Source organism: Lonsdalea populi, assembly GCF_015999465.1.
GTDB lineage: Bacteria > Pseudomonadota > Gammaproteobacteria > Enterobacterales > Enterobacteriaceae > Lonsdalea > Lonsdalea populi.
On record NZ_CP065534.1, the window covers coordinates 1 to 922,746 of the forward strand.

Consider the following 922,746-nt stretch of genomic DNA (forward strand, 5'->3'; position numbering starts at 1 on the left):
GTGGAGTCCGCCGTGTCACTTTCGCTTTGGCAGCAGTGTCTTGCCCGTTTGCAGGATGAATTACCTGCCACAGAATTCAGTATGTGGATACGCCCATTGCAGGCGGAACTGAGTGACAACACTCTGGCGCTTTACGCCCCTAATCGCTTTGTGCTGGATTGGGTTCGTGACAAATACCTCAATAATATCAATGGACTGCTAAATGATTTCTGCGGTCTGGATGCTCCGCTGCTACGTTTTGAAGTGGGCAGCAAACCGGCGATGGCAACGGTCGCCCCGGCGGGCAACGCTGCCATCACCGTGATCCCTGCGGCTGCGCCGCAGGCTCGTCCGGTGTCTTCTCCGGTTCGTCCGAGCTGGGATGCGCCGTCTCTGCATGCCGAGCACACCTATCGCTCTAACGTAAATCCAAAACATACCTTCGATAATTTCGTCGAAGGTAAATCCAACCAGCTGGCGCGCGCCGCTGCGCGGCAGGTGGCGGATAATCCGGGCGGCGCCTATAACCCGCTGTTTCTGTATGGCGGCACCGGTCTGGGTAAAACACACTTATTACATGCGGTAGGCAACGGCATCATGGCCCGCAAGGCCAACGCCAAAGTGGTGTACATGCACTCAGAGCGTTTTGTGCAGGATATGGTGAAAGCCCTGCAGAACAATGCAATCGAAGAGTTCAAACGGTACTACCGCTCCGTCGATGCGTTGCTGATCGATGATATTCAGTTTTTTGCCAACAAAGAGCGTTCTCAGGAAGAGTTTTTCCACACGTTCAATGCGTTGCTGGAAGGCAATCAGCAGATTATTTTGACCTCTGACCGCTATCCGAAAGAGATCAACGGCGTGGAAGATCGCCTGAAGTCCCGCTTTGGCTGGGGGCTGACGGTCGCGATCGAACCGCCTGAGCTGGAAACCCGCGTGGCGATTCTGATGAAAAAAGCGGACGAGAACGATATCCGTCTGCCCGGCGAAGTCGCCTTTTTTATTGCCAAGCGCCTGCGTTCCAACGTGCGTGAGCTGGAAGGGGCGTTGAACCGCGTCATTGCCAATGCCAACTTCACCGGACGCTCCATCACGATTGATTTTGTACGTGAAGCGCTGCGCGACCTGCTGGCGTTGCAGGAAAAACTGGTCACCATCGACAACATTCAGAAGACCGTAGCGGAATATTATAAAATCAAAGTCGCCGATCTGTTGTCCAAACGTCGTTCGCGCTCGGTGGCTCGCCCACGTCAGATGGCGATGGCGTTGGCGAAAGAATTGACGAATCACAGCCTGCCGGAAATCGGTGATGCTTTTGGCGGTCGAGACCACACCACCGTGCTGCATGCCTGTCGAAAGATTGAGCAGCTGCGCGAGGAAAGTCACGACATTAAAGAAGATTTTTCCAATTTAATCAGAACATTATCTTCCTAATATCATGAAATTTATTATTGAACGCGAGCATCTGTTAAAACCCCTACAGCAGGTTAGCAGTCCTCTGGGGGGCCGGCCGACGTTGCCGATCCTGGGCAATTTGTTATTGCAGGTGAGTGAAGGTCGGCTGTCGCTGACCGGCACCGATCTGGAAATGGAAATGGTGGCGCACGTGGCGCTGATCCAGCCCCACGAAGCGGGCGCCACCACGGTGCCAGCGCGCAAGCTGTTCGACATCTGTCGCGGTTTGCCGGACGGCGCGGAAATCACCATCATGCTGGACGGCGATCGCATGCTGGTGCGCTCCGGGCGCAGCCGCTTTTCACTGTCCACGCTGCCGGCGGAAGACTTCCCCAATCTGGATGACTGGCAGAGCGAGGTGGAGTTTTCTCTGCCGCAGGCCACATTAAAGCGCCTGATCGAAGCGACCCAGTTCTCTATGGCGCATCAGGATGTACGTTATTACCTCAACGGCATGCTGTTCGAGACCGAAGGGGAAGAGCTGCGCACCGTGTCGACCGACGGTCACCGTCTGGCGGTCTGCTCAATGCCGGTTGGTCAGGAACTGCCGTCCCATTCGGTGATCGTCCCGCGTAAAGGCGTGATGGAGCTGGTGCGTTTGCTGGACGGCGGCGATACGCCGCTGCAACTGCAGATCGGCAGTAACAATATTCGTGCGCACGTCGGCGATTTTATCTTCACGTCTAAGCTGGTCGATGGCCGATTCCCGGATTATCGTCGCGTATTGCCGAAAAATCCTGACAAAACGCTAGAGGCCAGCTGCGACCTGCTCAAGCAGGCGTTCTCCCGCGCGGCGATTCTCTCCAACGAGAAGTTTCGCGGCGTTCGGCTGTATCTGAACAAAGATCAACTGAAAATCACCGCGAATAACCCGGAGCAGGAAGAGGCCGAGGAAATTCTGGATGTCGAGTACGGCGGCACGGAAATGGAGATTGGCTTCAACGTCAGCTACGTTCTGGATGTGCTGAATGCGCTGAAGTGCGAAGATGTCCGCATGCTGCTGATCGACTCCGTTTCCAGCGTGCAGATCGAAGATAGCGCCAGCCCGGCCGCAGCGTATGTCGTCATGCCGATGCGTTTGTAGTTGCGCGACAGGTTAGAAAACGGTCTGGTGCCGTTTTTAGATATGCCAGCATGTCGGGCGTCATACGGTTTGCGAAACGCAAACGTAGCGGGCCGACATCCGGCTCAAAGGCAGCGACGCTGAATGGTTGTAAAATGGCACTGACCCGTCTTCTCATCCGCAATTTTCGCAATATCGAATCTGCCGATCTGGCGTTGATCCCCGGTTTCAATTTTCTGGTCGGCGCCAACGGCAGCGGCAAAACCAGCGTGCTTGAAGCCATTTATACGCTGGGTCACGGCCGCGCGTTCCGCAGTATTCAGGCGGGGCGGGTGATTCGTCACGAACAGCCTGAATTCGTGCTGCACGGCAGAATTGATGGCCGTGAGCGGGAACGTTCCGTCGGACTGAGCAAGAACCGTCAGGGAGATAGCAAGGTTCGTATCGATGGCAGCGATGGTCATCGAGTCGCTGAACTGGCGCAGCTGTTGCCCATTCAGCTGATTACCCCGGAAGGATTTACCCTTCTTAACGGCGGCCCGAAGTTTCGCCGGGCCTTTCTGGACTGGGGCTGCTTTCATCACGAGCCTGGTTTTTTCCACGCCTGGAACAATCTGAAACGTCTGTTGCGTCAGCGCAATGCAGCGCTGCGCCAAACCCGTCACTATGGGCAGATGCGGGCGTGGGATCAGGAATTGGTACCGCTGGCGGAGCAGATAAGCCAATGGCGAGCGGCCTATAGCGCCGCCATTGTGGACGATATCGGAGCCACCTGCAGCCAGTTTTTACCGGAGTTTTCCCTGAGCTTTTCCTTCCAGCGCGGCTGGGATCGGGAGAGCGATTACGCAGAGCTGCTGGAGCGCCATTTCGAGCGTGACCGAATGCTGGGCTATACCGCCTTCGGCCCGCACAAGGCGGACTTCCGCATTCGTGCCGGCGGCGTCGCGGTAGAGGATATGTTGTCGCGCGGTCAGTTGAAGTTGTTGATGTGCGCCTTACGATTGGCGCAGGGGGAGTTTCTCACCCGCAACAGCGGACTCAAGTGCGTCTACCTCATCGACGACTTCGCCTCGGAGCTGGACAGCGCCCGACGACGCCTGTTGGCGGAACGGCTGAAAGCCACGCAGGCGCAGGTCTTCGTCAGCGCGATCAGCGCTGAACAGATAGGCGATATGGTCGGCGAAAATGGCAAGATGTTCAGCGTAGAACAGGGTAAAATAACCGTTCAATCACAGGACTAAAATGAGCGAGAAACGTTGATGTCGAATTCTTATGACTCCTCAAGTATCAAGGTATTAAAAGGGCTGGATGCAGTTCGTAAGCGCCCGGGTATGTATATCGGCGATACGGATGACGGAACCGGTCTGCATCATATGGTATTCGAGGTGGTGGACAACGCTATCGACGAAGCGCTCGCTGGCTACTGTAAAGACATAATCGTCACCATCCATAGCGACAACTCCGTGTCGGTGCAGGATGATGGCCGTGGGATCCCAACCGGTCTTCACGAAGAAGAAGGCGTGTCAGCCGCTGAAGTCATCATGACGGTGCTGCATGCCGGCGGTAAATTCGATGATAACTCCTACAAAGTTTCCGGCGGTTTGCACGGCGTCGGGGTTTCCGTGGTCAACGCCCTGTCGGAAAAACTTGAGCTGACCATTCGCCGCGAAGGCAAAATTCACCAGCAGACCTACAACCACGGTGTGCCGGCCGCGCCGCTGGCCGTGGCGGGCGAGGCTGAAAAAACCGGTACGACCGTCCGCTTCTGGCCGAGCACCGACACCTTCACCAACGTGCTGGAATTCGAATACGACATTCTGGCCAAGCGTCTGCGTGAGCTGTCGTTCCTGAACTCCGGCGTTTCCATCCGTCTGCGTGACGAACGTGAAAAAGATAAGTCCGACCACTTCCACTACGATGGCGGTATCAAAGCGTTTGTCGATTACCTGAACCGCAATAAAACGCCGATCCACCCGAACGTGTTCTATTTCTCCACGGTGAAAGACGATATCGGAGTGGAAGTCGCTCTGCAGTGGAACGACGGTTTCCAGGAAAACATCTACTGCTTTACCAATAACATTCCGCAGCGTGACGGCGGTACGCATCTGGCCGGCTTCCGTGCCGCCATGACCCGTACTCTGAACACCTACATGGATAAAGAAGGCTACAGCAAGAAAGCCAAAATCAGCGCGACCGGCGATGACGCGCGCGAAGGCCTGATTGCCGTGGTCTCGGTGAAAGTGCCCGATCCGAAGTTCTCTTCTCAGACCAAAGACAAGCTGGTGTCGTCGGAAGTGAAGACCGCCGTTGAGTCGCTGATGAACGAAAAACTGGTGGATTACCTGATGGAGAATCCATCAGACGCCAAAATCGTGGTCGGCAAAATCATCGACGCCGCGCGCGCGCGCGAGGCCGCTCGTCGCGCCCGCGATATGACGCGACGCAAAGGCGCGCTCGACCTGGCCGGCCTGCCGGGCAAACTGGCGGATTGTCAGGAACGCGATCCGGCGCTGTCTGAACTGTACCTGGTGGAAGGGGACTCCGCGGGCGGCTCTGCGAAGCAGGGGCGTAACCGCAGGAACCAGGCGATTCTCCCGCTGAAGGGGAAAATCCTGAACGTGGAGAAGGCGCGTTTCGACAAAATGCTGTCGTCGCAGGAAGTCGCCACGCTGATTACGGCGTTGGGTTGCGGCATCGGCCGTGACGAATACAACCCGGACAAGCTGCGCTACCACAGTATCATCATCATGACCGATGCCGACGTCGATGGTTCGCACATCCGTACGCTGCTGTTGACGTTCTTCTATCGTCAGATGCCGGAAATCATCGAACGCGGGCATGTCTACATCGCTCAGCCGCCGCTGTACAAGGTGAAGAAAGGGAAGCAGGAGCAGTACATCAAGGATGACGAAGCGATGGACCAGTACCAGATCGCGTTGGCATTAGATGGCGCGACGCTGCATACCAACGCGCATGCGCCGGCAATGGCGGGCGAGCCGCTGGAACGACTGGTCGCCGAGCATTACGCCGTGCAGAAAATGATTGGCCGTATGGAGCGCCGCTACCCGCGTCCGCTGCTGAACGCGCTGATCTACCAGCCGTCCCTGACCGAAGCCACGCTGTCTGACCGCCAGCAGGTTCAGCGCTGGATGGAGATGCTGGTGACGCTGCTGACCGGGCAGGAAAAACACGGCAGCACCTACAGCTTCGTGATCCACGATACTGAAGAAGGTCTCCACGAGCCGCAGCTGCGTGTGCGCACCCACGGTGTCGATACTGACTATCCGCTGAATACCGCGTTTGTGACGGGCAACGAATACCGCAAAATCAATCAGCTGGGCGAAAAACTGCGCGGTCTGATTGAGGAAGACGCTTTTGTCGAACGCGGCGAGCGCAAACTGCCTATCGTCAGCTTCGAGCAGGCGCTGGAGTGGCTGGTGAAAGAGTCACGCCGTGGTCTGGCGGTTCAGCGCTATAAAGGTCTGGGCGAAATGAACCCGGAACAGCTTTGGGAAACCACGATGGATCCGGAAGGCCGCCGCATGTTGCGCGTTACCGTGAAGGATGCGATTACGGCCGATGAGTTGTTCACCACGCTGATGGGGGATGCCGTCGAACCCCGTCGCGCCTTTATCGAAGAAAACGCCCTTAAGGCGGCGAACATCGATATCTGATAGCGCTCAGACGCGATTACTCTGTACACGAAAAAAGCTTCGCCCTGTGCGAAGCTTTTTTGTTGTCAGCCTGAACCCCCCTCCACCGTGGCACTTTCAAATTCTCTTTTTTGGGAAGATGAACGATTAGCCTGACAATACAATGGTCCATAACGCTTCCACGCCAGATCATTACACCTCCGGCGGCACACACCGCCCGCCAGAAGAAGACCAACCCAACCCAAGCCTAGCCCTTGCCAAGTAGGCGTTGCTGCGAGGGTTTTCCCCCGGCGGTGAAAGGGAATATTAGGAAACCAATGGGAACCCGCGCGCAGCGCCAGGGATCGCCGAGGCGTTGTCGGATCCGAAAGATCGCCGTTTAAGGCGGACTAAAGGCAAAGATGCCGCGCTCGCGGCGGGAATTTATGGATACGAACTGGCGAATACCGCAGAAATAATGCGGGACTATCCGGGATGGAGCGCGAGTGATTTCGACACCTTCAAAAAGATGATGGAAACGGTCTTTCTTCCTATTAATTTGGATTTTATCGCGCGTCATAATAATACGAAAATCGATCGCTATTGGGCCAACTGAGATTTAGCGCAGTTAAGTTCCATTATGGCCTCGGTATTCTCTTGGACAGGAAAGATCTTTACGACAGCGCCGTCGACTATTACAAAAACGGCGAGGGAAATGGCGATATTAGGAAACTTAATTGGAAACTGTATCCCGAACAGGGAATGGGACAAATACAGGTAAGCGGCAGTGATCAGGCCCACTTATAACTAGATAGCGCGCTGGCGGGCGTCATCTGCCAGATGGCCTGGAATCAGGGCGAAGATTTATTCAGTTATGACGATAACCGACTGATGAAAGGGGCGGAATACGCGGCGGCCTATAACCTCGGCAAAGAAGTACCCTATACCACGTATACGAACAGAGACGTGACCCAAACGTAAATCTCTGCCAGCGCAAGGGGCGAGATCAGAGCGATTTAGGCACTGATCTATAACCACTACATCATGCTGAAAGGCCTTAACAGCCCTAATATTACCGAGATGGCGTCCAAGATTCGGCCTGAAGGCAGTCCCTGGTCCTATGGCGCGTCGTCGGGAAGTGTTGACCAGTTGGGCTACGGCACGCTTCTGTTTTCTCTGGGAGAAGAGTAACGGCTTTCCCGCTACGCTCGCCGGAGCGCGGTTGCCGCGTCCCGACGACGATAGATTCAAGATGGCCCGCTGTGTTTCCCTATTTTTGGAAACAAAATGGAAACTATCAGGTTAGCGGTAGATAGAAGTCGAAGCGGTGGCTCTTTGTTTCCAGCATGGACTGGGCGGGAACGCCCGCGAGCGGCGGCGCGTAGTCCGGGCGTTTGACCACCACGCGCTTTTTCGCCAGTGAGCGTGCCGGGGCCAGCAACGCGTCGGCATCGTCGTCGGCGCCGACCAGCGTCTGGAATACCCGCATCTCCTTTTTTACCAGCGCGCTTTTCTGCCGGTGAGGAAACATCGGATCGAGATAGACAACGTCGGGCGGCGGCTCGATGTCTTTCAGCCTCTCGACGCTGGAAGCATGCAGCAGCGTCAGACGCGCCCGCAACCAGCCGCCGATCTCTGCATCCTGATAACCGCGCTGAAGGCCGTCGTCCAGCAGCGCCGCAACCACCGGATGACGCTCTACCATACGGACCCGACAGCCGAGCGACGCCAGCACGAACGCGTCGCGCCCCAGTCCTGCGGTAGCGTCCACCACGTCGGGCAGATAGCCCTTCTTGATGCCGACCGCCCGGGCGACCGCTTCGCCGCGTCCGCCGCCGAAACGGCGCCGGTGCGCCAGCGCGCCGCCGACGAAATCCACGCAGACGGCGCCCAGCTTCGGCTCGTCCCGCTTGCGCAGTTCCAGCCGCTCGGGCGTCAGCACCAGCGCGAGAGACTGGCCGTCGTCCGCCGTCAGCCCCCAGCGCGCGGCCAGAGCGTCGAGGGCGCCTTTATCGGCGCCCTCTTCGGTCATCAGGCCGATCTTCATCCCTTGATGCCGTAGTGTTTCAGCATGGCGTCCAGCTTCGGCTCACGGCCGCGGAAGCGTTTGAACAGCTCCATCGGCTCTTCGGAACCCCCGCGAGACAGGATGTTGTCGAGGAACGACTGGCCGGTGGTGCGGTTGAAAATACCTTCCTCTTCAAAGCGAGAGAAGGCGTCGGCCGCCAGCACGTCCGCCCACAGGTAGCTGTAATAGCCTGCCGCATAGCCGCCGGCGAAGACGTGGCTGAAGGCGTGCGGGAAACGGTTCCAGCTCGGGCTTTGCATAACGGCGACTTGAGCCTTGACGTCGGCCAGCGTCGGCAGGATCTGCGCGCCCTTCGCCGGGTCAAATTCGGTATGCAGGCGGAAGTCGAACAGGCCGAACTCCAGCTGACGCAGGATGAACAGCGCCGCCTGATAGTTCTTGGCCGCCAGCATTTTATCCAGCATTTCCTTCGGCAGCGGTTCGCCGGTTTCGTAGTGACCGGAGATAAACGCCAGCGCGTCCGGCTCCCAGCACCAGTTTTCCATAAACTGGCTCGGCAGCTCGACGGCATCCCACGGCACCCCGCTGATGCCGGAAACGCCGGCGGCGTCGACCAGCGTCAGCATGTGGTGCAGGCCGTGGCCGAATTCGTGGAACAGCGTTGTCACTTCATCATGCGTGAACAGCGCAGGTTTGCCGTTGACCGGGCGGTTGAAGTTACAGGTCAGGTAGGCGACCGGCTTCTGCAGCTCGCCGTTGGCGAGGCGCATACGGCCGACGCAGTCGTTCATCCAGGCGCCGCCGCGTTTGTTTTCGCGCGCGTACAGATCGAGGTAGAAGCTGCCGCGCGGCTCGCCGCTCTCATCGAACAGGTCGAAGAAACGGACTTCAGGGTGCCAGACATCGACGTCTTTGCGCTCTTTCGCCGTGATGCCGTAGATCCGGTTGACGACTTCGAACAGACCGTTCAGCACACGCTCTTCTGGGAAATACGGGCGCAACTGCTCGTCGCTGATGGAAAACAGGTGTTGTTTCTGCAGCTCGCTGTAGTAGCTGACGTCCCACGGGTTCAGCTCATCCACGCCATAGTGCTGCTTGGCGAAGGCGCGCAGTTCGGCCAGTTCCTGCTCGGCCTGCGGACGTGCGCGTTTAGCCAGATCGGTCAGGAATGCCAGCACCTGCTGCGGATTTTCCGCCATTTTGGTGACCAGCGATTTGTCCGCATAGCTGGGGTAGCCGAGCAACTGCGCCTGTTCGTGACGGAGCGCTATTTTCTCGGCCATTACCTCGGTATTGTCCCACTTACCGGCGTTCGGCCCCTGATCGGAGGCGCGGGTGGCATAGGCGCGGTACATCTCTTCGCGCAGCGCCGCGTTCGAGCAGTAGGTCATAACCGGCAGGTAGCTCGGCATGTCGAGCGTCAGCAGCCAGCCCTCTTGCTCTTTGGCTTCGGCCTGCGCTTTGGCGGCCGCCAGCGCGCTTTCCGGCAGACCGGACAGCGCATTGATGTCTGTTATCAGCTTGGTCCACCCCATCGTGGCGTCCAGCACGTTGTTGCTGTAGATCGAACTCAATTCCGAGAGCCGCGCGGAGATCTCGCCGTAGCGTTTCTGCTGCTCAGCGGGCAGCGCGATCCCCGACAGTTCGAAGCCGATCAGCGAATTTTCCACGGCTTTTTGCTGCGCCGTGTCCAGGGAGGTGAAATGTTCGCCGTCGCGCAGGTTGCGATAGGCGCGATACAGGCCGGGGTGCTGCCCTACCCAGGTGCCGTACTCGGACAGCAGCGGCAGGCACTGCTCGTAGGCGGCGCGAAGCTCAGGGCTATTTAGTACCGCGTTCAGATGGCCGATAGGGGAGAAGATGCGCTCCAGCCGATCGTCGCTTTCCGCCAGCGGCTGACAAAGATTTTCCCAGGTGAACGGACCTGGCTGCGCCACAACGTGCTCCACCGTTTTGCGACAGTCGTCCAGCGCGCTCTGAATGGCGGGAACGATGTCGTCGGTTTTGATTTGGGAAAACGGGGGCAGGGTGAAAGGGGTAAGTAATGGATTTGTCATGGCACGGTCCTGAATAGTGGTGATGATCGGTTCCTTGTCCCGGAGGCCGACAAGGCTGACATAACTTGCGGATTACTTTCTAAGATGGGGTCTCAGGCTATGAAAATCAATGTTCGGGCAAGAATGGCGTAGTAACCGCACCCGGCGTAGGGAAACAGTGAAGAAGATTCGTGCCGAAGGGTTAAAGGTCGGGCGGCGGCATCTCAAACTGTCAGGGGCGCATAAAACAGGATCTCGGCCAGTCCGCTGAATATCGTGGTTTTTACCTGACGATAAAACGAAATGAGGTGGAGATGTAGCGCCAAGCCCTGCCCTTGATGCTCCGAGTATTCCTTTTTAACGATTTGATTTTCCTGTCTAATTTTATTTCTTCCTATTGAAAGTCGGGTTTGTCTGCCACGCTTAATGACCAGCGCTGCCCATTTTCCACCGGTTCCGCGTCCGCAGGGGACGCTGCCGATATCGGCCTGACGACGGGAGCGGGACGCGATAATTCAGGTCTGCCGGGATATCGTGTTAAGCACGATTTCGCCGCCCTCACAGGCCGTCATGCACGTCAGACAGAGTGACAACAATGATGAATAATCCAGTCGAGCACGCCAGCGAGGCGCAGCCGGAATACGCGAACGTCAATTACACCTTCTATCCGACATTCCATCTGGCCCCGCCGGCGGGATGGATGAACGATCCCAACGGGTTTATCTACCATCGGGGCGCTACCACGCGTTCTATCAGCATTATCCCTATGAGCCGAAATGGGGACCGATGCACTGGGGACACGCCACCAGCGAGGACATGATTCGCTGGGAGCACCAACCCATCGCGCTGTTTCCCGGCGGTGGGAACGAGCCGGACCGGGACGGCTGCTTTTCCGGCTGCGCGGTGGATGATGACGGCGTACCGAGCCTGATTTATACCGGCCATGTCGTCCTTCCTCTCCGGAGGAGGAGGAGAAATTACGGCAGGTGCAGTGCCTCGCCATCAGCCACGATGGCCTGCATTTCGAAAAACAGGGCGCTATCCTCCTGCCGCCTCCCGGCATCATGCACTTTCGCGATCCCAAGGTCTGGCGCGAAGACGGCGTCTGGTGCTGGAGCGCAATTACCCTGAATATGGCCTGAGCGGCTATCGCAGCGCGCCGTTGCCGGCGCAATCGGTGTTATCGCTGCGCATATTTATTGACCGCTCCTCGATTGAAGTGTTTGTCGGAGAGGGCGAATGTTGCCTGAGTTCGCGCATTTATCCGCAGCCAGATGGGCGGGCGCTGAGACTGTTCGCCGATCATGGTCGTGCGCATCTCGCGGGGGGAGACAGCTGGTCTCTGCTGAGGGCGTAACGGCCTGAGGGGCGCCGGGCATGTGGCTCGCGCTGCGGCTCTTTCAGCTTCGGGAAAGGGAACCTGTTTTCAGGTTCCCGGCGGGTTTTCTGTGCCGGTAAATGCGTTAAGATCTCAACCAATGACCAGAACAGGGCCAATCTGTTTTATACTCCCCCGCTGCACCCCGATGTTTTTGCCGCCCTGCGGCGAGGGTGGGGGGAAAAGACGGCGCGTCGGCCCCACTCACGACTTAATCACTGGATAATCATTACCCATGCTCAGCTACCGCCACAGTTTTCACGCCGGCAACCACGCCGACGTGCTCAAGCATACCGTTCAAAGCCTGATCCTCAGCGCTCTGGCGGAGAAAGACAAACCCTTCCTGTACCTCGATACGCACGCCGGGGCGGGTCGTTACAAGCTGCAAAGCGAACACGCCGAGCGCACTGCCGAATATCAGGCGGGGATTGCCCGCATCTGGCAGCGGGACGACGTCCCTGCCGAGCTGGATGCCTACATGCAGGTGGTGCGTAACTACAACCCGCAGGGACAGCTGCGCTACTACCCGGGTTCTCCGCTGATCGCCCGCCATCTGATGCGCGATCACGACCGGCTGAACCTGAGCGAACTGCATCCGAGCGACTATCCGCTGCTGCGTCAGGAGTTCCAGCGTGATAATCGCGCCCGCGTGGTGCGTGAAGACGGCTATCAGCAGTTGAAAGCCCAGCTGCCGCCGCCGTCCCGCCGCGGACTGGTGCTGATCGACCCGCCTTATGAGTTAAAAAGCGATTATCAGGCGGTGGTGAAGGGAATTCACGAAGGTTACCGCCGCTTCGCGACCGGCGTATATGCGCTGTGGTATCCGGTCGTGTTGCGTCAGCAGATTAAACGGCTGCTGAAAGATCTGGAAGCGACCGGCATCCGCCGGATCCTGCAAATTGAGCTGGCCGTGTTGCCGGACAGCGATCGCCACGGTATGACCGCCTCGGGCATGATCGTCATTAACCCGCCGTGGAAGCTGGAAGCGCAGATGAAAAGCGTGCTGCCGTGGCTGCATCAGGTGCTGGTGCCGGAAGGCACCGGGCATACGCGCGTGGAATGGGTCGTGCCGGAGTAAACTCGGCACAGCCAATGCCCTGCACCGCAGGGCATTGGGAGCACGCTACACCTGAAACGTCGCCAGATCGGTAGCCATGTCCGTGGCCGGGAAAATCGTCCGGCACTCCGCCAGCAGCCGTTCACTGTCTTCCTGACCGTATCGCGCGCTGATATGGGTGATAATCAAACGCCCCGCCCCGGCTTCCCGCGCCAACGTCGCCGCCTGTTCCGTCGTGGAATGACCGCGCTCGCTGGCGCGATCGGCCATAGTAGCCTCTACCGTCGCTTCGTGCACCATCACATCCACCCCGGCGGCCAGCAAGCGCCCGGCTTCCGAAGGGCGGGTATCGCCGAATATCGCGAGCGTTCGGCCCGGCGTGGACGGACCGAGGTAATCGGCGCCGTTTAAGGTCCGTCCATCCTCCAGCGTGACGGACTCGCCGCGCTTCAACGACTGAAACCACGGCCCGGGGCGAATGCCCTCTTTCGTCAGTTGCGCCACGTCCAGCGCGCCGGGTTTAGGCCGCTCTTCAATGCGATACCCGACGCAGGTCAACGTGTGCGACATCGGGTAGGCCGTCACTACGCGGTGTTCGTCTTCGCAAACCGGTCCGGAGGCGACCTCGACGACCTCCATCGGATAAGTGAGGTAAGAGCCGCTCAGGCTCAGCGCATTGTCGATGAACGTTTTCAGTCCGGCGGGGCCGTAGAGCGTCAGCGGCGCCTGACAACCAGCCATGGCGCGGGAACACAGCAGGCCGGGCAGACCAAACAGATGGTCGCCATGAAGATGCGTGATGAAAATTTTCTCGATCTTGCTGGCGCTTAAACACGTATGCAGTATCTGATGCTGCGTGCCCTCACCGCAGTCGAACAGCCAGAAGGCAGGGCGCGGACCTTGCAGATCCAGCGCCAGGCTGGCCACATTGCGCGCTTTGGTCGGGATGCCCGCGCTGGTGCCTAAAAATATCAGTTCCATGGTGAAATTCTCCGATCAATTAACGGTGCTTGACGTCATCCCAGCATAAATCGAACCGCGCCAGAAACTGGCGTGGCAGTTGGTAGCACTGGCGCCCATTGCCACGGTAGACGCGAGATTTCTCCGTCGACCAGCGCGGGGGAATGCGGTCATTATCAACCAATGTCGCCATTCTGACGACGCTGGCGTGGCAACCGCATATCCACGCGTTTATTGCACCGTCGCCGGAGGCCGCGATCGTCACGTCACCACCGACGAAGGACGAACGCATCGATGCCGCGTTGGATCGCTTGCTGTTTAGAACCGTGCTGACCGGGTTTGACGTTGCGCGAGGCCCGTAAGGCGGCCTTGCCTATTTCATTGATTTCAAAAATCGCCTCAAGGCGTTTTGTATTTCTGACTACAATCACACTGCGATCTTTGCCGGAATAAGATCTCCGGCGTTACACTCTGTATAACTTTCTTTTCACACAACCTGGATCTCCCAATGACCAAACATTATGACTATCTCGCCATTGGCGGCGGCAGCGGCGGCATTGCCTCCATTAACCGTGCGGCCATGTACGGCAAGAAATGCGCGTTGATTGAAGCCAAATATCTGGGCGGGACCTGTGTGAACGTAGGCTGCGTACCGAAAAAGGTGATGTGGCATGCGGCGCAGATCGCCGAGGCTATTCACCACTACGGCCCCGACTATGGTTTTGACGTCACGGTCAACGGCTTCAACTGGGACACGCTGGTGAAAAACCGCAGTGCCTACATCGACCGTATCCATCACTCCTACGACAACGTGCTGGGTAAGAACCAGGTTGAGGTGATCCGCGGTTTCGCCCGTTTCGTGGATGCCCACACGGTGGCAGTGAACGGCGAGACGATCACCGCCGACCACATCCTGATCGCCACCGGCGGCCGCCCGACGTTGCCGGATGTCCCCGGTGCGCAATACGGCATTAGCTCCGACGGGTTCTTTGAACTGGATGCGCTGCCGCGGCGCGTCGCCGTGGTTGGCGCGGGCTACATCGCCGTAGAAATCGCCGGCGTGCTGAACGCGCTGGGCGCGGAAACCCACCTGTTCGTGCGTAAATATGCGCCGCTGCGCCAGTTCGATCCGCTGATTGTGGAAACGCTGGTGGAAGTGATGAAGGCGGAAGGGCCGTCGCTGCACACCGAGTCGACGCCTAAAGCGGTGGTGAAAAACGCCGACGGCAGCCTGACGCTGCAGCTGGAAGACGGCAAAACGCAGACGGTGGACTGCCTGGTTTGGGCGATTGGCCGTCAACCCGCCACCGATAACCTCAACCTTGAGGCGGCGGGCGTCGCGCTGGACGATCGCGGTTATGTGAAGGTCGATAAATTCCAGAATACTAACGTTCCCGGCATCTACGCCGTGGGCGACAACACGGGTGCGGTCGAGCTGACGCCGGTGGCTGTGGCGGCGGGGCGTCGTCTGTCGGAGCGCCTGTTCAACAACAAGCCGAATGAGCATCTGGACTACAGCAACATCCCCACCGTCGTCTTCAGCCATCCGCCTATCGGCACCGTGGGGATGACCGAACCGCAGGCGCGTGCGAAGTACGGTGACGAGCAGGTCAAAGTCTACCAATCCTCCTTTACCGCGATGTACACCGCCGTCACGCAGCACCGTCAGCCGTGCCGCATGAAATTAGTGTGTGTCGGTCCGGAAGAGAAAGTGGTGGGCGTTCACGGCATCGGTTTCGGCGTGGATGAAATGCTGCAGGGCTTCGCCGTCGCGGTGAAAATGGGGGCCACCAAGCAGGATTTCGACAACACCGTCGCCATCCACCCGACCGGGGCGGAAGAGTTCGTCACCATGCGTTAATCCAGCGATGCGCGGCGCGCCATATGCTGCCGCCGCGTTATCCGGCAGCCGGACGGGGCGTGTCGCGTGTCGTCTGTACCGCCGCTTCGCTCTGGCAGGGTTATCTGCCGGTTTAAGGGGGGTAAACGTCCGGGCTGAACGGCTTGCGCAGGGGATCGCTGAAGATCTGCAAATCTGCTTGCGGTGTGAGCCCCTCGGTCGGGCAACGTTGATAGGCTGTGGTGAGTTTGCGAAAGGCGTGATGATTCAGGGAATTATCAAATCAAACAACGGATTAGCGCTGTGACGGGGCAGGATGGCGATGATGCGCATCGCCTCCGTTGGTAGCAGGAGCGGTGCGGACTGAAACTGTCCACGCCGCCTGCGGTATGTTTAGTGGAACAGTGCAACCACATTGCCGAGAATAATCCCCACGATGCCGAAGTCAGCGTCGCCGAACGTGGTGGCCGCCAGTCCCAGCGACCCCATCAGCGGCAGCAGAATCGCCGGCAGGAAGGAGATCAGCAAACCTTGTACGAAGGAACCGATCACCGCGCCGCGGCGTCCGCCGGTGATGTTGCCGTAAATCCCGGCGGTCGCGCCGCAGAAGAAGTGCGGGACCAGTCCGGGGACGATCACGCTCAGGCCGAACAACGGGCAGAGGAACATGCTGATCAGGCCCGCCAGGAAGCTACACAGGAAGCCGATAATCACGGCGTTGGGGGCGAACGGGAACACGGTCGGACAGTCCAGCGCGGGCTTGGCGTCTTTCACCAGCTTGTCCGCAATGCCCTTGAACGCGGGGACGATTTCCGCAATCACCATCCGCACCCCGGCCAAAATGACGTAGACCCCGGCGGCGAAGGTGATGGACTGAATGATGGCGAAAATCAGGTAATTTTGTCCGCCGCTTACCTGACTTTCGGTGTACTCCTTACCTGCGAACAGCGCCAGCACGATGAACAGAATCATCATGGTCAGCGAAATCGCGACCGAAGAGTCGCGCAGGAAGTTCAGCGTTTTCGGGACTTTCAGCTCTTCCGTAGACGGGCTGCCTTTCCCAACCGCCTTACCCACCAGCGCCGCCAGCAGATAACCCGTGGAGCCGAAGTGGCCGATAGCCAAATCATCCGACTGGGTGATCTTACGGGTAAAGGGCTGCAGGATGGCCGGGCTGATGACCATCAGCGCGCCGAGAATGATGGCGCCCGTCGCGATCAGGCTGACGCCGCGCATGCCGCCGGTGGACAGGATCACCGCCAGCAGCGCCGCCATATACAGCGTGTGGTGGCCGGTCAGGAAGATATATTTCAGCGGCGTAATCCGCGCCAGAATAATGTTCACAATCATGCCGAAGACCATGATCATCGCGGTTTCTGTGCCGAAATTAGCCTGCGCCAGCGCTGCAACAACGTCGTTGTTGGGCACGACGCCGTGCATATTAAAGGAGTGGGTGAACAGCTGACTGAACACCGTCAGCGTGGAGGAAATGACGTTGGCCCCGGCGATCAGAATCAAAAAGCCCATGATGGTTTTCAGCGTGCCGGAAACCACCTCAGAGAAGGGTTTCTTCTGCAGCACCAGTCCCAACAGGGAAAACAGCCCAACCAGAATGGCGGGCGTACCCAGCACATCCTTCATAATAAACTGCAACATAAGCGACTCCGTTAGCGCGGCTGAGCGCGCCGTTACAGGTTGGCAGCCAGAATTTCTCTGATCTTGTTGTTATCCAACAGGTTGGTCAGGCCGAATATTTGGGCGTCGGAGCCTTGTATTTGTTCCACGATGTCCTTGGCGCCGAAAATGATGTCCGGGCGTTCCGACTTGGCGGAGGTCAGATCGGTATGGCTGACCTCGGCTTCCTTGCCTAATTCCGCCACGATTTTTTTGACGTTCATTTCGACAATAAAGCTGCTGCCGAGCCCGTTACCGCACACAATGAGGATCTTTTTCATCACTGGCCTCGTCTTAATAGTTTTCGATAATCGCCTGAATGGCGGGAAGGGAAGAAGCGGCCAGCAGCTGTTTCAGCGTCTCTTCGTCGCTGAACAGCGCCGCCAGCTCGGTAATCATCCGGATATGTTCGTCTCCCGTGAGGGCGCACAGCATAATCACGACCGTCACCGGGTCGTTTTCCTCCGACTCAAAATTCACCCCTTCGCGGATGCACAGCAGCGACAGCCCGTTTTTATTGGCACCCTGCTCGGGTCGGGCGTGGGGCAGCGCCAGTCCGGGCGCAATCACGTAGTACGGCCCCAGCGACTGATGGGTGCTGATAATCGCCTCCAGATAGTCCTGAGCGATTGCGCCGTCGGCCAGCAACGGTTCCGCCGCCAGCGTGAGGGCTTCTTGCCAGTGGGAAACACGGTCCACGATGTGGATGGTCTTGGGCGTCAGCCATGTAGCGAGCATGTTGACCTCGTTACTCTGGGAAGGTGTGCCTCAATGTAGGTGAAATATCGACCGTCTTTCTGTGATAGGTTTCGCAAAGTTAGCGCTAACATTTCCCAGCAGAGGCGAATAATGCGCGGAGTGAGACGTCGTCGACGAATGTTGGATGCCTGGCCGGTTATCTCGCCCTTAGCGGTGTTACCCTAAGACTGAGCGCATAGGGATTAGGGTTCATTCCGGCACCCAAGGGCGGCTCTCTCGGGATAGAGAGATGCAGGTCCGGATGAACACGGCGGCGAAGCGGCAACGACGGCGGACGAGAAAAGGGAGGCGGTAAGGATGAGAGAAAAGCGGCGGCGTAACACGGGGAAGAGCACGCTGGCCGATGTCGCCCGGCGGGTGGGCGTCAGCGCGATGACGGCGTCCCGGGCGCTGCGGATGCCGGAGAAAGTGTCGCCGGTGCTGCGTGAGAAGATCGCGACAGCGATGGCGGAGCTGGATTACGTGCCTAATCTGGCGGCGAGCGCGCTGGCTTCGGCCTCGTCGCAGCTGATCCTCATGGTGGTGCCTTCTTTTGCGACGCCGGGATGCGCGCAAGTGTCGGAAGCGCTGCAAGCCGTGCTGAAAGAAGCGGAGTACAGCATGATGCTGGTGGAGGCGGACCACTCCGCCAGCGGCGAGCGGCAGCTGATCGAGCGCCTGCTCGCCTATCATCCTGCCGCGATGGTGCATTTTAATTTCGACAGCACGGACGAAGGACGGCGACTGTTGATCAACTCCGGTCTGCCGGTGATGCAGGTGGGCGCGCTTCATCCGCAGCCGCTGGACGTCAGCGTCGGCGTCGACTACGCCCAGGCGGTGGCGGCGCTGGTGTATCATCTGGCGAGAAGCGGGTATCGGCATCTGGGGCTGCTGTGCAGCCAGACCAGCGGTACGATGCTCAAACAGATGATGCACGGTTGGCACAGCGCGATGCTGGCCGTCAATCATTCGCCGCATCGGGTTATCGCCACAACGGAGCCGCCAGCGTTCGCCGCCGGTCACCAGCGGCTGCCGGACATTCGTCTGACCTGGCCGGAGCTGGACGTGCTGATCTGCACCACGGATGAAGTCGCCTGCGGCGTGATCATGGCCTGCCATGCGGAAGGGGTGGATGTTCCCAGCCAGCTGGCGGTGGCCAGCCTCGGCGGCGGCGATCTTTCCGCCGTGTGTTCGCCGCCGTTAACCACGGTCGCGCTGCCCTATCGGCAGATGGGGACGCTAGCCGGTGAACAACTGTTGGTGGAGCTGCGGGGGCAGGAGGTCGAAGCGAGGCAGCCGCTTCCGGCGCCGCTGGTGGTGCGGGCTAGCACCCGCCAACGCTAGACGATGTGCCGTCTGGCATTGGCGGGCTGGGCGTCAATTAAGCGACGTTGAACTCACCGCTGCTTATCAGGAAGTCGATCAGCGCGGTCAGCTTTCTCACATCGTCGAGCGCGATGTTATGGAACAGGGCGATACGCAGTTGGTTGCGTCCCAGCGCCCGATACCCTTCGATGCCATGCACCAGCCCATGCTCGTCCAGATAGCGGGTCAACTGGTCGACGGAAATGGCGTCGGCCACGTCAATCGCCGCGACGGTGGTGGAGCGGAAGGCCGGATCTTCCACGTAAGGCGTCAGATAGTCCCTGTCGGTGGCCCACTGGTAGAGGTGCTCCGCTTTGGCGGCGGCCTGACGCTGCACTTCGGCAAACCCGAGCGCGCTCATGCGTTTCACCTGTTCGGCGAACAGGAACAGGGTGACGGTCGCCGGCGTATTGTAAGTCTGCTGTTGTTCACTGTTGTTGAGCGCAATCTGCCAGTCGGCGAAGACGGGAATATAGCGCGTCTTATCGGCGGCAATCTCCGCGATCCGCGCTTTGGCCTTCGGCGACAGGATGGCGACGAAAAGCCCGCCTTCGCTGGCGAACACTTTCTGCGGGGAGAACAGGAACACGTCGACGCGCGACAGGTCGCAGGCGATTTGACCGGCGCCGCTGGTCGCATCCACGGCCAGCAGACAATCATCGCCCACCTCGGGCAGCGTCGTGTTCATCACGCCGGTGGAGGTCTCGTTCAGCGTACAGGTCACAACGTCGGCGTCGGCGGTGCTGAATTCGCGGTGCCCTTGCCCGTAGTCCACTTCCAGGCTGGCGGCCTCAATCCACGGAATGCGCCTGGAGGCTTTAAACCATTTCCCTGAGAACTCACCGCAGACGTGGTGAACGATACGTTTTTTCACCATTCCCAGCCCGACCATATCGAACAACAGCGTCGCGCCGCCGTTGCCCAGTACGATGCTGTAGTCGTCCGGGACGGACAGCAGCGAACGCAGTCCTTCCTGAATCTCGCCGCACAGCGCGCGTACCGGCGCTTTGCGGTGGCTGGTGCCCAGCAGATGGGGACCTTTGTCCATTAGGCGGGTTAAATCATCAAGGTGGATGAGCGAGGGGCCGCAGCCGAAACGAGGATCGGCGGGGATAAGCGCCTCGGGAATGGTGAGCGTCATGCATATCTCCTTAGGGAATGAGCTGATTTTTCTTTTAGATGAAGATACTCAGGATGGGCGGAAAGCGATACGGAAATTTTATCTTGGCGCAGCGGAGTCGGACGTATCCGGCTAGATTTGTGTCAGGGGGCGAGATACCTTATACGAAACGTATTCCGCCGTGAAACCGGGGTCTGTTCGCGGATCGCGGCCAGCGTTCGAGGCTCTGCTTTACGCAGGGCGTCTCCTCTGCGGCCTAACGCCATCTCCCCGTCAGGAAAGCCCTATCCCGTTTGCGACGGAGGATGCGCAGCCGGGCAATCGGTCGGTCATTTTCCCGTTGGGATACGCAGCCATCTAATCGGAGAACATAAAATATGCACCAGCATGCATTGGTGGGTGATGTGGGTGGAACGAACGCCCGCCTGGCGCTTTGTCAGTTGGATGACGGAGCGATTTCGCGCAGCAAACAATACTCGGTCGACGACTTTCCGAGCCTGGAAGCGGTGATCAACGCTTTTTTGTCCGAACATAGCGAACTGACGATCAAAAGCGGCTGTATCGCCATTGCCTGCCCGGTGGTGGACGACTGGGTGGCGATGACCAATCACTACTGGGCGTTTTCCATTAACGAGCTGCAACAGCGGCTGGGGTTTGATCGTCTGGACGTCATCAACGACTTTACGGCGGTCAGCATGGCGATCCCGGTGCTGCGGGAGGAGGACGTGATCCAACTTGGCGGCGGTAGCGCCGAAGCGGGCAAACCCGTGGCGGTGTACGGTGCGGGAACGGGACTCGGCGTGGCCCACCTACTGCCGGTGGCGGGCAAGTGGATCAGCCTTCCCGGCGAGGGCGGCCATGTGGACTTCGCGCCTAACAGCGAGGAAGAGGACGACATCCTCTCCGTGCTGCGTCAGGAAATGGGCCATGTGTCGGCGGAGCGCGTGCTTTCCGGTCCGGGGCTGGTCAATATCTATCGCGCGGTGGTGAAGGCCGATGGCCGCATGCCGGAGGATCTGAGTCCCAAAGCGGTATCGGAACGGGCGCTGGCAGATGACTGTATCGACTGCCGTCGCGCATTATCGCTGTTCTGCGTCATGCTGGGGCGTTTCGGCGGCAATCTGGCGCTGACGATGGGCACGTTCGGGGGCGTCTATATCGCGGGCGGCATCGTGCCTCGATTTATGGCGTTCTTCCGTCACTCCGGCTTCCGGGCGGCGTTTGAGGACAAAGGGCGTTTCAAAGACTATCTCGCGCCAATCCCGGTCTTCATGATCTCTCACAAACATCCCGGCCTGCTGGGTGCCGGCGCCTATCTGCGTCAGGCGCTGGGCTATACGCTCTGAAGCTCGCTGGCGGCGATATCGGGGTCGCCCAACGTGCGGAAAGCCTCCGCCAAACGGGCGATGCCCGGCGCGATCTGCACCTCATCGATAGCGTGAAAGCCTAACCGGAAAAAGTTGTCTGGCGCATTGGAACCCAAAAAATGCGCCTGTCCCGGTTCTATCAATACCCCCCTATGCGCGGCCCGCCACGCCAGCTGATGCGTATCGACGCCCTCCGGCGCCTGTAGCCAGAACGCGTTGGCATGTTCGCTCCCCGCCATACGGCGACAGGCGGGCAGGCAATGCCCCAACGCTTCATTCAACCTGTGCCAGCGGCGCGCGGAGTCTTCGCGATAGCGGTGAAGATAGGCCTCGTAATAGCCCTGCGCCAGAAAATGGGCCATTTGATGTTGAATAGTGGTCGGCGGATGGCGATAGGACAGGCGACGCAGCGCCCGCAGTTCGTCAATCAGCTCCGCGGGGGCCACCAGATAACCCAGCCGTAAACCGGGCGACAGCGACTTGGAGAGACTGCTGACGTAAATCACCCGGTTGTGCGTGTCGCTGGCCTTCAGCGCGGCGCGCGGCTGCGGGTCGAGGTTGGTTTCCGAGTCGTAATCATCTTCGATAATGATCCGATCGTGCAGGCGCGCGTGCTCCAGCAATGCGGCACGGCGCGCGTTGCTCATGCGAATGCCGGTGGGCGCCTGATGGCTGGGCGTGACGTAAAAGTAGTCGCAGTCGGTGGAGGCGGCATTTAACCGCAGGCCTTCGTGGTCAAGGCTATGCGGCACGATCTGCGCGCCCTGAAGCGCAAAGGTGTTCACCGCTTCGCGGAAGATGGGATTTTCCACCGCCACACGCGTGCGGTGATTAAACAGCAGCTGCGACAGCAGCGAGAGCGCGTTTTGCGAACCGAGCGTGATCAGAATTTCATCGGCTTGGGCGATAATGCCGCGCTTGGGCAAAATCCGCTGTCGTACCTGCTCAATCAGCAGCGGCACGTCCTGATCGATATGGTCGTACAGCCAACGATGATCGCGATGCAGGCCGGTGATGCGACGGGTGGTTTCACGCCACTGTTCGAGCGGAAACAGCTGAGTATTCGGCTGGCCGTAAATAAACGGGAAGGGGTAGTCCATCCAGCGCGCCGGTTTCATGATGGCGAAAAAACCGCTTGGGCTGACGTTGAGCCGTTTGCTCCAGTCAGGCGAGGGCTGCGCTTCGTCAGGGGGCGTCTGTTGGAGGCGGATCTCGGCGAGCGTCTCGGGCTGGTGATAGTCCGGATGCAGAAAATAGCCGCTACGGGGACGGCTGACCAGATAGCCGTCGTTCAGCAGGCTTTCATACACCAGCGCCACGGTGTTGCGCGAAATGGCGAGCTGGTTCGATAGCTTCCGACAAGACGGCAACGCCTCTTCCGCTGGGAATACGCCCGTCAGAATGGCGTCTATTAGCTTTTCGCGCAGCTGCTCTTGCAGGCTCCGGCTGGCGACAAAATCGATGTGCAGACAGCGATCGATCATCCTGTGGTCCTCATGGGTCTGAACGGCCTCAGGGTGAGAGTAGCAATATCCATACCGAATAGCTCGCCGCGGAGCCTGCCCGGAATTAACCGATTACGACACGGCCGTGCAGCGGCTGAGGCGGACGATTGTTGTAATGATGCATGACGGCGCTAAAGCGTTGGATCTGCTGTTCGGAGACGGTTTGCGGATGTTTCAGCACTATCCAGCGCACGCCTTCGGTGCAGGGCGGGGTGGTCAGCGAGCCGCTGTAGCGGTAATAGCTCAAATTCTGCGGAAGCAGCTTACGCAGCTGAATATGGGTGGTCAGTGCGTTCTCGTGAGCAACCTCGGTCGGCATCTGCTGCCAGATTTTGTCCAGTTCCGCGTTCGGCGCGCCCAGGCGGTACATGACGGCGACCACGGCCGTTTCGCCTCGGGCGTTTTGGTGCACGAAGTGCGCTTCGAACGGAAAGGCTTTCCCCTCAATTTGATTTTCACTTGGTGAGTGAAAATGAAATTGTTGCAGGGTGAACGCTTCGCCATCGACCGTTAAGGTATCGCCTTTCTTATCTTCGACTTCAATCGTATGGCCGTTGTTAATCACGCGCAGGCTGTCTTCTTGACTGAAACGCAGCTGCAACGGCTTTTGATGCGTATGCTGAACGGCGGTGATATTGATGGGCGATTGATACATACCGTCGCCGCAGACATGGAAATCAGCACCCCAATGCGCGGGGTCGTGCTCCCCTTCATAAGACCATTGGGCGTGTTCAGCGCTGAATACCGGTGATGAACAGGCCAGAAATAAGCTGGCTGTAAATAACGGGATATATTTCATTAACAACTTTAACCTTATCATAAATCTATGGGGCTAAATTATACTGCGTTGTTAATCATGGGGTTAGCGATAAATCCATTTTGTTTTATGCCCTTAAACCAAGGGTAAACCGCTTTGCGAGAAGGGGTGATTGGGGATAGGATATTTTGTCTATTTTTAATGCTTAAATTTTATTTTTTACTAAAAGGATATGTTTTTATGAAAATAATTTCTCTGTTATTTTTTTGTTTTTTACTTCATTTAACGGTTTCTTTTTTTATATGTGTAAGACTACAGTCGGGGAATCGATAACATTTTTTACCATATGTTCCATTATAAGTTTAATATTGTATTTTTCTTCTGAAATACAGGAGTTTTCTATAGCTGGAAATATTGTAAAGCTGCGGGAAGTACGAAAGGAAGCTGACAAAGTTTTGGCTGAACTACAGGTTTCACGTCTGGCTATGTTTAAGTTCTTACTGGAAAGCTCTAAGAAATTCGGTGGTGGATTCGCAAGTATTTCTCCTAAAGATGAGAGAATAGATGATTTTTTTTATATGAAAATATTGAACAGGCTGGATTAGTCGAAGAATTAGCGGAAAAAATAGCAGGCTGTGCGGAATTACTCATGAGAGCTCAGGTTGTTAACTGTTCATCCAGTTATGCCAAAGTTGATTGTAATAAATATTATACTCCTGATGAACTTACTAATGAGGCATTGAGAAGTGAGAATATTCGGCAAGGAAACAGTCGAACAGAAGAAGAAGATCGTTTGTTGGTTCTGGAAGTAGTTTCATATTATCGTACTTTATATAATATCTTCTTAAAAGCAAAAAAATATACTATTTAATCCGTCGCAATCGATTTTTTACGGCATTTGTTCATCAGTTAGATAAATACCTAGTTTACCGAATAACGCTTCGGCCCTGGAATTAATTTATTCGTATCAATCCCCACGGCTCACCCCCTTACCACCCTTTAATGCAGCAAGGGGGAAACCCCGCCGTCAGCTGGGATCGCGGTCAATAGCGAACGCGGACCAGGTCTGACGCACCGGCATCACTTCCACACGGTTGATATTGATATGGTCCGGCAGCGTGGCGATATAGAAGATCTGCTCTGCGATATCTTCCGCCGTCAGCGGCGTGGTGCCGCGGTACAACTGGTCGGAGGCGGCCTGATCGCCCTTGGTCCTGACCAGCGTGAATTCGGTTTCGGCGATGCCGGGGGCCAGATCGGTGACGCGCACGCCGGTGCCTTGCAGATCGCAGCGCAGGTTATAGCTGAACTGTTTCACAAACGCCTTAGAGGCACCGTAGACGTGGCTGCCGGGGTACGGCCATTGTCCGGCGATGGAGCCGAGATTGATAATGCTGGCCCCTTTGCCCGTGTGAATCAGCGTCGGCAGCAGCGCGTGCGTCACGTTCACCAGCCCTTTGACGTTGGTGTCGATCATGGTGTGCCAGTCTTCCAGCGCGACCGTCTGGGAGGGCTGCGGCGCCAGCGCCAGTCCGGCGTTGTTGACCAGTGCTTTCACCGCCTTGAAGTCGTCGGGCAGGCTGTCCACGAGTGTCTGAACCGCAGCAGCGTCACGGACGTCCAGCGTGGCGATAAAGGTCGGCGTTTTTGGGGATAGTTCGTCATACAGCGCTTGCAGGCGCTCGGCCCGACGCCCGGTGAGGATCAACGACCAGCCCTGTGCGGCGAAGTGGCGGGCGGCGGCCTGCCCGAATCCGGAGGTGGCGCCGGTGATAAATACGATGTTTGGCATGAAACGTCTTCTCCCCTCAATCAATTGGTCCGTGGGCCTGTGGTGCGCTCCACGGCGAAAAAATGACTTTACGAATCCCGGCGGCGCCGTCATAGGGCCAGTTGGGAAAAAGCGATGGGACACACCTTCTGGCCCAACGATTATCCGCAACTGGCTCTATCGCATCGGCCGGATTTGTTTTTAGTCTGCCATGACAGAGTTCGATTCCGATAGCCGCCGACCGTAAGACGGTCGTTGAGGGGGACAAGAAGATGACCGCACCATCAAACGCCACGGTCCGTCAGCTCGACAGACAGTATGTTTTTCACTCCTGGTCGGCGCAGGGCGGCTTAAATCCGCTGGTCATTGCGGGCGGCGAGGGCTGCCGTCTGTGGGACTACGACGGGAAGACCTATCTCGATTTCAGCAGTCAGCTGGTGAATACCAATATCGGCGCTCAGCACCCGAAGGTCGTGGCCGCGATCAAGGCGCAGGCGGATCAGCTGACGACGATTGCGCCCGCCACGGCGAATCTGGCGCGTGGCGAAGCGGCGAAGCGCATTGTGTCGCTGGCGCCGGAGAACTTCAGCAAGGTGTTCTTCACCAACGCGGGTGCCGACGCCAACGAGAACGCCATCCGCATGGCGCGTCTGTTCACAGGAAAGGACAAGATCCTTTCCAGCTACCGCTCCTATCACGGCAACACCGGCAGCGCGATTGGCGCCACCGGCGACTGGCGTCGGTTGCCGAACGAATATTTCCGCGGCCATATCCACTTTTTCACGCCATACCTGTACCGCAGTGAGTTTCACGCCACCACCGAGGAAGAGGAGTGCCAGGCGGCGCTGCATCATCTGCGTCGGACTATCGAGTGCGAAGGCCCCGGCACCATCGCCGCTATTTTGCTGGAAACCATTCCCGGCACGGCAGGGATTTTGATGCCGCCGCCGGGCTATCTGGCGGGCGTGTCCGCGCTGGCGCGGGAATTCGGCATCCTGCTGATTATGGACGAGGTCATGGCCGGGTTCGGACGTACCGGCCGCTGGTTTACCTTCGAACACTACGGCATCACGCCGGATTTGATCACCTTCGCCAAGGGCGTGAACTCCGGCTATGTGCCCGCGGGCGGGGTCATTATTTCCGATCCGATCGCTCACTTCTTCGATGACAGGCTGTTCCCCGGCGGGCTGACCTACTCCGGGCATCCGCTGGCGATGGCGGCGATTGTCGCGACGTTAGACGCGATGGCGGAAGAGGGGATTGTCGATAACGCCGCGCAGGTGGGCGACGCCGTTCTGGCTCCGGGACTGCGTGAGTTGGCGGAAAAATACGACATCGTCGGCGAAACGCGCGGGAAAGGGGTGTTCCACGCGCTGGAATTGGTGATCGACCCGGTTGCCAAAACGCCGATGCCCGCGGACAAAATGGCCCAGCTCAAGGCTGACCTGTACGCGCGCGGTATGCTCGGTTTTCTGGCTGAAAACCGAGTACACGTTGTGCCGCCGTGCGTGGTGACGGCCGACGAGGCACGGCAGGGGCTGGCGATGATTGACGACGCGCTCGCTGCGCTTAGCGCAACGCTCGGCTGATATTTACCGCTTTTCCCGCTGCTTTGTCGCAGCGGGTATTCCTGCTTCCCGCTCCGTTTTCTCTTGCTCCATATCAACGCAAACTTGCCGCCATTTGCACCAATTTAGCCATAAATTATCGATATATTGCCGACAACGTCAGCAATCCTGCGCATTTTGTAAGGTTATCCGGCTAAGCCTGAAAATGGCACGGAAATCGCATACATCAGAATAAGAAAACCTAACCACCCGGTCAAAATTGCCAGAGGGAGAACCGCAATGAGCCAATTTATGTCCGCTGAGGAACCCTCCGTCTTGACGCTGAAAACCGCGACGGCCAGACCCGCCGTGGTGGTGCGCGACGCCAATATCATTTATCCATCGGCCGACCAGTCGGTGCATGCGCTGAAAGACATCAATCTGACCATCCGACAAGGCGAGTTCGTGTCGTTTATCGGGCCGTCCGGCTGCGGGAAAACCACGCTATTGCGTGCCATAGCCGATCTAGAGCCGCTGACCTCCGGCGAGGTGAAAGTCAACGACATGACGCCGTCCGAGGCGCGGCAGGCGGGCGCCTACGGCTACGTGTTCCAGTCGCCGGTGCTGCTGCCGTGGCGCACGGTGCTGGCGAACGTGATGCTGCCGCTGCAAATTCAGGGACGTCCGCCCGTCCAGAGCGAGGCCATCGCGCGCGAACAGCTGGCGCGGGTCGGGCTGGCGGGCTTCGAGAAGACATTTCCGTGGCAGCTGTCCGGAGGCATGCAGCAGCGCGTCTCCATCGCCCGCGCGTTGGGGTTCTCTCCGCAGATCCTGATGATGGATGAGCCGTTCGGCGCGCTGGACGAACTGACGCGCGACAACCTCAACCAGCAGCTACAGCAGCTGTGGTACGCCGAACAGCGCACGATGGTGTTCGTCACCCACTCGATCGCGGAAGCGGTCTATCTCTCTACCCGCATCGTCATCATGTCGCCGCGCCCCGGCCGTATCGTCGATGTGCTGACGTCGCCGCTGCCGCCCGAGCGAGATCTGTCGCTGCGCGACACGCCTGAATTTATTCGTCTGGCGCAAGAGGTGAGGGAAGCGTTGGTGGAGGGGCACCATGAACACTAACGCTTTGCGCCATCACGCGCTGCCGATAGCCGTGGTGTTGGTTGCTGCCGTAGCCAGCTGGTATCTGCTCGCCATCGTCCTCAATGCGCCGGGCGCGATTGAACGCACGCTGGCGCCGAAGGGCGCCTGGAGCTGGCGCGATCTGGTCGGCGTCACGCTGTCCATGCCGCGTCCGGTGCTGCCCGCGCCGGATCAAATCATCACGGATATTTGGACCAGCCTGACGCGCTGGCCGGTCACTTCGCCACGCAACCTGCTGCTGCACACCTGGGTCACGGCCAGCGCCGCGCTGACCGGCTTCGCGCTGGGGATCGTGCTGGGCATGTTGCTTGCGGTCTGTATCGTCCACTCCCGCACGCTCGATAAAGCGCTGCTGCCTTGGATTGTGGCGTCGCAGACCGTGCCGGTGCTGGCGATAGCGCCCATCGTGCTGATTATTCTGGGCAGCATGGGGATTACGGGGCTGCTGCCGAAAGCCACCATCGCCATGTATCTGTGCTTTTTCCCGGTGACGATCGCCGCCGTTCAGGGGCTGCGATCGCCGCAAAAAATGGAGATGGAGCTGGTGCGCACCTATGCCGCCAGCCGGGTCGACACCTTTTGGATGGTACGGCTGCCGTCGTCGCTGCCATACCTGTTCCCCGCTTTCCGCGTTGCGATTGCCAGCGGGCTAGTGGGCACGATGGTCGCCGAGCTGCCGACCGGCGCGCAGGCCGGACTGGGCGCGCGTTTGCTGACCGGTTCTTACTACGGCAACACCATCCAGATCTGGTCGGCGCTGGTCATGGCGTCTTTGCTGGGATTGGCGCTGACGGCGTTGGTCAGCCAGATAGAGCGTCTGGTGATGATGTCGCGCAAGGGGGGACGATGAAAGCAAAAGCGATATCAGGCGTGGTGATGCTGGTTGCCGCGCTGACGATGGTGCTGTTGGCGTTCAGTCAATGGCTGATGACCGGCGATGTCGCCGACCGCTACCTCATGCTCGGCGTGATCTTGTTCGCACTGGTTGCCGTGCTGCTGGGTTTTTCTCCTTTATCGTCGCTATGCCGTTGGCTGTTGTTGACGGTGCCCGTCGTGGGCGCGGCGGGTTGGCTGATCGTCCTCGACGGCGGCGGGGCCGCCTACTGGCTTTCGTTGACGGCGGTGGCGCTGCTGGCCTGCCTAAGTGTTCAGCGGCTGGCGGGCGTCAGCGACGTTGCCTTGCCGCCGAGTCTGGTGGCGACGCTGTTTGGCCTGTGGGTGCTCTACTTCTGGCAGCTGCTGGTGACCGTATTTGCGGTGCCGCAGGTGCTGCTGCCCACGCCGCTGAATATTGCGCGCGCGCTGTATGAGGGCGCGGAGCTGCTGGCGGGTGACGTGATGCAGACGGTGGTGAAATCGGTGCTGATTGGCTACGCGCTGGGCTGCGGACTGGGCGTCCTCGTCGCTTTGTTGATCGACCGGCTGCCGTTTTTGCAGCGCGGGCTGCTGCCGCTGGCCAATCTGACCAGCACCATCCCGCTGGTGGGCGTCGCGCCTATCGCCGTGATGTGGTTTGGATTCGACTGGCCTTCTAAGGCGGCGGTGATCGTGCTGGTCACGTTCTTCCCGGCGCTGGTCAGCACGCTGGCGGGGTTGCAGGCCAGCGGGAAAATGGAACGCGAGCTGATGTACTGCTACGCCGCCAGCCCGCGCCAGACGCTGTTCTCATTACGTTTGCCCGCCGCGCTGCCGTTCATTTTCGGCGCGCTGAAGGTGAATGCCACGCTGGCGCTGATCAGTGCGATTGTGGCGGAATTTTTCGGCTCGCCGACGGCCGGACTGGGGTTCCGCATCTCGACGGAGGCGGCGCGCATGCATATGGCGACCGTCTGGGCGGCGATTGTGGTGGCGTCGGTCGTCGGGTCGCTGGCGTATGCCCTGCTGGTCAGACTGGAGAAGCAAATTAACTTCTGGCATCCCGCTGTGCGCGGTATGTCGTAATCGCGGTGCGGCCGCGAGACGGAAGCTTTGTGTTCACTTAACGCTGAGGATACCTCTGATGATCAAACGTTCTGCTATTCGTCGTGGACTGTGGTTGACCGCCTTGTCGTTGTGCGGCTGTATGTCGGCGTATGCCGCCGAGAAAGTCACTCTGCAGCTGAAGTGGGTGCCGCAGGCGCAGTTCGCGGGCTATTACGTCGCGCAGGAGAAAGGCTACTACCAGGAGGAAGGGCTGGACGTGGTCATCAAACCCGGCGGCACGGATATCTCGCCGGTGCAGGTGATCGCCGGCAAGTCGGCGGACGTGATCGTCAACTGGATGCCGGATGCGCTGGCGGCGCGTGAAGCGGGTGTGCCGCTGGTCAACATCGCGCAGATTTTCGACCGCTCCGGCATGATGCTGACCTGCAAAAAATCGAGCGGCGTGAGTACGCCGGCCGACCTGAAGGGGAAAACGCTGGGCGTCTGGTTCGGCGGCAACGAGTACCCGTTCTTTAACTGGATGAACAAGCTGGGCTACAAGCCCGATGTGGATATCAAAGTGTTGAAGCAAGGGTTTAACGTCGATCCGCTGTTGCAAAATCAGGCGGCCTGCATTTCCGCCATGAACTATAACGAGTACGGGCAGCTGATCGACGCGGGCATGAAACCGGACGATCTGATCACGTTCCCGTATGAGGATCAGGGCGTCTCCACGCTGGAAGACGGCCTGTACGTGCTGGGACCGAGCCTCGGCGATCCGGCGTTCGTCAACAAAATGGCTAAATTCCTGAAAGCGTCGTACCGGGGCTGGAACTACGCGGTATCGCATCCGCAGGAAGCGGCGGAGATTATCGTTGAGCAGGATGCGTCGGGCGCGGCCACGGTTGAGGTGCAGCAGCGTCAGATGGAAAACGTCGCCAAGCTGATCACACATGCCAACACGCCGCAAATCGGCTACCTCGACCCGGCGGCTTATCGCCGCACGGTGGACGTGCTGCTGAACAGCGGCGGAACGCCGGTCATCAAAAAAGATCCGGGCGATGCCGCCATGAGCCACGTCGTGTGGGACGCCGCGGCGAAATAGCGAAGGTGATTCAGGATAGGCTCTCATCGCCAAGGATGGCGGTGGTTTCCGTGTATCAGTGAGAACGTGAATGATGTGGAATAGCAAAGTGTCAGACGCACAGGCCTCCCCGCTCCTGAATGGCTCGCGAACCGCTGAACGCGGCGAGGGCACGGAGAAAGGGCGTATCCGGCAGGATAATGAGGCCATCATTTTGCAGGCGGCGGAGCAGATCTTCGCGCGTTACGGCTTCAAAGGGGCCACGATGGCGCTGATTGCCGAGGCGGCCGGTTTGCCCAAGGCCAACCTGCATTACTACTTCGGCAACAAAGAAACGCTGTATTACACGGTACTGGATGACATCCTGCACGACTGGCTGGCACCGTTGGATGATTTTCAACCGCAGGCCGACCCGAAAACGGCGATTGAGCGCTACGTGATTCATAAGATGTACTTCAGTTTTGAACATCCAGAGGCGTCGCAGCTGTTCGCCAATGAAATCTTGCAGGGCGCCCCGAGGGTGCACGCGCGTTTGCAGACGGAACTGCGCCAGCTGGTGGACGAAAAATCGGCGGTGCTGGAAGGTTGGATTGCCGCAGGGCGCATGAAGCCGCTGGATACCCGGCACTTCTTTTTCTCTGTCTGGTCGATGACGCAGACCTACGCGGATTTCTCGGTGCAGATCGCCGCCGTGATGGGCGACGATGCGGGTTCTGTCGCGGCACAGCGGCGCGCCACCGATCATGTGCTGAGCTGCGTATTTCGCATTTGCGGGCTGGAGGCGTAGTACGGCCTCTCTTCCCGAAGAGGCTGTGTGGATTGAGACCAACCGCCGCTGAATACCCTGTGCAACGCGGGCCAACAAGTTGCCGCCAACCTGTCGTGATGTCCCCCGAACATCGCTTTGCGTGATAGCTCTCCCTCGTTTTTTCCTTCTTTGCATCAAAAGATCGTCCTTGATCATATTTGTAGCAAAAGTGGTGCGAACTGCACCAAATGGAGACGATCAAGCCTTCATCGTGAAAAGTGATGGACTGATAACCCCTTGTTTTACGTGGATTCACCGGTTGCCAAAAAGATGGCACATAAATCGCATCATTAGTTTACAAAACCTAACCAGTTGGTCAGATTTTATCCGCGCGCCGCGGCGCACCAGCGACGCCGCTTCGTTTTCTTAATGAGCAAGAGGCCGCCCGGCGATATCACGCGCCCGCTGAGATCATTGCACGCCCCTGTTTCCGACAGGGCTTGGACAGAGGAGTTCGACGCATGAAAAACCAGACCCCTGTGGGGGTAAACACCCCCGGTATCCGGGCTGAGCGGCTGAGGCAGGAGGAGTACGCCCGTCAGTTCAGCGACAGCGCGCCGCCGCTGACCGGCACTCAGGCCGTGATTGAGGCGGATCGCTGTTACTACTGTTTCGACGCGCCCTGTACGCGGTCGTGCCCGGCGGATATCGACGTGCCAAGCTTTATTCACCGCATTGCGCAGAACAACGTGCGCGGGGCCGCCGAGGCCATTTTGCAGGAGAACGTGCTGGGCGGCATGTGCGCCCGGGTCTGTCCGACGGAAACGCTGTGCGAGCAGGCGTGCGTGCGCAACGATCAGGACGGCAAACCGGTGAAAATCGGCCTGCTGCAACGCTTTGCGACCGACGCCTACTTCGCTAATCCGGGACGGCCGCTGTTTATGCGTGCCGCCGCCACCGGCAAAAACGTCGCGGTGGTGGGGGCGGGACCGGCGGGATTGACCGTCGCGCACCGGCTGGCGGTGAGCGGTCATAACGTGGTGATCTTCGACGCCCGCCCCAAGCCCGGCGGCCTGAACGAATACGGGCTGGCGGCGTACAAGACGACCGACGACTTCGCCCAGAAGGAGATAGCCTGGCTGCTGTCCGTCGGCGGTATTGAGCTGCGTCTCGGCCAGCGGCTGGGGCGCGACGTGACGCTGGAGCAGCTGCGGGCCGGGTTCGACGCCGTGTTCCTTGGCATGGGGCTTGCAGGCGTCAATGCGCTGGGCATTCATGAAACGCCGCTGACCGGCGTGCGGGAAGCGGTCGACTTTATCGCGGCGCTGCGTCAGGCCGCGGATCTCAGCCGGGTGCCCGTCGGCCGTAAGGTGGTGGTGATCGGCGGCGGGATGACCGCCGTCGATGCGGCGGTGCAGGCCAAAAAGCTGGGCGCGCGCGAGGTCACGCTGGTCTACCGCCGCAGCGAGGCGGAAATGAAGGCGTCGCCCCATGAACAGGCGTGGGCCAAACAGTGCGGCGTCACCCTGCGTTTCTGGTCTGCGCCCCAGGCCATTCACGGCGAAAACGGCGCGGTGACGGGTGTGTCGTTCGCCGTGATGCAGAGCGAAGACGGCAAGCTGGCCGCCAGTGGAGAAACCTACACGCTGCCCGCAGACATGGTGCTGAAAGCGATCGGTCAGACCTACGACCCGGCGCCTGTCGGTGACGCTATCCGGCTCATAGATCGGCGCATCGCGACGGACGAGGCGGGACGCACCTCCGTGCCGGGCGTCTGGGCGGGCGGTGACTGCTGCGCCGGCGGATTGGATCTGACGGTGGACGCGGTGCGGCAGGGCAAAATCGCCGCCCGCGCCATCGATTTGGCCTTAACCGTGTCGGGACGCCAGGTCGTCAACGACGCATCGATGTCTGTATTGCTGGACCGGGGGTGTGCTCATGGCTGATCTCAGTACCGAATTCCTGGGCATTAAAAGCCCGAATCCTTTCTGGCTGGCCTCCGCACCACCGACGGACAAAGAGTACAACGTAGTGCGGGCGTTCGAAGCCGGCTGGGGCGGCGTGGTGTGGAAAACGCTGGGGATTGATCCGCATGTGGTCAACGTCAGCGGCCCGCGCTACGGCACCTTGCTCGGCGCCGACCGGCGGGTGCTTGGCCTGAATAACATCGAGCTGATCACCGACCGGCCTCTACACGTCAACCTGGAGGAGATCGCCCGTGTCAAGCGCAACTGGCCGGATCGCGCCGTGATTGTGTCGATTATGGTGCCGTGCGAAGAGGAGGCCTGGAAATACATTCTGCCGCTGGTGGAGCAAACCGGCGCCGACGGCATCGAGCTGAACTTCGGCTGTCCGCACGGCATGAGCGAGCGCGGCATGGGCGCTGCGGTGGGGCAGGTGCCGGAGTATATCGAGCGGGTGACGCGCTGGTGCAAGCAGTATTGCCGCCTGCCGACCATCGTCAAATTGACGCCCAACATTACCGACATCCGCTATCCGGCCCGCGCGGCCCGTGGCGGGGGGGCCGATGCGGTATCGCTGATCAACACCATCAATTCGGTGATTGGGGTGGATCTCGACCAGATGAGCATCCATCCCAACACAGGCGGCAAGGGGTCTCACGGCGGCTATTGCGGCCCGGCGGTGAAACCTATCGCGCTCAACATGGTGGCGGAAATCGCCCGCGATCCGGACACTGTGGGATTGCCCATCTCCGGCATCGGCGGCATTTCCACCTGGCGCGACGCCGCCGAATTCATCTCGCTGGGCTGCGGCACGGTGCAGGTGTGTACGGCGGTCATGGTGCACGGTTTCCCGATTGTGCGCGACATGATCAACGGCTTAAGCAACTTTATGGACGAGAAGGGCTACCGCACGCTGGACGATTTTCGCGGACGCGCCGTGAGCAGCGTCACGGACTGGCGCTATCTCAACCTGAACCACGTCGACAAGGCGGTGATTGATCAGTCGAAGTGCATCAAATGCGGGCGCTGCCACCTGGCCTGTGAAGATACCTCTCATCAGGCCATCACCCACATGAAAGACGGCGAGCGCCATTTTGAAGTGAAAGAGGAAGACTGCGTGGGCTGCAACCTGTGCGTTTCCATCTGCCCGGTGGAAGACTGCATCACGCTGCGCAGCCTGGCGCCCGGCGAGGTGGACGAGCGGAGCGGCAACGTCGTCAGCGAAAAATACGCTAACTGGACCACGCATCCCAACAATCCGATGGCGACCGAGGCCGACGCGCGCTGAACCGCGCGCGTTTTCATCACTGACGGTGGCGGTTTCCGCAGCAAGCGGGTGCGATCACCGGCGAAAAAGAGGGAGATAACGATGAATCACACTCTGTTGATTAAAGGCGGCACCGTCGTCAATGCCGATCGCCAGTTCCGCGCCGACGTCCTGTGCGTCGACGGCGTAATTGCGGCCGTGGGCGATGCTGCCCAATTCGATGTGCCGGCGGGCGCCGAGGTGGTGGATGCCGGCGGCCTGTACGTCATGCCGGGCGGGATCGACCCGCATACGCACATGAATTTTCCGTTTATGGGCACCGTCACGGTGGACGATTTCTACAGCGGCACGGCGGCGGCGCTGGCGGGCGGTACGACGACCATCATCGACTTCGTGATCCCGAATCCCCGGCAGTCGCTGATGGAGGCGTATCACCTCTGGCGCGGCTGGGCGGAAAAGTCTGCGGCCGACTATAGCTTCCATGTGGCGATCACCTGGTGGGATGAGAGCGTGCGCCGGGATATGGGCACGCTGGTGCGGGAGGAGGGCGTAAACAGCTTCAAGCACTTCATGGCCTACAAGAACGCCATCATGTGCGACGACGAAATGCTGATGAACAGCTTCCGCCGCGCGCTGGAGCTGGGTGCGATGCCGACGGTGCACGCCGAAAACGGGGAGATGGTGTATCTGCTGCAGCAGGAGCTGCTCAGGCAGGGGATCGCCGGGCCGGAGGGACACCCGCTGTCGCGCCCGCCCGAGGTGGAAGGAGAGGCGGCCAACCGGGCCATCACCATCGCCAATGTGCTCGGCGTGCCGATTTACGTCGTGCACGTCTCCTGCCGGGAGTCGGCGGAGGTGATTGCCCGCGCCCGCGCCCGCGGCCAGCGGGTCTACGGCGAAGTGCTGGCCGGCCACCTGACCATCGACGATCGCGTGTACCGCGACCCGGATATCCGGAAAGCGGCGGCGCACGTCATGAGCCCGCCCTTCCGGGCCAAGGGCCATCAGGAGGCGCTGTGGCGCGGCCTGCAGTCCGGCCAGCTGCACACGACGGCGACCGATCACTGTACGTTCTGCGCCAGCCAGAAAGCGGCGGACGGCGGCGACTTCACCAAGATCCCCAATGGTTGCGGCGGCGTGGAGGAGCGCATGGCGGTGGTGTGGGACGGCGGCGTCAACAGCGGGCGCCTGACGCCCAGCGAATTCGTGGCCGTCACGTCGGCCAATACCGCGCGGCTGTTCAACCTCTATCCGCGCAAAGGGTGCGTGACGGTGGGCGTGGACGCCGATCTGGTGCTGTGGGATCCGAACGGCAGTCAAACGCTTTCCGCCGAAACCCATCACTCCCGCAATGACTTCAACGTATTCGAAGGCCGCACGGTGACCGGCATTCCGGTGTACACCGTCAGTCAGGGCGTGGTGGTGTGGTCGGAGGGCGATCTGCGGGCGCAGGAAGGGGCCGGTCGCTATATCAAACGTCCGGCGTTCGGTCCGGACTTCAGCGCGGCCGCCGCATGGGAAAAAGCCCGCGCGCCGCAGAGCGTTCAGCGCTAACGGCTGAACAGTGACAGTAATGCATTGACCGTGAGGAAGCGACGATGAGTAATGACATGTTAACGGTAGCGGACAACGTGACGACGGCCGACGTGCGGGTAAACGGCGAACGCCTGTGGCAGTCATTGATGGACCTGGCGCAGATCGGCGCGACGCCGAAGGGGGGCGTATGCCGCCTGACGCTGACCGACCTCGACCGGCAGGGCCGCGATCGGCTGGTGAGCTGGGGCGAGGCCGCCGGGCTGTCGGTGGAAGTGGATAAGATAGGCAACGTGTTTATGCGCCGTGCCGGGCGCAACAATGCGCTGCCGCCGATCGTGGCCGGTAGCCACATCGACACCCAGCCGACCGGCGGTAAGTTCGACGGCAACTTCGGCGTGCTGTCCGCGCTGGAGGTGATCCGCACGCTGAACGACCAGAAGATTGAAACCGAAGCCCCGGTCGAGGTGGTGTCCTGGACCAACGAAGAAGGTTCCCGTTTCGTACCGGTCATGATGGGGTCCGGGGTGTTTGCCGGCGTCTTTCCGCTGGAATACGCCTATGCCGCGACGGATGTGGACGGAAAGACGGTCAAGGATGAGCTGGAGAAAATCGGCTATGTCGGGCCGCAAACGCCGGGCGATCATCCTATTGGCGCCTACTTCGAAGCGCATATCGAGCAAGGGCCGATTCTGGAGGATCAAGATATCGAGATCGGCGTCGTGCAGGCGGTGCTGGGCATCCGCTGGTACGACTGCGTGGTGACAGGCATGGAGTCTCATGCGGGGCCGACGCCGATGGCGATGCGCAAAGATGCGCTGCAGGTTTCCACGCGCATCATGCAGGAAGTGATCAACATCGCCGATCGCTTCTCGCCGCACGGCCGCGGTACGGTTGGGATGGTGCAGGTGCATCCCAACAGCCGTAACGTGGTGCCGGGCAGCGTGAAGTTTTCCATCGACTTCCGCAATATCGACGACGCGTCGGTGGACCAGATGGATGAGGCGCTGAAAACTTATCTCAGCGGCCTGATGCAGGAAACCGGTCTGGATATTCAACTGACGCAGGTCTCGGACTACCCCGCCGCGCCGTTCCATCCGGAGTGTAAAGAGGCGGTGCGCCGCGCGGCGCAGGCGCTGGGGTATTCGCACATGGACATCGTCTCCGGCGCGGGCCACGACGCGGTTTACATGAGTATGCTGGCGCCGACGGGGATGATTTTCATCCCATGCAAGGACGGCATCAGCCACAACGAAATCGAGTATTCTTCGCCCGAACAGGTGACGGCGGGCGCCAATGTGCTATTGCATGCGGTGCTGGAAACGGCGGGCGTCGTAGGGCGCGGTTAAGCCGTTGACGATGACCGGCGGCCCCCGGCGACGTTACGGCGCCGGGCGTTACCGCGCGGCAATGCCGGGAGTGCGGGGCGAAACGCACTCGCCCGCGAACCGGATGCCGCTCCGCGGATGAGCGCCGGCGCTTATCCCACCGTTTCCTGCATGGCGCGTTCCACCTCTTCCGCCAGAATGGCAATTCCCTGCTCAATCTTCTCCGGCTCCGGCACATAGTTCATGCGCAGACACTGGTAGGCGTGCGGCCACTCCTGCGTCAGTCCGGGGAAGAAGTAGTGGCCGGGGACCATCAGCACGCCGCGCTGTTTCAACCGCTGATACAGCGACTCGGTGGTAATGGGGAGATCTTTGAACCATAGCCACAGGAAAATCGCCCCTTCCGGCTTGTGGATCAGGCAGCGCTCCTCCGGCAGATAACGGCGAATAATCTCGATGGCGTGCTGAACACGCTGCTGATAAAACGGACGCACGACGTCGTTAGACAGCCTCAGCAGGTCGCCGCGCCGGATCATTTCGTGCGCGATGGCGGGGCCGATAGAGCCGGGCGCCAGGTTGATGATGCCGTTCATATTGCTCATCGCGTCGATCACCTCTTCGGCCGCGATCACGATACCGCAGCGGGAGCCGGGCAGGCCCAGCTTGGAGAGGCTCATGCACAGAATGATATTCTGGTTCCACAGCGGCGTGGCGTCGCTGAAGATGATGCCGGGAAACGGGACGCCGTAGGCGTTGTCGATAATCAGAGGGATTTCATGCTGGCGGGCCATCGCGTCCAGCTGACGCAGTTCGTCGTCGGTCAGCACGTTGCCGGTCGGGTTGGTCGGGCGCGATACGCAGATCGCCCCGATATCGTCGGTAATATGCAGCTGTTCGAAGTCGACGTGATATTTGAACTGGCCTTCCGGCAGCAGCTCTATCTGCGGGCGCACGGAGACGAACATATCTTCGTCCAGGCCGGAATCGGCGTAGCCGATATACTCCGGCGCCAGCGGGAACATCACCTTGCTGCGGCTACCGTCGCTTTTTCGTCCGCCGAAGAGATTAAATAAGTGGAAAAACGCACTCTGACTGCCATTTGTCAGAACAATATTCTGTGGTCCTATCTCCCACCCCAATGTCTCGCGCAGCAGATCGGCCAGTGCATTCAGGAGTGTATCTTTTCCCTGTGGGCCGTCGTAGTTGCACAGCGCATCGGTCAGTTTGCCCTGTTCCAGCAGATCGCCGCACAGGGATTTAAAATAGTCATCTATGACCGGAATATGCGCGGGGTTTCCTCCGCCAAGCATGATGGTGCCGGGCGTGCGCAGCCCATTGTTCAGGTCGTCCATCAGTTGAGTAATACCGGAGCGGTGGGTGAATTTGTTGCCAAAGACGGAAAAGTTCATAGCTTGTCAATAAATGCTGAAACACGAATGAGGCCGCCACCTTACCCCGTGTGTTATCCCGGTGCAACGCGGGATGAATATCGCTTTCTTCGTTTGTTCCAGTGATATTTCTTATGGCAGCATAAAATATCGTCGCGTTTAATTTAGCTTTGTGGTCGTTCCTGAGAGTGATGCTGGAGGCTGAAACCGCGTCAGCAACGATCGGCTTCACCTCCCACTTTTAGTGCAAAAAGTTCAAAAACACTTAACAATTCTGTGACTCCTTCAGCAAAACCACACCAAAAAAACAGCATAAATACACGCAGTGATGGTAGTCACATTTTGGCCGGTTCGGCATTTGTAGTCTTCAATGGTTAGAGCTAAATCAATTCAGCCACTGAGGATGCATAGCATGAAAAAGTTATTGGCTTTGGGCGTTTCCCTGGCGTTGGTGTCCTGGCAGATTTCCGCACAAACGTTTGTGCTGACTGATGCTGAAGCGAATGTCGAAAAGGGCAACTGGAAGGTCGGTAGTGAGACGCTGAAGGTGAAGGACTCGGCTTTCAGCATTGAGCAGAAAGTGCTGCACGGCGGGCGTCAGGAGGGCAGTAAAATCATTACCATCACCAGCCCCGACGGACTGCAGATTACGCTGAGCCCGACGCGCGGCATGGATTTGCTGCATGTGACCGGCAAAAATATCCGCCTTGGGTGGGACTCGCCGGTCGATGAGGTGGTTAACCCGAATACGATTACGCTGGAAAGCCGCAATGGGCTGGGGTGGCTCGAAGGCTTCAACGAAATGATGGTGCGCTGCGGTTATGAATGGACCGGCCACCCGGTCACCAGCGACGGCATGCTTTATACCCTGCACGGCCGCGCAGGCAATACGCCCGCCTCCAAGGTGGTGGTGGATATCGACGACAAAGCGCCGCATACGATCGTAGTACGCGGCCTGCTGAAAGAAAACAGCTTCAAGAAATCCAATCTGGAGACGTGGACCGAGCTGCGTTACGTTCCCGGCAGCGAGTCGTTCACGATTCATGATGTGCTGACCAACAAGGCGGATTATCCACGCGATTACCAAATCATCTATCACAGCAACTTCGGGACGCCGATTTTGGAGCAGGGTGCTCGCTTCGTCGCGCCGGTCAAAGAGATCTCACCCTTTAATGATTATGCGAAACCTGGCCTGAAAGACTGGGAGACCTATCAGGGCCCGACTAAAAACTTCGATGAGATGGTATTTAACGTTGCGCCTTACGCGGACAAAGACGGCAAGACGCTGGCGGCGCTGGTGAACAAGGCGGGCGATAAGGGCGTTTCGATTGCGTTTGATACCCGCCAGTTGCCCGTGTTGTCCCTGTGGAAAAATACGGATACCGAAAAGCAGGGCTACGTGACGGGTATCGAACCCGGCACCAGTTATGCCTATCCGGTGACCGTCGAACGTAAAATGGGACGCGTCAAACAGTTGCAACCAGGGCAAAGCACGACCTTTGAACTGACTTATAGTCTACTGAGCAACGCGGATTCGGTGCAGAAGACGGAACAGCGGGTGAAAGAGATTCAGGGGAGCCAGTCGACGATGGTAACGGAGACGCCGATGGCGGTGGAATAATTCTTCTGCAGCCATGATTTCCTCTGACATCCCCGGTCAGCGAAAGCAGCCGGGGATGTTGACGTTCAAATCATGAGCGTGACGAAGGCGGGTTGACACAATTTTCTTTCACGTCGCCGGTCAGCGCAGCGATCAAGTTATCCACCGCACAGGCGGCCATGGCATAACGGGTTTCGTGGGTGGCGGAGCCGATATGCGGCAGCGCCACCACGTTGGGCAGCGTTAACAGCGGCGAGTCCACCGGCAGCGGTTCGGTTTCAAAGACGTCCAAGCCGGCACCCAGCAGTTGGCCGTTACGTAGCGCGTCGATTAGAGCGAGCTCATCGACGACGGGGCCGCGTCCGATGTTGATCAGGATGGCGCCAGGCTTCATTTTCTCCAGCCGTTCGCGATTGATAAGGTGGCGTGTTTCCGGGGTTAGCGGCAGCGTAATGCAGAGGAAGTCCGACTCGGTCAGCAAGGTCTCTAACTCGTCATAGTGGGCGTTGAAGCGCCGTTCGGCTTCAGGATGACGACGGCGGGCGTGATAGCGGACAGGCATGTTGAAACCAAAGTGGGCACGCTGCGCGACCGCCATACCGATGCGGCCCATGCCCAGTATGCCTATCGCTTTGTGGTGAACATCGACGCCGAACCAGTCGCTGCCGATACTGCGCCGCCACTCTCCGGCTTTGACGCGTTCTGCGGATTCGAGCGCGCGGCGGGCTGTCATCAGCATCAGCGTCATCACCGTATCCGCCACGGTATTGGTCAATACGGTAGGCGTGTGCATCAGCAGCGCATTTTTTTGATTTAGCGCGGCGACGTCGATATTGTCGTACCCGACAGAAATGGTCGAGACAGCACGCAGGCGCGGCAGGTGGGAAAGAAACGCTTGATCGATTTGTCCACCGGCCCCGATCAGCCCTTCCGCCCTAGCCAGGGACGGGTCGTTAACCGGTGGGAGGTTTTGACATTCATTGACCGTGAAGTGAGACGACAGGCGAGCGCGTAAATCTTCGGGGATGCGGCCGTACAGAATAATTTCAGGTTTCATGATTAAGCTCCGGCTATGACGGGGGATCGTCGATAAGATGGGAGAAATAACCCGCAGAAGGGTGACTGAGTCTAAAGAATACTGCAAATTAGTGAATCAAATTAAAAGAAATAGTGCCATATCATCGTTACAGCGCGCGTCATGGTTTTACAATAGATTGACCTTTTGTCCGCTTTTGTGGCCGTTACGTTTGTTAGGAGGTGGGAGAAAAGTAAGGAATACACAGCTGGCTGGATAGCTATGCTTTTGAGTTACAAAGGACTATTTAACAAGGAAAGCGTCGATGACGCTTTAGCCACCATGGATACAGGAGGAAGAAATGGACACATATTCAGCCCTGGTAGAGCGGTTGCAGCACCGTTTACAGCAGAGGGACCATACGCCTCTCTATGTCAAATTCAGTGATGCTTTGCAACAGGCCGTGCAAAATGGCGATCTTCGCGAGGGAAATTTTCTACCCAGCGAACGAGAATTTTGCCGTCTGCTGGGCATTTCCCGTATCACTGTACGCAACGCATTGAAACTACTGGAATCACGTAACGTGGTCGTGCGCACGCGAGGATACGGCACCTACATCAATTTCCAGATGGAATATCAAATCGGCAGTGCCGCCAGCTTTAGTTGCCAGGTGACGGGGAAAGGAAAAAATCCGGGCACGATGTGGCTGGAGAAAAAGGTGGTGCCGTGTAGCGAAGAGGTAGCCGAACAGTTGGCGCTACCGCCGGATACGTCGGTTTATTGCCTGCTACGCCATCGTTATATCGAAGATGAACCCGTTTCCATCGTGACATCCTATGTCCCTACCGCGTTAATAAGCGATCCGGGAGAGATTGGGGTTTCACTCTACGCCTACTTCAAATCTCAAAATATTTCGCCGCAACATACACGTAACTGGGTGACGGCCAAGGCATCGGATGAGCACTTCATGTCTGTGATGAATATCAAGGCATCAGTGCCGATGCTGGTGCTTAAACAGCAGGTGTGTGATGAGGAAGGCGTTCCCATCGAGTTTAGTATTAATTGTTGTCGTGCCGACCGATACGTTTTCGTATCGGAGCAGTAAGTTCGAACCCAACAATCTGCGTTATCGTCTCTAAGCGTTGATAGCGGGTCGGTGAGACACCGTCCCGCTATCGAATGATCGTTAAACGTCCTTCCTCTTTTCCCGCTTTAGTCGCAGCGCCAGTAATTGGCGAGCGTAGTGGCCAATGTCGCAGCGGTTGACATCGTCAAGCTGCTGACGCCACAGCGGATCGATCGCCTCCACGCCATGCAGCGCTCCGCAAATCGTGGTCGCCATCGCGCCTATCGTATCGGTATCGCCCCCCAGATTGGCGCACAGCACGGCACAACGATTGGGCTGCGTTCCCGCCAGTTCCACCATGGCGATGGCCGATGGAACGGAGTCCAGAATATCGCTGGTCGTTCCCAACAGCTGGTAAATGCGATCCATCGTACTTTCCGTACCGCCGGAGTGGCTGGCAATATCCAACGCCAATTCAATACGTGCGGCCATGGACGCGTGATAGGTCGTCACCCGCCTTTCCTGAGCCGCTCTGGCGACGGCCGGGAGCTGGTCGCGCAGCCTTTCCCAGCAGACGCCCTCCACCGCCTGAGAGACCGCCCAGCCAATGACGGTTGCACCGGCGATAGCGACATCGGATTTATGCGTCGGGCTGGAAGCGAGTTCGACATCGGTAATAAAGCGATCGAGCGAGTGTACTGGCACCACGCATCCTAACGGTGATATCCGCATCGCTGAGCCATTGGTGACGCCATTGGTGACGCCATTGTTTTCCAGATCGCGGATAGCGGCCCCATTTTTCTGCGCCGCCAGTGCGATTTTGGCGCTGGGGCCGAGCATGACTTTGCTATAGGCATCCACTCGATCAGCCCAGGCGAGAATGTGAGCGGCGATAGTATCAGGCACCACTTCACCCTGACATTCAATCAGCGCATCCGCCAGCGCCAGTGCCATGGCGGTATCGTCGGTAAACTCGCCGGCTTTGAAGTAGCGAGCGACGACATTGTCCTGCGGCCCGTCCAAAAAACGGTCTATCCAGCCAAAGTGCGCCTTGACGCGCGTGCGCGGCCAAAGTTCGGAAGGCATTCCCATAGCATCGCCCAGCATCTGGCCGTAGAGCGCTCCTGCGATGCGATATTCTTTTTCTTGCGACATGATCATTCCTCCTGCATTTCCCTGATCAAAACAGGATAGCGCCCTTCCGCAACGCGGAAAGACGCTATCTTCTGTAAAATATCTCGATGTTAGCTTACGGCAAGGTTATGTCATGGTATTACCACTTCCATTTTTGCGTTGCTTGATTTCGACCGGTTTAACGCCTTGCGCCGGTTCTTTGAATAGAGCGAGAAAGGCGATGAAGATGACGGCAATCATGACGCTGCCGAAGCCCCAGATTCCAGCCCAGTGGAACGTCAGACCCTGAACCGGTTCGGGGTAGGAAAACCATTTCTCCATCAGATGTCCCCCCAGTCGGTATCCCAGCAGACTGCCGATTCCCTGACATCCCAGCGTAATGAGCCCTTGCGCCGCCGTGCGCATGTAAACCGGGGATTTTTTATCGACGTAGATATAGGCGGTGACAAAGTAAAAGTCATAACTGACGCCGTGAAGCAGGATGCCGATAAACAGCAGAGCGTAGGCGAACAGCTGTTCGGTGCCGCCAAAAATAAAAAGCAGGTAGCGAAGCAGCGCGGTTGCTAGGCCGAGAATCAGCACGTATTTGATGCCGAAGCGCTTGATGAAGAAAGGCAGCGCCAGCATGAAAAAGATTTCTGAAAACTGTCCCAGCGTCATCCAGCCGGTGGCGTTCGACATACCGATCTCGGTGAGATAGCCGTTGGCGAAGATGTAATAAAACGATAGCGGCATGCTGAACAAGAATGAGCAAACGAAGAAGATCAGAAAGCTGCGATCTTTCAGCAATACTCGCGCATCTAATCCCAACATGACGGAAAGGCTGAGTTTACCGTGGCCTTTCGGCGGGGTGTGCGGCAGGCACAGGGCGAACAGGCCGAGTCCAGCGGAACTGGCGGCGGCAATCAGCAGCGGTATTTTGGTTGTGGCGATATCGCCATAGCCGAGCAGGGAGGGCAGAAATCCACAGGCGATGCCAGCGGCAATCCAGCCCAGGGTTCCCATGACCCGTATCCGCGGATAGTCACGCTCGACATCCGGGATGTTGGAGAACGCGATGCTGTTGGTGAGCGCGATGGTCGGCATGTAGGTCAGACAGTAGAGCAGCAACAGCGGAAAGAAGAGGGTGAAACTGGTTTGATTCGCTGCAAGGTACATCAGTCCCGCGCCGACCAGCATCAGCAGCGCCAGCACATACTGCGCCGGGAAGAAGCGGTCAGTCAGCGATCCCACCACGATGGGAGAGATGATGGCCGCGATGGCGGTGCAGGAGTAGCACCAGGCAATCTGGGTGGGGGTGAAGCCGTTATCGTTCAGAAATGGCCAGAGTGTGACGAACCAGGCGCCCCAGATGAACCATTCCATCATCATCATAAAGGAGAGCTTAACCATGGTTTTATTCATACAATATTCCCTTATTGTCGTTAACATAAAGACCCTTACACCAGCTAGCACTAAAGCAGTTCTAGGGTGTGTCCCGTGACTGTTTTTGTTGAGAACAGTATTGTTATAACTGTGCAGAACAACGCTCAGCATTGAACTAAAATGACATTTCCGAAATGATTCCTACAGCACTTTTTGATATGCAGGGAGAGTAAGGGACTTACCCTCATCTGTACATCTTCCCGTTGCCACACCCGGCGATAGCGGCGATATCACATATCGTGGCGGATAGCGGATAAATCGCCGCGTCAGCGCGATAAGCTAAACGGTGAAATGCGAGAGGCAATTCTTCCCTACAGACTCATATTATCACGGCAGTATGACAGCAAAAGAGAGCGATTTCGCCCTTATTGGACTGACCTGCTCCTTCGTTTGGCTTTACCGCTGCTGTCTCCGACGTTGCCCGCACTGAGCGGGTTAACGCTTTTTCGGGTGGCAAATACAGTCAGTCGTATGGTCGTTGACCAATCCCACCGCCTGCATAAAAGCGTAACAAATCGTCGGGCCGACGAATTTGAAGCCGCGCTTTTTGAGCGCCTTCGACAGGCTTTCCGAGGTGTCCGTCTGGGCCGGCACCTCGGCCAGCGTCGCGTAGGAGTGTGTCACAGGGCGATGGTCAACAAATGACCAGATGAAATCAGAAAAATTCTCGCCTTGCGCTTCCATATTTAAACGCGCCCGGGCGTTGGCCACGATCGCCTCGATTTTAAGACGGTTGCGGATAATGCCGCGATCTTGCATAAGTTGGGCGATCTCGTCTTCGGTCATGGCCGCAATCTTGATTGGATCGAACTGGTGAAAGCAGTGGCGATAGCGTTCGCGCTTCCTCAGCACGGTAATCCAGGAAAGCCCCGCCTGCTGTCCTTCCAGACAGAGCATTTCGAATAGCTTGTCGCTATCGGTACAGGGTTTGCCCCATTCTTCGTCATGATAGGCCAAATATAACGGGTCGGCCGTCACCCAACCGCAACGATTCATGGATAGCTCCTCGGTTAATTTTCGCCACGGGTTCATTTGCCCCTGGACCACTATGATGGACTTCTATTTGCCGCACAGTCTGCATCGTGATCCGCCGTATCTTCACACGTTGAATACTGTATGGGCAACCATGCTTTGTGGAGGGCGGTCGCAAAATAGACGGAGAAACCGCGTTAAAGTTTACCGATGATGACTATATGAATGGATTTTTGATGGCGAAATTCAATATTTGAGCGTAAATGAATGATGCATCTGCAAGGTCTGCCGACAGGGCGGGTTGACTGCGCTAAAGACCTTCTCGGGCTTTGTCGGCTGTTTGCGCCAGGTTGAATCTTAAGCGTGCAAGCATCCGTCGGTAGTTTGAAGGCAATGATGTAGCCAGCGTGAGCATGAGGCCCTTGATGAAAACGGCAATGCGTCTGGGTCTGTCACACGTTATTGAAAAAATTAGAGTTGCTGGTTGGAATATATTTTATATCAGGGGTGAAGGGATGGGTTTTGAGTGGATTATTGCTTATCTTGCGCTGGGTGCAGCCGTGGGATTTATGGCGGGATTATTAGGTATTGGCGGCGGCGGCATTATGGTGCCGATACTCACCGCCCTATTTGCCGCGCAGGGCGTACAAACCGAGCATCTGGTCCATCTGGCTTTGGGAACGTCGATGGCATCTATCGTGATTACTGCGGTTTCCAGCCTGCGCACGCATCATCAGCATCAGGCGGTGTTGTGGCCGGTCGTTTGGCGTATTACGCCGGGGATTCTGGTGGGAACCTTCAGCGCTACCTGGCTGGCCGCGTTGTTGCCGACTCAGGCGCTGGCGATCTTCTTTTCCTGCTTTATGGCCTATATCGCGTTTCAGATGGTGATGAACTTCAAGCCACAGCCGAATCGTCAACTGCCTGGCGCGTTAGGAACGTCACTGGCTGGGCTTGGCATCGGCGGTATTTCGGCGTTGGTGGCAATTGGCGGCGGTTCGCTGACTGTGCCGTTTCTGACCTGGTGCAACGTGCGTATTCAGCAGGCGATTGGTACGTCGGCGGCGGTAGGATTGCCGATAGCGCTGGCGGGTGCGTTGGGTTATATGGTCAACGGCTGGGACGCCCCCAGATTGCCGCAGTATAGTCTGGGCTACGTGTCGCTGCCCGCGGTGCTGATGATCTCGCTGGTGAGTTTTTTCACCGCCCCGGTCGGCGCGCGATTGGCGCATCGTCTGCCGGTCGCCACGCTGAGGAAAATTTTCGCGGCGCTGCTGCTGCTGTTGAGCCTGAAAATGCTGCAAACGGTGTTTTTCGGTTAACCTTCCGTTTACCGGCCCATTTCGCATTGATTGGCGGAAGAAAACGACGGCGGCGGATGCCGCAAATCCTTCCCGCAACCTTGATCGAATACGATGGGTTTCGGCCTGCATTGCCGTCGCTTTCGGGCTGGGAAACCGCGCCCCGCCCCGCGTAGTGAATTCGTCCGGATATGAACTTGTTGCCGCATTCCGGCTGTATATCTTGCACTCAGAGGGTATACTGGCGCACTCATTGTAAATCCACTTGTATCGCGTGCGAATCTAAATGCAAAAGTTTGATACCAAGACCTTCCAGGGCCTGATCCTGACGTTACAGGATTATTGGGCGCGCCAGGGCTGTACCATTGTTCAACCGTTGGACATGGAAGTTGGCGCGGGAACCTCTCATCCCATGACCTGCCTGCGGGCGCTTGGCCCAGAGCCGATCGCCGCCGCCTATGTCCAGCCGTCACGTCGTCCTACCGATGGGCGCTACGGCGAAAACCCCAACCGTCTGCAGCACTACTATCAGTTCCAGGTGATCATCAAACCTTCGCCGGACAATATTCAGGAGCTGTATCTTGGTTCGCTGAAAGCGCTGGGTCTGGATCCTACGATCCACGATATTCGCTTCGTCGAAGATAACTGGGAAAACCCGACGCTGGGCGCTTGGGGTCTGGGTTGGGAAGTGTGGCTGAACGGCATGGAAGTGACGCAGTTCACTTACTTCCAGCAGGTGGGCGGTCTGGAATGCAAACCGGTTACGGGTGAGATCACCTACGGGCTGGAGCGTCTGGCGATGTATATCCAGGGCGTGGACAGCGTTTACGATCTGGTGTGGAGCGATGGCCCTCTCGGCAAAACCACTTACGGCGACGTGTTCCATCAGAATGAAGTGGAGCAGTCGACCTACAATTTCGAACATGCCGACGTCGATTTCCTCTTTACCTGCTTCGCGCAGTATGAAAAAGAGGCTCAGGAACTGCTGGCGCTGGAAAACCCACTGCCGCTGCCTGCCTACGAACGTATTCTGAAGGCCGCCCACAGCTTCAACCTGCTGGACGCGCGCAAGGCGATTTCCGTTACCGAACGTCAGCGTTACATTTTGCGCATTCGCACGCTGACCAAAGCGGTAGCCGAAGCCTACTACGCCTCCCGCGAGGCGCTGGGCTTCCCGATGTGTAATAGAAAAGAGAGCTAACAGGCCATGACTGATAAAACTTTTTTGGTGGAAATCGGCACGGAAGAGCTGCCGCCGAAGGCTCTCCGTCAGCTCGCGCAATCTTTTGCCGCCAATTTCAGCGCGGAACTGGATGCGGCAGGCTTGACCTACCAGGCGGTGAACTGGTTCGCCGCGCCGCGTCGTCTGGCGCTCAAGGTGACGGCGCTGAGCGCCTCTCAACCGGATCGTGAAGTTGAAAAACGCGGCCCGGCCATCTCGCAGGCGTTCGACGCCAGCGGTCAGCCGACCAAGGCAGCCGAAGGATGGGCGCGCGGTTGCGGCATCACCGTCGATCAGGCCGAACGCCTGACCACCGACAAGGGCGAATGGCTGCTGTTCCGTGCGCAGGTCAAAGGCCAGGCGGCGCAAACTCTGCTGCCGGGCATGGTGAGCGTGGCGCTCAGCAAACTGCCGATCCCGAAACTGATGCGCTGGGGCAACTCAGATGTGCAGTTTGTTCGTCCGGTTCATACCGTGACCATGCTGCTGGGTGACGAGCTGATCCCCGGCACCGTGCTGGGCATCGAATCTGCTCGCACGCTGCGCGGCCACCGCTTCATGGGCGAAGCCGAATTCACCATAGATAATGCCGATCAATATCCTGAAATTTTGCTCGAACGCGGCAAAGTGGTTGCAGACTACGAAGCGCGTAAAGCGATGATCAAACGCGATGCAGAACAGGCCGCGCAGAAGATTGGCGGAAAAGCCGACCTGAGCGAAAGCCTGCTGGAAGAAGTGGCGTCTCTGGTCGAATGGCCGGTGGTGCTGACGGCGACGTTCGAAGAAAAATTCCTGGCTGTGCCTGCGGAAGCGCTGGTGTATACCATGAAAGGCGACCAGAAATATTTCCCGGTTTACGACGACGCGGGCAAGCTGCTGCCGCACTTCATCTTTGTGGCCAATATCGAGTCGAAAGATCCGCAGCAGATTATTGCGGGTAACGAAAAAGTGGTGCGTCCGCGTCTGGCGGATGCCGAATTCTTCTTCAACACCGACCGTAAAAAACGTCTTGAAGACCATCTTCCGCGTCTGGAAACCGTGCTGTTCCAGCAGCAACTGGGTTCTTTGCGCGATAAAACCGACCGTATTCAGGCACTGGCCGGATGGGTAGCAGAGCAGATTGGCGCAGACGTCAATCATGCGACGCGCGCGGGCCTGCTGTCCAAATGCGATCTGATGACCAACATGGTATTCGAATTCACCGATACCCAGGGAGTCATGGGTATGCACTATGCGCGCCATGACGGTGAAGACGAAGATGTCGCGGTCGCGTTGAACGAACAGTATCAGCCGCGATTTGCGGGTGACGATCTGCCTTCATCTCCGGTCGCCTGTGCGCTGGCCATCGCCGACAAAATGGATACGCTGGCCGGGATCTTCGGCATCGGTCAACATCCAAAGGGTGATAAAGACCCGTTCGCGCTGCGCCGCGCCGCGCTGGGCGCTCTGCGCATTATCGTAGAGAAACAGCTGCCGCTGGATCTGCAAACGCTGGCGGAAGAAGCCGTGCGCTTGTATGGCGACAAGCTGACTAACGCCAATGTGGTTGACGACGTGATTGAATTCATGTTGGGCCGCTTCCGCGCCTGGTATCAGGAAGAAGGCCACAGCGTCGATACCATTCAGGCGGTGCTGGCGCGTCGTCCGACCCGTCCGGCCGACTTTGATGCCCGCGTGAAAGCCGTCAGTCATTTCCGAACGCTGGAACAGGCGGTTGCGCTGGCGGCGGCCAACAAACGGGTATCCAACATTCTGGCGAAGTCGACGGAAAGCCTGAATCACAGCGTGCAGGCCTCGCTGTTGAAGGAAAAAGAAGAGATTCAGCTGGCGACCTACGTGACCGCATTGAACAGCAAACTGGAACCGTGGTTCGCCGAAGGACGTTATCAGGAAGCGCTGGTTGAGCTGGCGCAGCTGCGTGAGCCTGTGGATAGCTTCTTCGACAAAGTGATGGTGAACGCGCAAGAGCAGGACGTGCGGATCAACCGTCTGACGCTGCTCAACGAACTGCGTAATCTGTTCCTGAAAGTGGCTGATATTTCGGTATTGCAGTAAGGATTCGCGCTCGCTGAATCACGACAGGGCCTTAGTGGCCCTGTTTTTTTAGGTGGGTGCAGTGGAATGTGGCATGGCTGCGTTGCGGTATCTCACCGCAGCCTCTACGGGGAGAACAGCGAGATTATGCGCGCTGTTTTTCATCTTGCGAGAAAGTCGTTCGGCTATGCTTATCAGGGTAACCTTCTATGAGCAAGACGGCGAAACAAAAAACAGGAGTAGTAGACATGTTGGCGGATATCCGTTCGCGCTGGCTGATGCCGGTGATTATGGTTTTGATGACGCTGCAACTGGCGGCCTGTGGTGATAAAGACAAGGAGCAGCGTCAGGCATTCAACGCGTTTTTGCAGGGTGTGGAACAGGAACCGGGGCGTCAGCTACCGGGTCTGACGGACCAGCAAAAGCAGAGTTTCGGTCGTTATGCGCAGGATTACGCGATTCTGACGGGCTTTAGTCAGCAGTTGGATCAGGCGCTGGCGGGCAGTTTAACGCCGATGCTGGAGCAGGTCGCACGCATTCGTGTGCCGCAGGATTATCTGACAGAGCGGGAAAATCTGCGTCAAAGCATCGGCGCTTTAAATCTGCTCAGTCAGCAGACTCAGACCGCGAAAGTGCAGGCGGACAATGCCCGACACGCGCTGAAACAGCCGGAAGATGTACAAGCGGTGTATAACCGCGTGTATGAGCGAGTGGTGACGAAGCCAGCGACGGCCGTCGCTGCGGTGGTGCCGGTCAGTATCTCCTTTGCGCAGACGCTGGTGCAGGTCGGCGACTATCTGCAGACGCAGGGCGCTCAGGTGATGTTTAACGGCAATGGCGTGCAGTTCCAGACGCCGGCGCAGGTCGATCAGTACAACGGCATGATGACGCAGCTTTCTTCGCAGCAGCAGAATCTTACGACGATGTTGAAGGCACAACCGCTAATTGCAGTGCGTTAAAAGTGAATGACGGGCTGAGAGAGTTATCTCAGCCCGTCAGAGAGACACGCGCTTCCGGTATTGTCGGAGCGAGATGTTACGGGTTGTAGGTCAACTGCTCTGCGTGACCGCCGCTAAGCGCCTGCTGCCCGTTGTTCTCCCGCTCCCGTGAACTGGACAGGCGGAATACGGCAATGGCGTTGGACAACACAATCGCCTGTTCTTCCAGCGAGCTGGCGGCGGCGGTGGACTCCTGGACGAGCGCGGCATTCTGCTGTGTGGTGCTGTCCATATCCACGATGGCTTCATTAACCTGTGCGATCCCCCGGCTTTGCTCATCAGAAGCCACCGTAATTTCCCCCATGATGTCATGGATGTGCGTTACCGACGTCACGATATCGTGCATGGTTTTCCCTGCATCGTTCACCAGTCTCGCCCCGTGGCCAACCTGATTTACGGAGGTGGAGATCAGCCCTTCAATCTCTTTCGCCGCCTGAGAACTGCGTTGCGCCAGATTACGCACTTCACCGGCGACCACGGCGAATCCTCTGCCTTGTTCACCGGCGCGAGCGGCTTCGACCGCGGCGTTGAGCGCCAGAATGTTGGTCTGGAAAGCAATGCCGTTGATCACGGAAGTGATTTCAGCAATGCGTTTCGAGCTGCCTTCGATTTCAGACATGGTTTTGACCACCTCTTCCACCAGTTTTCCGCCGGACTGCGCGGTCTGGGTGGCGTCCAGCACCAGTTTGTTGGCGTGATGGGCGTTGCTGGCGTTCTGTTTCACGGTTGAAGTTAACTGCTCCATGCTGGCGGCGGTTTCTTCCACGGCGGCAGCCTGAGACTCCGTGCGGGAAGACAAATCGTCATTGCCCGCCACAATTTCGCGGGCAGCGGTATTGATCTGGCTGACGCCCAGACGGATATCGTCAATGATGTTGTGCAGATTGGCTTTCATCTTCGCCATGGCGTTGAGCAACATCCCCAGTTCGTCGCGGCGGGTGCTGACAATCGGCATGGTGAGGTCGCCGGCAGCAATGTTTTCGGCGATATCGACGGTCTGGTTCAGAGGCTGGGTAATTTGGCGAGAGATAAACAGGGCGGCGACGATACCCAGCAGCAGCGTGACCAGCGTCGTCAGGGACAACCACAGCGTGGCTTCGTTGATATCTTTCTGTGTCTCGCGGGTTTCGTTCTCCACCATGCCGGTGATCTGTGAAATCAAGGTATTGGCCTGCACGCCGAGCAGATCGACCTGTTTCAGCTCTTCCTGGTAAGCCGGAAGGTAGGCTTGCACCAGAGATTTATAGCTAGATAGTGATGTGACGATCGACGCCAGCTGTGTTTGACGGTCTGCGGGCAGCGATTGGATCAACTGGTCCAGCATCTGTTCGGTGTCTTCGACTGCGGCAATGAGCGTCTTTTCCGCATCCTGATTAAGGGATAGCAGCAGGCCGCGGCCCTGATAGCGGATGTTGGTGAGTTTCAGATCCAGATCGGCTAATTGAAGTTGTAAAGGGAAATTACCTTCATTTTTAGCCTGTTGCTCAAATGCATTTAACACCGTTTGTGTTTCAGAAATATTCCAGCTTTGTCTTATCTGATCCTTTTTACTCACAGCATCCACATAATCTTTTTGCTTTTTCTGATATTCCACTATGGCTTCAGATATTTTTCCCAAACGGTCTTCGTAATCTAAATACCAAGACTTATTTTTTGCTTCGCCGACTAAATTGACAATATTGTTAATATGTTTGCTGTTGTTTGTGATGGCATCGGGGTTGTATCCCGCACTGTATAGAACGCGATAATAGCGGGCTTGGTTGACTTCATCGTTGATTTGGGCACTGAAAGTCGCTTTATCGAAGCGATCTTTCAGCGTGACGATGTACATCATCCCAACTGCGGCTATAAGAAGGGTCAGCGCTAAAATTAGAGAGAATCCTAATCCTAACTTCCTGCCTACCTTTATATTTTCAAATTTAATCGCCATTTTACTCTTCCATTATTAATGAACTCAGTCATTAAGGGAGATCCCTAATGTGTTGACTGTCATTTGTTGCAGCCAGAAGAAAATCTCCGCCACCCTGTACAAGGTGGCGGAAAATAATCAAAGAGCGCTCGAGAAAATTATCGGCATGGTAAAGTAAAGCTTTACTGTTTACTTCGTCATAAAAGAATGTAAAGCGGAAATAAAAAACCCGGAATAAGTAAGGTTATTCCGGGTTGGAGGGGGAGCTCGCATTTAGCGGGGCAGGCTACCTATTTGGCAAATTATTTTTTTGCTTCGGCAAAGCGTTTTGCAGCTTCGTCCCAGTTGACGACACTCCAGAACGCTTTGATGTAGTCCGGGCGACGATTCTGGAATTTGAGGTAGTAGGCGTGTTCCCACACGTCCAGAGCGATGATCGGGTAGCCGGATGCGCCGGAAATCGCTTCACCCATCAGCGGGCTGTCCTGGTTAGCCGTTGAGACGACCGCCAGTTTGCCGTCGTCTTTCAGCACCAGCCAGGCCCAGCCGGAACCGAAGCGGGTTGCCGCGGCTTTCTCAAAGGTTTCTTTAAAGGCGTCAACGCTGCCGAAATCACGTTCGATGGCGGCTTTCAGATCGCCGGTCAGCGTCGTGTCCAGCTTCAGGCCTTTCCAGAACAGGCTGTGGTTGACATGGCCGCCCACGTTGTTACGCAGCGCGGTTTTCTTGTCAGCCGGAACCTGATCCAGTTTAGTGATCAGCTCTTCCGGAGACAGTTTCGCGAATTCTGGCAGAGATTCTAACGCGGCGTTGCTGTTGTTGACGTAAGTCTGGTGATGTTTGCTGTGATGGATTTCCATCGTTTGCTTGTCGAAATGCGGTTCCAGTGCGTCATAGGCATAGGGCAGGGATGGCAGTGTGTAACTCATATTTTGCATCTCCATAGTGGGCGTGCATTGATATAAATGAAGCGGCACTTGATTTGTTAGTCCCGCGTAAGCATGAGGTTCATTATAGTTAATTAAATGATATTGAAAATGGTTATTCTTGGCTTTCTGCCGATGTGTGGCAACTTTATTCCTTTTCCTACAGTCACTTATAAGATAATGGGTAGGCCTAACAACCAATCGGTCTAAGCGGCTAGTCGCGCAGACGCCGGGGATGGGTGTAGATCGTCGCACGTCCCGGACGGCAAAAACCCACCAATGTGAGCTGGCTGCGTTGCGCAACGTCGACCGCCAGCGCGGTGGCTGCGGAGACGGCGAAGAGAATTTCTACGCCGCAGAGAACGGATTTTTGCACCATCTCATAGCTGGCGCGGCTGGATACCAGCGCCGCGCCCTGCTGCCAGGGCTGACGGGCGCGCCTACCCAGCAGTTTATCCAGCGCGATGTGTCGGCCTACATCCTCGCACCCTCCCAACAGCAAACCTTCCGGCGAAATCCAGGCGGCGGCATGGGTACAGCCGGTCCGCTCTCCGACGACCTGAACATCGCGCAACTGGGTTAGTGCGGACTCAAGCCGCGACAGTGAAAACGTTTGAGTGAAGGGGAGCGGCTCTATTGGCTTGCCGATCTCCTCCAACTGCTCGACGCCGCACACGCCGCAGCCGGTGCGGCCTTCCATTGCGCGGCGTCTGGCTTTCAGCCCGGCGAAGCGACGGCTGGAAAGCTCAATCCGCACTTCGATACCGTGACAGGTAGGCACGACATCGATGCCGTAGATATCGTTCGGCGATCGAATAATGCCTTCCGACAATGAAAAACCCAGTGCGAACGCATCCAAATCTTTGGGGGAGGCCATCATCACCACATGTGAAATGCCGTTGTAGACCAAGGCGACCGGCATCTCTTCCGCCAGCCAGTCGCGGCGGGGTTCCGCCAATGCAGACTGATGCCAGATGGTGTGCTGACTGGCTCCGGTCAATGGAGCCTGCGTATTTTCGCGCTGAGAAGGGTTGTTTTTCACCGGTACTTCCTGCGGTCGTTATGTGAAGCGGTGACATCAGTATTTCACCGAGCCCGGCGGGACGCGAATGTTATCTCCCTCCGCGGGATGACGAAGACGTTCGGCGGCTTCGGACGCACTGTTTCGAATTAGGTTCCATTCGTTGCCTAAAAATGAGCGCTGAATCGAATTCCTGTCCTTTTCAGACCGGCCGTATCTATCACAATTGATTAACATCATCTAGGATGAGTCCAACGATTTTCTGTTTGGGTAAGCACACCGTTCTGCATCAGGTGGCCTGGCGGTGTTACTGCGAATACCATGCCCAGTCCGCAGCATCAGCATACAAAGGAGACAGAAATGACCTATAACACTTCCTCTAGCTCAAGCCGTGTTTCTCCCGGAGCCTACGGCTTCGATGTCAGCCTGAAAAAACGTTACGAAAACTTTATCGGCGGCGCCTGGGTTGCGCCTTCCAGCGGCGAATATTATGTCAATCTGACGCCCGTCACCGGCCAGCCGCTGTGTGAAGTCGCCAGCTCGAATACCCGCGACGTGGATTTGGCGCTGGATGCTGCGCACGAAGCCAAAGCCGGCTGGGCCGCGCTATCGGCGGCCGAGCGCGCGCAGATCCTTAACCGCATTGCCGATCGTATGGAGCAGAATATCGATCTGCTGGCGAATGCCGAAACCTGGGATAACGGCAAACCGATCCGCGAAACTCGCCATGCCGACGTTCCGCTTGGCATCGATCACTTTCGCTATTTCGCCGCCTGTATCCGGGCGCAGGAAGGCGCGATCAGCGAAATCGACCACGACACCGTGGCCTACCATTTCCACGAGCCGCTCGGCGTCGTCGGGCAGATTATTCCGTGGAACTTTCCGCTGCTGATGGCGTGCTGGAAAATGGCGCCGGCGCTGGCGGCGGGCAACTGCATCGTACTGAAGCCCGCGAAGCTGACCCCGCTCTCCGTCCTGTTGCTGATGGAGATGATTCAGGATTTGCTGCCGCCGGGCGTGATCAACGTGGTTAACGGCGCAGGCGGGCAGATCGGCGAATATCTGGCGACGTCGCCGCGGATCGCCAAGGTCGCCTTCACCGGCTCGACCGAAGTTGGCCAGCAGATCATGGGCTATGCAGCAAAGAACGTCATTCCGGTGACGTTGGAGCTGGGCGGAAAATCCCCCAATATCTTCTTTGCCGACGTCATGGACAAAGAGGACAGCTTCTTCGACAAAGTGCTGGAAGGGTTCTCTCTGTTCGCCTTCAATCAGGGCGAAGTCTGTACCTGCCCGAGCCGGGCGCTGGTGCAGGAGTCTATTTATGAGCGCTTTATGGAGCGCGCCATCAAGCGGGTGGAATCCATTCGCGTCGGCAACCCGCTGGACGCCCATACCATGATGGGCGCACAGGTGTCGTCGGGACAGCTGGACACCATCCTCAACTATATCGATATCGGTAAGAAAGAGGGCGCACAGGTGCTGACCGGCGGGCGGCGCAAGTCGCTGAACGGCGATCTGACCGAGGGCTACTATCTGGAACCGACGATTTTGCAAGGCAGCAACAACATGCGGGTATTCCAGGAGGAGATCTTCGGGCCTGTGCTGGCGGTGACGACGTTCAAAACGCTGGACGACGCATTGGAGATCGCCAACGACTCCCCCTATGGTCTGGGCGCGGGCGTATGGAGCCGTAATGCGAACATCACTTACCGCATGGGGCGCGGCATTCAGGCCGGACGCGTGTGGACCAACTGCTACCATGCCTATCCGGCGCATGCCGCGTTCGGCGGTTACAAACAGTCCGGTATCGGGCGGGAAAACCACAAAATGATGCTGGAACACTATCAGCAGACCAAATGCCTGCTGGTCAGCTACTCGGACAAACCGATGGGGCTATTCTAGGCATCACAGGGTGAGACGTTAAATAAACAGGGCTGCCTCGGCGGCCCTGATGTTTATCAGCTGGATATTTGGGCGAGCAATCGCATTGAGTTGCCGCGGGGCACCCTATAAGCTGTTTATTATTGAATCAAAATAGGGCGAGGCGCGGATGACCGACAGGATCGGCTGGGTGGACAACCTGCGGGCGATAGCGTGCCTGATGGTGGTGATGGTCCACAGTGCCGCAGGGTATGTCACCGGCGGCGGCGCGCCGGGAAAGGTCTATTGGGAGGTCGCCAATTTGCTGGATTCCGCCTCTCGCGTCTGCGTGCCGCTGTTTTTCATGATTTCGGGCTACCTGTTCTTCGGCGAGCGGCAGGCGCAGGGTAAACACTATCTGCGCATCGGCTGCTGCATTCTGTTCTACAGCCTGTTGGCGCTGGGTTATATGGCGTGGTTGACCCCCATTAATCCGTGGCTGGCGCTGAGGAACAGTCTGCAAAAACCCGTGTTCTATCACCTGTGGTTTTTCTATGCCATCACCATTATTTACCTGTTTTCTCCGCTGATTAAAGTGCGTCAGGCGTCGGGTTATGCGCTGGCGGCGGCGATCGTACTGCTGGCGGTGGTCGCCAATCCCAATATGCCCGCGCTGATGAACGGTCAGCATCAGATGCTGCCGGTGAACCTGTCTATGTTCGGCGACACCATCTATTACCTGCTGTACGCTATTACCGGCAGGATGATCGGGATGATGACGATCCCCCGCTGGACGGCGCGATCGGCGCTCGGCGTCTTCGTTTTAGGGTCTTTGCTGGTGACGCTGGGGACTCGCCATCTGACGCTTGTTAACGGCGACTTTGATCAGACCTACTATCTCTACTGCGGGCCGCTGGTGTTCTTGGCCGCTACCGGTCTGTTGGTCAGTGGAAAATACTACCTCGCGGCGCCTTTACCGGGGCTGGCGCTGATAGCGCGTCATTCGCTGGCGATTTACGGCGTTCACGCGCTGGTGATCCACTATTTGCGCACGCATCAACTGACGCTCGAAAGCTCTCCGGTGGCGGATATTTTTTACGTCTTTGCGATGGCGCTGGCGGTCGGCCTGCTGTTTTCTCTGATGCTACAGCGCTTTGACCGGCGTCGTCTGGTGAGTTAGGGCTGACGCGACTGAGCCCGACGCAGTTGACGCGCCGAGGAGAAGCCGGGCAGCAACGCCGCTTTTTCCACGCCGATTCCCTGCCTGGTGCCCTGTTCGGCGCTCAGGCCGCAGATGATCAGATGGTGAATACCTTCCCGCTGCGACTATTCATGCGGTCCTGAGACGGTCAGGGCGTTGTGAACGTGTTTGTAGATCTGTTTATCCGGCTGATGATGGGGAAAACTCTGCCGCGTGACGAAGTCTGACTCCAACGGGAAAGGGTCCTCTTTCGCCGCGTGAAACACATCCTCCAACGCGACGCCCTGCCGTTTACAGCCATCGATCAGGCGCAGCAGCGCTGCCTGAAATGGGGGGAGATCGTCTTCCTGCCAGAAAGATCAATGCAAGAAAAAACGTTGTACATCAATTACTAACCGTGCAGTGTGCGGCATGGTTAATCTCCTTATTCAGGATAGTGGCTGTCATGCGCCCAACGTCAACGCGGGAGAAGGCTAAATCCGGACAGGATAGGGTTAAATTCGAACCAGCGATAAACCGGCGCTGCTTCGCCGTGGGACGTGACGCCACGCCTGGAATGAATTTTTTGCTGAAATCCTAACGAGTCTCTTCCTGTCCGGCTGAAAAGATGTTTAAATTATAAATCATATATTCTGCATAAATATTCATTGTGGAGTACGCGAGTAAAATGCCGTCGACCGTGTGAATCGCCGCGATCTTCTTCTGCATTTTGTCCAATATAGTGCGATGTAACCTACGTAATTCGGCGTTGGAGTGGTTACACTCAATGCCATCTAACTCGAGCAGGGATTAATTGTTATGACGACGATTTTGAAGCATCTTCCGGTTGGTCAACGTATCGGCATCGCTTTCTCCGGAGGGCTGGACACCAGCGCCGCCTTGCTGTGGATGCGTAAAAAAGGCGCGGTGCCTTATGCTTACACCGCGAACCTGGGTCAGCCGGACGAAGAGGACTACGACGCGATTCCTCGTCACGCCAAGGAATACGGCGCGGAAAATGCGCGCCTGATTGATTGCCGTAAGCAGCTGGTCGCAGAAGGCATCGCCGCGATTCAGTGTGGTGCCTTTCATAACACTACCGCCGGTATGACCTACTTCAACACCACCCCGCTGGGCCGCGCAGTGACCGGCACCATGCTGGTGGCGGCGATGAAAGAAGACGGCGTGAATATCTGGGGGGATGGCAGTACCTATAAAGGCAATGACATCGAGCGTTTTTACCGTTACGGCCTGCTGACCAACGCGGAACTGCAAATCTACAAACCCTGGCTCGATACCGACTTCATCAATGAATTGGGCGGCCGTCAGGAGATGTCCGAGTTTATGGCCGAGGCGGGCTTCAGCTACAAAATGTCGGCTGAAAAGGCGTATTCCACTGACTCCAACATGCTGGGCGCGACGCATGAAGCTAAAGATCTGGAGTTCCTGAACTCCAGCCTGAAAATCGTCAATCCCATTATGGGCGTCAAGTTCTGGGACGAAAATGTCAAAGTCCCTGCGGAAGAGGTCACCATCCGCTTTGAACAAGGGCATCCGGTCGCGCTGAATGGAAAAATCTTTGCAGACGACGTCGAGCTGATGTTGGAAGCCAACCGTATCGGCGGCCGTCATGGCCTGGGCATGAGCGACCAGATTGAGAACCGTATCATCGAAGCGAAAAGCCGAGGCATCTATGAAGCGCCGGGGATGGCGCTATTGCACCTCGCCTACGAGCGTCTGGTCACTGGCATCCACAACGAAGACACCATCGAGCAGTATCATGCTCATGGCCGTCAGTTGGGCCGCCTGCTGTATCAGGGACGTTGGTTCGATCCGCAGGCATTGATGCTGCGCGATGCGCTGCAGCGTTGGGTCGCCCGTGAAATCACCGGTGAAGTCACCGTTGAACTGCGTCGCGGCAATGATTTCTCCTACCTGAACACCGTGTCCGACAATCTGACCTACAAGGCTGAGCGTCTGACTATGGAGAAAGGCGACTCTGTCTTCTCGCCGGACGACCGTATCGGTCAGCTGACCATGCGTAATTTGGATATCACCGACACGCGTGAAAAATTGTTCAGTTATATGGAAAGCGGCCTGCTGATTGCGGGCAGCGCCGGTGTGCCGCAGGTGGAAAGCGGTGAACTTCTGCAGGACAAAACCAAAAAATAATCGTCGAGCTTCCGTCTGATGCATTGAAAAAGGGCATACCTAGGTATGCCCTTTTTGTCGCTAGTGGTCGCCGCTGCCCGCCGGTTTTCATTCCCGCTGATGCTCCGTGCCATCTGATTTCCGCGCTGAACGATGTGGCGAGGGGGCGGCAATCAGGGATAAAAACGACCTCCGTTTATTGGCAAAGTATTTGTAAATATTAGGGGCTGTGTCAAACGCAGGGGAATCGCAGTGCCCTCGTTAAATGGTGCGGCACACATGATTGCGAACCTGACTCACTGCGATGCTTCCCTCGTCAATAAAATAAAAAAATCCCGTGAGGGACTTTTTTGTGTGTTCTTCGAACAAGTTCATTAATTAGACAGATTGTGGATGTTATCCAGCAATACATGACGAGAAAACAGGTGGCGCTGTTTTCCGAAAATAATATCGAAGCTCATATTGCTAATAAAACGGGGCGGCTCGCGATCGGACGAGACGGTTTTCCGATATTTCAGCGGCGGAATATTATACGTTTTCGTAAAGCAGCGGGAAAAATGAGGCAACGAAGAGAAACCACAAGCATAACAAATATCGGTCAGAGACCAGTTGGGCGAGATATGAATAATCTCTCTCGCCAGGGTGACGCGAACGCGCCAGATCCATCGCATGGGCGTAATATTATAGACTTGATTAAACAAGCGGCAGATATCGAACTTTGATTTGCCACTCACGGCTTCGAGTTGTTCCAGCGTGATGCTATCGCTGATATTCTCAATAATATAGTCGATGATCCCTACCAGACTGGTTGCTTTATTGTTATTTTCCAAAGTCTTTTTTAAGTTCGGGTGACGACGATACATGTCCTGAATAAGATTGTGGTTGAAGCTTTCATTATCCAAGGTGTGGGGGTAGGCATTATGTCGATTCATGGTGTCATCCAAAAATGTATTTACCGTGCCTGGAGCGGTTAATAAAAATGCTGAAAACGGCGTTGGTATTGGGTTGTTAATTATTGTCATTGCTGTCATTGACAGGGATACTCACGCAAATTGTGTGCCATATTTGGAATGGCCTTTTTCAGCGAGAAACGTAACGGTTTTTCCATTCAGTATTCCATTTTTGGGATGGCGACATTTCGTTATTGGGACTGTTCGTCTCGAAAATGGTCAGCGTTCTCAGCACGAGCGGGATATAAATGACAGGATCGTGTTAAAACTCCTCTTTAAACGTAATGCCGCAAAAATATCCACGCCGACCGGTCAGAAATGCATGGCGATGAGGCGTTGCTACGTATACGTTTACATCGGACGTTCGTTATTTCGACCCGATCGCTTTCAGACGTCGTGACCAACAAGGATGACAAAGTGAATAAGGTGGATAGGGAAAACGCGATAAATCGGATGGGGGAGCGGACATGAGCCAGGAAAACAGGATGGATATCTGTGGTAGCGCTGAGCATAGTGTACGAAAACTGGCGAACCCGCAGTGTATTTTGGTCCACCGGCAGACGTTGGATCGACCGGAAATTTCTGCCAAAGCGCGTTTGGCCTGCCGGATGGCGCCGCATGATACGCTCACCGCCAGCAAACTGGCCGAGGGCATTCTTCGGTGCCTGCTGGCGCCGCTGTGTCGCGCGTTGCCGCATGAGCTGACATTCGTTCGCACTCCCTTCGGCAAACCGTTCCTGCCCCAATATCCACAGTTTCATTTCAACCTGTCCCACACTCAGGCCGCTTTTGCTTTTGCCATCGCTCAGGGCGACGCCGTAGGGGTCGACGTTGAGGGAAATCGAGGGCGTGTCGAGCATAAACGCGGCGTGGCGAAACGTTTTTTCCATCCTGATGAAGCAAGTTGGCTGGATCAGTTTTGTGATGAAGAGATGTATGTACAGGCCTTCATTCGGATATGGACGCGTAAAGAAGCCTATCTGAAGGCGTTAGGACTTGGCCTGAGCAAGCCGTTGGACTCGTTCAGCTGTCTGACGCAGGAAGACGGGCGGATTCAGGTGCGGGATGGCTCTCATCCCGCAGGCGCGCAGATGGAGGAAGTCTGGTTTGAGGAAGCAAGCATGGCGCTCAGCTGCTGCATGTTGTCGTCCAATGAGACCGCGTTGAGCTGGCGGTATACCACCCTCACGGAACCGGACGCATTAATGGAGTGGCTGGGGTAATGCCGGCCTATACTTTCAGGACGGCGTGGGTTCGCGGTCTCCAGGGAATTACCCCCGGCGCATGCTCGTGCAGACGTTTCTGCAAAGTGATTGTGGTGATAATGGCGTATGTTTCCCGTCACTGACGAGAAAGAGAAGAAGGCACCCTTTGCCGATATCCCGATCCGTAAAGGGCGTCGCATCCATGGGTTTCTCCGGCGTCGCCGCGCAGTCCACCACGAGGGGTATACACGCAGAGCTTCAGCACAGAAAGAAAGCGTTTCCATTCCGATCTCCATCTCTCGTCATCCTGCTGGAGCATGAGAGTAACCGGCCTAGTCAGACCATCAACATCCTTTCTGACAACGCGACGGTCCGTCTTCATCCTTGTTCGAACGGCGCAATCCTGCGCTCTGACCGTGACGTGAATACATCCTTGTATATTTCCGCCTGCTTATGCCAGCGAAAACGCTTCCTTAAAAAGATTATGCCTGGTGACCGCGGGCATTGTTGTCTGAAATTGTGGGACAGAGTAATAATTGCAGTATGTAGGTAAACGCTGTGCATTGTGGCGCGAAATGTCGCCTGACGGCGAGTCAGAGCCATTCCGCACAATAGAAAACGGAGCAACTGTTGTATGCGGCTCCCAGCCCTACGGACAGCATGACATGCGGTTGCCCTGCGCTTCATAGCGATCGCTGAGAACGGCAATCAGGCTAATGAGGTTGACGGAATCCAGCAGACCATCAGGAGCGTACATCGGCGCGCCCTGAAATATGGCGTTGATGCGTGCATGATCGACGCCAATGGCTTTCAACAGCTCGCGTAGTAGTCAATGTGTCGTCTCGTCGCGGTGATGCCCAGATTCTGAGTGTTCCATACAAACTCTCCGACACGCTGTATTGAGCGCAGTATAACGGTCGATTAGGGGGTCACTTATTCTAAATTGTATACGCCGAGTTATGCTTTTTTGTGTACGTATACACGCTGAATATGCGTGTTTTTTTGGCTTTATGCCCGACGAAAGCGACATTTGGAATTGCCGATTGAGCGAGTGTTGGAAGAAGAAAATAAGAGGATGCCGGTGAAAGGTAAACGACACCATTAAAAAACCCGCTATACGGTCGAAGCCGGTTCAGCGGGTTTTATTTTGGTTCGAAACGCCCCGTCTTCGTTATTAAATAAGGCTCGTATCGACCTCAGGCAGAGACTCGAAACCGGGTCTGGCAAAATAATATCCCTGAGCGAAATCAATCCCGATTCCTTTAAGAAAACGATATTCCTTTTCTGTTTCAATACCTTCTCCCAGTACCTTGATATTCAACGTTTTCAACATGTTGATGCAGTGGGTGACGATAGTCTGGCGAGTCTCATCCCGATCAATATCGCGGATAAGCGCCATGTCCAGCTTGACGATATCGGTTTGAAAGTCCGCCAGCAGATTCAGCCCGGAATAACCTGAACCGAAGTCATCAATCGCCGTTTTGAAGCCCAGCTTTTTGTAGCATTCAATAATCGACTGTATGCGTTTGCTGTCTTTGGCCTGCTCATTTTCGGTGAACTCGAACATGATGTTTTTGATAGGGAACTGGTACTTTCTGGCCGCTTCCAGCGTAGAGCGGATACAACGTTCAGGACGATAAATGGCGTTGGGCAGGAAGTTGATGCTCAGCATGCCGGGCAGCTTCAGTCGGGCTGCGAGCGAGATAGCCTTGATTCGGCACAGCTGGTCGAAGCCGTAGCGCTTGTCATTGCTTATTTGCGAAATAATGCTGAAAGCAGACTCGTTATTGCAGCCTCGGACCAAGGCTTCGTAGCCGAATACGCGTTTAGTCACGCAGTCTACGATAGGCTGAAACGCCATGGTGAAGTCGAGGCCCAAATTATGACTGTCCGCGCAGTGAGCGCAGCGGGACGACATAAAAGAGGGCGATTGGAAAGTCATGGTTTAGGGATTTCCTGGATTAGGGGAAAATGGAAGCGCTCACCCGCGTGAAGCGGGACGATAAGATCGTGACGCCCTATAATAAATGTATAGCTTGTAAGCTGCTAAACTGCGTCTACCTGGCGATTTATCGGCAATATTTGTCTAAGAATTAAATGAACTTGACCGGACGATGCATAAAAATACGGAAATGGCGGGTTATCTGGATGATAAACATCGATATATCCAAAACGGTGCGGTAAAGCGCTTTACGGAGGAGGTGTGCGGGTGCGGTGAGCTGTCTCGGGGAATGATGCCCGCCCGTGGAGGAAAGCCAACGGGCGGACACCGAGAAGGTTACCAGTAGCGGGCGATTTCCTGGCGCAAGGCGTCGGCGATGACGCTTCCGTTTTCACCGGCCAACGCCCGCCCGGCGATAAACGTTTTAGCGTTAATCCCTCGGAAATGCTGCAACGCCTCAGGCACGATACCGCCGGTGATCGACACCTCAAATCCCATCTCCGACAGGGTATGCATGCGTTGGATGTCTTCGGGCGTCCAGCCGACTCCGGCCAGCTCCGCGTCTCGCGAACGGTGGTAGATCGCCTGCGTGATGCCCAGTTTTCGCCAGGCCTGCGCGTCTTCCCACGTCCAGTGGCCGTAGAGCTCCATCTGAATTTCTCTGTGGTAGTCGTCCGCGATGCTTTTACAGGCGGTGATCGTAGCGATATGGGCCGCGGCCGACACCGTGATCCAGTCCGCGCCTGCGGCAAAGGCCATTTTTGCCAGAATGGCGCCGCCGTCCGTGGTTTTCATATCGCAGACCAAAATATGGTCGGGATACTGCTGGCGCAGCGTGCGGACGGCGTTCATCCCTTCGGCGAAGGCCAGTATGGTGCCGACTTCAATGACGTCGACATACTCCGCCACGCGCGCGGCCAGATCGACGGCGGTGGGAAGGTCAGTAGAATCCAGTGCAATCTGTAATAAGGGCTGAGTCATGGTATGAGAATCCTTTTTCAGTGTTGAGACGGCGGCATGCGCCGTCCGGATCATGATGAGCGGTGAAACGGCTTATGCCGCGAGCATCATTCCATCGTGGCGTCAGTCTGACCGTAGTAAGCGTCAGCGCCGTGTTTGCGGAAATAGTGTTTGTCGGACAGAATCTGCGGGAGGCGAATCTGGTCATTCAGCCGCCGCGTCGCCAGCGCCATCGCCGCCACCTCTTCCAGCACGACGGCGTTATGCACCGCTTCCTCGGCATTCTTCCCCCAGCAGAAAGGAGCATGGCCATAGGCAACCACGCCCGGCACGGCAATGGGGTCGATGTCCCGTCGGCGAAAGGTTTCCACGATGCTCACGCCCGTGTTCTTTTCATAGTCGTCGGTGATTTCCTCTGATGTCAGCGGGCGGGAGCAGGGGATATCGCCGTAGAAATAGTCGGCGTGGGTAGTGCCCAACACGGGGATATCCATACCGGCCTGCGCCCATATCGTCGCATGACGAGAATGGGTATGGACGATACCGCCGAGACGAGGGAACGCTTGGTACAGCACCAGATGCGTGGCGGTATCGCTGGAAGGTCGAAGTCGCCCCTCGATGACGTTGCCGTCCAGATCGACGATGACGATATCGTCAGCCGTCATGGCTTCGTAGCTCACGCCCGACGGTTTGATGGCGATCAGCCCGCGTTGACGATCGATCTGCGAGACGTTGCCCCAGGTGAGGGTGACCAGCCGGTAGTGCGGAAGCTGTCGATTGGCGGCCAACACCGTTCGTTTCAGGTTGCTCAACATCTGTTATCCCTCCTCGTTGGCCGCCTGCGCGAGCGCATTGTCGATCGCGCGGTAAACCTCGTCCTTGCTGCGGCATGTGCGCAGTCTGTCGAGGTTGATGCCGGTAGGGCTGCTCTCGTCCTCCAGCGTTTGGGTGACTTCCGTCAGACCGACGATATGTTCGTCGGACGTACTGCCCGCCAGTGTGATCAGCACATCGACAGGTTCGTCCTCGCCATCGAAGATGACGGGGGTGGCCAGCGTCACCAGTGCGAAGGCCGTGCGTATGACGCCGTCTTCCGGACGTGCGTGCGGCAACGCAAGGCCGGGGGCGATGACGAAGTAGGCACCCATTTTCTCAATGCTGCGGATGATCGCGGCATGATAGCCAGGCTCAACCGCGCCGGCGGTCTCCAGCATGCCCGTGCCGATCCTAATCGCTTCCCGCCAGTCGGCCGCATGGGCCTGAAGCCGGATAGTGTCGTTGTCTATCAGTGATTGCTTGAAGTTCATGGTGTGCTCCTTTCTCGGCCGTTCCTTCAGCCGGACGCTAGCGGGAAAAATGCGTTCTGATCAGGTTGAGCAGTTCGTCGCCAAATGACTGGGGATTGAGCATGTTCTGCACGGCCAGTACGAATTTGCCCGCACCCGGCTCTATCTCTCCCGCGAGGTGGCGTGAGGCGACGATGATGTCGGTCATCGCGAGCTTCGATTTGTAGTCCGCCACCGCGCACGACTCCATCACATGCGGTATGTCCCTTTGCTCCAGGAACTTGGCGATTTTCATTTTCATCATCATGGATGACCCCTGCCCATTACCGCAGACGGTCAGAATCCGAACGGCCCGTTCCGCATTGACTGGCTCGGGTTCGGCGAGAGGCTGCGTCGCGGCCGCAGGCAGATCCGACGTCGGCGTCGTGGCATCTTCTTCCGCGCGCAAACGTCGGGCGGCGAAAAACATATAGGTGACGGCGCCGAGCAGGAGTACGCACAGAAACAGCGGCGACCAGGACAGCCCCTGCATGATGGGGGGGAACAGCAACGCCCAGTCGGCCATGCCCATCCAGCCGTTGAGCGGCGTGCCGTGGTGGGCGAACAAGGCAATCGCCCAGGCGGAGCCCAGCACTTCAATGACTCCCATCACGAAGCAGATCTTCATCACGGCTTTCCAGCCGCCGAAATGGTTGGCGAAGACGCCAATGGTGGCGTTAGAGAAGAACATGGGCACAAAGCCGGGAATGATGACGATGGGCGATTGGAAGGCGAGGAGCAACAGTAGCGCGGCGAACTGACCGGCGGCGCCCCACATAAAACCGAACACCATGGCGTTTGGCGAGTAGGCGTAGATAGCCGCGCAGTCGATGGCGAGCACTGCGTTGGGAATGACCCGCTCCGAGATGCCCTTGAACGCCTCCGAAAGTTCCGCGACGAACATGCGGACGCCGACGACGATAATCTGAATGGCTACGGCGAATTTCAGGCCGGTTTCCAGAATATAAATACTCCAGTGGGTGGAACCGGCCATCATCTGCAGGTTCTTCTGGCCGAAGGAGAGCAGGATAATGCCGAAGAACACGGTCATGACGATGGCGGTCGCGGCGATGCTGTCGTGAAAGATGTTCAGCCAGCGGGGAAGTTTAAGGTTATCGACGCTCTCTTTGGGGTCGCCCAGCCGGTGGGCGATTTTGGTCGCGATCCACGACGCCGCCTGCTGCTGATGACCGATGGAGAAGCCCGCGCCGCCGGTGACGGCCTCCGTCGGCTTGAACATGATGTTGGAAAAGATTCCCCAATACAGCGCGATGATGACGGCGGAGGCGATAATGGTTTCCCACATCGTGGCGCCCAGCACCAGATAAAACATCGCTATCAGCCCGGCCTGCTGAAACATGATGTGGCCCGTCAGCATAATCGTTCGGATACCGGTATAGCGGCGCAGCACCACCATCAGGATATTCAGGGCGAGCGCCAGTAGAACGGTGTAGCCCACCCAGGCGTAGCGATCCCCCATGACGGACATCGTCGCCATCATGGCGGTGTAGGGGTCAATCACCGAGCCGCTTAGCCCATGATATTCGGCGATCTTCTCTATCACCGGTTTGAACCCTGCGACCAGCGTATCGGCGCCCACCTGGACCAGCATGAAACCGATGATGGTTTTGAGCGTCCCTTTGAGGACCGTGGAGATATCCCGCCGCAGCAGCAGATACCCAATCAAGGTGACCAGTCCCAACAGCAGTGGCGCTTTGGTCATAACCTGGCTGTAGAAGATGTGAAAAATAGCGTATAGCGTTTCCATGATGCCGCTCCGTATCGGTGAAGGGCCATATGCCCGACGGTGATAACTCAATCCCTGTTACCTGCGTCCTTTCCTGCCAACGTGTGATTTAACTTCTCCTGCTGTTTTGTCGAATCGAGAGAAATCACGAATTTTCATTCTATGATTTTTTGTGATCTTTGGAATCATCATAAACAAGCGGCGGCGAAGATCAAGCTGTGCGTTGTGATTATCACGTCAGTTTACTTTTCTTTGTCTGCCGGCACTGAAAATGTAATACAAATAATGAGTTAATATCTTTGTTCTGTCGTTTTTTGTGAAGGAAGATTGGTTTTTGTGGTGTTAAAACCGTCAAGTCGGCTCGTCAATAGGTGCGAAAAGTAATCATTGATAATCATATTTGTGATTGATATAGTCATTTTTAATCACCGCGATCGCGTTTTTGTGATGAGCACCTGGGGCAAACGAAAAATACGGGGCGGGGGTGACAGAGTCTGCGACCCATGGAAACCGGTCGACGGCGGTTGTTGTAATCATGAAAAAGGATAAAACGATGAGCAAAGTAACTGACATTACCCGGGAGTCATGGATATTGAACACGTTCCCCGAATGGGGGACCTGGCTCAACGAAGAGATCGAGCAGGAGGAGGTCGCCGCAGGGACGTTCGCCATGTGGTGGCTGGGCTGTACCGGCATCTGGTTAAAGTCTGCGGGCAACACGCAGATCGCCATCGACTTCTGGTGCGGCACCGGCAAGAAAACCCACGCCAATCCCTACATGAAAAAGCAGCATCAGATGATGCGCATGGGCGGCGTGCGCAAGCTGCAACCCAATCTGCGTACGTCGCCGTTTGTTCTCGACCCCTTCGGTATCAAGAAGATAGATGCGGTGTTGGCGACGCACGATCACGCTGACCACATCGACATCAACGTGGCGGCGGCGGTACTGCAAAATGCGGGCGACCATGTGAAATTCATCGGCCCCGAAGCCTGTGTCGAGCTTTGGACGGGATGGGGCGTGCCGGCCGAGCGCTGCATCGTGGCGCAGGTCGGGCAGGAGATCGCGATTGGCGATATCACCATCAACGTGCTGGACGCCTTTGATCGCACCGCGCTGGTGACGCTGCCTGAGGGCGTGTCCTCCCGCGATAAAAGCATTCTGGACGGGATGGACCGGCGCGCGGTGAACTATCTGGTGAAGACCAGCGGCGGCAATGTGTATCACTCCGGCGACTCGCACTACTCCAACTATTTCGCCCGGCACGGCAACGACAATACGATCGACGTGGCGCTTCTCTCCTATGGCGAAAACCCTCGCGGCGTGACCGACAAAATGACCTCATCGGATATCCTGCGTGCCGCGGAGTCGCTGAATACGCAGGTGGTCATTCCCTTCCATCACGACATTTGGGCGAATTTCCAGAGCGACCCTGGTGAAATCGAGCTGCTATGGTACAGGAAAAAAGACCGTCTGAATTACGGCTTCCGGCCGTTCTTCTGGCAGGTGGGGGGCAAATACGTCTTCCCGACGGACAAGGCCAAAATGCATTACCAGCATCCGCGCGGGTTTGACGATATCTTCACGGATGAACCCGAGCTGCCATTCCGCTCGTTCCTCTAACGTTCTCTGGTCACGAGGTGCGCAATGTATCACCTGAATAGCGCGTTGCGGCTGGGCGTGTATGAAAAGGCCATGCCGGCGCGGTTGGATTGGGAGCACAAGATTCAGGCTGCCAAAACGCTGGGGTTCGACTTTATTGAAATGTCCGTCGATGAGTCCGACGAGCGCCTGCAACGCCTGGACTGGAGCGATGAGGAGATCTTTCGGTTGCGCCGTTTGTGCGAGCATTATGGCCTGCCGCTGCACTCTTTGTGCCTGAGCGCGCACCGCCGTTTCCCGTTTGGAGCGGCCGATCCCTCGGTGCGGGACCAGGCGGGCGTCATCATGCGCAAAGCCATCGGGCTGGCCTATAAACTGGGCGTACGCTGCATTCAGCTGGCGGGCTACGACGTGTATTACGAACCGCACAGCGAGGCCACGCATCAACGGTTTATCGACGGCATGCGCGAGAGCGCGCGTCTGGCTGAGCGGGCGGGCATCATGCTCGGCGTGGAGATTATGGATACGCCTTACCTGAATTCGTTGTGCAAGTTCGAAGTGCTCAAGAAGGCGGTGCCTTCGCCTTACTTTATGGCCTATCCCGATGTCGGCAATATCACCGGCTGGAATTACGATACCTGTACCGAGTTGCAGATGAGCGGCGAACATATTGTCCAGATCCACCTCAAAGATACGCTCCGTGTGAGCGCCGAGTCTTCGGGACAGTTCCGCGACCTGTGCATTGGGGAAGGGGTGGTGGATTTCCCCGCCATTTTTCGCACGCTGGCCGGAATGCACTATTCGGCGCCGCTGGTCATTGAAATGTGGGCGCAGGATGAGCATTGGGCCGATCATCTGCGGCAAGCCAGGGCGCGTTTGGCGACGATGGCGCAGGAGGCAGGATTGGCATTGAATTGATGAGAGGACAAGCGGGTGGGGCTGCGGCTCCGCCCGGTGCTTTGATTTTTGAAAACAGCGTTATACAATCACAAGACATCATAAATAATCATAAATCAGGCATGAAATGACAGAAACACAACGACACAGCGCCATTCTGGCTCTGCTGAATGAGAAGCGCCATCTGACCGTGGCCAGCCTGATGCAAGCGTTCTCAATTTCTCCGGCGACGGCGCGTCGCGATATCAATAAGCTGAATGAAGCCGGACAGGTGCGCAAGGTGCGCAACGGCGCGGAGGCGCTGATGCCGACCAGACGGCTATGGTCGCCGCTGGACAGTCAAAGCACCTCGACTCACGATCAAAAAGTACGCATCGCTCAGGCGGCGGCCCGGCTGGTGCAGCCGGGTGAGAGCGCGGTCATCAACTGCGGCTCGACGGCCTTTCTGCTGGGGAAGGAGATTTGCGGGCGGGACGTTCAGGTCATCACCAACTACTTTCCTCTGGCCAACTATCTGATTGAGCAAGAACACGACGGCGTCGTCATCATCGGCGGGCAGTACAACAAGAGCCAGTCCATTACCTTGGCGCCGCAGGATGAGATTTCGTCCCTGTACGCCGGACATTGGATGTTCACCAGCGGCAAAGGTCTCACGGCTGAAGGGCTGTACAAAATGGATATGCTGACGGCGATGGCGGAACAGAAAATGTTGGATCACGTCGGCAAACTGGCGGTATTGACGGACAGCAGCAAACTCGGCCAGCGCGCGGGTATGCTGTTCTGCAACGCCGAACATATCGATGTGCTTATTACTGGCAGCGATGCCAACCCGGAGGTTATCCAGCAGTTGAAGGAGAAGGGCGTCGAGGTGATGCTGGTCTAGTGCTGGGGGGGCGTCACGCCGGACTCTGCCAACTTCCCGGGTTCGCCGTCGGGCCTGATTACCCTCTGAGGCGTTTTGGGCGTTTAACCGTCAGACAGGGTTCGTCGGCGACGGCGTTGCGGCCGTGGTTCGGTGGCCGCGAACGCGTCCTGAGGTTATCGCGGGGCGGTAACCGGCTGCGCGGCTTTCTGAGGCGTGAGTATCGGATAGTCCAGTACGATGAGGTTAGCCAGAATCGGGCGGAAAATCGCTTTCAATGCATCGTGTTTTGGGTGGGGCAAATAGCGCTGGCGCGCCGTTTCGTCTTTAAACGTCATCATCACGCAGTGCGTGAAGCCCTCATTTTTCCCTTCTGGACTGTCGTTACATCCCCACTCAACGCTGACGACGCCTTCGATGTCGGCCGGCATCTGCAAAAAAGCCGATTTCACCCGCTCGATGTCGGCTTCCGCGGCCTCCTCCTTGAAGGTGATAAGTAAGATATGGCGTATCATTTATGACTCCGTTTGTGATGTCCTGCAAAGAGCATAGCCCTTTACGCGGCGACTTTCATGGCGGGCACCGCGTCTCTGAAACCCGCATGCCGGCGCTGTGTTTTTCCGTCATGCCCGGCAAAAGTCCGCCGCGCGCACTCCGCAGCCCCGAAAACACCGCCGTCTCAGCGCTCGGTGTTAGGACGATGGCTGATACGAAACGAGACCCGCTGCGGATGGTTGACCGACACCAGATATTCCACCGGCTGTTGAAAGCGGTCGGCGATCACGCCGCGATAGATCAGGGCCGGGCTGTCCGGCGGGGCGTTCAGCAGCGCCTGCTCTTCTTCATTCATGACCCCGACCCGAATGGTGCCCTCGTCGGAAACGCCGAAGAGGCGGTAGCGCTCCGCCAGCAGCCGATACAGCGACCCGCTCTCCTCCAGCATATCAGCCGTCAGATCCGGCATCAGCGCACGGGGCAGATAACTGGTTTCTAGGCAGAAAGGTTCACCGTCCGCCAGCCGCAGTCGCTTGATCATCACCACCGGGTCGCCCGTTTCAATGCTCAGTAAAGGGGCGATCCGGGGGCTGGCGACGGTATCTTGAAAATAGATTAAGCGGCTGCCGGGCACCGCGCCGTTCAGCTCGGTGATCTTGCTGATGCCCTGCTCGATAGCCTGCGTCAGCGGTCGTTCAATGGCCGTCTGAGTCAGCCAGGTGCCCTGATTGCCGCGTCTCTCCAGCAATCCGGCCTCGACCAGTTCATCGATGATTTTACGCAGCGTCATTCGGCTGATGCCGAGCAGTACGGCGAGATCGCGCTCGGCTGGGATCTGATCGCCCTCGTTGTATTCCGGCGTCTTCAATACCTTCAGCAAAGCCTGTTTAGCTTCCAGATACGCTTTACGCGGACGGCGTTTCCCTGTGTTCGTCTTGTTCATGGTCTGTTTTCTGGTCAGATTCATGCCAAAGAAAGCGTGATTTTCGCAAAGGTTTGCGCTTGTTTTATCATCACTTATGCCGTTTTTTCGCCGTATTATCCCCCCGGTCTAACCAGACCACAACACTCTAACACACTATTATAGTTGAATAATATGGATAAATTCGTTGCCCGGCGTGTGTGATCGGCGTATATCTCTGATGGTATATTTTACGGTATATTTATAGGGGTGAATGATGAAAACGCTTGCCTGGGTATCCCTGAGTCTGGTGATGGCGCTCCTCTCCGGCCCGGTTTTCGCGCTGCAACAAATTCGTTTCGGCACCGACGCCACGTTTCCGCCGTTTGAGTTCAAGGCGGCGGACGGGCGGCTGCAAGGTTTCGATATTGATTTAGGCAATGAGATCTGCGCGCGTATGAAGGCCCGATGCGTCTGGGTGGAAAGCAGCTTCGACGGCCTGATCCCTGCGCTGCATGCCCGCAAATTCGACGCAATCCTCTCTTCGCTCTCCATCACGAGTGAACGACAGAAGGCCATCAACTTTTCTCACAAATTATTCAACACGCCGGCGTATCTGGTCGCGGCGAAAGACAGCGGGCTGAAGCCGACCGCCGAGTCGCTGCGCGGTAAACGCGTCGGCGTGCAGCAAGGGTCGGTATTTGAAATCTACGGCCAAAAGCACTGGCGAGATGAGGGCGTTGAACTGGTGTCGTACCCTAGCGCCGAAGCGGTCTATGCCGACCTGGTCGTAGGACGACTGGACGCCACGCTGGATGATGCCACGGTGGTGACTGAGGCGTTGCTCAGTAAGCCAGAGGGCAAAGGGTTCAGCCTGATCGAGCCGCAGGTTAAAGACGATGCCGTTTTTGGTCCGGGCACCGGCATCGGCGTCCGCAAGCAGGATACGCCGCTGCTGCAACAGCTTAATGGTGCCATCACGGAGATCCGTCAGGACGGCACGTACGACAAGCTGGCGAAAAAATACTTCACTTTCAATGTCTATGGCGACTAATTCATGAATACAGCAGCGATGATCTCCTCCTTTATCGAACGGCGTTTCCGCCCGCAGGGAGGCCTGCGACAGGTCTTTCTGGTGGCCTGCGGCGGGTCGCTGGTGGATATGTATCCGGCGGACTATTTCCTGAACAGCGAATCTACAACGCTGCACAGTCACATGATGACCGCTAACGAATTCGTCCACGCGCCTCCGAAAAGGTTGGGCAAGCAGTCCCTGACGATCGTCTGTTCTCACGGCGGCGACACGCCGGAGTCGGTGGCTGCGGCGGAGCTGGCCCAGCGGCGCGGCAGCGTGACCGTCACGCTGACCCATAACGAGGCCGCGCGGCTGATCGACTTTTCGGACGGCAATCTGCTGTATGCCTGGGGGAATGACAGCCAGGTGGTCAATAATCCGATGGCGCTGATCCTGAGCCTGTGCGTTGAGGCGTTGCAGCAGGCCGAGGGCTTTGATGGCTACGCCGACTTTCAGGCGGGCATGGCGCAGATCGACGAGATTATCGACCAGGCGCGCGGACAGGTGCAGCCGCTGACGGCGGCGTTTACCGAACGCTATGCGAAAGAGTCGCTGTTTTACATTCTGTCCAGCGGTGCGTCTTACGGTCACGCCTACGGCTTCGCCATCTGCTCGCTGATGGAAATGCAGTGGCTGAACGCCGCTTCCATTCACAGCGGCGAATATTTCCACGGGCCGTTCGAGGTCACAGACCACAGCACGCCCTGGATCCTGATGATGAACGAGGGGCGCACCCGCCCGCTGGATGAGCGCGCGCGCGACTTCCTGCACCGCTATGCCGACAAGGTGGAAATCATTGATGCCAACGCGCTGGGGTTGGGCGTTATCCCGGCTGGCGTGGTGGAGTATTTCAATCCGATACTGTTCTATAGCGTCATGTGCGAATACCGCGCGGCGCTGGCGAAGGTGCGCCAGCATTCGCTGGAGACGCGGCGTTACATGGGTCAGGTGGATTACTGAGGTAAGGATGATGAAAGTCCTGGGACTTGGCGATAATGTCATCGATCGATATACCCATACCGGCATCGGCTATCCGGGGTGCAATGCGCTGAATTTCAGCGTCTACGCGCGCATGTTGTCGGCAGAAGCCGCTTATCTGGGCGTGTTTGGCGACGATGGTGCGGCGGAGCACATTTGCCGCGTGCTCGAACGGCGCGGCATTGGTCTCGAACACTGCCTGACGGTCTCCGGCGAAAGCGGCCACGCCAATCTTACCCTTAAGCAGGGGGAGCGCGTGTTCCTCGGCTCCAATGCGGGCGGTATCCGTCAAAGCACCTCTATGCGTTTCGTGCTGGAGCACCTCTCGTGGCTGGGCCATTTTGACCTGATCCATACCAGCACCTACAGCTATATCGACACGCAGCTGACGGATCTCGCCGGGCTGTCCGGCCGGTTGTCCTACGACTTTTCGGATGATTTTGACGCCGAACGGGCGCAGGCTCAGTGCCGCTGGCTGGATTACGCCTTTTTCTCCTGTGCGGACCGCTCGCTCGATGAAACCCGTCGGCTGCTGCTGGCGGCTCACGACGCAGGTTGCAAGTGGGGTATCGCAACGCGTGGGGCAGAGGGCGCGATACTGTACGACGGCCATCATTGGATCAGTCAGCCACCGGAGCCGATCGCCCCCGTCGATACGCTTGGCGCGGGAGACGCTTTCATCACCGCATTCCTGCTGGCCCACCTTAACGGCAAAACGCTATCTGCCAGCTTGCGTCAGGGCGCCAACTTTGCGGCGCGCATCTGCATGATTGAAGGCGCCTTCGGTGAGGGAATGCGCTATTGATGGGGATTGTGGCCCCGTTTTGGCTGCTGCTTTAGTTGAACGATGAGGCCCTGCGAAAGCCAGCCATCGTCGCCTTATCTTCCGCTCTCAGCGTGCTGCCCTCTGTGCCGCATCGCGGCTGCAAAACGTTCAGCGCAACCGGGTCGCTTGCACGTCTGATAATGGGCCTGCCTCTTTCAAGGGGTCGCATCGATATGCGGTCGGCCTCTACGTGACTGACGCGGAGAGTGCCGGAGCCGCACAGCGGAACGTCGCTACCGGTGGGACAATAAATAGTCGACACTCTGGCCTCGGTGGCCGGCACTATCGCTATAGGTCGTGGAAGGATCGGTGGCGACGCGCACATCGAACCGATTGAAAGAATCATCGTTCAACGCATGTCTGACCAAATCGTCGGAATGTAACGATGGCAGCCCGGCTTTCGCCAGTTTTCGCTGCAGCTCCTCGGAACTGAGCGGTACGACCTCTCGAAGACGCCGGGTGTCGCTTCGGTTGGCGGAGTCAGAGGCATCCCAAAGCAAATGGTTGTGTGTCGCCATCAGCTCCGTCATCGGCGCATGCGTGTCGCGTTGCATGTCGTGCAGCACCGATTGGTCCAGCGTGCATGCGCTGGGATGCGTTGGCCAGGCATCCACGACCACCGTATTGCGTTCGCCCCACGTAGGGTCGCGAGGGTCGCCCAGCATAACGAACTCGTGGCTGTTATTTTCCGGAAGCTGGAGACGTACACGGCATATGGGCTGCGACACGTTGCGTTCTTTCAACGCGGCGACGGCGACGGCGGCATGTACCGCACAGTTGCCCCCCTGGAATTTCTGCGCCCGTTTGATCTGATTTTCGATTCCGCCATGAGGAAACTTTTGGTATGCCAGATGCATTCTCGCCCAGCTCTCTCCCGATGAGGCCCGGACATCCTGCCGCTGATTTCCCGCCCCGTGCGGGAGCATATTTTTGACGACACGGTTCGCCCAGCAGGCGTCGGCCAGTGCCGACAGGGTGCCGGATTTCACTACGACATTTTTGTGCTGATAGCCCGACAACCCTAGCTGACTCGGGCTGCGGGTATCATGCACTTTATTGCCGGTATCATAATTCTCGACAATCGCGCTATACGTTGAAGCTGAAGAGGATCCGCGGAAAATGTTAAACCTAGGCATCATTGCCTCCTAAACCTGAAAATGGTGTCCCCAGCAGGAACACAACCCAGGACTATCCCTTTACTCCCTTTTGGAAACGGGTTGTAAGCCCGCGTGAGGGGGAGAACGAGTTTCTTGGGACTGACTTGCCGTGGGGAGAGACTTCCCGCAGCAGTATGAATCCGCCCGCATCAGAAAATCGTGGAACGTCTTCGCAGCATGCTCTACGGATAACTCATCTAACGGCTGACGGACGTACAGCACCATTTTTTTGCTCTGGCTGTCGTACCCCAGCGTGATAGCCGGATGACGCAGGCTGAACAGGTTCTCCGCCAATAACGTCTGAAAACCCTCAGGTGTCCGCCACGCGTGCGGGGCAATGAACGTTGCGACGATATTCAGATACCCTGGTTGGCTGCCAATCAAGTGAATATGCAGATCGTGGTCGAAGACCAACTGATAGATGTCTTCCTCTGGACGCGGCGGCGGCAGCTCGCCGGGCTGATATCTCTGGATAATGCCCCGAGAAATAACATGAAATTTTTCATTCAACATAACAAACGCTCACGTTGACGGGTTTCTGTGTGTGGTTTCAGTGGGGGAAGGGTTCCCGGGTGTTGTGATTATTTGTTTTCCATTGTCGTCGAGAAGCCGCCGCGTTCTATTTCCGTAAGCCTTCGTTCAGCGCCATCGACTCGACATGGCTAGGGCGAAACAGGCCTTCCGATGCGACTCGGGGTTATCCCAGACCACCCACGCAACTGAAAAGTGCAAAATGAAAGGGGGGAAGCCCTGAATATCAGCAAAGATTTAATAAAAATGTATTAAGACAACCGCCTGAATAAAAAACGTCAATGCTCAGATTACGTTTTATTTAATACATATATAACCAATGAATGTCACTCAGGGGATTTATAGACACAATCATCTGTAAAGCGTTAATTTTTACATCCGCCATAAAAAAACCTTAAATGATTATCTTGATCTCACTGATTTTTGTGGTGGACTCAGCGCTTTGATAGAGTAAATTTTGCTTATTGCGACATTTTCCAGAAGTAAACATAGTGTTTCTCTTTATAAGGTAAAATTAAATAACGAAAAACAGTAAAATGGGAGGTAACAATGAGTCGGAATCGAATAATAACAAAATGAAATTGAAATTTATTTCACTACCTACTTGCGAATAATCTTTAATAATGAAATTATAATCACCTATTCCAAAATATCGGATGCCTTTCTCAGTATCTATCGGTGAGGGATATTTTCTTGTTCAGGCAGGAAGCATTAGAAAACAAGAAACTGAAATGGCAAGGAAGCGCTATTTTACTTTCAGGACTTTCACCTTGGGTGATTATGATTGTTTGCGCTATTTTTATCGCAATGTTTATGATCTTCATCACCCAAGGTAATTATACGCGCCGGGCTAACGTCAGCGGCGAAATATCAACTTGGCCGCACACCGTCAGTATTGGCTCCGGCGTACAGGGATTTGTCGTAAAGCAGTTTGTATCGGAAGGGCAGCTAATAAAAAAAGGCGATGCGATTTATCAAATCGATGTCAGTAAAAGTACCGTCGACGGCGTAGTCAGCGATAATCAAAGACAAGATATTGAAAGCCAACTGGTGCGCATTGACAATATTATCTTACGGCTGGAGCAAAGCAAAAAACATACCCTGGAAATGATGGAAAAACAGAAAGTACAGTATATTAATGCATTTAAACACTCCTCCGATATTGTCCGCCAATCAGAGGAAGGCTTAAAAAAAATCAAACAGTACATGGACAGTTATCAGCAGTACCAGGCCAAAGGGTTAATCAATAAAGACCAATTAAGCAGCCAGATAGCATTGTATTATCAACAGCAAAATGACTTATTAAGCCTCAGCGGACAAAATGAACAGAATGCTTTACAGATTACCAGTCTGGAAAGCCAGATTCAGACCGAAGCAGCCGAGTTTGATAACCGGATATACCAAATGGAACTTCAGCGCTACGATCTGCGAAAGGAGCGGGTGAATACCAATGTGGGCGGAGAGATCATTATTCGTGCCTCATCGGAAGGGATAATAGATTCATTAAGCGTCACCGAAGGGCAAATGGTCAATCCTGGCGACAGCTTATTACAAATTATTCCGAGCAATATAAAAAGCTATTACTTGGTGGCTTGGGTGCCCAATGACGCAATGCCTTATGTCTCGGTTGGCGACAACGTCAATGTGCGTTACGAGGCGTTCCCCGTCGAGAAATTCGGCCAGTTTGCTGCAACGGTCACTATGGTATCGAAAACGCCGGCGTCTCCACAGGAAATGCAGACTTATCAGGGCGCGCCAAAAAGTACTCAAACGGCGTCGGTTCCCTACTATAAAGTCGTGGTCAAGCCTGAAAGAAAGACCGTCCGTTATGACGGCAAATCGCTGTCCCTTGAGAACGGTATGAAGGCGGAGATCACGCTCTTCCTGGAAAAAAGAAAAATATATCAGTGGATGCTTTCGCCATTCTACGACATGAAGCAGAGCGCAGAGGGGACGGTCAATGAATAAGGCATTATTCAAATCTATCCTCGGCAAAATGGATTTAAAGCTGTGCCGCCGAATTCCGCTGGTGCATCAGACCGAAGCATCGGAATGCGGACTGGCCTGTCTGGCGATGATCTGCGGATATCATGGAAAGAATATCGACCTGATCGCCCTGCGGCAGCGCTTCAACCTTTCCGCACGGGGCGCCACGCTGGCCGGAATCAATGACATCGCCGAGCAGTTGGATATGTCCACGCGGGCGCTGGCGCTGGATCTTGATGATATTAGCGCATTGAAAACGCCGTGCATTTTGCACTGGGACTTCAATCACTTCGTGGTACTGGTCAGCGCAGGAAATCGTCGCTTTGTGCTTCACGATCCCGCGCGCGGCCGCCGGACGGTCGGGCTTGCTGAGATGTCGCAGTATTTTACCGGCGTCGCGCTTGAGCTTTGGCCCAGCAGTCAATTTGCCGCAGAAACGGTGAAAAACAGGGTGCGTCTGGGGACGTTGATTCGCAGCATCTCCGGCATTAAAGGGGCGCTGACCAAGATTTTTTGCTTTTCGTTGGTGATTGAAACCATCAATTTGGTGGTACCGATAGGCACGCAGCTGGTGATGGACCACGCTATTCCAGCGGGCGATAAAGGTTTACTGACGTTGATATGCGCCGGTCTGCTGTTTTTTATCCTGCTGCGCACGGCGATAAGCACGATGCGGTCCTGGTCGTCGATGATCATGGAGACGCTGATCAATGTGCAGTGGCAGGCGGGCCTATTTACTCATCTGATGCACCTGCCGCTCAGCTTTTTCGAACGGCGCAGACTCGGAGATATTCAATCCCGTTTCGACTCCTTGGACAAGCTGCGCAAAACGTTTACCACCAGCCTGGTGGGGGCGATCATGGATGGCATTATGGTGGCGTGCGTCCTGGTCATGATGGTGTTGTACGGCGGTAATCTGACCTTGGTCGTGCTGGGGTTTAGCGCGGTGTACATCCTTATCCGCCTGCTCACTTACGACCGCTATCGCCAGCTGTCGGAAGAGTCATTGATTCGGGGAGCGCGAGCCGGTTCCTTTTTTATGGAAACGTTATATGGAATCGCCACCGTCAAAATGCAGGGGATGAGCAGTCGACGAAGCAGCCACTGGCTTAGTCTGGAAATCGATACCATTAACACGGGAATCAAGGTGACAAAAATGGACCTGCTTTTCGGGGGCCTGAATACCTTTATTGCCTCCTGTGACCAGGTGATGATTCTGTGGCTGGGAACGAGTCAGGTCATTGATAACCAGATGACCATCGGGATGTTCGTGGCGTTTGGCGTATTCAGGGAGCAGTTCTCCGAACGGTTGGCGTCGTTGACCAACTTCCTGCTTCAATTACGCATGATGAGCCTGCATAACGAACGTATCTCCGATATTGCCTTGCATCCGCGTGAACCCCACAAGATGGGTATTGGCAATACAGTTGAAGGGCGGCCGATTTTGCTGGAAACCCGTGATTTGAGTTATCGCTACGACAGCCAATCCAAAGCGGTATTCAGCGAACTGAGCCTTCATATCGCCCCGGGGGAAAGCGTGGCGATAACCGGGCCTTCCGGCGCGGGGAAAACAACCCTGATGAAGGTATTGTGTGGTCTGTTCGAAGCGGAGTCTGGCTGCGTGCTGGCCGACGGCGTGGACATACGCCAACTTGGCGTGAACAACTACCATAAAATGATCGGCTGCGTGATGCAGGACGATCGACTATTTTCCGGGTCGATAATGGAAAATATCTGCGGATTTGCAGAGAATATCGACGCCGAATGGATGATGGAATGCGCCAAAGCCAGTTACATTCATGACACCATCATGGAGATGCCGATGGGCTACGAGACGCTCATCGGCGAATTGGGTGAAGGACTTTCCGGGGGACAAAAACAACGCATTTTTATTGCCCGTGCGCTGTATCGCAAGCCGGGAATGCTATTCATGGATGAAGCGACCAGCGCGCTGGACAGCGAAAGCGAGGATTATGTGAGTCAGGCCATTAAACAGCTGAATATCACACGCATCATGATTGCACACCGGGAGTCGACGATTAACTCTGCAGACAGAGTCATCACGCTGCAGGCGACGCAAGCATAAATTAATAGTGATGGATCTAATTTATATTAGAAATTAAATAGAGTCATATTATTTGATTGTTAGAGCGGTCATTATTATCTCTTTGTTAAAGACATAATAAAAGAAATAAAAAATCAGATTAAAAAACTGATATGCAATAGAGAAAGAGATTAAGTCATTTATTATCTTGCTTCAATTAAGATTGTGGTATAGAAATAGATAGACGCTACAAATGGTAAAAATAAAATAAAAAACAGAAAGTAAAAGCACGGCGTTTTATGTAACTATTAACCTCGATATTTGAAAGTATTTATAATAAACAATTAATAACCGCGCGTAAGAATTAAGTGGTATCAACTTTACATTCTACTTTCGCTTGAAGTTTTGATAATTTGAATAATAGTGTATTGGTGGGTAAGAAAATCAATAGAGCCTACAAATGTGTTTATCTTAGATACTTATTTAAATTCCAAGTTTCAACCTCAGTCGTATTTTTATGGCTGATTGAAAAAGTGTTCATAACCTGTAGAAATGGGTTAAGGACAGAGTTATAGCAATATCATTTTTTCATCTTAAAGGAGATACAAAATGAAAAAGCAAAATAAAATGCGTGAGTTGAACGCTAAAGAAATGAAAGCTGTTTCTGGTAGCGGTGGTGTATCGATCGGTCTCAATATCACAATCCGTCCTTTCAAAGGTAAAAGACCTGGTCCCGGCTGAGGTCGATAACTTGGTATTCATGCTCTGCGTTAGATGACATTAAGTCAAAAGAGTCCACGAGGTTATATTGAGTTAATTCTGGGCTCATTGCCGGGCAGTGAATAACCAATATCTACAACATTGAGTTGTCTATATTGCATAAATAAACCGCCCTTTATTTCGGCCTCTTCTCACCGAAATAAGGGCGGTTTTCTTATTTTTCAGTGAAAATAATGGTTGAGATTATTCTCTCGGTTTCCAGAAAATATCTATTTTAATGGTTTTTTGAGCGTCATGTAGCTCTTGATTTAAGGTTGCTTTGAAGTTCGTGGGCGCTTTTTGTGAACTGGCAGAAGGCCTCTTCTTTAAATTCAGGCGTAAAACGTAGCGGGGTCATTCCTGTTTGTTAAAACGGAAGGCAATCCGTGTTAATCAACAGGGATTAGATCGGTAGGATTGAAGTTGTCCATCAAATCCCGTAGAGATTGTGCTAATTGGATAACGGTTTTTTCACCCGTGGCAGCTTCTACGGTTAAATTTTCCAACGCATTATCGTTATCACGTATTTTGACACCATTACGGTAGAGAAAGGTCATGGTAACGAAAAACGCGGTTCGTTTATTACCATCATTAAAGATATGACCCCGAGCGATAGCTACCCAGTAAGTGGCCGCAAGCTCAAAGATATCCGTTGTGCCTTCATAGTGTGCGCGATTCTGTACCCGATAAATGAGCGCTTCGGCCCTACCGGGATCGGTAATGCCAGCGACGCCGGGAAGCCGTTGTAATATTCGGTCATGGAAAGCGATAACTTCCTGAGCGCTAATCCATATCATCTGTTTGTCAGTGCCTCTACCGTGTGGCCATGACGTTGCATAATCTCTTCGAACTCCGCATCTAATTTAGCGTTCTGGTATGCCTCGAATTCAGTTTTGCTGATGACCACAGCTGAACTGCCATCGCGACGAGTAATTTCAACGGCTTCGCCATGAGTGGCTGCATCTAGTACTTCTGAAATGTTGGCTCTAGCCTGAGTTGAGGTGTAAGTTCGCATGATGTGTCTCCTTAAATGTACATCTCAATTGTACGCTTCATGCTGCTTTATACAATTGTTAAAATATTCGACATAAATCAATTGGTTACTTTGGTATATGGCTGTTGGTCAGGTTCCGATTTGATATACTTATAATTCCAAAGAATTCTTTTTCTGCGGCTTTGTTGAAAAAGAAAAGGGTAAAGCTTCGAATTAGAAAAACATTTTCTCTAAATAGAGGGCACTGCCTTTTGGCGGTGTATTCCGGTGGTACGCACTAGATGCTAATACCAACAAAAACGCCCTGAAAACAGGGCGTTGTGGCAGTCGGTGGAACGGGGTGGAAATTATTCGATATTCTGAATCTGTTCCCGCATCTGCTCGATCAGCACCTTAAGCTCAATGGCGGCGGCGGTGACGTCGGCGTTAATGGACTTGGAGGCCAGCGTGTTGGACTCACGGTTGAACTCTTGCATCATGAAGTCCAGACGGCGGCCGACGGCTTCCTGTTTGTTGAGGATTTTGTAGGTTTCCTTTACGTGTGCTTCCAGGCGGTCCAGCTCTTCGGCGACGTCGACGCGCTGCGCCATCAGCACCAGCTCCTGCTCCAGCCGGTTGTTTTCCAACTGCACCTGCGCGTCTTCCAGCTTGCCGACCAGCTTCTCTCGCTGCCATTGCAGGATGTTCGGCATGTGCGCGCGGACCTTGGCGACTTCGGCGGTGACGCCGGCCAGCCGCTGTTCGATTAGCGCCTTCAGCGCATTGCCTTCGCTTTCGCGGGCGGTGATGAAGTCATCCAGCGCGCCGTCCAGCGCCTGCAACAGTTCGGCGCTGATGGCGTCCAGATCCTGCTCTTCCGCCGCCATCACGCCCGGCCAGCGCAGGACATCGACCGGGTTGATTTCCCCTTCGTCGCTCTGCATCTTGACCCACTTTGCGGCTTCAACCAGCTGTTTCGCCAGTCGTTCGTTCATAATCAACGAACCTTGCGCGCGGGGATCCAGTTCAAAACGCAGGTTGCATTCAATTTTGCCGCGCGTCAGCCGGTTGCGGATACGTTCGCGCACTACCGGCTCCAGGCTACGGAAATGCTCCGGTAAACGGAAATAGGTTTCCAGATAACGTTGGTTAACGGAACGCAGCTCCCAGGCTGCGCTTCCCCACTCGCCCTTGATTTCTCGACGAGCGTAAGCGGTCATGCTACGGATCATTGATGCATACCTGTTGGAAAATGATGGGTTGATTATAGCGTCGCGGGGTACGTCCGGATAGCAAAAGCGGTCCGGCGTCCGGGCGGTCGGTTTATGGCGTCAACCTGGAGGACGAAAGGGCGGCCTCCGGCGTTTCTGCGGGAGGCGAAAACGGGGCGGGACCGCCGTCAGCGTGGAAAAAGACCAGGACGGCGCGCTGGGCTGACTGTCCTTGCGGGCCACGGGGCGGGAATCGGCGTTTGCGGGCTCCGTGCGCCGCTCAGGCCGCCTGCAGGAAAGACGCGCACTGATTGGCCAGCTCGGCGCATTTGTTTTTCAGCACCTGTTTTAGCTGCAGCGCTTCGCGCGACTGGGGGATATCCCGGCGGCTGATCATCATCACCTCGAACGGCAACGGCTGAATAATCGGGACGATTTTGAGCTGGTCGATGTAGCGGCGCGCGGTGAATAAATCCACAATGCCGGTGCCGCCGCCGGCCAGCACCATGTCGGCGATGACGGAATAGGTTTTGATGAACAAAGACGCGGCCGGCTGCAGCCCGCGGTCGTTCAGGGCGCGATGCACCACCCGGCCCAGCGGATCCTGCTGCTGCATCATCAGCAGGTTATTCCGGCACAGCCACTCCAGCGAGACGGGGCCTTGCTGCGGGCTGTCTTTGGGCAACAAGGCGACCATGGAGGACTGGCACAGCGGTTCGGTGACGAGGTCGTCCGGTACTTGCTGCCCGAAAACCAGCGCCAGATCCAACTGATCTCGTTGGATCGCCTGGCATAGCGTGCTGAAGTGCTCGGTCACCAGCTCGACGTTGACCTGCGCCGAGTGCGATTGAAACGCCACCATCGCCGGCGCGACGATCTGCTGTCCGAACGCGTGCGCGGCGCCCAGCCGTATCGTCTGACGTTGGCCTGTGCGTATCTGCTCCGTCAGCGTGTTGATGGATTGCAACTGCTGATACAGCGCCTGCACTTCTGGGATCAGGCGGTGCCCTTCGTCCGTGATCACCATGCCCTGTGCCCGGCGTTCGAACAGGGCAAAGCCCAGCTGCTGCTCGGCATGGCTCAGCACCCGGCTGACGTTTGGTTGGGAGACGTTCAGCAAACGCGCCGCGCCGCTGATGGTGCCGGCTTGAAGAATGGCCTGGAAAACTTCGATATGGCGTAGTCTCATAACCTGTGCCTTAAGTCATTTTGTCGACCGCGCGGCGACGAATATCGCAACCGGCTACGGTGAAACTCAGCATACTGACTGTTGCAAATGCAACATTTACGCCATGTCGTTATGATTTAAGGTAGTGATGAGCCAAACCCGCGCCGCGGCTATGCGCCCCAGGTGGCGGCGAGCACGCGCAGCCAATTGGCGTAACAGATTTTCTCCATTAACGCGCGGTCGTAGCCCTGTTCGGCCAGCGCCTGCACCAAAATGGGGAAACCGGCGACATCGCGCAAATCGGGCGAAACATGGGTGCCGTCGAAGTCCGAGCCGAATCCCACATTGTCTTCGCCCGCCTTCTCCAGCAGATAGTCGATGTGCCTTACGATCTCCTGCACGGTGGCGTGCGGATCCTTGCGCCCGTCCCGGCGCAGAAACGCGGTGCCGAAATTCACCCCGACGAACCCGTTGCTCTCCCGAATGGCCGCCAGCTGGCGGTCGGTGAGATTACGGGACTGGGCGCACAGCGCATGCGCATTGGAATGACTGGCGACCAGGGGAGCGCCGGAGATCTCCGCCGTCTGCCAGAACCCTTTCTCATCCATATGGGAAACGTCCACCAGAATGCGTTTGGCGTTGCAGGCCCGCACCAGTCGCAGCCCCGCCGCCGTCAGCCCGTCGCCCGTATCCGGCGAGGAGGGGAAGCGGAACGGCACGCCCTGACCGAAAAGGTTGTTGCGGCTCCACAGCGGCCCCAGACTGCGTAATCCGGCGGCGTAGAGCACGTCCAGCAGATGCAGATCGGCATCCAGCATCTCTGCACCTTCAATGTGCATCACCACCGCCAGCGCGCCCTCGGCCATGCAGCGGCGGATCTCCGCGACGCTCCGGCAGAGACGGACCCGACCCGCCGACTCAGCCTCAATCCTCAGCAGGAGAGAGAGCATCGCGAAAGCGTCTTCGCGTGCCTGCGTCATCGTCGGCGCGGCGTGCTCCCGGAACAGCGCGTCCACGGCTGGTATGGAACTTGCTTCGGGTTTGGGCGAAGGAACATAGATGGCGAACAGTCCACCCGCAAAGCCTCCCCGGCGCAGGCGAGGCAGATCGATCTGACCTTGCGACGGGCCCTGAAGAAAGGTCCGGACGGGGTTATCACTATGATGACGCCACAGGTGCGACAGCACATCGTTGTGACCGTCGAAAACAGGGATGCATTCAGTCCCGGAAAAGGCGTTATCAGACATGGGCTGGCCACCGCTACAGGAGTGGAAAATGACGTAATTTGCTCGAACAGGACGCGATTTGCGGCGTAATGGAGCAATATCCCGCCGGAATGGAAGGATCTTCCAGTGGTTCCATTAAAGCCGGCGTCCGAGTGCAGTGTCAAGTCGAGGTCTAAAAGCCATTAATTTTTTTGTCAATCAATATGTTGGGATAACTATGGTCACCAGAAGACATTTCCTTGCCGGTTGTGCGACCGTGCCGTTCGTTTCCTATCTGAATATTCATTCCGCCTTTGCCGCTACGCCGCCGACCATTCTGGTGATGGCGATGCAGCTGGACAACATGACCAGCCTTGACCCCCAGGAAAGCTTCGAGTCCGTCGGCTCGGAAATCTGCGGCAATCTCTATCAGCGTCTGGTGATGCCGAATCCGGACCAGCCGAACGAGGTCAAGGGCGAGCTGGCGACGCGCTGGGAGGTCAGCAACGGCAATAAGACCTTCACGTTCTACCTGGAGTCCGGCGCGAAATTCGCCGACGGCAGCCCGGTCACGGCGGAAGACGCCGCCTTTTCGCTGCAACGCGCGGTGAAGATGGATAAGAGCCCGGCGTTTATCATCAACCAGTTCGGTTTCACCAAAGAGAACGTCGACCAGCACATCACGTCCCCGGACGCCAAAACGCTGGTCATCAACCTTGATGAGCCGGCCTCGGAAAGTTTCCTGCTCTACTGCCTGTCCGCGCCGGTGGGCAGCGTCGTGCAGAAAAAAGCGGCGCTGGCGAACCAGCAGGGCGACGACCAGGGCAATCAGTGGCTTAAACAGCACAGCGCGGGCTCCGGCGCCTTCTCGCTCATCGCCTGGAAAGCCAGCGAGAGCGTGATCCTGTCGCAGAATCCGCATTTTCCCGCCGAGAGCGGCATCCGCCGGATCATCATTAAACACATCGTCGACCCGTCGGCCCAGTTGCTGATGCTGCGAAAAGGCGATGTGGACATCGCCCGCAACCTGACGACGGAGCAGCTGCGCCCGTTGGAGAATGACGGCGATTTCCACCTTCTGCGCAGCGACGTGTCGACCGTGATGCTGATGTCCTGCAACACCACGGTGGAGGCGCTGAAAAAGCCGCAGGTGTGGCAGGCGCTGAAGTGGGCGCTGGACTATCAGGGCATCCAACAGAACATTATTCCGCTGACTCACCGCGTACACCAAAGCTTCCTGCCCGCCGGCTTCCCGGCGGCGTTAAACGATACGCCGTTCCGGCAAGATACCGCCAAGGCCAAGGCGCTGCTGGCGGAGGCGGGGTATCCGAACGGCTTCGACATCACGCTCGACCACTATTCGGCGCAGCCGTTTCCGGATATTGCGCAGGCGGTGCAGACGCAGCTGGGCGCCGTCGGCATCCGGGTGCGGCTCATCGCATCGGAAAACCGCCAGGTGCTGACGAAGATGCGGGCGCGGCAGCATCAGCTGGCTATCACGGAGTGGGGCGCGGACTACTTCGACCCCAATTCCAACACCGAGGCGTTCTGCGTCAATACCGACAACAGCGAAAACGCGCGCAGCCGCACGCTGGCGTGGCGCTGCGGCTGGTCCGATGAGAAATTCAACCAGATGACCAAACAGGCGCTGCACGAAAGCGACCCCGCCAAACGCCTTGCGCTGTACGAAACCATTCAGCGCGAGCACCGCGAGCGCAGCCCGTTCATCCCGATGATGCAGCAGACGTTGAACATCGCGTGCCGCAAGGCGGTGAGCGGCGTGCAGATGTCGGTCCTGCGCGACAGTCCGTATGAACGGGTGAAAAAAGTTTGATGCGTGTCGCGACCCGTTTTTTCAGCACGTTGGGCAGTCTGGTGCTGACGCTGTTGGGGTTATCGGTGCTGACTTTCTGTATTGGCCGTCTAATGCCGACCGACCCGGTACTGGCGGTGGTGGGGGACAACGCGCCCCAGTCCGTGGTGGAGCGCGTGCGGCTGGAGATGGGGCTGGACCAGCCATTATGGGTGCAGTACGGCCGCTACCTGAACCAGCTGCTGCATGGCGATCTGGGACGATCGCTGCTGACCTCCAACCCGGTGACCAGCGACATCGCCCGCTATTTCCCCGCCACGCTGGAGCTGGAGACCGCCGCCATCGTCATCGCCGCGCTGGCGGGCATTCCGCTGGGCGTGTGGGCGGCGGTGCGGCAGGGCAGCTGGCTGGATCAGACCATCCGCGTGATCTGCCTGGCCGGTCACTCTCTGCCGGTGTTCGTCCTGTCGCTTTTAAGCCTGCTGATTTTTTATGCGGTGCTGGGCATCGCGCCCGGTCCGGGGCGGCAGGACATCATCTTTCAGGATATGGTGCCGCAGGTTACCGGCCTGCTGACGGTGGACTCATTGCTGGCGGGAGATACGGACGCCTTCAGGGACGCGCTGGCCCATATGGCGCAGCCGGTGCTGATCCTGGCCTACTTCAGCATGGCCTACATCAGCCGCATGACGCGCACGTTTATGCTGAACGCCCTGAACGGCGAGTTCATCGTCACCGCCCGCGCGAAAGGGCTATCTTCGGCGCGGGTGATCTGGCGGCACGCTTTCCCGACCGTGGCGGTGCAGCTGGCGACGGTACTGGCGTTGACCTACGCCGGTCTGCTGGAGGGCGCCGTCGTCACCGAAAACGTTTTTTCCTGGCCCGGACTGGGGCAGTACCTCACCACCGCGCTGCTGAACGCCGACATGAACCCGGTCGTCGGGGCTACGCTGCTGGTGGGGACGACGTATGTGCTGCTCAATCTGCTGGCTGACCTTCTCTATCGACTTTTGGATCCCCGCGTAAGATGACTTTTCCCGTCTCACGAGCCTGGTTGCTCGACGAAACGCCCGCCACGCGCCGACAGGCGGTGTGGGGACAGCGCTATCGCCTGTGGTTGGGGCTGAGCGCCAATCCGCTGGCGATGGCCGGACTGCTTGTGATCACGGCGGTACTGCTGGTATCGCTGGCCGCGCCGTTGCTCACGCCCTATCCGCCCGGATTTCAGGACCTGGCCAACCGGCTGGCGCCGCCGTCGGCCGCCCACTGGCTGGGCACGGACGAACTGGGGCGCGACGTACTTTCCCGCATCCTGTACGGCGGCCGCACCACGCTGGGCATGGTGATCGCCGTGGTGGCGATCACCGCGCCCGTCGGTCTGCTGGTCGGCTGCGTGGCCGGTTACGCCGGCGGCCTGCTGGACAAGGCGCTGATGCGCGTGACGGATATCTTCCTCTCATTTCCTCGTTTGGTGCTGGCGCTGGCCTTCGTCGCGGCGATGAGGCCGGGGGTGGAGAGCGCGATTCTGGCGATTGCCCTCACGGCCTGGCCCCCCTACGCCCGGCTGGCGCGGGCGGAAACGCTGCAGGTGCGCAACAGCGACTTCATCGCCGCCAGCCGGCTCTGCGGGGCATCGGCGCTGCGCATCATTCTGCGCCACATCATGCCGCTGTGCGTGCCCAGCCTGATCGTGCGCGTCACGCTGGACATGAGCGCCATCATCATCACGGCGGCCAGCCTCGGTTTTCTGGGCATGGGCGCGCAGCCGCCGTCGCCGGAGTGGGGCACGATGATCGCCACCGCCCGCCGTTTTCTGTTCAGCGAATGGTGGGTGCCGCTGATGCCCTGCATCGCGATATTCGTGACCTCGCTGGCCTTCAACTTTCTCGGCGACGGTCTGCGCGACGTGCTGGATCCCAAGGAGTGTTAAATGCGGGTGGAAATTGAAAATCTGCGCATCGCCTTCGCCCAGCGCGGCGAAACGGTGGAAGCGGTGCGCGGCGTCTCGCTGTCGGTCGGCAAAGAGAAATTCGCCATCGTCGGCGAAAGCGGATCCGGCAAGTCGCTGACCGCCCGCAGCCTGATGCAACTGCTGCCCGGCAATGCGCAGGTTCAGGCGGATAAACTGAGTTTCGACGGCATCGACCTGCGCGGCGCGAGCGAGAAAACGATGCGGCGGATCCGCGGCAAGCGGATGGGATTTATTTTGCAGGATCCGAAATACTCGCTGAATCCGGTGATGACCATCGGCCAGCAGATCGCCGAGTCCTGGCGCGAACACTGTGGCGGCGGCCGGCGTGCGGCGATGGCCGCGGCGGTGGAACTGCTCGAACAGGTGCGCATCCGCGATCCGCATCTGGCGGCGGCGCGCTATCCTCATGAGGTGTCCGGCGGAATGGGACAACGGGCGATGATCGCCATGATGCTGGCGCCGGACCCGGAGCTGCTGATCGCGGACGAACCCACTTCGGCGCTGGACGCCACGGTGCAGGCGGAGATCCTGCGGTTAATTGACGATTTGGTGTCCCAGCGCGGCATGGGGCTGATCCTGATCAGCCACGATCTGCCGCTGGTCTCCCATTTTTGCGATCGGGTCGCGGTCATGTACGCGGGGCGGATTGTCGAAATGCTGGCCGCCGGCGAGCTACAGCAGGCGCGGCACCCTTACACCCGTGGCCTGCTGGCTTGCCTGCCTTCGCTTAAACATCCGCGCGATCGGCTGCCGGTGTTGCAGCGCGACGCCGCCTGGAGGGACGCATGATTACGCTGGACGGATTACGGATCGCCTTCGGCGCGATCGAGGTGGTCAGGGGCGTCTCGTTCGAGGTCGCGAGCGGAGAGAGTTTCGGCATCGTCGGCGAAAGCGGCTCGGGGAAATCGACCCTCCTGCGGGCGCTGGCCGGGTTGAATGACGACTGGCAAGGCACCATGACCTTCGGCGGCATGTCGCTCTCCGCGCGACGCGGGCGACGCTTTTTCCGTCAGGTGCAGATGGTGTTTCAGGATCCCTACAGTTCGCTGCATCCCCGTCAGACGATAGACCGCATTCTGCACGAGCCGCTGTTGGTTCACCGCTTCGACCGCGCCGAGCAGCGCATCGCTCGGGCGCTGGAGGAGGTCGGTCTGCCGACGTCGGCGCGCTTTCGCTTCCCACATCAACTCTCCGGCGGACAGCGCCAACGCGTGGCGATCGCTCGGGCGCTGATCGCCGAACCCGAGGTGCTGTTGCTGGATGAGCCGACGTCGGCGCTGGATGTCTCGGTGCAGGCCGAAATCCTCAACCTGCTGACCGACCTGCGGGAAGAGCGCCGGCTGACCTACATTATGGTCAGCCACAATCTGGCGGTGGTCAGCCATCTGTGCCGGCGCGTGGGCGTGATGCAGCAGGGCGAGATGGTGGAACTGATCGGCGTCGACGACCTGCGCGCTCGGCGCATCCGGCATCCGCACACCGCGGAGCTGTACGACCTGAGTATGACGTTGGAGGAGCCGTCATGAGGTTACATTGGCAGGAGGCCGAGGCGCTGGCCCGCGAGGCGTCGCAAGGCTGGAACGAAGACGGACAGCCCGGCGGCGCGATCGTCCTGTTCGACGCCGAACGCATTCACAGCGCCTGCGCGGGCGGACTGGCCGATCTGGCGCAGCAGACCCTGTTTACGCCGGACACGGTAGTGCGTTACGCCTCGGTGACCAAGCACCTGTTCGCGGCGATGGCGACCGGCCCGGCCGCGCAGGCGCTGCGCCTCGACGATCCGCTAGCGCGGCATCTGCCCATGCTGACCGGCGCCAACGGTCAGGTCACGGTGGAGCACGCGCTGTCGATGCTGGGCGGGCTGCCGGACGTGCGGGAGACGTTCTCGCTGTTGGGCCTGTCGGTCTACAACGCGACGGCGGCGGCGGATATTCTGGCGTTTCTGGCGCGCCGGGGCGAGTTGAACTCTCCGCCGGGCGACGAGATCTTCTACTCCAACACCGGCTACCGGCTGGTGGAGGAGGCGCTGAAGACGCAGGGGATTCGCTTCGCCGATCTGCTGCATCGTCACGTCAATATTCCCCTCGGCACCCGGTTCGCCGCCCCGGAAACCTGGTTCGACATCGTCCCCGGTCTGACGCCGGGCTACTGGCCCGGTCCGGACGGCTGGCAGCTGGCCTGCGCCGGTCTGCACCTGTCCGCCTCGGGCTGCGTCGCCGGCAGCGTGCGCGAGCTGGCCGTCTGGCTGCAATCGCTGCTGAGCGATCGCGGCCCGGGGGCGGGGGTGCTGTCACGGATCGCCGCGCCGCGCCGCCTTAACGACGGTCGGGCTACCGGCTACGGTTTGGGATTGGCCCACAGCCGGCTGGGGGAGGCGCGGCTCATCGGCCACGGCGGTTCCCACGCCGGCTACAAGATCTATTTCCTGCTCGACCCGGTCAGACGGGCGGGCATGGCGGTGGTGGCGAACCGGGAAGACGTCGGCACCTATGATATCGCGCTGCGGGTGACGGCGCGTCTGCTGGGGCAGCCGTTACCCCGTCAAGGCCATGCCCTGACGCCGGGACTCTACGTGGCGGAGCAGGGCGGCGACTGGCTGGAGGTGACCGCCGGTAGCGCCTGCTGGCTGGGCGCGACGGAAACCCTCTATCGCGGCGCGACGCCCGCGGAGGCGGTCTCCCTCTCCAGCCATCTGCCGATGCGCCTGTGGCAGGAAGGGGCGGGCATTGTCGGGGAGATAGGCCATGTGTCGCGGCGATTTCTGCCGGCGCAGGCGGACGGGAGTTTGACGTTGTTGCAAGGGGGCTGGCGCTTGCCAGAGAGCCGCAGCGAGTTGGTGATTGAGGGCGATCGGCTGATGATGGGCATCGGTCCCGCCGCCATCGCCGCGCGGCTGGAGCCGCTGGGGCAAGGCCGCGCCAGGGCGATAGCGCAGGACGGCCCCTCGGAAAAACGCTTCGCCGTGCATCTGGAAGACGGCCGGCTGCGGCTGCAGCTCAATCGCAGCCGGGGAGTGTATTACCAGCGCGACCCACTGCCGCCGCAGGCGGAATGATCACGATGACGCCGGGCTGACGCGCGTCTTTCACGCTTCTAGCGATAGATATCCACCACCGGTTTCGCGCCGACGTAGCCGTAGCCGCGGTACATGCCCTCGCTGTTGAAGGTCAGGGCGATATGACCCGCGGCGTCGACGGCGATCAAACCGCCGCTGCCGCCCAGCGCGGCCACGCTCCCCATAACGACCCGCTCCGTCGCCTCCGTCAGCGTCAGCCCGGCGTATGCGATCAGCGCCGAGACGTCGTAGGCCGCTACCGTGCGCATAAATACCTCGCCGGTGCCGGTGCAGGACACCGCGACGGTCTGGTTGTTGGCGTAGCAGCCCGCGCCGATCAGCGGCGAATCGCCCACGCGGCCGACCTGTTTGTTGGTCATGCCGCCGGTCGAGGTGGCGGCCGCCAGATTGCCCGCCGCATCCAGCGCCACGGCGCCGACGGTGCCGTATTTGTGATGCGGATCGATAGGATCGCCGCCGGCGGTCTCCCCCTCGCCGTCGTGATCCAGCAGGATCCTGCCGCCGCCGGCCTGCGCCTGCAACAGCTGCTGATAGCGCTCGTCGGTAGAGAAGAAATCCGGCGGCACGATTTCCAGCCCCTGCTCGCGGGCGAAGGCCTCCGCGCCCTCGGCGGTAAACATGACGTGCGGGCTCCGCTCCAGCACCTTGCGGGCGGCCAGCACCGGGTTGCGGATATGACTGACGCCGGCGACGGCGCCGGCCTCCAACGTGCGTCCGTCCATAATGGCGGCATCCAGCTCGTGCGTGCCCGAGTGGGTAAATACCGAGCCCTTGCCGGCGTTGAACAGCGGACACTCTTCCAGCCGCCGGACGGCTTCGGTGACCGCATCCAGCGCGCCGCCGTTGTCGGCCAGCACCGCCTGTCCGGCGCGGACGATCTCCTGCAGCGCGGCGCGATAGCGCTGCTCTTTCTCACTGTTCATCGCCGTGCGGGCGATAGCGCCTGCGCCGCCGTGAATGACAATTACCGGTTTCATGATGTTCCTCGTCGGGAGCGAGAGCGCGTCGTTAGTTGTTCGCGCTCCCGGTTGGCATGTCGGCTTGACGATGGCGTCAGACCGAAGGTCGGATTCAGTTCTGGGTCGAGGCCAGATAGGAGAACGCGCACAGCAGATTGACGATCTCCGCCATGCTGGGCGCGCTGTAGCTGACGGTGATCGCATCCACCCGCTCGACGTTGGGGATCAGGCAGAACAGGTCGGCCATCACCGGTTTCGCCACCATAATCTCCAGACGATAAGGCGGATGCAGGCGCGTCGTTTGCTCCTGGTGCGCCTGCTGCACGGCGTGGGTCGCCGCCTGACGAATGACGTTGCGCGCTTCTTCCGGGCTTAGAGATTCGGCGGCGGTCTGGGAAATAGCGCGTTTCACGCAGGCGTATCCGGTCGCCGGGTAGTAGCGTTTAATCCACTGTTGCAGGATGTCGTCGCCGCTGACCAGCCAGAGCGGAGCCCCCAGCTCGGCGCCGGCCGCGGCGTAAATATCGCACTCGCCCATCACTTCGCCGTTGATTTTGACGCGGTAGAACGCCCGGCTGTTAATGGTGTGCGCCAGCACGCCGAATTCACCGGCGGCGGTGTGATAGCCGATGAACATCAGCCCGTCGAACGGCCCTTCTTGCAGACCTTCCACCATCGACAGTCCGCGCGGTTTGCCCTGCACCAGACGGGCGCGCGGGTCGATGTTGTCCGCCCGCAGGTTGGTCATGGACGCATGGCTGTCGGCGACCACGACTTCGCCGGCGCCGCCGGCGAACGCCCCTTCGATGGCGGCATTCACTTCCTGCTCCATCAGCGCGCGCGCCAGCGCATATTCCGGGTGCCCGGGGCTGCATTGTTCCGGGCGCATCACGCCGGCAACGCCCTCGATATCCGCTGAAATAAAGACTCTCATGATAATGTCCTCAATCGAAAATGTGTTGCGCCAATTTGTCCAGCACCTGGGGCAGCGCCGGGCGGAAATGGCCGCGAAAGCCGGTGACGGGCTCGGCCTGCAACAGCGCGTCCAGTACCGCATGTTCGGTGGCGTCCGCCGCCGCGCTGAGCAGCGGCTCCAGCCGTTCGTCGTCGGGCGGTTCCGGCGTCGCACGGGTAGAAAAGGCGACGGCGATATCGCCGGAACCGTGGCCCCAATAGCTGCCCAGCCGACCCAGACCCGCGCCCGCGCGTTTGGCGATGCGGCTCAGTTGGCGGGCGTCCAGCGGCGCGTTGGTCGCCATAATAATGATGATAGATCCCGCATCGCGCTGCGGCGTGAGTTCGGGCAGGAGCGGCGCGATGGCCTGCCCCATTGGAACGCCGTCGAGCGTCAGCGAGGCGAGGGTGCCGAAGTTGGCCAGCACCAGTACGCCGAGCGTCGCATCCATATCGGCGATGTGCCGCGACGCTGTGCCGATGCCGCCTTTGAGGCCGAAACAGCTCATCCCGCGCCCGGCGCCGACGCTGCCGCGCGCGAAAGCGGTCGCCGCATCATCCAGCGCTGACTGCGCCATCGCTTCGGTCACGGCCAGCGCCTGAATATCGTTCAGCCAGCCGTCGTTGCACTCCAGCGCCAGCGGATTGACGGTCGGCAGCGAACGGCCCAGCTCCGGATTGCGGCGGATGGCGTCGCGCGCCAGGGTGGTGAACAGCGTGCCGACGGCCAGCGTGTTGCTGAGCAGGATCGGAGTTTGCAGCCGTCCCAGCTCTTCTATCTGCACCAGCCCCACCGGTTTGGCGAAGCCGTTGAGCACGGCGCCGCCGCAGGGCAGGGGATAGGTGAACAGGTTGCCGCCGGGGGGGACAATCGCGGTCACCCCGGTCTGAATATCGCCCTGGGCCAACGTGGCGTGGCCGACGCGCACGCCGGGAACATCGCTGAGCGTATTGGCGGGGCCGCTGACAAACCGCGGGGTGCCCAGTTGGCGCTCATCCCGCCAGCGTTGCAGCAGCGCCCTCAGGCGCGCCTGTTGATAAACGCTCATGCTCGCCTCCTTATCGGTTCAGCTTTGGATCCAGCGTGTCTCGCAGCGCATCGCCCAGCAGGTTGAACGCCAGCACCGAGAAAAAGATGGCCAGGCCGGGAAACACGCTGACGTGCCACTGTCCTGCCATCATCATGCTGCGGCTCATGGCCAGTACGTTGCCCCACTCGGGGACATCCGGTTCCGGTCCCAGACCGATGAAGCTCAGGCTGGCGGCGGTCAGAATGCTGGTGCCGATGCGCATGGTGAAATAGACGATCACGTTGGACAGCGTGCCGGGGAGGATGTGGCGCAGCAGAATGACGCGGTCCGGCGCGCCGGCGCAGCGCACCGCTTCTACGTAGGCCGCCTGCTTGAGCGACAGCGTCGAGGCTCGCACGATGCGGGCGAACACCGGTACGCTGAACACGGCCACGGCGATAATCACATTGTTCAGCCCCGGCCCGAGGATCGCCACCACCGCGATGGCCAGCAGCATGCCGGGAAAAGCGAACAGGACGTCCGAGCCGCGCATGATCAGCATATCCACCCAGCGGCCGTAGTAGCCCGCCAGCAGGCCGAGCGCGATGCCGGCCAGCATGCCCAGCGTGACGGAGAATATGCCGATATAGAGCGAGATGCGCGCGCCGTAGATGATGCGGCTCATCACGTCTCGGCCCAGATCGTCGGTGCCCATCCAGTGGCTGGCGGAGGGCGGGGAGGACAGCGCCATCCAGTCCGACTCCAGCGGGTTGTAGGGCGCGAGCCAAGGCGCGAAAACCGCCACCAGCACCAGCAGGAGGATGAATCCGCCCGAGATCATCGCCATCGGATTGCGCCGCAGGGCTTGCCAGAAGTCGCGCCACGGCGAACGGATGGTCGCCGCGTCGAGCGGGGCGGCGGCCACGGCGGGTTCAGTGGGAAGAGTCATAGTCGTCGCTCCTAACGCAGGCGGATCGCTGGGTTGACCACCGCATACAGCAGGTCGACCAGCAGGTTAATCAGGATAAACTCGAACACGAATAGCATGACCAGCGCCTGAATCACCGGCTGATCCTGCGTCTTAATGGATTCGATCAGCAGCCAGCCGAGGCCGGGCCAGCTAAATACGCTTTCCACCACGATGGAGCCGCCGAGCAGGAACCCGAACTGCAGCCCGAGCATGGTGATGACCGGGATCAGCGCGTTGCGCATGACGTGTTTCCAGACGATCAGCCGGCTGCGCAGCCCTTTGGCTTTGGCGGTGCGCACGTAGTCTTCCTGCATCACTTCCATGAAGGCGGAACGGGTGAAGCGGGCCATGACGGCCGCCACCGACGCGCCCAGCGTCAGCGCGGGCAGAATGAGGTCGGACGGCCGGGTAAAGCCGCCGACGGAAAAAACGCCGAACGGCATGGCGACGAACTGGATCAGCAGCAGTCCGAGCCAGAAGGGAGGCATCGAAATTCCCCCCACGGCGAGGCTCATCAACGACCAGTCCTGCCAGCGGCCGCGTTTGAGCGCGGACACCACGCCGATCAGCAGGCCCAGTACGACCGACCAGGCGAACCCCGCCAGCGCCAGGTACAGCGTCGGCATGAAGCTTTTCTGAATAACGCTCAACACCGGCTGCTGGGTGCGGTAGGTCACCCCCAGATCGCCGTGCGCCAGACCGCTGAGCCAGTTGAGATACTGCTGCGGCAGGGGATCGTTAAGCCCCAGATGCTGGCGGGCGGATTCCACCGCTTCAACCGTGGCGTCGGGGCCGGCGTAGAGCCGCGCCGGGTCGCCCGGCAGCAGCTTGATAAAACCGAACACCAATAGGGAGACCACCAGCAGTACCGGGATCATTTCCAGCAAACGTCGAATAAAATAGGCAAACATGGCGCTCCCCTGTGCGATTACTTGAACTCGGCCTGGTCGAAGACCAGCGAACCGTCGGCCAGCATGTAGACGCCGGACAGGTTTTTGGCTTTACCCACCAGATTGTCCGGCGCGCCGAGGAAGACGACGGGCGCATCCTTCCAGATCAGCTTCTGCGCTTCGGCGTAGGCGGCGGCGCGTTTGCCCGCGTCTGCGGTGGCCAGACCGGCGGCGATGGCTTTATCCACGGCCGGGCTGCTGTAGTAAGCGACGTTGTAGGACGTCGGCACCCAGGATTCGGTGGCGTACAGCGGACGCAGCGCCCAGTCGGCATCGCCGGTGGACGGAGACCAGCCGTTGTAGAACAGGTCATACTCGGCTTTCTTCGGATCGGTCACGCCCCACAGTTTCTGGTTGCGCATGCCGGAATCCATCGGCGTGACGGTCACTTTGATGCCCACCTGCTCCAGCTGCTGCTTGAAGAACTGCGCGCTGCGGATGTAGTCGGTGCGGTTGGTGGTCCACAGCTTCAGCGTCAGGCCGTCGCCGTAGCCCGCTTCCTTCAGCAGCGCTTTGGCCTTGGCCGGATCATAGCTGTAGTTGGGTTCGGTCTGCGGCTGGAAGAACTGGACGTTCGGCGCCATTGGCGACTGCGCCGTGGTTCCCATGCCGGCGAAGCTGACCTTCAGCCAGATGTCGCGATTGATGGCGTAATTGAGCGCCTGGCGCACGCGGATGTCTTTCAGCACCGGGCTTTGGTTGTTCATCGCGATCCAGAACAGGTAAATACCGGCGTCGCTCTGAATAGACAGCTTGCCGTCGTTTTTCACGGTGTTCACCAGATCGGACGGCAGCGGATAGGCCACGTCGCTCTGGCCCGCCTTCAGCGAGGCCACGCGGGTGGAGTCTTCCGGCGCGGGATAGAAGGTGACGCTGTCGACCTTCGGCCAGCCCTGCTGCCAGTAGCGATCATATTTCACCAGTTTGACGTTTTTCCCCTGCTGCCATTCGGTGAACTTGAACGGGCCGGTTCCGACCGGATGCACGCGCAACTGGGCTTCGTCCGGATACTGTTTCAGCGCCGCCGGGCTATGCATGACCGCAGACGGGTGCGCCAGCGTGTTGATAAACGCGCCGAAGGATTCGTTCAGGTCGATTTTCACCTGGCTGGGAGAGAGCACCGCCACGCTTTTGATCATCTTGAACAGACTGTTGCGCTTCAGGCCTTTGCTCTGGTCGCTGAGGCGGTCCAGGTTGGCTTTGACGGCGTCGGCGTTGAACGGCGTGCCGTCCTGGAAGGTCACGCCGTCGCGCAGCGTAATGGTGAATTCGGTGGCGTTGTCGTTGCTGGTGTAGCCGGTGGCGAGTCTGGGCACCAGTTTCATCGCGCTGTCGAACTGGAACAGACGCTCGAAGATGCCGCTCTGTACGGAGTAGCTCAGCGTGTCTGAGGTATCGTGCGGATCAAGTCCGGTGATATCGGCATACATGGAAATGCGCAGATCCTGCGCCTGGACGGCGGCCGCCAGACACAGGGATAGCCCGAGCGCGACGGTGGAACGGCGAAGTAGTAGCTTCATGGTGTCTCTCCTGCGTGATGTTGTGATGTGAATAAGCATGGTTATGCGTTGCTGTCGTCGGTGCTGACCCAGTGATGCGGCGCGACCTGGCGGTATTTCGACTTCGGCACCGACTCCCCGGCTTTTCTGAGCGGGGAGGGAATTTCGCTGTCGTCCAACTGACGTTCGCTGCGGCGCCGGGGATCGGCCACCGGCACCGAGGCCAGCAGGCGGCGGGTATACGGATGCTGGGGGTTATTGAACACCGACTGCCGCGGCCCGATTTCCACAATCTTCCCGAGGTACATGACCGCCACGCGGTTGGCGATACGTTCCACCACCGCCATGTCGTGGGAGATAAAAATCCACGACACGCCGGTCTTCTGTTGTAAATCCATCATCAGGTTGACCACCTGAGCCTGAATAGACACGTCGAGTGCGGACACCGCCTCATCGGCGATAATCACTTCCGGTTTCAGCGCCATGGCGCGGGCGATGGCGATGCGCTGGCGCTGTCCGCCCGAAAATTCATGCGGGTAGCGCTGGGCGTGCTCCGGCTCCAGGCCGACGCTTTTCAGCAGTGCCTGCACCTGCGGCGTCGCCTCTTCCAGCGACTTCACCAGCCCGTGCAGCATCAGCGGTTCTGCGATCGTAAATCCGACGGTCAGGCGCGGATTGAGCGAGGCGTAGGGGTCCTGAAACACCATCTGCATCTTGCGGCGCAGCGGCTGAAACGCCTTGTCCTTAACCAGCGAGACTTCTTTGCCCTGAAACTGAATGCTTTCCGATTCGCTATCGACCAGCCGCAATAGCGCACGGCCGGTGGTGGATTTGCCGCAGCCGCTTTCGCCGACAATCGCCAGCGTTTCACCCGGCCAGACGCTGAAGTCGATCTGCTCCACCGCATGGACGTGGTGCGTGACGTGGGACAAGATGCCGGTGCGCACCGGGTAGTAAACCTTGAGACCGCGAATATCCAACAGCGGCGGCGCATCGTATCGCGCGGTGACGTGGTCGCTTTCCGGCGCGGGTTGGCTTTGGCCCAGCAGCGGGAAGCGGCGCGGCCAGCGGCTGTTTTCCATATCGCCCAGCTTGGGGACGGCGGTGAGCAGCGCCTGGGTGTAAGGGTGCTGCGGCGCGGTGAAAATGGCCTCGACCGCGCCCTCTTCGACCACTTCGCCCCGGTACATCACCACAACCCGGTCGGCGATTTCCGCGACCACGCCCATATCATGGGTGATGAACAGCACGGCCATGTCGCTCTGCTGTTGCAGGTCGCGCAGAATTTGAAGAATGCGTGCCTGGACAGTGACGTCCAGCGCCGTCGTCGGTTCATCGGCGATAAGCAGCTGCGGATCGCAGGCCAGCGCCTGCGCGATCATCACCCGCTGGCGCATGCCGCCGGACAGCGAGTGAGGGTAGCTGTTCATGACCCGGTCGACGTCGGCGATGCGCACTTTGCGCAGCAGTTCCCGCGCTTTGCCGACGGCGGCGGCCGCATCGCAGATTTGGTGGTCCAGCAGCGCTTCGGTCAACTGGTCGCCGACTTTGAGCACGGGGTTCAGGGAGGTCATCGGCTCCTGAAAAATCATCGACATTTCCCGGCCGCGCAGCTGACGGCGGGCGTCGTCCTTCATCTGCAACAGCGAGTGCTGCTCGCCGCCGCGCGTGGTGAAGCGAATGGCCCCGCGCTCAATGTGGGCGGCGCTGGCCAGCAGGCCCATCACCGTCAGCGAGGTCACGGATTTGCCCGAGCCGCTTTCGCCCACCACGGCCACCACTTCACCCTTGTTCAGCGTGAAGGAGACACCTTTCAGCGCCAGATGGTTGCCGGAGCGGCCGTTGAAGCTGACGCTCAGGTCGTTGATTTCCAATACCGGACGCGGTGCGTTGCCGGATGCTGTGGCGGCGGTGGGCGTCGTGGGCTTGATATCCGTCATCGTCACTCCGGGTTTGCGGTTATAGCCAGATGCGGCCGAGGTTGTAAGTCAGGTAAGGGGCGCTGTCCGCCGCCAGCCAGATAGGGCCGTCCAGATCGACGTGGATGGCGCTGAGCGTGAGCGGCAGCGCGGCCTCCATCGCCAGCGAGGAGCCGAGCATGCAGCCTATCATGATGCGCAGGCCGCACCGTTTGGCCTCATTGATCATCGCCAGCGCTTCGGTCAGGCCGCCGCATTTGTCGAGCTTGATGTTGATCATTTCGTAGCGATCGCGCAGCGCAGCAATGTCTCCGCCGTGATGGCAGCTTTCATCGGCGCAGATCGGAATCGCGTGGATGAAGTCCGCCAGCGCGCCGTCTTCTCCGGCGCGCAGCGGCTGTTCCACCATCGCGACACGGCAGGCGGCGAGCTGCTGAAGCAGCGGCCCCAGATCGCGCCCTCCCCAGGCTTCGTTGGCGTCGACGATCAGCGTCACGTTAGGCGCTACCTGACGAATAGCCGCCACTTTCTCCACAATCTGCTCGCCGTTTAGCTTGATTTTCAGCAGCAGCGCGCCGCGGGAGACCGCGTCAGCGGCCGCGTTGACCATATTTTCGAGCGTGTCGAGGCTCAGCGTCTCGGCGGTGATGACCGACTGCGGCGGCTGGATGGCCAGATGCTGCCACAGCGTTTGTTTATTCAGGGCCGCGTTGAGCCGCCATAGCGCACAGTCGATTGCATTGCGCGCCGCGCCCGGCGGCAGCAACGATTGCAGGTCGTTCAGTGAAACGCCGCGTTCCACGGCGCCCCGAACCGCCGTCAACTGACGAGCCACGGTCTCAGGCGTTTCCTGATAGTGGGCCGTCGGCGTGCATTCGCCGCGGCCGATAAAGCCGCGCTCTTCCAGCGTAACCCGCACCACGGTGACCGCGGTGCGGGTGCCGCGGGAGATGGCGAACGGGCGGGCCAGGGGCAATTCCACGGTTTCGATCTGCATCTGTCGCATCGGTTTACTCCTGTTCTTTCAGCAGTGCGGCGATATCCTGCATCCCGAATCGGACCGAGTCGGTGGCGGGCACGCCGAAGCGCCGGCCGATCTCCTGACAGTAGTCGCGCGCTTCCTGTTCAGTGTAGTTGGAAGTGTTGATCGCGAAACCGGCCAGCTTCACGTCCGGGCTGGTGACGCGGGCCGCGCGCAGGTTGGCGTCCACGCAGTCCTCCAGGCTGACCATCGGCTGGTGCGGCAGATGGCGCATATGGGGACGGCCCATTTCGTGGCACATGACCAGCCAGTGCGGCTGCGCGCCGTGGATCAACCCAGTGCTGACGCCTGCGTAAGAGGGGTGGAACAGGGAACCCTGTCCTTCCACGATATCCCAGTGGTCTTCGTCGTTGGCGGGGGACAGCGCTTCGGCGGCCCCGGCGATGAAATCGGCAATGACCGCGTCAATCGCGATCCCTTCGCCCGCCACCAGCACGCCGGTCTGGCCGGTGGCGCGGAAGTCCGCCTTCATGCCCAGATCGCGCATCGCCGCTTCCAGCGCCAGCGAGGAGTACATTTTGCCGACGGAGCAGTCGGTGCCGACGGTCAGCACGCGTCTGCCGCTGCGTTTTTTGCCGGAGCCGACGGACAGTTCCGGGCGCATGTGGCGGATGTCGAACAGCTGTACCTGATGCTTCTCCGCCAGTTCCCGCAGGCCCGGCACGTCGACCAGGCGCTGATGCAGGCCGTTGGCGACGTTCATGCCGGCTTCAATCGCGGCGCGCACCGTGTCCAGCCAGTGAGACGGCAGGAAGCCGCCGGCATTGGCCGTGCCGAGCACCAGCGTTTTGGCGCCGCGTTCAGCGGCGGCGGCGATATCCAGATCGTCCAGGCCCAGCGTGAGCGTGCTGCCCGGCAGGCGCAGTTGGCCGATGCACTGTTGCGGACGCCACGCGTGAATGCCGCGTGCGGTTTTGATTGCCAGAGGATCGGTCACGTCGCCGAGGAAAAGCAGGTAAGGTTGAGGGATCAGCATAATGTCGTATCTCATTGTTAATGGAATAAAGTCAGAACCTCCGGCGCTCGGGAGAGGTCGATGCGAGCCCGTCTTCATCCGGCGGGCGACCTGCGCGCCGTGTCGGCCCGACGTTGCGCTGTTGTCATCTTCCGCGTCGTTCGTGCCTGCCGGGGGCCAGTTCTCTGCCTATGACTATTTCACGATGCCTGAGTGGTGACGAATACTTGTTTGTCGGTGGGGTATAGCCTGAGGGTATAGGTGGGTTTTTATCTATTTCATTGTTTTAAATATATAAAATAAGAAATGTGGGTGCGGCTACGGTGTGTGATAAACCCGTGTTATAGGGCTAAAAGTAGGGAACACAACGCATGCCCGGCAATCAGCAAGGCAATTAAAATAAAGGTCAGCGTGAATCCGCGCATAACGATGGTGCGCGGAACGCTGTAGGTATGCGGCGCGCTCTGGATGGCGTTCAGGCGCAGCGGAACCCAGATGAAGATCGCAAGCGACGCCAGCAACAGCAGAAGACCGGCGGCCAGCAGCAGCGGTTGGGTGCTTAACGTTCCGGCCTTCAGCAACAGGGCCGTGTTGACCAGCAGCAGGATGGCGGTGCGCGACCACGCCAGCACGGTGCGTTCCGGCTGAACGCCCGGGTCGCGCGGTAACGGGGAGGAGGACACCGTCAGCGCCCTACAGTTGAACGATCAGCAGCGCCAGCGCGATGGCTACCGCGCCAAGTCCGCAGGCGAAGACGACCAACAGGGAGGTGTAAGGCAGGGGGAGGCCGTTGCGCATCGCCCGTTCGTTACCCGCCCAGCGCCGGTAGGCCATCCCCGCGATCAGCGCCGCGGCCAGAGCCAACAATACGGCAATGCCCTGTCGCACGGCAGGCGACGCCAGCGTCGTCGTAAACTGGTCGATGGCGACCGCGCCAGCCAGCAGGGCCAGCGCGGTGCGGATCCAGGCGAGAAACGTGCGTTCGTTGGCCAGAGAGAAACGGTAATCGGGCGCCGTTCCCTGCTGTTGCCAAGGGCGTTGGGTGTGAGGATCTTGGTCGGTTTGTCGCGCGTCACGCATGGCGTAAATTCACTGGCTGATGAAAAGTCTAGCTAACAGTTTACATGCCGAAAGGAGGTGGCTCCAGCCGTTCGGGACGTTGTCGCCGGCGCGCTTCGCGCCCGTTTTAATCCGCCGGGCCGGTAGGCATGGCCGGGTGAAGTCCGTATAATGCGCGCCAGTCAACATTCACCCGCCGGAGAGAAGCCATGCGCCCTACAGGCCGAAGTGCACAACAGATACGCCCGCTCACGTTAACCCGTCATTACACCAAACACGCGGAAGGTTCCGTCCTCGTCGAATTCGGCGACACCAAAGTGCTGTGTAATGCCACGGTGGAAGAAGGCGTACCGCGCTTCCTGAAAGGGCAGGGCAAGGGTTGGGTTACCGCGGAATACGGCATGCTGCCGCGTTCGACGCACACCCGTAATGCGCGCGAAGCCTCACGCGGCAAACAGGGCGGACGCACGTTGGAGATTCAGCGCCTGATCGCCCGTTCTCTGCGCGCCGCGCTCGATCTGAAAACGCTGGGGGAATATACCATCACACTCGACTGCGACGTCTTGCAGGCCGACGGCGGCACCCGCACCGCCTCCATCACCGGCGCCTGCGTGGCGCTGGCTGATGCGCTGAATGCGATGGTCGCCAACGGCAAACTCAAGAAAAACCCGCTGAAAGGCATGGTGGCCGCGGTCTCCGTCGGTATCGTCAACGGCGAAGCGCTGTGCGATCTGGAGTATGTCGAAGACTCTGCCGCAGAAACCGACATGAACGTGGTGATGACCGAAGACGGCCGCATGATTGAGGTGCAGGGCACCGCAGAGGGCGAACCGTTCAGCCATGACGAGCTGCTGGCGCTCCTGGCGCTGGCGCGAGGGGGTATCGAAACGATTATCCAGGCGCAGAAAGCGGCGCTGGTGGAATAAAGAGTTTTGAAGAAGCGGCCCGTAGGGTCGCTTTTTTTTCGTGTGAACAAAACCGCCTGCGATTGGCGTCGCGGCGTTTACGGTTTTAGCGCAGTCATGCATTGTGCGACGCTATGTGTTCATCCTTAGCATAATCGCTGTCAGCCGGCCGTACTTCAAATAGGAAAGTTTCCCTGCGGCAGCGCGTCGGGTCGTGTGGCGGGGCGCGGAAGTCAGATGCTATCGGCCAAGGGGAGCAAACGCTGAACGTTTTACCTCAGGGGATATTCCCCGGTCGTCGTCCAAAGGCCGGTTGGCTTAGAGGACGCGGTTTTCGGTTTGTCGCCGGGTATTCATCCATCATCACAGGAGAAGTTGTCATGAAAGCCTATCAACGCCAGTTTATTGAATTCGCACTCAGCAAGCAGGTATTAAAGTTCGGCGAGTTTACGCTGAAATCCGGGCGCACCAGCCCCTATTTCTTCAATGCCGGGCTGTTTAATACGGGTCGCGATCTGGCCTTGCTGGGGCGGTTTTATGCCGCGGCGCTGATGGACGTCGCTATCGAATTCGATGTGCTGTTCGGGCCAGCTTACAAGGGCATTCCCATCGCGACGACGACGGCGGTGGCGCTGGCGGAACATCACGATCGCGATATGCCCTACTGTTTTAATCGCAAGGAAGCCAAAGATCACGGCGAAGGCGGCAGGCTGGTCGGCAGTCCGTTGGCTGGGCGCATCATGCTGGTCGACGATGTCATCACGGCGGGCACGGCAATCCGCGAGTCGATGGATATTATTTCCGCGCAGGGCGCGTCGCTGGCGGGCGTACTGATTGCTTTAGACCGTCAGGAGCGAGGACGCGGCGAGCTTTCCGCCATTCAGGAAGTAGAACGAGATTACGAGTGCAAAGTGATTTCCATCATCACCCTGAAGGATCTTATCGCCTATCTGCAGGAGAAGCCGGAGATGGCGGAGCATCTGGCCGCAGTGCAGACCTATCGCGATCGTTACGGCGTTTAACCGTGTGGCAGCGCCGCCGGCGAGCGGTGCTGCCATTCATCGTCCCAGCGTTTAACTTTATGCGAGCTGGGCGGCCAGCATCGGCCAGCGAAGTTCGAATTCCTGGGTGGGGAGAAAGCGAAACTCCGAACGGGTATATCGCGACAACATGCCTTCACAAAAGGCTAATAGTTGGCTGGCGAGCAGCGTTTCGTCATTCTTGAACGGCGCTCCGCCGCGCATTTTGTGTTCCCGCAACACCTGCTTGATCTGCGATTCGATGCGGTCGAACAGTTGGTTGATCCTGCCCTGCAGGCGGTCCTGTTCGAACATCAACGCGTGGCCGGTCAGAATGCGGGTCAGACCCGGATTTTTCTCGGCGAATCCCAAAATCAGCAGCAAAATTAGACGAAGACGATTAAACGTTTCCTTTTCATCCTGCAAAATCAGGTTGATACGGGTTGTCAGGCTGTCTTCGATAAATTCGATCAGGCTGTCGAACATGCGGGTTTTACTGGGAAAGTGCCGGTAAAGCGCCGCTTCAGATACACCGACGTTTGCAGCCAGCTTCGCGGTGGTGATCCGTTGACTGCCGTCGCTGGATTGCAGCATCTGCGCCAGCGCCTGCAAGATTTCCTCGCGACGGTTCCTTTTCGTATTTTCTTTCTCTGCCATGTCTGAAAAGACCCTTGATAAAGATTCAGCTGCCCACACCAGATAGCGCCACAGTCGTGGTTACACGCTGTGGTTTATAAATTTTTTTCGAAAGAATAGATGTGGATCAGTGACGGCCCGAATGACCGAAACCTCCATCGCCCCGTTCACTGTCGGCGAATGCGTCAACCAGATTGAATTCAGCCTGAACGACTGGCACGAAGACCATTTGCGCGATGCGCTCGCCGGGTTCTATCGTAAACGGCGTCGAGCTCCGGTTCCAGACGGACACCATCAACTGGCCCTGATAGTCGGAGTCGATCAGCCCGACCAGATTGCCCAGCACCACGCCGTGCTTATGGCCCAAACCGGAACGAGGCAAAATCACCGCCGCCAGCGAAGGGTCGCCGATATGAATAGCCATACCGGTCGGCAGCAGGGTGGTTTCGCCCGCGCCAAGTTCTACGGTGCTATCCAGACAGGCTCGCAGATCCAGACCGGCGGAACCCGGCGTGGCATATGTCGGCAACGGGAATTCCTGTCCGATGCGGGGATCGATGATTTTTACGTCAATTTTTTTCGTCATATCGGCTGACAATCTCGTCAATTAGCTGTTGGCCCAGGAGACGCTTGCTGCCGAGCGGCAACTGTTTGTCTCCCTCGCGCCAGAAAAGGTGCAATGCATTGGTTTTCGCATTGAAGCCGCGGTCGGCTTGGGACACGTCGTTTGCGCAGATTAAATCCAGTTTTTTGCTGGCCAGTTTCTGCCGCGCGTATTCTTCCACATTAGTGGTTTCGGCCGCAAACCCGACAACATAAGGCCGATGCTCCTTCATCGCCGCGACGTCGGCGATGATATCCGGATTTTTGACCAGGGTGACAGTCATTTCATCACCTTGTTTTTTGATTTTTTCGCGCTCCACGTTTTTTGCCCGATAGTCCGCAACGGCGGCGCAGCCGATCACGATGTGCTGTTCGTGGGCGGCGGACACGACCGTTTCATGCATTTCCAGCGCGCTGGCGACGTTGATACGTCTTACCCCGTTGGGCGTCGGCAGATTGACCGGACCCGCTACCAGCGTAACGTCCGCGCCGCGCGCCGCGGCCGCTTCGGCAATGGCGAATCCCATCTGACCGGAGCTGTGGTTGCTGATGAAACGCACCGGGTCCAGCGCTTCTCGCGTCGGGCCTGCGGTGATCAAAACCTTCAGATGCTGTAGATCGGCGGTTTGCGCGAAAAATTGCTTCGCCTGTTCCACGATATCCAACGGGTCGAGCATTCTGCCGGGGCCGACGTCGCCACAGGCCTGGCTGCCGCTGTCCGGCCCCCAGACATGCACGCCGCGTTCGGTCAGCCGCGCGAGGTTGTCCTGCGTCGGAAGAGCGCGATACATCTGTTGATTCATCGCCGGCGCGACGGCCAGCGGCGCGGCACTGGCCAGACAGGCGGTAGTCAGCAGGTCGTTGGCCATGCCGGCCGCCAGCCGGGCGATAACGTCAGCCGATGCGGGGGCGATAATCACCAAATCCGCCCATTTTCCGAGCGCGATATGTCCCATCGCGGCTTCGGCGGCCGGATCCAGCAAGTCGTCCGCCACCGGATAGCCGGAGATGGCCTGAAGCGTGAGCGGCGTGATGAACGCTTTGGCGGCAGGCGTCATCACCACACGCACCTCTGCGCCTTCATCCCGCAGGCGGCGGACCAGATCGGGGCATTTGTAGGCGGCGATACCTCCGCTGATGCCCAGTACGATATGTTTGCCGGCGAGCGCGAGCAGACTGGAGAGTTCCGTCATCGTTTTGTCCGAGTGTAAGCTAAAGAAAGTGTCGGGCATTTTACCATAAGCGTCCGAAGGAAACGGAATCTTGTCACGGGGGACCTGTTGCAACGACAGATTGCGCGCCGCCTCGCATCTTTTCCTCCGGCCCCTCGTTCGCCCATTTTCCGCATGCCAGAATGCCTCCAAGACGCAGGGTAGGAGACACTATCATGATGTGGCTAGACGGACAGGCGCCGAGGGAAAAACTGATACGGAAAGGGGCCTGCGCATTGACGGATACAGAACTGCTCGCCATTTTTCTACGTACCGGTTTGCCGGGGACGCACGTTATGCAGCTGGCGGAAAATTTACTCAACCAGTTTGGGTCGCTGCATCAGTTGATGACGGCGGAGCAGAGCCAGTTTCGTAAGGCTCGCGGCATCGGGCCCTCCAAGTATACGCAGCTGCAGGCGGTGGGAGAGCTGTCGCGGCGGCTGTTTTCGTCCCGATTAGCACGCGAAGACGCTATGATCAGCTCGGAGGTGACGCTGCAATATTTGCAGTTACTGCTGGCGCACCGCGAACGCGAAGTTTTTTTAGTCCTTTTTCTAGACAATCAGCATCGTGTCATTCGCCATCAGGAGATGTTTGCTGGTACGATTAACTGCGTAGAGGTGCACCCGCGAGAAATTGCTCGTGAGGCGCTGAAGGCGAATGCGGCAGCGTTGATTTTGGCGCACAACCATCCGTCGGGAAAGGCAGAGCCCAGTCAGGCTGACCGCGCCATTACGGAACATATCGTCAAAGTATGCCAATTGTTGGACATCCGCGTGCTTGATCACCTGGTTATCGGGCACGGTGAGTACGCCTCTTTTGCCGAGCGCGGGTGGATTTAGGGCATATTTCGGCGATCCTGAGGGATCTTTAGCTGTTCGGGACTTGAGCGCATACGCTTCAGAGCGTATACTACGCCACCTTTGAGAATCTTGGGTGTGGCGTTAAGAGCCTATCTCAGCAGGTTTCCCCTGATGACGGAGTCTTTTCAGTGAAGTTGCTGAGATGGGCTCTAGAGCCTGACGAGGCGGCCAACACCCTATACGAAGCTCGAGCTGATTTGATTTTTGGAGAATAGACATGTCCCGAGTCTGCCAAGTTACTGGCAAGCGTCCGGTGACGGGTAACAACCGTTCCCACGCACTGAATGCGACCAAACGCCGTTTTCTGCCGAACCTGCACTCACACCGTTTCTGGGTGGAAGGCGAGAAGCGTTTTGTTACGCTGCGCGTATCTGCTAAAGGTATGCGTATTATCGATAAAAAGGGTATTGAGACGGTTCTGGCCGACTTACGTGCCCGTGGTGAGAAGTATTAAGGAACTGAATCATGGCTAAAGGTGTTCGCGAGAAGATCAAGCTGGTTTCTTCTGCTGGTACTGGTCACTACTATACCACTACGAAGAACAAGCGCACTAAGCCGGAAAAACTGGAACTGAAGAAATTCGATCCCGTTGTCCGTCAGCATGTGATCTATAAAGAAGCTAAAATCAAATAATTTTAGTGGATTATCAAAAACCCGGCTTCGGCCGGGTTTTTTTTGTGTCTGCAATTGGCGAATACGGCTGTGGTAGAGTGTTGGCCATGACTTTTCTCGGGAGGAAACATGCCTGAATTACCAGAGGTGGAAACCAGCCGCCGGGGTATCGAACCCTATCTGGCCGGACATACCATTCTGCACGCCGAAGTGCGCAATGCGCGCCTGCGCTGGCCGGTATCCCCTGAGATTATGTCGTTGAGTGGTGAACCGGTGCTCAGCGTACAGCGTCGCGCTAAATACCTGCTGATTGAGCTGACTCGCGGTTGGATTATCGTCCATCTCGGCATGTCCGGCAGTTTGCGCGTGCTGCCCGAATATGTGGAACCCGGCAAGCATGACCATGTTGATCTGGTTCTGGACAGCGGCAAGGTGCTCCGCTACACCGACCCACGCCGCTTCGGCGCCTGGCTGTGGAGTGCGGACCCGGCGACGAGTTCCGTGCTGGCGCATTTAGGACCGGAGCCGCTCAGTGATGCATTCAGCGGTGACTACCTGTTCCAGAAAGCGCGGGGCCGCCAGACGCCGATAAAGCTCTGGATCATGGATAATAAGCTGGTGGTTGGCGTGGGTAACATCTACGCCAGCGAATCCCTGTTCAGCGCGGGCATTTTGCCGGAGAGAGCCGCTGGCACGTTGAGCGAGGCTGAGTTCCACCTATTGGCGGCCACCATTAAGAAAGTGCTGCTACGCTCCATTGAACAGGGCGGAACCACGCTGCGGGACTTCCTGCAGTCGGACGGCAAACCGGGCTATTTTGCGCAGGAACTGCAGGTCTACGGGCGCAGCGGCGAGCCTTGCCGCCACTGCGGGACGTTGATTGAAAGTCTGAAGCAAGGGCAGCGCAGCACGTTCTTTTGCCGCAGCTGCCAGCGCTGACGACGCGTCAGGCCAGTTTTTTCTTCAGGGCTGCCGAGATGGGGGAAGGGAGAAACGGATCGATGTCGCCGCCGTGCCGGGCGACCTCTTTCACCAGCGTGGACGAAATAAAGGACCACTGCTCCGCCGGCATCAGGAACACGCTCTCCAGCTCGGGCATCAGGTGCGTGTTCATCTTCGCCAACTGCCACTCATACTCGAAGTCGGATACCGCCCGCAGTCCGCGCACCAAAATATTCGCCTGATGTTTCTGAGCAAAATGCGCCATCAGTTCGCTGAATCCCATCACTTCGACGTTGGTCAGATGACTGGTCACTTCGTGCGCCAGCGCGACGCGCTCTTCCAGCGTGAACAGCGTATTTTTGCTGGGGCTGGCGGCTATCGCCAGGATCAAGTGGTCGAACATCCGGGCGGCGCGGGTCAGCAGGTCGAGATGGCCATTGGTCAACGGGTCAAAGGTGCCGGGGTAAATCGCTCTAGTCGTCATGATGTTTACGCTGGTTATTCAGGGCCCATAATCCAGTATATTTATTAAACGTATACTGCGCATTGACTATCGCCAGCAGCAGCCCGCGCTTGCCGTCCAGAAAGCCCGCGCGCAGCAGCCAGGTCTTGGCGAAGGCGCCGAGCGTATGGATCAGGATGGAAAGGTAGCTGCAGCGTTTACCCGCCTGGAAACGCGACTGCGCCCAGCTGGCGGCATAATCAAACTGCTTTTGCTGAAAGGCGAAAAAATCCCGACAGGTGAGATGCTTGAGATCGCCTGCCAGCGAAACGACGCGCGCGTCGCCATAATCCAGCGACTCATGCACCTCATTATCGTTGTAGCGATAGTGGCGCGGATAAAGGCGTATCACCTCATCGGGATACCAACCGCTGTGGCGCATAAAGCGCCCTAAAAACAGATTGCGGCGGGCACAGCGATAGACCGTTTTGCCGTCGGGTGCCGCGAGCACGCGCTCAATCGCGCGTTTCAGCTCAGGCGTGACGCGCTCATCGCAGTCGATCATGAAGATATAGTCGCCGCTGGCGTAGCTTTGAGCCCGCTGACGTTGCCGACCGAAGCCCGGCCAGTCGTCATGCTCGAATACCTGTGCGCCGTACTGACGCGCGATCGCCTGCGTGTCGTCGCTGCTGCCGGAATCCAGAACGATGATCTCATCCGCCCAGGAGACAGAGGCCAGGCAGTCCGGCAGTAGTTCAGCCTCATTGCGGCTGATGAGCACGACAGACAGGCGAGGATGGATCATTATTGTCTCCGCGGAGGTAGGTAGGGTTCCAGGAGTTTTAGCAGACTTTGCAGCGCGCCCTGATTTTTATGCAGTACCTGCACCGCGTGACGCCCGTAATACTGGCGATAGTCATCGTCGGAGAGAAGATTACTGACCTGTTCGACCAATGAGGCGGTGTCCGTCACCGTGATCAGGCCGTCGGACTGCTGCAATCGGGCGCAAATATCTTTGAAGTTGAACGTATGTGGGCCCATCAGCACCGGGAGCGCATGCGCTGCGGGCTCCAGCGGGTTATGCCCGCCGCGTCCTATCAGGCTGCCGCCGACAAAGGCCAGGTCGGCGATGCCGTACAGCAGCATCAGTTCGCCCATCGTATCGCCGATGACCACCTGCGATGAGGCCGAGGGGATAGCGCCTTCGCTGCGCAGGGTATATTCGAGACCGGCCTTGCTGACGATGGTTTTGGCGTCGTTAAAACGCTCCGGATGGCGCGGCACCAGAATCAGCAGCAGGTTAGGGAAGGTCTTCAGCAGTTCGTAGTGCGCATCGACGATGATCTTTTCTTCGCCGTCGTGAGTGCTGGCTGCGATCCACACCGGGCGCTGTGAGGCCCACTGGCGGCGCAGCGTCACGGCTTTCGCCGCCAGCTCCGGCGTGACGGAGATATCGAATTTCAGGCTGCCGGTGACGTTCAGCTGTTTACGCTTAAGGCCCAGTGAAATAAACCGCTCGCCGTCTTCCGCATTCTGAACGGCGATCAGGGTGATGCGTCGCATCAGGGTACGCATCAGTTTGCCCAGCTTTTTGTAGCCGGCGGCGGAGCGTTCGGAAAGACGTGCGTTGGCGATAACCAGCGGAATATGACGCTGATGCAGGGCATCGATCATATTGGGCCAAAGCTCGGTTTCCATTACAATGACCAACCGTGGCTGAACGTGATTCAAAAAGCGCTTCATCGCGCCCGGTAAATCATAGGGCAGATAGACGTGGTACACGTCTTTGCCGAAGGCGGATTGCGCGCGTTCCGAGCCGGTCGGCGTCATCGTGGTGACGGTGATGGGCAGCGAAGGATAGCGGTAGCGTAAGGCTCTCACCAGCGGTACAGCGGCCAGTGTTTCTCCCACGGAGACGGAATGCAGCAGGATACCTTCCGGTTTTACGGTGTCTTTGTAGAAGCCATAACGTTCGCCCCAGCGTTTGCGATAGGCAGGGATTTTGCGGCCGCGGAGCCAAAGACGGATCCAGATAAAAGGCTGGATAAGGTAAAGCAGAAAGGTATACAGCAGCTGTAACATAAGTATCGATATTTAAGTCAGAGATAGCGAATTCTATATATTTATAGCCGCTAAATCTATCACTTACGATAGCGGAGACTGCGATATCCTTTTTTTTACAGGGATGTGTAATGCTCAATCAATCAATATGTTGCAACTATTGCGCCTTGTCGCCATTAGAACGTAAATCACTGTAATATCGGGACTTTATAATGCGGTGTGTCGTGAGTTTCTTCTCAAGAATGTTATGAGAAAATTATATAATTCATATAAATAAAATTTGAGAATTGCGCTACAAATTATACCTTGAATTAATAACGCCATACTGGCGTTATCGAACGTCGTCATTATTGGAAAAGGACTCAATAATAGGCGAGTATGTTCTGTGTTTAATGATTATTTTTTCAGTGTCTCCGTTTGCTATTTTAGCCAATATTCCTCGTTTTTATTTACCACCATAAAATAATGCGTCGAAAGCATTTTAGTCTTTTTCTTCCCTTAATGACTGTATTGCCGTCCTAAGAGACCCTATCAGTCTATAGGTTCTTTGACAATGAATTAGAGATAAACCTTCTTTCACTAAAATCATGTAAATAATTGAATTATAAGTATCATCATTGAGTGGTTATTGATTATAAAAAGACGTTATCATTTTAGTATGACATTGGCGTGATGCGATAATTCCTAGTCAAAATACGGGCTCTTGCTCTCAGTCGTATATTCCTGTTTTATCGATGCCGAGTCTATTTTGGCGAGAAGAATGACGCAAAAATAGAGTCTATACTGACTCCCAACATTATTTCTTATGACGGCCTATTTTCTTCCAATGAGAAAAAGAAACAAAATATCCATATTCGCCTATTTTTCTGTGAACAATTGACGATGCCAGTCCGTCGATGCGGATCCAGGAGGGCGTTATATCCCTCTCTTTCAGATAAATCCCGACATCGCCGCAGTGCATGAAAGGCGAAGCAGAACGTTAATAAACACGGGAGAGACATTTTTTCTTACGCTGCCGTTGCGACGGGACGGAAAGCCGTAAGAATGTGAGCGGCCCGTTTGGGGCCGCTTTGCCGTTATCGAGAGGGTAAGTGGGACGGTTGACGCATCCCGAGAGCGAGATAAGCCGCGCATATAGAGTCGATGCGGTAGCGCTCGAGCAGGGACTTATCAATTGCCGGAGGAGAGGCCAGCACCGACTTCAGCGTTTCCGCCAGCGAGTCGGCGGACAGCTCCGCCAGACCTTGGGCCAGCGGACCGGTCAGTATTTCTTCCGGCCCTCCTGGGCAGCGTGTGCTGACGACCGGCGTTCCACAGCTCAGCGCTTCAACCAGCACGTTGCCGAAGCCTTCGCTGTCGGAACTCAACACCAGCAGGCGGGCATGGCGGATATAAGGGTAGGGGTTGTCGCAGAACCCTTGAAAAATAACGCGATCGGCCACGCCCAACTCGACGGCCAGCTGCCGTATGCGCTGTACTTCCTCGTCCCGGCCTTTTCCCAACAAGACCAACGGCATCTCGATGCCGCTCAGCGCATAGGCACGAATCAGACGGTCGTGACGTTTGTTCGGATGGAAACGACCGACGTGCACCAGATAATCCGTCCCGGCGCGTTCGCAGGGCTGGTCAGCCAGTGCGGCAATCGCCGCAAAATCAAACGGGTTGTTGATGACCGCCGCGTTGGAAGGCCGTACCTGAAAGGCGCTTTGTAAATCCGACAGTACCGCCTGAGACACCGCAACGATATTGCGCTGCTGGTAGACCTGCTGAATTTTAACCCGTTTCAACCAACGGGAGAGGCCGGTCCGATGGCCAAGATACGAGGGAGAAAACATGCCGTGCAGGCAGAACCAGACTTTGTCGGGATTCAGCGCCCGGCTGCGAGCCACAATACGGTCGGTCTTGTGCAGGTTTGACAACACCAAATCGAACGGACCCTGCTGCGCTTGCGCACCTTGAATTGCCTTATCCAGCATCGCAGCGCGGCGGCGAAGCTCGGTGAGCTTGCGCCAGGGCGCACGGCTATGGTCGACGATCGTCTGATAATCCACGCCTTCCGGCATCGGATATTCGCAGACGTCGCGCAGCGAAAAAAGCGAAACCTGGTGCTGCCGGGCGACCAAGCCGGCCGCCAGCGTCAACACCACTTTTTCTGCGCCGCCGCCGGGCAGACCGTCGATGATCATCAAGATTCGCATGCGTCAGTCCAATAGGGTTTGATAGAGCGAGATCAGCTGCTGAGAGAGCTTCTGCGGCGATGCGTCGATAATGCGCGCGCGCGCCGCGTCGCCCATGCGGCTGCCGGGTGCGGCGGCGGGCAGCGTCATAACGGCGTCGGTCAGCGCCGGGATGTCCAGCGCGTCGCAGACGAAACCATTTTCCCCGGCCCGGATGAATTCCGATCCGCCGCAGGTCGTGGTCGTGATGACCGGCAGTCCGCAGGCCATCGCTTCCAGAATCACGTTGGGGAAAGGGTCGTAGAGCGTCGGCAGCAACAGGCCGTCGGCGGCATGATAGTAAGGCTGTGGATCTTTCTGCATACCGGTAAAGCGTACTCGCGATTTGCATCCCAGTGAGGCCGCCAGCGCCCGGTATTGACGTTCCGCTTTATCCTGCCCGACGACGATCAGGTAGCGGTCCGTCCCGGCGATGGCCCGGATGGCCGCCGCCAGCCCTTTGCGTTCGAAGCCGGATCCGACGTAAACCATCACGCAGGCGTCATGCGGCAGCGCCAGCGCGGTGCGCATTGCCCGGCGCTGCGACTCTTCTGCGGGTAAAAAGCGTGTGCTGTCGATGGCGTTGTAAATCACATGGATCTTGTCCGCGTTGAGGCCGAACTCTTCGATAATTTCCTGTTTAATCAGTTCTGCGTTGCAGATGACCGCTTTCAACTGCGGCGCCCGATACATATCGCTTTCCGCCTGCATGACATAGCGATGGAACCGGTTGGCAAAGAGTAGCGGTTTGCGCCAGGCGGGCAGCAGACGTGCGCGCTGCATTAGCCAGCGACGATGAACGCCGTCGCCGGCGCGATAAATGTCGCATCCTGCGATACGTTCGTGGCTCTGCACCAAATCGAACTGCTCTTGCTGCCACAGGGCGCGGGCGGCGTCGGCGAATCCGCGCTCACGCCCGACTCGGGTCCAGTAGCGGGGATTACACAGGTGCAAATGCCAGTTTGGCTTCTTTTCACCCTGCCACTGACGCGTAATAACGTTCAGCTGTAAATCTTGATCTTCCAGCGCCTCTAGCGCGCGGCTTACAAAGCGTTCTGCGCCGCCGTCCGGCCGATATTTTTGCCGCACGATGGCGAGGCGAAAATGACTCATGATAGTTGTCTCCGTGCCGCGGCCGTGACCGCCTCGACGGGGATCAGGTCGAGATAGCGTTGTTGTGTGCCGGTGTTGATATCATCGGGGTCGGGTAGCGTGCCGTAGTCGCCGGCCCAGATCACTTCTCCCGGCGCCTGCCAGGGACGCCAGAAGTGCAGTTTCGAAGGGCCAAATAGAGCGATGCTGGGGGTTTGCAGGGCGGCGGCCATATGCATGGGAACGGAATCAACGCCCAAAAACAGGCGGGCATGGTCGATAAGCGCCGCCAACTGGCGCAACGTCAGCTGACCGGAGAGCGAGATCACGCCGCTGGACGGGCAGCGGGCAAGAATATCGGACACCATTTTTTGCTCTTTTGCATCCGGTCCGGATGTCACGACGACGGTGTGCCCGTCCTGCCGCAGTGCGGAAATCACCGCCGCCATATTCGTTTCGCTCCAGCATTTGAACAGCCAGCGGGAGGTGGGCTGGACGACGATGTAGGGACCGTCAACCTGCTGCTGCCGCAGTTTTTCCTGACACTGCGTCCAGTCTTCGGCGGTATACCCCATCGTGACCTGCGTGCTGACGGAAGGAATGCCCAGCGGTGAGAGAATAGAGAGGTTTTGCTCCACGGTGTGTTGGTGCTCATGCTGCGCCGTGCTGACCAAATCGCTATGGCAGTATCGCCATAGCGGATGCTGACGTTTATCAAAGTCAAAACCCAGCCGAACCGGCGCGCCGGTCAGTTTCGCTATCAAGGCGCTTCGCCACTGATCGGCCAGGTTGATGACGAGATCGTAGCGCTGATGACGCAACTGGCCGATCAACTGCCACTCTTTGCTGAGCTGGGTCCGCAGCCCCTGTTTTTTCCATTGGCGATCGATGGCGAAAATACGATGGATGCGTGAATTAGCCGCCAGCATATCCTGCGTTTCAAGGTACAGCAGAACATCGATTTGGGCATTCGGATAGGTTTGACTCAGAGTGTTGATGACCGGAGTGGTTAACAGCATGTCGCCATGATGGCGAAATTTTATCAGCAGAATATGCCTGACGGCATGGGCTGTGGTGTGATTCATCAGCGGTGTTTCTCATTGCAAGCAGAAGGCGATTTTAGATGACATCGCTCTGAGTGGCTACTACTGATCCCCGACGAACTTCGTTATCCATATCCATTTAACGTGCGTAGCAACATCTTTGGTTACAATAATGACTTTTAACGGCGACGGTAGCGGCTTAGGCTTCCTACATCACCGACCTACGTCACTTTACGTCCTTAGATTATCAGGCGCCATTTCCATGTGTAAACCAGCATTTATCATCACGATCGATACGGAAGGAGACAATCTTTGGCAGAGTCATGACAGGATTACGACAAGGAATTCTCATTATTTGCCGCGGTTTCAGCAGCTTTGTGAAAAATACGGTTTCAAGCCAACCTGGTTGACAAATTACGAAATGGCTTTAGATCCCGCCTATATTGAGTTCGCCAGGGATGTTATCGCCCGAGACGAGGGAGAGGTCGGGATGCACCTGCATGCCTGGAACAATCCGCCTGAGTTCGATCTGACCGGGGATGATTGGCGCTATAAACCTTATCTGATCGAATACCCGAAGGCGTTGATGCGCCAGAAAATCGAGTACATGACGTCGTTACTTGAAGATACGTTCCAACGCAAAATCCGTAGCCATCGCTCTGGCCGCTGGGCGTTGGACGAAGACTACGTTCAACTGTTGATTGAGTACGGCTATGAGATTGACTGCTCCGTCACACCGCGCGTGAACTGGCGGTTTTCGCCGGGTGACCCGAACGGGCAAGGCGGCACAGACTACAGTCGTTTCCCGCACCATGCGTACTTCATGGATTCGAATAACATTGCTCAACCGGGTAACTCTACGTTGCTGGAAGTGCCAATGAGCATTCAGTATAAGCACAGCGGTTTCCTCAACGCGATGACCCGGATATACGATCGCCTGCGAGGAAAACAGCGCAGCGCTTCCGTGAATTGGGTGCGGCCGAAAGGCGCCAACCTGCGTCAGATGGAATCGGTGGTGGAAAAAGTGTTGGCGGAGGGCAACGACTATGTTGAGTTTATGCTCCATTCGTCGGAATTAATGCCGGGAGGCAGCCCGACATTTCCTACAGAGCAACATATAGAAACGCTATATCGTGACGTAGAGGCGTTATTCGCCTGGCTGGCAGAGAAAACAAGGGGGAAAACGTTGTCGGAATATTATCAGGGAATTAAGGCTGTTTAGATGAAAAAAGGCTGGAAATTTAAACTCGTAGATCTGTTTTTGCGTATGTATACCCGTTGCTGCGGTCGGCTTCAGCCCGCGCCTCAGCTCGTGACGGAGAGCGCGTTCTCCCACATTGTCATTTATTCTACAACCGCGCTGGGCGATTTGATGTTTAATACGCCGGCCATCCATGCGGTGCGCCAGCGCTTCCCCCAGGCGAAGATCACGCTGGTCGTGCACAAGAAGCTGGAAGCCTTCGTTGAAGGTGGAGAAGATTGGCAGCACGTCGTGTGCTGGAATACCAAAATCAAAACGGTGCCTCAGCTGGTTCGGGACATCCGGCGGTTCGGCGTGCCCGACCTGGCTATCATTCTGCATTCACACGATCCTTACGACTATCTGAGCGCGGTGATGTCAGGGGCGAAATACGTGCTGCGCGATAACTATGTCGACGGTATCACGCCGATGGATCGCTGGCTGGCGGGGTATGTCGTCGGCTTCCGCGGGCATGTGATTCAGCGCAAGCTGGCGCTGGTTTCTATGCTGGGAGCGGACGTCAGCGATATCAGTATGCGCATTCCTTTTGCGGTGCCGCCGGCCGACAGCATCGGACGCGGAACGGTGATTGGATTTCAGATGGGAGCCTCGACGTCTGAACGGTGCTGGCCGGTGGAGTATTTCGCCGCGGTGGCCGAGCATTTTCTTACCACGGACCCGACCTGCCAGATTGCACTGACGGGGTGGTCGGGCGATAGCCCGCTAGCCGAGTCGCTGCTGCGGCAGGTAAACCCGGTGTTGCATGCCCGTATCGTCAACCATATCGGTTCGTCCAGCCTGAAAGCGTTAGTAGGACTGATCAACGGTATGGATGTGTTGGTGACCGGGGACACGGGGCCTTTGCATATTGCAATCGCGCTTAGGGTACCGACGGTTAGCCTGTTTGTGACGGCGGAGCCGCACAGCACCGGCCCTTATCAGGATCCGGACCTGCATGATGTCATTTATGGGGTCACCAATAACCTCGCGATTCAGCAAGGTCATGTGATGGAGGCGATTAAGCCACAGCAGGTGATGGATAAGGTAGCGCGTCGAATTGAGCGGATAAAGGCGAAGCGGGTGGTGTGATTCGCTAAGGCAGCTTTGCTGCAACAACCTCGTTGGCCGGTGCCTTCGGGCGAGTCAAAACGCCCCTGACGAAAGTCGAGGGGCGTTATATTTAGCGGGCCAGAAAACCGAACAGGTATCTGAACCACCACATCGGTTTCCAGAGCGTATTTTTCTTGCGTGCAGGCGGCTTACGGTGGACGTTTTTCACGATGCTCCAACTGAAGTTCAGAAACATTCTGCTGTGTCCGAACTCCTCGCCGTAGGTTTCGATCTCATGTTTCTTTTTATCATCGACGGGCGTGTTGGCCGAGAGATCGCGCTCCAGCGTGTGATACGACTTATTGCGGTTTACATTTCTTTCCGAACACAGGTATTTCTTTGACAAATAACGCTGAATGGAGCCGTGGTACTTCTGGTATTTCACGAAGCGATAATCTTCCGCTCCATAGTTGCCCGCAAATTCTTCGTCGTAGCCGAAGAATCGCATGAATCGGGCGCGGGACATAAAGAACAGGTTGGAGTGGCCTTTATAGATTTTCTGCGGGTTTTCCGGTGAGTTGCGATAGAGCTTGAAGAAAGTGCGTCCCGGATTGCGCCTGTCCGACATGTAGCGCAGCGTATTCTCATGGATGATATGGTCGAGGTCGGTCATGACGATTTTATCGGACTTGGCGTACAGCGCGCCGAGGTTTCGCGCACCGGCCTGATTCCACGGAATGTTCTCGTTAATCTTGATCCAGATAAGGTTTAGGTTGAATTCGGGGATGTCGTAACTGACCGGGGAGCCGTCGTCGACGATGACGAACTGGATAACGTCCAGCAGGTCGGGGGAGTACTGCTCGTACTCGCGCAGCAGCGAGATAACGGAGTCGATATCGCTTTGGTTGCAATAAAAGTGAGTGACGTAGCTTAGTTTGATATGTGACTTATCAACCCGGTTAATTTCTCGAATATTTTCCATGTTGGCCTGTACGTAATAATAAATTATCTAACGTTATTGTATATTTGAAAACACTGCATGCAATGAAAAACAGAATATCATCATTCGTATCAATGATATTCTGCTTGCTTTCAATCGTTAGCGGTTTGTTCGGAAGCGCCGGGCTTATAGGCGATAATCCCCAAGAGTAGTCCGCTGAGGAACATATATTCTTCCATATAATGATCTAATAATATTCTGTCCACCATTGAACGGAAGAAAAAACCGCTCGAAAGGAGTAGAAGCACTACGCCTACGGTCTTATTTTCTTTAAAGAACGCATGGATTGATATTTTAAATATCATCAGGTTGTAAATAATCCACAGTAAAATCCCGATAATGCCGTATTGCAGACCATATTCCAGAATACCGCTATGGCTATGGCTAATATCGATCAGCGGATTATTGTATTTCTCATGCAATCGTTGTAAAAATGCCGTTTTGCTGGTGCCAATTCCCAACGGATATTCAACGATAAAATCCGTCGCCTGGTGGACATAGGCGATTCGACATGCGTTCGAGTGGCTGACCGGTGTACCATCCGCATGCACGGGAATGACGCGTTCCGGGCTGTTAAAAATAAAGCAAAAGCTGTTGCTGGGAGCATTCCACCCCACTTCTACATCTTCTCTGATGTTTTTCCAGCGAGGGTCTTTTTCATAGGAAAACAGGCCGACGCTTACTACGGTGCAAATAATAAGCAACGAGTAGAGGCTTAATTTCCACAGATTAATGGTGTGAATCTTTCTAATAATAAACACCAGACTGATGGATAATATTCCGAAGACCATGCCGACTGTGCCCCAGCGGGTATTTGCGAGGCCGGTCGCAATGACGTTGGAGATAATCAACGCCACGACAACGCCGGTATTCAGCATCAACAGGCGTCGGTTTTCCAATATGCGCAACAGTAAATCAGAAAAAATGATGATGCTTATCAGATTGATTTGAAAGCTAAGTTCCAGACGTGATGGGAAGATATAGGTTTCTCCCCACATGACAGCGCCGGACTTAAAGTACATATACACAATCGTCAAAATATGAAGAAAAATTGGCGCCCAAAAGCTCAAAATGATGGCGGTAATCAGTTTTTTGTAGCTCAGGTTTGGAAAATTGAACGCAATAATTGAATAAAAGATTAGGCCGTAGACAAATAGCATGAGCGGCCTCATCCATTGACTGTGCCAGGCCCTCATCGTGTCGTGCAAGTGGGGGGAAAATAAAAGCGCGCATGACAACGTTACGACGGTCATTATGCCCAATATCACCAGCACATTTTTTATCTTGCCTGTATCCAGATTTTGCAAAAAGCGTCGGTCTTTGAAAAAAAGTAGCAGGGAAAAGACGAAGGCGCCGTAAATAAGTAAATTCCGGTGGAAAGGTAAAAGTTTGCTGGGAATAGCCCAAAAAGAGCACAGCAATAACGTTATGACCAGTAAAAATAGCGCAATGGGTTTATGGCTCGATATCGACATATTTACCTTCTGGGAAGAATCTCCAGCTCCCTATTCTGCATTTTGTCTGTTTTCGTACAATCAAAGTTGAACATGACATCAAAGTATCCCCTTGATGAGGTGGAATATTCTTATTTGTCATTTTTATAGTCAGGAATCATGTTTTTAATCCAGCGGCAAGCGGGAAAAAATGTCGGCGCTGGTGATGGAACGCATCGTTTTGTCATGGGATACGACGGCGATTTGATTTTTCCCATATCCGCCGATCAATCCCGGGTCCGTCGGGCCATAGAGCGTAATATTCGGCCGATCGAGCGCCGCCGTCAGATGACTAAGCCCGGTATCCACCGAGACGACGGCCTTGGCACCAGCCAATACCGTAGAGACCTGTTCCAGATTCAGCCGCGGCAGAACATCCACGTGCGGGAAACCGTCCGCGAGCCGCAGCGCGCGCTGATACTCATGGTCTGCTCCCCACGGCAGTTTAATCCCTAGACCACTCGGTTGCATAAGTGCGATCAGTTCGCGCCAGTTTTCTTCCGGCCAGTGCTTTTCGTCGCGGGTGGTGGCGTGCAGGAAGACCAGATAATGCCCGGCGTCTTCCGGCGGTGAGGTCAAAAATTGGGCTGCAATCGCGTAATCCCCGGTTTCCGCAGGGCGGCGATAGTTCAGACTGGTTGAAAACAGTTCACGAATGCGTTCGACGGCATGCTGCTCGCGCGCCACCCGGTGGCGGTATTGATAAAACCAACTGGCCAGCGGCTCGCGGGCGCTTTTCCAGTCCAGCCCGTGCTTATTGCCGTGCGCCAGACGCGTGACTAGCAAAGCGCTTTTGATCAATCCCTGCGCGTCGATGACCGCGTCGTAACGCCGGGAACGTAGCAAACGCTTGAACGCCGAACGCTCCTGGCGAACGGCGGCGCTGAACCAGCTTTTGCGCCAGCGGCGAATCGCGACCGGGATCACCCGGTTAACGGCCGGATGCAAGCCAGGGATCTGGGCGAAACCCTCTTCGACCACCCAGTCGAATTGGATGCCGGGTACGGCGTGCATAGCATCGGTCAACGCGGGTAGGGTGTGCAGAACATCTCCCATCGAGGAGGTTTTCACGATCAGCACTCTCATGCCTGCGCTCCTCGCTCGTGCAAATGCTTTTCCAGCGTGTTCAACACCCGTTCCGGCTGAATGTCGATCAGGCTCTGATGATAACCCTGTTCCGCATCGCCTTTGCGCACGCGATGATAGCCGCTGATCAAGCGGATCACTTCCGCTTCTTTGGAAAGCGGCGGCGTAAAGTCGGGACTGCTGGGGCCGTAGAGGGCGACGAGCGGCCGATTGAGCGCGGCGGCGACATGCATGAGACCGGAGTCGTTGCTGACCACGACGCGGCAGGCGGCGAGCAGCACGACGGCCTGGTCCAGCGTGGTATCGCCCGCCAGATTGAAGCAGGACGTCTGAGCCTGTGTCGTCAGGGTGTTGCGAATATCTTCGCCCGACTGACGGTCGTTGGCTGAACCGAACAGCGCTACCTGATAGCCGCGTTCGATCAGCGCTTGAGCCAGTGCGCCATAGTGGTAATGCGGCCAGCGTTTGGCCGGCCCGAATTCCGCGCCGGGGCAGAATCCGATTAGCGGTCGGTCGCCCTGCAGACTGAACTCGGCGAGTGCCGCTGAGATTTCGGCCTCGGAGACCTGCAGCTGCGGCCACGGCAGCGGCGCAGGGAGATCGTCCGCGCTGTTCATCGCCTTCGAGTCATAGCCGAGCGCGACGTAACGTTGCACCATCAGCGGAAAGGCCGCCTTGTCCAGCACGCGAACGTCATTCAGCAATCCATAGCGCATTTCGCCGCGCCAGCCGGTGCGCTGGGGTATCTTTGCGAAAAACGGCACTAACGCGGATTTGAATGAGTTAGGCAGGACGTACGCACGGTCGTAGCGCTGAAGCCGGAGTGCGACGCCCAGACGGCGACGCTCACCCAGCTGGAGCGCGCCGTGGCCCAGCGGCATGGCCAGCGCCTCATTCACTTCCGGCATGCGCGCCAGCAGCGGACGGCACCAGGCCGGCGCCATCACGTCGATGACGGCATCCGGATGTTCGGCCTTGAGCGTGCGATAAAGACTGTGCGACATCATCATGTCGCCGACCCAGGACGGGCCGATTACCAGAATTTTCATACCGTTCGAGATCCCCTACGGTCACGCAGGATTATGCGTCGCGGTTAAGCCAGGCCATGTAGTCGGCTACGCCTTCAGCGACGGTGTGGAACGGTTTGTCATAACCGGCCGCGCGCAGTTTGGTCAGATCCGCCTGCGTGTAGGACTGATAGCGGCCCTGCAGTTTTTCCGGGAAGGGAATGTACTCAACGCTGCCGGTCTTGTGGTAATCCAGTACGGCGTCGGCGACGGCCTGGAACGACTCAGCCCGGCCGGTCCCGCAGTTGAAAATACCGGATACGCCCTGTTTCCAGAACCACAGGTTAACGGCGGCGACGTCGGCGACATAGACGAAGTCGCGCTTGAAGTTTTCGCTGCCGGAGAACAACTTCGGATTTTCGCCCTGATGGATCTGCTGGTTAAGGTGGAATGCCACGCTGGCCATGCTGCCTTTGTGACCTTCACGCGGTCCGTAGACGTTGAAATAGCGGAAGCCGCAGACCTGCGAGCCCGCGTGCGGCAGAATTTCACGCACGTACTGATCGAACAGAAATTTGGAGTAGCCGTAAACATTCAGCGGCTGTTCGAACTGACGCTCTTCCACAAAGTGGTTGCTACGCCCGCCGTAGGTGGCGGCGGAAGAGGCATACAGGAAGGGAATGCTGCGCTCCAGACAGTAATGCAGCACCTCTTTGGAGTACTGATAGTTGTTATCCATCATGTACTTCCCGTCCCACTCGGTGGTGGAAGAGCAGGCGCCCTCGTGGAAGATCGCTTCGATATCACCCAAATCGTCGCCGGCGACGATATTAGCGATGAAATCTTCTTTATCGATATAGTCGGCGATATCCAGATCCGCCAGGTTGGCGAACTTGGTGCCGTCTTTCAGGTTATCAACTACCAGAATGTCCCGGTAACCTTGGTCATTCAACGCTTTCACGATATTGCTGCCGATAAAGCCGGCGCCGCCAGTCACGATAATCATGGGAATTACCCTTGCTAAGCTGTTAGGTGAGGCACCGCGCCTCACGCTATCTATTGGGCGCTATCATAGCATTTCATTTTCCAGCGGACAGCCTGGCATTATTTTTCTGCCGGTGGCGTACTGATGAGGGGATCGCCCGTCCAGGTCTGCCAACGCTGCTTGAGGTAGACGATGGGAGCACTGCGGCCCATGTTTTCGCTAAGCTGGCTAAGCACCTGCGGTTGGGGCATCGGCGGCAAGGGGCGTTTAGCCCGACACTGCGACGGCGGACGGAACGTGTGTTTCGAGGCGGTATAGACCGGCAAAGGTCGGTACCGCTGGGGGTCCTGAGGTTCGTTCAATAGCTGGCTAGGCCGTACCAGCACGATATCGGAGGGCAGCGTGGGCAACATTTGTTGCAGTACGCGGAGGGTATTGGGGTGCGGATGGCCGATGGCGATGGCGGAGCCGTTGCGGCGGGCCAACTCAACGGCTCGGCTGAACTGTTTGCGAATGTCGGCTTCGTTCTGGCTGTCATCCAGAAAAACCCTGCGTTTGATGACTTTAACGTCGGTGCCTTCCGCCGCGCGGCTGGCTTGGCTGCTGCCTATCGTCATGCTGTCCAGAAAGTAGAGACGGTAAGCGGCCATGGCCTGCATCACTTTCTGCATGCCCGGCAGGCTGGCGGTCATGGCGCTGCCCATATGATTATTAAGCCCGACGGCATAGGGCACCTTACCGACCGCCTCACGCAGAATGCGCTGGATCTCTTCGCTGCTCATGTCCGGTCGCAGAGTGTCTCGCTCCAACGGCTGTTTGCTCATCGGAGCCATGGGCAGATGGATCAGGACTTCGCGCCCCTGCTGGTGGGCTTGCGTCGCCATTTCTCGCGCGTTCGGCGCGTTCGGCAGCACCGCGACGGAAATCGCCGTCGGCATGGCCAGGACCTGTCGTTCATTGTGGAGGCGGTAGCCGAAGTCGTCGATAACAATAGACAGTTTGCCGGCCCAGGCCGGAACAATCAGGCCACACAGGGCGATAGCCGAAATAACGCGAGAAATAAATGGACGCAAAACTACCTTCCTAACCAGGGGAGTGGGTTAACGGCCTGACCTTGACGCCGAATTTCAAAATAGAGCGCCGGCTGGCTTTGTCCGCCGCTGGTGCCGACGAGCGCGATGGCTTGTCCTGCCTTGACCTTGTCGCCGACGGACACCAATGCGCTCTGGTTATATCCATATAGGCTCATGTCGCCTTTGCCGTGCTCAATCACCACCATCAGACCGTAGCCTTGCAGCCAGTCGGCCATCAGTACGCTGCCGTCGTCGATGGCTTTGACCTCGGAGCCTTCCGGCGCGCCGATCACCAGTCCTTTCCAGCGGAGTTCGCCCTGCAATGGCTCGCCGTAACGGTGCAGGGTTTGACCGCGAATCGGCCAGTAGGCCTGTCCATCCGGTCTTCCCAGCCCGCCGGTGCGCGCCATTAGAGAACGTTCGCTGTCGGTGGGGGTGTAGCGGGTGCCGCTGCGTTTCGCCTTATCTTCTTTTTCTCTGACGCGTGCGGCCTCTCGGGCTTCTCGCTCGGCGCGCGCGCGGGCTTCGCGCTCGGCGCGGGCGATTTTATCGCGCAGACGGGCTTCGTTCTGGCGCAGTTCGGTCAATTGCTGCCGGTCTTTTTCCAGCGTGCTTTCGAGCGTGCTAAGCGTCTTCTGGCGTTCGCCCTGGGCCTGTTCCAGGGTTTTCTGCTGCTGCTGTTGTTCGCTGAGCAAACTTTGCTGACGCGCCAGCCGGTCTCCCAGCGCCTGTTTTTGCTGCGCAAGGTCGGTGCGCGTTTGCTGCAGATGGGCGATAGATTCCTGACGGGCCTGATTCAGATATCCGAAGTACGCCAGAATGCGTTCGCGACGCTGGCTTTCCTCGCCGCTCAGAATGAGTTGAATTCCGCTGTGCTGACCCTGACGGAAGGCGGCATCCAGCTGTTGTGAGAGCAGTTGCTCCTGCGCTTTCTGTCGCGACTGCAGTTTGGCGATGGAGGCGTTGAGCGCCTTGATTTCCTGCGCGAGACTCTCCAACGTGCCGCGCGTTTCCCGCAGCTGGCGGCTGGATTGTGAAATAGACTGTTCCTGGCGTTTCAACTGCTCCAGCAGAGCGCTGCGCCGCTGTTGCTGCTCCGTCACGCTCTTCTCTTTAGCGGCGATGTTCTGCTGCAGAGATTTGAGCTGTTGCTGGTTGTCGTCGGCCCCGCTGCGGAACGGCAACAGTAAAGCGCCAATGCACAATGCACTGGCGCAGTATAGTCGCCGACGTCGGCGGCCGGTTGTCCCTAATGGTACAGAAAACGCGCTTTTATTCATGATGATGGATTATTCCACGATGCTCAGCCGCTGACCAGTTGTCTCACTCAGGCTTTCTATTACTAACTGTGTGCGAGAGACACCGACGCAGGCCGGAATGAGATCAATAATAGATAAGTGGAAGACGCTCCGCATAAATGATCGCGCATGCCGCTTTTTTGCGGGTTTTTATGTCGCTACGCGCAGATTCGCTCGGCGATATTGGCTTTCAGGCTGTAATTGCCCTATCGCGCAGGTATACTCAAACGCCTCAATATTGATTGCTTAACTGATTCCGGAGTCGTTACACCTCATGCAAGACATTATGCAAGAGATCATGCCATTCGTTAGCAGACACCCGATCCTCAGCCTGGCTTGGGTTGTGTTGCTTGTTCTGGTTATCGTGCTTACGTTTAAAAGTAAGTTTTCAAAGGTGAAAGAGGTTGCTCGTACAGAAGCGATCCGACAGATCAACAAAGAAGATGCGGTTATTGTCGATCTGCGCACGCGTGAAGAGTATCGCCGTGGCCACATCGCCAGTTCCATCAACCTGTTACCCAACGATATTAAAAACGGTAGCCTGGGCGAACTGGAAAAGCACAAGGATCAGCCGGTCATCGTGGTCTGCGCTAACGGGATGTCTTCCCGTCAGCCGGCGGAGCAGCTCTTCAGCGCGGGCTTTACCCGTGTTGCGATCCTGAAAGACGGTCTTGCGGGCTGGAGCGGCGAAAACCTTCCATTGGTGCGCGGCAAGTAACCGGGACGGCCGTCCGTCGCGCCCGCGGCAATGATTGACCGGGCGCGGGGCCCTTAGCGCTGGCGTTGACTTTCCGCAGACAGGGAAGCGCGTCAGGGAAATCTAACAAAAAAGGTATTTTCAACTATGTCCGAACACAACAACGTCGAAACCTCATTCCAAATCCAGCGTATCTACACCAAAGATATCTCTTTCGAAGCGCCGAAGGCACCGCAGGTGTTTCAGCAGGAGTGGAGCCCTGAGGTCAAACTGGATCTGGATACGGCGTCTAGCCAGCTGGCCGACGACGTCTACGAGGTGGTGCTGCGCGTCACGGTGACTGCGCTGCTGGGTGAAGAAACGGCGTTCCTGTGCGAAGTTCAGCAGGCGGGTATTTTCACTGTTTCCGGTCTGGAAGGCCCGCAGTTGGCTCACTGCCTGGGCGCTTACTGCCCGAACGTACTGTTCCCGTATGCGCGCGAATGCATCACCAGTCTGGTTTCTCGCGGTACTTTCCCGCAGCTGAACCTGGCGCCGGTCAACTTTGATGCGCTGTTCATGAACTACCTGGAACAGCAAGCATCCGAAGAAGGCGCCGCCGCGCCGCAGCTGGATGCCTGATGAACATGCCTGACGCTTCCATGGCCGTTATCGGTGCCGGATCCTACGGCACTGCACTGGCGATCACACTGGCGCGCAACGGCCATAACGTTGTGCTCTGGGGGCATGACCCTGCCCACGTGCAGGCGTTGCAGGATGCCCGGTGCAATCAGGCGTTTCTACCGGACGTGCCTTTTCCGGATACGTTGCTGCTGGAGAGCGATCTGACGCGTGCCGTGGCCGCCAGCCGAAATATTCTGGTGGTTGTGCCGAGCCATGTGTTTGGCGACGTATTGCGCCAGATCAAACCGTATCTGCGTGCGGATGCGCGCATCGTTTGGGCGACCAAAGGGCTGGAAGCCGAAACCGGGCGCCTGTTGCAGGATGTGGCACGAGAAGCGTTGGGCGATGCAATACCTTTGGCGGTGCTGTCGGGACCGACGTTCGCCAAAGAGCTGGCTGCCGGTCTGCCTACCGCGATCGCACTGGCGTCGACGGACAGCCTGTTTGCCGATGATCTGCAGGAACTGCTGCACTGCGGCAAAAGTTTCCGGGTTTATCGCAATCCGGATTTCATCGGCGTGCAACTGGGCGGCGCAGTTAAAAACGTTATCGCCATCGGCGCGGGGATGTCCGACGGGATGGGCTTCGGCGCGAATGCCCGGACGGCATTGATTACCCGCGGTCTGACCGAGATGACCCGCTTGGGCGTTGCGTTGGGGGCGGATCCCTCGACGTTTATGGGAATGGCCGGATTGGGCGATTTGGTCTTGACCTGTACCGACAATCAGTCGCGTAACCGGCGTTTCGGGATGATGCTGGGGCAGGGGATGAGCGTGGATGCGGCCTGTGACCAGATTGGACAGGTTGTTGAAGGCTACCGCAACACGAAAGAAGTCATGGCCCTTTCAACGCGCCTTAACGTTGAGATGCCGATTACCGAACAGTTGTGGCAGGTGCTTTACTGCGGCAAAGATGCACGAGAGGCCGCGCTGAGCCTGCTGGGCCGGTCGCGTAAAGACGAGAGCGCCAGCTAATCCCTTTTCGAGGAGAACGATATGCGCCGTTTGACGGCGCTTATCTCGTTTTGCCCAGCGTACAGAAGACATGACTTTAGCACGCGACGGAATTCGGAGGACGGTTGTAATGTCGAATGATGAATTAGAGCTGGTCTGGAAAAACATCAAAGATGAGGCGCGCAGTCTGGCCGACTGCGAACCCATGCTGGCCAGTTTTTTTCATGCGACGTTGCTGAAACACGAGAATCTGGGCAGCGCAATGAGCTACATGCTGGCAAACAAGCTGGCCAGTTCCACCATGCCCGCCATTGCCATTCGTGAAGTGCTGGAAGAGGCCTACGGGGCCGATCCTCAGATGATTGTCTCCGCCGCGCGCGACATTCAGGCCGTCTGCCTGCGCGATCCGGCGGTGGATAAATACTCTACGCCATTGCTCTACCTGAAAGGGTTTCACGCGCTGCAGGCCTACCGCATCGGGCATTGGCTCTGGCAGCAGGATCGTCGGGCGCTGGCGGCCTACTTTCAAAATCAGATCTCCGTGTCCTTTGGGGTGGATATCCATCCTGCGGCGAGCATCGGCTGCGGCATCATGCTGGACCATGCGACCGGGATCGTCATCGGCGAGACCGCTATCGTGGAAAACGATGTGTCGATTCTTCAGTCGGTCACGCTGGGCGGAACCGGTAAAACGTCCGGCGATCGCCATCCTAAAATCCGTGAAGGGGTGATGATCGGCGCTGGCGCCAAAATTTTAGGAAATATTGAGGTAGGACGTGGAGCCAAAATCGGCGCCGGTTCCGTGGTGCTGCAACCGGTTCCTCCTCATACCACCGCCGCCGGTGTGCCGGCGCGTATCGTGGGCCGACCTGAAACAGATAAACCTTCCATGGATATGGATCAGTATTTCAACGGCGCTCACGGTTTTGAATACGGAGACGGCATTTGAGCGCCGTCGATCTTGATGCTCTCAAGCGCTCTGGAATGAGGCGCACACTCGGGCGAAACGCTTTGCGTCGTCTGTCCTTGTGGTGTGATCTTCCTGAAGAGCGACGCAATTTTTCTGCCTGAGACCATACGTATTATTTCTATTTTTCCCCATCGCCGCACCCTCTGAAAAGATACCGCCTTGACGGCGTCTACGCGCGTATTATGAGTGATTGAGAACAGGGTATGTTGTTGAAATTAGCTGTACCTTCGCGGTGTTTACCCCTTTTGACCGTACTCTCGGCGCCTGTTATGGCTTCGGAGGTCGATTCCAATCATGTTTCCGCAAATGTGAGTGAGCAGGAAACGACGGCATCGGAGACAGGGTTCTGGCAACGCGCCAAAACCACCCTGTCCACGACCTGGAACGCGTCGCAGTCCTACGACCTCTATGTGCCGGCGATTACCTGACACAACCGCTGGACTTACGATAAGGAAAATGCCGAGAGTTACAATGAGCGTCCGTGGGGCGCGGGCTTCGGCGTGTCTCGGCTGGATGAGGACGGCGACTGGCACGGCCTGTATCTGATGGCGTTCAAGGACTCATTTAACAAACGGGAGCCGATTGGGGGCTACGGCTACGAAAAACGCTGGCAGCCGATGGCAGTTCTAAGCCCTCAATGTGAAATGTGGCTGACGGTTGCGCTTTATTTGTTCGGTTGTCAACCATATTTATGAAAAATCGCGCGCTGAACTCATTTACAATAGCGGTTCCTGTTGAGTGCTATTTGAGCGAGTCACCCCGTGCCATTACTCATCGTAACGACAATTCTGTGGGCCTTTTCCTTCAGCCTGATTGGCGCATACCTGGCGGGTCACGTCGACAGCTGGTTTTCGGTGTTGATGCGCGTCGGGCTCGCCGCCCTGATCTTTCTGCCTTTCCTGCGCTGGCGGGGCTATGCGCCGCGAGCGCTGCTGCTTTATCTGCTGGTGGGCGCCTGCCAGCTGGGCATCATGTACCTGTTCGCTTTCCAGGCCTATCTCTATCTCACCGTGCCGGAGTTCCTGCTGTTTACCGTCATGACGCCGCTGTATGTGACGCTGATTTACGATCTGCTAAAGCGTGAGCCGCTGCGATGGGGCTACGCGCTCAGCGCCCTACTGGCCGTGGCGGGCGCGGCGGTGATTCGGTACGACGGCATCAGCGGACAGTTCTGGTGGGGCCTGATGCTGGTACAGGCGGCCAATATCTTCTTCGCCGTCGGACAGGTCGGGTATAAGCGGCTGATGGAGGTCTATCCCATGCCGCAGCACAGCGCATTCTCGTGGTTCTATCTGGGGGCGCTGGGCGTCTCGGTGGTGGCCTGGCTGCTGTTCGGCAACGCGCACAAGCTGCCGACCACCCCGGTGCAGTGGGGTGTACTCGTATGGCTGGGCATTGGGGCTTCCGGGATGGGTTATTTCATGTGGAACTACGGCGCGACGCAGGTGGATGCCGGAACGCTGGGCATTATGAACAACTTTCACGTTCCGGCAGGCCTGCTGGTCAATTTTGCGATTTGGCAGGAACGACCGCATTGGCCGAGCTTTTTCGTCGGCTCGGCCGTTATTCTGTCGTCGTTGTGGGTGCATCAGCGTTGGGTTGTGATGCGTCCCGCACGAACGGCAGATGCGAACAGGCGTGCTGACGCGCCGAACGAATAAAAGCATCAATCACCGGCTGACGCTGCTCGCCATCGCGCACGGCGGCGTACAGTCGGCTCCACAATCCTTTCCCCAGCGTTTTGGTGACGACCAGTCCCTGACGCTCGAAGCTTTCCACCACCCAGTGCGGCAGCGCGGCGATCCCCATATGGGCCGCCACCATTTGGATAAGCAGCAGCGTATTGTCTACACTCTTCAGCGCCGGGCTGACGCCCGCTGGCTGCAGGAAGTGACGCCAGATATCCAGGCGCTGGCGCTGCACGGGGTAGATCATCAGCGTTTCCTCACTGAGATCTTCCGGGTCGATCTGCGCTTTGGCCGCCAGCGGATGGTCGGGGGACAGCACCAGCCGGACTTCGAAGTCGAACAACGGCGAATAGTGCAGGCCGCTGCGCGGCAAAATATCCGAAGTCATCACCAGATCCAGCGTTCCTTGCTGCAGAGCGGGCTGCGGGTCGAACGTGACGCCGGACTTGAAGTCCATGGCGACCTGCGGCCAGCTCTGATGAAAATTGTCCAGCGCCGGCGTCAGCCACTGAATGCAGCTGTGGCATTCAATGGCCAGACGCAGCGTGGCCTGGTGAGGCTCGTGGCAGGCCTGCAGCGCCTGCTGGATTTGCGGCAGCACCTGCTCCGCCAACTGCAGCAGGATGTCCCCTTGCGGAGTGAATCGCAGCGGTTGGCTCTTACGGACGAATAGCCGGAATCCTAAACGTTGTTCCAGATCGCTAAATTGATGCGATAACGCGGATTGCGTTTGATGGAGCTGTGCGGCGGCGGCGGCTAACGATCCCGTATTGCGCAGCGCCAGCAGCGTCCGTAAGTGTTTAAGTTCGATCATGAGAGTCCTTCACAGTGACAGTGAATAAATTGCGCTTGTGCTGACTACACTACCTGCGGATTATGGATGTGTAAACATCTGGACGGCTAAATGGGAATTCAAGCATGGCAATTGTAAATCATACTCTCGGTTTTCCTCGCGTCGGTTTGCGTCGTGAGCTGAAAAAAGCACAGGAAAGCTATTGGGCAGGGAACATCACCCAGGAAGAACTGCTGGCCGTGGGCCGCGATCTGCGCGCCCGCCACTGGCAACAACAAAAGGATGCCGGCGTGGACCTGCTGCCGGTGGGCGATTTTGCCTGGTACGATCATGTATTAACCACCAGTCTGCTGCTCGGCAACGTGCCGGCGCGTCACCGGAACGCGAATGGTTCTGTCGATCTGGATACGCTGTTCCGCATCGGCCGTGGTCGTGCGCCAACCGGGGAACCGGCTGCTGCAGCGGAAATGACCAAGTGGTTCAATACCAACTACCACTACATGGTGCCTGAATTTACCCGGGGTCAGCGTTTCAAACTGACCTGGACGCAACTGCTGGATGAAGTCGATGAAGCGCTGGCGCTGGGTCATAAAGTCAAACCCGTCCTGTTGGGACCGGTTTCCTATCTGTGGCTGGGTAAAGTGAAAGGCGAGGCGTTTGATCGCCTGTCGCTGCTGAACGATATCCTGCCGGTATACAAGCAGGTTCTGGGCGAACTGGCGAAACGCGGCATTGAATGGGTACAAATCGACGAGCCGGCGCTGGCGCTGGAACTCGAAGACAAATGGCTGTCGGCGTTCAAACCAGCCTACGATGCGCTGCAGGGTCCGGTGAAACTGCTGCTGACCACCTATTTTGATAGCATCGGCCAGAATCTGGATACCATAAAGGCGCTGCCGGTTCAGGGGCTGCACGTTGACCTGGTGCACGGCAAAGACGACGCCGCTGCGCTGAACGCTCAGCTACCGGCGGATTGGGTGCTGTCTCTCGGCGTGATCAACGGCCGTAACGTCTGGCGTGCGGACCTCAGCGCCTGGTACGAACGTCTGCAGCCGCTGGTTGGGAAACGTGCGTTGTGGATCGGTAGCTCTTGCTCGCTTTTGCATAGCCCCATCGACCTGAGCGTAGAAACGCGTCTCGACGATGAAGTGAAAAGCTGGTTCGCCTTCGCGCTGCAAAAATGCAGTGAACTGTCACTGTTGACCACCGCGCTGAACAGCAGCGACGGTAAGCCGCTGGAAGTTTACAGCGCGCCGATCCGCGCTCGCCGCACTTCAACCCGCGTACACAATGCGGCGGTGGAAAAACGTCTGGCCGCCATTGTGGCGAAAGATAGTCAGCGTCAGCATCCTTATCCAGAGCGTGCTGAAGCCCAACGCGCCCGCTTCCGACTGCCGTCATGGCCGACGACGACCATCGGTTCATTCCCGCAAACCACCGAAATCCGCAGCCTGCGTCTGGACTTCAAACAGGGGCGCCTGGATGGTCAGCACTATCGGACGGGAATTGCCGAGCACATCAAACAGGCGATCACCGAGCAAGAGCGCCTGGATCTGGATGTTCTGGTGCACGGTGAAGCCGAGCGTAACGACATGGTCGAGTATTTCGGGGAACATTTGGACGGTTTCGTCTTTACGCAGAACGGTTGGGTACAGAGCTACGGCTCCCGCTGCGTGAAACCGCCAGTCATTATCGGTGACATCAGCCGCCCGGAACCGATCACCGTCGAGTGGGCGAAGTACGCGCAGTCCTTAACCAGCAAGCCGGTGAAAGGCATGCTGACCGGTCCTGTGACCATCCTGTGCTGGTCATTCCCGCGTGAAGACGTCAGCCGTGAAACCATCGCCAAGCAGATTGCGTTGGCGCTGCGTGACGAAGTCGAAGATTTGGAAAAAGCCGGCATCGGCATCATCCAGATCGACGAACCGGCGCTGCGCGAAGGTTTGCCGCTGCATCGCTCCGACTGGAAAGCCTATCTGGAATGGGCCGTGGAAGCGTTCCGTCTGAATGCCGCGATTGCTCAGGACGACACGCAGATCCACACCCATATGTGCTACTGCGAGTTCAACGACATCATGGATTCCATCGCTGCGCTGGATGCCGATGTGATTACCATCGAAACCTCGCGTTCCGACATGGAGCTGCTGGAGTCGTTCGAAGAGTTCGAATATCCGAACGAAATCGGCCCCGGCGTCTACGACATTCATTCGCCGAACGTCCCAAGCGTGGAATGGATTGAGGCGCTGCTGCGCAAGGCGGCGGAATACGTCCCTGCCGACCGTCTGTGGGTGAACCCGGACTGCGGTCTGAAAACCCGCGGTTGGCCGGAAACGCGTCAATCACTGGCCAACATGGTGCAGGCGGCCAAACGTCTGCGTGAAACGCAGGCCTGATAGCCGACGAGAGAGCCGTCCGTCAGTGTCCCGGTGTTTTGCCGGGACGCATCAGTCGCCAGCATGTCTCAACGGGGGAACGATCGTTTCCCCGTTTTTTTATTTCGTGTCCTGACCGTTCAGTTCGCATTTTCCCCATCCGTCCCGGCGATCTTATTTAACCATCATGTTTTTAGCGCCTGGTGCGGCGTTCAGGCGAACGCCAGGTCATCTGCCTATTTCACCGAATTCAGCCGCCGCTGTTAACACGGCGGCGTGGCGCGTGGGTCGCTATCGTGAAGGCGTTGGCTGTTCGGTGGGCTTCTTCGCTTTTGGCATGTCTTCGCTGGACAAAAGGATCTTCGCCGTCTGAAAACGCTATTGGTCAACTGAGGCGGTGGAGATAGGGGGGGAGCGTGGGTTCCGGGAGTACGGACAGGACCTTCAGCTTTTTCAGCGTTCGATTTTGAGCATTCGCCAGATGCTCATCCAGCGTCTGCGCCGCGAGGTCCCAGCGCCCTTCTAACAGTTGTTCATAGATAACCTGATGCTCATTCACCATGGCGTCATCAACGGGCAGTGAAAGTGTTTCATGGAAGATGCGCGCGATAGTCAGGGTGGAGTGACTTTGCCGAAGAATATCGACCAGCGTGCGGTTGCCCGCAAACTCGAGACTGAGCAGATGAAGATCGTCTTCAACCTGCTCAAGTTCGGCTCCCGTGCTGACCTTGCTGGTTCGAATGCGTTCAATATGCGTCAGGCTGGCTTCGATGTGTTCTGGAGGGATACGCGGCCCGGCCCGCCGCAGCGCTGTGGGTTCAAGACTGGCCCGAACTTCGTAATGCTCGCGAATTTCACGGGCGGTTAGCGGCCCGGCCAGCCATTGGGAATAGGGCTCTTTCTCGACCAGACCGCGATCGCGCAGCCGCATCAGGCTTTCGCGGATGACGTTGCGGCTAACGTGGTAAAACTCAGCTGCTCTGGCCTCGTTAAGCTGGTAATGACCAAAGACCATACAGGTGGACAGCGCTACATGCAGGTCGCTGAGCACTTTTTCACCGGTGCTGCGTGTGTCCACCAGCTCTTGCTGCTGATCAAACCCAAGCATGGTGCGGTTGAGCGGCATACGAACAGGCTCGATTTCCGGGTCTTCTGACGCCACGATGAAGCCACGGCCTTCGAAGCGACTGATCAACCCTTCTTCATGCAACAGTCCGAGAGCCCGGCGGACGGGAACACGGCTGGTACCGAACAATTCGGCTAGCGGTCCTTCCAGCATAACCAATCCGACAGGCAACGTTTTTGCTTTGATGGCCTGCTGCAATACCTGATGGATCATTTCGTAACGTGCTGTGCCGCGAATGTCCGGCTTTTTATCATCGTGTGTAGTTAACATCCTTTATGACATCGTCTCCTGCCATGCGTATGCCGTCATTATTGCACACCTCTACGGCGATGTGCGTGACTGATAGCGGTTGATGAAGAGGTTGTCTGGGCAATACAGACCCTATAATGGATGCTTTAATATTAAGATACGTTTATGGCTAACACTCATTCTGTCAGTGAGCTTTCGGGTAGAGATGTTGGTATGTGACCTTTTTTTAAGCGGCGTCGATACATCTATCTACTATTTTTGCTGTTGGCGATAACCTTTTATTTTTTGTTGTCTCAGTCGCCCATTTATCTGACGAAGAGTCATTGGTTCATTTGATATTTTCACCCGGCTGGCCTTGGCTGGTTCTCTGTGCCGGGACAGCGTTTTTTATGATTGACGACGGCCCATTCACATCGGCCGGATTAGGGAGAATAGGATGTCATTACAGGGTAAACGCATTGTTATCAGCGGCGCAGCCAGCGGTATCGGCTCCGCTATCGCTGAACTTTTCTCACACAACGGGCCGCGTCTATTGTTGTCCGATCGCGATGCGGGAGGACTGGAACACGTCGTCGAGCGCTGTCGCCAACGCGGGGTTGAATGCCATGGCAGCATTGTGGATGTCGGCACGCCGTCGGGTGCGCAGCAAAGCGTTGACGACTGCATCCGGCACTACGGCGGTATTGATGTACTGGTCAACAATGCGGGGCGGTTGACGCAGTCACTTTGTGAAGCGATTACGCTGGAGATGTGGGAGGAAATGATGGCGGTAGACCTGCGCAGCGTATTTATCTCTTCCCAGCGGGCGCTGCCGTGGATGCGGCGCCAGCGCTGGGGGCGCATCATCAACATCGCCTCTCAGCTGGGTATCAAAGGAGGGGCCGAGCTGTGCCACTATGCGGCGGCGAAAGCCGGCGTCATTGGATTCACCAAGTCGCTGGCGCTGGAGATGGCTCCGCACAACGTATTGGTCAACGCCATTGCTCCCGGCCCGATCGCGACGCCGATGATTGACGGCATCAGTAGCGACTGGAAAAAAGCCAAAGCCACGGAGCTGCCGTTAGGACGGTTTGGCAAGGCTGACGAGGTCGCACCGGCCGCGCTGCTGCTGGCCAGCGATCCTGGCGGCAACCTCTTTGTCGGTCAAACGCTGGGGCCGAATTCCGGCGATGTTATGCCATGACCCACAAAATGCCGGCGTTGGGTTTGAGCGAAGATCCTGAACGCCGCCAACTGCGGTTGGTTGACGATTGCGGTATCGTCGATTCTGGACAATGGTGACGCAATAACGTGCTCACACGCCCGCACAAATTGGCGCGAGCGCGCCAGAATTTATGGCAACACGAGGGTTCTCAGGACGGTTTAACGGTTCGCCCGTGGAGGAGATGTTGGCATGGTCCACCTCAATTAAGCTTGGAGGGTATTATTATCGTGAAAAAAATGCACCTCCCCATCGCTCTTCGGGGATCTCTTCGCTTTTCTCCCCGTCAGCACGTCGGCAAACCGCCGGTGACATGCCTGCGCCCTTGCGGCGAGGAAACATCATGAGTCGGGAGATTCGCATTTCAGGACGCGAAAGCGTCAGTAGGCGCTTTCAGACGCCATTGATCATGACAAGCGGCGGGCAATGATGAAGAGCAGCGGTGTGACCTTACGAGTACTGGGAACCTCAGTGACGCTGCTGGAGCTGCTGCGCCAGCAAGCCGAGCAGGATTTAGGCCTGCGTATCGACTATCGGGTATGCAGCGTCAAAGAAGCGCAGCGCATTGCGGTCATGCACCCTGAAAGTTACGATCTGTATGACCAATGGTTTCACAATATCGACTTTGTCTGGCCGGCGCAGGCGATCCAGCCGCTTGAGATCGCTAGGTTGCAGTATTGGGATGAAATTAACGATCTCCCCAAACGAGGCACGCTGTATCCCGGTCAAACGCTGAGCTGCGGCAGCGTACCTTCTCATCGCCTCTATGTGCAGGAGAACGGTGAGCTGGGCGCCAATCCTACCGATCGAATCAGCATGCTCCCGCTGACGCACAACACAGACAGCTTCGCGTACCAGGTTGAGCAACTGCCCGCGTCGCTAATCGGTACGGAGGAGAGCTGGGGATGGCTGGTGAATCCCGCATTCTTTGGCAAGGTCGCGTTGCAGGATGACGCTTCGATAGGCGTGTTGGACGCCGTGCTGGCGGTGCAAGCGCGTGGACTGTTCAAGTTCGGCAACGTGGGCAACCTGACGCTGGAAGAGATCGACCTGCTGACCGATATATTGGCCGGTCTGCGCAGGCAAGGGCATTTTGCCGCGCTGGGTTCTACGCATGACGAAGCCAGCAAACTCATCGGTAATCAACTGGTATGCATACAGAGCCTGTGGGCGCCGACGTACTTTCGGCATCACTTCCGCCAAAAAGGGTTCAAGCTGGCGGTGCCGAAAGAGGGCTATCGCGCCTGGTACGGCGGCCTTTCGCTATCGCGTTGTGTCAGCGGGCGTTTGAAAGAGGCTGCCTATGATTACCTGAACTGGTGGCAGTCCGGCTGGCCGGGGGCGGTCATGGCGCGACAGGGCTACTATATTTCCAATCCGCAGCGCACGCGCGCGTATCTCTCCGACGCCGAATGGGATTTCTGGTACGGCGGTAAACCCGCAGCCGAAACGCTGCCGGATACCCGCGGCAATCCATTGATTATGCCGGGCGAACTGCGCGACGGGGGGAGCTACGAGCAGCGTATAGGGCATATCGCCGTCTGGAATTCGGTGATGGATGAGCACAACTATCTCGTGCGGCGCTGGCAGGGCTTCATCCACGCCTGATCGCTGACAGACGGCGGCGATCGCCTTGCTTACGCGATGTTGGAGCAACGGTCGTGGTGCCGATACCTCGCGCTGGCTGAGCGATATCGCCGCCCTCATCGCCTTATGGAAAATTTATTCATAATAGAGTGGTATCAGGAAATGATGATCCTTTAGCGATCGGTCACGCTCACTGAGTCACCGGGCGAACGGCGCTAGGTTAGGGTGATACCCTCTGAATTTACTACACCGATGGAGAGCGATATGTCAGACGTATTTCACCTTGGATTAACAAAGGAAGATTTGCTCGGCGCCGAACTGGCGATTGTTCCGGGCGATCCGGCGCGGGTTGAGAAAATCGCCCGTCTGATGGAGAACCCGGTATTTCTGGCATCCCATCGAGAATTCACTTCCTGGCGCGCCGAACTGGCGGGACAGCCGGTGATTATCTGCTCGACCGGCATCGGCGGGCCGTCTACGTCGATTGTGGTGGAAGAGCTTGCGCAGCTGGGTGTCCGCACGTTTCTGCGCGTCGGCACGACCGGAGCGATCCAGCCTCATATCGCCGTAGGCGATGTGTTGGTGACGACGGCGGCGGTACGTCTCGATGGCGCCAGCCTGCATTTTGCGCCGATGGAATACCCGGCCGTCGCGGACTTCGCCTGCACGTCGGCGCTGGTGGAGGCGGCTCGCGCCGCCGGTCATACGCTGCACGTCGGCATCACCGCCTCTTCCGATACGTTTTATCCGGGACAGGAGCGCTACGACACCTTCTCAAGCCGGGTCGTGCGCCGTTTCCGCGGGTCGATGGAGGAGTGGCAGAGCATGGGGGTGCTGAACTATGAAATGGAGTCCGCAACGTTGCTGACGATGTGCGCCAGCCAGGGGCTGCGCGCGGGGATGGTCGCGGGCATTATTGTGAATCGCAGTAAGCAGGAGATCCCGGACGTCGCGACGATGAAGCTGGCCGAAACCGCGTCGGTGAACGTGGTGCTGGCGGCGGCGCTTACGCTGCTTTCCTGAATCCATTCATGCCAACTCATTAAAGGAATGCTATGACGTTAGCCAAGATGCTGCACCCTTCCGTCCTGCCGCTGAACGGCGGGATCAATTTTCGCGATCTAGGCGGGCTGGCTACGGCCGACGGTCGGCGAGTCCGCCCCGGCAAGCTGCTGCGTGCGGGGTCACTGAATGAACTGAACGATCGGGATCTTACGTTTCTGGCTGAGGTGCCGGTTGCGCACGTGGTTGACTATCGCGATATCTCGGAGGCCGCGCTGCGTCCTGACCGGCTATGGGAAGGTGTCAGTTATCACGCCGTCCCGGCTAATCCGCCGAGTCATGAGGTGACCGCCAATCTTGAATCGCTGGGGGCGGAGACGCTGGCCGAGCTGGATGCGCGCGCTTTCATGCTCACCGTCTACGAACGGCTGCCGTTCGAAAACAGCGCCTACCGTCATCTGGTCCAACTGTTGCAGGCGCCGGGCGAGGGCGCGCTGGTGCAGCATTGTGCGGTGGGCAAGGACCGGACCGGCGTCGGCGTCGCGCTGGTGTTATTCGCGCTGGGCGCGGATGAACAGACGGTCATGGAAGACTATCTTCTGACGGAAACCACGCTGGAGCCATTCCGCCAGCGCCTGATGGAAGAGCTGACGCCTGTGCTGGGCGAGGCGGCAATGCGGCCGTTCGCTTTCATTTTATCGGCTCGAGAGGAATTTTTGCAGACCGCGCTGCGGACGATCCGTGAGCGACACGGCTCGATAGACAACTGGTTGATGCGGGATTACGGATTGGATGCGCCAGCGCGGGAACGCCTACGAGAACGCTATCTGGATTAAGCGCGATAGCAAAAAGGCGGGCCGACCTTGCCGCACGGTGATGGGGCATGACTGGTCCGCATATAGCGATCTCGTCTGGCCGCGACAACGGCGCAGAACGCGTTGTCGCGGCCAAACGGGCTGGGTGCGTCGCCGCCGTTTGACGGACGGGCGTCAGCCAGTATTGCGCATTCCTGCGGCGACCCCGGCGACGGTGATCATCAATGCTTGCTCTACATCCGGGTCCGGCGTCTCCTGCTGGCGGCAGCGGTGCAGCAATTCGGCCTGCAGAACGTTGAGCGGGTCGGTATAGACGTTGCGCAGCGAGATGGATTCCGCGATCCAAGGCAGGTCCGCCATCAGGTGGTCGTCGTTGGAGATGGTCAACACCGCTTTGATGTCTTTTTCCAACTGTCCGCGCAGCTGACGCCCCAGCGGCCACAAATCTTCCCCCACCAGACGCTGATCGTAGTATTCCGCCAGCCACAGGTCGGTTTTAGAGAAAACCATTTCCAGCATGCCGATACGGGTGGAGAAGAACGGCCAGTCGCGGCACATCGCTTCCAGCTGCTCCTGCTTGCCGTCGTCCATCACCTTCTGCAAAGCCGCGCCCGCGCCCAGCCAGGCCGGCAGCATCAGGCGGTTCTGCGTCCACGCGAAAATCCACGGAATGGCGCGCAGGCTTTCCACCCCGCCGCTCGGACGACGTTTGGCCGGGCGCGACCCCAGCGGCAGTTTGCCCAGCTCCGGTTCCGGCGTTGCCGCGCGGAAATAGGAGACGAACTCTGGATTTTCGCGGACGTAGTAGCGGTACATATCGCAGGAGATACGTGAGAGCTCGTCCATGATGTGGTGCCACTCTTTCTTGGGCTCCGGCGGCGGCAGCAGGTTAGCTTCCAGGATTGCGGAGGTATACAGCGACAGGCTGCTGATGGTGACTTCCGGCAGACCGAACTTGAAGCGGATCATCTCGCCCTGTTCGGTGACGCGCAGACCGCCTTTCAGGCTTCCCGGCGGCTGCGACAGCAGTGCGGCATGCGCCGGGGCGCCGCCTCGGCCGATGGAGCCGCCGCGACCATGGAATAACGTCAGCGCTACGCCATATTTCTCGAAGGTTTTAATCAGCGCATCCTGCGCGCGATATTGGGCCCAGGAGGCCGCCATCACCCCCGCGTCCTTGGCCGAGTCGGAATAGCCGATCATCACCATCTGTTTGCCCTGGATCACGCCGCGATACCAGTCGATGTTGAGGAGCTGCGTCATCACGCTGTCGGCGTTGTTCAGGTCATCCAGCGTTTCAAATAGCGGAGCTACCGGCAGCGTGTAGGGGCAACCGGCTTCCTTGAGCAGCAGGTGGACGGCCAGAACGTCGGACGGCGTGCGCGCCATCGAAATGACGTAAGACGCGATGGCGTTCTGCGGGGTTTGCGCGATGACCTGGCAGGTATCCAGCACTTCCTGCGTTTCTGGACTTGGTTGCCACTGGTGCGGCAGCAGCGGACGTTTGGAATTCAGTTCGCGGATCAGGAAAGCCTGTTTGTCGGCTTCCGACCAGCTCTCATAGTCGCCCAGTCCCAGATAACGGGTGATTTCGGCGATCGCTTCGGTGTGATTGGTGCTTTCCTGACGGACGTCGATGCGGACCAGCGGCACGCCGAAGCAGTGTACGCGGCGCATGGTATCCAGCAGCTGACCGTCGGCGATAATCCCCATGCCGCAGGTGTGCAAAGAGCGGTAACAGGCGTAAAGCGGGTCCCACAGCTGCTCGTTACAGACCAGCAGGTCCTGAGGCTCGGGGGCGGATTTTCCATCAAGCTGGGTATCGAGATAGTTCAGCGTCGCGACAAGCTGAGCGCGCATTCTCTTCATCAACTGGCGGTAGGGTTCCTGAACGCTGTCGCCGCCCGCCAACTTCTGCAACTCAGGCGTACAGGCGGACATGGACAGTTCGGATACCAGTTCCTGCACATCGTTCAGGAACAGCGCCGCCGCTCTTCGGCGACCCAGCAGCAGCACGCGACGGGTGATTTTTGCCGTGACGTTAGGGTTGCCGTCACGGTCTCCCCCCATCCACGACGTAAATCGGACGGGCGTCGCCTCTACCGGCAGACGATAACCGAGCTCTTGCTCCAGTTGTTCGTCCAGTTCGCGCAGAAAGGCGGGAACGCCTTCCCACAGGCTGTTTTCGACCACGGCAAAGCCCCATTTGGCTTCATCGACCGGCGTTGGGCGCTCTTTTCGGATTTCATCCGTGTGCCAGTACTGGGCGATAAGCTGACACAGACGGCGCATGATCTGGTGGCGCTCATAATCCGCCAAATCGTCGTGGTCGAGCTGTTTCAGGCAATGATTCACCTCACCCAGCTTATGAATTAGGCTACGACGGGTAATTTCCGTGGGATGCGCGGTCAGAACCAGTTCAATAGAGAGCGATTCCACGGCCTCGCGGATCTGATTTTCGTCCAGTTTGTCGCTGTCTTTCAGGCGGCGGATAGCCAGCGCCAGCGTTTCCGGGTTACTGGCCGCTTCTCCATGCGGTGAGATGGTGTGATATTGCTCGGCGGTGTTGGTCAGGTTGAGAAACTGGCTAAAAGCGCGCGCGACGGGCAGAAGTTCCTCGTTAGAAAGGTTTTGCAGCGTATTCAGCAGCTCTTGTCGATGCTCGTTGCTGCCTGCACGAGAGGCTTTGGAAAGTTTTCGAATGGTTTCAACACGCTCTAGTATGTTTTCTCCCAATGCGTCTTTGATGGTGTTCCCAAGCAATTTGCCGAGCATACTGACGTTGCCGCGCATTGCGGAATATTGTTCATTCATATTTGTCCCGACCCGTCTCTCGTTGTCCTGTAAAAATATTACGCTTCAAAAGTGGAGTGATGATGTTGTCTGGCAATGGAGGATCGCGCCCGTCTGTAGTCAGCGCTATCTTTACAGTTGTAACCGTTTCTGTAGTGAAAAGGCAATTTGCGAAATTTAATCACATGATCGACGAGATAAGACTAGCTTATTAAGGCCAAATAAACCCAGGCAGGACAAGGGCTGACGGGATGCCCAATAACGATAAAAACGCGTGAACCAGCATGGTTTTTATGTTTTCTCGTAATTAATTGTGCCAAATTTAGTCTGTTTTGTGGTTTTTTATTTCACGTAAATCCCGTTGTGGTAGCGTCCATCACTGCTTATTTCGCGATTATTCAGAATAAATTTTTAAGCGGAGGTTGGCGGAAAGGCGTTGCAGCTTGTCCCTCTACGCCACCGGCAGTCGGGCTCGGTGGAAAAACGGGTAAGTTTTCACCGGCATGGAGGAGAACGGATCTTGCCCGTCGACGACAGGCAAGACAGAGAGCTTAGTGCTGGCAGAAACGATGAATCAGCTGTGCAATCAGCGTGCGAGTCGGCTTGATGAAAGAGGTGTCGATATATTCATCCGGCTGATGCGCCTGATTGATGGAGCCGGGGCCGAGCACCAGCGTCGGGCAGAGCTGCTGGATGAACGGCGCTTCGGTGCAGTAGTTCACCACTTCCGTCGGTTGTCCCAACAACTTTTCCACCACCTGCGCCAAAGGGCTGTCGGCGAGACACTCATAGCCGGGAATGGGCGGATGCAGCTCGTTGACGGTCAAGCGTCCCGGCCACCGGGAACTGACCGGCTCCAGCGCCTCGGTCACCAGCCCGTTGATATCGTTCAACGCCATACCGGGCAATGGGCGAATGTCCATATGCAGTTCGCAGCAGCCGCAGATGCGGTTGGCCGCGTCGCCGCCGTGAATATGCCCGAAGTTCATCGTCGGGTAGGAGATGTGGAACGCGGGGTTGTGATAGCGCTCTTGCAGGGTATTACGCAACTTCATCAGGTGGGTGATGGACTCGTGCATCAGTTCAATGGCATTGACCCCGCGCGACGGATCGCTCGAGTGGCCTGACTGGCCCTGAATACGGATTGCTTTAGACATATGGCCTTTATGCGCGCGCACCGGCTGCAGCGAGGTGGGCTCGCCGATGATGGCGCAATCCGGTCTGATGCGCGTGGACTCGGAGAAGTATTTGGCGCCCGCCATCGTGGTCTCTTCGTCGGCCGTCGCCAGAATATAAAGCGGTTTGGAGAGCGTGGCCGGATCGAGGTCGCGCAGCGTATCCAGAATGAAAGCGAAGAACCCTTTCATGTCAGCGGTACCCAGACCATAAAGCCGATTATCGTGTTCGGTCAGGGTGAAGGGATCGCGCCTCCAGCGCCCGTCGTCAAACGGTACGGTATCGGTATGGCCCGCCAGCAGCAGCCCGCCGCTGCCTTCTCCCCGGCGCGCCAGCATATTAAATTTATGATGTGTTCCGGGAACGGGCTGCACTTCGACGCGAAAGCCCAGATCGGTAAACCAGCCTGCCAACAGGTTGATTAAGGTTTCATTACTTTGGTCCAGGTCGCTATCGGCGGCGCTAATGGATGGTGTGGCGATTAATGCCCGGTACAGCTCAATAAACGGGGGTAAATTCATCTTCACTGTTGACAGCCTCTGGTTTGAATAGTATCAATATTCATGCATTTTTTGTGAATAAAAATACAGTATTGCCAGGTGAAAGAACATCACAAACTGCGGCGCGGACCGCACTTGTGCTTTTTCTGGCATCGTGGGGGGAGCGGCTTATTCCGCATCAGTCCCCGGCTCTCGTCTCACCGATCACGATATAACAAAGGTATACGGATCTCATGTTGAATACGTTGATAGTTGGTGCAAGTGGTTATACCGGCGCGGAGCTGGCACTGTACCTGAACCGTCATCCTCAGATGAACATAACCGCTTTGGCGGTTTCAGCGCAAAGTGTAGATGCGGGAAAATTACTCTCCGATCTGCATCCCCAGCTTAAAGGCGTTATCGACCTGCCTGTCCAGCCGCTCACCGACGTTGCCGACGCGGCCAAAGGCGTCGACGTGGTGTTTTTAGCCACCGACCATAAGGTGAGCCACGATCTGGCGCCGCAATTTTTGGCGGCGGGCTGCACGGTGTTTGACCTGTCCGGGGCCTTTCGCGTGCAGGACGCCGATTTTTACAGTCGCTATTACGGCTTCGACCATCAGCATGCCGACTGGCTGGCGCAGGCCGTGTACGGTCTGGCCGAGTGGCAGGCTGAAGAGATCAAACAGGCGCAGCTGATCGCCGTGCCGGGTTGCTATCCCACGGCCTCTCAGCTGGCGCTGAAGCCGCTAGTGGAAAGCCGTCTGCTGAATACCGACCAGTGGCCCGTCATCGACGCCACCAGCGGCGTTAGCGGTGCCGGACGCAAGGCCACCATGACCAACAGCTTCTGCGAGGTCAGCCTGCAGCCCTACGGCCTCTTCACCCATCGACATCAGCCCGAAATTGCCGCGCATCTGGGAATTCCGGTGATTTTTACCCCGCATCTGGGCAATTTCCCGCGCGGTATTCTGGCAACGATTACCTGCCGTCTGCGTCCCGGCGTGACCGCACAGGACGTGGCTGAAGCCTACTACAACGCCTACCACGATAAGCCGCTGGTCCGGCTCTACGCGCAAGGCGTTCCGGCGCTGAAATCCGTGGTCGGCCTGCCGTTTTGCGATATCGGTTTCTCGGTGCAGGATGAACATCTGATTGTGGTGTCCACCGAAGACAACCTGCTGAAAGGCGCGGCGGCGCAGGCAGTCCAGTGCATGAATATTCGTTTTGGTTTCCCTGAAACCCAGTCCTTACTCTGATTATTTCTGAGGCGCAAAGACCCATGAATCCGTTAATTATCAAGCTCGGTGGCGTACTGTTGGATAGTGAAGAGGCGCTGGAACGTTTGTTCGGTGCGCTGGTTGAGTATCGTCAGCAGCATCAGCGCCCTCTGGTCATCGTGCACGGCGGCGGTTGTCTGGTCGACGACCTGATGAAAAAGCTGTCGCTGCCCGTCGTGAAAAAGCAGGGTTTGCGCGTCACGCCAGCCGATCAGATCGATATCATCACCGGCGCGCTGGCGGGCTCCGCCAATAAAACGCTGTTGTCATGGGCGGTTAAGCACGACATTCAGGCCGTCGGGCTGTGTCTGGCTGACGGCGGCAGTACGGTGGTGACGCGGCTGGATGAAGCGCTGGGTCATGTCGGCAAGGCGGAAGCGGGTACTCCCGCGCTGCTGACGATGCTGCTGGGGGCCGGTTATCTGCCGGTCATCAGCTCCATCGGCATGACCGCGGAAGGTGAACTGATGAACGTCAACGCTGACCAGGCGGCGACGGCGCTGGCTCAGACGCTGGGCGCGGATCTGATTTTGCTCTCTGACGTCAGCGGCATTCTGGACGGCAAAGGTCAGCGCATCGAAGAGATGACGGCGGAGAAAGCCGAGGCGTTGATCGCCCAAGGCATCATCACCGACGGCATGGTGGTTAAGGTCAACGCCGCGCTGGACGCTGCGCGCGCGCTGGGCCGTCCCGTGGATATCGCCAGCTGGCGTCACGCCGAGCAACTGCCGGCGTTATTTAACGGCGTCTCCATCGGCACACGTATTTCGGCGTAGCATCGAGTTTATCAATACCTGATTCGCCCGCACCGGGCGAGCCAGCGTAAAACAGCGTTTCTGGCGGGCGATGGAGTGCCATCCGCTCGCCATCATTTGAATACCGGGAGTTAAAGTTATGGCTTTGTGGGGCGGACGGTTTAGTCAGGCAGCAGATCAACGTTTCAAACAGTTCAACGATTCACTGCGGTTTGATTACCGTTTGGCGGAACAGGACATCACGGGCTCCATCGGGTGGTCTAAAGCGCTGGTGACGGTCAATGTACTGAACGAACAGGAACAGCAGCAGTTGGAACAGGCGCTGACGGTTCTGTTAAAGGAAGTTCAGGCCGATCCAGAGGCTATTTTGCAAAGCGATGCCGAAGATATTCACAGTTGGGTGGAGCAGCGCCTGATTGAAAAGGTGGGCGATCTGGGCAAAAAACTGCACACCGGCCGTAGCCGTAACGATCAGGTCGCCACCGACCTGAAACTGTGGTGTAAAGCGCAAATCGGTGAACTGAGGGAAACCCTTCGGCATCTGCGCGAGGCGCTGGTGGCGACGGCGGAGGCGAATCAGGATGCGGTGATGCCCGGCTATACCCATCTCCAGCGCGCTCAGCCGGTGACGTTCGCTCACTGGTGTCTGGCCTACCACGAAATGTTGGCGCGTGACGAAAGCCGGCTGGCCGATACGCTGGCTCGTCTGGACGTCAGTCCGCTGGGCTGCGGCGCGCTGGCGGGGACGGCCTATCCCATTGACCGTGAACAGTTGGCCGGCTGGCTGGGCTTCGCCTCTGCGACTCGCAACAGCCTGGATTCGGTGTCCGACCGTGACCATGTGCTGGAGCTGTTGTCCAACGCGTCTATCGGCATGGTGCATCTGTCGCGTTTCGCTGAAGACCTGATTTTCTTCAACAGCGGGGAAGCCGCCTTCGTCGAGCTGTCTGACCGTGTGACGTCCGGTTCTTCCCTAATGCCGCAGAAGAAAAACCCGGACGCGCTGGAGCTGATCCGCGGTAAATGCGGACGCGTGCAGGGCGCGCTGGCGGGCATGATGGTCACGCTGAAAGGGCTGCCGCTGGCTTACAACAAAGACATGCAGGAAGACAAAGAAGGTCTGTTCGATGCGCTGGATACCTGGCATGACAGCCTGATAATGGCCGCGCTGGTGCTGGAAGGCATTCAGATTAAGCGTCCTCGCTGTCAGGAAGCGGCGGAGCAGGGCTATGCCAACGCCACCGAACTGGCGGACTATCTGGTGGCAAAAGGCGTGCCGTTCCGCGAAGCGCACCATATCGTGGGCGAAGCGGTGGTGGAAGCCATCCGTCAGGGAAAAGCGCTGGAAGTCCTGTCATTGGGTGAACTGAAAAAGTTCAGCGACGTCATTGAAGACGATGTATATCCGGTGCTGTCGCTACAGTCCTGTCTGGACAAGCGTGCGGCGCAAGGCGGCGTATCTCCGCAGCAGGTTGCTGCGGCTATCGCGGCAGCGAAGCAAAGCTTATCGTGATAAGTGAAGGAGGCGGGATTTTTCCGCCTCCGTTTCATTCCACTCCTGAATCCGCATCGCATTTCCTCTCTTTTTCCTGCCAAATTCCAGTAATGACCTGAATCCTTTCTGGACATCCATACAGCATGCTTTTACCTTGACGGGCAGCGGCAACAGAACCCGGAGGCGGTGTGGCAATCACCCTTTTTTACGGCATTGGCGGAGGCGTCGTCGGTCTGATGATCGGCTGGCTGGTGGCGAGCTTGTTACAACAGCAGCGTCATGCGCGCTATGAAACCGAACGGCAGTTGCAGGAGCAGTCTCTGCAGCAGGCGCATCAGGCCCTGAGCGAGAGCCGGGAGGCGCGCCAGCAGGATCAAACGCGACTGAGCGATCAAGAACGCGAGCTTCGGCTTTTGCATGGACAGCTGGCGGCAGGTCAGGAAAAACTGCTGCAAATGACGGCGCTGCGGGCAGAATGCGAGCAGCTCAATCAGGAACTGCGCGCGCTGCGAGAGGCTAACGGCGCTCAGGAAGCGGAACTGCGCGAGGTGACGATCCGGCTGGAAGAGACGCGGTTGGCGGCGGAAGAGAAGCAGCGTTTGTTGATCAACAGCGAGCAGCGCCTGTCGGCGCAGTTCGAAAATCTGGCCAACCGTATTTTCGAACAAAGCGGCCGGAAGGTCGACCAGCAGAACCAGTTAAGTTTGGACCGGCTGCTGACGCCGCTTCGGGAACAGCTCGACGGTTTTCGCCGTCAGGTACAGGACAGCTTTGGCGAGGAAGCCCGCGAGCGTCACACGCTGGCGCACGAGATCCGCAACCTCCAGCAGCTTAACGCCCGCATGGCGCAGGAAGCCGTCAATTTGACTCAGGCGCTGAAAGGCGACAACAAAACGCAGGGAAACTGGGGCGAAGTGGTCCTGAGTCGGGTGCTGGAAAGCTCCGGACTTCGGGAAGGGCACGAATATCAGACGCAGGTCAGCATACAGACCGGAAGCAACGGCAGGATGCAGCCGGATGTCATCGTCCGTTTACCGCATGGGAAAGACGTGGTGATCGACGCCAAAATGGCGCTGGTGGCGTATGAACGCTATTTCAATAGCGAAGACGACCTTGATAGGCGCGCCGCGCTCAATGAACATCTGGCTTCTATTCGCAGCCACATACGATTGCTCGGCAGCAAAGATTACCAGCAACTTCCGGGGTTGCGTTCCCTCGACTACGTGCTGATGTTTATTCCGGTGGAGCCTGCATTCCTGCTAGCTATCGACCGACAGCCGGAATTGATCACCGAGGCGCTCAAAAACAACATTATGCTGGTCAGCCCGACCACGCTGCTGGTGGCCCTTCGCACCATCAATAACCTGTGGCGCTATGAGCAGCAGAGCCGCAATGCGCAGCAAATCGCAGAGCGGGCGTCCCGCCTGTACGACAAACTGCGGTTGTTCGTCGACGATATGACCACGTTGGGACAGAATCTCGACCGGGCTCAGAGCAGCTATCATCAGGCGATGAAAAAAGTCGCGTCCGGCCGCGGAAACCTGATTGGCCAGGCGGAAGGATTTCGTGCGCTAGGCGTGGAAGTGAAGCGGCCGATTAGAACCTCGCTGATGTCGGATAGTGATGCGATGGGCGTGGCGTGTCATACCGTCGACGACGCGCCGAATGAAACTTTTCATGACGAAAAATCCGGTTAGCGCGCCTACTGCGGCGGTGTAAACTTCTCACGGGCACTAGGGGGATACGCCCGCGCATCAGCCCGCTGCGGCAAAGAAGGGCAGTGGCTTTTAAGCGGGGTCTGTTACACTCTTCGTAAGTGGGGAGACCCAGATTTTGACAATAGCAGGCGGATAACATGGCAGACGATTCGGAGAAAACAACGCACTTTGGCTATCGCACCGTGGCGAAAGACGACAAAGAGACCATGGTGGCTGACGTTTTTCATTCTGTGGCGGCAAAGTACGACTTGATGAATGACCTGATGTCTTTCGGCATCCATCGTATCTGGAAACGCTTCACCATCGAATGCAGCGGTGTACATCGCGGTCAACGCGTACTGGATTTGGCCGGCGGCACCGGCGACCTGACGGCGAAATTCTCGCGTCTGGTCGGCGAGGACGGTGAAGTGGTGCTGGCGGATATTAACGCCTCTATGCTGCAGGTGGGCCGCGAGAAGTTACGCAACAAAGGCGTCATCGGCAACGTCAGTTACGTACAGGCGAACGCGGAAGCCTTACCGTTCCCTGATAACACGTTTGATTGCATCACCATCTCTTTCGGCCTTCGCAACGTGACCGAAAAAGAGCAGGCGCTGCGCTCCATGTTTCGTGTACTAAAGCCGGGTGGTCGTCTGCTGGTGCTGGAGTTCTCCAAACCGACGACGAAAGCGTTGAGCAAAGTCTACGACCTCTACTCCTTCCACGTGCTGCCACGCATCGGCGAAATGGTGGCGCGCGACGCAGGCAGTTATCGCTATCTGGCGGAGTCCATTCGCATGCATCCGGATCAAGACACGCTGAAGTCCATGATGGCCGACGCGGGTTTCGACAACGTCAATTATTACAATCTGACCGGCGGGGTGGTTGCCCTGCATCGCGGGTTTAAATTCTGAGTCTGAATATGCCAATGCGGATAATGCCTGTGCTGACGGCTACACTGGAGACGGCGCTCAATCAGTTACTGTTTCGTGATCGGAGCATGAAGGCGGCCCGTCAGCGCCTGCACGGAAAAACGCTGCGTATCGATATCGCTGAGCTGCGGGTGCCGCTAGTGCTGATTTTCAGCGAACAGCGGCTGGACGTCGTCAGCCAGTGGGCGTCGACGCCAGACTGTCAACTGGTAACCCAACTGTCCGCGATAATTCAATTGCGCGATCGCCAGCAGATGACCGCGCTCATGCGCAGCGGCGAGCTGACATTGGAAGGCGATATTCAGGTTGCACAGCAGTTCATCGCGCTGCTCGATTTGGCAGAAATCGATCCGGCGGAGTGGCTGGCGCCTTACGTGGGAGATATCGCCGCGGAAGGGCTGAGTCAGACTGCGCATAAAATGGTCGTCGACGTCGGCGGTCTCCTCTGCCGCCAACGGCATTATCTGTCGGAAACGCTGACCGAAGAGTGGCGACTGCTTCCGGGAAAACTGGAGGCGATGTGGTTTGGGGATGAAGTCGAGGCGTTGGACCGCTCGGTAGACGCATTGTCTGAAAGACTGTCAAAACGGGAGGAAACGCGATGACGCCGGGGGAATTAATTCGCCTTTATCGCATTGTCTGGGTACTGCTGAGTTATGGACTTGACGAACTGATCCCATGCGTGCCGCTAACACTCCCCGTCCGTTTCGTGCGCCGTCTGTTGTTCTGGTTGCCTAATCGTCATCAGGCTCAGCCGTTGGGCGAACGTCTGCGTCTGGCTCTGCAAGATCTGGGGCCTGTCTGGATCAAATTCGGTCAGATGATGTCTACCCGGCGCGACCTGTTTTCACCTGCCATCGCCGATCAACTGGCAAAGCTGCAGGATCAGGTCGAGCCTTTCGACGGAGAACTGGCGCGCCGGCAAATCGAAAAGTCGATGGGCGGCAAGCTGGAAAACTGGTTCGAAGACTTCGACGCCAAACCGCTGGCTTCGGCCTCTATTGCTCAGGTTCATACGGCGAAGCTGAAATCGACGGGCAAAGATATCGTCATCAAGGTTATTCGCCCGGACATACTTCCCGTCATTCAGGCGGACATCAAGCTGATGAAACGGTTGGCCAGTTGGCTACCGTTACTGATGCCGGACGGCCGCCGCCTGCGGCCCCGTGAAGTGGTGCGTGAATATGAAAAAACGCTGCTGGACGAGTTGAACTTGCTTCGGGAAGCCGCCAACGGCATCCAGCTACGACGCAACTTCGAAAACAGCGGTCTGCTGTATGTGCCGGAAGTCTACTCGGACTATTGCACTGAACGGGTGCTGGTAATGGAGAGGATTTACGGAATTCCGGTATCGGATATAGACGCATTGAAAACGCATGGCGTGAACCTGCCGCTGCTCGCGGAACGCGGGGTTCAGGTCTTTTTCACCCAGGTTTTCCGCGACAGTTTCTTCCATGCCGACATGCATCCCGGCAACATTTTCATCAGCTACGAACACCCTGAAGATCCCCTGTATATCGGCATTGATTGCGGTATCGTCGGTTCCTTAAACAAGGAAGATAAACGCTATCTGGCGGAAAATTTTATCGCCTTCTTCAACCGCGACTATCGCCGCGTGGCCGAGCTGCATGTCGACTCCGGCTGGGTGCCCGCAGACACTAATGTCGAAGAGTTCGAATTCGCGATTCGTACCGTCTGCGAGCCCATATTCGAAAAGCCGTTAGCAGAAATTTCTTTCGGTCATGTATTATTGAACCTCTTCAACACGGCGCGCCGCTTCAATATGGAAGTCCAACCGCAGCTGGTCTTGCTGCAAAAAACGCTGCTGTACGTCGAAGGCATTGGGCGTCAGCTGTATCCGCAGTTGGATTTATGGAAAACGGCCAAGCCGTTTCTCGAAACCTGGTTGAAAGATCAGGTTGGCATACCCGCCATGGTGCGGGCTTTTAAACAAAAGGCCCCGTTTTGGGCGGAAAAGTTGCCTGAAATTCCTGAACTGCTCTATGACGGACTTCGCCAGCACAAGAAGCTGCGTGAGAGCATGGAACATTTAGCGGATGAGCTGCGTGTTCAGCGGGTGCGGCAAGGTCAGTCTCGCTATCTTCTGGGTGTCGGCGCAGCGCTGCTGGTGAGTGGTACAGTGCTGCTGGCCAGCCATATCGAAGTGAACATTGTGCCTTCGGGCATGATCGCCGCCGGGATCGTCGCCTGGATCGTGGGGTGGCGCTGTACGCGTTGAATAAGATCGTAATCAGTAGCATGATTATCGATATAAGACACGGAAATTTGATAATCCTTTTGCATAAGAGGTAGTGACATGGGCGGTATTAGTCTCTGGAATTTGTTGATCATCGCAGTCATTGTGGTGCTGCTGTTCGGGACCAACAAATTAAGAACGCTGGGTTCGGATTTGGGTGCTTCTATCAAAGGCTTCAAGAAAGCCATGAGCGATGATCACACGTCTGACTCGGATGAAAAGACGCAGCGGCAGGATGCAGATTTCAATACGAAAACCGTTGTTGAACAGCAGCCGGAAACGAAGCACGAAGAAAAGAGTCAGTCAAAAGAGCGGGTGTAATCGGTGTTTGATATCGGCTTTAGCGAATTGCTGTTGGTGATGGTTATCGGACTGGTGGTTTTAGGTCCGGAGCGTCTTCCGGTAGCGGTAAAAACGGTGGTCGGTTGGATTCGCGCTTTACGCTCTCTGGCGTCAACGGTGCAAAATGAACTGGTTCAGGAAATGAAACTGCAAGAGCTGAAGGAAAGCCTGAAGAAAGTGGAACAGGCCAGCAACCTGCAGAACCTTTCGCCTGAGCTAAAAGCGTCTATGGACGAGCTGAAGGAAGCGGCAGACTCTATGAAACGGACCTACTCGCTGGATCAACTTGATGAAGAAACGAAAGGCGGCACGCCTGGCCAGCCGTTGAGCGATCCCGAGGCTGCTCACGATGGCGTTATCGAGCACGAAACGGCGCCGGCGTCTCCCGTGACGGTAAACACCGTCGAGGCCCAGAGCCGGACCGCTGATAACAACGCTGACGAGTCCGGCAAGATGAAAACCCCATCGCCCGCCGCTACGCCTTCGTCCCCCTCTCAACCACGTGATGATCATTAATCTATGGCCGTTGATGAAACCCAGCCGCTGATCAGCCATTTAATCGAGCTTCGTAAGCGGTTGTTAAATAGTATTCTGTGTGTGTTGGCAGTCTTTGTGGTGTTGGTGTACTTCGCGAACGATATCTATCAGATCGTCTCCGCACCGTTGATAAAACAGCTGCCCGCTGGCGCCAGCATGATTGCGACCGACGTCGCCTCGCCGTTCTTTACCCCGATCAAACTGACTCTGATTGTCTCGGTGTTCGCCTCCGCGCCGCTGGTGCTGTATCAGGTCTGGGCCTTTGTCGCGCCTGCGCTGTACAAGCATGAGCGTCGTCTGATGATGCCGCTGCTGTTCTCCAGCAGCCTGCTGTTTTATCTCGGCATGGCCTTCGCTTATTTCATCGTATTTCCTCTGGCATTCAGTTTCTTCGCCCAGACGGCGCCCGCAGGCGTGATGATTGCGACCGATATCAACAATTATCTGGATTTCGTCATGGCGCTGTTTATGGCGTTTGGCGTGTCGTTCGAAGTGCCGGTGGCGATCGTGCTGCTGTGCTGGAGTGGCGTGGTGACGCCGGAAGAGCTGAAGAAAAAACGCCCTTATGTGCTGGTTGGCGCATTCGTCGTGGGCATGTTGCTGACGCCGCCGGACGTATTTTCCCAAACGCTGCTCGCGATACCGATGTATCTATTGTTTGAGATAGGCGTCTTTTTTGCCCGCTTCTACGTCGGTAAAGGTCGTCGGAATGACAAGGAAAACCCGGAAGATGCTGCGCCGTAACGGGGGCGATCGCTGAAAATCCCGGCTCCGCCGCAGCGCGGTTAAAACGTAATATCGGACACCTCTCGTCGAGAGGTGTTGTTTTTTGAGGGTCTCGTGACGCACGGGACAATGAATGTTAACCGCAGGACTAACGTCGATGTTTGATATTGGAGTTAACCTCACCAGCTCACAGTTCGACAAAGATCGCGAACAGGTGGTTCTGCGCGCCCGTGAGGCGGGCGTCACTGGTCTGCTGATCACCGGCACTAACGCCGAGGAAAGCGAACAGGCGCTGGCATTGAGCGAGGCCGTTCCCGATGAGTGCTGGTCGACGGCAGGCGTCCATCCCCATGATGCCAGTACCTGGACAGAAACGGTGGCGGAGCAAATTCACCGGCTAGGTCAGCGCGATAAGGTCGTCGCTATTGGCGAATGTGGTCTGGACTTCAACCGCAATTTTTCTTCTCCCGAACAGCAGGAACAGGCGTTTAGCGCGCAGCTGGCACTGGCTGCCGAGCTGTCTCTGCCGGTGTTTCTGCACTGCCGCGATGCGCACGAACGCTTTATGGCGCTGTTGACGCCGTGGCTGGATCAGTTGCCCGCCGCCGTTGTTCACTGTTTTACGGGAGATCGTCAGGCGTTGAATGACTGCCTGAATGCCGGACTGATGGTGGGCATCACCGGCTGGGTTTGTGATGAACGCCGGGGTCTGGCGTTGCGCAAATTGCTGCCGCACATTCCGGATGAGCGGCTGCTGCTGGAAACGGATGCGCCCTATTTGCTACCGCGGGATTTAGATCCTAAACCGACTTCCCGACGTAATGAGCCCTGTCATCTTCCCCATATTGTCCGGCAGGTCGCCGCTTGGCGCGGACAAGACGCCGTTTGGCTGGGCGCGATGACGGATGACAATGCCCGCCGGATTTTCCGGCTGGGTTCGACTGGAGAATAATTCTATGAGCACTGCTTTTCCCGGCGCATTCCCTGGACGGCGTCTGCGCCGACTGCGCCGTCATGACTTCAGCCGCCGTCTGGTGGCTGAAAATCAGGTGACGGTAAACGACCTCATTTACCCTGTGTTCGTCATGGAAGGAAAGGCGCTGCGTCAGGAGGTGCCTTCCATGCCGGGCGTTTACCGCCTGACGATCGATGAACTGGTGAAAGAAGCGGAGATTGTCGCAAAACTAGGTATTCCGGTGCTGTCGCTATTTCCCGTGATCGAAGCGGATAAGAAGTCGCTTCATGCGGAAGAGTCCTACAGCCCGAACGGGTTGGTGCAGCGTGCGGTGCGTGCGCTGAAGGCTGCGGTTCCTGAACTTGGACTGTTGACGGACGTGGCGTTGGATCCTTATACCACCCACGGTCAGGATGGGATCATCGACGACGACGGCTATGTTGTTAACGACATCACGAAAGCCATCCTGGTCCGCCAGGCGCTGTCTCACGCGGAAGCGGGAGCGGAAATCGTCGCTCCCAGCGATATGATGGACGGCCGTATCGGCGCCATTCGCAACCAGTTGGAAACGCAGGGACTGGTCAATACCCAGATCATGGCGTACTCGGCTAAGTATGCATCCTGCTTTTACGGTCCGTTCCGCGATGCGTTGGGCTCCTCCGGCAACCTGAAAGGCGGCAACAAGAAAACCTATCAGATGGATCCGGCGAACGGTGCGGAAGCGCTGCAGGAGATCGCCCAGGATCTGCAGGAGGGCGCAGATATGGTAATGGTGAAACCGGGGATGCCGTATCTGGATGTGGTCCGCCAGGTGAAAGACACCTTCGGCGTGCCGACGTTCGCCTATCAGGTTTCCGGTGAATATGCGATGCAGATGGCGGCGATTCAGAACGGCTGGTTGCAGGAACAGCCGGTGGTGATGGAGTCTCTGATGTGTTTCAAACGCGCTGGCGCGGATGGGATGTTGACCTACTTCGCTAAACGCGTGGCGCAGTGGTTGCGTGAGGAATCTCTGCAGCGCTGACGATATTAGCCGTCAGCATTTTTTGAACTGGCGGTTATCAATACTCTGCTTAACCTGTTTATTCAGCAGGTTAAGCAGCAGCATGGAACGCGCGTCGCCATCAGGCTCCGCATAGATGGCTTCCAACCCGTTGAATGTCCCTTCCGTAATCGTCACGGTGTCTCCCGGCTGAGGCGTTTCCGGGTCCGTCATTATTAACGTCGGGTTCAGTGCGAGCTCGTCGATCACCCCCTGCGGCACCGTCGCCGGCAGCGCACCGAAGCGCACGAAGTGGCTGACGCCGCGCGTCGCGCCGATCGTGGTGGTGTGAATGTCTTCGGGATCGAATGCGACAAACAGATAGTTGGGAAACAGCGGTTCGCTGACCTCGGTACGTTTTCCGCGCACCATCTTTTTAACGGCAATCATTGGGCTCAGGCAGTTGACCGTCTGACGCTCCAGATGCTCTTTTGCCCGCAACAGTTGCCCGCGCTTACAGTAAAGTAGATACCAGGATTCCATAATGTCACTAATCTTTTGCAATTTTTGGCAAGAATAACAAAAGCGGCCCGGGATAAATAGCGCCCGCAGGAAGCGACAGTTTGTAGAAGAAACTTTATAATAACTGCACCACCGGACCTCCTGATGATCAGCATGAAATACCGTGATTTACGTGAATTCCTTTCCCTTCTCGAAGACAGGGGCGAGTTGAAACGCATTACCCAGCCCATCGATCCTCATCTTGAAATGACCGAGATTGCGGATCGCACTTTGCGAGCCGAAGGTCCGGCGCTGCTGTTCGAAAACCCGATCGGCTACGACATGCCGGTCCTGTGCAACTTGTTCGGTACGCCGAAACGCGTCGCATTGGGGATGGGGCAGGACGACGTCAGCGCGCTGAGGGATGTCGGCCGACTGCTGGCATTTTTGAAAGAGCCCGAGCCGCCGCGCGGATTCCGTGACTTGATGGACAAACTTCCCCGTTTCCGTCAGGTCCTGAACATGCCGACCAAGCGCGTGTCGTCCGCCGCCTGTCAGGCGCATGTGTGGCAGGGTGAAGATGTGGACCTGACGCGAATTCCCGTGATGCACTGCTGGCCAGGCGACGCGGCGCCGCTGATCACCTGGGGACTGACGGTCACCCGAGGGCCGTTCAAAGAGCGGCAGAATCTGGGGATCTATCGCCAGCAGGTATTGGGTAAGAACACGCTGATCATGCGCTGGCTGTCTCACCGGGGCGGGGCGCTCGACTTCCAGGAGTGGTGCCAGGAACATCCCGGGGAACGCTTCCCCGTCGCGGTGGCGCTGGGCGCAGACCCGGCGACAATCCTTGGTGCGGTGACGCCGATACCGGATTCGTTATCCGAATATGCCTTTGCCGGACTGTTGCGCGGTCACAAAACCGAGGTGGTGAAATGTCTATCCTGTGATTTGGAAGTGCCAGCCAGCGCGGAAATTGTGCTGGAAGGGTATATCGAACCGGGAGAGCTGGCAGAGGAAGGTCCTTACGGCGATCACACCGGCTACTATAATGAGGTCGATAAATTCCCGGTCTTCACGGTGACGCATGTAACCCAGCGGCAGAACGCTATCTACCACTCAACTTATACGGGCCGTCCGCCGGATGAGCCGGCGGTATTGGGCGTCGCGTTGAACGAGGTTTTCGTGCCGTTGCTACAGAAACAGTTTCCGGAGATCGTCGACTTTTATCTTCCGCCGGAGGGGTGTTCTTACCGTCTGGCGGTCGTTACTATAAAGAAGCAGTACGCCGGGCACGCTAAGCGGGTGATGATGGGCGTGTGGTCGTTTCTGCGGCAGTTTATGTACACCAAATTTGTTATCGTCTGCGACGATGATATCAACGCCCGGGACTGGAAAGATGTCATTTGGGCGATCACGACGCGGATGGACCCGGCGAGAGATACGCTCTTAGTGGAAAATACGCCCATCGACTATCTCGACTTTGCTTCACCGATTTCCGGGCTTGGCTCCAAAATGGGGCTGGATGCAACCAATAAATGGCCGGGCGAGACCCAACGAGAGTGGGGCGAACCGATAACCAAAGATCCGCAGGTCGTGGCTCGCATTGATGCCATCTGGGATGAGTTAGCCATTTTCGATGACAGCGGAAAGCGGCGCTAATTGACCGTTACCGTCATTCCCATTTCGTTTTGATGACCCTACAGAGGGAGCGCATGACAACATTGAGCTGTGAAGTCACATCGGTAGAAACGATCACTGATACGGTTTACCGGGTTCGTTTATTACCTTCAGCCCCGTTTTCCTTCCGTGCCGGTCAGTACCTGATGGTAGTGATGGATGAGCGGGACAAGCGTCCGTTTTCTATCGCTTCGACGCCGATGGATACCGATTTTATCGAGCTGCATATTGGTGCGTCGGACATGAATCTTTACGCGATGGCCGTGATGGATCGCATCCTAAAAGAAGACACTCTGGAAGTGGACGTTCCCCACGGCGAGGCCTGGTTGCGTGACGACAGCGATCGTCCGTTGATTTTGGTCGCCGGCGGCACCGGTTTTTCTTATGTCCGCTCGATCCTGCTGACCGTGCTGGCCCACCAGCCCCAGCGCCCAGTCTCTATTTATTGGGGCGGGCGTGAACCTCATCACCTCTATGATTTGGGTACGTTGGAGTCGCTGGCGGAACAACATGCCAATTTGCAGGTCGTACCGGTGGTTGAACAGGCGGAAGATGGCTGGCGCGGACGCACCGGTACGGTGCTGAGCGCGGTGCTGCAAGACTTCGGCTCGTTGGCGGAGCATGATATCTACATCGCCGGCCGCTTCGAAATGGCGAAAGTTGCGCGGGAGCGCTTCTGTAATGAGCGCGGTGCGCAGCAAGAGCATCTGTTCGGAGACGCATTCTCTTTCATTTAAGCCCTTCTTTTCGCTCTTTGAGGCCCCGTATAGGACGGGGCCGTTTTGCTATTTATCTCCAGGGTGCGTGAATCGGTTCTGATTGTTCACGTTGCTTTTTGATGCTCGGCGCCATCTCTGGCCTTTCTTGTTTCCTCTGTCATTAGGGATGGATTGCGCGCAAGACAAGTCGTGGCTCCTTTGTCGTCAGGGGCGGCGACACCGATCCCCAGCGCTGTGTTAACATAAAAATACGCTGTGGTAGATGGAGATACTGATGGAATCGCTGGCCTCTTTGTATCATCAACATGTCATGACGCTGCAACAACGCACACAGGTCGCGCTTGAACGCGGCAATCTGGATGCGTTGCTGGTCCACTCTGGAGAGCTGATGACGCTGTTTCTGGATGACCACGATTATCCGTTCAAGGTGAATCCTCATTTCAAAGCCTGGCTGCCGGTGACGCAGGTGCCGAACTGTTGGCTGTGGGTTGACGGGGTGAACAAGCCGCGGTTATGGTTCCATTCTCCCGTGGATTTTTGGCACAGCGTCTCTCCGCTGCCGGATAGTTTCTGGACGAAAGAGTTCGATATCCAGGTGTTTCGAGAGGCTGACGATATTGGGCTCGCGCTGCCTGCGCCGCGTCAGAACGTGGGCTATATCGGAAGCGCCGCGAAACGCGCAGCCGATCTCGGCATAACCCCGGAGCGCATCAATCCCCAAAGCGTGTTGCATTACCTTCACTACTACCGGGCCTACAAAACGGATTATGAGCTGGCCTGTATGCGGGAAGCGCAGAAAACCGCCGTGTCGGGCCATCGCGCCGCGCTGGAAGCGTTTCAGTCCGGCATGAGCGAGTTTGATATCAACCTTGCTTACCTGACGGCGACCGGCCACCGCGATAGCGATGTGCCCTATGACAACATCGTGGCGCTGAACGAGCATGCCGCGGTGTTGCATTACACCCAACTGAAGCATCAGGTGCCGGAGGAAGTCCGCAGTTTCCTGATTGACGCAGGCGCGCAATACAACGGATATGCCGCGGATATCACCCGTAGCTACGCCGCTCAGCACGACAGCGATTTCGCCGCGCTGGTCAAAGATCTCAACCAAGAACAGCGGGCGCTGATTGATACGATGAAATCAGGCGTCCGCTATACCGAATACCATGAGCAGATGCATCGCCGGCTTGCCGGTCTGCTGAAACGCCACAAACTGGTAAGTGGCCTCAGCGAGGAGGCGATGGTCGAACAGGGGCTGACGCGGCCGTTTTTGCCGCACGGGCTCGGCCATCTTTTGGGGCTGCAGGTCCATGATGTCGGCGGTTTTATGCAAGATGATGCGGGCACCGCGCTGGCCGCGCCCGCGTGCTATCCTTATCTGCGCTGCACGCGAATCCTTGAGCCCCGGATGGTGGTGACTATCGAACCCGGCCTTTACTTCATCGATTCCCTGCTGGAGCCTTGGCGCGCTGGCGCTTTCCGTCAGCACTTCGACTGGCAGAAGATCGATGCGCTGCGCCCTGCGGGCGGTATGCGCATCGAAGATAACATCGTGATCCACGACAAGCGCATCGAAAACCTGACTCGCGCACTCAATCTGAACTGATGTCTTCTTATCCGGTTCCCGCTGAGCAGGTCAGCGTCAGCGAAGAGATTAAAAAAAGTCGTTTTATCAGCGTGATAAGCCCTGCTTGCGGCGTAAAGGCGGCAAAAGTCTTTATCAATACCCAGCGGGAGCAACATCCTGCGGCCGTTCATCACTGCTGGGCCTATGTCGCGGGCGCGCCCGCTGATTCTCAGCAACTGGGCTTTTCCGATGATGGCGAACCAGCGGGTACGGCGGGCAAACCGATTCTGGCGCAGCTCATGGGCAGCGGTATCGGCGAAGTGGCGGCCGTCGTCGTCCGCTATTACGGCGGCGTCAAGCTGGGCACCGGTGGGTTGGTAAGAGCATACGGCGGCGGTGTACAGCAGGCGCTGAAGCAAATAACACTCACACAGCGAGTGCTGCTGCAAAAGTATCAACTTCAGTGTGATTATCCCCTGCTGGCTCCCGTCGAAGTCATCGTGCGTCAGTTTGAAGGGCAGATCGTCTCTACGGAGTATGGCGCTGACGTCAGGCTCCAACTGGCGTTACCCTCAAACGCCGCCGATGAGGTCGGTCGTCGATTGCGAGATATTAGTCGCGGTGCGTTGCAATTACTGCCAATTTCACAATAATCCCAGCGCGAACTCATTGAACTTTTGTTAAGGAAGGCCCCGTAATGCACTTGCGCGCCATAACCCGCATCGTTGGCCTGCTGGTCATCCTCTTTTCAGGCACTATGTTTATCCCCGGCCTGGTAGCGCTCATTTATCGCGATGGCGCGGGTAAAGCCTTCACGCAGACGTTCATCGCCGCGTTGATTATCGGGCTGGTGCTCTGGTTCCCCAACCGCAAGCATCGACATGAGCTTAAAGCGCGAGAAGGCTTTTTGATTGTGGTGCTATTCTGGACGGTGCTAGGAAGCGTCGGGGCATTGCCTTTCCTGTTTACTGACCGGCCGAATCTAACGATAACGGATGCGGTTTTCGAGTCCTTCTCCGGCCTGACGACGACCGGTGCGACGACATTGGTCGGGTTGGATTCGATGCCTAAAGCCATCCTGTTTTACCGTCAGATGCTGCAGTGGATGGGCGGGATGGGGATTATCGTATTGGCGGTGGCCATTCTGCCTATTTTGGGCGTGGGGGGTATGCAGCTGTATCGCGCAGAGATGCCCGGCCCGCTGAAAGACAACAAAATGCGTCCTCGTATCGCGGAAACGGCGAAGATGCTGTGGATGATTTATCTGTTGCTGACGGTGCTGTGCGCGTTGTCTCTGTGGTTGGCGGGGATGCCGGTATTCGACGCCATAGGCCATAGTTTTTCGACGATCGCGATAGGGGGATTCTCTACTCATGACGCGAGTATCGGCTACTTCAACAGTCCTACCATCAATACCATCATTGCGATTTTCCTATTAATTTCGGGCTGTAACTTCGGTCTTCATTTCGCGGTGTTAAGTGGACGCAGCCTGAAGGTGTATTGGCGCGATCCGGAATTCCGCATGTTCATCTTCGTCCAGATGTTTCTGGTGGCTGTCTGTACCGCCGTACTGTGGTTCCATAATGTGTACCGCTCGGGGATTGATACGCTGAATCAGGCGTTTTTCCAGGTTGTCTCGATGGCGACTACCGCAGGGTTTACGACGGACAGCATCTCTCACTGGCCGTTATTTCTGCCGGTATTGCTCCTGTGTTCGGCCTTTATCGGTGGTTGCGCAGGTTCGACGGGCGGCGGACTTAAAGTTATCCGTATCTTGCTGTTGTTCTTACAAGGGTCGCGTGAGCTAAAGAGGCTGGTTCACCCGAATGCGGTCTATACCATCAAACTGGGACAGCGCGCGTTGCCGGAAAGAATACTGGAGGCCGTATGGGGATTCTTTTCCGCTTACGCGCTGGTATTCATCATCAGTATGTTGGCTGTTATTGCGACCGGCGTTGATGATTTCTCGGCATTTGCCGCCGTTGCAGCTACGCTAAACAATCTTGGGCCCGGTCTGGGCGTGGTGGCGGATAACTTCACCTCAATGAATGATGCTGCAAAATGGATACTCATTTTGACAATGTTGTTTGGCCGTCTTGAGGTATTCACGCTGTTGGTGCTGTTTACGCCGACCTTCTGGCGGGAATAACAAAAGAGGATTTCTTAGAATGAAAGCATTAATCCTGTTTTCCACTACCGATGGACAAACAGAAGCGATTGCAAATGTCATTGCCGATGAACTGAAAGAGACGCAGGTATGTGATGTCGTCAATATTGACGATGCTGACAAGGTCGAACTTGCTCAATACGAGAAAATCCTTTTGGGGGCATCGGTTCGGTATGGGCACTTTGCGCCGGAGCTGGGCCAGTTTATCCAGCGCAACCTGGTTTTATTGCAAAACAAGCCGAGTGCTTTCTTCTCGGTGAACCTCACGGCGCGTAAACCGGAAAAAAGCACGGTGCAAACTAATGCTTATACGCGCAAGTTTTTGCTGCGTTGTCCCTGGAAGCCCGACTTGGGGGCGGTATTCGCGGGGGCGCTGCGTTATCCCCGATATCGTTGGCTTGATCGCATCATGATTCAGCTGATTATGCGAATGACGGGCGGGGAAACGGATACGTCGCGTGAGATTGAATATACCGACTGGCATCAGGTCCGAGACTTCGCTCAGCAATTCGGGCAATTAACGCTGAAAAAAAAGGCATAATGAAGGTTATTGCAACGCATTGATGGAAAAAAACTCGCTTGAATATCTTTTTGCATTTAACGCTTGTCAGCCCGAAATAACGCCCTATAATGCGCTCCCACTGACACGGCGAAGCGGACAACGCGGCGCGGTGACAGTCGGAGAAAGACGAAGAAAGTCGTTGACTCTGAACGAGGTAAGCGTAATATACGCGGCCTCACGTTAGCCGCTTAGGCGGAAACGAAACGCTCTTTAACAATATAATCAGACAATCTGTGTGGGCACTCACAAGACACTATCGCAAAAGATACGAAAAAGTCTTGAAGAGTGAACAACAGTTAATTCATTACGAATCAACAGTAAAATTCTTTGAGCATCGCTATTAAGTTAGCAAATCAAGCTTTTAATTGAAGAGTTTGATCATGGCTCAGATTGAACGCTGGCGGCAGGCCTAACACATGCAAGTCGAGCGGCAGCGGAAGGGAGCTTGCTCCCTTGCCGGCGAGCGGCGGACGGGTGAGTAATGTCTGGGGATCTGCCCGATGGAGGGGGATAACTACTGGAAACGGTAGCTAATACCGCATAACGTCGCAAGACCAAAGTGGGGGACCTCAGGGCCTCACACCATCGGATGAACCCAGATGGGATTAGCTAGTAGGCGGGGTAAGAGCCCACCTAGGCGACGATCTCTAGCTGGTCTGAGAGGATGACCAGCCACACTGGAACTGAGACACGGTCCAGACTCCTACGGGAGGCAGCAGTGGGGAATATTGCACAATGGGGGAAACCCTGATGCAGCCATGCCGCGTGTATGAAGAAGGCCTTCGGGTTGTAAAGTACTTTCAGCGGGGAGGAAGGCAGTGAACTTAATACGTTCGCTGATTGACGTTACCCGCAGAAGAAGCACCGGCTAACTCCGTGCCAGCAGCCGCGGTAATACGGAGGGTGCAAGCGTTAATCGGAATGACTGGGCGTAAAGCGCACGCAGGCGGTTTGTTAAGTCAGATGTGAAATCCCCGAGCTTAACTTGGGAACTGCATTTGAAACTGGCAGGCTAGAGTCTTGTAGAGGGGGGTAGAATTCCAGGTGTAGCGGTGAAATGCGTAGAGATCTGGAGGAATACCGGTGGCGAAGGCGGCCCCCTGGACAAAGACTGACGCTCAGGTGCGAAAGCGTGGGGAGCAAACAGGATTAGATACCCTGGTAGTCCACGCTGTAAACGATGTCGACTTGGAGGTTGCGGTCTTGAACTGTGGCTTCCGGAGCTAACGCGTTAAGTCGACCGCCTGGGGAGTACGGCCGCAAGGTTAAAACTCAAATGAATTGACGGGGGCCCGCACAAGCGGTGGAGCATGTGGTTTAATTCGATGCAACGCGAAGAACCTTACCTACTCTTGACATCCAGAGAACTTGGCAGAGATGCCTTGGTGCCTTCGGGAGCTCTGAGACAGGTGCTGCATGGCTGTCGTCAGCTCGTGTTGTGAAATGTTGGGTTAAGTCCCGCAACGAGCGCAACCCTTATCCTTTGTTGCCAGCACGTAATGGTGGGAACTCAAAGGAGACTGCCGGTGATAAACCGGAGGAAGGTGGGGATGACGTCAAGTCATCATGGCCCTTACGAGTAGGGCTACACACGTGCTACAATGGCGCATACAAAGAGAAGCGAACTTGCGAGAGTAAGCGGACCTCATAAAGTGCGTCGTAGTCCGGATTGGAGTCTGCAACTCGACTCCATGAAGTCGGAATCGCTAGTAATCGTAGATCAGAATGCTACGGTGAATACGTTCCCGGGCCTTGTACACACCGCCCGTCACACCATGGGAGTGGGTTGCAAAAGAAGTAGGTAGCTTAACCTTCGGGAGGGCGCTTACCACTTTGTGATTCATGACTGGGGTGAAGTCGTAACAAGGTAACCGTAGGGGAACCTGCGGTTGGATCACCTCCTTACCGAAGTGAAGTGCTAGTGAAGTGCTCACACAGATTGTCTGATGAAGAAGCAAGAGCAAAAGCGCACCTGTTGATGATGAGTCTCTGACTCATGCTGATGCGGAACGATTGAGCCTGAGGGTTGAGTCGGATTTCGTGTCCCCATCGTCTAGAGGCCTAGGACACCGCCCTTTCACGGCGGTAACAGGGGTTCGAATCCCCTTGGGGACGCCATACCGATAATGAGTGAAAGGCATTATCACCTGAATATCTTAAAGATGACTTTAACGAGTCGTGTTTAAGATATTGCTCTTTAACAATCTGGAACAAGCTGAAATTTGAAACGATGCGGCTGAACATCTCTCTGCGTGCAGTATTGAGCGGTGATTTGGTTGCGTCAGAGTCTCTCAAATAATCGCAGCGTGAAGGGTGTCTTACGAGACACCTTCGGGTTGTGAGGTTAAGTGACTAAGCGTACACGGTGGATGCCTAGGCAGTCAGAGGCGATGAAGGGCGTGCTAATCTGCGAAAAGCGTCGGCAAGGTGATATGAACCGTTATACCCGACGATACCCGAATGGGGAAACCCAGTGCAATCCGTTGCACTATCATGTCATGAATACATAGTGGCATGAGGCGAACCGGGGGAACTGAAACATCTCAGTACCCCGAGGAAAAGAAATCAACCGAGATTCCCCCAGTAGCGGCGAGCGAACGGGGAGGAGCCCAGAACCTGAATCAGTTTGAGTCTTAGTGGAAGCGTCTGGAAAGTCGCACGACAGAGGGTGATAGTCCCGTACACGAAGAGGCATGAGCTGTGAGTTCGACGAGTAGGGCGGGACACGTGTTATCCTGTCTGAATATGGGGGGACCATCCTCCAAGGCTAAATACTCCTGACTGACCGATAGTGAACCAGTACCGTGAGGGAAAGGCGAAAAGAACCCCGGCGAGGGGAGTGAAATAGAACCTGAAACCGTGTACGTACAAGCAGTGGGAGCATCCTTCGGGGTGTGACTGCGTACCTTTTGTATAATGGGTCAGCGACTTATATTCTGTAGCAAGGTTAACCGCATAGGGGAGCCGCAGGGAAACCGAGTCTTAACTGGGCGTTAAGTTGCAGGGTATAGACCCGAAACCCGGTGATCTAGCCATGGGCAGGTTGAAGGTTGGGTAACACTAACTGGAGGACCGAACCGACTAATGTTGAAAAATTAGCGGATGACTTGTGGCTGGGGGTGAAAGGCCAATCAAACCGGGAGATAGCTGGTTCTCCCCGAAAGCTATTTAGGTAGCGCCTCGTGAAGTCATCTTCGGGGGTAGAGCACTGTTTCGACTAGGGGGCCATCCCGGCTTACCAACTCGATGCAAACTGCGAATACCGAAGAATGTTATCACGGGAGACACACGGCGGGTGCTAACGTCCGTCGTGAAGAGGGAAACAACCCAGACCGCCAGCTAAGGTCCCAAAGTCATGGTTAAGTGGGAAACGATGTGGGAAGGCCCAGACAGCCAGGATGTTGGCTTAGAAGCAGCCATCATTTAAAGAAAGCGTAATAGCTCACTGGTCGAGTCGGCCTGCGCGGAAGATGTAACGGGGCTAAACCATGCACCGAAGCTGCGGCAGCGACGCTTAGGCGTTGTTGGGTAGGGGAGCGTTCTGTAAGCCTGCGAAGGTGGCCTGTGAGGGCTGCTGGAGGTATCAGAAGTGCGAATGCTGACATAAGTAACGATAATGCGGGTGAAAAACCCGCACGCCGGAAGACCAAGGGTTCCTGTCCAACGTTAATCGGGGCAGGGTGAGTCGACCCCTAAGGCGAGGCCGAAAGGCGTAGTCGATGGGAAACAGGTTAATATTCCTGTACTTGGTGTTACTGCGAAGGGGGGACGGAGAAGGCTGGGTTATCCGGGCGACGGTTGTCCCGGTTTAAGCGTGTAGGTGGGTGTTTTTGGTAAATCCGGAACACCGTTAACACTGAGGCGTGACGACGAGTCACTACGGTGATGAAGTAACCGATGCCAAGCTTCCAGGAAAAGCCTCTAAGCTCCAGGTAACACGAAATCGTACCCCAAACCGACACAGGTGGTCAGGTAGAGAATACCCAGGCGCTTGAGAGAACTCGGGTGAAGGAACTAGGCAAAATGGTGCCGTAACTTCGGGAGAAGGCACGCTGGCGTTGGTGAAGGGACTGGCTCCCGGAGCTGATACCAGTCGCAGATACCAGCTGGCTGCAACTGTTTAATAAAAACACAGCACTGTGCAAACACGAAAGTGGACGTATACGGTGTGACGCCTGCCCGGTGCCGGAAGGTTAATTGATGGGGTCAGCCGCAAGGCGAAGCTCTTGATCGAAGCCCCGGTAAACGGCGGCCGTAACTATAACGGTCCTAAGGTAGCGAAATTCCTTGTCGGGTAAGTTCCGACCTGCACGAATGGCGTAATGATGGCCAGGCTGTCTCCACCCGAGACTCAGTGAAATTGAACTCGCTGTGAAGATGCAGTGTACCCGCGGCAAGACGGAAAGACCCCGTGAACCTTTACTATAGCTTGACACTGAACCTTGAGCCTTGATGTGTAGGATAGGTGGGAGGCTTTGAAGTGTGGACGCCAGTCTGCATGGAGCCGACCTTGAAATACCACCCTTTAATGTTTGATGTTCTAACGTGGGCCCCTGAACGGGGTTGCGGACAGTGTCTGGTGGGTAGTTTGACTGGGGCGGTCTCCTCCCAAAGAGTAACGGAGGAGCACGAAGGTTAGCTAATCCTGGTCGGACATCAGGAGGTTAGTGCAAAGGCATAAGCTAGCTTGACTGCGAGAGTGACGGCTCGAGCAGGTGCGAAAGCAGGTCTTAGTGATCCGGTGGTTCTGAATGGAAGGGCCATCGCTCAACGGATAAAAGGTACTCCGGGGATAACAGGCTGATACCGCCCAAGAGTTCATATCGACGGCGGTGTTTGGCACCTCGATGTCGGCTCATCACATCCTGGGGCTGAAGTAGGTCCCAAGGGTACGGCTGTTCGCCGTTTAAAGTGGTACGCGAGCTGGGTTTAGAACGTCGTGAGACAGTTCGGTCCCTATCTGCCGTGGGCGTTGGAAGATTGAGGGGGGTTGCTCCTAGTACGAGAGGACCGGAGTGAACGCACCACTGGTGTTCGGGTTGTGATGCCAATTGCATTGCCCGGTAGCTAAGTGCGGAAGAGATAACCGCTGAAAGCATCTAAGCGGGAAACTTGCCCCGAGATGAGTCTTCCCTGGGACTTCGAGTCCCCTGAAGGGCCGTTGAAGACGACGACGTAGATAGGCTGGGTGTGTAAGCGTAGCGATACGTTGAGCTAACCAGTACTAATGACCCGAGAGGCTTAACCTTACAACACCGAAGGTGTTTTAGAGAGACGAGAAGAAGTTCAGCTTGTTTGCAGATTGGTTCTGGTGGTTGCACGGAGAGCGTGTGTAACGATTGGAATGAAACAGAATTTGCCTGGCGGCGATAGCGCGGTGGTCCCACCTGACCCCATGCCGAACTCAGCAGTGAAACGCCGTAGCGCCGATGGTAGTGTGGGGTCTCCCCATGCGAGAGTAGGGAACTGCCAGGCATTAATTTAAGGTGCACAGCACCTGTTACTGGAAGGATTTTTTCCGGTAACGATACAGAATCGGTGGAGCGGTAGTTCAGTTGGTTAGAATACCTGCCTGTCACGCAGGGGGTCGCGGGTTCGAGTCCCGTCCGTTCCGCCACCCTATTTAGATTTAGGGGCGTAGTTCAATTGGTAGAGCACCGGTCTCCAAAACCGGGTGTTGGGAGTTCGAGTCTCTCCGCCCCTGCCAAGAAATAACCCTTCACGCCATGTGAAGGTTTTTTTTTTGTCTTTTTATGCCCCATTTAGTGAACAGCTCAACTCTTCAGACACATTTTCCTCTTTGCTTTAAATCGCCTTCTATTTATCCAACTCGGGTAATCGGCGGATCACAAAAACGTATTTTGTTCACCGCATTTCTGACTTCTATATCACTAAGTAGTGATGGTATCTAAAGGTGTAATCGGAACTTTCAGCAATTGCCGTATCAACGCTTGCTGATCGCTATTTTGCAGCCATACGGCATAAAAAGAGCGGCTGACTACAGGTGCGGTATCGATGATTTGCAGTTCTCGGTATTGTTCTTGCCAGTAGTTAGGTAGAAATGCACATCCTCTCAATGTCGATATCAACTGACGCGTTAGCTGGGCTGACGTGGTTGTCAGCACTGGCGTATGGTCGCTCGGAAATAATCGGTTTTCCTGTTGGTAAAAATCGGCTCCCCATTCGAGTCTGATATAGGGAAGATCTTTTTTTGCTTGCTGCCCCTTCACTGTAAAAAGTGATAACGAGAAATATCCCAGTAATTGGCTGGAAAGTTCTTCCATTTTTGGGGGTTCAGTTGTGATAAGGAGATCCAGCTGTCTCTCAAGTAGCTGTTGCACCAGAGATTGGCGTAGCGCGATTCTAGCTTCCAATTGAAGCAGTTGTCGTTGCTGATAGAGTTCGTTGAGCCATGACGTCAAATAGGCCTCCCATAGAGAAGCGGTAGCGCCGATGGAAAGAAGATTATGTTGCTGCGAACGAGCGACCTCTTTCTTTGCGATAGACCAGGTGCCAATCAGGTTTTCGGCATAGGGCAATAGCCTCTCTCCTGCTGGCGTCAGGCGGATATTATTACGATGACGAGTAAACAGATTTGCGCCGAGTTGGTTCTCAAGTTGACGGATACGAAAGCTAACTGCCGACTGTGTCAGATAGAGCGATTCCGCGGCACGACCGAAATGCCTAGTCCGGCTCACTTCCAGGAAGGTTTTCAATAAGTCGGTATCCATGACTTTCTCCAAAAAAAATTTATCGTGATGATTTAAATGTTTTGTTTTACAGCAAGTCAAGCCTATCTAATACTCCGCGCCATAAAGGGCACGACCATAAAGCATTAGGAGCGTGTAAAATGGCAGAAAGCTTCTCTACAACCAGTCGTTTTTTTGATAACAAATTCTATCCACGTGGCTTTTCTAGACACGGTGACTTTACGATTAAAGAAGCTCAACTGCTGGAGCGTCATGGCCATGCGTTGAACGAGCTTGATATCGGTAAACGTCATCCGGCTACGGATGAAGAAATCCAGTTTTTGGCCGTTTGTCACGGTGAACGTGAGCCTGAAACGGAATTGGAAAAAATCTGGGCTAAATATACGGCACGTATTCGCCGACCAAAACGTTTTCACACTTTATCGGGTGGAAAACCTCAAATGGATACGGTTGAAGAATTCACTGAAAGTGATGATTGATAAAATGGGGACCTGGTCCCCATTTTTAGCCTTTTGGCTAACATCTATTTTTCGTCAAGCCAAATTCTTATGCAGTTGAATTAATAATCGATCCATACAACGATAGCTCAACGCTTCTGCCAGATGGTTCCGGTTGATACTGACTTCCTCCGACAGGTCTGCAATGGTGCGGCTAACCTTTAAAATCCGATGCCATGCGCGTACTGAAAGCCCTAGCTTACTCATCACCTCTTCGAGATATTGCGCATCTTCAGATATCAGATGACAGTGTGTTTCAATTTCACGAGGGCTTAGGTAGGCGTTGATCTTGTCTGCGCGTTCTAATTGCCGGTGCCGGGCAGCTAACACACGGGCACGCACTGTGGCGCTATCTTCTCCCTGGCTACGCTGTTTGCGTAGAATTCCTGGAGGTAGGAGTGGCACTTCGATAGAAATATCAAACCTATCCAGAAAGGGGCCTGAGAGCCGGTTGAGATAGCGTAAAATTTGCTGTGCTGGCATGCGGTTGTGCATGCCCTGATAGTGTCCGGACGGGCTCGGATTCATCGCTGCGACCAGTTGAAATCGTGCGGGATAGCAAACCTTAGCCCTGGCTCGAGAGATCACAATTTCTCCCGATTCGAGCGGTTCGCGAAGCGAATCAAGTACGCGCCGTTCAAATTCCGGTAATTCATCAAGAAACAGAATACCGTTGTGAGCGAGAGAAATTTCCCCTGGCTTCGGTAACGAGCCACCGCCAACCAGAGCTGCTATGGACGACGTATGGTGAGGCGCGCGAAACGGCCTGCTACGCCACTTATCCGGTCCGTTATAGCAGCTCGCCAGACTATTAATCGCCGCGCTTTCCAACGCCTCTGAGTCATCGAGCGGCGGCATTAATCCAGCCAACCGACTCGCAAGCATGGTTTTTCCCGTACCCGGCGGGCCGAGAAATAGCAGGTTGTGGCCTCCAGCTGCGGCAATTTCCAGCGCCCGTTTGGCTTGCTCCTGACCTACGATATCCTGTAAATCAAGCTCGGACTCCAAATGGTGCGGTTCAGGTGGCAAAAGTCGGTTGCACGGCAGCATTACCTTGCCATGTAAAAACGTGCATACCTGCAGCAAATGATTCGCCAGCAGAGCCTCACCCTCTGGAATGAGCGCCATCTCTCGCTGATTATCTTCGGGGACGATCAAGCGTCTGCCCGCTTTCTGCGCCTCCATTGCTGCCGAGATGGTGCCGTTAACGCCGCGTAGCGCTCCTGAGAGGCCCAATTCACCCAGGAACTCATACTCGCTCAGTTTGTTACCGGGAACCTGTTCGGAAGCCGCTAAAATTGCTAAAGCGATGGGAAGATCGTAGCGTCCGCCTTCTTTGGGAAGATCCGCAGGAGCCAAATTGACGGTAATGCGTTTGGCAGGAAAGGTAAAACCGCAGTTAAGCAGGGCGCTCCTCACACGATCGCGAGCTTCCTTCACGGTGGTTTCTGGCAGGCCGACCAGCGTGAGCGCAGGTAGCCCACTGCTGATGTGTACCTCGATTGAGACCTCCGGAGCCTGCATTCCAATAGTTGCCCGGGTAAAGGCTATGGCGAGTGTCATTGTGTTTCCTCCCTTTGCGGAGGATTATGCCCGCAGTTTTTCGTGGCAAAAGAAAGTCAGAATGATTTTGCGAGGCGGTGCGAGGAAATAATTCGGGGCAGTCATATAGGTTTGGACCAACGTCTCTACGGGGTATTCAGTCCATACCAAGTGAAAAATCGAAATTGACTATTGAAGTCCTTTGTTAAATTTATTTATTGAATAATAAGAGTTTTATTTTTCTTAAGACTGAAGCGATCAAATAATTACGGAAAAAAATGTTGTCAGCCCTCGTCTGACTATGGTAACTCTGTAGTCATTCGTTCGACACTGATTAATGAATAAACCGGAAAATGAAAGCGTTTGCCCTCGTGATTAGCCTAGTCGTCATTAGCGTGGTGGTGATTATTAACCTACCGTGCGGGGCAGCACTTGGACGAAGAATGGCTTAAAAATCAAGGCCGAATTCAAGAAAACCCCCGCACCAAATGGTCGGGGGTTTTTTTATGGGGTCGGAATTCGTAACAAGGGAGCAGAGAATGTTCAATAGGATAAAATCCTGCCATACCAGAAATAAATTGGGGAAATAACTATGAATGGGGCTAAGTGGGTGGTACAAGCGTTGCGAGCGCAGGGAGTGGATAGTGTATTTGGCTATCCTGGCGGCGCAATCATGCCAGTTTATGATGCATTGTATGACGGGGGCGTTGATCACCTGCTATGCCGCCATGAGCAAGGCGCTGCGATGGCGGCAATCGGCTATGCCCGTGCAACTGGTAAAGTCGGCGTATGCATCGCCACTTCAGGACCGGGAGCAACCAATCTGATTACTGGTCTGGCGGATGCGCTGTTAGATTCTGTACCGATTGTGGCGATCACCGGTCAGGTCGGGTCTTCATTGATTGGGACCGACGCCTTCCAGGAAATAGATGTCCTCGGCCTCTCGCTGGCATGCACCAAACATAGTTTTCTTGTTGAATCCCTTGAATTTTTACCGGAAATCATGGCGGAAGCCTTTGCTATTGCTCAAAGTGGGCGTCCGGGACCGGTACTGGTCGATATCCCTAAAGATATACAGCTGGCTGAAGGCGGCGAATTTACACCTTACGTTTTCTCTCCGGCTGAGACCGCCCATCTGCCGACGCAGGCGTTGACCGATGCCAATACGTTGCTGGCTCATGCCAGACAGCCCATTCTATATATCGGTGGTGGTGTGGGAATGGCGCAGGCAGTTCCCGCTTTGCGCGATTTTCTGGACACGACGCAAATCCCCTGTGTCGCTACATTGAAAGGGCTTGGCGCGGTAGAAACGGATTATCCCTACTACCTTGGCATGATCGGAATGCACGGAACCAAAGCGGCCAATCTCATGGTGCAGCAATGTGACCTGCTCATCGCCGTGGGCGCGCGCTTTGACGATCGTGTGACCGGTAAGTTGAGTACGTTTGCCCCGAATGCCAGTGTAATCCACATGGATATCGACCCGGCTGAGCTGAACAAACTGCGTCAGGCGCACGTGGCGTTGCAGGGAGATTTAAACCAACTGCTGCCGGCATTGAAACAACCGCTGCTCATTGATGCCTGGCGTCAGCAGGCGACGTTGATGAAAGCCGAATATCCGTTGCGCTACGATCATCCGGGCGATGCCATTTATGCCCCGGCACTCCTGAAAACCTTGTCTGAACGGATGCCGGCTGACACCGTCATCACCACGGATGTAGGGCAGCATCAGATGTGGGCTGCCCAGCATATGCAGTTCAATCGTCCGGAAAATTTCATTACGTCCAGCGGCCTCGGCACGATGGGTTTTGGGGTTCCTGCTGCCGTCGGCGCTCAGGTGGCGCGGCCTGAGGATATGGTTATCTGTATCTCCGGTGACGGTTCCTTCATGATGAACATCCAGGAACTGGGCACGATCAAGCGCAAGCGCCTGCCGATGAAAATCGTGCTGTTGGATAATCAACGATTAGGCATGGTCAGGCAGTGGCAGGAGTTATTCTTCGAAGAACGCTATAGCGAAACTACGCTCACCGACAACCCCGACTTTCTGATGCTGGCCAGCGCATTCGGCATCCCCGGCCAAAGCATTACACGTAAAGACCAGGTTGCTCCCGCTTTGAACGCGCTGTTGAACAGCGACGGGCCGTACCTGTTGCATGTCTCCATCGATTCGTACGAAAACGTCTGGCCGCTGGTGCCGCCCGGTGCCGGAAATGAAACTATGTTGGAGGAGAGCGAATGAAACGCCATCAGATTTCCATTCAGGCCCGTTTTCGGCCAGAAACGCTGGAGCGTGTATTGCGCGTCGCTCGCCATCGCGGGTTTCAGGTTTCCGCCATGAATATGACGTCGCAGGACGACGGCGCACGGATAAACATCGAACTGACCGTGACGAGTCAGCGGCCGGTCGATTTACTGTCAACGCAACTAAGCAAACTGCTGGACATCTCGCGCATTGAGATCCAGTCACTGAGAGCATAATAGAACGTGCCTGAGGCACCGAGAAGGAAATTAACGATGACAAAGAAAGCTGACTATATCTGGTTCAACGGCGAAATGGTTCCTTGGGCAGATGCAAAAGTTCACGTGATGTCTCACGCCTTGCACTACGGTACTTCCGTGTTTGAAGGTGTCCGTTGCTATAACTCTCACCATGGCCCGGTCGTGTTCCGCCACCGCGAGCATATGCAGCGTTTGCATGACTCCGCCAAGATCTACCGTATGCCGCTGTCTCAGAGCGTCGACGAACTGATGGAAGCGTGCCGCGAAACGCTGCGCAAAAACAACTTATCGAGCGCTTATATCCGTCCGTTGGTGTTCGTCGGCGATGTCGGCATGGGCGTGAACCCACCAGAGGGCTATAAAACGGATGTGATCATCGCGGCTTTCCCGTGGGGAGCCTATCTGGGCGAAGAAGCGCTGGATCAGGGTATCGATGCGATGGTCTCTTCATGGAATCGCGCGGCGGCCAATACGATCCCTACTGCGGCCAAAGCAGGCGGTAACTATCTGTCTTCGCTGCTGGTAGGTAGCGAAGCCCGTCGTCATGGCTATCAGGAAGGCATTGCGCTGGATGTTCACGGTTACGTTTCCGAAGGCGCTGGCGAAAACCTATTCGAAGTGAAAAACGGCATCATCTTCACGCCGCCGTTCACCTCTTCCGCGCTGCCAGGGATTACCCGCGACGCCATCATCACGCTGGCGAAACAAAAAGGATTCGAAGTCCGCGAACAGGTGTTGTCCCGCGAATCGCTCTATCTGGCTGACGAAGTCTTCATGTCTGGCACCGCGGCGGAAATCACGCCGGTGCGCAGCGTCGACGGCATTCAGGTGGGTATCGGCAAATGCGGTCCTGTCACCAAGCAGTTGCAGCAGGCATTCTTCGGGCTGTTTACGGGTGAAACAGAAGATAAATGGGGCTGGTTGGATCCGGTTAACCGTTAATCACTTCACCCACATTCTTTTCTTACCGGCAGCGCGTTTTGCTACCGGTCATCTGTTTTAAACTGGAGTAATCAGAGTATGCCTAAGTACCGTTCAGCCACCACCACGCATGGTCGTAATATGGCTGGAGCGCGAGCCTTGTGGCGCGCCACAGGGATGACCGACGCCGATTTTGGCAAGCCTATCATTGCCGTTGTGAACTCGTTCACGCAATTCGTTCCCGGCCACGTCCATCTGCGCGATCTGGGCAAGCTGGTCGCGGAACAGATCGAAGCTTCAGGCGGCGTCGCCAAAGAGTTCAATACCATTGCGGTCGATGACGGCATCGCGATGGGTCACGGCGGTATGCTCTACTCCCTGCCTTCCCGCGAACTGATCGCGGATTCCGTGGAGTACATGGTGAACGCACACTGCGCGGACGCCATGGTCTGCATTTCCAACTGTGACAAAATCACCCCGGGAATGATGATGGCGGCTTTGCGCCTTAACATTCCGGTGATTTTCGTCTCCGGCGGTCCGATGGAAGCCGGTAAAACCAAACTGTCCGACCAGTTGATCAAGCTGGATCTGGTCGACGCCATGATTCAGGGCGCCAACCCGAAAGTCAGCGATGAAGATAGCCTGCAAATCGAGCGTTCCGCCTGCCCAACCTGCGGCTCCTGCTCCGGCATGTTTACCGCCAACTCGATGAACTGTCTGACTGAAGCGCTGGGTCTGTCGCAGCCGGGTAATGGTTCGCTGCTGGCGACGCATGCCGACCGTAAGCAGCTGTTCCTCAATGCCGGTAAGCGTATCGTCGAGCTGACCAAGCGTTACTACGAGCAGGACGACGATAGCGCGTTGCCGCGTAACATCGCCAACAAGCATGCGTTTGAAAACGCGATGACGCTGGATATCGCGATGGGCGGCTCTACCAACACCGTTCTCCATCTGCTGGCTTCTGCGCAGGAAGGCGAAGTCGATTTCACCATGGAAGACATCGATCGCCTGTCGCGTAAAGTACCTCATCTGTGCAAGGTGGCGCCCAGCACGCAGAAATACCATATGGAAGACGTTCACCGCGCGGGCGGCGTGCTGGGTATTTTGGGCGAGCTGGATCGCGCCGGTCTGCTGCATCGCGACGTGACCAACATTCTGGGTATGTCGCTGCAGGAAACGCTGGCGGCTTACGATGTCATGCAGACGCAAGATGAAAGCGTGAAGAAAATGTATGCGGCGGGCCCTGCGGGTATTCGTACCACGCAGGCTTTCTCGCAGGACTGCCGTTGGGATTCGCTGGATACCGATCGTAAAGAAGGATGTATCCGCACCAAGGAGTTCGCCTACAGTCAGGACGGTGGTCTGGCCGTACTGTACGGCAACCTGGCGGAAGACGGCTGTATCGTTAAAACGGCAGGCGTGGATAAAAACAGTCTGGTGTTTACCGGTCCGGCCAAGGTGTACGAGAGCCAGGATGATGCGGTAGAAGCCATTTTGGGCGGCAAGGTCGAAGCTGGCGATGTCGTGGTCATCCGTTACGAAGGTCCGAAAGGCGGTCCGGGGATGCAGGAAATGCTGTATCCGACCAGCTTCCTGAAGTCGATGGGACTGGGCAAGGCCTGCGCCTTGATCACCGACGGCCGTTTCTCGGGCGGAACGTCCGGTCTGTCCATCGGCCATGCTTCGCCGGAAGCGGCCAACGGCGGCCTGATCGGGCTGGTGGAAGACGGCGACACCATCGCTATCGACATTCCAAACCGGGGTATTGTTCTGGATGTCGCCGAGGGCGAGCTGGCCCAACGCCGGGAAGCGCAGCTGGCGCGTGGAGAAGCGGCCTGGACGCCGAAGAACCGCGCTCGTCAGGTTTCATTTGCATTACGCGCCTACGCCAGTCTGGCGACAAGCGCCGACAAAGGTGCCGTCCGGGATAAAAGCAAGCTGGGAGGCTAAAGCTGATGGCAGTTTCACAACCCCTTTCCGACGCCCCTTGCGGCGCGGAATATCTGCGGGCGGTTCTCCGCTCGCCGGTGTATGAAGTCGCGCAGGTCACGCCGCTGGAGCGGATGGACAAACTATCTGCCCGTTTGGGCAACGACATTCTGGTGAAGCGGGAAGATCGCCAGGCTGTTCACAGTTTCAAACTGCGCGGCGCCTACGCCATGATGGCCGGGCTGAGCGATGAACAGAAGTCCCATGGCGTGGTGACGGCTTCGGCCGGCAACCATGCTCAGGGTGTGGCGCTCTCCGCCAATCGTCTGGGCATTAAAGCGCTGATCGTCATGCCGGTCGCCACGGCGGATATCAAAGTCGATGCCGTGCGTGGTTTCGGCGGTGAAGTGCTGCTGCACGGCGCCAACTTTGATGAGGCCAAAGCCAAAGCCATCGAATTGTCAGAATGTCAGAAAATGACCTTCGTTCCTCCGTTCGATCATCCGGCCGTCATCGCCGGGCAGGGCACGCTGGCAATGGAACTGTTGCAGCAGGATGCGCATCTTGACCGGGTTTTCATCCCGGTCGGCGGCGGCGGTCTTGCGGCGGGCGTCTCGGTATTGATCAAGCAGCTGATGCCGCAAATCAAAGTCATCGGCGTTGAAGCCGAAGACTCCGCCTGCCTGCGCGCCGCGCTGGATGCGGGCGAGCCGGTGGATTTGGCTCGCGTCGGTCTGTTTGCGGAAGGCGTGGCGGTCAAACGTATCGGCAACGAGACTTTCCGCCTGTGCCGGGAGTATCTGGACGACGTCATCACGGTCGATAGCGACTCTATCTGCGCCGCCGTCAAAGACCTGTTTGAAGACGTGCGTGCGGTGGCTGAGCCATCGGGAGCTTTGGCGCTGGCCGGAATGAAGAAATATATCCAGCAGCACAACATTCATGGCGAGCGCCTGGCGCATGTTCTGTCCGGGGCCAACGTCAACTTCCACGGGTTGCGCTATGTGTCCGAACGCTGCGAGCTGGGCGAACAGCGGGAAGCGTTGATGGCGGTCACTATCCCCGAGCAGAAAGGCAGCTTCCTGAAGCTGTGCCAGCTGCTGGGCGGTCGTGCCATCACCGAATTCAACTATCGCTACTCCAGCGACGAGGACGCCTGTATCTTCATGGGTGTGCGTCTGACGCGCGGTCATGAAGAACGGCAGGAAATCCTGTCCGATCTGCAGGCGGGGGGCTATCAGGTGGTCGATCTGTCTGATGATGAAATGGCGAAGCTGCACGTGCGTTACATGGTGGGGGGGCGGCCGTCGAAGCCGCTTGAGGAAAAACTCTATAGCTTCGAATTCCCTGAATCGCCGGGCGCGTTGCTGAAATTCCTCGTTACGCTGGGAACGCACTGGAATATCTCTCTGTTCCATTATCGTAGCCACGGCATGGACTATGGTCGCGTATTGGCCGCCTTTGAACTCACCGAGCGTGATGAAGCGTTTGAGCGCCATCTGCAGGATTTGGGCTATGAGTGTCACGAAGAAACCCAAAATCCGGCGTTCCGGTTTTTTATGAAAGGCTAACGCGCGCCGCTAAGTTTTGCGTATGGGGAGACCGTCACGCGCCCGCTGGATGTTATTCAGCGGGCGCGTTATCGTTTGGGGGAAAAGCGGGTGACAGTCGCCCGTTTCGCCCGGTTTTACTAAGGTGGTCATGAGCCATGACGACAGGATTCAACGGATTTTCACAGCGGGGGCTTACCTTCTTGCAGCAGGTAAGTCAGCACAACAGCAAAGAGTGGTTCGAGGCGCATCGAGCCGACTGTGAGGCGACGCTTCTGGCGCCGTTTCGCGCGCTGGTGAATGCGCTCGGCATCACGATGCTGCAAATCGACGAACATTTTGAAACGCGCCCCACCAAAACCCTCTCGCGTATTCGTCGGGATACCCGTTTTTCGCGCGATAAATCTCGCTATCGCAGCAATATGTGGCTGACCTTCAAGCGCAGCCGTAAAAACTGGACCGATGCGCCGACCTATTTCTTCGAAATCAGGCCGGACAGCTGGCACTATGGGTTGGGCTACTACAGCGCCAGCCGACCCACGATGGAACTGTTCCGGCAGACGTTGCGTGAAGAGCCGCAACGTTTTCTCAAGGTCGCGGAATGTCTGGGAGAAGAGTTTGTGCTGGAGGGGGAACGCTACCGCAGGCCGCTCCTTAAGGACCAGCCTGCGGCGCTGGCGCACTGGTATAACCGTAAATCGCTGGCGGCGGTCGCTTCCCGTCAGGATATGTCCGCGTTATTTAGCGGCGAATTGGTGACGACGCTGGCTGAGGGATTTACCCGGCTGGAGCCGTTATATCGCTATCTGATGGACGTTGAGGTGATGAAGCGGGCCGAGCAGGCAGGTGCTTTCGACGCCTTGTCCGATCGGACTATGTCCCCACAACGGTGATCCCTACGCTGAATCGGCCACGCTATTGGTGCTCCTGCAACGTCTCCCAGAAGGCGGCAATCAGGGGCTCGCTCAGGCGCTTTTTCTGCATACAGATCCCGAGCGGGATAGGCTCCAGAATTTGCTCCTGCAAGACGAACACACGCTTGCGCACGGGTTCAGGGCTATTTTCCAGCACGACGTCGGGGACCAGCGCCACGCCACAACCCACCGCGACCATCGATACCATAGCTTCATGCCCGGAGACGGTCGCATAGATCAGCGGACTGGCGATTTTCTGATGGCGAAACCAGCGTTCGGTGAGCTTTCTGACCGGTCCGTACTGCGGCAAAATGAAGGGAACCTGCCCCCAGTCAACGTGGGGGTCCTTCATTTGGACCTGAACAGGGCAAGGCATTGTCGGGATAACCAGCGCGATGCGAATGTTGCCGATCGGGATGAACACCATGCTGGGCGGCAGCAGTTCCGGATGGCCCGCGATGCTGAGGTCGGCGACGTTCGAACGGACTTTGTCTACGGCGTCGGCGGCATCGCCCGTAGTCAGCTTGATCTCTACCAGCGGATGGCGAGCGCGGAAGCGATCAAGAATCGCGGGCAAATGACTATAGGCGCCCGTCACCGAGCAAAATACCCGCAGTTCGCCGCTGAGCGACTGGCCGTGCTGCGACATCGCCAACTGCATCTGCTGGTACTGCAACAGCGTTTGTTGGGCGAAAATTTTTAGATGCTCACCGGCATCGGTCAGCCGCACTGTGCGGTTATCCCTTAAAAAAAGGGCCTGCCCAATGTCCTCCTCCATGCGCTGTATCTGGCGTGACAGGGTCGATGGGCTGAGATGCATAGCCTTGGCGGTGTGACCGAAATGATGACTTTCCACCAGGTGCAGAAATAATTTGAGATCGCGTAAATCCATTGGATGCAGGCCTTGTTTTTATGTTGCATATTATGCAATGCGACGTTGTTAATATAACAATCACGGTGATCAATTGCTGCATAAACCCTAAAGAATACCGTCGTTGCGCTGACGGCACAGCCGACCTACGGCGAATTTACGAGTGTAATTGCTGGGAGATTTTATCCCGGACGCGGAAGTGAGGCTTAATTACGCTGGACAGAATGGACCCGAATCGCGGTGATGGCACGATCCGGACAGAGGGCGTAGTACTGAATTTACTATCATCCGGAAGACGGCAGCGAATTATTGGAAATGACCGCAGGTACGACGTGGTGAGATCTAGAACGTTAATCGATTAGCTTAATATAAATTTTGGTTTTATTTTTACCACCCGATTTTTTCCCCACAAAAATACTTTCCGTGATTTCCGATGTGTTTTTAATATGTGTTCCTCCGCACGGGATAACAATATTACCTACGCTCTAGTAATATACTTCATCCGTGGAAGTTTCAGGGATCATTGCGATTGGAAGAGCATTAGAATAAGTCATCTCAATAAGTTTTTTATTTCGGCTAACTGCTCATCGGTTATTTTATTAGTCAGGGAGTAACTGGCCCGCTCTTCATTAATAGAACATCCCTTAAGAAATATATCCACATTGTATCGGTTTAATACCGTATTGAAGGCATGAAACAAAAAATGAGACAAGGTGTGATGCTTCATTATCTTGTATCTTCGGCCCCAGTCAATTTTCATTTTTACTTTATCTCCGGAATTGAAATCTACATCGTTGCTAAATGTATGAATAATTCGCGTGTTAATTTTAACCCCGGAAACGTTAACTTTCTTATTCCTTACAGAGAATAGCTCGCCTAATTTTTTTTGAACATCGATGACGTCGTTACCATTAATACAGCCAATATCGCTCGTTTGTCCGCCCGACTCTGCATAAAATACGGTTTTATCAAATACAGCGATATTCCCTTCTGTATAAAGTACTGTCGCTTCTGTTTCGGTCATATATGGATCTTGATTATACAACCTGATTGTAGGCGGCAGGCTGGCTACGGCTCCGATATTCATCTTTAATTCTCCCTAGATATATAACTTTAATAAAAAATAAATATATAATACTATCTTTCTATTCACAAGCAGCGCTTGCAATATGAAATTAATTGAGATGAATGTTTTAGAATAATAATTCTGGTTTATTATGGGAAGGGATGCGTTTTAAATGATGTGAGCGTAGGTTGTGACGAGGTCAGCGATATTAGAAGCTACCTCTGCCGGAAGCAGGGCCTGTTCTTGGGATTATCTTCAGGAGCAAATATTATTTCTGCTCTTAAAATATTAAGGCGCTACCCAGAAGGAGCAAATATCGTGCCGTTCACCATCATTCCTATTTCTTATTTTGTCTACAAAGAAAAAATTCCGCCGGGTTTTTTCTGGGGCATTGCCATCACTCTTGTCGGTCTGGTGTTATTGATCAATGGAAAAGCATCGCCTTCCGCAAGTAGCTTTAAAGGCGACTTTCTGGCTTTTTCCATATCCATCTTTTATGCGTTGTTCCTGTCGGTGGTGTACAAGTTGAGAACGCGCGTTTCCGCTATCGATATTATGTTTTACAGCGCGTTTGGCTCAATCTTTGTGCTGTTGCCTGCGGCCTACGTCATCGAAGGTTTTCAAACGCCGACCAGTGTTGCCGACTGGTGGCCATTAATCACCTTGGCGCTGTTTTCACAGATATTCGGTCGTAGAGGATATCGAGAGACTTCTCTGCTCGGCGGCTGTGCCGCTTCGCGATGGCTACACCGTTATGATCTTTCATTGCATATTATGCAATGACGCGTTGTCAATATATCAATTTAAGCAATGCAATTCCTGTCATATGATGTGTCTATTCCGGGGCCGCCAGGCGGCAACACGAAGAAACAACGGCAACCAACACATCATTATGGAGCATCGCCACATGGCTAATTACTTCGACACCTTGAACCTGCGTCAGAAGCTGGCGCAATTGGGCAAATGTCGCTTTATGAACCGCGACGAATTTGCAGATGAAGCTAACTACCTCAAGGGTAAGAAAGTCGTGATCGTGGGATGTGGCGCTCAGGGGCTAAACCAGGGGCTAAACATGCGCGATTCCGGTCTGGATATCGCTTATGCCCTGCGTAAAGAAGCCATCGCCGAGAAGCGTGCTTCATGGCGCAAAGCGACCGAGAACGGTTTCATCGTCGGAACTTATGAAGACCTGATCCCGCAGGCGGATCTGGTGGTTAACTTGACGCCGGACAAACAGCACTCCGCCGTGGTACAGGCCGTACAGCCGCTGATGAAACAGGGCGCGGCACTGGGTTACTCTCACGGTTTCAACATCGTAGAAGTGGGCGAGCAAGTGCGTAAGGACATCACGGTCGTGATGGTCGCGCCGAAATGCCCGGGTACGGAAGTGCGTGAAGAGTACAAACGCGGTTTCGGCGTGCCGACCCTGATTGCTGTTCACCCGGAAAACGACCCGAAGGGCGAAGGCATGGCGATTGCTAAAGCCTGGGCTGCGGCGACCGGCGGTCATCGCGCGGGCGTTCTGGAGTCCTCCTTCGTGGCCGAAGTAAAATCCGACCTGATGGGCGAACAGACTATCCTGTGCGGCATGCTGCAGGCGGGTTCTCTGCTGAGCTTCGACAAACTGGTGGCTGACGGCGTTGACCCGGCTTATGCCGAAAAACTGATTCAGTACGGTTGGGAAACCATCACCGAAGCGCTCAAGCAGGGAGGTATCTCCCTGATGATGGATCGCCTGTCTAACCCGGCGAAACTGCGCGCTTACGCGCTGTCTGAACAGCTGAAAACCCTGATGGCGCCGCTGTTCCAGAAACACATGGATGACATCATCTCCGGCGCGTTTTCCCGCGGTATGATGGAAGACTGGGCCAACGGCGACGTGAAACTGCTGACCTGGCGTGAAGAGACCGGCAAAACCGCGTTCGAAACCGCACCGCAGTTTGAAGGCAAAATCATCGAGCAGGAGTACTTCGACAACGGCGTGCTGATGATCGCCATGGCGAAAGCCGGGGTTGAGCTGGCGTTCGAAACGATGGTGAGCTCCGGCATCATCGAAGAGTCCGCCTACTATGAATCCCTGCACGAACTGCCGCTGATCGCGAACACCATCGCCCGTAAGCGTCTGTACGAAATGAATGTGGTGATTTCCGATACCGCTGAATACGGCAACTACCTATTCGCCAACGCTGCAGTGCCGCTGCTGAAAGAGAAATTCATGAGCAGCCTGCAGCCGGGCGATATCGGTAAATCCGTTGCCGCAACGGCGGTGGACAACGCGCAGCTGCGTGACGTTAATGAAGCCATCCGCAACCATCCTATCGAAGTCGTCGGTAAGAAACTGCGTGGCTACATGACCGATATGAAACGCATTGCGGTTGCGGGATAATCCTGCACGTCGATAAGACGTCATTCCGGCTATAACAAAGGGCGCAACGAAAGTTGCGCCCTTTTTGATCGCGCTTATGCACAAGGGAATCACCGCGAGGACGGCCGGTGGATCACCCGCCAGCCCGGTTTACAAGATCAGCGGCGGTACAGCACTTTGATGATGTGATAGCCGAACTGAGTTTTAACCGGTCCGCAGGGCTTGAGCAGTTCGCAGGAGAAAACGGCTTTATCAAACGTCGGCACCATATCGCCCTGGCGAAATTCACCCAGGTCGCCGCCGTTGCGTTTTGACGGACAGGTTGAAAACTTTTTGGCTAACTGCTGGAAGTCTTCACCCTGTTCCAACTGGGCCAGGATGTCGTTGGCCTGCTGTTCCGTATCGACTAGAATGTGCAGCGCCGAAGCTGTTTTTGCCATGAAATATACCTTTTTTTAATCGGGGGTTGCTGGCAGGCACTGTAACCCGCGTGCAATACCAATAGCAATGCGCGGTGTCTCGCCGGCGACCACTTCCACCGATCCTGCCCCGCGACTTTTGCTACAATCGCCTTCCGTTTGAACAAAGAGCAAGATGTCCCATGCGCTTAAATCCCAGCCAACAACACGCCGTCGAGTTCGTTACCGGTCCCTGCCTGGTCCTAGCCGGCGCCGGTTCTGGTAAAACGCGCGTTATCACGCAGAAGATAGCCCATCTGATACGGGAGTGCGGCTATCAGGCGCGCAATATCGCGGCGGTGACCTTCACCAACAAGGCGGCCCGCGAGATGAAAGAGCGTGTGGCACAGACGCTGGGACGCAAGGAGAGTCGCGGCCTGATGATTGCGACCTTCCATACGCTGGGGTTGGAGATCATCAAGCGCGAATACGCCGCGCTGGAAATGAAATCCAATTTCTCCTTGTTCGACGACCAGGATCAGCTGGCGCTGCTCAAAGAGCTGACGGAAACCAGGCTGCAGAATGACAAAGAACAACTGCAACAGTTGATCTCGACGATCTCCAACTGGAAAAACGATCTGATCGAACCGTCTCAGGCCGCAGCGCTGGCGCGATCGGAGCGGGATCTTCTGTTCGCGCACTGTTATCAGCTCTACAGCGAACATTTGCGCGCCTGCAACGTGTTGGATTTCGACGATCTCATCCTGTTGCCTACGCTGTTGTTCCGGCGCGATAAACAGGCCCGCGAACGCTGGCAGCATCGCTTGCGCTATCTGCTGGTGGACGAGTATCAAGACACCAACACCAGCCAGTACGAGCTAGTTAAACAACTGGTGGGCAGCCGCGCGCGGTTTACCGTGGTCGGTGATGACGACCAGTCGATTTATTCGTGGCGCGGTGCGCGTCCACAGAACCTGGAGCTGCTGCAGCACGATTTCCCTGCGTTGCAGGTGATTAAACTGGAGCAGAATTACCGTTCGTCCGGACGCATTCTGAAAGCGGCCAATATCCTGATCGCCAACAATCCGCACGTCTTCGAGAAACGACTTTATTCGGAGCTGGCGTACGGCAACGAGCTGAAGATTATTACCGCCAATAACGAAGATCATGAAGCCGAACGCGTAGTAGGCGAGCTGATCGCGCATCACTTCATCAACAAGACCCAGTACCGCGACTACGCCATCCTTTATCGCGGTAATCATCAGTCGCGGCTGTTCGAAAAAGTGCTCATGCAGAACCGCATCCCGTACAAGATCTCCGGCGGCAGCTCATTCTTCTCACGTCCGGAAATCAAGGACCTATTGGCCTACCTGCGCGTGTTGAACAATGCTGACGACGACAGCGCATTTTTGCGCATCGTGAATACGCCGAAACGAGAAATCGGCCCGGCCACGCTGAAGAAACTGGGCGAATGGGCGAATCAGCGCAACCGTAGCCTGTTTAACGCCAGCTTCGACGTGGGGCTCTCTCAGGTGCTGACCGGCCGCGGTCTCGAATCGCTCCAGCGTTTCACGCAGTGGCTGGCTGAGATTGCGCGTCAAACGGAGCGAGAGCCTGTGGCGGCGGTGCGCGATCTGATCCACGGGTTGGATTACGAAAGTTGGCTGTATGAAACCTCCCCCAGCCAGAAAGCGGCGGAAATGCGCATGAAAAACGTCAACCAGCTGTTTACCTGGATGACGGAGATGCTGGAGGGGAGCGATCTGGACGAGCCGATGACGCTGACGCAGGTCGTCACGCGTTTCACGCTGCGCGACATGATGGAACGTAACGAAAGCGAAGAAGATCTCGACCAGGTGCAACTGATGACGCTGCATGCGTCTAAAGGGCTGGAGTTCCCCAATGTCTATCTGGTGGGGATGGAAGAAGGGTTGCTGCCGCATCAGACCAGTATCGATGAAGACAACGTCGATGAAGAGCGGCGGTTGGCCTATGTCGGCATCACCCGGGCGCAAAAGGAGCTGACCTTCACGATGTGCCGCGAGCGTCGCCAGTATGGTGAACTGATACGTCCGGAGCCGAGCCGTTTTCTGTTGGAATTGCCGCAGGATGACGTTCAGTGGGAAACGGTAAGAAAAGTGGTCAGTCCGCAGGAGCGAATGCAGAAAGGGCAAGGGCATCTGGCGAATATTCGTGCGCAGCTGGCGAAGGCCAGAGAGAAAGAGTAGTACCGCGCCCATTACCGGGGGGACGCGGCCGGAACGACCGCTGTCATCGTAGGACGTCCGTAGAAGGGCGTGGCGTCTAAAAAGAAATCCCGCCAGACGAGAGGAGTCGCCGGCGGGGATTCGCGTTCCGACGTTACTGCGTCAGCTTTTTGCCATCTAGGGTCACGTTTTTAACCGTGCCGATTTTCCACGGCGTGGTTCCGCTGAGCAGATTTGTGAAACTCACCTGGTTAAATGTGCTGTCCTGGATATCGTCAATCGAAGCGGGGGATACGCCGTCCAACGTCACATTATTGAAGTTCAACTGACTGTGCCAAATCCCTTTAGCGCTGTCGCCGACGATCTCAATCGATGGATAGGCGCCGGAAGTGCCCTGCACCGTGACGTTACTGACTGCAAAGTCGTAGAAGCGAGCGGGCGTTTTAGCTGCCGGATAATCCACGGTCGCATTAGAGTCCGAATAGCTTAGCGTGACAACCACCGCCTGTTTGACGATATCTTTCATCGCATTATTCCGGAATACCACGTTATGCGCGCCGCCGCCGATACTCGGCGCGCTTTTGGCGCGCAGGCCGACGTCGGTTTTCTGCATCACATTGTTTTCCGCGACGATATCTTGTATCCAGGCGCCGGTATGGCTGCCTGTCACAATCGCGCCATGTCCCATACGGAAATAGTTGTTGAACAACCACGCGCCTTTCATCGACTCCTGCTGGCCGGCGTTTGCGCCGGTGCCGGCGGCGAAGTTGATGCAATCATCGCCGGTATCGAACACGTTGTTGAACGCCATTACGTTCTGGCTATTACCAAACTCCACGCCGTCGGCATTGTTGGCGTCGTAGGTTTGGTGAGTCAGTCCGTTTACCACCGCATTATGGTTTTCCAGCAGCATGATGCCGTGATACGCGGGGTTACGGACGGTAAAATCCGCGAGATAGACGTTTTCCACGCCGCGCAGCGTTATCAGGCTGGAGCGGCCCTGACCGTAGGCCAGTTTGACGCCAACGCCGTTGTTGACCAGTTTATCCACCTGGTTTTTGGCTAAAATCCCATCCTGACTGACTTTACTGCTGTTGCTGGCGACGTATTGCGGCAGCCTGACGTTGGCTTCATCCGTCACCGTACCGCCGGCCGTGCGTTTCCAGCCGTTGCCGTCGATAATGCCCTGACCCACAATGCGGATGTTTTTGAACGTTCCCGGCGTACTGCTGTTTTTGTCGATGGCGTTGATTAACGATGCAGGGCGGGTGAAGGTGGAGTATGGATAGAGTTTATAGCCTTCGGGATAATCGCTGGGGTTGTCGGAACCCAGCAGCGTCGCGCCTTTGACCAGATTAAGCGTCATATCGCTTTTCAGCCACAGCGCGCCGGTTTTGAATACGCCCGCGGGAACGTCTACGCGACAACCCGGTTTACATGCATTAATGGCTTTCTGGATCGCGGCCGTATTCAGCGTCGCGCCGTCGCCTTTCGCGCCGTATTGCGTGATATCCAGCACCTGCGGCACGCTGGCAGTTTTGGCGGTGACGGTATTGCTGTCGCCGGATACCGTGCCGTCGGCATAAACGACCCGAACGGTAAACTGATATTGGGTATTCGCCTTCAGGTTATCAATTCGAGCGTTGTGTATGACGATCCGATGCTGAAAGTTGGCGGTATCGTTCTTGTAGAACGTAGAGATATAACGGCTGGCGGGAGAGCTGGCCGCGTTGTTCTTGCTAGCCAGACCGATCGGCTTTCCATCCTGGTAAATCTGATAGTCGACGATGTTGGACGTGTCTTCCGGCGCGTCCCACACCAGCACTACGCTGTGGTCATCGTAGGCCAGCGTTGGCACTCGCAGCTGTTGGGGTAGGTTGTCGGCGCCTGACGATGCACAAGTAAACAGCAGCAATGCGGCGGCCGCGCTCAGGGAATAGCGCCCGGGCAGGGAGAATCTTTTCATCCTTGATCCTTAGATTTTATATATAGGTGTGAGCCGTAATGACTATTTTCAATGAAAACATCACGTTACGGCGGCGATACGTCCTGTATCGATTCAGGGCCGGAAAACCATCGCAGATTTTGAGGTGTGAGGGAAGGTACGGGCAACAAAATGTTACCCTTTACTGACCGATCAAGCCGGACTTTCTTCAACAATGAGCGGCCAGTGAACATAGCTTTGCCAGCGACTTTCCTGCTCCAGCATTTCGGCCCGCAGCGGATACTGGGACAGCCATCCAGCAGGTAAAATGACCCGCAGCGTTTCACCTTCCGCACGGAGTCTGACGGCAGGCAGCGTATCGTCCCGGCGACGACTGGCGAAAATAATCGCCAGTCGCAGCAGACGACACAAATGCTGTGCCTGACACACCGGCAGCGCGTTTTGCTGGGCTAGTGGAATAGGATCGAGTGCATTGCATTGGTTGTGGAGCAGGGTGGCCAGAAGTTTTTTCTGAGCCGGTGTAAAACCGGGAAGATCGCTGTTGCGGATAAGATAGGCAGCGTGATGGGAAGCCTGACGGAAGTCGATACTGAGTCCGATTTCGTGAATCAGACTCGCGCTGCGCAGGAGCTCCCGACATCGATCGTCCAACTGCCAGTCCTGAACCAACTGCTGTGCGAAATTGTCCGCCAGTGCGCTGACGCGCCGCGCCTGCTCGCCATCAAGAAGATAGCGCTGTTGCAGATTATGCAAGGTGCGGGAGCGAATATCCTGCCCGATGGGCAAATGCAGCATGCCGTACACCAGCCCTTCGCGAAGCGCGCCGCCTGCCAACGTCATGGTTTGGATGCCCAGTTCGTGGAAGATGGCCAGTAGGATAGACAGACCGCTTGGGAAAACCAGCGCGCGTTCCAGCGTCAACCCGTCGATTTCGAGTTCTTCCAGCTTGCCGCACTGAATCGCACGTTGCTTAAGCTGTTGCAGCTTGTCTAACGTGATGTACTCATCCATCCCCTGAGCGACCATGATCTCCTGCAGTGCCTGTACGGTGCCGGAGGCCCCGACGCAGATCTGCCAGCCTTGCGCCAGTAGGTGGTTTTTTACCGTAAGCACCATTTCACGCGCCGCTTCTTCAGCGCGGGCAAAATTTTCCTCGCCCAGATTGCGATCCGCGAAGTAGCGTTCCAGCCAGGTTACGCAGCCCATCGGCAGGCTGAACAACTGGTTGGTTTGCGCGCCGATGCCGGTTGCCAATTCAGTGCTGCCGCCGCCGATATCGACGACCAGTCTTTGTTCTGGACCGCCGGTCGTGTGGGCTACGCCCTGATAAATCAGTCGAGCTTCTTCTTCTCCGCTGATCACCTGAACCGGCACGCCCAAAATGCGTTTCGCCTTGTCGAGGAACTCATCGGCATTGGAGGCGAGCCTGAGGGTCGCCGTCGCGACGACGCGTACCTGATCCTGTGGGATGTCCTGCAGGTGTTCCGAGAACAGTTTCAGGCACTGCCAGCCGCGCTCCATCGCTTCCTGGGACAGGAAACTTTGCTTGTCCAGTCCCGCGGCCAGTCTAACTTTGCGTTTGATGCGGGACATGGTTTGTATGCTGCCGGCGACTTCCCGGACCACCAGCATATGAAAGCTGTTGGAGCCCAAATCAATGGCGGCGTAGAGCGAAGAAGAGCTTAGCATCGACATGAGAGCGTCAATCCTGCCGTCTACGGTTGTTGTGACGAGGACTACTGCTGCGGCGCTGCGAATTCTGGCGGCGCGGACCGGAAGCAGAACGCGGACGCGTCAGGCGTTTCGGAGGCGGAAAATCACTCAGCAACGCTTCGCTGTTGTACTTGCTGACCGGAATACGGTGCCCGGTATACTCTTCAATCGCAGGCAGATTCAGCGCGTACTCTTCGCAGGCCAGGCTGATGGAACAGCCGCTTTCGCCAGCACGGCCGGTACGACCGATACGGTGAACGTAATCTTCGCAATCATCCGGCAGGTCGTAGTTGAAGACGTGCGTAACCAGCGGAATATGCAGGCCGCGCGCGGCGACATCGGTGGCAACCAGAATGTCGATATTGCCGTGGGTGAAATCTTCCAGAATGCGCAGGCGTTTTTTCTGCGGCACATCACCGGTCAGCAGTCCGACGCGGTGACCATCGGCGGCCAGATGACCCCAAACGTCTTCGCAACGGTGCTTGGTATTGGCGAAGATAATGCAACGATCCGGCCACTCTTCCTCGATGAGAGTCTGCAGCAGACGCATCTTCTCTTCGTTAGACGGATAGAACAGCTCTTCTTTGATCCGGTGACCGGTTTTCTGTTCCGGCTCCACTTCCACATATTCCGCGTTGTTCATCTGCTCGAAAGCGAGTTCGCGGACACGATAGGACAGCGTGGCGGAAAACAGCATGTTGAGACGCTGATCGGTGGCCGGCATGCGTCGGAACAGCCAACGGATATCCTTAATGAAGCCCAGATCGTACATACGATCCGCTTCATCCAGCACCACAACCTGAATCGCGCCCAGATTAACGTAGTCCTGCTTCGCATAGTCGATCAGACGACCTGTGGTGCCGATCAGAATATCGACGCCGCTCTCCAGCACTTTCAGCTGTTTGTCGTAGCCGTCGCCGCCATAGGCCAGGCCCAGTTTCAATCCGGTGGCTTTAGCCAGCGCTTCGGCGTCTGCATGGATCTGCACGGCGAGTTCACGCGTCGGCGCCATAATCAGCGCACGAGGCTGGTTGGTTTCGCGTTCAGCCGAAGTGGGATGGGAAAGCAGATAATGGAAAGTAGACGCCAGAAACGCCAGCGTCTTGCCGGTACCGGTTTGCGCCTGACCTGCGACATCACGGCCTGACAACGTCAGCGGTAATGTCAGCGCCTGAATCGGCGTGCAGTTATGAAACCCTTTACTTTCAAGCGCTTCTATAACCTGCGGGTGCAGTGCGAAGTCGGAAAACTTCTGTTCGGTTAAGTGTGTTTTGCTCATAGTATGGTAGAATATCAGCTAACTATTGCTTTACAAAAGCGTATCCAGTGAAATAAGAAATAAAGCCAACCCCGAGGTTGGTTAATGCTACACCAACTGGTTGGACATAATCCTGCGGAGTAAAACATGAGCGATAAAATTATTCACCTGACCGACGGCACTTTCGATAAAGATGTATTGCAGGCCGAGGGCGTAACGCTGGTTGATTTCTGGGCTGAATGGTGTGGTCCTTGTAAAATGATCGCTCCTATTCTGAATGAAATCTCCGAGGAATACGCGGACAGACTCACTGTAGCCAAACTCAACATTGATGAAAACCCGGCGACGGCACCTAAATACGGCATTCGCGGAATCCCGACGCTGCTGCTGTTTAAAAATGGCGAAGTGGCGGCCACGAAAGTCGGCGCATTATCCAAAGGTCAGTTGAAAGAGTTCATCGAAGCTAACCTGTAATCCGCACTGAACGGGGCGGTTCCCAGGGCGTCTTCCGGCAATGAGAATTTCTCTTACTGACCGCTGGACGCCCACAGGGAAGCATGCTAGATTCATCCTCACTGCATACCGTACTTACCTGTAGTTTGAGCTCTTCGGGCTTGAGCCTAAAGTTAGAATCTGAAGTAATATCCTGTGTCAAAATCGGAAAAAGTCATTTAAGTTAACGACGTTCTTCTCCCCCGGTTTGGCAATCTGACAGTTATAAATTAATTTGTTTTGAAGGTTTCTTCGATCTTTGCCGTATGTATGCGCAGAGTCCGCATGATTCAGTCCGGCACAAAGCTGGCGTTCGGTGATTGAAGGCCGTTATAAGAGGCACGGATGATCCTGCCATACCATTCACGTTAATAGTTCGAGATTTACCCCGAGTTTAAGAACCCACCATTATGAATCTTACCGAATTAAAGAATACGCCAGTTTCTGAGTTAATCACTCTTGGCGAAAATATGGGGCTGGAAAACCTAGCCCGTATGCGTAAACAGGACATCATTTTCGCCATACTGAAGCAGCATGCAAAGAGTGGCGAAGATATTTTCGGCGATGGTGTGCTGGAGATATTGCAGGATGGGTTTGGTTTTCTTCGTTCCGCCGACAGCTCCTACCTCGCCGGTCCTGATGACATCTACGTTTCCCCCAGCCAAATCCGTCGTTTTAATCTCCGTACTGGCGATACCATTTCCGGTAAAATTCGCCCCCCCAAAGAAGGCGAACGCTACTTCGCTCTGCTGAAAGTTAATGAAGTCAACTACGACAAACCGGAAAATGCCCGCAGTAAGATTCTGTTCGAAAACCTGACGCCACTGCATGCCAATTCGCGTCTGCGTATGGAACGCGGCAACGGTTCGACTGAAGATTTGACGGCTCGCGTGCTGGATTTGGCTTCTCCGATCGGCCGTGGTCAGCGTGGCCTGATTGTGGCGCCGCCGAAAGCGGGTAAAACCATGCTGCTGCAGAATATCGCGCAGAGCATCGCCTACAATCACCCGGACTGCGTGCTGATGGTGCTGCTGATCGACGAACGTCCGGAAGAAGTGACCGAGATGCAGCGTCTGGTGAAAGGCGAAGTTATCGCTTCCACCTTTGACGAACCGGCATCTCGCCACGTTCAGGTTGCCGAAATGGTGATTGAGAAAGCAAAACGTCTGGTTGAGCACAAGAAAGACGTCATCATTCTGCTGGACTCCATTACCCGTCTGGCTCGCGCCTACAACACGGTCGTTCCGTCCTCCGGTAAAGTGTTGACCGGTGGGGTAGACGCCAACGCCCTGCATCGTCCGAAGCGTTTCTTCGGTGCGGCACGTAACGTTGAGGAAGGCGGGAGCCTGACCATCATCGCCACCGCGCTGGTTGATACCGGTTCGAAGATGGATGAAGTGATTTACGAAGAGTTTAAAGGCACGGGTAACATGGAACTGCACCTCTCTCGTAAAATCGCAGAAAAACGCGTCTTCCCGGCCATTGACTACAACCGTTCCGGTACGCGTAAAGAAGAGCTGCTTGCCAGCTCCGAGGAACTGCAGAAAATGTGGATTCTTCGTAAGATCATCCATCCGATGGGTGAGATCGACGCCATGGAATTCCTGATCAACAAGCTGGCCATGACGAAGACCAACGATGAGTTCTTCGACATGATGAAACGTTCGTAAATTACGCTATTGGTTTGAGAAAACGCCACGCTGAGTCGTGGCGTTTTTTATTTTGCTCTATAATGCGGGCGTGGAAGAGTTTTGGCGTAATCACGTGCTGCTTAGTGCATCACCTCATGCCTTGCCCATATACCGTTTTGTCCTGTGCTCTTCATGCTTTTGTCTATGAAAAGTTAGGTAAAATAAAGCATTCATAAAACAGCCAGTTGTATTATCAAGCGCTGTAAATCGTGAACTTACTCATGATGAGTACTCAATTAGCGTCTACATTTCTGTTTTCTTTTCTTTTTCTGCTGCTGGCTCGCAAAGTAGCGAGAAAAAACGGGCTGGTTGATCGCCCTAACTTCCGCAAGCGCCATCAGGGACTGATACCCTTGGTGGGGGGGATTTCGGTTTATGCCGGGGTCTGCTTCACTTTTCTCATGACCGATGACTACATTCCCCATGCCCGCCTCTATCTGGTCTGCGCGGGCATTCTGGTCGTCGTCGGTGCGCTCGACGATCGCTTTGACATCAGCGTGCGACTACGCGCTACGGTGCAGGCGGCGGTCGCGGCGGCGATGATGGGATTTGCCGGTCTGACGCTCCAGCACCTGGGTTACATCTTCGGGGACTGGAATCTCAGTCTCGGGCCTTTCAATTATCTGCTGACGCTATTCGCCGTTTGGGCCGCGATCAATGCGTTCAATATGGTGGATGGCATCGACGGGCTGTTGGGCGGTCTATCCAGCGTGTCTTTCGGTGCGATCGGTATTCTGCTTTACCGCAGCGGCAACCATAGCCTGGCGCTGTGGAGTTTTTCGATGATTGCCGCGACCTTACCCTATATCCTCCTGAATCTCGGCGCTTTCGGCCGGCGATATAAAGTGTTTATGGGCGATGCGGGCAGCACCATGATGGGCTTTACGGCGATTTGGCTCCTGTTGCAAAGTACGCAGGGAGAAGGGCATCCCATCAATCCGGTGACGGCGCTGTGGATCATCGCCATACCGCTGATGGATATGGTGGCCATTATGTATCGCCGTTTGCGCAAAGGTATGAGTCCGTTTTCCGCGGATCGCCAGCATATCCATCATTTGATCATGCGGGCAGGCTTCACCTCTCGTCAGGCGTTTGTGCTGATTACGCTGTCAGCCGCCATGCTGGCGGCGATAGGCATGGCGGGAGAGTTTCTGCCCTTCATTCCTGAATGGCTGATGCTCGCCTTATTCCTGCTCATGTTTTCCCTCTACGGCTTCTGCCTGAAACGCGCGTGGCGGGTTGCGCGTTTTGTGAAGCGGGTAAAACGTCAGCTGCGCGAGCGGTCTTACTCACAACCACGATAAATCTGGGGATAGAATGAGTACAGAGAATCACGTTGTCCGGCACAACCCGTGGGATAATGAACTGGATATCCGCGGCTTGTTCCAGGTGCTTTGGCGAGGAAAAAGCTGGATCGCAGGTTCGGTCATGTTGTTCACCGCTCTGGCTATGCTGTATGCCTGGCTGGCGCCGCAGGAGTGGAGCGCCACGGCGATCACGGATAAACCCACCGTGAATATGCTGGGTGGGTTCTACTCGCAGCAACAGTTTCTGCGCAACCTGGATGCCAAATCTTTTGCGAACCCGCCCGCAGATCAGCTTTCCATCACGGCGGAATCCTATTCGGAGTTTGTGATGCAGGCCGCGGCATACGATACACGACGTGATTTCTGGCTACAGTCTGCCTATTATCGTGAGCGTCAGACAGGCGACGCGAGAGCGGACGCCGCGTTGCTGGACGAATTGGTCAATCAGATTCAGTTTACGCCGTATGACGAGGCTAAAAAAACCAACGATAGTGTGAAGCTGACGGCGGAAACGTCGGCTGATGCGAATGTCCTGCTGCGGCAATATGTTGCGTTCGCCAGTCAGCGTGCGGCGTCGCATCTGAACGAGGCGCTCGACGGCGCCTGGGCGGCTCGCACTGTTTTTATGCGTTCGCAGATCAAGCAGCAGGAATCCGTCGCTAAGGCGGCCTACGATCGTGAGCTGCACGTCGTCGAACTGGCCTTGCAGGCCGCTCGCCAGCAAGGGATTCGCCAGAATGCGGCGGAGACGCCCGCCAACGAGCTGCCGCCTTCTGAGCTTTTCCTGCTGGGCGTGCCGATGTTGCAAGCGCGACTGGAGCTTTTGCAGGCCGGCGGCCCGCAGTATGACAGCGATTACGATCGCAACCGGGCGCTGCTGAACACGCTGTTGGTAGGGCCAGTGGTTGAAAAACAGTTCCAGACCTACCGCTATTTGCGCACGCCGGAAGAGCCGGTCAAACGCGATAGTCCGCGTCGCCTGCTGCTGCTGATGATGTGGGGCAGCGTGGGATTGGTGATTGGCGCAGGCGTAGCGTTGGCGCGTCGCCGCTAACAGTCCTTGCCTGTGGCGGAACGCCCTATTTTATCTGACTAAAGAGCATCGAATGTGAAAGTCCTGACTGTTTTCGGCACCCGCCCAGAAGCGATTAAAATGGCGCCATTGATTCACGCGTTGGCTCAGGATGCGTTTTTTGAGTCAAGAATCTGCGTCACGGCTCAGCACCGGGAAATGCTGGATCAGGTCCTGGAACTGTTTGGTATTGAGCCCGATTTTGATCTCAATATCATGCAGCCGGGGCAGGGACTCAGCGAGATCTCCTGCCGTATTCTTTCGGGGCTTAAACCCGTTTTAGAGGATTTCCGTCCCGATTTGGTGCTGGTGCACGGCGACACCTCTACCACCCTGATGGCCAGTTTGGCCGCCTTCTACCAGCGCATTCCGGTAGGGCATGTCGAAGCGGGACTGAGAACGGGCGACATTTATGCGCCGTGGCCGGAAGAGGCGAATCGCACGCTCACCGGCCATCTGGCGCAGTATCACTTCGCGCCCACGGACACCGCCCGGCAGAACCTGCTAAAAGAAAACGTGCCTGACGCCGCCATCAAAGTGACCGGCAACACGGTGATCGACGCGTTATTCCTGGTTCGCGATCTCATTGCCCGCGATCCCAAACTGAATCAGCCGTTGCAGGCGCAGTACGCCTTTTTATCCGAACAGCGCAGAATGATTCTGGTTACGGGCCACCGCCGGGAAAGTTTCGGCGGCGGTTTCGAACGAATATGCAGCGCTCTGGCTGCCATCGCTCAACGTCATCCGGACGTCCAGATTGTGTATCCGGTGCACCTCAACCCTAACGTCAGCGAGCCGGTGAACCGCATTCTCAGCGGCATCGACAATATTTTCCTGATAGCGCCACAAAATTACCTGCCGTTTGTCTACCTGATGAACCGCGCTTATCTGATTCTGACGGATTCGGGCGGTATTCAGGAAGAAGCGCCTTCTCTCGGGAAGCCGGTTCTGGTCATGAGAGACACGACCGAACGGCCGGAGGCGCTGGCATCCGGCGTAGTGCGGCTCGTCGGCACCGATGCTACGAAGATCTTGAATAACGTCTCGGAGCTGCTGACGGATAAGTCAGCCTACCTGGCCATGAGTCAGGCGCAGAATCCTTATGGCGACGGTCACGCCAGCCAGCGTATCCTCGCGACATTAAAAGAAAATCAGGTAACATCATGAGTTTTAACATAATTTCAGTCATTGGCTTGGGGTATATCGGTTTACCCACCGCCGCGGCATTTGCATCGCGGCAGCACAAAGTGGTGGGGATTGATGTGAATCGCCGTGCCGTGGAGACCATCAATCGCGGCGAAATTCACTTTGTCGAGCCGGATCTGGAGCAGGTGGTCAGCACGGCCGTTGCCGAAGGCTATCTGCGCGCCTGTGAGCAACCGGTGCCCGCCGACGCCTTTCTAATCGCGGTGCCGACGCCGTTCAAAGGCGACCACGAGCCGGACCTGAGCTACGTTCGCGCGGCCGTCGAGTCTATCGCTCCCGTACTGGTGCCCGGCAATCTGGTCATTCTGGAGTCGACCTCTCCGGTCGGCACAACCGAACAAATGGCCGAGTGGCTGTCTGATGCGCGCCCTGATCTGACTTTCCCGCAGCAGGCTGGCGACGAGGCGCAAATTAATGTGGCCTACTGCCCGGAACGCGTTCTGCCCGGGAAAGTGATGGTGGAGCTGATCAAAAATGACCGCGTCGTAGGCGGCATGACGCCGACTTGTTCGGCGCGCGCCTGTGCACTCTACCGTCTCTTTCTGGAAGGTGAGTGTGTGGTTACTCACTCCCGCACCGCTGAAATGTGCAAGCTGACGGAAAATAGCTTCCGCGATGTGAATATCGCCTTCGCCAACGAGCTTTCGCTGATTTGCGCTGAACAGCAGATCGGCGTTTGGGAACTCATCCGATTGGCAAACCGTCACCCGCGCGTCAACATCCTGCAGCCGGGGCCGGGCGTCGGCGGTCACTGCATCGCGGTCGATCCGTGGTTTATCGTGGCGCAAAATCCTGAGCTGGCGCGGCTGATTCATATCGCCCGTCTGGTTAACGATGCTAAGCCACAGTGGGTGGTGGATCAGGTGAAAGCGGCGGTCGCCGAAGCGTTAGTGAACACTGACAAACGTCCGAGCGAGCTCCGCATCGCCTGTTTCGGGCTGGCGTTCAAACCGGATATCGACGATTTACGCGAAAGTCCGGCGCTGGACGTCGCGACCCGGATTGCCGAATGGCATGCGGGAGAAACGCTGCTCGTCGAGCCGAATATTCGGCAACTGCCTGATTCGCTGCGTGAGACGGCGACGCTAGTGGATTGCGACACGGCCTTACACAACGCCGATGTACTGGTCATGCTGGTCGATCACCGCCCGTTCCGTGCGATTGCGCCGGAACAGGTCAGCCAACGTTGGGTGGTGGATACCAAAGGCGTATGGCGCTAGCCGCCCCGACGATAACCCCCTTTGCACGCTAACAGGACGCCATTTATGCCGTTGCATGCCAATGTGGAACCTCTAAGCTGGGAAAGCACGTTCTTTCATCGCGCCAGCGGCAGGCTACTGTTTTCAGACGCCTCGCCGATGCTCAGTGCGGCGGCGTTGGCGCAGTACGATATCGTTCAGGCGAAAATCCCGGCCGGAGCGACCGCACAGGCGGATGCACTGGCTGCGTTGGGCTTCCGCCTGGCGGAAAGCGAGGTCGACCTGAGCGTGTCTTTGACCGAACGGCCGGACGTCGAGGCGTTCGACGGCGTGCGTCGGGCCGTGGAAAGTGATATCCCCATGCTGTGCGAGGCGGCTCGGACGACGTTTGCGCTGAGCCGTTTCCGCACGCCGTGGTATGCGCCGGAAGACAGCGGACGATTTTATGCCCGCTGGGTGGAGAATGCGGTGCTGGGGACGTTTGACGACGTCTGTCTTCTGCTGGAAGACGCCCACCGTCGGCCGCAAGGGTGGGTCACGTTGCGACAGTTGCCGGAGCAGGAAGCACGCATCGGTTTACTGGCGGCGTGGCCGGGACAAACCGGACGCGGCATCGGACGCCGCCTGATACAGGCGGCGGAAACGTGGTGCCGACAGCAGGACGTGCGACGTTTACGGGTCGCGACCCAACTTGGCAATATAGCGGCGCTGCGGCTTTATCTTAGCAACGGCGCGCGAATCGACAGCACAGCCCATTGGCTATACAGGTGACGATATGATCCCATTCAACGCTCCGCCCATCGTAGGTTCCGAGCTGGAATATATGCAGGCTGCGATGCGAAGCGGCAAGCTGTGCGGAGACGGCGGTTTTACCCGCCGCTGTCAGCAGTGGCTGGAGCACTATTCCGGCAGTCCCAAAGTGCTGCTGACGCCTTCCTGCACCGCCTCGCTGGAGATGGCGGCGCTGCTGCTGGATATTCAGCCCGGCGACGAAGTCATCATGCCGAGCTACACGTTCGTCTCGACCGCGAATGCTTTCGTGCTGCGCGGCGCCGTCATCGTGTATGTCGATATCCGCCCGGATACGCTGAACATCGATGAAACCAAGATAGAAGCCGCGATCACCGACCGTACCCGGGTGATCGTGCCGGTGCACTATGCGGGCGTGGCGTGTGAAATGGATGCCATTATGGCATTGGCGCAGAAACATGGGCTGCACGTGGTGGAAGATGCCGCGCAGGGCGTGATGTCCCGCTATAAGGGGCGGCCGCTGGGATCAATTGGCCACATCGGTTGCTTCAGCTTTCATGAAACCAAAAATTACACGGCGGGCGGCGAAGGTGGGGCGACGCTGATCAACGACCCGACGCTGATCGACCGTGCGGAAATCATTCGCGAAAAAGGCACCAACCGAAGCCAGTTCTTCCGCGGTCAGGTTGATAAATACACCTGGCGCGATTTGGGCTCCAGCTACCTGATGGCGGATATCCAGGCTGCCTATCTGTGGGGACAGCTGGAAGCCGCGCAGCGCATCAACAAGCGTCGACTGCGTCTGTGGGATGCCTATTATGCCGCGTTCCGTCCGCTGGAACAGGCGGGTCGGCTGGAACTGCCGACGGTCCCGGCTGACTGCGTACATAACGCCCACATGTTTTATTTACGGTTACGCGATATCGAACAGCGCAACGACTTTATCAGCTATATGAAAGAAGCCGAGATTCTGTCCGTATTTCATTACATTCCGTTGCACAGCAGCCCGGCAGGGCAGAAGTTCGGGCGTTTCTCCGGCGAAGATCGCTTCACCACGCGTGAGAGCGAGCGGCTGGTGCGCCTGCCGCTGTTTTACAACCTGCGCAACGTGAATCAGCGTACCGTCATCAGCACGGTGCTGAGCTTCTTCTCCTGATATGTCGCTCGCCAAGGCATCAGTCTGGACGGCCGCTTCGACGCTGATCAAAATCGGGGTTGGGCTGGTCGTCGTCAAGCTGCTGGCCGTCTCTTTCGGACCCGGCGGCGTAGGACTGGCGGGAAATTACCGCCAGCTAATTACCGTGCTGGGCGTGCTGGCAGGGGCTGGTATTTTTAACGGTGTTACCAAATACGTCGCGGAATACCAGCAGCGTCCGGCGGAGCTGCGGTCTCTGCTAGGCACCGCGACGACGCTGGTCACCGTGTTTTCGCTGGCGCTAGCGCTGGTGCTATGGCTGGCGGCAGTGCCGATAGCCGAAGTGTTGTTCGGCGAGACGCGCTTCGCCTCCGTCATTCGCGCGTTAGCGCTGCTTCAGGTCGGGATCGCCTATGCCAACCTGTTTTTGGCGATCCTGAAAGGGTATCGCCATGCGCGAGGCAATGCGCTGGCGATTATCGTGGGTAGTCTGATTGGGCTGGCGGCCTATCTGGCCTGTTTCTGGCTGGGCGGTTATGACGGCGCGCTGGTCGGCCTGGCACTGGTGCCTGCGCTGATCGCGGTTCCGGCGGCCTGGTGGCTCCAGCGCTCGACTCCGCTGCGCTGGCCGATGCTAAAGCCGCTCTGGGAGCGGATACTGGCGGGGCGGCTGGCGAAATTTACCCTGATGGCGTTGATGACGGCGGTGACGCTGCCGGTGGCGTATATCACCCTGCGCAATTTGCTCGCCGCGCACTATGGCTGGGAAGCGGTCGGGATCTGGCAGGGCGTCACCACGATTTCCGACGCCTATCTGCAGTTCATCACGGCGGCGTTCAGCGTCTATCTGTTGCCGACGCTGTCACGGCTGACCGAACGCCGAGATCAGGCGCGGGAAATTGTGACGTCGCTAAAGTTTGTCCTGCCCACGGTGGTGGCGGTGAGTTTCGTCGTCTGGCTGCTGCGCGATATGGCGATCTGGTTGCTGTTTTCACCTCAGTTTATAGCGATGCGCGATCTCTTTCCCTGGCAATTGGCTGGGGACGTGATGAAAGTGGGTGCTTACGTCTTTGGCTATCTGGTCATCGCGAAAGCTTCTCTGCGCTTCTATTTGCTGACCGAAATCAGCCAGTTTCTTCTGCTGATGGGATTCGCGCATTGGCTGATCCCCTTGCATGGCGCACAGGGCGCGGCACAGGCTTATATGGCAAGCTATCTGGTCTATTTCCTGCTGTGTTGCGGCATATTCATTATTTACTGTAGGCGAGTATGACCCCCTTAATTCACGTGCTGGGTGCGGATATCCCTCATCATAATCAGACGGTACTGCGTTTCTTCAACGACGTACTGGCCTCGACGCTGCCCGCTGAGCAGGTGCGGCGCTTTATGGTGGTGGCCCCGGCGGAGGCCGCATGGCTGCAAAATTTGCCGGCGCTGGCCGTCGACTGCTATCCCGATAAACGTGCGCTGGCGAAAGCGGTTGTCGCGCAGGCCAGGGCGCACCGTGATACCCGGTTCTTTTTTCACGGCCAGTTCAATCCGTGGCTGTGGCTGTGGTTGCTGACCGGCGACATTCGTCCGGCCCAGGCTTACTGGCATATTTGGGGTGCAGACCTGTATGAAACGGCAGGCGGTATGGCTGCGCGTCTGTTCTATCTGATGCGTCGCCATGCGCAGGGGCGTATCGGCCGGGTGTTCGCGACGCGCGGCGATCTGAATTTTTTTGCGCAACGACAGCCGCAGGTTCCCGCCCAACGACTTTATTTCCCCACGCGCATGGATCCGACGCTGGCCGCGCCAAACGACCTTAAAGTTCAGGCCGGGCCGATGACTATTTTGGTCGGTAATTCCGGCGATAAAACCAACCGTCATATCGAGGCGCTGCGCGCGATTCACGACCAGTTCGGTGAACGCGCGCGGGTGATTGTGCCCATGGGCTATCCTGCGAATAACGATGACTATATTGTGCAGGTCCAGCAGGTCGGCGATGCGTTGTTCGGCGTGAAACGTTTTCAACTGCTGCGCCGGCAGATGGCGTTTGACGACTATCTCGGAATGCTTCGCCGCTGCGATCTGGGCTATTTCATCTTCGATCGACAGCAGGGCATCGGTACGCTGTGCCTGCTGATCCAGTTCGGCGTGCCATTTGTGCTGAGCCGCCATAATCCGTTCTGGCAGGATCTGCAGGAGCAACATCTTCCCGTGCTGTTTTACGGCGACCCATTGAACGAGGCCGATGTACTGGAAGCGCAACGGGCGCTGGCGCGGGTCGATAAACGGCAGATCGCGTTTTTCGATCCAAACTATATTCACGGCTGGCGTCAGGCGCTGGCGGCGGGAGACCCGGTATGACCGAATGGCAGGTCAGCGGACTTCTGGGGGTTTACCTCGTTTCCGTGCTGTTCATCCTGTTTCTGACCTGGCAAGAGTTCAGACGGGTGCGTTTTAACTTTAACCTATTGTTTTCGTTATTATATCTGCTGACGTTCTATCTCGGTTTCCCGTTTACCTGCCTGTTGGCATTCCGTTTCAATGTGGCGGTGGTGCCGGCGCAGTACCTGTTAATAGCTCTGTTGTCGGCGACGGTGTTCTACGCCATTTATTATGTGACGTATAAAACCCGACTGCGCGCTTTGCCTACCGTCTCTTCCCCCCCGATGCTGAGCTTCTCCCGGGTGGAAACGCATCTGGTCTGGGGACTGCTGGCACTGGTGGCGGTCATTACCGTCGGTATCTTCTTTCTCCACAACGGCTTTTTGCTGTTTAAGCTGCGGGCCTACAACCAGATCTTTTCCAGCGATGTGTCCGGCGTCGCGCTGAAACGCTTTTTCTATCTCTTTATTCCGGCGATGCTGGTGATCTACTTCCTGCGTCAGACGCAACGCGCCTGGCTGGAATTCCTGCTGGCGACGGTGGTTTTCGGCATGTTGACCTACATGATTGTCGGCGGAACGCGTGCCAATGTCCTGATCGCCTTCTCGCTGTTTCTGTTTATCGGCATCGTGCGCGGGTGGATCTCGCTGTCGATGCTGGTCGTGGCGGGATTGATGGGAATTGTCGGGATGTTCTGGCTGGCGCTGAAGCGCTATAGCCTCGACGTCAGCGGTGCCGAGGCGATTTATACGTTTCTGTATCTGACGCGGGATACGTTTTCCCCATGGGAAAATCTGGCCCGGCTGTGGCAATTCTACGACGATATCCGTTTTCAGGGGCTGGCGCCCATCGTTCGCGATTTTTATGTTTTTATCCCCGGCTGGCTGTGGCCGGGACGGCCTTCGCTGATCCTCAACAGCGCCAACTACTTCACCTGGGAAGTGCTGAATAACCATAGCGGACTGGCGATGTCACCTACGCTTATCGGCTCGCTGCTGGTCATGGGCGGGGCGGCGTTTATTCCGCTGGGCGCCGTGGCCGTCGGGCTGATTATTAAATGGTTCGATTGGCTTTATGAGCGCGGTCGCCAAAGCCCTAATCGCTATAATGCCGCGATTTTACAGGCTTTTTGTTTTGGCGCGATATTCAACATCATCGTGTTGGTCAGAGAAGGGATGGATGCCTTTGTCTCTCGAGTGGTGTTTTTCTGTCTGGTCTTTGGCGCCTGCCTGCTGCTGGCCAAGTTATTATATTGGCTGCTGCTACAGGGCGGGGTGATCCGGCAACGCTGGCTGACTTTACCGCCGTCCGGGCCGGAACAACGCTCTGCGCCCGCGAGTCTGCGACGCGAATAATGAGGAAAACAATGGAACACAATAACGCGATCCCACAGTACCAGATTCGCGGGATCCCTCTGTACGGCTTTGAGAACATGACGCAGTGCGTGGATTATCTGCTGGACGGCGAACAGGTCAAAACCGGCACGTTGGTGGCGATTAACGCCGAAAAAGTTCTGGCGACGGAGCGGGATCCCGCGCTGAAGGCGCTGATTGACGCAGCGGAATACAAATATGCCGACGGCATCAGCATTATTCACTCCATTCGGCGGAAATATGCCGATGCCCGCGTGGAGCGTATCGCCGGGGCCGATCTTTGGGAAGCGCTGATGCAGCGGGCCGGAGAGCGTGGCACGCCGGTCTTCCTCATCGGCGGCAAGCCTGAAGTGTTGGCCCAGACGGAACGGGAGCTGCGTCGTCGCTGGCAGGTGAATATTGTCGGATCACAGGACGGCTATTTCAGCGAGCAGCAGCCGGCGCTCTTTGACCGCGTGCGCGACAGCGGCGCGCAGCTGGTGACGGTGGCGATGGGCTCTCCCAAGCAGGAACGGATTATGCAACAGTGCCGCCAGGTTTATCCTGAAGCGCTGTATATGGGCGTAGGCGGCACTTACGACGTATTTACCGGACATGTCAAACGTGCGCCAAAGCGCTGGCAGAACCTGGGGTTGGAGTGGTTATATCGACTGCTGTCTCAACCCAGCCGTATCACGCGTCAGATCAAGCTGCTGCGCTATCTGGCCTATCACCTCAGCGGACGGCTGTAGTCCGGCCTGATCCGTGCGTTTGCCCGAAATAGAACGGTGAGTTATAAGCAAGTGAATACCTTTCTTGTTTAGTTATAACTCCTTTCCCGAAGATGTTAATCCCGCCAGCATTGCTGTATCTTTTCCGGCGCCCTGTTTCGGGCGGCGTTTTTTTGCGCGAGAGGTAATATTGACCGTTGCCGGCGAAATAGAACAATTCATTAACTCGGCAGAAACAAACACAACATGGAATGAACGATAGAGGATTTATGACGAAAAAAGTCAAAGAAGATCAGCTCCACCGGGGCCTGGAGGCAAGACATATTGAGTTGATCGCGCTTGGAGGCACCATCGGCGTCGGTTTGTTCATGGGCGCCGCGAGCGCACTGAAGTGGGCAGGTCCTTCCGTCTTGCTGGCGTATATCGTGGCGGGTCTTTTTGTGTTCTTCATTATGCGTTCGATGGGCGAAATGCTGTTTCTTGAGCCGGTGGCCGGTTCGTTCGCCGTCTACGCCCATAATTACCTCAATCCCTTTTTTGGCTATCTCACCGCCTGGAGCTACTGGTTCATGTGGATGGCCGTCGGCATCTCGGAAATCACTGCGATAGGCGTCTACGTTCAGTTCTGGTTCCCCGAACTTCCCCAGTGGATACCGGCGATTGCGGCCGTGGCGCTGGTGGCCGGCGCCAACCTGGCGGCGGTGCGCCTGTACGGCGAAATCGAATTCTGGTTTGCCATGATTAAGATCACCACCATCGTCGTCATGATCGTCGTCGGCGCCGGGGTGATTTTCTTCGGCCTGGGCAACCACGGCGAAGCGACCGGCTTTGCCAACCTCACCGCGCACGGCGGATTCCTGGCCGGCGGCTGGAAAGGATTGTTATTTGCGCTGTGTCTGGTGGTCGCCTCCTATCAGGGCGTTGAGCTGGTGGGGATTACGGCAGGTGAAGCTAAAAATCCTCAGGTGACGTTGAAACGCGCTATCAACAATATCCTGTGGCGTATTCTGATCTTCTACGTGGGTGCGATTTTCGTCATCATCACCATCTTCCCGTGGAACGAAATTGGCACCTCCGGCAGCCCGTTCGTGCTGACCTTCGCCAAAATCGGCATCACGGCGGCGGCGGGCATCATCAACTTCGTCGTGCTGACCGCGGCGTTGTCCGGCTGCAACAGCGGAATGTACAGCTGTGGTCGTATGCTCTTCTCGCTGTCCAAAAACCGTCAGTTACCGGCGGCCTTGGGCAAAGTCACCGCCAGCGGCGTGCCTGCGGCAGGTGTTATGGTCTCTATTCTGTGCCTGATCGCCGGGTCAGCCCTGAACTACATCATCCCTAACCCGGAAAAAGTCTTCGTCTATGTGTATAGCGCGAGCGTTTTGCCGGGTATGGTGCCGTGGTTTGTGGTGCTGGTCAGCCAACTGCGTTTTCGTCGTAAGCACCAGGCGGCGATGGCAGGGCACCCTTTCAAGTCAGTCCTGTTCCCGTGGGTTAACTATCTGACGATGGCGTTCCTGCTCTGCGTATTGGTTGGGATGTACATCAATACAGATACCCGCCTGTCGCTGATCGTGGGGTTGATATTCCTGGCCTTCGTCAGCACGATTTATGCGGTTCTCGGCCTGGGTAAAAAGCAGGCTGAAGTGAAATAATCATCCGTAAACAGCGGGTGGGAAAGCGGTAGAGTCGATGATTTTATGGGAAATGAGCAAAGCGTAAGCAAACGCGCTCTTTCTTCGAAAAAGCACTAGACAGGCTTCTATTAAATCCGTAGTATCCCCACCCGCAACGGCGCTACGCGCCCGTAGCTCAGCTGGATAGAGCGCTGCCCTCCGGAGGCAGAGGTCTCAGGTTCGAATCCTGTCGGGCGCACCATTCGATGCATTTAATATAATTCGATGTAGTGCGGGAGCTGCGGAGGTACTTAATGACTCCGTGAGAAGTGAGTACCGGAAACGTAGTAAAGAAGTGGTAATATGGTGGCTATAGCTCAGTTGGTAGAGCCCTGGATTGTGATTCCAGTTGTCGTGGGTTCGAGTCCCATTAGCCACCCCAATTTTTAAAGTTTGTGACATGCGAAGGTGGCGGAATTGGTAGACGCGCTAGCTTCAGGTGTTAGTGTCTTAACGGACGTGAGGGTTCAAGTCCCTCTCTTCGCACCACACAAGCTCAGATGTCAGTGGCATCATGTTTTAAAGTAGTACCGCATCACCCGTCGGCGAGTAGCGCAGCTTGGTAGCGCAACTGGTTTGGGACCAGTGGGTCGGAGGTTCGAATCCTCTCTCGCCGACCACTATTCTCAAGGTATTGTTTGCAGTCTTCAAACAGGACCATAAAAAACCGTTAGTTAATGTTATCAGCGGTTTTTTTTCGCCTGTAATTTCGCATCGAGTCACATGAACCATCCGCTGCCTCCTCATTTTCATTGCTCTCCCTTCCTTACAGCCCCTCATGACGGATCTTGAACGGCTTGTCGGCAGGCGCTTTCACGTCGTGCAGACGTAAACCTTTTTCAGGACAAGGCGACACGGATACGGTTTCCGCTTTGTCCTCCTTCTGTTGGGATTGATGAAATAATCATATCGGAAACTATTATTGGATATTTGATGCCTATATATGTCCTGTAGGTTTATTCCATTTTCTTGCTTCGATAAATATTTATATTTCAGAAATGTCTTCTTATTTTATGTCGTGATAGTCTCATGTTAATAAAAGAGTTGAATGCAAAAGGTATTAGTGTCAACCTCAGCTGAAGTCAGCGACAGTCTTCCATCGGTAATAGTATTTCCTCACTCCTATTCATAACTGTAATTAATTAACAGAAGGAATTTCTCGTTGTATTAAGGAGAATAAGAATGATTTCATGTTTGACGGAAACGCGCTTTCACTTCAGTTTTTTATATGAACGAATGCGATATAGAGAAATTGTATGGGTGGTAAAGAACCAGCGTCAATTGAATAAAGAACTCCTCGATTGCGTCCATTCATCATTGTCAAAAAAAGAATTTATTAACGACAGCGATATCTGTCTGCTGGAAAAAGCCTATGGAAGGTTAAGCCCCTCAGACATTTATTTAGCCGAGCGTTATGGCGTGCCAGCACACCATATGCTCAGTGCGGAGAACATCATCGAGGCGCGCCATTTTGATGAGGCGTGTTTGCAAAAGGTTCGAGTGCGTTACGATCAGGATGACCGCAAAGGTGCCGTCGTATTTCGGGATATCATGTTAAATACGCGTTGGATGGCTTTTTTCGACAGCAAGATCGTCAGCGCGCATTCCGCCATGCTGCCCTATGCACTGGGGCAGTACGCCATCGAGCAAATCGCCGTCATGGGCGATAATCGTCAGCTTGAACAAGCGGCTGGCGCCACGTTGTATTATCTTGATGGCGTTCTCGATGAGCCGTCTCTTGTCGCACAAGAGGCGTTGCTTCACCTCTGGAATTTGCCGTCGATTTGGGCGGTCAAGGGCGAGTCTTATTTGATAGCATTCCGGCTTCTGGACGACTATCTGAATACCGACGCGGCTTTTAGTCGGCGAGATGTGATTAAACAACAAATCGCCACGGATTATCGAATATTCGCTCGTTCAACGCTTTCGGAGGATGAAAAACGTGTCGCCCAGAAAAACTTCCTGAGTATGAAAAAGGATTTCATCTAGGAATAATGCGAATAGGCTGTTATTTATTTTATTAAGGTACGGTACACCACCAGCCCCGTTATTACTCTATTTCTCCAGGATATTTATTATTACGGTATATTTGTGTGGATATAAAAATAGTATTGATTTGTGATGATTAGCGTGATGGTCATAACACTGTTTCAAATAAAGGTGAGTTATCCCACTTCTTCTTTTATTTTTACCGAGAAAGAGTGTTCAAAATTGGATGAGCCTGATGTGCTGTTAATGACCCTGTACAGGCGCGTGGAGATATAAAAAGAGTAAATTTCTTCAGCCCACGATCCCTGTTTTAAATAAGGCCGTTATCAGAAGGATGTATAGGAATGCGGGCCTTAATTGCTAATATCGCGTGATGATTTCAACAGTGCTCCGGATGCTCTAATCGGTCACGGGGAATGAGGCATACCGCTGGTTTGCTAAATGAGTGATGGAGCGAAAAGGGGATGCCGTGCAGGCATCCTCCCATCACCTAAACTGAGTCGACGGCGTTAGCGTTGGGTCGATGAGAATATAGATATTCCCGTCAGCACTCGACCGTTTTATCAGGCAGCGCAAACATCAGTATTTTCACGCAGTGTCTTGAAGCGATTCATTATTTTCAATATGAAAATAGCTTTACACCCCGCTGCCGCCAATTCAGAAAGCCGATGAAATAAATCTCCTACTTCGTCGTTCGTCAACCTTGTCAGCGGGGGCGAAGCTTGAAAGGCAATCGAGCGCTTTGGCCTGATGAGTGATACCAGCAGACAACCTACCATCACTGGCATAAAGAGACATCGTGAGTTCTTTTAACGAATGGGCAGGTCTGTAAATAATCCGACACGCTAATCGTTATTATCAGGTAAAGGACCGATTTTCAGTCATCAGAAACCTGTCGTAAGCCATTCCGCTTCTAATGAAGCTGGCTTGGCGCATCACGCCTGCCGGGGAAAGGTCGCTATTTTTTTTTCCAGACTGTGCTGTTGCCGGCAGAGGTCCGCCGCCTTTAAATCTGCAAGGAACGACTGACGCCAGTGGCTGATGTCGTTGCGCTTGATGATCGCCATCATATCGCTGTGACGGGAGATCCTCTCCGCCAGCGGCATAGTTAACGCCTGATCCAGCGCGCTGGCGACCTGATCGCGATCGTAAGGATTAACGATCAGGGCGGCCGTCAGTTCGTTGGCTGCGCCGGCAAATTTAGACAGAATCAATACGCCGGGATCGTTCGGATCCTGTGAGGCGACGTATTCCTTGGCGACCAGATTCATACCGTCGCGCAGCGGCGTCACCAGTCCTACCTCGGTATAGCGGAAGATCTTCATCAGCAGCCGGCGTTCAAAGTGCTGATTGAGGTAGTACAGCGGCGTCCAGTTCAGCGTGCCGTAACGGCTATTGATGCGCCCGGCTTCGGTTTCCAGCTGATGGCGGATATCCTGATAGGCCTGTACGTCGCCGCGCGAGGTCGGCGCGATCTGCGTATAGCGGACGTGACCGCGATGCTGCGGATAGTTTTCCAGCAACGATTCGAAGGCCAAGAAGCGTTCGGGCAGCCCCTTGGAGTAGTCCAGTCGCTCTACCGCGATGACGTTTTTTAAATTCAGCAGGCCGCGGCGGGCCTCTTCCAGCTTGGCAGGCAGCGGACCTTCCGCCATTTTGCGGATGCTTTCCGGTTCGATGCCGATAGGGTACACCTCGATGCGGAACAGGTTGCCGAACGCGCTATAGGTGCGCTCGCCGACGGTTTTCACCGGCGTCAGCAGGGACAGGCTCTCAAGAAACGCCTGCCGGTCGTGTTCAGTCTGGAATCCCAGCAGATCGTATTCGCACAGTTTTTCCAGTAACTCCTCGCAAGGCGGCAGCGCGTTGAAGATATCCGGCGCAGGAAAGGGGATATGCAGGAAAAAGCCTATTCGATTATTCAGGCCCAACTGGCGGCACGCGGCTCCGAACGGCAGAAGATGGTAGTCGTGAACCCATAGGATGTCGTCCTCTTTTACCAGCGGCTGCAGACGCTCTGCGAGCAGCGTATTGACGCGGCAATAGCCTTCCCACGCGCTGCGGTCGTAAGACACCAGGTCGAGACGGTAGTGGAAGGCGGGCCAGAGAACGGTGTTGGAGAACTGACAGTAATACTCTTCATAGTCCGCGTAGCTCAGGTTGAACGAGGCGTAGGTGATGCCGTCGTTTTTCTGTATTTGTAGCGGCAGCGGAGCGTCGCTGATATCTCCGTTCCAGCCGTACCAAAGCCCGCCGCTGCTTTTGAGCGCATCTAATATGCCGACAGCAAGACCGCCGGCGCTCTGTCTCTTGCTATCGGGGGCGGCAATTCTATTCGATATGACGACTAATCGACTCATAGCTTTAGCTCCTTACCAATGAAATTTTGTTTTCATACATGGCCTGCTGCCGTGTGAGCCAAAGATGTACCGCCGCGACGTTGGCAAGTCGATAGCGCGCTTCGCTGGGCCCTGGACCGACTTTGACGGAAATGCCGCCGAGTGCGTTGACCTGGCGGAATCCGGCTTCATCGGTGGTATCATCACCGATGAAAAGCGGCGTGCGCCCGGCGAAAGGTGGAGATTGCATAAAGCCTTTAATGGCGGCGCCCTTGTTGGCCCCGCGTGGTTTCAGCTCGACCACGCATTTGCCGGTCTGGACGGTCAGCTGCGGGTAACGCTGACATAGCGATTCCGCCAGCGCCGTGATCTCCGGCTTATAATCCGGGGCCTGACGGTAGTGCAATGCGAAGGATGCGCCTTTGTTTTCCAGTCGGCAGCCGGGGAGCGCGGCCAGCCCGGAGGTCAGCGCTTCCTGCAAGGGGCCGACGACATCGGCGGGGAGGCGCGTCTCATGGCGTTGCCCATTGATTTCGCGCCGTTCTGCGCCGTGAATCCCCGCTGCGGGTAAGATAAGTGGGGCGACCAGCGCGTCCAGCTCTGCAATCGGGCGTCCAGAGATCAACGCCAGCGCGCCATCGTTGCCGGTAAACAGGGCATGTAGCGTATTGCAAACCGCAGATGAGACGACCACCTGTTCGGGGGTGGGCTGGATCTCGGCCAGCGTACCGTCGAGATCGAAGAAAAAAGCACAAGCATCTAAGCGTAAAGGGGGTTCTGGTGCCTTGTCTGTCATCGTACCGCTCCTCCTTTTAGGAAAACGTTTGGAATCTGTTTGGCGTTACGTCAATACTGCGCCCGGTAGCTCCTTTTGCTGTTACATGAAATAAAGCAGTGCCATTAATTGTAGGCAGCGATGAATAATTCGCCAATTAAACAATGGTTTTTTATCCATGATCTGTGACGGCTTTTCAACCATGATTTTTGCATGGTTTTTGGTTTTTTTATTGATTATTAATACTTTTAACGTTTTTTTTCACCGTTCTACCTTAGTCTCATACGGTATATGTCCGGCCAATTCAGCGTGCTATATTTTTAGCCCAATGCTCTTTTTCAGAGGATTTCCGTCCTTAGTCTGGCCTGAGCAAAACCGCATTGAACCGTATGCGAAGAGTACCAATGGCTTCCCACCCGACTGATTTTCTGCTGAACGGAAACAACCTTGGCACCGCCGAAATGCGTGAGGTAAGGTCTGAATGCTATCAGCCTGAGGCCGTTGAGGGGGAAGTGGTGGCGGTGATTATCGGACCGTCCGGCTCCGGGAAGTGGCCCCAGCGCTTCGTGCGGCAGTTAACGACGATTCATGAACCGACGAATATAGATTATCTGATCGATGCTTACCTTTTGTTACTCCCGGCGTTGTCCGCCGGCGTCACCGTTAGGAGTTTCCGACTATGAGAGTGAACCCTCAGCATGAACCACTGGCGCAGTATGTTCAGGCGTTTCGCCACGATATGCACCAGTATCCCGAACTGTCTCATCAGGAGTTCGAAACCACCCGTAAAATCCGCGCCGAGCTGGAAAAAGAGGGCATTCGCATCCTCGACCTGCCGCTGAAAACCGGATTGGTGGCGGAGATTGGCCGCCCTGAGGCGGAGCCGCTGGTCGTGCTGCGCGCGGATATTGATGCCTTGCCGATTGAAGAAGAGTCCGGCGTTGCGTTTAGCTCCCATCACCAGGGCGTGATGCACGCCTGCGGGCACGATTTTCATACGTCGGCGGCGCTGGGCGCGGCGATATTGCTGAAACGGGCGGAGTCCGAGCTAAAAGGCCGGGTGCGCATTCTGTTTCAGGCGGCGGAAGAGACCGGATTAGGGGCGCCTGACGTCATCGCCGCCGGCGCGTTGGACGGAGCGACGGCGATTTTTGGGATCCACAACGATCCAACGTTGCCGGTCGGAGTGATCGGGGGTAAGGATGGCGCGCTGACCGCCGGCGTTGATCGTTTCGAAGTCAAGATCGCCGCCAAAGGATGTCATGCGGCCAAGCCGCATGAGGGCAACGATCCGATCGTCATCGTAGGACAGCTGATCGGCGCCGTGCAGACGATCGTCAGCCGTAGCGTCCCATCGGACAACAGCGCGGTAGTATCGATTACGCAGGTACATAGCGGCAGTACCTGGAACGTCATTCCCGACACGGCCTATCTGGAAGGCACGGTGCGGACCTTTAGTGCAGAAGCGCGCGGCCTGATTGAACAGCGCTTTAGGCAAATTGTTGCGGGTATTGCCAGCACGTATGGCGCGGAGATTGAGCTACTGTGGCACGCCGGGCCGCCGTCAGTCGTCAACACGCCTCACTGGGTGGCGTTCTCCCTGCAGGTCGCCAGCGATGAAGGATTCGAGGCTCGCCGTGTGGAATCCAGTCCTATTGGCGAAGACTTCTCATTTTATCAGCAGAAGCTGCCGGGCACGTTCATGATGGTCGGCTCTGGCGGACCCTATGCACTGCATCATCCTAAATTCCGGGTGGACGATCGGGCGCTGTTCCCGACGGCGCATTATCTCTACAGCGTGGCGCGCAGAAGCCTGGAGCAACTGTCGCAGGAAGCGTGATCGCTATCGCTGCAAGGCGGGTAAGGGCAGCGTTATTCGGTATTCACCGCCGTAGGTCGCGAGAATCGCCGCGCCATAAAGCCCTCATGTTGAGCCGTGAGCGGCGACCTCGGACTGTCTTCGTCAAGCGACAGTGCCAGGTGCAGACCGTCGTCAAAAGGAGACGGATAACGCATTGATGAACAAGCTTTATTTTTAATGGACGCCAGACTGTCTCTTACAGGTGACAAGCTGGCGTTTTTGCATTTTCGCCCTGCGATATTTTTAGCGGCGACGGCACGGCAGGTGCACCATGAAATCTTATTGATTTAAAAGCAATTATCTGGACTCAGGGGTTTCAGACTAATCCCTGTAGCAAGAGTGGCACGGTTGATGCAGAATCCACATCGTAGATGCTCATTCCATTTTCTATGTTTGCTTCGGCTTCATAACCCTGGGAATGACGCAGAGCCCTTATCGGTGCCTATCGTCCACCATGACATGAAAATTATTTCATGAAACGTTTCGGACATGACGTTGAGTGAGGCACCCCCCTAGTCTTCAAGACCTGATGTTTATTGACGCTTGCCGAAGTTCGGCAAGCTTTTTTTTTGCGGGTCAAATAAGGTCGGCAAGTCAGTGTGGGAGTGTTGCGGAGCGTGTTGTTGCCGGCTTGTTCAGAACGATATTCAGCCGCGTCTTTTGGGATTGAGTCGACGGGGAAAACCTTCCCGCGGTGGCGGGAAGGTGGGCATCGACGATGAGGATGGCTCAGAGCGAGTCTGCGCCTAAGGTGGGGTTCAGGCCTGCGGCGTCGGCGTGTCGTCGGCCACGGCTGCTGGCGTGGATTGTAACGACAGCAACAGACCTTCGCGACGCAGTGTGGCCGCGTCCTCGACCCTTTTCAGACGGTCGTAGACGTCGGCGCACCAGGCGTAGTCGTGGGCGTCCGGGCGCAGCGCCAGCGCGGCCTGGAATGCCTTGGCGGCCTGTTCCCATTCTCCGTGTTTCATCAACAGCTGGCCCAGCGTACTGTGCAGCAGAGGAACGTCGGCGTGCTGTTTGATCAGCTGGCGCAGAATTCTTTCCAGCTGTTCCGGATTACCGGCTTCCAGCCGCGGCATCAGCAGGATCAGTCGTTCGTCATACTGACGTTTCAGGGCCTCTACGATGGTTTGCTGCGCGGTCTGGTGGTCGTCGCATTCAATCAGATGCTCCGCCATCGCAACCTGTAGCGCCTGCTCATGCCGTACACGGCGGCTCTGATTTTTCCACCACTGTTTCAATCCTTCGCTGCCGCCTTCCGACATCGCCTGATTCATCAGGCCAAGCGTTGCCCGCTGTTGCAGGGCCGCCAGCTCGGCTTCGTCGTGCAACTGGGTTTTGCGCATGGCGGGCAGGATATCCAGCAGCGCGCTGTAAGCGTGGGTGCGCAGAAATGCCTGCTCGGCCAGCCTCAGCACTTCAGGATGGCGCGGCGCGACTTCCAGCAGACGATCCGCACCGTGGCGTGCGGCATGGTCTTCATGACGGGCCAACTGAATACGAACGCGGGTGATATCGACCGGTAGCTGGTCGGTGTCGGCGATTTCAGCGGCGCGTTCCAAATACTGCCGGGTGCGGAATTCATCGCCTCGCTGCTGTGCGGCTTCGGCGGCCAGCAGATAGTTCACCACCGGCTGATCGGCATGATCGGCGTTACGCGTCATCAGCTTCTCTACCTGGCGGTAATCGCCTTCCGCCAATTTGAGCAGCGCGGCTTTGGTCTGCTTGCGAGCCCGACTGCGTTTACGGCCAAGGAACCAGCCGCGCGTGCGTGCGCCGGTGCGGAAAACGCGTCGCAGTATCCACTCGACCAGCAGAAAGGCCAGAAGGAACAACACCAGCATGATGACCAGCCCGGTAACGCTGGTTTCCACGTTGTAGTTATCGGTCTGGATCAGCACGTAGCCCTGATGGCCGGCGACCATCGGCCCCGCGACCAGACCGGCGATCAGCACGATAAAAAGCAGAAGTACCTTAAGCATAATCACTCTCCCTGCGGCGCGGCTGACGGTTGCGCCAGCAGGTTACGAACCCGGGTCTGCATCACTTTTTCCAGCAGAGGCTGACTTTGCAGTTCGGTCGGCACGTCCATAGCGACCGACTGCTGGCTGAGTGCATCCAGCTGTTCCAGGAAGGCTTTGGTTGCCGCATCGTTGTTATCGAAGTAAGCGCGAACCCATACCGCGGCGGTTTCCAGCGACTGTCGATAGGTTTCATTCTGATGACGCGGCACCGCCTGAGCGGCAACCAGCAGGCGGGCGCGGATATTTTCGCGCAGGTAGATATCCTGGTTCGGCGCCAGCAGCGGTTCGGCGCCGCTGTCGCGACGACGGACGGTGATGAATTCCGACAGGAAGTTGTGCCAGCTTTTGCTCAGATTCTGACGCCATTCGCTCAACGAGGCGGACAGGGACGTGTCGTTCTCATCCATCGGCGCTTGGTCCAGATCGCTGTCGGCCATGCGCAGGTTGTCCACCTGATCGGCCAACTGATTTACCTTGAGAATGATGCCGTCGAAATCGACCTGATTGACGCTGGCTAACGTGCTGATGTCTTGCGTAATGGCGCGACGGAGGTCAATCAGACTCGGGTCTTTCATCTCCGCCAGGCTGGCGTCTGCGCTTTTCAGCAACGTGCCCGCGGTGGTGACGTCTTTGTCCGCCCACAGTTTGCGGCCGGCCATTTTCACCAGGAAGTCGGCTTCGGACAGCAGCCAGGTTTTGGCGTCATGATTGGAGAGCGTATCCAGCTTCTCCTGCAAATCGCCGACCTGATTGTTCAACGCGGTGAGACGTTGGTCGCTGGCGTTTTGCGTCTGGCTTTGCTGAGCCAGGGACTGCTGCCAGGTCTGCTGGGATTGCTGCTGTTGCTGTTTGAAACCGTCGAGTTGCTCCTGCAACTGCGCGACGGCCGCAGACTGTTGAGAGGTCTGCTGATGCGCGTAATAGTAAACGCCGCCGCTTAAGCCCAGCGCGATAACGATGGCTGCGGCACCGAGGATCACACCGTAACGCTGAGGTGCTGACGGTGTCGGTTCGGGTTGTGAAGAAGGGGATTCAGCCCGTTCAACAACCTCTTCGTCTGAGGCTGTGGGGGTCATGCGTTCCGTCATAACGAGACATCCTATGATCAGGTTTATTGTAGTGCGCGCAGCAGCGCATCGTTATCTGCATTATCGGCGACCAAAATGTCGCGCCAGCCAAAATCACGGGCCAGGGCAGCCAGTCGTTCGCTGACCACTACCACTCGGCAGCTCAGTAGCCACGAAGTCCGATAATAATCAGGAACTAAAGTATAGATCTGTTGCAGCATTTCTCCGCTGGTGACGATCAGCGTATCCACGCCGAGCGTTTGCCAGCGGAGCGTTTGCTCGGTGCCGTCGTAGTGGACCGGCGTCCGCTGGTAGCATTCGCAGTAGCTGACGCGCGCGCCGCGCTGGCGGAGCGTATCGGCCAGCAGCTCCCGGCCGCCGTTCCCGCGCAGCAGCAGGGCCTGCTTTCCAGTCACCTGTTGGAGCGACGGCTGTTGCAGCAGCGTTTCGCTGGTGCCGTGGCTCTCAGGATAGATGACCGGCCGACGGGTGACGGTATGCAGCGCCAACCCGGTGGTGCGGCCGACGGCATAGTAATGCAATGTAGTCGGCCAGCGTAGACCCGCCTGCGATAAGGCTGGCTGAGCAAATTTTACGGCCTGGAGAGAGAGTGCGAAGACCAAATCACCCGGCTGTAATGTATTCAGCATAGCGGGTAACTGGGGCAGTTCGCGACCCATTGTAAATTCAACCAATGGACAGTGGTAGGCCGTGAGTCCGGCCTGACAGAGACGGGAAACCAGTTGCTCGCCCGCAGGAGAAGGGCGGGTCACTAAAATCGTCATGACGACGAGGCACCGTAAACAGACTGCAAAATTTCTCCGGCGCCGCAGGCCAGCAGCTCTTCGGCCAACGCAATGCCGATGCTTTCGGCCTCAGCGCGCGGTCCGCGACGTTCGCGCAGGATGATGCGGCTGCCGTCCGGCGCGCCGACCAGCGCGCGCAGCCACAGGCTGTCACCCTCCAGCTCCGCATAGCTGCCGATCGGTACCTGACATCCGCCTTCAAGCCGTGTATTCATGGCGCGTTCCGCCATCACCCGCGTGGCGGTGTCGGTGTGATTCAGCGGGGCCAGCAGGCTTTGCGTTCGGGCGTCGTCCAGCCGGCATTCGATGCCGACCGCGCCCTGACCTACCGCCGGCAGCGAGGCTTCCGGGCTCAACGCGCAGCGCACGCGGTCTTCCATGCCCAGCCGCTTAAGGCCGGCAACGGCCAGAATGATGGCGTCATATTCGCCGTTATCCAGTTTGGACAGGCGCGTGCCGACGTTACCGCGCAGGTCGCGCACCACTAAATCCGGGCGGTTGGCGCGCAGCTGGCACTGACGGCGCAGGCTGGACGTACCGACGCATGCGCCTTCAGGCAATGCGTCCAGATCGGCGTAAAGGTTGGAGACGAACGCATCACGGGGATCGTCGCGCTCGCAGATGGTGACCAGCCCAAGTCCCGGCGGGAAGTCCACCGGGACGTCTTTCATGGAATGCACGGCGATGTCGGCGCGATGTTCAAGTAGGGCTAGCTCTAACTCTTTGACGAATAGACCTTTCCCGCCGACTTTGGCGAGCGGAGTATCCAGCAGAACGTCTCCCCGTGTTACCATCGGCACCAGCTCCACCTGTAAATCCGGGTGACAAGACTGCAGCTGTTGTTGTACATAATGGGCCTGCCATAGGGCGAGCGGGCTCTGTCGGGTGGCAATTCTGAGAATATTGTCTAACATGCTGGATACCGTTGTTATCGTTTCGTTGCATCGTACCATTGATGCTGCGCCAGTGTCAGTTGCCGGGCCGTGGCTAAACCTCAGTGGGTGACGATTGCAATGATAGCAGCCATAAATCATCAATGTTGACGGGGGTCTGAGTGAGCAACAACAGGACCGAACCCGCAGTGTAGACCGAAAATTCTGACTTTTTTTACTTTCTTTACGCCTTTTCAGCAAGGTGTTAAATTGATCACGTTTCCAGCAGTAAACTGTCCGCTATTCCTCTAAATCGCGACTCAGGACAGGTTGGAAAAACGGCTTTTTTTAGTCACTGGGATAATCAGGCGAAACGTCTTGTACCTCTACATCGAGACACTAAAGCAGAGGCTGGATGCGATTAACCAACTGCGAGTTGATCGCGCTCTGGCAGCAATGAGACCCGCTTTCCAGCAGGTTTACAGTCTCTTGCCGGTTTTACTACATCACCACCATCCTCAAATGCCGGGCTACCTTGAAGGTCAGGTCCCGCACGGCATATGCCTCTACACGCCTGATGAAAACCAGCAACGCTACTTCGATGACGCCCAGTTAATCGGCGGGATGGCGGAACCGCTGTGTGAGCAGGGTGAATTCCCCATCAACGGTATTTACTCGATGGGCAGCACTTCTTCTATTGGCCAAAGCTGCACTTCCGACCTGGACGTGTGGGTATGCCATCAATCCTGGCTCGATACCGAAGAGCGTCAGCGCTTACAGCAGAAATGCACGCTGCTGGAACAGTGGGCGGCCGGTCTGGGGGTGGACGTTAGTTTCTTCGTCATGGACGAGAACCGTTTCCGCCACAATGAGAGCGGCAGTCTGGGCGGCGAGGATTGCGGGTCGACCCAGCACATTTTGTTGCTGGATGAGTTCTACCGCACCGCCGTTTGCATGGCGGGCAAGCGCATCCTGTGGAATATGGTGCCGATAGAAGAAGAGCCGAACTACGATGAATATGTCATCAACCTCTATTCCCAGGGCGCGCTGGCGCCGAATGAGTGGCTCGATCTGGGCGGCCTCAGCACTCTGTCGGCGGAAGAGTATTTTGGCGCTAGCCTGTGGCAGCTCTATAAAAGCATCGACTCTCCCTACAAAGCGGTGCTGAAAACACTGCTGCTGGAAGCTTACTCCTGGGAGTATCCCGAGACCTGCCTGTTGTCGGCCGAAATCAAAACGCGTTTGCATAAAGGCGAAATCGTGTCGTTCGGGCTCGATCCGTACTGCATGATGCTGGAGCGCGTCACCCACTATCTCACCGCCATCGATGATATGCCGCGGCTGGACCTGGCGCGCCGCTGCTTCTATCTCAAAGTCTGCGAAAAACTGTCGACCGGCGTCGGCAAGACCGCCTGGCGAGAGCAGATCCTGACACAGCTGGTTCAGCAATGGGGCTGGGACGTCGAACGTCTGCAGATGCTGGATGACCGCGCCAACTGGAAAATCGAGCAGGTGCGCGAAGCGCATAACGAATTGCTGGATGCGATGATGCAGAGTTATCGAAATCTGATCCGCTTTGCCCGGCGCAACAACTTGAGCGTCAGCGCCAGCCCGCAGGATATCGGTGTGCTGACGCGCAAGCTGTACGCCGCTTTCGAGGCGCTGCCGGGCAAGGTAACGCTGGTGAATCCGCAGATTTCCCCTGATTTGTCCGAGCCGGACCTGACGTTCATCTATGTGCCCGCCGGGCGCGCTAATCGCAGTGGCTGGTATCTGTATAATCAGGCGCCGTCGATGGACGCGATTATCAGCCATCAGCCGCTGGAATATAACCGCTATCTGAACAAGCTGGTGGCCTGGGCTTATTTCAACGGTTTGCTGACGTCCGCTACGCAGCTGCATATCAAAGGCGGAGATCGCTGCGACTTAGCCAAGCTCAAGGAATTGGTCTCCGACGTCGCGAGCCACTTCCCGCTGCGTGTCGCGCCGCCGACACCCAAGGCGCTCTACAGTCCGTGCGAAATTCGTCATCTGGCGATTATCGTCAATCTTGAACACGATCCGACGGCGGCCTTCCGTAATCAGGTCGTGCACTTCGACTTCCGCCAACTGGACGTGTTTAGCTTCGGTCAGAAGCAGCAGTGTCTGGTCGGCAGCATCGATCTGCTGTATCGCAACTCCTGGAATGAAATCAGAACCCTGCACTTCAGCGGCGAACAGGCGGTATTGGAAGCGCTGAAAACTATTCTGGGCAAAATGCATCAGGACGCCGCGCTGCCGGAGTCGCTGGACGTCTTCTGCTACAGCCAGCATTTGCGCGGACTGATCCGCACGCGCGTGCAGCAACTGATGTCGGAGTGCATCGAGCTGCGTCTGTCCAGCACGCGGCAGGAGCCGGGGCGTTTTAAAGCGGTGAAGGTGGCGGGACAGACCTGGGGACTGTTCTTCGAACGGCTCAGCGTGTCGGTGCAGAAACAGGAGAACGCGGTAGAGTTCTACGGCGCAATTTCCAACAACAAACTGCAAGAGCTGCCTATTCAGGTGGAGACCGCCGCGCATGTTCATCTGCCGCCGGTGATAGACGGCGTCGCCAGCGAGGGGATCATTCAGTTCTTCTTCGAAAACCGGACGGATAACGAAGGGTTCAATATCTATATTCTCGATGAGACCAACCGGGTGGAAGTGTTCCATCACTGCGAAGGGAGTAAAGAGGAACTGGTGCGTGACGTCAGCCGTTTCTATTCTTCGTCTCATGATCGTTTCACCTATGGCACCAGCTCGATCAATTTCAACCTGCCACAGTTTTACCAGATCGTCCTGGTCGATGGTCGCACGAAGGTGATCCCGTTCCGCAAGAGCGACCTCTCGCCGATGTGTATGACATCGCTTCAGGACGACCCCACGCGTCTGAACCCGCGACAGTTGCAAACGCTGTGATCTGTCGCTACGGCGAAAGTCAGCTGCTGCTTTGACGCTCGTCTCCCGGCTCGTCGCCTTTCGACGGTACGCGAACTGCCTCTTTCCCACTCTCGGCTTTAGCACATGCTGTCCGCGAAGCGCCTTCGTGCATCGGTCCGATTAATCGAACTCGCCGTCGTTGATTTTCGATTCCTGTTGATTTTCATGATCCAGCTGCGATTATAGAGAGCATGAGTCTCTGAACGACAGGTTTAACGTTATGAAAACGCTATTTCGCCAGGCTGCGCTGGCGCTGGTTGCACTCGGGGTGGTCGGCTGTGGCCTGAAAGGGCCGCTGTACTTCCCGCCGGAGCATAAAAGCACGACGCCGAGCGAGTCTCAGACACAGAAAAATACGACACCGCAACCATCGGCTAACCGGCCATAACGGCAGACGATCGAACGGGATTTCCCATCTTTTAACAGGTCACGATAGCGTATTTACCGCGTCCGGTTGAGCCAGCGGAGTCAGGATAATGCAGTTCTCCAAAATGCACGGTTTGGGCAATGACTTTATGGTTGTCGATGCCGTTACGCAAAATGTCTATTTTTCGCCCGAGCTAATCCGCCGCCTGGCGGATCGCCACTGCGGCGTGGGCTTCGACCAGTTGCTGGTCGTTGAGCCGCCATACGATCCTGAGCTGGATTTCCATTACCGCATTTTTAACGCCGACGGCAGCGAGGTGGCGCAATGCGGCAACGGCGCCCGCTGCTTCGCTCGTTTCGTGCGTCTGAAAGGGCTGACGAATAAACGTCATATCAACGTGAGCACCCATAGTGGACGCATGGTGCTGTCGGTCACCGAAGATGAACGGGTCCGCGTTAATATGGGCGAGCCCAACTTCGAACCGCAGCAGATTCCGTTTCGCGCCGCAAAAGCCGAGAAAACCTACATCATGCGCGTGGCGGAACACACTGTGCTGTGCGGCGCGGTGTCGATGGGCAACCCGCACTGCGTCGTGCAGGTCGATGACGTCGATATGGCGCCGGTCGAAACGCTGGGGCCGTTGCTCGAAAGTCATGAACGTTTCCCCGAACGCGCTAACATTGGTTTTATGCAGGTTGTTAATCGCGATCTCATTCGGCTGCGGGTTTTTGAGCGCGGCGCGGGAGAAACGCAGGCCTGCGGCAGCGGCGCTTGTGGGGCCGTCGCGGTTGGGATTCAGCTAGGGCTGCTGTCGGCGGAAGTCAAAGTGCAACTGCCGGGCGGCGAGCTGGATATTCATTGGGCGGGGCCGGGAAACCCGTTGTTCATGACGGGTCCAGCCACGCATGTTTATGATGGATTCATTTATTTATGAAACGCGTCGAGGAGCAGCAGGAACAGGCCGATCGCGAAGTGGAACTGACGGACGACATGGTGCTGCAGTTCCTGCATCAAAATCCCGATTTTTTCATCCGCAATTCCCGTCACGTCGAACAAATGCGCATTCCGCACCCGGTGCGGGAGAGCGTGTCTTTGGTCGAGTGGCAGCTGTCGCGTCAGCGTACCCAAATCCAGCATTTGGAAGAGGACATTACGCTGCTGATGGAGCAGGCCGCGCAGAACGAGGCGCTGTTCAATCAGCTGTTGCAGTTACAGCTGGCCTTATCGGCGGCCGCTTCTTTGCAGGATCTGTTGGACCGTTTGCAGCGCTGGGCGCGTAAGCTGGGGCTGTCCGGTGCTACGGTGCGGCTGTTCAGCGACAAGTGGCGTATCGGCGCGCCGTCTGATTTCACCCATCTCGCGCTGAACCGCACGTTGTTCGAACCTCTGCGTATTCAGCGGTTGGGAAAACGGAATCACTACCTTGGCTCGCTTAACGGACCCGAACTACTGATGCTGTTGCCTCAGGCGCGGCAGGTGGGGTCGGTCGCGTTGTCGTTGATGGGCGAAAAGGGCGATCTGGGACTGCTGATTTTCAGCAGCCGCGATAGCCACCATTATCAGGAAGGGATGGGGACCGTACTCTTGCAGCATCTGGCGACGATTTTGCCGATGGTCCTGCAACGCTGGATCGAACGACTGTGAACGTCCCCGACTCGCCCTTGCTGACGCAGGCCGACGCCTTTTTACGCTATCTGCGCGTCGAGCGGCAGTTAAGCCCGCTGACGCAAAGCAGTTATGCGCACCAACTTCAGGCTGTTATCACTATTTTATCCGCCTCCGGCATCAGCGACTGGCGTCAGTTGGACGCCGCCGGAGTGCGTGCGGTGGTGGTGCGCAGCAAGCGCGACGGACTGCAGTCCTCCAGCCTGGCGCTGCGTCTGTCCGCACTGCGCAGTTTTCTTAACTGGATGGTGAGCTGCGGCGAGTTGAACGCCAACCCTGCCAAAGGGATTGCCACGCCGCGCGCCGGGCGTCATCTGCCGAAGAATATGGATGTGGACGAGGTCAACCGCCTGCTGGACATCGACGATAGCGATCCGCTGGCGGTGCGCGATCGGACGATGCTGGAAGTGATGTACGGCGCGGGTCTGCGTCTGGCCGAGCTGGTGGGTCTGGATTTGGGGCATATCGATCTGGACAGCGGGGAAGTCTGGGTGATGGGGAAAGGCAGCAAAGAGCGTCGTTTGCCTTTGGGCGGAACGGCGGTGACCTGGCTGCACCGCTGGCTGGCGCTGCGGGATATCTATGCGCCGGATGACGACGCGGTGTTCGTGTCCAGCCTCGGCAAACGTATCTCTATGCGCAACGTGCAGAAGCGCTTCGCCGAGTGGGGCGTAAAGCAAGGCGTGAACAGCCACATTAATCCCCATAAGCTGCGTCACTCCTTTGCGACGCATCTGCTCGAGTCGAGTGGCGACCTGCGTGCGGTTCAAGAGCTGTTGGGGCACGCCGACCTCACCACGACTCAAATTTATACGCATCTGGATTTCCAGCATCTAGCCTCGGTCTATGATGCGGCGCATCCCCGTGCCAAACGAGGCAAATCCTGATGCAGGTTTACCGTCCGCTTGGCCGTATCGAGGCCATCACTTTCGATTTGGACGACACGCTGTACGACAACTTTGAGGTCGTACGGCGCAGCTCGCGGGAAGCGCTGCAGTTCCTGCGCGGACTCCAGCCGGGTTTGAGCACGTTGACCGAGATGGAATTCGGCGCGATGCGTGACGAATTGCGCGCGCAGGAACCGGAAATTTACCACGACATGACCGAGTGGCGTCGCCGCACGGTGGTGCTGGCGCTGCGGCGTCAGGGGATGAGCGAGGCGGAGGCGGACGAGGGCGCGGAAAAAGCGATGACGCACTTCGCCTACTGGCGCAGCCGCATCAGCATTTCGCAGGAAACCCACGACACGCTCGGGGCGCTGGCCCGGCGCTGGCCGCTGGCGGCGATCACCAACGGCAACGCCGATCCTTATGCCTGCGGTCTGGGCGAGTACTTCCAGTTTGTGCTCCGCGCAGGTCCGGACGGGCGCGCCAAGCCGTGGCACGACATGTTTCATCTGGCCGCCGAACGTTTTCATTTACCGTTGCATCACCTGCTGCATGTGGGGGATGATCTCATCACCGACGTGGCCGGCGCCGTGCGCTGCGGAATGCAGTCCTGCTGGATCGGAGCGCAGGGAGCCAACCTGATGCAGCTGCGCGAAGCCCGGCTACTGCCGCATATTGCAATTGCAAGGTTGGCATCGCTGACGGCATTGCTATAATTCACGCCTTCCACTGTATGCATAAACAGAGGTGAACTGTCGCCACGTGGTGACGGGATGCCCTTTTCACGGATAACCGACGCCTATGGACGTATCTGATCTGCTCGACAGCCTGAACGATAAACAGCGCGACGCCGTCGCGGCTCCCCGCAGCAACATGCTGGTGCTGGCCGGGGCTGGCAGCGGCAAGACGCGGGTGCTGGTGCATCGTATCGCCTGGCTGATGTCGGTGGAGAATTGCTCGCCGTACTCCATCATGGCGGTGACGTTCACTAATAAAGCCGCCGCAGAGATGCGCCATCGCATCGAACAGCTAATTGGTACCAGTCAGGGCGGCATGTGGATCGGGACTTTTCACGGTCTGGCCCATCGGCTGCTGCGCGCGCATCATCTTGATGCCGGACTGCCGCAGGACTTTCAGATTTTGGACAGCGAAGACCAGCTGCGTCTGCTTAAGCGTCTGGTCAAAGCGCTCAATCTGGACGACAAACAGTGGCCGCCGCGGCAGGCGATGTGGTACATCAACGGCAAAAAAGACGAAGGCCTGCGTCCTCAGCATATCGAAAGCTACGGCAATCCGGTGGAGCAGACTTGGCTGCGCGTTTATCAGGCTTATCAGGAAGCCTGCGATCGGGCCGGGCTGGTGGATTTCGCCGAACTGCTGCTGCGCGCCCACGAACTGTGGCTGAACAAGCCGCACATTCTTCAGCACTACCGGAGTCGCTTTAACAACATTCTGGTGGACGAATTCCAGGACACCAACCGTATTCAGTATGCCTGGGTGCGTATGCTGGCGGGCGACAGCGCCCGAGTCATGATCGTGGGTGACGATGATCAATCTATCTACGGCTGGCGCGGGGCGCAGGTCGAAAACATTCAGCATTTCCTGAATGATTTCCCACAGGCTTCGACCATCCGCCTGGAGCAGAACTATCGCTCCAGCGCCAACATCCTCAACGCGGCCAATGCCCTGATCGCCCATAACGGCGATCGTCTGGGGAAAAATTTGTGGACCGACGGCGTCGAAGGCGACCCGATCTCCCTGTACTGCGCGTTCAACGAACTGGACGAAGCGCGGTTTGTCGTCAGCCGCATCAAGGCGTGGCAGGAAATGGGCGGCAGCCTGAACGAGTGCGCCATTCTCTACCGGAGCAACGCCCAATCTCGTGTGCTGGAAGAGGCGCTGCTACAGCAAAGCCTGCCCTATCGCATTTATGGCGGAATGCGCTTCTTCGAACGACAGGAAATCAAAGATGCCCTGGCCTACCTGCGGCTGATCGCCAACCGTAACGACGATGCGGCGTATGAACGCGTGGTGAATACCCCGACGCGCGGCATCGGCGACCGGACGCTGGACGTGGTGCGTCAGGCGGCGCGCGACCGTCAACTGACCCTGTGGCAGGCCACGCGCGCGTTGCTACAGGAGAAGGCGCTGGCCGGACGCGCCGCCGGTGCGTTGCAGCGTTTCCTCGAACTGGTGGACGCGCTGGCCAACGATACCGCCGAGCAGCCGCTGCACGTACAAACTGACCGCGTGATCAAAGATTCCGGCCTGTGGAGCATGTACGAACAGGAAAAAGGCGAGAAGGGCCAGACCCGCATCGAGAACCTGGAGGAACTGGTTACCGCGACGCGTCAGTACAGTTATCAGGAAGAAGATCAGGACCTGATGCCGCTGCAGGCGTTTCTGTCTCATGCGGCGCTGGAAGCGGGAGAAGGGCAGGCGGACGCCTATCAGGATGCGGTCCAGCTGATGACGCTGCACTCCGCCAAAGGGCTGGAATTTCCCCAGGTGTTCATCGTCGGGATGGAAGAGGGCATGTTTCCAAGCCAGATGTCTCTCGAAGAGGGCGGACGACTGGAGGAAGAGCGCCGACTGGCGTATGTCGGGGTGACCCGTGCGATGCGTAAACTGACGATGACCTACGCGGAAACCCGCCGTCTATACGGCAAAGAGGTGTATCACCGTCCGTCGCGTTTTATCGGTGAACTGCCGCAGGAGTGCGTGGAGGAGGTTCGACTGCGCGCCAGCGTGTCGCGGCCCGTCAACCAGCAGCGGCTGGGAACGCTCATTTCCGAGAGCGACAGCGGCTATAAGCTGGGGCAGCGCGTGCGTCATGCCAAATTCGGCGAAGGGACCATTGTGAATCTTGAAGGCGGCGGCGATCATTGCCGCGTTCAGGTCGCCTTCCCTGGTCAGGGGATAAAATGGCTGGTGGCGGCTTATGCAAAGCTGGACATCGTATAAACTGATGACTGAACAGATTGTTGCATTAATGGCCTGCGTGCGTGTTGACAGCCTTTTTCATCTCAGCGTAACATGCGCGCATCATTATTCCCGGAGGACCCGCGCCTTGGACACACCCAGTCGATACTGGCTCACCCACCTATTTCTTAGGTACAACCACTAAGGCTATCCTCCGTTGCTGATAGCCTTAGTGGTTGTCAGCGATCTCTTCATACATCGCAACGAGTCAGCACCGTCAAACGGTCTGGAATCTGATGGTGATTTTTCACCCTCTTTCTGTGTTTCAAGCGCGTATTGTCCCTGTCAGAACACCTTTAGGGAGCATGACCTATGCTGAGCGCATTCAAGCTGGAAAACAGCCGTTTAACCCGTCTGGAAATGGAAGAGAGCCAGGATCTCACCTCATCGGTATGGGTGGACTTGGTCGAGCCGGACATTATCGAGCGAGATCAGGTACAAACTCAATTGGGACAAACGCTGGCGACTCGCCCCGAACTGGAAGACATTGAAGCCTCCGCGCGTTTCTTTGAGGATGAAGACGGCCTGCATATTCACTCCTTCTTCTTTTACGAAGATGCGGAAGATCATGCGGGCAACGCCACCGTGGCGTTCACCATCCGTGACGGACGTTTGTACACCTTGCGTGAACGTGAGCTGCCGGCGTTTCGCCTGTATCGCATGCGCGCTCGCGGGCAGACGCTGATTGACGGCAATGCCTATGAGCTGTTGCTCGACCTGTTTGAAACCAAAATCGAGCAGTTGGCGGATGAAATTGAAAACATCTATAGCGATCTGGAAGCGTTGAGTCGCGTCATCATGGATGGCCGCCAGGGCGACGAGTACGACGACGCGCTGTCGACGCTGGCGGAGCTGGAAGATATCGGCTGGAAGGTGCGTTTGTGTCTGATGGATACCCAGCGAGCGCTGAACTTCCTGGTGCGCAAAGCGCGGCTGCCGAGCGGTCAACTGGAGCAGGCGCGGGAAATTCTGCGAGATATCGAATCGCTGTTGCCGCATAACGAATCGCTGTTCCAGAAAGTGAACTTTCTGATGCAGGCGGCGATGGGTTTCATCAATATCGAACAGAACCGCATCATCAAGATCTTCTCGGTGGTGTCCGTGGTGTTCCTGCCGCCGACGCTGGTGGCTTCCAGCTACGGTATGAACTTTGAATTTATGCCGGAACTGAAGTTGGCCTTTGGCTATCCGGCGGCGCTGGTGCTGATGGTATTGGCCGGTCTGGCGCCTTACCTGTACTTTAAACGCCGCAACTGGTTGTAACCCACCGCCGGACGAAAGAAAGAACAGGCCTCGTCGCTAGCGACGAGGCCTGTTCTTTACGCCGGACGTTTATGCATCTGCTTTTGCTGTGAGCGCAGCGCGTCGCCGATGAAAACCGCCAGCCCCAGCCAGATGAAAGCAAAGGTAATCCACTGATCCTGAGCAAATGGTTCGCCGTAAACCACGACGGCCAGTAAAAACATCAGCGTTGGGCCGATGTACTGGAAGAAGCCCAGCGTAGAAAGATGCAGGCGCACGGCGGCGGCGGTGAAGAACAGCAGCGGGACGGTAGTGACGATCCCGGCTGAGAGCAGCAGCAGATCCAGCGACAACGAGTTTTGCGTCAAATGGCTGGTCGGCGTATCGGCAAAGCAAAACAGATATACCAGAGCGACAGGCAGCAGCCAGAGGGTTTCGACCAGCATGCCCGTTTGTGCATCGACACCGATTTTTTTGCGCAACAGGCCATAAACGGAAAAGCTAAAGGCCAGCCACAATGCGAGAAACGGCAGGGAGCCGAATTTCCACAACTGCACCAGTACGCCGCACACCGCCAGCGCGACGGCGAGCCACTGTATGGGACGGAATCTTTCGCCGAGAAACAGAAGCCCGAGCAGCACGCTGACCAGCGGATTAATGAAATAACCCAGGCTGGCTTCCAGCATGTGGTGGTGGTTGACGGCCCAGATATAGATCAGCCAGTTGCTGCCGATGAACAGGGCGGTCACCGCCAGCATCAATAACCTTTTTGGCTGTTGCAGGAGGGCGAAGGCCTGCTTCCATTGGCGACTTGCGCTGAGCAGAATTAGGATAAAAAAGAATGACCAAATCACGCGATGTGAAACAATTTCAGAGGCGGGAACCTGTTCGATGAGTTTGAAGTAGGCCGGGGCGATACCCCAGATGATGTAAGCGCCGAGAGCGAATAGGACTCCCTGGCGAGTTTGCTGCGTTTCCATTGTTATTGCTCAGTGTAAACAGGGGGAAACGACTATTTTACTGAAAATAAATCCCGTCAACACCCGTATATTGCCGTAATTTCGGCGGTAATAGCGGTTTTCCCCAGCATGAGATGTGGCGTTGTCTGACAGGGAAACTACAGGGTTAATCCGCGCGGTGCGTCGTGAAAAAGGACGGTGAGTGGGAAATGAAAGCCGCCGCCATACAGAAAAAACCGATTCATCGCTGCCAATAACGTGACCGGTTATTTTCTGTGTACAATGCCAGCGTCAAATCAAAAAAAACCTTACGGACAGTTGGAGAAATTCGTGCATGCGTAAAAATTGGGGTGGTGTGCTGGCATTGCTGCTAACGGCGCAGGTTCAGGCGCAGGAAGCTACAGCGCAGGAAATTCATGACAAATCGGCGGTCCGCGGCAGCATTATCGCCAGCCTGCTGCAAAAACATGACAGTCCGTTCATTCTTTACCCTTATGAAAGTAACTACCTGCTTTACACCTATACCAGCAACCTCAACCGGGAAGCGATTCAGAGCTACAACTGGGGAAACAACGCTCGCAAAGACGAGGTTAACTTCCAGATTAGTTTAGGATTCCCGCTTTGGCGCGGTATTTTGGGCGACAACTCGCTGCTCGGCGCGTCTTACACCCAAGGCTCCTGGTGGCAGCTTTCCAATAAAAGCGAGTCGTCCCCGTTCCGTGAAATCAACTATGAGCCTCAGATCTTCCTGGGCTGGGCGACGGACTACAGTCTGGCGGGCTGGACCTTACGTGACGTAGAAGTGGGCTTCAACCACCAGTCGAATGGCCGTTCCGATCCCACCTCACGCAGCTGGAACCGGGCCTACGCGCGCCTGATGGCGCAGAACGGCAACTGGCAGGTGGAGCTGAAACCCTGGCTACGTTTTTCCGACAGCAAAGATGACAACCCGGATATCACCCGCTACATGGGACATTATCGCGTGCGGGTCGGCTACCTGTGGGGCGACAGCATTTTCAGCGCGGAAGGGCGTTATAACTGGAACAGCGGCTACGGCGGCGGTGAAGTCAGCTGGAGTTACCCGCTGACGGAGCATGTGCGTTTCTACACCAAAGTCTTCAGCGGCTACGGCGAATCACTGATCGACTACAACCATCGTCAGACGCGTGTCGGCGTCGGCGTGACCCTGAACGATATGTTCTGAGGCCGCTTTCGGCCGGCATTGCCGAGGGCGGTAAGTAAAAGCCTGCATACAAACGTTGCAGTTTTATCAAACGGCGCTGAAAATAGCGCCTGTTTGTTTTTATAAAAGCGGTGAAGGCGTGTCTACGGCAGAAGTATTGAATAAAGAAGCGCTGGCGACGCAGGTGTTGCGCGAAACCTTCGGGTATCAGCAGTTCCGGCCCGGTCAACAAGCGATCATCAACGCTGCCCTAAATGGGCAGGACTGCCTGGCGATCATGCCCACGGGTGGCGGCAAATCCCTGTGTTATCAAATACCCGCTCTCGTCATGGAGGGGCTGACGCTGGTGGTGTCTCCGCTGATTTCCCTGATGAAAGACCAGGTGGATCAGCTTCAGGCCTACGGCGTTTCCGCCGCCTGTCTCAACTCCACGCAAACGCGCGAGCAGCAGCATCAGGTCATGACCGGCTGCCGCAACGGCGACGTCAAACTCCTCTATATCGCCCCTGAGCGCCTGACTTCTGACAGTTTTCTCGAGCACCTGTCTTACTGGCCGCTGGCGATGATTGCCGTCGACGAAGCGCACTGTATTTCCCAATGGGGGCATGATTTCCGGCCAGAGTACCGGGCGCTGGGACAGGTGAAACAGCGTTTCCCCGGCCTGCCGGTGGTGGCGCTGACCGCCACGGCGGATGACACCACGCGTCAGGACATCGTGCGCCTGCTGGATTTGCACGATCCCCTGATTCACATCAGCAGCTTCGACCGCCCCAACATTCGCTATACGCTGGTGGAAAAATTCAAGCCGCTCGATCAGCTGTGGATGTTCGTGCAAGGCCAACGCGGTAAATGCGGCATCGTTTACTGCAATAGCCGTGCGAAGGTTGAAGACCTGTGCGCTCGCCTGCAAAATCGCGGCCTGAGCGTGGGGGCCTATCATGCGGGCCTGGAGAACGAACGCCGGGCGCAGGTGCAGGAAGCGTTTCTGCGCGACGATCTGCAGGTCGTGGTGGCTACGGTGGCATTCGGGATGGGGATCAACAAACCCAATGTTCGCTTCGTGGTGCATTTCGACATTCCGCGCAACATCGAATCTTATTATCAGGAGACCGGCCGCGCGGGGCGTGATGGCCTGCCTGCGGAAGCGGCGCTGTTTTACGATCCCGCCGATATGGCCTGGTTGCGCCGTTGTCTGGAAGAAAAACCGGCGGGTCCGCAGCTGGATATCGAGCGTCACAAGCTCAACGCCATGGGCGCGTTTGCGGAAGCGCAGACCTGTCGACGACTGGTGCTGCTCAACTACTTTGGTGAAGGGCGCCAGCAGTCGTGCGGCAACTGCGACGTCTGTCTGGACCCGCCTAAAAGCTATGACGGACTGGTCGATGCACAGAAAGCGCTTTCCTGCGTCTATCGCGTGGGGCAGCGATTCGGTATTGGTTATATCGCGGAAGTGCTGCGCGGCGCCAATAACCAGCGTATTCGCGAGTTTGGTCACGACAAGCTGCCGGTCTACGGCCTCGGCAAAGATAAAACGCAGGAACAGTGGGTGAGCGTGCTGCGCCAGCTCATTCATCTGGGGCTGCTGATGCAGAACGTGGTGCAGCACTCCGCGCTGCAACTGACCGAAGCGGCCAGACCGGTTCTGCGCGGTGACATGCCGCTGCAACTCGCCGTACCACGGTTGATCAACCTGAAACCGCGCGTCGGCCAGAAATCTTACGGCGGCAACTACGACCGCAAACTGTTCGCCAAACTGCGCAAGCTGCGTAAATCCATCGCTGATGAAAACAACATTCCGCCTTACGTGGTCTTCAGCGATGCGACGCTGCTGGAGATGGCGGAAATCCTGCCGGTCACGGCCAGCGAACTGCTGAACGTCAACGGTGTAGGTCAACGCAAACTCGAGCGTTTCGGCGTGCCGTTCATGACGCTCATCCGCGAGCATCTGGAAAACGACGAGTAGGTGGCGCGAGCCCTCGCCGCATAATGGCGACGAGACAATGACAAGGGGCGTTTCATCATGATCATGCTGTTTCTGACCGTCGCGCTGGTGCATTTCATCGCCCTGATGAGTCCTGGGCCGGACTTTTTTTTCGTTTCGCAGATTGCGGCCAGCCGCTCGCGCCGTGAAGCGATGATGGGCGTATTGGGCATCACGCTGGGCGTGGTGGTCTGGGCGTCGATAGCTTTGATGGGCCTGCATCTGCTGCTGATGGAGATGGCGTGGCTGCACCGCATCGTCACCGTCGGCGGTGGGCTTTACCTGTGCTGGATGGGATGGCAGATGTTGCGCTCCGCGCGTCAGAAAGCGCAGCAGCCCGAGGGTGCTGAGGTCAGCGTCGACTTGCCCAAGCGCGGTAAGTTCTTCATTCGTGGTTTAGTCACTAATCTGTCCAACCCCAAAGCGTTGATTTACTTCGGCAGCGTCTTCTCGTTGTTCGTCGGTGATAGCGTGGGCCCAAGCGAACGCTGGGGACTGTTTGCGCTGATTTCGCTGGAAACGCTGGCGTGGTTCACCTTGGTGGCGATGGCGTTTGCGCTGCCGGTGATGCGTCGAGGCTACCAGCGTTTGGCGAAATGGGTGGACGGCGTGGCGGGCGTGCTCTTCGCGGGATTCGGCATTCATCTTATCGTATCGCGCTAATGCGAGGTCATGGCGAACGCCTCGCCATGACCTCTGGCTCGACGCCGGATTACGCCCGACGAGCGGAGGCCAGCAGTGCTCCCACCATAATAAACATTGAACCGAAGACCCTGTTCAGTCGTTTGACCTGCCGAGGTCCCTTCAGCCATTTGGCGATGCGGGTCGCCAGCGTGGCGTAACCAATCATCACGACGATATCCACGGCGATGGTGGTGACGCCCAGTACAACATATTGCATGGACTGAGGCTGGTGCGGGATCACGAATTGCGGAAACAGCGCGGCCAGAAAAACGATGCTTTTCGGGTTGGTCAAATTGACCAGCACGGCCCGTTTGAACAGTCTGCTCCGCGGCATGGTGTTTGCCAGCGTATTCAAATCCAGACCGCCCGCGCTGCGCCACTGCTGAATGCCAAGCCAAATCAGATAGCCCGCTCCGACCCATTTAAGCACTTCAAACGCCAATGCGGACTGAGACAACAGCGCGCCCAGACCGATGCCCACCAGGACAATATGGCAGAACAGCCCGACCTGTAGGCCGGCAATCGAGGCAAAGGCTCCGCGATAACCGTGACTGATGCCGGTACTCATGGTGTTGATAGCGCCGGAACCCGGCGAAAGGCTCAGAATCAATGTGGTTACAAGATAGGTAAACCACCACTCAATGGTCATGCGTCAGTGCTCCCTGAATGTCACTTATTATGCCACAATACGCCAACGCCGATCTTTGTGCCAGAGCTCACAAAACCAGGTTTAGCCGCCATGAATAACCGCGAGAATCTGTGATGACTCAGTACCCTGAGTGTCTATTCAACCGAGAGGCGCAGTACGCTGCGTTTTCCACCGGACCTTTGCTGGACTTCTGGCGGCGGCGGGATGAGGGCGAGTTTATCGGCGTCGACTGCGTTCCCATTCGCTTTGCCCGCTTTACCTCTCCGCGTCATCATCAGGTTGTGATGCTGCTCACTGGCCGCACCGACAGCTACGTCAAATATTCTGAGGTCGCCTACGACCTGTTCCACAATGGTTATGATGTGCTGATGATGGATCATCGCGGGCAAGGGCGTTCGGGACGTTTGCTGAAAGATACGCATCGCGGTCATGTCGAAAATTTCAGTGACTATGTGGATGACGTAGCGCAGTTCTGGCAGCTGCAACTGGCGAAAAGCGGGTATCGACGGCGCTTTGCGTTGGCGCACTCAATGGGCGGCGTGATTCTGGCCGATTTTCTGGCCCGTAGGCCTGAGGCGTTCGATGCCGCCGCGCTGTGCGCCCCTATGTGCGATATCCATCTGCCGATGCCGGAATGGCTGGCCTGGCGCATTCTGGATCGCACCGAACGCCACCCGAAACTGCGTGACTACTTCGCCATTGGCGCCAACCAGTGGCGGCCATTGCCTTATGTCCTCAACGTGTTGACCCACAGCCGTGCCCGGCATCTGCGCAGTGTGCGGACCTATGCCGACGACCCGTCTTTGCGGATCGGCGGCCCCACCTATCACTGGGTGCGGGAAGCGCTGCTGGCGGGAAAGGATTTAATGTCGAGAGCGGCGAAGATAACGACGCCGCTGCTCGTGCTGCAGGCGGAGGACGACCGGGTGGTGGATAACGGCGGACAGGATGCATTCTGCAGGGCGATGGCCGTGGCCGGTCATCCGGTGGCCGGAGGAAAACCGCAAAGGATACGCGGCGCCCGACATGACATGCTGTTTGAAGAAGACACGGTGCGTGCCGACGTGTTTCGTCGGATTCTGCACCATTTTGCGCAATATCATTAAATTCTGCGGCCCGGCCGCGTTTAACCTGCGGAGGTTAGATTCCAACGTATGTACCCCATTGTCGCTTCCGATTTGGATGGCACGCTGCTGTCCCCCGCTCATACGCTTACCCCTTATGCCAGAGAAACGTTGCAGTTGCTGACGGAGCAGGGCATTCATTTTGTCTTCGCCACCGGACGGCACCATAAAGACGTTGCACAGATCCGCGACAAACTGGGGATCAGCGCATACATGATCACCTCAAACGGGGCCCGCGTGCACAACACCGACGGAGAACTGCTGGTCAGCCATAATCTGGACAGCGATATCGCGCGCGACCTGTTCGGCATTATGTACGACCGTGAGGACATCCTCACTCATATCTATCGGGGCGATGACTGGTTCATGAGCCGCTCCCGACCGGAAGAAGAGCAGTTCTTCCAGGAATCCGTTTTCAAGTATCAGCTGTTCGACCCGATGTCGCTGAACACCGACGACGTCGGGAAAATCTTTTTCACCTGCGATGAACACGAACGCCTGCTGCCATTGGAAGAGGCGCTCAACGCTCGCTGGGGTGACCGCGTCAACGTGAGCTTTTCCTCGGTGAACTGCCTGGAAGTCATGGCGGGCGGCGTATCGAAAGGACATGCGCTGGAGCAGGTGGCGAAACTCATGGGGCGCGGCGTGAAGGATTGTATCGCCTTCGGCGACGGCATGAACGACTTGGAAATGCTCTCGATGGCGGGAAAAGGCTGCATCATGGCGGCTGCTCACCAGCGCTTGAAGGACCGTTTGCCTGAGCTGGAAGTGATCGGCACCAACGCGGATGATGCGGTGCCGAACTACCTGCGTGGACTGTATGCCCCGCTGATTAATCGCTGACGGATCTGCGGTACGTCTGGACGAGTCAGAGTGTGGACTATGTCAGCAGGGTGACAAGACCAAAAAATGCTTTACAGGTGCGAATGATAATGATTATTATTGCCACGCGTTCCGGGAAAACCCCCTTGTCTCGATCTTAACGATTCAGCGAGGTTTTGCTGTGAAAGCACGACATTGCTCACATTGCTTCCAGTATTTATTTAGCCAGCTCGGGTGCTGGCTTTTTTTTGTCCGCATTATTTTAGGAATCCGGTTTCCGTAAATCCCGCTATTTTTTTGAACTGCACGGTGAGTTTTTTACGCTATCTTCCCGCCTAGCCGTCGCTAAACTGTTCAAAACGACGGAGGAAGCAACGATGATCTATTTACGTCAGGCGCAGCAGCGCGGACATGCCAATCACAGCTGGCTCGACAGCTGGCATACGTTTTCATTTGCCGATTACTACGACCCTGACTTCATGGGATTTTCCGCCCTGCGGGTGATCAACGAAGATCGCATTGAGGGGGGGCAGGGCTTCGGTATGCATCCGCACCGGGACATGGAAATTCTGATCTATGTGTTGTCCGGGACTGTTGAACATCAGGACAGCATGGGTAATCACGAACGGATCCCGGCCGGAGAGTTCCAGATTATGAGCGCGGGTACCGGTATTCGCCATTCGGAATACAATGCCAGTCCGGATGCGTTGCTGCATCTGTATCAGATCTGGATCGTCCCGGATCGTAAAGGGTTGACGCCGCGCTACGAGCAGCGCCGCTTTGACGATAAGCAGGGTAAACAGAGGGTGTTGTCGCCGGAGGGTCGCGACGGTTCTCTCAAAGTCTTTCAGGACATGTCGCTGTGGCGCTGGGCGTTGAACGCGCAGGAACAGGCGGTGCATGACATCGAGACCGGCCGCCGCGTCTGGATCCAGGTCGTGCGCGGCACGGTCACGGTGAACGGACAGCCGGCGTGCACCAGCGATGCGTTAGCGCTGTGGGACGAAAGCTCCCTCTCGATCGCCGCAGATGAAGACAGTGAAATCCTGCTGTTTGATTTACCGCCGGTGTAAGGGCAGGCGTTGGGTGCAGTGAAGCGCTTGCGGCGTGACGCACCGGACGCCGTTTAGAGAATCCAGCTAAGCCGGGGCGTCTGCACCTCCTAACGTGACGAAGCCTTTTCAGCACGCAATGACGCCCCGAGCGATGTTGCGAAACCGATCTCAGCCGTGATGAAAATCGTCGTAATCCGGTATCGGATCGATACTCGCCACCCGGTTTTTTGTTAAACTCCGACTACTTTTCCCGAGTTGGGTAGCCACGGATGATCAAGAAGAAAAGACCGGCTCTTCAGGATGTCGCAGATCGCGTCGGCGTCACGAAAATGACGGTCAGCCGCTATCTACGCAATCCCTCCCAGGTGTCCGCTGCGCTACAAAAGAAAATCGCCGCCGTACTGGATGAGCTGGGATACATTCCCAACCGCACTCCCCATATTCTGGCCAACGCCACCAGCCGCGCTATCGGCGTTCTGCTGCCATCGCTGACGAATCAGGTTTTTGCAGAAGTGCTACGCGGCATCGAGCGGGTAACGGAAGCGCGGGGTTATCAAACCATGCTGGCGCACTATGGCTATCATCCTGAAAAGGAAGAGCAGCGCTTGATGTCGCTGCTGTCTTACAACATCGACGGTTTGATACTGGCGGAACGCACCCACACGGCCCGCACCCGGCAGATGATCAACGTCTCCGGTATCCCGGTCGTGGAACTGATGGATTCCGTTTCACCCTGTCTGGATATGGCGGTAGGCTTTGATAACGTCGAAGCCTCACGACAAATGACGCGGCACATCATCGGGCGAGGACGTCGACGCGTAGTGTATCTGGGCGCGCGGCTGGACGAACGCACCCTGATGAAACGGCAGGGCTATGAGCTGGCGATGCAGGAGGCCGGTTTGCCCCCCCACAGCGTGATGAGCGAAAGCGCCTCGTCTTATACGCTGGGCGGCGAGCTGCTGCGGCGAGCGCAGATGGAATGCCCCGACATCGACAGCGTGTTCTGCACCAACGACGACCTGGCGATCGGCGCGATTTTCGAGTGCCAGCGTCAGGGATTGAGTATTCCCCGTCAGATGGCGGTTGCCGGCTTCCACGGTCACAACATCGGCCAAGCGATGGTTCCCCGCTTGACGAGCGTCCTTACCCCGCGTGAGCGCATCGGCGAAGTGGGGGCCGAAATGCTGTTGGCGCGTCTGGACGGCAAGCCGGGTACGTCGGTCCTGCATGACGAAGGATTCGAACTGCTGCCCGGAGACAGTTTGTAAATCAATCCATTTGCGGCGGCGCTTGTCTCCGGGGTGCCGGTGCGCTATTGCTTCTTTCGCTGTGACAAATGAACATTCTCCCACTGGCGGGTTCCACCGCGGCTATGTTTAGCCGCTGAACGTCCTGGCGACAAAAGAATTCGTCACTACCGAAAGCGACCTTCTCACCCGGCAATATTTGATCTTTATCCCAAACTGTAAATTAAGTGCTGCCAGTTAGTTCCCGTTCTTAACATGTTACCGGTATCATGATACCGGTAACATTACGGGCGCCGCCCGTTTTCCTGATGGTGCTTAACCCATCGCTTCAGATGTTTTATCGCTGCTGCCGTACCAGGCCATTGACGGGCCGCAGCAGAATTACCTTCGCCTTCGTTCCCCGGTGATTTCCGGGAGCGATGAGGCTCTGCCGGAGAAAGGTTATGCCATTAGTCATCGTTGCTGTCGGTGTCGCCCTACTGCTGTTGTTAATGATTCGATTGAAGCTGAATGGATTTATCGCATTGGTGCTGGTGGCGCTGACCGTCGGGATCTTGCAGGGAATGCCGGTTGATAAAGTCATCGCGTCTATCAAAAACGGGGTCGGCGGGACGTTAGGCAGTCTGGCGCTTGTGATGGGTTTCGGCGCGATGCTGGGGAAAATGCTGGCGGACTGCGGGGGGGCGCAACGAATCGCCACCACGCTGATTGACTGGTTCGGCCCCAAAAATATTCAGTGGGCCATCATGCTGACCGGTTTCACCGTTGGCTTCGCCTTGTTCTATGAAGTCGGTTTTGTCCTGCTGCTGCCGCTGATATTCACCATCGTCGCCTCCGCGCGTATTCCTTTGCTTTATGCCGGCGTGCCGATGGCCGCGGCGTTATCCGTCACCCATGGTTTTTTACCGCCGCACCCCGCCCCGACGGCGATCGCGGCGCTTTTCCAGGCGGATATGGGTAAAACGTTGTTGTACGGCACCTTGCTGGGGCTCCCCACCGCCATACTGGCCGGTCCGGTCTTCGCCCGTTTCTTGAAAAAAATCGATAAACCGGTGCCTGAAGGTCTGTACAACCCCAAACAATTTTCTGAAGACGAAATGCCGAGTTTCGGCGTCAGCGTCGGCACGGCGTTAGTGCCGGTGATTCTGATGGCGGTGAGGGCTATCGCTGAAATGGTATTGCCGCACGGACATGTGCTGCTGCCTTACGCGGAGTTCTTCGGCGACCCGGTAATGGCGACGATGATTTCGGTGCTTATCGCGATTTTTACCTTTGGCCTCAACCGCGGACGCACGATGGATGAAGTGATGGCGACCGTCTCAGACTCCATCAAAATCATCGCTATGATGCTGTTAATCCTGGGCGGCGGCGGTGCCTTTAAGCAGGTGCTGGTCGACAGTGGGGTGGATAAATATATCGCCCACATGATGGAGGGCAGCAGCCTGTCTCCGCTGTTCCTGGCCTGGTTGATTGCTGCGGCGCTGCGCATTGCGCTCGGATCGGCGACCGTGGCCGCCATAACGGCTGGCGGTATCGTCGCGCCGCTGATCGCCACAACCGGCGTCAGTCCAGAATTGATGGTGATTGCCGTGGGTTCCGGAAGCGTGATTTTCTCTCACGTCAACGATCCCGGCTTTTGGCTGTTCAAAGAGTATTTCAATCTGACGATCGGCGAGACGCTGAAATCCTGGTCGGTACTGGAAACCATCATCGCGGTCTGCGGTTTGATCGGCTGTCTGCTGATGAGCCTGGTGATCTGACGCTGGGCCTCTGCCGGGCAGGCCCCCGGCAGAAAAATCGGATTACAGCTGCAGGTAAGTGCGGATGCCGTCGAGGAACATCTGCGTAGAGAGCATCACCAGCACCAGCCCCATCAGTTTTTCCAACGCGCTGACCCCTCTATCCCCCAGCAGACGCAGGAACAGGTTGGACATCAGCAGGACCACGAAAGAGATGCTCCAGGCAATAAGCAGGGCCAGCGTCAGATGAGCCAGCTTCTGCGGATATTGATGGGAAAGCAGCATCAGCGCCGCTAATATCGACGGACCGGCGACCAGAGGGATCGCCAGCGGCACCAGAAAGGGTTCACCGCTTTCCGGCAGACCGTTGGCTTCATTTTTCGGCGAAGGGAATATCATGCGGATAGCGATCAGGAACAGGATGATCCCGCCGGAAATCGACACGGTCTCAGTACGCAGATTCAGCACCGCCAGTATTTTCTCTCCCGCGAACAGAAAAATCAGCATCACGCCCAGCGCAATCACCATTTCCCGGATCAATACGACGCGACGACGTTTGGCGGGCAGGGGTTTCAGTACCGACATAAAAATCGGCATGTTACCCAGAGGATCCATGATGAGCAGTAGTAAAACGGTGGCTGAGATCATTTCGGTCATGTGGCGGTTGACTCCTGTCGTCATGAGGCGCGAATTCGCGCTCGGTTATTAGCTGTGCTGCTGAAAAAGCCGCCGAGATTGAATAAATTAACTTGCGACTTTACGTACATTTTGTAAGGTTGAAGGCCATCACTTTAAACAATGTTACTGCCAGAAACGGCAGCCAGACTTCTTTTCGTCACCCCCAAGCAGGACAGCACACATGAAAAATGTTGGTTTTATTGGCTGGCGCGGAATGGTCGGTTCGGTGCTCATGCAACGCATGGTAGAAGAACGCGATTTCGATGCTATCCGCCCGATTTTCTTTTCCACTTCTCAGCACGGCCAGCCGGCTCCTGCATTCGGCGGGCAGCAGGGCGTATTGCAGGATGCCTACGACCTGGAGGCGCTGCGGGCGCTGGATATTATCATCACCTGTCAGGGCGGCGATTATACCAACGAAGTCTATGCGAAGCTGCGTGAAAGTGGCTGGCAAGGTTACTGGATTGATGCCGCGTCCACGCTGCGTATGAGCGATGACGCCATTATTATTCTGGACCCGGTCAACCACGCGGTCATCCAGCAGGGGCTGAATGACGGCATCAAAACGTTTGTCGGCGGTAACTGCACGGTCAGCCTGATGCTGATGTCGCTGGGCGGCCTGTTCGCCAGCGATCTGGTGGATTGGGTGTCCGTATCGACTTATCAGGCGGCGTCCGGCGGCGGCGCCCGCCACATGCGTGAACTGCTGGTACAGATGGGAATGCTGAATGCCGAAGTGGCGAACGAGCTGCAGAGTCCGGCCTCCGCCATTCTGGATATCGAACGTAAAGTGACGGCGCTGACCCGCAGCGGCACGCTGCCGACCGACAATTTCGGCGTTCCGCTGGCGGGCAGTCTGATCCCGTGGATCGACAAGCAGCTGGACAACGGCCAGAGCCGCGAAGAGTGGAAAGGGCAGGCGGAGACCAACAAGATCCTGTCGACCCGCAACGTGATCCCGGTCGACGGCCTGTGCGTGCGTGTCGGCGCGCTGCGCTGCCACAGCCAGGCATTTACCATTAAATTGAAGAAAGACGTGGCGGTGCCGGAAATCGAACAGTTGCTGGCCAGCCACAACGACTGGGTGAAAGTGGTGCCGAACGACCGCGAACTTAGCATGCGTGAACTGACGCCCGCTGCCGTGACCGGTACGTTGTCTACGCCGGTGGGTCGTCTGCGTAAGCTGAATATGGGGCCGCAATATCTGTCCGCCTTCACCGTCGGCGATCAGCTGCTGTGGGGCGCGGCGGAGCCGCTGCGTCGTATGCTGCGCATCCTGCTCTAAACGTCATCGCCCCACCCGCGCAGGCTGCGTGGCTGGGGCGTTTTCCTTCCTACCGTTTTCCTGCTTCCCGCCTGTTTTCCTTACCGCACTCGCGTTTTCGCAGGATTCTGCGGCGGGCTGTACATACGCACTAATGGTTCTGTGGTCCCGCCGTTGCGGCATGCCGCGACGGGATAGCATCCTCGGCGTGCTGCTGCGACCGCTGGCGCCTGTCGTGCTCCAACCAGGCGCTGACGCGCTGCTGCTGATTATCGTCCAGCCACATGCCGAGCTTGGTTCTGCGCCACAGCGCATCTTCCGCCGAGACAACCCACTCATGTTCGACCAGATAGCGCAATTCGGCTTCGTAGAGCATATGCCCGAAATGTTCGCCCAGGTCGCCGACGCTGTGCGCATCGCCCAAAAGCCGTTCGCTCTGGCTGCCGTAAGTGCGGCTGTAGCGTCTGGCAAGGGACTCTGGCAGGTTATAACGCTGACGCAGGCGGGAGGCGTACTCATCGCGGGAGCCCTGAATGTCGCCGCCTGGCAGCGTCGCCTGCTGCGTCCAGGCTTTGCCGGCCTGCGGATAGTATTTCGCCAGCTTGTCCAGCGCGTGTTCCGCCAGTTTACGGTACGTGGTGAGCTTACCGCCGAAGACGGAGAGCAGCGGGGCGCGCCCGTGATCGTCGTCGATTGCCAGCGTGTAATCGCGGGTAATCGCCTGGGGCGAATCGGACTCGTCGTCGCAGAGCGGCCTCACGCCGGAGTAGCTCCAGACGATGTCATCACGGGTCAGTGGTTTATTGAAGTAGCGGTTGTAGATGTCCAGCAGATAGTCGACTTCGTCGTCATTAATACTGACATGACGCGGATCGCCGTGGTACTCCATGTCGGTGGTGCCGATGATGGAGAATTCATCCATCCAGGGGATGACGAAGACGATTCGGTGATCCTGATTTTGCAGAATGTAGGCCTGCGGTTCGTTATGGACTTTCGGCACCACAATATGGCTGCCTTTGATCAGCCGGATACCGTAGGGCGAAGGCAGGGATAGCCCTTCGTCGAAGAAACTTCGAACCCAAGGTCCGGCCGCGTTCACCAGCCCTTTGGCCTGCCAGCTGTGCGTCTCGCCGGTGAGCGCATCTTCCGCCTCTACGTGCCACAGCCCGTCGATACGGCGCGCGCGCGTCACTTTGGTGCGGGTACGGACGATGCCGTTGTGGCGCTCAACTTCCTGCGCGTTCAGCACCACCAGCCGGGCATCATCAACCCAGCAGTCGGAATATTCGAAACCGCGCGTCATCTCCGGTTTCAGGGCCGACTCGGGGCCGAAACGCAGACCGCGGCTGGCCGGGAGGCTGACGCGTTTGCCCAGATGATCGTACATAAACAGCCCCGCGCGGATCATCCATGCGGGACGCAGATGAGGTTCGTGGGGCAGGCGAAAGCGCAGCGGCGATATAATATGCGGCGCCATTTTCAGCAGGACTTCGCGTTCCGATAGCGCCTCGCCGACCAGACGGAATTCGTAGTGTTCCAGATAGCGCAGGCCGCCATGAATCAGTTTTGAGCTGGCGGAAGAGGTGGCGCAAGCCAGATCCTGCGCTTCCAACAGCAGCACTGACAGGCCCCGGCCTGCCGCATCCGCAGCAATACCCGCGCCGTTAATTCCCCCGCCGATCACGATCAGGTCTTTGGTTTCCACATTCCCCTCCACCGTATTCCGCATAAAATGTTCGTTTTCGCTCACGATAGTAATCGTAAACAAACATACATGCCAAGGATTAACCAAATAAAAACATTTATACGTGACTCAGTTAACAATAATGGGGCCGTGGTGAGAGAAATTCGTTCTTCCTGCCGGCTTTTGTGGGGCTGAGCGGAGGGAGTGAGATACAATAGACACAATTTTATAACAAGCGGGCGAAGAATCATGGAGCAGTTTGAGGCGATTGATGTAGAGCAGGCCTATCAGCGTTGGCAGTCAGGGCAGGTATTGGTTGATATTCGCGACCCGCAAAGTTTCGCCGCCGCGCACGTGCCGGGAGCGGTCCATCTGACCAACGACACGCTGAACGACTTTGTCGGCGGGGCGGATGTCGAGCAGCCGGTGATGGTGTTGTGTTATCACGGCATCAGCAGTCGCAATGCCGCCCAATACCTGCTCAGCCTCGGATTTTCCTCCGTGTACAGCGTGGACGGCGGTTTTGAGGCCTGGCAACGGCGCTTCCCGGAGGAAACGTCGGCGGGCTGATGTGGATTCGTTGGGGATGGCGCTGATTTTCCCGTGCTAAATGTTTTAGAATCAAGCTCATTGAACGATATAGCGAGAAGCTCAACCACCATGATCCGGATTATCGCCTTACCCAATCCGCGCCAGGCTCAGGCGTTCGTGGATTATATGCGTACACAGCACATTCGGCTGGCGATACGCGCCAACGACGGTGAGTATGAACTGTGGCTGCAGGACGATAGCGAGCTGGCGAGGGTGGACAAAGAGCTGGAGCGCTTCATGGATGAGCCCTGGCATGCGCGTTACCAGGCGGCCAGTTGGCAAAGCGGCACCACCCGCACGGGATTGCGCTATCCTTCTTTCTCCTTTACCAACGAACTGCGTCAGCGCGCGGGACCGCTGACGTTGGCGGTACTGGTCGTCACCGTCGCCATTTATCTCCTCATGCAGTTCTATGGCATCGAACGAATGATGTTGCTGCTGTCCTACCCGGACACGGGGCAGGAGATGCTGCTGTGGCGCTGGTTCAGCCATATCCTGCTGCATTTCTCACTGCTGCATATTCTGTTTAACCTGATGTGGTGGTGGTATCTCGGCGGGCCGGTAGAAAAAACGCTCGGCACGCGCAAGCTGTTTGTGATCCTGCTGCTGTCCGCGGCGCTCAGCGGTTGGGCGCAGTCGTGGTTCAGCGGCGTCTATTTCGGCGGCCTTTCCGGCGTCGTCTATGCCCTGACGGGCTATGTCTGGCTGCGGGGGGAGCGGCAGCCTGACGGACCGTTGCATCTACCGCGCGGACTGATGGCGTTCTCCGTCCTGTGGTTGGTCGCGGGCTATTTCGATGTGTTCGGCATGTCCATCGCCAATGGCGCGCACGTTGCCGGTTTGGTGGTGGGACTGCTGATGGCATGGTGGGATACCGGGCGTCGCGTGTCGGCAGAGAAGAGGAGATAATCATGAAGCAAACGCAGCGACATGAGGCCATTATCGAACTGGTGCGTCAGCAGGGCTATGTGAGCACCGAAGCGCTGGTGGCGCATTTTTCCGTTAGCCCGCAGACCATACGCCGCGACCTTAACGACCTGGCCGAACGTCATCAAATCCATCGTCATCATGGTGGCGCGGCGCTGCCTTCCAGTTCCGTCAACGCCGAGTATCAAGACCGCAAAATGATGTGGTCGGATGAAAAGGCCCGTATCGCTGGTCAGGTCGCGAGCCTAATCCCCGACGGCGCCACCCTGTTTATTGATATCGGCACCACGCCGGAGGCGGTCGCGCATGCGTTGATGAACCACAAGGGGTTGCGCGTGGTCACCAACAATCTTAATGTGGCGACGCTGTTGAAAGGCAAAGAAGATTTCCGCCTGATTCTGGCCGGCGGCGAAGTGCGTAGCCGTGACGGCGGCATCATCGGCGAAGCGACGCTGGACTTTATTTCCCAATTCCGCCTCGACTACGGCATTCTGGGGATCAGCGGCATCGATATGGACGGCTCCCTGCTGGAGTTCGACTACCACGAGGTGCGCACCAAGCGAGCGATTATCGACAATTCCCGCTGCGTCATGCTGGTCACCGACCACTCCAAATTTGGCCGAAACGCGATGGTGAATCTCGGCAATATGGATCTCATCGATTATTTGTTTACCGATCGGCTGCCGCCCGCCGGCGTGCTGAAAATTATCGAACAATCCAAGGTGCAACTCTCGTTGTGTTAATGCGAAAGTGTTGGCTGCTCCTCTGTTTTCTTGCCGCAATGGCCGGATGCCGGAGCGCCGGCGCTTTCCGTCGGCGGTGATATAACGCGTTGATCTTGCTATGCCTATCAACGGCAATTGCATGATAATCATCGGCTAGATATAGTTCCGATAGACCCTGTTTGGATCCAGGCGTTCGATCAGGCTGCCATCTACCGCCGGTAACGTGATGCAGGAAATGTTAGCACCTCTCACTCTTACCGGCGACCATCTGGACATTGGCTCGACAGACTCCGTCGTGACCTTCGAGGTTTAGTTCGCCCTGCGGCGTCCTAAGCATTGCGAAACGACGGTGTCGCCCACTGAATCGCTCTCAGCCGTAGACTAAAGGAGTATGATCGCGACCGCCTGACGAGGGTGAAGCTCACATGGCTTGACCTCGGAGATTGCTGGCTGACCGGCTTCTCCCGGAAAGCTATCGACAATCCCGTTCTTTTATACCGTCGTACACAGCCGAGTGGACTCGCTGTACCGCAACCGGATGCGCGACTGTTGTGCCGCCAGGTGAATCGCGCTTTCTTTTATGGGAATGTTCAGGCCGATCGGACTCATGATTATCAAAACGTATGGGGCAGATGCGTTGTTAAGGAAGCAATAAACATGGCGTTAGAGGCTAATAAAACGATACCCCGGCGAATTTCCATCGCCGAGACCTACGTTGACGACACCGGTCGCCACCAGAAAATCGACAGGTCGACACAAGCGAAACTGCTGAGCCTGCTGAGCGCAGAGGGGATCAATGATCAGCCGATTCCGCCGGTGAAAGTGTGGCGTGAGGGGGAACCTGTGACGATCTGGGTACAGGGCAACGGCCACTATCGCTGGACGTTCGATTACGAGCAAGGCGGCCTGATTGAGGGCAAGATCGCGGGAGGGACATTCCTGACGCTGCCTGAGCCTTTGCCTCAGGGGTATCATCATTTGACGCTGGAACAGGACGGCCGGCGGTGGCGCTGCCAGGCGATTATCGCGCCGGTGTGTTGCTATGAGCCGGAGGCGCTCTCGCAGGGAAAACGCTGGTGGGGCGTCTCCGTACAGCTTTATACCTTGCGTTCTCAGCATAACTGGGGCATCGGCGATTTCGGCGATCTGAAAACGTTGCTTGAAGAGGTGGCGCGGCGCGGCGGCGCGTTCGTCGGACTTAACCCACTGCACGCGCTGTCCCCCTCTGAGCCGGATAACGTCAATCCTTATAGCCCTTCGTCGCGTTACTGGATCAACACCATCTATATCGACATCAATCATGTGAATGATTTCCTCCAGAGCGAGGAGGCTCAGCGGTGGTGGCGAAGCGACGAGACCCAACGTCGGTTGTCCGCCGTTCGCGCCAGCCGCTGGGTGGACTATCGATCGGTCACCGCGCTGAAACTGGATGCTTTGCGCCTGTCGTTCCAGCACTTCAACCGTCGCAGCACGCTCGATCCGCGTCAGCTTGCCTTTCAGCAGTTTATCTCCCGCGGCGGCGGCAGATTGCAGCAACAGGCGACCTACGAGGCGTTATATGCGTGGCTGGAACGTCAAGGCGACTCATTCAGCGACTGGAGCCAATGGCCTGAATGTTATCAGGATGCGCAGGGGGAAAGTGTGGTCTGCTTTCGAGAGTCTCACGCTGAAGAGATCATGTTTTATTGCTGGCTGCAGTGGCTGGCTCATGAACAACTGGCGGCCTGCTACGATCACAGCAAACAGTTGGGGATGCCGCTGGGGCTTTATCGGGAAGTGGCGGAAGGGGTGGCGTGCCGTAGCGCCGATTCCTGGCAGGAACGTCCCTTATTTTGCCACGACGCCAGTATCGGCGCCGTGCCGCAAATGCGGATGCCGCAAGGGCAGAGTGGGCCTCTGGCACCGGTCAATCCGGTTCAGCTGCAGCGCTACGGCTACCAGCCTTTCATCGATATGATCCGCAGCAATATGGCGCACACCAGCGCGGTGTGCCTCCATCATGTGGCGTCGCTGATGCGCGAGTGGTGGGTCCCGCAGGAGCGTGGGTCGGAAGACGGCGGCTTTATCTATTATCCCGTGGACGACCTGCTGGCGATCCTGGCGCTGGAAAGCCAACGTCATCGCTGTATGGTAATGGGCGATGAGCAGGGCGTTTTGCCTGAAGGGATGGTCAGCAAACTGCGCGATAGCCGCATCTACTCCTGCCGGGTGCTGTTTTTCGAACGCAACCCGCAGGGGGAGTTCTACGCGCCGCAGGACTATCCGCCGCGCTCGATGGCGACCGTGACCACGCACGATTTACCGACGCTGCGGGGCTACTGGCAGCGTATCGATCTGATGTTGGCGCACGAGTTGGGCCTGTGTTCCGGTGACGTGCTGTTGAGCCGCAGACTTGAGGCGCGTGAGCAGGCTAAACAGGCGCTGCTGGACGCATTGCATCACTATGGACATCTACCGCAGCGCGTGGGGCGCAATGCGACGCTGACGACGATGAGCGCTCAGCTAAGCCGAGGCGTACAGCGTTACCTGGCGGAAAGCGCCAGCGGCCTGCTGGGACTGCGTCTGGAAGAGTGGCTGGATATGGCGACGCCGGTCTGCGTACCGGGCGGAGAACAGCAATACCCCAACTGGCGGCGTAAGCTGAGTCGGTCACTGGATTCCATCTTCGGGGATAGCTATCTGGAACGGCTGATGCGTGATATCGATCTGCGACGAAACAGACCGCTGCCGAGCAGGAACGGCGGCGCGCCAACCGGGACATAACCTCAGGCCGTTGCCGGCCCGTTCGGGTCGGCAACCTGAAGCACAGGGAAATCAGTAGTAGGAGTGCTCGCCGGGCTGATGCTCGGTGAGATCGCGAACGCCAGCCAGTTCCGGGAACTTCTGCAGCAGCTCCTTTTCGATCCCTTCTTTCAGCGTGTAATCCACCATCGAACAGCCGTTACAACCTCCACCGAACTGTAAAATGGCATAACCGTCGTCGGTGATTTCCATCAGTGACACCTGTCCGCCGTGACCAGCCAGCTGTGGGTTGATCTGCGACTGCAACACGTACTCCACGCGCTCGACCAGCGGGGCATCGTCGTCCACTTTGCGCATCTTGGCGTTAGGCGCTTTCAGCGTGAGCTGGGAGCCCAACTGATCGGTGACGAAATCGATCTCGGCATTTTCCAGGTAAGGGGCGCTGAGTTCGTCGACGTAGGCCGACAGCTTCTCAAACTTCAGCTCGGTATCATTCGGCTCAACGGCATCGGGCGGGCAGTAAGAAACACCGCACTCAGCACTCGGAGTGCCGGGATTGATGACGAAAACACGGATCTGGGTGCCTTCCTCTTGCTTTGCCAGCAGTTTGACAAAATGCTCCTGAGCAGTGTCGGTAATATGGATCATAATATTAACTCAATAGTTGACTACGCCAGTTGGTTATAATACGCCCATCCCGCCGGTCACTACAAGGTGCGGCACAGACACCAAACCTGGATGTGCGCCGCTCCCTGCCTCATCAGCACCCGGCTAATCTCCGCCATCGTACTGCCGGTGGTGACCACATCATCCAGCACCACGACCCGTTTACCCGTCAGCGGCAGCGTACAACAAAACGCCCCGCGCAAATTGCGGCGGCGGGCCGCGGCGGTCAATAGCCTCTGCGGCGGGGTGGAGCGGATGCGGGTGAGGCCGTCCGCCGCGTAGCGACAGTGTAGCCAGCGCGCCAGCGGCGCGGCCAAGAGCGCCGTTTGATTATAGCCTCTCCGCCACTGCCGTCTCCTATGCAGCGGTACGGTCAACAGCAGGTCAGGCCGGGGAAACAGGTGATGCGGCGCGTTCAGCGCCGACTGCCGATATCGCTGGCGCCAGCACAGCCACAGCAGACGCGCCAGCGCGGGGGCGATCTCCCCCTGACCGTAAAATTTCAGCTGTTTAATCAACCCATCCAAAGGCGGCCGATAATCGGAGACGAACAGCAGGGCATGCCAGGGCGGCGGATGTTGCAGACAGCGCCCGCAGGGGAGCGATGCCGAAGCGGCGGGCAGACCGCAGCGCGGACAGCAGCAGGGCGGTGGCGGAAGACGACGCAGGCAGTGACTGCATATCCCATGATGACTATCATACAGCGGCTGCCGGCAAAGCCGGCACTGCGTCAAAAAGGTGAACATCCTGTTTTCCCTCATGATTAAAAACGACGCGACATCATTATTTTACGTTGAGAAGAAGGACAATAACGCATGGCTACGTTGCATTGGCAGACGGAAGGCGAAGGCGAACAAGACATTGTGCTGCTGCACGGATGGGGACTGAATGCTCAGGTATGGAACAGCATTATTCCGCGACTGGCACCGCATTTTCGCCTGCGCCGCGCCGACCTGCCGGGCTATGGACAAAGTCAGGGTTTTGGGCCGATGCCGCTGGCGGAGATGGCCGCCGAGGTGCTGAAACGCGCGCCTGAGAAAGCTATTTGGCTGGGCTGGTCGTTGGGCGGGCTGGTGGCGAGCCAGGTTGCGTTGACTCATCCAGCGCGGGTGACCGCGCTGGTGACGTTGTCCTCCTCTCCCTGCTTTCAGGCGCAAGAGACATGGCCGGGCATCAAACCCACCGTACTGGCGGGCTTTCAGCAGCAGTTGCAGGAAGATTTTCAGCGTACCGTAGAGCGTTTTCTGGCGCTGCAAACGCTGGGAACGGCCAGCGCTAAACAGGATGCCAGACTGCTGAAATCCGTGGTGCTGGAGCAGCCGATGCCGGCGGTGGACGTGCTGAACGGCGGGCTGGAGATATTGTCGCAAGTGGACTTGCGGGAGCCGTTGGCGTCGCTTACCGTGCCTTTCCTGCGGATCTACGGCGCGCTGGATGGCTTAGTACCCCGCGCTATCGTGCCGCTGCTAGACGAGCGATGGCCGCAGTCGACCTCGGTGATCGTTCCCAAGTCAGCGCATGCGCCGTTTATCTCGCATCCCGATAATGTGGTCGAGGCGCTGCTGGCGTTCACCACGCCACGATAAGACATCCCGTCATTCTCATTGCCAGGACGCGCGATTTTGTCCATGTGATGCCACCTGTGACGGGGTTCATCAAAATGTAAGAAATCATCATTAGCTTATGTCCAGACCATGATCAACTGCGAAGGACATAAATAGAATGAAACTCCGTTGGCTACTTCCCCTTTTGATTTCATCAGCCCTGCCCGGCTTCTCGCACGCGCAGATGATATACCCGATCGACCGCGCGACCATGCCGGCCGGCGGACGCTTCGACTTTAAGGTCGAGTTCGACGAGGTGCTGAAGCCGGAAGATATCCGTATTCAGATCAACGGCCGCGATTATCAGCAGGTGCTGGGCAAACCGGCCACGTTCGTCGAGCGCGAAGACGGCGAACCCGTCTCCACCGTGTGGGTCCGTGACGTGGCGTTGCCACAGGCAGGACGCTATAAGGTTGAAGCGCAGGCCAAAGGCAAGACCGCCCAGGTCAGTTGGGAGGTTTATCAGGCTCCACAGACGCGTAAGGCGAAAAACGTGATCCTATTCATCGGCGATGGCCTGTCGGTGGCGCATCGCACCGGGGCGCGCATTCTGTCCAAAGGGATGACGGAAGGGAAGGCCGACGGAAAACTGGCGATTGACGATCTGCAATATATGGCGTTCGCCGGCACGTCCAGTACCGACTCCATCGCGGCGGACAGCGCCAACACCATGAGCGCATACATGACTGGCCACAAGTCTGGCGTCAACGCTATCGGGGTGTACGTCAGCCGCAGTAAAAACTCGCTCGATCACCCCAAACAGGAAACGTTGGGAGAGCTGGTGACACGTTCGACCAACATGGCGCTCGGTATCGTCAGCGATGCTGAACTGGAAGACGCGACGCCGGCGGCCGTGGTGTCGCACACGCGCCGTCGCGCCGACAAGGCTGAAATCGCGTCCATGTTTTACGACGTGCAGCCGACCGTGATGCTGGGCGGCGGCTCCGCCTATTTCCTGCCGAAGAGCGCGCCGGGCTCGAAGCGCAAAGACGATATCAACTACGTCGAGAAATTCCAGCAGGCCGGTTACACGCTGGCGACCGACGCGCAGACGCTGAAGCAGAACGCCGCGACCGCCACCAAACTGTTGGGGCTGTTCCACACCGGCAACATGGATGGCGTGCTTGACCGTCGCTTCCTGAAAAACGACGTCATCAGAAAATTCCCCAACCAGCCGGACCTGACTGACATGACGCAGGCGGCGCTGGACGTGCTGTCCAAAAATAAAGACGGCTTCTTCCTGATGGTGGAGTCGGCGTTGATCGACAAGGCTTCTCACCCGCTGGACTGGGAACGCGCGTTCTATAACACCATCATGCTCGACCAGTCGGTGGCGGTGGCGAAGAAGTTTGTGGAAACCCATTCAGACACGCTGATTATCGTGACCGGCGACCACACCCACGGCATTTCGATTATCGGTACGGTGGACGACAACAAGCCGGGAACGGAGATGCGTGAAAAAGTCGGCGTATATGAAGAGGCGGGCTACCCCAACTATCAGGATGCCAACAAAGACGGCTACCCGGATGACGTCAACGTCTCCAAACGTCTGGCGGTCTTTTTCAACAACTATCCGGACTATTACGAAACCTTCCGTCCGAAGCTGGATGGTACGTTCGTCCCGTCGGTTAAAAACGATAAAGACGAGTACGTTGCCAACAAAACCTACGCCTCTGTGCCCGGCGCCGTCCTGCGCGAAGGCGTTCTGCCGCGTTCGGTGGATGCTGGCGTGCATTCCGTGGATGATATGGTGATTCAGGCCAGCGGCCCTGGCGGTGAGGCTATTCGAGGCTATATGGATAACACGCAGCTGTTCCGGGTGATCGTCGATGCGCTCGCTATTGATGCCCGCAACACCACGACGAAGTAACGTCTTATGCAGCGGTTAGTCCGTTTTGCAGCGGGGCTGATAACCCCGCTGTCCCTGCTTGTCTTCTCCCTGAGCGGCATGCAGTCCGTTCGTGCGTTCAATGCCTGGACTCTCGTCCCTCAAGCGGCATTGTCGTTCGGGGTGCCGGGCGCCGCATTTTCCAGCGACGTGAAAACGCTGGCGGGCTTTCCTTTTACAGGCTGGGCGATCCAATATCGTGATCTCCCTCTTAGTCGCGTTAGCGTTTTTTGAACGCCGCCGCCAGCGCGTCGCTCATCGCGCTGTTGCCGGCCGGTGTCCCGGCCGCACGCGGACGCGGTTTGCTGGCGGACGGTTTGCGTGGCTGCGCAGCGTCTGTACTGTTTCGACGCGCGCCGGTTTCCCCCGGCTGCTCATCCAGACGCATGGTCAGCGCGATACGTTTACGCTGCAAATCCACTTCCACCACCTTCACCTTGACGATATCGCCTGCCTTGACCACCGTATGCGGATCTTCCACATAGCGGTTCGCCAGCGAGGAGATATGCACCAGCCCATCCTGATGGACGCCGATGTCCACGAAGGCGCCGAAGTTGGTGACGTTGGTGACGGCCCCTTCCAGAATCATACCCGGCAGCAGGTCGTTCATCGTCTCCACGCCTTCGGCGAAGCTGGCGGTTTTGAACTCAGGGCGTGGATCGCGTCCCGGTTTTTCCAGCTCTTTGATGATGTCGGTCACCGTAGGAATACCAAAGCGCTCGTCGGTGAATTCGCTGGCTTTTAATGAGCGCAGCGCCGTGGCGTCGCCCATTAGCTCCTGCAGTTTCCGCTCGGTGACGGCCAGAATGCGTTCCACCACCGGATAGGTTTCCGGGTGAACCGTGGAGGCATCCAGCGGGTTGTCGCCGTGGTTGATGCGCAGGAAGCCGGCGCACTGTTCGAACGCTTTAGGGCCGAGACGGCTGACTTTCAACAGCTGCGCACGATTGAGGAAGCGGCCGTTCTCGTCGCGCCAGTTGACGATGTTCTGCGCCATCATGCGGGTCAGGCCTGCGACGCGGGTCAGCAGCGGCACGGAGGCGGTGTTCAGATCCACTCCGACGGCGTTTACGCAGTCTTCGACCACGGCATCCAGCTTTTTAGCCAGCAGCGTCTGGCTGACGTCGTGCTGGTACTGGCCGACGCCGATGGATTTCGGCTCAATCTTCACCAGCTCGGACAGTGGGTCTTGCAGTCGACGGGCGATAGAGACCGCGCCGCGCAGTGAGACATCGAGGTCAGGGAATTCCAGCGCGGCCAGCTCGGACGCGGAGTACACCGAGGCGCCCGCTTCGCTGACGATCACCTTCTGGGCCTTGATGGCCGGGAACTGCTTCTGAGTGTCGAGGAAGAAACGCTCGGTTTCGCGGGAGGCGGTGCCGTTGCCGATGGCGACCAGCTCCACCTGATGCTTCGTGCACAGTGCGGCAACGCTGGCGGCGGCTTTGGTGGCCTGACCGGTGTGCGGGTAGATGGTATCGGTCGCGACCAGTTTGCCAGTGGCGTCCACGACCGCGACTTTGACGCCGGTGCGCAGGCCGGGGTCCAGCCCCATCGTGGCGCGCATTCCGGCAGGCGCAGCCATCAGCAGATCGTTTAGGTTGCGGGCGAACACGTTGATGGCTTCATCTTCGGCTTTTTCGCGCACGCTGCTCATCAGTTCGGTTTCCAGATGCATCAGCACCTTGATGCGCCAGGTCCAGTTGACGACCGCGCGACGCCAGCCGTCGGCAGGGGCGTTGTTCAGCCGCAGACCCAAGTGGTCGATGATGATCTGCTCACAGTAGCTTTCGCGCGGCGGTTCATCGAACTGCGGATCGGCGTTGAGAGCCAGTTGCAGAATGCCTTCGTTGCGACCGCGAAACATCGCCAGCGCGCGGTGGGAAGGCACTTGCGCGATAGGCTCGTGATGATCGAAGTAGTCGCGGAACTTCGCGCCTTCTTCCTCCTTGCCTTCCGCCATGCGGGAGACCAGATGCGCGTTTTTCCACAGATAGTCGCGCACCTTCGCCAGCAGGGCGGCGTCTTCGGAGAAACGTTCCATCAGGATGTAGCGCGCGCCGTCCAGCGCGGCCTTGACGTCGGCGACGCCTTTGTCGGCGTCGATATGGGCCTCAGCGGCGCTTTCCGGCGTCTGGGACGGGTCGTTCCACAGGCTCTCCGCCAGCGGCTCAAGGCCCGCTTCGATAGCGATCTGGCCGCGCGTGCGGCGCTTGGGTTTATAGGGCAGGTAGAGATCTTCCAGCTCGGTTTTGCTGAGCGTGGTGCGAATGGACCGCGCCAAGTCGTCGGTCAGTTTTCCCTGCTCGTCGATGGATTTCAGAATAGTCTGGCGACGATCTTCCAGCTCGCGAAGATAACCCAGTCGGGCTTCCAACTGACGCAGTTGCGTATCATCCAGCCCGCCGGTCACTTCTTTACGGTAACGGGCGATGAAAGGAACGGTGTTGCCCTCGTCCAACAGTCGAACCGCGGCGCTGACCTGCTCGGTGCGTGCGTTCAGCTCCTGGGCAATGATATGGCTTAATGAGGCATTCATGAGGTTGATATCACTCGTCTTCAATTAAGGGGTGTAAAAGCTTGCGATAGTTATACGGATTGACGGCGAAAAATGCCAGCCGACGCAGACGCGGTGCGCAAGCAGGCTGTGGGGAACGGTTACCTGCATCAAAATTACGCCAGATTGTTGTGACTTAACGCCGAATTAGCGTATTAATTGAACTAGGGCAGCGATGCCGTGTTGATTTTAGACCGTCTACACCAGTACGACGGGTAAGTGCGTTCATTCGGTCGGGAGATTGAGGCATGACAGAAAAAACATCCACGCTGACGGTGGGCGGGCAGGCAGAGATTGAGCTGGATATTCGCCGCGGCGTGATGGGGAGGGCAGCGGTTGATGTCCGCCCGTTGGGAGATAAAAATCTGTGCAGTTTCGATCCTGGCTTCGCCAATACGGCGGGCTGCGAGTCCGCGATTACCTATATCGACCCCGTCGACAGCGTGCTGCTGCATCGCGGCTTCCCTGTTGAACAGCTGGCGGAACAGTGCGATTTCCTTGAGGTTTGTTTTATCCTGCTGCACGGCGAGGCCCCCTCGCGGCAGGAGTACGACGCTTTTTACGAAACCATCAACCGTCATACCCTGATCCACGAGCAAATCGCCCGTATGTGCAGCGGCTTTCGGCGGGACTCTCATCCGATGGCGCTGATGTGTGCCGTCGTCGGGGCGCTGGCGGCGTTCTATCACGATGTGCTGAATGTGGACGAACCTGAACACCGGGAACTGGCGGCCGTGCGTCTGCTCTCAAAGATGCCGACGCTGGCCGCCATGAGCTACAAGTTTTCCATCGAGCAGCCGGCGGTGTACCCGTGCAACAGGCTCTCTTACACCGCGAATTTCATGCACATGCTGTTCTCTATTCCGGCAGAGAAGTATGAAGTGAACCCGGTGCTGGAGCGAGCCATGAACCGTATTCTGATCCTGCACGCCGATCACGGGCAGTGTCCGTCGACGATGGCGGTGCGGGCGTCCGGGTCGTCCGGCGCCAACCCGTTCGCCTGTATTGCGGCGGGGCTGGCGTCCATGTGGGGGCCGCGACACGGCGGCGCGAACGAAGCCTGTATGCGGATGCTGGGCGAGATCCAAACGGTGGACCGCGTTCCGGAGTTCGTGCGCCGGGCGAAAGAGGGCCGCAGGTCAATGCAGCTGATGGGATTCGGCAATTCGGTGTATCACCACTTCGATCCCCGCGCGGCGATCCTGCGTAAAACCTGTTACGAGGTGCTCAACGAACTGGGCATGGCCGACGATCTTCTGCAGGTGGCGATGGAGCTGGAGCATGTGGCGCTGACCGACGCTTATTTCCTTGAACACCGGCTTTACCCGAGCGCCGATTTCTATACGGCGGTGATCCTTCAGGCGATGGGCCTGCCCCCCGCGATGTTCCCGGTCATTGCTGCGGTAGGGCGCACCAGCGGTTGGATTGCCCACTGGAAGGAGATGCATGAGCAGGGGCTGACCCTCTATCGTCCCCGTCAGGTGTATAACGGTCATCCGCCGCGGGACTTCCGTTCCGCCTTAAACGACTGACCGTCTGTCGCTAGCGGGCGGCTAGCGCAGCCAGTTGGTTTTCGCCAGCTCGATCACCTCATCGCCGCGCCCGCTGATGATGGCGCGCAGCATATACAGGCTGAAGCCCTTGGCCTGTTCCAGCTTGATTTCCGGCGGCATCGCCAGTTCGTCCGTGGCGGTGATGACATCCAACAGCACCGGACCGTCGTGGGCGAAAGTCTCTTCCAGCGCGGCGTTCAGCTCGGAGGCTTTCTCCACGCGGATGCCCTTAATGCCGCAGGCGTTGGCGATCTCCGCGAAGTTGGGATTGTGCAGTTCGGTGCCGTCCGTCAGGTAGCCGCCCGCTTTCATCTCCATCGCCACAAATCCCAGCACGCTGTTATTAAACACCACGATTTTCACCGGCAGGTTGAGCTGCGCGACGGACAGAAAATCGCCCATCAGCATGGTAAAACCGCCGTCGCCGCTGAACGACACCACCTGCCGGTTCCGGTCGACCGACTGCGCGCCCAGCGCCTGGGGCATCGCATTCGCCATCGACCCGTGGCTGAACGAGCCGATCAGCCGGCGTCGACCGTTCATTTTTAGATAGCGCGCGGCCCAGACGGTCGGCGTGCCTACGTCGCAGGTGAAAATGGCGTCTTCGCTGGCGTAGTGGCTGACCTGTTGGGCGAGATACTGGGGATGAATTTCCTGCTTGTCGTTTGGCGTCGCCAGATCGTCCAGCCCTTTGCGCGCGTCGGCATAGTGTTTCAACGCCTTATCGAGGAAGCGGCGGTCGCTCTTCTGATCCAACAGCGGCAGTAGCGCCGTCAGGGTCGATTTGATGTCGCCCAGCAGCGCCATGTCCACGTGGCAGTGGGAGCCGATACTGCCGGGGTTGATGTCGATCTGGATAATTTTGGCGTCCGTCGGATAGAACGCGCGGTAGGGAAACTGCGTTCCCAACAGCAACACCGTATCCGCGTTCATCATCGCGTGGTAGCCGGATGAAAAGCCGATGAGCCCGGTCATGCCGACGCTGTAGGGATTGTCGTATTCGATATACTCTTTACCTCGCAGCGCATGGACGACCGGCGCTTGTAGCGTGGCGGCGAGCTGCACCACGTCATCGTGCGCATCCGCGCAGCCGTTGCCGCACATCAGGGTGATGTTTTTGACCCCGTTCAGTAGCTCGGCCAGCTTGTGCAGCTCTCTGTCCTCCGGCAGCACGCGCGGCGCTGGAATAGGATACCAGTCCGTTGACGCGTCTTCGGGAGCAGGCTTCAGCGCGACGTCGCCGGGCAGCACAATGACCGACACGCCACGATTGAGGATCGCTTTGCGCATCGCGATAGCCAGGACTTGCGGAAGCTGTTCAGGGTTGGAAATCAGTTCGCAGTAGTGGCTGCATTCGCGGAACAGTTCCTGCGGGTGAGTTTCCTGAAAATAGTTGCTGCCGATCTCGCTGGAGGGAATGTGCGCCGCGATGGCGAGCACCGGCACATGGTTTCGGTGGCAGTCGAACAGTCCGTTAATCAGATGAAGGTTACCGGGCCCGCAAGAGCCTGCGCAGACGGCCAGTTCCCCGGTCAACTGCGCTTCAGCGCCTGCTGCGAAGGCCGCGACCTCTTCGTGACGGGTCGGCATCCATTCGAGGGTGCCCATGCGGTTCAGGCTGTCGCTCAGCCCGTTCAGAGAATCGCCGGTGACTCCCCAAATCCGTTTCACTCCGGCGTTTTCCAACGTTTTTGCTACGAAATCGGCAACGGTTCGCTTCATACTTTTTCGCTCCTTACGACGACGTGGGCATCTCTTCGATGGCGAAGTATCTGTACAAAAAAAGCGTAGTTGAATAACGCGCCGAGCGGGCGCGTCGAGGCGGTGAATAGTGTGAACTGATGTTGTGACCGTAAGCCGCACGTGCGAGAAAGTTGCAGGATGCGCCCGCAAGAAACGGGACGGAAAAGGTATCGAACCGTTCGCGTCCTGCTTTGTCTTGGTTAACCGAGGGCGTGGGCTTTGTCGTTTTCCGAGACGTCCTGGTGCGCGGGTTCCGCAGCGAACGGCGCGATATAGCGTTGGTAACGAGAGGGCTTGAGCTGCTGTAGGTCCACCAGCACCAGACCGTCGATGCAGTTGTTGAAGTCCGGGTCGGTACCGAAGTCGATGAACTGCACGCCGCCGGTTTCACACAGTTCGGAATACTGTTTGTAAAGTGTTGGGATCGCGCAGCCGAGGTTGTTGAGCATACTCTTCAGGCGCGTGAGGTCTTGTTGATAGTCTGTCCCTTCGAACTGCTTCAGCACATCCGGCAACGAGGCGGGATAAGGACGTCGCGAACGCGCCAGCGCCTGACGCGGCGGAAAATACAGCCGATAGAAGGCTACCAGTAGGTCCCGGGCGGCAATGGGCAGCGTGCCGGACAGCGATACCGGGCCGAACAGATAACGGTACTGCGGATAGCGCGCCACATAGGCGCCGATGCCCAGCCACAGATATTCCAGCCCCCGTTTGCCCCAATACTTAGGCTGAATGAAGCTGCGCCCCAGCTCAATGCCGTTGGCGAGTATTGTCTCCATCTCGCTGCCGTACTGAAACAGGCTGTGGCTGTACAGTTGATGCGGCTCCCGCTGGGCGGTGGTGGTGAAACGGTAGGCCCCCACGATATCCAGATTCTCTTCGTCCCATAACACCAGATGCAGATATTGATCGTCGAAGTGGTCCAGATCGCGCCTCTGGCCGCAGCCTTCGCCGACGGCGCGGAAGGCGATTTCCCGCAGGCGTCCCAACTCGCGCAGAATCGGCGCATAGTCTTCGTCTTTGCGCTGATAGAGATAAATCGTTTTACCGTCCGGGGTGGTGCCCAGCAGGTCGCATTCCACCAGCGCCTGTTTCAGCCGCGACCGGTCTTCCGGCAGCGCGATAGGTTTCTCTCCGGCGAAGCAGCCCGGCTTGCCCTGACCCAACCGGTAAACATGGCGGCGGAAACGGGCCGCCATATCGTTGGCCTGCCATTCTCCCTGACTCCAGGTCGCGTAAGGGATTTGTGGGCCGATGCGCAGGCTCAGCGTATTGCCGCGCTGGTGGAACATCTCCCTCACCAGCAGAAGCGTGGATAACGGGCGATAAATCAGGGAGGAGAGGTAAAACAGTCCGCTGTTGCGGCCCTTGACATGAATTGGAATAATCGGCGCCCGCGCTTTGGCCGCGATCCGGACAAACCCGCTGTGCCAGTGACCGTCGCGGATCCCGTGCAGGCTGATGCGTGATACCTCGCCGGCGGGGAACAGAATGACGGCGCCATCCTGATTGAGATGATTTTGGATGTTGGCGATTTGCCGGCGACGGGTGCGGTTGCTGAAGTTGTCGACGGGGAAGAACAGCGATTTCAGCGGTCCTAGGTAGGAAAGCAGCTGGCTGGCGACGATGCGGACATCCGGCCTCACGCTGGCGACGTGGCGCAGCAGGGCGAGTCCGTCCAGTGAGCCGATGGGATGATTTGCCACCAAAACCACCGGGCCATGGCTGGGAATATTTTCCAAATCGCCTTCGACCATTTCACAATTAAGGTCGAAATAATCCAGTATTTCTTCAACCAGATCGAGCCCCCGCAGATGGGGATGTCGTTGGGCGAACTGCTGCATTTCCTGCTCAAATAACAGCGTTCGTAATACCGCGCGTTGCCAGGTTGGCGTGTGCCTATGCGGAGCCAGATTCTGCAATAAGGTGTCTACGCTGAACATATTCAGATCTCCATGAACAACAAAGGTCACGGTAAGTGATAAAAATGACATCTATATTTCAAACTGGATTGAACCGGTGATGTTGGTGTTTCTGCGACGCGAGAGGTGTTCTTTCACCGCTGCAAAATAACGCTACCCAGCGCCGCGATGTTGAGCGTTATATTTCGCTGGAGGGGTAAAAAGAATACGTTGACGAAGTGGGAAAAATATCGTTTTTAAGCGGGGATACGGTTATTTCCCGGTGAGATAAGCGCCGTAGGGAAATACGCATTCAGGCGCTTTATCGTTGCATTGGCTATAGGGGGGGGATATTTTCACGCATCACGCCTGGCGTGAGAATGTGGGAAGCAGATGTGTGGTACGTGATAGCAGCGCTATGGGGCTGTTATACCGTAGGCGATTTTATTGATGTACCAGGTTTTTCTCCCGGTCGGTGTCGGAACGTCCGCCTTTTCGTCGACGCTTTTTTTCAGCAGCGCCCGCGCCATCGGCGCGTCGATGGAGATGTAGTCCTTGCGGCCGTATATTTCGTCCGGGCCGACAATGCGGAATAGTTTCACGTCGCCGTCTTCGTTTTCTACCTCTACCCATGCGCCGAAAAAGACTTTGCCGTCCTGCTGCGGCGAGTAATCCACCACTCGCACCACCTGCAGGCGTTTGCGCAAGTAGCGGACGCGCCGGTCGATTTCACGCAGCAGACGTTTGTTGTACTGGTAGTCGGCGTTTTCGCTACGGTCGCCCAGACTGGCGGCCCAGGCGACTTTTTCTGTGATTTCCGGTCTGCGCTCTTTCCACAGGTAATTGAGCTCCTGATGCAGGGATTCGTATCCTTCACGGGTAATAAGATCGGTTCTCATACGTCTCGGTTAAAAATCTATGTTATTAAATCTCGGTATTGCGACGAATCATCTATCAACGATAACGGAATTAATGTTGTCTATATGTCATTATCTTAGAATATGGACAAAGGAAATGTTTGATTACAACGTATTTTTATATGGTCTGTAACAATTATGATTAGAATATATACCAGAAAACATTGTCCAGTATTTAACACGTTTTGAACAAGATCAACATAGGCGTTCATCCCGTCTTTGGAGAATAAAATGCAAGAGAATTACAAAATTCTGGTCGTTGATGACGATATGCGTCTGCGTGCGTTATTGGAGCGTTATCTCACTGAACAAGGGTTTCAGGTACGCAGCGTCGCTAATGCGGAACAGATGGATCGTCTGCTGACGCGCGAGTCTTTCCATTTGATGGTGCTGGACCTGATGCTGCCGGGCGAAGACGGCCTGTCGATTTGCCGCCGCCTGCGCAGTCAGAGCAACCCGATGCCGATCATCATGGTGACCGCGAAAGGAGAAGAGGTGGATCGCATCGTCGGGCTGGAAATTGGTGCAGACGACTATATTCCGAAACCGTTCAACCCGCGTGAACTGCTGGCCCGTATTCGCGCGGTACTGCGCCGTCAGGCTAATGAACTGCCGGGCGCGCCGTCTCAGGAAGAAGCGATTGTCGCTTTCGGCAAATTCAAGCTGAATCTGGGGACGCGCGAAATGTTCCGCGACGATGAGCCAATGCCGCTCACCAGCGGCGAGTTTGCCGTCTTGAAGGCGTTGGTCAGCCATCCGCGTGAGCCTTTGTCTCGCGATAAGCTGATGAATCTGGCCCGTGGTCGCGAATACAGCGCGATGGAGCGCTCCATCGACGTACAGATTTCCCGCCTGCGACGCATGGTCGAGGAAGATCCGGCCCACCCGCGTTATATTCAGACCGTCTGGGGTCTGGGCTACGTCTTCGTCCCGGACGGCAGTAAGGCATGAGACGCTGGCGCTTTTCTCCGCGCAGCTCCTTTGCCCGCACGCTGTTGCTGATCGTCACCTTGCTGTTTGTCAGCCTGGTGACCACCTATCTGGTCGTATTGAATTTCGCGATCCTGCCGAGTTTGCAGCAGTTCAACAAGGTGCTGGCCTACGAGGTCAGGATGTTGATGACCGATAAACTGCAGTTGGAAGACGGCTCCGCGCTGGAAGTGCCGCCGGCCTTTCGGCGAGAAATCTACCGGGAGCTGGGCATTTCGCTGTATACCAATGCCGCGGCGGAAGAGAGTGGGTTGCGCTGGGCGCAGCACTATCAGTTTCTGAGCCAGCAGATGGCGCAGCAGTTGGGCGGCCCGACAGAAGTGCGGGTCGAAGTCAGTAAAAATACCCCGGTTGTGTGGCTGAAAACTTGGCTGTCTCCCGACATCTGGGTCCGCGTGCCGCTGACCGAGATTCATCAGGGCGATTTTTCGCCGCTCTTCCGTTATACCTTGGCGATTATGCTGCTGGTGATCGGCGGCGCCTGGCTGTTTATCCGCGTGCAGAATCGCCCGTTGGTGGAGCTGGAGCACGCCGCTCTGCAGGTCGGAAAAGGGATTATTCCGCCGCCGCTGCGGGAGTATGGCGCGTCCGAAGTGCGGTCGGTGACCCGTGCCTTTAACCAGATGGCGGCCGGCGTCAAGCTTCTTGCGGACGACCGCACCTTGCTGATGGCGGGCGTCAGCCACGATTTGCGAACGCCGCTCACTCGTATTCGTCTGGCGACGGAGATGATGGATAAAGAGGATGAATATCTGGCGGAGTCGATTAACAAGGATATCGAAGAGTGTAACGCCATCATTGAACAGTTCATCGACTATCTGCGTACCGGTCAGGAGATGCAGATGGAGATCGCCGACCTCAACAGTATTCTGGGCGAGGTGGTCGCTTCGGAAAGCGGCTATGAACGTCAAATAGACAGCGAGTTTTGGGAGGGTGAGCTGTTAGTCTATGCCAGCCCGCTTTCCATCAAACGCGCGGCGCTGAATCTGGTTGTCAACGCGTCTCGTTATGGCAACGGCTGGATCCGCGTCAGTAGCGGCAGCGAACTTCAGCGCGCCTGGTTCCAGGTGGAGGATGACGGCGACGGTATCGCCCCCGAAGATCTTAAATACCTGTTTCAACCGTTTGTCCGCGGTGACAGCGCGCGTAGCACCAGCGGTACCGGTCTGGGACTGGCCATCGTGCAGCGTATCATCGACGCGCATCTCGGTTCACTGGAAGTCGGCAGCAGCGAACGGGAGGGGCTGTTAATCAGAGTCTATCTGCCGCTGGCCTATGCCAGAACGACTCTCGAACCGACCGCCACGGCGGACAATTTTCCTGGCGCCTAAAGATAATCATGCCTTTCTACCGCCGGTTTCCCGACCGGCGATCTCTCAACGTATTTCCGCGTCGTCAAAGCCCGCTTCCCGGTTAAGCCGCCCGCTATCGTTGGTAGGCTTAGCGTTGGCCTGGATGACAGACGCGAAAACAGCGAGCGTTATCTCATTGCTCCTGCATCTCCTCTGCTGGCCCCATTTCCGTGACTCGAGGCCTCATTGAATCCGTCTGCACGCGTTAGCGCCGGACTCCTACTAAGTGTTCTTTTCGACGGTCATTGGATAAAAAAAATGCCTGCGGTTGCAGGCATGCGTCGTGATTGAGTTAACAACGCTTCAGATCTTCGGACCGGCGGCGACCAGCGCCGCGCCTGCCGGGGTATCGGTGTATTTGTCAAAGTTGGCGATAAAGCGTTGAGCCAGATCTTCTGCATTCGCTTCCCACTGCGCGGCGCTCTCATAGGTATCGCGCGGATCCAGAATCGACGGGTCCACACCGGCCAGCGTGGTCGGGATAGACAAATTGAAGATAGGCAGCGTTTTCGTTTCCGCTTCTTCAATGCTGCCATTCAGGATAGCGGCGATAATGCCTCGCGTATCCTTGATGGAAATACGTTTGCCGGTGCCGTTCCAACCGGTATTCACCAGGTAAGCCTGTGCACCGGAGGCCTGCATCCGTTTCACCAGCACTTCGGCATACAGCGTGGGATGCAGCGTGAGGAAGGCGGCGCCGAAGCAGGCGGAGAAGGTCGGGGTTGGCTCCGTGATGCCGCGCTCCGTTCCGGCCAGTTTGGCGGTGAAGCCGGACAGGAAGTGATACTGCGTCTGATCGGACGTCAGACGAGACACCGGCGGCAGCACGCCGAACGCGTCAGCGGTCAGGAAAATAACCTTGGTGGCATGACCCGCTTTGGAAACCGGTTTGACGATATTCAGAATGTGATCGATCGGATAGGAAACCCGGGTGTTTTCGGTTTTTGAGCCGTCGTCGAAGTCGATGCTGCCGTCCGTCCGCACGGTCACGTTTTCCAGCAGCGCGTCTCGCTTGATGGCACCGTAGATATCCGGTTCGGCTTCCTGCGAGAGCCTGATGGTTTTGGCGTAACAGCCGCCTTCGAAGTTGAAGACGCCGTCGTCGTCCCAGCCGTGTTCGTCATCGCCGATCAACTGGCGGTTAGGATCGGTGGACAGGGTGGTTTTACCCGTGCCGGAGAGGCCGAAGAAGACCGCAACGTCGCCCGCTTCGCCAACGTTGGCGGAGCAGTGCATGGAGGCAATGCCTTTCAGCGGCAGCAGGTAGTTCATGATGGCGAATAGTCCTTTCTTCATTTCGCCGCCGTACCACGTTCCGCCGATCAACTGGATACCTTCGGTGAGGTTAAAGGCGACAAAGTTCTCCGAATTCAGCCCTTGCTCCCGCCAGTGCGGGTTGGTGCACTTCGCGCCGTTCAGCACGGTAAAGTCCGGGACGAAGTCGCACAGCTCTTCCTCACTCGGACGGATAAACATGTTTTTCACGAAATGCGCCTGCCAGGCGACTTCGGTGATGAAGCGGACTTTCAGTCGGCTATCGGGGTTGGCGCCGCAGTAGGCATCGACGACAAAAAGGCGTTTCCCGGAGAGTTGCTCGCCGACCAACTGCTTCAACTGAAGCCAGACATCCTGGCTAAGCGGATGGTTGTCATTTTTGCCGGTGCCCTGATCGGCCCACCAGACGGTATCGCGCGTCACGTCATCACGGACAATGTATTTATCTTTCGGAGAGCGGCCGGTGAAAATACCGGTGTCGACGGCAACCGCACCCAGTTCAGTTTCGATGCCGCGTTCGTAACCTTCTAATGTAGGGGATGTTTCTTCTTCAAACAGTAAATCGTAACTCGGGTTATAGACGAGTTCGCGGATATCGTGAATGCCGTAAGCGGAAAACGCCTGTGACATCTGGCCGTTAATCTCCATGTGGCTACTCCTCAATGGGGGTTGTCCTACTGCCTAATAGTGTAGGGCCAGAGCTTATTTTAACTACGATAACTATCATAAAATTAAATAAATTCTTTAATAACTTTGCTTAATATTGTGACGTAAAAGTAATAAAAATGTGATATCGAGCACAGATTGCGAGGAAAGGACGCCTGACGGCGCCCTCTGGACCGATGGGATTAGTGCCGATGGGTGGGTGAGGCGGACTGACGAATTTCGCCGATGTCGGCCGCATCGAAGACATAATGGCTACCGCAATAATCGCAATGCATGTCGATGTTGCCGTCCTGCGCCAAAATATCGTCCACTTCGCTTTCTGACAACGTCAGCAGGGCGTTCTCACAGCGTTCGCGCGAGCAGTGGCAGTGGAAACTCACCGGCTGCGGCTCGTACACCGTCACCTCCTCCTGATGATACAGGCGGTACAGCACCTCATTGGCCGGCAGAGAAAATAACTCCTCGCCTTTTACGGTCATCGTCAGTTGCGAGAGATGGTCGAAGTCGTCCCGGCTGCTTTCCTGAGCCGGAAGCACCTGTAGCAGCATACCGGCGGCGCGAGGTTTGCCGTCGTGCTCGCCGGTACGGATAAACAGGCGCGTCGGCAGCTGTTCTGACTGCTGGAAGTAGTTTTCCAGGCAGGCTGCCAGGGTGTCGCCTTCAAGACCGACGACACCCTGATAGCGCTCGCCTTCGGTCGGTGTAATGGTGATCACCAGGTAGCCGTTGCCGATCATGTCGTGCAGCGTGCTTTCAGAGGCGAGGTCCCCCTGCAGACGAGCCACGCCGCGCATCTGCTGCGCGTTATTGCCGTTGATGACGGCCAGCTTCAGCGGACCATCGCCCTGTAGCTGGACCGTGATGTCGCCGCTGAATTTCAGCGTGGCGGTCAGCAGGCAGGTGGCCACCAGCAGTTCGCCGAGCAGCGTTTGCACTGGCGCCGGGTAGTCGTGATTTTCCAGCACCTGCTGGAGCGTATCGCTGACCGTGACCAGTTCACCGCGAACGGCGTGGCTTTCGAACAGGTAACGGTGCAATTGATCGTGTGTGGACATAATATTTTCTCGCGGCGACGGCAGGTTATTCCGCATCGCTGTATTTAAATTTAATCAAATCCCGGCGCTCTTTCTTATCTGGGCGACGGTCGGGGTGGGGCATGGACAGCGCGTTCATTTTTCTCGCCTGCGCCATTTTTTCCCGTTTTTCAATACTGACCTCGGTTTCCCGGTACATCGCCTGTGCCTGAGGCGCGGATCGGCGCTGTGCGCCGATCTCCAGGATCACGATGGTGCGTTCGTCGTTGCCTTGACGTAATTTGAGCTCGGCATTCAGCTCGACCAGTTTGCTGGGCTTGCTGCGCTGACCGTTGTAGTGAACCTTGCCGCCTTCGACCATATCGCGGGCGACGGCGCGGGTTTTGTAAATACGGGCCGCCCACAGCCACTTATCCAGCCGGACAGCGCTGTTATCTTCATGCTGGCTGGCTTTGCTCATAAATGCTCCTCAAAAACCAGTTGCGCCTGCGAAGGCGGGGATCAGCGTCCGGTAATCGTTGGTCGCCGGATGGCGATGGAACGTTTTTTCCTCGGGCAAACTGGAGTCCGGGTTGCTGACGCCCAGACAGTAGCCGATCCCGAACGTTTTGGCCGCATCCAAAATGGGTTCGCTGTCATCAACAAACAAGGTCCGTGCCGGGTCAAACCCAATCTGAGCCTGTACTGCCTGCCATAAACGCTGATCTTCTTTCGGAAAGCCATAAGTATGGGTGGAAAGTAATAAATCAAGGTGCTGATCGAGTCCCGTGCGTTCAATTTTGACCGACAGGCTATGCGGATGAGCGTTGGTCAGCAAAACCGTGTGGCGGCCGCTGTCTCTTAACGCTCGGAGAAAAGGCGCGGTGTCGTCCCGCAGCCGGGCGCGTGAAGCGATGTCTCGCGTCATCTGGCGTATATCGAGATCCAACTGCCGGCTCCAGTAGTCGAGGCAGTACCAGTTGAGCGTATGCTGGACGGACTGATATTCGTGCGCCATCTGCTGTTTCGCTTCTTCCAACGAGATGCCGCGCCTTTCGCTGAGCGATTGCGGCACCAGTTGCAGCCAGAAGTAGCTGTCGAAAGCGAGGTCAAGCAAGGTGCCGTCCATGTCCAGCAGCACGGTATCTATCTTGTTCCAATCGAGTTCGGAATTCATCATCACTCCGGCAAAGAGGCCATTGCCGCCGGAGGCGGTCGTCAGGCTGAGGGGGGTTCTGTACGCCAGTATACCGGTTTAAGGATAATGATTTCACGACGAACGAGAGGCGCTGCCGTGTAACGCTGGCGCAGCGGAGGTCTCCGGCGCCAGATATCTGGCGTAGTACTGTTGGATATCGGCAATGCGCTGTTTGCTGCGGCGATGTTTCATGACCAGCTGTACCACGTTGATGATGAACACGCTCGTAAACAGCAGAAGCAGTATGCTGCTGCCGAGGTAGCGCCATAGCGTGACCGCATCGGGTTCGCTATGAAGGGAAATATGGCGAGTACCGTTGGCATCCAAAGAGATCGCGGTGATCACGCCGCTGGCTTCGAATGATGTGTGCAGCAACATCGCGGACAAACGCTGCAGTTCCTGCCACTGTTCCGCCGGTCGATACTCCGTCAATGGCGTCATGGGTTCTGGATGGGTGACGAACTGGTTGCCTTCATCGCTACGGATTAGGAACCCTGCTGGCGGCGGACTGTTCAACGTATTAGTGGCGTTGCGAAGCTCCTGCAAATAAAAATAGTCCGTAGCATTGTTGACCAACGTATCGAGCGTTTCGGCACTCACGGGACGCAGGATGACGCTGGTGCCTTTCAGCGCGCCGGAGCTGGCGCGCCGGACCAACACGTTCCAGCTTTTCACGTTGCCGAGGTTAATCAGCGCGTTTTTCAAGCGCGTACAATCCTCTTCCTTTTCGCACAAATCTTCGGTTTTCAGCACGATGTCGGAAAAGTCGTTCAGCAGAATCATGCCGGACTTCTGGATCGCGCTGGCTAGCGGTGAGCTGGCCCCGTCGCCATTCGTTGGAGGATGTAGCTGATTGTTAACCGTGGCGCGCAAGGCGATGGTTTTTTCGATGATGTCGGATTCAGGCAGCGGCAGCGGGTCGGCTTTATTCCAGTAAATAGCGGAGCAGTCGAAGGGTTGGAAAGCCGACTCGCTGTGGGGCATGGGGCCATGATCGACCGGCGGTACGTAACACATGCCGGTGCCGCGCACCTGCAAAGTATCGCCCACATGGAGCGGCATCCGTTCCAGTTCGTCGACCTGTGTGACCTTAATGTTATTTGCGCCTTTGATCCAGGCGAGGCTGAGCTTGAGCGGAAGATCGAGCGGAACGTAGCTCAACAGCAGCAGCAGGCTGCACAGCGCGCCGCAGGCCAGCACTAGATTCTTGCCGCGTTTCTGCAAGGGAAACTGTTTTACCTCATTGTGCAGCGACAGATATTTTCCCTGCCGCACGACCTGCCGGTTCTGATAGATATCTACATCAGTCTTTTTCCCTAAATCGTGGCCGATATAAGGTTGCCAGTGCGGCGGATAAATCAGATCGATATTGCCGAGGGAAATATTGCCCAGACGGCTCTGGTTCGATTCGCCGAAGAGCCCCAGACACTGCGGCGTACCATTCAGACAGTGAACGTCCTGCAGCTCTTTTTCCCGGGGTGAACGAAACAACTGCCAACAGCTCCATGCGGCCAGCAGAGAGGCGGTGCCAGCTAGCCACGGCAGTACTGCCAGCGGGCTGTTGAGGCTGAAGACCAACAGAAAAAAGGCGCAGCAAAGCACGGCGGCGTCTTTAAGGCCGCGAGAACGGTGCGTAGCGTACTCTTCCCGCGTTTCCTTCCGCACGGAAAGCAGTTCGGTATGCTCGTTTTCTTCCGGGAGGATCGAGGCGTTGCCAATCGGCAGTTCGCGGTTGTTTGAGGAATCGCTGTTGTTGATATATTCCGTGATCGAGTGTCCGTTAAGAGAGATGACCAGCGGCATCGAACGTGTGGTGATCAGCTCGATCTCGTTATTCTGCGTGATGTACTGTTCCCAACTGGGAGGAAGATGAACTTCTTGTGTATCAATAAAGTATCGCCATTTATTCGGCGCGTCGGTGCTAAGCCCATAGCGAGTAATGCTGTGCGTGATGGGGTAAACGCGGTTGCTGAGCAAAGAACGCGTCAGACGCGGGGAAGACGCCGACGCGGTTAGCGGCAGCGTAGTATCAGCATCTTTCGACACCAAATAATGTTCTACAGCCTTGCGTTCCGTTGAGGTCAGCTGGCGATGTCCAGAGACGACGGGCAGGCGTTTGGCAAAAAGAAAACGACGATACATGCGATAGCCAATGAAACCCCCTACCGCAATCAGACAGGCTAACAATACAGACAATATGATGAGTATTGTACTCATATCATTACCATCCAACAGCGTCAGGTTTCCTCTGTTTTTTTCGGATACTAACAAAGATATATAGGCTATGTTGCCCCATCTAGCTTTGCTGGCTGCCTTTGCTAACTGAACTTATACATTTTTGTCTTTATCCTTGGATGCTAACAAGGCGAGACATGAACAAAAATGAGGATAATCCTATTTTTTTTCTTCGAGGTGCCGCTCTGATTTACATAAGTTAATTTAATGTATTAAGAATGTTACAATGATGTTGTTTTGGTATGATAAAATTGCAGGCAGCAACGCAATTGCCGCAAAATGCTCGTACCGATTATGCTGTAAAGCGTATCAGCATTTTTCCGACTGTGCGGTCAGCATCAGTCAATTTCCTCTGTAACCGGGGCTTATATGGATAATAATCTGCAAAAACCCAAAATTATCGGGGTTAAAACCGTAGCCCGCTCGCGTCTATTTAGTATTGAATCGGTGGATCTAGCGTTCAGCAACGGTGAGCGCCGCGTGTATGAACGGATGCGTCCTTCCGGCCGGGAAGCGGTGATGATTGTGCCGATCATCGGCGATGATTTGCTACTGATCCGCGAGTACGCGGTAGGGATTGAACAGTATGAGTTGGGCTTTCCCAAAGGGCTGATCGATGCCGGAGAAACGGTATTTGAAGCGGCTAACCGCGAATTGAAGGAAGAAGTCGGGTTTGGTGCGGAGCACTTCGAACTGCTGGCGACGTTGACGCTGGCCCCGTCCTATTTTTCCAGCCAGATGAATATCGTGATTGCCCGTGGACTTTATCCTCAACGCTTACAGGGGGATGAGCCGGAGCCGCTAATTCCGGTACATTGGCCGCAGGCGCAGATGATGTCGCTATTGCAGGCGCCGGATTTCCGTGAGGCGCGTAATGTCAGCGCGCTGTTCCTGGCGCACACGCACCTTTTCTCCCCGCCCTCTCTGAAATAGCGACACTTTCGATAGGCAGGCGCGTTGAGTTCAGCGCACCTGCCTATCGCGTAGTTAAAATAACTCCTCGGATTGACCGCTACCGGCGTCATACAGCGTCGTGCCGGAATCATGGGTCGCGTGTTCCGTCGGCTGCGTCCCGTCGATGAAGTATTCCTGACGACTATTGCCGCCCCCGTCTGACAACATGCCCGTGCTGCGATCGATGGTGACGGTAGTAATGCCCGGTGGCGGTGAGGTCTTCTGCTCCGGTACGCCGTTCAGTGCGACTTTCATGAAGCTATCCCAAGCCGGTTGCGCGCTTTTGGCGCCCCCTTCGTATCCGGATATTTGATCGCGGATCGCACCCGAAAGGGTCGAGCGTCCCAGATCGCGACGGTGATCGTCGAAGCCAATCCAGATGGACGTCACAATATTCGGTCCATAACCGGAGAACCAGGCATCCTTGGAGTTGTTGGTTGTCCCTGTTTTCCCACCGATATCATGGCGTTGCAGCACTTTTCCTGCGCGCCATCCGGTTCCCATCCAGCCCGGTTCGCCGAAGACATTACTGTTCATGGCATCCTTGATCAAGAAGGCCAGCGGCGTGCTGATGACGTGCGGCGCATACGGCTGATTAGCCTGTCGTGCCGCCTCCGGCGGAGTAATCGGGTCAGGTTGCGGCGCGGCGTTCGGCTGCGGACGCTCCTGCGACGTTGCAATATTTTCCATTGAGTCTGGAGAAAGCTCGACCGAACGTTGGGTTTCACCGTAAATGACCGGCAAATTACAGCTGTCGCAGACGATCTTCGGTGTGGCGGCGAACAGCGTATTGCCGAAATCATCGACGATCTTGCTGATGAAGTACGGGTCCACCAAATAGCCGCCGTTCGTCATCACCGAATAGCCGCGAACCACCTGTAACGGAGTGAACGCAGCCGCGCCCAGCGCCAGCGACTCAGTGTGCACGATGTTCTGCTGTGGGAAACCGAAGCGTTCCAGATAGTCGGCCGCGTAGTCCACGCCCATCGCGCGCATCGCGCGTACCATCACGACGTTTTTCGACTGTCCCAGACCCTGACGAAGCCGGATGGGGCCGTCATACTGCGGTGGGGAGTTCTTCGGGCTCCAGTCGGAACCGGCACCCGGATCCCAGCGGGTAATCGGGGCGTCGTTGAGCAGGGTGGCGAGCGTCAGCCCTTTGTCCATTGCCGCCGTGTAGAGGAACGGTTTAATGTTCGACCCGATCTGGCGTAAGGCCTGAGTGGCGCGGTTGAACTTGCTCTGGTTGAAGTCGAAGCCTCCCACCAACGCCAGCACGGCGCCGTTGTTCGGGTCCAAAGACACCATCGCGGAATTGACATCGGGCACCTGAGCCAGCCACCACACGTTGTCGACTTTACGCACCCAAATTTGCTGGCCCGCCTGCAGGACGTCCGTCACGCGTCGCGGTACGGCGCCCTGTAAATAGTCGGTTTTGAACGGACGTGCCCAGCGTACGGTTTCCAGCGGCAGGACGACTTTTTCGCCAGACGATAGCGTCGCGGAGGCCTGATCGGCGATAGCGGCTGTGACCACCGCTGGCTGCAGCGGCCCGTAGACCGGCAGTTTTTTCAGGGTTTCAATGATTTTCTTTTCGGGCCAGGCCGGCATACCGACTTTCCACAGCTCCTGGTCCGCACCGCGGTAACCGTGGCGCATATCGTAGTCGATCACGTTGTTGCGTACAGCTTCATCAGCGGCCTGCTGAAGTTTGCGGGTGATGGTGGTGTAAACCTTGTAGCCGTCGTTATAGGCGCCGTCACCATAACGTTTCACCATTACCTGACGCACCATCTCTGCCATGTAAGGCGCGGAGAAGGCGATTTCGGGAGCATGGTAGTCGGCTTCCAACTTCTCGCTTCGCGCCTGATCGTACTGGGGGCGGGTAATGAAGTTTTCATCCAGCATACGCGACAAAACAACGTTGCGGCGGGCAAGCGCGCGGTCGTATGAGTAGAGCGGGTTGAAGGTCGAAGGCGCTTTGGGCAGGCCGGCGATCATCGCCATTTCTCCCAGCGTAAGCTGATCCACCGTGCGGCCAAAGTAGACTTGAGCCGCCGCGCCGACGCCATAAGCGCGATACCCCAGATAGATCTTATTAAGATACAGCTCGAGGATTTCATCCTTCGTCATCATCTGCTCAATGCGGATGGCGAGAAAGACTTCCTTGACCTTCCGCAGCAGGGTGCGCTCAGGACTCAAGAAAAAGTTACGCGCCAATTGCTGAGTGATGGTGCTCGCGCCTTGGGATGCATGGCCGGATACCAGCGCAATCGACGCCGCGCGCAGGATGCCCTGTGGGTCGATGCCGTGGTGTTCATAGAAGCGACTGTCTTCAGTCGCGATAAAAGCGTGCACCAGCTCGGGCGGGATCTGGGATAGCTGCAATGGAATACGGCGTTTCTCGCCGAACTGAGCAATCAGCTCGCCGTCCGCACTGTATACCTGCATTGGGGTTTGCAGACGGATGTCTTTAAGTGTGGCGACATCGGGCAACTGGGGCTCAATATAGCGATAAAGGCCATAGAGCGAGGCGGCTCCCAGCAGAATGCAAGTTACTGCAAGGATGAATAGATACTTTACGAGCTTCACCTGAGATTTTCCATTCAGTAGCGGTTGAATAGTTTATAAGCAATCGGGCGCTAAGTATAAAGGTAAGCCAGCGATGAGGACACGCTCTTTTAGCTGACGATAAGGAGATTGAACATGGCTTACCACATCTGGCGGGTTGGATTGGATATACAAAATGGCGTCGTGCGCGCTCTGGCGGTGCAACGTCGCCGCGGTGGCTGGCAACTGCGCCACTGGTGGCAATTACCCTTGCCGGGCGATACGTTACGCGCGGGTAGTCTACATGATCCAGACTCACTTTGTGAGGTGCTTCATCAATGGCGGCGGGAATTACCGCGCTTCATTTCGCTGCGCATCGCGCTGCCGCCAGCGCTGATCTTTCAGCAACGGATGGCGGCTCCCGATCCGCGATTGCGCGAACCGGAACGCAGCGGATACATCGAAAAGATGGCGTCGCGCGCGCTCCCGGTGAGTCGGGAGGCGTTGGCGCTTGATTATCGCGACGACCCACACACTCCGGACACGGTGCTGGTGACGGCCGCCAGAAAGACGGCGCTGACGGCGTGGTTGTCCTGTCTGGCTAGCGCTGGTCTATATGCCGACGTGGTGGATATCAGCCCCTGCGCTCTTCGCTGCGTGGCCCGACAAGTCGGGATTTCACCCCATGCGCCGCTGTTGCACCGCTTCGAGGATAGCTGGCTGTGGATCTCGCCAGTTGGACAGGCGCTGTACTTTGGTACCTTCACTTCGCAAGACTCCGGGGAGCATGTCTCGTTGCTCGACTCCATCAGCGAGATAGACGAGCGTTTCCCGGCATCAGCGCATTATCCGGTCTACCTGAGTTCGTCGGTTTCGAATATGGATATCGGCGAGACGGAACGGCTGATTCCTTGGTCGCCGATGGCGGCGTTTAGCTATCAGCAACCGCCGTTGCCGGCGGCACCGTCGGCGTTCGCTATCGCAGCCGGATTGGCGCTGCGTCCGGAGGATGACTGATGCCGGTGACTAATCTGCTTCCCTGGCGCCGTCGTCGGCTAATGCGGCGTATTCGCCTTTGGAGCCTGTTCTTGACCGCTCAGCTTGCAATTGCGGCGTTCGTCATCACGGCAGACTACCTGACCTCTAAAAGACAGCATGCAATGCTGACGCAGCACATGACCCAGTTGCAATCGGTCAGGCAGGCGCATGAAGCGCAGTACCAACGCATCCTCCAAGCTACGCAGCAGCAGGCGGTTGAACAGGTTCAGCAAACATTAAGCGAGCAGGGGCAGCGCCACAATCGGCGCTATCAGGAATTATTGAAACACCTACCCCGTTTGATGCCGAAGGCACTGTGGCTGACGGAAATCAGCGACAGTGAACGCGGTTTGCTGCTGTCGGGCATCAGTCATCACTATCAGGCGATTGTCGATTTCTCCAGACGTCTGGCGGTTCAACCGCTGGCCGCAGTCCCCAAACTTCGGCAAACCCGTCGCCATCCAAAGGAGGCAACTTTATTGGAATTCACGCTGCAATTGGGGGACGCAAAGAGCGCTCTTGGGACGGCAGCCATTGGGAGAAGAGATAAATGATGCAGGTCTCCCCATTCGTTTGCCGGTGGTTCAGCACCCCGATGCGAACTTTGTTAACGACGCAGTGCGGACTGGTTGCGGCGCTTGCGCTGGTGGTTTGGGGCTCGGTAAACGGCGGATTACGCCAGCAAACGGCGCTATTGCAGGAACAGCGGCAAAGAGAACAGGAGTCGGTCGCAGAGTGGCAGAAAAGGCTGGCAGCGTTGCCTGCTCCGGCCGTTTCGTCACCAAGTTCAGCGACGCGGCCGTTGGCGGACAAGCGTTGGGAGTCGGGCATCGGATTACCGACCGAGGCACTGCGTGAATCCGGCGGACAGCTAATCTCCTGGTCTCCGTTGTCTCCAGACGGCAATGAAAGTGAGGAAAACGGATGGCTGCTGGTCTTTAATGCCGACTACGTGGGCATACGGCGTTTCATTACCCGGCTTAACGCTTCCACGGTCGTTCCCCGTATCGATCGACTGCTGATGACGCGGGCAGCGGAGGGCATTCGCACTGAGCTGCTGCTGCGCGCTCCCGTGCCTGAAACGGGAGGGGCGCGATGACATGGCTAGCCATTTCCAACGGAAAAATGTGCGTGGCAATCGCTTACCTGTCATTGGCGTTGGTCTCGGGAGTTGCGGTGTCTTCTAGGCTGGCGTTTGAGGAAGAAAGGGATCCGTTTCAACCGCAAACAGCGCATTGCGCCATGCCCGCTCCCACGACGCAGTGGCGGCTGCAGGGACTGGTCGGCGATATGTCGCGCTGGGTGGGGTGGGTCAAGCAGGCGGACAATGGATGGCTGAGGGTGAAGTATGACGAGGCGGTGACGCCAACCGACGGCATAATGGCTCGTCTGGATCGTGCGCATGCAACGCTGCGGCTGTCTTCTTCTCAAAGCGATTGCCCCGTTTCGGAAATTCCGCTGTCTTCGACGTTTTCTGACTGGCCACAAGGAGTCGTGCCATGATGTTTTGCCTTGCGTTACGAATGCGGAAAGCGATGTTTCGTTGCGTCCTGCTGGTCTCCCTTTGCGTGAATCAATCTGTTATCGCGCAGGATGCATTCCCGGTTTCGCTGGCCTTTGACGATGTACCAGTCGCGCGCGTGTTGCAGGCGCTGGCTGACCATCAGCGATTGAATCTTGTTGTCGCGCCCGGCGTGGAGGGAAAAATCAGCCTGCAGCTGGATAATGTTCCCTGGCAGCAGGCGTTGGATATTACGCTGAAAATGGCCGGTCTGACGCTGGAGCGGGAAGGGGATGTGCTGATGGTATATGCCCGCGGAAATCCATCGGATATACCGCAGGCCGATCCGGAATCTCAGAGTACGGAACCCCTGAAAAGTGCGTCTTTAATGTTGCAGTACGCGGAGGCGAGCGACGTAGCCGCCAGTTTACAGGGCCAACGCGGCACGTTATTGAGTGAACGTGGCCGGGTGGCGGCGGATAAACGCACCAATACGTTGCTGATAAGGGACGAACCTGCGGCAGTCACGGAGATTAAAGCCTGGATTCTCGAAATGGACAAACCATTGGCGCAGGTCCAACTGACGGCTCACATCGTGACTATAGGCAGCGAACAGTTGGAGTCGTTGGGTGTTAACTGGGGGTTGGGTGAACGCGAGGGGGCGGGTAACGTCCTCAGCGTAAACAACTTTAACATCGACATGCCGGTGACGACGCCTGCGATTAAGGCTGGTTTTCAGCTCGCCCGGTTTGATGGCCGACTGCTTGAGTTGGAATTACAGGCGCTGGAACAGGAAAATGCGGTGGAGATTATCGCCAGTCCGCGGCTGTTTACCGCGCATCGGCAGACAGCCAGCATCAAGCAGGGGACGGAGATCCCCTATCAGGTGTCGAGCGGGGCGAGCGGTTCGACGTCGATAGAGTTTAAGGAAGCGGTACTGGGCATGGAGGTCACGCCGCGGGTGCTGCCCCGAAATCGGATCAGCCTCAATTTGCTCATCAGCCAAAATATGCCGGGAAGGGCCATAAAACAGGGCGAAGGAGAGATTCTGGCGATTGATAAGCAGGAGATCCAAACGCAGGTGACGGTCACTGATGGTGAAACGATTGTTTTAGGCGGTATTTTTCAGCAGCAGAAAAATCAAGCTGAAAATCGCGTGCCCGGACTGGGTACGTTGCCGATCGTCGGCGGCTTATTTAAGAGTCGCAGTCAGCAAAACACCCGGCGTGAGCTGGTAATATTCATCACGCCGACGCTCATTCCCGACACGCCACGGAGCGAGTCATAACGCTATCGGTCACGATGAAGGAAAATTGTGCATTTTATCAATAATTCCGTTCACCGTTTGACGATGCGGCGGTTTTAGCATACAAGGATTAGCAAATTGAGTACTGAAGTGTCGTTCCATCGGCGATGTCGATAACTTACATCATCCTTATTCGGATAATGTGAAATTTTATTAGGTTGCCAAACTACCCTGAGTATTGAGATAATTTTTTGTCTGATTCTCGCACTATCGCTCATGAGGTTTCAGTTTAGGTTCCGCCGCAAGTTACATGGCGGGGCGGGTTATCATTAACGAATTTCTTAGTAATACCAAAAAAATGGCAGAGAAACGCAATATCTTTCTGGTTGGGCCTATGGGTGCCGGCAAAAGCACTATTGGCCGTCAGTTAGCTCAGCAACTCAACATGGAGTTCTTCGACTCCGATCAAGAAATTGAGCGACGTACCGGGGCTGATGTGGGCTGGGTATTTGATGTGGAAGGCGAAGAAGGTTTCCGCGAGCGCGAAGAGAAAGTCATTAATGAATTGACGGAGAAACAAGGGATTGTGCTGGCAACCGGCGGTGGTTCGGTGAAAACACGTGAAACCCGCAATCGCCTTTCTGCGCGAGGTGTTGTCGTGTATTTGGAAACCACCATCGAGAAGCAGTTAGCCCGTACTCAGCGTGATAAAAAGCGCCCGTTGTTGCAGGTTGAGGCCCCTCCGCGCGAAGTCCTGGAAGCGTTAGCGAAAGAACGTAATCCACTGTACGAAGAAATCGCAGACATTACGATTCGCACCGATGAACAAAGCGCCAAGGTAGTTGCCAACCAGATTATCAGCATGCTGGAAAACAACTGATTTTGTATAGCCGCCTGCACTCTACGGGCTTCCAACAGGTCATGGAACGCGCATGGAAAGAATTATCGTCACTCTCGGGGAACGTAGTTATCCCATTACGATAGCCGCCGGATTATTCAGCAACGCAGACTCTTTCTTGCCGTTGACGGTGGGCGATCAGGTAATGTTGGTGACCAATGACACATTGGCGCCGCTCTACCTGGACGCCGTGCGGACCGTCTTGGAAAACGCAGGGGTGCAGGTTGATCAAGTGATTCTTCCCGACGGAGAGCAGTACAAATCTCTGACGGTACTTGATCAGGTCTTCTCCGCGCTCTTGGAGAAACCTCACGGCAGGGACACCACGTTGGTGGCGCTGGGCGGTGGTGTTATCGGTGATTTAACCGGTTTCGCAGCGGCTTGCTATCAGCGCGGCGTTCGCTTCATTCAGGTTCCTACCTCTCTCTTGGCTCAGGTAGATTCATCCGTCGGCGGTAAAACCGCGGTGAATCATCCCCTAGGCAAAAACATGATTGGCGCTTTCTATCAACCGGCCTCGGTCGTGATAGATATCGACTGTCTGAAAACGTTGCCCGCCAACGAACTTTCTTCCGGTCTGGCCGAAGTCATCAAATACGGCATCGTATTCGACCATGACTTTTTTGCCTGGCTGGAAACGCATATCGACGCAGTGCGCGCGTTAGAAGATGCCCCGTTGGCGTACTGTATTCGACGCTGCTGTGAACTCAAGGCTGAAGTCGTCGCGGCCGATGAACGCGAAAACGGCCTGCGCGCTTTGCTGAATTTAGGCCACACTTACGGCCATGCGATTGAAGCGGAAATGGGCTACGGCAACTGGCTGCATGGCGAAGCGGTGGCGGCAGGTACGGTCATGGCTGCACAGGCCGCACGTCGCCTTGGCCTGCTGGGCTCGGCAGACGTTGACCGTATCAAAGCGCTGTTGACGCGAGCCGGACTGCCAATCACGGGGCCGGCTTCGATGATCCCGGAGTCGTATTTGCCGCACATGATGCGCGATAAAAAAGTATTGGGTCGTAAGCTGCGCCTGATATTGCCGACGGCTATCGGCCAGGCCGAGATACGCGGCGGCGTCACCGATGATGTGGTTCTGGCTTCCATTGCCGATTGCCTTCCCTGACATAGACTTAGTAGTAAGTCTCCCTGTGGGGGAGGTGGTTTTTATTTGTACTATGATACCTGATGATATAGCTATTCGCGGTGGCTGGATCACCACGAGCAGCTGCCGTTCAGTGGGAGGGGTATAGAGATGGGTGAGTTCAATCCGGAAGACGAGCTGAAGCCGGATACCAGCGATCGTCGGCCACAGCGCCAGCAGAAGAGAAAGCAGGGATTGACTCTGCCCAGCGTGGCGCTATCCAATCAGCATGTCATGATTGGCGTCGGCATTATCGTGCTGGTATTGCTGATTGTCGCCGTTGGCGCCGCGCTTCAGTCGCCGAGTCAGGATGCGACGGCGCCCGCCGCACCTGGCGGCAGTTCAAAAAGTATTGAGCTTTTATCGCCCTCGGCTTCACCCACCGATTCTACCGTGTCTGCTTCACCCCAGACGCCGCTTCCCGTTCAGACGCAAGCTGGCGAGCCGAAGTCTTTGAGTGCGCCGCCGGTGGCGGAAGCGCCGACTCAGGCGCCGTTGCCAGCCCAGGATAAGAATCAGCAGCGTATTGAACTGCCGGGCAATATGATGGATACGCTCTCCCAGCCGCAGCAACAGCTGCAGTTGAATGCGGTGGCGCAGAATGGCACTGGCTCAGACGTGACTTTGCCGACTTCGCCGGCCTCAGTGTCACCGGGCAGCAAAGCGCGCCCTCCGCGCGAAACCACGACGGCGCTCCGTCCCGGCATGGAAAAGTCTCGCCATTTAGACGCCAATGGTTCGTCGTACAAGGCCTCCGCTAAAAACAGCGGCGTGTCCAAAGCGCCGACTACGTCCATCGCGCCAGCGCCATCAGGCAAATCAGTTTTACCTGCCGGCGGCGCTCAAGCGAATGGTTCGATCAAAAACGCTCCGGCCAGCCACTTTACGCTTCAGCTTAGCGGTGCGTCCCGCGAGAGTTCGCTGCAGGCCTATGCCAAAACGCAGCGGCTGACGAATTACTGGGTCTATCAGACTCAAAGGGGTGGCAAACCCTGGTATGTGCTTGTGAGCGGCGTTTACGCTTCCTCGGATGAAGCCAAACGCGCCGTTGCATCACTGCCTGCCGATGTTCAGGCCAAAAAACCATGGGTTAAGCCGATCCGACAGGTGAAGCAGGACTTAAGTAAGTAACCCCAATTAGCCCTGATGTGCTGTCTGAAACAGAGTACAATCCGCGGCTCTGAAAAGTATGAGTAACTAACGACGGCATGAAGAAAAACCGCGCTTTCTTAAAATGGGCTGGTGGTAAGTATCCGCTGGTAGAAGAGATTCGCCGATATCTACCAGCGGGAGATTGCTTAATCGAACCCTTTGTGGGTGCAGGCTCGGTGTTCCTCAATACCGACTACGACAACTACATCCTGGCTGATATCAATAGCGATCTCATCAATTTGTACGATATCGTTAAAACTAATACTGAACATTTCATTCGCGATGCCCGCGAGTTATTCACACAAGAAATGAATACCTCGGACATTTTTTATCTGCTGCGCAGCGAATTTAACGCCTGTGACAACGCCTACCGACGCGCGTTGCTGTTCCTCTATCTCAACCGCCACTGTTACAACGGGTTATGCCGTTACAACATGAGCGGTGAATTCAACGTGCCGTTCGGGCGTTATAAGAAACCTTATTTTCCTGAAGATGAACTGCGCTGGTTTGCGCAAAAGGCGCAAAACGCCACGTTCGTCTGCGAGCACTACCGGGATACGCTGACCAAGGCGAAGCAGGGCTCTGTGGTGTATTGCGATCCGCCCTATGCACCGCTGTCCGCCACTGCGAATTTCACGGCGTACCACACCAATAATTTCAATCATGACGATCAGCGCGATTTGGCGCTGCTGGCACAACAGCTCTCGGCAGAAAACCAAATACCGGTTTTGATTTCCAATCACGATACGGAGCTGACACGCGAGTGGTATCAGTCGGCCTCTTCGCTGTACGTGGTCAAGGCCCGGCGGACGATTAGCCGCAATATTGCGGGCCGCAGCAAGGTGAATGAACTGCTGGCGTTGTACCGCGGCGTCGAGTTAGGGTAAAGCGATTTGGCGTGCTGACAAATGCCCTGAGTTGTCGCCAAAACAGAGGCTGTACGAGTCCATTTGGATCCGAAGTGGTCTCGGCAGTAATAGGCAGAATTGATGGTTTGGAGAAGCGAATGAAACCGTTTTTAATCGCCCCGTCTATATTGTCGGCCGACTTTGCCCGGCTGGGAGAGGACACCGCCAAAGCGCTGGCGGTGGGCGGCGATGTCGTCCACTTCGACGTCATGGATAACCATTATGTTCCCAACCTGACGATGGGACCGATGGTGCTCAAGGCGTTGCGAAATTACGGCATTACCGCCCCGATTGACGTACATCTGATGGTTAAGCCGGTCGATCGCCTGATCCCGGACTTTGCCGAGGCCGGCGCCAGTTACATCACTTTTCATCCTGAGGCCTCAGAGCACGTCGACCGATCGCTGCAACTGATTAAAGATCACGGCTGCCGCGCGGGATTGGTGCTGAACCCAGCTACGCCGTTGAGTTGTCTGGATTACGTCATGGATAAGCTGGACATCATTCTGCTGATGTCGGTCAACCCGGGCTTCGGCGGGCAGTCGTTCATCCCTTCTACGCTCACTAAACTGCGTCAGGTGCGCAAGCTCATCGACGACAGCGGATATGATATTCGTCTGGAAGTCGACGGCGGCGTCAAAGTGGACAATATCGGTGAGATTGCTGCCGCCGGAGCGGATATGTTTGTGGCGGGGTCGGCGATTTTCAACCAGCCTGACTATCAGGCGGTAATCGATAACATGCGTCAGGAATTAGCGAAGGTGTCCCATGGCTGAACTCAACGCCGTGCGCGGGCTGGCTTTCGACCTCGACGGCACGTTGATTAACAGTGCGCCGGGGCTGTCTCAGGCGCTGGACAGAGCGATGCAGACTCAGGGCCTGCCAGCGCCGGGTGAAGCGTTACTGACGACCTGGATTGGCAACGGCGCCGACAAAGTCGTCGAGAGAGCGCTGCGCTGGGCCGGCATCGACCCTTCTCCTGAGCGGATGCAGTCCGCGCGCAAACAGTTCGATATCGCTTACGCAGAAACGGTAGATGCTGGCAGCCAACTGTATCCCGGGGTCAAAGACACCCTGCACGCGCTGGCCGCTCGCAACGTGCCTATGGCCCTGGTGACGAATAAGCCGACCCCTTTCGTTGCGCCGTTGTTGCGTTCGCTCGGGATTGATTCCCACTTTACGTTAGTCCTGGGCGGAGATGATGTCCCGTGCAAAAAGCCCCATCCCGCGCCGCTCTATCTGGTATTGGGAAAGCTGGGCCTGCGTGCAAACGAGTTGCTGTTCGTCGGCGATTCGCGCAATGATATACAAGCCGCGCAGGCTGCCGGGTGCCCAAGCGTCGGCATGACCTACGGCTACAACTATGGTGAAGCGATAGCCCTGAGCCACCCGAGTGTGGTGTTGGATCGTTTTGCGGATCTCTTGTCCCTTGTCGGACCGTCCATTTCAGATAATCAGGAAGCATTAGCATGAGTAAGCCCATTGTATTTAGCGGCGCGCAGCCGTCTGGCGAGTTGACCATTGGCAACTACATGGGTGCATTACGTCAGTGGGTTCATATGCAAGATGATTACGACTGCATCTATTGCATCGTGGATCTGCATGCCATTACGGTTCGTCAGGATGCGAAACAGCTGAGAAAAGCGACGCTGGATACGCTGGCACTCTACCTGGCCTGCGGCATCGACCCGCAGAAAAGCACCATCTTCGTCCAGTCACACGTTCCGGAGCATACGCAGCTGGCCTGGGCGTTGAACTGCTACACCTATTTCGGTGAACTGAGCCGTATGACCCAGTTCAAAGACAAATCCGCCCGCTACGCGGAGAACATCAATGCCGGTCTGTTCGGTTATCCGGTGCTGATGGCGGCGGATATCCTGCTGTATCAGACGAATCAGGTGCCGGTAGGGGAAGACCAGAAACAGCATCTGGAGCTGAGCCGCGATATCGCGCAGCGCTTTAACTCGTTGTACGGCGACACCTTCAAGGTGCCGGAACCGTTTATTCCCAAGTCCGGCGCTCGCGTGATGTCTCTGCTGGAGCCGACCAAAAAAATGTCCAAGTCGGACGATAATCGCAACAACGTGATCGGTTTGCTGGAAGATCCGAAAGCCGTGATCAAAAAAATCAAACGCGCGGTGACCGACTCGGATGAGCCGCCTATGGTGCGCTATGACATCGCCAACAAACCGGGCGTGTCGAATCTGCTCGATATCCTCTCTGGCGTTACCGGGAAATCTATCCCGCAGTTGGAGCAGGAGTTTGAAGGCCAAATGTATGGTCACCTGAAAGGCGCCGTGGCGGAAGCGGTGTCCGGCATGCTGGGCGAATTGCAGGAGCGCTATCATCGCTTCCGGCATGATGAAGCTTATTTGCAACAGATGATGCGCGACGGTGCCGAGAAGGCCCGCGCTCGCGCCAGCGAGACGTTGAATAAAGTTTATGACGCCATTGGGTTCGTCGCTCGTCCATAAGCCGTAGAACGCCCGCTAGGCCGATATCCACGAGATTCGAAGACGAGCCCGACGGCTCGTCTTTTTTGTTTCAGGTCAGCGATTCTCATGTTGCCGCCGTAAACAGCGTTTTATCAGCCGCCGTACAGCGGTCGGCGCGTTTTTTCAATCCTGCGTAAAAAAAGGTAAATCGGTAGCGCGCAGGCAGACGGCTATTTACAATCGATACGATTTCTGTAGTTGGCCCCTAAAAGGAATTCTTCATGTCAAAACGTATATTGGCAACGATAGCGACCGTATTTACCTTGTCTGCGCTCTCGCCAGCATTTGCTGCAACCGCGTCAACGCATGTGTTGCTTACCACGTCGGCCGGCAATATCGAATTGGCGCTGGACGATCAAAAAGCGCCAGAGTCAGTGAAAAATTTTGTGAGTTATGTCGATAGCGGTTTCTATAACGGCACTATTTTCCACCGCGTCATCCCTGGATTCATGGCTCAGGGGGGGGGATTCACCAGCGACCTTAAACAGAAGGCGACCAACCCGCCGATCAAAAATGAAGCTGACAACGGATTGCGTAATCTGCGCGGCACCATATCGATGGCGCGTACCAGCGAGAAAGACAGTGCGACCAGCCAGTTCTTCCTCAACGTGGCGGATAACGCCTTTTTGGATCACGGTCAGCGCGATTTCGGCTATGCCGTTTTCGGGAAAGTTGTGAAGGGCATGGATGTGGCGGATAAAATTTCTCAGGTGCAGACCGAGAACGTCGGGCCTTACCAGAACGTGCCCATCCAGCCGATCGTTATCCAGTCCGCCAAGATTATCAAATAATTAGGTAGTCAGTTCAGGCGTTGTTCGTCGAGACTGTGTACAGCGTGCTCCCGGCATAGCTCGTCGGGAGAATGCCTGACTGCCCTGTCCCGTCTCAAAGCCTCTTTCTGCGCGATAGCAGGGCATTCTCCCGGTAATCGCCAGCCAGTTTCAGAGTGATGAATGTTACTGATCATAGATAACTACGACTCCTTTACCTACAACCTGTACCAGTATTTTTGCGAGCTGGGCGAGGAGGTGGTGGTCAAGCGTAATGATGGGCTGAGTCTCGACGCGATTGAGCGCCTGTCGCCGCAGCATCTGGTGATATCGCCGGGTCCTTGTACGCCGAACGAGGCGGGCATCTCGCTGCAAGCCATTTGTCATTTTGCCGGACAGTTGCCGATTCTGGGCGTCTGTCTGGGGCATCAGGCGTTGGGGCAGGCCTTCGGCGCTCAGGTTGTGCGCGCGCGCGAAGTCATGCACGGGAAGACCTCGCCTATCCGCCATCGTGACGTCGGCGTTTTCACCGGGTTGGCGCAGCCGCTGACGGTGACGCGCTATCACTCTTTAATTATTGAAAGTGCTTCTTTACCAGACTGCTTTGAAATCACCGCCTGGACAGAAAATAGCGCAGGTAAAATGGATGAAATCATGGGGATACGCCATCGCAGCCTACCGCTGGAGGGAGTACAGTTCCATCCGGAAAGTATTCTGAGCCAGCAGGGACACCAGTTGTTGCGCAATTTTCTGCACAGAAAATGAGTCCGCCGCTGATTTGCTTTCCAGATGGGTTATTGATTGCCTGAATCTGATTTTTTATGCATATTTGATGACTATATTCTCACTGAGACATGAAATCGTAAAAGCGGGGCAGCAGATGGCAACAGATAAAACCGCGGTGACGCGCGATACATACGATAAGGTAATCCTTCCTGTTTATGCGCCGGCCCAGTTTGTACCGGTAAAGGGGAAAGGTAGCCGGATATGGGACCAGCAGGGTAAGGAATATATCGATTTTTCCGGAGGTATTGCCGTTACAGCGTTGGGTCATTGCCATCCTGCGCTGGTGAATGCCCTTAAAACGCAGGGCGAAACGCTGTGGCATACCAGCAACGTTTTCACCAACGAGCCGGCGTTGCGACTGGCGAGCAAGCTGATTGCCGCAACGTTCGCCGAACGCGTGTTTTTCGCCAACTCTGGCGCGGAAGCCAACGAAGCGGCCTTCAAACTGGCGCGTCATTACGCCATCGAACGCTTCAGCCCCTATAAAACTAAGATTATCGCCTTCCATCAGGCCTTTCATGGCCGCACATTGTTTACCGTGTCGGTAGGCGGTCAGCCGAAGTACGCCGATGGATTCGGGCCGAAGCCCGCCGATATCATTCATGTGCCGTTCAACGATCTGGATGCGGTGAAGGCGGTGATCGACGATCACACTTGCGCCGTGGTGTTGGAGCCGGTGCAGGGCGAAGGCGGCGTGCTGCCAGCCACGCAGGCGTTTATCGGAGGCGTGCGGGAGCTGTGCGATCACAATCAGGCGCTGCTGGTGTTTGATGAAGTGCAGTGTGGCATGGGGCGTACCGGCGAACTGTTTACCTATATGCACTATGGCGTGACGCCTGACATTCTGACCACCGCCAAAGCGCTGGGCGGCGGATTCCCCATCAGCGCGATGCTGACCACCGAAGACGTCGCTTCTGTCATGAAGGTCGGTACTCATGGCACCACTTACGGCGGCAATCCTCTGGCCTGTGCGGTGGCGGAAGCGGCGCTGGATGTGATCAATACACCCGCAGTGCTGTCAGGCGTCTCCGCCAGGCACGATCGCTTTATTTCCGCGCTTGAAGCCATTAATGAACAGTTTGACATTTTTGACGGCATTCGCGGTATGGGCCTCTTATTAGGCGCTCAGCTGAAACCCCAATGGCATGGACGGGCGCGTGATTTCCTGACGGCCGCGGCCGAGCAAGGCGTCATGATCCTGGTTGCTGGACCGGACGTCATTCGGTTTGTGCCGTCGCTGGTGATTGAACTGGACGATATTGATGAGGGGATGGCGCTGTTTGCGAAAGCGGTCGCACAGGTGGTAAACGGCCAATAGCATTTTTAGACGAAGAGTGAACAGCGCGTTGCGCGCTGTTCACGAGTCGAGTGGTTGAGATTAACGCGTACCGAAGACCACGATGGTTTTACCGTGCGCTGAAATCAGCTCCTGATCTTCCAGCATCTTCAGAATTCGACCCACGGTTTCGCGAGAGCAGCCCACGATCTGACCGATTTCCTGACGGGTGATTTTAATCTGCATCCCGTCCGGGTGCGTCATGGCGTCAGGCTGTTTGGCGAGGTTTAGCAGCGTTTGTGCAATGCGGCCGGTAACGTCAAGAAACGCCAGGTTGCCCACTTTCTGTGAGGTGACCTGAAGGCGACGAGCGATCTGGGATGACAAACGCATCAGAATATCGGGATTGACCTGAATCAGCTGGCGGAATTTTTTATAGGAAATCTCGGCAACTTCGCAGGCGCTCTTGGCTCGCACCCATGCGCTGCGTTCCTGATCCTCTTCGAACAAGCCTAGCTCACCAATGAAATCCCCTTGATTCAGATAGGAAAGGATCATCTCTTTTCCTTCTTCATCTTTTATCAATACGGCAACGGAACCCTTTACGATGTAGTAAAGCGTTTCTGCTTTTTCACCTTGGTGAATCAGCGTACTCTTTGAGGGGTACTTGTGGATATGACAATGAGAAAGGAACCATTCAAGAGTCGGGTCTGTTTGCGGTTTGCCAAGAACCATTCGCTGTTATCCTCTGTTGTAATTCACTACGTAAATCACAGGGCTCAGAGTTCCCTGTAAGGCATGATAACTCTAGTTATAATTCAAATTCCGTTGGGCGGAAATATGTCAGGAAATTGACTGAAGCCTTTCTGTCAGGTGACTCTGCAAACTGCTGTTTTCAGCATTGCGCAGAACGCACCGGATGCTGCCTCTGTTTGTAACACAGGTTGGGAGTACTGTCTTGTGTTGTCTCGCTTCAGCATAATTACGCCTTGATACACAGGCATTTTCTGCATAAGCGCGATAAAATTTCAAAAAAAGTTGAGTGGGAGTGAAAGACTATGCAAGCGCGGGTAAAATGGGTTGAGGGGTTAACGTTTATCGGCGAATCCGCCTCCGGCCACCAGATTATTATGGATGGTAATGCGGGCGACAAAGCGCCGAGTCCGATGGAAGTGGTATTGATGTCGGCGGGGGGATGCAGCGCTATCGACGTCGTGTCTATTCTGCAAAAAGGACGTCACGATGTGGCGGATTGCGAGGTGCGCCTGACCTCCGAGCGCAGACAGGAAGCGCCCCGCCTGTTCACTGCCATCAACCTGCATTTCATCGTGACCGGTAAGGAGTTGACCGAACAGGCCGTATCGCGTGCGGTGTCCCTGTCGGCAGACAAATACTGCTCGGTGGCGCTAATGCTGGGAGCGGCGGTCAATATCACTCATAGCCACGAGGTGATAACCCTCGACTGAGCCGTATACGGCCTGCCCAGGCCGGATCCTTAGGCTCTTACTTTATCGTCTTGCCTTCCAGAAGCCGCTGCACCAGCGGCGTCATGATCAATTCCATCGCCAGTCCCATTTTGCCTCCGGGCACCACCAGCGTATTGATATGAGAAATATACGACCCTTGCAGCATGGTGAGCAGATAGGGAAAGTCGATATTCTCCAGGCGCTGGAAATGAATGACCACCAAACTTTCGTCCAACGACGGGATCGCTTTCGCAGCGAAGGGGTTGGACGTATCGACGGTCGGCACCCGCTGGAAGTTGATATGGGTGCGGGAAAACTGCGGTGTGATATAGGTGATGTAGTCTTCCATCGAGCGGACGACGGAGTCCATGACCGCATCACGCGAGTGCCCGCGTTCGTTAACGTCGCGGTACAGCTTCTGGATCCACTCGAGGTTCACGATAGGCACGACGCCGACCAGCAGGTCGACATGGCGAGCTACGTTGTGCTGCTCGGTGACGACGCCGCCGTGCAAGCCCTCATAGAACAACACATCCGTCGGATCAGGCATGGCTTCCCAGGGCGTAAATGTGCCGGGCACCTGGTTGTAGGGAATGGCTTCGTCGTAGGTATGCAGATATTTGCGGTTCTGACCGGTCCCCTGGCTGCCATAGTCGGCGAATGCCTGTTCCAGTAGGGTGAAATCGTTCGCCTCCGGGCCGAAATAACTGATGTGGCGGCCCAGATCTCGCGCTTTGCGGATGGCCATGTCCATTTCCGGACGGGTGTAGCGGTGAAAGCTGTCGCCTTCAAGTTCTGCGGCGCGGATTTTCAGCTGCTGAAAAATTTTTCGGAACGCCAGGCTGGTAGTGGTCGTGCCGGCGCCGCTTGATCCGGTCACGGCAATGATAGGGTGTTGATGCGACATAGTGCTGCCACTCCACAATAGACGGTAAAACCCAGCGGGGAACGCCGGGAATTCGACCTTCATTGTTACCCTGTTTGCGCCGATGCGCCACGCCATTTTTGCATCAACGGGCAGCGGCAATGCCGTTACAAATCGTGCCCGGTTTTGATCTGGGTGCGCGGCATGAGGTTAACCGTTTCATGCAGTTCGGACCAGACTAGCACCACCTCGCCGCTTTCCAGCTGGCGGCGGACGTCCGCCACCTTTTGTTCCAGCGTGCGCTCATGCTGGCCGTAGTCGGTGCCTTCGCGCAGGACGAAAGACTCAATCAGATTCTCCAGCGTATCCGCCGCGAGTTCTTGCCAGGGAATAATCACCTCATCGCTCCAGATGTGGGGTGAGCCAGTCGGGAATGCGCTGCTCCAGCCACAGTTTCGGTTTTAATAATGAGCCGCCCACGAAACCGACATGTCCGCCGTGTTTCGTCAACTGATACTCAATATTAGGCGGTAACGACGTGAGCGCAGGGATGACGTCCTTCGTCATGAACGGATCGTCCTTGGCGTGGACGATCAACAGCGGCGTGCGGACGTTCGGCAGCAGGGGCAGGGCGCTGCTGCGCGCATAATAGTCATTGGCGTCGGTAAAACCATGAATACGAGCGGTAATCATGTTATCGAACTCCCTCAGTCCCCGAATTTTTCTCAGTTGATGCAGGTGAACCGGTAGCGTATCCGGATAGGCCGCCAGTTTGCGGATAGCATTACGTTTCAACAGCCGCAATAGATAGTGCTGATAAAAGCGTGAGAAGCCTTTTTCGATATGGCGGCAGCAAGGCTCCAGCATCAGCGGCGCGGACACGACGGCCGCTGCGTCAAGCAACGGCTCTTCCGTCTGCTGACCGAGCAGGCAGGCCAGCATGTTGCCGCCCAGCGAGACGCCGATGGCCGCGGTAGGCGCATCGCCGTAAGTCGACTTCAGCCAGCGCAAAAAATAGCGGGCATCCTCGGTCTCTCCGGAGTGGTACATCTGGGGCGTGCGGTTGGGCGTGCCGCCGCAGCCGCGAAAATGCATGACGACGGCCAGCCAGCCCCGTTGATGGCAGGCCGCCACAAGACCGTGCGCATAGGGACTGTAGAAACTGCCTTCCAGTCCGTGGAACAAAACCACCCGCGGTTTATCGCGGGCCAGCATGGGATCTTCGCTCCAGGCCAGATCGAGAAAATCGCCGTCCGGCAGTTCAAGCGTCTGCCAGAGTGGCTTGAGCAGTGCGCGTCGCCGTAACAGACGGGGAAGCAAGGTTTGCAAATGGGGGTTGTACATACTGGCCAGGGGACGAAACATCTGGCTAGTCGTGGGATGAATATTCATAGTCAAAAGCTTGTACCGGCGACATCACGCTGCTAGGTTGAACAACTGCAAATTTCGTTTGTTAGAAGGCCTTTTCAATTACATGGCGCACTTCAATCTATTCCTTTCCATGCTTGGCTTCCTGTGGGTTGCAGCGATTACCCCAGGCCCCAATAATATGCTACTCACCGCTTCCGCTGCTAATTTTGGTTTTCTCCGCTCCATGCCGCTGATGGTCGGCATCATGATCGGGATGCAAAGTGTACTGCTGCTGGCTGCGCTGGGATTGGGAAGCCTGATTCTACTCTATCCTTCGCTTCATCTCGCGCTCAAAATTTTGGGTAGCGCCTATCTGCTGTGGCTGGCGTTCAAAATCGCCAGCGCGCGCTATGAGAAGCTCGACACGCAAACGGCGCCGCCGCGACCGATGCCTCTTTATCAGGGCGCACTGCTGCAATTTTTGAACCCGAAAGCCTGGCTGATGGCGCTGGGTGCCGTAGCCGGTTTTAGCCTCTCCCGCGGGGAATACGTGGGTTCAGTCATCGCCATCAGCATCGCCATGTTCAGCGTGAATTTGATCGCTGGGATTGTCTGGCTGGGGTTCGGCACGATGATCGGTAAAATGCTGCGCAGCCGACGAGCCTGGCGGATCTTCAACCTGTTCATGGGGCTACTGACCGCCGCCTGCGTGCTGATGATCTGGCATTGACTAAAACGTCTGGGCTGGCGATGACGCCCGCCCGGCGTTGTCAGGACTGCAACATCTGCTCAAGCTGTTCCTGCGCGTCCAGCCAACTCATTTCGGTCTCTTCCAGTTCGCCTTTGACCGCGATTTGCTCCTGCAGGCAGGTCGTCAGCTCCGCTTTGCGGCTGGCTTCGTAAATCGCCGTATCCGCCAGGCGGTTTTCCAGCTCGGCCAGTTGGGTATTCAGCTTCTCCATGTACTGCTCCAGCTTGGTGATCTGCTTACGCAGCGGCTGGGTTTGGGTGCGCAGTTCAGCCTCGCGCCGCTTCTGGTCTTTTCTGGCCTGAGCGCTATTGCCGGCGCTATCTTTCGCCGGCGTCGAGTCGCTGGCGTCCTGTTTATGGGCATCCAGCAGCCACTGTTGATAATCCTCCAGATCGCCGTCGAACGACTCAACCCGGCGGTCGTGAACCAGATACAGATCGTCCGTCGTGGAACGAATCAGATGGCGATCGTGCGAGACGACGACCAGGGCGCCTTCGAAATCGATCAAGGCTTCGGTCAGCGCCTGACGCATATCCAGGTCGAGGTGGTTAGTCGGTTCATCGAGCAGCAGCAGGTTAGGGCGCTGCCAAACGATTAGCGCCAACACCAACCGCGCTTTCTCGCCGCCCGAGAAGCATTCGGTCGGCTCTACCACCTTGTCGGCGCCGAACCCGAAGCCGCCCAGATAGTCACGTAACTGTTGTTCGGTTTCCTGTTCGGCCAACCGGGTCAGATGTTGTAACGGCGATTCATCCGCACGCAGGTACTCCAACTGATGTTGAGCGAAATAACCCAAACGGACGCCTTTCGCCAGCCCGACTTCGCCGCTTTGCGGCTGTAGCTCTCCCGCCAGCAGTTTAATCAGCGTGGACTTCCCGGCGCCGTTGTGGCCGAGCAGACCGATGCGCGAGCCGGGCACCAGATTGAGCTTGATGGATTCCAGAATCAGCTTGTCGCCGTAGCCTGCGCTCACTTTCTCCATCCGCAATAACGGATTGGGCAACGCCTGCGGCGCGCGGAAACTGAAGCGGAACGGGTTATCAACATGCGCTGGCGCAATCAGCTCCATTTTTTCCAGCATTTTGATACGGCTCTGCGCCTGCTTGGCTTTGGTTGCCTTGGCGCGGAAACGGTCAATGTAATGCTGCAAATGCGCGACGCGTTCCTGCTGATGTTCATACAGCGACTGCTGCTGAGAAAGCCGCGTTGCTCGCTGCTGTTCGAACGAGGTGTAGTTGCCGGTGTATTCGAACAGGGACTCCTGCTCGATATGCAAAATCTTGTTAATAATAGGATCAAGAAAATCCCGGTCATGAGAAATCAGCACCAGTGTGCCGGGATAGTTTTTGAGCCATTTTTCCAGCCAGATGACCGCATCGAGATCCAAATGGTTGGTCGGTTCGTCCAGCAGCAGAAGGTCGGAACGGCAAAGCAGGGCCTGCGCCAGGTTAAGACGCATACGCCAGCCGCCGGAAAAAGTGCTGACGGGCTGTTGCAGCTGTTCCTGACTGAATCCCAGCCCGTTCAGCAGGCTGGCGGCGCGGGATTGGATCGACCAGGCGAGGACCGCATCCAGCTTGCTGTGCACGAGGGCGATAGCATTGCCGTCGTTGCGTTCGTTGGCACTCGCCAGCTCGCTTTCCAACTGGCGAAATTCGCGGTCGCCGTCTATCACATACTCTATGGCAGGACGCTCCAACGCTGGCGTTTCCTGATTCACCCACGCAAGGGACCAGTGCTGAGGAAAAGTGGCATTACCGCCGTCTGCGCCAATTTCTCCTTTCAGCAGGGACAGCAGCGTCGATTTTCCGCAGCCGTTTTTACCGACCAGACCCACTTTCTGACCCGGATTGACGGCCGCCGTGGCGTTATCCAGCAGTACCCGCGTACCACGTCGAATTTGCAAAGAGGAGAAGACAATCATAAAGCGCCAAGTAATAAGAATATGTTAAATTATGGATCAAGTTTCAGGGCGTCAGCGTCCTGGCAATCCCCGCTGCGCTGCATGGTAGCGGAAAATATCGACGATGACGACGCTTTGGAGGGGAATGATGTCGCAGCCACCCAAGATTTTGCTGCTTTTTGCCCATCCGGAATTACAGGACTCGGTTGTGAATAAGCTGTTATTGCAATCCGCTCGGGGTCTGGAACATGTGACGGTACATGATTTGTACGCGCACTATCCTGATTTCTTTATTGATATCCATCATGAACAACAGTTACTGCGAGAGCATCAAATCATCGTGCTTCAACATCCCCTTTATACCTATAGCTGCCCGGCATTGATGAAAGAGTGGCTGGACCGCGTATTGAGCCGAGGCTTCGCCAACGGCGTCGGCGGCAATGCCCTATCGGGCAAATACTGGCGCAGCGTGGTGACGACCGGCGAGCCGGTATCCCGCTATACCCCGGAGGGACATCAGCACTCATTTATGGATGACGTGCTGCGACCTTTCGAGATGACGGCGACCATGTGCCATATGCGCTGGATGACGCCGCTGGTGATTTACAACGCGCGACGGATGTCGCGCGACGCATTGCGCGAACACGCCCATCACTACGGGGATTGGCTGGCGGCGCCTTTGTCCGAGGGAGGGCTCTGAGTATGGATAGCGCTGCCACCCTGAGCGCGGGTGTTCTATTTTTATTCGTCACGGTACTGGCGGTGCCTATCGCGGCGCGCCTCGGTATCGGCGCAGTATTGGGCTACTTGCTGGCCGGTATCGCCATCGGTCCCTGGGGACTGGGCTTTATTCGCGACGTTTCCGCCATTCTGCACTTCTCTGAACTGGGCGTCGTGTTCCTGATGTTCATCATCGGGCTCGAACTGAATCCTGCCAAATTGTGGAAACTGCGGCGATCTATTTTCGGTATCGGCGCGGCTCAGGTACTGCTCAGTGCCGCGCTACTGGGCGGCGTGTTGTTCATGAGCCAATTTTCCTGGCAGTCGGCCTTGATTGGCGGGATTGGGCTGGCGATGTCATCCACGGCGATGGCGCTACAGCTGATGCGTGAAAAAGGGATGAACCGCAACGAGTCCGGACAGCTCGGTTTTTCCGTTTTGTTGTTTCAGGATTTGGCGGTCATACCCGCGTTGGCGCTGATCCCTATTCTGTCCGGCGTTCAGGGGCAAATCGATGATTGGCAGATGGTGGCCATGAAGGTGTTGGCGTTCGGCGGCATGCTGATCGGCGGCCGCTATCTGGTGCGCCCGCTGTTCCGGTTTATTGCCGCTTCCGGCGTGAGCGAAGTGTTTACCGCCGCTGCGCTGCTGCTGGTACTGGGCTCCGCGCTGTTTATGGAAGCGCTGGGACTGTCGATGGCGCTCGGCACCTTTATTGCTGGCGTGCTTTTGGCGGAAAGCGAATATCGTCATGAGTTGGAAATTTCCATTGAGCCATTCAAAGGTTTGCTGCTGGGGCTGTTTTTCATCTCGGTGGGAATGGCGCTCAATCTTGGCGTGTTGTATGCCAACCTCGCCGAGGTGCTGCTCGGTGTGATGATTCTGGTGTCCGTCAAAGGCCTTATCCTCTACGTATTGGCGCGGATCTACGGACTGCGCTCATCGGAGCGGCTTCAGTTCGCCGGTGTGCTTAGCCAGGGAGGCGAGTTCGCCTTTGTGCTGTTTTCAGCTGCCGCGACTCAGCGAGTCCTGCAGGGCGATCAATTGCCGCTGCTGCTGGTCACCGTGACGCTATCGATGATGGTGACGCCGCTTTTGATGCAGCTGATCGACCGTATTCTGGCGCGCCGCTACAACGCGACGGAAGAGTCGGCGGAGAAACACTATGTGGAAGACGATGAGCCGCAGGTGATCGTGGTGGGCTTCGGGCGCTTCGGTCAGGTGATTGGCCGACTGCTGATGGCGAACAAAATGCGGATTACCGTGCTCGAGCGAGATATCAGCGCGGTCAGTCTGATGAGAAGCTACGGTTATAAGGTGTATTACGGCGATGCCACGTCGGTGGACTTGCTCCGTTCAGCGGGCGCCGAGCACGCGCGGTCGATCGTCATTACCTGCAACGACCCCGAGGATACGATGTCCATCGTGCATCTGTGCCAGCAGCATTTCCCGCACCTGGAAATACTGGCGCGCGCGCGTGGCCGTGTGGAAGCGCATGAGCTGTTGCAGTCAGGCGTCACGCAGTTTTCCCGCGAAACGTTTTCCAGTGCGTTGGAGCTGGGGCGTAAAACGCTGATCTCTCTGGGGATGCACCCTCATCAGGCTCACCGGTCGCAACAGCATTTCCGCCGTCTGGATATGCGTATGCTGCGCGAGCTGACGCCGGAACGTCAGACCGAGGGCGAGGGCGCTCAGATCTCGCGTGTGAAAGAGGCCCGGCGCGAACTGGAAGATATCTTCCAGCGCGAAATGCAGCATGAGCGTCGGCGGCTGGATGATTGGGACGAGACATAATCGCAGGCGAACTTCGCCATTACAGATTGCGACATCACAGGGTGATTGGACGGAAAAATATCATGTCGACACAACGAAAGCGGTTTATAGCCGGTGCGGTTTGCCCTCAGTGTCATACGCAGGATACCCTGACGGTCGGGGTGGAAGATGTCGAGGAAGTCGTTAACTGCGTCAAATGCGGTTATCGCCAGAGCCGGCCGGAGGCAAAGCAGCAGACGGTGGAGCGTCAGGACGGGCAGATTATCGGCATGTTTCATCCTTAATGAGCGTGGTAGCGATTTTTGATTCCATGCAGTACATGGGGGTGTTTTTCAGCTACAATTTGCGCCAAAGCGATTTCCAACGGTAGGAGATATCATGAAAGTAGCAAAAGACCTGGTGGTCAGCCTGGCCTATCAGGTACGTACAGAAGACGGTGTATTGGTTGATGAGTCTCCGGTGAGTGCACCGCTGGACTATCTGCACGGTCGCGGCTCGCTGATTTCCGGCCTGGAAAAAGCGCTGGACGGTCGTGCGGTCGGTGAACTTTTCGATATTAAAGTCGGCCCGAACGAGGCTTACGGCAACTATGACGAGAATCTGGTACAGCGCGTACCGAAAGATGTCTTCATGGGTGTGGACGAGCTGCAGGTCGGCATGCGTTTTCTGGCTGACACCGATCAGGGGCCGGTACCTGTCGAAATTACCGAAGTACAGGACGAGCACGTCGTGGTTGACGGCAACCATATGTTAGCGGGCCAGAACCTGAGCTTTAACGTCGAAGTCGTCGCCATTCGCGAAGCCACGGCGGAAGAGCTGGAGCACGGTCATGTTCATGGCGAACACGATCACAACCACGATGGTTGCTGCGGCGGTCACGGCCACGATCACGATCATGACCACGGTAAAGGCGGCTGTGGCGGTCACGGCGGATGCGGCTGCCAGCACTAAGGCCGGCTTCACCTCTAAAAAAACCGGCTCGGCGTTATGCAGGCCGGTTTTTTTACGTCTGATGTTTCAATGGCAGTAAGGCTGAGGAATCACTCTTTTCCCATCAGCATCTCGTCTTGCGGCGCATTAAAGCGTTGGGCTTTAGTGAGCAGGAAGTAGAGATAGGCTGCGGCCATCAGCGCGATGAAAAGGGTGCCGATGAGTGGGTTAAACCACAGCATCGCCAATAAACACAGGCAGGCCAGTACCAAGGCGATACCCGGTATAACCGGATAGCCGGGCGCCAGGTAGGTTCGCTCCAGCTCCGGCGCGGTGCGTCGAAGCCGGAACAGGCTCAGCATACTCATGATGTACATCACGATAGCTCCGAAGACGGCCATGGTGATCATCGCGGCGGTCAGACTCATTCCTTGCAGGTTGATCCAGCTGTCGCTGAAAATAGCGGCAATCCCGATAACGCCGCCGGTGAGGATCGCTCGATGGGGCGTTCTAAAGCGAGACAGCTTGGCCAGTCCAGTCGGCAGGTAGCCCGCTCTGGCAAGGGCGAAGAATTGCCGAGAGTAGCCGAGAATGATGCCGTGGAAGCTGGCAATCAGTCCGAACAGCCCGATCCACACTAGCATGTGCATCCACCCCGAATCGGCGCCCACTACGGCTTTCATCGCCTGCGGCAGCGGGTCGTTGATATTGGAAAGCGTCCGCCAGTCTCCCACGCCGCCCGCGAGCAGCATAACGCCCAGTGCCAAGAATACCAGCGTCATAATGCCGGTGATATAGGCCTTAGGGATAGTCCGCTTTGGATCCTTGGCTTCCTCCGCCGCCATTGCCGCGCCCTCTATCGCCAGAAAGAACCAGATGGCGAAGGGGATGGCCGCGAAGATGCCGGACAGTGCGGGCAGTCCGAAGCTGTCGCTGCCCGCCCAGCCGTTGGCGACAAAACGGCTGATGCTGAAGCCGGGGGCGACGACACCCATGAACACCAGCAGCTCGAACACCGCCAGCAGGGTGACGCAGAGTTCGAACATGGCGGCGAGTTTCACGCCCAAAATATTCAGCCCCATAAACACCAGATAGGCGCCGGTCGCGGCATAGCGTGGATCCAGATCGGGGAATTGCACGTTGAGATAAGCGCCGATCGCCATCGAGATGGCGGGGGGCGCAAAAACGAATTCAATCAGCGTCGCCATGCCGGCGATCAGTCCACCGGTTTCGCCGAAGGCGCGGCGGCTGTAGGCGAAAGGGCCACCGGCGTGAGGTATCGCGGTGGTCAGCTCGGTAAAGCTGAAGATGAAACAGGTGTACATGGCGGCGATCATAAGGGTAGTGACCAAAAAGCCGAGCGTACCTGCGACGCCCCAACCGTAGCTCCAGCCAAAATACTCGCCGGAAATGACCAGACCGACGGCGATCCCCCAAAGATGAAGGGTCCCCAGCGTGGGTTTCAACTGCATTGTCATGACATTATCCCCTCTAAAGTATGGATGAAAAACAGACCTCATTTTTGTAGGCATAACAGCGGGTTATGGAATCAAAAGGTCTTTTCTGCGGTGGGGCTGCATCATACGCTCGATGATGACGCCGTTATGGGCGCGGATACTTGACACTAACGAGGTGTTTTTTGCGCTCTGGAGTCAAAGACGGGGGAGGAAGAAGACATGTTGTCGTCTGCGGCCAACTTTTACTGTTTTTGCGTCAAGCATCGGAATGGCGGTCATTACATGCTGAAGGTCTGTAAGCCACTTCCTTTGATGAGATCTTACGATGGCAGAACAATACGATACGCTTGACGACATCACGATGAGCCTGTTGGCGGAGCGAGCGATGGGCCATTACTCTGCCGAGCTGCAGGGAACGCTGACGCTGCTGTGCCGTTCGGAAAATGCGACCTATCGACTGGATGCCGGCGGTAAACGCTACGCCATGCGCATTCACCGGCCCGGCTATCATCATCGCGATGACATCAATGGCGAACTGAGCTGGCTGGCGGCATTGCGTCAGGAAGGCATCATCGTGCCGGAACCGTTGGCGGGGCAGGATGGCGAAGCGGTGCAGACCGTGTCGCTGGGTGACGGCGTGGAACGTAATGTGGTGGTCTTTCACTGGATAGCAGGCGAGATGCCGACGACCGATGTAGACGGAGCGGCCTTTGAACAACTGGGCAGGATCACCGCCCGGCTGCATCAGCACAGCCGCTGTTGGCAGCCGCCCACCGGCTTTCGCCGCATCGTATGGGATCATGAAACGATGGTCGGAGCGGACGCACATTGGGGCAGTTGGCAGGATGCACCTTACCTTTCTCCGTCCGACCATCCGATTATCGAAGAAACGTTGAAGCGGGTGAGTGCGGTGCTGGCCGACTACGGTAAATCACCACAGCGCTATGGATTGATCCATGCGGATCTGCGTTTGACCAATCTACTGCTGTTTCGCGGGGAAACCCGGGTCATTGATTTCGACGACTGCGGTTTGGGCTGGTATTTACACGATCTCGCAGCGGCCATCAGTTTCGTGGAACATCACCCGCGAGCGCCTGAATGGGTTGAAGGTTGGTTGACGGGCTATCAACAGATTTGCCCCCTCAGCGAAGCCGACTTAGCCGTCATTCCTGCTCTAATCGCACAACGCCGCATCCAGATGACGGCCTGGATTGGTTCCCATCAGCAGACGGAACAGGCCAAAAGCATGGGCGAGCGTTGGTGCCCCGACACTATCAGATTGTGCCGACTTTATCTGGACGGAGCACTGCCGGTGGGAGCCGCCACCGCGCCTGCCTGAAAATGCTTGCACCATATCAACGCACTGCTGTATTGCGGCAGTGCCTTTTCTTCCGTGATTGCGTTAGCGTCCTCCGCCGTATCCTTCTGTCCCCCAAACATATCCCGCTGTTTTACCTGACGTCTGTCTGATGCCGTTGGCCTTCGCCCTTCGCTGGTATGGAAATTGCTTTTTCTGTTCGATTTGGCGTCTTGCACCATTGAGGAGGAAATTATGGGAACACCGTCATTTCGGCTTCCTCCGCCGACGGGGATTCCGCTTGGCCACCGAGGCGTGCTGGCAGCGGCGGCCTCGGGGTTAGGGGAATTCATTGGAGACAATGGCGGCGATGCCGATCGCATTCTTGGCATCAGCGGTATCGATCCTGAGCTGTTGGCCTGCCCGACGCTCAGCGTGGGGTTAGTCAACTACTGTCGCGTACTGGAAGAAGCCGCTCGTTATTCCGACTGCACCAATTTTGGTCTGCATTACGGCAGGCAGTTCAAGCCCCAGGCGCTCGGGTTGATAGGCTATGTTGGGCTATGCAGCGCCACCCTTGAGCAGGCATTGCATAACGTAGCCTGTGCTTTCCCGTTTCATCAGCACGATACGCTGGTTCGCCTGGTCGATAAGGGCGAGTGCTGGCGTTTCGACTATCAGGTGCGCCATGGCGCGATCTTGCACTGCCGTCAGGATGCCGAGCTGACATTAGGTATGATTCTGAACCTTGTGCGCCACGCCGCTGGCAAGCATTGGGCGCCGCGGGAGGTGCATTTCGAACACCCTCGTCCAGAACAGTGGCATGAGCACTGTAAAGTGTTTGATGCGCCGGTCTACTTCGATCAGCCGTTCAACTCGCTGTTGATTCCCAAGCGAGATTTGCTGAAAGCCATGCCGGATCACGATCCGTTGCTGCTGCTGGTGGTGCAGGATTCTCTTCGTCAGTTGAACAGCGACGTGCAGCAACAGAGCGTGGTGGATATGGCGCGCGCCCAACTGCGTCAGATGTTGTCACAGGGGGAACCTTCGCTGGACGAGGTAGCGGAAAATATCGGGTTGTCGAGCTGGTCGCTGCAGCGGAGGTTGAAGGCTGCGGGGATCAATTTCACTCAACTGGTGGAAAAAGTGCGCTGCGAAATGGCGACGCACTATTTGCAGCAGCAGCAGCTTTCAATTTCTGAAATGGCTTTTTTACTGGGGTACTCGGAGGTGAGTGCGTTTTCCCGGGCATTTCGCCGTTGGTTCGGCATCAGTCCACGACAATGGCGTAAGGCCTAGCCCGGCATTTTCTTACTGTATTCAGTAGTGCGGCGGCGGTGTTTCTTCAGACTGCGATGCAATCAAGGACGGTGCCGTCGCTTTCAGTTTATCCACCAACAGGTGCAGCTGTTCACGCACCTTGGTCATTTCCAGTTCATGCTGGACCACGGTTTGGTTCAGCTCCTCAATCGTTATTTCCTGAAATGCGATGCGGCTTTCCAGCAGTTCAAGGCGCTGTTCGAGTAATTGCTGCGACATGTGACTTCCTCCCAGACTGTCAGCGGTAGAGTTTGTCAGAAAGCGGAAACTTCTGGTAGTAAAAATGGTCGGAGTAGGGCGCAATAAGCATATAAGGGAATTTTATCGAAGATAGTGGTGTGTTCGTTGTAATGTCTCCGTGCACACAGCTATAGTAGTTTCGACTTTTTAAATGATTACCGGGATCTACCGGGTCTCGGATGCTGGAGAGATGGATGAAATCACTGTTTAAAGTAACGCTACTAGCGACCACAATGACACTGGCTTTGAATACCGGCGCAATGGCCGCGGAGCCAGTAAAAGCGTCCGATAGCAGTACGACGAGTACGACAACAGCAAAATTTAACAACGATGAACAGGCTGCGGCTTACGCGTTGGGTGCCTCTCTGGGACGCTACATGGATAATTCCCTGAAAGAGCAAGAAAAACTGGGCATCACGCTGGATAAAGAACAGCTGATCCAAGGCGTGCAGGACGCGTTTGCGGACAAGAGCAAACTGTCTGATGAAGAAATTGAGAAAACGCTGCAGTCATTTGAAGGCCGTGTAAAAGAAGCGGCCAAAACCAAAATGGAGCAAGATGCGAAAGAGAACGCGGATAAAGGTACTAAATATCGCGACACTTTCGCTAAAGAAAAAGGGGTGAAGAAAACCAACTCCGGCCTGCTTTACCAGGTAGAGAAAGAAGGAACTGGCGCAGTACCGAAAGATAGCGATACCGTGGTGGTGAACTACAAAGGTACGCTGGTTGACGGCACCGAGTTCGACAACTCCTACAAACGCGGTGAACCGCTTTCTTTCCGTCTGGACGGCGTTATTCCAGGTTGGACCGAAGGTCTTAAGCACCTGAAGAAAGGCGGTAAGATCAAAATGGTCATTCCGCCGGCACTGGCTTACGGCGAAACTGGCGTACCGGGTATTCCGGCCAACTCTACGCTGGTATTCGACGTAGAACTGCTGGATATCAGATCTGAAGCGGAAGCGAAAGCGGCTGACGCTGCAAAGGCTGAAAAACCGGCTGACGATAACGCCCAGCCAAGCGCTAAGTAAGCTCAAGCGCTTTGCCACGAAGAACCGCAGGTCATCCTGCGTTTTTTTTATGTGTGAGTGCAGCGGATTGTGGCCCTTCAGAGTCCATTCCGCGAGATCGTAACTCAAAAAGGACGATAAGCGTTTGTCGTAAATAGTGAATTTTGATAAGCAGAAGCAAACTATCATACCGCGTATGAGGTGATGTCAGGCATCGAAACAGCACGCAGAATCGCATTTTATCCTTCGTCATTAGACTGAGGCGCCGCGCTCGCCTCAACGATCTTTCTCCTTCGTGTGATAAACGCGGCAAAAACCTTTGCAGACGTTATACTGCTCCAGCGCGGTAGACAATCCCAAGCTGACCCCCCGTTCGTTAGGTCTGTCTTCGCTGGGCGAAAAATACTGATGAATGCAGGCACCACGGACGTCTCATAGCATCAGCCTTTCGGTATGACGCCGCGAATTTCAGGGACGAGAGAGAGGACTTTTGTTAGACTATCCCTCCTGTCAATACGATAAATTGAATGACATTGAAGGTGGTGTTTGCCATGCCTAGTTCGCTTCTTTCAGCAGAGTCGAATGACCTTGATTTGCTGGATGAACGTCCGTTTTCCCAAACGGATTACGAAATCCTGAAGTCGTACGAAGCCGTCGTAGATGGTTTAGCGATGCTAATCGGTGAACACTGCGAAGTCGTGCTGCATTCGCTGGAAAATTTGAAATGTTCCGCTGTACGTATCGCGAACGGCGAGCATACCGGGCGAAAGATAGGCTCTCCTATTACCGATATGGCGCTACGGATGGTGCATGATATGGCCGGTGAAGACAGCAGTGTGTCGCAGGTCTATTTCACACGCGCAAAAAGCGGTATGTTGATGAAGTCAATCATTATCGCTATTCGCAACCGTGAGCAGCGCGTCATTGGCCTGCTGTGCGTTAATATGAATCTGGACGTGCCGTTCTCGCAAATCATACAGACATTTATGCCGCCTGAAATTAAAGCGGTGGCATCTTCCGTTAACTTTGCGTCTTCGGTTGAAGATTTGGTCACGCAAACGCTAGAGTTCACCATTGAAGAGGTGAATGGCGACCGCAATGTTTCCAATAACGCCAAGAACCGACAGATTGTGCTTAACCTTTATGAAAAGGGAATTTTCGATATCAAGGACGCTATTAATCAGGTTGCCGATCGGTTGAATATCTCCAAGCACACCGTGTACCTCTATATCCGCCAGTTCAAGAGCGGTGACCTCAGCGGGCACGAGCGCTAATGTTGACATACTGTCTGCTGGTTACCGGACCGGCATACGGCACTCAGCAGTCCAGCAGCGCACTGCAGTTTGCTCAGGCGCTGTTGGCCGCAGGCTATAAACTTAAAAGCGTGTTTTTCTATCGGGAAGGCGTACTCAACGCGAACCAGTTGACCTCTCCGGCCAGCGACGAATTTGATGTCGTGCGGGCTTGGCAACAGTTGCATGATGAGCATCGGGTCGCATTGAATGTATGCGTCGCGGCTGCGCTGCGTCGCGGCGTCATCGATAGCGAGCAGGCGGCTAAGCTGAAACTGGATGGCGCGAACCTGCAGCCGGGATTCAGCCTGAGTGGTCTGGGCGCACTGGCTCAATCCGTACTGACCTGCGACCGGGTCGTGCAGTTTTAACGCGGGCTCATGCTATGAAACGTGTCGCTTTTGTATTTACCCATTCCCCCCACGGTAGCGCTTCCGGTAGAGAAGGGCTGGATGCGCTTTTGGCGATGTCGGCGTTGACGGAAGACATCGGCGTTTTTTTCGTCGCGGACGGTGTTTTCCAGCTTATGCCTAACCAGCGCCCGGATGTCGTCCTCATGCGTGACTACATCTCTACGTTCGGCGTTCTGCCATTGTACGATATCGAACGATGCTATGTGTGCCAGCAGTCTTTACGACAGCGCGGCATTCCGCAGGACACCGACTGGGTCGTGCCTGTCGAGGTGCAATCGGCGGAAATATTGTCGCAAACGCTGAAAAGTTACGATACCGTCCTCACCTTCTAGAGAGTTCGTCATGTTGCATACGCTTTCTCGCTCACCCTACCAAATTGACCTGGATGCCATGCTGCGTAGCGTCGGCCGAGATGACGCGATCCTGCTGTTTCAGGACGGAGTCACGGCGGCGTTGGCGGATGCCGCGATGTTCACGCTGATAATGGCGGTCGGCGTGCCCGTTTATGTTCTGCAAGAGGACGTCGAAGCCCGCGGATTGGCTGCTCAAATTTCGAACAAGTCAACGTTGATCGACTATAATTACTTTGTGAGACTAACGGCCCTGCATCCTGGACAGATGGCCTGGTAGTGGTATTTTTGTATATTTCTTGACTCCTTATCCGGGCAGCCCTAAAATTCTGCGTCCTTATACTTTGCCTTGCGCTAGTACGAGACGATTTATTACGTGTTTACGAAGCAAAACCCAGGAGCTTTTTGAATGGCAACAATTAACCAGCTGGTACGCAAACCGCGCTCTCTGAAAGTTGCTAAAAGCAACGTTCCAGCGCTGGAAGCATGCCCGCAGAAACGTGGTGTATGTACTCGTGTATATACCACCACCCCGAAAAAACCGAACTCCGCACTGCGTAAAGTTTGCCGTGTTCGTCTGACTAACGGTTTTGAAGTTACCTCCTACATAGGTGGTGAAGGTCACAACCTGCAGGAGCACTCCGTGATCCTGATCCGCGGCGGTCGTGTTAAAGACTTGCCGGGTGTGCGTTACCACACCGTTCGTGGCGCGCTGGACTGCTCAGGTGTTAAAGACCGTAAGCAATCCCGTTCCAAATACGGCGTGAAGAAGCCAAAGGCTTAATGGTTCTCCGTTAAGTAAGGCCAAACGTTTTAACTTTAATGTCAAACTAAACTCGTAGAGTTTTGGACAATCCTGAATTAACAACGGAGTATTTCCATGCCACGTCGTCGCGTCATTGGTCAGCGTAAAATTCTGCCGGATCCTAAGTTCGGATCTGAATTACTGGCCAAATTTGTAAATATCCTGATGGTAGATGGTAAGAAATCTACTGCGGAAGCAATCGTCTATACCGCGCTGGAGACCCTGGCTCAGCGTTCTGGTAAAGACCACCTGGTAGCCTTTGAAGTAGCTCTGGACAACGTGCGTCCGACTGTCGAAGTTAAATCTCGCCGTGTTGGTGGTTCTACTTATCAGGTACCAGTTGAAGTACGTCCGGTTCGTCGTAATGCCTTGGCAATGCGTTGGATCGTAGAAGCTGCTCGTAAACGCGGTGATAAATCCATGGCTTTGCGCCTGGCGAACGAACTTTCCGATGCAGCAGAAAATAAAGGCACTGCTGTTAAAAAACGTGAAGACGTTCACCGTATGGCTGAAGCCAACAAGGCGTTCGCTCACTACCGCTGGTAATACCGGCGTAGATGTTAATAACCCAGCGGGCGCCTCAAAGGCCAACCCGTTTGGGTTTTTACTACTTTGAACGCCCTAGGAATAGAGGAAACAAATGGCTCGTACAACACCCATTGCACGCTACCGTAATATCGGTATTAGTGCACACATCGACGCCGGTAAGACCACCACCACTGAACGTATTCTGTTCTACACAGGTGTGAACCATAAAATCGGTGAAGTTCATGACGGCGCTGCCACCATGGACTGGATGGCGCAGGAGCAGGAGCGTGGTATTACCATCACCTCCGCGGCGACGACTGCCTTCTGGTCTGGTATGGCCAAGCAGTATGAACCACATCGCATCAACATCATCGACACCCCGGGGCACGTTGACTTCACTATCGAAGTTGAACGTTCCATGCGTGTACTGGATGGCGCGGTAATGGTTTACTGTGCGGTAGGTGGTGTTCAGCCGCAGTCTGAAACCGTATGGCGTCAGGCTAACAAATATCATGTTCCGCGCATCGCGTTCGTTAACAAAATGGACCGTATGGGCGCGAACTTCCTGAAAGTGGTAGGCCAGATCAAAACCCGTCTGGGTGCGAATCCTGTTCCGCTTCAGTTGGCTATCGGTGCTGAAGAGCACTTCACAGGTGTTGTTGACCTGGTGAAAATGAAAGCCATCAACTGGAACGAAGCAGATCAGGGTGTCACCTTCACTTATGAAGAAATCCCGGCTGACATGGTAGAACTAGCTCAGGAATGGCACCAGAATCTGATCGAGTCTGCTGCTGAAGCTTCTGAAGAGCTGATGGACAAATACCTCGGCGGTGAAGAACTGACCGAAGAAGAAATCAAGAAAGCACTGCGTCAGCGCGTTCTAAATAACGAAATTATTCTGGTTACCTGTGGTTCTGCGTTCAAGAACAAAGGTGTTCAGGCAATGCTGGATGCTGTAGTTGACTACCTGCCAGCGCCAACAGAAGTTCCGCCGATCAGCGGTATTCTGGACGACGGTAAAGACACTCCGGCTGTGCGTCATTCCGATGACAAAGAACCGTTTGCTGCCTTGGCGTTCAAAATCGCTACCGACCCGTTTGTTGGTAACCTGACGTTCTTCCGCGTTTACTCCGGTGTGGTTAACTCCGGTGATACTGTGCTGAACTCTGTGAAATCAGCTCGTGAACGTTTTGGTCGCATCGTGCAGATGCACGCTAACAAGCGTGAAGAAATCAAAGAAGTTCGTGCAGGCGACATCGCCGCTGCTATCGGTCTGAAAGATGTGACTACCGGTGATACGCTGTGTGATCCTGATAACGCGATCATCCTGGAACGTATGGAGTTCCCGGAACCGGTTATTTCTATCGCTGTAGAACCGAAAACCAAAGCTGACCAGGAAAAAATGGGTCTGGCTCTGGGCCGTCTGGCGAAAGAAGACCCGTCATTCCGCGTATGGACTGACGAAGAGTCAAACCAGACCATCATCGCTGGTATGGGTGAGCTGCATCTTGAAATCATCGTTGACCGTATGCGTCGCGAATTCAACGTGGAAGCCAACATCGGTAAACCGCAGGTTGCTTACCGTGAAACCATTCGTGACACCGTTAAGGATGTTGAAGGTAAACATGCTAAACAGTCCGGTGGTCGTGGTCAGTACGGTCATGTCGTTATCGATATGATGCCGCTGGAGCCAGGTGGTGAAGGATACGAATTTGTTAACGAAATCAAAGGTGGTGTAATTCCTGGTGAATACATCCCGGCCGTTGACAAAGGTATTCAGGAACAGTTGAAAGCGGGTCCAATGGCGGGCTACCCTGTTGTGGATATCAAAGTGCGTCTGCACTTCGGTTCTTACCATGACGTCGACTCCTCTGAACTGGCCTTTAAGCTGGCTGCCTCCATCGCATTTAAAGAAGCGTTTAAACGTGCGAAGCCTGTTCTGCTTGAGCCGGTAATGAAGGTTGAAGTAGAGACGCCGGAAGACTACATGGGTGATGTGATCGGTGACCTTAACCGTCGTCGTGGCATCATCGAAGGTATGGAAGACACCGCTACCGGCAAGACTATTCGTGCCCAGGTTCCGTTGTCAGAAATGTTTGGTTATGCGACTGACCTGCGTTCGCAGACTCAGGGTCGTGCTTCTTACTCCATGGAGTTCTTGAAGTACACTGAAGCACCGAACAACGTTGCTCAGACCGTTATCGAAGCCCGTGGTAAATAATTCGGGTTTAACATATTGATCCCATGCCCTCTCCGTGCGGAGGGGGCATTCGAGTAAGGAATATCGCCGTGTCTAAAGAAAAATTTGAACGTACTAAACCGCACGTTAACGTCGGTACTATCGGCCACGTTGACCATGGTAAAACAACGCTGACCGCTGCTATCACTACCGTACTGGCTAAAACCTACGGCGGTTCTGCTCGCGCATTCGACCAGATCGATAACGCACCGGAAGAAAAAGCACGTGGTATCACCATCAACACGTCCCACGTTGAATACGATACCCCGACTCGCCACTACGCGCACGTTGACTGCCCAGGGCATGCCGACTACGTGAAAAACATGATCACCGGTGCTGCCCAGATGGACGGCGCGATCCTGGTCGTTGCAGCGACTGACGGCCCGATGCCGCAGACTCGTGAGCATATCCTGCTGGGTCGTCAGGTAGGCGTTCCGTTCATCATAGTGTTCCTGAACAAATGCGACATGGTTGATGATGAAGAGCTGCTGGAACTGGTTGAAATGGAAGTTCGTGAGCTGCTGTCTCAGTACGACTTCCCGGGCGACGATACTCCGGTAATTCGTGGTTCCGCTCTGAAAGCGCTGGAAGGCGAAGCTGAGTGGGAAGCGAAGATTGTAGAACTGGCCGAAGCACTGGACAGCTACATCCCGGAACCAGAACGTGCTATCGACAAGCCGTTCCTGCTGCCGATCGAAGACGTATTCTCTATCTCTGGCCGTGGTACTGTAGTTACCGGTCGTGTAGAGCGCGGCATCATCAAAGTGGGTGAAGAAGTTGAAATCGTGGGTATCAAAGACACGACTAAAACGACGTGCACCGGTGTTGAAATGTTCCGCAAACTGCTGGACGAAGGCCGTGCAGGTGAGAACGTTGGTGTTCTGCTGCGTGGTACTAAGCGTGACGAAGTTGAACGTGGTCAGGTACTGGCTAAACCGGGTTCAATCAAGCCGCACACCCAGTTCGAATCAGAAGTTTATATTCTGAGCAAAGACGAAGGCGGCCGTCATACTCCGTTCTTCAAAGGCTACCGTCCGCAGTTCTACTTCCGTACAACTGACGTAACGGGCACCATCGAACTGCCGGAAGGCGTAGAAATGGTCATGCCGGGCGACAACATCAAGATGGTTGTCAACCTGATTGCTCCGATTGCAATGGACGACGGTCTGCGTTTCGCCATCCGTGAAGGTGGCCGTACAGTAGGCGCAGGCGTGGTTGCTAAAGTTATCGCTTAATTGCTGATAATTTAAAGCGTATAAAAAGGCACTTCGGTGCCTTTTTTTATTACCTAAGAAAATAGGAGAATCAAAATCATTCACAATTAGAATCATGGCATCTGGTTAAAAATGAGTCACCAAGAATGTATGTTTGTTTGTGTAACGCCATCACTGATAAAGCTATCCGCCGCGTAGTCCATCAGCATCAACCCCAATCACTCCAGCATTTGAAGCAACTGATTCCCATTGGAACTGAATGCGGAAAATGTTTACGGCACACTCGTGCGATTCTCCAAGAAGAGAAAGAAAGACTTCCTGAACTATATAAAGTGGCATAGTTTGCATGGATATTTTTTGACTCTGTAACGGCGGGTTCTACACTTTGAGGAACTGGAGCGGAGGAGTCATGTCATGAAAGGTGATAAAAATGTTGTTACGCATCTAAACAAGCTGCTAGGCAATGAGCTCGTTGCAATCAATCAGTATTTCTTACACGCCCGCATGTTCAAAAATTGGGGATTCCTTCGTCTTAACGATCACGAATATCATGAATCGATAGATGAAATGAAACATGCCGATCACTATATCGAACGTATCCTTTTTCTCGAAGGCATACCTAATCTTCAAGATTTGGGTAAGCTTAATATTGGTGAAGATGTGGAAGAGGTATTACGCTCAGACCTAAATCTTGAGCTGGATGGTGCACGCGATCTACGAGAGGCTATCAATTATGCTGACTCAGTTCGCGACTATGTCAGCCGAGATTTAATGATAGCGATTCTCTCTGATGAAGAAGAGCACATAGATTGGCTTGAGACTGAGCTTGATTTGATTGGTCGGCTAGGAATACAAAACTACCTGCAGACTCAACTTAAAGAAGCTTGAGACTGAACTCTGCTACCTACCTATAAATAGCCTCAGGATCTACGTTGCACAGTTTCGGTCAAAAAAAAATCATTTCCCCCTCTCGGGTTGCTTCCTAGACAGATTTACGTATAATGCGCGGGCTTACCTGAGATGGTAAGTCCGATTCTTTATGAATTCGGAGACAGGTGTTAACGCCCGTCAAACAATACTCCCAATAGGGGGGTTATGTACCGAACGATTACACTCCCCCATCAATCGAAATGGGTGTGAGGAGTAATCATTTACGTTTATAAATAATTGGAGCTCTGGTCTCATGCAGAACCAAAGAATCCGTATCCGCCTGAAAGCGTTTGATCATCGTCTGATCGATCAATCAACTGCGGAAATCGTCGAGACTGCTAAGCGCACTGGCGCTCAAGTCCGTGGTCCGATCCCGCTGCCGACCCGCAAAGAGCGCTTTACCGTTCTGATCTCCCCGCACGTCAATAAAGATGCGCGCGATCAGTATGAAATTCGCACTCACAAGCGTCTGGTTGACATCGTTGAGCCAACCGAGAAAACCGTTGATGCTCTGATGCGTCTGGATCTGGCTGCCGGTGTAGACGTGCAGATCAGCCTGGGTTAATCAGGTCATTGAGCGATTGAGAGGTTGAAACAATGATTGGTTTAGTCGGTAAAAAAGTGGGTATGACCCGCATCTTCACTGAAGAAGGCGTTTCTATCCCTGTAACCGTAATTGAAATTGAAGCAAACCGCGTAACTCAGGTCAAAAACCTGGAAAACGACGGTTATTCTGCTGTCCAGGTGACTACCGGTGCTAAAAAAGCTAGCCGTATCACCAAACCTGAAGCAGGTCACTTCGCTAAAGCGGGCGTTGAAGCAGGTCGTACTCTGCGCGAATTCCGCCTGGCTGAAGGTGAAGAATTCACCATCGGTCAGAACATCAGCGTTGAAATTTTCGCAGACGTGAAAAAAGTTGACGTGACTGGTACATCCAAAGGTAAAGGTTTTGCCGGTACTGTTAAGCGCTGGAACTTCCGTACTCAGGATGCTACCCACGGTAACTCCTTGTCTCACCGCGTTCCGGGTTCTATCGGTCAGAACCAGACTCCGGGCAAAGTGTTCAAAGGCAAGAAAATGGCTGGCCAGATGGGTAATGAACGCGTAACCGTTCAGAGCTTGGACGTAGTACGTGTTGACGCTGAGCGCAACCTGCTGCTGGTTAAAGGTGCAGTTCCCGGTGCTACCGGTAGCGACCTGATCGTTAAACCAGCTGTGAAGGCGTAAGGGGATAGCAATGGAATTAGTATTGAAAGACGCGCAAAGCGCGCTGACTGTTTCCGAAACTACCTTCGGTCGTGATTTCAACGAAGCGCTGGTACACCAGGTTGTTGTTGCTTATGCAGCAGGTGCCCGTCAAGGTACTCGTGCTCAGAAGACCCGTGCTGAAGTAACTGGTTCCGGTAAAAAACCGTGGCGCCAGAAAGGTACCGGCCGTGCGCGTTCAGGTTCTGTAAAGAGCCCGATCTGGCGTTCCGGTGGCGTGACCTTTGCTGCCAAGCCTCAGGACCACAGTCAGAAAGTTAACAAAAAGATGTACCGTGGCGCGCTGAAAAGCATCCTGTCCGAGCTGGTACGTCAAGATCGTCTGATCGTTGTCGAGAAGTTCTCTGTTGAAGCACCGAAAACCAAGCTGTTGGCTCAGAAACTGAAAGAGCTAGCTCTGGAAGACGTGCTGATCATCACCGGTGAACTGGATGAGAATCTGTTCCTGGCCGCACGCAACCTGTACAAGGTTGACGTACGCGATGTGGCAGGTATCGACCCAGTTAGCCTGATTGCCTTCGACAAAGTGGTCATGACTGCTGATGCTGTTAAGCAAGTTGAGGAGATGCTGGCATGATTCGTGAAGAACGTCTGCTGAAAGTACTGCGCGCGCCGCACGTTTCTGAAAAAGCGTCTACTGCGATGGAAAAAACCAACACCATCGTTCTCAAAGTTGCAAAAGACGCGACTAAAGCAGAAATCAAAGCAGCAGTGCAGAAACTGTTTGAAGTCGAAGTCAATGAAGTTCGCACCCTGGTTGTTAAAGGGAAAGTGAAACGTCATGGACAGCGTATCGGTCGTCGTAGCGACTGGAAAAAAGCTTACGTCACCCTGAAAGAAGGCCAGAATCTGGACTTCATCGGCGGCGCAGAGTAAGTCGGAGGAGTAAAGAACAATGGCAATTGTTAAATGTAAACCGACATCTCCGGGTCGTCGCCACGTTGTTAAAGTGGTTAACCCTGAGCTGCACAAGGGCAAGCCGTATGCCCCGTTGCTGGAAAAAAACAGCAAAAGCGGTGGCCGTAACAACAATGGCCGCATCACTACCCGTCACATCGGTGGTGGCCACAAACAGCAGTACCGTATTGTTGACTTCAAACGCAACAAAGATGGTATCCCTGCTGTAGTTGAGCGTCTGGAGTACGATCCGAACCGTTCCGCGAACATCGCGCTGGTTCTGTACAAAGATGGCGAACGCCGTTACATCCTGGCACCTAAAGGCCTGAAAGCCGGTGATCAGATTCAGTCTGGTGTTGATGCTGCAATCAAGCCGGGTAACACCCTGCCTATGCGTAATATCCCGGTTGGTTCAACGGTTCATAACGTAGAAATGAAACCAGGTAAAGGCGGCCAACTGGCTCGCTCAGCCGGTGCCTACGTTCAGATCGTTGCCCGCGACGGTTCTTACGTCACCCTGCGTCTGCGCTCTGGTGAAATGCGTAAAGTTGAAGCTGACTGCCGCGCAACACTGGGCGAAGTCGGTAACGCTGAGCACATGCTGCGCGTTCTGGGTAAAGCTGGTGCTGCTCGCTGGCGTGGTGTTCGTCCTACCGTTCGCGGTACGGCAATGAACCCGGTCGACCACCCGCACGGTGGTGGTGAAGGTCGTAACTTTGGTAAGCACCCGGTATCCCCGTGGGGCATTCAGACCAAAGGTAAGAAGACCCGCAGCAACAAGCGTACTGATAAATTTATCGTACGTCGCCGTAGCAAATAATTTTAGAGGATAAACCATGCCACGTTCTCTCAAGAAAGGTCCATTTATAGACCTGCACTTGCTGAAGAAGGTAGAGAAAGCGGTGGAAAGCGGAGACAAGAAGCCTTTGCGCACTTGGTCCCGTCGTTCAACGATCTTTCCAAACATGATCGGTTTGACCATCGCTGTCCATAATGGTCGTCAGCACGTTCCGGTATTCATCTCTGATGAGATGGTCGGTCACAAGCTGGGTGAGTTCGCACCGACCCGTACTTATCGCGGCCATGCGGCCGATAAAAAGGCTAAAAAGCGCTAAGGTAGGAGGAAGAGATGGAAACTATCGCTAAACATCGCCACGCTCGTTCTTCTGCTCAAAAGGTACGCCTGGTGGCGGACCTGATTCGCGGTAAGAAAGTGTCGCAAGCTCTGGAAATTCTGACCTACACCAACAAGAAAGCTGCTGGTCTGGTTAAAAAAGTACTGGAGTCTGCTATTGCTAACGCAGAACACAACGATGGCGCTGACATTGATGATCTGAAAGTTGCGAAAATCTTCGTTGACGAAGGCCCAAGCATGAAGCGCATTATGCCGCGTGCCAAAGGTCGTGCGGATCGCATCCTGAAGCGTACCAGCCACATCACTGTGGTTGTGTCCGATCGCTGAGACTCTGGAGACTAGCAATGGGTCAGAAAGTACATCCTAATGGTATTCGACTGGGTATTGTCAAACCTTGGAACTCTACCTGGTATGCAAATACCAAAGAATTCGCTGACAACCTGGACAGCGATTTTAAAGTTCGCAAATACCTGACTAAGGAACTGGAGAAAGCCTCCGTTTCCCGTATCGTTATCGAACGTCCGGCCAAGAGCATTCGTGTGACTATTCACACCGCTCGTCCGGGCATCGTTATCGGTAAGAAAGGTGAAGACGTAGAAAAACTGCGTAAAGTCGTCGCGGAAATTGCTGGCGTTCCTGCGCAGATCAACATCGCTGAAGTCCGTAAGCCTGAACTGGACGCAAAACTGGTTGCTGACAGCATCACTTCTCAGCTGGAACGTCGTGTTATGTTCCGCCGTGCTATGAAGCGTGCCGTACAGAATGCCATGCGTCTGGGCGCTAAAGGGATCAAAGTTGAAGTAAGCGGCCGTCTTGGCGGCGCTGAAATCGCACGTACCGAATGGTATCGCGAAGGTCGTGTTCCGCTGCATACACTGCGTGCGGATATCGACTACAACACCTCCGAAGCGCACACCACTTACGGTGTCATCGGTGTGAAAGTGTGGATCTTCAAAGGTGAGATCCTGGGTGGTATGGCTGCCGTTGAGCAAGCAGAAAAACCGTCTGCTCAACCTAAAAAGCAGCAGCGTAAAGGCCGCAAGTAAGGAGAGTCGCTGATGTTACAACCAAAGCGTACAAAATTCCGTAAGGTGCACAAGGGCCGCAACCGTGGTCTGGCTGCTGGTACGGATGTGAGCTTCGGCACTTTCGGTCTGAAAGCTGTTGGCCGTGGTCGCCTGACCGCTCGTCAAATCGAAGCCGCGCGTCGTGCCATGACTCGTGCTGTAAAGCGTCAAGGTAAGATCTGGATCCGTGTATTCCCGGACAAACCGATCACCGAGAAACCGCTGGAAGTACGTATGGGTAAAGGTAAAGGTAACGTGGAATATTGGGTTGCCTTGATTCAGCCAGGTAAAGTCCTGTACGAAATGGACGGTGTGCCGGAAGAGTTAGCCCGTGAGGCATTCCAACTGGCAGCAGCGAAACTGCCGATCAAAACCACCTTTGTAACTAAGACGGTGATGTAATGAAAGCAAAAGAGCTGCGTGAAAAGAGCGTTGAAGAGCTGAATACTGAACTGCTTGAACTGCTGCGCGAACAATTCAATCTGCGTATGCAGGCGGCCAGTGGTCAGCTGCAACAAACTCACCTGTTAAAGCAAGTGCGTCGCAATGTCGCACGCGTTAAGACTTTACTGACTGAGAAGGCGGGTGCGTAAAATGACCGATAAAATCCGTACTCTGCAGGGTCGTGTTGTTAGTGACAAAATGCAGAAATCTGCTGTTGTTGCTATCGAACGTTTTGTGAAGCACCCGATTTATGGGAAGTTCATCAAACGTACGACCAAGCTGCACGTACACGACGAGAACAACGAATGCGGGATCGGCGACGTGGTGGAAATCCGCGAATGCCGTCCGCTGTCCAAAACCAAATCCTGGACGTTGGTTCGCGTTGTAGAGAAAGCGATTCTGTAATACAGTGAGCGTTCTCTAAAACGATAAACGGCTCAATTCTTTGAGCCGTTTATTTTTTCTACCCATAGTCAGGATGCAGTGTTATAATGCTGCGCCCTCATTTATGGGGCTTTTTTAACGGCCTATTCTAGGTCCTATAAAGTAGTAGTTGACATTAGCGGAGCACTAACATGATCCAAGAACAGACTATGCTGAACGTGGCCGACAACTCCGGCGCGCGTCGCGTAATGTGTATCAAGGTTCTAGGTGGCTCGCACCGTCGCTACGCAGGCGTCGGCGACATCATCAAGATCACCATCAAGGAAGCAATTCCTCGTGGTAAGGTGAAGAAAGGCGATGTGCTGAAGGCGGTAGTGGTGCGCACCAAGAAGGGTGTTCGTCGCCCTGACGGTTCTGTCGTTCGCTTTGATGGAAATGCTTGCGTTATTTTGAACAATAACAGCGAACAGCCCATCGGTACGCGTATTTTTGGGCCGGTGACTCGTGAACTGCGTTCTGAAAAGTTCATGAAAATTATCTCTCTGGCACCAGAAGTACTGTAAGGAGCGAAACCATGGCAGCGAAAATCCGTCGCGATGACGAAGTTATCGTGCTAACCGGCAAAGATAAAGGTAAGCGCGGTAAAGTGAAAAATGTTCTGTCTTCCAGCAAGATTGTTGTTGAAGGTATCAACCTGGTTAAAAAACATCAGAAGCCGGTTCCGGCCCTGAATCAACCGGGTGGCATCGTTGAAAAAGAAGCTGCAATTCAGGTTTCCAACGTTGCGATCTTTAATGCGGCAACTGGTAAGGCTGACCGTGTAGGCTTTAGATTTGAAGATGGAAAAAAAGTCCGTTTCTTTAAATCGAACAGCGAAACTATCAAGTAATTTGGAGTAGTACGATGGCGAAACTGCATGATTACTACAAAGACGAAGTAGTTAAAAAACTCATGACTGAGTTTAACTACAATTCTGTCATGCAAGTCCCTCGGGTCGAGAAGATCACCCTGAACATGGGTGTTGGTGAAGCGATTGCTGACAAGAAACTGCTGGATAATGCAGCAGCAGATCTGACAGCTATCTCCGGTCAAAAACCGCTGATCACCAAAGCACGCAAATCAGTTGCAGGCTTCAAAATCCGTCAGGGCTATCCGATCGGCTGTAAAGTAACTCTGCGTGGCGAACGCATGTGGGAGTTTCTTGAGCGTCTGATCACCATTGCTGTACCGCGTATCCGTGACTTCCGTGGCCTGTCCGCCAAGTCATTTGATGGCCGTGGTAACTACAGCATGGGTGTGCGTGAGCAGATCATCTTCCCGGAAATCGACTATGACAAAGTCGATCGCGTTCGTGGTTTGGATATTACCATTACCACTACTGCGAAAACCGATGATGAAGGCCGTGCTCTGCTGGCTGCCTTTAACTTCCCGTTCCGCAAGTAAGGTAGGGTTACTAATGGCTAAGCAATCCATGAAAGCACGCGAAGTCAAACGCGTGAAACTAGCTGACAAATTCTTCGCAAAACGTGTTGAACTGAAAGCTATCATCTCTGACGTGAATGCTTCCGACGAAGATCGTTGGAACGCTGTTCTGAAGCTGCAGACTCTGCCGCGTGATTCCAGCCCGTCTCGTCAGCGTAACCGCTGCCGCCAGACTGGTCGTCCGCACGCTTTCCTGCGGAAGTTCGGGTTGAGCCGTATCAAGGTCCGTGAAGCCGCCATGCGCGGTGAAATTCCGGGTCTGAAAAAGGCTAGCTGGTAATTGTCACCAATTGAATCACGGGAGTAAAGACAGATGAGCATGCAAGATCCGATCGCGGATATGCTGACCCGTATCCGTAACGGTCAAGCCGCGAACAAAGTTGCGGTCACCATGCCTTCCTCCAAGCTGAAAGTGGCAATTGCCAACGTGCTGAAGGAAGAAGGTTATATCGAAGATTTCAAAATCGAAGGCGACACCAAGCCTGCTCTTGAACTGGAACTGAAATATTTCCAGGGCAAAGCGGTGGTAGAGAGCATTCAGCGTGTTAGCCGTCCAGGTCTGCGCATCTATAAACGTAAAGATGAGCTGCCAAAAGTGATGGCTGGTTTAGGTATCGCAGTTGTTTCTACCTCTAAAGGTGTTATGACTGATCGTGCAGCTCGCCAGGCTGGTCTTGGTGGCGAGATTATCTGCTACGTAGCTTAATCGGGAGGAAAGAATGTCTCGTGTTGCAAAAGCACCCGTCGTCATTCCTGCCGGCGTAGAGGTTAAACTCAACGGTCAGGATATTTCGATTAAGGGTAAAAACGGCGAGCTGAGTCGTAAGATCCATGATGCCGTAGAAGTTAAGCAGGCTGACAATGCACTGACTTTCGCCCCGCGCGAAGGTGTTGCAAACGGCTGGGCCCAGGCTGGGACCACTCGTGCACTGTTGAACAACATGGTTATCGGTGTTACCGAAGGCTTCTCTAAGAAGCTGCAGCTGGTAGGTGTAGGTTATCGTGCCGCCGTGAAAGGCAATGTGGTGAATATGGCCCTGGGCTTTTCTCACCCTGTTGATCACGAACTGCCTGCAGGCATTAATGCCGAATGTCCGACTCAGACTGAAATCGTGCTGAAAGGCGCTGATAAGCAGTTGATCGGTCAGGTTGCTGCAGAACTGCGCGCTTACCGTCGTCCTGAGCCTTATAAAGGCAAGGGTGTCCGTTACGCCGACGAAGTCGTGCGTACCAAAGAGGCTAAGAAGAAGTAAGGTAACACTATGGATAAGAAATCAGCTCGTATCCGTCGTGCGACCCGCGCACGTCGCAAGCTCCAGGAACTGGGTGCGACACGTCTGGTGGTACATCGTACCCCGCGTCATATCTATGCGCAGGTCATCGCACCGAACGGTTCTGAAGTCCTGGTAGCCGCTTCTACTGTAGAAAAAGCTATCGCTGAACAACTGAAGTCCACCGGTAACAAAGATGCTGCCGCTGCTGTGGGTAAAACCATCGCTGAGCGCGCTCTTGAAAAAGGCATCAAAGATGTCTCTTTTGACCGTTCCGGGTTCCAATATCATGGTCGTGTCCAGGCACTGGCAGATGCTGCCCGTGAAGCTGGCCTTCAGTTCTAAGGTAGAGGTGTAAGATGGCTCACATCGAGAAACAAGCTGGCGAACTGCAGGAAAAGCTGATCGCGGTAAATCGCGTATCTAAAACTGTTAAAGGTGGTCGTATTTTCTCCTTCACAGCTCTGACTGTAGTTGGTGATGGTAACGGTCGCGTAGGTTTTGGTTACGGTAAAGCGCGTGAAGTTCCGGCAGCAATCCAGAAAGCGATGGAAAAAGCCCGTCGCAATATGATGAATGTCGCGCTGAACAACGGCACTCTGCAGCACCCTGTTAAAGGTGCGCACACAGGGTCTCGCGTGTTCATGCAGCCAGCTTCCGAAGGTACCGGTATCATTGCCGGTGGTGCAATGCGCGCCGTGCTGGAAGTCGCAGGGGTTCATAACGTACTGGCTAAAGCCTATGGTTCCACTAACCCGATCAACGTGGTTCGTGCAACTATCGATGGCTTGGCCAATATGAAGTCCCCGGATATGGTCGCTGCCAAGCGTGGTAAATCCGTTGAAGAAATTCTGGGGTAATTAACCATGGCAAAGACTATTAAGATTACTCAAACCCGTAGTGCAATCGGTCGTCTGCCGAAACATAAGGCAACACTGCTTGGCCTGGGTCTGCGCCGTATTGGCCACACCGTTGAGCGTGAAGATACGCCTGCTGTACGCGGTATGGTCAACGCGGTTTCCTACATGGTTAAAGTGGAGGAGTAACAGATGCGTTTAAATACTCTGTCTCCGGCCGAAGGTGCTAAACACGCACCGAAGCGTTTAGGTCGTGGTATCGGTTCTGGCCTGGGCAAAACCGGCGGCCGTGGTCACAAAGGTCAGAAGTCTCGTTCTGGCGGTGGCGTACGTCGTGGTTTTGAAGGTGGTCAGATGCCCCTGTACCGTCGTCTGCCGAAATTCGGCTTCACTTCTCGTAAAGCCATGGTAACAGCTGAGATCCGTCTCTCTGACCTGGCTCGCGTTGAAGGCGATGTTGTCGATCTGAATACGCTGAAAGCCGCAAATGTCATTGGCATCCAGATTGAGTTCGCGAAAGTGATTCTGTCTGGTGAAGTTGCACGCCCAGTAACGATTCGTGGTCTGCGTGTCACTAAAGGTGCTCGTGCTGCTATCGAAGCTGCTGGCGGTAAAATTGAGGAATAAGTAGCAGATGGCTAAGCAACCAGGATTAGATTTTCAAAGTGCTAAAGGCGGGGTTGGCGAGCTGAAACGCAGACTGTTGTTTGTAATCGGTGCGTTGATTGTTTTCCGTATTGGCTCTTTTATTCCCATTCCTGGTATTGATGCCACTGTGCTTGCCAAATTGCTCGAGCAACAGCGAGGCACCATCATTGAAATGTTTAACATGTTCTCTGGTGGTGCCCTCAGTCGCGCTTCTATCTTTGCTCTGGGTATTATGCCGTATATTTCGGCATCCATTATTATCCAGTTGCTGACGGTGGTTCACCCGGCGTTAGCGGAAATAAAGAAAGAAGGGGAGGCTGGGCGACGTAAAATTAGCCAGTATACCCGTTATGGTACGCTGGTCTTGGGTATTTTTCAGTCTATCGGTATTGCTACCGGTTTACCGAATATGCCTGGAATGCAAGGACTGGTTATTAATCCAGGCTTTGCTTTCTATTTTACAGCTGTTGTCAGCCTAGTTACGGGGACGATGTTCCTGATGTGGCTTGGTGAACAGATTACTGAACGTGGTATCGGTAACGGTATCTCAATCATAATCTTCGCTGGTATTGTCGCAGGACTTCCTCCTGCAATCGCGCATACCATCGAGCAAGCTCGGCAAGGCGACCTGCACTTCCTCCTGTTGCTGTTGGTTGCAGTTTTAGTGTTTGCAGTGACGTTCTTTGTTGTATTCGTCGAGCGTGGTCAACGTCGTATCGTCGTTAACTACGCGAAGCGTCAGCAGGGTCGTCGTGTTTATGCAGCACAGAGTACGCATTTGCCTCTGAAGGTGAATATGGCCGGGGTTATCCCAGCAATCTTCGCTTCCAGTATTATTCTGTTCCCAGCTACGATTGCATCTTGGTTTGGGGGCGGTACCGGTTGGAACTGGCTGACGACGATTTCGATGTATCTGCAGCCTGGACAACCGCTTTATGTGCTACTCTATGCGTCTGCAATCATCTTCTTCTGTTTCTTTTATACCGCATTGGTTTTCAATCCGCGTGAAACAGCAGATAACCTGAAGAAGTCCGGTGCATTCGTGCCAGGAATTCGGCCGGGAGAGCAAACGGCGAAATATATTGATAAGGTGATGACCCGTCTAACCCTAGTTGGTGCGATGTACATTACTTTTATCTGCCTTATCCCGGAGTTTATGCGTGATGCAATGAAAGTGCCGTTCTACTTTGGTGGTACGTCCCTGTTAATCGTTGTGGTCGTGATCATGGACTTTATGGCTCAAGTGCAAACTTTGTTGATGTCTAGTCAATATGAGTCTGCATTGAAGAAAGCAAACCTTAAAGGCTATAACCGCTAATCAAGGCAAGCTTGAGAAGTTACGGAGAGTAAAAATGAAAGTTCGTGCTTCCGTCAAGAAATTATGTCGTAACTGCAAGATCGTTAAACGTAACGGTGTCGTTCGTGTGATTTGCAGCGCCGAGCCGAAGCATAAACAGCGTCAAGGCTGATTTATCTCACATATTTTTCTTGCAAAGTTGGGTTGAGCTGGCTAGATTAGCCAGCCGATCTTTTGTATGTAACTGCAACATCATTTGAGTATCCTGAAAACGGGCTTTTCAGAATGGTGTTGCCGTATAAAATTGTAGGAGTGCATAGTGGCCCGTATAGCAGGCATTAACATTCCTGATCATAAACATACCGTTATCGCATTAACGGCGATCTACGGTGTCGGTAAAACCCGCTCGCAGGCTATCTGCGCGGCTACGGGTATTGCTGAAAATGTTAAGATCAGTGAGCTGTCTGAAGAGCAAATCGAAAAGCTACGTGACGAAGTTGCCAAGTTTGTTGTTGAAGGTGACCTGCGTCGTGAAGTTACCCTGAGCATCAAGCGTCTTATGGACCTTGGAACTTATCGTGGTTTGCGTCATCGTCGTGGTCTGCCGGTTCGCGGTCAGCGTACCAAGACCAACGCCCGTACCCGTAAGGGTCCGCGCAAACCGATCAAGAAATAATCGGGGTGATTGAATAATGGCAAAGGCACCTATTCGTGCACGTAAGCGTGTAAGAAAGCAAGTCTCTGACGGTGTGGCTCATGTCCATGCTTCCTTCAACAACACCATCGTAACTATTACCGATCGTCAGGGTAATGCGCTGGGTTGGGCAACTGCCGGTGGTTCCGGTTTCCGTGGTTCTCGTAAATCTACGCCATTCGCCGCTCAGGTGGCAGCAGAGCGCTGCGCTGAAGCTGTGAAAGAGTACGGTATCAAGAATCTGGAAGTTATGGTTAAAGGACCTGGTCCGGGCCGTGAGTCTACTATCCGCGCATTGAACGCGGCTGGTTTCCGCATCACTAATATTACTGATGTGACTCCGATCCCTCATAACGGTTGTCGTCCGCCGAAAAAGCGCCGCGTATAACGCCGCTTTTAGGATTGTTGGAGAAAGAAAATGGCAAGATATTTGGGTCCCAAGCTCAAGCTGAGCCGTCGTGAAGGCACCGACCTGTTCCTTAAGTCTGGTGTTCGTGCGATCGATTCCAAGTGTAAAATTGAACAAGCTCCTGGTCAGCACGGTGCTCGTAAACCGCGCCTGTCTGACTATGGTGTACAGTTGCGCGAAAAACAAAAAGTTCGCCGTATCTACGGTGTTCTGGAACGTCAGTTCCGTAACTATTATAAAGAAGCAGCGCGTCTGAAAGGCAATACGGGTGCAAACCTATTGCAGTTGCTGGAAGGTCGTCTGGACAACGTAGTTTACCGAATGGGCTTCGGTGCCACGCGTGCAGAAGCACGTCAGCTGGTTAGCCACAAAGCTATCATGGTAAATGGTCGCGTTGTTAATATCGCTTCTTATCAGGTATCTCCGAATGACGTAGTCAGCATCCGCGAGAAAGCTAAAAAGCAGTCTCGTGTTAAGGCCGCTCTGGAGCTGGCTGAGCAGCGTGAAAAGCCAACTTGGCTGGAAGTTGATGCTGCCAAGATGGAAGGTGTGTTCAAACGTAATCCTGAACGTACCGATCTGTCTGCGGACATTAATGAACACCTGATCGTCGAGCTTTACTCCAAGTAAGGCTTAGTACCAAAGAGAGGACACAATGCAGGGTTCTGTGACAGAGTTTCTAAAACCGCGCCTGGTTGATATCGAGCAAGTCAGTTCGACGCACGCCAAGGTGACCCTTGAGCCGTTAGAGCGAGGCTTCGGCCACACTCTCGGTAACGCACTGCGCCGTATTCTGCTTTCATCCATGCCAGGTTGCGCGGTGACCGAGGTTGAGATTGATGGTGTACTACATGAGTACAGCACCAAAGAAGGCGTACAGGAAGATATCCTGGAAATCCTGCTCAACCTGAAAGGGCTGGCGGTGAGGGTTCAAGGCAAAGATGAAGTTATTCTTACCCTGAATAAATCTGGCATTGGCCCTGTGACTGCAGCCGATATCACCCACGACGGTGATGTCGAAATCGTCAAGCCACAGCACGTAATCTGCCATCTGACCGATGAAAGCGCGTCTATTAACATGCGCATCAAAGTTCAGCGTGGACGCGGTTATGTGCCGGCATCTGCCCGTATTCATACGGAAGAAGATGAGCGCCCGATTGGTCGCCTGTTAGTCGATGCCTGCTACAGCCCGGTAGAGCGTATCGCCTACAATGTTGAAGCAGCTCGTGTTGAACAGCGCACCGATTTGGACAAGCTGGTCATCGAAATGGAAACCAATGGTACGATTGATCCTGAAGAAGCAATCCGCCGTGCGGCCACCATTCTGGCTGAACAACTGGAAGCTTTCGTTGACTTACGTGATGTACGTCAGCCGGAAGTCAAAGAAGAAAAACCAGAATTCGATCCGATCCTGCTGCGCCCTGTTGACGATCTGGAATTGACTGTCCGCTCTGCTAACTGCCTCAAGGCAGAAGCTATCCACTACATCGGTGATCTGGTACAACGTACCGAAGTTGAGCTACTCAAAACGCCTAACTTGGGTAAAAAATCTCTTACTGAGATTAAAGACGTGCTGGCTTCACGTGGTCTGTCTCTGGGCATGCGCCTGGAAAACTGGCCACCCGCAAGCATTGCTGATGAGTAACCGGATCACAGGTTAAGGTTTTACTGAGAAGGATAAGGTCATGCGCCATCGTAAGAGTGGTCGTCAACTGAACCGCAACAGCAGCCATCGTCAGGCTATGTTCCGTAACATGGCTGGTTCTTTGGTTCGTCATGAGATCATCAAGACGACCCTGCCAAAAGCGAAAGAGCTGCGTCGTGTTGTTGAACCGCTGATTACTCTTGCCAAGACCGACAGCGTTGCTAATCGTCGTCTGGCATTCGCCCGTACTCGTGATAACGAGATCGTGGCAAAACTGTTTAATGAACTGGGCCCGCGTTTCGCGAGCCGTGCCGGTGGTTACACTCGTATTCTTAAGTGTGGCTTCCGTGCAGGTGACAATGCGCCGATGGCTTACATCGAGCTCGTTGATCGCTCAGCTTCAACAGAAGAAGTTGCTACTGCAGAATAATCTGTAAGAGCATGAAAAAACCGGGGAAACCCGGTTTTTTTTCGTCTGTACCTTTTGTCACTCCCTCTCCATGATTCGTTCTATGACGCTTTAAGTTTATGATGGGCTTCTGGTAATCCGTTTACGGAGGCGATATGTTCATCATTGACGAATGTGTAAGCACACCCGTTTTAGTTCCACGCACTTTTTGAGATTTCCGGTTTTTCAGCCATCAGCCGGTATTCTTCCGGTGTCAGGTTATTCAGGGATTCATGGGGCCGCTCACTATTATATTCAGTCAACCAGCGCTCTGTGATTTCCCGTGCTTCATTCAGCGTTCTGAACAGGTAAAAATCCAGGATTTCTGTCCGGTATGTCCGGTTAAAACGTTCGATAAAGGCATTCTGTGTCGGTTTCCCCGGACTAATAAACTCCAGCATCACACCATGCTCTTCAGCCCAGTGTGCCAGCGTCAGTGAGACCAGCTCAGGCCCATTATCCATCCGCATCTTCAGCGGATATCCGCGACTGGCCACGATCCTGTCCAGCACTCTGACGACACGCTGTGCCGGAATATTCAGGTCGATTTCTATCGCCAGCGCTTCGCGATTAAAATCATCCACCACATTGAAGGTCCTGAAACGTCTGCCGCAGACCAGTGCATCATGCATAAAATCAATAGACCAGCTCTGGTTCAGCGCCTCCGGCGTTGCCAGCGGTGCCGGGTTGCGTACCGGCAGACGTTGTTTTCCCTTGCGGCGAAAATTCAGTTTTAATAGACAGTAAATTCGATGAACTCGCTTATGGTTCCAGGCGTTGCCCTGCCTGCGCAGCACCTGGAACAGCTTCTTAAAGCCATACCGTGGATAACGCTCAGCCATTTCTGTTAGCGCCTGGATCACGGGCTCATCCCGGCGGGTATCGGGCTGGTAAAAATACACCGTCCTGCTCAACGATAATGTCCTGCACGCCTGGCGTAAGCTCATCGAAAATTGCGTCGTCAGATAGCTGACAAGCTCACGCTTTATCGCTGGTTTTAAAACTTTTTTTCAATAACGTCTTTCAGTGCCCGACATTCCAGACTCAGATCGGCGAACATCTGTTTGAGACGACGGTTCTCGTCCTCAAGATCTTTGATTTTTTTGATATCAGCAGCTTCCATACCGCCATATTTCGCCTTCCAATTGTAATAGCTGGCTTCAGAAATAGTGGCCTCGCGGCAGACGTCTTTGACGGTCCGCCCGGCTTCGACGGACTTCAGGACGGCGATGATCTGGTGCTCAGTAAATCGGGCTTTACGCATGGCGATCTCCTCCAGGGGACATAATCAGTATGTCGGAAGATCTCTAAAAGTGAATGGTTTGGTTTACCGGGATGCTTACAAATGGGCTGAACGTTATATCAGCGAAGCTCAAAAAAAAGGCGCATTTGACGATCTTCCAGGCCGAGGGAAGCCACTTCATCTGGAAGACAATTCGTGTGTACCGGAGGAGTTGCGAGCGGTTTACCATGTGCTCGCAAACGCAGGTTATCTTCCCCCTGAGCTGATGGATCGCAAAGAAGCCATCACCCTTTCTGCAATGATGCAGGAGAACGCAAACGATCATCCTGATTATGAATCTATGTCCAATCGTTTAAGATTGCTCGAATTGCGCTTGCAGCAGGCAGGTATAGATACTCAGTTCTTGAGAGGAAGTTATAGTTCCGCTTTAAATGCCCGCATTGGACGGGTAGAGAGTGGTGAATGATGATATGAAAATCACTAAACGAGTCCGAGGTTCGGTATTAAAATCGCGGCGCAAGTTATTAGTGATAATTAGATTAACCAATAGGTCAGGAGACAAAGATGTCTAACTATATGCACACCAAAGGCCAGATAAAAGATAATGCGATTGAAGCTCATGCTTCATGACCCGTTATTCAGAAAGCGAGTGGAGAAAAAAGTGAAGGGTAAGGGAAGTTATCAGAGAAAATGTAAGCATAAAAATGCAGGGAAAGGTCACTGGGAGGCCAGTGGTAAAAATAAACGTATTTTACCACTGGCTTTCTGGTTTTAAGGGTAACAAACTTTCCTTTCCAAAACCCCCGGCAGAATATTTCAGCCAAACCACATCTGGTTTATTTGCTCTGCTGTTTGAGCAGATCGCGGATTTCCGTTAATAACGTTTCTTGCGCAGAGGGTTTTGGTGGAGCTGCTGGTTTCTCTTCCTCTTTGCGGCGCATCTTGTTCATTAAATTGATGGCAACAAAAATCGCAAGAGCGACGATGATGAAGTCAAAAATATTCTGGACGAAAACGCCGTAGTTCATGACTACAGCGGGAATATTGTCATGGGCCTCGCGCAGCACCAGATGGAACTGCTTGAAGTCGATCCCCCCGATCAATAAACCCAGTGGTGGCATGATGATATCAGAAACCAAAGAAGAGACAATTTTGCCAAAAGCCGCGCCAATAATGACACCGACGGCTAAATCCACTACGTTTCCACGCATCGCGAACTCGCGAAATCCTTTAAAAAAACTCATTGTGATTCTCCCAATAAAATAGTTACTTCAATCATTCTAACAAGAGCTGAAGGATTTTCCATTCACTGCCACCTGCAGATTATCCCTGCCAAATTTCATAAGAAGAAGGGACTCGGTTGAAACAAACGTTCAACGTCAGAAACGTACTTCTTGTCTGTTAAAAACATAATGACATGATCGCCTTGCTCTATCTGGGTTTTACTCGTCGCGATAATTACGTTGTCCCCTCGCACTATGGCACCAATCGTCGTACCCGGTGGGAGCTTGATGTTTTCCACGGTGCGGCCAACCACTTTCGAAGTCCCATCGTCGCCGTGTGCAATGGCTTCGATAGCTTCCGCGGCACCTCGACGTAGCGAGGAAACGCTAACAATATCAGCTTTACGAACATGCCCTAGTAACGCGGAAATGGTCGCCTGCTGAGGCGAGATCGCGACATCGATCGCACTTCCTTGCACCAGATCGACATATGCCCGACGTTGGATCAATACCATTGCCTTTTTAGCCCCAAGTCTCTTGGCGAGCATCGATGACATGATATTAGCTTCGTCATCGTTAGTGATAGCGATAAACACATCCATCTGTTCAACATGCTCTTGCGCCAGCAGTTCCTGGTCGGAAGCATCGCCGTGGAAAACAATAGTATTTTGCAAGAGCTCAGCCAGCTCTGCGGCCCGCTGCTCATTCTTTTCAATGAGTTTTACGCTGTATTCTTTTTCCAGCCTGAGTGCCAAACCAGCCCCGACATTACCTCCCCCGACAATCATGATGCGTTTGTAGGGTTTCTCCAGCCGCTGCAATTCACTCATTACTGCGCGAATATGCTGTGAGGCTGCGACAAAAAAGACTTCGTCGCCTGCTTCGATAACCGTGGAGGCTTGTGGTCTGATGGGTCTGTCATGGCGGAAAATGGCTGCGACCTGAGTATCGATGTGGGGAATATGTTCGCGCATCGATGAGATGGCACTCCCCACTAAAGGCCCGCCGTAGTAGGCGTTAACGGCGGCGATACTCACTTTCCCTTCTGCAAAGTTCACGACCTGCAGCGCGCCTGGGTATTCGATAAGCTTATAGATGTTGTCAATCACAAGCTGTTCCGGGGAGATCAAATGATCGATAGGTACGGCGTTGGACTGAAATAGCCGCTCGGATTCTCGGATATAGTCGGCAGAGCGAATACGGGCAATGCGATTGGGAGTATGGAATAGCGTGTAGGCCACCTGACACGCCACCATATTGGTCTCATCAGAGCTGGTCACGGCTACCAGCATATCGGCATCTTCCGCTCCTGCCTCACGCAAGACTCGGGGATGGGAGGCGTATCCGGTCACAACGCGTAGGTCGAATTTATCCTGCAACTGACGCAGGCGCGTCATATCGGTGTCGACAACCGTAATATCGTTGTTTTCTCCTGATAAGTTTTCCGCCAGTGTCCCGCCTACTTGCCCTGCGCCAAGAATAATAATTTTCATCGCTTTTTGCCGTGTAATATGTTGACCCGGATTGAGACAATGATAAAAAATCGTGTCAGCCTTTGGTCAGCCTAGCATAGAAGAAACCATCGCCACCTTCAGGGGTGGGGATACATTGAACTCCCGGATGTTCTAGATCGCCTGTGCCCGTCAGCGTGGCGTCCGCATGACGCGTCAGGAATGCCGTTATTTGCTGTTGGTTCTCTTCAGGTAATATCGAACAAGTCGCGTAGACCAGCGTCCCGCCGGATTTCAGGTATGGCCAGATAGCATCGAGTATCTCTGATTGCAGCGCGGACAACTCCTGAATATCGCTATCGCGGCGCAGCCATTTTATATCCTGATGACGACGAATAACCCCGGTTGCTGAACAGGGCGCATCGAGAAGAATGCGATCAAACGTTTGCCCCTCACACCAGTCGGCCGGTTGGCGACCATCTCCCTGACGAACTGTTGCTTTGAGGCGCAGTCGTTCAAGATTCTCTGTCACACGTTCGAGTCGTTTAGTGTCGACATCGACAGCCATAACCCGCGCTTCCGGCGCCGCTTCGAGTATATGCGTCGTTTTGCCCCCTGGAGCGGCGCACAAGTCCAGAATGGATTCACCGTTTTTTGGCGAAAGCCAGTGTACACAACCTTGTGCCGACGCATCCTGAACGGTCACCCAGCCATCGGAAAATCCCGGCAGCGCGGTTACCGCGCTGGGGGCCAACAGACGGACGGCATCCGGATTTTCATCATGGGCGACAGCGTTCAACCCTGTTTCAGACAGCAGCTGAAGGTATTCGTCCCGGGCATGATGAAGTCGGTTGACGCGTAGCCACATCGGTGGTTTTTGGTTATTGGCGTCGATGATGTCTTGCCATTGTGTGGGATAGGCATCCCGGATGCGCTTTAATAACCAACTGGGGTGTAAATGAGCACTTTCCAGATCAGAGGCCTGTTCTACCAGTGAATCCTGCTGACGCTGGAATTGGCGTAGGACGCCATTAATCAGACCTTTCATCTGAGGACGTTTCAGCGCAACAGCGCCGTTAACTGTTTCGGCCAGCGCGGCATGTGCCGGGATGCGGGTAAAAAGCATCTGATAGATCCCAACCATCAACAGATAATGTAACGTCCGCTGCTTGCCCACCATGGGCTTGGTCATCAACTGCTGGATGTACCACTCTAACTGTGGAAGAACGCGCAAGGTGCCGAAGCATAATTCTTGCAATAGCGCGCGATCTTTGTCGGAGATGTTCTTTTGCAAAATGGGCAAGACAGCGCTGAGAGACTGACCCTGATCCAACACCTGGCCGATGGCTTTGGCTGCAATGCTGCGTAGGTTGTAATTGTTTTTCATAAGCTAAAGCGAATATCGATCGGTGTATAGGAATAAATCGCCCGGTGAAGTAGCTACCAGGCGATGGGGATGATTTACAGCTGATTTCCCGGGGTAAACCATTCGCGGCGTGAATTTAACAGGTCTTGCGCCGACATGGGCTTTTTGCCCGCTGGCTGTAGCTGCGTGAGATTGAGAATCCCGTTTGCGGTGGCCACCTGGATACCTTGCTTATCGGTTTGCACGATAGTTCCTGGAGCCGCTGGACTGTCAGTGGCGATGACATTAGCTCGCCACACTTTCACCGGTAGATCGTCGACGGTGAAATAACTGATCGGCCAAGGATTAAATGCCCGAATACAGCGCTCCAGCTGTTCGGCTGAGAGTGACCAGTCGAGCCGGGCTTCCTCTTTACTCAGCTTTTCGGCATAGGTTGCCAGGCTTTCATCCTGCACTTCGGCATGGACCTCAGCCGTGGACAGTTTATCCAGCGTAGAAAGCAGTCCCTGTGGCCCTAACTTAGCCAACGTGGCATAAAGTGTGGCGCTGGTATCTTCCGGGAGAATAGGGCTCTCCACCTTGTGCAACATCGCCCCGGTATCGAGCCCGGCATCCATTTGCATAATGGTGACGCCCGTGTGACTGTCACCTGCCCACAGCGCGCGCTGAATGGGTGCGGCTCCACGCCAGCGCGGCAATAACGATCCATGGACGTTTATGCAGCCTAACCGCGGCATATCCAGCACAGCCTGCGGCAAGATTAATCCGTAAGCCACAACCACCATCACGTCGGCCTCAAATTCGGCAACAAGCTGCTGATGCTCTGTGGGGTGCAGCGATTTAGGTTGTCTAACTGGAATTGCGTGCTGCTCCGCCAAAACTTTTACCGGGCTTGGTGTGAGTTTGTTTCCTCTTCCTGCAGGGCGGTCTGGCTGAGTGAATACGCCGACGATCTCATGCTGTGAGGAAAGCAATGCCTCAAGGTGCTGCGCCGCAAAATCAGGGGTTCCTGAAAAAATAATCCTTAAAGACACGTGGTTTCCACCTGATAGATGATTATGCGCGACTGCTTTGTCTGGCCAGCTTTTCCAGCTTCTGCCTGATACGCTGACGTTTTAATGGGGACAGATAATCAATGAACAGCTTGCCGACAAGATGGTCCATCTCGTGTTGAATACAAATAGCTAGCAGTCCATCTGTTTCGAGCTCAAATGTTTCGCCGTCACGGTTCAGAGCACGAATTTTGATACGTTCCGCTCGTGAAACCAGAGCGCGGGTTTCAGGAATGGACAAACAGCCTTCTTCAATGCCCGTATCTCCACTTTTTTCAAGCAGTTCTGGGTTGATCAGCACTAGACGTTCGTTACGTTCTTCCGAAACATCGATCACGATGATGCGCTGGTGGATATCAACCTGTGTAGCGGCCAAGCCAATGCCTTCTTCTTCGTACATCGTGGCGAACATATCGTCCACGATACGTTGAATTTCTGCATTAACTTCTTTGACGGGCCTTGCGATTGTGCGAAGCCGCTCGTCCGGGAAATGTAATACCTGCAAGACTGACATATATTTTTAGATCTGTATCCGAGTGATGGGAGAGTTCTGATCCCTATTCTAGACATTTCCGGTTCTGATTGACAGTATTCGCCATTATTAGCACTGCAGGATGCGGAGCGGAAAATGACGGATACTGAAGTGTGGTTGCGTCTGGCGTCGGTTAGTCGATTGGGGGCCAGAAAAATCGCGCAGTTGGTGAGCCAGATAAAGGAGGCGTGCGGATTTTCGTCCGCTTTCCTACAGGGATTGGGGCTGTCAGAATCGCAGACACAGCAGTTTTATAGCTACGAGCATGCGAAGGTGGAGGCAGTCTCACGCTGGCTTGAACATCCTTCACACTCGCTCGTCTTCTTTGGCACAATGGAATATCCCTTTCTGCTCGGTAATATCAGTTCACCTCCGCCCGTGTTGTACGTCATTGGAGATACCAAGTTGCTGGGTTCACCTCAAATAGCGATGGTTGGGAGTCGAAACCATAGCGCTTATGGGGAGCTGTGGGGAAAGTTCTTCGCTCAGGAATTCAGTCTGAGCCAATTGACCATCACCAGCGGACTTGCGGTTGGCATTGATGGGATTGCTCATCAGGCCGCGTTGGATACGGGGGGGAAGACAATTGCCGTTCTGGGAAGCGGGTTGAATCACCTGTACCCGCGACGCCATCGACCGTTAGCGGATCGCATTGTCGAGCAGGGCGGAGCGCTAGTTTCTGAGTTCGCGTTGGATACCAGACCGCTACCTGTCAATTTTCCTCGCAGAAATCGCATTATCAGCGGGTTAAGTCAAGGCGTGCTGGTGGTCGAAGCTTCCAGGCGCAGCGGGTCTCTGGTTACGGCGCGTTACGCCCTTGAACAAAATAGGGAGGTATTCGCTTTGCCGGGGGCGATTGGTAACGCGATGACGGAGGGCACGCACTGGTTAATTCAGCAAGGTGCGTACCTGGTAACCCATCCTAAAGACATCATTGAACAGCTTGGCAGCGATCTTCATTGGCTAACGGACTTTCCTGACACAGATAAGGAAATTATTTGTTCTCAGGAGAGCGAAGTTGAATTGCCATTTGCTGATGTGTTGGCTAACGTAGGAGATGAGGTTACACCTGTTGACGTTGTCGCTGAACGTGCCGGCCAACCTGTACCAGAGGTAGTCAGTAAACTACTGGATCTGGAGTTAGCAGGATGGATCGCAGCTGTACCCGGCGGCTATGTCCGATTAAGGAGGGCATGCCATGTTCGACGTACTCATGTACTTGTTTGAAACTTATATTCACAATGAAACTGAAATGCGTGTCGACCAAGATACGTTGACTGATGACCTCACTCGCGCTGGTTTTGATCGCAACGATATTTACAGCGCGTTGGATTGGTTAGAAAAATTAGCGGATATCCAAGAGGGGCAGATGCCTCCTTTGGCATTGGCAAGCGATCCTCTGGCATTACGTATTTATACGGCGGAAGAAGACCAACGACTGGATGTTGAATGTCGTGGTTTTCTCCTGTTTCTCGAACAGATTCAGGTGTTGAGCCTGGAAACCCGTGAAATGGTGATTGATCGGGTGATGGCGCTTGAAACTCAAGAGTTCGATTTGGATGACCTTAAATGGGTTATTCTGATGGTGCTGTTTAATGTACCTGGCTGTGAAAATGCCTATCAGCAAATGGAAGATTTACTTTTTGAAGCCAACGAAGGTTATGTGCAGTAAGCCCCACTCACGGGGAAACAATGGTTAAGCCGACACTTTTCGCTGAGAAAAAACAGCAGTGTCCGGAATGCGGTGCTGATTTAGTTATCCGTTCCGGGCGATATGGCCCTTTTCTGGGTTGTTCACACTATCCCGAATGTGAATACATCCGCCCGCTCAAGGCGCAAGCGGATGGTCACGTTGTTAAAGTGCTGAATGGTCAGCCCTGTCCCGAATGCCAGTCAACGCTGGTATTACGCCAGGGGCGTTACGGTATGTTTATCGGGTGCTCTCACTATCCTGAATGCGGTCATATAGAAATGATCGACAGACCCGATGAAACGGCGCTGAGCTGTCCTCAATGTCTCGAGGGAAAGTTACTGCAACGTAAGTCACGTTATGGCAAAACGTTCCATTCATGTGACCGCTATCCCGAATGCCGGTTCGCCATTAATTATCAGCCGGTGGCGGGCGAATGTGAGCATTGTCACTATCTCCTATTGGTCGAGAAGAAAACGGCGCGTGGCGTAAAGCGGTTCTGCGCCAGCAAGTCATGTGGCAAACCAGTATCAATAGAGATGTCCGATAGCGATGAATAACATTATCCCCCCCGAGCAGTGGCCTCCCCTGTTGAAGAATCTAGAGGATCACAAAGTGATCGCCTATCCGACCGAAGCGGTCTTCGGTTTGGGGTGCGATCCGGATAGTGAGATCGCCGTGCAGCGGCTGTTGGATCTGAAGCGTCGTCCCTGGCAGAAGGGATTGATCCTGATCGCTGCAGAATTTCAGCAGTTGGAACCTTACGTCGATGTTTCCGCACTTTCGGAGGCGCAGTTAAGCAGTGTTTTTTCCACCTGGCCGGGGCCAGTAACTTGGGTTATGCCGACGAAACCTAGCACGCCTCAATGGCTGACCGGAGAATTTACAACGCTGGCGGTGCGACTCAGCGACCATCCTTTAGTTATTGAGCTTTGCCGTCGGTTTGGTAAACCCTTGGTTTCCACTAGCGCAAATCTGAGTGGCAAGCCACCATGCCGTACAGCAAAAGAAGTGTTCGAGCAGTTCGGAAAAGCGTTTCCCGTGTTGGAAGGTGCGATTGGTGGTCGTCAAAATCCATCAGAAATTCGCGATGCCTCAACGGGCGCAATGGTACGTTCGGGCTAATAAGGAAATGTGTCATGTCATCTGAAGTCAAAGCCTTCGTTGTGTTTGGTAATCCGATCGAGCACAGTAAATCCCCGCAGATTCACACTCTATTTGCTCATCAGACCGGAATTGCACTGTCGTATGGCCGGCTTTTGGCTCCAATTGAACAGTTTGAACAGACGTTGCAAACGTTTTTCCAGACAGGTGCTGGCGCTAATGTAACGACTCCGTTCAAGGAGCGAGCCTGCATTGCCGTGGACGTTTTGAGCGAGCGTGCAAGAGCGGCGGGCGCCGTAAATACCATCAAAAAGTTGAATGATGGCTCGTTGTACGGTGATAACACCGACGGTATTGGTCTGTTGAGCGATTTAGAGCAGAACCACTTCATCCAGCCAGATTTCCATGTGTTGCTGATTGGCGCTGGCGGCGCGGCGCGGGGCGTTATTCAGCCTCTGTTGGCCCATGGCTGCGCAATCACGGTAACCAACCGCACGCAAAGTCGAGCTGAAGCGCTGGTGGATAATTTTTGCGATAAGGAAAATATTCGGGCGGTTCCTTTGAATGCACTTACCGACGAGAGATTCGATCTTATTGTCAACGCAACATCGTCAGGTATTTCTGGCGATATCCCTGCATTACCTGAGTCGCTTGTGTGTCGCGGGGTTCACTGCTATGACATGTTTTATGCATCCGGACTGACTCCCTTTCTCAAGTGGTGTACCGGATTGGGCGTAAAAAATTTTGCGGATGGTTTAGGTATGTTGGTGTGGCAGGCTGCTCATGCTTATGAACTGTGGCATGGGGTATTGCCAGACGCAGCTGCGGTGATCAAACAAATGAAGCGAGAACTTAAGCAGTGAATCAATCTATTCAATTTCCCGATCGCGAAGAGTGGGATGAAGGCGCTCAGGCTATCCGCTTCCCCGTACAGATCAATGGATTTCAGCGTGAGTGTATTTTGCGTGCGGCGCCCATCCAGCAGAGATACGGTGGGAGTCACTACGAAGAGTAGCTATCGCTGTTCATTTTGAATCGTTGGGATTTTGAAGAGGAGTTTGAGAGCCTGATCGTCAATGAAGTCGAGGATGCCGACGGCCGATTTGTGCTCTAGGCGTCGAGGTACTCCTCTTTCCAACGCACATAGTTGCTGGCGGAATAAAGTAGCCCACCTATTTCCTCTGCAGTTAGCAGTCGTACCTTTCTGTCCGGACTCCCTAAATAAAGATAACCGCTTTCCAGCCGCTTGTCCGGAGCTACTAAACTACCCGCGCCGATCATGACGTCATCCTCGATCACAGCGCGATCAAGGATAATGGATCCCATTCCCACCAGAACTCGATTTCCGATCGTACAACCATGCAGCACGACTTTATGGCCGACGGTGACGTCTTCCCCAATTAACAATGGATTGCCGCTTTTGTTGTGGGTGGATCGATGAGTGACATGTAAAACGCTGCCGTCCTGAATATTGGTTCGAGCGCCAATAAGGATCGTGTTGACGTCCCCACGGATGGCGACGAGTGGCCATATACTGACGTCGTCCGCCAGAAAGACATCGCCGATCACGACGCTGGAGGGATCGATCATTACTCTCTCACCGACCGTAGGTGCGAGGTTTTTGAAGGGACGAAGACTGTTCGTCATAACTGTTTACCTCATAGATGACAGGTATTTTGCCGAGTAGATCTTTTAATAACCTGAACTTAAGTCAGAAAATAGCCGCAGATGCGTAAGATCTTAACGGATAGCTGAAAAAAACAGCTAACGATAAAAAAGATCTCAATAGAGGGTTGTGCAACCCGGAGAGATCCCTATAATGCGCTCCCACTGACACGGCGAAGCGGACAACGCGGCGCGGTGACAGTCGGAGAAAGACGAAGAAAGTCGTTGACTCTGAACGAGGTAAGCGTAATATACGCGGCCTCACGTTAGCCGCTTAGGCGGAAACGAAACGCTCTTTAACAATATAATCAGACAATCTGTGTGGGCACTCACAAGACACTATCGCAAAAGATACGAAAAAGTCTTGAAGAGTGAACAACAGTTAATTCATTACGAATCAACAGTAAAATTCTTTGAGCATCGCTATTAAGTTAGCAAATCAAGCTTTTAATTGAAGAGTTTGATCATGGCTCAGATTGAACGCTGGCGGCAGGCCTAACACATGCAAGTCGAGCGGCAGCGGAAGGGAGCTTGCTCCCTTGCCGGCGAGCGGCGGACGGGTGAGTAATGTCTGGGGATCTGCCCGATGGAGGGGGATAACTACTGGAAACGGTAGCTAATACCGCATAACGTCGCAAGACCAAAGTGGGGGACCTCAGGGCCTCACACCATCGGATGAACCCAGATGGGATTAGCTAGTAGGCGGGGTAAGAGCCCACCTAGGCGACGATCTCTAGCTGGTCTGAGAGGATGACCAGCCACACTGGAACTGAGACACGGTCCAGACTCCTACGGGAGGCAGCAGTGGGGAATATTGCACAATGGGGGAAACCCTGATGCAGCCATGCCGCGTGTATGAAGAAGGCCTTCGGGTTGTAAAGTACTTTCAGCGGGGAGGAAGGCAGTGAACTTAATACGTTCGCTGATTGACGTTACCCGCAGAAGAAGCACCGGCTAACTCCGTGCCAGCAGCCGCGGTAATACGGAGGGTGCAAGCGTTAATCGGAATGACTGGGCGTAAAGCGCACGCAGGCGGTTTGTTAAGTCAGATGTGAAATCCCCGAGCTTAACTTGGGAACTGCATTTGAAACTGGCAGGCTAGAGTCTTGTAGAGGGGGGTAGAATTCCAGGTGTAGCGGTGAAATGCGTAGAGATCTGGAGGAATACCGGTGGCGAAGGCGGCCCCCTGGACAAAGACTGACGCTCAGGTGCGAAAGCGTGGGGAGCAAACAGGATTAGATACCCTGGTAGTCCACGCTGTAAACGATGTCGACTTGGAGGTTGCGGTCTTGAACTGTGGCTTCCGGAGCTAACGCGTTAAGTCGACCGCCTGGGGAGTACGGCCGCAAGGTTAAAACTCAAATGAATTGACGGGGGCCCGCACAAGCGGTGGAGCATGTGGTTTAATTCGATGCAACGCGAAGAACCTTACCTACTCTTGACATCCAGAGAACTTGGCAGAGATGCCTTGGTGCCTTCGGGAGCTCTGAGACAGGTGCTGCATGGCTGTCGTCAGCTCGTGTTGTGAAATGTTGGGTTAAGTCCCGCAACGAGCGCAACCCTTATCCTTTGTTGCCAGCACGTAATGGTGGGAACTCAAAGGAGACTGCCGGTGATAAACCGGAGGAAGGTGGGGATGACGTCAAGTCATCATGGCCCTTACGAGTAGGGCTACACACGTGCTACAATGGCGCATACAAAGAGAAGCGAACTTGCGAGAGTAAGCGGACCTCATAAAGTGCGTCGTAGTCCGGATTGGAGTCTGCAACTCGACTCCATGAAGTCGGAATCGCTAGTAATCGTAGATCAGAATGCTACGGTGAATACGTTCCCGGGCCTTGTACACACCGCCCGTCACACCATGGGAGTGGGTTGCAAAAGAAGTAGGTAGCTTAACCTTCGGGAGGGCGCTTACCACTTTGTGATTCATGACTGGGGTGAAGTCGTAACAAGGTAACCGTAGGGGAACCTGCGGTTGGATCACCTCCTTACCGAAGTGAAGTGCTAGTGAAGTGCTCACACAGATTGTCTGATGAAGAAGAACGAGCAGAAATACCTTTATAGGCTTGTAGCTCAGGTGGTTAGAGCGCACCCCTGATAAGGGTGAGGTCGGTGGTTCAAGTCCACTCAGGCCTACCAAATTTTCTCTTATGCTGCGTTATGCTCAGGCTTGTTTACAAGAGTAAACGCCGCCCTCGCACGCCTTGCCTAAGAAAAAATTAACTCTTCCATGAGTGGTATCTAAAGGTAACTGTAAGTGACGTTTGGGGCTATAGCTCAGCTGGGAGAGCGCCTGCTTTGCACGCAGGAGGTCTGCGGTTCGATCCCGCATAGCTCCACCATACAAAGACTTCAGAGCGTATTGGCGACAGTATGCTGTGAAGTATTTTGCTCTTTAACAATCTGGAACAAGCTGAAATTTGAAACGATGCGGCTGAACATCTCTCTGCGTGCAGTATTGAGCGGTGATTTGGTTGCGTCAGAGTCTCTCAAATAATCGCAGCGTGAAGGGTGTCTTACGAGACACCTTCGGGTTGTGAGGTTAAGTGACTAAGCGTACACGGTGGATGCCTAGGCAGTCAGAGGCGATGAAGGGCGTGCTAATCTGCGAAAAGCGTCGGCAAGGTGATATGAACCGTTATACCCGACGATACCCGAATGGGGAAACCCAGTGCAATCCGTTGCACTATCATGTCATGAATACATAGTGGCATGAGGCGAACCGGGGGAACTGAAACATCTCAGTACCCCGAGGAAAAGAAATCAACCGAGATTCCCCCAGTAGCGGCGAGCGAACGGGGAGGAGCCCAGAACCTGAATCAGTTTGAGTCTTAGTGGAAGCGTCTGGAAAGTCGCACGACAGAGGGTGATAGTCCCGTACACGAAGAGGCATGAGCTGTGAGTTCGACGAGTAGGGCGGGACACGTGTTATCCTGTCTGAATATGGGGGGACCATCCTCCAAGGCTAAATACTCCTGACTGACCGATAGTGAACCAGTACCGTGAGGGAAAGGCGAAAAGAACCCCGGCGAGGGGAGTGAAATAGAACCTGAAACCGTGTACGTACAAGCAGTGGGAGCATCCTTCGGGGTGTGACTGCGTACCTTTTGTATAATGGGTCAGCGACTTATATTCTGTAGCAAGGTTAACCGCATAGGGGAGCCGCAGGGAAACCGAGTCTTAACTGGGCGTTAAGTTGCAGGGTATAGACCCGAAACCCGGTGATCTAGCCATGGGCAGGTTGAAGGTTGGGTAACACTAACTGGAGGACCGAACCGACTAATGTTGAAAAATTAGCGGATGACTTGTGGCTGGGGGTGAAAGGCCAATCAAACCGGGAGATAGCTGGTTCTCCCCGAAAGCTATTTAGGTAGCGCCTCGTGAAGTCATCTTCGGGGGTAGAGCACTGTTTCGACTAGGGGGCCATCCCGGCTTACCAACTCGATGCAAACTGCGAATACCGAAGAATGTTATCACGGGAGACACACGGCGGGTGCTAACGTCCGTCGTGAAGAGGGAAACAACCCAGACCGCCAGCTAAGGTCCCAAAGTCATGGTTAAGTGGGAAACGATGTGGGAAGGCCCAGACAGCCAGGATGTTGGCTTAGAAGCAGCCATCATTTAAAGAAAGCGTAATAGCTCACTGGTCGAGTCGGCCTGCGCGGAAGATGTAACGGGGCTAAACCATGCACCGAAGCTGCGGCAGCGACGCTTAGGCGTTGTTGGGTAGGGGAGCGTTCTGTAAGCCTGCGAAGGTGGCCTGTGAGGGCTGCTGGAGGTATCAGAAGTGCGAATGCTGACATAAGTAACGATAATGCGGGTGAAAAACCCGCACGCCGGAAGACCAAGGGTTCCTGTCCAACGTTAATCGGGGCAGGGTGAGTCGACCCCTAAGGCGAGGCCGAAAGGCGTAGTCGATGGGAAACAGGTTAATATTCCTGTACTTGGTGTTACTGCGAAGGGGGGACGGAGAAGGCTGGGTTATCCGGGCGACGGTTGTCCCGGTTTAAGCGTGTAGGTGGGTGTTTTTGGTAAATCCGGAACACCGTTAACACTGAGGCGTGACGACGAGTCACTACGGTGATGAAGTAACCGATGCCAAGCTTCCAGGAAAAGCCTCTAAGCTCCAGGTAACACGAAATCGTACCCCAAACCGACACAGGTGGTCAGGTAGAGAATACCCAGGCGCTTGAGAGAACTCGGGTGAAGGAACTAGGCAAAATGGTGCCGTAACTTCGGGAGAAGGCACGCTGGCGTTGGTGAAGGGACTGGCTCCCGGAGCTGATACCAGTCGCAGATACCAGCTGGCTGCAACTGTTTAATAAAAACACAGCACTGTGCAAACACGAAAGTGGACGTATACGGTGTGACGCCTGCCCGGTGCCGGAAGGTTAATTGATGGGGTCAGCCGCAAGGCGAAGCTCTTGATCGAAGCCCCGGTAAACGGCGGCCGTAACTATAACGGTCCTAAGGTAGCGAAATTCCTTGTCGGGTAAGTTCCGACCTGCACGAATGGCGTAATGATGGCCAGGCTGTCTCCACCCGAGACTCAGTGAAATTGAACTCGCTGTGAAGATGCAGTGTACCCGCGGCAAGACGGAAAGACCCCGTGAACCTTTACTATAGCTTGACACTGAACCTTGAGCCTTGATGTGTAGGATAGGTGGGAGGCTTTGAAGTGTGGACGCCAGTCTGCATGGAGCCGACCTTGAAATACCACCCTTTAATGTTTGATGTTCTAACGTGGGCCCCTGAACGGGGTTGCGGACAGTGTCTGGTGGGTAGTTTGACTGGGGCGGTCTCCTCCCAAAGAGTAACGGAGGAGCACGAAGGTTAGCTAATCCTGGTCGGACATCAGGAGGTTAGTGCAAAGGCATAAGCTAGCTTGACTGCGAGAGTGACGGCTCGAGCAGGTGCGAAAGCAGGTCTTAGTGATCCGGTGGTTCTGAATGGAAGGGCCATCGCTCAACGGATAAAAGGTACTCCGGGGATAACAGGCTGATACCGCCCAAGAGTTCATATCGACGGCGGTGTTTGGCACCTCGATGTCGGCTCATCACATCCTGGGGCTGAAGTAGGTCCCAAGGGTACGGCTGTTCGCCGTTTAAAGTGGTACGCGAGCTGGGTTTAGAACGTCGTGAGACAGTTCGGTCCCTATCTGCCGTGGGCGTTGGAAGATTGAGGGGGGTTGCTCCTAGTACGAGAGGACCGGAGTGAACGCACCACTGGTGTTCGGGTTGTGATGCCAATTGCATTGCCCGGTAGCTAAGTGCGGAAGAGATAACCGCTGAAAGCATCTAAGCGGGAAACTTGCCCCGAGATGAGTCTTCCCTGGGACTTCGAGTCCCCTGAAGGGCCGTTGAAGACGACGACGTAGATAGGCTGGGTGTGTAAGCGTAGCGATACGTTGAGCTAACCAGTACTAATGACCCGAGAGGCTTAACCTTACAACACCGAAGGTGTTTTAGAGAGACGAGAAGAAGTTCAGCTTGTTTGCAGATTGGTTCTGGTGGTTGCACGGAGAGCGTGTGTAACGATTGGAATGAAACAGAATTTGCCTGGCGGCGATAGCGCGGTGGTCCCACCTGACCCCATGCCGAACTCAGCAGTGAAACGCCGTAGCGCCGATGGTAGTGTGGGGTCTCCCCATGCGAGAGTAGGGAACTGCCAGGCATTAATTTAAGTAGAGACCCTCAGCGAGAGCTGGGGGTTTTTGCGTTGGGGCGGTGAAAACGGCCGGCAAATCACTCAGAGCCTGCGGCCCACGCCAGACCAGACTATGTCCCCCCTAAAATGCTGAGGCTGTTGCACCTGAGAGCACGGTCGCCCATGATTTCGCGTCAGCGTGAAACTCCCGACTCTTTTTCTCTCCTTGGCTTTCTGCGCTTTCGCTGAGCCTGACCCTGTATTTATCCTATCGCTCTGAGCGACGCGACAAACGGCGACACGCCCATCCTGTGATAACCCGTGATATTCCATGGGGAGTAGTGTGAAGAGCCCGCGAGGGAGGCGATCATTATCCGGCAGGTAAACCGGGAGATTCACTATTCCTAAAAGGCATGTGCTCATCCTCTTTTGAGTGAAAGATTTTCAACTGCGCCCGTTCACTATCGACATCAATCGGGAAAATCGCTATCTTTGGCTGTCTGGAAGTCTAAGCGTATAAACGTATGTAGTGAGGTTATAAGGTTATGCCAATCCGGGTCCCCGATGAATTGCCCGCAGTGAACTTTTTGCGCAAAGAAAACGTGTTTGTGATGACATCGTCTCGTGCGAAAACTCAGGAAATTCGTCCGCTTAAAGTATTGGTTCTTAACCTGATGCCCAAAAAAATCGAGACTGAGAATCAGTTTCTACGGTTGCTATCGAATTCTCCACTGCAGATCGATATTCAACTGTTAAGAATTGATAGCCGCGAGTCCAAGAACACGCCGATCGAGCATCTCAACAATTTCTACTGCAACTTTGAAGATATTGAAAATGAAAACTTTGATGGGCTGATTGTGACTGGAGCCCCATTAGGATTAGTCGATTTCTGTGATGTGGTTTACTGGCCGCAAATTTCACGGGTTGTGAGTTGGGCTAAAGAGCATGTAACTTCAACATTATTTGTGTGCTGGGCCGTACAGGCCGCATTGAACGTCCTTTATGGCATCCCAAAACTGACGCGTGACGTTAAGCTATCTGGCGTTTATGAGCATCATACCTTTCAGCCACATGCGTTGATGACGCGCGGTTTTGATGAAACGTTCCTGGCACCTCATTCACGCTATGCAGATTTTCCACTTGACGTCATTCGCGGACACACCGACCTGGATATTTTGGCGGGTTCAGATGAAGTCGGCGCTTATCTGGTCGCGAGTAAAGATAAACGTCTGGCGTTTGTCACTGGTCATCCGGAATACGATGCGCTGACGCTGGGCAGTGAATATTTTCGCGATATCGAAGCAGGGTTGGATACCGTCATTCCTGTGAACTACTTCCCAGATAACAACCCTGAAAGAGCGCCTAAAGCGAGCTGGCGCAGTCACGGGCATCTCTTATTTTCAAACTGGCTAAACTATTATGTCTATCAGATCACGCCTTTCGATTTGCGTAATATGAATCCTACATTGGATTGATAGCCTTTATTTAGGCTCCCGCGGGTGCCTTTATGTTGACATTATTCTTTCTACTGAATACCCCTTATTTTTATGATGATTTATTTCAGCTTTTATGCCCCAAAATATTGTCCCTGTAGCGTTCTCAACGGCATGAATCACATGCTTAAGCGTTTTGTATGGATAAGAGACCTCATTATTTATTACGCAACACTACCTGCCTGATAGGTTTAAATACCAGAAGAAGAAAAAATGCTGTTATATAGCAGGCAGATGAAAGGCTCTGGACTAATGGTTAGATAATAGGTTTTGCTGAAAACGATGTGAGGAAGAATGGGGTCAACAAAAGCTCCGCTGAAATAAAAACAGGGGCGCGAGACCCCTGTCAAAATTTAACATCGTCTGTTATTAATACAACCCGATCACCTTCCACCACATCAAGCCGGCAGACATAAATATCGCCTGGTTTATCAGACTGATAATGAATCCTGTGCGCCACCAGACCCCGGTGGGCACATATCCTGCGCCGAACAGAATGGGACCACGGGCATGGGTGTACTGGGTGAGAGAACAATACAGGCTGCTGGTAAACGCCAGCATCAGCGCCATCGGTACTGCGGGGATATTTAGGTTAATGCCCACGCCTAGGAATACGGCGTAAAGGGCTGCAATTTGCGCATTGCCACTGGCAAAGAAGTAGTGGGTATAGAAGTAGGCAGCATTGAGTAGCAGAAGTACCAATACCCAACTGGTTCCCTGCATCATATGGCCGATGCTGTTGCCGATGAGATCGCCAAACCAAGTCGTGAAGCCCAGATTCTTGAGCTGGTTCGCCATCATTAACAGCGCCGCAAACCAAATCAGCGTATCCCAGGCGCCTTTCTCGCTTTTGATATCATCCCAGCTCAATACGCCAGTCAGCAGCAAGAAAGAGAGGCCGACAAAGGAGGCGGTTGTCGCATCTACGCCCAGTTTGTCGCCGAAAATCCACAGTACCAGCAGAATCAATACGGTGGCAGCCATCAGCCACTCCCCGCGGCTCATGCTTCCCATCTTTTTCAGTTCGGCGACGGCGAGCTTAGGGGCATCAGGCGTATGACGAATTTCTGGTTTTACCAACCAGTATACGCACAGCGGAATAATTAGCAGAGAGATTAGGCAGGGCACTACCGCTGCGACGAACCAACTGCCCCAGGTGATCGTGACGCCGGCGTTGGCCGCCAGTTTTATCGCCAACAGGTTGCCGGTGTAAGCCGTCATAAACATCGCTGCGGTGATATCGTTGACGTTACCGATACAGGTGACCAGGAAAGTACCGATCTTACTGCGGGAAGCATCATCCGGTTTGGAGTCGAAGCTGCGTGCCAGCGAGTCGGCGATGGGATAGATAACGCCGCCGCAGCGGGCCGTGTTGCTCGGCATCGCCGGGGACAGAACCAGGTCGGCAAAGGCCAGCCCGTAAGCCAGGCCCAGCGTGCGTTTGCCCAGTAGACGGATCATTTGGAGCGCAATACGCCGCCCCAATCCGGTTTTGATAAATCCCCTGGCAATCATGAAAGCAACGACGATCAGCCAAATCAACGAACTGTTGAGATCGCTCAGCGCCGTCTGGATGGATGCGCTAGGCGTTTTGTCGCCCGCCGCATAGGTTAAGGCGAATAGCGTAATGCTGATGATACCAATCGCCCCAATCGGCAATACATTTGCCACGATACAGACAATCGTTGCGACGAAAATAACGGCTGAATGCCAGGCTGCGGGAGTCAAGCCGGTGGGCGGAGTGAGGTGCCAGAAGAAAGTTGCAATAATGACGATGACTACTAAAGGAAGCCAATTCAGGCCATAAGACGTTTTGGTCTTCATCCGTTTTCCTTACAAAGGTCTGAAGATATTGCGCGCGTGTAGCCCTAATATCGGTTAGGGAGTGAACTAAGAATAACGCTAATGAATCGCTGGGAAAGTGAAAATATGCCACTTATTGACGTAAGGCGTTTTTAAAGTATTTATTTTAGAGGCTTCATTGACGAAACGGCAATGAAGGAAAATAGACGATGGCCGGAATGCAATAACCGGCCATCGGGCGCGAGGAAGGGGTTATTCGAATAGATTGTAATGCAGAGTTTGCACGACCTGTTCGGCCGCGCTGGACGGCACCAGGAAGCACAGATTATGGCTACTGGCGCCATAACAGATCAGGCGAATATTAAAGGGTTCCAGTACGCCAAATACCTCTTTGCCCACGCCGCAAGCCTGAGAAAGTTTATTGCCGATCAGGGCGACCAACGACATATCTTCTTCCACTTCGACCCGACACAGCGAAGACAGCTCCGTCAGCATGGCGCTGGACAGTAAGCCGTCGCCGGTAGACGTTGACCCTGTCGTATCGAGCGTGAGCGCGACGTTCACTTCGGACGTGGTAATCAGATCTACGGAAATATTGTGACGCGCCAATATGCTGAAAACTTCCGCGAGAAAACCACGCGCATGCAGCATGTTCAGGCTATGCAGCGTCAGCAGGGTCTGCTTGCGACGCAGAGCCAGAGCGCGAAACAGCGGGGGATGCTTGGTTTTGTTGCAGACCAGCGTCCCCCCCGCGGCAGGATTTTTGCTGGAACCGACAAAGACCGGTATATCGCGGCGTACAGCGGGCAGAAGCGTGGCGGGATGCAGCACTTTAGCGCCAAAGGTCGCCATTTCCGCGGCTTCCTCAAACGTAATCTGATCGATACGTTTGGCGGTGGGCACCACGCGCGGGTCGGTTGTATAAATGCCGGGAACGTCCGTCCAGATATCAATCCGGCTGACGTTGAGGGCTTCGCCCAGCAGTGCGGCCGTATAGTCGCTGCCGCCTCGTCCCAACGTGGTCGTGCGTCCTTTGGCCTCGCTACCGATAAAGCCTTGAGTGATGACGAGGCTATCTTCCAGACGAGGCAACAATTGCTCACGGGTCAATTCTCCCAGCGCTTCGCAGTCAGGCTCGGCGCGTCCGAAGCGATCGTTGGTGCGCATGATTTTACGCACGTCGAACCATTCCGCCACGACACTGCGTTCCCGTAAAATTTCGACGAATAGCAGCGAGGACATCAGCTCGCCGTGGCTCACCAGTTCGTCGGTCAGTGCGGTGGAGGTGGCTAACGCTGCCGCTTCCGATAACCGGGTGATGTTGTCCAGCATTCGGTTGATCTCTTCACGGATGACTTCCGGCTGAGTCAGGCGATCAACGATGGCGTATTGAATCTGGCGGATTTTAGTCAGGTATAGTTCGCGTTCTTCTAACGGCACGCCTTCCGCCAGCGCGACCAGTAAATTGGTGACGCCGGCGGAAGCCGACAGCACCACGACGCGGACCTGCGGATTGGATAGCACCACGTCGGCGCTATGGTTCATCGCGTCGAAATCGGCGACGCTGGTGCCGCCGAATTTAGCAATAATCAACGCGTTTTGTTGTTGAGCAGACATTTCTAAAACCTCGTGTCAGGAGACAGCATCGCTAGGGGTGAGCCGTCCATCGTTAAGCCTGTGCACAAGGGAAGAGCGATAAGCAGGGAGCAGACGTAGAAAAAAGCTACGATACACCCAGAAGCGCTCCACCTTGCTGAACATCCTGCCGAGCAGGATAAGCCGGTGACAACCCAAGGGATTCAGCCCCTGTGGTCGATGACATCAATGCCGGCATTGATCTCACCTCGGCGACGCTCCCCCTCGGGTATCTTCTTCGGAAAACGGCTCCTCCGACACCTTACCTGGGCGACGCACCTCTTCTGGCTTGCGAACCTAATGGCATCGCAAGTAGGCCATTACAAATAACGGGTTACGCGACGGCTGTCAATGACTCGCGGGGTTCCCTGCGGGGCATTTCGCAAGAAAAGGGATCTCAAGCCAGTCGTTAAGGGATACAATCTCTTGATTACTGACCATTCATTCTTACTTAGACAAAGAGTACCGTTATGAAAAATATCAATCCAACGCAGACGGCCGCCTGGCAAGCTCTGCAGCAGCATTTTGCTGTGATGAAGGACGTTAAAATCAGCGATCTGTTTGCCCAGGATGATGCCCGCTTCGAGCGGTTTTCCGCGACCTTTGACGATCTGATGCTGGTGGACTATTCAAAAAACCGTGTCACGGATGAGACGCTGGGAAAATTGCAGGCTTTGGCGCGCGAGACCGATTTGGCTGGCGCAATTTCGTCCATGTTCTCCGGTGAAAAGATTAACCGTACTGAAGACCGCGCGGTCCTGCACGTTGCCTTGCGTAACCGCAGCAATACGCCGATCGTGGTCGATGGCAAAGACGTGATGCCGGAAGTGAATGCCGTGCTACAGAAAATGAAGCAGTTCAGCGGACGCGTTATCGGCGGCGACTGGAAAGGGTATACCGGTAAAACCATCACCGACGTGGTGAACATTGGTATTGGCGGTTCTGACCTGGGTCCATTCATGGTGACGGAAGCGCTCAAGCCTTATAAAAATCACCTCAACATGCACTTTGTCTCCAACGTTGACGGTACGCACATCGCGGAAACGCTGAAAACGCTGAACCCGGAAACCACTTTGTTCCTCGTCGCGTCTAAAACGTTCACTACCCAGGAAACCATGACTAACGCCCACAGCGCGCGTGACTGGTTTCTGGAAGCGGCGGGTGACGAGAAGTTTGTCGCCAAGCACTTTGCCGCGCTGTCCACCAATGGCAAGGCCGTGGGCGAGTTCGGGATTGATACCGATAACATGTTTGAGTTCTGGGACTGGGTGGGGGGACGTTACTCTCTGTGGTCCGCCATCGGTATGTCTATCGTACTGTCCATCGGCTACGACAACTTCGAACAGCTGTTAAGCGGCGCTCACGCGATGGACAAGCACTTCGCGTCAACGCCTATCGAACAGAACCTGCCGGTATTGCTGGCGCTTATCGGCATCTGGTACAACAATTTCTTCGGCGCGGAAACAGAAGCGATTCTGCCATACGACCAGTATATGCACCGTTTTGCCGCCTACTTCCAGCAGGGCAACATGGAGTCCAACGGTAAGTACGTTGACCGCAACGGCACGCCGGTAGAATACCAGACGGGCCCGATCATCTGGGGTGAACCGGGAACCAACGGCCAGCACGCGTTTTATCAGCTGATTCATCAGGGAACTAAACTGGTGCCTTGCGATTTCATTGCGCCCGCCGTCAGCCATAACCCGCTGAGCGACCATCACAGCAAATTACTGTCCAACTTCTTCGCACAGACAGAAGCGCTGGCCTTTGGGAAATCCCGTGAAACTGTCGACGCAGAATTCGCCGCCGCCGATAAAAAACCGCAGGATGTGGAACACGTCGCGCCGTTTAAAGTGTTTGAGGGTAACCGCCCGACCAACTCTATCCTGCTGCGTGAAATCACGCCGTATAGTCTGGGTGCACTGATTGCGCTGTACGAGCACAAGATCTTCACGCAAGGCGCGATCCTGAACATCTTTACGTTCGACCAATGGGGGGTTGAATTGGGTAAACAGCTGGCCAACCGCATCCTGCCGGAACTGCTGGATGATGCTGCGGTGAGCAGTCACGACAGCTCCACCAACGGCCTGATCAACAACTTCAAAAAGTGGCGTCAGGCATAATCATCCATGCTGCTCGCGCGGCCTGTTGCACTGGTTGTGCGAGCAGAAAGCGATAGATGGGCGGGCCCGGTCTTTCTGAATTTCTCCCGATTGTGGGAAGAAGGTCGACACGCTCGTTGTCGTGACATCGTGGTAACTGCTTCCGAAACAATGACCGTCAGACCGCGATCTTAATCATCTCGGAGGGAACATGCGGATTCGTATTCTTATGGCAGCAGCAGGCGTTTTGCTGGCGGCCGGATGTAGCTCGACTCATTCGCTTAGCCCGGCTGGGCAGGCGGTGCGTTTTACGGATAGCTTGCCGGGCGTGGAATGTCAGCGGCTCGGCGCTGTGGCCGGTACTCAATCCAACTGGTTGTCCGGCAACGGTGATGCAGGCAGCTCGATGCGGGGCGCGGCTAACGATCTGCGTAATAAGGCCGCTGAGATGGGTGGGAATGTTATTTTTGGCGCGACGTCGCCGAGTGAGACGTTCCTATCCAGCTTCGCTCCGTTGGATAGCAAGATACAGGGTGACGTGTATAAATGTCGTTAACGCTCGCGATGTAATGAAAAGGGCCGACGAGCGTTTTCGTCGGCCTTTGTTTTATCCAGCGACTGTTTTATCCGGCGACGTCGTCCTGGCTTTGCCGCATACCGAGATCCAGTGGCGTCTTGCTGGCTTCACCGCCTATCTCCCGCGCCAGACGGGGCACCAGATACCCTGATACCAACGTCATCAGCGTTTTTACAATGTCTCTTGCCTCATTATCCGGCACCAGAAAATGCGCGGCTCCCTGTACTTTGTCCAGGACATGCAGGTAATACGGCAGGATCCCCGCGTCGAACAGCGCGTTGCTTAGCGCCGCGAGCGTCGTGGCATCATCGTTTATACCGCGTAGCAGTACGCTCTGATTTAGCAGCGTCACCCCCGCAAAGCGTAATCTCGCCATACTTTGTGCTACGTCAGTGCCGATTTCATTCGCGTGATTAATATGCGTGACGAGCACCACACACAGTCTGGATTGCTTCAGGCGCTGGCACAGCGCGTCCGTGATCCTTGCCGGGATCACTACCGGTAGTCGGCTATGGATGCGCAGGCGTTGAAGATGGGGAATGCTTTCCAATTCGGCGATAAGCCAGTCCAGCTCGTGATCTTTCGCCATCAGCGGATCGCCGCCGGAAAAAATGAGCTCATCCAGTTCAGGATGCTGGCGGATATAGTCCATCGCCTGCCGCCAGTTGGGTTTATTCCCCTGATTGTCCTGATACGGAAAGTGGCGACGGAAGCAATAACGGCAGTTGACGGCGCATCCGCCTTTGACCAGCAGCAGCGCACGATTACGGTATTTGTGCAGCAGGCCGGGAACGACGCTGTCTTGCTCTTCCAATGGATCGTGGCTGAATCCGGGCGTCTCAATAAATTCCTGCGGCGCGGTGACCACCTGCAACAGCAGCGGATCGAGAGGATCGCCCGGCTGCATTCGTGCGGCGAATGCGCGTGGTACGCGCAGGGGGAAAAGCCTGCGGGCATCACGCCCTTTTGTCAGCTGAGGGTGCTCTTTTAGCGAGAGAAACTGGAGTAATTCGTCCGGATCGGTAATAACGTCGGCGAGTTGCTGTAACCAATCTTCTCCAGACAGCGTATTTCGGGTTATAATGTGTGCCATTTTTTGGCTAAGTTACCAGTAATAAGAGGACCAACATGGCGTCTTATAGTACCAATGAATTCCGTTCCGGTCTTAAAATCATGCAGGACGGTGAGCCGTGTGCGATCATTGAAAATGAATTTGTTAAACCGGGCAAAGGCCAGGCGTTTAACCGCGTCAGAATCCGTAAGTTGATTTCCGGCAAAGTGCTGGAAAAAACCTTCAAATCCGGTGATTCCGTTGAAGCGGCGGACGTCATGGATATGAACCTGACTTACCTGTACAACGACGGCGAGTTCTGGCATTTCATGAACAATGAAACGTTTGAACAGCTGGCTGCCGACGTGAAAGCCGTTGGCGACAACGCCAAATGGCTGGTTGAACAGGCAGAATGCGTACTGACGCTGTGGGACGGTGCTCCGATCGCCGTAACGCCGCCGAACTTCGTTGAACTGGAAATTACCGATACCGATCCGGGCCTGAAAGGCGATACGGCCGGAACGGGCGGTAAACCTGCCACGCTGACGACGGGCGCCGTGGTTAAGGTTCCGCTGTTCGTACAAATCGGCGAAGTGATTAAAGTGGATACTCGCTCCGGCGAATACGTATCCCGCGTAAAATAATCTCTCCGCATGATACCGCTGCTATCTCGCAGCGGTGTTATCCACACCGTTTCTCACGCTGTGCGTGTCACGTCAATGTGTCGTTCCCGCAACATCGTTATCCGACTGATTAACCCAAATAAGCTGTTCCGTGTCAAAACCATAGCGTCTGGCGGTCGTCAGCAGCTGTTGTATCACCGTGTCGTCCAGCGTCGGCGTGCGGGATAAGATCCATAGATAATTGCGGCTGGGCCCGCAAATCATGGCATAGCGATAGGCATCGTCCAGCGCAATCACATTATAGCTACCGTAGAATGGCCCAAAGAAAGAGACTTTCAGCGATGCCGTCTCGGGATCGCCAATCAGGTATCCTTTCCCCATACTCTCTTTCCAGCGCTGCTGCAGCGCATTAAAGCCGCGATTGGTCACGGTAATACCGCCGTCCTCGCGCGGATGATAGGTCGCCGTCACGCGATCCAGCCCGCGTTCGAAGCGGTGGTTGAGACGGGCAATTTCGTACCAGGTGCCGAGATAGCGGTGTATATCGAAGTTTTTCACCACCTCGACATTCTCCGGCGGCGTTGTACTGCAGGCGGAGGAGAGCAGTGACGTGATTGCCGCCACCAGCGTTTTCCATCTTTTCATCGGTTTTTATCCTCCTGGGATAGACAATAGCTGAAGAGTGATGCCGTTAAGGGTAGGAAGCGTTTGGCGGACTGGCAATGAAAAACGGCCTGCATAGGCAGACCGTTGATTTTGGCGCGGGGTTTTAGAGCGTGACAAGCCCAATGATGGTGACCACCGTCAGAATGGCAGCGAGTCCGTAAAAGACCCATTTCCCTGCCGGCACGTGAATTTTAAAGTCGTGCATGGCGTGGTGAATGCGGTGGAGGCCACACCAGAGCGGTAGCACGATCATCAGCAGCAGGAACACCCGACCGATGAGGCTATGGCTAAATGCGGCAATACGGTCGTAGGACAGCGCCTCTGGGAACAGCCCCATCGGCAGCAGAATACCGACCAGCAGGACGATCACCGGCCCGAAAATGGCGCTCCACATGCCACCGGCACCGAACAGCCCCCAGAAAGGCGGTTCATCAGAACGTTTTGGCGTTTGATTAATCACGTTATTTCTCCTGATCAGTACAGCAAGGCGATAGCCAGTATCGCCAGCGTGACTACCACGGTCACAATCCACAGCGCTTTAACGATCGGCTCCGGACCCATCTTTTCATCTTTAATCACGATGATGGTGGCTTTCGGCGCCAGATCGAACCAGGTCTTGGTCTGAAGAGCCGCGGCCAGCAGCGCGATGATATTGATGAACAGCACGATGGGGTTTTGCAGGAAGCCGACAAAGCCCGCCCAGCCTTCCGCGCCGTGTTTCAGCGCGAAAACGCCGTACAGCAGCACGATACTGAACCATACTGCCGGAACAGCCGTCCCTTCGCGCAGCATATAGAAGCGGTAATATCCCAGCTTCTGCCACCAGGTCGGCGTCATGCCACGGACATACGCTTTACGTTTGGTTATCATTGTTTGCCTCCCTCTCTTATTGTGGTTTCAGCATGGCGATCATGAAGTCTTTGGCGCTCTCGACTTTGCTCTGCTGGATGGCAGCGGCGGGATCTACGTGCTTCGGACACACTTCAGAGCAGTAACCGACAAACGTACAGGACCACACGCCGTTATCGCCGTTCAACTGAGGCATACGCGCTTTCTTGCCGTGATCGCGGTTGTCCAGATTGTAGCGGTGCGCCAGCGTAATGGCGGCCGGGCCGATGAACTCCGGGTTAAGACCAAACTGAGGACAGGCCGCGTAGCACAACCCGCAGTTGATGCAGCCGGAGAACTGGTGGTACTTCGCCATTTGCGCCGGCGTCTGCTGGTTGGGACCGTCTTCCGGTTTTCGGTCATTGCCGAGAATGTACGGCTTGATGGCTTCGAGACTCTCGATGAAGTGAGTCATATCGACCACCAAATCGCGCTCGATAGGGAAGTTACCCAGCGCTTCCACCTTCATGCCGTCGGTATAGTCGCGGAGGAAGATTTTGCAGGCCAGCTTCGGCACGTTGTTGACCATCATGCCGCAGGAGCCGCAGATCGCCATACGGCAGGACCAGCGGTAAGACAGGTCCGGCGCCAGGTTATCCTTGATATAACCCAGCGCATCAAGCAAGGAGGTCTGCTTGTTGTACGGCACTTCATAGGTTTCGAAGTGCGGCGCACTATCCTGCTCTGGGTTGTAGCGCATGACTTCCATTTTCAGGGTTTGCATCTCAGCCATTCGCTTGCTCCTTCTTACTTTTCTCCTGAGCATCGGCTTCACCGCCGTAAACGCGTTTCGCCGGCGGCAGCTTGGTGATCTTCACATCGCTGTACTCAAGACGTGGAGCGCCGTCCTGGCTATGGAACGCCAGTGTATGCTTCAGGTAATTGACGTCGTCGCGTTCGGTGCAGCCTTCATCAAGACGCTGGTGGGCGCCGCGGGATTCCTTACGGTTAATCGCGGAGTGCGCCATGCATTCCGCTACATCCAGTCCGTGGCCGAGCTCGATGGTGTACAGCAGGTCGGTATTAAACACGCAGGAGTGGTCGCTGATTTTGACGCGTTTGAAACGTTCTTTCAGTTCGGCCAGCTTATCGACGGTTTTTTGCATCAGGTCGGTGGTGCGATAGATTCCGCAGCCTTCTTCCATCGTCATCCCCATCTCATCACGGATTTTCGACCAGCTTTCCGTGCCTTCCTGATTCATCAGGTTATGCAGTTTCTTCTCGACGTCGCGTGCCTGCGCATCCAGTGCGCTGGTATTGGCGGGCGTCGCTTCCTGAGAACGTTGTATGGCGTGTTCTCCCGCCAAACGGCCGAAGACCACCAGCTCTGCGAGGGAGTTGGAGCCCAGACGGTTGGCACCGTGCAGGCCGACGGAGGAGCATTCGCCGGCGGCGAACAGGCCTTTGATGCGCGTTTCACACTGCTGATCGGTTTCGATGCCGCCCATGGTGTAATGTGCGGTAGGACGGATGGGAATCGGTTCCTTGACGGGATCGACGCCAACGTAGGCTTTGGCCAGTTCGCAGATGAACGGCAGGCGCTCTTTCAGCTTCTTCTCGCCCAGGTGACGCAGGTCGAGGTAGACCACGTCGCCCAGAGGCGTAGAGATGGTGCGGCCAGCGCGCCACTCATGCCAGAATGCCTGAGACACCTTGTCGCGCGGCCCCAGCTCCATGTATTTGTTTTTCGGCTCACCCAGCGGCGTTTCAGGCCCCATGCCGTAATCCTGCAGATAGCGGTAGCCATCTTTGTTGACCATGATGCCGCCTTCGCCGCGGCAGCCTTCGGTCATCAGGATGCCGGAGCCGGGCAGGCCGGTCGGGTGATACTGCACGAACTCCATATCGCGCAGCGGCACGCCGTGGCGGAACGCCATTCCCATGCCGTCGCCGGTGACGATGCCGCCGTTGGTGTTGTAACGGTACACACGTCCAGCGCCGCCTGTCGCCATGATGACGGCATTGGCGCGAATCTGCACCAGCTTGCCTTCCATCATGTTGATGGCGACAACGCCGCGAGCGTGGCCTTCATCAACCAGAATATCCAGCACGAAGTGTTCGTCGAAACGCTGAATTTGCGGGTATTTCAGCGAAGTCTGGAACAGGGTGTGCAGCATGTGGAAACCGGTTTTGTCCGCAGCAAACCAGGTGCGTTCAATCTTCATACCACCGAAACGGCGCACGTTGACCGAACCATCCGGTTTACGACTCCACGGGCAACCCCACTGTTCCATCTGGATCATTTCACGGGGGCATTCGTGAACAAACTGGTCGACGACATCCTGTTCACAGAGCCAGTCGCCGCCGGCGACGGTATCTTGGAAATGGAAGTCAAAGCTATCGTGATCCTGAGTGACCGCTGCCGATCCTCCTTCTGCGGCCACGGTATGGCTCCGCATTGGGTAGACTTTAGAGATCAGCGCAATCTTCAGTTGGGGATTAGCTTCGGCTGCAGCAATTGCTGCGCGTAAGCCAGCGCCCCCGGCCCCGATAATGGCCAAGTCGGCATTAAAGGTCTGCACTGCATTCCTCCAGTTACATAAGTTAAATAAGATAAAATAAGAAAATAATGCGTAATGCGAAAATTGGTTTTATTTCTGCCCATTTTTCAATGAGTTGGGAGGGGCAGAGAAAAAGTCTGACGGCGGTGGATCACCGTTAAATCACTCTTTTTTGTGTGGAAATGATTATAGCTATTTAAAGGTAGCTGAAATTTGATGTGATCCAGCATTTTGTTGTTTTTTAACCAGCGGAGAGGAATAGTTCGTAAAACGTGATCGAAAATGCAATTAAAGTAAAAACAGCACTTTTATTGCTTTAATAAATACCTATCCCTACCGATAAAAACGTCTTCAACTGCATATAATTTGTTTGGTCTGACTGATGCGGGTAGACTGCACCCCCTCTTTGACTTTGGAGTAGACCACCATGAGCGAAACGGCAAGTTGGCAACCCAGTGCCCCAATTGCCAATCTGTTGAAGCGGGCGGAGATCATCAACGAAATCCGACGCTTCTTCTTCGATCGCGGCGTGCTAGAGGTGGAAACCCCCGCCATGAGTCAGGCTACGGTCACAGACGTTCATCTGGTTCCCTTCGACACCCAGTATGTCGGGCCGGGTGCTGCGGACGGCCTGAAACTCTATCTGATGACCAGCCCGGAATACCACATGAAACGCCTGCTGGCGGCGGGCAGCGGCCCGATTTATCAGCTGGGTCGCAGCTTCCGTAACGAAGAATCCGGGCGTTTTCACAATCCTGAATTTACGATGCTGGAGTGGTATCGCCCTCACTATGATATGTACCGCCTGATGAATGAGGTGGACGATCTGCTGCAACAGGTGCTGGAGTGCGAAAGCGCGGAAATGCTCACCTATCAGCAGGCTTTCCAGCGTCATCTGGACGTCGATCCGCTCTCTGCCGACAAAGCTCAGCTGCGTGAAGTCGCCGAAACGCTGGGCGTGGGTGACGTCGCTCATCAGGAAGAGGATCGCGATACGCTGCTGCAACTGCTGTTCGCGGTGGGCGTTGAGGTCAATATCGGGCGCGACAAACCGGCCTTCGTCTACCATTTCCCGGCTACGCAGGCGTCTCTGTCTGAAATCAGCACGGAAGACCACCGGGTCGCAGAGCGGTTTGAGGTCTACTTCAAAGGCATCGAGCTGGCGAACGGTTTCCGTGAACTGACCGACAGCGCTGAGCAGCGTCAGCGTTTCGAGCAGGACAACCGCAAACGCGCCGCGCACGGCCTGCCGGTTCAGCTGATAGATGAAAACCTGCTGGATGCGTTGACCGCGGGTATCCCGGATTGCGCCGGCGTAGCACTAGGTATTGACCGCCTAATTATGCTGGCGTTGAAGGCAGAGTCCATCAGCGAAGTGATGGCTTTCCCGGTCGATCGTGCCTAAAACGCAAGCGAGTTAGCGCAAGGCCCAATAAAAACCCGGTGAGGCGTGAAGCCTGCACCGGATTTTTTTATGCACGTCTAACAGGTCGGTGACCCGACACGGGACGGGCGACTAGAGCGCGCCGTCGGTGCGCGTGGCGGAACCGGCGTTACGGCCGTCAATCTGTACGGAGTCCATCCGTACCTGGAACGGCGGGAACGGCATCACCAGATCGTGCTGGCGGTAGCCGTCCAGAATTCGCTGATGAAGCTCATGGCGAAGCGGCATACGGTGCCCCATCTCAGCGGCAAAGATACGCAATTCAAACAGCTGAATCCCCTGACGTAAATCAACGAGGAAGACCTCCGGCGGCGGGTTGTCCAGCACCAGCGAGCAGCGTTTGACGGCATTCAGCAGCAAGTTGGTCACCTCTTCCGTATTGGCATCCGCCGGGGCCGGAATGGTCAGCACCACGCGCGTCACGGAGTCAGACAGCGACCAGTTGATGAACTGTTCGGTGATGAAGGCCTTGTTGGGAACGATGATCTCCTTGCGGTCCCAGTCCGAGATCGTTGTGGCGCGGGTGTTGATACGCATAATACTTCCGGTCAGATCGCGGATCGTCACCGTATCGCCAATACGTATCGGTTTCTCAAACAAAATAATCAGGCCGGAGATAAAGTTGGCGAAGATCTCCTGCAAGCCGAAGCCCAATCCTACCCCCAGGGCGGCGACCAGCCACTGGAACTTGGACCACTCGAGGCCGAGCATAGAGAAGCCGAACATTCCGCCGATCAACAGCAGCACATATTTACTGACGGTGGTGATGGCGTAGCCGGAGCCGGGCGACAGCTCGACGTGCTGCAATAACACCAGCTCCAGCAGCGCAGGCAGATTGCGCATCAGCTGAGTCGTAATAAAGAAGATCAGAATGGCGATCAGCACCGCGCTCAGCGTGATGGGCTGGATAGTCTCGGTTCCGTTTATCGTGCTGGTGGCGTCCCACAGACTGATGTTCTCCAGGAAGGAGAATGCCGAATGTATTTCCGACCACAGCGCCAGCACGGAAACCAATGCAATCAGCGTCAGCACCGAACGCACCAGTTGCAGGGATTTTGCGCTGATGGCGTCCAGATCGACCACCGGCTCTTCAACCACTTCACTGCTGGCTTCATGACTCTGCTGAGTCAACTCCTCCTCGCCGCGCGCCCGGATCGCCAGTATTTCGGCCCGGCGCTGCTTGGCGCGATCGAACGCGATGCGTCGGCGTTGAATCAGCATCCAGCGGCGAATGATGTGATAAATCACCAGCAGGAAGAACCAAATCGCGACTGACTTTTCCAGTCGGGCCAGCAGCGCCTGTGATGTGGCCAGATAACCAAAGCAGGAAGCCAGCACGGCGATCAACGGCATACAGAGCAGTAGATTCCACATGGCGCGGTTCACCGGGTTTTCTCCAGAACCTTCCTTATTCAGATACAGCGGTATTCCTGCACGTTTCAGGCTGGTGGTGACCAGACTGAGCGCCAGGCACAGTAGAATGAAACAGAGGCGTCCCAGCGTGCTGGAAAATTGACGATCGTTGAGATTATCAAAGGTAATCAGCGCCATAATCAAGGGGACGATCAGCCAGATGGAAAGCCGATAGTAGCGCATCGCGCGTTCCACCCGCTTTGGCGACCAGCCGAAATGCACGATGAACAGACCCTGACGGTGCGCAAACGAGGCGCTGATCATCACGGCCCACATCAACGGCACGGTGGCGGTGACGCTATCGCCGATGGCGACGGCGACCGGATAAGGCCACGCATTTTGCAGACCGTAGCCCAGCGCCGCCCACAGGATCGGCAGCGGAATGGCGACCATCACCGACCAGAATACGGTGCGTAGCGTCAACATGAAGTGGTCGAGCGTGACTTTGCCTACGCGTCCGCTGGCGCGTTCCATAAACGCATGGTAGTGACGTCGCGAACTGATGCTGAGCGCGACCAGCATCAGCGCGCCAATCAACGGCAGCAGCGTACTCCAACTGGTGACCATCATCACCATGGCGCTGCTGAGCTGCGTCAGCGTATCCAAAGACAGCAGGCGTGAGAGATCCTGCACCAACTGAAGCGGGTAAGAGAGCGTCAGCGGGTCGACGTCCGCCACCCAGAACAGGTAGCGATGGGCAGCCTCGCGGATCTCAATCAGGGCGTCTTCGAGCTGATTGCTGGCGACCTTAAGCTTGGTCAGCTCCAGAATCTGAGTGTCACAGCCTGAAATCAACGAAGTCAGCAGCTCGCGCTGAGTGCGTAGCTGGTCGTTGAATATTTTCTGCTGAGAGGCGGTGAGCGGAGAGCCGTCATCCTGCTGCGCCTGCTCGCTTTTCGGCAGCTTAGAGAACATATCCTCGTACTGCAGGCGCTGCACCCGCAGCTGGGTCATATCACCATCAAGCAGTTGGGGCTTCGGCATTTCCGGCAGTCGGGCGACCTGCGCCCGCAGCGTTTCGCCCAGCGCAGTAGACGAACCGAGCCACTGGGCCTGTTCGCGCAGCGTACTCAGCGCCTGACGCACCTGTAACGTTTGCGACGTGGCCTGACGTTGCTGCGAGGCGATTAAGTCCATGCGTTGCGCCTGCTGATTCAGCGCCACGGACAATTCACGGTTCACCTGCAACTGGCTGGCGATGGCCGAAGGCAAGTTGCCGCTTTGCTCCGCCAGCAGTTCGGTACGTTCCAGCGCCTGTTCGGCTTCGCGCTGGCGCATACCGTTAAGCGTGCTGCGCAGGGTTTGCAACTGCTCGTCCAGGCGGTCTCGCTGTTTTTTGAAGAGTTCCGCCCGCAGGCGGGAAAGTTCCTGACGATTGCTGGCGGACAGCTGTGCCAGCTCCAGTTCATCGACCCGGCTTTTACTTAGCGCGGCTTCCGCCTGCAACGAAGCAAGCTGCGCTCGCGCCAGCGGCGTGGTGGCAGTGCCCTGCGTTTGGATCCGGCGTTCGACGTCGTTGAGCGCGCGACTGGCTTCCGACTGTTGCTGCGGCAACTGCGCCAGCGAGTCGCTGATTTCCCGCAGGCGATCCTGCTCCATCTGCTGCTGGCGGGATTGTTCCAGCAGTTGGCTACTGGTTTGAACGATCTGCTGTTCGAGTTCGTTAACGGAAAGGTTATGGACGGCGGGCGTCGATTTGGCGTTTTCCGCCGCCAGCTCCTGACGCAGCCCGCGCGTGAGGCGCGGAAAATCTTCGATCACGCGCTGATACTGATCCACCCGTTCGAGAGCGCCTTTGCGCTCATCCAGCATGCGCAGCGCGGATTGCAGCTCTTTGACGATATCTGCTTGATTCGGCTGTGACTTATTCGCTTCCGCCTGCTGTAAATCCTGCCGCAGCTGGGCCTCGCTGGGAAGCTGGGCGGCCAGCGCCGGGGCGGACAGCAGGCATCCCAGCAGAAAGATCAGTATCAGACGCACACTAACTTACCTCTGTAATATCGCGGTTTGAGGCGTATTTCCCGCTGTCGCGGAGACGACGGCGTCCTCGCTTATCGCTTCCGCGAGAGGTTCGCCCATCCGGGTGACGCTTTGGCTGGACAGATTGGTCATCAGCTGCACTGTGCCGGCGGCAAACAGGTTGATAACGGTAGAGCCCAGTTTGAACTGCCCCATTTCTTCGCCTTTATCCAGCGTGATGGCGCCCGTTTCTCCCGCGGCAGGGTAGGTCCAGCGTTTGACGATGCCTTCACGCGGCGGCGTCACGGTGCCGGCCCACACGGTTTCAATACTGCCGACGATGGTCGCCCCCACCAGAATCTGCGCCATCGGGCCAAATTCAGTATCGAACAGGCAGATCACGCGTTCGTTACGGGCGAACAGGTTGGGCACGTTGGCTGCGGTCAGCGGATTAACCGAGAACAGGTCGCCCGGCACGTAAATCATCTCGCGCAACGTTCCGTCGCAAGGCATGTGTACGCGGTGGTAATCCTTGGGCGACAGGTAGGTGGTGACGAACAGACCATCACGGAAGTGGTCCGCCATAATGTAGTTGCCCGCCAGCAGCGCTTCCAATGAATAGGTGTGATGCTTTGCCTGCAATAGCGTGTCGTTTTCGATCGCCCCTAACTGAGAGATCGCGCCGTCGGCGGGTTGCACTAGACGGTGATCGTGCGGATCGACCGGGCGAACGCCGGGACGCAGGGGGCGCGTAAAGAATTCGTTGAACGTCGGATACGCTGCGGTATCCGGCTGCTGGGCTTCCTGCATGTTGACGCGATAAACGCGAACGAACAGGTCGATCACCAGCTTGGTGAGCGCGCCTCCCCGTCGTTCGGCTCCCCAGCCTGCGAGCCGGGTCAGCCAGATTTTCGGCAACAGATATTGTAAAGCGATCTTGATTCTATCCAGCACAGTGAGCCTCTTGGGTTTAGTGATGCGCTAATACTAAAAGCGGCGCATTGTAGCGATGGTGACAATAAATGTCAGTTATCCGAATCGGAAAAGGATTTACGCGTTTTTACCTGAGACAGGCTTTCGAGGATGCGATGGTAGTTTTCAAAACGCTCTGCGGCGATTTCTCCACGCTCCAGCGCGGCCCGTATGGCGCAGCCTGGGTCGGTGCCATGTTTGCAATCGCGGAATTTACAGCTGCCCAGATAGTCGCGGAACTCGATGAAACCCTGCGTGACCTGCTCGGGCTCAAGATGCCATAGCCCGAATTCGCGCACGCCGGGTGAGTCGATCACATCGCCGCCATGCGGGAAGTGGTACAGGCGGGCTGCGGTCGTCGTGTGTTGCCCCAGTCCGGAGTTATCGGACACATCGTTGACCAGGATTTTGCCTTCTTCAGGATAGAGCAGGGCGTTGAGCAGGCTGGATTTGCCGACGCCGGACTGACCGGCAAAGATGCTAATGCGGTTGGTCAATTCGGTTTCCAGCTCCGTCATGCCGTCGCCGATTTTGCTGGAGACCATCAGTACTCGGTAATGCAATGCTCGGTAGATATCCATGACTTCGTCGACGAACTGGCGTGATGCTTCATCCAGCAGATCGATCTTGTTCAGGACGATGAGTGGTTCAACTTCCAGCATTTCGCAGGCCACCAAATAACGGTCGATGATATTGATCGACAGTTCAGGGAGGATGGCGGAGACAATCACGATCTGATTGATGTTGGCGGCGATAGGTTTGACGCCGTCGTAAAAGTCCGGACGCGTCAGTACGGACTCGCGAGGATGTACCGCTTCAACGATGCCGCTGATGCCGGCCAGCGTTTCATTACCGGGTCGCCAGACTACCTTGTCGCCGGTGACCAGCGATTTGATGGTACGACGAATATTACAGCGACGTTGCGTACCGTCGGTGGCCTCCACGTCGGCATGCATGCCGAAGCGGCTAATGATGGTGCCTTCCTGAGCGTCGCCCAATTGGTTGTCATCCCACTCGATTTTGCTGTCTGCATGCTTAAGGCGGCGCTGATGATTCGCGCTGACCCGACGTTGCTGACCTTTTGACAGTTTCTTTTTGCTCACTCAACCTCTCTAGATTCGTGGTTATCGCTCATGACATGAGATATGCCTATAATACACCCTATTTGACTTTAATTAACCGATGCTGAGCGTGTCTGCGAAGCTACGCCAGCTGCGGGTGAAAAGCCTTACAGGAATAGCGATAAAATGGTAAACGAAAATAATCTGATCTGGATCGATCTGGAAATGACGGGACTCGATCCGGAACGCGATCGCATCATCGAAATCGCGACGCTGGTGACCGATGCCCATCTGAACGTACTGGCGGAAGGCCCCACGCTGGCGGTCCATCAGCCGGACAGCCAGCTTGCCCTGATGGATGAATGGAATGTGCGGACGCACACCGGCAGCGGTCTGATCGACCGCGTGAAGGCGAGCACGTATGACGAGAACGCCGCCGCGCAGGCGACGATCGCGTTTCTGCGCCAGTGGGTGCCGGAAGGCAGGTCGCCGATCTGTGGCAATAGCGTAGGTCAGGATCGCCGTTTTCTGTTTCGCTACATGCCGGAGCTGGAATCCTATTTCCATTACCGCTATTTGGATGTCAGTACGTTGAAAGAGCTGGCGCGCCGTTGGAAACCGGAAATTCTGACCGGTTTCAAAAAACAGAATACCCATCAGGCGCTGGACGATATTCGTGAGTCCGTCGCCGAACTGGCTTACTACCGCGAGCATTTTATCCAGCTGTAATGAGCGCGAGCGGAGAACGCAGCGTGAGGTCACCCGTCTGCCGCGGTCATATTTTCCTCACCTTGGCGATTTTCTCCGCGGTTAGAAGAAAATTGCGTTTCAGGGGTTGCGCAACCGAACTTTCCTCGTATAATGCGCTCCCCGTACCGGCAAAGAAATTTCGGTACTGGCAACACCACCCAAGCGGGAATAGCTCAGTTGGTAGAGCACGACCTTGCCAAGGTCGGGGTCGCGAGTTCGAGTCTCGTTTCCCGCTCCAAATTTAGTGTTGCAGAACGCGTTTAGCCTCTGTGACACAGTGAAAAAGGACCTTCGGGTCCTTTTTTCGTTTCTGGCTTTTGTTGCTGATGGCCCCGTCTGCCTCCGCCAGGATGGGGGCGCGGCTTCTTTTTTTCTCGGTTCGGAAACGGCGCCGCCGACGCGTGGTGAATTCTCACCGGCCGTTCGACGGCACGCGTCATTATCTCCGTGTCCACTCGCGCTGCCGCGACCATTACCCTTCCGATGATGTCCTTCACCTGCGGGCGAAATATGTAACTTGAAGACTATTTATTGCTACGACGAATCGGGTTCTCCCCGAAACAATGAATTATCGACGGGAAATATGCTCTCTTTGATTAGGAAAATCAGCAAAGCGGGGGCGACCGATGTTATTTTGATGGGGGGAGAGCCTTTTAAAAGAAACGATATATTTGTCTTCATCGATGAAATAGTAAGGAATAACCTAAGATTCTCTATATTGAGTCATGGCCTTTCGAGTACGACTGAAACGATAGAGTTATTGAAAAAATATCATGTTGTAATTCATGTCCATCAGCCTTGATGGTGCAAACGTGGCCTATCACGAGAGAATGCGCGGGAAAAATGCTTACAAACGGACTATCGAAAAAATCTAATTATTGAAGGAACATGGCGTTAATGTAAGGATTAATCATACTTTAACGACGAAACCACCACTGAATTAGAACAATTCATGAAGTTGATGGAAGAACTGCAGATGAAAAACGTCTATTTCGACCGGTTTGATTATTTTGGCCAAGGGAAGAAAAAAAGGAGTTGGTCATTTCCATCGATGATGGGTTCAAGGTGCGAAAATTGATTGAAAATATTGCGATGATAAGTGTGTCGCCAGTCATGAAACCTATTGGGTAAAGTAATGGATAACTCTTCAGCCGAAATCTTTTCGGCGTCGGTTTCAATCAATGTTGTATAAAATCGATTGGTAATCTAAGTTTTTGTCCTGTCATGCCGGACGAAAAATATATCATTGGTAATATCCTCAACCAGATGTTGAACTCATTGTGGCAAGATCCCAAATGGGAAGACATCAGGCACTCTACCATAGATGCCATCTCTGGTTGCGTCGAGTGTGGAAGCCAAAGCCAATGTCTGGGAGGCTGTAGCTGCAAATCGAAAGCTTATAATCACTATGAACAGTTTACCTCGACGGCTCCCTGGGCTTGTTCACAATTCAAAAACAACACTATTTTCAGTACGAAACCCTCCACAACAGTGTCGGGATGAGAGACGCACCGCGTTTCATCTTAAGGGGCGTGTTCGACATTTTTTCCTCCCTGCGCGGTAAAAAAGCGTTGTATGAAATGCGTCCGCAGGGTACGGGCCCACGTTGACGAACTATCCGTACCAATAAATATCCACTTAACCGAATCATGATGTTGTTATTCGGCGTGCGCGTATCCGTTCTAAATATCTTTTTATATAACGCCAATGAAAACACCCACTATTAATTATTTTTTCTTAAAACTTTTCGAAAAGAATAATTTCGCAGATGGATTAATTATCGATATTTATTATCTTGTCTCATATTGGCAATAAAAATGGTCTGTTGTATTTAATTGTTATTGGAACCTTAAATATGATACGTGTCCATCTTTCTTTAGCAACGCTGTTGCAAGTCTTATTTTTGCTTGTGAAGCCGCTCACATAATAAAGGATTCGTAGTCGTTAACTTTGCCGGAAGCTGCCATCTTTTAACTAGAAACTTTTTTTACATTAGCAGGATATAATCACTGATAGGGAAAGGTACGATGTCGAATTTACCTATGTGTTTGCTGGCTGCGGCGGTGTCATCCGTGGCGCTTGCTCAGTCCGCCGATGCGGCCGAAGAGAAAAGAAAACATGAATGGTGGAAAGAGGTTGTCGTTTATCAAATATATCCTCGTTCATTTAATGACAGCAATGGAGATGGTATTGGCGATCTCAACGGTATCACCGAAAAACTTGATTATCTGAAAACCCTCGGCGTTGATGTAATTTGGCTCAGTCCGCATTTCGATTCGCCCAATGCGGATAATGGCTACGATATTCGTGATTATAAAAAGGTCATGAAAGAGTTCGGTACAATGAATGATTTCGACCATATGCTCAGTGAAATGAAACGCCGAGATATGCGATTGATTATCGATTTAGTGGTTAACCATACCAGTGATGAACATCAATGGTTTAAAGAGAGTCGAAAATCGCAGGATAATCCGTATCGCGACTATTATATCTGGCGAGATGGGCGCAATGGCGAGGTGCCGAATAATTACCCTTCTTTTTTCGGTGGTTCGGCATGGAAAAAAGACAATCAGACCGGCCAATATTATTTGCACTATTTCGCAGAGAAACAGCCTGACCTGAACTGGAAAAATCAACAGGTTCATCAGGAGGTTTACGACATTATGCGCTTCTGGCTGGATAAGGGCGTGTCCGGTTTTCGCATGGACGTGATCCCCTTTATTTCCAAGCAGCCTGATATGCCTGACTTGAGTCCGGCGGAGCTCGCCCATCCGGAAAATGTATTTGCCACCGGGCCGCACATCCATCAATACCTGCATGAAATGAACCGGGAAGTGCTGGCGCCCTATAACGCGATGAGCGTTGGCGAAGCCTACGGGGTAACGTTCGAGGATACGCCCAAGTTTGTCGACACGGATCGCCAGGAATTAAACATGCTGTTCCACTTTGACGTGGTGCGCCTTGACCGCGACGGCTGGCGTAAGACGGACTGGACCTTGCCGCAACTCAAGACCGCCTTGGCGAAAATCGACCGGTCGGGCGCGGGGGGTTGGAATACCAGCTTCCTCGGCAATCACGACAACCCGCGTGCGGTATCGCATTTCGGCGATGACGGCGATGCATGGCGGGAAGTGTCTGCTAAGGCGTTGGCAACACTGATGTTGACCCAACGGGCTACGCCATTCCTCTATCAGGGGGAAGAGCTGGGCATGACCAATTATCCTTTCACCAGCGAGAAGGATTTCGAAGATGTGGAAATCCGGGGATTATGGAAAGCGTTGGTGGAAGGCGGAAAAGTGTCGTCCAAAGCGTTTCTGGAGAATGTGCGCCAGACCTCGCGTGATAACGCCAGAACGCCGATGCAGTGGAGTGCGGCGGCTCAGGGCGGGTTTACGACCGGTACGCCGTGGCTGGCGGTGAATCCCAACTATACGAAAATCAATGCGGAGGCTCAGGTTGACGATCCCCATTCGGTTTACGGTTACCATCGCCGGCTGATTGCATTGCGGCGTCAGACGCCGGCTCTGATCCACGGGGAGTATCGCGATCTGGCGCCGGAACATCCTGACCTTTTCGCTTACACCCGCACGTTAAAGGATGAGCAGTATCTGGTCGCCATCAACTTCTCGCGTGAGACGCAGTCGTGGTCTTTGCCGGCAGGTCAGGAGATTGCCCAACCCGTCATCAGCAACCGGCCGGAAGTCGCCGCCTCGCCGGGTGCCGATCGTCTGACTTTGCAGGCCTGGCAGGCCGCTATTTTCAAATTGTAATCCGTGTATCAAACCGTCACGCCCAGAACTTTGCGGCGTGACGGTTCCCATCGTGTTTCTCCTTTCGTCCGTCAGCGCCGTTTCGCAGAATGAAAGGAGGTTACCTCATCTCCAGACGTTTTTGCTGCTTGATAACGCGCGATGAACTTGCCGCATGGGTGAAAAGGATACGCTGGTTTCCTCGGCCTTTATGACATAAGGTTTGAAGGATTTTTAGCCGCAAACGCGAGTGTGTTATCGATGTCGGTACTCGTCGTGGCGTTATTTAACTATGGCGAGGGTGGGATGCAGGAAGTCAGTAGGGAACGGGTGCGACAATGCGAAGCGCGTTTGCGACAGGCGATGTTGGACTCGGACGTCACGGCGTTGGAAATGCTGCTGGATAACGAACTGATATTCGTCAGTCATTTGGGACAGCCGCTGGGACGAAGCGACGATCTTGATGCGCATCGTTCGGGGCTTATCAACATCCAGGATTTACAGACAACGGATGAGCGAATAGTGATTAAGGGCAACGTCGCTGTTGTGTCCGTGAAAACCCACATTGCCGGCAGCTATGGGGGGCAGCCTGCTGAGGGTGTATTCCGTTTCACTCGGACATGGCTACTCTCGCCGGATTCGGTGAACGGACGTGTGATTGCCGCAACCTCCGTGCTATTGCCCTAGGGGCAAAGGCGTTTCCCTTCTCTTTATAAGGAACCTGACGATGACCTCTATGCTGGTATTGGACTCTCGTGCTGATGAAATCAAGCGTGCTCTTCGTGACGTAGCGTCAGACATTGAACTGATGGTGTCCGACGGAACGGCCAGACAGGCGGCGCAGTACGACATCTGGGTGGGTGAGCCGAAACAGGTTATCGGCCTGCTGGCGCAGGGGGTTCACCCGCAGTGGCTGCAATCCACCTGGGCTGGCTTCAAACCTTATCTGACGGAAGGATTACCACGCGGCTACCGGCTAAGCCGTGCGGTTGGCGTGTTCGGCCAGCCGATTGCCGAATACGTGCTGGCCTATCTTCTCCAGCATGAATTGCATCTGGAGGAACGGCGTGAGAATCAGCGCCAGCGCCGCTGGCAGCCGCGCTTGCCGGGTTCGTTGGCCGGCCGACAGGTACTGATTGTCGGAGCCGGAGACATCGGTAGTGAGGTGGCCGCCTTCCTGCAGCCCTTTGGCATCGAATTGTCAGGCATCGTTAATACGCCGCGGCCGTTGCCTTATTTCAAATATGTCGCGGGGCCGGACGATCTGCCGAGCGCGGTGGCTGGGGCTGATTATGTGATTAATCTGCTGCCGGATACGGCCCGCACAACAGATATTTATAACGCCGACCTGTTCGCGGCGATGAAGTCATCCGCGTTGTTCATTAATGTCGGTCGGGGAACGGCGGTAGTGGAGGACGATTTGCTGTCCGCGCTACATCACGGGCGGATCGCGGGGGCCGTGCTGGATGTCTACAGGCAAGAGCCGCTGCCCGAGTCGCACCCTTTCTGGCGGACCCCCAACCTGACGCTGAGCCCGCATGTCGCTGGCCCCATGGTAACCGCATTGTTAGCGCGACTGCTGGTGGATAACCTGTCTCGCTTTCGTGCGGGAGAATCTTTGCGGGGCGAAGTGGTGTTTACTCAGGAGTATTAATGCTGACGCTCGGCGATGCCGCAGTAGCCAAAAGGTTACCGATAAAAACAGTCTCTAATAGATCGATAAATGAGCGTTCGGTGGTTGCGTCATGCTCAGGTCCGGGATAATTGCCAAATATGCGCAACTTCTTGCTCATTTTCCAGCACAAATCACTTTTTGCGCTATGTTTGCAAACGATCTGCGCAGATATGGGTTAGGGTAAAACCCGTATTTTAAATTACCTTATAAAACAACAGTATAAAAGTTGATATGGCCATTGCGTTGTCAAGCGGGTGAAAGTAAAACCGTTCAACAACAAGGAGCAAGACTATGCCAACCCGTGTTATATCAGCATTGAAGGCAAAACTCAGGGCAACATCACCGCCGGTGCCTTCACTTCCGACTCCGTCGGCAACATCTACGTGCAGGGCCACGAAGACGATATGCTGGTGCAGGAATTTAGGTGACCGTCCCGACCGACCTGCAGTCCGGTCAGCGGGTGCACAAGCCGTTCAAATTCACCGTTGCGCTGAATAAAGCCGTCCCGCTGATGTACAACGCCCTCGCATCCGGCGAAATGCTGCCGACCATGATCCTGAAATGGTACCGCACCTCGGTTGAAGGCAAGCAGGAGCTGACCTTAGCCAAAAATCAGTGCAGTGCTAAATCAGGGATCTTCGTCTGTTAACCAAACAATTTTGCTGGTCTGTCCTGCTATTTCATCAACCTGGACTATGTTTGTCGCGAGATAAGAAAAAACCGCGGCGCGGGTGACATGAGTTTCACGGTGTAGGGGGCCATTTGACAAGAGCCATGCCGCTAGCGCACAGCGCTGAGTCTTTTGCTTGCTTGCAAAATGCAGGATGAATTGACGTGATGAAATTGCTAGAGGGCTATGTCGATGCACCGAGTTTTACATTGACCTCTAACGCTATTTTTATGGAAGGTCATTAGATTAAAAGGAGTTAACCGTGTTTCTGAGACAACTTCATTACCTGGTTGCATTGGCTGAACATCAGCACTTTGCACAGGCCGCAGAGAGTTGCTGGGTTTCGCAACCCTCTCTGTCCGTTGCGCTTCAGCAAATGGAACGTGAGTTGGGCATTACCATTATTCGGCGCGAGCGGCGTTTTCAGGGGTTCACGCCGGAAGGTGAGCGCGTGCTGGACTGGGCGAGAAAAACGCTGTCTTCCTTAGACGGGCTGAAGCAAGAGGCCGCTCTGGCGCGAGCCGTGGCCGGGGGGAATTTAGTGATCGGCACGGTACCTTCGGCGATGCACGCCGTTTCTACGCTGATTAAAGAGTACCGCCGCGTCATACCCAGGCTGAATTTGAAGGTCTTTTCCCTGAGTACGCGCGACATTCTGAATCGGTTGAAAAATCAGGATCTGCATTTGGGCATTGCCTATTCCGGTGTCAGCACCGGAGCCGGGGAGATATACGAATCTCTGTCGCTGTACGCAGAGCGATTCGTTCTGCTGTCCAATAGTGAGGTCGCTCCTCCGGCTGGGGATGCATTCCACTGGGAGGATGTGGGTGAGCTGCCGCTGTGTTTGTTTAATCATGAAATGCAAAATCGGCGGGTCATCGAAGAGGCTTTTCGTAAGGCGGGGGTGACGCCTCAGGTGATCATCGAAACCAACGCGCTCAGCGTTCTATATGAAATGGTGAGCAGCGGGCAAGCCTACAGTATCGCCCCCATCAGTGCGATCCCCGATTATCTGATCGCCAACGGCATCATCGCCCATCCCATTGAATCTCCACCGTTACCGGAAATGAGCTTGCTGCGACTACGTAAGGATAACCAGCCCGCACTGCTAGACTCGGTATGGGGGATGACGAAGCAGTTCGACCTACAGAGCAAAATCGACCAATCCATATACCGAACAGGTTAATAGGGCAGAGCTATTTACAGATACTTTCAAACAATTGGACGCGTGATTCTTAAGCGCCCAGACTGGAGCAAGTAACAGAAAATATAGCTTAAAATCAAAGCTATATAATTAACTTGCTTAGTTTTATGGAGATAACTATGTCCAAGATTTTGTGCGTACTGTATCCCGATCCTGTAACTGGTTTCCCCCCCGTCTATGCCCGGGACGATATCCCAGAAATTCCGACCTACCCCAATGGCCAGACTGCGCCGACGCCGTCGGGCGAACTGGGTTTCACCCCCGGTGAGCTGGTAGGCAGCGTCTCGGGAGAACTCGGATTACGTCGTTATCTGGAAAGTCAGGGGCATGAGCTGATTGTGACCAGCGATAAGGAAGGCGCTGACTCCGTATTCGATCGTCATTTACCGGATGCCGACGTCGTCATTTCCCAGCCATTCTGGCCGGCTTATCTAACGGCTGAACGTATTGCCAAAGCGAAGAAACTCAAGCTGGCGTTGACGGCGGGCATCGGCTCTGACCATGTCGATCTGAAGGCTGCAGCTGAACGAGGCATCACCGTGGCGGAAGTGACCTTCTCCAACTCCATCAGCGTGGCGGAGCACGTGGTGATGACCGTTCTGGCCTTGGTTCGCAACTACCTGCCTTCGCACCAAATCGCCAACAACGGCGGTTGGAATATCGCGGACTGCGTGGCACGCAGCTATGACGTCGAAGGGATGCACTTCGGGACGTTAGGCGCGGGGCGTATTGGTCTGGCGGCGCTGCGCCGTCTGAAGCCTTTCGATATGAAGCTGCACTATTACGATCCTCATCGTCTGTCGCAAGAGATTGAACAGGAACTGGGCTTGGCCTATCACGAAACCCCGGAATCGCTGGTTAAAGTTTGTGATGTGGTTAACCTGCAAACCCCGCTGTATCCCTCAACTCAGGGATTCGTCAACGAAGCCTTCCTGTCTCAGTTCAAGCGCGGTGCCTACTTAATCAATACGGCGCGTGGCGCGCTCTGCGATCGCGATGCGATTGCTCGTGCGTTGGAGTCGGGCCAGCTGGCTGGCTATGGCGGCGACGTCTGGTTCCCGCAACCCGCGCCGGTCGACCACCCGTGGCGACGTATGCCGCATCAAGGGATGACGCCCCATATCTCCGGTACTTCGCTGTCGGCTCAGGCGCGTTATGCGGCAGGGACGCTGGAAATTCTGCAAAACTTCCTTGAAGGAAAACCGATCCGTCAGGAGTATCTGATTGTCGACGGCGGCCAACTGGCCGGGACCGGCGCCGACTCTTATCAATTGGCCTGATGAGATAGGCGCATCCTGCGGCGGTCGTTGATCGCCGCACGTCACTCTGCGCCGTCGTGAACGGCGCAGAGTGATCTTTTCCCTTATAGTGCTTCGAATCTCTGATACGGCGGAACCGGGATATAGCGCGATCGCGTATGATCGTCGCGTGCGTTTGACGCCGAAACAAAATCGCTTGCTATTTAATTTTGTAAGATATAAATTGCGGGCATGAACGAAAAAAACGCCACCCATTCACAAGAAACGCTGAGCGAGGCCGCATTTAGGCTGGACGGTCAGATATGTTTCGCACTTTACTCGACGAATCTGGCGATGAATAAAGTCTATCGCCGTTTGCTGTCAAAACTTCATCTGACTTATCCCCAGTATCTGGTCATGCTGGTACTGTGGCAAAAGGACGGTGTGACCGTATCTGAACTGGGCGAGCGGCTTTATCTGGATTCCGCGACGTTGACGCCGCTTTTGAAGCGGTTGCAGCAGGCCGGATTGGTGGAGCGTTACCGCGGTAAGAAAGATGAGCGCCAGGTGCTGATCTATCTGACCGATAACGGCCGACAGTTGCAGGATAAGGCGCGAGGGGTGCCGGAGAGCGTATTTTGCGCCACCCAATGTAATCTGGACTGGCTGCAAGGCATGAAAAACGAGCTTGAAACGTTGCGGGCCAACCTCATTGCGCATCTGTGAGGCGGCGACGACAACGTTTTTTATTGTTCATAAAGATAGTGCGCGATTAAATTTTTCGCTATTTTATCCCGCCTTTTGCTGTTGCGGTATTAATAATCTGAAAACGGAGAAACACGATGTCTATTGAAAAAGTTCTGTACGTTGCACATGCGAAAGTGACCGGCGGGCGTGATGGTCGCGCGGTTTCATCCGACAATCATCTTGACGTTAAACTGACCACGCCGCGTGAACTGGGCGGCATGGGCGGCATGGGCGGCGAAGGGACAAACCCGGAACAGATGTTCGCCGCGGGCTACTCCGCCTGTTTTATCGGCGCATTGAAGGTCGTGGCCTCCCAGGCCAAAGTCAAATTGCCTGCCGATATGGCGGTCACCGGCCATGTCGGCATCGGCGCCATTCCGAATGGCTTCGGTATCGAAGTCACGCTGGAAATCGACCTGCCGGGCATTGAACGCAGCGTTGCTGAAGATCTGGTGCATCAAGCGCACGAAGTGTGCCCTTATTCCAACGCCACCCGCGGCAACATCGATGTTACGCTGAAAGTGGTCTGATCCCTCCCGGATCAACGACCCCGAGGCCGCCTTGCGCGGCCTCTTTCATTTAGCGCAGCGTCTTCGTCATCGGTTGACGACCTTCGGGGGCAGGGCGATTACCAGCAGCGAACTGACGATCAGGCAAGCGGCAAAAAACCACAGCGCGCCTGCGCTGCTTCCGGTCAGATCCAGAGCAAATCCCATCAGTGAGTTACTCACCAAACCGGCAATATTGGCCAGCGAACAGGCGAGGGCAAACCCCGTCGCCGCGGCGGTTCCTGTGAGGAAGGTGGCTGGCAGGCTGAAAAAGACTGGCACCGCGCCGATGATGGTGGCCTGAGCGATAGCAAAGAGCAATACCGTGGCGACGACGTTGTCGGTGAAGAACGTACTTGCCGCCATGGCGACGGCACCGATAAGGAAAGGGACGATGATATGCCAGCGGCGTTCACGGTGGCGATCCGAACTGGCGCCAATCGCCAGCATTCCTAACAGTGCTGCCAGACTGGGAAGCGCGGTCAACAGTCCGATATGAAAGGGATCGGCCACGCCCGCTTGCCGGATGAGCGTCGGCATCCAGAATCCCAGCGCGTAGGCGCTCAGCAAAATGGAAAAGTCTATGCCGCCCAGCATCCACACCTTCAGATTGAAAAAGCCTTCCCGGAAGCGGTGATGCGAATGGCGGCTCTCGGCCTCGTCTTGTTTGAGCGCCAGAGCAATCTGCGTTTTTTCCCGATCGTTGAGCCAGTTGGCCTGCTGAAAGCTGTTGGGCAGCACCCAAAGCGTCAGGATACCCAGCAGAACGCTGGGCAGGCCTTCCAGCAAAAACAGCCATTGCCAGCCACGCAGGCCGTGGAGCTGATCGAAATGAATCATGATCCAGCCGGAAATCGGTCCGCCGACAATGCTCGACAGGGGAAGGCCGATCATAAACAGGGCAATCACCCGGCCACGCCGATGGGAAGGAAACCACTGGGTCAGATAGTAAAGTACGCCGGGTAGAAAGCCGGCTTCGGCCGCGCCGAGCAGAAAACGCAGGATGTAGAACTGTTCCGGCGTAGTCACCAGCAGTGTGCAGGTGGACAATAGGCCCCATGAGATCATGATGCGGGCTATCCAGACCTTGGCGCCGATCTTTTCCAGCATCAGATTGCTGGGGACTTCAAACAGGATGTAGCCGACAAAAAACAGTCCGGCGCCGAGTCCGAAGGCCGTTTCGCTGAAGTGTAAATCTTCCACCATCTGTAGCTTGGCAAAGCCGACGTTAATACGGTCCAGATAGGCGGCCAAATAGCAGAAACAAAGAAACGGGATGAGCTTCCAGACGATTTTTCGATAAAGCGCAGGTTCATCTTCTTTTACCGGGGTTGTTCCCGCAGCAGATGCGTTGGTCATGTCAGATATTCCTCATTTATCCAATACGCCCGCCGCCCATCTGCTTGGTTCCGCATCGCGTTGTGCGGCGGGAACTGCTGGAAAATGGGGTTGAGAGCGTAAACAGAGTCAGAGCGTGATGCATGGTTGCCGCATAATGGCCGATCGGCTCAACCAGACGGCGGTGAGTCAGTCTACTGAGAAGCGAAAAATCTGACCAGCGTAAATTTGGTCGAAATGCCGCTATTTGTGTTAAGCAAACGATTTTCTTGGTCTATCTGCATCCATCATACGGAAAAGGAAAACGGCGATTAATCTCATCGTCCCGCGTGATGCGCTGACCCATCGGGACTGCGCCGGACCCCGCGGACGACGGTGACGGGCTCGACGAAACCGTCTGCAAAAATAGCAGAAAAAGCATAGTTTGATGCTCTAATGAGCAGATAAACCGTTTCCGGTCCGTCAGGCTAAAAAAGGGCTTGCCATCCTCCTTAAAGAGAGACATAATGCGCCCACTTCTTCGGAAGACGTAGATAAAAACGTGATTAATCAATAGATTGAGAGTTTTACTTATCGAATGACTTCATGGGTTCAAGCCACGTGAACGTCAATTCAAAGCGGGAATAGCTCAGTTGGTAGAGCACGACCTTGCCAAGGTCGGGGTCGCGAGTTCGAGTCTCGTTTCCCGCTCCAAATTTTGGCTTGCAGAGCGGATAGCGCATCTGCAAGTTTGCGAACAGAGAGCCGAAAGGCTCTCTGTTCGTTTCCGGCCCCACCCATCCAGATAATCCACTATCAAAGCCGAAGCGGTAACACCTGTAGTCTCATTTTCCTCCCGTATCACGCCATCTAATAGGCTATTGACGGGAATATTTTTATTCATATCAGCTTGTTAATCTCATGTGCCGGAAGCGGGAGTGACAAATCACTACACACTCACGGACGTCTAAGAGCATACGCCCAGCGCGGCATCTCCCCGTTCGCCGTAAAACGCTCTTCGCCGAAGGCGCAAGGGGCCGTGCGGCGCGAGCTATATCTTGCGCGTTGCCATACATTGTCGACAAACGCCGTAGCGATCTTTATATTCACGATTTTCTGATGCCGAACCGCTGATTAACCCCGAAGGGTTGTATGGCCCGCTGGGGCTTCTGACCAACCGGCGCCGTTCGGTCGTCAGTCCCACTCCGCCAGGCTCCGCCGAACCCGCGGTGCGGTTTCGGGCCATGCGGCTAGGGTCTGAAAGCCAACGTCACAAGGATATCGCTCCTGAGGGGACAAGGGCAGGGAGAAGTAGCCCTGTATGACCGGCATTGATGGTGCCGCAATGGACCACTTTGCTCGAGATCACTATGCTCGGCGGTTTACGCCCCTTCCGCAATGAAAATCTCCCCGGCGCTTAAGCAGTTGGTTTATGCCGTCGCATTGGTTTACCCCTTCGCCGGTAAAACTTAAACTACTCTTCACTTTCTTTCCGCATTTCCGTTGAGCGCCGGCGTCATGGAAGCGGCGAACGCGGCTTTTAGCCGAATATCTCCGGTATTTTACTGAGTTATAACGGTCGTTGATGTTCTTGGCAGGTCCGTTCGGACGGGATGATTTTCATCAATAATAAGGTTTGTTTGATTATGTCACGTAACCTGTGGGCGACCGCACTGGCATGCGGCGCGCTTTTTACGGGAGCGTCCGCCGAAGCTTATGCCGGATGTCTCGTTGACCACGTCACGGAAAGCGATTCAACGTTCCCTTCCACGCTGCAAGGCAAACTGGCCTATCACACCTACGGCAGCTATGGAGACGGCGCCAGTCAGATCTTCATCTACGACTTCGCCGCCCGAAAAGTGACGCAGGCGTCTTCATCGTCGTGGGGGATCCAAGACCCGATGAACGCGGTATTCAGTCCCGACGGTCAATGGCTGGCCTTTATGGGCATCAAGGACGATGCCTGGAATATCTTCATGTGGCGGGTTGATTCAGCCGACCTGCCGGTTAACCTGACCAAAAGCACGGGCGAGACCAGCAACGAGGATCCCAAGTTCAGTGCCGATGGCACCGCGCTGTTTTTCAAGCAGGATGGCGACGTGATAAAGGCGGCGTTGAGTTTTGAAAACGACATGCCGGTGTTCAGCTCGCAGGCCAATCTGACTCACTCCTCATCAATAATAGAAAGCTCGATGCCGTATCCGTCCGCCGATGGCAAGCTGGTGTTTTACGCGGCAGGGAAGGCGTCGGGCCTCATGGGCGTGTATCGTCTGACGCTCGCTACCGGTAAAAAGGTGGTCTTCGACAAGCCGAATGGTTTGGAGGCCTATTATCCGACGGTTCGTCAGGATGGACGGGTCTTTTACTCGCGCTGGAAGGACTCGGGCGGAGCCGACCAGCTTTATACCAAGGTGAACCCAAGTGATAAGGCTGAACAACTGTCGATTAACGATTGCGATAGTAATAACTCTGACGCTTTCCCCGTGAATGGCACTGACTATGTCTTCTTTTCATCGACCACTGAAGGCAAATACCAACTGTACCTCGGCGAAGTCAGTACGGGTAAACGCTGGAGTCTCTCTTCATTCCACGTGAATGACGATACGGATAAAGAGACACTCGGGGCTAACTATTTCGGCGGGTAAACGTCATGTTATATGACGACGGACGCCAATAACGCATCCGTTCTGGAGGAGAAAAGGGAGACTTCACGCCTATTTTGTCCATCCATTTTTCGAATAAAGTAAGCACTTGCAAACTTTGAAGGCCTTTTGCCACCATCACTGGCTCTGGTAGCCATCGACATTAGCCATGCCTCACCGGTTTCGTTCGCAGCTAGCGCCGTCCTTCCATCACCATCCGTATTGCCAGCCCGGCCAAAACGGTTCCCATCAGCCAGCGTTGGATCTCGCTCCATAAGGGACGCCCCGTCAGGAAGACGGCGATAGAGCCGGCCACGACGGTAATCAGCGCGTTAACGCTGACGCTAATGGCGATTTGCACCATACCGAGCACCAGAGACTGCGCTAGTACGTGGCCCTGTTCCAGGGTGATGAATTGGGGGAGTAGCGAGAGATACATCACCGCGATTTTAGGGTTGAGCAAGTTGGTGACGAAGCCTATAAAAAAGAGTCTGGAGGGCGTGTCCGGACGAAGTTCCCGCACTTCAAACGGCGAACGCCCGCCAGGTTTCACCACCTGCCAGGCCAGATACAGCAGATAAAGCGCCCCGCCAAAACGCAAGACGTCATAGGCATAAGGGATAGCCATGACCAGCGCGGTAATCCCCGCTGCTGCGCACATCATGTAAAACACAAATCCGAGCGCAACGCCGCCCAGCGAAATCAGCCCCGCCTTAGGGCCCTGACACAGCGAGCGGGAAATCAGATAAATCATGTTGGGGCCGGGCGTAAGCACTAACCCCAGCGAGATCAAAGCAAAAGTGACCAGATTCGAGAATTCAGGCATGTGCCCCTCCGTAAAGGCGATGGCGCGACAGGCCGCAGGAGTCAGCCTTTGCGAGCCGGCTGCTTTTTAGGTATCCCATTCTGCCCTTCACCCTGAAAAAAGTTTCCATTTTTTTATTTATTGCCTGATTATTGAACTAACCTAATTAAGTCGTTTTTGACGGGCATGGCCACAGTCGCCTGCCGACGGAAACTGCTACAGACGGAATTTCGCAGCCGTACACGCGTCGAGGAGTGGAGAGTCAAAGCGCTTGCCAATTCGGATTCACTGAGCCATAATGCCGTCCCTTACGCATGTTGTATTTTAAAATACTTATAAATCAGCATGTTACAAAGAGAATGGTATAAGTTGATTCCCTGTTGCCCATAGTGCCATCGGTTTTATCCTCCAAGAGCACTTCTGCTTTCCGCAAAAGTAAATCACATAAGTTTTTAAACAGACTTATCCACAGATTTATTGACGCCGGTGTTTGATGACATACTGAGGGGCCAGGGAACTCTGTTTTTTATCTCTATGAATTTAAAAGATAAATTTTAGATAAAAGGCGCCAGTTCGATCACTTGTACTTTTTTTTACGCTTGATTGGCAAAGAGTTTTTAAATTTATCCACAGGCGAGGTCGATGTAAAATCGGCGTGTTTTTGACCACCTCGTCATCTCCTCCCGATAGCCTCTTTAATGAGCGTTTCTCCCGCTGATCTGGCTCCATCATTCACCAACAACGCGTAGCTGAGTAAACTGATAACTGTTTGCGATGCCTTTTCGGGAAATAGGGCGTTTTCAGTCAGCTTCGGCGGCTCCTGATGTCATGAATGATTGCCGAGGGGCTTCTTTATCGCGTTCACGCCTGGTGTCGGCGCAAGGGCGCATCTGCAGAAATGAGAGGGAGCACGTCATGATCGATTGCAGCAACAATTCTGTGTCCGAAGCATTACCTGATGTGGTCTTTCGGGCCGACTGGCTACGACGAGAGGAAGCGGGGGCGGCACAGTCGGCAGGCGTGTCGCTCTATACGCTGATGCAAAGAGCGGGTTCCGCCGCATTCGGACTGGCACGCTTGCAGTATCCGTCAGCTCAGCACTGGCTGGTTCTGGCCGGACACGGCAATAACGGTGGCGATGGTTACGTGGTGGCAACCCTGGCGAAAGCCACTGGCCTGCGGGTTTCGGTGATGGCCTGCTCCGAGGAACGTCCGTTGCCGTCCGAAGCCGAACAGGCCAGAGCACGGTGGATCGCTGGCGGCGGCACTGAACTGACGCCGGAGGCCGCCTGGCCTGATGATCTTGACCTCATTATCGACGGCCTGCTGGGCACCGGTCTTTCCGCCGCGCCAAGAGCGCCTTACGATCGACTGATTGAGGCGGCCAATACGCACTCGGCACCCACGGTCGCGTTGGATATTCCCTCAGGTTTAAACGCTGAAACCGGTCATGCTGCTGGCGCGGTGATCGACGCCGCACATACGATCACATTCATCACTTTGAAGCCCGGTTTGCTGACCGGTCATGCCCGCGATTATGTCGGGCGGCTGCACATCGACGATCTGGCGCTGTCGCCGTGGGTAGCGCGTCAGGACGCGCCGATCCAGCGCCTCACGCCGCGTCATCTTTCACACTGGCTCAAGCCTCGTCGGCCGGGGGCGCACAAGGGGGATAATGGCCGTCTGCTGATTGTCGGCGGCGACGCGGGGACCGGCGGTGCGATTTTCATGGCGGGTGAATCCGCCCTGCGCACAGGCGCTGGTTTGGTGCGAGTACTTACTCACTGCGAATACCTTGCCGCGCTGCTGGTTTCTCGTCCCGAACTGATGGTTCAGGAGCTGAACACGGCGACGTTGCGGCAAGGTCTGGAGTGGGCTGATGTGGTGGTGATCGGCCCCGGCCTGGGTCAGGGAGAATGGGGCAGAAATGCCCTTCGGATCGTAGAAAATTGTAACAAATCCATGTTATGGGATGCGGATGCGCTCAACCTGCTGGCAATCAGCCCGCATAAACGTCAGAATCGCATCCTGACGCCCCATCCCGGCGAGGCGGCGCGGCTGCTGAACTGTCGCGTTGCCGATATTGAAAGTGATCGCTTACTTGCGACGGGAAAGCTGGTGAAACGCTACGGCGGCGTCGTGGTGCTGAAAGGGGCGGGAACGGTGATCGCCAATGAGCAAGGCGCTCTGGCTATCGCCGACGTCGGCAACCCGGGCATGGCCACGGGGGGGATGGGCGATGTGCTTTCCGGCATTATTGGTGCGTTGGCGGCGCAGAAACTGTCGTTGTATGACGCGGCCAGAGCCGGATGTGTGATTCATGGCGCCGCCGCCGACTATCTGGCGAAACAGCGCGGTCCCCGCGGCATACTGGCGACGGATTTGATGCCTGTACTGGCGCAGTATGTAAATCCTGAGTGGATATCCTTAGAAAAGACAGAATGAAGACATTTTCTCTACCTCTGCCTGACGAAGCGGCAACTATCGCACTCGGTGCGACACTGGCGCAGGCCTGCGACCGCGCCGTAATTATCTATCTATATGGCGATCTGGGCGCGGGCAAGACCACGCTGAGCCGGGGATTCTTGCAGACGCTCGGCCATACAGGCAACGTCAAAAGTCCCACCTACACGCTGGTGGAGCCATACATGCTGTCGCCGCGCCCGGTTTACCATTTCGATCTGTACCGCCTGGCGGACCCAGAGGAACTGGAATTCATGGGCATTCGCGACTATTTGTCGGAGGATGCCATCTGTCTGATTGAATGGCCTCAGCAGGGCGCGGGGATACTGCCTTCTGCTGATTTGGTGCTGCACCTGAGCTATCAGGATGCGGGCCGTCAGGCGGATATTCAGGTGCAGTCGGACACAGGCGAACATATTGCGGCGCGTTGGATAGGCCAGTCGGAGTAGACGTGATGATTGTGCGGTTGATGAAGGCTTTATTTGGCGTTGTTCTCTTCCTGTCCTGGCCGCTTTGGGCTGCGAATCTTTCAGATATTCAGGTCGATAACGCTTCCGGTCTGGCAAAGGTCACCCTGAGTTTCAGCGGGCAGCCGGTCTATGCGTTTTTCCCGCTCAGCAATCCCGACCGGGTCGTGATCGACATCCGGCAAACCGGCGTGATCAAAGGGCTGCCGCTCGCCTTTAGCGGTAGTAACCTGATCGATCGCATTCGCACCAGCGAAGCGAAGGACGCGCAAAGCCTGCGTCTGGTCTTTGAATTGACAAAGCCTGCCAAAACGCGTGCGACGACGACGAAGTACGGCGACAACTACACCGTTGTTTTCACGGTGAGCGCCGTACAGTTACAGCGCGCGGCCAACCGAACGTCACCGTTGGAAGGTCGCGCGACCACGAAACCGGTTAAGCCCGCCGAGCCGCCGCAAAGCCCGTTCAACAATAAGCCGACGGTCGTGACCAGTAGCGCCTCAACGACCCCGTCGCGTGCGTCCGCGCGCCGTCCAACGTCGACTGGCGATGAGATTGTGGTGGCGATCGACGCCGGGCACGGTGGTCAGGATCCCGGAGCCATCGGCCCCGGCGGACTGCACGAAAAAAACGTGACCATCGGCATTGCGCGCAAGCTGCGCGAGCTGCTGAACAAGGACCCGGTATTCAAACCGGTCCTGACGCGTGACGGCGACTACTTTATTTCCGTGATGGGCCGTTCCGACGTGGCGCGCAAGCAGGGGGCTAATCTTCTTGTATCACTCCATGCGGACGCCGCACCTAACCGCGGTGCGACAGGCGCGTCGGTATGGGTTCTATCTAACCGCCGGGCCAACAGCGAAATGGCGAGCTGGCTTGAACAGCATGAGAAACAGTCGGAGCTGCTGGGCGGCGCGGGCGACCTGCTGGCGAATAACAACGCCGATCCTTACCTGAGTCAGGCGGTGCTGGACTTACAGTTTGGGCACTCACAGCGCGTCGGCTATGACGTGGCGGTGAAGGTGCTGCGCGAACTGCAGCGCGTCGGCAGCCTGCACAAGGTCCGCCCCGAACATGCCAGCCTCGGCGTGCTGCGCTCGCCGGATATTCCGTCGCTACTGGTCGAAACCGGGTTTATCTCCAATCCTGGTGAAGAACGCCTTTTGGGCAGCAGCGACTATCAGGAGCGCATTGCAAAGGCGATCTATCTGGGGCTGCGCGGCTATTTCGAGACGCATCCTTTGCAGAATGCGCCCAAACATGACAAACGGCCTGCCATCTTGCCGGCCTCTAAACCGGTGGTTTCCAACAGTGCGTCGCCTGCTGGCTCCGCAACGCGGCACACCGTGGGGAAAGGCGAAACGCTGTCGGGGATTGCGTCGCAATACGGCGTGAGCATGTCGACGATACGCGACGCGAATCACCTGAAAAAAGACCTGGTGTGGGTAGGGCAACGGCTGAGGATACCGGGCGGCGCGGAATCGACGATCGCACAGACACGATCCGCCCCGGTGACCCAGAGAGCCACCACGGCGAAGAAGGTGACGCATAAGGTGGTGCGCGGTGATAGTCTGAGTTCGATTGCGGACCGTTACGATGTCAGCATGAAAGCGATCCAGCAGGCGAACAAGCTGGCATCCCAGACGGTACAACTCGGACAGACGCTGGTTATCCCTGCCGCCTGAGGCCGACATTGCAGTAAACCAAGGAGATAAGATGCCGATTCTGGTTCTACCCCCCCAACTGGCTAACCAAATCGCCGCTGGCGAGGTAGTGGAACGGCCCGCGTCCGTGGTTAAGGAACTGGTGGAAAACAGTCTGGATGCCGGAGCGACGCGCATTGATATCGACATAGAACGCGGCGGTAGCCGGCTCATTCGAATTCGCGACAACGGCGGCGGGATCGGCAAAACGGATCTGGCGCTGGCGCTGGCGCGTCATGCCACCAGTAAAATCGCGACGCTCGACGATCTGGAAGCCATCATGAGTCTGGGCTTTCGTGGCGAAGCACTGGCGAGTATCAGTTCCGTTTCGCGCCTGACGCTGACGTCCCGCACCCGCGACCAAAACGAAGCCTGGCAGGCGTATGCCGAAGGACGGGACATGGCGGTGACGGTGAAACCGGCCGCGCATCCGGTCGGCACGACGCTGGAAGTCCTGGATTTGTTCTACAACACGCCCGCGCGCCGCAAATTCCTGCGCACCGAAAAAACCGAGTTTATGCACATCGACGAGGTGGTTCGGCGTATCGCGCTGGCTCGCTTCGATGTGGCGTTTAATCTTCACCATAACGGTAAGACGGTGCGGCAATACCGGGCGGTGACCGACCCCGCGCAGCACGAGCGGCGTCTCGGCAGCATCTGCGGCACGGCGTTTATTCAGCATGCGCTGGCCGTCTCCTGGGAACATGGCGATCTGAAGATCAGCGGCTGGGTAGCCGATCCCTCCGGCTCTCAGCAGTTACCGGATCTACAGTATTGCTACGTGAACCAGCGGATGATGCGGGACAGGCTGATTAACCACGCCATCCGCCAGGCCTATCAGGAGCAGCTGCGCAGCGATCAACAGCCCGCGTATGTCCTCTATTTAGAGGTTGACCCGCACCATGTGGATGTCAACGTACATCCGGCCAAGCACGAAGTCAGATTCCATCAGGCCAGGCTGGTGCATGACTTCATCTACCAGGCGGTGATGACCGTACTCCAGCAGGCGGCTGCGCCCGCGCTGGCGGTGACCCCGCCGGGCGAGACGCCGGCGCCGGTCTGGCAGCAGGAAAACCGCACGGCGGCAGGCGAGAACCACTTTGCACGGCCTGTGAAAACCGAGCCGCCGCCACGGATGCCGACTTCCGGCGGCAAAGCCCAGGAGCGTCCGCCCGCCCCGTATCCTCACGGAGCGGGGTATCAGCGCAAACAGGGCGAGCTGTATCAAAAACTGCTACAGCCTGCCTCCGAGCGGTCGATATCTTCAGGCGACGAGTCGCCGGCCCCCGCGGTGTCTCCCTGCGCCAACATCGCGCGGGCCTCTCAGGGCGAAGTCCCGCTGGCCAGTCGGTCAGAGGGGTTGGGGCGCGTATTAACCATCTATCCGCCTTGCTATGCGCTGGTGGAATATCAGCAGGGATTGGCCTTGCTGTCTCTGCCGGTCGCCGAGCGCTATGTCCGGCAGGCGCAGATGACGCCCGGCGAGGAGGGGTTACGGCCACAGCCGTTGCTGATCCCCCAGCGTCTAACGTTGGGGAGCAAAGAGCGTGCGGCAGTGACGGAGAGCCAAAAACGGCTGGCGCATTTTGGTATTGATATCGTGGTGGAGCAGCAGCGCGCCACGCTGCGCGCGGTACCTTTACCATTAAGACAACAAAATTTACAAAACTTGATTTCTGACCTGTTAGGCTATCTCGCTGATTGCCCTCAGTCAGATTCTGATGAGATCGCGGCGTGGATAGCGCGGCGGTTGTACAGCGAGCATGAGAGCTGGACTCAGGCTCAGACGGTACAACTATTAGCGGATATTGAACGTCTCTGTCCTGAGCGGGTCAAAGTTCCGCCATCAGAATTTCTTTATGTGATGGATATTGAGTCCGCCATCAAGGCGTTAAAGCATGACTGAACGTGAAACGACGCAGTACCCGCCGGCCATTTTTATTATGGGACCGACGGCTTCCGGAAAGACGGCGTTAGCCATGGCGTTGCGGCAGTCCCTGCCGGTTGAGCTGATCAGCGTGGATTCCGCGCTGATCTATCGGGGCATGGATATCGGAACCGCCAAGCCTACTGCTGAAGAATTGTCGCAGGCGCCGCACAGATTGATCGATATTCTCGATCCTGCTGATGCTTATTCGGCCGCCGATTTCCGCCGCGATGCGCTGAAGGAAATGGCGGAGATCACCGCCGCCGGTCGGATCCCCTTGCTGGTAGGGGGGACGATGTTGTACTTCAAGGCGCTGCTCGAAGGGCTTTCGCCATTGCCGCCGGCGGATCCGGAACTGCGACGAGAAATTGAAAAGCGGGCGCAGCAAGAAGGCTGGGAAGCTTTGCATAATGAGCTGCGCGAGATTGATCCCATTGCTGCCACTCGGATTCATCCAAATGATCCGCAGAGACTGTCGCGGGCACTGGAAGTTTTTTCCGTTTCAGGTAACACTTTAACTGAACTGATAAAGACATCGGGTGAAGCGCTGCCTTACCGGGTGCACCAGTTCGCCATCGCTCCCGAGTCGCGTGAATTATTGCATGAGCGTATTGCAATACGGTTTCAACAGATGTTGCAGGCAGGTTTTGAGTCGGAAGCACGCGCGCTGTTCGCCCGTGCCGATCTGCATCCGGGTTTGCCTTCCATCCGCTGCGTCGGTTACCGCCAGATGTGGTCCTACTTGTCCGGTGAAATAGATTACGACGAAATGGTTTATCGTGGGATCTGCGCTACTCGACAGTTAGCTAAACGGCAAATAACCTGGTTACGCGGGTGGGACAATGTGTGCTGGCTGGATAGCGATGAGCCGCAGGATGCGTTGGGTAAGGTCATGCAGGTTGTTAGTGCATAGGTTGGACGGTTGTGTACAATTGGCTGATTATCGGCACAAATTTTTATACCGCTATTTTAGAGCCACAGGGTTCTTTGTTACAAACAACAAGTAAATAAGGAAAATATAGAATGGCTAAGGGGCAATCTTTGCAAGATCCGTTCTTGAATGCTTTGCGTCGTGAACGTGTTCCGGTTTCTATTTATCTGGTAAATGGCATCAAATTGCAGGGCCAGATTGAGTCTTTTGATCAGTTTGTGATTTTGCTGAAAAACACGGTTAGCCAGATGGTGTACAAGCACGCGATCTCCACGGTGGTTCCGTCTCGTCCGGTGTCTCATCACAGCAATAATCCTGGCACGAATAACTATCATGGTAATAACACGGCTAGTCAGCAGTCGCAGCCTCAGGAAAGCGATGACGCTGAATAAGGGCTATTACCGATTTACCTCAGCGGGGAAAGGGCATCATGTTGTTTCCCCGTTCGTGGCTGCATTCGTTTGTTTGAGAGGTTGTTCGGTTGTTTGACCGTTATGAAGCCGGTGAACGGGCCATACTAGTTCATATTCACTTTTCCCAAGAGAAAGATGCTGAAGATTTGCTGGAATTCGAATCTCTAGTGTCTTCTGCCGGAATCGAATCACTACAGGTAATTACCGGTAGTCGTAAAGCACCTCACCCCAAGTATTTTGTCGGCGAGGGTAAAGCAGAAGAGATCGCCAAGGCGGTGAAAGAAACCGATGCTTTCGTCGTGCTGTTCAATCACGCTTTATCACCCGCACAGGAACGTAATCTTGAGCGTTTGTGCGAATGCCGGGTCATTGACCGGACCGGATTGATTCTTGATATTTTCGCCCAGCGCGCCCGCACCCATGAAGGGAAACTGCAGGTTGAGCTGGCGCAGTTGCGCCATCTGGCTACGCGTCTGGTACGCGGCTGGACGCACCTTGAACGCCAGAAGGGCGGGATAGGGCTGCGAGGTCCCGGTGAAACTCAGCTTGAAACCGACCGTCGTCTGTTGCGTAACCGCATTAGTCTTATTTTGTCGCGCCTTGCTCGCGTTGAGAAACAGCGTGAACAGGGAAGACGCGCCCGTACCCGTGCGGATGTGCCTACGGTATCGCTGGTGGGGTATACCAACGCAGGTAAATCCACGTTGTTTAATCAAATGACAGCCGCGGATGTGTATGCTGCCGACCAGCTGTTCGCGACGCTGGATCCCACGCTTCGCCGGATCGATGTGGCTGACGTGGGCGACACGGTGCTGGCGGACACCGTTGGCTTTATTCGCGAACTGCCTCACGATCTGGTTGCGGCGTTTAAAGCTACGTTGCAGGAAACCCGCCAGGCGTCGCTGTTGCTGCACATCGTTGATGCGGCCGATCCCCGCAGGGACGAGAATATTAATGCGGTTAACGAGGTGCTGACGGAAATCGAAGCCGACGAGATTCCAACGCTGCTCGTGATGAATAAAATTGATGCGCTGGACGATTTCGCCCCGCGCATCGATCGCAATGCAGAGCATCAACCGGTCAGAGTCTGGCTGTCGGCGCAAACCGGCGAAGGAATATCTCTGCTGTTCCAGGCATTGACCGAACGGTTGTCTGGGGAGATCGCACAGTTCTCCTTGCAGCTCCCCCCGCAGGAGGGGCGTTTGCGCAGCCGTTTTTACCAGCTTCAGGCAATAGAAAAAGAATGGATAGAAGAAGATGGCAGCGTTGGTTTGGTAATCAGAATGCCTATCGTCGACTGGCGTCGTCTCTGTAAGCAGGAGCAGCAATTAGAAGATTATATCGTTGAAGTATAGTCTGATGAACTCTGGGACATTGACCCCGAAGAACACCTATCATAATGAATGGAGCTAAAACATGGCGTGGAATCAGCCCGGTAATAACGGACAGGACCGCGACCCGTGGGGGAGCAGCAATAAAAATAGCGGCAACTCTGGCGGAAATAACAAAGGTGGCCGAGATCAGGGACCACCGGATCTTGACGACATCTTCCGCAAACTGAGCAAAAAACTCGGTGAGCTGGGCGGTGGGAAAAAATCAGGTTCCGGCGGCAGCGGTTTCGGCTCCGGCGGACGTATTTTGGGCGTGGTGGTCGCCATCGCCGTCGTTATCTGGGCGGCGAGCGGTTTTTATACCATCAAAGAAGCTGAGCGTGGCGTTGTCACCCGTTTCGGCAAATTCAGCCATCTGGTCAGCCCTGGCCTGAATTGGAAACCCACTTTTATCGATGACGTCAGAGCGGTCAACGTCGAATCTGTTCGTGAACTGGCGACGTCTGGCGTCATGCTGACGTCGGACGAGAACGTGATTCGCGTCGAGATGAACGTTCAGTACCGTGTCACACAGCCGGAGCAGTATTTATTCAGCGTCACCAACGCGGATGACAGTCTGCGTCAGGCGACGGACAGCGCGCTGCGCGGTGTGGTCGGCAAATACACGATGGACAAAATCCTGACCGAAGGTCGTACCATCGTGCGTACCGATACCCAGCGCGTGCTGGAGGAAACCGTTCGCCCCTACAACATGGGGATAACGCTGCTGGACGTCAACTTCCAGGCGGCGCGTCCGCCAGAAGAGGTGAAGGCCGCCTTTGACGATGCGATTGCCGCGCGTGAGAACGAGCAGCAGTACATCCGTGAAGCTGAAGCCTACGCCAATGAAGTTCAGCCGCGTGCGAACGGTCAGGCGCAGCGTATTCTCGAAGAGGCTCGCGCCTACAAAACGCGTACCGTTCTCGAAGCGCAAGGTGAAGTGGCTCGTTTTGCTCGCGTGTTGCCGGAGTACAAGGCTGCGCCGGAAATCACTCGTGAACGTCTCTACATCGAAACCATGGAACGTGTGTTGAGCAGCACCCGCAAAGTGTTGGTGAACGATAAAGGCGGCAACCTGATGGTGCTGCCGTTGGAACAGATGCTGCGTCAGAACACTACGGGTACGGGCGGCAATGCGAGCAACGCGGTTGCTCCGCTGCGTAATTCCTCGACCTCGTCTAACAACGGTTCGAGCAGCACCTATAATTCTTCGCGCAGCAGCATCAACGGCAACATCATGGATCAGCGCCGGGCCAACGCCCAGCGGGATGAGATCACTCGAGTAGGGAGAGAATAATCAATGCGTAAGTCAGTACTATTTATTCTGATCCTGGTGCTTCTGGTGATCTACGCGTCACTGTTCGTCGTACAGGAAGGTCAGCGCGGGATCGTCATGCGCTTCGGCAAAGTTCTGCGCGATGATAAGAACAAACCGCTTATTTATGAGCCGGGTCTGCACGTCAAGATCCCAGTCCTTGAGTCGGTGAAAACGCTGGACGCCCGTATTCAGACCATGGAAAACCAGGCCGATCGCTTTATCACCAAAGAGCAGAAAGACCTGATTGTCGACTCTTACATCAAATGGCGTATCAGCGATTTCAGCCGTTACTATCTGGCGACCGGCGGTGGCGACGTCTCCCAGGCCGAAGTGCTGTTGAAACGTAAATTCAACGACCGTTTGCGTTCCGAAATCGGCCGTCAGGATGTGAAAGGCATTGTGACGGACTCCCGTGGTCAACTGATGATGGACGTGCGCGATGCGTTGAATACCGGAACCGGTGAGACCACCGAAGCCGATAGCGCCATCGCCTCCGCCGCCGCGCGCGTCGAGCAGGAAACCAGCGGCGAATTGCCGCAGGTGAATCCGAACAGTATGGCCGCTTTAGGGATCCAGGTGATCGACGTGCGTATCAAGCAGATCAACCTTCCGACGGAAGTGTCGGATGCCATCTACCAACGTATGCGCGCCGAACGTGAAGCCGTTGCTCGTCGTCATCGTTCACAGGGTCAGGAACAGGCGGAGAAGCTGAAAGCCACCGCGGATTATGAAGTGACGCGTACCCTGGCGGAAGCCGAGCGCGAAGGTCGTATGACGCGCGGTGAAGGCGATGCCGAGTCTGCGAAACTATTTGCCAACGCATTTAGTCAGGATCCGGACTTCTATGCCTTTATCCGTAGTCTGCGGGCCTATGAAAACAGCTTTAGCAGCGGTAATCAGGACGTTCTGGTATTAAGCCCGGACAGCGACTTCTTCCGCTACATGAAGTCACCTGAGAAGACGGTGCCGGCACGCTAATTTACGATCCGCCCGTTGGCGAATACGCAGCCCGCGTTGTGTGTTGTCTGTGGCAGTTTTCCTGCCGCACGGCCAGCGCCTGACGCGGGCTTTTTTATGTCTGGAGTTTCTATGAGTGTTTCCGTCTGGCTGGCCTTGGGGTTGGTGCTAATTTTTGAAGGGCTGGGGCCTCTGTTGTTTCCCCGCATTTGGCGACGGATGATCCTTGGTATCGCGCAATTACCGGACGCGGTTTTGCGTCGTTTCGGGGGCGGAATAGTGGTCGCAGGTCTTGTGATCTACTACATGTTGCGTAGCCGCATGGAAGGCTAAATTCGACGACCAATTTCTGCGCAAACGTATGCTAAAAGTACTGAAAGCATACAAATGAGATGTTAGAATCCTTTTTTAAGCAACACTGGTGATTGTGAGATGGGCAAGAACGTTGTCGTACTGGGCACCCAATGGGGTGACGAAGGTAAAGGCAAGGTCGTCGACCTGCTGACTGAACGCGCTAAATATGTGGTGCGCTATCAAGGTGGCCACAATGCTGGCCACACTCTGGTTATTAACGGTGAAAAGACCGTTCTCCATTTGATCCCTTCAGGCATTCTGCGCGAAAACGTGGTGAGCATCATCGGTAACGGTGTGGTGCTGGCGCCTGATGCCTTCATGAAAGAAATGACGGAACTTGAAGCGCGCGGCGTGCCAGTACGCGAGCGTTTGCTACTGTCCGAAGCGTGCCCGTTGATACTGCCGTATCACGTTGCTCTGGATAACGCCCGCGAGAAAGCGCTCGGCGCCAAAGCCATCGGTACGACCGGTCGCGGCATCGGTCCTGCCTACGAAGATAAAGTGGCCCGTCGCGGCCTGCGCGTAGGCGATCTGTTTGATAAAGAAAGATTCGCCGTCAAACTGAAAGAAATTATCGACTATCACAACTTCCAACTGGTGCACTACTACAAGGTCGACCCCGTTGACTACCAGAAGACGCTGGACGACGTGCTGGCAATGGCCGACATCCTGACTTCTCTGGTCGTGGACGTTTCCGATCTGCTGGATAAAGCCCGCCGACGTGGCGATTTGGTGATGTTTGAAGGGGCGCAGGGGACGCTGCTGGATATCGACCACGGCACCTACCCGTATGTTACCTCTTCCAATACCACCGCAGGTGGCGTGGCGACCGGCTCCGGCCTGGGTCCGCGCTACGTTGACTACGTCCTCGGCATCGTCAAGGCATACTCCACCCGTGTGGGTGCCGGTCCGTTCCCGACCGAGCTGTTTGATGACGTCGGTGATTTCCTGTGTGAGAAGGGCAACGAGTTCGGTGCGACTACCGGTCGTCGCCGTCGCACCGGCTGGCTGGATGCGGTTGCCGTGCGTCGCGCGGTGCAGATCAACTCCTTGTCTGGCTTCTGCATGACCAAGCTGGACGTGCTGGATGGGCTGAAAGAAGTGAAGATCTGCGTAGGCTACCGTCTGCCGGATGGTCGTGAAGTTGACGTCACGCCGTTGGCGGCCGAAGGCTGGGATGGCATCGAGCCGATTTACGAATCGCTGCCGGGCTGGTCCGAGTCTACCTTTGGCGTAAAAGATCGTGCAGGCCTGCCTAAGGCGGCGCTGGACTATATCAAACGTGTAGAAGAAGTGACTGGCGTGCCGGTAGATATCATCTCCACGGGTCCGGATCGCGAAGAGACCATCGTTTTGCGTGACCCGTTCGACGCCTGATATCACCGGGTGTTCAGAACGACGAAAGGACGGGATATTCCCGTCCTTTTTTGTGCTGACCGGCAGCTCCTTCGCTCGAAGCGAGGAGAGGATCGACCCGTCAGCGGTCAGCCCATCAGCTTTTTGCCTGTTCCTGTTTCTGGAACGTTTCCAGCAGTTTTTCATGAATATTGCCGAAGCCGCCATTGCTCATAACCAGCACGTGGTCGCCGGGCTGCGCGGTTTTAGCGATCATATCGACCAGCGTATCAATATCCGCACTCCAGTGCGTTGGCTGCACGCAGGCTTCCGCCACTTCTGCGACCTGCCAAGAAATATGCTGCGGCTGGAACAGGAACACTTCATCCGCGCGTCCCAGGGAAGGCGCTAACTCGGTTTTGCAATGTCCCAGCTTCATGGTATTGGAGCGGGGCTCCAGTACTGCCAGAATTCTTGCCGTGCCGCCGACTTTGCTGCGCAGAGCAGCCAGCGTCGCCAGGATCGCCGTCGGGTGATGCGCGAAATCATCGTAAACGGTGATGCCATTCGCGGTGCCGCGTTGTTCAAGGCGACGACGCGCATTGATGAAGCCGCCGAGCGCGCGGCAGGCTTCGGCCGGAGGAACGCCGACATGGCGGGCGGCGGCGATCGCCATCAGGCCATTATGCATGTTGTGTTCGCCAACCAGGGTCCATTCGACTTCACCGACCAATTCGTCGTTCAGATAAACCTGAAAAATGCTGGAGTCCGGCACGCTCTTTTTCGCTTTCCAGATGCCGTCGTCACCGACCAGTTCCTGTTCGCTCCAGCATCCCATCGCCATCACCTGCTTGAGAGAATGATCGTTGCTGGGGACGAGGATCCGCCCGGTGCCCGGCACCAGCCGCACCAGATGGTGGAACTGTTTTTGGATCGCTTTCAGATCGTCAAAGATATCGGCGTGATCGAATTCGAGGTTATTCAGAATCAGGGTGCGGGGACAGTAGTGAACGAACTTGGAGCGTTTGTCGAAGAAGGCGCAATCATATTCGTCGGCTTCCACAACGAAAAACGGGCTATGGCCTAATCTCGCCGAGACGTCGAAGTTGCCGGGGACGCCGCCGATGACGAAGCCAGGGTTATAGCCGCAGGCTTCCAATATCCAGGTCACCATTCCGGCGGTCGTGGTCTTGCCGTGGGTTCCCGCGACGGCGATGACCCAGCGCTCACGCAGCACGTAATCGTGCAACCATTGCGGCCCGGAGGCATAAGGCATGTTCCGCTCAAGAACGGCTTCAACGCAGGGATTGCCGCGGGACATTGCATTGCCGATGATAACCAGGTCCGGCTGAGGCTCCAGCTGCGAAGGATCGTATCCCTCAATCAGGGTGATCCCCTGTTCTTCCAGTAGCGTGCTCATGGGGGGATAGACGTTGGCATCTGAGCCAGTCACCTGATGTCCCAGCGAGCGGGCCAGCAGCGCGATCCCTCCCATGAAGGTGCCGCAGATACCTAATATATGAATGCGCATACGTTTCCCAACTATCTACAAAAGTCTGTCTTATTCTAACGCTACGGATAGTTCTCAAGAAATGGATTTGACTATGTGCTGGCTTTCTCTTTGGGCTACACTGCAAACGCAAACGTTGGCGGTACATAATTAGACCGCTTTTCATCTGCTGACTATGGAATAGTGTTATGAAAACGTTAGGCGAATTCATCGTCGAAAAACAGCACGATTTCTCACATGCCACGGGTGAACTCACCGCGTTGCTGTCTGCAATCAAGCTGGGCGCGAAAATCATTCACCGCGACATCAACAAAGCGGGTCTGGTGGATATTTTAGGCACCAGCGGGGTTTCCAATGTGCAGGGCGAAGTACAGATGAAATTAGATCTGTACGCTAATGAAAAGTTGAAGGCGGCGCTCAAAGCGCGTGGTGAAGTCGCTGGCATCGCTTCCGAAGAAGAGGACGAAATCGTCATCTTCGAAGGAGAGCGGTCCGAAAATGCAAAGTATGTCGTGTTGATGGACCCGCTGGACGGCTCCTCCAACATCGATGTAAATGTTTCAGTCGGCACCATTTTTTCTATCTACCGACGTATTACTCCACTGGGCTCTTCGGTAACCGAAGCCGATTTCCTGCAGCCCGGCAGCAAACAGGTCGCCGCTGGTTACATTGTTTACGGCTCCTCGACCATGCTGGTCTATTCTACCGGTCACGGGGTTCATGCCTTCACCTACGATCCCTCACTGGGCGTTTTCTGCCTGTCGCATGAGCGAGTCCGCTTCCCCGAAATGGGAAACACCTACTCCATCAACGAAGGCAACTATATCAAGTTCCCGCAGGGCGTGAAAAAGTACATCAAGTATTGTCAGGAGCAGGATGAGGCCACGATGCGGCCATATACGTCGCGCTACATCGGTTCTTTGGTGGCGGACTTCCACCGCAACTTGCTGAAAGGGGGGATCTATCTCTACCCGAGTACGGCCAGTTATCCGCAGGGCAAGCTGCGTCTGCTGTACGAATGCAACCCGATGGCGCTGCTGGCGGAGCAGGCGGGCGGCAAAGCCAGCGACGGACACCGTCGTATTTTGGATATCCAGCCGCAGAAGCTGCATGAACGCGCGCCGTTCTTTGTCGGTACGGAGTCGATGGTGAACGACGTCGAGCGCTTCCTGCGCGAATACCCCGACGATTAACGAGTGATGTCTTCAGACAAATATAACTGTGGCGCGGTCGAAAGGCGCGCCACATTTCTTTTTAGCGATATGCCCGATCTGGCGTTATCCCGCCGTCAGCTCCGGCTGCAAGATAACGCTAATGCTGCTCGAACCAGCTTTCAAGAATAACGACCGCCGAGGCGGAGTCAACGCTGCCTTTATCCAGAGCCCGGAAACCGCCCTGAGCGAACAGGCCTGAGCGTGCTTCCACCGTGCTTAGACGTTCGTCATGCAGCTCCACCGCCACGCCGAAGCGGCCGTGAAGACGCTGAGAAAATTTCCTCGCCCGAGCCGTCAGCGGCTGTTCCGTGCCGTCCATGTTCAGCGGCAGGCCGACGATCACCAGCTCGGGCTGCCATTCCCGTAATAACTTTTCGACCTTTTGCCAGTCCGGCGTACCGTCCTGCGCTTTGAATGCCTGAAGCGGGCGGGCGGTGCGTGTCAGATCCTGACCGATGGCGACGCCGATGCTGCGGGTACCGAAGTCGAACGCCATGATGGTGCGGTGACTCATCAGGCGTGTCCCGCATCGCTGGCGATCATATGAATATCCACCCCAAGTTTTTTCGCCGCGACGCGCCAGCGGTCCGCAATCGGAGTGTGGAACAGGATGTCCCGATCGGCTTTGACGGTCAGCCACGAGTTGTCCAGCAGCTCGCTCTCAAGCTGTCCGCCCTCCCAGGCCGTATAGCCGAGCGCGACCAGCGTGTTGTTGGGTTGGTCTATCGTACCCATCGTCTCCAGTACGTCCTTGGACGTGGTAATCATGGTATCGGGCGACACGGAGATACTGGAGGCGAAGCCCGCCTGCGGGGTGTGCAGAATGAAGCCGCGGTCATCCGCCAGCGGACCGCCGGAAAAAACGGGCTTATCCAGCCGGATATCGGATTTTGACTCCGGCGGCGTGATTTTCAGTTTTTTCAAGATATCGTCGACGGTGAACTTTTCTATCGGTTTATTGATGATCAACCCCATCGCACCGTCTTCGCCGTGTTCGCAGACGTATACCACGGACCGTTTAAATACCGGATCCTGCAGTGCAGGCATCGCGATAAGAAAGTGATGCTGTAAATTCATAGTCTGTTCTTATCGTTTTTCTGTCGTTGTTTCGATTCGCCGCCAGCCGACGAACCCGGCAGATGTGCATGGTTGACCGGGGATCGCATCCAGGCCGTCGAAGAGTAGTCATTAGCGCTCGGACAGTCGCCGTTCGATGGCGTCCATCAGCATGCCGGTAATAGAAACATCAGGGAACGCCGCTTCGATTTCGCGTACACAGGTCGGGCTGGTGACGTTAATTTCGGTCAGACGCTCGCCGATGATATCCAGACCGACGAAAATCAGTCCTTTCTTTTTCAAGATCGGAGCGATAGTACGGGCGATCCGCCAGTCGCTTTCGCTCAGCGGACGCGCTTCTCCCCGGCCACCGGCGGCCAGATTGCCGCGTGTTTCTCCCCCTTGCGGGATACGGGCCAGGCAGTAAGGAACCGGTTCTCCGTCCACCACCAGCACGCGTTTGTCGCCGTCTTTGATGGCGGGCAGATAGTTTTGCGCCATGCAGTAGCGGCTACCGTATTCGGTGAGCGTTTCGATGATGACCGACACGTTGGCGTCATCCTGTTTCAGGCGGAAGATGGAAGCGCCGCCCATGCCGTCCAGCGGCTTGAGGATCACGTCTTTATGCTGCTGGTGAAACTCGCGCAGTTTGTCGGCGCGGCGAGTGACCAGCGTCGCCGGCGTCAGTTCGGAGAACCAGGCGGTAAACAGCTTTTCGTTGCAGTCGCGCAGGCTTTGCGGCTTGTTGACGATCAAGGTGCCTTTTTCTTCTGCACGCTCAAGGATATAGGTGGCGTAGATGAACTCGGTATCGAACGGCGGATCTTTCCGCATCAGCACCACGTCCAGCTCATGCAGGGCGATATCTTGTGCGTCGCCGAACTGATACCAGCCGTCGTAGTTGTGCTCGACGCTCAGTTGACGCGTGGTGGCGCGCGCTTCGCCCGCGTTCAGATAGAGATCGTCCATCTCCATATAATGCAGCTCCCAGCCCCGACGCTGCGCTTCCAACAGCATGGCGAAGCTGGTGTCTTTTTTAATGTTGATGGCTGCAATCGGGTCCATCACGATACCGAGTTTGATCATTCTCTTTCTCCTTTACCCCAGATCGCCGAATCGAACCTGCAATGCGGTGATTGCGGTGAGCGCTGTGGTTTCTGTACGCAGAACGCGAGGCCCCAGCAGAATATCGGTAAAGCCGTGTTCTGCCGTCATCGCAATTTCATCGGACGAAAGGCCGCCTTCCGGGCCAATCAGTAGCCGGACACGCTGCACCGGCGTGGGTAGCGTGTTGATGCTGTGCGTCGCCCGCGGATGCAGGTTCAGTTTTAACCCATTGTCCGGCTCTGCGCACCAGCTTTCCAGCGACAGGGGGGGACGAATGAGTGGAATGCGATTTCTACCGCACTGTTCGCAGGCGCCGATGGCGATTTTTTGCCATTGGGACAGCTTCTTCTCCAGACGATCGCCATCCAGCTTGACGCCGCAACGTTCTGAGAAAAGAGGCGTAATTTCATTCACGCCCAGCTCAATGGATTTCTGGATAGTAAATTCCATTTTCTCACCGCGTGAAATCACCTGTCCGAGATGCAGGTGCAGCGGAGACTCTCGGTCTTCCTGCTGCGCTGCGTTGTAGCGTACCTGTACCCGTTTTTTGTCGGCCAGCAGAATTTCCGCATCGAAAATGCAGTTACCGCCGTCAAATAACTGTAGCGACTGACCGCGGTTCATGCGCAGTACGCGGCCGATATGATTGGCGGCGTCCGCGCTCAGGTCGGTTTCGCCGCCGCCTGTCGATAGCGTATCGGGATGGAAAATGCGCGGTATTCGCATTGATGTTCTGGCCTTTACGTCATGTCTGTCGAAATGGGCGGATCGCCCGGGTGAAGCCCACCACCGTCCACGGGCGGTGGTGCTAAGGACTTAAGCTATAGTAGGTAGCCGGATCACTGCTGGCAAGCTTGTTGCACGTAAGGGTTGTGATTGCCCTGCACCTGAGCGATGCGATTGTCGCGGGTACATTCCCACGGCGTCACGGGATACAGCCGGTTCCAGGTTTCAAACAGCTGGGTCTGCTGACGGGAAAGCGTCAGATGATAGCGGTCCCGCATGTAAAAATAGGTGCGGGCAATCGGTCCGCGAGCGCGTTCGGGCGGTTCAGCCATCTTGTTTTTAAAGTCGATTTTCATTTCGCACTGGCCGTACTGTTTCTCGCCGCCGTTCCACTGGTTATACATCAGATTGCCGCGGTCGCCGTTGACCTCGCCGATGGCCGGCACCAGGTTATGCAGGTCGGTTTCCATCTTGAGGTAGACTTCATCCTGATCGCAGTTCTTGCGTCCGCCGTTCTGCCAGCATTGGCGCTGGTGGCCGAACTGCCAGGCCGGCATGACGTGTTCCCACTCGATACGGTTGGCGCGGTTGGCGTTCTTACGCACTTCATAGCCGCAGGACTGCAGGTCGGGGATGCCTTTTTTGCCCTGCCAGGTGATGCGGCAGCCGCAGTAGAAGCTGCCCGGCGCGTCTTGGTTGATTTTCACCGCGGCAGCTTTGGCCTGAGTGAAATTATTGATTTCCTGGCTGAGCGCAGAAAAAGTAATCAGGCCGTAGCCTACGGTAGCGATAACAAGAGTTTTGCGAAGCATATTCCAAAGCGCCTTAGGCAGAAAAGCGTGCAGAGTACCGGAAGCGTTACGGTGAGGCAACGTTACGCCCGCTCGGAAAAAACTGGAATCTGAGATCAACGCGTCTCTTTTTCATCGCGCTTGAGAGGGGTCCCGCAGCGGCGGCAGCGGTACTCGGTTTCGCCGCGTAGAATACGGTTGTGACGCCTCACCGTTAGTTCGTGTTGCTGACAGGCGCACTGATAAAGATAGGTTTTTCCTCGCACGGACGTCACGGCAAAAGTATGTGTACGTTGAGCCGGCACCGCCAGAATATGCTCCATCATCCACCGCCAGGCTTTACCGTGCGGGGGCGCTTTACCAAAGCGTGCGTAGACCAGCAGGTGCGCCAGCTCATGGGGTACGACTTCATCGATAAATGCCTGCTGATTTTCCTGCAACAGCACGGGATTGATACGGATTTCCCACTCCTGCAGCCAGGCGCTTCCGGCGGTGGCGCCGTGCTGGTTATAGGTGATGGTGGGTTCGGGATAGTCGCTGTCGAGAGCGGTATTGGCCAACGCCAGCTTTTCCCGCAGGCAGCGCATCACCGCCTGTTGGAGTGCGATAGGGACGCGTTCAGTCTTCATGGCGTCAAGCATACGGTGACCGGGGCACGGTTGTAAACGTGCCCCGGCGGGGGAGGACTATTCGCCGATACTACGCAGACGCTTGCCGGACATCAGGTTATGTTCGATGTGCTCCAGCGAGACGTTTTTGGTTTCCGGGATCAGCCACAGCGTCAGCACGATGAACAAGACGTTGAGGCCGCCGTAGACCCAGAAGGTGTTGGCGTTGCCCAAGGTATTCAGCATGGTCAGGAAGGTGGCTCCGACGATCATGTTGGCTATCCAGTTCGTGGTCGTCGAGACGGTGATGCCGAAATCACGGCCGCGCAGCGGCTGGATCTCGGAGCACAGCACCCAGATCAACGGACCGGCGCTCATGGCGAACCCGACAATAAACATCAGCAGCATGATGATGGCGGCGTACTGCATGCCGCTGGAGGTAATGCCGACGTGAAGCATCGTTCCCAGCACGCCCATACCGAAGGCCATGACCACGAAGCCCAGAATCAGCGTCGGCTTGCGTCCCCAGCGGTCAACCAGACCGATGGCGATGAAGGTAGCCAGCACGTTGACGGCCCCGACGATCACCGTTCCCCACATCTGTTGCCCGGTGCTGGTGAAACCGGCGATGTCGAAGATCTTCGGCGCGTAGTACATGATCACGTTCATGCCGGTGAACTGTTGCATCACCTGCAGCAGAATGCCGAGGTAGACCGCGCGGCGGAAGTTGGCATTACTGATAAACAGCGCCCAGCCGCTCTGCTGGATTTGCAGGCTTTCTCGAATCTCATCCAGCTCTTTTTTCGCCTGTTCGGTCGAGTCGCGCAGCCTGTCCAGGACCCGCCTGGCGTCGTTGAAGCGCCCTTTGGCCGCCAGCCAGCGTGGGCTGCCCGGCAGGAAGAACACACCGATAAACAGAAGTACCGCAGGGAGGGTGATAACCCCCAGCATCCAGCGCCAGGAGCCGGTATAGCTGAACGCCGTGTCGGACAGATAAGCGCCGAGAATGCCGATGGTGATCATCAACTGATACATGGAGATCATGCTGCCGCGAATTTTCTCGGGCGCGATCTCGGACAGATACAGCGGTGCCGTATAAGAGGCCACGCCGACGGCGAGACCCAGGATCACGCGGGAGAAGATCAATACATCGACGTTTGGCGCCAATGCCGAGCTCAGCGAGCCGACGACAAATAGGACGGAAGCCACCATTAGGCTGGTTTTTCTGCCCAGATGAGACGAAAGCCAGCCGCTGCCGATAGCGCCGATAGCCGCGCCGAACATCATCGAGCTGACAACCCACTCCTGCTGATGACTCGTCATTTGAAACGTTTGCGTGATGAACGGCAGCGCGCCGGCAATCACCCCGATATCCAAACCGAACAGCAGCCCTGCCAGCGCGGCAAGAAAGCAGACCAAAAACGTCATGGTTTTATTGGATGCTCTGTTGTTATTTTTAGCCCCAACCATAGAACCTCACTTGTTAATCCTGACCCCTGGTATGTCGTAGCATAAAATGCCACTACATCGCGTTGTGTGATCCGTCCCCTACAGGTGTAAACGGTTACAATTTTGTTGCCAACGGTTTATATTGGCTGGCTATCTATATATGACAAAACGGCATTTGGGCAATCCGAAAAGCGGTAGGGGATGAGCTGTAATCGATTACAGAAAAGACGAGTAAAATGAAGAGCGGCGCATTCGCAAGCTTTATCGCGTTTTATCAAGATGTTACGAGTGAATAGAGGTAGTCAGAATCGCGACAGGGGTTAGTGCGGAAGTGTCTGAAAAGCGGGTAGCCCAAAAAACACCAAAGCCAGACCGGCTGGCTTTGGTGAAAACACGGAGATTACAGGCCAGCGGCGTCGCGCAGTTTCGGAGCGACGTCGGTTTTCTCCCACGGGAAATGCTCGCGACCGAAGTGGCCGTAAGCTGCGGTTTCCTGATAGATGGGATGTAGCAGATCCAGCATTTGAATCAGACCGTACGGACGCAGATCGAAGTATTCGCGCACCAGTTCAGCCAGTCGATCGGAGGCAATTTTCTCGGTGCCGAAGGTTTCGACGGCGATAGACGTCGGCTCAGCCACGCCGATGGCGTAAGAAACCTGAATTTCACAACGATCGGCCAGGCCAGCGGCCACGATGTTCTTCGCCACATAACGTGCGGCATAGGCTGCAGAACGGTCGACTTTAGACGGATCCTTACCGGAGAACGCGCCGCCGCCGTGACGCGCTGCGCCGCCGTAGGTATCGACGATGATCTTACGGCCCGTCAGGCCGCAGTCGCCCATTGGGCCGCCGATAACGAAACGGCCGGTAGGGTTGATGAAGTATTTGGTTCCGGCGGTCAGCCACTCGGCAGGCAGCACAGGTTTGATGATCTCTTCCATCACCGCTTCCTGCAGATCTTTTAGTTTGATGTCTTCAGAATGCTGAGTGGACAGCACCACGGCGTCGATTCCGGCGATTTTGCCGTTATCGTAAGCGAAGGTGACCTGGCTTTTCGCGTCCGGACGCAGCCACGGCAGTGAGCCGTTTTTACGCACTTCGGACTGGCGCTGTACCAGACGGTGGGCGAAGGTGATCGGTGCGGGCATCAGCACGTCGGTTTCGTTGGTCGCGTAGCCAAACATCAGGCCCTGGTCGCCTGCGCCTTGCTCCAGCGGGTCGGTGCGGTCAACGCCCTGATTGATATCGGGAGACTGTTTGCCGATGGCGCTCAGCACTGCGCAAGAGTTGGCGTCGAATCCCATATCGGAATTCACGTAGCCAATGTCGCGCACCGTGCGACGTGTAATCTCTTCAATATCTACCCAGGCGCTGGTCGTAATTTCACCACCGACTAACACCATTCCGGTTTTGACGTAAGTTTCGCAAGCGACGCGTGCTTTGGGATCCTGTTCCAGAATCGCATCAAGAACCGCGTCAGAGATCTGGTCGGCGATTTTGTCAGGATGTCCTTCGGAAACAGACTCGGATGTAAATAGGTGTCTAGCCATGAGTTTCTTTACCTTGTAAAAGCAAAGCCGTTAAGCAGTGTATCGGTTAATCGGTATAGACGGATTAACATCTGGACGGCTATTTTAGGTCGGTTTTTAGTCTTATTGCCAGTAGTTTTTGCCCGCCGATCCCGATCCTCTCAGGTGGTCTCTAACACGGTTCGTCGCAACTCAATGGATCGTTACGAATTACATTTTGATTTTCGACGGTGGGATCGGTATAACCGGCGATCGGTTTCGATACCCGTGATAGGCTTACTTTTTGCCGTTTCCATTGATGGCCAGACCGCATAGCCTGCGGCCTGCTGGGAGGTGATAGGATTAATGACCCGTTGTTTTTCAGTGTGTTGCGCTCGCCGCGCCGCCGACGCTATGGCGTCTTTATATTACCGCTTTCCGCTTTCAGCCCGGCCTCGCCTTTCCCGCAGTGCGACGCAGGATTCCCGCGCTGGCTGACCCGTCTTTTATTCCTGTGCAGAGGGGCGCCGTGCGTTCTTCTGATGATGGTTTCCCCCTGATTTTTACCCAAACAGATCTCGGAGCCTGACATCGTGCTTTACACTGAAAAGAGTCACAAAACGGCGGCATATTACTGTCTGCCGGGGTCTGCATCATGACTGGTACAGACAGAAAGCGTGTTTCAGGTTGTCTATGCTGGAGCATCCATAATCGCCGATATTGCTATAACAGAAGGGGACTGCCATGTCTGACGACATGATCCATCCACGCTCGTCAGCGGCGGGTAAGCTCGACAATGTACGCTCCATGCAGGAGGTGGCTATGAGCGATCGCGATGCCAGTGAGATGCTGCGCACCTACAACATTGCCTGGTGGGGCAATAACTATTATGACGTCAACGAGCTGGGGCATATTACCGTCTGTCCCAATCCGGACGTGCCTGGAGCACGTGTCGATTTGGCGCATTTGGTGAAAGAGCGTCAGGGCAAAGAAGATCGTCGTTTGCCCGCGCTGTTCTGCTTCCCGCAAATTCTGAAGCACCGCCTGCGCTCCATCAACGGCGCGTTCCAGCGTGCGCGCGAATCTTTCGGCTACGAAGGCCGCTACTTTTTGGTTTATCCGATCAAGGTGAACCAGCATCGCAGGGTAATCGAGTCGCTAGTGAACGCCGGCGAACCGCTGGGACTGGAAGCCGGTTCCAAGGCGGAGCTGATGGCGGTACTTGGCCATGCCGGCATGACCCGCACCGTCATCGTCTGCAACGGTTACAAAGACCGCGAATATATTCGCCTGGCGCTGATTGGCGAAAAACTGGGGCACAAAGTGTACCTGGTGATTGAAAAAATGTCGGAAATCCGAGTCGTGCTGGAAGAGGCGGAGCGCCTGAACGTGGTGCCGCGCCTTGGCGTGCGCGCTCGGCTGGCCTCTCAGGGCTCCGGCAAATGGCAGTCCAGCGGCGGCGAAAAATCCAAATTCGGACTGGCGGCCGTACAGGTGTTGCAACTGGTCGAAATGCTGCGCGAGGCCAACCGTCTGGAAAGCCTGCAATTGCTGCATTTCCATCTCGGCTCTCAGCTGGCGAATATCCGCGATATCGCCACCGGCGTGCGCGAATCGGCCCGCTTCTATGTCGAACTGCACAAGCTGGGCGTGAATATCCAGTGCTTCGACGTGGGCGGCGGTTTGGGCGTGGACTATGAAGGGACGCGCTCGCAGTCGGACTGCTCCGTGAACTATGGCCTGAACGAATACGCCAACAACGTGATCTGGGGGATCGGCGACGCCTGTAACGAACATGGCCTGCCGCATCCGATGGTGATCACCGAGTCCGGCCGCGCCTTGACCGCGCACCATACCGTGCTTGTCTCCAACATCATCGGCGTGGAGCGCAACGAATTCAGCGAGCCGGAAGCGCCGGTTGAAGACGCGCCGCGCGCGCTGGAAAGCATGTGGTCGACCTGGAACGAAATCACCCAAACGGGCAATCGTCGCTCCTTGCGCGAATGGCTGCACGACAGCCAGATGGACCTGTACGATGTCCACACGCAATATGCGCACGGCATGCTGGATCTGACGCAGCGGGCAAAGGCGGAACAGCTTTATCTGAGCATTTGCCAGCGGATCCAGCAGCAGCTCGATCCCAGCAATCGCGCGCACCGGCCGATCATCGATGAACTGCAGGAGCGCATGGCGGACAAGCTGTACGTCAACTTCTCGCTGTTCCAGTCTATGCCGGATGCGTGGGGGATCGACCAACTGTTCCCGGTATTGCCGCTGGAAGGACTGGATAAACTGCCGGAACGTCGCGCGGTCTTGCTGGATATTACCTGCGATTCCGATGGCGCGATCGACCATTATATTGATGGCGACGGTATTGCCACGACCATGCCGATGCCGCCGTATAATCCGGAAGATCCGCCGCTGCTGGGCTTCTTTATGGTGGGCGCCTATCAGGAAATTCTGGGCAACATGCATAACCTGTTCGGCGACACGGCCACCGTGGACGTTTTCGTCGGCGAAGACGGCAAAGTCGACGTTGTGGAATCGGATGAAGGTGATACGGTCGCGGATATGCTGGAGTATGTGCAATTGAATCCGGATGTGCTGATGTCTCGCTTCCGCGATCAGGTGAAAGCGGCGCAGCTACAGCCGGAGCTGCGGGCGCAGTTCCTGCATGAGTTCGAAACCGGGCTTTATGGTTACACCTACCTCGAAGACGAATAACGCGTCTGAGGCATCACGATACGTGAAGGCTGAGTGTGAACTCAGCCTTTATTGTTTTCTGCCGTCGTCACACCGCGAGTTGATGTCAGGATATTGTCCGCTGAGGATTAACCCAGTGCGGGCAACCACGGCGTTCAGGCCGGATCAATAGAAATGTGATGAAGGTATTCGGCTGGCCAAATGCGCGGAGATGACAGAAGTTGAAATGAAAAGGGCGCCGAGGCGCCCTTTATTTAAAAGCGTCAGCGATTATTTGTTTTCGGCGATACGCTTGCGGATATGTTCAGCACGTTCTTTGGACGCCGGGTGGGAGTCAAACATGCTGCTGTCACGGCCTGCATCTAACTTCGCCAGTTTGTCGAAGCTGGTCGCCAGACCTTCGCGGTTGACGCCACGTTTTGTCAGCAGATCGAAGGAGTAGTCATCGGCCTGGGATTCCTGAGCCTGTGAGAACTGCGCGTTGACCAGCGCTTCGCCCAGATCGGCCAACTGAGACTTGGACAGCGTAGCGGCGACGCCGCCCACGGACGCGGCAGCGGAACGTGCGGCTTCTGCCGCATAAGCGACCTGCATGGCTTTACGGCTATGGCCCAGCGCGACGTGGCCCATTTCGTGGCCCAGTACGCCTTCGACTTCATTATCGGTCATCATGTCCATCAGGCCGCTGTATACGCGGAGGCAGCCGTTAGCCATCGCCCAGGCGTTGACGTCTTTCGCCAGGTAAACTTTGTAGTTAGCCGGAGTACCGTTGATATCGTGACCGAGTGAGTTGGCGATTTTGTTCAGGCGTTTGGTGTACTTGCTGTTGGCGGGGGCGATGCTCGCCTCTTTGTCCATTTCCTGGCAAGACTGCGCGCTCAGCGTTTTAACGTCTGAATCACTCAGAGAGGCGGCTTTGAAAGCCTGGGTGCCGGACTGCAGCATTTGTGCTGCGTCCATGCTCTTACAGCCGCTCAATGACGTAGCCATGACGATAGCTAATAGTGAAACTCGTAATTTCATCCTTTTTCTCCCTAGGATTGTAAGTAAAACTACGCGTCTTGACTAAAGACGTAACAAAAACGGGGATAATGTAAGGGAATGCACAGGGTATTAATAGGAATAAATGCATAACATTACATTTGTCAGGAAATAGTACGCTGCATCCCTAATGGGTGGGCAATGGCGAATTTCGGCGGGGCTGCGACGGCGTGAATCCCCCGTTCCAAGGGCGCTCGGCACATACGGTTAGCAGTGCATTCAATCGGGATTTCATGTACATTTAAAACTATCTCTTCTTGGTCTTTTCGGGCTAACGTTTTGATTTATATATCGTGTGTTCGGCAAGACACTTGTTCAATCCGATCTGGAGTAAAGCATGTCCTCTCGTAAAGAACTTGCCAATGCTATCCGTGCGTTGAGCATGGATGGTGTGCAGAAGGCCAAATCTGGCCATCCGGGCGCACCGATGGGTATGGCCGATATCGCCGAAGTCCTGTGGCGTGACTACCTCAATCATAACCCTGCTAACCCGCACTGGGCCAACCGCGACCGCTTCGTGCTGTCCAACGGCCACGCCTCTATGCTGATTTACAGCCTGCTGCACCTGACCGGCTACGATCTGCCGCTGGAAGAGCTGAAGAACTTCCGTCAACTGCACTCGAAAACGCCGGGTCACCCGGAAGTCGGCTATACGCCGGGCGTCGAAACGACCACGGGTCCGCTGGGACAGGGGATCGCGAATGCGGTCGGTATGGCTATCGCCGAGCGCACGCTGGCGGCGCAGTTCAACCGTCCCGGGCATAACATCGTCGATCACCACACTTATACGTTCCTGGGCGATGGCTGCATGATGGAAGGGATCTCGCATGAGGTCTGTTCACTGGCGGGGACGCTGAAACTCGGCAAACTGACGGCGTTCTACGATGACAACGGCATTTCCATCGACGGTCATATCACCGGTTGGTTTACCGACGATACGGCTGCGCGCTTCGAAGCCTACGGCTGGCATGTGATCCGCGGTATCGACGGTCACGATGCGGATGCGATCAAACGTGCTATTGGCCAAGCGCAGTTGGTGACCGACAAACCCTCTCTGCTGATGTGCAAAACGGTCATCGGCTTCGGTTCACCGAACAAGCAGGGCACGCATGAAGTGCACGGCGCGGCGCTGGGCGATGCCGAAGTGGCCGCGACCCGTCAAAACATCGGCTGGAGCTACGGTCCGTTCGAAATCCCGGCAGAAATCTACGCCGAGTGGGATGCCCGCGATGCGGGACAGCGCAAAGAGGCTGACTGGAACAAGGCGTTCGACGCATACGCCAGCGCCTATCCGGATTTGGCCGCTGAATTCCGTCGTCGGGTCGACGGCGAACTGCCGGCAAACTGGCAGACGGATTCCGCTAAGTATGTTGAAGAGCTGCAGGCCAACCCAGCCAGCATCGCCAGCCGTAAGGCTTCGCAGAATGCGCTGGAGAGCTACGGTAAACTGCTGCCTGAATTCCTGGGCGGCTCAGCGGATTTGGCGCCAAGCAACCTGACCATGTGGTCTGGCTCCAAGCCGCTGAATGAAGATCCGGCGGGCAACTACATCCACTACGGCGTGCGAGAGTTCGGCATGACCGCTATCGCCAACGGGATCGGCCTGCACGGCGGTTTCATTCCTTACACCGCCACCTTCCTGATGTTCGTGGAGTACGCTCGCAACGCGGTCCGTATGGCGGCGCTGATGAAACTGCGCAGCATCTACGTTTATACCCATGATTCCATCGGTCTGGGTGAAGATGGCCCGACTCACCAGCCTGTTGAACAACTGGCCAGTCTGCGCGTGACGCCGAACCTGAGCACCTGGCGTCCGGCCGATCAGGTTGAGACCGCTGTGGCATGGAAATATGCAATTGAACGTCAAGACGGTCCTACCGCGCTGATCCTGTCTCGTCAGAACCTGGCGCAGCAGGAACGCACCGCTGAGCAACTGGCGAATATCGCCAAAGGCGCTTACGTACTGAAAGACAGCGACGGTCAGCCCGACCTGATCCTGATCGCGACCGGTTCTGAAGTGGAGCTGGCCGTGGCGGCCTGGCAGCAACTGACGAACGACGGCGTGAAGGCGCGCGTGGTTTCCATGCCTTCTACTGACGCGTTCGATAAGCAGGATGGCGCGTACCGTGAATCCGTATTGCCTGCCGCCGTGAGCGCGCGCGTGGCGGTGGAAGCCGGTATTGCCGACTACTGGTACAAGTATGTGGGCCTGAACGGAGCGATTGTCGGCATGACCACCTTCGGCGAGTCTGCGCCAGCCGAGCTGCTGTTCAAAGAGTTTGGCTTCACGACCGAAAACGTGGTCGCTAAAGCGAAAGCCTTGCTGAAATAAGCGCCGCGTTTGACTAACAAGGCCGGGACTATTCCTGGCCTTTTTTTATCTGCGATCCCTGCTTTTGCGTGGCGGCAAGTAGTTGTATTCATTTTTTTGACATACGTCACTCTTCTGGCACCGGCCTGTGGGGACGATTCCTTTTGACAATGAATTCGTTTATGCTAGCTGAAGCGTTTCAGTCATCGGAGCAGTCACTCAATTCCGCTGAATCAGCCGGGTTTTACGGGTCGATGACGAAGAAAACGCAAGGTATAACCAATGGTTTATTCCTGACGATGTACTGATTATTCTATAGGACCAGCGGTTTTATCATTACACAGGGAATTTCATGACGATCCGTATTGCGATAAACGGTTTTGGTCGGATAGGACGCAGCATACTGCGGGCTCTCTATGAGTCCGGACGGCGCGCCGAAATCTCCGTCGTCGCGATCAATGAGCTGGCGAATGCCGAAGGGATCGCCCACCTGCTTAAGTACGACAGCAGCCATGGACGTTTTTCGTGGGATGTCGGTCAGAAATGCGACCAGCTGTACGTGGGGGATGACGTCATTCGCCTGCTGCACGAGCCGCAGTTGCAAAACCTGCCCTGGAGAGAACTGGGCGTGGACATTGTGCTGGATTGCAGCGGCGTTTACGGCAGCCGGGCCGACGGTGAAGCGCATCTGGCCGCAGGCGCCCGCAAGGTGCTGTTTTCGCATCCCGGCACGCCGGATCTGGACGCCACCGTGGTGTACGGCGTCAACCAGGATGATTTACGGTCCGAGCACCGTCTGGTGTCGAATGCATCCTGCACCACCAACTGTATTATTCCCGTGATAAAACTGCTCGATGACGCGTTTGGCATTGAAAGCGGTACGGTCACCACCATTCATGCCTCCATGAACGATCAACCGGTGATTGACGCCTATCACCATGATTTACGTCGCACGCGTGCGGCCAGCCAGTCAATCATTCCGGTGGATACCAAACTGGCTGCGGGAATTACGCGTTTTTTCCCGAAGTTCCAGGATCGTTTCGAAGCGATTTCCGTGCGGGTGCCCACCACGAACGTCACGGCGATCGATCTAAGCGTTAGCGTGAGAAGTAAAGTAAACGTTTGTGAAATCAACGGCCTACTGCAAAGCTCAGCGCGAGGGGCATTTCGTGGTATAGTTGACTACACAGAATTACCGTTAGTTTCAGCCGATTTTAATCACGATCCGCACAGCGCGATCGTGGACGGAACACAAACCCGGGTCAGTGGACATCATCTGATAAAAACACTGGTCTGGTGCGATAACGAATGGGGCTTCGCCAACCGAATGTTGGATACCACTCGGGCAATGGCGGCCTGCGGATTCTAGTACGCGGCGGCGGTTCTGCCGACGCCTCGCTCAAGCAACTTTAAGAGAATCAACCAAGAGGATTCACCATGGCTGTAATTAAGATGACCGATCTGGATCTGGCTGGCAAACGTGTGCTGATCCGTGCGGATCTGAATGTACCGGTTAAAGCCGGCAAAGTGACGTCCGATGCGCGTATCCGCGCATCTCTGCCGACAATCGAAACAGCGCTGAAGCAAGGTGCCCGCGTGATGGTGACTTCTCACCTGGGTCGTCCTACTGAAGGCGAATACAACGAAGAATTTTCTCTGCTGCCGGTTGTTAACTACCTGAAAGACAAATTGTCTTCACCCGTTCGTCTGGCGAAAGACTACCTAGAAGGCGTTGATATCGCGGAAGGCGAACTGGTTGTTCTGGAAAACGTCCGCTTCAACAAAGGCGAGAAGAAAGACGACGAAGTGCTGGCGAAAAAATACGCCGCGCTGTGCGACGTGTTCGTCATGGACGCCTTTGGTACGGCTCATCGCGCTCAGGCTTCGACTCACGGCGTAGGTAAATTCGCGCCGATCGCCTGCGCAGGTCCGCTGCTGTCCGCTGAACTGGAAGCGCTGGGTAAAGCCCTGGGCAAACCGGCTCGTCCGATGGTTGCTATCGTCGGCGGTTCTAAAGTCTCCACCAAACTGACCGTTCTGGACTCTCTGTCCAAAATCGCTGACCAGCTGATCGTCGGCGGCGGCATCGCCAACACCTTCATCGCGGCTCAGGGCCACAACGTGGGTAAATCCCTGTATGAAGCGGACCTGATCCCGGAAGCGAAAAAACTGCTGGAAACTTGTGATATTCCGGTACCGAGCGACGTGCGCGTAGCGACCGAGTTCTCTGAAACCGCCAGCTGCACGATGAAATCCGTCTCTGAAATTAAAGACGACGAACAGGTTCTGGATCTGGGCGACGTATCTGCAGAACGCCTGGCTGAAATTCTGAAAAATGCCAAGACTATCCTGTGGAACGGTCCGGTTGGTGTGTTCGAATTCCCGAACTTCCGTAAAGGCACCGAAGTGATCGCACAGGCGATTGCCGACAGCGACGCGTTCTCCATCGCGGGCGGCGGCGATACTCTGGCGGCTATCGACCTGTTCGGTATTGAAGATAAAATCTCTTACATCTCTACTGGCGGCGGCGCCTTCCTTGAGTTCGTTGAAGGTAAAAAACTGCCGGCCGTAGTGATGCTGGAAGAACGCGCTAAGCAGTAATGATGAACGACGGGAGAGATTTCTCCCGTTTGTGGTTGTCTCTATGCTGAGGTGGAGGCAACCGCTGCTATCTCTAACCCCCACGGCCAACGAAACAGGACACGTAACATGTCTAAAATCTTCGATTTCGTAAAACCTGGCGTCATCACTGGTGATGACGTACAGAAAGTTTTTGCAATCGCAAAAGAAAACAAATTTGCCCTGCCCGCCGTTAACTGTGTCGGTACCGACTCAATTAACGCCGTGCTGGAAACTGCTGCAAAAGTTCGCGCACCTGTCATTGTGCAGTTCTCCAACGGCGGCGCCGGCTTTATCGCAGGTAAAGGCCTGAAATCCGACGTTCCGCAGCAGGCGGCTATCCAGGGTGCTATCTCTGGCGCGCACCACGTTCATCAGATGGCCGAATACTACGGTGTTCCAGTTATCCTGCACACTGACCACTGTGCCAAGAAACTGCTGCCGTGGCTGGACGGACTGTTGGATGCGGGCGAAAAATTCTTCGCAGCTCATGGCAAACCGCTGTTCTCTTCTCACATGATCGACCTGTCTGAAGAGTCTCTGGAAGAAAACATCGAAATCTGCAGCAAGTATCTGACTCGCATGGCGAAACTGGGTATGACGCTGGAAATCGAACTGGGTTGCACCGGCGGTGAAGAAGATGGCGTAGATAACAGCCATCTGGACAACTCCGCGCTGTACACTCAGCCGGAAGACGTGGCTTACGCGTATGAAAAACTGAATGCGATCAGCCCGCGTTTTACCATCGCTGCTTCCTTCGGTAACGTACATGGCGTTTACAAGCCGGGTAACGTACAGCTGACACCGAAAATTCTGCGCAACTCTCAGGACTTCGTTTCTGAAAAATACAACCTGCCGCACAATAGCCTGAACTTCGTGTTCCACGGCGGTTCTGGTTCTACTGCTGCAGAAATCGAAGAAGCGGTTGGCTACGGTGTTATCAAAATGAACATCGATACCGACACCCAGTGGGCTACCTGGGAAGGTATTCTGCAATACTACAAGAAAAACGAAGGCTACCTGCAGGCACAGCTGGGTAACCCGGAAGGCGCGGACAAGCCGAACAAGAAATACTATGATCCGCGTGCATGGCTGCGTGCTGCGCAGAGCACCATGATCGCTCGTCTGGAACAAGCCTTTAAAGAACTGAACGCAATCGACGTTCTGTAATAAATACATTTTAAATGGCTGCAATTAAGGCTCCTTCGGGAGCCTTATTTTTACTTCCGTTTCATACAAACGACGGTAGATTTTGGTTTGTGTAAGTCAGTTTAGTGAGTCTCAAACAGGAGTGAGTTAATGGAAGATTTAGGTGTAACAGAAAGCGTCAGCCGCGCGCAGACCTGGTTGACCAACAATCAGCATGTGCTGCTGGAGTACGCGGTTAATATTGTTTCCTCATTGGTCATTCTGATCGCAGGATTGATTGTCGCTCGGGTCGTATCAAGCACGCTGAACCGCCTGATGCGCGCACGTAATATTGATGCCACGGTAGCGGATTTCCTCTCCGCCATCGCGCGCTACGGCGTGATTGCATTTACCTTGATTGCCGCGTTGAGCCGCATCGGCGTACAGACGGCATCGATCATCGCCGTGTTGGGTGCCGCCGGTTTGGCCGTCGGTTTGGCGTTGCAGGGGTCGTTGTCCAACTTCGCCGCCGGCGTGCTGATCGTAATGTTTCGTCCTTTCCGCACCGGAGAATCGGTCGATCTGGGCGGTGTGAGTGGCACCGTCGCTCAGGTGCAGATTTTCTCCAGCACGCTGTTGACCCCGGACGGCCGTATTATCGTCGTGCCGAACGGCAAGATCATCTCCGGCAATATCATCAACAGCTCCCGCGAGCCGAATCGTCGTACCGAGATCATCGTGGGCGTTGCTTATGATGCGGATATCGATGTGGTGAAGAACGTGCTTGGCGAGATCATCAAGGCGGATCCTCGTATTCATAAAGACAAGGAAATCGTCATTCGTCTCAATGAAATGGCCGCCTCTTCGCTGAACTTCGTCGTGCGCGTGTGGACCAGCAATGCCGACGCCACCGAGGTGTACTGGGATTTGCTGGAAAACTTCAAGCGCGCGCTTGATGAACATCAAATTGGCATTCCTTACCCGCAGATGGATGTGCATTTGCACCAGACCGCGACGGCGGAATCCGCCGACAAGGCGTAAGCCAGGCCTTTCTCTTACGCGCTGCCCGCCCCGATTTTACGGGCAGCGCAATATCACTCTTCATTTTCCTTTCGTTTAGCAAACCCCCTGCCAATATTTAGAAACTCTCCTATATTGAGGGAGAGCCACCTCGCGTAGGGTGTGCACTGCCGTCTCAATTTGAAAGGAGAGAGTGTGAAACTCAAGACATTGACGCTGGCTGCGGTTATCAGCATGGGAGCGCTATCCGCCACGGCCAACGAATTGCCCAATGGTCCGCATATCGTCACTTCCGGGTCCGCGAGCGTGGAGGCGACGCCGGATATCGCCCGCCTGGCCATTGAAGTCAGCGTATCGTCCAAGGATGCCGCTGACGCCAAAAAACAGGCGGACGCCCGCGTCGCGCAATATTTCGATTTTCTCGCCCGGCAGGGCATCGATAAAAAGGACATCAACGCGGCCAATATCCGCACTCAGCCCGAATACGACTACCTGAAAACCGGCGGCTCCGTGCTGAAAGGCTACCGCGCCGTTCGGCAGGTGGAAGTGACCGTACGCCAGTTGGACAAGCTGAACGAGCTGCTGGACGGCGCGCTGAAGTCCGGCCTGAATGAAATCCGCACGGTCGATCTCAGCGTTTCGAATCCGGATACCTACCGGGAGCAGGCGCGACAGAAAGCGATCGAACAGGCGAGCAGTCAGGCGCAGGCGCTGGCCAGCGGCTTCAAAGCGACGCTGGGACCGATTTACAGCATTCGCTATCACGTCGCCAATTACCAGCCGGTGCCGGTGGCACGAATGTTGAAGGCGTCGGATGCTGCCGTACAGACGATGGCGTCCCAGACTTACGAACAGCAGACGATCCATTTCGACGATCAGGTTGATGCGGTGTTTGAATTACAGCGCCAGCCTTAATTCTCTTATTACACGGGCGTAGGACTTGTTGCGATCAAGGCTGACGCAGCACCCGACGCCCGTGCTCCAACAGCGCATCCGTCACTTTTCGCATCATTCGGCTTTCCGGAGCGAAGCGATGCCAGTACAGCATCCGCCGCTGCAGCAGGCCCGGCGTGAGATCGATCAATTCGCCTTGAGCCAGCTCTCGTTCGATCTGTAGGTGGGGGATCATGCAGCAGGTGGTGCCCTGACGGGCCAACTGCACAAAGGCTTCTGACGAGTTCACGATATGGCAGGGAACGCTGCCGGGGGAAAGGTCGAAATTCTGCTGTAAAAATGCCTGATGCATATCATCCAGATGATCGAAAGCAACCGCCGGCGCGCGCAGCAAGGCGGAGCGGGTGACGCCGTTAGGGAAATAGCGTTTCGCGAATTCCGGAGAGGCGACGAACAGGTAGTCCAATGCGCCAAGCGCATCGACCAGACAGCTGGGCAGCGGCTGCGGTTGTATACTGACGGCGCCGACCACCTCGCCGCGTCGCAAACGTTCCTGCGTTCGCGTCTCGTCCTCAACCTGTAGATTCAGACGAATCGGCGAGTCCGCCAGTACCGACTGCAATGCCGGCAGCAGCCAGGTCGCCAGACTATCGGCGTTGACCGCCAGTGATAGCAGGAGAGGGGCCTCACTGCTGTTTTCATCGCCGAGCCATTCTTCTTCCAGCAGTTCGACCTGATGCAGCAACGCCAACAACTTTTGTCCCTGTTCGGTCGGGCGGGGAGGGATCGTTCTGACCAACAGCGGCTGACCAAAGAGATTCTCAAGCTGCTTGATGCGCTGCGACACGGCGGATTGAGTAATGCAGAGTTTCTGAGCGGCGCGTTCAAAGCCACGCTCGCGGATCACGGCGTCAAGAGCCTGAAGCGTGCGATAGTCCGGGCGTTTCATGAAGGGAAAAAGTTCCTGTGAATGATATTACTCTTTTCACTATGCCATAACTCTTGGCGCCACCTCTCCAATTTTACCGGCGAACTTCTGGAATTTATTTCTAAGCAAACGCTAAATCACGCCTTTTCAGCAATGTCTGCTTTATAATACGCGCACTTTTCAAAGCAACAGGCAATCAGAACATGACACAGGATGAACTGAAAAAAACCGTCGGCTGGGCCGCGCTGGATTATGTACGCCCCGGAACTATCGTCGGCGTTGGCACAGGCTCGACGGCGGCGCATTTTATTGATGCGTTGGGCACCCTCAAAGATCAGATCGAAGGCGCCGTTTCCAGTTCGGACGCCTCCACCGCCAAACTGAAAAGCCTCGGTATTCCGGTGTTTGATTGCAATGAAGTGGATGTGCTGGACGTTTACGTGGATGGTGCGGACGAAATCAACGGCCATATGCAGATGATCAAGGGCGGAGGCGCGGCGCTGACGCGTGAAAAAATAGTCGCGGCCATCGCCCGGCAGTTCGTCTGTATCGTCGACGCCACCAAACAGGTGGATATTCTGGGGCGTTTCCCGCTGCCGGTTGAAGTGATCCCCATGGCGCGATCTTATGTTGCCCGGGAGTTGGTTAAATTGGGTGGTCAGCCGGAATATCGTCAGGGGGTCGTGACCGACAACGGTAATGTCATTCTGGATGTGCATAACCTGGATATTTCCGACGCAATGGCGATGGAGAACCGAATCAACGGCATTGCCGGGGTGGTGACGGTCGGTCTGTTTGCCAACCGTGGCGCGGATGTCGCGCTGGTGGGAACGCCGGAGGGCGTGAAAACGGTCAGACGTAGCTAGTCCCGCTCCCCCAAGCGTATCGAACCGTCTCTTTCTCCGGCCAGTTTGGCAGGCCGGATTGGTGGAAATCAGGCGCTTTTTTTTACCCGGCTTTTTTGGTGCTTAATATCACTTTTTCTTATTTGGCACGGTCACTGTATGGTCGGCATCTTATTTAGCAGCATTTTTTGCCGAAAATGCCGCTTTATGCTGCCGCTTCTGCGCTCCGGGAGGCCATCGTTTGTATTGCCGCCCGCGTAATTTTTGTTATGTTTGCAGGCAATGGTTTTGCAAACCGTCACATCTAAAGTCTGAAAAATAAGGTCGGGAAATGGCAAAGGTATCACTCGAGAAAGATAAGATTAAATTTCTGCTATTAGAAGGCGTACACCAGAATGCGGTTGATAACCTGCGTTACGCCGGGTACACCAATATCGAATACCATAAAGGCGCGCTGGACCCGGAAACGCTGAAAGAGTCGATTCGCGACGCGCATTTCATCGGCATTCGTTCACGCACGCACCTGACCGAAGAGATCTTCGCTGCGGCGGAGAAACTGGTCGCCGTCGGGTGTTTCTGCATCGGCACCAATCAGGTTGAATTGCCGTCTGCCACTAAACGCGGTATCCCGGTTTTTAACGCGCCCTTCTCCAACACTCGCTCCGTTGCTGAACTGGTCATCGGCGAACTGCTGCTGATGCTGCGCGGCGTCCCCGGGGCCAACGCGAAGGCGCACCGCGGCGAATGGCACAAACAGGCCGTCGGCAGCTACGAAGCCCGCGGAAAAAATCTGGGGATTATCGGCTACGGCCATATCGGTACTCAGCTGGGTATTCTGGCGGAAAGCCTGGGTATGCACGTTTATTACTACGATATCGAAAGCAAACTGTCTCTGGGCAACGCGCAGCAGGTTAACCAACTGTCCGACCTGCTGAAAATGAGCGATGTCGTCAGCCTGCACGTTCCGGAAACCGAGAGTACCCAGAACATGATCGCGGCCAACGAACTGGCTCAGATGAAGCCGGGTGCCATGCTGATTAACGCCTCACGCGGTACGGTAGTGGATATTCCCGCGCTGTGTGAAGCCCTGAGCAGCAAGCATCTGTCCGGTGCGGCAATCGACGTCTTTCCGCAAGAACCCGCATCCAACAAAGAGCCGTTCATGTCGCCGCTGTGCGAATTCGATAATGTGCTGCTGACGCCGCATATTGGGGGTTCTACTCAGGAAGCGCAGGAAAACATAGGTGGGGAAGTGGCGAGCAAACTGGTGAAATACTCTGACAACGGCTCTACACTGTCTGCGGTGAACTTCCCTGAAGTCTCTCTGCCGACCCACAGCGCACGCGCCAGCCGTCTGCTGCACATTCATGAAAACCGTCCGGGCATCATGACGCAGCTGAATACCATTTTTGCTAACGAAGGCATCAACATTGCCGCGCAGTATCTGCAGACCAGCGCGGATATTGGCTATGTCGTGATTGATGTGGTCACCGACAGCGCGGACACCGCGTTGCAGCTGATGAAATCCATTCCGGGCACCATTCGCGCCCGCCTGCTGTACTGATTGCTACGTCGTCATGACTGGCAGAAAACCGGCCCCGTGAGGGCCGGTTGTGTTTTTACTGGCAGTCGATGACGATCTTGCCCCGAGTATGCCCTTCCAGCACCGATTTGTGCGCGGCGGCGAGCGTTTCCGTCGTTAATCCCTTCAGTACTTTGCTGGCGGTTCCTTTCAGTTTGCCTTCGTCGACGTCACGAGCGATCTGCTGCAAAATTTCTCCCTGACGTGCAATATCTGGCGTGGTGTACATGCTGCGGGTAAACATGAACTCCCAGTGCAGGGCGGCGCTTTTGAGTTTGAGCTGGGTTTGGTCCAGCGGGTGTGCGTTTTCTACAATCGTGCGAATTTGGCCCAAAGGCGCAATCAACTGCCCGATGGCGTCCCAGTATCCGTCGGTATCATTGAGGCAGAAAATGTAATTCACCTGCTCGAATCCTTGCTGTTTGACCGCGTCCACCAGATTGCGGTAATTCACCACGTGGTGTGCGCCACGCTGCTTGCACCATTCGACGGACTCCGGGCGGGAGGCCGTGGTGATGATGGTGACCTGGCTGTGTAATGCGGCGAGGGAGATAGCCATGGAGCCTACGCCGCCGGCACCGCCGATAATCAGTAATGTTTTCCCCGCTTCCGCTTCCTGAATCCGCAGATGTTCGAACAATCCTTCCCAGGCGGTCAGCGAGGTCAGAGGCAGGGCCGCCGCCGCTGCCCAGTCCAGAGCCTTGGGTTTATGTGCCGCAATGCGCGAGTCGACTAATTGATGGGTGCTGTTGCTCCCGGGGCGGGTGATATCGCCGGCATACCAGATCTTATCGCCTTCCTGAAAACCCGCCACGGCCGAGCCGACCTTCAGTACGATGCCGCTGGCGTCCCACCCCAGAATACGCGGTGCTTTCAAGCCGTCGGCGCGCAGCATGGCATGCACTTTGGTATCGACCGGGTTGATGGAAACCGCTTTGACGGCAACCAACAGATCGTGGTCGCCGGGAGCCGGAATGTCCTGAGTGATTTCGATAAAGTTCTCCGGTTGTTTAGGATCAACCGCGATCGCTATTGCTGTCATAGTGAGCTCTCTCGTTCTGAAAATTGTTGGCGTTGATGCAAGCGTACAACACAGTGTAGAACGGTGGAGGGATGCTGATAAGATGTACAAGAAATAACGCAGTGTTCGCATAAGAAGAACAATGATGTTTAACCAATTAAAAGATATGGCGCTATTCGCGTTGGTCGCTGAGAGCGGTAGCTTCACGCAGGCCGCGCAGCGGGCGGGCATGGCGAAGTGGAGAGCTGGCGACGGCGAGTTTGATCTTGAGTATCATCGATGTGGACTATAGCCTTGCAGACCCAGACCCAGACCCAGACCCAGACCCAGACCCAGACCCAGACCCAGACCCAGACCCAGACCCAGACCCAGACCCAGACCCAGACCCAGACTGCGGGTTAGACAGCCATAAAGGAAAAAGAACCGGGCGGAATTTTGGGACGTGGTGCAGTTAGGGGGAGGGAGAGTAATTTTTTGAGGAGCGTATAGCAACCTCGGTCAGCAGTGGGTAAAAAGCTGTTCTTAACCAAAGGTGCTGATAACAGAGGCCCGCTCCGGGGCGAGCCTCTTCGTTTTTTGAATCGTCGAAAACGTTACGCCATTTTCTTGTATTTGATACGGTGAGGTTCCAGCGCCTCCGAACCCAGCGTGCGTTTTTTATACTCTTCGTATTCGGTGAAGTTACCTTCGAAGAACTCGACTTTGCCCTCATCCTGATAATCAATGATGTGGGTCGCGATACGGTCCAGGAACCAGCGGTCATGCGAGATGACCATGGCGCAGCCTGGGAATTCCAGCAGGGCGTTTTCCAGCGCTCGCAGGGTTTCGATGTCGAGGTCGTTGGTCGGTTCATCGAGCAGCAGCATGTTGCCGCCGACTTGTAACAGCTTCGCCAAATGGAGACGTCCGCGCTCACCGCCCGAAAGCTCGCCAATGCGTTTGCCCTGATCGACGCCTTTGAAATTGAAACGGCCGACATAGGCACGGCTAGGTAGCTCGAAGTTGCCGATGCGCATAATGTCCTGGCCGCCTGAAACTTCTTCCCAGACGGTTTTGCTGTTGTCCATGTTGTCGCGGAACTGGTCCACGGAGGCTAACTGAACGGTTTCGCCCAGGCTGATCTCGCCGCTATCCGGCTGTTCCTGACTGGATAACATCCGGAACAGCGTGGATTTACCCGCGCCGTTCGGGCCGATGATCCCCACAATCGCGCCCTTCGGCAGACTGAAAGAGAGATTGTCGATCAGGACGCGATCGCCGTAAGACTTGCGCAGATTAGTGACTTCCAGCACTTTGTCGCCGAGGCGCTGACCGGCTGGAATAAACAGTTCGCTGGTTTCATTACGCTTTTGATACTCAACGCTGTTGAGCTCTTCAAAGCGGGCCAGACGCGCCTTGCCTTTTGACTGGCGGCCTTTAGCGCCCTGGCGAACCCACTCCAGTTCTTTCTCGATAGACTTGCGACGTGCCGCTTCGGCAGATGCTTCCTGCGCCAGACGCTGGTCTTTCTGTTCCAGCCAGGAAGAGTAGTTGCCTTCCCACGGAATTCCTTCGCCCCGGTCGAGTTCCAGAATCCAACCCGCCACGTTGTCGAGGAAGTAACGGTCATGCGTGATTGCCACTACCGTGCCTTCGTAGTCGTGGAGGAAACGCTCCAGCCACGCGACGGACTCGGCATCGAGGTGGTTGGTCGGTTCATCGAGCAGCAGCATGTCCGGTTTTTCCAGCAGAAGCCGACAGATGGCGACCCGGCGACGTTCCCCACCAGAAAGTTTGCCGATTTTGGCATCCCACGGCGGCAGACGCAGCGCATCCGCCGCGCGCTCCAGCTGGTTGTCAAGATTGTGGCCATCGTGCGCCTGAATAACCGCTTCAAGTTCGCCCTGTTCTTTGGCGAGTTTATCGAAGTCCGCATCCGGCTCGGCATAGGCCGCATAGACTTCGTCCAGACGAGTCAGAGCCTGTTTGACTTCACTAACCGCCTCTTCAACAGCCTCACGAACGGTCTGCTCCAGATTCAACTGGGGTTCCTGCGGCAGATAGCCGATCTTGATGCCGGGCTGCGATCGAGCCTCGCCTTCGATGTCTTTATCAATTCCGGCCATGATGCGCAGCAGCGTTGATTTACCGGCCCCGTTCAGACCAAGTACGCCGATCTTGGCGCCCGGGAAAAAGCTGAGGGAGATATCTTTCAGAATATGGCGTTTCGGCGGAACAATTTTGCCGACGCGGTGCATGGTATAAACGTATTGAGCCACGTTGCTCTGAGCCTCTCTCTGTCAATGTGGGTGCGGCGGCAGACAGTGTCGCGACACCGTAGGGGAATCGGTTGGATGCGGGCTTTAGCACGCTAATCCGGCCAACGAGTTCACTGTGCCGAAGTTTAGCTGTTTTCAGCCGGTGATCCCAGCCGTCGAGCGTATCGGTCGTTTGCTTTGCGTAACGCATTCCGGGAGCGATGCAACGACAGAGTAACGTTTCATTAAGTGCTGGGAACCGGCTCGGAAATGGCATAAATACCGTTGATTTTCCGAGTGATGAATATTCTTTGCTGGCGTATCGTTGTCTTGCTGGATGTGCCACACTTAGCTGATATGACAAGCATGACAGTTTTTGGCAGGCTCTCCGTTGCTTGGAGCATTGGCGCCTGCGGGCAGATAAACGATAACGAATGAGGTCAGCATAGTGATGTTCAAAGCGTTTTATTGGCGCTATGCCTTGGTGGCAGTTTCTTTGTCTGGAGTATCGATTGCCGCGCAGGCCGATTCTCTTACCGAACAACGTGGACGCTATCAGCAGGTTAAGGCTGCCTGGGATGCGAATCAGATGGATACCGTGGCGCAGTTGATGCCGACTCTGCGGGACTACCCGCTTTATCCTTATCTGGAATATCGTTCCCTGACACAGAACCTTCCGCAACTGACCAGCATTCAGGCGAAACGATTCATCACATCGCATCCTACGCTTCCCGTCTCTCATAATCTGCAGACCAGCTTCATTAACGAGTTAGCGCGGCGTCAGGACTGGAGGGGACTGCTGGCGTTCAGCCCGTCAATGCCTAAGCCGATGGCCGCCCGCTGCAACTATCTTTACGCCAAATGGATCACCGGGCAGCGCCAGGGCTTATGGGAACAAAACCGAGATATCTGGTTGAATGGCCGCTCTCTGCCTGCGAGCTGCGACAACCTGTTCACGTCCTGGCGGCAGTCGGGGATTCTGACGCCCTCGGTGATTCTTGAACGCATTCTCTTAGCGATGGATTCGGGCAGCAGCGGTTTAGTGGCACATTTGGTACGGCAGTTGCCGCCGGATTATCAAACCATCGCTGACGCGTTAAGCGGGCTGCAGCGTGATCCCATGACGCTGGAGCATTTCGCGCGTACCATCGGGCCGACGAATTTTAGCCGTAAAGTCACGCTGGCGGCGTTTACACGCGTTGCCCGTCAGGACCCTGACGAGGCGCGCTCTATGTTGCCCGTAATCGCGCGTTTGCAGGGAATGGGCAACATAGAGCGCAGCAAGATGGAAGAGGACGTCGTCTGGCGTCTAATGGGGAAAGCGATTTCTGGCGAGCAGGCGGAATGGCGCGATGTGGTGATACAACGTAGTCAGTCGACCGCGTTGCTGGAACGTCGCGTGCGTATGGCATTGGGAGAAGGCGACCGACGTGGATTGGCGGTATGGTTGGCGCGCCTGCCTGCTGATGCATTGCAAAAAGACGAGTGGCGATACTGGCGCGCCATGCTGGCAATCGAAAACGGGCAACGGGCGGAGGGGGAAGCGCTTCTGCGTGAACTGATGAAAGCTCGTGGTTTCTATCCAATGATTGCGGCGCAGCAGCTCAAAACCCCATATCCACTGACGATCGAGGTGGCGGCTAAACCCGATCGCACGGTGGAGCAACTCGCCGAAGTCGCGCGTATTCGTGAGCTGATGTACTGGCATATGGATAATCTGGCGCGTTCCGAGTGGTCAGGCTTGGTGGCGAGCCGTGAAAGGTTGCAGCAGGAGGCGCTGGCTCGTTATTCCTTTGAGCAAGGCTGGTATGATCTCAGTGTGCAGGCCACGATCATCGGCAAAATGTGGGACAACCTGGAAGAGCGTTTCCCGCTCGCCTGGAATGATGAATTCCGTCGTGCGACTGAGGGCAAAGATATCTCTCAAAGCTATGCGATGGCGATAGCGCGACAGGAAAGCGCGTGGAATCCACAGGCGAAGTCCGCCGTGGGCGCGTCCGGCCTGATGCAACTGATGCCGGCGACGGCGCTGCACACCGCCGGAAAATTTAATGTCTCAAGTTATTCCAACAGTTCGCAGCTTGTGGATCCGCGGACCAATATTGAACTTGGCACGCTTTATTTGGAGTATGTCTATCAGTCGTTTGGTCAAAACCGCATTCTGGCATCTGCCGCTTACAACGCTGGGCCATCTCGGGTCAATACCTGGCTGAGAAATAGCCATGGGCGTATCGACGCTGTCGCCTTTGTTGAAAGCATCCCGTTTTCGGAAACGCGGAATTACGTCAAAAACGTGCTGGCGTATGACGCCTATTATCGCTATTTCTTGAAACATAATTCGCCCGTATTAATGGACAGCGAGTGGCAGCGCCGCTATTAGTTTGGCTGCAGGCCAGGTCGCCTGGATTGTGGGCGGCTTTGGCCTGACGGTGTATGCGGAGGTGCTTTACGAGTTAAATTCGGTTCTTAAAACATGCTATGCTTGCGTACTAGTTTATTGGTATGGCAAAGGTCTATGACGACATCATCTCCTCACGATCCCGCACTTTCGGCAGAAGACAATGAAAACTGGTCCTATTTTCTGGAGCTCTTACGTCATTCGATGAAGAACGATCTGGTGCTACCGCTGCTTCAGTTGCTCTTGACGGCGGATGAGCGGACTGCGCTTGGAACACGGGTACGAATTATTCAGGCGTTGACGCGCGGTAACCTAAGTCAGCGAGAATTAAAAAATGAATTAGGTGCCGGGATTGCGACTATCACACGCGGGTCGAACAGTCTGAAGGCTGCGCCGCCCGACTTAAAGATTTGGCTTGAAGCGCAGCTTCTTGAAAAAAAGTAAGGTAGTTTTAGGCGATACATTCTATGCCTTGGAAACGGCCTGTTGGAACAAGATGTTTTGAAACGGGACCAGCGCCAGCAATAGGGCCTGATGATAAACGCTGGTCCGGGTCAGTTTACCGTTGGTGAATACGCCAATCGCGCCGCCTTTTTGTTTCACGTTTTGAATACCGCTCAGGCGTACCATTTCATCGCCTAGCTCTCGGCCTTCACGGATCCCCTGCAGAATCGTTTCTGGGAGCATCAAACTGGCGGAGCGGGACTCCCCCCGAATGGTTGCGTTCTCGATAACCATCCAGGCAAAAGTCATGTTGTCTTCAATGCCAGCCTCAACGCCGACCCAAAAATCGGCCTCCGGACGGACTTGGCGGGCCATCATGACGCGGTTTCTTGCCCCTGTACGTGTTTCCGGGGAACCCAGGGGTTGATGTGGAACGCCGCTGTCTACGTCGACTCCCTCAATGCGGCAATTTTCCGCACCAAAAACATCAGCAAATGCTAAAGTTACGGCGTTAATTTTTGCCGGGTTAGTCGTAGACGCTACAACGTAATACATAATGTTCCCTACCCTAGTCGTTAATTTGACGCAGTATAACGGAAAACAATCATGTTACAGGTATATCTTGTTCGCCACGGAGAGACCGAATGGAACGTGGCGCGGCGCATCCAGGGTCAATCAGATAGCAAGCTGACGTCGTCGGGGGAGTCGCAGGCTCGTCGGGTAGCGGAACGGGTAAAACATCTGGGAATGACCCACATTATTGCCAGTGACCTGGGGCGAACGCGTCGCACCGCCGAAATCATTTCAGAGGGCTGCGGTGGTTGTCCCATTCTGCTTGAACCCAATCTGCGTGAGTTGAACATGGGCGTTCTGGAAGAGCGTCTGATTGACTCGCTGAATAGCGAGGAAGAAGGATGGCGCAAGCAAATCGTGGATGGCACACGGGAAGGTCGTATTCCCGAGGGTGAATCACTTTCTGAATTAGCCAGGCGAATGCACAAGGTGCTTGATTTTTGCCTGACGTTGCCCCCCGGTAGTCGTCCTTTGCTGGTGAGCCACGGTATTGCGTTAGGCTGTTTGCTCGGAACGCTACTGGGTTTACCTGCCTGGGCTGAGCGTCGGCTTCGTTTGCGTAATTGCTCGTTATCGCGTATTGACCATCAGCAGAGTCCGTGGTTGGCTTCTGGCTGGGTCGTCGAGACGGCCGGAGACGTCTCCCATCTGGATGTCCCGGCACTGGACGAGCTGCAGCGTTAGCGCTGCACCGGGATAAAGTATTCGCAGCAGATGACTGCTGGCGGCACATCCTGCTTTACTCCCCTGGACAGGTTAAACCGCTCAATGTCGGAACCTTTGCGCCGGGTCAGCTTGAAGGTCGGCAGGCAGGTGTCATACAGGCTGACAATAAAGTCCTGAAGGTCATCTTTCGGGCCTTCATAGTTGAACTTTGCGTACTCACCGCCCGGCAGGGTGATGGGGGTGCCCGGCGCAGTACCTTCCGGCATGTTATCAGGCTCCATCGCCGTGGTATAAAGCACTTCATGCTCATCATCTTTTTCTTTGCTTGGCCGGGAGTGCGCCAATCCATATAACAGGTTTGGAATTTGCTTAGCGTCGCCAAGAAATTTGCGCCAGAAATGTACCCGAAGCTCCATACGGAAATGACTCAGCTGTTCTAATGTGCCACTGTAAATTTGCGTCACGCCTACCAGTTTTAGTTCTGGCAGTGTGATGAACTCTGGCTGAGGCATAGTAAAAGCACTCAGTCGGATGGGGGCCTGGATACCGTGAGTATTCCAATCATCCGAGCGACGGTATGACGCCGGCGTTTGGGAAAATTGTTTCTTGAACGCGCGAGTGAAAGTTTGCTGAGAATCAAAGCGATACTGTAGCGCAATATCTAGAATGGGCCTGCTCGTCAGGCATAGCGCCACGGCGGCCTTGGTCAGGCGTCGGGCACGGATGTAAGAGCCGATGGCATGGCCCGTGACGTCCTTAAACATTCTCTGCAGATGCCATTTCGAATAACCTGCTTTTGCCGCGACTTTATCCAACGACAGAGGCTGGTCCAGATGACCTTCCAGCCAGTTAAGCAGGTCATGTATGATACTGGCTTGATCCATAGCTCGTCCTCATAGAACATTCAGAGCGATAAAGGTTATAAAACCTTGCATGATAGCAACTTTTTCCACCTAAGACTGCCTGGAATTTTAGGTAAACCTCCGGGGGGGCTGCATGTCGGCAGAGTGACGACTCGCAACCGATGAAGGAAAAAGTTTTCTTCCGAAGCGTCTACGCGCCATGAATGATGGCCACATATCAGGAAAATTGCAGCATGTTTAAAAAGTCATTGCTGAGTATCGGGCTCTTTCTAAGCGTTGCGGTTTCAGCGAGTGCTGAAGAGGTGGGATCTGTAGATACGGTTTTTAAGCTATTGGGTCCCGACCATAAAATCGTGGTGGAGGCTTTTGACGACCCGGATGTCGCCAACGTCACTTGTTACCTGAGCCGGGCGAAAACGGGCGGTATCAAAGGGGGATTGGGACTGGCTGAAGATACGGCTGATGCGGCTATTTCCTGTCAGCAGGTGGGGCCGATCATGCTTAGTGAGAAAATTGCGAAGAGTAAAGGGAAGGGCAACGTTGTTTTTCAACAGCGTACTTCGTTGATATTCAAAAAATTGCAGGTAGTGAGATTCTATGATGAGAAACGTAATGCGTTGATCTATCTGACTTACTCTGACCGTGTCATCGAAGGTTCGCCCAAAAATGCGCTTAGCGCAGTGCCTATTATGGCGTGGGGAAAAACGCAGTAATAGCAATAAAGATGGGCAAACCGGAGGTTTCCATTTCGGTCTGCCCAACCCATTACTCTTCCAGATCGCCACAGAAGCGGTAACCTTCGCCATGAATGGTGGCGATGATTTCCGGCGTATCGGCGGTGGATTCAAAGTGTTTACGGATGCGGCGGATAGTGACGTCGACCGTGCGATCGTGCGGCTTGAGCTCACGGCCGGTCATTTTCTTCAACAGTTCCGCACGGGATTGAATTTTCCCCGGGTTTTCGCAGAAGTGCAGCATGGCGCGGAATTCGCTGCGCGGTAGTTTGTATTGCTCGCCGTTCGGGCTGACCAGCGAGCGGCTGTTAATGTCCAGCTCCCACCCGTTGAAGCGGTAACTTTCGACCAGACGGCGTTCTTCCGTACCTCCGCCTAAATTCATGGTGCGTGACAGCAGGTTGCGTGCCCGAATGGTCAGTTCACGCGGGTTAAATGGCTTGGTGATGTAGTCGTCAGCGCCAATTTCCAGACCCAGAATCTTATCGACTTCGTTGTCACGGCCGGTCAGGAACATCAGCGCCACGCTGGCTTGTTCACGCAGTTCGCGCGCCAGCAACAGGCCGTTTTTACCTGGCAGATTGATATCCATAATCACGAGGTTGATATCGTTTTCTGACAGGATCTGATGCATTTCAGCCCCATCGGTGGCTTCGTGAACGATATATCCCTCGGCCTCGAAAATGCTTTTAAGGGTATTGCGAGTGACTAACTCGTCTTCGACAATGAGAATGTGCGGGGTCTGCATGTTTGCTACCTAAAATTGCCAACTGATAGTTTGAGAAGTACAAAAGTCTGGATTCTTCAGGCGCTGTAGAAATAATGTTCACCGTCTCACGCGCCAACTGACTCAAGTACGTAAATGCGTTTCGATGCACTTTTCCTCACCCGCAAAGTGTTTTTAATGGCTGGTGAGAGGAGGGCTAAACTCGGCCCCAAATTTTAAAAGTGGCGCACAGTTTAACCTTATTAACAGCAACATAACAGTAAGCACTGATTTCGCCAGCCAGCAAATTTACGGTTCTGTTGACATATATCAAATTTGATTGTAGCACGTTAAAAAATTTGTGAAAAACAGATATGAGATTGTCAATTGAAGTCGCATTTTCGCGGCATGTTGAATCGTTTTGGCCTATAGATGATGTGGTTTTTGGGTATAAATAACTAAGAGAATGTCTGTAATAGAGTGATACGAATGGTTTTTTATTTTCGGTGATATCTTCAAGTCGATGAAGGTCGTCGTCTATGCGGCGGGAATAAATAAGTAATCCATTGTTGTTTTTATGTTGTAAAAATATTGAATTCCTAATTTTACCCCTGTTTATTTCTTCTCTTCTGGGGCCGTTTTCGTTGAGAGCACAATTTTTGCTACTTTTCGTCGCGTTTGGCTGACTCCTTTCCGCGGCTCGTTAGCCATGCCTTTATCATCGCTATTAGGCTATCCGTGATAAATTGTCACCCCCATCGCATTGCACGATTTAGCGTAGAAGGGGAAGACGTTTTGTTTTGGCGATGCAGGATCTCAAGAGGCAGTCATGCAGTTTTATATTATTTTGGTGGCTCCGGCGCGGGCTGAAAACGTGGGCGCGGCGGCAAGGGCGATGAAAACCATGGGGTTCGCCCAGTTGCGCATCGTCGATAGTCATGTGCATCTGAAACCTGCCGCGCGATGGGTCGCTCATGGATCTGGGGATGTCCTGGACGGCGTGGAAACCTTCCCCTCGCTCTCGGAGGCATTAGCTGACGTTGATTTCACCGTCGCTACCACGGCGCGCAGTCGCGCTCGTTTCCACTATTACTGCACGCCAACCGAATTGCAGGGTGTGATGGAAGAGAAGCGCCGCTGGGTTTCTTCCGCCGCGCTGGTGTTTGGTCGTGAAGACTCCGGGCTGACCAATGAGGAGTTGGCGTTGGCTGATGTCCTGACCGGTGTGCCGATGCAGGCGGACTATCCTTCATTAAACTTGGGACAGGCGGTCATGGTGTACTGCCATCAGCTTTCGTCGTTGATGAATGTGCAGCAGGAGAACACGCCGATAGCGCAGGCGGGACCGTTGAACGCGCTGCGCGAGCGTATGGATCGCTTGCTGGTTGATATCGGGGCGCAACAGGATGCCAAACTCAAGGATTGGCTACATCAGCGTTTAGGGATGCTTGAACAGCGGGATACCGCGATGCTGCATAGGCTGCTGCACGACATCGAAAAAGCCCTCCCGAAAGAAAATCAGGGGAAATGAGTTTTTTGAAGTCAAATATAAGACTTGGTTATTTTTCATAAATCAATCTGTGGTCGTTTATTGATTTACTGGTTTATCCGTCTGTCTGACGATGTGCGGAGCATCGGCAAAAGATCAGAAATCCATTGACTTAGCAGTGTGATTGCCCTAACTAATAGGGCCAGAAAAAGTTTATCACTAACGAGATACGACTATTCCATGCGTCCATTTAGCCTGATCACCACGATTATTATTACCATCACCGATACGATGTATTGCGGTGCGGGCTGACGCGTAAAGAAGAATCCAAAAAGGCCCGCACTTCACAGTGCGGGTTTTTTTTATGGCAGGCGAAATCCTGCCTGCCACAAGCGGCAATCAAAAATGCAGTGAGCGTTTTTGTTGACGGAAATTCAGGAGAACAGATAAAAATGCGAGTGTTGAAATTTGGCGGGACTTCGGTGGCAAATGCGGAACGGTTTATTCGCGTTGCCGACATTATTGAAAGTAATGCACGGCAGGGACAGGTTGCCACCGTCTTGTCCGCCCCGGCAAAAATTACCAACCATCTGGTTGCGATGATCGAAAAAACCGTTGCCGGACACGACACTGATACGCATTTTAATGAATCACAGACGATTTTCTCTTCGCTGTTGTCTGGACTGGATAAAGCGCAGCCGGGTTTTCCCTATGCCCGTCTGAACACGCTGCTCGATCAGGAATTCGCGCTGATTAAACAGGTACTCCACGGCATCTCCCTGCTGGGCCAGTGCCCGGACAGCGTGAACGCCGCCATGATTTGTCGCGGCGAAAAATTGTCCATCGCGATCATGGAAGGCGTGTTCCAGGCGCGTGGCTATCAGGTTTCGGTCATTAATCCGGTCGAGAAACTGTTGGCGCAGGGGCACTATCTGGAGTCTACCGTCGATATCGCCGAGTCCACCCGTCGCATCAACGAACAGGCCATTCCCAAGGACGACGTGATCCTGATGGCGGGCTTTACCGCCGGTAACGAGAAGGGTGAACTGGTGGTGCTGGGCCGCAATGGCTCTGATTACTCCGCCGCCGTGCTGGCCGCTTGCCTGCGCGCTGAATGTTGCGAAATCTGGACCGATGTCGACGGCGTTTATACCTGCGACCCGCGCCAGGTACCGGACGCGAGGTTACTGAAGTCCATGTCGTACCAAGAGGCCATGGAGCTCTCCTACTTCGGCGCCAAAGTCCTCCACCCTCGCACCATTGCCCCCATCGCTCAATTCCAGATCCCCTGCCTCATCAAAAACACTGAAAACCCCAAGGCACCCGGTACGTTGATCGGACTCGACAGTTCCGACAAACAGTATCCAGTGAAGGGCATCACCAACCTCAGCAATATGGCGATGATCAACGTCTCAGGCCCGGGGATGAAAGGCATGATCGGCATGGCGGCCCGCGTATTCGCAGCCATGTCCCGTTCCGGTATTTCCGTCGTATTGATTACGCAATCGTCTTCCGAATACAGCATCAGCTTCTGCGTTTCTCAGCATGAGCTGCGTCATGCGTGCAAAACGCTGGAAAGTGAATTCTATCTGGAACTGAAAGAGGGCGTGCTTGACCCGCTGGATGTGATCCAGCGTTTGGCCATCATCTCCGTGGTCGGTGACGGTATGCGCACGCTGCGCGGCCTGTCGGCGCGTCTGTTCACCGCGCTGGCCAGCGCGAACATCAACATCGTCGCGATTGCGCAGGGATCGTCCGAACGCTCCATCTCCGCCGTGGTCAACAATGACGTCGCCACCATCGGCGTGCGCGTGGCTCATCAGATGCTGTTCAACACCGAACAGGTGATCGATGTTTTCGTGATTGGCGTCGGCGGCGTCGGCGGGGCTCTGCTGGAACAGATTCATCGCCAGCAGTCTTGGCTCAAGCAGAAACACATTGACCTGCGCGTGTGCGGCATCGCTAACTCCAAAGCGCTGTTGACGAACATCAACGGTATCTCGATGGACAACTGGCGCGACGATCTGGCGAAAGCCCGCGAGCCGTTCAATCTGGAAACGCTGAGCCGTCTGGTGAAAGAGTACCACTTGCTGAATCCGGTCATCGTAGACTGCACCTCCAATCAGGTCATGGCCGATCAGTATGTGGATTTCCTGAAAGATGGTTTCCACGTCGTCACGCCGAACAAGAAAGCGAACACTGGTAGCCTGAACTATTACCATCAGCTGCGCGATGCGGCGGCCGCTTCTCGCCGTAAGTTCCTGTACGACACTAACGTGGGTGCCGGTCTGCCCGTGATTGAAAACATGCAGAACCTGCTTAACGCGGGCGACGAACTGGTTCAATTCAACGGGATTCTGTCCGGTTCGCTCTCCTTTATCTTCGGCAAGCTGGACGAAGGCATGACGCTGTCGCAGGCTACCCTGCTGGCGAAAGAGAAAGGGTATACCGAGCCAGATCCTCGCGACGATCTGTCCGGTATGGATGTTGCGCGCAAATTGCTGATTTTGGCACGCGAAGCGGGATACGATCTGGAGCTGGACGATATTCGGGTCGAATCCGTACTGCCGAACAGTTTCGATGCGTCTGGCGATGTGGCGACTTTTATGTCCCGCCTGCCGGAACTGGACGGCGAGTTTGAACGCCGGGTGGAGAAAGCGCACGACGAGGGGAAAGTGCTGCGTTATATCGGTATGATTGAAGGCGGTCAGTGCAAAGTCGCCATCAGCGCGGTGGGCGGTAATGATCCGCTGTTTAAAGTGAAAGACGGTGAGAACGCTCTGGCCTTTTACAGCCGCTATTATCAGCCTCTGCCGCTGGTGCTGCGCGGTTACGGAGCGGGAAATGACGTGACGGCGGCGGGCGTTTTCGCCGATCTGTTACGTACCTTGTCATGGAAGGTGGGAGTGTAACCATGGTCAGAATTTATGCACCGGCCTCCATTGGGAATGTGAGCGTGGGGTTTGATGTCCTGGGCGCTGCCGTTTCGCCGATAGAGGGTTCTTTGCTGGGAGACTGCGTCTCCGTCAGCGCGGCTGATGAATTCAGCCTGAAGAATGAAGGGCGCTTCGTCAGCAAACTGCCGACGGAGGCCCGCGAAAACATCGTTTATCAGTGCTGGGAGCGTTTCTGTCAGGAAATCGGCAAAACCGTGCCTGTCGCGATGACGCTGGAAAAAAACATGCCGATCGGCTCCGGGCTGGGCTCGAGCGCCTGCTCCGTGGTCGCCGGGCTGATGGCGATGAATGAGTTTTGCGGCAAACCGCTCGATGACAATCGCCTGCTGACCCTGATGGGCGAGCTGGAAGGCCGCATTTCGGGCAGCGTCCATTACGACAACGTCGCACCGTGTTTTCTGGGCGGCATTCAACTGATGGTGGAAGAGTGCGGGATCGTCAGTCAACCCGTGCCGGGGTTTGACGACTGGCTGTGGGTGATGGCTTATCCCGGCATCAAGGTGTCGACCGCCGAAGCGCGGGCGATTCTGCCTGATAGCTATAGCCGACAGGACTGTATTCGTCACGGTCGCTACCTGGCGGGTTTTATTCACGCATGTCATACCGGTCAGGCTGAACTGGCGGCGACGTTGATGCACGATGTGATTGCGGAGCCTTACCGCACCCAACTGCTGCCCGGTTTCGCCGAGGCACGACAGGCGGCGCAGGAAATCGGCGCGCTCGCGACCGGGATTTCCGGTTCCGGTCCGACGCTCTTTTCCGTCTGCAACGATAAAGCGGTAGCGCAGCGTCTGGCGGACTGGTTGCGGGTAAACTATCTGCAAAATGACGAAGGTTTTGTTCATATTTGCCGCTTGGATACGTCCGGCGCGCGACAATTGGGATAACGCATGAAACTGTACAATCTGAAAGATCATAACGAACAGGTCGATTTCGCTCAGGCGATACGACAGGGGTTGGGAAGTCAGCAAGGTTTGTTTTTCCCGTTGGATCTGCCGGAGTTTGATCTGACGGCGATCGATGAACTGCTGGAGCAGGATTTCGTGACCCGCAGCAGCCGTATTCTGTCCGCCTTTATCGGTGATGAACTGCCGGCTGAAACGGTCTACCAACGGGTCAACGCGGCGTTTGCCTTCCCTGCGCCGGTCGTCCCGGTCAGTGAAGATATCGCGGTGCTGGAATTGTTCCACGGTCCGACGCTGGCCTTTAAAGACTTCGGCGGTCGCTTTATGGCGCAGATGCTGGCGGAAGTCGCCGGCGATCGGCAGATCACCATTCTGACCGCCACCTCCGGCGATACCGGCGCAGCGGTGGCGCATGCGTTTTACGGTCTGGAAAACGTGCGCGTGGTTATCCTGTATCCGCGCGGCAAAATCAGCCCGCTGCAGGAAAAACTGTTCTGCACGCTGGGCGGCAACATCCATACCATCGCCGTCGACAGCGACTTCGACGCCTGTCAGGCGCTGGTGAAACAGGCGTTTGACGATCGGGAGTTGAAAGATACGATTGGCCTGAACTCAGCCAACTCCATCAACATCAGCCGCCTGCTTGCGCAGATTTGCTACTATTTCGAAGCCGTCGCGCAGCTGCCGCAGGAAGCGCGCAATCAGCTAGTGGTCTCTGTACCCAGCGGCAACTTCGGCGATCTGACTGCGGGTCTGCTTGCTAAATCGCTGGGTCTGCCGGTCAAACGTTTCATCGCCGCGACCAATGCGAACGACACCGTGCCGCGTTTCTTGCAAAACGGCGCATGGCAGCCTAAACAGACGGTCGCCACGTTGTCGAACGCAATGGACGTCAGCCAGCCGAACAACTGGCCGCGCGTGGAAGAGCTGTATCGCCGTAAAAACTGGCAGCTGAATACGCTGGGCTTCGGTGCGGTTAGCGACGATACCACCAAAGAGACCATGCACGAGCTGGAAGCGTTGGGTTATACCTCTGAGCCTCATGCGTCCATCGCCTATCGTCTGCTGCGCGATCAACTGCAGCCGGGAGAGTTCGGCCTGTTCCTGGGAACGGCGCATCCGGCGAAGTTCAAAGAGAGCGTGGAAGAGATTCTGGGCAAAGCTCTGGAACTGCCCGCCGCGTTGGCTGAGCGCGCCGATCTGGAACTGCTGTCCCACCATTTCGGTCCTGACTTCGCCCAGTTGCGTAAGTTCCTGATGGAACTGCCGCATTAAACCCAAGCCCGCTCCGTGAGGAGATCTTTCTTCTTACGGTCATGCCGAGCCTCCGGCGGCATTGCAGGCGTTATGCCAACAGACTCGCACCGTCGGACGGCTGGCTGATATACAGCGTAGGTTGCAGGCCGGTGAGACGCGGGTACTCCCGCTCAATCGCCGCGCCGATGTTCTGCGTCATGGCTACGGGAACCAGCGCCACCACACAGCCTCCGAAGCCGCCTCCCGTCATCCTCGCGCCGCCCCGATCGCCGACCTCATCCTGAATCAGCTTTGCCAACGCATCGACGGGCGGGACCGTGATTTCAAAGTCGTCGCGCATGGAAAGATGCGACTGGCTCATTAGCCCGGACAGCCTCGACATATCCCCTGCGGTCAGCGCCTCGGCGGCGGACAGGGTACGGGCGTTTTCCGTGATGACGTGGCGAGCACGGCGCGCGGCGAGATCGTCCAGCCCCGTTCTTTCCTGCTCGAACCGCTCCAGAGAAACATCCCGCAGCGCGGTGACGCCGAAATGGCGGGCGGCGATTTCGCACTGCTGCCTGCGCAGGTTGTATTCGCTGTCCACCAGACCTCGATGGACGTTGGAGTGGACGATCATGACGGCGATCCCGGCGGGCATTTTCACCAGCGAATGATCCAACGAACGGCAGTCGATCAGCAGGGCATGACCGGCGCGGCCCTGCGCCGAAATGTACTGATCCATAATGCCGCAGCTGCAGCCGACGAAGGCGTTCTCTGCCTGCTGTCCGTTCAGGGCGAGCTCAAGCTGGCTGAGCGTCAGCCTATTCAACGCCTTAAAGGTCTGGCCGATGGCGACTTCCAGCGATGCCGAGGAGCTTAATCCCGCGCCGGTGGGAACGTTGCCGACGATGGCCATATCCATCCCCGTCAGATTTACGCCGCGCAGCCGCAGGCATTTCACCGTGCCGCGAACGTAATTAGCCCAGCCGAAGGTGGGATGCGGCACGATATCTTGCGCTAGATCGAACTCATCCCGCTGACGATCGTAATTAGTGGCGACGACCCGGACGCGGCCATCATGACGGGGACGGGCGGCGATCACCGTCTGATAGTCAATCGCGCAGGGCAGGACAAATCCCTCGTTATAATCGGTGTGTTCGCCGAGCAGATTGACGCGCCCCGGCGCCTGGACGAAGGCGGCCGGCGCGTAGCCGAAGGCCTGCTGGAACACCGCGCCTGCGGTCGTTTTTAATTGGGTGATGGGCGTTGTCATAAGTGAGCCTCAGGCTTGTTCGCGAAAGTGAATGTCGCTGACCGCGCGCAGGCGTTCCGCTGCCTGCTCCGCCGTCAGATCGCGCTGGGTTTCCGCCAGCATTTCATAGCCCACCATGAATTTTCGGATGCTGGCGGAGCGCAGTAGCGGCGGGTAGAAATGTGCGTGCAACTGCCAGTGGTCGTGGCTTTCCGCCGTGAAGGGCGCGCCATGCCAGCCCATCGAATAGGGAAATGAGCACTGGAACAGATTATCGTAGCGGCTGGTCAGCTTTTTCAGGGCGAGCGCTAAATCGTCGCGCTGTCGGCCGTGCAATTGCGGCAATCGCCGGACGGCGAATTTCGGCAACAGCAGCGTTTCAAACGGCCACGACGCCCAGTAAGGGACGACCGCCAGCCAGTGCTCGGTTTCCACCACGGTGCGAGCGCCCGCCTGTTGTTCGCGCTGCATGTAGTCGAGCAGCATCGGGGTTCCGTACCGCGTCAGATAGTCGCGCTGCTGCTGGTCTTCAATCTTTGCCTCGTTGGGCAAAAAATCATTGGCCCAGACCTGCCCGTGCGGATGCGGGTTGGAGCATCCCATCATCGCGCCCTTATTTTCAAACACCTGCACCCACGGATATCGGGTACCCAGTTCTGCGGTCTGATCGCTCCAGGTATCAATCACGGCGCGCAGCGCGGGGAGGAGGAGCAACGGCATCGTTTTGCTGTGATCGGGAGAGAAGCAGATCACCCGGCTCAGCCCACGGGCGTTGCTCATCTGAAATAACGGATCCTCGCTCGGCGAGACTTCCGGGGTGTCCGGTAGCAGCGCTGAAAAATCATTGGCGAAGACCAACGTGCCGGTGTAGTCGGGATTGACCTCCCCGGAAATACGAGGGTTGCCGGCACACAAATAACAGCTCGGATCGTGGTGGGGGGGCGTCGTGAGATCGGGGCGATCCTGCTGTCCTTGCCAGGGCCGTTTGGCCCGATGCGGCGAGACCAGCACCCAGTCGCCCCTGAGCGGGTTGAAGCGCCTGTGTGGGTGTTCTATAGGTTCAAACAACATCATGGGCGACTCCTGTGTTATCTCTGGGACCGATGCCCCGTGCTGCAAAGCGTTGATCCGCTTTGGGGCGGGGAAACTGATGAATTGTGTAATCAGTTACACTGCATTTTATATAGTAAAATAGCGTATATTTGGCGTCATTGTTGAATGACTGTCAGTTGTTTTTCTAATTTTATTGTAACCGTTTACCCCATTTAAACAGCGGTGGATCATTTTGTGAAGTGCCGATAGAGGCAAGGAGAGTGACCACGATCGCGTAAACGCATTGCGCCTGCGTGAGGTGCTGTAGAAGGTCGCAGGCTTAGGGCGAAAGCGGTATATTGAGCGGCATGGCGAGCGCTGTGCGCCGCCCCGGAATAGGCAATGACGTCAATGAGTGTGCCGCAGCACGCCGTTACGTATACAGGAATGTGATATGGCTACCATAAAGGATGTTGCCCGTTTGGCGGGTGTCTCTGTTGCGACGGTTTCCCGTGTGATTAATGACTCCCCCAAGGCCAGCGTGGCGTCGCGTGAGGTCGTGACTCAGGCGATGGTGACGTTGCAGTATCACCCTAACGCCAACGCTCGCGCGCTGGCGCAGCAGAGTGCTGCGACAATGGGACTGGTGGTGGCGGATGTCTCCGATCCCTTCTTCGGCACCATGGTAAAAGCGGTTGAACAGGTAGCTCAGAGCGCCAGAAAGTTCCTGCTAATCGGCAATGGTTATCACGATGCCGAGCAGGAAACACAGGCGATAGAACAGCTCATTCGCCATCGCTGCAGCGGTCTGGTCGTACATGCGAAAATGATCGCCGACGACGAACTCGCCACGCTGATGGACCATATTCCGCACATGGTGCTGATCAATCGGGTGCTGAAAGGTTATGAACGACGTTGTATCGCGCTGGACGATCGTCAGGGCGCATTTTTATCTACTCAGCATTTGATTCAGTCAGGCCATCGGCGCATCGGTTTTCTGTGTTCAAACCATCCTATTTCCGACTCTGCCGACCGCCTGCAAGGGTATAAAGAGGCGCTGGCTAAACATCAAATCGCCTACGATGAACGGTTGGTGGCGCGTTCTACCCCGGATGAAGCGGGAGGAGAGATGGCGATGACGATCCTGTTGAGTCGCGGCGGAGATATGACCGCGGTGGCTTGTTACAACGATTCGATGGCGGCGGGCGCGCTGTCGGTGCTGGATGACAACGGCATCGCGGTGCCGCAGGCGATGTCGCTGGTAGGATTCGACGATGTCCTGATCGCCCGCTATTTACGTCCGCGCCTCACCACGATCCACTATCCTGTCTCGGCGATGGCGGTGCAGGCTGCGGAACTGGCGTTGGCGCTGTTTGAAGGCAGAGAACCGGCGGAGTCGACGCATCTGTTCCACCCTACGCTGGTGAGGCGTCAGTCGGTTGCTGGGCCGTCCGAACCTCACTGATGCCGGGGGCGTCAGTGCGTGGTGAAGGGAGTGGCTTTCTAATCCTGGTTTTTGTATCGCGACAGCATCGCCGCCCTAAGCGTCTTCTTTCCAATATTCGTTTCTGTGCGCGGAATGCCTTATTGGATGTTTTGGTCCAGAAATGCCCGGGTGACAGGAATACTCGCCCGTCCGTGCGTTTCCGGCATAAAGTGGCCGGTATCATAAACGGATGCCGGCATCCGGAATATCGTGCTTCCAGTCCTCAGCGCCAGCGGGCAAAAAATAAGGATCGTTTCTGCCCCGGATGGCAAGCTCTATTCCTACTTGCGTTCGGCGCGTTTAAATATCAGCTCGTCGGCGGACGACTCGGCGGCGGCGAAGCCATAGCCCTCCAGATCAAACCCTTTTAGCTGATCCGGCTGCGTGATCTGGTTCTGGATAATGAAGCGGCTCATGAGCCCGCGGGCTTTTTTGGCATAAAAACTGACGACTTTGTATTGGCCGTTTTTCTCATCCAGAAAGACCGGCTTGATGATGCGCGCGTTCAGCGCCTTCGGTTTCACCGACTTGAAGTATTCGTCGGAGGCAAGATTGATCAGAATATCGTCGCCCTGCGCTTCCAGCGCCTGATTCAGCGTGTGGGTTATGGTATCGCCCCAGAACTGATACAGGTTGTCTCCCGCCTGATTCTTGAGTTTGATCCCCATTTCCAGCCGGTAGGGCTGCATCAAATCCAGCGGGCGCAGCACGCCGTACAGGCCTGAAAGAATACGCATGTGCTTCTGGGCGAATGAGAAATCACCATCGCTGAACTCTTCGGCCGCGAGGCCGGTATAAACGTCGCCTTTAAACGCGAGCAGCGCCTGACGTGCGTTATCCGGCGTGAAGTGGGGCTGCCAGTCGTTGAAGCGCGCCGCGTTCAGTCCGGCGAGTTTGTCGCTGATGCCCATCAGCGAGGAAATCTCAGCAGGCGTCAGTTTCTTGCAGCGTTCGATGAGCTGGGACGAGCGCTCCAGCAGTTCCGGCTGAGAGTGACGATGAGTCGGGAGCGGGCTGGTGTAGTCCAGCGTTTTAGCCGGAGAGATCGTGATAAGCATGAGCAGGTTTCCTGTGATTTCGATGCGCAATTTTTATAGCGCTAATGTAGCAAGAAACGGGCTAATACCGGGGAAGGTAAAGGCGATAGTTGCGACAGGGACGGGTAATCGACGTGTCTATCTGGGGACTTTTTTTCGCTTTTATATCCACATAAACGAAAATGTTATTCACGATCATTTTCGTTTTTATTATTGATTTACAAGTTTAAAATCATAAAAAAACCTAGAGGTAAGCCAATTGACGGGCCGCCTTGCGTGGGGTTTCGCGCATGCTATTATCAATTTCTGGCGACGGCACCCTGCCACCAGTTCATGTACTAACAATGAGAAAGGCCAACATGACGGATAAACTGACTTCCCTACGCCAATACACTACGGTGGTGGCTGATACTGGTGATATCGCGGCAATGAAACTGTACAAGCCGCAGGATGCCACCACTAACCCTTCTCTGATTCTGAATGCGGCCCAGATCCCGGAATATCGCAAACTGATTGATGACGCCGTGAACTGGGCGCGTCAGCAGAGCAACGATCCCGCTCGGCAGGTGACCGACGCCTCCGACAAACTGGCCGTGAACATCGGGCTGGAAATTTTGAAGCTGGTTCCCGGCCGTGTTTCCACCGAAGTAGATGCTCGCCTGTCCTATAACACCGAAGCCAGCGTGGCGAAAGCGAGGCGCCTGATCGCACTCTATAACGATGCCGGCATCGACAACGATCGTATCCTGATCAAACTGGCCTCTACCTGGCAGGGCATCCGAGCAGCGGCGCAGTTGGAAAAGGAGGGCATTAATTGCAACCTAACTCTGCTGTTCTCCTTCGCTCAGGCCCGCGCCTGTGCGGAAGCCGGCGTGTTCCTTATCTCCCCGTTTGTGGGCCGTATTCTTGACTGGCACAAAGCCAACGGCGAACAGCAGACGTTTGAACCGCAGGACGACCCGGGCGTTATCTCGGTGAGCGAAATTTATGATTACTACAAGTCTCACGGCTACGAGACGGTGGTCATGGGCGCGAGCTTCCGTAATAGCGGTGAAATTCTGGCGCTGGCGGGCTGCGACCGTCTGACTATCGCGCCTGCTCTGCTGAAAGAGCTGGCGGAAGCGGAAGGCAGCGTTGAACGCAAACTGTCTTACAGCGGCGATATCCAGGCGCGTCCTGCTCCGCTCACGGAATCCGAGTTCTATTGGGAGCACAACCAAGACCCGATGGCTGTCGATAAATTGGCGGAAGGGATCCGCAAGTTTGCCGTCGACCAGGGCAAGCTGGAAAAAATGATTGCTGAGTTGCTGTAAGGGCGGCAAAGACAGGAAGCATACCAATACGGCCAGTTATTGCTGGCCGTTTATTTTTCGACGCGATTACGCTTTATTTTGGCAGTATAGAGTTTGATGTCTGCCCGGTGGATCGCCTGTTCCAGCGTTTCTTCCCCGGCATAGTATTCCACCAGACCAATGCTAATGGTCAGCCTGCGATTAGGGAAGCTGTCGCTTTCCATTTCGTCAATCGCCTGGCGGATCCGTTCAGAAACCCGATAGGCATTGTCCAGGTCGGTATTCGGTAGAACTACCGCGAATTCATCGCCGCCCAAACGTCCCAAAATATCGCCTTTACGAAAATAGTGCCGGATAAGATCGGCCACTTCTCTCAGAGTTTCATCACCCGCCGCATGTCCCAGCGTATCATTGACTTTCTTAAAGTGATCGAGGTCGATCAGCAGCACGCACAGCGGTTGTCGTTGCTGGGTGGCATTGCGCATCACTTTAATGGTGGCCTGGAAAAAAGCGTCTCTGCGCAGGCAGCCGGTCAGGTCGTCATAACGCGCAATCGCAGGAAGTTCGATGAGGTATTTCTTGCTCAGCAGCGCCAGCAGCGTTCCCAAACACGCGCTTAGCAAACTGATGCTGAGCAGAGTCATCAGCGCGTTGCTCGAGGAAAAGACGTCGTCAAAGGCGGGCGGTCCGTTGAGTGTGGCGAAGCGGATGCGAATACCTATCAAATCGTCCGTCGATGAAAGCAAGGGAAGGACGGAGGTTAATTGGTCTTTTCTATGCAGCTCACCGACGGCGGGCAGTTTATTTTGGCAGACACGAACGATGGATTTCTCGCTGATACTGACGTCGAAGGACGAAAGCCGGTGAATGCACTCCTTGACCACGTCATCGCTTTGGAAAGAGAGAATAACTACGCGCGAAAATAGTGCGTCCCCTATTTTATAACCGTGGTCGCTTTCTATAAGCCCATTACCATTATTGAATGATTCATAGATTTGAATAATATTATCGAAATAACGCTTTTCTTCCTGCCAATTTTTTTGCTGTGTATTCAGCAAAATACAGGCAGTAATGACAAAAGAGACTATACCAAACAGGACGAACGCGACCGGCGAATGGGATAGGGTTTTTAATACATTGAGTTGGCTTTTATTCATTCAGACATCTTATTCGAATTAAATCATTCACCTAAAATATTTATGCAGGATAATCATAAGTAATACTGATGAAAAATTGGGTGCTTTTTACCATTTGCTGGAATGGTATAGCGAGATCGCTATTTTGGCGATTTTATTCTCAGGTGTCAGCAGTCGATAATTATATATTATCGAATGTCTCAATTCTTTTTTTGTCCCAGGAGATTAACTCAATCGCGCTCTCATTCGTCGACAAAAAACGAAAATGCACTGAATGCGTGGCGGAATAATTTCCCGATTCGCCTCCAGGGCTAATTCCGAAGGTGATATTTACGTCGGCCTGATAAAATGGGCTTTTCCGAGGCAAATAAGATTGGTACGAGGTCATTATGAACAGTCTGCGCATTGGGTTAGTGTCGGTTTCCGACAGGGCATTCAGCGGCATTTACCAGGATAAAGGGATCCCAGCGTTGGAAACATGGTTCTCACAAGCGCTGACGACGCCGTTCGAGATACAGCCGCGTCTGGTGCCGGACGAACAAGCCCTGATCGAACAAACGCTGTGCGAGCTGGTGGATGAGTTCGGTTGCCATCTGGTGCTGACCACCGGCGGAACCGGACCGGCGCGGCGTGATGTCACCCCCGACGCGACGCTGGCGGTCGCCGACCGTGAGATGCCGGGATTCGGCGAACAGATGCGGCAGATCAGCCTGCGGTTCGTGCCGACGGCGATATTGTCCCGTCAGGTGGGCGTGATTCGCAAACAGGCGTTGATTCTCAATCTGCCGGGTCAGCCAAAGTCGATTCAGGAGACGCTAACCGGCCTGAAGGATGAGGCGGGTCAGGTCGTTGTTCCGGGCATTTTCGCCAGCGTTCCCTACTGCATTCAACTGCTGGAAGGCCCTTACGTTGAGACCAATCCCAACGTGGTCGCTGCTTTCCGTCCCAAAAGTGCGCTGCGCGATATTCAGAACTAAAGTCGGCGCTCGCGCGTCATAAGATTTAGATTTGTCTGGCTGGCTGAAATTTGTCGGTATAGTCATGTTTTAACAAGGATACTACAGCGCCCATGATTCAATGGCGCATAGCGTGGTCATTATGGATAACATCTCTCATCAGCAGTTGAACCGACAAGACTACAAAACCCTTTCTCTGGCGGCGCTGGGTGGCGCTCTGGAGTTCTACGATTTCATCGTGTTCGTCTTTTTCGCTCCGGTGATCGGCCAGCTATTCTTCCCATCCGATAGCCCTGAGTGGCTGCGTCAGCTGCAAACGTTCGGCATTTTCGCCGCAGGCTATCTGGCCCGGCCGTTGGGCGGCATTGTCATGGCCCACTTCGGCGACCTGGTGGGACGTAAAAAGATGTTCAGCCTGAGCATTTTACTGATGGCGCTGCCGACGCTGGGCATGGGGTTGCTGCCTACCTACGCGACGATAGGGGTAGCCGCTCCAGTCTTGCTGTTGCTGCTGCGTCTGCTGCAAGGGGCGGCCATTGGCGGCGAAGTGCCCGGCGCCTGGGTCTTCGTTGCCGAACATGTGCCAGCGAAACGCCTTGGCATCGCCTGCGGCATTCTCACGTCGGGGCTGACGCTGGGGATTTTGGTGGGATCGATGCTGGCGTCTCTGTTGAACATACTGTTGTCCCAGGAGCAAATTCTCTCCGGCGGTTGGCGCATCCCGTTCTTTATCGGCGGCCTTTTCGGCTTTATCGCGATGTACCTGCGTCGCTGGCTGAAAGAAACCCCGGTGTTTGTGGAAATGCAGGCGCGTAAAGCGCTGGCGAAAGAGCTGCCGCTCAAATCGATCATGCAGGAACACAAAAAGTCAGTTTTTTTATCGATGATGCTGACCTGGCTGCTGTCGGCGGGGGTGGTCGTCGTGGTGCTGATGTCGCCCACCTACCTGCAGCGGGTTCACGGCATCGTCCCTGCTCTGACCCTGCAGGCAAACAGTCTTGCGACGGTGATGCTGATGCTGGGCTGCATCGCTGCGGGGGGTATTGCGGACCGACTGGGGCTGGGCAAAACGTTTATCGGCGGCAGTCTACTGCTGGCTGCAAGCTGCGGATTCTTTTATACCCATGCGGCAGACAGTACCGCAACCTTGTTCGCGAGCTATGCGCTGGCCGGATTCAGCGTCGGCGTGACGGGGTTAGTGCCGTGTGTGATGGTGCGCGCTTTCCCTCCCGTCGTGAGATTCTCCGGCATTTCATTCTCCTACAATATCGCCTACGCGATCTTTGGCGGATTGACGCCGATTTTAGTGACGCTCTTGATGAAATGGACGCCGTTAGCGCCCGCGCTGTACGTCTTGTTCTTGTCGATAGGGGGAGTGCTGATGGGCGGCTATCTCATGCGCTATCTGCGCGAAAAAGAGCAGGGTGACGCGCTCTTTGCAAGCAAAGCCTCCTCTTCCTCTTTCTCCGGGCGTGGGTAAACCGCCTTACTCAGCTTAACCCGCGCCGTCCATGCGCACTGGTCCTATCTCTGACGGGGAATCAATCCCCGTCGGCGACAACAACGCGGGCGAAATGGGCTCACGCGCGGTACGAGAAGACGGCTTAGCGTCTTTCTCCTGTATACAGAAAAAGCAAAATAGCGAAAGAATGGTTTTTTTTACCCAGTAGCCCTTGATGCTGGCATTGTCGTCCCCATCTATGAGTCATCAGAACAGTTTGACCGAACACAGCAGGTAGGCGGGGGAGTTGAAAACTCATTCGCCGCCCACACAGTAGGTTGAACGATACAACCGAATATGACTTTTAGTGGAGATGTTTAGATGGGTAAGATCATTGGTATCGACTTGGGTACAACCAACTCCTGTGTTGCGATTATGGATGGTACGCAGGTTAAAGTACTGGAGAACAGCGAGGGCGACCGCACCACGCCTTCCATTATTGCTTATACGCAGGACGGTGAAACTCTGGTTGGCCAACCGGCTAAACGTCAGGCGGTGACCAACCCTAAAAACACGCTGTTTGCTATCAAACGTCTGATTGGTCGTCGCTTTCAGGATGAAGAAGTCCAGCGTGACGCCAACATCATGCCGTACAAAATCATCGGTGCCGACAACGGAGACGCCTGGCTGGAAGTGAAAGACCAGAAACTGGCTCCGCCGCAGATTTCCGCTGAAGTTCTGAAAAAAATGAAGAAAACGGCAGAAGATTACCTGGGCGAAGCCGTCACTGAAGCGGTTATCACCGTACCGGCTTACTTCAACGATGCTCAGCGTCAGGCGACCAAAGACGCCGGCCGTATCGCCGGTCTGGAAGTCAAACGTATCATCAACGAACCGACCGCTGCCGCTCTGGCCTATGGTCTGGATAAAGAAGTCGGCAACCGTACTATCGCGGTTTACGACCTGGGTGGTGGTACGTTCGATATCTCCATCATCGAAATCGATGAAGTGGAAGGCGAAAAAACCTTCGAAGTACTGGCGACCAACGGTGATACCCACCTGGGCGGTGAGGATTTCGACAGCCGTCTGATCAACTACCTGGTTGACGAGTTCAAGAAAGAGCAGAACTTCGACCTGCGTAACGATCCGCTGGCAATGCAGCGCCTGAAAGAAGCGGCGGAAAAAGCGAAAATCGAGCTGTCTTCCGCACAGCAGACTGACGTTAACCTGCCGTACATCACGGCTGACGCTTCTGGCCCGAAACACCTGAACATTAAAGTGACTCGCGCCAAACTGGAATCTCTGGTAGAAGAGCTGGTCAGCCGTTCTCTGGAGCCGCTGAAAGTGGCGCTGCAGGACGCCAAACTGTCCGTATCCGACATTAACGACGTCATTCTGGTCGGCGGTCAGACGCGTATGCCAATGGTTCAGAAGAAAGTGGCTGATTTCTTCGGCAAAGAGCCGCGTAAAGACGTTAACCCGGATGAAGCCGTGGCTATCGGCGCTGCTGTACAGGGCGGCGTGCTGTCCGGTGACGTAAAAGACGTACTGCTGCTGGACGTGACCCCGCTGTCTCTGGGTATCGAAACCATGGGCGGCGTGATGACGGCGCTGATTGCTAAAAACACCACGATCCCGACTAAACACAGCCAGGTATTCTCTACCGCGGAAGACAACCAGTCCGCAGTCACGATCCACGTGCTGCAGGGTGAGCGTAAACGCGCTCAGGACAATAAATCCCTGGGCCAGTTTAACCTGGACGGCATTCAACCGGCACAGCGCGGTATGCCGCAGATCGAAGTCACCTTCGACATTGATGCGGACGGTATCTTGCACGTGTCTGCGAAGGATAAAAACAGCGGTCGTGAACAAAACATTACCATCAAGGCGTCTTCTGGCCTGAACGAAGACGAAATCCAGAAGATGGTGCGTGAAGCTGAAGCGAATGCGGAATCCGACCGTAAGTTCGAAGAGCTGGTTCAGACTCGCAACCAGGGCGACCACCTGCTGCACAGCACGCGTAAGCAGTTGGAAGAGCTGGGCGATAAACTGGCTGCCAATGACAAAACGGCTATCGAAGACGCGCTGAAAGCGCTGGAAGCCTCTCTGAAGTCTGAAGATAAAGCAGACATCGAAGCAAAAATCCAGGCGCTGGCCGAAGCATCGACCAAACTGCTGGAAGCTTCTCAGCAGCAGGCTCAGCCGGAAGCGGGTTCCGCTGGCGGTGAAAGCGCTGACCGTAAAGACGACGATGTCGTTGATGCGGAATTCGAAGAAGTCAAAGACAAAAAATAATCGCCCTTGAGCGGGCGCGGCAGCGGTAATTGTTTGTTACCGTTGCCGGCAAGGCAATCAGCACGGGCGTCGGGGAAACTCTGCGCCCGTGCACGCATGTTGAGGGCAGATAACAAGCATGGCTAAGCAAGACTACTACGAAACGTTAGGCGTTGCGAAAAGCGCGGATGAACGTGAAATCAAGAAGGCGTACAAGCGCCTGGCGATGAAATTTCACCCGGACCGTAACCCCGGTGACAGCAGTGCTGAAGCCAAATTTAAAGAAGTCAAAGAAGCCTACGAAGTGCTGAGCGATTCGCAGAAACGCGCCGCATACGATCAGTACGGTCACGCTGCGTTCGAACAAGGCGGCATGGGCGGCGGTGGCGGCGGCGGCGGCGCAGACTTCAGCGATATTTTTGGCGACGTTTTCGGCGACATTTTCGGTGGCGGACGCCGTCAACGCGCGAGCCGCGGCTCAGACCTACGTTACAATATGGATCTGACTTTGGAAGAAGCCGTGCGTGGCGTCACCAAAGAGATCCGTATTCCGACGCTGGAAGAGTGTGATGTTTGTCATGGCAACGGCTCCCGACCAGGGAGCTCGCCGGCGACCTGTCCAACCTGTCATGGCAACGGTCAGGTGCAGATGCGTCAGGGCTTCTTCACCGTGCAGCAGGCCTGTCCGCACTGTCACGGTCGCGGCAAGATCATCAAAGATCCGTGCGTGAAATGTCACGGTCACGGCCGTATGGAAAAAAGCAAAACGCTGTCGGTTAAAATTCCGGCGGGCGTGGATACGGGTGACCGCATTCGTCTCTCTGGCGAAGGCGAAGCCGGCGAGATGGGCGCGCCAGCAGGCGATCTGTACGTACAGGTCCAGGTGAAACAGCACCCGATCTTCCAGCGTGAAGAAAACAACCTTTACTGCGAAGTGCCGATCAACTTTGCGATGGCGGCGTTGGGCGGCGAAATCGAAGTGCCGACGCTGGATGGCCGCGTGAAGCTGAAAGTGCCGGCGGAAACGCAGACCGGCAAGCTGTTCAGAATGCGCGGCAGGGGCGTGAAGTCCGTTCGCGGCGGCGCTCAGGGCGACCTGTTGTGTCGCGTTGTGGTAGAAACGCCGGTCAGCCTGAACGAGCGCCAGAAAGAGCTGCTGCAGGAGCTGGAACAGAGCTTTGGCGGACCTTCCGGCGAGCGTAACAGCCCGCGCTCGAAAAGCTTTTTCGACGGTGTGAAGAAGTTCTTCGACGATTTGACCCGCTAGTTCGCTCTATGCGTCAATCCCATCAACGGTCCGCTTTGCGGGCCGTTTTTTTATGGCGCGATGGTGCGCCGATTTCCCTATCTTGCTGACAGCCTCGCGCTACGGCGGCCTTCCCGGGCGATAGGGCGCGTTGTGACAAAAACGTCATATCGCGGAGATATGCTTAGGCCTCTCATTGATTGCTCAAACAGGTGCTTTTCATGCAACGATTTCTCCACTGCTTCTGCGTGTTTCTGTGTTTGGCGGCAGCGTCCGGCACGGGGTATTCCGCTAGTGCGCCTCAGGTGATTGCACATCGGGGCGGGACAGGAGACGCGCCGGAAAATACGGTGATAGCGGTTGATGACGCGCTGAGGAACGGCGCGGATGCGGTTTGGGTCACGCTGCAGGAGGCGAAAGATGGTGTGATTGTGTTGTACCGCCCGACGGATCTTAAGGCGCTGACCAATAAACAAGGGCCGATTTCTGCCTATACCAGCGCTGAATTAGCGAATGTGGATTCGACGATGACACGCATCATCCCTACCGCGGGAAGGGCGTCGGCATTCCTCGGCTGGATACGGTCTTGCGGGCTTTTCCACAGGTACCGTTCTATCTGGATATCAAATCGCCCGATGCCGATCCAATCCGTTTTGGTGAGGCGCTGCTGAAAACGCTGCAGGAAACCGGAAGTTTGTCGCGAACGCGCGTTTACTCCACGGATGCGCGCTATCTCGAGGCTTTGCCGCCGCAGATTTCTCGTTTTGAAACCCGTGACCGGACCAGAACCTTGCTGGCGAATGTCTCTATGGCGCATCGATGTGACCCGCTTCCGGCCACGCAGGCACCGCATTGGTACGGGTTGGAACTACGTCGCGAGGTCGAGGTCGTTGAGCATTTCACGTTGGGAGAAGGGCGTTCCAAAACCCTGTTGACCTGGGATAAAGAAGCGATGGACTGCTTTCGGTCTGCCGGAACGGCGCAGGTGATTCTGTTTGGCATCAATACGCCAGCCGACTACCAGCGTGCGCAGGCGCTGGGGGCGGATGGCGTGCTGGTGGACTCTCCACGCAGTGCACGGGCTTTTCGCCAGGGAAAGGCGAAATAGCGATGTGTGCCAGCCATGATAAATGGCAGGTGGTACGGGCGCGACACGCTTTTACAGGCTTAAAGGCGTTCATCATTTTGCTGCGGTTTCTTTTTGCCGAAAGTTATCCGGTTTTTGTTGAATATTGCGGCATTTTCAACGAGTGTATTGGCCGGTGAGCCGACTTCCTGGCGTCATAAGAAGACGGTGTGCTGATTTCGATTTGAGAGAGAATGTCCTGATGATAAGGCTATTGCGCCGGTTCGCCCGGCTGGATGCGGCGGCGGGAATGACGCTGATTGCTGCAACGCTGTTGGCGTTGCTGATGGCGAATATACCGCTGACGGCGAGCGGATACGACAAAGTACTCACGACGCCGTTCGATGTGAAGCTGGGAGAGATGAGCATTCATGCCTCGCTGCTGCATGTGATCAACGATGGCCTGATGACGCTGTTTTTCCTGATAGTAGGGCTTGAGGTTAAACGTGAGCTAATGGTTGGCGCATTGGCCAGCCGTCGTCAGGCGTTGTTACCCATTGCTGCCGCCCTTGGCGGGATGGTGGTCCCTGCGCTGATCTATCTGGCTATCAACGCGGCAGATGCGCATACGCGGGTAGGATGGGCGATCCCGACGGCAACGGACATCGCCTTCGCGGTCGGAGTTTTGGTCCTGCTGGGTAAACGGGTGCCGCCGGGACTGAAAGTTTTCCTGCTGGCGCTGGCGATCATTGACGATCTCGGGGCGATTCTGGTGATCGCGCTGTTTTACACTCAGCAGTTGCATGGGCTGGCGCTGCTGGGGGCGGCGCTGTCGACGCTGGTTTTGGCGTATTTAAATTGGCGGCAGGTCATGAATACGCCCGCCTATTTATTGGTGGGTGCCGTTGTGTGGCTCTGCGTTCTTCTGTCAGGCGTGCATGCCACGCTGGCGGGCGTGGTGGTCGGATTCCTAATCCCGCTGCGCGCGCCGGCTGGGCAACCGTCGCCTGCGAAAGCGCTTGAACACCAATTGAGCGGCTGGGTCGCTTTTCTGATTATCCCGCTGTTTGCCTTCGCCAACGCGGGTATCGCGCTACAGGGCGTAGACGCAGAGCAGATGCTCTCGCCGCTCACGGTGGGCATAGCCGCTGGTCTGCTGATAGGAAAACCGCTGGGTATTATGTTGTTCAGCGGCGTGGTGACCGCGCTGGGGCTGGCGACATTACCGGCAGGCGTGAACTTTCGTCAGCTCAGTGCGGTATCAGTGCTGTGCGGCATTGGCTTTACGATGTCCATTTTCATCACACTCCTGTCTTTTGGCGGTGAGGCGGATGCGGCGACGGTGCTGTATGCGAAACTCGCGATTCTGGTGACCTCGTTGGCGGCTGGCGTGTTGGGTTTTATCGCTTTGCGTATTGCGCTGCCAGCGGTGTCTTAGCACACAACGTCGCCCAGAGAAGAGTGACCTGCTGCAGGTATGGGATGATGTTAGGCCTTGTCGTGATCATCCGTGCTGGCGATCCATTGACGTGATCAAGGCGACTGTCTGTCATCTATGATGAAAGATTGAGATTTGAGGATCTGCAGACATAAAAAAACCGGCCTAGGCCGGTTTTTTCTAGCAATGCCTGCGAAAACGCGATTATTGCAAAGCGTTGATCTGAGCGATCAGGTTTGACTTATGACGTGCAGCCTTGTTCTTGTGAATCAAGCCCTTGCTCGCCTGACGATCCACGATCGGTTGCATTTCATTAAACGCTTTCAGTGCTGCTTCTTTATCGCCAGTGGCGATCGCCGCGTATACTTTCTTGATGAAAGTGCGCATCATGGAGCGACGGCTTGCGTTATGCTTGCGACGCTTTTCAGACTGTACGGCGCGTTTCTTAGCTGATTTGATATTAGCCAAGGTCCAACTCCCAAATATATTCTATCGAGGACAATTCAAAGGCCGAGGAATATGCCCGGTTAGCCTTCTTTTGTCAATGGATTTGTGCAAATAAGCGCCGTTTGTACGTCAGCGCTTGTTACGTTGTGATGGCGCAGGATTTTAACAGCTTCACGCCGGGGAATACAGCCTTTCACGCCATAAATCGGTATTAAAACGCGCAACGCGTGTTAACCGACCGATCTTGACAACCACATGCCTTGCCGGACGTGAGATACCGTCATCCCTAGAGGCGTTTCTGTTTGTTTTCAACCCTCCGTCAGCGCTGAAATCGGAAGGGCTGGTGACAAAAGGCGCGCATCCCGGGTTAACCTTGCTCACTGTACAAGGTATAATCCGCCGATTTCCACTGTTCTGAGCCAGCTATGCAGCTAATACGCGGTATACACAATCTTCAAGCGCGCCATCATGGCTGTGTGCTTACTATTGGTAATTTCGACGGTGTCCACCGCGGGCATCAGGCGCTGCTCGAACGCCTGAAACAGGAAGGGCAGAAGCGCGGACTGCCGGTCATGGTCATGATTTTCGAACCCCAACCGCAGGAGCTGTTCGGCGGCGAAAACGCCCCGGCGCGGCTGACGCGGCTGCGGGACAAGGTCAAATACCTGTCGCAGGCCGGGGTGGATTACCTTCTGTGCGTGAAGTTCGACGCCGCCTTCGCCGCCCATTACGCCCATACCTTTATTTCTGATCTGCTGGTGGACAAGCTGGGCGTGAAATTCCTGGTGGTGGGGGATGACTTCCGCTTTGGCGCTGGTCGCAAAGGGGATTTCCTGTTATTACAGAAAGCGGGCGTCGAGCTGGGCTTTGAGGTCATCAGCACGGAATCGTTCTGCAATGGTGGAAAACGCGTGAGCAGCACAGCGGTGCGGGAAGCGCTCAGGCAGGACGATCTGGCGCTGGCCGAAGCCCTATTGGGTCATCCGTTCAGCATCTCCGGACGGGTGGTGCATGGCAATGCGCTCGGCCGCACGATAGGTTTTCCCACGGCGAATGTACCGTTGAAACGCAAGGTATCGCCGGTCAGCGGCGTGTACGCCGTGAGCGTCTATGGGCTGGGCGATGAGCCCATTCCCGGCGTGGCTAACATCGGAACGCGCCCGACAATCACCGGCGATAAGTTCCAGCAGTTGGAAGTACACCTGCTGGACGTCACGTTGGATCTGTATGGCCGTCATATAGATGTGGTCATGCGCAAAAAACTACGTAATGAACAGCGATTTGCTTCGCTTGATGCGCTGAAGCAGCAGATTGCTAATGATGAGGTGGCGGCCCGTGAGTTCTTTGGGCTAAAGGCACCGGTTTAATTTTTCTAGCCGAAAACGAAATCGAGAATCTAATGAGTGACTATAAAACTACCCTGAATTTGCCGGAAACAGGGTTCCCGATGCGTGGCGATCTCGCCAAGCGCGAGCCAGGTATGCTGAAACGGTGGTACGATCAGGATCTGTACGGGATTATTCGCAGCGCCAAGCAAGGTAAGAAACCTTTTATCCTGCACGATGGCCCCCCTTACGCCAACGGCAATATTCACATTGGTCACTCGGTTAACAAGATTCTTAAAGACATTATTATCAAGTCCAAAGGGCTTTCCGGCTATGACTCGCCCTATATTCCAGGCTGGGATTGCCATGGTTTGCCTATCGAGCTGAAAGTTGAACAGCTGGTCGGTAAGCCGGGCGAAAAGGTCAGCGCAGCAGAGTTCCGTCAGGAGTGCCGTAAGTACGCGGCAGAACAGGTCGCCGGGCAGAAAAAAGACTTCATTCGTCTGGGCGTGCTGGGAGAGTGGGATCATCCTTATTTGACGATGGACTTCGACACCGAAGCCAACATTATCCGCGCGCTGGGCAAAATCATCGCTAACGGTCACCTGCACAAAGGCGCGAAGCCAGTGCACTGGTGCGCCGATTGCGGTTCCGCTCTGGCGGAAGCGGAAGTGGAATACTACGACAAAACCTCTCCTTCTATTGATGTCGCTTTCAGCGCGGTCGACCGTTCCGCCGTGGCGGCGAAGTTCGGCGTCTCTGCCGATGCGGTAGACGGCACTATCTCTCTGGTGATTTGGACCACCACCCCGTGGACCCTACCGGCTAACCGTGCTATTTCCTTGAATGCGGAATTCATTTACCAGTTGGTGCAGGTCGACGGGCAGGCGCTGATTCTGGCGGCGGATCTGGTCGAAAGCATCGTGCGGCGTCTGGGCGTTTCCGAATGGAAGGTGCTGGGCGAATGCCAGGGCGATGCGCTGGAGCTGATGCGCTTCAATCACCCGTTCATGGGCTTCGATGTTCCGGCTATTCTGGGCGATCACGTCACGCTGGACGCGGGTACGGGCGCGGTCCACACCGCGGGCGGCCACGGTCCGGACGACTACGTCATCAGCCAGAAGTACCAGTTGGAAATCGCCAACCCGGTAGGGCCAGACGGCTGCTATCTCCCGGGCACCTTCCCGAGTCTGGACGGCCTGTTCGTCTTCAAGGCCAACGACACAGTCATTGAGATGCTGCGCGAACGCGACGTGCTGCTGCACGTTGAAAAACTGCTGCACAGCTATCCTTGCTGCTGGCGTCACAAAACGCCGATTATCTTCCGTGCGACGCCGCAGTGGTTCATCAGCATGGATCAGAAAGGGCTGCGTCGGCAGTCGCTGTCCGAAATCAAAAGCGTGCAGTGGATCCCGGACTGGGGACAGGCGCGGATCGAAACGATGGTCGCCAACCGCCCAGACTGGTGTATTTCCCGTCAGCGTACCTGGGGCGTGCCGATGTCGCTGTTCGTGCACAAAGACACCGAAGAGCTGCATCCGCGTAGCGTGGAACTGATGGAAGCCGTTGCGAAATGCGTTGAGCAGGATGGCATTCAGGCATGGTGGGATCTGGACCCGGCGGAGCTGCTGGGCGAAGACGCCGCCAACTACGTCAAAGTGACTGATACGCTGGACGTTTGGTTTGATTCCGGTTCTACCCACGCGTCAGTTGTCGACGTGCGCCCCGAATTCGGCGGTCACGCGGCCGACATGTATCTGGAAGGTTCCGACCAGCATCGCGGCTGGTTCATGTCTTCTCTGATGATCTCTACCGCCATCAAAGGTAAAGCGCCGTATCGCCAGGTGCTGACCCACGGCTTCACCGTCGATGGACAGGGGCGCAAAATGTCCAAGTCCATCGGCAACACGGTCAGCCCGCAGGACGTGATGGATAAACTGGGTGCCGACATTCTGCGCCTATGGATCGGTTCCACCGACTACTCCGGCGAGATCGCGGTGTCCGATGAAATCCTGAAACGTTCCGCCGACGCCTATCGCCGTATTCGTAACACTGCCCGCTTCCTGCTGGCGAACCTGAACGGTTTCGATCCGGCGCTGCACAGCGTGGCGCCTCGGGATATGGTCGTGCTGGATCGCTGGGCGGTCGGTTGCGCGAAAGCGGCGCAGGAAGAGATTCTGGATGCGTATGAAAACTACGACTTCCACCGCGTCGTGCAGCGCCTAATGCAGTTCTGCTCGATCGAAATGGGATCGTTCTACCTCGATATCATCAAAGATCGCCAGTACACCGCCAAGAGCGACAGCGTCGCGCGCCGTAGCTGCCAGACGGCGCTGTTCCACATTGCTGAAGCGCTGGTGCGCTGGATGGCGCCGATCCTCTCCTTTACTGCGGATGAGATCTGGGCTTACCTGCCGGGCGAACGCGCGCAATACGTCTTTACCGAAGAGTGGTATGACGGCCTGTTCGGACTTGACGGTCATGAAAGCATGAATGAGACTTTCTGGGCTGAAATGCTGCAAATCCGCAGTGAAGTGAACAAGGTCATCGAACAGGCGCGTAACGACAAGCACATCCGTGGTTCTCTGGAAGCGGCTGTCACGCTGTATGCGGATAGCGCACTGACTGAGAAGCTGAATCAGTTGCAGCCTGAGCTGCATTTCGCACTGTTGACCTCGAAAGCGACCATCGTGTCTTACGACGATGCGCCTGCGGATGCTCAGCCGACGGAATTATCAGGGCTGAAAATTGTCCTTGATAAGGCTGACGGCGAGAAATGTCCGCGCTGCTGGCATTTTGAAACGGATATCGGGACTGACTCCGAGCATCCTGAAGTGTGCGGTCGCTGTGCTACCAATGTCGGTGGCGCGGGCGAAGTGCGTAAATTCGTCTAATGAGACATGTTATGAAATCAACGGGATTGCGCTGGCTTTGGCTGGCGCTGGTAGTGCTGGTAGTCGATCTGGGCAGCAAGCAATGGGTCATGACCCACTTTCAGTTGGGTGAGTCGCTGCCGCTGATCCCCTTCTTTAATCTAACCTATGCCCATAATCCGGGCGCGGCGTTCAGTTTTCTGGCCGACAAAGACGGCTGGCAGCGTTGGTTCTTTGCGGTGATTGCGCTGGCGATTACCGCCGCTCTGCTGGTACTGATGTACCGCTCCAGCGCTAGTCAGAAGTTGAATAACATTGCTTACGCCATGATTATCGGCGGCGCGGTAGGTAACCTGACCGATCGCTTGGTTCATGGGTATGTGATTGACTTTCTTGATTTTTATATCAATGACTGGCATTACCCCACCTTCAATATCGCCGATGTAGGCATTTGTATCGGAGCATTGCTGATTGTGCTTGAAGGCTTTTTCGTGTCCCCTGAGAAGAAAAAAGCCGAAGGTAAATAGCGCATGTCCGACCGTGTTCAGAACCACAGTGCCGTACTGGTGCATTTCACGTTGACGCTGGAGGACGGGTCTGTGGCGGAAAGCACTCAGCGCAGCGGCAAGCCGGCGCTGTTCCGGCTGGGGGATGGCAGTTTGTCCCCCGAGCTGGAGCAGCAGCTGTTGGGGCTTCAGGTAGGCGATAAACGTCGCTTTAGCCTGCCGCCCGAGTCTGCTTTCGGCGACGCCAATCCCGATTTGATCCAGTTCTTCCTGCGACGCGACTTCGCCGAAATCGGCGTGCCCGATGTCGGGACGATCATGCTGTTCAGCGGCGTCGGCGGTCAGGATATGCCGGGTATTATTCAGAAAGTGGCGGAAGAGTCCGTCACCGTCGATTTCAACCATCCGTTGGCTGGACATACCATCACGTTAGACATCGACGTGCAGGCTATCGATCCCCCGTCACAGGAAGAGAAGCATGAAAATCTTGCTGGCTAACCCCCGCGGGTTCTGCGCGGGCGTGGACCGCGCCATCAGCATCGTGGAACGCGCGCTGGAGATTTACGGCGCGCCGATTTACGTGCGTCATGAAGTGGTGCATAACCGCTTTGTCGTTAACGGCCTGCGGGAGCGCGGCGCGATTTTTATCGAGCAAATTGATGAAGTGCCGGACGGCGCTATCCTGATTTTCTCGGCGCACGGCGTCTCACAGGCGGTGCGGGCAGAGGCCAAAAGCCGCGATTTGAGCGTGTTCGACGCGACCTGCCCGCTGGTTACCAAGGTGCATATGGAAGTCGCACGCGCCAGCCGGAAAGGGATGGAAGCGATTCTGATCGGCCACGCGGGTCATCCCGAAGTGGAAGGCACCATGGGGCAGTACAGCAACCCAGCGGGCGGAATGTATCTGGTCGAAAGCCCGGAAGACGTGTTTGCACTGCAGGTTAAGCATGAAGACCATCTGTGCTTCATGACGCAAACCACCTTGTCCGTCGACGACACCTATGCGGTGATTGATGCCCTGAGGGCGCGTTTTCCCAAGATCGTCGGGCCGCGTAAGGACGACATCTGCTATGCGACGACCAACCGGCAGGAGGCCGTGCGTCATTTGTCCAGCGAAGCGGACGTTGTACTGGTGGTCGGATCGAAAAACTCTTCCAACTCGAACCGCCTGGCGGAGCTGGCTCAGCGCGTCGGAAAACGCTCTTATCTTATTGATTCGGCAGACGATATTCAGGAATCCTGGTTTAAAAATGCGGCCTGTGTAGGCGTCACGGCCGGTGCATCGGCCCCTGATGTTCTGGTGCAGGAGGTAGTACAGCGTCTCCGGTCGCTGGGCGGCGAAGTCGCGCACGAGATGGTGGGTCGCGAGGAAAATATCGTGTTTGAGGTGCCGAAAGAGTTGCGCGTTGAAGTTAAACAGGTCGACTAACGATCTACGGAACGCTAGCCCGTCCGGTGCTGTCGTTTTCTCCTTCCCAAAAATTTTCCCTGCGTTGAAACTGCATGTTTATGCGTTATAGTGATGAACCTGCATGGTGTCTTTATCACCGCAAAATTTGGTGTCTTAATACCCTCAGCGGGCGGTGGAACGGGTTACAGAGGCGGAATACGTGCTCATTTTCACCGGTCGGCAGATCGCTACACTTTCCGCCGCTCGGTTTGGTTACCCTGAATGCAGTTTTTATGCATGACATGAACAAGAGAGAGAAGACATGAAGGATTCATCAATCCGTATTGCGATTGCCGGTGCTGGCGGACGCATGGGGCGTCAACTGATACAGGCGGTTGACCACGTCGACGGCGCCGTGATGGGCGCGGCCTTGGAGCGAGAGGGCTCTACGCTGGTCGGCAGCGACGCCGGCGAACTGGCCGGACTGGGAAAACAGAATGTGGTCGTTTCTGCCTCCCTCGATGCCGTAAAGGACGACTTCGACGTTTTAATCGATTTTACCCGTCCTGAAGGCACATTGGCGCATCTGGCGTTTTGTCGTCAGCACGCTAAATCCATGATTATAGGCACGACGGGCTTTGATGATGCGGGCAAAGCCGCGATTTCGCAGGCGGCCGCCGACATCGGCATCGTCTTCGCGGCCAACTTCAGCGTAGGCGTGAACGTGATGCTGAAGCTGCTGGAGAAGGCAGCGAAGGTCATGGGTGACTACACGGACATTGAAATTATTGAAGCGCATCACCGCCATAAAGTGGACGCACCGTCTGGAACGGCGCTGGCCATGGGCGAGTCTATCGCCGGCGCGCTGGGGCGCGATCTCAAAAGCTGTGCGGTCTATGCGCGTGAAGGCTACGCCGGCGAGCGAGACCCGAAAAGCATCGGTTTCGCGACCGTTCGCGCAGGCGATATCGTCGGCGAGCACACGGCGATGTTTGCAGATATCGGCGAGCGTGTAGAGATAACCCACAAGGCTTCAAGCCGAATGACCTTTGCTAATGGCGCAGTGAGAGCCGCAGTTTGGTTAAATGCGCATAAAGCAGGTCTTTATGATATGAAAGATGTGCTTGGTCTCAATGATTTATAACTCATTTGTTTTTTATTGAATCGTAACTATATGATTTAAATGACACCTTTGGGTGTCATTTTATTTTTTTTTAAAAAAATGAATTACGATCATATTTTTGTCTTTGATCGATTTATTTATTATTTTCTATCCCTATTCTGGCGCGTTTTTCACCTCGTTTCTCCCTGTGTTCCGTGATTGACGCTATCTCGAGCATGTTTATTATCATGTTGGTGAGCAACCGTTTTCTTACGCTGTTTTATGTGTGTTTTTATGGCTGTCGGCTGGATTTATTGACTGAATAGGTATAAATACAAGAAAAAATCTGGTTTTGGATGGACAATTGACCGGGCCATCATTAAAATGCGCCCAATTTGCCGAAAATTTACCTTACAGGTGGTTTTTGCATTGATTTAGATCGGCGAATCTGAATTAATATGCAAATAACGTGATTGTTTATTCCTTGGAGGGTGTTTTGATCAAGTCAGCGCTATTGGTTCTGGAAGACGGAACCCAATTCCACGGTCGGGCCATTGGGGCAGAGGGATCGGCCGTGGGGGAAGTGGTCTTCAATACGTCGATGACCGGTTATCAAGAAATCCTCACTGATCCTTCCTATTCCCGCCAGATTGTTACTCTTACGTATCCTCACATTGGTAATGTCGGCGTCAACGCCAGCGACGAAGAATCTTCATCCATTCAGGCGCAAGGCCTGATTATTCGCGACCTCCCTCTCATCGCCAGCAACTACCGCAGCCAGGAAAGCCTCTCCCACTACCTTCAGCGCAATAACATTGTGGCGATTGCGGATATCGATACCCGCAAGCTGACGCGTCTGCTGAGGGAGAAAGGCGCGCAAAACGGCTGCATTATTGTAGGCGACACGCCGGATGCCGCGCTGGCGCTGAAAAAAGCGCAGTCATTCCCGGGCCTGAAAGGCATGGATCTGGCGAAAGAGGTGACGACCACCGCCAGCTACGAATGGCGTCAAGGGAGCTGGACGTTGCAGGGCGATCTGCCGACGGCCAAAGACGAAAGCGAGCTGCCTTACCATGTGGTGGCCTACGACTACGGCACCAAGCGCAACATCCTGCGCATGCTGGTGGATCGCGGCTGCCGTCTGACGGTCGTTCCGGCCCAGACGCCGGCCGAAGAGGTGCTGAAACTTAATCCAGACGGCGTGTTCTTGTCCAATGGTCCCGGCGACCCGGCACCCTGCGACTATGCCATCGACGCCATCAAAACGCTGCTGGATACCGATATCCCGATCTTCGGCATTTGCCTGGGCCACCAACTGCTGGCGCTGGCCAGCGGCGCCGACACCATCAAAATGAAATTTGGCCACCACGGCGGCAACCACCCGGTAAAAGATCTGGATGCGGACCGCGTGATGATCACCGCTCAGAACCACGGCTTTGCGGTAGACGAAGCCTCACTACCCGCGAATTTGCGCGTCACTCACAAATCGCTGTTCGACGGCTCGTTGCAGGGCATTCACCGAACCGATAAACCGGCTTTCAGCTTCCAGGGACACCCGGAAGCCAGTCCCGGTCCGCACGACGCCGCGCCGCTGTTCGACCACTTTATCGAGCTGATTGAGTCTTACCGTAATACCCAATAACCAGAAGACGCTGAGTCGCGCCGCGCCGGGGAATCACCCTCGGACGGCGTCGAATAAGCGGGTTCTCAGGAGCGAGAAATGCCAAAACGTACCGACATAAAAAGTATCCTCATTCTGGGCGCCGGCCCGATCGTCATCGGTCAGGCGTGCGAGTTCGACTACTCTGGGGCGCAGGCATGCAAGGCGCTGCGCGAAGAGGGTTACCGCGTCATTCTGGTGAACTCCAACCCGGCGACGATCATGACCGACCCGGAAATGGCCGATGCCACCTACATTGAGCCGATTCACTGGGAAGTGGTGCGCAAAATCATCGATAAAGAGCGGCCGGATGCGGTGCTGCCGACGATGGGCGGCCAGACGGCGTTGAACTGCGCGCTGGAGCTGGAGCGTCGTGGCGTACTGAAAGAGTTCGGCGTCACGATGATCGGCGCGACCGCCGATGCCATCGACAAAGCGGAAGACCGCCGTCGTTTCGATATTGCGATGAAGAAAATTGGGCTGGAGACCGCCCGCTCCGGTATTGCGCACTCGATGGAAGAAGCGCTGGCCGTGGCGGCTGACGTGGGTTTCCCGTGCATTATCCGTCCGTCCTTTACGATGGGCGGCACCGGCGGCGGCATCGCCTATAACCGCGAAGAGTTCGAAGAGATCTGTACCCGCGGTCTGGATCTTTCTCCGACCAATGAGCTGCTGATTGATGAGTCGCTGATTGGCTGGAAAGAGTACGAGATGGAAGTGGTGCGGGACAAAAACGATAACTGCATCATCGTCTGCTCTATCGAAAACTTCGACGCGATGGGGATCCACACCGGCGATTCGATCACTGTGGCTCCGGCACAAACGCTGACGGACAAGGAATACCAGAACATGCGTAACGCCTCGATGGCGGTACTGCGTGAAATCGGCGTTGAAACCGGCGGCTCCAACGTGCAGTTCTCGGTTAACCCGAAAAATGGCCGTCTCATCGTCATTGAGATGAACCCACGCGTCTCCCGTTCATCGGCGCTGGCCTCCAAAGCCACCGGCTTCCCGATTGCGAAGATCGCCGCGAAGCTGGCGGTGGGCTACACGCTGGACGAACTGATGAACGATATCACCGGCGGACGCACGCCCGCATCCTTCGAACCGTCTATCGATTACGTCGTCACCAAAATCCCGCGCTTCAACTTCGAAAAATTCGCAGGCTCCAACGACCGGCTGACGACGCAGATGAAGTCGGTGGGTGAAGTGATGGCGATCGGCCGCACGCAGCAGGAGTCGCTGCAGAAAGCGTTGCGCGGACTGGAAGTGGGCGCGACCGGGTTTGATCCGAAAGTGAATCTGGCCGATCCGGAGGCGCTGACCACCATTCGCCGTGAGCTGAAAGACGCGGGCGGCGATCGCATCTGGTATCTGGCCGATGCGTTCCGTGCCGGAATGTCGGTAGACGGCGTTTTCAACCTGACCAATATCGACCGCTGGTTCCTGGTGCAGATTGAAGAACTGGTGCGTCTGGAAGAGCAGGTGGCGCAAGAAGGGGCCAACAGCCTGACGCCGGAGTTCCTGCGGATGCTGAAGCGTAAAGGGTTTGCCGATGCGCGTCTGGCGACGTTGGCGGGCGTATCGGAAGGGGAAATCCGTAAGCTGCGCGACAAGTACAACCTGCACCCGGTCTACAAACGCGTGGATACCTGCGCCGCCGAGTTCTCGACCGATACGGCTTACCTGTACTCCACTTATGAAGACGAGTGCGAAGCCAACCCGAATTCCGACCGCGATAAAATCATGGTGCTGGGCGGCGGGCCGAACCGTATCGGTCAGGGTATCGAGTTCGACTACTGCTGCGTACATGCCTCGCTGGCGCTGCGGGAAGACGGCTATGAAACCATCATGGTCAACTGCAACCCGGAAACCGTCTCTACGGACTACGACACCTCCGATCGCCTCTACTTCGAGCCGGTCACACTGGAAGACGTACTGGAAATCGTCCGTATCGAAAAACCGAAGGGCGTGATCGTCCAGTACGGCGGCCAGACGCCGCTGAAACTGGCGCGTGAGCTGGAAGCGGCCGGCGTACCGGTGATCGGCACCAGCCCGGACGCCATCGACCGCGCGGAAGACCGCGAACGTTTCCAGCAGGCGGTCGAACGTCTGGGCTTGAAACAGCCGGCGAACGCCACGGTCGTCGCCATCGAACAGGCGGTGGAAAAAGCCGCGGGCCTCGGCTATCCGCTGGTGGTGCGTCCTTCTTATGTTCTGGGCGGTCGTGCGATGGAAATCGTCTACGACGAAACGGACCTGCGCCGTTACTTTCAGACGGCAGTGAGCGTCTCCAACGATGCGCCGGTGCTGCTGGACCGCTTCCTGGACGACTCGGTGGAAGTGGACGTGGACGCCATCTGCGACGGCCAACAGGTGCTGATCGGCGGCGTCATGGAACACATCGAACAGGCTGGGGTTCACTCAGGTGACTCCGCATGCTCGCTGCCGGCGTACACCCTGAGCAAAGAGATTCAGGATGTAATGCGCCAGCAGGTGGAAAAATTGGCGTTCGAACTGGCGGTGCGCGGGCTGATGAACGTGCAGTTCGCGGTGAAGAACAACGAAGTGTATCTGATTGAGGTGAACCCGCGCGCGGCGCGTACCGTGCCGTTCGTCTCCAAGGCGACCGGCGTGCCGCTGGCGAAAGTGGCGGCGCGCGTGATGGCGGGCAAAACGCTGGCCGAGCAGGGCGTCACCCAAGAAGTGATCCCGCCTTATTACTCGGTGAAAGAAGTGGTGTTGCCATTCAATAAATTCCCGGGCGTCGACCCTATTCTGGGGCCGGAAATGCGTTCGACCGGTGAAGTCATGGGGGTGGGCCGCACGTTTGCAGAGGCCTTCGCCAAAGCGATGCTGGGCAGCAGCTCCGCCATGAAGAAAAGCGGCCGTGCGCTGCTGTCGGTACGCGAAGGCGACAAAGGCCGCGTCGTGGACCTGGCGGCCAAGCTGCTGAAGCATGGATTTGAACTGGACGCGACGCACGGCACCGCGGTAGTGCTGGGCGAGGCGGGCATCAATCCGCGTCTGGTCAATAAGGTACATGAAGGGCGTCCGCACATTCAGGATCGCATCAAGAACGGCGAGTACGCTTACATCGTGAATACCACGGCCGGTCGTCAGGCGATTGAGGACTCCAAGCTGATCCGCCGCAGCGCCCTGCAATACAAGGTGCACTACGACACCACCATGAACGGCGGATTCGCCACGGCGATGTCGCTGAACGCCGATCCGACCGAGCAGGTGATCTCCGTACAGGAAATGCACGCTAAAATCAGCGGATAACCTGCTTTTTCAAGGCGCGACGGGCCGGTCAGTTATGCTGATCGGCCCGTATTTTTTGCGCTTTTATTTGTAGTTGAATGTAAATTGGCAGCACAAAAGGCCGGTTTCTCTGAATGAAACGTGTTTAGCGTCTACCTTTAAAGGGTGACTAAAAAGTGCTCGAATGAGCATTTTTCATCCGTTTTAACATCCTTTATCAGGAGATAACTATGGCTTCATATGAGAAAGAAGGTCAGTCTTCCCGTCCCGCACTCACCGGCAAGAACCCGGTCGATGCCTACCCCAAGCCCCCGTTTCCCAGCCAGCCGCAAACGCCGCCGGGGTTAGCGAGTAAAATGCAGCCGCTGGCGGATCACGGCGAGAAGAGTTACCGCGGCTCGGGCCGGCTGACAGGGCGAAAAGCACTGGTGACCGGCGGAGACTCCGGTATTGGCCGCGCGGTGGCGATCGCCTATGCGCGTGAAGGGGCGGATGTCGCCATCAACTATCTGCCGGAAGAAGAGTCCGACGCCAAAGAAGTCATCGCCCTGATCCGCGAAGAAGGCCGCACGGCCGTGGCGATCCCCGGCGATATCCGCGATGAGGCGTTCTGCCGCAGGCTGGTGGACGAGGCGGTGCATAAGCTGGGCGGGCTGGACATTCTGGTTAATAACGCAGGACGCCAGCAGTATGTGGAGTCTATTGCGCAGCTGACGACCGAAGCGTTCGACGCCACGTTCAAAACCAATGTCTACGCGCCGTTCTGGATCAGCAAAGCTGCGTTGCAGCATATGAAACCCGGCTCGGCGATTATCAATACGACCTCGGTACAGGCCTTCAACCCCAGCGCGATCCTGTTGGATTATGCGCAGACCAAGGCTTGCAACGTGGCGTTCACCAAGGCGCTGGCGAAACAGATCACCGGCAAAGGGATCCGTGTCAACGCGGTCGCGCCAGGACCCTACTGGACGGCGCTGCAGTCGAGCGGCGGTCAGCCGATGGAGATGGTGCAGCAGTTTGCCGCCAGTTCGCCGATGGGGCGTCCAGGGCAGCCGGTGGAAATTGCGCCGCTGTACGTGACGCTGGCTTCGGCGGAAGCCAGTTACGCTTCCGGTCAGGTGTGGTGCGCGGACGGCGGCACCGGCATATTGTAGTCATCATCCTGTCTCAGGGCGTGGAGCGGCGATGTGCCGTTCCACGCTTTCACCCTCACGACACCACCGCCATGTTGTCTCGCCGGTTTTTACCTGTCTGCTTTATTCTTCCTCCATTTCATCTCCCTGATTAGCTGCCATAATCTCTATCGTCATCAAAGCCATCGCGGTAAATCCGTGCATAATGTAGGCAAATATCGCTGTGGCTGACCTAAGTTGGTCGTAAAACACCGGTGAGGGTTCTCAGGGCCTGCCACGACTTTTTATGACTGGCGTCAGCGTGAATTCTTGGGACTTTTGAGATCGGGTCGGAGCATGAATATGATCGGTTCAGGTATCGCTCAACGGGATATTACCCGGTTGTGCATCCAATGTGCGCTGATGCTGCTACAGCACGGCGCGGAAAGTACGGTAGTGGAGCAACTCTCGTCTCGTTTGGGCAAAGCGCTGGGCGTCGACAGCGTGGAGAGTTCAATTTCCGCTAACGCCGTGGTGCTAAGTACTATCGTCGACGGACACTGTTTGACGACGACACGCAGGAATGAGGACCGCGGCATCAATATGCATGTCGTGACGGAGGTGCAGCATGTGGTGATAATGGCCGAGCATCGCCTGCTGGGCGTTGAAGAAGTTGCAAAGCGGTTCAACAATATCAAGCCGCTGCGTTACCCGCGCTGGATTGTCGTGAGCATCGTTGCGCTGTCTTGCGGTTGTTTCAGCCGGTTGAACGGCGGCGGTTGGGATGCATTCCTTATCGCGCTGCTCGCCAGCGGGCTTGCGATGTACGTGCGCCAACTGCTGACGGTCCGTAGTTTTAATCCGCTGATCAATTTCTGCATCACCGCCTTCGTCGCCACTTCCGCTTCCGGCCTGCTGATGCGTGTACCGGGGCTGGAGAACTCCGCCACGGTGGCGATGGCGGCCAGCGTGCTGCTGCTGGTGCCCGGTTTCCCCTTAATTAACGCGGTGGCCGATATGTTCAAAGGACATGTCAACACCGGGCTGGCGCGTTGGGCGATCGCCAGTCTGTTGACGCTCTCCACCTGTATCGGCGTGGTGTCGGCAATGGCGATATGGGGGCTGCGCGGATGGGCCTAGACCTTCTCTGGATGCTGTTGCAGGACATGGCGCTGGCCGCCGTGCCGGCGCTGGGTTTCGCCATCGTGTTCAACGTACCGGTCAGGGCGCTGCACTACTGCGCCGCGCTCGGCGCGCTGGGGCATGGCTCCCGCTTTTTGATGACCCATTTCGGCCTGCATATCGAATGGGCTTCCATGCTGGCCGCTATCCTGATCGGCACGCTGGGTATTCACTGGTCGCGCTGGCTGCTGGCGCACCCCAAGGTGTTTACCGTCGCGGCGGTGATCCCGATGTTCCCCGGTATCTCCGCCTATACCGCGATGATCTCGGTGGTGGAGCTGTCGCATCAGGGCTACAGCGAAGCGCTGATGCAGCAGCTGATCACCCAATTTCTCAAGGCCAGCTTCATCGTCGGTGCGCTCTCCATCGGACTGTCGCTGCCCGGACTGTGGGTTTATCACCGGCGTCCGGGAGTATGACAAATCAGAGAGCTCTGAGAACAAATTTGGATACCGTTCATTTATCGACGCCCGAACCGGCTTTCCGTATAGTGGCAACAATTTTTGCCTACAGGGTTCTACCATGGTTATTAGTTTGATTGCTGCGATGGCGATGGATCGGGTTATTGGGATGGAAAATGCCATGCCCTGGCATCTCCCTGCCGATCTGGCGTGGTTCAAGCGCAATACGCTCGATAAGCCGATTGTGATGGGACGCAACACGTTCCGCTCCATCGGTCAGCCGCTGCCGGGAAGGCGTAATATCGTGATCAGCCGTCAGCCGGGCGACGATGACCGCGTGATTTGGGTCACGTCACCGGAGGCCGCGCTGGCCGAGGCGGGCGATGTCGAAGAAGTTATGGTCATTGGCGGCGGCAGTATCTACCGACAGATGTTGCCCCTGGCGCAACGGCTTTATCTGACGCACATTGACGCCGACGTTGAGGGCGACACCCACTTCCCGGACTATGAGCCGGATGAGTGGCGTTCCACGTTCAGTGAGTTTCATGAAGCGGATGAGCGCAACTCTCACCACTACTGCTTCGAAATACTGGAGCGTCGCTAGCCTCTAGCTTCCCGCCTCCTGGCGGGGTTCAAAAAAAAGAGATGCCCATCCGGCATCTCTTTTTCACTTTTAGCGCTGTCTCGCTAGCGGGGAGACGAATAGCTCTCAGATTGTGATGCTTTTACTCGACGTTTTGCGCGTTTTCATCCTGCCGTACAAACTGAGACGGCTGGCGATAATAGCGCTGCGTTTCCCAGTGTAGCAACGTCAGCGTGCCGCCCCAGCAGCAGCCGGTATCCAGCGCATAGATGCCTTCGGGCGTGCCTTTGCCTTCCAGCGATGCCCAGTGGCCGAAGGCGATGGCGTATTCGCTCGGCACCGGTCCGGGTAGATTGAACCAGGGTTTGAGCATGGACGGCGCCTGCGCGGGCGGCGTTTTGCACATCATATCCAACTGACCTCCGCTGAAGCAGTAGCGCATGCGGGTGAAGACATTGGTGCTGAAGCGCAGTCGCGGTAGTCCGCTTAGCTCCGGCAGCCAGTTGTTCGGCATGTCGCCGTACATCGCGTCCAGAAACAGCGGATAGCTGTCGCTGCTCAGGATGGACTCGACTTCGCGGGCGCACATTAGCGCCGTGTCCAGATCCCACTGCGGCGTGATCCCGGCGTGGGCCATCGTCAGCTTAAGCGCTTCATCAACCTGTAGCACCGGCTGGCGACGTAGCCAATTAATGAGATCGTCGATATCCGGCGCGGCGAGCAGCGTTTCCAGCCGGTCTTTGGGCTTGGGACGGCTGATGCCGGCGTAGACCGCCAGCAGATGCAGGTCGTGGTTGCCCAGCACCATGCGCACCGACGAACCCAGCGAGCTCACGAAGCGCAGCACCTGCAGCGAATCGGGTCCGCGGGCGACGAGATCGCCGGTCAGCCATAGGGTGTCCCGCGCGGGATCGAAAGAAACTTGCGCCAATAGCGCTTCCAATTCAACGAAACAGCCGTGAACGTCGCCAACAAGATAGGTAGCCATAATCAGTGTATCAATGAAGGGATTGCCAGGCGGAACACCGGAATGGATTCCTGGAACGTCTCGCCCTGATGATCGAGCATCTGATAGTGGCCTTCCATCGTCCCCAACGGCGTTTCGAGAATGGCGCCGCTGGTGTATTGGAATTCACTACCGGGATGGATGACGGGCTGAACGCCGATGACGCCTTCTCCCTGAACTTCGGTCTGGCGTCCGTTGCTGTTGGTGATGAGCCAGTAACGGCTCATCAGTTTGACGTCGTGGCGCCCCAGATTGCGGATCGTGATGGTGTAAGCAAAGACGTAGCGATCTTCTTCCGGCGCAGACTGTGCTTCTACGTAAAAACTCTGAACCTGTATGCAAACTCGGGGCGCGTTAATCATGACGACAACTCCAGTTTATTCCTGCGCCGTAGGATGACTGCTGAGCCAGTTAGCGAGCTTGCAATACTGCTCTACGGTCACGTTTTCTGCGCGATCGTTGGCATTAATGCCCTGTTCCGCCAACTGCTCTTGCGTAAACAGATTGCCCAGGCTGTTGCGCAGCGTTTTACGGCGCTGATTAAAGGCTTCAGTGGTGATCCTGCTCAGCACGCGGGTATCGACCTGAGGATAAGGCGACGTCGTGTGAGGCACCAGCCGCACGACTGCCGACTCGACTTTCGGCGCAGGTCTAAACGCGGTGGGGGGAACTTCGAGTACCGGGATAACCTGGCAGTAATACTGCGCCATCACGCTCAAACGGCCGTAGGCTTTACTGTTCGGCCCCGCGACCAACCGGTTGACCACCTCTTTCTGCAACATAAAGTGCATGTCGCGAATAGCCTGAGTATAGCTGAACAGATGGAACATCAGCGGCGTGGAAATATTATACGGCAGGTTGCCGAAAACCCGCAGCGGCTGGCCGATTTGCTGCGCCAGCTCGGCGAAGTCCACTTTCATGGCATCCTGCTGGATGATGGTGAGCTTATCTTTCAGCGTGGGATGCACTTCCAGCCGCGCGGCCAGATCGCGGTCCAGCTCGACGACGGTAAAGTGATTCAGTCGCTCTCCCACGGGCGCGGTAAGAGCACCCAGGCCAGGGCCGATTTCCACCAGCGCCTGATCCGGCAGCGGGTGGATGGCGGAGACAATGCTGTCGATCACAAAATGATCGTGTAAAAAGTTTTGCCCGAAACGCTTACGAGCGAAGTGGCCTTGGTGTACTCGATTATTCATTACGATTAGCAATCATTTTAATAGCAAGATTTAAGGCGGTGCTGAAACTGCCGGGATCGGCCTGGCCGGTGGCGGCCAGCTCCAGCGCCGTGCCGTGGTCGACCGATGTACGGATAAACGGCAGACCCAGCGTGATGTTGACTGCCCGGCCGAAGCCCTGATACTTCAGAACCGGCAATCCCTGGTCGTGATACATCGCCAGCACGGCGTCCGCCGGCTGCAAATATTTAGGTTGGAACAAGGTATCCGCCGGCAGCGGGCCGACCAGCTGAATGCCTTTCTCCCGCAGCTCAGCGAGCGCCGGAATGATGACGTCCAGCTCTTCCCGACCCATATGACCGCCTTCGCCCGCATGGGGATTGAGGCCGCAAACATAGATCGACGGGTTTGCAATACCGAATTTGGTTCGCAAATCGTGATCGAGAATGGTGACGACTTCGTGTAAACACTGGCGGTCGACCGCATCCGCCACTTCTCTCAGCGGCAGATGCGTCGTCGCCAGCGCGACGCGCAGCTCCTCGGTCGCCAACATCATGACGACTCGCTCGCAGTGGCTGCGTTCGGCAAAGAATTCGGTATGCCCGGTGAACGGCACGCCCGCTTCGTTGATAATGCCTTTATGCACCGGACCGGTAACCAGGGCGGCAAATTCGCCACGCAGGCAGCCGTCGCAGGCCTGAGCCAGCGTCTCGACGACGTAACGACTGTTCTCAACGTTCAACTGGCCGGGAACGGCGGTCACCGCGAGTTTAACCGGCAGAACGGTCAGCGTACCGGCCTGCTGAGGACGCGCGGGCTGAGCGGGAAGATACTCCCGCACAGTCAGCGGGATATTCAGCGTCTGTGCCCGGCTGCTCAGCAGCGCGGGATCGGCGCAGACCACCAGTTCGACCGGCCATGCCTGTTGGGCCAGCGAGACGATCAGATCAGGGCCAATCCCGGCGGGGTCGCCGGGGGTGATCACGATGCGTGGAATGCTGCGTTCAATTGGCATCAGTTGCTCTGCCCATCCATAACTTTGACGTAGGCGGCCGCGCGTTTTTCCTGCATCCAGGTCTGCGCTTCTTCCGCAAACTTACGGTTGAACAGCATGCGGTAGGCGCGCTCTTTTTGCGCCGCGTCGGTCTTATCGACCTGACGGGTGTCCATTAGCTGAATGAGATGCCAGCCAAAGGAGGAGTGAACCGGCGGGCTGATTTCCCCTTTGTGCAGTTTTAGCAGCGCGTCGCGGAATACCGGATCGTAAACGTCTGGAGAGGACCAGCCCAGATCGCCGCCCTGATTGGCGGAACCCGGATCCTGCGACAGCTGGCGCGCCTGAGCGGCGAAGGTGGTGGCGCCGCTCTTGATCTGCTGCGCGACTTCCAGCAGTTTGGCGCGGGCCTGATCGTCCGTCATCACGACAGAAGGCCTGAGCAGAATGTGGCGGGCGTGCGTTTCCGTGACGGAAACGGTTTTGTCTTCGCCGCGGATGTCGTTAACGCGCAGAATGTGGAAGCCGACGCCGGAACGGATCGGGCCGACTATCTGGCCTTTCTGCGCCTGCACCAGGCTTTCGGCGAACAGCGTCGGCAGCTCCTGCAGTTTACCCCAGCCCATCTGTCCCCCTTTCAGCGCTTGCTGATCGGCGGAGTAGGTGATGGCGAGCTTGCCAAAGTCGGCGCCTTCGTTCGCTTCTTTCACCAGACGCTTAGCCAGATCTTCGGCCTGATCGACTTCCTGCTGCGTCGGGTTTTCCGACAGCGGCAGCAGGATATGGCTCAGATTGACCTCGGTATCGCCGGTATTCTGATTAGAAACCTGCTTGGCCAGCGCGTCGACTTCCTGCGGGAGGATGGTGATGCGGCGGCGGACTTCGTTATTGCGCACTTCGGCGATGGTCATGTCTTTGCGGATTTGGCTGCGGTAGGTATCGTAGCTGATGCCTTCCTGCGCCAGGCGGTCGCGCATCTGAGCGACCGTCATGCGGTTCTGAGCCGCGATGCCGCTGATGGCGCGATCCAACTGCTCGTCGGTGATCTGAACGCCCATCTTCTGGGCCATTTGCAGCACAATGCTGTCGACAATCAGGCGGTCGAGGATCTGATGGCGCAGCGTGGCGTCATCGGGCAACTGCTGGCCGGCGCCCTGTGCGTTCAGCTTAACCGACTGCAGTAAGCCATTGACATCACTTTCCAGCACGACGCCGTTATCCACCACCGCGGCAACTTTATCAACGACCTGCGGCGCGGCAAACGCTGTCGAGACGCTCAGCGTCAGTCCCAGAATCAGTGCTTTCCAGTTGTTCATACCTTTCCCATTAAATGTCATCCGCCCGAAGGCGGGTTAAATGTTGAATTGCTACCGGTATTAGACGCTTATTGCGGCCAGAGTTCCCGGCGGTACACCATTAGAAAGAGCGTTGGTACGGCAAAATGCCGTTTGCCAGCATTTTGTCTGTGCCCAAACTGTAGTTGCTGCTCAGACCGCGCAGTTCGAACGACACGCCCACTTTGTTGTCGTAGACGCTGCTGTTGGAGGCGGTGTTCCAGGTGGTGATCTTCCTTTCGTAACCGACATTGACCGCCCAGCAACAGGTGGAATACTGCAGACCAATCAGCTGATCGGCCGGCTGGTTCATCTTGGTGTCGTAGTAATACGCGCCGACGACGGCCCAGCGCTCGGACAGCGGCCAGCTGCCGGTCATCCCCACCTGAGAAATGCCCTGCTGATAGGCCGGAAGCGCGTCTTTGCTGTTCAGCATGGATTGGATATATTCCGCGCTGGCGTAACGGTAGTTCAACTGCAGCATCCGTTCGCCGCCGCCGCGATATTCCAGCACGGCGTCGCCGACCGTGAAGTTATCCACGCGAGCGTCGTACTGCGCGCCGCCGCGAATCGCCCAGTTATCGGCGATCTTCCAGTAGGTATCGCCCGCCCAGGTCAGGCTGCCGTTGTGGTAGTTGTTGTCGAGCGACGAGTTGGTGTTGCCGGTTCGCGGACGTTCGAAGTAGTAAATCTGGCCGAGCGAGGCGTTGAAACGTTCCACCAGCGCGTCGTCGTACAGGCGGGTGGTGACCCCGCTTGCGACCTGGTTGGCAGAGGCGATACGGTCCAGGCCGCCATAGGTGCGGTCGCGGAACAACCCGGCATAGTCGCTCTGCAGCAGGGTCGAGTCATAGGACTGAATCTTGCTCTGGTCGCGGTACGGCACGTACAGGTACATCGCCCGCGGTTCCAGCGTTTGGGTATACCCCTTCGCCCAGTCCATATCCCGTTCAAAGACCAGTTTGCCGTCGACTTTGTACTGCGGCATCACGCGGTTGACCGACTCATCCAGTGGGGTGTTGTTGATGTTGTTATTGTAATGAGTCAGATTGCTCTGCTGATAGTGGGTCGCCATCAGCTTGGCTTCGGTATTCAGACTTGCCCAGCCGTTGGACAGCGGCAGGCTGAAGGTCGGCTCGGCGTGCAGTCGGGTCGCCGTCGGCATATCCGGGTCAACGTTGGTGAATTTCACCGCCTGCCCGTACAGGTGCATGTCGATAGGACCCAAATCGTTAAGGTAGTAGTTCACGTCCAACTGCGGCTGTGCGCGATAGACATCAGAGGTATTGCTGAATATCTGATAGCTGCGCGTCGACAGCGTCGCATCGAAGTTGCGGTCGGCGTAGGCGGCGCTGAACTTCTGGGTGGCGTAGCCGTCGGTGGTGGAGCCGTATTTGGACTCCAGATCGGTAAAGTAGTACGGGTCGCTGACTTTGGTGTAGTCGACGTTGAAACGCCAGACCTGATCCAGCACGCCGCTGTGCTGCCAGTACGTCAGCCAACGGGTGGTATTGCTGTCTGCTTCATAAGTGCCGGCCTTGATTTGTTTGTCATACTGCTTATCGCTGGGCAGCCAGTCCAGCTCGAACACGCCCGCGCCCGCGCGGGTCAGGTAGCGGAATTCGTTTTCCCATTGCAGCCCACGTTTGGTCTGCATATGCGGCGTAATCGTGGCGTCGAAGTTCGGGGCGATGTTCCAGTAGTACGGCGTCATCAGCTCGAAGCCGTTATTTTTGCCATACTTGGCGTTCGGGATCAGGAAACCGGAACGGCGGCGATCGCCTACGGGAAGCTGAAGATATGGGCTATAAAAAATCGGCACGCCGGCGATACGGAATCGTGCGTTCCAGATTTCAGCCACTTCTTCTTCCCGGTCGTGGATGACTTCCGAACCCACGACGCTCCAGCTATCGTCACCCGGTAGGCAGGACGTGAAGGTGCCGTTTTCCAGAATGGTGTATCGGTTGTCATCGCGCAGCTTCATCTTGTTGGCATCGCCGCGGCCCTGACGCCCGACCATCTGGTAGTCGCCCTGGTACACGTCAGTGTCTTTAGTGTTCAGATTCGACCAGGCTTTAGGTCCTTTCAGGATCACCTGGTTATCATCGTACCGGACATCGCCGGTGGCGGTTATCGTGCGGGTCGGGTCGGTTTTACCCGCTTGCTGTATCTGATTCAGCTCGACTTCCCTGGCGGTCATCACCCGGTTGCCTTGCTCAATATTCACGTTGCCGGTGAATACAGCGTTATCGGGATAGTTCGCCTGGGAGTGATCTGCCTGAATGCGGACGGGCAACTGACCGGTATCGCCGGTTACCAGCGGGCGGTTATACGTCGGTACGCCGAGCATACACTGAGAGGCGAGGTCCGCCATGGCTTGCTGGCTGTAGAGCGCTGACCACACTAACGAGGCCAGTAGAGTTGGGAAACTTTTTTTCATACGCGGTATTAGGTGTTCCGTCATCAGGGGCATCATGCCGGCAAACCGTCAGAGACTATATCACGCGCTGGCGCAGTGCCAGTGCTAAATCCCCGCCGTTTTCTACGCGCTGCCGTTAGGAGCAAAGATAAATGACGGGTATGATAAAGCAATTTTTGGCCGGCGGCATGAGGATTTGAGGAGTATATGCGCTATTGGGGAAAGTTGCTGGGGCTAGCGATGGGCGCAGCGTCCAGCGGTGGCGTCGGTGCGGTGATCATCGGGCTGCTGGTGGGTCATTTATTTGACAGAGCCCGTTCGTCGCGTCGGCGCACCGCTTTCTCCGCACACTCCTCCCGTCAGGCGCTGTTCTACATCACCACGTTTCAGGCGATGGGCCATCTCACCAAGTCGAAAGGCCGGGTGACGGAAGCCGATATTCTCGCCGCAACCCATGTGATGGACCGGCTGGAGTTGCACGGGGAAGCGCGCAACGCGGCCCAACAGGCGTTTCGCGAAGGGAAATCCCGCCAGTTCCCGGTGCGCGGCAAGCTGCGTAAACTGCGCGATGTCTGCATCGGCCGTTTCGATATGGTTCGCCTATTTTTGGAAATTCAGCTACAGGTTGCCTTCATCGACGGCGCGCTACATCCTAACGAACGCCGGCTGCTGTATGTCTTTGCCGATGAGCTCGGCGTGACGCGGGCGCAGTTCGAACTGTTTCTGCGCACGATGGAGCGGGCGACGCAGCAATCGCATGGTCAGTCGCAGCGCGGCCATGGCGGAGGGTCACAGCAGAACGGCAATGCGCATCAGCGTCGGGGACAGTCATACCACGGACACTCCCAGCATCAGCGGCCGCCGGTGCATCCGCGCGGTCCGACCGTGGAGAGCGCCTGCCGAACGTTGGGCGTGCGTTCCCATGATGATGCGGCGACGGTGAAGCGGGCTTATCGCAAGCTGATGAGCGAACATCATCCGGACAAGGTGGTGGGGAAGGGGCTGTCGCCCCGGATGATCGAATTGTCCAAGCGCAAAGCGCAAGATATTCAGGCGGCCTACGAATTTCTCAAGGTTCACAAGTTCTCGCGTTAACGTTTCTTCGCTCCCCCGTCTTCGTCGACGAATCCTCTTCTCTTTCTACCTCTTGCTCCATCAAAAATCAGGTTCGCAGCGAAAATGCATCGGCTTGCGCGACGCCGGATGGGTGATAAACAATTCCTGCGCGTGCAACTGTAGACGCGATGCCATTGCCCGCGCGGCGGGCGGCGCGTAGAAACCATCCCCCAGAATTGGATGTTCGATAGCCAGCATGTGCACTCGCAGCTGATGGGAGCGGCCGGTGATCGGCATCAGCTTTACCCGGGTTGTGCCATCGTCGTCGCGAGACAAAACCTCCCATAGGGTTTGCGCGGGCTTGCCCTCGTCAAAGCAGACTTTCTGCTTGGGACGGTTGGGCCAGTCGCAGATCAACGGCAGATCGACCCGGCCTTCATCTTGCGCCATATGCCTCCAGACACGGGCGATATAGATCTTTTTCGGCTCGCGCTCGCGGAACTGGCGCTTCAGCTCTCGTTCGGCCGCTTTGGTCAACGCGACGGCGATGACACCGCTGGTTGCCATATCCAAGCGATGAACGGATTCCGCAGACGGGTATTCCGCCTGAATCCGACTCATGATGCTATCGCGGTTTTCTGGCGCGCGGCCGGGCACGGACAACAGACCGCTGGGTTTGTTGACCACCATCAGTTGGTCGTCCTGATACAGCACCTGCAGCCAGGGATCTTGCGGCGGGTTATAGGGTTCCATGACCGGCTCCGATCGGGCGGCAAGGGGTTCCCCTCGCCGCGTGAGTAATAAGCGCCATCGTGTTGCGATTATTGGTGGGAAACCACGACCAGACGGATGGCGTCCAGGCGCCAGTTTGCCTGGTCGAGATTCAGCAGCACCTGTTCCCGCTGGGTTTCCAGCGCCTGTAGCTCGTCTTCGCGGATGTTGGGGTTCACCGCTTTGAGCGCCGTGAGGCGTTCCAGCTCGTGCCGCAGCGCTTTGTCGGCAAACTGTGTGGCCGTCGCAATCAGCTTGCGGGCCTGTTCGGCGACCAGCGGTTCCGCCTTTTGCAGCATGTCATGCACATCGGGCTGGACGGCGTTCACCAGTTTGCTGGCGGTATGGCGGTTGACCGCGGCCAGCTGACGGTTGAAGCTCTCGAACTCCACCTGCGCGGCCAGATCGGCGCCTTTGCGATCCAGCAGAATGCGCACCGGCGTCGGCGGCAGAAAACGGGTGAGCTGCAGTTTTTTCGGCGCCTGCGCCTCGACCACGTACACCAGTTCTGTCAACAGCGTACCGACCGGCAGCGCCTTGTTTTTCAGCAGCGACACGGCGCAGCTGCCGGTATCGCCGGACAGAATCAGATCCAGTCCGTTACGGATCAACGGGTGCTCCCAACTGATGAACTGGGCATCCTCCCGGGACAACGCCTGCTCGCGATCGAAGGTGATCGTACAGCCGTCCTGGGACAATCCGGGGAAGTCCGGCACCAGCATATGTTCCGATGGACGCAGCACGATCAAGTTGTCGCTGCGATCTTCCTGATGGATGCCGATGATGTCGAACAGGTTAAGCGCGAAGTTGACCAGCGCGACGTCGTCGTCCTGCGCGGCGATATCGGCGGACAGTTTTTTCGCCTGTTCGCCGCCGTTGGAGTGCATCTCCAGCAGGCGGTCGCGACCCTGCTCCAACCGGGCTTTCAACGCGTCGTGCTGCTGACGGCAGTCGCGAATAAAGTCGTCGACGCCCTCCTGCTGTTCCGGCTGGGCCAGCAGCGCGATCAGGCGATCGTAATGGCTGTCGTAGATGGAACGGCCGGTCGGGCAGGTGTGTTCGAACGCATCCAGACCTTCGTGATACCAGCGCACCAGCAGCGCCTGCGCGGTATTTTCCAGATAAGGCACCAGAATCTGGATGTCATTCTCCTGACCGATGCGATCCAGACGGCCGATGCGCTGCTCCAGCAGGTCGGGATTGAACGGCAGGTCGAACATCACCAGGTGGCTGGCGAACTGGAAGTTACGGCCTTCGGAACCGATTTCGGAGCAGATTAGCACCTGAGCGCCTTCCTCTTCCGAGGCGAAGTAGGCGGAGGCACGGTCGCGCTCCAGAATCGACAGCCCTTCGTGGAATACCGCGGCGCGGATGGCTTCACGCGTGCGCAGCGCCTGTTCCAACTGCAGCGCGGTGGCGGCCTTGGCGCAGATCACCAGCACTTTCTCGTCGCGGTGGCGGGTCAGGTAGTCGAGCAGCCACTCCACGCGGGGATCGAAGCTCCACCAGGTGGCGTTTTCATCTTCGAACTGCTGATAGATTTGCTCAGGGTACAGCATATCCTGCGCGCGCTTCTCGGCGGTTTTGGCGCCGGACATAATGCCGGACACCTTAATCGCGGTCTGATATTGGGCGGGCAGCGGCAGCGGGGTGGTCTGTAGCTGACGTTCCGGGAAGCCCTGTACGCCCTGACGGGTGTTGCGGAACAGCACGCGGCTGGTGCCGTGGCGGTCCATCAGCAGGGCGATCAGCTCTTCCCGCGCTGAACGCGCAGTGTCCTCGTCCGCAGCGTTGATGGCTTTCAGCAGCCCGCTGACGTCCTGTCCGCCCAGCAGCGAGGCCAGCGCCTGAAGATCGTCCGCGCTGGCCTCGTCGCCGGTGAGTAGCTGTGTTACGGCATCGGCCACCGGCTGATAGCGTTGCTGCTCGGCCACAAATTCGGCGTAGTCGTGGAAGCGGTTGGGGTCCAGCAAACGCAGGCGGGCGAAGTGGCTTTCCTGACCCAGTTGCTCCGGCGTGGCGGTCAACAGCAGAACCGCCGGGGTGACGCTCGCCAGTCGCTCTATGGCCTGATACTGCGGGCTTGGCCCGGCTTCGCTCCAGGTCAGATGATGTGCTTCGTCGACCACCAGCAGATCCCAGTCGGCATTAGCCAACTGTTCAAAACGTTTCGGGTTGCGCTGGACAAAACTCAGCGAACAGATAATTAGCTGCTCGGTTTCGAACGGGTTGCTGCTATCCAGCAACGCTTCGGCGTAGCGTTCGTCGTCGAACAGCGAGAACAGCAGGTTGAAGCGGCGCAGCATTTCCACCAGCCACTGGTGCTGTAGCGTCTCCGGCACCACGATAAGCACGCGCTCGGCGCGGCCTGACATCAGCTGTTGATGGATGATCATCCCGGCTTCGATGGTTTTCCCCAAACCTACTTCGTCCGCCAGCAGAACGCGCGGCGCATGGCGCTGGCCGACTTCGTGCGCGACATAGAGCTGGTGAGGGATCAGGCTGGCGCGCATGCCGCGCAGACCGCTCCACGGCTGCTGGGCCTGAGCATGCAGGTGTTGGCGGGCGCGATAGCGCAGGGCAAAGCGATCCATCCGGTCGAGCTGGCCGGCGAACAGACGATCCTGCGGCTTGTTGAAGGTCAGCTTGCTGTCGAGGAAGACTTCTCGCAGCAGGGCGGGCGTCTCATCGTCGAGCCGCTGGCCGATATAGATGCGCAGACCGTTTTCGTCGCTGACTTCGTTGACCTGCATCTGCCAGCCTTCATGGCTGGTGACGGTATCGCCCGGGTTAAACATGACTCGGGTGATGGGGGCATCATTGCGTGAATAGAGGCGATTCTCGCCGCTGGCGGGGAACAGCAGGGTCACCATTCTGGCATCAACCGCCACTACTGTTCCTAATCCCAATTCGCTTTCTGTGTCGCTGATCCAGCGTTGACCAAGTGTAAAAGGCATATGTGCTTAGCTCGATACTCGTCGTTGTCGAAAATTGTCTGAATGACCGTCATTGTGGGGCGCCCGCCGCAAAAGGGCGTAAACGCCGCATTGCCGCGCCGAGGTATGGCCGGCGGCCGGTCAGGCATGACCCGTATTGTTATGTGTGAGTTGGCGATCGCCGTCATCCTTGAATGCGGCTGACGGCCTGCAGCGCCGCGATAGACGCTTCCCGCGCGCCGCGGCGTCCGCGCATTCGAAACGTTGGTCTGAAAGGCCTGCGCTAGGCGCCGTCCTGCGCGGATACGGCCCGAATCTGAGTGTATGGGCTGACGACAGCGCAAGATCTTATCGAAAATACCGCCGGATTCGGAAAGGGCGCTATGGTACTGGATGGGCGCGCGTTCGTCACCTGCCAAACCGCCGTCAGGGAATCAAAACAGTCCCATTTGGCCGGTGACCAGCATGGTGAAGTCGTCGTGCAGGAAAGGCAGAATCCCATCCGCCACCGGCCGCAGCTGTTTTTCCACATAGTGCTGATAATCCAGCGGCGAATGACGGGCTTCCAGCGGTTCTGGGCCGTTGACGGTCATGACGTAGCTGATCCAGCCGCCGTTTTGATACTGGAGTGGACGCCCGTGCTCGCGGTTATATTCGTCGGCCATTCTGGCGGCCCGCACCTGCGGCGGGACATTGCGCTGGTACTCACTTAGCTTGTGGCGCAGCCGCTTGCGGTAGACCAGTTGGTCATCCCACTCGCCGTTCTGCGTTTTGCGCACATAGTCGCGCACCCACTCCTGATAGGCCTCACGCCGGAAAATTCGCGCGTAGAGCTGCTGCTGAAACCGTTGCGCCAGCGGCGTCCAGTCGCTGCGTACGGTCTCCAGCCCTTTAAACACCACCTGCGGCTCGCCGCCGGCGTCCAACGTCAGTCCGGCGTAGCGCTTTTTACTGCCCTGTTCCGCGCCGCGAATGGTGGGCATCAGGAAACGCTGATAATGGGTTTCATATTCCAGTTCCAGGGCGCACTCCAGCCCCTGCGTCCGCGCCAGATGCTCGCGCCACCACGCGTTCACGTACTGCGCCAGTTCCCGGCCGATGGCGTCCGCTTCCTGCTCGCTATGAGCGTGATTGAGCCAGACGAACGTCGAGTCGGTATCGCCGTAAATCACCTGATAGCCGCGGGCTTCAATCAGCGCCTGCGTTTGCTGCATGATGTCGTGTCCGCGCAGGGTGATGGAGGAGGCCAGTCGCGGATCGAAGAAGCGACAGCCGCTGGAGCCCAGCACGCCGTAGAAGGCATTCATGATGATTTTCAGCGCCTGCGACAGCGGTTTGTTGCCGCTGCGCTTCGCCGCCTCGCGCTCCTGCCAGAGGCTGCCGACAATCGCGGGCAGACAGTGCTGCTCACGGGAAAACCATGCGCCGCGATAGCCCTTAACCGCGTGCTGTTCGTCCGGGTGCCGCATGCCGACGGCCAGTCCGACGGGGTCGATCAGAAAGGTGCGAATGATGGAGGGATACAGGCTTTTATAATCCAGCACCAGCACCGAATCATACAGGTCGGGGTGGGAATTCATGACAAAGCCGCCGGGGCTGGCTTCCGGCGGGATCTCGCCGAGGTTTGGAGCGACGAAGCCAGCCCGGTGCATCCGAGGCAGATAGAGATGGGTGAAGGCGGCCACGGAGCCGCCGCTGCGGTCCGCCGCCAGACCGGTGAGGCTGGCGCGTTCCAGCAGAAACGGCAGCAGTTCGGTCTTGTCGAAGATGCGCGTGACCAGCTCGCAGTCTTTGAGGTTGTAGTGGGCGAGGGCGGGCTTGTCTTCGGCGAAGCGGCGGTCGATCTCGTCCATCCGCTGGTAGGGGTTATCCATCGCCTTGCCTTCTCCCAGCAGCGTTTGGGAGACGAACTCCAGGCTGAAGGAGGCGAAGTTCCAGGTGGCGGACTTGAGCGCTTCAATTCCGTCGACGATCAGTCGTCCGGGCGCGCTGGCGAAGAAGTGCCCCTGTTTGTAGCCGTGCTCCCGCCACTCCAGCTCCGCCTGTCGCCGCCCCAGGCGTAGCGGAATGCCGTATCGTTCGGCGTGTTTTTGCAGCACCCGCAGGTCGAACTGCACCAGATTCCAGCCGACGATCAGGTCGGGATCGTACTGCTGGATCCAGTGGTTGAGCTGCTCCAGCAATTGGGGGCGGCTGGTCGCATACTCTAGAGTGAAGTCGCCCGCGTCAGCCGGGTCGCCGTTGGGCGGACCCAACATAAACACCTGCCGCCGGCCGCAGCCTTCGAGGCCGATGCAGTACAGCTCGCCGTGGCGGTTGGTTTCGATATCCAGCGACACCATGCGCAGCGGCGGACGATAGTGCGGCTCCGGTTTCATCCTGGCGTTGAGGATTCGAGCTTCCGGTCCGGCGTCGCCGTCGAACCAGACCGGCGCAGTAATGAAACGCTCCATCAGAAAACGTTCAGGCGGGCGAATATCGGCTTCATAAAGGGGGACGCCGGCTTCCTGCAGCCGTTTTTCAATACGCTGCAGCTGGCGATATTGCGGGCAGTAAAGGCCCAGCAGATCTTCGTGGTGAAAACTTTTCATCCCCAGCGGGCGGAGCTCGGCCCTTTTCTCGCCGTTCAGCGCGGTGCGGACTTCCGCTTCATGGCGGGCGGGGACAAAAGCCACGGCCTGTTGCGGAGGGAGACGCACCCGCTGCGGGCCGTCGTCGGTGGCGAGCCAGAACTCGACCTGAATGCCGGACGGCGTATCTTGCCAATGACGGGTGAGCACAAAGCCCTGACGCGGGGAAGGAGCAGTCATAACCTCAGGCCGTATGAAGAAGAAAGTCGTCATTAAGTGTGGTTATCTATACAGTGGTTGTCCAGCCTTTTTCGCCTGCCACCTGGTGAGGCAGCGCTGACAATCTTAGTGCGTTCGACGTCCGAATGATTGATTTGTCTTATGAAAGCCGGGGCAATATTCGCACCGTGCGCAAGCAGCGCGGGGTGCCCGTGGTGCAACTGACGCTTATCGCCGGCGTTTAAGGCAATCACTTCCTGTTATGTCTTATTTATTAATTGATTAATAACACATTTATCCGGCCCGGCTTATTGGCATGGTAATTGCTGATTTTCCCATCGTGGTGCGGGTTGTGCCCGTGCGCATTTTTGCTGGCTATAGCCCTATACACAGCTTCATTTCACGATGGGAACGTAAACCACTATTCATTGACGAGGCAGAACATGAAGAGAAGAGTTTTCAAAACAACGATAGCGGCAGTCTGTGTGTCCTCTGCGCTGGCGGCCGCGAATGTCATGGCGGACGAAGTCAAAATCGGCGTTGTACTGCCCTTGAGCGGCGCGTTGAGCGGTTATGGTCAGCCTTCTCAGAAAGGGGTGGATCTGATTAATGCCATGGAGCCAAAACTGGCGAACGGCGACACCGTCAAGTTGGTTATCATCGACGATAAAAGCGACAAGGTGGAAGCCGCCAACGCCATGCAGCGTCTGGTTTCCAGCGACAAAGTGGATGCGGTGATCGGCGAGGTGACCTCGACCAATACGCTGGCGATGACCAAGATGGCGGAAGACACCAAAACGCCGCTGATCTCCCCGACGGCGACCAACGACCGCGTCACCCGCAACCGCGAGTACGTCAGCCGGGTATGCTTTTCCGACAGCTTCCAGGGAGTGGTGGGCGCCAACTTGGCCAGCCGCGATCTGAAGGCCAAGAAAGCGGCCATCATGTTTGACAGCAGCAACGACTACTCAGTCGGTCTGGCGCGCGCTTTCCGCAATCAGTTTGTGAAAAACGGCGGCACTATCGCCGTTGAAGTACAGGCGCCAGGCGGCAGCAAAGATTTCAAAGCGCAGCTCTCCACCGTGAAATCCCACAACGTCGATATGATCTATATGCCGATTTATTACACCGAAGGCGCGTTGATTGCGGTACAGGCCAAGCAGCTAGGGCTGAAAGTGCCGGTGGTGGGCGGCGATGGTCTGGCGGCCGACCCGATCTTCTTCAAACTCGGTCAGGATGCGGTGGAAGGCTATATGACCACCGACTACTACTCGCCAAATGCGAAAGAGCAGACGCCGGACGGCGAGAAATTCATTCAGGCCTGGACCACCAAATATAACGAGCCGACCCATACCTGGGGCGCGATGACGGCGGATGCCTACAAGATGATCGTCGCCGCCATGAATAAGTGCAGCGATCCGCACGATCGCGTTTGCGTGAACAAGAACCTGCGCGCCACCACCAACTTTACCGGTATTACAGGGACGTTGACCCTGAAAGACGGCGATGCCATTCGCCCTGCGGTCATCAACGAAGTCAAGAACGGGCAGCTGGCGTTTAAAACGGTGGTCAATCCTTAATCGGCGGGAAGTAGTAAGGAGCGCACAATGGATTTTGCCGTTTTTTTACAGCAGGTGGTCAATGGCATGAGCCTTGGCAGTATGTATGCGCTGATCGCGATTGGTTACACCATGGTGTATGGCGTACTACGGCTGATTAACTTCGCCCATGCGGATATCATGATGGTCGGCGCCTTTGTGGCGCTGATCAGCTTTACCTCCTTCGGGCTGCCTTTCGGGGCAGCTATTTTGTTTTCGGTGCTGGTCTCGGCCCTGCTCGGGGTCGCTATCGATCGCATCGCCTATCGCCCGCTGCGGCAGGCGTCCAAAATCTCCATGCTGATCACCGCCATCGGCGTCAGCTTCTTTCTGGAGAATCTCTTTAACGTCGTGTTCGGCGGCAGCCCGCGTTTCTTCGAATCGCCGCCGTTTTTCAATCAGACGATAACGCTCGGTCAAATCGTGATCACCCAGGTGGCCTGGATGGTGCCGCTGATCACGCTGGTGCTGCTGGCGATCATTTTGTTCATTCTGTACCGCACCCGACAGGGGATGGCGATCCGCGCGGTGGCGTTCGACGTCAATACCGTTCGCCTGATGGGCATTGATGCTAATCACATCATTTCGCTGGTGTTTGCGCTGGGGAGCGCGCTGGCGTCGCTGGGCGGCGTGTTCTATGCCATCAGTTACCCAACCATCGATCCGCTGATGGGGGTATTGATCGGCCTGAAAGCCTTCGCCGCAGCGGTACTGGGCGGGATCGGCAGCGTCACCGGGGCGGTGATCGGCGGCTTTATCCTGGGCTTTACCGAAGTGGTGGCGGTCGCCGTTTTTCCGGAGTTGGGCGGGTACAAAGATGCTTTCGCCTTCCTGTTTTTAATTTTGGTGCTGCTGTTCAGACCGGTGGGCATCATGGGTGATGAACGATTGGAAAGGAGCCGCTTCTGATGAAAATGCCGCAGACCTCCTCTTCGCTGCTGTTGTGCTATATCGCACTGTTCGCGCTGGCGTTTCTAGCGCTTTATTCTTTGCAGGACGCGTTCGACGCCTATGTGCTGCGCATCGTCTGCAACATCTTTATCTTTATGATCCTGGCGGTCAGCTACAACCTGATCAACGGGGTGACCGGCCAGCTCTCGTTAGAGCCGAACGGTTTTGTCGCCATTGGCGCATACGTGACGGCGCTGTTGTTGCTGACTGCGGACAACAAAACGGACATGTTCGAAATGGCTGCGCCGAGCCCGTTCATTCTGGCTTTGCACACGACGTTCCTGCCCGCGCTAATCATCAGCGGCGTCTGCGCCGCGGTGGTCGCCGTCTGTCTGTCGTTCCCGGTCTTTCGCGTGCGTGGCGACTACCTCGCCATCGTCACACTGGGCTTTGGATTCATTATCAAGATCCTGGCGATTAACAATCCGCAGATCACCAACGGCGCCATCGGGCTGAATGAGATCCCGCAGGTAGAGAACATCCTGTATTGGTGCGGATTCATCGCGCTCATCGCCGTGCTGTTCGTCCTGCAACTGGTGTATTCCAAATACGGACGCGCGATGAAGGCGGTACGCGATGACGAAGACGCCGCAATCGCCATGGGGATCAACACCTTCCGCATCAAGACCTGCGCTTTCGCGACCAGCGCGTTTTTCGAAGGCATCGGCGGCGGCCTGCTGGCCTCGCTGCTCACCATTATTTCGCCGGATCTGTTCGACTTTATGCTGACCTTCCAGTTGCTGATCATCATCGTACTGGGCGGACTGGGCAGCACCACCGGCGCGATCCTGGGGACGATCGTCGTGGTGGGCAGCGGCGAATGGCTGCGCTTCCTCGATCAGCCGCTGACGCTGTTCGGTCAGGATTTGGGCTCGCACCCCGGCCTGCGGATGGTGGTGTTCTCGCTGGTGCTGCTGATCATCATGCTGTTTGCGCGTGAAGGGCTGCTAGGCAAACAGGAAATCTGGGAAATTCGCAGGAGACGTCAGAATGGCAAATGAGGCATTACTCCGCGTTGCGGACGTCACCATGCAGTTTGGCGGACTGCGCGCCATCGACGGCGTCAGTTTTCACATTGCGCCTGCCGAGATCTTCGGGCTGATCGGACCGAACGGCGCGGGTAAAACCACGCTGTTCAACGTGATTACGGCCAACTATAAACCGACCGGCGGCACGGTGGAGCTGGCGTCTCAGGCGCTGACCGGGTTGAAACCGAATCAGGTGGTGAACCGGGGGATCGCCAGAACGTTCCAGAATATCCGGCTGTTTCCGTCCATGACGGTGCTCGACAACGTGTTGATCGGACTCGATCGCTTTATTCATTACTCTTTCCTCGAGGCAGCCCTGCGCTGCGGGCGTTTTTTCGCGGCGGAGAAACGCGCGCGGGAAAAAGCGATGCAGCTGCTGGAGTACATCGGCATTGCCGAACACGCCCATTCGCTGGCGACCAATCTGAGTTACGGCAATCAGCGAAAGGTGGAAATCGCGCGGGCGCTGGCGACATCGCCCAAACTGCTGTTGCTGGACGAGCCCGCCGCGGGGATGAACCCTCGCGAGACCGCCGAACTGGCGCAGCTCATTTTCAAAATGCGGAAGGACTTCGGACTGACGGTGTTGGTGATAGAACATGATATGTCGTTTGTGAACTCCCTGTGCGAGCGGGTGATAGTGCTGGATTACGGCAAGGCGCTGTTTAGCGGCACGCCGAATGAAGCCATCAATCATCCTGACGTCATCGCCGCCTATCTGGGAGACATCGATTATGCTTAAAGCGACCGATCTACGGGTCTTCTATGGTCTGATTCAAGGGCTGAAGGGGATCGATATCGAGGTCAACAACAGCGAGATCGTGACGTTGATCGGCAGTAACGGTGCCGGGAAAACGTCGACGCTGAACGGCATCATCAATCTGGTGAAATCCACCGGCGTGGTCAATTTTCTCAACGAAGATATTTCCCACCGGCAAACGCACCAGATCGTGCGTCAGGGGCTGGCGCTGGTGCCTGAAGGGCGCAAGGTGTTCACTAACCTGACCATCGAAGAAAATCTGCGGATGGGGGCGTACAACAATCCGGTGAGGTTCAGCTATCTGCGCGACAAGATGTACGCCATGTTCCCTCGCCTGAAAGAGCGGCGCGCGCAGCTGGCGGGGACGATGAGCGGTGGAGAGCAGCAGATGCTGGCGATTGCCCGGGCGTTGATGAGCGAACCGGCTTTGCTGATGCTGGACGAGCCTAGTCTGGGGCTGGCGCCGAAGGTGGTGGGTGAGCTGTTCAACATCATCCGTCAACTGCGCGAGGAGAAGATCACAATCCTGCTGGTCGAGCAGAATGCGACCGCGGCGTTGAAAATCGCCGACCGGGCCTACGTGCTGGAAAACGGTAAGATCGTTCTGCATGGAGCGGCGCAGGAGGTTCTGGCGAATCCGGAGGTGAAGACCCTGTATCTCGGCGGGTGATACATCTGGCGGGTTTGGTCCTTCCGGGATCAAACATTTAGCCTGCCCGATGGGTTCTGACTGTGGGCCGTCCGATCGGCAGCGAGCGAGGGGCTGCCGTCCGGCGGTTTTCTGCTATTATCCCGAAGTCCTGATTTTAGCGCAGATAAGTAGGGATTTATGCAAGCCTGGCTTGAGCACGTGGTTACTCAATCGTTGGCCTATTCACTGCTGGCCGTTTTGCTGGTGGCTTTTCTGGAGTCGCTGGCGTTGGTGGGGCTGCTGCTGCCGGGCACCTTGATGATGGCGTCGCTGGGCACCTTGATCGGCAGCGGACACCTGGGACTTTATCCGGCCTGGGGAGTGGGCATTATCGGCTGCCTGCTGGGGGATTGGATTTCCTATTACATCGGCTGGCGCTTTAAGGATCGGCTGCACGGCTGGTCATTCGTCCAGAAGCACAGCGCCTATCTCTATCGCATCGAAAAAATGCTGCATCAGCACCATCTCGCCACCATTCTGGTCGGGCGCTTTATCGGTCCGACCCGGCCGCTCATCCCCATGGTCGCCGGTATGCTGGAACTGCCGCCGAAACGATTCTTGGTACCGAACATCATCGGCTGCCTGACCTGGCCTCCGTTATATCTGATGCCGGGCATTCTGGCGGGGGTGGCGATCGATATTCCCCCCGCAGCGGACAGCGGCAGCTTTCGCTGGCTGCTTCTCGCCGCTGCCGCACTGACCTGGACGGCCGGTTGGCTGCTATGGCGCTGCCGACGCGTGCCGGTGGAGGGATGGCTGACGCCAGCGCGTTTACGCTGGCTGGCGCCGATAGCGACGGTCGCCGCCGCCTTCAGTCTGATCTTGCTGTGGCGGCACCCGCTGATGCCGGTCTATCTCCACCTGCTGCGGCAGATTTTCAACGTCTGATTAGCGGTAGAACTCCGCCACCTGCTCGAAAATGCGGGTATCGTCGCCGTGGCGGCGGACCTGCAACACATCTTCCAGCTTTTCCACTTGACTGATCATCTGCGCCAGCCGGTCGTCGTCGTTCACCAGCAGCCAGATACGGCTTTGTTCGCCCCCTGGCAGCGGCATACACATGATGCCTTCGACGTTGAACGCCCGGCGGGCGAACAGGCCGCAGACATGAGACATGACGCCGGGATGGTTATGTACGGACAGCTCCAGCGTGACCTGGGTTGAAGAGGATGCGGTCTGCATAGGGTTAATCTCCAATCATCTCAATGTTGGCGGCGCCCGGCGGCACCATCGGATAGACTTTTTCATTCACGTCGATCAGCGCATGAATCAGCGCTGGACCCGGCTGATTCAGAATCTTGCGCAGAGCGGCCTGCGGATCTTCCGCCGCGTTCAAATCACAGGTCGCCAGCCCGAAACCGGTGGCAATCGCCAGGAAATTGGCCTGATAGCTGTAGTCGGACGCCACGTAACGCTGTTCGTAGAACAGATCCTGCTGCTGGTGGACCATGCCCAGCGCCTGATTGTTCATCAGCACGATTTTGACGTTAAGGCGCTGTTCGGCCAGCGTCGCCAGTTCCTGAATATTCATCATCAGGCTGCCGTCGCCGGAGAAGCACACCACGGTGCGATCGGGCTCCGCCAGCGCGGCGCCGATGGCGGCCGGCACGCCGAATCCCATGGTCCCCAAACCGCCAGACGTCAGCCATTGGCGCGTGCGGCGCAGCGGGTACGACTGGGCGACCCACATCTGATGTTGACCGACATCGGTGGAGATAATAGCGCTGTCGTCCAGCGATTCGGCGACGGCATGGATCAGGCCGTAGTGGCTGAGCGGATCATCCTGTTGCAGATTGGCGGGGAACGCCTGCTGCAGCTCGCTCACCTGCTGGCGCCAGTCGGCGCGCGTCTGGGGCTCGATCAGCGGCAGCAGCTGCGTCAACCCTTGTGCGACGTCTGCATGCAGCGCCACGTGCGGTTGGCGAATTTTGCCCAGCTCGGCGGCGTCGATGTCCATGTGGATGATGCTGGCGTTCGGGCAGAACTGCTCGGCTTTGCCGATAGCGCGATCGTCGAAGCGCGCGCCCATGACGATCAACAGATCGGACTGTTGCAGGATCATGTTGGTGGATCGTGCGCCGTGCATGCCCAACATGCCCAGCGATAGCGGATGATCGGCAGGCATTGCGCCGAGCGCCATCAATGTCATGGTGGTGGGAATACCGGCGGACTCCGCCAGTTGGATCGCCTGCTGATGCGCGCCGGCGCTGACGATCCCGCCGCCGAGATACAGCACGGGACGGCGGGCGGCGTTGATCATCGCGGCCGCCTGCTCAAGGGCCTGCGGCTCGGCGGCCACCGGTGCGTCGTTCGGCGCAGGCGCAGGCAGGGCATCCAGCTCAATGGTGGCCGTCTGTACATCTTTCGGCACGTCGATCCACACCGGGCCGGGACGGCCTGACTGCGCGATGCGGAACGCTTCGTTCATCACGTGGGCCAGCTCATTGATGTCGCGCACCAGATAGTTGTGCTTGGTCACGGGGATGGAGATGCCGTAGGTGTCCACTTCCTGGAAGGCATCGCTGCCGATCATATTGGAGGAGACCTGAGCGGTTATGCAGACCAGCGGAATGGAATCGAGTTTCGCATCCGCAATCGCGGTCAGCAGGTTGGTCGCGCCGGGGCCGCTGGAGGCCATGCAGACCGCCGCTTTGCCGCTGGCTCGCGCCATGCCCTGAGCGATGAAGCCCGCGCCTTGTTCGTGTCGCGCCAGTACGTGGCGAAGGGTTCGGCTTTGTCCCAGCGCATCGTACAGCGGCAGGGCGGCCCCGCCGGGGATACCCGTGACGGTCGTGATGCCTTGCTGTTCCAGGATGTGGACGATCAGCTCAGCTCCGGTATAACGCATAGTCATATCCTTTATCAGAGCCGGTGCTGTTTGGGAGCGGGGGGCAGAAAGAACAAAACCCGCTCGGTTGGCGCCGGCGGGGTTTGGGAATCTCTTCTGGATTCGAACCCGTTACGGCGCGTTGCCGACCACGACGACGACCACTAGGCGCACGACGACGACCGCATCGACAAGTGCGGTGTTGGATAGTGCTAGCGTGGAGGACGTGTGTTTCACGGGGAATCCTGTCATTGGTTTTTTAAACTATGTATATGGACAAGCCATTTTCACATGGGCTGCGGCAGACAATAACCCACAACTGTGAAAAGGTCAAAACCTGTTCGCCATCAGTTTTTATTCTGTTCAACGGGGGCGATTCCGAGAATACCTGCGGCGGCGACGCGACCCTGTTGCAGGTCATGGGTTGAGCCGTCGTAAGCCACGCGGCCGTCAACCACCAACGCCGTGCGATCGGCGATGCGGGCGGCATCGTCGAGATGGTGCGAGACCATCAGCAGCGTCAGTTGGCGATCGCGACATACGTCGTCGACCAGCGTCAGCATTTCCGCACGCAACGCCGGGTCGAGCGCGGAGAACGGCTCGTCCAGCAGCAGGATCGGCTGCTGACGCAACAGGCAACGCGCCAGCGCCGCCCGTTGCCGTTGGCCGCCCGACGCCTGCGCCGGCAGGCGATCCAGCAGCGCGGTCAACCCGACGCGTTCAGCGATGCGGGCTAACTCCTTGCGCTGTGGCGGCGTCAGCTTAAGACCGGGATGCAGCCCCAGAGCAATATTCTGCGACAGCGTCAGGTGGGGGAAGAGATTATTTTCCTGAAACAGAATCGATACCGGTCTCTTGGCCGGTGGCGTCTGGCGGTGGTCGACGCCGTTCAGCATGAGCTGGCCGCTCTCCGCCGGGAGAAAACCGGCGATAAGGCTGAGCAGCGAGCTTTTGCCCGCGCCGCTGGGACCGAGCACGGCGACGCGTTCACCGGCTTCCACGCGCAGATCGAACCGCATCGGCTGGTGCTGGTAGAGATAGGTCAATTTATCGAGAACGATCATAAGCGTCCGCCCGTTTTTCAATCAGAGTGAACAGAACAAAACACAGCAGCAGCAAAAGCAAGGCGGTCACGGCGCCGTCGGCGCTGCGGTAAGCGCCGATTTGCTGGTACAGATAAAACGGCAGCGTCCGGAATTGCTCATTGCCGAACAGCGCGATGATGCCGAAATCGCCCAGCGAGAGAATAGAGGCGAACGCCAGCGCCTGTGCGATCGGCGTCCGCAGCGCCCGCAGTTCGATGGTCTGCAGTCGCCGCCAGCCGCGGATATCCAACGACTGGCACAGCAGGTTGTAGCGCTCGGCGATGTCATACATGGGATTTTCCAGCACTTTGAGCGCATAGGGGATCGCCATCAGCGCGTTCGTCGCCGCCACCAGCCACAGGGGCGACTCCGGCAGCCCGACGGTGCCGTTCAGCAGCAGGAAAAATCCGCTCGCCAGTACGATGCCGGGCATCGCCAGAATCAGCATGCCGCTAAGATCCAGCAGTTGGCCGGAAAAATGGCGGCGACGCAGCTTGAGTTCCCGGCTGCTCCACAGCAGCATCAGCGTCAGCAGTACGCACAACAGGCCGGAGAGTACTGCGACCTTCAACGAAGTCCACAGCGCGTCCCATAGCGCGGGTTGACGCAGCACGGCGAGCAGGGAGGCGTTCAGCCCATTCGCCGCCACGGCCAATAGCGGCGGTAGCAGCAACAATAGTGCGGCCACGATCAACAGCACGTCCGTGATGCGGTTGAACAGCGTGTCCTGAGGATTACGCCAGCGCGCCTGCTGGCTGTAGCCGACCGGCAGCAGTTTAGCCAGCCGCTGGCTGAGCAGAACCAGACCGAGACAGCATCCCATCTGAATCAGCGCCAACAACGAAGCGCGCGCCGGATCGTAGTCGAAGCTTAGCGCCTGATAGATCGCCAGCTCAATGGTGGTGGCCTTAGGGCCGCCGCCCAGCGAGAGCACGACGGCGAAGCTGGCAAAACAGAGCATAAAGATCAGCGCGGCCGCAGGCAGGAGCTGTCGGCGCAGCCACGGCCACTCCACAATGCGAAAGTGCTGCCATTCTCCCATCCCGAGCTGCGCGGCCACCTGCCGCTGTTCGGTAGCGATGCTTTCCAGCGCCTGCAACATCAGACGCGTGGCCAGCGGCAGGTTGAAGAAAACGTGCGCCAACAGTATCCCGCCGAGCCCATAGGGAGAAAATGCGTAAGGTAGGCCAAATGCCGCCGTGATCTGTGAGAGCCAGCCTTGCCGCCCGTATACGCTGAGCAGACCGAACACGGTCACCAGCACCGGCAACACCAGCGTCATGGCGAATAGCCTCAACAGCCAGCGATGTCCCGGAAAATGGCGTCGATACAGTGCGCGCGCCAGAAAAATCGCCGGGATGGTCGACAGCAGCGTCGAGAGCAACGCCTGCCAAAAAGTGAAGCGAACGACGTGCCACAGGTAGTCGTCCTGCCACAGCGTGCGCCACGGATTCTGCGGCGCCTGAAGCCACAGAGCGCCGAAGGCCAGCGCGGCGACCACACTCAGCAGCAGCGCGGCGAAAGCGCCGGGCCAGAGCCAGCCGGGGATTAGCGGCTGACGGCGCGTTGCCATGCCTGGATCCAGTCATTACGGTGCGTGGCGACCTGCTCCGGCGTAAACGACAGTATCGCGGCCGGTTTGTCCAGAGACTGGAAACCGGCGGGCAGCGGTGTGTCGATAACCGGATACATCCAGTTGGTGGTCGGAATGCGCTGCTGGAAGGCCGGGCTGACCATAAACTTCAGGAAGCGCTCAGCCAACTGCGGCTGTTGGCTGCTCGCCAGCCGGCCGGCCACCTCCACCTGCAGATAGTGGCCTTCGCTGAAGGGCGCCGCGATATAGTTGTCTTTCTTCTCTTCAATAATGTGATAAACGGGCGAGGTGGTGTAGCTCAACACGAGGTCGGCTTCGCCTTTCAGGAACAAACCATAGGCTTCGCTCCAGCCTTTGGTCACGGTGACCGTCTTCGCAGCCAGCTTCTGCCAGGCCTGCGGGGCGTCGTCGCCATAGACTTTTTGCATCCAGAGCAGCAGGCCGAGTCCCGGCGTGCTGGTGCGTGGGTCCTGATAAATCACTTTCCACGGCGTCGGGTTGTCGACCAACTCATGCAGGCTGCGCGGCGGGTTTTTCAGCTTGTCGCGGTTATAGATAAAGGCGAAGTATCCGTAGTCATAGGGCACGAACGTGTCATTGTGCCAGCCGCCCGGCAGCGAGAGCGCATCGGTATCGACCGTCCGTTTGCTGAACAGGCCGGTGTTTTCCGCCGCCTTAAGCAGGTTGTTGTCCAGACCCAGCACGACATCGGCCTGCGTGCGCTTTCCTTCCATCCGCAGACGGTTAAGCAACGCCACGCCGTCGGCCAGCGCCACGAATTTCAGCTCGCAGGCGCACTCTTTTTCAAACGCGATTTTCACGCTGGGACCGGGTCCCCATTCCGAGGTGAAGGAGTCGTAGGTATACACGGTCAGCGTAGGTTTCGCGAACACCGGAGCAGTGAGAATCAACAGGCAGGACAGTAATTTTTTTAACACTTTGCACTCCTGAGAAAAGGGGCGGCAAAGGTCTTTGAGCAAGCGGCGAAGCACTCCCAAATCCCTTCGCCGGTATTAACCGGATCAGGTTCGACGGGTATTTTCTCAGCGTAAAGCGGACGGTATGACGGCGCCGGGCTTTATCGCACCCCGTTGAGAACTCACGCATTGTAGAGACTTCATACCCGGAGTCAAAGCGCGCGTCAGTTTTCCGGCGGCGCGAACCAGGCGGATTTGAAATCAAACCACCCCAGCGTATTCATACGAATGCCGCGCATGCTGCGCTGCCCTTGCAACTGCAGCCAATGATGGAACAGTGGATGGATCTGCTGCTGAGTCACAAGCGATTGGCTCCAGTCCGTCAGCGACCAGCGGCCCTGACGCCACTGGCTGGCGTCTTCGGCCAGATCCCGATCCAAACAGTGCTGCATCAGCGGCAGTTCGTAGAGCAGGGCGAACAGAGAGAACGCCAGCGGCAAATAGAAGTTGGCGCTGCCGAGCCAGATGTCGCTCGCCTCGCCACCCTGGTACCAGTCAGCATAGTCGATACAGCGGACCGACAGCGTGACGCCGTGGGCGGACAGCAGCCGACGAATAATGTCGCTGATGTCCTGATACTCGGCGTGCTCATGATAGAAGGTGAGGGTCAGGTGCGTAAGGTTGACGGGTTTGTCCCGAGTCAGGCGGGGCTGGGCGTGGTGCCAGCGTGGCAGCAGCCCGTAGGCCGGCGACCAGTTGCACTGGTAGGTTTCGTCCGCGAGCCCGAGCAGGGCGACCGGGCTCAGCGCCTGGCACAGCCAGTCCCTGATGTCCGGGCGAGAAGTCAGCGGCGAGCGCCGGTCGAACAGCAGAAAGTAACAGCCTTCCTCCAATCGGTTCTCTAGTTCGTTGTTCGGCGAATTGTCGTTTTGTAATTGAAGCGAACAGGAGGGCGTATCCAGCGCGTCCGGCAACACCCAGATGCTCACTTCGTCAATCAGCGCACGATAGCCAAAGTAGTCGTCAAAGGCGTTGATTTTCAGCTGTGTAACGCTGTTGCGCAGCACGGCGTAAGGGCCGGTGCCCACCGGATGGCGGGTGAAATCGGGCAGCACTTTCCACTCCTGCGGCAAAATCATCGCGGACACGCTGCCGAGCAGCCAGGGCAACCAGACATCCGGCGTCGTCAGCCGCACATCCAGCACGGAGGGGATGGGCGATTCGATGGCGCAGAGATGAGAAAACAGCGGCATGGCGGTGATGCGTTGCAGAGAGGCGATCACGTCGTCCATCGTCAGCTCCCGGCCGTGATGGAAACGCACGGCGGGGCGCAAATAAAAACGCCAATGCAGGGGCGAGACCTGCTGCCAGTGGTGGGCTAAATCCGGCAGGAGTTCCCCATTTTCCTCATTTATGGTGGTTAATCCGCTGAAGATCTGGCGGGCCAGATGCGTTTCCGAACGCCGCAGCGCCGAGCCGGGCAGCAGGTTACGCATCGGCCGGTAGTAGGCGATGCGCAGCAGGTGTTTGCCCTGCCGGAAGCTGCGTCCGATGTGGGAAAGCAGCATCTGCCGCACCTGCGATTTGTCTCCCACCAACTGCACCAACTGGTCGATCCGATCCTGCTCCAGCAGGTCTTCCGCCCGCTGTTGCTGCAGCGTCAGACCGGTATAGAGGAAGCTGAGCCGCGATCGTTTTCCTCGTCCCGCTTCGGCTTCCCAGTTCAGCCAGCCCTCTTCCTGCATGGCTCGCAGCAGCGACCGAATATGCCGTCGCGAGCAGTTGAGTACCCCGGTCAGCTCCTGCAGCGTGGTGTCAGTAGGCTGTCCTTGCAGATGCTGCCAGAGCCGGATGAACTGTTGTTGCAGTCGGGAAGAGGACATAAAGGGGAACTCCTCGGCATAAAGTCATCAATATATTTTCCCCTATTTTACGTTGATACTTTGCCATAACTAAAGTGCAAATAATGAACGGTCGGAGGGCATGACGATGGCACTATCACGATTGTATCGGAGTTATCGCAACATCCTGTCCCAGGGACACTCGGCGTGGGGGCGCTGGCTGTCGACTTCTCAGCGTCTGGCGCTGCTGATGCAGGTGACGCAGTGGCAGACGGAGAATATGTCTGATGAGGAATACCGTCACTGGATTTGACGACAACAAGGTTTCTGTTTTCTGAGTGATGGTGAAGCTTTCACCGCCCGGTGGTTATCCCACCGGCTTTTTTTTGCCCGAAATAAGTGATGCATATCCTATGCTAAGATGGGCTTTGAAAATGAGTCAAGGAACGTTAAAGTCGATATAAACATTCAACCTATGGTAACATGCTAGTAAATGAAACTGGGTTAATCGGTTATAGCGAAATAAAAAACTATCTTGATGTGACCATCCTTCAGTGAGACGTTTCAATTCAGTCTATTACATTAAAACAGGTAAAATAATTCACTATGAAGTTACGCAGAAGAAAGGCACGGCCCATCGTTCTGGGCGATGTCACCATTATTGACGATACACGTTTACGTAAAGCCATTACCGCAGCCGCGCTGGGTAATGCCATGGAATGGTTCGATTTCGGTGTATATGGTTTTGTCGCTTACGCCTTGGGCCAGGTCTTTTTCCCCGGCGCTAACCCCAGCGTCCAGATGATCGCCGCGCTGGCGACATTCTCCGTTCCCTTCCTGATTCGTCCTCTGGGCGGGCTGTTCTTCGGCTCTTTGGGCGACAAATATGGCCGTCAGAAAATATTGGCCATTACCATTATCATCATGTCGATCAGTACCTTCTGCATCGGCCTGATACCGTCTTATAACTCCATTGGGATCTGGGCGCCGATACTGCTGCTGCTGGCCAAAATGGCTCAGGGTTTCTCCGTGGGCGGCGAATATACCGGTGCGTCGATCTTCGTCGCCGAATATTCTCCGGACCGGAAGCGTGGGTTTATGGGAAGCTGGCTGGACTTCGGCTCCATCGCCGGGTTTGTCTTGGGCGCGGGCGTCGTGGTGCTGATCTCCGCCATGATAGGCGAAGCCAAGTTCCTGGAATGGGGCTGGCGTATCCCGTTCTTCCTGGCGCTGCCGCTTGGGATCATCGGCCTTTATCTGCGTCATGCGCTGGAGGAAACGCCGGCGTTCCAGCAGCACGTTGAGAAGATGGAAAAAGACGACCGCGACGGCTTGAATACCGGGCCGCGTGTCTCTTTTAAAGAGATTGCCACCAAACATTGGAAAAGTCTGCTGTCCTGTACGGGCCTGGTGATTGCCACCAACGTCACCTACTACATGCTGCTGACTTACATGCCGAGCTACCTGTCGCACAACCTGCACTACTCCGAGAACCACGGTGTACTGATTATCATCGCCATCATGATCGGGATGCTGTTTGTTCAGCCGGTGATGGGGCTGCTGAGCGATCGCTTCGGACGTAAACCGTTCGTCGTGATCGGCAGCGTTGCGATGTTCCTGCTGGCCATCCCTTGTTTCATGATGATCAACAGTGGCGCAATCGGCCTGATTTTCCTGGGGCTGCTGATACTGGCGGTGATTCTGAATGCCTTTACCGGTGTGATGGCCTCTTCGCTGCCGGCGATGTTCCCGACTCACATCCGTTACAGTGCGCTGGCGAGCGCTTTCAACATTTCTATCCTGATCGCGGGTCTGACGCCGACGTTGACCGCGTGGCTGGTTGAAGCCAGCAACAACCTGTTTATGCCGGCCTACTACCTGATGGTCATCGCCGTTATCGGTCTGGTCACGGGTATCTTCATGAAGGAAACGGCCAACAAGCCGCTGAAAGGCGCGACGCCGGCGGCCTCCGACCTGAGTGAAGCCAGAGAGCTGCTGCGTGAGCATCACGACAATATCGAGCATAAAATCGAAGATATTAACGCTCAAATCGTTGAGCTAGAGACGAAACGTCGGTCGCTAATCGATCAGCATCCTCGCATTAACGAATAATCGTTGGACGCATTCAGGAAAGTTTTCTGCTTCCCTGACGCTCAATCAGGCAGCGGCCTACGGGTCCCTGCCTGATTTTTTTCTGTCCTATTCTTCCCCTGAATGTCCGCTGACGCACCGCGGTGCTCTTATCAATACGTCAGCTGAATGAAATGTTTCGATGAAATGGTCAATTAAGTTAAATAGTTAGGCGATCATATTATCGCCGCAAAATAGTTGAAGCTTGAATGGAGTTCTAGGTACTGTCCACGTGATTTTTTGTCATATTTTGCAAGGAAAACTCACACATGGCCGAATATGGAAAAGCCGTACCAAGAGAAGTCAAGGGATGGAACTGGGGCGCTTTTATGTTCAACATTGTTTGGGGCGTAGGCAATAAAACCTACCTGCCGTTGCTGTGTTTTGTTCCTCTGTTGAACATCGTCTGGGTGAACAGTGGCATTGATCGCTGCGTGATGAATGCCATTGCTTCTGTTATTTCCTCCGTCTGACCGTCTTGACAGCCCGAAAGTCGAACCACTTCCGCGCTTTGTGAGGCCGCTTCCACCTTCTATAAATCCCTGTATCAATAATTGTTCTCATTATCAGTAGAGTGCTAACATTCTTCGCTTGAGTACGGTAGAACACCAGAGGGATGAGTATGGCGGGAGCAAAAGAGTACAAGATTTTCGAGGTTGCGCTGGCGAATAAGCAGAAGTTGAGCCCGTCAATGATGCGCTGTGTTTTCCGCGGCGAGTCAGTGCGTGGGATGATGACCGGTGCGCCCGATCAGCGAATTAAACTCCTGTTCCCTGCACTTGACGGCACGCCGTCTCAACTGCCGGATGTCGCGAACTGGTATGCGGAGCTGCTGGCATTGCCGAAACGCCAACGTCCCATCGCGCGGACTTATACCCTTCGCCGCCTGAATGCGGCAGCGGGGGAGGTGGAAGTGGAGTTTGTCATTCACGGCACGGAAGGCCCGGCGTCATCGTGGGCGATGCGCGCCGAGCCGGGTGATCGTCTGCAGATGGTGGCGCCCTGCGCCGACTCGCGGGGCCGCCAAGGCGGCTATGAGTGGCTGCCTGTAGAGCAGACCCGCCGGGCGTTGCTGATCGCCGACGAAACTGCGTTTCCAGCCGTGAAAGGAATTCTGGAGCAGTTGGCCGGGCAGGCGTCGCCTCCTCAGGTGCAGGCCTTTATCGAGCTGCCTTTGCGTGCCGACTGCCAGGATTTCAGCCATTTCACCTTCGCCGATATTCATTGGCTGCCGCGGGAAGACAGCGGAGCAAAACACGGCGAGCGGTTGCTGGATGCGGTTCGCGATGCGCTGACCTTGCCTCAGGCCCCATGCGTGCCTCCCGTCGTTGAGTTAACGGAAGTCCCTGAAGACGAACTGCTGTGGGAAAGGGCGGAGAGTCAGCACGGGCAGTTTTTCGGCTGGGTGGCCGCCGAATCATCGGTGGTGAAAGCCTTAAGGCGATATCTGGTGGGCGAGCGGGGTGTCGCGCGAGAGTCGATGGCGTTTATGGCGTACTGGTGTCAGGGACCGCGTGGGGAGCGGTAAAAAACAGGCCCGCCGAAGCGGGCCATGGGCATTGTGACACGGTGAAGCTTAGCGCAGGAACGTCGGCTGTGTTTCCTCGTAGCGGGCAATCGCCGCTTCGTGTTGCAGCGTCAGGCCGATGTTATCCAGACCGTTGATCATGCAGTGACGGCGGAAGTTATCGATTTCAAACGGATAGCTTTTATCGCCCGCCTTCACAATCTGAGCTTCCAGATCGACGGTGAAGGTGATGCCTTCGTTGTTTTCCACCAGGGTAAACAGTTCGTCGACATCGGCGTCGCTCAGTCGAACCGGCAGCAGCTGGTTGTTCAAGGCGTTACCGTAGAAAATATCGGCGAAGCTCGGCGCAATCACGACGCTGAAGCCGTAGTCGGTCAGCGCCCACGGCGCATGTTCGCGGGAGGAGCCGCAGCCGAAGTTTTCACGGGCCAGTAAGATGCTGGCGCCTTTGTAACGAGGCTGGTTCAGCACGAAGTCAGGATTAGGCTGCTGGCCTGCGACATCCAGGAAACGCCAGTCGTTGAACAGATGTTGGCCGAAGCCGGTTCGGGTCACCTTCTGCAGAAACTGCTTGGGAATGATGGCATCGGTATCGACATTGGCGTTGTCCAGCGGGACGACCAGACCAGTATGTTGAGTGAATTTAGTCATGGGTTATCCCTCTCAGTTCAATTCGCGAATATCGGCGAAACGCCCGGTCACCGCGGCCGCAGCGGCCATGGCGGGGCTGACCAGATGAGTCCGTCCGGCACGGCCCTGACGACCTTCGAAGTTGCGGTTGCTGGTGGAGGCACAGCGCTCGCCCGGATTCAGACGGTCATTGTTCATCGCCAGACACATTGAGCAGCCAGGCAGACGCCATTCGAAGCCGGCTTCGATAAAAATCTTGTCCAGACCTTCCTTTTCGGCCTGTGCTTTTACCGGACCTGAGCCGGGTACGACCATCGCCTGCACGCCCGCAGCCACTTTGCGGCCTTTGGCGATAGCGGCGGCAGCGCGCAGATCTTCAATCCGCGAGTTGGTGCAGGAGCCGATGAAGACTTTGTCGATGGCGACGTCGGTCAGCTTGATGCCTGCTTTCAGGCCCATGTAATTCAGGGCTTTCTCGGCAGAGGCGCGCTCAACCGGATCGTTGAAGGATTCCGGTGCCGGGATGGCCTGATTCACGCCGATCACCTGGCCGGGGTTGGTGCCCCAGGTGACCTGCGGCGCGATGTCGGCGGCGTTCAGCGTGACCACGCTGTCGAATTGAGCATCCGCGTCTGACTTCATCGTCTTCCAGTACTCGACGGCTTTTTCCCATTCGTTGCCTTTCGGCGAGAACTGGCGACCTTTCAGGTAGGTGAAGGTCGTTTCATCCGGGGCGACCAGACCGGCTTTCGCGCCCATTTCAATCGCCATGTTGCACAGTGTCATGCGGCCTTCCATGCTCAGCGCTTCGATGGCCTTGCCGCAAAACTCGACCACATGACCGGTGCCGCCCGCGCTACCGGTTTTGCCGATGATTGCCAATACGATGTCTTTGGCCGTGATGCCCGGAGCCGCATCGCCGGTAACTTCAATCTTCATGGTTTTTGCGCGGCCCTGTTTCAGGGTCTGCGTCGCCATGACGTGTTCGACTTCGGAAGTCCCGATGCCGAACGCCAGAGAACCGAACGCGCCGTGGGTGGCCGTGTGGGAGTCGCCGCAGACGATGGTCATTCCCGGCAGCGTCATGCCCTGCTCAGGGCCGATGACGTGAACGATGCCCTGATAAGGGTGGTTCAGATCGTACAGCTGCACGCCGAACGCTTTGCAGTTCTTAATCAGCTCCTGCATCTGAATGCGGGCCATCTCGCCACTCGCCTTGATGTCGCGAGTCTGAGTGGAGACGTTATGATCCATGGTGGCGAAGGTTTTGCCGGGCTGACGCAGCTGACGACCTTTGGCGCGCAGACCGTCGAACGCCTGGGGCGATGTCACTTCATGCACCAGATGACGGTCGATATACAGCAGCGGCGTTTCGTTTTCCGCTTCATACACGACGTGCGCATCAAATAACTTCTGATATAACGTTTTACCCATGATTACACCCCTTCCGCGACATAACGGGCAATGACGTCGCCCATTTCACTGGTGCCAATGGCCTTGCCGTCGCGAGCCAGATCGCCTGTGCGGTGTCCGGCTTCCAGCGCATGATTCACCGCCTGCTCGATGGCGGCGGCGGCGGCATCTTCACCCAGGCTGTAACGCAGCAGCAGGGCCGCAGACAAGATTTGTGCAATCGGGTTGGCGATGTTTTTGCCAGCGATGTCCGGCGCGGAACCACCCGCGGGTTCATACAGACCGAAACCGGATTCGTTCAGGCTGGCGGAAGGCAGCATGCCCATGGAGCCGGTGATCATGGCGCATTCGTCGGACAAAATGTCGCCGAAGATGTTGGAGCACAGCACCACGTCGAACTGCGCAGGATCTTTGATCATCTGCATCGTGGCATTGTCGATGTACATGTGGTTCAGCTTCACATCCGGGTAATCTTTAGCGATTTCGGTGACGACTTCGCGCCACAAAATGCTGCTCTGCAACACGTTGGCTTTGTCGATTGATGTCACGATATGACGGCGTTTACGTGCGGATTCAAAGGCGATGCGGGCGATGCGTTCAATTTCGAAACGGTGATAAATCTCGGTATCGAAAGCGCGTTCATCTTTACCGCTGCCTTCACGGCCTTTCGGCTGGCCGAAATAGATCCCGCCGGTCAGTTCGCGCACGCACAGAATGTCGAAGCCTTTCGCGGCGATATCTTCGCGCAGCGGACAGAACGCTTCCAGCCCTTGATACAGACGCGCCGGGCGCAGGTTGCTGAACAGGCTGAAGTGTTTACGCAGCGGCAGCAATGCGCCGCGTTCAGGCTGTTCTGCCGGCGGCAAATGTTCCCATTTCGGACCGCCGACGGAACCAAACAGGATCGCGCTCGCCTGTTCGCAGCCGGTAATGGTATCTTTCGGCAGCGGCGTGCCCTGACGGTCGATGGCGGCGCCGCCAATGTCATATTCGCTGGTTGTTATGTTCAAACCAAAACGTTGACGCACGGCTTCCAGCACTTTGTAGGCCTGAGCCATGACTTCCGGGCCGATGCCGTCACCCGGCAGTACGGCGATATGGTAGCTTTTGTTCATCACACTGTTTCCTGACTATTTTGTTTGTTGTTCTGCTGCTGCAAGCGCAGTAATTCCTTTTCAACCATCTGCGCACGTTGAATATTGTTCAACACGTTCACCATGGCGTTCGCGGAGGATTCGACGATATCCGTCGCCAGTCCGACGCCGTGGAAGCGGCGGTTCTGATAGTCGACCACGATGTCCACCTGACCCAGCGCTTCTTTACCATGACCTTTGGCGGACAGCTGATACTGGACCAAATTGATATCGAAACCGGTGATACGGTTGATGGCTTTGTAAACGGCGTCGACCGGGCCGTTGCCGGTGGCGGCTTCTGATTTGATTTCTTCACCGCAGGCCAGTTTGACCGAGGCGGTGGCCATGACGCTGGAGCCTGATTGTACGCTGAAGTAATCCAGACGGTAGAGGGCGGCGTCTTCTTGCTTGTTGTTGATGAACGCAAGCGCTTCCAGATCGTAATCAAATACCTGGCCTTTTTTGTCCGCCAGTTTCAGGAAGGCGGTGTACAGATCGTCCAGGTTGTAGTCGCAATCCTTATAGCCCATCTCTTCCATGCGGTGTTTCACTGCGGCGCGGCCTGAGCGTGACGTCAGGTTCAACTGTACTTCTTTCAGGCCGATGGATTCCGGCGTCATGATTTCGTAGTTTTCACGATTTTTCAGCACGCCGTCCTGATGGATGCCGGAAGAGTGGGCGAAGGCGTTGGCGCCGACGACGGCTTTGTTGGCCGGGATCGGCATGTTGCAGATCTTACTGACCATCTGGCTGGTGCGGTAAATTTCCTGATGATGAATGTTGGTGTGCAGATTCATCAGCTTCTGACGCACTTTGATCGCCATGATAACTTCTTCCAGCGCGCAGTTTCCGGCACGTTCGCCGATGCCGTTCAGCGTTCCTTCTACCTGACGGGCGCCCGCGTTGATCGCCGCCATGGCGTTGCCGACCGCCAGACCCAGATCGTCATGGGTATGAACGGAGATGATGGCTTTGTCGATATTGGGAACGCGCTGGTACAGAGAAGCGATGATGTTGCCGAATTCATGGGGCAGGGTGTAGCCGACGGTATCTGGAATGTTAATGGTGCGGGCGCCGGCGTTAATCGCGGCTTCCACCACGCGACTCAGATCGTCAATCGGCGTTCGTCCGGCATCTTCACAGGAGAACTCGACGTCGTCAGTATAGTTGCGAGCGCGTTTGATCATATAGATTGCGCGTTCAATCACGTCATCCAGCGTGCTGCGCAGCTTGGTGGCGATATGCATCGGCGAGGTGGCGATGAAGGTATGAATACGGAATGCGTCAGCCACTTTCAGGGCTTCGGCCGCGACATCGATATCCTTCTCTACACAGCGGGCCAGTGCACAGACGCGGCTGTTTTTGATCTGCCGGGCGATGGACTGTACTGAATCGAAATCGCCAGGTGATGAGACCGGGAAGCCCACTTCCATCACATCGACCCCCATACGTTCCAATGCCATGGCTATCTGAATCTTTTCCTTAACGCTCAGACTGGCCTGCAGCGCCTGCTCACCATCACGCAATGTGGTATCGAAAATAATCACTTCTTGGCTCATCGCTCTGGTTCCTTTGTCTTGTTTGTTCTGACGCCCGGCGAGTAAAAAAAAACCCGCGCAATGGCGCGGGCTTTTTGAAGGTGTGGCGTGAAAATCAGCTGTAAATTTCGCCCACCGGCATACCGCGCATGTTGGATGCGATTAGTAGTAGGCCTAGTCGTTTAGCGAAGTGGAACATGCTGATTGTCTTCCAATGTTTGTTAGTTAATGACTTCTCTAGTATTGGTACTTGAATACAGTGGGTATGTCAACGTTTGATTTTTGCCGCAAAGCGGGATTTCTCTGCCTGATTTCGGCGATAAAATCGGTCGAAATCGTTCTAAAAATAGACGGCCAAACGGTTGATATACCGAATGTTTGAGCTGGTGATGTCGGCGAACAAAGATAAAAGTTGGGATTTTTCGGGCAGAAAAGGAGATAAGTGCCGATAATATTTTTTGCTGACCTGCTCAAATACCGCGGGATATTTTCAGACCAACGCCAATTCTTTTGGAGTTTTAACGTAGTAAAAGTCTTTTTGGCAGCGAACTCCTCGAATGAGAGTAAACGTGAGGATCCCGCGTAATTTGCCTGCTGCACAAACTGCCATTATGTTAATGCGTCCTATTTTGAGAGGGCAAAATTGCCCGAATTTTATCCCTCAAATTCGCGTTTAAAACGTTTTTTGACGCGGATAAAAAATCTACCGGCAGGGGTATTTTGTCAGAAAAACGCGTTCGGAGGGTTTTCCGGGCTGGCGACGCTATTTTCACCTATGCAGAGGATGCTTTGTTTCCAAGGATATCGAAGACAAGACGTCAGCAGTGATTGACGCGTTCAATGCGTCGACCCGAAGGGGTGAGCAGAGTCACCGTTATAACCCGGTACAGCCCCGTCAGGGCCAGGGCAACGCTAAACAGTCTATGCGTGTCATCATACCGTGATAAAAGCGGTTGCTGTCCGGAAGGTTATGCGGTTAGATCGAGCGGATATCCCTGGTTAGTTTATGGCTATCATTCTATTGATTCTTCATTATCCGACTTATTAAGGGGTTACCAGTGAAACTGGATGAAATTGCGCGTCTTGCGGGGGTTTCGCGTACGACGGCCAGTTATGTCATCAACGGAAAGGCGAAACAGTATCGCGTCAGCGATAAGACCGTTGAAAAGGTCATGGCTGTGGTCCGGGAACACAATTATCATCCAAACGCCGTGGCCGCCGGGTTGCGCGCAGGGCGAACGCGCTCTATCGGCCTGGTCATCCCCGACCTGGAAAATACCAGCTATACCCGGATAGCCAACTATCTGGAACGTCAGGCGCGTCAGCGTGGCTATCAGCTACTGATCGCCTGTTCGGAAGATCAGCCCGACAACGAAATGCGCTGCATCGAACACCTTTTGCAGCGTCAGGTCGATGCCATCATCGTGTCCACGTCGTTACCCCCGGAACATCCTTTTTATCAGCGATGGGTGAAAGATCCTTTGCCGATTATCGCGTTGGATCGTGCACTCGATTGCGAGCATTTTACCAGCGTGGTCGGGGCGGATAGGGAAGATGCGGAAATGCTGGCGCAAGAGCTACGCAACATTCCGGCTGAGCGGGTGCTGTATCTGGGAGCGTTGCCAGAGCTATCCGTCAGCTTCCTGCGCGAACAAGGTTTTCGGCAGGCCTGGGAGAGCGACCCGCGGCAGGTGAATTATCTCTATGCGAACAGCTACGAACGCAGCGCGGCGGCGGCGATATTTACGGACTATTTGCAGCACAATCCGATGCCGGAGGCATTGTTCACGACCTCTTTCCCTTTGTTACAGGGCGTGATGGACGTGACGTTAAAGCAAAGCGGGCGTTTGCCTAACAATCTCGCTATCGCCACCTTCGGCGACAATGAGCTGCTGGATTTTCTGGAATGCCAGGTGTTGTCCGTCGCGCAGCGTCATCGGGAAGTGGCTGAGCGGGTACTGGAACTGGTGCTGGCCAGTTTGGATGAACCGCGCAGGCCGAAGGCGGGACTTTATCGCATTCGTCGTAGTCTTTATCGTCGAGGTTCGTTAAGCCGTCGTTAAAGTGATAAGAAATTGCCGGGCCGATATCTTCCCGGCACCTTCTGTTATTCTTGCCATAATCATCGCCATTTATTACACACCACCTCGATATCTCTGAGAATTTTTACCCAGATCGCGTTATTTCTGGGCTTTCTGCTAAGAAAATCGCGTTTTATAAAAATTCTTATCTTTCTACGCCACATCCTGCGCAATATTAATGGGGGACCGAGCCGTTCTCGGCTTCTGACGGATACGCGGAACAGTTGACGAAAATATTTGAGGAAATAACCATAGGCCACTCCCATGACCATGGATATCTCGGCATAACTGCCGACTGCTGTCGCCATTTTCGAGGCGTTGGCGCCAATACTTAGCAAAATAGCCATATATGCCGGCGACTGAAAACTGACGTAGGCAATAAGGTCAGCAACGTTTTTACTCCTGCGGTATTGGGGCACCAGCTTTTGCGTAAAATAGACGACGCGATCGCGCTAGAATCCATAAGGCTACGCAATCACGATGTTGACCGGAATGGAAAGCAGGCGTGAGGAAAGCGACTACTGGAACGACACGCCTGAAATCAATATTTCCATCGCCATGCCTGTAACGAAACAGTAAATCCCCATGGGGAAAGGTGTCAGCCAGCGTGCTGCTCAGGCGTAAGGAGAGGGTGAACATACCGATTGGCTCCAGAGTGTAGAGGATAAAAACAGAAATACGTTGCTATTGTGGTGTTTTATCTTGGTTTGTTGTCTTTTTTGCAGTTTACATAACCGGATGTTATTTGCATTGCAGAGGTAAATTCTTATTTTATCGTTATTGTTAGCGGATGGTGCTGCTTTATGGGTATAAATGAATACTAGCATTTCATTATTGTGCTAACGATAGAAATAGTTATTTGAAACAAAGGATTGTATTTGTTAGTGAAGAAAACGATGTGAGAATCGTTGCCTACTTTCTTTTATATAGAATCGGCTTTGCTTCAAGCCCCGCTGATTATTATTAGTCGAGCATGATTTATTTATACTGTAAATATAAACAGCCTTTCCGTGTCCGATAAACTTCGTTAGAGCGTGGACGTCTTCATTGATAAAACATTCTTAATGTAAACATTCTGTTTTTCTCATAAAAAATTTTTTCCAATTCAAAAACTACATCAGAAATTTAAGACTTATCCATTTTGAGCAAAATGGAAAGTCGAAAAATACTGATAAATCAGGGTTTGAGACCATGGACAGGTCTTGTCAAAAATAAAAAATACGTAACGATATGTGGCTGTGAGAATAATATTGCATTAGCTGTTAAAGCGTATATCTTTCACGCATTCGTTGAGGCCCGGTTAATTTCTCTCAAATAATCACAGCCTTAATCCTCATTATTTTTTACTGGTGTTTTTTTAACTGTTTTCTCCTGCTAAAAGTTGCCGAAAATAATACCTGCCCGCCTCCTTACTTGCTTGACAAGGTTTTCCTCCCCTCCGTAAACTCTGGATTGTGGGAATTTGTGGGGCAAAGTGGTAGAAAATGGCATGAAGGGCTAAATATAACCATGTTTCGTGGGGCAAATCTGGTCAATCTCGACAGTAAAGGACGGCTCGCCGTCCCGACCCGATACCGGGACGTACTGAACGAGGAAGCGCAGGGGCAAATGGTTTGCACCATTGACCTTCACCAGCCATGCCTGCTGCTTTATCTCTTGCCTGAGTGGGAAATCATCGAACAGAAGCTCTCTCGCCTGTCTAGCATGAATCCCGCCGAACGTCGCGTTCAGCGCTTGCTGCTGGGACACGCCAGCGAGTGCCAAATGGATGGTGCCGGGCGTTTATTGATCGCGCCCACCCTGCGGCAACATGCAAAGCTTACAAAAGAAGTGATGCTGGTCGGGCAGTTCAACAAGTTTGAACTGTGGGATGAACAGACCTGGTATCGACAAGTCAAGGAAGACATCGAAGCTGAACAATCGACTCAGGAACCGCTATCTGATCGATTGCAGGACTTATCTCTATAGTCATGACAGAAACGTTTAAACACACGACCGTGCTGTTGGATGAGGCCGTCAACGGCCTGAACATTCGCGGCGACGGTATTTACATTGACGGTACGTTTGGCCGCGGCGGTCACTCCCGTCTGATTCTGTCCCATTTGGGGCCGGAGGGCCGCCTGCTGGCAATCGATCGCGATCCTCAGGCTATCGCCGCCGCCAGCGACATTGACGATACGCGCTTCTCTATCATTCACGGTCCTTTTTCTTCAATCGCTGAATACGTTGAAGAACGCGGACTGACGGGGAAAATCAACGGCGTACTACTGGATCTCGGCGTTTCGTCGCCTCAGCTCGACGATCCGGAGCGCGGTTTCTCCTTCATGCGCGACGGCCCGCTCGACATGCGTATGGATCCGACTCGCGGCGTCTCTGCCGCCGAATGGCTGATGAAGGCGGAAACGGAAGATATCGCCTGGGTGCTTAAGACCTTTGGCGAAGAACGTTTCGCCCGTCGTATTGCGCGCGCTATCGTTGAGCGTAATCAGACCGAACCGATGACGCGCACGAAAGATCTGGCCGAGCTGATTGCCGCCGCCAGCCCGATTCGTGAAAAGCATAAACATCCGGCAACGCGCTCTTTCCAGGCCATCCGTATCTATATCAATAGCGAACTCGAAGAGATCGAACGTGCGCTTAATGGCGCGTTGGATGTGCTGGCTCCCGAAGGCCGACTGTCTGTGATTAGCTTCCACTCACTGGAAGACCGCATCGTGAAGCGTTTTATTCGCCATAACAGCCGTGGGCCGCAGGTGCCGGCTGGTTTGCCGTTGACGGAAGAACAGCTGCGGGAGCAGGGAGGGAGAACCCTGAAAATCGCAGGAAAAATGAAGCCATCCGACGCTGAAGTCGCGGAGAACCCACGCGCACGCAGCTCCGTACTGCGTTTCGCTGAGAGATTGTCCTCATGATCGGGCACGAACGTCACTCGCTGGTTGGCGTCATTGCAGAAGATTTGCTGCGGCATGGCAAACTGCCGTTGCTGCTGCTGGTCGCTGTTCTGATTTCGGCCGTACTGGTGGTGACCACGGCGCATCGTACTCGTTTGCTGACCGCAGAACGCGAGCGCCTGCTGCTGGAACGGGATGCGCTGGATATCGAGTGGCGTAACCTAATTCTGGAAGAGAATGCGTTGGGCGACCATAGCCGTGTCGAGCAGAACGCGATAGAAAAACTCTACATGGGGCACGTTGATCCTTCGCAGGAAAATATTGTGGTTAAACAATGAACTGACAGGTTATGACTTAATAAATGAAACCCGCACGCACCGGAAGGTTGAAACGTCAGGAAGAACATGCCAGCTTCGTCAGCTGGCGTTTTGCGTTGCTTTGCGGGGGGATTCTGATCTGTCTGGTCGGCCTGATGCTGCGTACCGCCTACCTCCAGGTCATTGCGCCGGATAAACTGGTGCGCGAAGGCGACATGCGCTCCCTGCGTGTTCAGGAAGTGCCGACCGCTCGGGGCATGATCAGCGATCGCGCGGGTCGTCCGCTGGCGGTCAGCGTCCCGGTCAACGCCATCTGGGCCGATCCCAAGGAAGTGAACGGCCACGGCGGCATCACGCTGGATACGCGCTGGAAAGCGCTGGCCGACGCGCTGGAAATGCCGCTTGACCAAATCTCCACCAAAATTAATGCCAATCCCAATGGCCGCTTCGTGTATCTGGCGCGTCAGATCAATCCCACCATCGGCGAATACATTCATAAACTGAAGCTGCCGGGCATCAATCTGCGTCAGGAGTCACGTCGCTATTACCCGTCAGGTCCGGTGACCTCCCATCTCATCGGCTTCACCAACATCGACGGGCAGGGGATTGAAGGGGTAGAGAAGAGCTTTGACCGCTGGCTGACCGGCCAACCGGGCGAACGTACCGTGCGTAAAGACCGATTCGGCCGCGTGATTGAAGATATCTCTTCCGTGGACAGTCAGGCTGCCCACAACCTGATGCTGAGCATCGACGAACGCCTGCAGGCGCTGGTGTACCGCGAGCTGAATAACGCCGTCGCTTTCAACAAGGCGGAGTCCGGCACCGCGGTGCTGGTCGACGTCAATACCGGTGAAGTACTGGCGATGGCCAACAGCCCGTCTTACAACCCGAACAATCTGTCAGGTACCTCCAACGATGTCATCCGTAACCGCGCCATTACCGATATCTTCGAGCCGGGCTCCACCGTGAAGCCGATGGTGGTCATGTCCGCGCTACAGCGCAACGTGGTGAAGGAAAACAGCGTTCTGAATACGCTGCCTTATTACGTCAACGGTCATGAAATTAAAGATGTGGCGCGTTACAACGAACTGACGCTGACGGGCGTGCTGCAAAAATCGAGCAACGTCGGCGTATCCCGACTGTCGCTGGCGATGCCTTCCTCGGTGTTAGTGGATACATACTCTCGCTTTGGTCTGGGTAAACCCACCAACCTCGGGCTGGTCGGCGAGAGCTCAGGGCTGTTTCCTCACCGTCAGCGCTGGGCCGATATCGAACGCGCTACCTTCTCATTCGGCTACGGTCTGATGGTCACGCCGCTACAGCTGGCGCGAATGTACGCCACTATCGGCAGTTTCGGCGTCTATCGTCCTCTTTCCATTACCAAAGTCGATCCGCCGGTGCCGGGAGAACGTATTTTTCCTGAAAACATCGTTCGTACCGTGGTGCATATGATGGAAAGCGTCGCGCTGCCGGGCGGAGGTGGTTCGAAAGCCGCGATCAAAGGCTATCGCATCGCAATCAAGACCGGTACGGCGAAAAAGGTCGGACCGGACGGCAAGTACGTCAACAAATACATCGCTTACACCGCCGGTGTTGCACCGGCCAGTAATCCTCGCTTCGCGCTGGTCGTGGTCATCAACGATCCGCAGGCCGGGAAATACTACGGTGGTGCGGTCTCTGCGCCGGTATTCGGCGCCATCATGGGCGGGGTGCTTCGCACCATGAACATCGAGCCGGATGCCCTGGCGACGGGGGAGAAAAATGAATTCGTTATTAACCGAAAAGAGGGCTCAGGTGACAGATCGTAATTTGCACGATTTGCTGGCGCCGTGGGTTGCCAACGTTCCCGAGCGCACGCTGCGGGACATGACGCTGGACAGCCGCATTGCCGCGTCCGGAGACGTTTTTGTCGCCATTGTCGGACACCAGACCGACGGGCGACGCTATATTGCGCAGGCCATCGCTCAAGGCGTGGCCGCGGTGATCGCACAGGCGGATGAGGAAAACCCGGAAGGCACCGTGTGTGAACAGCACGGCGTGCCGGTGATTTATCTGAATGGGCTCAATCAGCGCCTTTCAGCGCTGGCGGGACGTTTTTACCGCCAGCCAGCGGAGAGACTTCGCCTGGTCGGCGTGACCGGCACCAACGGCAAAACGACCACCAGCCAGCTGTTAGCGCAGTGGAGTCAGGCGCTGGGGGAAACCAGCGCGGTGATGGGCACCATCGGCAACGGATTGCTGGGACGAGAAGCCCCGGCGGAAAACACCACGGGATCGGCCATCGGCGTACAACAGACGCTCAGCCAATTGGCTGATGCGGGCGCAACGTTTGCCGCGATGGAAGTCTCTTCCCACGGACTGGTTCAGCATCGCGTTGCCGCGCTGCCCTTCGCTGCCGCCGTGTTTACCAACCTAAGCCGCGATCATCTCGACTATCACGGCGACATGGTGCATTACGAAGAAGCCAAATGGACACTCTTCGCGGAACATCAGGTCGGTGAAGCCATCATCAATGCGGACGACGATATCGGCCGCCGCTGGCTGAGCCGACTTCCTGGCGCGGTGGCCGTGACGCTGGAAGCACAGCGTCCAGCAGGCCATGACCGCTGGCTACAGGCGACGAAAGTGGACTACCACGACGGAGGTTTTACCGCACAGGTCGATTCCAGCTGGGGGCGGACCGTGATCCACAGCCGTCTGATGGGCGAATTCAACGTCAGTAATTTGATGCTGGCGCTGGCGACGCTGCTGGCGCTGGGCTATCCGCTGAAACGGCTGGCCGAAACGGCGACGGCGATCCAACCGGTGTGCGGCAGGATGGAAGTCTTCCACGCCGAGGGCAAGCCGACCGTGGTCGTGGATTATGCGCACACGCCGGACGCGTTGGAAAAGGCGTTGCTGGCCGCGAGACTGCACTGTCAGGGGCAGCTCTGGTGCGTGTTCGGTTGCGGCGGCGACCGTGATAAAGGTAAGCGCCCACTTATGGGCGCGGTCGCGGAACAGCTGGCCGACAAGGTGATCGTGACGGACGACAATCCGCGCAGCGAGGCGCCGCAGGCCATCGTCCGGGATATCCTGAGCGGCCTGATGGATGCCGGCCGCGTGCAAACTATCGAAGGCCGCGCGGCGGCGGTCAGCAGCGCGGTGATGCATGCAGGGCCGGATGATGTGGTGCTGGTGGCCGGGAAAGGTCACGAAGATTATCAGATTGTGGGCAATCAGCGGCTGGATTACTCCGACCGCCTGACCGTCGCACGCCTGTTGGGAGTGGTGGCATGATTCGCATAACGCTGAGCCAATTGGCGAACGTATTGGACGCCGGTCTGGACGGGGACGATCTGGCGATCGACGCCGTCTCGACGGATAGCCGTCATGTGACGGAAGGCTGCCTGTTTGTTGCGCTCCAGGGTGAGAAATTCGATGCCCACGACTACGCCGCGAAGGCGATTGACCAGGGCGCGGCTGCACTGGTGGTAAGTAAGCGCTTACCTGTATCAACGCCGCAGCTGATCGTTAAAGATACGCGGCTGGCGCTGGGCGCGCTGGCTGCCTGGGTACGGCAGCAAGCATCGGCTCACGTCGTCGCCCTCACCGGTTCGTCCGGCAAAACCTCGGTCAAAGAGATGACCGCCGCGATTCTGCGGCAGTGCGGCAACGTCCTGTATACCGCCGGGAATCTGAATAACGATATCGGCGTTCCGTTGACGCTGCTGCGACTGACGCCGGAACACGATTTCGCCGTCATTGAACTGGGCGCGAACCACATCGGCGAGATTGCCTACACCGCCGATCTCACGCGGCCGCAGACGGCGCTGGTCAACAATATCGCGGCGGCGCATCTGGAAGGGTTCGGGTCGTTGGCCGGTGTCGCGCAGGCCAAAGGCGAGATTTTCAACGGTCTGCCCGCCGACGGCGTCGCCATTCTCAACGCCGACAGCAATGACTGGCCGCACTGGCAAACGACGCTGACGCAGAAAACCGTCTGGCGTTTTTCGCCGGAAGCCGCGGAGGATGTGGACTTCTTCGCCAGCCATGTCGTTGTGACGGCGCAGGGGACGACGTTCACGCTGCACAGCCCGTTCGGCGAGGTTGAGGTGACGCTGCCGCTGCCGGGTAAACACAATATCGCCAACGCGCTGGCCGCCGCGGCGCTGGCGATGTCCGTTGGGGCATCGCCGGGGGCCGTGAAGTCAGGACTGGCGCAGCTTCAGGCGGTGCCGGGACGGCTGTTCCCGATCTCTCTGGGTGGTGAGCAACGCCTGCTGGACGACAGCTACAACGCCAACGTCGGTTCCCTGACGGCGGCGGTGCAGGTGCTGGCGGATATGTCGGGATATCGGGTACTGGTCGTCGGTGACATGGCGGAGCTGGGGCAGGAAGCGGAAGCATGCCACCGTCAGGTCGGAGAGGCCGCACGGATTGCCGGTATCGACCGCGTGCTGAGCGTCGGCACATTGAGTGAATGGATTAGCCAGGCCAGCGGTCAGGGTGAACATTTTCAGGATAAATCCGCCGTGGTCGCCCGTCTTCGGGCGCTGCTGGCGCAACACACAGTAATGACCATTTTAATAAAAGGCTCACGCAGCGCTGCGATGGAGCAGGTAGTACGCGCATTACAGGAGAAGGCAACATGTTAGTGTGGTTGGCCGAACAATTGGTCAAATTTTATTCCGGTTTCAACGTCTTTTCCTACCTGACGTTTCGAGCCATCGTCAGCTTGCTGACCGCGTTGGTGATCTCGCTCTGGATGGGGCCGCATTTGATCGCCTGGCTGCAGCGTTTACAGATTGGTCAGGTGGTTCGTAGCGAAGGGCCGGAGTCGCACTTCAGCAAACGTGGTACGCCGACGATGGGCGGTGTGATGATACTGGCGTCGATCACGATTTCCGTTCTGTTGTGGGTGAACCTGTCGAACCCGTATGTCTGGTGCGTGTTGCTGGTACTGCTGGGTTACGGCATCGTCGGATTCGTGGACGACTACCGCAAGGTTGTACGTAAAGATACCAAAGGGCTGATCGCGCGCTGGAAGTATTTCTGGCAGTCGCTGTTGGCGCTGATCGTCGCCTTTTCCATGTACGCCATCGGCAAAGACACGCCGGCGACGCAGCTGGTCGTGCCGTTCTTTAAGGACATCATGCCGCAGTTGGGGCTGATGTATGTGGTGCTGGCTTATTTCGTCATTGTCGGCACCAGCAACGCCGTTAATCTGACCGACGGTCTGGACGGTTTGGCGATTATGCCGACGGTGTTTGTCGCCGCGGGCTTCGGGCTGGTGGCGTGGGCGACGGGGAACATGAACTTCGCCAACTATCTGCATATTCCGTACATCCGCCATGCCAGCGAACTGGTGGTGGTGTGCACCGCGATTGTGGGCGCGGGGCTAGGGTTTCTGTGGTTCAACACCTATCCGGCGCAGGTCTTTATGGGCGACGTCGGTTCACTGGCGCTGGGCGGCGCACTCGGGACCATCGCCGTGCTGCTGCGTCAGGAATTTTTATTGGTGATTATGGGCGGTGTGTTCGTGGTCGAAACGCTGTCGGTGATCTTGCAGGTGGGTTCCTTTAAGCTGCGCGGCCAGCGGATTTTCCGTATGGCGCCGATACATCACCACTATGAACTTAAAGGTTGGCCGGAGCCGCGCGTGATTGTGCGGTTCTGGATTATTTCTCTGATGCTGGTGCTCATTGGACTGGTCACACTGAAGGTACGGTAACAACATGGACTATCAGGGTAAAAAAGTCGTCATTATCGGGTTGGGCCTGACCGGGCTCTCCTGTGTTGATTTCTTCCTCACGCGCGGGGTGACGCCTCGCGTGGTGGATACCCGTATCAGTCCGCCCGGTCTGGATAAACTGCCGGAGCAGGTCGAACGCTATGTGGGCGGATTACAGGAAGACTGGCTGATGGACGCCGACCTGATCGTCGCCAGCCCCGGCATTGCTCTGGCGACGCCCGCGTTATGCGACGCCGCGGACTCGGGCATTGAGATCGTTGGGGATATCGAGCTGTTTTGCCGCGAGGCGCAGGCGCCGATCGTCGCCATTACGGGCTCGAACGGTAAAAGCACCGTCACCACGCTGGTGGGGGAAATGGCGCGTGCGGCCGGTTGGTCGGTGGGCGTCGGCGGCAACATCGGCGTTCCGGCATTGGAACTGCTCAAGCAGGAATGTCAGCTGTACGTGCTGGAGCTGTCCAGCTTTCAGCTGGAAACGACCTATAGTCTGCATGCCGCAGCGGCCACCATCCTGAACGTGACGGAAGATCACTCCAACCGTTATCCATTAGGCTTGCAGCAGTACCGCGCCGCGAAACTGCGCATCTACGAAAACGCCGCAGTCTGCGTGGTGAATGCCGATGATGCGCTGACCATGCCGGTGCGCGGCGCCGACGACCGCTGTCTGAGCTTCGGCGTGGACGTAGGCAACTATCACCTGAATCGGCAGCAGGGCGAAACCTGGCTGCGGGTGAACGGGGAGCGCGTGATCAATACGCGCGACATCAAATTGGTCGGGCAGCACAACTATACCAACGCGCTGGCGGCGTTGGCGCTGGCCGATACGGTGGGCATTCCCCGCGCTTCCGCGCTGGCGGCGCTCACCGGCTTTACCGGCCTGGCGCATCGTTTCCAACTGGTGCTGGATCGCAACGATGTGCGCTGGATCAACGACTCGAAAGCAACCAACGTCGGCAGCACCGAGGCGGCGTTGAGCGGGCTGCGCATCGACGGCACGCTGCATCTGCTGCTGGGCGGAGACGGCAAGGCCGCCGACTTCTCCCCGCTGAAGCCCTATCTTCAGGGCGATAACGTGCGGCTGTACTGTTTTGGACGCGATGGCGATCTGCTGGCGGCATTGCGCCCCGAAATCGCCCGGCGTACCGAGACGATGGCGCAGGCGATGACGCAGATCGCGCAGCACGTAAAGCCCGACGATGTGGTGTTGCTGTCCCCGGCCTGTGCGAGTCTGGATCAGTTCCGCAGCTTTGAGCAGCGTGGCGATGAATTTGCACGTTTGGCGGAGGAGCTGGGCTGATGCAGATGGCAGGGGCGGTAGTTGAACGATTGAGACGCTGGATCATGGGGACGCGCGAAAGCGATAACCTGAGCGCCGTGCTGTACGATCGTACTCTGCTGTGGCTGACGCTCGGACTGGCGGTCCTCGGTTTCGTGATGGTGACGTCCGCCTCCATGCCGGTAGGACAACGCCTCGCCGGCGACCCGTTCTTGTTCGCCAAGCGCGACGGGCTTTATCTGGCGCTGGCGTTCGGCCTGTCGCTGGTCACCATGCGGGTGCCGATGGAAGTCTGGCAGCGCTACAGCCCGGTTTTACTGCTGATTGCCATCGTTCTGCTGCTGGTGGTATTGGTCGTCGGGAGTTCGGTCAACGGCGCATCCCGCTGGATTTCGCTGGGGCCGTTGCGCATTCAGCCCGCCGAGCTGTCGAAGCTGGCGCTGTTCTGCTACCTCTCCAGCTACATGGTGCGCAAAGTAGAAGAGGTGCGAAACAACTTCTGGGGCTTCTGCAAACCGATGGGCGTGATGGTCGTGCTGGCGGTGTTGCTGCTGGCGCAGCCGGACCTCGGCACCGTGGTGGTGTTGTTCATCACGACGCTGGCCATGCTGTTCCTGGCGGGCGCCAAGCTGTGGCAGTTCCTGGCGATTATCGGCAGCGGTATTTTCGCGGTGTGTCTGCTGATTATCGCGGAACCGTACCGTATGCGCCGCGTCACTTCGTTCTGGAATCCCTGGGACGATCCGTTCGGCAGCGGCTATCAACTGACGCAGTCGCTGATGGCGTTCGGGCGGGGCGAACTTTGGGGCCAGGGGCTTGGGAATTCGATTCAAAAACTGGAATATCTGCCCGAAGCGCACACCGATTTCATTTTCTCCATTTTAGGCGAAGAACTGGGCTATATCGGTGTGGTTTTGGTCTTGTTAATGATATTCTTCGTCGCCTTTCGGGCGATGTCGATTGGACGCCGGGCGCTGCAGATCGATCAGCGTTTTTCCGGGTTCCTGGCATGCTCCATCGGCATCTGGTTCAGCTTCCAAACGCTGGTCAACGTGGGCGCCGCGGCGGGCATGTTGCCGACCAAAGGGCTGACCTTACCGCTAGTCAGCTACGGGGGGTCCAGTCTGCTGATCATGTCGACCGCCATCGTATTACTGTTGCGTATTGATTATGAGACACGTCTGACGAAAGCACAGGCGTTTACGAGGAGTGCCCGATGAGTGGCGAAGGCAGGCGTTTGATGGTGATGGCGGGCGGCACCGGGGGCCATGTGTTTCCGGGGCTGGCCGTGGCGCATCGTCTGATGGCGCAGGGATGGCAGGTGCGCTGGCTGGGCACCGCCGACCGTATGGAAGCCGATTTGGTGCCGAGGCACGGTATTGAAATTGATTTTATCCGCATTTCCGGCCTGCGTGGTAAAGGGCTTAAAGCGTTGATCAGCGCGCCGGTGCATATTTTCCGCGCGGTGCGTCAGGCGCGGGCGATTATGCGGGCGTATCGTCCCGATGTGGTGCTGGGCATGGGCGGCTATGTTTCCGGTCCCGGCGGACTGGCGGCGTGGCTGTGTGGCATCCCGGTGGTGGTGCATGAACAGAACGGCATCGCCGGGCTGACGAATCGCTGGCTGTCGCGAATTGCGAAAACGGTCTTGCAGGCGTTTCCGGGCGCATTTCCCAACGCGCCCGTGGTCGGAAACCCGGTGCGTACCGACGTGTTGGCGCTGCCGTCACCGGCGGAACGCCTGGCGGACCGTAGCGGGCCTATTCGCGTATTGGTTATCGGCGGCAGTCAGGGCGCCCGGGTGTTGAACCAGACGCTGCCAGGCGTGGCCGCCACGCTGGGCGACAGAATCATGATTTGGCATCAGACCGGTAAAGGCGCTCAGGCCGACGTTCAGGCGGCATACGCGAAAGCCGGACAGCCGCAGCACAACGTGGTCGAGTTTATTGATGAGATGGCCGCTGCTTATGCCTGGGCCGACGTCGTTGTCTGCCGCTCCGGCGCGCTGACGGTCAGTGAGATCGCCGTTGCCGGTTTGCCGGCGCTTTTCGTGCCGTTCCAGCATAAGGATCGCCAGCAGTACTGGAACGCGTTGCCGCTGGAACAGGCGGGCGCGGCCAAAATTATCGAGCAGGCCCAAATCAGCGTTGACGCCGTCAGCGATGTACTGGCCGGCTGGGACCGCGCTACGCTGCGCGACATGGCCGAAAAGGCTCAATCGGTCGCCATTCCTGATGCGACCGAGCGCGTTGCTGCGGAAGTCGTCGCGGCGGCGGGCGTACAAGACGCCGCAGCGGTGCAACATTAATCATGACATCGCCGGACAAAGAGCGGCGATCAATTAGGTAGCGATAGGTAAAAGTGAATACACAACAACTGGCGAAACTGCGTTCAATCGTGCCCGAGATGCACCGCGTCCGGCACATCCATTTTGTTGGCATCGGTGGTGCCGGCATGGGCGGTATCGCCGAAGTTCTGGTTAATGAAGGCTATGAGATTAGCGGCTCCGATCTGGCGCCGAATGCGGTCACGCAGCAGCTGAGTGATTTGGGCGCGCAGATCTATTTCCACCATCGTCCAGAAAATGTGAATGGCGCGAGCGTGGTGGTCGTTTCCAGCGCCATTTCCGGCGACAACCCGGAAATCATCGCCGCGACGGACGCACGTATTCCGGTAATTCGCCGGGCGGAAATGCTGGCGGAGCTGATGCGCTTCCGTCATGGCATCGCGGTCGCGGGAACGCACGGCAAAACGACGACGACAGCAATCGTCACCAGTATTTACGCGGAAGCCGGACTGGATCCTACGTTCGTCAACGGCGGACTGGTGAAAGCGGCGGGTACGCACGCGCGACTGGGATCCAGCCGCTACCTGATTGCAGAAGCGGACGAAAGCGATGCGTCTTTCCTGCATCTGCAGCCGATGGCGGCGATCGTGACCAATATCGAAGCCGACCATATGGACACGTATCAGGGCGATTTTGAGAACCTGAAGCAGACGTTCATCAACTTTCTGCACAACCTGCCGTTTTATGGACATGCGGTTATGTGTCTGGACGATCAGGTCATCCGCGAGCTGCTGCCGCGCGTGGGGCGCCACGTCACGACATACGGATTTTGCGACGATGCGGATGTGCGCATCGCCAGTTACCGTCAGGTGGGCGCTCAGGGACACTTTACGCTAGCGCGTCAGGGGAGACCCCTGCTGCACGTGACCCTGAATGCGCCTGGCCGCCACAATGCGTTGAACGCGGCGGCGGCGGCGGCGGTGGCATCAGAAGAAGGCATTGAAGACGTCGCAATCCTGCGCGCGCTGGAACGTTTCGAAGGCACTGGCCGTCGTTTCGACTTCCTGGGCGAATACCCGCTGGAGTCGGTAAACGGTAAAAGCGGTGCGGTCATGCTGGTGGATGACTACGGTCATCATCCCACGGAGGTGGACGCCACGATTAAAGCGGCGCGGGCGGGCTGGCCGGAAAAACGGCTGGTGATGATTTTCCAGCCTCACCGCTATACGCGCACGCGGGATCTGTACGACGACTTCGCGCACGTGTTGTCTCAGGTGGACGTTTTATTGATGCTGGACGTTTATTCGGCAGGAGAAATGCCTATCCCAGGGGCAGATAGCCGCTCTTTATGTCGCACAATTCGCGGAAGGGGTAAGATTGATCCGATTTTTGTACCTGATATAGAGACTTTGCCTGAATTGTTGGCGCCGGCGCTGCAAGATGGTGACCTCGTGATGGTTCAGGGCGCAGGTAATATCGGCAAACTGGCCCGCAGGCTGGCGGATTCCCGCCTGCAGCCGCAGGCGAAAGGGTGAGATGAGATGACTGATAAAGTGGCGGTATTGCTGGGCGGTTCATCCGCGGAGCGCGAAGTGTCACTGCTCTCGGGGCGGGCCGTGCTGGCCGGGCTGCGGGACGCGGGGATCGACGCGGTCGCGGTGGATCCCCGCGATTTCCCGGTCAGTCACCTCAAGGAACAAGGTTTTACCCGGATATTTATCGCGCTGCACGGGCGTGGCGGTGAAGACGGTTCGATGCAGGGCGCGCTGGAGCAACTGGGACTGCCTTATACCGGTAGCGGCGTGATGGCGTCGGCGCTGACGATGGATAAGTGCCGCACCAAACAGATTTGGCAGGCGTCAAATTTACCGGTCGCGCCTTATATCGTGCTGAATCGGCATCAGTTTCAGCGCAGTAATCCATCTGGTTTGCTAAAGTTATTGGAACCTCTCGGTATGCCATTGATTGTCAAGCCTAGTCGGGAAGGTTCCAGCGTCGGAATGAGCAAAGTCGAACAGGCTGAAGCCTTACCTGCGGCGTTGGAAGCGGCCTTACATCATGACGAAAATGTGATGGTGGAGAAGTGGTTGAGCGGCCCGGAGTTTACGGTGGCTATTCTCGGTAACGAAACCTTGCCATCGATCCGCATTCAGGCGACAGGCACGTTTTACGATTATCAGGCGAAGTACGAGTCGCATGATACCCGTTATTTTTGCCCTAGCGGTCTGACTGCGGAACAGGAAAGCGAATTGGCTTCTCTCTCGCAGGCGGCCTACCGCGCGCTGGACTGCAGCGGTTGGGGACGGGTTGATGTGATGATGGATGACGACGGTAAATTCTACCTGCTAGAGGTGAATACCTCGCCGGGGATGACTGAGCACAGCCTGGTACCGATGGCCGCCAAACAGCATGGCCTGACCTTTCCACAATTGGTGACACGTATTTTGGAGCTGGCGAGCTGATATGTCGCAAGCGGCGCTTAACACACGCGGACGCGAGCCCGAATCGAACGGCGCGCATCGCAGCAACGGCGGCCAACTGGCGGGCATGATTTTCCTGCTGATGGTGGTGGGCACCATTGCTTGGGGCAGTTGGATGGTGGTGGGGTGGATGAAAGACGCCAGCCGACTGCCGCTGTCTCGGCTGGTGGTGACGGGGGAAAGAACCTACACCACTAATGACGATATTCGCCAGGCGATACTGTCGCTCGGGGCTCCGGGGACGTTTATGACGCAGGACGTCAACATTATCCAGCAGCAGATTGAACGACTGCCGTGGATTAAACAGGCCAGCGTGCGCAAGCAGTGGCCGGACGAATTAAAGATTCATCTGGTTGAATACGTGCCCTTCGCACGTTGGAATGACCAGTTGATGGTAGACAGCGATGGAAACGCGTTCAGCGTACCGGCGGAACGTATCGGTAATAAGAAGATGCCGATGCTGTACGGGCCGGAAGGCAGCGAAGCCGACGTGCTGGAAGGGTATCGAAACATTAACCAGATACTGAGCGCCGGCAAGTTTCAGCTGAAAATGGTTGCGATGACCGCGCGCCATTCCTGGCAGGTCGGTCTGGAAGACGATATCGGCCTGCAGTTGGGACGCGACGATCAGGCTCGCCGTCTGGCGCGATTTATTGAGTTATATCCGCTTCTTCAACAGCAGGCGAAGGAAGGAAACAAGCGGATCAATTATGTGGATCTGCGTTACGACTCAGGCGCGGCGATAGGTTGGGGGCCGGCGTTTATCGATCGGCAAGAAGACATTGATCGTCACCAAAACGGTAATCAGCAACAGAATCAGGCACAGGCTAAACAGCAATGATCAAGTCGACGGACAGAAAACTGGTAGTTGGGCTGGAAATCGGTACAGCAAAAGTGGCTGCGCTGGTAGGGGAAGTTCTGCCCGATGGCATGATCAATATTATCGGTGTGGGTAGCTGCCCGTCACGGGGTATGGATAAAGGCGGAGTGAACGACCTGGAGTCGGTGGTGAAATGCGTACAGCGCGCCATCGACCAGGCCGAACTGATGGCGGACTGCCAGATTTCATCGGTTTATCTGGCGCTGTCCGGCAAACATATCAGCTGCCAGAACGAGATCGGTATGGTGCCGATCTCCGAAGAAGAAGTGACGCTGGACGACGTGGAAAGCGTTGTTCACACGGCGAAATCCGTTCGCGTTCGCGATGAGCATCGCATCCTGCACGTCATTCCGCAGGAGTATGCGATTGACTATCAGGAAGGTATCAAGAATCCGGTAGGGCTGTCCGGCGTGCGCATGCAGGCGAAAGTACATTTGATCACCTGCCACAACGATATGGCGAAGAACATCGTCAAAGCGGTTGAACGCTGCGGTCTGAAGGTCGACCAACTGATTTTCGCCGGACTGGCATCCAGCTATGCAGTACTGACGGAAGACGAACGCGAACTGGGCGTCTGTGTCGTCGATATCGGCGGCGGCACCATGGATATGGCGGTCTACACCGGTGGCGCGCTGCGCCACACCAAGGTGATCCCATACGCCGGTAACGTGGTCACCAGCGATATCGCTTACGCTTTCGGCACGCCGCCTACGGACGCCGAGGCGATCAAAGTTCGTTACGGCTGCGCGCTGGGCTCTATCGTGAGCAAAGACGAAGCGGTTGAAGTTCCCAGCGTGGGCGGTCGTCCGCCGCGCAGTCTGCAGCGTCAGACGTTGGCTGAGGTCATTGAGCCGCGTTACACCGAGCTGCTGAATCTGGTGAACGACGAGCTATTGCAGTTACAGGAGCAGTTGCGTCAGCAGGGCGTCAAGCATCACCTGGCGGCCGGTATTGTGCTGACGGGAGGAGCCGCACAAATTGACGGCCTGGCCGCATGCGCCCAGCGAGTGTTCCATACTCAGGTTCGTATCGGGCAACCGCTGAACATCACAGGCCTGACGGATTATGCGCAGGAGCCTTACTACTCTACGGCAGTAGGGTTGCTGCACTACGGTAAAGAATCTCACCTGAACGGTGAGCATGAAGTTGAAAAACGCGCCTCAGTGAGCCATTGGTTTAAACGCCTGAACAGCTGGCTGAGAAAAGAATTTTAACGGTTATCAAAAGAGATCCTGGCACAGCTTTTTTGATCTCGAAGTAACACAGGCACAAGACGGAGAGAAACTATGTTTGAACCTATGGAATTAACCAACGACGCGGTGATTAAAGTCATCGGCGTCGGTGGCGGCGGCGGTAACGCGGTCGAGCATATGGTGCGTGAACGCATTGAAGGCGTGGAGTTCTTTGCGGTCAATACGGATGCACAAGCACTGCGCAAAACCGCGGTGGGGCAGACTATCCAGATCGGTAGCGGTATCACCAAAGGTCTCGGCGCTGGGGCTAACCCGGAAGTCGGCCGTAACTCTGCTGAAGAAGACCGCGAAGCGTTGCGCGCGTCTCTCGAAGGCGCCGATATGGTATTTATCGCAGCCGGTATGGGCGGTGGTACAGGTACGGGCGCTGCCCCGGTCGTGGCCGAAGTAGCTAAAGATCTCGGCATTCTTACCGTTGCCGTCGTGACCAAACCGTTTAACTTCGAAGGCAAAAAACGCATGGCGTTTGCGGAACAAGGCATCGCGGAGCTGTCTAAGCACGTGGATTCCCTGATTACCATCCCGAACGACAAACTGCTGAAAGTCCTGGGGCGCGGTATCTCTCTGCTGGACGCGTTCGGCGCAGCCAACGACGTGCTGAAAGGCGCGGTTCAGGGTATCGCTGAACTGATTACCCGTCCTGGGTTGATGAACGTCGACTTCGCGGACGTTCGCACCGTGATGTCCGAAATGGGCTATGCCATGATGGGCTCCGGCGTGGCGCGTGGCGAAGACCGTGCGGAAGAAGCGGCCGAAATGGCGATCTCCAGCCCGCTGCTGGAAGATATCGACCTGTCCGGTGCCCGTGGCGTTCTAGTCAACATCACGGCGGGCTTCGACCTGCGTCTGGATGAGTTCGAAACGGTCGGTAACACGATTCGTGCTTTCGCGTCCGACAACGCGACCGTGGTTATCGGTACGTCTCTGGACCCGGAAATGAACGATGAACTGCGCGTCACCGTGGTGGCGACAGGCATCGGCATGGACAAACGTCCGGAAATTACGCTGGTGACCAACAAGCAGATCAGCCAGCCGGTAATGGACCACCGTTACCAGCAGCATGGCATGTCGCCTCTGCCGCAGGAAAAACCGGCTGCCGCCAAGGTCGTCAACGACCAGAACACGCAGCCTAATAAAGAGCCGGATTACCTGGATATCCCGGCGTTCCTGCGCAAGCAGGCCGATTAACCGGCCGCTTGGTTGGAATCTCCGCTCTTTGTGCTAAACTGTGCCGCCGGCCTTGGTATAGACTAAGGCCGTTGGTTCGGATTAAATGCGAGATAATACGATGATCAAACAACGTACATTAAAACGTATCGTACAGGCGACAGGGGTCGGTTTGCATACCGGCAAAAAAGTCACCCTGACCATGCGTCCTGCACCGGCAAATACCGGGGTCATCTATCGTCGCACTGACTTGAATCCACCGGTTGATTTTCCGGCTGATGCCAAATCCGTGCGTGATACCATGCTCTGTACTTGCCTGGTCAATGAGCATGACGTGCGAATTTCGACCGTGGAACATTTGAACGCCGCGCTGGCAGGATTGGGCATCGACAACGTGATGATCGAAGTCGATTCTCCCGAAATCCCCATTATGGACGGTAGCGCCAGTCCGTTCGTTTACCTGTTGCTCGACGCCGGCATTGAAGAGCTGAACTGTGCTAAGAAGTTCGTTCGGATCAGAGACAGCGTGCGCGTAGAAGATGGCGACAAGTGGGCGGAACTGAAGCCTTATAATGGTTTCAATCTGGACTTCACCATCGACTTCAACCACCCGGCGATCGACTCTGGCGCACAGCGCTACAAGCTAGAGTTCTCCGCAGACGCTTTCGTCCGTCAAATCAGCCGTGCGCGGACCTTCGGCTTCATGCGAGATATTGAATATCTCCAGTCCCGTGGCCTGTGCCTGGGCGGCAGCTTTGACTGCGCAATCGTCGTTGACGACTACCGCGTGCTGAATGATGACGGCCTGCGTTTTGAGGATGAATTCGTTCGTCACAAAATGCTGGATGCCATCGGAGACCTGTTTATGTGCGGCCATAACATCATTGGTGCCTTCACGGCATTCAAGTCGGGCCATGCGCTGAACAACAAATTGCTGCAGGCTGTGCTGGCGAAACAGGAAGCGTGGGAATACGTGACCTTTGAAGATGAGGCGGAAATGCCGCTGGCGTTTAAAGCGCCTTCCACGGTACTCGCCTGACAAGTCAGAGCAACAACTTGTCATTTTTATGACTGGTTATCACTGGTTTTCTCTCCGGCCAGTGAAGCCAGTCTTTTTAATATCCGCTGTAACCTTTCCGGGCTGTTTTCCGCTAATCCATTCAAAATTTCTGCACTCTGCGGACTTAGCGAACGTTGCTTCGGCGTGTCCTTAGCGTCAAGGCCGGCGGTGGTTCCCGACGGCTTATTATTTTGATGCGCTTTAGCTGCCAGCGAAGGATTAATCCGGATGTCGATCGCGGCTAATGATGGTAGTATTTGAGCGCGCAATGCGGAGAGTAATGCGGGCTGTTCATAACGTAGCCGCATCATCCAACTGGCATTCGCGGTTTCCAGCACCAGCAGGCTGCGTCGATAATTCGCCACGCGGCACCAAGGGTGCATTTGTGCCGGCAATAGTGCGCAAACAGCGCGATTAAGCTTTACCAGCGCGGCTGCGCGCTGCTGAATATCCCGCAGCGCGCCTCCGGTTTCCGATGCGCTATCAAAAAAAGATTCTAGTGATTGTGGACGACTATCACGCATAACGCAGGCTCCGACGGACAGTAAACTTGTGATTGGTATTCTAAATCGTTGGCGACAATTTGGCAGACGTTATTTTTGGCCGCATCTCCTGCTGGGGATGGTCGCGGCTGGTTTCGGTCTGCCCGTCAGTCTGTGCGAATCCCAAAATGCACCGTCGCTGTCGACTTCGGCTATCAGTCGCCACAATGTTTCTGCCTTTAGCCTGACCGATCTGGTGGCATTGAAAGATGCTCATCGACGTTCATCCGTCGGCATTGATTATTGGCATCAGCATGCCATTCGCACCGTCATCCGGCACCTGTCGTTCGCACTCACTGCACCACAGCCTTCTACGGTGTCTGAAGCGGTCGTCGCCTCGCCCGCACAGCATCAAATCCTGATCGCAACACTCCACGCGCTGCTGACCCAGGAAAATAGAGTGCCCGCGCAGGATGTAACCACCTACTTCTCCGTAGTATCCACGCTTTTTCATCATTCAGGCATCTGGCTCGCCCAAACGCTGGGGATACGCGCCGGACCGCTTAACTAATCTTTTTTTCTGTTAACACGCGCAATAGCCGGGTGAGTTAACCTGGTTTTCTGATGTTATGCCACGGTAGATACGGTGGCATTGTAGAGATTAAAATTATTATGTTAGTGAAACTGTTAACCAAAGTTTTCGGTAGCCGTAATGACCGTACCTTACGCCGTATGCGTAAAACTGTAGATGTGATTGCCAAGCTCGAACCGGCTATGGAAAAGCTGTCTGATGACGAGCTGAAGGCCAAGACGCAGGAGTTCCGCGAGCGTATCAAGCAAGGGGAAACGCTGGAAGCGCTGTTGCCGGAAGCCTTTGCCGTCGTGCGTGAAGCGAGTAAGCGTGTTTTCGGTATGCGCCACTTCGATGTCCAGATGTTGGGGGGTATGGTTCTGAATGAGCGCTGCATCGCCGAAATGCGTACCGGTGAAGGTAAAACGCTGACGGCGACGCTGCCGGCCTATCTGAATGGCCTAACCGGTCGCGGCGTGCATGTTGTGACAGTGAACGACTACCTGGCGCAGCGTGATGCCGAGAACAATCGGCCGTTGTTCGAGTTTCTCGGTCTAACGGTGGGTATCAACCTGCCAGGCATGCCTGCGCCAGCAAAACGCGAAGCCTATGCGGCCGATATCACCTACGGTACCAACAACGAATACGGTTTCGACTACCTGCGCGATAACATGGCGTTCAGTCCGGAAGAGCGCGTTCAGCGCCCGCTGTTCTACGCCTTGGTGGATGAAGTCGACTCCATTCTGATCGATGAAGCGCGTACCCCGCTGATCATTTCTGGACCTGCAGAAGACAGCTCCGAGATGTACATTCGCGTCAATAAAATCATCCCGTTGCTGATCCGTCAGGAAAAAGAAGATTCTGACACGTTCCAGGGCGAAGGCCACTTCTCCGTGGATGAGAAATCCCGTCAGGTCAACCTGACCGAACGCGGTCTGGTGAAAATCGAAGAGCTGCTGGTGAAAGAAGGCATTATGGATGAAGGCGAATCTCTGTACTCGCCTTCCAACATTATGCTGATGCATCACGTTACCGCAGGCCTGCGAGCGCATGTTCTGTTCACGCGCGACGTCGACTACATCGTTAAAGACGGTGAAGTCATCATTGTCGATGAGCATACCGGCCGTACCATGCAGGGACGTCGCTGGTCTGACGGCCTGCATCAGGCTGTTGAGGCGAAAGAGCACGTTACAATCAACAACGAAAATCAGACGCTGGCCTCCATCACCTTCCAGAATTACTTCCGTTTGTACGAAAAACTGGCGGGGATGACCGGGACTGCGGATACCGAAGCCTTCGAATTCAGCTCTATCTATAAACTGGATACCATTGTCGTACCGACGAACCGTCCGATGATCCGTAAAGATTTGCCCGATTTGGTGTACATGACCGAGCGGGAAAAGATCGACGCTATCATCGAAGATATTAGGGAGCGCACGGCGAATGGCCAGCCGGTGCTGGTGGGGACGATCTCGATTGAGAAATCGGAAGTCGTCTCTGACGCGTTGACTCGCGCTGGAGTCAAACACAACGTTCTTAACGCCAAGTTCCATGCCATGGAAGCGGATATCGTCGCACAGGCTGGTCGTCCGGGCGCGGTGACCATCGCGACTAACATGGCAGGTCGTGGTACCGATATCGTGCTGGGCGGCAGCTGGCAGACCGAAATCGCCCAGCTTGAAGCCCCGACAGACGAGCAAATCGCCGCTATCAAAGCAGATTGGCAGCTGCGTCACGACGCAGTGCTGGCTTCGGGCGGTTTGCATATCATCGGCACCGAGCGTCATGAATCGCGTCGTATCGACAACCAGCTGCGTGGCCGTTCCGGTCGTCAGGGGGATGCCGGTTCTTCCCGCTTCTACCTTTCAATGGAAGATGCTCTGATGCGTATCTTCGCCTCTGACCGCGTGTCCAATATGATGCGTAAGCTGGGGATGAAGGAAGGCGAAGCCATCGAACATCCTTGGGTGACCAAGGCGATTGCCAATGCACAGCGTAAGGTGGAAAACCGTAACTTCGATATTCGTAAGCAGCTGCTGGAATATGATGATGTCGCGAACGACCAGCGCCGTGCTATCTACACGCAACGTAATGAACTGCTGAACTCCGTTGATATCAGCGAAACAATCAACAGTATTCGTGACGATGTGTTTAAAGCGACGATCGATAACCATATTCCGCCGCAGTCTCTGGAAGAAATGTGGGATATCGACGGTCTGGAACAGCGTCTGAAAAACGATTTCGATCTGGAAATGCCGATTGCAGAGTGGCTGGAAAAAGAGCCTCAGCTGCACGAAGAAACGCTGCGTGAACGTATCCACGAGCAGGCGATGGAAGTTTACGCCCGTAAAGAAGAGGTCGTGGGCGTTGATGTCATGCGCAACTTCGAAAAAGGCGTCATGCTGCAGACGCTGGACTCTCTGTGGAAAGAGCATCTGGCGGCGATGGACTATCTGCGTCAGGGCATCCATCTGCGCGGCTATGCGCAGAAAGATCCGAAGCAGGAGTACAAGCGTGAGTCGTTCTCCATGTTCGCCGCGATGCTGGAAGCGCTGAAATATGAAGTCATCAGCACGCTGAGCAAAGTTCAGGTTCGTATGCCGGAAGAGATCGAAGCGCTGGAACAGCAGCGTCGCGAGGAAGCCGAACGTCTGGCGAGCCAGCAGCAGCTGAGCCACCAAAGTGAAGTGGCTGCCGCTCCGGTCGTGGGTGGTTCATCTGAGCGCAAAATCGGCCGTAACGATCCTTGCCCTTGCGGTTCGGGCAAGAAATACAAACAGTGCCACGGACGTATCCAGAATTAGTCTTCATTAGGCTGAATAACATTATCGATAAAGATAAAGGCGGTCATTGACCGCCTTTTACGTGGGGAAAAGGCTTATGACGCAAAAACCTTTGTCAGTCGCGGTAGGCATCATTCGTAACGCCCAGCGACAGTTTTTTATCGCTTGTCGCCAGGCTGGCTCGCACATGGCCGGTAAATGGGAGTTCCCGGGGGGGAAAGTTGAAGCGGGAGAGACGCCAGAGCAGGCGTTGATTCGTGAATTGCGTGAGGAAACGGGAATTGAAGCGCGCGATCCTCAGGCGCTGACGGATAAAACATTCTCCGCGGGCGATCGGCTTATCACGCTGCATTTTTTTCTGGTGGAGCATTGGCAGGGGGAGCCCTACGGACGGGAAGGTCAGCCGTCGCGTTGGCTGACCGTCGATGAACTCAAAGAAGAGGAATTTCCGCCAGCGAACGCCGAGATGATCCGCTGGCTAAAACAGTCGGCGTAACACCACCGGTTAATACTTTGTTTCGCTCCAGTTTTCGCTGTCAGTCATCGCCTCATTACTGGGAATGCGTTTTTCTTCTTCGGCCCATTCCCCGAGATCGATCAGCTGGCAGCGTTTGCTGCAGAAGGGGCGGTAAGGACTTTGTTCTCCCCACACTACAGGTTTGGCGCAGGTCGGACATTTTACGGTGGTGATATCGTTGCTCATCTTGTTAACTCCTAACAGCAAGCCAGTTCGAACGTCAGGCGGTCGGGCACTTGTCCATGCTCGCTGTCCAGCGGCATAAAGCGAATCGCATAACGGCTCTTGTGGCCAGAAATTTGTAGGTAGAGCTGATGCTCCTGCGCGATCAGTATGCGCAGCAGATCGGCATCGGCGGCATTGTCCTGATAGAAGCCTTTCAGGCTGATTTGTGGACGGAAGATCGCCGAATTGCGAATGAGATCCAGGATCATCCCCAGCGTTTGTTCAAACGGCGCGACACTGTCGAGCCAGGCGCTGACCTGCCGGTTTCGGTACGCCGCAGGTTGATGCAACCAGGTATGCAGCGTCGGCAAGTCGAAGTTACAGCATCCCCCAGGAATGCTCAGCCGTTGGCGCACCATGCCAATAAGGCGATCTTCACGCAGGCTCTGGCCCATACGCGGGGCAATCATCAGTTGACTGGCCTGATGGCGTAACTGCTGACGAAAGGCATCAATCCGTGACTGGTCGACGCCAGGGACGTCTTCCCATTGCGCTAACTTTTGCTGCTGGCGTTCCAGTTCTTTCATCAAGTCGGGACGCACGTCTCCGCGTTCCAGTATATCCAACAGGTCGGTGACGGCGCGGAAAAAGCTCAGCGCATCACCGATGTGCTCCAGTGTCTGGTTGTCATGCATCTGTTTGAGCAGAAACTCTAGACGTAGCCAGGTCCGCGTTTTCTCATTCAGCGGATATTCAAATAATAGGGTTAAGGAAGCATCACTCATTATTTTGTCATCCTGTCTTCTGCGAATGCCGCCAGCTCGAGATAGCGCTGATGCAGCATGGCAATTTGTGGGGCAAGGTCGCTCTGGCTGTGGCTATTGTCGATGATGTCGTCGGCATAAGCCAGACGCTGTTCTCGCGTGGCTTGTGCAGACAGAATTTTTTGCGCTTGCTGGAGAGAAACTCCATCCCTTGCCAACGTGCGCTGTAACTGAATTTCCGGGGTGACGTCCACGACCAGAATACGCTGCGCCTGCGATTGCAGACTGTTTTCAATCAGCAGGGGGATCACCCACATCACGTAAGGACCGGGGGCGGTGAGCAACTGGCGCCGTGTTTCCGCGTGGATCAACGGATGCAGCAGTTGGTTGAGCCACTCTTTCTCACGTTCACTGGAAAAAATCTTTGCCCGTAGGGCGGAGCGGTTGAGCGTATCGTCGGCGTTAAGTATCTCGGGGCCGAAGCGTTTTGCGATAGCGAACAACGCTGGCGTTCCAGGTTCAACGACCTGACGGGCGATGATGTCGGCATCGATGATGGTGATGCCTTGCTGGGCGAAACCTTCAGCGACGGTGCTTTTGCCGCTGCCGATACCGCCTGTGAGCGCTACGATGTATGCCATGGTATCGATCTGCAAAATTACCGGGTAAATTTACGGGATTCTAGCCTAAATAAACGTAAATTCGCAGTCTTGCCGCAGGATTATTCGCGCGTATGATTAGGCTACTGGATAGGGTTCTAAAGCATACCGACTGTCTCCCCCGATGGTCTTCGTCACTTATCAGGACACCTCCTCATGCGTATTGAAGAAGATTTAAAGTTAGGCTTTAAAGACGTTCTCATTCGTCCCAAACGCTCCACCCTGAAGAGTCGATCGGAAGTTGAATTAGCGCGCGATTTTACCTTTATGCATGCGGCCTGCCGTTGGTCAGGCGTGCCGGTGATTGCGGCCAACATGGATACGGTCGGCACTTTTCGCATGGCTCAGGCATTATCTGCGTTCGGCGTGTTGACTGCCGTTCATAAGCATTACTCCGTTGAGCAGTGGCAGCAGTTTGTCGCGCAGTCGTCGGAAGAAGTATTGCGCCATGTTTTGGTCTCTACGGGGACGTCAAGCGACGATTTTACCAAGCTAAAGCAGATTCTGGCCTTGTCGCCTGCGCTGAAATTTATCTGCATCGACGTCGCCAACGGCTATTCCGAACATTTTGTCGCCTTTGTGCAGAAAGCGCGTGAAGCTTGCCCGGATAAGGTTATTTGCGCGGGGAATGTGGTTACCGGCGAAATGGTTGAGGAGCTGATTCTTTCTGGTGCAGACATCATCAAGGTCGGTATTGGTCCTGGTTCCGTTTGCACCACCCGGCTTAAAACGGGCGTAGGCTATCCACAGCTGTCGGCGGTGATCGAATGTGCCGATGCAGCGCATGGACTGGGCGGACAGATTGTCAGCGATGGCGGCTGCTCAGTACCGGGCGACGTCGCCAAAGCCTTCGGTGGTGGCGCTGATTTTGTGATGCTGGGTGGGATGCTAGCGGCACACGATGAGTGTGAAGGAACTATCGCAGAAGAAAACGGCCAGAAAATGATGCTGTTTTACGGCATGAGTTCGGCATCTGCGATGGAGCGCCATGTTGGCGGCGTAGCCGGTTATCGGGCTGCGGAAGGTAAAACCGTCAAGCTTCCGCTGCGAGGTCCGGTGGAATACACCATTCGCGATATTCTCGGCGGCCTGCGATCCGCCTGCACTTACGTCGGTGCTTCACGCCTAAAAGAACTGACCAAACGCACAACGTTTATCCGCGTCGCCGAGCAGGAAAACCGTATCTTCAACGTATAGCTCTACGCTTACTCAACTGACGGGATCACGCTCCCGTCAGTACGTGGCCCAGTTGGAAAATGGGCAGATACATGGCTATCACCAGCGTACCGACAATCAATCCCACCGTGCCCATCAGTAACGGCTCCAGCGTATGGGGCAGCTTTTCCGCAAACTGCTGCGTACTTTTTTCATGCCAGTCGGCTAATTGCGTGAACAGCTGCGCTAATGCGCCGGTTTCTTCTCCGACTCTAATCAACTGTGGACAGGGCGCAGGAAACAGCGGTGAGCGTTCTACCGCCTGACTGAGCGGTATACCGCGCTCGATGAGGCTCTGTATCTCTTTCAATGCCAACTGATAGAGTGGGTGTCCGAGCGTCGCGGCGGCGCTTAGCCCGGCCGGGAGCGGCAGGCCAGCACCATGAGTCATCGCCAGCGTATGGAAAATCTGGCTGAGACAACGTCCGCGAATAAGTGTGGCAATACCCGGCGCTCTGAGCCATAGGCGTTGTTCTCTGTGCCGCCAATACGGATAAGCTTTGCGCAGCCAGCCGTAGGCTGCCGCGAGCACGATGCTTGATGCCACGAATTCAGCCCCGTTAAGCACGCACTGTTCCGAAAACGTCAGCAAGGTCTGCGTGAGCACGGGAAGCGGGGCGTTAAACGAGGCGTAAAGTCGGCCAAACTCAGGCAGGACTAAGGTAATCATCAGTGTGCTCACCATTAGCACGGCGGCGGAAACGAAGAGGGGATAGCGTAGCGCTTTGGCGACTTTATGCGCTAACTGGTGGCGAGCCTCCTGATAGGCGGCGAGGCGCTGGCAGCAGTCACCCAGCTTGCCGGTCAGTTCGCCGGCGGCAATCAGCGAGCAATACATAGGCGGAAATATATGAGGATGGTGTCGAAGCGCCTCCGCAAGCGTCATCCCCTGTGCTACCTGTCGGCCGACGGAGTGTAAGACGCATCGCCACGCTGGTTTATCATGCTGCCGCGCCATGAGGTTTAGTGATTCCAGCAGTGGAAGCCCGGCCTGCAATAGCGAACCGAGCTGGTGAATGACGGCGGTCAATTGCGTACTGCGCCAGGCATAGCGGGTCAGGTATTGCCGGACCTTCAGGTTAAGAGGTTGATAACCCAGTTCAAGCAGATGGTCGTACACCTGTTGGCGTTGGGTAGCAATAAGTTCGCCGCAACAAAGCTCGCCGTTCCCACTCAGAGCCTGCCAGTCATAAAGTTTTTGCATCGCCATCTCAGTCTTCCTCCTCCATACCGTCTCCCACAACCCGAAACACTTCATCTAGGGATGTGATGCCTTCGTTGACCAACGTCAGACCGGCGTTAAATAGCGAATTAAGGTGGAAATTCTGGTCATGCGGATTTTCGCAGGAGATTTTCCCGTCATCCGACAGCGTTTGCTGTAGTTCAGGGGAAAAGGCGAGCAGGTCGTAAATCGCGACTCGGCCGTAATAGCCGGAAAAACAGTGGTTGCAGCCCTGTGGGCGCCATTGCCGCAGGGGACCTGACCAGGACGAGTGGGGCAATACGGGTTTAGAAGGCACCGGCTCTCGACAGTGAGGACACAGCTTGCGAACCAAACGCTGAGCAATGATGAGTTTAAGCGCCGAGGCGAGCAGATAGCCGGGAACGCCAAGATGCCTCAGCCGTGTGATGGTTTCGCTGGCGGAGTTGGTGTGCAGCGTGGATAGAACCAAGTGACCGGTTTGCGCTGCTTTGACGGCAATATCCGCCGTTTCAGAATCGCGAATCTCTCCTATCATGATGACGTCAGGATCTTGACGCAGTAGAGCTCTCAGCACTCGGCTGAAGTCCAAGCGACTTTTGGCGTTGACGGCGGTTTGATTGATCCCTTCCAACGGGATTTCCACCGGATCTTCCACGCTGCAAATATTACGGCTGGTACTATTGAGCCAACGTACGGCGCTGTACAACGTAAACGTTTTACCGCTCCCCGTCGGGCCGGTCACCAGAATCATGCCTTGAGGCAGGCGCAGAACCTGTTTGAATAGCCGTAATGCGCGTGTGGAAAGTCCAAGGGTGTCCAGCGTTAGCGCCTGTTGTTGTGTTTGTAACACCCGCAGTACGACCTTCTCGCCTGTGTGTATTGGAAGCGTGGCGATACGTAATGAATAACGTTCCTGGTCGAGCTGCAGGGTGAATTGGCCGTCCTGAGGTAGACGCCGTTCAGCGATATCCAGCTTTCCCATGATCTTAAGCCGAGCGATAAGTCGGGGCGTCAGTTCATCAGGTGCTGAAGGTACTTCCTGCAACACCCCGTCAATGCGCAGCCGTATCCGACAGTGCATCGTCATCGGCTCGAAGTGGATATCCGAGGCCCGTCTTTGAATCGCTGAATTCAGCGTCTGGTTAATGAATCTGACCACCGGAATATCCTCCTGTACTTCGACCTCAGATGTGGGCTGATAGGTTGAGGTTTTCTCCATAGCGCTTTGCGGCGGGACAAGCTGTTTCTCCAGTCTGGCCGCAGGCCATTTTTCGATCACTACCCGACGATTGCTGGCGAATTTCAACGCCGTCAGCATTTCGGCGGAAGGAGTACCGCCGACAGCAACGGTGATGGACTGTTCATCTATGGCCAGTAGTAAAGCGTGATATCGCTGGCACAATACGCTGAGTTCATCGCTAAGTATTTGTGGCGTCATGAGATCACCCTGCGGCACTAGAGGCATCATCCAGACGGAAAACGTCAAGACAGGCCTGCTTGAGCATGTCGGCGCCGGCTTCCGCCTGGCAGTTTTTGGTCCAGCTCAACGATCCTGTCTGAGGCTCCAACGTCGGCGTGATAACCACACTGAGTCCCTGCAATGAGGATTGGCCTGTCAAAGTGATGGCGCCTCGAGAAACGGTAACCTGACTGATATAACGTGTGGTTGTTCCCGCGGGAATGCCTTGATTGCCCGCATTGCAAAGGGCCAGATCGGCGTTGCTCAGTCCACAGAGATCGACGGCCATTTTGTAGGAGGCTGCCGTTTGCAGCATGTCGGTCATGGCCGCTTTTTGCAGGTATCCTTGATAGGCCGGAATCCCCAGGGCGCTTAGTACGGCAATGATGACGATCACTACCATCAGCTCAATCAGCGTAAATCCTTGCTGTAACATGATTTCAATCCTTGATGTGGCGGATGGTGGCAGCATAAGGGATGTCATGAATGTCGGCGACAGGCGATAAACCCGTTTGGAATCAGCCTCGCAAACTGTTTGATTGGTTGCAGCCAGCGTCCATTTTTTTGCCTGACGGTTTCCGATTTCTGGATTTGTCGCAGCGAGAAGGTGGCGCTAAGCGGTATGCTAGCGATAAGCGTTGAACGCAGAGAAATGTTTCACTCACATTTTAAGCCGCATAGCGAGTGAATGATGAGTAGGGTAAACATGCTACGCTTTGGTCTGTGCAAGCAGCTTGAGACGCATAGGCATTCGCACAAAACAACAGGTTAACGGGAGCTGGTGAATGGAATTGATAGATGGATGGCTAACCGATGTGGCTCGGGTCCCATCCCCACATTGCGATGAACGGCCCGAGGGCGACGTTCCCTCGTTGCTGGTCATCCACAATATCAGCCTGCCGCCAGGAGAATTTGGCGGTCCCTATATTGATCAATTGTTTACCGGAAGGCTACAGGCGTCGGGTCACCCTTTTTTCGCCGAGATCGGTCACCTGAGAGTCTCGGCGCATTGCCTGATTCGTCGCGATGGCAGCATCGTGCAATATGTGTCCTTCGATCGTCGAGCCTGGCATGCGGGCGTCTCCAGATTTGAGGATCGCGAACGCTGTAATGATTTCTCTATCGGCATTGAACTCGAAGGAACCGACACGCTCCCTTTCACTGATGAACAATACCGTCAGTTGGCGTCGATCACTCAGCTGTTATGCCTGGCTTACCCGATTACGCCAAACCGAATTTGCGGTCACAACGATATTGCTCCGGGTCGTAAAACCGATCCCGGTCCTGCTTTCGACTGGGACCGATATCGACATTTAGCGCAGGAATAGCGAGCTACAAAGGGAGTCCGAATTAATGACGCTGTTTACGTTGTTGCTGGTTTTGGGATGGGAACGTCTGTTTAAACAGGGTGAGCGCTGGCAGTTGGATCACCATTTCGCGGTAAGGCTGAGGCATCTGTCTTCACCGTCTTTGATACAAACCCTGCTTTTGTCGCTGGCGAGTATGGCAATGACCTCGCTGCTGATGTGGGTTGTCAGCGGCTGGCTGTTCGGCCTGCCGATGCTGATTCTTTGGGTCATTATTGGTCTGCTCTGCGTAGGGGCGGGCGAAATGAGGCTGCACTATCACTGTTATTTGCAGGCGGCTCAACGCGGTGAAGCGGATGCGGAACGCCAGATGTCTGCTGAGTTGGCGCTGATTCATGGCTTACCGGTGGGTGCCAGCGAATCGGAAAGGCTTAAGGAGCTACAGAACGCTTTGTTGTGGATTAATTTCCGCTATTACCTGGCTCCGCTGTTCTGGTTTGTGGTCGCCGGACCTTATGGACCCATTGCACTGGTCGGTTATGCCTGCCTGAGGGCGCATCAAACAATGCTTGCTCGTTACCACACGCCGTTGGAACGAGCTAATTCTGGTGTTGACACATTATTGCATTGGCTGGACTGGATCCCCGTGCGGTTGGCTGGGGCGGCTTATGCGTTGCTGGGGCACGGCGAAAAAGCGCTGCCCGCCTGGTTCTCCGCCTTACTGGATTTTCACAGTACCCAGTATTGGGTGCTGACCCGGTTGGCTCAATTTTCTTTGGCGCGGGAGCCCCACATTGATCCTTTGGCAACGCCGGCCGCGGCCGTGAAATTAGCGAAAAAGGTGACGCTGGTAATTGTCGTGGTGGTGGCGCTATTGACTATCTACGGCGCGCTGATATGACTTGCAGCCTAAAGCCTAAAGCCTAAAGCCTAAAGCCTAAAGCCTAAAGCCTAAAGCCTAAAGCGCCTTGGGACCAAAATAGCTGGCGGTTGACAAAGTGGAAAACCGAAAGGGAGTAAGAGGAAATGGAGAAAGAGCGACTGTTGTTCTCTGTCGCTACAGCTCTTGATTGATGCCGCCCTTTGGGCTGGGCGGCATCAAAGTCACGAAAGCGTTATTTAGCCTGCTTACGTTGCTTCAGCCAGTAACCGCATCCCAGCACCGCTAACCAGAATGGGATCAGGATGACGGAAATACGAATGCCCGGCGTCAGGGCCATAATCACCAGAATTCCTGCCATGAACAGTAAGCACAGGTAGTTGCCGAAGGGGTAAAGCAGCGCCTTGAATTTGGTTTCTATGCCTTCACGATCTTTATGCTGGCGAAATTTAATGTGCGCCAAGCTGATCATGGCCCAGTTGATGACCAGAGCCGAGACGACCAGCGCCATCAGCAATTCCAACGCTTTGCCGGGAATGAGATAGTTGATCAGTACGCAGAAGGCTGTCGCCAACGCTGAAATAGCAATAGCGATGACAGGTACGCCGCGCGCATCCACCGTGCTCAGCGCTTTGGGACCATTACCTTGTTTAGACAGGCCATACAGCATGCGGCTGTTGCAATACACGCAGCTGTTATAGACCGAAAGCGCGGCCGTCAGTACCACGATGTTCAGGATCGTCGCGACCACGTCGCTGTTCAGCTCATGGAAAATCATGACGAAGGGACTGCCGCCTTCGACTACTTTGCCCCACGGGTACAGTGACAGCAGAATCGTCAGAGAGCCGATATAGAAAATCAGGATGCGGTAGATCACCTGATTAGTGGCGCGAGGAATGCTTTTTTCAGGATCATCCGCTTCAGCGGCGGTGATGCCGACTAGCTCCAGACCGCCGAAGGAGAACATGATAACCGCCATCGCCATGACCAGGCCCATGATCCCGTTTGGGAAGAACCCCCCTTGATTCCACAGGTTGGTTACCGTGGCTTCGGGGCCACCCTGTCCGCTGAGTAACAGCCAGCCGCCAAAAGCGATCATGCCGATGATGGCGGCCACCTTAATCAGGGCGAACCAGAACTCCATTTCTCCGTAAATCTTCACGTTAGCGAGGTTGATGGCGTTGATGACCATGAAAAAGACGGCGGCGGAAACCCAGGTTGGAATACCTGGCCACCAATACTGAACGTAGATGCCGACGGCGCTGAGCTCGGCCATTGCCACGAGAACGTACAGCACCCAATAGTTCCACCCTGAGGCGAACCCGGCAAAGTTACCCCAATATTTATAGGCGAAGTGGCTGAAAGATCCTGCGACAGGTTCCTCAACCGACATCTCTCCCAACTGCCGCATGATGAAAAACGCGATAATACCGCCAATAGCGTAGCCCAGGAGAACCGAAGGTCCCGCCATCTTGATTGTCTGTGCGATACCGAGAAACAGTCCCGTTCCCACTGCACCGCCGAGGGCAATCAACTGTATATGACGGTTTTTTAATCCACGCTTTAGCGTTCCGTCTTGTTGATTTTGCATAGCTTTACCTTCTGCCTATCTAAATGAAAGTCTTGAGAGCACCAGCTAGAACACTGGCAGCTTTACATTGGTGTTATTTTAAGTTTACGGCGAGGAAGAGGCGAAAATAACCTTCCCACTACCGTTGGTCAGAGAATAGTGATAGGCGTCGATAATTGCACTGATTTATTCGTTGTGTGGTTCAAAGCAGGATCGAAAACTCCTCGTTATCTTTCCGATATTTTCCGTTGGTTCTATCTTGTCATTGTCATGCAGTGCTTAACATTTAATTTGAAGGCGAATAGTTCAATGTTATTTTTTTCGTAAATTGTTATGCAATAAATGCGGTTTTTATTCTGTTTTGGAGGATTTAATCGTGTCAGCTGCTAGGGTTCTGTTCATGAAAAGTTACAGCGTAGAACGGTAAATATTGGTAATACCAAAAATCTATTAGCTAAATTTCTTATTATTTAGATCTTGTTGTTAAAAACTATAGCGATAGGCAATTGTCATAGTAATGATATAGACAGAAGGTGAATACTTTGTTACTTTGACGCCACGTTTTTTGAATTGGTATTACCAATTAACTCCGCGCTATTCGCCGAGACAATTTCGCCATGGCATACAGCAAGATCCGTCAGCCCAAACTATCAGATGTTATTGAACAGCAACTGGAGTTTCTGATCCTGGAAGGGACTTTGCGGCCTGGTGAAAAACTTCCTCCGGAACGTGAGCTCGCCAAACAGTTTGAGGTATCACGTCCTTCTCTCAGAGAGGCCATTCAACGACTTGAAGGCAAAGGACTGTTGCTGCGCCGTCAGGGCGGCGGCACGTTTGTCCAGACTAATTTGTGGCATAGCGTCAGCGACCCGCTGGCCGAGCTGCTTAGCAATCATCCTGAATCACAGTTCGATCTTCTTGAAACACGTCACGCATTGGAAGGCATTGCCGCTTATTACGCGGCGTTGCGCGGTACTGAGTCCGATTTGCAACGCATTCGGGAATGTCATCTTTTGATCGAACAAGCGCGTGATTCCGGCGATCTGGCCGCGGAATCAGAAGCCGTTATGCACTATCAGGTCGCGGTGACGGAAGCGACGCATAACGTGGTCCTGCTGCATCTGTTGCGATGCATGGGACCTGTGCTGGAACAGAACGTAAGACAGAATTTCGAATTGCTCTACCTAAGTCGCGAAGTGCTGGCCAAGGTGAGTAGTCATCGCGCCAGGATTTTTGAGGCGATAGTCGCTCGTGAGCCGGAGCAGGCGCGCGAAGCTTCACACCGTCATCTGGCGTTTATAGAGGAAATATTGCTGGAACTGAACCGGGAACACAGCCGGCGAGAGCGCTCATTGCGTCGGCTCCAGCAACGCAAGGACTAGGTGCTTTCATTGAGGTGCCGTTTGCGAAATACGAGACGATGAGCCTGTCTTCCTGCGCTTTTAACCCTATGGGCGCAGAGTGTATTAAGACAGGCTCCAGACAATTCAACTGAATTAGAAACAGATAAGGAACAGACCATGTCAGAACGTTTGAACAGTGACGTGGATCCGATCGAAACGCGTGACTGGCTGCAGGCGATCGAATCGGTTATCCGTGAAGAAGGTGTTGAGCGCGCGCAGTTCCTGATTGATCAGGTTCTGAGTGAAGCACGTAAAGGCGGCGTAAAAACGGCTGCCGGCAGCGCAAGCAGCAGTTACATCAACAGCATCGCCGTTGAAGACGAACCTGCCTATCCGGGCAACCTTGATCTGGAGCGCCGTATTCGTTCAACGATACGTTGGAATGCGGTCATGACCGTACTGCGCGCTTCTAAGAAAGATTTGGAGCTGGGCGGCCACATGGCGTCCTATCAGTCCTCCGCCACCTTCTACGAAGTGTGCTTCAACCACTTCTTCCGCGCACGCAACGCGCAGGATGGCGGCGATTTGGTTTACTTCCAGGGACATATCTCCCCCGGCGTCTACGCTCGCGCATTTGTCGAAGGTCGTCTGACCGAAGAGCAGATGAATAACTTCCGTCAGGAAGTACACGGTCACGGCCTGTCTTCCTATCCGCACCCGAAACTGATGCCTGAATTCTGGCAGTTTCCGACCGTTTCCATGGGGCTGGGGCCTATCGGCGCCATCTACCAGGCCAAATTCCTCAAATACCTGGAACACCGTGGTCTGAAAGACACCTCTAAACAGACTGTCTACGCCTTCCTGGGCGACGGTGAGATGGATGAGCCGGAATCTAAAGGTGCCATCACCATCGCCACCCGTGAAAAACTGGATAACCTAGTCTTCGTCATCAACTGCAACCTGCAGCGTCTGGACGGACCGGTTACCGGTAACGGCAAGATCATCAACGAGCTGGAAGGCGTGTTCGGCGGCGCTGGCTGGGAAGTGATCAAGGTCATCTGGGGCGGTCGCTGGGATGAGCTGCTGCGTAAAGACACCAGCGGTAAGCTGATTCAGCTGATGAACGAAACCGTGGATGGCGACTACCAGACCTTCAAATCGAAAAACGGCGCCTACGTGCGTGAGCACTTCTTCGGTAAATATCCGGAAACCGCAGAGCTGGTCAAAGACTGGACCGACGATGAAATCTGGGCGCTGAACCGCGGCGGCCACGATCCGAAGAAAGTCTATGCCGCACTGAAAAAAGCGCAGGACACCAAGGGCAAACCGATCGTTATTCTGGCGCATACCATCAAGGGTTACGGTATGGGTGATGCGGCCGAAGGCAAGAACATCGCTCACCAGGTCAAGAAGATCAACATGGAAGGCGTTCGCTACTTCCGCGATCGTTTCAACGTGCCGGTCAAGGACGAAGAGCTGGAAAAACTGCCTCTGCTGACCTTCGACAAAGATTCTGAAGAGTACAAATACCTGCACGAACGTCGTCAGGCGCTGGAAGGCTACGTGCCGTCCCGTCAGCCTAACTTCAGCGGTTCTTTGGATCTGCCGACGCTGGAAGACTTTGGTCCGCTGCTGGAAGAGCAGAACAAAGAGATCTCCACCACCATCGCTTTCGTGCGTGCCCTGAACGTGATGCTGAAGAATAAGTCGATCAAAGATCGTCTGGTGCCGATCATCGCGGATGAAGCGCGTACCTTCGGTATGGAAGGTCTGTTCCGTCAGATCGGTATCTACAGCCCGAACGGCCAGCAGTACACCCCGCAGGACCGTGAGCAGGTGGCGTACTACAAAGAAGACGAGAAAGGTCAGATTCTGCAGGAAGGGATCAACGAACTGGGCGCCGGCGCGTCCTGGCTGGCGGCGGCAACGTCCTACAGCACCAACGACCTGCCGATGATTCCGTTCTACATTTACTACTCCATGTTCGGGTTCCAGCGTATCGGCGACCTGTGCTGGGCAGCTGGCGACCAGCAGGCGCGCGGCTTCCTGATTGGAGGGACCTCCGGTCGTACTACGCTGAACGGCGAAGGTTTGCAGCATGAAGATGGCCACAGCCACATTCAGTCTCTGACTATCCCTAACTGTATTTCCTACGATCCGGCTTTCGCCTACGAAGTTGCTGTCATCATGCATGACGGTCTGCACCGTATGTACGGCGAAGCGCAAGAGAACGTTTATTATTACATTACGACGCTGAACGAAAACTACCACATGCCGGCTATGCCGCAGGGCGCCGAAGACGGCATCCGCAAAGGTATTTACAAGCTGGAAACGGTAGAAGGCAGCAAAGGCAAGGTACAGCTGCTGGGCTCCGGCTCCATCCTGCGCCATGTCCGCGAAGCTGCGGTGATCCTGTCCAAGGACTACGGCATCGGTTCCGACGTCTACAGCGTGACTTCCTTCACCGAACTGGCTCGCGACGGTCAGGACTGCGAACGTTGGAACATGCTGCACCCGGCCGAAACGCCGCGCGTACCGTACATCGCTCAGGTGATGAGCGAAGCGCCAGCCGTCGCTTCTACCGACTACATGAAGCTGTTCGCCGAGCAGGTACGTACTTACATCCCGGCCAGCGACTATCGCGTTCTGGGGACGGACGGCTTCGGTCGCTCTGACAGCCGTGAGAACCTGCGTCACCACTTCGAAGTGGATGCGTCTTACGTGGTTGTCGCCGCATTGGGCGAGCTGGCTAAACGCGGCGAAGTTGAAGCTTCTGAAGTGGCTGAAGCCATTAAGAAATTCAACATCGACCCTGAGAAAGTTAACCCGCGTCTGGCATAAGAGGGCAAGATTACATGGCTATCGAAATCAATGTTCCGGATATCGGTTCGGACGAAGTTGAAGTCACCGAAGTAATGGTGAAAGTCGGCGACACTGTTGAAGCAGAGCAGTCGCTGATTACGGTGGAAGGCGATAAGGCCTCCATGGAAGTGCCTTCCCCTCAGGCGGGCGTGGTGAAAGAAATCAAGATTGCCGTCGGCGACAAAGTCTCCACCGGTTCTCTGATCATGGTCTTTGATTCGGCAGACAGCGCGGCGGAAGCGCCGGCGCCGGCAGCAGCGCAGCCGGAAGCGGCTCAGGCCGCTCCGGCTGCGGCTAGCGCAGTGAAAGAGGTCGAAGTGCCTGACATCGGCGGCGATGAAGTCGAAGTGACCGAAGTGATGGTAAAAGTCGGCGACAGCGTTGAAGCGGAACAGTCTCTGATCACCGTGGAAGGCGACAAAGCCTCTATGGAAGTTCCGGCGCCGTTCGCAGGCACGGTCAAAGAAATTAAGATCGCCACGGGCGACAAGGTGAAAACTGGCTCTCTGATCATGGTGTTTGAAGTGGCAGGCGCTGCGCCAGCCGCACAGGCTAGCCAGCCGGCCGCTGCTCCGGCCGCCGCCAGCACGGGTTCTGCCGCAAAAGACGTCAACGTCCCGGACATCGGCGGCGACGAAGTCGAAGTCACCGAAGTGATGGTCAGCGTAGGCGACAAAGTCACGGCAGAACAGTCTCTGATCACCGTGGAAGGCGACAAGGCTTCTATGGAAGTTCCGGCGCCGTTCGCAGGCACGGTCAAAGAGATCAAAATCGCCACGGGCGACAAGGTGAAAACCGGCTCCCTGATCATGGTGTTTGAGGTCGAAGGCGCAGCCCCGGCTGCGGCAGCGAAAACCGAAGCGAGTGCCGCGCCAGCTCCAGCTAAAGCCGCACCTGCCGCTGCTCCGGCTGCGGCCAGCTCCAGCGCGAAGGGCGAGTTCGCTGAGAACGACGCTTACGTGCACGCGACCCCGGTCATCCGTCGTCTGGCGCGCGAGTTCGGCGTCAATCTGGCGAAGGTGAAAGGGACAGGTCGTAAAGGCCGTATCCTGCGCGAGGACGTACAGGCTTACGTGAAAGACGCGGTGAAACGCGCTGAATCCGCTCCGGCGGCGGGCGGTTCTCTGCCGGGTCTGCTGCCTTGGCCGAAGGTCGATTTCAGCAAGTTTGGCGAAGTCGAAGAGGTGGAACTGGGCCGTATTCAGAAGATCTCCGGCGCCAACCTGCATCGCAACTGGGTGATGATCCCGCACGTGACGCAGTTCGACGAAGCGGATATCACCGAAGTCGAAGCGTTCCGCAAACAGCAGAACGTGGAAGCCGAGAAGAAGAAACTGGACGTGAAGATCACGCCCGTCGTGTTCATCATGAAAGCCGTCGCGAAAGCGCTGGAAGAGTTCCCGCGTTTCAACAGCTCGCTGTCCGAAGACGGTCAGCGCCTGACGCTGAAAAAATACGTCAACGTCGGTGTTGCGGTTGATACCCCGAACGGTCTGGTCGTGCCGGTGTTCCGCGATGTGAACAAAAAAGGCATCGTCGAACTGTCTCGCGAGCTGATGGAGATCTCCAAAAAAGCCCGCGCAGGCAAGCTGACGGCTTCCGACATGCAGGGCGGATGCTTTACCATTTCCAGCTTGGGCGGTCTTGGCACCACGGCGTTTACGCCGATCGTCAACGCGCCGGAAGTGGCTATCCTTGGCGTCTCCAAATCGGCGACCAAGCCGGTCTGGAACGGCAAAGAGTTCACGCCGCGCCTGATGCTGCCACTGTCTCTGTCATTCGACCACCGTGTTATCGACGGTGCGGACGGCGCGCGTTTCATCAGCTTCATCAACAATGTGATGTCTGATATTCGTCGTCTGGTGATGTAATCGCCGGGGCCGGCCTGCGGGCCGGTCTTCTGGCTAACGTCGACGCCGTGGCGGCAAGCTGTTGCCGCGGCATGTTTGAGACGCAGATCCCCCTGGCTCGTCTTGCGGAGCGTTAACAACGCTGTAAACTCAATGTCAGTGTGGGGCGTCCCGGTGGATGACGGGCGTACTGATCCCTAACAACCACGTCTGACCGCCGGACAAACAAAACAAGAGGTCATGATGAGTACTGAAATTAAAGCCCAGGTGGTGGTGCTTGGCGCGGGCCCGGCAGGATATTCTGCCGCGTTTCGCTGCGCGGACTTAGGTCTGGACACCGTACTGGTAGAACGTTATGCCACGTTGGGCGGTGTTTGCCTCAACGTCGGATGTATCCCTTCCAAAGCCTTGCTGCATGTTGCGAAAGTCATCGAAGAAGCTAAAGCGCTTGCCACGCACGGTATCGTGTTCGGCGAACCTCAGACCGACATCGACAAGATTCGCTCCTGGAAAGAAAAAGTCATCAACCAGCTGACCGGCGGTCTGGCAGGGATGGCGAAGGGCCGTAAAGTTAAAGTCGTTAACGGTCTCGGCAAATTCACCGGCGCGAACACGCTGGTTGTTAAAGGCGAAGGCGGCAACACCACCATCAACTTCGACAACGCGATCATTGCGGCGGGCTCCCGTCCGATCCAGCTGCCGTTTATTCCGCATGAAGATCCGCGCGTGTGGGATTCCACCGATGCGCTGGAGCTGAAAACCGTACCGGAACGCATGCTGGTCATGGGCGGCGGTATCATCGGTCTGGAAATGGGCACCGTATACCACGCGCTGGGTTCCAAGATAGACGTCGTCGAAATGTTCGATCAGGTGATCCCGGCTGCTGATAAAGACGTCGTGAAAACCTTTACCAAACGCATCAGCAAGAAATTCAACCTGATGCTGGAAACCAAAGTGACGGCGGTCGAAGCGAAAGACGACGGCATTTACGTGACGATGGAAGGCAAACAGGCGCCGGCTGAACCGCAGCGCTATGACGCGGTGCTGGTGGCTATCGGCCGCGTGCCGAACGGCAAATCGGTCGACGCCGGTCAGGCTGGGGTGGAAGTTGACGATCGCGGCTTTATCCACGTCGACAAACAGATGCGCACCAACGTGCCGCACATCTACGCCATCGGCGATATCGTCGGTCAGCCGATGCTGGCGCACAAAGGCGTGCATGAAGGACACGTGGCTGCTGAAGTCATCGCCGGTAAGAAACATTACTTCGATCCGAAAGTGATTCCGTCCATCGCCTACACCGAACCGGAAGTGGCGTGGGTTGGTCTGACGGAGAAAGAAGCGAAAGAGAAGGGCATCAGCTACGAAACAGCGGTCTTCCCTTGGGCGGCGTCAGGCCGTGCTATCGCTTCCGACTGTGCGGACGGTATGACCAAGCTGATTTTCGAAAAAGAGAGCCATCGTATTATTGGCGGGGCGATCGTCGGGACCAACGGCGGTGAACTATTGGGTGAAATCGGTCTGGCTATCGAAATGGGCTGCGACGCGGAAGATATCGCGTTAACGATCCACGCTCACCCGACGCTGCACGAATCTATCGGGCTGGCGGCGGAAGTGTACGAAGGCAGCATTACCGACCTGCCGAACCCGAAAGCGAAGAAAAAATAAGCTGACGGCGAGGGTACGCAGGCGAAATAAGCGCCTGCGTGTCACGATAAAATGAAAAAGTCCGGGGTTATATACCGCCGGATTTTTTCGTCTGAGGATCGCCAGCAGGTGGCGAGAGACGCCACCTGAACCTGACGTAGGCTGACATCGTATAACCAAGCGCCATAAGCTGGGTAGCGTGCCATAACGCCGCTGGCGCGTTGTACTAAAAGCGCTCTTTGATTTGTCCCGGCGTCACGCCGAAAGTGCGGCGCAGGGCGGTGGTGAAGTTGGCCGAACTGTTGTAGCCGGCGAGGCTGGCCGCCTGAGAAATCGCGATGCCATCGCGTTGCAGCGCCAGCATGGCGCGCCGCAGTCGGCAGGTGCGCAGGTATTCGAAGACGGTGACGTTGAAGGTGTGGCGGAAATGACGCTGGAGCGTGCAGGCGCTCATGTTGACGCACTTGGCGATTTCGTCCATCGAGAACAGGTCTGCTTCGCCGCTTTCCAGCATGTCGCGGACTTGCTGAATGCGGTGATGATTGCGCAGGTCGAGGCCGTCCCGGTGCTTCGCCTGACTTGTGGCGGTCAAAGAACTGAGGGCTTCGATAATCAGCAGCATGCACTGACTTTCCAGATACAGCCGCTGCAGCGGGGTGCTACATCCTGGCGAATTGAGGATCTGGCAGGCGATGGCCTGCGCCTGCCGGGACGGTATCCAGAGGTGAGTCGCGAGATGGGTTTGCGAGAAGTCGTAAATGGCCTGCCAGTCGCTGACGCTGTCCAGCAAATTCCCGTATAGCCACTCCTGGCTGAAGGTCAGCGATACCGTTCGCTCATGCTCATTACGTTTGCCGTGGCGGCTGAAACGCGTGGGCTCGGTGAGCGCGATGAGCGACGCGGGCTGGACATTGCCGAGATGCAGTTGCTGCTCGCCATAAGTCACATGCGCGATGCCGTTGACGACAATCGCCAGCTTGAGCGCGCCGTTCAGAAGCGTCTGCGTTTTCATATTGGTCAGGTTAACCACATCTGCAGTGTGCAGGATCAAATCGTGGTTGAGCTGAGTGACGTTAAATGCACCAGACAACAGCGGCGTATCGTCTATACCGGCCGGCGTCAGAAAGCGATAATCTCTGGTAATTAATCCCGAACTCTGAACAATATGATTTTTAAATATATTTTTCGATTCTGGCACTTTATTGTCCATGTTCTCCTTTCCTTTTGTCCGGCTATCCCTGGCTATTTCGATGTTTTCGCAAAACATTTTGCCGTTTGCACAAACCTCGCGTCAGAAAACAAATGTAACAATGATCGTGCCAGAAGGGTAACGCAAACGATTATCAGTGATGCTTTCTTGCTGACGGTTCATTTTTCGCGCAGGTCATTTCGTTTCGCGCGGTAGGTTGCTTTCCATTGCATAAGGGACAATGGAAAGACATGCCCCGGTCTGTCAGCAGCAGCCGTCTTTCCAAATATAAAGAGATAGGGCGATTCAAATGACCAAATACCCACCCCGCCATTGTTTGGCGACGTTGATAGGGTTGGCCTGCTCCACCTTGTCCGGCCTGACGTGGGCTGAGATAGCCGAAACGATGAACACAACCACCGCCGCAGGGGCGGCCGCGATCAACATCAGGGAACCGATCGCGACGACGAAAGCCCCGACATTCACCGAGACTGCAGCCGCCAACACCAGGTATCAGGGCCAAAGCGCGGAGAATGCGGATACGATGATTGTGACTGCCGCAGAGCAGACCCGTCAGGCACCGGGTGTCTCCACCATCACGGCGGAAGATATCAGTAAACGGCCACCGGTTAATGATTTGTCGGAGCTTATCCGCACCATGCCGGGGGTGAATCTGTCCGGAAACTCGACCAGCGGTCAACGCGGCAACAACCGGCAGATTGATATTCGCGGCATGGGGCCGGAAAACACGTTGATTCTGGTGGACGGCAAGCCCGTGTCCAGCCGGAACGCCGTGCGCTACGGCTGGCGTGGAGAGCGCGATACCCGAGGAGACACCGGCTGGGTGCCTGCGGACATGGTCGAACGTATCGACGTGCTGCGTGGTCCGGCGGCGGCCCGCTATGGCAATGGCGCGGCGGGCGGCGTGGTGAATATCATCACCAAACAGCCGACGAAAGAGTGGCATGGCGCCTGGAACGCTTACATGAATATGCCGGTGCATAAAGCGGAAGGCGCGACTAAACGTACTGACTTCAGCCTGATGGGGGGCCTGACCGATAACCTCAGTCTGCGTCTCTACGGTAACTTCAATAAAACGCAGGCCGATGCCTGGGGCATCAACGACGGCCACCAGTCGGCGCGAACCGGCGCCTATGCCAGCTCGTTGCCCGCCGGGCGTGAAGGGGGGCGTAACAAGGACATTAACGGCGTGCTGCGCTGGGCCATCACCGCACAACAGTCGCTGGAGTTCGAAGTAGGATCGAGCCGTCAGGGCAATATCTACTCCGGCGATACGCAAAACACCAACAGCAACAGCTACGTGGTCGGCAATTACGGCAAAGAGACCAACCGGATGTACCGCCAGAACTACGCGATGACCCATCGTGGTTACTGGGATAGCGGCATCAGCACCACGTCTTATGTGCAGTATGAACGCACGCAAAACACCCGTATCACGGAAGGGCTGGCGGGAGGCTCGGAGGGCATTTTCTCCAGCGCCAACGACTATGGCACGACCAAGCTGGATGCGGTGGCCGCGCACAACGAGGTCAATATCCCGTTTGAAGCGCTGTTCAGCCAGACCGCCACGGTGGGCGTCGAGTGGTCGCAACAAAAAATGAAAGACCCGTCGTCGACCTCGCAGGCGCTGTCTGGCGGCACGATTGACGGTTATGCCAACGGAACGCGCAGCGGCAAGATGTCGGCGCGTATCGCCTCTGTATTTGCAGAAGACAATATCGAGCTGACGCCCAGCACTATGTTGACGCCGGCGCTGCGGTTCGATCACCACAGTATCGCGGGCGGCAACTGGAGTCCCGGCCTCAATCTCTCGCAGGCGCTGGGCGACGACTTCACGCTGAAATTGGGCGTTGCACGCGCGTACAAAGCGCCGAACCTTTACCAGCTCAACCCGGACTATCTGCTGTATAGCCGCGGGCAAGGCTGCTACGTCAGTGGGACCAGCGGCTGTTATCTGCTGGGTAACGACGAGTTGAAGGCGGAAACCAGCGTCAACAAAGAGATCGGTGTGGCGTTTCACCGTGACGGCCATCAGGCGGGTCTGACTTATTTCCGCAATGACTACCGCAACAAGATCGAAGCGGGTATGTCCCCCATTGGGACGAGCACCAATGGCACCACCTACGTCTTCCAGTGGGAAAACGTGCCCAAGGCGGTGGTGGAAGGATTGGAAGGCTCGCTGACTATTCCGGTGTCGGACACCGTCAGTTGGAACAACAACCTAACGTGGATGCTGCGTTCGGAGAACAAAACCACCGGGGATTACCTCTCCATCACGCCGCAGTTTACGCTCAATTCATCGGTAAGCTGGCAGGCGACCGACAAGCTGTCGTTGTTGGCCGATTTGACCTGGTACGGACGCCAAAAGCCGAAGAAATATAACTATAAAGGTGAGGCGGTCGGCGGCTCCGAGCTGACGCAGGTCAGCCCTTATTCGGTTGTCGGCCTGAGCGGAACCTACAAATTCAATAACAATGTGAGCCTGACCGCGGGTGTGGATAACCTGTTCGATAAGCGTCAGTTCCGTGCGGGCAACACGCAGTCGGTGAGGAACCAGACTACCAATGTCGTTACCATTGCCGGCGCCGGTGCCGCCACGTTCAATGAGCCGGGCAGAACCTTCTTTATGGGGATTAACACCAGTTTCTAAGGCGTTGCGAGCGGAACGGCTGCATGAGGCCGCTCTGCAACAATGTCGCCGCCTGGCGAGAGGGAACCCGCCTGGGCGCGGCGGTAGTGACGTCGGTTACACAGGAGGAAGGGTGTATCAATTGCTCAATACCAGGGACGATATCGTTGAGTCTGCGGTACGCGGCCGTTACCGCGTGATGACGTGGAGCCCAGACGGTGGGGCGGTTCCCCCCGATGAAGGGTGGCCGGTGATTTATCTGTTGGACGGCGCCCAGTATTTCTCTATGGCGGCTTCCGTCATGGCGTCGCTCAGCCGTCCCCGCTGCGGTATTACGCCGGGGATTGTGGTGGGGATTGATTATGTCGGCACCTCCCGGCGCGATAGAGATTACCGTCCTGCGGTGGCGCACCGGGTGCTGGAACCCAATCCCCAAGGCGGTTACTATCCGGCCGGGATGGCGGGCGACGCCGCCGGATTTCGCCGCTTTCTCATCGCAGAATTGAAACCGATGATTGCGGCACGCTATCCCATAGACCTGCAACGCGAAGCGTTGTTCGGTCACTCCTACGGCGGACTGTTCTCCGTGGATACGCTGTTCTGGGCGCGGGAGAGCTTCCAGCACTATTACGCCTGCAGCCCCTCAGTGTGGTGGAATGGCGAGTACATCCTGCGCCAGGCGGCCTCAATCAATTTGCAAAACCCGACCGTCTCCCCGGTGAGTCTGATGTTGAGCGTCGGCGAATACGAGCAGTCTCTGGAGCCGTGGGAGCGGGGATTGTCCTCCAGCCAACGGGCGATTTTGTATGAACATCGTCGGCAGCGCAGAATGGTCGATGGCGTATCCGAGCTGGCGCTGATGTTGAAAAAACGGGCGCCGGAAGTGGATGTCTCCCTGCAAACTTATCCCGGACAGTCGCACCAGTCCGTTCCCTTCCTGGCGTTGCACGCCGCCTTACGCCACCATTTTCAGCCGACCTGACCGGTTGCGCCTAACGCTCTGTGCGTCAAGGGGCGCTGCGGCATAGGTGTTATATTAACTCATTGATATAAATCACATCGTCGTTAGCCTTTTCGTGAACGAATGGTGCGTTTCTGCGCGCCCATGTTATTCTGCCGACGTGAGAGAGTGAGCGATTGTGCAACGATAATTCCACCGCGATCGCGGTTAAATGCGCTAAATGTTGCTATTATGTGAACGAAATAACGAGCGATCAAACCCAGATACACCGACGACGCTGAGCCGGGCACGCGAAATATTGCTTCCACACGCCGAACTCCAGGCATGAGGATGACCATGGGCACAACGTGCGCGGGTATCACGAAGAAGATAATGAGAGCGAGGAGAATGTCGTGCTAGAAGAATATCGTAAGCACGTAGCCGAGCGGGCTGCGCAAGGGATCGTCCCCAAGCCGTTAGAGGCTTCCCAAATGGCGGGTTTGGTGGACTTGTTGAAGCAACCGCCTGCCGGAGAAGAGGCGTTTCTGGTTGATTTGCTGGTTAACCGCGTGCCGCCGGGGGTGGATGAGGCCGCCTACGTCAAGGCCGGTTTCCTCGCCGCCATCGCCACAGGCACAGCCACGTCCCCGCTGATTTCCCCCGAAAAAGCCGTCGAGCTGCTGGGCACCATGCAGGGCGGTTACAACATTCATCCGCTGATCAACGCACTGGACAATGCGGCACTTGCCCCCATCGCCGCCAAAGCCTTGTCCCACACGCTGCTGATGTTCGACAACTTCTATGACGTGGAAGAGAAAGCCAAAGCGGGCAATCCCCATGCGCAGCAGGTGTTGCAGGCCTGGGCGGACGCGGACTGGTTCCTTTCCCGCCCGGCGCTGGCTGAAAAAATTACCGTGACCGTATTCAAAGTGACCGGCGAAACCAACACCGACGATCTGTCGCCTGCGCCGGATGCATGGTCGCGCCCGGACATTCCGCTGCATGCGCTGGCGATGCTGAAAAATGCCCGGGAAGGGATCGAACCGGATCAGCCGGGAGCGGTCGGTCCGATCAGGCAGATCGAAGCCCTGAACAAAAAAGGATTCCCGTTAGCGTACGTCGGCGACGTCGTGGGGACGGGCTCCTCGCGAAAATCCGCTACTAACTCGGTGCTGTGGTTTATGGGCGACGACATTCCCTACGTGCCGAACAAACGCGGCGGCGGGGTGGTGCTGGGCGGTAAAATCGCCCCCATCTTCTTCAACACCATGGAGGATGCCGGCGCATTGCCCATCGAGGTGGATGTCGCCAACCTGAATATGGGCGATGTCATCGATATCTACCCGTATAAAGGCGAGGTGCGCGGCCACGACAGCGATGAACTCCTGGCGACGTTTGAATTGAAAACCGACGTGCTGCTGGATGAAGTGCGCGCCGGCGGCCGCATTCCGCTGATCATCGGTCGTGGGCTGACGACTAAAGCCCGTGAAGCGCTGGGACTGCCGCACAGCGATGTTTTCCGTATCGCCAAAGAAGTCGCCGACAGCGACAAGGGCTTCTCGCTTGCCCAGAAGATGGTCGGCCGTGCGTGCGGCGTGGCGGGCATTCGTCCCGGACAGTATTGCGAGCCGAAAATGACCTCCGTCGGATCACAGGATACGACCGGGCCGATGACGCGCGATGAACTGAAGGATCTGGCCTGCCTTGGCTTCTCCGCCGATTTGGTGATGCAGTCCTTCTGCCACACCGCCGCGTACCCGAAACCGGTGGACGTGCAGACACACCATTCGCTGCCTGACTTCATCATGAACCGCGGCGGCGTTTCGCTGCGTCCTGGCGACGGTATTATTCACTCCTGGCTTAATCGTATGCTGTTACCGGATACGGTCGGCACCGGCGGCGACTCGCATACCCGTTTTCCCATTGGTATTTCATTCCCGGCTGGCTCCGGTCTGGTGGCGTTCGCCGCCGCGACGGGCGTGATGCCGCTGGATATGCCGGAGTCCGTGCTGGTGCGCTTCAAGGGCAAGATGCAGCCGGGCATTACGCTGCGCGATCTGGTCCACGCCATCCCGTATTACGCGATTCAGCAGGGGCTGCTGACCGTGGAGAAGAAAGGCAAAAAGAACATCTTCTCCGGCCGGATCCTGGAGATCGAAGGGCTGCCGGAGCTGAAGGTGGAGCAGGCGTTCGAACTGGCGGACGCCTCGGCGGAACGTTCGGCGGCAGGTTGCACCATCAAGTTGAGTCAGGCGCCGATCGTGGAGTATCTCAACTCCAACATCGTGCTGTTGAAATGGATGATCTCGGAAGGCTATGGCGATCGCCGCACGCTGGAACGTCGCGTTCAGGGGATGGAAAAATGGCTGGCGGCTCCGCAACTGCTGGAAGCGGACGATGATGCCGAGTACGCCGCCGTGATCGAGATCGATTTGGCCGATGTGACCGAGCCGATCCTATGCGCGCCGAACGATCCGGACGACGCTCGCCTGTTGTCTTCCGTGGCTAACAGCAAAATCGATGAGGTGTTCATCGGTTCCTGCATGACCAACATCGGGCATTTCCGCGCCGCCGGTAAACTGCTGGAACAGCATAAAGGCCAGCTGCCGACGCGTCTGTGGATGGCGCCGCCCACCAAAATGGATGCGGCTCAACTGACCGAAGAGGGCTATTACAGCGTCTTTGGTAAAAGTGGGGCGAGGGTGGAAATTCCAGGATGTTCGCTGTGCATGGGTAACCAGGCCCGCGTGGCGGACGGCGCGACCGTGGTATCGACTTCCACGCGTAACTTCCCGAACCGTCTGGGCGACGGCGCCAACGTCTATTTGGCCTCCGCTGAGATGGCGGCGATCGCCGCCTTACTAGGACGTTTACCGACGCCGGAGGAGTACCAGACTTATATGGCGCAGGTCGATAAAACGGCGCTGGATACCTATCGCTATCTCAACTTTGACCGACTGTCCCAGTACACGGAAAAAGCGGATGGAGTGATCTTCCAAAGCGCCGTGTAATTCGCGGATGTAAAACGGCGATGTAAACGCTATAGTGCGCGCCGCATAAGAGGGGGCCTGTGGCCCCTTTGTCATAGTGGGCCGCCGCTGCCAGCGCATAAACCCGGTATGAAAAACGGATGGAAGCCTTCCTCTGTGTCTGGCGGGGATAGCCCCAAAGGTGGTTGAAACAGTGTGGCGGCGCAATGGCCACGACGCGGATAAGCGGCTTATTCTCAGGAGCTATGGGATGGACTATGAATTTTTGCGTGATGTCACCGGCGTGGTCATCGTGCGTATGTCGATGGGACATGAGGCCGTTGGGCACTGGCTGAATGAAGAAGTCAACGGTCAGTTGGCGGTGCTGGATGAGGTGGAAGCCGGCGCGCGTTCGGTGGTCGGCAGCGAACGTCAGTGGCAGTTGCAGGGGCATGAATATTCCCTGCTGTTGGATGAAGAAGAGGTCATCATCCGCGCCAATCAGCTCTCTTTAACCTGCAATGAGATGGAAGAGGGGATGAGTTACTACGATGAGGAGAGCCTGTCTTTGTGCGGGCTGGAGGATTTCCTCACTCTTCTCGCGAAATACCGGCAGTTTATTCAAAGGCGGTAAAATGCGCGTGGCACTCGCCGCTTTCGTCCTCTCATAAAGCAGGGAGCCTGTCTGAGCACTCCCTCCCTTCATGTACGTTAACGCATACTGGCCGCCATTGCGGCGACGTCCCGAAAGACTACAGCTGTTTGTTTAGCGGGTCGGCGACCGGCATACGGCGACGCGAAGGCATCGGTGTTACCTTGATGGTATGGCGGCGCGAGGGCTTGATTTCACGTTCATGGTAAAGCTTCAGAACGATAACCACCATAGCCAGCACGGCGGTAATGCCGTTGGCCGTCATGACAGGAATGTCCTGGATGTTGAAGCCGTATGCAGTCCACGACGTCACCCCGAAAAACAGGGCGGCATACATCCCGAGAGAGATGCCGGTCGTGTCTTTATTGCGGATGATGTGCAGCACCTGCAGAAAGAAAGAGCCGGTAGTCACCCAGGCGGCAAGACCGCCCAGCGCTATCGGCCAGCGATAGAGCGTGGCGATCGCGGCGGCGGCCGCCACCATCGTTCCTGCAACAATCGTAATGTTCTTCTTCATATTATGCTCCTTCACTCACCGGCTGCAGCACCGCGCGAACTTCTTCAACGGCGGAACTCAGCTGGTCAGCTAATGCTTCATGATGGCGTAATGAACCAAACAGCGCGGGGTGCTGTGAGAACGCGATCAGCGGATCTTCGGCTGAGAAAATCGCGTCGAAGTCGACGCTGTCGATGGCGCGATCTTCATAGCTGAAGGGCAATTCACCAGCATGATGCTGCTGCATAAAGAGAAAAAACAGCGCGGGCAGGCGCAGCGTCGCTCGCGGGACTTCATTCTGACGATACCGGTCTTTCAGCGTCGGCACGATAAAGCCATGCAGTTTGGCGATGCTATCCGAAGAGACTCGGGCCACGGTATCGCGAACGCCGCGGTTGGCGAAGCGCGCGAGAACGCTTTCGCACTCATCTTCCTGCACATGGGTAATGCCGCGGCTGCGAAGCGCGGGCAATACATCCTGCATCACGTAATCTCGTACCCACGCCGTGATCTGGGGCGTTAAACTTTCATCAATATAGCGTTTGTCCTGCAAAGCGCCGGCCCAGGCGATGCCGCTGTGGCTGGCGTTCAGCAGGCGGATTTTGGCTTCCTCTACTGCCGTGACGTCATCGACGAATTCGACGCCAACCTCTTCCAGCGGCGGACGTTCGCTCACGAAATGATCCTCGATCACCCAGCGGGCGAAGCGTTCGGCGGAAAGGGGAGCCGCGTCGTCGGTAATGCCCTGTTTTTTCAGACGCGCATAAAGCGCGTCGTCAAACTTAGGCGTGATGCGGTCTACCATGCTGTTCGGCGCGGAGGTGTTGTCCGTCATCCACTCCACGAGATCCTGGCGTTCTTTGGCGACAAGGAATTCACGCAAACCTTGCGAGAAACTGTCGCCATTTTGCAGCAGATTGTCGCAGCACAGCAGAGTTACCGGTCCGCTTTGCTGTTGCTGACGGGTGGTCAAGATCAGCGTCAATGCGCCATATAAAGTATTTATTTCACCTTCATCGCGAAGATCGGCCTGCACCGCAGAGTGGGTAAGATCGAGGTGGCCATCGTCGTCCAGGAAGTAACCTCCCTCGGTAACGGTGAAAGAAATAATTTTTGTCTCGGGGGCGGTGCCTATGGCAACCGTGGAGGCTAACTGGCTGTCCCAAAGAATGATCTGATCGACTGCGTCTATCGTTTCGTAGGTATGTTCGCCGTCAGGGGAAATCGTTTCAAGCGTGTAGAGACCGTTCTGAGACTTGAGCTGCTGTAGCGTTTCTTGCGTTGAGCTATTTCGAATATTAGATAGCGCCATGTGCCATCGTTCGTTGCCCTGCTTTTGCAGCTGGTTAAGATACCAAGCCTGATGCGATCGAAAGAACGCGCTTGCACCCAGATGAAGCCAAATAGAGGAATCTGTAGTTGATATAGGCAAACCCTTTCCTTACTCCATTGGAGATAATTTATTCAATACTAAGGGTAGCATTTTTCAGGTGAGATTAAAAATGTGATATTTATTATGATGTTAAGTGTATTATTGTTGGGGGTGGGGAAAACAGGCCGGCGAGCGAGAAGGGGACTTCGGTGGCTTAACTTCGGTATCTCTGCGTCATCGGCCTGCTTCAGGATTATTTAATGCTTATGCTCCATTTGGAGATTTTAAAGGTCCCTGACCCCTTATACAGCTCGGTGCCGAATTCGATACTGCTGATGTATTTGGTGTTGCTCATCCACCGCTTCGAGTTGACCAGATAGTCCGTGAAGTTTTTGATATTGAGGTTCGCGGAGGTTTGGTTGCTTTTGATCACGAACGAGTAAACGTTCCAACTGCTGACCTTGCCTTTATAGACATCCCACGGAATGCCGCCGATGGTGACGGTATTCACATAGCTACCGGCTGGTGAGGCATTGGTGCTGTTCATCCAGATCATCAGTTCATCGGTCGGCGCGGAAGACCAGCTTGCTTTGTTGTCTGAGTGGAACCAGATATCGTAAGAGACGTTGTACGTGCCTGACGTATTGGAGAAAGACCATGCCGCTGAGGTGTTGATGTTTTTGTTTTCGGACAGGCGAATCGGCAGGCCTGTGTTGGTGCCGTATCCCTTTGTCCAGTGCCATCCATGTACAATGGAAGGATAGCCCTTCACCGAGTTGATGTCGTTAATCCACGACCACGACCATCCCATATCCTTCGCACTATTGAGGTATATAGCCTGTTGTCCGTTAGGCACATCGCTCTTGCCCCACGTATTGTTGTAAACATAATCAATACCCCCGGGCAGATACAGTTTGGCGCCATCCGTAGAAGTGGATGCCGCCAGTGTGTTGCCGTTGGCGAGTAACGCAACCATGGCAAAAGAGGCAAAACCCAGTGTCTTTTTCATAAACATGCTCCTTGTTTTATATCTATCAAATAAACTCGACCGGTTCACGATGATTTGCGTCGTTAATCTATTGTCTGGTAGCTTCTTTCACGTACATGGATGCTGCTCTATAGGATGGATTGTTGATTTTATTAATTAACTATGATGCATTTTTCATCACTGACGGTTCATCAATATCTGATGATGTCGCTGACCATTTTTTATGTTATTTTTCTGTATCTTTAAACAGTGCTAAAGGTTATTTATCAGAGATCGAACGGAGTTATATCTCTCTAAAATAAAAATGTATGTGGCTTAAAAAAATTTAAGTAAAAACGACATAAAATAACGAGATAAAGAATTATGTCTGTGACTTTATAGCTTTCTTTCCTGGCTGGGGTTCGATTATGCGCAAAGAAAATCGATTCTTCAATGAGAAATGTTAATTTATTTTTAGTTGTCTAATCTTGTAGATGATTGATGTTTCAATATTCATTTATATCATTAAGTTATGGTGTTTTTTCGGCTGGGAATTCACCGTATGTGTCTATTCAAAAATGGCAGGATAATTAATGTAGCAACGGTGGTTTTTGGGAGTATTAAAATATTAAAGATGTGTTTTCAATATTTCATTTATTATGAAAAAAATGATTGGTAAATATATCAAGAGGCAATGGGTTGTAGGGAATAAGTATGATAGATGTTTATCATTAAGTTAATTTTTATTTTTTAGTATGGTCGTTTTGCTAATGAAAATAAGCGGTGTCTGATTTTGTCTCAGACACTGCTTGGGAAATATCAAAAGAGGCACTGCTTCAACCCTACCTGAATACGCGAGACTCAAGCCATCTTGTTTTTCATTGCCGTCCGGGGAGCAATTTCCTCCGCCGTTTTAAGGAACGGCGTCAGGGCCGCGCTCAAAATATACAATCTTGCATAGATGTCTAATACGCCGTCTAGTGAGAAGTAGAACAGCGCGGTGATGGCCAGTGTGATAAATGCCCAGACCCGCGCCGAGAGCGGGACGTAGCCTGCCATGGTGATCCCTACTCGTTTTACCAATCACGTTATCCAGCATCTCGGTGACAAACTTCTGCTTGGTCTTCGGTATTTACCTGATGATCTCAATCTGCTGCTCCAGCCGCGATGCCGGGCCGTGCTTGCCCAGGCTCAGTCAAGGTAGTTTTAACTGTGTCATCCAGCCCAAGGGATTTTCATATGATGAAAGAGGCCGACTATCCGTCTTCTAAATCGAGGATATAACCCACGGCATAACTATGGGTTGCAATTCATTGACCCGCAGGCGCGCCCCGATGATCTCCACGCAATAAAAAACCCCGATATCTCGGGGTTTTTTAGCTGACGGCTCAACAAACGAGTCGGATTTGAATTAAAACGGGATATCGTCGTCGAAATCCATCGGTGGTTCGTTGTTCGGCGCTGCCGGCGCTGTGTTCTGCTGCGGACGCGCTGCCTGTCCGCCGCCGCTGAACTGGTTGTTCGCCTGCGGCTGCTGAGGCTGGCCCCAGCCACCCTGCTGCTGGTTGCCGCCAGCAGGACCGCCCGCCGGTGCGCCGCCGCCTGAACGGCTGCCGAGCATCTGCATGGTGCCGCCGATATTCACGACCACTTCCGTCGTGTAACGGTCGGTGCCGCTTTGATCCTGCCATTTACGCGTCTGCAGCTGGCCTTCGATATACACCTGGGAACCCTTGCGCAGGTATTCTCCGGCGACTTCAGCCAGTTTGCCGAATAGCACCACGCGGTGCCACTCGGTTTTCTCTTTCTGCTCGCCGGTTTGCTTATCGCGCCAGCTTTCGGACGTGGCCAGGGTAATGTTGGCTACTGCGCCGCCATTCGGCATGTAACGAACTTCCGGGTCCTGTCCGAGATTCCCGAGAAGAATGACTTTATTAACGCCTCTGCTGGCCATGTGGGTGTCTCCTGATGGATCAATTTTTAAATAGTTTAAACGCTGAATTCTAGCACGCTACATCGTCTTATTATACTCGCGATGCGTGCCGCATAATTTTTTCCTTTACGCGTTTATTTGACAACCACTACTGGTTATCCATTCAGTTTTATTTATGCCATAATCATTGGTTTCGTACTGGATTTCTCTCTGCGTGAGGGATGCAAAACAGCGTCAATGACGGGAAGTATGTGAATGGATAATATCGAAGTTCGTGGTGCCCGTACTCATAATCTCAAAAATATCAATCTGATAATCCCACGCGATAAGCTGATTGTGGTGACGGGATTATCCGGATCCGGAAAGTCATCGCTGGCTTTTGACACCCTCTACGCCGAGGGGCAGCGACGTTACGTGGAATCGCTTTCGGCGTATGCCCGGCAGTTTTTGTCCTTGATGGAAAAACCGGACGTCGATCATATCGAAGGGTTGTCGCCGGCTATCTCCATTGAACAGAAGTCGACGTCTCATAACCCGCGCTCCACCGTCGGCACCATCACTGAAATTCATGATTACCTGCGCCTGCTGTATGCCCGCGTCGGGGAGCCGCGCTGCCCGGAACATAGCGTTCCGCTGGATGCGCAGACCGTGAGTCAGATGGTGGATAATGTGCTGGCGCAGCCGGAAGACAAGCGGCTGATGCTGCTGGCGCCGATCGTAAAAGATCGCAAGGGCGAGCACACCAAAACGCTGGAGAATCTGGCGACGCAGGGTTACATCCGCGCACGGATCGACGGCGAGGTGTGCGATCTGTCCGATCCGCCGCAGCTGGAGCTGCAGAAGAAGCATACCATCGAGGTCATCGTCGACCGCTTCAAGGTGCGCAGCGATCTGGCCCAGCGGCTGGCGGAGTCGTTTGAGACCGCGCTGGAGCTTTCCGGCGGCAGCGCCGTTGTTGCCGACATGGATGACAGCAACGCGCCTGAACTGCTGTTCTCCGCCAACTTCGCCTGTCCAATCTGCGGCTACAGCATGCATGAGATGGAACCGCGCATGTTCTCCTTTAATAACCCCGCCGGCGCGTGTCCGACTTGCGATGGGTTAGGCGTACAACAATTTTTCGACCCGTCCCGCGTGATTCAGAACCAGGAGTTGTCGCTGGCGGGTGGTGCGATTCGTGGATGGGACCGCCGTAATTTCTATTACTTCCAGATGCTGCGGTCGCTCGCGGAACACTACGAATTTGATATCGATGCGCCTTTCGACAGCCTGAGCGCAGATATTCAGAAGGTCGTGCTCTATGGCTCCGGCAAGCAGAATATCGAATTCAAATACATCAACGATCGCGGCGATACCTCGGTGCGGCGTCATCCGTTCGAGGGCGTGCTGCACAACATGGAGCGCCGCTATAAGGAAACGGAATCCACGGCGGTGCGCGAAGAGCTGGCGAAGTTTATCAGCAACCGCCCCTGCGCCAGCTGTCACGGCACACGCCTGCGCGAAGAGGCTCGCCATGTGTACGTGGCTGAAACGACGTTGCCGCACATTTCCGACATGAGCATCGGTCAGGCGCTGAGCTTTTTCCAGAATATTGAACTGAGCGGCCAGCGCGCGAAGATCGCCGAAAAGGTGTTGAAAGAGATTGGCGATCGCTTGCGCTTCCTGGTGAACGTCGGTTTGAATTACCTGTCGCTGTCCCGTTCGGCGGAAACGCTGTCCGGCGGCGAAGCGCAGCGCATTCGTCTGGCCAGCCAGATCGGCGCGGGATTGGTCGGCGTAATGTATGTGCTGGACGAACCGTCCATTGGCCTGCATCAGCGGGATAACGAACGTCTGTTGGAAACGCTGATTCACCTGCGCAATCTCGGCAATACGGTCATCGTGGTCGAGCATGATGAAGACGCGATCCGCGCCGCCGATCACGTGATCGATATCGGTCCCGGCGCCGGGGTACACGGCGGCGAGGTGATCGCCGAAGGTACCGTCGATGAAATCATGGCTGTACCGGAATCCCTCACCGGACAGTACCTCAGCGGTCAGCGGAAAATCGCGGTGCCGATGGAACGCGTGTCTGCGGATCCCACCAAAGTGCTCAAACTCATCGGTGCCAAGGGCAATAACCTCAAAGACGTGACGCTGACGCTACCGGTAGGGCTGTTTACCTGTATCACCGGGGTATCCGGTTCGGGCAAGTCTACGCTGATCAACGATACGTTGTTTCCGCTGGCCCAGCGCCAGCTCAATGGCGCCACCATCGCTGAATCCGCGCCGTATCGTGATATTCAGGGACTGGATCACTTCGACAAAGTGATCGATATCGATCAAAGCCCCATCGGTCGGACACCGCGCTCCAACCCGGCGACCTACACCGGCGTGTTTACGCCGATCCGCGAGCTGTTCGCCGGCGTGCCGGAATCACGCACCCGCGGCTACAACCCCGGCCGTTTCAGCTTCAACGTGCGGGGCGGACGCTGCGAGGCCTGTCAGGGCGACGGCGTCATCAAGGTCGAGATGCACTTTCTGCCGGATATCTACGTGCCATGCGATCAGTGCAAAGGCCACCGCTACAACCGTGAAACGCTGGAGATCAAATACAAAGGCAAAAGCATACACGACGTGCTGGATATGACGATTGAAGATGCCCGTGAGTTCTTTGACGCCATTCCGGCGCTGGCGCGTAAGCTGCAAACGCTGATCGATGTCGGCCTGTCCTACATTCGCTTGGGCCAGTCGGCCACGACGCTCTCGGGCGGAGAGGCGCAACGCGTCAAGCTGGCGCGCGAACTGTCTAAGCGCGGCACCGGACAGACGCTGTACATTCTGGATGAACCGACCACCGGGCTGCATTTCGCCGATATCCAACAGCTGCTGGCCGTCCTGCATCAGCTGCGCGATCAGGGCAATACCATTGTCGTCATCGAGCATAATCTGGATGTGATTAAAACGGCCGACTGGATTGTGGATTTGGGGCCGGAAGGCGGCAGCGGCGGCGGTGAAATTCTGGTCAGCGGTACGCCGGAAATCGTTGCGGAGTGCGAGGCCTCGCACACCGCGCGATTCCTCAAACCACTACTGGCGCGGGACTGAATTCGCGTTGTCTGAACCGTTCGTCCGCGTTGAGAAATCGCCCGCGCGGACAAACCCATCTGCCAAGCAAGAGAGGCTGAACATGTGGATGCAACGAGAAGTCGTTCTGAAGCCGAAAAGCCGCGGCTTTCATCTGATCACCCGTGAAGTGCTCGCGTCGATACCTGAAATCAGACAGCTGCGGGTTGGGTTGTTGCAGGTGTTCATCAAGCACACCTCGGCGGCGTTGACGCTGAATGTAAATGCCGACCCCGCGGTGCGTCAGGATTTTGAAAGCGCTTTCAATCGGCTGGTGCCGGAAAACGAGCCTTACTACCGTCATTGTGATGAAGGCCGCGACGACATGCCCGCGCATCTCAAGTCCAGCCTGCTGGGCAGCAGTGTGATGCTACCGGTCAGCGACGGCGGCTTGAACATGGGGATATGGCAGGGTATTTACCTGTGTGAACACCGCAATCATGGCGGGAGCCGATCGCTGGTGCTGACGCTGCAGGGCGAATAGCCGTGCAGCGCAGCAGGCCTCTTTAGAGCGGGGCAATGCTTCCGCCGGCGATATACTCCACCACCACGCGATTCCTGCCGGTATTTTTCGCTTTGTACAAGGCGTTGTCGGCGGTTTTGACCGCCATATCCAGCGGACACTGTTTTGGCGTAAAGGACGTCACGCCCAATGACACCGTGATGTGGCGGCACATGGGAAAGATCATGCGTTCCACGCTCTTACGCAGCCGTTCGGCGATGATGGAAGCGATATGGATATCCGTCCCGGGCAACAGCATCAAGAACTCTTCTCCACCGGTTCGGCACATAATATCCATCTTGCGGGCGTTGCTGCGAATCTGCTGGCCGAGCTGGCGGATCACCTCGTCGCCGATGTCGTGGCCGTAGGTATCGTTGACCTTCTTGAAGTTATCGATATCGATCACCACGACCGATACCGATTTCTTTTCAAGCATGACCATTTCCAGGCCTTCCTGTAGCCCCCGTCGGTTTAATAATCCCGTCAGCGGATCGGTATGCGCCTCTGAGCTGAGACGGCCAATGCGTTTATGCAGCATCATGGTACCCAGCAAAATCGCATCCTTAAGCTGAACGGCTTCGACATACCAGGAGGGCACGGCCCTGATCTGGCTGATGGCTCCCTGTTCGCTCATCCGGCTCGCCGACATGGCCAGCTGGCGCAGCGGCCGGGCAATGGAGACGGCGAAGATAGTCAAAACCAGTAGCGTCAGCAGGGCGACCGGCGCGGCTTCTTTCAGCACGCTGTACATCACGTTATTCAGCGCTTTGTCCGTGACGGCGGAGGAGTGCAGTGTAATCACGGTCCAACCTGTTTTATGCACTTTGGCGAAGCCCGCCAGCACCAGATTGCCTTGTTCGTCGGGCATCATGAACGAGCCGGTGTCCTGACTGGCGGTGGCTTGCTTCAACTGCCGATCGTTAATGTGCTGGCCTAACGGGACCTTGTTGTTATAGTGATAAATGGTATTCCCTTCATTATCAATAATATAAATCATTGAGCGGTCATTATTGAGCGGCGTGAATTCATCCATTATGCGCAATTTAGTCAGATGAATAGCGCCGCGAATATCCCCCAGGTATACGCCCTCTTCACTGACTATCGGCGCTGACAACGCGATCGCATAGTCATTTTCATCGGTTTCATAGGGGAGGCTGGCGGCGACGCTGTCGGGTTGGCGTGGAGAGTGACCGGTATCGGCGACCAGTTTATTGACCTCCGGCACATTACTCTCCGGGGAAAACGCGACCAGATTGTTATTATCATCGACGATAATAACCGAATTAAAATTTTGGCTTAATTGGAAAATACGATCGGTTTCTTCCTGAATTTTAGCGGTATCAGGAAAATATTTTGAGATGAAGTGAGCGCTATAGGTCATCTGTTTTTTTGAAATAGATAATACGTTCTCCACGCTTGCTGCCAGACGTGATGAATAATCGATGTTGATTTTGACTAACTGATTAGCGAACAACTCTTTATAAACGTTATAGATAGAGAGGTAACCATTTGTGAGAGTGACCAACATGCTTGCTATTGAGATAGATAGAATTAGCCCCCGCAAATTGATCTGAAATATCTTCTTTATTTTCATCCAGTTCCAACCGGTTTTTTACAACTTTATCGTGGTGGATTGAGTCACAAAGTTATTGTGTTAGCGTGCGAACTATCTTTATGAGGTTAAAAGCTTCTGGTGTTATTTTTAATTAAAACTTATTACGTGAAAATAGCAATAAAACATACAAAAATTTATTGGTAATAATAATTTTTATTATTTGTGTGTTGGTGGTGGTATTAATTCTTATAGAAGTAAGAAAATACCTTCTATTTTATTATAAGGCGGAATATTAAATAAAATTTATTATCTATACGGTAAGCGGTTTCTCTTTTTTTTCGCCATCAATAATAGGCGCCGGCGCGACAGGATGATAAGAAATGAGTCTCATGTCTTGATGAGTTTTGGGTGCTTTTGTGTCATATCCATTTGTTTAAATAGTAGGCATTGCAGGCGGTGCACTTGCAGTTATGTGTAAAGATGGCAATTAAATGTAAAGTTGTGGCATTTGTTGCCGATGAAGAGCACACACGACTGTGTGGTGGGCAGGACTCGTCGGAGGACATTAGGATAATTAACGCTGCGATAATCGTTGTCATTTATCCAAAATTTCCTCTGATACTTTCTACTCTGTTTTAAATTCAGCACGGTTGATTCGGCTCTCTCCTGTTTTGTCGGTAGCGCGATATCGGGGGAATTATCCCATATAGGTCGAGTTCACTGGCCGCTTTGGTTTGAGAAAGCGTTCGATATCCCACGTATTTCGCATACGTGTCGGATGAGTATTGTGTTCGCTCATGTTGACCGGATGTTCGTCGGCATAAAACGCCTGACGTTTTTTATGGGCTGCACGGAACAGCCTTCATCAAGTCAATAACGCCTGCTGGGATAGGTCCTTTGTTTTTTCCCGTTCAGATATCTTGCTTAACTATCTGTCATCCGTGTGTAGCGCTGATTTTGCGCTTTGCAAATAGACACCGTCCACTGTCTTTAATATTGTCACTGCGCAATGTAATTCATGTTAGTGATTATTTAATTGGAAAATATTCACTCTGATTTTTACTGTTATGGTTTTTCATTTTTGTATAAAAAAAGGGAACAAGATATGCGTTTATCTAATTGGAAAATAGGTTATCGGCTCGCCGCCGGGTTTGCCGTTTTAGTGTTAATGATTTGCATCGTCAGCTTTGTCTCTATTTCCAGACTGTCGGATTTTCACGAAGACGCGCGCGGCATCGTGACGGATATTTACCCGCAGACGGTACAGTCGAATAATCTAATTGATAACGTCAACGCCATCGTCCTCGCCTATCAGGAACTGCTTCTGGTGCAGGATGAAGAGAAAACCCGCGTCGTTATGAATGAGATCGCGGATTTGGCGCAGAAGATCACCGTGTTGATGCAGGACATCGACAAAAGCGCCGAACAGCTTAACGATGAGAAATCCAAGCGCATCATGGACAATATCCATGCGATCCGCGGCGAATTTCTGATCTCGGGAAGAAATATTACCGACCGAATCAAAGCGGGTGATACTGAGGGGGCAACTGTTGAATTCAATACGCACCTGGATGTCATTCAAAGCCAGTACCGCAGTGCCGTGGCCTCGCTCATCGACCATCAGGACGATGCCATGACCAACACGATGCGCAAAATGGAAAGCGCCTATAACTTCACGCGTTGGCTTCTACTGGGTATTTTGGCTGCGTGTGTTGTATTGGTGGCGGTGATTGCCCGTGTATTGACCGGTAGCATTACTTCTCCGATTCGTCAGGCGCTGGATCTGGCCGAGAGCGTAGCCAAAGGCGACCTGACCTCGGAAGTTCCGTCCTCGGGTAAAGATGAAATGGGACAGTTGCTGCGCTCGTTGGAACACATGAACGTTAGCCTGAGCCAGATCGTGGGTCAGGTGCGTGACGGCGCGGAAAGTATTTCCTCAGCTGCGTCGCAAATCGCAGCCGGAAACCAGGACCTGTCCGCACGGACAGAGGAGCAGGCCAGCTCTCTGGAACAGACGGCTTCTTCTATGGAAGAGCTGACCTCGACCATCACTAACACCGCAGAAAATACCCGCCATGCAACCAGCATTGCCGATCAGGCTTCGACGGCGGCGAAGCAGAGCAGCGACGTCATGCTGTCCGTGACGCACAAAATGCGCGGCATTCGCGACTCGTCCCAGCGTATGGCGGAAATTATCGGCGTGATTGACGGTATCGCCTTCCAGACCAATATTCTGGCGCTGAACGCCGCGGTGGAAGCGGCGCGGGCCGGTGAACAGGGCAGAGGCTTTGCCGTGGTCGCGGGAGAAGTCCGCTCTTTGGCGCAGCGTAGTGCCACGGCGGCGAAGGAGATCAAAGAACTGATCGACGACTCCGTCAGCAAGATCCAGGAAGGGATGCAGCTTGTGGACTCCGCGGAAGACAACATGTCCAGCCTGACCACGCATGTGCAGGACGTGAACGACATCATCAGCGAAATATCCCAGGCCAGCGGCGAACAGAGCGACGGCATCAATCAGATCAATATCGCGGTCGGCCAGATTGACTCCACAACGCAGCAGAACGCCGCGCTGGTGGAAGAGTCTGCCTCTGCGGCGCTGTCTTTGCAGTCTCAGGCGACGATGCTGACCGATGCGGTGAGCACCTTCAAGTTGAGCCACCGCTTCACCACTACAAGTGGTCGTCAGCAGCCGCAGGCATCAGCGGCGAGCGCGTTGTCCGTAGCTAAAGCGGTTAAGCAGGAAACATCGCTGCCGGCGACGGCTTCCGCCAGCTCTGAAGACTGGACCTCGTTCTAGAACGTTACGGCTGGCGGTCGCCAATTTCTGCGACTGCTGCCCCGCCTGAAAAATCCCAAAAAAAAGCCTGCCGTTAGTTGCCGGCAGGCAGTATGAGCAAACAATGCTATTGCACGGCGGCAAACGCCGCGGCAACCCTTTGTATATTGCTGTGATTGAGTCCGGCGATGCAAACTCGCCCACTGGCGATGAGGTATACCCCGAACTCCTCGCGCAGCCGATCCACTTGTTCAGTGCTAAAACCAGTGTAGCTGAACATTCCACGCTGCGTCAGCAGGTAATCAAAATCGCGGTTGGGCAAGGCTTGCTTCAGTGCATCCACCAACGTTTGGCGCATCTCCGAGATCCGTTGACGCATCGCCGTCACTTCCGCACGCCATTCGGCGTTCAGCGTGGTGTCGCTGAGCACGTGGGAAACCAGCTGTCCGCCGTAGTTCGGCGGGCTGGAGTAGTTGCGGCGCACCGTGGCCTTTAACTGACCCAGTATGCGCTCTGCGGCCTGACGGTCTTCACCCATGATGGACAGACCGCCGACGCGTTCGCTATATAGCGAGAAAATTTTCGAAAACGAATTGCTCACCAGCGCCGGCAGGCCGGAGCCAGCGATGGCGCGGATGGCGTAGGCATCGTCATCCATGCCTGCGCCGAATCCCTGATAGGCGATATCCAGAAAAGGGATCAGCTTGCGCGACAGCAGCACTTCAATCACCTGATCCCATTGAGCGTGAGTCAAATCCGCGCCGGTCGGGTTGTGACAGCATGGATGCAACAGTACGATGCTTTGTGCCGGCAGCTGCTTCAGCGCGTCGAGCATACCCCGGAAGTTCACACCGCGGCTGGCGTTGTCGAAATAGGGGTAGGTATGCACCTTGAAACCGGCGCCGGAGAAGATGGCGATATGGTTTTCCCAGGTCGGATCGCTGACCCAGACTTCCGAGTCGGGAAAATAGCGTTTGAGGAAATCCGCGCCGACTTTCAGCGCGCCTGAGCCGCCTACGGTCTGGATCGTGGCGATGCGCCCGGCACTCAGCGCGGGGTGGTGATCGCCAAACAGCAGCTGTTGAACGGCGCTGCGGTAAGACGCCAAACCTTCCATCGGCAGGTAGCTGCTCGCCTGTTTAAACTGATTCGTCAGCTGAGCCTGTGCGGTGCTAACCGCTTTCAACTGGGGGATCACCGCGTGCTCGTCATAGTACAGCCCGATGCTGAGGTTGACTTTGTCGGCTCGGGGGTCCTGTTTGAATTGTTCCATCAACGACAGGATGGGATCGCCCGCATAGGCGTCAACATGTTGAAACACGGTCACGTACTCCTGGATTAATCGATATCTCGCATAGGGATATTGCACATGGTCATACGACTTTACACCGCGTAGCGCCCAGGACGGTGATTCATGGCAATAATCAGATTCAGGATGGTTGCTCCCATGATAGAGGCAACCAGCATGGGTATGCTTACCACGAACAGCGACGCCAGCACAATAATCACATCCACCACCATCTGAAATTTGCCCGCGCGAATCCCACTTTTATCCTGCAGATAAAGCGCAAGAATATTGATGCCTCCCAGGCTGGCTTTGTGGCGGAACAGGACGATAAATCCCAGCCCCATAATCATATTGCCGAAGAGTGTCGCATAAAAAGGATCCAGCCGGTCGATGTGGATGAAGTGTCCATGCAGGTCGGAAAACACCGATACCAGCGCGACGGCGCAAAAGGTTTTGAGCGTAAAACGCCAGCCCATACGGCGGATAGCCAGATAATAAAACGGCAGATTAATCAGGAAGAACGCGACGCCGAACGAGATATCAAGCACATAGTGCAGCAAAAAGGCCATACCCGCAGTTCCGCCGGTGAGGGCCCCGGATTGGCGCAGCAGAACTATGCCGAAAGACACCATAAGCGTACCGATAAGGAGCGCGAGCATATCCTCTATCGGGGTGTGCGACAGCTCGTCGTGGCTGATGACATTATCCATAAGAACAGTCTGTTAGTTGATAGAACGATAGGGGATAGGAAGCAACAAACGCACCAAACCACGCCTAATCGGCGTGGTTTGGGCAATCTTCAAACAGTTCCAAGGCTAACGCATTGAAATCGCGAAGGGTTTAATTTGCACGAAACACGCATTAAATGGTTTTTTATCGTCGTGATGCGCGTAATATTTATCTTTGGTGCGTGATGTAACTGCCTGACTTGCGCCATAATAAAACATTATGCCTTGATTTGGGGCAATAAGACCGTTGCCGCCATCAGACCGTTTTCCTTTAGGCGATTGAGCACCACCGAGGTTTTAAGGTGCGCCACGCTTTTGTTTTGAGACAGTATGTGGCTAATCAGTTCGCTCAGTCCGGGCAGATCCGCCACCGCGACTTTTAGCAGGTAGTCGGCGTCGCCGGTCATTTTGTAGGCGTCGATAATGGCATCCACTTCGCCCAGCATCTGATGGAAGCTGTTCACGCATTCCGGAGTGTGATTGATAAGGCGCACTTCGATCAATCCCAGCATTTCCAGCCCCACCGCGTCCGGCGCCAGCCGGGCGTGATACCCCAGGATCAGCTGCGCCTGCTCAAGAGCGATGCGCCTTCGCGAGCACTGCGATGCGGATAGCCCAACCAGTCCGCTGAGTTCCTGATTGGTGAGCCGGCCGTTGGACTGCAGCAGCGTCAGGATTTTCAGATCAAAGTCATCAATGTTGTACATGGTGAAGTTTACCGGGCAAAAGACGAGCTGACAGACTAACAGGTTTTTGCCGCTCCGAAAGCCTGCCGCCGTCCCGGCGACACGGGGCTGAATCGCCATGCATTTCAGGCGCGGCGTAAAGCGGAGATAGGAATGCGATCTGCGAGCGGTTTTCAGACGAAAACCTGGAGCATTATGCCAGGGACGATGAGTTTGGGAGCGCAGGATAGCGGATCACTCTTTGGCGGTTGGTGCGCATGCCGGAATGTGTCATAAAGAGTGAAAAATTTTCACGTCGGCGCAAGCACGACGTCGCTCAACGTCAATAGTAAGGGTTAAATAAATGAAGACATGGTTCCCGCTGACTTTGTTGCTGGCTTCCGGCACCGCAAGCGCCGCATCGCATCTGGATAGCGTGCAGCAGCAGGGCGTGCTGAGAGTCTGTACCACCGGAGATTACAAGCCTTACAGCCTGCTGCGAGAAGACGGCGAATACGAAGGAATCGATATCGACATGGCGCAGTCGCTGGCCGCTAGTCTTGGCGTGAAGGTCGCCTGGGTGAAAACCACCTGGAAGACGCTGATGCCTGACTTTACGGCAGGGCGTTGCGATATCGCCGTCGGTGGAATTTCCGTGACGCTGGAGCGACAGAAAAAAGCGTTCTTTACGAACAGGATTGATGTGGATGGAAAAATTCCGCTGGTGCGTTGCGAAGACAAAGCGAAGTATCAGACGATCGACCAAATCAACCGCCCATCGGTGCGTTTGATTGAACCTGCCGGCGGCACCAATGAGGCGTTTGCGCATGCCCATTTGCCCAAAGCGCAGTTGATGCTGCGTGATAACGTGACGATCTTCCAGCAGTTGGCGGACGGCAAAGCGGACGTCATGATCACCGAGGCGTCGGAGGCGTTATATCAGCAGAAACACTATCCGTCGCTGTGCGCAGTGAATCCGGAGCAACCGTTGCAGTATGGCGAAAAAGCGTTTTTGCTGCCGCGGGACGACGCAAGTTGGAAGCAGTACGTAGACCAATGGCTGCACTTGACAAAATCCACCGGAGAGTATCAGCAGATTATGGGGAAATGGATTTCGGTAATGAAATGATAAACCAGTGATAGAGGTAAGTCAGATGGTTTAGGCTGAAATATGACCATTAGACCAGATTTTACGCGATCGCATCGATAGCTAAATATAATGATATTTTAACTATCGGTGCTTTTTTTGTTCATATTTTTTGAACGTAGTCAGCAAATTAACCCAATTTTAACAGTGCTGTAACTGGACTATGATCTTTCACATCGAAGACAAACGTCGTCTTCTTAACATTATGTGAAGGATACTATTATGAAAACCATCAATACCGTTATCGCCGCTGTTGTTCTTTCTACCGCTTCATTCGCCACGTTCGCTGCGACCGAAGTCAACCAATCTCAGGGCCGACCTATCGGTAGTGTTTCCGCGAGTGCGATAAGCCTGGGCGACCTGCAGGCCAACCTCTCTTCCGCGGCAGATGCATCGGGCGCCAAGTCATTCCGCATCATCTCCGCGATGGACAGCAGTAACCACATCCGTGGCGTCGCCGAAATCTATAACTAACTTCAGCGGTGGGGCACCTTCATAAGGTTGGCTGCTCATGAAACCTGCCGACGATAAACGCCTGATAAAAAGGCCCGCAATTCAATTGCGGGCCTTTTTTGCGCCCAGGTCAGGACGGAAAAAATTCAAAACGGTTCATCCGTATAGACAATTTGGGTGCGGGACGTCAGGCGCGTCAGCAGCTCATAGGCGCTGACGTCATTTATCGCGGCCACGCTTTCGACCGGCAAATGTTTTCCCCACAGCTCGACTTCATCGCCGGCGCGATCCTGCGCGTCCGGCCCCAGATCCACCGTGATCATATCCATCGATACCCGACCCGCCAGCGGGACTTCGCGTCCGTTAATCCACACCGGCGTGCCGCTTTTTGCGCAACGGGGATAGCCGTCCCCATAGCCCATGGCGACCACGCCGAGTCGCGTATTGCGCGGGCTGATCCAGGTGCTGCCGTAGCCGACCGGTTCACCGGATTGATGTTCGCGCACCGCAATCAGGTGGGATACCAAGCGCATTGCGGGTTGTAACCCCCAACGGGCGGCGTTGTCGCCGTCGAGCGGCGAGACGCCGTAGAGGATGATGCCGGGACGAATCTGGTCGCGGTGCGCTTGTGGCCACAGCAGAATGCCGCCGGATGCGGCGATGGACTGCGCTCCCGGCTTACCCGCGGCAATGGCGTCGAACGTGGCTAACTGATGCTCGGTGACATCGATGTCCGGCTCATCCGCGCGGCAGAAATGACTCATGATGTTCACCGGTTGCACCACATTGTGGCAACGGGACAGCCGTTGCCACAAGGCGTCGGCCTGATCCGGTTTTACGCCAAGACGGTGCATACCCGTGTCCAGCTTCATCCAGACCGTTAACGGACGCTCCAGCGTCGCCTGCTCCAGCGCTTCCAGCTGTTCAATGCTGTGGACGGCGGTTTCCAGACCCTCGGCCGCGAGCACAGGCAGATCCTGCGCGGAGAAAAAACCTTCCAGCAGCAAAATGGGGTGGGTAATGCCGGCGGCGCGCAGGGCCAGGGCTTCGCTGAGGCGGGCGACGCCGAAGGCATCGGCATCGCTCAGCGTGCGGGCGGTTTCCAACGCGCCATGCCCGTAGGCATTGGCTTTGACAATCGCCACCAGGCGGCTGTTTGGCGCACGCTGGCGGATGACGTGCAGATTGTGTCGCAGAGCGCGGCGATTAATGACGGCGGTTGCCGTTTGCATGCTCGTTCCCTTATCGCATTATTCATCATCGTAGTGTGGCCCGGCGTAGTTATCGAACCGCGACCACTGCCCGTTAAAGGTCAGGCGTACCGAGCCGATGGGACCGTTACGCTGTTTCCCAATAATAATTTCAGCGATGCCTTTCAGGTCGCTGTTCTCGTGATAAACCTCGTCACGATAGATAAACATGATCAGGTCGGCATCCTGCTCAATGGAGCCGGACTCACGCAGGTCGGAGTTGACCGGACGTTTATCGGCGCGCTGCTCCAGACTACGGTTAAGCTGGGACAGTGCGATAACGGGCACTTGCAATTCTTTCGCCAATGCTTTGAGCGAGCGAGAAATTTCTGCGATTTCCAGTGTACGGTTTTCCGATATCGACGGCACCCGCATCAGTTGCAGGTAGTCGATCATGATCAGGCTAAGGCCGTCATGTTCGCGGAAGACGCGACGCGCGCGGGAACGGACTTCCGTCGGCGTCAGGCCCGAGGAGTCATCAATGTACATGTTGCGTTTTTCAAGCAGCAGCCCCATGGTGCTGGAGATGCGAGCCCAATCCTCGTCGTCCAACTGACCGGTACGGATACGGGTCTGGTCGACGCGCGACAGCGACGCCAGCATACGCATCATGATCTGTTCGCCGGGCATTTCCAGACTGAAAATCAGCACTGGTTTTTCCTGCGTCATAGCGGCGTTTTCGCACAGGTTCATGGCGAAGGTGGTTTTCCCCATCGAGGGGCGGGCGGCCACGATAATCAGGTCGGATTTTTGCAGGCCGGCGGTTTTCTTGTCCAGATCCTGATAGCCGCTGGACACCCCGGTGACGCCGTCGTGTGGGCGCTGATAGAGCTGCTCGATACGGGAAACGGTGTCTTCCAGAATACGGTCGATGCTTTTCGGGCCTTCGTCCTTGCTGGCGCGGTTCTCCGCGATTTGGAAGACGCGGGACTCCGCCAGATCCAGCAGATCTTCGCTGCTGCGGCCCTGCGGATCGTAACCGGCGTCGGCGATTTCATTAGCGACGGCGATCATTTCACGCACGACGGCGCGTTCGCGCACGATATCGGCGTAGGCGCCGATGTTGGCGGCGCTGGGGGTGTTCTTAGCCAGCTCGGCCAGGTAGGCGAAGCCGCCGGCGGAGTCCAGTTCGCCTTTCTGCTCCAGCGACTCTGAGAGGGTGATCAGGTCGATGGGCTTGCTCATCTCCAGCAGACGCTGCATTTCACTGAAAATCAGCCGATGAGCGCGATTGAAGAAGTCATTGGTGACGACGCGTTCGGCTACGTTGTCCCAACGCTCGTTGTCGAGCATCAGTCCACCCAACACAGACTGTTCCGCTTCCAATGAATGTGGGGGGAGCTTGAGTCCTTCGACCTGACGGTCGCGAGGTTCTGCGGATTTATTGGTGGATCTTTTCTTCTCTGCCATGAAGCGCGTTCTTACGGGTTGATTAATCAGAATGGAAGGGGGCATTGTATCTCTGAAAAGCGGGAATGGCACTCGCTGTCACCGCGAACCCCTAAATTGAGAAAGAATCTGGAGATCATATGGCTAAGCGCATTCAATTCAGCAGCCCCGGCGGACCTGAGGTGCTGGAACTGGTAGATTTCCTCCCCGCCGAACCGGCCCGGAACGAGGTACAGATCGAAAACCGCGCCATCGGCGTCAACTTCATCGACACCTATTTCCGCTCCGGGCTGTATCCCGCGCCGTCCTTGCCCTCCGGGCTGGGGAGCGAAGCGGCGGGGATGGTGGTCAAGACCGGTGCCGACGTCACGACCCTGCAGGCGGGCGACCGCGTGGTCTACGCGCAGGGCGGGCTGGGCGCTTACAGTCAGGTGCACAATGTGGCGGCAGATAAAGTGGCGAAGCTGCCGGACGCCATCAGTTTCGAACAGGCGGCGGCCAGTTTCCTGAAAGGGCTGACGGTTTACTATTTGTTGCGAAAAACCTACGACGTGCAGCCGGGAGAAACCATTCTGTTTCACGCGGCGGCGGGGGGCGTTGGACTAATCGCCTGTCAGTGGGCGAAAGCGCTGGGCGTTCGTCTGATAGGAACGGTGGGGTCCGCGCAGAAAGCCGAGCTGGCGCAACAGGCCGGCGCATGGGCGACCATTAACTACCAGCAGGAAGACATTGCGCAGCGCGTGTTGGCGCTGACTGAAGGCAAGAAAGTCGGCGTGGTGTACGACTCCGTCGGGAAAGCCACCTGGCAGGCGTCGCTGGACTGCCTGCAACGACGTGGGTTGATGGTCAGTTTCGGCAATGCCTCCGGGCCGGTCACCGGCGTCGATCTGGGCATCCTCAACAAGAAAGGTTCGCTGTACGTCACGCGGCCGTCGCTGTTCGGCTACATCACCAATCGAGAAGAGTTGGAGGAAGCGAGCGACGCGCTGTTCTCCCTGATCGCCAGCGGCGCGATTTCGGTGGAGGTGCCGAAAGCGCAGACATTCGCGCTAGCGGATGCGCGACAGGCGCATCTGGCGCTGGAAAGTCGTCAGACGCAAGGTTCTTGCCTGCTGATCCCCTGATACTCAGGGCGATCTGAGCCGGAGAGCACGACGCCCGCTGAGCGGGCGTTTTTGTGTGTTCAGCCGGATGGGCTGCCCCGGATGGGGCCGAGGGAGGCAGTGAGGATTTGACCTAGCGTTAAACGGAGTGGTTGGATACGCTCCGCCGCCGGTGATGGGCGGCAGAAGCGCTGCGGATTTTCATCGCGCTGTCTGGTAGGGTACAGCGGCTTGTCGGGGGAGGTGCCTGTACGGCGTCATTGTTATGTGTCCCGGCGTAGATGAAAACAGGATGCCGCCTGCGCGAACATGATCGCAACGCGCTGCGGCTAACAGGCCAAAAGCGTACCCGTTGGCGTCACGAAAAACCCATCGCTGACGCACAGTTTTAACGACGGAGTTTTCCTTTTTTCCTCTTTTGCCTCGCGTGGGGCTAGCGGTAATAGCGCCGGCGCTGTTTTCGCTGATAGCCGCGCCACATCCATACCGCGGCGACGGTCAGCAGCAGCCACGGCAGCATCTTGAATGCCATGACAAACAGACCGCCGAGCAGCATGAAGACGGTGGCGACCAGCAAAGCGGCGAGCACGCCCAGCAGCGATATCCCGGTCATCATTAGCATGATGAAGAAACCGATGATGAAGAAAATTTCAAACATGGCGTACTCCTGTCAGTGTGGTGCCGGGCGTGGCCCGGCGATTGTGGCGATCAACGCCCGACAGAAGGTATTACAAGAAGCGTGCCAACACAAAATTGGCTTAACCTCTTGATTATACTTACAGGGTGAGAGGCATGAGACGGTGCGTCACGGCGAAAACCGCTAACTATTAGCGGATCCCACTGCGTCACGCGGCACCAGCGAGAGCGCCTTCTCAACGACGGACGCATCCGCGCCGGGACGATGAGCGTTTTCGCTCAGGTAGCGACGCCAGCGTCTGGCGCCCGGCACGCCCTGGAACAGCCCCAGAATATGACGCGTGATATGACCGAGATAAGCCCCCTGCGACAGCTCGCGTTCGATGTACGGATAGAGCGACTCGACCACGCTAAACGGGTCTGGCGCGCTGTCCACGCCGAACAGCTCGCGGTCGACCTGCGCCAGCAGGCCGGGATTGTGGTACGCCTCGCGCCCCACCATGACGCCGTCCACATGACGCAGATGCTCGTGGGCCTCCGCCAGCGTTTTGATGCCGCCGTTGAGGGCGAGGGTCAACGCGGGAAAGTCTTGCTTGAGCCTGTAGACGCGCGGGTAATCCAGCGGCGGGATTTCGCGGTTTTCCTTCGGGCTGAGGCCCGACAGCCAGGCTTTACGGGCATGGACGATAAAGTTGTCGCAGCCGCCGCGCGTCGCCACAGTGTCGATAAAATCGCACAGGAACGGATAGCTGTCCTGCTCGTCGATGCCGATGCGGGTTTTCACCGTGACGGGAATGCTCACCACGTCGCGCATCGCCTTGACGCAGTCGGCCACCAGCGCGGCATCCGCCATCAGGCACGCGCCGAAGCGGCCGTTCTGCACGCGGTCGGACGGACAGCCGACGTTCAGGTTGATCTCGTCGTAGCCGCGAGCTTCGGCTAGCTTCGCGCACTGCGCCAGCGCGGCGGGATCGCTGCCGCCCAGTTGCAAGGCTACCGGGTGCTCCTCCTCGCTATACGCCAGATAGTCCCCTTTACCGTGAATAATGGCCCCGGTCGTCACCATTTCTGTATACAACAACGCCTGACGGCTCATCAGCCGGTGAAAATAGCGGCAGTGGCGATCCGTCCAGTCCAGCATGGGCGCGACGGAAAACCGGCACAGCGGATAGGCGGCCTGCGCGTCGGAGGAGGTACGGGAATCTAACGGGTTTTCAGCTTTATTGTCTGGGTGCATGTCTAAATTTTCTGGCGTGTGGAGGCTGTCTCAGCGCGTCGGTAAACGGCGTTCGACCGCGGGCCGAACGTATGTTGCATCAATATAACATAAGGTTGCGTAAACTCGCGGATGCCGGGCGCAGAGAACGTGTAGGATGAAGCGCAGCCCCGGATCGATATTACATAAACGCGACGCGGAACGGCGCGGAACGCCGAAGGCATTGCTACACTCGCTGCGCCGGAGTCATGCGGGCAATACACGTTTTCAGAATGGTTTTTCATGCAATTGGGGGAATTATGCAGTGTGATTTAATACTGGACGACGGTTTTTTCCGTCCTCTCTCGACCTACGTCGACGGCCTGCCTTTTCATCTGTTGCAACAGAATTTCACTTACGGCGTCTTTTCAAGCCGGCAGGACGAGGCGTCTGACGCCGCCGGTTACGAAATCTATCCCTATAAGGACCTATCTCAGGAACGCGCGGCGCTGCACCGCCAGCTGGCGACATGGCTCGCCGACGCGGACGTTTCGATGGTGGTCCTGTGGGCCAATCTGGGCGTCGCCCGGCAGGAAATTCTGCTGTACGAAATTCTGGTCTGGCTGGCCGAGACGCGTTGGGGCGATAAGGTCTCTGCACGCTGCGTGGATCTCGCCGAACTGCCTCAGCCCGCCTTCCAGGAAGGCACGGCGGCCTACTATCAGCGGATTTATCGTGACTTCTCTCTGCCGCAAAATAACAATCCCCTCACGCCCGAGTTGACCGCCGGCGCGCGAAATACGCTGTCGTCGCTCTATCACACCGGTCACCTGATCGTCAGGCACAAAGACGTGCTGGCGGCGCTGCCGACCAATTTTTTCGACGAGGTGATCGTCTCCGTCGCGAGTAAGCACTATCAGCCGGTCAAGGTCCTCACCGCCAAGGTGATGCTGTCGCTGTGGGCGAAAGGCTACGCCGAGGTGGAAGATGTGGTCATTATGTCGCGCATTCTGTTTCTGGCCAGCCACGATCACCGGTTGCAGGTGCGAAAAAACATCTTCGACCAGAACCTGATTTCCAACGTCTATATCAAGCTGAAGTGACGGCGGCGTCCGGCGCGTTAAACGAGAAAGCCGGACGCATTCCGTGTGACTCAGTCCTGACGAAGCCTTGTTTCTCCGTTAATCAATCGCTGCAAGCGGGCCGGAAATGCCTGCGCAAACCGCTGCAGGTGCTCGGTCACGGTATCGACCAGCGCGGAGGCAGGGCGGTGCAGCGGGCGGATCAGGCTGACGGTAAAGGGGACGTCGATGCTGAAACGGCGGACGACTACGCCGTGACGGGAGGCGGCATAGTCCGCGGCCGTCAGCGGATTGACGATGGACAGGCCCACCCCGGCGCGCACCATCGCGCAGACCGAGGCGGCGCTGTGCGTTTCCATCACCATACTGCGCTCCACGCCCGCTTCCTGAAACAGATGGTCGAGCCACTGACGGTAGCTGTCCGCGCTGGACAGGCTGATGAACGGCTGGTGGCGAAAATCTTCCGGCGTCAGCACCGGCTTGCTGGCGAGCGGATGGCGGGACGGCAGCACGCAGACTTCGCTGAGCTGCATCAGCGTCTCACGCTCGGTGCCTGCGGGCGTCGTGCTGTTCTCGGTCAGCCCCAGATCGTGACGCTGCGCGGAGAGCCACTCTTCGAGCAGCGGCGACTCCTGGGGAATGATGTGCAGATTGAGCGTGGGGTATTCCGCCAGCAGCGGCTGACACACCTCCGGCAGCAGCGACTGGGAAAAGACCGGCAGGCAGGCGATGGACAGCTGCGCCTGTTGGAAGCGCCGAATATCCTCGGCCGCACTGACGATCCGGTCCAGCCCGTAGTAAGAGCGCTGGACCTCTTCAAACAGCCGTAGCCCCTGCGCGGTCGGATGCAGGCGGCCGCGCACCCGTTCGAACAACGCCATCTGCATGAGACGCTCGAAGCGCGCCAGCTCCCGGCTCACCGTCGGCTGCGACGTATTGAGCAGGCCGGCGGCTTCCGTCAGGTTGCCGGTGGTCATCACGGCATGAAAAATTTCGATATGTCGCAGGGAAATGGCCGCCACGCTAGATACCTTGGTTTAGGATAAAGCCATATCATAAATGAATAGACTCTGCGTAAAAGGATATTTGTTTCCCTCAAGGGCGATTCCGCACAATGCAGACATAATTTCATTTAACAGGTGTTGACCCCATGCCGCACGATCTGAATACCCCTTCCCACGCGTTGAACGCAGACAGCCTGCGGGCGCTGCCGGCCCGCTTCGGCTGCCCGGTCTGGGCCTACGACGCCGACACCATCATCAACCGCATCGCCCAACTGCGCGCCTTCGACACCATTCGGTTCGCGCAGAAGGCGTGCTCCAACATCCATATTCTGGCGCTGATGCGCCGGCACGGCGTCAAGGTGGATTCCGTTTCGCTGGGGGAGATCGAGCGCGCGCTGGCGGCCGGCTTTCAGCCGGGAACGCCGGATCACGACATCGTCTTCACCGCCGATCTGCTGGATCACGCTACGTTGAAACGGGTGGCCGCGCTGAACATTCCCGTCAACGCCGGTTCCGTGGACATGCTCAATCAACTGGGCGCCGTCTCGCCGGGGCACCCGGTCTGGCTGCGCGTCAATCCGGGCTTCGGCCACGGACACAGCCAGAAAACCAATACCGGCGGTGAAAACAGCAAGCACGGCATCTGGTACGGCGATCTGCCGCTGGCGCTGGCGGCGATTGAGCGTTACCCGCTCAAATTAGTCGGTTTGCATATGCACATCGGCTCCGGCGTAGACTACGGCCATCTGGAACAGGTTTGTGACGCGATGGTGCGGCAGGTGATCGACTTCGGTCAGGATCTGGAGGCTATCTCCGCAGGCGGCGGGCTGTCCATCCCTTACCGTGACGGTGAGGAGTCGATCGACACGCAACACTATTACGGGCTGTGGAACGGTGCGCGTGAGCGCATCGCCGCGCATCTTGGTCATCCGGTCACGTTGGAGATCGAACCCGGCCGTTTCCTGATGGCGGAAGCGGGCGTGCTGGTGGCGGAAGTCCGGGCCGTCAAGGCGATGGGCCGCCGTCACTTCGTGCTGGTCGACGCCGGGTTTAACGATCTGATGCGCCCGGCGATGTACGGCAGCTACCACCACATCACGCTGCTGCCGGGGGATGGCCGCGATTTGGGCGGATCGGCGCTGCGCGACACGGTGGTGGCGGGGCCGCTATGCGAGTCCGGCGACGTCTTTACCCAGCAGGCGGGCGGCGGCGTTGAAACTATCGCCCTGCCGGATGCCAAAGTCGGAGACTACCTGGTCTTCCACGACACCGGGGCCTACGGCGCGTCGATGTCGTCTAACTACAACAGCCGTCCGCTGCTGCCGGAAGTGCTGTTCGACGGCGGCGAGCCGCGCCTGATCCGCCGTCGGCAGACGGTGGAAGAGCTGCTGGCGCTGGAACAGCTGTAATACCTCTCTCGCCTCTCCCTGCATCCGGGAGAGGCGTCATCTCCTGGTCCCGCCGTTCCTCGCGTCTGTGATAGGCCTCTCCCCGCCTTGTCTCTTCACACGGTTTTCACCGTGATTTCACCCGCTTATTTTGTGTTCGCGCACATAGGTGAATACCGCCGCCAGCCCTAAAATAAGGGCTATCAAATCGCGGCGTTACCTTATTGATGCCCGTCGCCGCAATACACGCTTCTCTACCCTACGTAACAGATATAACAATAAAGAGGTCATACTATGAACGGCATGGAACCCCTTGGTTGGTATGGAGCATTAATCGGTCTATTCATTGCCATTTTCTTGATTCTTCGCAAAATAAATCCCGTCTACTCGCTATTTTTCGGCGCAATCGCGGGCGCGGTGATCGGCGGCGCGAGCCTTGACCAGACGCTGGCTCTGCTGACCACCGGGACGCAAAGCGTGATGGGCACCGTGATCCGCGTGCTGGCCGCCGGCGTGCTGGCCGGGGTGATGATGGAGTCCGGCGCGGCGGAGACCATCGCCCAGGCGGTGGTGAAAAAAATGGGCGAGGGCAAGGCGATCCTGGCGCTGGCGCTGGCCACGATGATCATCACCGCCGTCGGCGTTTTTATCCCGGTCGCGGTACTGATCGTCGCGCCGATCGCGCTATCGGTCGGCAACAAAATGGGGATCTCCAAGCTGGCGCTGCTGTTGGCGCTCTCCGGCGGCGGCAAGGCGGGCAACATCATCTCACCGAATCCGAATGCCATCGCGGCGGCTAACGGTTTCCACATCTCCCTGAGCGATGTGATGATCGCCGGTTTTATTCCCGCCATGGGCGGTTTGCTGATGACGATCCTGATCGCCGGTTTGTTGAAAAACAAAGGCGCCAAGGTGACCGAACAGGAAGTCGCCGCGCTGTCCGCGCATCAACCTGCGGGCGACAAGCGTTACCCGCCGCTGCATCAGGCCATCGTGGCGCCGCTGGTGGCGGTGATCCTGCTAATGATCAATCCCATCGGCTCGATCCTGAATATCCCGCTGCTCTCCGAGTTTAAGCTTGATGCGCTGTACGTCTTGCCGATCGCCGGGATCGTCGGCCTGCTGGCGATGGGGCAGCATAGAAAATTGATCGCCTATACCGCGTCCGGGCTGGAGAAAATGACGGCGACGGTCCTGATCCTAATCGGCGCCGGGGCGATAGCCGGTCTGATTGCGGCGTCGAATTTGTCGACGCAGGTGGTGGCGCTCATCAACCTGATGGGGATCTCCGGCACGTTCCTGGCGCCGATTTCCGGGATCCTGATGGCGGCGGCCACGGCTTCGACGTCCACGGGCGTCATTCTGGCGACCGGCACGTTCGGCAGCGCCATCGCCAACGTCGGCGGCAGTCCGATCGCCTCTGCGGTGATGGTGCACACCGGGGCGACCGTGATCGACTCTCTGCCGCAGGGCAACTACTTCCACGTGACCGCCGGCAGCATGAACATGGCGCTGCGCCAGCGCATGTCGCTCATTCCTTATGAAGCGATGGTGGGCGGCACCATGACGATTATCGCCACCGTGCTGTACGGTCTCCTTTAACCCGTGACGAGATGATTCCTATGAAACATGAAACCTTTGTATTGGCACCGGATTCATTCAAAGAGAGCATGACCGCTAAAGAAGTCTGCATAGCGATGGAGAAAGGGCTGCGCAAGGTCTTTCCCGAGGCGAACTACCTCCATGTCCCGATGGCGGACGGCGGCGAAGGTACCGTGCAGTCGCTGGTCGACGCCACCCACGGCGAGCTGTTTCACCTGTCGGTGACCGGGCCGCTGGGTACGCCGGTGGACGCGGTCTACGGCGTCATGGGCGACGGCGACGTGGGGGTGATTGAAATGGCCTCCGCCAGCGGTATCCACCACGTCAATGAGCAGACCCGCAATCCGCTGGTGACGACGACCTACGGCACCGGTGAACTGATCCGCGCCTGTCTGGACAAGGGGATAGAAAAAATTATTCTCGGCATCGGAGGCAGCGCGACCAACGACGGCGGAACGGGGATGGCCGAAGCGCTCGGCGCCCGTTTCTTCGACGGCGACGATAAACCGCTGCCGCGCGGCGGCGGGGCGCTCGGACAGCTGAAGCGCATCGACGTCAGCGGAATGGATCCGCGTCTGGCGCAGGTCGAGATCATTGTGGCCTGCGACGTCACCAATCCGCTGTGCGGCGAACAGGGCGCTTCCCACGTCTTCGGACCGCAGAAGGGCGCGACGCCGGAGATGGTGGCGAAGTTGGACGCCAACCTGTCTCACTATGCCGACGTGGTGTTGCATCAACTGGGCAAAACCGTGGGAACGGCGCCGGGGGCGGGTGCCGCAGGCGGATTGGGGGCGGGGCTGATGGCTTTCACGCGCTGTGTGATGCAAAAAGGCATTGATATCGTCATCGAGTACAGCGGCCTGCGGGATAAGTTACAGGGAGCGGACTACTGCTTGACGGGGGAAGGCCGCATCGATAGTCAGACGCGCTTCGGCAAAACGCCTTACGGCGTAGCGAAGACCGCGCAGGCGCTGCAGGTCCCGGTGATCGCCGTGTCCGGCTGCGTCGGCGATGGCATCGAGTCTCTGTATCAGGAGGGGATCGACGTCATCTTCGGGATGATCCCGCGCGCCGATCCGCTGGCGTCGTTACTGCAAGAAGGGCCTGCCAACATGGAGCGGGCCTGTGAAAACATCGGCCGTCTAATCCGTCTCTCCCAGGCGCGAGGCGCGTCCGGAGGTTAACTCCGGCGTTTCGTCGAGGGGGGAACATGCTAGGCTGAGTGTGCAGGCGAGCGTGGTGTTGCCGCGTGCCTGCGTCACCGTCTGGAGAAAAGACATGTCGGATTACCATTTTGACGCCACGCTGGCCGGTGCCATTGTCGCGCGCACGATGCAGATCATCGAATGCAACGTGAACGTGATGGATGCGACGGGGAGAATCATCGGCAGCGGCGACAAGGAGCGTATCGGCGAAATTCATGAGGGCGCGCTGCTGGCGCTCACGCAGGAACGTATCGTCACGATCGACGACGCGTCCATGCACATCCTGCAGGGCGTTAAGCCCGGCATCAATCTCCCCCTGCGGCAGGACGGCGTGATCGTCGGGGTGGTGGGCCTGACCGGCCAGCCGGACGGGCTGCGCCAGTATGGCGAACTGGTCTGCATGACGGCGGAAATGATGCTGGAGCAGGCGCGGCTTATGCAGTTGCTGGCGCGTAACAGCCGTCAGTGCGAAGAGCTGGTGCTGAACCTGATCCGCTGCGATACCTATTCCGAGACGGTCAGCGAATGGGCGAGACGGCTGGGGATAGACCTACAGAAACCACGCGTTGCGCTGGTGGTCGAGTTGGACAGCGGCCAGCTCGGCGTCAGTACGGCCATGACCGAGCTGCAGCAGTTTCAGAACCTGCTGACGGAGCCGGGCATGGCGCCGGAGCGGGAAGAGGGACTGATGGCGATTGTCTCTTTGACCGAGATGGTGGTGCTGCAACCGCTGTCCGAACACGGTCGCTGGGACCCGGAAGCCCATCTGCGGCGGATCCAACTGCTGTATCAGCGCCTGCATGACGAAAGCCCGCTGCGGGTGCGGCTGGCTCTGGGCAACTTTTTCCCCGGCGAAGGCGGTCTGCAACGTTCTTATCAGACGGCGAAAACCACCATGAAGGTGGGCAAACAGCGTCAGCCCGACGCGCATTGCTACAGCTATCAGGACATGGCGCTGCCGGTGTTGCTGGACAGCCTGCGCGGCGGCTGGCAGGCCAACGAGCTGATGCTGCCGCTAAGACGGCTGCGGGCGATGGACGGCAACGGGATCTTTCGCAAAACGCTCTCCAGCTGGTTCTGCTACAACCTGCAAAACACGGTCACGGCCAACGCGTTGTACATCCATAAAAATACGCTGGAATACCGTTTGCATCGTATCTCGGACATCACCGGACTGAATCTCTCCCGCGTCGACGACCGTCTGCTGCTGTATATCGCGCTCCAGCTGGAAGACGGTTAATCCTTTGTGTCGCTTAAGGATGAGCGGCGGTGGCGTAAGGTCCGGGCCGCACCGAATCGCGAATTTTCAGCACGCCGGTGAACGGCGTCAGCGGGGCGGCTTCCTCGCCCGAAATCAGACGTAGCGCCTGCTGAATGGCGGTGCCCATCATCTCTTCGATCGGCAGATAGACCGTTGACAGCGACGGATTCAGAAAGGCAGCGTTAGGCTCGTCGTCAAAGCCGAACAGCGACAGATCCTCCGGCAGCGTTTTGCCCGCTTCACTGAACGCCTTCATCGCGCCGATACACATATCATCGTTGCTGGAGAACAGCGCGCTGAACACGACTCCCCGGGCCAGCAGCGCATGCGCGGCGAGATAACCGCTCTCCACGCTGCTGTCGCCGTGGACGATCCGCCGGGGATCAACGCCCAGACCGTGGTGTTGCAATGCGGCTTCATAGCCGGAGAGGCGAGCCTGTGAGGTCGGCGTCGTCATCGGTCCGGTGATGCAGGCGATCTCGCGGTGGCCTTGGGTGATCAGATAGTCGACGACCCGAAACGCCGCGCTCTGCTGTTCAAAGACGACGCTGCGATCGCGCCTTTGCGGCAGATCGCGGTTGATCACCACAATCGGGACGCTGGACTCCGCCAAGAGCGTCATCAGCTCCTGCTCGGACATATGGCGGGTATAGAGGATGATGGCGTCGCAGCGGCGGTCGGCCAGCAGTTCGACGGACTGGCGTTCATCTTCCGGCGTATCGTGTCCGTCGGTGACGATCAGGTGTTTGCCGCTGCTCTCGGTCAGTTCTGCGGCCCGACGCAGCAGGCGGCCGAAATAGGGGCCGTCGAAGTGGGAGACGACGAGCCCAATGCTGTTGGCGCTGCGGTGGGCCAGCGAGCGCGCCAGAAAGTTAGGCCGGTAGCCCAACTCGTTCATGGCCTTGAAAACGGTTTCCCGCGTGCTGGCTTTCACCTGGCCGGTGCCGTTAAGCACGCGCGATACCGTCGCTTTCGAAACGCCGGCGTGGTGGGCCACATCGAGCATGGTTTTCATGGCGGTATACCCGTTTTCAGTTAATCGATCTGAGTTCGCATACTACCACAAGGGTGAAAACGCGCGCACGGGGCGGGTGCCTCAGAACGCGCGACGAACTTTGTTCAGGCGCGGGAATCGCCCTAATCACAAGGCGTAATTACAGGGTGGGGCAGAATTTTACACCTGGTTGCACTTCGTGCAGTTATCTTGCGATTCGCGGCTGGAGAATAAATGCCTGACTCTCTACAGTGAAATTCCCAGAGGTATTAATGGGTGACAAGTGGATGTGACGTTCACCATGAACCATATTTATTTCACCAACCTACGCGGATGCGTAGGTTTTTTTTGTCTGTCGTTTATCCCTTTCTGAATACGCGCTCATTCCTTCAGCCGCGATGAGTCCCCGCCTGAACAGACGGTTTCCTTGCGGCGTTCACCTTCTCCTTTCTTTTTGGGTCGAGGCGTCGTGCTGGCCGCGTCCTCAAGGCGCTTATTCTGGTGGCAATGGGTTGGCTATAGTATTTTGTGCCATTGAATTCGCTTAAAACCCCGTGAGGCACTGCGGTCAAACAGCGTGCCAGCGAGGGTTTTACCTAGGGAGATGGGATGATTTATAACGCACTACGCTGGCTGTTGCGTCGCCTGTACCGTATCGAAATCACCGGGGACGAACGCGTCTTCCGGCAGTCAAAACTCCTGATTACGCCGAACCACGCGTCGTTTATGGACGGCGTGCTGCTGGCCTTGTTCCTGCCTCTGCAAGAAAAACCGATCTTTGCCGTCTACTCCTCCATCGCCGACCGCTGGTTCATGCGGTGGACGAAACGGTTTGTGGACTTTGTAGCGTTGGATCCGACGCAGCCGATGGCCATCAAACGCCTGATCCGCGTGGTGGAGCAGGGACGGCCGGTCGTGGTGTTCCCGGAAGGGCGCATCACGGTGACCGGCTCCCTAATGAAGATCTACAGCGGCGCGGCGTTTGTGGCGGCGCGTTCAGGGGCGACCGTCGTCCCGGTCCGGCTGGAAGGGCCGGAGTTCACGTTCTTCGGGCGTTTACGCGGCGTCGTGCGTCGCCGCCTTTTCCCGCAGATCTCCCTGCACTGGCTGCCGGCCGTGCAACTGCCTATGCCGGATGCCCGCGGCGCGCGCGAACGCCGTGAGCTGGCCGGCGAACATCTGCATCGCATCATGATGGAAGCCCGCATGGCGGTGCGTCCTCGCCATACGCTGTATCAGGCTTTTTTGGCCGCCTGTGGCCGCTACGGCTACGGCTCCTCCAGCATTGAGGACGTCGCCATGCAGGCAGACAGCTACCACGGCCTGCTGAAAAAATCGTTGGGGGTGTCGCGGATCCTGCAACGCTTCACGGCGGACAAAGAACACGTCGGCCTGCTGCTGCCGAACGCGACCGTGACCGCCGCCGCTATTCTGGGCTGCTCCCTGAGTGGCCGTGTCCCGGCGATGCTGAACTACACCGCCGGGACCAAAGGGCTGCAAAGCGCGATTCTGGCGGCCAGCCTCAAAACGATTGTGACCTCCCGCCAGTTCCTCGAGAAAGGCAAACTGACCCATCTCCCCCAGCAGGTGAAAGAAGCCAACTGGGTCTATCTGGAAGATCTGAAAGGGACGGTGACGATCGCCGATAAGCTGTGGATCCTGTTTCATCTGCTGTTCCCCGCGCAGGCGATGGTGCCGCAGCAGCCTGACGATGTCGCGATGATCCTGTTTACCTCGGGTTCGGAAGGTTACCCGAAAGGCGTGGCGCACACCCACAATAGCCTGCTGGCCAACGTCGAACAGATTCGCACCGTGGCCGACTTCACGCCGCAGGACCGTTTCATGTCCGCGCTGCCGCTGTTTCACGCCTTTGGGTTGACGGTCGGGTTGCTGACGCCGCTAATCACCGGTGCGAAGGTGTTTCTCTACCCGAGTCCGCTGCACTACCGCATCGTGCCGGAGCTGGTCTACGACCGTAATTGCACCGTGCTGTTCGGCACCTCGACCTTCCTGGGCAACTACGCGCGCTATGCGCATCCTTACGACTTCGCGCGGTTGCGCTATGTGGTGGCCGGGGCGGAAAAACTGTCAGAGACGACGCGGCAGGTTTGGCAGGAGCGCTTCGGTATCCGCATTCTGGAAGGCTATGGCGTAACGGAATGCGCGCCCGTCGTGGCGATTAACGTGCCGATGGCGGCCAGGCCGCACACCGTCGGACAACTGCTGCCGGGGATGGAAGGACGGCTGATCCCGGTGCCGGGAATCGGCGCCGGCGCGCGTTTGCAGCTGCGCGGACCGAACGTGATGAAAGGGTATCTCCGCGTCGAACGGCCCGGCGTTCTGGAAACGCCCGCCGCCGACAATGCGCAGGGCGAGCGGGAAGAGGGCTGGTACGACACCGGCGATATCGTCACGCTGGATGAACAAGGTTTCTGCGCCATCGTAGGCCGTGTGAAACGTTTCGCTAAACTGGCGGGCGAAATGGTGTCGCTGGAAAGCGTGGAGCAGTTGGCGTTGCAGGCGTCTCCGGACGCGCAGCATGCGGCCAGCGCCCGTAGCGACAGCAGCAAAGGAGAAGCGCTGGTGCTGTTCACCACCGATGCCGACCTGACCCGCGACCAGCTACAGGCGCAGGCGCGCCAGCACGGCGTACCGGAACTGGCGGTGCCGCGCGATATTCGCTACGTGAAGGCGCTGCCGATGTTGGGCAGCGGCAAGCCGGACTTCGTCACGTTGCGTCAGATGGCGGAAGATCGGGAGTACACCGTATGAACCCTGTCTCAACGCCAACGACGCCGCTGCTTTCACGGGGCATGATCGCCGTAATGGCGGCGCAGTTCTTTTCCGCCTTCGGCGACAACGCGTTGCTGTTCGCGACGCTGGCGCTGGTGAAATCGCTGTTGTATCCCGACTGGAGCCAGCCGTTTCTACAGATGGGATTCGTCGCCGCCTATATCCTGCTGGCACCGTTTGTAGGCCAGTTTGCGGACAGCTTCTCCAAAGGCCGCGTCATGATGCTGGCGAATGCCCTGAAGCTGGCGGGCGCGCTGCTGATTTGCGTGGGCGGCAATCCCTTCCTGGGCTACACGCTGGTTGGCGTCGGGGCTGCGGCTTATTCGCCCGCCAAGTACGGCATTTTGGGCGAGATTAGCCACGGCGATCAGCTGGTGAAGGCCAATGGCCTGATGGAAGCCTCCACCATCGCCGCCATTCTGATCGGTTCGGTCGCGGGCGGCCTGTTGGCGGACTGGCATTTGGGCGCGGCGCTCGGCGTCTGTGCGCTGGCTTACGGCATCGCGCTGGCCGCCAACCTGCTCATTCCGCGTCTGAAAGCGGCTAAAAGCGGCAGCTCATGGCATCCCCGACGGATGGTCGGGGCTTTCGTGCATGCCTGCCGGGTGCTGTGGGACAACGGCGAAACGAGGTTGTCTCTGCTGGGCACCAGCCTGTTCTGGGGCGCGGGCGTGACGCTGCGTTTCCTGCTGGTGCTGTGGGTGCCGCTGGCGCTGGGCATCAGCGACAACTCGACCCCCACGCTGCTGAATGCGATGGTGGCCGTGGGGATCGTCTTCGGTGCGGCGGCGGCGGGGCGTCTGGTGACGCTGAAAACCGTGCGCCGCTGTCTGCCCGCCGGGGTGTTGATTGGCGTGATGGTGGTGTTCTTCACGCTGCAACACAGCCTATTCGGCGCCTATACCTGCCTGTTAATCCTCGGTGCGCTGGGTGGTTTCTTCATCGTGCCGCTCAATGCGCTGTTGCAGGAAGCCGGTAAGGCCAGCGTCGGCGCGGGCAACGCCGTCGCGGTGCAAAACCTGATGGAAAACGGCGCCATGCTGCTGATGCTGGCGCTGTACTCGCTGGTCGTGAAGCTGGGCGTGTCGGCAATAGCGATCGGGACTGGCTTCGGCGCGCTGCTCGCGCTGGCGATTGCCGTACTGTGGGCATGGGGACGCGTTAAGCGTTAATGATGGGCGTGAGGAGTGTGGCGACGTGACGAATGCGGTGGAGTGGCGCGACTGGGGCGTCGACGATCTGACGGTGCAGAGCCTGTATGAAATTCTGCGGCTGCGCAATCAGGTCTTCATCGTTGAGCAATCTTGCCCGTATCAGGACATCGACGGGCAAGACCTGACGCCGGGCCATCGTCATATCGTCGCCTGCCGGCACGGACAACTGCTGGCCTATGCTCGCCTGCTGGCGCCCACGCCGGAGCGCGAGGCGGTCGCTATCGGCCGGGTGATCGTCTCTGCCGAAGCGCGCGGACAGAAGCTGGGGTATCTGCTGATGGCGCAGGCTCTGTCGGCCTGTTCCCGCCACTGGCCGCAGCGTCCCTGCTATCTGTCGGCGCAGGCGCATCTGCAAGACTTCTATCGTCAGCTGGGTTTCGTCGCCGTCGGCGAGGTCTACGATGAGGACGGGATACCGCACATCGACATGTTCCTTTCCGCCCCGCCTTCCGCAGGCTGACCCTCCACTCGTTCAGCGCGTTCGTCGCTGGACGGGGCGCTCTCTTTTTTCCCTTCTCTGTGAGGCGGAAATCTCGCGTCGGCCAGCCTTAATTTCGCGTCTGGCAGGGGAAGGCGTGGGAAAACGAGCGTTGGAGTGTGGGATAAACAGACAGAAAATCGCCCCGAGCGTGGGATAACGCTCGGGGCGGGGTGTGATGGTCAGCGCTTAAACGGCTTAGCTGGCGGTTCGGGAGATGGAGCTGCCGAGCTTCTGAACGTCCTGACCAAAGCCGCGCGTGGTGTTACAACCGCTCAGGGTTGCGGTGATCAACAGTACAGCCGTCAGTAATGTGATGTTGTTCATCGTGGTTTACCTGCTACCTCAGTCTCAGTCCTGTCTTCACTTTGTCATATTCTCGCCTGCCAGTTCAATGCGCTTTATCGCGCCGTCAGCGATTTTTATGCGGCATGACGACGCGCGGCGAAATCAGTCGGCGAGAAAGCCTTCCAGCAGCGTATTCAGGAACAGTTTGCCGTGCTCGGTGATCTGCCAGTGGCGGTCGGTTTCCGTCAGAAAACCTTGCGCCAGCGCCGCGTCGATCTGCGGGCGGATCGCCTGCTCCGTCAGTCCAGTATAGTCCGTGAAATCCGCGCGCGGCGCGGGCTCCAGCAGACGGAAACGGTTCATAAAGAACTCGAACGGACGGTCATTCAGCGGGACGTCCGTGATTTGATGCCGATACTCGCCCCGCATGTAGCCGCGCGGATGACGGGTCTTGGCGGTGCGCACGATGCGTCCGTCCGCGAACGTCAGCTTGCCGTGCGCGCCGCAGCCGATACCGAGATAGTCGCCGAAGCGCCAGTAGTTCAGGTTATGTTGGCACTGGTAGCCCGGCCGGGCGTAGGCCGAGGTTTCATACTGCTGATAGCCCGCGGCGCTCAGCAGTTCGTGTCCGGCGCTGAAAATGTCCCAGAGCGCGTCGTCGTCCGGCAGCGTCGGCGGTCGGGAGCCAAAGAGCGTGTTGGGTTCGATAGTGAGCTGATACCACGACAGATGAGGCGGGTTCAGCGCGGTAGCCTGACGCAAATCGTCCAGCGCCTCTTCCAAAGACTGCTGCGGCAAGCCGTGCATCAGGTCAAGGTTGAAGCTGCGCAGGCCTAGCTGTTCGGCCAGCCGCGCGGCGCGCTTCGCCTCTTCCGGCCCGTGAATGCGGCCCAGCCGCTGGAGTTTGTCCGGGCTGAAGCTTTGCACGCCGATGGAAATGCGGTTGATGCCCGCCTGCTGGTAGCCGCTGAAGCGGTCGGCTTCGACGGTGCCGGGGTTGGCCTCCATTGTGACTTCGGCCTCAGGCGACAGTGTCAGTCTGGCGCGTACGCCGTCCATCAACTGCTGCATTGCTTCAGCGCTCAGCAGGCTAGGCGTGCCGCCGCCGATGAAGATCGAGTGCAGCGGCCGTCCCAGCGCCATCGCCAGATCCGCATCCAGATCGGCCAGCAGGTGATCCACATATTCCCCGTGCGGCACCTCGCCTTTGAGCGCGTGCGAGTTGAAGTCGCAGTACGGGCATTTCTGCACGCACCAGGGAATATGGATGTAGAGGCTGAGCGGGGGCAGCTTAAGCATTGCGCAGGGCATCCAGCAACTGTCGAAGCGCTTTACCGCGGTGGGAGCGGCTCAGCTTTTCGCTGCGGGTCAGCTCTGCGGCGGTGACGCCGGCGTCAGGCACGATGAAAATCGGGTCATAGCCAAAACCGCCGCTGCCGGCCGGTTCACGGGCGATAGTGCCTTGCCAGCTGCCGTGACACACCAGCGGCGTCGGGTCGTCGGCATGCATCAGGAACACCAGCACGCAGTGAAAATGGGCGGTGCGCTGGTCGTCCGGCACGTCTTGCATGGCTTCCAGCAGCTTGTGCAGATTCTGCTGGTCGTCGGCGTCTTCGCCTGCATAGCGCGCGGAGTAGATCCCCGGCGCGCCGGCCAGCGCATCCACCGCCAGACCGGAGTCGTCGGCGATGGCGGGCAGTCCCGTGATACGCGCGGCGTGACGCGCCTTGAGGATGGCGTTCTCGATGAACGTCAGGCCGGTCTCCTCGGCGGAGTCTACGCCCAGTTCGGTCTGCGCCACGATATCCAGCCCGAAGTCCGCCAGCAGATCGGCGAGTTCACGCACTTTACCGGCGTTGCCGGTGGCTAATACGACTTTTTGCATCAATGAGTTAGTCCTGAGAAGGTGAAGCGATGAGTTCCGCGACGTTGGCGGGAATAGTCTGCGGATCGACGATTTTGATCTGTTTATGCCGACCTAACTCGCCTCTTTCAATAATCACTTTGCTTTTGGCGACGCGAAACTGCTTGGAAAGAAATTTGACCAGATGCGCGTTGGCCTGACCGTCGACCGGCGGCGCGGTGATCGCCACCTTCAGCTCTTCGCCGTGCAGGCCGACAATCTGGTCGCGGCTGGCTTTCGGCTGTATATACAGCCGAATCACCAGCGCGTCCCGATCGTAGCTGACTGCGCTCACAGCAGGGACCACAGCCCGGGCAACAGATCCAGGCCGAGGTAGTTCAGCAGATACAGGATCAGGATGACCACCATCGCGGAGAAGTCGAGGCCGCCCATCGCAGGCAGTATGCGGCGGATCGGCGCCATCAGCGGTTCGGTCAGTTGATACAGCAGGTAATCGACCGGGCTGCGGCCCTGGCTGATCCAGCTCATCAACGAACGGATGATGACCATCCAGAACACCAGATAACCTGCGGATTTGAGCAGCGACAGCAGTCCGACCAGCAGATTCATCGGGCTGAGCGACAGCGCGCCGACCTGTATCAGCAGCAGCAGCGGGTATTTCAGGGTGGTCAGCAGAAACGCCAGCAGTAGCGAGGCGCTATCGATGGGGCCGAGCGAGGGGATGATGCGGCGCAGCGGTCCGACGATCGGCTGGGTCAGCTTCACCACGAACTGCGACAGCGGATTATAAAAATCGCTGCGCGACCACTGCATCCAGATGCGCAACAGCAGCACCATCACATACAGGTCGATCAGCGTTTTGACTAGAAACGTCAGTGTAAGCATAAATGCAACGGTTCCTTTCGGGTCAGAGGGAGATGTCTTTGAGGCGTAATGCCATGATTAAAAAAGCTTTTCCATTTCTTTGGCTCGCGCGACGGCGGCCTGCATGGCATTCGATACGGTTTCAGCCAGGTGCTGTTCGTTGAATACCCGCAGCGCTTCGGCCGTGGTGCCGCCCTTGGAGGTCACATTTTCCCGCAGGGTCGATAAATCTTTGTCCGGGCTGGCGGCGACCAGCGCGGCGGCGCCGGTGGCGGCCTGCTGAACCAGCTGTCGCGCCGTTCGGGCATCGAATCCCTGGCGTTCGGCTTCCCGCTGCATGGCTTCCATAAACAGGAAGAAGTAAGCCGGCGCGCTGCCGGCGGCGGCGATGACGCCGTTGATCTGCGCTTCTTCGTCCACCCAGCAAACCTCGCCGACGCTGGCCATCAGGCGGGTGGTGAAATCGCGGTCGGCTTTGCCGACGTTGTCCGGCGCATACAGTCCGCTCATGCCTTTGCCGACCAGAGACGGCGTGTTGGGCATGATACGCACGATATTCAACGGTTTGCCCAGTAGCGCCTGAAAACGCGCGACGCTGACGCCCGCGGCGATGGACAGCACCAGTTTGCCGCTGAAGTCGACGTCCGACGCCAATGCTGAGCACACGTCCGCCATCAGCTGAGGTTTCACCGCCAGCACGATGACGTCGGCCTGTTGTGCGCAGTCGACGTTATCGCCGGAGCTGATGATGCCATACTCCCGGGCCAACGCATCGCGACGCGTCGCCGTCGGGGCGCTGACGGCAATGTGCGTGGCGGGATAGCCGCCGTCGATTAAGCCGGCAATAATGGCCTGCGCCATGTTACCTGCGCCGATAAAGGCAATTTTTCGGTGTTCCATCGGATTCTCGCTGTAGTCGGGTGTCTGTTGAGCGTCAGGCGGCGGAGTAATCTCTCGCGCCGAAAATCGCCGTGCCAATGCGCACCAGCGTGCTGCCTGCGGCGATGGCCGCCGGCATGTCGTCCGTCATCCCCATGGAAAGGGTATCCGCCTCTGGATAACGGCTCCTGAGCGGCTGAAAAAGATCGGACAGCTGGCGGAAAACCGCGAGCTGCCGCTGATAGTCGCTTTCCGGCGCCGGGATCGCCATCAGGCCGCGTAAGCGCAGTCGGGGCATGGCGGCGACGCCGGCGGCCAGCGCGGGCAATGCTTCCGCCATCATGCCGGACTTACTTGCTTCCTGACTGATGTTGATCTGTAACAGGACATTGAGCGGCGGCAGCCCGTCCGGACGCTGATCGTTCAGGCGCTGCGCGATGCGCAGGCGATCGATAGTGTGGCACCAGTCGAAGTGCTCCGCCACCAGTCGGCTTTTGTTGGACTGCAAAGGACCGATGAAGTGCCATTCCAACGGCATATCGGGCTTTGCGGCGCGGAAATGCAGGATTTTATCGACGCCTTCCTGCACATAATTTTCGCCGAAGGCGCGCTGTCCGGCGTCAATGGCCGCCTCAATAGCGCTGACGGGTTTGGTTTTACTGACGGCCAGCAGCGTGACGTCTTCGGGAAGGCGTCCGCAGCGTTCGGCCGCCGCTGAAATTTGCTGCCTGACGCCCTGTAGATTCTGCTGCACAGTCTGTGTCGTAAGGTTCGTGCTCATAGTCATTCGGGAGGCTTATGTGTGATTTGAAATGTCGGTTCGGCAGATAGTGTAAAACAGAATGCCCCGGATCTGCACCTCGAAGGGTAACCTGTCTGGAAGACGATGTTCCTCAATGCATTAAAAAAGGCGCGTTTGGAAGCGTTTGGTCTAAGCTAACATTTAGCAAGCTGGACGGGTTCCGCGTCAACCTGACAGCCTGCCGCGTACGACAGTTTAAAAGGTGACCGCTATTGACATGGAATTTTTAATGAATAAAAAGATAACAATCGCGACCGCCGGTGTCGCCTTGCTCCTTTCCTTGATGGCTGAACCAGCCCGCGCCGCCGCTCCCTCGTCCCCCCCTGTCGGCAAGATTTGCAAAGCGACCACCTCGTTAATTTTCGGGCGTAGTACCCAGATCATGAAGCTTGACGCCGTCGAAAACGGCACCGCCTATGTGCATTACTTCCGGCCGAGCGACCGCTCCCGCTGGGCTATCAAATGCAAATTGGCAGGCGATCGCGTGCTGTGGGCCAGCAACAATCCCGACAGTATCGGGCGCTGGCGCAACGACCCCGCCGATGAAATCATCACCTTCCGGATTCACGGAGATGCGCTCGACATCAGCGAAATCTACTCCGATGGCTCCGAGGAACAGCAGTCTTATTCTCTGAGCGCGCTGTAACGCCGAAAACCGCTCGCCTTTCCGGACGGTTCGAACTCGCCCGGCATATTGGCTTAAACATAGCCGATGCGCTCGGGCGTGCGGCGCATGATCACCTTGCCGTGACGTATGGACAGCAGCGCCTTGGCCTGACGGCGCACGGCCTCATAGTCGTTTTCCGCATCCAGAATCAGCAGGTTGGCGGGCCGACCGACGACCAGACCGTAGTTTTCTCCCAGATGCATCGCTTTAGCGCTGTTATCGGTCACGAAGTCCAGACAGCGCTGGAGATCTTGGTAGCCCATCATGTGGCAGATATGCAGCCCGGCGTCCAGCACGCGGAGCAGGTTGCCGTTGCCCAACGGATACCACGGGTCTTTGATGGAGTCCTGACCGAAACAGACATTCATCCCCGCGCGATCCAGTTCGGCGACGCGGGTGACGCCTCGCCGTTTGGGGAAAGTGTCGAAACGGCCTTGCAGGTGGATGCTTTCCGTCGGGCAGGAGACGAAGCTGATGCCGGAGCGTTTGAGCAGGCGAAACAGCTTGGAACAATAGGCGTTGTCGTAAGAGCCCATTGCCACCGTGTGGCTGGCGGTGACGCGCTCACCCATGCCGCGTACGCGGGCTTCTTCGGCCAGCACCTCCAGAAAACGTGACTGGGGATCGTCGGTCTCATCGCAGTGAACATCCACCAGGCATCCGCGGCGTTCCGCCAGATCCATCAGAAACTTCACCGAACTCACGCCCTGTTCGCGAGTGTTTTCGAAATGCGGGATCCCGCCCACCACGTCGGCGCCCATGTCGATAGCCTGCTCCATGAGTCTGCGGCCATCGGGGAACGACTCGATCCCCTCCTGCGGAAACGCGACGATCTGCAGGTCGATCAGATCGCGCGCTTCCTCTTTGACTTCCAGCATGGTTTTCAGCGCGCCCAGCGTGGGGTCGGTCACGTCGATGTGGGTGCGCACGTGCTGGATGCCGTGATCCCGCAGCAGGCCAATGGTGCTGTGCGCCCGGTGCTTGGTGTCTTCGTGGGTGATGGTGGCTTTGCGCTGGCTCCAGCGCTCGATGCCCTCGAACAGCGTACCGCTCATATTCCATTCCGGTTCGCCGGCGGTCAGGGTGGCATCCAGGTGGATATGCGGCTCCACCAGCGGCGGGATCGCCAGTCGCTCGCCCGTATCGATGTCCTCGGGCGCGGCCGTCAGCGGACCGCTCTGCGGCTCGATGGCGGCGATCAGACCGCCGTGAAGGCTCAGCGTGTACAGGCCCGGCTGATGGCGAAGGGCGGCATTGATAATCTTCATAGCAACTCCTGCTGTAGTGCATTGGACATACGCCAGATCAGCAAGGCGACCGACGCATTCAAGCGAAATTGGGGATCGTTCAACGTGTTCCCCGACTGTTGTTCGATGCGCTGCAAGCGCTGGTGCAGCGTGTTGCGATGGATATGCAGCCGCTCGGCGGCTTTGATCAAATTGCCGTTTTCCTGTAGCACGGCGTCGAGCGTTTCCACCAGCTGATGAGGATGTTTACGGTGCGGCTCAAACAGCATCCCCAGCGTCTCCTTCATGAACTGCGTGACCAGCTCGGGCTCTTTGACGGCGGTCAGCAGTTTGAGCACGCCCAGCTCACTATAGTCGCACTGGCCCTTGTCCGGCAGCATGCTCTCCGTGACGTCCAGCGCGCGCCGCGCTTCGATCAATCCTTGGCGGTAGTGCGCCGCTGAGATCACCGTGGACGAGATGCCGCTGAACAGGCGCAGCGGGCGAATCTGGGCGTCGATCGTTTGCTGTAGTTGTTGCAGTTGCTGCTTGCCGCGACGGAATAGCAGATCGTCGTCGGGCAGCAGCAGAATGAACAGTTCGCCCAGAACGATCAGCGGCAGCCCGTGGCCGCGGCGGGCCAGATCCGTCTCTAACTGCTGTTGAATTTGCTGGCGGGCCGACTGCAATTGCGCTTCGGCCGCAACGGGATCGTGCGCGTTGAACAGCGCTTGCGTGCCGCTCAGCCGCAGCGCGGCGATCCGGCGCGGCTGTTCCAGCGCAAGGTGGAGATGGCTGGCGCGCTGGTCGGCGATCGCAAGGCTCGGGTACTCGCCGGTCAGCAACTGGATCAGAATGTCTCTTTGGGATCGCAGCGTCGCTTCTCGTTGGACCAGTGCCGTACCGATCAACTGGGTCACGATGACCATTTTGAGCGAGTAGGGCTGCTCTATCAACGGAATGCCCAGCGTGTCCGCGAGCGCGACAACGGCGTCGGGGATCGCATGAATAAACGTTTCTCCGGTCAGGATCACCATGCCCGCGATACCGCGCTGGTGCCCTTCGCGCATCAGCTGCAACAGGTTTTCCTCATAGCGCGGGAGGTTGATCCCGGTGACGAAGACCAGCTCGCCGCCCATGATCCACTCGGCGATGCCTTCGTTTTCCGCCATATAGTACCCGCGCACCGCGCGATGGACATTGAGCGCGCCGCCGCGAAGCGTGAGCGGCTCCAGTCCAGGCAGCGACAAAATTTCGCTGATGGTCAAACTCATAGCAGCTCCTCGCTTCCCGACAGGGCCGCGCGGCGTCCGGTCAACAGCGTGAAGAGCATATACAGGCTGGCGGTACTCCAGGCGTACCAGCCCAGCTCGGCGAATCCGAGCAGGAAGTCCGACAGCTTGCTGCCCGCCTCTCCGAAGCAAAAACGTCCCATCAGCACGGAGTTCAGGCCGCTGCGCGCCGCGATCAGTCCCAGCGAGGCGGCGTACAGGGCCAGAAGCAGGTTGCCGATGGTGGCTATCCACAGCATGTCGACCAGCGGAAAGGCGACGCCGAGCTTACCGCCCGCGAACATCGTTCCCGTAAAGAACGTAAAGCTGAACAATACCATCGAGATCGAGAACAACCCTTTGCGCTGATTTTGGGGCGTCTCACTTAAGGGAAACTCATTGGGTTCTGACATGACAGTGACCTTTGTTTAACCTGGGGAGGGGAGTGGCCTGGGTTAACAGAGCAATTAACGTGCCCGTTTTTCTGATTCGAAGCAAGCGGGCAGTGGATACGACAAATATTGTGCATTCTGCCTGGTTTTTACGTCATTATTTCGGGCAATCGCTCTATTGTTGTGCGTTTTGCCCGATAGATGCACCGATCTCGACAGGCGTGTCGCGATGGAGGCGGGGAGAACGACGGAAAAAGAGTGGGGAGCGATAAAACACCGTCGCCGTGGCGGCGACGGTCAGGCGTTAGGGCAGCAGCGGAAGCTTATCGCCGATGCGGAACATCGCCATGGCTTCCACCAACTGGCGGGATTGCGCTTCCAGCGATTCGGTCGTGCTGGCGGAGGCTTTCACCAGCGCGGCGTTCTGCTGCGCGACTTTGTCTATCTGGGTAAAGGCGATATTGACTTGTTCAATGCCGCGATGCTGCTCTTGAGACGCATAGGAGATCTCTTTCATCAGGCTGGTGATGCGGTTGATCTCGCCGGACACCTCATCCATGGTTTCGCCCGCCTGTGAGGCTAGCGTCAACCCTTCAGTTACATGGGTCTGCGAGTCCATGATCAGCGTTCGAATCTCCTTGGCAGCCTGCCCGCTATGCTGGGCCAGATTGCGGACCTCGCTCGCCACCACTGCGAACCCTTTACCCTGTTCTCCGGCGCGAGCCGTCTCTACCGCTGCGTTCAGCGCCAGAATGTTGGTCTGAAAAGCGATGCCGTCGATGACGCCGAGGATATCGCTGATGCGTTTGGCGCTGTTGGCGATTTCCTGCATTTTCTCAATGACATGACACACCGATTCGTTACCCCGGTCAGTGGTGTCCGAGACTTTATCGGTCAACTGGTGCGCCAGCGTGGCGTTATCGGCGTTGTGTTTGACCGTGGCGCTGAGCTGTTCCAGGCTGGCCGCTGTCTGCTCGAGGGCGGCTACGGAGGCTTCGGTGCGCTCTTCAAGATGGCGGTTGCCGGAGGTCAGTTCGTGGCTGCCGCGGTCAATGTGGGTACTCGCGTCGCGCACCTGTCCGACCGATGCCAGCAGCGCCAGTTGCATACGCTTAATGGCATCGCTCAAGCGGCCCAATTCGTTATCGCCGCTCGCCGGAATTCGCTGCGTCAGGTCGCCCGCCGCCACCTGCTCCAACTGGTCAATCGCCTGGTCGAGCGGCTTAAGCAGCATATGCCGCAGCGCCATCCAGCCAAGAAATACCAGCAGCAGCGACAGCAGACCCGCAACGCTAATCAGCAACAACATGACGCGTTCGTCATATTCGGCGTCCTGAATCCGCTCAACCGCCTGCTGCTGCGCATAGGTCCTAAAGGCTTGAATAGCGCTGTCGAACGCCATCGACAGCGGTGTCAGATCGCTTTCCAGCAGCTTGTAGTATTCGTCCGTATACTGTTTTTGCAGGGACTCCACCATCGGGTAGAGTCCCTGTTCCAGATAGCGTTGATAGGATGTGGCGACGTTCTTCGCCAGCGTCAGCCCTTCCTCCGACGCATTGTCGGTCTGGGAAAACTGCTGGATGATGTTTGTTGCGCTCTGGACATCGCGCGTCAGACGCTCGGTCTCCTGTGCGCCGATATCGAGCAGACCGACCTCAATTTTCCGGACGGCCAGCGTGGCCGAGGCTCTGGCCCGCAGCGTGAGGTTATAGCCGCTCATCAGGCCGCCCAGCTGTATGCCCTGAATGTGGTTTAGGGCGCCGAGCGATTGTCGGCTTTGATTTATAGCGTGAATGCCCATGCCGCTGACGATAAGCAGCAGTAGGGTGATAAGCGTTAACAACGACAAAAGACCGGCACGAATGGAGAGGTTCTTCAAACGCATGATGTCTATTCCCTGTGTGTAGAAAAATCACGGGCGGCATCATTGCAACGCCGCCGGACGTTGCCTGCTATAAATAAGAATCTATCTCTGGCTGACCATGTTGAATCCAGGCAGCGCCAGGTCCCCTTACCTACCGCCTGTGCGCGGCGGTTTCGGCGCTATCCATGTTCAAACTCAGTGTCATCATGGAATAAGCCACGAAGCGTGGATTCAGAACATATCAGAAGAGCGGTGAGGGCGGGAAACAGGATTCCCTTATCTTATGGCGGAGGCCAAAAACGGCAAAATGAAGTGAAATTGTCGTTAAACGTTAAATAATTGGCCCTGATGTTTGCCGCTGGTTTATTATCTGCTGATAAAAAATAAGCATGTAGTGTGAGATGCCGTTTACGATTGTGTGGTTGCGCAGCACGGCGGGGGATTTGAAAGCCGTGGGCGGCTTCCTTAGCGATACCCGAACGAAAATGTCCCCTGAGGTGAATGTGCCGTTAACACGTTCTACGGATTATGGCCTGCGAGCGCCGATCTATCTGGCGTCGTTGCCGCAAGGAAAGATGGCCAGTATTACCGCAGCGACCGACGTCTACGGTGTCTCATGCAACCATATGGCCAAACTTATCAACTTACGAGCCGCGCCGGGATGATTAATGCGGTCCGTAGGGAAAACAGCGGCATCCGACGAGGCCGGGTTCCGGCGACCCTCCGCCTCAGCGACGTGTTGCGAGAACTGAAACCGCTGACTTCGGTCAACTGCGATCGCGATGTGTGTCACATAACTTCCGTCTGCCGTCTGAAGCAGGCCCTTCATCAGGCAGTGCAGCATTTCCTGCAGGAGCTGGGCAGTGACACATTGGCTGATAGGGTGAAAGAAAATCCGCCGCCATACCAATTACTTCTGGTTGAATAAACAATCCGTTCAGCCACCTGCCGATGACAACGGAGGAAATTAATGTCACAAGATCCATTTCTGGAACGAGAAGCAGAAAAATACGAGTCACCGATTCCTAGCCGAGAATACATTTTGGCTTACCTCGCCAAGCGAGATACTCCCATCAGCCGTGAAGAATTGGCCAAAGATCTGGAACTGACGTCTGACGAACAACAAGAAGCGCTGCGTCGCCGCCTGAGAGCGATGGAGCGTGACGGCCAACTGGTTTTCACCCGCCGCAAATGTTACGCCCTGCCTGAAAAACTGGATTTGCTTCGTGGTACGGTCATGGGCCATCGCGACGGCTTTGGTTTCCTGCGCATCGAGGGCCGCAAGGATGACCTGTACCTGTCCGCCGAACAGATGAAAACAACGATACACGGCGACGTCGTACTGGCCCAGCCCCTCGGAGAAGACCGTAAAGGCCGCAGAGAAGGGCGCATCGTTCGCGTTCTTGAGCCGCGGACCAGCCAAATCGTCGGCCGCTACTTTACCGAGGCCGGTACGGGCTTTGTGGTGCCGGACGACAGCCGTCTGAGCTTCGATATCCTGATTCCGCCCGATTCAGTGTCCGGCGCCCGTATGGGATCGGTCGTCGTCGTCGAGCTGACGCAGCGCGCCACGCGTCGTTCCAAGGCGATCGGTAAGATAGTGGAAGTGCTGGGCGAAAATATGGGAACCGGGCTGGCGGTGGATATCGCGCTGCGCACCCATGATATCCCGCACGCCTGGCCGCCGGAAGTGGAAGAACAGGTCGGCGAATACAGCAGAGAGGTGCCTGAAAGCGCCAAACAGGGGCGCATCGATTTGCGTCAGTTGCCGTTAGTGACCATTGATGGCGAAGACGCCCGCGACTTCGATGATGCCGTTTTCTGCCAGAAGAAACGCGGCGGCGGCTGGCGTCTTTGGGTGGCGATTGCGGACGTGAGCTATTACGTGCGCCCGAATACGCCGCTCGACACCGAAGCGCGCGCCCGCGGCACGTCGGTCTACTTCCCGTCTCAGGTGGTGCCGATGCTGCCGGAAGCGCTTTCCAACGGCCTGTGCTCGCTGAACCCGCAGGTGGACCGTCTGTGCATGGTGTGCGAGATGACTATCTCCGCGCAGGGACGGCTCTCTTCCTACAAATTCTACGAAGCGGTGATGAGCTCTCACGCGCGTCTCACCTATACCAAGGTGTGGAATATTCTACAGGGCGACGAGGCGCTGCGCGCGCATTACCAGCCGCTGGTCGGTGCGCTGGAAGAGCTGCACGAGATGTATAAAGTGCTGGATAAAGCCCGTGAACAGCGGGGCGGCATCGCGTTCGAAACGGAAGAGGCGAAGTTTATTTTCAACGCCGAACGCCGTATCGATCGCGTGGAAGCCGTTGTGCGCAACGACGCGCACAAGCTGATCGAAGAGTGCATGATCCTGGCGAATATCGCGGCGGCCAAGTTTGTCGAGAAACACGAAGAGCCTGCGCTGTTCCGCGTGCACGATCGTCCTACCGAAGACCACGTTCTGGCGCTGCGCAGCGTGCTGGGCGAGTTGGGTCTGACGCTGAAAGGCGGCATGAAACCACAGCCTCAGGACTATGCGGAGCTGATGACGCAGTTGGCCGATCGTCCGGACCGCGACATGCTGCAGACTATGCTACTGCGTTCGATGAAACAGGCGGTGTACGATCCGGAAAACCGCGGCCACTTCGGGCTGGCGCTGACCTCCTACGCGCACTTTACCTCGCCGATCCGCCGCTATCCCGATCTCTCCTTACATCGGGCTATCAAGTACCTGCTGAGCGATCGCAAAACGCGCTCCACCGCGACTGGCGGCTGGCATAGCGAGATGGCGGAGTGCCTGCAACTGGGCCAGCACTGTTCCATGACGGAACGCCGTGCGGATGAAGCGACGCGTGACGTGGCGGACTGGTTGAAATGCGACTTTATGCAGGATCATGTGGGTGAAGTCTTCACCGGCGTGATCTCCAGCGTCACTGGATTCGGCTTCTTCGTGCGGCTCAACGATCTGTTTATCGATGGGTTGGTCCACGTCTCATCGCTGGATAACGACTACTACCGCTATGATAATGTCGGCCAACGTTTGATTGGCGAGTCGCGCGGTCAGGTCTACCGGTTGGGCGACGTGGTGGAAATCCGCGTCGAAGCGGTGCATATGGACGAGCGCAATATCGACTTCGCGCTGGTCTCTTCCACGCGCAAAGTGCGCGGCGAAGGTAAAACTGCGCGTGACCGGATGAAGCAGGGCGACGGGAAAGACCATAAATCCCCTCGCCGCCGTAAGCCTGCCAACAAGCACGTCAACTTCGAACCCGACAGCGCGTTCCGCAACGATAACGACGGCGCGAAGAAGGGTAAGGCGGATGACGGCGGGAAAAAAACGCCGTCCAGAGCCAAAAAGAACGCGCAGAAAACACGTAAGATTGCCGCTGCCACCAAGGCCAAACGAGCAGGCAAAAATCCCGCTGCGGAATAGGTCTGACGCCTGGCGATAAGCGCAGCATAGGCAAGGGGGGATCACCCGGCTGAATTGGCGTATCGTCGGGCGCGGCGAAGCGTCTCCATCATCAACATCGCGGGCGGTTTACCGCCCGTTTTATCTGTCGAAAGAGTATCAATGAGCGAAATTATTTACGGTATCCACGCGGTTAAAGCCCTGCTGGAACGCGACCCACAGCGTTTTCTCGAAGTGTTCATTCTGAAAGGCCGGGAAGACCGTCGTCTGCAGCCGGTCATCGCCGAGCTGGAATCCAATGGTATCGCCGTGCAGGTCGCCAACCGCCAGTGGCTCGACAGCAAAGTCGAGGGTGCCGTACATCAGGGGATCATCGCCAACGTCAAACCCGGGAGACAGTTTCAGGAAAACGATCTGCCTGAGCTGCTGGCCGCCCACGAGGCACCGTTCCTGCTGGTGCTGGACGGCGTGACCGACCCCCACAATCTCGGCGCATGTCTGCGCAGCGCAGATGCGGCGGGCGTGAACGCGGTGATTGTTCCGCGTGACCGATCCGCACAGTTGAACGCCACGGCGAAAAAAGTCGCCTGCGGCGCAGCGGAAAGCGTGCCCTTAATTCGTGTCACCAATCTGGCGCGCACGCTGCGTTTGCTGCAAGAGCACAACGTGTGGATCGTGGGTACGGCGGGCGAGGCCGACCATACTCTGTACCAAAGCAAACTGACCGGGCCGATGGCGCTGGTGATGGGAGCGGAAGGCGAAGGGATGCGTCGTTTGACGCGCGAGCATTGCGATGAGCTGATCAGCATTCCGATGGCGGGCAGCGTCTCTTCGCTGAATGTGTCGGTCGCGACCGGCGTGTGTCTGTTCGAAGCGGTGCGCCAGCGAAGCTGAGGCGGGGTGTCATGGCGAGAGCGAGCGCTCCCGCCGATCTTGCTTATTTGGTGGTGGACGACGACGATTTGGCCGCGATGCGCTGCTCAACCGCGTTACACCAAAGTACTGACGTCTTGTTCGGCCAGGATCTCGCCGCCAGTTTACTCTCTACCGCCTGCTGCCAGGTCGTCGAACCAATCTGCACGTTGATTTGCGATTGGCCGAGAATATTCAGTTCGGACTCCACCCATAAATTCCATTCCAGACTGCGGCAGGGCGCGGTGGTCGTGGTGGCGGCAGTGGCGGAACCCGCACTGAACAGCAGAACGGCGATGGCCAGTATTTTCTTCATTACATCCTCTTAATCGGGTGGTTTCAGGGGCTCTGGACCGCAGGCTGCCTGTACAGCACGGCAAAGGCTCTCCAGACGCCGAAGTTGAGCTTTTCGCTCTCCGTCCGGCTGACAATCCGGTAATACTGCACGCCGCGCCGATCGGCCTGGCGCTGTACTTCGCGGTCTGCGTCATCAGGACTCCCGCGTACGATAACAGAAAGAGTGTCGATTCTATCCAGTGATAAACTCTGCTGCCGTGTGATCTCTATCGCCTGCCGACCGGGCGGCGGCGCGGGTTCTGGCGTGTTCAAGCCGCAGGCGGAGAGTAGCAGACAACATGAAAATATCGCCAGCCGCTGACGCGTCCACCGTAACGCGTTGCGCGTCAAAAATCGCATCGCTGAATACATTTGCCGCGAAAGCAGACTTCCGGTAGGCCGCACCTTGCTCGTTTGCTGATGTTCGGTCGTCCCGCCTCTTTTGTGGAGGTTTCCGCTGGAAGTGTGGCTGTTGTTTGTCATTTTTGCTTGTTAGGCACCTTCTCGCAGTCGTCATATTTTGCCGTTTTCATTTCCACCCACCTATCGCGTCGCAAAACACCTGTATTGATGATACCGCCATTCGGCAATTGACCGCTACTGCCTGCCCGATATGGCGCGGGCGAGATCAGACCATGCTGGAACAGCACGAGCGAAAGCATGGGCATCAAGGTCTGCTGGAAGGGACTCCCGACGCCGAGGATTACAGGCGTCAGCATCAACAGGCGCTGCGCTTTGCCGCTTTTTATCTATGGTTGGGGAGATTTCTTTTTATCCCTCCGGTGCGTTTGGCGCTATGGTAGGGAGAGTAAACGCGCCGCACGGCTTCGGCGGGCGGCTGGATGAGCGATAAAGGAGGTGGCCTTGATAGTCGAGATCTCAGTAACCACGATAAACGGCGTTGAGACGTTACACGCCACGCCGTCAGGGAAGCAGGCAGCGTCTCTGCCTACCATTTTCTTCTTTCACGGTTTCACCTCGTCAAAAGAGGTCTACGCCTATTTCGCCTATGCGCTGGCGCATGCTGGATTTCGCGTGGTTTCCCCGGATGCGCCGATGCACGGTGCGCGCTTCGACGGCGATGAGGCGGGGCGTCTGCGTCATTTCTGGGATATCTTCCAACAGAACGTCCGGGAACTGCCGGAGTATGTGGCGCATTTTCGTCAGTTGGGATTGATTGAGGATGGGCGGATTGGCGTCTGCGGCGCCTCGCTGGGCGGCATGACGGCGCTGGCGTTGATGACGCAATATCCGTGGCTCAACGCGGTGGCGGCCTTTATGGGGTCGGGCTATGTTTCATCGTTGTCTCGTACCCTGTTCCCACCGGTCGCGCCTGATGAAGCGCAGAACGCGCCGCGATTAGCGTCGCTGGCGGAACAGCTTGCGCCTTACGATGTGGGTCATCAGTTGGAAAAGGTGTCCGACAGACCGCTGCTGCTGTGGCATGGGCTGGCGGATACGCTGGTGCCGGCGGACGAGACTGAGCGTTTGTATCAGGCGCTTGTCCGACGTCAGCTCGACGCGAACGTCACTTATCTGACGGAGGCCGATATCGGCCACAAAATCACCCCCACCGCGCTGCGGGCGTGCGCCCGTTTCTTCCGCCAGCATCTCTGAGCCGCCGTCTCTTCCCTTTTGCAACCTGCGTCGTTTTCATTACAGACCGTGTATTTCATGCGCGGCCTTTCTGCTTTCCCGGCTACATTGCCGCTTGTGTTACCCGTTCTGGGCACTTATAATTGCGCGTCATTTTTTCGGCCGCACACAACTACGTTCCTTGCTTCCATGGGCCGCGGCTGACCCTGACAGGAGGCTGAATAATCCGTAAGGAGCAATTCGATGCGTCATTACGAAATCGTTTTTATGGTTCATCCTGACCAAAGCGAACAGGTTCCAGGTATGATCGAACGTTACACCGGTGCTATCACGGGTGCTGAAGGTACGATCCACCGTCTGGAAGACTGGGGCCGCCGTCAACTGGCTTACCCGATCAACAAACTGCACAAAGCTCACTACGTTCTGATGAACGTGGAAGCGCCGCAGGAAGTGATCGATGAGCTGGAAACAAACTTCCGCTTCAACGACGCCGTTATCCGCAGCATGGTTATGCGCGTTAAACACGCGGTAACTGAAGCTTCTCCGATGGTAAAAGCGAAAGACGAGCGCCGCGAGCGTCGTGAAGATTTCGCAGAAACCAGCGATGATGCTGAAGCTGGGGATTCTGCAGAGTAATTTGCCGTGACGAAGACGAATCGACTGGTACTGTCCGGCACCGTGTGCAAGACGCCCATTCGAAAAGTCAGTCCTTCGGGTATTCCTCACTGCCAGTTCGTGCTTGAGCACCGTTCTTTGCAGGAGGAGGCCGGATTTAACCGGCAAGTATGGTGCCGTATGCCCGTGGTTGTCAGTGGACACCCGTCACAAGCATTAACTCACAGTATAACGGTCGGCATGCAACTTACCGTTCATGGTTTCATTAGTTGCCACCAAGGGCGCAATGGCCTGAACAAGGTTGTTCTACATGCCGAGCAGATTGAATTGATAGATTCTGGAGACTAGCCAAATGGCACGTTATTTCCGTCGTCGCAAGTTCTGCCGTTTCACCGCGGAAGGCGTTCAAGAGATTGACTATAAAGACATCGCTACGCTGAAAAACTACATCACTGAAAGTGGTAAAATTGTACCGAGCCGTATCACCGGTACGCGTGCAAAATATCAGCGTCAACTGGCCCGTGCTATCAAGCGCGCGCGCTACCTGTCTTTGCTGCCGTACACCGATCGTCATCAGTAATCGGCTGCTGTCTATTCACAAGACTTTAAGAGGATAAGGTAATGCAAGTTATTCTGCTTGATAAAGTAGCAAACCTGGGCAGCCTGGGCGACCAGGTAAACGTTAAAGCGGGCTACGCTCGTAACTTCCTGGTTCCGCAGGGCAAAGCTGTGCCGGCAACCAAGAAAAACGTTGAGTTCTTCGAAGCTCGTCGCGCTGAACTGGAAGCCAAACTGGCTGACGTTCTGGCCGCAGCTGAAGCTCGCGCCGCTAAACTGAACGAACTGGCTAACGTCACCATCGCTTCCAAAGCCGGTGATGAAGGTAAACTGTTCGGTTCTATCGGTACGCGTGACATCGCTGATGCGGTTACCGCTGCAGGCGTTGAAGTTGCGAAAAGCGAAGTCCGCCTGCCGGACGGCGTTCTGCGTACTCTGGGCGAGCACGAAGTGAGCTTCCAGGTTCACAGCGACGTATTCGCTAAGCTGAACGTGGTTATCGTTGCTGAAGCGTAATATACGCTGACGTTAACGTCGTAAAACGCTGGCCTTGTGCCAGCGTTTTGCATTTATGGGGTGGGGGATCGAGTCTCCAGCTGTGCGGGTGACAGGCACTTTCCGCTGACAGAAAGCGCCCGCTTTCTTATGCGTTATTCACGCCTAGCGTGTGCGAACAAACGTGCCGTCCTGTTGGCGGACAAACTGCACCGTCTGGTTATCCATCGTATCGATCTCTAATTCCGACACCACGTCCTGTGCATTCAGCCGCAGTCTGACCTTTTGTCCCGCATGAAGACTGCTGAGCGGTTTGCCGCTACCTTCAACCTGTGCCATAGCGAATACGTCGTTAACCGGCAGGTTGTGATCGCGAAAGAGCTGCGCCAACGTTTGTCCCGAGGCTATCTGGTAGTTTTGCCACGGTTTTTCGGCAGCGGCAGGCGGCGCTTCGGGTTGTTCCGTCGCGGGGACTGAGTCAGTACGTGGCGACGGATTGACCAGTCTGGCTTGAACCGGAGCCGGTTCTGAGGTCAGCGGAACGTTCGTTGGGTTGGCGACTCGAGTGGGCTGCGGGGTTGGCGAATAGGGCCACAGCAGCACGATCAGCAGCAACGCCGCTGCGATCAGCAGCCAGCGACGATGCGGATAGGGCAGCGGCTCCATCCACTGGAAGCCGTCCGGCAGATGCCAGAGCTGGCGCAGCAGCGGCGAGATTCGGGCATAGGGTTTGCGCCGTATGGCGGCAGACGATCTGCACGCTGGCGTTTCATCAATGATGCTGAACTGCCAGGGACGTTGACGCCACCAATGCAGGCCGGATTGCCACAGCCTGCGGGGATCCCAGCGAGTTTTACTTCTCCTGGGCGCGATTCTGCCCATGATGACCTCTCTTGCTACCGTGTAAGGTAAAAACGCCTTGAGTATATCGGTAATCCTTTAATGATAGCCAGTAAGTCAGCGCGCTTTTGGGGAGGAGTCCACGCTATCGGTCACGGGGGATATCAGAGTGGGGTCGCCGGGGCGGACAGAGAAAATTTTACCCATAAACCTCACGCTGTTATGCTGCACGCTCGCTATTTTCACAGAAAAAAGGAACATCAATGACGACGCCTTCTTATGACAGCGTAGAAGCCCAGGCAAGCTACGGCATTGGCCTGCAGATCGGGCAACAGTTACAGGAATCGGGTCTGGAAGGGTTGCTCCCTGAAGCGCTGGTCGCCGGCCTGCGTGATGCTCTTGATGGACAGGCGCCGGCCGTACCGGTCGACGTCGTCCACCGTGCGCTGCGTGAAGTCCATGAACGTGCGGACGGGGTACGCCGCGAACGTCAGCGTAAGCTGTCAGTCGAAGGTCAGCGTTTCCTGGAAGAGAATGCGCAGAAAGAGGGCGTGAGCAGCACCGAGTCTGGTCTTCAGTTCCGCGTTCTGACTCAGGGTGAAGGCGATATCCCTGCCCGTCAGGATCGCGTGCGCGTGCACTACACGGGGCGTCTGATCGACGGTACGGTCTTCGATAGCTCCGTACAGCGCGGCCAGCCGGCGGAATTCCCGGTAAGCGGCGTTATCCCCGGCTGGGTTGAAGCGCTGACGCTGATGCCGGTCGGGTCCAAGTGGGAGCTGTATATTCCGCAGGAATTGGCTTACGGCGAACGTGGCGCCGGCGCGTCCATCCCGCCGTTCAGCGCACTGATTTTTGAAGTCGAACTGCTGGAAATCCTGTAATACAGGAAGAGGTCAGACAGTCGATGGGCTGTCTGACATCGGGTCTCATCGCTATGTCGACGGGCCTCGTTAGAAGTTATACCCCACCATGGCGTAATACCCCCATCCTGTCGATTTGATCGGTCCCTGCGGCGTTCCTATCTCCGCGCCATCCTGCCACTGTCCGCCGTGATGGAAATAACGCGCGACGAGCGCGTAGTGCCAGTGATCGTAGCCGAGCGCCAGAATATGGCTGGAGGCAATGGCGTTGCTAGTGCGTACCCGTTTACCGTTACCGTCTACCCAGTTGCTGTCCTTGTCCAGATCGGAGCCAAAGTCAAAGTTGGTGAAACCGATGTAGCTCAAATTGCCGCCCCACAGCGGCGTCAGCGGTACAAAATATTTCACCTTGATGCGATAGCCGTCCCACTGATTTTCGTTGGCCGCCTGATAGTTTTCCCACTGATATTTGGCGTAAACGTTCAGCGACAGATTCATCGGCAAACCGGTATCGATATCGGTGCCTAGCCCCATATACCAGGTATTTTGACGTCCGTCGGCGTTATGCCCCAGGTCGTAGATAGAGTTATTGGCAAAGTACCACTGTTTGAAGGGACCCACGCTGAGATCGGTGCCGGTCAGGTTGTCAAGGGAAAAGCGGGGTTCGATTTCCATAAACAGCGGAGAGCCTTTGTCCCAGATACCGCTGTCGGGCGTGTTGCCGACGCCAAAGAATTTGGGCACATCCACGTAGCCGTAAAAGTCGAGCCAGTCTGTTTTCGCGAAGGCCTCGTATTCCAGATAGAGGTCGTTATTCAACTGAGGTCCGAAACGGGTATGGTAGCTGCCGACTACGTTGACGCTCTGGTGCCACCAGTCTGAGACATACTGACCGTCGGCTGCCGCCGCGCTATAAGACGAAGCCAGCAGTACACCGGCGGCAAAGGCGATTTTCTTCATGTATTTCCTCGTTAAAACAAAGAGCGTTTCCTGCTCGTTAAAGGTGTCGGCGTGCTGAAGGCAGGCAAAGCGCTGGCGATGTCGCCGCAACCTGCTGACAGCACGCTGCACAAAAGAGTGGGAAGTGAGAGCGTATTTGACGGCCTATCGCAAACACCTTTCTCCGCAGGCGCTACTCACCGTGCCGAGAGCCACATGACGGTTGGCGGTGGGTATCCATACTACGTCATTGTCATGCCCGACCTAAACCGGGGCCCATCGACTTCTGCCTGTGAAAAGCAAACGACATACCAGAAAATATCGGCTTCATCACTGCCTTTCATTTCGTTACCTCATGCAATAAATGACGAACGTTGAAAACGAAAAATCCGCCTAAGGCCTGAGCCTTTCGCCTCTTTTTGGTGAGATGGACACCCCATATGCACCAGAGAAGAGCCGGAAATCGTTGACGGGTGATGCCGTCTGCGGCGGGCGTGAGTATCCACCGAATGCCTGTGGGAAAGTTTGGCTTGCATCAGGACTAACCCGGTTTTTTCTTTTGAAATAGGCTTACAGCGATTGTTTACGCGCCTAATTAATTGAAAGTCGACGATATACCGATTTTCAATAAGTTAAAGCTATCGTTTGCGAGCGAAGTTGGTACGCAGCTTGCGTGCAGGTGAAGGAAACCTCTACTACACCAAGGAATGCTGCCGATGAAAAAACACTGTTCCGGACCCACGTTTTCTCCGACTCGTTTAGCTCTGGCCGTTCTGATGGTGGGGGCGACGTTGCCGGCGGCCGCTCGCGCTGACAGCACATTACGTATCGGCATGACGGCGGCGGATATTCCGCTGACGCTGGGCCAGCCCGATCAGGGATACGAAGGCAACCGCTTCACCGGCATCACGCTTTATGATTCGCTGACGCAGTGGGATCTGTCGCAAGGCGAAAAGCCCAGCGGGCTGATACCCGGTCTGGCGACGGCCTGGAAAGTGAATCCGGACGACCACACCAAATGGACCTTCACGCTGCGTCCGGGCGTAAAGTTTCATGATGGCGCTCCGTTCAATGCCGATGCGGTCGTGTGGAACGTTGATAAGGTGCTTAACAAAGCGTCCGTCCAGTTCGCGCCGGCGCAGATCGGCACGACGGCTTCCCGCATGCCGACGCTGGTATCCGCGCGCAAGATTGACGATCTGACGGTAGAGTTGGCGACGACTGAGCCGGATGCCATCCTGCCTTATAACCTGACGAACCTGTTTATCGTTTCGCCCACCGCGTGGCAGCAGGCATTTGACGCCGTGCCCGCTTCGGTGACCGACCGGGCGGAACGCGCCAAGCAGGCTTGGACCGCCTTTGCCGCCAAAGCGGTCGGCACGGGGCCGTTCAAAATGAATAAACTGGTGCCGCGCCAGCAGCTGACGCTTGATAAAAATCCCGACTATTGGGACAGCAAGCGCGTGCCGAAAGTCGATCATCTGATTTTGGTGCCCCTGCCGGAGGCCAATGCCCGCACGGCGGCGCTGTTGTCCGGTCAGGTGGACTGGATTGAAGCGCCCGCGCCGGATGCGATGGATCAGATCAAGAGCCGCGGCTTCAAGATCTACGCCAATGCGCAGCCGCACCTCTGGCCGTGGCAATTTTCGTTCGCGCCGGGTTCGCCGTGGCTGGACAAACGCGTGCGGCAAGCGGCCAACCTGTGTATCGACCGCAGCGAGCTGAAGTCGTATCTCGGCGGGTATATGCAGGAAGCCACCGGCATTTACGAAAAGGATTCGCCGTGGTACGGCCATCCGCAGTTCAAAATTCGCTATGACGCGGACGCGGCGCGTCAGTTGATGCAGGAGGCGGGCTACAACGAGAGCAAGCCGCTGTCGGTCAAAGTCCTGACTTCCGCTTCCGGTTCCGGACAAATGCAGGCTCTGCCGATGAATGAGTTCATTCAGCAGAGCCTGAAAGCCTGCTATTTCAACGTCAATATTCAGGTCACGGAGTGGAATACGCTGTTCAGCGGCTGGCGTCTGGGGGCTAAAGATCCGGCGGCGCAGGGCGCGAATGCCGTCAACGTCAGCGCGGCGGTGATGGACCCGTACTTCGGCATGATGCGTTTCGCCAGCGAAAAAACCTTCCCGCCCGTCTCCACCAACTGGGGCTATTTCTCCACGCCGCAGATCGAGGCGTTGATCACCAAAACGCGTAATGCCTTCGAACCGGCGGCGCTGGATGCCGCCGCGGCCGAACTTCATACGGCGATGGTGGATGAAACGCCGTTCCTGTTCGTCGGGCACGACATGGCGCCGCGCGCCATTTCTCCTGCCGTGACCGGCGTTGTGCAGGCGCAGAGCTGGATGATCGACCTGACGCTGCCCGCCAAGAAAGCGGAGTGATATCGACTGCCGCCCTTGTTCGGGCGGCATCTAATCCCAATGCGGAGGAGCCATGTTTGTCTATTTGATCCGCCGTCTGCTGCTGGCGACGCCCATTCTGCTGGGGGTCGCGCTGGTGTGTTTCATGCTGGTGCACATGACGCCGGGCGATCCGCTGGTATCGGTCATGCCGCCGGACGCCTCGGAAACACTGCGTCAGCAGCTGATTCGTGACTACGGTTTTGACCGGCCGCTGCCCGTGCAGTTTGGGCTATGGCTGTGGCACGCCGTGCAGGGCGATTTGGGGATGTCTATCGCCAGCGGTCGGCCGGTGTTCGTCGAGGTGATGAACGCCGTCGGATACTCGCTGAGACTGGCGGTGCTGGCGACGCTGATTGGTTTTCTGCTCGGCAGCTTCTTCGGCTTCGTCGCCGGGTATTTTCAGGACAGCTGGCTGGACCGGCTGGCCTCGGTGCTGTCGGTTTTCGGCGTCAGCGTGCCGCACTACTGGCTGGGGATGCTGCTGGTCATTGTGTTCTCATCACAGCTCAACTGGCTGCCCGCGACCGGCGGCGGTCCGTTAGGCGAAGGGGGCTGGGCGTGGGACTGGGCGCATCTGCGATTTATGCTGCTGCCCGCAATTACGCTGTCGGTAATCCCCACCGGCATCATCGCGCGCACGGTGCGGGCGCAGGTGGCGGAAACGCTATCTCAGGAGTTTATCGTCGGGCTGCGGGCCAAAGGCATGAGCGAACTGACGCTGTTTCGCCACGTGGCGAAGAATGCGGCCCCGACCGCGATGGCGGTGATGGGCCTACAGGTCGGTTATCTGATGGGCGGTTCAATTCTGGTCGAAACGGTTTTCTCGTGGCCGGGGACCGGGATGCTGCTTAACTCGGCGATTTTTCAACGCGATCTGCCGCTGTTGCAGGGCACCATCTGGGTTCTGGCGCTGTTTTTCGTTGTGTTGAACCTGCTGGTGGATGTGTTGCAAACGCTCATCGATCCGCGCATCAAGAGGGGCTGAGCATGAGTGTGAATATCGGCGTTGCGCCCTCTCCGGTTGCCGAAACGGTGACCATCGACCGCTCTTCCGGCTATTGGCGGGAAGTGGGAAAACGGATGGCGAAAGATCCCACGGCGTGGTGCGTCGGTGGCGTCATCATGGTGCTATTGCTGCTGGCGATTTTCGGCCCCTGGCTGGTTCATGGCGATCCCTACACCACCTCTATGTTCAAACGCCTGAAGCCCATCGGCACGCCCGGCTATCCACTCGGCACCGATGAACTGGGACGAGACATGCTCTCGCGGCTGATGCTGGGCGCGCGCCTGTCGTTGTTCATGGGAATTACGCCGGTGATCCTGGCGTTTTTTATCGGCTCTGCGATCGGCGTCGTCGCCGGTTATGCGGGCGGATGGCTGAATACGCTGATCATGCGCACCATCGACGTCTTCTATGCGTTTCCTTCCGTGCTGCTGGCGATTGCGCTCTCCGGAGCGATGGGGGCGGGCGTGGGCAACGCGCTGTTGTCCCTGACGCTGGTGTTCGTGCCGCAGGTGACGCGCATCGCGGAAAGCGTCACGACCCAGGTGCGCAACCGCGACTATATCGAAGCCGCGCGCGCGTCCGGCGCGTCTTCTTGGGTGATCATTCGCACTCAGGTATTGGGCAATGTGCTGGGACCGATTTTCGTGTTTTCGACCGGGTTAATCTCGGTATCGATGATTCTCGCCTCCGGCCTGTCGTTTCTTGGGCTGGGCGTGAAGCCGCCGGAGCCGGAGTGGGGGCTGATGCTGAATACCCTGCGCACGGCGATCTATACCCAGCCGTGGGTATCGGCGCTGCCGGGCGCGATGATCTTTATCACGTCGATCTCTTTCAACCTCCTCGCCGATCGTCTGCGGATCGCGATGGCGATAAGGAGCTGATGCGATGAGTACTCAGGATATTGGCGGTCCCGCTCAGCCGTTGCTGACCGGCACCGACTTGGTAAAACACTTTCCATTAAAGGGCGGACTGGGCAAGGCCGAGCGGGTGCGCGCGCTGGATGGTATCGCGTTCAGCGTGATGAAAGGGGAAACGTTGGGCGTCGTCGGCGAATCCGGCTGTGGAAAATCGACCACCGCCCGCGTGTTGATGCAGCTGATCGAGCAGGATAGCGGCGAGCTGATTTTCGACGGGCTGACGGTGGGCGGCAGCCGGCTTTCTCTGCGCGACTACCGACGACAGGTGCAGATGGTGTTTCAGGACAGCTACTCCTCGCTCAATCCGCGTCTGACCATGCAGGCGGCGATTGCCTTCGGACCGTCGGTGCACGGGGTGCCAGCCTCGGAGGCGAAACGCCGCGCTCGCGATTTGCTGGATAAGGTGGGGCTGGACCCCATGCGCTTTGCCGGGCGTTATCCGCACGAGCTGTCCGGTGGCCAGCGGCAGCGCGTGAATATCGCCCGCGCGCTGGCGGTCGAGCCGCGGCTGGTCATTCTGGATGAAGCGGTCTCGGCGCTGGATAAGTCCGTTGAGGCACAGGTTATCAACCTGCTGCTGGACTTGAAAGAGAGTATGAACCTGACCTATGTCTTCATCAGCCATGACCTGCACGTGGTGCGCTATCTGTCCGACCGCATCATAGTGATGTATCTGGGCGAAGTGGTGGAGGTCGGTCCTGCGGAAAGTCTGTTCGGGCAGGCACGTCATCCTTACACGCGCGCGTTATTGAGCTCGATGCCGTCGATGGACCCAGGCGCCCGAACTCAGCAGGCGCCGCTGAGCGGCGATCCGCCGAGTCCGATCCGGCCGCCGTCCGGCTGTCGTTTTCATACCCGCTGTCCGCACGCCGAGGCGGTGTGCGCGCAGCGGAAACCTATCATGTCGTCCTGTGGCGACGGACATCAGGTGGCATGTCTGATGGCAGAACCGGACGCCGGACATTCGCTTAGCGCCGCTGAACTCACGGCTGAGGAGGTTTGAATGACGGCGCTACCCTTAATGGCGGTGGACAATCTGCAGGTGAAGTTTCGGCGCGGCGATCAAACGATATCGGCGGTGAACGGCGTGAGCCTGGCGCTGGGACGCGGAGAAGCGCTGGCGTTGATCGGCGAATCCGGCTCCGGCAAGAGCGTGACGCTGCGTGCGTTGATGCGCCTGCATCCGCCCCGGAGCACGACGATCGACGGCCAGATCCGCATCGCTGGCCAGGATGTCATGGCGCTGTCGCCGCGTGAGCTGCGGGCGCTGCGCGGACCGACGGTGGCGATGATTTTTCAGGAGCCGCTGCTGGCGCTGGATCCGGTCTACACCATCGGTCAGCAAATCATGGAAACCGTGCGCAGGCATCGCGCCGTTTCCCGTCAGCAGGCGCGCGAGATAGCGCTGGACGCGCTGCGGCGAGTCAGGATCCCCAGTCCTGAACAACGGCTTGGCGCCTATCCGCATGAAATGTCCGGCGGGATGCGCCAGCGCGCCATGATTGCGCTGGCGCTGGCCTGTCAGCCGCAGCTATTGTTGGCCGACGAACCCACCACGGCGCTGGATGCCACGGTGCAGATCCAGATTCTGATCCTGCTGCGCGAACTACAGCAGCAGCTGGGCCTGTCGATCATTTTCGTGACGCACGATATCGGCGCGGCGGTGGAAGTCGCCGACCGGGTGGCGGTAATGTACGGCGGACGTATCGTCGAGCAGGCACCGTTGGCCGAGCTGATGCAAAGCCCGCGTCATCCCTATACGCGCGTGCTGCTGGCCACTCGCCCGCAAGGCGGGCTGGAAAAAGGAAGTCGTCTGGTGAGCATCTCCGGCGCGCCGCCGGATCTGGCGAATCTGCCCACGGGCTGTGCGTTTGCGCCGCGCTGCTCTCAGGCCAGCGAAGTCTGTCTTCGGCAGGTGCCGACGGAGAGTCGGGTCGCGCCGTCGCATCAGGTTTTCTGCCATCACTGGCAGGAGAGCTAAGCCTATTTGCCTTTATCTCCAAGGTAACATAGGCCTTTTGTGGCTGGACGTGCTGCCGTCAGCGTAATAACAGGAAATTAGCCATTTTCTGATGGAGCGTCTGTGAGATTCCCCGTATACCGTTGGCATATACCGCATCGCGGTTATGCAGAGGGTATAATTATGATTAAACCGCTGTTGTTCGTTGCTGTTATGGCAGGAGTGGTCTATACGATGCCCGCCGCGCAAGCTGACAGCCTGACTCTGTCGTTGCCGGGGGTGCAGCTGCACATTGGCGATCGCGACAGACGAGGTTACTACTGGGATGGTCGCTACTGGCGCGATCCTGACTATTGGCGCGAGCGTCACTACTATCGCAGACCGCCGCCGCCGCCGCGTTATTACTATGAGCCGCCGCCGCAAGTGATCGTCGTGCAGCCTCCACCACGGGCCTATCGCGAGGATCGCCGCTACCGCGGTCCTGATAGAGATTGGGATCGCGATCGTGGGCCCCACCATCGTCGTGATGACGATCGCCATCGCTAATCATCCGTCAGACGGTAAGGACATTGGCCTTCTTCGCTGTGACACGAGACTGATTCAGCACCGTTTTCTCCTCAAGGGATGCCAGCAACAGCGGCATCCCTTGTCAATTCCGGCACTCAAGCCCACTCCGGACCACTGGCGAAGCCAGTCCAAAACATCGCGAGATCGTAAAGATTTACCCTGAGTTTAGGTCTCAGCGACCTCCGGAACGCACTTGGCTGCGGTGGAGCGTCAGGAAATGTTTTAGCGTGCTGTCTTGCACGACGTTGCAAGACACGAATACGCCCCTCAGCCCCACGGCTGCCGGTGTCTTATCACGCCGTGTTTTTGCGGGGTGGTAGTGAAGGGCATATCTCATATAATCAGGGTTAACAGATGAAGTATCATCCCTGTAGATAAAGGGCGCGCGGAAGCGGCCACGCCTGTAGCGTCATGGCCGGCTCATCCCTTTTCAGCGTTATCAGACGGGGCATTCGGCGGCCTCGGCGACCGGTAAAGAGGAGAAATCATGCTAGATCATATTTGCCAGCTAGCGCGTGAGGCGGGTGACGTCATCATGCAAATCTATTCGGGACAGGCACCGGTTGAGGTCAAACACAAGCAGGATGACTCGCCGGTGACCGCTGCCGATATCGCCGCGCACAACGTCATTGTCCGCGGGCTGACGGCGGCCTATCCGGCCATTCCTTTGTTGTCTGAAGAAGATCCGCCGCCGTGGTCCGAACGCCGGCAATGGCAGCGTTACTGGCTGGTGGACCCGCTGGACGGGACGAAAGAGTTTATTGGGCGCAACGGGGAATTTACCGTCAATATCGCACTGATCGAAGACGGCAAGCCGGTGCTGGGCGTTGTGTACGTGCCGGTAACCGGCGTGATGTACGCCGCCGCGGACGGCAAAGCCTGGAAAGAGGAATGCGGCGTCCGTTTGCCGATTCGGGTGCAGGACGCGCGTCCGCCGCTGGTCGTGGTCAGCCGTTCCCATGCGGATGCGGAGCTGCAGGACTATCTCGACCAGTTGGGCGATCATCAGACCGTCGCTATAGGCTCATCGCTGAAGTTCTGTCTGGTGGCGGAAGGGCAAGCTCAGCTCTATCCGCGTTTCGGGCCCACCTGCGTATGGGACACGGCCGCAGGGCACGCCGTGGCGCTGGCGGCGGGCGCGCAGGTCAATGATTGGAAAGGCCAGCCGTTGTCTTATCTCCCTCGCGAATCGTTCCTGAACCCCGGATTTCGCGTCTCCCTGTATTAATCCCGTCTGAGGGTTCTCCGGGCCGGTGTACGAGGCCCGGATCTCGCGCCATCTTCCCCTTACTTTTCTGAGCTTTAGAGTTGCATGGGGATTGTCCGAAACCATTAATCGCTGTCGTCATTCCGTCATAAAAAGACGGTATAACACCGCACGGGCTAAATAAGCCGGCTGAAATGGCGTGAAACGCCGCTGACCGGTGGTGTTCTGTATTGACCTGATATTTGAATGTTTATTCTGATTTATCAGATTTTTGCGTTTTTCTGTTCCGTAAACTAATGTAAAAGCGATGAATAATGCTGGCTTATAGGGAACTTCCCATTAAATATCTACCCTAAATGTAGGATAAAGCTTGGTGCGTCATACATCCTGTTCCGGGTTGGTGGCAGGAGACGCGCTACTGGAACAACGTAAGGAGAGGAAGTATGAGGATCTTCGAACGCTATAATCCCTTTAAAGTCGCCAAGTATGTGAAGACACTGTTTCGCGGACGGTTATACATCAAAGGGGTGGGGGCTTTTGAGTTTGATTACGGCAAAATTTTACTCCCGAAAAAGAAAGACAAGCTGCATCTTGAAGTCATGTCTGAGGTTAATCGTCAGGTCATCAAACTGCAGTCAGAGCTGGCTTAACGCCGACTGCCACTGCCGCCTTCGCAATAGGATGTTGGAGACGACGGCCCGGACTGTTGCGACACATTCAAAGAATTAATGCGTGATGTGTAAAAAGAACAGGTTCGGATCTGCGCCGGTATGAGGGTGATCGGTACGCCATGCGGTTATCCAGCGTCAAAAAAGGCCCGTTAACGGGCTTTTTTTAATGGGTGAAAGACAGCCATACACGCCTACACGATGGTGACATCCGGGCTGGCACTTCCGGCCGGTTTGTCTTCCAGTCGCGTCACCAGCAGCTGGTCAATCTTGTAGCTGTCGATATCCACCACTTCAAACTTATAGCCCGCGAAACGCACGAAATCGGTCCGCTTGGGGATTTTACGCAGGGTGTACATCATGAAACCCCCTATGGTTTCGTAGTTGCCGGAGTGGGGGAAGTTGTCGATATTCAGCACGCGCATGACGTCGTCGATCGGCGTGCCGCCCTCGATCAGCCAGGAGTTGGCGTCGCGCGCGACAATCTGCTCTTCCAGCCCCTGTCCCACCAAGTCGCCCATGAGCGTCGTCATCACGTCGTTGAGGGTGATAATGCCGACCACCAGCGCATACTCATTCAGAATCACCGCGAAGTCTTCGCCAGCAGCCTTGAAGCTTTCCAGCGCCTCGGACAACGTCAGCGTATCCGGCACGATCAGCGCCGGGCGAATCTGTACGCCGCTGGTTAGTTCCAGACTCTGATTGCCCAGCACCCGGTTGAGCAGATCTTTGGAGTCGACGTAGCCGACGATCTGATCGATATGGCCGTCGCAAACCAGGAATTTGGAGTGCGGCTGCCGGGCGATTTTCTCTTTGATGCTTTCCTCGCCCGCATGCAAATCGAAGAACACCACGCTTTCACGAGAGGTCATGGAAGACGGTACGGTGCGGGATTCCAGCTCGAACACGTTTTCGATCAGCTCATGTTCCTGCTTGCGCAGCACGCCGGCCAGCGCGCCGGCCTCCACCACCGCATAGATGTCGTCTGACGTAATGTCGTCCTTACGCACCATCGGCAGCTTGAGCATCCGGAAAATCATGTTCGCCAGCCCGTTGAACAGCCACACCAGCGGACGAAAGATCAGCAGACAGAAGCGCATGGGGTTGATGATCCGAACGGCGACCGTTTCGGGGGCGATCATGCCTATGCGTTTCGGCGTCAAATCGCCAAATAGGATAAACAGACTGGTGACCAGCACGAACGAACAGATAAAGCTGACGCGATCGGCCATCTCCGGCGACATCACATTATCGAAAAGCATTTTAAAGTAGGGGGAGAAGGCGGCGTCGCCGACGATACCGGCAAGTATGGCAACGGCGTTGACGCCGATCTGGATCACGGTAAAGAAAATACCGGGCGTCTCCTGCAGCTTCATCACACGTTCGGCGTTCTGGTTGCCCTCGTCCGCCATGAACTTGAGCTTTATTTTGCGCGATGCAGCCAGGGAAATTTCAGACACGGAGAAAAAAGCGCTAATGGCGATAAGAAAAATAATTAATAACAGACTGTTTAACATAGTTTTTTCGCTTTGCCTCAATAGACAGGGCGATCCTCAGGAAGGAAAATAATCATGAACCGACGGCAGGGAGCCGTGGACAAGGCCGGTTATCAGCCTCATGTCGGCGGCATTATAGCAGGAGCGTTCAAAGAACCGCCAGCACTGGCGTGAGGCGATCTGCGGGCCGCTAAAACGGCTTTCAATCAGCAAAAAAACGCCGTCGGTTTTGACGCGACGGCATTGAGTAAAATCAGCCCTGCGGCGGCAGACAAACGCCTATGCCGCCCAGTCCGCAGTACCCTTCCGGGTTTTTGTACAGGTACTGCTGATGCTCATCTTCCGCATAGTAGAACGGTCCGGCCTCCGCGATTTCGGTGGAGACCGTTCGCTGGTCGCCCGCCGCCGCCATCGCCAGTTGGAAACGTTGCAGGCTCTCTGTCGCCGCCTGTTCCTGCTGAGGCGTCAGCGTATAGATCGCCGAGCGGTACTGCGTGCCGATATCGCCTCCCTGACGCATCCCCTGCGCCGGATCGTGATGTTCCCAGAACACCTGCAGCAGCGTTTCGTAAGGGACGACGGCGGGATCGAAGACGACGCGCACGGCTTCTGCATGACCGGTTTTGCCGGTGCAGACTTCCCGGTAGGTTGGATTGGGCGTAAAGCCGCCGCAGTAGCCGGCCGCGGTGCTGTAAACGCCCGGTTGCTGCCAGAACAGGCGCTCGGCGCCCCAGAAACAGCCCATGGCGAAGATAGCCACGCCCATCCCCTCCGGCACATGCGTCATCGAGTGCTGATTGACCGCATGGAGTCTGACGACAGGCATTGGCGTGGACCGCCCAGGCAGAGCGTCGGCCTGACTTACCGGCTGAGTTTTATCAAAAAGTGAGACCACGTTGAGCTCCCATTTGCTGATTGAATCATCGTTATCGGTTACGGTTACGGTATCTTCCGGGCAGGATAAAAGGGTGTGCGGGCGAGTTTCCCCTTGTATACACTATATTTTAGGCTTTACCGGCTAATATTTATGGCTAAAGAGAAACAATTTAATTCTATTGGGTTTTCAGGGAGCGCAGTGGCGATTTTTACATTAAAGAGGAAGTCTTACCGCACCGGCGGCATCCGCCTGTGCCGAGCGATAGGTGTGTGCGGATTACTGCTGGCGAGTGCGTCTGCCGGCGCCGCTTCCAATGTCCGTCTGCAGGTAACGGGACTGACGGGCGACCTGCAAAAGAATGTGCGGGCGCAGCTCTCTACCATTACCGCCGATGAAGTCAGCGCCGACGGACGTTTTCGTTCCCGCGTCAACACGGCAATCCGACAAGGTTTGCGGGCGCTGGGTTACTACGATCCTGAGATCGACTTTCAGTTGTTACCCGCCGTCAACGGCGGCCGCCCGGTGCTGATGGTCAAAGTATCGCCGGGAGAACCTGTGAAAATCGCCGGTGTGGACGTCGATATTGAAGGGCATGCCCGCAACGACGAGGACTTCCTGAAGCTGAAGAAAGAGAAAACGCCTGCGCTGGGCACCGTCCTCAATCACGGCGATTATGATGCTTTTAAAAGCGACCTGAACACGCTTGCCGTCAGCAAGGGCTACTTCGACGCGCACTTCCTCAAAAGTCAGTTGGGGGTGATGGACTCGGCCCGTCAGGCCTTCTGGGATATCGACTATGACAGCGGCGATCGCTATCGCTTCGGCGCGCTGAGCATCAAAGGATCGCAGATCCGCGAAGAATACGTCCGCGCACTGCTGCCTTTCCATGAAGGCGACGACTACACCTCTGAACAACTGGGCGAATTCAACCGCCGGCTGTCAGCCACCGGATGGTTTAACTCCGTGGTGGTTTCCCCCGACCTGCAACGCGGCAGAGAAAACAAAAATAAAGCGCTGCCGATGGAAGCGGTGCTGTCACCGCGGACGCACAACACGGTGGAAACCGGGGTCGGGTACGCGACGGACGTCGGGCCGAGACTGAAAACCACCTGGAACAAGCCCTGGGTCAACGACCGCGGACATAGTCTGCAAAGCAGCCTGAGCGTCTCGGCCCCGGAACAGCAGTTGGATCTGAGCTATAAGATCCCGCTGCTGAAAAGCCCGCTGGAGCAATACTACCTGTTGCAGGGCGGCTTCAAGCGCGAAGATCTCAACGACACCAAAGCCGACTCCTCGACCCTGAATGTGGCCCGCTATTGGAACCATTCGAGCGGTTGGCAGCGTTCGGTCAACCTGCGCTGGAGTCTGGATCACTTTACTCAGGGGTCGGTGACCGACACGACGATGCTGCTCTATCCCGGCTTCAACGTGAACCGTACCCGTCAGCGGGGCGGTTTGATGCCGACGTGGGGAGACTCGCAAAGCTATTCCATCGACGTATCCAATACCGCCTGGGGATCCGATATCGATTTCACCGTCTGGCAGGCGCAGAACGTCTGGATCCGCACGCTGGCCGAAAAACATCGGTTCGTCGCGCGCGGCAACCTGGGCTGGATTGAAACCGGCAGCTTCTCCCGCGTGCCGCCGTCGCTGCGTTTCTTTGCCGGGGGCGATCGCAGCATTCGCGGCTACAAATACAAATCCATCTCTCCCCGTGATAGCGACGACAAGCTGACCGGGGCCTCCCGGCTGGCGACGGGCTCGCTCGAATATCAATACAACATTACCGGCAAATGGTGGGGCGCGGCGTTCATCGACAGCGGCGAAGCGGTTAATGACTTCAAACAAAGCAACTTCAAAACCGGGGCGGGGGTCGGCGTGCGTTGGGCGTCCCCGGTCGGGCCCATCAAGCTGGACATCGCACGGCCTATCGGCGATCCGGAGAAACACGGTTTACAGTTCTACATCGGTTTGGGGCCTGAATTATGAGTCAGTTGAAAAAAATCGGGATCGGCCTCATTGCCGTGGTACTCATGCTGCTGGTGGCGCTGACGTTGTTAGTGACGACGACGTCAGGGCTGCATTTTATGCTGAACTCGGCCACGCGCTGGGTGCCGGGGTTGGCCATCGGTAAGGTGGACGGCGGCTGGCGCGACCTGACGTTACAGGACTTCAGCTATCAGATGCCGGGCGTGACGGTGAAGGCGACCCGCCTGCATCTGGCTTTGACTCCGAGCTGTCTGTGGCACAGCAAGCTGTGCATCAACGACCTGTCGTTACAGGGGCTGGACGTGGTGGTGGACACGAAGGCCATGCCGCCCGCCTCTCAGGAGACGACGGCCGCCAGCAAGCCGACCACGGAGATCTCCACGCCGGTAACGCTGGACCTGCAACATTTCAGCCTGCAAAACACCCGCGTGACGGTGGACGATATCGCCATGTCGCTGGCGGAGTTTCAGACCGGTATGCTTTGGCAAGGACGGTCGCTGACGCTGCAACCGACCCGTATCGTCTCCTTGCTGGTCGCGCTGCCTAAAACCCCGGCGGGACGGGGCGTCAAAGACGAAGTGACGGCGGGAGACGTCGCGCAGACGCTGCCGCAGGTGACCAAATCCTCTCAGGATAAGGACGTCAAAGACGCGGCGACGGAAAAAGCGCCCGACGAGCCGCCGTTAGGCGAACGGTTGCAGGCGATGTTCGCCAAGCCGCTGCTGAGCGACATGCCTGCCATCACTCTGCCGCTGGACGTCACCATTGCCGATATTATCGGTGAGCAGTTGCGTGTCACCGGCGATCAGGACGTGACGATCAACCGTCTGCAACTGCAGGCGTCTACGCGCAATCAGGCGATGACCCTACAGCGGTTCAGCGTACACTCCCCGCAGGGATCGCTGTTCGCCAACGGCGCGGCCACCCTCAACGGCGACTGGCCGGTGACCTTTAACGCCAACGGCGCGCTGAACATTGACCCGTTGAAGGGGGAACGCCTGAAGCTCACCGTCGACGGCGCGTTGCGACAGCAGCTGAAGCTGGCGGTGAATTTGTCCGGTCCGCAGCGCGCGCAGCTGAATATCGACGCGGCGCTGGCCGAGACGGGCCTGCCTCTGACGCTGAAACTGCAAAGTTCCCAGCTGCGTTGGCCGGTGACCGGCACCGCGCAGTATCAGGTGAATAACCTGCAGGTGAATTTCGGCGGTAAAGCCACGGACTATGCGCTCAACGCTAAGGGCGATATCCGCGGTAGCGCCGTTCCGCCCGCCTCGCTGCGGGTTGAAGGAAAGGGCGATCTACAACAGTTCGAGCTGGCGCACCTCCGGCTGGATGCGTTCGAGGGCTACGGCGATATCACCGCCAAAGTCGACTGGCGCGATGCCGTCAACTGGAGCAGCGCGCTGACCCTCAGCCGTATCAATACGGGGCGACAGTGGCCGGACTGGCCGGTGCGCCTCAACGGCAGCATCAAGGCCAACGGGCAGGTGGTGTCCGGCCGCGACTGGAAGCTGCAGGTGCCCCAACTGCAACTTGACGGCAGCATCCGCCAGAACACGCTGACGGCCAACGGTTCCCTGAGCGGTAATGCGGCGGGACAGTGGAATGTGCCCGGGCTTAATCTGGCGCTGGGCCGCAACCAGATCAACGTCAAAGGAACACTAGACGAACGCTGGCAACTGCTGGCCGATATCAACGCGCCGGCGCTGAATGGGATGTTGCCCGGTTTGGGCGGACGCATCCTCGGCAATCTTCATCTGGACGGACGTCGGGATGCGCCCGAGGTTCGCGCCGACTTAACGGCCTCTTCGCTGCGCTGGCAGGATCTCCGGATTCAGCGTATCGACCTGAAAGGCGACGTCCGTTCAGATCGCCAGATTCAGGGGACGCTAGCGCTTAAGGTGGCCCAGCTCACGCAGGGTTCGCTGAAGGTCAGCTCGGTTGATCTGGAAGCGGGCGGCAACGAAACCAAACATCAGCTTCAGCTTACCGTGCAAGGCGAGCCGGTTTCCGGCCAGCTTGCGCTGAACGGCAGCTTCGACCGTGCTCAGGAGCGCTGGTTCGGCACGTTGAACAATACCCGTTTCGATACGCCGGTGGGAGAGTGGCGCCTGACTCAGGCGATGTCGCTGGACTATCTGGCGGCGGCGCAGAAAATCACCGTCGGCGCCCACTGCTGGGTGAATCCGCATGCCGAAGTGTGTGTGCCGAAGCCGATCCAGGCTGGCCCCAGCGGACAGGCCAGCGTGCGGCTTAATCGCTTCGATCTGGCGATGCTCGAGCCTTTCCTGAGTGAAGACACCGTGCTGACCGGGCGGTTCTCCGGCGATGCCGACGTGAGCTGGCAGGCAAGCGGCGGACTGCCGCAGGCCAAGGTCACGCTGAACGGCGACGGTGTGAGCGTGCGTCAACAGATGCAGGGCGGCGCGCTGCCGGTGGTATTCGATACGCTCACGCTGAATGCCGGTCTTGACCGCGGTCAGGCTAAAATCGGCTGGAGGATGGCGATTCGCGGCAATGGTCGTCTGAACGGCGACGTGCTGATTAGCGATCCGCAGCTGCGTCGTAACCTGAGCGGAACGGTCACCATTGATACGCTGTCGCTGGATATGCTCAACCCGGCATTGCAGCAGGGCGAGAAGGCCGCCGGTATTCTGAACGCCAATCTGCGGTTGGGCGGCAACCTCGAACGTCCGCAGATCTTTGGTCAGATGGTGCTGGAAAAACTGGATATCGACGGTAACTGGATGCCGGTCGATCTGAAAAATGGCCGGCTTGCGGTGTACTTCAATGGAATGTCCTCCACGCTGCAAGGGTTCCTCAAAACCACCCAGGGGCAGGTCAACCTGGCCGGGGGCGCCGACTGGTCGCAGCCGGATGCCTGGCGTGCGCGCGTGGCGGCGAAAGGCGATCGTATGCGAGTGACGGTGCCGCCGATGGTGCGTCTGGACGTATCGCCCGATATTGTTTTCGACGCCACGCCGCAGCTGCTGGCGCTGAACGGGTCGGTGAATATTCCCTGGGCGCGCATCGTCGTGCATGACCTGCCGGCCAGTTCGGTCGGCGTCTCGTCGGATGAGGTGATGCTGAATGAGGAGGGGAAACCGACGCAGCAGAAATCGACCTCGATCCCGATCAACAGTAACCTGACCATCCATATTGGAGATGACGTCAAACTGGATGCCTATGGCCTGAAAGCCAATCTGGCGGGCGATCTGAAAGTGGCGCAGGACGAACGTGGTTTGGGGCTTAATGGCCAAATCAATATTCCCAGCGGACGATTCAAGGCGTATGGTCAGGATCTACAGGTTCGTAAAGGTCAGCTGTTATTTGCGGGACCGCCGGGACAGCCGATGCTGAATATCGAGGCTATCCGTAACCCTGACAACACGGAAGACGATGTCACCGTGGGGATCCGCGTCACGGGTTCCGCCTCGGCGCCTAAGCTGGAGGTGTTCTCCGATCCGGCCTTGTCGCAGCAGGAAGCGTTATCTTATCTGTTGCGCGGTCAGGGGCTGGACAGCAGCGGGACCGATAGCTCAATGATGACTTCAGCATTGATCGGCCTGGGGGTTGCGCAGACCGGACAAGTTGTGGGTAAAATCGGCGAGGCTTTCGGCGTAAGCAATTTAGCTCTGGATACACAGGGCGCTGGCGATAATTCACAAGTCGTCGTCAGCGGTTACGTTGCGCCGGGCCTGCAAGTCAAATATGGCGTGGGTATATTTGATTCACTGGCAACGTTAACGCTGCGTTATCGTTTAATGCCAAAACTATATCTGGAGGCGGTGTCTGGCGTCAGTCAGGCATTAGATGTGCTCTATCAGTTCGAGTTTTAGCGATGCGAATTATTGTCTATGGCAGTTTACGACGCAAACAGGGAAATAGTCATTGGATGACCCATGCGCAATGGCTAGGCGACCACCAGCTTGAAGGCTATGAGCTGTATGATTTGGGTCACTATCCGGCGGCAGTGGCGGGTGAGGGGGCGGTCTACGGCGAAGTCTATCGCATTAGTTCCGCCATCCTGACCGAATTGGATGCTTTAAAACGAGACGGCGGCGAATATAAGCGCAAGCTGATATTTACCCCCTACGGCAGCGCCTGGATCTATCTTTATCAGCGCTCCGTGGCCGGTTTGCGGCGCATCAGTAGCGGCGACTGGTCTAAACGCGACGAAGAAGCGTAACCGCCTTTTATCGTCCTCACGGCTGCCCCGATACGCGATGCCGGAGTAAGAGTTAAAGCCGGGTCAATCGTTTTTCAGTCTGCTTCAAAATAAAAAACACCGCGCGTTGCGGTGTTTTTTTATGCCTGTCGCCAGGGATATATTCCTTTCTTGCCGTAGAAAGGCGCGCAGACAACGGCCTGCGAATTTTACCACGCGAGGGATTGAGAGAGACCAGTGGGTGTCGGAAACGACAAGAGGCTGAGCCGTTAAGCCTCAGCCTCTTGCAGGGTCAGGTCGAGCACTGCCGGGAACGTCTTCCGCGGCACTGTAACCGTCTGGATTACTTGTTTTTGGCGCGCTCGAAAGAGGCAACGATTTCTGCTTTAGCGGCTTCAGCGTTGTCCCAGCCTTCCACTTTCACCCATTTGCCTTTTTCCAGATCCTTGTAGTGCTCAAAGAAATGGCCAATCTGCGCGCGCAGCAGTTCAGGCAGGTCGTTCACATCCTGAATGTGTTCGTACTCTTTGCTCAGTTTGCTGTGTGGTACGGCAACCACTTTGGCATCTTCACCGGATTCGTCGGTCATTTTCAGTACGCCGACCGGGCGGCAACGGATCACAGAGCCCGGCTGCAGCGGGAACGGGGTTGGAACCAATACATCGACCGGATCGCCGTCCAGCGACAGAGTGTGGTTGATGTAACCGTAGTTGCACGGATAGAACATCGCGGTAGACATAAAGCGGTCGACAAACAACGCGCCGCTTTCTTTGTCTACTTCATATTTGATGGGATCGGAATTCGCGGGAATTTCGATGACTACATAAATATCTTCCGGAAGCGATTTGCCTGCCGGCACCGTATTCAAGCTCATGTCGGTTTCCTTCTCTTCTAAACCAGAAATGGAGTGGCGGTCATTATAGCCAACTCGCCGTGAAAGTCGCGGTTTTTAGCCGTGAGGTCGCAGGTTCGGCGTGCCGCAGGGCCAGGGCTGCTTCAGCCGGGGGGCTTACATTATGGAAGCGGTTGCTAGCAAGCTAACCATAACCAATATAATAATTAATTTAACTGAAGAGTAAGGATGATGATCCGATAAGAAAGGGGCTTATTTAATGAGATTTATCTATTTTTATGGCTTTTCTATTAAGTTAAGAGGGATTTTGGATGTTGAAAAATATCATGGTGAAGTCGAGCCTGATTGTATTGTTGAGCGTCATGGTACTGCTGCTGCTTCTGGTCAGCGGTATTGGCGCCAACGCCATCAGTCAGGGAAACGCGTCGTTAAGCTCGATCGATAAAATACAGGGGAAGGAACTGGGGACGCTGGCGGCGAGCTATACGGCGACGCTGCGAGCCCGCACCACCGCCTATCAGGCCGCGCGGCAGTTGGATGAGGGCAATGTTGCCCGCGCGAAAGAAACGCTGTCTCGCGTTGAAAATTATCTGGAGCGTTCTCGCAAAGATATGGACGAGTTTCTGGCGTATGGCACGGTAACCGCCAAAGGCGCGATTCTGGCCGATCAAATCAAAACCAGCTATGAAAGCTACCGCAATCTGGGCATCGCCCCGATGATGGAAGCGTTGAAAAAGGGCGATACCGCCGAGTTCTATAAAATCACACAAGACGTCGTCGTGCCCTATAGCATGGCTATGGATAAAGCCATCAACGACTTCCGTGTCTTCGCTATCATGGTGGGCGATAATCTGCTGACCGAGGCCGAAGAGCTGGCGTTAAGCCGGTTATCGATTATCGGCCTTTCCTGCGTGCTGACGCTGCTGCTGTCCGGCGTGGCTTGGGTCGTGATCAAACGCCTGATCCTAAAGCCGCTGGATCGTTCCGTCCATCAGTTGGAAGTCATCGCTGGCGGCGACTTGTCCCAGCATATTGAAGACGGCGGCAAGAACGAAATCGGCCGTCTGATTCAGGCGATGAAGACGATGCAGGACGCGCTGGCAACCGCCGTCGGGCGAGTTCGTGATGCGGGGAGTCAGATTGAAGTCGGCACGCGAGAGTTGTCCGCCGGCAACATCAATCTGGCGGCGCGTACCGAGGAGTCTGCGGCGTCATTGGAACAGACTGCCGCCAGCATGGAGCAGCTATCCTCTACGGTGAAACTGAATGCAGAAAGCGCCGATCAGGCGTATCAACTGTCGCAAAACGTGGCTGATATCGCCGATAAGGGCAGCGATGCCGTGCGTCGGATGCTGGAAAAAATGGAGCTGATTTCCCAAAGTACGGCGAGCGTGGCGGATATCCTGGCCATGATCGACGGCATCGCTTTCCAGACCAACATTCTGGCGCTGAACGCGGCGGTTGAGGCGGCGCGTGCAGGCGAACAGGGACGCGGTTTCGCCGTGGTTGCCAGCGAGGTCCGCAGTCTGGCCCAGCGCAGCGCGCAGTCGGCTAAAGAGATCAAAACGCTGCTGGAAGATTCGCAGATACAGGTACGTGAAGGCACGGAAATCGCGCAGGTCGCCGGTGAAACCATGCAGGACGTTTCGTCCGCCGTGGTACAGGTGACGACGCTGATGGGCGAGATCTCCACCGCGACCCGCGAGCAGAGCAACGGTATCGATCAGGTCAATACCGCCGTGTCGCAAATGGACAGCGTGGCGCAGCAGAATGCCTCGTTGGTTGAGGAATCGGCATCGGCGACGCGTTCGCTGGAAGAACAGGCGATTGAACTGGCGACCAGTATGGCGCTGTTCAAGTTGGACAATGAACCGTTGGTCGCGATTGGCCGCAGCTAAACGGGAGTAACGCGGCGCTGCATATCAGCGGCGTCGTGAATCAAGCGATGCGGGTTATTTCCGCCCGGAGGAGGATGAAGAGGCGTTCCGGCGTCGCTTTTTCCAGATTTTGGTCTCCTGACCGCGCCACAAACGCTGAATATTGTTGTGGTGGCGGACCAGAATCAGGCAGGACAGCATGGCGACAGGGAAGGTTAACTGTGGTTTAAACCACCAGACGTAAAACGGTGCAATCAGCGCACTCACGATAGCGCCCAGCGACGAATACCCGCTCAGCAGCACGGTCAACAGCCACGTGCCCGTCATTAACCCCGTTAAGTCCCAGCCGATAGGTGCGATGGCGCCGAATGCCGTTGCCACTCCTTTACCGCCATGAAAACGAAAGAACAGGGGATAAATGTGGCCCAGACAGGCGGCGATGGCGATCAAACCGAGATAAAAGGGCGCGACGCCCAGCTCATAAGCACCCCAAACAGGCAACATGCCCTTCAGGATGTCGAAAACCAGCACGGCGACCGCGGCCCCTTTGCCGCCGACGCGTAACACGTTGGTGGCCCCCGGGTTTCCCGAGCCGCTTTCGCGTGGGTCCGGCAATCCGGCGATCCTACAGACCAGAATCGCACTGGAAATCGAGCCGCACAGATACGCGAGGATAATTATTCCCAGCGCGGTAGCACTCATAGTCTGCGTCCGTCTAATAAAGGTCGTTTTAATATTAGCATCCAAGGATAATACGCATATTCGGCCGGAAGTGGTATCCGGCAGCTGCAAAAACAAGGGGTAGGTAATGGATATCGTATTTATCGAAGCGCTTAGCGTGATTACCACGATCGGCGTTTACGACTGGGAGCAGACGATCCAGCAGAAACTGGTGTTCGATATTGAAATGGGATGGGACAATCGCGCCGCCGCCGCCAGTGACGACGTCAAAGATTGCCTAAGTTATGCGGACGTCAGCGAGGCGGTGATCGCGCTGGTCTCCACGCGGCGGTTCGCGCTGGTTGAACGCGTGGCGGAAGACGTGGTCCAAATGCTGATGAAACGATTCGGGATACCGTGGATGCGTCTTAAAGTCAGCAAACCGGGTGCGGTCGCTCAGGCTCGTGCGGTCGGCGTGGTGATTGAACGGGGAATGAGATAATTCCGGTATGTCATGATTAGAGACCCTTCCTAAGGTCATCAACCTGTAATCTCATTATTTTAATGTCGTTTCATATGCAGCGGCTCGCGTGCAGCGAGGCCGCTTTTTTATGGTTACGGTTTGATGGAGCTGAACAGGTAATGACAGATTCATACACGTTGCTGGTGGCATTTATCCTTGGGATCGTCGAGGGGCTGACGGAGTTTTTACCGGTCTCCTCGACCGGGCATATGATCCTTGTCGGTCATTGGTTGGGATTTGAGAACGATCTGTCGAACACCTTTGAGGTGGTGATTCAGTTGGGGTCCATCCTGGCGGTGGTGGTCGTATTCTGGCGGCGCATGTTCGGCCTGATTGGCATCCATTTCGGTCGCCAGCCCCATGAGGGCATCAAGCCCACCGGACGTTTGACGCTGGTGCATATCTTGTTGGGCATGGGGCCGGCGGTGGTGCTGGGGATGTTGTTCCACGACGCCATCAAAACGCTGTTCAACCCGCAGATGGTGGCATGGGCGCTGATCGCCGGCGGTATTTTGCTGCTGATTGCCGAGAAATGGCGTCCTAAAACCCCGCAGGCGGAAGGACTGGATGATATTACCTATCGTCAGGCGTTCTACATCGGGTGCTTTCAGTGTCTGGCGCTGTGGCCGGGATTTTCCCGTTCCGGCGCGACGATCTCCGGCGGGATGTTGACGGGCGTGAGCCGCTTTGCGGCATCCGAGTTTTCCTTCATCCTGGCGGTGCCGATGATGCTGGGGGCCAGCGGGCTGGATTTGTATAAGAACTGGCATCTGATGAGCTTGTCCGCGCTGCCGATGTTCGCCATCGGCTTCACCACCGCATTCGTGGTCGCGATGATCGCGATTAAAACGTTCCTGGCGGTGATCAAACGGATGTCGTTCGTGCCTTTCGCCATTTACCGCTTCATTGTCGGCGCGGCGGTGTATGTGATCTTCATGTAACAAGGCGGGGGCCTTCCCCCATAAAAGGTGGTTTTGACTGTAGTGCTAAAACGGCTTTTCCCCTGCGGCAGCGCATAAGGGAAAGGCCGTTTTTTAGCCAGCGTTCTGCTGGCTATCTTTCCAGTGCTGTAACGCATGGCGGCGACGCCAATGCAGTTCGTCGCGGATCGCCACGTTGCGGAATCCGTCGGCCACGACCTGCGCGCTGGTCACGCTGCTGGCGACCTTGAAGGCTTCGCGCAGATAGTCGCCCTGCGGATAAGGCTTGTTCTCAAAGCCGGTTCGCCCGCGCGCGTCGGCCTCGCTGGTCAGGATCAGCTGATCCAGTCGATGGGGTTTTCGCCAGACGTCAATGCCGTCGAACAGCTTCAGGAGCGTCTTGGGTTGCAGGATAGGCGCGGTATGCAGCAGATCGTGGTACTCCGCCACCAGCTTCGCCAAATCGCGTATCTGATTAGGGATCCGCAGGCGCCGACACATTGCTTCAATCAGCTTGATGCCCGCCGGACCGTGTCCGTGGTGACGCGGCCACAGCGACGGCGGCGTCAGGCCTTTGCCGACGTCGTGGCACAGCGAGGCGAACCGCACGCCGATCTCCGGACTGAGCTGCGCCGCGATGGCCAGCGTCATCATGACATGAATGCCGGTGTCGATTTCAGGGTGCCATTGCGCCGGCGCGGGGACGCCGAACAGACTATCGATTTCGGGGAATAGCACCTGTAATGCGCCGCAGTCCCGCAGCCGTTCGAAATAGACCTGCGGCGAGTTCGAACCCAACGCCTTTTCAGTCTCTTTCCACACGCGTTCCGGCGTCAGGCTGTTGAGTTCGCCGCTGTCGACCATCTGACGCATCAACGCCAGCGTTTCCGGCGCAATCGTAAAGCCGAGATGAGCGTAGCGGGCGGCGAATCGCGCGACGCGCAATACTCGCAGCGGATCTTCGCCGAACGCGTTGGAAACGTGACGCAGCTGTTTTGATGCGAGATCGCGCTGGCCTCCGTAAGGATCGATCAGGCTGCCGTCTTCGTCTTGCGCGATGGCATTGATGGTTAGATCGCGGCGCAGGAGATCGTCTTCCAGCGTCACGTTCGGACTGGCATTGCAGACAAATCCGGTATAACCCTGCCCGGATTTACGTTCCGTTCGGGCCAGGGCGTACTCTTCACGGCTGGTGGGGTGCAGGAAGACGGGGAAATCCCTGCCGACCTGCTGATAGCCGAGTTTCAACAGTGCTTCGGGCGTGGCGCCGACCACCACCCAGTCGCGCTCGGTGACGGGCTGGTGCAATAAACCATCGCGCACGGCGCCACCCACAAGATAAATCTTCAAACCCAACTCCTGCATCTACGGTTTCTCAATGACTATGGCTCACTATAACCTTTATTGATGTTCAGTGTCGGGTTTGACGACGGGCAACGAGTTAGCCCATCCAGCGATCGTTTTTCTTACGACGCGGGATCAGATGCGGTAATACCAGCCCCAGCAGCAAACCTGCGCCAGCCACGCCGCCGCCGTACATGAACCACTGTAGGATCAGCGTGCGCTGTTTGTCATCCAGCTGCACGTTGGCGGCACTGACCTTCTTCTGCGCGACGACCAGTTGATTTTTCAGATCCTGATTTTCGCGCTGCAGCCCGGTGATCACATTATCGCTGGCGGCGACTTTCTGCTGCATATCGGCGGTACGCTGGTTCCAGCTCTGGTCGATATTGGTTAGCTTGTCGGTCAGGACTTTTACCTGATTCTCCAGATCCGGCACGCGGGTGCGCAGGCTGGGCGTCTGGCTCAGTTGATCGAGCGGGATCCAGCTGGCGCGGCCTTTGCCGTCGCGAATCTGGGCATAGCCCGCCCCGTCGTTGACTTCCACGACGGAGACTTCTTCACCGGCTTTCAGCGTGCCGACAATACGGTATTGGTTGCCCGGTCCGCTGTGGATGTAGGTGATAAGTTCATCGGAGATGTAGCGTTTTTCTTCCGCATGGGCGCCGAAGGTGACGGCGAGGCCAACGAGGCTGGCAATAATAAAGCGTAATTTCTGCATAAGATCATCAGGTTGCGTGAATGAATGTGAAATATTCGTCGGATAAGTCTGACGACGAGGGTGACAAACCTAAATGGGAACTGTCTTACTCTTGTTTGTAGCCGAAGACGCAGGATAACTGATGAGGGCGGTGGCCGCACGTCTGGCGACGCGGAGATGGCAACGGTGGCAAGGTAGCGTAAAATGTTATTTACTGACGAGATTCCCGCAGCATCCGGTATAGATAATGATTATGAGTGAAGAGATCGAACTGAAATTTATTGTCCATCCCGACACAGTGCCAGCCCTGCAAACGCAGCTGAATCAGTGGAAGAGCGACTACAGCCACAGCAAGCATTTACATGCCCATCAGTTGGCCAACATCTATTACGAAACGCCAGCCGGCTATCTGCGTCAGCATGGGATTGGGCTGCGTATCCGTGGGGAAAACGGCCGCTACGAAATGACCGCCAAAACGGCGGGCAAGGTGGTCGGCGGCCTGCATCAGCACCCGGAATACAATGTCGAACTGGCGGGACCACAACTGGACATTCGCCTGTTGCCGGACGCTATCTGGCCGGAGGACTGCGACCTTGATGCGCTGGCGGCGGAGTTAACGCCGTTGTTCAGCACCGATTTCCGTCGTGAAGTCTGGGTGGTGTCTCATCACCAAAGCGTCATCGAGATGGTGCTCGACCGCGGCGAGGTGGTGGCCGGCAATTTGCAGGAGCCGATTTGCGAGCTGGAGTTGGAGCTGAAGGTCGGACAGCGTAGCGACCTGCTGGAATTCGCCGACGAGCTTTCCGACGTGGGCGGACTGCGACAGGGCTATTTGAGTAAAGCGGCCCGGGGCTATCAGCTGGCTAAAGGCAACCCGCCGCGCGAAAGACACGCGCTGACGTTCATGCCGGTCAAAGACAAAATGACGCTCGATGAGGGTATCGAGGCGGGCCTGGAGTTCGGGCTGACGCACTGGCAATATCACGAAGAGCTGTGGGTGCGGGGCGACCAGGCCGCGCGCGACAACATGCTGGAGGCGGGAACGCTGCTGCGTGAAATGCTGGTGCTGGTCGGCGGCGTGGTGCTGCGCAAAGTCACGTCCGAATTTCGCGGCGCCTTGACGGCTCTGGAAGCGAAGGTTTTAACGGATCTCGATGCGGAAACGATCTGCTTCGATAAGGATTACCTGAAAAGTAAGCTGGTATTGACGACCTGGCTGCTGGAAGCGGGCTGGCGCCGCTATATGGACAACCGTGAACGCATGCGTTTGCAGAGTTCCTATAAACGCTTCGCCGATATCATGCTGAGCCGGAGTTTGGCGGAGCTGAAGTCCGTGTTTGCGCATTCGCTGACGTCGCTGCATTACGAACAGCAACTGCCGCGTCTGGAACGTGGGTTGAGCGCCTTTATGCTGCTGGGCGGTTTCTATCCGGAGGAAGACGCGGGCGATTATGTTCGCGTCTGGCGCGAGCTGGCGCAGCAAATCGCGAAGCTTAACGTCCATCAACCGGCGCCCGCGGCATTGGATGAAACCCGCAAGCAGGCGATGGCGCGTCCGCCTTTCTGGCTGAACAGCGGACAATCATGATGTATTGAACCCAGCCGCCTGTCGTCGGAGCAGGCGGCGGTGTGAGGATAGGTTGATGAGCAGCACGCCTGCGCCCCGTTTCCCATTACCCGCGTCGTTACTCTCTCAGGCCCAGCAGGCGTTGTCCCGCTGGTCTTCTTCGCCTGCGCTGACGGCCTTGTCGGCGCAGGAACAAGCGGCGGTTGCGATGAGCGATTTCATCGGCGAGGCGCTGGCGCGCTACCCCGACTGGCTGCACGACATCAGGCAATCGCCGCCCGCGCCCGGCGAATGGCAAGGCTATGCGGACGCGCTGCGACGGGCGCTGAGCGAGGTGCGTGACGACGCCGCGCTGATGACCGCGTTACGCATATTTCGGCGTCGCACGCTGGTGCGCATCGCCTTTGCGCAGGCGCTGGGTACTTGCAGCACGGAGGAGACGCTGCGGCAGCTCAGCGAGCTGGCGGAAGTGGCCGTCATCGCGGCCCGCGACTGGCTCTACGCCGCCTGCTGTCGTGAGTGGGGAACACCCTGCAATCTACAGGGAGACGCGCAGCCGCTGCTGGTGCTCGGCATGGGCAAACTGGGGGGGCGGGAGCTTAATTTTTCCTCGGACATCGACCTGATTTTCGCCTATCCGGAAAGCGGAATTACGCGCGGCGGACGGCGGGAGCTGGACAACGCCCAGTTCTTTACCCGGCTTGGCCAGCGGCTCATCAAAGTGCTCGACCACATCACCGAAGACGGCTTCGTCTACCGGGTGGATATGCGCCTGAGGCCGTTCGGAGACAGCGGCCCGCTGGTGCTGAGTTTCACCGCGCTGGAAGATTACTACCAAGAGCAGGGGCGCGACTGGGAACGTTACGCGATGGTAAAAGCGCGTCCACTCGGCGAAGCGGATGCGGCGTATCGTCAGGAGCTGAATCAACTGCTGCGTCCGTTCGTGTTCCGGCGCTACATGGACTTCAGCGTTATTCAGTCCCTGCGCAACATGAAAAACATGATCGCGCGCGAAGTGCGCCGTCGGGATCTGCGCAATAACATCAAACTCGGCCCCGGCGGTATCCGGGAAGTGGAGTTCATCACTCAGGTGTTCCAGCTGATTCGCGGGGGACGCGAGCCACAGTTGCAATCGCGAGCGCTGCTGCCTGCGCTGCAACAACTGGGTGAACTGGGCGTGCTGCCTGCGGAACAAACGTCGCGGCTGCGGGAAGCCTACCTGTTCCTGCGTCGGCTCGAAAACCTGTTGCAGGCCATCGCAGACGAACAGACGCAGACATTGCCGGAGGACCCGCTCAATCAGGCCCGCCTGTCCTGGGGCATGGCCTGCGATAGCTGGCCGTCGCTGTGCGAAGCGTTGACGCGGCACACGCAGGCGGTGCGCGACGTCTTCAATGAACTGATTGGGGATGACGCCCCCGACGGCAGCGATGACCCGGCCCACGAACACTTCCGCAGCCTGTGGCAGGACGGGTTGGACGATGCCGAACTGGCGTCGCTGACCCCGCATCTGCCGGAAGAGAACCGGACGAACCTGTTACGCCAGCTACAGGACTTCCGCGCCGAACTGTCCCGCCGCACCATCGGTCCGCGAGGCCGGGACGTGCTGGACCAACTGATGCCTGCGCTGCTGGCGGAGGCCTGTCAGCAGGAGCTGGCCGATGTCATCGTCTCGCGCATCACGCCGCTGCTCATCGGCATCGTCACGCGAACGACCTATCTGGAGCTGCTGCTCGAATCACGTCCGGCGCTGAAACATCTCATCCGCCTGTGCGCGGCCTCGCCGATGCTGGCCAGCCAGTTGGCGCGTTATCCGCTGCTGCTGGATGAGCTGCTTGACCCTGCTACGCTTTATCAGCCGACGGCGCAACATGCCTATGCGAATGAACTGCGCCAGTATTTGATGCGGGTGCCGGAAGACGACGAAGAGCAACAGTTGGAGGTGTTGCGCCAATTCAAGCTGACGCAGCAGCTGAGGATCGCCGCCGGAGATATCGCGGGCGCACTGCCGATCATGAAAGTCAGCGACCATCTAACCTATCTGGCCGAGGCTATTATCGCCGCCGTGGTGCAACAGGCCTGGCAGAGTATGGTGGCGCGTTATGGCCAGCCGTCGCACCTGCAACAGCAGGAAGGGCGCGGGTTCGCCGTGATAGGCTACGGCAAGCTGGGCGGCTGGGAGCTGGGTTATGGCTCCGATCTCGATCTGGTCTTTTTGCACGACTGCCCGGCGAACGTGATGACCGACGGCGACCGCAGCATCGACGGTCACCAGTTCTATCTGCGGCTGGCGCAGCGCGTCATGCATCTGTTCAGCACGCGCACTGCGTCTGGGATCTTGTACGAGGTGGACGCGCGGCTGCGGCCGTCCGGCGCAGCGGGCATGTTGGTCAGCACGGTTGGGGCGTTCGACGACTATCAGCGCTACGATGCCTGGACCTGGGAACATCAGGCGTTGGTTCGCGCCCGAATGGTGTACGGCGAAACCGACGTCCAGCAACAGTTCGAGGCGACCCGCCGACATGTTCTTTGCCGGGAGCGCGACGGCGAAGCGTTGCGTGCCGAGGTGCGGGAGATGCGGGAGAAGATGCGGCGTCATCAGTCCAGACGAGATCCGGACGCTTTCAACCTGAAGACGGATGCCGGCGGCATTATCGACATTGAATTTATCGTGCAGTATCTGGTTCTGCGCTATGCGCACGCGCAGCCGACGTTAACGCGCTGGTCAGACAATGTGCGCATTCTGGAGATGATGGCCCAGCACGGCGTGATGGAGGAAGACGAGGCCAACGCGTTGACGCGGGCTTACGTCACGCTGCGCGACGAGCTGCATCGTCTGGCCTTGCAGGAATGCTCCGGGCGCGTGAGCCAAGCGCTCTTCAGCGCAGAGCGCGAGCAGGTGGAACGCAGTTGGCAAAACTGGCTGGGCTGAGAGGTTGTTCGCAAAATGGGCGACGACGCCGTGGATTTCCCCCGCGGTGGCCGTGCCGTCGGGCGAGCTGTGGTAGTATAGCGCGCGTTAAAATGAACCCTTTTTGGAGCAGGGAATGAAAGTTACGCTACCTGATTTTCGTCAAGCCGGTGTCCTGGTGGTGGGCGATGTCATGCTCGACCGTTACTGGTATGGTCCGACCAGCCGCATTTCGCCGGAAGCGCCGGTGCCGGTGGTCAAGGTCGATACCATCGAGGAGCGTCCGGGCGGCGCGGCAAACGTGGCGATGAATATCGCGGCGCTGGGTGCCGGTTCGCGTCTGGTCGGCCTGACCGGCATCGATGATGCGGCCCGGGCGCTGAATGCTAAACTGAACGAAGTCAATGTGCAGTGTGATTTCGTCTCCGTGGCGACGCACCCGACGATTACCAAACTGCGGGTGCTCTCGCGCAACCAGCAACTGATCCGCCTGGACTTTGAGGAAGGGTTCGACAACGTCGACCCGGAGCCGATGATCGAGCGAATTCAGCAGATGCTGCCGAAAATCGGTGCACTGGTGCTGTCGGACTACGCCAAAGGCGCGCTGGTCCACGTGCAAAGCATGATTCAGACGGCGAAAGCAGCCGGCGTGCCGGTGCTGATTGACCCGAAGGGCACGGACTTCGCCCGCTATCGCGGCGCCACGCTGTTGACGCCGAACCTGTCGGAATTCGAAGCCGTGGCAGGCCGCTGCCGTGACGAAGACGATCTGGTCGCACGCGGCATGCAACTGATGGCGGATCTGGATCTGTCTGCGCTGCTGGTGACGCGTTCAGAGCAGGGTATGACCCTGTTGCAGCCGGGGAAAACGCCGCTGCATCTGCCGACGCAGGCGCAGGAAGTGTATGACGTGACCGGCGCGGGCGATACGGTCATCGGCGTGCTGGCCGCCGCCCTGGCCGCCGGTAACCCGCTGGAAGAAGCCTGCTTCCTGGCCAATGCCGCCGCAGGCGTCGTGGTCGGCAAACTGGGCACCTCCACCGTCACGCCGATCGAGCTGGAAAACGCGATTCGCGGTCGCGCGGAAACCGGGTTCGGCGCGATGGACGAAGCGCAGCTGAAAGCGGCGGTCGCGCAGGCGCGTCAGCGCGGCGAGCGCATCGTGATGACCAACGGCTGCTTCGACATTCTGCATGCCGGCCATGTGTCTTATCTGGCGAATGCCCGCAAGCTGGGTGATCGTCTGATTGTGGCCGTGAACAGCGATGCGTCGACTCAACGTCTCAAAGGTCCTACGCGTCCGGTCAATCCGCTGATGCAGCGTATGATCGTGCTGGGCGCGCTTGAAGCCGTCGACTGGGTGGTGCCGTTCGAAGAGGACACCCCGCAGCGTCTGATTGCCGAAATCCTGCCGGATATTCTGGTGAAGGGCGGCGACTACAAGCCGGAAGCGATCGCAGGCAGTAAAGAAGTCTGGGACAACGGCGGCGAAGTCAAAGTGCTGAACTTTGAGGACGGCTGTTCGACCACCAACATCATTAATACCATCAAGGCCAGCCACTGATCGCTGTCGTTATGTCAGAGAAAGGGTTTACTCCATTGAATTCACAGTCTGTTGAAGCACGCCTTAAAACGCTGCGCACCCAGCTTCGTTATCACGAGCGCAAGTATCACGTGGAGGATGCGCCGGAAATTCCCGATGCGGAATACGACCGTCTGATGCGTGAGCTGAAAGCGCTGGAGCAGGAACATCCGGCGCTCGTCACGCCGGACTCGCCCACGCAGCGTGTGGGTGCGGAGCCGCTGGCGGCGTTCGAGTCTGTGCGGCATGAAGTGCCGATGTTGTCGCTGGACAACGTGTTCGACGAAGAGAGCTTCCTGGCGTTCTGCAAACGTATCAACGACCGCCTGAAACATGAGGACGATCTGCCGTTCTGCTGTGAACTGAAACTGGACGGTTTGGCGGTCAGCCTGTTGTATGAAGAGGGCGTACTGGTGCGTGCCGCCACCCGCGGCGACGGGACGACGGGGGAGAACATCACTTCGAACATTCGTACCATCGGCGCGATCCCGCTGCGGCTGAGCGGCGGCGATATCCCGCGTCGGCTGGAAGTGCGCGGCGAAGTCTTTATGACGCACGGCGGCTTTGAGGCGCTGAACGAGGAAGCGCGCCGCACCGGCGGCAAGGTTTTCGCTAATCCGCGCAACGCCGCCGCCGGTTCGCTTCGCCAGCTGGACCCGCGCATTACGGCGAAACGTCCGCTGACCTTTTTCTGCTACGGCGTCGGGCTGGTGGAAGACGGCGAGCTGCCGGACTCCCATTGGGAGCGGCTGCAACGCTTCAAGTCCTGGGGGCTGCCGGTCAGCGACCGCATTCGCCGCTGCACCGGCAGCGACGCCGTGCTGGACTTCTATCGTCAGGTGGAAGAGACGCGCAGCGGTCTGGGATTCGATATCGACGGCGTGGTGATCAAGGTAGACGATCTCGCGCTGCAAGCGCGTCTCGGCTTCGTGGCCCGCGCGCCTCGCTGGGCGGTGGCCTACAAGTTCCCGGCACAGGAGCAACTGACCTGGCTGCGGGACGTGGAGTTCCAGGTCGGCCGCACCGGGGCGATAACGCCGGTCGCGCGGCTGGAGCCGGTGGCGGTGGCTGGGGTGATGGTCAGCAATGCGACGCTGCACAACGCCGATGAGATCGACCGTCTCGGCATTCGTATCGGTGACCGCGTGACGGTGCGCCGCGCCGGAGACGTCATCCCGCAAATTGTCAGCGTCGTGTTGACGGAACGTCCGCAGGAAACGCAGCCTATCGTTTTCCCTGAACAGTGTCCGGTCTGCGGTTCCGACGTCGAGCGGGTGGAAGGCGAAGCCGTGACACGCTGCACCGGCGGCCTGTTCTGCGGCGCCCAGCGTAAAGAAGCGCTGAAACACTTTGTCTCCCGCCGGGCGATGGACGTTGACGGTATGGGCGACAAGATCATCGACCAACTGGTGGAAAAAGAGTACGTGCATACGCCTGCCGACCTGTTCCGCTTGACGACGGGCATTCTCTCCGGGCTGGATCGCATGGGGCCGAAGTCGGCGCAGAATCTGGTGAACGCGCTGGAGAAAGCCAAGTCGACCACTTTTGCCCGCTTCCTCTATGCGTTGGGCATCCGGGACGTCGGCGAGGCCACCGCAGCGAGTCTTGCCGCGCATTTCCTGACGCCGCAGGCGCTGTCTGATGCGGATCTGGACACGTTGCAGCAGGTGCAGGACGTCGGGGTTGTCGTGGCGACGCGCGTGCGCAACTTCCTGGATGAGGAGCACAACCAGCAGGTGATCCGGGAGCTTATCGACGAGATTGGCATCCACTGGCCCGAGCCGGTCATCGTCAATGCGGACGAATCTTCCAGCCCATTCGCAGGCAAAACGCTGGTGTTGACGGGGTCGTTGAGCGTGTTGTCCCGCGACGAGGCGAAAGATCGCCTGACGGCGCTCGGCGCGAAGGTCAGCGGCAGCGTATCGAAAAAGACCGATATGGTGATCGCGGGCGAAGCGGCGGGATCGAAACTGACTAAGGCGCAGTCGTTGGGCATTCCGGTGATTGACGAGGCGGAAATGATGCGCCTGCTGGAGCAATAGCGATGGAAAAGGCCGACCTGCTGGCTATCGCCAACACGATCATGCCGTTTGGTAAATACAAAGGCCGGGCTTTGATCGATCTGCCGGAGGAGTATCTGCTGTGGTTCGCGCGTAAAGAGATCTTTCCCGAAGGACGTTTAGGCGAGCTGCTGCAACTGACGATGGTCATCAAAATGGAAGGTTTGCAGGGGTTAATCAAACCCCTGCAAGACGCCTCAAGCGGCCGGTCCGACTGACCGGCTCGTTCCTGGTCCTGCCCTTACACGTAAACGTTAATCTGGTTGTTGGCGGTAGGACGATTAATGCCGTCCGCCAATGTCGAGAAACTGCCGGTCTGCGTGCTGCTGTCGCTGGAATAGCTCTGCGCCTGCGCGGATTGCAGCTGAGAAATCTGGGCTGCCAGCGCCTGAATCTGCGCTTCAATCATCTGAATCTGTATCTGAGCGCTTGAATCTTCACCGTTGCTGGACGTGACCTGACTCAGTTGTTGGGTCAACTGCTGTATCTGCTGTTGCAGCCGGGCAATCCTTTGCGTGTTATCACGGTTGCTGGACGAATCGCTGAACGATGTTGATGATATTGCGCTGATTACGGCCATGGTGTCGTCCTCCATTTGTCAGCCTTTATAGGCTATGGAGCGATTATAAAACAGGTGAGTTGAGTGAATATTTAGCGCTTTGTCTGAAAAAACGCAGGATTTGCTGCAAATCGTGGAGAAAGCGTAAAGAGACGCTTCATGACAGGATGGCGTTGTGCCGCGGCGGTATGCAACCCGCTCCAGCAGGAGTCGGGCGGCGGCAAATTAGGCAATACGGCCGGCCGTCCAGGCCCGACCGTTAGTTTCTGTATAAGATAAAGTGAACAGTGCCGGCCTTGCAGATGATCGTCAGATATAGATGTCAATCTGATTGCTGTCGGTCGGCTGATTCACGCCTTCTTTTTTACTGCTGGCCGTGGACGCGTTGCTGTTTTCAGCGGCGCTCTGCTGCTGACCCTGCTGCGTCTGCGCTATTTGCTCCTGAGCCTGCTGGTTTTGAAGTTGTGCAATCTGAGCTTCAATCATTTGGATCTGAGCCTGCAACATTTTTGTCTGGGTGTCTTTCGTCTCAGCATCCGCACCGGAGCTACTCACATCTTTCAACTGCTCGGTGATCTTTTGCAGTTTCTGGGTGAGTTGATTGATCTTTTGCGAGTAATTGGTCGAACCGCCGGATGTGCTGCTGCTGGCGGAAGAGACCGAGCTAATAGTGGCCATTTTCACTCCTGAATATGTGTGTAAAGTGGATCTGTTCCCATCTACCTTTGCGAACTTTTGCAAAGAGTAGGGGGTAAGTGTCGGCGGATTGCCATAATCCTTTAATGCTTATTCAGTATAAAGTACCTGTCTTTATTACGCTGAGGGCCGAAGAGCGCTATCGGCCGTAGACGTTGACCGCCTGCGTCAGGCGTGCCGCCTGACGATTCAGTCCCAAGGCGACGGCCGAGGATTGGGTCACCATCTCACTGTTGCTCTGCGTCATTTGCTCAATCTGGGCGATGGAGTCGTTGATCAGCGCCAGCGCCGACGTCTGTTCCCGCGTGGCGAGACCAATCTCGTTGATGAGGCCGCTGACCTGTCCGACATGTTTCATGATGTTGGAAATATGCTGATCGGCTTTTTCTACCAGATGACTGCCGTTCTGGACGTTAGCGGCGTTATCGTCAATCAATGCCTTGATCTCTTTGGCGGCGGAAGCCGAATTTTGCGCCAGCTGGCGGACTTCGGCAGCCACGACGGCGAATCCTTTCCCCTGTCCGCCGGCGCGGGCTGCTTCCACGGCGGCGTTAAGGGCCAGAATGTTGGTCTGGAACGCGATGCTGTCGATGACGGAAATGATATCTACCACCTTTGCACTGGTCGCATTGATCGCATCCATCATCTTGACGGTCTGCCGCATAATGTCGCCGCCCTGCTGCGCCGCCTGAGTCGTGGCGTCGGTCAATTGGATCGCGTTTACCGCCGTTTCAGCGCTTTGGTGAACGGCGGATGTTATCTCTTCGATCGCTGCCGCCGTTTGCTGCAGGTTGCCCGCCGTCTCTTCCGTGCGATGGCTCAGGTCGACGTTGCCGCCCGCCAATTGCTCGCTGACGTCTTTCATGCCCGCCACCTGGGCGGTGACGTCGTCGACCAGCGAATTCAGATTGAGCGAGAACTGATTGACCACCCGCAGTAGCATGCCGATTTCATCCACGCGGTTGAACCTCAGGCTATCGACTTTCCTCCCCGAAACCACGCGCTGCGCCTGACCCAGCAGGGTTTGCAGAGGGCGGGCGATTTGCTGCTGTAAAAAGACGTCCAGCAACAGCATGGTCAGCAGTGAAGTGATGGACAGCGGCAAAATACCGGCACCGGACAAAGAAAACAGAACAGGAATTATGCCGCCAGCCAACACGGCGCTGCGCAGACGCCAGCGCACCGGCATTTTTTGAAATACGGAGAGAACGGATAACAGGCCTGTTCTGACCACCAGCCCTTTATAAAATTTGCGGCGACCGGCCCTCTGTTTAATGACCGCATCATATAGCTGTGCGGCGGCTTTTACTTCTTCCGCTTCCGGCGTGTTGCGAACGGAAATATAGCCAGAAAGTTTATCGTTACGATAAACCGGCGTGACGTTGGCGCGTACCCAATAATAATCCCCGTTTCTGCGGCGATTCTTTACCATGCCGGTCCAACTGTCTCCCTGTTGCAGGGTATACCACATGTCTGCAAATGCTGCGGGCGGCATATCCGGGTGACGTACAATATTATGCGGTTGGCCGACAAGCTCTTCGGCGTCAAATCCACTGACCCGAATAAAGGCGGAGTTGGCATAGGTAATATGGCTTTTAACGTCTGTGGTTGACATTAGCGTGGTATTCGCATCCAGCGAATATTCTTGTTGGGTGACAGGTGTATTAACCCTCATAATAAAACCCCGAGTGTGTCGTCGTAAAAGAAATAAATGAGAAATAATTGACCGATTAAATACAGAAATTTAGTAAAAAGAATGGTGTTTTATTATCATTGAAGGTGGTTTGTGAATATGACCATTGCCGTTTATTCAGAGGGGTGTTTCCACCAGGCTGGGGATTATCCGTTAAAGAATAATATTGTCAATTTATTCGTGATGTTAGGGTATAGGTAATAATCATTCTCGCGATATTGATTGTTTTAAGTATAAAGTCATTTGATGATTTTAAATAAACACAAAACAGATCTGAAGAATAAACCGTGATTGGCTTGTTAAAAATATAACGATCTTTTTATTTAACGCGCTTAAGGTCTTTACAAAAAAGATAAAATAAAATGACATTATTTCCTCCTTGAAGAAGGAAATAAATGAAGGCGTTTCGTTAATCGGAAAGGTATTGTCCCGCCGCCTTTTCGACATGGATCATTTCATCCAACAGCTCCAGCCATTCCGGCTCCAATGCCTCCGCCGTTACGCCGCGACGCAGCTGCTGTTCCAGATATGCACAAAGCTGTTTGAGACGAGGTACTCCGCTATAGCTGCAACTGCCGTGCAGTTTGTGAATGGTTTCCAGAAGCGAATCCTGGTTCTGTCCGTCCAGTTGCGCTTCAATCTGCGGACGCACCTGAGCCAGAAAATCCAACAGCATTTTCAGTAAATCGCGAGCCAGTTCCGGTTTGTTGGCGGCCTGCCGCTGTGCCAGCGCCCAATCGAGCGACAGCATTTCTCCTGCGTCGTCGGCCGCCGGCTCCGCCACAAGCCTGCGCAGCACGCGGTACAACATCTTTTCATCAATGGGCTTGGACAGGTAGTCGTCCATACCTGACTGGAGAAACTGCTCCCGCTCCCCGTCCATGACCTGCGCGGTGACGGCGATAATGGGCGTATCCTGGTGATTCGGTAATTGGCGGATCAGCTCGCTGGCATGCAAACCATCCATCCCTGGCATCTGGATATCCATCAGTATGACGTTCAAATCGTTTTGCCTGGCCCGCTCCACGGCTTGCGCGCCGCTTTCGCACAGGATGATATCGTCCACCAGCTCTTCCAGCAGCGCACCGATCAGCTTCAGATTCGCCAGATTGTCGTCGACAGCCATTACCCGTAGCGGCAGTCGTGGCGTTTCCTGCTTAGGATGAAGTTCCAACCCGGGACTGTTCGCGTAGCTGCACTGGAACAGGTTGGTGTCCTGCAACAGCGGTAGTAGGCGCGCCGAGGTGATGGGTTTGCTCAGGCAGGCATGAACACCCAGCGATTTCAGCTGTTCCGCGTCCATCTGCGCCAGACTGGGCAGGGCAAGAATGACGCAGGGCGCGCGGCGGCAGAGGTTATGGATCTCGGGGGTGAAGTCCAGCAGCGTATTGCGGTAATGAACGGGAATGCCCACCAGCAGAATATCGAACTTTTGCGCCGGCAGCTGTTCGGTAGTGGGACTGTAGCTGACGGTCAGCGGCGTTTGTCTCAGCACGTCAAGCGTCGCCTGCGCGGCGGCGGGGTTGGCTTCGACATAGGCCAGGTTTTTTCCCCGCAACATGTCGAAGTAGTTATTGAGCACGGCAGGATGCGGATTCAGCTGTAGATTCAGCGTACACCAGAAGGTGGATCCCTGATCGGGAACGCTGTGGAAGCGGATATTGCCGCCCATTTCCTGCACCAGCCTCTGGGTGATCACCAGACCCAGTCCCGTACCGCCGTGCCGACGGGAAATGCTGGTGTCCGCCTGCCGGAACGCCTGAAACAGCTGGGTTTGCTGCATTTCATCAATCCCGATGCCGGTGTCTTTGATCTGAATTTCCAACTGCTGGCGCTGCTGTTGCTGGGAACGTTTTTCCACGCGGATATCAATATTGCCGTGCTCGGTGAATTTAATCGCGTTGCCCAGCAGGTTGGTGACGATTTGCTGGAGGCGCAATGGATCGCCGATAAATTGCTCAGGGACATCGCGCTGAATGTTCAGCGTCAGCTCCAGCCCTTTTTCATGCGCGGTGTGTGCCAGCAGAATCACCATTTCATCCAGCGTGTTGTGCAGCGAGAAAGGAATGTGCTCCAGCACCAGCTTGCCGGCTTCCAGCTTGGAGAAGTCCAGTACGTCGTTGATGATATTCAGCAGATTGTTGGCCGAACGTTCAATGGTGTGCAGGTAGTCTTGCTGCGTGGGCGTCAGCTGCGTTTTCAACGTTTGCCGGGTGAAGCCGATCACGCCGTTGAGCGGCGTGCGCAGCTCATGCGACATATTGGCGAGAAACTCGGATTTGATGCGGGCGGCTTCCTGAGCGCGCTTTTTGGCTAAATCCAGCTCGACGTTCTGGATTTCCATCTGTTCCAGCGTTTCTCTCAGGTCGTAGGTCGCCTGGTCGATATTCTGCTGCATCTCTTCATGGTAGGCGGTCAACGACATCGCCATCGAGTTGATGCCGTTTTTCAACATATGCAGCTCGCCGAGCATCTTGCCTTCGACGCGGCTGTCCAACTGGCCCCGCCGGATGCGGTCAACGGTATCCACCATATTGCCGATGGGCGTGGTGACGTCTCGCATCAGGCGATAAGCGAAAAGCAGCGCGCATCCCAGACTCATCAGCAACAGCAGGGTCGCCAGACTAATTTCCCGGTACTGCTGCAGTTCGATGTCGTCCAGATTAAGGGCGATGGCGACATAGCCCACCGGCGCGAAGCGGCCACTATTATTGGGGACGTCAGGGGCCAGTTCCTCTTGCGTCAGCAGCGGCATACGCATGATGAGGTGATCGTCCCGCTCGAAAATCTGAAGCGCTTCCGGCACCGGCGATCCTTCCGGCAGCGCCAGAATATTGTTGATATCGCGGGAGTAGGTGCTCACTAAGGGACGATGATGCGTATCGAAAACGCTGATGGCGCGAACCACATCCGCGTGGCGGCGATGCAGCCGGTGTACCAGCTGGCGCAGCGTTTCCGGTTGGTGCTGGGCGATGGCGAATGCGCTATTAATGGCCAGAGGTTCAATAATGCTGCTGCCGGCTTCCGTCAGTTGATCCTGCAACTGATTATAACGATGAATGATGAAGAAGCCGCTGAGCAGGAGCCCCACCAGCAGCGTGGGCGCCAGAATCAGAATCATCATTCGTGCACGCAGACTGTATTTGGTCATGGGGGTCCAATGTGGGAGAATTGAGGCTGATTAATCCATTAATACATGACATCACACTTATATGGCGCAATTCTACTCCCCAAAACGGCGTGTGACGACCCGTCAACGCATCACCGTGTCGGTCAACGATCTCGACCCGTTCGGTCAAGGCGTGGCGCGTCACCAGGGGAAAACGATTTTCATCGCCGGCGTATTGCCGGGGGAACAGGCCGAAGTCCAGGTGACCGAGGATAAAAAACAGTTTTCCCGGGCGAGCCTGAAGCAGCTGCTGAGCAAGAGCCAAGAGCGAGTTGACCCACGCTGCCCGCATTTCAACGTCTGCGGCGGCTGTCAGCAGCAACATGCCAGTCAGGCATTGCAGGAGCGCAGTAAATCCCGTGCGCTGATGCGGTTGATGGAGAGGGAAACTGGCGCTACCGTCCCCTCCCCGGACGTGATTAGCGGCCCGGCCTATGCCTACCGACGCCGCGCCCGGCTCGGGTTATACTTTCAGGCTAAATCACAGCGATTGCTGATGGGGTATCGTCAGGCGGCCTCGCACGATCTGGTGGATGTGCGCCACTGTCCGATACTGTGTTCCGAGCTGGAAGCGTTGCTGATTCCCCTGCGCGAGTGCCTCAGCGGCCTTCAGGCCAAAAGACGCTTTGGGCATGTCGAGCTGGTGCTCGCCGACGAAGGGCCGCTGGTGATTCTGCGTCATCTTGATCCGCTTAGCGCCGCAGACCGCCAGGCGCTTATCGCGCTGGCGCGCGCTCGGTCGATATCGCTGTTTCTCGCCGGTGAGACAGACGCCCTTGAGTGTCTGCACGGCGAAATGCCGACGTATCGAATTGACGATCTTTCCCTGGCGTTCAGTCCGCGGGACTTCATTCAGGTGAACGACGTCATCAATCGGCAAATGGTCAGTCAGGCCTTGTCCTGGCTTGATGTGCAGCCGCAGGACCGCGTGCTTGACCTGTTTTGCGGCATGGGCAATTTTACGCTGCCGCTGGCCCGGCGGGCCGCCGAAGTCGTCGGCGTGGAAGGCGTGCCGGCGTTGGTGGCTAAGGGACAGGAAAATGCCCGATGCAACGGTTTATCCAACGCCGTGTTCTTTCATCATAACCTGGAAGAGGACGTCACCCGGCAACCGTGGGCGTCGCAGGGGTTCAACAAAATCGTGCTCGATCCGGCCCGCGCTGGCGCGCCGGGCGTGATGTCTCACATCGTGAAACTGGCGCCCGAGCGCGTGGTCTACATATCCTGTAACCCGACCACGCTGGCGCGAGACAGCAAAGTGCTATTGGCGGCCGGCTATCGGCTGGCGCGAATAGCGATGCTGGATATGTTTCCACACACCGGGCATCTTGAATCCATGGCGTTGTTTCTGCCCGGCGACGGTGGCCGGTAAAGAAAGGGAGAATTTATGGTTGCGGTAAGAAGTGCACATTTAAATACCGAAGGCGAATTCGAACCCGATGTGTGGATCGCATCTTTGGGGATCGCCAACCAGCAGTCCTGCGAGCGCCTGAAAGACACCTGGCGCTATTGTGAACAGCGGACGAAAGATCATCCGGATGCGATGTTGCTATTGTGGCGCGGCATCGAAATGGTCGAGATCCTTTCCACGCTGAGTATGGATAACGACAGCCTGCGGGCGGCCATGTTGTTCCCGCTGGTCAATGCGGATGTCGTCGAAGAAGAGACGCTGAAAGACGCGTTCGGCCAGAATATCGCCAATCTGGTGCACGGCGTCAGAGATATGGATGCGATCCGCCAGCTTAAGGCGACGCAGCACGACTCCGTCGCCTCGGAACAGGTGGATAACATCCGGAGGATGTTGCTGGCGATGGTGGAAGATTTCCGCTGCGTCGTTATCAAACTGGCGGAGCGTATCGCCCATCTGCGCGAAGTGAAGGATGCCCCGGAAGAAGAGCGGGTGTTGGCGGCGAAAGAGTGCACCAACATCTATGCGCCGTTAGCGAACCGGCTGGGTATCGGCCAGTTGAAGTGGGAGCTGGAGGATTTCTGCTTCCGCTACCTGCACCCCGAAGAGTACAAACGCATCGCCAGCCTGCTGCACGAGCGCCGCATCGATCGCGAGCAGTATATCGACGACTTCGTGACCAGCCTGCGTCAGGCAATGGAGAAAGACGGGCTGAAAGCCGATGTCTACGGCCGACCGAAACACATTTATAGCATCTGGCGCAAGATGCAGAAGAAATCCCTGTCGTTCGACGAACTGTTCGACGTCCGCGCCGTGCGGATCGTGGTTGAGCGACTGCAGGACTGCTACGCCGCGCTGGGGATCGTACATACCCACTACCGCCATCTGCCGGATGAGTTCGACGACTACGTGGCGAACCCCAAACCGAACGGCTATCAGTCTATCCACACTGTAGTGCTGGGGCCGCGCGGTAAAACGCTTGAGATCCAGATCCGTACCCGCGATATGCACGAGAACTCCGAGCTGGGCGTCGCCGCGCACTGGAAGTATAAGGAAGGCGCATCGACCACCAGCCGCTCCGGCTACGAAGGGCGGATCGCCTGGCTGCGTAAGCTGCTGGCCTGGCAGGAGGAGATGGCGGATTCGGACGAAATGCTGGACGAAGTGCGCAGTCAGGTCTTTGACGACCGCGTCTATGTGTTTACGCCAAAAGGCGATGTCATCGATCTGCCGACCGGTTCGACGCCGCTGGACTTCGCTTATCACATTCACAGTGATATCGGACACCGCTGCATCGGCGCCAAGGTGGGTGGCCGCATTGTACCGTTCACCTATCAGCTAAAAATGGGCGATCAGATCGAAGTGATCACCCAGAAACAGCCCAACCCCAGCCGGGACTGGCTGAATCCCAATCTGGGCTATGTCACCACCAGCCGCGGACGTTCCAAAATCCACAACTGGTTTCGCAAACAGGATCGCGACAAAAACATCCTGGCGGGCAAGCAGATCCTCGACAACGAGCTGGATAATCTGGGTCTGAGCCAGAAAATGGCCGAGAAGCTGCTACTGCCGCGTTACAACATCAACTCGATGGACGAGTTCCTGGCCGGGATCGGCGGCGGCGATATTCGCCTGAACCAAGTGGTGAATTTCCTGCAATCCAAGGTCAATCAGCCGAGCGCGGAAGAGCAGGATCGTGAAGCGCTGCGTCAACTGACCCAGAAGACGCCTGCGCCGACGCGTGCCAGCAAAGACAATGGCCGCGTCGTGGTGGAAGGGGTCGGCAATCTGATGCACCACATCGCGCGTTGCTGCCAGCCGATCCCGGGTGACGACATCGTCGGCTTCATTACCAAAGGACGTGGGATCTCTATCCATCGGGCCGACTGCGAACAGCTGGACGAGCTGCGCGGTCATGCGCCGGAGCGCGTGGTGGATGCGGTCTGGGGAGAAAGTTACTCCAGCGGATACTCGCTGGTGGTGCGTGTGACCGCCAACGACCGCAGCGGCCTGCTGCGCGACATCACGACCATCCTCGCCAACGAGAAGGTCAACGTGCTTGGCGTCTCCAGCCGCAGCGACGTCAAACAGCAGCTCGCTACCATCGACATGGAAATCGAGATCTACAATCTGCAGGTGCTGGGCCGGGTACTGGCCAAGCTGAATCAGCTCCCTGATGTTATTGACGCACGTCGTCAGCAGGGCAACTGAGCCGCAGTCCGATAACATGGGCTGGCCCATTGCCCGCCCATTTTGCCCTAACCAGGAAACGTTATGTCCTCATCCATCTCCCGACTACTCGACGTGATGACGCAACTGCGCGACCCGCAAAGCGGCTGCCCGTGGGATCGTAAACAGACTTTCGACTCGATAGCTCCTTATACGCTGGAAGAAACCTATGAAGTGCTGGACGCCATCCGCCGTAAGGATTTTGACGATCTGCGCAGCGAGCTGGGCGACCTGCTGTTTCAGGTGGTGTTCTACGCCCAGATGGCGCAGGAGCAGGGGCTTTTCGACTTCTCCGACGTTTGCGACGCCATCAGCGACAAGCTGGAGCGGCGTCATCCGCATATTTTCGCCGGGGCCGACGCGCCGAACGCCGATGACGCGCTGAAAAACTGGGAGCAGACCAAGTCCGAAGAGAGAGCCGAAAAGGCACTGCACTCACAGGTTGACGACATTCCTGAAGCGTTGCCTGCACTGATGCAGGCGCACAAAATCCAGCAGCGTTGCGCGGCGGTCGGGTTCGACTGGAAGACGCTGGGGCCGGTCGTTGACAAGCTGTATGAAGAAATCGACGAGGTGATGTTCGAGGCGAAACAGGCGGTGGTGGATCAGGACCGGCTGGGCGAGGAGCTGGGAGACATGTTGTTCGCCGCCGTCAATCTATCTCGACATTTAGGCCATAAGGCGGAAATCACGTTGCAGGACGCGAATCGTAAATTCTGCCGCCGTTTTCGTCAGGTAGAGCAAATCATTAGCGGCCAAGGTAAAACACTTTACGAAGCCAGCCTGGAGGAAATGGAAGCTGCCTGGCAGCAGGTAAAACGTGAAGAAAAGGGGCATTAAGGAGATTTAGGACTGAAATGGCTGATAATTCACATATTTTGATTTATCAGTATGATTTTTCAGGAAGATGCTACGCCGCGATTTCGCAAGGTCGCGGCGGCCACGGACAGGATGACTATACGATATTAGGCAAAACGAACATTTGTGGCGCCCAACAGGTTCCGGTATACTACTTTCCCGTCTTGGTCTTCCATCATCCTTAAACCTAAACTCTCAGGTTCAGCATGACAACTAATTATATTTTTGTGACCGGCGGGGTCGTCTCCTCTCTGGGTAAAGGCATTGCCGCAGCCTCTCTGGCGGCTATTCTCGAAGCCCGCGGCCTCAACGTGACCATCATGAAACTGGACCCGTATATCAATGTGGATCCGGGGACAATGAGCCCTACGCAGCACGGTGAAGTGTTCGTCACCGAAGATGGCGCCGAAACCGATCTCGACCTGGGCCACTATGAGCGTTTTATTCGCACTAAAATGACGCGCCGCAATAACTTCACCACCGGACGGATTTATTCTGACGTCCTGCGCAAAGAGCGCCGTGGTGATTATCTGGGGGCGACCATTCAGGTTATTCCCCATATCACCAACGCGATCAAAGAGCGCATCATCGAAGGCGGCGAAGGCCACGATGTCGTACTGGTCGAAATCGGCGGGACGGTGGGTGATATCGAATCCCTGCCGTTCCTTGAAGCGATTCGTCAGATGGCGGTGGAAGTCGGTCGTGAACATACCCTGTTTATGCATCTGACGCTGGTGCCTTATCTGGCGGCCGCAGGCGAGGTGAAAACCAAGCCGACGCAGCATTCGGTGAAGGAACTGTTATCCATCGGTATTCAGCCGGACGTGCTGATTTGTCGTTCCGATCGCACGGTGCCCGCGAACGAGCGCGCGAAAATTGCATTATTCTGCAATGTGCCGGAAAAAGCGGTGATATCGCTTAAAGACATTGATTCTATTTATAAAATTCCGTCGCTATTGAAATCGCAGGGGCTGGACGATTATATTTGTAAACGATTCAGCTTGGACTGCCCGGAAGCGAACCTGTCAGAATGGGAGCAGGTCGTTTACGAAGAAGCCAACCCGGGCGGCGAAGTGACTATCGGCATGATCGGCAAGTACGTAGAGCTGCCGGATGCTTATAAGTCCGTTGTTGAAGCGCTTAAGCACGGCGGCTTGAAAAATCGTCTGACCGTGAACATCAAGTTCATCGACTCGCAGGATGTAGAAAGCCGCGGCGTCGAAGTCCTGAAAGATTTAGACGCTATTCTGGTGCCGGGTGGTTTCGGCTACCGCGGCGTGGAAGGCAAAATCATGGCCGCGAAATATGCCCGTGAGAACAAGATCCCTTATCTGGGTATCTGTCTGGGTATGCAGGTCGCGCTGATGGAGTTCTCCCGCAACGTCGTGGGTATGGAAGGCGCGAACTCAACCGAGTTTGTCCCTGAATGCAAATACCCGGTCGTGGCGCTGATCACCGAATGGCGCGATGCCGAAGGCAACCTGGAAGTGCGTAGCGAAGAGAGCGATCTCGGCGGTACAATGCGCGTCGGCGGGCAGGAATGCCATCTGACCGAAGGCAGCCTGGTGCGTAGCCTGTATGGCGAACCGACGATCATTGAGCGTCATCGTCATCGTTATGAAGTCAACAACATGTTGTTGAAACAAATTGAAGCGGCGGGATTACGTGTTGCTGGTTATTCCGCCGACCGTCGACTGGTAGAGATTGTTGAAATCCCTGATCATCCCTGGTTTGTGGCATGTCAGTTCCATCCGGAATTTACCTCCACGCCGCGTGATGGACATCCGCTGTTCGCCGGCTTTGTGAAAGCCGCAGGAGCGTACCAGAAACGACAGGAAAAATAGGGTTTTGTCAGCAACGCGCGTCCCAAGGTCGCGCGTTGTTCGTCTGAGGTTTTAGTTTAACTTGTACTGAGGAAAATCTAATGTCCAAAATTGTTAAAGTCATTGGCCGTGAAATCATCGACTCACGCGGAAATCCGACCGTTGAGGCTGAAGTTCACCTGGAAGGTGGTTTCGTCGGTCTGGCTGCCGCACCGTCAGGTGCTTCCACGGGTTCCCGCGAAGCGCTGGAACTGCGTGATGGCGACAAATCTCGTTTTCTGGGTAAAGGCGTGACCAAAGCAGTTGCTGCTGTTAACGGCCCGATCGCACAGGCTGTTCTGGGTAAAGATGCCAAAGACCAGGCTAACATCGACCAGATCATGATCGATCTGGATGGTACTGAAAACAAATCTAAATTCGGCGCTAACGCTATCCTGGCCGTTTCTCTGGCTTCTGCTAAAGCTGCGGCCGCTTCCAAAGGCCTGCCTCTGTACGCACACATCGCTGAATTGAACGGCACTCCAGGTCAGTACTCCATGCCGCTGCCGATGATGAACATCATTAATGGCGGTGAGCACGCTGACAACAACGTCGACATCCAGGAATTCATGATTCAGCCTGTTGGCGCGAAAACCGTTAAAGAAGCCATCCGCATGGGTTCAGAAGTGTTCCACAACCTGGCTAAAGTTCTGAAAGCCAAAGGTATGAATACTGCAGTCGGCGACGAAGGCGGCTATGCGCCGAACCTGGAATCCAACGCTGCTGCGCTGGCTGCCATCAAAGAGGCCGTAGAAAAAGCAGGTTACGTTCTGGGTAAAGACGTGACTCTGGCTATGGACTGTGCCGCTTCCGAGTTCTACAACAACGAAACGGGCAACTACGAACTGAAAGGCGAAGGCAAAACCTTCACCTCTCAGGAATTCACTCACTACCTGGAAGAACTGACCAAACAGTATCCGATCGTGTCCATCGAAGATGGCCTGAACGAATCTGACTGGGACGGTTTTGCCTACCAGACTAAAGTCCTGGGCGACAAAATCCAGTTGGTGGGCGACGACCTGTTCGTGACCAACACCAAGATCCTGAAAGAAGGTATCGACAAAGGCATCGCTAACTCCATCCTGATCAAATTCAACCAGATCGGCTCTCTGACCGAAACGCTGGCTGCGATCAAGATGGCGAAAGATGCTGGCTACACTGCCGTTATCTCTCACCGTTCTGGCGAAACTGAAGATGCGACCATCGCTGACCTGGCGGTAGGTACTGCAGCTGGCCAGATCAAAACCGGTTCCATGAGCCGTTCTGACCGTGTGGCTAAATACAACCAGCTGATTCGTATCGAAGAAGCGCTGGGTGCTAAAGCGCCGTTCAACGGTCTGAAAGAAGTGAAAGGCCAGGCTTAATCGCCCCTTTTCTTCTCAGGAGTCTGATGCTGAATCGCGGTCAGACTCCGATGGGATCGAAAATAAATCCGGAAGCGTGTCATGCGCCTCCGGATTTTTTTGTCTATGCCAGAAGCCCGCTCGGGCACGCGATGTTCCCCCGATCTTCTTCCCCAAACCGATATCTCATCTTTTATGCCGTCCTCACCGCGATAGCACACCGCTGTCGTGATGACGTCAGCCGTGAATAAACGCGCGGTCATTGAATCGATGAAAGGATGAAGCAGAAGAGGGGCGGGATAAGATGCGGGATGGCAGGGAGAGCGCTCCCCCTGCCGTGGAGCCGTATTACTGCGCTGCCAGTCCCGACAAGCTGTAGTTGGCCGGAACCCAGCGGTAGCCGTTCGGCTTGCCGTCGTCGCCTTTCTGCACCTTGATGTGGCCCAGTCCGGGGAAGTTGATGTGCGCGCTGGCCACCCAGTAATTCTTCTCGGCCGCATCCGCCATTATCGAGGCGCGGGTTTTCGCGGCGGCATCCATGTCGCTGTCGAAGCTGATGGTGGTGGCCGGCAGCGGGAACTGAACGGCGGCGGCGTGAATGGTGTCGCCCCACACCAGCAGTTTGGCGTCTTCGCTGTCTACCCATACCCCCGTATGTCCCGGCGTATGTCCCGCCAGCGGCAGAGACGTGACGCCGGGAACGATCTCCTGACTACCGGAGAACGTTTTCAGTTTCTTCGCCGCATTGATGACATGGAACGTATTCTGCGCCAGCCGGAACACCCCTTTTCTCTCGGCGGGCGCTTTTTGCAGGTTGGCTTCGCTGAGCCAGAAATCTCTGTCCGCCTTGCTGATGTAGACGGCCGCATTCGGGAAGGTTGGTTTACCGTCGGTCAGCAGGCCGCCGATGTGGTCGCCGTGAAGATGGGTGAGGATCACGGTATCCACCTGATCCGGCCGGTAGCCAGCGGCTTTCAGATGACTCAGCAGACGGCCCACCGGCGCATCGGACTTCTTGCCGTAGCCGGTATCGACCAGTACCAAATTTTGGCCGGTATTGATCAGAAAGGCATTAAAGGAAGTCTCGACCGCCGAAGCGTTCAAGTCGTCATCCTCCAGCCGCTGCGTGGTGATATCCGCCGGCGTGCGCGCCAGCAGTTTATCCATCGGCAACGTGGAAGTGCCGTCAGACAGGGCGGTCACCTCAAACTGCCCCAGCATCAGCCGGTAATAACCCGACTGGGTTTTCACCTGCGGTACGGCTTGTGCGTTCGCCAGCGTGGGGAGGGTGAGCAGCGTTATCGAAAACAACATCAGGGATTTTAACGAACTCATATTTTTCGTTCCTTGTAATTATCGACTTTTCGATTGGGTTAAGCCTAGCACCGTCGGGTGATTATTACCCCCGCGAGAGGAAGGACTCAATCGAAACCTGTCGGTTGTTTGGCGGCGCATCGGCGATCTGCGATAATGTTTTTTTTTACGTAACCGTTACAGTGGAAAAACATGCAGTACCCAATTAACGAGATGTTCCAGACCTTACAGGGTGAGGGCTATTACACCGGCGTTCCCGCAGTATTCATCCGCTTGCAGGGATGCCCGGTGGGGTGCAGCTGGTGTGATACCAAACACACCTGGGAGAAGCGTCCGGAGCGGGAAATCCCCCTCAAGCAGATCGTCGAAAAAACGGCGGAGAGCGACGCCTGGGGCGCGGCCAGCGTGGAGGATATCGTTGGCCATATGACGCAGTTAGGCTTTACCGCCCGGCATGTGGTGATTACCGGCGGCGAGCCCTGTATTCATGACCTGACGACGCTGACTCAGCGACTGGAAGCGCTGGGCTTCAGCACTCAAATCGAAACCAGCGGGACGCACGAAATCCGCTGCTCAACCCACAGCTGGGTCACGGTCTCGCCCAAGGTCAATATGCGCGGTGGAATGGTCGTTATCGATCAGGCGCTGCAGCGGGCGGATGAGATAAAACATCCGGTAGCGCGGGAGCGTGATATCGAAACGTTGGATACGCTGTTGAACCGGCTGGATGATGATAAGGCGCGGGTCATTGCATTGCAGCCTATCAGCCAGAAAGAAGAAGCGACTCGGTTATGCATTGCCACCTGCATAGCGCGCAACTGGCGTTTATCCATGCAGACCCACAAGTACCTGAACATAGCCTGACGACGACCTGACCGGTGCGTCCGTGCTGGTCAGGAGACGATTATTCCTCTCCCCGATACACACAGCCCGCGGTGCAGGTTTCTTTGACCCGGACGGCACTCAGCAGCGGCAGTATCGGTTTCAATCTCTGCCAGATCCACTGAGCCAGAATTTCACTGGTGGGATTTTCCAGCCCGGGAATTTCGTTCAGATAGTGGTGGTCCAACTGCTCCCAAATCGGACGAGAGATGGCTTTCAGTTCGGCAAAATCCATCACCCAGCCGGTATAGGCATCGACTTCGCCGGTAATTTCCAGTCGAACCATAAATGAGTGGCCATGCAGGCGGCCACATTTGTGTCCGTCCGGAACATGGGGAAGCCGATGAGCGGCTTCAAACTGAAAATCTTTAAACAGCATGGTTGGCATGACGGTGAATCTCATATGACCTGAAAAAACCGACGCATACTACCGGAAAGTGCGCCTTTGCGCTATTTTCCGCCGCAAAGAAGCGTAAATGGTAATTTTTATCATTTGATGCCTGATGCTTGATAGTGATTTTAATATCTAAAAAACAGATGGTTGCGTGGGTTGTGGCCTATATTACTTTTTGTGGTAAAGCGTATATAAAAAACCCTTTAGTCATTTTGGTTATTTAATATTTCCATCATTTCTTTAATTGTTAAGATGGGGGTCGCTACCTTAATAACCCATTCAACTTTGTACCGCACCAAGTCGGCATTGGCGCCAGCGACCTGAACAAGGAAAAAGTATCGCAATGACTAATCCGGTTTCTCCGACTTCGCTGCTCCCTCTGAGCGCGGAGCAATTTGCGCGCCTGCAGGCGGCAACCGGTGATTTCTCACCCACCCAGCTTGCCTGGCTATCCGGTTATTTCTGGGGGATTGCTCAACAGCCCGCCGGCGTTTCAACCGCCGTTGTCGCGGCAGCCAACGTATCCACCGCCGCCGCGTCTTCTGCCATCACGCTGATCTCGGCTTCCCAGACGGGGAATGCGCGTCGGGTCGCCGAACAGGCGCGGGACGACCTGCTGGCGGCCGGACTGCCGGTCACGCTCGTCAACGCGGGCGACTACAAGTTCAAGCAAATTGCTCAGGAGAAACTGCTGGTCGTTGTGGCATCGACGCAGGGCGAGGGTGAACCGCCGGAAGAAGCTGTGGCGTTGTACAAGTACCTGTTCTCCAAAAAAGCGCCGGCCTTGAATGGCACTGCTTTTGCGGTCTTTGGCCTTGGGGACTCTTCGTATGAGTTTTTCTGCAAAGCCGGTAAAGACTTCGACAGCCGTCTGGCGGAACTGGGGGCGGAACGCCTGTTGGACCGGGTAGATGCTGACGTGGCGTTTCAACCTGAAGCGGAACAGTGGCGGCAACGGCTGACGGAAACGCTGAAATCTCGCCACCAGGCGCAGGATGCGGCCGCCGTTCAGACGGCGGCGGTGGGCGCGGTGGATGAGATCACCGCCAGCCCTTACAGCAAGGAAACACCTTATACCGCTGTACTGTCGGTTAATCAGAAGATCACCGGCCGCGGCTCGGACAAAGATGTGCGTCACCTGGAGATCGATCTGGGTGAATCGGGCTTGCGCTACCGTCCCGGCGATGCGCTGGGCGTATGGTACGAGAACGATCCGGCGCTGATCGAGGAACTGCTGGGGCTTCTGAAGTTGAAAGGGGATGAAACGGTGACGGTGTCCGGTAAGACGCTGCCGCTCGCCGAGGCCCTGCAACGGCATCTGGAACTGACGCAAAATACCGCGCCGTTGGTGGAAAAATACGCCGGGCTGTCGGGGCATGAGACGCTTCAGTCGCGTCTCGGGGACAAATCCGCGTTGCAGCAGTATGCGCAGCAGACGCCGCTGGTGGAGATGGTGCGCTCGGCACCTACCGAACTGACGGCGGAACAGCTGGTTGGCTGGCTGCGTCCGCTGACGCCGCGTCTTTACTCTATCGCCTCATCGCAGGAAGAGGTCGACAATGAGGTGCATATCACCGTCGGCGTCGTGCGCTACACCCACGAAGGGCGCGAGCGCACCGGCGGTGCCTCGGGCTTCCTGGCAGACCGGCTGGAAGAGGACGGTGAAGTCCGCGTCTTCATTGAGCATAACGATAACTTCCGCCTGCCTGCGGACCCGAATACGCCGGTCATTATGATTGGGCCGGGGACGGGCATCGCGCCGTTCAGAGCCTTTATGCAGCAGCGTGGAGCGGAAGGCGCGGAGGGTAAAAACTGGCTGTTCTTCGGCAATCCGCACTTTGTGGAAGATTTCCTGTATCAGGTGGAGTGGCAGCGGTACGTCAAGGACGGGTTGCTTACCCACATCGATTTGGCCTGGTCGCGCGATCAGGCGCACAAGATTTACGTTCAGGATCGCCTCCGCGAGAAGAGCGCGGAAGTCTGGCGCTGGATCCAGGATGGCGCGCATATTTACGTGTGCGGCGACGCCAACCGAATGGCGAAAGATGTCGAACAGGCGCTGTTGGCGGTGATTGCCGAGCAGGGAGGGATGGATGCCGAACAGGCGGATGAATTTTTAAGCGAGCTGCGGCTGGAGCGGCGCTATCAGAGAGACGTGTACTAATGAGCGAGAGATATTCTGGCCCGCGGGTGGTCGAAGGCAAACTCACCGATGCGGAACGTCTGAAACAGCAGAGCAACTTTCTGCGCGGCACGATCGCAGACGATCTGAACGATGGCCTGACCGGTGGCTTTACCGGCGACAACTTCCTGCTGATCCGCTTTCACGGGATGTATCAGCAGGACGACCGCGATATTCGCGCCGAACGCGTCGCCCAGAAGCTGGAGCCGCGTCATGCAATGATGCTGCGTTGCCGTTTGCCGGGCGGCGTCATGACGCCGCAGCAGTGGTTGGCGATCGATGACTTTGCCAAGGCCAAGACGATCTACGGCAGTATCCGTATCACCAACCGCCAGACGTTTCAGTTTCACGGCATTCTAAAATCCGACCTGAAATCGGCGCATCAACTGCTGCATGATGTGGGGCTGGATTCACTGGCGACGGCGAACGACGTTAACCGTAACGTGCTGTGTACGTCCAACCCTGCCGAGTCCGAGCTGCATCAGCAGGCGTACGACTGGGCGAAGAAGATCTCCGAACATCTGCTGCCGCGTACCCGCGCCTATGCCGAGATCTGGCTCGATCGGGAAAAGGTCGCGACGACGGATGAAGAGCCGATCCTGGGATCGACCTACCTGCCGCGTAAGTTTAAAACCACGGTGGTGATCCCGCCGCAAAACGACGTGGATCTGCATGCGAATGACCTGAACTTTGTCGCTATCACTGAGAACGGCCGCCTGGTCGGCTTCAACGTGCTGGTGGGTGGCGGTTTGTCCATCGCCCACGGCGACAAGGCGACCTATGCGCGCACCGCCAGCGAGTTCGGCTACATCCCCGTCGAGAAGACGCTGGCCGTCGCGGAAGCGGTGGTGACCACCCAACGCGACTGGGGCAACCGCACCAACCGTAAGAACGCCAAGACCAAATATACGCTGGAGCGCGTTGGCGTCGACACGTTCAAACAGGAAGTGGAACGTCGGTCCGGCGTGACGTTCGAAGAGATCCGTCCGTATGAATTTACCGGCCGCGGCGATCGCATCGGCTGGGTCAAAGGCATCGATAACAAGTGGCACCTGACGCTGTTTATCGAAAATGGCCGCATCCTCGACTATCCAGGCCATCCTTTGAAAACAGGGCTGAACGAAATCGCCAAAATCCACAAAGGGGATTTCCGCCTGACTGCCAACCAGAACCTGATTGTGGCGGGCGTGGCCACGCGCGATAAAGCGAAAATCGAAGCGCTGGCGCGCGAACATGGGCTGATTGACGATGCGGTCAGCGAGCAGCGTAAAAATTCGATGGCCTGCGTTTCGCTGCCGACCTGTCCGCTGGCGATGGCGGAAGCTGAACGTTTTCTGCCGCAGTTTGTCACAAAAGTAGAAGGCATCATGCAGCAGCACGGCGTTGGCGATGAGCACATCGTGTTGCGTGTGACCGGCTGTCCTAACGGCTGCGGCCGCTCGCTGCTGGCGGAAATCGGTCTGGTGGGGAAAGCCATCGGCCGTTACAACCTGCATCTTGGCGGCAACCGGGAAGGAACGCGCATTCCGCGTATGTACCGGGAAAATATCACCGAAGCTGACATCCTCAGCGAAATCGACCAGTTGGTAGGACGTTGGGCGCAGGAGCGCGAAGCGGGCGAAGGATTTGGCGATTTCGCCATTCGTGCCCACATCATCAAACCGGTGCTCGACCCCGCTATCGATTTCTATGACTAACAGGAGAGCCTGATGTCTGCACTCAATCTGGAGGCGCTCAGCGCGTTGCCGAAGCCGGAACAAGAGTCTGAGCTTGCGGAAATCAACGCCGAGCTGGAAAGCCTTTCCGCCGAAAACCGAATCGCCTGGGCGCTGGAAAACCTGCCGGGCGAGTTCGTCCTTACGTCGAGCTTCGGCATTCAGGCGGCGATTTCTCTTCATCTGGTGACTCGGCAGTGTCCGCAGATTCCGGTGATCCTGACGGATACCGGCTACCTGTTCCCGGAAACCTATCAGTTCATCGACAGCCTCACCGACCAGTTGAAGCTGAACCTGCAGGTGTTTCGCGCCGCGCTGTCGCCAGCGTGGCAGGAAGCGCGCTACGGCAAGCTGTGGGAGCAAGGCGTCGAAGGTATCGAGCGCTATAACCAGATGAACAAGGTGGAACCGATGAACCGGGCGCTGCAAGAACTTGACGCGCGGACCTGGTTCGCTGGGCTGCGCCGCGAGCAGGCGAGCAGCCGTGAAACGTTGCCGGTGTTGTCTGTGCAGCGCGGCGTATTCAAATTCCTGCCGATCATCGACTGGGACAACCGACAGGTCTATCAGTACCTGAAGGCCAATGGCCTGAGCTACCACCCGCTGTGGGATCAGGGCTATCTGTCGGTGGGCGATACCCATACCACCCGCAAGTGGGAGCCGGGCATGAGCGAAGAAGAGACACGATTCTTCGGTCTGAAGCGCGAGTGCGGCTTGCACGAAGGTTGACCCACAGCCTCTCGTTCGAGGGACTTTTTCTTTTAGCGGTGAGATTTCAAACGTCATCCTGTTCCATTTTAGGTGCGATGACACCAGTTCAGCCCGAATACGATGCCCTGAATCATCGCGGCAACATGCTGTTGCGGAAAGATAAATTCATGGGTAGCTGAGTGACGCCGCTGGACGAACGCTGGCAACGGGAGATAAAGGCGTATCTGTGCCGCGATCAACTGACGGAACATTTAGCCAGTTTCGATATAACCGATTGAGGCGACATCCCCACGTTGGGGCCCAGAGTCTGCTTTTTACCGCATACAAAGTGATTCTTTATTCCATTACGGAACTTATCATGCGAATTCGGCATTTCATTACGCTTACCCCCTCGTTTTATAGTCCCATTATCACTTTTTTATCTTAGTAAAGGCTTCTGTGAACTATCTCCCTGTATTTGCCGATCTACGGCAGCGCCCCGTGCTGGTGGTAGGCGGTGGCGAAGTGGCCATGCGTAAAATCACGCTGCTACTGCGGGCGGGCGCAGAGGTCCGGGTGGCTGCGCGCGAGCTGTGCTCCCTGCTTGATGCTTTGCAGCAGGACGGAAAGGTGACCTGGATTGCCCGTGAGTTCAGCCCTGAACTACTGGACCCGGTGTTCCTGGTCATTGCGGCCACCGACGATGCTAAGCTCAATGAAACAGTCTCAAAGGCCGCGGATCGTCGGCAAAAACTGGTCAACGTGGTCGACGATCAGCCAAAATGCTCCTTTATTTTTCCGTCGTTAATTGACCGGTCTCCGCTGATGGTGGCTATCTCGTCCAGCGGCGCGGCGCCGGTATTGGCGCGCCTGCTGCGAGAGAAGCTGGAGGCGCTGCTGCCCTCCCGTTTAGGGCAGATGGCTGAGCTGGCGGGCAACTGGCGTAGCCGAGTCAAACAGCAACTGCCGACGATAACCGGCCGACGCCGGTTCTGGGAACGCCTGTTTGACAGTCGCTTTGCCTCACTGGTGACGTCGGGAAAACTGACTGAAGCCGAGGACGCGCTGGAAAAACAGCTGATGGAGCCGCAGAACCTGCAAGGCGAGGTATCTCTGGTGGGCGCGGGGCCGGGCGACGCTGGCCTTCTGACGCTACGCGGACTGCAGGTGATCCAGCAGGCGGACGTGGTGTTGTACGACTCTCTGGTGAGTGCGGACGTGCTGGAGCTGGTTCGACGCGACGCCGAGATGATTTGCGTCGGTAAACGCGCCAGCGCGCATCTGATGCCGCAGGACGAGATCAATCAGCGGCTGGCGACGTTGGCGCAACAGGGCAAACGGGTCGTTCGCCTGAAGGGTGGCGATCCCTTTATTTTCGGTCGCGGCGGCGAGGAGTTGCAGCATGTGGCTAAGGCGGGCATCCCCTTCCAGGTGGTACCGGGCGTGACGGCCGCGGCGGGCGTCACCGCCTATGCGGGGATCCCGTTGACCCATCGGGACTATGCGCAAAGTGTGGCCTTTATTACCGGACATCACCGCGTGGACGGCAAAGCGCCGGACTGGTCTACGCTGGCCCGTGAGCGGCAGACGTTGGTGATTTACATGGGTACGATGAAAGCGGCGGACATTAGCCGTCAACTGATAGAAAACGGGCGATCCGCAGAAACGCCGGTCGCCGTTATCAGCCGCGGTACCTGCCGGGACCAGCAGGTGCTGACCGGCACATTACAACAGTTGGAACCGTTGTCTCAGTTGGCGGCTACACCGGCATTACTGGTGATTGGCGAGGTGGTGAATTTGCACGAGCAAATCGCCTGGTTTGGAGATCATTCGCGGGTGTCGGCCTCAGAACGTCGGCCAACAGTGGTGAATTTGGCTTAAGGTACGATTTTATGGACGAGAAAAGACTGACGCATCTGCAACAGCTTGAGGCAGAAAGTATTCATATCATTCGCGAAGTCGCGGCGGAGTTCAGTAATCCGGTGATGATGTACTCCATCGGCAAAGACTCCTCGGTGATGCTGCATCTGGCGCGCAAAGCTTTCCATCCCGGCTCGCTGCCGTTCCCGCTGTTGCATGTTGATACCGGCTGGAAGTTTCGCGAAATGTACGAGTTTCGCGACCGCACGGCCAAGGCTTACGGCTGCGAACTGCTGGTACACCGCAACCCGGAAGGGGTCGCGATGGGGATCAACCCGTTCGTGCACGGCAGCGCGAAGCATACCGACATCATGAAGACCGAAGGGCTGAAACAGGCGCTGAACAAGTATGGCTTTGATGCGGCCTTCGGCGGCGCACGCCGCGACGAAGAAAAATCGCGCGCCAAAGAACGTATCTACTCGTTCCGTGACCGCTTCCATCGCTGGGATCCGAAAAACCAGCGACCCGAGCTATGGCGCAATTACAACGGTCAGATCAACAAGGGCGAAAGCATCCGCGTTTTCCCCTTGTCCAACTGGACGGAGCTGGATATCTGGCAGTACATCTTCCTCGAAAAAATCGACATCGTCCCGCTGTATCTGGCTGCAGAGCGCCCGGTGGTTGAACGCGACGGTATGTTGATGATGGTTGATGACGACCGCTTCGAACCGCAGCCGGGGGAAACCATCATCCAGCGTATGGTGCGTTTCCGCACGCTGGGATGCTGGCCGTTGACGGGCGCGGTGGAGTCGCAGGCGCAAACTCTGCCGGAGATCATCGAAGAAATGTTGGTCTCCACCACGAGCGAGCGTCAGGGACGGATGATCGACCGCGATCAGGCCGGGTCGATGGAGCTGAAAAAACGTCAGGGATATTTCTGAGGAGTTGCTGCATGAATCATGATATTGCCAAACAGATCGCCGAGCAGGGCGGCGTCGAGGCCTATCTGCTCGCACAACAGGATAAAAGCCTGCTGCGCTTCCTGACCTGCGGCAGCGTTGACGACGGTAAAAGCACCCTGATCGGCCGTCTGCTGCATGATACCCGCCAGATCTACGAAGATCAGCTATCCACGCTGCACAATGACAGCAAACGGCTGGGAACACAGGGTGAAAAGCTGGATTTGGCTTTGCTGGTCGACGGCCTGCAGGCTGAGCGCGAGCAGGGGATCACCATTGACGTCGCCTACCGCTATTTCTCTACCGAGAAGCGTAAATTCATCATTGCCGACACCCCGGGGCATGAGCAATACACGCGTAACATGGCGACTGGCGCATCCACCTGTGAACTGGCGATTCTGCTGATCGATGCCCGAAAAGGCGTGTTGGATCAGACTCGCCGTCATAGCTTCATCGCGACACTGCTGGGCATCCGTCATCTGGTGGTGGCGGTCAACAAAATGGATCTGGTCGACTATCAGCAGTCGGTCTTCGAACAGTTCAAACAGGACTACCTGGACTTCGCACAGCAGCTGCCGGCGGATCTTAATGTGACCTTCGTTCCGCTCTCCGCGCTGGAAGGGGATAATGTGGCGATGGCCAGCACTCAGATGAGCTGGTATAGCGGCCCCACGCTGCTGGACGTGCTGGAGACGGTGGATGTCGCGCCGCACAGCCTGTCGCAGCCTCTGCGTTTCCCGGTGCAGTACGTCAACCGGCCCAACCTGGATTTCCGTGGCTATGCGGGGACGGTGGCGTCCGGCGTGGTCCACGTCGGCCAGCGCGTTAAGGTACTGCCTTCCGGCGTTGAATCGGCCATTGCCCGCATCGTGACGTTTGACGGCGATCTGCCGCAGGCGCGGGTCGGCGAAGCGGTGACGCTGGTGCTGGAAAAGGAAATCGATATCAGCCGTGGCGATCTGATCGTGGATCATGCGGAAACGCTGGAAGCGGTGCAGAGCGCGTTGGTGGATGTAGTGTGGATGGCGGAACAGCCGCTGATCGCCGGGCAAAGCTACGACATCAAAATAGCGGGCAAAAAGACGCGGGCGCGAGTCGAAAACATTCAGTATCAGGTTGAAATCAATACGCTGACCCAGCGGGTGATCGAGTCGTTGCCGTTGAACGGCATCGGGCTGGTGGCGCTGACTTTCGACGAACCTCTGGTACTGGATCGCTATGCGCAAAACCACGTCACCGGCGGGATGATCTTTATCGACCGCCTGAGCAATGTCACGGTGGGAGCGGGTCTGGTACGTGAAGGCATCGAACAGACCTATGAAAAGCCTGGCGCCTATAGCGCGTTTGAGCTGGAGCTGAACGCGCTGGTGCGTCGCTATTTCCCGCATTGGGGTGCGCGCGATCTGCTGGGAGGGAAATAAGGTGTCTGAATCGCACTCCCTACCGCCTGCGAATGAAAACGTGGTATGGCATCCTCACGCGGTGACGCGTGCGGATCGTGAGCGTCGCCACGGCCACCGCGGCGCGGTCATCTGGTTTACCGGGCTGTCCGGCTCGGGGAAATCAACATTGGCGGGGGCGCTGGAACAGGCGCTCTACGCCGCTGGCGTCAGCACCTATTTGCTGGACGGCGACAACGTCCGGCATGCTTTGTGTCGCGATTTAGGGTTCACGGACGACGATCGGCGCGAGAATATCCGCCGGGTAGGGGAGGTCGCCAGGCTGATGGTGGACGCCGGTCTGGTGGTGCTCACCGCCTTTATTTCGCCGCATCGCGCCGAGCGGCAGATGGTGCGCGATTTGCTGGGTGATGCGGCGTTTATCGAAGTGTTCGTCGATACGCCGCTGGCGGCGTGCGAGGCGCGCGATCCCAAAGGCCTGTATAAAAAAGCCCGCGCCGGCGAGCTGACGAATTTCACCGGCATTGACGCGATATACGAAGCGCCCGAGCACCCGGAAGCGCATCTCGACGGCGAACAATTGGTAACAGATTCGATCGCTCAACTGTTAGCGATGCTGCGCCGTCTGGCTATCATAGACGCTTAACCTTCCAGTTGAGCGTTGCCAAACGCGTTGTGCCGGGAACACGAGTCGTATGGGAAAAACAGTACAACGTGTCACGCTACTGCCGCATCGTCAGATCCATCCTCCTTCACAGGAAACGCTGGTGTCTTACCCCAGCCTTGGGGCAATAGCCGGTTTCTGTTTCTACTGGCTGGCGTTTGCGCTCTCCTTCTGGCTATACGGCCTCAATGCCACACGGCTACTCATGCTTTATACCTGGCCGCTATTTCTGGCGTTGTTGCTCCTGTGCGTACTGGTGGGCATGTTGTTTGGCCTGCTGTGGCAGCGTCGGGTTGTGCGAATGCTGCTGTGCTGCGGGGGGGCCGTTCTGTTTAGCTTCTGGCTGGTTTTTTCGGTAATTTCAGGCTGGTAGGCTATGATTCATAGCCGGACGGCCTCTGCGCCGTGCTTCTGCCACAGGAACTTTTCTCCCTTCTGACGCGTATGTCCGGTGTTGTGAAGCGCCTGTGCCGGATTGTATTCAGCAATTGCGTCCGCGCAGTGGAGTCCTGATAAAAGTTATGGGATGATGAGTCGGCTTTTCAGGGGGCGGGATGGGAAAACTTACGCTGTTATTATTGGTACTTCTGGGCTGGCTGCAATATTCGCTCTGGCTGGGAAAAAACGGTATTCACGACTTGGTGCGGGTGAAGGACGGCGTTGCCGTTCAGCAGGCCAGCAATGCCAAGTTGAAATCCCGTAATGAACTGCTGTTCGCCGAAATCGACGATCTCAATGGCGGGCAGGAAGCCATCGAGGAGCGCGCGCGTAACGAACTAAGTATGATCAAACCCGGCGAATCCTTCTATCGTCTCGTGCCAAACCCGTCGGGCCATCAGACCAACTCGACCTCTACCTCCCCCCAACCTTCCTCTTACCCGACCCCACGCTAGGTATGTTGACTCTGAAAGACGACCTGTCTGAAGTGATTGCCGTATTGCCTGCCGCTGGAAACGGCAGCAGAATGCAGGTCGATCGCCCGAAACAATATTTGAACATCGGTAACAAAACGATTCTGGAACATACGTTGGACGCGCTATTTCAGCATCCGCGTATCCGTAGGGCCATCATCGCGATCAGTCCTGATGACGACTATTTTCAAACGCTGCCGCTGGCGTCCGACCCTCGCATTCAGGTCGTGCAAGGCGGGCGGCAAAGAGCCGACTCCGTGCTGGCCGGTCTTCAGCAGGTTCAGGGTGTAGAATGGGTACTGGTGCACGATGCCGCTCGCCCATGCCTGCATCCGGACGATTTGGCCCGTTTGCTGGAACTGACCTCGCAAAGCGACGTCGGAGGCATTCTGGCTGCGCCGGTGCGTGATACCATGAAGCGCAGCAATGCGCAGGGCGATATCGAACATACGGTAGAGCGGAATGCGCTCTGGCACGCCCTGACCCCACAGCTGTTCCCGCTGATGCTGCTGAAAAACAGCCTCGAACACGCGCTGTCCGAAGGGGCTGAGATTACCGATGAGGCGTCGGCATTAGAGTTTTGCGGTTACCATCCTCAGATCGTCAGCGGACGGGCGGATAACATCAAAGTCACCCGTCAGGAAGATCTGGCGCTGGCGGAGTTTTATCTGACTCGTAACCTTAAAAATCAAACTATTGTATAAATAAAGGAGCGTGTGCGATGCGTATCGGTCACGGTTTTGATGTCCATAAATTCGGTGGCGAAGGCCCGCTGGTGCTCGGTGGCGTAAGAGTTCCCTACACGCAAGGTTTGCTGGCGCATTCCGACGGCGACGTGGTGTTGCATGCCGTCACCGACGCGCTGTTGGGCGCCGCCGCGCTGGGCGATATCGGCAAACTGTTTCCTGATACCGACCCCGCCTTTAAGGGCGCGGACAGTCGCGAGCTGTTGCGAGAAGCCTGGCGCCGTATCGCTGAGAAAGGTTATCGCCTGGGAAACGTGGACGTGACCATTATCGCTCAGGCGCCGAAAATGGCGCCGCACATCCCGCAAATGAGAGTCAATCTGGCGGAAGATCTTCAGTGCCACATGGATGACGTCAACGTCAAAGCGACGACCACCGAGCAGCTAGGGTTTACCGGACGCGGCGAGGGGATCGCCTGTGAGGCGGTCGCGCTATTGCTGAAAAGCGATGCGTCGGGAGTGGTGGCATGGTGATGGAAACCTCTCATGAGCTTTACTGGATGCACGGTAAGCCTGCCGCAAGCGGCGTACTGAAAGCGTCGGCAGAAGACTTTGAGGTGATTGAAGATCTCGGATTCCAGCCTGATGGCGACGGCGAGCATGTGCTGGTCCGGGTGCGTAAACGGGGCTGCAATACGTCTTTTGTCGCCGAAGCGCTGGCAAAGTTCGCCCGTCTACCGGCCCGCGCGGTCAGCTATGCAGGTATGAAAGACCGCCATGCCGTGACCGAACAATGGTTCGGCCTGCATATGCCCGGCAAAGCCGACCCGGACTGGCGGACTTTCGAGCTGGAAGGATGTGAAATTCTGGAAACGGCTCGTCACCGCCGTAAGCTGCGCATCGGTGCCTTACAGGGGAACGCTTTCACGCTGGTGCTCCGTCAAATCAGCGACAGGGCGGAAATCGAGACGCGCTTACAACGCATATCCGAACTGGGCGTGCCTAATTATTTCGGCAGCCAGCGTTTCGGCCGTAACGGCAATAACCTTGAGCAGGCTCGGCGCTGGGCGAACAATGAGATTCGCGTGAAAGAACGTGGTAAACGTAGTTTTTATCTTTCGGCCAGTCGTAGTGAGCTGTTTAACCGTGTCGCCAGCGCTCGCCTGACGCAAAAGCTGGAAAAAACCGTATTGAACGGCGATGCGCTGCAGTTGACCGGTCGCGGTAGCTGGTTTGTTGCACATACTGACGAGCTGGAGACATTGCAACGGCGTGTCGATGAACACGAGCTGCAGGTGACGGCGCCGTTGCCAGGCGACGGCGAACCAGGTACGCAGGCTGAAGCGCTGGCATTTGAATTGTCCTGTCTGGAGGAGAACGATCTGTTATTGTCGCTGCTGCGCCGGGAGCGGCTGGAGCCGGCGCGTAGAGCCATACTATTGTATCCACAGCGCATGGCATGGTCATGGCAGAATGATGACGTTGTCAGCGTACGTTTCTGGTTGCCATCAGGCTGTTACGCTACCAGCGTGGTGCGAGAGCTGATGCAGGTTGAAGAGCAGGAGTTTGATAGCGGTATGTAGCGGTGTTCTGATCGCGACGGAGATAACTACGCTGTGACAGGAGCGAGCTCCTGCCCGAGCAGCACAAACAACGTTGATGAGGTTAGCCAAAGCTGGGGTTTGCGGGGAATGGTGAACAAACGCGTGCAGACATTGCTGGAACAGTTGAGTCGGCAGGGAATTAAGGATGAACGCCTGTTACAGGCGATGGCCGCCGTACCGCGGGAACGCTTCGTCGACGAAGCCTTTGAACATAAAGCCTATGAAAATACGGCGTTGCCCATTGGCTCTGGACAGACGATTTCTCAGCCTTATATGGTCGCCAGAATGACCGAATTACTGCGCCTGACGCCCGTATCCCGCGTTCTAGAGATTGGCACGGGTTCCGGTTATCAAACCGCCGTGCTGGCGCACCTGGTGCAGCACGTTTGCTCTGTGGAGCGCATCAAGGGACTTCAGTGGCAGGCTAAACGTCGTCTCAAGCAGCTCGATCTGCATAATGTGTCTACGCGGCATGGCGACGGTTGGTTGGGGTGGGCGTCAAAAGGGCCTTTCGACGCCATTATCGTCACGGCAGCGCCGCCGGAGGTTCCCGTTGCGCTGATAGAACAGCTGGATGAAGGCGGCATCATGGTATTGCCGGTCGGTGAAGAGCAGCAAACGCTCAAGGTGGTTCAGCGCAACAATGGAGAGTTGATTATTCAAACCGTTGAGGGGGTTCGCTTTGTGCCGCTGGTCAAAGGCGAACTGGCCTGACTCTTTGCGATGGGCTCATGCCCGCCTTAAAATTTCAATACAACTATCTTATGGTACTAATTTGTTGATATTGCTAGCATCAACGAATGGTGCTGTCTCTGGTGGCTGCCGGTGTCCATTTCGTTAACGAGTACCGCGGCGCATTGCTGAGTTTATTGAGGAATGACAGAGTTCCTACTCTTGGCAATATTGCCAATTTTCGAGACAGCTGGCGACATTTAACGAGTCAATTTTGGGTCATAAGGGGGATTCGGCGCATGGGGAGCCAAATGATGAACTGGCGTCAGCTCGCAGTATGTACGGCAATTGCTCTGGGGCTGACGGGCTGCGCCGACGGTAACGATCAGCCTGCCTCGATCAGCAGCGTAGGCGATGGCGGCAACGCCTCTAGCCGTAGCGGCGCAATCGCTTCACCGCCACGCCTCTCTTCATCGGCGAATTCACGACCTGTCGCTGCCGTCAGCATGCCGGTCACATCCGCTCCGGTTGCTTCGCAGGGCGGTAAAATTGTTTATAACCGCAGCTATGACGCGATTCCCAAGGGAAGCTATACCGGGAATACCTATACCGTAAAACGCGGCGATACGCTGTTCTATATTGCTTGGATTACGGGTAACGACTACCGCGAGCTGGCGCAGCGCAATAATATCCCAGAACCTTACAGTCTGAATGTCGGGCAGAGTCTGGCGTTGGGCAATAATATGAACGCGAGCGCAGGGCAAGGCATGGCGGTTGCCAGCGTGCCTTCAGGCCCAGTCATGACCACCTCCAGTTCGCGCAGCGGACACATGCTTCCCGCCAATGCGGCGGCCGGCGGTGTTTCTCAGCCGCAGAACAGTACGCAAATACAAACTTCACAGGTTGATTCCACTTCAACTAATGCGTATTCTGCAAATTCGGGTAAACAGAATGTGGGTAAGATGTTACCTGCTACAGGAGCCGCAGCTTCCGCTCCTGCTACCGAACCAACTCCGGTACCTAGCAGCAGTAATGCCGCTATTACTGGTTGGCGTTGGCCTACAGATGGGAAAGTCATAGATAATTTCTCAGCCTCTGAGGGGGGGAATAAAGGGATTGATATCGCTGGCTCACGTGGGCAGACCGTGGTTGCTACCGCCGGAGGGCGTGTGGTGTACGCGGGCAATGCTTTGCGCGGTTACGGGAATCTGATAATCATCAAGCATAATGATGACTACCTGAGCGCCTATGCCCATAACGAAACCATGCTGGTCCGGGAACAACAAGAGGTTAAGGCGGGACAACAAATAGCTACCATGGGTAGCACCGGAACCAGTTCAGTACGCTTGCATTTTGAAATTCGTTACAAGGGGAAATCCGTAAACCCGCTGCGTTTTATTCCGCAGCGATAAATCGGGCAGAGTGCTTCGGTATTCTGCCAAGGGATCACGGGTAGGAGCCGCTTATGAGCCAAAGTACGCTGAAAGTTAACGAGTTACATGAAGATACTGATTTCGACGAGAATAGGCTTGACGTATTTGACGATAAAGCGCTGGCAGAGGAAGAAACCAGTGACAATGACTCTTTAGATGATGAGTTATTGTCACCAGTTAGCACCCAGCGCGTCTTAGATGCTACTCAACTCTATCTGGGAGAAATTGGTTATTCGCCTCTTTTAACCGCCGAAGAAGAGGTTTATTTTGCCCGGCGAGCGCTGCGTGGTGACGTATCATCACGTAAACGTATGATCGAGAGTAACCTGCGGTTGGTGGTGAAAATCGCCCGTCGCTATAACAATCGGGGACTAGCTTTGTTGGACCTGATTGAAGAAGGGAACCTTGGTCTGATCCGAGCCGTTGAGAAGTTTGACCCGGAAAGAGGGTTTCGTTTTTCAACGTATGCAACCTGGTGGATCAGGCAAACTATAGAGCGGGCAATAATGAATCAAACCCGCACCATCCGTTTACCGATTCACATTGTCAAAGAACTTAACGTTTACCTGCGCACAGCACGCGAGTTATCCCATAAGCTAGATCATGAGCCTAGTGCGGAAGAGATTGCCGAACAGCTCGATAAACCAGTTGATGACGTGAACCGTATGTTGCGTCTGAACGAACGTATTACTTCCGTTGACACGCCGCTGGGCGGAGATTCTGAAAAGGCGTTGCTGGATATTCTGGCCGATGAGAAAGACAACGGTCCTGAGGACACTACGCAGGATAACGATATGAAGCAAAATATCGTTAAATGGTTGTTTGAACTCAATGCCAAACAGCGAGAAGTTCTGGCTCGTCGCTTCGGCCTTCTGGGCTATGAAGCAGCTACGTTGGAAGATGTTGGTCGTGAAATTGGTCTGACTCGTGAACGCGTGCGTCAGATTCAGGTTGAAGGGCTGCGTCGTCTGCGTGAAATCCTGCAAATGCAGGGGCTCGATATTGAAGAGCTGTTCCGTGCATAACCACCACTAACGGTGATGAGAATAAAAAATGGTGGGTTCCCCACCATTTTTTGACTGAAACTGGAACGTGATTAACGCATAACCTGCGAGAGCAGGAAATCCACCACTTCATCCGTCTTAATCAACTGTTTCTCACCCTGACGACGGTTCTTGTACTCGATATCATTGTTGTCCAGGTTACGATCGCCAATAACGATGGTGTGAGGAATACCAATAAGTTCCATATCTGCAAACATCACTCCAGGCCGTTCTTTACGGTCATCCATCAACACTTCCACGCCATTGTCGCGCAGTTGCTGATAAATACGTTCCGCCACTTCTTTAATGCGGAAGGATTTGTGCATGTTCATCGGCAGGATGGCTACCTGGAACGGTGCAAGCACGTCTGGCCAGATAATGCCGCGATCGTCGTGGTTTTGTTCAATTGCAGCGGCAATCACGCGGGAGATACCGATACCATAGCAGCCCATCGTCAGCGTCTGGTTTCGGCCGTCTTCGCCCTGAACCGTCGCCTTCATGGCTTCTGAGTATTTGGTACCAAGCTGAAAGATATGGCCGACTTCAATACCGCGTTTTATCTGCAGCGTGCCTTTGCCGTCTGGGCTCTGGTCGCCTTCAACAACTTTACGTAGATCGGCAATCTGCGGCAGCGCAACGTCCCGCTCCCAGTTGATGCCGAAATAGTGTTTGCCGTCGATGTTGGCACCCGCGCTGAAGTCGCTCATCACTGCAACGGTTCTGTCAATGACGACAGGCAAGGGAAGGTTGACCGGACCCAGCGAACCCGGACCTGCTTTCACCAACGCGCGAATCTCTTCTTCCGTGGCGAAGGTCAGCGGGCTGGCGACCAGCTCCAACTTTTCGGCCTTCACTTCGTTCAGTTCATGATCGCCGCGAACCAGCAGAGCTACCAGCGAATGAGCGCTTTCTTCCGTCGCTTTCACAAGCAGCGTTTTAACTGTTTTTTCTACCGGAACGTTGAACTGTTCGACCAGCTCGGCGATGGTTTTGGCGTTGGGCGTTTCTACCAGCGTCATGTCTTGCGTCGGCGCGGCGCGTTCAACGTGTGGAGCTACCGCTTCGGCTAACTCGATATTCGCGGCGAAGTCGGATTCAGTGGAAAAGACGATATCGTCTTCACCGCATGCGGCCAGTACCTGGAACTCGTGAGACGTACTGCCGCCAATAGAACCCGTATCCGCCTGAACGGCGCGGAAGTTCAGATCCATTCGGCTGAAGATTTTGGTGTACGCCGAATACAGCGCATCATACGTTGTCTGCAGTGATTCCAGGGAGGTATGGAAAGAGTAGGCGTCTTTCATCAGGAATTCGCGCGCGCGCATGATACCGAAGCGCGGACGTACTTCGTCACGGAACTTGGTCTGGATCTGATAAAAGGTCAGCGGCAGCTGTTTATACGAGCTGATCTCATTTCGCACCAGATCGGTAATGACTTCTTCATGCGTCGGGCCCAACACAAACGGACGTTCGCCGCGATCGGCGAAGCGCAGCAGCTCGGGACCATACCGCTCCCAACGACCACTCTCCTGCCACAGGTCCGCAGGCTGAACGACAGGCATCGAAATTTCGATGGCTCCGGCGCTGTTCATTTCTTCGCGCACGATATTTTCGACTTTTTTCAAAACCCGCAAACCCGTTGGCAACCAGGTATAGAGACCTGAGGCGAGTTTACGAATCATTCCTGCGCGCAGCATCAGCTGATGACTGATAACCTCGGCGTCGGCGGGCGTCTCCTTTTGAGTGGAGAGCAGATATTGACTTGTACGCATGGTGTTGTAGGTCCGTAAGAACGATAAGTGGCGTGGGCCGATGGGGCCTGAGCACAAATAAAAAGTGGCTTAGTTTACCAGCGAGGAACGTTCCCCAAAAGAGATGCAGACGTTTTTTAACGGCTATCCAGGCATATTACTTCTGTTTGACCGCCGGTCACCCTCCAGCGCACGTTGAATTCCAATAATAGCGCGGCATATTCCTTCTCATCACTGCTCGTTTTGCGATAGGCCGGACGTGGATCCTGTGCCAATACCTGCGTGATGAAGCGGCGTAACTGGGGATAGCGATTGCTCCATGCGATCAGCTGTTGTTCCGCCAGAGGAGAAAATACCACGGGCATGTTTGCGTCCGGCGCACAGGTCGCAAAACCGGCTTGTGCCTGTGGCTGGCTCTCGGCGAAGGGAAGGTAGGGTTTAATATCGATCACAGGCGTGCCATCCACCAGGTCCAGGCTACCGAGTTCCAGCACCAGCTCGTGCTTGTCGGCTCGCATGCCTTTCAGTTCCACCAGAGACATCCCGACAGGGTTGGGACGAAACGTAGAACGGGTGGCAAAGACGCCCATTCGCGTATTGCCTCCCAGACGAGGGGGGCGCACCGTGGGACGCCAGCCTGCAGACGCCGTCTGATGAAAAACGAACAGTACCCATAGATGGCTGAAGTCGGAAAGCCCGCGCACAGCTTCCGGTTGGTTGTAGGGCGGCAGCAGGTGTAGTTCACCTCCACCATCTTCAATTAGACCCGGTTGTCGAGGGACGGCAAACTTCTCTTTATAAGGGGAGCGGATAACACCGACCTGATCGAAGGAGAACTCGCTCATTGAGAGGAGACTTTCAGCGCAGTGCCTTCACAGATAGCCTGGCGATAGCAGCTGTCGACATCGCTCACAATCTGGCACTCATGCAGCAGCACCGCATTCGCTTTCAGGCTTGTCGCCCGGCTTTGTAATCTTTTTCTTGCTGTGGCGATGCTCGGCTGAGGATCCTGCGCCGTTGCCTGGCATGAGGAACCGGAGACTTCGCCCATATCGTGGAAAGGTTTTCCTACCAGCTCTTCAGCACTTTTATACAGAACGGCAGGTGTCGCCGGGGGAGCCGGTTTGGTTTTCGGTGTTGTTTCAACGGCTGACGGTGTCTCGGGCTGGGATGTGGTAGGCGTAATCGATTTGTGTAGCAGAGAACATCCTGTCAGCGACAGCGATAACATTACAATGGGCATGGCACGCATAGCTTTTCCTCTGGCTTTCTTAAGTGCGCTTATTGAAGCAAGCTACGCGAAAAATAACAAGACGGGCCGTGGCCCGTCAGTAGGATATTTTATCGTTTCATGCAATGGGGTACTTACCAGCCTTTGACAGCGCCGCCATTAAACGTTTTCAACGCGGCCTGATGCACTTCATCAGACTGGTAAGCGCTGACGAACTTCTTCACGTTTTCCGCATCTTTATTATTTTCACGGGCGACCAGTAGATTGACGTATGGAGAGTCTTTATCTTCTACAAACAATCCGTCTTTGGTCGGCGTCAGGTTGATTTGGCTGGCGTAAGTGGTATTGATAACGGCCAGGGTGATCTGGTCGTCATCCAGCGAGCGCGGCAATTGCGGCGCTTCCAGTTCTACCAGCTTCACATGTTTCGGGTTTTCGACGATGTCCAGAGAGGTCGGCAACAGCCCAACATTGTCTTTCAGTTTGATCAGCCCCTGTTTTTGAAGCAGCAGCAGGGAACGGCCCAGGTTGGTCGGGTCGTTAGGAATGGCGATTTGCGCGCCGTCCTGCAGTTCGCTCAGAGATTTGATCTTTTTCGAATAGCCTGCGATGGGGTAAACGAAGGTGTTGCCGACGGACACCAGTTTATAGCCGCGATCTTTGATCTGCTGATCCAGATAGGGTTTGTGCTGGAACGCGTTCAGATCGATGTCGCCCTTGCTCAACGCTTCGTTGGGCAGAACGTAATCGTTGAAGGTGACCAGCTCAACGTCCAGACCGTATTTTTCCTTGGCCACTTTCTGGGCTACTTCCGCGACCTGCTGTTCGGCACCTACAATGACGCCGACCTTAATATGGTTAGGATCCTTTTCTTCCTGTCCGCATCCTGCCAGCGCCAGAGCACCAACCAATGCGCCTACTGCGGCAATAGATTGCAATTTCATAGCCATATTCCTTACCTCTGCTTAACAGTCTTGTTATCACGCACTTTCAAGGTGCATGGCAATGGAACAATTACTTGCGAGTGACAGCCCGAACTGCGCGATCGCCGCAGAATTGAATGATAAAAACCAACACAACCAACAGTACTAATACCGTATTCATCACCGTGGAGTTATAGCCGACATAACCATACTGATAACCGATTTGTCCCAGGCCGCCGGCGCCTACGGCACCCCCCATTGCAGAATAGCCCACCAGAGTAATCAACGTGATGGTAGCGGCGTTAATCAGGCCGGGCAGCGCTTCAGGCAGCAAGATTTTTTTGATGATTTGCATCGGCGTGGCTCCCATCGCCCGTGCGGCCTCAATCAACCCGCCGGGGATTTCCAACAACGCATTTTCCACCATACGGGCGATAAACGGCGCGGCGCCTACAGTTAGCGGTACGATCGCGGCCTGAAGACCAATAGAGGTGCCGACAATCATGCGGGTAAACGGAATCATCCACACCAGCAGTATAATGAAGGGGATGGAACGGAAGATGTTCACGATGGCCGAAAGTGCCCGGTAAAGCTTGGGGTTGGCAATAATCTGTCCCGGACGCGTTATATAAAGAAGCACGCCGACAGGCAGTCCCAGTACGAAACCGAAAAAGCCTGAAACCAGGGTCATCACAATTGTTTCCCATACGCCGCGGGCCATTAACCACATCATGGCTTCAGACATAACCGAGTACCTCTATATTTGCGTGGTTGTCTTGCAGGAATTTGATAGCTGCAGTGGTATCCGCTTCCGTGCCGGCCATTTCCGCCAGCATGATGCCGAACTTGACCCCGCCTGCGTAATCCATCTGCGCACTGATAATATTGTTGTTTACGTTGAAGCGCCGTGCGATTTCAGACAGCAGCGGAGCATCAACAGACTGACCGGTAAATTCCATGCGCAGCAGAGGAATAGTGCCCTCATGAGGCGTTGGCGTCAGGCGAGCGATATAGTCGTCCGGAATATCCAGATGTAATGTTGAATGAATGAACTTCTGAGCCAGCGGTGTTTTGGGATGAGAGAACATCTGTCCGACGGTGTCTTGCTCAATCAGACGCCCTTCACTAATGACGGCAACCTGATCGCAGATGCGTTTCACGACATCCATTTCGTGGGTGATCAACAGAATGGTCAACCCCAAGCGGCGATTGATATCTTTCAGCAATTCCAAAATCGCGCGAGTCGTGGCCGGGTCCAGCGCGCTGGTGGCTTCATCGCATAACAGAACCTTGGGATTGCTGGCCAACGCGCGGGCGATTGCGACGCGCTGTTTCTGGCCTCCAGACAGGTTGGCGGGATACACATCGTGCTTATCCGACAACCCAACCAGCTCCAGCAGTTCATCGACGCGCTGCTTGATCTTGGCGGACGGCAGATTGTCCAGCTCCAGCGGCAATGCGACGTTACCGAATACGGTGCGTGATGAAAGCAGATTGAAATGCTGGAAAATCATGCCGATTTGGCGGCGTGCGCGCGTCAACTGGCTATTTGATAACGCCATTAAATCTTGTTCAGCGACCAGAACTGTTCCTGAGGTGGGACGCTCTAGCAGGTTAATGCAGCGGATCAAGGTGCTTTTACCCGCGCCAGAAGAGCCGATGACGCCATAGATTTGGCCCGCCGGAACGTGCAGCGTCACGTCGTCAAGCGCTGTGATGGCTCGACCGTTTTGCTGGAAAATCTTTGTAATATGAGAAAGTTTTATCATGAGTTCTATCAATAGGGGCCGCGGGCCGATGAATAACACTTACTTATACTGACCATTTGTTGTCGGGATGCTAAGGCGTCTAGACGTCCAAGTCAATCGAGATTGTCACTCTGCTATCATTCTCTCCAGCGGCGAAAACTGCGATACTACGGCGCAATTTTTTCTAGTGGGAGCAAAGTAAAGTGGCAGCCAGCGTTCCAGCAATTTTTCTCGACCGCGACGGCACGATTAATGTCGATCACGGTTATGTACACGAAATCGATCAGTTTCAGTTCATCGACGGCGTTATCGATGCGCTGCGCGAGCTGAAGTCCATGGGATTTGCCTTGGTGCTGATTACCAATCAGTCGGGTATCGCGCGCGGCAAATTCACGGAAGACCAGTTTATGCAATTGACCGAATGGATGGATTGGTCATTGGCCGATCGCGGGGTAGACCTGGACGGCATCTATTTCTGTCCGCATCATCCGGAAGGTTCTGAAGAAGAGTATCGCCAGACGTGCGACTGCCGGAAACCACAGCCGGGTATGCTGAAATCTGCCCAAGAGCATCTGCACATCGATATGGCTTCTTCTTATATGGTCGGCGACAAAGTCGAAGATATGCAGGCAGCCGCAGCTGCAGGGGTAGGAACTAAAGTCCTCGTACGTACGGGTAAACCGGTGACGGAAGAGGGAGAAAAACTGGCTGATTGCGTGATAGAGAGTCTGGCAGACCTGCCAAAAGCCATAAAAAGCATAAAAAACAAGCGTTGAGTCTGAAAAACGAGCGTATAACAAAAAAGATTAAAAAGGGGTTGTGCAACCCGGAGAGATCCCTATAATGCGCTCCCACTGACACGGCGAAGCGGACAACGCGGCGCGGTGACAGTCGGAGAAAGACGAAGAAAGTCGTTGACTCTGAACGAGGTAAGCGTAATATACGCGGCCTCACGTTAGCCGCTTAGGCGGAAACGAAACGCTCTTTAACAATATAATCAGACAATCTGTGTGGGCACTCACAAGACACTATCGCAAAAGATACGAAAAAGTCTTGAAGAGTGAACAACAGTTAATTCATTACGAATCAACAGTAAAATTCTTTGAGCATCGCTATTAAGTTAGCAAATCAAGCTTTTAATTGAAGAGTTTGATCATGGCTCAGATTGAACGCTGGCGGCAGGCCTAACACATGCAAGTCGAGCGGCAGCGGAAGGGAGCTTGCTCCCTTGCCGGCGAGCGGCGGACGGGTGAGTAATGTCTGGGGATCTGCCCGATGGAGGGGGATAACTACTGGAAACGGTAGCTAATACCGCATAACGTCGCAAGACCAAAGTGGGGGACCTCAGGGCCTCACACCATCGGATGAACCCAGATGGGATTAGCTAGTAGGCGGGGTAAGAGCCCACCTAGGCGACGATCTCTAGCTGGTCTGAGAGGATGACCAGCCACACTGGAACTGAGACACGGTCCAGACTCCTACGGGAGGCAGCAGTGGGGAATATTGCACAATGGGGGAAACCCTGATGCAGCCATGCCGCGTGTATGAAGAAGGCCTTCGGGTTGTAAAGTACTTTCAGCGGGGAGGAAGGCAGTGAACTTAATACGTTCGCTGATTGACGTTACCCGCAGAAGAAGCACCGGCTAACTCCGTGCCAGCAGCCGCGGTAATACGGAGGGTGCAAGCGTTAATCGGAATGACTGGGCGTAAAGCGCACGCAGGCGGTTTGTTAAGTCAGATGTGAAATCCCCGAGCTTAACTTGGGAACTGCATTTGAAACTGGCAGGCTAGAGTCTTGTAGAGGGGGGTAGAATTCCAGGTGTAGCGGTGAAATGCGTAGAGATCTGGAGGAATACCGGTGGCGAAGGCGGCCCCCTGGACAAAGACTGACGCTCAGGTGCGAAAGCGTGGGGAGCAAACAGGATTAGATACCCTGGTAGTCCACGCTGTAAACGATGTCGACTTGGAGGTTGCGGTCTTGAACTGTGGCTTCCGGAGCTAACGCGTTAAGTCGACCGCCTGGGGAGTACGGCCGCAAGGTTAAAACTCAAATGAATTGACGGGGGCCCGCACAAGCGGTGGAGCATGTGGTTTAATTCGATGCAACGCGAAGAACCTTACCTACTCTTGACATCCAGAGAACTTGGCAGAGATGCCTTGGTGCCTTCGGGAGCTCTGAGACAGGTGCTGCATGGCTGTCGTCAGCTCGTGTTGTGAAATGTTGGGTTAAGTCCCGCAACGAGCGCAACCCTTATCCTTTGTTGCCAGCACGTAATGGTGGGAACTCAAAGGAGACTGCCGGTGATAAACCGGAGGAAGGTGGGGATGACGTCAAGTCATCATGGCCCTTACGAGTAGGGCTACACACGTGCTACAATGGCGCATACAAAGAGAAGCGAACTTGCGAGAGTAAGCGGACCTCATAAAGTGCGTCGTAGTCCGGATTGGAGTCTGCAACTCGACTCCATGAAGTCGGAATCGCTAGTAATCGTAGATCAGAATGCTACGGTGAATACGTTCCCGGGCCTTGTACACACCGCCCGTCACACCATGGGAGTGGGTTGCAAAAGAAGTAGGTAGCTTAACCTTCGGGAGGGCGCTTACCACTTTGTGATTCATGACTGGGGTGAAGTCGTAACAAGGTAACCGTAGGGGAACCTGCGGTTGGATCACCTCCTTACCGAAGTGAAGTGCTAGTGAAGTGCTCACACAGATTGTCTGATGAAGAAGCAAGAGCAAAAGCGCACCTGTTGATGATGAGTCTCTGACTCATGCTGATGCGGAACGATTGAGCCTGAGGGTTGAGTCGGATTTCGTGTCCCCATCGTCTAGAGGCCTAGGACACCGCCCTTTCACGGCGGTAACAGGGGTTCGAATCCCCTTGGGGACGCCATACCGATAATGAGTGAAAGGCATTATCACCTGAATATCTTAAAGATGACTTTAACGAGTCGTGTTTAAGATATTGCTCTTTAACAATCTGGAACAAGCTGAAATTTGAAACGATGCGGCTGAACATCTCTCTGCGTGCAGTATTGAGCGGTGATTTGGTTGCGTCAGAGTCTCTCAAATAATCGCAGCGTGAAGGGTGTCTTACGAGACACCTTCGGGTTGTGAGGTTAAGTGACTAAGCGTACACGGTGGATGCCTAGGCAGTCAGAGGCGATGAAGGGCGTGCTAATCTGCGAAAAGCGTCGGCAAGGTGATATGAACCGTTATACCCGACGATACCCGAATGGGGAAACCCAGTGCAATCCGTTGCACTATCATGTCATGAATACATAGTGGCATGAGGCGAACCGGGGGAACTGAAACATCTCAGTACCCCGAGGAAAAGAAATCAACCGAGATTCCCCCAGTAGCGGCGAGCGAACGGGGAGGAGCCCAGAACCTGAATCAGTTTGAGTCTTAGTGGAAGCGTCTGGAAAGTCGCACGACAGAGGGTGATAGTCCCGTACACGAAGAGGCATGAGCTGTGAGTTCGACGAGTAGGGCGGGACACGTGTTATCCTGTCTGAATATGGGGGGACCATCCTCCAAGGCTAAATACTCCTGACTGACCGATAGTGAACCAGTACCGTGAGGGAAAGGCGAAAAGAACCCCGGCGAGGGGAGTGAAATAGAACCTGAAACCGTGTACGTACAAGCAGTGGGAGCATCCTTCGGGGTGTGACTGCGTACCTTTTGTATAATGGGTCAGCGACTTATATTCTGTAGCAAGGTTAACCGCATAGGGGAGCCGCAGGGAAACCGAGTCTTAACTGGGCGTTAAGTTGCAGGGTATAGACCCGAAACCCGGTGATCTAGCCATGGGCAGGTTGAAGGTTGGGTAACACTAACTGGAGGACCGAACCGACTAATGTTGAAAAATTAGCGGATGACTTGTGGCTGGGGGTGAAAGGCCAATCAAACCGGGAGATAGCTGGTTCTCCCCGAAAGCTATTTAGGTAGCGCCTCGTGAAGTCATCTTCGGGGGTAGAGCACTGTTTCGACTAGGGGGCCATCCCGGCTTACCAACTCGATGCAAACTGCGAATACCGAAGAATGTTATCACGGGAGACACACGGCGGGTGCTAACGTCCGTCGTGAAGAGGGAAACAACCCAGACCGCCAGCTAAGGTCCCAAAGTCATGGTTAAGTGGGAAACGATGTGGGAAGGCCCAGACAGCCAGGATGTTGGCTTAGAAGCAGCCATCATTTAAAGAAAGCGTAATAGCTCACTGGTCGAGTCGGCCTGCGCGGAAGATGTAACGGGGCTAAACCATGCACCGAAGCTGCGGCAGCGACGCTTAGGCGTTGTTGGGTAGGGGAGCGTTCTGTAAGCCTGCGAAGGTGGCCTGTGAGGGCTGCTGGAGGTATCAGAAGTGCGAATGCTGACATAAGTAACGATAATGCGGGTGAAAAACCCGCACGCCGGAAGACCAAGGGTTCCTGTCCAACGTTAATCGGGGCAGGGTGAGTCGACCCCTAAGGCGAGGCCGAAAGGCGTAGTCGATGGGAAACAGGTTAATATTCCTGTACTTGGTGTTACTGCGAAGGGGGGACGGAGAAGGCTGGGTTATCCGGGCGACGGTTGTCCCGGTTTAAGCGTGTAGGTGGGTGTTTTTGGTAAATCCGGAACACCGTTAACACTGAGGCGTGACGACGAGTCACTACGGTGATGAAGTAACCGATGCCAAGCTTCCAGGAAAAGCCTCTAAGCTCCAGGTAACACGAAATCGTACCCCAAACCGACACAGGTGGTCAGGTAGAGAATACCCAGGCGCTTGAGAGAACTCGGGTGAAGGAACTAGGCAAAATGGTGCCGTAACTTCGGGAGAAGGCACGCTGGCGTTGGTGAAGGGACTGGCTCCCGGAGCTGATACCAGTCGCAGATACCAGCTGGCTGCAACTGTTTAATAAAAACACAGCACTGTGCAAACACGAAAGTGGACGTATACGGTGTGACGCCTGCCCGGTGCCGGAAGGTTAATTGATGGGGTCAGCCGCAAGGCGAAGCTCTTGATCGAAGCCCCGGTAAACGGCGGCCGTAACTATAACGGTCCTAAGGTAGCGAAATTCCTTGTCGGGTAAGTTCCGACCTGCACGAATGGCGTAATGATGGCCAGGCTGTCTCCACCCGAGACTCAGTGAAATTGAACTCGCTGTGAAGATGCAGTGTACCCGCGGCAAGACGGAAAGACCCCGTGAACCTTTACTATAGCTTGACACTGAACCTTGAGCCTTGATGTGTAGGATAGGTGGGAGGCTTTGAAGTGTGGACGCCAGTCTGCATGGAGCCGACCTTGAAATACCACCCTTTAATGTTTGATGTTCTAACGTGGGCCCCTGAACGGGGTTGCGGACAGTGTCTGGTGGGTAGTTTGACTGGGGCGGTCTCCTCCCAAAGAGTAACGGAGGAGCACGAAGGTTAGCTAATCCTGGTCGGACATCAGGAGGTTAGTGCAAAGGCATAAGCTAGCTTGACTGCGAGAGTGACGGCTCGAGCAGGTGCGAAAGCAGGTCTTAGTGATCCGGTGGTTCTGAATGGAAGGGCCATCGCTCAACGGATAAAAGGTACTCCGGGGATAACAGGCTGATACCGCCCAAGAGTTCATATCGACGGCGGTGTTTGGCACCTCGATGTCGGCTCATCACATCCTGGGGCTGAAGTAGGTCCCAAGGGTACGGCTGTTCGCCGTTTAAAGTGGTACGCGAGCTGGGTTTAGAACGTCGTGAGACAGTTCGGTCCCTATCTGCCGTGGGCGTTGGAAGATTGAGGGGGGTTGCTCCTAGTACGAGAGGACCGGAGTGAACGCACCACTGGTGTTCGGGTTGTGATGCCAATTGCATTGCCCGGTAGCTAAGTGCGGAAGAGATAACCGCTGAAAGCATCTAAGCGGGAAACTTGCCCCGAGATGAGTCTTCCCTGGGACTTCGAGTCCCCTGAAGGGCCGTTGAAGACGACGACGTAGATAGGCTGGGTGTGTAAGCGTAGCGATACGTTGAGCTAACCAGTACTAATGACCCGAGAGGCTTAACCTTACAACACCGAAGGTGTTTTAGAGAGACGAGAAGAAGTTCAGCTTGTTTGCAGATTGGTTCTGGTGGTTGCACGGAGAGCGTGTGTAACGATTGGAATGAAACAGAATTTGCCTGGCGGCGATAGCGCGGTGGTCCCACCTGACCCCATGCCGAACTCAGCAGTGAAACGCCGTAGCGCCGATGGTAGTGTGGGGTCTCCCCATGCGAGAGTAGGGAACTGCCAGGCATTAAAATTTTGGTGCGCTGATATGGCTCAGTTGGTAGAGCGCACCCTTGGTAAGGGTGAGGTCCCCAGTTCGACTCTGGGTATCAGCACCACCTCTTAAATAAAGAAAGATGTTCGGCAAAGAATTTAAAAGATTTGCCTGGCGGCGATAGCGCGGTGGTCCCACCTGACCCCATGCCGAACTCAGCAGTGAAACGCCGTAGCGCCGATGGTAGTGTGGGGCCTCCCCATGCGAGAGTAGGGAACTGCCAGGCATCAAACAAACGGAAAGCCTCTGGTTAACGCCAGGGGCTTTTTCGCGTCCGAATACCTAAAATCATCCATAAATTTAACTTATTTGACCACTGTAATTAACGATAAATCATTAAGTGTATACATTATTCTTTGCCTGCAAACGGGATCCTGTTTTACTGTAGATATGTTGGATAGTTGTGTCCTACGAACAGGAGAGAAAAAACTGTATGACGGGAAATATAAATTTAAAAACATTAATGCCCGGTGAAAATGACTCTCGACAGAGGATCAAGGCAATTGTGGGAGCATCATCAGGGAATTTGGTAGAGTGGTTCGATTTCTACGTATATTCATTTTGTTCTTTATATTTTGCTCATATCTTTTTCCCCTCAGAAAATCCGACTACGCAGCTTCTGCATACCGCGGGTGTGTTTGCTGCCGGTTTCTTGATGCGCCCGATCGGGGGATGGTTGTTTGGATACATTGCCGATAAATATGGACGCAAAACATCAATGCTTATCTCTGTATGTATGATGTGTTTTGGGTCATTGGTTATCGCCTGTCTGCCCGGTTATGACACCATCGGTACCTGGGCACCTTTACTGTTATTATTCGCCCGCCTCTTTCAGGGATTGTCCGTTGGTGGTGAATATGGCACCAGTGCCACTTACATGAGCGAAGTTGCGATTGAAGGACGTAAGGGATTTTTTGCCTCCTTCCAATATGTCACGCTGATTGGCGGTCAGCTACTGGCTCTTTTGGTTGTCGTCATATTGCAACACACCATGCCTTCTGAGAGTTTGTACGCTTGGGGATGGCGTATTCCATTTTTCATTGGTGCCATTTTGGCTATCGTTGCCTTATTCTTGCGTCGCTCGCTTAATGAAACCTCTGATAAAGCTTCTCGCTCACATAAAGACGCAGGTTCTTTGCGTGGGTTATGGAATAACCGCAAAGCATTCCTGATGGTCTTGGGTTTTACCGCAGGTGGGTCGCTTGGTTTCTATACCTATACCACTTACATGCAAAAGTATCTCGTCAACACCTCTGGCATGGCACCTGAAGTGGCGAGTGGTCTGATGACGTTGGCCCTTTTCGTTTTCATGTTGTTGCAGCCGCTGTTCGGACATCTATCCGACAAGATTGGACGCCGCAATTCGATGCTGTGCTTCGGCGCATTAATGGCGTTGTTAACGGTGCCTATTCTGTCGCTTCTTCAAAACGTTACCAACCCGGTGATCGCTTTTCTGCTAGTTTTGCTGTCATTGACTATTGTGAGTTTTTACACGGCAATCAGCGGGATTTTGAAAGCGGAAATGTTTCCCCCAGAAGTTAGAGCGATGGGCGTTGGCCTGTCGTATGCGGTAGCGAACGCTTTGTTTGGCGGCTCCGCTGAATACGTTGCACTTTCACTGAAGTCTTTAGGGTCGGAAAATGCCTTTTTCTGGTATGTATCGGCCATGGGTGCGATCTCATTTATAGTCTCTTTGGGACTACATCGTAAAGGCCAAGGCAAGACACTTTAACTCTGTATGAGTCAAATGTTCCACAAGGCCTATTAACGTTACCGGAAGGTCATCGTTTCCCGCGTCTCTTTGGCGCGGGAATCTACTTATCCTTTATTATCAAAGATAGATAGACCTGCAAATATAACCTCACCCATTTTATCCGACAGATATCCCTTTATTTTCTAGTCAATATTTTGATGCTTTATATCTGAGTGGTTATTAGCTGTGAAATAATACTGTGAGTATTTTTATTACTGCAGGATAAATTTACAGTTCGTACCGAGAAAGATTGGCTGAGTTAGTCTTTTAATTATATTACTCAGCGAATAAATCTTGACACAACTCAGCGGGAAAGGATGAATGAGAACGACCGTTCATCGGCCGTCACCGACTCTTTATAGAGACATCACAGAATACGGCTAATGAGCTTATCGATTCTCACACGACGTACACGACGAATAAGCTTACGCACTTTGACTGGATATTGTGCGATGCTTTCCAACTGCTGATAGCTGCTCAGTACATGTGTATTCTTACGGATGCAAGCAAGTTCTTTAATTCGCTGTTCCAACAATTGTTTTTGAGGATCGTGGATCAAAATTGCATTCTCGAGATCCAGCCGCCAGGCGCGTGGATTTAAATTGTTGCCAGTCAGCAGCTGCCATTTATTGTCCACCCACAGTCCCTTTAAATGGAAACTGTTGTCGCCATCTTTCCATAGGCGCACCACCAACTGGCCATTATCGATATATTTTTGTAAGCGACTAAGGAAACGGCGGAGGTTAATCTCATACAGGTAAGGCAGCGCACCTATAATTTTGAATGGCTGACTTTCAGGAATATAAAAATCATTAGCAGTCTTGTCGCCAATGATAATTTCGACCTTTTTGCCGCTGCGCAGCAGGTTAATGACGTTCCTGACTAACGGTGCCGGTAGATTAAAATAAGGAGTGCACATTACCAGATGTTGTTCAGTACAGCACATCAGATGATGAATTGTTTTATTTAACGGGTTTTGTTTTCCTAATCCTACCAACGGCGTTACTGCTAGCTGATTATTATTTGAGATATTGGGTAAGCGGTAATGAAGGGTGCGTAGCATCTGGCGGAATCGACGGATCGCATTTTTAATTTCAGCGGTCTTCGGTCTATCTTTCATATCGAGACGCTGTATCGCCGATGAAGCCAGCAGTCTCTGTACGTAACTCGCCATCGTATCCGCCAGGGGCTTATTATCGATCATCTGATATCGGTCGTAGCGGTATTTTTCATGCTGCTGCAAATAGACGTCATTCAGACTGGCACCACTGTACAGCACAGTATCATCAATAATGAAACCTTTCAGATGAAGTACGCCCAGGGCTTCGCGTGTGTTAACCGGGACCCCGTAAACGGGAAACTCGATACCGTCACCCCGTTCCTTCATCGCCTGATACCAGTCTGCATTAGTGTTCGCTGCTGCCGCACCGATACGACCGCGTTGCGCGCGGTGCCAGTCCACCAATACGCGAACATCCAACTCAGGGCGCAGGCGTTTCGCTTGGTAAAGCGTGGATAAAATAGTCTCACCGCCATCATCGTGCTCAAGATACAGAGATACGATGTAGATGCGTTGTTCTGCCTGGAGAATCCGATCCACAAGCGTGCGACGGAATTCCTCCGGGCAAAGGAGTGTTTGCACGGCGTCGGCTGACTGAGGAATTTTGGGCAGTTGTGCAAGGTGTTGTTGGTATTTAGTTCGCTTTAGTTTTGACAACATCACAGTGCGATTCTTCTCTTATCATGTTATGACCGGGTGGGTCTTGAACGTTGAATATGACCGAATTGGGCAATAATAACATCACTTTCCCGCTGCTGTGAGCAGGTTTTATCTTTTAGTACGGACCCTTTACCTTGGCGATGACTTGCTTCGATATGGTGTTGAAAGGTTATCGCGTACATTTAACATGTTCCTCCAATCATGCGACTTCAGGAATATTGGCTTATCGCTGATTCTGTTTATGCAGCCCTGAAGTGAAAGCAACGCTGCATCCTTATTCATTGAAGACATTGAAAATTAGCCGATGCCGATGAGTAAAGTTCACGGCGTGTATATTCATAGCTACTTTGCATTGAGTGTCTGGACGTGTATTTTCGCTTCATTCTGCAAGATGGTGCGGTTTTCCCGCCAGATAGCTTTTTCTGAAGTGGTCAAAGTGGTCATTCAGTGTTCGCGCCGCTATGTCATCCCCGGCTTGTTCCAAGAGCGCCACGGCGATCTCGGCGGTACACTGCTGGCCGGCCAGGCTCGCTTCACGCAATTGATAACGAGACAGGGCCTCAATATTGAGAGATAGAATGGGCAGATTATCCAGGTATGGGCTTTTACGGAACATCTTTCGGGCTTCTGGCCAGGTACCATCCAGCATTATAAAGAGCGGAGCCATATCTGTTTCAGGCAGTTGATGAAATACGTCACGTTCCTTTCCTTCTTCTTCGGCTAAAAAAACCAGGTAGGGTTGATAGTGTGATGAATGAATCGCCGCCAGTAGCGCCGGATTAGGCGTTGTGCGTGACCATTGAAAGGCTAATGTATCCGGCAGAATATCCGCAATGAGTCGGCCCGTGTTGCTGGGTTTCATGGGTTCTGTATCGAACATGATTAGGCAAAAACGGCTTCTTGCCTGCTGCGCAACGACGGTGTGACACAGGCAACGGATGACGGGAAGCAGACACCGCTGACACCGAACAACTCGGCTTCCACGAGCGATAAAAGGGCGAGTGGCGAGCGCCAAACGCTGTTCGCGCAATTTAAGGACGGCATTTTCAGTCATGGGATCCCGCAAAAAGACGCCATTCTAATCAAGCAACGGCGGGACCAGAAGCCCCGCGTAGTGAAAACGCCCTGCAGTCGCGTTAGAGTGATTCTTCCAACCAGCTTTCAAACGGCGCTTTTGGCATAGCGCCGTTAAGCATATCCACCATCTGCCCATTTTTGAAAATCATGATAGTGGGGATGGCACGAATGCGAAAACGTTCGCTTAACTCGGGTTCTGCCTCGGTGTTCACTTTCACAAAGCGAATTTTGCCGCCATTTTCTTCAGCTACGCTGCTAAAGACAGGGGCAAAATTAACACATGGACCACACCAAGGCGCCCAGAAATCAATAACGACGGGAAGATCGTCTTGAAGTAGCTTATCAAGCGTTTTTGCCGTGGCGTTGACAACTTCTCCTTTGAATAGCGTATCCCCGCAGCGTCCGCAGGTGGCATTATCTTCAATGCGAGCTTCCGACAGGCGGTTGGTAGTGTGGCATGATGCACAAACCGTATTCATAACAAGGCCTCAATAATCAAAGGACTAACATGGGTCAGCGAACTGTTGAAGAAAACCGCCATAAGTGCAACCTAAAAGTACCGAGCGGCGATTTTTAATAGGGATCCAGTATCGTGACCGGAACCTGAAGGAACAACGTGGTTTACTCAATGGCTACAATAGTTCCTGACTTTTATGTGTAGGTCGGTAGCTAAGCGACAGTACATAAGGTACTCTTCGCGGCGAGTGCGTAGGTGGAGAAAAAGATGAGCGATTCGTTTAGTGGGAAAGGCGGCAAGGTCCGCGTTATGTACGTCCGCAGCAGTGATGAGGACGATAAAAAGGATAAGAATTCACGTTCGTCAGATACTCGACGTAATAGCAGCGATAGCCGGGATAAAAAACCGCGCGATAAACGCGCCCCCGCGTCGCGTGATGGCGGCGGCGACCGTCATGAGGGGTCAACATGGCGCGGAGATAAGCGTCAGGAAGAACGCCCGGCTCGTCGAGAAGCAACAGGCGAGTACGACTCTCCCTGGAAAACAATTTCACGTAGCCCGGATGCCGCGCTTGATCACGGCGGTATTGTCGGTAAAAGTCAGTTAGATCCTGCGCAGCTGCGCCGCCAGCGGGCTGAAGAAACTCGTGTATACGGCGAAAACGCCTGTCAGGCGCTGTTTAAAAGTCGCCCTGAATCGATTGTGCGTGCCTGGTTTTTGCAAGAAGTCACTCCTCGTTTTCGCGATGCGCTACGTTGGATGGCGGCAAACCGCAAGGCTTATCATGTCGTCGATGACGAAGAGCTGACCAAAGCATCCGGCACCGATCATCATGGCGGCGTCTGCTTCCTGATTAAGAAGCGACGTGGCACAGAGGTAAAAGTTTACCTGAGTGAAGCTGGCGAGAGAGACTGTGTTTTGGCGCTGGAAGAAGTGGGTAATCCGCATAACCTTGGCGGGATTATTCGTAGCTGCGCGCATTTTGGCGTGCGTGGCGTTTTAGTCCGTGATGCAGCGATACTGGAATCCGGCGCGGCAGTGCGCACGGCAGAAGGTGGTGCTGAACATGTGAAAGCTATCAGTACCGAAGGGTTGCTCGATGCGTTGGATGAGTTCCGTCGTGCTGGCTATACCATCGTGACGACGTCCAGCCACAAAGGCATGCCTTTGTCCGGTGCCAAATTACCCGCCAAAACGGTGATCGTTTTGGGTGAAGAAAGTGGTGGTTTGACTGACAGCGCCTGGGAACAAGGCAGCGTGAAGGTTTCTATCGACGGAACCGGCAAGGTTGAGAGCCTGAATATTTCCGTTGCGACCGGTATCCTGCTGGCGGAATGGTGGCGTCAGAATCAAGGCTGAACGGTGACATCCTGTTTTTAAGCGTGATATAGTAAAGGCCAGTCAGTGTCACCTGACTGGCCTTTTTCATTGGCACTTTTGCCGGGCACGGCTAGGTGCTGGTTAACATTGAAGTGCTGAGTATGGCCCACATGAGTGGGTCATTCTTTAAAGCGTTTTCACATCCAGTTCCGGCGGAATATAGCCGTAATCCAGTTCTTCAACCACGAAGCTACGAGAGCCGATAAATTTGATTTTCACGGTCGGTGCTTCAGTCCCACCAATACGATACTCCATACCTGTTGTCTCAACATCGGTAGGAATGCTGTCGATGAAGGAAGTCACCAGGCCGTTAGGCATGACATAGTGCGAGTATGTCTGGTAAGGCTGACTGGACGGGTTACCCAGAACCAGACCAGAACCGTTCATCGGCTGATATCGGCCGAACAGCTCGTCGCTCAGGAAGCCGTAAACACCATCCGGACCCGTCAGACCATCGGCATAGGTAAATGTATGGCTGATTGTCATCAGGTAGTATTGGTCGTCCTGGAATACGAAGTGAGGACGTTCGGTCTGATCGTTGACACCAACCGCCGTAACCAGTGGTGGTAACAGTTTCCATTGATCGCCATCTTCATCCAGCGCAACAGCAATACCGATACAACCGGTCTGGTAGCGTGCGCCACCCACTTCTTCGTAACCCGGCGGTACATCGCCCAGTTCGTCATCACCCACGACATGTGAACCACGATCACCTGCAACATTACCTTCGAACAGCATGTACAGCTTGCCGCTTTTCGGGTCACGGAACGGCCATGGATCACGGAAGGCCCAGTACTGGTTTTGTTCTTCAGTCTGGTAAATCGCGCCATCGGCGTCGAACAGGCTATATACTTTGTTGAATCCGACCATTTCCACTCCAGTGGATGTCGTTACAACGCGACCGCGTACTTTGGATACCGTTGAACCAGGAGTCACCGCGGTGTAGTAGAATGCGATATCGCCTTTTTCATTCAGCAGGATGGGAGAACCCGCCCATTCGCGAGTGGTAGGCGAAACGCCTTCAGCCATCATGCGGCCACCGAAGGTCCAATCTTTACTGTTATGTGAGAACCAGTAGCAGATTTTTGCACGACCGTGGCGGTCGTTCCAGTCGAGAGAGATGTTGTAGTTGCCGTTTTCATCCAGGTAAGCCGGGTTATCTTCTTGACGATCCGCAGTGAGGGTGAAAATGACTGACCAACCATCGACGGACACGGTGTGACCGTTAATATCACGCAGCGGCATGGTATCCCAAATGAATACCTCGTCGCTCATGGTTTTGAAGTCAGCACTGACCAGAGGCTGAGTCGTAGTAGGATCGTCAAACGTCACTTTCAACGCATCGGCACGAGTCCAGATCGTAGGTTTGTAAGCGGGAGTGGCTTTCAGTTCTTTATGAATGGCCATGAGTGTATCTCCTGTAAAAGTGAGTGAGTTGTTTTACTGTATGCATGTACAGTGCTGATACTATATACAGTATGTTTATGGCATTCAATCCAATTTTTGATATTTTTAATCAATTTGGGTTTTTTATTTTAATATGCCGATTTTTCGATTTTTAATTTTTAAATGTGACGGCAATTTGCGTATTTATTGGTTTTTTATCCTGTTGTATTTTCGCATTTGAGTATTCTGAGGTTTGTGACGGCGAGGGGGACGAAGCCGCTGTGCAGCAAGTAAGACGTTGAAGGCAAAGGCTGTCAGGAGGATGAAGCGACGTCAGAATTGATGATGAAAAGGTTTGATAACGCCTGATTGAAAACGAAAGCCTTATCCTTGGTTGAAGATAAAAATGCCGTCCCTAAATAGGACGGCACGGTGATGAGAAATGGTGGCCGGCCTAATGTGCGCCGCCACCGCCTCCGGCACTGCCAAAGGGCGGTCGAGCGAACCACACCAAAACAATCAGCGCTATAAATATTGCCGCTGCGGCCCAAAAAATCTCGTTTGCAGCAATGATCAGACCTTGCCCGGTAATCTGCTGGGCAAGATAAGAAGAGACCTGCTGCTGAGTGAGCCCTAAAGCCTCCATTTGCTGGTAGATCTGCTGCGCAATGGGATTATAAGGCGACACAGACTCCGTCAACTGAGCGTGATGTAGCGCTTCTCGCCGCTCCCAAAGCGTGGTCGTTAGCGACGTTCCGATGGAGCCCGCGAGGGTACGCGAGAAGTTGAACAAACTGGATGCTGCAGCCAGCCGCTCTGGCCCTAGTCCAGAAAGGGTAATCGTCGTCAGCGGCATAAAGAAACATGCGACGGCAAATCCTTGGACGAACTGCGGCCAGGCCGAGGCGGCGAAGTCCATTCCCGGCTCAAAAGTGTAGGCTCGCCAATAGAAGCAGACGGCGTACATCACAAAACTGAAGCTCACCAGATAGCGCATGTCCAGACGCGGCGCGAAGCGACCGATAATCGGCGACAGCAGTACTGGCATCAGTCCGACGGGGGCCGAGGCCAGTCCTGCCCAGGTGGCGGTGTACCCATACACTTCCTGCAATAGCTGCGGCATAAGAACGATGGCGCCGAAATAGAACATAAACGCCAGGCTGGTGCACAGGCAGCCAATCGTAAAGTTGCGTGACGTGAACAGGGAGAGATCGACGACCGGATTATCATCCGTCAGCTCCCACACCACCAGGAATACTAGGGCTATCACCGCGACGACGCAAAGCGTGATGATCTCTGTGGAGTTAAACCAGTCCAGTTCCTTCCCGCGATCAAGCATCATTTGCAGGCAACCTACCCCTAAAACCAGCAGCACCAATCCGATAGTGTCTATCGGTCTGACCGCGACCGCAGTCTCACGTCCACGCAGTAGCTGCAACGCCAGCACGACCACCAGAACGCCCAGCGGAATATTGATGAAGAAGATCCATCCCCAATGGTAGTTGTCGCTGATCCAACCACCGAGTATCGGACCGAAAATCGGCGCGACGACGACGGTCATCGACCACAGCGACAGGGCGATACTGCGTTTCGCCGGAGGATAGTTGTTCAACAGTAGGCTTTGCGACAGCGGGATGATCGGACCTGCGACCAGCCCTTGCAGGACACGGAAGAATATCAACATTTCGAGGCTGTTGGAGATACCGCACAGCCAGGACATCAGTGCAAACAGTCCGGTGGCCCAGACGAAAAGGCGGACTTCGCCGAAGCGTTTCGCCAGCCAGCCGGTAATCGGAATAGAGATGGCGTTCGCTACCCCGAAGGAGGTGATAACCCAGGTACCCTGAGAGTTGGATGACCCCAGATTGCCGGCAATCGTCGGGATCGCCACATTAGCGATGGTGGAATCCAGTACCTGCATGAAGGTGGCCAACGCGAGTGCAATGGTCAACAAGGCCAGCTGTATTCCCTCAAGCGGTTTCTTCTGCACGTGTTTATCCCTCATGCTTAGCCTGCGTTAGCACGGATAATCTCGTCGATGGTCTGATTGACCGGCGCCATATTCAGCTCCAGCGCATCGCTCTGGTAGGCGGGTTCGCTACGTGGTATGTCAGATAAGACTTTGCCGTCCGCCTTGGCGGTATCAACATTGACCAACATTGATAGACCGATGCGCAGGGGATGATCCGCCAACTCTTGCGGATCGAGCTCAATACGCACGGGAAGACGCTGGACGACCTTAATCCAGTTGCCGGTGGCATTTTGGGCCGGCAGGAGGGAGAAGGCGCTGCCTGTACCCATATCCAGACCGACGACCTTGCCTTTGAACACGACATCGTCGCCGTAGAGATCGCTGACGATAGTGGCGGGCTGGCCGATACGCATATTGGTCAACTGCGTTTCCTTGAAGTTGGCGTCCACCCACAGGTCTTTGGCGGAAACGACCACCATCAAAGCCGACGTTGAGGCAATTCGTGCGCCGACCTGTACGCTGCGGCGTGAAACATAGCCATCTACCGGGCTCACGATGTGCGTCCGCTGCAATGCCAGCCAGGCGTCACGCAAGGAGGCGGCGCTTTGCTGTATCGCCGGCTGCTTTTCCAACGGCGTGTTGAGAATAAGCGCCTGATTGGCGGCGAATTGCTGTTTGGCGACGTCCAGCGACGCCTGCGCGCTGGCGACGGCATCGTGTGCGTGCTGCACGTCTTCGCGACCAATAGCGTTGACTTTGCCCAGCGCTTCACGGCGATTCAAATCACTGATCGCTTGGTTAAGCGCCGTCTGCTGGAGCGCGATATTCGCCTGGTATTGGCGACTATTGATAATTAACTGATGAACCTGACGCACGCTATTGGCTAGCGCGGTTTGTGCGCGCTCGTATGCCAGTTGGGCATCGGTTGGGTCGAGTTCGACCAGAACATCGCCTTTTCTGACGAAGTCCGTACTGTCGACGTTAACGCTGGTCACACTACCGGCTACCTGCGACATGATCTGGATCTGGTTACCCGCGACGTAAGCATCATCAGTTTCCTGATGATGACGTAAAACTAGGAACCAATAGGCGAGCCACAGGCAACCGAGGAATAAAAAGAAAAGAGTTAATAGCGTTAAGATGTGTTTCCGACGAGTATTATTGTTTTTAACCGGCTGCGGTGCAGATGTTTCCACAGTGGAGCTCATGGTTTCCCCTGATGTGCTTCTCATTATTCAATGGGTAATTGCCATACGGCGATGTGAGGGTAGTATCGCTAACGCTCTGGCTGCGATAAATAGACAGCCCGTGCCGAATCCACACTGAGAACATCCCGTGGTGCCTTGCGCGTAAGGTTGCGCAAGACGCGAGAAGGTTCGCCTGGTGCCGGTAAACTTCCGTGTAGGGCGGCATGGAGCTGACTTATGATGATGGTGTATAACTAAGACGACATGCTTTTCTCAATTTCGTCAAGGCGTCCCAGCAGTTTACGCATCAATGTTTCCAATTCGAGCTGCTCTTCGTCATCCAGGACAGAGCATAGCTGATGCAGGCTGTAGTGTTGCGGCGGGAGTAACTCATTCAAAAAAGCCTTCCCTTTTTCCGTCATGAACAAGTGCAGACAACGTCGGTCGCTTTCACTCTCCCGGCGCTCAATCCAACCGCGTTTTTCCAGTTCATCCGCAATACGCGTGGCGTTGGTGCGTGATGAACCGAGCGCGGCGCTGAGCTCAGAAGGCTGAATGCTATAAGATTCTTGCGATTCGAGCGTAAGCAATGCCATGAACAGCGTCTCATTAATGTTCTGTTCCTTCAGCATTCGATTACGGTGCTCCAGTATTTTTGTCTGCAAATGTAGAAACAGACGAAGCATCGTCACTTCCTTATACGGGAAGTCGGGATGGCGAGTGGCGCGCATACGCAGCATACTTTCTATTGGTGCAAACGAACTTTCCATTTATGTCAACCTCATTAATCACTTCCTGTATAGTAACGCGGGTTATTACTTGGGTAAATGATGGAAAGTATCAAAAGCGGTAAAAAAGCGGAGAGACGAAAGCACTTGCAAAATTATTTTGTTGATATTTATGTGTTTTTCTCCTATTTCATGCAATTTTTTTTGACAAAAAAAGAAGAAATTATCTAAAGAAGGAGATTTGTGGAACTCCCCTGTCGGGTCAAGAGGTCCGATAGGGGCGGTCAGCGATTTAAGAAACGTCGTTTCTGTTATACCACCAGACCAGCAGGGCGGTGAGGCTGGTTAGGAAACCCGCAGCGGAAACGCCCAGCCAGCCGAAGTACTGAAACATCATGGCGGATAACATCGAGCCCAGCGCGCCGCCGATGAAATAGGCGGTCATATAACCAGAGGTAATACGATTACGGGCCTCAGGCATGTCGCGATAGATAATGCTCTGATTGGTGACATGCACGCCCTGAACCGTCAGGTCCAACGCCAGAATCCCGATCACCAACGGCAGAATGGAGTGAACGCCCGCGGCGATGGGCAGCCACGACAGCGCGAGTACGACAAGGCCGACGGTCATGACCGCTCTGGCATGTCCGTGGTCCGCCAGGCGTCCGGCTCGCGTTGCGGCCAGCGCTCCTGCGGCGCCGACTAATCCAAACAGGCCAATAACGCCTTCGGAGTAACGATACGGCGGCGCGGACAGCAGAAACGCCATAGAGGTCCACAGAATGCTGAAGTTCGCGAAAGTCAGGCCGCCTAAAATGGAACGAATGCGCAGCGGCTTGTACGTGATCATGAGATGGAAAATCGAAGACAGCAACTGCGGATAATTCAGTTGATTGTCTTGTTTATAACGAGGCAGTGCGCGCCACAGCAGCAGGGACAGGGCGATCATCAGAACGCTCGCGACCCAGTAAACCATCCTCCATCCGCCCAGCGACGCCAGCGCGCCCGCCAACGTTCGGGCCAGCAATATCCCCAGCAGGAGGCCGCTCATCACGGTGCCGATCACTTTACCCCGGGTTTCCGGCGAGGCCAACGTCGCGGCCAGCGGCACCAGGACCTGCGCGGCGACGGAGAACATCCCGGTCAATGCAGTGCCGAGTATCATCACCCACAGTGACGACGATGATGCGGTAATCAACATGCCAGCGGCGGACAGCAGGCTCATGCCCACAATCAGCCCCCGGCGCTCCAGCATATCTCCCAGCGGTACTAGCAGAAGCAGGCCCACGGCATAGCCAAGCTGGGCTGCGGTGACGATAAAACCCGCCTGATTGGGGGAAAGCATGAAGGCATTGGCGATGGCATCCAGCAGAGGTTGAGCGTAGTAGTTGCTCGCCACCATCAGACCGGTGGCGGCGGACATCAAAAGGGTTAACGTAGGGCTTAACGTCTTGTTTCGTGGTACGGCGGTGTTCATGAAATGGTTAACTATTTGTTAAGGCTACAGGTTGGTAGTATCGGACAGATCTCCCACTGATACCACCCTTGCGTCAATTCCACGCGTAATAATTCCAGCATGAGTAATTGCTGTCACGAGGGCGTGGGTTGGAATGATGAGGTCGGCGGGAAGCCAGAAAATCGATTGCAAGGGGGATATGTGTCGCGAAAAGGCCGAGAGAAATAAAGGGAAGAAGAGCGCCTGATGGAACAGGCGCTCCAAAGCACGATTTACTTCACGGCGGCGCGTGCGGAGTCAACCCACGCGTCAAACTGTTTCTGGTGGGCTTTAATCCAGCCGTCAACGTGACGGTTAATGGCCTCTTCAGACGACTCACCGGCGTGCATACGCTGGTTCTGCGCACTCACATCGGCAACCGGCAGCCACATGCTGGAGAACAGCTTGGCCGCAGCCGGGTTCTTCTCTGCCCACGCCTTGTTGGCAGCGATGCGGATGTTGTTCACCGGGAAGCCGTAGTCGGCGCCGTTAGCCAGTTTGGTGCTGACGCCTTTCATGTCTCCCGGCTGGGAGGAGAAAGGAACCTGCAGCCAGACGACATCACGTCCCGGCACCAGTACGTTGCTGACCCAGTATGGCGTCCAGGTGTAGTACAGGATCGGCTTACCTTCGTGGAAACGGGTGATGGTATCGGCGATCATCGCCGCGTAATTACCCTGATTATGTTCCACCGTCGGCGTCAGGCCGTAGGCCTTCAGATGGTTATTGATAGCCGCTTCACAGCCCCAGCCCGGATTACAACCGGTCAGATCGGCCTTGCCGTCATCATTAGTATCGAACAGCTTGGCGATTTTAGGATCTTTCAACTGAGCGATGTTGGTTATCTTGTACTGCTCCGCCGTTTTCTTATCGATCAGGTAACCCTGAGCCGCGCCGGAGACATAAATCCCCTGGCGGAAGAATTTGGCGTCGCCGCCTGCGGATTTGTACTGGTCGTTCTGCAGCGGATCCCAGTTAACGGCCATAAAGGTCGCGTCGCCAGCGGCAATAGAGGTGTAAGCGACGTTGTAGTCCACTTCGCGCGTCGGCTGGACGTCGTAGCCCAGTTTTTCCAACGCTTTGTTCACCAGCTCTGTCTGGAACGTTTCTTCCGTCAGTGTGCTCTGGATCGGCTGTACGGTAACGCCTTTGCCCGGAAGTTCGGCTGCCGCGAGAGAGGTACTAAGTACTACGGTCAGGGCAAACGTCATTATGCCTGTTTTATGCATAAAAATTCCTCTTGTTGGTGTCGGGGACACGTGGCGTCCCCTGTCATTATGATGAGTTATCTTGACGTGACCGACCGCAGCCGGTCACGAGGGGCTGAGTATTAAGACTTGATGAAAGGACGGGCCAGCAGACCGATAGGACCGCTGTTGAACCAGCGCTGATTGTTACGGCTGCGCTTGTCGCGGCCCAGAGACTGGGTCAGACGGTCAAGGATGATGGCCAGAATGACGATCCCAACGCCGCCGATTGCGGCCTGTCCCATATCGAGCCGGCCGATACCGCGGAGTACCATCTGTCCCAGACCGCCGACGGCGATCATCGAGGCAATCACCACCATCGACAGCGCCAGCATCAGCGTTTGGTTGACCCCGGCCATAATGGTCGGCATCGCCAGCGGCAGCTGAACTTTCAACAGCATCTGACGCGGGCTGGCGCCGAACGACTCTGCGGCTTCCAGCAGGTCGGCGGGAACCTGACGTATCCCCAGAATAGTCAGACGCACCATGGGCGGCAGCGCAAAGATAATAGTGACCACCACGCCCGGTACGTTGCCGATGCCGAACAACATGACGATTGGCACCAGATAGACGAACGCAGGCGTTGTCTGCATCGCATCCAGCAGAGGCCGGATAATCTTCGCGGCCCGCTCGCTGCGCGCCAGCCAAATTCCCATGGGAAGGCCGATAAGGACGCAGAAGAACAGGGCGGTCAACACCAGAGACAGCGTAACCATCGCCTGGGACCATGCGCCGATCGCGCCGATCACGATTAGGGAGATAAACGCCGCCATCCCCATGCCGAAGCGGGAGACCTGCCAGGCCAGCAGCGAGAACACGATGATCGCGACCGGTGCCGGCATGCCCATCAGCAATTGCTGGAAGGCGTTCAGGATAATATCGACCGGCACGCGCACGCCCTGAAATACGGGGCGGAAGTGCATCACCAACCAGTCGATGCCGCGCGTCACCCAGCTATCCAGCGGGATCAGCGTATGTTTGAACGGATCGAGCAGGTTAAAGTGCTCGGATTCCGGCGTCGGCGCGCTGCTCAGCCAGTCGGTGCTCCCGGCGGGAACGTCGGTGCCGCCGGCGGGCGGAGCGGCATTGCCCCAGGCGTCAGCTCCGCCGCCATCGGTCGGGGCGGGAGCCGCGCCCCAAGGATCGGCCTGCGGCGCGGCGGCCGGTTGCTGGGCGGCTTGTTCAGCGGTCGTGGAGGTTTCCCACGGATTAGTCGCATCAGTCATTCAGAGAGCCCTCTTTATCCAGTGCCTGCAGCAGCATCCCTTTAGAGATGATGCCCATGTACTCATTGTTTTCACCGACGACAGGTATGGCGCAGGGAGCTTGTGCCACGAGGGAAATCAGCTCGTTGAGCGGCATATCGGCGGGAACCGGAACCGGATCGGACAGCAGCGCCTGATCCAGCGGCAATTGCTTCTTGTGAGCCTCTTTCAGCGATTCGATCGATACGATACCGATGAATTTCTGGCCGCGCTCCAGCACATAGCCGAATTCCCGGTCCTCTTCCTGCAAAATGGCCAACGCGGAACGCGGCCCCACGCCGGGCGATTTACGGATGATAGCGACCGGTCGACGGCGCGCGATGTCTTTGGCGCTGAACACCTGGCTGATGTCGACGCCGCGGAAGAAGGTACGCACGTAGTCGTTGGCGGGGTTGTTCAAAATTTCATCCGGCGTTCCCACCTGAATCACTTCGCCGTTGCGCATGATGGCGATACGGTCGCCGATGCGCATGGCTTCGTCGAGGTCATGGGAAATGAACACGATGGTGCGCTGCTGACGAGACTGCAGCTTGACCAACTCATCCTGCATTTCGGTACGTATCAGGGGGTCGAGCGCCGAAAACGCTTCATCCATCAGCAGGATGTCCGGGTCGTTGGCCAGTGCGCGAGCCAGGCCCACACGCTGACGCATCCCGCCGGACAGCTCGTCAGGATAGGATGCCGCGTAGGCTTCCAGTCCGACCTGCTGCAGGGCGTCGCGCGCTTTCTGCTCCCGCTCTGCTTTGGGGATGCCCGCCAGATCCATACCGAACGCGGTATTGTCGAGGATGTTCAGATGGGGCATCAGCGCGAACGACTGAAACACCATACTGATCTTTTTGCGGCGAACTTCACGCAGGGCGCCGTCAGAGATTCGGGCGATATCTTCGCCGTCGATCAGCACCTGACCGCGCGTCGGTTCTATCAGACGATTGAGAAGGCGTACTAGCGTGGATTTTCCAGAACCGGATAATCCCATGATGACGAATATCTCGCCTTCTTCAATGGCCAGATTGGCGTTTTCGACACCGACCGTGAGTCCGGTCTTCTCAAACACCTGATCTTTATTCAAGCCCTTGTCCATCAGCCCGAATGCACGGTCAGGATGTTCGCCAAATATTTTGTAGAGATTTTTTACTTCAAGTTTAATTGCCATGAAATTGGTTAGTTCCTATAGTGACGATATTGCTTTGATGCTATGCGCTATAGATCTGCCCTGGTAACGATAAAACAGCCGTACACCCTAACATAATGAATATCTGAGGCAACCCATTAAGTCATTTTATGGAATTTCCCGCCTTCGGAATCTTTGGTTTTTTACGTGTTTTTTTGATGTCAAAAACAGGCGGAAAATATCCTTTATCAAAAAGTATTAGAAATATTAATAAAAAATTTCTACGTGTAAAATCAAATCATTGTGTTGTTTGTGACGCATTACGCGATCCGCGTAAATCCTATATTTCCACTGTCGCGATTTTGCGCTTTTCCATATTTATGTCAGCGACGGAAAATAGTGCGGCAACGCTCTGCTTTTTGGTGAAAAAGAGGTGCGCCGATCGGTACGGCCTTAGCGAATTGCGTTAAAATAGCAATGCACTATGAGCGGTTTTTCAGCGCCGGGCGTGGTCGATGTCGCCCCAATGGTAAATTTCGTTATCTTCCCGCAGTTGATATTATTAATGGGTAATAAAGGGGATATTTTTCGTTTCGTTCTTTTCAACGAAGAGATTCAAACCGGTTATATTCCGTCGGCGATGCGTTCGCGGAAATAACCGTCGGGGCGATAATCGGGCAAGGCGAGCGACGTTAATTCACCTCGCTATTAATATTAAAGACTCGTGCGTGTGCTTATCGATACGTATAAATACATCTGTGAAATATGAATATATTTCATTTATCCGGTGAAAATAGAATTATATGCCTGTTATTTATTGGTTATTAAAGTGATGAATCGCTTTTTCTACAATGATATTCTCGATGGCTCTTAAAATTTAACTTCGCGTTATTACCGTTATGGTCAATTAATCTTTTTTACTCGGATATGTAGAGAGCAATGGATATGAGGATATTGATATTCATGTCGTCGGCGGCGATAAGCCTTGGGATAGCCTTGTGGAGCGGCATCAATCCGGCTCGGAGTGAAGGTATCGAGAAAACGACGACGGAAGCGACGGTGGTGCCGCGCTCCGGGAATTTTCCGGCCTGGTGGAAGGAAGCGGTATTTTACGAGGTCTATCCTCGTTCTTTCAAAGACAGCAATGGCGACGGCATCGGGGATCTCAATGGTCTGATTGAAAAACTGGATTATCTGAAAACTCTGGGTATTAACGCCATTTGGATGACGCCGCATTATGATTCACCGAATACCGATAGCGGCTACGATATTCGGGATTTCAAAAAAATAATGAAAGAATATGGGACCATGGCCGATTTCGATCGTCTGATGGCCGAATTGAAAAAACGCGATATGCGTTTAATGATTGATGTCGTTATTAATCATACCAGCGATCAAAATCATTGGTTCGTGGAAAGTCGAAAATCAAAAGATAATCCTTATCGCGATTATTATTTTTGGCGGAATGGTAAGAATGGCGGCGCGCCGAATAATTACCGTTCTTTCTTCGGCGGCGGCGCGTGGGATAAAGATCCGCAGACCGGCCAATATTATCTTCACTACTTCAGCAAACATCAGCCGGATCTGAACTGGGATAATCCTCAGGTACGGAATGCGCTGTACGACATTCAGCGCTTCTGGCTGAACAAAGGCGTTTCGGGTCTGCGTTTCGATACGCTCGCCACCTATTCCAAAATCCCCGGTTTTCCTAATCTGACCGACGAGGAGCAGATGTTCTTCGCCCAAGCCTACACTCAGGGTCCCAACCTGCATCGCTACATCCAGGAGATGCATCAAAAGTTATTCACCCAATACGACGTCGTCACCGCAGGGGAGCTGTTCGGCGTGCCGACGAGTCAGGTGCCCTTGTTCTTCGACCAGCGCCGCAAAGAGCTGGATCTGATTTTCACGTTCGACCTGATTCGTATGGATCGCGACAAAGACCAACGATGGCTGCGGCGGGATTGGACGCTGCGCGACTTCAAACAGGTCATCGCGCGCAACGACAATCTCGCGGGCGATTACGGTTGGAACACCTTCTTCCTGAGCAACCACGATAATCCGCGCTCGCTCTCTCATTTCGGCGACGATCGCCCGGAATGGCGGGAGCGTTCGGCGAAAGCGCTGGCCACCGTGCTGTTGACCCAGCGAGCCACGCCGTTCATTTTTCAGGGCGAGGAACTGGGCATGACCAATTACCCGTTCAAATCGATGTCGGATTTTGACGACCTTGAAGCCAAAGGCTTCTGGCAGGACTACGTGGCGACCGGGAAAGTCAAGCCGGACGTCATGATGGCGAATCTGAAGCAGACCAGCCGCGACAACGCCAGAACCCCTGTACAGTGGGACGCTTCGGCCAACGCCGGGTTCACCACCGGTACACCGTGGCTCAAGGTCAACCCCAACTACACGGAGATCAACGCCGCGAAGGAGATCGCCCAGCCGGACTCCATCTTCAACTATTACCGCACGCTGATTGCTCTGCGTCGCCAAACGCCGGGCCTCATTTATGGTCACTATGCCGACCTGTCTCCCGAAAACCTTGACGTTTACGCCTATACCCGCACCACCCATGACGTCCGTTATCTGGTGGTGGTCAACGTCAAGGCGCAGCCTGTGAGGTACGCGCTGCCGGCGTCCATGACCATCGACCGCACGTTAATCGAGAGCGGCGCAAACGGCGCGCCTGCGCATAATGCGACTTCTCTCACTCTTCAACCGTGGCAGTCCGGGATCTACCGGCTGAACCGATCGGACGTCAAATGCGTCAGCCGTCTCCACTAGCCCAGGAGCGCGGCGAGCATTAACGACGGAACGGAGCGAAAACGGCGTTCGGTTTTGTCGCCGTAGATAGCCGGCGACGTTTCTGGCGCTCTGCGGATGGCGATACCCCTGCGATTCAGGACCGGATACCCGTACTGTAAAAGCCGTGCGGCGATGTCGGGGGAATGCCGCCGCGTGACCCTCGGTCGTGTCATGATCAATAGCCAGGGAATAATAAACGCGCTCTCTGAATCTCTTTTATCGGAACTCAACGTTAAGCAAGTGTAACGAAATGAGTGGAACATCATGATTATATGCCGGGGCGGCGATTGACTGGGCGGAAAATATCAAGGGCGTCGCTTATGCATCGCCTTTTATTTATTTCCAGAGCGGCAGGGAAATACCCGAGACTGGGATGTTACGGACGGCGCCGGCGGTGAAATCCAGGATGACTCCGCTGTTCCCGCGCGTGCGGCGAGATCTCGACCGCTCGCCGAGAAGAAAATGATGAGTAAATTAAAAAAATAGTTGTAAATCAATTCATTGATTGGTTTTTGACAACGCCCTGAGCGGCAATATTCTCCCTGCTAGACTGTTGCAAATCCAATGGTAATCACAAGGATGTTTTTCTTGAGTGAATATAAATATTAGATTATTGCATGCGTCATAATATTTATTTCCGTCACTCTTTCTATCTTCACTAATTCGTCGTTATAGGGTCATGCGGTATTTATTTCATATTAAACTAATGTCTAAATATTTCCGCGGTGCTATTCTCGAACACGCTATTGTATATATACGCTCGCCATAACATCAGAAATAAAACTGAGTTTTTCTTATTGTTTGACGCAAGGAAAAAATGGAAATGAATAAACTGAGATTGGCATCGCTGATTGCGATAAGTCTAGGTATTGCCCTGTGCGGAAATGTCCCTCAGGTTCAGGCGGAGCCTGTGGAGGCCGCTTCTCCTCAAGGCGCCGGTATCCAGCGTTCCGACGATTACCCGGTCTGGTGGAAACAGGCTGTTTTTTATGAGGTCTATCTCCGCTCGTTCAAGGATGGTAACGGGGATGGTATCGGCGATTTCAACGGCTTGATCGAGAAGCTGGATTATTTGCGCAATCTGGGCATCGACGCCATCTGGATCACGCCTCATTACGACTCTCCAAACCAAGACAGCGGATACGACGTTCGCGATTATAAAAAGGTCATGAAAGACTTCGGTACGATGGAGGATTTCGACAGGCTCGTCTCTGAGATGAAGAAACGCAATATGCGCCTGATGATCGATATTGTGTTTAACCACACCAGTGATGAACACCCGTGGTTTCTAAAAAGCAAAGAGTCCACCGATAACCCGTATCGCGGCTATTATTTCTGGCGTGAAGGCAAAAACGGCGGCGAGCCCAACAACTATCCGTCGTTATTCAGCGGCCCGGCGTGGGAAAAAGATCCCAAGACCGATCAGTACTATCTTCACTACTTCAGCGTACATCAGCCGGATCTCGACTGGGGAAACCCAGAGGTCAGAAAAAATCTCTACGACATTATGGAGTTCTGGCTGTCGAAAGGGGTGTCCGGCCTGCGGTTCGACTCCATCAATACCATCTCCAAGCAGCCGGGATTCCCGGACCTGAACCAGCAGCAACTGCACCACACCGCGGCGAGCTATGGCTGTGGGCCCAATGTTCACCGTTATCTCAAAGATATGAACGATCACGTCCTGTCGCATCATAAGGACTTGGTGTCCGCCGCCGAAGCCTTCGCCGTGCCGCAAGAGTCGCTAAAAGATTATGTCGACCAGCGTCGTCATGAAATGGATTTGGCCTTTACCTTTGAGTCGGTGCTGTTCTACCGCTATCCGGGCGAAAAGTGGCATTACAAAGGCTGGGTGCTGCCGCAGTTGAAAGAAGTGGTGCAACACGCGAACGAATCCGGCGGCGAATATGGCTGGCTCGCGTTCTTCCTCGGCAGTCACGATAACCCGCGCGTCGTTTCCACCCTTGGCGACGACCGCCCGGAATGGCGTGAACGATCCGCGAAAGCGCTGGGCACGCTGCTGCTGACGCAGCACGCCACGCCGTTTATCTACCAGGGCGATGAACTGGGGATGATCAATGCGCCGTTCAAGTCCATCGACGACTACAACGATATTGAAACCAAAGCGTTCTATAAAAACCTGGTGCTCAGCGGCAAAGTGAAGGAGGACGTCTTCCTGAACAACGTTCGCATCACCTCGCGCGAACAGGGCAGAACGCCGCTGCAGTGGAGCGCCGAGAATAACGCGGGCTTCACGACCGGTACGCCGTGGTACGCAGTGAACCCGACCTACAAAGAGATCAATGCGGCGAGCGAGGTGGACAATCCGAATTCGGTCTATAACCACTATCGTGAACTGATCGCCCTGCGTCACCGCATCCCGGCGCTGGTTTACGGTAAATATGCAGATCTGGACTCGCAAAACCCCGACGTTTTCGCGTATACCCGCAGCTTGAAGGGCGAACGCTACCTGATGGTGATCAACTTCAAGGAAAAAGCGATCGACTATGCGCTGCCGGATCGTCTGGCGATAGGCGAAACGCTGCTGGAAAGCGGTCAAAAAGCAAAACCTGAAACCAATGCGAGGGTGCTTAATCTGCAACCGTGGCAGGCGGGGATCTACAAACTGAAATAAAGCGCGATATGGGGATGGCCTCCATGCCCTGTATGACATCGTCCTTACATCCCGGCTCAGGCCGGGATGTTTTTGTATGGGGGAGAGCGGAATTTCGGGTTGCCTCGCAGCGAAACCCCTATTCCACACCGGGCATAGACAGGCGGCGAATCGGATAACCCGGGCTGCGTTCATGGCGAGCCAAAAAGCGGTAGCAGCCTGCGCCCAGCGCTGCGCCGATAAACCAGTTGAAATTAGCGACCGCGTGCCACGACGGCATAAAGCCGATAAAGAGACAAATGCCGACGGCGGGGATCAGCGCCAAAACGGCTTTGGGATTAAAGCCATGTCGATACCAGTAACGCCCCTGCGGAGTCGCGTTGAACAGATCGTCAACGGACACGCATCCGCCCTTAATCAGATAAAAGTCAGCCAGCAGGATCCCGAATAGCGGGCCGACAAAGGCGGCCAAAACGTCCAGCGTGTAGTGGATCAGTTCGGGTGACTGGAAGAGGTTCCAGGGCGTCAGCAGGATCGAGCCTACGGCGGCGATCATCCCGCCTGCGCGGAAACTGATCCGCTGCGGCGAACAGTTGGAGAAGTCGAAGGCCGGCGACACGAAGTTCGCCACGATGTTGATGCCGATGGTGGCGATGATCATGGTTAACAGGCCCAGCGCGACGGCAACGCCGTTGCCGATGTGGCTCACGGTTTCGATAGGATCGGTCATCATCTTGCCGAACAGCGACTGCGTACCGGAAACGATAACCACCGTCACGATGGAGAACAGCAGGAAATTGACCGGCAGTCCCCAGAAGTTGCCGCGACGAACCTCGCGCATGCTCTTACCATACCGGGAAAAGTCGCCGAAGTTCAGCAGCGGGCCGGAGAAGTAGGACACCACCAGCGCGACGGCGGTGATCATCTGCCACAGCTGTTCGCCGGGGCTCAGCGATTGACTGGAGAGCGTGAAGGAGATGCCCTCCCAGCCGGTCTGGTAGACAATCCAGCCGGCCAGCCCCAGCATTACCGCATAGACCGCCGGACCGGCGAAATCGATAAAACGTTTGATGGCCGCCATGCCGTGCCAGAACACCATGGCCTGTAGCAGCCAAAGGATGCCGAAGCATATCCAGCCCAGTGCGGACAGGCCCAGCCAGTGATGCTCGGTCAGCGGGATCAGTGAGGGGTAGAACTTCAGCAGTGCCAGCATCAGCGCGTTGGCGGCCAGATAGGTTTGTATACCGTACCAGGCGAAGGCGATCAGTCCGCGGATCACCGCCGGAATATTGGCGCCGAAAACCCCGAAGGCCTGACGGCAAATTACGGCATAGGGAACGCCGCTTATCTGGCTGGGTCTGGCGATCAGATTGGCGCACAGCTGAACGATGCCGATACCGGCCAGCAGACAGAGCAGCACCTGCCAGCTGGCCAGCCCCAGCGTAAAGAAACTGGCCGCGACGACGTAGCCGCCCATACTGTGCACGTCGGACATCCAGAAGGAAAAAATGTTATACCAGGACCAGTTCTGCGACCGCACCGGCGCGAGATCCTCATTGCATAACCTGGGGCTGTAGTCTGTCCGCATAGCGCGGTTCGATGAGGTGTTTTCTGGCATGGAATCTGTTCCTTTTGATAATCGGACGTCAACGTCACACGATGATGTATACAAAAAGTGTTTTGCATGATTCGGGCCATAATCTATTTTTTGTATACAATAATTGATGGTTGAGGTGTACGATTTAGCCATGACATGTTGATGGGATAACGTGATGAACTATACCTATGGTCTTGAAGACGAAACGCTTTCTCAGCAAAAGGACGAGGTGATTTATCACGCGTTGCTGAATGCGATTGTGGAACACCAGCTGCTGCCGGGCACCAAATTGCCGGAAGAGGCGCTGGCGGAGGTCTTCGGCGTGAGCCGCACCGGCATCCGCAAAGTGCTGCAGCGTCTTGCCGCAGTGCAAATGATCACCCTGGCGCCCAAACGTGGTGCACAGGTCGCCACGCCTTCGATAGAAGAAGCGCGGCAAATCTTCCGCACCCGCAGCCTGCTGGAGTGCGCCAACCTGCCGCAGGTGACGGAACACTGCCGGCCCGCTCACTACAAGGCGCTGGAGAAGGTGGTGCAGGCGGAAGATCGGGCTCATCAGGAGCAGAACGGCGCGGAGGCGATCCGCCAGTCCGCCGCGTTTCACATACAGCTACAGGCTATCTCCGGCAATGCGGTATTAACCGGCATGGTGTCTCAGCTTACGCTGCGATCGTCGCTGGTGATCGCCGCCTACGGTGCGCCGTGGCAGCAGGGGTGTCGCTGTCACGATCATCAGCACTTGATCACGCTGTTGCGAGACAAAAATACGGCGGTGCTCATATCGGAAATGCAACGTCATTTCGACGATATCACCGCCCATCTGCGATTTGATCGCGACGATAGCGTGACGCCGGATTTCTCCCGCCTCTTCGCCCACCTTCATGGACAGGAGCCAGCATGAGCCGCTGTGTGATACAGGTCATCAACCCGAACACCAGCCGGGAAATGACGGATACCATCGACGCCGCGGCGCGGCGAGTCGCTAACGCAGACACCGAAATACTGTCTGTCTGTGCGTCTTACGGCGCACCGTCGGTAGAAGGGCATGTCGATGAAGCCATCGCGGCCCTCGGCGTGCTGGCGCAGATCCAACAAGGCCGGTCGCAGGGCGTACACGGTCATGTCATCGCCTGCTTCGGCGATCCGGGTCTGTTGGCGGCACGCGAGCTGGCCACTGCGCCCGTCGTCGGCATTGCCGAAGCCGCAATGCACATGGCGACGCTGGTGGCGACGCGCTTTTCTATCGTCACCACGTTGCCGCGCACGCTGATCATCGCGCGACACCTGCTGCATCAGTATGGTTTTGAGCGCCACTGTGCTGCGCTGCACGCCATCGATCTTCCGGTGCTGGCGCTGGAAGACGGGCAGGGATTGGCGCAACAGAAAGTGCGCGAACAGTGTATACAATCGAAACAAAAAGATGGATCCGGTGCGATAGTGCTGGGCTGCGGCGGCATGGCGGATCTGGCCGTTGAATTGACGCATGAGCTGGGGATCCCGGTGATCGACGGCGTCAGCGCCGCGGTTAAACTGATTGAATCGCTGGTGGGGATGGGATTGACCACCAGCAAACACGGCGACCTCGACTATCCGCTGCCCAAACCGCTGACCGGCCCGTTCAGCCAGCTGCGCTGACGTTGGTTTTATCTCCTTGGCAACAGAAAAGAGAACACATGATGAAGACGTTGACGCAGGCGTTGAGGGAAGGGCGGGACTACCCGCGCGATCTGGTTGGCTATGCGGGGCAGCCGCCGCACGCCCAGTGGCCGGGAAATGCGCGCATCGCGGTGCAGTTTGTCCTCAACTATGAGGAAGGCGCGGAAAATAACGTGCTGCACGGGGACGCGGGCTCCGAACAGTTTCTGTCTGACATCATCGGCGCGGCCAGTTACCCGGACCGTCATATGTCGATGGACTCGTTATACGAGTACGGCTCGCGCGCGGGGTTTTGGCGGATCCACGCGGAGTTCCAGCGTCGCGGCCTGCCGCTGACGGTATTCGGCGTCGGGATGGCGCTGGCGCGCAACCCGGCCGTCGTCGAGGCAATTCGCGCCGCCGACTACGACGTGGTGTGCCACGGCTGGCGCTGGATCCACTATCAGGACACGCCGGTGGAGGTCGAACGCCGGCATATGGCGCAGGCCGTGGAGATGATGACGGCGCTGTTCGGCCGCCCGCCGTTGGGCTGGTATACCGGCCGTGATAGCCCGAATACGCGTCGGCTGATGGTTGAACACGGCGGCTTCCAGTATGACAGCGACTACTATGGGGACGATCTGCCGTTCTGGATGTCGGTGACTGGGGCAGACGGCGCGGCGCGGCCTCACCTGATCATTCCTTATACGCTCGAGGCCAACGATATGCGTTTCGCCTCGCCGCAGGGGTTCAACTGCGGGGAGCAGTTCTTTACCTACCTGAAAGACAGCTTTGATGTGTTGTACGAAGAGGGGGAAACCGCGCCGAAAATGATGTCGATCGGCATGCACTGTCGGCTGCTGGGACGGCCGGGCCGCTTCCGTGCGCTACAGCGTTTTCTCGACTACGTTCAGCAGCACGACCGGGTGTGGATTTGCCGTCGTCAGGACATCGCCGACCACTGGCGTCAGCACCATCCCTATCAAGGCTGATTTGTCGAGATAAGCTAAAAAGGCCGCGAAGACGCGGCCTGTCTTCCTCACGCCTATCCGTTACGCCATCAGGCTGACGTGGGCGGCCACGATGCGCCACCCCTGTTCGGTGCGAACCCAGGTTTGCATCTGGCGACCCACCTTCTCTGAATGCTCCCGGCGAAACTCGGTGCTGGCGACGGCCACGTCCCGGCCGTAGCTGGTGATCACCGTATTGTGCAACTGGCGGTCAAGTCCCGCGGAAGGACGGGCGGCGCGAAACGCCCGGATCTGTTCGATGCCGTAGAGATTCTCGGACGCGCCGTAGCGCACGGTGCGCGCATCGTGCCAGAACAGGGCGTCGAGTTCCTCGACGTCGTTGCCGGTCAGTGCTTTTTCGTAGCGGGCGAACGCGGCGGAGACCTCTTCCAGCACGTCGGGCAAATTGATGTCGTTGAGCTGCAACATATCGGGGCTCCTTGCGTATCAGAGCGGTGATGGGATGACGGAATGCGTAATGCCTTGCTGTTCCAGGCGTCGGGCCGCGCGCAGCGCAATGTCTTCACGCCACGGCGCGGCAATCAGCTGAACGCCGATGGGCAGTCCGCCATCGGTGAGCAGCGGCACGGTCACCACCGGCAGCCCGACGAACGAAATAGGCTGCGTCAGCATACCCATGCTGGCACGAATGGGCAGATCCGCACCGTTAATGCGCATGGTTTCCTGACCGATCGGCGTCGCCGGGCGGGGCGTCGCCGGGGCAATCAACAGGTCGGTGTGTTCGAACAGCGACAGGACTTCCTGCCGGAAATGGTTGCGAAAACGCTGTGCCTGTACGTACCACGCCGCCGGGATCATGGCGCCGGCCAGCAGGCGTTCGCGCGAATGCGGCTCGAACTGCTCCGGCACGCTCCGCAGCGCGGGCAGGTATTGATTACCGCCTTCGCTGGCGGAGATGAGGAAGGCGGCCGTGCGGGCCAGCGCGGCATTGTCGATCAACACATTGTCATCGGCTCCCAGCGCCCGGGCGACCCGCAGTACGGCGGTTTTCGCATGTTCGTCGCACCAGTCGGCGAAATAGCCTGCCAGAATTTTGGCGCGCAGCGGCGTCGTGTCATCGTTCAGCGTGGCCGAGCAGTCCAACGACGAATGCGGCGTTTGAAAACGATCGTGGGCGTCGATGCCTTGCAGCAGATCGAACACCTGCGCCAGGTCCCCCGTGTTTCGCGCCATCGGGCCGATATGGTCGAGGCTGGCGACGAAAGGCTGCGTGCCGCGGCGGGACAGGCGGCCAAAGGTCGGTTTCATGCCGAAAATGCCGCACAGCGACGAAGGGACGCGAATGGATCCGTTGGTGTCGCTGCCGAGCGCGAAGGTCACCAGCCCGGCCGCGACCGCCGCCGCCGAACCGCCGGAGGAGCCGCCCGCGATGCGCGTCACGTCATGCGGGTTGCGGGTTGCGCCATAGTGGGTGTTCTCGGTCGTGAAGCCATAGGCGTAGGCGTCCATGTTTAACAGCCCCGATAGCAGCGCGCCCTGAGCGCTCAGCCGGCAGACGGCGTAGGCATCCTGCGTGGCGGGGGGACGCTGGCTAAACAGTTTGGCTCCCGCCAGCGTGGTTTCGCCTGCCACGTCGAACAGGTTTTTGACCGCATACGGCACGCCGGTCAGCACGGGCAGCGCGCAACCGTCGCGGCGTTGCCGGTCGAGCTGCGCGGCCTCTTCCAGCATGCGCGTCTCGGTGACGCGGGTGTAGGCGTTGAGCTGGGGATTGCGCTCGGCAATGTGCGCCAGCGTCTGGTGGGCAATCTCCTGTACGGACAGTTCGCCGCGCTCTTGCAGCGCCTGAATCTCATCAATGGAATAGCAGCCGGGGTGGCGTGTCGTACTCATAACTGATAAACCCCCGCGACTTCCTGACGTTCGTCCAGCGGAAAGGCCATCAGCGGCAGCGCCATCTCGGCGATGCGGCTGAACTGTCGCTGCAATTCTTCGCGGCGGGCCGGATCCAGCTCCAGCGCCAGCAACGTTTCCATCTGCCGCAGATAGTCGGCCAGCGCGGCGTCATCCAGTTTTATCTCACTCATGGTTTCCTCTGTGATCATCGTTGTCGCGGTCTTGCAGATTTAAAAGCCCAGGGCGCTGCCGTTGCTGCGCGGGTCGAACGCCCCTTCGAGCATACCGTGAGTATGGCGCACGATAGCCCCGGCGTGTCCGACGCTCTCGCTGAAGTCGGGCAGCATCTCCACCTCATGGCCCAGTCCACGTAGCGTATCGACGGTGGCGGCCGTGAAGCGGCCCTCCAGCTTCAGGCTATCGGAGGTGTGTCCCCAGGTGCGACCCAATAGCCAGCGCGGCGCGGCGATGGCCTGCTGTAGCGGCAGCCCCTGCACCACGTGGCGGATAAACAGCGCCGCCTGCGTTTGCGGCTGGCCGTCGCCGCCCATCGATCCGTAGACCATCGTCCGTCCGTCAGACAGCCGTGCGGCGGCGGGATTCAGGGTGTGAAATGGCTGCTTGCCTGGTTCCAGCGCCAGCAGGTGCTGGGGATCGAGGCTGAACGAGGCCCCTCGATTCTGCCAGACGATGCCGGTCTCCGGCAGGACGACGCCGCTGCCGAATTCGTGGTAGATGCTCTGAATAAAGGAAACCGACAGCCCGTTGCCGTCGCACACGCCCATCCAAACGGTGTCGCCCGGGCCTTTACCTTCCCCCCACGGCGTGGCGGCGTTGGTATCCACGCGGGCGCTCAATGCCTCCAGCGCATCGGCGCTGAGCAGGGCGGGGATATCCTGCGTGACGAGTCTGGGATCGGTGATGAAGGCATCGCGCAGTTCGAACGCCAGCTTGGTGGCTTCGACGACGCGGTGGATCGTTTGCGCCTCGTTGAGATCGGCCATATCGAGGCGGTCGGCGATCCCGAGGATCGCTAACGACACCAGCCCTTGCGTCGGCGGCGCCAGATTGAAGATCTCGCCCTGACTGTGGGCCAGCCTCAGGGGCGCGACGCGTTTGGCGCGATAGTTCGCCAGATCGTCGCGGGTCACCGGCATCCCGGACTGCGCTATGGCCGCCGCCAGCGTATCGGCCAACGCGCCGCGATAGAAACTGTCCAGACCGTCTTGCGCCAGCTGCGTCAGCGTGCGGGCAAGATCGGGCTGAACGAAGCGGCTACCGGGGGAAGGGGGGTGACCGTCCGGCAAGAAGACGCGGCGGAATTCGGCATTGGCGCGGAGAGCCTCAAAATGTTGTGTGAGCGCGTTCGATTGCGAGAGGGTGACGGGAATGCCGTCTTTGGCGTAGCAGATCGCGTCGGCCAGCAGCCGCGCCAGCGGCAGCGGTGTTCCGCCCAGCTCGGCGGCATAGCGCAGCGCTTCCTGCCATCCGCCGACGGTGCCCGCCACGGTGATGGCGGCTTTGGGGCCGCGATGAGGAATGCGCTCCATACCGTCGTACAGCGCGCGGTTGGCCAGCGAGCCCGCCGGGCCGCTGGCGTCGATGGCGATGGGATCGCCCTGCGGGGGCACGATCAGCCAGAAACCGTCGCCGCCCAGACTGTTCATATGCGGGTAGACGACGGCGATGGTCGACGCGGCGGCGACCATCGCTTCGATCGCATTCCCACCCTCCCGCAAAACCGCCTGAGCGGAGGCGCTGGCCAGGTGATGAGGCGTCACCGCCATACCGGCAGGCGCGATATTACTGTGCATCATAGAAAAAGATCCCCAACGCTAGGAGGGCCAGACTCCGGCGCTCAACGCTGGCGAGTGATAGTCAGAAGCCGGACGTCGCGTCGCGAGGGCTGCCCAGGGACAATCGATTACAGACAAAAGCAAGAAGCATTCCACTCTTTTTCCTCTTGCCGCTCTCGATGAGAGGTGTGCTAAGGTGCAGCGATACCGTCAATGGCTGAAACGAAAGTTACAGAGGCAGACATGAAGCAGATTGATGAACGGCTACGCAGCCATTTTGATGCGCTCTCTCCACAGGAGCGGCGGGTCGCGGCGTTTATTTTCGATCACCTCGACGACCTCATCAGTTATAACAGCGCGGAGCTGTCGCGGCTGTGCGGCGTCTCCAAGGCGACCGTCAGCCGTCTGTTTCGTCGCCTCGGCTACCCCAGTTACCGGGAAATGCGCGATGAGTTGCGCACGCTGCGCCAAAGCGGTATGCCGCTGGCCGATAACCGCGACGCGGTGCAGGGAAATACCCTGCTGGCGCGTCACTATAAGCAGGAGATGGCGAACCTGACCCTGTGGGTCAGTCAGATCGATCCGGTGCAGTTCGGCGCGGTGCTCGCCGCGCTACAGCAGGCCCAGCGCGTCTGCCTGATCGGGCTGCGCAACAGCTATCCGCTGGCGCTGCATCTGCGCCAACAGCTGTTGCAAGTGAGGCCGCAGGTCTGTCTTTTGGCGCAGCCGGGTCAGACGCTGGCGGAAGAGCTGGCCGACCTGAGTCCGCAGGATGTCGTGATCGTGGCCGCGTTTCGTCGTCGTCCCCGACTGATCCCGTCTCTGCTACGCCAGCTACAGGAAAAGCAGGTGCCGGTGCTGCTGCTGTGCGAACCGCAGGCCCACCGTCTGCAACCGCTGGCGACGTGGACGCTGAGCGCGCCGCTGGACAGCGTCTCCGCCTTCGATAGCTACGCCTCTGCGATGGGCCTGGTCAATCTGCTGAGCAACGCGTTGCTGCACGAAATGTTGCAGGACGGGCGTCAGCGTATCCATCACATCGCCGATCTGTATCAACGGCTGGATGAGTTGGAGCTGCGCTAGGCGGAGGCGTCCCATCGGCAATAACGGGCAATCCGCGTCGCCATTCCAGACGCGCTGCCCTCTGGCTCTCGTCCAGGCCCCTATCTCAGAAACTATCCTCAGCATTTACTCCCCAGAACGTCGGCAGCAGGTTTTTTTCGTCCTTCCCCTGAGTGGGCGATGGCGGCAACAGCATCATGCCGCATGAATGCCGATAGTGCTCAGCGATGAGCCGGTTTTCAGCACCAAAATAGTGCCTTTGCTTCTCTATGGTGCGTCGTGTCGGGGGCATGTCTTCGTTTGATGTCTGCCGTTCTGCGCGATGATTTTCTCCGCTTACTCTGATAAAAGGCCTATCTATAGGACTGTCCGCGCTTTTTTCTGACGCGGCTCGCACCCTGGCAACCACCTCACTGTTGGCATATATTTTGCTCACCTTCATGTAACGATAGTTTCACTATCATTTATTAAGAATCTTTTGTTTCAAATTGGCTAACCAGGAGCAGAGCGATGAATATCAGAAAAGGTTTCTTGGCCGTGATAAGCGCGGCGCTGTTTTTCGTTCAGGCCGGCTACGCCCTGGCCGACCAGTTGCAGGACATCGAGAAGCGCGGCGTGCTGCGCGTCGCCGTGCCGCAAGACTTCCCGCCGTTTGGCTCGGTCGGCACGGACCTTCAGCCGCAGGGTTACGATATCGACATGGCCCGTTATCTGGCCAGCGAGATGAAACTAAAGTTGCAACTGGTGCCCGTCACCAGCGCTAACCGGGTGCCTTATCTGCAAACCAACAAGGTGGATCTGGTGATCTCCAGTCTGGGTAAAAACGCCGAACGCGAAAAGGTGATCGACTTTAGTCGCGCCTACGCGCCGTTCTTCCTGGGCGTGTTCGGACCGAAAGACAGCGATCTCGCTAATCCTCAAGCGCTGGCGGGCAAAAGCGTGGGCGTCACCCGCGGCGCGGTAGAGGACATGGTGCTGACCGACCTTGCGCCGAAAGAGGCGCAGCTGAAGCGCTATGAGGACAACAACACCACGCTGTCGGCTTATCTGTCCGGACAGGTGCAGTACATCGCGACCGGCAACCTGGTGGTCGCGGCCATCGCCGCGCAGAATCCGACGAAAGCGCCGGTGGCGAAATTCATGCTGAAAGATTCACCGTGCTTTATCGGCCTGAAAAAAGACGAACCCGCATTGAAAGAGAAGATCAATGCGCTGATCGAAAAGGCGGTGAAAGACAATATGCTGAACGGCCTGTCGCAAAAGTGGTTGAAGGCCCCGCTGCCCGCGAATCTGGACGCGTGAGGGTAACGACGGATGACCTATCAGCTTAATTTCGCGGCGTTGTGGCCTTACTGGCCGGATATGCTGGACGGTCTGTGGGTCACCGTACAACTGACGGTGCTCGCCACGGCCGGCGGCATCGCCATCGGCATTTGCGGTGCGGCGCTGCGCAGCGGCAAGCCGAACCTGTTGAGCGGGCTGTGGGGCGTTTACGTCGAGGCGATTCGTAATACGCCGTTCGTGGTGCAGCTGTTCTTTATCGTGTTCGGTCTGCCGGGGCTGGGGCTAAAGTTAACCGCAGGCGAGGCGGCGTTGATCGCCATGCTGGTGAACCTGGGGGCCTACAGCACCGAGATCATCCGCGCGGGCATTCAGGTGACGCCGAAAGGGCAGTGGGAAGCCTGCCGGGTATTGGGACTGACGCGCACGCAGACGTTTCTGCGGGTGATCCTGCCGCCGGCGCTGCAACGGATTTATCCGGCGCTGGTCAGCCAGTGCATCATCGTGATGCTCGGCTCTTCGGTCGTCTCGCAGGTGTCGTATGAAGAGCTGACCTTCGCCGCCAATCTGATTCAATCTCGCACCTTCTTAAGCTTTGAGGTGTATCTGGTCACCACGCTGCTGTATCTGGCATTGTCGCTGCTGATGCGCCAACTGCTGCTGCTGCTGGGGCGACGTTTTCTGGGAACGCAGAGCGCATGATGAACTTTACCGACTGGGATATCGTGCGCAACCTGCTGCTGGCGGGGCGCTGGACAGTGTTGCTGTCGCTGACCGCGTTCCTCGGCGGAGCGCTGGTAACGCTGCCGCTGTTGCTGTTGCGCCTGACCCGCCGTCCCTGGCCGCTGCGGTTGACCCGCGCCTACGCCAATCTGTTTCAGGGCACGCCGCTGCTGATGCAGCTGTTCCTCGCTTTCTTTGGTCTGGGCCTGTTCGGCATCGACGTCAGCCCGTGGGTGGCCGCCGCGCTGGCGCTGGCGCTTTTCACCAGCGCGTTTTTAGTGGACATCTGGCACGGCAGCGTGCTGGCGCTGCCGCGCGGCCAGTGGGAAGCCTCGCGCTGTCTGGGGCTGAACTTCTGGCAAACCTTGAGCCGGGTCGTCGCGCCGCAGGCGATGCGTATCGCCATCGCCCCGACGGTCGGCTTTTCCGTGCAGGTCATCAAGGGCACGGCGCTGGCGTCCATTATCGGCTTTGTCGAGATGACCAAGGCCGGGATCATGCTGAACAACGTCACCTATCAGCCCTTTAAGGTGTTTGGTCTGGTGGCGCTCGGCTACTTCCTGCTGTGTTATCCGCTGTCTTACTACAGCCGCTATCTGGAGAAGAAATTTAATGCCGCTCATCACCATTAATCAGGTACATAAGTTTTACGGCCAAAACCACGTGTTAAAAGGCGTGGATCTGGACATCGAGATGGGCGAGGTGATCTCCATTATCGGGCGCAGCGGCTCGGGGAAAAGTACCCTGCTGCGCTGCGTCAACGGCCTGGAAGGCTATCAGGAAGGCAGCATCAAGCTGGGCGGAATCACCATCACCGACCGGGAATCTCAGGCGCGTGAGATCAGCCGTTCCGTCGGCATGATTTTCCAAAATTTCAATTTGTTCCCGCATATGACCGCGCTGGAAAATGTGATGCTGGCGCCCCGGTTGGTGCTGGGCAAAAGCGCGGTGGAGTGCCGCAGTCTGGGCGAACAGATGCTGGACAAAGTCGGGCTGGGCGAACGGCGGGACTATTATCCCGCCAATCTCTCCGGCGGACAGCAGCAGCGTGTGGCTATCGCCCGCGCATTGGCGATGAATCCGAAGGTACTGTTGTGCGACGAAATTACCTCGGCGCTGGATCCGGAGCTGGTGGGTGAAGTGCTCAAAGTGCTGGAACAGCTGGCGGCGGAGGGCATGACGCTGATTCTGGTCACCCACGAAATGAACTTCGCCCGCGAAGTCGGCGACCGCGTGGTGTTTATGCATCAGGGCAAGGTGTGGGAGCAGGGTGAAAGCCGCCGCCTGTTCGCCGAGCCGCAGACCCCGGAACTGAAACAGTTTATCGCCTCCGTGCGCGGGCTGACGGAAGCTTGACGCGCGGCGCAGCCGGTATGCCTTTCTCCGACCAACGCGTCAACGCACACCATGAATCAAGGACATCAGGAGTTAACCACTATGCAAAGCGAACCGTTCGCTCAAATCAATCCGCCTCATCGTCTGCTGATGGGGCCGGGCCCGATTAACGCCGATCCGCGCGTTCTCCGGGCGATGTCCAGCCAGTTGATTGGCCAGTACGACCCGGTGATGACCGGTTACATGAATCAGGTTATGGCGCTGTATCGGCAGTTGTTCCGCACCGAAAACCGCTGGACAATGCTGGTGGACGGCACCTCGCGATCCGGTATCGAAGCCATTCTGGTTTCTGCGATCCGCCCCGGCGATCGGGTTCTGGTGCCGGTTTTCGGACGCTTTGGCCACCTATTGTGCGAGATTGCCCGGCGCTGCCGCGCCGAGGTGCATACGATTGAAGCGCCGTGGGGCGAAGTCTTTACGCCTGACCGCATCGAAGAGGCCGTGAAGCGGGTTAAACCGCGTCTGCTGCTGACCGTCCAGGGCGACACGTCGACGACGATGCTGCAGCCGCTGGACGAACTCGGCGATATCTGCCGACGTCATGGCGTGCTGTTTTACACCGATGCCACCGCGTCTTTTGGCGGTAATCCGCTGGAGACCGACGCCTGGGGGCTGGACGGGGTGTCCGCCGGCTTGCAGAAGTGCCTCGGCGGTCCGTCCGGCAGTTCTCCGGTGACGATCAGCGAGCGCATGGAAGCGGCGATCCGCCAGCGCAAATGCGTGGAGCAGGGGATCCGCACCGACGATCATCATGATGGCGACGAGGAGATGGTGTACTCCAACTACTTCGATCTGGGCATGATCATGGACTACTGGGGGCCGGAGCGGCTCAACCACCACACCGAAGCGACCAGTATGCTGTTCGCCGCCCGCGAGTGCGCCCGCATTATTCTGGAAGAGGGGCTGGACGCATGCATCGCCCGCCACGCGCTGCACGGTCAGGCGCTGTTGGCCGGGATCGAAGGCATGGGCCTGCAGGCCTACGGCGATCCGGCGCATCGCATGAACAACGTATTAGGCGTGACGATCCCCGAAGGCATTCACGGTGAATCCGTGCGTAAGCGGCTGCTGGAGGATTTCGCCATTGAGATCGGCACCTCTTTCGGCCCGCTGCAGGGCAAGATCTGGCGGATCGGCACCATGGGCTACAACGCGCGCAAAGATTGCGTGATGCAGACGCTGACCGCGCTGGAAGCCGTACTGAACCGTCTGGGTTTCCGCTCGGAGCAGGGCGCGGCGTTGCAGGCTGCATGGGATGTCTACGCCTCTCAGCAGGCGTCCGCATGAGTCACATGGCGATGACGGTTGCCGAGGCGCTCGACGCCGCGCGGCAGGTCATGGATCGCTGCGATGCGCTGGCCGAGATTTCCGAAAGCGCAGGCCAACTGACGCGGGTCTACCTGTCAAAAGAACATCTGTTCGCTAATCAGGTGGTCGGCGAGTGGATGCGGGCGGCGGGGATGCGCGTCTGGCAGGACAGCGTGGGCAATATTTGCGGCCGCTACGAGGGCGAAACGGTCAATGCCCCGGCGTTGTTGCTCGGCTCGCATCTGGACACGGTGCGCAACGCCGGCCGTTACGACGGTATGTTGGGCGTGCTCTGCGCGCTGGAAACGGTCCGATACCTGCATCAACGCCAAATTCGGCTGCCGATGGCGCTGGAGATTGTGGGCTTCGGCGACGAAGAAGGCACGCGGTTCGGCATTACCCTGTTGGGCAGCCGTGGACTGACCGGCACCTGGCCTACTGAGTGGCTGGCATGCCAGGACGCCGACGGCGTTTCCGTGGCGCAAGCGCTGACGCAGGCCGGATTGTCCGCCGACGCGATCGGGGATGCGGCGCGCGATCCGCGCGATTTTCTGGCCTATCTGGAACTGCATATCGAACAGGGGCCGTGTCTGGAACAGGCGGGACTGGCGCTGGGCGTGGTGACGGCGATCAACGGCGCGCGGCGGTTAAACTGTGCGTTTATCGGTCATGCCGGTCATGCAGGCACGGTGCCGATGGGGCAACGCCAGGATGCGCTGGCGGCTGCGGCGGCCTGGATGACGCAGGTGGAAGCGCTGACGCAGTCGAGCGATCCGCATTTGGTCGCAACCGTAGGGTCGTTGCAATGTTTGCCGGGCGCGGCCAACGTGATACCCGGCGAGGTGAGGCTGACGTTGGACATACGGGGGCCGGAAGATGCGGCGCTGGAGGCGTTGCTAAGCCGGTTGCTGGCGGCGGCGAAGGCGATCGCCCGGCAGCGCGGATGTCAGTTCAGCGCGGAGGAGTACTATCGTATTCCCGCGACGCGCTGCGATGAAGGCTTGCAGGCGACGTTGTCCGACGCCGTGACGGCGGTGCAGGGTACGGGCCTGTCGCTGCCGAGCGGCGCGGGCCATGACGCCATCGCCATCGCCGAACGTTGGCCGGTGGGAATGCTGTTCGTGCGCTGTCGCGGCGGGATTAGCCATCATCCCGATGAGTCCGTGCTTACTGGCGACGTGGCGCGGGCGTTGCAGACGTTACTGCTGACGGTGGTGAGCGTCGGCGCAGCTCACAAGGGGTGAATTGCGCAGAGGCCTTAGCCCCTCGTTAGGTCGTGTGAGGGGCGGTCATTTCGCCGGGTGGCGAGGGCTTTTGCTGCACCTGTGTAAGCGTGGACTTACATCAAAAGACAGCAGATGGCCGCAAGAAGCGCGGTACTGACTAAAGGGTGAACGTGTCCGCATCGCGCCAGGCCGGGAACGCTTCTCGATAGGCCTGCAATGCTTCCAGCGACAGCTCTGCATCCAGCCGCGCAGGTTCATTCTCTGGGGCGATGGCCAGCGTCTGACCCAGTGGATCGAGGATCACGCTGTCGCCCTGATAGCTGTGGCCGTTGGCATCGGTGCCGACGCGGTTGCAACCCGCTACATAGCTTTGGTTTTCAATCGCACGGGCCGCCAGCAGCGTCTTCCAGTGCTGGGCGCGCGGCGTTGGCCAATTAGCGACGTACAGCAGCAGGTCGTAATCCTGCTGGTTGCGCGCCCAGACCGGGAAGCGCAGATCGTAGCAGACCAGCGGCATGATGCGCCAGCCGCGCCACTCCACCACCAGTTTTTTCTTGCCCGCCTGATAATACTGGTGCTCATCCGCCATGCGGAACAGATGCCGCTTGTCGTAGCGATACAGCGTGACGTGCGGATCGGCGAACAGAAAACGGTTCGCCGCCCCTTTCGGGGTTTGCACCGCCACGCTGCCGCCGATGAGCGCGTTGGTGCGCTGCGCCCACTGGCAAAGCCAGGCTTCAACCACCGATTGTTCCAGACTGTGTCCGGCGGCTTCCATCGCGAATCCGGTGGTGAACATTTCCGGCAGCAGAATCAAATCGCGCCCGGTGATGTTTTCCAATAACGCGTCGAAGTGGCTTAGATTGGCAGGACCATCCATCCACGCCAACGGTTGTTGCAGTAGGGTGATTTTTAAAGTCGACATAGGCGCTCCGCAGCAGCATCCAACGTTAATTCCTGTTTGGCGAAACATAGCCGAATCAAGGTGTGGGGGAAAGGGTCGGCGCAGAAAACCGACAGCGGAATGGCGGCGACGCCGACATGTTCGGTCATCCAACGGCAGAAACTCACGTCATCCTGCGTCGAAATAGCCTTGTAGTCTGCTAGCAGGAAGTAGGTGCCCTGACACGGCAACAGCTCAAAACGGCTGGCGGACAGCGCGTTCACGAAACGATCTCGTCGCGCCCGGTAAAAGTTTGGCAGATCGCGCCAGTGTTCCGGATGTTCCCGCAGCATATCGGCAATCGCCAGCTGTGCGGGCGTGTTGACGGCGAACGTCAGGTACTGGTGGATTTTGCGCAGTTCGGCGCTGATAGGCGCGGGAGCCACGCAGTAACCCACCTTCCAGCCGGTCATATGGAACGTTTTGCCGAAGGACGAGACGGCGACCGCACGCTGACGCAGCTCGGGATGCGCCAGTACGCTGGCATGTCCTGCCGGATCAAAGCAGATGTGTTCGTATACTTCGTCGCTCAGTATGTAAATTTCGCGTTCGGCAATCGCCTGCCACAGGGCGTCGAAATCCGATTTTTGCCAGACGGTGGCGGATGGGTTGTGCGGCGTGTTGAGGACCACCAGCCGGGTTTTATCGCTCAGCAGCCCGGCGAACTGCGCCCAGTCCACCTGGAAGGCGGGCGGCTGCAACGCCAGACGCTTCACTACGCCGCCGGCCAATTCGATGGCCGGCGCATAGCAGTCATAGCTGGGGTCGAAGCAGATCACCTCATCGCCTTGGCGAACCAGCGCGCTAATGGCGGCGAACAGGGCTTCCGTCGCGCCGGCCGTTATGGTGATTTCATGGTCGGCATTCGGTTTCCAACCATACAACCGCACGGTTTTTTCAGCGATAGCCTGTCGCAGCGGCGCGACGCCGGTCATTGGCGCATATTGGTTTGCTCCCTGGCTGACGTGATAGGCGAGACGCTCCTGTAGATACTGAGGACCGTCGAAATCAGGGAAGCCCTGCGACAGATTGATCGCCTGATGCTTCTGCGCCAGCTCGCTCATCTGGGTGAAGATCGTCGTGCCGAGAGAAGGGAGTTTACTGTGGGGAATTAGCGCCGCGTTCATGACTGAATACAACTCCTGCAAACATGTATAGCTTGCCAATATATCACGCTATCGATATTTGGCAATCGAGACGGTTGGATGGCTAAATGGCTAAGTTGTATAACGGACGGATGGGAATAAAACAGACTTATTATATTGTTATTAAAGGAAAACATTGTTGATGTCCGTTTTTTTAATCCAGAGGGCGATAAAGGATGGGAGGAAAAAGGCATAAACAACCCTGAGGAACAGGAACCCCTGTTTGAATGCTGGATAGTTGGCACATTGAAAAACATAAGGACATTGTTTGTTTATGAATAGCGTAATGAAAAACGTCAAGATGATTGATTTTGGAAACGCTCGATATATTCAAAATCCCAAAGGGTTAGATGGCACATTGACGCCGTACAAAAAGTTGAGGTTCAGCGCGAAGCGGTTACCTAGAAGCCTATCGTCTTATCTCCCTCTTCGTTTTTATTCGACGCCCTGCCGGGCCGTCAACGGTTTTTCCTCAACGGTGCAGGCTCGTCTGCGCGCGATGCTGGCGGCGGTGCTTCCGCGAAGCTTTCTCCATTCCAAGTCACAGATGACGGCGCAGGCGTATGGAACCACAACGGTGGAACCGACTACATGCGCCTGCCATCGTGATATTACGCTCAGCGAGCTGCGGAAAATCGCCCCGAAGGCCGATGAAAGCAAACTGATGACGTACCTGCAGGCATTCAATGCGGAATTCGCCAAATACGAGATGACGACTTGCAGGGAGAAAGCGCATTTTCTCGCACAGTGTTGCCATGAAAGCATGGGCTTGGTCTACACCGCAGAAATCGGCGGGAGTCAAAAAAGCTATGCGCCCTGGTACGGCCGCGGCTTGATTCAACTGACCTTCGAAAAAAACTATCGCGCCTATGGGAGCGCGGTGGGAGAGGATGTTTATTCCAGCGAAGCCAACCGAAATAAACTAACCACCTCTCCGCACTGTGTGACATCCGCCTTTTGGTTCTATATGGATTATGGCAACCAAAATCTGAACAGTTACGCAAAAAAAGATGATTTCAATATCATTACGGCCAGAATCAACGGCGGTTTTAATGGTTATGACGACAGGTTGCGCTATTTTGATAAGGCCGTTGAAGTGCTGAAATGTGAGCACCTCAATCAATTAAGAAAGGCGAATGGATTCACGTTCGAGGAGAGCGCCATTTATAACAATAAAGTCTATGCGTACAGCTGGGCGCGTTATCACGATCCGTTAAGCCGGGAGCAAGGCACTCGCAAAGATAAGGCTGAAGCGCTGGTGGCTTACAAAAGGGCGCTGGCGTTATATCAAGCTGCGAAGGACACCACCAAGGTCAGCGCGATTCAAACGCGAATAGATAATTTGAGCTAACAGGCAGGGGCTGATCAGCCCCTTTTTTATGCCCCTATTGCGCAAACGCAATAGGGGAATGCCGCGACTGCCGCCTCGAAATGACTAGGGATTATTTCGCCAACGCAGACAGTTGATTGACGTCCTCGCCAAACGAACAGAACACATCAGGCAGTCTATTTTTATCGTAAGAGGTGGAAAATAGCTTCCCGCTGGGCTCTGCCTGGGTGGCGAGATCTTTAAACGAACCGATGCTGTATTCGATTCCGTTGATGTGGAAGCTGACCACATTATATTCCGGACCTTTTCTGATATTGCGGCGATAGGTTTTGCTAATTTCCCGCACGGTTTCATCCGAAACATGGCTTTTCCCATTGAGCGTCAACGCTAATTTCCCCTCCTGTTTCGCCAGCGTAATGCTGCCGCCATCGTCTGTCGGACAATAAAACAGCGGCGTGTCGTCAGCTGACGGGGCGGCCTGACCTGGAGGACAGAAAACAATAAAACCGCACAAATAAAGGGGGATTATCGTTATGCTTTTCACGGTATTCTCCTTGACGGGAAGGGCTGATGATCTTCTTGAGATCCCCGTTTTCTCCGGGTAATCTCTCGCGCTAATGTCATACCTACACCCGGCGAGAGCGCTCTGTTCTGGGGGGCCAGCACGGTGAATGCGAAGGGCGGTGATACCGACTTGCATATTAGTGTAGACGCAGTCAGCCCGGGGTCTCAATAGCGGCCTAATGTCTCCTTATCGAACCCACTGACCGCTTGCCGCAGGTCATGCCTCTGGCGTGAGCCGGGATCGCCGAGATGAGCGCTGCGAATCAGAGGTTTGAGACGCGGACTGGTGAGACCGGCACGTTGACCTGTATTCTCTCTGATGTTTATAAAAATTCATGCTCACTGAGCGGTAATAACAACACTGAACGCCGACGGTTGCGTCGGAACGTTTGGGGATTCACCTGCACTGGGAAGAGACAATGAGCGATAACGTATTTTTGGCCGACCTGCTGGCGGCCTGCCGCTGGATCGGTGAAAAAGGCTGGTGCCCCGCCACCGGCGGCAATATGTCCGTCCGCCTCGATGACGCGCGCAGCCTGATCACGGCATCGGGTAAAGACAAGGGCAACCTGAAGCCGGATGACTTTCTTCTGGTCGACATCGCCAACAACCAGGTCCCGAGCGGACGCACGCCGTCCGCGGAAACCGGTCTGCACACCCTGCTGTATCGTCTCGACGCGCGCATCGGCGCCGTGCTGCACACCCACTCGGTGAACGCCACGGTGTTGTCCCGCGTGGAGAAAAGCGATGCCCTGATTCTGGAAGGCTACGAGATGCAGAAGTCGCTGGCGGGCCGGCATTCGCATCTTGACCGAGTGACCATCCCTATTTTCGATAACGATCAGGACATTCCTGCGCTGGCCGAGCGCGTCGCGGCTCGCCATACGTCTACGCCGCTGCGCTACGGTTTTCTGGTGCGGGGCCACGGCCTTTACTGTTGGGGGGAGAGCGTGCAAGAGGCGCGCCGCCATCTCGAAGGGCTGGAGTTTCTATTCCAGTGCGAATTGCAACGACGTGTGCTGGAGGCGCAATGATTAAGGCCATCGTGACCGATATTGAAGGCACCACCAGCGATATTCGCTTCGTCCACGACGTTCTGTTTCCCTACGCTCGCGCGCGTCTGGCGGATACGGTGGCGCAGGCCGACGAGCAGCCGGAAGTGGCGGAAGCGCTGGCTGCGCTGCGGATCGAGTTAGGCCAGCCGGAAGCCGGCGAAATTCAGCTGGTGGAGGCGTTGGCGCAGTTTATGGCGCAGGATCGCAAGTCGACGGCGCTGAAAACATTACAGGGCATTATCTGGCGCACGGGCTATCGGCGGGGCGATTTCCACGGTCACGTTTACGATGACGTGACGCCGCAGCTGCACGCGTGGCTTGAGCAGGGCATTAAGCTGTACGTTTACTCTTCCGGCTCGGTCGAGGCGCAGCAGTTGCTCTTCGGACACAGTGAAGTGGGCGATTTACGTCCGCTGTTCAGCGGGTATTTCGATACGCGCGTCGGCGCGAAGCGTGAAGTCGCTTCCTATCGAAATATCGCCGATGCCGTCGCGCTGCCGGCGGCCGAGATCCTGTTCCTTTCCGATATCCATCAGGAGCTGGACGCGGCGCGGAGCGCCGGTTGGCAGACCTGTCAGCTGCTGCGCGGCGCGGCAGATCCCCACAGCGATCACCCGCAGGTGAGCCGCTTCGATCAGATAGACGTACAGGAGATTTCTCAATGAGCGCACTCACTATTTTCAGCGATCGGGATGCCGCCCGACCCACCTGGCAGAGCCGGGACGCTGAGGAGATCCAGCAGCGTTTGAACGCCATCGGCGTTCGTTTCGAGCGCTGGCGGGCCGACCGCGCGCTGAGCGCCGAGCCGGACGCAGAAGAAGTGCTGGCGGCCTATCAGCACGAAATTAACAAACTGGTGGCGGAAAAAGGCTACCAGAGCTGGGATGTGATCAGCATGCGCGCCGACAATCCTCAGAAGGAGGCGTTACGCGGCAAATTTCTGTCTGAGCATACGCACGGGGAGGACGAAGTGCGGTTCTTCGTTGAGGGCGCGGGGCTGTTCTGCCTGCACGTCGACGGCCAGATCTTCCAGATCCTGTGCGAGAAGAACGATTTGATCTCCGTACCGGCAGGGACGCCGCACTGGTTCGATATGGGATCGTCTCCGAACTTCACGGCCATCCGTCTGTTCGATAACCCGGACGGCTGGATCGCGCACTTCACCGGCGACGATATCGCCACTGCCTATCCGAAGCTGGCCTGATTGACTGCTTCTTTGCGTCTCCCTCCGAGCGGCGGGGAGACGTCCCTACCGCTTTAACGCGACAGCGTCTGCTGAAAAATACCTTCCCGCGCCTGCTCGGGCGTAATCACACCGCTGTCCAGAACCCAACCGCTGATCAAGGCGGCCGGGGTGACGTCGAATGCCGGGTTATACACCGGCGCATCCTGCGGCGCCCACTGGAGATGACCGAAGCTGCCTGAAACGCCGGTGACTTCGGCGGCCGCTCGCTGTTCGATGGGGATCGCACGGCCATCCGGGCAGTGGGGATCGTGCGTCGTATGCGGCGCGGCGACATAGAACGGAATGTGGTGATAATGCGCCAGCACCGCCAGGCTGTAGGTGCCGATTTTATTGGCGACGTCGCCATTGGCGGCGATGCGGTCCGCGCCGACCCACACGGCATCGACCTGACCCTGCGCCATCAGCGACGCCGCCATGGAATCGCAGATCAGACGATAGGGAATGCCCAATTCGCCCAGTTCCCAGGCGGTAAGGCGTCCGCCTTGCAGCAACGGCCGGGTTTCATCCACCCACACGTTTTCTATTTTTCCCTGCTGGTGAGCGCGCAGCAGTACGCCGATTGCCGTGCCGACGCCCGCCGTCGCCAATCCGCCGGTATTGCAGTGCGTCAGTATCCGACTGCCGGGAGTGACCCGCGCCGCGCCGTAATCCGCGATGCGGTCGCACAGGGCGCGATCTTCCTCAATCAGCCGCAGGGCTTCCTCTCTCAGTGCCGGGATCCACTCCGGCGCCGCCAGCGCCTGCTTCATGCGATCGAGGTTGTTCATCAGGTTGACGGCGGTCGGGCGTGCCGCGCGCAGTGTTTCAAGCGCGCTGGTCAGCGCCGGTCGGGACAGGCCGTGTTCCGCCAGCAGCGCCAGCAGCAAACTCGCTGACAGTCCAATCACCGGCGCGCCCCGCACGCGCAGTGCTTTGATATGTTCGACCAGTGTAGAAACGTCCGGGCAGGGATGCCAGATCGTCTCCTGCGGTAGCGCCTGCTGATCGAGGATCCAGAGCTGGTTATCAATAACCTTTAGGCTTGTGGTGTTAATGTTTTGCATTTTGGGTTAAATCCGTGTTGCGCTATTGCATCAATTTTTTAATTCTGCCAGTATGCTTTGCGGATGTATAGACGTCCAAACGCTTTTATGTCTAAAACAACAAGAAAACGATCACCAGCACCACCTACCAGGGGATTCGCAATGTCACAATACCGGACTTTTCATGCAGACGATGCCGTAGCATACGCTCGCCAATACGGCGGACTGGCAGAGATGCATACGTTGGTCGCCGCCGAAGAGATTGGTGACGGTAATCTGAATCTGGTCTTCAAAATTCGCGATACGCAGGGCGTCAGCCGTGTGATCGTCAAGCAGGCATTGCCTTATGTGCGCTGCGTCGGTGAGTCGTGGCCGCTGACGCTGGACAGATCGCGAATTGAAGCTGAAACCCTGCTGACTCACGCGCAGTTTTGTCCGCAGCATACCGTCGCGGTATTGCATTACGATCCCGAACTGGCGGTGATGGTGCAGGAAGATCTCTCCGATCACCGCATCTGGCGCAGCGAGCTGGTAGCCGGGAAACATTACCCGCAGGCGGCCGCTCAGCTGGGCGAGTATCTGGCGCAGACGCTGTTCCATACCTCGGATTTCCATCAGCCGCCGCACGAGAAAAAGGCGGCCGTCAGCCGTTTCACCAACCCGGAGCTGTGCCGGATCACGGAAGATCTGTTCTTTACCGACCCCTATGTCGACCATGAGCGTAATCAGTTCGAGCCGGAGCTACTGCCGAACGTACTGGCGCTGCGGGAGGATCGCGAGGTGAAGCGTGCGGTGGCGACCTTGAAACACGGTTTTCTCGCCAGGGCGGAAGCGCTGCTGCATGGCGATGTGCACAGCGGGTCGATTTTCGTGGCGGAAGGCAAGCTCAAGGTGATCGACGCCGAGTTTGGTTTCTATGGCCCCATCGGCTTCGATGTGGGGTCGGCGCTGGGCAATCTGCTGCTGAATTACTGCGGCGCGGCCGGGCTGCTGGCAGATGAAGCGGCGGCGGCGGCCCGCGCGCAACGGCTCGAAGAGTGCGCGACGCTGTGGGGGACGTTTGCCGCGCGCTTCGCGACGCTCAGCGCTGAGCGCGGCCGCGAGCCTGCGTTGGCGGCGGACGGTTATACGGCGCAGTTTTTACGTCAGGTATGGCGCGATGCCGTGGGCTATTGCGGCACCGAACTGATTCGGCGCACCATTGGTCTGGCGCATGTCGCCGATCTGGACGATATCGCCGAGCTTGAGGCGCGGTTGAGCGCTCAGCGCCTCGCGCTGGCGCTGGGCCGAACGCTGATTGTCGACGCCCAGGCGATCGGCGACATCGACGCGCTGTTGACGCGGATCCGTTTGTTTGAGGTCTGATCGATACCGCATCGCAGGCCGATACGCCTATACCGCATCATGACAGGTGTACCGTCAGTGCCGGCTTGAGCGAATGAAGCGCAACGGAAAGGACTGCCGCCTGCCTTGGTCCGAACCGCAGAAAACGATGTGCTGTGAGACGACGGTGAAGCCTTTGCCCGCCATCTGAATGCGGCGGGCGTCGAAGGGCCTTATGCGCAAAATAACCGCACTGGCGTGACCTCCCCCGCGAATCATGCCAATCCTCAATTGTCCGCTTCTCCGGGTTTAAGCGATCCGTTACACTGCACGGCAGATCATCGTGATATCACCTAATGAGAGGGTTCCATGTATCAGGACTTAATCCGTAAAGAGCTAACAGAAGCGGCGGATACGCTGAATACCTTTTTAAGCGACGATGCCAATGTTCAGTCGATTCAGGCCGCGGCGATACTGCTGGCGGACGCTTTCAAGGCGGGCGGAAAAGTTATCTCCTGTGGGAACGGCGGTTCTCATTGTGATGCCATGCATTTCGCCGAAGAGTTGACCGGCCGTTACCGTGAAAATCGGGCGGGACTGCCGGCGATCGCCATTTCCGATCCGAGCCATATATCCTGCGTCAGCAATGACTTTGGCTACGACTTCGTGTTCTCGCGCTACATCGAGTCGCTGGGACGCGAAGGAGATGTGCTGCTCGGGATCTCCACCTCGGGCAACTCCGGCAATATCATCCGGGCCATTGCGGCCGCGCGCGCCAAGCGGATGAAAGTCATCACGCTGACCGGTAAAGACGGTGGCAAAATGGCCGGTTCGGCGGACGTCGAAATCCGCGTGCCGCATTTTGGCTACGCCGACCGTATTCAGGAAATTCACATCAAAGCGATTCATATCCTGATCCAGCTGATTGAAAAGGAAATGGCGGAGAACTAATCGCGCTGCGCCTATCGTGCATTAGGCAGCGTCCCCCCCGTGCGTGGTGCTGTCGTTGCCGTAAAATCGCTTCATCAAGGCGCGGACCGGCGCTCCGCAGAGAACAAGTTTTAGACGTTGGCCCCGAAGGAATAGGGCTGCGCTTTTGTCGTTAATGGGGATCTTTCACACCGCACGGCTCGCGCCTTGAGTCGCAGCCAAGCTACCGCCAGCGGCTCTCACGTTCTCATGACGGGCCACAAAGGTAAGGAATCAACCATGTGTGAACTGCTTGGGATGAGCGCCAATGTTCCAACTGACATCTGCTTTAGTTTTTCCGGGTTGATGCAACGCGGCGGCCGTACCGGACCGCATCGTGACGGCTGGGGCATTACCTTTTACGAGGGGAACGGTTGCCGGACGTTCAAAGATCCGCTGCCGAGCGCAACGTCGCCTATCGCGCAGCTGGTGCAGAAGTATCCCATCGAATCCTGCGCCGTGGTGTCGCATATCCGCCAGGCCAACCGCGGGGCCGTGGCGCTGGAGAATACCCATCCGTTTACCCGCGAGCTGTGGGGGAGAAACTGGACGTTCGCTCATAACGGTCAGTTGAAAGGCTACCGCAGCCTGAAAACCGGCACCTACCGCCCGGTGGGGCAGACGGACAGCGAATACGCCTTCTGCTGGCTGCTTCATCATCTCTCATTACGCTATCCCCGCACGCCATCGCACTGGCCTTCGGTATTTCGCTACATCGCTTCGCTGGCGGAAACGCTGAGCAAAAAGGGGGTGTTCAACATGCTGTTGTCCGACGGGCATTTCGTGATGGGATATTGCTCCACCCGGCTATGCTGGATTACGCGCCGCGCGCCTTTCGGTAAAGCGACGCTGCTGGATGATGATGTGGAGATCGATTTTCAGCAGCAGACCACGCCGGATGACGTGGTGACCGTGCTGGCTACGCAGCCGCTGACGGGGAATGAAACCTGGCATCAGATCGAGCCAGGCGAGTTCGTGTTATTCCACTTTGGTGAGCGCGTAGTTTGAAAATGGGTTCTTGTTTGGCGTTGACTGATTCACCATATACTGGCCGTTGAACACCGCGACGGCCGGCGGCTGGTGGTGCTGGTTGAAGTAAGCGTAACCCGGTTGCAACTGCCGCCAAAAACGGGCGTAAGTGGAGTTGCGATGCCGCTGCAGGTTTTTGTCCGTCATGCGGAACGGGTAAATCGCCAGTTCGACCTTCGCCTGCCCGTTCAATAGCGCCCGTTCGACGTAGGTGTAGATCTCATCGATGTACTGATTGGTCATGGCATAACAGCCGACCGACACGCATTCGCCGTGGATCATCAGATAGCGCCCTGAGTAGCCCTGAGCGCGGTCATATTCGTTAGGGAAACCGACGTTGATGGCGCGATAAAAGCGGCTATCCGGCTTGAGCTGATGCAAATCGACCTGATAAAACCCTTCCGGACTTTTCATATCGCCTTCCACCTGTTTGGGCCCGAGCCCGCCTGAGTACTTGCAGATGGGATAGCTTTGCACCAGACGATAATCGGTGCCGACTTTGGCATACAGCTCCAGTTGCCGCTCTTCTTTAAAGATCTGGATATAAACCGGCGAGCCTAAGGCCTGCTGCTTGAAAGTGGTCGTAACCGGAATCACTTCACTGGCATAGCTGGTTACGAAAGCGAAAGGCAAAAAAAACAGCGTCGCAAATGACAGTGCGGTTTTTCGCATTGAGGGATCCTGATAACTAAAACTGTGTGACATACGGTCTTTTAATGATGTCGTCCCGTATTCCCGTGCCTACGGCGAGGTGTAGCGCTGCCACATTAGCATTGCCTTTATTTTATTCAAGCGGGAAATCATGTGAAACGCCGTCGGCGCTGAAACGAACGTCCGACAGGCGGCGGGTTGCCCGTCGAGAGGACGTCGCCGCCGATCCGGCGACGGCGGATAAGATGAAGATATCATGGGCAAATACGCAGGCGCCGACCGTCGACGGCAGGGGCGACGAGGTTTGTGGCTGAGCGCGGACCCGGCGGAAAACCGGCGAGCGGCGAATGGGTCTTTTGATCATCCCGCCCGCGAAATACCGGACGCCGAGACGCGGTTTCCGTTTCCGTCTTTGGGCGGATCGGCGCGCGCCGGCTTGCATCGCCTTATCTTGGTACTGTATTTTTATACAGATTAAGAAAGGGGGGGGGGGATATGCGCAAAATTATTCACGTCGATATGGATTGCTTTTATGCCGCCATCGAGATGCGGGATAATCCGCGCCTGCGTGATATTCCTCTGGCGATCGGCGGCAGCGCACTGCGCCGCGGCGTGATCAGCACCGCCAATTATCCCGCCCGGCGTTTCGGCGTGCATAGCGCGATGGCGACCGCGACCGCTCTGCGGCTCTGCCCGCATCTGACCCTGCTGCCCGGGCGTATGGAGGTGTACAAGGCCGCCTCCCTCCAAATCCGCCAGATCTTTGCCCGCTATACCGAACTGATTGAACCGTTATCGCTCGACGAGGCTTACCTAGACGTCACCGATAGCTCTCACTGCAACGGCTCCGCGACGCTGATGGCGCAGGCGATCCGTCAGACCATTTTCGATGAGCTACATCTGACCGCCTCTGCGGGCATCGCCCCCATCAAATTCCTGGCGAAGGTGGCCTCTGAACAGAACAAACCCAACGGACAGTACGTCATTACGCCCGCCCAGGTGGATGAGTTCATTCTGGCGTTGCCGCTGGCGAAGATCCCCGGCGTCGGCAAAGTGACGGCCAGCCGGTTGGCGGAGCGGGGACTGCATACCTGCGCCGACGTGCGGCGCTATGATTTGTCCGCGCTATTAAAGTCGTTCGGCAAGTTTGGGCGGGTGCTGTGGGAGCGCTGTCACGGCATTGACGAGCGTCAGGTATCGCCCGATCGGCTGCGTAAATCCGTCGGCGTCGAGAAAACGCTGGCGCAGGATATTCACGACTGGTCCCAATGCGAAGCGCTGATCGATACGCTGTATGACGAGCTGGAGGCGCGTCTGCGCCGGGTGAAGTCAGATCTGCATATCGCGCGTCAGGGCGTGAAGCTGAAGTTCGATGATTTTCGGCAAACCACGCAGGAGCATGTCTGGCCGGTGCTGAATAAACAGGATCTCATTCGGTTGGCAAGGCAGACCTGGGAGCAGCGGCGGGAAGCGCGCGGCGTTCGGCTGGTGGGGTTACACGTGACGCTACTAGATCCGCAGTTGGAGCGGCAGTTGGTGTTTGACTGGGGGGGGTAATCGAGGGCGTTTGCTGCCGCATCCGGCGTTGCGTCCAGCCGGATGCGGGAGGGTCCAGGCGATGGGTGCCTTAGCGTTTCTCTGGGATGGCTTTCAGGACCGCGGTCAGCAGTTTCCAATACAGGCCAACGCTGGCGATATTCACCTGTTCATCCGGCGAGTGCGGGCCGGTGATGGTCGGACCGATGGAAACCATATCCATCTCCGGATAGGGCTTCTTGAACAGGCCGCATTCCAGACCGGCGTGGATCACCTGCACGCTCGGCATTTTGCCGAACAGCTGCTGGTAGGTTTCCCGCACCAACTGCATGACCGGCGATTGCGCATCCGGCTGCCAGCCTGGGTAGCCGCCTTTGGGGCGAGTTTGCGCACCGGCCAGTTGTCCCAGCGACGTTAGCACGCTTACCACATAGTCCTTGCCGCTGTCGATCAGCGAACGGATCAGGCAGTGAACTTCCGCCTGGGTCTCTGCCGTGGTGATCACGCCGACGTTCAGCGAAGTTTCCACCACGCCTGTCACCTCGTCGCTCATGCGGATTACGCCGTTGGGGATCGCGTTGAGCAGGGCCACCAGCCGATCGCGGCTATCTGTGGTCAGGGCCTCGGCGTCAGTCGACGCCGGCTCCACCAGTACCGCGATGTTTTTTTCCACTGCGGCCAGCTCATGTTTCAGTACGGCCATATAGTCCTGCGCCGCCGCTTTCAGCGCAGCGACCTTATCTTCCGCGACGGCCAGCGTAACCGCGCTTTCGCGTGGAATGGCGTTACGCAGCGTCCCGCCGTTCAGATCGAGGATCCGCAGGTCCAGCGTTGCCGCCTGTTCCGCCAGGAAACGGCCCAGCAGTTTATTGGCGTTGCCCAGCCCCAGGTGAATATCACAGCCGGAATGTCCGCCTTTTAGCCCTTTAATGACCAGCTTCAGTACCTGATAGCCCGCAGGCACCGCTTCCCGCCGCAGCGGCAGGTGCGTCAGGAAATCGATCCCGCCCGCGCAGCCCATGTAGACTTCTCCCTCCTCTTCCGAGTCGGTGTTGATCAGGATCTCGCCCTGCAGCCAGTTCGGTTGCAAGCCGAAAGCGCCGTCCATGCCGGACTCTTCCGTCATGGTCAGCAGCACTTCCAGCGGGCCGTGTTCGACGCTGTCGTCGGACAGAACGGCCAGCGTGGACGCCATGCCGATACCGTTGTCCGCGCCCAGCGTGGTGCCGCGCGCTCTCACCCAGTCGCCGTCGATGTAAGGCTTAATGGGATCTTTCGTGAAATCATGCGCCGTGTCGTTGTTTTTCTGCGGCACCATATCCAGATGCGCTTGCAGCACCACGGGCTTGCGATTTTCCATGCCCGGCGTGGCCGGTTTGCGCAGCAGAATGTTGCCGACGCTATCGCGCTCTGAATGAAGGCCGCGCGCCTGCGCCCACGACATAATGTGCGCCGCCAGCGCCTCTTCATGATAGGAGGGATGCGGAATGGAACAGATTGTGGCAAAAATATCCCACAAGGGCTGTGGGGAAAGCTGAGACAATTCAGACACTATTCACGTCTCCTTTTCAGCAGCCTAAGTCCGCGTCTGGCGCGTGAGGCGCTACAGGTTGAAAAATGATCGCCTTTGAGCATGGCGATCGGGCATCATGAAACAGAGTATCACTTTCCCGCCGCCGGGGAGAGTCTGTCAATCCTGGTCGCTTTGAACGGGCTAAGGCGGGCGATCGCCGCGGGATTGCAGACGATGACGGCGGGGACTTTGTCGCCACCAACAAAACTCAATCGGATAAAGGCTGGTTTTTATGAGGTTGCCTATCTATAATCTCGCGCAACCTTTTTCCCCCTCCGACTATGATAAAGCCGACTCCACCGTTGGCCGGGACATATTATATGAGTGAAAAATACGTCGTAACCTGGGATATGTTGCAGATTCATGCCCGCAAACTGGCCGAGCGTTTACTGCCGGCGGACCAATGGAAGGGCATCATCGCCGTCAGCCGCGGCGGTCTGGTCCCGGGGTCCCTGCTGGCTCGCGAACTGGGCATCCGTCATGTGGATACCGTATGCATTTCCAGCTACGACCATGACAACCAGCGTGAGCTGAAGGTGCTGAAACGCGCCGCAGGCGATGGCGAAGGCTTCATCGTGGTGGACGATCTGGTCGATACTGGCGGTACCGCCAAAGCGATTCGCGATATGTATCCGAAAGCGCACTTCATCACCATTTTTGCGAAACCGGCCGGTAAACCGCTGGTGGACGATTATCAGGTTGATATCCCGCAGGATACCTGGATTGAGCAGCCGTGGGACATGGGCGTGGTGTTCGTGCCGCCGTTGACCGACCGCTAATCGGTCCTTGACTTGCCGTCTATAACGCCCGGTTTTGCCGGGCGTTGCCATTTCTGATTCTTTTCCCTCTTACGTACTGCTTTTCCATGTGGTGTTGAGTACACTTTAGCGAAACGCTCTCTCTGCTGCTTGATCTTATATGGAGGCTGTTGTGGTTCAGGCCAACCTGTCCGAAAAGCTGTTTAAACCGTCCTTCAAACATCCGGAAACCTCGACCCTGATCCCGCGCGCCCACCATTCCACCAGCGCGATGCACTCCGCTCTGGAGGGCAGCGATAACAGCGCCTGGTATCGGATGATTAACCGCCTGATGTGGATTTGGCGCGGCGTAGCGCCGCTGGACATCGAGGAGGTGCTGTCGCGCATTGCCGCTAGTACGGCTCAGCGCAGCGACGACGCGCTGCTGGATACGGTCATCGGTTATCGCGGCGGAAACTGGATTTACGAATGGGTCGTACAGGGAATGCGTTGGCAGCAGCAGGCGACGGAGAGCGAACACGATGATGAGAAAAAAGGGCAGTGCTGGCTGAAGGCCGCCACGCTGTACAGCATCGCCGCCTATCCGCACCTGAAGGGCGATGAGCTTGCCGAGCAGGCGCAGACGATGGCGAATCGCGCCTATGAAGAGGCCGCCGACCTCCTGAGTTATGAACTAAAAACGCTGTCTATTCCCATCAACGGCGGCGGAACGCTGACCGGGTTTTTGCATATGCCCTCTCAGGGCAGCGCGCCGTTCCCTACCGTACTGGTGTGCGGCAGCCTGGACCTGCTTCAAAGCGACTATTACCGCTTGTTCCATGACTATCTGGCGCCGGCGGGGATGGCGATGCTGACGATTGATATGCCGTCAGTCGGTTTTTCGTCGCGCTGGAAGTTGGATCAAGACTCTAGTTTCCTGCACCAGCAGGTGTTGAAAGCCTTGCCGGATGTGCCGTGGGTGGATCACACCCGAGTGGGGGCCTTTGGATTCCGCTTCGGCGCCAATATCGCCGTTCGGCTCGCGTATCTGGAATCGCCGCGACTCAAGGGTGTCGCCTGCCTCGGACCGGTAGTGCATTCGCTGCTGGCTGACGCAGTGCGTCAGCAGGACGTGCCGGATATGTATATGGATATTCTCGCCAGCCGGCTGGGTATGCCGTCTTCCACCGACGCCGCGCTGAAGACGGAAATGGGGCGTTACTCCTTGAAAACCCAGGGGCTGCTGGGGCGGCGCTGCCCAACGCCGATGCTCTCCGCCTACTGGAAGGACGACGTGCTCAGTCCGAAAGAGGAGTCCGAACTGATCGTCAACTCATCGATCCAGGGCAAGCTGCTGGCGGTGAATGCTTCGCCGGTTTATGAAAGTTTCCATCTCTGTTTACAGCAAATCAGTCACTGGTTACGGCATCAGCTTCAGTCGTGATGTCTTTATCTGCCGCATAATCGTCCCTTTTATCGACCCATTACTTTGGATGGGATGGTGATAACGTATTCCCTAGCTATGCTATTTAAAAACAAAATAGCTTCGAAGGTAAGCCGCCGCGCGCGTGTCGTTGCAGCGCGTGCAAAAACATTCCTTCCTAATTGGATGATAAGCAGCTGGATAACGTTATTATGGAGAGAAGGTGGATCTTACTTGTTCTGATATTTTCGATGTTACCCTTTATGTTAGCCAGGGCCGACGCGTCCAATCTTAATACGGAGATGAATCAGGTTTCGGCTGCCGACCTTCGCCGCACCGTATCCGGTATTGTCAGCTACACCCGATGGCCGACCACCCAAACGGTTCCCACGCTTTGTGTCTTCTCTTCAGCACATTTTGCCGCCGTGCTCACCGATACTCGTAATGAACAAGACATTCCCACGTTCAATGCAATATTAATAGATGATGTCGATGATTTTTCGTCCTCGCAGTGCGATGCGGTATACTTCGGCAGGGAATCCATTCAAGAGCAGGTCGGAATTTCAAGCCTGGACCCGGCGCACCCACTACTGACCATTTCGGAACAAAATCCCGAATGTGTTGATGGCAGTGCGTTTTGTCTGATCTTCGCGGATAAAAAGGTCAGTTTCTCTGTAAATTTGGACTCGTTGTTTCGTACCGGGGTGAAAGTCAGTCCCGAAGTATTAATGCTTGGTCGTCCGCGGAATGCTAAACATGGATAAGCCAGCCTCTACGTCCAGTGCAATCACCGGCAGAATCACCTTCAGGAATGCCCTGGCTCGTATCAGCACCTTGAGTATCGTTATCACCATGACGGTGTCATGGATGTTGATCACCACGGCGTCGCTGATTTCGTTTAAACAGTATTCTGAAAAGAACCTGCAACTGCTCGCCAGTACCCTGAGTCAGAGCATTGAGGCCGCTGTCGTGTTCCGCGACGGCGTGGCGGCCCGTGAAACGCTGAGCAACCTCGGTCAGCAAGGTCAGTTTAGTCAGGCTATCGTCACTGATGCAAACGGTCGAAAAATTACGTTCTGGCAAGCCGCAGGCAGCGAGCACGCTGACCCGATGAGCCGGGTGATCGCCAAATGGTTGTTTCCCAGTTCGGTGCTGCAACCTATCTATCACCGGGGCAATCTCGTCGGCCATATCGAGATTTCGGGCAGCGATGCCCCGGTTAAAAGCTTCGTTTACTTTTCCTTGCTGGTACTCACGCTGTGCCTGGTTTTTGCCTCGATATTATCCGTCATCATCACTCGTCACCTGCACCATGGCCTGATTATGGCGCTGCAAAACATTGCCGAGGTGGTGCACGATATTCGAGAAAACCGTAACTTCGCCCGGCGAGTGCCGTCGGCAAAGATTGTTGAACTGGATGTCTTTAGCCAGGATTTCAACAGCCTGCTCGAAGAGATTGAAAGCTGGCAGGAGCAGATTCTGAAAGAGAACGATTCATTGCTGAAACGTTCTCTGCACGATGCGTTGACGGGGTTAGCCAACCGTACGGCCTTCTGCAGCGCGCTGGAAAATGTGCTGGAAGATGAAGAGAGCCATAGCCATACGGCCGTGCTGTTTATGGACGGCAACCAGTTCAAATCTATTAATGATACTTATGGCCATGCAGCTGGCGACAAGGTATTGATAACCATTGCTAAACGATTGAAATACTGCGCAGGAAAAAAAGACCTTCCGGCGCGATTGGGCGGCGATGAGTTCGCTTTGATCCTGTCTGACGTCCAGGATATGGATGACGTCATGCCCATCGTGAACAAGATCCGGCGTCGCGTGAGCCAGCCGATCGAGCTTCAAAATGGTGCGGAAGTTGTGATGTCGCTAAGCATTGGCGTAGCGATTGCCGATCAGTACTCCACCATAGAGGACCTCCTGGAGCAGGCTGACAAAAACATGTACCTGGAAAAGCAAAAATACCGGCGGCATGCGTTAACGAGGTAAGGGGTTGTATGAAACTCAGTCTGCAGTTCGTATTCATCGCGGCGCTGGCTTTGGGGCTAATGGCCTGTCAGTCGCGTAAAAATCCGTTCACTCCCGAGCAGGTCGCCGCATTGCAATCGACGGGGTTTAAGCCGAGCGAGGAGGGATGGACGCTGGGGCTGACGGAAAAGGTGCTGTTCGGCCTCGATCAATCCAGGCTGACTCCCCAAAGCCGAGTGGCGATCAAAAAAGTCGCTAACACGTTGTCCGCCGTTGGGCTGAGCCACGCCCGTATGGATGGTCATACGGATAATACCGGTGATGATCGCTATAATAAGGCGCTCTCCTTGCGCCGGGCGGAAGCCGTCGCTGATGTTTATGCCGTCAGCGCCAACATTCCGCGCAGCCATATCCAGACGCGTGGTTTGGGCAAGGATTACCCCATTGAGAGCAATGCAACGGCGGAGGGTAGGGCGGAAAATCGCCGAGTTTCCATCGTGATCACCGCCCCGTAACATGCCTCCTCGGGCGGCATTCTTTGACGGGAATGCCTGCCGTCGAGCCTTATTTATCTCGCGATTAAGTTGAAAAATGCGGCATCTCTGCTAATACCTTAATGTTAAAACTGGGAGAATGCCGAATGACAACACCGTGTGGACATACGCGACACCGTTTGATTAAAAATTTCACCTCTTTGGGCCCCTATTTGCGGGAAGGCCAGTGCCATGATTTCTACTTCTTCTTTGACTGCCTGGCCGTGTGTGTCGATGTCAAAGCGGAGCCGGAAAAACGCGAGTTTTGGGGCTGGTGGCTAGATTTGGATGCGCAGGGACAGAGTATGACTTATTCGTATCGCTATGGCCTGTTCGATGAAGCTGGCAACTGGTCTGAAATCAAATTCAAAGACAAAGCTATTACTGAAAAATTGCACATCACGCGGGAAAATTTTCACAAGCGACTTGAAGTATTGGTGCAGCAGCTCGACCCCCCTTATTCCTTGACGGAAAGATCCTAACGCCCCTTCAGATCATCGGCCTGTGTCGGTTTTTTTTCGCGTTGTGCCTGTTGGCATAACGCGTCTCTCCTGTTACAACGTTTTCTTCACCATCATCTTTTTTATACAACGTAATGGCAGAAAAATTATGAGTGGCAGCCAAACGATGGTTGTAAAACTGGGCACCAGCGTGCTGACGGGCGGATCTTCTCGCCTCAACCGGGCCCATATCGTAGAACTTGTGCGTCAATGCGCGCAGTTGCATGCCGCAGGGCATCGCATTGTTATCGTCACCTCAGGCGCTATCGCCGCAGGCCGTGAGCACCTCGGCTATCCCGATCTCCCCGCGAATGTCGCTACCAAGCAGCTGTTGGCCGCCGTCGGGCAGAGCCGACTGATCCAGCTTTGGGAACAGTTGTTTTCGATTTATGGCATCCACATCGGCCAGATGTTGCTGACCCGGGCGGATATGGAAGATCGCGAACGCTTCCTGAATGCGCGCGACACGATGCGTGCATTGCTGGATAATCGCGTCGTTCCAGTCATTAATGAAAACGATGCGGTCGCGACGTTGGAAATCAAGGTCGGCGACAACGATAACCTGTCAGCGTTGGTCGCCATTATGGCGGATGCCGACAAGCTGTTGCTACTCACCGATCAGAAAGGTCTTTTCACCGCGGATCCGCGCGATAACCCGGGTGCGAAGCTGATTAGCGACGTTCAGACCATTACCGATGAGCTACGCCATATCGCAGGCGGCAGCGTATCAGGTCTCGGCACGGGCGGTATGTCTACCAAGATCCAAGCGGCCGAAGTGGCCTGCCGCGCCGGTATCGACGTCATCATTGCGGAAGGAGGGCGACTGGGCGTGATTGGCGATGTCATGAATAACGTGTCGGTTGGTACTCACTTCCATGCCGTCGAGGAGCCTCTCGAAAAACGCAAACGTTGGATTTTCGGTGCGCCTCCGGCGGGGGAGATCATTGTTGATGATGGCGCGCTGTCCGCCATTCAGGAACGCGGCAGCTCTCTGCTGCCAAAAGGCATTCGGGAAGTGACGGGAATTTTCTCCCGTGGCGAAGTTATCCGTGTGCGCAGCCTGTCCGGTCGGGATTTGGCGCATGCGGTCACTCGCTACAACAGTGATGCGCTGCGCATGATTGCCGGTCACCACTCCCAGGAGATCGAAGATATTCTCGGATACGAGTACGGTCCGGTGGCGGTCCATCGGGACGACATGATCATTAATTAAGGAGTACGCGGTGCTTGAACAAATGGGCAAAGCGGCAAAACAGGCCTCTTATCAACTGGCGGCCTTGAGCACCAGTCAGAAAAATCAGGCCCTTCTCGCGATAGCCGATCTGCTGGAAGCGGAGTGCGCCTCTATTCTGTCTGCCAACGAACAAGACGTTGCCGCCGCTCGCGAAGAGGGACTGAGCGAAGCGATGCTGGACCGTCTGCAACTGACGCCAGCGCGTCTGGCTGCGATCGCCAGCGACGTGCGTCAAGTTTGCCGCCTTAACGATCCGGTCGGCGAAGTGGTTGATGGCCGTCTTATGGACAACGGGCTTAAACTGGAACGTCGGCGCGTACCGCTGGGCGTGGTCGGGGTGATCTACGAAGCGCGTCCCAACGTGACGGTCGATGTGGCGAGCCTGTGTCTGAAAACCGGTAACGCGGCTATCCTGCGCGGCGGGAAAGAGACGTATCGCACCAATGTGGCCACCGTCAGCGTGATCCAACGGGCGTTGACACAGTGCGGCTTGCCGGCGGCGGCAATCCAGGCGATTGAAAAGCCGGACCGCGAACTCGTTAACCAACTGCTGAAGCTTGACCGCTACGTGGATATGCTGATTCCGCGTGGAGGTGCAGGTCTTCACAAACTGTGCCGCGAACAGTCCACAATCCCGGTTATCACCGGCGGCATCGGCGTCTGCCATATTTACGTTGATGAGTCGATGGAGTTCGAGCCTGCGCTGCGTATCGTCGTGAATGCGAAAACCCAACGTCCCAGCACCTGCAATACGGTGGAGACGTTGCTGGTGAATCAGCGTATTGCGGGGGCTTTCCTGCCGCAACTGAGCGCCGCGATGCATAAAAGCGGCGTCACGCTGCATGCCTGCCCACGATCCCTGCCGTTGTTAAGCGAGGGACCGGCGCAGGTCACGGCAATCGAAGCCGCTGACTTTGACGATGAATGGCTGTCGCTGGACCTGAATATTGCACTGGTGGACGATCTCGACGATGCCGTCTCCCACATCCGTGAACACGGCACGCAGCATTCAGACGCGATTCTGACGCGTTCGCTGAGCCGAGCGGAACAGTTCGTCCGTGAAGTCGACTCCTCCGCTGTTTACGTCAATGCCAGCACCCGTTTCACCGACGGCGGACAGTTTGGGCTGGGCGCTGAAGTGGCCGTCAGCACGCAAAAACTGCATGCGCGCGGCCCAATGGGACTGGAAGCGCTCACCACCTACAAGTGGATTGGTTACGGCGACGATCTCGTCCGCACTTAATCGCCCGTGTTATAGTAATCTGGCTAGTTATAACAGACGGCTATAACAAGAAAAAGGCGCTCGTCGGTCCGATTATAAAATCGGCAGACGAGCGCCAGATGCTTGACTTGAAGGCATGATTTCACTAGTTTGTCACCCCGTAACGCATCGTCAGGCATTCGCAGGACGACCATAAAGCCGATATAGCTCAGTTGGTAGAGCAGCGCATTCGTAATGCGAAGGTCGTAGGTTCGACTCCTATTATCGGCACCATCCTACCTATTTTAACGTCTCCCTAAGTCTACTTAAACACCCTTTAAACCCTTATAATACGCGGTTTCACGGCCCTTATTGTCTCTGCTCGTCTACTACTCACGTTCACAGAAATCTACGGTGAGTTGGGGGCATCTGTGGGGGCATGTCGTGTTCGGTCTAAAGGAGATGCCCCCAAATGAAGCTCAATGCCAGACAGGTAGAGACTGCCAAGCCCAAAGATAAACCCTACAAGTTAGCAGATGGTGGGGGCATGTATCTGGAGGTGTTCCCTAACGGCACCAAAAGCTGGCGCATGAAATACCGGATAGCCGGTAAAGAAAAACGTGTGGTGTTTGGTGTCTACCCGACCATTACCTTAGCCGATGCCAGAAGCAAAAGAGATAATGCTAAAAAGCTGCTGGTTAACGGCGTGGATCCGAGTGTGTTTAAGCAAGAAAGCCCAAATCGAAGAAGTCAAAAACATCTCTCAGCAAATTGCGCTCGAATGGCACAGCATGAAAGTGAAGAAATGGTCTGCGGGGTATGCCTCTGACATTATTGAAGCCTTCAACAAAGACGTCTTCCCGTTCATTGGTCAACGTCCTGTTGCAGACATCAAGCCGTTGGAACTGCTAAACGTGCTGAAAAAGATGGAAGACAGGGGAGCGACCGTAAAAGCCAAGAAAGTGCGTCAACGCTGCGGCGAAGTGTCTCGCTACGCCATCGTGACAGGCAGAGCCGAGTACAATCCCGCGCCTGATCTCACCAGTGCCATGCAGGGGCATGAGTCTACACATTACCCGTTCCTGACCACTGAAGAGCTTCCTGCTTTCTTTAAAGCCCTTGCTGGCTACTCTGGTAGTGAACTGATGGTGCTGGCGGCAAGATTGCTGATCATTACTGGCCTGAGAACAGGTGAATTGCGCGGTGCGTTATGGTCAGAAATCGATACCAAGAAAGCGCTATGGGAAATTTCCACTGAACGCATGAAAATGCGTCGTCCCCATATCATCCCGCTATCTACCCAAGCCTTAGCCATTATCGAACAAATCAGAGCAATGACGGGGCAATTTCCTTTACTGTTTCCGGGACGGAATGATCCCAGCAAGACCATGAGCGAAGCCAGCATCAATCAGGTATTTAAGCGAATTGGCTATACAGGCCGGGTTACGGGTCACGGCTTCCGTCATACCATGAGCACTGTTCTTCATGAACAGGGCTACAACACAGCATGGATTGAAACTCAACTGGCCCATGTGGATAAGAATGCTATTTGTGGCACCTACAACCATGCGCAATATCTCGATGGCAGACGTGGGATGCTGCAATGGTATGCCGACTACATGGTAAGTCTTGAGAACGGAAGCAATGTGGTGCAGGGAGCGCTTAATCGGCGCGGATAGGGATAGCTGATGATGAATCAAGGACTATGACTTAACGGGCATAGCCTTTTTTCTTGGCTAAATCAGATAAGAATTAGGTCAGAATTAAACTTATATTGCTTAAATTATCGGTTAATATATCAATTATAAAATAGCTTAAAACAAGAAAATAAATAGCACTTTTTGCTAAATCACTCTGAGCCCCGCCCAGTGACAGCGCTTCCGCTATCTTATCTGTTTTTTTTGAAAAATACTCAATTCAGATTCAATTCTAATTTTTCGAGGGTTGAATGGCATAAGCGATCTGCAGATATTATATTCATCGAAACAACAACGGAGAAATATATGAAAACAGGAAGAGTTATTCACCTGCCGGAAGTGATGAATAAAATAGGATATAGCACAGCATGGATTTATCGATTTATTAGCAGAGGCGTATTCCCAGAACCGATAAAGATTGGAATAAGAGCCAGTGTTTTTGTTGAAAGTGAAATCGATGAATGGATTGAGAATGTTATTCAGTTATCACGTAAACACAATGATTAATCAAGAAAATACTATTAATACGCTGAAGATGTTTATGTAAAACGTTAAATAATATATTTTAATAGTCACATCATTACACTGAAAAGCATAATGCTGACTATGACATAAATATTATCCACCAATAATCAGAAATAATCGGCCAGGGTCAAAAGGATAGGTGCGGAAATTAAGCGAGGGTAACCCGTGAGCGCTACAAAATAATGTCACTGCTTAAGGCTCTGCTGCCAACAAATGTGAAGGTAAATTTCATAACCATCCCATAAGAATTGGCAAGGATGCTAATTAAATACATTATTAATAGTAACCTTTGGTTATCATTTATTTTTAACGTCATTAGGCCATATACAAAAAATTAACATAATGGATTTTTGATTATCTTATTGATTTTAATAAATAATAATGATCTTAATCAAAAAAAATCTAAGACGGCGTAGTACACAAAAGATTTATTGACATAAAAAAAGGAGGTTGCTAGCCTAAATTACAAATGAGACGATTTTAAATAACAATAAATAAACATTTTGAATGAGTAGGATGCTCTATGAAAAAGCAAACGTTTTTCACAAGCTTACCAACAGATGATAATTTAAAACCGGTTGTTTTTTGTTTTCCTCACGCGGGGGGTAGTTCAGAGGACTATTTAAAATGGCAAAGGCATTTAAATTCCTGCGCGACGCTTATGGCGGTATGCCTGCCGGGAACTGGGCGCCGTTTTGCTGAAGAATATCCTTCCGATATTGACTCGCTGTCAGTTGAAATTGCTAATGATATAGATCGATCGGGGCTGCATAACTATTACCTTTTCGGCCACAGTATGGGCGCAATACTGGCCTATGAAGTCGCGCTTAAGGTAAACAGCCCGCCAAAAGGATTAATTGTCTCATCCAGCGCCTCACCCGACTGCGTACCCTCTGCTAAAGTTGTGAAAATGAATGGGATGTCGGACAAAGCTTTTTCTGAAGAAATTCTTTTTTTTAACGGAATAGAAGAACAGTTTTTTGCAACGGACAATTTTTTAAAGTTTTTTCTGAAAAAGATACGCAAAGATTTTGAACTGATTGGTCGCTATAAGCATAAATCTGAAAATAAGCTTTCGGTACCCGTTTACAGTGTTGTCGGAGACCAGGACCCCCATGTTTCAAAAGATGCCATGGCTAAATGGGCATCGGTGACAACTGCCGGTTATAAAAATCATATCGTTCCCGGGAATCATTTTTATTTTAATGAAAACCCAGAGTTAATTACTGCCATTATTAAAGAGTGCATTGATTGCGAAATTTACGATGAGAACTGCGGTCAATCTTTAATAATATAATTCACTAAATCTGGTATCAGGATGATTTATGACTGCCAATTGTGAGACGAGTCAGTTTAGCCAGTCGCAAAAATTAAAAGGAGAATCATTTAAACGCCTGCATACCAACGGTGCTCCTTTTATTATGCCTAATCCATGGGATCGTGGCACGGCTATTTTAATGGAAAAGGCGGGTTTTCATGCGTTGGGTACGACCAGCGCCGGGCTGGCTTTTTCGCTTGGTAAGCTCGACCGCACCGCAGCGGTTACGCTACCGGAAACGCTGGAGAACGCCAGTCAGATAGTCAGCGTAACCAGTTTGCCTCTTTCCATCGATCTTGAGGATGGGTTTGCTGCGGATGCCGACGGCATTGCCCACAATATCCGGGCAGTGGCGGCAACCGGAGCGGTAGGCTGCTCCATTGAGGATTACTCCGGGGACAAACAGCAGCCCATCAGAGATTTTTCCACTTCATTAATGCGCGTGGAAGCTGCCGTTGATGCGGCCAGAAATCTGCCTTTTCCCTTCACCCTCACCGCCCGCGCCGAAAATTTTCTGTACGGCGTTCGCGATCTGCATGACACCATTTTCCGGTTGAAAGCCTGGGAAAAAGCTGGCGCGGATGTGGTCTATGCCCCGGCGCTGCCGGATGCAGAGTCAATTAAAGCGGTTTGTAGTGCGGTGAACGTGCCGGTCAACGTGCTGCTCGGGGCGGGAAACAGGCTGACGGTAGCCGAGCTGTTTGCCCTTGGCGTCTCGCGCGTTAGCCTGGGATCGGCCCTGTCCCGTGCCGCGCTGGGTGGATTCTTTTCTGCGCTACAGGAGCTGCAGCAAAGCGGCAGCTGTGCTTTCCTCGACGGTGCCGTCGGTTATTTTGACGTGGCGAAATTGCTGACGGAAGGGAAACTCTGATGGCTGGCGATTCGCGCGTGCAGGCAAAAATGATCGCTCCGCAGTATATGCTGGGCGAAGAAAGCCTGTCTTATGACCAAATTCCCGGCTGGCATCAGCGTGCTACGGCGTTTTCCATGCCCGACTTGCCTGCGGTATGGGGCTGGGGAAAGGTTCGTACAACCACCTCTTCTTTTATACAGCTGGCGGTAGAGAGCGCCCGGAAAACCTTAACGTCCTCGGCTCAGCCTGTAGATACGGTCATTTTTTGCAGCACGTCGCTACCCGCAGAGACCAATGAGCAAACCCGGCTGCTCTGTGCCTTTGCTGATGCGCTGGATCTTAACCAGGCCGACATCATTGGCGTGACCCTTGGGCGCTGCACCAATTTACTGAAAGGCGTGCGGATAGCGCAGGCGCGCATTGCCTGCGGGCAGTCAAAAGAGATCTTGCTGGTGGCCAGTGATTGCATGGCTGACCCGAAACAGCGGCTGGAAAATTTTGCCCTGTTCTCGGATGGCGCGGCAAGCTGCGTGATAACCAGCAGCGACGATACCCGTCCGGGCTTCCACATTCTCGCCAGCGCTGAAAAACAGGATCTGACCACCATCGCCAGAGGACTGTCTTCAGCATTGTCAATTGCGGTCAACCAACAGCTGTTTGCTGAGACGCAAATCCTTATCAGTGACGTCAGCCGCATATTCCATACCAATGTTTACCTGCCTCTTTGTAATTTAAACGAGCGGCAGGCTGGCTACGGCGCTGAACAGCTGTTTACCGATAACATCGTGCGAATGGGGCACTGTTTTTCTGCCGATCCGCTCATTAATCTGATTGATGCTGATGTCAGCGGGCTATTACCCGATCGGGGGATCTTCCAACTGGCTGCCAGCATTCCCGGCGCACGCGCGTCAGTTCTGCTGCAAAGAAGGAAAGCAAAGTGAACACGGCAACGGCGGACAGCACCACGGCACTTCCTTACTTGACGTTTCATTTTTCGCCTCAGGCGAAATCCGCGCTGGATATGTGGCTGGAGAAAGGGTCGGCGAAGGCGCTTTATAAGATTTTTGCCGGGGATATTGAAAGTGAAGAGCAACAGCTGCTTGCTCTTCAGTTAATCAAAACGCTGTCAGCCAGAGCGCCAGCGGATTTACCGGTACCGACTGTCGCAGAGTTACCCACTTTTATTGCCACGGCAAACGGCACTCTGCGCCAGCGTGCCGCGCAGGTGTTGCAGGCAACCGAGGAAGATCGCAAACAGCTGCTGCGCCAGCGAGCTTTACTGGCCCTGACTGCAGGCTGCTGGCTGGATTATGTTTCGCAGCCCGCCACCGAACCTGCCGAAGTAGTCTGTTTGCTCAGTGGCCAAAATTTTGCTCTGAAAGGACATGGTGAAATAGCTGACAGTCAGCAAAAGCAGCGATATCGCCAGTTTGCCGCTATGGGGATCGCCGTGCCTGAAGTCTACACTTCCGGCATTATTGAAAGCCTGGGCAGCGTTGAGCTTACTGCCTGGCAGGCGGCTTTCTGGCTGGCGCTTTCCCGTCTGTCGGCAAGCCATCTGCCTGAAGTGGTCGGGTTTCATTACGCTTACTACAGCCTCGGTTTTGATGATGCGCTGTTGGGACTGCCCGCGCCTGTCGCAAAAAAGCAGCTTGATACGTTGATGGCAACCTTTTTGCTCCACTGTCAGAAGGATGAACAGGGAGCGGCCAGCGAAAAACGTATGCTTGATGCTATAGCGCGGGCCGTGCAGTTGGAGATGGAAAACAGCGAAATGCTGCTGGCGCTGCAAATCCAGCTGGAACAGCGCACGCTAGATGACCGTATGGCGGAAATTGTGCGCCGCCATCTGCCGCTGGCGGGCAAGCAGCATCAGCGCATTCGTCTGGAAGAGCGCAGCCTCACTGAATGGTCCGGCGAAGAATCAGATATGCCTGAGTTTTTACGTGCCCTGCGCGCCTCGCCGTACCTGCGTCAGCCGCACTCCGGCGCTGGCGAATGCAGCTTTCAAAAGGCGATTCGTTTTGGCGGCTCGATGTTTGGTATTTTCAGCCCGCAGGAAGCGAAAATCATGGCCCGCTGGATTACCAGTACGCAGAGCGGGGACGACATTCGTCTCAGCTACTTCGCGGAAGCGGGCAGTGTGCAGGCCATGGCCTGGCGGCAACGCTGTCGGGATACCTCGCTGGCGCCGCATGTCGCTTGGCAGAGTGCGCAGCTGCCCGATCATCGGGAGTTATTCTATCGGCTGGTCAACATTGAGCATTTCGCCAGCAATCTATCGCTGCTAAAACAGCGGGTTGAGCAGACGCTGCAGCAGGCCGAAGCACTGTTTACCACCGGCAGTGGCGGGCGTTACACCGATGCCAGCTACTTCAGCTTCACTCCGGAAGCGCTGCTGGCCCGCATGGAAAAAATCTACTGGGAAAAACTGGTGCAGCCTTATGAGCGCCTGACGGAGATCCCCGACCGCGAGAGCGTGCTGTTTGGTCAGAAGCTGATGGCGCTGGGCAGCATGATCGACGGTGCTTGGGCGCACCGGTTTGGCGGTACCCTGCGCAATTACCGGCGGGCTGACGGCAAAATGCTGGCGATTTATGCCGACGAAATGGGGCTGGGCGATTATGAAAAAAATCACATCACGCTGATCCTGAGCGTCCTGAAAAGCATGGACATCAGCCTGCCGCATATCCGTGAAAAAGCTTTCCGCCAGCAGGCTGAGCTACCGGATCTCTACGATTTCTCCCTACATCAGCTGGCGATGTCGCAGTTTCCCGACACCTTTTATGAGGAGCTGCTTGGCTACAATCTGGGGATTGAAATGCTGGGACTGGGCGAAATGCGTATGCATGAAATCCAGAAACTACGCCGCTATGGTTTCGACACCATTTATGAAGAGGCGCATCTCACCATTGATAATTTTTCCGCCGGCCATTCCCGACAGGCCGTTGACCTGATTATTGATTATCTGGACGACTGCAAACCGGGCCTGAGCGAGGAAGAGCTTCAGCAGCGCTGGCGTCGCATCTGGCGCGGCTACGCTTCTTTTGCGCTCTATCTTGAAACCGAGTTGCCAACAGAGAGCGTTCCTGAAAACAGTGAGCACAGCGAACTGCTGATCTGATCTTCACACCAAAACCATTTTAACCGCCGTCCCGCAGCGCAGTGCCGCCGGGATCGGCACGGAAACAGGGTGGCGCAATGAGTAACGTATTCAGTCATGATAAGGCAATGTTAACGCTGCCTTTTTATCAGCCAGAGCATATTAAGCAGATCGCGGCGCTGGATAGCTGGTGCCAGCAGCAACAGTTTGCACAGCAAAAAAATGATGCAACCCCTGCTGCGCAGGGTAAACACCTGCTGCGGCTGCTGGGACAGGCAGGCTGGCTGGCGAACCTGGACGGGCTGCAACAGCACCCCCGCGCCGATGCCCGCAGCGCCTGCCTGTTTCGCCAGACGCTGGCCTACCACCACGACTTACTGGATTTCGCCTGGTCGATTCAAACCCTGAGCGGCAGCGTAATCCGCCGTTATGGCAACGATGCGCAGCGCCAGCATTACTTACCCCGGCTGGCCAGCGGCGAGTATGCGGGCGCATTCGCCCTGTCGGAACCGGAAGCGGGATCGGATGTTTCCGCCGTGGCGCTCAGCGCGCTACGTGATGGCGACCATTATCTGCTGAGCGGCGAGAAGGCCTGGATTGCGCAGGGCGACATAGCGGATTGCCTGATCGTCATTGCCCGCACGGGGGAGGGGCCAGGCCCGCTGGGGCTGAGCGCCTTTATCGTTGATGCGACGCTGGCGGGCATCAGCAGCAGCCCGCTGGATGCTCTTGCGCCGCGTTCCTGGGCACACCTGCACTTCGATCGGGTGCGGATACCGGCGGAAAACCTGCTGAGCAAACCAGGGCAGGGGTTCATCATCGCGCTGGATATTCTGGACCGCTTTCGAATGACGGTTGCCAGCGCGGCCATCGGTTTTGCCCGCCGCGCGGCGGATATCGCGCTGCGCCACGCTTCGCGCCGGAAAATCTATCAGGGACGGCTGATTGATCTACAGCTGGTGAAGGCTGCGCTGGCGAAAATGGAGATCACCCTGTCGGCCGCCACGCTGATGACCGCTCACGCCGCCTGGCAATTGGATCAGGGCGAGGCCAGTTTTGGCAAAAGTTCAGCGATGGCAAAACATTTCTCCACCGAGCAGGCCTGCCACATTGTTGATGATGCCCTGCAAATGCTGGGGGCGGCGGGCGTGGTGGCCGACAGCCAGATTGCGCGGCTCTATCGTCAGATCCGTCCGCTGCGCATTTATGAAGGAGCATCGGATGCGCTGCTGATGAATATCGCCTCGGCGCTGGACAGCCACCACCTTCAGCAGCGGGAGGATCTGCAATGAACCAAGCGACGCTTAATCCCCTGAGTGCGATCCAGCATGAAAACCCCTATGGCTGGTACGATTCGCTGCTGCGTGAACAGCCGTTTGGTTTTGATCCGGCGCTGAAGCTGTGGATCGCTGCGGATGCCGCTTCTGTCACGGCGGTCTTGGAGGCAGCGCAGCTTCAGGTTCGGCCCGTTCTGGAGCCGGTTCCGGCCGGTCTCGTCGGCACACCAGCGGGCGAGGTGTTCGGCAACCTGGTTCGCATGCGCGAAGGCGAGCATCATCAGCGGCTGAAAAGCATCATCATTCAGGCGATCGCCAGCGCGGATATGCAGCAGGTGCAGCAAAAGGCGTTTGCGATCGCATCCCATTGTCTGCAAAGGCATGACGAGATTAACGATCTGCTGTTTACCCTTCCGGCCACGGTGGTAGCGTCGCTGTGCGGCTTTACCGATGATGAGCTGCCGGAAATGACCGGGCTGATCGCCGAATTTGTGCTCTGTATTCCCGCTTCCGCCAGCGCGGAACAGCAGGCGCGGGCCAGCCTGGCGGCACAGCAGCTGCTTATGCGCTATAGCAGCCAGCTTGAACTCGTTAAAGAAGGATCATTGCTGGCCGCGCTGCTGCACGCGTCGGTAGCCGACGACTGGCCGCACCGGGCAGCGTTAATTGCCAACAGCATCGGTCTGCTGTCGCAAACTTATGACGCCACCGCAGGACTGATCGGCAACGCGTTGCTTGCGGCGCAGCGCTATCCGCAGGCGTTCAGCGAGTCGTCGCTGACCGACTTTGTGGAAGAGGTGGCGCGGTTTGATGCGCCCATCCAGAATACTCGCCGGTTTGCCGCCGCGCCCTTTCGCTGGCGCGATAAAGAGATTGCCGTCGGTGAGGTGGTGTTGCTGCTGCTGGCTGCCGCCAACCGCGATCCGCAGGCTAACCCGCAGGCGGACGAATTTATTCCTGGCCGTGCCAATCGCCGCTGCTTTACTTTCAGCCACGGACGCCACCGCTGTCCCGGCCAGCAGCTGGCGGTTGCCATCACCAACGGTTTTATCGACGCGCTGCGGCAACATAACGCGGCGGCTATTGAGACGTTGCGCTGCACCGGCTACCGGCCATCCGGCAACGCCCGCATCCCCGTACTGATCCTTTAACGGCTTACAAGGTTTATTTATGAACGTTGAAAAAGATTTGCCTCGTGCTTTTGTGCTGACCGGCGCATTTTGGGTAATTTGCCGCAATTCCCTTTACCTGCGTGAGCTGGCGGACCGGGGCATTACCATTCTGGTTGTCACTCCGGAGTCCTATCGCCAGGGAGCCGAGGCTGCCCGTGAAGACGGGCAAAGCGTTACCGCGTTGATTACCGATATTGCCTATGTGCAGGGCGCGCTGGACAGGGAAGCCTCTTTTAATCCGAGCGTCGTTGCCGCGCTGCAACAGTGGCAACAGCAATACCGCATCGTCGGCGCGTTCGCGGTAGGCGAAACTCTGGTGGAACCTACCGGGATTATAGCCGATGCGCTGGGCCTGCGTAGTCCCGGCCTGCGGGCAACCCGCGTGTGCCGCAGTAAATATCTGCAGCGTTTTTATCTCAGCTCGTTCAGCCCGTTGTCACGAGTGATTGCGCCGGAAAAACGCGAAGAGATCGATTGGCATACGCTGCCGTGGCCACTGATCGTAAAACCGGCGACGCGCCACTCCTCATCCGGGGTCATCTCTGTTGATAACGAACAGCAGGCGCAGGCGGCATTGGTGGGCTATCCGCCTTATGAAACTCTGCTGCTGGAACAGCGGGTGGAAGGGCAGGAGTATTCGGTAGAGTCGCTTGTGCAGGACGGCGAGATCATTTTCTCTTCCGTCACGCACAAAATGACCACTGACCAGCACAGCAATACCTTTGTAGAGCTGGCGCATACGGTGCCCGGTTCGGGGCCGGAAAATGCGTTATTACTGGAGGCGGCACAGCAGGTACTGCATGTGCTGGCGTTTTCTGACGGTATTGCCCATTCCGAATGGCGTCTGGGCTGCGATGGCAAACCTTACCTGATGGAGATTGCTGCCCGTACTCCGGGAGACGGCATTCTGCCGCTTTACCGGCTGGCATGTGGTGAGCCGCTGGAGTCAGCCATCATTAAAATTATGCTGGGTGAGAAAGCCAGCTACCCGACGCCGGGCCGCGTGGCGCGTCAGGTTTATCTGGAACACTCGCTGGGTGTGCTGAAAGATGTGCAGATGCGCTGGCCAGGCGTGCAGGTCAGCTGGATTGAGGATAACAAGGCCTGGCCGGAAATTCTGCCGGGCCAGCCGCAAGATGCACCCGCGTTACGCGCCGTTTTTGTCCATAAAAAACGCGGTGAGCTGCTCACCCCGCTGCTTTCTTCCGACGACCGTGCCGTCACCTTCTTTATTGATGCCAGCTATGAGGAAGATCTCGACCGGCTGGAGGCAGAAGTAAGAGCAACCATCACTGTAGACATTGAGGTACACCATGACTAACCCTTCCGCCACGCCCGGCGTGTGGGAAACCTTTGCGCAAAGCCCGCTGTCATCGAAGGTGATTCTGTTTGGCGTAATGGTTAACCGTCTTTCCGGCTTTTTACAGATTTTTATCGTGCTGTTTCTGATTTCGCTGGGGTACTCCCATCAGCAGACCATCATCGCGCTGTTTATTTACGGCACGGGTGCAGTGATTGGTGCGCTGATTGGCGGCAGCCTCAGCGAGCGACTGGGGACGCGCACCGCCAGTATGATCAGCATGGGGGCCACTGCGGTACTGACTGCGGCGCTGCTTTATCTGCCTAATTTTACTGCTATTTTAATGGTAGTGGCGCTGGCCAGTCTTTGTGCTCAGCTGTTCCGTCCGGCATCCTCGGCGCTGCTTTCTCAGCAGACGCCAGCGGAACGTCAGACGATGATTTTTGCCATCTACCGCTTGGGGTTGAATCTGGGAGCGACGGGCGCTCCGCTGATTGGCTACGCGCTTTACCACTGGGGCGGCGAAAGCTTTACCTGGCTGTTCTGGGGCGAGGCGATTATCGCCGGACTTTATGCGCTGCTGGCGATGTTGACGCTACCTGGAAAAACCCGCACATCTGGGCCTGCCTCGTCGCCTGCCGCACAGTGCGGCGGCTATCTCGAGGTACTGGCAGATCGTCGCTTCGTGCTCTTTTTGCTGGCCACCCTGTGCCATTCTGCGGTGTTTGTGCAGTACATCACCACGCTGCCGATGTATGTGGAAGACCAGAAAATCGGCCTGTTCTGGTACACGCTGGCGGTGTCGCTGAACGGGATTATTGTTATCTGCTTTGAATTGCTGATTACCAAAATCACCCAGAACCATGCCAGACGTAAAATGCTGGCGCTGGGGTTTGCGCTGATCGGCAGCGGCGTGGCTTTTTATGCCGTACCGATCGGTCCGGCCGCGCTGATCGTTGGCACGCTCATCTGGTCGGTTGGGGAAATCATCTCCGGCCCGGCGTTCTTTGCTTTCCCGGCCAATGCCGGACCGAAACATCTTAAGGCGCATTACCTGGGCAGTTTCCACTTTATGTTCAGCATGGGCATCGCGGTGGGCCCGGTGGTCGGCGGCTGGCTTTATCTGCAACTGGGCACCGCCATCTGGCCGGTTATTTCGCTCGGATCATTCTTCGCCGCAGTAGTTTGCGGATATTACGCTACGGAGACCTCCACCAACACGAGTCAACACAGCCTCCCTGAAGATATCGATGCAAGCAAAGCTACCGAATAATTATTTTTGACTCTGTATTAAGGAAAAGTATATGACCGGATCTCACAAAGATATACAGTCACATTTTAAATTGTTGGGAATTGGTGCGGGACCGGCCAATTTAAGCTTGGCCTCGCTGGTATATGGTAAGCAGGAAATTAATAATATTTTCCTCGACGGGAAATCCTCTTTTTCCTGGCATGACGACCAGATGATCGATGGAGCCACATTACAGGTTTCGCTGTTTAAAGATCTCAGTACACTAACCGACCCGACAAATGAATTTACCTTTCTGGCCTATTTGCATGATAAAGGCCGTATTTATCATTTCCTCAATGCCCAGTTTGATGAGATTCCTCGCCGGGAATTTCGCAATTATTTAGCCTGGGCCGCAGAGAAAAATGAGAACGTAGTGTTTGGCGAGAAGGTGCTCACTGTTGACTTCGACAACGTATTTAAAATTGTTACCGATAAAAGGGAGCTGACCGCTGACAACATTGCTATCGGCGTCGGCACGCAGCCGTGGGTGCCTGAGTTTGCCACGGCGCATCTCGGGCAGACGCAGTTTCATGTCAGCCAGTATATGCAGAGAAACAGCCGCGTGGCCGGAAAGCGGGTGACGATCATCGGCGGTGGGCAGTCGGGAGCCGAAGTTTTTCTGGATTTACTGTCAAAACCGGACGGCGAGAGGCCCGCTGGCATTCACTGGATTTCACGCCGGCGCAATTTTTTCCCCATTGATGATTCAACCTTCACCAATGATTTTTATATGCCGTGCTATTCAGACTATTTTAACAAGCTGCCGCTACATCTGCGTCAGAAGACCAACCGGGAAAATGTTCTGACCTCAGACGGTATTTCAGAATCCACGCTGCGCCAGATCTATCAGAAGCTTTACAGCCTGAACTTTATTACGCCGGGACAGATCAAGATTGCTCTGCAGACCAGCCGTTCGGTCAGCAATGTAAAACCTGGCGGCAATAATGACTGGCGAGTGGAATATTGCCACCTTGATTCATCGGGAATGGAGAGCCAGGAAGCGGACGTGGTGGTCTGGGCGACGGGCTATAGGGCCACTGAAAAGCATTTCCTCGGAGCACTGGGTGAGCGTATTCATCGCGAAAAAGAGGAATTTGTAGTGGACGAAGACTTTGCCGTGCAGTGGGACGGACCCGAAAAAAATAATATTTTTGTCCAGAATGCGGTGCGTGGACAGCGCGGCCTGCCGGATTTAAACCTCAGCCTGAACGCATGGCGGGCGCAACGCATTATGGGCCGCCTGTGCGGAGAATATCCTTCTCATCAACATCCTTCTTTTATCGACTGGGCGCCGCCAGCAGAAAACAGCATGCTGGAAAACCTAAGTATTGATTTTGACGAGAAAGAGTGGAAGAGGATATCTCACAGTGTGCTGAGCTAGACCGCCGCATTATTCCTGGAGCGTAACATCATGTTGAAATATGACATCGCAATTGTCGGTGGGGGAATCCTTGGGTCCACCATCGCCAGAGAGCTGATAAGTAATTATCCTGAATTAACTGTCGCGATTATTGATAAAAAAATTTCCGGTGCCGGGGCCTCTTTTTATTCTGCGGGCGTGCATTTTCCACGCGGCGGCAGTGAAAGAGTAAGAAAAATGTCGGCATACAGTCATGAGTATTATCAGCCATTAATTAAAGGCGGCGCACCGATATATCCTCTGATGATGGAGCTAATAACGGAAAGCCACAACCTCCCGCAGGTGGAAAAAAAATATTTGCCGCGCGTGGCTTTTCATCATGTAGAAAATTGCAGCAGCGATATGATCAATTTAAACGCGGCGGCAGGTGATGATTTGCGGGTGCTAAAAGGCAGCGGGGCGAATTACGCCAATGTCTTTGCGCTGGTTAATTATTATATGCAGCAACTGCGTGAAAAAATTGATTACCTCGAAGGAACGGAAGTGGAAGCGATTGAACGTGAAGGGCAAGACTACCGGCTTTCCTTGCGTTCCGGGGTGAATATACAGGCGCGTCAGGCCATCGTGGTGCCTGGCCCGTGGATTACTCACCCTCTGAGCCGTAAAGCCCTCTCCGCCAGCGGTCTGCGGGTCAAAAAGATTGTTGCAGCGCACATCAACGTCAAACCGGCAAAACAGGCACCGCTGGTCGTTTTTGACGAAGAAGACGCCTTTTTACTGCCCTGCCATCACCGTAAACAGTGGCTGTTCAGCTACACCTGCAAAGAGTGGGATGTGGACCCGGAAGCGATCCGACCGCTTACCCCCGCCGACCTTGCTGACGCGCGCGAAACCCTGGCGAAATACGCTCCGGCGCTGGCCGACCAGATTCACGATGGCCGCGTATTTTGCGACGCCTATAGTCCCGGCAGTGAACCGACGGTTATCCGGGCAAAGGACGGCGTGATCTATGCCGCAGGCTGCAACGGGTCCGGCTACCGCTTGGCACCGGCTATCGCCGTTGAAGTCATTCAATTAATTCCACACCTGTCAGGACTGGAGAACAAAACATGGTGATTCATCATTTAGAAAACGCAGAGATGGCCCGCATGTTTGATATTGATATCAGTCATCTGGACGGACTGGATTTCCCTGCTGGCTGGGGCAGGGTTGCGCCCGGCGAGCGCTCTGCCAGCCATCAGCACGACGAGACCGAGATGTTCGTTATCGTCAGCGGCGAAGGCACTCTGCTGGTTGACGGCCATACTTACGCAGTAAAAGCCGGAAGCGTGGCACAGTTTATGCCGTTTGAATCCCATGTTTTGGAAAACAACGGCGAGACAGAGCTGATTTTCTTTTTGCAATATCGCCGTGATGCCGCCAGCGCGGCACATTCCGCCGCTTCACACGATCGCCAGAACCCTGCGCGCCCGCAGTTTGTTTTCTCGACGCCGCCGACGCCGAACGGCGATTTGCATCTGGGGCATCTCTCCGGCCCTTATCTGGGCGCGGACGCCTATGTGCGCTACCAGCGGCTGCTGGGCAATCCGGCCTGGCACATGACCGGTTCCGATGATTTTCAGAGCTACGTGATGGCGCTGGCCGGCCGCGAAGGCTCAACCCCGGCGGAGGTGGCGCGTTATTACTCCCAGGAGATCCGCCAGACCCTGAGCATGATGGATATTGAACTGGATCACTATACGGTGACCAACAATGCAGAAGGCTATGCCGAAGGCGCGCAGCGTTTCTTCACTCGGCTGGTGGAAAGTGGTCAGGTGCAGATGCGCGAGGCGCATGCGCTGTGCGACAGGGACAGCGGCCACTATCTGTATGAAGTGGATGTTGCCGGAGCCTGTCCGGGTTGTGGCAACGCCACCAACGGCAATATCTGCGAGGAGTGCGGCGAGCCTAACGTGGTAACCGATCTTGGTGCGCCAATCACTAAGGCCAGTCAGCTTGCGCCGCAAAAGACTAATGTTAAGCGCTATATGCTGCCGCTGCATCAGTTTGCCCACACGGTCAGAGAACACCACAAAGTTGGCCGCGTACCGGCCAGAATGCGCGAGCTGGCTCAGCGAGTGTTCAGTCGGGCATCGCTGGACGTGCCGGTTTCCCATCCGTCGGACTGGGGGATTGCCCCTGCCGAAGCCGAAGGTGAAGGCCAGGTTATCTGGGTGTGGCCGGAAATGAGCTACGGTTTTCTCTGGAACATTGAACAGCTGGGGAAAAAAGTTAACCAGCCGTGGAAAGCGGACCAGCCGGATGCCAGCTGGAAAATCGTTCACTTTTTTGGCTATGACAACAGCTTCTATCACAGCATTCTTTACCCGGTGCTCTACCGGCTGGCTTACCCGGACTGGCAGCCGGATATTGATTATCACCACAACGAATTTTACCTGCTTGACGGTAAAAAATTCTCTACCAGCCGCCGCCACGCGGTCTGGGGCAAAGAGATCCTCACTCCGGAAAGCGTCGATGCGGTACGCTTTTACCTGAGCCTGACCCGCCCGGAGCAGGAACGCACTAATTTCCAGCTGTCGGCATACCAGGCGGAGCTGCGCCAGACCTTAATCGGCGAATGGCAGGGCTGGCTGCACGATCTTGGTCAGCGCACCGCCCGCCTTTTTGCTGGTCAGGCACCGGATGCCGGGATCTGGACCAAAGAGCAGGTTGCCTTTTGGGCGCAGCTTAACGGCCATCTGCAACGGATGAACGACGCCCTGAACAGCGATGGCTTCTCATTGCGCCGAGCAGCACAGCAACTGAAAACGCTGGTGCAGGAGACCCTGATCTTCTCGCAATCCCAGCAGCGGCTGGCGGCGGTTCCGGACTGGAAGGATGAGTACCGCACCTCGCTGGCTCTGGAGCTGGCGGCGGCGCAGCTGCTTTCACGCATTGCCCGGCCGCTGATGCCACGCTTTGCCGATCGTCTGGCAGCGGCGCTGGGCAATACGGCGGCGGATACCTGGCCGCAGCAGGCGGAGATCGTTACGCCGGGCAACGCCATTACCCTGCATCAGGTCAGTTTCTTTAGCGATGCTAAAGCGCAGCAAAAAACGCCGCACTGGGACTGGCTAAACGAGAAATTAGCCACGCTGCTGCCTGACGTCACCGCGCAACCGGCGCAACGACTGTCGGAGCTGGGGGCCACCTCGCTGATGGCGGTGACGCTGCAATATTATCTGCTGAACGAAATGCAGGCGGATATTCCGCTGGAATTCGTGCTTAACCAGCCGCTGGGCAAAGTGGCTGACGAGGCGGTGCGGCAGCAGAGCAGCGCCGCGAAGGGAGCGACCGTATGACCCCCGCAGCACTGCTAAAGCAGGTTGAGCAAGCGGGACTGAAGATCAGCCTGCTGGACGATAATCTGAAACTGGAAGGCGCCACGCAAAATATCGTGCCATCGCTGGTGGCGGCGCTGCGCGAAAATAAGGCGGCGCTGCTGAGCTGGCTGCAACAGCGGGCGGCCAGCTTTCCACTGACGCCGCTACAGCAGGCCTATTACCGTGGACGTTCGCCGCTGTTTGATGGCGGCGGCGTAGCGAATCAGGTTTATCACGAAATTGAAGGGTGTTGGGAGGTGGCGCGGCTGGAACAGGCGCTACAGCAAGTGGTGGCGGCACATCCGGCGCTACGCCTGCGCATTGTGGAGGATAATGCGCAATTTATCAGTGAGGATGCACCCGTCATCACCCGTCACGATCTGCGTGGGCTGTCAGAGGAAGAGCAGCAGCAGGCGCGGGCACGGCTGCGCGAGGCGAAATCTCATCTGATGCTGTCACCGGAAGAGGCGCTGTTACAGGTAGATGTCGCGCTGCTGACCGATGAGCAAATGGTGTTGTACATCAACCACGACGGCATGATTGTAGACGGCATCAGCATGTTTTTACTGTTTCATCACTGGCATCGTCATTACCAGGGTGAGGCGGACAGCGCTAGTTATCTCGCATTCAACCGCCATATCGAGGCGCTGCAGAATGAACGCGGCAATGCTGCCTGGCAGCGTTCGCGGGATTACTGGCTGGCCCGTATTCCCACGCTGCCCGCGGCGCCAGACCTGCCGCAAGCCGCGAAGGCAAGCAGCCAGACGGCACGTTTCAGCCAGCGAGTAGTGGCGCTGGAAGCCCGTGTCTGGCAGCAGCTACAGGCACAAATCCGCGCGCAGCAGCTGACGCCCGCCACGGTGCTGATGGCCGCCTGGGCCGAGACGCTGCACTACTGGGGAGCCGGAGATCACTTTACCCTGAATGTCACCATTTCGGAGCGCCGTCCGATCCATCCACAGGCTTTCCGTACCATCGGGCCGTTCTCCGCGCCGCTGTTGATAGAGGTGATGCGTGATACGCAGTTGACTTTCTCGGAGCGGGCCAGCGCGCTGCAACGCCGTCTGCATCAGGATGTCGATCATCGTCATTTTTCCGGCATTGAGGTGATGCAAGAGCTGGCTCGTGAGCGTGGGCTGGCAGTTGCCCGTATGCCTTATACCTTTAACTGCACGCTGGGTGCGTTGGAAGAGGTCAACGGCGATGCTCTGCAGCTGTTTGGTGAAGAAGTGTTCACTGTCAGCCAGACGCCGCAGGTCTTGCTGGACGTCTTCGTTTTTGAACAGTACGGCGCGCTGGTCATCCGGCTGGATGGCGTCGATGCAAGTTTTCCGGAAGGGTTCCTTGCGGCGATGGCGGCGGGCTATCAGCGGATGCTCGATCTGCTTTGCCAGGCGAAAAGCTGGCAACAGTCGTGGTTTGATTTGCTGCCGGGCGAGCAGCGCCAGCGCCGCGAAGCGGTCAACGCGACAGAGGTGCCGGTGACGCCGCGCCTATTGGGGGACGATTTTGTCGTCCGTGCAAGGCAGCAGCCCGCCGCGCCAGCGCTTTGTACGCTGGGCTGCCAGCTGAGCTATGGCGAACTTCATGATCGCGTGGCTGAAGCCGCGCAGTGGCTGAAATCGCATGGCGTACAGCGCAACACGCTGGTAGGGCTGGTGGCGGAACGTTCGCCGGAGCAGGCGATCGGTATTCTGGCGATTGTGCTGGTCGGAGCAGCTTACCTGCCCATCGATGCCCGTTTGCCGCCTGTCCGCCGCGATTACATGCTGCAGGATGGTGAAGTGCACCTGGTACTGACTAATGTCGACCTGGACTGTGGCTTGCCGCAGTTTGATCTGCGCTGCCCTCAGCCGGGAGCCTGGGCGCTGCCGCCGCGCGAAGCCGACGCCTCGCCAGACGATCTGGCCTACGTGCTGTATACCTCAGGCACCACCGGACAGCCGAAAGGGGTAATGGTGACGCACCGCAATGTTATCAACGTGGTGGATGACTGCCAGCGGCGTTTTGCCATTACGCCGGAAGATCGCTTTTTTGCCATCAGCGCTTTTAATTTCGATCTCTCGGTGTGGGATCTCTTCGGCGCGCTGTCGGCAGGCGCGGCGCTGGCTATCCCGGACGCGGATAAAAGTGGCGACAGTGAACACTGGGCGCAGCTTTGCGCGGAATACCACGTAAGCGTATGGAATTCGGTGCCTGCCATTGTAAGGATGATGTTCGACCACAGTGACGCGATGCCTGCATCGCTGCGCCTGCTGCTGATGAGCGGCGATCGCATCCCGCCGGATTTGCCTATAGCGATCGCGGCGAAGCAGCCAGCGATCCGTCAGTGGTCGCTGGGCGGCCCTACCGAAACCACTATCTGGAATATCAGCCATCCGATTAGCGCTGAGGATTGCGCTACGGCAATAATCCCTTACGGTCGCCCCAACGCCAATAACCAGAGCCAGATTTGCCACCCGGACGGAACACACTGTCCTGACTGGGTGGCCGGAGAAATTCTGGCCAGCGGGGCGGGGATTACGCCGGGCTACTGGCGCGATGAATCCCGGACTCGCGAGCGGTATCTTGAGGCTACCGATAACCAGCCCCGCTACTTCCGCACCGGCGATCTGGGCCGCTATCTGCCCGATGGCAACATTGAGATCCTTGGCCGGGTGGATTTGCAGATCAAAGTGAACGGCTATCGCATTGAGGCGGGCGACGTCGAAGCGGCGTTGGTCAAACTTGCCGGGATCAACGAGGCGGCGGTGGTGGCGGCAAAAAGCGCCGGCGGCGATCTGCTGGTGGCGCACCTGGTCGGCGACGAGGCACGTTTAAACTCTGAACAGATACGCCAGGCGCTCAGCGAGTCCCTGCCGGATTACATGATCCCGGCTCGCTTCAGCTGGCACCTGTCGCTGCCGTTGAACCGCAATCTGAAAGTGGATCGTAAAGCGCTCGGCCAGCTGGCGTTGAGCGAGGCCGTCGTGCATCCAGCGGCGCAGAGCGATGAAAACAGTGTGATTGAAAGCCAGCTGCAGGACATCTGGCAGTCGGTGTTACCGGCCAGCCAGATCAACATTACCCACGACTTTTTCAGCGTCGGAGGCAACTCGCTGAGTGCGCTGCGCATTCTTACCGTGGTGCGTAAAACCTTTGGCGTGGCGCTGCCGCTGGAGTCGATCTATCAGTTCAATACGGTGCAGAGCATGGCTGCACATATCGCAACACGAGGAAACAGTGAATGAGCGCATCCCTGATTAATGACATTGTTAATCATCCGCCTGCGCAGGGCGGAAACCTGATTGTCGCCACCCTGAGTGGGCGCAAAACTGTCCCGCTGACGGCGCTTTATGACATGGCCGGACAGGTGGCGAACGGGCTGCTGGCGCAGGGCGTTCGCGCTGGTGAGACCATTGGTATTCTGGCGGATAACTGTCTTGAATGGGTGCTGCTCGACCTGGCGGCGCTGCGCATCAAAGTGCGGACTGCCGGGTTCGATCCGGGCAAGTTTGAGGAGACGGAAGCGCTGGCGCAGCGCTATCAGCTGAAGTGGCTTTTTACCGACAGGCCGCACGACAGTGAGATAGCCAGCCTGCGCCACCTTGGTGAGATTAACGCTTTTCTGGAGCAGCAGCCCTCCACGCTACCATCGGTCAGCTATGCTGCTGACGAGACCACCACCATCAAGTTCACCTCCGGCTCTACCGGCGTGCCGAAAGGGCTGGCAGCCACCGTTGGCAGCATTGACTCCTCCCTGCGCGACGTGCAAACGCTGTTTGCCCACGGCCCGCAGGACAGCCTGCTGGTGTTTCTGCCGCTGTCACTGTTGCAGCAGCGCTACTGGATCTATTCCGCATTAAAATTTGGGCACGACACTATTCTGACTAACTTCCAGTCGGCGCTTATCGTGATGCCGCAGCTTAACCCAACCGTAGTGATGGGCGTCCCGGCGTTCTTTGATGCCGCCCGGCGTCATATCGAGCAGGCGGACGGCGATGTGGCGGCGATGACGGCGAAAGGGCAGCGGCTGTTCGGTAATCAGATCCGCTATTTGTGGACCGGCTCCGCCCCGGCCGATCCCGGTACGGTACGCCTGTTCCATCAGATTGGGCTGCCGTTGTTCGAAGGCTACGGCATGAACGAAACCTGCATCGTTACCAAAAATTACCCGGCTGCCAGCCGCCCTGGCAGCGTCGGGCAGGTGCTGCCGGAGAAGCGGGTTGAGATCGATGCAGACGGCATGATCGTGGTACACAGCCGCTACCCGGTCAATACACGCTATCTCTACGCACAGTCGGGCGCGTCGGAAAAAATGTTTACCGCTGACGGCGGCGTGCGCACCGGGGATTTGGGCTATCTCGATGAGGAGGGCTTTCTGTATATCCGCGGCCGAGCTGACAACGTGATCGTGCTGGATAACGGTAAAAAGATCGACGTGCATCCCATTGAAGCGCGGCTGAAAAAAAGCGATCTGATTGCGGAATGCGTGATTTTCAGCCCGCGGCAAACCGATTTGGTGGCTGTTATCTCGCCGGTCAGCGCTGCTGCCGATGCGGCCGCTATCGCCGCCTGGGTGAAAAGTGCCAATGCGGCGGCGGAAAAAGATGAATATGTCGCCCGTTACATTATCGCTGAGCAGCCGTTCACCACTGAAAACGGCCTGCTGTCATCGCAGTTTAAGCCGCTGCGGAAAATGATTTTTGAGCACTATCAGCAACAACTTATCACTTCCAAGGAAACTGTTTATGCACACTGAAATTGCTTGTTCTGCGCTGGAATCTGCCGCCCGTAAAAATCTTGCTGCTACGCTGACTACGCCGGTTGAGGCCGACCAGTTGGACGCCTCGCTGGATATGCGCGATGCCTGGGGACTGACGTCGTTAAATAAGATCCTGTTTATTACGTCGCTGTGTAATGAGATGAATATCAGCCTGGCCGTGCTGACCGAAGACGATCTGGCAAAAATGCACAGCCTGGCCGACGTCTGCCAGATCCTGAGTCAACACACCGCTGCATAACCCTCGGCAAGGATAAAGAAAATGAGCTGGAATCAGAACGCTGCGGCGACGCTGGAAAATGACCGGGTACTGTTGAGAGCGGTAAGGGAAGAAGACCGCCAGGCCATGCGCGAGCTGGCGCGGGATAGCCAGATTTGGCAATACTTTGTGTTCCGGGTCGACAGCGACGCGCAGTTTGAGACGTTTTTCAATGCCATGTTACGCGATCAGGCTGCAGGCACCCGTGCGGTGTTTACGATCGTTGATAAAGCCTCCGGGCAGATTGCCGGGAGCATGAGTATCGGCACTATGGTGGAGCAGGAGGCGCGTCTGGAGATTGGCTGGTCGTGGCTGGGCAAAGACTTTCGCGGGACTGGCGTTAACCGCCATGCGAAATACCTGCTGATGCGTCACGCGTTTGAAACGCTGAACGCCATCCGCGTAGAGTTCAAAACGGACGTGCTCAATACCCGTGCCCGTGCCGGACTGCGCGGTATTGGCGCCAGGGAAGAGGGAACGCTGCGCAGCTTTAACTTTATGCCGGACAATCGCCGCCGCGACGCCATCTTTTACAGCGTGCTGGCGCACGAATGGCCCGGTGTAAAAGCCATGTTGCAGCCTGCCTCTCAGGCGACGACCGCAGAATGAGTGGCGAAAATTTCGTTATCCACCTGGAAGGAGATGCCCTGTCGCGGGGCATTCAGCACGGCGAACAGTGCCGTGATGCGCTGCGGCAGTTTGCTGATGACGGATTGTGCCGCCTGCAGCCTCTTAGCGACCGCCCGTTGTCGCTGGAAGGCTTGCGCGAAAAAATTGCCGCGTACCGTATGCGGATAAGCCACTGGCTACCGGAGATTGCCAGAGAAATTGAGGGGCTGGCAATGGGGGCGGGCATTTCGCACGAGCTTGCCTGGCTGCTGCAGCTGCGACGGGAGGTGCTGGGCTATAACCGCATCACCACCGGCGGTGATTGCTCGACGCTGGCGTCACTCAAAAGCGAATCGCTGGTGGCGCAAACTGTCGATCTTAACGGCAATCTTGACGATTTTATCCGCGTTCTGCATGTCAGCACTTCGCAGCAACGCTCGCTGGTCCTGAGTTTTGCCGGGCTGTTGGGCTATCTCGGGATGAACAGCGCGGGCCTGGCTATCGGGCTAAATATGGTGCTGGGGGGGAAATGGCAGGAAGGTATTCCGCCTTATCTGGCGATTCGCCATCTGCTGGATACCTGCACCAGCGTTGACGAGGCGCTCGAAACCCTCGCTGCGCTCCCATTGTCCAGCTCGCGATCTTTTACTTTCTGCGACGGCGAGCGGGCGGCTTGTGTGGAAAGCCTGAACAACCAGCTGCGTATAGTGGAGCAGGGCGTGGTGACCGCGCACACCAATCATTTCCTGTATGATGACTTTATCCCGCAGGATGCGATCAATATTTTTGCCCGAAATTCCTCCCGGCTGCGGCTGGAGCAGACCAGAGCATTTTTGCAGCAGCCGGCGATCCGGCCTGAAAGCTGTTTTGATCTTTTCAGTACGCCGCCGGTTTGCGTAGCGGACAGCGGTGATATCAGGCGGGAACGCACAGTGGCGGCTGTAGTATTGCTACCTCAGCAGGGAACCATGTTGTTGCGCGCAGGGAATCCCTCACTTTCCGCCACGCATTCTTTTTTCCTTTAATCTGGCCGATCTGGAGAAACCAATGGCTGAGAAGCTTCATCACTATCAGGTTGTACTGGAATGGCAGGGGAATCTGGGCGTCGGCACCCGTGATTATCGATCTTATGCGCGGGAGTTTACCGTTAAGGGTAAAGCGGGGAAAACCCTTGCCGGCTCGGCCGATCCCGCCTTTTTGGGGCAGGAATCCAGCTGGAACCCGGAGGAGCTACTGTTGGCATCCATTTCTGCCTGCCATCAGTTGTGGTATCTGCATCTTTGCGCGGATGCCGGTCTTTGCGTGATGAAATACAGCGATAATCCGGTGGCAACGATGGATGAAAACAGCGGTAGATTTGTCTCGGCACAGTTGCGGCCTGAGGTGACACTGGCCCCGGAAAGCGATCCCGAATTTGCTCTGTCGCTACACGAGCTGGCCCACAGTAAATGCTATATTGCTAACTCGCTGGCTTTTGCTATCTCTGTCAAACCTGCCGTTAGCACCATGCCGCCTGCCTGAAGCGGTCCGTACAGGCGTAATTACATTGCGATGAAATTTCATCTGTAAAACACGCCTTCATCCTGAACGACCATAGCAAGGCCGGTAATTTCCCCGGCCCTGCTAATAATAGATATTATATAGCCTGATTTCGGGCCTGGCACGCCGTCAGTACGCTGGCGATTGCCCCCTTTCCGATATTGCCTTGTCAAAGCTCAGAGAAGCCAACTATTTTTCAGGCAAATGTTTCTCTCTTGTGGCAGGTTTACCTTCTTCAACCCCGGTGGGGAAAATCTACCCTGTTTTTACGTTGTAGCTCCTCGAATTAAGTCTTACTGCTTAATAGCGTTATCTGGCTAAAATACAACCAATGGAGGCTCATCATGAAGGACGCGCGTTTCACTGAAACTCGGATCCTGCGGGTTTTAAAAGAGGTTGAAGGGGGTCGGCATGTGAAGGGTATCTGCCGCGAAAACGGTGTGTCGGAAGCCGGCTATTACATCTATGGACTACCTCCGTTTTGCAAGTACCGAATCTGGTTTTGGGTTGTTGCTTACATCTATCCGGCATCAGGAATACTGACCTGTGCCCAAATGGGTAATCCGCACACCATCGCCTCAACAACTAGACGGCCTCTAAGGCCAATATAATAGTCAGGTTCCGATGGTGCAGGTGTAACCTGTCACCATTTTTCAATACTCTGCAACTTTTCTCGGTAAGCTTTAAATCACAACAGATTGATATTCTGTACTATTTTTCAACATCGACCAGACAATCCGGGCATTCTTGTTTGCGACAGCGACAGTCGTTTTGTTAACGCCTCTTCGATCTTTTACTGATTAACCCACTGATTCATTAAGCTATCATGATTATTCTCAGCAACTCTGACGACGGCCCTGGCCCCATGTATAAACAAGGTTCGTAGATGCTTATCACCTTTTTTGGTCATATTCATCAGTACCTGTCTGTCTCCGCTTGAGTATTGCCGCGGGACAAGGCCGAGCCAGGCGGCAAAGTGGCGACCATTCTTAAATTCGGAGCCTTTTCCTATAGCGGCTACCACAGCAGTCGCTGTTTTAGGACCAATGCCTTTTATTTTGGCAATACGCCGGCAGGGTTCAGACTGTCTGAATATGGTTTCTATTTCTTTATCAAAGAAAGTCATACGACGTCCCAAATCAATAAAAAGATCGAACAGCTCAGCGACTGTTTTACGCATTCTGGTGCTTAATCCATTCTCCGCATCTTCAATAATAAGAGGAACTGCACGCTTTACTCTGGAAATAGCTGCACCGATAGTGCTCCCCCAATCCAGTAATAATCTCCTGATCTGGCAGACAGTTGCTGTCCGGTGATTAACAATGCGTTGTCGGGCCCTGTGGAGGGCCTGAATATCCTGTTGCTCCGGACTTTTGGGGGGAACAAATCGCATTGTCGGCTGCATAAGGGCAATGCCAATAGTTTGCGCGTCATTCCCGTCATTCTTTTGCCCCCGGACGAAAGGTTTTACACACTGAGGGCTAATAACTTTGACTTTATGGCCCGGCTTTTCAAATTCGCGCTGCCAGTAAAATGCGCCTGTCGAAGCTTCTATTCCGATCAGGCAGGCCGGGATGCTAGCTACTACTGTCTGGAGCAATACCTTTCGCGAACCCGCTTACTGTATACCGGTTTTCCGGCCTGATTCAGTCCACATAGTGGAAAACATTTTTAGCCAGATCGATACCCAAAAATTTGAGGGTCATGATTATTCTCCTTCGAATGTGTTCTATTCAGTTAAGCCCGCAAGGAGGAGGTAGTCCATCCCATTAACTGGAAAGCCAAATATGGTGGCATGGTGTCCTCCGATATCAAGCGAATAAAAGAGCTGGAAGAGGAAAATTGTCGATTAAAGCAGATGTACGCATCCCTCAGCTTAGATCATGAAATTCTCAAGGATGTTGTTTCAAAAACTTTAACGGTGCCTGAGAAGCGTGAGCGGGCGCGTTACGTTATGAAGGAACATCAGGCCAGTGAACGACGCGGGTGCCGGATTATCGGTATCAGTCGAATCCTGTTGCATTATTGCCCGAATACGGCACGGGAGCTGCCCGTGGTCGAGGCACTGCAAAAATTGGCGTATCAGTATCCAGCCTAGGGTTTTGGATTGATGTTCAATAAGTTACGCCAGGCAGGGTTACTGTGGAATGCAAGACGGGTTTACCGGATCTATCGATTGTTAAAACTCAACCTTCGGCGTAAAGGGAAAAAACGCTTACCTCACAGGTATCCACAGCCGTTGGTTATTCCGCATAAAATGAACCACTGTTGGTCAGTTGATTTTATGAGTGATGCCCTGAGCGACGGGCGGCGCTTCAGGTTATTTAACGTCGTTGATGACTTTAATCGGGAAGCGCTGGCTATCGAAGTTGATTTAAATATACCGGCTCATCGTGTAGTGCGCATTCTTGAACGATTAAGCACAGAACGAGGCTACCCGGCTTTTATACGCAGTGATAATGGGCCAGAGCTCACCGCCGCAGCCTTAGCCGAATGGGCAGAACGCCACGGTGTGATACTCGATTTTATTCAGCCCGGAAAGCCGATGCAGAACGGATTTATCGAGCGATTTAATAAAACGCTACGACCAGAAATACTCGATATGTATCTGTTCAGAACCTTGTCTGAAGTGCGCGAACTCACAGAGGACTGGCGCACAGAATATAACGAGGAACGCCCACATAGCTCACTGGGTGATATGCCACCCGTTATCTATGCGCGGCAAAAACTGGCCGGAGATCCTCATTGGCGGTGGTACTAAAAACCGGAGGGACTATATAGGTTCTATGCCACAACTAATTAAAATAAATATGTATTCATTACTCAATGTAATATTTAGTTTTTTTTGTTGTGATTTTTTTCTGCGACGCGTCATTTTTTTTCTTGTTTTTATCTTAATAAATCAAAATAAAAGATAGCTTTTCAAAGGTGAATTTTTTCTAAGTTAAGCTTAATTGAGTCTCCTGGGTTGTGTTTGATAATTTTCTGATAAATAAGATAAGATTTATATCTTTCGCCATGTAATCCATTTCACCATCTCTATTTTTGTATTTTTTTTAACCTCATGAAGTATATGAAATTTAAAAAATATAAACGGCACATTCATACAGGTTTGATTGTTTTTAAACCCCGTGTTAACGTCCAAATAACATTGGAGACTTAATTATCAATATCGAAGTGGAAACAGCGCGCGGAATATATCTGGAACGATCATTTTCGCCTATCTGTTAGCTGTTCTACCGTATGACGGACAGACAATGACGACATAAGTAGGAGCGTCACGGCTCTTACTCCGACAGGGATGTGCTTATATGTACAGGAGTCGATGATATGTGGAGTAAACTTTCCGCGAGCCAACGTAGTCTTTGGATTTCCTATCAAAAATCGCCTCGTCTTCGTGGTGGTTATAACATTGCTTTCTGCCCTCGCATTTTAGCCGACGTCGATCCTGCGATTATTCATCACACGCTAAAATTAATGATGTCGCATCACCCCATGCTGCGCGCGACATTCCGCAATGGTGATGAGGGTCCTGAACAGTGCATTCGTCCATTGGGTGAAATTCCTTTTTTCTTGCATGATGCATCCTCCTGGTCGGAAGCGGCCCTACAACAGCATATTGAGGCTGAATACCGGCGGCCCTTTGATGATGGTAAGCCGCTACTCCGCGCTCACCTGTACCGGATCTCCGCAGAGGAAAGCGTCCTGCTTTGGGTTATCGATCACCTGATTTGTGACGGTAACTCCTTCTGGATTCTGATGGAGGAATGGGGGGGGCTGCTGGGGCAGAAGAAGCTATTACCGGTGGATAAGGTCAATGATAATCCTGATTTTTTTGACTATGTCGCGCATCAGGAGGCGTGGCTGGAAAGCTCTCAGGGCAAAAAACAGTTCGAGTATTGGGAGCAGGTGTTCTCTGGACCCGGCGGCGCAGGGTTTGATCTGCATCTGGCGTCCGCCTCGGCGGGGTCCGCCGCTCCCCGGGCTTGCATCCAATCCTTTTTTATATCGGATGCCCAGCAGGAAGGCCTTGGCGCTTTGGCCGCAAAATATGGCACCTCCCTGTATGAGCTATTGCTTGCCAGCTATTTTATTTTCCTGCGGCGATATACCGGCCAGGACAACATCATGGTGGGCAGCCCGATGCCGGCGCGCGGTCAGGGACCGTGGCGAAACACCGTAGGGAACTGCACGAATGTCGTACCTATTGCGGCGCGTTTCGATACTGATTTAACCATTGGCGAACTATTGACCGCCATACATGCCACCGCCCGACAGGCCAAGCGCAATCGACATTATCCTTTTGAGCTCATGGCGGAACGTCTGCCGATCCATCGATCTTCCGCTCAGCGTTCCTATATACAAACCCAGTTCACATACCAGATTGATCGTGGTGCGAAAGGGGTCATGAAGTTGATGGTGGGCACCCAGTGCGGGCCGGATAAAAACCAGCCGGGCGCAACGGTATCCTGGGGGGGATGGGACACCGTATCGTATCCGGTTCAGATCAGTCATGGTGATATCGCCAATCTGCTAAACGCCGAAGTTATGGAATCAGAAAATAGTCTGAGTTTCCTGCTCAAGTACGATGCGGAACGCCTGTCGGACTATACGGTTAGCCGTTATCTCACGCATCTGTCCGCTATTATCGACGTAGTGATCACCGACGATAGCCAGCGCGTCGACCAGATAAGTCTTCTGTCTGCCGACGAACGCCACACCCTGCTGCACGGCTGGAATCAGACTCAATCCGAGCCCGTCGACGCATGCCTGCATCAGCAGTTCGAAGCGCAGGCGCGCCGTGCGCCGCAGGCGGTCGCGCTGGCGTTCGGCGAGCAGCGGCTCAGCTACGACGAGCTTAACCGACGGGCCAACCGGCTGGCGCACGCGCTGATAGCGCAGGGCGTGGGGCCGGAGAGCCGGGTGGCCATCAGCCTGCCGCGCGGCGTGGAGATGGTTGTGGCGGTGCTGGCGGTGCTGAAAGCGGGCGGCGGCTACGTGCCGATTGACCCGACTTACCCGGCCGACCGCATTCGCTATCTGCTGGAAGACAGCGCGCCGCTGGGGTGGATAACCGAAGGCGCGCTGTGGGCGCAGACGCCCACGGACGTGCGCCTGTTTGACCTGGCGTCGCCGGCGCTGCTGGCCGGGCAGCCGGACGGCAACCCGGACCGGGCGGCAGACCCGCATCAGTTGGCCTACGTGATTTACACCTCGGGCTCCACCGGGCAGCCGAAAGGGGTGATGGTGGAGCACGCGCAGGTGATGCGGCTGTTCGCGTCCACCCGCCGGTGGTTCGACTTTGGCGCCGACGATGTCTGGAGCCTGTTCCACTCGCTGTCGTTCGACTTCTCGGTGTGGGAGCTGTGGGGCGCGCTGCTGCACGGCGGCCGGCTGGTGGTGGTGGCGCAGGAGACGGCGCGGACGCCGGCGGCGTTTTATCAGCTGCTGTGCGAGCAGGGCGTGACGGTGCTGAACCAGACGCCGGGGGCGTTCCGGCCCCTGATTGCCGCCCAGTCGGAGGCCCCGCCGTCATTGTCACATGCGCTGCGCTGGGTGATTTTCGGCGGGGAAGCGCTGGAGCCGGCGATGCTGGCGCCGTGGTACGCGCAAAACGGCGAGCGCACGACGCTGGTGAATATGTACGGCATCACCGAAACCACGGTGCACGTCACCTACCGTCAGCTCTCGCCGGCGGACACGGCGCTTGACGTCAGCCCGATAGGCGAACGTATCCCGGACCTGCGCATCTACGTGCTGGACGAGGCGGGCCAGCCGGTGCCGGTGGGCGTGGCGGGCGAACTGTACGTCGGCGGCGGCGGGGTGGCGCGCGGTTACCTGAACCGGGCGGCGCTGACGGCGGCGCGTTTTATTGACGACCCGTTTGCGGATGAAGCGGGCGCGAGGCTGTACAAAACCGGCGACCGGGCGCGCTGGTCCGGCGACGGCGCGCTGGAATATCTGGGACGCAACGACCATCAGGTCAAAATCCGCGGCTTCCGCATTGAGCTGGGCGAGATAGCGGCGCGGCTGCGCCGTCATCCGGCGGTGGATGACTGCGTGGTCATCGCGCGGCAGGCGGAGGACGGGGATAGCCGACTGGTGGCCTACTATCTGTCGGAGGAGCCGCAGGAGGCGCAGTCATTGCGCGACTGGGTGGCGGCGGAGCTGCCGGACTACATGCTGCCGGGGGCCTGGGTGCGCCTGAGCGCCTGGCCGCTGACCGCGCACGGCAAGCTGGACCGGCAGGCGCTGCCGGAGCCGGACGCCGGGGCCTACGCCGTGCAGCGCTACGAAGCGCCGCAGGGGGAAACCGAAACCACGCTGGCGGGGCTGTGGTCGTCACTGCTGGGCGTCGAGCCCGTGGGGCGGCACGACCACTTCTTCGCGCTGGGCGGCCACTCGCTGCTGGCTATCCAGCTGCTGTCGCGGGTGCGTCAGAATCTGGGGCGTGACGTGGCGCTCGGCACGCTGTTTGCCCATCCGGTGCTGGCGGCCTTCGCGCAGGCGGTCGGGCAGGCGCCGTTGAGCGCGCTGCCGCCGATAGCCCCGGCCGAGCGCACGGGGCGGCTGGCGCTGTCGTTTGCCCAGCAGCGGCTGTGGTTCCTGTCGCAGCTGGAAGCGAACGCCAGCGCGGCGTATCACATGGCGGGCGGGGTGCGGCTGGACGGCGAGGTGAACGTTGAGGCGCTGCAGGCGGCGCTCGACGGTATCGTGGCGCGTCATGAGCCGCTGCGTACCGGTTTTGTGCCGGAAGACGGCACGCCGTATCAGCAAATCCACGCGCCCGCGCCTTTTGCGCTTGTGGTAGACGACCTGCGAGGGCATCCCGAGCCGGAAAGGGCGCTGTCGCGGCTGAGCGCGGAGGAAGCGGCCGCCCCCTTTGACCTTGAACGGGGGGACCTGGTCCGGGGCCGGCTGATCCGGCTGGACGACCGTCGGCAGGTGCTGCTGTTCACGCTGCACCACATTATCTCGGACGGCTGGTCTGTCGGCCTCTTCATGCGGGAGCTGGGGGCGTTGTACGACGCCTTTGCCGCCGGGAAGGCTTCGCCGCTGTCGCCGCTGCGTCTTCAATACGCCGACTACGCCGCCTGGCAGCGCCGCTGGATAGAAGGGCCGATCCTGCAAACGCAGCTGGGGTACTGGCGGTCGCAGCTGGCGGAGGTGCCGCCGCTGCTGGCGCTGCCGACGGACAGACCGCGGCCGGCGGTGCAGGACTATGCCGGGGGGCGTGTCGACTTCACGCTGGATGCGGGGCTGACGGCGGGGCTGAAAAGGCTGGCGGCGCGTCACGACGCCACGCTGTATATGACGCTGCTGACCGGCTGGGCCATTCTGCTGCACCGGCTGAGCGGGCAGGACGATATCGTGATCGGCTCGCCGGCGGCGGGGCGCACCCGCACCGAGCTGGAGCCGCTGATCGGCCTGTTCGTCAATATGCTGGCGCTGCGCTGCCGGATAGCGGACAACATGACGGTGGGCGAACTGCTGGCGCAGGTGAAGGCGACTACGCTGGCGGCGCAGGCGCATCAGGATCTGCCGTTCGAACAACTGGTGGAAGCGTTGAATCCGGTACGCAGTCTGGCGCACAGCCCGCTGTTCCAGACCATGCTGGCCTGGCAAAACGCCGCCGGGGAAGCCCTGCAACTGGGTGATCTGCAAGGGCGACTATTCACGTCCGATCAGGTGACGGCGCAGTTCGATTTGTCGCTGACGCTGGGCGAGTACGACGATCGGATCGAGGGCGGGATCGAGTATGCCAGCAGCCTGTTCGATCGTGAAACGGTGGAACGCTATGTGGCTCACTGGCAGGTGCTGTTGCGGGCGATGGCGGGAGAGGCAGAGCAGGATATCGCCCGGCTGCCGCTGCTGTCCGACGCCGAACGTCAGCGCATGCTGCATGACTGGAACGACACCCGCGTCGACTATCCGCAGGAGCAGGGGATCCATCAGCTGTTCGAAGCCCAGGTGCGGCGCACGCCGCAGGCGGTGGCGCTGGTCTATAACGAGCAGCAGCTAAGCTACGACGAGCTGAACCAACGCGCCAACCGGCTGGCGCACGTGTTGATATCACAGGGGGTGGTGCCGGATACGCGAGTGGCGATCTGTCTGCCGCGCGGCGTGGAAATGGTGGTGGCGGTGCTGGCAGTGCTGAAGGCGGGCGGTGCCTACGTCCCCATTGACCCAAACTATCCGGCCGACCGTATCAATTACATACTGGACGATAGTCAACCTCGAGTGGTAGTGACTCGTACCGCGTTTTGGCAAGGCCAAGCGAGCGGGATAGATATTCTCGACCCGGACCGCTTTGACGGAGAGACGCCGTGGCCAGTTACCGATCCGGATACGCCGGCGCTTGGGCTATCCGCCCATCATCTGGCTTACGTGATATACACCTCCGGATCCACCGGAAAACCGAAAGGCGTCATGATTGAACACCGTCATCTGTGCCATCAGGTCACCGCGTTACAGCACTGCTATGGACTGAATGCGCACGACCGGGTCCTCCAATTTGCGCCCTTTACCTTTGATATGTCGGTGGAGGAGATCTTCGGCGCGCTCTGTTCGGGCGCTGCGCTGGTGCTGCGCACCGATGAGTGGGTGAGTGATGCGTCCTTGTTCTGGCAGCTTTGTCAGCGCCATGCGATAACCGTCGCTAACTTGCCGGTGGTGTTTTGGAATACCTTGATTCGAGACGGCAGCGCGGCGATCCCGAGCTGTGTTCGTCAGGTCATGATTGGCGGTGAAGCCGTTAGCCATGAAGCGATTCAGTGCTGGTACGCCCGCGAGGGTTGGCGTCCCGCGTTGTTTAACGCTTACGGCCCGACGGAAGCGACGGTGAATGCCACCGTGCATCGCATCGAGTCGGTAAACAAAACGGGCTGCATTGGGCGTCCGTTGGCCAATACTCGCGTATACGTTCTGGACAAAAATGGAGAACCGGTGCCGGTCGGCGTGGCTGGCGAGCTGTTTATCGGCGGTGCTGGCGTCGCCCGCGGCTACCTGAACCGGGACGATCTGACGGCGGCGTGCTTCGTCTCCGACCCCTTTGCCAATCAGCCGGAAGCGCGGATGTACAAGACCGGTGACCGGGTGCGATGGCATGACGATGGTTCACTGGAGTACCTTGGCCGTAACGATCACCAGGTGAAGATTCGTGGTTTCCGCATTGAATTAGGCGAAATCGAGGCGCGGTTGCGTAGTCATGCGCAGGTAACGGATTGTGTGGTGACGGTATGGCGGGAGGGAAGCGTTGAGGCGCGGCTGGTCGCCTATTATCTGGCTCCTGAAGCGCAAGATGCTAGCGAACTGCGCGCCTGGGTCGCCGAGCAACTGCCCGACCATATGCTGCCGGCTGCCTGGGTTCACCTCGACGTCTGGCCGTTAACTTCCAATGGTAAGTTGGATCGCAAGGCGCTGCCGCCGCCCGACGCGGCCGCCTACGCACAGCAGGGCTATGTCGCGCCGCTGGACGGTATCGAAACCACGCTGGCGTCACTGTGGGGCGGTCTGCTGGGGGTAGAGCGGGTCGGCCGATACGACAACTTCTTTGCGCTTGGCGGCCATTCTTTGCTGGCCGTTCAACTGCTGGCACGGATGCGGCCTATGGCGCTGCACGCGGAGGTGTCGGCGTTGTTTATGGCCCCGGTACTGTCCGACTTTGCGCAGTGGGTCAGCGCAACATCCGACGTGGCGGACGATATCCCCGTCAATCCACTGACGACGCCGCAGACTCGTATCGTGCCGGAGATGCTCCCTCTGGTTACGCTCAGTCAGGAACAGATCGACAGCATTGTCTCGACCGTGCCCGGCGGCGCGCAAAACGTGCAGGATATTTATCCGCTGACCTCATTGCAGGAGGGGATACTTTTCCACCATCTGCTAAGCCCGGAGAGCGATCCTTACGTTGAAATCACCACGTTGAGATTTGCTCACCCGGACACGTTAAATCGCTTTCTCAACGCGTTGCAAAACGTGGTCGATCGGCACGACATTCTGCGCACGGCCTTTTTCTGGCAAGGGCTGGAAACACCGCTGCAGGTGGTGTATCGCCATGCTGCGCTGCCCGTCGTGGAGGTCGAATACTCTCGCGAATCCCACCTGGATACATACATTGATATACGGCGCGCGCCGCTGCTCCATTGCCGTGTCTCTGTCGATCCTGTGGATGCGCACGTTTATCTCGAACTGCAAACGCACCAGCTGGCGGTTGATCATACCGCGCTTGATCTTATGGTGGACGAGATCCGGTCGCTGCTTGATGGCGATGAATCGTCTCTGCCGCCGACCACGCCTTTCCGCCATTTTGTCATGCACGCTCGTCGTGAAGCGCAGCGTGACGACCACGAGGCGTTCTTTAAGGACATGCTGCAAGGGGTGACGGAGCCGACGGCGCCGTTTGGTCATGTCTCCATCACCGATCAACACCACGACGTTCAATCGGCGCGGGTTTTGCTTGATGAGAGCTTTGCTGCGCAGCTGAGAGACATCGCGCAGCGCAGCGGCGTCAGTGTCGCCAGCGTGTTCCATTTGGCTTGGGCCGTGATGCTGGCGCGGACATCTGAAACCCACCGGCCGGTTTTCGGTACGGTATTGCTGGGAAGAATGAAAGGCGGGGAAGGGATCGAACGGGCGATGGGGATGTTTATCAATACCCTGCCGATCTGTATCGATATCGAAGAACAAACGACCTTACAGGCGCTGCAACAAGCCCATCAACGTCTCGCCAGCCTGCTGGATCGTGAACATGCCCCGCTATCGCTGGCGCAACGTTGCAGCGGTGTGCCGCAGGCAACCCCGCTGTTTTCGTCGTTGCTCAACTTCCGCCACAGCCAGCATAGCCGTATCGCCGGGCTGGTGGATTTGTCCGGCACCGGCGCTGAGATGCTGACCACGAAAGAGCGTACTCACTATCCGTTCACGTTGAACGTGGATGACACCGGGCAGAGCTTTTTGGTTGAGGTGCAGGTGTGTGGGCAGGCCGATCCCCATCGCCTCAAGGGTTACCTGTATCAGATCCTGAACGCGCTGGTGACGGCGCTCAATGAAGCGCCAGATACCCCGGCCCGCTCGCTGTCGATATTACCCGACGTGGAAATAAACCAACTGCTGCACGTGTGGAACGCCACGGAGGCCGACTATGGGCGCGATGACTGTTTTCATCATGTTTTTGAAGCTCAGGTTGCACGAACGCCGCAGGCTCCGGCGCTGATTTTCGGCCGGCAAACGTTGAGCTACGAAGTGCTCAACCGACGTGCGAACCGGCTGGCGCATAACCTGATCTCGTTGGGTGTGACGCAGAATGAGAGGGTGGCTATCTGCCTGCCGCGCGGCGTGGAGATGGTCGTCGCGATGCTGGCGGTGCTGAAAGCCGGCGGCGCCTACATACCGATCGACCCGTCTTACCCGGCGGAGCGTATCGATCACATGTTGAAAGATAGCCAGCCGCGCGTGACGATTGTCTCAGGTGATAGCGTGTGCGGAGCGGCTCATGCATCCTCTCTCATCGATTTGCGTACCTGTGACGATGGGGAGGCGGGACCGGAGAGCAATCCTGCGCCGCTTGCTCGTCATGCCGATGCTCTGGCCTACATTATCTACACCTCGGGTTCAACCGGCAGACCCAAAGGGGTCATGGTGGGACAACGGGCTCTGCTGAATCTGCTGTCGTCGTTCGACGCACAGCTTGGGTTGACGTCAGGCGACCGCTGGCTGGCGGTGACGACCATCGCGTTCGATATCGCGGCGTTGGAGCTGTTTCTGCCGCTGCTTAGCGGCGCGGCGGTGGTGGTGGCCAGCCACGCTGAAAGCAACGATCCGGTTCGTTTGGCAGATCTCATTCAGCATTCGGGCATTACGACTATGCAGGCCACGCCGGCAACCTGGCGGATGCTGCTCGATAATGGTTGGCCGGGGCATTCGACGCTGACCGCATTGTGCGGCGGAGAAGCGCTGAATGGCGCGTTGGCCGCAAGGCTGAGCGATGCCGTCGGCCTGCTGTGGAATGTCTATGGCCCGACGGAGACAACCATCTGGTCAACGGCACAGTGCGTTTCGTCCGGCCTGAATCCAGATTCCAACGTGCCTATCGGCCAGCCTATCGCCAACACGCAAGTTTATGTGTTGGATAGCGCAAAACAGCTGGTGCCGGTGGGCATTGCGGGTGAACTGTACATCGGCGGCGATGGGGTGGCGCAGGGTTACCTTAATCAGCCCGCATTAACGGCTGAACGCTTTGTGGATGATCCCTTCGGCGCTGTGCCGGGGCGTCGCCTGTACAGGACGGGCGATCGGGTACGCTGGCGTGATGATGGCGCGCTGGAATACCTGGGGCGTAATGACCATCAGGTCAAAATTCGCGGTTTCCGCATTGAACTGGGTGAAATCGAAGCGCGTCTGCGCAGCCATGCCGATGTGGCCGACGCCACGGTCGTGGCCCGCAAGGAGAGCGATGCGGACGTGCGGTTAGTGGCTTACTACCTGTCGCCGCAGCCGCTGACGGTCACCGCGCTGCGTGACTGGGTGGCTGAGCAATTGCCGGATTATATGCTGCCGAGCGCATGGGTTCATCTGGCCGCCTGGCCGCTGACGCCAAATGGCAAACTCGATCGCCGCGCGCTGCCCGCGCCGGATTCATCAGCCTACCAGCGGCAGATTTATATCCCGCCGCAGGGGGAAACGGAAACGGCGCTGGCCAAACTTTGGGCCGATCTCCTCGGGATAGAGCAGGTGGGCCGCGACGATCACTTCTTCGCCCTCGGCGGCCATTCGCTGTTGGCTATTCAACTGCTGTCGCGTATTCGCCGTCATCTGGGGCGGGAAATAGCGTTGAACGCGCTGTTTGACCATCCGGTACTGGCTGATTTCGCGCAGATCGTCGAGCCATCCGCATGTCGTCCGTTGGCGCCGATCATGCCGGTTGACCGGGATTCGCCGCTGGCCTTGTCGTTTGCTCAACAGCGGCTGTGGTTCCTGATGCAGTTAGAAGCGCGCGCCAGCGCGGCCTACCATATCGCAGGCGGCGTGATCTTGACCGGCGCGTTAAACGTCGATGCGTTGCAGGCGGCGCTGGATCGCATTGTCGTGCGCCATGAGTCGCTGCGTACTCGTTTCATCGCGGTAAACGGCACCCCCTGCCAACAGATTTTTGCGGCGGAACCGTTCGCGCTGACTCGGCATGATCTGAGCTCCAGCCCCGATACGGACGACGCCCTGCGTCGTATGGCGGAGCATGAAGCGGCGATGCCGTTTGACGTCACACAGGATGGACCGATTCGCGGGCGGCTCATCCGGCTCGATGCCCAGCGGCATGTTTTGCTGGTGACGATGCACCATCTTGTCTCCGACGGCTGGTCGCTGGCTCGTCTGATGGAAGAACTCAATGCGTTGTATCCGGCGTTTTGTCAGGGTGAATGCGATCCCTTGCCGCCGTTGACCGTTCAGTATGCGGATTTTGCCGCCTGGCAGCGGCAATGGATGCAGGGCAGTGTACTGCAAATGCAACTCGCATACTGGCGTGAACAGCTGGCGGATGTCCCGCCGCTGCTGGAGCTGCCGACCGACAGGCCGAGACCGGCGGCGCAGGACTACGCCGGCGGACGGGTTGACTTCCGGCTGGACGCCGGCCTGACAGACGCCCTGAAGGCGCTGGCGGTACGTCACGACGCGACGCTGTATATGACGCTGCTAACGGGCTGGGCGATTCTGCTGCACCGGCTGAGCGGACAAGACGATATCGTGATCGGCTCGCCGGTAGCAGGCCGTACCCGCATCGAACTGGAGCCCTTGATCGGCTTCTTCGTCAATACGCTGGCATTGCGCTGCCGGGTCGATAGCGACACCTCGGTAGCCGCGTTGCTCGGGCAGGTCAAAGCCACCACGCTGGCGGCGCAGGCGCATCAGGATGTGCCGTTCGAACAGCTGGTGGAAGCGCTCAACCCGACACGCAGCCTGGCGCACAGCCCGTTGTTTCAAACGTTATTTGTCTGGAATAACGAGGGCGATGACATGTTACGCCTAGAGGGGATAACGGCCGAACCCTTTAACGCCGGGCAGGTGACGACGCAGTTCGACTTGTCGATGACGCTGGGCATTCGCGCGGGCTGCCTTGAGGGGAGTCTCGAATTTGCGAGTAGCCTGTTCTACCGGGAAACGGTGGAACGCTACGTTGAACATTGGCAGGTGCTGCTGCGGGCGCTGGTCCGGGACGACGATCTGGCGGTAGCGCAGTTGCCGCTGTTGACCGAAACTCAGCGCCGGCAGGTGGTGTATGAATGGAATGCCACCCGCAAGGATTACCCGAACGGCCAGTGCCTGCATCAGTTAATTGAGGCGCAGAGCGCACGCACGCCGCAGGCGGTGGCGCTCGTGTATGACGATCGGCAATTGCGCTACGGCGCGATGAACCAGCAGGCCAACGCATTGGCCCACGAGCTGATAGCGCATGGCGTAGGAGCGGACGAACGGGTGGCAATTTGCCTGCCGCGCAGCCTGGAGATGGTGGTGGCGGTACTGGCGGTGCTGAAGGCGGGCGGCGCTTACGTGCCGATTGACCCGGCTTATCCCATTGACCGCATCAATGCGATGCTGGAGGACAGCGCACCGCGAGTGCTGATAACCCGCGGCAATCTGCCTGCACAACGGCCGTCGGGGACGTCGTTGGTCGATCTGGATCATGCTGATGGCCTCCGTCAGCGGCCGACGTTCAATCCCGATTCGCAGGGGGTGATGCCGCATCACCTGGCCTACGTGATTTATACCTCGGGGTCGACCGGAAAACCCAAAGGCGTGATGATCGAACACCGGGCTATCGTTAATCGCCTGATGTGGATGCAGGATGAATATCGGCTTGCCGCCGATGATGTTGTGCTGCAGAAAACGCCGCTGGGATTCGACGTCTCGGTCTGGGAACTGTTTTGGCCGCTGATGGTGGGCGTACCGCTGGTACTGGCTCGTCACGAAGGACAAAAAGATCCCGACTATCTTGCCCAACTTATCCAACGGCGGGCCGTCACCACCGTGCATTTTGTTCCCCCGATGCTGCAAGCCTTTCTTTCCAGCAAAGCGGCTTGTGGATGCGATAGCCTGCGGCGCGTTATCTGTAGTGGAGAAGGGCTGGGATCGGCGCTGGCGCGGCAGGCTCTCGCCTGTCTGCCACGAGCGGCGCTCTTCAATCTCTATGGGCCGACAGAAGCGGCGGTCGACGTCACTGCGTGGCCCGCGCTCGGCCACGAAACCTCTCCGCTTGTGCCGATTGGCCGACCGATCGCCAACACGCAAACCTATGTGCTGGATAACCTGGGGCAGCCGGTGCCGGTCGGCGTGGCGGGAGAACTTTATCTCGGCGGGGTGCAACTGGCGCGCGGCTACCTGGGCCGGCCGATGCTGACGGCGGCGAGCTTTGTCGCGAATCCCTTCTCGGTTGATCCCGCCGCGCGGTTGTACAAGACCGGCGACCGGGCGCGCTGGCGGGTGGACGGCGTGCTGGAATACCTGGGACGCAACGATCATCAGGTGAAAATTCGCGGTTTTCGTATCGAACTGGGTGAGATTGAAGCGCTATTGGGCGCTCACGACGCCATCCATGATTGTGTGGTCACGGCACGATCCGAAGAGAACGGAGAGACGCGGCTTGTAGCTTACTATTTGTCTGAGCAGCCGCAGGCGGCCCGCGAATTGCACGGCTGGCTGGCGGAAAAACTGCCGGATTATATGTTACCGAGCGCATGGGTTCATCTGGCCGCCTGGCCGCTGACGCCAAATGGCAAACTCGATCGCCGCGCGCTGCCTGCACCGGACGCATCCGATTATCAGCGGCAGACCTATGTCGCGCCGCAGGGGGAAACCGAATCGGCGCTGGCCGAACTGTGGTCCGAACTCTTAGGGGGTATGCGGGTCGGGAGAGACGACCACTTTTTCATCCTCGGCGGTCACTCACTGCTGGCGATTCAAATGGTGTCGAGGATCCGCCATGAACACGGACGTGAAGTGGCGCTGAGTACGCTATTTACTCATCCGGTGCTGGCAGATTTCGCTGGCATAGTGGACCGCGCGCCGATCTGCTCGCTCCCGGCGATTACGCTTGCCGATCGGGCTCAGCCGCTAGCGCTCTCGTTTGCGCAGCAGCGGCTATGGTTCTTAACCCAGTTGGAGGCCCGGGCCAGCACCGCCTACCATATTGCTGGCGGCCTGAAGCTCAGCGGCGAACTGAACCGAGGCGCGCTGGTGATGGCGTTGGACCGCATCGTGGCGCGTCATGAGGCGCTGCGCACTCGGTTCGTCGACGTGGAGGGCATGCCGTGGCAGCAGATTGATGAGCCTGCGCCTTTTGCGCTGACCGTGCACGACCTGCGCGGGCGGCCCGCCGCCGAATTGCGCCAACTGGCCGACGAAGAAGCGGCTGAACCTTTCGATCTGCAACAGGGACCGCCGGTTCGCGGTCGGCTGGTCTTGCTGAGCGAGCGCGAACAGGTGCTGCTGGTGACGCTGCACCATATCGTCGCCGACGGCTGGTCGCTCAGCGGCTTTATGCGAGAACTGGGCGAACTGTACCGGGCCTTCAGTCAGAAGCAGCCCGATCCCCTGCCGCCGCTGGCGATTCAATACGCGGACTACGCGGCCTGGCAGCGACGCTGGTTGCAGGGCGAAGTCCTCCAGTCGCAGCTCGCCTACTGGCGTGAGCAACTGGCGGATGCGCCGCCTCTGTTGGAGCTTCCGACCGATCGTCCGCGGCCGTCGGTGCAGGATTATATGGGCGAACGTATCGACTTCACGCTCGATGCGACGTTGACCGCCGGGCTGAAGGCGCTGGCGGCGCGGCACGAAACCACGCTTTATATGACGCTGCTGGCGGGTTGGACGCTGCTGCTCTATCGCCTCAGCGGGCAGGATGACATCGTGGTCGGCGCACCGGTGGCCGGGCGTACCCGTACCGAACTGGAGCCGCTGATCGGTTTCTTTGTTAATACGCTGGCGCTGCGTAACCGGGTGGACGGTGCGGCCTCGGTCGGCGTACTGCTGGCGCAGGTGAAGGAGACCATGCTGGCGGCGCAGGCCCATCAGGATCTGCCGTTCGAACAACTGGTGGAAGCGCTCAACCCGACGCGCAGCCTGTCGCACAGCCCGTTGTTTCAAACCATGCTGGCATGGCAGAACTTGCCGGATGATGCCCTGCAGTTGGACGGCATGCAGGTCGAATCTTTCAGCGCTGAACCGGTGAGCGCCAAATTTGATTTGCTGGTGTCTTTTGAAGAAACGGGCGCGACCCTTTCCGGCAGTCTGGACTTTGCCGTGAGCGTGTTCGACCGGGTGACGGTGGCGCGTATGTTGTCGCATTGGCAGGTGCTGCTGCGCGCCATGGTGAACGATGAGACTCAGCCGGTAGCGCAGTTGCCGCTGCTGACCGATGACGAACGTCACACCCTGCTGCACGGCTGGAATCAGACTCAATCCGAGCCCGTCGACGCATGCCTGCATCAGCAGTTCGAAGCGCAGGCGCGTCGTGCGCCGCAGGCGGTCGCGCTGGCGTTCGGCGAGCAGCGGCTCAGCTACGACGAGCTTAACCGACGGGCCAACCGGCTGGCGCACGCGCTGATAGCGCAGGGCGTGGGGCCGGAGAGCCGGGTGGCCATCAGCCTGCCGCGCGGCGTGGAGATGGTTGTGGCGGTGCTGGCGGTGCTGAAAGCGGGCGGCGGCTACGTGCCGATTGACCCGACTTACCCGGCCGACCGCATTCGCTATCTGCTGGAAGACAGCGCGCCGCTGGGGTGGATAACCGAAGGCGCGCTGTGGGCGCAGACGCCCACGGACGTGCGCCTGTTCGACCTGGCGTCGCCGGCGCTGCTGGCCGGGCAGCCGGACGGCAACCCGGACCGGGCGGCAGACCCGCATCAGTTGGCCTACGTGATTTACACCTCGGGCTCCACCGGGCAGCCGAAAGGGGTGATGGTGGAGCACGCGCAGGTGATGCGGCTGTTCGCGTCCACCCGCCGGTGGTTCGACTTTGGCGCCGACGATGTCTGGAGCCTGTTCCACTCGCTGTCGTTCGACTTCTCGGTGTGGGAGCTGTGGGGCGCGCTGCTGCACGGCGGCCGGCTGGTGGTGGTGGCGCAGGAGACGGCGCGGACGCCGGCGGCGTTTTATCAGCTGCTGTGCGAGCAGGGCGTGACGGTGCTGAACCAGACGCCGGGGGCGTTCCGGCCCCTGATTGCCGCCCAGTCGGAGGCCCCGCCGTCATTGTCACATGCGCTGCGCTGGGTGATTTTCGGCGGGGAAGCGCTGGAGCCGGCGATGCTGGCGCCGTGGTACGCGCAAAACGGCGAGCGCACGACGCTGGTGAATATGTACGGCATCACCGAAACCACGGTGCACGTCACCTACCGTCAGCTCTCGCCGGCGGACACGGCGCTTGACGTCAGCCCGATAGGCGAACGTATCCCGGACCTGCGCATCTACGTGCTGGACGAGGCGGGCCAGCCGGTGCCGGTGGGCGTGGCGGGCGAACTGTACGTCGGCGGCGGCGGGGTGGCGCGCGGTTACCTGAACCGGGCGGCGCTGACGGCGGCGCGTTTTATTGACGACCCGTTTGCGGATGAAGCGGGCGCGAGGCTGTACAAAACCGGCGACCGGGCGCGCTGGTCCGGCGACGGCGCGCTGGAATATCTGGGACGCAACGACCATCAGGTCAAAATCCGCGGCTTCCGCATTGAGCTGGGCGAGATAGCGGCGCGGCTGCGCCGTCATCCGGCGGTGGATGACTGCGTGGTCATCGCGCGGCAGGCGGAGGACGGGGATAGCCGACTGGTGGCCTACTATCTGTCGGAGGAGCCGCAGGAGGCGCAGTCATTGCGCGACTGGGTGGCGGCGGAGCTGCCGGACTACATGCTGCCGGGGGCCTGGGTGCGCCTGAGCGCCTGGCCGCTGACCGCGCACGGCAAGCTGGACCGGCAGGCGCTGCCGGAGCCGGACGCCGGGGCCTACGCCGTGCAGCGCTACGAAGCGCCGCAGGGGGAAACCGAAACCACGCTGGCGGGGCTGTGGTCGTCACTGCTGGGCGTCGAGCCCGTGGGGCGGCACGACCACTTCTTCGCGCTGGGCGGCCACTCGCTGCTGGCTATCCAGCTGCTGTCGCGGGTGCGTCAGAATCTGGGGCGTGACGTGGCGCTCGGCACGCTGTTTGCCCATCCGGTGCTGGCGGCCTTCGCGCAGGCGGTCGGGCAGGCGCCGTTGAGCGCGCTGCCGCCGATAGCCCCGGCCGAGCGCACGGGGCGGCTGGCGCTGTCGTTTGCCCAGCAGCGGCTGTGGTTCCTGTCGCAGCTGGAAGCGAACGCCAGCGCGGCGTATCACATGGCGGGCGGGGTGCGGCTGGACGGCGAGGTGAACGTTGAGGCGCTGCAGGCGGCGCTCGACGGTATCGTGGCGCGTCATGAGCCGCTGCGTACCGGCTTTGTGCCGGAAGACGGCACGCCGTATCAGCAAATCCACGCGCCCGCGCCTTTTGCGCTTGTGGTGGACGACCTGCGAGGGCATCCCGAGCCGGAAAGGGCGCTGTCGCGGCTGAGCGCGGAGGAAGCGGCCGCCCCCTTTGACCTTGAACGGGGGGGCCTGGTCCGGGGGCGCCTGATCCGGCTGGACGACCGTCGGCAGGTGCTGCTGTTCACGCTGCACCACATTATCTCGGACGGCTGGTCTGTCGGCCTCTTTATGCGGGAGCTGGGGGCGTTGTACGACGCCTTTGCCGCCGGGAAAGCTTCGCCGCTGCCGCCGCTGCGTCTTCAATACGCGGACTACGCCGCCTGGCAGCGCCGCTGGGTAGAAGGGCCGATCCTGCAAACGCAGCTGGGGTACTGGCGGGAGCAGCTGGCGGAGGTGCCGCCGCTGCTGGCGCTGCCGACGGACAGACCGCGGCCGGCGGTGCAGGACTATGCCGGGGGGCGTGTCGACTTCACGCTGGATGCGGGGCTGACGGCGGGGCTGAAAAGGCTGGCGGCGCGTCACGACGCCACGCTGTATATGACGCTGCTGACCGGCTGGGCCATTCTGCTGCACCGGCTGAGCGGGCAGGACGATATCGTGATCGGCTCGCCGGCGGCGGGGCGCACCCGCACCGAGCTGGAGCCGCTGATCGGTTTCTTCGCCAACACGTTAGCCTTGCGCTGCCGGATAGCGGACAACGCGACGGTGGGCGAACTGCTGGCGCAGGTGAAGGCGACCACGCTGGCGGCGCAGGCGCATCAGGATCTGCCGTTCGAACAGCTGGTGGAAGCGTTGAATCCGGTACGCAGTCTGGCGCACAGCCCGCTGTTCCAGACCATGATGGTCTGGCAGGAGGATAAAGGGAACTCGCTAGCATTGCAGGGGCTGAAGGTGGCACCTTTTATCGCCGGACAGGTAACGGCCAAATTTGATCTGCTATTGGCGTTAGAGGCGGAAGGCGACCGGATCGAAGGCTGCATCGAGTATGCCAGCAGCCTGTTCGACCCTGAGACGGCGACGCGGTATATCGGATATCTGCAGCGTTTGTTACAGGCACTGGTAGAGGATGAGGCGCAGGAGATTGTCCGGCTGCCGCTGCTGTCCGACGCCGAACGCCAGCAGGTGCTGTATGGCTGGAACGATACCCGCGCCGACTATCCGCAGGAGCAGGGGATCCATCAGCTGTTCGAAGCCCAGGTGCGGCGCACGCCGCAGGCGGTGGCGCTGGTCTATAACGAACAGCAACTGAGCTATGACGCATTGAATCAGCACGCCAACCGGCTGGCGCACGTGTTGATATCACAGGGGGTGGTGCCGGATACGCGAGTGGCGATCTGTCTGCCGCGCGGCCTGCAATCGGTGGTGGCGGTGCTGGCAGTGCTGAAGGCGGGCGGCGCCTATCTGCCTATCGATCCGGCCTACCCGGATGACCGTATCCGCTACTTATTACACGACGGCCAGCCGCGGGTGCTGATAACCGACGCATCCCTGTCATCAAGGCTGCCCACCGATGAAGCATGCAAGCTGTTGTTGTTGCCCGAACGGTTAATCGAAGACCGGATGCAGCCGCTGACGGATAACCCGGCTTCGCCGCTGAATGCCTCGCAGTTGGCCTACGTGATTTATACCTCAGGCTCGACGGGCCAGCCCAAAGGCGTAGCGATGCCGCACCGCGCGTTGGTCAACCTCATGCACTGGCAGCGGCAGATGCGCGGAGAAAAAACGACGCCGCGCACCTTGCAATACGCGGCGATGGGGTTCGATGTCTCTTTTCAGGAGATCTTCAGTACGTTGTTGTTCGGCGGCGAGCTGGTGCTGATAGATGAGGCTAGCCGACTGGATATGGTCAAACTTTCCGCGCTGATCCGCCAACGTCAGATAGCGCGGCTCTATCTTCCTTATGTCGCGCTTAAAGCGTTGGCGGCCCAGTTGCAGACCGAAACGCAACCGCTGGACTCGCTGCGTGAGATCATCACCGCCGGTGAGCAGTTGGTCATCACCCCGATGCTTCAACAAGCGTTCATCGAGCGGCTCTCCCATGTCCGTCTCTATAACCATTACGGACCAACCGAAACCCACGTGGTCAGCTGTTTTGATCTGCCGTCATCCGCGCAGGATTGGGGACGGTTACCGCCTATTGGCCGCCCTATCGCCAATACACGCGTCTATTTGCTTGATGCCTTGCAGCAGCCGGTACCGGTCGGTGTCAGCGGCGAGATTTATCTGGCCGGTGATGCCGTGGCCTGCGGCTATCTCAACCATCCGGCACTGACCGCTGAACGCTTTCTGCCCGACCCCTTCGTGCCACCATCCCGGCATACGCTCCCGCAACGGATGTATCGCACGGGCGACATCGGCCGCTGGAATGCGGATGGCACGATCGCCTATCTGGGTCGTGGCGATCGTCAGGTTAAGGTGCGCGGATTCCGGGTCGAATTAGAGGAGATTGAAGCTCAACTGAATACCTGCCCCGGCATTGCCCAATCGCTGGTGGTGCTGAAAGAGGAGGATCCCGATAACCGCCGTCTGGTGGCTTACTTCCTGCCGAACGGTGAGGAAGGTGCGTCGTGTCAGGCCGAAACGCTACACCACTATCTTGCCGGTCGTCTGCCGGAATACATGGTGCCCATCGCCTACGTGCCGTTAAACCACTTCCCGGTCAGCCCTAATGGAAAGCTTGACCGTAGCGCATTGCCTGCGCCGGATGCGGCGGCTTATGTCAGTCAGGAATACGAACCGCCGCAGGGCGAAATCGAACAGCTCCTGGCCGACATCTGGCGCGAGCTGCTCCATGTGGAACGGGTGGGACGTCAGGATCACTTTTTCTTGCTGGGAGGACACTCGCTGCTGGCCGTACAGCTGGTTTCACGGATCAAAAATCGGTTGATGATCGAGGTGCCGCTACAGGATGTGTTTGCGGCTCCGCAACTGCAAAGAATGGCCGATCTGCTTTTGCAACATATTGATATGCAGCTTCAAGAGTTGATGTCGAAAGAGGATTCCTTCGATCAGCGCTGAAGTGATAAATGGAGGTATTAAGATGGATGATTCAATGCATACGGACAAGGACAACGGCAAGCAGGCTTACGATTTCGGGCAAATGACGGTATCGCAGCGGGTCGAGCTATTGGAACGGCTGCGGGCAGAGCGAAATGATCCGGCGCTGGAGCGCTGCGACCGTACTGCGCCGCTTCCCCTTTCTTTTGCTCAACAGCGGCTCTGGTTTTTGATCCAACTGGAGGAGCGAGCCAGTACGGCCTACCACCTCGCCTGCGGCCTGAAGCTCAGCGGCGAACTGAACCGAGGCGCGCTGGTGATGGCGTTGGACCGCATCGTGGCGCGTCATGAGGCGCTGCGCACGCGGTTCGTCGACGTGGAGGGCACGCCGTGGCAGCAGATTGATGAGCCTGCGCCTTTTGCGCTGACCGTGCACGACCTGCGCGGGCGGCCCGCCGCCGCCGCCGAATTGCGCCAACTGGCCGACGAAGAAGCGGCTGAACCTTTCGATCTGCAACAGGGACCGCCGGTTCGCGGTCGGCTGGTCTTGCTGAGCGAGCGCGAACAGGTGCTGCTGGTGACGCTGCACCATATCGTCGCCGACGGCTGGTCGCTCAGCGGCTTTATGCGAGAACTGGGCGAACTGTACCGGGCCTTCAGTCAGAAGCAGCCCGATCCCCTGCCGCCGCTGGCGATTCAATACGCGGACTACGCGGCCTGGCAGCGACGCTGGTTGCAGGGCGAAGTCCTTCAGTCGCAGCTCGCCTACTGGCGTGAGCAACTGGCGGATGCGCCGCCTCTGTTGGAGCTTCCGACCGATCGGCCGAGGCCGTCGGTGCAAGACTATGCCGGAGGTTACATTGATTTTACGCTCGATGCGACGTTGACCGCCGGGCTGAAGGCGCTGGCGGCGCGGCACGAAACCACGCTTTATATGACGCTGCTGGCGGGTTGGACGCTGCTGCTCTATCGCCTCAGCGGGCAGGATGACATCGTGGTCGGCTCACCGGTGGCCGGGCGTACCCGCACCGAACTGGAGCCGATGATCGGTTTCTTTGCCAATACGCTGGCGCTGCGGAACCGGGTGGACGGCGCGGCCTCCATCGGCGTACTGCTGGCGCAGGTAAAGGCGACTACGTTAGCGGCGCAGGCGCATCAGGATCTGCCGTTCGAACAACTGGTGGAGGCGCTCAACCCGACGCGCAGCCTGTCGCACAGCCCGTTGTTCCAAACCATGCTGGCATGGCAAAACGCATCCGATAATGCCTTGCAACTTCATGGCCTCCAGGTAGAGCCGTATAACGGCGAACTGTTTAGCGCCAAATCCGACCTGCTGCTCTCGCTGGGCGAGGAGCAGAGCCTTATCACGGGCCATATTGAATATGCCAGCAGCCTGTTTGATCGCACCACGGTAGAACGTTATGCCCGCTACCTGAAAATGCTGCTGCGCGCCATAGTAAACGATGAGACTCAGCCGGTAGCGCAGTTGCCGCTGCTGACCGATGACGAACGCCACACCCTGCTGCACGGCTGGAATCAGACTCAATCCGAGCCCGTCGACGCATGCCTGCATCAGCAGTTCGAAGCGCAGGCGCGTCGTGCGCCGCAGGCGGTCGCGCTGGCGTTCGGCGAGCAGCGGCTCAGCTACGACGAACTGAACCGACGGGCCAACCGGCTGGCGCACGCGCTGATAGCTCAGGGCGTAGGGCCGGAGAGCCGGGTGGCCATCAGCCTGCCGCGCGGCGTGGAGATGGTTGTGGCGGTGCTGGCGGTGCTGAAAGCGGGCGGCGGCTACGTGCCGATTGACCCGACTTACCCGGCCGACCGCATTCGCTATCTGCTGGAAGACAACGCGCCGCTGGGGTGGATAACCGAAGGCGCGCTGTGGGCGCAGACGCCCACGGACGTGCGCCTGTTTGACCTGGCGTCGCCGGCGCTGCTGGCCGGGCAGCCGGATGATAATCCTGACCAGGCGGCAGACCCGCATCAGTTGGCCTACGTGATTTACACCTCGGGCTCCACCGGGCAGCCGAAAGGGGTGGTGGTGGAGCACGCGCAGGTGATGCGGCTGTTCGCGTCCACCCGCCGGTGGTTCGACTTTGGCGCCGACGATGTCTGGAGCCTGTTCCACTCGCTGTCGTTCGACTTCTCGGTGTGGGAGCTGTGGGGCGCGCTGCTGCACGGCGGCCGGCTGGTGGTGGTGGCGCAGGAGACGGCGCGGACGCCGGCGGCGTTTTATCAGCTGCTGTGCGAGCAGGGCGTGACGGTGCTGAACCAGACGCCGGGGGCGTTCCGGCCCCTGATTGCCGCCCAGTCGGAGGCCCCGCCGTCATTGTCACATGCGCTGCGCTGGGTGATTTTCGGCGGGGAAGCGCTGGAGCCGGCGATGCTGGCGCCGTGGTACGCGCAAAACGGCGAGCGCACGACGCTGGTGAATATGTACGGCATCACCGAAACCACGGTGCACGTCACCTACCGTCAGCTCTCGCCGGCGGACACGGCGCTTGACGTCAGCCCGATAGGCGAACGTATCCCGGACCTGCGCATCTACGTGCTGGACGAGGCGGGCCAGCCGGTGCCGGTGGGCGTGGCGGGCGAACTGTACGTCGGCGGCGGCGGGGTGGCGCGCGGTTACCTGAACCGGGCGGCGCTGACGGCGGCGCGTTTTATTGACGACCCGTTTGCGGATGAAGCGGGCGCGAGGCTGTACAAAACCGGCGACCGGGCGCGCTGGTCCGGCGACGGCGCGCTGGAATATCTGGGACGCAACGACCATCAGGTCAAAATCCGCGGCTTCCGCATTGAGCTGGGCGAGATAGCGGCGCGGCTGCGCCGTCATCCGGCGGTGGATGACTGCGTGGTCATCGCGCGGCAGGCGGAGGACGGGGATAGCCGACTGGTGGCCTACTATCTGTCGGAGGAGCCGCAGGAGGCGCAGTCATTGCGCGACTGGGTGGCGGCGGAGCTGCCGGACTACATGCTGCCGGGGGCCTGGGTGCGCCTGAGCGCCTGGCCGCTGACCGCGCACGGCAAGCTGGACCGGCAGGCGCTGCCGGAGCCGGACGCCGGGGCCTACGCCGTGCAGCGCTACGAAGCGCCGCAGGGGGAAACCGAAACCACGCTGGCGGGGCTGTGGTCGTCACTGCTGGGCGTCGAGCCCGTGGGGCGGCACGACCACTTCTTCGCGCTGGGCGGCCACTCGCTGCTGGCTATCCAGCTGCTGTCGCGGGTGCGTCAGAATCTGGGGCGTGACGTGGCGCTCGGCACGCTGTTTGCCCATCCGGTGCTGGCGGCCTTCGCGCAGGCGGTCGGGCAGGCGCCGTTGAGCGCGCTGCCGCCGATAGCCCCGGCCGAGCGCACGGGGCGGCTGGCGCTGTCGTTTGCCCAGCAGCGGCTGTGGTTCCTGTCGCAGCTGGAAGCGAACGCCAGCGCGGCGTATCACATGGCGGGCGGGGTGCGGCTGGACGGCGAGGTGAACGTTGAGGCGCTGCAGGCGGCGCTCGACGGTATCGTGGCGCGTCATGAGCCGCTGCGTACCGGCTTTGTGCCGGAAGACGGCACGCCGTATCAGCAAATCCACGCGCCCGCGCCTTTTGCGCTTGTGGTGGACGACCTGCGAGGGCATCCCGAGCCGGAAAGCGCGCTGTCGCGGCTGAGCGCGGAGGAAGCGGCCGCCCCCTTTGACCTTGAACGGGGGGGCCTGGTCCGGGGGCGCCTGATCCGGCTGGACGACCGTCGACAGGTGCTGCTGTTCACGCTGCACCACATTATCTCGGACGGCTGGTCTGTCGGCCTCTTTATGCGGGAGCTGGGGGCGTTGTACGACGCCTTTGCCGCCGGGAAAGCTTCGCCGCTGCCGCCGCTGCGTATTCAATACGCGGACTACGCCGCCTGGCAGCGCCGCTGGGTAGAAGGGCCGATCCTGCAAACGCAGCTGGGGTACTGGCGGGAGCAGCTGGCGGAGGTGCCGCCGCTGCTGGCGCTGCCGACGGACAGACCGCGGCCGGCGGTGCAGGACTATGCCGGGGGGCGTGTCGACTTCACGCTGGATGCGGGGCTGACGGCGGGGCTGAAAAGGCTGGCGGCGCGTCACGACGCCACGCTGTATATGACGCTGCTGACCGGCTGGGCCATTCTGCTGCACCGGCTGAGCGGGCAGGACGATATCGTGATCGGCTCGCCGGCGGCGGGGCGCACCCGCACCGAGCTGGAGCCGCTGATCGGCCTGTTCGTCAATATGCTGGCGCTGCGCTGCCGGATAGCGGACAACATGACGGTGGGCGAACTGCTGGCGCAGGTGAAGGCGACCACGCTGGCGGCGCAGGCGCATCAGGATCTGCCGTTCGAACAGCTGGTGGAAGCGTTGAATCCGGTACGCAGTCTGGCGCACAGCCCGCTGTTCCAGACCATGCTGGCCTGGCAAAACGCCGCCGGGGAAACCCTGCAACTGGGTGATCTGCAGGCTGAGCCGTTTACCTTTGAACAAGTGACGGCGCAGTTCGATTTGTCGCTGGCGCTGGGCGAGTGCGACGATCGGATCGAGGGCGGGATCGACTATGCCAGCAGCCTGTTCGATCGTGAAACGGTGGAACGCTATGTGGATCACTGGCAGGTGCTGTTGCGGGCGATGGCGGGAGAGGCAGAGCAGGATATCGCCCGGCTGCCGCTGCTGTCCGACGCCGAACGCCAGCAGGTGCTGTATGGCTGGAACGACACCCACGCCGACTATCCGCAGGAGCAGGGGATCCATCAGCTGTTCGAAGCCCAGGTGCGGCGCACGCCGCAGGCGGTGGCGCTGGTCTATAACGAGCAGCAGCTAAGCTACGACGAGCTGAACCAACGCGCCAACCGGCTGGCGCACGTGTTGATATCACAGGGGGTGGTGCCGGATACGCGAGTGGCGATCTGTCTGCCGCGCGGCGTGGAAATGGTGGTGGCGGTGCTGGCAGTGCTGAAGGCGGGCGGCGCCTACGTCCCCGTCGATCCGGCGTATCCCCAGGCGCGAATTCTTTACATGTTGGAAGACAGCCAGCCGCAGGCGCTGATCACACTCGGGAACCTCTGGGAGAGCCTGCCGGACGTGCCTGAGATTATCGATCTCGCCGCAGAAGAACAAGATGATTTGGCGGTATCGCGCAATCCCGATATCGCGCTGACGGCGGATAGTCTGGCTTATGTGATTTATACCTCGGGCTCGTCGGGCAAGCCAAAAGGCGTGATGGTGCCCCATCGGGGCGTCGTTAATCTGCTGATCTCCATCATGCAACGCATCGAGCTGCGTACGGATGACCGTTTGCTCAGCGTCACGACATTGAATTTTGATATCGCGGCTCTGGAGTTATTCTCGCCTTTGCTGTGCGGCGCGAGGCTGGTGTTGGCGGATCGTGATACGGTTTTGGATCCTGAACGGCTGGCGCGCCGCATTCGCGACCAGCAGATCAGCGTGATGCAGGCGACGCCATCGGTGTGGCGTATGTTGCTGGAAAGCCGATGGCATGAGGGGCTGCGGCTGCGGGCCGTGTTATGCGGCGGTGAAGCATTGAGCAACGAGTTGACACCACGGCTGTTGACCCTGGCCGATTCGCTGTGGAATCTCTATGGCCCGACGGAAACCACGATTTGGTCTACCGCGCAACGGGTGTGCAGTGCGGCCGATCATGCGTTCGCGCCGCCCATCGGCCAACCGCTCGCCAATACCCGCGTCTATATTCTCGATGCTCAGGGACAGCCTGCGCCTATCGGCGTATTCGGTGAAATTCATATTGCGGGCGACGGGGTGACGCGAGGATATCTGAACCGTCCTGAGATGACGGCGGAGCGTTTCGTGCCCGATCCTTTCATCTCGCCGCAACCCGGTAAAGCCGTGCCGCTGATGTACCGTACCGGCGATCTGGGGCGCTGGCGTGCGGATGGCAGCGTTGCCTATTACGGACGCAACGATAATGAGGTGAAGATCCGCGGTGTACGTATCCACCCGGCGGAAATCGAGTCGGCGCTGCTGGAACACGCGGGCGTACAGGATGCCGTTGTGATTGGCGATCGGGAGAAACGTCTGGTCGCCTATGTGGTGGCTCCGGCCCAGGCCATGTCGCAGGACGCCGAAACCACCGGCTTCAGCCTCTTCTACTTCGGCGGCGACTCTCGGGACCAGCAGGATAAATACGCGTTGTATCTGGAAGCGGCGCAGTATGCCGATCGCAATGGGTTTGAAGCGGTATGGACGCCGGAGCGTCACTTCCATCCCGTTGGCGGGCTGTATCCCAATCCCTCCGTGCTGAACGCGGCGCTGGCGACGATAACACAGCGGATCTCGCTGCGTTCGGGCAGCGTGGTGCTGCCTTTACATCATCCCGTGCGTATCGCCGAAGAGTGGTCGATGGTGGATAACCTCTCTCATGGGCGAGTTGGCCTGGCGGTCGCCTCCGGCTGGAACCCGAAAGATTTTGTGCTCGCGCCTGACGACTATGCCGCGCGCAAGCAGGCGATGTTCGACGGCGTAGAAACGATCAAGACGCTGTGGCGTGGCGAAACGATATCGCTGCCGGACGGGGCGGGCAAAGACACCGATATTCATCTGTACCCCGAGCCCATTCAGCCGATGCTGCCTATCTGGGTGACCGCGGCCGGCAACCCGGAGACCTTTATACAAGCGGGCAAAGCCGGCACCCATTTGCTGACGCACCTGATGGGACAGCAGTTGGATGAGCTGGCGGAACATATCGCGCTATATCGTCAGGCAAGAGCGGATGCGGGCTACGATCCGGATACGGGTCACGTCACGCTGATGGCGCACACCTTTATCGGCACCGATCTGGACGAGACATTGGCAAAAGCCAAAGCGCCGTTTATCGGCTACCTGAAACTGCATTTCGGACTGAATTTTTTCTCCAAGGATATGGGCCTGCCTTCGTCGACGATCTCTGACCACGACATGGCAGCGATGACGGAGTATGCCTTCGATCACTACTCCTCCTCTGCGGCGCTGATCGGTACGCCGCAAAGCTGTTTACCCATCGTTCAAGCCATAAAAAACAGCGGTGTTGATGAAATCGCCTGTCTGATTGACTGGATGGACGCGGAAAACGCGCTGGACGGTCTGCCGCATCTGAATGTCTTGCAGCAGTTGGCTCAGTCCGCCGCCCCCAGCATCAGAGAGTTGCGCCACTTCCTGGCGCGGCGTCTGCCCGGCCACATGATCCCGGATAGCGTAATGTTCCTCGATGCGCTGCCTTTGACGGCTAACGGCAAAATCGATCGTCATGCGTTGCCCGCCGTGGCCGCCGTGACGGAAACGCACGACTATGAGCCTCCTGAAGGCGAACTGGAATCGACGGTGGTCTCGCTATGGGGCGAGTTGCTTAACGTTAAACGGATTGGCAGGCATGACAACTTTTTTGAACTGGGGGGCAACTCCCTGATGGTGGTCAGCTTGCTTGAACGACTCCGCCAGGCGGCGATTCCCGCCGAAGTGAGAATGCTGTTCGCCAACCCGACGCCAGCCTCGCTGGCTGATGCCATCAACCATCATCTACGCCTTGCCGCAGAGGAAAATTCAGGGGATTTCACTCCTGACACAATTGAGGTGACATTCTGATATGAAAACATTCACGTCTGCACCGGCTTATCGACTCGCCGACTCAGTCATAGCCGAACCCCTGGTCAATGGATGGAGTGCGTGGTGGTTAAATATCGCCCCCATTCCGGCCAGTTTGCACTTTGCACAGGTACAGCGCAAAGTCATGCGTCTGTATTTAGATAATCCCGAGCTGAACTATCAGATGGCGACCGACCCGGCCCTGAGCGGCAGCGCCTGCATCGGCGTTTCGCCGGAACACGCCGATCAGATTGCGGCGCTGCTGGCCAGTTCGGAAAGCACGCTGCGCGACTGCGTGACGCTGTCAGAGGCCGTGGGAAAACTTCATCAACTGCTGGCGGAGCAGGGAAAAGGACAGTCTCTGGAGCCGCTCTATGCGCAGATACCCGCGCCGCTCCGTGGGTTGGTTGAGCTGGTCTACGACTACTTCAATCGGCCCTCCTTTCGGGTCATTGAAGCACTGACTTACCGTAGCCATTACTATAAACCGGCGTTGCAGAGCCTGCGTATCCGCCCGCTGCGGCATGATGGTGACCGGCCGCCTTTATTCAGCACTCCACACATGATTCAGCCGGACGATGTCTGGTGGCAGGAGCCGTTCGCCAGCCCGCGATTAGATGCGCTGTTCCAACTGGACACCGATCCCAAGCCGCTGGCGCAGATTTTCGAACTGTGTGAGGCAGACGCAACGTTGCAGCGTCAACTGCGCCCGCTGTTGACTTCGGCGCCGCTTCCCCAGAGCCCCCTGCATGCCGATCCGCAGGCGACCCGCATACATTATCTGGGGCACGCGACGGTGCTGGTTCAGACGCAGGGCGTATCGGTGCTGATTGACCCGTTTATCAGCGCCAGTCCGCTTCAAGGCGACGATGGGCGCCTGACCTTCCAGTCGCTGCCCGAACATATCGACTATGCGTTGGTGACCCATGCGCATCCGGACCATTTCTCGGTAGAGACGCTATTGCGTCTACGCCATCGCATCGGCTGTCTCGTGGTGCCGAGAGCGAGCGATTTCCTGCTGGGGGATGTGTCGCTCCGACAAATGGCCGAAGTTTTGGGTTTCAAAACGGCGATAGAGATGGAGCCGTTGCAGTCTATTCCGCTGCCGGGCGGCGAAATCATCGGTATTCCGTTTCTCGGCGAGCATGGCGATTTAGCGCATGCCAAGAGTGCGTATGTGATTCGGCTGGGGCGCCAACAAATTCTGTTCGCCGCCGATTCGGCCTGTCTGGACCCGGTGCTGTATGAGCGAATCAGGGAAGCGGTAGGCCCCATCGAAACGGTGTTTATGAACAGCGAGACCGAGGGAGCGCCTGCTTCTTACACCATTGAGGCGCTGTTTCCGCAGGATCGCGATCGCCAGCCGGAGAAAAACCGGCGCTGTCGCGGCAGTACCTCCGGCGAGGCGATAGAGTTGCTCAAGGCCGTCGGCGCCAGGCGTTTATACAACTACGCCATGGGGCTGGAACCGTGGTTCCGGCATGTGTTAGGTCCGGCGTCGGAGCCCGGCTCGGCGAGGATGCGGGATTCAGATGCGTTGTTGAACGGCGCGTTAGCCATTGGCCTTGAGGTGGTCCAGCGGTTGCAGGGACCTCAGGCTATCCCGCTGCTGGATAACGATGCGCCGTTTGGTTCGTCAAGTGAGTACGAGGTAACAATATGACCCTTATCAACCAGAATTCGCCCATCGATACGCCGTCCATCAGCTTCTCTGATCTGCTGGCGGCGCTCGGAAAAAACAAGGTCGCGCTGCGGCGCGAGGGCGACAACATCAAACTGCGCGCCGACAAGGCGGCCCTTGACCCGGCGCTACTCGCTAGCCTGCGTGAACATAAGTCTTTGCTGCTAGCGTGGATTGGCGAAAGCAGCCAGACATGGAAATACCCTGAGTCGGCGCTGGTCAATCTCTCCGAATCACAACGGGCGCATATTGTGCAGCGCGTTGAAGGCGGTGACGATAACGTGCAGGATATCTACCCGCTAACGCCGCTACAGGAAGGCATTTTCTTTCACCATTTGGCGAGTGAAGAGGGTGCGGACCCCTATATTCTGCCGTGGTTGATGGCGTTTACATCGCGCGCGGAGCTTGATCGTTTTACCGCCGCGATGCAGAAGGTCATCGACCGCCATGATATGTTGCGCTCCTCGATGGCGTGGGAAGGTCTGCCCGCGCCGGTACAGGTCGTGTGGCGTCAGGCTGCGTTGACCGTTGAGGATATTGTGCTGACCGCAGAGGACGGCGACGCGCAAGAGTGGCTGCTGTCGCACTTTATTCGGCGACCTTACCGTCTGGATCTTAACCGCGCTCCGCTGATGCGTGCGTTTGCGATTGACGATCGGCAAAACGACCGCTGGCTGTTTATGCTGCTCTGCCATCACCTGATGATTGACCACACGACGTTGGACTTCATCGTTGAGGAGGTGCAGGCCTGCCTGCAGGGGGAAAGCGACCGCTTACCTACGCCGCTTCCCTTCAAGCAATTCGTTGTGCAGTCGCGGCTGGCCGCCAGCGATCCTTCCCACAAGGCTTTCTTCCGCCAGATGCTGTCCGGCGTGGACGAGCCTACCGCGCCTTATGGTTTTATCGATGTGCAGGGCGATGGCTCGCTGTTGACCTACGCCACGCGGATTCTAAGCGCTACATTATGCCGTCGGTTACGCGCATCGGCCAAAGCGCTGGCGGTTAGTCCGGCCAGCCTGTTCCACGTTGCCTGGGCGATCGTCATGGCCCGTTTGTCTGAGCGCGACGATGTGGTATTCGGCACCGTATTATTTGGGCGAATGCAGGCCGGTGAGGGCGCGGGCCGGGTTCTGGGACCCTGTGTCAATACGCTGCCGCTGCGCATCAATCTCGGTGCAAGGTCGGTGATTGACGCCATCAAAGAGACGCACATCCTGCTGTCTGAACTGTTGAGCCACGAACACGCTTCGCTGGCGCTGGCGCAGGCATGCAGCCAGGTGCCGGTTTCGCTGCCGCTGTTCAGCGCCGGATTCAATTATCGCTATAGCCAGAGGCAGCAAGCATTGGCGGCCAGCCAACAGGCCGATTGGGCTAACATGGACGGGATCTTCAACGAAGAGCGAGGCAACTACCCGCTGCACGTCGAGGTGGACGATTTCGGCGACAGTTTCTCGATCACCACGCATGTTCAACGCCCGATGGACCCCAAACGCGTGGCGCGCTATCTGGAAATGGCATTGATAGGGCTGGAAAGCGCGCTGGAGAAGGAGCCTACGGCACGCGTGAATCAGATCGATATCTTACCGGACGAAGAGCGTCACGAACTGCTGGTCACCTGGAATGAGACGTCGACGCCGTTCCCGGATAGGACCTGCATTCACACTCTGTTTGAAGAGCAAGCGGCACGTACTCCGCAGGCGCCCGCCTTAATATTCGGCCAGCAGACGATCGCTTACGCCGACTTGAACGCGCAGGCTAATGGTCTGGCGCACTATCTCTGCGCGAAGGGCGTCGGCGTCGGCACCTATGTCGCCATCTCATTGCCCCGCAGTCCGGAAATGGTAGTGGCGATTTTGGCGGTACTTAAGGCGGGCGCAGCCTATATCCCGTTAGATACCAGCTACCCGGTGGAGCGCCTGCATTTCATGCTGAGCGACAGCGCGGCGGCCATGTTGATAACCGACCACCGCGGCCGGGTGGCGCTGGGTGAACTCCCAGCCAGCCTGCCGGTGATTGAACTGGATGGCGAGCACAGACCCTGGCTGGAAAGCGAAAAGACAAATCCGGATGCCAACGCGCTGGGCCTGACGCCGGAGGCGATGGCCTATGTTATTTACACTTCCGGTTCGACTGGTACGCCGAAAGGCGTCCCGGTGCCGCATCGCGGGCTATGCAATCTGATTACGGCGGAGGTCGAGGCCTTTGCGGTCACGCCGCACAGCCGGGTTTTGCAGTTTGCCTCTTTCTGCTTTGATGCCAGCGTTTCCGAGCTGTTTATCGCATTTGTCAGCGGCGCGGCGCTTTACCTCCCGCCAGCGGGTCCGCTGGTTGGGACTGAACTGACCGACACGCTGATCCGCCATCGCATCACGCACGTCACGCTCCCGCCTGCGGTGTTATCCGCTCTGCCGGAGGGAACTGAACTCCCTGATGTGCAGACGCTAGTGGTGGTCGGCGAAGAGGTTTCCGAAGCATTGGTTCGCCAGTGGGGGCCGGGGCGCCGTTTTATTAACGGCTACGGTCCCACGGAAGCGACCATCGGTGCGGCGATGTACGTGTGCGATCCGCAACGGGAAGGAAAGCCGCCTATCGGGCGGCCGTTTGCCAATGTCCGTCTCTATATTCTGGATGAGCAGGGACGTCCTGCGCCGGTCGGCGTCTCGGGTCATCTTCACGTGGCGGGTGAGGGCGTGACGCCGGGGTATCTCAATCGGCCAGAGCTGACGGTGGAGCGTTTTATTCCCGATCCGTTCAGCGATGAACCGGGCGCGCGGCTCTATAAAACGGGCGATCTGGGGCGTTGGCTTCCCGACGGGGTCATCGAGTTTCTGGGCCGCAGCGATCGCCAGGTGAAAATTCGTGGTTTTCGCATAGAGCTGGGGGAAATTGAAGCCTGCATTCGCTTCTACCCCGGCGTACAGGACGTGGTTGTGCTGGCGAGAGAAGATGTGCCCGGCGATCGTCGATTGGTGGGCTATTACACCGCCGTTCAGGCGGTCGCGGAGGATCAACTGCATACTTTCCTCACCCAACGTCTGCCCGATTATATGGTGCCGTCCGCCTATGTCCGCCTTGATAGTCTGCCGCTGACGCCGAATGCCAAGGTGGATCGCGCCGCGCTGCCCGCGCCGGAGCAGGCGGGCGTGGTGAAAGAGGGGTTCGAACCACCGAGTGGCGCGGTTGAAACACTGCTGGCGGGGGTGTGGGCCACCGTCTTGAGTCGACCGCAGGAAAATATCGGCCGCGATGACAATTTTTTTGAATTGGGCGGCCACTCGCTGCGTCTGGTCGAGGTGGCCAGTCAGCTACAGGCGCTTGGCCTGAAAATGAGCGTCTCCACCCTGTTGACTCAAGCGACCATCAGGCAGTTGGCTGCGAGTATTGCTCACGACAACACGCCCGCATGGGCCAATGGCGCGATCCCGTTTCGGGTGAAAAACGGCACGATTCCACTGTTCTTCGTCCATGAAGTGTGGGGTGAGCTGCTTTACGTTCCTGAGATCCTCGCGCATATCGACAGCGATTTCAGCGTATACGGGCTGTCGGGCCAGCACGATCGGACGGTGGCGGTGGATTCTCTGCAAAGCCATGCCGCGAATCTGATTCACGTGATGCAAAGCGTGCAGCCGCACGGGCCATATCGGCTGGCGGGATGGTCGTTCGGCGGCGTGGTGGCCTATGAGATGGCCTGCCAACTTGTGGAGATGGGCGTAGAAGTGGAATTTATCGGCCTTCTGGATTCGGCAAACCCGTTAACGCAGGGGATCACGCTGCCTGATGATGGCGAGGATCGGACTCGGCTGTGGTGGGCGCTGCATCCGTTGTTGGAGCCTGCGGCGGCGCAGCGGATATCGGCGCTGACGGAGACGGCCACCTTTGATGAGCTGGTTAAAGCGTTTCAAACGGAGGCGGTGTTGCCGGCGCGGATGAGCGCGGAGCAGGCGCTGGGTTATCTCGACCACTACGAGGGGTATATCCGTGCGCTGGCCAACTGGCGTCCGAAGGCGCTTGCCGTACCGTTGCATCTGTTCCGCGTCCGCGATGATAAACCGCCGCTGTTGGGATGGGACAACGTCAATGCGCCGTCGTCGATTCAGGTGATTCCGGTCGCGGGAACACACATGTCGATGGTAAGCCGACCGCATGTCAGCACGTTGGGCAATGCGTTGACGTTGGCGCTGCAGGCCATTGAACAAGGTCCGCGGTAGATGGCGTCGGTTAACATGTTGATATCGCCAATGCTCCGGCTGGGTCGGCCCTTTTTCCTGCTATTGCTGGCGGAAAATAGCTTTATTACCGGTGCGAATATTGCGAGTTTTTCCATCGGAGCCTGGGTGTATCGGCAGACCGGATCGCTGTTCGATTTCTCTCTGGTATCGACGATTGGCGCCTTCTCCACGCTGGCGGTCTTGCCATTTTCCGGGGCGCTGGCTGACCGCGCCGATCGTCGTAAGGCGATATTGTTATCGGACGCCGGCGTGTTCTGCCTGCTGGCGCTGTTACTTATCGTGATGGAAAAAAAGGGCGTAGCGCTATGGCCGCTGTATGTATTCACCGTGGTGATGGCGTTGGCGCAGGCGCTGAGAACCCCCGCATATCGGACGACGATGAGCGCCCTGTTGAGGAGTGAACAGATGCCGCTTGCCTGTGGGCTGATGGGCGTCGTCACCGGGGCGGTCGGCATTGTGGTTCCGGTCATTGCAGGGATGCTGATGTATCGATATAGCCTGGACGGCATCTTCATTTTCAATCTGATCACACTGCTGTGCAGTTTGGCGCTGGCGGCTTTGGGGTTTTATCGGCTGCCGGCGTCAATACGAAAATCGCCTGGACTCGCGGGTTACACGGGCGGTTGGCTGAGGGACATCCTGCGGGCGCTGGCCTATTTCAACCAGCATCGCACGATGGCGATGTTACTGGTCTACATACTGATTCAAAACGGCTTGGAGGCACTGGTATCTACTCTGGTCATCCCGCTGATACTCACTCACTACAGCGTGCGTGAATTGGGCGTGATTATGGCTTGGGGTGGTTTGGGGGCGGCGTTAGGCGCTCTACCGCTCTTTGTGCCGTGGCTGTCGTCGCGCCTGTCATTGCTGTTGCTGTCCTGCAACCTGCTACTTTCACTGTGCGTGGCGATCGTCAGTGTGGTCAATTCGGTTTTTGACTATGCGGTCTGCGTTTTTATCGCCCTGTTTGTCGGTAGCTTGTCGACCGTCTGCGCGTTGGCGCTATGGATGCGGAAAGTACCGCTCAATCATCAGGGCAGCGTCTTTGCGCTGATGGGCTCGCTGACCATGCTCACGCTGCCGGTCGCCGTCCTGTTCGCAGGCAGCGCGGTGGACCGGTGGATAGTGCCCGCGTTTACCTCTGGCGCTAGTTGGACCCACGGCGTCAGCTATTGGCTGGGTGGCGCCGACGACGGGGGCGCCATTCGTGTGGTGTTGCTGTGTTGCGGCCTGGCGGGGACGATGCTCTCTCTGCTGGGGCTGACACACCGAGAGATGCGCGATCTGGATGGGAAAATCCCGGATGGACGCTGAGTTTTTCACAACAAGGAGGATGTCGTTCAAAGCGTTACGGCAATAGCGCATATAGGCAGGATTTTCTGTAAACCGTGCGGTGACTTACCGAGGGTTGGGGAAAGTGTTCAGGATCACGACGTGCTTCTGGCGCGTTCTCCTCTGTCAGGCGCTGCCATCAGGCAAGTCGGGCAGGGAAAACACACAATTGGATGAAGTAATCATTAATGAAAAGGAAACGCATATGACTGCTACCCACCGTTCCGCTAATTATTCCAAACCGGCTCAGCTGGATATGCCTGGATTGGCAAACCTGCTTTTTGGACATGCAGCGTTTCAATACCTGCAGGCCGCTTGTGAATTGAATGTGCTCGAGACCGTGCGTACTTTACCTGACCCCACAAAAGAGAAACTCCGTGAGGCGCTGGGGCTTGAGGAGCGCGCCGCGGATATTCTGCTGCTGGGCGTGACCGCATTGGGCCTGCTGGTGAAAGACAACGAGGTTTATCATGTCGCGGATGTCGTGCGGGAACTTATGGACACCGATGACTGGCAGCGTTTCAAAGATACGGTGGCCTTTGAGCACTACATTGTTTATGAAGGCCAGATCGATTTTACCGAGTCGCTGCAGAAAAATACCAACGTGGGGCTGCGGCGCTTCCCGGGAGAGGGACGTGATATTTACCATCGCCTGCATCAGAATCCAAAACTGGAAAAAGTCTTTTATCGCTATATGCGCTCCTGGTCTGAGCTGGCCAATAAAGATCTGGTCCAGCATCTGGATCTCTCCACGACCCACCGTCTGTTGGATGCGGGCGGCGGCGATGCCGTTAACGCGCTGGCATTGGCGCAGGCCAATCCGAAACTCGAGGTCACGGTGCTGGATATTTCCCACTCCATCCCGGTGACGCAGTCGAAAATAGATGAATCCGGGCTGGGCGATCGGGTTAATGCCAAAGCGCTGGACATCCTGCATGAGCCGTTCCCAAGCGGCTATGACTGCATCCTGTTTGCTCATCAACTGGTGATTTGGACGCTGGAGGAGAACACTCATATGCTGAAGAAAGCCTACGATGCGCTACCGGAAGGTGGACGGGTGGTGATCTTTAACTCCATGTCCAACGATGAGGGCGACGGGCCGATAGTCGCGGCGTTGGACAGCGTTTACTTCGCCTGTCTGCCTGCCGAAGGCGGGATGATCTACGCGTGGGAGCAATATGAACGCTGCCTGGCAGAGGTCGGCTTTAAACATCCGCAGCGTATCCATGTGCCCGGCTGGACGCCGCATGGCATCATTATTGCGCACAAATAAGCGTTAATGACCGTTCGGCCAAGCGGTTATCTCTATCGCTGGCCGAACGGCATTGCCGGGCTTTCTTTCATCTTTGGTATCGCAGCATAAGCAACGATAATGGACTCAGCAGGGCGAGCGTTTCCCATGCTGTGACCTACAGGCTCCGTATTTGAAACGACAGATAGACACTTCCCCAGGTGGATATTTCGCCACAAGGTTCACGATGCAATCTGCATCCAGCCTTCAGCACTGGGAATTGTCTTCCTGGTGCTCGCCGCTCCCGTTCCATTCCTGAGAAAACATTTCCCCCTACAGAAAAGAGGTGACCCGCTTACCCGCGTTCGGTGGCGATGACCGATGTCAGAAGATCTTTCGTCTGTGCGATATAGTCTGCGATTGTCGCGGCGGCTTGATGAGTGGCGGGGTGGCGATAGCTGATGAACAGGCCGTCATGCGTGCGTGCGCACCACAGGCACACTTCATCGGGGTCGATGCTGCGGCTACGGAAGATTCTGACCTGCCACGTCGCCCACTCGCGCGCGCCTGGAACACGCCGCAGCTCCATGTAGGAGATCATAAAGAGATCGCGCAGAGGCTGGTCAAGAAGTTCGGCCACGCGGGGCATCGGTATCTGGGCTAACGCTTTGACGCCGACTAGCCCGTCTGCCGCATCACGTATTGCCTCAGTCAAGGGGCGGTGTCCGTCGATGGGAAATGCCACCGGTCCTATCCCGACGTACCAGCCCACTGACGGCAGGCGATGCGCGGTCTGGGTCTGGAAGGGGATCATGGTACGAAAGACCTTCTGACCCGAGCGTTCATAGGCGGACTTCGCCAGACAGGCCAACAGCCCGGAAAAAATGTCCCCTCCGGCAGAACGGCAAATCTGCGCAAACGTGTGGGCGTCATTTTTATCGAGTACTTTGGCGTGTCCGCTTGGTTGCTCGGTCAGGCCATCGCCCACGGCACCCAGGGGGAGGGGAAATGACGGCAGGTGACCGTCCCCTTCAGCCACAAAGGTCTTCCAGCGCAGAATGTCTTCATGGCTGGAGGTGAGCGCCTCCGATGCTTTTCGCTCCGCCTCGGCAAAGTCGAGATAGCTGGCGACAGGGGGAAGGACGGGCTGGGCGGCGGACGTCTCCGATGCCGACAAGGCGGCGGCATACAGGGTATGGATCTCCCAGGGGATCTGGACGAGGGAGTAGCCGTCGATCAGCGTGTGATCCACCGCGAGACAGACGGTTGTCGCGTTAACATGGCTGAGGGTGGTGAAAAGATAGCCCGGCCAGTGAAGGGGGGTGACTTCACGGTCAAACAGCGCTTCGAGGGAATTCGCCAAAGACTGTGCGTCGGAAAAATCGCCGACTTCGCTGGGGCATACTTCTACGGCGCCGGGTTTTAACGTCATGCGAGCTAGCCTGCGGGCAGCGCCGACGGGGATCAGGTCGCTGCGCAAGGTTTCATGGCGGTCGACCCATTGACGGATGGCCGTCATGAAAGCCGACGCGTTCAAGTCAGCCGGCATATCAAAGGCGCAACCCAGCCAGGAGAACGTCGACCGGTTATTGTCCCTGTCATCAAGCGCACCCAAGATGCTCGCCTCCTGAAGGTAGGAGGCCCGGCGTGAGTCTTTGACCCAGTTTTCGTTGGTGACGGAAGGACCGCGTACGCGCCAGGCGGTGAGGCTTCCTGCAGGCAGATTAAGTGTTGATATATCCGTGAGCTTCATGATCGTTTCCCTGTATCGGTGAAGGACGAAAGGTTTAGGTGCGGGCTGTTTCGTTCCGGAGTGCGGTAAGTTGAGGTTCGCGTACCGCCCATAACGGCGACATGACGATCCATACAGCGGCGGCGGCGATCAGTACGCCCGTGACAAACAGCGTCGTTCGCGTTCCCAGCAGCATCCCGCAGGTGCCGCCGACCACGGCGCCTAACGGCGCAAGGCCCCAGACTAGCGTGCGGATGCTGGCGTTCACGCGCCCGTGGATCTCCGCAGGAGCCAACGCGTAACGGATGGGGACCTGATGGACGTTGTAGGTCTGTATGCCGACCCACATGATGCATTGGGATAACCCGACGATGAGTATGTTCGGCAACAGTGGGCAGAGCATGGCACCGGCGGCGCTGATGAGGATCGCCGTGACCAGCGTGCGGCCCAGGCCCAGAACGTTTGCCGTCGGGCGGGCCAGCAAGGCCCCCACGACGCAGCCGATCGCGGCAACGCTGGTCACAATGCCGATCTCGGTCGAGGTCAGCTTCAACTGGTCGGAAAGGTAAAGAATGAAAACGGCTGAATAGGCGCTATAGAAGAAAATCAGCGTGACGGTGGCGAAGGTCGACGCGCGCAGCGGCGGCGTATGGATCAAAAAACGCATGCCCTCGGCCGCGTCTTTCAACATACGCACCAGTGCGCCGCCCGTTCGCGAATGATCCTGAGGACTGACGTTGAGCCGCCGACGTGCCGGCGTGGTGGCGACAAAGGGCAGCAGGGCCGACATCAGCAGGAAGGAAACGGAATCGGCCAGTATCGCCACGGCGGGCGAGGTGGCCGCGATCAGCCATCCGGCGATCGGCAGGCCGATGACCATGATGGCGGATTGCCCGAGTTCCAGTCTGCTTTGCGCCTTGGTCAGTTGCAGGTAAGGCACCAGCGCGGGCACCCAGGCGAGAAAGGTAACGTCGGCGACCACCATCGCCGCGCCGGTCAGCGTGGCGGCGGTATAGAGATGCGGCATACTGACCTGTCCGGACAGAAAAAAAGCGAGCGGCACGCTGGCCAGCGTCAGCGCCATGACGATGTTCGCCGTCATCAGCAGCAGACGGTGCGAGTAGCTGTCGACGAGCAGACCGGCAAACAGCCCAAGCAGCAGGTACGGCGTCCTGCTGCAGGCAAGCAGTACGCCGGTTTCGAACGGGCTGGCATGATTAAGCGTGATCGCCGTCAGCGGGACGGCGAGATGCGTGACCTGTGTGCCAAGCAGAGAGAGCGACTGGCCAGCGAGCAGTAGGTGAAAGCTGCGAGGCAGCCGCTGGGAGACATCCTGTAAACCCGGCATCGCTATGCTCTCCGCGGATCGTTGATGAGCTTACAGTGCGTAGCCCAGACGTTTCAGTTCAGCCCCCGCAATGTGCTCAAACTCGGCAATTTGCGTTGGGCTAAGGTCTTGCAAATAGCGTCCATTACGGCCCTGGTAGAGCGGTTGACGCGCCGTCTCAGCGGAAGGGTGGCCCCAGGGTTTGTCGAACAGGGCATGGTGCTGATCCGCATGGCGCATAACCGCCTCATTCCACGGCAGCCCCAGAAAGTCCAGCATCTGCGCGATCGTCTCGCGAGGGCGGGTCACCAGATCTTCATAGCGGATTTCCAAATAACGTGAGTCCGGTGCGGTGAGGCGAGCATGGGCGACGATCTCCAGCCAGCCGTTGGCGGCTTCCGCAATGGTCTGGTATCCCCAGTCGGGGACGGTTTTTAGGTGAGAGGCCGCCAGATCCCGCCCATCCCGGACGATGTGAATAAACCGGGCCTTGGGCCAGATCGCGGCGTAGGTGCCGATATCCTTGATTCTTCGCTGTAGTTTCAGCCCCCACCGCTGCGTCCCCGTTTGTTTGCGGCGGTGCTCTCCCATCAACTCGATAAGACGGCAGCGGTCTTCGAGTGCAAAAAGATCCCGGCCGCACTCGGCCATCAGGCGTTTCACCAATGATTTGACTTCGTGACGGCCAAGGCCGAAGCGTTCGCACTGAACCACGAAGTGCGCGCCGTCATACCACTCAGGATCGAGCGTCTCCTTCGTGGCCCCGACGAGCCGGCTTTCGTTGGCATCCAGAAAGTCGCAAACGGCCAGGATATGCGGACCGAGGTTGACCGGCTCCGTGAAGTCGATTTCCGGGCCGACCACAAGATCCGGATGCGAATCGAGAATGACGCTGAGCAGCGTGGTGCCTGAGCGATTTTCCCCTCCCAGCAGCACCGGGTTAGTCGTCAGTAGTTCGCAAGGCGTGATTGTTGTGGATGGACCAGACATGGCGGCTCCTTTCCGTGTAAGAATATGTCGAACGAATATTACCGGCTCACGGAATAACATGATCCTAATAACCAGCCGGTGGGCATATATGTTCAGTCATAAACAATAAACGTATTGAGACGACATCGAGTCACCCCACGAGAATATTTACGCTTAGTACATAACTATCATTGGCTGTTCTGATAATCAACATGAAAACTGGTTAATTTTTTTATTTTTATCAGGTGGAAAAAATAAATAACCAATAGGTATCCATGGAGGGTATGAATAGATAGGTTTATCGAGTGTATTTATAAAAATATATATAAAACAAAGAGGTTGACTTTATTTTTGTTGAGAATGAATTAATGTTATTTCTACAGTGAATAAATACACATTATCTTATGATTAAGTCATCGCTGATGTGATAAAAAACAGTCTATTCATTATTTATTTTTTTAATAAAAGGCTATTTTCAGGTTTTTCACAAAAGGCGACCTGATATTATCGTGGACGATGATTTTGATTATCTGAATTGTGCGTAAACACCGGGGAATATGACGTTGTTTTATTCGACATTATTCGCGAAGGTCTAGCGTAATAGCTCGCTGTTCGCAAAGTGCGATTCATGGTTCGAGGCGCGGCTTGCGTCAGCGCCCGATGGCTACACATATCAGCCGCTGACGGGAAAGGGCCACGGCGCATGTTCAGCGCAGGGCGTTATTGGCAATCGCGGGTCCGCACCGTTGCGCCCATCTCGCTGGTCAACGTGTTGCGCGTGTCTGTGCCTATATAGACGAGCCCGCCCATGGCGGCGCTGCCCGAGACTTCCCGCGCGCGGCACAGGTCCGCTTCCGCGCCCATCGCCACGCTTATATGGGCTGATTGGACTACCAGATCGTGGGTGTCGTTGACCAATTTCGCACCCATAGCCAGTTCGGCATCCAGGCGACGGATGTTGCCGCTCAGCGCTATCGTAGAACCCATGCTGCCATCCACCGTCACCTGTTCCGTGCTGAGGGCGCAGGCATCCGCTTTCAGGCTGACGCCAAAGGTGGTTTTAATCGACCGCACGGGTTTGTCCGTAAAAATCGTCAGGTCCGTTTTATTGTCTGAGAGATCCCACCCGTCTACGTCGCGGGTCACTCCCGTCATACTCAGCTTCTCGCTCGCCGAATTGACCTGCAATTGATCCAACACTTTTTGGGACGCACTGGCCACGGCGTAAGGCTTATCCGCGCATTTAAGGGTGACGGAAAGCCCTTTTGATAACTCAAGCTCGTTAAACGAAGATAGGGCTATCCGTTTCTCAACCTCGGTCGCAGAAGCGGAGTTGAGGGTAGCGCCAAAAAGCAACGCGAGGGGAAAAACAGTGTTCAAACGGGTCATGTGACCTCCATAGCGCATATTTAAAAAGAACCAGTAGAAACCGGGATCGCCAGAGGCGTGACCGTCAGGGACACGTCGCCACGCGGCGCCAGGTTGAGACCAAACTCCGGGCGCAGGTCCACGGGTCGTGTTCCGGGCGCCAATTGAAAACGGCAGCTTAACGAGAGTCGCGCCAGTGTTATCACCAAATGATGAAGCGTAAGTGACATCCCCACGCAGTGGCGCTTGCCCGTTCCAAAAGGAAAGTAGTGGTACGGCGGAATGGGGCCCTGAAGAAAACGATCGATATTGTACTGCATCGGTTCCGGCCAGATGCGAGCGTCATGCTGTACCAGCCAGGGAGAAAACAGGATCGCGGTGCCGGCGGGAATGCCGTAACCCTCGATCTCAATGTCCTGTAATACCGTTCGTTCCACCAGCGATGAGACCGGCGTCAGCCGCAGCGCCTCCTTCACGGCGGCCAGCGTGACGGGGCATTTTTGCAGGCCGATCCCGTCGGGGGGAAGCGCGTGCGTTTCCTGAGCGATCCGCGCCTGCACGTCGGGGTGCCGGGCCAGATGGATCAGGCACCATTGCAGGCTGGTGGCCGGATTATCAATGCTGCCTGACAGATTGCCCATGACCAGATTCACCAGCGACGCTTTGCGCTCCGGGTAGTGGGCGACGTCGAGGGCATGGTAGAACTGGGCCAGCATCGTATCCGGCTCGTCGGCGATGCCGATCAGGCTCGCCTCCACCAGCGTATGCAGCCGCTGACGATAATTCAGCAGGAGGGGATCGTTGAGCAATGTCTCTCGATCGACGGTGGCGGCTTTCTGGATCAGCGCGTAAAACGCCCGATGAGTTTCCGTCGCGAAGCGCTGGCCTTCCCGTAACGTACAGGTATGGCCGATAAAGGGCGGCATCACCGCGCGCACCGCCCACTCGAGCGTCAGATCGCGTAATGCCACTGGGGCCGATGTAGCGAACTGGTCGGCTAGCCAGGCCGCACTTTCTGTGACGGACTGCTGCAACGGCGCGCATTTCGGATTGACCTGCGGCACGGTGAGTTTTCTGCCACGACGCCATTCATCACCCTCTTGAGCAAACGTGAGCGCATCTCCCAGCAGCAGGCGGCCAATGGCCGCGGAGGACGGCAGTGTCATGACGTCCTTGCCAAAACGATCGTCATTTTGCTGCCAGTAGCGTACCTGGCTGGCGCCCCCCAGCACGACCAGATCGGCGCTGTCTGCGAATCGGAGTCGGACCAGATCGCCCGCGGCGGCGACCGCGTCCTCTACCGTTTTTAAGATACCGATTGTGCGTAGACGCTTTCCATCAACGTCAACGGTGGGTAGGGCTGTATAAGGTCGTATCACGTCTTCTCCTATCGTCCGGCGATGCGCTGTGGGTCTGGGATGACGCTGCAAGCCCCGATAAAGGCGCCTGCGCCGATGGAAAGCAGGCCGCAGCGTTTTGAGAAGGGCTGAGCATTTTGCAGCCGGCGGCTCAACAGCAGAAAGGGATCGGCCGCACAGCAATGGCCCACGTCAGGCAATAACCGGGTATCGATACGCTGTTCTAATTCAGGGTTGAGCCGCGTGAAGTTGAGCCAGGCGAGACGGTTGATATTGTGTGGTAGTAACACGGTATGCGATTGAAGTGAAAAGTGAATTTCTTTCAGTGCGAGAGCCGTCATCGCGTTGTGTTCGGCATAAAAGGCGCTCTTTTGCTGCGATTCGATAAATAACCCGGGCCAGAATTCAGCGCGGTGTTTCACAAAAGGAGGCGTCAGTTGGATACCGTCATCCTGATTGTCCAGCAGCATGGCGACAAAGCCATCGCCGAGAATGGTGCAGCCGGGGATATAACGTTCCCCCAGCGCAAACATGCTGAGCGAATCGCCCAGCACCAGCACCGCGCGCTGCGACAGTCCGGCCCGAAAGAGCGACTGGATCATCTTGAGTCCCCAGAACCCGCCGCCGCAGTTGTGCTGATCGATTTCGTAGCGGCGCTTCACCTGTTTTAACGCCGGATGGCGGCGGATCAGTTCCGTCGTCAGGCCTTCCCCTTCAGCGGGCTGAATCGGCAGGGCATGCACGTAAATCAGCGTATCCACCGGCGTCTCTTCGGCGTGAACCTCAAGTCTGTCCAACTGGGATAAAAAGGTTTCAAGGAGTGAGGCAGCGCGTGGAAGCGCGGCGACATGCTCGATACCGAAGAGTTTGCTGAACACGCGAGCCTCGCTGCGGCTGCCGCCGGCCGCTTGAATGACATCGACCGCGTCTACGCGCTCCGAGGGGATGTCGTCCACCATGCGGGTTAGTCGCATGCTTTATTCTCCGTTCCCTGAAAGGCCAGTGCGGTTATCGTCGTTTCTTCCTGTAGCAACAGCAGGTGATCGTGGCGCGTGTCGCCTTGCGCCAGGGCAGCAAACAGCGAGGTGCACAACAGGCGATCGTCCGCCGGGACAGGGGAGTCGTGGGCAGGCAGCAAAGACAGCAAGGTGGGACTGGCCACGAGATGATAGTTATCCGCCAGCCCAAAAAGGTGTTTTATCCCTTCACAATGCGTTGCCAACCCCGAGGCGTTCAGCGCGCTGCGTTGATAGCCCAGATAGCGCCAGCCCTCGTCGTCCCGATTCACGGCGACGATGCAGGCGCTGTTATGCGGCGCGAGCGTCTCCATCAGCGGGGAGCGATAGAGCAGGTGCTTTTGGTCGGCAATCAACAGCAGGCCCCGTCGGGCGCCGTGCCGAAGGTAGCGATGCAGCGCGTCAAAGGCGAAAAGCGGAGCGGACAGCCCACGGTCGCTGATGGCCAGCGCAAAACTCTGTTCGCTGAGATTCAACTGGTGAATAACGTGATTGACGACGGACGTGCCCAGATGCAGGTCAGGCGTCCAGTGCGCCAGCATCACCGCGTCCACATCCCGGCAGTCGGTGACTTGCTGAAGCGATGGCAACAGTTGATCCATCATGCGCACGAACGGCGCTTTGTCTTCGGCGGTAATGCACTCGACGACGTGGCTTTGAGCGGCATCCCACGGCAGTCCGTTCGACTGAAAAAACGCGGCGATGTAATCTTCCCAGTGTTCGACTTCATCCAGCCAGGCGGGGTTAAATGGTTCAAGCTCGCCAAACGTATTCCAGATGATGTGCCGGGGATGCAGGCTAAGGCTCATCACTGCTCCTTACCGGCAAGAAAGCCGCGCCAGCCGTTGAGCAACTGAATATGCGATGTTCCTTCCATGTATTCGAAGGCAAACGCATCGCGGTATCGTTTCATGAGGGCCGGCTGATTCACCCAATATTCCGTGGGCAGAACGTGAGGAAGCCGGTGAGCGACCCGCTCGACGAACGCCGTAGCCTGCCTTTTGATCTGACTGGTTTGCCAGACGCGCGAACGCTGCTGCTGAAAGTGTTCACCCACCTCCATCAGGCGGTCGTGCAGCGAGTGGTATTGCCGCCACAGATCGTTTTCATGGCTATTTTCCCGAGCGAGCGTTTCCAGAAAACCGCGTGCGGTGCCCAGCGCCATCGCGGCGACCAGGGGGCGATGCTTCTCGAAGACCTGAGTCAACGCATTCATGCCCTGTCGCAGGGGGCTGGTCGTCAATCCCAGGATGTGTTCAGAACGAACGGGGAACGCGTCAAACGTGATCCGGGATAACCCCGCACCAGCAAGCCCGTAGGCTGCGAGCGGTTCGATAGCGATCGCTTCCGGCGCTTGTTTCGGTTCCACCATAATCAGCCGCGTTCTGTCGCCGTGCCGCGCGAACACCAGACCGATGCTGGCAATTTGCGCGCCGCCGATAAACATCTTGCTGCCCGTCAGCGTGAGTCCCTGCTTACCGCTGTCGAGGCGCGTCGTAATCGACGCGGCATCAGAGCCGATCTCCGGTTCGCTCACGGCGAAAAAGGTCCATGACGGCTGCGTCAGGAAGCGGGAAAAGAAAAGCTCCTGCTGCGCGTCGCTGCCCAGCATCTGCACGGCCCGGCAGGCAAGAGAGGTGCCGGGCAGAGCCAGTAAACAGCTGGCGTCCGATCGCGAAATATATTCCACGACGCGTAAATAGGTGGGGAAATGACGCATATCAAACGGCAATGCCGCGGCAGAGTCTCGCCAGGGATTGTATTTATCGGGCAGCCCGGTATGCGATAACGTTAATAATAAATCATCCTTGATATGAGATACGCCTTCCTGAACGTTATCTTCGATCATCAAACCTGCGGAATAAAATTTATCCAGGCTTTTATCCAATACGTTCAGGTGATATTCATCCTTTCTCACGTTTATCCCTCAGCCGATCCATGATGCCGCTATATATCTCCTAAGGCAGTCTAATCTTTGTCGAATCATTGAATTGATTCAGATTGCGGTTGGCGCTCAATGAACATCAGGAACATATTCCACAATGGCGGAGGCCGCCGTAACGCCTAAGCCAATACTGATTAATAAGGCTTTGTCGCCGGGCTTTATTTGTCTTGTTTTTATCAGGTGCTGCAAATTGATAAAAGGATCTGCGCCGAAACAGTGGCCATACAGAGGGATGTTTTCCATCACTATTTTTCCGACTTGCAAAGACAACGTTCTTTCAATCTCTTTCCAGGAAGACAGGTTGACGTTATGGGGCGCAATATAAGCAATATCATTAAAGCCCAGACCGGCGTGTTTCAGACTTTCTGACATGTGACGGCACACAAAATCGGTATAGATATGCGGGAAAAGGCCCGGGCTGGTGTCCGTAAAGTGGCCGCTGTTGAGGCTGAACCGGCCATCGCGCGTCGTCGTCGTACTGAGCAGTCGCACCGGGCCGGGACGTCGCGAGACCAGCAGCACGCAGGCGGCTTCGCCCATGATGGTGGTGTCGGCGATTAACTGAACTCTGGGGTGGAATGCCTTCTCCGCGATGATCACCAGCGCGTATTCCTCGTCACCGAGCCAGGTGGCGATCTGCTCCAGCGCCACGAGTCCGGTGGCGCAATGGCTCATGGTGTACCCCGCATACTCGACGTGTTCTCCCACTATCTGGCTGACGAGCGACGATAGGATCGGCGCGCCGAAGGGCGTGACGGAAGGTATGGTATGGCAGTGCACGCAGAGCCTGATTTTATCCACGATTGCCGCATGGCGCTGGACGATGTTGCGCAGCGCAGGCGTTATGAGACCGGTCAAATCCTGATGTTTGTCGTGAGGAAACTGCCGCAGCCCATAGAAGCGTTCAAACATTCTGGTCTCGATGCGCGTCAGCCCCAGCGCGCGCGCCGCTTCGACCAGCGTCTGCATCTTCGGCGCGAAGACAATGTCCATGTCGTTGAGCGTCAAGCGCATCCGTGAGTCTCCCGTCCGGCAGGGGATAAAAACGCGTCACCTGCCGCGCTGGCATCGCCTCCCTCGTCATGCAGGAGCAGCACCTCCGGTTCATGCTTCGCGCCCCGTTCACGCCGGCAGCCCTGCCCGTCGGCAATGGGCAGACGCGTGGATGCCGTCGCCTGCCGCCCCCCGGTTTCCTGCCTGCGCAGCGGGCGGGGACGAGGAGGCTCGAAATCCGACGGCAACGCCGCTAATTTCTCGTCCTTTATCAACATGTCTGACCCACTATTTTATTTATTTTCATCGCGATAGGCGGGTGGTCGCCCATGGCGTCGAGCAGGACGTCGCCTTCCGAGGGCGACGATAGCCAGTCGGTCAGGCTCCGGTGCTCCTCTTTGGGGAGCGCGGCGCTCTCCCAGCGCCAGCCACCGGCGTCGCGGATCGCCGCTTTGGAGGTGAAATGCAGATACAGCAGGTGGGACAGCGCCTGCCCAGGGCGGGGCGTGAAACGGGTCATAGCGTCCAACACCAGCCAGCAGCCGCCGTGCTCTTGCGCCATTGCGGCCGCCAGTTGCAGTTCAGACCATCCCGGTGTCGGGTGATCCACCGCCAGTCCGAGCACTTCACGATAGTGGCCCGTCAGCCAGATAAAGCTGGGCAGCATGGCGGATTTGCACTCTTTGGCCAGACCGGTGTGCAGATACAGCAGCGCTTCCGTTTCGTCTGCTCTCAGATTCTGGATGCTCTCAACCACTGCCGGGTGATGGGGGATATGTACGTCGTCGAACGCATTAGGGCACGTCGCCATGCGTATGGCCTGTGCCTCGACATTCGGGTGCAATGCGTGCCAGCAACTCAGACCGGCCAGGTCAAAGTCGTTCGCCGTCCGCCAGGAGATACTGGGGTGCAATAGGCCCGCCTGATCGATCCAGAACCGGGAAATATCACGCATAAACCTGCTCGCTTTTGAAGACGTGGCTGGCGTTCAGCAGGTGGATATTGCGTGTCCCTTCCGTGTATTCGAAACCGCTGATATCGCGCCAGGCTTTGCAAAAGAAAGGATCGCAAACCACCGCAGGATCGCAGGCGTGAACCAGATCATGCACCAACTGCTCCGCCAGCAGGGTGGTCTCTGCTTTGACGAGGCCGATGTGCCGGCTGATGCGCTCTCCGCGATCCATGCGTTCCGCGATGGTCAGAAGACGATGAAGTCCGGCGGATAATCGCCTGCGCATCGCCCGCAGGCGCGCGGCCTGAGCGCGCGGTAAATAGCCCGCGTCGACGACGTGATCCAGTAGCGCCCTGACCCCGCCCAGCGCCAGCGCGCCGACGCAGGGGCGCAGATTATCGAACGTCGCGAGCGTGGCGGAAGAAAAGCGCTGGGCGGGGTTCAGATGCGCGCCGACCAGCGCCTCCTCCGGCAGCCACATGTCTTCAAAGCGCAGGTGCGAAATATTACTGCCGGGAACCCCAAAGACGGGCAGGCGGGTGGCGTGAAACCCATCAACCTTGGCCGGTTCAAACAGAAACATATTTAGACCCAGAGGACCTTCCGCCGTGCGGGCGAAGACAATGCCGATATCGGTGATGTGTCCGTTGCCGATGAAATATTTTTCCCCGCTGATACGCCATCCGCCGTCGATCTGGGTCGCCCGCGTTTGAATATCGCCCGCGTCCGATCCGCGTGCCGGTTCGCTCATGGCAAAGCAGCTGCGGCTTAATTTGGTTTTGAAATGGGTGAAAAAGATCTCCTGCTGCGCATCGCTGCCGATGGCCTCAATCACAAATCCCGACATACCGGGCGTGGGGCTGGCGAAAATAAGATTGGGATCGATATATCCCAGCGCTTCATAGAAATAACAGCGTTGAGAAACCGTTAATTCATATAAAACGTCGCCATTTTCCAAAACCAATGGCGTGGGGTTCCACTTTTCAGGCAGCCCTAAACGATTGAGCTGCGGCGCTAACGCATAGTCATTGGTACGCAGGTAATTGTTGGCATCGGCCTCCAACAGCCGCCCGATATACCGGCCCGAATCGAAAGCCGTCATCGCTAATACCCGAAGCGCATGATGTGTCGAACTGATTTCCATGACATTTCCTCTGTCTGTTCAGGCGGCACGCTCATCACCCTTGAGACGTGCAGAATAGAGAGTAAATAAATTTTTTTTTATCCGGCTTGCAACGAGCGGGGATGCTGACTTTCTTCGGGCGTGGCGGTGATGAGAGGCAATAACGCCTGACGATCTATTTTTCCGTTTTGATTAAGGGGGAATTCAGCAATAAAGCGAATGCTCGTGGGAATCATATATTTGGGCAGCTGTTGGGATAAATGGACCCGAAATGCCTGCTCGCCGTCGGCGGCGTGTGGATTGAGCTGTACGAATAAAATCACGTCGGCCAATTTATGCTGCTGGTAGAGGGGCAGCGTTGTCGCCATGACCGTGTGAGCGAAACTGCGCGCCGCGGCATCGATATCCTGTAAATCAACGCGGTTGCCATGCCATTTGACCTGTGAGTCGCGGCGTCCTTTGATGAACAAGTTACCCTGTGCATCCAGCCAGCCGAGATCGCCGGTGCGGTAGAACGCGACGCCGTGACGTGAGCCAAAAGCGGCATTGTTCGGGGGAGACGCCGGAAGATAGCCCAGCCCAACTTGATTGCCGTAGACGACGACTTCCCCAATGTCGCCTTGCGGCAGCGGCTTGTGATGCGCATCTTCGACGGCGACCCGCAGCGTGCCGCGAGGCCGACCCAGCGGGAGCAGGCCCGCGTGCTGCACGCTTGCGCCGTCTAGCGGATGCAGATGCGTCAGACAGGTTGTCTCCGTCGGGCCGTAGGCGTGTAGGATGTTGAGCGACGGAAAGCGGGCCAACAGGCGATCGATCAGCTGCGGGGAGACATATTCGCCTCCGACCATCAGGGTTTGAAGATGCGGTAGCGTCTCTGCGTTAAAACGCGGATCGTGGCACATGATTTCCAGAAAGCTCGGAGTGGAGAACCCGCTCGACAGTCTGACGGCAGGCTCGGAGACCATCAGATTGAGGTTCAGACGGGGCAGCGCGTTGTACTCGTGCGGCAGCATGATGAGCGGCCGGCCTATGGCAAAAGCGGTGAAGAAATCCAGCAGCCCCATATCAAACGACAGCCGGGCATGATTGAAATGCCCCTCATCATCCGCGCCCGCCGCGTGCAGTACGCGGTGATACCAGCCAAAAAACGCGCCGAAATTATCGCACCCGATCTGCACGCCTTTGGGTTGCCCGGTGCTGCCGGAGGTGGAGAGCACATAAAAGAGCGCATTGACGGAAGAGGGCGGGGCATAGCCGCCCGTGAAGCCGCCGTCCGGCAGGGCGGGCAGCCACAGGCAGCGATAGTGCTGATGGACTAACGGCGCGGTTTCCGGCTCTTCCCGCCCATCCAGAATCAGTTCCGTGCCGTAGAGCGCGGCGATACGCGCCACACGCAGCGGCGGGTTGACGCTGTCGACGACGGTAAACGGGATGCCGGACCAGGCGCAGGCCAGCAGCGCCGCCGCCGTGTCGCGCTCTTTGTGACCGTAGATGAGGACCCGTTTCGGTTGCATACGCGCCAACTCGCCGCAGATCGCGCCGACCCGCGAGGCCACGTCGGCGTAACGCCAGCTTCCCTGCGCATTAACGATGGCAATCCGGCGGTTGCTGAGAAGCTGTCGGCCGATCATCTGCATCATGGACGTAAACATAGTATTTCCCTTTTGACTGAGTTGCGGCACTGACCGCGTGTCGATCCAGCTTGCTGTTGAAATTCAGGCACGGTTCACGGATGGCGTACCAGCGTCGGGGGATCATCCAGGGCGGCATGCGCGTCGCCAGCGTTTTCCCCAACTGCGCAAAGTCCGCGCCTTCACCTTCACAAAGCACAAACGCGCAAATCCCTTGCAGATAGCCTTGCCGGCTCCAGGTATCGACAAACGCCTCGCGCACGCCGGGCAGACTCAGAAGAACCTGTTCAATGTCGTTGAGATCGATGCGATACCCCTGCAGTTTGATCTCGCGATCGCCTCGGCCCTGAAAATAGAAAACGCCGTCCCTGATGACGCCTCGGTCCCCGGTCCGGTAGGCTCTTTCGCCCCGGTCATTGATGAAAAAACGGGCCTGCTGTTCAGGCGGTGCGTTCAGATAACCAGAGCCCACCGCATGGCCGCTGATGATTAGCTCCCCAACCGCGCCTTCGTTCGGCGATAGGGTTATATCAGTGCCGGGACGGGCGACGCCGAGCGGCAACGGCCATGCCTCCTCGAAATGACGAGGATGGATGTCGATGGCGGTGACGGCGACGGTGCATTCGGTCGGGCCGTAAGTATTGGTGATCCGCGCGCCGGGAAAGCGTTGCCATAGCGCGGTGACCAGCGCTTTCGTCAACACTTCGCCGCAGAAAATAAAGTGCCTGAGCGCCGGAAGGGCGTCGGCATTAAACTGCCGGTCGTTGAGATAACAGCGCGTGAGGCTTGGGGTCGAGACCCAGCAGGTCGTGCCCGCCGCCGCGTGGCGTTGGATCGCCAGGCGGGTGTTGAAAAAATGCTGGTGGTCGAGGACGACCATCGGTTTCAGGAACAGCCAGGAGAGCCATAGCTCGTAGAGCGACACGTCAAAGCAGTAGCGGATATTGCCGCTGACCGCGCCGTCCAGCGAAAAGTCACGACGTAGCCAGCCGGTGAAGTCGGCGACATTGGCGTAGCTCACGCCAATGCCTTTGGGGTGTCCCGTCGTGCCGGACGAAAACAGGATGTACATGTTTTCGTCCTCGGCGACGGTTCTGACGGCGTGGCAGAGGTCCGGCGCCGCTGACATATCGCCTTCTTCCCGCACCGTGAGCTGCCGGCACGCCGCCGGATTAGCTCGTTCGGTGGTATTGAGCAGGAGAGACGCCTGCGCGCCGTGCTGGATCTGCTGGATCCGTGCGTCGCTGTTGTCGGCTTCTACGGGGACAAACGTTCTGCCCGCCAGAATGCAGGCCCACATCGCCGTCAGATAGCGTAAGTCCTTGTGACCATAGATGAGGACGGGCGCGCCGCCCTGCGCGCACAGGGTGACGGCCAGCCGCGCCGCGCCGCGGTAGAGCGCGTCAAACGTCATACTGCGCTCGCCCAGCAGTGCGGCGGGCCGGTGACAGCCGTTGAATCGGGCGAAAATCGCCAGCAGCGCCGACTGTCCTTTCATCAGGCCGATGCCGGAGAAGGAATGCGGGTGGCGATGTAGTCCGCGATGGAGCCGATGGACTCGAAATGCTTGATGTCCAGCGTCGCGGGATCCAAATGCAGCGTATCGATCGCGTCTTCCAGATACATGATTAGTTCGATGTACAACCCGCTGTCGAAGCCCAAATCGCGTTCTATCTGGGTATCCCGGTGCAGCTCTGAGGTATCGTCGATATCCATCACCAGCGCGATAGCGGCGATGACCTGAGATTCATAGTTCGGCATGTTTCTCTCCTGAAAGACCGGCCGTGGGGGATGAGGTCTGGCTGAGCGCGCATAACCGCAGGCGATCGATTTTTTGGTTGCTGTTTTTGGGCAATGCGCCGCAAAAAAGGAAGCGATGGGGGATCAGATGATGCTCCATTCTGTCCTTACACCAGTCGTGCATCTGTCGGGGTTCCATCGCCTGTTGGGTTTCAATCCACGCGACGATTTCGTCACCGTAAACGGCATGCGGGATGCCGACGACGGCCACCTGAACGACGTGCGGATGGGTGGAAATGATGCTTTCTACTTCTCGTGGGGCGACCTTCTCGCCGCAGGCGTTCAACACGTCGTCCATCCGGCTGAGGAAATAGAGAAAGCCGTCCTCGTCAAGGCGACAGCGATCTCCCGTATACAACACGCTCTCGCCGGGGAATCGCCCCGGACGTAACTTTTCGGCCGTTTTTTGCGGGTTGTTCCAGTAGCCCCGCATCACGGTTTCGCCGCGTATCACCAGCTCACCGATCGCGTTGCAGCGGTGCGCTTCTCCGTCGGCGTCGACGACCCACAGTTCCGTCCCGGGGATCGCCTTGCCCACGCTCTGCGTTCGGACGCTGAGTTCACTCGGATCCAGCCAGGTACAGCGATGGCACTCGGTCAGGCCGTACATGGAAAAGAGGCGCGCCTGGGGAAACACCGTCGTCAGCGTGGCGATATCGCTGGGATGTAACGCCGCCGACGTGCTGGTCACCGTTTTGACGGAGGAGAAGTCGAAACGCCGACTCAATCGGGCAATCAGGCTGACCATTGTCGGCACCAGGGGAAAGACGTTCGCGCCTTGCTGGACGAGCCGGTTGAGCGCGAACAGCGGGCGACTGAAGTTTTTTTCGATGATGACCGTCGCGCCGGTCAATGCCGCCATCGTGATTTGATGCAGGCCATAGTCGAAGCTGAGCGGCAGAGCGCAGTAAATGCGGTCACGGGCATCCAACTGCAAATAGTGGGCGACGGACTGCGATGCGGCGATCATGTTGCGCTGGGTCAGCATGACGCCTTTGGGATGCCCGGTGGAGCCGGAGGTGTAAATGATGCTGGCCAGATCGAGGCTTAACGGCAGCGCCAGCGTGCAGGCGTATGCGGCGCGGGCGATCTTAGCGAATGCGGCATCATTCGCCACCCACCGCTGTGGACGGCTTTTCATTGCAGAGGCCGCGCGCAGGGCTTCCTCCTCACGCTCGGCATCCACGATCATCAGACTGGCCGTGCAGTCGTCGGCGATCCACGCCAGTTTTTCTGCTTTGGTTTCGGGATGGAGCGGGACATAGACGGCGCCGCAGCGCTGGGTCGCCCAGAAGCAGGCGACCAGATCGATGCTGTTGCTCATCAGCACGATCACCCGGTCGCCGCGAGCAAGCGCGAGATGCTGCATCCAGCCCGCGAGCACTTCCACCCGCTGGCGTAGGGCGGCGAAGCTGATGGCGGCGCGATCGTCGATGAGCGCGACCTTGTCGGGATCCTGCTGACTGCATTCGTCCAGATATTGACTGAGAGACTGAACATTCATCGCGGTGACCGCTCCTCTTTTCGATGGAAGACCCGTGCGCCAAAGGTGCCCGCGACGCCTGCCGCCACCGCCAGAAAGTAGCCCGAACGAGGGGCCGACGGGCTGAAACAGCAATCGTGCAGGTTGATAAAACCGTCGCCGCAAAAACAGTGGCCAAGCCGATAGAGATGGGTACGGAATACCCGATCGCGCGGCACATTCAACTGGTCGGTAATGCGATCAAACGTGATCGGGCTCATGTGATAGGGAAGGATGCCGTCGAGCCGATCGGCGCTGATTCCGGCGTCGGCCAGCGCCCGATGGATGGCTCGCATCATCGTCGGCATAAATTCATGGTCGTAACGGTTTTCGAGCGACGGACTACTGTGGTAGGTGCGGCTGCCGATGCCGCCGATCATCGCCTGTCCGACGCCTTGCACCGTACAGCCCGGCAGCGTGTCATCCTCCGCCAACAGCAGCGCAGTACAGCCCTCGCCGAAGATCCCGTTTTGATTGGCGTACTGAATCGTTTGATGAAAACACTTCTCGCCCGTCAGCAGGACGGCATAACGCGGGCCGTTCTCCTCCTCGCCCGACAATAAGCTCGTCAGCAGTGAAAGCGCGTTAAACGAAGAGGCGCAGGAGTTTTGCGTCGCGGACAAAATCTCCGCCTGAGCGGGCAGGAGGGGCGCCGCCATTTTTCTCAAGCCGTCAGCGCCGAAGGGAAAGGTGCCGTTCAGCGAGTGCGCATAGGCCAGATAGCGTATCCGTCCGCGCTTGTCGGGATGCCGGGAGAGCAGCTTTTCAAGACAGCCTTTTAGCAACTGGGGCAACGAGGCGTCGGGGAACAGGCAGGCCGACTCCAGCTTCAAAAACCGGGAGAAAATCTTGTGATTGCGTTCACCCCACCGGTAGCGCGCCTGGAGCGCATTCAGGGGCGTGAGCTTCGGGTTGATGAGGGTGGCGATATCAACAATGTTCATGCCGTTTCCCTCTTTGCGCTGTAAATCACGGGGGATGTTTGCCCATGGGCAATTGACAGCAGCATCGTCGGCCCCTCGGGATTCGCCCGCAGAGAGTCCGCCAAGGCATAAAACGGAGCGGCGCTGAGGCGCGAGGGGTCAGGCGTGATCGTCGAGATAACCGCCTCTGGCGGAAAGCCGGGCGGCAGCGTGCCAATCACCACGACCGGCTCCGGCGGCGTGTCGTCCCGATCCGCACAGTGTGGCGTCCACGGATAAGGCGATAGCGCGATGCGTCTTTCGCCAGGCTGCCGGTCAAGCCACAGCGCCGCGCCGCTGGCCCTGATCGCTCCCGGACTGAAACAGGCGGTGGGGTGGAGTAGCAGCGGTTGGTCGAGGCTCACCAGCAGGGCTTTCCCCCGGTGGGGTGGAAGGTAGCGGTCGATGAGCGCGAGCGCCTGAAAGGGCGCGGTTAACCCGCAGTCGCTGACGGCAAAGGCATAGGCGCGAAGGGCTCCGATGCGGTGCAGAATAAAATTGGTGACCGAGCCGCCCATCACGCAGTCTGGGGTCCAGTGGGCGACGACGACGATATCTACCGTCTGCAGATCGTGGTTTGACGCCAACGTGTCAATCAGGTGCGAGGCAATTTGCTGAAAGCTGACTCGCTCCAAAGACGCCAGCCAGGTCTGGACTTCCGTCATGGCGCCGTGTGCTTTCCCATTGGAGGTATAGAAGCCTTCCAGCCAGTCGGTCACGATCTCCGGCGCGTCGGCGACGGCATCGCGCCAGAGATGAACGCGATCTTCCTGAAAACACTGAATGCCTGCGACATCGAAATACAAAGGCATGACTACGCTCGCTGTTTCTCAAGTGACGGGGATAGCAAGACGGGTTCGGCCTGTTGCTGACGCAGCAGATGGGCCATATCGTCAGGCCGACGGATCATGACGGCGCGATCGCCATCGACCAATACTTCGGCGGGGTAGCCAAAACTCAGAAAATAGACGGGAGAGGCGGTGGGGCCGTATGCGCCCGAGTTGAACAGGCCGATGAGATCTCCCGCCTCAAGCGTGGGTAACAGCACATTTTCGCCGATGATGTCGGTGGGCGTGCACAACGGGCCGGTCAGATCGTAACGCTGCAGCGCTACGCCCGGTTGTTCCGCGCCAAGTCGCTCCGTGGGGAAGTTTTTTCGGATCACCGCGCCCAAACCGGCGGCAGCGCCGTGACAGTTGGAGCCGCCGTCACAAATGGCAAATCGCTTATCCCGCGACGATTTGACGTAGCGGACACGGGTCAGAAAAACGCCGCTGCGAGCCACGATGAATCGCCCCAGCTCCATCACCAACTTTACGCGTGGATAGTGTTGCTGAAACCGGCTGATAGGCTCCTGCAACAACCGGCCCAGTAAGGCAAGATCCAGCGGCGTCTCCTTCTCGTAGTAGGCGATCCCCAGCCCGCCGCCGATATCGACAAACTCCAGTTCAACGCCGGTTTCTTGCTGACATTTTTCGGCGGTGCGCAGGATATTGAGGGTGTTGTGGGCAATGGCTTGCGCATCCAGAATCCGCGTACCCAGATAGATATGAATGCCGCACAGCCGCAAGTGTGGGTAGGCGTGTCGCTGCGCCATCAGGCTCAGCGCCTGTGATTCATCTAGGCCGAACTGTCGCGGCTTGCCGCTCATGACGAGACGGGCTTTAGCGGGCGCAAAGTCTGGGTTAATGCGCAGTGCAAAACGCTGCCGTTTACCCTGTTCAGCGGCAATCTGATTAAGCATCTCCAGTTCATGCCGGGACTCCACCACCACCGCGTGGATCCCCAGTTCGACGCTTCTCCGGAGTTCCGCATAAGATTTTGCCGGCCCTACGAAGATGATGTCGTCGGGTTGGACGCCGGCCGTCAACGCGGTTTCAAGTTCAGGCAGCGAACACACTTCACAGCCTACCTGCTGTTGGTGGATCAGGCTGACCAATGACAGATTCGGGTTCGCTTTGAGCGAATAGAAAAAATGAAGTTCGGGCGGCAAAACGGCTTTAAGTTGTCGCAGATCGTCCTTGATTTGATTGGCGCTATAAATATAACAGGGCGTACCAACGGTATCGGCGAGTTTATTATACTCGACCCCTTCGATATTATTTTTTGTTATGTATGTGCTGTCGTATTTACAGTGGCGCATGCTGAATGCTCTCTGCCAGGTAATGGCTCAACGCATTAATATTTGAAAAGTTGCCGAAAAACTCATTATCCATTCGCTCAAAAAGATCAATATTCTTTCCGGTAATTTTCTCAATGCGATCATTCAGTCCGGCAATCAGCTCGACCAATTTTACTGAGTCGAGTATGCCGGAAAAACCATATAATTCGCGGCCGGATAGGACCAGGTTGATTCGGTGCTCATCCAGACCAAGACTCTCAAGCTCGCTGGTGATTATTGTTATTAAATCATTAATAATGTCAGCCATTGCCTCTCCCTGATGAATGAAATCACCCTTTGTTTCTTAATATTGCTATTAGGCCGAAGACTACGCTGTCATTTTTAATTGAATTTGACTGAAATTGTCATTAAATGAAAGTGGCGCAACTTAATTTACAGGCAATCTCAGTCAAATGCCTACTATAAAAGATGATATTTTCGCCATCACAAATCTAATAGGTTTCAAGCGAAGGAGACTTTTTGTGAAGCGCTGTTTATCGGATGAAATTAAACAGGGATGGTGATAGATGACGCTCTTCATAAAGGATATTCAATGTAGCGATATGCGTTATCAGCAGTGCTGCAATCTGGATGATCTCAGGGTAACGCATCAAGTTAACGATAATAATATCAAAGTCCTAAATCGTATTTTCTCGCTTGAGAGCGTGGCGATGAATAGGCTTCATCATAAGCAAATGCATCTGGAAACGATGACCGAATTATTGAATAGATATCCGGAAGTTCGTCATGATTCCGGAATGATTATTTATACAAAAACTCAAACGCATAATACCTTTTTCGATGATGACTGGCTGGGTGAAATTGCAAATGAATGCGGGGTTTCCCACTGGCGATATTTTACGCTTAGCATGAATCATTGTGCGTCAGGCCTGAGCGCCGTTAATCTGGCTTGGCATATTAACGATAATGGTTATCAATTTCCTGTTATTATTTTGAGCGGGGAAAAAAGCTTCAGTGCTTCATTTAATCGTATGCCTGTGGGTTTGCTGGGTGAATTGTCCACCGCCTGTTTATTAAGTCCCATAGAGGGCATTTGGGAAATTAAAGATACACGAGTAGAACATGTTCATCGCTACTACAAAAACCAGGATGAGATGACGCAGCAGGAGCGGGGCGAATTACGTACTCAGTTTTTTGAGGAATTAAATCGGTTTTTAGCGAATTTTTCTGGTGCCAATCAGGAACCTGATCTTGTTATTCCTTATAATTTGAATATTCCCTTGTTAAAAAGAGTGGCGCAGGCACGAGGATGGACGTCGGTTATCGATATTTCTCAAATCTCTTGCATGGGGCACCTGTGGTGTTCAGATATTTTTCATCATCTTTCTCTTAAAAAAAATGAACCTTCCCACCAAACGGTGTTGGCATTTTCCGCCGGAATGGGAATCACCTTGTCCGCTATTAGTCTCGTAAAATCTCATTAAGGTCGTTTAAATGGAAACTCTAGACATTATTAAGCAAGCTCTTCAGGACGTCCTCGAAACGTCGTCGCTGAACGTGACGGAAAAGACGCGTTTCGAAGAAGATCTGGATCTGGACTCCGTGAACTTTGTTCAATTTCTTTTGACGCTTGAGGACAGCATCGAGGGGCTGATGTTCGACCCCGATCACATCAGTCAACACTCTTTTTCCAGCGTCGGTTCGCTGATCGCGTGGCTTGACGCCTGGCAAGGCGCAGAATCGGCATGAGGGCGTTAAGCGAGCAACACCTCACCCAGGCCATGTTCTGTGGCCGTCGCCTTGAACCTGCCGAGGCGTTATCCCAGTTCACCGGACTGGTCACGGGAACGCCTGGCGGCCTGGCCTGTCACGGGATTGGGCTGCTGCCTGGGGACGCGTCTGCGCGCCTCTACCATCCCGATGGATCGGCCATTGCGCTCGACGGATGTACGGCACTGCCTACGGATCGCGTTTTATCGTTTATGAATCTCCGTAAGGTCGCCGTGATGGAATCACTTCCTGCGCCTCACTGGCTTTCTCTGATTGCCGCCGCGCTGCGGCTAGGCGTGATAGCCCGCATGCTGGATATCTCCTACGCCCATTTGAACTCACGCAGCAGCTTTGGTCAGAAAACGACGCGGCATCAATTGATCAAGGCCAGTTTCGCCAATATCTACGGGGAGATCGCCCAGCTTCAGGGCCAGTTGAGCGTGCGGTTGGAGCAAGAGGATTATGAGGATCTGGAGCAGGAGCATCTCGCGATAACCCACCTCAGCGGGCAGGCCGAAAAATTGATGGGGGGACACGGTTACCTGCTCGGCAATACCCATACCCTCAGCCACTTTTCCATGATGGTGTACTGTGTGCTCGGCAAAACCGGCTCGGCGCCAGCGGCGCTCAACCAGGCGAATGAAGCATGGCAAAGCCGTCGCTGATCGGCGCTGCGGCTTATGCGCCCGGTGGGGAGCTCCGCCAGATCCTCACTTTGGCCTGGCCCATGATCCTGACGGCTGCCGTGGTCTCTTTGTCGCAAAATGGGCCGATATGGCTATTGGGTACGCAGAGTGGGGGGCAACGGGCGCTTTATATTTTGTCCATGCTCCAGCCTTTTTATTTTATCTTCATCGCGTTGTTGGAAGGGCTGACCATTACCAATCAGATTTTCAGCGCACGTTCGGCAACGAACTGGGCCCCCTGCCGGGTATGGCACAGCAGTGCGATTTTCTCGGTCGGCGGCGGCCTGCTGCTCGTCGTGCTCGCGCTTGGGAGTCGGTGGGGCGACGCCGGATTGCAGGTGATTTACCCGAACGATGAACCGGCGCTGTTTTCCCATTTTCTTCCTGCTTATCTGCTGTCGGTGATACCGCTGTTGATGCTGGAACTGTGTAACGCCGGTTTAAGGGGGCAGGGGAAAACCGCCGCCAGTATGGGGTTCGTCTGCCTGTTTATCGTCCTCAATTTGACCAGTTGCTTTATCAGCCTGCATTATTATCAGAACGGTTTTATGGCGGTCATCTATGCCAATCTGATCGCCGCGCTTGCCGTTTTACCGCTCTCGGCGCTGTGTTTATTCACCTCGGTCGCGGGGAAAGCGGACCCCCAGCCGCGCGTGTTTTTGCCCAGACTGCTTGCTATCACGGCCGACGCCGGGGTGCCTATTTTCCTGACCATGCTGTTCGCATTTGCCAGCTCCGCCGTGCTTTTTCCGCTGCTCAGTCAGCTGGGCGCGGCTTATGCCAGCGGGTTTCTCATCGTGGTGAAGCTGCGCGCCTTTTTCATTATTCCAGCCGTGGCGCTGGGGTCGGCCATCGCAATTGGAATCAATCAGCGGCTATCCACCTCGTCGTCGCAGCAGCTTAGCCGGCTTCTGCGCCAGGGTCTGGGGGGCATCGCGCTGGTGTATGCCGGTCTAACGTTGGCGGTGTATCTCGCCCAGACCGAGCTGGTCGATATGATGTCCGTCGACGGCGCGGTGCGGGTGAGCGCCAATGCGATCATGTTCTGGCTGCTGCCCACGTTTTTCATCACCTCGCTGATTGCCAGTATCCAGACAATGCTGGAGCAGTTGGGCAGGGGAAAACGGGTGCTTCTGATCACGTTCGTCATGGAAAGCCTGATGGTGGCTATTGTGCTCTATCTGGCCACGCAGCCGGAGGCGCTGGTGAGGCTGATGAAGAGTATTCTGATTTTTAATGTCTTGTATTTAGCGGTTTTCACGTATGAGTACGGGATATTGTGCCGCAGGCTGGGTCAGCGACATGCTCTATGATTTTTTTCTGCCGGTATTGAAAATCACGGCGAGATTGCACCGTCGTTATCATCTTTTTCTGGTCCGTCGACAGCGGCGGCCCGCGCTATTGCTCAAGAATCCGATCATTCCTGAAAGCCACTACGCGCCGACCTGTCGCCGATTGCGCAGGCTGGACCTGTACCTGCTGCGCTGGCTGGCGCCCGGCAAAGCGGCCTCCTACGCCTTGGACCTGTTCGAGCATCCACACCGGATGCCCTGCAAGAAAACCGATGCGCGTTGGCTGAGTTCGCTGCGACAGGATGAAGTGATTTGCGCCGGACAGCGCGTCGTAGTGTATTGTTCCGGGGCGTCTTCTCCGGCCCGGCGGGTATTGCTGATACACGGTTGGGAGGCGCGGGCCGTCATGTTGCGCCCGCTCATTGAGTCGCTCACTCAGGCAGGATGCGAAGTGATGGCCCCGGATTTGCCCGCTCATGGAGAATCCGGGGGGGAGCGATGTTCTTTCGGCGATCTGGTGGAGGCCATACGGCGGCTGGGCGATCGATACGGCGTCTTCTGCGCGGCGCTAGGCCATTCGTTTGGGGGAACGGCGTTGCTGCATGCCGCCACGCGGGGATTTCAGTGCCGGCGGCTCGTCATCCTCAGTAGTCCGGAGTCTCTGCCCTGCGTGCTTGAGGCTTACATCGCTTTTCATCGCGTGCCGGTGGCGCTTACCGAGCGGATTAAACGGGTTTATCTCAAACGCTACGGCCATCATCCGGACTCGATTTCCTATACCCGCTGGCCGCCGATCGCCGTTCCCACGCTGGTTTGTCACGATCGGGACGACCAGAATATCGAGCTGACGCAGGCTTTCCATCTGCTGAGCGCGACAGCGGCGGGTGAACTCTACATAACCCAGGGCAGCGGACATCGCGGGATTGTCCGGGATCGGGGGCTGATCCAACGCGTGATCGACTTCGTTCAGGCGCCGTGAGCGCATCAGAAAAAAGCGCTGAGCGTTTTTCTCCATGCCGCAGGTTTTCGCAGTGCTACAGCCGTTGCGTACAGAGAGGCATCATCACGCCGGTGATCTTAACATCTACTCCGTCGGGAATTTGATGGTGACCTTACAGCCCGACCGGTCTTCCCGGTTCGCCAGGCTGAAATAACCGCCGTGGGACTCGACAATCTGGCGAGAGAGCATTAAGCCGATGCCGCTCCCATTCTTCTTCACGCTGTAAAACGGGACGAAGATATTTTCCGTGTTGCCGATACCGCAGCCTTCATCGAGGATTTTCAGGCAGAACTCGTTGTCTTTGACTTTCCAGCTCAGATAAATGGCACCTTCGGGTGAGGTCATGGCTTCATCGGCATTCTTTAAAATGTTGATCAGCATCTGTTCTATTTGAACGGCATCGATATTGACCACGACACTCTCACTGGAAAGGATGTGCGTTTTTCGGTGTTCAAATAAGGTGAGAATTTTTCTGATGAGCGAGTCGATATTGTGCGGCGCTTTCTGAGGGAGGGGAAGCGAGGTGAGTTTCCGATAGCTGTCCACAAAACTTCTCAGATTTAAGGCCCGTTCATGAATGATATCCAGCCCATCGCGTAAATCCTGATTCTCCTCCTTGCCATCGTCAGGTACGGCCGACAATAACATCTGGCTCAACGAGGCGATGGGCGTCAGCGTATTGTTGATTTCATGGCTCATGACGCGCAGCAGGTTTCGCCATGCGCGGTACTCTTCCTCACGAAGCAACTGGCTCACATCGGTGATGAACAGTAGCTGCTGCTTCTTGCCATTTTCGAAATATTTTTCCAGGACGATTTTGTAGCGTCCGCGCCGTTTTGGAAACTGGTACTCTACGACGCTGTTGGCCGGTAGTTCGAAGAGCGAGCGGAATGACAGGCCACTCAGTGCGAGGCCTTTGAGCTCGTTGGCCGACTGGCCGAGCAAGGAAACGGCGGTTTCGTTCACGAACGCGATTTCCTGCTCGCTGTTCAGCGCCACGATGGCGACGTCAATATTGTTGAGCACCTTGCGCACCAGATACTGCTGCTGTTTGATGTGCAGACGCTGTTTTTGCATCGAGGAGGCGAGCTCGTTGATCATATCAATCAGGCCATTGAGCTCGCTGTCGGCCTTCTGACGTTTTCCCCGCAGGCTGAAATCGTTATGCGTGATGGCTTCGATCAGATTGGTCAGCGTTGTCAGCTGAAAATTCAGCACCTGCCGGGTCATCAGCGAACAATAGCCGATCAGCGTCAGACAAATCAGCGCCACCAAGGCGATCAGATAACCGGAGTAATCATTCCACATCATTAGCACGACAATCGCCAGCGACGAGGGCAGTGAGGCGATGATCAGCAGCCGTTGCTGTAATGACTCCAGTGAGTGCCGGCACATAGAATTCAGCCGGTCCTTTTAAGACGACGATAAAAGGCGCTGCGGCTTAGCCCCAGAGATTCGGCCGCTTCAGAAGCGTTGCCGTTGTATACCGCCAGGCGTTTTTGCAAGGTTTCCTGCTCGATGTCTTCCAGCGTCATTAATCCGATTGGCTGAGCGCTCTGCGTGTCAGGCTGCGCGCTTTCCACCCTTTTTTGCGGCTCACCTTCCAGGTCGCCAGGCAGGGCGAGCCGGAGGAGATGCGGGTCCAGCACGTGACTGCTGCTGAGCAGCACCGTGCGCTCCAGCGTGTGATTAAGCTCTCGAATGTTCCCCGGCCAGGGATAGCCTTGCAGCGTCTGCATCGCCTCTTCGGTAATCGTGAAGGTGGGTTTGCGGTAGCGTTCTGTGAGGCTTTTCAGCTTCCGTTTGACCAGCTCGGGGATATCCTCTTTCCGTTCGCGCAGTGCGGGAATGCGCACCTCGAACGTGTTCAGGCGATAGTAGAGGTCTTTGCGGAACTCGCCGGCCTCGATCATCGTCGCCAGGTCGGCATTGGTGGCAGAGATAATGCGGACATCCGCCGACTGGGTTTTACTCGCCCCGACTTTTTCAAACTGGTGCTCTTCCAGCATGCGCAGCAGTTTCGCCTGCTGATTGATCGGCACATTGCCGACTTCATCGAGGAACAGGGTGCCGCCGTCCGCCAGTTCGAAGCGCCCGATGCGCTGCGTTTTGGCGTCGGTAAACGCGCCTTTGACGTGGCCGAACATCTCGCTTTCGAACAGGCTGTCAGGAATGCAGCCCATATTGACCGAGACAAAGCTGGCGTCGCTGCGGGTAGAGTGTTGATGAATGTAGTTGGCCAGCATGCTTTTGCCCGTTCCGTTTTCACCGGTGAGCAAGATGCTGGCGTGACTCGGGATCACCTGCTGCAAAATCGCCATCACCTGCTTCATCGATGGGGATTGCGCCACCAGTTCATCCTGCAAACAGGGGTGAAGCTGCTGCTGGAGCAGGACGTTTTGCTGCTGCAACGAGCGCTGCTTTTTCAGGACTTCCACCAGTTGCAACTGCACATTCAGCGCCTGCACCAGGCGCTCGTTGTCCCAGGGCTTTTGGATGAAGTCGGCGGCCCCTTTCTTCATCGCTTCCACGGCGATATCGATAGACCCCCAGCCGGTCATGACGATAATCGGCAAATCGGGCTCAATCCGTTTGATGTCCGCGATAAGCTCCAGTCCCTCGTTACCTGAGGTGGTATCACGCTGATAATTTAGGTCAAGTAACGCGATATCGGGCTTGCCTTCCCGGACTTGCATGAGCGCCTCATCCGTCTGGGTGGCGGTGATGACATCGAACTGATGCAGCTTGAGCATTAGTTTCAATGTCTTGATGATGCTGATGTCATCATCCGCCACCATTACCTTGTAACTCGACTTCATGAGGCCCTCACTCTTTCCTGCTTGGTTATTGATGTCTTAGCGCATCGATTGGCTGTATCTGGATAGCGCGTCTTGCCGGAATCAGCGTGGCCACGGTGACGACGACGGCAATCGGCAATGCCGTGGCGACAAACAGCGCCGTCAATGCAATACCCTGACTGCCGAAGATGCGTAATATCATCGGCGTGACGACTGCAATCACCGGCAGGCTGATCGCCAGCCCGATGGCCAGTTGCCACCATCCCTGCATCAAGATCAACCTGATGATATTGGCGGGGGTGGCGCCTAACGCGCGCCGCGTACCCAATTCGGCATAGCGTTGATGAATCGTCTTCGCCATCACCCCATAAATACCGCTGCCGGCAAGCAAGACGGCCATAATTCCAAATACATTGAATAATATAGAGATGTAACTTAAGCCTACAGTATTTCTTCCCACCACTTCCTGCAAAGTTTTCTCCTGATAGGCTGGAAGCTGGTTATCTATGCGGCTGACGCTGGACTGAATGATATGGCTGAGATCTTCGTGATTCACCCCTTTGACGATAATCGACATCTGATCCTGCGGCGCTTGCAGCATGGAGCGGTAGGCCGTGGGCATCTCTTTGCTGTGGCCGAAAGGTCGCCCCTGAATGATATGAGGAATAACGCCAACCAGGGTATACCAGTCCCGATCGCCGCCCTCGATCCATCGAATCTTTTTGCCGATAGGCATCGGCTCGTCGGGCAGGTAGCGATCGATAAACGAGCGGGTGACGACAACGACCTTTTGCGAGCGGATGTCATCATTCAGATTGAGCAAACGGCCGGTCTCCGCTTTGACGCCTAAGGCTTCCAGCGTGCCGGGATAGGCAATCACATCATTGACGAGCGGATACTGATTGCGGTTGGAGCGCAGATAGCTGGCCCCTTCGATTTCGATATTGCTCGTCGGCGTGAATTCGCCGGGCAAGCGGCTGATCAAACCGGCCTGCTCCACCGACGGCTGAGATTTCAGCTCAGCGACGACGCGATTGTCGAAATTATAGCCGTCCAGCGCGGTAGGGTAGGTTCTTTCCGTCAGGCTGACCTTGGCTGACCAGATGTTCTGTATCTGAACGCCGTAGTCGATTTTGGACGCCTGCGCGACAACCAGCGACAGCAGCGCGCCGATACACAGCACCGCACAGGAGAGAGCGACTTCGAAAATCACCAGAGCGCGGCTGATCCGGCTGCTGCTGCGGCTTTGCGCGCCGCGAGTTCCATCGCGCAGCACGTCGTTAACGTTGCTGTTGACCATTTTCCAGGCCGGCAGCGCGCCGGTAATCAGGCTGGCCAGCGCCACCAGGACGAGCGTTTTTGCCACCGTGCCGATATCGATACCCAGGTGCCACCAGAAGGGCGGCTGGTCCGGCACGATTCTGACAATCAGTTTATTGGTGAGAGACAGCCCCCAGCCGGCCAGCAATAGCCCAATCAGTCCGCCCATGCAGCAAATGATCGCGCTTTCCCACATCATCTGCAGGACGACGCGCAGGGGAGGCGCGCCATGCGCGATACGAATTGCGGTTTCTTTGCTGCGTTCGATGGCGCGAACCAACAGCATATTGCCGACGTTACAGCAGGCCAGAAGCAGGACGAGCCCCACCGCTAACAGCATGATCAGGAAGATGGGTTTGGAGTCTTCTCCCATGAAGCTGTCCATGAAGGTAATGGCGAAGGCCGACCGGCCTCGGTTGATCTCCGGGAACTGTTGCGCTCGCGCGTCCATGATGTTTTTCAGTTCCGCGTCGACGTCTTCCATTGAAAAACCGCGCTTGATTTTGCCGAAGACCTGAATCGATGGCGCATTCTCCACGGTGATGTGGCGCAGGTTTAGCGTGGAAGGTTGCCAAATCTGGTTATTCATCGGAAAGGCGAACCCTTTGGGCATGACGCCGATGATCCGGGTGCCGATGCCGTTCACGCTGAAGGATTGATTCAGGATGTCCTCACGTCCGCCAAAATAGTTTTGCCATATCTCATGACTGATCACAGCGACGGGATTGGCGCCTTCTCCGGTATCTTGCTCATTATAAATTCGCCCCAGCTCGGGTTGTACGCCCGTGTAGCTAAAGAGATCGGGTTCTGAGCGGATGGCGATGTACCGTGATGTCTGTCCATCCAGGCTGATGTTGGCGACATCGCCATAGTAGTAGCCCAACTGCTCCAGACGCTGGCTTTTCTCCTTTAAATCCATGAAGTCCATGTAGCTGATAGGCGAGTCGCCTAACCGCACGCCATTAATACTCGGGCTGACCGCCACCATGCGTTCGGCATCCTCGAAAGGCAGGGGTTTCAGCACCAGTCCGTTGATGACCGAATACATGTAAATGCACATGCCCAGGCCAATCGCCATAATCAGCATGGTGAACACGGAAAAACCGGGGCGCTTTAGCAAGAGGCGACAGGCATAGCGCAAATCAAAAATCATCGACATCGGTTTCTCCTTAAACCACTCTGGCGAGGTGCTTCAGCTTATGGTCGTCAATCACCATACCGTCAAAAATTTCTATTTGTCGCAATGCGCGGGCTGCTGAACGAGGATCATGGGTCACCATGCAGATGGTTGAACCGGCCTGATGAAGATTATCGAACAACGACATCACGGCATCGGCATTACGCGAATCCAGGTTACCGGTCGGTTCATCCGCCAGCAGCAGGGATGGGTTGCCGACAATGGCGCGCGCCACCGCGACGCGCTGCTGCTGTCCGCCGGAAAGCTGGGAAGGGTAGTGTCGGCCCCGGTGTTTCATGTCCACCTTTTCCAGCGCGGCATCCGCCATGGCTTTCATTTGCTTGTTGCTGATGCCCTTGCGGTAGGTGAGCGGCAGCATGACGTTTTCATCAACAGTCAGATCGCTTATCAGGTTAAAAGACTGAAAGACGAAACCTATCTCAAGGTTACGAATTTCCGCCTGCTGCTTTGCGGTCAGTTCATTGACGTTATGACCGTTAATCACGTATTCGCCCTCCGTTGCCTTATCCAGTAATCCGAGGATAGACAGGAGCGTGGATTTACCACATCCCGACGGGCCGGAAATAGAAACATAATCCCCTTGTTTGATCGTGAAGCTCACATCACTCAGAGCATGGGTTTCCATTTCCTCAGTAAAAAACACTTTTTTGATGTTTTTAAGCTCGACAACTGCTGACATACAAGAATCCTTTATTAGCGAGTGATGCTGATTTGATCGACGTGTTCCCAGGATTGATAGCTCGATAAGATGATGTGATCCGAGGCTATCAGCCCTGACGAGATAGCGATTTCATTCGCCGATCCCATCCCGAAGGTCACGGGTACTTTTACCGCACTTTTACCATCTGCCGAGAGCTTGTACACGATCCCTGGGGTATTGCTCTGGGCGTACACAGGCCGCGGCGCGTAAATCACATTTTTCAGGTTCGCCACCTGTACGCGACCTTCGATACTGAGATCCGGCCGCGCTTCATTGGGCAGTGGTTCCGTGAACTCGACGTCAACCTGCACCGTGCCATTGATGACGGCGGGATCGATTCGGGAAACTCTGCCGTGGATCTGGTTGGTGTGGGTGTTGATCAGCACGGATTGATCGATCGCAACGTCTCGGATCTGTCGCTCAGGCACTTTTAATTCAGCGATGAGCTGGTCCTTACGTGCGACGCGAGCGAGGCTAAATCCATTGGTGATGTGTTGTCCCACTTCAATATTGATTACTTGAATAATACCGGCTTCGCTCGCTTTTACCGTCAAAGAACGTATCTGCGTTTCCGCCCGCGCCAACATATTTTTCAATTTGCTGAGCCGCGCGTCGTCCGCCTCTTTATTTTCCTTCTGCACGACGGCCAGCTTTTCAAGCTGCTCTTTCGTGTACATCAGGCTTTGTCTGGTCTGCTCGGTGGCAAGCTTTGAGCGATGCAGGACCAAAAGGGGGACAGATCCATCGTTTCGCTTATTCAGCATTTCCGCGACGTCATATTCGAGTTTAGCGTGACGGTACTCCTGCTCCGCTTTGACAATGGCTATCTTGGCGGCCAGATAAGCGCTTTCCTGCTGGCCTTGCAGCGCTTTGTTTTCGGCCTCTTTCGCACCAAGCTCCCAACGCAGTTCTTCCGTGGTCTGGATCAGCTCCGGATTGACCAATACCGCGATAACGTCTCCGGGCTCTACGGCTGTGCCGGGTTTGACTCTTACGGACTCGACAATGCCGTCGATATTGGAGGATATCCAGGTTGCATTGCGCGGGGCAAGAATGCCGTTGCCCTGAACCTCGATGACCATATCGCCCTGTTTAACCTGACCCATCAATAGTTTGGAAGCGCTGACCTCGAAGCCTCCCGGATCAAAACCGATCAGAAAATACCCTGCAATAAGCACGAACAGCGCGCCCCCTGCGATTAAAAAAGGTTTAATACGCCCCTTTTCAATTGTTCTTTTAATATCCATTCCGACATACTCATTCCAATAAACTCGGGCTGATAAAGCAGGTTTTATGCCAGTTATTAACTAATTGATTAATATCATTTTTTATTTTATTGGTTTTTAATAATTCTCACTTTTGGGATTAAATTAACTGCTTGAGTTAAAAATGGGACAGTGAGATAGGTGATTGAAAAATGTAATTAACTTCACGCCTGACCGAAAGCGCGCCGTTGAAGCGACTATCGAGATATCATCGTCGGTTCGGTGTGGATGTTCGGCGTTAAGATCTTCGCGTTGGCATTCGATCCGGAAATATGCGGCATCGCGGGTTTCAGATAGGGTTGGCGTCAGGAATGGGGAAGTGAGGTTTTCAGAGCCAATGCCGCCGCTGAATTCGCCGTGCGGCGGGATCGCGGGAAGCGCGGTTTTATGACTCTCCTTTTTGAGAGCCTTCAATCCATGGGGAGTTGAAGGCGTCGTGGCGTAGAGAATTAAAAATCCCAGTCTTCATCTTCCGTTTCGACGGCTTTGCCGATGACATACGACGAGCCGGAGCCGGAGAAAAAGTCGTGGTTTTCGTCGGCGTTCGGCGACAGGGCCGCCAGGATCGCCGGATTGACGTCCGTCATGCCGGCCGGGAACAGCGCCTCGTAGCCGAGGTTCATCAGCGACTTATTGGCGTTGTAATGCAGGAACTTCTTCACGTCTTCCGTCAGACCTACGTCGTCATACAGCGCTGCGGTGTAGTCCACCTCGTTGTCGTAAAGATCTTGCAACAGCTCGTAGGTAAAAGCCTTGATCTGCGCCTGGCGGGCGGCATCCACGCGTTTGAGTCCCTGCTGGAACTTGTAGCCGATGTAGTAGCCGTGCACCGCCTCGTCGCGAATGATTAGACGAATCAGATCCGCCGTGTTGGTCAAACGCGCGCGGCTGGCCCAGTACATCGGCAGATAGAAGCCGGAGTAGAACAGGAACGACTCCAGAAACACGCTGGCGACTTTCTTCATCAGCGGATCGTCATGCTCGTAGTGTTTCAGGATCAGTGAGGCCTTGTTCTGGAGGGCTTCGTTTTGTTCGCTCCACAGATAGGCGTCGTCCACCTCGCGGGTCTGGCACAGCGTCGAGAAGATCGCGCTATACGAACGGGCGTGCACCGCTTCCATAAAGCAGACGTTGGACAGCACCGCCTCTTCGTGCGGCGTGATCGCATCCTGCATCAGCGACGGCGCGCCGCGCGTGTTTTGCAGGGTGTCCAGCAGCGTCAGGCCGGTAAACACCCGAATCGTCAGCTGGCGTTCCTGCGCGGTGAACTGCGCCCAGGACGGAATATCGTTCGACAGCGGGATCTTTTCCGGCAGCCAGAAGTTGGCGGTCAGGCGATTCCAAACCTCCAAATCTTTGTCGTCCAGCGGCCGGTTCCAGTTAATCGCCCGCAGCGGGGGAAGTTTGCTCATAGCGTCAGTTCCGTCAATAAAAATCACAATGCGCAGGATACGCAGCCTTCAATCTCTGTGCCTTCCAGCGCCATCTGGCGCACCCGGATGTAGTAAAGGGTTTTGATGCCCTGTTTCCAGGCGTAAATCTGCGCCTTGTTGATGTCGCGGGTCGTGGCGGTATCCGGAAAGAACAGCGTCAGCGATAGCCCTTGATCCACATGTTGGGTCGCCACCGCATAGGTATCGATGATTTTTTGCGGGCCGATGTCGTAGGCGTCCTGATACAGCGCCAGGTTTTCATTGGTCATAAACGGCGCCGGATAGTACACCCGCCCGATTTTGCCTTCCTTGCGGATCTCAATGCGCGACACGATGGGATGAATGCTGGCCGTGGCGTGATTGATGTAGGAAATAGAGCCGGTCGGCGGGATCGCCTGCAGGTTCTGGTTATACAGACCTTTCGCGATCACGCTGTTCCGCAACTGCTGCCAGTCTTCACGGTTAGGCAGGCGAATGCCGTTGTCGGCGAACAACGCACGGACTTTCTCCGTGGCGGGTTGCCATTCCTGCTGGAGATACTTGTCAAAGAACGCGCCGCTGGCGTAAGTGGACAGTTCAAAACCCTTGAAGGTTTTGCCCCGCTCGATAGCCAGTTGGTTAGAGGCGCGCAGCGCATGGTAGGCCACGGTATAGAAGTACATGTTGGTGAAGTCCAGCGCCTCTTCCGAGCCGTAATACATGCCCTCCCGCGCCAGGTAGCCGTGCAGGTTCATCTGTCCGAGGCCGATGGCGTGGGAATCCGCGTTGCCTTTCGCGATGGAAGGCACCGCGTTGAGCTGGCTCATATCAGAGACGGCGGTCAGACCGCGCACGGCGAACTCCACCGCGCGGCCGATATCTTTGCCGTCCATCACATTCGCAATGTTGAGCGAGCCGAGGTTGCAGGAGATGTCCTTCCCGATCTTCCGGTAGGTGAGATCTTCTTCATACTCGCTCGCCTGGTTGACCTGCAAAATCTCTGAACACAGGTTGCTCATGTTGATGCGGCCGTGGATCGGGTTGGCCCGGTTAACGGTGTCTTCAAACATCATGTACGGATAGCCGGATTCGAACTGGATCTCGGCCAGCGTCTGGAAGAACTGACGCGCGCTGATGGTCCATTTGCGGATTGTCGGGTTATCGATCATCTCCTGATATTTTTCGCTAATGGCAATTTCCGACAGCGGCTGACCGTAAACCCGCTGAACGTCATAGGGTGAAAACAGATGCATGTCTTTGTTTTCACGCGCCAGATGCAGCGTGATATCCGGGATCACCACGCCGAGCGACAGCGTTTTAATCCTAATTTTCTCGTCCGCGTTTTCCCGCTTGGTATCGAGGAACCGCATTATGTCGGGGTGGTGCGCGCTCAGATAGACCGCGCCCGCGCCCTGACGCGCGCCCAGCTGGTTGGCGTAGGAGAACGCGTCTTCAAGCATTTTCATGATCGGGATAATGCCCGATGACTGGTTTTCGATACGTTTGATGGGGGCGCCGGTTTCGCGGATGTTGCTCAGCGAAAACGCCACGCCGCCGCCACGCTTGGACAGCTGCAACGCGGAGTTAACGGCCCGGCCGATGGACTCCATGTTGTCTTCGATACGCAGCAGGAAGCAGGAGACCAGCTCGCCACGCTGCTGCTTGCCGCAGTTGAGGAATGTCGGCGTCGCGGGCTGAAAACGCCCGGTCATCATCTCATCGACCAATGCTCGCGCCAGCGTCTCTTCGCCGCGCGCCAGCGTCAGCGCGACCAGGCAGACCCGGTCCTCAAACCCTTCCAGATAGCGTTTACCGTCGAAGCTTTTCAGGGCGTAGCTGGTGTAAAACTTGAACGCGCCGACGAAGGTTTTGAAACGGAATTGGTGGCCGTAAGCCTGTTGGAACAGCGCTTTGATGAACGCGGCGTCGTACTGGGCCAGCACGTTGGCTTCGTAGTAATTCTCATCCTGCAGATAGGCCAGCTTGTCTTCCAGCGTGGCGAAGCGCTGCGTTTTGGGCGCGACATGTTGAGCGAGATACTGACTGATGGCCTGCTGATCCTGCTCCAGCTGAATCCGGCCGTCGGCATCGTAAATGTTCAGCATGGCGTTGAGCGCATGGTAGTCGAGCCCGCTGTCGAGGGGCCGCGTCATCACTGATTCTGCTGTAGCCAAAGGTTGACTCCTTTACGCACGTTTTCCACATCTTCAGGGGTGCCGGATAGCTCAAAGCGGTACAGGCAGGGCACCTGGCATTTGCGTGCGATAATGTCGCCCGCAATACCGTAGGCTTCACCGAAGTTGCGGTTGCCTGCGGCGATAACGCCCCGGAGAAGATGTCGATGGGAAGGGTTGTTGAGAAAGTGGATCACCTGACGGGGGACCGCGCCAATCACCGTGCCGCCGCCATAGCTGGGAACCACCAAAATATAGGGTCGCGTGACCTCTTTCATTACCGCACTTGGCCGAACAGGGATACGGATGGCCGGGAGCCCCACCCGGTCGATGAAACGACTCGTGTTCTCCGACTGGCTGGAGAAATAGATCAACAACGGATTCATGCGTTGGCCTCAGACGGCAATGGCACGCAGCGCATGGATTTTGTCCGGGCGAAAGCCGCTCCAGTGTTCCTGCCCTGCCACGACCACCGGCGCCTGCTGGTGACCCAGCGATCGCACGAAAGCCAGCGCCTGCGAGTCCTGAGTCAGATCGATTTTGTTATAGCCAATCTGGTGCTTGTCGAGCGCCCGGCAGGTGGCATCGCACTGCGGGCAGTTGGATTTGCTGTAAACAGTAATGCTCATGATTCGTATTTACCTCTGGGCGCAAAAAAAGGGGGCGAAACGCCCGTTCAAGAAGCGATGGCGGTCTCCCGCCGTGGCACACGTTGTGTCGTCTTCTGAAAGGCAATACTAGATATAGTGGTGAAAAATATCAACCACGCAATATATGGGATTTCTATGGAAGTTAAGCGCTAGAAAAGCCTAAAGGCAGGCGCCCTTAGGCTTGGCGGTCACATGGCGGGGATGTTTCTGCCGTAATAAATTTCCTGCATTTCGCGGTACAGCAGATCGGTAATCCGATGATGCTCGTCTGGGCTCAGCGCATCCGGACTGGCGTTGAACAGATAGTGCTTCAGATCGAAATCTTTCAGCAGCATTTTGGTATGGAAGATATTTTCCTGGTAAACGTTCACATCCATCAGGTGATACAGCGACTTCATATCATCCGACATAAAATTTTGTATTGAATTGATTTTATGGTCGATGAAGTGTTTAACGCCGTTCACATCGCGGGTAAATCCGCGCACGCGGTAGTCGATGGTCACAATATCTGATTCCAACTGGTGGATCAGATAGTTAAGCGCTTTGAGCGGGGAAATGACGCCGCAGGTGGACACTTCGATATCGGCACGGAACGTACACAAACCGCCTTCAGGATGGCTTTCCGGATAGGTGTGCACGCAAATATGGCTTTTGTCCAAATGGGCGACAACCGAATTCGGCAGCGGGCCGGGATGTTCGGAGGTATCCACGTCGCGCGGATCTACGGGTTCCTCGCTGACCAGAATGGTCACGCTCGCGCCCTGAGGCTCATAATCCTGACGGGCTATGTTCAGGACGTTGGCGCCGATAATAGAACAGGTTTCGGTCAGGATTTCTGTCAAACGGTTCGCGTTGTATTGCTCGTCGATGTAGGCAATATATCCATCGCGATCGGCTGGCGTTTTGGCATAACAGATATCGTAGATACAAAAACTCAGGCTCTTGGTCAGATTGTTAAAGCCATGTAGTTTCAGCTTTTGCAATTTAGTTCACCCCCTTATGGATGCGATGATCAGCGCGCGGCCGACAAAGCATTCAGCAAATACTGCGGCAGGGCAAAGCTGCCTACGTGGATGGCCGGATTATAGTAGCGGCAGTCGATTCCCGTCGCGGCGAAACGTTCTTGCAGATGTTCCGGGTTCAGTTGGCGTAAGGCTGGGTTGTTGCTCGCCCAGGCGAAGGTCATGATCCCGCCGTAATAGGTGGGGATCGCCGCCTGATAGAAGCTGACGTCGCTAAAGTAGTGGCTCAGCTTGTTATGGCTGGTGACCGACTCATCCTGCTGGAGGAAACAAACGCCGTTTTGCGCCACGAAAATACCGCCGTCGTTCAGGCAGCGTGCGCAACCCTCATAGAAGCCGGAGGTAAACAGGCTTTCTCCGGGACCAATCGGGTCGGTGCAGTCGGAGATAATGACGTCGAATTTTTCCTGGCAGGCTTTAACGAAGTTCACGCCGTCCTCGATGACCAGACGGAAACGCGGGTCGTCATAGGCGCCCGCGCTGTGGTTCGGCAGGTACTGACCGCAGAACTCCACCACGCCGGCGTCGATTTCGACCATCGTGATCTGTTCTACGCCGTGATGACGACAGACTTCGCGCAGCATACCGCCGTCGCCGCCGCCAATAATCAGGACGCGTTTGGCATTGCCATGCGCCAGCAGGGGCACGTGAGTCAGCATCTCATGATAGATAAACTCGTCACGTTCGGTGGTCTGCACCACGCCATCCAGCGCCATCACCCGGCCCAGCGCGGCGTTTTCGAAAATGATCAGGTCCTGATGGTCGGTCTTTTCGTGATAGAGCACGCTGTCTACAGCAAAGTACTGACCGAAGTTGGCATGGAGTGTTTCATACCAAATTTCTTTCTGGGACATGTTAGTGCTTCCTCCGCGATAACAGCCATGAAAATTGGCGCGCTATGATAGCTAACTCTTATTAGGCTTGCACGGTCAAATTTCACGCAGTGCGGAGGATTTAGACAATTACTGGGTATTCGCCAGCAGACTGAGCGAATTTCGGGCCAATGACTGGCATTTTTTGGGGGTAGGAATGGCGATGCCGCTTAAATCGCGATAGCTGGATTCGCCCAGTTTGATCATGTCGTAGGTGTTGTAGTTGCTCAAATCCCAGCGGTTCTGCTGAGCAAATCCCACCAGCGCGCGTCGAATTTGTTCATTGGGCAGATCCTGGTAGCCGCAGTTATTTTTCAGATACACGAAGATGGCCGTCAGATCGGCAAGGTCTTCGGCTTCAAATTCGTTAAGTGCTTTACTGGCGGAGGAGACACTCAACAGACTCAGCAAGAGTAGCGCCAGTGCGGATTTTTTCATGGTTAGACCTGTTTCATACTGCCGTTGGTGAGACGTTACCACAGTTATTATCGCGGATTCCAAGTTTTATTATGCGGTTAAGATGTCCTCCGCCTGCCACGATCAACGCTGGCGCGCAGGCCTCGACCGACCGTCAGGCTAAGTATTGACCAGTAGCCGGATTAGTGCCTTTTTCCCGCAGATTGATTTCACGCCGGCTGAGTTATGCTCTGTTATTAATCGTGTTATCTGAAACTTTTTTTATGCTTTTACCTATGAATCTCAGTATCTGGCGCGTCAGTAGCGGGTGGTTGGCGGGGTTGCTGCTGTTTCCTGTAGCGGCGGTAGCGGTGCTGGCCGGGGTTGAACCGGGCATGAGCATGGCTTCCCTGTGGGCGATGTTGTCGCGCTATGGGGGAAACACCTTGACGATCATGGCGGAGAGTGCGGCAATCAGTTTATTGCTGGCGCTGTCGTTCGCCCTGATCATGGCCCGCTATCGTTTCAGCGGACAGCGTTGGCTACACCTGGCGCTCCTGCTGCCTTTGGCCATGCCCGCCTATCTGCTGGCGGCCGTGTACGGCGAACTGCTGGAGTTCGGCGGTCCGGTCCGGCAGACCTTCTATGCGCTCTCGTTCGTCCGCCCGTCCGGATGGGGCTTCGACTGGAGCCAATCTCTTCGTCAGCTCAGCTGCAGCCTGTGTCTTGCGCTGACGTTGTTTCCCTATCTCTACCTGCTGGTGCGCGCCACGCTAATGAGCCTGCCGGAGAGCGTGATGCAGTCCGGGCAGCTGCACAGTCCCCCTGGACTACAGATGTTTTTTCGCGTCCGTTTTCCCTTGCTTCGCCCGACGCTGTGGCTGGGGCTGGCGGTGGTGGCGCTGGAAGCCGTGTCGGATTACGGCGCGGCGAGTTATTTTTCTGTGCCGACGCTGACGACAGCGAGCCTGGATTTCTGGCGCGACAAGGCCCAGTTCGGGGCGGCGGCGCGCATGGCGCTGGCGCTGTTGCCGCTGATCGTGCTGCTCGGCGCGATCGCGCGTCACGGTCGTCTCTGGCAAGTGCGTTACCAACGTCCCGCATCGCCTTACCCGGTCGAACGACCCGAGGCGCCGGTCTGGCTACGCCGCGTCACGCTATCCGCCGGTTGGGGACTGGTGCTGCTGGCGTTCGGCGTGCCGCTTCTTTGGCTGGCCCGCCACTGGCTGACGACGACGGTCACGCTCTGGACGTTTCCGTTGTTACTGGCGACGATTAATAGTGTGCTGGCGGCCACATGCGCAACCCTGATTTCGCTGGGACTGGCGATGCTGTATCTGTTCGACAGGCGGACCGCGGACAATCCCGCGTTTCGGCACCCGCTGCGCTGGCTGGGTTTCAATCGTGTGTTGCCGGGCAGCCTGGCGGGCATGGGCGTGCTGGTAGCGCTCATGCTGTTCGATTCGCGCGGCATGCCGCTGGCGATGGGCGTCTTGTCCGGCTCGGTGCTGATGTTGATCCTGGTTTATAGTTTGCGGGGCGCCAGCCTCATCATCGCCCCGATGCACCAGCAGTTGCGTCAACTGCCGGCGGGCATGAATGCCATGAGTCGAACGCTGGGCTATTCAACGGCGCAAAACATATGGCTGAACGTGTTTCCGTCCGTACGCGGTACGCTGCTCGTGGGTGCGCTGCTGGTCTGGAGCGAGAGCCTGCGGGAGCTGAATGCTTCGCTGCTGTTGCAGCGCGTCAACGTCGATACCCTGTCGACCTATGTGTTTGGCTTTGCCGAATTCGACCAACTACCATGGGTCGCCGCGCCGGCGTTTCTGCTGGTGTTGCTCGGCGTGCCGCCGGTATTAGGACTTCATCGTCTGCTACAGAGGGAAGGATAAATTCCGCATGACCCTACCTGATATTTTGTCGGTGCGCGAACTGCACTGCGGTTACCCCTCTCATCCCGTCCTGGACGGCATCACCTTTTCCATTCATGAAGGCGAACTGGTCTCCCTGCTCGCGGAAAGCGGGGAGGGCAAGAGCACATTGCTCAAGGCGATTACCGGGCTGATCGCGCCGACGCAGGGCCAGATTGTGCTGGCGGGAACGCCCGTCAACGGCCAGCCCCCGTCTTCCCAGTCCGTTGGGATGGTGTTTCAGGATGATGCGCTGTTCCCGCATCTGACCGTGATGGAGAACGTCCGCTTCGGGATGCAGCACATCCCCGGCGACGAGTCCCGCCGCGTGCTGGAGGTGTCTCTGGCGCTAATGGGCGTCACGGACGTGGCGCAGCGTTACCCGCACGAATTGTCGAAAGAGCAGTGCCTGCGGGGCGCGCTGGCCCGTACGCTGGCCTGTCGCCCCTCGCTTTTGCTGCTGGATTCGCCGTTCACCGGCATAGACAGCCAGCATCGCTACCCGTTGCTGACGCAGCTGCGTCGATTACTGAAGCAGCGCCATATCGCGGCTCTGTTTGTGACCACCGAAAGAGAAGACGCCTTTGCCTTCGCCGACCATCTGATGCTAATGCGCAAGGGCCATCTGGTTCAGCAGGGCGTCTCCGCCGACCTGTATTACCGACCGGTGAATCGTTACACCGCGGACTTCATGGGCTATGGCAATTATTTGCCGGTGAAGATTACGGGGGACAAAGGGTGGAAGAGCTTTCTGGGCGAGCATCATGCGGCGCGCTCGCTGGGGCTGGAGCCGGGGATGATGCGCGACTGGCTGGTGCGCCCGCAGGAAATCGCGCTGGCGCTGGACCCGGAAGGCACGGCGGTGATAGAGGATCGCTTATTTCTGGGAACGAATAACCTATATCGGGTGAGAGTGGGGGACGATGTGCTGCAGGTGCAGACCAATAACTGGTTCGAGCCTGACCAGCCGGTCAGGCTCAGTATTCGTACCGAACAACCGATCTTTTTCCCTCAGCAAGAAGGAAAGACCGTAATTACAGGCCCGGCGGCCTAGGCACTTCGATGTAATCGCCCTCAACGGTGTGGCGGTAGTAGCGGCCGTCTTTGATGTAGAAACGTTCGCCGTTGACGTCCAGCACCGTCATTGTGTTCGTGGTTTCGACGTTCTCCGGATTATTGACGACGACATACCCTTCCGAGTGGACTGAAAAGCTGCTCGATTACTTGCAGGTGAGAGTCCTGCCACGGTAGTTGGTTAATTTGACCGTGTAGCTATGGCGTACGTGTGGATGGTGACTGAAACGCGGGAACAACGTCGGATAAACGTGGCCCCCGATCCAGACAGTGGGCGCGCGCAAATACACAGCCCGTAACTGACAGTGAACTCAAATCCGCCTCGTAAATGTCAGCCATACGGTAATGCTGGAAGAGTATGGTGTAGGGTGGTCTTGCCGAGCCTCTGGAATGGGGGCGAAGGCCAGTGCAGTCCGGTGGATTAATTAACCACGTGAAGCCGGATGAGGGACCCGGGGTATTGGAGATGGGATGTGTAGAAAGTGTCGAGCGGAACAGTCGAGACCTCTACCCGTCGCGGTTTAACCCACCGTGTAATTGAAGGTATAAGGCGTCCACCGAAATCCGGAAAGACGCGGGATAGAGGAGTCGGAGGAGGCCATAGTACTGATGATGGTTGAGACAACAAAACTCAGCCGAAAGGAAGGGCCTCTGCTTCTGTCAGGCTTGGTGATGCAGGAGGTACTACGTGATTGCGAAAGCTCAAAACACGGCATTTGAAAAGGTACGAGTACTGCAACGCAAGCTATACCTGGCCGCCAAGGCGGATCCGAAACGTAAGTTTGGTGTTCTGTATGACAAGGTATGCAGTAACCAGGTTTTAGGCATGGCATGGACTCAGGTCAGAGCTAACAAAGGTGCGCCGGGTATCGACCGGCTCTCGATCGAACAGGTTGAGAAAGAGATCGGTGTTGGTAATTTCCTGCGGGATATCCAGAAGAAACTTGTTGCGAAACGGTATGTTCCACAGCCTGTACGGAGGGTTTATATCCCGAAGTCGGATGGAAAGGAAAGGCCGCTTGGCATACCTGTTATAGCAGATCGTGTAGTACAGGCAGCAGTAAAGATCGTCATAGAACCGCTGTTCGAAGCGAGTTTCAAGGACTTCTCATATGGCTTCCGGCCACGCAGAAGTGCGCAGCAGGCGCTAAGAGAAATCTATAAATGGCTGAACTTTAAATGTCATTGGGTGGTGGATGCCGACTTGAAGTCATACTTCGACACCATTCCCCACGACAAACTGCTGTTGTCGGTGAGGACCAGAGTCATTGACCGCCCGGTCATGAAGCTGATTGAAATGTGGCTGAAAGCTGGAGTTATGGGTGACGTTCGTCAGAAGAGCAGCGATACGGGGACTCCGCAAGGAGGCGTCATATCGCCACTACTGGCTAATCTGTACCTCCACTGGCTTGACCATGCCTGGGAAAAGCAGGGATTCAACCAACGATGGCATGACGCTCATTTAGTGCGTTATGCCGATGACTTTGTCATTTTGTGCAGAAAACAACCGAAGTTTTATCTGGAGCAGGCCCGGAGGATATTGGGTCGGCTTGGGTTAACACTTAACGCAGATAAGACAAAAGTCGTTAACGCGACTAAATCACCGTTTGAATTTCTCGGTCACAGGTTCGCAGTGCAGCCGTCCAAAAAGGACGGAAAGCTGAAGACCTACTATTACCCCTCACCGAAATCAATGAAAACCGTAAAGCGCAAGATCCGCGAAGTCACACAGAAAGGTCAGCACTGGGATCTGCCGGTGTTAATCAGAATGAAGATAAACCCAATCCTCAGAGGTTGGGGAAACTACTTCAGGATGTGTAACTCCCGGATGCACTTCCGGAGCATTGCAAACTACACGACATGGGCACTTTGCATCATGTTAAGGAAGAAACACAAGAAGCGGGCTAAAGGATGGAGGGACCATCCGCCAAACTGGTTCTACGAATATCAAGGGCTGTTCAAATTATACAGCCTGTCGATAACCGGGGATGAAATCAGTCGGTATGCACGCCCTGTGACGCCGTAATGTGGCAGGAAGAAGACAGTCGGAAAGCCGTGTGCGGGAAAACCGCACGCACGGTTTGACGAGGGGCCGCTGGGGAGATGACTTCAAACCAGAGGCCTACTCTACTTGGGCATGGTTATGGCATATGTCGAAAAGCCATTTATGCAATTTCATAACGGATTCAGATAATTATACCCTCTCTCGCGCCAGTTTGACTGGCGCTTTTTTATTCAGGATAATCGTGCGATATGTGAGGTAGTGGTTAATGCCGGTTATACTCAGACTAAACGGATTTGAATTTTTCTTTTACTCCAATGAGGGCAATCCTCGCGAACCTGCCCATATACATGTCCGCAATACAGAGAACGAAGCAAAGTTTTGGACAGAAAACGGAGTGAAATTGAGCCGAAATGATGGTTTCGATGCTCGGACGCTTCGGGAATTAACCAAAATGATAGAGCAAAACCAGACGTTGTTTGTGGAGGCCTGGTATGACTATTTCAGCTAAAAATGTGAAATTTGACGAAACCACGATGTGGGTTGAATTAAGCGATGGACGGGTTATGGGGGTTCCTCTGGCCTGGTTTCCAAAACTTCTCAGCGCCTCTGAATCTGCTCGTGGAGATTTTGAACTCAGTAAACGCGGTATTCATTGGGATTCCCTGGATGAGGATATTTCCATTGATGGTTTACTTGCTGGCCGTGGTGATGTGACACATATTCCACACTATGTGGCCTGATTTACTTATCAGTCATCCTTGACTACCGATAAAGCGCCTTTGTGGCGCTTTTTTATTGGGGGCTTGGATGAAATTTTTTCTGATGATAACGCCGTCAGGCTATAAAACTTGTTTTTATGGCCTGACGGGGTTGCCCCGAAGGGGAATCGTTGGTTCGTGAAGAAAGGTTGTAAGATGTTTCCTGCCTACGAATGAAACAAGATTGTCAGTCTCATTACCGTATTTTGGACGCCTGATGCTGATGAAATCTACGATTCTGTTTTTCTTGAGTTTCGGGAAAGAGTTTCACGTTGCCCGCTTTTTCATCACCGCCAGAATAGCCCCTCTGACTAAAACTATTTCTGGGGTGAATCCTGATGGCAGTACCTTCAAGACGCACAGCAACGGGAGCCGGACTGCTTGCCTGCTCGGTAATGCTTGCTGGTTGCACTAACCCGTCTTCCGATGCAGCGCCAAATCCAGCAGGGCGTTATCAGCAGCCTGCCCGTTTCGATGACATTTACCGTAACCGTGCCCCTGAAGTGGTACGTTATGATCGCTACACGCTCGCCAGCACACGCCCTGACGATGCACAACGTGACCCGCTTAATCAGATTATTGATGTCACCATGCCAGCTCAGCTGGCGAACTCCGTGGGTGACGGGTTTCGGTATCTGCTGCTGGAATCAGGCTATTCACTGTGTTCAGCCACTTCTTCAGCGCTCTCTGAGCTCCTCGCTCGTCCGCTTCCTGCCGTACAGCGCGATATCGGTCCGGTGAAACTGAGCGAAGCCCTGCAGATCCTGGCCGGCCCCGCCTGGCGACTGAGAGTGGATGAGGTTAATCGCGAAGTCTGCTTTGAACTGCGGGACCAGTATCGCAGCTTCACCGCCCCGTTGACGGTACCTGTTTCACCAGCGCCGCAGCATGCTCCGATCAGCCCCTCATCTGACATTAAGCCAGCTCAGACTGCGAAGGTAGCTGACATAGTTGATGCGGTGTCGCGTAATCCCTTTACCGGTGATATGCGCATGAACAACACACCGGGCATCGGACAAAAACCTGCACTTAAGCCGGAGAGTCTGGCCGTCCCGTCGCCGGTACTGACGACGGCGAAGACAACGGCAGGACAGAAATCCGTTGAGCTTTCGCCTGCCGGAAGTTCGCCGATGACATCACCTGATGCTGGACTGAAAGCGTCCTCATCTCAGAAAAAACCAATAACCGCCGGTCCCTCGGTTCCTGTACAGCCGACGACAGTGAACGCTCTCCGGCAGGCTGAGCCCGTCCGTCCTGCCATCTCACTGCCGCTGGCTTCGCCGGTTTCAAGTCAGACCGCATCTTCATATATTCCGGGTGCCCCGGTCGCTCCCCTGCCTGTCGGACAGACGTGGCGAGCCGAGCCTGGCTCCACGCTAAAAGAGACCCTAACCGGCTGGGCAGCTAAGGCACCGTGCAGCAACGGTGGGAGCTGGGTAGTCATTTGGCCCGTGGCGCTTGATTACCGCATTGAGGCACCTCTGATGTTTCACGGCAACTTTGAATCGGTGATGGTTCAGGTCTTTGATCTGTACCGCAAGGCCGAAAAACCGTTGTTTGCTGAAGCCAACCGTATCCAGTGCCTAATTTCCGTGGGTGATTCACCAACTGGTGGGGGACGATGAAATGGAATTCGCGCTGCCAGTTCTGGTTTTCTGCCTGGTCATCGCGCTGATGGCCGGTGAGGCACAGCGCCATTCAGTCGAGCATGTCCGTTCATCCATCCAGCAGACTCTTCCCGATCAGCTTGCCGTTGACATGCTGCGTACGGCGGATGCCATCAACCACTGGCGCCACGGGCGCACAGTGACGGATGGGCCCGTCTCTCCTGCACAGACCGGCATGATCCCCGTGCCGGACAGTCGTATTCAGACAGTGATCCAGAGCGGGCGTCTCTGGATTTGGGTGCCAGCCACTGATGGCGTATTGACAGCCCTCAGTACACAGTCCGTGACTTCCGCGTTGACGCTGACGGTAAACGGCGGACGTCTGCGGATGGTTGACGGGACTGATATGAACCTGCCTCTGCCGTCCGGTGTGACGGAGGGCAGCATTGTTTATCTTAATTAATCACCTCAGGGAGCTGCGGATGCCGCGTTTACCTTTCTGCCTGACAGCGATGGCAGCCGTGTTTGTACTGTCATCCTGTTCGCTGAATGAAATCAATAAAATAGATAAAGAGGCCACGGATCACGCCGATACCGCACAGCGCGTGCTGCAAAGCCGTCAGGCGGTGTCCCAACCGACAGTGGTCTGGTCTGATAAGCCTTGGGTCAATCTGCAGCCGGTTGCGCCGGTTATATCCACGCCCGATGAAAAAAATCTGCCGACCTGCCAGATAACGATAAACCGGCCGGAGGGTATTTCGCTACCGGAGTTGGGTCAACGGATCACGGCATTGTGCGGGGTACGTGTCTCTATCACACCGGATGCTTTTGCGGTACTAAGCCATGTTTCTACGAGTAACGTGGTGACATCTCAGATGAGCGGTCAGTTGCCTACCCCTGACGATAATGGCCGTGTGCCGTTGTCACAAATGGGGACCACAACGGCACAACCGGTCTCCGTTCCGGCATCTCCTTCGCTCATCCGTGGTCTTAAATATCAGGGGGACCTCCGTGGCTTACTGGATATGGCGGCCAGCGGTCTGGGATTGTCGTGGCGAAGTGACCGTAGTGGCGTGTACTTCTATCAGCAGGACACTCGCACTTTTCAGCTTGTTATCCTCAACACGAAAGTGAATAGCAGCGCTTCTATCAACTCAGGTTCTGGGAGTCAGTTGGGAAGCGGCGGTGGGACGACTGGCGGGACCTCCGGCGAAATCAGTTCTAACCAGAAGACCGATTACGGTATGAACAGTGACCTTTACGATGATATTCGTAAAACGATCGAGCAGATGCTGACACCGAAGTCCGGCCGGTTCTGGTTGTCGGCGGCCACCGGTACGCTGAGTGTGACTGACACGCCAGACGTGCTTGACCGAATCGGTCGCTATATCGAGTACCAGAACAAAGTGCTGAGTCGCCAAGTTCAGCTAAATATTCAGATTGTCAGTGTTAGTCAGACACGTAACGAACAGTTGGGTCTGGACTGGGGCGTGATTTATAAGTCTCTTAACAACTTTGGTGCCAATCTGACGGGCTCGATGGCAAATGCATCTACGTCCGCGGCCAGCGCCGGTATTTCGATCCTCGATACAGCCTCCGGCAATGCCGCGAAATTCTCAGGTTCCAGCCTGCTGATTAAAGCGTTGTCTCAGCAGGGCAACGTCAGTATGGCGCTTAACCAGACTGATCCAACTGCCAACCTGACGCCAGTGGCATATCAGCTTTCCAACCAGAAAGGCATTCTGACCAGCTCTAGCTCGACAGCTACGGCCAACGTGGGCGTTACTTCTTCAATGAGCACAACGACCATTACTACCGGGCTGTTTATGACCATGCTGCCGTTTATTCAGGAGAACGGCGACGTACAGCTACAGTTCGCATTCAGCTATACCAGTCCACCGCAAATTGAGAAATTTATCAGCGCTGATGGCAATACCCGTAATGACCTACCGACAACGTCTACTGAAGGGCTGGCTCGCAAGGTCAACCTGCGCTCTGGTCAGACGCTGGTATTGACTGGTTCAGAACAGCAAAACGTCTCCGCAGATAAGCAGGGCACGTTCACTCCGGGCAACTTTATCCTCGGCGGTGGTCAGACCGGGACACACGGCCGAACTACTCTCGTCATTATGATCACTCCTGTTTTGTTGAGGTAATCCATGCCAGCAATGAAAAAAACCTCCCTCCGTGCCGGTGTCCGGATTGCTCATCAAAGACGAGACTGGATAGCCGGTATGCATTGGGAGACGCAGCGTAACGCGATCACCACGCGTTTGCGTAACCAGTCCTCGCCAGACACACATTACGTGCTGGCTGGCAGAGGCGTTAAATCTATGCGAGGTCTCGTTTCTCCCGGGCGTGTACGGCGTCACCTTTATTCTCTTGCCGTTGCGTTTCTGTTGTCTGAGGGGGGAAAAGCCTGGGGGATCTACCGTCTGAGCCACAGTGAGGATCAGTGGGTTTTCTTTGCCGCTGTCGGCGGGCAACTTTCTGTGATGGGCGACGTGACCGGCCCTCGCTCGGTGATTGAACTGGCTGCAAAAAACTTCCTCCGGTTTAACGATGTTGATGCTCCGGGATTACGGTGTGCCGCCACGGCGGATGATGATTATCACGCCAACACGCTGATTGACGCGTTAAGCCGTTCACAGTTGAAACGCTGCCAACTGCACAAACGTGTGACGACGTTGTCATTGGTTCTGCCGGTCGCCGTCGTGGCGATTTCGGCGGCTTCAGCTGCTTACTGGTTCGATACTGCTGCGCAAAAAGCTGAGCAGGCGGCGTCGATGGCGGCGTACCACGCCCGCATGGCGTTGAAAACGGAAACGCCTGACATTCCAATGCGAGCTCCTCACCCGTGGGCCTCTCAACTCCCCGTTTCGGTGTTGCTAAGCAACTGCTGGTTCACTCGTGAGCCTGTCTTTGCTTCTGTCGTGGGTTGGCGTTTTACCGACGGTGAATGTGTACCAGAGGGGCTGAGGTTGCGCTTTATCGCCACGCCTGGAGCAACCGTGGAAGATTTTTCCCACCGCGTCCGTGAGCTGCTGGGGCACTCGGCGGTTTTTAACTTACAGGATGGTGGTAAAAACGGTGATGTTTTCATGCCATTCAAAAAAACATCTGCCACTGAGCTTACGGATGAAGTTGTGCCTGGCGCAGATCCTCAGTTGATGCGTTTTATCTCCCATTTGCAACGCCGCAATCTTGACGTGAAGTTTACTGAAGTGAAACCGCCGGCGGTTACGCCGGGGCAGGAGAAAACGCTCCCCGTACAGGATTGGCGCGAATTTGCATTCTCTGTCAGCTCACGCCTGCTACCTGAGAGCCTGCTTCAAGATTTCGATCCCACTGGACTTCGCCTGACCAGCGTGTCAGTCACCATGAGCCCTCAGGGCCAGTTCAACTACATCATGAAAGGTAGCATCTATGCGCAGAATTAATCCCGCTGGCACGAGCCTGCTGCTGTCCGTGTTGCTCTGCGGCGCGTCTCTGGTTGCAGGGGCCAGCGATGCTTTGCCACCCAACGTCACGTTGGGTGAACTCGAAGCTGCACAGGCGCGCAATCTGCTCCTTGAGCAGAAAGTTCAGACAGCTCGTCTGGAGCAGCAACTGCGGGAAAGCCAGTCTGCGCAGAGTCCCGAGCGCACCTATATGTCCACGCCGTCTACCTTGCCCCTGATGGGGCAGCCGGTTCCCGCGCAACAGACGGCCGGTACAAACCCGGAAAAGCGAGCAGGAGGCGTGCGTTTGCAGGAGATTTACGGGCGCGGTACCCAACTGCGAGCACGCATTGTGCTGCCGGATGGGGGCGTTACGGAGGTGGTAAAAGGTGATCAAGTTCCTGGCACCTCTAAACGCGTCATGGAGGTGACGTCCACATTCGTGCGTCTCAGCGATAATTCTGAACTCTCCTTTTGAGGCCATGATGACACCTGATAAAGAGATTATGGATTTTGTGTTCGCCGAACTCCATCCATCAGGTGGCGTGACGCTGCTTATTGATGGTAATAGGCGAAAAGAAGCGGCGATCCAGCGATGGGTGATGGATGTCACACGGACACACCCGACGGCAAAAACCGAGTTTGTGACACTGAGCGAGCTGAATCGTCGTCGTGAAGTTGCAGAACAGCAAGGGCTGGGGCTGCTGACACAAGGGGTCAGCGAAGACGACTTGAATCATCGTGATATCAGCGTATCGCAGGATAAATTGATCAGTTATATGCGGCTGGGCCATGAGTTCAGTGCGTCTGACATCCATTTTGAGATCAGTGCTGACCGAAAACTAACGATCGTTCAGCTGCGCGTCCACGGTGAACTTGAGGTCGTTGATGAGGTGAAAGATGTGGAAGGTATGACGCTGGCTTCCACGGCCTATCTGTCAATGTGTGACGTACGTGAGCAATCCTTTTTTGCGGGTCGCGAACAGTCCGGGCGTGTCGATGCTAAGTTTGCCCGCCGGGCCGGTCTGTATGGCGCCCGCTATGAGCATCGTCCCACGCCGGACGGACTGATTGTGGTTATGCGTCTTATCCCGGACGACGGAGATAATGTCCCCACACTGCCGCAGCTGGGTTTTCTGCCTGAACAGATAAAGCTCATTATGCAGATCCTGCGCCTGCCGGAGGGTATGGTGCTGCTGACCGGGCCAACCGGTTCAGGTAAAAGCGCCACCCTGCGCGTGTTCAGCGATATCTGGCTGAAGCTGACGGGAGGCAAAAAGCGCCTGCTGACGCTGGAAAATCCGCCTGAAGGGCGCATTCCTGGTGCGATCCAGACGCCCGTGATGCCCGCTGATAATTCACCGGAAGCCATCAGCCGCGCCTGGAATAACGCTAATGCCTCGGCACTGCGTCTCGACCCGGATGCTATCCTGAACGGTGAGATGCGTGACCTTCATTCACTGATTGCGGCCATTTACGCGAGTGAAACCGGGCATGCACTCTTCTCTACCTTGCATACCCAAAGTGCCATTGGCTCATTGCGCCGTATGGAGCACTTTGGCGTCGATCGTCACCTCCTGGCAGATGCAGCACTCATCACCGGTCTGATAGGCCAGCGGCTTGTGCCACTGCTCTGTGAACACTGCCGGGTGCCTTGGCAGGTTAAAGCCCCTGAGATGGATGCCGATACGCGTGCCCGTCTCGAACGGTACTGCACCGTTGAAGGCTTCTGCGATACCAGCAAACTCTTCTTCCGTAATCATGAAGGCTGCTCTCACTGTCAGAAAACGGTGCCCCTAACCGGACGTATCATCAGTCGCGGCGTGACGGGGCGTACGGCGGTTGCCGAGGTGATCAGGACCGATGCGCGCCTCATGCTGCTTTGGCTGTCTCACGGGCCTGCTGTTGCCCGCCAATATTGGGTGAATCAGGGGGGGATCACACGGCGAATGCATCTTATGCGTTATCTCGCAGAGGGGCGAGTCGACCCGCTGGAAGGCGATCTTATCTGTCCGCTGGATGAGGATGCGATGATGGAATGTGAGGTACCTGATGGTTTTCAGTAGCCGTTTCTACCCATCCCGCGACATGACATTCGCAGAGAGCCTACGTTACCGACTGGTGAGAGTCACTTTTACCGGTCAGTACCGTCAGCCGTTTTACGAAACCCTGCGCTTCCTGCTGGAGAACCGTAAAGCGCTGAAAGAATCATTGGTCATGATTGGCGAAGTGCATACCGACTTTGGCCAGTGTTGGCACCCCTATCATGAGCTGGTTCAGGACTGTCTTGAAGGGGTGAACGATAATCGTCCCGGACGAGCCCTGCAGGATGTTCTTGCTGCTTGGGCGCCTTATGAAGAAGCGGCGCTGATCAGCGCCGGGATGGAAACCGGCAATATTCCAGGGGCGTTGATGCAGGCAGACAAACTGATCGTCGCACGTCGCCGTATTCTTGGTCAGGTAGTTTTTGCTTCGGTATTTCCGGTGGTCCTTGTTTTCCTAAGCACCGGCTTGTTGTTGGCCAATAACTTGGCACTGGTGCCCACCCTGAGCAAAATGTCCGATCCGGCTACTTGGACCGGAGCTCTCGGACTGATGAATGGCGTTGCTCAGTGGACAGGAGAGTGGGGGCTGACCGCCGCCGGCGCAATGGCAGGGCTGGTCGTTATGGCGTTCTGGTCCCTACCTCGTTGGCGTGGGCGATTGCGGCGTGTGGCGGATTATCTGATGCCTTGGTCGGTTTACAAAGACCTGCAGGGGGCCGTGTTTCTGATGAACATTGGCGCATTGCTGGGTGCCGGTGTGCAGGAACTCAAGGCGTTGAGGATCCTTGATGGGTTTGCCCCCCCTTGGCTGCAGGAACGCATCGAGGGCGCTATGGAATGCATGAGCGAAGGCGACTCTCTGGGCCGAGCGCTGCGTAATAGCGGTTATGACTTTCCCAGCCGTGAAGCGGTGAACTATCTCTCGTTGCTGGATAAAGGCAACAGCGCCGCGTCGCTCATCACAAACTATGCCGACCGTTGGCTGGAACAGGCGTTGGCGCGTGTTGCCCGCAAAGCCAACGTGACCAAACTCTTTTCTCTCGTTCTGATTATGAGTTTCTTCTTACTCATCCTACTGATGGTGATGCAAATTCAGGACATGAACACCTTCAGCACACATTGAGGAAAATATCATGTCATCAAAGACATTAGCGGAACGTAATCACCAATCTGACCGGGGATGGGGCATTCTTGAACATGGCTCCATTGCTATTGGTACTGTAATTGTTATCTGTGTCGTCGGCGCTTTGCTCTGGGGGCTATGGGGGAAAAAATCCGTCGGATTGGAGGGGTCTAACCTTCAAGCCATTGTCACAAATGCTCAGCAACTCAAGCAGACTCAGGGGGGGTATAACTTCACCAGCGGCACAACGATGACCGGCACGCTCATTCAACAGGGTGGGGCACCGAAAGCTGGTTGGACGATCCAGGGGACTGCCAGCGCTGGCTCTGCGACTTTGTGGAATAGCTACGGTGGCCAGGTGGTGATGGCACCGGTGGCAACCGATGGATTTAATAACGGTTTCTCCGTAACGACTCAGAAAATCCCACAGGCTGACTGTATCTCAATCGCGACTCAGCTCGGTTCCGGCGGTGCATTCAGTGCCATCACAATTAACAGCACAGATTACAGCGACGGAGTTGTCAGTGCGGAAGCGGCGGGTAAGTCTTGCTCGGCTGACAGCGGAATGATCGGCAACAATAAGCTTGTCTTCACTCATAACGGCTAGTGACATGCTGCGCCTGTTCACGTTCTTGTCGCTGCTCCTGCTTTGCCCCCATGCGGGGGCTTTTTGCTTTGAGGCGGCAGGGATGAAATACCATATTGAACCCCTGCTGCTGAAAGCTATTGCCACAGGGGAAAGCCGACTCCAATCCAAAGCGACCAATATCAACCGCGATAAAAAAACAGGACGGACCTTGAGCGTTGACTACGGGTTAATGCAGGTCAACTCAACGCATATCCCGGTGCTGATGGCAGAGGGCATCATCCGTAACTCACAGGATTTACTGGTCCGTCCTTGTCTAAATGTGCAAATCGGCACCTGGATCCTGGCGAAACATTTTCAGGTTTGTGGCATCAGCTGGAACTGTCTGGGTTCTTATAACGCGGGTTTCCGGAAAGATCGGCATGAAACGCGCGAGTCTTACGCCAACCGGATATATGCCATTTATTGCGAGCTTTTATTAAAAGAACGAGGGGTGAAACTGTGACGCTGCTGACGTTGAGCATGCCCTGGCCGGTGTTTATTCTCCTTTTCCCGCTGTGCATCGGTATTTTCGATTTTATTGCGCGTCGGGTTCGTCTGAGCCTAATCACCTCAGCCGATGAGAAGGAATGGGGAAGGGAGCTTTTCAGCTCGGCCTCTGTGGGCATTACTTGGATTTTCGCCGCGATTACCTGCCTTTTCGCGGCAGCTGCAACCTGCCTACTTTTATCACCGGCCCCAGCATTGGAACGGTTGGTGGCGCTGTTATTCAGTCTCTACCTATTCAGAATGACGCTTATCGATGCGATTACCGGCTTTTTACCCCGAGAAATGACGACCAGTTGCCTGATAGCCGGTCTGGTTGCTGCCCTCATAACACCTGGTTTTACTGGTCATCTTCTCGCAGCTGTGACGGCATTATCCGTCTTCAGTGCCTGGCGTTACGCCACTTTCAAAATTTACGGCTGTGAGTGTCTGGGGTTAGGTGATGTCTTGCTGGCAGGAGCGATCGCCGCCTGGCTGGGAGAAGCAAACGGACTGTATGCCTTGCTGGCCGGTGTGAGTTTTTTTGTTCTCTGGCAACTCTTGAACCATCGATTCAGAGAAGGGGGACCGATGGGCCCCTGGTTATGTGCCGGCGCAATATGGGGCGTTCTTATCAAACTTTATCAGCCACTCATCACATGGTGAAATCTGTGAAACAAAACCACAAAAATGATAGGGGCTGGGCCATTCTCAGCACCGGTGCTGCCTTAATTATCCTGCTGCTGGTCAGCGTATGGGGTTATTCACTGATTAATGACTGGATGCAGAGACGTACTTGGATAAACACGTCTGCGCAGACCTCCCGTTTTACGCAGGCCGTGAAGCGTTATACCGGACATTATTACGATACGTTACTGTCCAGCGCAACCTCGACAGCACCAGTCATTGTGACTCCCACCATGTTAAAAAATACAGGGTTTCTGGAGCAAGGATTCAGTGAAACGACCATTGAAGGTCAGGTTTACCGTGCTGCGTTGGTTCGTCATGCGACGAATACCGATCAACTTCAGGCGCTTGTTTATACACAAAACGGCGTTCCATTGCCCTTTCTGGCTCTGCGTCAGATATCGATGGATATCACGGCAGGCATGGGCGGTTACATCTGGACGTCTGGCTTGGCGACCGGTGCGATGGGGAGCTGGAACATACCGATATCCCAGTTTGGCATCAGCACCACGCAGGGGCATATCGCCGTGCTGCTGACCACGGATGAGCTGGGGATTGCGCGTGGTGAAAGTGACCGACTCTATCGCTTTTCTGTCACAGGTAAGCCCGACCTGAATACGATGCATACCAGCATTGATATGGGGGGAAACAACCTGAACAACACGGCAACGGTGAATGCGGTGACGGGCACATTCAGCGGTGATATCACCGCAGGCAACACGATGACGGCCAACAGCGATATACGTTCTAACAACGGTTGGTTTATTACGCGTGGTAGTCAAGGTTGGCTGAATGAGACGTATGGCGGTGGTTTTTACATGTCTGATAACGACTGGGTCCGAGCCATTAACGATAAAAACATATACACCGGTGGTCAGGTGCGTGGTGGAAACGTAAGGTCCGAAGGCCGGCTGTCTACAGGGGATGTTCTCCAGCTTGATGGGGTTAACGCGGCAGGCGCAAGTTGTTCACCCAATGGTTTGGTCAGCCGCGATGCGTCTGGTGCGAGCATGTCCTGCAAAAATGGCGTGTGGACCTTACCGCAACCAGAGACTCAAATAGTGAGCGCGAGAGTTAACGCTTTCCGGTGGCCACATGCTTATGCCACGTGTCCTACGGGGAAAAAAATCATCTCAGGAGGCGGATGGTGTGAGGGCACGTCCATAGGATGGGCAATGTTGGTGGGGAGCGCCCCGTTAGGAGATAACACTTGGCAGGTATGGTGTGACACACCAGAAAAACAGAATGTGAGTGCGGTGAGTTATGCCTATTGCCAATAACTTTACTGAAATTTTCATCATTGAGTGAAGAGTTAATCATCGTCAATCAATACTCGTTTTTGCACCTTATGGGCGTTCTGCTGTGCAGCCATAAGGAAACCCTGTATGCCATCCAGTCATGCTTCACTCGACGAGCTGCTTCCTGACGCTCCTGAATATCAGGAGGTCGCACAGGAAGCACCGCCAGTCTCTACGGTTAAGCCGCGGCCGCGGCTTCCGTTCCCTTCTCGAAAAATTCTGCGAACCGGCAGTCTCGTTTTATTGACATTAAGTCTAGCTGGCTCCCTGACGGCATTGGCTGTCATGGGGCGCGCGCTCTCAGAACTGACCGTCCGCGTCGAAACGCTTGATGCCGTCTTCCGTAGCGGACAAATAGGTCGACTTACGTCAAACGTATCTGCATTGGAAACGCGCCTTCAAACGCTCGAACAACAGGTGGCGGCGTTGGCAACGCTGCCTGCCGCCGTGCAATCCGCCAATGATGAGCAGGCCAGCTTGAAGAGTGCGGTAAGCCAACTTCAAGATTCGGGTAATCGTGGTAGTCAGACTGTAGATCAGCTGCAGACGCGTGTTAGTTCACTTGAGCACGATGTACAGCAATCTTTGGGCGCATTGGAGGAGATCAACCGAAAGGTCGAACTTGAGAAAAAAACGGCAGAATCCGAAAAAAAACGAACGTCTTCTGAATCAGTCAAAACAGGTTCTGTGCCCGCCGCAAAAAAGATTTACCGGTCAGTTCGGCGCCCGGTGACGCCGACTGCACCGTTTGTACTGACCGGCATTGAACGTCGTGGCGGTCAGACCTTCGCCGTCGTAATCCCTCGGGGGGATTCGCAAATATCCACTATGCGCCTGCTTTCGCCTGGCGACAGCCTGATGAATTGGACGTTGAGATCAACGGAGTCCGGTCGTGCAGCCCGGTTTTTGGTTAACGGTACTGAGCACCTGCTGCAGGTCGAATAAACGGAGAAACAACCATGATGAAAAAAACATTACTTGTTGGGTTGTGCTTGTCATCACTGACGACCTTGGCTGCCAACGTTCAGACACCGTCAGCACAGCAGAGCATCTTACCTCAGCAGGAATCTTCCTCGAACGTATTGAATACGTATGTGCAGGCGCAGCAGTGGGGGTTATCCAACAGTGACTGGCTCCGTTATCAAATGCTGATGAACGGGGAGCGAGGCATTATGTCCCCGGGGCTTGATCCACTGACTGCATTGGGTGTTGAGACTGACAATAGTACAGAACGCCGGCGACTCGCTGAACTGTGGGTCAGGCACGAGTACCTACGCAGTGAGAAAGAATTGGCTTTTCAACGTGAAATTAATGCGGCGTGGTTGAGGCTGTATCCAAAGATGTTGGCCGTGAACATGGGCAGCAATATGGCGGGGATCGCCCACGATACGCAGGGACGTCTTGCCTTGTTTGTGAAGGAAAATTGTTCCCGCTGCGATGCACGCCTTGCTGCAGTCTTAGCCGATGATCGTCCGGTCGATATTTATTTGGTCGGCGACAGTAGCGATGAAGCCATCCGTGCCTGGGCCATACGTCACAACATCCCGGTAGAAAAAGTTCGTAGCCGGCAAATAACGCTCAACCATGACAGCGGACTGTGGCTACGTTACGGGCAGGGTCAGATGCCGGTCATTCTGCAGCAGGGGGAAAACGGATGGCAGCTCGCCGCATTTTGATACTGGTTTCTGTACTCCTTTGCTTTGCAATTAACGCGGAGGCTACAGAGCGCCAATTTGTCCCAGAGGCTTACCGGCAGATTGCCGCCGCTGAACGGGTGCCAGCAGAGTCACTCTATTCGTTGGCGATGGCAGAAAGCACCCGTAAAGCATCTTGGGGCTCGAAGCCGTGGCCCTGGACTATCAATGTTGCGGGGAAGGGATTCCATTATGAAACGAGAGAAGAGGCTTTCTCTGCGTTGCTCCAGTTTATTAAGCGCTGGCCACTGAAGAACATCGATGTCGGTGTAGCGCAGGTGAACCTCGGATGGAATGGGCATTTTTTCCCAACGTTACATGATGCTTTTGACCCTTACATCAACCTTCGCGCTGCTGCTCGTATCCTGAGGGCTTGTTACGACGCCCGGCCCGGTAGCTGGATTCAAGCGGCGGGTTGCTACCATCATCCGGCAGGCGGTCGCCACGCCGCGACCTACATGGCTATCGTCCGGCGCAAACTCAGTCAGATTGCGCCAAACGACACTCCGGTTCGCAGCGGAAATTCTGTCGCGCTGGCCCGTTCCTCGCTTACCTGGATTGAACCTCAATGAAAACTTTCTTTCGTCAGGCCCTTTCGATCACGCTTGTTTCAACACTTCTGGCAGTAGCTTTAAGCGCATATGCCGCCCTGACTGTCGTGGGGGATTTTGGGGGGGACCCCACCGCCCCGTTCTTTGAAGGCATCAATGCTGAGAATGATACCGGGGGCGAAGTACCGCAGACACTTTCTCCTCGGTCTGCGCCGGTGCTTATTTCTGACATGTTGCCAGTGAGTACACCGGAGATGTCTCCAGGAAAGGTTGACGCCCGGGCGTTAAATCTTATCGGAATGCCGCCGGTGTTCGTACTGGGCGATGATGCAGCTTCACGCCAGTGGCTGCTACGGCATGCCCCCGAACTTCGTCGTATGCAGGCGACCGGCATGATTATCAGCGTCAGGGATGAAAGAGGATTGGAATCTTTGCGCCAGCTGGCACCTGATTTAGTGATGGTTCCCGTAAGTGGAGGAGTGTTGTCACACCGGCTCTCACTTGACCATTACCCTGTCCTGATTACCGCTACAGGTATATCGCAGTAAAGGCAACTCCATACTCTTGCTGCTACTTACTTCTTTTAAAAGGAAATTTGCTATGCGTAAAATGTTTGAATCTATCTCCATTTTATTCGTTGAACGAACCTTCTCTCACAACACGAAAACGGCCTGGATGTGCGTCTGTGCCCTTCTGCTGTGTATGATCCGGGTAACCATCCTGCGTCCACTATTTCTCCTCTGCTGCGCGATGTGTGCGGTGATGGCCGCTGTGCCGGTCGCTGTCTTCGTCAGTCCTTCCTTTACCACTGACGTACTGGCTGAGGGCGTATTACGGACAGCCTCATTGCTGCCCAGCGCGTATGTCCCACTGTGCCTTGCTGGATTGCTTTTTGAGGTGATCCATGTCGTGCGCGGTCTCATGAGTATGGTGGGATATTGGTCAGATTATGCCGTTAAGGATTATACCGCTCAGGGGAGGGGGCGATAGCCGATGAGGTATGTTCTGGTGACGATAGGCGGTAATTCGCCCTATAGATCAGCGTATGTGTACCGTCGTTTTCTACGCACACTGAATACCGAGGGGGGGTTATGAGCGATCGTTATGTGATGGAATCTTTGCTGCGTCCCGCCGTGGAGTTGTACTCGGCGACCGTGGCTGCCAGCGCGACCTGTATTTGCCTGACAGCCCCGTGGGCAGTGGCGCTTGCGCCTTCTGTCAGTTGGGTGACTGCGGCTGGTTTTGGTGTGCTGGCCCTGAAACGGACTCAACAGGGCCTGAAAATTCTGCGCTATCGGCATAATATTCGCCGCCTCCCCCGTTATGTGCTGACCAGTGAGCAGATACCGGTCAGCCAGCGGCATCTTTTCCTCGGGAAAGGTTTCCGATGGTCTGCACGTCACACGCAACGGCTGATGGAAGCCCGCCGTCCAGAATGTGAAGTATATGTGCAGCCCGCTGTGTTGTACCGCATGGCACGCGAGATGGAGAAAAAGATGGAATACAGTCTCCCCTGGTTGTGTCGTATGACCCGCACGGATTCCGCCTTAAATCCTTTCCGTCCATTGCCACCAGTCGGCGGCAGTGCGGTGTATCACGGCGTTGAACCGGATGAGACCACTGTAACATCTGATCTCGGCGAACGTGTCGGGCATACGTTAGTTATCGGTACTACCCGCGTAGGCAAGACCCGACTGGCAGAGCTGCTGATCACCCAGGATATCCGTCGCAAAAACGCCGCTGGTGAGCATGAGGTAGTCATTGTGTTTGACCCCAAAGGGGATGCCGATTTGCTCCGCCGGATGTATGCCGAGTCACATCGTGCAGGCCGTCAGAATAACTTCTGGGTATTTCACCTAGGTTGGCCTGACATCAGCGCCCGCTATAACGCGGTAGGACGCTTTAGTCGTATCTCTGAGGTTGCATCGCGCGTGGCGGGCCAGCTCTCTGGTGAAGGAAACTCCGCCGCCTTCCGTGAGTTTGCCTGGCGTTTCGTCAACATAATTACGCGTGCGCTGGTTGCTCTCGGACAACGTCCGGACTATAGCCTTATCCTTCGTTATGTCACCAACATTGGTGAACTGTATGAAACCTATGTTGATAATCTGCTTAGCGCAAAGGCCCCGCAGTTGATGAATACGGCAGAGGCCATGATGCAGAGTGGGATCGACGATAGGGATCTCCCTCGTCACCTGCAAGGCAGACCCAATGGTGCAAAAATTTGGGTCTCAGAGCAGGTGCTGGCAAGCCCCGAAGGGAAAAAGTTGTGGGACCCGGTGTTGGATGGGTTACGCAGTGCGGTGCAATATGACCGTACTTATTTCGATAAAATCGTCGCATCCCTGTTAACGCTGCTTGAGAAGCTTACCACGGGTAAAACTGCAGCACTTCTTGCTCCCGATTACACTGACCTTGACGATCCTCGTCCGATCTTGGACTGGCACAACATCATCAAGTCACGCGGTGTGGTGTATGTTGGTCTTGATGCGCTGTCCGATCCGGTTGTAGCTGCCGCAGTCGGTAACAGCATGTTTGCAGACCTCGTCTCAGAAGGGGGGCATATCTATAAATTTGGTCTCGATGATGAGAATGAAGGACATTCAGCCAAAGTGCCTATCAACCTTCATTGCGATGAGTTTAACGAATTGATGGGCGACGAATTCATCCCATTAATCAACAAGGGCGGCGGGGCGGGCTTCCAGGTGACCGCCTACACCCAAACCCTTTCTGATATTGAGGCGCGTATTGGCAGTACGGCTAAAGCGAATCAGGTTGTTGGAAACTTCAATACACTGGTGATGCTACGTGTGCGTGAGAAAAACACTGCCATGCTGCTCACCGATCAGCTCCCAGAAGTAGACGTCTACCAGAAAACGCTGACATCCGGTGTGACGGACGTATCCAGGCCCGGAGAGGGCACCGACTTTAACAGCAACGTTAATGACCAGGTGAGCCTGGTGAAAACACCGATGATAAGTCCAACTGACGTCATTAACCTTCCGAAAGGACAGGCTTTTGCCTTACTAGAAGGAGGTCAGTTATGGAAAATACGGATGCCGTTGCCGGCAGATAATAACGATCCCCATATGCCGGCCAGTCTGAAACATCTGGCTGACAATATGGAGAAAAATTACCACACCGGTGAAACTTGGTGGACTGGTACAGACATGGGGTATGCAGGAGGACCGGGTGTCGCAGCATGACGAAGATAACAGGCAGCGCAATCAATCTCCCCGTCAGTCGCGGTCTGGTCCTATAGGACTGCTGTTGTGGGATTTTCCGATGGGTCTGATCGGCGTTCTACTAGGGTCGCTTTTAGTCAGTTTGCTGATTGAGTATGCCTGTATTGCGTTGTTGTGGCCGGGGGAGGGCGCAACTCATAGCTACCGAGTCATGGTTGCGGAGAGTCAATGGTTGTCAGAGGGTTATACCCGTAGTTTGCTTATGGTCACTCCGGTGGAAACGGCCAGCCGTTGGGTGCATATGGCTTGGCAGTGGCTTTTTGTTGACAGTGGGTTTAGCGGCTGGCTGCAGTCATTTAAATCGTTGAGTGAGAAAGGCAGTGGTCTTATCCCCGCGCTGAACGGTGTCGGCGCGTTCCTTGTCAACTGGCTCAGCGTGTATCTTCAAGCCACTGTCTGGGTTACGCTGATTTTTTTTATCCGCGTCATGATCCTCTTTCTCAGTTTGCCGTTGTTTGCACTGGTAATAATCATGGGGGTGGTTGATGGATTGGTCAGACGTGATTTGAGGCGATATGGGGCCGGGTATGAATCTAGCTTTGTGTATCATCATGCTAAGCGTTTCATCAAGCCTGCGCTGTATGGCCCCTGCATGCTCTATCTGGCATGGCCAACGGCAGTATGGCCTAATTTGCTGTTGCTGCCGTCGGCTTTACTGGTCGGCGGTGTGCTGGCTGTCGTAACGGGGTCTTTTAAGAAATACCTTTAGCGTTATAGCTCGTTATCCCTGTGGTGCGGGCTTTTTTTTCACTTCAGCATTAACAATTTCCTGCTGTAAGGTCTCAGGCTTTGCGCCACTCTCCCAACGACCAGTTAACCGGGAGAGTCGTCATGCGTCATACCAAAAACCTCATTGTCCTACTGATAGCCACATTGCCTGTGCTGCAGTGCTCTGCATCAGAGAAAGATGAACTGGCGTTGGTTATGCGCCAGTTGGATCAGGTACAGGCCGGGATCGACCGTGCCCGTGTGGTGGCTAATCAGGCCCAGGATGCCCGCTTTTATTTTGATTATCAGCAAGCTACGCGTGATATCGGCACCATGAAACAAGGCATCTCGACCTACCTTGAACCGTCGCGGGCACAACCTTCATCGCGTCAGTCTTCTGTTACCGGTCAGTACCGTACAGAAGAGATGTCATTGCGATGAACGGTGCCCAACTGAATGGGTGGAGCGCTGGCACGGGCAGCGGCCTGACTCCAGGGCAGCTGAATACACTTATCCTTGGTTCGCTTGCCGTCATCATTCTTCTCTTCTGCGCCTGGGCGTTGACTCTGGCTTATCGCGGACTTATCACGAAATCTGTGACCTTCCGCCAGTTCAATGAACTGGCTGTACGCCTGATTGTGCTCTATCTCGCAATGCTGTTTCTGTTTTTCCACTGAAAGGATAAATCAATGAAATCCACATTACTCAGGTTTTACCATTCTGCACGCGCTCGTGCAGGACTGTTGCTTACCGCACTTCTGGTGAGCGGTCAGGCTTTGGCTGATCTTCCCTCTGTGGAGCAACCGACGACTGGAGGGGGCGGCGGCACTTACAACACGATGATGGGCTACGCCAAAATGGGCGGGGTGGCAATGGGCCTGCTGGTCTGCCTAGGAACATTTTTGATCGTGGCACATGCCATTGGTACTTCTTTCCACGACGTACGTAAGGGCAAAGGCTCCTGGACGGAATTTATGCTTTACGGTGTGCTTGGCATCATTCTAATCCTTGCAGTCATTTATCTGGTGACCAAAGCGTCAGATATTCTGTAAGGAGCTGATATGGCCGTCATTAATTTCCTTCCCGATCGTCTGAACAATCCGCCCGTAGTCTGGAAAGGGTTTACCTCAGGTGAGTTTTTGTTGGCGGCTATCATCGGCGTTATTGCCGGTGTGCCGTTGGCGGTGCCACTGGCACTGGTGCCAGTCATCGGCTGGTTGGCTTTCCCGACATGCATGTTGCTGATGCCGTTGCTTGTCATCTTCATCGGCGGGGGTTGGATTGCAGGCTACAAGCGCGGCAAGCCGGAAAATTATATCTGGCAGCGTCTGGAAGAGATCCGCTGCCGTGCCCGTCTTTCGCACTCCATGATCCTCGTTAGCCGTGCATGGGAGGTAAAGCGCACTCGGGCAGTGGTACGGGGAGATGCGCGATGAGTCGATTTCGTAACGGTATGACTGCACGTGACAACCACATTCTTTCCTTGCGTATTGCCTGTGCTCTCCTGTTCGCCGGTATGTTGGTGACGGGGATTGGTTGGATGCGTGCCCCTGCCGAACTCACGATCCACAATCCGCCAGACCTGCGTTCCGGTAGTACCCGTAAATGGTGGGAAGTTCCCCCCTCAACCGTGTACAGCTTTGCTTTCTATATCTTTCAGCAACTGAACTCCTGGCCCAAAAATGGTGAGGTGGATTATCCAGCGAAAATTGCTCAGATGAGCCCTTACCTGACCCCGTCCTGCCAAGACTTCCTCAACAAAGATGCAGAGATGCGTAGGAACAGCGATGAGCTGCGGGATCGTGTACGCGTTGTGTATGAAATCCCGCGCCGTGGATACAGCGGGCGCAGCATCACTATTCTCGATCAGGAGCACTGGGTCGCTCAGCTTGATTTGGTGGCAGACGAGTATTACCACACTGAACCGGTCAAACGCGCACTGGTCCGCTATCCGTTAAAAGTGGTGCGTTGGGAGGGCGATCCCGAGCGTAATCCGTTCGGACTCGCGCTGGATTGCTATGCGGCTACACCGCAGCGGCTTGAGGCTATGGTACGGCCAGAACCGGAGAAAAAGTGATGCAGCACTGGGTAAAAAAATATTGTCTTGTCCTACTGGCGGGCCTGGTCATTCCAGGAATGACATGCGCAGTGGAACTAATGAAGTGGGAACGTATTCCGCTGCAGGTGCCTCTGACGGTTGGGCAGGAGCGTATTGTTTTTGTGGATAAAAACGTGCGGGTCGGTTTTCCACCTGCGCTGAACAGTAAGCTGCGTATTCAGAGTACCGGTGGTGTGGTCTATCTCAGTGCCAGCGATGCGTTTCCGGTGACGCGGCTTGAGCTGCAGAACAAAGAAAACGGGGAAATTCTGCTTTTAGATGTCTCGGCGACTCCCGGTAAAACCACGCGGGAACCGGTGAAAATTGTATACGACGGCGAAGTCACTACAGCAACAGCCAGCGATAAGCAATTCACCAGTAGTGACGGTGACAGTACCGGCCGACAGGCTAAACAAGCGGATACGGGTAATGCAAAGTCGGAGCGTAAGGCCGCAAAAATGAATGCGCCGCTGCCTGTAGTACTGACACGTTATGCGGCTCAGAACATGTACGGCCCATTGCGTACGGTTGAGCCGGTCCCGGGTATTAGCCCGGTATCACTGAAGATGCCGTCCACAGTCACCACTCTTATGCCTACAGAGCCGGTCACCGTCACACCGATGGCAGCCTGGAGCCTTCAGGGGAGCAGTGTGGTAGCCCTGCAGGTCCGTAACCGATCTGCGGGTAAAGTGGTTCTCGATCCGCGCACGCTTCAAGGGCAGTTTGTGACGGCCACTTTCCAGCATCGCTGGCTCGGGGGCGCGGGGACGCCGGAAGATACGACGGTCCTTTACCTGGTTACGTCCGGACGTCCAGAAGCGGCCTTTATTGCTGAACCACCACCTCAGCAGCCTGCTGACGGTCATAAACGGAGAGCGAAATAATGAAAGCGCCATCTTCTAACCTCATCGTTAAGGTCGCGGTCCCAATGGTACTGGCCAGCGCTATGGTGATTGGCGTGAAATCGTGTTCTAACGATCGGGCGCCAACAACTGGCTCCCAGACGGACACTCACACTGCTCTAAAAGATCTGTCGCCAGAAGATTTGAAGGCGATGGGTGTTGAAGGTGACACGCCTCAGGATACGCTGAGAACCGTTGTCGGCAATTTTCGTAAAGTTCAAGATCGTCTGGATTCGCTCGCTGATGACAATAAAAAACTCAGTGATGAAAACAAGGCATTGAAAACTGCCAGCAGCAATGTGGACATGCAGATTAGCCAGGTCGTCGGTAACGTCCGCGTTGAAGAAGCCCAGAAGCGCCAACAGTTGAGTGCTCAGGTGACCGATCTTGGCACGCAGGTCAAGCAGCTAATGGATCAGCTACAGAATGGGAATGCTGGCATCAATACGGGGGGAAAGCATGATGGCCCCAGCAGCGATATTCCTATTGGGCTGGGCTATGACAACGGGATGAATACTGGTGCGGTCAGCACACCTTCTTCAGACGGCCTGCAATGGGTGGAGCCTAAAGACGGTATTGCTGTGGATGCAAGCGGTCGGGCTGTGACCGAAAGTAACAAAAACAACGCGACTGGCTTTTCGTTTGCTTCGTCGTTCAGTGAATCTAGTGACGCCGGTAAACAGGCTGCTGGGAAAGCAGTCGTTACGGCGCAGACTGCTCTCACCGATGCACAAAAAAAGACGGACCCGGTTTACACACTGCCGGAGAATTCAACGCTTGTCGGGAGTCGTGCTATGACGGCGCTGTTGGGGCGTATTCCTATCGATGGCAAAGTCACGGATCCGTACCCTTTCAAAGTGATGATTGGCCGGGACAACCTGACGGCAAACGGTATCGAACTTCCTGATGTGCAGGGGGCGATCGTCTCCGGCACTGCGACGGGGGACTGGACACTGTCTTGTGTGCGTGGAGCCATTACGAGCATCACCTTTGTGTTTATCGATGGCACCGTACGGACGCTACCATCACCGGATGGCCAGAATTCTGCCGGTAATCAGAGCAGCGGCAATTCGAACGGGAATAACAGCAGTATTGGCTGGCTATCCGACGACAACGGTATCCCATGTATTTCTGGCACGCGTAAAAGCAACGCCTCTACGTATCTGCCCACTATAGCCATGCTCTCGGCCGCCAGTGCGGCTGGCGATGGTATCACTGCGAACCAGAGTAGTACCCAGAGCAATGGTTATGGAGGCGTGACTTCAACGCTTACTGGTGACGCAGGTCAGGCAGTGCTGGGCAAAGCGCTCTCCGGTGGTATGCGTGAAACGACTGACTGGGTGAAAGCCCGCTATGGCCAGACGTTTGATGCTATCTATGTACCGCCAGGCAAGACGGTGGCGCTGCATATCACACGCCAGCTGGCCATTGATTACGAAGAACAAGGCCGCAAGGTCAAATATGACTTCAGCCTTGCCGGCAGCGGCACAGGTATGGACTGACGGGGAAGACAATGAAACACACAGATCTTGAGTACCGGGTGGGGTATACCCCGCTCAGTGGACGGCTTTATGCCGGACTTGTCAGAAAAGACAACGGAAAGTGGGAAGATACGCCTCACGAAGTTACTGAATGGGCTATGTTGGCGGTCGCTCAAAAACTGGCCCGGGAAGAAAACGATATTCTGTATCCTTTGTCTGGAGGACGCGTTATGCGCCTGTCTGCTGTCATTACCGGTCCGGAAAGCGTGGAGGGCGCAGATGAGTAATGTTAAACGCCTTCCCTTGCTGTTTTCAGCTGTCGCTATCGCGCTGCTCTTAGCTGGCTGCAGCACTTCGAAAGATGAAATGCTGCCGCCCGGCGACAGTACTATGCTGGAGCTTTGGAACGATGGTGCATCAACTACTCATGCCACGAATGAAAGTCGCGCTACGTTGCGCCGGCCGGTCACTGATAGTGAACGCGTTATTGCCCAACAGACTCGCGACAGTTACAGCCGCACGCAGGAAAATGAAGTTCAGCAGACGTTCCCACGTCTCCCCAATCCTGACATGGTGATGTATGTATTACCGCATCTGGCCGAAGGAAATACGCCGGTGCCGGGGTATAGCACGGTCTTTCCTTTTTACAGTCAGGTCCAGTATGCCCTGCCTGGTGAGCGCACGGAGGATCTCTGATGGCCTTTTCTCTTTTCCGCCGCAGGGTCGACCCCCAGGAACCGCATCGTTACGGTGACGGCCCATTCTCAGTTCATGGTCATGAACCGTTGACGCGTGATGGACGCCTGACCCGCAGTGATGAGGCGAAGCTCTACAACACTGCGCCTTCTATCATCGATCACATCCCGTGGGGAGAATATCTTCCTGAGCATCAGTGCATCTTGCTCGATGACGGGGTGTCTGTCGGGGCCGTCTACGAAATTATTCCTGTGGGGACTGAGGGCCGTCCGGATTCCCGTTTGGAAGAAATCCGAGATGTGGTGGAAAACGCCTTGCAAGACAGCCTGCCGGAATTGGACTCACATCAGTGGGTGGTGCAGTTTTACTGTCAGGATGAGTCAGACCTGTCTGTTTATATGGACAAGGTTAGGGGTTATGTGAAGCCTAGAGCGCAGGGAACAGCCTTTACAGAAGCCTGGTTGAATGAACAGGCACGTCATCTACAAAATGTGGCCACCGAAAAGGGACTCTTCGTTGATGATGCCGTAACAGGAGCACCGTGGCGGGGTCAGATCCGCCGTACGCGAATGGTCATTTATCGCTGGGTTGAATCGCCATATCGCGATCCGATGCCTCCCGAAGTCCAACTGAAACAAGTGTGCGGTCGTCTAACGGCTGCGATGAGTGGTGCGGGTATTCAGTGCCAGCGTCAAAACGGTGAGCAGATCCACAGCTGGCTTTTGCGGTGGTTCAATCCTGAACCTAAGTGGGTTGATAAATCCACGCTTTATCGCTGTGCTAAACACACTGACGGTGCTTCTGGTGAACTGCCATTACTGAATGATTTTAGTGAAAGCCTGTGGTTTACCCGTCCCCGCAGCGATAGGGATAAGGGCGTGTGGTGGTTTGATGATGTGGCGCACAAGGCGGTGCCGGTTGCCCGCCTGCGCAACGCCCCTTCGACAGGGCATCTGACAGGAGAAGTGCGCCGCGGAGATAGCATCAATGCCATCATGGATCTCCTCCCTCAGGGGACAGTACTCACCATGACGCTGGTTATTCATCCTCAGGACAAACTAGAGGAAAATTTCTCCCGCCTGAGCCGTGACTCTATGGGAGAAAATGTGGACTCCCTACGTGCGCGTGAAGACGCTGCCACGGCTCGCTCCTACCTAGGTAACAAACACAAACTCTACCGTGCGGCGATAACTCTGCTTATTAAAGCCCAAGACCTCCCATCACTGGATAAGCGCTATCTCGAACTCAGCAGCAGATTGCTCAACTGTGGACTGGAGCCAGTAAACCCTGAATATGATATTGGTCCGCTCAGCACTTATATGCGGGCGTTACCTATGTGTTTTAACCCGACTCAGGATCGGCAAAACTGGTACACCCGCCTGATGTTTGTGCAGCATTTCGCCTGCTTGGCGCCCGTCTATGGACGGGATACCGGCACCGGCAACCCGGGATTCACCTTTTTTAATCGCGGCGGGGGGCCGCTTTCGGTGGATCCGCTGAACAGGAACGATCGTACTCAAAATGCGCATCTTATGCTTTTTGGACCCACTGGTGCGGGCAAGTCGGCTACGGCACTCGTCAAGTTGGCTCAGATGATGGCCATCTATCGCCCACGTATTTTTCTGATCGAGGCAGGCAATAGCTTTGGGCTGTTTGGTGATTACTGTGCCTCACTCGGCCTCAGCGTTCATAGAGTGAGTATCAAGCCTGGTAAAGTGATTTCACTTGCCCCATTTGGGGATTCGCATCTGCTGATGCAGGTAAAACCAGATGAATTGGTTATCAGTGAGGATGCGATCCCAGATATTGATGGTGAAGATGAAGATGAGGATGAGGGTGAGCGTGACATCCTCGGTGAGATGGAAATCGCCGCCCGCCTGATGATCACCGGTGGAGAGGCTGCAGAAGAGTCACGGTTGACCCGGGCAGACCGCGGCATGATCCGTGAAGCCATAATGATTGCAGCCAAAACAGCATACGAGGCCAGTCGGCAGATGTTACCTGAAGACCTCATGTTCGCGCTGCAGAATATCGCACGTGATAGCAGTTTGGGTGAAGATGGTCGGGAAAAACGCACTGCCGCACGCCGGGCCCGTGCGGAAGAAATGTCTGAGGCGTTACGCATGTTCACGGAGGGCTTCGAGGGAGAGCTTTTCAACCGTCCTGGAACGCCTTGGCCAGAAGCCGATGTCACGATCGTTGATCTAGGGACATTGGCTCGTGAGGGCTATGAGGCACAAATGGCAGTCGCAGTGATTTCCCTACTTAACGCTATTAATAATATTGCTGAGCGCGATCAGTACAGCGACAGGGACATCATCGTGCCCATTGATGAAGGTCATATAGTGACTACCAACCCACTCCTAGGTCCTTACGCGACTAAAATTGCCAAAATGTGGCGTAAGTTGGGCACGTGGCTTTGGATTTTTACGCAGAACCTGGAGGATTTTCCTGACACCGCAAAAAAGATGCTGAACATGGCGGAATGGTGGATTTGTTTGGTGATGCCTCCACAGGAAGTAGAGCAGATTGCCCGTTTTAAAACGTTGACTGATGAGCAGCGAGTGATGTTGCTTTCCGCCACGAAGGTGCCTCGAAAATACACGGAAGGTGTCATTCTCTCAGAGAAAGTCCAGGCGCTCTTCCGTGCAGTGCCACCTAGCCTCTATCTGGCATTGGGTATGACTGAAAAACCAGAAAAAGCTGAGAGACGGCAATTAATGAATGAATACCATTGCAGTGAACTTGAGGCTGCGTTTCATGTTGCGCGCCGGCTTGATGAACATCGCGGACTGAGTACCTGACAAGGGGATCTATGAAAAAACTAACTATGGCGCCGCCAGTGGTTGTACAGGAAAAAGCGCTGATCGCTTCTGTCATTTTTACTGTGCCGCCGCAGGGATCGGCATCCATTGGGCAATCTGACAGCTTGTCACTGGATACCCTGAGAAGAGAAATTTTGAAACGCCTCGAGCGACCGTTGCTACTGTCTGTCTATCCCCATCGTGTTGGACGCCGCAGTTGTATAGCGGTACATCTCATCGATGCCAATGAAAAGACGTTGGATATTCTCATCACTGTGACGGGAAATACCTTATGGCCGAATGAGGCTGAATTTGGAGCTAGCCTGCGCTGGAATATCTGTGTACCGGATGCTACAGACATGTTGTGGGTGCTGAAAGAAATTGACAGGCTAACAAGCGGGCAGGGGAGGTGTTAAAACGGGACCTGCGTGTTTGTCAGGCAGCGGGTTTGGCTGTCTGACAAACAGGGAGGCTGCGGGTGCGGGCGGCAAAGAGCCCGCGTTAAATCACTTTTTCTTCATGCTTGCCATTACAGTTTTTTATTTAACCTCCAAATGCATTCTCAGAAAATGACCTTTAGTCTATATAAAGGAGTCTTCTGATGCGTTATCCCTTTGAACTTGAACCACAGATTATGCATTACATCATCGATCGATTTAAAATGTGTCGATATACAAATGCTGGCGCGGCCTAGAACCAGACTGGGCTTATCTATGATTACTAGCGTTCAAATCTTGCCCGTCTATTGTCATAAAAACTTTTTTCTTCTAGGCAAGTTTCACACTGCAGGCTTTGAGTGTCATCGCTAAGTCTATAAGCATCTAACAAAGCTTCTTCAGTTAGTTCTCTATTGCAGCCATTGTGGGTACCACCAGGGTCAACAAAGCCAGCGCAGTGTTGTGTTAAAAACGGTTTTAAAACCTGCTGTTGGCGGGTAGATAGTGAGTTAAAACCGTTATCAATAGCAAGCTGTGCAATTCCACTAACCATCTGTTTTTCATGGTAAAAAATGTCTTTTTCTAGCTGAATACGTAAAATATCTTCTGTTATTGGCATCGCGAACTCCAGAATGAATGAGAAAAAAATATAAAACACCACGACTCAGAAAGTTATTTCTGAGACAGTAATTCCCGAATTGAAACTATAATTTGTTCCAATTATCTTTGACTAACCCAAAGGCTCGTTTTTCGGTAAAGCACTAATTTTAAAGGAAATGATAAGTGTTAACGGACCATGTGCTGAATATGCTGCATCGGTTTGTAATCATTTAAAGCTATATCGGGTTGTTTATAATTATAAAACCATTGCAACCCGGTGGCATAGTTTTGTAATTCATCCGGTGATGTAAGTAGGTGCTGTCCCAGCCAGTCATAATGCACTGGGCAGTGGCTGTTTTTGTCCGTGAGCTGGCTCATTTTGTCGACCAGACTGTTAATCAGAAAAATTATCAGCATTGGACTCAGAGTTAATTACTGACCTGCTGTGTCATTGAACGCACCCTGAGCGGGTTACTCACTCAGGGAGTGTTCCTCATGAAAGTACCCGTCTGCTGCCTTGCAGCATTATTGCTTACCTCTGGTGCATACGCCGATACAGTCATTTATACCGATAGCAAACACCCTATTACGCGGGATCCCGGACCGGGCGTGTCTGTCATTTTGCTCGATGCGCCCGAACAGTTGCAGGCACAGCAGTTCGGATCATTGTCAGCAGACCCGTTTCAGGCCGAGCAACAGGCGCGTGAGGTCATACGCTCGTCCGCTTTCGAACAGAACCAGCAGAATCTTACAGAAGCCTATTCCCGTCTTACACATGCCTGGTCTCTGGGACTGGATAAGTATCCTGCCGTCGTGTTTGACGATAAATGGGTGGTGTACGGCACCACTGACATCGGCGTGGCCACGCAGCAACTGAACGCATGGAAGGAGACAGCTCAGTGAAACGGACTCATTTTCGGCCGCGCCGTCTAGTACTCGCCACGTTGTTGGCTTGCACGGGTTCAATGGCCAGCGTCAACACCGCAAGCTTATTGTCTAGCGCAACCACAACTGATTGTATTAGTTGGCGTATCAGCGGTATTTGCTACTGGTTGTTTTGTACACCGTTCGGATGCTCAGTGAAAACCTCCGTCAAGGTGACGCATTTTATCCCTGAAACTGTTGTGTCGGCTTACCAAAATCCCGGGGAGAACTCTTGGACAGAAATGTCAGCCGTCAGCGAATTGGCAGCTGGTACTGAGAGCGCAATGCTGGGGATGGCCACCGGCGGAGGCCGTCAGGAGATGAAAGTTCCCGGTAAACGTAAGCAGAACCTGCATTTTTACTACAGCGACGCCTATGGCCACCCTGCGACAAAACTTATAGGTGGCATGGTTTCCGGATACTCCTGTGACAGCGCGGCTACGCCGTTCATGCCGTATTTTTCCAGTAGCCTCGATGCGCTGGCCTGGCGCACCGGCGTGCCTGAATCTTTCTACCCAGAAGCGCTTATCCCGGGACAGCGTGAAATCGGGAGTACGGCTGTTGGCAACATGTGGGGCAATGTCTACCCCCGAAGCGGGTTTGTGACTCAGACGGACAGCTATAAGTCTGCAGCGGTCGTGGTGCAGCGCGTGGCAGACATCATCACCCGCCAAGGGCAATTACACGTATACAGTCCGCTTACCGGTCAGCAATCACCTGGATATTGGCCGCCAGACTCCGTACAGGAAAATACCGGAACAAAAAATCATAAGTGGCAGCGCCTTTCCCCACAGATGTCGCAGAGCTGCGCTGTCTTTCCAGATACTGGAGGACAGATTGCTGAAGACGGCAATTATGCCTGGGCACTCTGGCAACCTTACAGCTGTTGTAAACGCCGCGGGCAGACCTTTCTTTACAGTACCGACTTTTCCTAAGAGGGACATCTATGAAACAGCAGCATAGAAAACAATTGCGCCGTGTGGCGGCGATTACGGCTCTTTCCGTTATTTCCGTTTCGGCAAGAGCGGTCGACACCTCGCTGTCTTCGTCCGGTGCATCTGTTAGTGGAGCCATTAATGATGGCCTGTTTTATTCGATCGGTGGCGGTTCGGTTATTTCGCCTCCGCCAAGCCGTAGCAATATGTCGCGGCTCGGATTAAACGGTGGATGGAGTAGTGATCTGATGTGCGGCAACTTCGATCTGAAAACAACCGTGGGAAATCAGCTTAACGGCATCACAAGTGGGTTTAAAGATCTGATGGGGAATGTAATCCAAGGTGCCACTGGCGCAGTGATGAGCATGCCAGCGATGGTTATTCAGCGCGCGAACCCGGGTCTGTATGAAATGCTCACAAATGGGGTGTTACAAGCTGGGATTAACTTTGATAAATCCCAGCTCAACTGTCAGAACATGTCGAAAAAACTGGCCGATTACACTCTCGGGAGCAAATGGCAGCAGGCAGCTGTATCTGAAGAGTACAAGGATATTGTGTCTACGAGCGATGGCGATGCGGTCTCAAGCGATCAAAAACTTCAGAAAGCAACCGGGGAGGAGGGGGTGACCTGGGTAGGAGGACAGCGCAGAGGAGGGAAAGGCCAACAAGCTATCCAACCCACGCGTGATTTGGCGAAAGCAGGTTACAACATGATGAACAGCCTGCCGGTGACCAGCAACAGCAGTGTCGGTTCTGGAAATTGTACTGGCACTATGTGTCAGCGGTGGCCATCTTCAGACGCGGCAGCAGCTGCTGTAGTGAAAGTACTCGGTGATCGTTCTATCCGAACCTGTCGTGAAACAAGTGGATGCACCAGTGGGGGGGCTGACAATCAGCCGGGGAGTACTCTTGCTGGCACGGGGTTCTCTCCAGTACTTGAAGATGCAACCAAAGCGAATCTTGAACAGCTCAGTAAATTAATCGGCGGTGAACTTCAACCCACGAGCGATAACCTTGCTGCCCTCAAAACCGGTAGCCTGGTGGTCACGCGCGGTGTCATCCAGTCTCTGCGTGACGATCCCGATAAGGGTGCATTAGTACAGCGCCTCGCTGGCGAGTTGGCGATGGCAGACACCGTAGAAACCGCACTCACTATGCGCCGTATGCTGACCACCGGTGCATCAGAGCCTAATGCCGCGGAGCAACTTGAGGCAATTGCTGAGGGTGACCGCCGTATTGATGCGCTGGACCGTGAATTGAATGCTTTGCGTAATGAAATGGAACTTCGTAAGTCGATTAGTAATAACAGTCTGCTGACTACGTTGGCGCGTCAGGGTTCCCGTAATCAGGATAACCAATTACAGCAGAAGACCGGTAACCAGGATCAAGGGTTTGGCCAGATGAATCAGTCCCAATCTTCAGGAGCCCAGTGAGATGATGCTTTCTTTGATTCGCGGTCGTGCCGGCCGCATTGTAATAACGATCATCGCTTTACTATTGATCAGTGCCGGCATGTTCGCGCTGGCTTCCGTGATGATGGCTTATGACCCAGACGGACATTTGGTGCGTCGTTGGCTGCATGACAGCCGCTGGGCGTTGTTTGCCTGGAGGCTGATGATGTACGCCGGCATCATGGCGGTCTGGTTGATAAAGGTTCGCCCCTTGCTGCTGAAGCGTTGGCCAGAGACCCGTTCTCGTCTGCCACGAACCGAGTTACTCGGGGGACTTTTTATTCTGGCAATAGAGTGTGTGGCCTGGATAGGTACGGTGTAAGGAGAAGAAAATGACTGCGAATAGTTATCTGGAGTATTTTCTTGTCCTTTTCGGCTGGGTAATGAACAACGCCATGTGGAGCATTCTCGGCAGTACGGGATTGTTTGCTTTGCCGCTAATCTTTAAGGTTGTGGGCGTGTGGCTTAAAGTCCGGGAGGAGGGTGCTGATGAAGGGAATAAAGGACTGCTCGCGCTACCTCGAATTGAACACGCTGTTTACGTCTCATTTTTGGTCATGCTGTTCTGCTGTATCCCGTTGCTTCCGCTAGATATTAGTACGATGAAATTCGACAGCTCACGGGCAAAACAGTGTGGTATCAGCGTACCGCTCCCACAGGCTTCAGGCTACGGCGGGCTGGTACATGACTTTGACGGTCGCACTGCGCAGGTGCCCATTTGGTGGTATCTGCTGCACATGATGTCGAAGGGGACTACGCAGGCGATGATTGCTTCCATTCCCTGCGGCACACAACTGCGCCAGATGCGCTTTGATGTGCAGAACACAAAGCTGCGTGATCCGGTGTTGTTGCAAGAGGTACAAGAATTCGCCAACCAGTGTTATTCCCGAGCGTACTTCCGACTGAAGAACAGCAATAGCCAACTGACTGATGCGACTATTAACTCTGTAGGTTGGATCGGCAGCGACTATTTTCTGAATACATCCGGCTACTACGACTACTACACATCAATGACACCACGCAGCCAGTGGCCGTATGACAATACGCGCGATAGTGGGTACCCCGATACTGGCCAAGGTGGATACCCCACCTGTAAAATATGGTGGTCTGATAGTTCATCAGGGCTCCGTAAACGCGTGTTGGGGATGTTCAGTGAATACACCCGTAAGCAAGCACAATGGCAGTTTCCTGGTCAGCAATGGGAAGAAGCAGCTTTGCGGTGGTTAGTAAGTCCGAGAAATGCTGGCCTTTCCGGAGACGGGGAGACTTATGCTGTCAGTAACTCCGATAGTATTACTGGAGTGGTTGGTAATGCGACACGGCTGACCTCTACTATCGGACTTGGCCTTAAGCAGGCAGAGGCGCTACCAGGATTTGATGCGTTAAAGCAGGCACTGCCCATGATTCAGGCGTTGCTACAAATGATGATCATTACGGTTATACCCATACTGATGATGTTCAGCGCTTATGAACCTAAAACAGTAGTGACCATATCATTTGCGCTTTTTGCACTACAGTTCATCACCTTCTGGTGGGAATTAGCCGGTTGGCTTGATGACCGTCTTATTACCATCCTTTATGACAATATGGCGCAACAGGGACTTGCTAGCAGTTCTGTTCCATTCGCTAACTTTGTTAGTTCAACAACCGACGGTTGGATTATGAACCTGGTGCTGGGGATGATGTACGTAGTGTTTCCTGCATTCTGGGTGGGAATGCTGGGCTGGGCTGGAGCACGTATTGGTTCGATGGCGAGCCATTTGAGTGATGGCGCTAAAATGCCGATGGATGCTGGGGTAGAAGCAGGCCGATCAGCACAAGAAACGGTAGTTGGTGGAGCGAAGAGTGCTATGGGCGGAGTGAAAGGAGCGTTGAAGTAAATTAAGTTTATTAGTTACACTCAAAAAGCGGTAGTAAGGGAGATCTACCGCTTAATTGAATCCATCTTTATTCCTAAAGAAGCCTTTCTTTTCCCAACTGAATCTTATTGGGGATTTATATTCATTGTTAGATTCTTGTGAGCTGGAAATCGAAGACATCACTCCTGAAAGCACTGAACTACCTAATTCACCAGTTGCACCGGTCAATGCAATAGGTGCGTTTTCTTTCCGCTTTAGTTTGGATTCATCAAATACTATATTACGACGTTTATTGGTGAACCGTGTCAATGTAAGCTCCAAATCATCAGTATCAAATCCATTTTTACACATAGCGGTGTTTCCTGTGTTTTAGGTTGTAGCGAAAGGAAGAAATGGACAAATCAAGTCTTTCACTCTTACTCAAAAATCTATCTTAGATTACTAGTTCTCTGAAGAACTGGCAAATATTTGAGCACTTAACAATAATTTTGCTAAATAGCTCGTAAATTACCTCTGACTCTATATACCGGCACTTATAGCTAGCGATCAGTTCGCCCATCCCTAGCTGATTCTTACCTTCGTTTAGTGTGTTTTTCGTGAGAGAACGCTCATTTACATAACAATATCCTGCGCATAGAATACGCACGCTTTACAAGGAGAGATCTGTTTACAAGGAATGGAACATGCTGATCACCAAGCGTCTGGATGAGCTCACCCCAGACGAATTTACTCGTATCTTATCGCCTGAAAAAGGCAGCGCTCTGGATGCCAAAACCGTCGTATTAGGCTCACAAGAACACGCCTGTTGTTCGTTAAATGCCGGTACGTTGGATATCAATGCCAGCCGCGACTTTTCCAATACCGTCCAAAACGCCTACGCCCGCGCCAAGGTCAACGCCCCGGCGCAGAAAGCGGGCTGGGGCTTTGCGCCTCGGCCGGCTACGCCGCGAACCGAACCCGAACCGACGCTCAAGGTCATTGAAGTGACCGATACCACCAGTGCGACGCGTGTCGATCTCCCTATTCTGGTGTACGAGACGAAACATAAGCCGGGATTGAACGCTGATGGAACACCTGCGGCAGACATGCTCTACGGTGATATGACTAAAGAAGAAATTACAGCTATTCCTACGTATATGAATACGCATATGTTTGCTGTGGATGATTGGACGGTTGACTTCGAATCTCCTGATTTTTTCTTCCAGAAATTTAGAGAGATGACAACAATACTGTTCTCTGCTGGCGACTTGAAGTTCGTGATCCTCGCGATGATCGCCAAATTTGAAAAAAAGGAGGGTGGTGAATTTAGGCATCCAGATTTGACGCGAGCTGTGCGTGCACATCCTGGTACTCAAGCTTTTGTTAATCGTTTACTTAAAGGCGTTCATAGAACCATAAAAAAGCAACAAGGCGAAATCAATCAACTCCCTTTAGATAATTGGATACCTCAATATCAGGAGCCAGGGGAGAGCACTCTCCGTCCCCCCACATTCCACTCTGTTAGTGATATTTATGGGGGGCTGACTATCACAATCAATGACGTATGGGCAGCCAAAGCGGAGCTGGTCCAATATGATAAAGTTGGTCGTTTTTATACTGGCAAGATTCGTGTCACGTTCTATGACCATTTTGGATTAGATATACCCGATGTAGGACCTGATCCTACCAACGGATCCATAAAAAAATATGGCATGCTTTTAGGGTTCCGAAGCTGGTTTATTCTGCAGCATCTGAAGACATTTGGGTATAAACCCTTTATTACCGTTATGGAAATGGATTATCCCATTAAAGGAGCGTTATGAATATCACCTTCGCTTTTTTGATCATTAATTACTTACTCCTCGTGGTAGGGCGTCTTCATCAATTTGATGAAAATTCTTTTTTTTATATACACTACTCCACGATGTTGCCACTGATATGGGTGATGAGTCCTATATCCACCCTTGTGTTTATATGTAGTCGGCACCGGCTTAAATGGCGTTATGCGTGTGGCAACGTACTACTGCATGTATTAACTGCTTTATGGATTAATTATATTGGCCCAATCTCTGCGGCTGTGTCCTTTGGTTCTCCGACCATTGTATCTGTAGGGGACAATGAAAATTACGTGGTCATTAATGCGCCCAAAGGTCAACAAGCAATGATTGATTTGGTTATGGCGTATTTTAAACAGCATCCTTTTGATAAAAACCAAGAGGAAGTTAATGCTGTTTTTAAAAAGAAAAGCATTGATACTCCTACTAATGGAAAAAGGCAGTTATCACATTGGTGGAATGAGCCAATGACGGGACCAACGCCAAAGTACATTTATACTGGAGATTATGAAATCGTTGCGATGACATATTTTAATAAAAAAAATAATAATGACCTTAAAATGTTGACTCGTTTTTGGTTTGTCAATGGTTATGAATTAACTTGTGATAAAAATGAATTTAATATTGTGGATGTTCAATTAAATGGAACGCAAGACCCCACTTGTAATTAAAATTATCATATTTTTATATTTGCTTGTGTTTTTAATTGTTGATTTATGCCCACTCCTTGTGGGCTGTTTTATCAATTTTATAAAGATTTTTTGTATGTGCGTTATTCTACGATGTTGTCACTGATATGTATTTTCAGATAACACCTCCATCTCCGAATTTATATTTGACTGGTAATATCTTTCTATAGATATTTGCCGAATTATAGGTTGTCTATATTTCTCCAATATTGGCTGCGCTGTCTTTTGTTTTTCCCACCATAGTACTTTAGTTATCAATGATTATGAGCATGCTTACGACATAAATAGATTTAATATTGTCTATACTCAATAAAATGGCACTCAAAGACCGACTTGCGATTAAGCTCATTATGTGAGGTAGGGGCATGGTATTTATGCCCTGATCAATAAACTGAATAATTTATCTTCATCACATTTTCTATGTTTCTATGTTCAGAACTTGAAAATAGGGCACGACTCGAGATAGTATTTACATCGTTGTACCGTTGCTTTAAGCAACACGCCAATGTCCTAGCAATCTGAGAAGGACGCCTTCGGGTGATTGCATGCCAAAACCGTCATGACCTGAGAGACGGAGCCTTCGGGCGGTAAACCCGTTAGCCTTTGAAAATGGGGATCGTTGTGATAGCGATAAAGGATCTTACTTCACTCAAGATACTGTCTCTGACAGTTCTCCCACGGGCTTTCTAGTCTGTTTTCTTCGTTTCGTCTCAATTCTTGACGACTGCATCCGTTGCAAACTTTGCGGCGTGGATATGACCATTTGGAACATTCGGGCATCTTCCACGACTGCATTGAGAGCAGAGGAGCGCGGCGTCACTTGCGTTCGAGTGAAACGAGTACCAAGTGACGCCGCAAAGCGGCATACGTCAAAACCACGTAATACGTGCCTTCACGAACGATTTTAAAGGTGTTTTCACGGGAATCACCAAATCGTAATTTTTAATACGTCTATGTTTTGCGTCCGTTTTCACGGACGGCCGCAAAACGAAAATATCAACCAATGTCCAGTTTAGGACTTTAACTACATGAAATAAGGAGAAAATCGTCCAGGTACTGAGGCGTTCATCGTAATCAGGTGAACGGGGAGCATAACCACCGTCGCACAGAGTGCTTAACGGGCTCCTGCAATAACTCAACTCAGCCTCGCCATGCTACACAGTACCTGACGGCCATGATGGCAAACGAACCGACACGCATGGACGTCTGACCAACGCACTGGTCTTGGTTGAGGTTCTTTCAGCCGTGAGCTGCCTGTGGGCTACTCACGGCTGAAAGAACCGTGATTGTAGGTAGAAGAGGGTAGGATGAAGCAAAAAAGTACGCGTTCAAAAATTGAAGGGTTTAGGAAGGACTTCATATCTTTGGCCAGGAAAGGAGCTGGAGGATATGCAACGATCGCCGATCGTCAGAGGGTTGGACGTTATTTTCTTGATCACCTTAAAAATAGTGGGATTAAACTTCGCAGCGTCGATTCGTTGAAAGTTCGTTACGTTGAAAATTATATTACATTTCGAAAAGCGCAGAAAATAAGTCATCGAACACTTCAAAATGAAATGTCTGTGTTACGGGGGATTTTCAGCGCGGCAGGTAAACATCGTCTGGCAGATCCAAATAATGAAAGATTGAGTAATAAAGCTCTGGGGATTTCAGGTGTAAATCGCGACGGTACCAAAACAGCTTTAACACGCGAGGAATTTTCGAAGGCTTTTAGTGAAGTAGAAAAACAGGACCGTGGTGTTGCCGCAACGATGAGATTAGCTTTTGTCTTTGGTTTAAGAACGAAAGAGGCTGTTGAAGCCTGTAAATCATTATCGACCTGGAAACGTGCCGTCGTTAATGGAGATAAATCTGTACGTGTTGTATTTGGTACAAAAGGGGGGCGTCCGCGAGATACTACAATAATTGATCGGGATGAAGCGTTGAGAGCTATTATTTATGCTGAGAAGTCAGCCAGTGAACGTAATGGTAAGCTTATTGATAAGCCAGGTATTCATCAGGCTATTAATCGATATCGTTATTTTGTTCGAAAGGCTGGATTGGTTGGAGAAAAAGCACCTCACAGTATGCGTTACAATTTTGCCCGAGAGTTATCGTCTTTTCATAAAGCGCAGGGTTTCAATGAAAAAGAGGTCATGGCAATGATATCAATGGATCTTGGACATGGCGATGGCCGTGGTCGTTATATTCGTCAGGTTTATTATCGGTCAAGATAAGAAGGATGAATAATATTCCGGAATTTAAAAAATCACATGGTTAAATTATTATTAATTCATTAATTTTTAGACTCTTTTTGCACTATTCCATTAACCTGCTCCCAGTTAATTAATGTAGACTGATGTAAGGAAAGTCTGCTTTGAGCGAATTGCGGACATTAGACTTTTTAACCTTACAAAGTAACCTAGTTTGCAAGGTTATCGACCTTGCATGATCGCACTAATAAGTTGTTATGCAAAAATAACAGGAACAGTATAAATGAACTGGATTGGTTCACGGTGGTGGAAATTTGATTTCCACAACCATACTCCGGCATCGGACGATTATGGGAAAGGCCCTGACCAGGCCCAGTATAAGCAGATCAATCACAAGGATTGGCTGCTCAACTACATGCGGCAAGGCATCGATTGTGTCGCAATAACGGATCACAATTCAGGTGCTTGGATTGATCCACTCAAGCAGGCACTCCAGGAGCTGGCATCTGAAGGTCATGCGGATTATCGACCGATCTACCTCTTCCCAGGTGTTGAGCTTACCGTTCATGGGAATATCCATATTCTGGCCATTTTCGGCCAAGACAAGACAACCTCTGATATTGACACACTGCTCGGTGCGGTCAGGTATCGCGCCACCAAGGGAAAGAGCGACGGCTGTTCGGAATGCTCTGCAGTCGAGGTGATTGACGAAATTGCCAAGTCAGGTGGACTTGCAATACCTGCTCATGTCGATCAGGCCAGCGGAATTTTTACGATCTGTACCGGCAACACACTGGAGCAGGTACTCGACAGCAAATGTGTCTTTGCTATGGAGGTAATAGACCTTGAGCAGGCAAAACCGCAGCTCTACATCGGAAAGAATTTGAATTGGGCGGAGGTTCTTGGAACCGATTCCCATCATCCGTCCGGTACCGTAAGTCAACGTTACCCTGGTAGTCATTTCACCTGGGTAAAAATGTCGGAGCCATCCTATGACGGATTACGGCTTGCGCTCATTGATGGGGCTCTTTCACTGAAGCGGTCGGACAACTTCACTGGTGACCCCAACACTCATGGACAACTCGCCATCGAAAGTATAGTAGTTGATGATGCGAAGTATCTGGGGCGAGGGCAATCCTTATCCTGTCAATTAAATCCCTGGCTCAACACCATCATTGGTGGACGAGGCACTGGGAAATCGACTTCGTTGGAGTTTCTGCGGATTGCTCTCAAACGAAAGGGAGAAATCCCCAATAGCCTTGAAAAAGAATTTATCAAATACAGTCAAACGTCGAAAGACCGTCAGGATGAAGGGCTGTTAACAGAGGCCACAAAAATTACCGTCGGCTTTCGAAAAGACGGTGGCCGCTTTCGAATCACCTGGTCTAACACCGACAACAGATACGCTATAGAGGAAGAAACCGATCCTGGAATCTGGAGCGTTTCTGAGGGAGACATAGCACAACGATTTCCTGTCAGAATTTACAGCCAGAAACAGATATTCGAACTGGCGAAGCATCCCCAGGCGCTCTTGCAGGTTGTCGATGATGCCTCTGTGGTCAATCATCGTGATTGGAAGCTTAAGTGGGAGGAATTGGTTTTCAAATATCTCTCGATTCGCGCCCAGGAACGTGAAGTTCAGGCCGGACTTCAGGAAGAATTGGTAACTAAAGGTCAACTTGAGGACGTCAAACGCAAGCTCGATGTTTTTGAAAAGGCGGGCCACGCGGATGTCCTCAAGGCTTACCAACTCAGACAGAACCAGAGTAAGGCTATGGACTCTTGGGTTACGACTTGGGAGGGTTCCGCAGAACAGGTCCGGGATATTTCTGGAAGCCTACTGCCAGCAGAATTGGATTTACAATATTTCGACATTGGGAATGCGGATGACAAAGAACTCTTCGATACCGTCAAGGGCATCCGTGCGACGTTTGAGAAGCTTCAGATAGAGATGAACTCGATCGCGCAGCGGATTGATGATGTGAAGAACTCATGGAATCAAGTGCGGTCAGACTTGGGAATATCGAAAAGAATTACAGCGGCGAGCCAGGAATACATCGGCCTCCTCGGTCAACTCAGCGCAGCAGATGCAGGTGATCCATCTGCATATGGTGTTCTGGTTAAGCAGCGACAAGATTTCGAAGATAAGCTCAAGGGATTCGACAAAAAGAGAGAAACTCTTGCGCAGCATCAGAAGAGCGCGGAAGAATACTTGGTCAGGCTCCATGAGCATCGAGCATTGATAACCAAGCTTCGTGAGGACTTTCTCAAGGATACCCTCGTCGGCAATTCATATGTACAGATCAATGTCATTCCGTTTGGAAACAAGCTTACGGTTGAGGAAGAATTCCGTAACCTGATCGGCCGCAATAGTGGCGGATTTGACCGCGACATTGGGGTTGTTGACGGGGATGAGGGTTTGCTGGCTAATTTAACGCAAGACCCATCCAAAACTATGGATGATAAAATTGAGAAATTAAAATCATCGCTACTTGCAATCCATGAAAACGATACTACAGCGGTAGATTCCTGCAAAGATCGACGTTTTGTATCCCACATTCAGGGGCTAACTCCGGAACAGATAGATCGAATTCAATGCTGGTTTCCAGGTGATTCTCTGGATATCAGATATAGCCTTAAGAACGGCGAGAGTTTCAAACCCGTAGAGCAAGGATCTCCGGGTCAAAAAACGGCGGCTCTCCTTGCATTTATCCTTTCATATGGCAATGAGCCTCTTGTACTTGATCAGCCTGAGGATGATCTTGATAACCACTTGATCTATGATCTGATCGTGACGCAATTGCGTGAGATCAAACAAAAACGGCAGGTTTTAGTGGTCACGCACAACGCTAACATCGTCGTGAATGGTGACGCGGAAAACGTCATTGCCCTTGATATTCGGTCTGGCCAAACCAGAATTGTGACGCAAGGGGGGCTTCAAGAGCCTTCCATACGTGATGAGATATGCCGAGTGATGGAAGGAGGCATAGAGGCCTTTACCCAAAGATATAAACGAATCAATGCAGTAATTACATAAAAAGGCGCTGCATTCGGACGGCAATTCCTCTGCGCACAATTGCCGCCGGTGTTGGTCGTTAACGTCCGCTTTGGCACACAGCAGACAAGTACGTGATGCTGAGGTCTGCTGAGAGCGATCTGCGGACATTGCTATCAGCATTCTGAGCGAATCAACGGAGAGCAGAACAGAAGAAATATGCTTACCAGGCAAAGAGACAATTCTAAGTCGATAACTCATCAAAGATAAAACGCCAGAAGATATTTTATATTTACACATTAAGATGTCAGTAAGTATACCCCCTGATTATTCAGGGGGGTTATGATTGTGCATACATCTAGTTCAGTCTATTGACAAATGAGCTTTGAGTGCATTATGTATATAAATCTTCTGACCAAGTAAAATGTCATCATCCCCACGAAAGGAGAAACGAAATCTTTTCTTTCCTGCCTGACCTTCACTAGAATAATTACCAATAACACCAATCCTATATAGGTCTACTAATATCTCAGTCATTGAGTTTTTATCAAGAAGTTTATTTGTATCAGCGTAGGATTTTGCGATGATTTCTGCATGTTTAGAAATCTCTTGAATGGTTGAAATTTGAGTATATCCATATAGGATATTCTTGATCCCATTTATTTCTTCTGACTTGTATTTTGCTTTAAGTTCTTCAGTCAATTCAACCCAACATGCAGAAGAATACCTTTTTCTAATCGCTTCCAGAGACTGAGTACTAAAAGCACTCTCCTCACCATAGTTCTCTTGTGCGGAAAGTAACAGCCTGACAATATCACGAGGACGATACCAAGAATTATGAAGGAGATATGTTTGAGGTTTTTTATTATGGATAAAACTAGGGAAATAAGTACGCCACAACTCAGCTGGATGTAATACCCCTAACCCGAATTCCTCTCGTGAGTTATTTATCCTCTGCTCTACAATATGAAGTAATGGCTGTTGAATCGAATCAACGCCAGCACGGTTCCAAACTATATCAGTACCAAAATCAGTAAGTGGCTTATTTATTTCTTTTCCTAAAGAATCAACTGAATTTAAAACCTCAGAACGAATAGCTGCGAACAAACATAGATTGAATCCACTCTTCTTACATATAGAATTGATTCTTTCAATCGTAATAATTAAATCTCTTAACAGCCTAGAGTCACGCTGATATTGTTTCTTTGTTGTATAATTAAGCTCAAGCTCATCAAAGAAAATATTAACGCCATCTTTTGAAGGTTGAAGTGATTCAAATGCAGAATCAGCCTCTTGGATTAATTTATAAAAAGCAACCTTTGCGACGCCATTGTTATCCCAATCAAAATCAAGATTTAACTTAGGGTCTTTACTGATCTCAATATTGCCTCTCCTAATGCTCGGTATTAATTTTGAAAAAAATCCTCTTTCATTTTTCTCTGTTTTCTCTGAACTCATTAAAGTGTGGAATTTTGAGAGGTTTTCATTTTTCTGAAAGGCGTCAATGGCACTTTGGGATATCATATCAGATATAACTTTATATATAAACCAACGCCAAATATTTTCGAAGTCACTTCCTTCAAAGTCAGAACTGTTTTCGATTACCTCTTTAATCCTTGAGGCTTTGCTGAAATCTCTCTTGGTCTCCTCACTAACTTCTGATTTGAAAAGTATGAATTTTGATGTTGTGTTTTTTTGCTCATCCAAGACAATAGATATATATCTTAATAAAGCGGTTTTACCTGTACCTTTTAATCCTGTAATGAAGTATTTACTATGACTTATGTATTTATCTACAATTAAAGCAGGAGGTACGACATATAGTTTTTTGAATCTTAATCTCTCATCAGGGCTATTAGTTAATAACTCATTTTTCGCATCAGTTGTACCCAGGTATATATCTGATAGTTTCATAAGTGTCTCGATTATCCTTAATTGATACAAATGTGGTATGTGGTAATGCTCGTGAAATTAAAAAACATTACCATATAACTATTCCCGATTGAACAAATTTTAGTAAGATTGTTATCTCATAATTGTAGATTTCGAAAGGAGTAATACACAGAGGTAGTTGCAACTTCCGCTCTTGGCACGAAGCAGACATGTGCAAATGAATAATGGTCTGCTGCGAGCGAGAAAAGAACTTTCGGAGTTGTTCCCAAAACAGGTGAAGGCACTAGTACATAGCGTTATATTAATTACCAGAGCTGGTCACCAAATATGAAAAATGACAGCCGTTTTGGGGGCAGTATTTGTCTCATTACACTTATAGTTTACTGATGCAACTAGGAGGAAAAGGCCACGTGAACTTACTCAGGGGGCGGAAGTTACCGAGCTGAGAATGATTTTAAAGTACAGCCACCACGCGTACACTACTGCTTCGCTCTGTGATGAGTAGTCGTTAAGTAGTCCGTGTGCTACATAGTTTCTTATATTGGCCCCAATAGGATCGGTAAACAGCGCCTTAAGGTTAAAGTGCATATCATCACCAAAAAGGGTTTTCGCTTCCGGTTTATCCAGCAAAGAGCCCAGCCCTATTTCATTTTCAATACCCGACTCATCCACCGTACTGGTTTTGACCCCTGCTTTTTTGAGTAAGTTCCTCACCAAGTATTCAACTTGGGGCGAAAGAAGGTGAATTGATTCAGAAAAACGGTACTCAAATCCAAGATACAACCCTCTCGCAGTCAATTCGATCCTGTCTTCAGGGATAAGCGGAGAGCAATAGCACAGCTCTAGAAAGAACCGAGTGGGGAAATTGTATTCCTGCATGAGCTGATCCATTGCAGGCAATATCTGCCCCACGACGACAATTTTTAGGGAGAAGTCGAATGACAGCAGTTCGCGATGGTGGGCACGATCAGTGGCATTTGCTCTTGAGCGTCCTATCATCCGCCCATCACCAGAAAGATACACTTCTCCAAAGAGGTCTGATATAAGGCTCTGTTTATGCGCATCATTCTCTCGTACGCTTTCAACTGATATAGTGCCAAAGCCGGCGAAAAACTGGCACGCCTTAATTATATCTCCCTTGCCCCTTACGTGATTCACTGCAATGTCCGTAAGTTCGGTTAAGTCGCAGGGAGGCAGCTTAAACATATGCATATCGTCCAGTGACAGTTCGCCGTGCACTCTGATTCTTTTCCTACACTCGTCAATCCTAATATCGGCACCTAAATGAGCTCTCTGTGCTGTCGGGATCAACCGATACCGCTGCAACGCCTTTTCATACATGCCACTGGCGATAATATTTCCCTGATCTTTAACCTGCGCGCGGTTTTCAGCCTCAAGAAAAAGGCATTCAGCGCTTTCGAACAAAGCCGCTTGGGATTCCTGACAGTTTCTATCAAGTTTATAAAACTTACATGCCAGACAATAAATACGCTCTGCTAAGTAATAATGATGTTCGGCCTTTTTATGTGCTCCAAGCGCCATCAGGTGATCCGCATTCTTACCCAGATTAGCACTCAGAAGATGATGCTCGTGTATAAACTGAAAAAGGTGCAGCGATATGTCCGTAGATATGTCCGTACCTCCGGGCTTGTGTTCATCAAGATAAAGACTTATCTGCGCTTCAATTTGTGTGACCGGATCCTCTTTACGATACTGTCGTGCCAGAGATAAAGCGCGCGTCCATAGGCTCTGCTGGAGTGTGTGCCATCTCTTTTCTGAGAGCGGCTCAAGCAGGTAACCCGCAATGATTTCATCAACAAGCTCCCAACGAAGGGGTTTATCCAGGAAAAGGGATATCTCTGCGATGCGAGATTTCAGCAAGCCTGTTTTTATATGAGGAAACAACTTATCAAGGAATGCTCTCTGCTGAAGTTGCAGGTTTTCGGGAGTATTAGAAGACCCATTCCTAAATATGACAGCAGCGACAATTGGCTCATTTTTACTTTCGGCATCCAATGCCATAAGGGTTATATCGGCGAGGGTATGCATTTTATTCGCCAGTTCAGTTTCCCCGCGGTCGGTGTACTGCTTTTTTCTGTCGGAAAAGAAGACGTACATCGCATAGTAACTATCGTCATCTTCCTGGATAGCCGTATCTACGTTGGCTACATCCTCCAGGATCTCTGTTTCCACATCATTATTCATAGATCACACCATAAGATTTTTAAAATGTTGTAATAATCTTAGCTCACGGCTGAATCGATACACTCAAGAATTACCCTTGAAGAACGCATTAACCTGAAGTACGATAAATCCGCTAACCGTTGTCATCATGACAACTGCCAATGTTCCGGTGATTTGAGAGGAACGCCTTCGGGTAATCACTTGCCAATGCCATCAACACCTGAGAGATGGCGCCCTCGGGCGGTTCAAACCTGTTAACCTTTGAAAACAGCGACCCTTACGGGTTAAGGTCTTTTCTACTTCTTCTAATGACACCTCTCTGAGCTGTCTACTCATCTGGCTCCTTCAGCCTGATGTATTCCTAACAGTTTCTTATTACTGCAACTCAATCATTTACTTACCCTTGCGGGGATTTACTTCCCTGTGAAGCCAAATCCTCTTTCAACTCTCAAGAGGATTTACCTATGAAAGCATCTGAATTCGGCCCAATTTTACTCGTTAAACCTAAAAGCTACGAGTGGCACTATATGTGGAGCAAATTGGCAAAGCACGAATCTAACCGTCAACTTCCGGATCCAACCGTTGCTGATAATGGTGGGGAAATCTGGCAGTACATGGAGACAGTGGAAACACGTTTTCTGTGGTTTGGAAAACGTTATATCCATCGTTTTCGTCATCGTCTTCACCCGGCCTCCGATTACGCTAAGAACATTAACGTTCCGGCCAGTAACACCTTTAACCCGAACGATTCGGATAACGCTTTTTATCATCGTTTTATTTAGTTATTTACCGTGCCGACGTCGCTCAAGATAAAGGCTCAAACCCATGTGGGGATAATCTTCCTGCATTTGCGGTGACGGTTTTCTCCGCTAAATCCAAGGAGAAAACATGGACACCATCATTCCGACATTTAAACGTCTTCGCTCTATCGCTGTGTTTGTTGAGCGCATAGCACGTAAGTTTGCACCAAATTCACGTTTTGCAAATTGGTCTCTATGGCTCAGATATGACGCAGAAGCGTTATGTGATGTCGCTAAAGAGCTTGAATGTGCCAAAGCTTGTATACAAATTCTTGGCCAACTTGATGATCGCCATGAAGTGCAGGAATTGGCTGTACGTAGTGTTTACCAAGCCGCATATATTTTTGGTGAATGCCATTTCTACGGTATAGAAAAAAGATGGCCAAAAGCTTTACGTCGTCCATTAGCCAATGCAGGTATACAGCTTAATGCTGAAGAATGGGCGAAAGGCTGTCACTTTGGTCTCAACAACTCGAACCGTGGTAACAGCCAGTTAACGACGGAATAGCGACAAGTTGTTTTCAATGACTTTTTAACAACCCATGCGGGGACAACCTCCCTGCATCCGCGGTGACGGTTTTCTCCGCTAAATCCAAGGAGAAAACATGAACAGTATAATGCTGTCTATTGTCACACGTACTGCACAGTTCTTTAGCCGGCTATCTGCAGAAATGCATCAGCAGCAGGTAGCTTGGTTTACCAACCCCAGCGGTCGCAGTAGCTTCCGTGCTGACGTCGTTCAAGATCACGACGGATTTACTGCCATTATATCGCGTAGAACGCGGGGCAGTTCTTACCACTGGCGGTATCAACAGCTGACGAGAACCCAGCATTTTGCCTCCTCTCGAAAAGCGTTACGCGAGGGCCGCCGATTTGCAAAACAATTAGCGGATTTACGCTACCGTTTTGACTAAGTCTTGATTGACAATAACTTCCCGGAGGGACCTTCCCCTCCCGGGGAGGTTTCCTCTTTATCCTCACAGGGGGAAATATGATCCGATTCACTTCTACAGAATTACGTCCGCTTTTGTCCCAGACCGGAGCCAGACAACGCCCATTAACACTCGAAAAGAACTCAGGAATTTATGTCCGTGTACCGGATGATCGTCATCCCGGAAAATGGCTTACAGCGTGGGCTGTCGGTTGTAATCCATCAACGGATTTGAATGGTTCATTGCTGGCTGAAAAACTGATACCCGATCGAGAGTTTTCCTTTCGAACGTTCATGGCTAACAGCCTCTTCGATGCTGTGCTGAACGAGCATCACGATTTAATTATGAAGCCTGTCATCAGTGATCTGAATAACGCGCTGACCATCCACACGGAAACGCATCCGCCACTCATAAAATTTGTTCCGGTTGGCGAATACCGCGACCAGACACAGTGGCTTTTCGACCAGTCTTTACGTCATTTCCACGCTTGTGTGAGTAACGCTGAGCGTCTCAGCTGGCGTACGCAAGCGCTGTATGTGCTTGACCAGGTCATTCGCCTTGATTCGAAACGGGCTAAACCCGATGACCGTAAGATGTTTGAGCGTGCAGTTCGCCGTTTACGCGATCGTATTAGCTCACTGAAACCAGACGGCTCCGTCCGCTATTTTTAAAAGCAACAAACTGTTTTCGCCCCTGAACCGAAAAACGGAACAGGAGGCCTAACTTGATCTGATGGTGTCAGCCGCCGTCATCCCCCCTGAGGGCATCTTCCTCAGGGAGGTGCCCTCTTTTTGTTTCAACCGACAAAAGGAGTTCTACAATGTTTTCATGGTGCCATAACCGACTGGAAATTACCGGTAAGTCAGTTTGCCTCGATGTCATGCAGTCCTGGATTGCCGGCACGGAAAAACCGCTTTACCGGCATGCTATTCGACAAGCCATAAAGCTGTTTCTCGCTGGCTGTGCCGGCATTTTGAAGCCTGTAAGGGACGTGGAATATGCACCATATCCGATGCTAACCGCTTCTGGAGTCGGCTCACCGACTTCACCCAATCAGGCGTACCAGTATTTTATTGAACTGATGGAGCAGGATGCATGGCTTGACTCCAAAACGATCTCGCGCCTGGAGAAAATCTGGCTGCAATCTGGCATCGATACGCTGAAATGGGATTCCATTCCCTTTCCAGCTCAACAGATAATGGCGCAACTGATGGCCGTACATTACGCCGACTGGTTTGGTGTTGCAGGTGCCGGTGGGCAATTTGACCCGAAGGAGTGCTGGGAACGGCTCAGTCTCATGCCTGAAACGACTTGCTACTGCGACATGCTGATGGTGATGCCGTCACGGCTGACGACGGAGATCAATGGTGAAAGTGGTCTGTTGGCCGGAGTGAGCACGACGTCAGAACTCTATATGCAGCTCTTTGGCATGGAGTTTCCTGCGGGCCATCAGGCCAGTTGGCGCCGGGATGACGTAGGGTTACTCAGGTTAAAACTGGCTTCGCCGTGGTATCCACCGTCAGGTGAAGTGATGGGGGAGATGTCGCAGTTGTTCGATTGTGAAATCCGGCATTATTGGATTTCACCTGATGCCGGCACGTCAGGCTACAACTGCTTCGACCGGGGAGATCACGTAGACAGTGGCCCATATCCGATCGAAGAAGCGCGGCAACCCACTTCCGTTGATGGTGCTCGTATGTACCTGGTTTCGCCCGAAACGGCAGACGTTGCTACGGGGGCTGTTCACTACGCCAGTATCCGTGCATAACACACTAAAACCGGTTAGTTCAGTTTCACTTATCGGCCATAGCGAAAGCTGTGGCCTTTTTTTTCACCCTGAAGGGAACACCGTTCCCTCTGGGGGGCGAGTTTCCTTTTTTGAGGAAGCACGTATGAAAAACGTTATTGATCATGAGAAAGCCTTTCTTTCACTCTTTGGCCAAACTGCGCGTTATTACCGTCGACATCAGGTGTTTGAAGATTTTATTAGTTGTAGCGTCATCGCACTGGAGAATCGTCTGCAGTACAGTGAAAAGCGTGAGCAGAAATACCTGCAGATTGCAGCACGTTACGAAAAAACTGACACGGAAAATATGGCGCACCTACTGGCCCATGTCGTTATGGGGCTGGAAAACGAACCCAGTGACTTTCTTGGGCGTGTCTTTATGCAGCTTGAGATGGGGGATAAATATCGAGGTCAGTTTTTTACACCCTGGAGCATCGCCCGAATGATGGCACAGTTTCAACTCGGCGATGTTGAGAAGCACTTTCAAACAAAGCCTTTTATCACACTGCAAGAGCCAGCCTGTGGCGCGGGTTGCATGACACTGGCATTTGCTCGAGTTCTGCAGGATGCCGGTTATCCTCCGCATCGTTATCTGTGGGTCTCGGCTACAGACATTGATCCACTGGCGGCCGGGATGGCATACATCCAGCTGTCATTGTGTGGTGTCGCGGGAGAAGTGGTTATCGGTAATTCCCTGAAAGATGAGCGCCGGCGCGTACTGTTGACCCCTGGACACTATTTGGGGAATTGGTCGTATCGTTTCCGCTCTGGTTCATCACCGGCGAGATCATCACATGCTGCTTGATACACAGGGAGCAAAGATGAGATCAGGGTTTGACTGATTTAACTTTCACTATACGTTGGTATCATCGACTTCAACCAAAGCCACAACACATGTTGTGGCTTTTTTTATTCATCAAGCTGAGTGATCGTTATGGCCCAAAACTCCTAACGTATTTCCCCCTGAGCAACCGCCGGGATTTGTTTCCACAGGCGTGCTGTCCAGGATGGTTTCAGGTGATCGGGGTTCGACGAGGTGTAGGTGGCAGTGATAACGCTTTTGTGGTTGTTTTCCGATATTTCAAGCGTGAGGCGGTCATTCCCAGCCCAACTGCGGCTCATGCGGTAGTAGACGCCCGGTAAGGCTTCCCATCTTGTGCCTTCGGATATGGACGAAGCTGACCAGCCCGCGTTTCCCTGGCCGCTATTCTTCGCGGAGGCGATATCAGTATCAGAGACAAAACCGTAATAGTGTTTGAGGCGAAAGGCTGCTGCGTCAACGGAGACCGTCATGGGACTATACTTTTGGACGGTTTCTTTACCCGAAGCCTGTGGTGCCTGATTGCCGGTTTCCTGTTGGCTGGCTGGGTTGAGCATTGAGTTCAGGTTACTGAAGCCAAGGTCATTGATTGTACTGTCGCTGCAGCCGGTGAGGGTAGTCAAAACGATTGTCAGTGATACGGTGAGAAGTCGTTTTTTCATGAAGCATCTCCGTAAACGAATAAGGGCTGCATCCGGCAGCCCTTCATACTTAGTTAGAACGTGAAAGAAAGTTGTGCTGCAGCACCATAGCTGCGCTCCGTGCCGACCATCCCAGTCAGATCGAGGTGGACAACGTTGAAGGGCGAAATACCGATGCCGGCAGTGAACATATTGTTGTCGCTGTTGCGCATATCCGCACGATAACCTGCACGCAGTTGCGCCCAGTCCCAAGCATTCAGCTCGGCGCCCACACGGGCATATTGTGCTTTTTTATCGGATGCAAAGCCACTGGCAGATGTCAGATCAACGTCCGTCGCCAGCGTGATGATGCCGTTACTCCATGCGGTGCCAACGGTCGCTTGCGGGCGGATCTGGAAAGTGTCTTTTAATCCGTTAACCTCCCGGGTTTCGACGTCTCGCGAGACAAGGTTCTGCCCGGACAGACCCAGGGTCCACTCTGGCGTGAGCTGTGTAGATAACCCAATATCCATGTTGGCGCCACTTTCAGAACGCTTCCAGTCCCCACTATGAAAATCCGAGGTGTTGTAGTTATTGATGGCTACGTTGTAGTTCCAAGTGTCTACACGTTGCAGTTTGGGGGTGATACCGACGGACACCGGCATATCAGCCAGCGTAAACTGATGCGCTAGGGCGAAGCCATATTCACTGATGACGGCAGCGACACCTTCGGCGCGCGATGTCAGCTCATCTAATTCGCTCTGCGTTGGTGAGTCAATACCTGCCCGCACTGCATCAAGGTATGCCAGATCGTTGTCTGTCACGACTGCTCGGGCTTTAGCCTGCCCCCATCCTTTGATAACGAAGGCAAAGGGGAGGGTGTCATTTGGGATCGCAATGACGGCTGATACGCCTGCGCTGCCGTAACCCGTATCACCGGAAACGTCTTGCAGTGCTTTTTTCAACGTTGCTGCCTGAGCAGAATGATTGCCTTGGCCAGAGGATTGACTCAATTGATCCCATGCATCTTTTACGCCATCAATGCCGTCCTGAAGGCGATCCGGATCGTTGACTTGGGCGCCCACGCCGGGAAGAATGACGCCAACATTATCGTTACTTGCGTGTTTAGTCAGTAATGCGGGGTTGACCAGTGCCGCTGCGACATAGCTGGATGAAGCGACGCCGGTTCCTCCCATCGCGTCGTTGCGTGCTTCTGTCCAATTCGTTGCCGAGTGTACAGACGGAATAGTCGCACTCAGTAAAGCCAGCGTGATGCAGCGTGTCATACGGGTCATTTTCATTAATGATTTCCTTTGATTTATTGCGTTTTGAAGAAAAAAAAGTCCCTGGTGCAAGGGCACCCACTAATAAAAGTATTCGCTATGTTATTTTTTGATAAATGTTGTTGATAATGTTTATGTGTTGGTGTGAATCTCCTTTTTTATATTCGTGGTTTTTATTTGTTTGGGTTCCTATATTTTCGCCCTTTGTAATTATTGATGGCGGTTAATATAGATATTGGGATTTCAACTCCGGTGGCTAATTTTGTAAAAAGGTGCTCAGGTGCATCTAAGCATTCGAATGAGGTCAATTGCGAGGCTTTGCGCATTGCTTCACATGATTCGATAAAAGAATCTGTCTCTTTTATCTCAGCGTTAGTTTTCCTCATCACACCTGTAAATTCAATTACGCGAAAACTGATGCCATTTACTTTTCTCATTCGGCTGATGCATATAACGACATCATTGTTTTCGCACGAACCCTCCATCATCTTTTTATCTCTTCTGACTAAAGTAATATTGGGCTGAATATCGCTATTTGAAGTTAAGTATTTATACACCTCTTGCCAATTCGGCAGTATGACAGGCTCTACAGGATGATCATCTGTACACTCAATCCACTCGGGTGTGACGCCAAACCAGTCTGCGAGTTGATTGATAACGGGAGTGGTTAGGTAATCTAATGTACGTTCCCGATTCTCCAGAACGCTTAAGCCCATATTCACATCGGTCAGAAGCGTTGCTACAGTTACCATACTTAGTCTGTGAGCGCCCATCAGCAGCCAGAAACGGTCATATATACAACGCACCATAGATAACCTTGGCGCGAATGTTTCAATCATCACTCCTTCTACCAAAATATTGACGAGTTCAGCTGCGGAAATACCGATTTTCTGAGAAACACGAGTAATGAATTCGCGTACGACAGGGCGAAAGCGGATCCCCATCGGTGTCCCACCTGTTCTTTTACCTTCTGAAAACTGTCTGACTAATTGTTGTACCTCTTCGTCTTGCTCAAGTGCTATCCGGGAGATAAGCGTTGTTATATTTTTATGGTTCATAAAACACCCTGGTGTTGGCTAATTCATTGATTTAACTCTAATCAATTTCGTTTGTAGCCGATGTGGTTACATTACCTTTCATGGCGGTGTATGTATAACGAAGAAATTCGATCGTTCAGATCGATTACATGAATGTATCCAGTGTGAATGGGTCGGCATTGCCATAACAGTCCAATTTATTTATCAGAGAATAAAGATTTATTGCGTATCACCAGGACTGGCCAATCCGTGTGCGTCAGTTGACGCCAACGCCACTGTCTAAAGAGAATTTCACATTGCATTAATGCTCTGGCCGCTGGAGTGAACGGAGCATTGAAAGCGCGATACTGAAATGCGGAAGTTCTTTCTTCAATCAACGCAATAAGACGACAAGCACGGTAAGGGGTTAGCAGGTGGGAAGAAATAATGACGACACGGTTGTTTTCGAGGGCATGAAGTGTTGACGTTGACACACTTTCCCAGAACAAACTCACCTGGTCCGCGGTCAGCCCAACGGTGGGCTGCCAAGGTGCCAGATGAACCCAGGCTCGATGACGGCGATGACAAATTAGCGTCAATGTGGGTCTAAACCTGCGCTCTATGCAGCCTAACAAGCGCAGGTAAAAGGGGAGACTGAAAATGAATGGCCACGACAGAAGTGACCAGAAGCTGTACGCGCTAGTGGTGTAGCACAGACTCACGATGCCAGATATCGCTAGCCAGATGATGAGAATGATGAAGACGATGAGTTGATACAAAATTATCCCCTGATGTGTAAAACGCACGATGGCGTCAGGAGAGCATTCTTTTCGTTTTTTTCAAGAGGCTAATGTATCTCCGGTGAGTTAGAGCTTTCCGTTGCAAATAGGCTGAATGCTCTTAGCGTAGCGTCATTTCACTGGCTCCATGCCAACGGAGGTGATCTTGTGCGGGGATTGAACTGGTTAAGGAGTAGAAGTAAGTCAGGAGAAAAGTCAGTTGCGGATGCATCGCTATCACAAGGTGAAAAAACAACCCCGGAAAACGGGTTTCGCACCGTTAAAACAGGCGTATCCCTATTACAAACTGCTGAGCGTCAGCGTCTTATACGAGTGTTGGTAGAAAACTGTCCTCTATCACAGCAGGTAATAGAAGCGTGGTGGTTGCGGCCTCTGGAAGAGTTAGCTGCTCGAGTTCAGGATTGTCCTGCGGCATGGAGTGGTCCTTTCTCGGGGCCAGGGGGATTTATCGATCTAAGCCTGAACGTGAGTGCTCGAGCAGTTAGACTGACGCGAGGCATGATGTTGCCGCCAGGGGCGACACCGGAGGAACAGGCTGAGCAAGTGCCAGGGTGGCTCTGTGCCGTCTACTGGGCTGGACTCTTGCATCATCTTGAGTGGCTGACACAGATCCAAGGGATGATTAAAAATGGCCGAGCCTGGTATCCGGGGCTTAGTGTACCCGGTGGCGAGTGGCGAGTGCGACGTGAGGAAAACTCAGTAAAGAATCTAAACGGGGCTTATATCGCATACCAACTGCTTCCCGACGCTGGACTTATATGGTTGCAGCGTTGGCCAACATTGTCCCATATCCTTTTAAATTTTTTGTCAGGCAACCGCGCGAGTTCCTGTTTGCTTTCCAACGTTATCAATGAGGCTTCAGACAGCTGTGGATTCAATACCACGGTAACGCCAACGGCTTGTGAAACAGGCATATCACAAGGTGAACGAGTTGGTATGCAGGCTAACTATATCCCCCCAAAGCTAAATGAATCCAAAGTAATACCATTGTCCAGTAATGATGGTGATATAGGGCTTTCTGAGCCCATTAGAGGAACAATGTCACCTTATACTCCTCCTCCACAAAAGGGAGGGATTATCTTGTCGGAGGACGGTAATACCACAATACCCACTTTAGATTCTGCACTATCCAATGAAGGTGCGGTAATGTCTGAAGAAAATGATACTACTCGCGGCGATGATCAAAGCGAAACAGTGTTCAAGGGTAGTGTGCTATCCATACTCGATAATATGGTTGAGGGGAAATCGTCTTGTTTAACTGAAGATAACCTTGAATCAATGGAAATACCTTCAGAAAGGTCTCCGTCAGAGAAGAATTTAGGCCAAGAAATAGAGGAGATAGAAACAGAAAAAAACAGCGGAAGCTTATTTTTGCAATGGTTAAGAGAAAGCATCAAAGACGGCACGCTCACTGTCAATGAAAGTGACAGTGTACTTCATGTGTTGTCAAAATTTGTGTTCTTAGCATCACCGGCTTGCTTTTACCGTTTTATCAAGATGGCATGCGGAGGTGTAGGAGATAAAGACCAAATTCAAAAAAACTTTGAATCATTGGGTATTCATCATTCACGAAATGGTCGAGGACTTTTCCACTACCATCAACACGATTCGTTGGATAACCGTAGTCGGTATACCAAGGTATCAGGTTATATGATCAATATTGACACCCTCTTAACGAAAGGAAGTGTTCTGACGGACAGTCAATGGATTTCAGCAAGAAAATAATGTAGCTGAATATTAAATCTAAACGAGGGAATATAATGAGAGATATGACATTTGAAGATGTTCTAATTGACTACTTTTTTCATAAATCATTAAGACCAGCAACAGAATGGAGCTATAGAAAAGTAGTGAGAACTTTTATCAATTTTGCAGGGGAAGATATTACGCTAGAAAAGGTTGATAAACGACTTGTGCTTAATTGGCGTCGCCGAGTCATTACCGATGAGGGTCTGGCTAAGATTACGTGGAATAATAAACTTACTCATATGCGGGCAATATTCAATCACGCAATCGCACAAGGCTATATTTCGCATCGGGAAAATCCGTTTAATGGGACAGTTGTGCGACCAGACGCTAAGCGCAAAAAGACGCTAACGCACGAACAAATAAAAAAAACATATTTGTTAATGGAAGCGAGAGAAGCTGATGAACATATTGGTATGGCAGACTACCGTAAAACAGCGCTGCGGCCTTCGTGGTTTTGGCTTACGGTTTTGGATGCACTACGATTCACTGGAATGAGGCAAAATCAACTGCTTCATATTCGGCTGAGTGATGTGAATTTTGCGGAAAATTGGATTAGCCTGCGCCCCGAAGGCTCAAAAAATCACCGTGAACACCGTGTGCCGATTACCAAGCAACTCAAGCCGCGGTTGGAACGACTCTACAACTGTTCTGTAGAGAGAGGAGCAAAACTGGAGGAGCAACTTTTCAATATTTCTCGTTTTGATGGCCGTCGGAAAGAAACCAATAAGAATATGGACCATCAGCCGTTAAGATCTTTCTTTAGACGCCTGTCAAAAGATTGTGGATTTGCCGTCAGCCCTCACAGGTTTAGACATACGATAGCGACTAACTTAATGATTTTGCCTGATCGAAATTTGAAAACGGCGCAGGATCTGCTTGGGCATTCGACACCGGCCGTCACACTTGAATACGTGGAGAGCAATATCGAGAAAGTCAGAAGTGTACTTGAGGAGATGAGCGCCGCTTAAGCGATTAAGATAAGTCTTAGGTTAAGTATTGGGCAATAACTAAGTTTTTGATTATATGTGAGGAAAAAAGGAGAGGGAATCTTTACAAAACATTGACAGAAAACGTTTCTAAAGGTAAATACATTGGTGAGTTTTTTATGGACGAGAAAGTCTAGAGGATGCCTCTAACATCCTCCAGACTTAAAGTCCCATGTTCAACAATGGCGCGGTAAGCAAACTACCAACATCATGCTGGGGACCACTGTCATGCCCGTTAAGGATCTCAACCCTTAACGAACAGGCTCTGAAGAGTGGTGCCGGACTCGGAATCATATCGACGATTAACATGCTGTTTATTATTGGTTTTGTTTGAAAAACGACCAAACGGCGCCCCCACTAAAGCCCCCATAAAAAATCGCTTTGTTTTTGTGATGGTTATCACGAAAAATCTCCTGCACGATTCATCATGCTGCGCCTCTTAACATCAGTAAGTTTAAAAAATCTCCTTACCGTCGCGCCAAAATAGACAAAATCACCAATAAATAAACTTAAACAACAACGAGCACCTGAACTCAATAAAAGTCCGTCAATATTCCCATGCTTCAAACGCCAGCGGCATCTTATTTAACAAGTCCCGATGCTCACGCCAGTTAGGGATAAATCGATCCATATGCAGACGAAAACGCTCGTTATGATGACGTTCCAGAAGGTGAACCAGTTCATGCACCAGAATATACTCCAGACATTCCGGCGGCTTCTTGACCAGTTCCAGATTGAGCCAGATCCGTTTCGTTGTGGTATTGCAGGTGCCCCAAAAGGTTTTCATCTTTTTGATGCCCCAGAACGTCGGGGGAACGCCGGTTCTTGCCTGCCATTCGGGCAGTAATTTGGCAACCTGCTGTTTTAGTTCATGTCGATAAAACTCGTTTAATACCAGTGCCTTATTGTCATTGCTGGTTCCCTGCTGGATATAAAGCTGGAGTTTATTGTTCCCTGCGACTTTCACTTCATGACGTCCCTGACGCTCAATCACAAACAGGCGATATTTACGGCCCCAAAGATAGTGGCATTCTCCGCTGACCATCTCCCGTTCGGACTGGCGGGGTTGTCTGGCGAAATCCTGCTGCTGCTTTCTGATCCAGCGAAAACGCGAGGCGACAGCCATCCGAATCGCTGTTTCCGTCATGTGTTCCGGGGCTGAAACGCGGACTTTGCCGTCGGGCGGCAGGACGCTGATGTGCAGGTTCTTAATCGCTTTACGATTAACCTGCAAACGTAGCGCGCCTATCTGCATAACCGGCATCAGCGGTATTCCTTCTGCTTGCGGGCAAGCTCTATAACCGCATCAATGTTGACGTCATAACTGGCGGTCTCTTCGCGTAATGCGCAGGCGATTTCCCGCTCCTTAAAACGATCGCCAATCCATTCCGCTTTTTTGGTGTAGCGGATCGTCGTATCAATGCGGGTTGCCAGCACTTCATCATGGCCGAAGTTATCATAGAACGCGCGTTTCGCTTGTGTGTCCATTGAGTCAGGGTAGGATGCTCCGGCGGTTTGTTCCGGGCGAATGACTTGTTTACACAAATCACGGATACGCTCCAGATACTGCTGATAATCAAGCGCATTCTGGCGGCGAAGGGTAATCAGTTCATCCAGCAACAGCGACATGCGCCCGTAATATTTCGGGTTCACCGGATTTTCATCTACGATGGTTTTACGCACATTGTTTTCGATGGTTTCCGCCATTGCATCCTGATTATTGCGAATATCATCCGGCAGGGCGGATAGTGCCGACGCGCCCTTTTCAACAATGAGTTCGATCAGGCTTAACTCTTCGAAATCCATCAGCACTTCGCTGCCGTCGGCGCGAACGTACATATCCAGCAGGTGACGCATGGCGGGCTCAAAGCGTTTCATATCCAGCAGATCGCCGCTGGTCAGTTTAATTTCGTAACGTAGTTTCTCGAATTCAGCGACTTCGGCGCGAATGCTTTCTGCCTCCTTGATGGTATAACCCGCTTCTGGCATTTCATTCGCCAGACTGGCGTAAGCACGCAGCAGGCGGGCGACATTCTGATAGAACGACAGGCGTAGCGCTTCTTTCTCGCTTAATGCCGTCTGATTTTCTCCCGACTCGCCGCAGAAATAGTGCTGATAGTCCTGCAAACTACGCGGTGCTCTGACGGGCTCGCACAGGCTACGAACCACCTCCAGCGCACTGTTGAGATCCAGACGCGCCTGCTCCAGACGGTTCTTCAGCAGGCCATCAACATCTTCCTGATCGTAATCGTCGAATGCGCCTGTGGTGTAATCGGTTATCGCTTTATCCAGTGAGCGAAACAGATCTTTATAATCGATAATGTAACCATACTCTTTATCTTCTCCGTCCAGCCGGTTTACCCGGCAAATCGCCTGAAATAGCGTATGGTCAGTCATGGTCTTATCGATATAGAGATAAGTCGCAGAGGGTGCATCAAAGCCGGTCAGCAGCTTATCCACTACAATGAGCAGGCGCATTTGCCCCGGTTCATTAATAAAGCGCTGTTTAACTTCCCGCTCGAATTCGGCGATGCGTCCGGCAACCTTCTCTTCGCTTTGCTCAAAATAGTCGGCCAGCATTTTGCGATAGGTTGAGAATTTAAACAGCTTCTCGGTCAGACCCGCGCCGGTTTCTTCACCTTTGATGCTGGTCGCATCGGGGCGGAAGCTGGTCACAATCGCCACTTTCCCCGCCAGATCGGTCTGGCTGAACATCTCATAAACCTTACAGGCCTGATACACGCTGCTGCACACCAGCATGGCGTTGCCGCGCCCGTCCATCAGGCGCGGGCGAGTGTCCATATCCAGCAGAATATCGTTAACGATCTGCTCAAGCCGTGATTTGCTGGAAAGCAGCTTCTGCATTGAGCCCCATTTCTGCTTAAGCTGGGTTTTAGCTAAATTCGACAGGCCGCGCGTCTTGGCCTCAAACCAGTCATCGACCTTTTTCTCTGACGTCAGATACTGATCGATATCGCGGGCCTCATAGCGCAGATCCAGCACCACGCCGTCTGCTACCGCCTCATCAAATTTATAGGTATGGATATAAGGGCCGAAAACCTCTACCGACTTTTTCTTATCTTTCTTCATCAACGGTGTGCCGGTAAAACCGATAAACAGGGCTTCCGGCAGAATGGTGGTCATGGCGTTATGTAACTTGCCGGACTGCGTGCGGTGACACTCATCCACGAAGACGAACAGATCGCCTTTGGCGTGGAACGTTTTCGTCAGGGATTGCTGTAATTCGGTGATAAAGGCGTCGGTTGCCGCATTGTCTTCCGCTTCGCTGCGGCGACCGAATTTATGCACCAGCGAACAGATCAGCCACGGATTTGGGTGATTGAGCGTTGCAATAAGATCGTTACCGCTGGAGGTACGATAAATGTCTTCATCCACCCCCATAAACACGCTTTCGATCTGCTCATCCAGTTCAGTGCGATCAGTCACAATCAGCACGCGGGAGTTCGGCACGTTTTCGCGGATCCATTTCGCCAGCCAGACCATCGTCAGGCTTTTGCCCGATCCCTGCGTGTGCCAGATAATCCCGCCTTCACGACGGGTAATATGCTGTTTAGCCGCCTCGACGCCGAAAAACTGATTATGGCGACACAGTTTTTTCACTCCGGCGTCAAAGGCAATGTAATTATGGACAATATCCAGCAGCCTTGATTTGCTGCAAAGGCGACTCAAATGAAAATCGAGCTTATGCGTACAGATGCCGGGATTATCTTCCTTCCACTCCAGATAATATTTTTCCGGCGTTTCGGTCGTGCCGTAGCGCAATCCCTGCGTAACGTTGCCCGCCATTACAAGCTGTATGGTGGTGAAGAAATTGCGGATAAAGGTTTTCTTTTGATTATCGAGATTTTGCCGGATGCCTTCGCTGACGTGGACTGACGAACGTTTAAGCTCAATGACGCCCAGCGCGATGCCGTTAACGTACAGCACCAGATCCGGGCGCTTGCGATATTCGCCTTTCACCGTCACCTCGTCGGCGATGGCGAAATCATTGGCTTCAGGATGCGCCCAGTCAATCAGCCACACGGTCTGATTCTGCTCGCCCGCGCCTTCCTTTTCCTTCACGCCGTAACGCAGCAGGCGGTAGACCTCTTTATTGGCGTAATACAGTTTCTTGCCTTCACCCAGCGCGGCGGCGGAATCCAGTTGCCGAAGTACGCGAGTAATAAGGGTATCGCTGACGCCGCGCCGTTTCAGCCATGCGCTCAGTATTTCCGTGTCGATATTGCTGTCCCCAGCATACCCGTCGCTCCGGCTTAGATAGCGGTATCTTAAATCCTGAACAAAAAACTGAATCAGACGCTGCTGTGTGGCGCGTTCGCGCTGGCCGATGGTGCTCAAAAGGCGCTCTCCTTAAACCCTCAGCAATGGAACTCCATTACGCGGTTAATGGCGAATTGTAGATTATTATCATCGAATAGTTTCATCTTGCGGCTGGCCCAGTGTTCGCCCGCAGGCCACTGGCTTAGCCCCTCTTTAACGGAGTCCAGCGTGGGCTGGCATTTGTCGCAGGTAAGCAACCAGTCCACGGTCGCCAACAACTCCATACCGAATGGGGATTCAAAGCCGTCTATTAACTGGCTAACCTGCTCCAATGCTGGCAACCACGTTTTAGCTTCGCTATTCAGATAAGTATTTACGTGGTCTTTTTCCCGATCGTTAAACCAGATCACATCCAGCGGCTGGCTGTCCGGGATGCGTTTTTCCGCTTTCAGATAGTTGCCGTCTAGCGCATTAAGCAGATGAGTCAGGTTGTGCGCATAAGGGCCATAGTTGTGCGCTTCAAATCGCAGTTTCAGCACGTTTTCTTGCTGATGCAACTTAATGGCACGCTGTAGAAGCCATGCCAGCTTCTGAATCTCCAGCAGGCTGCACTCCATCCCCAGCACCCAGTAACGGCGCACCAGTTCAGCGATCATCGCTCTGGCGGGGGTGAGCTTTTTTACACCGGTGCTTTTGGCAACGTTCTGGTATTTTTCGGTGGGCTCATAAATCAGGATTTCAACGTCCTGAAGGTCGCCCAGCGCAGATTCAATATGCGCTCGAACGTCCGGCCAGTTCAGACCGCCGTTGCCTGCCCCCAGCGGTGGTATGGCGATGGACTGCACCTGTTTTTCGATCAAAAAGCGGCGTAAGTCCTGCAAACCGTCTTCAATCCACTCCATACGCGAGTCGGTGCGCCAGTGCTGTTTGGTAGGGAAGTTGACAATCCAGCGCGGTCCCATCAGTTCGCCAGTTTCGGTAATAAACATTTTACCGGTTATCACCTGTTTTTGTTTGCAGGCGAGAGCGTAGGCTTTCATATTGGCGGGAAAGCGCTCTTTGAACATCAGCGCGATGCCTTTACCCATGACACCGACGGTATTAACCGTATTCACCAGTGCTTCCACGGGCGCATCCAGTAAGTTGCCTTGTGTAAATGTGATCATGAGAAGTACCACCCGGCCCGTGCGTGAACGGGCATTGTCAGATTGCGTTGCGACAGCCACTGTTCTAATTGTAACTTGACGCTGTCGTTGTAACAAACCATCCCGCCCAGCAGTATGATTGGGCAGTGTTGCCAAATCAGCGCTTCGGCCTGATAGCGTTCAAATTTGCCCGGATCGTCAGGATCGCGGCGGAAATCCCGCGCCTGTAAAATAGGCCAGTCAATTTGGTTCAGGTTGTCCAACTCTGTGTAGTAGTTGGCCCAGTTATAGTAGGCGTGGCTATCGGTAAACACAAAAGGCACATTTTGCGCCGCCACGGTGCGCAGGCTGCTGACCAGAATGACGATTTCCTCATTGGGGCGCTGCTTAATGCCGCCACGCCCGCTGTGGATATTCATCAGCATCGGCGAGAAGGGGGTAAAGTAAAACGGCACATAGTCATGCAGTACGCCGCCCGTTCCGACAGGCACCGGATGCCCGGCGCGTTTGCTGATAAGCTCCGGGTTGCCGATATTGATCCAGTTTCCCGCCTGCACCGGGCTGTTGCCGCAGTGTAGACCGTTGTCCAGTATCCACGGGATATTATCCCGATGGACAATACGCCAGATCAGGGCTTTTTGTGGGTTGAGACTGGCACTGTAGTTATTAGCCATGTGCTTTCCCTTCTATATTAAGCGGGTTTTCCCAGTTAGCAGTTCCTGCATCATTCCCTGTTTAAGCTGACTGGTTTTCTCCAGACGCTGTTGCAGGACCTGAATTTCCTTGTCCATATCTGAGAGGATGGCGGCGATGGCGGTTTGTTCTTCTTTTGGAGGAACAGGAATAGGGATTGTTTGTAGGTTGTTTTTTGATATTCCAAAGACTTTCATACCCGTTGCCAGTCGGTCAATATTAGTTTTAACCGCAGGAATGGTATGCAGATAGCCCCGGAAGCCGTCTGCAAAAATATTATTCATATCACGTAACAGATATGTATGTAGCCCTGAAACTATCTTATTCTCTCTTGTATTTTGAATTTCAATACTTTTCCCTATGCCTGCATAGTCTTCTGATGCGTCGGCCATAATAATATCGCCATCTTCGATAAGCGAAGAAGATACCAGATCGCCTGATATTCTAGGAAGGTTATTACTCTCTAAATTTAGAATGTTGTCCCACTTTGTATGAATGTCACCATAATGAATGTATCCGTACTCTCCTGTATCAGAAAGATTACTTCTTGCATTTGTTGATGTGGACAGAAATGAAAATACCTGACCATAGGTTGAAATATTCCAATCCTCAGGGATTTCCCCCAATTCAGTATTTTTATACCCTTTAACGGTCCCATCTTCCCGCAATGCAAACTGTGGCAAACGAGTTTTACCCGTCAGGAATTGCTGCATAACGGCGGTTTTGATGGCCCGTTTTTTAGCGAGTAACTGATCCAGATCAGCAATCAGCACTTCAATATCAAATAGTACATTGGCAATAGCGGTTTGTTCTTCCCTTTGACTAGGAATAATAAATAAAAAATCTGCGATCTCAGTTCTGTTTATTTTTGGTATGCCACTTCTTGCAGAAACAGACTCAGCATATTTAGAAAATCGGTTCCCAAGAACTAACGGAAGAATATATTTAGGCTCAATTCCTTCTTTAGGTCTTAGAGGATACATATCTGCACTACATAGCCCATCAAAGTTAGCATAAATTGCTTTTTTCAAGTATGGACGTATTTTGCTATAGATAGTATCCCCAGAATGAAAAACATATTTACCACTTATAGCATTTTGCTCTTTGGCTGATTGCTTACTTATCAGTTTACCTGTTCCTGCTTCAATGTGGTCTGGAGCAATTAATATCATTGAAGAATATGGCTCACATATCGGCGATATTTGCCCACTAGCAATCGAAACTACATCAAAAAAAGGGACAACTTTCCAATCCTCTGGAATAATCCCCACCTCAGTCAATTTAAATCCCACAGGCACATCTTTCCCCGCCGCACCCGACTGCTGTTTCTCTATCACTAGATCTTGCATTGCCATCACCATACCAGCCCCATCGCCCGCAAATGCCCAGCCACCTTCTCACTCAACGCCGCAACGGACGCTTCAAGCGCTGGCAGCGGTTCGGCATAGCGTTCTTCCAGTTCCTTCACGCGCTCCGCCAGTTGCTGAGTGATACGTTCTATCTCCGCTTTAATCCCCATTTGCAAGGTTGCCAGCCATTTATCCTGCACCACCAGCGCCTTGATTGCCGGTTCGTCCAGCGTGGGATAATGTTTAAACACGGCACGATCCAGTGCCTCCTGTGCGGCTTTCTGCGCTTTTTTTGCGTTGGCTTCTGCCTTAATCAGCGCCAGACAGCGAGTCAGCGCTGCCAGTTCATCCGGGTCGGCGATGGTTTTCTTCAGATAAGTCAGGCGGGCATTTACCAGCTTTTGCGTCACCTTATCTTTGTCATTTTTCGCTTCCACCAGCAAATCTTCTTCACCAGCCTGCTCCTCAATAAACTCGGCTAACTGGCGGCTGGCTTCCTCACTGCGTTCCTGCGCGTTGTTCAGCGCTTCCAGCAATTCCGGGAAACAGCGTTTCTCTACCAGCGAACGGGGTAAAACGTCGGCCTTATAGCGCCGTTTGGTAAACTCGAAATCGTGCGTTTCTTTCCAGACGTTTTTTCCATCCTTGCCTTTTACCGGCTGGAGTTCGCGGATCTGAGCGGCAGCTTTCCAGCCATCTTGCATAATCACGTATACATCGTCCTGCATCATGTCGAACCAGTAGTCCATTAAAATCTGGTACACGCTGTATTTGTTCAATAGTTCACTGTTGGCGTACTGCGCCAGCAACATTTCGCCGATATCCTGTATCAGTTCTTTTGGTTTATCACCTTTGCCGATGTCGTCCAGCGCCGACTCTTTCACCCATGCCTTAAACGGCAGCAGGGTGCGGGTGGCGAAATCCTTAAACTCCTGATGCGCCAGAATAGTTGGTTTAACCTGTTGGGCTTCGACCCGCGCTCGACAGTAGCCAGGGCGATCGTCTGTAAACAGCACATCGCGCAGGGCAGGAAACACCTGCCAGTAGTCCTGCAAAGCATCGACATCGCGCATCGGAATACCACCTTGTAAGTGTGCGGTCAGATCGTGCAAATCTTCCGGCTCACCGCTGTCAATATAGCGAGGGATATTCAGGTTATAAGCATTCTGTTCACTGGCGATTTCGCTGACCGGCACCATCCGGCTGTAGCCGGGCTCCGTGCGCTGGTGGTTGAACGCGTCCACGATACGGTGAATATCCCGGCTGCGCAGGCGGTTCTTGTTGCCATCCTTGATAAAGCCCCGGCTGGCATCGATCATAAAAATGCCTTTGCGGCTGTGCGCGTGTTCTTTGTCAATCACGATAATGCACGCCGGGATACCGGTGCCGTAAAACAGGTTAGCCGGTAAGCCGATAATGCCTTTGATATAGCCCTGCTTGATCAGGTTTTCGCGGATAGCCGCCTCGGCGTTGCCGCGGAACAGCACGCCATGCGGCAAGATCACCGCGCCTTTTCCGGTGCTTTTCAGGCTTTTGATGATATGTAGCAAAAAGGTATAGTCGCCGTTCTTCTCCGGCGGAGTACCCCATACGAAGCGTTCAAACGGGTCTTTCTTCGGATTCACTCCGCTGGTCCAGTTTTTATTCGAAAACGGCGGGTTCGCTACAGCGAAGTCGAAGGCTTTCAGCTGGCCGTTGGCCTCTTTCCACTGGGGATCGCTCAGCGTATTGCCTTTCCAGATCTTAGCGGTCTCATTGTTGTGCAGGATCATATTCATCCGCGCCAACGCACTGGTGGCGTTGTCCATCTCCTGCCCATAGAGCGATAGCCCGCGGCGGGCTTCGTCGTTCACTTTCAGCAGCAGCGAACCGGAGCCGCAGGTCGGATCGTACACTGTCGCATCCTGCGGCGTTTCAGGCGTAATGCCGATCACCTTCGCCAGAATGCGTGATACTTCCGCTGGGGTATAAAACTGCCCTTTACTTTTGCCGGATTCAGTGGCGAAGTGGCGCATCAGATACTCATAGGCATCCCCCAGCAGATCGTCGCCTTCGGCCCGGTTGCCGGATAGATCCAGCCCCTCGAAGATGCCGACCAGTTTCGACAGCCGATCGATCATCTCTTTGCCTTTGCCGAGCTTGTCTTCATCGTCAAAGTCGGCCACGTCAATCACGCTTTTCAGATCGTTCTCAGCCGCCAGTTTCTGGATAATTTTGTTAATTTTGTCGCCGATCTCTTTGTCGCCTTTCAGCGCGACCATATCGTCAAAGCTTGCCCCTTTTGGGATGACGATCATCCCGTAGGGATCGTCTTTATATTTATCAGAGACATACTTCATAAACAGCAGGGTCAGCACATAGTCTTTATACTGGCTGGCATCCATCCCGCCACGCAATTCGTCGCAGCTTGCCCAAAGAGAGGAGTAAAGTTCAGTTTTTTTGATAGCCATTCAATGTCTCGTAAAACGTTGTGATATGCAGTAAGCCTGCTTACAGCAGTTCGGTGTTCAGACCCGCGGCTTTTAACCGCCGGGTTAAGTTACGCATTTTGCTGAATTCAGTACCCAGACTTTGACGCAGACCTGCCCCTTCGCAAAATTCTTTCGCCGTGATATGTTCCAGTTCATCGGCATATTTGATCATTTGCAGATGCAATTCGGCGATGTACTGGTTACGCGGGGCTTTGTCCAGTGCCTGCTTAATATGGTGGTAGATGTCTTGTTCATTCATATTGTGTGGGTGACTAAAGGTGTGTTAGCTAATTTGGCTAAATTAGCTAAATAGACCATTAAGTTCAAGCTCTATGATGACCGGCGTATTTATTTGCACAGTTTATGAGCGTAGAAAATCGCTTGCGGTTAATTCATCGCCGCGTTATCTTTTACCCGTACCTGCAAAATCAGGTGCCGGGATTGGAACCCCGATGAACCTCACTGGCGACGAGACGCCAACGCGTCTTTTTTTATGTCGCGCGTTTAGCTACACCCAAATTATGGTGGGCTGGGCGGGGGCACCGCAAGGTGCGCCGGTTTCAGTGAGGCCGGTAGTTCCAACCCCGTTCAGTCCACCACCCTGAGATTGGAACCTCTGGTGGTGGTTATAAGTTAACTTCTCACTGGAGGCTGCCATTATGGCTACAACCCTCAACCAGACTCACCCGTTACTTACCCACCCTTTTAATGCCGATACAGATTTTACCGTGCTGGCCGAGCATTGTGAAAAGTGCGCAGATACTCAGGCGGAATGCTACGATCCGGCGCTGAAGATGGCTCTCTGCGGTCGGCTTGCCGCCGGTCTTGCGCTGCTGAAACCGGGCCTAAGCGATCCCATTCCGCCTCACCTGATAGACAGCCTAACCGTTGATACCTTGCCCACAAATTCTCCCCGTTTTGCCCCCGATGCGGATACGCTTTGCGATTACTGTTTTACCCTGACTCAGCTTCTGCTTTGCCGGATGTTTCCACCACAAGCGGAAGAACAATTGCGTTGGCTTCTGGCGGAACTGGTTGATTACTTCGCTGCTGAACTGAAAGCCCCGCGCTGGATACGTACTGCGGATGGCGTGAAGTGTATTGATGAGGAGGCGGTATGAACCAACAGGATTGGCATCCCGCCGATATTATTGCGGCGCTGAAAAAGCGCGGAACGTCGATGGTAGCGGTTTCGCGTAATGCAGGGCTAGCCTCTTCCACGCTGGCGAATGCGCTGACAAAACACTGGCCCAAGGGAGAACGGCTGATTGCGGAAGCGTTGGGTGTTGCGCCTGCGGAAATCTGGCCTTCCCGTTACCGCAAGCCAGAGGAGCACTAAAGTAAAACAATCTCTCCCGTCCCGTTATCGGCGAACGCGGATAACGGGACGGGAGAAGGCAAGCGAAGCGCGGCAGCTTGTCATTCATAAAATGACTAAAAAATCAACAAACAACTCTATAAAAGCAAAAAACAGTTTTCCCTTTCTGCCTTGTTGCCACGGGTGTAAGTTTGCACCAGCACAAAATGCTTTATGACCTGAGAGAAGCGCCTGATGAATCAGGATGGTCAATCCCTTACCGGCGGCTACCTTTGCAAACTGCCGGACCGTCTAACAGACGGTTAAGGTCATCCTTGACTCTCTGCTCCAATCTATAAACGGCGTGACGGGCTGCGGTCAGCCTTTGCTGCCGAGTGACCGCTATCCTGCACCAGAATTTCAATTTTCACTCACTGCGCCAGTCCAGTGCGTCACTTTAACCGCGTCAGGCGGGAAAGTGACGCACCAGCGCTATGTTACTGCACCAGACAATTCAACTGCGCCAACACGCGGCGGAATTCTGACACCGTGATTCTACCCACTTTCACTCACAGGAGAACTTGAGCCGATACCGGAGGGGGATCAGGACGATCCGGGGGATAACCCGCGCAAGCGGGCGGCTGCTCAGAGAGCACCACCGAAGCCTCGCAATACCTCAACGGCTGCCGCCCCGGCGCTCAGGTATCGTTCGCAGCCCCGACAAAAAATTAGGGGCTATCGGCCTATGCGCCGGGGAAGGTTGTATCTGTTTTGGATTTTGCGGCAATCATGAAAAGGGGACATGTAAAAATGAGTCTTCTGGAGCAGGAAATGAAAACGCTGGCGCGGCAGGCGGGTGGCAGTCATAAAACCGTTCATGACCGTATGGCGCTGGCGCAGCGATTTTGTGAGCGCTTACTGGCGCAAAATGTGCAGATCCGGCGGGTGGAGCAACTGAAAGCGCGGCATATTGAGAGTTACGTTCGTGAACGGCTGGCGCAGAACATAACGAAACGTAGCCTGCAAAACGAAATGGCGGCGATCCGCTGTCTGCTGAAGCAGGCCGGGCGTGATCGGTTAGCAGCCAGTGAACGGCTGTCTAATAAATCGCTCGGCTTATCCGGCGCATCCCGTAATGGTACTCGGCAGGCTATAACGGCGGAGCATTATTAGCAGGTGCTGGAAACCGCTCGCGCAAAAGACGCGGGAATGGCGGCGGCGTTGGAACTATCAAGGTTGATGGGACTGCGTTCACAGGAAGCGGTGCAGTGTGCGCAGTCGCTCAGAACGTGGAAACAGGCGCTGGAGCGTGGTGAGTCCCGGCTGACCATCGTTTTTGGAACCAAAGGCGGACGGCCTCGCGAGACAATAATTCTGGACGCTGGCGCAGTCAGAAAAGCGCTGGGAAATGCGCTGGCTGTGGCAGAGAGCCGCAACGGTAGGCTGATTGATAAGCCCGACCTGAAAAGTGCGATGAAATATTGGCACGGTCAGGCTTCGCGTATCGGCTTGGCTGGCGCATATTCCCCGCATTCATTGCGCTACGCCTGGGCGCAGGATGCCATTCGTCATTATCTGGCGCACGGATTCAGCGAAAAAGAGGCGCTGGCGCTGACGGCGATGGATTTGGGCCACGGCGACGGGCGTGGGCGTTATGTGGCGCAGGTTTACGGACGGCGGGGAGAGGAGTGAGTTTCCGTGCTGGTGCAGCCGTTGATGAATGTTCGATCATTGCGTCAGCCAAAAGGAAAAAGGGCTAAAGGGTAAAGGATGCTAAGAGTAACAGCGCCAAACCGGAAAGGGCTAAAGGGCTGAAAAGGCCGTGATTGGCGCAGTTCGATGTTCGCTCGACGGAGAATCTGGTGCAGTCCTGCGATTTTCCCGGCATCAGTGAACGGGGGCAATGATACGCCCCAGCGCTGGTGCAAATAAAAAGCAGATCCACTGGCGCAAAGATCTGCTTTTCGGCGTCAATCAGTCATGGGCTTAGGCAACCTGAATATGTCTCTCAAAACGGTAAGCCGGGATGAATTTCTGCCGGCAGGCGTCGAGATAGTCCGACCACCATTGCATCATCTGCGTGCGTTCGTCGAGGTGCTCCGCCTTGTGGATATAGGCGGCACGAACGTGGTTACGCTCCTGATGGCTCATCTGCCGCTCCACAGCATCCTTTGACCAGCGGCCTGATTCAATCAATGCGCTACAGGCCATGGTGCGGAAACCGTGGCCGCAGATGTCCACCTGTGTGTCATAGCCCATCGTGCGCAGCGCCTTGTTGATGGTGTTTTCGCTCATCGGTTTGCGTGGATCGTGGTCGCCGGGAAACAGCAACTCACTGCTACCGGACAGCAGCTTTAGCTGCTTTAGTACCGTCACTGTCTGCGTTGACAGTGGCACCAGATGCGGCGTTTTCATTTTTGCGCCGCGCTCTGAGTGACGCACACCAGCAATAGCTTCCCGCTGTGCGGGAAGTGTCCACATGGCGTTATCCAGATCGATCTCTGCCCAACGTGCAAAACGTAATTCACTGGAGCGGATAAAGATCAGCAAATTAAGCTGTACCGCCAGCCTTGTTAGCCGTCTGCCGGAATAGCCTTCTATTCTTTCCAGTAGTTCCGGCAATTTTTCCAACGGCAGGGCAGGGTAATGGTTTTTCGGTGGTGGGGTGATAGCGCCGCAGAGGTCATTGGCCGGATTGCTGGCAATCAGTCCTTCTTGTACGGCGTAACGCATGATGACTGTCGTGCGTTGCTGTATCCGCGCGGCGGTTTCCAGATTGCCTTTTCTCTCCGCCTCCCGCAGTGGGATCAGCAAATCGGCGGTTTTCAGGTCGGTGACAAGGGCATTGCCGATGAGCGGGAAAACGTGTAGTTCTAGTGAACGCAGGACTTTGGCGGCATGTGCGTCACTCCAGCGAATGTTTGCGGCCACCCACTGACGTGAGATGGCCTCAAAGGTATTGCCGTTTTTTCTCGCCTGCTTGTCCTGCTGTTTCTTCACACCGGGATCGGCACCCGCGCTGAGTACCGCACGGGCTTCCTCGCGTAGCTTACGGGCATTTGCCAGCGTGACGGTGGGGTAAGCGCCAAACGCCAGCTTTTTCTCTTTGCTGCCGAAGCGGTATTTGAGATGCCAGAGTTTAGAACCGTTGGGTTTAATCAGCAGGTACAGACCCTGCGCGTCGCTGAGTTTGTAAGGTTTATCGAACGGCTTGGCGTTGCGGATGGCGGTATCTGTCAGAGGCATGGTGGGGGCTCCATAGTTTATCGAACCGGCAGGCCCCCAATTAAGCCCCCAAAAA

The 922,746-nt window shown here is 55.9% G+C and carries 790 protein-coding genes, 14 tRNA genes, 10 rRNA genes, 15 pseudogenes, 2 riboswitches and 1 other annotated feature; of the genes and pseudogenes, 530 read left to right on the forward strand and 299 right to left on the reverse strand.

The features are described 5' to 3' along the window. The first annotated feature begins 12 nt into the window (after positions 1 to 12). The 6 genes from dnaA to I6N93_RS00030 all read left to right on the forward strand — a co-directional run bounded on the left by dnaA (position 13) and on the right by I6N93_RS00030 (position 7,320). Positions 13 to 1,413, forward strand: a complete 1,401-nt coding sequence (gene dnaA, locus I6N93_RS00005) for a chromosomal replication initiator protein DnaA (RefSeq protein WP_099017433.1) — start codon at positions 13 to 15, stop codon at positions 1,411 to 1,413. A gap of 4 nt (positions 1,414 to 1,417) precedes the next feature. After that, positions 1,418 to 2,518 carry a DNA polymerase III subunit beta gene (dnaN, locus tag I6N93_RS00010; RefSeq protein ID WP_085687658.1) on the forward strand — a complete coding sequence of 367 codons (1,101 nt, stop codon included), beginning with the start codon at positions 1,418 to 1,420 and terminating at the stop codon, positions 2,516 to 2,518. 134 nt (positions 2,519 to 2,652) lie between these two features. Next, positions 2,653 to 3,738 carry a DNA replication/repair protein RecF gene (gene recF, locus I6N93_RS00015; RefSeq protein ID WP_085687656.1) on the forward strand — a complete coding sequence of 362 codons (1,086 nt, stop codon included), beginning with the start codon at positions 2,653 to 2,655 and terminating at the stop codon, positions 3,736 to 3,738. An 18-nt stretch (positions 3,739 to 3,756) separates the two neighbouring features. After that, entirely contained in the window at positions 3,757 to 6,171 is a 2,415-nt protein-coding gene (gene gyrB, locus I6N93_RS00020) for a DNA topoisomerase (ATP-hydrolyzing) subunit B (RefSeq protein ID WP_085687654.1), read from the forward strand. 334 nt (positions 6,172 to 6,505) lie between these two features. Further along, positions 6,506 to 6,745 (forward strand): hypothetical protein, encoded by a 240-nt coding sequence (locus I6N93_RS00025; RefSeq protein WP_085687652.1) that lies wholly within the window; start codon positions 6,506 to 6,508, stop codon positions 6,743 to 6,745. Between the two features lie 428 nt (positions 6,746 to 7,173). Beyond that, positions 7,174 to 7,320 (forward strand): hypothetical protein, encoded by a 147-nt coding sequence (locus tag I6N93_RS00030; RefSeq protein ID WP_158088393.1) that lies wholly within the window; start codon positions 7,174 to 7,176, stop codon positions 7,318 to 7,320. Positions 7,321 to 7,426: 106 nt separating this feature from the next. Here the strand turns inward: I6N93_RS00030 and rsmJ are convergent, their stop codons facing one another. Together rsmJ and prlC are read right to left on the reverse strand one after the other, a co-directional pair. Further along, entirely contained in the window at positions 7,427 to 8,176 is a 750-nt protein-coding gene (gene rsmJ / locus I6N93_RS00035) for a 16S rRNA (guanine(1516)-N(2))-methyltransferase RsmJ (RefSeq protein WP_085687648.1), read from the reverse strand. Continuing rightward, a complete protein-coding gene (gene prlC / locus I6N93_RS00040; protein ID WP_085687646.1) occupies positions 8,173 to 10,215 on the reverse strand; it encodes an oligopeptidase A in 2,043 nt (680 codons plus the stop codon). The genes rsmJ and prlC overlap by 4 nt, the downstream gene beginning before the upstream one ends. A 577-nt stretch (positions 10,216 to 10,792) precedes the next feature. On the opposite strand from prlC, the pseudogene I6N93_RS00045 reads away from it, so the two are divergent. The 3 genes and pseudogenes from I6N93_RS00045 to I6N93_RS00055 form a co-directional block, all read left to right on the forward strand. Further along, positions 10,793 to 11,318, forward strand: a pseudogene (locus I6N93_RS00045) (glycoside hydrolase family 32 protein); the annotation flags it as partial. Beyond that, positions 11,303 to 11,551, forward strand: a complete 249-nt coding sequence (locus I6N93_RS00050; protein WP_158088394.1) for a GH32 C-terminal domain-containing protein — start codon at positions 11,303 to 11,305, stop codon at positions 11,549 to 11,551. The pseudogene I6N93_RS00045 and the gene I6N93_RS00050, both read left to right, overlap by 16 nt. Positions 11,552 to 11,807: 256 nt before the next feature. Then, the gene (locus I6N93_RS00055) at positions 11,808 to 12,650 is read left to right on the forward strand and encodes a 23S rRNA (adenine(2030)-N(6))-methyltransferase RlmJ (RefSeq protein WP_085687642.1); all 843 of its coding nucleotides are present in this window, start codon (positions 11,808 to 11,810) and stop codon (positions 12,648 to 12,650) included. A gap of 45 nt (positions 12,651 to 12,695) precedes the next feature. Here the strand turns inward: I6N93_RS00055 and rnz are convergent, their stop codons facing one another. Beyond that, positions 12,696 to 13,610 carry a ribonuclease Z gene (gene rnz, locus I6N93_RS00060; protein WP_085687640.1) on the reverse strand — a complete coding sequence of 305 codons (915 nt, stop codon included), beginning with the start codon at positions 13,608 to 13,610 and terminating at the stop codon, positions 12,696 to 12,698. A 143-nt stretch (positions 13,611 to 13,753) separates the two neighbouring features. Between rnz and I6N93_RS00065 the strand changes: the two genes are divergently transcribed. After that, positions 13,754 to 13,951, forward strand: coding sequence for a hypothetical protein (locus tag I6N93_RS00065; protein ID WP_085687638.1), 198 nt, complete (start codon positions 13,754 to 13,756; stop codon positions 13,949 to 13,951). 146 nt (positions 13,952 to 14,097) lie between these two features. Beyond that, positions 14,098 to 15,450, forward strand: coding sequence for a glutathione-disulfide reductase (gorA, locus tag I6N93_RS00070; protein ID WP_085687636.1), 1,353 nt, complete (start codon positions 14,098 to 14,100; stop codon positions 15,448 to 15,450). A gap of 372 nt (positions 15,451 to 15,822) precedes the next feature. Here the strand turns inward: gorA and I6N93_RS00075 are convergent, their stop codons facing one another. Genes I6N93_RS00075 through I6N93_RS00085 form a run of 3 tightly spaced genes read right to left on the reverse strand, consistent with a single transcriptional unit; the run spans position 15,823 to position 17,841 of the window. Next, positions 15,823 to 17,085, reverse strand: coding sequence for a PTS ascorbate transporter subunit IIC (locus I6N93_RS00075; RefSeq protein ID WP_085687634.1), 1,263 nt, complete (start codon positions 17,083 to 17,085; stop codon positions 15,823 to 15,825). Positions 17,086 to 17,117: 32 nt separating this feature from the next. Next, positions 17,118 to 17,384: a PTS sugar transporter subunit IIB gene (locus I6N93_RS00080; RefSeq protein ID WP_085687632.1), complete on the reverse strand. Its 267-nt coding sequence runs from the start codon at positions 17,382 to 17,384 to the stop codon at positions 17,118 to 17,120. A 13-nt stretch (positions 17,385 to 17,397) separates the two neighbouring features. Next, on the reverse strand, positions 17,398 to 17,841 hold the full coding sequence (locus I6N93_RS00085) for a PTS sugar transporter subunit IIA (RefSeq protein WP_085687630.1): 444 nt from the start codon (positions 17,839 to 17,841) through the stop codon (positions 17,398 to 17,400). A 318-nt stretch (positions 17,842 to 18,159) separates the two neighbouring features. Here I6N93_RS00085 and I6N93_RS00090 point away from each other — a divergent pair, with 318 nt between their 5' ends. Next, complete coding sequence (locus I6N93_RS00090) at positions 18,160 to 19,185, forward strand: LacI family DNA-binding transcriptional regulator (RefSeq protein WP_085687628.1); 1,026 nt, start codon at positions 18,160 to 18,162, stop codon at positions 19,183 to 19,185. A gap of 37 nt (positions 19,186 to 19,222) precedes the next feature. Here I6N93_RS00090 and I6N93_RS00095 read toward each other — a convergent pair whose 3' ends face one another. Further along, the gene (locus tag I6N93_RS00095; RefSeq protein ID WP_085687626.1) at positions 19,223 to 20,347 is read right to left on the reverse strand and encodes an aminotransferase class V-fold PLP-dependent enzyme; all 1,125 of its coding nucleotides are present in this window, start codon (positions 20,345 to 20,347) and stop codon (positions 19,223 to 19,225) included. A 356-nt stretch (positions 20,348 to 20,703) separates the two neighbouring features. Between I6N93_RS00095 and glk the strand changes: the two genes are divergently transcribed. Next, a complete protein-coding gene (gene glk, locus I6N93_RS00100; protein ID WP_085687624.1) occupies positions 20,704 to 21,672 on the forward strand; it encodes a glucokinase in 969 nt (322 codons plus the stop codon). Here glk and pdxR read toward each other — a convergent pair. Beyond that, the gene (gene pdxR, locus I6N93_RS00105; protein WP_085687622.1) at positions 21,660 to 23,177 is read right to left on the reverse strand and encodes a MocR-like pyridoxine biosynthesis transcription factor PdxR; all 1,518 of its coding nucleotides are present in this window, start codon (positions 23,175 to 23,177) and stop codon (positions 21,660 to 21,662) included. The two genes, glk and pdxR, sit on opposite strands and share 13 nt — an antisense overlap. Positions 23,178 to 23,262: 85 nt before the next feature. Continuing rightward, entirely contained in the window at positions 23,263 to 23,997 is a 735-nt protein-coding gene (locus tag I6N93_RS00110) for a carbonic anhydrase (protein WP_085687620.1), read from the reverse strand. A gap of 413 nt (positions 23,998 to 24,410) precedes the next feature. Between I6N93_RS00110 and I6N93_RS00115 the strand changes: the two genes are divergently transcribed. Together I6N93_RS00115 and I6N93_RS00120 are read left to right on the forward strand one after the other, a co-directional pair. Beyond that, a complete protein-coding gene (locus tag I6N93_RS00115; RefSeq protein ID WP_181457988.1) occupies positions 24,411 to 24,560 on the forward strand; it encodes a hypothetical protein in 150 nt (49 codons plus the stop codon). A gap of 44 nt (positions 24,561 to 24,604) precedes the next feature. Beyond that, on the forward strand, positions 24,605 to 24,826 hold the full coding sequence (locus tag I6N93_RS00120; RefSeq protein WP_139829928.1) for a hypothetical protein: 222 nt from the start codon (positions 24,605 to 24,607) through the stop codon (positions 24,824 to 24,826). Positions 24,827 to 24,982: 156 nt separating this feature from the next. Here the strand turns inward: I6N93_RS00120 and I6N93_RS00125 are convergent, their stop codons facing one another. Continuing rightward, a complete protein-coding gene (locus tag I6N93_RS00125; RefSeq protein ID WP_085687616.1) occupies positions 24,983 to 25,747 on the reverse strand; it encodes an SDR family NAD(P)-dependent oxidoreductase in 765 nt (254 codons plus the stop codon). 251 nt (positions 25,748 to 25,998) lie between these two features. On the opposite strand from I6N93_RS00125, the gene I6N93_RS00130 reads away from it, so the two are divergent. The 10 genes from I6N93_RS00130 (at position 25,999) to I6N93_RS00175 (ending at position 38,275) form a co-directional block, all read left to right on the forward strand. Continuing rightward, complete coding sequence (locus I6N93_RS00130) at positions 25,999 to 27,315, forward strand: aspartate aminotransferase family protein (RefSeq protein WP_085687614.1); 1,317 nt, start codon at positions 25,999 to 26,001, stop codon at positions 27,313 to 27,315. Between the two features lie 258 nt (positions 27,316 to 27,573). Beyond that, the gene (locus I6N93_RS00135) at positions 27,574 to 28,407 is read left to right on the forward strand and encodes an ABC transporter ATP-binding protein (protein WP_085687612.1); all 834 of its coding nucleotides are present in this window, start codon (positions 27,574 to 27,576) and stop codon (positions 28,405 to 28,407) included. Then, entirely contained in the window at positions 28,397 to 29,278 is an 882-nt protein-coding gene (locus I6N93_RS00140; protein ID WP_085687610.1) for an ABC transporter permease, read from the forward strand. Before I6N93_RS00135 ends, I6N93_RS00140 begins: the two co-directional genes overlap by 11 nt. Continuing rightward, positions 29,275 to 30,369, forward strand: a complete 1,095-nt coding sequence (locus tag I6N93_RS00145; protein ID WP_085687608.1) for an ABC transporter permease — start codon at positions 29,275 to 29,277, stop codon at positions 30,367 to 30,369. Before I6N93_RS00140 ends, I6N93_RS00145 begins: the two co-directional genes overlap by 4 nt. Before the next feature lie 58 nt (positions 30,370 to 30,427). After that, a complete protein-coding gene (locus tag I6N93_RS00150; protein ID WP_085687606.1) occupies positions 30,428 to 31,435 on the forward strand; it encodes an ABC transporter substrate-binding protein in 1,008 nt (335 codons plus the stop codon). Positions 31,436 to 31,505: 70 nt separating this feature from the next. Continuing rightward, positions 31,506 to 32,201 carry a TetR family transcriptional regulator C-terminal domain-containing protein gene (locus tag I6N93_RS00155; RefSeq protein WP_232100091.1) on the forward strand — a complete coding sequence of 232 codons (696 nt, stop codon included), beginning with the start codon at positions 31,506 to 31,508 and terminating at the stop codon, positions 32,199 to 32,201. Between the two features lie 482 nt (positions 32,202 to 32,683). Beyond that, positions 32,684 to 34,108, forward strand: a complete 1,425-nt coding sequence (locus I6N93_RS00160) for an NAD(P)-dependent oxidoreductase (protein WP_085687604.1) — start codon at positions 32,684 to 32,686, stop codon at positions 34,106 to 34,108. After that, positions 34,101 to 35,414 carry an NAD-dependent dihydropyrimidine dehydrogenase subunit PreA gene (preA, locus tag I6N93_RS00165; RefSeq protein ID WP_085687602.1) on the forward strand — a complete coding sequence of 438 codons (1,314 nt, stop codon included), beginning with the start codon at positions 34,101 to 34,103 and terminating at the stop codon, positions 35,412 to 35,414. The genes I6N93_RS00160 and preA overlap by 8 nt, the downstream gene beginning before the upstream one ends. Positions 35,415 to 35,495: 81 nt before the next feature. Continuing rightward, positions 35,496 to 36,947, forward strand: a complete 1,452-nt coding sequence (hydA, locus tag I6N93_RS00170) for a dihydropyrimidinase (protein WP_085687601.1) — start codon at positions 35,496 to 35,498, stop codon at positions 36,945 to 36,947. Positions 36,948 to 36,991: 44 nt separating this feature from the next. Continuing rightward, positions 36,992 to 38,275: a Zn-dependent hydrolase gene (locus tag I6N93_RS00175; RefSeq protein WP_085687599.1), complete on the forward strand. Its 1,284-nt coding sequence runs from the start codon at positions 36,992 to 36,994 to the stop codon at positions 38,273 to 38,275. Positions 38,276 to 38,406: 131 nt separating this feature from the next. On the opposite strand, the gene I6N93_RS00180 is transcribed toward I6N93_RS00175, so the two are convergent. Further along, on the reverse strand, positions 38,407 to 39,663 hold the full coding sequence (locus I6N93_RS00180) for a valine--pyruvate transaminase (RefSeq protein ID WP_085687597.1): 1,257 nt from the start codon (positions 39,661 to 39,663) through the stop codon (positions 38,407 to 38,409). Between the two features lie 391 nt (positions 39,664 to 40,054). Here I6N93_RS00180 and I6N93_RS00185 point away from each other — a divergent pair, with 391 nt between their 5' ends. Beyond that, the gene (locus tag I6N93_RS00185; protein ID WP_085687596.1) at positions 40,055 to 41,263 is read left to right on the forward strand and encodes an aldose 1-epimerase family protein; all 1,209 of its coding nucleotides are present in this window, start codon (positions 40,055 to 40,057) and stop codon (positions 41,261 to 41,263) included. A gap of 70 nt (positions 41,264 to 41,333) precedes the next feature. Here the strand turns inward: I6N93_RS00185 and ghrB are convergent, their stop codons facing one another. Continuing rightward, positions 41,334 to 42,299, reverse strand: a complete 966-nt coding sequence (ghrB, locus tag I6N93_RS00190; RefSeq protein WP_085687594.1) for a glyoxylate/hydroxypyruvate reductase GhrB — start codon at positions 42,297 to 42,299, stop codon at positions 41,334 to 41,336. Between the two features lie 319 nt (positions 42,300 to 42,618). Between ghrB and I6N93_RS00195 the strand changes: the two genes are divergently transcribed. Beyond that, complete coding sequence (locus I6N93_RS00195; protein ID WP_085687592.1) at positions 42,619 to 43,362, forward strand: GntR family transcriptional regulator; 744 nt, start codon at positions 42,619 to 42,621, stop codon at positions 43,360 to 43,362. A gap of 81 nt (positions 43,363 to 43,443) precedes the next feature. Here the strand turns inward: I6N93_RS00195 and I6N93_RS00200 are convergent, their stop codons facing one another. The 3 genes from I6N93_RS00200 to I6N93_RS00210 form a co-directional block, all read right to left on the reverse strand. After that, on the reverse strand, positions 43,444 to 44,478 hold the full coding sequence (locus I6N93_RS00200) for an ADP-ribosylglycohydrolase family protein (protein ID WP_085687590.1): 1,035 nt from the start codon (positions 44,476 to 44,478) through the stop codon (positions 43,444 to 43,446). Positions 44,479 to 44,583: 105 nt separating this feature from the next. Beyond that, a complete protein-coding gene (locus tag I6N93_RS00205) occupies positions 44,584 to 45,861 on the reverse strand; it encodes a nucleoside permease (RefSeq protein WP_085687587.1) in 1,278 nt (425 codons plus the stop codon). 456 nt (positions 45,862 to 46,317) lie between these two features. Further along, on the reverse strand, positions 46,318 to 46,878 hold the full coding sequence (locus I6N93_RS00210) for a DNA-3-methyladenine glycosylase I (protein WP_085687585.1): 561 nt from the start codon (positions 46,876 to 46,878) through the stop codon (positions 46,318 to 46,320). Between the two features lie 491 nt (positions 46,879 to 47,369). Here I6N93_RS00210 and I6N93_RS00215 point away from each other — a divergent pair, with 491 nt between their 5' ends. The 4 genes from I6N93_RS00215 to I6N93_RS00230 all read left to right on the forward strand — a co-directional run bounded on the left by I6N93_RS00215 (position 47,370) and on the right by I6N93_RS00230 (position 52,370). Continuing rightward, complete coding sequence (locus I6N93_RS00215; RefSeq protein ID WP_085687670.1) at positions 47,370 to 48,176, forward strand: sulfite exporter TauE/SafE family protein; 807 nt, start codon at positions 47,370 to 47,372, stop codon at positions 48,174 to 48,176. A gap of 265 nt (positions 48,177 to 48,441) precedes the next feature. Beyond that, a complete protein-coding gene (gene glyQ, locus I6N93_RS00220) occupies positions 48,442 to 49,356 on the forward strand; it encodes a glycine--tRNA ligase subunit alpha (protein ID WP_085687584.1) in 915 nt (304 codons plus the stop codon). A gap of 6 nt (positions 49,357 to 49,362) precedes the next feature. After that, positions 49,363 to 51,432, forward strand: coding sequence for a glycine--tRNA ligase subunit beta (gene glyS, locus I6N93_RS00225; RefSeq protein ID WP_085687583.1), 2,070 nt, complete (start codon positions 49,363 to 49,365; stop codon positions 51,430 to 51,432). Between the two features lie 227 nt (positions 51,433 to 51,659). Next, positions 51,660 to 52,370, forward strand: a complete 711-nt coding sequence (locus tag I6N93_RS00230; RefSeq protein ID WP_085687581.1) for a DUF3053 domain-containing protein — start codon at positions 51,660 to 51,662, stop codon at positions 52,368 to 52,370. A 76-nt stretch (positions 52,371 to 52,446) separates the two neighbouring features. On the opposite strand, the gene I6N93_RS00235 is transcribed toward I6N93_RS00230, so the two are convergent. The 3 genes from I6N93_RS00235 to fdhD all read right to left on the reverse strand — a co-directional run bounded on the left by I6N93_RS00235 (position 52,447) and on the right by fdhD (position 56,244). Then, positions 52,447 to 54,339 (reverse strand): methyl-accepting chemotaxis protein, encoded by a 1,893-nt coding sequence (locus I6N93_RS00235; RefSeq protein WP_085687580.1) that lies wholly within the window; start codon positions 54,337 to 54,339, stop codon positions 52,447 to 52,449. Positions 54,340 to 54,620: 281 nt separating this feature from the next. After that, positions 54,621 to 55,247 (reverse strand): superoxide dismutase [Mn], encoded by a 627-nt coding sequence (gene sodA, locus I6N93_RS00240; RefSeq protein WP_085687578.1) that lies wholly within the window; start codon positions 55,245 to 55,247, stop codon positions 54,621 to 54,623. Between the two features lie 211 nt (positions 55,248 to 55,458). Next, entirely contained in the window at positions 55,459 to 56,244 is a 786-nt protein-coding gene (gene fdhD / locus I6N93_RS00245; protein WP_232100175.1) for a formate dehydrogenase accessory sulfurtransferase FdhD, read from the reverse strand. A 381-nt stretch (positions 56,245 to 56,625) separates the two neighbouring features. Here fdhD and exaC point away from each other — a divergent pair, with 381 nt between their 5' ends. The 4 genes from exaC (at position 56,626) to argG (ending at position 61,480) form a co-directional block, all read left to right on the forward strand. Further along, positions 56,626 to 58,170, forward strand: a complete 1,545-nt coding sequence (exaC, locus tag I6N93_RS00250; RefSeq protein WP_085687574.1) for an acetaldehyde dehydrogenase ExaC — start codon at positions 56,626 to 56,628, stop codon at positions 58,168 to 58,170. A 148-nt stretch (positions 58,171 to 58,318) separates the two neighbouring features. Then, positions 58,319 to 59,308, forward strand: a complete 990-nt coding sequence (locus I6N93_RS00255; RefSeq protein WP_085687572.1) for an acyltransferase — start codon at positions 58,319 to 58,321, stop codon at positions 59,306 to 59,308. 278 nt (positions 59,309 to 59,586) lie between these two features. Continuing rightward, positions 59,587 to 59,724, forward strand: coding sequence for a hypothetical protein (locus I6N93_RS00260; RefSeq protein WP_158088396.1), 138 nt, complete (start codon positions 59,587 to 59,589; stop codon positions 59,722 to 59,724). Positions 59,725 to 60,127: 403 nt separating this feature from the next. Further along, positions 60,128 to 61,480 (forward strand): argininosuccinate synthase, encoded by a 1,353-nt coding sequence (gene argG / locus I6N93_RS00265; protein WP_085687570.1) that lies wholly within the window; start codon positions 60,128 to 60,130, stop codon positions 61,478 to 61,480. Positions 61,481 to 61,833: 353 nt separating this feature from the next. Here argG and I6N93_RS00270 read toward each other — a convergent pair whose 3' ends face one another. Next, positions 61,834 to 62,391, reverse strand: a complete 558-nt coding sequence (locus I6N93_RS00270) for a helix-turn-helix transcriptional regulator (RefSeq protein ID WP_085687568.1) — start codon at positions 62,389 to 62,391, stop codon at positions 61,834 to 61,836. Positions 62,392 to 62,876: 485 nt separating this feature from the next. On the opposite strand from I6N93_RS00270, the gene I6N93_RS00275 reads away from it, so the two are divergent. Then, positions 62,877 to 63,632, forward strand: coding sequence for a 4'-phosphopantetheinyl transferase family protein (locus I6N93_RS00275; protein WP_232100093.1), 756 nt, complete (start codon positions 62,877 to 62,879; stop codon positions 63,630 to 63,632). Positions 63,633 to 64,263: 631 nt separating this feature from the next. On the opposite strand, the gene I6N93_RS00280 is transcribed toward I6N93_RS00275, so the two are convergent. From I6N93_RS00280 to I6N93_RS00305, 6 genes are all read right to left on the reverse strand, one after another. Further along, positions 64,264 to 64,428 (reverse strand): hypothetical protein, encoded by a 165-nt coding sequence (locus I6N93_RS00280; RefSeq protein WP_158088397.1) that lies wholly within the window; start codon positions 64,426 to 64,428, stop codon positions 64,264 to 64,266. Between the two features lie 360 nt (positions 64,429 to 64,788). Next, complete coding sequence (locus tag I6N93_RS00285) at positions 64,789 to 65,556, reverse strand: EAL domain-containing protein (protein WP_085687566.1); 768 nt, start codon at positions 65,554 to 65,556, stop codon at positions 64,789 to 64,791. A gap of 336 nt (positions 65,557 to 65,892) precedes the next feature. After that, positions 65,893 to 66,537 (reverse strand): 3-keto-L-gulonate-6-phosphate decarboxylase UlaD, encoded by a 645-nt coding sequence (locus I6N93_RS00290; RefSeq protein ID WP_026738492.1) that lies wholly within the window; start codon positions 66,535 to 66,537, stop codon positions 65,893 to 65,895. 86 nt (positions 66,538 to 66,623) lie between these two features. Next, a complete protein-coding gene (locus I6N93_RS00295; protein ID WP_085687564.1) occupies positions 66,624 to 67,331 on the reverse strand; it encodes an L-ribulose-5-phosphate 4-epimerase in 708 nt (235 codons plus the stop codon). Between the two features lie 3 nt (positions 67,332 to 67,334). Next, positions 67,335 to 67,823 carry a PTS sugar transporter subunit IIA gene (locus I6N93_RS00300; protein WP_085687562.1) on the reverse strand — a complete coding sequence of 163 codons (489 nt, stop codon included), beginning with the start codon at positions 67,821 to 67,823 and terminating at the stop codon, positions 67,335 to 67,337. Positions 67,824 to 67,860: 37 nt separating this feature from the next. Then, entirely contained in the window at positions 67,861 to 69,609 is a 1,749-nt protein-coding gene (locus I6N93_RS00305) for a PTS ascorbate-specific subunit IIBC (protein ID WP_085687560.1), read from the reverse strand. Positions 69,610 to 70,141: 532 nt separating this feature from the next. On the opposite strand from I6N93_RS00305, the gene ulaG reads away from it, so the two are divergent. The 3 genes from ulaG (at position 70,142) to ulaR (ending at position 72,968) form a co-directional block, all read left to right on the forward strand. Beyond that, positions 70,142 to 71,209, forward strand: a complete 1,068-nt coding sequence (ulaG, locus tag I6N93_RS00310; RefSeq protein ID WP_085687666.1) for an L-ascorbate 6-phosphate lactonase — start codon at positions 70,142 to 70,144, stop codon at positions 71,207 to 71,209. 24 nt (positions 71,210 to 71,233) lie between these two features. Beyond that, complete coding sequence (locus I6N93_RS00315; RefSeq protein ID WP_085687558.1) at positions 71,234 to 72,106, forward strand: L-ribulose-5-phosphate 3-epimerase; 873 nt, start codon at positions 71,234 to 71,236, stop codon at positions 72,104 to 72,106. Positions 72,107 to 72,212: 106 nt separating this feature from the next. After that, entirely contained in the window at positions 72,213 to 72,968 is a 756-nt protein-coding gene (gene ulaR / locus I6N93_RS00320; protein WP_085687556.1) for an HTH-type transcriptional regulator UlaR, read from the forward strand. A 155-nt stretch (positions 72,969 to 73,123) separates the two neighbouring features. Here ulaR and I6N93_RS00325 read toward each other — a convergent pair whose 3' ends face one another. Together I6N93_RS00325 and I6N93_RS00330 are read right to left on the reverse strand one after the other, a co-directional pair. Beyond that, positions 73,124 to 73,462, reverse strand: coding sequence for a Dabb family protein (locus I6N93_RS00325; RefSeq protein ID WP_085687554.1), 339 nt, complete (start codon positions 73,460 to 73,462; stop codon positions 73,124 to 73,126). Between the two features lie 164 nt (positions 73,463 to 73,626). Next, positions 73,627 to 74,385, reverse strand: a complete 759-nt coding sequence (locus tag I6N93_RS00330) for a GntR family transcriptional regulator (protein WP_085687031.1) — start codon at positions 74,383 to 74,385, stop codon at positions 73,627 to 73,629. 232 nt (positions 74,386 to 74,617) lie between these two features. Here I6N93_RS00330 and I6N93_RS00335 point away from each other — a divergent pair, with 232 nt between their 5' ends. From I6N93_RS00335 to I6N93_RS00345, 3 genes are read left to right on the forward strand one after another with little or no spacing between them, the layout of a single operon-like run. Continuing rightward, positions 74,618 to 75,397 carry an ABC transporter substrate-binding protein gene (locus I6N93_RS00335; protein ID WP_085686890.1) on the forward strand — a complete coding sequence of 260 codons (780 nt, stop codon included), beginning with the start codon at positions 74,618 to 74,620 and terminating at the stop codon, positions 75,395 to 75,397. Positions 75,398 to 75,400: 3 nt separating this feature from the next. Then, positions 75,401 to 76,378, forward strand: coding sequence for an SIS domain-containing protein (locus tag I6N93_RS00340; RefSeq protein ID WP_085686892.1), 978 nt, complete (start codon positions 75,401 to 75,403; stop codon positions 76,376 to 76,378). Positions 76,379 to 76,388: 10 nt separating this feature from the next. Next, positions 76,389 to 77,201, forward strand: coding sequence for a PfkB family carbohydrate kinase (locus I6N93_RS00345; protein ID WP_085687032.1), 813 nt, complete (start codon positions 76,389 to 76,391; stop codon positions 77,199 to 77,201). A gap of 254 nt (positions 77,202 to 77,455) precedes the next feature. On the opposite strand, the gene I6N93_RS00350 is transcribed toward I6N93_RS00345, so the two are convergent. Together I6N93_RS00350 and I6N93_RS00355 are read right to left on the reverse strand one after the other, a co-directional pair. Further along, positions 77,456 to 78,361, reverse strand: coding sequence for a hypothetical protein (locus tag I6N93_RS00350; protein WP_232100094.1), 906 nt, complete (start codon positions 78,359 to 78,361; stop codon positions 77,456 to 77,458). A gap of 57 nt (positions 78,362 to 78,418) precedes the next feature. After that, positions 78,419 to 78,892 carry a CesT family type III secretion system chaperone gene (locus I6N93_RS00355; protein ID WP_085686896.1) on the reverse strand — a complete coding sequence of 158 codons (474 nt, stop codon included), beginning with the start codon at positions 78,890 to 78,892 and terminating at the stop codon, positions 78,419 to 78,421. Between the two features lie 711 nt (positions 78,893 to 79,603). On the opposite strand from I6N93_RS00355, the gene I6N93_RS00360 reads away from it, so the two are divergent. The 3 genes from I6N93_RS00360 (at position 79,604) to I6N93_RS17345 (ending at position 83,681) form a co-directional block, all read left to right on the forward strand. Beyond that, the gene (locus tag I6N93_RS00360) at positions 79,604 to 80,878 is read left to right on the forward strand and encodes an HlyD family secretion protein (protein ID WP_085686897.1); all 1,275 of its coding nucleotides are present in this window, start codon (positions 79,604 to 79,606) and stop codon (positions 80,876 to 80,878) included. Then, complete coding sequence (locus I6N93_RS00365) at positions 80,871 to 82,982, forward strand: peptidase domain-containing ABC transporter (protein ID WP_085686899.1); 2,112 nt, start codon at positions 80,871 to 80,873, stop codon at positions 82,980 to 82,982. Before I6N93_RS00360 ends, I6N93_RS00365 begins: the two co-directional genes overlap by 8 nt. A gap of 567 nt (positions 82,983 to 83,549) precedes the next feature. Next, positions 83,550 to 83,681, forward strand: a complete 132-nt coding sequence (locus tag I6N93_RS17345) for a hypothetical protein (RefSeq protein ID WP_254900111.1) — start codon at positions 83,550 to 83,552, stop codon at positions 83,679 to 83,681. 407 nt (positions 83,682 to 84,088) lie between these two features. Here I6N93_RS17345 and I6N93_RS00370 read toward each other — a convergent pair whose 3' ends face one another. The 5 genes from I6N93_RS00370 to I6N93_RS00390 all read right to left on the reverse strand — a co-directional run bounded on the left by I6N93_RS00370 (position 84,089) and on the right by I6N93_RS00390 (position 88,298). Then, positions 84,089 to 84,496, reverse strand: coding sequence for a type II toxin-antitoxin system death-on-curing family toxin (locus tag I6N93_RS00370; RefSeq protein ID WP_085686901.1), 408 nt, complete (start codon positions 84,494 to 84,496; stop codon positions 84,089 to 84,091). Further along, a complete protein-coding gene (locus I6N93_RS00375) occupies positions 84,493 to 84,714 on the reverse strand; it encodes a type II toxin-antitoxin system Phd/YefM family antitoxin (protein WP_085686903.1) in 222 nt (73 codons plus the stop codon). The genes I6N93_RS00370 and I6N93_RS00375 overlap by 4 nt, the downstream gene beginning before the upstream one ends. A gap of 326 nt (positions 84,715 to 85,040) precedes the next feature. After that, positions 85,041 to 85,904 carry a YicC/YloC family endoribonuclease gene (locus I6N93_RS00380; protein WP_085686905.1) on the reverse strand — a complete coding sequence of 288 codons (864 nt, stop codon included), beginning with the start codon at positions 85,902 to 85,904 and terminating at the stop codon, positions 85,041 to 85,043. A gap of 259 nt (positions 85,905 to 86,163) precedes the next feature. Then, positions 86,164 to 87,072, reverse strand: a complete 909-nt coding sequence (locus tag I6N93_RS00385; protein ID WP_085686907.1) for a LysR family transcriptional regulator — start codon at positions 87,070 to 87,072, stop codon at positions 86,164 to 86,166. Between the two features lie 149 nt (positions 87,073 to 87,221). Continuing rightward, positions 87,222 to 88,298, reverse strand: a complete 1,077-nt coding sequence (locus I6N93_RS00390) for a dipeptidase (protein ID WP_085686909.1) — start codon at positions 88,296 to 88,298, stop codon at positions 87,222 to 87,224. A gap of 196 nt (positions 88,299 to 88,494) precedes the next feature. Here I6N93_RS00390 and I6N93_RS00395 point away from each other — a divergent pair, with 196 nt between their 5' ends. The 6 genes from I6N93_RS00395 to I6N93_RS00420 are packed head-to-tail and all read left to right on the forward strand — an operon-like array spanning position 88,495 to position 95,096. Then, on the forward strand, positions 88,495 to 90,090 hold the full coding sequence (locus I6N93_RS00395; protein ID WP_085686911.1) for an ABC transporter substrate-binding protein: 1,596 nt from the start codon (positions 88,495 to 88,497) through the stop codon (positions 90,088 to 90,090). Continuing rightward, a complete protein-coding gene (locus I6N93_RS00400; RefSeq protein WP_085686913.1) occupies positions 90,090 to 91,100 on the forward strand; it encodes an ABC transporter permease in 1,011 nt (336 codons plus the stop codon). The genes I6N93_RS00395 and I6N93_RS00400 overlap by 1 nt, the downstream gene beginning before the upstream one ends. Further along, complete coding sequence (locus I6N93_RS00405) at positions 91,097 to 91,999, forward strand: ABC transporter permease (RefSeq protein ID WP_085686915.1); 903 nt, start codon at positions 91,097 to 91,099, stop codon at positions 91,997 to 91,999. Before I6N93_RS00400 ends, I6N93_RS00405 begins: the two co-directional genes overlap by 4 nt. Continuing rightward, positions 92,000 to 92,830: an ABC transporter ATP-binding protein gene (locus tag I6N93_RS00410; RefSeq protein WP_085686917.1), complete on the forward strand. Its 831-nt coding sequence runs from the start codon at positions 92,000 to 92,002 to the stop codon at positions 92,828 to 92,830. It begins immediately after the preceding gene. Next, entirely contained in the window at positions 92,827 to 93,567 is a 741-nt protein-coding gene (locus I6N93_RS00415) for an ABC transporter ATP-binding protein (RefSeq protein WP_085686919.1), read from the forward strand. The genes I6N93_RS00410 and I6N93_RS00415 overlap by 4 nt, the downstream gene beginning before the upstream one ends. Then, positions 93,564 to 95,096 carry a serine hydrolase domain-containing protein gene (locus I6N93_RS00420; protein ID WP_085686921.1) on the forward strand — a complete coding sequence of 511 codons (1,533 nt, stop codon included), beginning with the start codon at positions 93,564 to 93,566 and terminating at the stop codon, positions 95,094 to 95,096. The genes I6N93_RS00415 and I6N93_RS00420 overlap by 4 nt, the downstream gene beginning before the upstream one ends. 38 nt (positions 95,097 to 95,134) lie before the next feature. Here I6N93_RS00420 and I6N93_RS00425 read toward each other — a convergent pair whose 3' ends face one another. The 11 genes from I6N93_RS00425 to I6N93_RS00475 all read right to left on the reverse strand — a co-directional run bounded on the left by I6N93_RS00425 (position 95,135) and on the right by I6N93_RS00475 (position 106,455). Beyond that, positions 95,135 to 96,097 carry an isoaspartyl peptidase/L-asparaginase family protein gene (locus I6N93_RS00425; RefSeq protein ID WP_176222537.1) on the reverse strand — a complete coding sequence of 321 codons (963 nt, stop codon included), beginning with the start codon at positions 96,095 to 96,097 and terminating at the stop codon, positions 95,135 to 95,137. Between the two features lie 91 nt (positions 96,098 to 96,188). Next, positions 96,189 to 97,010 carry a M55 family metallopeptidase gene (locus tag I6N93_RS00430; RefSeq protein ID WP_085686925.1) on the reverse strand — a complete coding sequence of 274 codons (822 nt, stop codon included), beginning with the start codon at positions 97,008 to 97,010 and terminating at the stop codon, positions 96,189 to 96,191. Positions 97,011 to 97,020: 10 nt separating this feature from the next. Next, on the reverse strand, positions 97,021 to 98,079 hold the full coding sequence (locus I6N93_RS00435; RefSeq protein WP_085686927.1) for a DmpA family aminopeptidase: 1,059 nt from the start codon (positions 98,077 to 98,079) through the stop codon (positions 97,021 to 97,023). 10 nt (positions 98,080 to 98,089) lie between these two features. After that, positions 98,090 to 98,989 carry an ABC transporter permease subunit gene (locus I6N93_RS00440; RefSeq protein WP_085686929.1) on the reverse strand — a complete coding sequence of 300 codons (900 nt, stop codon included), beginning with the start codon at positions 98,987 to 98,989 and terminating at the stop codon, positions 98,090 to 98,092. Positions 98,990 to 99,000: 11 nt separating this feature from the next. Beyond that, positions 99,001 to 99,921 (reverse strand): ABC transporter permease, encoded by a 921-nt coding sequence (locus I6N93_RS00445; protein WP_085686931.1) that lies wholly within the window; start codon positions 99,919 to 99,921, stop codon positions 99,001 to 99,003. Positions 99,922 to 99,938: 17 nt separating this feature from the next. Beyond that, entirely contained in the window at positions 99,939 to 101,480 is a 1,542-nt protein-coding gene (locus I6N93_RS00450) for a glutathione ABC transporter substrate-binding protein (protein WP_085686933.1), read from the reverse strand. Between the two features lie 41 nt (positions 101,481 to 101,521). Then, positions 101,522 to 103,399, reverse strand: coding sequence for an ABC transporter ATP-binding protein (locus tag I6N93_RS00455; protein ID WP_085686935.1), 1,878 nt, complete (start codon positions 103,397 to 103,399; stop codon positions 101,522 to 101,524). Between the two features lie 19 nt (positions 103,400 to 103,418). Then, complete coding sequence (gene dgcA / locus I6N93_RS00460) at positions 103,419 to 104,384, reverse strand: N-acetyl-D-Glu racemase DgcA (protein ID WP_085686937.1); 966 nt, start codon at positions 104,382 to 104,384, stop codon at positions 103,419 to 103,421. A gap of 4 nt (positions 104,385 to 104,388) precedes the next feature. Then, positions 104,389 to 105,396 (reverse strand): N-acetyltransferase DgcN, encoded by a 1,008-nt coding sequence (gene dgcN / locus I6N93_RS00465; protein WP_085686939.1) that lies wholly within the window; start codon positions 105,394 to 105,396, stop codon positions 104,389 to 104,391. Between the two features lie 320 nt (positions 105,397 to 105,716). Further along, positions 105,717 to 106,058, reverse strand: a complete 342-nt coding sequence (locus I6N93_RS00470; RefSeq protein ID WP_232100096.1) for a DUF202 domain-containing protein — start codon at positions 106,056 to 106,058, stop codon at positions 105,717 to 105,719. Positions 106,059 to 106,068: 10 nt separating this feature from the next. Continuing rightward, a complete protein-coding gene (locus tag I6N93_RS00475; protein WP_085686944.1) occupies positions 106,069 to 106,455 on the reverse strand; it encodes a YidH family protein in 387 nt (128 codons plus the stop codon). A gap of 188 nt (positions 106,456 to 106,643) precedes the next feature. Here I6N93_RS00475 and rph point away from each other — a divergent pair, with 188 nt between their 5' ends. Together rph and pyrE are read left to right on the forward strand one after the other, a co-directional pair. Continuing rightward, the gene (rph, locus tag I6N93_RS00480) at positions 106,644 to 107,360 is read left to right on the forward strand and encodes a ribonuclease PH (protein WP_026738461.1); all 717 of its coding nucleotides are present in this window, start codon (positions 106,644 to 106,646) and stop codon (positions 107,358 to 107,360) included. Positions 107,361 to 107,719: 359 nt separating this feature from the next. Further along, a complete protein-coding gene (gene pyrE, locus I6N93_RS00485) occupies positions 107,720 to 108,361 on the forward strand; it encodes an orotate phosphoribosyltransferase (protein ID WP_085686946.1) in 642 nt (213 codons plus the stop codon). Positions 108,362 to 108,418: 57 nt separating this feature from the next. On the opposite strand, the gene slmA is transcribed toward pyrE, so the two are convergent. The 3 genes from slmA to coaBC all read right to left on the reverse strand — a co-directional run bounded on the left by slmA (position 108,419) and on the right by coaBC (position 110,790). Then, on the reverse strand, positions 108,419 to 109,015 hold the full coding sequence (gene slmA / locus I6N93_RS00490) for a nucleoid occlusion factor SlmA (protein WP_085686948.1): 597 nt from the start codon (positions 109,013 to 109,015) through the stop codon (positions 108,419 to 108,421). Positions 109,016 to 109,121: 106 nt separating this feature from the next. After that, the gene (dut, locus tag I6N93_RS00495) at positions 109,122 to 109,580 is read right to left on the reverse strand and encodes a dUTP diphosphatase (protein ID WP_085686950.1); all 459 of its coding nucleotides are present in this window, start codon (positions 109,578 to 109,580) and stop codon (positions 109,122 to 109,124) included. After that, on the reverse strand, positions 109,564 to 110,790 hold the full coding sequence (coaBC, locus tag I6N93_RS00500) for a bifunctional phosphopantothenoylcysteine decarboxylase/phosphopantothenate--cysteine ligase CoaBC (RefSeq protein ID WP_085687033.1): 1,227 nt from the start codon (positions 110,788 to 110,790) through the stop codon (positions 109,564 to 109,566). The genes dut and coaBC overlap by 17 nt, the downstream gene beginning before the upstream one ends. A 194-nt stretch (positions 110,791 to 110,984) precedes the next feature. Between coaBC and radC the strand changes: the two genes are divergently transcribed. The 4 genes from radC (at position 110,985) to mutM (ending at position 113,222) form a co-directional block, all read left to right on the forward strand. Beyond that, the gene (gene radC / locus I6N93_RS00505; protein WP_085686952.1) at positions 110,985 to 111,650 is read left to right on the forward strand and encodes a RadC family protein; all 666 of its coding nucleotides are present in this window, start codon (positions 110,985 to 110,987) and stop codon (positions 111,648 to 111,650) included. Positions 111,651 to 111,888: 238 nt separating this feature from the next. Beyond that, positions 111,889 to 112,125, forward strand: coding sequence for a 50S ribosomal protein L28 (gene rpmB, locus I6N93_RS00510; RefSeq protein ID WP_026738455.1), 237 nt, complete (start codon positions 111,889 to 111,891; stop codon positions 112,123 to 112,125). Positions 112,126 to 112,136: 11 nt separating this feature from the next. Continuing rightward, positions 112,137 to 112,304 carry a 50S ribosomal protein L33 gene (rpmG, locus tag I6N93_RS00515; RefSeq protein WP_026738454.1) on the forward strand — a complete coding sequence of 56 codons (168 nt, stop codon included), beginning with the start codon at positions 112,137 to 112,139 and terminating at the stop codon, positions 112,302 to 112,304. Between the two features lie 108 nt (positions 112,305 to 112,412). Beyond that, entirely contained in the window at positions 112,413 to 113,222 is an 810-nt protein-coding gene (gene mutM / locus I6N93_RS00520; RefSeq protein WP_085686954.1) for a bifunctional DNA-formamidopyrimidine glycosylase/DNA-(apurinic or apyrimidinic site) lyase, read from the forward strand. Between the two features lie 7 nt (positions 113,223 to 113,229). Here mutM and coaD read toward each other — a convergent pair whose 3' ends face one another. From coaD to rfaQ, 6 genes are all read right to left on the reverse strand, one after another. After that, positions 113,230 to 113,709 carry a pantetheine-phosphate adenylyltransferase gene (gene coaD, locus I6N93_RS00525; protein WP_085686956.1) on the reverse strand — a complete coding sequence of 160 codons (480 nt, stop codon included), beginning with the start codon at positions 113,707 to 113,709 and terminating at the stop codon, positions 113,230 to 113,232. Beyond that, entirely contained in the window at positions 113,699 to 114,472 is a 774-nt protein-coding gene (locus I6N93_RS00530; protein WP_085686958.1) for a glycosyltransferase family 2 protein, read from the reverse strand. The genes coaD and I6N93_RS00530 overlap by 11 nt, the downstream gene beginning before the upstream one ends. Beyond that, complete coding sequence (waaA, locus tag I6N93_RS00535) at positions 114,472 to 115,749, reverse strand: lipid IV(A) 3-deoxy-D-manno-octulosonic acid transferase (RefSeq protein WP_085686960.1); 1,278 nt, start codon at positions 115,747 to 115,749, stop codon at positions 114,472 to 114,474. The genes I6N93_RS00530 and waaA overlap by 1 nt, the downstream gene beginning before the upstream one ends. 1,055 nt (positions 115,750 to 116,804) lie before the next feature. Next, on the reverse strand, positions 116,805 to 117,926 hold the full coding sequence (locus I6N93_RS00540) for a glycosyltransferase (RefSeq protein WP_085686962.1): 1,122 nt from the start codon (positions 117,924 to 117,926) through the stop codon (positions 116,805 to 116,807). A gap of 3 nt (positions 117,927 to 117,929) precedes the next feature. Continuing rightward, positions 117,930 to 119,057: a glycosyltransferase family 4 protein gene (locus tag I6N93_RS00545; RefSeq protein ID WP_085686964.1), complete on the reverse strand. Its 1,128-nt coding sequence runs from the start codon at positions 119,055 to 119,057 to the stop codon at positions 117,930 to 117,932. Further along, entirely contained in the window at positions 119,054 to 120,124 is a 1,071-nt protein-coding gene (gene rfaQ / locus I6N93_RS00550; protein WP_373853572.1) for a putative lipopolysaccharide heptosyltransferase III, read from the reverse strand. Before rfaQ ends, I6N93_RS00545 begins: the two co-directional genes overlap by 4 nt. Positions 120,125 to 120,341: 217 nt before the next feature. On the opposite strand from rfaQ, the gene I6N93_RS00555 reads away from it, so the two are divergent. Beyond that, positions 120,342 to 121,301, forward strand: a complete 960-nt coding sequence (locus I6N93_RS00555) for a polysaccharide deacetylase family protein (RefSeq protein WP_085686968.1) — start codon at positions 120,342 to 120,344, stop codon at positions 121,299 to 121,301. Next, on the forward strand, positions 121,302 to 122,408 hold the full coding sequence (locus I6N93_RS00560; protein ID WP_085686970.1) for a glycosyltransferase family 9 protein: 1,107 nt from the start codon (positions 121,302 to 121,304) through the stop codon (positions 122,406 to 122,408). A 91-nt stretch (positions 122,409 to 122,499) separates the two neighbouring features. Here the strand turns inward: I6N93_RS00560 and I6N93_RS00565 are convergent, their stop codons facing one another. The 7 genes from I6N93_RS00565 to envC form a co-directional block, all read right to left on the reverse strand. Further along, complete coding sequence (locus I6N93_RS00565; RefSeq protein WP_085686972.1) at positions 122,500 to 123,351, reverse strand: glycosyltransferase family A protein; 852 nt, start codon at positions 123,349 to 123,351, stop codon at positions 122,500 to 122,502. Positions 123,352 to 123,461: 110 nt separating this feature from the next. Further along, positions 123,462 to 124,844, reverse strand: coding sequence for an O-antigen ligase family protein (locus I6N93_RS00570; protein WP_085686974.1), 1,383 nt, complete (start codon positions 124,842 to 124,844; stop codon positions 123,462 to 123,464). Between the two features lie 144 nt (positions 124,845 to 124,988). Continuing rightward, positions 124,989 to 125,948 (reverse strand): lipopolysaccharide heptosyltransferase RfaC, encoded by a 960-nt coding sequence (gene rfaC / locus I6N93_RS00575; protein ID WP_085686976.1) that lies wholly within the window; start codon positions 125,946 to 125,948, stop codon positions 124,989 to 124,991. After that, positions 125,945 to 126,997, reverse strand: a complete 1,053-nt coding sequence (gene rfaF / locus I6N93_RS00580) for an ADP-heptose--LPS heptosyltransferase RfaF (RefSeq protein WP_085686978.1) — start codon at positions 126,995 to 126,997, stop codon at positions 125,945 to 125,947. Before rfaF ends, rfaC begins: the two co-directional genes overlap by 4 nt. A gap of 31 nt (positions 126,998 to 127,028) precedes the next feature. Beyond that, positions 127,029 to 127,961, reverse strand: coding sequence for an ADP-glyceromanno-heptose 6-epimerase (gene rfaD, locus I6N93_RS00585; protein WP_085686980.1), 933 nt, complete (start codon positions 127,959 to 127,961; stop codon positions 127,029 to 127,031). Between the two features lie 98 nt (positions 127,962 to 128,059). After that, the gene (locus tag I6N93_RS00590) at positions 128,060 to 129,013 is read right to left on the reverse strand and encodes a divergent polysaccharide deacetylase family protein (RefSeq protein ID WP_085686982.1); all 954 of its coding nucleotides are present in this window, start codon (positions 129,011 to 129,013) and stop codon (positions 128,060 to 128,062) included. Positions 129,014 to 129,015: 2 nt separating this feature from the next. Further along, positions 129,016 to 130,293 carry a murein hydrolase activator EnvC gene (gene envC / locus I6N93_RS00595; protein WP_112147665.1) on the reverse strand — a complete coding sequence of 426 codons (1,278 nt, stop codon included), beginning with the start codon at positions 130,291 to 130,293 and terminating at the stop codon, positions 129,016 to 129,018. A 301-nt stretch (positions 130,294 to 130,594) separates the two neighbouring features. Here envC and I6N93_RS00600 point away from each other — a divergent pair, with 301 nt between their 5' ends. The 6 genes and pseudogenes from I6N93_RS00600 to I6N93_RS00625 all read left to right on the forward strand — a co-directional run bounded on the left by I6N93_RS00600 (position 130,595) and on the right by I6N93_RS00625 (position 135,255). Then, positions 130,595 to 131,029: a rhodanese-like domain-containing protein gene (locus tag I6N93_RS00600; protein ID WP_232100176.1), complete on the forward strand. Its 435-nt coding sequence runs from the start codon at positions 130,595 to 130,597 to the stop codon at positions 131,027 to 131,029. A gap of 126 nt (positions 131,030 to 131,155) precedes the next feature. After that, positions 131,156 to 131,629, forward strand: a complete 474-nt coding sequence (secB, locus tag I6N93_RS00605; protein WP_026738436.1) for a protein-export chaperone SecB — start codon at positions 131,156 to 131,158, stop codon at positions 131,627 to 131,629. Then, positions 131,629 to 132,645 (forward strand): NAD(P)H-dependent glycerol-3-phosphate dehydrogenase, encoded by a 1,017-nt coding sequence (gene gpsA / locus I6N93_RS00610; protein WP_085686986.1) that lies wholly within the window; start codon positions 131,629 to 131,631, stop codon positions 132,643 to 132,645. Before secB ends, gpsA begins: the two co-directional genes overlap by 1 nt. A gap of 109 nt (positions 132,646 to 132,754) precedes the next feature. Next, a complete protein-coding gene (gene cysE, locus I6N93_RS00615) occupies positions 132,755 to 133,573 on the forward strand; it encodes a serine O-acetyltransferase (RefSeq protein WP_085686988.1) in 819 nt (272 codons plus the stop codon). A 230-nt stretch (positions 133,574 to 133,803) separates the two neighbouring features. Beyond that, positions 133,804 to 134,211: pseudogene (locus I6N93_RS00620) on the forward strand (lipid IV(A) palmitoyltransferase PagP); the annotation flags it as partial. Between the two features lie 144 nt (positions 134,212 to 134,355). Then, positions 134,356 to 135,255, forward strand: coding sequence for a carboxylate/amino acid/amine transporter (locus I6N93_RS00625; protein WP_085686990.1), 900 nt, complete (start codon positions 134,356 to 134,358; stop codon positions 135,253 to 135,255). Here the strand turns inward: I6N93_RS00625 and metR are convergent. Next, complete coding sequence (metR, locus tag I6N93_RS00630) at positions 135,158 to 136,096, reverse strand: HTH-type transcriptional regulator MetR (RefSeq protein ID WP_085686992.1); 939 nt, start codon at positions 136,094 to 136,096, stop codon at positions 135,158 to 135,160. The genes I6N93_RS00625 and metR overlap by 98 nt on opposite strands. A gap of 104 nt (positions 136,097 to 136,200) precedes the next feature. On the opposite strand from metR, the gene metE reads away from it, so the two are divergent. After that, positions 136,201 to 138,468: a 5-methyltetrahydropteroyltriglutamate--homocysteine S-methyltransferase gene (metE, locus tag I6N93_RS00635; protein WP_085686994.1), complete on the forward strand. Its 2,268-nt coding sequence runs from the start codon at positions 136,201 to 136,203 to the stop codon at positions 138,466 to 138,468. Positions 138,469 to 138,832: 364 nt separating this feature from the next. On the opposite strand, the gene I6N93_RS00640 is transcribed toward metE, so the two are convergent. Next, positions 138,833 to 139,843 (reverse strand): GntR family transcriptional regulator, encoded by a 1,011-nt coding sequence (locus tag I6N93_RS00640; protein ID WP_085686996.1) that lies wholly within the window; start codon positions 139,841 to 139,843, stop codon positions 138,833 to 138,835. A 415-nt stretch (positions 139,844 to 140,258) separates the two neighbouring features. Between I6N93_RS00640 and I6N93_RS00645 the strand changes: the two genes are divergently transcribed. The 4 genes from I6N93_RS00645 (at position 140,259) to I6N93_RS00660 (ending at position 144,448) form a co-directional block, all read left to right on the forward strand. Then, positions 140,259 to 141,005: an SDR family NAD(P)-dependent oxidoreductase gene (locus tag I6N93_RS00645; protein WP_085686998.1), complete on the forward strand. Its 747-nt coding sequence runs from the start codon at positions 140,259 to 140,261 to the stop codon at positions 141,003 to 141,005. A 462-nt stretch (positions 141,006 to 141,467) separates the two neighbouring features. Then, the gene (locus I6N93_RS00650; protein WP_232100098.1) at positions 141,468 to 142,631 is read left to right on the forward strand and encodes an ABC transporter substrate-binding protein; all 1,164 of its coding nucleotides are present in this window, start codon (positions 141,468 to 141,470) and stop codon (positions 142,629 to 142,631) included. Between the two features lie 243 nt (positions 142,632 to 142,874). Continuing rightward, positions 142,875 to 143,633: a uridine phosphorylase gene (udp, locus tag I6N93_RS00655; RefSeq protein ID WP_085687002.1), complete on the forward strand. Its 759-nt coding sequence runs from the start codon at positions 142,875 to 142,877 to the stop codon at positions 143,631 to 143,633. Between the two features lie 32 nt (positions 143,634 to 143,665). Next, positions 143,666 to 144,448, forward strand: a complete 783-nt coding sequence (locus tag I6N93_RS00660) for a tyrosine-protein phosphatase (RefSeq protein ID WP_085687004.1) — start codon at positions 143,666 to 143,668, stop codon at positions 144,446 to 144,448. A 153-nt stretch (positions 144,449 to 144,601) separates the two neighbouring features. Here I6N93_RS00660 and ppc read toward each other — a convergent pair whose 3' ends face one another. After that, entirely contained in the window at positions 144,602 to 147,241 is a 2,640-nt protein-coding gene (gene ppc, locus I6N93_RS00665; protein WP_085687006.1) for a phosphoenolpyruvate carboxylase, read from the reverse strand. 530 nt (positions 147,242 to 147,771) lie between these two features. Further along, complete coding sequence (gene argE / locus I6N93_RS00670; RefSeq protein WP_085687008.1) at positions 147,772 to 148,923, reverse strand: acetylornithine deacetylase; 1,152 nt, start codon at positions 148,921 to 148,923, stop codon at positions 147,772 to 147,774. Positions 148,924 to 149,129: 206 nt separating this feature from the next. Here argE and argC point away from each other — a divergent pair, with 206 nt between their 5' ends. The 12 genes from argC (at position 149,130) to hemB (ending at position 160,875) form a co-directional block, all read left to right on the forward strand. Continuing rightward, the gene (argC, locus tag I6N93_RS00675) at positions 149,130 to 150,134 is read left to right on the forward strand and encodes an N-acetyl-gamma-glutamyl-phosphate reductase (RefSeq protein ID WP_085687010.1); all 1,005 of its coding nucleotides are present in this window, start codon (positions 149,130 to 149,132) and stop codon (positions 150,132 to 150,134) included. A 23-nt stretch (positions 150,135 to 150,157) separates the two neighbouring features. Then, complete coding sequence (argB, locus tag I6N93_RS00680; protein ID WP_085687012.1) at positions 150,158 to 150,931, forward strand: acetylglutamate kinase; 774 nt, start codon at positions 150,158 to 150,160, stop codon at positions 150,929 to 150,931. A 118-nt stretch (positions 150,932 to 151,049) separates the two neighbouring features. After that, positions 151,050 to 152,423 (forward strand): argininosuccinate lyase, encoded by a 1,374-nt coding sequence (gene argH, locus I6N93_RS00685; protein WP_085687014.1) that lies wholly within the window; start codon positions 151,050 to 151,052, stop codon positions 152,421 to 152,423. Positions 152,424 to 152,593: 170 nt separating this feature from the next. Further along, positions 152,594 to 154,102: a DNA recombination protein RmuC gene (rmuC, locus tag I6N93_RS00690; RefSeq protein WP_181458273.1), complete on the forward strand. Its 1,509-nt coding sequence runs from the start codon at positions 152,594 to 152,596 to the stop codon at positions 154,100 to 154,102. A 158-nt stretch (positions 154,103 to 154,260) separates the two neighbouring features. After that, positions 154,261 to 155,016 (forward strand): bifunctional demethylmenaquinone methyltransferase/2-methoxy-6-polyprenyl-1,4-benzoquinol methylase UbiE, encoded by a 756-nt coding sequence (gene ubiE, locus I6N93_RS00695; RefSeq protein ID WP_085687016.1) that lies wholly within the window; start codon positions 154,261 to 154,263, stop codon positions 155,014 to 155,016. A 14-nt stretch (positions 155,017 to 155,030) separates the two neighbouring features. After that, entirely contained in the window at positions 155,031 to 155,639 is a 609-nt protein-coding gene (gene ubiJ / locus I6N93_RS00700) for a ubiquinone biosynthesis protein UbiJ (protein ID WP_085687017.1), read from the forward strand. Continuing rightward, the gene (gene ubiB, locus I6N93_RS00705; protein ID WP_085687018.1) at positions 155,636 to 157,273 is read left to right on the forward strand and encodes a ubiquinone biosynthesis regulatory protein kinase UbiB; all 1,638 of its coding nucleotides are present in this window, start codon (positions 155,636 to 155,638) and stop codon (positions 157,271 to 157,273) included. The genes ubiJ and ubiB overlap by 4 nt, the downstream gene beginning before the upstream one ends. Positions 157,274 to 157,351: 78 nt before the next feature. Then, on the forward strand, positions 157,352 to 157,612 hold the full coding sequence (gene tatA / locus I6N93_RS00710) for a Sec-independent protein translocase subunit TatA (RefSeq protein WP_085687019.1): 261 nt from the start codon (positions 157,352 to 157,354) through the stop codon (positions 157,610 to 157,612). A gap of 3 nt (positions 157,613 to 157,615) precedes the next feature. Further along, positions 157,616 to 158,149: a Sec-independent protein translocase protein TatB gene (tatB, locus tag I6N93_RS00715; RefSeq protein WP_085687020.1), complete on the forward strand. Its 534-nt coding sequence runs from the start codon at positions 157,616 to 157,618 to the stop codon at positions 158,147 to 158,149. 3 nt (positions 158,150 to 158,152) lie between these two features. Next, a complete protein-coding gene (gene tatC / locus I6N93_RS00720; RefSeq protein WP_085687021.1) occupies positions 158,153 to 158,914 on the forward strand; it encodes a Sec-independent protein translocase subunit TatC in 762 nt (253 codons plus the stop codon). A 139-nt stretch (positions 158,915 to 159,053) separates the two neighbouring features. Next, the gene (gene tatD, locus I6N93_RS00725; RefSeq protein WP_085687022.1) at positions 159,054 to 159,848 is read left to right on the forward strand and encodes a 3'-5' ssDNA/RNA exonuclease TatD; all 795 of its coding nucleotides are present in this window, start codon (positions 159,054 to 159,056) and stop codon (positions 159,846 to 159,848) included. A gap of 4 nt (positions 159,849 to 159,852) precedes the next feature. Further along, complete coding sequence (hemB, locus tag I6N93_RS00730) at positions 159,853 to 160,875, forward strand: porphobilinogen synthase (protein ID WP_085687023.1); 1,023 nt, start codon at positions 159,853 to 159,855, stop codon at positions 160,873 to 160,875. Between the two features lie 12 nt (positions 160,876 to 160,887). Here hemB and rfaH read toward each other — a convergent pair whose 3' ends face one another. Beyond that, the gene (gene rfaH, locus I6N93_RS00735) at positions 160,888 to 161,376 is read right to left on the reverse strand and encodes a transcription/translation regulatory transformer protein RfaH (protein ID WP_085687024.1); all 489 of its coding nucleotides are present in this window, start codon (positions 161,374 to 161,376) and stop codon (positions 160,888 to 160,890) included. 123 nt (positions 161,377 to 161,499) lie between these two features. Between rfaH and ubiD the strand changes: the two genes are divergently transcribed. From ubiD to I6N93_RS00795, 12 genes are all read left to right on the forward strand, one after another. Continuing rightward, positions 161,500 to 162,996, forward strand: coding sequence for a 4-hydroxy-3-polyprenylbenzoate decarboxylase (gene ubiD, locus I6N93_RS00740; RefSeq protein WP_085687025.1), 1,497 nt, complete (start codon positions 161,500 to 161,502; stop codon positions 162,994 to 162,996). Positions 162,997 to 163,049: 53 nt separating this feature from the next. After that, a complete protein-coding gene (fre, locus tag I6N93_RS00745) occupies positions 163,050 to 163,751 on the forward strand; it encodes an NAD(P)H-flavin reductase (RefSeq protein WP_085687026.1) in 702 nt (233 codons plus the stop codon). Between the two features lie 256 nt (positions 163,752 to 164,007). Continuing rightward, positions 164,008 to 165,339, forward strand: a complete 1,332-nt coding sequence (pepQ, locus tag I6N93_RS00750) for a Xaa-Pro dipeptidase (RefSeq protein ID WP_085687027.1) — start codon at positions 164,008 to 164,010, stop codon at positions 165,337 to 165,339. After that, positions 165,339 to 165,953 (forward strand): IMPACT family protein, encoded by a 615-nt coding sequence (locus I6N93_RS00755; protein WP_085687028.1) that lies wholly within the window; start codon positions 165,339 to 165,341, stop codon positions 165,951 to 165,953. Before pepQ ends, I6N93_RS00755 begins: the two co-directional genes overlap by 1 nt. A gap of 44 nt (positions 165,954 to 165,997) precedes the next feature. Then, the gene (trkH, locus tag I6N93_RS00760; RefSeq protein ID WP_085687029.1) at positions 165,998 to 167,449 is read left to right on the forward strand and encodes a Trk system potassium transporter TrkH; all 1,452 of its coding nucleotides are present in this window, start codon (positions 165,998 to 166,000) and stop codon (positions 167,447 to 167,449) included. 19 nt (positions 167,450 to 167,468) lie between these two features. Continuing rightward, the gene (gene hemG, locus I6N93_RS00765) at positions 167,469 to 168,008 is read left to right on the forward strand and encodes a menaquinone-dependent protoporphyrinogen IX dehydrogenase (RefSeq protein WP_085687030.1); all 540 of its coding nucleotides are present in this window, start codon (positions 167,469 to 167,471) and stop codon (positions 168,006 to 168,008) included. Positions 168,009 to 168,391: 383 nt separating this feature from the next. Beyond that, positions 168,392 to 169,934: ribosomal RNA gene (locus tag I6N93_RS00770) — 16S ribosomal RNA — on the forward strand. A gap of 137 nt (positions 169,935 to 170,071) precedes the next feature. Further along, positions 170,072 to 170,147, forward strand: a tRNA-Glu gene (locus I6N93_RS00775). 224 nt (positions 170,148 to 170,371) lie between these two features. Beyond that, positions 170,372 to 173,278 (forward strand): 23S ribosomal RNA (locus tag I6N93_RS00780). 110 nt (positions 173,279 to 173,388) lie between these two features. Beyond that, positions 173,389 to 173,504: ribosomal RNA gene (rrf, locus tag I6N93_RS00785) — 5S ribosomal RNA — on the forward strand. The 16S, 23S and 5S rRNA genes sit together here with 3 tRNA genes alongside, the layout of an rRNA operon. 65 nt (positions 173,505 to 173,569) lie before the next feature. After that, positions 173,570 to 173,646, forward strand: a tRNA-Asp gene (locus I6N93_RS00790). 14 nt (positions 173,647 to 173,660) lie between these two features. Continuing rightward, positions 173,661 to 173,736, forward strand: a tRNA-Trp gene (locus I6N93_RS00795). 184 nt (positions 173,737 to 173,920) lie between these two features. Here the strand turns inward: I6N93_RS00795 and hdfR are convergent. Then, a complete protein-coding gene (gene hdfR, locus I6N93_RS00800; protein WP_085688996.1) occupies positions 173,921 to 174,760 on the reverse strand; it encodes an HTH-type transcriptional regulator HdfR in 840 nt (279 codons plus the stop codon). A gap of 119 nt (positions 174,761 to 174,879) precedes the next feature. Here hdfR and I6N93_RS00805 point away from each other — a divergent pair, with 119 nt between their 5' ends. After that, on the forward strand, positions 174,880 to 175,218 hold the full coding sequence (locus I6N93_RS00805; RefSeq protein ID WP_085688993.1) for a DUF413 domain-containing protein: 339 nt from the start codon (positions 174,880 to 174,882) through the stop codon (positions 175,216 to 175,218). Positions 175,219 to 175,272: 54 nt separating this feature from the next. Here I6N93_RS00805 and I6N93_RS00810 read toward each other — a convergent pair whose 3' ends face one another. Next, a complete protein-coding gene (locus I6N93_RS00810; protein ID WP_085688990.1) occupies positions 175,273 to 176,799 on the reverse strand; it encodes a YifB family Mg chelatase-like AAA ATPase in 1,527 nt (508 codons plus the stop codon). 332 nt (positions 176,800 to 177,131) lie between these two features. Here I6N93_RS00810 and ilvL point away from each other — a divergent pair, with 332 nt between their 5' ends. The 7 genes from ilvL (at position 177,132) to I6N93_RS00845 (ending at position 184,573) form a co-directional block, all read left to right on the forward strand. Further along, on the forward strand, positions 177,132 to 177,230 hold the full coding sequence (gene ilvL, locus I6N93_RS00815; protein ID WP_071999801.1) for an ilv operon leader peptide: 99 nt from the start codon (positions 177,132 to 177,134) through the stop codon (positions 177,228 to 177,230). Between the two features lie 140 nt (positions 177,231 to 177,370). Continuing rightward, positions 177,371 to 179,020, forward strand: coding sequence for an acetolactate synthase 2 catalytic subunit (gene ilvG, locus I6N93_RS00820; RefSeq protein ID WP_085688987.1), 1,650 nt, complete (start codon positions 177,371 to 177,373; stop codon positions 179,018 to 179,020). Next, a complete protein-coding gene (gene ilvM, locus I6N93_RS00825; RefSeq protein ID WP_085688984.1) occupies positions 179,017 to 179,259 on the forward strand; it encodes an acetolactate synthase 2 small subunit in 243 nt (80 codons plus the stop codon). Before ilvG ends, ilvM begins: the two co-directional genes overlap by 4 nt. Before the next feature lie 36 nt (positions 179,260 to 179,295). Continuing rightward, positions 179,296 to 180,222, forward strand: coding sequence for a branched-chain-amino-acid transaminase (gene ilvE / locus I6N93_RS00830; protein ID WP_085688981.1), 927 nt, complete (start codon positions 179,296 to 179,298; stop codon positions 180,220 to 180,222). A gap of 78 nt (positions 180,223 to 180,300) precedes the next feature. Then, positions 180,301 to 182,151 (forward strand): dihydroxy-acid dehydratase, encoded by a 1,851-nt coding sequence (gene ilvD / locus I6N93_RS00835; RefSeq protein WP_085688978.1) that lies wholly within the window; start codon positions 180,301 to 180,303, stop codon positions 182,149 to 182,151. Positions 182,152 to 182,156: 5 nt separating this feature from the next. Beyond that, positions 182,157 to 183,701 (forward strand): threonine ammonia-lyase, biosynthetic, encoded by a 1,545-nt coding sequence (ilvA, locus tag I6N93_RS00840; RefSeq protein ID WP_085688975.1) that lies wholly within the window; start codon positions 182,157 to 182,159, stop codon positions 183,699 to 183,701. A 137-nt stretch (positions 183,702 to 183,838) separates the two neighbouring features. Beyond that, complete coding sequence (locus I6N93_RS00845) at positions 183,839 to 184,573, forward strand: DUF2461 domain-containing protein (protein ID WP_085688972.1); 735 nt, start codon at positions 183,839 to 183,841, stop codon at positions 184,571 to 184,573. A gap of 22 nt (positions 184,574 to 184,595) precedes the next feature. On the opposite strand, the gene ilvY is transcribed toward I6N93_RS00845, so the two are convergent. The 3 genes from ilvY to I6N93_RS00860 all read right to left on the reverse strand — a co-directional run bounded on the left by ilvY (position 184,596) and on the right by I6N93_RS00860 (position 186,552). Next, positions 184,596 to 185,486, reverse strand: coding sequence for an HTH-type transcriptional activator IlvY (gene ilvY / locus I6N93_RS00850; protein WP_085688970.1), 891 nt, complete (start codon positions 185,484 to 185,486; stop codon positions 184,596 to 184,598). A gap of 329 nt (positions 185,487 to 185,815) precedes the next feature. After that, positions 185,816 to 185,938: a hypothetical protein gene (locus I6N93_RS17395; protein ID WP_085689002.1), complete on the reverse strand. Its 123-nt coding sequence runs from the start codon at positions 185,936 to 185,938 to the stop codon at positions 185,816 to 185,818. A 77-nt stretch (positions 185,939 to 186,015) separates the two neighbouring features. Then, a complete protein-coding gene (locus tag I6N93_RS00860) occupies positions 186,016 to 186,552 on the reverse strand; it encodes an alanine--tRNA ligase-related protein (RefSeq protein ID WP_085688967.1) in 537 nt (178 codons plus the stop codon). Between the two features lie 297 nt (positions 186,553 to 186,849). On the opposite strand from I6N93_RS00860, the gene I6N93_RS00865 reads away from it, so the two are divergent. Together I6N93_RS00865 and ilvC are read left to right on the forward strand one after the other, a co-directional pair. After that, entirely contained in the window at positions 186,850 to 187,314 is a 465-nt protein-coding gene (locus tag I6N93_RS00865; protein WP_197669177.1) for a DMT family transporter, read from the forward strand. 124 nt (positions 187,315 to 187,438) lie between these two features. Next, the gene (gene ilvC, locus I6N93_RS00870; protein WP_085688964.1) at positions 187,439 to 188,917 is read left to right on the forward strand and encodes a ketol-acid reductoisomerase; all 1,479 of its coding nucleotides are present in this window, start codon (positions 187,439 to 187,441) and stop codon (positions 188,915 to 188,917) included. A 137-nt stretch (positions 188,918 to 189,054) separates the two neighbouring features. Here ilvC and ppiC read toward each other — a convergent pair whose 3' ends face one another. Beyond that, entirely contained in the window at positions 189,055 to 189,336 is a 282-nt protein-coding gene (gene ppiC / locus I6N93_RS00875; RefSeq protein ID WP_085688962.1) for a peptidylprolyl isomerase PpiC, read from the reverse strand. Between the two features lie 161 nt (positions 189,337 to 189,497). On the opposite strand from ppiC, the gene rep reads away from it, so the two are divergent. Next, positions 189,498 to 191,522: a DNA helicase Rep gene (gene rep / locus I6N93_RS00880; protein WP_085688959.1), complete on the forward strand. Its 2,025-nt coding sequence runs from the start codon at positions 189,498 to 189,500 to the stop codon at positions 191,520 to 191,522. Between the two features lie 133 nt (positions 191,523 to 191,655). On the opposite strand, the gene I6N93_RS00885 is transcribed toward rep, so the two are convergent. From I6N93_RS00885 to rhlB, 3 genes are all read right to left on the reverse strand, one after another. After that, positions 191,656 to 193,467, reverse strand: a complete 1,812-nt coding sequence (locus tag I6N93_RS00885) for a glycosyl hydrolase family 28 protein (RefSeq protein ID WP_085688956.1) — start codon at positions 193,465 to 193,467, stop codon at positions 191,656 to 191,658. Between the two features lie 171 nt (positions 193,468 to 193,638). After that, on the reverse strand, positions 193,639 to 195,135 hold the full coding sequence (gppA, locus tag I6N93_RS00890; RefSeq protein ID WP_085688999.1) for a guanosine-5'-triphosphate,3'-diphosphate diphosphatase: 1,497 nt from the start codon (positions 195,133 to 195,135) through the stop codon (positions 193,639 to 193,641). 13 nt (positions 195,136 to 195,148) lie between these two features. Then, positions 195,149 to 196,438: an ATP-dependent RNA helicase RhlB gene (gene rhlB, locus I6N93_RS00895; protein WP_085688954.1), complete on the reverse strand. Its 1,290-nt coding sequence runs from the start codon at positions 196,436 to 196,438 to the stop codon at positions 195,149 to 195,151. Positions 196,439 to 196,564: 126 nt separating this feature from the next. Here rhlB and trxA point away from each other — a divergent pair, with 126 nt between their 5' ends. The 18 genes from trxA (at position 196,565) to I6N93_RS00985 (ending at position 213,387) form a co-directional block, all read left to right on the forward strand. Further along, positions 196,565 to 196,891: a thioredoxin TrxA gene (gene trxA, locus I6N93_RS00900; protein ID WP_026739280.1), complete on the forward strand. Its 327-nt coding sequence runs from the start codon at positions 196,565 to 196,567 to the stop codon at positions 196,889 to 196,891. A gap of 428 nt (positions 196,892 to 197,319) precedes the next feature. Next, a complete protein-coding gene (gene rho / locus I6N93_RS00905; RefSeq protein WP_027063767.1) occupies positions 197,320 to 198,579 on the forward strand; it encodes a transcription termination factor Rho in 1,260 nt (419 codons plus the stop codon). Between the two features lie 230 nt (positions 198,580 to 198,809). Continuing rightward, the gene (gene wecA, locus I6N93_RS00910; RefSeq protein ID WP_085688951.1) at positions 198,810 to 199,904 is read left to right on the forward strand and encodes a UDP-N-acetylglucosamine--undecaprenyl-phosphate N-acetylglucosaminephosphotransferase; all 1,095 of its coding nucleotides are present in this window, start codon (positions 198,810 to 198,812) and stop codon (positions 199,902 to 199,904) included. 13 nt (positions 199,905 to 199,917) lie between these two features. Then, positions 199,918 to 200,961, forward strand: coding sequence for an ECA polysaccharide chain length modulation protein (wzzE, locus tag I6N93_RS00915; protein ID WP_085688948.1), 1,044 nt, complete (start codon positions 199,918 to 199,920; stop codon positions 200,959 to 200,961). 54 nt (positions 200,962 to 201,015) lie between these two features. Then, on the forward strand, positions 201,016 to 202,146 hold the full coding sequence (gene wecB, locus I6N93_RS00920) for a non-hydrolyzing UDP-N-acetylglucosamine 2-epimerase (RefSeq protein WP_085688945.1): 1,131 nt from the start codon (positions 201,016 to 201,018) through the stop codon (positions 202,144 to 202,146). Next, positions 202,143 to 203,405: a UDP-N-acetyl-D-mannosamine dehydrogenase gene (gene wecC, locus I6N93_RS00925; protein ID WP_085688942.1), complete on the forward strand. Its 1,263-nt coding sequence runs from the start codon at positions 202,143 to 202,145 to the stop codon at positions 203,403 to 203,405. Before wecB ends, wecC begins: the two co-directional genes overlap by 4 nt. 45 nt (positions 203,406 to 203,450) lie before the next feature. Further along, positions 203,451 to 204,155 carry a dTDP-4-amino-4,6-dideoxy-D-galactose acyltransferase gene (rffC, locus tag I6N93_RS00930; RefSeq protein ID WP_085688940.1) on the forward strand — a complete coding sequence of 235 codons (705 nt, stop codon included), beginning with the start codon at positions 203,451 to 203,453 and terminating at the stop codon, positions 204,153 to 204,155. A 4-nt stretch (positions 204,156 to 204,159) separates the two neighbouring features. After that, complete coding sequence (rffA, locus tag I6N93_RS00935; RefSeq protein ID WP_085688937.1) at positions 204,160 to 205,290, forward strand: dTDP-4-amino-4,6-dideoxygalactose transaminase; 1,131 nt, start codon at positions 204,160 to 204,162, stop codon at positions 205,288 to 205,290. 1 nt (position 205,291) lies between these two features. After that, the gene (wzxE, locus tag I6N93_RS00940) at positions 205,292 to 206,542 is read left to right on the forward strand and encodes a lipid III flippase WzxE (protein ID WP_085688934.1); all 1,251 of its coding nucleotides are present in this window, start codon (positions 205,292 to 205,294) and stop codon (positions 206,540 to 206,542) included. Then, positions 206,539 to 207,621, forward strand: a complete 1,083-nt coding sequence (locus I6N93_RS00945) for a TDP-N-acetylfucosamine:lipid II N-acetylfucosaminyltransferase (protein WP_085688932.1) — start codon at positions 206,539 to 206,541, stop codon at positions 207,619 to 207,621. The genes wzxE and I6N93_RS00945 overlap by 4 nt, the downstream gene beginning before the upstream one ends. Then, positions 207,618 to 208,997 carry an ECA oligosaccharide polymerase gene (gene wzyE / locus I6N93_RS00950; protein WP_085688929.1) on the forward strand — a complete coding sequence of 460 codons (1,380 nt, stop codon included), beginning with the start codon at positions 207,618 to 207,620 and terminating at the stop codon, positions 208,995 to 208,997. Before I6N93_RS00945 ends, wzyE begins: the two co-directional genes overlap by 4 nt. 11 nt (positions 208,998 to 209,008) lie before the next feature. Next, on the forward strand, positions 209,009 to 209,746 hold the full coding sequence (gene wecG / locus I6N93_RS00955) for a lipopolysaccharide N-acetylmannosaminouronosyltransferase (RefSeq protein ID WP_085688926.1): 738 nt from the start codon (positions 209,009 to 209,011) through the stop codon (positions 209,744 to 209,746). 248 nt (positions 209,747 to 209,994) lie between these two features. After that, positions 209,995 to 211,377 (forward strand): bifunctional threonine/serine APC transporter ThrP, encoded by a 1,383-nt coding sequence (thrP, locus tag I6N93_RS00960; RefSeq protein WP_085688923.1) that lies wholly within the window; start codon positions 209,995 to 209,997, stop codon positions 211,375 to 211,377. 146 nt (positions 211,378 to 211,523) lie between these two features. Then, positions 211,524 to 211,600: transfer RNA gene (locus tag I6N93_RS00965), tRNA-Arg, on the forward strand. A gap of 104 nt (positions 211,601 to 211,704) precedes the next feature. Continuing rightward, positions 211,705 to 211,780, forward strand: a tRNA-His gene (locus I6N93_RS00970). Positions 211,781 to 211,800: 20 nt separating this feature from the next. Next, positions 211,801 to 211,887: transfer RNA gene (locus tag I6N93_RS00975), tRNA-Leu, on the forward strand. Between the two features lie 54 nt (positions 211,888 to 211,941). Continuing rightward, positions 211,942 to 212,018: transfer RNA gene (locus tag I6N93_RS00980), tRNA-Pro, on the forward strand. Positions 212,019 to 212,580: 562 nt separating this feature from the next. Then, positions 212,581 to 213,387 carry a hypothetical protein gene (locus I6N93_RS00985; protein ID WP_085688920.1) on the forward strand — a complete coding sequence of 269 codons (807 nt, stop codon included), beginning with the start codon at positions 212,581 to 212,583 and terminating at the stop codon, positions 213,385 to 213,387. A 935-nt stretch (positions 213,388 to 214,322) separates the two neighbouring features. Here the strand turns inward: I6N93_RS00985 and otsA are convergent. Then, positions 214,323 to 215,747 carry an alpha,alpha-trehalose-phosphate synthase gene (gene otsA / locus I6N93_RS00990; RefSeq protein ID WP_085688917.1) on the reverse strand — a complete coding sequence of 475 codons (1,425 nt, stop codon included), beginning with the start codon at positions 215,745 to 215,747 and terminating at the stop codon, positions 214,323 to 214,325. 4 nt (positions 215,748 to 215,751) lie between these two features. After that, entirely contained in the window at positions 215,752 to 216,522 is a 771-nt protein-coding gene (gene otsB / locus I6N93_RS00995; protein ID WP_085688914.1) for a trehalose-phosphatase, read from the reverse strand. Between the two features lie 383 nt (positions 216,523 to 216,905). Here otsB and I6N93_RS01000 point away from each other — a divergent pair, with 383 nt between their 5' ends. Beyond that, complete coding sequence (locus tag I6N93_RS01000; protein ID WP_085688912.1) at positions 216,906 to 217,184, forward strand: ATP-binding cassette domain-containing protein; 279 nt, start codon at positions 216,906 to 216,908, stop codon at positions 217,182 to 217,184. Beyond that, complete coding sequence (locus I6N93_RS01005) at positions 217,181 to 218,341, forward strand: amidohydrolase (RefSeq protein WP_085688909.1); 1,161 nt, start codon at positions 217,181 to 217,183, stop codon at positions 218,339 to 218,341. Before I6N93_RS01000 ends, I6N93_RS01005 begins: the two co-directional genes overlap by 4 nt. Before the next feature lie 779 nt (positions 218,342 to 219,120). Here the strand turns inward: I6N93_RS01005 and hemY are convergent. Genes hemY through hemC form a run of 4 tightly spaced genes read right to left on the reverse strand, consistent with a single transcriptional unit; the run spans position 219,121 to position 223,176 of the window. Further along, on the reverse strand, positions 219,121 to 220,347 hold the full coding sequence (gene hemY / locus I6N93_RS01010) for a protoheme IX biogenesis protein HemY (protein WP_085688906.1): 1,227 nt from the start codon (positions 220,345 to 220,347) through the stop codon (positions 219,121 to 219,123). 2 nt (positions 220,348 to 220,349) lie between these two features. Beyond that, complete coding sequence (gene hemX / locus I6N93_RS01015; RefSeq protein ID WP_085688903.1) at positions 220,350 to 221,477, reverse strand: uroporphyrinogen-III C-methyltransferase; 1,128 nt, start codon at positions 221,475 to 221,477, stop codon at positions 220,350 to 220,352. A 23-nt stretch (positions 221,478 to 221,500) separates the two neighbouring features. Continuing rightward, positions 221,501 to 222,241 (reverse strand): uroporphyrinogen-III synthase, encoded by a 741-nt coding sequence (gene hemD, locus I6N93_RS01020; protein ID WP_085688900.1) that lies wholly within the window; start codon positions 222,239 to 222,241, stop codon positions 221,501 to 221,503. After that, the gene (hemC, locus tag I6N93_RS01025; RefSeq protein WP_085688897.1) at positions 222,238 to 223,176 is read right to left on the reverse strand and encodes a hydroxymethylbilane synthase; all 939 of its coding nucleotides are present in this window, start codon (positions 223,174 to 223,176) and stop codon (positions 222,238 to 222,240) included. The genes hemD and hemC overlap by 4 nt, the downstream gene beginning before the upstream one ends. Positions 223,177 to 223,512: 336 nt before the next feature. Here hemC and I6N93_RS01030 point away from each other — a divergent pair, with 336 nt between their 5' ends. From I6N93_RS01030 to corA, 9 genes are all read left to right on the forward strand, one after another. Then, the gene (locus I6N93_RS01030) at positions 223,513 to 226,071 is read left to right on the forward strand and encodes a class I adenylate cyclase (protein WP_112111547.1); all 2,559 of its coding nucleotides are present in this window, start codon (positions 223,513 to 223,515) and stop codon (positions 226,069 to 226,071) included. 241 nt (positions 226,072 to 226,312) lie between these two features. Further along, entirely contained in the window at positions 226,313 to 226,480 is a 168-nt protein-coding gene (gene lptM / locus I6N93_RS01035) for an LPS translocon maturation chaperone LptM (protein WP_085687289.1), read from the forward strand. Positions 226,481 to 226,568: 88 nt separating this feature from the next. Beyond that, positions 226,569 to 227,393, forward strand: coding sequence for a diaminopimelate epimerase (gene dapF / locus I6N93_RS01040; RefSeq protein ID WP_085687287.1), 825 nt, complete (start codon positions 226,569 to 226,571; stop codon positions 227,391 to 227,393). Beyond that, positions 227,390 to 228,103 carry a DUF484 domain-containing protein gene (locus tag I6N93_RS01045; RefSeq protein ID WP_085687285.1) on the forward strand — a complete coding sequence of 238 codons (714 nt, stop codon included), beginning with the start codon at positions 227,390 to 227,392 and terminating at the stop codon, positions 228,101 to 228,103. Before dapF ends, I6N93_RS01045 begins: the two co-directional genes overlap by 4 nt. Positions 228,104 to 228,120: 17 nt before the next feature. Beyond that, entirely contained in the window at positions 228,121 to 229,011 is an 891-nt protein-coding gene (gene xerC / locus I6N93_RS01050) for a tyrosine recombinase XerC (RefSeq protein ID WP_373853676.1), read from the forward strand. Beyond that, positions 229,011 to 229,727 carry a 5-amino-6-(5-phospho-D-ribitylamino)uracil phosphatase YigB gene (yigB, locus tag I6N93_RS01055; RefSeq protein ID WP_085687281.1) on the forward strand — a complete coding sequence of 239 codons (717 nt, stop codon included), beginning with the start codon at positions 229,011 to 229,013 and terminating at the stop codon, positions 229,725 to 229,727. The genes xerC and yigB overlap by 1 nt, the downstream gene beginning before the upstream one ends. A gap of 85 nt (positions 229,728 to 229,812) precedes the next feature. After that, a complete protein-coding gene (gene uvrD, locus I6N93_RS01060) occupies positions 229,813 to 231,975 on the forward strand; it encodes a DNA helicase II (protein ID WP_085687279.1) in 2,163 nt (720 codons plus the stop codon). Between the two features lie 28 nt (positions 231,976 to 232,003). Beyond that, positions 232,004 to 232,138, forward strand: coding sequence for a YsgD/CorL family protein (gene ysgD / locus I6N93_RS17400; protein WP_369007705.1), 135 nt, complete (start codon positions 232,004 to 232,006; stop codon positions 232,136 to 232,138). Positions 232,139 to 232,305: 167 nt separating this feature from the next. Beyond that, positions 232,306 to 233,256, forward strand: a complete 951-nt coding sequence (corA, locus tag I6N93_RS01065; protein ID WP_085687277.1) for a magnesium/cobalt transporter CorA — start codon at positions 232,306 to 232,308, stop codon at positions 233,254 to 233,256. 56 nt (positions 233,257 to 233,312) lie between these two features. On the opposite strand, the gene rarD is transcribed toward corA, so the two are convergent. Then, the gene (gene rarD, locus I6N93_RS01070) at positions 233,313 to 234,215 is read right to left on the reverse strand and encodes an EamA family transporter RarD (protein ID WP_085687275.1); all 903 of its coding nucleotides are present in this window, start codon (positions 234,213 to 234,215) and stop codon (positions 233,313 to 233,315) included. 313 nt (positions 234,216 to 234,528) lie between these two features. Between rarD and pldA the strand changes: the two genes are divergently transcribed. The 3 genes from pldA to rhtC all read left to right on the forward strand — a co-directional run bounded on the left by pldA (position 234,529) and on the right by rhtC (position 238,021). Next, entirely contained in the window at positions 234,529 to 235,398 is an 870-nt protein-coding gene (gene pldA, locus I6N93_RS01075) for a phospholipase A (RefSeq protein ID WP_085687273.1), read from the forward strand. A 118-nt stretch (positions 235,399 to 235,516) separates the two neighbouring features. After that, positions 235,517 to 237,340, forward strand: a complete 1,824-nt coding sequence (recQ, locus tag I6N93_RS01080; protein WP_085687302.1) for an ATP-dependent DNA helicase RecQ — start codon at positions 235,517 to 235,519, stop codon at positions 237,338 to 237,340. Positions 237,341 to 237,397: 57 nt separating this feature from the next. Next, positions 237,398 to 238,021: a threonine export protein RhtC gene (gene rhtC / locus I6N93_RS01085; RefSeq protein ID WP_085687271.1), complete on the forward strand. Its 624-nt coding sequence runs from the start codon at positions 237,398 to 237,400 to the stop codon at positions 238,019 to 238,021. Between the two features lie 49 nt (positions 238,022 to 238,070). Here the strand turns inward: rhtC and rhtB are convergent, their stop codons facing one another. After that, positions 238,071 to 238,691 carry a homoserine/homoserine lactone efflux protein gene (gene rhtB / locus I6N93_RS01090; RefSeq protein ID WP_085687269.1) on the reverse strand — a complete coding sequence of 207 codons (621 nt, stop codon included), beginning with the start codon at positions 238,689 to 238,691 and terminating at the stop codon, positions 238,071 to 238,073. A gap of 113 nt (positions 238,692 to 238,804) precedes the next feature. Here rhtB and pldB point away from each other — a divergent pair, with 113 nt between their 5' ends. From pldB to gntT, 5 genes are all read left to right on the forward strand, one after another. Continuing rightward, entirely contained in the window at positions 238,805 to 239,797 is a 993-nt protein-coding gene (pldB, locus tag I6N93_RS01095; RefSeq protein WP_085687267.1) for a lysophospholipase L2, read from the forward strand. 48 nt (positions 239,798 to 239,845) lie between these two features. Further along, complete coding sequence (gene yigL, locus I6N93_RS01100; protein ID WP_085687265.1) at positions 239,846 to 240,658, forward strand: sugar/pyridoxal phosphate phosphatase YigL; 813 nt, start codon at positions 239,846 to 239,848, stop codon at positions 240,656 to 240,658. A 356-nt stretch (positions 240,659 to 241,014) separates the two neighbouring features. Next, positions 241,015 to 241,710, forward strand: a complete 696-nt coding sequence (locus tag I6N93_RS01105; RefSeq protein ID WP_085687263.1) for a pirin family protein — start codon at positions 241,015 to 241,017, stop codon at positions 241,708 to 241,710. A 254-nt stretch (positions 241,711 to 241,964) separates the two neighbouring features. Beyond that, the gene (gene gntR / locus I6N93_RS01110; RefSeq protein WP_085687300.1) at positions 241,965 to 242,960 is read left to right on the forward strand and encodes a gluconate operon transcriptional repressor GntR; all 996 of its coding nucleotides are present in this window, start codon (positions 241,965 to 241,967) and stop codon (positions 242,958 to 242,960) included. Positions 242,961 to 243,382: 422 nt separating this feature from the next. Further along, a complete protein-coding gene (gene gntT / locus I6N93_RS01115) occupies positions 243,383 to 244,699 on the forward strand; it encodes a gluconate transporter (RefSeq protein WP_085687261.1) in 1,317 nt (438 codons plus the stop codon). A 42-nt stretch (positions 244,700 to 244,741) separates the two neighbouring features. Here gntT and I6N93_RS01120 read toward each other — a convergent pair whose 3' ends face one another. Beyond that, positions 244,742 to 245,335: a YhgN family NAAT transporter gene (locus tag I6N93_RS01120; RefSeq protein WP_085687259.1), complete on the reverse strand. Its 594-nt coding sequence runs from the start codon at positions 245,333 to 245,335 to the stop codon at positions 244,742 to 244,744. A gap of 202 nt (positions 245,336 to 245,537) precedes the next feature. Between I6N93_RS01120 and asd (I6N93_RS01125) the strand changes: the two genes are divergently transcribed. Then, positions 245,538 to 246,641, forward strand: a complete 1,104-nt coding sequence (gene asd / locus I6N93_RS01125; RefSeq protein ID WP_085687257.1) for an aspartate-semialdehyde dehydrogenase — start codon at positions 245,538 to 245,540, stop codon at positions 246,639 to 246,641. Between the two features lie 130 nt (positions 246,642 to 246,771). On the opposite strand, the gene glpD is transcribed toward asd (I6N93_RS01125), so the two are convergent. Beyond that, a complete protein-coding gene (glpD, locus tag I6N93_RS01130) occupies positions 246,772 to 248,325 on the reverse strand; it encodes a glycerol-3-phosphate dehydrogenase (protein ID WP_085687298.1) in 1,554 nt (517 codons plus the stop codon). Positions 248,326 to 248,553: 228 nt separating this feature from the next. Between glpD and glpE the strand changes: the two genes are divergently transcribed. From glpE to malQ, 4 genes are all read left to right on the forward strand, one after another. Further along, positions 248,554 to 248,874: a thiosulfate sulfurtransferase GlpE gene (gene glpE / locus I6N93_RS01135; protein ID WP_085687255.1), complete on the forward strand. Its 321-nt coding sequence runs from the start codon at positions 248,554 to 248,556 to the stop codon at positions 248,872 to 248,874. Positions 248,875 to 248,964: 90 nt separating this feature from the next. After that, positions 248,965 to 249,804 (forward strand): rhomboid family intramembrane serine protease GlpG, encoded by an 840-nt coding sequence (gene glpG, locus I6N93_RS01140; RefSeq protein WP_085687253.1) that lies wholly within the window; start codon positions 248,965 to 248,967, stop codon positions 249,802 to 249,804. Between the two features lie 2 nt (positions 249,805 to 249,806). Next, entirely contained in the window at positions 249,807 to 250,565 is a 759-nt protein-coding gene (locus tag I6N93_RS01145; RefSeq protein ID WP_085687251.1) for a DeoR/GlpR family transcriptional regulator, read from the forward strand. 639 nt (positions 250,566 to 251,204) lie between these two features. Continuing rightward, on the forward strand, positions 251,205 to 253,310 hold the full coding sequence (gene malQ, locus I6N93_RS01150; protein WP_085687249.1) for a 4-alpha-glucanotransferase: 2,106 nt from the start codon (positions 251,205 to 251,207) through the stop codon (positions 253,308 to 253,310). A gap of 51 nt (positions 253,311 to 253,361) precedes the next feature. Here the strand turns inward: malQ and nfuA are convergent, their stop codons facing one another. Beyond that, on the reverse strand, positions 253,362 to 253,937 hold the full coding sequence (gene nfuA / locus I6N93_RS01155; protein ID WP_085687247.1) for a Fe-S biogenesis protein NfuA: 576 nt from the start codon (positions 253,935 to 253,937) through the stop codon (positions 253,362 to 253,364). A gap of 59 nt (positions 253,938 to 253,996) precedes the next feature. Continuing rightward, positions 253,997 to 254,701 carry a DNA utilization protein GntX gene (gene gntX / locus I6N93_RS01160; protein WP_085687245.1) on the reverse strand — a complete coding sequence of 235 codons (705 nt, stop codon included), beginning with the start codon at positions 254,699 to 254,701 and terminating at the stop codon, positions 253,997 to 253,999. 69 nt (positions 254,702 to 254,770) lie between these two features. Here gntX and bioH point away from each other — a divergent pair, with 69 nt between their 5' ends. The 3 genes from bioH to I6N93_RS01175 all read left to right on the forward strand — a co-directional run bounded on the left by bioH (position 254,771) and on the right by I6N93_RS01175 (position 257,681). Further along, a complete protein-coding gene (gene bioH / locus I6N93_RS01165; protein WP_085687243.1) occupies positions 254,771 to 255,541 on the forward strand; it encodes a pimeloyl-ACP methyl ester esterase BioH in 771 nt (256 codons plus the stop codon). Between the two features lie 136 nt (positions 255,542 to 255,677). Beyond that, positions 255,678 to 257,429, forward strand: coding sequence for an alkaline phosphatase (locus I6N93_RS01170; RefSeq protein WP_085687241.1), 1,752 nt, complete (start codon positions 255,678 to 255,680; stop codon positions 257,427 to 257,429). A 6-nt stretch (positions 257,430 to 257,435) separates the two neighbouring features. Next, positions 257,436 to 257,681: a hypothetical protein gene (locus I6N93_RS01175; RefSeq protein WP_085687239.1), complete on the forward strand. Its 246-nt coding sequence runs from the start codon at positions 257,436 to 257,438 to the stop codon at positions 257,679 to 257,681. Here the strand turns inward: I6N93_RS01175 and I6N93_RS01180 are convergent. Continuing rightward, entirely contained in the window at positions 257,668 to 259,986 is a 2,319-nt protein-coding gene (locus I6N93_RS01180; protein ID WP_085687237.1) for a Tex family protein, read from the reverse strand. The genes I6N93_RS01175 and I6N93_RS01180 overlap by 14 nt on opposite strands. Before the next feature lie 266 nt (positions 259,987 to 260,252). Here I6N93_RS01180 and I6N93_RS01185 point away from each other — a divergent pair, with 266 nt between their 5' ends. After that, complete coding sequence (locus tag I6N93_RS01185; protein ID WP_085687235.1) at positions 260,253 to 261,536, forward strand: citrate synthase; 1,284 nt, start codon at positions 260,253 to 260,255, stop codon at positions 261,534 to 261,536. Between the two features lie 21 nt (positions 261,537 to 261,557). Here I6N93_RS01185 and poxB read toward each other — a convergent pair whose 3' ends face one another. The 3 genes from poxB to greB all read right to left on the reverse strand — a co-directional run bounded on the left by poxB (position 261,558) and on the right by greB (position 266,100). After that, the gene (gene poxB, locus I6N93_RS01190) at positions 261,558 to 263,279 is read right to left on the reverse strand and encodes a ubiquinone-dependent pyruvate dehydrogenase (protein WP_085687233.1); all 1,722 of its coding nucleotides are present in this window, start codon (positions 263,277 to 263,279) and stop codon (positions 261,558 to 261,560) included. 221 nt (positions 263,280 to 263,500) lie between these two features. Continuing rightward, positions 263,501 to 265,243, reverse strand: coding sequence for a lysophospholipid acyltransferase family protein (locus I6N93_RS01195; RefSeq protein WP_085687231.1), 1,743 nt, complete (start codon positions 265,241 to 265,243; stop codon positions 263,501 to 263,503). 374 nt (positions 265,244 to 265,617) lie between these two features. Then, a complete protein-coding gene (gene greB, locus I6N93_RS01200; RefSeq protein WP_085687229.1) occupies positions 265,618 to 266,100 on the reverse strand; it encodes a transcription elongation factor GreB in 483 nt (160 codons plus the stop codon). Positions 266,101 to 266,349: 249 nt separating this feature from the next. Here greB and ompR point away from each other — a divergent pair, with 249 nt between their 5' ends. Together ompR and envZ are read left to right on the forward strand one after the other, a co-directional pair. Beyond that, positions 266,350 to 267,069: an osmolarity response regulator transcription factor OmpR gene (gene ompR, locus I6N93_RS01205; RefSeq protein ID WP_026744242.1), complete on the forward strand. Its 720-nt coding sequence runs from the start codon at positions 266,350 to 266,352 to the stop codon at positions 267,067 to 267,069. After that, positions 267,066 to 268,439, forward strand: coding sequence for a two-component system sensor histidine kinase EnvZ (gene envZ / locus I6N93_RS01210; RefSeq protein WP_085687227.1), 1,374 nt, complete (start codon positions 267,066 to 267,068; stop codon positions 268,437 to 268,439). Before ompR ends, envZ begins: the two co-directional genes overlap by 4 nt. Before the next feature lie 324 nt (positions 268,440 to 268,763). On the opposite strand, the gene pckA is transcribed toward envZ, so the two are convergent. From pckA to I6N93_RS01235, 5 genes are all read right to left on the reverse strand, one after another. Beyond that, on the reverse strand, positions 268,764 to 270,383 hold the full coding sequence (pckA, locus tag I6N93_RS01215; RefSeq protein WP_085687225.1) for a phosphoenolpyruvate carboxykinase (ATP): 1,620 nt from the start codon (positions 270,381 to 270,383) through the stop codon (positions 268,764 to 268,766). A 200-nt stretch (positions 270,384 to 270,583) separates the two neighbouring features. Then, on the reverse strand, positions 270,584 to 271,456 hold the full coding sequence (gene hslO / locus I6N93_RS01220) for an Hsp33 family molecular chaperone HslO (RefSeq protein WP_085687296.1): 873 nt from the start codon (positions 271,454 to 271,456) through the stop codon (positions 270,584 to 270,586). Positions 271,457 to 271,481: 25 nt separating this feature from the next. Continuing rightward, positions 271,482 to 271,895 (reverse strand): ribosome-associated heat shock protein Hsp15, encoded by a 414-nt coding sequence (gene hslR, locus I6N93_RS01225; protein ID WP_085687223.1) that lies wholly within the window; start codon positions 271,893 to 271,895, stop codon positions 271,482 to 271,484. 9 nt (positions 271,896 to 271,904) lie between these two features. Continuing rightward, positions 271,905 to 272,591: a GMP/IMP nucleotidase gene (yrfG, locus tag I6N93_RS01230; protein ID WP_085687221.1), complete on the reverse strand. Its 687-nt coding sequence runs from the start codon at positions 272,589 to 272,591 to the stop codon at positions 271,905 to 271,907. 93 nt (positions 272,592 to 272,684) lie between these two features. Continuing rightward, positions 272,685 to 274,829 carry an intracellular growth attenuator family protein gene (locus tag I6N93_RS01235; protein WP_085687219.1) on the reverse strand — a complete coding sequence of 715 codons (2,145 nt, stop codon included), beginning with the start codon at positions 274,827 to 274,829 and terminating at the stop codon, positions 272,685 to 272,687. Positions 274,830 to 275,216: 387 nt separating this feature from the next. Here I6N93_RS01235 and nudE point away from each other — a divergent pair, with 387 nt between their 5' ends. Continuing rightward, the gene (gene nudE / locus I6N93_RS01240; protein ID WP_085687217.1) at positions 275,217 to 275,780 is read left to right on the forward strand and encodes an ADP compounds hydrolase NudE; all 564 of its coding nucleotides are present in this window, start codon (positions 275,217 to 275,219) and stop codon (positions 275,778 to 275,780) included. Between the two features lie 54 nt (positions 275,781 to 275,834). Here nudE and mrcA read toward each other — a convergent pair whose 3' ends face one another. Beyond that, the gene (mrcA, locus tag I6N93_RS01245) at positions 275,835 to 278,393 is read right to left on the reverse strand and encodes a peptidoglycan glycosyltransferase/peptidoglycan DD-transpeptidase MrcA (RefSeq protein ID WP_085687215.1); all 2,559 of its coding nucleotides are present in this window, start codon (positions 278,391 to 278,393) and stop codon (positions 275,835 to 275,837) included. Positions 278,394 to 278,507: 114 nt separating this feature from the next. Between mrcA and pilM (I6N93_RS01250) the strand changes: the two genes are divergently transcribed. The 15 genes from pilM (I6N93_RS01250) (at position 278,508) to argD (ending at position 291,601) form a co-directional block, all read left to right on the forward strand. Then, the gene (gene pilM, locus I6N93_RS01250) at positions 278,508 to 279,368 is read left to right on the forward strand and encodes a type IV pilus biogenesis protein PilM (protein ID WP_085687213.1); all 861 of its coding nucleotides are present in this window, start codon (positions 278,508 to 278,510) and stop codon (positions 279,366 to 279,368) included. Continuing rightward, positions 279,368 to 279,943, forward strand: a complete 576-nt coding sequence (locus tag I6N93_RS01255) for a PilN domain-containing protein (RefSeq protein WP_085687211.1) — start codon at positions 279,368 to 279,370, stop codon at positions 279,941 to 279,943. The genes pilM (I6N93_RS01250) and I6N93_RS01255 overlap by 1 nt, the downstream gene beginning before the upstream one ends. 41 nt (positions 279,944 to 279,984) lie before the next feature. Continuing rightward, the gene (locus tag I6N93_RS01260; RefSeq protein WP_139829923.1) at positions 279,985 to 280,488 is read left to right on the forward strand and encodes a hypothetical protein; all 504 of its coding nucleotides are present in this window, start codon (positions 279,985 to 279,987) and stop codon (positions 280,486 to 280,488) included. Then, positions 280,485 to 280,892 carry a HofP DNA utilization family protein gene (locus tag I6N93_RS01265; RefSeq protein WP_085687207.1) on the forward strand — a complete coding sequence of 136 codons (408 nt, stop codon included), beginning with the start codon at positions 280,485 to 280,487 and terminating at the stop codon, positions 280,890 to 280,892. The genes I6N93_RS01260 and I6N93_RS01265 overlap by 4 nt, the downstream gene beginning before the upstream one ends. Then, positions 280,889 to 282,178: a DNA uptake porin HofQ gene (hofQ, locus tag I6N93_RS01270; RefSeq protein ID WP_232100100.1), complete on the forward strand. Its 1,290-nt coding sequence runs from the start codon at positions 280,889 to 280,891 to the stop codon at positions 282,176 to 282,178. The genes I6N93_RS01265 and hofQ overlap by 4 nt, the downstream gene beginning before the upstream one ends. Before the next feature lie 316 nt (positions 282,179 to 282,494). After that, positions 282,495 to 283,016, forward strand: a complete 522-nt coding sequence (gene aroK / locus I6N93_RS01275) for a shikimate kinase AroK (RefSeq protein WP_123225449.1) — start codon at positions 282,495 to 282,497, stop codon at positions 283,014 to 283,016. Between the two features lie 52 nt (positions 283,017 to 283,068). Next, the gene (aroB, locus tag I6N93_RS01280; RefSeq protein WP_085687203.1) at positions 283,069 to 284,154 is read left to right on the forward strand and encodes a 3-dehydroquinate synthase; all 1,086 of its coding nucleotides are present in this window, start codon (positions 283,069 to 283,071) and stop codon (positions 284,152 to 284,154) included. A gap of 129 nt (positions 284,155 to 284,283) precedes the next feature. Then, complete coding sequence (locus tag I6N93_RS01285) at positions 284,284 to 285,303, forward strand: SPOR domain-containing protein (protein WP_085687201.1); 1,020 nt, start codon at positions 284,284 to 284,286, stop codon at positions 285,301 to 285,303. A gap of 77 nt (positions 285,304 to 285,380) precedes the next feature. Further along, positions 285,381 to 286,211 carry an adenine-specific DNA-methyltransferase gene (gene dam, locus I6N93_RS01290; RefSeq protein ID WP_085687199.1) on the forward strand — a complete coding sequence of 277 codons (831 nt, stop codon included), beginning with the start codon at positions 285,381 to 285,383 and terminating at the stop codon, positions 286,209 to 286,211. A 119-nt stretch (positions 286,212 to 286,330) separates the two neighbouring features. Beyond that, entirely contained in the window at positions 286,331 to 287,008 is a 678-nt protein-coding gene (gene rpe / locus I6N93_RS01295; protein ID WP_085687197.1) for a ribulose-phosphate 3-epimerase, read from the forward strand. After that, entirely contained in the window at positions 287,001 to 287,705 is a 705-nt protein-coding gene (locus tag I6N93_RS01300) for a phosphoglycolate phosphatase (RefSeq protein ID WP_085687195.1), read from the forward strand. Before rpe ends, I6N93_RS01300 begins: the two co-directional genes overlap by 8 nt. Beyond that, positions 287,702 to 288,706, forward strand: a complete 1,005-nt coding sequence (gene trpS, locus I6N93_RS01305; RefSeq protein ID WP_085687193.1) for a tryptophan--tRNA ligase — start codon at positions 287,702 to 287,704, stop codon at positions 288,704 to 288,706. The genes I6N93_RS01300 and trpS overlap by 4 nt, the downstream gene beginning before the upstream one ends. Positions 288,707 to 288,948: 242 nt before the next feature. Beyond that, positions 288,949 to 289,518 carry a peptidylprolyl isomerase A gene (gene ppiA, locus I6N93_RS01310; protein WP_085687191.1) on the forward strand — a complete coding sequence of 190 codons (570 nt, stop codon included), beginning with the start codon at positions 288,949 to 288,951 and terminating at the stop codon, positions 289,516 to 289,518. Between the two features lie 162 nt (positions 289,519 to 289,680). Further along, positions 289,681 to 290,262: an aminodeoxychorismate synthase component II gene (locus I6N93_RS01315; protein WP_085687190.1), complete on the forward strand. Its 582-nt coding sequence runs from the start codon at positions 289,681 to 289,683 to the stop codon at positions 290,260 to 290,262. Positions 290,263 to 290,377: 115 nt separating this feature from the next. Further along, entirely contained in the window at positions 290,378 to 291,601 is a 1,224-nt protein-coding gene (gene argD / locus I6N93_RS01320; RefSeq protein WP_085687292.1) for a bifunctional acetylornithine/succinyldiaminopimelate transaminase, read from the forward strand. Between the two features lie 60 nt (positions 291,602 to 291,661). On the opposite strand, the gene crp is transcribed toward argD, so the two are convergent. Then, positions 291,662 to 292,294, reverse strand: coding sequence for a cAMP-activated global transcriptional regulator CRP (gene crp / locus I6N93_RS01325; protein ID WP_026741314.1), 633 nt, complete (start codon positions 292,292 to 292,294; stop codon positions 291,662 to 291,664). A 323-nt stretch (positions 292,295 to 292,617) separates the two neighbouring features. Here crp and I6N93_RS01330 point away from each other — a divergent pair, with 323 nt between their 5' ends. After that, complete coding sequence (locus I6N93_RS01330; RefSeq protein ID WP_085687188.1) at positions 292,618 to 293,025, forward strand: OsmC family protein; 408 nt, start codon at positions 292,618 to 292,620, stop codon at positions 293,023 to 293,025. A 37-nt stretch (positions 293,026 to 293,062) separates the two neighbouring features. Here the strand turns inward: I6N93_RS01330 and I6N93_RS01335 are convergent, their stop codons facing one another. The 3 genes from I6N93_RS01335 to I6N93_RS01345 form a co-directional block, all read right to left on the reverse strand. Further along, positions 293,063 to 293,932: a phosphoribulokinase gene (locus tag I6N93_RS01335; RefSeq protein WP_085687186.1), complete on the reverse strand. Its 870-nt coding sequence runs from the start codon at positions 293,930 to 293,932 to the stop codon at positions 293,063 to 293,065. A 125-nt stretch (positions 293,933 to 294,057) separates the two neighbouring features. After that, entirely contained in the window at positions 294,058 to 294,288 is a 231-nt protein-coding gene (locus I6N93_RS01340; protein WP_085687184.1) for a YheU family protein, read from the reverse strand. Between the two features lies 1 nt (position 294,289). Then, a complete protein-coding gene (locus I6N93_RS01345; RefSeq protein WP_099017424.1) occupies positions 294,290 to 295,255 on the reverse strand; it encodes a hydrolase in 966 nt (321 codons plus the stop codon). A 109-nt stretch (positions 295,256 to 295,364) separates the two neighbouring features. On the opposite strand from I6N93_RS01345, the gene I6N93_RS01350 reads away from it, so the two are divergent. Continuing rightward, positions 295,365 to 295,970, forward strand: a complete 606-nt coding sequence (locus I6N93_RS01350) for a LysE family translocator (RefSeq protein WP_085687180.1) — start codon at positions 295,365 to 295,367, stop codon at positions 295,968 to 295,970. A 40-nt stretch (positions 295,971 to 296,010) separates the two neighbouring features. Here I6N93_RS01350 and I6N93_RS01355 read toward each other — a convergent pair whose 3' ends face one another. Beyond that, the gene (locus I6N93_RS01355) at positions 296,011 to 297,915 is read right to left on the reverse strand and encodes an ABC transporter ATP-binding protein (protein WP_085687178.1); all 1,905 of its coding nucleotides are present in this window, start codon (positions 297,913 to 297,915) and stop codon (positions 296,011 to 296,013) included. 127 nt (positions 297,916 to 298,042) lie between these two features. Between I6N93_RS01355 and kefG the strand changes: the two genes are divergently transcribed. From kefG to slyD, 4 genes are all read left to right on the forward strand, one after another. Then, a complete protein-coding gene (gene kefG, locus I6N93_RS01360; protein ID WP_085687176.1) occupies positions 298,043 to 298,594 on the forward strand; it encodes a glutathione-regulated potassium-efflux system ancillary protein KefG in 552 nt (183 codons plus the stop codon). Between the two features lie 2 nt (positions 298,595 to 298,596). After that, positions 298,597 to 300,408, forward strand: coding sequence for a glutathione-regulated potassium-efflux system protein KefB (gene kefB, locus I6N93_RS01365; protein WP_085687174.1), 1,812 nt, complete (start codon positions 298,597 to 298,599; stop codon positions 300,406 to 300,408). A gap of 62 nt (positions 300,409 to 300,470) precedes the next feature. Next, positions 300,471 to 300,671, forward strand: a complete 201-nt coding sequence (locus tag I6N93_RS01370; RefSeq protein ID WP_085687172.1) for a YheV family putative zinc ribbon protein — start codon at positions 300,471 to 300,473, stop codon at positions 300,669 to 300,671. 94 nt (positions 300,672 to 300,765) lie between these two features. After that, positions 300,766 to 301,338, forward strand: coding sequence for a peptidylprolyl isomerase (slyD, locus tag I6N93_RS01375; protein ID WP_085687170.1), 573 nt, complete (start codon positions 300,766 to 300,768; stop codon positions 301,336 to 301,338). Positions 301,339 to 301,427: 89 nt separating this feature from the next. Here slyD and eat read toward each other — a convergent pair whose 3' ends face one another. Continuing rightward, the gene (gene eat, locus I6N93_RS01380; RefSeq protein ID WP_085687168.1) at positions 301,428 to 302,795 is read right to left on the reverse strand and encodes an ethanolamine permease; all 1,368 of its coding nucleotides are present in this window, start codon (positions 302,793 to 302,795) and stop codon (positions 301,428 to 301,430) included. A gap of 304 nt (positions 302,796 to 303,099) precedes the next feature. On the opposite strand from eat, the gene I6N93_RS01385 reads away from it, so the two are divergent. Then, positions 303,100 to 304,113 carry a phosphotransferase enzyme family protein gene (locus I6N93_RS01385; protein WP_085687166.1) on the forward strand — a complete coding sequence of 338 codons (1,014 nt, stop codon included), beginning with the start codon at positions 303,100 to 303,102 and terminating at the stop codon, positions 304,111 to 304,113. Positions 304,114 to 304,326: 213 nt separating this feature from the next. Then, positions 304,327 to 305,370, forward strand: coding sequence for an AraC-like transcriptional regulator QhpR (gene qhpR / locus I6N93_RS01390; protein ID WP_085687164.1), 1,044 nt, complete (start codon positions 304,327 to 304,329; stop codon positions 305,368 to 305,370). Between the two features lie 21 nt (positions 305,371 to 305,391). On the opposite strand, the gene I6N93_RS01395 is transcribed toward qhpR, so the two are convergent. Continuing rightward, positions 305,392 to 305,610 (reverse strand): SlyX family protein, encoded by a 219-nt coding sequence (locus I6N93_RS01395; protein WP_085687162.1) that lies wholly within the window; start codon positions 305,608 to 305,610, stop codon positions 305,392 to 305,394. A 215-nt stretch (positions 305,611 to 305,825) separates the two neighbouring features. On the opposite strand from I6N93_RS01395, the gene fkpA reads away from it, so the two are divergent. From fkpA to rplQ, 39 genes are all read left to right on the forward strand, one after another. Beyond that, positions 305,826 to 306,659, forward strand: a complete 834-nt coding sequence (gene fkpA, locus I6N93_RS01400) for an FKBP-type peptidyl-prolyl cis-trans isomerase (protein WP_085687160.1) — start codon at positions 305,826 to 305,828, stop codon at positions 306,657 to 306,659. A 530-nt stretch (positions 306,660 to 307,189) separates the two neighbouring features. Further along, positions 307,190 to 307,912, forward strand: coding sequence for a helix-turn-helix transcriptional regulator (locus tag I6N93_RS01405; RefSeq protein ID WP_085687158.1), 723 nt, complete (start codon positions 307,190 to 307,192; stop codon positions 307,910 to 307,912). Further along, complete coding sequence (gene tusD / locus I6N93_RS01410; protein WP_085687156.1) at positions 307,912 to 308,301, forward strand: sulfurtransferase complex subunit TusD; 390 nt, start codon at positions 307,912 to 307,914, stop codon at positions 308,299 to 308,301. Before I6N93_RS01405 ends, tusD begins: the two co-directional genes overlap by 1 nt. Before the next feature lie 14 nt (positions 308,302 to 308,315). After that, positions 308,316 to 308,675 (forward strand): sulfurtransferase complex subunit TusC, encoded by a 360-nt coding sequence (tusC, locus tag I6N93_RS01415; protein WP_085687154.1) that lies wholly within the window; start codon positions 308,316 to 308,318, stop codon positions 308,673 to 308,675. Between the two features lie 10 nt (positions 308,676 to 308,685). Then, the gene (gene tusB / locus I6N93_RS01420) at positions 308,686 to 308,973 is read left to right on the forward strand and encodes a sulfurtransferase complex subunit TusB (RefSeq protein WP_085687152.1); all 288 of its coding nucleotides are present in this window, start codon (positions 308,686 to 308,688) and stop codon (positions 308,971 to 308,973) included. A 129-nt stretch (positions 308,974 to 309,102) separates the two neighbouring features. Further along, the gene (rpsL, locus tag I6N93_RS01425; RefSeq protein ID WP_012768095.1) at positions 309,103 to 309,477 is read left to right on the forward strand and encodes a 30S ribosomal protein S12; all 375 of its coding nucleotides are present in this window, start codon (positions 309,103 to 309,105) and stop codon (positions 309,475 to 309,477) included. 96 nt (positions 309,478 to 309,573) lie between these two features. Beyond that, positions 309,574 to 310,044, forward strand: a complete 471-nt coding sequence (rpsG, locus tag I6N93_RS01430; RefSeq protein WP_085687150.1) for a 30S ribosomal protein S7 — start codon at positions 309,574 to 309,576, stop codon at positions 310,042 to 310,044. 94 nt (positions 310,045 to 310,138) lie between these two features. Beyond that, entirely contained in the window at positions 310,139 to 312,247 is a 2,109-nt protein-coding gene (fusA, locus tag I6N93_RS01435; protein WP_085687148.1) for an elongation factor G, read from the forward strand. Between the two features lie 68 nt (positions 312,248 to 312,315). Continuing rightward, positions 312,316 to 313,500 (forward strand): elongation factor Tu, encoded by a 1,185-nt coding sequence (gene tuf, locus I6N93_RS01440; protein ID WP_197669175.1) that lies wholly within the window; start codon positions 312,316 to 312,318, stop codon positions 313,498 to 313,500. 125 nt (positions 313,501 to 313,625) lie between these two features. After that, positions 313,626 to 313,820 (forward strand): bacterioferritin-associated ferredoxin, encoded by a 195-nt coding sequence (gene bfd, locus I6N93_RS01445; protein ID WP_085690166.1) that lies wholly within the window; start codon positions 313,626 to 313,628, stop codon positions 313,818 to 313,820. A gap of 73 nt (positions 313,821 to 313,893) precedes the next feature. Next, the gene (gene bfr, locus I6N93_RS01450; RefSeq protein WP_085690165.1) at positions 313,894 to 314,367 is read left to right on the forward strand and encodes a bacterioferritin; all 474 of its coding nucleotides are present in this window, start codon (positions 313,894 to 313,896) and stop codon (positions 314,365 to 314,367) included. 295 nt (positions 314,368 to 314,662) lie between these two features. Beyond that, positions 314,663 to 314,974 (forward strand): 30S ribosomal protein S10, encoded by a 312-nt coding sequence (gene rpsJ / locus I6N93_RS01455; RefSeq protein WP_001181005.1) that lies wholly within the window; start codon positions 314,663 to 314,665, stop codon positions 314,972 to 314,974. A gap of 32 nt (positions 314,975 to 315,006) precedes the next feature. Next, a complete protein-coding gene (gene rplC, locus I6N93_RS01460; protein WP_085690163.1) occupies positions 315,007 to 315,636 on the forward strand; it encodes a 50S ribosomal protein L3 in 630 nt (209 codons plus the stop codon). A gap of 10 nt (positions 315,637 to 315,646) precedes the next feature. Beyond that, positions 315,647 to 316,252 (forward strand): 50S ribosomal protein L4, encoded by a 606-nt coding sequence (rplD, locus tag I6N93_RS01465; protein WP_026741340.1) that lies wholly within the window; start codon positions 315,647 to 315,649, stop codon positions 316,250 to 316,252. Beyond that, a complete protein-coding gene (rplW, locus tag I6N93_RS01470) occupies positions 316,249 to 316,551 on the forward strand; it encodes a 50S ribosomal protein L23 (protein WP_026741341.1) in 303 nt (100 codons plus the stop codon). The genes rplD and rplW overlap by 4 nt, the downstream gene beginning before the upstream one ends. 19 nt (positions 316,552 to 316,570) lie before the next feature. Next, positions 316,571 to 317,392, forward strand: coding sequence for a 50S ribosomal protein L2 (gene rplB, locus I6N93_RS01475; RefSeq protein WP_026741342.1), 822 nt, complete (start codon positions 316,571 to 316,573; stop codon positions 317,390 to 317,392). A gap of 16 nt (positions 317,393 to 317,408) precedes the next feature. Beyond that, positions 317,409 to 317,687: a 30S ribosomal protein S19 gene (gene rpsS, locus I6N93_RS01480; RefSeq protein ID WP_021013347.1), complete on the forward strand. Its 279-nt coding sequence runs from the start codon at positions 317,409 to 317,411 to the stop codon at positions 317,685 to 317,687. Positions 317,688 to 317,701: 14 nt separating this feature from the next. After that, positions 317,702 to 318,034 (forward strand): 50S ribosomal protein L22, encoded by a 333-nt coding sequence (gene rplV, locus I6N93_RS01485; protein ID WP_026741343.1) that lies wholly within the window; start codon positions 317,702 to 317,704, stop codon positions 318,032 to 318,034. A 17-nt stretch (positions 318,035 to 318,051) separates the two neighbouring features. Continuing rightward, entirely contained in the window at positions 318,052 to 318,753 is a 702-nt protein-coding gene (rpsC, locus tag I6N93_RS01490; protein WP_026741344.1) for a 30S ribosomal protein S3, read from the forward strand. Between the two features lie 12 nt (positions 318,754 to 318,765). Then, the gene (gene rplP, locus I6N93_RS01495) at positions 318,766 to 319,176 is read left to right on the forward strand and encodes a 50S ribosomal protein L16 (protein WP_026741345.1); all 411 of its coding nucleotides are present in this window, start codon (positions 318,766 to 318,768) and stop codon (positions 319,174 to 319,176) included. Then, entirely contained in the window at positions 319,176 to 319,367 is a 192-nt protein-coding gene (gene rpmC, locus I6N93_RS01500; RefSeq protein ID WP_026741346.1) for a 50S ribosomal protein L29, read from the forward strand. The genes rplP and rpmC overlap by 1 nt, the downstream gene beginning before the upstream one ends. A gap of 1 nt (position 319,368) precedes the next feature. Continuing rightward, entirely contained in the window at positions 319,369 to 319,623 is a 255-nt protein-coding gene (gene rpsQ / locus I6N93_RS01505) for a 30S ribosomal protein S17 (protein ID WP_012768107.1), read from the forward strand. A gap of 170 nt (positions 319,624 to 319,793) precedes the next feature. Continuing rightward, positions 319,794 to 320,165, forward strand: coding sequence for a 50S ribosomal protein L14 (rplN, locus tag I6N93_RS01510; protein ID WP_026741347.1), 372 nt, complete (start codon positions 319,794 to 319,796; stop codon positions 320,163 to 320,165). A gap of 11 nt (positions 320,166 to 320,176) precedes the next feature. Next, positions 320,177 to 320,491: a 50S ribosomal protein L24 gene (gene rplX, locus I6N93_RS01515; protein WP_026741348.1), complete on the forward strand. Its 315-nt coding sequence runs from the start codon at positions 320,177 to 320,179 to the stop codon at positions 320,489 to 320,491. Positions 320,492 to 320,505: 14 nt separating this feature from the next. Next, on the forward strand, positions 320,506 to 321,045 hold the full coding sequence (gene rplE, locus I6N93_RS01520) for a 50S ribosomal protein L5 (RefSeq protein WP_026741349.1): 540 nt from the start codon (positions 320,506 to 320,508) through the stop codon (positions 321,043 to 321,045). 13 nt (positions 321,046 to 321,058) lie between these two features. Beyond that, entirely contained in the window at positions 321,059 to 321,364 is a 306-nt protein-coding gene (rpsN, locus tag I6N93_RS01525) for a 30S ribosomal protein S14 (protein ID WP_026741350.1), read from the forward strand. Between the two features lie 33 nt (positions 321,365 to 321,397). Next, complete coding sequence (gene rpsH, locus I6N93_RS01530) at positions 321,398 to 321,790, forward strand: 30S ribosomal protein S8 (RefSeq protein ID WP_026741351.1); 393 nt, start codon at positions 321,398 to 321,400, stop codon at positions 321,788 to 321,790. A 13-nt stretch (positions 321,791 to 321,803) separates the two neighbouring features. After that, complete coding sequence (rplF, locus tag I6N93_RS01535; protein WP_026741352.1) at positions 321,804 to 322,337, forward strand: 50S ribosomal protein L6; 534 nt, start codon at positions 321,804 to 321,806, stop codon at positions 322,335 to 322,337. A gap of 9 nt (positions 322,338 to 322,346) precedes the next feature. Next, entirely contained in the window at positions 322,347 to 322,700 is a 354-nt protein-coding gene (gene rplR / locus I6N93_RS01540) for a 50S ribosomal protein L18 (protein ID WP_026741353.1), read from the forward strand. A 14-nt stretch (positions 322,701 to 322,714) separates the two neighbouring features. Next, on the forward strand, positions 322,715 to 323,215 hold the full coding sequence (gene rpsE, locus I6N93_RS01545) for a 30S ribosomal protein S5 (RefSeq protein ID WP_026741354.1): 501 nt from the start codon (positions 322,715 to 322,717) through the stop codon (positions 323,213 to 323,215). 6 nt (positions 323,216 to 323,221) lie between these two features. Beyond that, entirely contained in the window at positions 323,222 to 323,401 is a 180-nt protein-coding gene (gene rpmD, locus I6N93_RS01550; RefSeq protein ID WP_004846568.1) for a 50S ribosomal protein L30, read from the forward strand. A gap of 3 nt (positions 323,402 to 323,404) precedes the next feature. After that, complete coding sequence (gene rplO / locus I6N93_RS01555; protein WP_026741355.1) at positions 323,405 to 323,839, forward strand: 50S ribosomal protein L15; 435 nt, start codon at positions 323,405 to 323,407, stop codon at positions 323,837 to 323,839. A gap of 7 nt (positions 323,840 to 323,846) precedes the next feature. After that, the gene (gene secY, locus I6N93_RS01560) at positions 323,847 to 325,178 is read left to right on the forward strand and encodes a preprotein translocase subunit SecY (protein ID WP_026741356.1); all 1,332 of its coding nucleotides are present in this window, start codon (positions 323,847 to 323,849) and stop codon (positions 325,176 to 325,178) included. Between the two features lie 34 nt (positions 325,179 to 325,212). Further along, positions 325,213 to 325,329, forward strand: a complete 117-nt coding sequence (gene rpmJ / locus I6N93_RS01565) for a 50S ribosomal protein L36 (protein WP_002227352.1) — start codon at positions 325,213 to 325,215, stop codon at positions 325,327 to 325,329. Positions 325,330 to 325,476: 147 nt separating this feature from the next. Then, on the forward strand, positions 325,477 to 325,833 hold the full coding sequence (gene rpsM / locus I6N93_RS01570) for a 30S ribosomal protein S13 (RefSeq protein ID WP_026741357.1): 357 nt from the start codon (positions 325,477 to 325,479) through the stop codon (positions 325,831 to 325,833). A gap of 16 nt (positions 325,834 to 325,849) precedes the next feature. Further along, positions 325,850 to 326,239, forward strand: a complete 390-nt coding sequence (rpsK, locus tag I6N93_RS01575) for a 30S ribosomal protein S11 (protein ID WP_002438687.1) — start codon at positions 325,850 to 325,852, stop codon at positions 326,237 to 326,239. Positions 326,240 to 326,269: 30 nt separating this feature from the next. Continuing rightward, positions 326,270 to 326,890, forward strand: a complete 621-nt coding sequence (gene rpsD / locus I6N93_RS01580; RefSeq protein WP_026741358.1) for a 30S ribosomal protein S4 — start codon at positions 326,270 to 326,272, stop codon at positions 326,888 to 326,890. Between the two features lie 25 nt (positions 326,891 to 326,915). Beyond that, a complete protein-coding gene (locus I6N93_RS01585; RefSeq protein ID WP_026741359.1) occupies positions 326,916 to 327,905 on the forward strand; it encodes a DNA-directed RNA polymerase subunit alpha in 990 nt (329 codons plus the stop codon). Between the two features lie 40 nt (positions 327,906 to 327,945). Then, complete coding sequence (rplQ, locus tag I6N93_RS01590; RefSeq protein ID WP_026741360.1) at positions 327,946 to 328,335, forward strand: 50S ribosomal protein L17; 390 nt, start codon at positions 327,946 to 327,948, stop codon at positions 328,333 to 328,335. A gap of 170 nt (positions 328,336 to 328,505) precedes the next feature. On the opposite strand, the gene I6N93_RS01595 is transcribed toward rplQ, so the two are convergent. Continuing rightward, positions 328,506 to 329,617, reverse strand: a protein-coding gene (locus I6N93_RS01595) for an IS3 family transposase (RefSeq protein WP_112092709.1) whose coding sequence is annotated in 2 segments (ribosomal slippage) — positions 328,506 to 329,356 and positions 329,356 to 329,617 — 1,113 coding nt in all. Because the reading frame shifts where the segments join, the coding sequence is not laid out codon by codon here. On the opposite strand from I6N93_RS01595, the gene I6N93_RS01600 reads away from it, so the two are divergent. Next, positions 329,616 to 330,062 (forward strand): DnaJ family domain-containing protein, encoded by a 447-nt coding sequence (locus I6N93_RS01600; protein ID WP_197669178.1) that lies wholly within the window; start codon positions 329,616 to 329,618, stop codon positions 330,060 to 330,062. The two genes, I6N93_RS01595 and I6N93_RS01600, sit on opposite strands and share 2 nt — an antisense overlap. Positions 330,063 to 330,160: 98 nt before the next feature. Then, a pseudogene (locus I6N93_RS01605) lies at positions 330,161 to 330,371 on the forward strand (alternative ribosome-rescue factor A). Between the two features lie 61 nt (positions 330,372 to 330,432). Here I6N93_RS01605 and mscL read toward each other — a convergent pair. From mscL to def, 5 genes are all read right to left on the reverse strand, one after another. Next, positions 330,433 to 330,840, reverse strand: a complete 408-nt coding sequence (gene mscL / locus I6N93_RS01610; RefSeq protein ID WP_085690208.1) for a large-conductance mechanosensitive channel protein MscL — start codon at positions 330,838 to 330,840, stop codon at positions 330,433 to 330,435. Positions 330,841 to 330,935: 95 nt separating this feature from the next. Next, on the reverse strand, positions 330,936 to 332,312 hold the full coding sequence (gene trkA / locus I6N93_RS01615) for a Trk system potassium transporter TrkA (RefSeq protein ID WP_085690206.1): 1,377 nt from the start codon (positions 332,310 to 332,312) through the stop codon (positions 330,936 to 330,938). Positions 332,313 to 332,367: 55 nt separating this feature from the next. After that, positions 332,368 to 333,657 (reverse strand): 16S rRNA (cytosine(967)-C(5))-methyltransferase RsmB, encoded by a 1,290-nt coding sequence (gene rsmB, locus I6N93_RS01620; protein WP_085690204.1) that lies wholly within the window; start codon positions 333,655 to 333,657, stop codon positions 332,368 to 332,370. 74 nt (positions 333,658 to 333,731) lie between these two features. Next, positions 333,732 to 334,670 (reverse strand): methionyl-tRNA formyltransferase, encoded by a 939-nt coding sequence (gene fmt, locus I6N93_RS01625; RefSeq protein ID WP_085690202.1) that lies wholly within the window; start codon positions 334,668 to 334,670, stop codon positions 333,732 to 333,734. 22 nt (positions 334,671 to 334,692) lie between these two features. Further along, positions 334,693 to 335,202 (reverse strand): peptide deformylase, encoded by a 510-nt coding sequence (def, locus tag I6N93_RS01630; protein ID WP_085690200.1) that lies wholly within the window; start codon positions 335,200 to 335,202, stop codon positions 334,693 to 334,695. A 114-nt stretch (positions 335,203 to 335,316) separates the two neighbouring features. Here def and dprA point away from each other — a divergent pair, with 114 nt between their 5' ends. Genes dprA through I6N93_RS17405 form a run of 6 tightly spaced genes read left to right on the forward strand, consistent with a single transcriptional unit; the run spans position 335,317 to position 339,029 of the window. Then, entirely contained in the window at positions 335,317 to 336,447 is a 1,131-nt protein-coding gene (gene dprA / locus I6N93_RS01635; RefSeq protein WP_085690198.1) for a DNA-protecting protein DprA, read from the forward strand. Further along, positions 336,419 to 336,892 carry a DUF494 family protein gene (locus I6N93_RS01640; protein ID WP_085690196.1) on the forward strand — a complete coding sequence of 158 codons (474 nt, stop codon included), beginning with the start codon at positions 336,419 to 336,421 and terminating at the stop codon, positions 336,890 to 336,892. Before dprA ends, I6N93_RS01640 begins: the two co-directional genes overlap by 29 nt. Before the next feature lie 20 nt (positions 336,893 to 336,912). Continuing rightward, on the forward strand, positions 336,913 to 337,470 hold the full coding sequence (locus tag I6N93_RS01645; protein WP_085690194.1) for a DNA topoisomerase family protein: 558 nt from the start codon (positions 336,913 to 336,915) through the stop codon (positions 337,468 to 337,470). Further along, positions 337,463 to 338,035: an L-threonylcarbamoyladenylate synthase type 1 TsaC gene (tsaC, locus tag I6N93_RS01650; protein ID WP_085690192.1), complete on the forward strand. Its 573-nt coding sequence runs from the start codon at positions 337,463 to 337,465 to the stop codon at positions 338,033 to 338,035. Before I6N93_RS01645 ends, tsaC begins: the two co-directional genes overlap by 8 nt. Before the next feature lie 14 nt (positions 338,036 to 338,049). Next, complete coding sequence (gene aroE / locus I6N93_RS01655; RefSeq protein WP_085690190.1) at positions 338,050 to 338,877, forward strand: shikimate dehydrogenase; 828 nt, start codon at positions 338,050 to 338,052, stop codon at positions 338,875 to 338,877. Further along, positions 338,874 to 339,029, forward strand: coding sequence for a DUF1488 family protein (locus tag I6N93_RS17405; protein ID WP_373853838.1), 156 nt, complete (start codon positions 338,874 to 338,876; stop codon positions 339,027 to 339,029). Before aroE ends, I6N93_RS17405 begins: the two co-directional genes overlap by 4 nt. Positions 339,030 to 339,124: 95 nt before the next feature. Here I6N93_RS17405 and I6N93_RS01665 read toward each other — a convergent pair whose 3' ends face one another. Continuing rightward, positions 339,125 to 339,661, reverse strand: a complete 537-nt coding sequence (locus tag I6N93_RS01665) for a gamma carbonic anhydrase family protein (RefSeq protein WP_085690188.1) — start codon at positions 339,659 to 339,661, stop codon at positions 339,125 to 339,127. Positions 339,662 to 340,127: 466 nt separating this feature from the next. On the opposite strand from I6N93_RS01665, the gene I6N93_RS01670 reads away from it, so the two are divergent. The 6 genes from I6N93_RS01670 (at position 340,128) to metA (ending at position 346,800) form a co-directional block, all read left to right on the forward strand. Further along, a 16S ribosomal RNA gene (locus I6N93_RS01670) occupies positions 340,128 to 341,670 on the forward strand. 71 nt (positions 341,671 to 341,741) lie between these two features. Further along, positions 341,742 to 341,818: transfer RNA gene (locus tag I6N93_RS01675), tRNA-Ile, on the forward strand. Between the two features lie 127 nt (positions 341,819 to 341,945). Further along, positions 341,946 to 342,021, forward strand: a tRNA-Ala gene (locus tag I6N93_RS01680). Between the two features lie 198 nt (positions 342,022 to 342,219). Beyond that, positions 342,220 to 345,126: ribosomal RNA gene (locus tag I6N93_RS01685) — 23S ribosomal RNA — on the forward strand. Between the two features lie 110 nt (positions 345,127 to 345,236). Continuing rightward, positions 345,237 to 345,352, forward strand: a 5S ribosomal RNA gene (rrf, locus tag I6N93_RS01690). Between the two features lie 518 nt (positions 345,353 to 345,870). After that, positions 345,871 to 346,800 carry a homoserine O-acetyltransferase MetA gene (gene metA, locus I6N93_RS01695; RefSeq protein ID WP_085687905.1) on the forward strand — a complete coding sequence of 310 codons (930 nt, stop codon included), beginning with the start codon at positions 345,871 to 345,873 and terminating at the stop codon, positions 346,798 to 346,800. 387 nt (positions 346,801 to 347,187) lie between these two features. On the opposite strand, the gene I6N93_RS01700 is transcribed toward metA, so the two are convergent. Both I6N93_RS01700 and lysC read right to left on the reverse strand, forming a co-directional pair. After that, positions 347,188 to 348,642, reverse strand: coding sequence for a DASS family sodium-coupled anion symporter (locus I6N93_RS01700; RefSeq protein ID WP_085687907.1), 1,455 nt, complete (start codon positions 348,640 to 348,642; stop codon positions 347,188 to 347,190). Positions 348,643 to 348,873: 231 nt separating this feature from the next. Continuing rightward, positions 348,874 to 350,238 carry a lysine-sensitive aspartokinase 3 gene (gene lysC / locus I6N93_RS01705; protein WP_085687909.1) on the reverse strand — a complete coding sequence of 455 codons (1,365 nt, stop codon included), beginning with the start codon at positions 350,236 to 350,238 and terminating at the stop codon, positions 348,874 to 348,876. A 113-nt stretch (positions 350,239 to 350,351) separates the two neighbouring features. Further along, positions 350,352 to 350,548: riboswitch (Lysine riboswitch) on the reverse strand. 178 nt (positions 350,549 to 350,726) lie between these two features. Here lysC and pgi point away from each other — a divergent pair. Both pgi and I6N93_RS01715 read left to right on the forward strand, forming a co-directional pair. After that, positions 350,727 to 352,379, forward strand: a complete 1,653-nt coding sequence (pgi, locus tag I6N93_RS01710; RefSeq protein WP_085687911.1) for a glucose-6-phosphate isomerase — start codon at positions 350,727 to 350,729, stop codon at positions 352,377 to 352,379. Between the two features lie 190 nt (positions 352,380 to 352,569). Further along, positions 352,570 to 352,914, forward strand: coding sequence for a DUF4156 domain-containing protein (locus tag I6N93_RS01715; RefSeq protein ID WP_085687913.1), 345 nt, complete (start codon positions 352,570 to 352,572; stop codon positions 352,912 to 352,914). 67 nt (positions 352,915 to 352,981) lie between these two features. Here I6N93_RS01715 and epmB read toward each other — a convergent pair whose 3' ends face one another. Continuing rightward, on the reverse strand, positions 352,982 to 354,028 hold the full coding sequence (epmB, locus tag I6N93_RS01720; RefSeq protein WP_085687915.1) for an EF-P beta-lysylation protein EpmB: 1,047 nt from the start codon (positions 354,026 to 354,028) through the stop codon (positions 352,982 to 352,984). 35 nt (positions 354,029 to 354,063) lie between these two features. Here epmB and efp point away from each other — a divergent pair, with 35 nt between their 5' ends. Beyond that, on the forward strand, positions 354,064 to 354,630 hold the full coding sequence (gene efp, locus I6N93_RS01725; protein WP_085653351.1) for an elongation factor P: 567 nt from the start codon (positions 354,064 to 354,066) through the stop codon (positions 354,628 to 354,630). 72 nt (positions 354,631 to 354,702) lie between these two features. Here the strand turns inward: efp and blc are convergent, their stop codons facing one another. The 5 genes from blc to frdA all read right to left on the reverse strand — a co-directional run bounded on the left by blc (position 354,703) and on the right by frdA (position 358,685). Beyond that, entirely contained in the window at positions 354,703 to 355,254 is a 552-nt protein-coding gene (blc, locus tag I6N93_RS01730) for an outer membrane lipoprotein Blc (protein WP_085687917.1), read from the reverse strand. Positions 355,255 to 355,378: 124 nt separating this feature from the next. Next, entirely contained in the window at positions 355,379 to 355,735 is a 357-nt protein-coding gene (gene frdD, locus I6N93_RS01735; RefSeq protein ID WP_085687919.1) for a fumarate reductase subunit FrdD, read from the reverse strand. Between the two features lie 14 nt (positions 355,736 to 355,749). Next, on the reverse strand, positions 355,750 to 356,145 hold the full coding sequence (gene frdC, locus I6N93_RS01740; protein WP_085687921.1) for a fumarate reductase subunit FrdC: 396 nt from the start codon (positions 356,143 to 356,145) through the stop codon (positions 355,750 to 355,752). A 16-nt stretch (positions 356,146 to 356,161) separates the two neighbouring features. Beyond that, positions 356,162 to 356,896, reverse strand: coding sequence for a succinate dehydrogenase/fumarate reductase iron-sulfur subunit (locus tag I6N93_RS01745; protein ID WP_085687923.1), 735 nt, complete (start codon positions 356,894 to 356,896; stop codon positions 356,162 to 356,164). Further along, positions 356,889 to 358,685 carry a fumarate reductase (quinol) flavoprotein subunit gene (gene frdA, locus I6N93_RS01750; RefSeq protein ID WP_085687925.1) on the reverse strand — a complete coding sequence of 599 codons (1,797 nt, stop codon included), beginning with the start codon at positions 358,683 to 358,685 and terminating at the stop codon, positions 356,889 to 356,891. The genes I6N93_RS01745 and frdA overlap by 8 nt, the downstream gene beginning before the upstream one ends. Positions 358,686 to 359,091: 406 nt before the next feature. Between frdA and epmA the strand changes: the two genes are divergently transcribed. Next, positions 359,092 to 360,069, forward strand: a complete 978-nt coding sequence (gene epmA / locus I6N93_RS01755; protein WP_085687927.1) for an elongation factor P--(R)-beta-lysine ligase — start codon at positions 359,092 to 359,094, stop codon at positions 360,067 to 360,069. Positions 360,070 to 360,180: 111 nt separating this feature from the next. Here epmA and mscM read toward each other — a convergent pair whose 3' ends face one another. The 3 genes from mscM to rsgA all read right to left on the reverse strand — a co-directional run bounded on the left by mscM (position 360,181) and on the right by rsgA (position 365,555). Then, a complete protein-coding gene (gene mscM, locus I6N93_RS01760) occupies positions 360,181 to 363,501 on the reverse strand; it encodes a miniconductance mechanosensitive channel MscM (RefSeq protein WP_085687929.1) in 3,321 nt (1,106 codons plus the stop codon). A gap of 6 nt (positions 363,502 to 363,507) precedes the next feature. Then, entirely contained in the window at positions 363,508 to 364,434 is a 927-nt protein-coding gene (gene asd, locus I6N93_RS01765) for an archaetidylserine decarboxylase (RefSeq protein ID WP_085687931.1), read from the reverse strand. A gap of 71 nt (positions 364,435 to 364,505) precedes the next feature. Further along, the gene (gene rsgA, locus I6N93_RS01770) at positions 364,506 to 365,555 is read right to left on the reverse strand and encodes a small ribosomal subunit biogenesis GTPase RsgA (protein ID WP_085687933.1); all 1,050 of its coding nucleotides are present in this window, start codon (positions 365,553 to 365,555) and stop codon (positions 364,506 to 364,508) included. 144 nt (positions 365,556 to 365,699) lie between these two features. Here rsgA and orn point away from each other — a divergent pair, with 144 nt between their 5' ends. From orn to I6N93_RS01830, 12 genes and pseudogenes are all read left to right on the forward strand, one after another. Beyond that, the gene (gene orn / locus I6N93_RS01775) at positions 365,700 to 366,242 is read left to right on the forward strand and encodes an oligoribonuclease (protein ID WP_085687935.1); all 543 of its coding nucleotides are present in this window, start codon (positions 365,700 to 365,702) and stop codon (positions 366,240 to 366,242) included. 183 nt (positions 366,243 to 366,425) lie between these two features. Beyond that, positions 366,426 to 366,501: transfer RNA gene (locus I6N93_RS01780), tRNA-Gly, on the forward strand. A gap of 270 nt (positions 366,502 to 366,771) precedes the next feature. Next, positions 366,772 to 367,065 carry a radical SAM protein gene (locus I6N93_RS17410; RefSeq protein WP_085687937.1) on the forward strand — a complete coding sequence of 98 codons (294 nt, stop codon included), beginning with the start codon at positions 366,772 to 366,774 and terminating at the stop codon, positions 367,063 to 367,065. A gap of 377 nt (positions 367,066 to 367,442) precedes the next feature. Continuing rightward, positions 367,443 to 367,766 (forward strand): annotated as a pseudogene (locus I6N93_RS17415) (SPASM domain-containing protein); the annotation flags it as partial. 524 nt (positions 367,767 to 368,290) lie between these two features. Further along, positions 368,291 to 370,033 (forward strand): alpha-glucosidase, encoded by a 1,743-nt coding sequence (locus I6N93_RS01795; RefSeq protein WP_085687941.1) that lies wholly within the window; start codon positions 368,291 to 368,293, stop codon positions 370,031 to 370,033. 240 nt (positions 370,034 to 370,273) lie between these two features. Continuing rightward, the gene (locus I6N93_RS01800; protein WP_197669179.1) at positions 370,274 to 370,699 is read left to right on the forward strand and encodes a nuclear transport factor 2 family protein; all 426 of its coding nucleotides are present in this window, start codon (positions 370,274 to 370,276) and stop codon (positions 370,697 to 370,699) included. Between the two features lie 40 nt (positions 370,700 to 370,739). Beyond that, complete coding sequence (locus I6N93_RS01805; RefSeq protein WP_085687943.1) at positions 370,740 to 371,666, forward strand: D-2-hydroxyacid dehydrogenase; 927 nt, start codon at positions 370,740 to 370,742, stop codon at positions 371,664 to 371,666. 275 nt (positions 371,667 to 371,941) lie between these two features. Then, positions 371,942 to 372,282 (forward strand): annotated as a pseudogene (gene tssD, locus I6N93_RS01810) (type VI secretion system tube protein TssD); the annotation flags it as partial. A gap of 337 nt (positions 372,283 to 372,619) precedes the next feature. Next, on the forward strand, positions 372,620 to 373,543 hold the full coding sequence (locus I6N93_RS01815) for a LysR family transcriptional regulator (protein ID WP_085687945.1): 924 nt from the start codon (positions 372,620 to 372,622) through the stop codon (positions 373,541 to 373,543). A 137-nt stretch (positions 373,544 to 373,680) separates the two neighbouring features. Next, positions 373,681 to 374,841, forward strand: a complete 1,161-nt coding sequence (locus I6N93_RS01820) for an NAD-dependent formate dehydrogenase (protein ID WP_085687947.1) — start codon at positions 373,681 to 373,683, stop codon at positions 374,839 to 374,841. A gap of 210 nt (positions 374,842 to 375,051) precedes the next feature. Then, the gene (locus I6N93_RS01825; RefSeq protein WP_085687949.1) at positions 375,052 to 375,525 is read left to right on the forward strand and encodes a MarR family winged helix-turn-helix transcriptional regulator; all 474 of its coding nucleotides are present in this window, start codon (positions 375,052 to 375,054) and stop codon (positions 375,523 to 375,525) included. Positions 375,526 to 375,641: 116 nt separating this feature from the next. Continuing rightward, positions 375,642 to 376,076, forward strand: coding sequence for an organic hydroperoxide resistance protein (locus I6N93_RS01830; protein WP_085687951.1), 435 nt, complete (start codon positions 375,642 to 375,644; stop codon positions 376,074 to 376,076). Between the two features lie 66 nt (positions 376,077 to 376,142). Here the strand turns inward: I6N93_RS01830 and I6N93_RS01835 are convergent, their stop codons facing one another. After that, positions 376,143 to 377,453 (reverse strand): MFS transporter, encoded by a 1,311-nt coding sequence (locus tag I6N93_RS01835; protein WP_085687953.1) that lies wholly within the window; start codon positions 377,451 to 377,453, stop codon positions 376,143 to 376,145. Positions 377,454 to 378,049: 596 nt separating this feature from the next. On the opposite strand from I6N93_RS01835, the gene I6N93_RS01840 reads away from it, so the two are divergent. Together I6N93_RS01840 and I6N93_RS01845 are read left to right on the forward strand one after the other, a co-directional pair. Continuing rightward, positions 378,050 to 378,125 (forward strand) — tRNA-Gly (locus tag I6N93_RS01840). Positions 378,126 to 379,057: 932 nt separating this feature from the next. Then, the gene (locus I6N93_RS01845; protein ID WP_112092168.1) at positions 379,058 to 380,056 is read left to right on the forward strand and encodes a TolB-like translocation protein; all 999 of its coding nucleotides are present in this window, start codon (positions 379,058 to 379,060) and stop codon (positions 380,054 to 380,056) included. A gap of 190 nt (positions 380,057 to 380,246) precedes the next feature. Here the strand turns inward: I6N93_RS01845 and I6N93_RS01850 are convergent, their stop codons facing one another. Further along, a complete protein-coding gene (locus tag I6N93_RS01850) occupies positions 380,247 to 380,879 on the reverse strand; it encodes a LysE family translocator (protein WP_085687957.1) in 633 nt (210 codons plus the stop codon). A gap of 894 nt (positions 380,880 to 381,773) precedes the next feature. Between I6N93_RS01850 and nnr the strand changes: the two genes are divergently transcribed. From nnr to I6N93_RS01905, 11 genes are all read left to right on the forward strand, one after another. Then, a complete protein-coding gene (nnr, locus tag I6N93_RS01855) occupies positions 381,774 to 383,303 on the forward strand; it encodes a bifunctional ADP-dependent NAD(P)H-hydrate dehydratase/NAD(P)H-hydrate epimerase (protein ID WP_085687959.1) in 1,530 nt (509 codons plus the stop codon). After that, positions 383,300 to 383,770 carry a tRNA (adenosine(37)-N6)-threonylcarbamoyltransferase complex ATPase subunit type 1 TsaE gene (tsaE, locus tag I6N93_RS01860; RefSeq protein ID WP_085687961.1) on the forward strand — a complete coding sequence of 157 codons (471 nt, stop codon included), beginning with the start codon at positions 383,300 to 383,302 and terminating at the stop codon, positions 383,768 to 383,770. Before nnr ends, tsaE begins: the two co-directional genes overlap by 4 nt. A 5-nt stretch (positions 383,771 to 383,775) precedes the next feature. Beyond that, complete coding sequence (gene amiB / locus I6N93_RS01865; protein WP_085687963.1) at positions 383,776 to 385,473, forward strand: N-acetylmuramoyl-L-alanine amidase AmiB; 1,698 nt, start codon at positions 383,776 to 383,778, stop codon at positions 385,471 to 385,473. A gap of 31 nt (positions 385,474 to 385,504) precedes the next feature. Beyond that, positions 385,505 to 387,397, forward strand: coding sequence for a DNA mismatch repair endonuclease MutL (gene mutL / locus I6N93_RS01870; RefSeq protein WP_085687965.1), 1,893 nt, complete (start codon positions 385,505 to 385,507; stop codon positions 387,395 to 387,397). Further along, a complete protein-coding gene (gene miaA / locus I6N93_RS01875; RefSeq protein ID WP_085687967.1) occupies positions 387,390 to 388,331 on the forward strand; it encodes a tRNA (adenosine(37)-N6)-dimethylallyltransferase MiaA in 942 nt (313 codons plus the stop codon). The genes mutL and miaA overlap by 8 nt, the downstream gene beginning before the upstream one ends. 110 nt (positions 388,332 to 388,441) lie before the next feature. After that, positions 388,442 to 388,741 (forward strand): RNA chaperone Hfq, encoded by a 300-nt coding sequence (gene hfq / locus I6N93_RS01880; RefSeq protein ID WP_085687969.1) that lies wholly within the window; start codon positions 388,442 to 388,444, stop codon positions 388,739 to 388,741. Positions 388,742 to 388,830: 89 nt separating this feature from the next. Continuing rightward, positions 388,831 to 390,117 carry a ribosome rescue GTPase HflX gene (hflX, locus tag I6N93_RS01885; RefSeq protein ID WP_085687970.1) on the forward strand — a complete coding sequence of 429 codons (1,287 nt, stop codon included), beginning with the start codon at positions 388,831 to 388,833 and terminating at the stop codon, positions 390,115 to 390,117. 61 nt (positions 390,118 to 390,178) lie between these two features. Next, entirely contained in the window at positions 390,179 to 391,429 is a 1,251-nt protein-coding gene (gene hflK / locus I6N93_RS01890; RefSeq protein ID WP_085687972.1) for an FtsH protease activity modulator HflK, read from the forward strand. 3 nt (positions 391,430 to 391,432) lie between these two features. Then, on the forward strand, positions 391,433 to 392,428 hold the full coding sequence (hflC, locus tag I6N93_RS01895) for a protease modulator HflC (protein ID WP_085687974.1): 996 nt from the start codon (positions 391,433 to 391,435) through the stop codon (positions 392,426 to 392,428). 111 nt (positions 392,429 to 392,539) lie between these two features. Further along, positions 392,540 to 392,740 (forward strand): DUF2065 domain-containing protein, encoded by a 201-nt coding sequence (locus I6N93_RS01900; RefSeq protein WP_026739009.1) that lies wholly within the window; start codon positions 392,540 to 392,542, stop codon positions 392,738 to 392,740. Positions 392,741 to 392,839: 99 nt separating this feature from the next. Then, positions 392,840 to 394,138 (forward strand): adenylosuccinate synthase, encoded by a 1,299-nt coding sequence (locus I6N93_RS01905; protein WP_085687976.1) that lies wholly within the window; start codon positions 392,840 to 392,842, stop codon positions 394,136 to 394,138. A gap of 115 nt (positions 394,139 to 394,253) precedes the next feature. Here the strand turns inward: I6N93_RS01905 and mpl are convergent, their stop codons facing one another. Beyond that, positions 394,254 to 395,627, reverse strand: coding sequence for a UDP-N-acetylmuramate:L-alanyl-gamma-D-glutamyl-meso-diaminopimelate ligase (mpl, locus tag I6N93_RS01910; protein WP_085687978.1), 1,374 nt, complete (start codon positions 395,625 to 395,627; stop codon positions 394,254 to 394,256). Between the two features lie 167 nt (positions 395,628 to 395,794). Here mpl and fbp point away from each other — a divergent pair, with 167 nt between their 5' ends. After that, positions 395,795 to 396,799 carry a class 1 fructose-bisphosphatase gene (fbp, locus tag I6N93_RS01915; protein ID WP_085687980.1) on the forward strand — a complete coding sequence of 335 codons (1,005 nt, stop codon included), beginning with the start codon at positions 395,795 to 395,797 and terminating at the stop codon, positions 396,797 to 396,799. A 118-nt stretch (positions 396,800 to 396,917) separates the two neighbouring features. Here the strand turns inward: fbp and ruvX are convergent, their stop codons facing one another. The 8 genes from ruvX to metK all read right to left on the reverse strand — a co-directional run bounded on the left by ruvX (position 396,918) and on the right by metK (position 404,109). After that, positions 396,918 to 397,334, reverse strand: a complete 417-nt coding sequence (ruvX, locus tag I6N93_RS01920; protein WP_085651263.1) for a Holliday junction resolvase RuvX — start codon at positions 397,332 to 397,334, stop codon at positions 396,918 to 396,920. Continuing rightward, entirely contained in the window at positions 397,334 to 397,897 is a 564-nt protein-coding gene (locus tag I6N93_RS01925; RefSeq protein ID WP_085687982.1) for a YqgE/AlgH family protein, read from the reverse strand. The genes ruvX and I6N93_RS01925 overlap by 1 nt, the downstream gene beginning before the upstream one ends. 111 nt (positions 397,898 to 398,008) lie before the next feature. Next, complete coding sequence (gene gshB, locus I6N93_RS01930) at positions 398,009 to 398,962, reverse strand: glutathione synthase (RefSeq protein WP_085687984.1); 954 nt, start codon at positions 398,960 to 398,962, stop codon at positions 398,009 to 398,011. 12 nt (positions 398,963 to 398,974) lie between these two features. Then, complete coding sequence (gene rsmE / locus I6N93_RS01935) at positions 398,975 to 399,709, reverse strand: 16S rRNA (uracil(1498)-N(3))-methyltransferase (RefSeq protein WP_085687986.1); 735 nt, start codon at positions 399,707 to 399,709, stop codon at positions 398,975 to 398,977. A 113-nt stretch (positions 399,710 to 399,822) separates the two neighbouring features. Next, complete coding sequence (endA, locus tag I6N93_RS01940) at positions 399,823 to 400,521, reverse strand: deoxyribonuclease I (protein WP_085687988.1); 699 nt, start codon at positions 400,519 to 400,521, stop codon at positions 399,823 to 399,825. 95 nt (positions 400,522 to 400,616) lie between these two features. Then, on the reverse strand, positions 400,617 to 401,129 hold the full coding sequence (locus tag I6N93_RS01945) for a SprT family zinc-dependent metalloprotease (protein ID WP_085688019.1): 513 nt from the start codon (positions 401,127 to 401,129) through the stop codon (positions 400,617 to 400,619). Between the two features lie 57 nt (positions 401,130 to 401,186). Continuing rightward, complete coding sequence (locus I6N93_RS01950; RefSeq protein WP_085687990.1) at positions 401,187 to 402,578, reverse strand: sugar porter family MFS transporter; 1,392 nt, start codon at positions 402,576 to 402,578, stop codon at positions 401,187 to 401,189. 379 nt (positions 402,579 to 402,957) lie between these two features. Next, complete coding sequence (gene metK / locus I6N93_RS01955; RefSeq protein WP_085687992.1) at positions 402,958 to 404,109, reverse strand: methionine adenosyltransferase; 1,152 nt, start codon at positions 404,107 to 404,109, stop codon at positions 402,958 to 402,960. 702 nt (positions 404,110 to 404,811) lie between these two features. Between metK and speA the strand changes: the two genes are divergently transcribed. Next, a complete protein-coding gene (speA, locus tag I6N93_RS01960) occupies positions 404,812 to 406,791 on the forward strand; it encodes a biosynthetic arginine decarboxylase (protein ID WP_085687994.1) in 1,980 nt (659 codons plus the stop codon). 249 nt (positions 406,792 to 407,040) lie between these two features. Here the strand turns inward: speA and loiP are convergent, their stop codons facing one another. Next, the gene (gene loiP / locus I6N93_RS01965) at positions 407,041 to 407,793 is read right to left on the reverse strand and encodes a metalloprotease LoiP (RefSeq protein WP_085687996.1); all 753 of its coding nucleotides are present in this window, start codon (positions 407,791 to 407,793) and stop codon (positions 407,041 to 407,043) included. Between the two features lie 355 nt (positions 407,794 to 408,148). On the opposite strand from loiP, the gene tkt reads away from it, so the two are divergent. From tkt to I6N93_RS01995, 6 genes are all read left to right on the forward strand, one after another. Then, positions 408,149 to 410,143: a transketolase gene (tkt, locus tag I6N93_RS01970; protein ID WP_085687998.1), complete on the forward strand. Its 1,995-nt coding sequence runs from the start codon at positions 408,149 to 408,151 to the stop codon at positions 410,141 to 410,143. Positions 410,144 to 410,474: 331 nt separating this feature from the next. Further along, the gene (gene epd, locus I6N93_RS01975) at positions 410,475 to 411,491 is read left to right on the forward strand and encodes an erythrose-4-phosphate dehydrogenase (RefSeq protein ID WP_085688000.1); all 1,017 of its coding nucleotides are present in this window, start codon (positions 410,475 to 410,477) and stop codon (positions 411,489 to 411,491) included. Positions 411,492 to 411,559: 68 nt separating this feature from the next. After that, positions 411,560 to 412,723: a phosphoglycerate kinase gene (pgk, locus tag I6N93_RS01980; protein WP_085688002.1), complete on the forward strand. Its 1,164-nt coding sequence runs from the start codon at positions 411,560 to 411,562 to the stop codon at positions 412,721 to 412,723. Positions 412,724 to 412,831: 108 nt separating this feature from the next. Next, positions 412,832 to 413,911: a class II fructose-bisphosphate aldolase gene (fbaA, locus tag I6N93_RS01985; protein ID WP_085688004.1), complete on the forward strand. Its 1,080-nt coding sequence runs from the start codon at positions 412,832 to 412,834 to the stop codon at positions 413,909 to 413,911. Between the two features lie 129 nt (positions 413,912 to 414,040). Continuing rightward, positions 414,041 to 414,910 (forward strand): small-conductance mechanosensitive channel MscS, encoded by an 870-nt coding sequence (gene mscS, locus I6N93_RS01990; RefSeq protein ID WP_085688006.1) that lies wholly within the window; start codon positions 414,041 to 414,043, stop codon positions 414,908 to 414,910. 174 nt (positions 414,911 to 415,084) lie between these two features. Beyond that, positions 415,085 to 415,804 carry an oxidative stress defense protein gene (locus I6N93_RS01995; RefSeq protein ID WP_085688008.1) on the forward strand — a complete coding sequence of 240 codons (720 nt, stop codon included), beginning with the start codon at positions 415,085 to 415,087 and terminating at the stop codon, positions 415,802 to 415,804. A 34-nt stretch (positions 415,805 to 415,838) separates the two neighbouring features. Here the strand turns inward: I6N93_RS01995 and I6N93_RS02000 are convergent, their stop codons facing one another. After that, positions 415,839 to 416,732, reverse strand: coding sequence for a LysR family transcriptional regulator ArgP (locus tag I6N93_RS02000; RefSeq protein ID WP_085688010.1), 894 nt, complete (start codon positions 416,730 to 416,732; stop codon positions 415,839 to 415,841). A 182-nt stretch (positions 416,733 to 416,914) separates the two neighbouring features. Between I6N93_RS02000 and rpiA the strand changes: the two genes are divergently transcribed. Together rpiA and serA are read left to right on the forward strand one after the other, a co-directional pair. Then, a complete protein-coding gene (gene rpiA, locus I6N93_RS02005; protein ID WP_085688011.1) occupies positions 416,915 to 417,577 on the forward strand; it encodes a ribose-5-phosphate isomerase RpiA in 663 nt (220 codons plus the stop codon). Between the two features lie 310 nt (positions 417,578 to 417,887). Continuing rightward, on the forward strand, positions 417,888 to 419,120 hold the full coding sequence (gene serA, locus I6N93_RS02010; protein WP_085688013.1) for a phosphoglycerate dehydrogenase: 1,233 nt from the start codon (positions 417,888 to 417,890) through the stop codon (positions 419,118 to 419,120). A gap of 55 nt (positions 419,121 to 419,175) precedes the next feature. On the opposite strand, the gene I6N93_RS02015 is transcribed toward serA, so the two are convergent. After that, positions 419,176 to 420,180 (reverse strand): zinc-binding alcohol dehydrogenase family protein, encoded by a 1,005-nt coding sequence (locus I6N93_RS02015; RefSeq protein WP_085688015.1) that lies wholly within the window; start codon positions 420,178 to 420,180, stop codon positions 419,176 to 419,178. A 124-nt stretch (positions 420,181 to 420,304) separates the two neighbouring features. On the opposite strand from I6N93_RS02015, the pseudogene I6N93_RS02020 reads away from it, so the two are divergent. Next, positions 420,305 to 420,397: pseudogene (locus I6N93_RS02020) on the forward strand (helix-turn-helix domain-containing protein); the annotation flags it as partial. A 35-nt stretch (positions 420,398 to 420,432) separates the two neighbouring features. On the opposite strand, the gene I6N93_RS02025 reads toward I6N93_RS02020, so the two are convergent. Further along, positions 420,433 to 420,651, reverse strand: a complete 219-nt coding sequence (locus I6N93_RS02025; RefSeq protein WP_197669180.1) for a hypothetical protein — start codon at positions 420,649 to 420,651, stop codon at positions 420,433 to 420,435. Positions 420,652 to 420,752: 101 nt separating this feature from the next. Continuing rightward, positions 420,753 to 422,417, reverse strand: coding sequence for an energy-dependent translational throttle protein EttA (gene ettA, locus I6N93_RS02030; RefSeq protein ID WP_085688782.1), 1,665 nt, complete (start codon positions 422,415 to 422,417; stop codon positions 420,753 to 420,755). A gap of 430 nt (positions 422,418 to 422,847) precedes the next feature. Between ettA and sltY the strand changes: the two genes are divergently transcribed. Beyond that, entirely contained in the window at positions 422,848 to 424,776 is a 1,929-nt protein-coding gene (gene sltY / locus I6N93_RS02035; protein WP_085688785.1) for a murein transglycosylase, read from the forward strand. Between the two features lie 135 nt (positions 424,777 to 424,911). Further along, a complete protein-coding gene (trpR, locus tag I6N93_RS02040) occupies positions 424,912 to 425,238 on the forward strand; it encodes a trp operon repressor (protein WP_085688787.1) in 327 nt (108 codons plus the stop codon). Positions 425,239 to 425,259: 21 nt separating this feature from the next. On the opposite strand, the gene yjjX is transcribed toward trpR, so the two are convergent. Further along, the gene (gene yjjX / locus I6N93_RS02045; protein ID WP_085688790.1) at positions 425,260 to 425,793 is read right to left on the reverse strand and encodes an inosine/xanthosine triphosphatase; all 534 of its coding nucleotides are present in this window, start codon (positions 425,791 to 425,793) and stop codon (positions 425,260 to 425,262) included. Positions 425,794 to 425,844: 51 nt separating this feature from the next. On the opposite strand from yjjX, the gene gpmB reads away from it, so the two are divergent. Then, entirely contained in the window at positions 425,845 to 426,495 is a 651-nt protein-coding gene (gene gpmB, locus I6N93_RS02050) for a 2,3-diphosphoglycerate-dependent phosphoglycerate mutase GpmB (protein WP_085688792.1), read from the forward strand. On the opposite strand, the gene robA is transcribed toward gpmB, so the two are convergent. Next, on the reverse strand, positions 426,492 to 427,361 hold the full coding sequence (gene robA / locus I6N93_RS02055) for an MDR efflux pump AcrAB transcriptional activator RobA (RefSeq protein WP_085688795.1): 870 nt from the start codon (positions 427,359 to 427,361) through the stop codon (positions 426,492 to 426,494). The genes gpmB and robA overlap by 4 nt on opposite strands. Before the next feature lie 212 nt (positions 427,362 to 427,573). Between robA and creA the strand changes: the two genes are divergently transcribed. After that, on the forward strand, positions 427,574 to 428,053 hold the full coding sequence (creA, locus tag I6N93_RS02060) for a protein CreA (RefSeq protein ID WP_085688888.1): 480 nt from the start codon (positions 427,574 to 427,576) through the stop codon (positions 428,051 to 428,053). A 52-nt stretch (positions 428,054 to 428,105) separates the two neighbouring features. Here the strand turns inward: creA and arcA are convergent, their stop codons facing one another. Then, positions 428,106 to 428,822 carry a two-component system response regulator ArcA gene (gene arcA / locus I6N93_RS02065; RefSeq protein WP_085688797.1) on the reverse strand — a complete coding sequence of 239 codons (717 nt, stop codon included), beginning with the start codon at positions 428,820 to 428,822 and terminating at the stop codon, positions 428,106 to 428,108. Between the two features lie 787 nt (positions 428,823 to 429,609). Between arcA and I6N93_RS02070 the strand changes: the two genes are divergently transcribed. The 5 genes from I6N93_RS02070 (at position 429,610) to thrC (ending at position 435,406) form a co-directional block, all read left to right on the forward strand. After that, positions 429,610 to 430,311, forward strand: coding sequence for a tRNA/rRNA methyltransferase (locus I6N93_RS02070; protein WP_085688800.1), 702 nt, complete (start codon positions 429,610 to 429,612; stop codon positions 430,309 to 430,311). A 198-nt stretch (positions 430,312 to 430,509) separates the two neighbouring features. Then, on the forward strand, positions 430,510 to 430,581 hold the full coding sequence (thrL, locus tag I6N93_RS17420) for a thr operon leader peptide (RefSeq protein ID WP_072000207.1): 72 nt from the start codon (positions 430,510 to 430,512) through the stop codon (positions 430,579 to 430,581). After that, positions 430,517 to 430,635, forward strand: a sequence feature (Thr leader region). It overlaps the preceding gene by 65 nt. Positions 430,636 to 430,721: 86 nt before the next feature. After that, positions 430,722 to 433,181, forward strand: a complete 2,460-nt coding sequence (thrA, locus tag I6N93_RS02080; protein WP_085688806.1) for a bifunctional aspartate kinase/homoserine dehydrogenase I — start codon at positions 430,722 to 430,724, stop codon at positions 433,179 to 433,181. A gap of 2 nt (positions 433,182 to 433,183) precedes the next feature. Continuing rightward, entirely contained in the window at positions 433,184 to 434,113 is a 930-nt protein-coding gene (gene thrB, locus I6N93_RS02085) for a homoserine kinase (RefSeq protein ID WP_085688810.1), read from the forward strand. Positions 434,114 to 434,116: 3 nt separating this feature from the next. Continuing rightward, complete coding sequence (thrC, locus tag I6N93_RS02090; RefSeq protein ID WP_085688813.1) at positions 434,117 to 435,406, forward strand: threonine synthase; 1,290 nt, start codon at positions 434,117 to 434,119, stop codon at positions 435,404 to 435,406. A gap of 70 nt (positions 435,407 to 435,476) precedes the next feature. Here thrC and galK read toward each other — a convergent pair whose 3' ends face one another. Together galK and I6N93_RS02100 are read right to left on the reverse strand one after the other, a co-directional pair. Then, positions 435,477 to 436,643 carry a galactokinase gene (gene galK / locus I6N93_RS02095; protein ID WP_085688816.1) on the reverse strand — a complete coding sequence of 389 codons (1,167 nt, stop codon included), beginning with the start codon at positions 436,641 to 436,643 and terminating at the stop codon, positions 435,477 to 435,479. Positions 436,644 to 436,652: 9 nt separating this feature from the next. Next, a complete protein-coding gene (locus I6N93_RS02100; protein WP_085688819.1) occupies positions 436,653 to 437,696 on the reverse strand; it encodes a UDP-glucose--hexose-1-phosphate uridylyltransferase in 1,044 nt (347 codons plus the stop codon). A 412-nt stretch (positions 437,697 to 438,108) separates the two neighbouring features. Here I6N93_RS02100 and galR point away from each other — a divergent pair, with 412 nt between their 5' ends. Then, on the forward strand, positions 438,109 to 439,119 hold the full coding sequence (gene galR / locus I6N93_RS02105) for an HTH-type transcriptional regulator GalR (RefSeq protein ID WP_085688822.1): 1,011 nt from the start codon (positions 438,109 to 438,111) through the stop codon (positions 439,117 to 439,119). Between the two features lie 302 nt (positions 439,120 to 439,421). On the opposite strand, the gene yaaA is transcribed toward galR, so the two are convergent. After that, positions 439,422 to 440,198, reverse strand: coding sequence for a peroxide stress protein YaaA (gene yaaA, locus I6N93_RS02110; RefSeq protein ID WP_085688825.1), 777 nt, complete (start codon positions 440,196 to 440,198; stop codon positions 439,422 to 439,424). A gap of 338 nt (positions 440,199 to 440,536) precedes the next feature. Here yaaA and tal point away from each other — a divergent pair, with 338 nt between their 5' ends. Next, positions 440,537 to 441,490, forward strand: a complete 954-nt coding sequence (tal, locus tag I6N93_RS02115; protein WP_085688828.1) for a transaldolase — start codon at positions 440,537 to 440,539, stop codon at positions 441,488 to 441,490. 50 nt (positions 441,491 to 441,540) lie between these two features. Here tal and I6N93_RS02120 read toward each other — a convergent pair whose 3' ends face one another. Further along, positions 441,541 to 442,626: a GGDEF domain-containing protein gene (locus I6N93_RS02120; protein WP_085688831.1), complete on the reverse strand. Its 1,086-nt coding sequence runs from the start codon at positions 442,624 to 442,626 to the stop codon at positions 441,541 to 441,543. 368 nt (positions 442,627 to 442,994) lie between these two features. On the opposite strand from I6N93_RS02120, the gene mog reads away from it, so the two are divergent. The 6 genes and pseudogenes from mog (at position 442,995) to nhaA (ending at position 451,026) form a co-directional block, all read left to right on the forward strand. Further along, positions 442,995 to 443,582, forward strand: a complete 588-nt coding sequence (gene mog / locus I6N93_RS02125) for a molybdopterin adenylyltransferase (RefSeq protein ID WP_085688834.1) — start codon at positions 442,995 to 442,997, stop codon at positions 443,580 to 443,582. A 121-nt stretch (positions 443,583 to 443,703) separates the two neighbouring features. Beyond that, positions 443,704 to 445,041 carry an MFS transporter gene (locus I6N93_RS02130; RefSeq protein ID WP_085688891.1) on the forward strand — a complete coding sequence of 446 codons (1,338 nt, stop codon included), beginning with the start codon at positions 443,704 to 443,706 and terminating at the stop codon, positions 445,039 to 445,041. 342 nt (positions 445,042 to 445,383) lie between these two features. Then, positions 445,384 to 447,297 carry a molecular chaperone DnaK gene (gene dnaK, locus I6N93_RS02135; RefSeq protein WP_085688837.1) on the forward strand — a complete coding sequence of 638 codons (1,914 nt, stop codon included), beginning with the start codon at positions 445,384 to 445,386 and terminating at the stop codon, positions 447,295 to 447,297. Between the two features lie 118 nt (positions 447,298 to 447,415). Further along, the gene (gene dnaJ, locus I6N93_RS02140) at positions 447,416 to 448,543 is read left to right on the forward strand and encodes a molecular chaperone DnaJ (protein WP_085688841.1); all 1,128 of its coding nucleotides are present in this window, start codon (positions 447,416 to 447,418) and stop codon (positions 448,541 to 448,543) included. Positions 448,544 to 448,743: 200 nt separating this feature from the next. Then, positions 448,744 to 449,630 (forward strand): annotated as a pseudogene (locus I6N93_RS02145) (glycerophosphodiester phosphodiesterase family protein). A 220-nt stretch (positions 449,631 to 449,850) separates the two neighbouring features. Next, positions 449,851 to 451,026 (forward strand): Na+/H+ antiporter NhaA, encoded by a 1,176-nt coding sequence (gene nhaA / locus I6N93_RS02150; RefSeq protein ID WP_085688844.1) that lies wholly within the window; start codon positions 449,851 to 449,853, stop codon positions 451,024 to 451,026. Between the two features lie 204 nt (positions 451,027 to 451,230). Here the strand turns inward: nhaA and rpsT are convergent, their stop codons facing one another. Next, positions 451,231 to 451,494: a 30S ribosomal protein S20 gene (gene rpsT, locus I6N93_RS02155; RefSeq protein ID WP_026739060.1), complete on the reverse strand. Its 264-nt coding sequence runs from the start codon at positions 451,492 to 451,494 to the stop codon at positions 451,231 to 451,233. A 404-nt stretch (positions 451,495 to 451,898) separates the two neighbouring features. Between rpsT and ribF the strand changes: the two genes are divergently transcribed. The 12 genes from ribF to folA all read left to right on the forward strand — a co-directional run bounded on the left by ribF (position 451,899) and on the right by folA (position 466,892). Further along, the gene (ribF, locus tag I6N93_RS02160) at positions 451,899 to 452,840 is read left to right on the forward strand and encodes a bifunctional riboflavin kinase/FAD synthetase (RefSeq protein ID WP_085688846.1); all 942 of its coding nucleotides are present in this window, start codon (positions 451,899 to 451,901) and stop codon (positions 452,838 to 452,840) included. A gap of 32 nt (positions 452,841 to 452,872) precedes the next feature. Next, a complete protein-coding gene (ileS, locus tag I6N93_RS02165) occupies positions 452,873 to 455,692 on the forward strand; it encodes an isoleucine--tRNA ligase (protein ID WP_085688849.1) in 2,820 nt (939 codons plus the stop codon). After that, entirely contained in the window at positions 455,692 to 456,198 is a 507-nt protein-coding gene (lspA, locus tag I6N93_RS02170; protein ID WP_085688852.1) for a signal peptidase II, read from the forward strand. The genes ileS and lspA overlap by 1 nt, the downstream gene beginning before the upstream one ends. 3 nt (positions 456,199 to 456,201) lie before the next feature. Next, on the forward strand, positions 456,202 to 456,675 hold the full coding sequence (gene fkpB, locus I6N93_RS02175) for an FKBP-type peptidyl-prolyl cis-trans isomerase (RefSeq protein ID WP_085688855.1): 474 nt from the start codon (positions 456,202 to 456,204) through the stop codon (positions 456,673 to 456,675). Then, positions 456,656 to 457,606 (forward strand): 4-hydroxy-3-methylbut-2-enyl diphosphate reductase, encoded by a 951-nt coding sequence (gene ispH / locus I6N93_RS02180; RefSeq protein ID WP_085688858.1) that lies wholly within the window; start codon positions 456,656 to 456,658, stop codon positions 457,604 to 457,606. Before fkpB ends, ispH begins: the two co-directional genes overlap by 20 nt. Positions 457,607 to 457,889: 283 nt before the next feature. Next, on the forward strand, positions 457,890 to 458,711 hold the full coding sequence (gene dapB, locus I6N93_RS02185) for a 4-hydroxy-tetrahydrodipicolinate reductase (RefSeq protein WP_085688861.1): 822 nt from the start codon (positions 457,890 to 457,892) through the stop codon (positions 458,709 to 458,711). A 454-nt stretch (positions 458,712 to 459,165) separates the two neighbouring features. Continuing rightward, positions 459,166 to 460,311, forward strand: a complete 1,146-nt coding sequence (gene carA, locus I6N93_RS02190) for a glutamine-hydrolyzing carbamoyl-phosphate synthase small subunit (protein WP_085688864.1) — start codon at positions 459,166 to 459,168, stop codon at positions 460,309 to 460,311. A gap of 78 nt (positions 460,312 to 460,389) precedes the next feature. Beyond that, positions 460,390 to 463,614, forward strand: a complete 3,225-nt coding sequence (carB, locus tag I6N93_RS02195; RefSeq protein WP_085688867.1) for a carbamoyl-phosphate synthase large subunit — start codon at positions 460,390 to 460,392, stop codon at positions 463,612 to 463,614. A 209-nt stretch (positions 463,615 to 463,823) separates the two neighbouring features. After that, the gene (locus I6N93_RS02200) at positions 463,824 to 464,747 is read left to right on the forward strand and encodes an SDR family oxidoreductase (protein WP_085688870.1); all 924 of its coding nucleotides are present in this window, start codon (positions 463,824 to 463,826) and stop codon (positions 464,745 to 464,747) included. 321 nt (positions 464,748 to 465,068) lie between these two features. Then, positions 465,069 to 465,845 (forward strand): threonine/serine exporter family protein, encoded by a 777-nt coding sequence (locus I6N93_RS02205; RefSeq protein ID WP_085688873.1) that lies wholly within the window; start codon positions 465,069 to 465,071, stop codon positions 465,843 to 465,845. After that, positions 465,836 to 466,306 carry a threonine/serine exporter gene (locus I6N93_RS02210; RefSeq protein WP_085688876.1) on the forward strand — a complete coding sequence of 157 codons (471 nt, stop codon included), beginning with the start codon at positions 465,836 to 465,838 and terminating at the stop codon, positions 466,304 to 466,306. Before I6N93_RS02205 ends, I6N93_RS02210 begins: the two co-directional genes overlap by 10 nt. Positions 466,307 to 466,409: 103 nt before the next feature. Then, positions 466,410 to 466,892: a type 3 dihydrofolate reductase gene (gene folA / locus I6N93_RS02215; protein ID WP_085688879.1), complete on the forward strand. Its 483-nt coding sequence runs from the start codon at positions 466,410 to 466,412 to the stop codon at positions 466,890 to 466,892. Positions 466,893 to 467,013: 121 nt separating this feature from the next. On the opposite strand, the gene apaH is transcribed toward folA, so the two are convergent. The 6 genes from apaH to lptD form a co-directional block, all read right to left on the reverse strand. Continuing rightward, positions 467,014 to 467,859, reverse strand: a complete 846-nt coding sequence (gene apaH, locus I6N93_RS02220; RefSeq protein ID WP_085688882.1) for a bis(5'-nucleosyl)-tetraphosphatase (symmetrical) ApaH — start codon at positions 467,857 to 467,859, stop codon at positions 467,014 to 467,016. Between the two features lie 2 nt (positions 467,860 to 467,861). Beyond that, entirely contained in the window at positions 467,862 to 468,239 is a 378-nt protein-coding gene (gene apaG / locus I6N93_RS02225) for a Co2+/Mg2+ efflux protein ApaG (RefSeq protein WP_026739075.1), read from the reverse strand. A 15-nt stretch (positions 468,240 to 468,254) separates the two neighbouring features. Beyond that, positions 468,255 to 469,073, reverse strand: a complete 819-nt coding sequence (gene rsmA / locus I6N93_RS02230) for a 16S rRNA (adenine(1518)-N(6)/adenine(1519)-N(6))-dimethyltransferase RsmA (RefSeq protein ID WP_085651806.1) — start codon at positions 469,071 to 469,073, stop codon at positions 468,255 to 468,257. Then, positions 469,066 to 470,067, reverse strand: coding sequence for a 4-hydroxythreonine-4-phosphate dehydrogenase PdxA (pdxA, locus tag I6N93_RS02235; RefSeq protein ID WP_085688885.1), 1,002 nt, complete (start codon positions 470,065 to 470,067; stop codon positions 469,066 to 469,068). The genes rsmA and pdxA overlap by 8 nt, the downstream gene beginning before the upstream one ends. Continuing rightward, positions 470,067 to 471,362 carry a peptidylprolyl isomerase SurA gene (gene surA / locus I6N93_RS02240; RefSeq protein ID WP_112104098.1) on the reverse strand — a complete coding sequence of 432 codons (1,296 nt, stop codon included), beginning with the start codon at positions 471,360 to 471,362 and terminating at the stop codon, positions 470,067 to 470,069. Before surA ends, pdxA begins: the two co-directional genes overlap by 1 nt. Positions 471,363 to 471,462: 100 nt before the next feature. Further along, positions 471,463 to 473,856, reverse strand: a complete 2,394-nt coding sequence (gene lptD, locus I6N93_RS02245) for an LPS assembly protein LptD (RefSeq protein WP_176222562.1) — start codon at positions 473,854 to 473,856, stop codon at positions 471,463 to 471,465. 150 nt (positions 473,857 to 474,006) lie between these two features. Between lptD and djlA the strand changes: the two genes are divergently transcribed. Beyond that, entirely contained in the window at positions 474,007 to 474,894 is an 888-nt protein-coding gene (djlA, locus tag I6N93_RS02250) for a co-chaperone DjlA (protein WP_085689189.1), read from the forward strand. A 60-nt stretch (positions 474,895 to 474,954) separates the two neighbouring features. On the opposite strand, the gene rluA is transcribed toward djlA, so the two are convergent. From rluA to I6N93_RS02265, 3 genes are all read right to left on the reverse strand, one after another. Further along, complete coding sequence (rluA, locus tag I6N93_RS02255; RefSeq protein ID WP_085689186.1) at positions 474,955 to 475,608, reverse strand: bifunctional tRNA pseudouridine(32) synthase/23S rRNA pseudouridine(746) synthase RluA; 654 nt, start codon at positions 475,606 to 475,608, stop codon at positions 474,955 to 474,957. Positions 475,609 to 475,676: 68 nt separating this feature from the next. Continuing rightward, positions 475,677 to 478,583 carry an RNA polymerase-associated protein RapA gene (gene rapA, locus I6N93_RS02260; protein ID WP_085689183.1) on the reverse strand — a complete coding sequence of 969 codons (2,907 nt, stop codon included), beginning with the start codon at positions 478,581 to 478,583 and terminating at the stop codon, positions 475,677 to 475,679. A 413-nt stretch (positions 478,584 to 478,996) separates the two neighbouring features. Then, the gene (locus I6N93_RS02265; RefSeq protein WP_085689180.1) at positions 478,997 to 481,372 is read right to left on the reverse strand and encodes a DNA polymerase II; all 2,376 of its coding nucleotides are present in this window, start codon (positions 481,370 to 481,372) and stop codon (positions 478,997 to 478,999) included. A gap of 494 nt (positions 481,373 to 481,866) precedes the next feature. On the opposite strand from I6N93_RS02265, the gene I6N93_RS02270 reads away from it, so the two are divergent. From I6N93_RS02270 to I6N93_RS02295, 6 genes are all read left to right on the forward strand, one after another. Continuing rightward, positions 481,867 to 482,931 carry an ABC transporter substrate-binding protein gene (locus I6N93_RS02270; RefSeq protein WP_373853573.1) on the forward strand — a complete coding sequence of 355 codons (1,065 nt, stop codon included), beginning with the start codon at positions 481,867 to 481,869 and terminating at the stop codon, positions 482,929 to 482,931. 27 nt (positions 482,932 to 482,958) lie between these two features. Continuing rightward, positions 482,959 to 483,858 (forward strand): branched-chain amino acid ABC transporter permease, encoded by a 900-nt coding sequence (locus tag I6N93_RS02275; RefSeq protein ID WP_085689174.1) that lies wholly within the window; start codon positions 482,959 to 482,961, stop codon positions 483,856 to 483,858. Next, entirely contained in the window at positions 483,858 to 484,901 is a 1,044-nt protein-coding gene (locus I6N93_RS02280; protein WP_085689172.1) for a branched-chain amino acid ABC transporter permease, read from the forward strand. The genes I6N93_RS02275 and I6N93_RS02280 overlap by 1 nt, the downstream gene beginning before the upstream one ends. Continuing rightward, positions 484,891 to 485,670: an ABC transporter ATP-binding protein gene (locus tag I6N93_RS02285; protein WP_085689170.1), complete on the forward strand. Its 780-nt coding sequence runs from the start codon at positions 484,891 to 484,893 to the stop codon at positions 485,668 to 485,670. The genes I6N93_RS02280 and I6N93_RS02285 overlap by 11 nt, the downstream gene beginning before the upstream one ends. Next, positions 485,663 to 486,358 carry an ABC transporter ATP-binding protein gene (locus I6N93_RS02290; RefSeq protein WP_085689166.1) on the forward strand — a complete coding sequence of 232 codons (696 nt, stop codon included), beginning with the start codon at positions 485,663 to 485,665 and terminating at the stop codon, positions 486,356 to 486,358. The genes I6N93_RS02285 and I6N93_RS02290 overlap by 8 nt, the downstream gene beginning before the upstream one ends. 159 nt (positions 486,359 to 486,517) lie before the next feature. Beyond that, the gene (locus tag I6N93_RS02295) at positions 486,518 to 487,267 is read left to right on the forward strand and encodes a DedA family protein (protein WP_085689164.1); all 750 of its coding nucleotides are present in this window, start codon (positions 486,518 to 486,520) and stop codon (positions 487,265 to 487,267) included. On the opposite strand, the gene ilvN is transcribed toward I6N93_RS02295, so the two are convergent. The 7 genes from ilvN to sgrR form a co-directional block, all read right to left on the reverse strand. After that, a complete protein-coding gene (gene ilvN / locus I6N93_RS02300; RefSeq protein WP_085689161.1) occupies positions 487,268 to 487,561 on the reverse strand; it encodes an acetolactate synthase small subunit in 294 nt (97 codons plus the stop codon). A 4-nt stretch (positions 487,562 to 487,565) separates the two neighbouring features. Then, the gene (gene ilvB, locus I6N93_RS02305; protein WP_085689159.1) at positions 487,566 to 489,227 is read right to left on the reverse strand and encodes an acetolactate synthase large subunit; all 1,662 of its coding nucleotides are present in this window, start codon (positions 489,225 to 489,227) and stop codon (positions 487,566 to 487,568) included. Between the two features lie 111 nt (positions 489,228 to 489,338). Then, entirely contained in the window at positions 489,339 to 489,443 is a 105-nt protein-coding gene (locus tag I6N93_RS02310; protein ID WP_085651821.1) for an ilvB operon leader peptide IvbL, read from the reverse strand. A 110-nt stretch (positions 489,444 to 489,553) separates the two neighbouring features. Beyond that, positions 489,554 to 490,270, reverse strand: a complete 717-nt coding sequence (gene thiQ / locus I6N93_RS02315; RefSeq protein ID WP_085689156.1) for a thiamine ABC transporter ATP-binding protein ThiQ — start codon at positions 490,268 to 490,270, stop codon at positions 489,554 to 489,556. Next, positions 490,254 to 491,864: a thiamine/thiamine pyrophosphate ABC transporter permease ThiP gene (thiP, locus tag I6N93_RS02320; protein ID WP_085689153.1), complete on the reverse strand. Its 1,611-nt coding sequence runs from the start codon at positions 491,862 to 491,864 to the stop codon at positions 490,254 to 490,256. The genes thiQ and thiP overlap by 17 nt, the downstream gene beginning before the upstream one ends. Continuing rightward, positions 491,840 to 492,823, reverse strand: a complete 984-nt coding sequence (gene thiB / locus I6N93_RS02325; RefSeq protein WP_085689150.1) for a thiamine ABC transporter substrate binding subunit — start codon at positions 492,821 to 492,823, stop codon at positions 491,840 to 491,842. Before thiB ends, thiP begins: the two co-directional genes overlap by 25 nt. Positions 492,824 to 492,866: 43 nt before the next feature. Then, positions 492,867 to 492,986: riboswitch (TPP riboswitch) on the reverse strand. 40 nt (positions 492,987 to 493,026) lie between these two features. Then, complete coding sequence (gene sgrR, locus I6N93_RS02330; RefSeq protein ID WP_085689147.1) at positions 493,027 to 494,685, reverse strand: HTH-type transcriptional regulator SgrR; 1,659 nt, start codon at positions 494,683 to 494,685, stop codon at positions 493,027 to 493,029. A gap of 106 nt (positions 494,686 to 494,791) precedes the next feature. On the opposite strand from sgrR, the gene sgrT reads away from it, so the two are divergent. The 4 genes from sgrT to I6N93_RS02350 all read left to right on the forward strand — a co-directional run bounded on the left by sgrT (position 494,792) and on the right by I6N93_RS02350 (position 498,301). Next, on the forward strand, positions 494,792 to 494,956 hold the full coding sequence (gene sgrT / locus I6N93_RS02335) for a glucose uptake inhibitor SgrT (protein ID WP_085689195.1): 165 nt from the start codon (positions 494,792 to 494,794) through the stop codon (positions 494,954 to 494,956). Between the two features lie 293 nt (positions 494,957 to 495,249). After that, entirely contained in the window at positions 495,250 to 496,755 is a 1,506-nt protein-coding gene (gene proP, locus I6N93_RS02340; RefSeq protein WP_085689144.1) for a glycine betaine/L-proline transporter ProP, read from the forward strand. Between the two features lie 287 nt (positions 496,756 to 497,042). Further along, a complete protein-coding gene (locus I6N93_RS02345) occupies positions 497,043 to 497,246 on the forward strand; it encodes a hypothetical protein (protein ID WP_197669181.1) in 204 nt (67 codons plus the stop codon). A 149-nt stretch (positions 497,247 to 497,395) separates the two neighbouring features. After that, a complete protein-coding gene (locus I6N93_RS02350; RefSeq protein WP_085689142.1) occupies positions 497,396 to 498,301 on the forward strand; it encodes a siderophore-interacting protein in 906 nt (301 codons plus the stop codon). 48 nt (positions 498,302 to 498,349) lie between these two features. On the opposite strand, the gene leuD is transcribed toward I6N93_RS02350, so the two are convergent. From leuD to leuA, 4 genes are read right to left on the reverse strand one after another with little or no spacing between them, the layout of a single operon-like run. Beyond that, on the reverse strand, positions 498,350 to 498,952 hold the full coding sequence (leuD, locus tag I6N93_RS02355; RefSeq protein WP_085689139.1) for a 3-isopropylmalate dehydratase small subunit: 603 nt from the start codon (positions 498,950 to 498,952) through the stop codon (positions 498,350 to 498,352). A 12-nt stretch (positions 498,953 to 498,964) separates the two neighbouring features. Beyond that, positions 498,965 to 500,365, reverse strand: a complete 1,401-nt coding sequence (leuC, locus tag I6N93_RS02360; protein ID WP_085689136.1) for a 3-isopropylmalate dehydratase large subunit — start codon at positions 500,363 to 500,365, stop codon at positions 498,965 to 498,967. Between the two features lie 2 nt (positions 500,366 to 500,367). After that, on the reverse strand, positions 500,368 to 501,459 hold the full coding sequence (leuB, locus tag I6N93_RS02365) for a 3-isopropylmalate dehydrogenase (protein WP_085689133.1): 1,092 nt from the start codon (positions 501,457 to 501,459) through the stop codon (positions 500,368 to 500,370). Next, a complete protein-coding gene (gene leuA / locus I6N93_RS02370) occupies positions 501,459 to 503,036 on the reverse strand; it encodes a 2-isopropylmalate synthase (RefSeq protein ID WP_085689130.1) in 1,578 nt (525 codons plus the stop codon). The genes leuB and leuA overlap by 1 nt, the downstream gene beginning before the upstream one ends. A gap of 1,037 nt (positions 503,037 to 504,073) precedes the next feature. On the opposite strand from leuA, the gene cra reads away from it, so the two are divergent. Beyond that, complete coding sequence (gene cra, locus I6N93_RS02380; RefSeq protein ID WP_085689128.1) at positions 504,074 to 505,078, forward strand: catabolite repressor/activator; 1,005 nt, start codon at positions 504,074 to 504,076, stop codon at positions 505,076 to 505,078. A gap of 227 nt (positions 505,079 to 505,305) precedes the next feature. Here cra and alaE read toward each other — a convergent pair. Next, positions 505,306 to 505,735: pseudogene (alaE, locus tag I6N93_RS02385) on the reverse strand (L-alanine exporter AlaE); the annotation flags it as partial. Between the two features lie 870 nt (positions 505,736 to 506,605). On the opposite strand from alaE, the gene mraZ reads away from it, so the two are divergent. The 16 genes from mraZ to lpxC all read left to right on the forward strand — a co-directional run bounded on the left by mraZ (position 506,606) and on the right by lpxC (position 524,420). Further along, the gene (mraZ, locus tag I6N93_RS02390; protein WP_085689125.1) at positions 506,606 to 507,064 is read left to right on the forward strand and encodes a division/cell wall cluster transcriptional repressor MraZ; all 459 of its coding nucleotides are present in this window, start codon (positions 506,606 to 506,608) and stop codon (positions 507,062 to 507,064) included. Between the two features lie 2 nt (positions 507,065 to 507,066). Next, the gene (rsmH, locus tag I6N93_RS02395) at positions 507,067 to 508,008 is read left to right on the forward strand and encodes a 16S rRNA (cytosine(1402)-N(4))-methyltransferase RsmH (protein WP_085689122.1); all 942 of its coding nucleotides are present in this window, start codon (positions 507,067 to 507,069) and stop codon (positions 508,006 to 508,008) included. Continuing rightward, the gene (gene ftsL / locus I6N93_RS02400; RefSeq protein WP_085689118.1) at positions 508,005 to 508,325 is read left to right on the forward strand and encodes a cell division protein FtsL; all 321 of its coding nucleotides are present in this window, start codon (positions 508,005 to 508,007) and stop codon (positions 508,323 to 508,325) included. The genes rsmH and ftsL overlap by 4 nt, the downstream gene beginning before the upstream one ends. 23 nt (positions 508,326 to 508,348) lie before the next feature. After that, entirely contained in the window at positions 508,349 to 510,112 is a 1,764-nt protein-coding gene (locus I6N93_RS02405) for a peptidoglycan glycosyltransferase FtsI (protein WP_085689115.1), read from the forward strand. Continuing rightward, a complete protein-coding gene (murE, locus tag I6N93_RS02410) occupies positions 510,099 to 511,583 on the forward strand; it encodes a UDP-N-acetylmuramoyl-L-alanyl-D-glutamate--2,6-diaminopimelate ligase (RefSeq protein ID WP_085689112.1) in 1,485 nt (494 codons plus the stop codon). The genes I6N93_RS02405 and murE overlap by 14 nt, the downstream gene beginning before the upstream one ends. Continuing rightward, positions 511,580 to 512,941, forward strand: coding sequence for a UDP-N-acetylmuramoyl-tripeptide--D-alanyl-D-alanine ligase (murF, locus tag I6N93_RS02415; protein ID WP_085689109.1), 1,362 nt, complete (start codon positions 511,580 to 511,582; stop codon positions 512,939 to 512,941). The genes murE and murF overlap by 4 nt, the downstream gene beginning before the upstream one ends. After that, the gene (gene mraY, locus I6N93_RS02420) at positions 512,935 to 514,017 is read left to right on the forward strand and encodes a phospho-N-acetylmuramoyl-pentapeptide-transferase (protein WP_026741705.1); all 1,083 of its coding nucleotides are present in this window, start codon (positions 512,935 to 512,937) and stop codon (positions 514,015 to 514,017) included. The genes murF and mraY overlap by 7 nt, the downstream gene beginning before the upstream one ends. Before the next feature lie 4 nt (positions 514,018 to 514,021). Next, positions 514,022 to 515,335: a UDP-N-acetylmuramoyl-L-alanine--D-glutamate ligase gene (gene murD / locus I6N93_RS02425; protein ID WP_085689107.1), complete on the forward strand. Its 1,314-nt coding sequence runs from the start codon at positions 514,022 to 514,024 to the stop codon at positions 515,333 to 515,335. Then, positions 515,335 to 516,534 (forward strand): cell division protein FtsW, encoded by a 1,200-nt coding sequence (gene ftsW, locus I6N93_RS02430; protein WP_085689105.1) that lies wholly within the window; start codon positions 515,335 to 515,337, stop codon positions 516,532 to 516,534. The genes murD and ftsW overlap by 1 nt, the downstream gene beginning before the upstream one ends. Then, positions 516,531 to 517,622 (forward strand): undecaprenyldiphospho-muramoylpentapeptide beta-N-acetylglucosaminyltransferase, encoded by a 1,092-nt coding sequence (gene murG / locus I6N93_RS02435; protein ID WP_085689103.1) that lies wholly within the window; start codon positions 516,531 to 516,533, stop codon positions 517,620 to 517,622. The genes ftsW and murG overlap by 4 nt, the downstream gene beginning before the upstream one ends. A gap of 53 nt (positions 517,623 to 517,675) precedes the next feature. Then, positions 517,676 to 519,136: a UDP-N-acetylmuramate--L-alanine ligase gene (gene murC / locus I6N93_RS02440; RefSeq protein ID WP_085689100.1), complete on the forward strand. Its 1,461-nt coding sequence runs from the start codon at positions 517,676 to 517,678 to the stop codon at positions 519,134 to 519,136. A 6-nt stretch (positions 519,137 to 519,142) separates the two neighbouring features. Then, on the forward strand, positions 519,143 to 520,063 hold the full coding sequence (locus I6N93_RS02445; RefSeq protein WP_094107162.1) for a D-alanine--D-alanine ligase: 921 nt from the start codon (positions 519,143 to 519,145) through the stop codon (positions 520,061 to 520,063). Between the two features lies 1 nt (position 520,064). Beyond that, positions 520,065 to 520,922 (forward strand): cell division protein FtsQ, encoded by an 858-nt coding sequence (ftsQ, locus tag I6N93_RS02450; protein WP_085689285.1) that lies wholly within the window; start codon positions 520,065 to 520,067, stop codon positions 520,920 to 520,922. Next, on the forward strand, positions 520,919 to 522,175 hold the full coding sequence (ftsA, locus tag I6N93_RS02455) for a cell division protein FtsA (RefSeq protein WP_085689283.1): 1,257 nt from the start codon (positions 520,919 to 520,921) through the stop codon (positions 522,173 to 522,175). The genes ftsQ and ftsA overlap by 4 nt, the downstream gene beginning before the upstream one ends. Before the next feature lie 72 nt (positions 522,176 to 522,247). Next, a complete protein-coding gene (gene ftsZ / locus I6N93_RS02460; RefSeq protein ID WP_085689280.1) occupies positions 522,248 to 523,402 on the forward strand; it encodes a cell division protein FtsZ in 1,155 nt (384 codons plus the stop codon). A 100-nt stretch (positions 523,403 to 523,502) separates the two neighbouring features. Beyond that, on the forward strand, positions 523,503 to 524,420 hold the full coding sequence (gene lpxC / locus I6N93_RS02465; RefSeq protein WP_085689277.1) for a UDP-3-O-acyl-N-acetylglucosamine deacetylase: 918 nt from the start codon (positions 523,503 to 523,505) through the stop codon (positions 524,418 to 524,420). 26 nt (positions 524,421 to 524,446) lie between these two features. Here the strand turns inward: lpxC and I6N93_RS02470 are convergent, their stop codons facing one another. Next, on the reverse strand, positions 524,447 to 524,965 hold the full coding sequence (locus I6N93_RS02470; RefSeq protein ID WP_085689274.1) for a DUF721 domain-containing protein: 519 nt from the start codon (positions 524,963 to 524,965) through the stop codon (positions 524,447 to 524,449). 28 nt (positions 524,966 to 524,993) lie between these two features. Here I6N93_RS02470 and secM point away from each other — a divergent pair, with 28 nt between their 5' ends. The 3 genes from secM to mutT all read left to right on the forward strand — a co-directional run bounded on the left by secM (position 524,994) and on the right by mutT (position 528,773). After that, a complete protein-coding gene (gene secM, locus I6N93_RS02475) occupies positions 524,994 to 525,494 on the forward strand; it encodes a secA translation cis-regulator SecM (protein WP_085689271.1) in 501 nt (166 codons plus the stop codon). Between the two features lie 101 nt (positions 525,495 to 525,595). Continuing rightward, positions 525,596 to 528,298 (forward strand): preprotein translocase subunit SecA, encoded by a 2,703-nt coding sequence (secA, locus tag I6N93_RS02480; protein WP_085689268.1) that lies wholly within the window; start codon positions 525,596 to 525,598, stop codon positions 528,296 to 528,298. 76 nt (positions 528,299 to 528,374) lie between these two features. Then, complete coding sequence (gene mutT, locus I6N93_RS02485) at positions 528,375 to 528,773, forward strand: 8-oxo-dGTP diphosphatase MutT (protein WP_085689266.1); 399 nt, start codon at positions 528,375 to 528,377, stop codon at positions 528,771 to 528,773. A 9-nt stretch (positions 528,774 to 528,782) separates the two neighbouring features. On the opposite strand, the gene yacG is transcribed toward mutT, so the two are convergent. From yacG to coaE, 3 genes are read right to left on the reverse strand one after another with little or no spacing between them, the layout of a single operon-like run. After that, positions 528,783 to 528,980 carry a DNA gyrase inhibitor YacG gene (yacG, locus tag I6N93_RS02490; RefSeq protein ID WP_085689263.1) on the reverse strand — a complete coding sequence of 66 codons (198 nt, stop codon included), beginning with the start codon at positions 528,978 to 528,980 and terminating at the stop codon, positions 528,783 to 528,785. Positions 528,981 to 528,991: 11 nt separating this feature from the next. Further along, positions 528,992 to 529,744 (reverse strand): cell division protein ZapD, encoded by a 753-nt coding sequence (zapD, locus tag I6N93_RS02495; RefSeq protein WP_085689261.1) that lies wholly within the window; start codon positions 529,742 to 529,744, stop codon positions 528,992 to 528,994. Next, positions 529,744 to 530,364, reverse strand: a complete 621-nt coding sequence (coaE, locus tag I6N93_RS02500) for a dephospho-CoA kinase (RefSeq protein ID WP_085689258.1) — start codon at positions 530,362 to 530,364, stop codon at positions 529,744 to 529,746. The genes zapD and coaE overlap by 1 nt, the downstream gene beginning before the upstream one ends. Positions 530,365 to 530,538: 174 nt before the next feature. On the opposite strand from coaE, the gene I6N93_RS02505 reads away from it, so the two are divergent. After that, positions 530,539 to 531,579: a GMP reductase gene (locus tag I6N93_RS02505; protein ID WP_085689255.1), complete on the forward strand. Its 1,041-nt coding sequence runs from the start codon at positions 530,539 to 530,541 to the stop codon at positions 531,577 to 531,579. Between the two features lie 25 nt (positions 531,580 to 531,604). Here I6N93_RS02505 and hofC read toward each other — a convergent pair whose 3' ends face one another. From hofC to ppdD, 3 genes are read right to left on the reverse strand one after another with little or no spacing between them, the layout of a single operon-like run. After that, positions 531,605 to 532,807 carry a protein transport protein HofC gene (gene hofC / locus I6N93_RS02510; RefSeq protein WP_085689252.1) on the reverse strand — a complete coding sequence of 401 codons (1,203 nt, stop codon included), beginning with the start codon at positions 532,805 to 532,807 and terminating at the stop codon, positions 531,605 to 531,607. Between the two features lies 1 nt (position 532,808). Next, complete coding sequence (gspE, locus tag I6N93_RS02515) at positions 532,809 to 534,239, reverse strand: type II secretion system protein GspE (RefSeq protein ID WP_085689297.1); 1,431 nt, start codon at positions 534,237 to 534,239, stop codon at positions 532,809 to 532,811. Positions 534,240 to 534,243: 4 nt separating this feature from the next. Next, entirely contained in the window at positions 534,244 to 534,696 is a 453-nt protein-coding gene (gene ppdD / locus I6N93_RS02520) for a prepilin peptidase-dependent pilin (protein ID WP_085689249.1), read from the reverse strand. A 349-nt stretch (positions 534,697 to 535,045) separates the two neighbouring features. Here ppdD and ampD point away from each other — a divergent pair, with 349 nt between their 5' ends. Together ampD and ampE are read left to right on the forward strand one after the other, a co-directional pair. Then, a complete protein-coding gene (gene ampD / locus I6N93_RS02525) occupies positions 535,046 to 535,588 on the forward strand; it encodes a 1,6-anhydro-N-acetylmuramyl-L-alanine amidase AmpD (protein WP_085689246.1) in 543 nt (180 codons plus the stop codon). Between the two features lie 25 nt (positions 535,589 to 535,613). Then, complete coding sequence (gene ampE, locus I6N93_RS02530; RefSeq protein WP_085689243.1) at positions 535,614 to 536,468, forward strand: beta-lactamase regulator AmpE; 855 nt, start codon at positions 535,614 to 535,616, stop codon at positions 536,466 to 536,468. Between the two features lie 214 nt (positions 536,469 to 536,682). Here the strand turns inward: ampE and I6N93_RS02535 are convergent, their stop codons facing one another. Then, entirely contained in the window at positions 536,683 to 538,038 is a 1,356-nt protein-coding gene (locus I6N93_RS02535; protein WP_085689240.1) for an amino acid permease, read from the reverse strand. A 596-nt stretch (positions 538,039 to 538,634) separates the two neighbouring features. On the opposite strand from I6N93_RS02535, the gene pdhR reads away from it, so the two are divergent. The 4 genes from pdhR to lpdA all read left to right on the forward strand — a co-directional run bounded on the left by pdhR (position 538,635) and on the right by lpdA (position 545,740). After that, positions 538,635 to 539,399, forward strand: coding sequence for a pyruvate dehydrogenase complex transcriptional repressor PdhR (gene pdhR, locus I6N93_RS02540; protein ID WP_085689237.1), 765 nt, complete (start codon positions 538,635 to 538,637; stop codon positions 539,397 to 539,399). 138 nt (positions 539,400 to 539,537) lie between these two features. Beyond that, complete coding sequence (aceE, locus tag I6N93_RS02545; protein WP_085689234.1) at positions 539,538 to 542,201, forward strand: pyruvate dehydrogenase (acetyl-transferring), homodimeric type; 2,664 nt, start codon at positions 539,538 to 539,540, stop codon at positions 542,199 to 542,201. Between the two features lie 14 nt (positions 542,202 to 542,215). Then, complete coding sequence (gene aceF / locus I6N93_RS02550) at positions 542,216 to 544,093, forward strand: pyruvate dehydrogenase complex dihydrolipoyllysine-residue acetyltransferase (RefSeq protein ID WP_123225443.1); 1,878 nt, start codon at positions 542,216 to 542,218, stop codon at positions 544,091 to 544,093. Between the two features lie 222 nt (positions 544,094 to 544,315). After that, complete coding sequence (lpdA, locus tag I6N93_RS02555; protein ID WP_085689231.1) at positions 544,316 to 545,740, forward strand: dihydrolipoyl dehydrogenase; 1,425 nt, start codon at positions 544,316 to 544,318, stop codon at positions 545,738 to 545,740. Positions 545,741 to 545,945: 205 nt separating this feature from the next. On the opposite strand, the gene I6N93_RS02560 is transcribed toward lpdA, so the two are convergent. Continuing rightward, the gene (locus I6N93_RS02560; protein WP_085689228.1) at positions 545,946 to 546,929 is read right to left on the reverse strand and encodes a helix-turn-helix domain-containing protein; all 984 of its coding nucleotides are present in this window, start codon (positions 546,927 to 546,929) and stop codon (positions 545,946 to 545,948) included. A gap of 289 nt (positions 546,930 to 547,218) precedes the next feature. Between I6N93_RS02560 and I6N93_RS02565 the strand changes: the two genes are divergently transcribed. From I6N93_RS02565 to yacL, 4 genes are all read left to right on the forward strand, one after another. Next, the gene (locus I6N93_RS02565) at positions 547,219 to 549,579 is read left to right on the forward strand and encodes a TonB-dependent siderophore receptor (protein WP_085689225.1); all 2,361 of its coding nucleotides are present in this window, start codon (positions 547,219 to 547,221) and stop codon (positions 549,577 to 549,579) included. 112 nt (positions 549,580 to 549,691) lie between these two features. After that, a complete protein-coding gene (locus tag I6N93_RS02570) occupies positions 549,692 to 550,540 on the forward strand; it encodes an alpha/beta hydrolase (RefSeq protein ID WP_085689222.1) in 849 nt (282 codons plus the stop codon). Between the two features lie 371 nt (positions 550,541 to 550,911). Further along, complete coding sequence (gene acnB, locus I6N93_RS02575; RefSeq protein WP_085689294.1) at positions 550,912 to 553,509, forward strand: bifunctional aconitate hydratase 2/2-methylisocitrate dehydratase; 2,598 nt, start codon at positions 550,912 to 550,914, stop codon at positions 553,507 to 553,509. 229 nt (positions 553,510 to 553,738) lie between these two features. Then, complete coding sequence (yacL, locus tag I6N93_RS02580) at positions 553,739 to 554,101, forward strand: protein YacL (RefSeq protein ID WP_085689218.1); 363 nt, start codon at positions 553,739 to 553,741, stop codon at positions 554,099 to 554,101. Between the two features lie 118 nt (positions 554,102 to 554,219). On the opposite strand, the gene I6N93_RS02585 is transcribed toward yacL, so the two are convergent. The 5 genes from I6N93_RS02585 to ssb1 all read right to left on the reverse strand — a co-directional run bounded on the left by I6N93_RS02585 (position 554,220) and on the right by ssb1 (position 558,908). After that, positions 554,220 to 554,636, reverse strand: coding sequence for a SemiSWEET family sugar transporter (locus I6N93_RS02585; protein ID WP_085689215.1), 417 nt, complete (start codon positions 554,634 to 554,636; stop codon positions 554,220 to 554,222). Position 554,637: 1 nt separating this feature from the next. Beyond that, positions 554,638 to 556,047 (reverse strand): D-arabinitol 4-dehydrogenase, encoded by a 1,410-nt coding sequence (gene dalD / locus I6N93_RS02590; protein WP_085689212.1) that lies wholly within the window; start codon positions 556,045 to 556,047, stop codon positions 554,638 to 554,640. 193 nt (positions 556,048 to 556,240) lie between these two features. Beyond that, positions 556,241 to 556,996 carry a GH12 family glycosyl hydrolase domain-containing protein gene (locus I6N93_RS02595; RefSeq protein ID WP_232100104.1) on the reverse strand — a complete coding sequence of 252 codons (756 nt, stop codon included), beginning with the start codon at positions 556,994 to 556,996 and terminating at the stop codon, positions 556,241 to 556,243. 819 nt (positions 556,997 to 557,815) lie between these two features. Then, complete coding sequence (locus I6N93_RS02600) at positions 557,816 to 558,013, reverse strand: hypothetical protein (protein ID WP_085689206.1); 198 nt, start codon at positions 558,011 to 558,013, stop codon at positions 557,816 to 557,818. A gap of 352 nt (positions 558,014 to 558,365) precedes the next feature. Beyond that, positions 558,366 to 558,908, reverse strand: a complete 543-nt coding sequence (ssb1, locus tag I6N93_RS02605) for a single-stranded DNA-binding protein SSB1 (RefSeq protein ID WP_085689203.1) — start codon at positions 558,906 to 558,908, stop codon at positions 558,366 to 558,368. Between the two features lie 234 nt (positions 558,909 to 559,142). Here ssb1 and uvrA point away from each other — a divergent pair, with 234 nt between their 5' ends. Continuing rightward, positions 559,143 to 561,974: an excinuclease ABC subunit UvrA gene (gene uvrA, locus I6N93_RS02610; RefSeq protein WP_085689200.1), complete on the forward strand. Its 2,832-nt coding sequence runs from the start codon at positions 559,143 to 559,145 to the stop codon at positions 561,972 to 561,974. Positions 561,975 to 562,056: 82 nt separating this feature from the next. After that, entirely contained in the window at positions 562,057 to 562,476 is a 420-nt protein-coding gene (locus tag I6N93_RS02615; RefSeq protein ID WP_085689198.1) for a secondary thiamine-phosphate synthase enzyme YjbQ, read from the forward strand. A 22-nt stretch (positions 562,477 to 562,498) separates the two neighbouring features. On the opposite strand, the gene I6N93_RS02620 is transcribed toward I6N93_RS02615, so the two are convergent. After that, positions 562,499 to 563,875, reverse strand: a complete 1,377-nt coding sequence (locus I6N93_RS02620; protein WP_232100105.1) for a sensor domain-containing diguanylate cyclase — start codon at positions 563,873 to 563,875, stop codon at positions 562,499 to 562,501. A 1,279-nt stretch (positions 563,876 to 565,154) separates the two neighbouring features. Between I6N93_RS02620 and I6N93_RS02625 the strand changes: the two genes are divergently transcribed. After that, complete coding sequence (locus I6N93_RS02625; RefSeq protein WP_197669182.1) at positions 565,155 to 566,846, forward strand: methyl-accepting chemotaxis protein; 1,692 nt, start codon at positions 565,155 to 565,157, stop codon at positions 566,844 to 566,846. A gap of 106 nt (positions 566,847 to 566,952) precedes the next feature. On the opposite strand, the gene I6N93_RS02630 is transcribed toward I6N93_RS02625, so the two are convergent. The 3 genes from I6N93_RS02630 to I6N93_RS02640 form a co-directional block, all read right to left on the reverse strand. Continuing rightward, positions 566,953 to 568,146, reverse strand: a complete 1,194-nt coding sequence (locus tag I6N93_RS02630) for an amino acid aminotransferase (protein WP_085686346.1) — start codon at positions 568,144 to 568,146, stop codon at positions 566,953 to 566,955. A gap of 62 nt (positions 568,147 to 568,208) precedes the next feature. Continuing rightward, positions 568,209 to 568,823, reverse strand: coding sequence for a YitT family protein (locus I6N93_RS02635; protein ID WP_085686326.1), 615 nt, complete (start codon positions 568,821 to 568,823; stop codon positions 568,209 to 568,211). A gap of 236 nt (positions 568,824 to 569,059) precedes the next feature. Further along, on the reverse strand, positions 569,060 to 569,548 hold the full coding sequence (locus tag I6N93_RS02640) for an Lrp/AsnC family transcriptional regulator (protein WP_085686344.1): 489 nt from the start codon (positions 569,546 to 569,548) through the stop codon (positions 569,060 to 569,062). A gap of 322 nt (positions 569,549 to 569,870) precedes the next feature. Between I6N93_RS02640 and I6N93_RS02645 the strand changes: the two genes are divergently transcribed. Both I6N93_RS02645 and I6N93_RS02650 read left to right on the forward strand, forming a co-directional pair. Beyond that, the gene (locus I6N93_RS02645) at positions 569,871 to 570,635 is read left to right on the forward strand and encodes a transporter substrate-binding domain-containing protein (protein WP_085686324.1); all 765 of its coding nucleotides are present in this window, start codon (positions 569,871 to 569,873) and stop codon (positions 570,633 to 570,635) included. Between the two features lie 240 nt (positions 570,636 to 570,875). Beyond that, complete coding sequence (locus I6N93_RS02650; protein WP_085686322.1) at positions 570,876 to 571,127, forward strand: YdgH/BhsA/McbA family protein; 252 nt, start codon at positions 570,876 to 570,878, stop codon at positions 571,125 to 571,127. Positions 571,128 to 571,252: 125 nt separating this feature from the next. Here I6N93_RS02650 and alr read toward each other — a convergent pair whose 3' ends face one another. Further along, the gene (gene alr / locus I6N93_RS02655) at positions 571,253 to 572,338 is read right to left on the reverse strand and encodes an alanine racemase (RefSeq protein WP_085686320.1); all 1,086 of its coding nucleotides are present in this window, start codon (positions 572,336 to 572,338) and stop codon (positions 571,253 to 571,255) included. Positions 572,339 to 572,356: 18 nt separating this feature from the next. Continuing rightward, positions 572,357 to 573,766 (reverse strand): replicative DNA helicase, encoded by a 1,410-nt coding sequence (dnaB, locus tag I6N93_RS02660; RefSeq protein WP_085686318.1) that lies wholly within the window; start codon positions 573,764 to 573,766, stop codon positions 572,357 to 572,359. Positions 573,767 to 573,885: 119 nt separating this feature from the next. Between dnaB and I6N93_RS02665 the strand changes: the two genes are divergently transcribed. Continuing rightward, on the forward strand, positions 573,886 to 574,869 hold the full coding sequence (locus I6N93_RS02665; RefSeq protein ID WP_085686316.1) for a quinone oxidoreductase: 984 nt from the start codon (positions 573,886 to 573,888) through the stop codon (positions 574,867 to 574,869). A gap of 412 nt (positions 574,870 to 575,281) precedes the next feature. Here the strand turns inward: I6N93_RS02665 and pspG are convergent, their stop codons facing one another. Beyond that, positions 575,282 to 575,506, reverse strand: coding sequence for an envelope stress response protein PspG (pspG, locus tag I6N93_RS02670; RefSeq protein WP_085686314.1), 225 nt, complete (start codon positions 575,504 to 575,506; stop codon positions 575,282 to 575,284). 162 nt (positions 575,507 to 575,668) lie between these two features. Continuing rightward, entirely contained in the window at positions 575,669 to 576,721 is a 1,053-nt protein-coding gene (dusA, locus tag I6N93_RS02675; protein ID WP_085686312.1) for a tRNA dihydrouridine(20/20a) synthase DusA, read from the reverse strand. Between the two features lie 278 nt (positions 576,722 to 576,999). Between dusA and I6N93_RS02680 the strand changes: the two genes are divergently transcribed. After that, complete coding sequence (locus I6N93_RS02680) at positions 577,000 to 577,782, forward strand: hypothetical protein (protein WP_139829917.1); 783 nt, start codon at positions 577,000 to 577,002, stop codon at positions 577,780 to 577,782. Between the two features lie 50 nt (positions 577,783 to 577,832). On the opposite strand, the gene I6N93_RS02685 is transcribed toward I6N93_RS02680, so the two are convergent. Further along, positions 577,833 to 578,783, reverse strand: a complete 951-nt coding sequence (locus I6N93_RS02685; protein WP_085686308.1) for a LysR family transcriptional regulator — start codon at positions 578,781 to 578,783, stop codon at positions 577,833 to 577,835. Positions 578,784 to 578,911: 128 nt separating this feature from the next. On the opposite strand from I6N93_RS02685, the gene lysA (I6N93_RS02690) reads away from it, so the two are divergent. The 4 genes from lysA (I6N93_RS02690) (at position 578,912) to I6N93_RS02705 (ending at position 584,200) form a co-directional block, all read left to right on the forward strand. Next, the gene (gene lysA / locus I6N93_RS02690) at positions 578,912 to 580,174 is read left to right on the forward strand and encodes a diaminopimelate decarboxylase (protein WP_085686306.1); all 1,263 of its coding nucleotides are present in this window, start codon (positions 578,912 to 578,914) and stop codon (positions 580,172 to 580,174) included. 273 nt (positions 580,175 to 580,447) lie between these two features. Then, on the forward strand, positions 580,448 to 581,755 hold the full coding sequence (locus I6N93_RS02695; RefSeq protein WP_085686305.1) for a GntP family permease: 1,308 nt from the start codon (positions 580,448 to 580,450) through the stop codon (positions 581,753 to 581,755). Between the two features lie 11 nt (positions 581,756 to 581,766). Next, complete coding sequence (locus I6N93_RS02700; RefSeq protein ID WP_197669183.1) at positions 581,767 to 582,939, forward strand: glycerate kinase family protein; 1,173 nt, start codon at positions 581,767 to 581,769, stop codon at positions 582,937 to 582,939. A 94-nt stretch (positions 582,940 to 583,033) separates the two neighbouring features. Then, complete coding sequence (locus tag I6N93_RS02705) at positions 583,034 to 584,200, forward strand: CdaR family transcriptional regulator (protein ID WP_085686302.1); 1,167 nt, start codon at positions 583,034 to 583,036, stop codon at positions 584,198 to 584,200. A gap of 13 nt (positions 584,201 to 584,213) precedes the next feature. Here the strand turns inward: I6N93_RS02705 and I6N93_RS02710 are convergent, their stop codons facing one another. Then, a complete protein-coding gene (locus I6N93_RS02710) occupies positions 584,214 to 585,236 on the reverse strand; it encodes a LacI family DNA-binding transcriptional regulator (protein ID WP_085686300.1) in 1,023 nt (340 codons plus the stop codon). A 588-nt stretch (positions 585,237 to 585,824) separates the two neighbouring features. Between I6N93_RS02710 and aas the strand changes: the two genes are divergently transcribed. The 3 genes from aas to I6N93_RS02725 are packed head-to-tail and all read left to right on the forward strand — an operon-like array spanning position 585,825 to position 589,682. Beyond that, complete coding sequence (gene aas / locus I6N93_RS02715) at positions 585,825 to 587,987, forward strand: bifunctional acyl-ACP--phospholipid O-acyltransferase/long-chain-fatty-acid--ACP ligase (RefSeq protein ID WP_085686299.1); 2,163 nt, start codon at positions 585,825 to 585,827, stop codon at positions 587,985 to 587,987. Continuing rightward, the gene (gene lplT / locus I6N93_RS02720; RefSeq protein WP_085686298.1) at positions 587,984 to 589,180 is read left to right on the forward strand and encodes a lysophospholipid transporter LplT; all 1,197 of its coding nucleotides are present in this window, start codon (positions 587,984 to 587,986) and stop codon (positions 589,178 to 589,180) included. Before aas ends, lplT begins: the two co-directional genes overlap by 4 nt. Before the next feature lie 25 nt (positions 589,181 to 589,205). After that, positions 589,206 to 589,682, forward strand: a complete 477-nt coding sequence (locus I6N93_RS02725; protein WP_085686296.1) for a GNAT family N-acetyltransferase — start codon at positions 589,206 to 589,208, stop codon at positions 589,680 to 589,682. A 216-nt stretch (positions 589,683 to 589,898) separates the two neighbouring features. Here I6N93_RS02725 and I6N93_RS02730 read toward each other — a convergent pair whose 3' ends face one another. From I6N93_RS02730 to I6N93_RS02760, 7 genes are all read right to left on the reverse strand, one after another. Then, the gene (locus I6N93_RS02730; protein ID WP_085686294.1) at positions 589,899 to 590,027 is read right to left on the reverse strand and encodes an entericidin A/B family lipoprotein; all 129 of its coding nucleotides are present in this window, start codon (positions 590,025 to 590,027) and stop codon (positions 589,899 to 589,901) included. A gap of 123 nt (positions 590,028 to 590,150) precedes the next feature. After that, positions 590,151 to 591,287 (reverse strand): radical SAM family heme chaperone HemW, encoded by a 1,137-nt coding sequence (gene hemW, locus I6N93_RS02735; protein ID WP_085686293.1) that lies wholly within the window; start codon positions 591,285 to 591,287, stop codon positions 590,151 to 590,153. Continuing rightward, a complete protein-coding gene (locus I6N93_RS02740) occupies positions 591,280 to 591,873 on the reverse strand; it encodes an XTP/dITP diphosphatase (protein WP_085686291.1) in 594 nt (197 codons plus the stop codon). The genes hemW and I6N93_RS02740 overlap by 8 nt, the downstream gene beginning before the upstream one ends. 7 nt (positions 591,874 to 591,880) lie before the next feature. Next, positions 591,881 to 592,186 carry a DUF167 family protein YggU gene (yggU, locus tag I6N93_RS02745; RefSeq protein ID WP_085686289.1) on the reverse strand — a complete coding sequence of 102 codons (306 nt, stop codon included), beginning with the start codon at positions 592,184 to 592,186 and terminating at the stop codon, positions 591,881 to 591,883. Further along, on the reverse strand, positions 592,183 to 592,737 hold the full coding sequence (locus I6N93_RS02750) for a YggT family protein (protein WP_085686288.1): 555 nt from the start codon (positions 592,735 to 592,737) through the stop codon (positions 592,183 to 592,185). Before I6N93_RS02750 ends, yggU begins: the two co-directional genes overlap by 4 nt. Before the next feature lie 57 nt (positions 592,738 to 592,794). Then, positions 592,795 to 593,616 (reverse strand): pyrroline-5-carboxylate reductase, encoded by an 822-nt coding sequence (proC, locus tag I6N93_RS02755; RefSeq protein ID WP_085686286.1) that lies wholly within the window; start codon positions 593,614 to 593,616, stop codon positions 592,795 to 592,797. A gap of 34 nt (positions 593,617 to 593,650) precedes the next feature. Beyond that, positions 593,651 to 594,382 (reverse strand): YggS family pyridoxal phosphate-dependent enzyme, encoded by a 732-nt coding sequence (locus I6N93_RS02760; RefSeq protein ID WP_085686284.1) that lies wholly within the window; start codon positions 594,380 to 594,382, stop codon positions 593,651 to 593,653. A gap of 298 nt (positions 594,383 to 594,680) precedes the next feature. On the opposite strand from I6N93_RS02760, the gene I6N93_RS02765 reads away from it, so the two are divergent. Beyond that, positions 594,681 to 595,043, forward strand: coding sequence for a hypothetical protein (locus tag I6N93_RS02765; RefSeq protein ID WP_085686342.1), 363 nt, complete (start codon positions 594,681 to 594,683; stop codon positions 595,041 to 595,043). A 53-nt stretch (positions 595,044 to 595,096) separates the two neighbouring features. Here I6N93_RS02765 and codA read toward each other — a convergent pair whose 3' ends face one another. The 4 genes and pseudogenes from codA to I6N93_RS02785 form a co-directional block, all read right to left on the reverse strand. Continuing rightward, positions 595,097 to 596,332 (reverse strand): cytosine deaminase, encoded by a 1,236-nt coding sequence (codA, locus tag I6N93_RS02770; protein WP_085686282.1) that lies wholly within the window; start codon positions 596,330 to 596,332, stop codon positions 595,097 to 595,099. Continuing rightward, entirely contained in the window at positions 596,329 to 597,564 is a 1,236-nt protein-coding gene (locus I6N93_RS02775) for a PucR family transcriptional regulator (protein ID WP_085686280.1), read from the reverse strand. Before I6N93_RS02775 ends, codA begins: the two co-directional genes overlap by 4 nt. A 62-nt stretch (positions 597,565 to 597,626) precedes the next feature. Continuing rightward, positions 597,627 to 597,974 (reverse strand): annotated as a pseudogene (locus tag I6N93_RS02780) (cytosine permease); the annotation flags it as partial. A gap of 283 nt (positions 597,975 to 598,257) precedes the next feature. Beyond that, the gene (locus tag I6N93_RS02785; protein WP_085686278.1) at positions 598,258 to 599,838 is read right to left on the reverse strand and encodes a methyl-accepting chemotaxis protein; all 1,581 of its coding nucleotides are present in this window, start codon (positions 599,836 to 599,838) and stop codon (positions 598,258 to 598,260) included. A gap of 464 nt (positions 599,839 to 600,302) precedes the next feature. On the opposite strand from I6N93_RS02785, the pseudogene nsrR reads away from it, so the two are divergent. From nsrR to rlmB, 3 genes and pseudogenes are all read left to right on the forward strand, one after another. After that, positions 600,303 to 600,745 (forward strand): annotated as a pseudogene (nsrR, locus tag I6N93_RS02790) (nitric oxide-sensing transcriptional repressor NsrR). 42 nt (positions 600,746 to 600,787) lie between these two features. Next, positions 600,788 to 603,241 (forward strand): ribonuclease R, encoded by a 2,454-nt coding sequence (gene rnr, locus I6N93_RS02795; protein ID WP_085686276.1) that lies wholly within the window; start codon positions 600,788 to 600,790, stop codon positions 603,239 to 603,241. A gap of 141 nt (positions 603,242 to 603,382) precedes the next feature. Further along, the gene (gene rlmB / locus I6N93_RS02800) at positions 603,383 to 604,114 is read left to right on the forward strand and encodes a 23S rRNA (guanosine(2251)-2'-O)-methyltransferase RlmB (RefSeq protein ID WP_085686275.1); all 732 of its coding nucleotides are present in this window, start codon (positions 603,383 to 603,385) and stop codon (positions 604,112 to 604,114) included. A 43-nt stretch (positions 604,115 to 604,157) separates the two neighbouring features. Here rlmB and I6N93_RS02805 read toward each other — a convergent pair whose 3' ends face one another. From I6N93_RS02805 to I6N93_RS02815, 3 genes are all read right to left on the reverse strand, one after another. Beyond that, entirely contained in the window at positions 604,158 to 604,448 is a 291-nt protein-coding gene (locus I6N93_RS02805; protein WP_085686273.1) for a hypothetical protein, read from the reverse strand. Between the two features lie 23 nt (positions 604,449 to 604,471). After that, positions 604,472 to 604,828, reverse strand: coding sequence for a biofilm peroxide resistance protein BsmA (gene bsmA / locus I6N93_RS02810; protein WP_085686340.1), 357 nt, complete (start codon positions 604,826 to 604,828; stop codon positions 604,472 to 604,474). 119 nt (positions 604,829 to 604,947) lie between these two features. Next, positions 604,948 to 605,187 carry a hypothetical protein gene (locus tag I6N93_RS02815; protein WP_085686271.1) on the reverse strand — a complete coding sequence of 80 codons (240 nt, stop codon included), beginning with the start codon at positions 605,185 to 605,187 and terminating at the stop codon, positions 604,948 to 604,950. 148 nt (positions 605,188 to 605,335) lie between these two features. Here I6N93_RS02815 and yjfP point away from each other — a divergent pair, with 148 nt between their 5' ends. From yjfP to rplI, 5 genes are all read left to right on the forward strand, one after another. Continuing rightward, positions 605,336 to 606,085 (forward strand): esterase, encoded by a 750-nt coding sequence (gene yjfP / locus I6N93_RS02820; RefSeq protein ID WP_085686338.1) that lies wholly within the window; start codon positions 605,336 to 605,338, stop codon positions 606,083 to 606,085. A 222-nt stretch (positions 606,086 to 606,307) separates the two neighbouring features. After that, entirely contained in the window at positions 606,308 to 606,700 is a 393-nt protein-coding gene (gene rpsF, locus I6N93_RS02825; RefSeq protein ID WP_026739199.1) for a 30S ribosomal protein S6, read from the forward strand. Positions 606,701 to 606,706: 6 nt separating this feature from the next. Then, entirely contained in the window at positions 606,707 to 607,027 is a 321-nt protein-coding gene (priB, locus tag I6N93_RS02830; protein ID WP_085686269.1) for a primosomal replication protein N, read from the forward strand. A gap of 4 nt (positions 607,028 to 607,031) precedes the next feature. Then, positions 607,032 to 607,259, forward strand: a complete 228-nt coding sequence (rpsR, locus tag I6N93_RS02835; protein ID WP_000135199.1) for a 30S ribosomal protein S18 — start codon at positions 607,032 to 607,034, stop codon at positions 607,257 to 607,259. Positions 607,260 to 607,300: 41 nt separating this feature from the next. Continuing rightward, positions 607,301 to 607,753 (forward strand): 50S ribosomal protein L9, encoded by a 453-nt coding sequence (gene rplI, locus I6N93_RS02840; RefSeq protein ID WP_085651130.1) that lies wholly within the window; start codon positions 607,301 to 607,303, stop codon positions 607,751 to 607,753. Between the two features lie 144 nt (positions 607,754 to 607,897). Here the strand turns inward: rplI and I6N93_RS02845 are convergent, their stop codons facing one another. Then, positions 607,898 to 608,614, reverse strand: a complete 717-nt coding sequence (locus I6N93_RS02845) for a LysM-like peptidoglycan-binding domain-containing protein (RefSeq protein WP_085686267.1) — start codon at positions 608,612 to 608,614, stop codon at positions 607,898 to 607,900. A gap of 221 nt (positions 608,615 to 608,835) precedes the next feature. Here I6N93_RS02845 and fklB point away from each other — a divergent pair, with 221 nt between their 5' ends. After that, a complete protein-coding gene (gene fklB / locus I6N93_RS02850; protein WP_085686265.1) occupies positions 608,836 to 609,456 on the forward strand; it encodes an FKBP-type peptidyl-prolyl cis-trans isomerase in 621 nt (206 codons plus the stop codon). Positions 609,457 to 609,525: 69 nt separating this feature from the next. Here fklB and I6N93_RS02855 read toward each other — a convergent pair whose 3' ends face one another. Continuing rightward, the gene (locus I6N93_RS02855) at positions 609,526 to 610,395 is read right to left on the reverse strand and encodes a nucleoside-specific channel-forming protein Tsx (RefSeq protein WP_085686263.1); all 870 of its coding nucleotides are present in this window, start codon (positions 610,393 to 610,395) and stop codon (positions 609,526 to 609,528) included. Positions 610,396 to 611,090: 695 nt separating this feature from the next. Here I6N93_RS02855 and I6N93_RS02860 point away from each other — a divergent pair. From I6N93_RS02860 to I6N93_RS02895, 8 genes are all read left to right on the forward strand, one after another. Further along, complete coding sequence (locus I6N93_RS02860; protein ID WP_085686336.1) at positions 611,091 to 612,764, forward strand: ABC transporter substrate-binding protein; 1,674 nt, start codon at positions 611,091 to 611,093, stop codon at positions 612,762 to 612,764. Between the two features lie 52 nt (positions 612,765 to 612,816). After that, positions 612,817 to 613,770, forward strand: a complete 954-nt coding sequence (locus tag I6N93_RS02865) for an ABC transporter permease (RefSeq protein ID WP_026739205.1) — start codon at positions 612,817 to 612,819, stop codon at positions 613,768 to 613,770. A 2-nt stretch (positions 613,771 to 613,772) separates the two neighbouring features. Next, positions 613,773 to 614,672 (forward strand): ABC transporter permease, encoded by a 900-nt coding sequence (locus tag I6N93_RS02870; protein WP_085686261.1) that lies wholly within the window; start codon positions 613,773 to 613,775, stop codon positions 614,670 to 614,672. A gap of 4 nt (positions 614,673 to 614,676) precedes the next feature. Then, positions 614,677 to 615,711 carry an ABC transporter ATP-binding protein gene (locus tag I6N93_RS02875; RefSeq protein ID WP_085686259.1) on the forward strand — a complete coding sequence of 345 codons (1,035 nt, stop codon included), beginning with the start codon at positions 614,677 to 614,679 and terminating at the stop codon, positions 615,709 to 615,711. Beyond that, entirely contained in the window at positions 615,712 to 616,689 is a 978-nt protein-coding gene (locus tag I6N93_RS02880; protein ID WP_085686257.1) for an ABC transporter ATP-binding protein, read from the forward strand. 102 nt (positions 616,690 to 616,791) lie between these two features. Then, positions 616,792 to 617,214 (forward strand): DUF2502 domain-containing protein, encoded by a 423-nt coding sequence (locus I6N93_RS02885; RefSeq protein WP_309251030.1) that lies wholly within the window; start codon positions 616,792 to 616,794, stop codon positions 617,212 to 617,214. Positions 617,215 to 617,722: 508 nt separating this feature from the next. Next, positions 617,723 to 618,463: a 3'(2'),5'-bisphosphate nucleotidase CysQ gene (gene cysQ, locus I6N93_RS02890; RefSeq protein WP_085686253.1), complete on the forward strand. Its 741-nt coding sequence runs from the start codon at positions 617,723 to 617,725 to the stop codon at positions 618,461 to 618,463. Between the two features lie 422 nt (positions 618,464 to 618,885). After that, complete coding sequence (locus tag I6N93_RS02895) at positions 618,886 to 619,092, forward strand: DUF1107 domain-containing protein (protein WP_085686251.1); 207 nt, start codon at positions 618,886 to 618,888, stop codon at positions 619,090 to 619,092. A gap of 212 nt (positions 619,093 to 619,304) precedes the next feature. Here I6N93_RS02895 and I6N93_RS02900 read toward each other — a convergent pair whose 3' ends face one another. After that, positions 619,305 to 620,627, reverse strand: a complete 1,323-nt coding sequence (locus I6N93_RS02900) for a hemolysin family protein (protein WP_085686249.1) — start codon at positions 620,625 to 620,627, stop codon at positions 619,305 to 619,307. A 232-nt stretch (positions 620,628 to 620,859) separates the two neighbouring features. After that, positions 620,860 to 621,501 (reverse strand): peptide-methionine (S)-S-oxide reductase MsrA, encoded by a 642-nt coding sequence (gene msrA / locus I6N93_RS02905; protein WP_085686247.1) that lies wholly within the window; start codon positions 621,499 to 621,501, stop codon positions 620,860 to 620,862. Between the two features lie 231 nt (positions 621,502 to 621,732). Here msrA and tamA point away from each other — a divergent pair, with 231 nt between their 5' ends. Genes tamA through I6N93_RS02920 form a run of 3 tightly spaced genes read left to right on the forward strand, consistent with a single transcriptional unit; the run spans position 621,733 to position 627,661 of the window. After that, a complete protein-coding gene (tamA, locus tag I6N93_RS02910) occupies positions 621,733 to 623,472 on the forward strand; it encodes an autotransporter assembly complex protein TamA (RefSeq protein ID WP_232100141.1) in 1,740 nt (579 codons plus the stop codon). Further along, complete coding sequence (gene tamB, locus I6N93_RS02915; RefSeq protein WP_085686243.1) at positions 623,469 to 627,311, forward strand: autotransporter assembly complex protein TamB; 3,843 nt, start codon at positions 623,469 to 623,471, stop codon at positions 627,309 to 627,311. The genes tamA and tamB overlap by 4 nt, the downstream gene beginning before the upstream one ends. Before the next feature lie 2 nt (positions 627,312 to 627,313). Beyond that, the gene (locus tag I6N93_RS02920; protein ID WP_085686241.1) at positions 627,314 to 627,661 is read left to right on the forward strand and encodes a gamma-glutamylcyclotransferase family protein; all 348 of its coding nucleotides are present in this window, start codon (positions 627,314 to 627,316) and stop codon (positions 627,659 to 627,661) included. Positions 627,662 to 627,983: 322 nt separating this feature from the next. Here I6N93_RS02920 and ppa read toward each other — a convergent pair whose 3' ends face one another. Beyond that, positions 627,984 to 628,514: an inorganic diphosphatase gene (ppa, locus tag I6N93_RS02925; RefSeq protein ID WP_085651143.1), complete on the reverse strand. Its 531-nt coding sequence runs from the start codon at positions 628,512 to 628,514 to the stop codon at positions 627,984 to 627,986. Between the two features lie 290 nt (positions 628,515 to 628,804). Here ppa and I6N93_RS02930 point away from each other — a divergent pair, with 290 nt between their 5' ends. Further along, complete coding sequence (locus I6N93_RS02930; protein ID WP_085686239.1) at positions 628,805 to 630,391, forward strand: methyl-accepting chemotaxis protein; 1,587 nt, start codon at positions 628,805 to 628,807, stop codon at positions 630,389 to 630,391. Positions 630,392 to 630,445: 54 nt separating this feature from the next. Here the strand turns inward: I6N93_RS02930 and plsY are convergent, their stop codons facing one another. After that, on the reverse strand, positions 630,446 to 631,072 hold the full coding sequence (plsY, locus tag I6N93_RS02935) for a glycerol-3-phosphate 1-O-acyltransferase PlsY (RefSeq protein WP_112149892.1): 627 nt from the start codon (positions 631,070 to 631,072) through the stop codon (positions 630,446 to 630,448). Between the two features lie 106 nt (positions 631,073 to 631,178). On the opposite strand from plsY, the gene folB reads away from it, so the two are divergent. Together folB and bacA are read left to right on the forward strand one after the other, a co-directional pair. Further along, positions 631,179 to 631,532, forward strand: coding sequence for a bifunctional dihydroneopterin aldolase/7,8-dihydroneopterin epimerase (gene folB / locus I6N93_RS02940; protein ID WP_085686237.1), 354 nt, complete (start codon positions 631,179 to 631,181; stop codon positions 631,530 to 631,532). A gap of 140 nt (positions 631,533 to 631,672) precedes the next feature. Then, a complete protein-coding gene (gene bacA / locus I6N93_RS02945) occupies positions 631,673 to 632,494 on the forward strand; it encodes an undecaprenyl-diphosphate phosphatase (RefSeq protein WP_085686235.1) in 822 nt (273 codons plus the stop codon). Between the two features lie 93 nt (positions 632,495 to 632,587). On the opposite strand, the gene I6N93_RS02950 is transcribed toward bacA, so the two are convergent. Together I6N93_RS02950 and I6N93_RS02955 are read right to left on the reverse strand one after the other, a co-directional pair. Next, complete coding sequence (locus tag I6N93_RS02950) at positions 632,588 to 633,823, reverse strand: multifunctional CCA addition/repair protein (RefSeq protein WP_085686332.1); 1,236 nt, start codon at positions 633,821 to 633,823, stop codon at positions 632,588 to 632,590. Between the two features lie 91 nt (positions 633,824 to 633,914). Next, on the reverse strand, positions 633,915 to 634,535 hold the full coding sequence (locus I6N93_RS02955) for a TIGR04211 family SH3 domain-containing protein (protein WP_085686233.1): 621 nt from the start codon (positions 634,533 to 634,535) through the stop codon (positions 633,915 to 633,917). Between the two features lie 232 nt (positions 634,536 to 634,767). On the opposite strand from I6N93_RS02955, the gene I6N93_RS02960 reads away from it, so the two are divergent. The 5 genes from I6N93_RS02960 (at position 634,768) to I6N93_RS02980 (ending at position 642,852) form a co-directional block, all read left to right on the forward strand. Continuing rightward, positions 634,768 to 636,102: a CYTH domain-containing protein gene (locus I6N93_RS02960; protein ID WP_085686330.1), complete on the forward strand. Its 1,335-nt coding sequence runs from the start codon at positions 634,768 to 634,770 to the stop codon at positions 636,100 to 636,102. Between the two features lie 55 nt (positions 636,103 to 636,157). Then, on the forward strand, positions 636,158 to 639,013 hold the full coding sequence (gene glnE / locus I6N93_RS02965; protein ID WP_085686231.1) for a bifunctional [glutamate--ammonia ligase]-adenylyl-L-tyrosine phosphorylase/[glutamate--ammonia-ligase] adenylyltransferase: 2,856 nt from the start codon (positions 636,158 to 636,160) through the stop codon (positions 639,011 to 639,013). 115 nt (positions 639,014 to 639,128) lie between these two features. Next, positions 639,129 to 640,556 carry a bifunctional D-glycero-beta-D-manno-heptose-7-phosphate kinase/D-glycero-beta-D-manno-heptose 1-phosphate adenylyltransferase HldE gene (gene hldE, locus I6N93_RS02970; RefSeq protein WP_085686229.1) on the forward strand — a complete coding sequence of 476 codons (1,428 nt, stop codon included), beginning with the start codon at positions 639,129 to 639,131 and terminating at the stop codon, positions 640,554 to 640,556. 11 nt (positions 640,557 to 640,567) lie between these two features. Then, the gene (gene ligA, locus I6N93_RS02975; protein WP_085686228.1) at positions 640,568 to 642,616 is read left to right on the forward strand and encodes an NAD-dependent DNA ligase LigA; all 2,049 of its coding nucleotides are present in this window, start codon (positions 640,568 to 640,570) and stop codon (positions 642,614 to 642,616) included. A gap of 2 nt (positions 642,617 to 642,618) precedes the next feature. Further along, complete coding sequence (locus tag I6N93_RS02980) at positions 642,619 to 642,852, forward strand: DUF3820 family protein (protein WP_085686226.1); 234 nt, start codon at positions 642,619 to 642,621, stop codon at positions 642,850 to 642,852. 23 nt (positions 642,853 to 642,875) lie between these two features. Here I6N93_RS02980 and I6N93_RS02985 read toward each other — a convergent pair whose 3' ends face one another. The 4 genes from I6N93_RS02985 to barA all read right to left on the reverse strand — a co-directional run bounded on the left by I6N93_RS02985 (position 642,876) and on the right by barA (position 648,733). Continuing rightward, positions 642,876 to 643,214, reverse strand: coding sequence for a FlxA-like family protein (locus I6N93_RS02985; RefSeq protein WP_167459556.1), 339 nt, complete (start codon positions 643,212 to 643,214; stop codon positions 642,876 to 642,878). A 288-nt stretch (positions 643,215 to 643,502) separates the two neighbouring features. Continuing rightward, on the reverse strand, positions 643,503 to 643,871 hold the full coding sequence (locus tag I6N93_RS02990) for a FlxA-like family protein (RefSeq protein WP_085686222.1): 369 nt from the start codon (positions 643,869 to 643,871) through the stop codon (positions 643,503 to 643,505). A gap of 157 nt (positions 643,872 to 644,028) precedes the next feature. After that, on the reverse strand, positions 644,029 to 645,564 hold the full coding sequence (locus tag I6N93_RS02995) for a methyl-accepting chemotaxis protein (RefSeq protein WP_085686220.1): 1,536 nt from the start codon (positions 645,562 to 645,564) through the stop codon (positions 644,029 to 644,031). A gap of 427 nt (positions 645,565 to 645,991) precedes the next feature. Further along, positions 645,992 to 648,733, reverse strand: a complete 2,742-nt coding sequence (gene barA, locus I6N93_RS03000; protein ID WP_085686218.1) for a two-component sensor histidine kinase BarA — start codon at positions 648,731 to 648,733, stop codon at positions 645,992 to 645,994. A gap of 61 nt (positions 648,734 to 648,794) precedes the next feature. Between barA and rlmD the strand changes: the two genes are divergently transcribed. From rlmD to eno, 5 genes are all read left to right on the forward strand, one after another. Then, complete coding sequence (gene rlmD, locus I6N93_RS03005) at positions 648,795 to 650,123, forward strand: 23S rRNA (uracil(1939)-C(5))-methyltransferase RlmD (protein ID WP_085686216.1); 1,329 nt, start codon at positions 648,795 to 648,797, stop codon at positions 650,121 to 650,123. Between the two features lie 15 nt (positions 650,124 to 650,138). Beyond that, a complete protein-coding gene (relA, locus tag I6N93_RS03010) occupies positions 650,139 to 652,370 on the forward strand; it encodes a GTP diphosphokinase (RefSeq protein ID WP_085686214.1) in 2,232 nt (743 codons plus the stop codon). Between the two features lie 63 nt (positions 652,371 to 652,433). After that, on the forward strand, positions 652,434 to 653,228 hold the full coding sequence (gene mazG, locus I6N93_RS03015; protein WP_085686212.1) for a nucleoside triphosphate pyrophosphohydrolase: 795 nt from the start codon (positions 652,434 to 652,436) through the stop codon (positions 653,226 to 653,228). Positions 653,229 to 653,452: 224 nt separating this feature from the next. Next, the gene (gene pyrG, locus I6N93_RS03020) at positions 653,453 to 655,090 is read left to right on the forward strand and encodes a glutamine hydrolyzing CTP synthase (RefSeq protein ID WP_085653752.1); all 1,638 of its coding nucleotides are present in this window, start codon (positions 653,453 to 653,455) and stop codon (positions 655,088 to 655,090) included. Positions 655,091 to 655,170: 80 nt separating this feature from the next. Further along, positions 655,171 to 656,472: a phosphopyruvate hydratase gene (gene eno, locus I6N93_RS03025; RefSeq protein WP_085686208.1), complete on the forward strand. Its 1,302-nt coding sequence runs from the start codon at positions 655,171 to 655,173 to the stop codon at positions 656,470 to 656,472. Positions 656,473 to 656,799: 327 nt separating this feature from the next. Here the strand turns inward: eno and I6N93_RS03030 are convergent, their stop codons facing one another. Continuing rightward, positions 656,800 to 657,786, reverse strand: coding sequence for an MBL fold metallo-hydrolase (locus I6N93_RS03030; RefSeq protein WP_085686206.1), 987 nt, complete (start codon positions 657,784 to 657,786; stop codon positions 656,800 to 656,802). Between the two features lie 171 nt (positions 657,787 to 657,957). Here I6N93_RS03030 and queE point away from each other — a divergent pair, with 171 nt between their 5' ends. Beyond that, entirely contained in the window at positions 657,958 to 658,629 is a 672-nt protein-coding gene (gene queE / locus I6N93_RS03035; protein ID WP_085686204.1) for a 7-carboxy-7-deazaguanine synthase QueE, read from the forward strand. Positions 658,630 to 658,669: 40 nt separating this feature from the next. On the opposite strand, the gene queD is transcribed toward queE, so the two are convergent. After that, positions 658,670 to 659,035, reverse strand: a complete 366-nt coding sequence (queD, locus tag I6N93_RS03040; RefSeq protein ID WP_085686202.1) for a 6-carboxytetrahydropterin synthase QueD — start codon at positions 659,033 to 659,035, stop codon at positions 658,670 to 658,672. 349 nt (positions 659,036 to 659,384) lie between these two features. Here queD and cysJ point away from each other — a divergent pair, with 349 nt between their 5' ends. The 15 genes from cysJ (at position 659,385) to rpoS (ending at position 674,841) form a co-directional block, all read left to right on the forward strand. Beyond that, a complete protein-coding gene (gene cysJ / locus I6N93_RS03045; protein WP_085686200.1) occupies positions 659,385 to 661,205 on the forward strand; it encodes an NADPH-dependent assimilatory sulfite reductase flavoprotein subunit in 1,821 nt (606 codons plus the stop codon). After that, positions 661,205 to 662,920, forward strand: coding sequence for an assimilatory sulfite reductase (NADPH) hemoprotein subunit (cysI, locus tag I6N93_RS03050; protein ID WP_085686198.1), 1,716 nt, complete (start codon positions 661,205 to 661,207; stop codon positions 662,918 to 662,920). Before cysJ ends, cysI begins: the two co-directional genes overlap by 1 nt. 12 nt (positions 662,921 to 662,932) lie before the next feature. Continuing rightward, the gene (locus I6N93_RS03055; RefSeq protein WP_085686196.1) at positions 662,933 to 663,667 is read left to right on the forward strand and encodes a phosphoadenylyl-sulfate reductase; all 735 of its coding nucleotides are present in this window, start codon (positions 662,933 to 662,935) and stop codon (positions 663,665 to 663,667) included. Between the two features lie 420 nt (positions 663,668 to 664,087). Beyond that, entirely contained in the window at positions 664,088 to 665,509 is a 1,422-nt protein-coding gene (gene cysG / locus I6N93_RS03060; protein ID WP_085686194.1) for a siroheme synthase CysG, read from the forward strand. 11 nt (positions 665,510 to 665,520) lie between these two features. Beyond that, complete coding sequence (gene cysD / locus I6N93_RS03065; protein WP_085686193.1) at positions 665,521 to 666,429, forward strand: sulfate adenylyltransferase subunit CysD; 909 nt, start codon at positions 665,521 to 665,523, stop codon at positions 666,427 to 666,429. Positions 666,430 to 666,440: 11 nt separating this feature from the next. After that, positions 666,441 to 667,868: a sulfate adenylyltransferase subunit CysN gene (gene cysN, locus I6N93_RS03070; RefSeq protein ID WP_085686191.1), complete on the forward strand. Its 1,428-nt coding sequence runs from the start codon at positions 666,441 to 666,443 to the stop codon at positions 667,866 to 667,868. Position 667,869: 1 nt separating this feature from the next. Further along, entirely contained in the window at positions 667,870 to 668,493 is a 624-nt protein-coding gene (gene cysC / locus I6N93_RS03075) for an adenylyl-sulfate kinase (protein WP_085686189.1), read from the forward strand. A gap of 49 nt (positions 668,494 to 668,542) precedes the next feature. Next, a complete protein-coding gene (locus I6N93_RS03080) occupies positions 668,543 to 668,884 on the forward strand; it encodes a DUF3561 family protein (protein WP_085686187.1) in 342 nt (113 codons plus the stop codon). Positions 668,885 to 669,065: 181 nt separating this feature from the next. Beyond that, positions 669,066 to 669,404 (forward strand): cell division protein FtsB, encoded by a 339-nt coding sequence (gene ftsB / locus I6N93_RS03085; RefSeq protein WP_085686185.1) that lies wholly within the window; start codon positions 669,066 to 669,068, stop codon positions 669,402 to 669,404. Between the two features lie 2 nt (positions 669,405 to 669,406). Next, positions 669,407 to 670,126, forward strand: coding sequence for a 2-C-methyl-D-erythritol 4-phosphate cytidylyltransferase (ispD, locus tag I6N93_RS03090; RefSeq protein ID WP_085686183.1), 720 nt, complete (start codon positions 669,407 to 669,409; stop codon positions 670,124 to 670,126). A gap of 17 nt (positions 670,127 to 670,143) precedes the next feature. Next, positions 670,144 to 670,641, forward strand: a complete 498-nt coding sequence (ispF, locus tag I6N93_RS03095) for a 2-C-methyl-D-erythritol 2,4-cyclodiphosphate synthase (RefSeq protein WP_085686181.1) — start codon at positions 670,144 to 670,146, stop codon at positions 670,639 to 670,641. Beyond that, positions 670,641 to 671,690 (forward strand): tRNA pseudouridine(13) synthase TruD, encoded by a 1,050-nt coding sequence (gene truD / locus I6N93_RS03100; protein ID WP_085686328.1) that lies wholly within the window; start codon positions 670,641 to 670,643, stop codon positions 671,688 to 671,690. Before ispF ends, truD begins: the two co-directional genes overlap by 1 nt. 108 nt (positions 671,691 to 671,798) lie before the next feature. Next, positions 671,799 to 672,425 carry a protein-L-isoaspartate(D-aspartate) O-methyltransferase gene (locus I6N93_RS03105; protein WP_085686179.1) on the forward strand — a complete coding sequence of 209 codons (627 nt, stop codon included), beginning with the start codon at positions 671,799 to 671,801 and terminating at the stop codon, positions 672,423 to 672,425. 257 nt (positions 672,426 to 672,682) lie between these two features. Then, positions 672,683 to 673,795, forward strand: a complete 1,113-nt coding sequence (nlpD, locus tag I6N93_RS03110) for a murein hydrolase activator NlpD (protein ID WP_085686177.1) — start codon at positions 672,683 to 672,685, stop codon at positions 673,793 to 673,795. A gap of 53 nt (positions 673,796 to 673,848) precedes the next feature. Continuing rightward, positions 673,849 to 674,841, forward strand: coding sequence for an RNA polymerase sigma factor RpoS (rpoS, locus tag I6N93_RS03115; RefSeq protein ID WP_085686175.1), 993 nt, complete (start codon positions 673,849 to 673,851; stop codon positions 674,839 to 674,841). A 71-nt stretch (positions 674,842 to 674,912) separates the two neighbouring features. Here the strand turns inward: rpoS and proS are convergent, their stop codons facing one another. The 6 genes from proS to metN form a co-directional block, all read right to left on the reverse strand. Continuing rightward, positions 674,913 to 676,631, reverse strand: coding sequence for a proline--tRNA ligase (gene proS / locus I6N93_RS03120; RefSeq protein ID WP_085686173.1), 1,719 nt, complete (start codon positions 676,629 to 676,631; stop codon positions 674,913 to 674,915). A 116-nt stretch (positions 676,632 to 676,747) separates the two neighbouring features. After that, positions 676,748 to 677,455, reverse strand: coding sequence for a tRNA (N6-threonylcarbamoyladenosine(37)-N6)-methyltransferase TrmO (tsaA, locus tag I6N93_RS03125; protein WP_085686171.1), 708 nt, complete (start codon positions 677,453 to 677,455; stop codon positions 676,748 to 676,750). Then, positions 677,452 to 677,862, reverse strand: coding sequence for an Rcs stress response system protein RcsF (gene rcsF, locus I6N93_RS03130; protein ID WP_085686170.1), 411 nt, complete (start codon positions 677,860 to 677,862; stop codon positions 677,452 to 677,454). Before rcsF ends, tsaA begins: the two co-directional genes overlap by 4 nt. A 113-nt stretch (positions 677,863 to 677,975) precedes the next feature. Next, positions 677,976 to 678,791: a MetQ/NlpA family lipoprotein gene (locus tag I6N93_RS03135; RefSeq protein ID WP_085686168.1), complete on the reverse strand. Its 816-nt coding sequence runs from the start codon at positions 678,789 to 678,791 to the stop codon at positions 677,976 to 677,978. A gap of 64 nt (positions 678,792 to 678,855) precedes the next feature. Continuing rightward, entirely contained in the window at positions 678,856 to 679,509 is a 654-nt protein-coding gene (locus I6N93_RS03140; protein ID WP_026739261.1) for a methionine ABC transporter permease MetI, read from the reverse strand. After that, positions 679,502 to 680,533: a methionine ABC transporter ATP-binding protein MetN gene (gene metN / locus I6N93_RS03145; protein WP_085686166.1), complete on the reverse strand. Its 1,032-nt coding sequence runs from the start codon at positions 680,531 to 680,533 to the stop codon at positions 679,502 to 679,504. Before metN ends, I6N93_RS03140 begins: the two co-directional genes overlap by 8 nt. Before the next feature lie 182 nt (positions 680,534 to 680,715). Between metN and gmhB the strand changes: the two genes are divergently transcribed. The 8 genes from gmhB (at position 680,716) to I6N93_RS03185 (ending at position 688,522) form a co-directional block, all read left to right on the forward strand. Further along, positions 680,716 to 681,288 (forward strand): D-glycero-beta-D-manno-heptose 1,7-bisphosphate 7-phosphatase, encoded by a 573-nt coding sequence (gmhB, locus tag I6N93_RS03150; protein WP_085686164.1) that lies wholly within the window; start codon positions 680,716 to 680,718, stop codon positions 681,286 to 681,288. 361 nt (positions 681,289 to 681,649) lie between these two features. After that, positions 681,650 to 683,192: ribosomal RNA gene (locus I6N93_RS03155) — 16S ribosomal RNA — on the forward strand. A gap of 137 nt (positions 683,193 to 683,329) precedes the next feature. Further along, positions 683,330 to 683,405 (forward strand) — tRNA-Glu (locus tag I6N93_RS03160). 224 nt (positions 683,406 to 683,629) lie between these two features. Beyond that, a 23S ribosomal RNA gene (locus I6N93_RS03165) occupies positions 683,630 to 686,536 on the forward strand. Between the two features lie 110 nt (positions 686,537 to 686,646). Beyond that, positions 686,647 to 686,762, forward strand: a 5S ribosomal RNA gene (gene rrf, locus I6N93_RS03170). A gap of 16 nt (positions 686,763 to 686,778) precedes the next feature. After that, positions 686,779 to 686,854 (forward strand) — tRNA-Thr (locus tag I6N93_RS03175). Positions 686,855 to 686,900: 46 nt separating this feature from the next. Continuing rightward, positions 686,901 to 687,016: ribosomal RNA gene (rrf, locus tag I6N93_RS03180) — 5S ribosomal RNA — on the forward strand. A gap of 207 nt (positions 687,017 to 687,223) precedes the next feature. Next, positions 687,224 to 688,522: an MFS family transporter gene (locus tag I6N93_RS03185; RefSeq protein ID WP_085688243.1), complete on the forward strand. Its 1,299-nt coding sequence runs from the start codon at positions 687,224 to 687,226 to the stop codon at positions 688,520 to 688,522. Positions 688,523 to 688,910: 388 nt separating this feature from the next. Here I6N93_RS03185 and pssA read toward each other — a convergent pair whose 3' ends face one another. From pssA to trxC, 3 genes are all read right to left on the reverse strand, one after another. Next, positions 688,911 to 690,263 carry a CDP-diacylglycerol--serine O-phosphatidyltransferase gene (gene pssA, locus I6N93_RS03190; protein ID WP_085688245.1) on the reverse strand — a complete coding sequence of 451 codons (1,353 nt, stop codon included), beginning with the start codon at positions 690,261 to 690,263 and terminating at the stop codon, positions 688,911 to 688,913. Between the two features lie 379 nt (positions 690,264 to 690,642). After that, complete coding sequence (locus tag I6N93_RS03195; protein ID WP_085688247.1) at positions 690,643 to 691,317, reverse strand: tRNA-uridine aminocarboxypropyltransferase; 675 nt, start codon at positions 691,315 to 691,317, stop codon at positions 690,643 to 690,645. Between the two features lie 82 nt (positions 691,318 to 691,399). Then, the gene (gene trxC, locus I6N93_RS03200; protein ID WP_085688248.1) at positions 691,400 to 691,819 is read right to left on the reverse strand and encodes a thioredoxin TrxC; all 420 of its coding nucleotides are present in this window, start codon (positions 691,817 to 691,819) and stop codon (positions 691,400 to 691,402) included. Between the two features lie 245 nt (positions 691,820 to 692,064). On the opposite strand from trxC, the gene I6N93_RS03205 reads away from it, so the two are divergent. Next, positions 692,065 to 693,156 carry a tRNA/rRNA methyltransferase gene (locus I6N93_RS03205; protein ID WP_085688250.1) on the forward strand — a complete coding sequence of 364 codons (1,092 nt, stop codon included), beginning with the start codon at positions 692,065 to 692,067 and terminating at the stop codon, positions 693,154 to 693,156. A gap of 147 nt (positions 693,157 to 693,303) precedes the next feature. Here I6N93_RS03205 and I6N93_RS03210 read toward each other — a convergent pair whose 3' ends face one another. From I6N93_RS03210 to proV, 8 genes are all read right to left on the reverse strand, one after another. Beyond that, positions 693,304 to 694,584, reverse strand: a complete 1,281-nt coding sequence (locus tag I6N93_RS03210; RefSeq protein WP_085688252.1) for a glycoside hydrolase family 68 protein — start codon at positions 694,582 to 694,584, stop codon at positions 693,304 to 693,306. A 433-nt stretch (positions 694,585 to 695,017) separates the two neighbouring features. Further along, positions 695,018 to 696,553 carry a multidrug efflux MFS transporter permease subunit EmrB gene (gene emrB / locus I6N93_RS03215; RefSeq protein ID WP_085688355.1) on the reverse strand — a complete coding sequence of 512 codons (1,536 nt, stop codon included), beginning with the start codon at positions 696,551 to 696,553 and terminating at the stop codon, positions 695,018 to 695,020. Positions 696,554 to 696,570: 17 nt separating this feature from the next. Continuing rightward, the gene (emrA, locus tag I6N93_RS03220) at positions 696,571 to 697,743 is read right to left on the reverse strand and encodes a multidrug efflux MFS transporter periplasmic adaptor subunit EmrA (RefSeq protein ID WP_085688254.1); all 1,173 of its coding nucleotides are present in this window, start codon (positions 697,741 to 697,743) and stop codon (positions 696,571 to 696,573) included. A gap of 233 nt (positions 697,744 to 697,976) precedes the next feature. After that, positions 697,977 to 698,492, reverse strand: a complete 516-nt coding sequence (mprA, locus tag I6N93_RS03225) for a transcriptional repressor MprA (RefSeq protein WP_085688256.1) — start codon at positions 698,490 to 698,492, stop codon at positions 697,977 to 697,979. Positions 698,493 to 698,742: 250 nt separating this feature from the next. Beyond that, positions 698,743 to 699,927 (reverse strand): MFS transporter, encoded by a 1,185-nt coding sequence (locus tag I6N93_RS03230; RefSeq protein WP_085688258.1) that lies wholly within the window; start codon positions 699,925 to 699,927, stop codon positions 698,743 to 698,745. Between the two features lie 251 nt (positions 699,928 to 700,178). Continuing rightward, entirely contained in the window at positions 700,179 to 701,174 is a 996-nt protein-coding gene (gene proX, locus I6N93_RS03235; RefSeq protein ID WP_085688260.1) for a glycine betaine/L-proline ABC transporter substrate-binding protein ProX, read from the reverse strand. Between the two features lie 101 nt (positions 701,175 to 701,275). Beyond that, positions 701,276 to 702,418 (reverse strand): glycine betaine/L-proline ABC transporter permease ProW, encoded by a 1,143-nt coding sequence (gene proW / locus I6N93_RS03240; RefSeq protein WP_085688262.1) that lies wholly within the window; start codon positions 702,416 to 702,418, stop codon positions 701,276 to 701,278. Next, positions 702,411 to 703,613: a glycine betaine/L-proline ABC transporter ATP-binding protein ProV gene (proV, locus tag I6N93_RS03245; RefSeq protein ID WP_085688264.1), complete on the reverse strand. Its 1,203-nt coding sequence runs from the start codon at positions 703,611 to 703,613 to the stop codon at positions 702,411 to 702,413. Before proV ends, proW begins: the two co-directional genes overlap by 8 nt. Before the next feature lie 442 nt (positions 703,614 to 704,055). Here proV and I6N93_RS03250 point away from each other — a divergent pair, with 442 nt between their 5' ends. Together I6N93_RS03250 and I6N93_RS03255 are read left to right on the forward strand one after the other, a co-directional pair. Further along, on the forward strand, positions 704,056 to 704,229 hold the full coding sequence (locus I6N93_RS03250) for a hypothetical protein (protein ID WP_167459599.1): 174 nt from the start codon (positions 704,056 to 704,058) through the stop codon (positions 704,227 to 704,229). A 305-nt stretch (positions 704,230 to 704,534) separates the two neighbouring features. Then, positions 704,535 to 706,355: a glycoside hydrolase family 13 protein gene (locus I6N93_RS03255; RefSeq protein ID WP_085688266.1), complete on the forward strand. Its 1,821-nt coding sequence runs from the start codon at positions 704,535 to 704,537 to the stop codon at positions 706,353 to 706,355. On the opposite strand, the gene I6N93_RS03260 is transcribed toward I6N93_RS03255, so the two are convergent. Next, positions 706,352 to 706,549, reverse strand: a complete 198-nt coding sequence (locus I6N93_RS03260) for a hypothetical protein (RefSeq protein WP_139829932.1) — start codon at positions 706,547 to 706,549, stop codon at positions 706,352 to 706,354. The genes I6N93_RS03255 and I6N93_RS03260 overlap by 4 nt on opposite strands. Before the next feature lie 650 nt (positions 706,550 to 707,199). On the opposite strand from I6N93_RS03260, the gene I6N93_RS03265 reads away from it, so the two are divergent. Then, positions 707,200 to 709,008, forward strand: coding sequence for a glycoside hydrolase family 13 protein (locus I6N93_RS03265; protein WP_085688357.1), 1,809 nt, complete (start codon positions 707,200 to 707,202; stop codon positions 709,006 to 709,008). 118 nt (positions 709,009 to 709,126) lie between these two features. Here the strand turns inward: I6N93_RS03265 and I6N93_RS03270 are convergent, their stop codons facing one another. Continuing rightward, entirely contained in the window at positions 709,127 to 710,605 is a 1,479-nt protein-coding gene (locus tag I6N93_RS03270) for an NCS1 family nucleobase:cation symporter-1 (RefSeq protein ID WP_085688268.1), read from the reverse strand. A gap of 154 nt (positions 710,606 to 710,759) precedes the next feature. On the opposite strand from I6N93_RS03270, the gene I6N93_RS03275 reads away from it, so the two are divergent. From I6N93_RS03275 to puuE, 3 genes are read left to right on the forward strand one after another with little or no spacing between them, the layout of a single operon-like run. Further along, positions 710,760 to 711,485: a GntR family transcriptional regulator gene (locus tag I6N93_RS03275; protein WP_085688270.1), complete on the forward strand. Its 726-nt coding sequence runs from the start codon at positions 710,760 to 710,762 to the stop codon at positions 711,483 to 711,485. After that, positions 711,482 to 712,219 (forward strand): aspartate/glutamate racemase family protein, encoded by a 738-nt coding sequence (locus I6N93_RS03280; RefSeq protein ID WP_085688272.1) that lies wholly within the window; start codon positions 711,482 to 711,484, stop codon positions 712,217 to 712,219. Before I6N93_RS03275 ends, I6N93_RS03280 begins: the two co-directional genes overlap by 4 nt. 38 nt (positions 712,220 to 712,257) lie before the next feature. Further along, positions 712,258 to 713,211 (forward strand): allantoinase PuuE, encoded by a 954-nt coding sequence (gene puuE / locus I6N93_RS03285; protein WP_099017438.1) that lies wholly within the window; start codon positions 712,258 to 712,260, stop codon positions 713,209 to 713,211. A 60-nt stretch (positions 713,212 to 713,271) separates the two neighbouring features. Here the strand turns inward: puuE and hpxZ are convergent, their stop codons facing one another. Genes hpxZ through I6N93_RS03305 form a run of 4 tightly spaced genes read right to left on the reverse strand, consistent with a single transcriptional unit; the run spans position 713,272 to position 716,903 of the window. After that, positions 713,272 to 713,658, reverse strand: coding sequence for an oxalurate catabolism protein HpxZ (gene hpxZ / locus I6N93_RS03290; protein ID WP_085688274.1), 387 nt, complete (start codon positions 713,656 to 713,658; stop codon positions 713,272 to 713,274). Between the two features lie 18 nt (positions 713,659 to 713,676). Then, entirely contained in the window at positions 713,677 to 715,083 is a 1,407-nt protein-coding gene (locus I6N93_RS03295) for an AtzE family amidohydrolase (RefSeq protein WP_085688276.1), read from the reverse strand. Continuing rightward, entirely contained in the window at positions 715,080 to 715,277 is a 198-nt protein-coding gene (gene hpxX / locus I6N93_RS03300; RefSeq protein ID WP_085688278.1) for an oxalurate catabolism protein HpxX, read from the reverse strand. Before hpxX ends, I6N93_RS03295 begins: the two co-directional genes overlap by 4 nt. Positions 715,278 to 715,316: 39 nt before the next feature. Beyond that, on the reverse strand, positions 715,317 to 716,903 hold the full coding sequence (locus I6N93_RS03305; RefSeq protein ID WP_085688280.1) for a gamma-glutamyltransferase family protein: 1,587 nt from the start codon (positions 716,901 to 716,903) through the stop codon (positions 715,317 to 715,319). Positions 716,904 to 717,125: 222 nt separating this feature from the next. Here I6N93_RS03305 and I6N93_RS03310 point away from each other — a divergent pair, with 222 nt between their 5' ends. Beyond that, on the forward strand, positions 717,126 to 717,965 hold the full coding sequence (locus I6N93_RS03310; RefSeq protein ID WP_085688282.1) for a MurR/RpiR family transcriptional regulator: 840 nt from the start codon (positions 717,126 to 717,128) through the stop codon (positions 717,963 to 717,965). 85 nt (positions 717,966 to 718,050) lie between these two features. Here I6N93_RS03310 and I6N93_RS03315 read toward each other — a convergent pair whose 3' ends face one another. After that, entirely contained in the window at positions 718,051 to 718,386 is a 336-nt protein-coding gene (locus I6N93_RS03315; protein ID WP_085688284.1) for a hypothetical protein, read from the reverse strand. 68 nt (positions 718,387 to 718,454) lie between these two features. On the opposite strand from I6N93_RS03315, the gene I6N93_RS03320 reads away from it, so the two are divergent. The 6 genes from I6N93_RS03320 (at position 718,455) to hpxK (ending at position 723,895) form a co-directional block, all read left to right on the forward strand. Next, a complete protein-coding gene (locus I6N93_RS03320) occupies positions 718,455 to 719,246 on the forward strand; it encodes a transporter substrate-binding domain-containing protein (protein ID WP_373853636.1) in 792 nt (263 codons plus the stop codon). Between the two features lie 12 nt (positions 719,247 to 719,258). Further along, positions 719,259 to 719,927 (forward strand): amino acid ABC transporter permease, encoded by a 669-nt coding sequence (locus I6N93_RS03325; protein ID WP_085688286.1) that lies wholly within the window; start codon positions 719,259 to 719,261, stop codon positions 719,925 to 719,927. Then, a complete protein-coding gene (locus tag I6N93_RS03330) occupies positions 719,927 to 720,580 on the forward strand; it encodes an amino acid ABC transporter permease (protein WP_309251029.1) in 654 nt (217 codons plus the stop codon). Before I6N93_RS03325 ends, I6N93_RS03330 begins: the two co-directional genes overlap by 1 nt. Continuing rightward, the gene (locus I6N93_RS03335) at positions 720,561 to 721,304 is read left to right on the forward strand and encodes an amino acid ABC transporter ATP-binding protein (protein ID WP_085688290.1); all 744 of its coding nucleotides are present in this window, start codon (positions 720,561 to 720,563) and stop codon (positions 721,302 to 721,304) included. The genes I6N93_RS03330 and I6N93_RS03335 overlap by 20 nt, the downstream gene beginning before the upstream one ends. A gap of 81 nt (positions 721,305 to 721,385) precedes the next feature. Further along, positions 721,386 to 722,630, forward strand: coding sequence for a pyridoxal-phosphate-dependent aminotransferase family protein (locus I6N93_RS03340; RefSeq protein ID WP_085688292.1), 1,245 nt, complete (start codon positions 721,386 to 721,388; stop codon positions 722,628 to 722,630). After that, the gene (gene hpxK, locus I6N93_RS03345) at positions 722,627 to 723,895 is read left to right on the forward strand and encodes an allantoate amidohydrolase (RefSeq protein WP_085688294.1); all 1,269 of its coding nucleotides are present in this window, start codon (positions 722,627 to 722,629) and stop codon (positions 723,893 to 723,895) included. The genes I6N93_RS03340 and hpxK overlap by 4 nt, the downstream gene beginning before the upstream one ends. Positions 723,896 to 724,034: 139 nt before the next feature. Here the strand turns inward: hpxK and I6N93_RS03350 are convergent, their stop codons facing one another. Together I6N93_RS03350 and I6N93_RS03355 are read right to left on the reverse strand one after the other, a co-directional pair. After that, positions 724,035 to 724,802: an amidohydrolase gene (locus tag I6N93_RS03350; protein ID WP_112092177.1), complete on the reverse strand. Its 768-nt coding sequence runs from the start codon at positions 724,800 to 724,802 to the stop codon at positions 724,035 to 724,037. Continuing rightward, a complete protein-coding gene (locus I6N93_RS03355) occupies positions 724,790 to 725,947 on the reverse strand; it encodes a pyridoxal phosphate-dependent aminotransferase (RefSeq protein WP_085688298.1) in 1,158 nt (385 codons plus the stop codon). The genes I6N93_RS03350 and I6N93_RS03355 overlap by 13 nt, the downstream gene beginning before the upstream one ends. Positions 725,948 to 726,251: 304 nt before the next feature. Between I6N93_RS03355 and I6N93_RS03360 the strand changes: the two genes are divergently transcribed. Next, positions 726,252 to 727,316, forward strand: a complete 1,065-nt coding sequence (locus I6N93_RS03360; RefSeq protein ID WP_176222555.1) for a glycoside hydrolase family 19 protein — start codon at positions 726,252 to 726,254, stop codon at positions 727,314 to 727,316. 91 nt (positions 727,317 to 727,407) lie between these two features. Here I6N93_RS03360 and I6N93_RS03365 read toward each other — a convergent pair whose 3' ends face one another. Further along, positions 727,408 to 727,995: a hypothetical protein gene (locus tag I6N93_RS03365; protein WP_139829933.1), complete on the reverse strand. Its 588-nt coding sequence runs from the start codon at positions 727,993 to 727,995 to the stop codon at positions 727,408 to 727,410. A 283-nt stretch (positions 727,996 to 728,278) separates the two neighbouring features. Here I6N93_RS03365 and I6N93_RS03370 point away from each other — a divergent pair, with 283 nt between their 5' ends. From I6N93_RS03370 to I6N93_RS03380, 3 genes are read left to right on the forward strand one after another with little or no spacing between them, the layout of a single operon-like run. After that, on the forward strand, positions 728,279 to 728,893 hold the full coding sequence (locus I6N93_RS03370; protein WP_085688304.1) for a methylthioribulose 1-phosphate dehydratase: 615 nt from the start codon (positions 728,279 to 728,281) through the stop codon (positions 728,891 to 728,893). Further along, positions 728,890 to 729,579, forward strand: a complete 690-nt coding sequence (gene mtnC / locus I6N93_RS03375) for an acireductone synthase (protein ID WP_085688306.1) — start codon at positions 728,890 to 728,892, stop codon at positions 729,577 to 729,579. The genes I6N93_RS03370 and mtnC overlap by 4 nt, the downstream gene beginning before the upstream one ends. After that, positions 729,576 to 730,118, forward strand: coding sequence for a 1,2-dihydroxy-3-keto-5-methylthiopentene dioxygenase (locus tag I6N93_RS03380; protein ID WP_085688308.1), 543 nt, complete (start codon positions 729,576 to 729,578; stop codon positions 730,116 to 730,118). The genes mtnC and I6N93_RS03380 overlap by 4 nt, the downstream gene beginning before the upstream one ends. Positions 730,119 to 730,171: 53 nt before the next feature. Here I6N93_RS03380 and mtnA read toward each other — a convergent pair whose 3' ends face one another. After that, entirely contained in the window at positions 730,172 to 731,203 is a 1,032-nt protein-coding gene (mtnA, locus tag I6N93_RS03385; RefSeq protein WP_085688310.1) for an S-methyl-5-thioribose-1-phosphate isomerase, read from the reverse strand. A 141-nt stretch (positions 731,204 to 731,344) separates the two neighbouring features. Here mtnA and mtnK point away from each other — a divergent pair, with 141 nt between their 5' ends. The 3 genes from mtnK (at position 731,345) to I6N93_RS03400 (ending at position 734,482) form a co-directional block, all read left to right on the forward strand. Next, positions 731,345 to 732,547: an S-methyl-5-thioribose kinase gene (gene mtnK / locus I6N93_RS03390; protein WP_085688312.1), complete on the forward strand. Its 1,203-nt coding sequence runs from the start codon at positions 731,345 to 731,347 to the stop codon at positions 732,545 to 732,547. Positions 732,548 to 732,874: 327 nt separating this feature from the next. Then, entirely contained in the window at positions 732,875 to 733,456 is a 582-nt protein-coding gene (gene lpcA, locus I6N93_RS03395; RefSeq protein ID WP_085688314.1) for a D-sedoheptulose 7-phosphate isomerase, read from the forward strand. Between the two features lie 258 nt (positions 733,457 to 733,714). Then, complete coding sequence (locus I6N93_RS03400; RefSeq protein ID WP_085688316.1) at positions 733,715 to 734,482, forward strand: class II glutamine amidotransferase; 768 nt, start codon at positions 733,715 to 733,717, stop codon at positions 734,480 to 734,482. Here the strand turns inward: I6N93_RS03400 and dpaA are convergent. Next, positions 734,453 to 735,175, reverse strand: a complete 723-nt coding sequence (dpaA, locus tag I6N93_RS03405) for a peptidoglycan meso-diaminopimelic acid protein amidase (protein WP_085688318.1) — start codon at positions 735,173 to 735,175, stop codon at positions 734,453 to 734,455. The two genes, I6N93_RS03400 and dpaA, sit on opposite strands and share 30 nt — an antisense overlap. Positions 735,176 to 735,287: 112 nt before the next feature. Beyond that, positions 735,288 to 735,518, reverse strand: coding sequence for a hypothetical protein (locus I6N93_RS03410; protein WP_139829934.1), 231 nt, complete (start codon positions 735,516 to 735,518; stop codon positions 735,288 to 735,290). 131 nt (positions 735,519 to 735,649) lie between these two features. Between I6N93_RS03410 and dinB the strand changes: the two genes are divergently transcribed. Further along, positions 735,650 to 736,711 (forward strand): DNA polymerase IV, encoded by a 1,062-nt coding sequence (gene dinB, locus I6N93_RS03415; protein WP_085688321.1) that lies wholly within the window; start codon positions 735,650 to 735,652, stop codon positions 736,709 to 736,711. A 70-nt stretch (positions 736,712 to 736,781) separates the two neighbouring features. On the opposite strand, the gene pepD is transcribed toward dinB, so the two are convergent. Continuing rightward, complete coding sequence (gene pepD / locus I6N93_RS03420; protein ID WP_085688323.1) at positions 736,782 to 738,242, reverse strand: beta-Ala-His dipeptidase; 1,461 nt, start codon at positions 738,240 to 738,242, stop codon at positions 736,782 to 736,784. A gap of 341 nt (positions 738,243 to 738,583) precedes the next feature. Between pepD and gpt the strand changes: the two genes are divergently transcribed. The 29 genes and pseudogenes from gpt to I6N93_RS03565 all read left to right on the forward strand — a co-directional run. Then, positions 738,584 to 739,042 carry a xanthine phosphoribosyltransferase gene (gene gpt / locus I6N93_RS03425; RefSeq protein WP_085688327.1) on the forward strand — a complete coding sequence of 153 codons (459 nt, stop codon included), beginning with the start codon at positions 738,584 to 738,586 and terminating at the stop codon, positions 739,040 to 739,042. 151 nt (positions 739,043 to 739,193) lie between these two features. Beyond that, positions 739,194 to 740,444 carry an esterase FrsA gene (frsA, locus tag I6N93_RS03430; protein WP_085688329.1) on the forward strand — a complete coding sequence of 417 codons (1,251 nt, stop codon included), beginning with the start codon at positions 739,194 to 739,196 and terminating at the stop codon, positions 740,442 to 740,444. Positions 740,445 to 740,725: 281 nt separating this feature from the next. After that, positions 740,726 to 741,187, forward strand: a complete 462-nt coding sequence (locus I6N93_RS03435; RefSeq protein ID WP_085688363.1) for a YfiR family protein — start codon at positions 740,726 to 740,728, stop codon at positions 741,185 to 741,187. Continuing rightward, positions 741,180 to 742,418: a diguanylate cyclase DgcN gene (gene dgcN, locus I6N93_RS03440; RefSeq protein WP_085688331.1), complete on the forward strand. Its 1,239-nt coding sequence runs from the start codon at positions 741,180 to 741,182 to the stop codon at positions 742,416 to 742,418. The genes I6N93_RS03435 and dgcN (I6N93_RS03440) overlap by 8 nt, the downstream gene beginning before the upstream one ends. 8 nt (positions 742,419 to 742,426) lie before the next feature. Continuing rightward, positions 742,427 to 742,912 (forward strand): OmpA family protein, encoded by a 486-nt coding sequence (locus I6N93_RS03445; protein WP_085688333.1) that lies wholly within the window; start codon positions 742,427 to 742,429, stop codon positions 742,910 to 742,912. A gap of 125 nt (positions 742,913 to 743,037) precedes the next feature. Next, the gene (gene crl / locus I6N93_RS03450; protein WP_085688335.1) at positions 743,038 to 743,412 is read left to right on the forward strand and encodes a sigma factor-binding protein Crl; all 375 of its coding nucleotides are present in this window, start codon (positions 743,038 to 743,040) and stop codon (positions 743,410 to 743,412) included. 127 nt (positions 743,413 to 743,539) lie between these two features. After that, positions 743,540 to 744,643, forward strand: a complete 1,104-nt coding sequence (proB, locus tag I6N93_RS03455; protein WP_085688365.1) for a glutamate 5-kinase — start codon at positions 743,540 to 743,542, stop codon at positions 744,641 to 744,643. 10 nt (positions 744,644 to 744,653) lie between these two features. Beyond that, a complete protein-coding gene (gene proA / locus I6N93_RS03460; protein ID WP_085688337.1) occupies positions 744,654 to 745,907 on the forward strand; it encodes a glutamate-5-semialdehyde dehydrogenase in 1,254 nt (417 codons plus the stop codon). A 176-nt stretch (positions 745,908 to 746,083) separates the two neighbouring features. Further along, positions 746,084 to 746,159 (forward strand) — tRNA-Thr (locus I6N93_RS03465). Positions 746,160 to 746,337: 178 nt separating this feature from the next. Beyond that, a pseudogene (locus I6N93_RS03470) lies at positions 746,338 to 747,544 on the forward strand (tyrosine-type recombinase/integrase). A gap of 324 nt (positions 747,545 to 747,868) precedes the next feature. After that, positions 747,869 to 748,069: a helix-turn-helix transcriptional regulator gene (locus I6N93_RS03475; protein ID WP_085688339.1), complete on the forward strand. Its 201-nt coding sequence runs from the start codon at positions 747,869 to 747,871 to the stop codon at positions 748,067 to 748,069. A 541-nt stretch (positions 748,070 to 748,610) separates the two neighbouring features. Beyond that, a complete protein-coding gene (locus tag I6N93_RS03480) occupies positions 748,611 to 749,384 on the forward strand; it encodes a thioesterase II family protein (protein ID WP_085688341.1) in 774 nt (257 codons plus the stop codon). A gap of 28 nt (positions 749,385 to 749,412) precedes the next feature. After that, positions 749,413 to 750,276, forward strand: coding sequence for an isocitrate lyase/PEP mutase family protein (locus tag I6N93_RS03485; protein WP_085688343.1), 864 nt, complete (start codon positions 749,413 to 749,415; stop codon positions 750,274 to 750,276). Then, on the forward strand, positions 750,276 to 751,199 hold the full coding sequence (locus tag I6N93_RS03490) for a hypothetical protein (protein ID WP_085688345.1): 924 nt from the start codon (positions 750,276 to 750,278) through the stop codon (positions 751,197 to 751,199). The genes I6N93_RS03485 and I6N93_RS03490 overlap by 1 nt, the downstream gene beginning before the upstream one ends. After that, complete coding sequence (locus tag I6N93_RS03495) at positions 751,196 to 753,382, forward strand: iron-containing redox enzyme family protein (RefSeq protein WP_085688347.1); 2,187 nt, start codon at positions 751,196 to 751,198, stop codon at positions 753,380 to 753,382. The genes I6N93_RS03490 and I6N93_RS03495 overlap by 4 nt, the downstream gene beginning before the upstream one ends. A gap of 77 nt (positions 753,383 to 753,459) precedes the next feature. Continuing rightward, positions 753,460 to 754,653, forward strand: a complete 1,194-nt coding sequence (locus tag I6N93_RS03500; RefSeq protein WP_085688349.1) for an acyl-CoA dehydrogenase family protein — start codon at positions 753,460 to 753,462, stop codon at positions 754,651 to 754,653. Then, positions 754,650 to 755,789, forward strand: coding sequence for a cytochrome P450 (locus I6N93_RS03505; protein WP_085688351.1), 1,140 nt, complete (start codon positions 754,650 to 754,652; stop codon positions 755,787 to 755,789). The genes I6N93_RS03500 and I6N93_RS03505 overlap by 4 nt, the downstream gene beginning before the upstream one ends. A 19-nt stretch (positions 755,790 to 755,808) precedes the next feature. Next, complete coding sequence (locus I6N93_RS03510) at positions 755,809 to 757,131, forward strand: ATP-grasp domain-containing protein (protein WP_085688353.1); 1,323 nt, start codon at positions 755,809 to 755,811, stop codon at positions 757,129 to 757,131. Continuing rightward, positions 757,124 to 758,383, forward strand: a complete 1,260-nt coding sequence (locus I6N93_RS03515) for an MFS transporter (protein ID WP_197669184.1) — start codon at positions 757,124 to 757,126, stop codon at positions 758,381 to 758,383. Before I6N93_RS03510 ends, I6N93_RS03515 begins: the two co-directional genes overlap by 8 nt. Positions 758,384 to 758,414: 31 nt before the next feature. Further along, on the forward strand, positions 758,415 to 759,782 hold the full coding sequence (locus tag I6N93_RS03520) for a lysine N(6)-hydroxylase/L-ornithine N(5)-oxygenase family protein (protein WP_085690170.1): 1,368 nt from the start codon (positions 758,415 to 758,417) through the stop codon (positions 759,780 to 759,782). Between the two features lie 30 nt (positions 759,783 to 759,812). Further along, a complete protein-coding gene (locus tag I6N93_RS03525) occupies positions 759,813 to 760,877 on the forward strand; it encodes an NAD(P)/FAD-dependent oxidoreductase (protein WP_085690172.1) in 1,065 nt (354 codons plus the stop codon). Then, a complete protein-coding gene (locus I6N93_RS03530; protein WP_085690174.1) occupies positions 760,871 to 763,102 on the forward strand; it encodes a class I tRNA ligase family protein in 2,232 nt (743 codons plus the stop codon). The genes I6N93_RS03525 and I6N93_RS03530 overlap by 7 nt, the downstream gene beginning before the upstream one ends. Continuing rightward, a complete protein-coding gene (locus tag I6N93_RS03535) occupies positions 763,099 to 766,353 on the forward strand; it encodes a non-ribosomal peptide synthetase (protein ID WP_085690176.1) in 3,255 nt (1,084 codons plus the stop codon). The genes I6N93_RS03530 and I6N93_RS03535 overlap by 4 nt, the downstream gene beginning before the upstream one ends. Further along, positions 766,350 to 767,864 carry an AMP-binding protein gene (locus I6N93_RS03540; RefSeq protein ID WP_085690178.1) on the forward strand — a complete coding sequence of 505 codons (1,515 nt, stop codon included), beginning with the start codon at positions 766,350 to 766,352 and terminating at the stop codon, positions 767,862 to 767,864. The genes I6N93_RS03535 and I6N93_RS03540 overlap by 4 nt, the downstream gene beginning before the upstream one ends. Next, positions 767,854 to 768,126, forward strand: coding sequence for a hypothetical protein (locus I6N93_RS03545; RefSeq protein ID WP_085690180.1), 273 nt, complete (start codon positions 767,854 to 767,856; stop codon positions 768,124 to 768,126). The genes I6N93_RS03540 and I6N93_RS03545 overlap by 11 nt, the downstream gene beginning before the upstream one ends. A gap of 21 nt (positions 768,127 to 768,147) precedes the next feature. Next, positions 768,148 to 768,753, forward strand: a complete 606-nt coding sequence (locus I6N93_RS03550) for a GNAT family N-acetyltransferase (protein ID WP_085690182.1) — start codon at positions 768,148 to 768,150, stop codon at positions 768,751 to 768,753. Beyond that, positions 768,750 to 769,778 carry a C45 family autoproteolytic acyltransferase/hydolase gene (locus I6N93_RS03555; protein ID WP_085690184.1) on the forward strand — a complete coding sequence of 343 codons (1,029 nt, stop codon included), beginning with the start codon at positions 768,750 to 768,752 and terminating at the stop codon, positions 769,776 to 769,778. The genes I6N93_RS03550 and I6N93_RS03555 overlap by 4 nt, the downstream gene beginning before the upstream one ends. Before the next feature lie 22 nt (positions 769,779 to 769,800). After that, entirely contained in the window at positions 769,801 to 770,274 is a 474-nt protein-coding gene (locus I6N93_RS03560; protein ID WP_085690186.1) for an OsmC family protein, read from the forward strand. A gap of 362 nt (positions 770,275 to 770,636) precedes the next feature. Beyond that, a pseudogene (locus I6N93_RS03565) lies at positions 770,637 to 770,753 on the forward strand (transposase); the annotation flags it as partial. 222 nt (positions 770,754 to 770,975) lie between these two features. Here the strand turns inward: I6N93_RS03565 and I6N93_RS03570 are convergent. Beyond that, positions 770,976 to 771,998 (reverse strand): annotated as a pseudogene (locus I6N93_RS03570) (IS110 family RNA-guided transposase). A 65-nt stretch (positions 771,999 to 772,063) separates the two neighbouring features. Between I6N93_RS03570 and I6N93_RS03575 the strand changes: the two are divergent. From I6N93_RS03575 to I6N93_RS03605, 7 genes and pseudogenes are all read left to right on the forward strand, one after another. After that, positions 772,064 to 773,053, forward strand: a pseudogene (locus tag I6N93_RS03575) (IS3 family transposase); the annotation flags it as partial. 569 nt (positions 773,054 to 773,622) lie between these two features. After that, positions 773,623 to 792,786, forward strand: coding sequence for a non-ribosomal peptide synthase/polyketide synthase (locus tag I6N93_RS03580; protein WP_197669185.1), 19,164 nt, complete (start codon positions 773,623 to 773,625; stop codon positions 792,784 to 792,786). A 22-nt stretch (positions 792,787 to 792,808) separates the two neighbouring features. Further along, on the forward strand, positions 792,809 to 800,359 hold the full coding sequence (locus I6N93_RS03585; protein ID WP_197669186.1) for a non-ribosomal peptide synthetase: 7,551 nt from the start codon (positions 792,809 to 792,811) through the stop codon (positions 800,357 to 800,359). 1 nt (position 800,360) lies between these two features. Then, a complete protein-coding gene (locus I6N93_RS03590; RefSeq protein WP_085688564.1) occupies positions 800,361 to 802,022 on the forward strand; it encodes an MBL fold metallo-hydrolase in 1,662 nt (553 codons plus the stop codon). Next, entirely contained in the window at positions 802,019 to 806,248 is a 4,230-nt protein-coding gene (locus tag I6N93_RS03595) for a non-ribosomal peptide synthetase (RefSeq protein WP_085688566.1), read from the forward strand. Before I6N93_RS03590 ends, I6N93_RS03595 begins: the two co-directional genes overlap by 4 nt. Before the next feature lie 15 nt (positions 806,249 to 806,263). After that, complete coding sequence (locus I6N93_RS03600) at positions 806,264 to 807,583, forward strand: MFS transporter (RefSeq protein ID WP_158088409.1); 1,320 nt, start codon at positions 806,264 to 806,266, stop codon at positions 807,581 to 807,583. 223 nt (positions 807,584 to 807,806) lie between these two features. Then, positions 807,807 to 808,874, forward strand: coding sequence for a methyltransferase (locus I6N93_RS03605; RefSeq protein ID WP_085688570.1), 1,068 nt, complete (start codon positions 807,807 to 807,809; stop codon positions 808,872 to 808,874). A gap of 313 nt (positions 808,875 to 809,187) precedes the next feature. Here the strand turns inward: I6N93_RS03605 and I6N93_RS03610 are convergent, their stop codons facing one another. From I6N93_RS03610 to I6N93_RS03705, 20 genes are all read right to left on the reverse strand, one after another. Then, a complete protein-coding gene (locus tag I6N93_RS03610) occupies positions 809,188 to 810,585 on the reverse strand; it encodes a condensation domain-containing protein (RefSeq protein ID WP_112092772.1) in 1,398 nt (465 codons plus the stop codon). 34 nt (positions 810,586 to 810,619) lie between these two features. Beyond that, positions 810,620 to 811,912, reverse strand: a complete 1,293-nt coding sequence (locus I6N93_RS03615; protein ID WP_085688572.1) for an MFS transporter — start codon at positions 811,910 to 811,912, stop codon at positions 810,620 to 810,622. A gap of 30 nt (positions 811,913 to 811,942) precedes the next feature. Then, entirely contained in the window at positions 811,943 to 812,881 is a 939-nt protein-coding gene (locus tag I6N93_RS03620) for a sulfotransferase family protein (protein WP_085688574.1), read from the reverse strand. Between the two features lie 699 nt (positions 812,882 to 813,580). After that, the gene (locus I6N93_RS03625) at positions 813,581 to 814,249 is read right to left on the reverse strand and encodes a GIN domain-containing protein (RefSeq protein ID WP_085688576.1); all 669 of its coding nucleotides are present in this window, start codon (positions 814,247 to 814,249) and stop codon (positions 813,581 to 813,583) included. A gap of 20 nt (positions 814,250 to 814,269) precedes the next feature. After that, on the reverse strand, positions 814,270 to 815,607 hold the full coding sequence (locus I6N93_RS03630; protein ID WP_085688578.1) for a cytochrome P450: 1,338 nt from the start codon (positions 815,605 to 815,607) through the stop codon (positions 814,270 to 814,272). Between the two features lie 8 nt (positions 815,608 to 815,615). Continuing rightward, entirely contained in the window at positions 815,616 to 816,560 is a 945-nt protein-coding gene (locus I6N93_RS03635; RefSeq protein WP_085688580.1) for a beta-ketoacyl-[acyl-carrier-protein] synthase family protein, read from the reverse strand. Beyond that, a complete protein-coding gene (locus I6N93_RS03640; protein WP_085688581.1) occupies positions 816,551 to 817,411 on the reverse strand; it encodes a hypothetical protein in 861 nt (286 codons plus the stop codon). The genes I6N93_RS03635 and I6N93_RS03640 overlap by 10 nt, the downstream gene beginning before the upstream one ends. After that, entirely contained in the window at positions 817,411 to 818,520 is a 1,110-nt protein-coding gene (locus I6N93_RS03645; protein WP_085688583.1) for an acyl-CoA dehydrogenase family protein, read from the reverse strand. Before I6N93_RS03645 ends, I6N93_RS03640 begins: the two co-directional genes overlap by 1 nt. A gap of 96 nt (positions 818,521 to 818,616) precedes the next feature. Then, positions 818,617 to 819,561 carry a 3-oxoacyl-[acyl-carrier-protein] synthase III C-terminal domain-containing protein gene (locus I6N93_RS03650; protein WP_085688585.1) on the reverse strand — a complete coding sequence of 315 codons (945 nt, stop codon included), beginning with the start codon at positions 819,559 to 819,561 and terminating at the stop codon, positions 818,617 to 818,619. After that, positions 819,552 to 819,818 (reverse strand): hypothetical protein, encoded by a 267-nt coding sequence (locus tag I6N93_RS03655; protein WP_085688586.1) that lies wholly within the window; start codon positions 819,816 to 819,818, stop codon positions 819,552 to 819,554. The genes I6N93_RS03650 and I6N93_RS03655 overlap by 10 nt, the downstream gene beginning before the upstream one ends. Continuing rightward, positions 819,812 to 820,495 carry a hypothetical protein gene (locus I6N93_RS03660; protein WP_085688588.1) on the reverse strand — a complete coding sequence of 228 codons (684 nt, stop codon included), beginning with the start codon at positions 820,493 to 820,495 and terminating at the stop codon, positions 819,812 to 819,814. Before I6N93_RS03660 ends, I6N93_RS03655 begins: the two co-directional genes overlap by 7 nt. Further along, positions 820,488 to 821,636, reverse strand: a complete 1,149-nt coding sequence (locus I6N93_RS03665) for an acyl-CoA dehydrogenase family protein (RefSeq protein ID WP_085688590.1) — start codon at positions 821,634 to 821,636, stop codon at positions 820,488 to 820,490. Before I6N93_RS03665 ends, I6N93_RS03660 begins: the two co-directional genes overlap by 8 nt. A gap of 77 nt (positions 821,637 to 821,713) precedes the next feature. Then, the gene (locus I6N93_RS03670; RefSeq protein WP_085688592.1) at positions 821,714 to 823,267 is read right to left on the reverse strand and encodes an AMP-binding protein; all 1,554 of its coding nucleotides are present in this window, start codon (positions 823,265 to 823,267) and stop codon (positions 821,714 to 821,716) included. Next, positions 823,200 to 824,744: an AMP-binding protein gene (locus tag I6N93_RS03675; RefSeq protein ID WP_085688593.1), complete on the reverse strand. Its 1,545-nt coding sequence runs from the start codon at positions 824,742 to 824,744 to the stop codon at positions 823,200 to 823,202. Before I6N93_RS03675 ends, I6N93_RS03670 begins: the two co-directional genes overlap by 68 nt. Then, the gene (locus I6N93_RS03680) at positions 824,744 to 825,007 is read right to left on the reverse strand and encodes an acyl carrier protein (RefSeq protein ID WP_085688595.1); all 264 of its coding nucleotides are present in this window, start codon (positions 825,005 to 825,007) and stop codon (positions 824,744 to 824,746) included. The genes I6N93_RS03675 and I6N93_RS03680 overlap by 1 nt, the downstream gene beginning before the upstream one ends. Continuing rightward, positions 824,994 to 826,550, reverse strand: a complete 1,557-nt coding sequence (locus I6N93_RS03685; RefSeq protein ID WP_085688597.1) for a class I adenylate-forming enzyme family protein — start codon at positions 826,548 to 826,550, stop codon at positions 824,994 to 824,996. Before I6N93_RS03685 ends, I6N93_RS03680 begins: the two co-directional genes overlap by 14 nt. After that, positions 826,547 to 827,512, reverse strand: a complete 966-nt coding sequence (locus I6N93_RS03690; protein WP_094107896.1) for a beta-ketoacyl-[acyl-carrier-protein] synthase family protein — start codon at positions 827,510 to 827,512, stop codon at positions 826,547 to 826,549. The genes I6N93_RS03685 and I6N93_RS03690 overlap by 4 nt, the downstream gene beginning before the upstream one ends. Beyond that, positions 827,509 to 828,342 carry a hypothetical protein gene (locus I6N93_RS03695; protein ID WP_197669187.1) on the reverse strand — a complete coding sequence of 278 codons (834 nt, stop codon included), beginning with the start codon at positions 828,340 to 828,342 and terminating at the stop codon, positions 827,509 to 827,511. Before I6N93_RS03695 ends, I6N93_RS03690 begins: the two co-directional genes overlap by 4 nt. Before the next feature lie 2 nt (positions 828,343 to 828,344). Next, positions 828,345 to 829,673, reverse strand: coding sequence for a diaminopimelate decarboxylase (gene lysA / locus I6N93_RS03700; RefSeq protein WP_085688601.1), 1,329 nt, complete (start codon positions 829,671 to 829,673; stop codon positions 828,345 to 828,347). After that, positions 829,660 to 829,959 (reverse strand): hypothetical protein, encoded by a 300-nt coding sequence (locus tag I6N93_RS03705; RefSeq protein WP_085688603.1) that lies wholly within the window; start codon positions 829,957 to 829,959, stop codon positions 829,660 to 829,662. Before I6N93_RS03705 ends, lysA (I6N93_RS03700) begins: the two co-directional genes overlap by 14 nt. Positions 829,960 to 830,218: 259 nt before the next feature. Between I6N93_RS03705 and I6N93_RS03710 the strand changes: the two genes are divergently transcribed. Genes I6N93_RS03710 through I6N93_RS03730 form a run of 5 tightly spaced genes read left to right on the forward strand, consistent with a single transcriptional unit; the run spans position 830,219 to position 834,379 of the window. Further along, on the forward strand, positions 830,219 to 831,136 hold the full coding sequence (locus I6N93_RS03710; protein ID WP_139829937.1) for a beta-ketoacyl-[acyl-carrier-protein] synthase family protein: 918 nt from the start codon (positions 830,219 to 830,221) through the stop codon (positions 831,134 to 831,136). A 10-nt stretch (positions 831,137 to 831,146) separates the two neighbouring features. Then, on the forward strand, positions 831,147 to 831,401 hold the full coding sequence (locus I6N93_RS03715) for an acyl carrier protein (protein WP_085688607.1): 255 nt from the start codon (positions 831,147 to 831,149) through the stop codon (positions 831,399 to 831,401). Then, the gene (locus I6N93_RS03720; RefSeq protein ID WP_085688610.1) at positions 831,398 to 832,087 is read left to right on the forward strand and encodes an acyl-CoA dehydrogenase family protein; all 690 of its coding nucleotides are present in this window, start codon (positions 831,398 to 831,400) and stop codon (positions 832,085 to 832,087) included. The genes I6N93_RS03715 and I6N93_RS03720 overlap by 4 nt, the downstream gene beginning before the upstream one ends. After that, a complete protein-coding gene (locus I6N93_RS03725) occupies positions 832,069 to 833,421 on the forward strand; it encodes an MATE family efflux transporter (RefSeq protein ID WP_085688613.1) in 1,353 nt (450 codons plus the stop codon). The genes I6N93_RS03720 and I6N93_RS03725 overlap by 19 nt, the downstream gene beginning before the upstream one ends. After that, positions 833,372 to 834,379 carry an alpha/beta fold hydrolase gene (locus I6N93_RS03730; protein ID WP_085688617.1) on the forward strand — a complete coding sequence of 336 codons (1,008 nt, stop codon included), beginning with the start codon at positions 833,372 to 833,374 and terminating at the stop codon, positions 834,377 to 834,379. The genes I6N93_RS03725 and I6N93_RS03730 overlap by 50 nt, the downstream gene beginning before the upstream one ends. Before the next feature lie 105 nt (positions 834,380 to 834,484). Here the strand turns inward: I6N93_RS03730 and I6N93_RS03735 are convergent, their stop codons facing one another. The 12 genes from I6N93_RS03735 to I6N93_RS03790 all read right to left on the reverse strand — a co-directional run bounded on the left by I6N93_RS03735 (position 834,485) and on the right by I6N93_RS03790 (position 848,249). Then, a complete protein-coding gene (locus I6N93_RS03735; protein ID WP_085688620.1) occupies positions 834,485 to 835,795 on the reverse strand; it encodes a sensor histidine kinase in 1,311 nt (436 codons plus the stop codon). A 5-nt stretch (positions 835,796 to 835,800) separates the two neighbouring features. Next, entirely contained in the window at positions 835,801 to 837,219 is a 1,419-nt protein-coding gene (locus I6N93_RS03740; protein ID WP_085688623.1) for a sigma-54-dependent transcriptional regulator, read from the reverse strand. A gap of 25 nt (positions 837,220 to 837,244) precedes the next feature. Continuing rightward, entirely contained in the window at positions 837,245 to 839,677 is a 2,433-nt protein-coding gene (locus I6N93_RS03745) for an ABC transporter permease (RefSeq protein WP_085688626.1), read from the reverse strand. Positions 839,678 to 839,687: 10 nt separating this feature from the next. Next, the gene (locus I6N93_RS03750; protein WP_085688629.1) at positions 839,688 to 840,395 is read right to left on the reverse strand and encodes an ABC transporter ATP-binding protein; all 708 of its coding nucleotides are present in this window, start codon (positions 840,393 to 840,395) and stop codon (positions 839,688 to 839,690) included. A gap of 14 nt (positions 840,396 to 840,409) precedes the next feature. Then, positions 840,410 to 841,663, reverse strand: a complete 1,254-nt coding sequence (locus tag I6N93_RS03755) for an efflux RND transporter periplasmic adaptor subunit (protein ID WP_085688632.1) — start codon at positions 841,661 to 841,663, stop codon at positions 840,410 to 840,412. 467 nt (positions 841,664 to 842,130) lie between these two features. Then, positions 842,131 to 843,093, reverse strand: a complete 963-nt coding sequence (gene nrdF, locus I6N93_RS03760) for a class 1b ribonucleoside-diphosphate reductase subunit beta (RefSeq protein ID WP_085688635.1) — start codon at positions 843,091 to 843,093, stop codon at positions 842,131 to 842,133. 23 nt (positions 843,094 to 843,116) lie between these two features. Next, positions 843,117 to 845,246 carry a class 1b ribonucleoside-diphosphate reductase subunit alpha gene (gene nrdE / locus I6N93_RS03765; protein ID WP_099017442.1) on the reverse strand — a complete coding sequence of 710 codons (2,130 nt, stop codon included), beginning with the start codon at positions 845,244 to 845,246 and terminating at the stop codon, positions 843,117 to 843,119. Then, complete coding sequence (gene nrdI, locus I6N93_RS03770) at positions 845,246 to 845,653, reverse strand: class Ib ribonucleoside-diphosphate reductase assembly flavoprotein NrdI (protein WP_085688641.1); 408 nt, start codon at positions 845,651 to 845,653, stop codon at positions 845,246 to 845,248. Before nrdI ends, nrdE begins: the two co-directional genes overlap by 1 nt. Positions 845,654 to 845,662: 9 nt before the next feature. Continuing rightward, a complete protein-coding gene (nrdH, locus tag I6N93_RS03775) occupies positions 845,663 to 845,896 on the reverse strand; it encodes a glutaredoxin-like protein NrdH (protein WP_085688644.1) in 234 nt (77 codons plus the stop codon). Between the two features lie 209 nt (positions 845,897 to 846,105). After that, positions 846,106 to 846,900: an adenosylmethionine decarboxylase gene (gene speD / locus I6N93_RS03780; protein ID WP_085688647.1), complete on the reverse strand. Its 795-nt coding sequence runs from the start codon at positions 846,898 to 846,900 to the stop codon at positions 846,106 to 846,108. A 29-nt stretch (positions 846,901 to 846,929) separates the two neighbouring features. Further along, the gene (gene speE / locus I6N93_RS03785) at positions 846,930 to 847,793 is read right to left on the reverse strand and encodes a polyamine aminopropyltransferase (RefSeq protein ID WP_085688650.1); all 864 of its coding nucleotides are present in this window, start codon (positions 847,791 to 847,793) and stop codon (positions 846,930 to 846,932) included. 108 nt (positions 847,794 to 847,901) lie between these two features. Beyond that, the gene (locus I6N93_RS03790) at positions 847,902 to 848,249 is read right to left on the reverse strand and encodes a YacC family pilotin-like protein (RefSeq protein WP_085688653.1); all 348 of its coding nucleotides are present in this window, start codon (positions 848,247 to 848,249) and stop codon (positions 847,902 to 847,904) included. 254 nt (positions 848,250 to 848,503) lie between these two features. On the opposite strand from I6N93_RS03790, the gene I6N93_RS03795 reads away from it, so the two are divergent. The 34 genes from I6N93_RS03795 to I6N93_RS03960 all read left to right on the forward strand — a co-directional run bounded on the left by I6N93_RS03795 (position 848,504) and on the right by I6N93_RS03960 (position 879,860). Further along, positions 848,504 to 850,102: an ABC transporter permease gene (locus tag I6N93_RS03795; RefSeq protein ID WP_176222558.1), complete on the forward strand. Its 1,599-nt coding sequence runs from the start codon at positions 848,504 to 848,506 to the stop codon at positions 850,100 to 850,102. 7 nt (positions 850,103 to 850,109) lie between these two features. Further along, entirely contained in the window at positions 850,110 to 851,174 is a 1,065-nt protein-coding gene (locus I6N93_RS03800; RefSeq protein ID WP_085688659.1) for an ABC transporter ATP-binding protein, read from the forward strand. Between the two features lie 708 nt (positions 851,175 to 851,882). Beyond that, positions 851,883 to 853,220: a group II intron reverse transcriptase/maturase gene (ltrA, locus tag I6N93_RS03805; RefSeq protein WP_085690274.1), complete on the forward strand. Its 1,338-nt coding sequence runs from the start codon at positions 851,883 to 851,885 to the stop codon at positions 853,218 to 853,220. Between the two features lie 244 nt (positions 853,221 to 853,464). Next, a complete protein-coding gene (locus tag I6N93_RS03810; protein ID WP_085686877.1) occupies positions 853,465 to 853,707 on the forward strand; it encodes a DUF4160 domain-containing protein in 243 nt (80 codons plus the stop codon). Next, on the forward strand, positions 853,691 to 853,939 hold the full coding sequence (locus tag I6N93_RS03815) for a DUF2442 domain-containing protein (RefSeq protein ID WP_085686875.1): 249 nt from the start codon (positions 853,691 to 853,693) through the stop codon (positions 853,937 to 853,939). The genes I6N93_RS03810 and I6N93_RS03815 overlap by 17 nt, the downstream gene beginning before the upstream one ends. 356 nt (positions 853,940 to 854,295) lie before the next feature. Then, positions 854,296 to 855,582 carry a PFGI-1 class ICE element type IV pilus protein PilL2 gene (pilL2, locus tag I6N93_RS03820; protein WP_085686872.1) on the forward strand — a complete coding sequence of 429 codons (1,287 nt, stop codon included), beginning with the start codon at positions 854,296 to 854,298 and terminating at the stop codon, positions 855,580 to 855,582. Between the two features lies 1 nt (position 855,583). Further along, positions 855,584 to 856,027: a type IV pilus biogenesis protein PilM gene (gene pilM, locus I6N93_RS03825; protein ID WP_085686871.1), complete on the forward strand. Its 444-nt coding sequence runs from the start codon at positions 855,584 to 855,586 to the stop codon at positions 856,025 to 856,027. A gap of 19 nt (positions 856,028 to 856,046) precedes the next feature. After that, positions 856,047 to 857,720: a PilN family type IVB pilus formation outer membrane protein gene (gene pilN / locus I6N93_RS03830; protein ID WP_085686869.1), complete on the forward strand. Its 1,674-nt coding sequence runs from the start codon at positions 856,047 to 856,049 to the stop codon at positions 857,718 to 857,720. Positions 857,721 to 857,798: 78 nt separating this feature from the next. Further along, the gene (pilO2, locus tag I6N93_RS03835; RefSeq protein ID WP_232100110.1) at positions 857,799 to 859,004 is read left to right on the forward strand and encodes a type 4b pilus protein PilO2; all 1,206 of its coding nucleotides are present in this window, start codon (positions 857,799 to 857,801) and stop codon (positions 859,002 to 859,004) included. Further along, entirely contained in the window at positions 858,991 to 859,482 is a 492-nt protein-coding gene (gene pilP / locus I6N93_RS03840) for a type IV pilus biogenesis protein PilP (protein WP_085686862.1), read from the forward strand. Before pilO2 ends, pilP begins: the two co-directional genes overlap by 14 nt. A gap of 7 nt (positions 859,483 to 859,489) precedes the next feature. Next, positions 859,490 to 861,070 carry a GspE/PulE family protein gene (locus I6N93_RS03845; RefSeq protein ID WP_085686860.1) on the forward strand — a complete coding sequence of 527 codons (1,581 nt, stop codon included), beginning with the start codon at positions 859,490 to 859,492 and terminating at the stop codon, positions 861,068 to 861,070. Then, entirely contained in the window at positions 861,057 to 862,172 is a 1,116-nt protein-coding gene (locus tag I6N93_RS03850; RefSeq protein ID WP_085686858.1) for a type II secretion system F family protein, read from the forward strand. Before I6N93_RS03845 ends, I6N93_RS03850 begins: the two co-directional genes overlap by 14 nt. A gap of 10 nt (positions 862,173 to 862,182) precedes the next feature. Beyond that, positions 862,183 to 862,779 carry a type 4 pilus major pilin gene (locus tag I6N93_RS03855; protein ID WP_085686856.1) on the forward strand — a complete coding sequence of 199 codons (597 nt, stop codon included), beginning with the start codon at positions 862,183 to 862,185 and terminating at the stop codon, positions 862,777 to 862,779. Between the two features lie 4 nt (positions 862,780 to 862,783). Continuing rightward, positions 862,784 to 863,263, forward strand: a complete 480-nt coding sequence (locus I6N93_RS03860; protein ID WP_085686855.1) for a lytic transglycosylase domain-containing protein — start codon at positions 862,784 to 862,786, stop codon at positions 863,261 to 863,263. Beyond that, a complete protein-coding gene (locus I6N93_RS03865; protein ID WP_085686853.1) occupies positions 863,260 to 863,949 on the forward strand; it encodes a prepilin peptidase in 690 nt (229 codons plus the stop codon). The genes I6N93_RS03860 and I6N93_RS03865 overlap by 4 nt, the downstream gene beginning before the upstream one ends. 5 nt (positions 863,950 to 863,954) lie before the next feature. Next, positions 863,955 to 865,250, forward strand: coding sequence for a shufflon system plasmid conjugative transfer pilus tip adhesin PilV (gene pilV / locus I6N93_RS03870; RefSeq protein ID WP_232100112.1), 1,296 nt, complete (start codon positions 863,955 to 863,957; stop codon positions 865,248 to 865,250). Positions 865,251 to 865,355: 105 nt separating this feature from the next. Further along, positions 865,356 to 866,213: a plasmid transfer protein gene (locus I6N93_RS03875; RefSeq protein WP_085686849.1), complete on the forward strand. Its 858-nt coding sequence runs from the start codon at positions 865,356 to 865,358 to the stop codon at positions 866,211 to 866,213. Positions 866,214 to 866,230: 17 nt separating this feature from the next. Further along, entirely contained in the window at positions 866,231 to 866,944 is a 714-nt protein-coding gene (locus tag I6N93_RS03880; RefSeq protein WP_085686888.1) for a TIGR03759 family integrating conjugative element protein, read from the forward strand. Beyond that, the gene (locus tag I6N93_RS03885; protein ID WP_085686847.1) at positions 866,923 to 867,534 is read left to right on the forward strand and encodes a transglycosylase SLT domain-containing protein; all 612 of its coding nucleotides are present in this window, start codon (positions 866,923 to 866,925) and stop codon (positions 867,532 to 867,534) included. Before I6N93_RS03880 ends, I6N93_RS03885 begins: the two co-directional genes overlap by 22 nt. Next, positions 867,531 to 868,061, forward strand: a complete 531-nt coding sequence (locus I6N93_RS03890; protein ID WP_085686845.1) for an integrating conjugative element protein — start codon at positions 867,531 to 867,533, stop codon at positions 868,059 to 868,061. Before I6N93_RS03885 ends, I6N93_RS03890 begins: the two co-directional genes overlap by 4 nt. Before the next feature lie 52 nt (positions 868,062 to 868,113). Beyond that, positions 868,114 to 868,503: a hypothetical protein gene (locus I6N93_RS03895; RefSeq protein ID WP_085686843.1), complete on the forward strand. Its 390-nt coding sequence runs from the start codon at positions 868,114 to 868,116 to the stop codon at positions 868,501 to 868,503. 101 nt (positions 868,504 to 868,604) lie between these two features. Continuing rightward, on the forward strand, positions 868,605 to 870,716 hold the full coding sequence (gene traD / locus I6N93_RS03900; protein ID WP_085686841.1) for a type IV conjugative transfer system coupling protein TraD: 2,112 nt from the start codon (positions 868,605 to 868,607) through the stop codon (positions 870,714 to 870,716). Next, positions 870,703 to 871,464, forward strand: coding sequence for a TIGR03747 family integrating conjugative element membrane protein (locus I6N93_RS03905; protein WP_085686839.1), 762 nt, complete (start codon positions 870,703 to 870,705; stop codon positions 871,462 to 871,464). The genes traD and I6N93_RS03905 overlap by 14 nt, the downstream gene beginning before the upstream one ends. A 122-nt stretch (positions 871,465 to 871,586) precedes the next feature. Continuing rightward, complete coding sequence (locus I6N93_RS03910; RefSeq protein WP_085686837.1) at positions 871,587 to 871,904, forward strand: integrative conjugative element protein, RAQPRD family; 318 nt, start codon at positions 871,587 to 871,589, stop codon at positions 871,902 to 871,904. Next, positions 871,895 to 872,140 (forward strand): TIGR03758 family integrating conjugative element protein, encoded by a 246-nt coding sequence (locus tag I6N93_RS03915; protein ID WP_085686835.1) that lies wholly within the window; start codon positions 871,895 to 871,897, stop codon positions 872,138 to 872,140. The genes I6N93_RS03910 and I6N93_RS03915 overlap by 10 nt, the downstream gene beginning before the upstream one ends. Positions 872,141 to 872,152: 12 nt before the next feature. Then, positions 872,153 to 872,515, forward strand: a complete 363-nt coding sequence (locus I6N93_RS03920) for a TIGR03745 family integrating conjugative element membrane protein (RefSeq protein ID WP_085686833.1) — start codon at positions 872,153 to 872,155, stop codon at positions 872,513 to 872,515. Positions 872,516 to 872,524: 9 nt separating this feature from the next. Further along, a complete protein-coding gene (locus tag I6N93_RS03925) occupies positions 872,525 to 872,899 on the forward strand; it encodes a TIGR03750 family conjugal transfer protein (protein ID WP_085686831.1) in 375 nt (124 codons plus the stop codon). Beyond that, the gene (locus I6N93_RS03930; RefSeq protein ID WP_085686829.1) at positions 872,896 to 873,540 is read left to right on the forward strand and encodes a PFL_4703 family integrating conjugative element protein; all 645 of its coding nucleotides are present in this window, start codon (positions 872,896 to 872,898) and stop codon (positions 873,538 to 873,540) included. Before I6N93_RS03925 ends, I6N93_RS03930 begins: the two co-directional genes overlap by 4 nt. Then, a complete protein-coding gene (locus I6N93_RS03935; RefSeq protein ID WP_085686827.1) occupies positions 873,540 to 874,445 on the forward strand; it encodes a TIGR03749 family integrating conjugative element protein in 906 nt (301 codons plus the stop codon). The genes I6N93_RS03930 and I6N93_RS03935 overlap by 1 nt, the downstream gene beginning before the upstream one ends. After that, a complete protein-coding gene (locus I6N93_RS03940) occupies positions 874,445 to 875,965 on the forward strand; it encodes a TIGR03752 family integrating conjugative element protein (protein ID WP_085686825.1) in 1,521 nt (506 codons plus the stop codon). The genes I6N93_RS03935 and I6N93_RS03940 overlap by 1 nt, the downstream gene beginning before the upstream one ends. 11 nt (positions 875,966 to 875,976) lie before the next feature. After that, positions 875,977 to 876,231: a DUF7446 family protein gene (locus I6N93_RS03945; protein WP_085686823.1), complete on the forward strand. Its 255-nt coding sequence runs from the start codon at positions 875,977 to 875,979 to the stop codon at positions 876,229 to 876,231. Beyond that, positions 876,224 to 876,640 (forward strand): TIGR03751 family conjugal transfer lipoprotein, encoded by a 417-nt coding sequence (locus I6N93_RS03950; protein WP_085686821.1) that lies wholly within the window; start codon positions 876,224 to 876,226, stop codon positions 876,638 to 876,640. Before I6N93_RS03945 ends, I6N93_RS03950 begins: the two co-directional genes overlap by 8 nt. Then, a complete protein-coding gene (locus tag I6N93_RS03955) occupies positions 876,640 to 879,444 on the forward strand; it encodes a conjugative transfer ATPase (RefSeq protein ID WP_085686819.1) in 2,805 nt (934 codons plus the stop codon). The genes I6N93_RS03950 and I6N93_RS03955 overlap by 1 nt, the downstream gene beginning before the upstream one ends. Positions 879,445 to 879,455: 11 nt before the next feature. Next, entirely contained in the window at positions 879,456 to 879,860 is a 405-nt protein-coding gene (locus I6N93_RS03960; RefSeq protein ID WP_085686817.1) for a hypothetical protein, read from the forward strand. 304 nt (positions 879,861 to 880,164) lie between these two features. Here I6N93_RS03960 and I6N93_RS03965 read toward each other — a convergent pair whose 3' ends face one another. Beyond that, on the reverse strand, positions 880,165 to 880,500 hold the full coding sequence (locus tag I6N93_RS03965) for a hypothetical protein (protein WP_085686815.1): 336 nt from the start codon (positions 880,498 to 880,500) through the stop codon (positions 880,165 to 880,167). Between the two features lie 167 nt (positions 880,501 to 880,667). Further along, complete coding sequence (locus I6N93_RS03970; protein WP_139829921.1) at positions 880,668 to 880,859, reverse strand: hypothetical protein; 192 nt, start codon at positions 880,857 to 880,859, stop codon at positions 880,668 to 880,670. Between the two features lie 117 nt (positions 880,860 to 880,976). Here I6N93_RS03970 and I6N93_RS03975 point away from each other — a divergent pair, with 117 nt between their 5' ends. The 5 genes from I6N93_RS03975 to I6N93_RS03995 are packed head-to-tail and all read left to right on the forward strand — an operon-like array spanning position 880,977 to position 885,671. Continuing rightward, on the forward strand, positions 880,977 to 881,384 hold the full coding sequence (locus tag I6N93_RS03975) for a TIGR03757 family integrating conjugative element protein (RefSeq protein WP_085686811.1): 408 nt from the start codon (positions 880,977 to 880,979) through the stop codon (positions 881,382 to 881,384). Beyond that, positions 881,363 to 882,340, forward strand: a complete 978-nt coding sequence (locus I6N93_RS03980) for a TIGR03756 family integrating conjugative element protein (protein ID WP_176222536.1) — start codon at positions 881,363 to 881,365, stop codon at positions 882,338 to 882,340. Before I6N93_RS03975 ends, I6N93_RS03980 begins: the two co-directional genes overlap by 22 nt. Before the next feature lie 11 nt (positions 882,341 to 882,351). Further along, the gene (locus I6N93_RS03985; RefSeq protein WP_112111539.1) at positions 882,352 to 883,773 is read left to right on the forward strand and encodes an integrating conjugative element protein; all 1,422 of its coding nucleotides are present in this window, start codon (positions 882,352 to 882,354) and stop codon (positions 883,771 to 883,773) included. A 1-nt stretch (position 883,774) separates the two neighbouring features. After that, entirely contained in the window at positions 883,775 to 884,113 is a 339-nt protein-coding gene (locus I6N93_RS03990; RefSeq protein ID WP_085686808.1) for a hypothetical protein, read from the forward strand. A gap of 10 nt (positions 884,114 to 884,123) precedes the next feature. Continuing rightward, positions 884,124 to 885,671 carry a conjugal transfer protein TraG N-terminal domain-containing protein gene (locus I6N93_RS03995; protein ID WP_085686806.1) on the forward strand — a complete coding sequence of 516 codons (1,548 nt, stop codon included), beginning with the start codon at positions 884,124 to 884,126 and terminating at the stop codon, positions 885,669 to 885,671. 51 nt (positions 885,672 to 885,722) lie between these two features. Here the strand turns inward: I6N93_RS03995 and I6N93_RS04000 are convergent, their stop codons facing one another. Then, positions 885,723 to 886,001, reverse strand: a complete 279-nt coding sequence (locus tag I6N93_RS04000; RefSeq protein ID WP_085686804.1) for a hypothetical protein — start codon at positions 885,999 to 886,001, stop codon at positions 885,723 to 885,725. A 332-nt stretch (positions 886,002 to 886,333) separates the two neighbouring features. Between I6N93_RS04000 and I6N93_RS04005 the strand changes: the two genes are divergently transcribed. From I6N93_RS04005 to I6N93_RS04020, 4 genes are all read left to right on the forward strand, one after another. Beyond that, on the forward strand, positions 886,334 to 887,452 hold the full coding sequence (locus tag I6N93_RS04005) for a DUF3289 family protein (RefSeq protein WP_085686802.1): 1,119 nt from the start codon (positions 886,334 to 886,336) through the stop codon (positions 887,450 to 887,452). Continuing rightward, a complete protein-coding gene (locus tag I6N93_RS04010) occupies positions 887,449 to 888,135 on the forward strand; it encodes a hypothetical protein (protein WP_085686800.1) in 687 nt (228 codons plus the stop codon). Before I6N93_RS04005 ends, I6N93_RS04010 begins: the two co-directional genes overlap by 4 nt. 1,325 nt (positions 888,136 to 889,460) lie before the next feature. Next, a complete protein-coding gene (locus I6N93_RS04015; RefSeq protein ID WP_085686798.1) occupies positions 889,461 to 890,369 on the forward strand; it encodes an integrase domain-containing protein in 909 nt (302 codons plus the stop codon). A gap of 259 nt (positions 890,370 to 890,628) precedes the next feature. Next, positions 890,629 to 893,382: a TrlF family AAA-like ATPase gene (locus I6N93_RS04020; RefSeq protein WP_085686796.1), complete on the forward strand. Its 2,754-nt coding sequence runs from the start codon at positions 890,629 to 890,631 to the stop codon at positions 893,380 to 893,382. A gap of 321 nt (positions 893,383 to 893,703) precedes the next feature. Here the strand turns inward: I6N93_RS04020 and I6N93_RS04025 are convergent, their stop codons facing one another. Both I6N93_RS04025 and I6N93_RS04030 read right to left on the reverse strand, forming a co-directional pair. After that, complete coding sequence (locus I6N93_RS04025; RefSeq protein WP_085686794.1) at positions 893,704 to 895,254, reverse strand: P-loop ATPase, Sll1717 family; 1,551 nt, start codon at positions 895,252 to 895,254, stop codon at positions 893,704 to 893,706. 399 nt (positions 895,255 to 895,653) lie between these two features. Next, the gene (locus tag I6N93_RS04030) at positions 895,654 to 897,438 is read right to left on the reverse strand and encodes a DUF4209 domain-containing protein (RefSeq protein ID WP_085686792.1); all 1,785 of its coding nucleotides are present in this window, start codon (positions 897,436 to 897,438) and stop codon (positions 895,654 to 895,656) included. A gap of 443 nt (positions 897,439 to 897,881) precedes the next feature. Here I6N93_RS04030 and I6N93_RS04035 point away from each other — a divergent pair, with 443 nt between their 5' ends. The 6 genes from I6N93_RS04035 (at position 897,882) to I6N93_RS04060 (ending at position 901,740) form a co-directional block, all read left to right on the forward strand. After that, a complete protein-coding gene (locus tag I6N93_RS04035) occupies positions 897,882 to 898,199 on the forward strand; it encodes a hypothetical protein (protein WP_085686790.1) in 318 nt (105 codons plus the stop codon). A 106-nt stretch (positions 898,200 to 898,305) separates the two neighbouring features. Further along, positions 898,306 to 898,725, forward strand: a complete 420-nt coding sequence (locus I6N93_RS04040) for a hypothetical protein (protein WP_085686788.1) — start codon at positions 898,306 to 898,308, stop codon at positions 898,723 to 898,725. Positions 898,726 to 898,822: 97 nt separating this feature from the next. Continuing rightward, a complete protein-coding gene (locus I6N93_RS04045; protein ID WP_085686786.1) occupies positions 898,823 to 899,131 on the forward strand; it encodes a hypothetical protein in 309 nt (102 codons plus the stop codon). Between the two features lie 77 nt (positions 899,132 to 899,208). Beyond that, positions 899,209 to 899,820: a hypothetical protein gene (locus tag I6N93_RS04050; RefSeq protein WP_085686784.1), complete on the forward strand. Its 612-nt coding sequence runs from the start codon at positions 899,209 to 899,211 to the stop codon at positions 899,818 to 899,820. 149 nt (positions 899,821 to 899,969) lie between these two features. Then, the gene (locus tag I6N93_RS04055; RefSeq protein ID WP_085686783.1) at positions 899,970 to 900,917 is read left to right on the forward strand and encodes a DUF1281 domain-containing protein; all 948 of its coding nucleotides are present in this window, start codon (positions 899,970 to 899,972) and stop codon (positions 900,915 to 900,917) included. A 124-nt stretch (positions 900,918 to 901,041) separates the two neighbouring features. Then, positions 901,042 to 901,740: an N-6 DNA methylase gene (locus I6N93_RS04060; protein ID WP_085686781.1), complete on the forward strand. Its 699-nt coding sequence runs from the start codon at positions 901,042 to 901,044 to the stop codon at positions 901,738 to 901,740. 143 nt (positions 901,741 to 901,883) lie between these two features. Here I6N93_RS04060 and I6N93_RS04065 read toward each other — a convergent pair whose 3' ends face one another. The 3 genes from I6N93_RS04065 to I6N93_RS04075 all read right to left on the reverse strand — a co-directional run bounded on the left by I6N93_RS04065 (position 901,884) and on the right by I6N93_RS04075 (position 904,716). After that, a complete protein-coding gene (locus I6N93_RS04065) occupies positions 901,884 to 902,417 on the reverse strand; it encodes a hypothetical protein (RefSeq protein WP_085686779.1) in 534 nt (177 codons plus the stop codon). A gap of 53 nt (positions 902,418 to 902,470) precedes the next feature. Then, positions 902,471 to 903,676: a conjugal transfer protein TraF gene (locus I6N93_RS04070; protein ID WP_085686777.1), complete on the reverse strand. Its 1,206-nt coding sequence runs from the start codon at positions 903,674 to 903,676 to the stop codon at positions 902,471 to 902,473. 155 nt (positions 903,677 to 903,831) lie between these two features. Then, positions 903,832 to 904,716 carry a conjugal transfer protein TraE gene (locus I6N93_RS04075; protein ID WP_085686775.1) on the reverse strand — a complete coding sequence of 295 codons (885 nt, stop codon included), beginning with the start codon at positions 904,714 to 904,716 and terminating at the stop codon, positions 903,832 to 903,834. Positions 904,717 to 905,621: 905 nt separating this feature from the next. Between I6N93_RS04075 and I6N93_RS04080 the strand changes: the two genes are divergently transcribed. After that, positions 905,622 to 907,199, forward strand: a complete 1,578-nt coding sequence (locus I6N93_RS04080) for a TraI domain-containing protein (protein WP_232100115.1) — start codon at positions 905,622 to 905,624, stop codon at positions 907,197 to 907,199. Between the two features lie 44 nt (positions 907,200 to 907,243). After that, on the forward strand, positions 907,244 to 908,191 hold the full coding sequence (locus I6N93_RS04085; RefSeq protein ID WP_373853831.1) for a tyrosine-type recombinase/integrase: 948 nt from the start codon (positions 907,244 to 907,246) through the stop codon (positions 908,189 to 908,191). Between the two features lie 565 nt (positions 908,192 to 908,756). Here the strand turns inward: I6N93_RS04085 and I6N93_RS04090 are convergent. From I6N93_RS04090 to I6N93_RS04120, 7 genes are read right to left on the reverse strand one after another with little or no spacing between them, the layout of a single operon-like run. Continuing rightward, complete coding sequence (locus tag I6N93_RS04090; protein ID WP_085686769.1) at positions 908,757 to 909,473, reverse strand: M48 family metallopeptidase; 717 nt, start codon at positions 909,471 to 909,473, stop codon at positions 908,757 to 908,759. Next, the gene (locus I6N93_RS04095) at positions 909,473 to 912,568 is read right to left on the reverse strand and encodes a type I restriction endonuclease subunit R (protein ID WP_085686767.1); all 3,096 of its coding nucleotides are present in this window, start codon (positions 912,566 to 912,568) and stop codon (positions 909,473 to 909,475) included. Before I6N93_RS04095 ends, I6N93_RS04090 begins: the two co-directional genes overlap by 1 nt. Before the next feature lie 20 nt (positions 912,569 to 912,588). Beyond that, positions 912,589 to 913,656 carry a type II toxin-antitoxin system antitoxin DNA ADP-ribosyl glycohydrolase DarG gene (darG, locus tag I6N93_RS04100; protein ID WP_085686765.1) on the reverse strand — a complete coding sequence of 356 codons (1,068 nt, stop codon included), beginning with the start codon at positions 913,654 to 913,656 and terminating at the stop codon, positions 912,589 to 912,591. Then, positions 913,653 to 914,309: a type II toxin-antitoxin system toxin DNA ADP-ribosyl transferase DarT gene (gene darT / locus I6N93_RS04105; RefSeq protein WP_085686763.1), complete on the reverse strand. Its 657-nt coding sequence runs from the start codon at positions 914,307 to 914,309 to the stop codon at positions 913,653 to 913,655. Before darT ends, darG begins: the two co-directional genes overlap by 4 nt. A 12-nt stretch (positions 914,310 to 914,321) precedes the next feature. Continuing rightward, positions 914,322 to 915,677 (reverse strand): restriction endonuclease subunit S, encoded by a 1,356-nt coding sequence (locus tag I6N93_RS04110; RefSeq protein ID WP_176222535.1) that lies wholly within the window; start codon positions 915,675 to 915,677, stop codon positions 914,322 to 914,324. A gap of 5 nt (positions 915,678 to 915,682) precedes the next feature. Beyond that, positions 915,683 to 918,127, reverse strand: a complete 2,445-nt coding sequence (locus I6N93_RS04115; RefSeq protein ID WP_085686761.1) for a type I restriction-modification system subunit M — start codon at positions 918,125 to 918,127, stop codon at positions 915,683 to 915,685. Between the two features lie 40 nt (positions 918,128 to 918,167). Further along, entirely contained in the window at positions 918,168 to 918,407 is a 240-nt protein-coding gene (locus I6N93_RS04120) for an HTH-like domain-containing protein (RefSeq protein WP_085686759.1), read from the reverse strand. A gap of 400 nt (positions 918,408 to 918,807) precedes the next feature. Here I6N93_RS04120 and I6N93_RS04130 point away from each other — a divergent pair, with 400 nt between their 5' ends. From I6N93_RS04130 to I6N93_RS04140, 3 genes and pseudogenes are all read left to right on the forward strand, one after another. After that, positions 918,808 to 919,269 carry a hypothetical protein gene (locus tag I6N93_RS04130; protein ID WP_085686757.1) on the forward strand — a complete coding sequence of 154 codons (462 nt, stop codon included), beginning with the start codon at positions 918,808 to 918,810 and terminating at the stop codon, positions 919,267 to 919,269. Then, positions 919,266 to 919,487 (forward strand): helix-turn-helix domain-containing protein, encoded by a 222-nt coding sequence (locus tag I6N93_RS04135; protein WP_085686755.1) that lies wholly within the window; start codon positions 919,266 to 919,268, stop codon positions 919,485 to 919,487. The genes I6N93_RS04130 and I6N93_RS04135 overlap by 4 nt, the downstream gene beginning before the upstream one ends. A 768-nt stretch (positions 919,488 to 920,255) precedes the next feature. Beyond that, positions 920,256 to 921,137, forward strand: a pseudogene (locus I6N93_RS04140) (integrase domain-containing protein). A gap of 294 nt (positions 921,138 to 921,431) precedes the next feature. Here the strand turns inward: I6N93_RS04140 and I6N93_RS04145 are convergent. Beyond that, positions 921,432 to 922,691 (reverse strand): tyrosine-type recombinase/integrase, encoded by a 1,260-nt coding sequence (locus tag I6N93_RS04145; protein ID WP_085686753.1) that lies wholly within the window; start codon positions 922,689 to 922,691, stop codon positions 921,432 to 921,434. Between the last annotated feature and the right edge of the window lie 55 nt (positions 922,692 to 922,746).

What these genes read in the sequence shown, in the direction of transcription:
- dnaN (WP_085687658.1), top strand. Translation starts at nt 1,418, where the DNA reads ATGAAATTTATTATTGAACGCGAGCATCTGTTAAAACCCCTACAGCAG.
- recF (WP_085687656.1), top strand. Translation starts at nt 2,653, where the DNA reads ATGGCACTGACCCGTCTTCTCATCCGCAATTTTCGCAATATCGAATCT.
- gyrB (WP_085687654.1), top strand. Translation starts at nt 3,757, where the DNA reads ATGTCGAATTCTTATGACTCCTCAAGTATCAAGGTATTAAAAGGGCTG.
- I6N93_RS00030 (WP_158088393.1), top strand. Translation starts at nt 7,174, where the DNA reads ATGCTGAAAGGCCTTAACAGCCCTAATATTACCGAGATGGCGTCCAAG.
- rsmJ (WP_085687648.1), bottom strand. Translation starts at nt 8,176, where the DNA reads ATGAAGATCGGCCTGATGACCGAAGAGGGCGCCGATAAAGGCGCCCTC.
- prlC (WP_085687646.1), bottom strand. Translation starts at nt 10,215, where the DNA reads ATGACAAATCCATTACTTACCCCTTTCACCCTGCCCCCGTTTTCCCAA.
- I6N93_RS00055 (WP_085687642.1), top strand. Translation starts at nt 11,808, where the DNA reads ATGCTCAGCTACCGCCACAGTTTTCACGCCGGCAACCACGCCGACGTG.
- rnz (WP_085687640.1), bottom strand. Translation starts at nt 13,610, where the DNA reads ATGGAACTGATATTTTTAGGCACCAGCGCGGGCATCCCGACCAAAGCG.
- I6N93_RS00065 (WP_085687638.1), top strand. Translation starts at nt 13,754, where the DNA reads ATGCGGTCATTATCAACCAATGTCGCCATTCTGACGACGCTGGCGTGG.
- gorA (WP_085687636.1), top strand. Translation starts at nt 14,098, where the DNA reads ATGACCAAACATTATGACTATCTCGCCATTGGCGGCGGCAGCGGCGGC.
- I6N93_RS00075 (WP_085687634.1), bottom strand. Translation starts at nt 17,085, where the DNA reads ATGTTGCAGTTTATTATGAAGGATGTGCTGGGTACGCCCGCCATTCTG.
- I6N93_RS00080 (WP_085687632.1), bottom strand. Translation starts at nt 17,384, where the DNA reads ATGAAAAAGATCCTCATTGTGTGCGGTAACGGGCTCGGCAGCAGCTTT.
- I6N93_RS00085 (WP_085687630.1), bottom strand. Translation starts at nt 17,841, where the DNA reads ATGCTCGCTACATGGCTGACGCCCAAGACCATCCACATCGTGGACCGT.
- I6N93_RS00090 (WP_085687628.1), top strand. Translation starts at nt 18,160, where the DNA reads ATGAGAGAAAAGCGGCGGCGTAACACGGGGAAGAGCACGCTGGCCGAT.
- I6N93_RS00095 (WP_085687626.1), bottom strand. Translation starts at nt 20,347, where the DNA reads ATGACGCTCACCATTCCCGAGGCGCTTATCCCCGCCGATCCTCGTTTC.
- glk (WP_085687624.1), top strand. Translation starts at nt 20,704, where the DNA reads ATGCACCAGCATGCATTGGTGGGTGATGTGGGTGGAACGAACGCCCGC.
- pdxR (WP_085687622.1), bottom strand. Translation starts at nt 23,177, where the DNA reads ATGATCGATCGCTGTCTGCACATCGATTTTGTCGCCAGCCGGAGCCTG.
- I6N93_RS00110 (WP_085687620.1), bottom strand. Translation starts at nt 23,997, where the DNA reads ATGAAATATATCCCGTTATTTACAGCCAGCTTATTTCTGGCCTGTTCA.
- I6N93_RS00120 (WP_139829928.1), top strand. Translation starts at nt 24,605, where the DNA reads ATGAGAGCTCAGGTTGTTAACTGTTCATCCAGTTATGCCAAAGTTGAT.
- I6N93_RS00125 (WP_085687616.1), bottom strand. Translation starts at nt 25,747, where the DNA reads ATGCCAAACATCGTATTTATCACCGGCGCCACCTCCGGATTCGGGCAG.
- I6N93_RS00130 (WP_085687614.1), top strand. Translation starts at nt 25,999, where the DNA reads ATGACCGCACCATCAAACGCCACGGTCCGTCAGCTCGACAGACAGTAT.
- I6N93_RS00135 (WP_085687612.1), top strand. Translation starts at nt 27,574, where the DNA reads ATGAGCCAATTTATGTCCGCTGAGGAACCCTCCGTCTTGACGCTGAAA.
- I6N93_RS00140 (WP_085687610.1), top strand. Translation starts at nt 28,397, where the DNA reads ATGAACACTAACGCTTTGCGCCATCACGCGCTGCCGATAGCCGTGGTG.
- I6N93_RS00145 (WP_085687608.1), top strand. Translation starts at nt 29,275, where the DNA reads ATGAAAGCAAAAGCGATATCAGGCGTGGTGATGCTGGTTGCCGCGCTG.
- I6N93_RS00150 (WP_085687606.1), top strand. Translation starts at nt 30,428, where the DNA reads ATGATCAAACGTTCTGCTATTCGTCGTGGACTGTGGTTGACCGCCTTG.
- I6N93_RS00155 (WP_232100091.1), top strand. Translation starts at nt 31,506, where the DNA reads ATGATGTGGAATAGCAAAGTGTCAGACGCACAGGCCTCCCCGCTCCTG.
- I6N93_RS00160 (WP_085687604.1), top strand. Translation starts at nt 32,684, where the DNA reads ATGAAAAACCAGACCCCTGTGGGGGTAAACACCCCCGGTATCCGGGCT.
- preA (WP_085687602.1), top strand. Translation starts at nt 34,101, where the DNA reads ATGGCTGATCTCAGTACCGAATTCCTGGGCATTAAAAGCCCGAATCCT.
- hydA (WP_085687601.1), top strand. Translation starts at nt 35,496, where the DNA reads ATGAATCACACTCTGTTGATTAAAGGCGGCACCGTCGTCAATGCCGAT.
- I6N93_RS00175 (WP_085687599.1), top strand. Translation starts at nt 36,992, where the DNA reads ATGAGTAATGACATGTTAACGGTAGCGGACAACGTGACGACGGCCGAC.
- I6N93_RS00180 (WP_085687597.1), bottom strand. Translation starts at nt 39,663, where the DNA reads ATGAACTTTTCCGTCTTTGGCAACAAATTCACCCACCGCTCCGGTATT.
- I6N93_RS00185 (WP_085687596.1), top strand. Translation starts at nt 40,055, where the DNA reads ATGAAAAAGTTATTGGCTTTGGGCGTTTCCCTGGCGTTGGTGTCCTGG.
- ghrB (WP_085687594.1), bottom strand. Translation starts at nt 42,299, where the DNA reads ATGAAACCTGAAATTATTCTGTACGGCCGCATCCCCGAAGATTTACGC.
- I6N93_RS00195 (WP_085687592.1), top strand. Translation starts at nt 42,619, where the DNA reads ATGGACACATATTCAGCCCTGGTAGAGCGGTTGCAGCACCGTTTACAG.
- I6N93_RS00200 (WP_085687590.1), bottom strand. Translation starts at nt 44,478, where the DNA reads ATGTCGCAAGAAAAAGAATATCGCATCGCAGGAGCGCTCTACGGCCAG.
- I6N93_RS00205 (WP_085687587.1), bottom strand. Translation starts at nt 45,861, where the DNA reads ATGAATAAAACCATGGTTAAGCTCTCCTTTATGATGATGATGGAATGG.
- I6N93_RS00210 (WP_085687585.1), bottom strand. Translation starts at nt 46,878, where the DNA reads ATGAATCGTTGCGGTTGGGTGACGGCCGACCCGTTATATTTGGCCTAT.
- I6N93_RS00215 (WP_085687670.1), top strand. Translation starts at nt 47,370, where the DNA reads ATGGGTTTTGAGTGGATTATTGCTTATCTTGCGCTGGGTGCAGCCGTG.
- glyQ (WP_085687584.1), top strand. Translation starts at nt 48,442, where the DNA reads ATGCAAAAGTTTGATACCAAGACCTTCCAGGGCCTGATCCTGACGTTA.
- glyS (WP_085687583.1), top strand. Translation starts at nt 49,363, where the DNA reads ATGACTGATAAAACTTTTTTGGTGGAAATCGGCACGGAAGAGCTGCCG.
- I6N93_RS00230 (WP_085687581.1), top strand. Translation starts at nt 51,660, where the DNA reads ATGTTGGCGGATATCCGTTCGCGCTGGCTGATGCCGGTGATTATGGTT.
- I6N93_RS00235 (WP_085687580.1), bottom strand. Translation starts at nt 54,339, where the DNA reads ATGGCGATTAAATTTGAAAATATAAAGGTAGGCAGGAAGTTAGGATTA.
- sodA (WP_085687578.1), bottom strand. Translation starts at nt 55,247, where the DNA reads ATGAGTTACACACTGCCATCCCTGCCCTATGCCTATGACGCACTGGAA.
- exaC (WP_085687574.1), top strand. Translation starts at nt 56,626, where the DNA reads ATGACCTATAACACTTCCTCTAGCTCAAGCCGTGTTTCTCCCGGAGCC.
- I6N93_RS00255 (WP_085687572.1), top strand. Translation starts at nt 58,319, where the DNA reads ATGACCGACAGGATCGGCTGGGTGGACAACCTGCGGGCGATAGCGTGC.
- argG (WP_085687570.1), top strand. Translation starts at nt 60,128, where the DNA reads ATGACGACGATTTTGAAGCATCTTCCGGTTGGTCAACGTATCGGCATC.
- I6N93_RS00270 (WP_085687568.1), bottom strand. Translation starts at nt 62,391, where the DNA reads ATGAATCGACATAATGCCTACCCCCACACCTTGGATAATGAAAGCTTC.
- I6N93_RS00275 (WP_232100093.1), top strand. Translation starts at nt 62,877, where the DNA reads ATGAGCCAGGAAAACAGGATGGATATCTGTGGTAGCGCTGAGCATAGT.
- I6N93_RS00285 (WP_085687566.1), bottom strand. Translation starts at nt 65,556, where the DNA reads ATGACTTTCCAATCGCCCTCTTTTATGTCGTCCCGCTGCGCTCACTGC.
- I6N93_RS00290 (WP_026738492.1), bottom strand. Translation starts at nt 66,537, where the DNA reads ATGACTCAGCCCTTATTACAGATTGCACTGGATTCTACTGACCTTCCC.
- I6N93_RS00295 (WP_085687564.1), bottom strand. Translation starts at nt 67,331, where the DNA reads ATGTTGAGCAACCTGAAACGAACGGTGTTGGCCGCCAATCGACAGCTT.
- I6N93_RS00300 (WP_085687562.1), bottom strand. Translation starts at nt 67,823, where the DNA reads ATGAACTTCAAGCAATCACTGATAGACAACGACACTATCCGGCTTCAG.
- I6N93_RS00305 (WP_085687560.1), bottom strand. Translation starts at nt 69,609, where the DNA reads ATGGAAACGCTATACGCTATTTTTCACATCTTCTACAGCCAGGTTATG.
- ulaG (WP_085687666.1), top strand. Translation starts at nt 70,142, where the DNA reads ATGAGCAAAGTAACTGACATTACCCGGGAGTCATGGATATTGAACACG.
- I6N93_RS00315 (WP_085687558.1), top strand. Translation starts at nt 71,234, where the DNA reads ATGTATCACCTGAATAGCGCGTTGCGGCTGGGCGTGTATGAAAAGGCC.
- ulaR (WP_085687556.1), top strand. Translation starts at nt 72,213, where the DNA reads ATGACAGAAACACAACGACACAGCGCCATTCTGGCTCTGCTGAATGAG.
- I6N93_RS00325 (WP_085687554.1), bottom strand. Translation starts at nt 73,462, where the DNA reads ATGATACGCCATATCTTACTTATCACCTTCAAGGAGGAGGCCGCGGAA.
- I6N93_RS00330 (WP_085687031.1), bottom strand. Translation starts at nt 74,385, where the DNA reads ATGAACAAGACGAACACAGGGAAACGCCGTCCGCGTAAAGCGTATCTG.
- I6N93_RS00335 (WP_085686890.1), top strand. Translation starts at nt 74,618, where the DNA reads ATGATGAAAACGCTTGCCTGGGTATCCCTGAGTCTGGTGATGGCGCTC.
- I6N93_RS00340 (WP_085686892.1), top strand. Translation starts at nt 75,401, where the DNA reads ATGAATACAGCAGCGATGATCTCCTCCTTTATCGAACGGCGTTTCCGC.
- I6N93_RS00345 (WP_085687032.1), top strand. Translation starts at nt 76,389, where the DNA reads ATGAAAGTCCTGGGACTTGGCGATAATGTCATCGATCGATATACCCAT.
- I6N93_RS00350 (WP_232100094.1), bottom strand. Translation starts at nt 78,361, where the DNA reads ATGATGCCTAGGTTTAACATTTTCCGCGGATCCTCTTCAGCTTCAACG.
- I6N93_RS00355 (WP_085686896.1), bottom strand. Translation starts at nt 78,892, where the DNA reads ATGTTGAATGAAAAATTTCATGTTATTTCTCGGGGCATTATCCAGAGA.
- I6N93_RS00365 (WP_085686899.1), top strand. Translation starts at nt 80,871, where the DNA reads ATGAATAAGGCATTATTCAAATCTATCCTCGGCAAAATGGATTTAAAG.
- I6N93_RS17345 (WP_254900111.1), top strand. Translation starts at nt 83,550, where the DNA reads ATGAAAAAGCAAAATAAAATGCGTGAGTTGAACGCTAAAGAAATGAAA.
- I6N93_RS00370 (WP_085686901.1), bottom strand. Translation starts at nt 84,496, where the DNA reads ATGATATGGATTAGCGCTCAGGAAGTTATCGCTTTCCATGACCGAATA.
- I6N93_RS00375 (WP_085686903.1), bottom strand. Translation starts at nt 84,714, where the DNA reads ATGCGAACTTACACCTCAACTCAGGCTAGAGCCAACATTTCAGAAGTA.
- I6N93_RS00380 (WP_085686905.1), bottom strand. Translation starts at nt 85,904, where the DNA reads ATGATCCGTAGCATGACCGCTTACGCTCGTCGAGAAATCAAGGGCGAG.
- I6N93_RS00385 (WP_085686907.1), bottom strand. Translation starts at nt 87,072, where the DNA reads ATGAGACTACGCCATATCGAAGTTTTCCAGGCCATTCTTCAAGCCGGC.
- I6N93_RS00390 (WP_085686909.1), bottom strand. Translation starts at nt 88,298, where the DNA reads ATGTCTGATAACGCCTTTTCCGGGACTGAATGCATCCCTGTTTTCGAC.
- I6N93_RS00395 (WP_085686911.1), top strand. Translation starts at nt 88,495, where the DNA reads ATGGTCACCAGAAGACATTTCCTTGCCGGTTGTGCGACCGTGCCGTTC.
- I6N93_RS00400 (WP_085686913.1), top strand. Translation starts at nt 90,090, where the DNA reads ATGCGTGTCGCGACCCGTTTTTTCAGCACGTTGGGCAGTCTGGTGCTG.
- I6N93_RS00405 (WP_085686915.1), top strand. Translation starts at nt 91,097, where the DNA reads ATGACTTTTCCCGTCTCACGAGCCTGGTTGCTCGACGAAACGCCCGCC.
- I6N93_RS00410 (WP_085686917.1), top strand. Translation starts at nt 92,000, where the DNA reads ATGCGGGTGGAAATTGAAAATCTGCGCATCGCCTTCGCCCAGCGCGGC.
- I6N93_RS00415 (WP_085686919.1), top strand. Translation starts at nt 92,827, where the DNA reads ATGATTACGCTGGACGGATTACGGATCGCCTTCGGCGCGATCGAGGTG.
- I6N93_RS00420 (WP_085686921.1), top strand. Translation starts at nt 93,564, where the DNA reads ATGAGGTTACATTGGCAGGAGGCCGAGGCGCTGGCCCGCGAGGCGTCG.
- I6N93_RS00430 (WP_085686925.1), bottom strand. Translation starts at nt 97,010, where the DNA reads ATGAGAGTCTTTATTTCAGCGGATATCGAGGGCGTTGCCGGCGTGATG.
- I6N93_RS00435 (WP_085686927.1), bottom strand. Translation starts at nt 98,079, where the DNA reads ATGAGCGTTTATCAACAGGCGCGCCTGAGGGCGCTGCTGCAACGCTGG.
- I6N93_RS00440 (WP_085686929.1), bottom strand. Translation starts at nt 98,989, where the DNA reads ATGACTCTTCCCACTGAACCCGCCGTGGCCGCCGCCCCGCTCGACGCG.
- I6N93_RS00445 (WP_085686931.1), bottom strand. Translation starts at nt 99,921, where the DNA reads ATGTTTGCCTATTTTATTCGACGTTTGCTGGAAATGATCCCGGTACTG.
- I6N93_RS00450 (WP_085686933.1), bottom strand. Translation starts at nt 101,480, where the DNA reads ATGAAGCTACTACTTCGCCGTTCCACCGTCGCGCTCGGGCTATCCCTG.
- I6N93_RS00455 (WP_085686935.1), bottom strand. Translation starts at nt 103,399, where the DNA reads ATGACGGATATCAAGCCCACGACGCCCACCGCCGCCACAGCATCCGGC.
- dgcA (WP_085686937.1), bottom strand. Translation starts at nt 104,384, where the DNA reads ATGCGACAGATGCAGATCGAAACCGTGGAATTGCCCCTGGCCCGCCCG.
- dgcN (WP_085686939.1), bottom strand. Translation starts at nt 105,396, where the DNA reads ATGCTGATCCCTCAACCTTACCTGCTTTTCCTCGGCGACGTGACCGAT.
- I6N93_RS00475 (WP_085686944.1), bottom strand. Translation starts at nt 106,455, where the DNA reads ATGCGTGACGCGCGACAAACCGACCAAGATCCTCACACCCAACGCCCT.
- rph (WP_026738461.1), top strand. Translation starts at nt 106,644, where the DNA reads ATGCGCCCTACAGGCCGAAGTGCACAACAGATACGCCCGCTCACGTTA.
- pyrE (WP_085686946.1), top strand. Translation starts at nt 107,720, where the DNA reads ATGAAAGCCTATCAACGCCAGTTTATTGAATTCGCACTCAGCAAGCAG.
- slmA (WP_085686948.1), bottom strand. Translation starts at nt 109,015, where the DNA reads ATGGCAGAGAAAGAAAATACGAAAAGGAACCGTCGCGAGGAAATCTTG.
- dut (WP_085686950.1), bottom strand. Translation starts at nt 109,580, where the DNA reads ATGACGAAAAAAATTGACGTAAAAATCATCGATCCCCGCATCGGACAG.
- coaBC (WP_085687033.1), bottom strand. Translation starts at nt 110,790, where the DNA reads ATGACGGAACTCTCCAGTCTGCTCGCGCTCGCCGGCAAACATATCGTA.
- radC (WP_085686952.1), top strand. Translation starts at nt 110,985, where the DNA reads ATGATGTGGCTAGACGGACAGGCGCCGAGGGAAAAACTGATACGGAAA.
- rpmB (WP_026738455.1), top strand. Translation starts at nt 111,889, where the DNA reads ATGTCCCGAGTCTGCCAAGTTACTGGCAAGCGTCCGGTGACGGGTAAC.
- rpmG (WP_026738454.1), top strand. Translation starts at nt 112,137, where the DNA reads ATGGCTAAAGGTGTTCGCGAGAAGATCAAGCTGGTTTCTTCTGCTGGT.
- mutM (WP_085686954.1), top strand. Translation starts at nt 112,413, where the DNA reads ATGCCTGAATTACCAGAGGTGGAAACCAGCCGCCGGGGTATCGAACCC.
- coaD (WP_085686956.1), bottom strand. Translation starts at nt 113,709, where the DNA reads ATGACGACTAGAGCGATTTACCCCGGCACCTTTGACCCGTTGACCAAT.
- I6N93_RS00530 (WP_085686958.1), bottom strand. Translation starts at nt 114,472, where the DNA reads ATGATCCATCCTCGCCTGTCTGTCGTGCTCATCAGCCGCAATGAGGCT.
- waaA (WP_085686960.1), bottom strand. Translation starts at nt 115,749, where the DNA reads ATGTTACAGCTGCTGTATACCTTTCTGCTTTACCTTATCCAGCCTTTT.
- I6N93_RS00540 (WP_085686962.1), bottom strand. Translation starts at nt 117,926, where the DNA reads ATGCGAATCTTGATGATCATCGACGGTCTGCCCGGCGGCGGCGCAGAA.
- I6N93_RS00545 (WP_085686964.1), bottom strand. Translation starts at nt 119,057, where the DNA reads ATGAGTCATTTTCGCCTCGCCATCGTGCGGCAAAAATATCGGCCGGAC.
- I6N93_RS00555 (WP_085686968.1), top strand. Translation starts at nt 120,342, where the DNA reads ATGTGTAAACCAGCATTTATCATCACGATCGATACGGAAGGAGACAAT.
- I6N93_RS00560 (WP_085686970.1), top strand. Translation starts at nt 121,302, where the DNA reads ATGAAAAAAGGCTGGAAATTTAAACTCGTAGATCTGTTTTTGCGTATG.
- I6N93_RS00565 (WP_085686972.1), bottom strand. Translation starts at nt 123,351, where the DNA reads ATGGAAAATATTCGAGAAATTAACCGGGTTGATAAGTCACATATCAAA.
- I6N93_RS00570 (WP_085686974.1), bottom strand. Translation starts at nt 124,844, where the DNA reads ATGTCGATATCGAGCCATAAACCCATTGCGCTATTTTTACTGGTCATA.
- rfaC (WP_085686976.1), bottom strand. Translation starts at nt 125,948, where the DNA reads ATGAGAGTGCTGATCGTGAAAACCTCCTCGATGGGAGATGTTCTGCAC.
- rfaF (WP_085686978.1), bottom strand. Translation starts at nt 126,997, where the DNA reads ATGAAAATTCTGGTAATCGGCCCGTCCTGGGTCGGCGACATGATGATG.
- rfaD (WP_085686980.1), bottom strand. Translation starts at nt 127,961, where the DNA reads ATGATTATCGTGACTGGCGGCGCCGGCTTTATCGGCAGCAATATCGTG.
- envC (WP_112147665.1), bottom strand. Translation starts at nt 130,293, where the DNA reads ATGAATAAAAGCGCGTTTTCTGTACCATTAGGGACAACCGGCCGCCGA.
- secB (WP_026738436.1), top strand. Translation starts at nt 131,156, where the DNA reads ATGTCCGAACACAACAACGTCGAAACCTCATTCCAAATCCAGCGTATC.
- gpsA (WP_085686986.1), top strand. Translation starts at nt 131,629, where the DNA reads ATGAACATGCCTGACGCTTCCATGGCCGTTATCGGTGCCGGATCCTAC.
- cysE (WP_085686988.1), top strand. Translation starts at nt 132,755, where the DNA reads ATGTCGAATGATGAATTAGAGCTGGTCTGGAAAAACATCAAAGATGAG.
- metR (WP_085686992.1), bottom strand. Translation starts at nt 136,096, where the DNA reads ATGATCGAACTTAAACACTTACGGACGCTGCTGGCGCTGCGCAATACG.
- metE (WP_085686994.1), top strand. Translation starts at nt 136,201, where the DNA reads ATGGCAATTGTAAATCATACTCTCGGTTTTCCTCGCGTCGGTTTGCGT.
- I6N93_RS00640 (WP_085686996.1), bottom strand. Translation starts at nt 139,843, where the DNA reads ATGTTAACTACACACGATGATAAAAAGCCGGACATTCGCGGCACAGCA.
- I6N93_RS00645 (WP_085686998.1), top strand. Translation starts at nt 140,259, where the DNA reads ATGTCATTACAGGGTAAACGCATTGTTATCAGCGGCGCAGCCAGCGGT.
- udp (WP_085687002.1), top strand. Translation starts at nt 142,875, where the DNA reads ATGTCAGACGTATTTCACCTTGGATTAACAAAGGAAGATTTGCTCGGC.
- I6N93_RS00660 (WP_085687004.1), top strand. Translation starts at nt 143,666, where the DNA reads ATGACGTTAGCCAAGATGCTGCACCCTTCCGTCCTGCCGCTGAACGGC.
- ppc (WP_085687006.1), bottom strand. Translation starts at nt 147,241, where the DNA reads ATGAATGAACAATATTCCGCAATGCGCGGCAACGTCAGTATGCTCGGC.
- argC (WP_085687010.1), top strand. Translation starts at nt 149,130, where the DNA reads ATGTTGAATACGTTGATAGTTGGTGCAAGTGGTTATACCGGCGCGGAG.
- argB (WP_085687012.1), top strand. Translation starts at nt 150,158, where the DNA reads ATGAATCCGTTAATTATCAAGCTCGGTGGCGTACTGTTGGATAGTGAA.
- argH (WP_085687014.1), top strand. Translation starts at nt 151,050, where the DNA reads ATGGCTTTGTGGGGCGGACGGTTTAGTCAGGCAGCAGATCAACGTTTC.
- ubiE (WP_085687016.1), top strand. Translation starts at nt 154,261, where the DNA reads ATGGCAGACGATTCGGAGAAAACAACGCACTTTGGCTATCGCACCGTG.
- ubiJ (WP_085687017.1), top strand. Translation starts at nt 155,031, where the DNA reads ATGCGGATAATGCCTGTGCTGACGGCTACACTGGAGACGGCGCTCAAT.
- ubiB (WP_085687018.1), top strand. Translation starts at nt 155,636, where the DNA reads ATGACGCCGGGGGAATTAATTCGCCTTTATCGCATTGTCTGGGTACTG.
- tatA (WP_085687019.1), top strand. Translation starts at nt 157,352, where the DNA reads ATGGGCGGTATTAGTCTCTGGAATTTGTTGATCATCGCAGTCATTGTG.
- tatC (WP_085687021.1), top strand. Translation starts at nt 158,153, where the DNA reads ATGGCCGTTGATGAAACCCAGCCGCTGATCAGCCATTTAATCGAGCTT.
- tatD (WP_085687022.1), top strand. Translation starts at nt 159,054, where the DNA reads ATGTTTGATATTGGAGTTAACCTCACCAGCTCACAGTTCGACAAAGAT.
- hemB (WP_085687023.1), top strand. Translation starts at nt 159,853, where the DNA reads ATGAGCACTGCTTTTCCCGGCGCATTCCCTGGACGGCGTCTGCGCCGA.
- rfaH (WP_085687024.1), bottom strand. Translation starts at nt 161,376, where the DNA reads ATGGAATCCTGGTATCTACTTTACTGTAAGCGCGGGCAACTGTTGCGG.
- ubiD (WP_085687025.1), top strand. Translation starts at nt 161,500, where the DNA reads ATGATCAGCATGAAATACCGTGATTTACGTGAATTCCTTTCCCTTCTC.
- fre (WP_085687026.1), top strand. Translation starts at nt 163,050, where the DNA reads ATGACAACATTGAGCTGTGAAGTCACATCGGTAGAAACGATCACTGAT.
- pepQ (WP_085687027.1), top strand. Translation starts at nt 164,008, where the DNA reads ATGGAATCGCTGGCCTCTTTGTATCATCAACATGTCATGACGCTGCAA.
- I6N93_RS00755 (WP_085687028.1), top strand. Translation starts at nt 165,339, where the DNA reads ATGTCTTCTTATCCGGTTCCCGCTGAGCAGGTCAGCGTCAGCGAAGAG.
- trkH (WP_085687029.1), top strand. Translation starts at nt 165,998, where the DNA reads ATGCACTTGCGCGCCATAACCCGCATCGTTGGCCTGCTGGTCATCCTC.
- hemG (WP_085687030.1), top strand. Translation starts at nt 167,469, where the DNA reads ATGAAAGCATTAATCCTGTTTTCCACTACCGATGGACAAACAGAAGCG.
- hdfR (WP_085688996.1), bottom strand. Translation starts at nt 174,760, where the DNA reads ATGGATACCGACTTATTGAAAACCTTCCTGGAAGTGAGCCGGACTAGG.
- I6N93_RS00805 (WP_085688993.1), top strand. Translation starts at nt 174,880, where the DNA reads ATGGCAGAAAGCTTCTCTACAACCAGTCGTTTTTTTGATAACAAATTC.
- I6N93_RS00810 (WP_085688990.1), bottom strand. Translation starts at nt 176,799, where the DNA reads ATGACACTCGCCATAGCCTTTACCCGGGCAACTATTGGAATGCAGGCT.
- ilvL (WP_071999801.1), top strand. Translation starts at nt 177,132, where the DNA reads ATGAAAGCGTTTGCCCTCGTGATTAGCCTAGTCGTCATTAGCGTGGTG.
- ilvG (WP_085688987.1), top strand. Translation starts at nt 177,371, where the DNA reads ATGAATGGGGCTAAGTGGGTGGTACAAGCGTTGCGAGCGCAGGGAGTG.
- ilvM (WP_085688984.1), top strand. Translation starts at nt 179,017, where the DNA reads ATGAAACGCCATCAGATTTCCATTCAGGCCCGTTTTCGGCCAGAAACG.
- ilvE (WP_085688981.1), top strand. Translation starts at nt 179,296, where the DNA reads ATGACAAAGAAAGCTGACTATATCTGGTTCAACGGCGAAATGGTTCCT.
- ilvD (WP_085688978.1), top strand. Translation starts at nt 180,301, where the DNA reads ATGCCTAAGTACCGTTCAGCCACCACCACGCATGGTCGTAATATGGCT.
- ilvA (WP_085688975.1), top strand. Translation starts at nt 182,157, where the DNA reads ATGGCAGTTTCACAACCCCTTTCCGACGCCCCTTGCGGCGCGGAATAT.
- I6N93_RS00845 (WP_085688972.1), top strand. Translation starts at nt 183,839, where the DNA reads ATGACGACAGGATTCAACGGATTTTCACAGCGGGGGCTTACCTTCTTG.
- ilvY (WP_085688970.1), bottom strand. Translation starts at nt 185,486, where the DNA reads ATGGATTTACGCGATCTCAAATTATTTCTGCACCTGGTGGAAAGTCAT.
- I6N93_RS00860 (WP_085688967.1), bottom strand. Translation starts at nt 186,552, where the DNA reads ATGAATATCGGAGCCGTAGCCAGCCTGCCGCCTACAATCAGGTTGTAT.
- ilvC (WP_085688964.1), top strand. Translation starts at nt 187,439, where the DNA reads ATGGCTAATTACTTCGACACCTTGAACCTGCGTCAGAAGCTGGCGCAA.
- ppiC (WP_085688962.1), bottom strand. Translation starts at nt 189,336, where the DNA reads ATGGCAAAAACAGCTTCGGCGCTGCACATTCTAGTCGATACGGAACAG.
- rep (WP_085688959.1), top strand. Translation starts at nt 189,498, where the DNA reads ATGCGCTTAAATCCCAGCCAACAACACGCCGTCGAGTTCGTTACCGGT.
- I6N93_RS00885 (WP_085688956.1), bottom strand. Translation starts at nt 193,467, where the DNA reads ATGAAAAGATTCTCCCTGCCCGGGCGCTATTCCCTGAGCGCGGCCGCC.
- gppA (WP_085688999.1), bottom strand. Translation starts at nt 195,135, where the DNA reads ATGCTAAGCTCTTCTTCGCTCTACGCCGCCATTGATTTGGGCTCCAAC.
- rhlB (WP_085688954.1), bottom strand. Translation starts at nt 196,438, where the DNA reads ATGAGCAAAACACACTTAACCGAACAGAAGTTTTCCGACTTCGCACTG.
- trxA (WP_026739280.1), top strand. Translation starts at nt 196,565, where the DNA reads ATGAGCGATAAAATTATTCACCTGACCGACGGCACTTTCGATAAAGAT.
- rho (WP_027063767.1), top strand. Translation starts at nt 197,320, where the DNA reads ATGAATCTTACCGAATTAAAGAATACGCCAGTTTCTGAGTTAATCACT.
- wzzE (WP_085688948.1), top strand. Translation starts at nt 199,918, where the DNA reads ATGAGTACAGAGAATCACGTTGTCCGGCACAACCCGTGGGATAATGAA.
- wecC (WP_085688942.1), top strand. Translation starts at nt 202,143, where the DNA reads ATGAGTTTTAACATAATTTCAGTCATTGGCTTGGGGTATATCGGTTTA.
- rffC (WP_085688940.1), top strand. Translation starts at nt 203,451, where the DNA reads ATGCCGTTGCATGCCAATGTGGAACCTCTAAGCTGGGAAAGCACGTTC.
- rffA (WP_085688937.1), top strand. Translation starts at nt 204,160, where the DNA reads ATGATCCCATTCAACGCTCCGCCCATCGTAGGTTCCGAGCTGGAATAT.
- wzxE (WP_085688934.1), top strand. Translation starts at nt 205,292, where the DNA reads ATGTCGCTCGCCAAGGCATCAGTCTGGACGGCCGCTTCGACGCTGATC.
- I6N93_RS00945 (WP_085688932.1), top strand. Translation starts at nt 206,539, where the DNA reads ATGACCCCCTTAATTCACGTGCTGGGTGCGGATATCCCTCATCATAAT.
- wzyE (WP_085688929.1), top strand. Translation starts at nt 207,618, where the DNA reads ATGACCGAATGGCAGGTCAGCGGACTTCTGGGGGTTTACCTCGTTTCC.
- wecG (WP_085688926.1), top strand. Translation starts at nt 209,009, where the DNA reads ATGGAACACAATAACGCGATCCCACAGTACCAGATTCGCGGGATCCCT.
- thrP (WP_085688923.1), top strand. Translation starts at nt 209,995, where the DNA reads ATGACGAAAAAAGTCAAAGAAGATCAGCTCCACCGGGGCCTGGAGGCA.
- I6N93_RS00985 (WP_085688920.1), top strand. Translation starts at nt 212,581, where the DNA reads ATGATTTCATGTTTGACGGAAACGCGCTTTCACTTCAGTTTTTTATAT.
- otsA (WP_085688917.1), bottom strand. Translation starts at nt 215,747, where the DNA reads ATGAGTCGATTAGTCGTCATATCGAATAGAATTGCCGCCCCCGATAGC.
- otsB (WP_085688914.1), bottom strand. Translation starts at nt 216,522, where the DNA reads ATGACAGACAAGGCACCAGAACCCCCTTTACGCTTAGATGCTTGTGCT.
- I6N93_RS01000 (WP_085688912.1), top strand. Translation starts at nt 216,906, where the DNA reads ATGGCTTCCCACCCGACTGATTTTCTGCTGAACGGAAACAACCTTGGC.
- I6N93_RS01005 (WP_085688909.1), top strand. Translation starts at nt 217,181, where the DNA reads ATGAGAGTGAACCCTCAGCATGAACCACTGGCGCAGTATGTTCAGGCG.
- hemY (WP_085688906.1), bottom strand. Translation starts at nt 220,347, where the DNA reads ATGCTTAAGGTACTTCTGCTTTTTATCGTGCTGATCGCCGGTCTGGTC.
- hemX (WP_085688903.1), bottom strand. Translation starts at nt 221,477, where the DNA reads ATGACGGAACGCATGACCCCCACAGCCTCAGACGAAGAGGTTGTTGAA.
- hemD (WP_085688900.1), bottom strand. Translation starts at nt 222,241, where the DNA reads ATGACGATTTTAGTGACCCGCCCTTCTCCTGCGGGCGAGCAACTGGTT.
- hemC (WP_085688897.1), bottom strand. Translation starts at nt 223,176, where the DNA reads ATGTTAGACAATATTCTCAGAATTGCCACCCGACAGAGCCCGCTCGCC.
- lptM (WP_085687289.1), top strand. Translation starts at nt 226,313, where the DNA reads ATGAAAACGCTATTTCGCCAGGCTGCGCTGGCGCTGGTTGCACTCGGG.
- dapF (WP_085687287.1), top strand. Translation starts at nt 226,569, where the DNA reads ATGCAGTTCTCCAAAATGCACGGTTTGGGCAATGACTTTATGGTTGTC.
- I6N93_RS01045 (WP_085687285.1), top strand. Translation starts at nt 227,390, where the DNA reads ATGAAACGCGTCGAGGAGCAGCAGGAACAGGCCGATCGCGAAGTGGAA.
- yigB (WP_085687281.1), top strand. Translation starts at nt 229,011, where the DNA reads ATGCAGGTTTACCGTCCGCTTGGCCGTATCGAGGCCATCACTTTCGAT.
- uvrD (WP_085687279.1), top strand. Translation starts at nt 229,813, where the DNA reads ATGGACGTATCTGATCTGCTCGACAGCCTGAACGATAAACAGCGCGAC.
- ysgD (WP_369007705.1), top strand. Translation starts at nt 232,004, where the DNA reads ATGGCCTGCGTGCGTGTTGACAGCCTTTTTCATCTCAGCGTAACATGC.
- corA (WP_085687277.1), top strand. Translation starts at nt 232,306, where the DNA reads ATGCTGAGCGCATTCAAGCTGGAAAACAGCCGTTTAACCCGTCTGGAA.
- rarD (WP_085687275.1), bottom strand. Translation starts at nt 234,215, where the DNA reads ATGGAAACGCAGCAAACTCGCCAGGGAGTCCTATTCGCTCTCGGCGCT.
- pldA (WP_085687273.1), top strand. Translation starts at nt 234,529, where the DNA reads ATGCGTAAAAATTGGGGTGGTGTGCTGGCATTGCTGCTAACGGCGCAG.
- rhtC (WP_085687271.1), top strand. Translation starts at nt 237,398, where the DNA reads ATGATCATGCTGTTTCTGACCGTCGCGCTGGTGCATTTCATCGCCCTG.
- rhtB (WP_085687269.1), bottom strand. Translation starts at nt 238,691, where the DNA reads ATGACCATTGAGTGGTGGTTTACCTATCTTGTAACCACATTGATTCTG.
- pldB (WP_085687267.1), top strand. Translation starts at nt 238,805, where the DNA reads ATGACTCAGTACCCTGAGTGTCTATTCAACCGAGAGGCGCAGTACGCT.
- yigL (WP_085687265.1), top strand. Translation starts at nt 239,846, where the DNA reads ATGTACCCCATTGTCGCTTCCGATTTGGATGGCACGCTGCTGTCCCCC.
- I6N93_RS01105 (WP_085687263.1), top strand. Translation starts at nt 241,015, where the DNA reads ATGATCTATTTACGTCAGGCGCAGCAGCGCGGACATGCCAATCACAGC.
- gntT (WP_085687261.1), top strand. Translation starts at nt 243,383, where the DNA reads ATGCCATTAGTCATCGTTGCTGTCGGTGTCGCCCTACTGCTGTTGTTA.
- I6N93_RS01120 (WP_085687259.1), bottom strand. Translation starts at nt 245,335, where the DNA reads ATGACCGAAATGATCTCAGCCACCGTTTTACTACTGCTCATCATGGAT.
- asd (WP_085687257.1), top strand. Translation starts at nt 245,538, where the DNA reads ATGAAAAATGTTGGTTTTATTGGCTGGCGCGGAATGGTCGGTTCGGTG.
- glpE (WP_085687255.1), top strand. Translation starts at nt 248,554, where the DNA reads ATGGAGCAGTTTGAGGCGATTGATGTAGAGCAGGCCTATCAGCGTTGG.
- glpG (WP_085687253.1), top strand. Translation starts at nt 248,965, where the DNA reads ATGATCCGGATTATCGCCTTACCCAATCCGCGCCAGGCTCAGGCGTTC.
- I6N93_RS01145 (WP_085687251.1), top strand. Translation starts at nt 249,807, where the DNA reads ATGAAGCAAACGCAGCGACATGAGGCCATTATCGAACTGGTGCGTCAG.
- malQ (WP_085687249.1), top strand. Translation starts at nt 251,205, where the DNA reads ATGGCGTTAGAGGCTAATAAAACGATACCCCGGCGAATTTCCATCGCC.
- nfuA (WP_085687247.1), bottom strand. Translation starts at nt 253,937, where the DNA reads ATGATCCATATTACCGACACTGCTCAGGAGCATTTTGTCAAACTGCTG.
- gntX (WP_085687245.1), bottom strand. Translation starts at nt 254,701, where the DNA reads ATGTTCACCTTTTTGACGCAGTGCCGGCTTTGCCGGCAGCCGCTGTAT.
- bioH (WP_085687243.1), top strand. Translation starts at nt 254,771, where the DNA reads ATGGCTACGTTGCATTGGCAGACGGAAGGCGAAGGCGAACAAGACATT.
- I6N93_RS01170 (WP_085687241.1), top strand. Translation starts at nt 255,678, where the DNA reads ATGAAACTCCGTTGGCTACTTCCCCTTTTGATTTCATCAGCCCTGCCC.
- I6N93_RS01175 (WP_085687239.1), top strand. Translation starts at nt 257,436, where the DNA reads ATGCAGCGGTTAGTCCGTTTTGCAGCGGGGCTGATAACCCCGCTGTCC.
- I6N93_RS01180 (WP_085687237.1), bottom strand. Translation starts at nt 259,986, where the DNA reads ATGAATGCCTCATTAAGCCATATCATTGCCCAGGAGCTGAACGCACGC.
- I6N93_RS01185 (WP_085687235.1), top strand. Translation starts at nt 260,253, where the DNA reads ATGACAGAAAAAACATCCACGCTGACGGTGGGCGGGCAGGCAGAGATT.
- poxB (WP_085687233.1), bottom strand. Translation starts at nt 263,279, where the DNA reads ATGAAGCGAACCGTTGCCGATTTCGTAGCAAAAACGTTGGAAAACGCC.
- I6N93_RS01195 (WP_085687231.1), bottom strand. Translation starts at nt 265,243, where the DNA reads ATGTTCAGCGTAGACACCTTATTGCAGAATCTGGCTCCGCATAGGCAC.
- greB (WP_085687229.1), bottom strand. Translation starts at nt 266,100, where the DNA reads ATGAGAACCGATCTTATTACCCGTGAAGGATACGAATCCCTGCATCAG.
- ompR (WP_026744242.1), top strand. Translation starts at nt 266,350, where the DNA reads ATGCAAGAGAATTACAAAATTCTGGTCGTTGATGACGATATGCGTCTG.
- envZ (WP_085687227.1), top strand. Translation starts at nt 267,066, where the DNA reads ATGAGACGCTGGCGCTTTTCTCCGCGCAGCTCCTTTGCCCGCACGCTG.
- pckA (WP_085687225.1), bottom strand. Translation starts at nt 270,383, where the DNA reads ATGGAGATTAACGGCCAGATGTCACAGGCGTTTTCCGCTTACGGCATT.
- hslO (WP_085687296.1), bottom strand. Translation starts at nt 271,456, where the DNA reads ATGTCCACACACGATCAATTGCACCGTTACCTGTTCGAAAGCCACGCC.
- hslR (WP_085687223.1), bottom strand. Translation starts at nt 271,895, where the DNA reads ATGAGCAAAGCCAGCCAGCATGAAGATAACAGCGCTGTCCGGCTGGAT.
- yrfG (WP_085687221.1), bottom strand. Translation starts at nt 272,591, where the DNA reads ATGAATTCCGAACTCGATTGGAACAAGATAGATACCGTGCTGCTGGAC.
- I6N93_RS01235 (WP_085687219.1), bottom strand. Translation starts at nt 274,829, where the DNA reads ATGAGTACAATACTCATCATATTGTCTGTATTGTTAGCCTGTCTGATT.
- nudE (WP_085687217.1), top strand. Translation starts at nt 275,217, where the DNA reads ATGGATAATAATCTGCAAAAACCCAAAATTATCGGGGTTAAAACCGTA.
- pilM (WP_085687213.1), top strand. Translation starts at nt 278,508, where the DNA reads ATGGCTTACCACATCTGGCGGGTTGGATTGGATATACAAAATGGCGTC.
- I6N93_RS01255 (WP_085687211.1), top strand. Translation starts at nt 279,368, where the DNA reads ATGCCGGTGACTAATCTGCTTCCCTGGCGCCGTCGTCGGCTAATGCGG.
- I6N93_RS01260 (WP_139829923.1), top strand. Translation starts at nt 279,985, where the DNA reads ATGCGAACTTTGTTAACGACGCAGTGCGGACTGGTTGCGGCGCTTGCG.
- I6N93_RS01265 (WP_085687207.1), top strand. Translation starts at nt 280,485, where the DNA reads ATGACATGGCTAGCCATTTCCAACGGAAAAATGTGCGTGGCAATCGCT.
- hofQ (WP_232100100.1), top strand. Translation starts at nt 280,889, where the DNA reads ATGATGTTTTGCCTTGCGTTACGAATGCGGAAAGCGATGTTTCGTTGC.
- aroK (WP_123225449.1), top strand. Translation starts at nt 282,495, where the DNA reads ATGGCAGAGAAACGCAATATCTTTCTGGTTGGGCCTATGGGTGCCGGC.
- aroB (WP_085687203.1), top strand. Translation starts at nt 283,069, where the DNA reads ATGGAAAGAATTATCGTCACTCTCGGGGAACGTAGTTATCCCATTACG.
- I6N93_RS01285 (WP_085687201.1), top strand. Translation starts at nt 284,284, where the DNA reads ATGGGTGAGTTCAATCCGGAAGACGAGCTGAAGCCGGATACCAGCGAT.
- dam (WP_085687199.1), top strand. Translation starts at nt 285,381, where the DNA reads ATGAAGAAAAACCGCGCTTTCTTAAAATGGGCTGGTGGTAAGTATCCG.
- rpe (WP_085687197.1), top strand. Translation starts at nt 286,331, where the DNA reads ATGAAACCGTTTTTAATCGCCCCGTCTATATTGTCGGCCGACTTTGCC.
- I6N93_RS01300 (WP_085687195.1), top strand. Translation starts at nt 287,001, where the DNA reads ATGGCTGAACTCAACGCCGTGCGCGGGCTGGCTTTCGACCTCGACGGC.
- trpS (WP_085687193.1), top strand. Translation starts at nt 287,702, where the DNA reads ATGAGTAAGCCCATTGTATTTAGCGGCGCGCAGCCGTCTGGCGAGTTG.
- ppiA (WP_085687191.1), top strand. Translation starts at nt 288,949, where the DNA reads ATGTCAAAACGTATATTGGCAACGATAGCGACCGTATTTACCTTGTCT.
- I6N93_RS01315 (WP_085687190.1), top strand. Translation starts at nt 289,681, where the DNA reads ATGTTACTGATCATAGATAACTACGACTCCTTTACCTACAACCTGTAC.
- argD (WP_085687292.1), top strand. Translation starts at nt 290,378, where the DNA reads ATGGCAACAGATAAAACCGCGGTGACGCGCGATACATACGATAAGGTA.
- crp (WP_026741314.1), bottom strand. Translation starts at nt 292,294, where the DNA reads ATGGTTCTTGGCAAACCGCAAACAGACCCGACTCTTGAATGGTTCCTT.
- I6N93_RS01330 (WP_085687188.1), top strand. Translation starts at nt 292,618, where the DNA reads ATGCAAGCGCGGGTAAAATGGGTTGAGGGGTTAACGTTTATCGGCGAA.
- I6N93_RS01335 (WP_085687186.1), bottom strand. Translation starts at nt 293,932, where the DNA reads ATGTCGCATCAACACCCTATCATTGCCGTGACCGGATCAAGCGGCGCC.
- I6N93_RS01345 (WP_099017424.1), bottom strand. Translation starts at nt 295,255, where the DNA reads ATGTTTCGTCCCCTGGCCAGTATGTACAACCCCCATTTGCAAACCTTG.
- I6N93_RS01350 (WP_085687180.1), top strand. Translation starts at nt 295,365, where the DNA reads ATGGCGCACTTCAATCTATTCCTTTCCATGCTTGGCTTCCTGTGGGTT.
- I6N93_RS01355 (WP_085687178.1), bottom strand. Translation starts at nt 297,915, where the DNA reads ATGATTGTCTTCTCCTCTTTGCAAATTCGACGTGGTACGCGGGTACTG.
- kefG (WP_085687176.1), top strand. Translation starts at nt 298,043, where the DNA reads ATGTCGCAGCCACCCAAGATTTTGCTGCTTTTTGCCCATCCGGAATTA.
- kefB (WP_085687174.1), top strand. Translation starts at nt 298,597, where the DNA reads ATGGATAGCGCTGCCACCCTGAGCGCGGGTGTTCTATTTTTATTCGTC.
- I6N93_RS01370 (WP_085687172.1), top strand. Translation starts at nt 300,471, where the DNA reads ATGTCGACACAACGAAAGCGGTTTATAGCCGGTGCGGTTTGCCCTCAG.
- slyD (WP_085687170.1), top strand. Translation starts at nt 300,766, where the DNA reads ATGAAAGTAGCAAAAGACCTGGTGGTCAGCCTGGCCTATCAGGTACGT.
- eat (WP_085687168.1), bottom strand. Translation starts at nt 302,795, where the DNA reads ATGACAATGCAGTTGAAACCCACGCTGGGGACCCTTCATCTTTGGGGG.
- I6N93_RS01385 (WP_085687166.1), top strand. Translation starts at nt 303,100, where the DNA reads ATGGCAGAACAATACGATACGCTTGACGACATCACGATGAGCCTGTTG.
- qhpR (WP_085687164.1), top strand. Translation starts at nt 304,327, where the DNA reads ATGGGAACACCGTCATTTCGGCTTCCTCCGCCGACGGGGATTCCGCTT.
- I6N93_RS01395 (WP_085687162.1), bottom strand. Translation starts at nt 305,610, where the DNA reads ATGTCGCAGCAATTACTCGAACAGCGCCTTGAACTGCTGGAAAGCCGC.
- fkpA (WP_085687160.1), top strand. Translation starts at nt 305,826, where the DNA reads ATGAAATCACTGTTTAAAGTAACGCTACTAGCGACCACAATGACACTG.
- I6N93_RS01405 (WP_085687158.1), top strand. Translation starts at nt 307,190, where the DNA reads ATGCCTAGTTCGCTTCTTTCAGCAGAGTCGAATGACCTTGATTTGCTG.
- tusD (WP_085687156.1), top strand. Translation starts at nt 307,912, where the DNA reads ATGTTGACATACTGTCTGCTGGTTACCGGACCGGCATACGGCACTCAG.
- tusC (WP_085687154.1), top strand. Translation starts at nt 308,316, where the DNA reads ATGAAACGTGTCGCTTTTGTATTTACCCATTCCCCCCACGGTAGCGCT.
- tusB (WP_085687152.1), top strand. Translation starts at nt 308,686, where the DNA reads ATGTTGCATACGCTTTCTCGCTCACCCTACCAAATTGACCTGGATGCC.
- rpsL (WP_012768095.1), top strand. Translation starts at nt 309,103, where the DNA reads ATGGCAACAATTAACCAGCTGGTACGCAAACCGCGCTCTCTGAAAGTT.
- rpsG (WP_085687150.1), top strand. Translation starts at nt 309,574, where the DNA reads ATGCCACGTCGTCGCGTCATTGGTCAGCGTAAAATTCTGCCGGATCCT.
- fusA (WP_085687148.1), top strand. Translation starts at nt 310,139, where the DNA reads ATGGCTCGTACAACACCCATTGCACGCTACCGTAATATCGGTATTAGT.
- bfd (WP_085690166.1), top strand. Translation starts at nt 313,626, where the DNA reads ATGTATGTTTGTTTGTGTAACGCCATCACTGATAAAGCTATCCGCCGC.
- bfr (WP_085690165.1), top strand. Translation starts at nt 313,894, where the DNA reads ATGAAAGGTGATAAAAATGTTGTTACGCATCTAAACAAGCTGCTAGGC.
- rpsJ (WP_001181005.1), top strand. Translation starts at nt 314,663, where the DNA reads ATGCAGAACCAAAGAATCCGTATCCGCCTGAAAGCGTTTGATCATCGT.
- rplC (WP_085690163.1), top strand. Translation starts at nt 315,007, where the DNA reads ATGATTGGTTTAGTCGGTAAAAAAGTGGGTATGACCCGCATCTTCACT.
- rplD (WP_026741340.1), top strand. Translation starts at nt 315,647, where the DNA reads ATGGAATTAGTATTGAAAGACGCGCAAAGCGCGCTGACTGTTTCCGAA.
- rplW (WP_026741341.1), top strand. Translation starts at nt 316,249, where the DNA reads ATGATTCGTGAAGAACGTCTGCTGAAAGTACTGCGCGCGCCGCACGTT.
- rplB (WP_026741342.1), top strand. Translation starts at nt 316,571, where the DNA reads ATGGCAATTGTTAAATGTAAACCGACATCTCCGGGTCGTCGCCACGTT.
- rpsS (WP_021013347.1), top strand. Translation starts at nt 317,409, where the DNA reads ATGCCACGTTCTCTCAAGAAAGGTCCATTTATAGACCTGCACTTGCTG.
- rplV (WP_026741343.1), top strand. Translation starts at nt 317,702, where the DNA reads ATGGAAACTATCGCTAAACATCGCCACGCTCGTTCTTCTGCTCAAAAG.
- rpsC (WP_026741344.1), top strand. Translation starts at nt 318,052, where the DNA reads ATGGGTCAGAAAGTACATCCTAATGGTATTCGACTGGGTATTGTCAAA.
- rplP (WP_026741345.1), top strand. Translation starts at nt 318,766, where the DNA reads ATGTTACAACCAAAGCGTACAAAATTCCGTAAGGTGCACAAGGGCCGC.
- rpmC (WP_026741346.1), top strand. Translation starts at nt 319,176, where the DNA reads ATGAAAGCAAAAGAGCTGCGTGAAAAGAGCGTTGAAGAGCTGAATACT.
- rpsQ (WP_012768107.1), top strand. Translation starts at nt 319,369, where the DNA reads ATGACCGATAAAATCCGTACTCTGCAGGGTCGTGTTGTTAGTGACAAA.
- rplN (WP_026741347.1), top strand. Translation starts at nt 319,794, where the DNA reads ATGATCCAAGAACAGACTATGCTGAACGTGGCCGACAACTCCGGCGCG.
- rplX (WP_026741348.1), top strand. Translation starts at nt 320,177, where the DNA reads ATGGCAGCGAAAATCCGTCGCGATGACGAAGTTATCGTGCTAACCGGC.
- rplE (WP_026741349.1), top strand. Translation starts at nt 320,506, where the DNA reads ATGGCGAAACTGCATGATTACTACAAAGACGAAGTAGTTAAAAAACTC.
- rpsN (WP_026741350.1), top strand. Translation starts at nt 321,059, where the DNA reads ATGGCTAAGCAATCCATGAAAGCACGCGAAGTCAAACGCGTGAAACTA.
- rpsH (WP_026741351.1), top strand. Translation starts at nt 321,398, where the DNA reads ATGAGCATGCAAGATCCGATCGCGGATATGCTGACCCGTATCCGTAAC.
- rplF (WP_026741352.1), top strand. Translation starts at nt 321,804, where the DNA reads ATGTCTCGTGTTGCAAAAGCACCCGTCGTCATTCCTGCCGGCGTAGAG.
- rplR (WP_026741353.1), top strand. Translation starts at nt 322,347, where the DNA reads ATGGATAAGAAATCAGCTCGTATCCGTCGTGCGACCCGCGCACGTCGC.
- rpsE (WP_026741354.1), top strand. Translation starts at nt 322,715, where the DNA reads ATGGCTCACATCGAGAAACAAGCTGGCGAACTGCAGGAAAAGCTGATC.
- rpmD (WP_004846568.1), top strand. Translation starts at nt 323,222, where the DNA reads ATGGCAAAGACTATTAAGATTACTCAAACCCGTAGTGCAATCGGTCGT.
- rplO (WP_026741355.1), top strand. Translation starts at nt 323,405, where the DNA reads ATGCGTTTAAATACTCTGTCTCCGGCCGAAGGTGCTAAACACGCACCG.
- secY (WP_026741356.1), top strand. Translation starts at nt 323,847, where the DNA reads ATGGCTAAGCAACCAGGATTAGATTTTCAAAGTGCTAAAGGCGGGGTT.
- rpmJ (WP_002227352.1), top strand. Translation starts at nt 325,213, where the DNA reads ATGAAAGTTCGTGCTTCCGTCAAGAAATTATGTCGTAACTGCAAGATC.
- rpsK (WP_002438687.1), top strand. Translation starts at nt 325,850, where the DNA reads ATGGCAAAGGCACCTATTCGTGCACGTAAGCGTGTAAGAAAGCAAGTC.
- rpsD (WP_026741358.1), top strand. Translation starts at nt 326,270, where the DNA reads ATGGCAAGATATTTGGGTCCCAAGCTCAAGCTGAGCCGTCGTGAAGGC.
- I6N93_RS01585 (WP_026741359.1), top strand. Translation starts at nt 326,916, where the DNA reads ATGCAGGGTTCTGTGACAGAGTTTCTAAAACCGCGCCTGGTTGATATC.
- rplQ (WP_026741360.1), top strand. Translation starts at nt 327,946, where the DNA reads ATGCGCCATCGTAAGAGTGGTCGTCAACTGAACCGCAACAGCAGCCAT.
- I6N93_RS01600 (WP_197669178.1), top strand. Translation starts at nt 329,616, where the DNA reads ATGGCGATCTCCTCCAGGGGACATAATCAGTATGTCGGAAGATCTCTA.
- mscL (WP_085690208.1), bottom strand. Translation starts at nt 330,840, where the DNA reads ATGAGTTTTTTTAAAGGATTTCGCGAGTTCGCGATGCGTGGAAACGTA.
- trkA (WP_085690206.1), bottom strand. Translation starts at nt 332,312, where the DNA reads ATGAAAATTATTATTCTTGGCGCAGGGCAAGTAGGCGGGACACTGGCG.
- rsmB (WP_085690204.1), bottom strand. Translation starts at nt 333,657, where the DNA reads ATGAAAAACAATTACAACCTACGCAGCATTGCAGCCAAAGCCATCGGC.
- def (WP_085690200.1), bottom strand. Translation starts at nt 335,202, where the DNA reads ATGTCAGTCTTGCAGGTATTACATTTCCCGGACGAGCGGCTTCGCACA.
- dprA (WP_085690198.1), top strand. Translation starts at nt 335,317, where the DNA reads ATGACGGATACTGAAGTGTGGTTGCGTCTGGCGTCGGTTAGTCGATTG.
- I6N93_RS01640 (WP_085690196.1), top strand. Translation starts at nt 336,419, where the DNA reads ATGTTCGACGTACTCATGTACTTGTTTGAAACTTATATTCACAATGAA.
- I6N93_RS01645 (WP_085690194.1), top strand. Translation starts at nt 336,913, where the DNA reads ATGGTTAAGCCGACACTTTTCGCTGAGAAAAAACAGCAGTGTCCGGAA.
- tsaC (WP_085690192.1), top strand. Translation starts at nt 337,463, where the DNA reads ATGAATAACATTATCCCCCCCGAGCAGTGGCCTCCCCTGTTGAAGAAT.
- aroE (WP_085690190.1), top strand. Translation starts at nt 338,050, where the DNA reads ATGTCATCTGAAGTCAAAGCCTTCGTTGTGTTTGGTAATCCGATCGAG.
- I6N93_RS01665 (WP_085690188.1), bottom strand. Translation starts at nt 339,661, where the DNA reads ATGACGAACAGTCTTCGTCCCTTCAAAAACCTCGCACCTACGGTCGGT.
- metA (WP_085687905.1), top strand. Translation starts at nt 345,871, where the DNA reads ATGCCAATCCGGGTCCCCGATGAATTGCCCGCAGTGAACTTTTTGCGC.
- I6N93_RS01700 (WP_085687907.1), bottom strand. Translation starts at nt 348,642, where the DNA reads ATGAAGACCAAAACGTCTTATGGCCTGAATTGGCTTCCTTTAGTAGTC.
- lysC (WP_085687909.1), bottom strand. Translation starts at nt 350,238, where the DNA reads ATGTCTGCTCAACAACAAAACGCGTTGATTATTGCTAAATTCGGCGGC.
- pgi (WP_085687911.1), top strand. Translation starts at nt 350,727, where the DNA reads ATGAAAAATATCAATCCAACGCAGACGGCCGCCTGGCAAGCTCTGCAG.
- I6N93_RS01715 (WP_085687913.1), top strand. Translation starts at nt 352,570, where the DNA reads ATGCGGATTCGTATTCTTATGGCAGCAGCAGGCGTTTTGCTGGCGGCC.
- epmB (WP_085687915.1), bottom strand. Translation starts at nt 354,028, where the DNA reads ATGGCACACATTATAACCCGAAATACGCTGTCTGGAGAAGATTGGTTA.
- efp (WP_085653351.1), top strand. Translation starts at nt 354,064, where the DNA reads ATGGCGTCTTATAGTACCAATGAATTCCGTTCCGGTCTTAAAATCATG.
- blc (WP_085687917.1), bottom strand. Translation starts at nt 355,254, where the DNA reads ATGAAAAGATGGAAAACGCTGGTGGCGGCAATCACGTCACTGCTCTCC.
- frdC (WP_085687921.1), bottom strand. Translation starts at nt 356,145, where the DNA reads ATGATAACCAAACGTAAAGCGTATGTCCGTGGCATGACGCCGACCTGG.
- I6N93_RS01745 (WP_085687923.1), bottom strand. Translation starts at nt 356,896, where the DNA reads ATGGCTGAGATGCAAACCCTGAAAATGGAAGTCATGCGCTACAACCCA.
- epmA (WP_085687927.1), top strand. Translation starts at nt 359,092, where the DNA reads ATGAGCGAAACGGCAAGTTGGCAACCCAGTGCCCCAATTGCCAATCTG.
- orn (WP_085687935.1), top strand. Translation starts at nt 365,700, where the DNA reads ATGGTAAACGAAAATAATCTGATCTGGATCGATCTGGAAATGACGGGA.
- I6N93_RS01795 (WP_085687941.1), top strand. Translation starts at nt 368,291, where the DNA reads ATGTCGAATTTACCTATGTGTTTGCTGGCTGCGGCGGTGTCATCCGTG.
- I6N93_RS01800 (WP_197669179.1), top strand. Translation starts at nt 370,274, where the DNA reads ATGTCGGTACTCGTCGTGGCGTTATTTAACTATGGCGAGGGTGGGATG.
- I6N93_RS01805 (WP_085687943.1), top strand. Translation starts at nt 370,740, where the DNA reads ATGACCTCTATGCTGGTATTGGACTCTCGTGCTGATGAAATCAAGCGT.
- I6N93_RS01820 (WP_085687947.1), top strand. Translation starts at nt 373,681, where the DNA reads ATGTCCAAGATTTTGTGCGTACTGTATCCCGATCCTGTAACTGGTTTC.
- I6N93_RS01825 (WP_085687949.1), top strand. Translation starts at nt 375,052, where the DNA reads ATGAACGAAAAAAACGCCACCCATTCACAAGAAACGCTGAGCGAGGCC.
- I6N93_RS01830 (WP_085687951.1), top strand. Translation starts at nt 375,642, where the DNA reads ATGTCTATTGAAAAAGTTCTGTACGTTGCACATGCGAAAGTGACCGGC.
- I6N93_RS01835 (WP_085687953.1), bottom strand. Translation starts at nt 377,453, where the DNA reads ATGACCAACGCATCTGCTGCGGGAACAACCCCGGTAAAAGAAGATGAA.
- I6N93_RS01845 (WP_112092168.1), top strand. Translation starts at nt 379,058, where the DNA reads ATGTCACGTAACCTGTGGGCGACCGCACTGGCATGCGGCGCGCTTTTT.
- I6N93_RS01850 (WP_085687957.1), bottom strand. Translation starts at nt 380,879, where the DNA reads ATGCCTGAATTCTCGAATCTGGTCACTTTTGCTTTGATCTCGCTGGGG.
- nnr (WP_085687959.1), top strand. Translation starts at nt 381,774, where the DNA reads ATGATCGATTGCAGCAACAATTCTGTGTCCGAAGCATTACCTGATGTG.
- tsaE (WP_085687961.1), top strand. Translation starts at nt 383,300, where the DNA reads ATGAAGACATTTTCTCTACCTCTGCCTGACGAAGCGGCAACTATCGCA.
- amiB (WP_085687963.1), top strand. Translation starts at nt 383,776, where the DNA reads ATGATTGTGCGGTTGATGAAGGCTTTATTTGGCGTTGTTCTCTTCCTG.
- mutL (WP_085687965.1), top strand. Translation starts at nt 385,505, where the DNA reads ATGCCGATTCTGGTTCTACCCCCCCAACTGGCTAACCAAATCGCCGCT.
- miaA (WP_085687967.1), top strand. Translation starts at nt 387,390, where the DNA reads ATGACTGAACGTGAAACGACGCAGTACCCGCCGGCCATTTTTATTATG.
- hfq (WP_085687969.1), top strand. Translation starts at nt 388,442, where the DNA reads ATGGCTAAGGGGCAATCTTTGCAAGATCCGTTCTTGAATGCTTTGCGT.
- hflK (WP_085687972.1), top strand. Translation starts at nt 390,179, where the DNA reads ATGGCGTGGAATCAGCCCGGTAATAACGGACAGGACCGCGACCCGTGG.
- hflC (WP_085687974.1), top strand. Translation starts at nt 391,433, where the DNA reads ATGCGTAAGTCAGTACTATTTATTCTGATCCTGGTGCTTCTGGTGATC.
- I6N93_RS01900 (WP_026739009.1), top strand. Translation starts at nt 392,540, where the DNA reads ATGAGTGTTTCCGTCTGGCTGGCCTTGGGGTTGGTGCTAATTTTTGAA.
- I6N93_RS01905 (WP_085687976.1), top strand. Translation starts at nt 392,840, where the DNA reads ATGGGCAAGAACGTTGTCGTACTGGGCACCCAATGGGGTGACGAAGGT.
- mpl (WP_085687978.1), bottom strand. Translation starts at nt 395,627, where the DNA reads ATGCGCATTCATATATTAGGTATCTGCGGCACCTTCATGGGAGGGATC.
- fbp (WP_085687980.1), top strand. Translation starts at nt 395,795, where the DNA reads ATGAAAACGTTAGGCGAATTCATCGTCGAAAAACAGCACGATTTCTCA.
- ruvX (WP_085651263.1), bottom strand. Translation starts at nt 397,334, where the DNA reads ATGAGTCACCGCACCATCATGGCGTTCGACTTCGGTACCCGCAGCATC.
- I6N93_RS01925 (WP_085687982.1), bottom strand. Translation starts at nt 397,897, where the DNA reads ATGAATTTACAGCATCACTTTCTTATCGCGATGCCTGCACTGCAGGAT.
- gshB (WP_085687984.1), bottom strand. Translation starts at nt 398,962, where the DNA reads ATGATCAAACTCGGTATCGTGATGGACCCGATTGCAGCCATCAACATT.
- rsmE (WP_085687986.1), bottom strand. Translation starts at nt 399,709, where the DNA reads ATGCGAATACCGCGCATTTTCCATCCCGATACGCTATCGACAGGCGGC.
- endA (WP_085687988.1), bottom strand. Translation starts at nt 400,521, where the DNA reads ATGCTTCGCAAAACTCTTGTTATCGCTACCGTAGGCTACGGCCTGATT.
- I6N93_RS01945 (WP_085688019.1), bottom strand. Translation starts at nt 401,129, where the DNA reads ATGAAGACTGAACGCGTCCCTATCGCACTCCAACAGGCGGTGATGCGC.
- I6N93_RS01950 (WP_085687990.1), bottom strand. Translation starts at nt 402,578, where the DNA reads ATGGTTGGGGCTAAAAATAACAACAGAGCATCCAATAAAACCATGACG.
- metK (WP_085687992.1), bottom strand. Translation starts at nt 404,109, where the DNA reads ATGGCTAGACACCTATTTACATCCGAGTCTGTTTCCGAAGGACATCCT.
- speA (WP_085687994.1), top strand. Translation starts at nt 404,812, where the DNA reads ATGTCTGACGACATGATCCATCCACGCTCGTCAGCGGCGGGTAAGCTC.
- loiP (WP_085687996.1), bottom strand. Translation starts at nt 407,793, where the DNA reads ATGAAATTACGAGTTTCACTATTAGCTATCGTCATGGCTACGTCATTG.
- tkt (WP_085687998.1), top strand. Translation starts at nt 408,149, where the DNA reads ATGTCCTCTCGTAAAGAACTTGCCAATGCTATCCGTGCGTTGAGCATG.
- epd (WP_085688000.1), top strand. Translation starts at nt 410,475, where the DNA reads ATGACGATCCGTATTGCGATAAACGGTTTTGGTCGGATAGGACGCAGC.
- pgk (WP_085688002.1), top strand. Translation starts at nt 411,560, where the DNA reads ATGGCTGTAATTAAGATGACCGATCTGGATCTGGCTGGCAAACGTGTG.
- fbaA (WP_085688004.1), top strand. Translation starts at nt 412,832, where the DNA reads ATGTCTAAAATCTTCGATTTCGTAAAACCTGGCGTCATCACTGGTGAT.
- mscS (WP_085688006.1), top strand. Translation starts at nt 414,041, where the DNA reads ATGGAAGATTTAGGTGTAACAGAAAGCGTCAGCCGCGCGCAGACCTGG.
- I6N93_RS02000 (WP_085688010.1), bottom strand. Translation starts at nt 416,732, where the DNA reads ATGAAACGCCCGGACTATCGCACGCTTCAGGCTCTTGACGCCGTGATC.
- rpiA (WP_085688011.1), top strand. Translation starts at nt 416,915, where the DNA reads ATGACACAGGATGAACTGAAAAAAACCGTCGGCTGGGCCGCGCTGGAT.
- serA (WP_085688013.1), top strand. Translation starts at nt 417,888, where the DNA reads ATGGCAAAGGTATCACTCGAGAAAGATAAGATTAAATTTCTGCTATTA.
- I6N93_RS02015 (WP_085688015.1), bottom strand. Translation starts at nt 420,180, where the DNA reads ATGACAGCAATAGCGATCGCGGTTGATCCTAAACAACCGGAGAACTTT.
- sltY (WP_085688785.1), top strand. Translation starts at nt 422,848, where the DNA reads ATGTTCAAAGCGTTTTATTGGCGCTATGCCTTGGTGGCAGTTTCTTTG.
- trpR (WP_085688787.1), top strand. Translation starts at nt 424,912, where the DNA reads ATGACGACATCATCTCCTCACGATCCCGCACTTTCGGCAGAAGACAAT.
- yjjX (WP_085688790.1), bottom strand. Translation starts at nt 425,793, where the DNA reads ATGTATTACGTTGTAGCGTCTACGACTAACCCGGCAAAAATTAACGCC.
- gpmB (WP_085688792.1), top strand. Translation starts at nt 425,845, where the DNA reads ATGTTACAGGTATATCTTGTTCGCCACGGAGAGACCGAATGGAACGTG.
- robA (WP_085688795.1), bottom strand. Translation starts at nt 427,361, where the DNA reads ATGGATCAAGCCAGTATCATACATGACCTGCTTAACTGGCTGGAAGGT.
- creA (WP_085688888.1), top strand. Translation starts at nt 427,574, where the DNA reads ATGTTTAAAAAGTCATTGCTGAGTATCGGGCTCTTTCTAAGCGTTGCG.
- arcA (WP_085688797.1), bottom strand. Translation starts at nt 428,822, where the DNA reads ATGCAGACCCCGCACATTCTCATTGTCGAAGACGAGTTAGTCACTCGC.
- I6N93_RS02070 (WP_085688800.1), top strand. Translation starts at nt 429,610, where the DNA reads ATGCAGTTTTATATTATTTTGGTGGCTCCGGCGCGGGCTGAAAACGTG.
- thrA (WP_085688806.1), top strand. Translation starts at nt 430,722, where the DNA reads ATGCGAGTGTTGAAATTTGGCGGGACTTCGGTGGCAAATGCGGAACGG.
- thrB (WP_085688810.1), top strand. Translation starts at nt 433,184, where the DNA reads ATGGTCAGAATTTATGCACCGGCCTCCATTGGGAATGTGAGCGTGGGG.
- thrC (WP_085688813.1), top strand. Translation starts at nt 434,117, where the DNA reads ATGAAACTGTACAATCTGAAAGATCATAACGAACAGGTCGATTTCGCT.
- galK (WP_085688816.1), bottom strand. Translation starts at nt 436,643, where the DNA reads ATGACAACGCCCATCACCCAATTAAAAACGACCGCAGGCGCGGTGTTC.
- I6N93_RS02100 (WP_085688819.1), bottom strand. Translation starts at nt 437,696, where the DNA reads ATGATGTTGTTTGAACCTATAGAACACCCACACAGGCGCTTCAACCCG.
- galR (WP_085688822.1), top strand. Translation starts at nt 438,109, where the DNA reads ATGGCTACCATAAAGGATGTTGCCCGTTTGGCGGGTGTCTCTGTTGCG.
- yaaA (WP_085688825.1), bottom strand. Translation starts at nt 440,198, where the DNA reads ATGCTTATCACGATCTCTCCGGCTAAAACGCTGGACTACACCAGCCCG.
- tal (WP_085688828.1), top strand. Translation starts at nt 440,537, where the DNA reads ATGACGGATAAACTGACTTCCCTACGCCAATACACTACGGTGGTGGCT.
- I6N93_RS02120 (WP_085688831.1), bottom strand. Translation starts at nt 442,626, where the DNA reads ATGAATAAAAGCCAACTCAATGTATTAAAAACCCTATCCCATTCGCCG.
- mog (WP_085688834.1), top strand. Translation starts at nt 442,995, where the DNA reads ATGAACAGTCTGCGCATTGGGTTAGTGTCGGTTTCCGACAGGGCATTC.
- I6N93_RS02130 (WP_085688891.1), top strand. Translation starts at nt 443,704, where the DNA reads ATGGATAACATCTCTCATCAGCAGTTGAACCGACAAGACTACAAAACC.
- dnaK (WP_085688837.1), top strand. Translation starts at nt 445,384, where the DNA reads ATGGGTAAGATCATTGGTATCGACTTGGGTACAACCAACTCCTGTGTT.
- dnaJ (WP_085688841.1), top strand. Translation starts at nt 447,416, where the DNA reads ATGGCTAAGCAAGACTACTACGAAACGTTAGGCGTTGCGAAAAGCGCG.
- nhaA (WP_085688844.1), top strand. Translation starts at nt 449,851, where the DNA reads ATGATAAGGCTATTGCGCCGGTTCGCCCGGCTGGATGCGGCGGCGGGA.
- ribF (WP_085688846.1), top strand. Translation starts at nt 451,899, where the DNA reads ATGCAGCTAATACGCGGTATACACAATCTTCAAGCGCGCCATCATGGC.
- ileS (WP_085688849.1), top strand. Translation starts at nt 452,873, where the DNA reads ATGAGTGACTATAAAACTACCCTGAATTTGCCGGAAACAGGGTTCCCG.
- lspA (WP_085688852.1), top strand. Translation starts at nt 455,692, where the DNA reads ATGAGACATGTTATGAAATCAACGGGATTGCGCTGGCTTTGGCTGGCG.
- fkpB (WP_085688855.1), top strand. Translation starts at nt 456,202, where the DNA reads ATGTCCGACCGTGTTCAGAACCACAGTGCCGTACTGGTGCATTTCACG.
- ispH (WP_085688858.1), top strand. Translation starts at nt 456,656, where the DNA reads ATGAAAATCTTGCTGGCTAACCCCCGCGGGTTCTGCGCGGGCGTGGAC.
- dapB (WP_085688861.1), top strand. Translation starts at nt 457,890, where the DNA reads ATGAAGGATTCATCAATCCGTATTGCGATTGCCGGTGCTGGCGGACGC.
- carB (WP_085688867.1), top strand. Translation starts at nt 460,390, where the DNA reads ATGCCAAAACGTACCGACATAAAAAGTATCCTCATTCTGGGCGCCGGC.
- I6N93_RS02200 (WP_085688870.1), top strand. Translation starts at nt 463,824, where the DNA reads ATGGCTTCATATGAGAAAGAAGGTCAGTCTTCCCGTCCCGCACTCACC.
- I6N93_RS02205 (WP_085688873.1), top strand. Translation starts at nt 465,069, where the DNA reads ATGATCGGTTCAGGTATCGCTCAACGGGATATTACCCGGTTGTGCATC.
- I6N93_RS02210 (WP_085688876.1), top strand. Translation starts at nt 465,836, where the DNA reads ATGGGCCTAGACCTTCTCTGGATGCTGTTGCAGGACATGGCGCTGGCC.
- folA (WP_085688879.1), top strand. Translation starts at nt 466,410, where the DNA reads ATGGTTATTAGTTTGATTGCTGCGATGGCGATGGATCGGGTTATTGGG.
- apaH (WP_085688882.1), bottom strand. Translation starts at nt 467,859, where the DNA reads ATGGCTACCTATCTTGTTGGCGACGTTCACGGCTGTTTCGTTGAATTG.
- apaG (WP_026739075.1), bottom strand. Translation starts at nt 468,239, where the DNA reads ATGATTAACGCGCCCCGAGTTTGCATACAGGTTCAGAGTTTTTACGTA.
- rsmA (WP_085651806.1), bottom strand. Translation starts at nt 469,073, where the DNA reads ATGAATAATCGAGTACACCAAGGCCACTTCGCTCGTAAGCGTTTCGGG.
- pdxA (WP_085688885.1), bottom strand. Translation starts at nt 470,067, where the DNA reads ATGCCAATTGAACGCAGCATTCCACGCATCGTGATCACCCCCGGCGAC.
- surA (WP_112104098.1), bottom strand. Translation starts at nt 471,362, where the DNA reads ATGAACAACTGGAAAGCACTGATTCTGGGACTGACGCTGAGCGTCTCG.
- lptD (WP_176222562.1), bottom strand. Translation starts at nt 473,856, where the DNA reads ATGATGCCCCTGATGACGGAACACCTAATACCGCGTATGAAAAAAAGT.
- djlA (WP_085689189.1), top strand. Translation starts at nt 474,007, where the DNA reads ATGCGCTATTGGGGAAAGTTGCTGGGGCTAGCGATGGGCGCAGCGTCC.
- rluA (WP_085689186.1), bottom strand. Translation starts at nt 475,608, where the DNA reads ATGGAACCCTATAACCCGCCGCAAGATCCCTGGCTGCAGGTGCTGTAT.
- rapA (WP_085689183.1), bottom strand. Translation starts at nt 478,583, where the DNA reads ATGCCTTTTACACTTGGTCAACGCTGGATCAGCGACACAGAAAGCGAA.
- I6N93_RS02265 (WP_085689180.1), bottom strand. Translation starts at nt 481,372, where the DNA reads ATGACTGCTCCTTCCCCGCGTCAGGGCTTTGTGCTCACCCGTCATTGG.
- I6N93_RS02270 (WP_373853573.1), top strand. Translation starts at nt 481,867, where the DNA reads ATGGCGGACGAAGTCAAAATCGGCGTTGTACTGCCCTTGAGCGGCGCG.
- I6N93_RS02275 (WP_085689174.1), top strand. Translation starts at nt 482,959, where the DNA reads ATGGATTTTGCCGTTTTTTTACAGCAGGTGGTCAATGGCATGAGCCTT.
- I6N93_RS02280 (WP_085689172.1), top strand. Translation starts at nt 483,858, where the DNA reads ATGAAAATGCCGCAGACCTCCTCTTCGCTGCTGTTGTGCTATATCGCA.
- I6N93_RS02285 (WP_085689170.1), top strand. Translation starts at nt 484,891, where the DNA reads ATGGCAAATGAGGCATTACTCCGCGTTGCGGACGTCACCATGCAGTTT.
- I6N93_RS02290 (WP_085689166.1), top strand. Translation starts at nt 485,663, where the DNA reads ATGCTTAAAGCGACCGATCTACGGGTCTTCTATGGTCTGATTCAAGGG.
- I6N93_RS02295 (WP_085689164.1), top strand. Translation starts at nt 486,518, where the DNA reads ATGCAAGCCTGGCTTGAGCACGTGGTTACTCAATCGTTGGCCTATTCA.
- ilvN (WP_085689161.1), bottom strand. Translation starts at nt 487,561, where the DNA reads ATGCAGACCGCATCCTCTTCAACCCAGGTCACGCTGGAGCTGTCCGTA.
- ilvB (WP_085689159.1), bottom strand. Translation starts at nt 489,227, where the DNA reads ATGCGTTATACCGGAGCTGAGCTGATCGTCCACATCCTGGAACAGCAA.
- thiQ (WP_085689156.1), bottom strand. Translation starts at nt 490,270, where the DNA reads ATGATCGTTCTCGATAAATTGACCTATCTCTACCAGCACCAGCCGATG.
- thiP (WP_085689153.1), bottom strand. Translation starts at nt 491,864, where the DNA reads ATGGCAACGCGCCGTCAGCCGCTAATCCCCGGCTGGCTCTGGCCCGGC.
- sgrR (WP_085689147.1), bottom strand. Translation starts at nt 494,685, where the DNA reads ATGTCCTCTTCCCGACTGCAACAACAGTTCATCCGGCTCTGGCAGCAT.
- sgrT (WP_085689195.1), top strand. Translation starts at nt 494,792, where the DNA reads ATGGCACTATCACGATTGTATCGGAGTTATCGCAACATCCTGTCCCAG.
- proP (WP_085689144.1), top strand. Translation starts at nt 495,250, where the DNA reads ATGAAGTTACGCAGAAGAAAGGCACGGCCCATCGTTCTGGGCGATGTC.
- I6N93_RS02345 (WP_197669181.1), top strand. Translation starts at nt 497,043, where the DNA reads ATGGCCGAATATGGAAAAGCCGTACCAAGAGAAGTCAAGGGATGGAAC.
- I6N93_RS02350 (WP_085689142.1), top strand. Translation starts at nt 497,396, where the DNA reads ATGGCGGGAGCAAAAGAGTACAAGATTTTCGAGGTTGCGCTGGCGAAT.
- leuD (WP_085689139.1), bottom strand. Translation starts at nt 498,952, where the DNA reads ATGACTAAATTCACTCAACATACTGGTCTGGTCGTCCCGCTGGACAAC.
- leuC (WP_085689136.1), bottom strand. Translation starts at nt 500,365, where the DNA reads ATGGGTAAAACGTTATATCAGAAGTTATTTGATGCGCACGTCGTGTAT.
- leuB (WP_085689133.1), bottom strand. Translation starts at nt 501,459, where the DNA reads ATGAACAAAAGCTACCATATCGCCGTACTGCCGGGTGACGGCATCGGC.
- leuA (WP_085689130.1), bottom strand. Translation starts at nt 503,036, where the DNA reads ATGAGCCAAGAAGTGATTATTTTCGATACCACATTGCGTGATGGTGAG.
- mraZ (WP_085689125.1), top strand. Translation starts at nt 506,606, where the DNA reads ATGTTTCGTGGGGCAAATCTGGTCAATCTCGACAGTAAAGGACGGCTC.
- rsmH (WP_085689122.1), top strand. Translation starts at nt 507,067, where the DNA reads ATGACAGAAACGTTTAAACACACGACCGTGCTGTTGGATGAGGCCGTC.
- ftsL (WP_085689118.1), top strand. Translation starts at nt 508,005, where the DNA reads ATGATCGGGCACGAACGTCACTCGCTGGTTGGCGTCATTGCAGAAGAT.
- I6N93_RS02405 (WP_085689115.1), top strand. Translation starts at nt 508,349, where the DNA reads ATGAAACCCGCACGCACCGGAAGGTTGAAACGTCAGGAAGAACATGCC.
- murF (WP_085689109.1), top strand. Translation starts at nt 511,580, where the DNA reads ATGATTCGCATAACGCTGAGCCAATTGGCGAACGTATTGGACGCCGGT.
- mraY (WP_026741705.1), top strand. Translation starts at nt 512,935, where the DNA reads ATGTTAGTGTGGTTGGCCGAACAATTGGTCAAATTTTATTCCGGTTTC.
- murD (WP_085689107.1), top strand. Translation starts at nt 514,022, where the DNA reads ATGGACTATCAGGGTAAAAAAGTCGTCATTATCGGGTTGGGCCTGACC.
- ftsW (WP_085689105.1), top strand. Translation starts at nt 515,335, where the DNA reads ATGCAGATGGCAGGGGCGGTAGTTGAACGATTGAGACGCTGGATCATG.
- murG (WP_085689103.1), top strand. Translation starts at nt 516,531, where the DNA reads ATGAGTGGCGAAGGCAGGCGTTTGATGGTGATGGCGGGCGGCACCGGG.
- I6N93_RS02445 (WP_094107162.1), top strand. Translation starts at nt 519,143, where the DNA reads ATGACTGATAAAGTGGCGGTATTGCTGGGCGGTTCATCCGCGGAGCGC.
- ftsQ (WP_085689285.1), top strand. Translation starts at nt 520,065, where the DNA reads ATGTCGCAAGCGGCGCTTAACACACGCGGACGCGAGCCCGAATCGAAC.
- ftsA (WP_085689283.1), top strand. Translation starts at nt 520,919, where the DNA reads ATGATCAAGTCGACGGACAGAAAACTGGTAGTTGGGCTGGAAATCGGT.
- ftsZ (WP_085689280.1), top strand. Translation starts at nt 522,248, where the DNA reads ATGTTTGAACCTATGGAATTAACCAACGACGCGGTGATTAAAGTCATC.
- lpxC (WP_085689277.1), top strand. Translation starts at nt 523,503, where the DNA reads ATGATCAAACAACGTACATTAAAACGTATCGTACAGGCGACAGGGGTC.
- I6N93_RS02470 (WP_085689274.1), bottom strand. Translation starts at nt 524,965, where the DNA reads ATGCGTGATAGTCGTCCACAATCACTAGAATCTTTTTTTGATAGCGCA.
- secA (WP_085689268.1), top strand. Translation starts at nt 525,596, where the DNA reads ATGTTAGTGAAACTGTTAACCAAAGTTTTCGGTAGCCGTAATGACCGT.
- mutT (WP_085689266.1), top strand. Translation starts at nt 528,375, where the DNA reads ATGACGCAAAAACCTTTGTCAGTCGCGGTAGGCATCATTCGTAACGCC.
- yacG (WP_085689263.1), bottom strand. Translation starts at nt 528,980, where the DNA reads ATGAGCAACGATATCACCACCGTAAAATGTCCGACCTGCGCCAAACCT.
- zapD (WP_085689261.1), bottom strand. Translation starts at nt 529,744, where the DNA reads ATGAGTGATGCTTCCTTAACCCTATTATTTGAATATCCGCTGAATGAG.
- coaE (WP_085689258.1), bottom strand. Translation starts at nt 530,364, where the DNA reads ATGGCATACATCGTAGCGCTCACAGGCGGTATCGGCAGCGGCAAAAGC.
- I6N93_RS02505 (WP_085689255.1), top strand. Translation starts at nt 530,539, where the DNA reads ATGCGTATTGAAGAAGATTTAAAGTTAGGCTTTAAAGACGTTCTCATT.
- hofC (WP_085689252.1), bottom strand. Translation starts at nt 532,807, where the DNA reads ATGGCGATGCAAAAACTTTATGACTGGCAGGCTCTGAGTGGGAACGGC.
- gspE (WP_085689297.1), bottom strand. Translation starts at nt 534,239, where the DNA reads ATGACGCCACAAATACTTAGCGATGAACTCAGCGTATTGTGCCAGCGA.
- ppdD (WP_085689249.1), bottom strand. Translation starts at nt 534,696, where the DNA reads ATGTTACAGCAAGGATTTACGCTGATTGAGCTGATGGTAGTGATCGTC.
- ampD (WP_085689246.1), top strand. Translation starts at nt 535,046, where the DNA reads ATGGAATTGATAGATGGATGGCTAACCGATGTGGCTCGGGTCCCATCC.
- ampE (WP_085689243.1), top strand. Translation starts at nt 535,614, where the DNA reads ATGACGCTGTTTACGTTGTTGCTGGTTTTGGGATGGGAACGTCTGTTT.
- I6N93_RS02535 (WP_085689240.1), bottom strand. Translation starts at nt 538,038, where the DNA reads ATGCAAAATCAACAAGACGGAACGCTAAAGCGTGGATTAAAAAACCGT.
- pdhR (WP_085689237.1), top strand. Translation starts at nt 538,635, where the DNA reads ATGGCATACAGCAAGATCCGTCAGCCCAAACTATCAGATGTTATTGAA.
- aceE (WP_085689234.1), top strand. Translation starts at nt 539,538, where the DNA reads ATGTCAGAACGTTTGAACAGTGACGTGGATCCGATCGAAACGCGTGAC.
- aceF (WP_123225443.1), top strand. Translation starts at nt 542,216, where the DNA reads ATGGCTATCGAAATCAATGTTCCGGATATCGGTTCGGACGAAGTTGAA.
- lpdA (WP_085689231.1), top strand. Translation starts at nt 544,316, where the DNA reads ATGAGTACTGAAATTAAAGCCCAGGTGGTGGTGCTTGGCGCGGGCCCG.
- I6N93_RS02560 (WP_085689228.1), bottom strand. Translation starts at nt 546,929, where the DNA reads ATGGACAATAAAGTGCCAGAATCGAAAAATATATTTAAAAATCATATT.
- I6N93_RS02565 (WP_085689225.1), top strand. Translation starts at nt 547,219, where the DNA reads ATGACCAAATACCCACCCCGCCATTGTTTGGCGACGTTGATAGGGTTG.
- yacL (WP_085689218.1), top strand. Translation starts at nt 553,739, where the DNA reads ATGGACTATGAATTTTTGCGTGATGTCACCGGCGTGGTCATCGTGCGT.
- I6N93_RS02585 (WP_085689215.1), bottom strand. Translation starts at nt 554,636, where the DNA reads ATGAAGAAGAACATTACGATTGTTGCAGGAACGATGGTGGCGGCCGCC.
- I6N93_RS02595 (WP_232100104.1), bottom strand. Translation starts at nt 556,996, where the DNA reads ATGAAAAAGACACTGGGTTTTGCCTCTTTTGCCATGGTTGCGTTACTC.
- I6N93_RS02600 (WP_085689206.1), bottom strand. Translation starts at nt 558,013, where the DNA reads ATGGCAGGCTACGTCCCGCTCTCGGCGCGGGTCTGGGCATTTATCACA.
- ssb1 (WP_085689203.1), bottom strand. Translation starts at nt 558,908, where the DNA reads ATGGCCAGCAGAGGCGTTAATAAAGTCATTCTTCTCGGGAATCTCGGA.
- uvrA (WP_085689200.1), top strand. Translation starts at nt 559,143, where the DNA reads ATGGATAATATCGAAGTTCGTGGTGCCCGTACTCATAATCTCAAAAAT.
- I6N93_RS02615 (WP_085689198.1), top strand. Translation starts at nt 562,057, where the DNA reads ATGTGGATGCAACGAGAAGTCGTTCTGAAGCCGAAAAGCCGCGGCTTT.
- I6N93_RS02620 (WP_232100105.1), bottom strand. Translation starts at nt 563,875, where the DNA reads ATGACCTATAGCGCTCACTTCATCTCAAAATATTTTCCTGATACCGCT.
- I6N93_RS02625 (WP_197669182.1), top strand. Translation starts at nt 565,155, where the DNA reads ATGCGTTTATCTAATTGGAAAATAGGTTATCGGCTCGCCGCCGGGTTT.
- I6N93_RS02635 (WP_085686326.1), bottom strand. Translation starts at nt 568,823, where the DNA reads ATGGATAATGTCATCAGCCACGACGAGCTGTCGCACACCCCGATAGAG.
- I6N93_RS02640 (WP_085686344.1), bottom strand. Translation starts at nt 569,548, where the DNA reads ATGTACAACATTGATGACTTTGATCTGAAAATCCTGACGCTGCTGCAG.
- I6N93_RS02645 (WP_085686324.1), top strand. Translation starts at nt 569,871, where the DNA reads ATGAAGACATGGTTCCCGCTGACTTTGTTGCTGGCTTCCGGCACCGCA.
- I6N93_RS02650 (WP_085686322.1), top strand. Translation starts at nt 570,876, where the DNA reads ATGAAAACCATCAATACCGTTATCGCCGCTGTTGTTCTTTCTACCGCT.
- alr (WP_085686320.1), bottom strand. Translation starts at nt 572,338, where the DNA reads ATGCAAACGGCAACCGCCGTCATTAATCGCCGCGCTCTGCGACACAAT.
- dnaB (WP_085686318.1), bottom strand. Translation starts at nt 573,766, where the DNA reads ATGGCAGAGAAGAAAAGATCCACCAATAAATCCGCAGAACCTCGCGAC.
- I6N93_RS02665 (WP_085686316.1), top strand. Translation starts at nt 573,886, where the DNA reads ATGGCTAAGCGCATTCAATTCAGCAGCCCCGGCGGACCTGAGGTGCTG.
- pspG (WP_085686314.1), bottom strand. Translation starts at nt 575,506, where the DNA reads ATGTTTGAAATTTTCTTCATCATCGGTTTCTTCATCATGCTAATGATG.
- dusA (WP_085686312.1), bottom strand. Translation starts at nt 576,721, where the DNA reads ATGCACCCAGACAATAAAGCTGAAAACCCGTTAGATTCCCGTACCTCC.
- I6N93_RS02680 (WP_139829917.1), top strand. Translation starts at nt 577,000, where the DNA reads ATGCAGTGTGATTTAATACTGGACGACGGTTTTTTCCGTCCTCTCTCG.
- lysA (WP_085686306.1), top strand. Translation starts at nt 578,912, where the DNA reads ATGCCGCACGATCTGAATACCCCTTCCCACGCGTTGAACGCAGACAGC.
- I6N93_RS02695 (WP_085686305.1), top strand. Translation starts at nt 580,448, where the DNA reads ATGAACGGCATGGAACCCCTTGGTTGGTATGGAGCATTAATCGGTCTA.
- I6N93_RS02700 (WP_197669183.1), top strand. Translation starts at nt 581,767, where the DNA reads ATGATTCCTATGAAACATGAAACCTTTGTATTGGCACCGGATTCATTC.
- I6N93_RS02705 (WP_085686302.1), top strand. Translation starts at nt 583,034, where the DNA reads ATGTCGGATTACCATTTTGACGCCACGCTGGCCGGTGCCATTGTCGCG.
- I6N93_RS02710 (WP_085686300.1), bottom strand. Translation starts at nt 585,236, where the DNA reads ATGAAAACCATGCTCGATGTGGCCCACCACGCCGGCGTTTCGAAAGCG.
- aas (WP_085686299.1), top strand. Translation starts at nt 585,825, where the DNA reads ATGATTTATAACGCACTACGCTGGCTGTTGCGTCGCCTGTACCGTATC.
- lplT (WP_085686298.1), top strand. Translation starts at nt 587,984, where the DNA reads ATGAACCCTGTCTCAACGCCAACGACGCCGCTGCTTTCACGGGGCATG.
- I6N93_RS02730 (WP_085686294.1), bottom strand. Translation starts at nt 590,027, where the DNA reads ATGAACAACATCACATTACTGACGGCTGTACTGTTGATCACCGCAACC.
- hemW (WP_085686293.1), bottom strand. Translation starts at nt 591,287, where the DNA reads ATGCTTAAGCTGCCCCCGCTCAGCCTCTACATCCATATTCCCTGGTGC.
- I6N93_RS02740 (WP_085686291.1), bottom strand. Translation starts at nt 591,873, where the DNA reads ATGCAAAAAGTCGTATTAGCCACCGGCAACGCCGGTAAAGTGCGTGAA.
- I6N93_RS02750 (WP_085686288.1), bottom strand. Translation starts at nt 592,737, where the DNA reads ATGCTTACACTGACGTTTCTAGTCAAAACGCTGATCGACCTGTATGTG.
- proC (WP_085686286.1), bottom strand. Translation starts at nt 593,616, where the DNA reads ATGGAACACCGAAAAATTGCCTTTATCGGCGCAGGTAACATGGCGCAG.
- I6N93_RS02760 (WP_085686284.1), bottom strand. Translation starts at nt 594,382, where the DNA reads ATGACTATGAGCACGAACCTTACGACACAGACTGTGCAGCAGAATCTA.
- I6N93_RS02765 (WP_085686342.1), top strand. Translation starts at nt 594,681, where the DNA reads ATGGCTGAACCAGCCCGCGCCGCCGCTCCCTCGTCCCCCCCTGTCGGC.
- codA (WP_085686282.1), bottom strand. Translation starts at nt 596,332, where the DNA reads ATGAAGATTATCAATGCCGCCCTTCGCCATCAGCCGGGCCTGTACACG.
- I6N93_RS02775 (WP_085686280.1), bottom strand. Translation starts at nt 597,564, where the DNA reads ATGAGTTTGACCATCAGCGAAATTTTGTCGCTGCCTGGACTGGAGCCG.
- I6N93_RS02785 (WP_085686278.1), bottom strand. Translation starts at nt 599,838, where the DNA reads ATGCGTTTGAAGAACCTCTCCATTCGTGCCGGTCTTTTGTCGTTGTTA.
- rnr (WP_085686276.1), top strand. Translation starts at nt 600,788, where the DNA reads ATGTCACAAGATCCATTTCTGGAACGAGAAGCAGAAAAATACGAGTCA.
- rlmB (WP_085686275.1), top strand. Translation starts at nt 603,383, where the DNA reads ATGAGCGAAATTATTTACGGTATCCACGCGGTTAAAGCCCTGCTGGAA.
- I6N93_RS02805 (WP_085686273.1), bottom strand. Translation starts at nt 604,448, where the DNA reads ATGAAGAAAATACTGGCCATCGCCGTTCTGCTGTTCAGTGCGGGTTCC.
- bsmA (WP_085686340.1), bottom strand. Translation starts at nt 604,828, where the DNA reads ATGCGATTTTTGACGCGCAACGCGTTACGGTGGACGCGTCAGCGGCTG.
- I6N93_RS02815 (WP_085686271.1), bottom strand. Translation starts at nt 605,187, where the DNA reads ATGCTGACGCCTGTAATCCTCGGCGTCGGGAGTCCCTTCCAGCAGACC.
- rpsF (WP_026739199.1), top strand. Translation starts at nt 606,308, where the DNA reads ATGCGTCATTACGAAATCGTTTTTATGGTTCATCCTGACCAAAGCGAA.
- rpsR (WP_000135199.1), top strand. Translation starts at nt 607,032, where the DNA reads ATGGCACGTTATTTCCGTCGTCGCAAGTTCTGCCGTTTCACCGCGGAA.
- rplI (WP_085651130.1), top strand. Translation starts at nt 607,301, where the DNA reads ATGCAAGTTATTCTGCTTGATAAAGTAGCAAACCTGGGCAGCCTGGGC.
- I6N93_RS02845 (WP_085686267.1), bottom strand. Translation starts at nt 608,614, where the DNA reads ATGGGCAGAATCGCGCCCAGGAGAAGTAAAACTCGCTGGGATCCCCGC.
- fklB (WP_085686265.1), top strand. Translation starts at nt 608,836, where the DNA reads ATGACGACGCCTTCTTATGACAGCGTAGAAGCCCAGGCAAGCTACGGC.
- I6N93_RS02855 (WP_085686263.1), bottom strand. Translation starts at nt 610,395, where the DNA reads ATGAAGAAAATCGCCTTTGCCGCCGGTGTACTGCTGGCTTCGTCTTAT.
- I6N93_RS02860 (WP_085686336.1), top strand. Translation starts at nt 611,091, where the DNA reads ATGAAAAAACACTGTTCCGGACCCACGTTTTCTCCGACTCGTTTAGCT.
- I6N93_RS02865 (WP_026739205.1), top strand. Translation starts at nt 612,817, where the DNA reads ATGTTTGTCTATTTGATCCGCCGTCTGCTGCTGGCGACGCCCATTCTG.
- I6N93_RS02870 (WP_085686261.1), top strand. Translation starts at nt 613,773, where the DNA reads ATGAGTGTGAATATCGGCGTTGCGCCCTCTCCGGTTGCCGAAACGGTG.
- I6N93_RS02875 (WP_085686259.1), top strand. Translation starts at nt 614,677, where the DNA reads ATGAGTACTCAGGATATTGGCGGTCCCGCTCAGCCGTTGCTGACCGGC.
- I6N93_RS02880 (WP_085686257.1), top strand. Translation starts at nt 615,712, where the DNA reads ATGACGGCGCTACCCTTAATGGCGGTGGACAATCTGCAGGTGAAGTTT.
- cysQ (WP_085686253.1), top strand. Translation starts at nt 617,723, where the DNA reads ATGCTAGATCATATTTGCCAGCTAGCGCGTGAGGCGGGTGACGTCATC.
- I6N93_RS02895 (WP_085686251.1), top strand. Translation starts at nt 618,886, where the DNA reads ATGAGGATCTTCGAACGCTATAATCCCTTTAAAGTCGCCAAGTATGTG.
- I6N93_RS02900 (WP_085686249.1), bottom strand. Translation starts at nt 620,627, where the DNA reads ATGTTAAACAGTCTGTTATTAATTATTTTTCTTATCGCCATTAGCGCT.
- tamB (WP_085686243.1), top strand. Translation starts at nt 623,469, where the DNA reads ATGAGTCAGTTGAAAAAAATCGGGATCGGCCTCATTGCCGTGGTACTC.
- I6N93_RS02920 (WP_085686241.1), top strand. Translation starts at nt 627,314, where the DNA reads ATGCGAATTATTGTCTATGGCAGTTTACGACGCAAACAGGGAAATAGT.
- ppa (WP_085651143.1), bottom strand. Translation starts at nt 628,514, where the DNA reads ATGAGCTTGAATACGGTGCCGGCAGGCAAATCGCTTCCGGAAGATATT.
- I6N93_RS02930 (WP_085686239.1), top strand. Translation starts at nt 628,805, where the DNA reads ATGTTGAAAAATATCATGGTGAAGTCGAGCCTGATTGTATTGTTGAGC.
- plsY (WP_112149892.1), bottom strand. Translation starts at nt 631,072, where the DNA reads ATGAGTGCTACCGCGCTGGGAATAATTATCCTCGCGTATCTGTGCGGC.
- folB (WP_085686237.1), top strand. Translation starts at nt 631,179, where the DNA reads ATGGATATCGTATTTATCGAAGCGCTTAGCGTGATTACCACGATCGGC.
- bacA (WP_085686235.1), top strand. Translation starts at nt 631,673, where the DNA reads ATGACAGATTCATACACGTTGCTGGTGGCATTTATCCTTGGGATCGTC.
- I6N93_RS02955 (WP_085686233.1), bottom strand. Translation starts at nt 634,535, where the DNA reads ATGCAGAAATTACGCTTTATTATTGCCAGCCTCGTTGGCCTCGCCGTC.
- I6N93_RS02960 (WP_085686330.1), top strand. Translation starts at nt 634,768, where the DNA reads ATGAGTGAAGAGATCGAACTGAAATTTATTGTCCATCCCGACACAGTG.
- glnE (WP_085686231.1), top strand. Translation starts at nt 636,158, where the DNA reads ATGAGCAGCACGCCTGCGCCCCGTTTCCCATTACCCGCGTCGTTACTC.
- hldE (WP_085686229.1), top strand. Translation starts at nt 639,129, where the DNA reads ATGAAAGTTACGCTACCTGATTTTCGTCAAGCCGGTGTCCTGGTGGTG.
- ligA (WP_085686228.1), top strand. Translation starts at nt 640,568, where the DNA reads ATGTCAGAGAAAGGGTTTACTCCATTGAATTCACAGTCTGTTGAAGCA.
- I6N93_RS02980 (WP_085686226.1), top strand. Translation starts at nt 642,619, where the DNA reads ATGGAAAAGGCCGACCTGCTGGCTATCGCCAACACGATCATGCCGTTT.
- I6N93_RS02985 (WP_167459556.1), bottom strand. Translation starts at nt 643,214, where the DNA reads ATGGCCGTAATCAGCGCAATATCATCAACATCGTTCAGCGATTCGTCC.
- I6N93_RS02990 (WP_085686222.1), bottom strand. Translation starts at nt 643,871, where the DNA reads ATGGCCACTATTAGCTCGGTCTCTTCCGCCAGCAGCAGCACATCCGGC.
- I6N93_RS02995 (WP_085686220.1), bottom strand. Translation starts at nt 645,564, where the DNA reads ATGAGGGTTAATACACCTGTCACCCAACAAGAATATTCGCTGGATGCG.
- barA (WP_085686218.1), bottom strand. Translation starts at nt 648,733, where the DNA reads ATGACCAAATACAGTCTGCGTGCACGAATGATGATTCTGATTCTGGCG.
- rlmD (WP_085686216.1), top strand. Translation starts at nt 648,795, where the DNA reads ATGGCGCAATTCTACTCCCCAAAACGGCGTGTGACGACCCGTCAACGC.
- relA (WP_085686214.1), top strand. Translation starts at nt 650,139, where the DNA reads ATGGTTGCGGTAAGAAGTGCACATTTAAATACCGAAGGCGAATTCGAA.
- mazG (WP_085686212.1), top strand. Translation starts at nt 652,434, where the DNA reads ATGTCCTCATCCATCTCCCGACTACTCGACGTGATGACGCAACTGCGC.
- pyrG (WP_085653752.1), top strand. Translation starts at nt 653,453, where the DNA reads ATGACAACTAATTATATTTTTGTGACCGGCGGGGTCGTCTCCTCTCTG.
- eno (WP_085686208.1), top strand. Translation starts at nt 655,171, where the DNA reads ATGTCCAAAATTGTTAAAGTCATTGGCCGTGAAATCATCGACTCACGC.
- I6N93_RS03030 (WP_085686206.1), bottom strand. Translation starts at nt 657,786, where the DNA reads ATGAGTTCGTTAAAATCCCTGATGTTGTTTTCGATAACGCTGCTCACC.
- queE (WP_085686204.1), top strand. Translation starts at nt 657,958, where the DNA reads ATGCAGTACCCAATTAACGAGATGTTCCAGACCTTACAGGGTGAGGGC.
- queD (WP_085686202.1), bottom strand. Translation starts at nt 659,035, where the DNA reads ATGCCAACCATGCTGTTTAAAGATTTTCAGTTTGAAGCCGCTCATCGG.
- cysJ (WP_085686200.1), top strand. Translation starts at nt 659,385, where the DNA reads ATGACTAATCCGGTTTCTCCGACTTCGCTGCTCCCTCTGAGCGCGGAG.
- cysI (WP_085686198.1), top strand. Translation starts at nt 661,205, where the DNA reads ATGAGCGAGAGATATTCTGGCCCGCGGGTGGTCGAAGGCAAACTCACC.
- I6N93_RS03055 (WP_085686196.1), top strand. Translation starts at nt 662,933, where the DNA reads ATGTCTGCACTCAATCTGGAGGCGCTCAGCGCGTTGCCGAAGCCGGAA.
- cysD (WP_085686193.1), top strand. Translation starts at nt 665,521, where the DNA reads ATGGACGAGAAAAGACTGACGCATCTGCAACAGCTTGAGGCAGAAAGT.
- cysN (WP_085686191.1), top strand. Translation starts at nt 666,441, where the DNA reads ATGAATCATGATATTGCCAAACAGATCGCCGAGCAGGGCGGCGTCGAG.
- I6N93_RS03080 (WP_085686187.1), top strand. Translation starts at nt 668,543, where the DNA reads ATGGGAAAAACAGTACAACGTGTCACGCTACTGCCGCATCGTCAGATC.
- ftsB (WP_085686185.1), top strand. Translation starts at nt 669,066, where the DNA reads ATGGGAAAACTTACGCTGTTATTATTGGTACTTCTGGGCTGGCTGCAA.
- ispD (WP_085686183.1), top strand. Translation starts at nt 669,407, where the DNA reads ATGTTGACTCTGAAAGACGACCTGTCTGAAGTGATTGCCGTATTGCCT.
- ispF (WP_085686181.1), top strand. Translation starts at nt 670,144, where the DNA reads ATGCGTATCGGTCACGGTTTTGATGTCCATAAATTCGGTGGCGAAGGC.
- truD (WP_085686328.1), top strand. Translation starts at nt 670,641, where the DNA reads ATGGAAACCTCTCATGAGCTTTACTGGATGCACGGTAAGCCTGCCGCA.
- I6N93_RS03105 (WP_085686179.1), top strand. Translation starts at nt 671,799, where the DNA reads ATGGTGAACAAACGCGTGCAGACATTGCTGGAACAGTTGAGTCGGCAG.
- nlpD (WP_085686177.1), top strand. Translation starts at nt 672,683, where the DNA reads ATGGGGAGCCAAATGATGAACTGGCGTCAGCTCGCAGTATGTACGGCA.
- rpoS (WP_085686175.1), top strand. Translation starts at nt 673,849, where the DNA reads ATGAGCCAAAGTACGCTGAAAGTTAACGAGTTACATGAAGATACTGAT.
- proS (WP_085686173.1), bottom strand. Translation starts at nt 676,631, where the DNA reads ATGCGTACAAGTCAATATCTGCTCTCCACTCAAAAGGAGACGCCCGCC.
- tsaA (WP_085686171.1), bottom strand. Translation starts at nt 677,455, where the DNA reads ATGAGCGAGTTCTCCTTCGATCAGGTCGGTGTTATCCGCTCCCCTTAT.
- rcsF (WP_085686170.1), bottom strand. Translation starts at nt 677,862, where the DNA reads ATGCGTGCCATGCCCATTGTAATGTTATCGCTGTCGCTGACAGGATGT.
- I6N93_RS03135 (WP_085686168.1), bottom strand. Translation starts at nt 678,791, where the DNA reads ATGGCTATGAAATTGCAATCTATTGCCGCAGTAGGCGCATTGGTTGGT.
- I6N93_RS03140 (WP_026739261.1), bottom strand. Translation starts at nt 679,509, where the DNA reads ATGTCTGAAGCCATGATGTGGTTAATGGCCCGCGGCGTATGGGAAACA.
- metN (WP_085686166.1), bottom strand. Translation starts at nt 680,533, where the DNA reads ATGATAAAACTTTCTCATATTACAAAGATTTTCCAGCAAAACGGTCGA.
- I6N93_RS03185 (WP_085688243.1), top strand. Translation starts at nt 687,224, where the DNA reads ATGACGGGAAATATAAATTTAAAAACATTAATGCCCGGTGAAAATGAC.
- pssA (WP_085688245.1), bottom strand. Translation starts at nt 690,263, where the DNA reads ATGTTGTCAAAACTAAAGCGAACTAAATACCAACAACACCTTGCACAA.
- I6N93_RS03195 (WP_085688247.1), bottom strand. Translation starts at nt 691,317, where the DNA reads ATGACTGAAAATGCCGTCCTTAAATTGCGCGAACAGCGTTTGGCGCTC.
- trxC (WP_085688248.1), bottom strand. Translation starts at nt 691,819, where the DNA reads ATGAATACGGTTTGTGCATCATGCCACACTACCAACCGCCTGTCGGAA.
- I6N93_RS03205 (WP_085688250.1), top strand. Translation starts at nt 692,065, where the DNA reads ATGAGCGATTCGTTTAGTGGGAAAGGCGGCAAGGTCCGCGTTATGTAC.
- I6N93_RS03210 (WP_085688252.1), bottom strand. Translation starts at nt 694,584, where the DNA reads ATGGCCATTCATAAAGAACTGAAAGCCACTCCCGCTTACAAACCTACG.
- emrA (WP_085688254.1), bottom strand. Translation starts at nt 697,743, where the DNA reads ATGAGCTCCACTGTGGAAACATCTGCACCGCAGCCGGTTAAAAACAAT.
- mprA (WP_085688256.1), bottom strand. Translation starts at nt 698,492, where the DNA reads ATGGAAAGTTCGTTTGCACCAATAGAAAGTATGCTGCGTATGCGCGCC.
- I6N93_RS03230 (WP_085688258.1), bottom strand. Translation starts at nt 699,927, where the DNA reads ATGAACACCGCCGTACCACGAAACAAGACGTTAAGCCCTACGTTAACC.
- proX (WP_085688260.1), bottom strand. Translation starts at nt 701,174, where the DNA reads ATGCATAAAACAGGCATAATGACGTTTGCCCTGACCGTAGTACTTAGT.
- proW (WP_085688262.1), bottom strand. Translation starts at nt 702,418, where the DNA reads ATGACTGATGCGACTAATCCGTGGGAAACCTCCACGACCGCTGAACAA.
- proV (WP_085688264.1), bottom strand. Translation starts at nt 703,613, where the DNA reads ATGGCAATTAAACTTGAAGTAAAAAATCTCTACAAAATATTTGGCGAA.
- I6N93_RS03250 (WP_167459599.1), top strand. Translation starts at nt 704,056, where the DNA reads ATGAGCGGTTTTTCAGCGCCGGGCGTGGTCGATGTCGCCCCAATGGTA.
- I6N93_RS03255 (WP_085688266.1), top strand. Translation starts at nt 704,535, where the DNA reads ATGTCGTCGGCGGCGATAAGCCTTGGGATAGCCTTGTGGAGCGGCATC.
- I6N93_RS03260 (WP_139829932.1), bottom strand. Translation starts at nt 706,549, where the DNA reads ATGACACGACCGAGGGTCACGCGGCGGCATTCCCCCGACATCGCCGCA.
- I6N93_RS03265 (WP_085688357.1), top strand. Translation starts at nt 707,200, where the DNA reads ATGAATAAACTGAGATTGGCATCGCTGATTGCGATAAGTCTAGGTATT.
- I6N93_RS03270 (WP_085688268.1), bottom strand. Translation starts at nt 710,605, where the DNA reads ATGCCAGAAAACACCTCATCGAACCGCGCTATGCGGACAGACTACAGC.
- I6N93_RS03275 (WP_085688270.1), top strand. Translation starts at nt 710,760, where the DNA reads ATGAACTATACCTATGGTCTTGAAGACGAAACGCTTTCTCAGCAAAAG.
- I6N93_RS03280 (WP_085688272.1), top strand. Translation starts at nt 711,482, where the DNA reads ATGAGCCGCTGTGTGATACAGGTCATCAACCCGAACACCAGCCGGGAA.
- puuE (WP_099017438.1), top strand. Translation starts at nt 712,258, where the DNA reads ATGATGAAGACGTTGACGCAGGCGTTGAGGGAAGGGCGGGACTACCCG.
- hpxZ (WP_085688274.1), bottom strand. Translation starts at nt 713,658, where the DNA reads ATGTTGCAGCTCAACGACATCAATTTGCCCGACGTGCTGGAAGAGGTC.
- I6N93_RS03295 (WP_085688276.1), bottom strand. Translation starts at nt 715,083, where the DNA reads ATGAGTACGACACGCCACCCCGGCTGCTATTCCATTGATGAGATTCAG.
- hpxX (WP_085688278.1), bottom strand. Translation starts at nt 715,277, where the DNA reads ATGAGTGAGATAAAACTGGATGACGCCGCGCTGGCCGACTATCTGCGG.
- I6N93_RS03305 (WP_085688280.1), bottom strand. Translation starts at nt 716,903, where the DNA reads ATGATGCACAGTAATATCGCGCCTGCCGGTATGGCGGTGACGCCTCAT.
- I6N93_RS03310 (WP_085688282.1), top strand. Translation starts at nt 717,126, where the DNA reads ATGAAGCAGATTGATGAACGGCTACGCAGCCATTTTGATGCGCTCTCT.
- I6N93_RS03315 (WP_085688284.1), bottom strand. Translation starts at nt 718,386, where the DNA reads ATGAAGGTGAGCAAAATATATGCCAACAGTGAGGTGGTTGCCAGGGTG.
- I6N93_RS03320 (WP_373853636.1), top strand. Translation starts at nt 718,455, where the DNA reads ATGAATATCAGAAAAGGTTTCTTGGCCGTGATAAGCGCGGCGCTGTTT.
- I6N93_RS03325 (WP_085688286.1), top strand. Translation starts at nt 719,259, where the DNA reads ATGACCTATCAGCTTAATTTCGCGGCGTTGTGGCCTTACTGGCCGGAT.
- I6N93_RS03330 (WP_309251029.1), top strand. Translation starts at nt 719,927, where the DNA reads ATGAACTTTACCGACTGGGATATCGTGCGCAACCTGCTGCTGGCGGGG.
- I6N93_RS03335 (WP_085688290.1), top strand. Translation starts at nt 720,561, where the DNA reads ATGCCGCTCATCACCATTAATCAGGTACATAAGTTTTACGGCCAAAAC.
- I6N93_RS03340 (WP_085688292.1), top strand. Translation starts at nt 721,386, where the DNA reads ATGCAAAGCGAACCGTTCGCTCAAATCAATCCGCCTCATCGTCTGCTG.
- hpxK (WP_085688294.1), top strand. Translation starts at nt 722,627, where the DNA reads ATGAGTCACATGGCGATGACGGTTGCCGAGGCGCTCGACGCCGCGCGG.
- I6N93_RS03350 (WP_112092177.1), bottom strand. Translation starts at nt 724,802, where the DNA reads ATGTCGACTTTAAAAATCACCCTACTGCAACAACCGTTGGCGTGGATG.
- I6N93_RS03355 (WP_085688298.1), bottom strand. Translation starts at nt 725,947, where the DNA reads ATGAACGCGGCGCTAATTCCCCACAGTAAACTCCCTTCTCTCGGCACG.
- I6N93_RS03360 (WP_176222555.1), top strand. Translation starts at nt 726,252, where the DNA reads ATGAAAAACGTCAAGATGATTGATTTTGGAAACGCTCGATATATTCAA.
- I6N93_RS03365 (WP_139829933.1), bottom strand. Translation starts at nt 727,995, where the DNA reads ATGCAAGTCGGTATCACCGCCCTTCGCATTCACCGTGCTGGCCCCCCA.
- I6N93_RS03370 (WP_085688304.1), top strand. Translation starts at nt 728,279, where the DNA reads ATGAGCGATAACGTATTTTTGGCCGACCTGCTGGCGGCCTGCCGCTGG.
- mtnC (WP_085688306.1), top strand. Translation starts at nt 728,890, where the DNA reads ATGATTAAGGCCATCGTGACCGATATTGAAGGCACCACCAGCGATATT.
- I6N93_RS03380 (WP_085688308.1), top strand. Translation starts at nt 729,576, where the DNA reads ATGAGCGCACTCACTATTTTCAGCGATCGGGATGCCGCCCGACCCACC.
- mtnA (WP_085688310.1), bottom strand. Translation starts at nt 731,203, where the DNA reads ATGCAAAACATTAACACCACAAGCCTAAAGGTTATTGATAACCAGCTC.
- mtnK (WP_085688312.1), top strand. Translation starts at nt 731,345, where the DNA reads ATGTCACAATACCGGACTTTTCATGCAGACGATGCCGTAGCATACGCT.
- lpcA (WP_085688314.1), top strand. Translation starts at nt 732,875, where the DNA reads ATGTATCAGGACTTAATCCGTAAAGAGCTAACAGAAGCGGCGGATACG.
- I6N93_RS03400 (WP_085688316.1), top strand. Translation starts at nt 733,715, where the DNA reads ATGTGTGAACTGCTTGGGATGAGCGCCAATGTTCCAACTGACATCTGC.
- dpaA (WP_085688318.1), bottom strand. Translation starts at nt 735,175, where the DNA reads ATGCGAAAAACCGCACTGTCATTTGCGACGCTGTTTTTTTTGCCTTTC.
- I6N93_RS03410 (WP_139829934.1), bottom strand. Translation starts at nt 735,518, where the DNA reads ATGATCAAAAGACCCATTCGCCGCTCGCCGGTTTTCCGCCGGGTCCGC.
- dinB (WP_085688321.1), top strand. Translation starts at nt 735,650, where the DNA reads ATGCGCAAAATTATTCACGTCGATATGGATTGCTTTTATGCCGCCATC.
- gpt (WP_085688327.1), top strand. Translation starts at nt 738,584, where the DNA reads ATGAGTGAAAAATACGTCGTAACCTGGGATATGTTGCAGATTCATGCC.
- I6N93_RS03435 (WP_085688363.1), top strand. Translation starts at nt 740,726, where the DNA reads ATGAATCAGGTTTCGGCTGCCGACCTTCGCCGCACCGTATCCGGTATT.
- dgcN (WP_085688331.1), top strand. Translation starts at nt 741,180, where the DNA reads ATGGATAAGCCAGCCTCTACGTCCAGTGCAATCACCGGCAGAATCACC.
- I6N93_RS03445 (WP_085688333.1), top strand. Translation starts at nt 742,427, where the DNA reads ATGAAACTCAGTCTGCAGTTCGTATTCATCGCGGCGCTGGCTTTGGGG.
- crl (WP_085688335.1), top strand. Translation starts at nt 743,038, where the DNA reads ATGACAACACCGTGTGGACATACGCGACACCGTTTGATTAAAAATTTC.
- proB (WP_085688365.1), top strand. Translation starts at nt 743,540, where the DNA reads ATGAGTGGCAGCCAAACGATGGTTGTAAAACTGGGCACCAGCGTGCTG.
- I6N93_RS03475 (WP_085688339.1), top strand. Translation starts at nt 747,869, where the DNA reads ATGAAAACAGGAAGAGTTATTCACCTGCCGGAAGTGATGAATAAAATA.
- I6N93_RS03480 (WP_085688341.1), top strand. Translation starts at nt 748,611, where the DNA reads ATGAAAAAGCAAACGTTTTTCACAAGCTTACCAACAGATGATAATTTA.
- I6N93_RS03485 (WP_085688343.1), top strand. Translation starts at nt 749,413, where the DNA reads ATGACTGCCAATTGTGAGACGAGTCAGTTTAGCCAGTCGCAAAAATTA.
- I6N93_RS03490 (WP_085688345.1), top strand. Translation starts at nt 750,276, where the DNA reads ATGGCTGGCGATTCGCGCGTGCAGGCAAAAATGATCGCTCCGCAGTAT.
- I6N93_RS03500 (WP_085688349.1), top strand. Translation starts at nt 753,460, where the DNA reads ATGAGTAACGTATTCAGTCATGATAAGGCAATGTTAACGCTGCCTTTT.
- I6N93_RS03505 (WP_085688351.1), top strand. Translation starts at nt 754,650, where the DNA reads ATGAACCAAGCGACGCTTAATCCCCTGAGTGCGATCCAGCATGAAAAC.
- I6N93_RS03510 (WP_085688353.1), top strand. Translation starts at nt 755,809, where the DNA reads ATGAACGTTGAAAAAGATTTGCCTCGTGCTTTTGTGCTGACCGGCGCA.
- I6N93_RS03515 (WP_197669184.1), top strand. Translation starts at nt 757,124, where the DNA reads ATGACTAACCCTTCCGCCACGCCCGGCGTGTGGGAAACCTTTGCGCAA.
- I6N93_RS03520 (WP_085690170.1), top strand. Translation starts at nt 758,415, where the DNA reads ATGACCGGATCTCACAAAGATATACAGTCACATTTTAAATTGTTGGGA.
- I6N93_RS03525 (WP_085690172.1), top strand. Translation starts at nt 759,813, where the DNA reads ATGTTGAAATATGACATCGCAATTGTCGGTGGGGGAATCCTTGGGTCC.
- I6N93_RS03530 (WP_085690174.1), top strand. Translation starts at nt 760,871, where the DNA reads ATGGTGATTCATCATTTAGAAAACGCAGAGATGGCCCGCATGTTTGAT.
- I6N93_RS03535 (WP_085690176.1), top strand. Translation starts at nt 763,099, where the DNA reads ATGACCCCCGCAGCACTGCTAAAGCAGGTTGAGCAAGCGGGACTGAAG.
- I6N93_RS03540 (WP_085690178.1), top strand. Translation starts at nt 766,350, where the DNA reads ATGAGCGCATCCCTGATTAATGACATTGTTAATCATCCGCCTGCGCAG.
- I6N93_RS03545 (WP_085690180.1), top strand. Translation starts at nt 767,854, where the DNA reads ATGCACACTGAAATTGCTTGTTCTGCGCTGGAATCTGCCGCCCGTAAA.
- I6N93_RS03550 (WP_085690182.1), top strand. Translation starts at nt 768,148, where the DNA reads ATGAGCTGGAATCAGAACGCTGCGGCGACGCTGGAAAATGACCGGGTA.
- I6N93_RS03555 (WP_085690184.1), top strand. Translation starts at nt 768,750, where the DNA reads ATGAGTGGCGAAAATTTCGTTATCCACCTGGAAGGAGATGCCCTGTCG.
- I6N93_RS03560 (WP_085690186.1), top strand. Translation starts at nt 769,801, where the DNA reads ATGGCTGAGAAGCTTCATCACTATCAGGTTGTACTGGAATGGCAGGGG.
- I6N93_RS03580 (WP_197669185.1), top strand. Translation starts at nt 773,623, where the DNA reads ATGTGGAGTAAACTTTCCGCGAGCCAACGTAGTCTTTGGATTTCCTAT.
- I6N93_RS03585 (WP_197669186.1), top strand. Translation starts at nt 792,809, where the DNA reads ATGGATGATTCAATGCATACGGACAAGGACAACGGCAAGCAGGCTTAC.
- I6N93_RS03590 (WP_085688564.1), top strand. Translation starts at nt 800,361, where the DNA reads ATGAAAACATTCACGTCTGCACCGGCTTATCGACTCGCCGACTCAGTC.
- I6N93_RS03595 (WP_085688566.1), top strand. Translation starts at nt 802,019, where the DNA reads ATGACCCTTATCAACCAGAATTCGCCCATCGATACGCCGTCCATCAGC.
- I6N93_RS03600 (WP_158088409.1), top strand. Translation starts at nt 806,264, where the DNA reads ATGTTGATATCGCCAATGCTCCGGCTGGGTCGGCCCTTTTTCCTGCTA.
- I6N93_RS03605 (WP_085688570.1), top strand. Translation starts at nt 807,807, where the DNA reads ATGACTGCTACCCACCGTTCCGCTAATTATTCCAAACCGGCTCAGCTG.
- I6N93_RS03610 (WP_112092772.1), bottom strand. Translation starts at nt 810,585, where the DNA reads ATGAAGCTCACGGATATATCAACACTTAATCTGCCTGCAGGAAGCCTC.
- I6N93_RS03615 (WP_085688572.1), bottom strand. Translation starts at nt 811,912, where the DNA reads ATGCCGGGTTTACAGGATGTCTCCCAGCGGCTGCCTCGCAGCTTTCAC.
- I6N93_RS03620 (WP_085688574.1), bottom strand. Translation starts at nt 812,881, where the DNA reads ATGTCTGGTCCATCCACAACAATCACGCCTTGCGAACTACTGACGACT.
- I6N93_RS03625 (WP_085688576.1), bottom strand. Translation starts at nt 814,249, where the DNA reads ATGACCCGTTTGAACACTGTTTTTCCCCTCGCGTTGCTTTTTGGCGCT.
- I6N93_RS03635 (WP_085688580.1), bottom strand. Translation starts at nt 816,560, where the DNA reads ATGCGACTAACCCGCATGGTGGACGACATCCCCTCGGAGCGCGTAGAC.
- I6N93_RS03640 (WP_085688581.1), bottom strand. Translation starts at nt 817,411, where the DNA reads ATGAGCCTTAGCCTGCATCCCCGGCACATCATCTGGAATACGTTTGGC.
- I6N93_RS03650 (WP_085688585.1), bottom strand. Translation starts at nt 819,561, where the DNA reads ATGCGCTTGACGCTCAACGACATGGACATTGTCTTCGCGCCGAAGATG.
- I6N93_RS03655 (WP_085688586.1), bottom strand. Translation starts at nt 819,818, where the DNA reads ATGTTGATAAAGGACGAGAAATTAGCGGCGTTGCCGTCGGATTTCGAG.
- I6N93_RS03660 (WP_085688588.1), bottom strand. Translation starts at nt 820,495, where the DNA reads ATGCGTGATATTTCCCGGTTCTGGATCGATCAGGCGGGCCTATTGCAC.
- I6N93_RS03665 (WP_085688590.1), bottom strand. Translation starts at nt 821,636, where the DNA reads ATGGAAATCAGTTCGACACATCATGCGCTTCGGGTATTAGCGATGACG.
- I6N93_RS03670 (WP_085688592.1), bottom strand. Translation starts at nt 823,267, where the DNA reads ATGTTTACGTCCATGATGCAGATGATCGGCCGACAGCTTCTCAGCAAC.
- I6N93_RS03675 (WP_085688593.1), bottom strand. Translation starts at nt 824,744, where the DNA reads ATGAAAGGACAGTCGGCGCTGCTGGCGATTTTCGCCCGATTCAACGGC.
- I6N93_RS03680 (WP_085688595.1), bottom strand. Translation starts at nt 825,007, where the DNA reads ATGCCGAACTATGAATCTCAGGTCATCGCCGCTATCGCGCTGGTGATG.
- I6N93_RS03685 (WP_085688597.1), bottom strand. Translation starts at nt 826,550, where the DNA reads ATGAATGTTCAGTCTCTCAGTCAATATCTGGACGAATGCAGTCAGCAG.
- I6N93_RS03690 (WP_094107896.1), bottom strand. Translation starts at nt 827,512, where the DNA reads ATGAACATTGTTGATATCGCCACCCTCATCAACCCGAAGCTCACGCCC.
- I6N93_RS03695 (WP_197669187.1), bottom strand. Translation starts at nt 828,342, where the DNA reads ATGCCTTTGTATTTCGATGTCGCAGGCATTCAGTGTTTTCAGGAAGAT.
- lysA (WP_085688601.1), bottom strand. Translation starts at nt 829,673, where the DNA reads ATGCGCCACTGTAAATACGACAGCACATACATAACAAAAAATAATATC.
- I6N93_RS03705 (WP_085688603.1), bottom strand. Translation starts at nt 829,959, where the DNA reads ATGGCTGACATTATTAATGATTTAATAACAATAATCACCAGCGAGCTT.
- I6N93_RS03710 (WP_139829937.1), top strand. Translation starts at nt 830,219, where the DNA reads ATGACGCTCTTCATAAAGGATATTCAATGTAGCGATATGCGTTATCAG.
- I6N93_RS03715 (WP_085688607.1), top strand. Translation starts at nt 831,147, where the DNA reads ATGGAAACTCTAGACATTATTAAGCAAGCTCTTCAGGACGTCCTCGAA.
- I6N93_RS03720 (WP_085688610.1), top strand. Translation starts at nt 831,398, where the DNA reads ATGAGGGCGTTAAGCGAGCAACACCTCACCCAGGCCATGTTCTGTGGC.
- I6N93_RS03725 (WP_085688613.1), top strand. Translation starts at nt 832,069, where the DNA reads ATGGCAAAGCCGTCGCTGATCGGCGCTGCGGCTTATGCGCCCGGTGGG.
- I6N93_RS03730 (WP_085688617.1), top strand. Translation starts at nt 833,372, where the DNA reads ATGAGTACGGGATATTGTGCCGCAGGCTGGGTCAGCGACATGCTCTAT.
- I6N93_RS03735 (WP_085688620.1), bottom strand. Translation starts at nt 835,795, where the DNA reads ATGTGCCGGCACTCACTGGAGTCATTACAGCAACGGCTGCTGATCATC.
- I6N93_RS03740 (WP_085688623.1), bottom strand. Translation starts at nt 837,219, where the DNA reads ATGAAGTCGAGTTACAAGGTAATGGTGGCGGATGATGACATCAGCATC.
- I6N93_RS03745 (WP_085688626.1), bottom strand. Translation starts at nt 839,677, where the DNA reads ATGTCGATGATTTTTGATTTGCGCTATGCCTGTCGCCTCTTGCTAAAG.
- I6N93_RS03750 (WP_085688629.1), bottom strand. Translation starts at nt 840,395, where the DNA reads ATGTCAGCAGTTGTCGAGCTTAAAAACATCAAAAAAGTGTTTTTTACT.
- I6N93_RS03755 (WP_085688632.1), bottom strand. Translation starts at nt 841,663, where the DNA reads ATGGATATTAAAAGAACAATTGAAAAGGGGCGTATTAAACCTTTTTTA.
- nrdF (WP_085688635.1), bottom strand. Translation starts at nt 843,093, where the DNA reads ATGAGCAAACTTCCCCCGCTGCGGGCGATTAACTGGAACCGGCCGCTG.
- nrdE (WP_099017442.1), bottom strand. Translation starts at nt 845,246, where the DNA reads ATGACGCGGCCCCTCGACAGCGGGCTCGACTACCATGCGCTCAACGCC.
- nrdI (WP_085688641.1), bottom strand. Translation starts at nt 845,653, where the DNA reads ATGAATCCGTTGTTGATCTATTTCTCCAGCCAGTCGGAGAACACGAGT.
- nrdH (WP_085688644.1), bottom strand. Translation starts at nt 845,896, where the DNA reads ATGAGCATTACTGTTTACAGCAAATCCAACTGCCCGCAGTGCGATGCC.
- speE (WP_085688650.1), bottom strand. Translation starts at nt 847,793, where the DNA reads ATGTCCCAGAAAGAAATTTGGTATGAAACACTCCATGCCAACTTCGGT.
- I6N93_RS03790 (WP_085688653.1), bottom strand. Translation starts at nt 848,249, where the DNA reads ATGAAAAAATCCGCACTGGCGCTACTCTTGCTGAGTCTGTTGAGTGTC.
- I6N93_RS03795 (WP_176222558.1), top strand. Translation starts at nt 848,504, where the DNA reads ATGAATCTCAGTATCTGGCGCGTCAGTAGCGGGTGGTTGGCGGGGTTG.
- I6N93_RS03800 (WP_085688659.1), top strand. Translation starts at nt 850,110, where the DNA reads ATGACCCTACCTGATATTTTGTCGGTGCGCGAACTGCACTGCGGTTAC.
- I6N93_RS03810 (WP_085686877.1), top strand. Translation starts at nt 853,465, where the DNA reads ATGCCGGTTATACTCAGACTAAACGGATTTGAATTTTTCTTTTACTCC.
- I6N93_RS03815 (WP_085686875.1), top strand. Translation starts at nt 853,691, where the DNA reads ATGACTATTTCAGCTAAAAATGTGAAATTTGACGAAACCACGATGTGG.
- pilL2 (WP_085686872.1), top strand. Translation starts at nt 854,296, where the DNA reads ATGGCAGTACCTTCAAGACGCACAGCAACGGGAGCCGGACTGCTTGCC.
- pilM (WP_085686871.1), top strand. Translation starts at nt 855,584, where the DNA reads ATGGAATTCGCGCTGCCAGTTCTGGTTTTCTGCCTGGTCATCGCGCTG.
- pilN (WP_085686869.1), top strand. Translation starts at nt 856,047, where the DNA reads ATGCCGCGTTTACCTTTCTGCCTGACAGCGATGGCAGCCGTGTTTGTA.
- pilO2 (WP_232100110.1), top strand. Translation starts at nt 857,799, where the DNA reads ATGCATTGGGAGACGCAGCGTAACGCGATCACCACGCGTTTGCGTAAC.
- pilP (WP_085686862.1), top strand. Translation starts at nt 858,991, where the DNA reads ATGCGCAGAATTAATCCCGCTGGCACGAGCCTGCTGCTGTCCGTGTTG.
- I6N93_RS03845 (WP_085686860.1), top strand. Translation starts at nt 859,490, where the DNA reads ATGACACCTGATAAAGAGATTATGGATTTTGTGTTCGCCGAACTCCAT.
- I6N93_RS03850 (WP_085686858.1), top strand. Translation starts at nt 861,057, where the DNA reads ATGGTTTTCAGTAGCCGTTTCTACCCATCCCGCGACATGACATTCGCA.
- I6N93_RS03855 (WP_085686856.1), top strand. Translation starts at nt 862,183, where the DNA reads ATGTCATCAAAGACATTAGCGGAACGTAATCACCAATCTGACCGGGGA.
- I6N93_RS03860 (WP_085686855.1), top strand. Translation starts at nt 862,784, where the DNA reads ATGCTGCGCCTGTTCACGTTCTTGTCGCTGCTCCTGCTTTGCCCCCAT.
- I6N93_RS03875 (WP_085686849.1), top strand. Translation starts at nt 865,356, where the DNA reads ATGCCATCCAGTCATGCTTCACTCGACGAGCTGCTTCCTGACGCTCCT.
- I6N93_RS03880 (WP_085686888.1), top strand. Translation starts at nt 866,231, where the DNA reads ATGAAAAAAACATTACTTGTTGGGTTGTGCTTGTCATCACTGACGACC.
- I6N93_RS03885 (WP_085686847.1), top strand. Translation starts at nt 866,923, where the DNA reads ATGGCAGCTCGCCGCATTTTGATACTGGTTTCTGTACTCCTTTGCTTT.
- I6N93_RS03890 (WP_085686845.1), top strand. Translation starts at nt 867,531, where the DNA reads ATGAAAACTTTCTTTCGTCAGGCCCTTTCGATCACGCTTGTTTCAACA.
- I6N93_RS03895 (WP_085686843.1), top strand. Translation starts at nt 868,114, where the DNA reads ATGCGTAAAATGTTTGAATCTATCTCCATTTTATTCGTTGAACGAACC.
- traD (WP_085686841.1), top strand. Translation starts at nt 868,605, where the DNA reads ATGAGCGATCGTTATGTGATGGAATCTTTGCTGCGTCCCGCCGTGGAG.
- I6N93_RS03910 (WP_085686837.1), top strand. Translation starts at nt 871,587, where the DNA reads ATGCGTCATACCAAAAACCTCATTGTCCTACTGATAGCCACATTGCCT.
- I6N93_RS03920 (WP_085686833.1), top strand. Translation starts at nt 872,153, where the DNA reads ATGAAATCCACATTACTCAGGTTTTACCATTCTGCACGCGCTCGTGCA.
- I6N93_RS03925 (WP_085686831.1), top strand. Translation starts at nt 872,525, where the DNA reads ATGGCCGTCATTAATTTCCTTCCCGATCGTCTGAACAATCCGCCCGTA.
- I6N93_RS03930 (WP_085686829.1), top strand. Translation starts at nt 872,896, where the DNA reads ATGAGTCGATTTCGTAACGGTATGACTGCACGTGACAACCACATTCTT.
- I6N93_RS03935 (WP_085686827.1), top strand. Translation starts at nt 873,540, where the DNA reads ATGCAGCACTGGGTAAAAAAATATTGTCTTGTCCTACTGGCGGGCCTG.
- I6N93_RS03940 (WP_085686825.1), top strand. Translation starts at nt 874,445, where the DNA reads ATGAAAGCGCCATCTTCTAACCTCATCGTTAAGGTCGCGGTCCCAATG.
- I6N93_RS03945 (WP_085686823.1), top strand. Translation starts at nt 875,977, where the DNA reads ATGAAACACACAGATCTTGAGTACCGGGTGGGGTATACCCCGCTCAGT.
- I6N93_RS03950 (WP_085686821.1), top strand. Translation starts at nt 876,224, where the DNA reads ATGAGTAATGTTAAACGCCTTCCCTTGCTGTTTTCAGCTGTCGCTATC.
- I6N93_RS03955 (WP_085686819.1), top strand. Translation starts at nt 876,640, where the DNA reads ATGGCCTTTTCTCTTTTCCGCCGCAGGGTCGACCCCCAGGAACCGCAT.
- I6N93_RS03960 (WP_085686817.1), top strand. Translation starts at nt 879,456, where the DNA reads ATGAAAAAACTAACTATGGCGCCGCCAGTGGTTGTACAGGAAAAAGCG.
- I6N93_RS03965 (WP_085686815.1), bottom strand. Translation starts at nt 880,500, where the DNA reads ATGCCAATAACAGAAGATATTTTACGTATTCAGCTAGAAAAAGACATT.
- I6N93_RS03970 (WP_139829921.1), bottom strand. Translation starts at nt 880,859, where the DNA reads ATGAGCCAGCTCACGGACAAAAACAGCCACTGCCCAGTGCATTATGAC.
- I6N93_RS03975 (WP_085686811.1), top strand. Translation starts at nt 880,977, where the DNA reads ATGAAAGTACCCGTCTGCTGCCTTGCAGCATTATTGCTTACCTCTGGT.
- I6N93_RS03980 (WP_176222536.1), top strand. Translation starts at nt 881,363, where the DNA reads ATGGAAGGAGACAGCTCAGTGAAACGGACTCATTTTCGGCCGCGCCGT.
- I6N93_RS03985 (WP_112111539.1), top strand. Translation starts at nt 882,352, where the DNA reads ATGAAACAGCAGCATAGAAAACAATTGCGCCGTGTGGCGGCGATTACG.
- I6N93_RS03990 (WP_085686808.1), top strand. Translation starts at nt 883,775, where the DNA reads ATGATGCTTTCTTTGATTCGCGGTCGTGCCGGCCGCATTGTAATAACG.
- I6N93_RS03995 (WP_085686806.1), top strand. Translation starts at nt 884,124, where the DNA reads ATGACTGCGAATAGTTATCTGGAGTATTTTCTTGTCCTTTTCGGCTGG.
- I6N93_RS04000 (WP_085686804.1), bottom strand. Translation starts at nt 886,001, where the DNA reads ATGTGTAAAAATGGATTTGATACTGATGATTTGGAGCTTACATTGACA.
- I6N93_RS04005 (WP_085686802.1), top strand. Translation starts at nt 886,334, where the DNA reads ATGCTGATCACCAAGCGTCTGGATGAGCTCACCCCAGACGAATTTACT.
- I6N93_RS04010 (WP_085686800.1), top strand. Translation starts at nt 887,449, where the DNA reads ATGAATATCACCTTCGCTTTTTTGATCATTAATTACTTACTCCTCGTG.
- I6N93_RS04015 (WP_085686798.1), top strand. Translation starts at nt 889,461, where the DNA reads ATGAAGCAAAAAAGTACGCGTTCAAAAATTGAAGGGTTTAGGAAGGAC.
- I6N93_RS04020 (WP_085686796.1), top strand. Translation starts at nt 890,629, where the DNA reads ATGAACTGGATTGGTTCACGGTGGTGGAAATTTGATTTCCACAACCAT.
- I6N93_RS04025 (WP_085686794.1), bottom strand. Translation starts at nt 895,254, where the DNA reads ATGAAACTATCAGATATATACCTGGGTACAACTGATGCGAAAAATGAG.
- I6N93_RS04030 (WP_085686792.1), bottom strand. Translation starts at nt 897,438, where the DNA reads ATGAATAATGATGTGGAAACAGAGATCCTGGAGGATGTAGCCAACGTA.
- I6N93_RS04035 (WP_085686790.1), top strand. Translation starts at nt 897,882, where the DNA reads ATGAAAGCATCTGAATTCGGCCCAATTTTACTCGTTAAACCTAAAAGC.
- I6N93_RS04040 (WP_085686788.1), top strand. Translation starts at nt 898,306, where the DNA reads ATGGACACCATCATTCCGACATTTAAACGTCTTCGCTCTATCGCTGTG.
- I6N93_RS04045 (WP_085686786.1), top strand. Translation starts at nt 898,823, where the DNA reads ATGAACAGTATAATGCTGTCTATTGTCACACGTACTGCACAGTTCTTT.
- I6N93_RS04050 (WP_085686784.1), top strand. Translation starts at nt 899,209, where the DNA reads ATGATCCGATTCACTTCTACAGAATTACGTCCGCTTTTGTCCCAGACC.
- I6N93_RS04055 (WP_085686783.1), top strand. Translation starts at nt 899,970, where the DNA reads ATGTTTTCATGGTGCCATAACCGACTGGAAATTACCGGTAAGTCAGTT.
- I6N93_RS04060 (WP_085686781.1), top strand. Translation starts at nt 901,042, where the DNA reads ATGAAAAACGTTATTGATCATGAGAAAGCCTTTCTTTCACTCTTTGGC.
- I6N93_RS04065 (WP_085686779.1), bottom strand. Translation starts at nt 902,417, where the DNA reads ATGAAAAAACGACTTCTCACCGTATCACTGACAATCGTTTTGACTACC.
- I6N93_RS04070 (WP_085686777.1), bottom strand. Translation starts at nt 903,676, where the DNA reads ATGAAAATGACCCGTATGACACGCTGCATCACGCTGGCTTTACTGAGT.
- I6N93_RS04075 (WP_085686775.1), bottom strand. Translation starts at nt 904,716, where the DNA reads ATGAACCATAAAAATATAACAACGCTTATCTCCCGGATAGCACTTGAG.
- I6N93_RS04085 (WP_373853831.1), top strand. Translation starts at nt 907,244, where the DNA reads ATGACATTTGAAGATGTTCTAATTGACTACTTTTTTCATAAATCATTA.
- I6N93_RS04090 (WP_085686769.1), bottom strand. Translation starts at nt 909,473, where the DNA reads ATGCCGGTTATGCAGATAGGCGCGCTACGTTTGCAGGTTAATCGTAAA.
- darG (WP_085686765.1), bottom strand. Translation starts at nt 913,656, where the DNA reads ATGATCACATTTACACAAGGCAACTTACTGGATGCGCCCGTGGAAGCA.
- darT (WP_085686763.1), bottom strand. Translation starts at nt 914,309, where the DNA reads ATGGCTAATAACTACAGTGCCAGTCTCAACCCACAAAAAGCCCTGATC.
- I6N93_RS04110 (WP_176222535.1), bottom strand. Translation starts at nt 915,677, where the DNA reads ATGCAAGATCTAGTGATAGAGAAACAGCAGTCGGGTGCGGCGGGGAAA.
- I6N93_RS04115 (WP_085686761.1), bottom strand. Translation starts at nt 918,127, where the DNA reads ATGGCTATCAAAAAAACTGAACTTTACTCCTCTCTTTGGGCAAGCTGC.
- I6N93_RS04120 (WP_085686759.1), bottom strand. Translation starts at nt 918,407, where the DNA reads ATGAATGAACAAGACATCTACCACCATATTAAGCAGGCACTGGACAAA.
- I6N93_RS04130 (WP_085686757.1), top strand. Translation starts at nt 918,808, where the DNA reads ATGGCTACAACCCTCAACCAGACTCACCCGTTACTTACCCACCCTTTT.
- I6N93_RS04135 (WP_085686755.1), top strand. Translation starts at nt 919,266, where the DNA reads ATGAACCAACAGGATTGGCATCCCGCCGATATTATTGCGGCGCTGAAA.
- I6N93_RS04145 (WP_085686753.1), bottom strand. Translation starts at nt 922,691, where the DNA reads ATGCCTCTGACAGATACCGCCATCCGCAACGCCAAGCCGTTCGATAAA.